The sequence below is a fragment of the Aminobacterium sp. MB27-C1 genome (assembly GCF_030908405.1).
Lineage (GTDB): Bacteria > Synergistota > Synergistia > Synergistales > Aminobacteriaceae > Aminobacterium.
In genome coordinates this window covers 692,060-1,614,805 of the sequence record NZ_CP133089.1, presented here as the reverse complement: position 1 = coordinate 1,614,805, position 922,746 = coordinate 692,060, and the positions used below count along the sequence as shown (strand labels likewise).

At 41.4% G+C, this 922,746-nt stretch carries 864 protein-coding genes, 30 tRNA genes, 3 rRNA genes, 2 other RNA genes, 4 pseudogenes, 1 riboswitch and 1 other annotated feature (2 of these 905 only partly in view); of the genes and pseudogenes, 443 read left to right on the top strand and 460 right to left on the bottom strand.

Annotated elements, in window-relative coordinates; genetic code table 11:
* On the top strand, positions 1–812 hold the 3' portion of the coding sequence (locus tag RBH88_RS07840) for a pyridoxal phosphate-dependent aminotransferase (RefSeq protein ID WP_213691166.1). 391 nt of this gene lie to the left of the window's left edge; the window shows 812 of its 1,203 coding nt (coding positions 392–1,203); its start codon lies beyond the left edge, outside the window; its stop codon occupies positions 810–812.
* Between the two features lie 54 nt (positions 813–866).
* Here the strand turns inward: RBH88_RS07840 and RBH88_RS07835 are convergent, their stop codons facing one another.
* Positions 867–1,901: a homoserine dehydrogenase gene (locus RBH88_RS07835; RefSeq protein WP_213691165.1), complete on the bottom strand. Its 1,035-nt coding sequence runs from the start codon at positions 1,899–1,901 to the stop codon at positions 867–869.
* A 152-nt stretch (positions 1,902–2,053) separates the two neighbouring features.
* Between RBH88_RS07835 and RBH88_RS07830 the strand changes: the two genes are divergently transcribed.
* Genes RBH88_RS07830 through RBH88_RS07820 form a run of 3 tightly spaced genes read left to right on the top strand, consistent with a single transcriptional unit; the run spans position 2,054 to position 3,931 of the window.
* Complete coding sequence (locus RBH88_RS07830; protein WP_213691164.1) at positions 2,054–2,569, top strand: YeeE/YedE thiosulfate transporter family protein; 516 nt, start codon at positions 2,054–2,056, stop codon at positions 2,567–2,569.
* 3 nt (positions 2,570–2,572) lie between these two features.
* Complete coding sequence (locus RBH88_RS07825; RefSeq protein ID WP_213695324.1) at positions 2,573–3,103, top strand: DUF6691 family protein; 531 nt, start codon at positions 2,573–2,575, stop codon at positions 3,101–3,103.
* Between the two features lie 45 nt (positions 3,104–3,148).
* Positions 3,149–3,931, top strand: a complete 783-nt coding sequence (locus RBH88_RS07820) for an ADP-ribosylglycohydrolase family protein (protein ID WP_307879516.1) — start codon at positions 3,149–3,151, stop codon at positions 3,929–3,931.
* Positions 3,932–4,115: 184 nt separating this feature from the next.
* Here the strand turns inward: RBH88_RS07820 and RBH88_RS07815 are convergent, their stop codons facing one another.
* Positions 4,116–5,054 (bottom strand): YeiH family protein, encoded by a 939-nt coding sequence (locus RBH88_RS07815; RefSeq protein WP_307879515.1) that lies wholly within the window; start codon positions 5,052–5,054, stop codon positions 4,116–4,118.
* A 124-nt stretch (positions 5,055–5,178) separates the two neighbouring features.
* Here RBH88_RS07815 and RBH88_RS07810 point away from each other — a divergent pair, with 124 nt between their 5' ends.
* Positions 5,179–6,078, top strand: a complete 900-nt coding sequence (locus RBH88_RS07810; protein WP_213695322.1) for a LysR family transcriptional regulator — start codon at positions 5,179–5,181, stop codon at positions 6,076–6,078.
* Between the two features lie 47 nt (positions 6,079–6,125).
* Here the strand turns inward: RBH88_RS07810 and trpB are convergent, their stop codons facing one another.
* Positions 6,126–7,304, bottom strand: coding sequence for a tryptophan synthase subunit beta (trpB, locus tag RBH88_RS07805; RefSeq protein ID WP_213691925.1), 1,179 nt, complete (start codon positions 7,302–7,304; stop codon positions 6,126–6,128).
* A 299-nt stretch (positions 7,305–7,603) separates the two neighbouring features.
* Between trpB and RBH88_RS07800 the strand changes: the two genes are divergently transcribed.
* Positions 7,604–8,146, top strand: coding sequence for a flavodoxin family protein (locus RBH88_RS07800; protein ID WP_213699691.1), 543 nt, complete (start codon positions 7,604–7,606; stop codon positions 8,144–8,146).
* Positions 8,147–8,237: 91 nt separating this feature from the next.
* Here RBH88_RS07800 and RBH88_RS07795 read toward each other — a convergent pair whose 3' ends face one another.
* Positions 8,238–8,369, bottom strand: coding sequence for a hypothetical protein (locus tag RBH88_RS07795; protein ID WP_307879514.1), 132 nt, complete (start codon positions 8,367–8,369; stop codon positions 8,238–8,240).
* Between the two features lie 39 nt (positions 8,370–8,408).
* Positions 8,409–9,656 (bottom strand): phenylacetate--CoA ligase family protein, encoded by a 1,248-nt coding sequence (locus tag RBH88_RS07790; protein WP_213691923.1) that lies wholly within the window; start codon positions 9,654–9,656, stop codon positions 8,409–8,411.
* Between the two features lie 331 nt (positions 9,657–9,987).
* On the opposite strand from RBH88_RS07790, the gene RBH88_RS07785 reads away from it, so the two are divergent.
* Positions 9,988–11,319 carry an SH3 domain-containing C40 family peptidase gene (locus tag RBH88_RS07785; RefSeq protein ID WP_213701143.1) on the top strand — a complete coding sequence of 444 codons (1,332 nt, stop codon included), beginning with the start codon at positions 9,988–9,990 and terminating at the stop codon, positions 11,317–11,319.
* 43 nt (positions 11,320–11,362) lie between these two features.
* Here the strand turns inward: RBH88_RS07785 and RBH88_RS07780 are convergent, their stop codons facing one another.
* The 5 genes from RBH88_RS07780 to RBH88_RS07760 all read right to left on the bottom strand — a co-directional run bounded on the left by RBH88_RS07780 (position 11,363) and on the right by RBH88_RS07760 (position 15,217).
* Positions 11,363–12,199 (bottom strand): ABC transporter permease, encoded by an 837-nt coding sequence (locus tag RBH88_RS07780; RefSeq protein WP_213691921.1) that lies wholly within the window; start codon positions 12,197–12,199, stop codon positions 11,363–11,365.
* Between the two features lie 70 nt (positions 12,200–12,269).
* A complete protein-coding gene (locus RBH88_RS07775) occupies positions 12,270–13,397 on the bottom strand; it encodes an ABC transporter substrate-binding protein (protein WP_213691920.1) in 1,128 nt (375 codons plus the stop codon).
* 212 nt (positions 13,398–13,609) lie between these two features.
* Positions 13,610–13,960, bottom strand: coding sequence for a hypothetical protein (locus tag RBH88_RS07770; RefSeq protein WP_213701141.1), 351 nt, complete (start codon positions 13,958–13,960; stop codon positions 13,610–13,612).
* A 24-nt stretch (positions 13,961–13,984) separates the two neighbouring features.
* Entirely contained in the window at positions 13,985–14,182 is a 198-nt protein-coding gene (locus tag RBH88_RS07765; protein WP_213691918.1) for a hypothetical protein, read from the bottom strand.
* Between the two features lie 369 nt (positions 14,183–14,551).
* Entirely contained in the window at positions 14,552–15,217 is a 666-nt protein-coding gene (locus tag RBH88_RS07760) for a molybdopterin-dependent oxidoreductase (protein ID WP_307879513.1), read from the bottom strand.
* 89 nt (positions 15,218–15,306) lie between these two features.
* Here RBH88_RS07760 and RBH88_RS07755 point away from each other — a divergent pair, with 89 nt between their 5' ends.
* From RBH88_RS07755 to RBH88_RS07695, 13 genes are all read left to right on the top strand, one after another.
* On the top strand, positions 15,307–15,618 hold the full coding sequence (locus tag RBH88_RS07755) for an SHOCT domain-containing protein (protein ID WP_213699702.1): 312 nt from the start codon (positions 15,307–15,309) through the stop codon (positions 15,616–15,618).
* Between the two features lie 82 nt (positions 15,619–15,700).
* A complete protein-coding gene (locus RBH88_RS07750; RefSeq protein ID WP_213699703.1) occupies positions 15,701–16,810 on the top strand; it encodes an ATP-binding protein in 1,110 nt (369 codons plus the stop codon).
* Positions 16,811–17,455, top strand: coding sequence for a response regulator transcription factor (locus tag RBH88_RS07745; RefSeq protein WP_213691914.1), 645 nt, complete (start codon positions 16,811–16,813; stop codon positions 17,453–17,455).
* Positions 17,456–17,605: 150 nt separating this feature from the next.
* Positions 17,606–18,913, top strand: coding sequence for a glycine/sarcosine/betaine reductase component B subunit (locus RBH88_RS07740; protein ID WP_213701137.1), 1,308 nt, complete (start codon positions 17,606–17,608; stop codon positions 18,911–18,913).
* A gap of 11 nt (positions 18,914–18,924) precedes the next feature.
* A complete protein-coding gene (locus RBH88_RS07735) occupies positions 18,925–20,229 on the top strand; it encodes a glycine/betaine/sarcosine/D-proline family reductase selenoprotein B (protein ID WP_213699704.1) in 1,305 nt (434 codons plus the stop codon).
* 95 nt (positions 20,230–20,324) lie between these two features.
* Entirely contained in the window at positions 20,325–21,863 is a 1,539-nt protein-coding gene (locus tag RBH88_RS07730) for a BCCT family transporter (RefSeq protein WP_213691911.1), read from the top strand.
* A 166-nt stretch (positions 21,864–22,029) separates the two neighbouring features.
* Positions 22,030–23,265 carry an HAD-IIA family hydrolase gene (locus RBH88_RS07725; RefSeq protein WP_213691910.1) on the top strand — a complete coding sequence of 412 codons (1,236 nt, stop codon included), beginning with the start codon at positions 22,030–22,032 and terminating at the stop codon, positions 23,263–23,265.
* A 98-nt stretch (positions 23,266–23,363) separates the two neighbouring features.
* Positions 23,364–24,671, top strand: coding sequence for an efflux RND transporter periplasmic adaptor subunit (locus RBH88_RS07720; RefSeq protein ID WP_213691909.1), 1,308 nt, complete (start codon positions 23,364–23,366; stop codon positions 24,669–24,671).
* Positions 24,672–24,682: 11 nt separating this feature from the next.
* Positions 24,683–27,715, top strand: coding sequence for an efflux RND transporter permease subunit (locus RBH88_RS07715; RefSeq protein ID WP_307879512.1), 3,033 nt, complete (start codon positions 24,683–24,685; stop codon positions 27,713–27,715).
* A 145-nt stretch (positions 27,716–27,860) separates the two neighbouring features.
* Positions 27,861–29,708, top strand: coding sequence for a diguanylate cyclase domain-containing protein (locus RBH88_RS07710; RefSeq protein WP_213691907.1), 1,848 nt, complete (start codon positions 27,861–27,863; stop codon positions 29,706–29,708).
* A gap of 25 nt (positions 29,709–29,733) precedes the next feature.
* The gene (gene modA / locus RBH88_RS07705) at positions 29,734–30,522 is read left to right on the top strand and encodes a molybdate ABC transporter substrate-binding protein (protein WP_213691906.1); all 789 of its coding nucleotides are present in this window, start codon (positions 29,734–29,736) and stop codon (positions 30,520–30,522) included.
* On the top strand, positions 30,522–31,295 hold the full coding sequence (locus tag RBH88_RS07700) for an ABC transporter permease (RefSeq protein ID WP_213699708.1): 774 nt from the start codon (positions 30,522–30,524) through the stop codon (positions 31,293–31,295). Before modA ends, RBH88_RS07700 begins: the two co-directional genes overlap by 1 nt.
* Complete coding sequence (locus RBH88_RS07695; protein ID WP_307879511.1) at positions 31,292–32,368, top strand: ATP-binding cassette domain-containing protein; 1,077 nt, start codon at positions 31,292–31,294, stop codon at positions 32,366–32,368. The genes RBH88_RS07700 and RBH88_RS07695 overlap by 4 nt, the downstream gene beginning before the upstream one ends.
* Here RBH88_RS07695 and RBH88_RS07690 read toward each other — a convergent pair.
* The gene (locus RBH88_RS07690) at positions 32,363–33,457 is read right to left on the bottom strand and encodes a class I SAM-dependent RNA methyltransferase (RefSeq protein WP_307879510.1); all 1,095 of its coding nucleotides are present in this window, start codon (positions 33,455–33,457) and stop codon (positions 32,363–32,365) included. The genes RBH88_RS07695 and RBH88_RS07690 overlap by 6 nt on opposite strands.
* Positions 33,458–33,693: 236 nt before the next feature.
* Here RBH88_RS07690 and RBH88_RS07685 point away from each other — a divergent pair, with 236 nt between their 5' ends.
* Both RBH88_RS07685 and RBH88_RS07680 read left to right on the top strand, forming a co-directional pair.
* On the top strand, positions 33,694–35,064 hold the full coding sequence (locus tag RBH88_RS07685) for an HD domain-containing phosphohydrolase (protein WP_213695818.1): 1,371 nt from the start codon (positions 33,694–33,696) through the stop codon (positions 35,062–35,064).
* A gap of 92 nt (positions 35,065–35,156) precedes the next feature.
* Entirely contained in the window at positions 35,157–35,624 is a 468-nt protein-coding gene (locus RBH88_RS07680) for a hypothetical protein (protein WP_213690335.1), read from the top strand.
* Here RBH88_RS07680 and RBH88_RS07675 read toward each other — a convergent pair whose 3' ends face one another.
* Positions 35,625–38,246 carry an ABC transporter substrate binding protein gene (locus tag RBH88_RS07675; RefSeq protein ID WP_307879509.1) on the bottom strand — a complete coding sequence of 874 codons (2,622 nt, stop codon included), beginning with the start codon at positions 38,244–38,246 and terminating at the stop codon, positions 35,625–35,627.
* A gap of 27 nt (positions 38,247–38,273) precedes the next feature.
* Entirely contained in the window at positions 38,274–40,430 is a 2,157-nt protein-coding gene (locus RBH88_RS07670; RefSeq protein ID WP_213690333.1) for a Tex family protein, read from the bottom strand.
* A gap of 111 nt (positions 40,431–40,541) precedes the next feature.
* Between RBH88_RS07670 and RBH88_RS07665 the strand changes: the two genes are divergently transcribed.
* The 5 genes from RBH88_RS07665 (at position 40,542) to RBH88_RS07645 (ending at position 45,684) form a co-directional block, all read left to right on the top strand.
* Entirely contained in the window at positions 40,542–41,156 is a 615-nt protein-coding gene (locus tag RBH88_RS07665; protein ID WP_213690332.1) for a metallophosphoesterase, read from the top strand.
* Between the two features lie 171 nt (positions 41,157–41,327).
* On the top strand, positions 41,328–41,588 hold the full coding sequence (locus tag RBH88_RS07660; RefSeq protein ID WP_213690331.1) for a stage V sporulation protein S: 261 nt from the start codon (positions 41,328–41,330) through the stop codon (positions 41,586–41,588).
* A gap of 205 nt (positions 41,589–41,793) precedes the next feature.
* Positions 41,794–43,056, top strand: coding sequence for a histidine--tRNA ligase (gene hisS, locus RBH88_RS07655; RefSeq protein ID WP_213690330.1), 1,263 nt, complete (start codon positions 41,794–41,796; stop codon positions 43,054–43,056).
* 51 nt (positions 43,057–43,107) lie between these two features.
* Positions 43,108–44,916, top strand: coding sequence for an aspartate--tRNA ligase (aspS, locus tag RBH88_RS07650; RefSeq protein WP_213690329.1), 1,809 nt, complete (start codon positions 43,108–43,110; stop codon positions 44,914–44,916).
* 75 nt (positions 44,917–44,991) lie between these two features.
* The gene (locus tag RBH88_RS07645) at positions 44,992–45,684 is read left to right on the top strand and encodes a metal-dependent hydrolase (RefSeq protein ID WP_213690328.1); all 693 of its coding nucleotides are present in this window, start codon (positions 44,992–44,994) and stop codon (positions 45,682–45,684) included.
* Positions 45,685–45,693: 9 nt separating this feature from the next.
* On the opposite strand, the gene RBH88_RS07640 is transcribed toward RBH88_RS07645, so the two are convergent.
* The 3 genes from RBH88_RS07640 to RBH88_RS07630 all read right to left on the bottom strand — a co-directional run bounded on the left by RBH88_RS07640 (position 45,694) and on the right by RBH88_RS07630 (position 47,980).
* The gene (locus tag RBH88_RS07640) at positions 45,694–46,560 is read right to left on the bottom strand and encodes a MurR/RpiR family transcriptional regulator (protein WP_213690327.1); all 867 of its coding nucleotides are present in this window, start codon (positions 46,558–46,560) and stop codon (positions 45,694–45,696) included.
* A gap of 94 nt (positions 46,561–46,654) precedes the next feature.
* Positions 46,655–47,575, bottom strand: a complete 921-nt coding sequence (locus RBH88_RS07635; protein WP_307879508.1) for a radical SAM protein — start codon at positions 47,573–47,575, stop codon at positions 46,655–46,657.
* A gap of 36 nt (positions 47,576–47,611) precedes the next feature.
* Entirely contained in the window at positions 47,612–47,980 is a 369-nt protein-coding gene (locus RBH88_RS07630; protein ID WP_213690325.1) for a helix-turn-helix domain-containing protein, read from the bottom strand.
* Positions 47,981–48,174: 194 nt separating this feature from the next.
* On the opposite strand from RBH88_RS07630, the gene RBH88_RS07625 reads away from it, so the two are divergent.
* On the top strand, positions 48,175–49,059 hold the full coding sequence (locus RBH88_RS07625; RefSeq protein ID WP_307879507.1) for a LysR family transcriptional regulator: 885 nt from the start codon (positions 48,175–48,177) through the stop codon (positions 49,057–49,059).
* A 3-nt stretch (positions 49,060–49,062) separates the two neighbouring features.
* Entirely contained in the window at positions 49,063–49,551 is a 489-nt protein-coding gene (locus RBH88_RS07620) for a YbaK/EbsC family protein (protein WP_213690323.1), read from the top strand.
* Here RBH88_RS07620 and RBH88_RS07615 read toward each other — a convergent pair.
* Positions 49,546–49,971 (bottom strand): PPC domain-containing DNA-binding protein, encoded by a 426-nt coding sequence (locus tag RBH88_RS07615; protein ID WP_213690322.1) that lies wholly within the window; start codon positions 49,969–49,971, stop codon positions 49,546–49,548. The genes RBH88_RS07620 and RBH88_RS07615 overlap by 6 nt on opposite strands.
* 100 nt (positions 49,972–50,071) lie before the next feature.
* Here RBH88_RS07615 and RBH88_RS07610 point away from each other — a divergent pair, with 100 nt between their 5' ends.
* The gene (locus tag RBH88_RS07610) at positions 50,072–50,827 is read left to right on the top strand and encodes a sulfite exporter TauE/SafE family protein (RefSeq protein ID WP_307879506.1); all 756 of its coding nucleotides are present in this window, start codon (positions 50,072–50,074) and stop codon (positions 50,825–50,827) included.
* 48 nt (positions 50,828–50,875) lie between these two features.
* On the opposite strand, the gene RBH88_RS07605 is transcribed toward RBH88_RS07610, so the two are convergent.
* The gene (locus tag RBH88_RS07605; RefSeq protein ID WP_213690320.1) at positions 50,876–51,865 is read right to left on the bottom strand and encodes an asparaginase; all 990 of its coding nucleotides are present in this window, start codon (positions 51,863–51,865) and stop codon (positions 50,876–50,878) included.
* A 63-nt stretch (positions 51,866–51,928) separates the two neighbouring features.
* Complete coding sequence (locus tag RBH88_RS07600) at positions 51,929–52,591, bottom strand: lactate utilization protein (protein ID WP_213690319.1); 663 nt, start codon at positions 52,589–52,591, stop codon at positions 51,929–51,931.
* 161 nt (positions 52,592–52,752) lie between these two features.
* On the opposite strand from RBH88_RS07600, the gene ylxM reads away from it, so the two are divergent.
* The 8 genes from ylxM to RBH88_RS07560 all read left to right on the top strand — a co-directional run bounded on the left by ylxM (position 52,753) and on the right by RBH88_RS07560 (position 57,350).
* Entirely contained in the window at positions 52,753–53,037 is a 285-nt protein-coding gene (gene ylxM / locus RBH88_RS07595; RefSeq protein ID WP_213690318.1) for a YlxM family DNA-binding protein, read from the top strand.
* A gap of 38 nt (positions 53,038–53,075) precedes the next feature.
* Positions 53,076–54,425: a signal recognition particle protein gene (gene ffh / locus RBH88_RS07590; protein ID WP_213690317.1), complete on the top strand. Its 1,350-nt coding sequence runs from the start codon at positions 53,076–53,078 to the stop codon at positions 54,423–54,425.
* Between the two features lie 66 nt (positions 54,426–54,491).
* Positions 54,492–54,767 (top strand): 30S ribosomal protein S16, encoded by a 276-nt coding sequence (rpsP, locus tag RBH88_RS07585; RefSeq protein ID WP_213690316.1) that lies wholly within the window; start codon positions 54,492–54,494, stop codon positions 54,765–54,767.
* A gap of 2 nt (positions 54,768–54,769) precedes the next feature.
* A complete protein-coding gene (locus RBH88_RS07580) occupies positions 54,770–55,015 on the top strand; it encodes a KH domain-containing protein (protein WP_213690337.1) in 246 nt (81 codons plus the stop codon).
* A 10-nt stretch (positions 55,016–55,025) separates the two neighbouring features.
* A complete protein-coding gene (gene rimM / locus RBH88_RS07575) occupies positions 55,026–55,556 on the top strand; it encodes a ribosome maturation factor RimM (protein ID WP_213690315.1) in 531 nt (176 codons plus the stop codon).
* The gene (gene trmD / locus RBH88_RS07570; RefSeq protein ID WP_213690314.1) at positions 55,556–56,815 is read left to right on the top strand and encodes a tRNA (guanosine(37)-N1)-methyltransferase TrmD; all 1,260 of its coding nucleotides are present in this window, start codon (positions 55,556–55,558) and stop codon (positions 56,813–56,815) included. The genes rimM and trmD overlap by 1 nt, the downstream gene beginning before the upstream one ends.
* Before the next feature lie 33 nt (positions 56,816–56,848).
* A complete protein-coding gene (gene rplS / locus RBH88_RS07565) occupies positions 56,849–57,202 on the top strand; it encodes a 50S ribosomal protein L19 (RefSeq protein ID WP_213690313.1) in 354 nt (117 codons plus the stop codon).
* Between the two features lie 61 nt (positions 57,203–57,263).
* Positions 57,264–57,350, top strand: a tRNA-Leu gene (locus tag RBH88_RS07560).
* Between the two features lie 67 nt (positions 57,351–57,417).
* Here the strand turns inward: RBH88_RS07560 and RBH88_RS07555 are convergent.
* Positions 57,418–58,206, bottom strand: coding sequence for a hypothetical protein (locus RBH88_RS07555; RefSeq protein ID WP_213690312.1), 789 nt, complete (start codon positions 58,204–58,206; stop codon positions 57,418–57,420).
* A 5-nt stretch (positions 58,207–58,211) separates the two neighbouring features.
* Positions 58,212–59,513: an alkaline phosphatase family protein gene (apgM, locus tag RBH88_RS07550; RefSeq protein WP_213690311.1), complete on the bottom strand. Its 1,302-nt coding sequence runs from the start codon at positions 59,511–59,513 to the stop codon at positions 58,212–58,214.
* Positions 59,514–59,573: 60 nt separating this feature from the next.
* On the opposite strand from apgM, the gene RBH88_RS07545 reads away from it, so the two are divergent.
* From RBH88_RS07545 to RBH88_RS07495, 11 genes are all read left to right on the top strand, one after another.
* Positions 59,574–60,389 (top strand): Mut7-C RNAse domain-containing protein, encoded by an 816-nt coding sequence (locus RBH88_RS07545; protein WP_307879505.1) that lies wholly within the window; start codon positions 59,574–59,576, stop codon positions 60,387–60,389.
* A 24-nt stretch (positions 60,390–60,413) separates the two neighbouring features.
* A complete protein-coding gene (locus RBH88_RS07540; protein WP_213701130.1) occupies positions 60,414–62,318 on the top strand; it encodes a tetratricopeptide repeat protein in 1,905 nt (634 codons plus the stop codon).
* 151 nt (positions 62,319–62,469) lie between these two features.
* A complete protein-coding gene (locus RBH88_RS07535) occupies positions 62,470–63,564 on the top strand; it encodes a RelA/SpoT domain-containing protein (RefSeq protein WP_213690309.1) in 1,095 nt (364 codons plus the stop codon).
* Between the two features lie 88 nt (positions 63,565–63,652).
* The gene (locus RBH88_RS07530; RefSeq protein ID WP_213701128.1) at positions 63,653–65,707 is read left to right on the top strand and encodes an acetate--CoA ligase family protein; all 2,055 of its coding nucleotides are present in this window, start codon (positions 63,653–63,655) and stop codon (positions 65,705–65,707) included.
* Positions 65,708–65,709: 2 nt separating this feature from the next.
* Positions 65,710–66,312: a glycerol-3-phosphate 1-O-acyltransferase PlsY gene (plsY, locus tag RBH88_RS07525; RefSeq protein ID WP_213701127.1), complete on the top strand. Its 603-nt coding sequence runs from the start codon at positions 65,710–65,712 to the stop codon at positions 66,310–66,312.
* 92 nt (positions 66,313–66,404) lie between these two features.
* Entirely contained in the window at positions 66,405–66,887 is a 483-nt protein-coding gene (locus RBH88_RS07520; protein WP_213690306.1) for a CtsR family transcriptional regulator, read from the top strand.
* 29 nt (positions 66,888–66,916) lie between these two features.
* The gene (locus RBH88_RS07515; protein ID WP_213699331.1) at positions 66,917–69,412 is read left to right on the top strand and encodes an ATP-dependent Clp protease ATP-binding subunit; all 2,496 of its coding nucleotides are present in this window, start codon (positions 66,917–66,919) and stop codon (positions 69,410–69,412) included.
* An 87-nt stretch (positions 69,413–69,499) separates the two neighbouring features.
* A complete protein-coding gene (locus tag RBH88_RS07510) occupies positions 69,500–70,345 on the top strand; it encodes an ATP-dependent Clp protease proteolytic subunit (protein WP_213690300.1) in 846 nt (281 codons plus the stop codon).
* Between the two features lie 15 nt (positions 70,346–70,360).
* Positions 70,361–71,224, top strand: a complete 864-nt coding sequence (locus tag RBH88_RS07505; RefSeq protein WP_213690299.1) for a peptidylprolyl isomerase — start codon at positions 70,361–70,363, stop codon at positions 71,222–71,224.
* Positions 71,225–71,236: 12 nt separating this feature from the next.
* Positions 71,237–71,683: a hypothetical protein gene (locus RBH88_RS07500; protein ID WP_213690298.1), complete on the top strand. Its 447-nt coding sequence runs from the start codon at positions 71,237–71,239 to the stop codon at positions 71,681–71,683.
* 32 nt (positions 71,684–71,715) lie between these two features.
* The gene (locus RBH88_RS07495) at positions 71,716–72,585 is read left to right on the top strand and encodes a mechanosensitive ion channel family protein (protein WP_213690297.1); all 870 of its coding nucleotides are present in this window, start codon (positions 71,716–71,718) and stop codon (positions 72,583–72,585) included.
* Here the strand turns inward: RBH88_RS07495 and RBH88_RS07490 are convergent.
* Positions 72,549–74,303: a phosphodiester glycosidase family protein gene (locus RBH88_RS07490; RefSeq protein WP_213690296.1), complete on the bottom strand. Its 1,755-nt coding sequence runs from the start codon at positions 74,301–74,303 to the stop codon at positions 72,549–72,551. The genes RBH88_RS07495 and RBH88_RS07490 overlap by 37 nt on opposite strands.
* Positions 74,304–74,485: 182 nt before the next feature.
* On the opposite strand from RBH88_RS07490, the gene RBH88_RS07485 reads away from it, so the two are divergent.
* Positions 74,486–74,561: transfer RNA gene (locus RBH88_RS07485), tRNA-Ala, on the top strand.
* Positions 74,562–74,632: 71 nt separating this feature from the next.
* On the opposite strand, the gene RBH88_RS07480 is transcribed toward RBH88_RS07485, so the two are convergent.
* Positions 74,633–75,787 (bottom strand): DUF1624 domain-containing protein, encoded by a 1,155-nt coding sequence (locus tag RBH88_RS07480; RefSeq protein ID WP_213701126.1) that lies wholly within the window; start codon positions 75,785–75,787, stop codon positions 74,633–74,635.
* A gap of 224 nt (positions 75,788–76,011) precedes the next feature.
* Here RBH88_RS07480 and speD point away from each other — a divergent pair, with 224 nt between their 5' ends.
* Positions 76,012–76,428: an adenosylmethionine decarboxylase gene (gene speD, locus RBH88_RS07475; protein ID WP_213690294.1), complete on the top strand. Its 417-nt coding sequence runs from the start codon at positions 76,012–76,014 to the stop codon at positions 76,426–76,428.
* A 78-nt stretch (positions 76,429–76,506) separates the two neighbouring features.
* Here the strand turns inward: speD and RBH88_RS07470 are convergent.
* Together RBH88_RS07470 and RBH88_RS07465 are read right to left on the bottom strand one after the other, a co-directional pair.
* Positions 76,507–76,582 (bottom strand) — tRNA-Glu (locus RBH88_RS07470).
* A gap of 8 nt (positions 76,583–76,590) precedes the next feature.
* Positions 76,591–76,664 (bottom strand) — tRNA-Gln (locus tag RBH88_RS07465).
* Between the two features lie 469 nt (positions 76,665–77,133).
* Between RBH88_RS07465 and RBH88_RS07460 the strand changes: the two genes are divergently transcribed.
* The 8 genes from RBH88_RS07460 to lptB all read left to right on the top strand — a co-directional run bounded on the left by RBH88_RS07460 (position 77,134) and on the right by lptB (position 85,543).
* Positions 77,134–78,474, top strand: coding sequence for a sodium-dependent transporter (locus RBH88_RS07460; protein WP_213690293.1), 1,341 nt, complete (start codon positions 77,134–77,136; stop codon positions 78,472–78,474).
* Positions 78,475–78,808: 334 nt separating this feature from the next.
* Complete coding sequence (locus RBH88_RS07455; protein ID WP_213696062.1) at positions 78,809–79,807, top strand: ABC transporter substrate-binding protein; 999 nt, start codon at positions 78,809–78,811, stop codon at positions 79,805–79,807.
* A 95-nt stretch (positions 79,808–79,902) separates the two neighbouring features.
* Positions 79,903–81,159, top strand: a complete 1,257-nt coding sequence (locus RBH88_RS07450; RefSeq protein ID WP_213690292.1) for a class II fructose-bisphosphate aldolase — start codon at positions 79,903–79,905, stop codon at positions 81,157–81,159.
* A 345-nt stretch (positions 81,160–81,504) separates the two neighbouring features.
* Entirely contained in the window at positions 81,505–82,554 is a 1,050-nt protein-coding gene (thrC, locus tag RBH88_RS07445; protein ID WP_213701125.1) for a threonine synthase, read from the top strand.
* Positions 82,551–83,459, top strand: a complete 909-nt coding sequence (thrB, locus tag RBH88_RS07440) for a homoserine kinase (RefSeq protein ID WP_213690290.1) — start codon at positions 82,551–82,553, stop codon at positions 83,457–83,459. The genes thrC and thrB overlap by 4 nt, the downstream gene beginning before the upstream one ends.
* Before the next feature lie 77 nt (positions 83,460–83,536).
* Entirely contained in the window at positions 83,537–83,971 is a 435-nt protein-coding gene (locus RBH88_RS07435) for an ACT domain-containing protein (RefSeq protein ID WP_213690289.1), read from the top strand.
* An 86-nt stretch (positions 83,972–84,057) separates the two neighbouring features.
* Positions 84,058–84,834 (top strand): LptA/OstA family protein, encoded by a 777-nt coding sequence (locus RBH88_RS07430; RefSeq protein WP_213690288.1) that lies wholly within the window; start codon positions 84,058–84,060, stop codon positions 84,832–84,834.
* Positions 84,815–85,543: an LPS export ABC transporter ATP-binding protein gene (gene lptB, locus RBH88_RS07425; RefSeq protein WP_213690287.1), complete on the top strand. Its 729-nt coding sequence runs from the start codon at positions 84,815–84,817 to the stop codon at positions 85,541–85,543. Before RBH88_RS07430 ends, lptB begins: the two co-directional genes overlap by 20 nt.
* On the opposite strand, the gene RBH88_RS07420 is transcribed toward lptB, so the two are convergent.
* Positions 85,516–85,992 (bottom strand): hydrogenase 3 maturation endopeptidase HyCI, encoded by a 477-nt coding sequence (locus RBH88_RS07420; protein WP_213690286.1) that lies wholly within the window; start codon positions 85,990–85,992, stop codon positions 85,516–85,518. The two genes, lptB and RBH88_RS07420, sit on opposite strands and share 28 nt — an antisense overlap.
* Before the next feature lie 45 nt (positions 85,993–86,037).
* On the opposite strand from RBH88_RS07420, the gene murJ reads away from it, so the two are divergent.
* From murJ to guaA, 6 genes are all read left to right on the top strand, one after another.
* Entirely contained in the window at positions 86,038–87,624 is a 1,587-nt protein-coding gene (gene murJ / locus RBH88_RS07415) for a murein biosynthesis integral membrane protein MurJ (RefSeq protein ID WP_213690285.1), read from the top strand.
* Positions 87,614–88,171, top strand: coding sequence for a hypothetical protein (locus RBH88_RS07410; RefSeq protein WP_213690284.1), 558 nt, complete (start codon positions 87,614–87,616; stop codon positions 88,169–88,171). The genes murJ and RBH88_RS07410 overlap by 11 nt, the downstream gene beginning before the upstream one ends.
* Before the next feature lie 6 nt (positions 88,172–88,177).
* Complete coding sequence (gene tsaD / locus RBH88_RS07405) at positions 88,178–89,191, top strand: tRNA (adenosine(37)-N6)-threonylcarbamoyltransferase complex transferase subunit TsaD (RefSeq protein WP_213690283.1); 1,014 nt, start codon at positions 88,178–88,180, stop codon at positions 89,189–89,191.
* A 206-nt stretch (positions 89,192–89,397) separates the two neighbouring features.
* Entirely contained in the window at positions 89,398–89,688 is a 291-nt protein-coding gene (gene groES / locus RBH88_RS07400; protein WP_213690282.1) for a co-chaperone GroES, read from the top strand.
* 39 nt (positions 89,689–89,727) lie between these two features.
* Positions 89,728–91,368, top strand: a complete 1,641-nt coding sequence (gene groL, locus RBH88_RS07395; RefSeq protein ID WP_213690281.1) for a chaperonin GroEL — start codon at positions 89,728–89,730, stop codon at positions 91,366–91,368.
* A 145-nt stretch (positions 91,369–91,513) separates the two neighbouring features.
* Entirely contained in the window at positions 91,514–93,046 is a 1,533-nt protein-coding gene (guaA, locus tag RBH88_RS07390; protein ID WP_307879504.1) for a glutamine-hydrolyzing GMP synthase, read from the top strand.
* 60 nt (positions 93,047–93,106) lie between these two features.
* On the opposite strand, the gene RBH88_RS07385 is transcribed toward guaA, so the two are convergent.
* Both RBH88_RS07385 and RBH88_RS07380 read right to left on the bottom strand, forming a co-directional pair.
* Complete coding sequence (locus tag RBH88_RS07385; protein WP_213689870.1) at positions 93,107–93,679, bottom strand: TetR/AcrR family transcriptional regulator; 573 nt, start codon at positions 93,677–93,679, stop codon at positions 93,107–93,109.
* Between the two features lie 20 nt (positions 93,680–93,699).
* A complete protein-coding gene (locus tag RBH88_RS07380; RefSeq protein ID WP_213699773.1) occupies positions 93,700–95,043 on the bottom strand; it encodes an MATE family efflux transporter in 1,344 nt (447 codons plus the stop codon).
* 206 nt (positions 95,044–95,249) lie between these two features.
* Here RBH88_RS07380 and RBH88_RS07375 point away from each other — a divergent pair, with 206 nt between their 5' ends.
* The 114 genes from RBH88_RS07375 (at position 95,250) to RBH88_RS06810 (ending at position 199,877) form a co-directional block, all read left to right on the top strand.
* A complete protein-coding gene (locus tag RBH88_RS07375) occupies positions 95,250–96,176 on the top strand; it encodes a carbon-nitrogen hydrolase family protein (protein WP_213691184.1) in 927 nt (308 codons plus the stop codon).
* Positions 96,177–96,213: 37 nt separating this feature from the next.
* Positions 96,214–97,359, top strand: coding sequence for an AI-2E family transporter (locus tag RBH88_RS07370; protein WP_307879503.1), 1,146 nt, complete (start codon positions 96,214–96,216; stop codon positions 97,357–97,359).
* A 6-nt stretch (positions 97,360–97,365) separates the two neighbouring features.
* Entirely contained in the window at positions 97,366–98,016 is a 651-nt protein-coding gene (locus tag RBH88_RS07365) for a molybdopterin-guanine dinucleotide biosynthesis protein MobB (protein WP_307879502.1), read from the top strand.
* 125 nt (positions 98,017–98,141) lie between these two features.
* Complete coding sequence (locus RBH88_RS07360; RefSeq protein WP_307879501.1) at positions 98,142–100,103, top strand: sodium-translocating pyrophosphatase; 1,962 nt, start codon at positions 98,142–98,144, stop codon at positions 100,101–100,103.
* 98 nt (positions 100,104–100,201) lie between these two features.
* A complete protein-coding gene (gene dnaG, locus RBH88_RS07355) occupies positions 100,202–101,944 on the top strand; it encodes a DNA primase (protein ID WP_307879500.1) in 1,743 nt (580 codons plus the stop codon).
* A gap of 48 nt (positions 101,945–101,992) precedes the next feature.
* Positions 101,993–102,268: a S4 domain-containing protein gene (locus RBH88_RS07350; RefSeq protein ID WP_213691789.1), complete on the top strand. Its 276-nt coding sequence runs from the start codon at positions 101,993–101,995 to the stop codon at positions 102,266–102,268.
* Between the two features lie 30 nt (positions 102,269–102,298).
* Positions 102,299–103,579, top strand: coding sequence for a phosphopyruvate hydratase (eno, locus tag RBH88_RS07345; RefSeq protein WP_213691788.1), 1,281 nt, complete (start codon positions 102,299–102,301; stop codon positions 103,577–103,579).
* A gap of 47 nt (positions 103,580–103,626) precedes the next feature.
* Positions 103,627–104,253 (top strand): redox-sensing transcriptional repressor Rex, encoded by a 627-nt coding sequence (locus tag RBH88_RS07340; protein ID WP_213691787.1) that lies wholly within the window; start codon positions 103,627–103,629, stop codon positions 104,251–104,253.
* Positions 104,254–104,339: 86 nt separating this feature from the next.
* A complete protein-coding gene (yajC, locus tag RBH88_RS07335; protein ID WP_307879499.1) occupies positions 104,340–104,726 on the top strand; it encodes a preprotein translocase subunit YajC in 387 nt (128 codons plus the stop codon).
* Between the two features lie 116 nt (positions 104,727–104,842).
* Positions 104,843–106,237, top strand: a complete 1,395-nt coding sequence (gene secD, locus RBH88_RS07330) for a protein translocase subunit SecD (RefSeq protein WP_307879498.1) — start codon at positions 104,843–104,845, stop codon at positions 106,235–106,237.
* Between the two features lie 17 nt (positions 106,238–106,254).
* Positions 106,255–107,130: a protein translocase subunit SecF gene (secF, locus tag RBH88_RS07325; RefSeq protein ID WP_213691785.1), complete on the top strand. Its 876-nt coding sequence runs from the start codon at positions 106,255–106,257 to the stop codon at positions 107,128–107,130.
* Positions 107,131–107,319: 189 nt separating this feature from the next.
* On the top strand, positions 107,320–108,768 hold the full coding sequence (locus RBH88_RS07320; protein WP_213691784.1) for a radical SAM protein: 1,449 nt from the start codon (positions 107,320–107,322) through the stop codon (positions 108,766–108,768).
* Between the two features lie 30 nt (positions 108,769–108,798).
* On the top strand, positions 108,799–109,191 hold the full coding sequence (locus tag RBH88_RS07315; RefSeq protein ID WP_213691783.1) for a lipopolysaccharide assembly LapA domain-containing protein: 393 nt from the start codon (positions 108,799–108,801) through the stop codon (positions 109,189–109,191).
* Positions 109,188–110,852, top strand: a complete 1,665-nt coding sequence (locus tag RBH88_RS07310) for a DHH family phosphoesterase (protein WP_307879497.1) — start codon at positions 109,188–109,190, stop codon at positions 110,850–110,852. The genes RBH88_RS07315 and RBH88_RS07310 overlap by 4 nt, the downstream gene beginning before the upstream one ends.
* Before the next feature lie 19 nt (positions 110,853–110,871).
* A complete protein-coding gene (locus RBH88_RS07305) occupies positions 110,872–113,187 on the top strand; it encodes a bifunctional (p)ppGpp synthetase/guanosine-3',5'-bis(diphosphate) 3'-pyrophosphohydrolase (protein WP_307879496.1) in 2,316 nt (771 codons plus the stop codon).
* Between the two features lie 9 nt (positions 113,188–113,196).
* A complete protein-coding gene (gene dtd, locus RBH88_RS07300) occupies positions 113,197–113,646 on the top strand; it encodes a D-aminoacyl-tRNA deacylase (protein ID WP_213691637.1) in 450 nt (149 codons plus the stop codon).
* Positions 113,646–114,284, top strand: a complete 639-nt coding sequence (locus RBH88_RS07295; protein WP_307879495.1) for an MBL fold metallo-hydrolase — start codon at positions 113,646–113,648, stop codon at positions 114,282–114,284. The genes dtd and RBH88_RS07295 overlap by 1 nt, the downstream gene beginning before the upstream one ends.
* 6 nt (positions 114,285–114,290) lie before the next feature.
* Complete coding sequence (locus tag RBH88_RS07290; protein ID WP_213691635.1) at positions 114,291–114,971, top strand: RadC family protein; 681 nt, start codon at positions 114,291–114,293, stop codon at positions 114,969–114,971.
* On the top strand, positions 114,968–116,047 hold the full coding sequence (locus RBH88_RS07285) for a rod shape-determining protein (RefSeq protein ID WP_213691634.1): 1,080 nt from the start codon (positions 114,968–114,970) through the stop codon (positions 116,045–116,047). Before RBH88_RS07290 ends, RBH88_RS07285 begins: the two co-directional genes overlap by 4 nt.
* 18 nt (positions 116,048–116,065) lie before the next feature.
* The gene (mreC, locus tag RBH88_RS07280) at positions 116,066–116,860 is read left to right on the top strand and encodes a rod shape-determining protein MreC (protein ID WP_213691633.1); all 795 of its coding nucleotides are present in this window, start codon (positions 116,066–116,068) and stop codon (positions 116,858–116,860) included.
* The gene (gene mreD, locus RBH88_RS07275; RefSeq protein WP_213691632.1) at positions 116,857–117,318 is read left to right on the top strand and encodes a rod shape-determining protein MreD; all 462 of its coding nucleotides are present in this window, start codon (positions 116,857–116,859) and stop codon (positions 117,316–117,318) included. Before mreC ends, mreD begins: the two co-directional genes overlap by 4 nt.
* Complete coding sequence (gene mrdA / locus RBH88_RS07270) at positions 117,311–119,047, top strand: penicillin-binding protein 2 (protein WP_213691631.1); 1,737 nt, start codon at positions 117,311–117,313, stop codon at positions 119,045–119,047. Before mreD ends, mrdA begins: the two co-directional genes overlap by 8 nt.
* A 36-nt stretch (positions 119,048–119,083) precedes the next feature.
* On the top strand, positions 119,084–119,752 hold the full coding sequence (minC, locus tag RBH88_RS07265; RefSeq protein WP_213691630.1) for a septum site-determining protein MinC: 669 nt from the start codon (positions 119,084–119,086) through the stop codon (positions 119,750–119,752).
* A gap of 25 nt (positions 119,753–119,777) precedes the next feature.
* On the top strand, positions 119,778–120,581 hold the full coding sequence (gene minD, locus RBH88_RS07260) for a septum site-determining protein MinD (RefSeq protein ID WP_213691629.1): 804 nt from the start codon (positions 119,778–119,780) through the stop codon (positions 120,579–120,581).
* Positions 120,582–120,606: 25 nt separating this feature from the next.
* The gene (gene minE, locus RBH88_RS07255) at positions 120,607–120,873 is read left to right on the top strand and encodes a cell division topological specificity factor MinE (protein WP_213691641.1); all 267 of its coding nucleotides are present in this window, start codon (positions 120,607–120,609) and stop codon (positions 120,871–120,873) included.
* Positions 120,874–120,888: 15 nt separating this feature from the next.
* Entirely contained in the window at positions 120,889–121,998 is a 1,110-nt protein-coding gene (gene rodA / locus RBH88_RS07250) for a rod shape-determining protein RodA (protein ID WP_213699766.1), read from the top strand.
* A gap of 21 nt (positions 121,999–122,019) precedes the next feature.
* Complete coding sequence (locus RBH88_RS07245; RefSeq protein ID WP_307879494.1) at positions 122,020–123,858, top strand: TIGR03960 family B12-binding radical SAM protein; 1,839 nt, start codon at positions 122,020–122,022, stop codon at positions 123,856–123,858.
* Positions 123,855–124,469, top strand: coding sequence for a DUF2344 domain-containing protein (locus tag RBH88_RS07240; RefSeq protein ID WP_213691626.1), 615 nt, complete (start codon positions 123,855–123,857; stop codon positions 124,467–124,469). The genes RBH88_RS07245 and RBH88_RS07240 overlap by 4 nt, the downstream gene beginning before the upstream one ends.
* Positions 124,469–125,968, top strand: coding sequence for an Rne/Rng family ribonuclease (locus RBH88_RS07235; protein ID WP_307880080.1), 1,500 nt, complete (start codon positions 124,469–124,471; stop codon positions 125,966–125,968). Before RBH88_RS07240 ends, RBH88_RS07235 begins: the two co-directional genes overlap by 1 nt.
* A complete protein-coding gene (smc, locus tag RBH88_RS07230) occupies positions 125,943–129,359 on the top strand; it encodes a chromosome segregation protein SMC (RefSeq protein ID WP_213699765.1) in 3,417 nt (1,138 codons plus the stop codon). The genes RBH88_RS07235 and smc overlap by 26 nt, the downstream gene beginning before the upstream one ends.
* Positions 129,347–130,087 carry a tRNA1(Val) (adenine(37)-N6)-methyltransferase gene (locus RBH88_RS07225; RefSeq protein WP_213691624.1) on the top strand — a complete coding sequence of 247 codons (741 nt, stop codon included), beginning with the start codon at positions 129,347–129,349 and terminating at the stop codon, positions 130,085–130,087. Before smc ends, RBH88_RS07225 begins: the two co-directional genes overlap by 13 nt.
* A 4-nt stretch (positions 130,088–130,091) precedes the next feature.
* Positions 130,092–130,919 (top strand): 16S rRNA (cytidine(1402)-2'-O)-methyltransferase, encoded by an 828-nt coding sequence (rsmI, locus tag RBH88_RS07220; protein ID WP_213691623.1) that lies wholly within the window; start codon positions 130,092–130,094, stop codon positions 130,917–130,919.
* Positions 130,920–130,935: 16 nt separating this feature from the next.
* Positions 130,936–132,867 carry a methionine--tRNA ligase gene (metG, locus tag RBH88_RS07215; protein ID WP_213691622.1) on the top strand — a complete coding sequence of 644 codons (1,932 nt, stop codon included), beginning with the start codon at positions 130,936–130,938 and terminating at the stop codon, positions 132,865–132,867.
* Between the two features lie 83 nt (positions 132,868–132,950).
* Entirely contained in the window at positions 132,951–133,736 is a 786-nt protein-coding gene (locus tag RBH88_RS07210) for a TatD family hydrolase (protein ID WP_213691621.1), read from the top strand.
* Complete coding sequence (gene tgt / locus RBH88_RS07205; protein ID WP_213691620.1) at positions 133,736–134,872, top strand: tRNA guanosine(34) transglycosylase Tgt; 1,137 nt, start codon at positions 133,736–133,738, stop codon at positions 134,870–134,872. The genes RBH88_RS07210 and tgt overlap by 1 nt, the downstream gene beginning before the upstream one ends.
* Complete coding sequence (locus RBH88_RS07200) at positions 134,844–135,830, top strand: L-threonylcarbamoyladenylate synthase (protein WP_307879493.1); 987 nt, start codon at positions 134,844–134,846, stop codon at positions 135,828–135,830. The genes tgt and RBH88_RS07200 overlap by 29 nt, the downstream gene beginning before the upstream one ends.
* 58 nt (positions 135,831–135,888) lie before the next feature.
* A tRNA-Leu gene (locus RBH88_RS07195) sits at positions 135,889–135,976 on the top strand.
* A 150-nt stretch (positions 135,977–136,126) separates the two neighbouring features.
* On the top strand, positions 136,127–139,744 hold the full coding sequence (rpoB, locus tag RBH88_RS07190) for a DNA-directed RNA polymerase subunit beta (RefSeq protein WP_307879492.1): 3,618 nt from the start codon (positions 136,127–136,129) through the stop codon (positions 139,742–139,744).
* Between the two features lie 3 nt (positions 139,745–139,747).
* Positions 139,748–144,760 (top strand): DNA-directed RNA polymerase subunit beta', encoded by a 5,013-nt coding sequence (gene rpoC, locus RBH88_RS07185; RefSeq protein ID WP_213691618.1) that lies wholly within the window; start codon positions 139,748–139,750, stop codon positions 144,758–144,760.
* A 141-nt stretch (positions 144,761–144,901) separates the two neighbouring features.
* Positions 144,902–145,174 (top strand): ribosomal L7Ae/L30e/S12e/Gadd45 family protein, encoded by a 273-nt coding sequence (locus RBH88_RS07180; RefSeq protein WP_213691617.1) that lies wholly within the window; start codon positions 144,902–144,904, stop codon positions 145,172–145,174.
* Between the two features lie 28 nt (positions 145,175–145,202).
* Complete coding sequence (gene rpsL, locus RBH88_RS07175) at positions 145,203–145,574, top strand: 30S ribosomal protein S12 (RefSeq protein WP_213691616.1); 372 nt, start codon at positions 145,203–145,205, stop codon at positions 145,572–145,574.
* Between the two features lie 29 nt (positions 145,575–145,603).
* Positions 145,604–146,074 (top strand): 30S ribosomal protein S7, encoded by a 471-nt coding sequence (gene rpsG, locus RBH88_RS07170; protein ID WP_213691615.1) that lies wholly within the window; start codon positions 145,604–145,606, stop codon positions 146,072–146,074.
* A 52-nt stretch (positions 146,075–146,126) separates the two neighbouring features.
* The gene (gene fusA / locus RBH88_RS07165; protein WP_213691614.1) at positions 146,127–148,193 is read left to right on the top strand and encodes an elongation factor G; all 2,067 of its coding nucleotides are present in this window, start codon (positions 146,127–146,129) and stop codon (positions 148,191–148,193) included.
* 30 nt (positions 148,194–148,223) lie between these two features.
* Positions 148,224–149,426, top strand: a complete 1,203-nt coding sequence (gene tuf / locus RBH88_RS07160) for an elongation factor Tu (RefSeq protein ID WP_307879491.1) — start codon at positions 148,224–148,226, stop codon at positions 149,424–149,426.
* Positions 149,427–149,447: 21 nt separating this feature from the next.
* A complete protein-coding gene (rpsJ, locus tag RBH88_RS07155) occupies positions 149,448–149,756 on the top strand; it encodes a 30S ribosomal protein S10 (RefSeq protein ID WP_307880079.1) in 309 nt (102 codons plus the stop codon).
* Between the two features lie 30 nt (positions 149,757–149,786).
* Positions 149,787–150,413, top strand: a complete 627-nt coding sequence (gene rplC / locus RBH88_RS07150) for a 50S ribosomal protein L3 (protein WP_213690638.1) — start codon at positions 149,787–149,789, stop codon at positions 150,411–150,413.
* Between the two features lie 29 nt (positions 150,414–150,442).
* On the top strand, positions 150,443–151,066 hold the full coding sequence (gene rplD, locus RBH88_RS07145; RefSeq protein WP_213690637.1) for a 50S ribosomal protein L4: 624 nt from the start codon (positions 150,443–150,445) through the stop codon (positions 151,064–151,066).
* Positions 151,063–151,359, top strand: coding sequence for a 50S ribosomal protein L23 (rplW, locus tag RBH88_RS07140; protein ID WP_213690636.1), 297 nt, complete (start codon positions 151,063–151,065; stop codon positions 151,357–151,359). Before rplD ends, rplW begins: the two co-directional genes overlap by 4 nt.
* An 18-nt stretch (positions 151,360–151,377) precedes the next feature.
* Entirely contained in the window at positions 151,378–152,205 is an 828-nt protein-coding gene (rplB, locus tag RBH88_RS07135) for a 50S ribosomal protein L2 (RefSeq protein ID WP_213690635.1), read from the top strand.
* 18 nt (positions 152,206–152,223) lie between these two features.
* Complete coding sequence (gene rpsS / locus RBH88_RS07130) at positions 152,224–152,505, top strand: 30S ribosomal protein S19 (protein WP_213690634.1); 282 nt, start codon at positions 152,224–152,226, stop codon at positions 152,503–152,505.
* A 13-nt stretch (positions 152,506–152,518) separates the two neighbouring features.
* Entirely contained in the window at positions 152,519–152,851 is a 333-nt protein-coding gene (gene rplV / locus RBH88_RS07125; protein ID WP_213690633.1) for a 50S ribosomal protein L22, read from the top strand.
* Positions 152,852–152,864: 13 nt separating this feature from the next.
* The gene (gene rpsC / locus RBH88_RS07120; RefSeq protein ID WP_213696106.1) at positions 152,865–153,530 is read left to right on the top strand and encodes a 30S ribosomal protein S3; all 666 of its coding nucleotides are present in this window, start codon (positions 152,865–152,867) and stop codon (positions 153,528–153,530) included.
* Positions 153,531–153,536: 6 nt separating this feature from the next.
* Entirely contained in the window at positions 153,537–153,959 is a 423-nt protein-coding gene (gene rplP, locus RBH88_RS07115) for a 50S ribosomal protein L16 (protein ID WP_213690631.1), read from the top strand.
* A 2-nt stretch (positions 153,960–153,961) separates the two neighbouring features.
* Positions 153,962–154,174: a 50S ribosomal protein L29 gene (gene rpmC / locus RBH88_RS07110; RefSeq protein ID WP_213690630.1), complete on the top strand. Its 213-nt coding sequence runs from the start codon at positions 153,962–153,964 to the stop codon at positions 154,172–154,174.
* A 6-nt stretch (positions 154,175–154,180) separates the two neighbouring features.
* Entirely contained in the window at positions 154,181–154,480 is a 300-nt protein-coding gene (gene rpsQ, locus RBH88_RS07105; protein WP_213690629.1) for a 30S ribosomal protein S17, read from the top strand.
* A 3-nt stretch (positions 154,481–154,483) separates the two neighbouring features.
* Complete coding sequence (gene rplN, locus RBH88_RS07100; protein ID WP_213690628.1) at positions 154,484–154,852, top strand: 50S ribosomal protein L14; 369 nt, start codon at positions 154,484–154,486, stop codon at positions 154,850–154,852.
* Positions 154,853–154,867: 15 nt separating this feature from the next.
* The gene (gene rplX / locus RBH88_RS07095) at positions 154,868–155,194 is read left to right on the top strand and encodes a 50S ribosomal protein L24 (protein ID WP_213690627.1); all 327 of its coding nucleotides are present in this window, start codon (positions 154,868–154,870) and stop codon (positions 155,192–155,194) included.
* Positions 155,195–155,206: 12 nt separating this feature from the next.
* Entirely contained in the window at positions 155,207–155,752 is a 546-nt protein-coding gene (gene rplE, locus RBH88_RS07090; RefSeq protein WP_213690626.1) for a 50S ribosomal protein L5, read from the top strand.
* Positions 155,753–155,771: 19 nt separating this feature from the next.
* Positions 155,772–155,957, top strand: coding sequence for a type Z 30S ribosomal protein S14 (locus tag RBH88_RS07085; RefSeq protein WP_213690625.1), 186 nt, complete (start codon positions 155,772–155,774; stop codon positions 155,955–155,957).
* 29 nt (positions 155,958–155,986) lie between these two features.
* Complete coding sequence (gene rpsH / locus RBH88_RS07080; protein WP_213690624.1) at positions 155,987–156,391, top strand: 30S ribosomal protein S8; 405 nt, start codon at positions 155,987–155,989, stop codon at positions 156,389–156,391.
* A 17-nt stretch (positions 156,392–156,408) separates the two neighbouring features.
* Complete coding sequence (rplF, locus tag RBH88_RS07075) at positions 156,409–156,948, top strand: 50S ribosomal protein L6 (RefSeq protein ID WP_213690623.1); 540 nt, start codon at positions 156,409–156,411, stop codon at positions 156,946–156,948.
* Between the two features lie 39 nt (positions 156,949–156,987).
* Positions 156,988–157,332 (top strand): 50S ribosomal protein L18, encoded by a 345-nt coding sequence (rplR, locus tag RBH88_RS07070; RefSeq protein WP_307879490.1) that lies wholly within the window; start codon positions 156,988–156,990, stop codon positions 157,330–157,332.
* A gap of 15 nt (positions 157,333–157,347) precedes the next feature.
* Complete coding sequence (rpsE, locus tag RBH88_RS07065; protein WP_213690621.1) at positions 157,348–157,860, top strand: 30S ribosomal protein S5; 513 nt, start codon at positions 157,348–157,350, stop codon at positions 157,858–157,860.
* Between the two features lie 16 nt (positions 157,861–157,876).
* Positions 157,877–158,062 (top strand): 50S ribosomal protein L30, encoded by a 186-nt coding sequence (gene rpmD / locus RBH88_RS07060; RefSeq protein ID WP_213690620.1) that lies wholly within the window; start codon positions 157,877–157,879, stop codon positions 158,060–158,062.
* Positions 158,063–158,074: 12 nt separating this feature from the next.
* The gene (gene rplO, locus RBH88_RS07055) at positions 158,075–158,521 is read left to right on the top strand and encodes a 50S ribosomal protein L15 (RefSeq protein ID WP_213690619.1); all 447 of its coding nucleotides are present in this window, start codon (positions 158,075–158,077) and stop codon (positions 158,519–158,521) included.
* A complete protein-coding gene (secY, locus tag RBH88_RS07050) occupies positions 158,522–159,820 on the top strand; it encodes a preprotein translocase subunit SecY (protein WP_213696103.1) in 1,299 nt (432 codons plus the stop codon).
* Positions 159,821–159,836: 16 nt separating this feature from the next.
* Entirely contained in the window at positions 159,837–160,493 is a 657-nt protein-coding gene (locus RBH88_RS07045) for an adenylate kinase (RefSeq protein WP_213690617.1), read from the top strand.
* Positions 160,490–161,266: a type I methionyl aminopeptidase gene (map, locus tag RBH88_RS07040; protein WP_213690616.1), complete on the top strand. Its 777-nt coding sequence runs from the start codon at positions 160,490–160,492 to the stop codon at positions 161,264–161,266. Before RBH88_RS07045 ends, map begins: the two co-directional genes overlap by 4 nt.
* A gap of 11 nt (positions 161,267–161,277) precedes the next feature.
* Positions 161,278–161,568 carry a KOW domain-containing RNA-binding protein gene (locus tag RBH88_RS07035; protein ID WP_213690615.1) on the top strand — a complete coding sequence of 97 codons (291 nt, stop codon included), beginning with the start codon at positions 161,278–161,280 and terminating at the stop codon, positions 161,566–161,568.
* A gap of 9 nt (positions 161,569–161,577) precedes the next feature.
* A complete protein-coding gene (gene infA / locus RBH88_RS07030) occupies positions 161,578–161,799 on the top strand; it encodes a translation initiation factor IF-1 (RefSeq protein ID WP_213690614.1) in 222 nt (73 codons plus the stop codon).
* 117 nt (positions 161,800–161,916) lie between these two features.
* Positions 161,917–162,042 (top strand): 50S ribosomal protein L36, encoded by a 126-nt coding sequence (gene rpmJ / locus RBH88_RS07025; RefSeq protein WP_013048053.1) that lies wholly within the window; start codon positions 161,917–161,919, stop codon positions 162,040–162,042.
* A 7-nt stretch (positions 162,043–162,049) separates the two neighbouring features.
* The gene (gene rpsM, locus RBH88_RS07020) at positions 162,050–162,427 is read left to right on the top strand and encodes a 30S ribosomal protein S13 (protein ID WP_213690613.1); all 378 of its coding nucleotides are present in this window, start codon (positions 162,050–162,052) and stop codon (positions 162,425–162,427) included.
* A 35-nt stretch (positions 162,428–162,462) separates the two neighbouring features.
* Complete coding sequence (gene rpsK / locus RBH88_RS07015) at positions 162,463–162,855, top strand: 30S ribosomal protein S11 (RefSeq protein WP_213690612.1); 393 nt, start codon at positions 162,463–162,465, stop codon at positions 162,853–162,855.
* A 32-nt stretch (positions 162,856–162,887) separates the two neighbouring features.
* On the top strand, positions 162,888–163,517 hold the full coding sequence (rpsD, locus tag RBH88_RS07010) for a 30S ribosomal protein S4 (RefSeq protein ID WP_213690611.1): 630 nt from the start codon (positions 162,888–162,890) through the stop codon (positions 163,515–163,517).
* A gap of 12 nt (positions 163,518–163,529) precedes the next feature.
* Positions 163,530–164,549: a DNA-directed RNA polymerase subunit alpha gene (locus RBH88_RS07005; RefSeq protein ID WP_307879489.1), complete on the top strand. Its 1,020-nt coding sequence runs from the start codon at positions 163,530–163,532 to the stop codon at positions 164,547–164,549.
* A gap of 4 nt (positions 164,550–164,553) precedes the next feature.
* Positions 164,554–164,907, top strand: a complete 354-nt coding sequence (rplQ, locus tag RBH88_RS07000) for a 50S ribosomal protein L17 (RefSeq protein WP_307879488.1) — start codon at positions 164,554–164,556, stop codon at positions 164,905–164,907.
* Positions 164,908–164,909: 2 nt separating this feature from the next.
* Positions 164,910–165,743 carry an energy-coupling factor transporter ATPase gene (locus RBH88_RS06995; protein WP_213690610.1) on the top strand — a complete coding sequence of 278 codons (834 nt, stop codon included), beginning with the start codon at positions 164,910–164,912 and terminating at the stop codon, positions 165,741–165,743.
* Entirely contained in the window at positions 165,728–166,573 is an 846-nt protein-coding gene (locus tag RBH88_RS06990) for an ATP-binding cassette domain-containing protein (protein WP_213690609.1), read from the top strand. Before RBH88_RS06995 ends, RBH88_RS06990 begins: the two co-directional genes overlap by 16 nt.
* Positions 166,570–167,382: an energy-coupling factor transporter transmembrane protein EcfT gene (locus RBH88_RS06985; RefSeq protein ID WP_213690608.1), complete on the top strand. Its 813-nt coding sequence runs from the start codon at positions 166,570–166,572 to the stop codon at positions 167,380–167,382. Before RBH88_RS06990 ends, RBH88_RS06985 begins: the two co-directional genes overlap by 4 nt.
* Complete coding sequence (gene truA, locus RBH88_RS06980) at positions 167,382–168,197, top strand: tRNA pseudouridine(38-40) synthase TruA (protein ID WP_213690607.1); 816 nt, start codon at positions 167,382–167,384, stop codon at positions 168,195–168,197. The genes RBH88_RS06985 and truA overlap by 1 nt, the downstream gene beginning before the upstream one ends.
* A 57-nt stretch (positions 168,198–168,254) precedes the next feature.
* Positions 168,255–169,304, top strand: a complete 1,050-nt coding sequence (locus tag RBH88_RS06975; RefSeq protein WP_307879487.1) for a rod shape-determining protein — start codon at positions 168,255–168,257, stop codon at positions 169,302–169,304.
* A gap of 12 nt (positions 169,305–169,316) precedes the next feature.
* Positions 169,317–170,126: a flagellar basal-body rod protein FlgF gene (gene flgF, locus RBH88_RS06970; protein WP_213696101.1), complete on the top strand. Its 810-nt coding sequence runs from the start codon at positions 169,317–169,319 to the stop codon at positions 170,124–170,126.
* Positions 170,127–170,144: 18 nt separating this feature from the next.
* Entirely contained in the window at positions 170,145–170,933 is a 789-nt protein-coding gene (flgG, locus tag RBH88_RS06965; protein ID WP_213690604.1) for a flagellar basal-body rod protein FlgG, read from the top strand.
* Between the two features lie 12 nt (positions 170,934–170,945).
* A complete protein-coding gene (flgA, locus tag RBH88_RS06960; protein ID WP_213690603.1) occupies positions 170,946–171,887 on the top strand; it encodes a flagellar basal body P-ring formation chaperone FlgA in 942 nt (313 codons plus the stop codon).
* Positions 171,884–172,468, top strand: coding sequence for a flagellar basal body L-ring protein FlgH (locus RBH88_RS06955; RefSeq protein WP_213690602.1), 585 nt, complete (start codon positions 171,884–171,886; stop codon positions 172,466–172,468). The genes flgA and RBH88_RS06955 overlap by 4 nt, the downstream gene beginning before the upstream one ends.
* A gap of 14 nt (positions 172,469–172,482) precedes the next feature.
* Positions 172,483–173,613 carry a flagellar basal body P-ring protein FlgI gene (locus tag RBH88_RS06950; protein ID WP_213690601.1) on the top strand — a complete coding sequence of 377 codons (1,131 nt, stop codon included), beginning with the start codon at positions 172,483–172,485 and terminating at the stop codon, positions 173,611–173,613.
* Between the two features lie 12 nt (positions 173,614–173,625).
* The gene (locus RBH88_RS06945; protein WP_307879486.1) at positions 173,626–173,949 is read left to right on the top strand and encodes a hypothetical protein; all 324 of its coding nucleotides are present in this window, start codon (positions 173,626–173,628) and stop codon (positions 173,947–173,949) included.
* Complete coding sequence (locus RBH88_RS06940) at positions 173,936–174,382, top strand: YkgJ family cysteine cluster protein (RefSeq protein WP_213696099.1); 447 nt, start codon at positions 173,936–173,938, stop codon at positions 174,380–174,382. Before RBH88_RS06945 ends, RBH88_RS06940 begins: the two co-directional genes overlap by 14 nt.
* 90 nt (positions 174,383–174,472) lie before the next feature.
* On the top strand, positions 174,473–175,627 hold the full coding sequence (locus RBH88_RS06935) for a DUF3084 domain-containing protein (protein WP_213690600.1): 1,155 nt from the start codon (positions 174,473–174,475) through the stop codon (positions 175,625–175,627).
* A 37-nt stretch (positions 175,628–175,664) separates the two neighbouring features.
* Positions 175,665–175,880, top strand: coding sequence for an alcohol dehydrogenase (locus tag RBH88_RS06930; RefSeq protein ID WP_213690599.1), 216 nt, complete (start codon positions 175,665–175,667; stop codon positions 175,878–175,880).
* Entirely contained in the window at positions 175,870–176,295 is a 426-nt protein-coding gene (locus tag RBH88_RS06925; RefSeq protein WP_213690598.1) for a GNAT family N-acetyltransferase, read from the top strand. The genes RBH88_RS06930 and RBH88_RS06925 overlap by 11 nt, the downstream gene beginning before the upstream one ends.
* Positions 176,282–176,929: a ComF family protein gene (locus RBH88_RS06920; protein ID WP_213690597.1), complete on the top strand. Its 648-nt coding sequence runs from the start codon at positions 176,282–176,284 to the stop codon at positions 176,927–176,929. The genes RBH88_RS06925 and RBH88_RS06920 overlap by 14 nt, the downstream gene beginning before the upstream one ends.
* Before the next feature lie 59 nt (positions 176,930–176,988).
* Positions 176,989–177,273, top strand: coding sequence for a flagellar biosynthesis anti-sigma factor FlgM (flgM, locus tag RBH88_RS06915; protein ID WP_213690596.1), 285 nt, complete (start codon positions 176,989–176,991; stop codon positions 177,271–177,273).
* 4 nt (positions 177,274–177,277) lie between these two features.
* Positions 177,278–177,724, top strand: a complete 447-nt coding sequence (flgN, locus tag RBH88_RS06910; protein WP_213690595.1) for a flagellar export chaperone FlgN — start codon at positions 177,278–177,280, stop codon at positions 177,722–177,724.
* A 12-nt stretch (positions 177,725–177,736) separates the two neighbouring features.
* Positions 177,737–180,223 (top strand): flagellar hook-associated protein FlgK, encoded by a 2,487-nt coding sequence (gene flgK / locus RBH88_RS06905; protein ID WP_307879485.1) that lies wholly within the window; start codon positions 177,737–177,739, stop codon positions 180,221–180,223.
* 11 nt (positions 180,224–180,234) lie between these two features.
* Positions 180,235–182,931 (top strand): flagellar hook-associated protein FlgL, encoded by a 2,697-nt coding sequence (gene flgL, locus RBH88_RS06900; RefSeq protein WP_213690593.1) that lies wholly within the window; start codon positions 180,235–180,237, stop codon positions 182,929–182,931.
* A 29-nt stretch (positions 182,932–182,960) separates the two neighbouring features.
* A complete protein-coding gene (gene fliW, locus RBH88_RS06895; protein WP_307880078.1) occupies positions 182,961–183,434 on the top strand; it encodes a flagellar assembly protein FliW in 474 nt (157 codons plus the stop codon).
* Positions 183,434–183,688 carry a carbon storage regulator CsrA gene (gene csrA / locus RBH88_RS06890; protein ID WP_213690591.1) on the top strand — a complete coding sequence of 85 codons (255 nt, stop codon included), beginning with the start codon at positions 183,434–183,436 and terminating at the stop codon, positions 183,686–183,688. The genes fliW and csrA overlap by 1 nt, the downstream gene beginning before the upstream one ends.
* Positions 183,688–186,219 (top strand): motility associated factor glycosyltransferase family protein, encoded by a 2,532-nt coding sequence (locus RBH88_RS06885; RefSeq protein ID WP_307879484.1) that lies wholly within the window; start codon positions 183,688–183,690, stop codon positions 186,217–186,219. The genes csrA and RBH88_RS06885 overlap by 1 nt, the downstream gene beginning before the upstream one ends.
* A gap of 113 nt (positions 186,220–186,332) precedes the next feature.
* Positions 186,333–188,690 (top strand): flagellin, encoded by a 2,358-nt coding sequence (locus RBH88_RS06880; protein ID WP_307879483.1) that lies wholly within the window; start codon positions 186,333–186,335, stop codon positions 188,688–188,690.
* Positions 188,691–188,767: 77 nt separating this feature from the next.
* On the top strand, positions 188,768–189,127 hold the full coding sequence (locus tag RBH88_RS06875; protein WP_213690588.1) for a flagellar protein FlaG: 360 nt from the start codon (positions 188,768–188,770) through the stop codon (positions 189,125–189,127).
* A 123-nt stretch (positions 189,128–189,250) separates the two neighbouring features.
* Positions 189,251–190,423, top strand: a complete 1,173-nt coding sequence (locus RBH88_RS06870) for a polysaccharide pyruvyl transferase family protein (RefSeq protein WP_213691985.1) — start codon at positions 189,251–189,253, stop codon at positions 190,421–190,423.
* A 65-nt stretch (positions 190,424–190,488) separates the two neighbouring features.
* The gene (locus tag RBH88_RS06865) at positions 190,489–191,526 is read left to right on the top strand and encodes an N-acetylneuraminate synthase family protein (protein WP_213691986.1); all 1,038 of its coding nucleotides are present in this window, start codon (positions 190,489–190,491) and stop codon (positions 191,524–191,526) included.
* Positions 191,526–192,686, top strand: coding sequence for a UDP-N-acetylglucosamine 2-epimerase (neuC, locus tag RBH88_RS06860; RefSeq protein ID WP_213691987.1), 1,161 nt, complete (start codon positions 191,526–191,528; stop codon positions 192,684–192,686). Before RBH88_RS06865 ends, neuC begins: the two co-directional genes overlap by 1 nt.
* A gap of 1 nt (position 192,687) precedes the next feature.
* On the top strand, positions 192,688–193,383 hold the full coding sequence (locus RBH88_RS06855; protein WP_307879482.1) for a cytidylyltransferase domain-containing protein: 696 nt from the start codon (positions 192,688–192,690) through the stop codon (positions 193,381–193,383).
* A 128-nt stretch (positions 193,384–193,511) separates the two neighbouring features.
* The gene (locus RBH88_RS06850; protein ID WP_213691989.1) at positions 193,512–193,955 is read left to right on the top strand and encodes an OmpH family outer membrane protein; all 444 of its coding nucleotides are present in this window, start codon (positions 193,512–193,514) and stop codon (positions 193,953–193,955) included.
* A gap of 75 nt (positions 193,956–194,030) precedes the next feature.
* Positions 194,031–194,861 carry an HAD-IIB family hydrolase gene (locus RBH88_RS06845; RefSeq protein ID WP_213691990.1) on the top strand — a complete coding sequence of 277 codons (831 nt, stop codon included), beginning with the start codon at positions 194,031–194,033 and terminating at the stop codon, positions 194,859–194,861.
* Between the two features lie 51 nt (positions 194,862–194,912).
* Positions 194,913–195,410 (top strand): adenosine-specific kinase, encoded by a 498-nt coding sequence (locus RBH88_RS06840; RefSeq protein WP_213691991.1) that lies wholly within the window; start codon positions 194,913–194,915, stop codon positions 195,408–195,410.
* 72 nt (positions 195,411–195,482) lie between these two features.
* On the top strand, positions 195,483–196,631 hold the full coding sequence (locus RBH88_RS06835; RefSeq protein ID WP_213701788.1) for an ABC transporter substrate-binding protein: 1,149 nt from the start codon (positions 195,483–195,485) through the stop codon (positions 196,629–196,631).
* Between the two features lie 20 nt (positions 196,632–196,651).
* Positions 196,652–197,017 carry a DRTGG domain-containing protein gene (locus RBH88_RS06830; protein WP_213691993.1) on the top strand — a complete coding sequence of 122 codons (366 nt, stop codon included), beginning with the start codon at positions 196,652–196,654 and terminating at the stop codon, positions 197,015–197,017.
* A 3-nt stretch (positions 197,018–197,020) separates the two neighbouring features.
* Positions 197,021–197,452, top strand: coding sequence for an ATP-binding protein (locus RBH88_RS06825; RefSeq protein WP_213691994.1), 432 nt, complete (start codon positions 197,021–197,023; stop codon positions 197,450–197,452).
* Between the two features lie 12 nt (positions 197,453–197,464).
* On the top strand, positions 197,465–198,763 hold the full coding sequence (locus RBH88_RS06820) for a [Fe-Fe] hydrogenase large subunit C-terminal domain-containing protein (protein ID WP_213691995.1): 1,299 nt from the start codon (positions 197,465–197,467) through the stop codon (positions 198,761–198,763).
* A gap of 12 nt (positions 198,764–198,775) precedes the next feature.
* Positions 198,776–199,114, top strand: a complete 339-nt coding sequence (locus tag RBH88_RS06815; protein ID WP_213691996.1) for a serine kinase — start codon at positions 198,776–198,778, stop codon at positions 199,112–199,114.
* Positions 199,089–199,877, top strand: coding sequence for a PHP domain-containing protein (locus RBH88_RS06810; protein ID WP_213691997.1), 789 nt, complete (start codon positions 199,089–199,091; stop codon positions 199,875–199,877). The genes RBH88_RS06815 and RBH88_RS06810 overlap by 26 nt, the downstream gene beginning before the upstream one ends.
* Here the strand turns inward: RBH88_RS06810 and hisIE are convergent.
* Genes hisIE through hisD form a run of 8 tightly spaced genes read right to left on the bottom strand, consistent with a single transcriptional unit; the run spans position 199,874 to position 206,256 of the window.
* Positions 199,874–200,497, bottom strand: coding sequence for a bifunctional phosphoribosyl-AMP cyclohydrolase/phosphoribosyl-ATP diphosphatase HisIE (hisIE, locus tag RBH88_RS06805; RefSeq protein ID WP_213695959.1), 624 nt, complete (start codon positions 200,495–200,497; stop codon positions 199,874–199,876). The genes RBH88_RS06810 and hisIE overlap by 4 nt on opposite strands.
* A gap of 1 nt (position 200,498) precedes the next feature.
* Positions 200,499–201,263 (bottom strand): imidazole glycerol phosphate synthase subunit HisF, encoded by a 765-nt coding sequence (gene hisF / locus RBH88_RS06800; RefSeq protein WP_213695960.1) that lies wholly within the window; start codon positions 201,261–201,263, stop codon positions 200,499–200,501.
* Positions 201,257–201,976, bottom strand: coding sequence for a HisA/HisF-related TIM barrel protein (locus RBH88_RS06795; RefSeq protein WP_213692000.1), 720 nt, complete (start codon positions 201,974–201,976; stop codon positions 201,257–201,259). The genes hisF and RBH88_RS06795 overlap by 7 nt, the downstream gene beginning before the upstream one ends.
* Entirely contained in the window at positions 201,973–202,590 is a 618-nt protein-coding gene (gene hisH / locus RBH88_RS06790) for an imidazole glycerol phosphate synthase subunit HisH (RefSeq protein WP_213692001.1), read from the bottom strand. Before hisH ends, RBH88_RS06795 begins: the two co-directional genes overlap by 4 nt.
* The gene (locus tag RBH88_RS06785; protein WP_213695961.1) at positions 202,587–203,156 is read right to left on the bottom strand and encodes an imidazoleglycerol-phosphate dehydratase; all 570 of its coding nucleotides are present in this window, start codon (positions 203,154–203,156) and stop codon (positions 202,587–202,589) included. The genes hisH and RBH88_RS06785 overlap by 4 nt, the downstream gene beginning before the upstream one ends.
* 24 nt (positions 203,157–203,180) lie before the next feature.
* Positions 203,181–203,795: an ATP phosphoribosyltransferase gene (gene hisG, locus RBH88_RS06780; protein WP_307879481.1), complete on the bottom strand. Its 615-nt coding sequence runs from the start codon at positions 203,793–203,795 to the stop codon at positions 203,181–203,183.
* Positions 203,789–205,003, bottom strand: coding sequence for an ATP phosphoribosyltransferase regulatory subunit (locus tag RBH88_RS06775; RefSeq protein WP_307879480.1), 1,215 nt, complete (start codon positions 205,001–205,003; stop codon positions 203,789–203,791). Before RBH88_RS06775 ends, hisG begins: the two co-directional genes overlap by 7 nt.
* A complete protein-coding gene (gene hisD / locus RBH88_RS06770) occupies positions 205,000–206,256 on the bottom strand; it encodes a histidinol dehydrogenase (RefSeq protein ID WP_307879479.1) in 1,257 nt (418 codons plus the stop codon). The genes RBH88_RS06775 and hisD overlap by 4 nt, the downstream gene beginning before the upstream one ends.
* A 144-nt stretch (positions 206,257–206,400) precedes the next feature.
* On the opposite strand from hisD, the gene radA reads away from it, so the two are divergent.
* The 5 genes from radA to holA all read left to right on the top strand — a co-directional run bounded on the left by radA (position 206,401) and on the right by holA (position 213,365).
* Positions 206,401–207,738, top strand: a complete 1,338-nt coding sequence (gene radA / locus RBH88_RS06765; protein ID WP_307879478.1) for a DNA repair protein RadA — start codon at positions 206,401–206,403, stop codon at positions 207,736–207,738.
* Positions 207,735–209,072 (top strand): nodulation protein NfeD, encoded by a 1,338-nt coding sequence (locus RBH88_RS06760; RefSeq protein ID WP_307879477.1) that lies wholly within the window; start codon positions 207,735–207,737, stop codon positions 209,070–209,072. The genes radA and RBH88_RS06760 overlap by 4 nt, the downstream gene beginning before the upstream one ends.
* A gap of 2 nt (positions 209,073–209,074) precedes the next feature.
* On the top strand, positions 209,075–209,866 hold the full coding sequence (locus tag RBH88_RS06755; RefSeq protein WP_213701786.1) for a slipin family protein: 792 nt from the start codon (positions 209,075–209,077) through the stop codon (positions 209,864–209,866).
* An 80-nt stretch (positions 209,867–209,946) separates the two neighbouring features.
* The gene (leuS, locus tag RBH88_RS06750) at positions 209,947–212,433 is read left to right on the top strand and encodes a leucine--tRNA ligase (protein WP_307879476.1); all 2,487 of its coding nucleotides are present in this window, start codon (positions 209,947–209,949) and stop codon (positions 212,431–212,433) included.
* Positions 212,433–213,365 carry a DNA polymerase III subunit delta gene (gene holA / locus RBH88_RS06745; RefSeq protein WP_213689996.1) on the top strand — a complete coding sequence of 311 codons (933 nt, stop codon included), beginning with the start codon at positions 212,433–212,435 and terminating at the stop codon, positions 213,363–213,365. Before leuS ends, holA begins: the two co-directional genes overlap by 1 nt.
* 69 nt (positions 213,366–213,434) lie before the next feature.
* Here holA and rpsT read toward each other — a convergent pair whose 3' ends face one another.
* Positions 213,435–213,725, bottom strand: a complete 291-nt coding sequence (gene rpsT, locus RBH88_RS06740; RefSeq protein ID WP_213689995.1) for a 30S ribosomal protein S20 — start codon at positions 213,723–213,725, stop codon at positions 213,435–213,437.
* 99 nt (positions 213,726–213,824) lie between these two features.
* On the opposite strand from rpsT, the gene RBH88_RS06735 reads away from it, so the two are divergent.
* The 8 genes from RBH88_RS06735 (at position 213,825) to RBH88_RS06700 (ending at position 220,376) form a co-directional block, all read left to right on the top strand.
* Positions 213,825–215,792: an ATP-dependent DNA helicase gene (locus RBH88_RS06735; RefSeq protein WP_213689994.1), complete on the top strand. Its 1,968-nt coding sequence runs from the start codon at positions 213,825–213,827 to the stop codon at positions 215,790–215,792.
* A gap of 120 nt (positions 215,793–215,912) precedes the next feature.
* Positions 215,913–216,002: a 50S ribosomal protein L34 gene (locus tag RBH88_RS06730; RefSeq protein WP_374047606.1), complete on the top strand. Its 90-nt coding sequence runs from the start codon at positions 215,913–215,915 to the stop codon at positions 216,000–216,002.
* A gap of 26 nt (positions 216,003–216,028) precedes the next feature.
* Positions 216,029–216,379, top strand: a complete 351-nt coding sequence (locus RBH88_RS06725) for a ribonuclease P protein component (RefSeq protein WP_213689992.1) — start codon at positions 216,029–216,031, stop codon at positions 216,377–216,379.
* 24 nt (positions 216,380–216,403) lie between these two features.
* Positions 216,404–216,640 (top strand): membrane protein insertion efficiency factor YidD, encoded by a 237-nt coding sequence (gene yidD / locus RBH88_RS06720; RefSeq protein ID WP_213689991.1) that lies wholly within the window; start codon positions 216,404–216,406, stop codon positions 216,638–216,640.
* A 14-nt stretch (positions 216,641–216,654) separates the two neighbouring features.
* The gene (locus tag RBH88_RS06715) at positions 216,655–217,440 is read left to right on the top strand and encodes a YidC/Oxa1 family membrane protein insertase (RefSeq protein WP_213689990.1); all 786 of its coding nucleotides are present in this window, start codon (positions 216,655–216,657) and stop codon (positions 217,438–217,440) included.
* Positions 217,441–217,489: 49 nt separating this feature from the next.
* Positions 217,490–218,125, top strand: coding sequence for an RNA-binding cell elongation regulator Jag/EloR (jag, locus tag RBH88_RS06710; RefSeq protein WP_213689989.1), 636 nt, complete (start codon positions 217,490–217,492; stop codon positions 218,123–218,125).
* A 5-nt stretch (positions 218,126–218,130) separates the two neighbouring features.
* The gene (locus tag RBH88_RS06705; protein ID WP_213695770.1) at positions 218,131–218,904 is read left to right on the top strand and encodes a prolipoprotein diacylglyceryl transferase; all 774 of its coding nucleotides are present in this window, start codon (positions 218,131–218,133) and stop codon (positions 218,902–218,904) included.
* Between the two features lie 77 nt (positions 218,905–218,981).
* Positions 218,982–220,376: a DegQ family serine endoprotease gene (locus RBH88_RS06700; RefSeq protein WP_307879475.1), complete on the top strand. Its 1,395-nt coding sequence runs from the start codon at positions 218,982–218,984 to the stop codon at positions 220,374–220,376.
* A 59-nt stretch (positions 220,377–220,435) separates the two neighbouring features.
* Here RBH88_RS06700 and RBH88_RS06695 read toward each other — a convergent pair whose 3' ends face one another.
* On the bottom strand, positions 220,436–221,533 hold the full coding sequence (locus RBH88_RS06695) for a HAMP domain-containing sensor histidine kinase (RefSeq protein ID WP_213695769.1): 1,098 nt from the start codon (positions 221,531–221,533) through the stop codon (positions 220,436–220,438).
* Between the two features lie 33 nt (positions 221,534–221,566).
* Positions 221,567–222,247, bottom strand: a complete 681-nt coding sequence (locus tag RBH88_RS06690) for a response regulator transcription factor (RefSeq protein WP_213689985.1) — start codon at positions 222,245–222,247, stop codon at positions 221,567–221,569.
* Positions 222,248–222,498: 251 nt separating this feature from the next.
* Here RBH88_RS06690 and rpsO point away from each other — a divergent pair, with 251 nt between their 5' ends.
* The 15 genes from rpsO (at position 222,499) to RBH88_RS06615 (ending at position 238,177) form a co-directional block, all read left to right on the top strand.
* On the top strand, positions 222,499–222,765 hold the full coding sequence (gene rpsO / locus RBH88_RS06685; RefSeq protein ID WP_213689984.1) for a 30S ribosomal protein S15: 267 nt from the start codon (positions 222,499–222,501) through the stop codon (positions 222,763–222,765).
* A gap of 132 nt (positions 222,766–222,897) precedes the next feature.
* Positions 222,898–225,159, top strand: a complete 2,262-nt coding sequence (locus tag RBH88_RS06680) for a polyribonucleotide nucleotidyltransferase (RefSeq protein WP_213689983.1) — start codon at positions 222,898–222,900, stop codon at positions 225,157–225,159.
* Positions 225,156–225,596 carry a dUTP diphosphatase gene (gene dut, locus RBH88_RS06675; protein ID WP_213689982.1) on the top strand — a complete coding sequence of 147 codons (441 nt, stop codon included), beginning with the start codon at positions 225,156–225,158 and terminating at the stop codon, positions 225,594–225,596. The genes RBH88_RS06680 and dut overlap by 4 nt, the downstream gene beginning before the upstream one ends.
* A gap of 301 nt (positions 225,597–225,897) precedes the next feature.
* Positions 225,898–227,799 carry a threonine--tRNA ligase gene (gene thrS, locus RBH88_RS06670; RefSeq protein WP_213689981.1) on the top strand — a complete coding sequence of 634 codons (1,902 nt, stop codon included), beginning with the start codon at positions 225,898–225,900 and terminating at the stop codon, positions 227,797–227,799.
* Positions 227,800–227,835: 36 nt separating this feature from the next.
* Positions 227,836–227,969 (top strand) — a sequence feature (ribosomal protein L20 leader region).
* 20 nt (positions 227,970–227,989) lie between these two features.
* Complete coding sequence (gene infC / locus RBH88_RS06665; protein WP_213695981.1) at positions 227,990–228,562, top strand: translation initiation factor IF-3; 573 nt, start codon at positions 227,990–227,992, stop codon at positions 228,560–228,562.
* Positions 228,563–228,626: 64 nt separating this feature from the next.
* Positions 228,627–228,824 (top strand): 50S ribosomal protein L35, encoded by a 198-nt coding sequence (gene rpmI, locus RBH88_RS06660; protein ID WP_213689980.1) that lies wholly within the window; start codon positions 228,627–228,629, stop codon positions 228,822–228,824.
* 55 nt (positions 228,825–228,879) lie between these two features.
* Positions 228,880–229,239, top strand: a complete 360-nt coding sequence (gene rplT / locus RBH88_RS06655) for a 50S ribosomal protein L20 (protein WP_213689979.1) — start codon at positions 228,880–228,882, stop codon at positions 229,237–229,239.
* Positions 229,240–229,241: 2 nt separating this feature from the next.
* The gene (locus tag RBH88_RS06650; protein ID WP_213689978.1) at positions 229,242–230,561 is read left to right on the top strand and encodes a TrkH family potassium uptake protein; all 1,320 of its coding nucleotides are present in this window, start codon (positions 229,242–229,244) and stop codon (positions 230,559–230,561) included.
* Between the two features lie 12 nt (positions 230,562–230,573).
* Entirely contained in the window at positions 230,574–231,269 is a 696-nt protein-coding gene (locus tag RBH88_RS06645; RefSeq protein WP_213689977.1) for a TrkA family potassium uptake protein, read from the top strand.
* Entirely contained in the window at positions 231,266–232,312 is a 1,047-nt protein-coding gene (pheS, locus tag RBH88_RS06640) for a phenylalanine--tRNA ligase subunit alpha (RefSeq protein WP_213689976.1), read from the top strand. Before RBH88_RS06645 ends, pheS begins: the two co-directional genes overlap by 4 nt.
* Positions 232,306–234,714: a phenylalanine--tRNA ligase subunit beta gene (pheT, locus tag RBH88_RS06635; protein WP_213695979.1), complete on the top strand. Its 2,409-nt coding sequence runs from the start codon at positions 232,306–232,308 to the stop codon at positions 234,712–234,714. The genes pheS and pheT overlap by 7 nt, the downstream gene beginning before the upstream one ends.
* A gap of 32 nt (positions 234,715–234,746) precedes the next feature.
* Positions 234,747–235,046, top strand: coding sequence for a hypothetical protein (locus RBH88_RS06630; protein ID WP_213692168.1), 300 nt, complete (start codon positions 234,747–234,749; stop codon positions 235,044–235,046).
* 17 nt (positions 235,047–235,063) lie between these two features.
* Positions 235,064–235,324, top strand: coding sequence for a hypothetical protein (locus RBH88_RS06625; RefSeq protein ID WP_213692169.1), 261 nt, complete (start codon positions 235,064–235,066; stop codon positions 235,322–235,324).
* Positions 235,321–235,839 carry a CvpA family protein gene (locus RBH88_RS06620; protein ID WP_213692170.1) on the top strand — a complete coding sequence of 173 codons (519 nt, stop codon included), beginning with the start codon at positions 235,321–235,323 and terminating at the stop codon, positions 235,837–235,839. The genes RBH88_RS06625 and RBH88_RS06620 overlap by 4 nt, the downstream gene beginning before the upstream one ends.
* Positions 235,826–238,177, top strand: a complete 2,352-nt coding sequence (locus RBH88_RS06615) for an endonuclease MutS2 (RefSeq protein WP_213695978.1) — start codon at positions 235,826–235,828, stop codon at positions 238,175–238,177. Before RBH88_RS06620 ends, RBH88_RS06615 begins: the two co-directional genes overlap by 14 nt.
* 107 nt (positions 238,178–238,284) lie before the next feature.
* Here the strand turns inward: RBH88_RS06615 and RBH88_RS06610 are convergent, their stop codons facing one another.
* Complete coding sequence (locus RBH88_RS06610; protein WP_307879474.1) at positions 238,285–238,977, bottom strand: Crp/Fnr family transcriptional regulator; 693 nt, start codon at positions 238,975–238,977, stop codon at positions 238,285–238,287.
* A gap of 125 nt (positions 238,978–239,102) precedes the next feature.
* On the opposite strand from RBH88_RS06610, the gene RBH88_RS06605 reads away from it, so the two are divergent.
* From RBH88_RS06605 to RBH88_RS06590, 4 genes are all read left to right on the top strand, one after another.
* Positions 239,103–239,690, top strand: a complete 588-nt coding sequence (locus tag RBH88_RS06605; RefSeq protein WP_307879473.1) for a class I SAM-dependent methyltransferase — start codon at positions 239,103–239,105, stop codon at positions 239,688–239,690.
* Between the two features lie 180 nt (positions 239,691–239,870).
* Positions 239,871–239,946 (top strand) — tRNA-Arg (locus RBH88_RS06600).
* 83 nt (positions 239,947–240,029) lie between these two features.
* Positions 240,030–241,397 carry a sodium:solute symporter gene (locus RBH88_RS06595; RefSeq protein ID WP_307879472.1) on the top strand — a complete coding sequence of 456 codons (1,368 nt, stop codon included), beginning with the start codon at positions 240,030–240,032 and terminating at the stop codon, positions 241,395–241,397.
* A 6-nt stretch (positions 241,398–241,403) separates the two neighbouring features.
* Complete coding sequence (locus RBH88_RS06590; protein ID WP_307879471.1) at positions 241,404–242,576, top strand: alanine--tRNA ligase-related protein; 1,173 nt, start codon at positions 241,404–241,406, stop codon at positions 242,574–242,576.
* Positions 242,577–242,639: 63 nt separating this feature from the next.
* Here the strand turns inward: RBH88_RS06590 and RBH88_RS06585 are convergent, their stop codons facing one another.
* A complete protein-coding gene (locus tag RBH88_RS06585; RefSeq protein WP_213692176.1) occupies positions 242,640–243,605 on the bottom strand; it encodes a TAXI family TRAP transporter solute-binding subunit in 966 nt (321 codons plus the stop codon).
* Positions 243,606–243,906: 301 nt separating this feature from the next.
* On the opposite strand from RBH88_RS06585, the gene RBH88_RS06580 reads away from it, so the two are divergent.
* The 23 genes from RBH88_RS06580 (at position 243,907) to glmS (ending at position 269,228) form a co-directional block, all read left to right on the top strand.
* Entirely contained in the window at positions 243,907–244,416 is a 510-nt protein-coding gene (locus RBH88_RS06580) for a HutP family protein (protein ID WP_307879470.1), read from the top strand.
* Between the two features lie 82 nt (positions 244,417–244,498).
* Complete coding sequence (gene rpmE, locus RBH88_RS06575) at positions 244,499–244,738, top strand: 50S ribosomal protein L31 (protein ID WP_213692178.1); 240 nt, start codon at positions 244,499–244,501, stop codon at positions 244,736–244,738.
* Positions 244,739–244,801: 63 nt separating this feature from the next.
* The gene (thyX, locus tag RBH88_RS06570; protein WP_213692179.1) at positions 244,802–245,497 is read left to right on the top strand and encodes an FAD-dependent thymidylate synthase; all 696 of its coding nucleotides are present in this window, start codon (positions 244,802–244,804) and stop codon (positions 245,495–245,497) included.
* Between the two features lie 2 nt (positions 245,498–245,499).
* Positions 245,500–246,411: a DUF1385 domain-containing protein gene (locus RBH88_RS06565; protein ID WP_307879469.1), complete on the top strand. Its 912-nt coding sequence runs from the start codon at positions 245,500–245,502 to the stop codon at positions 246,409–246,411.
* Positions 246,395–247,471: a peptide chain release factor 1 gene (gene prfA / locus RBH88_RS06560; protein WP_213692180.1), complete on the top strand. Its 1,077-nt coding sequence runs from the start codon at positions 246,395–246,397 to the stop codon at positions 247,469–247,471. Before RBH88_RS06565 ends, prfA begins: the two co-directional genes overlap by 17 nt.
* A 42-nt stretch (positions 247,472–247,513) precedes the next feature.
* On the top strand, positions 247,514–248,332 hold the full coding sequence (gene prmC / locus RBH88_RS06555) for a peptide chain release factor N(5)-glutamine methyltransferase (RefSeq protein ID WP_213692181.1): 819 nt from the start codon (positions 247,514–247,516) through the stop codon (positions 248,330–248,332).
* Between the two features lie 82 nt (positions 248,333–248,414).
* On the top strand, positions 248,415–249,602 hold the full coding sequence (gene trxB, locus RBH88_RS06550; protein WP_307879468.1) for a thioredoxin-disulfide reductase: 1,188 nt from the start codon (positions 248,415–248,417) through the stop codon (positions 249,600–249,602).
* Positions 249,603–249,671: 69 nt separating this feature from the next.
* Positions 249,672–250,604 carry a 1-phosphofructokinase family hexose kinase gene (locus tag RBH88_RS06545; protein ID WP_213692183.1) on the top strand — a complete coding sequence of 311 codons (933 nt, stop codon included), beginning with the start codon at positions 249,672–249,674 and terminating at the stop codon, positions 250,602–250,604.
* A gap of 15 nt (positions 250,605–250,619) precedes the next feature.
* Entirely contained in the window at positions 250,620–251,072 is a 453-nt protein-coding gene (locus tag RBH88_RS06540; protein WP_213695653.1) for an HPP family protein, read from the top strand.
* A gap of 57 nt (positions 251,073–251,129) precedes the next feature.
* Complete coding sequence (gene fliS, locus RBH88_RS06535) at positions 251,130–251,600, top strand: flagellar export chaperone FliS (RefSeq protein WP_307879467.1); 471 nt, start codon at positions 251,130–251,132, stop codon at positions 251,598–251,600.
* A complete protein-coding gene (flgN, locus tag RBH88_RS06530) occupies positions 251,587–252,051 on the top strand; it encodes a flagellar export chaperone FlgN (RefSeq protein ID WP_213690668.1) in 465 nt (154 codons plus the stop codon). Before fliS ends, flgN (RBH88_RS06530) begins: the two co-directional genes overlap by 14 nt.
* Positions 252,052–252,062: 11 nt before the next feature.
* Entirely contained in the window at positions 252,063–253,139 is a 1,077-nt protein-coding gene (locus RBH88_RS06525) for a M48 family metalloprotease (RefSeq protein WP_307879466.1), read from the top strand.
* Between the two features lie 89 nt (positions 253,140–253,228).
* Positions 253,229–255,007 (top strand): DNA polymerase III subunit gamma/tau, encoded by a 1,779-nt coding sequence (dnaX, locus tag RBH88_RS06520; protein ID WP_307879465.1) that lies wholly within the window; start codon positions 253,229–253,231, stop codon positions 255,005–255,007.
* Positions 255,004–258,435, top strand: coding sequence for a DNA polymerase III subunit alpha (gene dnaE, locus RBH88_RS06515; protein WP_213690671.1), 3,432 nt, complete (start codon positions 255,004–255,006; stop codon positions 258,433–258,435). Before dnaX ends, dnaE begins: the two co-directional genes overlap by 4 nt.
* Positions 258,436–258,486: 51 nt before the next feature.
* Entirely contained in the window at positions 258,487–260,238 is a 1,752-nt protein-coding gene (gene pyk, locus RBH88_RS06510; protein ID WP_213690672.1) for a pyruvate kinase, read from the top strand.
* Positions 260,239–260,254: 16 nt separating this feature from the next.
* Positions 260,255–260,860 carry a CoA pyrophosphatase gene (locus RBH88_RS06505; protein WP_213690673.1) on the top strand — a complete coding sequence of 202 codons (606 nt, stop codon included), beginning with the start codon at positions 260,255–260,257 and terminating at the stop codon, positions 260,858–260,860.
* Positions 260,851–261,693 (top strand): deoxyribonuclease IV, encoded by an 843-nt coding sequence (locus RBH88_RS06500; RefSeq protein WP_213690674.1) that lies wholly within the window; start codon positions 260,851–260,853, stop codon positions 261,691–261,693. Before RBH88_RS06505 ends, RBH88_RS06500 begins: the two co-directional genes overlap by 10 nt.
* Before the next feature lie 6 nt (positions 261,694–261,699).
* Positions 261,700–262,776 (top strand): alanine racemase, encoded by a 1,077-nt coding sequence (locus tag RBH88_RS06495; RefSeq protein ID WP_213690675.1) that lies wholly within the window; start codon positions 261,700–261,702, stop codon positions 262,774–262,776.
* 15 nt (positions 262,777–262,791) lie between these two features.
* Positions 262,792–263,601 carry a diadenylate cyclase CdaA gene (gene cdaA, locus RBH88_RS06490; RefSeq protein WP_213690676.1) on the top strand — a complete coding sequence of 270 codons (810 nt, stop codon included), beginning with the start codon at positions 262,792–262,794 and terminating at the stop codon, positions 263,599–263,601.
* Positions 263,602–263,628: 27 nt separating this feature from the next.
* On the top strand, positions 263,629–264,855 hold the full coding sequence (locus RBH88_RS06485; RefSeq protein ID WP_213695647.1) for a YbbR-like domain-containing protein: 1,227 nt from the start codon (positions 263,629–263,631) through the stop codon (positions 264,853–264,855).
* 16 nt (positions 264,856–264,871) lie between these two features.
* The gene (gene glmM / locus RBH88_RS06480; RefSeq protein WP_213690678.1) at positions 264,872–266,248 is read left to right on the top strand and encodes a phosphoglucosamine mutase; all 1,377 of its coding nucleotides are present in this window, start codon (positions 264,872–264,874) and stop codon (positions 266,246–266,248) included.
* Between the two features lie 36 nt (positions 266,249–266,284).
* Complete coding sequence (galU, locus tag RBH88_RS06475; RefSeq protein ID WP_213690679.1) at positions 266,285–267,166, top strand: UTP--glucose-1-phosphate uridylyltransferase GalU; 882 nt, start codon at positions 266,285–266,287, stop codon at positions 267,164–267,166.
* A 229-nt stretch (positions 267,167–267,395) separates the two neighbouring features.
* Complete coding sequence (glmS, locus tag RBH88_RS06470) at positions 267,396–269,228, top strand: glutamine--fructose-6-phosphate transaminase (isomerizing) (protein ID WP_213695645.1); 1,833 nt, start codon at positions 267,396–267,398, stop codon at positions 269,226–269,228.
* Between the two features lie 52 nt (positions 269,229–269,280).
* Here the strand turns inward: glmS and RBH88_RS06465 are convergent, their stop codons facing one another.
* Positions 269,281–270,342, bottom strand: coding sequence for a hypothetical protein (locus RBH88_RS06465; protein WP_213690681.1), 1,062 nt, complete (start codon positions 270,340–270,342; stop codon positions 269,281–269,283).
* Between the two features lie 74 nt (positions 270,343–270,416).
* On the opposite strand from RBH88_RS06465, the gene ade reads away from it, so the two are divergent.
* Positions 270,417–272,153 carry an adenine deaminase gene (gene ade, locus RBH88_RS06460; RefSeq protein ID WP_213695644.1) on the top strand — a complete coding sequence of 579 codons (1,737 nt, stop codon included), beginning with the start codon at positions 270,417–270,419 and terminating at the stop codon, positions 272,151–272,153.
* On the opposite strand, the gene RBH88_RS06455 is transcribed toward ade, so the two are convergent.
* On the bottom strand, positions 272,121–272,381 hold the full coding sequence (locus tag RBH88_RS06455) for a hypothetical protein (RefSeq protein ID WP_213690683.1): 261 nt from the start codon (positions 272,379–272,381) through the stop codon (positions 272,121–272,123). The genes ade and RBH88_RS06455 overlap by 33 nt on opposite strands.
* Before the next feature lie 162 nt (positions 272,382–272,543).
* Between RBH88_RS06455 and RBH88_RS06450 the strand changes: the two genes are divergently transcribed.
* The 21 genes from RBH88_RS06450 to ppsA all read left to right on the top strand — a co-directional run bounded on the left by RBH88_RS06450 (position 272,544) and on the right by ppsA (position 298,668).
* A tRNA-Gln gene (locus RBH88_RS06450) sits at positions 272,544–272,618 on the top strand.
* A gap of 79 nt (positions 272,619–272,697) precedes the next feature.
* The gene (gene glmU / locus RBH88_RS06445) at positions 272,698–274,101 is read left to right on the top strand and encodes a bifunctional UDP-N-acetylglucosamine diphosphorylase/glucosamine-1-phosphate N-acetyltransferase GlmU (RefSeq protein WP_307879464.1); all 1,404 of its coding nucleotides are present in this window, start codon (positions 272,698–272,700) and stop codon (positions 274,099–274,101) included.
* Positions 274,101–275,069, top strand: coding sequence for a ribose-phosphate pyrophosphokinase (locus tag RBH88_RS06440; protein ID WP_213690702.1), 969 nt, complete (start codon positions 274,101–274,103; stop codon positions 275,067–275,069). Before glmU ends, RBH88_RS06440 begins: the two co-directional genes overlap by 1 nt.
* A gap of 49 nt (positions 275,070–275,118) precedes the next feature.
* Positions 275,119–275,781, top strand: coding sequence for a 50S ribosomal protein L25 (locus tag RBH88_RS06435; protein WP_213690685.1), 663 nt, complete (start codon positions 275,119–275,121; stop codon positions 275,779–275,781).
* A gap of 6 nt (positions 275,782–275,787) precedes the next feature.
* Positions 275,788–276,381, top strand: a complete 594-nt coding sequence (pth, locus tag RBH88_RS06430) for an aminoacyl-tRNA hydrolase (protein WP_213690686.1) — start codon at positions 275,788–275,790, stop codon at positions 276,379–276,381.
* 68 nt (positions 276,382–276,449) lie between these two features.
* Entirely contained in the window at positions 276,450–279,578 is a 3,129-nt protein-coding gene (locus tag RBH88_RS06425) for a DEAD/DEAH box helicase (protein ID WP_213701773.1), read from the top strand.
* Positions 279,575–280,420 carry a nucleoside triphosphate pyrophosphohydrolase gene (gene mazG, locus RBH88_RS06420; protein ID WP_307879463.1) on the top strand — a complete coding sequence of 282 codons (846 nt, stop codon included), beginning with the start codon at positions 279,575–279,577 and terminating at the stop codon, positions 280,418–280,420. The genes RBH88_RS06425 and mazG overlap by 4 nt, the downstream gene beginning before the upstream one ends.
* 12 nt (positions 280,421–280,432) lie before the next feature.
* On the top strand, positions 280,433–281,914 hold the full coding sequence (locus tag RBH88_RS06415; protein WP_307879462.1) for a pyruvate carboxylase subunit B: 1,482 nt from the start codon (positions 280,433–280,435) through the stop codon (positions 281,912–281,914).
* A 24-nt stretch (positions 281,915–281,938) separates the two neighbouring features.
* A complete protein-coding gene (locus tag RBH88_RS06410) occupies positions 281,939–282,937 on the top strand; it encodes a PhoH family protein (protein ID WP_213690689.1) in 999 nt (332 codons plus the stop codon).
* Positions 282,918–285,017, top strand: a complete 2,100-nt coding sequence (locus RBH88_RS06405; protein ID WP_213690690.1) for an HD family phosphohydrolase — start codon at positions 282,918–282,920, stop codon at positions 285,015–285,017. The genes RBH88_RS06410 and RBH88_RS06405 overlap by 20 nt, the downstream gene beginning before the upstream one ends.
* Before the next feature lie 15 nt (positions 285,018–285,032).
* Positions 285,033–285,566, top strand: coding sequence for an rRNA maturation RNase YbeY (gene ybeY / locus RBH88_RS06400; protein ID WP_213690691.1), 534 nt, complete (start codon positions 285,033–285,035; stop codon positions 285,564–285,566).
* Positions 285,566–286,852, top strand: a complete 1,287-nt coding sequence (locus RBH88_RS06395) for a hemolysin family protein (RefSeq protein WP_307879461.1) — start codon at positions 285,566–285,568, stop codon at positions 286,850–286,852. The genes ybeY and RBH88_RS06395 overlap by 1 nt, the downstream gene beginning before the upstream one ends.
* Positions 286,827–287,276, top strand: a complete 450-nt coding sequence (locus tag RBH88_RS06390; protein WP_213690692.1) for a cytidine deaminase — start codon at positions 286,827–286,829, stop codon at positions 287,274–287,276. The genes RBH88_RS06395 and RBH88_RS06390 overlap by 26 nt, the downstream gene beginning before the upstream one ends.
* On the top strand, positions 287,276–288,196 hold the full coding sequence (gene era, locus RBH88_RS06385) for a GTPase Era (RefSeq protein ID WP_213690693.1): 921 nt from the start codon (positions 287,276–287,278) through the stop codon (positions 288,194–288,196). The genes RBH88_RS06390 and era overlap by 1 nt, the downstream gene beginning before the upstream one ends.
* Complete coding sequence (recO, locus tag RBH88_RS06380) at positions 288,162–288,914, top strand: DNA repair protein RecO (RefSeq protein WP_213690694.1); 753 nt, start codon at positions 288,162–288,164, stop codon at positions 288,912–288,914. Before era ends, recO begins: the two co-directional genes overlap by 35 nt.
* Positions 288,915–288,968: 54 nt before the next feature.
* A complete protein-coding gene (glyQ, locus tag RBH88_RS06375) occupies positions 288,969–289,847 on the top strand; it encodes a glycine--tRNA ligase subunit alpha (RefSeq protein ID WP_213690695.1) in 879 nt (292 codons plus the stop codon).
* A 22-nt stretch (positions 289,848–289,869) separates the two neighbouring features.
* A complete protein-coding gene (gene glyS / locus RBH88_RS06370) occupies positions 289,870–291,933 on the top strand; it encodes a glycine--tRNA ligase subunit beta (protein WP_213701772.1) in 2,064 nt (687 codons plus the stop codon).
* 10 nt (positions 291,934–291,943) lie between these two features.
* Positions 291,944–292,747: a pyruvate, water dikinase regulatory protein gene (locus RBH88_RS06365; RefSeq protein ID WP_213690697.1), complete on the top strand. Its 804-nt coding sequence runs from the start codon at positions 291,944–291,946 to the stop codon at positions 292,745–292,747.
* 5 nt (positions 292,748–292,752) lie between these two features.
* Positions 292,753–293,568 carry a pyruvate, water dikinase regulatory protein gene (locus RBH88_RS06360; RefSeq protein WP_213690698.1) on the top strand — a complete coding sequence of 272 codons (816 nt, stop codon included), beginning with the start codon at positions 292,753–292,755 and terminating at the stop codon, positions 293,566–293,568.
* Positions 293,569–293,601: 33 nt separating this feature from the next.
* Positions 293,602–296,265: a pyruvate, phosphate dikinase gene (gene ppdK / locus RBH88_RS06355; protein ID WP_213701771.1), complete on the top strand. Its 2,664-nt coding sequence runs from the start codon at positions 293,602–293,604 to the stop codon at positions 296,263–296,265.
* Between the two features lie 15 nt (positions 296,266–296,280).
* Positions 296,281–298,668: a phosphoenolpyruvate synthase gene (ppsA, locus tag RBH88_RS06350; protein WP_213695637.1), complete on the top strand. Its 2,388-nt coding sequence runs from the start codon at positions 296,281–296,283 to the stop codon at positions 298,666–298,668.
* 83 nt (positions 298,669–298,751) lie between these two features.
* On the opposite strand, the gene RBH88_RS06345 is transcribed toward ppsA, so the two are convergent.
* Complete coding sequence (locus tag RBH88_RS06345) at positions 298,752–301,073, bottom strand: penicillin-binding protein 1A (protein ID WP_213690701.1); 2,322 nt, start codon at positions 301,071–301,073, stop codon at positions 298,752–298,754.
* A 251-nt stretch (positions 301,074–301,324) separates the two neighbouring features.
* Between RBH88_RS06345 and RBH88_RS06340 the strand changes: the two genes are divergently transcribed.
* The 27 genes from RBH88_RS06340 (at position 301,325) to RBH88_RS06210 (ending at position 326,602) form a co-directional block, all read left to right on the top strand.
* Positions 301,325–302,855 (top strand): 16S ribosomal RNA (locus RBH88_RS06340).
* 78 nt (positions 302,856–302,933) lie between these two features.
* Positions 302,934–303,010 (top strand) — tRNA-Ile (locus RBH88_RS06335).
* Between the two features lie 8 nt (positions 303,011–303,018).
* Positions 303,019–303,093, top strand: a tRNA-Ala gene (locus RBH88_RS06330).
* Positions 303,094–303,179: 86 nt separating this feature from the next.
* Positions 303,180–306,163: ribosomal RNA gene (locus RBH88_RS06325) — 23S ribosomal RNA — on the top strand.
* A 66-nt stretch (positions 306,164–306,229) separates the two neighbouring features.
* Positions 306,230–306,345: ribosomal RNA gene (gene rrf / locus RBH88_RS06320) — 5S ribosomal RNA — on the top strand.
* The 16S, 23S and 5S rRNA genes sit together here with 2 tRNA genes alongside, the layout of an rRNA operon.
* A gap of 182 nt (positions 306,346–306,527) precedes the next feature.
* Complete coding sequence (locus tag RBH88_RS06315; RefSeq protein WP_213695915.1) at positions 306,528–308,135, top strand: GspE/PulE family protein; 1,608 nt, start codon at positions 306,528–306,530, stop codon at positions 308,133–308,135.
* Positions 308,132–309,322, top strand: a complete 1,191-nt coding sequence (locus RBH88_RS06310; RefSeq protein WP_213691760.1) for a type II secretion system F family protein — start codon at positions 308,132–308,134, stop codon at positions 309,320–309,322. The genes RBH88_RS06315 and RBH88_RS06310 overlap by 4 nt, the downstream gene beginning before the upstream one ends.
* Positions 309,323–309,338: 16 nt before the next feature.
* Entirely contained in the window at positions 309,339–309,788 is a 450-nt protein-coding gene (locus tag RBH88_RS06305) for a prepilin-type N-terminal cleavage/methylation domain-containing protein (protein ID WP_213691761.1), read from the top strand.
* Entirely contained in the window at positions 309,770–310,102 is a 333-nt protein-coding gene (locus RBH88_RS06300) for a hypothetical protein (RefSeq protein ID WP_213699147.1), read from the top strand. The genes RBH88_RS06305 and RBH88_RS06300 overlap by 19 nt, the downstream gene beginning before the upstream one ends.
* Before the next feature lie 469 nt (positions 310,103–310,571).
* Entirely contained in the window at positions 310,572–310,946 is a 375-nt protein-coding gene (locus RBH88_RS06295) for a hypothetical protein (RefSeq protein WP_213701857.1), read from the top strand.
* Positions 310,865–311,404 carry a hypothetical protein gene (locus tag RBH88_RS06290; RefSeq protein ID WP_213691764.1) on the top strand — a complete coding sequence of 180 codons (540 nt, stop codon included), beginning with the start codon at positions 310,865–310,867 and terminating at the stop codon, positions 311,402–311,404. Before RBH88_RS06295 ends, RBH88_RS06290 begins: the two co-directional genes overlap by 82 nt.
* Before the next feature lie 127 nt (positions 311,405–311,531).
* On the top strand, positions 311,532–312,311 hold the full coding sequence (locus RBH88_RS06285; RefSeq protein ID WP_307879460.1) for a hypothetical protein: 780 nt from the start codon (positions 311,532–311,534) through the stop codon (positions 312,309–312,311).
* Positions 312,296–312,838: a hypothetical protein gene (locus tag RBH88_RS06280; protein WP_213695925.1), complete on the top strand. Its 543-nt coding sequence runs from the start codon at positions 312,296–312,298 to the stop codon at positions 312,836–312,838. The genes RBH88_RS06285 and RBH88_RS06280 overlap by 16 nt, the downstream gene beginning before the upstream one ends.
* Positions 312,835–313,344 carry a hypothetical protein gene (locus tag RBH88_RS06275; protein WP_213691767.1) on the top strand — a complete coding sequence of 170 codons (510 nt, stop codon included), beginning with the start codon at positions 312,835–312,837 and terminating at the stop codon, positions 313,342–313,344. Before RBH88_RS06280 ends, RBH88_RS06275 begins: the two co-directional genes overlap by 4 nt.
* Entirely contained in the window at positions 313,337–313,855 is a 519-nt protein-coding gene (locus tag RBH88_RS06270; RefSeq protein WP_307879459.1) for a hypothetical protein, read from the top strand. The genes RBH88_RS06275 and RBH88_RS06270 overlap by 8 nt, the downstream gene beginning before the upstream one ends.
* Positions 313,856–314,057: 202 nt before the next feature.
* Entirely contained in the window at positions 314,058–315,476 is a 1,419-nt protein-coding gene (locus RBH88_RS06265) for a type II secretion system protein GspD (protein ID WP_307879458.1), read from the top strand.
* Between the two features lie 71 nt (positions 315,477–315,547).
* Positions 315,548–315,633 (top strand) — tRNA-Leu (locus RBH88_RS06260).
* 77 nt (positions 315,634–315,710) lie between these two features.
* Positions 315,711–315,787: transfer RNA gene (locus RBH88_RS06255), tRNA-Met, on the top strand.
* A 4-nt stretch (positions 315,788–315,791) separates the two neighbouring features.
* Positions 315,792–315,868 (top strand) — tRNA-Met (locus tag RBH88_RS06250).
* Between the two features lie 77 nt (positions 315,869–315,945).
* Entirely contained in the window at positions 315,946–317,367 is a 1,422-nt protein-coding gene (gene tilS / locus RBH88_RS06245; protein WP_213690785.1) for a tRNA lysidine(34) synthetase TilS, read from the top strand.
* A 7-nt stretch (positions 317,368–317,374) separates the two neighbouring features.
* A complete protein-coding gene (hpt, locus tag RBH88_RS06240; protein ID WP_213690784.1) occupies positions 317,375–317,953 on the top strand; it encodes a hypoxanthine phosphoribosyltransferase in 579 nt (192 codons plus the stop codon).
* On the top strand, positions 317,953–319,872 hold the full coding sequence (ftsH, locus tag RBH88_RS06235) for an ATP-dependent zinc metalloprotease FtsH (RefSeq protein WP_213690783.1): 1,920 nt from the start codon (positions 317,953–317,955) through the stop codon (positions 319,870–319,872). The genes hpt and ftsH overlap by 1 nt, the downstream gene beginning before the upstream one ends.
* A 100-nt stretch (positions 319,873–319,972) precedes the next feature.
* On the top strand, positions 319,973–322,024 hold the full coding sequence (uvrB, locus tag RBH88_RS06230) for an excinuclease ABC subunit UvrB (RefSeq protein WP_213690782.1): 2,052 nt from the start codon (positions 319,973–319,975) through the stop codon (positions 322,022–322,024).
* Entirely contained in the window at positions 321,951–324,791 is a 2,841-nt protein-coding gene (uvrA, locus tag RBH88_RS06225) for an excinuclease ABC subunit UvrA (protein WP_213690781.1), read from the top strand. The genes uvrB and uvrA overlap by 74 nt, the downstream gene beginning before the upstream one ends.
* A complete protein-coding gene (gene rlmB / locus RBH88_RS06220; RefSeq protein WP_307879457.1) occupies positions 324,769–325,650 on the top strand; it encodes a 23S rRNA (guanosine(2251)-2'-O)-methyltransferase RlmB in 882 nt (293 codons plus the stop codon). The genes uvrA and rlmB overlap by 23 nt, the downstream gene beginning before the upstream one ends.
* Complete coding sequence (proC, locus tag RBH88_RS06215) at positions 325,640–326,452, top strand: pyrroline-5-carboxylate reductase (RefSeq protein ID WP_213696044.1); 813 nt, start codon at positions 325,640–325,642, stop codon at positions 326,450–326,452. Before rlmB ends, proC begins: the two co-directional genes overlap by 11 nt.
* A 75-nt stretch (positions 326,453–326,527) precedes the next feature.
* A tRNA-Val gene (locus RBH88_RS06210) sits at positions 326,528–326,602 on the top strand.
* A 25-nt stretch (positions 326,603–326,627) separates the two neighbouring features.
* Here RBH88_RS06210 and RBH88_RS06205 read toward each other — a convergent pair.
* Entirely contained in the window at positions 326,628–327,683 is a 1,056-nt protein-coding gene (locus tag RBH88_RS06205) for a serine hydrolase (RefSeq protein ID WP_213690778.1), read from the bottom strand.
* A 136-nt stretch (positions 327,684–327,819) separates the two neighbouring features.
* Here RBH88_RS06205 and acpS point away from each other — a divergent pair, with 136 nt between their 5' ends.
* The 13 genes from acpS to RBH88_RS06140 all read left to right on the top strand — a co-directional run bounded on the left by acpS (position 327,820) and on the right by RBH88_RS06140 (position 338,047).
* Positions 327,820–328,203, top strand: coding sequence for a holo-ACP synthase (gene acpS / locus RBH88_RS06200; protein ID WP_213690777.1), 384 nt, complete (start codon positions 327,820–327,822; stop codon positions 328,201–328,203).
* Entirely contained in the window at positions 328,187–329,716 is a 1,530-nt protein-coding gene (locus RBH88_RS06195) for an NAD(P)H-hydrate dehydratase (protein WP_307879456.1), read from the top strand. The genes acpS and RBH88_RS06195 overlap by 17 nt, the downstream gene beginning before the upstream one ends.
* Positions 329,697–329,924 (top strand): hypothetical protein, encoded by a 228-nt coding sequence (locus RBH88_RS06190; RefSeq protein ID WP_213690775.1) that lies wholly within the window; start codon positions 329,697–329,699, stop codon positions 329,922–329,924. The genes RBH88_RS06195 and RBH88_RS06190 overlap by 20 nt, the downstream gene beginning before the upstream one ends.
* 19 nt (positions 329,925–329,943) lie before the next feature.
* Positions 329,944–330,411 (top strand): tRNA (adenosine(37)-N6)-threonylcarbamoyltransferase complex ATPase subunit type 1 TsaE, encoded by a 468-nt coding sequence (gene tsaE / locus RBH88_RS06185; protein ID WP_213690774.1) that lies wholly within the window; start codon positions 329,944–329,946, stop codon positions 330,409–330,411.
* Positions 330,408–331,112, top strand: coding sequence for a tRNA (adenosine(37)-N6)-threonylcarbamoyltransferase complex dimerization subunit type 1 TsaB (gene tsaB, locus RBH88_RS06180; RefSeq protein ID WP_307879455.1), 705 nt, complete (start codon positions 330,408–330,410; stop codon positions 331,110–331,112). Before tsaE ends, tsaB begins: the two co-directional genes overlap by 4 nt.
* A 204-nt stretch (positions 331,113–331,316) precedes the next feature.
* Complete coding sequence (locus tag RBH88_RS06175) at positions 331,317–331,526, top strand: ferredoxin family protein (protein ID WP_213690787.1); 210 nt, start codon at positions 331,317–331,319, stop codon at positions 331,524–331,526.
* Positions 331,519–332,652 (top strand): 2-oxoacid:acceptor oxidoreductase subunit alpha, encoded by a 1,134-nt coding sequence (locus RBH88_RS06170; protein WP_213690772.1) that lies wholly within the window; start codon positions 331,519–331,521, stop codon positions 332,650–332,652. The genes RBH88_RS06175 and RBH88_RS06170 overlap by 8 nt, the downstream gene beginning before the upstream one ends.
* A gap of 1 nt (position 332,653) precedes the next feature.
* Positions 332,654–333,481 carry a 2-oxoacid:ferredoxin oxidoreductase subunit beta gene (locus tag RBH88_RS06165; protein WP_213690771.1) on the top strand — a complete coding sequence of 276 codons (828 nt, stop codon included), beginning with the start codon at positions 332,654–332,656 and terminating at the stop codon, positions 333,479–333,481.
* Complete coding sequence (locus RBH88_RS06160; RefSeq protein WP_307879454.1) at positions 333,474–334,034, top strand: 2-oxoacid:acceptor oxidoreductase family protein; 561 nt, start codon at positions 333,474–333,476, stop codon at positions 334,032–334,034. Before RBH88_RS06165 ends, RBH88_RS06160 begins: the two co-directional genes overlap by 8 nt.
* Positions 334,035–334,170: 136 nt before the next feature.
* Entirely contained in the window at positions 334,171–334,521 is a 351-nt protein-coding gene (locus RBH88_RS06155; protein WP_213690770.1) for a P-II family nitrogen regulator, read from the top strand.
* Between the two features lie 61 nt (positions 334,522–334,582).
* Positions 334,583–335,758, top strand: coding sequence for a cation:proton antiporter (locus RBH88_RS06150; RefSeq protein WP_307879453.1), 1,176 nt, complete (start codon positions 334,583–334,585; stop codon positions 335,756–335,758).
* 66 nt (positions 335,759–335,824) lie between these two features.
* On the top strand, positions 335,825–337,213 hold the full coding sequence (rlmD, locus tag RBH88_RS06145) for a 23S rRNA (uracil(1939)-C(5))-methyltransferase RlmD (RefSeq protein WP_307879452.1): 1,389 nt from the start codon (positions 335,825–335,827) through the stop codon (positions 337,211–337,213).
* A 216-nt stretch (positions 337,214–337,429) separates the two neighbouring features.
* Entirely contained in the window at positions 337,430–338,047 is a 618-nt protein-coding gene (locus RBH88_RS06140; RefSeq protein WP_307879451.1) for a GNAT family N-acetyltransferase, read from the top strand.
* A gap of 495 nt (positions 338,048–338,542) precedes the next feature.
* Here RBH88_RS06140 and RBH88_RS11735 read toward each other — a convergent pair.
* Positions 338,543–338,689, bottom strand: a pseudogene (locus RBH88_RS11735) (IS3 family transposase); the annotation flags it as partial.
* Between the two features lie 71 nt (positions 338,690–338,760).
* Here RBH88_RS11735 and RBH88_RS06135 point away from each other — a divergent pair.
* The 3 genes from RBH88_RS06135 (at position 338,761) to RBH88_RS06125 (ending at position 340,957) form a co-directional block, all read left to right on the top strand.
* Positions 338,761–339,288: a GNAT family N-acetyltransferase gene (locus tag RBH88_RS06135; protein ID WP_213701866.1), complete on the top strand. Its 528-nt coding sequence runs from the start codon at positions 338,761–338,763 to the stop codon at positions 339,286–339,288.
* Between the two features lie 581 nt (positions 339,289–339,869).
* Positions 339,870–340,301 carry a VOC family protein gene (locus RBH88_RS06130; RefSeq protein WP_307879450.1) on the top strand — a complete coding sequence of 144 codons (432 nt, stop codon included), beginning with the start codon at positions 339,870–339,872 and terminating at the stop codon, positions 340,299–340,301.
* A gap of 62 nt (positions 340,302–340,363) precedes the next feature.
* Positions 340,364–340,957, top strand: a complete 594-nt coding sequence (locus tag RBH88_RS06125) for a dienelactone hydrolase family protein (RefSeq protein ID WP_213701504.1) — start codon at positions 340,364–340,366, stop codon at positions 340,955–340,957.
* Between the two features lie 28 nt (positions 340,958–340,985).
* Here the strand turns inward: RBH88_RS06125 and RBH88_RS06120 are convergent, their stop codons facing one another.
* On the bottom strand, positions 340,986–341,420 hold the full coding sequence (locus RBH88_RS06120) for an OsmC family protein (RefSeq protein ID WP_213691259.1): 435 nt from the start codon (positions 341,418–341,420) through the stop codon (positions 340,986–340,988).
* Between the two features lie 88 nt (positions 341,421–341,508).
* On the opposite strand from RBH88_RS06120, the gene RBH88_RS06115 reads away from it, so the two are divergent.
* From RBH88_RS06115 to RBH88_RS06045, 15 genes are all read left to right on the top strand, one after another.
* Positions 341,509–341,943 carry an L-2-amino-thiazoline-4-carboxylic acid hydrolase gene (locus RBH88_RS06115; RefSeq protein ID WP_213691260.1) on the top strand — a complete coding sequence of 145 codons (435 nt, stop codon included), beginning with the start codon at positions 341,509–341,511 and terminating at the stop codon, positions 341,941–341,943.
* Between the two features lie 224 nt (positions 341,944–342,167).
* Positions 342,168–344,321 (top strand): autotransporter outer membrane beta-barrel domain-containing protein, encoded by a 2,154-nt coding sequence (locus tag RBH88_RS06110; protein ID WP_307879449.1) that lies wholly within the window; start codon positions 342,168–342,170, stop codon positions 344,319–344,321.
* 257 nt (positions 344,322–344,578) lie between these two features.
* Complete coding sequence (locus RBH88_RS06105) at positions 344,579–346,663, top strand: methyl-accepting chemotaxis protein (RefSeq protein WP_307879448.1); 2,085 nt, start codon at positions 344,579–344,581, stop codon at positions 346,661–346,663.
* A 455-nt stretch (positions 346,664–347,118) separates the two neighbouring features.
* On the top strand, positions 347,119–347,829 hold the full coding sequence (locus tag RBH88_RS06100) for a cyclopropane-fatty-acyl-phospholipid synthase family protein (protein ID WP_213691931.1): 711 nt from the start codon (positions 347,119–347,121) through the stop codon (positions 347,827–347,829).
* A gap of 157 nt (positions 347,830–347,986) precedes the next feature.
* Positions 347,987–350,998 carry a S8 family serine peptidase gene (locus tag RBH88_RS06095; RefSeq protein WP_307879447.1) on the top strand — a complete coding sequence of 1,004 codons (3,012 nt, stop codon included), beginning with the start codon at positions 347,987–347,989 and terminating at the stop codon, positions 350,996–350,998.
* 160 nt (positions 350,999–351,158) lie between these two features.
* Positions 351,159–351,234, top strand: a tRNA-Gly gene (locus RBH88_RS06090).
* A 202-nt stretch (positions 351,235–351,436) separates the two neighbouring features.
* Positions 351,437–351,763, top strand: coding sequence for a cell envelope biogenesis protein TolA (locus RBH88_RS06085; protein WP_213690406.1), 327 nt, complete (start codon positions 351,437–351,439; stop codon positions 351,761–351,763).
* A complete protein-coding gene (locus RBH88_RS06080) occupies positions 351,750–353,756 on the top strand; it encodes a V-type ATP synthase subunit I (RefSeq protein WP_307879446.1) in 2,007 nt (668 codons plus the stop codon). The genes RBH88_RS06085 and RBH88_RS06080 overlap by 14 nt, the downstream gene beginning before the upstream one ends.
* A 41-nt stretch (positions 353,757–353,797) precedes the next feature.
* Positions 353,798–354,277, top strand: a complete 480-nt coding sequence (locus RBH88_RS06075; protein ID WP_213690404.1) for a V-type ATP synthase subunit K — start codon at positions 353,798–353,800, stop codon at positions 354,275–354,277.
* 24 nt (positions 354,278–354,301) lie between these two features.
* On the top strand, positions 354,302–354,883 hold the full coding sequence (locus RBH88_RS06070) for a V-type ATP synthase subunit E (RefSeq protein WP_213695284.1): 582 nt from the start codon (positions 354,302–354,304) through the stop codon (positions 354,881–354,883).
* A gap of 16 nt (positions 354,884–354,899) precedes the next feature.
* The gene (locus RBH88_RS06065) at positions 354,900–355,910 is read left to right on the top strand and encodes a V-type ATPase subunit (RefSeq protein WP_213695285.1); all 1,011 of its coding nucleotides are present in this window, start codon (positions 354,900–354,902) and stop codon (positions 355,908–355,910) included.
* Complete coding sequence (locus RBH88_RS06060; RefSeq protein ID WP_213692055.1) at positions 355,903–356,241, top strand: V-type ATP synthase subunit F; 339 nt, start codon at positions 355,903–355,905, stop codon at positions 356,239–356,241. Before RBH88_RS06065 ends, RBH88_RS06060 begins: the two co-directional genes overlap by 8 nt.
* Before the next feature lie 25 nt (positions 356,242–356,266).
* Complete coding sequence (locus tag RBH88_RS06055; RefSeq protein ID WP_213699179.1) at positions 356,267–358,063, top strand: V-type ATP synthase subunit A; 1,797 nt, start codon at positions 356,267–356,269, stop codon at positions 358,061–358,063.
* Positions 358,053–359,474: a V-type ATP synthase subunit B gene (locus tag RBH88_RS06050; RefSeq protein ID WP_213695287.1), complete on the top strand. Its 1,422-nt coding sequence runs from the start codon at positions 358,053–358,055 to the stop codon at positions 359,472–359,474. The genes RBH88_RS06055 and RBH88_RS06050 overlap by 11 nt, the downstream gene beginning before the upstream one ends.
* 13 nt (positions 359,475–359,487) lie before the next feature.
* Positions 359,488–360,111 carry a V-type ATP synthase subunit D gene (locus RBH88_RS06045; protein ID WP_213692057.1) on the top strand — a complete coding sequence of 208 codons (624 nt, stop codon included), beginning with the start codon at positions 359,488–359,490 and terminating at the stop codon, positions 360,109–360,111.
* 66 nt (positions 360,112–360,177) lie between these two features.
* On the opposite strand, the gene RBH88_RS06040 is transcribed toward RBH88_RS06045, so the two are convergent.
* A complete protein-coding gene (locus RBH88_RS06040) occupies positions 360,178–360,981 on the bottom strand; it encodes a protein-glutamate O-methyltransferase CheR (RefSeq protein WP_213695288.1) in 804 nt (267 codons plus the stop codon).
* Between the two features lie 107 nt (positions 360,982–361,088).
* Here RBH88_RS06040 and rnpB point away from each other — a divergent pair.
* The 34 genes from rnpB (at position 361,089) to RBH88_RS05870 (ending at position 395,463) form a co-directional block, all read left to right on the top strand.
* Positions 361,089–361,427, top strand: an RNA gene (gene rnpB, locus RBH88_RS06035) — RNase P RNA component class A.
* A gap of 139 nt (positions 361,428–361,566) precedes the next feature.
* Positions 361,567–361,992 carry a division/cell wall cluster transcriptional repressor MraZ gene (gene mraZ, locus RBH88_RS06030; RefSeq protein ID WP_213692059.1) on the top strand — a complete coding sequence of 142 codons (426 nt, stop codon included), beginning with the start codon at positions 361,567–361,569 and terminating at the stop codon, positions 361,990–361,992.
* On the top strand, positions 361,992–362,909 hold the full coding sequence (gene rsmH, locus RBH88_RS06025) for a 16S rRNA (cytosine(1402)-N(4))-methyltransferase RsmH (protein ID WP_213695289.1): 918 nt from the start codon (positions 361,992–361,994) through the stop codon (positions 362,907–362,909). Before mraZ ends, rsmH begins: the two co-directional genes overlap by 1 nt.
* Before the next feature lie 17 nt (positions 362,910–362,926).
* Positions 362,927–363,343: a hypothetical protein gene (locus RBH88_RS06020; RefSeq protein WP_307879445.1), complete on the top strand. Its 417-nt coding sequence runs from the start codon at positions 362,927–362,929 to the stop codon at positions 363,341–363,343.
* Between the two features lie 43 nt (positions 363,344–363,386).
* The gene (locus RBH88_RS06015) at positions 363,387–365,045 is read left to right on the top strand and encodes a penicillin-binding protein 2 (RefSeq protein ID WP_213695291.1); all 1,659 of its coding nucleotides are present in this window, start codon (positions 363,387–363,389) and stop codon (positions 365,043–365,045) included.
* Between the two features lie 36 nt (positions 365,046–365,081).
* Positions 365,082–366,584 (top strand): UDP-N-acetylmuramoyl-L-alanyl-D-glutamate--2,6-diaminopimelate ligase, encoded by a 1,503-nt coding sequence (locus RBH88_RS06010; protein WP_307879444.1) that lies wholly within the window; start codon positions 365,082–365,084, stop codon positions 366,582–366,584.
* A gap of 1 nt (position 366,585) precedes the next feature.
* On the top strand, positions 366,586–367,992 hold the full coding sequence (gene murF, locus RBH88_RS06005; RefSeq protein WP_213699182.1) for a UDP-N-acetylmuramoyl-tripeptide--D-alanyl-D-alanine ligase: 1,407 nt from the start codon (positions 366,586–366,588) through the stop codon (positions 367,990–367,992).
* A complete protein-coding gene (mraY, locus tag RBH88_RS06000; protein ID WP_213701525.1) occupies positions 367,992–368,936 on the top strand; it encodes a phospho-N-acetylmuramoyl-pentapeptide-transferase in 945 nt (314 codons plus the stop codon). Before murF ends, mraY begins: the two co-directional genes overlap by 1 nt.
* A 39-nt stretch (positions 368,937–368,975) precedes the next feature.
* Positions 368,976–370,349 carry a UDP-N-acetylmuramoyl-L-alanine--D-glutamate ligase gene (gene murD, locus RBH88_RS05995; protein WP_213695294.1) on the top strand — a complete coding sequence of 458 codons (1,374 nt, stop codon included), beginning with the start codon at positions 368,976–368,978 and terminating at the stop codon, positions 370,347–370,349.
* Positions 370,346–371,446, top strand: a complete 1,101-nt coding sequence (locus RBH88_RS05990) for an FtsW/RodA/SpoVE family cell cycle protein (protein WP_213695295.1) — start codon at positions 370,346–370,348, stop codon at positions 371,444–371,446. The genes murD and RBH88_RS05990 overlap by 4 nt, the downstream gene beginning before the upstream one ends.
* A complete protein-coding gene (locus RBH88_RS05985; protein WP_213701510.1) occupies positions 371,443–372,528 on the top strand; it encodes a glycosyltransferase in 1,086 nt (361 codons plus the stop codon). Before RBH88_RS05990 ends, RBH88_RS05985 begins: the two co-directional genes overlap by 4 nt.
* Positions 372,529–372,537: 9 nt before the next feature.
* Positions 372,538–373,944, top strand: coding sequence for a UDP-N-acetylmuramate--L-alanine ligase (gene murC / locus RBH88_RS05980; protein WP_213701526.1), 1,407 nt, complete (start codon positions 372,538–372,540; stop codon positions 373,942–373,944).
* Between the two features lie 2 nt (positions 373,945–373,946).
* Positions 373,947–374,858, top strand: a complete 912-nt coding sequence (murB, locus tag RBH88_RS05975) for a UDP-N-acetylmuramate dehydrogenase (RefSeq protein ID WP_307879443.1) — start codon at positions 373,947–373,949, stop codon at positions 374,856–374,858.
* An 18-nt stretch (positions 374,859–374,876) separates the two neighbouring features.
* Positions 374,877–375,647 (top strand): hypothetical protein, encoded by a 771-nt coding sequence (locus RBH88_RS05970; protein WP_213701512.1) that lies wholly within the window; start codon positions 374,877–374,879, stop codon positions 375,645–375,647.
* Between the two features lie 35 nt (positions 375,648–375,682).
* The gene (gene ftsA / locus RBH88_RS05965) at positions 375,683–376,996 is read left to right on the top strand and encodes a cell division protein FtsA (protein WP_307879442.1); all 1,314 of its coding nucleotides are present in this window, start codon (positions 375,683–375,685) and stop codon (positions 376,994–376,996) included.
* Positions 376,997–377,018: 22 nt separating this feature from the next.
* A complete protein-coding gene (gene ftsZ, locus RBH88_RS05960) occupies positions 377,019–378,182 on the top strand; it encodes a cell division protein FtsZ (RefSeq protein WP_213695300.1) in 1,164 nt (387 codons plus the stop codon).
* A gap of 123 nt (positions 378,183–378,305) precedes the next feature.
* Positions 378,306–378,914 (top strand): SPOR domain-containing protein, encoded by a 609-nt coding sequence (locus tag RBH88_RS05955; RefSeq protein ID WP_213701514.1) that lies wholly within the window; start codon positions 378,306–378,308, stop codon positions 378,912–378,914.
* Between the two features lie 29 nt (positions 378,915–378,943).
* Positions 378,944–380,170 carry a molybdopterin molybdotransferase MoeA gene (locus tag RBH88_RS05950; protein WP_307879441.1) on the top strand — a complete coding sequence of 409 codons (1,227 nt, stop codon included), beginning with the start codon at positions 378,944–378,946 and terminating at the stop codon, positions 380,168–380,170.
* Positions 380,164–382,068 (top strand): substrate-binding domain-containing protein, encoded by a 1,905-nt coding sequence (locus RBH88_RS05945; RefSeq protein WP_307879440.1) that lies wholly within the window; start codon positions 380,164–380,166, stop codon positions 382,066–382,068. Before RBH88_RS05950 ends, RBH88_RS05945 begins: the two co-directional genes overlap by 7 nt.
* Positions 382,056–383,033, top strand: coding sequence for a GTP 3',8-cyclase MoaA (gene moaA, locus RBH88_RS05940; RefSeq protein WP_213695304.1), 978 nt, complete (start codon positions 382,056–382,058; stop codon positions 383,031–383,033). Before RBH88_RS05945 ends, moaA begins: the two co-directional genes overlap by 13 nt.
* Positions 383,034–383,039: 6 nt before the next feature.
* A complete protein-coding gene (gene moaC, locus RBH88_RS05935; RefSeq protein ID WP_213691484.1) occupies positions 383,040–383,531 on the top strand; it encodes a cyclic pyranopterin monophosphate synthase MoaC in 492 nt (163 codons plus the stop codon).
* Positions 383,528–384,349 carry a molybdenum cofactor biosynthesis protein B gene (locus RBH88_RS05930; RefSeq protein ID WP_213695305.1) on the top strand — a complete coding sequence of 274 codons (822 nt, stop codon included), beginning with the start codon at positions 383,528–383,530 and terminating at the stop codon, positions 384,347–384,349. The genes moaC and RBH88_RS05930 overlap by 4 nt, the downstream gene beginning before the upstream one ends.
* Complete coding sequence (gene rapZ, locus RBH88_RS05925) at positions 384,333–385,223, top strand: RNase adapter RapZ (protein WP_213691486.1); 891 nt, start codon at positions 384,333–384,335, stop codon at positions 385,221–385,223. Before RBH88_RS05930 ends, rapZ begins: the two co-directional genes overlap by 17 nt.
* Positions 385,223–386,344 (top strand): gluconeogenesis factor YvcK family protein, encoded by a 1,122-nt coding sequence (gene yvcK, locus RBH88_RS05920; protein WP_307879439.1) that lies wholly within the window; start codon positions 385,223–385,225, stop codon positions 386,342–386,344. The genes rapZ and yvcK overlap by 1 nt, the downstream gene beginning before the upstream one ends.
* A 7-nt stretch (positions 386,345–386,351) precedes the next feature.
* Positions 386,352–387,245, top strand: coding sequence for a DNA-binding protein WhiA (gene whiA / locus RBH88_RS05915; protein ID WP_213691488.1), 894 nt, complete (start codon positions 386,352–386,354; stop codon positions 387,243–387,245).
* A gap of 59 nt (positions 387,246–387,304) precedes the next feature.
* Complete coding sequence (gap, locus tag RBH88_RS05910; RefSeq protein WP_213691489.1) at positions 387,305–388,324, top strand: type I glyceraldehyde-3-phosphate dehydrogenase; 1,020 nt, start codon at positions 387,305–387,307, stop codon at positions 388,322–388,324.
* Between the two features lie 3 nt (positions 388,325–388,327).
* Positions 388,328–389,518 carry a phosphoglycerate kinase gene (pgk, locus tag RBH88_RS05905; protein ID WP_213691490.1) on the top strand — a complete coding sequence of 397 codons (1,191 nt, stop codon included), beginning with the start codon at positions 388,328–388,330 and terminating at the stop codon, positions 389,516–389,518.
* An 80-nt stretch (positions 389,519–389,598) separates the two neighbouring features.
* On the top strand, positions 389,599–390,411 hold the full coding sequence (tpiA, locus tag RBH88_RS05900; RefSeq protein WP_213691491.1) for a triose-phosphate isomerase: 813 nt from the start codon (positions 389,599–389,601) through the stop codon (positions 390,409–390,411).
* Between the two features lie 160 nt (positions 390,412–390,571).
* Complete coding sequence (locus RBH88_RS05895; RefSeq protein WP_307879438.1) at positions 390,572–390,952, top strand: DUF2023 family protein; 381 nt, start codon at positions 390,572–390,574, stop codon at positions 390,950–390,952.
* 12 nt (positions 390,953–390,964) lie between these two features.
* Complete coding sequence (locus RBH88_RS05890) at positions 390,965–391,477, top strand: flavodoxin (RefSeq protein WP_307879437.1); 513 nt, start codon at positions 390,965–390,967, stop codon at positions 391,475–391,477.
* Positions 391,441–391,698, top strand: coding sequence for a FeoA family protein (locus RBH88_RS05885; protein WP_307879436.1), 258 nt, complete (start codon positions 391,441–391,443; stop codon positions 391,696–391,698). The genes RBH88_RS05890 and RBH88_RS05885 overlap by 37 nt, the downstream gene beginning before the upstream one ends.
* Positions 391,698–394,220 (top strand): ferrous iron transport protein B, encoded by a 2,523-nt coding sequence (gene feoB, locus RBH88_RS05880; protein WP_213701519.1) that lies wholly within the window; start codon positions 391,698–391,700, stop codon positions 394,218–394,220. The genes RBH88_RS05885 and feoB (RBH88_RS05880) overlap by 1 nt, the downstream gene beginning before the upstream one ends.
* Positions 394,217–394,540 carry a hypothetical protein gene (locus RBH88_RS05875; RefSeq protein WP_213691494.1) on the top strand — a complete coding sequence of 108 codons (324 nt, stop codon included), beginning with the start codon at positions 394,217–394,219 and terminating at the stop codon, positions 394,538–394,540. Before feoB (RBH88_RS05880) ends, RBH88_RS05875 begins: the two co-directional genes overlap by 4 nt.
* Positions 394,541–394,653: 113 nt before the next feature.
* Entirely contained in the window at positions 394,654–395,463 is an 810-nt protein-coding gene (locus tag RBH88_RS05870) for a DUF4198 domain-containing protein (RefSeq protein WP_213691495.1), read from the top strand.
* A gap of 455 nt (positions 395,464–395,918) precedes the next feature.
* Here the strand turns inward: RBH88_RS05870 and rsfS are convergent, their stop codons facing one another.
* The 13 genes from rsfS to xseB all read right to left on the bottom strand — a co-directional run bounded on the left by rsfS (position 395,919) and on the right by xseB (position 407,120).
* Positions 395,919–396,278: a ribosome silencing factor gene (gene rsfS / locus RBH88_RS05865; protein WP_213691496.1), complete on the bottom strand. Its 360-nt coding sequence runs from the start codon at positions 396,276–396,278 to the stop codon at positions 395,919–395,921.
* 33 nt (positions 396,279–396,311) lie between these two features.
* Positions 396,312–397,592 (bottom strand): LCP family protein, encoded by a 1,281-nt coding sequence (locus RBH88_RS05860; RefSeq protein ID WP_213691497.1) that lies wholly within the window; start codon positions 397,590–397,592, stop codon positions 396,312–396,314.
* Positions 397,593–397,597: 5 nt separating this feature from the next.
* On the bottom strand, positions 397,598–398,248 hold the full coding sequence (gene nadD / locus RBH88_RS05855) for a nicotinate-nucleotide adenylyltransferase (protein WP_307879435.1): 651 nt from the start codon (positions 398,246–398,248) through the stop codon (positions 397,598–397,600).
* Between the two features lie 17 nt (positions 398,249–398,265).
* The gene (obgE, locus tag RBH88_RS05850) at positions 398,266–399,582 is read right to left on the bottom strand and encodes a GTPase ObgE (protein WP_307879434.1); all 1,317 of its coding nucleotides are present in this window, start codon (positions 399,580–399,582) and stop codon (positions 398,266–398,268) included.
* 106 nt (positions 399,583–399,688) lie between these two features.
* Positions 399,689–399,970 carry a 50S ribosomal protein L27 gene (rpmA, locus tag RBH88_RS05845; RefSeq protein WP_307879433.1) on the bottom strand — a complete coding sequence of 94 codons (282 nt, stop codon included), beginning with the start codon at positions 399,968–399,970 and terminating at the stop codon, positions 399,689–399,691.
* Positions 399,970–400,296 carry a ribosomal-processing cysteine protease Prp gene (locus tag RBH88_RS05840; protein WP_213691499.1) on the bottom strand — a complete coding sequence of 109 codons (327 nt, stop codon included), beginning with the start codon at positions 400,294–400,296 and terminating at the stop codon, positions 399,970–399,972. Before RBH88_RS05840 ends, rpmA begins: the two co-directional genes overlap by 1 nt.
* Positions 400,297–400,321: 25 nt before the next feature.
* Complete coding sequence (gene rplU / locus RBH88_RS05835; protein WP_213691500.1) at positions 400,322–400,633, bottom strand: 50S ribosomal protein L21; 312 nt, start codon at positions 400,631–400,633, stop codon at positions 400,322–400,324.
* 66 nt (positions 400,634–400,699) lie between these two features.
* Positions 400,700–402,403, bottom strand: coding sequence for an AAA family ATPase (locus tag RBH88_RS05830; protein WP_213691501.1), 1,704 nt, complete (start codon positions 402,401–402,403; stop codon positions 400,700–400,702).
* A 5-nt stretch (positions 402,404–402,408) separates the two neighbouring features.
* Complete coding sequence (locus RBH88_RS05825) at positions 402,409–403,290, bottom strand: NAD(+)/NADH kinase (protein ID WP_213691502.1); 882 nt, start codon at positions 403,288–403,290, stop codon at positions 402,409–402,411.
* Between the two features lie 32 nt (positions 403,291–403,322).
* The gene (locus tag RBH88_RS05820) at positions 403,323–404,126 is read right to left on the bottom strand and encodes a TlyA family RNA methyltransferase (protein ID WP_307880067.1); all 804 of its coding nucleotides are present in this window, start codon (positions 404,124–404,126) and stop codon (positions 403,323–403,325) included.
* Positions 404,104–405,975: a 1-deoxy-D-xylulose-5-phosphate synthase gene (gene dxs / locus RBH88_RS05815; RefSeq protein ID WP_307880066.1), complete on the bottom strand. Its 1,872-nt coding sequence runs from the start codon at positions 405,973–405,975 to the stop codon at positions 404,104–404,106. Before dxs ends, RBH88_RS05820 begins: the two co-directional genes overlap by 23 nt.
* Before the next feature lie 28 nt (positions 405,976–406,003).
* Positions 406,004–406,903: a polyprenyl synthetase family protein gene (locus tag RBH88_RS05810; protein WP_307880065.1), complete on the bottom strand. Its 900-nt coding sequence runs from the start codon at positions 406,901–406,903 to the stop codon at positions 406,004–406,006.
* Positions 406,896–407,120 carry an exodeoxyribonuclease VII small subunit gene (gene xseB, locus RBH88_RS05805; protein ID WP_213691504.1) on the bottom strand — a complete coding sequence of 75 codons (225 nt, stop codon included), beginning with the start codon at positions 407,118–407,120 and terminating at the stop codon, positions 406,896–406,898. The genes RBH88_RS05810 and xseB overlap by 8 nt, the downstream gene beginning before the upstream one ends.
* 104 nt (positions 407,121–407,224) lie before the next feature.
* Here xseB and rpmB point away from each other — a divergent pair, with 104 nt between their 5' ends.
* Positions 407,225–407,419, top strand: coding sequence for a 50S ribosomal protein L28 (gene rpmB / locus RBH88_RS05800; protein ID WP_013048251.1), 195 nt, complete (start codon positions 407,225–407,227; stop codon positions 407,417–407,419).
* A gap of 15 nt (positions 407,420–407,434) precedes the next feature.
* Here rpmB and RBH88_RS05795 read toward each other — a convergent pair whose 3' ends face one another.
* Genes RBH88_RS05795 through nadE form a run of 15 tightly spaced genes read right to left on the bottom strand, consistent with a single transcriptional unit; the run spans position 407,435 to position 421,941 of the window.
* Positions 407,435–408,169 carry a thiamine diphosphokinase gene (locus tag RBH88_RS05795; protein ID WP_307880064.1) on the bottom strand — a complete coding sequence of 245 codons (735 nt, stop codon included), beginning with the start codon at positions 408,167–408,169 and terminating at the stop codon, positions 407,435–407,437.
* On the bottom strand, positions 408,156–410,525 hold the full coding sequence (locus RBH88_RS05790; RefSeq protein ID WP_307880063.1) for a DNA translocase FtsK: 2,370 nt from the start codon (positions 410,523–410,525) through the stop codon (positions 408,156–408,158). Before RBH88_RS05790 ends, RBH88_RS05795 begins: the two co-directional genes overlap by 14 nt.
* Positions 410,512–411,894, bottom strand: a complete 1,383-nt coding sequence (locus RBH88_RS05785) for a TldD/PmbA family protein (protein WP_213699193.1) — start codon at positions 411,892–411,894, stop codon at positions 410,512–410,514. Before RBH88_RS05785 ends, RBH88_RS05790 begins: the two co-directional genes overlap by 14 nt.
* Complete coding sequence (locus RBH88_RS05780) at positions 411,891–412,166, bottom strand: hypothetical protein (RefSeq protein WP_213691508.1); 276 nt, start codon at positions 412,164–412,166, stop codon at positions 411,891–411,893. The genes RBH88_RS05785 and RBH88_RS05780 overlap by 4 nt, the downstream gene beginning before the upstream one ends.
* A complete protein-coding gene (mltG, locus tag RBH88_RS05775) occupies positions 412,163–413,173 on the bottom strand; it encodes an endolytic transglycosylase MltG (protein WP_213701521.1) in 1,011 nt (336 codons plus the stop codon). Before mltG ends, RBH88_RS05780 begins: the two co-directional genes overlap by 4 nt.
* A gap of 15 nt (positions 413,174–413,188) precedes the next feature.
* Complete coding sequence (amrS, locus tag RBH88_RS05770) at positions 413,189–414,181, bottom strand: AmmeMemoRadiSam system radical SAM enzyme (protein ID WP_213691510.1); 993 nt, start codon at positions 414,179–414,181, stop codon at positions 413,189–413,191.
* Between the two features lie 2 nt (positions 414,182–414,183).
* The gene (gene amrA, locus RBH88_RS05765) at positions 414,184–415,494 is read right to left on the bottom strand and encodes an AmmeMemoRadiSam system protein A (RefSeq protein WP_213691511.1); all 1,311 of its coding nucleotides are present in this window, start codon (positions 415,492–415,494) and stop codon (positions 414,184–414,186) included.
* A 23-nt stretch (positions 415,495–415,517) separates the two neighbouring features.
* Positions 415,518–416,567 (bottom strand): tRNA preQ1(34) S-adenosylmethionine ribosyltransferase-isomerase QueA, encoded by a 1,050-nt coding sequence (queA, locus tag RBH88_RS05760; protein ID WP_213691512.1) that lies wholly within the window; start codon positions 416,565–416,567, stop codon positions 415,518–415,520.
* 17 nt (positions 416,568–416,584) lie between these two features.
* Positions 416,585–417,964, bottom strand: coding sequence for a SpoIID/LytB domain-containing protein (locus RBH88_RS05755; RefSeq protein ID WP_307880062.1), 1,380 nt, complete (start codon positions 417,962–417,964; stop codon positions 416,585–416,587).
* Between the two features lie 45 nt (positions 417,965–418,009).
* Positions 418,010–418,234, bottom strand: a complete 225-nt coding sequence (locus RBH88_RS05750) for a DUF2905 domain-containing protein (RefSeq protein WP_213691514.1) — start codon at positions 418,232–418,234, stop codon at positions 418,010–418,012.
* A complete protein-coding gene (gene ruvB, locus RBH88_RS05745; RefSeq protein ID WP_213691515.1) occupies positions 418,222–419,280 on the bottom strand; it encodes a Holliday junction branch migration DNA helicase RuvB in 1,059 nt (352 codons plus the stop codon). The genes RBH88_RS05750 and ruvB overlap by 13 nt, the downstream gene beginning before the upstream one ends.
* Positions 419,281–419,290: 10 nt before the next feature.
* Positions 419,291–419,902, bottom strand: a complete 612-nt coding sequence (gene ruvA, locus RBH88_RS05740) for a Holliday junction branch migration protein RuvA (RefSeq protein ID WP_213699197.1) — start codon at positions 419,900–419,902, stop codon at positions 419,291–419,293.
* Positions 419,896–420,420 carry a crossover junction endodeoxyribonuclease RuvC gene (gene ruvC / locus RBH88_RS05735; RefSeq protein WP_307880061.1) on the bottom strand — a complete coding sequence of 175 codons (525 nt, stop codon included), beginning with the start codon at positions 420,418–420,420 and terminating at the stop codon, positions 419,896–419,898. Before ruvC ends, ruvA begins: the two co-directional genes overlap by 7 nt.
* Positions 420,413–421,162 carry a YebC/PmpR family DNA-binding transcriptional regulator gene (locus RBH88_RS05730; protein ID WP_213691517.1) on the bottom strand — a complete coding sequence of 250 codons (750 nt, stop codon included), beginning with the start codon at positions 421,160–421,162 and terminating at the stop codon, positions 420,413–420,415. Before RBH88_RS05730 ends, ruvC begins: the two co-directional genes overlap by 8 nt.
* A 32-nt stretch (positions 421,163–421,194) precedes the next feature.
* Positions 421,195–421,941, bottom strand: a complete 747-nt coding sequence (gene nadE / locus RBH88_RS05725) for an NAD(+) synthase (protein ID WP_213691518.1) — start codon at positions 421,939–421,941, stop codon at positions 421,195–421,197.
* Positions 421,942–422,149: 208 nt separating this feature from the next.
* On the opposite strand from nadE, the gene nikR reads away from it, so the two are divergent.
* Entirely contained in the window at positions 422,150–422,557 is a 408-nt protein-coding gene (gene nikR, locus RBH88_RS05720) for a nickel-responsive transcriptional regulator NikR (RefSeq protein WP_213691519.1), read from the top strand.
* A gap of 294 nt (positions 422,558–422,851) precedes the next feature.
* On the opposite strand, the gene argF is transcribed toward nikR, so the two are convergent.
* The 41 genes from argF to RBH88_RS05515 all read right to left on the bottom strand — a co-directional run bounded on the left by argF (position 422,852) and on the right by RBH88_RS05515 (position 468,898).
* Positions 422,852–423,802, bottom strand: a complete 951-nt coding sequence (gene argF, locus RBH88_RS05715) for an ornithine carbamoyltransferase (RefSeq protein WP_213691520.1) — start codon at positions 423,800–423,802, stop codon at positions 422,852–422,854.
* A 17-nt stretch (positions 423,803–423,819) separates the two neighbouring features.
* The gene (gene ispG, locus RBH88_RS05710) at positions 423,820–424,890 is read right to left on the bottom strand and encodes a (E)-4-hydroxy-3-methylbut-2-enyl-diphosphate synthase (protein WP_213691521.1); all 1,071 of its coding nucleotides are present in this window, start codon (positions 424,888–424,890) and stop codon (positions 423,820–423,822) included.
* Between the two features lie 15 nt (positions 424,891–424,905).
* Complete coding sequence (gene rseP / locus RBH88_RS05705; RefSeq protein ID WP_213691522.1) at positions 424,906–425,943, bottom strand: RIP metalloprotease RseP; 1,038 nt, start codon at positions 425,941–425,943, stop codon at positions 424,906–424,908.
* A gap of 19 nt (positions 425,944–425,962) precedes the next feature.
* Positions 425,963–427,129, bottom strand: a complete 1,167-nt coding sequence (gene dxr / locus RBH88_RS05700) for a 1-deoxy-D-xylulose-5-phosphate reductoisomerase (RefSeq protein ID WP_213691523.1) — start codon at positions 427,127–427,129, stop codon at positions 425,963–425,965.
* Entirely contained in the window at positions 427,126–427,950 is an 825-nt protein-coding gene (locus tag RBH88_RS05695; RefSeq protein ID WP_213691524.1) for a phosphatidate cytidylyltransferase, read from the bottom strand. Before RBH88_RS05695 ends, dxr begins: the two co-directional genes overlap by 4 nt.
* Entirely contained in the window at positions 427,931–428,617 is a 687-nt protein-coding gene (locus RBH88_RS05690; protein WP_213699198.1) for an isoprenyl transferase, read from the bottom strand. The genes RBH88_RS05695 and RBH88_RS05690 overlap by 20 nt, the downstream gene beginning before the upstream one ends.
* Before the next feature lies 1 nt (position 428,618).
* Positions 428,619–429,263 carry a uracil-DNA glycosylase family protein gene (locus RBH88_RS05685; protein ID WP_213691526.1) on the bottom strand — a complete coding sequence of 215 codons (645 nt, stop codon included), beginning with the start codon at positions 429,261–429,263 and terminating at the stop codon, positions 428,619–428,621.
* Positions 429,260–430,114 carry a hypothetical protein gene (locus tag RBH88_RS05680; RefSeq protein WP_307880060.1) on the bottom strand — a complete coding sequence of 285 codons (855 nt, stop codon included), beginning with the start codon at positions 430,112–430,114 and terminating at the stop codon, positions 429,260–429,262. Before RBH88_RS05680 ends, RBH88_RS05685 begins: the two co-directional genes overlap by 4 nt.
* Positions 430,092–431,114, bottom strand: coding sequence for an aminotransferase class I/II-fold pyridoxal phosphate-dependent enzyme (locus RBH88_RS05675; protein WP_213691527.1), 1,023 nt, complete (start codon positions 431,112–431,114; stop codon positions 430,092–430,094). Before RBH88_RS05675 ends, RBH88_RS05680 begins: the two co-directional genes overlap by 23 nt.
* Positions 431,115–431,117: 3 nt before the next feature.
* Positions 431,118–432,425 (bottom strand): UDP-N-acetylglucosamine 1-carboxyvinyltransferase, encoded by a 1,308-nt coding sequence (gene murA, locus RBH88_RS05670; protein ID WP_307880059.1) that lies wholly within the window; start codon positions 432,423–432,425, stop codon positions 431,118–431,120.
* Positions 432,426–432,455: 30 nt separating this feature from the next.
* Positions 432,456–433,586 carry a non-hydrolyzing UDP-N-acetylglucosamine 2-epimerase gene (gene wecB, locus RBH88_RS05665; RefSeq protein WP_213699199.1) on the bottom strand — a complete coding sequence of 377 codons (1,131 nt, stop codon included), beginning with the start codon at positions 433,584–433,586 and terminating at the stop codon, positions 432,456–432,458.
* Between the two features lie 16 nt (positions 433,587–433,602).
* The gene (locus RBH88_RS05660; protein WP_307880058.1) at positions 433,603–434,490 is read right to left on the bottom strand and encodes a glycosyltransferase family 4 protein; all 888 of its coding nucleotides are present in this window, start codon (positions 434,488–434,490) and stop codon (positions 433,603–433,605) included.
* A gap of 14 nt (positions 434,491–434,504) precedes the next feature.
* Positions 434,505–435,602, bottom strand: coding sequence for a uracil phosphoribosyltransferase (upp, locus tag RBH88_RS05655; RefSeq protein WP_213699200.1), 1,098 nt, complete (start codon positions 435,600–435,602; stop codon positions 434,505–434,507).
* Positions 435,603–435,732: 130 nt separating this feature from the next.
* A complete protein-coding gene (locus tag RBH88_RS05650) occupies positions 435,733–436,854 on the bottom strand; it encodes a sodium ion-translocating decarboxylase subunit beta (protein ID WP_307879578.1) in 1,122 nt (373 codons plus the stop codon).
* 21 nt (positions 436,855–436,875) lie between these two features.
* Positions 436,876–437,301, bottom strand: a complete 426-nt coding sequence (locus RBH88_RS05645) for a biotin/lipoyl-containing protein (RefSeq protein ID WP_307880057.1) — start codon at positions 437,299–437,301, stop codon at positions 436,876–436,878.
* A 36-nt stretch (positions 437,302–437,337) separates the two neighbouring features.
* Entirely contained in the window at positions 437,338–437,781 is a 444-nt protein-coding gene (locus tag RBH88_RS05640) for an OadG family protein (RefSeq protein ID WP_307879580.1), read from the bottom strand.
* A gap of 21 nt (positions 437,782–437,802) precedes the next feature.
* Positions 437,803–439,362 (bottom strand): acyl-CoA carboxylase subunit beta, encoded by a 1,560-nt coding sequence (locus RBH88_RS05635; protein WP_307879581.1) that lies wholly within the window; start codon positions 439,360–439,362, stop codon positions 437,803–437,805.
* 23 nt (positions 439,363–439,385) lie between these two features.
* Positions 439,386–440,330, bottom strand: a complete 945-nt coding sequence (gene meaB, locus RBH88_RS05630) for a methylmalonyl Co-A mutase-associated GTPase MeaB (RefSeq protein WP_213690892.1) — start codon at positions 440,328–440,330, stop codon at positions 439,386–439,388.
* A gap of 2 nt (positions 440,331–440,332) precedes the next feature.
* Positions 440,333–440,752 carry a cobalamin B12-binding domain-containing protein gene (locus RBH88_RS05625; RefSeq protein ID WP_213690893.1) on the bottom strand — a complete coding sequence of 140 codons (420 nt, stop codon included), beginning with the start codon at positions 440,750–440,752 and terminating at the stop codon, positions 440,333–440,335.
* 15 nt (positions 440,753–440,767) lie between these two features.
* Positions 440,768–442,420, bottom strand: a complete 1,653-nt coding sequence (locus tag RBH88_RS05620; protein ID WP_213690897.1) for a methylmalonyl-CoA mutase — start codon at positions 442,418–442,420, stop codon at positions 440,768–440,770.
* A gap of 93 nt (positions 442,421–442,513) precedes the next feature.
* Entirely contained in the window at positions 442,514–444,331 is a 1,818-nt protein-coding gene (locus tag RBH88_RS05615) for a hypothetical protein (protein WP_213690894.1), read from the bottom strand.
* A gap of 4 nt (positions 444,332–444,335) precedes the next feature.
* Entirely contained in the window at positions 444,336–444,536 is a 201-nt protein-coding gene (locus tag RBH88_RS05610) for a flagellar biosynthesis protein FliR (RefSeq protein ID WP_213690895.1), read from the bottom strand.
* Between the two features lie 187 nt (positions 444,537–444,723).
* The gene (locus tag RBH88_RS05605) at positions 444,724–445,692 is read right to left on the bottom strand and encodes a Gfo/Idh/MocA family protein (protein WP_213696140.1); all 969 of its coding nucleotides are present in this window, start codon (positions 445,690–445,692) and stop codon (positions 444,724–444,726) included.
* A 36-nt stretch (positions 445,693–445,728) separates the two neighbouring features.
* Entirely contained in the window at positions 445,729–446,550 is an 822-nt protein-coding gene (locus tag RBH88_RS05600) for a polyphenol oxidase family protein (protein WP_213696139.1), read from the bottom strand.
* On the bottom strand, positions 446,540–447,880 hold the full coding sequence (locus tag RBH88_RS05595) for a folylpolyglutamate synthase/dihydrofolate synthase family protein (RefSeq protein WP_213691836.1): 1,341 nt from the start codon (positions 447,878–447,880) through the stop codon (positions 446,540–446,542). The genes RBH88_RS05600 and RBH88_RS05595 overlap by 11 nt, the downstream gene beginning before the upstream one ends.
* 2 nt (positions 447,881–447,882) lie before the next feature.
* Positions 447,883–450,549: a valine--tRNA ligase gene (locus tag RBH88_RS05590; protein WP_213699629.1), complete on the bottom strand. Its 2,667-nt coding sequence runs from the start codon at positions 450,547–450,549 to the stop codon at positions 447,883–447,885.
* Positions 450,550–450,598: 49 nt separating this feature from the next.
* Positions 450,599–451,192, bottom strand: coding sequence for a ribosome biogenesis GTP-binding protein YihA/YsxC (yihA, locus tag RBH88_RS05585; protein ID WP_213691834.1), 594 nt, complete (start codon positions 451,190–451,192; stop codon positions 450,599–450,601).
* Positions 451,193–451,194: 2 nt separating this feature from the next.
* The gene (gene lon, locus RBH88_RS05580) at positions 451,195–453,534 is read right to left on the bottom strand and encodes an endopeptidase La (protein ID WP_307880056.1); all 2,340 of its coding nucleotides are present in this window, start codon (positions 453,532–453,534) and stop codon (positions 451,195–451,197) included.
* Positions 453,535–454,824, bottom strand: coding sequence for an ATP-dependent Clp protease ATP-binding subunit ClpX (clpX, locus tag RBH88_RS05575; RefSeq protein ID WP_213691832.1), 1,290 nt, complete (start codon positions 454,822–454,824; stop codon positions 453,535–453,537).
* A 101-nt stretch (positions 454,825–454,925) separates the two neighbouring features.
* Entirely contained in the window at positions 454,926–455,507 is a 582-nt protein-coding gene (gene clpP / locus RBH88_RS05570) for an ATP-dependent Clp endopeptidase proteolytic subunit ClpP (RefSeq protein ID WP_213691831.1), read from the bottom strand.
* A gap of 49 nt (positions 455,508–455,556) precedes the next feature.
* Positions 455,557–456,912, bottom strand: a complete 1,356-nt coding sequence (tig, locus tag RBH88_RS05565) for a trigger factor (RefSeq protein WP_213691830.1) — start codon at positions 456,910–456,912, stop codon at positions 455,557–455,559.
* A 237-nt stretch (positions 456,913–457,149) separates the two neighbouring features.
* Complete coding sequence (locus RBH88_RS05560; RefSeq protein ID WP_323401757.1) at positions 457,150–457,353, bottom strand: cold-shock protein; 204 nt, start codon at positions 457,351–457,353, stop codon at positions 457,150–457,152.
* A 105-nt stretch (positions 457,354–457,458) separates the two neighbouring features.
* A complete protein-coding gene (locus tag RBH88_RS05555; RefSeq protein ID WP_307880055.1) occupies positions 457,459–458,826 on the bottom strand; it encodes an FAD binding domain-containing protein in 1,368 nt (455 codons plus the stop codon).
* Positions 458,816–461,116, bottom strand: coding sequence for a xanthine dehydrogenase family protein molybdopterin-binding subunit (locus RBH88_RS05550; RefSeq protein ID WP_213701112.1), 2,301 nt, complete (start codon positions 461,114–461,116; stop codon positions 458,816–458,818). The genes RBH88_RS05555 and RBH88_RS05550 overlap by 11 nt, the downstream gene beginning before the upstream one ends.
* A gap of 16 nt (positions 461,117–461,132) precedes the next feature.
* Positions 461,133–462,041 (bottom strand): dihydroorotate dehydrogenase, encoded by a 909-nt coding sequence (locus RBH88_RS05545; RefSeq protein WP_213690705.1) that lies wholly within the window; start codon positions 462,039–462,041, stop codon positions 461,133–461,135.
* Positions 462,029–463,351: an amidohydrolase family protein gene (locus RBH88_RS05540; RefSeq protein ID WP_307880054.1), complete on the bottom strand. Its 1,323-nt coding sequence runs from the start codon at positions 463,349–463,351 to the stop codon at positions 462,029–462,031. Before RBH88_RS05540 ends, RBH88_RS05545 begins: the two co-directional genes overlap by 13 nt.
* Positions 463,352–463,355: 4 nt before the next feature.
* Positions 463,356–465,683: a xanthine dehydrogenase family protein molybdopterin-binding subunit gene (locus RBH88_RS05535; RefSeq protein ID WP_307880053.1), complete on the bottom strand. Its 2,328-nt coding sequence runs from the start codon at positions 465,681–465,683 to the stop codon at positions 463,356–463,358.
* The gene (locus RBH88_RS05530; protein WP_307880052.1) at positions 465,676–466,143 is read right to left on the bottom strand and encodes a (2Fe-2S)-binding protein; all 468 of its coding nucleotides are present in this window, start codon (positions 466,141–466,143) and stop codon (positions 465,676–465,678) included. The genes RBH88_RS05535 and RBH88_RS05530 overlap by 8 nt, the downstream gene beginning before the upstream one ends.
* Complete coding sequence (locus RBH88_RS05525; RefSeq protein ID WP_213701108.1) at positions 466,140–466,952, bottom strand: xanthine dehydrogenase family protein subunit M; 813 nt, start codon at positions 466,950–466,952, stop codon at positions 466,140–466,142. Before RBH88_RS05525 ends, RBH88_RS05530 begins: the two co-directional genes overlap by 4 nt.
* Before the next feature lie 8 nt (positions 466,953–466,960).
* The gene (locus RBH88_RS05520) at positions 466,961–467,794 is read right to left on the bottom strand and encodes an XdhC family protein (RefSeq protein ID WP_307880051.1); all 834 of its coding nucleotides are present in this window, start codon (positions 467,792–467,794) and stop codon (positions 466,961–466,963) included.
* Positions 467,795–467,797: 3 nt separating this feature from the next.
* Positions 467,798–468,898, bottom strand: a complete 1,101-nt coding sequence (locus RBH88_RS05515) for a DVU_1551 family NTP transferase (RefSeq protein ID WP_307880050.1) — start codon at positions 468,896–468,898, stop codon at positions 467,798–467,800.
* A 172-nt stretch (positions 468,899–469,070) separates the two neighbouring features.
* On the opposite strand from RBH88_RS05515, the gene RBH88_RS05510 reads away from it, so the two are divergent.
* Together RBH88_RS05510 and RBH88_RS05505 are read left to right on the top strand one after the other, a co-directional pair.
* On the top strand, positions 469,071–469,619 hold the full coding sequence (locus RBH88_RS05510) for a LemA family protein (protein ID WP_213690712.1): 549 nt from the start codon (positions 469,071–469,073) through the stop codon (positions 469,617–469,619).
* Positions 469,573–471,585 carry a DUF2207 domain-containing protein gene (locus tag RBH88_RS05505; RefSeq protein WP_307880049.1) on the top strand — a complete coding sequence of 671 codons (2,013 nt, stop codon included), beginning with the start codon at positions 469,573–469,575 and terminating at the stop codon, positions 471,583–471,585. The genes RBH88_RS05510 and RBH88_RS05505 overlap by 47 nt, the downstream gene beginning before the upstream one ends.
* 59 nt (positions 471,586–471,644) lie before the next feature.
* Here the strand turns inward: RBH88_RS05505 and speB are convergent, their stop codons facing one another.
* Positions 471,645–472,595: an agmatinase gene (gene speB / locus RBH88_RS05500; RefSeq protein ID WP_213690714.1), complete on the bottom strand. Its 951-nt coding sequence runs from the start codon at positions 472,593–472,595 to the stop codon at positions 471,645–471,647.
* Positions 472,596–472,727: 132 nt separating this feature from the next.
* Between speB and RBH88_RS05495 the strand changes: the two genes are divergently transcribed.
* On the top strand, positions 472,728–473,624 hold the full coding sequence (locus RBH88_RS05495) for a LysR family transcriptional regulator (protein WP_307880048.1): 897 nt from the start codon (positions 472,728–472,730) through the stop codon (positions 473,622–473,624).
* A 75-nt stretch (positions 473,625–473,699) separates the two neighbouring features.
* On the opposite strand, the gene RBH88_RS05490 is transcribed toward RBH88_RS05495, so the two are convergent.
* The 3 genes from RBH88_RS05490 to RBH88_RS05480 are packed head-to-tail and all read right to left on the bottom strand — an operon-like array spanning position 473,700 to position 477,464.
* Positions 473,700–474,782, bottom strand: a complete 1,083-nt coding sequence (locus RBH88_RS05490; protein ID WP_213690727.1) for an ABC transporter ATP-binding protein — start codon at positions 474,780–474,782, stop codon at positions 473,700–473,702.
* Positions 474,783–474,796: 14 nt separating this feature from the next.
* Entirely contained in the window at positions 474,797–476,467 is a 1,671-nt protein-coding gene (locus RBH88_RS05485) for an iron ABC transporter permease (protein ID WP_307880047.1), read from the bottom strand.
* Entirely contained in the window at positions 476,451–477,464 is a 1,014-nt protein-coding gene (locus RBH88_RS05480) for an ABC transporter substrate-binding protein (RefSeq protein ID WP_307880046.1), read from the bottom strand. The genes RBH88_RS05485 and RBH88_RS05480 overlap by 17 nt, the downstream gene beginning before the upstream one ends.
* A gap of 230 nt (positions 477,465–477,694) precedes the next feature.
* On the opposite strand from RBH88_RS05480, the gene RBH88_RS05475 reads away from it, so the two are divergent.
* The 8 genes from RBH88_RS05475 (at position 477,695) to arsB (ending at position 486,006) form a co-directional block, all read left to right on the top strand.
* Positions 477,695–478,285, top strand: coding sequence for a DUF6305 family protein (locus tag RBH88_RS05475; RefSeq protein ID WP_213690730.1), 591 nt, complete (start codon positions 477,695–477,697; stop codon positions 478,283–478,285).
* A 21-nt stretch (positions 478,286–478,306) separates the two neighbouring features.
* Positions 478,307–479,608, top strand: a complete 1,302-nt coding sequence (locus tag RBH88_RS05470; RefSeq protein ID WP_307880045.1) for a citrate transporter — start codon at positions 478,307–478,309, stop codon at positions 479,606–479,608.
* A 198-nt stretch (positions 479,609–479,806) separates the two neighbouring features.
* Entirely contained in the window at positions 479,807–481,015 is a 1,209-nt protein-coding gene (locus RBH88_RS05465; protein WP_307880044.1) for a deacylase, read from the top strand.
* A 44-nt stretch (positions 481,016–481,059) separates the two neighbouring features.
* Positions 481,060–482,637 carry a dipeptidase gene (locus RBH88_RS05460; RefSeq protein WP_213690731.1) on the top strand — a complete coding sequence of 526 codons (1,578 nt, stop codon included), beginning with the start codon at positions 481,060–481,062 and terminating at the stop codon, positions 482,635–482,637.
* Between the two features lie 106 nt (positions 482,638–482,743).
* Positions 482,744–483,709 carry a poly-gamma-glutamate system protein gene (gene pgsW, locus RBH88_RS05455; RefSeq protein WP_213690732.1) on the top strand — a complete coding sequence of 322 codons (966 nt, stop codon included), beginning with the start codon at positions 482,744–482,746 and terminating at the stop codon, positions 483,707–483,709.
* A 192-nt stretch (positions 483,710–483,901) separates the two neighbouring features.
* A complete protein-coding gene (locus tag RBH88_RS11730) occupies positions 483,902–484,291 on the top strand; it encodes an ArsR/SmtB family transcription factor (RefSeq protein WP_374047601.1) in 390 nt (129 codons plus the stop codon).
* Between the two features lie 29 nt (positions 484,292–484,320).
* The gene (locus RBH88_RS05450) at positions 484,321–484,767 is read left to right on the top strand and encodes an arsenate reductase ArsC (protein WP_213690734.1); all 447 of its coding nucleotides are present in this window, start codon (positions 484,321–484,323) and stop codon (positions 484,765–484,767) included.
* A 57-nt stretch (positions 484,768–484,824) separates the two neighbouring features.
* A complete protein-coding gene (gene arsB, locus RBH88_RS05445; RefSeq protein ID WP_213690735.1) occupies positions 484,825–486,006 on the top strand; it encodes an ACR3 family arsenite efflux transporter in 1,182 nt (393 codons plus the stop codon).
* A 26-nt stretch (positions 486,007–486,032) separates the two neighbouring features.
* On the opposite strand, the gene RBH88_RS05440 is transcribed toward arsB, so the two are convergent.
* A complete protein-coding gene (locus RBH88_RS05440; RefSeq protein ID WP_213690736.1) occupies positions 486,033–486,935 on the bottom strand; it encodes a permease in 903 nt (300 codons plus the stop codon).
* Positions 486,936–486,978: 43 nt separating this feature from the next.
* Positions 486,979–487,407, bottom strand: coding sequence for a MarR family winged helix-turn-helix transcriptional regulator (locus RBH88_RS05435; protein ID WP_213690737.1), 429 nt, complete (start codon positions 487,405–487,407; stop codon positions 486,979–486,981).
* 326 nt (positions 487,408–487,733) lie between these two features.
* On the opposite strand from RBH88_RS05435, the gene RBH88_RS05430 reads away from it, so the two are divergent.
* Positions 487,734–488,720 carry a TAXI family TRAP transporter solute-binding subunit gene (locus tag RBH88_RS05430; RefSeq protein ID WP_374047600.1) on the top strand — a complete coding sequence of 329 codons (987 nt, stop codon included), beginning with the start codon at positions 487,734–487,736 and terminating at the stop codon, positions 488,718–488,720.
* 137 nt (positions 488,721–488,857) lie between these two features.
* Positions 488,858–490,732, top strand: a complete 1,875-nt coding sequence (locus RBH88_RS05425) for a TRAP transporter fused permease subunit (RefSeq protein ID WP_307880043.1) — start codon at positions 488,858–488,860, stop codon at positions 490,730–490,732.
* A gap of 204 nt (positions 490,733–490,936) precedes the next feature.
* Here RBH88_RS05425 and RBH88_RS11725 read toward each other — a convergent pair whose 3' ends face one another.
* The 7 genes and pseudogenes from RBH88_RS11725 to RBH88_RS05400 all read right to left on the bottom strand — a co-directional run bounded on the left by RBH88_RS11725 (position 490,937) and on the right by RBH88_RS05400 (position 504,630).
* Positions 490,937–491,233, bottom strand: coding sequence for a Zn-binding domain-containing protein (locus tag RBH88_RS11725; RefSeq protein ID WP_213691350.1), 297 nt, complete (start codon positions 491,231–491,233; stop codon positions 490,937–490,939).
* A gap of 69 nt (positions 491,234–491,302) precedes the next feature.
* Positions 491,303–491,686 carry a hypothetical protein gene (locus tag RBH88_RS05420; RefSeq protein ID WP_213691351.1) on the bottom strand — a complete coding sequence of 128 codons (384 nt, stop codon included), beginning with the start codon at positions 491,684–491,686 and terminating at the stop codon, positions 491,303–491,305.
* A gap of 209 nt (positions 491,687–491,895) precedes the next feature.
* Complete coding sequence (locus tag RBH88_RS05415; RefSeq protein WP_307880042.1) at positions 491,896–492,900, bottom strand: DEAD/DEAH box helicase; 1,005 nt, start codon at positions 492,898–492,900, stop codon at positions 491,896–491,898.
* A pseudogene (locus tag RBH88_RS11720) lies at positions 492,887–493,394 on the bottom strand (ribonuclease H-like domain-containing protein). Before RBH88_RS11720 ends, RBH88_RS05415 begins: the two are co-directional and overlap by 14 nt.
* A 992-nt stretch (positions 493,395–494,386) precedes the next feature.
* Positions 494,387–499,090: a DEAD/DEAH box helicase gene (locus RBH88_RS05410; RefSeq protein ID WP_213691355.1), complete on the bottom strand. Its 4,704-nt coding sequence runs from the start codon at positions 499,088–499,090 to the stop codon at positions 494,387–494,389.
* 2 nt (positions 499,091–499,092) lie between these two features.
* The gene (locus RBH88_RS05405) at positions 499,093–502,275 is read right to left on the bottom strand and encodes a hypothetical protein (protein WP_213691356.1); all 3,183 of its coding nucleotides are present in this window, start codon (positions 502,273–502,275) and stop codon (positions 499,093–499,095) included.
* A gap of 2,270 nt (positions 502,276–504,545) precedes the next feature.
* Positions 504,546–504,630, bottom strand: a tRNA-Leu gene (locus tag RBH88_RS05400).
* A gap of 147 nt (positions 504,631–504,777) precedes the next feature.
* On the opposite strand from RBH88_RS05400, the gene cls reads away from it, so the two are divergent.
* Positions 504,778–506,364 (top strand): cardiolipin synthase, encoded by a 1,587-nt coding sequence (gene cls, locus RBH88_RS05395; protein ID WP_307880041.1) that lies wholly within the window; start codon positions 504,778–504,780, stop codon positions 506,362–506,364.
* Between the two features lie 6 nt (positions 506,365–506,370).
* Positions 506,371–507,546, top strand: a complete 1,176-nt coding sequence (locus tag RBH88_RS11715; protein WP_374047605.1) for a metallophosphoesterase — start codon at positions 506,371–506,373, stop codon at positions 507,544–507,546.
* On the opposite strand, the gene RBH88_RS05390 is transcribed toward RBH88_RS11715, so the two are convergent.
* The 5 genes from RBH88_RS05390 to RBH88_RS05370 all read right to left on the bottom strand — a co-directional run bounded on the left by RBH88_RS05390 (position 507,509) and on the right by RBH88_RS05370 (position 507,989).
* Positions 507,509–507,584: transfer RNA gene (locus RBH88_RS05390), tRNA-Lys, on the bottom strand. The genes RBH88_RS11715 and RBH88_RS05390 overlap by 38 nt on opposite strands.
* Before the next feature lie 36 nt (positions 507,585–507,620).
* Positions 507,621–507,697: transfer RNA gene (locus RBH88_RS05385), tRNA-Arg, on the bottom strand.
* An 18-nt stretch (positions 507,698–507,715) separates the two neighbouring features.
* Positions 507,716–507,792: transfer RNA gene (locus RBH88_RS05380), tRNA-His, on the bottom strand.
* A 22-nt stretch (positions 507,793–507,814) separates the two neighbouring features.
* Positions 507,815–507,891, bottom strand: a tRNA-Arg gene (locus RBH88_RS05375).
* A gap of 21 nt (positions 507,892–507,912) precedes the next feature.
* A tRNA-Gly gene (locus RBH88_RS05370) sits at positions 507,913–507,989 on the bottom strand.
* Between the two features lie 207 nt (positions 507,990–508,196).
* On the opposite strand from RBH88_RS05370, the gene RBH88_RS05365 reads away from it, so the two are divergent.
* On the top strand, positions 508,197–508,976 hold the full coding sequence (locus RBH88_RS05365; RefSeq protein WP_213690109.1) for an enoyl-CoA hydratase/isomerase family protein: 780 nt from the start codon (positions 508,197–508,199) through the stop codon (positions 508,974–508,976).
* 52 nt (positions 508,977–509,028) lie between these two features.
* Here the strand turns inward: RBH88_RS05365 and RBH88_RS05360 are convergent.
* A tRNA-Pro gene (locus tag RBH88_RS05360) sits at positions 509,029–509,106 on the bottom strand.
* 10 nt (positions 509,107–509,116) lie between these two features.
* Positions 509,117–509,191 (bottom strand) — tRNA-Ala (locus RBH88_RS05355).
* Positions 509,192–509,342: 151 nt separating this feature from the next.
* Here RBH88_RS05355 and RBH88_RS05350 point away from each other — a divergent pair.
* Positions 509,343–511,055, top strand: a complete 1,713-nt coding sequence (locus tag RBH88_RS05350; protein WP_307880040.1) for an NFACT family protein — start codon at positions 509,343–509,345, stop codon at positions 511,053–511,055.
* Here RBH88_RS05350 and RBH88_RS05345 read toward each other — a convergent pair.
* The 5 genes from RBH88_RS05345 to RBH88_RS05325 form a co-directional block, all read right to left on the bottom strand.
* On the bottom strand, positions 510,985–511,986 hold the full coding sequence (locus tag RBH88_RS05345) for an RluA family pseudouridine synthase (protein ID WP_213690111.1): 1,002 nt from the start codon (positions 511,984–511,986) through the stop codon (positions 510,985–510,987). The genes RBH88_RS05350 and RBH88_RS05345 overlap by 71 nt on opposite strands.
* 70 nt (positions 511,987–512,056) lie before the next feature.
* Positions 512,057–514,837 carry an isoleucine--tRNA ligase gene (gene ileS, locus RBH88_RS05340; protein WP_213690112.1) on the bottom strand — a complete coding sequence of 927 codons (2,781 nt, stop codon included), beginning with the start codon at positions 514,835–514,837 and terminating at the stop codon, positions 512,057–512,059.
* Between the two features lie 103 nt (positions 514,838–514,940).
* Positions 514,941–516,911: a TRAP transporter permease gene (locus tag RBH88_RS05335; protein WP_213690113.1), complete on the bottom strand. Its 1,971-nt coding sequence runs from the start codon at positions 516,909–516,911 to the stop codon at positions 514,941–514,943.
* A gap of 31 nt (positions 516,912–516,942) precedes the next feature.
* The gene (locus RBH88_RS05330; protein WP_213690114.1) at positions 516,943–517,356 is read right to left on the bottom strand and encodes a DUF1850 domain-containing protein; all 414 of its coding nucleotides are present in this window, start codon (positions 517,354–517,356) and stop codon (positions 516,943–516,945) included.
* Positions 517,357–517,551: 195 nt separating this feature from the next.
* Positions 517,552–517,627 (bottom strand) — tRNA-Arg (locus RBH88_RS05325).
* Positions 517,628–517,748: 121 nt separating this feature from the next.
* On the opposite strand from RBH88_RS05325, the gene RBH88_RS05320 reads away from it, so the two are divergent.
* From RBH88_RS05320 to RBH88_RS05310, 3 genes are read left to right on the top strand one after another with little or no spacing between them, the layout of a single operon-like run.
* Positions 517,749–518,456 (top strand): LexA family transcriptional regulator, encoded by a 708-nt coding sequence (locus RBH88_RS05320; RefSeq protein ID WP_307880039.1) that lies wholly within the window; start codon positions 517,749–517,751, stop codon positions 518,454–518,456.
* A gap of 25 nt (positions 518,457–518,481) precedes the next feature.
* Positions 518,482–518,772, top strand: a complete 291-nt coding sequence (locus RBH88_RS05315; RefSeq protein WP_307880038.1) for a hypothetical protein — start codon at positions 518,482–518,484, stop codon at positions 518,770–518,772.
* Entirely contained in the window at positions 518,750–520,039 is a 1,290-nt protein-coding gene (locus RBH88_RS05310; protein WP_307880037.1) for a Y-family DNA polymerase, read from the top strand. Before RBH88_RS05315 ends, RBH88_RS05310 begins: the two co-directional genes overlap by 23 nt.
* Here the strand turns inward: RBH88_RS05310 and ribF are convergent.
* The 35 genes from ribF to RBH88_RS05135 form a co-directional block, all read right to left on the bottom strand.
* Positions 520,023–520,946, bottom strand: coding sequence for a riboflavin biosynthesis protein RibF (gene ribF, locus RBH88_RS05305; protein ID WP_307880036.1), 924 nt, complete (start codon positions 520,944–520,946; stop codon positions 520,023–520,025). The genes RBH88_RS05310 and ribF overlap by 17 nt on opposite strands.
* An 18-nt stretch (positions 520,947–520,964) precedes the next feature.
* Entirely contained in the window at positions 520,965–521,882 is a 918-nt protein-coding gene (gene truB, locus RBH88_RS05300; protein WP_307880035.1) for a tRNA pseudouridine(55) synthase TruB, read from the bottom strand.
* Positions 521,879–522,868 (bottom strand): bifunctional oligoribonuclease/PAP phosphatase NrnA, encoded by a 990-nt coding sequence (locus tag RBH88_RS05295; protein ID WP_307880034.1) that lies wholly within the window; start codon positions 522,866–522,868, stop codon positions 521,879–521,881. Before RBH88_RS05295 ends, truB begins: the two co-directional genes overlap by 4 nt.
* Positions 522,852–523,232, bottom strand: coding sequence for a 30S ribosome-binding factor RbfA (gene rbfA, locus RBH88_RS05290; RefSeq protein ID WP_213690121.1), 381 nt, complete (start codon positions 523,230–523,232; stop codon positions 522,852–522,854). The genes RBH88_RS05295 and rbfA overlap by 17 nt, the downstream gene beginning before the upstream one ends.
* Positions 523,201–523,548, bottom strand: a complete 348-nt coding sequence (locus tag RBH88_RS05285) for a DUF503 domain-containing protein (RefSeq protein ID WP_213690122.1) — start codon at positions 523,546–523,548, stop codon at positions 523,201–523,203. Before RBH88_RS05285 ends, rbfA begins: the two co-directional genes overlap by 32 nt.
* Positions 523,548–525,548, bottom strand: a complete 2,001-nt coding sequence (infB, locus tag RBH88_RS05280) for a translation initiation factor IF-2 (RefSeq protein ID WP_307880033.1) — start codon at positions 525,546–525,548, stop codon at positions 523,548–523,550. Before infB ends, RBH88_RS05285 begins: the two co-directional genes overlap by 1 nt.
* Positions 525,535–525,867: a ribosomal L7Ae/L30e/S12e/Gadd45 family protein gene (locus RBH88_RS05275; RefSeq protein ID WP_213690124.1), complete on the bottom strand. Its 333-nt coding sequence runs from the start codon at positions 525,865–525,867 to the stop codon at positions 525,535–525,537. The genes infB and RBH88_RS05275 overlap by 14 nt, the downstream gene beginning before the upstream one ends.
* On the bottom strand, positions 525,864–526,139 hold the full coding sequence (gene rnpM / locus RBH88_RS05270) for an RNase P modulator RnpM (protein ID WP_213690125.1): 276 nt from the start codon (positions 526,137–526,139) through the stop codon (positions 525,864–525,866). The genes RBH88_RS05275 and rnpM overlap by 4 nt, the downstream gene beginning before the upstream one ends.
* A 15-nt stretch (positions 526,140–526,154) precedes the next feature.
* Complete coding sequence (gene nusA, locus RBH88_RS05265; protein ID WP_213690126.1) at positions 526,155–527,243, bottom strand: transcription termination factor NusA; 1,089 nt, start codon at positions 527,241–527,243, stop codon at positions 526,155–526,157.
* A 43-nt stretch (positions 527,244–527,286) separates the two neighbouring features.
* Positions 527,287–527,769 (bottom strand): ribosome maturation factor RimP, encoded by a 483-nt coding sequence (rimP, locus tag RBH88_RS05260; protein ID WP_213690127.1) that lies wholly within the window; start codon positions 527,767–527,769, stop codon positions 527,287–527,289.
* A 149-nt stretch (positions 527,770–527,918) separates the two neighbouring features.
* Entirely contained in the window at positions 527,919–528,107 is a 189-nt protein-coding gene (locus tag RBH88_RS05255; protein WP_213690128.1) for a hypothetical protein, read from the bottom strand.
* Positions 528,108–528,119: 12 nt separating this feature from the next.
* Positions 528,120–529,595, bottom strand: a complete 1,476-nt coding sequence (gene guaB / locus RBH88_RS05250; RefSeq protein ID WP_213695624.1) for an IMP dehydrogenase — start codon at positions 529,593–529,595, stop codon at positions 528,120–528,122.
* Between the two features lie 25 nt (positions 529,596–529,620).
* Positions 529,621–531,030, bottom strand: a complete 1,410-nt coding sequence (gltX, locus tag RBH88_RS05245) for a glutamate--tRNA ligase (RefSeq protein WP_213695625.1) — start codon at positions 531,028–531,030, stop codon at positions 529,621–529,623.
* Positions 531,030–532,235: a 2-C-methyl-D-erythritol 2,4-cyclodiphosphate synthase gene (ispF, locus tag RBH88_RS05240; RefSeq protein ID WP_213695626.1), complete on the bottom strand. Its 1,206-nt coding sequence runs from the start codon at positions 532,233–532,235 to the stop codon at positions 531,030–531,032. The genes gltX (RBH88_RS05245) and ispF overlap by 1 nt, the downstream gene beginning before the upstream one ends.
* Positions 532,232–533,404: a PIN/TRAM domain-containing protein gene (locus RBH88_RS05235; protein WP_213695627.1), complete on the bottom strand. Its 1,173-nt coding sequence runs from the start codon at positions 533,402–533,404 to the stop codon at positions 532,232–532,234. The genes ispF and RBH88_RS05235 overlap by 4 nt, the downstream gene beginning before the upstream one ends.
* 8 nt (positions 533,405–533,412) lie before the next feature.
* On the bottom strand, positions 533,413–534,033 hold the full coding sequence (gene recR / locus RBH88_RS05230; RefSeq protein ID WP_213690133.1) for a recombination mediator RecR: 621 nt from the start codon (positions 534,031–534,033) through the stop codon (positions 533,413–533,415).
* A gap of 1 nt (position 534,034) precedes the next feature.
* Positions 534,035–534,397 (bottom strand): YbaB/EbfC family nucleoid-associated protein, encoded by a 363-nt coding sequence (locus RBH88_RS05225; RefSeq protein ID WP_213690134.1) that lies wholly within the window; start codon positions 534,395–534,397, stop codon positions 534,035–534,037.
* On the bottom strand, positions 534,372–534,836 hold the full coding sequence (locus tag RBH88_RS05220; protein ID WP_213690135.1) for a 23S rRNA (pseudouridine(1915)-N(3))-methyltransferase RlmH: 465 nt from the start codon (positions 534,834–534,836) through the stop codon (positions 534,372–534,374). The genes RBH88_RS05225 and RBH88_RS05220 overlap by 26 nt, the downstream gene beginning before the upstream one ends.
* Positions 534,837–534,841: 5 nt before the next feature.
* On the bottom strand, positions 534,842–535,495 hold the full coding sequence (locus RBH88_RS05215; protein ID WP_307880032.1) for a V-type ATP synthase subunit D: 654 nt from the start codon (positions 535,493–535,495) through the stop codon (positions 534,842–534,844).
* The gene (locus RBH88_RS05210; protein WP_307880031.1) at positions 535,488–536,867 is read right to left on the bottom strand and encodes a V-type ATP synthase subunit B; all 1,380 of its coding nucleotides are present in this window, start codon (positions 536,865–536,867) and stop codon (positions 535,488–535,490) included. Before RBH88_RS05210 ends, RBH88_RS05215 begins: the two co-directional genes overlap by 8 nt.
* Complete coding sequence (locus tag RBH88_RS05205) at positions 536,864–538,630, bottom strand: V-type ATP synthase subunit A (RefSeq protein WP_213690137.1); 1,767 nt, start codon at positions 538,628–538,630, stop codon at positions 536,864–536,866. Before RBH88_RS05205 ends, RBH88_RS05210 begins: the two co-directional genes overlap by 4 nt.
* A gap of 10 nt (positions 538,631–538,640) precedes the next feature.
* Complete coding sequence (locus RBH88_RS05200) at positions 538,641–538,907, bottom strand: cell division protein (RefSeq protein ID WP_213690138.1); 267 nt, start codon at positions 538,905–538,907, stop codon at positions 538,641–538,643.
* A gap of 26 nt (positions 538,908–538,933) precedes the next feature.
* The gene (locus tag RBH88_RS05195; protein WP_213690139.1) at positions 538,934–539,980 is read right to left on the bottom strand and encodes a V-type ATPase subunit; all 1,047 of its coding nucleotides are present in this window, start codon (positions 539,978–539,980) and stop codon (positions 538,934–538,936) included.
* Positions 539,937–540,578: a V-type ATP synthase subunit E gene (locus tag RBH88_RS05190; protein ID WP_213690140.1), complete on the bottom strand. Its 642-nt coding sequence runs from the start codon at positions 540,576–540,578 to the stop codon at positions 539,937–539,939. The genes RBH88_RS05195 and RBH88_RS05190 overlap by 44 nt, the downstream gene beginning before the upstream one ends.
* An 11-nt stretch (positions 540,579–540,589) precedes the next feature.
* Positions 540,590–540,808, bottom strand: coding sequence for an ATPase (locus RBH88_RS05185; RefSeq protein WP_013048378.1), 219 nt, complete (start codon positions 540,806–540,808; stop codon positions 540,590–540,592).
* Positions 540,793–542,700, bottom strand: coding sequence for a V-type ATP synthase subunit I (locus RBH88_RS05180; protein WP_213695629.1), 1,908 nt, complete (start codon positions 542,698–542,700; stop codon positions 540,793–540,795). Before RBH88_RS05180 ends, RBH88_RS05185 begins: the two co-directional genes overlap by 16 nt.
* A 59-nt stretch (positions 542,701–542,759) precedes the next feature.
* Positions 542,760–543,083 (bottom strand): hypothetical protein, encoded by a 324-nt coding sequence (locus tag RBH88_RS05175; protein ID WP_213690142.1) that lies wholly within the window; start codon positions 543,081–543,083, stop codon positions 542,760–542,762.
* Positions 543,076–543,534: a CBS domain-containing protein gene (locus tag RBH88_RS05170; RefSeq protein WP_213690143.1), complete on the bottom strand. Its 459-nt coding sequence runs from the start codon at positions 543,532–543,534 to the stop codon at positions 543,076–543,078. The genes RBH88_RS05175 and RBH88_RS05170 overlap by 8 nt, the downstream gene beginning before the upstream one ends.
* Positions 543,535–543,541: 7 nt before the next feature.
* Positions 543,542–545,320, bottom strand: a complete 1,779-nt coding sequence (locus RBH88_RS05165; RefSeq protein ID WP_307880030.1) for a WecB/TagA/CpsF family glycosyltransferase — start codon at positions 545,318–545,320, stop codon at positions 543,542–543,544.
* Between the two features lie 121 nt (positions 545,321–545,441).
* Positions 545,442–546,722: a serine--tRNA ligase gene (serS, locus tag RBH88_RS05160; RefSeq protein WP_307880029.1), complete on the bottom strand. Its 1,281-nt coding sequence runs from the start codon at positions 546,720–546,722 to the stop codon at positions 545,442–545,444.
* On the bottom strand, positions 546,722–547,207 hold the full coding sequence (gene ribE / locus RBH88_RS05155; protein ID WP_213690145.1) for a 6,7-dimethyl-8-ribityllumazine synthase: 486 nt from the start codon (positions 547,205–547,207) through the stop codon (positions 546,722–546,724). Before ribE ends, serS begins: the two co-directional genes overlap by 1 nt.
* A 21-nt stretch (positions 547,208–547,228) precedes the next feature.
* Positions 547,229–548,470, bottom strand: a complete 1,242-nt coding sequence (locus tag RBH88_RS05150; protein WP_213701088.1) for a bifunctional 3,4-dihydroxy-2-butanone-4-phosphate synthase/GTP cyclohydrolase II — start codon at positions 548,468–548,470, stop codon at positions 547,229–547,231.
* A 37-nt stretch (positions 548,471–548,507) separates the two neighbouring features.
* A complete protein-coding gene (locus tag RBH88_RS05145; protein WP_213690147.1) occupies positions 548,508–549,158 on the bottom strand; it encodes a riboflavin synthase in 651 nt (216 codons plus the stop codon).
* Complete coding sequence (gene ribD / locus RBH88_RS05140) at positions 549,140–550,249, bottom strand: bifunctional diaminohydroxyphosphoribosylaminopyrimidine deaminase/5-amino-6-(5-phosphoribosylamino)uracil reductase RibD (protein WP_307880027.1); 1,110 nt, start codon at positions 550,247–550,249, stop codon at positions 549,140–549,142. Before ribD ends, RBH88_RS05145 begins: the two co-directional genes overlap by 19 nt.
* Complete coding sequence (locus RBH88_RS05135) at positions 550,227–551,702, bottom strand: excinuclease ABC subunit UvrC (RefSeq protein ID WP_213701086.1); 1,476 nt, start codon at positions 551,700–551,702, stop codon at positions 550,227–550,229. The genes ribD and RBH88_RS05135 overlap by 23 nt, the downstream gene beginning before the upstream one ends.
* A gap of 121 nt (positions 551,703–551,823) precedes the next feature.
* Between RBH88_RS05135 and cysS the strand changes: the two genes are divergently transcribed.
* Positions 551,824–553,239, top strand: coding sequence for a cysteine--tRNA ligase (gene cysS, locus RBH88_RS05130; protein WP_213690150.1), 1,416 nt, complete (start codon positions 551,824–551,826; stop codon positions 553,237–553,239).
* 27 nt (positions 553,240–553,266) lie between these two features.
* On the opposite strand, the gene RBH88_RS05125 is transcribed toward cysS, so the two are convergent.
* A complete protein-coding gene (locus tag RBH88_RS05125) occupies positions 553,267–553,758 on the bottom strand; it encodes a QueT transporter family protein (RefSeq protein WP_307880026.1) in 492 nt (163 codons plus the stop codon).
* A 20-nt stretch (positions 553,759–553,778) separates the two neighbouring features.
* Positions 553,779–555,023, bottom strand: coding sequence for a Zn-dependent hydrolase (locus tag RBH88_RS05120; RefSeq protein WP_307880025.1), 1,245 nt, complete (start codon positions 555,021–555,023; stop codon positions 553,779–553,781).
* 170 nt (positions 555,024–555,193) lie between these two features.
* Here RBH88_RS05120 and RBH88_RS05115 point away from each other — a divergent pair.
* Together RBH88_RS05115 and RBH88_RS05110 are read left to right on the top strand one after the other, a co-directional pair.
* Positions 555,194–555,292, top strand: a tRNA-Sec gene (locus RBH88_RS05115).
* 357 nt (positions 555,293–555,649) lie between these two features.
* The gene (locus tag RBH88_RS05110; RefSeq protein WP_307880024.1) at positions 555,650–556,204 is read left to right on the top strand and encodes a rubrerythrin family protein; all 555 of its coding nucleotides are present in this window, start codon (positions 555,650–555,652) and stop codon (positions 556,202–556,204) included.
* Between the two features lie 41 nt (positions 556,205–556,245).
* Here RBH88_RS05110 and RBH88_RS05105 read toward each other — a convergent pair whose 3' ends face one another.
* The 31 genes from RBH88_RS05105 to RBH88_RS04955 all read right to left on the bottom strand — a co-directional run bounded on the left by RBH88_RS05105 (position 556,246) and on the right by RBH88_RS04955 (position 586,016).
* A complete protein-coding gene (locus RBH88_RS05105) occupies positions 556,246–556,638 on the bottom strand; it encodes a translation initiation factor (RefSeq protein ID WP_213690154.1) in 393 nt (130 codons plus the stop codon).
* Between the two features lie 13 nt (positions 556,639–556,651).
* Complete coding sequence (locus RBH88_RS05100) at positions 556,652–557,146, bottom strand: NUDIX hydrolase (RefSeq protein WP_213690155.1); 495 nt, start codon at positions 557,144–557,146, stop codon at positions 556,652–556,654.
* Positions 557,147–557,157: 11 nt separating this feature from the next.
* Positions 557,158–558,084 (bottom strand): M23 family metallopeptidase, encoded by a 927-nt coding sequence (locus RBH88_RS05095; protein WP_307880023.1) that lies wholly within the window; start codon positions 558,082–558,084, stop codon positions 557,158–557,160.
* Positions 558,084–559,391 carry a thymidine phosphorylase gene (locus RBH88_RS05090; RefSeq protein WP_213690157.1) on the bottom strand — a complete coding sequence of 436 codons (1,308 nt, stop codon included), beginning with the start codon at positions 559,389–559,391 and terminating at the stop codon, positions 558,084–558,086. The genes RBH88_RS05095 and RBH88_RS05090 overlap by 1 nt, the downstream gene beginning before the upstream one ends.
* The gene (locus RBH88_RS05085) at positions 559,384–560,217 is read right to left on the bottom strand and encodes a purine-nucleoside phosphorylase (protein WP_213699376.1); all 834 of its coding nucleotides are present in this window, start codon (positions 560,215–560,217) and stop codon (positions 559,384–559,386) included. Before RBH88_RS05085 ends, RBH88_RS05090 begins: the two co-directional genes overlap by 8 nt.
* Positions 560,218–560,234: 17 nt before the next feature.
* Positions 560,235–561,122, bottom strand: coding sequence for a tyrosine-type recombinase/integrase (locus tag RBH88_RS05080; RefSeq protein ID WP_213690159.1), 888 nt, complete (start codon positions 561,120–561,122; stop codon positions 560,235–560,237).
* A gap of 51 nt (positions 561,123–561,173) precedes the next feature.
* The gene (locus tag RBH88_RS05075) at positions 561,174–561,713 is read right to left on the bottom strand and encodes an NUDIX hydrolase (protein WP_213690160.1); all 540 of its coding nucleotides are present in this window, start codon (positions 561,711–561,713) and stop codon (positions 561,174–561,176) included.
* Complete coding sequence (locus RBH88_RS05070) at positions 561,714–562,277, bottom strand: 2-oxoacid:acceptor oxidoreductase family protein (RefSeq protein WP_213690161.1); 564 nt, start codon at positions 562,275–562,277, stop codon at positions 561,714–561,716.
* 12 nt (positions 562,278–562,289) lie between these two features.
* Positions 562,290–563,036 carry a thiamine pyrophosphate-dependent enzyme gene (locus tag RBH88_RS05065; protein ID WP_213690162.1) on the bottom strand — a complete coding sequence of 249 codons (747 nt, stop codon included), beginning with the start codon at positions 563,034–563,036 and terminating at the stop codon, positions 562,290–562,292.
* Between the two features lie 14 nt (positions 563,037–563,050).
* Complete coding sequence (vorB, locus tag RBH88_RS05060) at positions 563,051–564,115, bottom strand: 3-methyl-2-oxobutanoate dehydrogenase subunit VorB (RefSeq protein WP_213690163.1); 1,065 nt, start codon at positions 564,113–564,115, stop codon at positions 563,051–563,053.
* A gap of 23 nt (positions 564,116–564,138) precedes the next feature.
* On the bottom strand, positions 564,139–564,357 hold the full coding sequence (locus tag RBH88_RS05055; protein ID WP_213690164.1) for a ferredoxin family protein: 219 nt from the start codon (positions 564,355–564,357) through the stop codon (positions 564,139–564,141).
* Positions 564,358–564,380: 23 nt separating this feature from the next.
* The gene (locus RBH88_RS05050) at positions 564,381–565,133 is read right to left on the bottom strand and encodes a hypothetical protein (protein WP_213690165.1); all 753 of its coding nucleotides are present in this window, start codon (positions 565,131–565,133) and stop codon (positions 564,381–564,383) included.
* A complete protein-coding gene (gene fmt / locus RBH88_RS05045) occupies positions 565,126–566,055 on the bottom strand; it encodes a methionyl-tRNA formyltransferase (RefSeq protein ID WP_307880022.1) in 930 nt (309 codons plus the stop codon). The genes RBH88_RS05050 and fmt overlap by 8 nt, the downstream gene beginning before the upstream one ends.
* A complete protein-coding gene (gene def / locus RBH88_RS05040; protein ID WP_213690167.1) occupies positions 566,052–566,552 on the bottom strand; it encodes a peptide deformylase in 501 nt (166 codons plus the stop codon). Before def ends, fmt begins: the two co-directional genes overlap by 4 nt.
* Before the next feature lie 82 nt (positions 566,553–566,634).
* Complete coding sequence (locus tag RBH88_RS05035) at positions 566,635–568,149, bottom strand: S1 RNA-binding domain-containing protein (RefSeq protein ID WP_213690168.1); 1,515 nt, start codon at positions 568,147–568,149, stop codon at positions 566,635–566,637.
* Between the two features lie 23 nt (positions 568,150–568,172).
* The gene (ispH, locus tag RBH88_RS05030; RefSeq protein ID WP_307880075.1) at positions 568,173–568,997 is read right to left on the bottom strand and encodes a 4-hydroxy-3-methylbut-2-enyl diphosphate reductase; all 825 of its coding nucleotides are present in this window, start codon (positions 568,995–568,997) and stop codon (positions 568,173–568,175) included.
* Between the two features lie 8 nt (positions 568,998–569,005).
* On the bottom strand, positions 569,006–569,962 hold the full coding sequence (gene miaA / locus RBH88_RS05025) for a tRNA (adenosine(37)-N6)-dimethylallyltransferase MiaA (RefSeq protein ID WP_213701079.1): 957 nt from the start codon (positions 569,960–569,962) through the stop codon (positions 569,006–569,008).
* Complete coding sequence (gene mutL / locus RBH88_RS05020) at positions 569,962–571,704, bottom strand: DNA mismatch repair endonuclease MutL (RefSeq protein WP_213701078.1); 1,743 nt, start codon at positions 571,702–571,704, stop codon at positions 569,962–569,964. The genes miaA and mutL overlap by 1 nt, the downstream gene beginning before the upstream one ends.
* On the bottom strand, positions 571,691–574,267 hold the full coding sequence (gene mutS, locus RBH88_RS05015) for a DNA mismatch repair protein MutS (protein WP_213701077.1): 2,577 nt from the start codon (positions 574,265–574,267) through the stop codon (positions 571,691–571,693). The genes mutL and mutS overlap by 14 nt, the downstream gene beginning before the upstream one ends.
* A gap of 3 nt (positions 574,268–574,270) precedes the next feature.
* The gene (gene ruvX / locus RBH88_RS05010) at positions 574,271–574,687 is read right to left on the bottom strand and encodes a Holliday junction resolvase RuvX (protein ID WP_213690172.1); all 417 of its coding nucleotides are present in this window, start codon (positions 574,685–574,687) and stop codon (positions 574,271–574,273) included.
* A gap of 1 nt (position 574,688) precedes the next feature.
* Entirely contained in the window at positions 574,689–577,334 is a 2,646-nt protein-coding gene (alaS, locus tag RBH88_RS05005; protein ID WP_213701076.1) for an alanine--tRNA ligase, read from the bottom strand.
* Between the two features lie 25 nt (positions 577,335–577,359).
* Entirely contained in the window at positions 577,360–578,640 is a 1,281-nt protein-coding gene (locus tag RBH88_RS05000; protein ID WP_307880020.1) for an amidohydrolase, read from the bottom strand.
* A 5-nt stretch (positions 578,641–578,645) separates the two neighbouring features.
* Positions 578,646–579,887 (bottom strand): adenosylhomocysteinase, encoded by a 1,242-nt coding sequence (locus tag RBH88_RS04995; protein WP_213690175.1) that lies wholly within the window; start codon positions 579,885–579,887, stop codon positions 578,646–578,648.
* 22 nt (positions 579,888–579,909) lie between these two features.
* A complete protein-coding gene (gene mtnA, locus RBH88_RS04990) occupies positions 579,910–580,914 on the bottom strand; it encodes an S-methyl-5-thioribose-1-phosphate isomerase (protein ID WP_213701116.1) in 1,005 nt (334 codons plus the stop codon).
* Positions 580,915–580,919: 5 nt separating this feature from the next.
* Entirely contained in the window at positions 580,920–582,143 is a 1,224-nt protein-coding gene (gene xseA / locus RBH88_RS04985) for an exodeoxyribonuclease VII large subunit (RefSeq protein WP_213690176.1), read from the bottom strand.
* A complete protein-coding gene (gene nusB / locus RBH88_RS04980) occupies positions 582,109–582,588 on the bottom strand; it encodes a transcription antitermination factor NusB (protein WP_374047598.1) in 480 nt (159 codons plus the stop codon). Before nusB ends, xseA begins: the two co-directional genes overlap by 35 nt.
* The gene (locus RBH88_RS04975; RefSeq protein WP_213690178.1) at positions 582,589–583,077 is read right to left on the bottom strand and encodes a hypothetical protein; all 489 of its coding nucleotides are present in this window, start codon (positions 583,075–583,077) and stop codon (positions 582,589–582,591) included.
* Between the two features lie 76 nt (positions 583,078–583,153).
* Positions 583,154–583,702 carry an Asp23/Gls24 family envelope stress response protein gene (locus RBH88_RS04970; RefSeq protein ID WP_213690179.1) on the bottom strand — a complete coding sequence of 183 codons (549 nt, stop codon included), beginning with the start codon at positions 583,700–583,702 and terminating at the stop codon, positions 583,154–583,156.
* 20 nt (positions 583,703–583,722) lie between these two features.
* On the bottom strand, positions 583,723–584,145 hold the full coding sequence (locus RBH88_RS04965) for a CD1247 N-terminal domain-containing protein (protein WP_213690180.1): 423 nt from the start codon (positions 584,143–584,145) through the stop codon (positions 583,723–583,725).
* Positions 584,146–584,166: 21 nt separating this feature from the next.
* Entirely contained in the window at positions 584,167–584,739 is a 573-nt protein-coding gene (gene efp, locus RBH88_RS04960) for an elongation factor P (protein ID WP_213690181.1), read from the bottom strand.
* A 104-nt stretch (positions 584,740–584,843) separates the two neighbouring features.
* Positions 584,844–586,016 carry an HD-GYP domain-containing protein gene (locus RBH88_RS04955; RefSeq protein ID WP_213690182.1) on the bottom strand — a complete coding sequence of 391 codons (1,173 nt, stop codon included), beginning with the start codon at positions 586,014–586,016 and terminating at the stop codon, positions 584,844–584,846.
* A 164-nt stretch (positions 586,017–586,180) separates the two neighbouring features.
* Here RBH88_RS04955 and RBH88_RS04950 point away from each other — a divergent pair, with 164 nt between their 5' ends.
* Both RBH88_RS04950 and RBH88_RS04945 read left to right on the top strand, forming a co-directional pair.
* Positions 586,181–587,221: a histidinol-phosphate transaminase gene (locus RBH88_RS04950; protein WP_213690183.1), complete on the top strand. Its 1,041-nt coding sequence runs from the start codon at positions 586,181–586,183 to the stop codon at positions 587,219–587,221.
* Positions 587,222–587,239: 18 nt separating this feature from the next.
* Complete coding sequence (locus RBH88_RS04945) at positions 587,240–587,554, top strand: YerC/YecD family TrpR-related protein (protein ID WP_213690184.1); 315 nt, start codon at positions 587,240–587,242, stop codon at positions 587,552–587,554.
* A 65-nt stretch (positions 587,555–587,619) separates the two neighbouring features.
* On the opposite strand, the gene nth is transcribed toward RBH88_RS04945, so the two are convergent.
* From nth to RBH88_RS04920, 5 genes are read right to left on the bottom strand one after another with little or no spacing between them, the layout of a single operon-like run.
* The gene (gene nth / locus RBH88_RS04940; protein ID WP_307880019.1) at positions 587,620–588,354 is read right to left on the bottom strand and encodes an endonuclease III; all 735 of its coding nucleotides are present in this window, start codon (positions 588,352–588,354) and stop codon (positions 587,620–587,622) included.
* Positions 588,329–590,770: a Lon protease family protein gene (locus RBH88_RS04935; protein WP_213690185.1), complete on the bottom strand. Its 2,442-nt coding sequence runs from the start codon at positions 590,768–590,770 to the stop codon at positions 588,329–588,331. Before RBH88_RS04935 ends, nth begins: the two co-directional genes overlap by 26 nt.
* Positions 590,757–591,815, bottom strand: coding sequence for a tRNA 2-thiouridine(34) synthase MnmA (mnmA, locus tag RBH88_RS04930; protein ID WP_213699387.1), 1,059 nt, complete (start codon positions 591,813–591,815; stop codon positions 590,757–590,759). Before mnmA ends, RBH88_RS04935 begins: the two co-directional genes overlap by 14 nt.
* Before the next feature lie 11 nt (positions 591,816–591,826).
* Positions 591,827–594,358, bottom strand: a complete 2,532-nt coding sequence (locus RBH88_RS04925) for a cation-translocating P-type ATPase (RefSeq protein ID WP_213690187.1) — start codon at positions 594,356–594,358, stop codon at positions 591,827–591,829.
* Positions 594,358–594,894 (bottom strand): cob(I)yrinic acid a,c-diamide adenosyltransferase, encoded by a 537-nt coding sequence (locus RBH88_RS04920; RefSeq protein WP_213690188.1) that lies wholly within the window; start codon positions 594,892–594,894, stop codon positions 594,358–594,360. The genes RBH88_RS04925 and RBH88_RS04920 overlap by 1 nt, the downstream gene beginning before the upstream one ends.
* 85 nt (positions 594,895–594,979) lie before the next feature.
* Here RBH88_RS04920 and hypF point away from each other — a divergent pair, with 85 nt between their 5' ends.
* Positions 594,980–597,256 carry a carbamoyltransferase HypF gene (hypF, locus tag RBH88_RS04915; protein WP_307880018.1) on the top strand — a complete coding sequence of 759 codons (2,277 nt, stop codon included), beginning with the start codon at positions 594,980–594,982 and terminating at the stop codon, positions 597,254–597,256.
* A 39-nt stretch (positions 597,257–597,295) separates the two neighbouring features.
* On the opposite strand, the gene glpX is transcribed toward hypF, so the two are convergent.
* From glpX to prfB, 11 genes are all read right to left on the bottom strand, one after another.
* Entirely contained in the window at positions 597,296–598,294 is a 999-nt protein-coding gene (gene glpX / locus RBH88_RS04910) for a class II fructose-bisphosphatase (RefSeq protein ID WP_213690190.1), read from the bottom strand.
* Between the two features lie 39 nt (positions 598,295–598,333).
* On the bottom strand, positions 598,334–599,635 hold the full coding sequence (gene purB, locus RBH88_RS04905; RefSeq protein ID WP_213701073.1) for an adenylosuccinate lyase: 1,302 nt from the start codon (positions 599,633–599,635) through the stop codon (positions 598,334–598,336).
* Entirely contained in the window at positions 599,632–600,165 is a 534-nt protein-coding gene (locus RBH88_RS04900; protein WP_213690192.1) for a DUF4416 family protein, read from the bottom strand. The genes purB and RBH88_RS04900 overlap by 4 nt, the downstream gene beginning before the upstream one ends.
* Positions 600,162–600,959 carry a hypothetical protein gene (locus RBH88_RS04895; RefSeq protein ID WP_213690193.1) on the bottom strand — a complete coding sequence of 266 codons (798 nt, stop codon included), beginning with the start codon at positions 600,957–600,959 and terminating at the stop codon, positions 600,162–600,164. Before RBH88_RS04895 ends, RBH88_RS04900 begins: the two co-directional genes overlap by 4 nt.
* Positions 600,949–601,881 carry a signal recognition particle-docking protein FtsY gene (gene ftsY, locus RBH88_RS04890; protein ID WP_213690194.1) on the bottom strand — a complete coding sequence of 311 codons (933 nt, stop codon included), beginning with the start codon at positions 601,879–601,881 and terminating at the stop codon, positions 600,949–600,951. The genes RBH88_RS04895 and ftsY overlap by 11 nt, the downstream gene beginning before the upstream one ends.
* 23 nt (positions 601,882–601,904) lie before the next feature.
* Positions 601,905–603,152, bottom strand: a complete 1,248-nt coding sequence (locus RBH88_RS04885; RefSeq protein WP_213690232.1) for a regulatory iron-sulfur-containing complex subunit RicT — start codon at positions 603,150–603,152, stop codon at positions 601,905–601,907.
* Positions 603,130–603,897 carry a DNA polymerase III subunit delta' gene (locus RBH88_RS04880; protein ID WP_213690195.1) on the bottom strand — a complete coding sequence of 256 codons (768 nt, stop codon included), beginning with the start codon at positions 603,895–603,897 and terminating at the stop codon, positions 603,130–603,132. Before RBH88_RS04880 ends, RBH88_RS04885 begins: the two co-directional genes overlap by 23 nt.
* Positions 603,873–604,307 (bottom strand): DUF327 family protein, encoded by a 435-nt coding sequence (locus RBH88_RS04875; RefSeq protein WP_307880017.1) that lies wholly within the window; start codon positions 604,305–604,307, stop codon positions 603,873–603,875. The genes RBH88_RS04880 and RBH88_RS04875 overlap by 25 nt, the downstream gene beginning before the upstream one ends.
* The gene (gene tmk / locus RBH88_RS04870) at positions 604,285–604,914 is read right to left on the bottom strand and encodes a dTMP kinase (RefSeq protein WP_213690197.1); all 630 of its coding nucleotides are present in this window, start codon (positions 604,912–604,914) and stop codon (positions 604,285–604,287) included. The genes RBH88_RS04875 and tmk overlap by 23 nt, the downstream gene beginning before the upstream one ends.
* Positions 604,915–604,916: 2 nt before the next feature.
* Positions 604,917–606,779 carry a SpoIVB peptidase S55 domain-containing protein gene (locus RBH88_RS04865; protein WP_307880016.1) on the bottom strand — a complete coding sequence of 621 codons (1,863 nt, stop codon included), beginning with the start codon at positions 606,777–606,779 and terminating at the stop codon, positions 604,917–604,919.
* A 26-nt stretch (positions 606,780–606,805) separates the two neighbouring features.
* A protein-coding gene (prfB, locus tag RBH88_RS04860) for a peptide chain release factor 2 (protein WP_213690199.1) occupies positions 606,806–607,916 on the bottom strand; the annotation gives its coding sequence in 2 pieces (ribosomal slippage) (positions 606,806–607,843 and positions 607,845–607,916; 1,110 coding nt in all).
* A 191-nt stretch (positions 607,917–608,107) separates the two neighbouring features.
* Here prfB and selD point away from each other — a divergent pair.
* Both selD and RBH88_RS04850 read left to right on the top strand, forming a co-directional pair.
* Positions 608,108–609,154, top strand: a complete 1,047-nt coding sequence (gene selD, locus RBH88_RS04855; protein WP_307880015.1) for a selenide, water dikinase SelD — start codon at positions 608,108–608,110, stop codon at positions 609,152–609,154.
* Positions 609,155–609,226: 72 nt separating this feature from the next.
* Positions 609,227–610,423, top strand: coding sequence for an MFS transporter (locus tag RBH88_RS04850; RefSeq protein WP_213690201.1), 1,197 nt, complete (start codon positions 609,227–609,229; stop codon positions 610,421–610,423).
* Here RBH88_RS04850 and RBH88_RS04845 read toward each other — a convergent pair.
* The 14 genes from RBH88_RS04845 to RBH88_RS04780 form a co-directional block, all read right to left on the bottom strand.
* Positions 610,420–611,271: a hypothetical protein gene (locus tag RBH88_RS04845; RefSeq protein WP_213690202.1), complete on the bottom strand. Its 852-nt coding sequence runs from the start codon at positions 611,269–611,271 to the stop codon at positions 610,420–610,422. The genes RBH88_RS04850 and RBH88_RS04845 overlap by 4 nt on opposite strands.
* The gene (gene pyrR, locus RBH88_RS04840; RefSeq protein ID WP_213690203.1) at positions 611,231–611,776 is read right to left on the bottom strand and encodes a bifunctional pyr operon transcriptional regulator/uracil phosphoribosyltransferase PyrR; all 546 of its coding nucleotides are present in this window, start codon (positions 611,774–611,776) and stop codon (positions 611,231–611,233) included. Before pyrR ends, RBH88_RS04845 begins: the two co-directional genes overlap by 41 nt.
* A 2-nt stretch (positions 611,777–611,778) precedes the next feature.
* The gene (gene rnc, locus RBH88_RS04835; protein WP_213690204.1) at positions 611,779–612,513 is read right to left on the bottom strand and encodes a ribonuclease III; all 735 of its coding nucleotides are present in this window, start codon (positions 612,511–612,513) and stop codon (positions 611,779–611,781) included.
* 8 nt (positions 612,514–612,521) lie between these two features.
* Positions 612,522–613,760: a beta-ketoacyl-ACP synthase II gene (fabF, locus tag RBH88_RS04830; RefSeq protein ID WP_213699390.1), complete on the bottom strand. Its 1,239-nt coding sequence runs from the start codon at positions 613,758–613,760 to the stop codon at positions 612,522–612,524.
* Positions 613,761–613,866: 106 nt separating this feature from the next.
* Positions 613,867–614,118 (bottom strand): acyl carrier protein, encoded by a 252-nt coding sequence (acpP, locus tag RBH88_RS04825; protein ID WP_213690206.1) that lies wholly within the window; start codon positions 614,116–614,118, stop codon positions 613,867–613,869.
* Positions 614,119–614,154: 36 nt separating this feature from the next.
* Positions 614,155–614,895, bottom strand: coding sequence for a 3-oxoacyl-[acyl-carrier-protein] reductase (gene fabG / locus RBH88_RS04820; RefSeq protein WP_213699391.1), 741 nt, complete (start codon positions 614,893–614,895; stop codon positions 614,155–614,157).
* Positions 614,896–614,897: 2 nt separating this feature from the next.
* Complete coding sequence (fabD, locus tag RBH88_RS04815) at positions 614,898–615,851, bottom strand: ACP S-malonyltransferase (protein WP_213695719.1); 954 nt, start codon at positions 615,849–615,851, stop codon at positions 614,898–614,900.
* Positions 615,852–615,869: 18 nt separating this feature from the next.
* Positions 615,870–616,838 (bottom strand): enoyl-[acyl-carrier-protein] reductase FabK, encoded by a 969-nt coding sequence (fabK, locus tag RBH88_RS04810; RefSeq protein ID WP_213690209.1) that lies wholly within the window; start codon positions 616,836–616,838, stop codon positions 615,870–615,872.
* Entirely contained in the window at positions 616,828–617,826 is a 999-nt protein-coding gene (locus tag RBH88_RS04805) for a beta-ketoacyl-ACP synthase III (RefSeq protein ID WP_213695720.1), read from the bottom strand. The genes fabK and RBH88_RS04805 overlap by 11 nt, the downstream gene beginning before the upstream one ends.
* 2 nt (positions 617,827–617,828) lie before the next feature.
* Positions 617,829–618,827, bottom strand: coding sequence for a phosphate acyltransferase PlsX (plsX, locus tag RBH88_RS04800; protein WP_213690211.1), 999 nt, complete (start codon positions 618,825–618,827; stop codon positions 617,829–617,831).
* A 20-nt stretch (positions 618,828–618,847) separates the two neighbouring features.
* Positions 618,848–619,426: a transcription factor FapR gene (fapR, locus tag RBH88_RS04795; RefSeq protein WP_213690212.1), complete on the bottom strand. Its 579-nt coding sequence runs from the start codon at positions 619,424–619,426 to the stop codon at positions 618,848–618,850.
* Positions 619,427–619,596: 170 nt separating this feature from the next.
* A complete protein-coding gene (gene rpmF, locus RBH88_RS04790; RefSeq protein ID WP_213690213.1) occupies positions 619,597–619,803 on the bottom strand; it encodes a 50S ribosomal protein L32 in 207 nt (68 codons plus the stop codon).
* A 20-nt stretch (positions 619,804–619,823) separates the two neighbouring features.
* A complete protein-coding gene (locus RBH88_RS04785) occupies positions 619,824–620,393 on the bottom strand; it encodes a DUF177 domain-containing protein (RefSeq protein ID WP_213690214.1) in 570 nt (189 codons plus the stop codon).
* Positions 620,394–620,416: 23 nt separating this feature from the next.
* The gene (locus RBH88_RS04780; RefSeq protein WP_213690215.1) at positions 620,417–621,613 is read right to left on the bottom strand and encodes an acetate/propionate family kinase; all 1,197 of its coding nucleotides are present in this window, start codon (positions 621,611–621,613) and stop codon (positions 620,417–620,419) included.
* Positions 621,614–621,712: 99 nt separating this feature from the next.
* Here RBH88_RS04780 and RBH88_RS04775 point away from each other — a divergent pair, with 99 nt between their 5' ends.
* Positions 621,713–622,939: a nucleotidyltransferase family protein gene (locus tag RBH88_RS04775; RefSeq protein ID WP_213695722.1), complete on the top strand. Its 1,227-nt coding sequence runs from the start codon at positions 621,713–621,715 to the stop codon at positions 622,937–622,939.
* On the opposite strand, the gene coaD is transcribed toward RBH88_RS04775, so the two are convergent.
* The 4 genes from coaD to trmB are packed head-to-tail and all read right to left on the bottom strand — an operon-like array spanning position 622,915 to position 625,275.
* Positions 622,915–623,415 carry a pantetheine-phosphate adenylyltransferase gene (gene coaD, locus RBH88_RS04770; protein ID WP_213690217.1) on the bottom strand — a complete coding sequence of 167 codons (501 nt, stop codon included), beginning with the start codon at positions 623,413–623,415 and terminating at the stop codon, positions 622,915–622,917. The genes RBH88_RS04775 and coaD overlap by 25 nt on opposite strands.
* The gene (locus RBH88_RS04765) at positions 623,412–623,924 is read right to left on the bottom strand and encodes an RsmD family RNA methyltransferase (protein ID WP_307880014.1); all 513 of its coding nucleotides are present in this window, start codon (positions 623,922–623,924) and stop codon (positions 623,412–623,414) included. The genes coaD and RBH88_RS04765 overlap by 4 nt, the downstream gene beginning before the upstream one ends.
* The gene (locus RBH88_RS04760; RefSeq protein WP_213690219.1) at positions 623,921–624,319 is read right to left on the bottom strand and encodes an SAM-dependent methyltransferase; all 399 of its coding nucleotides are present in this window, start codon (positions 624,317–624,319) and stop codon (positions 623,921–623,923) included. Before RBH88_RS04760 ends, RBH88_RS04765 begins: the two co-directional genes overlap by 4 nt.
* Positions 624,316–625,275: a tRNA (guanosine(46)-N7)-methyltransferase TrmB gene (trmB, locus tag RBH88_RS04755; protein ID WP_213701069.1), complete on the bottom strand. Its 960-nt coding sequence runs from the start codon at positions 625,273–625,275 to the stop codon at positions 624,316–624,318. The genes RBH88_RS04760 and trmB overlap by 4 nt, the downstream gene beginning before the upstream one ends.
* Positions 625,276–625,624: 349 nt before the next feature.
* Between trmB and nifJ the strand changes: the two genes are divergently transcribed.
* The 4 genes from nifJ (at position 625,625) to rsmA (ending at position 630,949) form a co-directional block, all read left to right on the top strand.
* Positions 625,625–629,182, top strand: coding sequence for a pyruvate:ferredoxin (flavodoxin) oxidoreductase (nifJ, locus tag RBH88_RS04750; RefSeq protein WP_307880013.1), 3,558 nt, complete (start codon positions 625,625–625,627; stop codon positions 629,180–629,182).
* A 133-nt stretch (positions 629,183–629,315) separates the two neighbouring features.
* Positions 629,316–629,393, top strand: a tRNA-Pro gene (locus RBH88_RS04745).
* Positions 629,394–629,458: 65 nt separating this feature from the next.
* Positions 629,459–630,118, top strand: coding sequence for a type B chloramphenicol O-acetyltransferase (catB, locus tag RBH88_RS04740; RefSeq protein ID WP_213699392.1), 660 nt, complete (start codon positions 629,459–629,461; stop codon positions 630,116–630,118).
* A gap of 21 nt (positions 630,119–630,139) precedes the next feature.
* The gene (rsmA, locus tag RBH88_RS04735; protein WP_213699393.1) at positions 630,140–630,949 is read left to right on the top strand and encodes a 16S rRNA (adenine(1518)-N(6)/adenine(1519)-N(6))-dimethyltransferase RsmA; all 810 of its coding nucleotides are present in this window, start codon (positions 630,140–630,142) and stop codon (positions 630,947–630,949) included.
* 56 nt (positions 630,950–631,005) lie between these two features.
* Here the strand turns inward: rsmA and RBH88_RS04730 are convergent, their stop codons facing one another.
* The 24 genes from RBH88_RS04730 to selA all read right to left on the bottom strand — a co-directional run bounded on the left by RBH88_RS04730 (position 631,006) and on the right by selA (position 650,939).
* Positions 631,006–631,281, bottom strand: coding sequence for an HU family DNA-binding protein (locus tag RBH88_RS04730; protein WP_213695726.1), 276 nt, complete (start codon positions 631,279–631,281; stop codon positions 631,006–631,008).
* Between the two features lie 119 nt (positions 631,282–631,400).
* Positions 631,401–632,711 carry a ribosome biogenesis GTPase Der gene (der, locus tag RBH88_RS04725; RefSeq protein ID WP_213699394.1) on the bottom strand — a complete coding sequence of 437 codons (1,311 nt, stop codon included), beginning with the start codon at positions 632,709–632,711 and terminating at the stop codon, positions 631,401–631,403.
* A gap of 30 nt (positions 632,712–632,741) precedes the next feature.
* Entirely contained in the window at positions 632,742–634,556 is a 1,815-nt protein-coding gene (locus RBH88_RS04720) for a prephenate dehydrogenase (RefSeq protein WP_213699395.1), read from the bottom strand.
* Positions 634,553–635,779, bottom strand: coding sequence for a bifunctional phosphopantothenoylcysteine decarboxylase/phosphopantothenate--cysteine ligase CoaBC (gene coaBC, locus RBH88_RS04715; RefSeq protein ID WP_213690537.1), 1,227 nt, complete (start codon positions 635,777–635,779; stop codon positions 634,553–634,555). The genes RBH88_RS04720 and coaBC overlap by 4 nt, the downstream gene beginning before the upstream one ends.
* Positions 635,760–636,011 carry a DNA-directed RNA polymerase subunit omega gene (locus RBH88_RS04710; protein ID WP_213690536.1) on the bottom strand — a complete coding sequence of 84 codons (252 nt, stop codon included), beginning with the start codon at positions 636,009–636,011 and terminating at the stop codon, positions 635,760–635,762. Before RBH88_RS04710 ends, coaBC begins: the two co-directional genes overlap by 20 nt.
* Before the next feature lie 15 nt (positions 636,012–636,026).
* The gene (gene gmk, locus RBH88_RS04705; RefSeq protein WP_213690535.1) at positions 636,027–636,611 is read right to left on the bottom strand and encodes a guanylate kinase; all 585 of its coding nucleotides are present in this window, start codon (positions 636,609–636,611) and stop codon (positions 636,027–636,029) included.
* Positions 636,595–636,858 carry a DUF370 domain-containing protein gene (locus RBH88_RS04700; protein ID WP_213690534.1) on the bottom strand — a complete coding sequence of 88 codons (264 nt, stop codon included), beginning with the start codon at positions 636,856–636,858 and terminating at the stop codon, positions 636,595–636,597. Before RBH88_RS04700 ends, gmk begins: the two co-directional genes overlap by 17 nt.
* Positions 636,859–636,863: 5 nt before the next feature.
* A complete protein-coding gene (locus tag RBH88_RS04695; RefSeq protein ID WP_213690533.1) occupies positions 636,864–637,748 on the bottom strand; it encodes a YicC/YloC family endoribonuclease in 885 nt (294 codons plus the stop codon).
* A gap of 25 nt (positions 637,749–637,773) precedes the next feature.
* Positions 637,774–638,901, bottom strand: a complete 1,128-nt coding sequence (gene hflX / locus RBH88_RS04690) for a GTPase HflX (protein WP_307880074.1) — start codon at positions 638,899–638,901, stop codon at positions 637,774–637,776.
* Positions 638,894–639,520: a 1-acyl-sn-glycerol-3-phosphate acyltransferase gene (locus tag RBH88_RS04685; RefSeq protein ID WP_213690531.1), complete on the bottom strand. Its 627-nt coding sequence runs from the start codon at positions 639,518–639,520 to the stop codon at positions 638,894–638,896. The genes hflX and RBH88_RS04685 overlap by 8 nt, the downstream gene beginning before the upstream one ends.
* Positions 639,517–640,194, bottom strand: a complete 678-nt coding sequence (gene cmk, locus RBH88_RS04680; RefSeq protein ID WP_213690530.1) for a (d)CMP kinase — start codon at positions 640,192–640,194, stop codon at positions 639,517–639,519. The genes RBH88_RS04685 and cmk overlap by 4 nt, the downstream gene beginning before the upstream one ends.
* 3 nt (positions 640,195–640,197) lie before the next feature.
* On the bottom strand, positions 640,198–641,088 hold the full coding sequence (locus tag RBH88_RS04675) for an HDOD domain-containing protein (protein ID WP_213690529.1): 891 nt from the start codon (positions 641,086–641,088) through the stop codon (positions 640,198–640,200).
* A gap of 31 nt (positions 641,089–641,119) precedes the next feature.
* Positions 641,120–641,842: a pseudouridine synthase gene (locus RBH88_RS04670; RefSeq protein ID WP_213690528.1), complete on the bottom strand. Its 723-nt coding sequence runs from the start codon at positions 641,840–641,842 to the stop codon at positions 641,120–641,122.
* Between the two features lie 4 nt (positions 641,843–641,846).
* A complete protein-coding gene (gene scpB / locus RBH88_RS04665; protein WP_213690527.1) occupies positions 641,847–642,389 on the bottom strand; it encodes an SMC-Scp complex subunit ScpB in 543 nt (180 codons plus the stop codon).
* Positions 642,361–643,125, bottom strand: a complete 765-nt coding sequence (locus tag RBH88_RS04660) for a ScpA family protein (RefSeq protein ID WP_213690526.1) — start codon at positions 643,123–643,125, stop codon at positions 642,361–642,363. The genes scpB and RBH88_RS04660 overlap by 29 nt, the downstream gene beginning before the upstream one ends.
* Positions 643,126–643,138: 13 nt before the next feature.
* Positions 643,139–644,134, bottom strand: a complete 996-nt coding sequence (gene trpS, locus RBH88_RS04655) for a tryptophan--tRNA ligase (protein ID WP_213695737.1) — start codon at positions 644,132–644,134, stop codon at positions 643,139–643,141.
* Between the two features lie 72 nt (positions 644,135–644,206).
* Complete coding sequence (locus tag RBH88_RS04650) at positions 644,207–644,983, bottom strand: Nif3-like dinuclear metal center hexameric protein (protein ID WP_213690524.1); 777 nt, start codon at positions 644,981–644,983, stop codon at positions 644,207–644,209.
* 83 nt (positions 644,984–645,066) lie between these two features.
* Positions 645,067–645,143 (bottom strand) — tRNA-Ile (locus tag RBH88_RS04645).
* Between the two features lie 106 nt (positions 645,144–645,249).
* On the bottom strand, positions 645,250–645,432 hold the full coding sequence (locus tag RBH88_RS04640) for a ferredoxin (protein ID WP_213690523.1): 183 nt from the start codon (positions 645,430–645,432) through the stop codon (positions 645,250–645,252).
* Positions 645,433–645,516: 84 nt separating this feature from the next.
* On the bottom strand, positions 645,517–646,314 hold the full coding sequence (locus tag RBH88_RS04635) for a phosphoribosyltransferase family protein (protein WP_213690522.1): 798 nt from the start codon (positions 646,312–646,314) through the stop codon (positions 645,517–645,519).
* A complete protein-coding gene (locus tag RBH88_RS04630; protein ID WP_307880012.1) occupies positions 646,311–647,186 on the bottom strand; it encodes a 4-(cytidine 5'-diphospho)-2-C-methyl-D-erythritol kinase in 876 nt (291 codons plus the stop codon). The genes RBH88_RS04635 and RBH88_RS04630 overlap by 4 nt, the downstream gene beginning before the upstream one ends.
* Before the next feature lie 76 nt (positions 647,187–647,262).
* Positions 647,263–647,502, bottom strand: coding sequence for a Veg family protein (locus RBH88_RS04625; RefSeq protein WP_213690520.1), 240 nt, complete (start codon positions 647,500–647,502; stop codon positions 647,263–647,265).
* Between the two features lie 99 nt (positions 647,503–647,601).
* Positions 647,602–649,536, bottom strand: coding sequence for a selenocysteine-specific translation elongation factor (gene selB, locus RBH88_RS04620; RefSeq protein WP_213699397.1), 1,935 nt, complete (start codon positions 649,534–649,536; stop codon positions 647,602–647,604).
* Between the two features lie 2 nt (positions 649,537–649,538).
* Positions 649,539–650,939 (bottom strand): L-seryl-tRNA(Sec) selenium transferase, encoded by a 1,401-nt coding sequence (gene selA / locus RBH88_RS04615; RefSeq protein ID WP_307880011.1) that lies wholly within the window; start codon positions 650,937–650,939, stop codon positions 649,539–649,541.
* Between the two features lie 163 nt (positions 650,940–651,102).
* Between selA and yedF the strand changes: the two genes are divergently transcribed.
* Complete coding sequence (gene yedF / locus RBH88_RS04610; RefSeq protein WP_213690518.1) at positions 651,103–651,711, top strand: sulfurtransferase-like selenium metabolism protein YedF; 609 nt, start codon at positions 651,103–651,105, stop codon at positions 651,709–651,711.
* Between the two features lie 18 nt (positions 651,712–651,729).
* On the opposite strand, the gene RBH88_RS04605 is transcribed toward yedF, so the two are convergent.
* Genes RBH88_RS04605 through lepA form a run of 3 tightly spaced genes read right to left on the bottom strand, consistent with a single transcriptional unit; the run spans position 651,730 to position 655,242 of the window.
* Positions 651,730–652,302 (bottom strand): hypothetical protein, encoded by a 573-nt coding sequence (locus RBH88_RS04605; protein ID WP_213690517.1) that lies wholly within the window; start codon positions 652,300–652,302, stop codon positions 651,730–651,732.
* Between the two features lie 19 nt (positions 652,303–652,321).
* Positions 652,322–653,419, bottom strand: coding sequence for a radical SAM family heme chaperone HemW (hemW, locus tag RBH88_RS04600; RefSeq protein ID WP_307880073.1), 1,098 nt, complete (start codon positions 653,417–653,419; stop codon positions 652,322–652,324).
* 11 nt (positions 653,420–653,430) lie between these two features.
* Positions 653,431–655,242 (bottom strand): translation elongation factor 4, encoded by a 1,812-nt coding sequence (gene lepA, locus RBH88_RS04595; protein ID WP_307880010.1) that lies wholly within the window; start codon positions 655,240–655,242, stop codon positions 653,431–653,433.
* 268 nt (positions 655,243–655,510) lie between these two features.
* Here lepA and purC point away from each other — a divergent pair, with 268 nt between their 5' ends.
* The 16 genes from purC (at position 655,511) to RBH88_RS04515 (ending at position 676,248) form a co-directional block, all read left to right on the top strand.
* Complete coding sequence (purC, locus tag RBH88_RS04590; protein WP_213690547.1) at positions 655,511–656,230, top strand: phosphoribosylaminoimidazolesuccinocarboxamide synthase; 720 nt, start codon at positions 655,511–655,513, stop codon at positions 656,228–656,230.
* Positions 656,231–656,482 (top strand): phosphoribosylformylglycinamidine synthase subunit PurS, encoded by a 252-nt coding sequence (gene purS / locus RBH88_RS04585; protein ID WP_213690548.1) that lies wholly within the window; start codon positions 656,231–656,233, stop codon positions 656,480–656,482. It abuts the gene before it with no gap.
* A gap of 4 nt (positions 656,483–656,486) precedes the next feature.
* On the top strand, positions 656,487–657,191 hold the full coding sequence (purQ, locus tag RBH88_RS04580) for a phosphoribosylformylglycinamidine synthase subunit PurQ (protein ID WP_213695906.1): 705 nt from the start codon (positions 656,487–656,489) through the stop codon (positions 657,189–657,191).
* A gap of 1 nt (position 657,192) precedes the next feature.
* A complete protein-coding gene (gene purL, locus RBH88_RS04575; RefSeq protein ID WP_213690550.1) occupies positions 657,193–659,346 on the top strand; it encodes a phosphoribosylformylglycinamidine synthase subunit PurL in 2,154 nt (717 codons plus the stop codon).
* Entirely contained in the window at positions 659,347–660,720 is a 1,374-nt protein-coding gene (gene purF, locus RBH88_RS04570; RefSeq protein WP_213690551.1) for an amidophosphoribosyltransferase, read from the top strand.
* The gene (gene purM, locus RBH88_RS04565) at positions 660,704–661,702 is read left to right on the top strand and encodes a phosphoribosylformylglycinamidine cyclo-ligase (protein WP_213690552.1); all 999 of its coding nucleotides are present in this window, start codon (positions 660,704–660,706) and stop codon (positions 661,700–661,702) included. Before purF ends, purM begins: the two co-directional genes overlap by 17 nt.
* Positions 661,699–662,304: a phosphoribosylglycinamide formyltransferase gene (gene purN / locus RBH88_RS04560; protein WP_213690553.1), complete on the top strand. Its 606-nt coding sequence runs from the start codon at positions 661,699–661,701 to the stop codon at positions 662,302–662,304. The genes purM and purN overlap by 4 nt, the downstream gene beginning before the upstream one ends.
* Positions 662,291–663,820: a bifunctional phosphoribosylaminoimidazolecarboxamide formyltransferase/IMP cyclohydrolase gene (purH, locus tag RBH88_RS04555; RefSeq protein WP_213690554.1), complete on the top strand. Its 1,530-nt coding sequence runs from the start codon at positions 662,291–662,293 to the stop codon at positions 663,818–663,820. The genes purN and purH overlap by 14 nt, the downstream gene beginning before the upstream one ends.
* Positions 663,821–663,832: 12 nt before the next feature.
* Positions 663,833–665,647: a phosphoribosylamine--glycine ligase gene (gene purD / locus RBH88_RS04550; RefSeq protein ID WP_307880009.1), complete on the top strand. Its 1,815-nt coding sequence runs from the start codon at positions 663,833–663,835 to the stop codon at positions 665,645–665,647.
* A gap of 104 nt (positions 665,648–665,751) precedes the next feature.
* The gene (locus tag RBH88_RS04545) at positions 665,752–666,828 is read left to right on the top strand and encodes a hypothetical protein (protein ID WP_273312740.1); all 1,077 of its coding nucleotides are present in this window, start codon (positions 665,752–665,754) and stop codon (positions 666,826–666,828) included.
* Positions 666,829–666,882: 54 nt separating this feature from the next.
* Positions 666,883–667,749, top strand: a complete 867-nt coding sequence (locus tag RBH88_RS04540; RefSeq protein ID WP_213701061.1) for a GGDEF domain-containing protein — start codon at positions 666,883–666,885, stop codon at positions 667,747–667,749.
* Positions 667,750–667,805: 56 nt separating this feature from the next.
* Positions 667,806–669,302, top strand: a complete 1,497-nt coding sequence (locus tag RBH88_RS04535; protein WP_307880008.1) for a DUF2334 domain-containing protein — start codon at positions 667,806–667,808, stop codon at positions 669,300–669,302.
* The gene (locus tag RBH88_RS04530) at positions 669,299–670,561 is read left to right on the top strand and encodes a glycosyltransferase family 2 protein (protein WP_213690558.1); all 1,263 of its coding nucleotides are present in this window, start codon (positions 669,299–669,301) and stop codon (positions 670,559–670,561) included. The genes RBH88_RS04535 and RBH88_RS04530 overlap by 4 nt, the downstream gene beginning before the upstream one ends.
* A 2-nt stretch (positions 670,562–670,563) precedes the next feature.
* A complete protein-coding gene (locus tag RBH88_RS04525; protein WP_307880007.1) occupies positions 670,564–673,053 on the top strand; it encodes a cellulose biosynthesis cyclic di-GMP-binding regulatory protein BcsB in 2,490 nt (829 codons plus the stop codon).
* 43 nt (positions 673,054–673,096) lie between these two features.
* The gene (locus tag RBH88_RS04520) at positions 673,097–674,557 is read left to right on the top strand and encodes an S-layer homology domain-containing protein (protein WP_307880006.1); all 1,461 of its coding nucleotides are present in this window, start codon (positions 673,097–673,099) and stop codon (positions 674,555–674,557) included.
* Positions 674,558–674,568: 11 nt separating this feature from the next.
* The gene (locus tag RBH88_RS04515) at positions 674,569–676,248 is read left to right on the top strand and encodes a hypothetical protein (protein WP_307880005.1); all 1,680 of its coding nucleotides are present in this window, start codon (positions 674,569–674,571) and stop codon (positions 676,246–676,248) included.
* Here the strand turns inward: RBH88_RS04515 and RBH88_RS04510 are convergent.
* The 11 genes from RBH88_RS04510 to hpf form a co-directional block, all read right to left on the bottom strand.
* Positions 676,202–676,396, bottom strand: a complete 195-nt coding sequence (locus tag RBH88_RS04510; RefSeq protein WP_213695220.1) for a hypothetical protein — start codon at positions 676,394–676,396, stop codon at positions 676,202–676,204. The genes RBH88_RS04515 and RBH88_RS04510 overlap by 47 nt on opposite strands.
* Positions 676,397–676,547: 151 nt before the next feature.
* Positions 676,548–677,315 (bottom strand): transporter substrate-binding domain-containing protein, encoded by a 768-nt coding sequence (locus RBH88_RS04505; RefSeq protein WP_213691472.1) that lies wholly within the window; start codon positions 677,313–677,315, stop codon positions 676,548–676,550.
* Positions 677,316–677,351: 36 nt separating this feature from the next.
* Positions 677,352–678,572 (bottom strand): argininosuccinate synthase, encoded by a 1,221-nt coding sequence (locus tag RBH88_RS04500; protein ID WP_213691471.1) that lies wholly within the window; start codon positions 678,570–678,572, stop codon positions 677,352–677,354.
* A 352-nt stretch (positions 678,573–678,924) separates the two neighbouring features.
* A complete protein-coding gene (surE, locus tag RBH88_RS04495; RefSeq protein ID WP_307880004.1) occupies positions 678,925–679,713 on the bottom strand; it encodes a 5'/3'-nucleotidase SurE in 789 nt (262 codons plus the stop codon).
* A 32-nt stretch (positions 679,714–679,745) separates the two neighbouring features.
* Complete coding sequence (locus RBH88_RS04490) at positions 679,746–680,348, bottom strand: site-2 protease family protein (protein WP_213691469.1); 603 nt, start codon at positions 680,346–680,348, stop codon at positions 679,746–679,748.
* 8 nt (positions 680,349–680,356) lie between these two features.
* Positions 680,357–682,975 carry a CBS domain-containing protein gene (locus RBH88_RS04485; protein ID WP_213701056.1) on the bottom strand — a complete coding sequence of 873 codons (2,619 nt, stop codon included), beginning with the start codon at positions 682,973–682,975 and terminating at the stop codon, positions 680,357–680,359.
* Positions 682,972–683,853: a dephospho-CoA kinase gene (gene coaE / locus RBH88_RS04480; RefSeq protein ID WP_307880003.1), complete on the bottom strand. Its 882-nt coding sequence runs from the start codon at positions 683,851–683,853 to the stop codon at positions 682,972–682,974. Before coaE ends, RBH88_RS04485 begins: the two co-directional genes overlap by 4 nt.
* Positions 683,813–685,795 (bottom strand): ATP-dependent helicase, encoded by a 1,983-nt coding sequence (locus RBH88_RS04475; protein ID WP_307880002.1) that lies wholly within the window; start codon positions 685,793–685,795, stop codon positions 683,813–683,815. The genes coaE and RBH88_RS04475 overlap by 41 nt, the downstream gene beginning before the upstream one ends.
* Positions 685,792–686,451 (bottom strand): hydrogenase nickel incorporation protein HypB, encoded by a 660-nt coding sequence (gene hypB / locus RBH88_RS04470; RefSeq protein ID WP_213691465.1) that lies wholly within the window; start codon positions 686,449–686,451, stop codon positions 685,792–685,794. Before hypB ends, RBH88_RS04475 begins: the two co-directional genes overlap by 4 nt.
* Complete coding sequence (gene hypA, locus RBH88_RS04465) at positions 686,435–686,797, bottom strand: hydrogenase maturation nickel metallochaperone HypA (RefSeq protein WP_213691464.1); 363 nt, start codon at positions 686,795–686,797, stop codon at positions 686,435–686,437. The genes hypB and hypA overlap by 17 nt, the downstream gene beginning before the upstream one ends.
* An 87-nt stretch (positions 686,798–686,884) precedes the next feature.
* Complete coding sequence (gene hpf, locus RBH88_RS04460) at positions 686,885–687,424, bottom strand: ribosome hibernation-promoting factor, HPF/YfiA family (protein WP_213691463.1); 540 nt, start codon at positions 687,422–687,424, stop codon at positions 686,885–686,887.
* A 151-nt stretch (positions 687,425–687,575) separates the two neighbouring features.
* Between hpf and RBH88_RS04455 the strand changes: the two genes are divergently transcribed.
* Positions 687,576–688,766: a pyridoxal phosphate-dependent aminotransferase gene (locus RBH88_RS04455; RefSeq protein WP_213701114.1), complete on the top strand. Its 1,191-nt coding sequence runs from the start codon at positions 687,576–687,578 to the stop codon at positions 688,764–688,766.
* A gap of 88 nt (positions 688,767–688,854) precedes the next feature.
* Here RBH88_RS04455 and RBH88_RS04450 read toward each other — a convergent pair whose 3' ends face one another.
* Entirely contained in the window at positions 688,855–689,838 is a 984-nt protein-coding gene (locus RBH88_RS04450; RefSeq protein WP_213691461.1) for a D-glycerate dehydrogenase, read from the bottom strand.
* Between the two features lie 165 nt (positions 689,839–690,003).
* On the opposite strand from RBH88_RS04450, the gene RBH88_RS04445 reads away from it, so the two are divergent.
* Positions 690,004–691,305: an NCS2 family permease gene (locus tag RBH88_RS04445; protein WP_213691460.1), complete on the top strand. Its 1,302-nt coding sequence runs from the start codon at positions 690,004–690,006 to the stop codon at positions 691,303–691,305.
* 64 nt (positions 691,306–691,369) lie between these two features.
* Here the strand turns inward: RBH88_RS04445 and frr are convergent, their stop codons facing one another.
* The 4 genes from frr to rpsB all read right to left on the bottom strand — a co-directional run bounded on the left by frr (position 691,370) and on the right by rpsB (position 694,151).
* Positions 691,370–691,930 carry a ribosome recycling factor gene (gene frr, locus RBH88_RS04440; protein WP_213691459.1) on the bottom strand — a complete coding sequence of 187 codons (561 nt, stop codon included), beginning with the start codon at positions 691,928–691,930 and terminating at the stop codon, positions 691,370–691,372.
* Entirely contained in the window at positions 691,923–692,654 is a 732-nt protein-coding gene (gene pyrH / locus RBH88_RS04435; protein WP_213691458.1) for a UMP kinase, read from the bottom strand. Before pyrH ends, frr begins: the two co-directional genes overlap by 8 nt.
* Before the next feature lie 78 nt (positions 692,655–692,732).
* The gene (tsf, locus tag RBH88_RS04430; protein ID WP_213691457.1) at positions 692,733–693,329 is read right to left on the bottom strand and encodes a translation elongation factor Ts; all 597 of its coding nucleotides are present in this window, start codon (positions 693,327–693,329) and stop codon (positions 692,733–692,735) included.
* Between the two features lie 21 nt (positions 693,330–693,350).
* A complete protein-coding gene (rpsB, locus tag RBH88_RS04425; RefSeq protein ID WP_213691456.1) occupies positions 693,351–694,151 on the bottom strand; it encodes a 30S ribosomal protein S2 in 801 nt (266 codons plus the stop codon).
* A gap of 256 nt (positions 694,152–694,407) precedes the next feature.
* Between rpsB and RBH88_RS04420 the strand changes: the two genes are divergently transcribed.
* Positions 694,408–694,755, top strand: a complete 348-nt coding sequence (locus RBH88_RS04420; RefSeq protein ID WP_213691455.1) for a metal-sensitive transcriptional regulator — start codon at positions 694,408–694,410, stop codon at positions 694,753–694,755.
* A gap of 40 nt (positions 694,756–694,795) precedes the next feature.
* On the opposite strand, the gene ffs is transcribed toward RBH88_RS04420, so the two are convergent.
* An RNA gene (ffs, locus tag RBH88_RS04415) (signal recognition particle sRNA small type) lies at positions 694,796–694,894 on the bottom strand.
* Between the two features lie 63 nt (positions 694,895–694,957).
* Entirely contained in the window at positions 694,958–695,416 is a 459-nt protein-coding gene (locus tag RBH88_RS04410) for a YbhB/YbcL family Raf kinase inhibitor-like protein (RefSeq protein WP_213691454.1), read from the bottom strand.
* 158 nt (positions 695,417–695,574) lie between these two features.
* Between RBH88_RS04410 and RBH88_RS04405 the strand changes: the two genes are divergently transcribed.
* The 3 genes from RBH88_RS04405 to RBH88_RS04395 are packed head-to-tail and all read left to right on the top strand — an operon-like array spanning position 695,575 to position 698,794.
* A complete protein-coding gene (locus RBH88_RS04405) occupies positions 695,575–696,774 on the top strand; it encodes a M20 family metallopeptidase (RefSeq protein ID WP_213691453.1) in 1,200 nt (399 codons plus the stop codon).
* Positions 696,771–698,069, top strand: a complete 1,299-nt coding sequence (locus RBH88_RS04400) for an amidohydrolase (RefSeq protein ID WP_213695900.1) — start codon at positions 696,771–696,773, stop codon at positions 698,067–698,069. Before RBH88_RS04405 ends, RBH88_RS04400 begins: the two co-directional genes overlap by 4 nt.
* A complete protein-coding gene (locus tag RBH88_RS04395) occupies positions 698,066–698,794 on the top strand; it encodes a gamma-glutamyl-gamma-aminobutyrate hydrolase family protein (RefSeq protein ID WP_307880001.1) in 729 nt (242 codons plus the stop codon). The genes RBH88_RS04400 and RBH88_RS04395 overlap by 4 nt, the downstream gene beginning before the upstream one ends.
* Positions 698,795–698,890: 96 nt before the next feature.
* Here the strand turns inward: RBH88_RS04395 and pepT are convergent, their stop codons facing one another.
* The 41 genes from pepT to RBH88_RS04190 form a co-directional block, all read right to left on the bottom strand.
* A complete protein-coding gene (gene pepT, locus RBH88_RS04390) occupies positions 698,891–700,117 on the bottom strand; it encodes a peptidase T (protein ID WP_213691450.1) in 1,227 nt (408 codons plus the stop codon).
* A gap of 42 nt (positions 700,118–700,159) precedes the next feature.
* On the bottom strand, positions 700,160–701,197 hold the full coding sequence (locus tag RBH88_RS04385) for a M42 family metallopeptidase (RefSeq protein ID WP_307880000.1): 1,038 nt from the start codon (positions 701,195–701,197) through the stop codon (positions 700,160–700,162).
* Positions 701,198–701,215: 18 nt separating this feature from the next.
* On the bottom strand, positions 701,216–702,190 hold the full coding sequence (locus RBH88_RS04380) for an ABC transporter ATP-binding protein (RefSeq protein WP_213690416.1): 975 nt from the start codon (positions 702,188–702,190) through the stop codon (positions 701,216–701,218).
* 11 nt (positions 702,191–702,201) lie between these two features.
* On the bottom strand, positions 702,202–703,194 hold the full coding sequence (locus RBH88_RS04375) for an ABC transporter ATP-binding protein (protein ID WP_213695899.1): 993 nt from the start codon (positions 703,192–703,194) through the stop codon (positions 702,202–702,204).
* Between the two features lie 19 nt (positions 703,195–703,213).
* Positions 703,214–704,077 (bottom strand): nickel transporter permease, encoded by an 864-nt coding sequence (gene nikC / locus RBH88_RS04370; RefSeq protein WP_213690418.1) that lies wholly within the window; start codon positions 704,075–704,077, stop codon positions 703,214–703,216.
* A 14-nt stretch (positions 704,078–704,091) separates the two neighbouring features.
* A complete protein-coding gene (gene nikB, locus RBH88_RS04365) occupies positions 704,092–705,021 on the bottom strand; it encodes a nickel ABC transporter permease (protein ID WP_213695898.1) in 930 nt (309 codons plus the stop codon).
* A 113-nt stretch (positions 705,022–705,134) separates the two neighbouring features.
* Positions 705,135–706,658 carry an ABC transporter substrate-binding protein gene (locus RBH88_RS04360; protein ID WP_213690420.1) on the bottom strand — a complete coding sequence of 508 codons (1,524 nt, stop codon included), beginning with the start codon at positions 706,656–706,658 and terminating at the stop codon, positions 705,135–705,137.
* Between the two features lie 359 nt (positions 706,659–707,017).
* On the bottom strand, positions 707,018–708,394 hold the full coding sequence (mgtE, locus tag RBH88_RS04355; RefSeq protein WP_213699582.1) for a magnesium transporter: 1,377 nt from the start codon (positions 708,392–708,394) through the stop codon (positions 707,018–707,020).
* 227 nt (positions 708,395–708,621) lie between these two features.
* Positions 708,622–709,575 carry an aminopeptidase gene (locus RBH88_RS04350; RefSeq protein ID WP_307879999.1) on the bottom strand — a complete coding sequence of 318 codons (954 nt, stop codon included), beginning with the start codon at positions 709,573–709,575 and terminating at the stop codon, positions 708,622–708,624.
* 13 nt (positions 709,576–709,588) lie between these two features.
* Complete coding sequence (locus tag RBH88_RS04345; protein WP_213691101.1) at positions 709,589–710,260, bottom strand: AroM family protein; 672 nt, start codon at positions 710,258–710,260, stop codon at positions 709,589–709,591.
* 5 nt (positions 710,261–710,265) lie between these two features.
* Positions 710,266–711,102: a hypothetical protein gene (locus RBH88_RS04340; RefSeq protein ID WP_273312110.1), complete on the bottom strand. Its 837-nt coding sequence runs from the start codon at positions 711,100–711,102 to the stop codon at positions 710,266–710,268.
* Positions 711,103–711,105: 3 nt separating this feature from the next.
* Positions 711,106–712,041 carry a DUF1177 domain-containing protein gene (locus RBH88_RS04335; RefSeq protein WP_213695892.1) on the bottom strand — a complete coding sequence of 312 codons (936 nt, stop codon included), beginning with the start codon at positions 712,039–712,041 and terminating at the stop codon, positions 711,106–711,108.
* A gap of 14 nt (positions 712,042–712,055) precedes the next feature.
* Positions 712,056–713,129: a DUF917 family protein gene (locus RBH88_RS04330; protein WP_307879998.1), complete on the bottom strand. Its 1,074-nt coding sequence runs from the start codon at positions 713,127–713,129 to the stop codon at positions 712,056–712,058.
* Between the two features lie 18 nt (positions 713,130–713,147).
* Complete coding sequence (locus tag RBH88_RS04325; protein ID WP_307879997.1) at positions 713,148–713,804, bottom strand: aspartate/glutamate racemase family protein; 657 nt, start codon at positions 713,802–713,804, stop codon at positions 713,148–713,150.
* A 14-nt stretch (positions 713,805–713,818) separates the two neighbouring features.
* Entirely contained in the window at positions 713,819–715,378 is a 1,560-nt protein-coding gene (locus RBH88_RS04320; protein WP_213701049.1) for an OPT/YSL family transporter, read from the bottom strand.
* Between the two features lie 233 nt (positions 715,379–715,611).
* Positions 715,612–716,793 (bottom strand): PucR family transcriptional regulator, encoded by a 1,182-nt coding sequence (locus RBH88_RS04315; RefSeq protein ID WP_307879996.1) that lies wholly within the window; start codon positions 716,791–716,793, stop codon positions 715,612–715,614.
* A gap of 56 nt (positions 716,794–716,849) precedes the next feature.
* Complete coding sequence (locus RBH88_RS04310; RefSeq protein ID WP_307879995.1) at positions 716,850–717,716, bottom strand: hypothetical protein; 867 nt, start codon at positions 717,714–717,716, stop codon at positions 716,850–716,852.
* 73 nt (positions 717,717–717,789) lie between these two features.
* Positions 717,790–718,167 (bottom strand): DUF192 domain-containing protein, encoded by a 378-nt coding sequence (locus RBH88_RS04305; protein WP_307879994.1) that lies wholly within the window; start codon positions 718,165–718,167, stop codon positions 717,790–717,792.
* Positions 718,168–718,173: 6 nt separating this feature from the next.
* On the bottom strand, positions 718,174–719,061 hold the full coding sequence (locus RBH88_RS04300) for a type II secretion system F family protein (protein WP_213699412.1): 888 nt from the start codon (positions 719,059–719,061) through the stop codon (positions 718,174–718,176).
* Between the two features lie 12 nt (positions 719,062–719,073).
* Positions 719,074–720,003 carry a type II secretion system F family protein gene (locus tag RBH88_RS04295; protein ID WP_213690346.1) on the bottom strand — a complete coding sequence of 310 codons (930 nt, stop codon included), beginning with the start codon at positions 720,001–720,003 and terminating at the stop codon, positions 719,074–719,076.
* A gap of 2 nt (positions 720,004–720,005) precedes the next feature.
* Positions 720,006–721,349 carry a CpaF family protein gene (locus RBH88_RS04290; protein ID WP_213695997.1) on the bottom strand — a complete coding sequence of 448 codons (1,344 nt, stop codon included), beginning with the start codon at positions 721,347–721,349 and terminating at the stop codon, positions 720,006–720,008.
* Positions 721,349–722,464, bottom strand: a complete 1,116-nt coding sequence (locus RBH88_RS04285; RefSeq protein WP_307879993.1) for a response regulator — start codon at positions 722,462–722,464, stop codon at positions 721,349–721,351. Before RBH88_RS04285 ends, RBH88_RS04290 begins: the two co-directional genes overlap by 1 nt.
* Positions 722,461–723,615: a type II and III secretion system protein family protein gene (locus tag RBH88_RS04280; protein ID WP_307879992.1), complete on the bottom strand. Its 1,155-nt coding sequence runs from the start codon at positions 723,613–723,615 to the stop codon at positions 722,461–722,463. Before RBH88_RS04280 ends, RBH88_RS04285 begins: the two co-directional genes overlap by 4 nt.
* Positions 723,615–724,478 carry a Flp pilus assembly protein CpaB gene (cpaB, locus tag RBH88_RS04275; RefSeq protein ID WP_213690342.1) on the bottom strand — a complete coding sequence of 288 codons (864 nt, stop codon included), beginning with the start codon at positions 724,476–724,478 and terminating at the stop codon, positions 723,615–723,617. Before cpaB ends, RBH88_RS04280 begins: the two co-directional genes overlap by 1 nt.
* 15 nt (positions 724,479–724,493) lie before the next feature.
* Positions 724,494–725,516: a pilus assembly protein TadG-related protein gene (locus RBH88_RS04270; protein ID WP_213690341.1), complete on the bottom strand. Its 1,023-nt coding sequence runs from the start codon at positions 725,514–725,516 to the stop codon at positions 724,494–724,496.
* Between the two features lie 5 nt (positions 725,517–725,521).
* Positions 725,522–725,920, bottom strand: a complete 399-nt coding sequence (locus RBH88_RS04265) for a TadE/TadG family type IV pilus assembly protein (protein WP_213690340.1) — start codon at positions 725,918–725,920, stop codon at positions 725,522–725,524.
* 14 nt (positions 725,921–725,934) lie between these two features.
* Positions 725,935–726,411 (bottom strand): prepilin peptidase, encoded by a 477-nt coding sequence (locus tag RBH88_RS04260; protein WP_213690339.1) that lies wholly within the window; start codon positions 726,409–726,411, stop codon positions 725,935–725,937.
* Between the two features lie 86 nt (positions 726,412–726,497).
* Positions 726,498–726,668 (bottom strand): Flp family type IVb pilin, encoded by a 171-nt coding sequence (locus RBH88_RS04255; protein WP_307879991.1) that lies wholly within the window; start codon positions 726,666–726,668, stop codon positions 726,498–726,500.
* Positions 726,669–726,866: 198 nt separating this feature from the next.
* The gene (locus tag RBH88_RS04250; protein ID WP_213699406.1) at positions 726,867–727,544 is read right to left on the bottom strand and encodes a response regulator transcription factor; all 678 of its coding nucleotides are present in this window, start codon (positions 727,542–727,544) and stop codon (positions 726,867–726,869) included.
* Positions 727,544–728,689, bottom strand: coding sequence for a sensor histidine kinase (locus RBH88_RS04245; RefSeq protein WP_213696074.1), 1,146 nt, complete (start codon positions 728,687–728,689; stop codon positions 727,544–727,546). Before RBH88_RS04245 ends, RBH88_RS04250 begins: the two co-directional genes overlap by 1 nt.
* 249 nt (positions 728,690–728,938) lie before the next feature.
* Positions 728,939–730,120: a thiolase family protein gene (locus tag RBH88_RS04240; RefSeq protein ID WP_307879990.1), complete on the bottom strand. Its 1,182-nt coding sequence runs from the start codon at positions 730,118–730,120 to the stop codon at positions 728,939–728,941.
* Entirely contained in the window at positions 730,117–730,821 is a 705-nt protein-coding gene (locus RBH88_RS04235; RefSeq protein WP_213690364.1) for a 3-oxoacid CoA-transferase subunit B, read from the bottom strand. Before RBH88_RS04235 ends, RBH88_RS04240 begins: the two co-directional genes overlap by 4 nt.
* Positions 730,805–731,512 (bottom strand): CoA transferase subunit A, encoded by a 708-nt coding sequence (locus tag RBH88_RS04230; RefSeq protein ID WP_213690365.1) that lies wholly within the window; start codon positions 731,510–731,512, stop codon positions 730,805–730,807. The genes RBH88_RS04235 and RBH88_RS04230 overlap by 17 nt, the downstream gene beginning before the upstream one ends.
* Before the next feature lie 16 nt (positions 731,513–731,528).
* On the bottom strand, positions 731,529–733,475 hold the full coding sequence (locus RBH88_RS04225) for a TRAP transporter permease (protein WP_307879989.1): 1,947 nt from the start codon (positions 733,473–733,475) through the stop codon (positions 731,529–731,531).
* Between the two features lie 66 nt (positions 733,476–733,541).
* Positions 733,542–734,495 (bottom strand): TAXI family TRAP transporter solute-binding subunit, encoded by a 954-nt coding sequence (locus tag RBH88_RS04220; RefSeq protein WP_213701164.1) that lies wholly within the window; start codon positions 734,493–734,495, stop codon positions 733,542–733,544.
* Positions 734,496–734,535: 40 nt separating this feature from the next.
* A complete protein-coding gene (locus RBH88_RS04215; RefSeq protein ID WP_213690367.1) occupies positions 734,536–735,894 on the bottom strand; it encodes an aspartate aminotransferase family protein in 1,359 nt (452 codons plus the stop codon).
* Between the two features lie 304 nt (positions 735,895–736,198).
* Positions 736,199–737,905: a hypothetical protein gene (locus tag RBH88_RS04210; RefSeq protein ID WP_307879988.1), complete on the bottom strand. Its 1,707-nt coding sequence runs from the start codon at positions 737,903–737,905 to the stop codon at positions 736,199–736,201.
* 127 nt (positions 737,906–738,032) lie between these two features.
* Entirely contained in the window at positions 738,033–739,196 is a 1,164-nt protein-coding gene (locus RBH88_RS04205) for an efflux RND transporter periplasmic adaptor subunit (protein WP_213695877.1), read from the bottom strand.
* Positions 739,197–739,219: 23 nt separating this feature from the next.
* Positions 739,220–740,518, bottom strand: coding sequence for a TolC family protein (locus tag RBH88_RS04200; protein ID WP_213690370.1), 1,299 nt, complete (start codon positions 740,516–740,518; stop codon positions 739,220–739,222).
* A complete protein-coding gene (locus tag RBH88_RS04195; RefSeq protein WP_307879987.1) occupies positions 740,515–743,586 on the bottom strand; it encodes an efflux RND transporter permease subunit in 3,072 nt (1,023 codons plus the stop codon). The genes RBH88_RS04200 and RBH88_RS04195 overlap by 4 nt, the downstream gene beginning before the upstream one ends.
* Positions 743,583–744,221 carry a TetR/AcrR family transcriptional regulator gene (locus RBH88_RS04190; RefSeq protein WP_213690372.1) on the bottom strand — a complete coding sequence of 213 codons (639 nt, stop codon included), beginning with the start codon at positions 744,219–744,221 and terminating at the stop codon, positions 743,583–743,585. Before RBH88_RS04190 ends, RBH88_RS04195 begins: the two co-directional genes overlap by 4 nt.
* A gap of 236 nt (positions 744,222–744,457) precedes the next feature.
* Between RBH88_RS04190 and RBH88_RS04185 the strand changes: the two genes are divergently transcribed.
* Entirely contained in the window at positions 744,458–745,552 is a 1,095-nt protein-coding gene (locus tag RBH88_RS04185) for a GGDEF domain-containing protein (protein ID WP_307879986.1), read from the top strand.
* A 12-nt stretch (positions 745,553–745,564) separates the two neighbouring features.
* On the opposite strand, the gene RBH88_RS04180 is transcribed toward RBH88_RS04185, so the two are convergent.
* From RBH88_RS04180 to RBH88_RS04135, 10 genes are all read right to left on the bottom strand, one after another.
* Positions 745,565–746,098 (bottom strand): CarD family transcriptional regulator, encoded by a 534-nt coding sequence (locus RBH88_RS04180; protein WP_307879985.1) that lies wholly within the window; start codon positions 746,096–746,098, stop codon positions 745,565–745,567.
* 272 nt (positions 746,099–746,370) lie between these two features.
* On the bottom strand, positions 746,371–748,080 hold the full coding sequence (locus RBH88_RS04175) for an ATP-binding protein (protein ID WP_307879984.1): 1,710 nt from the start codon (positions 748,078–748,080) through the stop codon (positions 746,371–746,373).
* A complete protein-coding gene (locus tag RBH88_RS04170) occupies positions 748,070–749,326 on the bottom strand; it encodes an SIR2 family protein (RefSeq protein WP_307879983.1) in 1,257 nt (418 codons plus the stop codon). Before RBH88_RS04170 ends, RBH88_RS04175 begins: the two co-directional genes overlap by 11 nt.
* Positions 749,327–749,409: 83 nt before the next feature.
* Complete coding sequence (locus RBH88_RS04165) at positions 749,410–751,494, bottom strand: P-loop NTPase fold protein (RefSeq protein ID WP_307879982.1); 2,085 nt, start codon at positions 751,492–751,494, stop codon at positions 749,410–749,412.
* 203 nt (positions 751,495–751,697) lie between these two features.
* Positions 751,698–753,827 carry an autotransporter outer membrane beta-barrel domain-containing protein gene (locus tag RBH88_RS04160; RefSeq protein WP_307879981.1) on the bottom strand — a complete coding sequence of 710 codons (2,130 nt, stop codon included), beginning with the start codon at positions 753,825–753,827 and terminating at the stop codon, positions 751,698–751,700.
* Positions 753,828–754,006: 179 nt separating this feature from the next.
* Positions 754,007–754,094 (bottom strand) — tRNA-Ser (locus tag RBH88_RS04155).
* Between the two features lie 115 nt (positions 754,095–754,209).
* Positions 754,210–754,566 (bottom strand): cupin domain-containing protein, encoded by a 357-nt coding sequence (locus RBH88_RS04150; protein WP_213695879.1) that lies wholly within the window; start codon positions 754,564–754,566, stop codon positions 754,210–754,212.
* Positions 754,563–755,021 carry a universal stress protein gene (locus tag RBH88_RS04145; protein ID WP_213695880.1) on the bottom strand — a complete coding sequence of 153 codons (459 nt, stop codon included), beginning with the start codon at positions 755,019–755,021 and terminating at the stop codon, positions 754,563–754,565. Before RBH88_RS04145 ends, RBH88_RS04150 begins: the two co-directional genes overlap by 4 nt.
* A 73-nt stretch (positions 755,022–755,094) precedes the next feature.
* Positions 755,095–756,396 (bottom strand): DUF3100 domain-containing protein, encoded by a 1,302-nt coding sequence (locus RBH88_RS04140; RefSeq protein ID WP_307879980.1) that lies wholly within the window; start codon positions 756,394–756,396, stop codon positions 755,095–755,097.
* 36 nt (positions 756,397–756,432) lie between these two features.
* Positions 756,433–757,746: an amidohydrolase gene (locus RBH88_RS04135; protein WP_213695881.1), complete on the bottom strand. Its 1,314-nt coding sequence runs from the start codon at positions 757,744–757,746 to the stop codon at positions 756,433–756,435.
* Positions 757,747–757,925: 179 nt separating this feature from the next.
* Here RBH88_RS04135 and RBH88_RS04130 point away from each other — a divergent pair, with 179 nt between their 5' ends.
* Positions 757,926–759,179: an arginine deiminase family protein gene (locus tag RBH88_RS04130; protein ID WP_307879979.1), complete on the top strand. Its 1,254-nt coding sequence runs from the start codon at positions 757,926–757,928 to the stop codon at positions 759,177–759,179.
* Between the two features lie 55 nt (positions 759,180–759,234).
* On the opposite strand, the gene RBH88_RS04125 is transcribed toward RBH88_RS04130, so the two are convergent.
* The 10 genes from RBH88_RS04125 to RBH88_RS04080 all read right to left on the bottom strand — a co-directional run bounded on the left by RBH88_RS04125 (position 759,235) and on the right by RBH88_RS04080 (position 770,123).
* A complete protein-coding gene (locus RBH88_RS04125; protein ID WP_307879978.1) occupies positions 759,235–760,749 on the bottom strand; it encodes a DUF342 domain-containing protein in 1,515 nt (504 codons plus the stop codon).
* A gap of 116 nt (positions 760,750–760,865) precedes the next feature.
* Positions 760,866–762,155 (bottom strand): nickel-dependent lactate racemase, encoded by a 1,290-nt coding sequence (larA, locus tag RBH88_RS04120; protein WP_213690261.1) that lies wholly within the window; start codon positions 762,153–762,155, stop codon positions 760,866–760,868.
* 12 nt (positions 762,156–762,167) lie between these two features.
* Positions 762,168–763,658: an L-lactate permease gene (locus tag RBH88_RS04115; RefSeq protein WP_213690262.1), complete on the bottom strand. Its 1,491-nt coding sequence runs from the start codon at positions 763,656–763,658 to the stop codon at positions 762,168–762,170.
* A 367-nt stretch (positions 763,659–764,025) separates the two neighbouring features.
* Positions 764,026–765,117 carry a histidinol-phosphate transaminase gene (locus RBH88_RS04110; RefSeq protein WP_307879977.1) on the bottom strand — a complete coding sequence of 364 codons (1,092 nt, stop codon included), beginning with the start codon at positions 765,115–765,117 and terminating at the stop codon, positions 764,026–764,028.
* On the bottom strand, positions 765,104–766,309 hold the full coding sequence (locus tag RBH88_RS04105) for a hypothetical protein (protein ID WP_213701176.1): 1,206 nt from the start codon (positions 766,307–766,309) through the stop codon (positions 765,104–765,106). Before RBH88_RS04105 ends, RBH88_RS04110 begins: the two co-directional genes overlap by 14 nt.
* A gap of 322 nt (positions 766,310–766,631) precedes the next feature.
* Positions 766,632–766,724 (bottom strand) — tRNA-Ser (locus tag RBH88_RS04100).
* A 188-nt stretch (positions 766,725–766,912) separates the two neighbouring features.
* Positions 766,913–767,449, bottom strand: coding sequence for a rubrerythrin (gene rbr, locus RBH88_RS04095; RefSeq protein WP_213690265.1), 537 nt, complete (start codon positions 767,447–767,449; stop codon positions 766,913–766,915).
* A gap of 135 nt (positions 767,450–767,584) precedes the next feature.
* The gene (tadA, locus tag RBH88_RS04090; RefSeq protein WP_307879976.1) at positions 767,585–768,061 is read right to left on the bottom strand and encodes a tRNA adenosine(34) deaminase TadA; all 477 of its coding nucleotides are present in this window, start codon (positions 768,059–768,061) and stop codon (positions 767,585–767,587) included.
* Position 768,062: 1 nt separating this feature from the next.
* Positions 768,063–769,637 carry a carbon-nitrogen hydrolase family protein gene (locus RBH88_RS04085; protein ID WP_213701177.1) on the bottom strand — a complete coding sequence of 525 codons (1,575 nt, stop codon included), beginning with the start codon at positions 769,635–769,637 and terminating at the stop codon, positions 768,063–768,065.
* A gap of 33 nt (positions 769,638–769,670) precedes the next feature.
* Positions 769,671–770,123 (bottom strand): YhcH/YjgK/YiaL family protein, encoded by a 453-nt coding sequence (locus tag RBH88_RS04080; protein ID WP_213690267.1) that lies wholly within the window; start codon positions 770,121–770,123, stop codon positions 769,671–769,673.
* An 80-nt stretch (positions 770,124–770,203) separates the two neighbouring features.
* Between RBH88_RS04080 and RBH88_RS04075 the strand changes: the two genes are divergently transcribed.
* Positions 770,204–770,710, top strand: coding sequence for a hypothetical protein (locus RBH88_RS04075; RefSeq protein ID WP_213690268.1), 507 nt, complete (start codon positions 770,204–770,206; stop codon positions 770,708–770,710).
* Positions 770,711–770,719: 9 nt separating this feature from the next.
* Here the strand turns inward: RBH88_RS04075 and RBH88_RS04070 are convergent, their stop codons facing one another.
* From RBH88_RS04070 to RBH88_RS04025, 10 genes are all read right to left on the bottom strand, one after another.
* Positions 770,720–771,676 carry an ArsA family ATPase gene (locus tag RBH88_RS04070; RefSeq protein ID WP_213690269.1) on the bottom strand — a complete coding sequence of 319 codons (957 nt, stop codon included), beginning with the start codon at positions 771,674–771,676 and terminating at the stop codon, positions 770,720–770,722.
* Between the two features lie 17 nt (positions 771,677–771,693).
* On the bottom strand, positions 771,694–772,002 hold the full coding sequence (locus RBH88_RS04065) for a hypothetical protein (RefSeq protein ID WP_374047596.1): 309 nt from the start codon (positions 772,000–772,002) through the stop codon (positions 771,694–771,696).
* 27 nt (positions 772,003–772,029) lie between these two features.
* Positions 772,030–772,221 carry a 4-oxalocrotonate tautomerase gene (locus RBH88_RS04060; RefSeq protein WP_213690271.1) on the bottom strand — a complete coding sequence of 64 codons (192 nt, stop codon included), beginning with the start codon at positions 772,219–772,221 and terminating at the stop codon, positions 772,030–772,032.
* A 55-nt stretch (positions 772,222–772,276) separates the two neighbouring features.
* On the bottom strand, positions 772,277–773,716 hold the full coding sequence (locus RBH88_RS04055; protein ID WP_213690279.1) for an FAD-dependent oxidoreductase: 1,440 nt from the start codon (positions 773,714–773,716) through the stop codon (positions 772,277–772,279).
* Positions 773,717–773,824: 108 nt separating this feature from the next.
* A complete protein-coding gene (locus tag RBH88_RS04050; protein ID WP_213695149.1) occupies positions 773,825–775,255 on the bottom strand; it encodes an aminopeptidase in 1,431 nt (476 codons plus the stop codon).
* Between the two features lie 39 nt (positions 775,256–775,294).
* Complete coding sequence (locus RBH88_RS04045) at positions 775,295–776,545, bottom strand: glycerate kinase (protein WP_307879975.1); 1,251 nt, start codon at positions 776,543–776,545, stop codon at positions 775,295–775,297.
* A 67-nt stretch (positions 776,546–776,612) separates the two neighbouring features.
* The gene (locus tag RBH88_RS04040; RefSeq protein WP_213690274.1) at positions 776,613–777,770 is read right to left on the bottom strand and encodes a UxaA family hydrolase; all 1,158 of its coding nucleotides are present in this window, start codon (positions 777,768–777,770) and stop codon (positions 776,613–776,615) included.
* Positions 777,767–778,075, bottom strand: a complete 309-nt coding sequence (locus RBH88_RS04035) for a UxaA family hydrolase (protein WP_307879974.1) — start codon at positions 778,073–778,075, stop codon at positions 777,767–777,769. The genes RBH88_RS04040 and RBH88_RS04035 overlap by 4 nt, the downstream gene beginning before the upstream one ends.
* Positions 778,076–778,124: 49 nt before the next feature.
* A complete protein-coding gene (locus tag RBH88_RS04030) occupies positions 778,125–779,507 on the bottom strand; it encodes an amidohydrolase (RefSeq protein ID WP_307879973.1) in 1,383 nt (460 codons plus the stop codon).
* 36 nt (positions 779,508–779,543) lie between these two features.
* Positions 779,544–780,047, bottom strand: a complete 504-nt coding sequence (locus RBH88_RS04025) for a ribonuclease H-like YkuK family protein (RefSeq protein ID WP_213690277.1) — start codon at positions 780,045–780,047, stop codon at positions 779,544–779,546.
* 240 nt (positions 780,048–780,287) lie between these two features.
* Between RBH88_RS04025 and RBH88_RS04020 the strand changes: the two genes are divergently transcribed.
* Complete coding sequence (locus tag RBH88_RS04020) at positions 780,288–782,471, top strand: methyl-accepting chemotaxis protein (protein WP_307879972.1); 2,184 nt, start codon at positions 780,288–780,290, stop codon at positions 782,469–782,471.
* Positions 782,472–782,537: 66 nt separating this feature from the next.
* On the opposite strand, the gene RBH88_RS04015 is transcribed toward RBH88_RS04020, so the two are convergent.
* The 10 genes from RBH88_RS04015 to RBH88_RS03970 all read right to left on the bottom strand — a co-directional run bounded on the left by RBH88_RS04015 (position 782,538) and on the right by RBH88_RS03970 (position 791,476).
* Positions 782,538–784,001, bottom strand: coding sequence for a hypothetical protein (locus tag RBH88_RS04015; RefSeq protein WP_213695154.1), 1,464 nt, complete (start codon positions 783,999–784,001; stop codon positions 782,538–782,540).
* Positions 784,002–784,024: 23 nt separating this feature from the next.
* Positions 784,025–784,174, bottom strand: a complete 150-nt coding sequence (locus RBH88_RS04010) for a hypothetical protein (RefSeq protein ID WP_213691055.1) — start codon at positions 784,172–784,174, stop codon at positions 784,025–784,027.
* 11 nt (positions 784,175–784,185) lie between these two features.
* Positions 784,186–784,350, bottom strand: a complete 165-nt coding sequence (locus RBH88_RS04005) for a hypothetical protein (protein ID WP_213691054.1) — start codon at positions 784,348–784,350, stop codon at positions 784,186–784,188.
* A 66-nt stretch (positions 784,351–784,416) separates the two neighbouring features.
* Positions 784,417–785,469, bottom strand: a complete 1,053-nt coding sequence (locus RBH88_RS04000) for a glycine/betaine/sarcosine/D-proline family reductase selenoprotein B (RefSeq protein ID WP_213695155.1) — start codon at positions 785,467–785,469, stop codon at positions 784,417–784,419.
* A 37-nt stretch (positions 785,470–785,506) separates the two neighbouring features.
* Complete coding sequence (locus RBH88_RS03995) at positions 785,507–786,784, bottom strand: glycine/sarcosine/betaine reductase component B subunit (protein WP_307879970.1); 1,278 nt, start codon at positions 786,782–786,784, stop codon at positions 785,507–785,509.
* Between the two features lie 153 nt (positions 786,785–786,937).
* On the bottom strand, positions 786,938–787,591 hold the full coding sequence (locus RBH88_RS03990; RefSeq protein WP_307879969.1) for a response regulator transcription factor: 654 nt from the start codon (positions 787,589–787,591) through the stop codon (positions 786,938–786,940).
* 1 nt (position 787,592) lies between these two features.
* A complete protein-coding gene (locus tag RBH88_RS03985) occupies positions 787,593–788,756 on the bottom strand; it encodes an ATP-binding protein (RefSeq protein WP_213695159.1) in 1,164 nt (387 codons plus the stop codon).
* Positions 788,757–788,835: 79 nt separating this feature from the next.
* Positions 788,836–789,495, bottom strand: a complete 660-nt coding sequence (locus RBH88_RS03980) for a transcriptional regulator (protein WP_213690513.1) — start codon at positions 789,493–789,495, stop codon at positions 788,836–788,838.
* A gap of 95 nt (positions 789,496–789,590) precedes the next feature.
* The gene (locus tag RBH88_RS03975; protein ID WP_307879967.1) at positions 789,591–790,574 is read right to left on the bottom strand and encodes an ornithine cyclodeaminase family protein; all 984 of its coding nucleotides are present in this window, start codon (positions 790,572–790,574) and stop codon (positions 789,591–789,593) included.
* A 14-nt stretch (positions 790,575–790,588) separates the two neighbouring features.
* On the bottom strand, positions 790,589–791,476 hold the full coding sequence (locus tag RBH88_RS03970; protein ID WP_307879966.1) for a sulfite exporter TauE/SafE family protein: 888 nt from the start codon (positions 791,474–791,476) through the stop codon (positions 790,589–790,591).
* A gap of 199 nt (positions 791,477–791,675) precedes the next feature.
* Between RBH88_RS03970 and RBH88_RS03965 the strand changes: the two genes are divergently transcribed.
* The 4 genes from RBH88_RS03965 to feoB (RBH88_RS03950) all read left to right on the top strand — a co-directional run bounded on the left by RBH88_RS03965 (position 791,676) and on the right by feoB (RBH88_RS03950) (position 795,020).
* Positions 791,676–792,371 carry a DtxR family transcriptional regulator gene (locus RBH88_RS03965; protein ID WP_307880072.1) on the top strand — a complete coding sequence of 232 codons (696 nt, stop codon included), beginning with the start codon at positions 791,676–791,678 and terminating at the stop codon, positions 792,369–792,371.
* 1 nt (position 792,372) lies between these two features.
* On the top strand, positions 792,373–792,594 hold the full coding sequence (locus RBH88_RS03960; protein ID WP_213690510.1) for a FeoA family protein: 222 nt from the start codon (positions 792,373–792,375) through the stop codon (positions 792,592–792,594).
* 104 nt (positions 792,595–792,698) lie between these two features.
* Entirely contained in the window at positions 792,699–792,989 is a 291-nt protein-coding gene (locus RBH88_RS03955) for a FeoA family protein (protein ID WP_213690509.1), read from the top strand.
* Positions 792,990–792,992: 3 nt separating this feature from the next.
* The gene (feoB, locus tag RBH88_RS03950; RefSeq protein WP_307879965.1) at positions 792,993–795,020 is read left to right on the top strand and encodes a ferrous iron transport protein B; all 2,028 of its coding nucleotides are present in this window, start codon (positions 792,993–792,995) and stop codon (positions 795,018–795,020) included.
* Positions 795,021–795,144: 124 nt separating this feature from the next.
* On the opposite strand, the gene pncA is transcribed toward feoB (RBH88_RS03950), so the two are convergent.
* The 3 genes from pncA to RBH88_RS03935 form a co-directional block, all read right to left on the bottom strand.
* Positions 795,145–795,726 (bottom strand): bifunctional nicotinamidase/pyrazinamidase, encoded by a 582-nt coding sequence (pncA, locus tag RBH88_RS03945; protein WP_213701182.1) that lies wholly within the window; start codon positions 795,724–795,726, stop codon positions 795,145–795,147.
* A 36-nt stretch (positions 795,727–795,762) separates the two neighbouring features.
* Entirely contained in the window at positions 795,763–796,431 is a 669-nt protein-coding gene (locus RBH88_RS03940; RefSeq protein ID WP_307879964.1) for a class I SAM-dependent methyltransferase, read from the bottom strand.
* Between the two features lie 214 nt (positions 796,432–796,645).
* Positions 796,646–796,722: transfer RNA gene (locus RBH88_RS03935), tRNA-Arg, on the bottom strand.
* Between the two features lie 483 nt (positions 796,723–797,205).
* Here RBH88_RS03935 and RBH88_RS03930 point away from each other — a divergent pair.
* Positions 797,206–797,937: a hypothetical protein gene (locus tag RBH88_RS03930; RefSeq protein ID WP_307879963.1), complete on the top strand. Its 732-nt coding sequence runs from the start codon at positions 797,206–797,208 to the stop codon at positions 797,935–797,937.
* A 349-nt stretch (positions 797,938–798,286) separates the two neighbouring features.
* On the opposite strand, the gene RBH88_RS03925 is transcribed toward RBH88_RS03930, so the two are convergent.
* The 4 genes from RBH88_RS03925 to RBH88_RS03910 form a co-directional block, all read right to left on the bottom strand.
* A tRNA-Ser gene (locus RBH88_RS03925) sits at positions 798,287–798,376 on the bottom strand.
* A gap of 78 nt (positions 798,377–798,454) precedes the next feature.
* Positions 798,455–799,555 carry a SurA N-terminal domain-containing protein gene (locus tag RBH88_RS03920; RefSeq protein ID WP_307880071.1) on the bottom strand — a complete coding sequence of 367 codons (1,101 nt, stop codon included), beginning with the start codon at positions 799,553–799,555 and terminating at the stop codon, positions 798,455–798,457.
* Positions 799,556–799,649: 94 nt separating this feature from the next.
* On the bottom strand, positions 799,650–802,211 hold the full coding sequence (gene polA, locus RBH88_RS03915; protein ID WP_213701185.1) for a DNA polymerase I: 2,562 nt from the start codon (positions 802,209–802,211) through the stop codon (positions 799,650–799,652).
* The gene (locus RBH88_RS03910) at positions 802,208–803,830 is read right to left on the bottom strand and encodes a putative manganese-dependent inorganic diphosphatase (protein ID WP_307879962.1); all 1,623 of its coding nucleotides are present in this window, start codon (positions 803,828–803,830) and stop codon (positions 802,208–802,210) included. Before RBH88_RS03910 ends, polA begins: the two co-directional genes overlap by 4 nt.
* A 142-nt stretch (positions 803,831–803,972) precedes the next feature.
* Here RBH88_RS03910 and gltX (RBH88_RS03905) point away from each other — a divergent pair, with 142 nt between their 5' ends.
* Entirely contained in the window at positions 803,973–805,292 is a 1,320-nt protein-coding gene (gene gltX, locus RBH88_RS03905) for a glutamate--tRNA ligase (RefSeq protein ID WP_307879961.1), read from the top strand.
* Positions 805,293–805,428: 136 nt separating this feature from the next.
* Here the strand turns inward: gltX (RBH88_RS03905) and RBH88_RS03900 are convergent, their stop codons facing one another.
* From RBH88_RS03900 to RBH88_RS03835, 14 genes are read right to left on the bottom strand one after another with little or no spacing between them, the layout of a single operon-like run.
* Positions 805,429–806,256 (bottom strand): 4Fe-4S binding protein, encoded by an 828-nt coding sequence (locus RBH88_RS03900; RefSeq protein ID WP_307879960.1) that lies wholly within the window; start codon positions 806,254–806,256, stop codon positions 805,429–805,431.
* A 14-nt stretch (positions 806,257–806,270) separates the two neighbouring features.
* Positions 806,271–807,266, bottom strand: coding sequence for a respiratory chain complex I subunit 1 family protein (locus tag RBH88_RS03895; protein WP_213691151.1), 996 nt, complete (start codon positions 807,264–807,266; stop codon positions 806,271–806,273).
* On the bottom strand, positions 807,263–808,501 hold the full coding sequence (locus RBH88_RS03890) for a nickel-dependent hydrogenase large subunit (protein ID WP_307879959.1): 1,239 nt from the start codon (positions 808,499–808,501) through the stop codon (positions 807,263–807,265). Before RBH88_RS03890 ends, RBH88_RS03895 begins: the two co-directional genes overlap by 4 nt.
* A 12-nt stretch (positions 808,502–808,513) precedes the next feature.
* Entirely contained in the window at positions 808,514–809,059 is a 546-nt protein-coding gene (locus RBH88_RS03885) for an NADH-quinone oxidoreductase subunit C (protein ID WP_213691149.1), read from the bottom strand.
* On the bottom strand, positions 809,059–809,520 hold the full coding sequence (locus tag RBH88_RS03880) for an NADH-quinone oxidoreductase subunit B family protein (protein ID WP_213691148.1): 462 nt from the start codon (positions 809,518–809,520) through the stop codon (positions 809,059–809,061). Before RBH88_RS03880 ends, RBH88_RS03885 begins: the two co-directional genes overlap by 1 nt.
* 11 nt (positions 809,521–809,531) lie before the next feature.
* Positions 809,532–809,873 carry a hydrogenase gene (locus tag RBH88_RS03875; RefSeq protein WP_213699875.1) on the bottom strand — a complete coding sequence of 114 codons (342 nt, stop codon included), beginning with the start codon at positions 809,871–809,873 and terminating at the stop codon, positions 809,532–809,534.
* Positions 809,873–811,438, bottom strand: a complete 1,566-nt coding sequence (locus tag RBH88_RS03870; RefSeq protein WP_213691146.1) for a proton-conducting transporter membrane subunit — start codon at positions 811,436–811,438, stop codon at positions 809,873–809,875. Before RBH88_RS03870 ends, RBH88_RS03875 begins: the two co-directional genes overlap by 1 nt.
* On the bottom strand, positions 811,435–811,782 hold the full coding sequence (locus RBH88_RS03865; RefSeq protein ID WP_213691145.1) for a sodium:proton antiporter: 348 nt from the start codon (positions 811,780–811,782) through the stop codon (positions 811,435–811,437). Before RBH88_RS03865 ends, RBH88_RS03870 begins: the two co-directional genes overlap by 4 nt.
* On the bottom strand, positions 811,772–812,254 hold the full coding sequence (locus tag RBH88_RS03860; RefSeq protein WP_213691144.1) for an MnhB domain-containing protein: 483 nt from the start codon (positions 812,252–812,254) through the stop codon (positions 811,772–811,774). Before RBH88_RS03860 ends, RBH88_RS03865 begins: the two co-directional genes overlap by 11 nt.
* A complete protein-coding gene (gene mbhE, locus RBH88_RS03855) occupies positions 812,251–812,523 on the bottom strand; it encodes a hydrogen gas-evolving membrane-bound hydrogenase subunit E (protein WP_213691143.1) in 273 nt (90 codons plus the stop codon). The genes RBH88_RS03860 and mbhE overlap by 4 nt, the downstream gene beginning before the upstream one ends.
* Positions 812,520–812,783: a hydrogenase subunit MbhD domain-containing protein gene (locus RBH88_RS03850; RefSeq protein WP_213691142.1), complete on the bottom strand. Its 264-nt coding sequence runs from the start codon at positions 812,781–812,783 to the stop codon at positions 812,520–812,522. Before RBH88_RS03850 ends, mbhE begins: the two co-directional genes overlap by 4 nt.
* Positions 812,776–813,156, bottom strand: a complete 381-nt coding sequence (gene mnhG / locus RBH88_RS03845) for a monovalent cation/H(+) antiporter subunit G (protein ID WP_213691141.1) — start codon at positions 813,154–813,156, stop codon at positions 812,776–812,778. Before mnhG ends, RBH88_RS03850 begins: the two co-directional genes overlap by 8 nt.
* Before the next feature lie 2 nt (positions 813,157–813,158).
* Entirely contained in the window at positions 813,159–813,401 is a 243-nt protein-coding gene (locus RBH88_RS03840) for a monovalent cation/H+ antiporter complex subunit F (RefSeq protein ID WP_213691158.1), read from the bottom strand.
* Between the two features lie 14 nt (positions 813,402–813,415).
* On the bottom strand, positions 813,416–813,901 hold the full coding sequence (locus RBH88_RS03835) for a Na+/H+ antiporter subunit E (protein WP_213691140.1): 486 nt from the start codon (positions 813,899–813,901) through the stop codon (positions 813,416–813,418).
* A 274-nt stretch (positions 813,902–814,175) separates the two neighbouring features.
* Here RBH88_RS03835 and RBH88_RS03830 point away from each other — a divergent pair, with 274 nt between their 5' ends.
* Positions 814,176–815,108: a DMT family transporter gene (locus RBH88_RS03830; RefSeq protein WP_307879957.1), complete on the top strand. Its 933-nt coding sequence runs from the start codon at positions 814,176–814,178 to the stop codon at positions 815,106–815,108.
* 2 nt (positions 815,109–815,110) lie between these two features.
* Here the strand turns inward: RBH88_RS03830 and RBH88_RS03825 are convergent, their stop codons facing one another.
* The 11 genes from RBH88_RS03825 to RBH88_RS03775 form a co-directional block, all read right to left on the bottom strand.
* Positions 815,111–815,785, bottom strand: coding sequence for a hypothetical protein (locus tag RBH88_RS03825; RefSeq protein ID WP_307879956.1), 675 nt, complete (start codon positions 815,783–815,785; stop codon positions 815,111–815,113).
* Positions 815,786–815,789: 4 nt separating this feature from the next.
* A complete protein-coding gene (locus tag RBH88_RS03820; RefSeq protein ID WP_307879955.1) occupies positions 815,790–817,688 on the bottom strand; it encodes a YgiQ family radical SAM protein in 1,899 nt (632 codons plus the stop codon).
* A 76-nt stretch (positions 817,689–817,764) separates the two neighbouring features.
* Positions 817,765–818,817 carry a hypothetical protein gene (locus tag RBH88_RS03815; protein ID WP_213691137.1) on the bottom strand — a complete coding sequence of 351 codons (1,053 nt, stop codon included), beginning with the start codon at positions 818,815–818,817 and terminating at the stop codon, positions 817,765–817,767.
* On the bottom strand, positions 818,818–819,555 hold the full coding sequence (locus tag RBH88_RS03810; RefSeq protein ID WP_213691136.1) for an NAD-dependent deacylase: 738 nt from the start codon (positions 819,553–819,555) through the stop codon (positions 818,818–818,820).
* A complete protein-coding gene (locus tag RBH88_RS03805) occupies positions 819,542–820,282 on the bottom strand; it encodes a 2-phosphosulfolactate phosphatase (protein ID WP_213691135.1) in 741 nt (246 codons plus the stop codon). The genes RBH88_RS03810 and RBH88_RS03805 overlap by 14 nt, the downstream gene beginning before the upstream one ends.
* A gap of 3 nt (positions 820,283–820,285) precedes the next feature.
* Positions 820,286–821,359, bottom strand: a complete 1,074-nt coding sequence (gene corA, locus RBH88_RS03800; RefSeq protein WP_213691134.1) for a magnesium/cobalt transporter CorA — start codon at positions 821,357–821,359, stop codon at positions 820,286–820,288.
* An 88-nt stretch (positions 821,360–821,447) separates the two neighbouring features.
* Positions 821,448–821,972 (bottom strand): chromate transporter, encoded by a 525-nt coding sequence (locus RBH88_RS03795; protein WP_213691133.1) that lies wholly within the window; start codon positions 821,970–821,972, stop codon positions 821,448–821,450.
* On the bottom strand, positions 821,972–822,499 hold the full coding sequence (locus RBH88_RS03790; RefSeq protein WP_213691132.1) for a chromate transporter: 528 nt from the start codon (positions 822,497–822,499) through the stop codon (positions 821,972–821,974). Before RBH88_RS03790 ends, RBH88_RS03795 begins: the two co-directional genes overlap by 1 nt.
* A 30-nt stretch (positions 822,500–822,529) precedes the next feature.
* The gene (locus RBH88_RS03785) at positions 822,530–822,937 is read right to left on the bottom strand and encodes a hypothetical protein (protein WP_213695840.1); all 408 of its coding nucleotides are present in this window, start codon (positions 822,935–822,937) and stop codon (positions 822,530–822,532) included.
* A 43-nt stretch (positions 822,938–822,980) separates the two neighbouring features.
* The gene (locus RBH88_RS03780; protein WP_213691130.1) at positions 822,981–823,799 is read right to left on the bottom strand and encodes a UDP-2,3-diacylglucosamine diphosphatase; all 819 of its coding nucleotides are present in this window, start codon (positions 823,797–823,799) and stop codon (positions 822,981–822,983) included.
* Positions 823,800–823,851: 52 nt separating this feature from the next.
* Positions 823,852–824,745 carry a DMT family transporter gene (locus tag RBH88_RS03775; protein ID WP_213691129.1) on the bottom strand — a complete coding sequence of 298 codons (894 nt, stop codon included), beginning with the start codon at positions 824,743–824,745 and terminating at the stop codon, positions 823,852–823,854.
* 130 nt (positions 824,746–824,875) lie between these two features.
* Between RBH88_RS03775 and RBH88_RS03770 the strand changes: the two genes are divergently transcribed.
* The 3 genes from RBH88_RS03770 to RBH88_RS03760 all read left to right on the top strand — a co-directional run bounded on the left by RBH88_RS03770 (position 824,876) and on the right by RBH88_RS03760 (position 828,820).
* Positions 824,876–825,922: a hypothetical protein gene (locus RBH88_RS03770; RefSeq protein WP_213691128.1), complete on the top strand. Its 1,047-nt coding sequence runs from the start codon at positions 824,876–824,878 to the stop codon at positions 825,920–825,922.
* Positions 825,923–826,000: 78 nt separating this feature from the next.
* Entirely contained in the window at positions 826,001–827,365 is a 1,365-nt protein-coding gene (gene trkA / locus RBH88_RS03765) for a Trk system potassium transporter TrkA (protein WP_213691127.1), read from the top strand.
* Between the two features lie 3 nt (positions 827,366–827,368).
* Entirely contained in the window at positions 827,369–828,820 is a 1,452-nt protein-coding gene (locus tag RBH88_RS03760; RefSeq protein ID WP_213691126.1) for a TrkH family potassium uptake protein, read from the top strand.
* A 16-nt stretch (positions 828,821–828,836) separates the two neighbouring features.
* Here the strand turns inward: RBH88_RS03760 and RBH88_RS03755 are convergent, their stop codons facing one another.
* Entirely contained in the window at positions 828,837–830,312 is a 1,476-nt protein-coding gene (locus tag RBH88_RS03755) for a potassium/proton antiporter (RefSeq protein WP_213691125.1), read from the bottom strand.
* Between the two features lie 294 nt (positions 830,313–830,606).
* Here RBH88_RS03755 and RBH88_RS03750 point away from each other — a divergent pair, with 294 nt between their 5' ends.
* Positions 830,607–831,815 carry a copper resistance protein NlpE N-terminal domain-containing protein gene (locus RBH88_RS03750; protein ID WP_307879954.1) on the top strand — a complete coding sequence of 403 codons (1,209 nt, stop codon included), beginning with the start codon at positions 830,607–830,609 and terminating at the stop codon, positions 831,813–831,815.
* A gap of 17 nt (positions 831,816–831,832) precedes the next feature.
* On the opposite strand, the gene RBH88_RS03745 is transcribed toward RBH88_RS03750, so the two are convergent.
* Complete coding sequence (locus RBH88_RS03745) at positions 831,833–833,131, bottom strand: hemolysin family protein (RefSeq protein ID WP_213691123.1); 1,299 nt, start codon at positions 833,129–833,131, stop codon at positions 831,833–831,835.
* Between the two features lie 74 nt (positions 833,132–833,205).
* Between RBH88_RS03745 and RBH88_RS03740 the strand changes: the two genes are divergently transcribed.
* Positions 833,206–833,778, top strand: coding sequence for a nitroreductase family protein (locus tag RBH88_RS03740; RefSeq protein ID WP_213691122.1), 573 nt, complete (start codon positions 833,206–833,208; stop codon positions 833,776–833,778).
* Positions 833,779–833,828: 50 nt separating this feature from the next.
* Positions 833,829–833,981: riboswitch (FMN riboswitch) on the top strand.
* Between the two features lie 88 nt (positions 833,982–834,069).
* Positions 834,070–834,714, top strand: coding sequence for a 3,4-dihydroxy-2-butanone-4-phosphate synthase (gene ribB / locus RBH88_RS03735; protein WP_213691121.1), 645 nt, complete (start codon positions 834,070–834,072; stop codon positions 834,712–834,714).
* A gap of 49 nt (positions 834,715–834,763) precedes the next feature.
* On the opposite strand, the gene RBH88_RS03730 is transcribed toward ribB, so the two are convergent.
* The gene (locus RBH88_RS03730) at positions 834,764–835,027 is read right to left on the bottom strand and encodes a zinc ribbon domain-containing protein (protein WP_213691120.1); all 264 of its coding nucleotides are present in this window, start codon (positions 835,025–835,027) and stop codon (positions 834,764–834,766) included.
* A 71-nt stretch (positions 835,028–835,098) separates the two neighbouring features.
* Here RBH88_RS03730 and RBH88_RS03725 point away from each other — a divergent pair, with 71 nt between their 5' ends.
* On the top strand, positions 835,099–836,733 hold the full coding sequence (locus tag RBH88_RS03725; RefSeq protein ID WP_307879953.1) for a carboxylesterase/lipase family protein: 1,635 nt from the start codon (positions 835,099–835,101) through the stop codon (positions 836,731–836,733).
* Between the two features lie 73 nt (positions 836,734–836,806).
* Here RBH88_RS03725 and RBH88_RS03720 read toward each other — a convergent pair whose 3' ends face one another.
* Both RBH88_RS03720 and RBH88_RS03715 read right to left on the bottom strand, forming a co-directional pair.
* Positions 836,807–837,574, bottom strand: coding sequence for a class I SAM-dependent methyltransferase (locus RBH88_RS03720; RefSeq protein WP_213691118.1), 768 nt, complete (start codon positions 837,572–837,574; stop codon positions 836,807–836,809).
* 27 nt (positions 837,575–837,601) lie between these two features.
* A complete protein-coding gene (locus tag RBH88_RS03715) occupies positions 837,602–838,243 on the bottom strand; it encodes a TetR/AcrR family transcriptional regulator (RefSeq protein WP_213695832.1) in 642 nt (213 codons plus the stop codon).
* A 301-nt stretch (positions 838,244–838,544) separates the two neighbouring features.
* On the opposite strand from RBH88_RS03715, the gene RBH88_RS03710 reads away from it, so the two are divergent.
* Positions 838,545–839,918, top strand: a complete 1,374-nt coding sequence (locus RBH88_RS03710) for an MATE family efflux transporter (RefSeq protein ID WP_213695831.1) — start codon at positions 838,545–838,547, stop codon at positions 839,916–839,918.
* Between the two features lie 49 nt (positions 839,919–839,967).
* Positions 839,968–841,233 (top strand): M20/M25/M40 family metallo-hydrolase, encoded by a 1,266-nt coding sequence (locus tag RBH88_RS03705; RefSeq protein ID WP_213699904.1) that lies wholly within the window; start codon positions 839,968–839,970, stop codon positions 841,231–841,233.
* 20 nt (positions 841,234–841,253) lie between these two features.
* Here RBH88_RS03705 and RBH88_RS03700 read toward each other — a convergent pair whose 3' ends face one another.
* From RBH88_RS03700 to RBH88_RS03690, 3 genes are read right to left on the bottom strand one after another with little or no spacing between them, the layout of a single operon-like run.
* Positions 841,254–841,961, bottom strand: a complete 708-nt coding sequence (locus RBH88_RS03700; protein WP_213691939.1) for an LrgB family protein — start codon at positions 841,959–841,961, stop codon at positions 841,254–841,256.
* A complete protein-coding gene (locus RBH88_RS03695; protein WP_213691938.1) occupies positions 841,948–842,316 on the bottom strand; it encodes a CidA/LrgA family protein in 369 nt (122 codons plus the stop codon). The genes RBH88_RS03700 and RBH88_RS03695 overlap by 14 nt, the downstream gene beginning before the upstream one ends.
* A gap of 22 nt (positions 842,317–842,338) precedes the next feature.
* A complete protein-coding gene (locus tag RBH88_RS03690; RefSeq protein ID WP_213691937.1) occupies positions 842,339–844,054 on the bottom strand; it encodes a SulP family inorganic anion transporter in 1,716 nt (571 codons plus the stop codon).
* A 312-nt stretch (positions 844,055–844,366) separates the two neighbouring features.
* On the opposite strand from RBH88_RS03690, the gene RBH88_RS03685 reads away from it, so the two are divergent.
* Complete coding sequence (locus tag RBH88_RS03685) at positions 844,367–845,782, top strand: transglutaminase-like domain-containing protein (protein ID WP_213691936.1); 1,416 nt, start codon at positions 844,367–844,369, stop codon at positions 845,780–845,782.
* A 128-nt stretch (positions 845,783–845,910) separates the two neighbouring features.
* Here the strand turns inward: RBH88_RS03685 and RBH88_RS03680 are convergent, their stop codons facing one another.
* The 11 genes and pseudogenes from RBH88_RS03680 to RBH88_RS03630 all read right to left on the bottom strand — a co-directional run bounded on the left by RBH88_RS03680 (position 845,911) and on the right by RBH88_RS03630 (position 857,901).
* A complete protein-coding gene (locus RBH88_RS03680) occupies positions 845,911–846,057 on the bottom strand; it encodes a hypothetical protein (protein WP_213691935.1) in 147 nt (48 codons plus the stop codon).
* A 240-nt stretch (positions 846,058–846,297) separates the two neighbouring features.
* A complete protein-coding gene (locus RBH88_RS03675) occupies positions 846,298–846,876 on the bottom strand; it encodes a DUF4412 domain-containing protein (protein ID WP_307879952.1) in 579 nt (192 codons plus the stop codon).
* A gap of 265 nt (positions 846,877–847,141) precedes the next feature.
* A complete protein-coding gene (locus RBH88_RS03670) occupies positions 847,142–847,729 on the bottom strand; it encodes a hypothetical protein (RefSeq protein WP_213699234.1) in 588 nt (195 codons plus the stop codon).
* A 25-nt stretch (positions 847,730–847,754) separates the two neighbouring features.
* Positions 847,755–848,840 carry an Ldh family oxidoreductase gene (locus RBH88_RS03665; protein ID WP_213701197.1) on the bottom strand — a complete coding sequence of 362 codons (1,086 nt, stop codon included), beginning with the start codon at positions 848,838–848,840 and terminating at the stop codon, positions 847,755–847,757.
* A gap of 3 nt (positions 848,841–848,843) precedes the next feature.
* Positions 848,844–850,319, bottom strand: coding sequence for a sodium:solute symporter family protein (locus RBH88_RS03660; RefSeq protein WP_307879951.1), 1,476 nt, complete (start codon positions 850,317–850,319; stop codon positions 848,844–848,846).
* A gap of 264 nt (positions 850,320–850,583) precedes the next feature.
* Positions 850,584–851,963, bottom strand: a pseudogene (gene abc-f, locus RBH88_RS03655) (ribosomal protection-like ABC-F family protein); the annotation flags it as partial.
* 412 nt (positions 851,964–852,375) lie between these two features.
* On the bottom strand, positions 852,376–853,314 hold the full coding sequence (locus RBH88_RS03650; protein ID WP_307879950.1) for an outer membrane lipoprotein-sorting protein: 939 nt from the start codon (positions 853,312–853,314) through the stop codon (positions 852,376–852,378).
* A complete protein-coding gene (locus RBH88_RS03645; RefSeq protein ID WP_307879949.1) occupies positions 853,311–854,585 on the bottom strand; it encodes an ABC transporter permease in 1,275 nt (424 codons plus the stop codon). Before RBH88_RS03645 ends, RBH88_RS03650 begins: the two co-directional genes overlap by 4 nt.
* Positions 854,582–855,952, bottom strand: a complete 1,371-nt coding sequence (locus tag RBH88_RS03640; RefSeq protein WP_307879948.1) for an ABC transporter permease — start codon at positions 855,950–855,952, stop codon at positions 854,582–854,584. The genes RBH88_RS03645 and RBH88_RS03640 overlap by 4 nt, the downstream gene beginning before the upstream one ends.
* 1 nt (position 855,953) lies before the next feature.
* Positions 855,954–856,652, bottom strand: a complete 699-nt coding sequence (locus RBH88_RS03635; RefSeq protein ID WP_307879947.1) for an ABC transporter ATP-binding protein — start codon at positions 856,650–856,652, stop codon at positions 855,954–855,956.
* A 16-nt stretch (positions 856,653–856,668) separates the two neighbouring features.
* Positions 856,669–857,901: a hypothetical protein gene (locus tag RBH88_RS03630; protein WP_307879946.1), complete on the bottom strand. Its 1,233-nt coding sequence runs from the start codon at positions 857,899–857,901 to the stop codon at positions 856,669–856,671.
* 299 nt (positions 857,902–858,200) lie between these two features.
* On the opposite strand from RBH88_RS03630, the gene RBH88_RS03625 reads away from it, so the two are divergent.
* The 4 genes from RBH88_RS03625 (at position 858,201) to RBH88_RS03610 (ending at position 862,762) form a co-directional block, all read left to right on the top strand.
* Complete coding sequence (locus tag RBH88_RS03625) at positions 858,201–858,791, top strand: GNAT family N-acetyltransferase (protein ID WP_307879945.1); 591 nt, start codon at positions 858,201–858,203, stop codon at positions 858,789–858,791.
* A gap of 95 nt (positions 858,792–858,886) precedes the next feature.
* The gene (locus RBH88_RS03620; RefSeq protein WP_307879944.1) at positions 858,887–859,690 is read left to right on the top strand and encodes a potassium channel family protein; all 804 of its coding nucleotides are present in this window, start codon (positions 858,887–858,889) and stop codon (positions 859,688–859,690) included.
* 148 nt (positions 859,691–859,838) lie between these two features.
* Positions 859,839–862,277, top strand: a complete 2,439-nt coding sequence (locus RBH88_RS03615) for an ATP-binding protein (RefSeq protein ID WP_307879943.1) — start codon at positions 859,839–859,841, stop codon at positions 862,275–862,277.
* Between the two features lie 128 nt (positions 862,278–862,405).
* On the top strand, positions 862,406–862,762 hold the full coding sequence (locus RBH88_RS03610; RefSeq protein WP_213699504.1) for a DUF488 domain-containing protein: 357 nt from the start codon (positions 862,406–862,408) through the stop codon (positions 862,760–862,762).
* A gap of 3 nt (positions 862,763–862,765) precedes the next feature.
* Here RBH88_RS03610 and RBH88_RS03605 read toward each other — a convergent pair whose 3' ends face one another.
* From RBH88_RS03605 to RBH88_RS03570, 8 genes are all read right to left on the bottom strand, one after another.
* Complete coding sequence (locus RBH88_RS03605; protein ID WP_213699505.1) at positions 862,766–863,086, bottom strand: HigA family addiction module antitoxin; 321 nt, start codon at positions 863,084–863,086, stop codon at positions 862,766–862,768.
* Between the two features lie 438 nt (positions 863,087–863,524).
* On the bottom strand, positions 863,525–869,038 hold the full coding sequence (locus RBH88_RS03600) for an AAA domain-containing protein (protein WP_307879942.1): 5,514 nt from the start codon (positions 869,036–869,038) through the stop codon (positions 863,525–863,527).
* An 817-nt stretch (positions 869,039–869,855) separates the two neighbouring features.
* Complete coding sequence (locus RBH88_RS03595; RefSeq protein ID WP_307879941.1) at positions 869,856–870,776, bottom strand: oxaloacetate decarboxylase; 921 nt, start codon at positions 870,774–870,776, stop codon at positions 869,856–869,858.
* A gap of 82 nt (positions 870,777–870,858) precedes the next feature.
* Positions 870,859–871,737 (bottom strand): oxaloacetate decarboxylase, encoded by an 879-nt coding sequence (locus tag RBH88_RS03590; RefSeq protein WP_213699508.1) that lies wholly within the window; start codon positions 871,735–871,737, stop codon positions 870,859–870,861.
* Positions 871,738–871,764: 27 nt separating this feature from the next.
* Positions 871,765–873,045 carry a TRAP transporter large permease gene (locus RBH88_RS03585; RefSeq protein WP_213699509.1) on the bottom strand — a complete coding sequence of 427 codons (1,281 nt, stop codon included), beginning with the start codon at positions 873,043–873,045 and terminating at the stop codon, positions 871,765–871,767.
* Positions 873,039–873,557 carry a TRAP transporter small permease subunit gene (locus tag RBH88_RS03580; protein ID WP_213699510.1) on the bottom strand — a complete coding sequence of 173 codons (519 nt, stop codon included), beginning with the start codon at positions 873,555–873,557 and terminating at the stop codon, positions 873,039–873,041. The genes RBH88_RS03585 and RBH88_RS03580 overlap by 7 nt, the downstream gene beginning before the upstream one ends.
* A 149-nt stretch (positions 873,558–873,706) precedes the next feature.
* Positions 873,707–874,702 carry a DctP family TRAP transporter solute-binding subunit gene (locus RBH88_RS03575; protein ID WP_307879940.1) on the bottom strand — a complete coding sequence of 332 codons (996 nt, stop codon included), beginning with the start codon at positions 874,700–874,702 and terminating at the stop codon, positions 873,707–873,709.
* Positions 874,703–874,789: 87 nt separating this feature from the next.
* Positions 874,790–875,470 carry a GntR family transcriptional regulator gene (locus tag RBH88_RS03570; protein ID WP_213699512.1) on the bottom strand — a complete coding sequence of 227 codons (681 nt, stop codon included), beginning with the start codon at positions 875,468–875,470 and terminating at the stop codon, positions 874,790–874,792.
* A gap of 433 nt (positions 875,471–875,903) precedes the next feature.
* Between RBH88_RS03570 and RBH88_RS03565 the strand changes: the two genes are divergently transcribed.
* Both RBH88_RS03565 and RBH88_RS03560 read left to right on the top strand, forming a co-directional pair.
* Positions 875,904–877,100 carry a CaiB/BaiF CoA-transferase family protein gene (locus RBH88_RS03565; protein ID WP_213699513.1) on the top strand — a complete coding sequence of 399 codons (1,197 nt, stop codon included), beginning with the start codon at positions 875,904–875,906 and terminating at the stop codon, positions 877,098–877,100.
* Entirely contained in the window at positions 877,100–878,032 is a 933-nt protein-coding gene (locus RBH88_RS03560; RefSeq protein WP_213701213.1) for a hydroxymethylglutaryl-CoA lyase, read from the top strand. The genes RBH88_RS03565 and RBH88_RS03560 overlap by 1 nt, the downstream gene beginning before the upstream one ends.
* A 65-nt stretch (positions 878,033–878,097) precedes the next feature.
* Here RBH88_RS03560 and RBH88_RS03555 read toward each other — a convergent pair whose 3' ends face one another.
* Positions 878,098–879,210 carry a linear amide C-N hydrolase gene (locus tag RBH88_RS03555; RefSeq protein ID WP_213701214.1) on the bottom strand — a complete coding sequence of 371 codons (1,113 nt, stop codon included), beginning with the start codon at positions 879,208–879,210 and terminating at the stop codon, positions 878,098–878,100.
* Positions 879,211–879,690: 480 nt separating this feature from the next.
* Between RBH88_RS03555 and RBH88_RS03550 the strand changes: the two genes are divergently transcribed.
* Positions 879,691–880,977 carry an MBL fold metallo-hydrolase gene (locus RBH88_RS03550; RefSeq protein WP_307879939.1) on the top strand — a complete coding sequence of 429 codons (1,287 nt, stop codon included), beginning with the start codon at positions 879,691–879,693 and terminating at the stop codon, positions 880,975–880,977.
* A 165-nt stretch (positions 880,978–881,142) separates the two neighbouring features.
* Here RBH88_RS03550 and RBH88_RS03545 read toward each other — a convergent pair whose 3' ends face one another.
* Genes RBH88_RS03545 through RBH88_RS03505 form a run of 9 tightly spaced genes read right to left on the bottom strand, consistent with a single transcriptional unit; the run spans position 881,143 to position 891,513 of the window.
* Positions 881,143–881,853, bottom strand: coding sequence for a M48 family metallopeptidase (locus RBH88_RS03545; protein WP_307879938.1), 711 nt, complete (start codon positions 881,851–881,853; stop codon positions 881,143–881,145).
* 2 nt (positions 881,854–881,855) lie between these two features.
* The gene (locus RBH88_RS03540) at positions 881,856–885,050 is read right to left on the bottom strand and encodes a type I restriction endonuclease subunit R (protein WP_307879937.1); all 3,195 of its coding nucleotides are present in this window, start codon (positions 885,048–885,050) and stop codon (positions 881,856–881,858) included.
* A 19-nt stretch (positions 885,051–885,069) separates the two neighbouring features.
* On the bottom strand, positions 885,070–885,729 hold the full coding sequence (locus RBH88_RS03535) for a ubiquitin-conjugating enzyme E2 (protein ID WP_307879936.1): 660 nt from the start codon (positions 885,727–885,729) through the stop codon (positions 885,070–885,072).
* A gap of 3 nt (positions 885,730–885,732) precedes the next feature.
* Positions 885,733–886,923: a nucleotidyltransferase gene (locus RBH88_RS03530; protein ID WP_307879935.1), complete on the bottom strand. Its 1,191-nt coding sequence runs from the start codon at positions 886,921–886,923 to the stop codon at positions 885,733–885,735.
* 2 nt (positions 886,924–886,925) lie between these two features.
* Positions 886,926–887,864, bottom strand: coding sequence for a CBASS cGAMP-activated phospholipase (locus tag RBH88_RS03525; RefSeq protein WP_307879934.1), 939 nt, complete (start codon positions 887,862–887,864; stop codon positions 886,926–886,928).
* A 9-nt stretch (positions 887,865–887,873) separates the two neighbouring features.
* Positions 887,874–888,107 carry a DUF2188 domain-containing protein gene (locus RBH88_RS03520; protein WP_307879933.1) on the bottom strand — a complete coding sequence of 78 codons (234 nt, stop codon included), beginning with the start codon at positions 888,105–888,107 and terminating at the stop codon, positions 887,874–887,876.
* 2 nt (positions 888,108–888,109) lie between these two features.
* Positions 888,110–889,324: a restriction endonuclease subunit S gene (locus RBH88_RS03515; protein ID WP_307879932.1), complete on the bottom strand. Its 1,215-nt coding sequence runs from the start codon at positions 889,322–889,324 to the stop codon at positions 888,110–888,112.
* On the bottom strand, positions 889,321–890,877 hold the full coding sequence (locus tag RBH88_RS03510) for a type I restriction-modification system subunit M (protein WP_307879931.1): 1,557 nt from the start codon (positions 890,875–890,877) through the stop codon (positions 889,321–889,323). Before RBH88_RS03510 ends, RBH88_RS03515 begins: the two co-directional genes overlap by 4 nt.
* 60 nt (positions 890,878–890,937) lie before the next feature.
* A complete protein-coding gene (locus tag RBH88_RS03505; protein ID WP_307879930.1) occupies positions 890,938–891,513 on the bottom strand; it encodes a restriction endonuclease subunit S in 576 nt (191 codons plus the stop codon).
* Between the two features lie 312 nt (positions 891,514–891,825).
* On the opposite strand from RBH88_RS03505, the gene RBH88_RS03500 reads away from it, so the two are divergent.
* Positions 891,826–892,677 (top strand): type II toxin-antitoxin system HicB family antitoxin, encoded by an 852-nt coding sequence (locus RBH88_RS03500; RefSeq protein ID WP_307879929.1) that lies wholly within the window; start codon positions 891,826–891,828, stop codon positions 892,675–892,677.
* Positions 892,678–892,699: 22 nt separating this feature from the next.
* Here RBH88_RS03500 and RBH88_RS03495 read toward each other — a convergent pair whose 3' ends face one another.
* Positions 892,700–893,551, bottom strand: coding sequence for an ATP-binding protein (locus tag RBH88_RS03495; RefSeq protein ID WP_307879928.1), 852 nt, complete (start codon positions 893,549–893,551; stop codon positions 892,700–892,702).
* Entirely contained in the window at positions 893,548–894,417 is an 870-nt protein-coding gene (locus tag RBH88_RS03490; RefSeq protein WP_307879927.1) for a helix-turn-helix domain-containing protein, read from the bottom strand. Before RBH88_RS03490 ends, RBH88_RS03495 begins: the two co-directional genes overlap by 4 nt.
* A gap of 316 nt (positions 894,418–894,733) precedes the next feature.
* Between RBH88_RS03490 and RBH88_RS03485 the strand changes: the two genes are divergently transcribed.
* Entirely contained in the window at positions 894,734–895,909 is a 1,176-nt protein-coding gene (locus RBH88_RS03485) for a MalY/PatB family protein (RefSeq protein ID WP_213691058.1), read from the top strand.
* An 11-nt stretch (positions 895,910–895,920) separates the two neighbouring features.
* Positions 895,921–897,093 (top strand): MFS transporter, encoded by a 1,173-nt coding sequence (locus RBH88_RS03480; RefSeq protein ID WP_307879926.1) that lies wholly within the window; start codon positions 895,921–895,923, stop codon positions 897,091–897,093.
* A 62-nt stretch (positions 897,094–897,155) separates the two neighbouring features.
* Here the strand turns inward: RBH88_RS03480 and RBH88_RS03475 are convergent, their stop codons facing one another.
* The 11 genes and pseudogenes from RBH88_RS03475 to dctP all read right to left on the bottom strand — a co-directional run bounded on the left by RBH88_RS03475 (position 897,156) and on the right by dctP (position 906,005).
* Complete coding sequence (locus RBH88_RS03475; protein ID WP_307879925.1) at positions 897,156–898,187, bottom strand: DctP family TRAP transporter solute-binding subunit; 1,032 nt, start codon at positions 898,185–898,187, stop codon at positions 897,156–897,158.
* 185 nt (positions 898,188–898,372) lie between these two features.
* The gene (locus RBH88_RS03470; RefSeq protein WP_213691571.1) at positions 898,373–899,656 is read right to left on the bottom strand and encodes a TRAP transporter large permease; all 1,284 of its coding nucleotides are present in this window, start codon (positions 899,654–899,656) and stop codon (positions 898,373–898,375) included.
* A gap of 3 nt (positions 899,657–899,659) precedes the next feature.
* Positions 899,660–900,127, bottom strand: coding sequence for a TRAP transporter small permease (locus tag RBH88_RS03465; protein ID WP_213691572.1), 468 nt, complete (start codon positions 900,125–900,127; stop codon positions 899,660–899,662).
* A gap of 138 nt (positions 900,128–900,265) precedes the next feature.
* The gene (locus RBH88_RS03460; RefSeq protein ID WP_213691573.1) at positions 900,266–900,958 is read right to left on the bottom strand and encodes a DUF2848 family protein; all 693 of its coding nucleotides are present in this window, start codon (positions 900,956–900,958) and stop codon (positions 900,266–900,268) included.
* A 252-nt stretch (positions 900,959–901,210) separates the two neighbouring features.
* Positions 901,211–901,888 (bottom strand): DUF2848 family protein, encoded by a 678-nt coding sequence (locus RBH88_RS03455; protein ID WP_213691574.1) that lies wholly within the window; start codon positions 901,886–901,888, stop codon positions 901,211–901,213.
* Between the two features lie 13 nt (positions 901,889–901,901).
* Positions 901,902–902,693 carry a carbon-nitrogen family hydrolase gene (locus tag RBH88_RS03450; protein WP_213691575.1) on the bottom strand — a complete coding sequence of 264 codons (792 nt, stop codon included), beginning with the start codon at positions 902,691–902,693 and terminating at the stop codon, positions 901,902–901,904.
* Between the two features lie 23 nt (positions 902,694–902,716).
* Positions 902,717–903,337, bottom strand: coding sequence for a GntR family transcriptional regulator (locus tag RBH88_RS03445; RefSeq protein ID WP_307879924.1), 621 nt, complete (start codon positions 903,335–903,337; stop codon positions 902,717–902,719).
* A gap of 64 nt (positions 903,338–903,401) precedes the next feature.
* A complete protein-coding gene (locus RBH88_RS03440; RefSeq protein ID WP_307879923.1) occupies positions 903,402–903,773 on the bottom strand; it encodes a hypothetical protein in 372 nt (123 codons plus the stop codon).
* A gap of 440 nt (positions 903,774–904,213) precedes the next feature.
* Entirely contained in the window at positions 904,214–904,708 is a 495-nt protein-coding gene (locus RBH88_RS03435) for a hypothetical protein (protein ID WP_307879922.1), read from the bottom strand.
* 15 nt (positions 904,709–904,723) lie between these two features.
* Positions 904,724–905,317 (bottom strand): Panacea domain-containing protein, encoded by a 594-nt coding sequence (locus tag RBH88_RS03430; protein ID WP_307879921.1) that lies wholly within the window; start codon positions 905,315–905,317, stop codon positions 904,724–904,726.
* A 190-nt stretch (positions 905,318–905,507) separates the two neighbouring features.
* A pseudogene (dctP, locus tag RBH88_RS03425) lies at positions 905,508–906,005 on the bottom strand (TRAP transporter substrate-binding protein DctP).
* Positions 906,006–906,164: 159 nt separating this feature from the next.
* Between dctP and RBH88_RS03420 the strand changes: the two are divergent.
* Positions 906,165–907,478, top strand: coding sequence for a tetratricopeptide repeat protein (locus RBH88_RS03420; protein ID WP_307879920.1), 1,314 nt, complete (start codon positions 906,165–906,167; stop codon positions 907,476–907,478).
* A gap of 43 nt (positions 907,479–907,521) precedes the next feature.
* Here RBH88_RS03420 and RBH88_RS03415 read toward each other — a convergent pair whose 3' ends face one another.
* The 7 genes from RBH88_RS03415 to RBH88_RS03385 all read right to left on the bottom strand — a co-directional run bounded on the left by RBH88_RS03415 (position 907,522) and on the right by RBH88_RS03385 (position 918,215).
* The gene (locus RBH88_RS03415) at positions 907,522–910,779 is read right to left on the bottom strand and encodes an AAA family ATPase (protein WP_307879919.1); all 3,258 of its coding nucleotides are present in this window, start codon (positions 910,777–910,779) and stop codon (positions 907,522–907,524) included.
* A gap of 11 nt (positions 910,780–910,790) precedes the next feature.
* Positions 910,791–912,032, bottom strand: a complete 1,242-nt coding sequence (locus tag RBH88_RS03410; RefSeq protein ID WP_307879918.1) for an exonuclease SbcCD subunit D C-terminal domain-containing protein — start codon at positions 912,030–912,032, stop codon at positions 910,791–910,793.
* Positions 912,029–914,155 carry an ATP-binding protein gene (locus RBH88_RS03405; protein ID WP_307879917.1) on the bottom strand — a complete coding sequence of 709 codons (2,127 nt, stop codon included), beginning with the start codon at positions 914,153–914,155 and terminating at the stop codon, positions 912,029–912,031. Before RBH88_RS03405 ends, RBH88_RS03410 begins: the two co-directional genes overlap by 4 nt.
* Positions 914,155–915,501: an SIR2 family protein gene (locus RBH88_RS03400; protein WP_307879916.1), complete on the bottom strand. Its 1,347-nt coding sequence runs from the start codon at positions 915,499–915,501 to the stop codon at positions 914,155–914,157. Before RBH88_RS03400 ends, RBH88_RS03405 begins: the two co-directional genes overlap by 1 nt.
* A gap of 457 nt (positions 915,502–915,958) precedes the next feature.
* Positions 915,959–916,771, bottom strand: coding sequence for a PIN-like domain-containing protein (locus RBH88_RS03395; RefSeq protein ID WP_307879915.1), 813 nt, complete (start codon positions 916,769–916,771; stop codon positions 915,959–915,961).
* 61 nt (positions 916,772–916,832) lie between these two features.
* Positions 916,833–917,126: a PIN-like domain-containing protein gene (locus tag RBH88_RS03390; RefSeq protein ID WP_307879914.1), complete on the bottom strand. Its 294-nt coding sequence runs from the start codon at positions 917,124–917,126 to the stop codon at positions 916,833–916,835.
* 153 nt (positions 917,127–917,279) lie between these two features.
* Positions 917,280–918,215, bottom strand: coding sequence for a DUF2971 domain-containing protein (locus RBH88_RS03385; RefSeq protein ID WP_307879913.1), 936 nt, complete (start codon positions 918,213–918,215; stop codon positions 917,280–917,282).
* 284 nt (positions 918,216–918,499) lie between these two features.
* Here RBH88_RS03385 and RBH88_RS03380 point away from each other — a divergent pair, with 284 nt between their 5' ends.
* Together RBH88_RS03380 and RBH88_RS03375 are read left to right on the top strand one after the other, a co-directional pair.
* Positions 918,500–919,048, top strand: coding sequence for a GNAT family N-acetyltransferase (locus tag RBH88_RS03380; protein WP_213699526.1), 549 nt, complete (start codon positions 918,500–918,502; stop codon positions 919,046–919,048).
* 46 nt (positions 919,049–919,094) lie between these two features.
* Positions 919,095–919,610, top strand: coding sequence for a GNAT family N-acetyltransferase (locus RBH88_RS03375; RefSeq protein ID WP_307879912.1), 516 nt, complete (start codon positions 919,095–919,097; stop codon positions 919,608–919,610).
* A gap of 257 nt (positions 919,611–919,867) precedes the next feature.
* On the opposite strand, the gene RBH88_RS03370 is transcribed toward RBH88_RS03375, so the two are convergent.
* Positions 919,868–920,698, bottom strand: coding sequence for a hypothetical protein (locus RBH88_RS03370; RefSeq protein ID WP_307879911.1), 831 nt, complete (start codon positions 920,696–920,698; stop codon positions 919,868–919,870).
* A gap of 648 nt (positions 920,699–921,346) precedes the next feature.
* Here RBH88_RS03370 and RBH88_RS03365 point away from each other — a divergent pair.
* The 3 genes from RBH88_RS03365 to RBH88_RS03355 all read left to right on the top strand — a co-directional run.
* Positions 921,347–921,850 (top strand): hypothetical protein, encoded by a 504-nt coding sequence (locus RBH88_RS03365; RefSeq protein ID WP_213692149.1) that lies wholly within the window; start codon positions 921,347–921,349, stop codon positions 921,848–921,850.
* Between the two features lie 92 nt (positions 921,851–921,942).
* Positions 921,943–922,434 (top strand): hypothetical protein, encoded by a 492-nt coding sequence (locus RBH88_RS03360; protein WP_307879910.1) that lies wholly within the window; start codon positions 921,943–921,945, stop codon positions 922,432–922,434.
* A protein-coding gene (locus RBH88_RS03355) for a hypothetical protein (RefSeq protein ID WP_307879909.1) crosses the window boundary here: on the top strand, positions 922,431–922,746 show its 5' end (the start). 503 nt of this gene lie beyond the right edge of the window; 316 of the gene's 819 nt are visible here — the first part of the coding sequence; its start codon is at positions 922,431–922,433; the stop codon falls past the right edge of the window. The genes RBH88_RS03360 and RBH88_RS03355 overlap by 4 nt, the downstream gene beginning before the upstream one ends.

Here is a 922,746-nt window from a genome sequence, read left to right as displayed (position 1 = left end):
TAGATCAAATACGGCTTACTGGTGCTCGTCCTGTCTTTATGCCGACACGGGAAGAAAACAAATTTCGACCTTGTCTGGAAGAGGTAAAAAAAGTTTGGAACCCCAAAGTTAAAGTTTTTGTGCTTAATTCTCCGTGTAATCCTACGGGAGCTGTCTTTGAAGAAAAAGAGATGAGGAAAATAATGGATTTTCTCATTGCAAGAGGAACATTTGTTGTCACAGACGAAGTTTACGAATATTTGTTATATAACGGGACTGAACATACAAGCCCTGCTTCTTTGGATAAGAAGTATCGACCTTGGTGTGTTCTCGTTAATAGCGTTTCAAAAACATATGCAATGACTGGTTGGCGAGTAGGATACGCAGCTGGTCCAAAAGAGATTATAAAGGGAATGAACTCTCTTCAGGGACATCTTACTGGAAATGTTAATTCTATAGCTCAAAAAGCTGTTGTGGAAGCGCTTTCTGGCCCGCAAAACGACATTGATTTTATGGTTGAGAAATATGCAGAACGTAAGGATTATATTGTAAGCAGAATAAACTCTATCGAAGGGTTATCATGTGTTAATCCTGATGGAGCTTTTTATATCTTTGCCAATGTAAAAAAAATGTTTGGAAAATGTTTTCAGGGTGAAAAAATAGAAAACGATCGAGATGTGGCTAAATTTTTCCTCAATGCGGCACATGTTGCAGTTGTTCCTGGTGTAGCCTTTGGCTATGAAGGGTATGTACGTTTTGTTTTTGCTAAATCTCTAGAAACAATACGAGAAGGCCTCGATAGAATAGAAGAAGCCATGTTTCACCTTGAGTAGCTGACGAACCACTCAAAAACATCAGGACGGGGCAATCATTTCGTCCTGATGTTTTTAATGTGCAAATTGATATCCTTTATGGATATTTATAATATCTCGAAGAATAGATGCAGCTGCAGGAATAGTTCCAGAGGCACCACCTATGAGTGTTAAATCACCAAGACTATCAGTCTTGTAACAAACAGCTTTATTTGTTCCATTTACGTTATAGAGGGGATGGTCAGAATTCAGAGCCTCAACTTTTACACTCAGTGAAAGATCTGAACATCCTCCTAGTGTTTTGCCTATAAGTTTGAGGCGCTTTCCTTCTTGGCGTGCATTATCTATATCTTTAAATGAAACCTTCGTTATTCCTTCTACACTAACATCTTTTAATTTGTACTCCTTACACATAAGAATATTTGTAAGAATAACAAGCTTTGTAGCCGTGTCCCAGCCCTCTACATCAAGAGATGGATCTGTTTCTGCTATACCCATTTCTTGGGCATGAGCAAGAGCCTCGTCATAGGTGCAGTTTCTTTCTTGCATTTCACTTAAAATATAATTACTAGTGCCATTCAAAATTCCTTCTATAGATAAAATCTTTGCTCCGGCAAGGTCGATACACCCAGCGTAAATAGTGGGCAAAGCCCCTCCTGTGGTGCATCCTACTCCAAATTGAACGTAATTTTGTGCAGCTAGAGCATTTAATTCTTTATAAGCGAGCAAGACTGGTCCTTTATTTGCTGTTACAACATGAATGCTTCTCTGAAGAGCTCTTTTTATGTGAGTTAGCCCAGGTTCTCCAGTAAGATTGTTGGTTGGGGTTACTTCTATGAGCAGGTCTACATCGCGTCTGGCAATAAGGCTTTCAAAAGTTTCTTCTTTTGTCCCTTCTGCAGGAAAATCTTCGAGTGCACTTCCGTTATTTACATGTTCAAGAAGACACTCGAGGTTTATTCCAGAAGGATTGTAAATACCTTCTTTACTTTTTATTACTGACTTAAGAGTAAGCGTCAATCCAATGCTGTTTAAGAAATTTTTCTTTTTAATTAAAAGTTCAACAAAAGCTTTTCCGACGCCTCCAAAGCCCACGAGAGCTGCACGCATGATAAACCTCCGAAACTTTTAATTTACCTTTTTAAGATTAACATAAAAAGATGAAATTTTCTTTATGCCATTTTAAAATAATGATTGAACAATTTTTTATTTTTAAACTATAATGTATTAATGCAATGAGGACAGAGAAAGGAGGAAAAGTAATGCGGCAAAGAATAAGACCAATGAACCCGTATATAGCAGGTAGTTTAGCAGGCGTTTTGTCTGTTGTTTCTACGTGGTTGACTGGGAAGTATTTCGGAGCCTCTACTTCTTTCGTTCGTTCTACAGGGTTTGTAGAAAAAGTATTTGCCTCTGAGCATTTTCTGAAAGTTGCGTATCTTGTGAAGTATGCTCCCAAGATAGATTGGCAACTTATGTTTATTGTAGGTATTTTTTTAGGGGCTCTTATGAGTTCTTTTATTTCTGGAACGTTCAGAATTCAGTTGACACCTGATTCTTGGGAAGATCGTTTTGGCGTACGCATTTTTCCTCGGGCAGTAACGGCTTTTATAGGTGGAGTAATTGCCATGTTTGGGGCACGACTTGCCGATGGCTGACCGAGTGGACACGGACTGAGCGGTTCGCTTCAGTTAGCAGTAAGTGGTTTGATAGCTCTTGTTTGTTTCTTTGGGGCAGGCATGATTGTTGCTCGTATTCTTTACGGGAAGGGGGAGTAGTGGATGAAACCCGATCTTATTTTCGGACTTGTAACAGGAATTATCTTCGGTATTTTGCTTCAAAAGTCTGAAGTAATTCGTTACGATAAACAGCTTGGGGCTCTTCGACTGCTCGACTTCACCATTCTTAAATTTATGCTCTCTACAATTGTTGTGGCAATGATTGGCACATACTTCCTTTTAGATCTCAATATGGTGAAACTATCGATAAAACCTACTATTCTTGGAGGGGTTATTCCAGGAGGTATTTTCTTCGGCATTGGTTGGGGATTGTTGGGATATTGCCCGGGAACTGCTATGGGAGCATTAGGAGAAGGGCGTCTTGATGCATTTTGGGGCATCTTAGGAATGTTGGTAGGAGCAGCTTTATATGCAGAAACATTTCCTTTTATGGAGCGTACTCTTTTGACGTGGGGCAATTTGGGAAAGATTACCCTTCCTCAAATACTTGGAGTGAATCACTGGGTTGTTATTACTATATTTGTTTTAAGTGCACTTTTATTTTTCCATTGGAGTGAAAGACGAGGATTATAAAGGGTAAAATGAAGTGTTATGAATTAAAAAAAGGAGGAAATATTCTTGATTGGAGCTGTAGCTGGAGACATTATAGGATCAATTTATGAGTGGAGTCCTACAAAAAATTATAACTTTGAACTTTTTAATAGAAAATCTTGTTTTACAGACGATACAGTTCTAACGATCGCTACGGCCGAGGCTCTTTTAGGAAAAGGTACAGAAGCAAATAGGAAAGATTTTTCGAGAGCATATATGAAATGGGGAAGAAAATATCCACATGCAGGTTATGGGGGACGTTTCAGGGAATGGCTGCGATATGGTGATCCTTCTATTGTTATTGATAGTTTTGGTAATGGCTCAGCTATGCGTGTTAGTCCCGTAGCCTGGGTTTCTGACGATATTGATATCGTTTTAAAACTAGCTCAAGAGAGTGCCGCTATAACCCATAGTCATCCAGAAGGCATTAAAGGGGCTCAGGCTGTTGCTGCAGCCATTTATATGGCACGGTATGGTGAAAATAAAGAATCTATTCGTTTAAACCTAGAGCGCATGTTTGGTTACGATCTAAGTCGAAAAATTATAGATATAAAAGCTACATACACATTTAATGTAACATGCCAGGGCTCTGTTCCAGAAGCCATAATTGCATTTTTGGAAGCAAATAGTTATGAAGATGCTGTTCGTTTAGCAGTTTCTTTAGGTGGGGATACCGATACACAGGCCTGTATGGCAGGATCAATGGCAGAAGCTGTGTGGCCTGTTCCTCAGGAAATAAAAGAAAGGAGTCAACGAATCTTGACGCAAGAGTTGTATCAAATTATTAATGAATTTGAAAAAAAGCATTGACATAAGTGCCTGTACCCTGTATGGTATTAAGTATAGTGTTTATGTAGAGTATAAGAGGTGATTTTTATGTCTATGCTGCTCGTTCTGACAAGTTTTTTAGTTATGATTTTGCTGAGTATGATGGTAGGGCAAGCTCAAAAGTTATAAGAGAGATTTTTGAACCGGGTCAATAAAGACCCGGTTTTTATATATTAAGGTGGACAAATCCCATTTTTATAATTGTAAGTGAAAGTATAGAAATAGTAACCCACAAAGTTACAGCTTTTAATAAAGCCCCTTTGCCAATTTTATGCAATTCTTCCCTTGTTAAGCCTGCACCTACAAAAAAAAGTGTTCCTACCATAAGTTTTTTTCCACATATAGCAAGGATATTCCAACTTTCTTCCATATAAGGAAGAAGCGACCGTACGAGTGCTGCCAGAAGAAAACCAAAGAGAAACCAAGGAATGGTTGCCTTGTTTTTGCTTCTATTAAGTTTCGTGGCAATGAATGAAAGGGGAAGAATCCAAAGAGCACGAGTTAGTTTAATTGTTGTTCCAATAGCTAAGGCTTGAGCTCCATAAATAGCAGAAGCTCCTACAACACTACTTGTGTCATGAATAGCAAGTGCTGCCCAAATACCGAAATCTGTTTGGGATAAATTCATAAGATGTCCAGCATACGGAAAGACTAAAAGAGCGACACCATTAAGAAGAAACACAACAGCCATTGCAACTGCTGTTTGACCTTGGGACGCTCCAATGGCAGAAGACATCGCGGCTATGGCGCTGCCTCCGCAAATAGCAGTTCCACTGCTTATGAGAAAAGAAGTATCCCTTTCGACTTTGTAAAGCTTTCCGAATAGCCATCCCAAGAGCATTGTTGTTGTAATGCTAAGGAACGTAATGCCAAGAGATGTATAGCCTACCTTAAGAATGACACGAAGATGCAAGCCAAAGCCGAAAAGAATCACCGCAATTTGTAATAAGTATTTCGCAAGTTTTCCTGTGAGTTGTTTCAATGGATTTCCACAGGTCAGAGCAATAATGCTTCCGACACACAGGGCAAAAGCGGGAGAATGCGAGACTAGTGAGAGAAATATTCCTAAGATAACCCAAAAGAATGGTGATTGAAGAATTAACATAATAACGATAGCTCCTTTATATTTCAAATTGATGTCTCAACACTATAGTTTGAATTGATTATTGATTCCAGCTTATAATTATGATATTTTCCATCAATAAAATTGATAGATAGGGGAGTTTTTTATGGATTCTGTGACTCTCAGGCAACTTGAAATTTTTGTTTCAGTAGCAAAAAGTGAAAGTATGACGAAGGCAGCAAAAAATCTATATATTAGTCAGTCAGCAGCGAGCATGGCTCTGAGAGAGTTTGAAGAAATTTTAGGTGGTTCTGTTTTTTATAGAGTAGGGAGAGGGTTATCTTTAAATGATAGGGGACGGTTTCTGCTTCCCAAGGCAGAATATATTCTGGCCCTGATGAAAGATTTTATGGATGTTGCCAATAACGATAAAGAAAATCTGATGGGGGAACTTAAAATTGGCTGTAGTACGACTATTGGTAATTATTTTTTCCCCACTCGTTTAAAACAGTTTTGTGATGAACATCCGTTGGTAAAAATTAGTTTGAATGTAGGAAACACGCGAGAGATAGCCGATCTTCTTTCCGAGGGCGTTTTGGATATCGGGCTGGTAGAAGGGCTTGTGGCGCGGAGAGATATAGAAGAGGAAGAGTGGGTAAAAGATGAATTGGTGATTATAGCTTCTCCTGAACATCCTTTTGCTTGCAGAAAATTTGTTCCTATGCAAGAGATGCAGGAAGAACCATGGGTGTTACGAGAAAGGGGTTCTGGAACACTGAGTACGTTTGAAGCGGTTCTTTCACGTAAAAATTTAAGTTTTCACCATGTGCAGGAGATAGGTCATACCGAAGCGATTAAGAGAGTTGTAGAAGCAGGAATGGGCATGAGTTGTCTCTCAAAACTAGCTGTTGAGAAAGAGTTACTTGAGGGACATCTCGCAGAAATACATACTGATGAATGTATTTCTCGTTGGTTTAGAATAATTACTTTGCCAGAACAGTATAGAAGCAGATTATTTCTCTATATGTTGCGTTGGTTACGTTCATTAGCTTCTTCTATAAACTAATAAAGAGGGAAGCGACGTACTCTTACTGTATGTCGCTTCCCTCACTTTCACTCGATGAGAGGAAGTATAGTATCCATATCTTTATCACCTCTGCCTGAGAGGTTAACGAGCACAGTTTGATTTTTTGAAAGAGTAGGAAGTAATTTAAAAGCATATGCGAGAGCATGTGAACTTTCAAGAGCAGGAATAATCCCTTCTTTTCTAGAGAGAAGTTTAAAGGCATTTATTGCTTCCTGATCTGTTACTGATGTATAAGATACACGACCGCTATCTTTTAAATATGCATGCTCTGGCCCTACTCCGGGATAGTCCAATCCTGCGGAGATAGAGTAAACTTCTGCGGGTTCTCCCTGATCATCCGAAAGAACATAGCTTTTAAAGCCATGAATGACACTGGGGTGTCCAGCTGAGAGTGTGGCTGCATGTTCTCCTGTAGCCAAGCCTTTCCCTGCAGGTTCTACTCCTACGATTTTTACTTCCCGATCGTTTAGGAAACCAGCGAAAAGGCCAATGGCGTTACTTCCTCCACCTACACAAGCTACAGCGTAATCGGGCAGATTTTGTTCACGTTCAATAAATTGAGAGCGAGCTTCTTTGCCAATAATACTCTGAAAATCGCGAACGATAGTTGGATAGGGATGGGGGCCGACAGCGGACCCTAAAAGGTAAAAGGTTTCCGGATTTTCAGCAAAGGCTTTTAGTGCTGCATCGACAGCTTCTTTTAATGCTTTTTGTCCGTCTTCAACAGCAATTACTTCTGTTCCCAGAACTTTCATTCGAGCTACATTAGGTGCCTGTCTTGCAACGTCAAGAGCACCCATGTAGACGGTGCATTTCATACCCATTAATGCTGCTACGGTGGCACTTGCTGTTCCATGCATGCCTGCACCTGTTTCAGCTATGAGTTCCGTTTTGCCCATTCTTTTTGCGAGGAGTGCTTGTCCTATGGCGTTATTAATTTTATGAGCACCGGTATGGTTTAAGTCTTCGCGCTTAAGGAAGAGACGTCCGCCACCAAAATAGTGAGAAATATTCTTACATTCTGTAAGCGCAGAAGGCCTGCCAACGTATTCTTTGAGAAGGCTCATAAATTCCTCTTTAAAAGAGGGGTCGCTTTTTGCTTCATCGTAAGCCTTTTCCAGTTCATCAAGGCGGATCTGTAGTGCTTGAGGTACAAAACTTCCTCCGTATTCTCCAAAATATCCTTTTTTCCCCTTTGTAGTCATGAGTATTTCCTCCTTGTATTTTTTAGTTTGAATAAAAAAAGGGTTTCCCTCGCTTATGGAGAGAAACCCTTTTTCTTTACGTTGAATTAAAATTAAAGAAAAAGGGCTGCGGTTTGGCCCCGCAGCCCTAAAAATACAGGTAAAATCTGCGGCGGCGCTATCTGCGCCACCACCAGAACATTGTTATTGTATTTGTACATGTGAGATAATCAGCGTAATTTTTCATATAGTTACTCTAGCAATAGAAGCAGTATTCTGTCAAGATGCATAACTAACCTATTTACCGGGAGGTAGTACTTATGAAGATACTCGCGTTACTTGGCAGTCCCAACAAAAAAGGGAACACGGCGTCACTTTTAGAGAAATTTCTGGAAGGTGCAGCTACTCATAATGTCGAAAGTGAGACTGTTTTTTTACACTCTTGTAACATTGCTCCTTGTACCGCATGTAATTCTTGTCGCGAAAACCCGGAGGTGCTTTGTGTAATTGACGATGATATGCAACAACTCTATTCTAAAGTGTACGATGCAGATGTTCTCGTTTTTGCTACTCCTGTCTATTGGTGGACAATTTCTGCTCAGATGAAACTTTTTATGGATCGACTCTATGCCATTAATTACGACAGACTAAAAAATAAAAAGGTAGTTTTGATAATGACTTATGGTGGAGAGAAACCTAACCTTGGCCCAGAACTTGTAGAAAAGATGTATACAGACATTTGTGATTGGTTAGGCATGAATTTTTACGGGGTGCTGGAAGCGTGCTCTGGAAATACTCCAACGTCGAAAAATAGTGACGCCCTTCAAGAAGCTTTTGATTTGGGAGTTTCATTAGCGGATTGACACTAAATAAGTATGAAATGAAAAAATAAAGGCCGCTCGAAAAAGACAACTACAAATTCCTTTTTCGGGCGGCCAGCAATAGAAATAGTCGCTATCTTCGTTCATGATTTCGTGCCTCTTTGTAGGCGAAAGAAAGCCCTTCAAAATCAAATTCGTTTTGCTTGGGGTCGTAAAGGTTTTCGTTCATTCTTGTCTTTTCCTGATGTACCTTTTTCTCAGACATTATATATTCCTCCCTTTTAGACCTATCGGTTGGCCTTTTTTAAGCTACATGCATTACGCGGCAAGCTTTCCCTTCGTTTCTAACGAGAGTTTCAGGGTCAGCAATCTGAACGTTAATTCGAATGCCGAGTTTCTCTTTTAAATGATGTGATGTCTTTGCCTTGAGTTGTTCTCTTCCAGATTCAGATAGAAGTTTGGCAGATTCGCAGACTACCGTAAGTTCTGGCATATCTTTGTGATGGCGTACCTCTAGATGGTAGTGCAGAGAAAGTCCTTTTACAGAAGCGAGGGCAGCTTCTACTTGGGATGGGAAAACGTTGACACCCCGTATTATGAGCATATCGTCATTACGTCCGGCAACTCTTGCAATTCGTTTTCCTTGACGGCCACAACTGCAAGGTTCTGTAATAAGAGATGTCAGGTCTCGAGTTCTGTAACGAATAAGTGGAAAAGCTTCTTTATTAATTGTCGTGATAACAAGCTCTCCAAACTCCCCGTCGGCTAAAGGTTGTGTGCTTTCTGCATCTATTGTTTCCATAAAAAAGTGATTATGGTTAAAGTGCATTCCATTTTTTGCATTGCACTCCATAGCTACCCCAGGTCCCATAATTTCAGAAAGACCATATGAATTGATAACAGTGATTCCTAGCATTTCTTCTATTTGATGTCCCATATCTTCAGTCCAGGCTTCTCCACCAAGAATAGCAAGACGAAGATTCAGTCTAGAACGCAAGTTATGCTTAACAATTTTCTCAGCGAGGTATAGAGCATATGAGGGCGTGCTTGTAAAAACAGTTGTTTGCGCGTCTTCCATTAAAAAAAGTTGGCGATCTGTAAAACCTCCTCCAGATGGAATAACCATAGCTCCAATTTTTTCTGCCCCGTAATGAAATCCGAGAGCTCCAGTAAAAAGGCCGTACCCAAGAATGATTTGAAATACATCATCAGATGTAACCCCAGCTGTTTTTAAACATTCTGCCATACATTCTTTCCAATCATTGATATCTCTTTGTGTGTAAGGAACAAATGTAGGTTTGCCTGTCGTTCCAGAGGAAGCGTGAAGTCTAACAACCTGATTTTGTGAACAGGCGAGAAGTCCGAGAGGGTAGCTATCCCTCAGATCTTGTTTTGTAGTAAAAGGTAACTTTTTAAAATCATCAATTGAATGAATGTCCTCTGGGAAAATTCCACATTGTTCCATTTTCCTTCTATAAAGACCGTGAGTATTCCAGACTTGACGTACTATTTTTTGAAGACCGATCAATGTTGACTTATCAACTTGAGACATATTAATTTCCACCTTTCGCGTTCATTTTTAATTTCAAAGAATAAAAAAAGGGCCGGATCCCCTAGTAACGGGAACCCGGCCCTGTAAAGGCCATCAACGCCTAAGCGCTGGCCCTCCAGAGGGGTCCCTCGCCGGCGTAATAATACTCAAAAAAGCAGTTGGAAGAGGATATAATAACTAAAGACATTAAAGTTGCCTCCAACCTGTCTGAATTTTTAAACACTTATATCATTGCAGAAGATAAATGTCAAATGAGGAATATGAAATCATAAATAAAGAGCGGAGAAGAGGGTGATCAATCCTGACCTTAAGTAGAAAAAGTAATTTTAAAATGTACGTTTTTTTATTTTGCCTGTTGTTTTTTAGTCTATGTTTTAAATCGGTTTCCTGGGCGTATCAAAAGGATGAAGAAGAAATAAAAGATATCGTCTCTTTAAGTCAGAATTGCTTTTATTACATAACCGGAGATTATTCGGATCGAATTTTGAATGTTGAAGCACAAAAAAATATGGATAATCAATATAATAAACATTACTTTTCTCCGTGGTCTCAAAGTGGGCCTTCTCGGGGCCTTGATTCTTTACTGTGGCCTTTTAAATGGTTCCCATATCAAAAAACATATGGAGAAAATAGACGTTTGAGATTATATGGTTGGTATGAAAAGCAAAAGGAAAACGCCCAAATAGAGCATTTTGGAAGCCAAAACAAGAAGGCTATAGTAGTGGAAGAGGCAAATCTTCGAGCTTTCCCGTCAAATGAGCCAGTCTTCTTTGACTTTGAAAAGGCAGGCGAAGGATATCCCTTTGATTATGGACAGAATACAACGGTGAAACCAGGAGATCCTCTTTTTGTCTCTCATCTTTCTGAAGATGGAGCATGGGCTTTTGTTGATAGTCACGCAGTTTCTGGATGGATAGATACTCGTCGTATCGCATGGATAACAGAAGACCAGATAAAAATGTGGAGAGAATATCCGATGGGCGTAGTGATAAAAGATAACCTTCCTCTTCTGGATAATGAGAAACATTTTTATGCCAAAGCAAAAATAGGAACAATTTTACCCATAGTTAAACATTTTCCTCTTCAAGCTTCATATGAAGTACTTATTCCAGTTCGAGGATTGGATAGTAATGTTTTTTTTAAAAAGATCATTCTTTCTGATTGTTGCATTACTCCAAAGCCTTTAGATTTCACAAAATGGAATGCAGCTTATATTGCTTCACAATTTATGCATGAACCTTACGGTTGGGGTGGGGGTAATAATAGGCGAGATTGTAGCGCCACGACGCAGGATTTTTTTGCAGTGTTTGGCTTATGGTTACCAAGAAATTCGAAAGCCCAAGCTTCACAAGGAATTTCTGTCGACGTGAAAGGCCTTCCTCTTATCGAAAAGGAAAAAACGGTACTTTCGCAAGGGAAACCTTTTTTAACTTTAGCAGCTTTGCCAGGGCATATTATGTTGTATATAGGAACATATCATGACAAACCCGTTTTTTTACATAATTTATGGGGGATACGTACTTTGGTTGAAGAAAAAGAGGGAAGGTTGATTATTGGTCGAACAGTTATTACTTCGCTCGAAGCAGGAAATGAGCTATCAAGTATTGTTGAAGAAAGCATTATCGGCAATCGAGTTACACATTTTGTCGTTTTGTCTGATTAGAATAGAAAAGGAGGCTGGTAGAAAATTCAGCCTCCTTTTTAAGTTAACGTGCAGTATGTTGCCATGAAAATTTTTTTTCTTCAAGATATCTGAAAGCGTAATCAAGAAGGGCGCCAATAACACCAATGCAGATCATTCCGGTAATGACAATATCTACTCGTGCTAATTCGTAAGCATGGGTAATTAAATATCCAACGCCGGAAAGACTTCCGGGTAGCATCTCTGCTGAAACTAAACATCCCCACGCAGCGCCTAGTCCTGTTCGCATCCCATTCATCAATGTAGGAGCAGCTCCAGGTAGAAGTATCTTCCTAAAAATGTCTGACTTAGTGGCGCCGAGCACACGAGCTGACTCTATTAGCGTTTTAGGAACGTTTTTTACGGCATGTATTGCACTCGTTATGATAGGAAAAAAAGCTCCTAAGAAGATAATGTAGACCATTGAGAGCTTAAAGTTACTCAAATAAACATACCACGTTCCTTGTCGAAGCCCAAAGATGGTGGCAAAACTTGTCATTCCAAGCCAGGCTAAAATAAGAGGAACCCATGCTATTGGGGGAACTGGCCGGAAAAAACCTAAAAAAGTATTAAAAAAATAGTATATATTTTCTCTTGATCCCATAAGTATTCCCAAAGGAAGCGCTACTAGCAAAGCTACAGTATATCCTAATAAAACCCTAATAAGACTTACGGCTATATTGGTAAATAAAGATCCTAACCCAATTATGCTTTTACTGGGCATGATAAATTGTTTTAATACTTCTTGAGAGGTTGGAAGGATCATAGGATTGTTTACTATATCTGCCATATACCCCCAAAGAATAAGAATTGAAAAAGGGAGTATTAGAGAAAGTCCAGTTTTGAATGCGAGTTGTTTCATGGTGATCTCTCCTAAATTATTTCTATCAAGAAGAGGGGAATTTCCCCCCTTCTTGATACGAGTCAAAATTCTATTCAACTTTATTGATGAAACTGAAGTCAAAGAAAACCTTTTTTATTTCATCAAAACTTTTTCCTTTCATTTCTCCTTCGAACTTGCCCATATCATTTAAAACATCTACATAGAGTTTGACTCCATCCATCCATTTTTCTGAAGGAGTTGTCGTGTAAACGATAGTTGCATTTTCAGCTGCTTCTACAGGAATTCCGATAATTTCAGAATTGATTTTTGCTGCTTCTTTTTTATGGGCCGTACACCATTCAGCACTGTTATGGAATAACTGAGTAAGTGCCTGGTACACTTCGGGATGCTCTTTTATAGAATCTTCTCTTGCAGTGAGAGAGCAACAAGGGAAATCATACCATTGTCCTGCAGGGGGAAAGTCTTTGAGGTGTAAAACAATTTTCCCTATCCCTTGAGCTTCTGCTGTTTCTGGATAGTGAGACGGGCCGACCCAACCATCTACGAAATTTCCAGAGAAAGCTGGTAGCATATTTCTATCGCCTTTTAAATCAACAAGTAAAACATCAGCAGTTGAGTCGTTTGGATCTTCGGTAACCTTTAATCCTCCTTTTTTTAAAGCTGTTTCAAGAACAACACGCGGCGCGCTAGTTGGGGAGTGGTAGCCAAGACGAACGGGATTAGGCGAATCCTTTATATGTTTTTCTAAGGCATCCCAGCCATAAAACTTTGTTTCGGGAGGGAACACAAGGGCTATTCCATCTACATGTATAGGGCAGAGGACGCGTAATTTAGTTCCTCTATCGTAGGCAAACATCATGCCGGTAGTTGAATTAACGCAGCAATCAAGTCGTTTTTGACCTAAGAGAACTGCCGATTCAGAACTTCCCTTTGTAACAACCATTTCAAGCAAAGCAATCTTTTCGCCATTAGAATAAAGTTCATATTGCTGTTTTTCAATGATAGGTTTGAGATAAACTCCGCCATCTTTGAATTTTTCGCCTCGTGCTGTAGCAACAAGTAAAATGCCTGCATGGAGATCAAAGCCCCAGGCCATTTTAATTACAGGAACTTCTTGTGCTAGTGCTGGAGATGAAGAAAGCGGGAGTAGCATCGATGATGCAATCGTAAGTAAAAGCGCACAGAACAATGAAAATTTTTTTGATTTAGAGAACATGTAGTGCACCCTCCTGTTATGGAATAATTTTTATAACTTTTAAGAATCATGCCGGCATGCCAGAAATATTAACATCAAGATATTTTTAAAGCAAGAGTGAAGAAAATCACCTATTGTGGGGAAATATAAAAAGCGAGGGCGGAAATTTGAATATAAAAGCAGAGGGAAATAACTTGTTTCAAATCTTTAATAATTCCCCCTGCTTTTATTTATTATGGTATTACAATTTCTTTTTTCATAGTGCCAAAAATGTTGCATTCAGCTGTAACGGTTATATTTGTGCCTGAAGATATGTCTGGTATTTTGAAAGTATCTATTTGTATTTTTGAATTCTCTTGAGTTTTATACATCCTTTCTTCGAATATTTTTCCGTTGACTTCTACTTTTATACTTTTAATGTGGTGTTTTTCTGGATTATCTACCACATGTTCAATGTGAACAGAGAGAATTTTTTGTAAAGGGTCCCATTGAAGTTTTATGTCTTTAGGAGGATGGGCGAGCGCGGCAAAGCTAAATATAAAGAAAGAGAGGAAAACGCAGAGGATATTTAACTTATTTTTCATTTTCATCCCTCCTTCCACTTTTATTTACTGTAAGAATAGCCAGTAAATGAGACCATGAATGAGTCCAAACAAAAGAGCACTTAGTGCGACCCATTTATGAATTTTAAAAACAAGAGTTCCCTTAAGATATCGTCGTAGCACACTTCCGAACAAGCCAGTAACACAAGCAATAATTAACAGAACAATAGCGATACGACCAGTCCATTGAAATAAACTAATCATTGCCATTACCCTCCATTATTCATAAAATGAATGTCACCCTCTTAATCGCAAGTAGAAAACCCCGAAATTAAGAATGGCGTAACAAATTCCCAAAAAAAGATCAACATATTTCTTTTGGAACCCTTTTTGTAGAATACGTATTCTAATGTAATAGAAGGCATGGAAAGATACCAATACAATGGTCAAAGGTTGGATATTAAGGTGTAGGCGAAAGGCTGATGGTTTTGTTATGATCCAGTCAAAAATACGTGGATGTAATATTGCATATCCACTTATAAAATTAATAGAAAGAACGGGAATAAGAAGCCATGCAAAAATTCTATTAAGCTTTGCCAGAAATTTTTCGTATGCTTTGGATTCTAGCATAAGTTAATCCCCAAACATTGATTTATCAATATCTCCTTGATTGCTATATCCTCGAGATTCCCAGTACCCCTTATACCTTTCGTCATCCGATAACTCAAGGCGCGTAATCCAACGAATCCATTTATATCCCCACTTATCTTCTGCTACAAGCTGAAGTGGAAATCCTTGCGCTTGTGGAAGTACTATTCCATTTATATGATCAGCTAACATAATATTCTTCTCTTTAATGTATTCGAGTGGTAACGACGTTGTATACCCGTCGACGGCATGAAAGATAATAATTTTACTTTCTTTTTTAGGCACACTGAGGTTGATGAGATCGGTTATGAGAAAACCTTCCCATAAACATGTTACAGCCCAGCCTTCAACACAATCTATACGTATAACTTTCTTGGCTCGGGGGAGTTTCTCCGTAAGTTCTTCTAAAGTAAAAGAAAGGGGGGTTTCTACAAGTCCATCCACAACGAGTGTATATGTATCTGGATTTACCTCTTGAATTCCTTTGATTGAATTTTCTCTAAAATCTTTTATTGAGCCTAACTTTGTTCCTTCGTATTCGTTTATCTCTACAGTGGTCAGAGTTTGGGCGTAACTAGAATGTACTGAAGGGAAGAAAATATATATGGCTATTAAAAAAACACTCACTAATAGAAAGTGATTTCGGGACATGATATCATCTCCCTAATAAAAAAGAATTTTCTTTATTGTATGTTTATATCTTTTGGACTGTCAATAGAAACGAAAGGGGGGGAATTTCAATGCGTATGTTATTTTTTATGGTTTTAGGGTTAAGTATCGTATTTCCATATTTTGCTTTTGCAAATTCAGAGAGTCTGCCATGGAGTATGTGGCATCCAATGATGTTTGGATTTCCAGGAGGGATTTTTATGATGCTAATCATTATCGTTGGCATTGTCATATTGCTCGTTTTGCTTTTCAAAAAAGAGCCAACACCCCATTTGGTTTCATCTACACATGAAGCGGCTTTAGATATTTTAAAACGTCGTTATGCACGAGGAGAAATATCAAGAGAAGAATTTGAACAGATGAGAAGAGATATTGAAGAATAATAACGTATAATAACCAGTTATTGCCATTTCCTAATTTATTCTTTTATAGGAGCTTTAATTAGATTTAAGGAGCGATAGTTCTATGTCAGAAAAAGTCCTTCATGTCACAGCGTATGAATCTATTTTAAAAACTCTTTTAGAACCGTTTGCTTTACATGAAATTATAAGGGATGAAGAGGGATGTCCTATTGATTTCCGCTTTATTGACGTTAATCCTTCTTATGAAAAAGTAATGAGGCGCAAACGTATTAACGTTGTAGGAAAAACTTTTCAGGAGGTTTGGCCTAATCCTGAAGAGTTATGGATGGATAACATGCTTGAAACAGCTAAGTCTGGTCATTCCAGACATTTTGAAGGGTACAGCAGGGAAACAGATCGTTATCTTCATGCCTTGTTTTTTCCAGTAAACAGTAATGTTATAGGTGTTCTTTTTCTTGATCTTACGCAATATTATCAATCAGAAGAAGCTCTTGATAGAAGTCAGAGGATGCTTTTGAAATACAGTCAGGAATTACAAAGTTTAGTAACTCGTCTGTCTCTTACAGAAGAAGGAATTCGCCGCACTATAGCTCGAGAGATACATGATCAATTTGGCTATTCTTTTGTGACGGTCATGAATAATCTAAAGCAAATACGGAAATTGGCAGATGAAGATGAAGCTGCACTTTCTAAAGTGAATGATACCATTAATATTTTGCAAGATATTATTGATGATGCACGAGAATTGACGTTTCAAATCAGTTCCCCTATCTTGTACGAGGTGGGGTTAGGTGCAGCAATAAAAGATTTAGGAGAACGGTTATTTAAAAAAAATAATATCTACTTCACATATAGAGGAAAAGTCTGTGATCAAGGTATTGATGATAATGTAACTGTTCTTTTATTTCAAATTGTCAGGGAACTGTTTGTCAATGTAATTAAACATGCACAAGCGACAAAAGTTTCTGCTACATTGAGGCGTACACCTCGTAATGCTGAAATAGTTGTAGATGATAACGGAATTGGCTTTGAAAAAAACAATTTATTTCTCATAAGTGGTTCAAATCACTTTGGATTATTCAGCATTAAAGAAAGGCTTAATTATATTGGAGGAACGGTTGAAATTCTTAGTGAGCCGGGGAAAGGAAGTACTATCTTAGTTTCAGCTCCAGCCAATACAACAGATTTACAGGAGCGAAAGGTTAAATTTTAGATGAAAATATTGCTTGTTGATGATCATAAAATGTTTCTTGATGGATTGAAGCGATCCCTTGAACAAAATAATTTTATTGAAGAAATATTTACAGCGATCAGTGGAAAAGAAGCGTTGCGAGTCATAAGTCAAAATTCGGATATAGATTTAGCCATCGTAGATGTTACGATGCCTGATATGAATGGAAGCATACTCACCCAAAAGTTAAAGAAATGCTTACCTGATTTGAAGGTACTAGCACTTTCCATGTATTCTAATGTTTATATTATTTCTGATATGCTTCGATCGGGAGCTACTGGATACGTTTTAAAAGATTGCGAGACAGAAGAGCTGGAGAGAGCTATTCAAGCGGTATATTATGGAGCTTTTTACTTGTGTTCTACAGCAGGTTCGTTGATTATAAAAAACTACCTTAACCTCCTGGAAAACTCAGAAGAGTTAAGAGAACCTGAGTTAACAGAGAGAGAAAGAGAAATTTTATGCCTTTTAGCTCATGGGCTTAAAGTTCATGAAATAGCACAAAAACTTTCTATAAGCCGCCATACCGTTAATACTCATAGAAGCAATATCATGGCAAAGCTTAACTGTGATACTTTTGTTGATTTGATCCGATATTGTATTCGAGAGGGTATTTGCAAAGAGTAACATCCTTCAAAGTCCCCTCCTTTTTCACCTATCTCACTCACTGTGTGAGATAAAAATCATACACTTGCTTATTACTCTATTACACAGTGTGCAATATACACTCACACACCATCCCCCCTAGAATGAGTCTCCAAGGGGGGATGGTTTTTTATGAGATTAGAGATAGGTAATTTTCATGTGAAAGATATGGTTTTTGGCGATGCGACAGCTTTTAGTAACGGCGTTCTTACTATAAATAAAAAAGAAGCCTTAGATGTAGTTTTTGAAGACGCTCACATTACGGAAGCAGAATTACATATCGTTAAGCCGGGTGACATGGTTCGTATCACGCCTGTAAAGGATGCTTTTGAACCAAGATGTAAAGTTACTGGAAATTCTATTTTCCCTGGTTTTTTTGATAGTTTCGAACCTGTAGGACAAGGACGTACCCATGCGTTAAAGGAGTGTTCCGTTCTCTCTGTTGGAAAACATTGGGGATGTTTTCAGGATGGTCTAATCGATATGGGAGGAGAATTTCAGAACCATACTATTTTCGGCTCAATGACCAATTTGGTTCTTGTAGCAGAAACTGACGAAGAATTTGAAAAGAGAGCATTCCAAAAAAGAAATATAGCCCATCGTAAAGCAGGGATGCGTCTGGCAAAATATTTAGGCGAATGCCTACGACATCTTGAGCCGGAGGATATAGAAGTTTATGATTTACCTCCTCTTGGTAAGCGCGGATCAGATGTAGAGTCACTTCCTCGTGTTGCGTATATAATGAAGGTGTTGGCACAATGGGAAGACAGAGGATATAACGCAGAGTACTATGGTTGGGATACAAAGAGAATTCTTCCTATGTATGTGCATCCCAATGAAATTCTTGACGGTGCTATTGCGGGAGGCAGTTTTACACCTGCTTCAAACAATATGTCAACATATTCCTTTCAAAATAATTCCATAGTCAAAAAACTAATGAAAGAGCACGGTAAAGAAATCAATTTCCTTGGCGTCATTCTGAGCAATGAGACAGTTGAGCTCAGCGAGAAAAAGCTGTGCGTTTTAACAGATAGTCGTTTAGCGCAAGCTTTAGGGGCAGACGGAGTCATCATTTCCAGAGAAGGATATGGAAATGCTGATGTGGGTTTTATGCTCACTATAGCAGAGCTTGAAAAAATGGGGATAAAAACGGTAGGTGCGGTTAATGAATGCACAGGAAGAGACGGAGCTTCTCAACCTATGGTGCTTATGAGAAAAGAAGCTGATGCCCTGGTTTCTACAGGAAATGTATCAGAAATTTTAGAGTTGCCTTCTATGCCTGTTGTTTTAGGAGATTTAGAGTCTATTGCTCGAGACGGTTGTGGTGGTGGATGGGAAGGTTGTGTACGTGAAGATGGCTCTCTCACTATTGAGGCGCAGGCCTTTCTTGATGGCGATGCTCAAACAGGCGATTCTATTAAACGCTGTGCGGAGTTTTAAGGAGGCGTAACATGTTGAAAGCTATCCATTACATAAATCAGTTTTTTGGACAAATTGGGGGAGAAGACAAGGCTGATTATCGGCCCTCTTTTCACACAGAGTTAGTTGGTTGCTCTAATATACTCAATTCTCTTCTTTCTGAAATTGAAATTACACATACTATCATCTGCGGGGACAATTATGTAAATGAGCATACAGAAGAAGCCCTTTCAGAGATCATTGGATGGTTGGAAAAAGAGGAATTTGACTTTTTCTTTGCCGGTCCGGCATTTATGGCTGGGCGATACGGAAGTGGTTGTGGCCTTATCTGTAAAGCTGTAGCGAATCATTTTAACGTGCCAGTAATTACATCTATGAATGAAGAGAATCCTGGCGTTGAATTGTTCAAGAAGGATATATACATCTTTAAAGGTGGTCGAAAAGCTACCTTTATGAAACAAGATGCGGAAAAGATGGCTCTTTTTGCAGATAAAATTGCTCGTAAAGAGGTCTTGGCTCCTGCTGTGGAAGAGGGATATTTCGGACGAGGCATTCGTCACCAATATTTTCCCAAACCATCAATTCCTGCCCATGATCGTCTCTTTAGCATGTTAATGAAAAAGTTGAAAGGTGAATCTTTTCAAACGGAGTTGCCTATTCCTGAACCAGATATTGTTCCTATTGCTTCAGCTGTAAAGGATATAACTAAGGCTAGAATTGCTTTAGTTACATCTGGTGGAATAGTACCTAAGGAAAATCCTGACAGGATACAATCTGCTTCTGCAACTATTTGGGGAGAGTATAACGTTTCTCAACTTGATAGGCTTCCTGCTGGAGATTTTGTAACAATTCATGCAGGTTATGATTCAGAAGCTGCTAATGCTGATCCTAACAGAGTCTTACCCCTTGATGCTCTGAAATATCTAGTAAAAGAAGAAAAGATTGGATCTGTAAACGATTATTATTTTGCAACAGTAGGTACGGGAACAACTCAAAAAGAAGCTTCACGAATGGCATTGGAGATTGTAGAAAAATTAAAAGAACAGGCTGTGGATGCTGTAGTTCTTGTGACTACCTGAGGAACCTGTACTCGTTGCGGGTCAACGATGGCTAAGGAAATAGAAAAAGCTGGCATTCCTGTTGTTGTAATTACAAATTTAACCGATATAGCTGCTTCTATCGGTCCTAATAGGATAGTTCAAGGAAGTTCCATTCCTCATCCACTTGGTAATCCTTCCCTTGAAAAAGATCAAGAATTCGAGTTTAGATTAGCAATTGTAAAGAAGGCTATTTTAGCCTTAACAGATGACATTCAGAAACAGACAGTCTTTGAATGAGGCTTTTATTACAGGAGAAGCTCGATAAGTTCAGTTTCTCCTGTTCTTCATAATTACTATTACTTTAACTTCGTGCAAAGAAGGGAGTATTATCAATGGGCAAAAGCAAGAAGATGAATCCAGTTTTTATTGTAGCGTTGTGTATCACTCTTTTTGTAGTTGTTTGGGGCATAGTTGATCCAGAAGGATTAGGTGTCGGAGCCAGTAATGTTTTTGATTTTTTAATAGCCAAATTTGGCTGGCTCTACGTTTCTGTAATGTCTTTACTTTTGCTTTTCTGTGTCATTATTGCTTTTAGCCGTTTTGGGAAAATTAAACTTGGTGATCCAGATTCAAAGCCGGAATTCAGCAATTTTTCATGGCTAGCCATGTTATTTTCTGGTTCTATGGGTATCGGTCTTGTCTTCTATAGCGTGGGAGAGCCTCTTATGCACTATATGGCTCCACCTTTAGCTGAACCTAGAACAGCTGAAGCTGCTGCGCAGGCAATGCAGATTACTTTTCACCATTGGGGACTTCACCCTTGGGCGGGTTTCTGCGTTATGGGACTTGCTATTGCTTATGCTCAGTATCGTCGTGGCGGAAAAGCTTTGGTTAGTAGTTTTATGATTCCCCTAACGGGAGAAGCCGGTCAGAAAAGTGTTGTTTGTAAAATAATAGATATATTGGCTATTTTTGCAACTTTGGCTGGATTAGCAACATCTCTTGGTCTTGGTGCTATGCAAATTACAAGCGGGTTGAATCATTTGCTTGGTTTACCAGATGCCTTTTCTACACAAATGAGTGTCATCATTGTAATTACTTGTATTTATGTGGCTGCAGCTGTCTCAGGAATCAATAAGGGAATCAAAATGATTTCTGATTTGAATCTATACATAGCTTTTGCGATTATGCTTGTAATGTTCGCAGTTGGCCCAACTGTATCAATTCTAGGCTCATTCCTTAATGGTATTGGTTACTATTTTAGTGGAATTGTAAAGCAATCTTTCTTAATGGCTCCTTATGGTGGAGCTCTCTCTAAATGGCTTGGAGGATGGACTGTCTTTTATTGGGCTTGGTGGATGGCCTGGGCTCCTTTCGCTGGTTCTTTTATTGCAAGAGTTTCTAAAGGACGCACCGTACGAGAGTTTATTATTGGAGCTCTTCTTACTCCCAGCTTAGGAACCTTTGTTTGGTTTGCAGTTTTTGGAACATCAGGTATTCATCTTGACATTGCAGGAATTGCTCCTGTAGGGCAAGCAGTTTTAGAAAATATCTCAACAGGTCTATATAAGGTTTTTTCTTATTACCCCTTAGGTCAGGTCTTATCTGGTCTTGCAGCTATTTTGGTTTCGACGTTTTTCATTACGTCTGGGCAAGCTGCTTCTCTTGTTCTAGCTATGTATTCTGAAGATGGTGAGATTAATCCTTCTAAAATTAAGATAGCAATTTGGGGCATTCTTTTAGCTGCTTTGGCGGCTGTTCTCTTAATGAGTGGAGGATTGAAGGCTCTACAGACAATTTCTATAGTTGCGGCATTTCCATTTTCTGTCGTTATGCTTATTGCTTGCGTGGCTATATGGAAAGGCTTTTCACAGGATCCTGTTGTTAAAAACGAAATAGCAGAACGTATGCGTAAAGATATGAATATGTAAATTGTAAAAATATTAATTCATATTGCTGTTTTTTAATACAAAGAGGGAAGAGCGCGAAAAAGCGCTCTTCCCTCTTTTAATGAAATCTGATAATCATAAACTGTTAGTATTACTCTGCTGGTATAAAATACTTGGGGAAAGAGAATTTTAATAAGGAGAGATAGATATGCTTGCGGATTTATTTGATGCCTTTTTCTTTGACCTTGATGGCGTAGTTTATATAAGCAGAGAGCTTACACCTGGTGCGCAAGAAGCCCTTTCTCGTTTGAGAGAAAGGGATAAAACTATTCGCTTTCTTACGAACAATCCTACGACGCGTAAACGAATTACGAAACGTTTGCATAGGATGGGTATTGATGCAAAAGATGAAGAAGTTATAACTTCAGGCTGGGTTACAGGTGTTTACGCTGCAGAACATGGAATAAGACGGGCTTGGGTTTTGGGTGATGATTATTTGAAAGAAGAAATAGCCAATGCTGGAGTCAAAATCGTTAATGACTTTACGTGCGATGCGGTTATTGCTGGATGGGGAGATTCAATAACTTTGGCTGAAATAAGGCGCGCTGCACTTGCCATTCATAACGGGGTAACTTTTATTGCTACGAATGCTGACTGTAATTTTCCATCGGAGAACGGGCCTCTAGCAGCTGTAGGAGCTGTCGTTGAAGCTCTTCATGTTGCATCTGGAAGGTCCCCTCAGATAATAGGCAAACCCTATTCCCCGATGTTTTTAAAGGCTTTAGATACATTAACTTTTTCGAGTGATAAAGCTGTTATGATTGGAGACACTCCTAGTGTGGATATTTTGGGTGCTCATCAAATAGGTATGCAAGCTATTCTTATGGGAGAGAATATTTCCTTTCCTTTCTCTAACGATTATAGAAATGCAGATGCTCATATTGTGACGTTACTAGATTTATTTGACCCTGATGTTTCAATAAGGGAATGGCAAGCACCTTCACATATTTGGCCGCAAAGTGTAGAACCAGGTGTAGCGGGTGTTGTCTTTAATGATAAGGGAGAAGTTCTCTTGATGAAACGAGCAGATAACGGATTGTGGGGCATTCCATCTGGGCACATTGAACCTGCTGAAAAGGTTGAGCATGCGATCATACGAGAAATTTTCGAAGAAACAGGATTGGAAGTGGAAGTACAACGTTTAATTGGTGTCTACTCGGATCCTGCATCACAAATTATTCGTTATCCAGATTTGAAAATTTGTCATTTTATTACAACATGTTTTGAGTGTAAAATGAAAGGAGGAATTTTGAAAAAAACAGGTGAGGAAACTCTGAATGCTGGTTTCTTTGATCCTCAAAAGTTGCCAACACCGTTGATGCCTATGCATCCACAATGGCTCTCTGATGCTTTGAGCCATTGCGAAAAATCCTACATTCGCTAAAAATCCTACTTTTTGCTGATTTTTTTAAGAGAAGAAACGTAAAATAGCTATCGTTTTTTGTGTGTACAATCGACATCTATTTTTATGGAGGAAGGCATATGAGTGAATTTCAGGATCAAAAGAAAAAAATGGCTAAAAAAATATGGGGAATTGCTGCCTTGGTGTTTTTTGCTGTGGGAGGTTTCCTTTTGATGGGAATTACTGGAAGGAAGACAGAGATTTCACCTGAAAAAGCATCGCGACCTGTAAAAACCATGACACTTCTAGCCCCTGAAGTTACTTTTCGGAGAATTTTCCCTGGAAAGGTTATTGCGTCAAAAACAGCAGAACTTTCTTTTCGTGTTTCAGGTCCATTAGTTGAGTTACCTGTGAAAAAAGGGGCATCAATTCAGCAAGGAAGTCTTATTGCTAGAATAGACCCACGTGATTTTAGAATTCAGTTAACTAATGCTCAAAGTGCACTCAGTAATGCTAGCGCGCAGTTGGATGCTATGAAAGCTGGTGCGAGAAAAGAAGAGATTTCAGCCTTATCATCAAAGGTTTCCTCGGCTAAAGCACGACTTTCGGAAGCAGAGACAGATTATCAAAGAATGAATCGACTCTTTGATGAAGGTGTTGTGGCGCAAGTTGACTTAGAAAGAGCTAAAACGACTTATGAAGTGGCAAAAGGTGAATTGAATACTGCAAGTCAGCAGTTACAGGAGGCACGAAGTGGCGCACGTGTTGAGGATATTAAAGCTATGGAGGCTACTATTCAGGGATTGAAAGCTCAAGTAGAAGCGGCTCAAAGTGCACTTAAGGATACGGAACTTAGAGCCCCTTTTAATGGAATTGTCGCAGAACGTTATGTAGATAACTATCAAAGCGTACAAAAAAACCAAACCATTATAAGTTTACAAAATCTTGAAAGGATAGAAATTATCATTTCTGTTCCAGAACAAGATATTATGCGAATTAAAACTTACAGAAGTCCTTCTTTTTTTGCGTCTTTCGAAGCTTCGCCTGGCAAAAAATATCCGTTAGAATTTAAAGAAATTACCACTAAAGCAGATCCTCAGACTCAAACATATGCTGCAACTTTTTCAATGCCTTATCCTGAAGATTTTATAGCTTTACCGGGAATGACAACGCAAATAGAAATAGTAGGTGAAGGGGAAACCAAAGGAACTGGTGATTTTCTTGTTCCTTCCATAGCTGTTGTTCCTGGAGAAGATACGAAACATTTTGTATGGATTGTAGACGAAAAAACAATGACTGTTCATAAGGCTGAAGTTTCTTTGCTTTCTTATAAAGATGATATGGCCATTATACGTGGGGGCGTTAACACTGGAAGCCGAATTGTTATTGCTGGTGTAAATTACTTGGTAGAAGGTGATTCTGTAACATTTTTTAACTCTGAGGAATAGAGAGGCTTATCATGAATATAGCGGAGTACTCCATACGGAAAAAGAATGTTACATGGTTTATTGTTGTGATAGTGGTCATTTTTGGCATTTTTGCCTATGGTAAATTAGGCAAACTTGAAGATCCTGCTTTCACAATCAAAACGGCTGTTGTGACAACTACGTATCCTGGAGCGACGCCACGTGAAGTTGAGGAGGAAGTTACGGAAGTTATAGAGAGAGCTGCTCAACAGATGGGGCAGATCGACAAAGTTCGTTCTCTTTCTCAAGAAGGGGTATCAATAGTATATGTTGACATCAAAGATATCTACACAGCTAAAGATTTGCCTCAAATATGGGATGAATTACGACGCAAGATAAATGATATACAAAGGCAATTGCCTCCGGGTGCTGGTCCTTCTCTTATAAACGATGATTATGGAGATGTATATGGCGTTTATTTTGCTTTGACTGGGGAAGGATATACATATAAAGAGTTAGAAGATTTTGCCGATTTTTTAAAAAAAGAATTGCTGCTTGTTCCTGGAGTTGCGAGTGTGGAAATTCATGGTACCCAGCAGGAGGCTATTTATGTTGAGATTTCTCGTCCTAAACTGACACAGCTTGGGATTTCTACCCAGGAAATTTTCCAAGCACTTCAAGCTCAGAATATTGTGGTTTCATCTGGAAAAGTTCAAGCGGGATCGGAGTATATTCGTATAACTCCAACAGGAGAGTTCTCTTCCGTCGCTCAAATAGGGGCTCTGATTTTTCCCTCTTCTTCTGGTACATTGATACGTTTGGCGGATGTAGCAACCATTACACGAGAATATGTAGCTCCTCCTCGTGCAATAGTACGATTTAACGGGACTCCAGCTATAGGTATTGGAATATCGAATATTGAAGGCGGCAACGTTATTACTATGGGGGAAGCCATTAAGAAAAAACTGAAAGAGCTTGAGCCCATGACTCCTGTTGGTATGGATTTAGGGTTGATTTATTATCAATCTGATACAGTGCGAGATGCGATTAATAACTTTTTAATGAATCTTTTGGAAGCTTTGATTATTGTTATCGCTATTTTACTGATTTTTATGGGCATTAGAAGTGGAATGCTTATTGGTGGAGTTTTATTGCTTACTATTTTGGCTACATTTATAGCGATGAAAATGGCGAAAATAGACCTTCATAGCATATCTTTAGGTGCTCTTATCGTTGCTCTTGGCATGCTTGTCGATAATGCTATCGTAGTTGCCGACGGTATTTTAGTTCGAATCCAGACGGGGAAAGAAAGAGTATCTTCGGCAATTGAAGTTGTAACCCAAACACAATGGCCATTGTTAGGTGCTACTTTTATAGCTGTTATAGCTTTTGCTCCAATTGGTTTGTCCCCTGATAGTACGGGGGAGTTTTGTAGAAGTCTCTTTCAAGTTGTAGGGATTTCTTTGCTTTTGAGTTGGATATTAGCTGTTACGGTCACACCTGTTGCAGGTGTACATTTTTTAAAAACGTCAGTCACTCAAGAAGGAAAGGATCCCTACGATACGAAATTATATAGAATGTATAGAACTTTCCTTGAAGTATGTCTCAGAAAGAGAAAAAGAACAGTAATTGTTTTAGTACTTTTGTTGGGATGTGCGCTTTTTGGTTTTACTTTTGTTGATCGATCCTTTTTCCCGAACTCTACGAGTCCAATGTTTACAATTGATTTCTGGCGTCCAAAAGGTGCGTATATAGACGAAACGTTAAAAGATGTTAAGAATGTGGAGTCTTTTCTTCTAAAACAACCTGAAACAAAATCTGTGGCAAGCTATGCTGGGCAGGGCGCACTTCGTTTTATTTTGACATATACTCCCAGCGATCCTTCAGATAGTTACGGCCATTTGATTGTAGAAAGTAGGAATTCTAAATCATCATCAATATTAAGCAATAAGGTTACTACCTTTATGACCGCAGAGATGCCAGATGTTGATCCTCGTGTTCGGTCATTTAGTAAAGGAACTGGAAGTGGCGCCAAAATTCAGGCTCGATTTATGGGAGAAGACCCCAAAGTTCTTAGAAATCTTGGGGATCAGGCCCTTTTAATCTTTAGAGGTGACTCAGATTCTATAAACATTAGAAGCGATTGGGGAGAGAAAGTCAAAATTATTCGACCTACTCTTGATGAAGTTCGAACTCGTCAGGCAGGGCTTTCCAGAACAGATATTGCAGCAGCGCTAGAGATGTCTTTTACAGGCTCAAAGGCAGGACTATATAGGGAAAATGACAAGTTACTACCTATCATAGTTGCATTGCCTAAAGCAGACAGAGCGAAACCGGGAACTTTACAAGATGTTCAGATTTGGAGTCCTCTCATGAAAAAATATATAACTTTGGGGCAGATAACAAAAAGTATTGATATTGTTGCAGAGGATCCCATTATTTATAGACGAAACAGAATGAGGACGTTGACTGTTGAATGTGACTCTCGTTCTGGTAATGCTGCCCTCCTTTTTTCTCGAGTCCGGCCTGATATAGAAGCGATAAAGCTTCCTATAGGGTATAAACTTGATTGGGGAGGTGAATATGAGAGTTCTCAAACGGCTCAAGGTGGCCTTATGGGAATGATCCCTATAGCGTTTATTGCTATTATCGTCATACTGGTAATTCTGTTTAACGGATTTAAGCAGCCAATAATTATTATGCTATGCCTTCCTCTTTCTATTATTGGAGTGACTGCGGGGTTGCTTCTTTTCAATAAATCTTTTGATTTTATGGCTTTGCTAGGATTTTTGAGTCTTACTGGAATGCTTATTAAAAACGCCATTGTATTGATTGACCAGATTGATTTGGAAATCAGAGAGGGAAAACATGGATTCGATGCTATTGTCGATTCAGCGGTAAGCCGAGCTCGGCCTGTATCTATGGCAGCTATGACTACCGTTTTAGGCATGATACCTCTTCTTTTCGACGTTCTTTTTTCAGCCTTAGCTGTTACCATTATGTTTGGTCTTGCTTTCGCAACGATTTTGACGCTCGTTGTCGTTCCTGTTTTTTATTCAATGTTTTTTAAAATAGGAGAAAAATAGGCAATGTTGTAACTTCATTTAAGAATGGAGCGAAGCCCCTTTTATGATTGTCGCCACAAAAGGGGCTTTTTATATCTTGATTTTATAATTCCTTTATGTAATATTAAAAATCATAATAGAGCTATTTAATTAGGATGTGGTGTTTATGTTAACTAATACGAATTACCAGATAGCTCTTCTTTCTCTTCTTGCTTCTTTAGGGGTAGAACTTATGAATGTTTCTTGGGACCGATCAGATGATGTTTTGGAGAAAGGTCTATCTCTTTTTGGTCAACTTCTTAATGTAGACCGCAGTTACATTTTTTTGTTTGAGGGGGATATTTCCAGGCAAATTGCAAGCAATACTCATGAATGGTGCGCTGAAGGTGTAACCTCTTTTAAAAATGAATTACAATCTCTTCCTACTAATAAATTTAGATGGTGGAGTCGTAAAATAAAAAATGATGAAATTATAGATTTACCTTCCCTTTCCGATATCCCTGACGATGCTACTCAAGAAAAAATGATTCTTGGTTTTCAAGGAATAATATCATTGTTGGTTGTTCCGATGACTTATAGGGGGCATTCTATAGGTTTTATCGGCTTTGATTCAGTGCGAGAACGTCGTTTTTGGACAGATGAAGAAATCTCTACGTTACGGCTTTTGGCAGGGATTTTTTCAAGTGCCTTAATTCGTTGGCAAAACGAGAAAAATGTTGCAGAACTTACGGAAAAATTAGAAAGTCAATTTCAGCAGACATCAAAAGATCTAAAACTTGTTCTTGAAAGTATTGGTGAAGGGTTTATTGAAATAAACAGTCAAGGTAATTTCCTTCACGTGAATAGTTCGTATTGCCAGATGATAGGGTATAACAGAGAAGACCTTCTTTCTATGACTTTGGCAGATGTGTGTCCTGAATTTCAAAAAAACCGGGCTTTTTTTAATACACTAAAAGAAAAACAAGGAACGCTGTCTTATTTTCATCACACTCATAAAGATGGTCATGTTTTAGAACTTACAGGTAACGGTTGTCATGTCCCTTATGATAATGGCCGTTTTTTTATTTTTGTATGGGACGTAACTCAAAAGCGTCAAATGGAGCGAGATTTGCGTGACGCCTTAGCACGATATGACCGTTTAATTGAAAACGCTGGAGAAATTATTGCTCGTTTTGCCGTCGATAATCTACAAGTTGATATGCTTAATCCGGTAGGAGAAAAATTGTCGGGCTACTCTCTTGAGGATTTTCAAAAAGATCCAGGTCTTACATATCGTTTAATGGATCCTGATTCTATGGAGACTTTTCAAAGAACATTAGAAATTCTCACAAAGAAAAAACAGAAAATAGACTCCATTGTTTTGACGTGGACCGTAAAGGGAGGACGTCGTATTGATCTTGAGCATACCCTTATCCCATTAAAAGATGAGCAAGGTGTAGTCAGATATGTGGAAAGTATTGCACGTAATGTAACAGAACGGCTTCGTATGGAAGAACTTATTCGCTACCAAGCAACACATGACGCCCTTACGGGACTTCCGAACAGATTGCTTTTTATTGATCGCCTGAATCAGGCAATAAAGCACGCCCTTCGCAGTGGGACCCTTGTAGCTGTGGCTTTTATGGATCTTGATAATTTTAAGAATGTCAATGATACCTGGGGGCATACTATGGGTGATAAGTTACTTGTTCAGGTTGCACGAAGACTCGAAACGATTTTACGAGATGTTGATACAGTTGCTCGAACAGGAGGAGATGAATTTCTCTTTGTGTTTACGGATGTTTTTAGTACAGAACAGGTTCTTTCAATTGCAAAGAGAATGCACATGACTCTTTCTTCTCCTTTCCATATAGACGAAATTGAAATTGCTATAACTCCTAGCATAGGAGTGAGCCTTTTCCCTGATCATGGGACTGACATTAATACATTACTGAAAAAAGCTGATTCTGCAATGTATTGTGTAAAACGCCGAGGAAGGAACGGAATAAAAATGTGGAGGGATTCAATCAAATAGATCTTTTATGGAGGTGCTTTTATAGATGACTTTTATTAGAAGATTCTGCTTCTTGGTTATTATTTCTATAGGAGTGGTTTTAAGTTGTTCCTTTCGAGGAGCAGCGGAAGAACCACTCCTTGTTTTTTGCGGAGCGGGTCTCATGAAACCGATGGACGAAATAAAGGTTTCATTTGAAGAAGAGACAGGCCTAACTGTTCGTATTGTTTACGGTGGTTCAGGAGAACTTTTTGGCATGATTTCTACAAGAAAAGAAGGGGATGTCTATATTCCAGGTGCGGAAAAGTATATTGAAGATGCACTACGTGAAAAAATGATTGTGGAAGACGAAATAACTGTTATTTGTTACCATGTTCCCGTTATTCTTGTTCCCAAAGGAAATCCCGCTCAAATACACTCTTTGGCAGATTTAGCTAAACCAGGTTTAAGACTTGCTTTAGCTGATGAAAAGGCAGCTGCTATCGGTAAGACAGGTAAGGCTATCTTAGAAAAGAATGCTCTTTACGAAGATGTGAAAAAAAATGTTGTAGTAAAACCTGGAACGACGAACCAGCTTTTGATGTATGTTGCAACATCTCAAGTCGATGGAACAATAGCATGGCACGATCAATCCACATGGGCGCAAGCTGATCAAAAGGTCGAAATTGTATCCATTCCCATAACGCAAAATAGTGTTAAAACAATTCCTGCAGCTATTATTTCGTACTCAAAACGCACAGACGATGCCCTTGCTTTTATAAAATACCTTGTTGCAGATTCAGGCAAAGTCGCTTGGAAACGTTGGGGTTTTCCTCTTGAAAAACCGGTAGAGTAATGAAAAATACGCTCTTTAAGCTATTTTTGTGGCTTATTTTCCTATTTTTTACAGGATTACTTTTCGCTGCCATTCTCTCGTTGTTTTTTATGTTGAATTTAGACGATATCCTTATTAATTTACGATCGGAAGAAATGTTTTATAGTTTGAAACTTTCGATCTTTTCGAGTGCTCTCTCTACATTCATTGTTATGGTTGTAGCTGTATCTTCTGGTTATGTGCTTGCTCGGTTTCAATTTCGAGGCCAACATTTATTTCGAACGATTATTGATTTGCCTATGGCTCTACCCGAATTAGTTTTAGGTTTATGTTTACTTTTACTTTTAGGGCAGGGGCCTCTTTCTCTCTGGTCTAAAAATATCGTTTTTTCAAAAGAGGCAATAGTAATTGCTCAAATTTTTACAGCGGCTCCTTATGCTATTCGTATTATGTACGGGACTTTTTGCAGCATAAATCCACGTTATGAGCTTGTTGCGAGAAGTCTAGGGTGTGATCTTGTCAGTTGCTTCTTCAGAGTTTCCCTTCCAATGGCTAAGGGGGGTTTTTTAGCAGCTATTGTAATTGCTTTTGCTCGAAGTGTTGGTTGTTTCGGTACAGTATTAGTTCTCGCAGGAGGGACTCGTATGTATACAGAAACCCTTCCAATTGCTCTTTTTCTTAATATATCTTATGGGAATTTACCAGTCGCTATTACTGCTGGCGTTGTTCTTATTGTTATATCTTTGCTTTCTATCCTTATTTTTGAATGTATGAATCGAGATGTTTTTGTATGACCCCCCTTTTAGAAGTAAGCAATCTGTCGGTGGAACTTGGAATCTTTTCTCTTAGAAATGTCTCTTTTCAAGTAGATGAAGGAACATATTGTTGTGTTATAGGTGCTTCTGGGGCTGGAAAAAGTGTTTTGCTTGAAACTATAGCGGGAGGGTTTGTTCCTTCTTCTGGAAAGGTCTTTTTAAATGATGTAGATATAACATCTTGGCCGCCGGAAAAAAGAAAATTAAGCATCGTCTATCAGGATTATATGCTATTCCCTCATCTTTCTGTTTTTGAAAATATAGCTTTTGGCCTTCGAAATCAGAGGATGCCCCATAGTGATATTAGAACTCAAGTCTATTCTATGGCTAAAATGTTGCAAATAGAGCTTCTTTTACAACGGAACGTTACAACACTATCTGGAGGAGAGCAACAACGGATTGCTTTAGCTAGAGCTCTTGTTATACGGCCTCAAATTTTGCTTTTAGATGAAGCTTTTAGTGCCCTTGATATAGTTACAAGAGAGCGAATGCGCAAATGTATCAAGGCGTTAGTTAAAGAGCTTGGAGTTACGGTTTTACACGTTACTCATGATATGGAAGACGTATGGACATTGGCTACTCACGTTGTCGTTATTCAGAACGGCTGTCTTTCTCAAATTGGGAGACCAGATGATATCTTTCAAAAACCTCAATCTTTTCATGTGGCTTGTCTTGTGGGAGCAAAAAATATTTTTGAAGGGGAGGGATGTGACACCTTAGAAGGAGAACCTTATGCCATAGATGTGGATGGAGTATTTATCCGCACAACAGATTATGTAAAACCCAACGAGAGAGTTGCTCTCTCTATCCGTCCAGAAGAAATTATTGTAGCCACAGAGCCATTTTATTCGTCTGCTCGTAATGTTTTAAAGGTAAAAGTTGATGAGGTTTCTTTACGTGGCCCGCTTGTCTGGATTCGTACACAATGGAATTCAACCTTTATCTATACCGTTGTAACGAGAAGTGCCTTTGATGAGTTGCATCTTAGAGAAGGAGGGCATTGCTTTTTGATGTTTAAGGCTCGTTCTGTTCGAGTCCTTTCTCATCTATAGAGAAAGGCAAGCGAGAGTTTCAACGTGGTATGTATTAGGGAAAAAGTCGTAAGGCGTAATATGCTTTACTTCATACCCTTTTTCTTCAAGGTAGAGAAGGTCTCGTGCGAGAGTTCCTGCACTGCAAGAGAGATATGCTATACGCTGTGGACGTGCTTTTATTGCAAGCCATTCGCGAACATCGGGTTCGATTCCTGTTCTGGGGGGATTCACGTAGGCCAGTCTTTTATTTATTGGGATTGATTTAATCCATTCATTGAGTTGCGGCAGGCGTTGACTGCATGTTCCCCGTAAAAGACGCGCACCTGGTGCGTTAATCGCGGCATTTTCAATGGCTTCAGCTGAGGTTTCTACACCTATTGCTGCGGAACCAGCATCCGTCCATTGTCGAAGAGTGGCTCCGCTTCCAGAATAGAGATCGAGAATGCCGCTATCTTTTTGAGGGGAAAGAAATTTAATCGTTTCAAGAAGAGAGTGGTTGTATAGTTCAGGAATTAATTGCTGAAAAGCTGTGGGGCCGTATATAAGACCGTGTTCATTGTAAGAACGAGGTTTTCCCCATAGTAGTTTCCAAACTCCACTGCCAAAGAGCCTTCTTCCAGCACTTGGGTGAAGGTGAAGCCAGAGTCCTTCCAATCCAGTTTGGTTAAGGCTGTTTAGTGTGTTTTTTAACCAATCAAGGTTGGGCAACTCTTTTGTTTTTAATATAAGTGTAGCTTGTGCGCCTGCCTGTACATAAATCGAGAGAGGAAACAGTGTAAATGGAGGCATTTTTGAAGAAAGCCACGTAAGCACATTCTTAACAGTTGCGGAATGAATAGGACACTCTTGCAACGAAATGACCTGCTTGCGCACGTTCATTCCAAATATCCAACGATATGAGTTCCATTCAGCTATCAGACTGACTTTATTTCTATATCCCCAACGTCTTTCTGGTAACGGGGAAACAATTGGGCTTAAGGCGTATGTCCAATGAGACAAAACTCCTTTTAGCCATGTTTCTTTTTGAATTTCACTATCTTTTTGACTCATCATGCGATGGGCACAAGCTCGGCATTTTAGGTTGCAGCCAACAGGCAGTTTATTCATAAATCAGACAGTCTCTTTCTTTAGTTTTATGATGTAGCACATATTATAGCGTAAGATTTTTTTGTTTCTTTGTTTTTATAAAAGGTATAGGGGGGTAATTTTCTGAGGCCTTTTTCTTAGGTTAAACATGCCTAACGTTTCAGTTCTTCAGTTTTCATAATGCTATACTTTATATGTATTTTTATTATATCTCTGTTGCTAGACTGTTGTATTAGGAAGGTACATGGAGAAAACATATGATGATGGAAAAGGAAGAATCTCTCGAAAAGATTTATTTTAAAAGTTTATTTAATAACGCTCCAGATTCCGTTGCATTAGTTGATACTGATGGATACATATGCGATGTTAATTCTTATTTTGAAACAGTTTTTAAAGTAAAAAGAGAAAATATTATTGGTCAATCTGTTATAGGAAGTACTATCCCGGTTTACTTTCACGAGAGAGCTATTCGAACTTTCGATTTAATATTGGAAGGAGAGAGAGGCCCTTTCAATGATGTTTTGTGTGTCAAGCATGATCAGACAACTTTTCCCTGTCGTGTTTCCGCGATTCCGATCTTCTCTGATTCGGAAATAATCAATGCGTATATTATTTTTCATGATCTGACTGAAGAGTATGAAAGAGATAGGCAGCTTTTATACGCTTCCGCTGTAGTAAAGGAGAGTCCCGTTGTCCTCTTCAGATGGAAAACGACAGAAGGATGGCCTATTGTTTATGTGTCAGAGAATGTAAGTCGTTGGGGGTATATTCCTGACTATATATTGGCAGGAGAGAAAAGTTATCTTGATCTGATTTACGAATTAGATAGACAAAAGGTTATTAACCAAGTGAAGGCCCATGAGGAAGCTGAAGATGAAGAGTACGAAATGGAGTATCGAGTCGTAACTGGGGATGGCCAAATTATCTGGGTTGACGAACGAACTTCTGTCTTTAGAGACGATTATGGTAAACCTGTATATTATCAAGGCACCGTAGCAGACGTAACTGCCCGCAAAAATGCAGAAATTGCCCTATCAAACAATCTAGAAAACGTAAGACGCGCGTGGAATCAGACCATTGAGGTTATGGCACTTACTTCAGAAATGAAAGATCCCTTTAGTGTAGGGCATCAGAAAAGAGTGGCTTCATTATCTCGGGCAATAGGTGAAGAGCTTGGACTAGAGAAAGAGATTGTTGATAACCTCGAAAAAGCAGCTTTGGTTCATGATATTGGGAAGGTAGAAATTCCCTCTGAGCTTTTAAATAAGCCTGGTCCTCTAACAGATGTTGAATTCAAACTTGTGCAGACTCATTCGGAAGTTGGTTTTATCATTTTGAGTCGTATAGAACTTCCGTGGCCTTTGGCTGAAATAGTATATCAGCATCATGAGCGTATGGATGGCTCAGGCTATCCTCGTGGTTTGAAGGGAGATAAAATTTTATTAGCTTCTCGAATTATCGGTGTAGCTGATGTCGTAGAAGCGATGGCCTCCCATCGTCCTTATCGTCCGAGTCTTGGAATAGATGTAGCACTTGAAGAAATAGAAAAATTAAAAGGTACAGCTTTAGATTTAGACGTTGTGAATGCTTGTATTAAGCTGTTTAAAGAAAAGGGGTTTAGCTTTTAGCATATCGTTATTCCTACGGTTGTTTTTTACTTGATCCTGCTTTATAAAAAACATGGCAATATGATTTAAGATCATAGAAAGGAGGGAACGCTGTGTCTCGAATTGGTAAAATAATTTTTTTGATGAGCATTATTTGTGTAGGGAGCATCCTTCTCATGACTCAACCCCTTTATGCTGAAGCTAGAGATGTTCGAGTAGATCTCGGAGCAGACGAAAATAAATTAAGATGGTATATGGTAAAAGTCGATGAAGTTGAAGGAATGCCGCTAACAACATTACGTGTCTATTATGCAGCAGCTGCTGGAAAGAAAAAAATGGTTCAGGCCTTAGTTTCTGAGGCAAATCTGGATGAAGCGAAGGCTCAAACTCTTTATTTCAGCGAATATGACTATGTATTTCATACCACGGATAATACATATGGCATATCATCTGCCCGTCATTATGATATGGGAGGGCATGAGCTTTTTTCTGCTGACGTGAATTTTCAGGATATGCAGTGGATGGATGTCCTTGAGAACTCCATCCCTTATAAAGCACGTGCAGCCTATAATAAGCTTTAATTATTTGTCTATATAAAAGGTAAATTTTTTCTTCTCAAAAATATCAATACAGTGGTTTACTACTGAGGAGTCGAAGGTTATTCCGGCTCCTCTTTTTATTTCCTCAAGAGCTTCTTCTATTGTATGTGCTGGGCGATACGAACGTGGCGATGCCATTGCCTCTATAACATCGGCAACAGCTAATATACGAGCTTCAAGAAGAATATCTTTACCTTTCACCCCTTCAGGATATCCAGATCCGTCCAATCGTTCATGATGTTGAAGCACTATTTCTGCTACAGGCCACGGGAAGCGAACATTTCGCAAAACTTCATAGCCGAACCGAGGGTGTTGTTTTACAACATCATATTCAAGAGGAGAAAGAGTTGCAGGTTTAGTGAGTATTTCTGAAGGAATATATAGCTTGCCCAAGTCATGTACGAGAGCAGTATTATATACGGCTTCTATTACCGCATCCGGTAAACCCATTTCGCGTGCAATTGCCAGAGATAATTGTGCCACTCTGTTTTGGTGTCCATAGGTGGAATTGTCTTTCATTTCGATAACATTGCCTATAGTAGATATTGTAGAGTTAAAAGTTTCTCTGAGTCTGTCAATTGTTTGGAGCAAAATTTCTTGCTGTTTTTTCCGTTTAAAAGCTTCTCCAAGTGTTTCTGCTAAAATTTTTAGACTTGAAGCATAGCGAATAAAATGCCATGGTTGAGATGTTTTATTTTGCACCAAAAGAAGAACAGTCGCATTGCTTGATCCGTTATCAATGGGGACTATGTTCACATTAAAAAGACATCCTTTAGAGTCTTTTATATCAACTTCAATGGGTTCGTACCTTTTAAAGAGTTCTTGTTGTTCAGGAGTGAGGTCTAGTGTAATTGTCTCTTTTAAGAGATTACTATTTTGAAATACATATGAATTCCAGACGTGAAATAGACGAAAAGATGAACTATCTTCTTGAGGAAAATAAAGCGCGCATGAAAGCAAACCAAGGCGTGTTCCAATTTCTTGAAGAACACTTTTTATTGTTTCATCGAAGGGACCTGAAAGTACCAATCTTGAAGAAACAGTAGAAAGTAACGTTTCGAGATGAAAACGTTGGGCTAGTGCATTTTGTTGGTTTTTTTGATGTGTAATATCTCTAAAAAGCAAAAATGCTTCCTTTTTGTTATTCGATAACAGAACAGGAAAGCCGCTAATTGAAACGGGAAAAGTAATTCCATTATTTTTAGTTCTATACCTATGTACATCTTTGATAGGATAAGAAATAGCTTTTTGAACCAAGGAAAGGTTATCTTTATGACTTGAGCTTGATTGGCTAATAATTTGACCAACTTCTTTCCCTTCGATGTCTTCGTCTGTATAGCCGAACATACGGCGAAACCCATTATTAGCCAGTATGATACATCCTTGCTCATCGATAGCAACAATTCCATCAGGAGCTCCATCCATAAGTCCGCTAAGGTTTTTCTTTTCTTTTATTAGCTTTAAATTAATAAAACGTCGCCGGTATATCTTGAAAAGGAGCAGCAGGATCAATGTTACTAAAGTAGCGATAACGACAAAATTGATAGTTATCAATCGAAAATTATCTTTTATATCTTTAAAAGGGTCTTTTATAATGGTACTTCCTGCCGGAAGTTTCTCTTGGGGAATAGCGTGTTTTTTTAACTCTCTATAGTTAAAAATCCATTGTGCCATTTCACTTTCATTAAAAGGTATCTCTGATGGTTTCTTTCCATGCATAATTTCAAGAGCCATCTTCGCAGCCAATATTCCAAAGCGCTCTCCTGAATGGATTGCTCCGCCAATGATCCCATCCTTTCCTATAGCTTCTGGTAGATTGGAGTAAATAGGAAAATCTCCTGTAAAGCAAAGTTTTTTAATGCTTTCATCAGTACTTAAAAACATCTTTTCTTTACTTGAGGCCAAAGGAGAAGCGAGCAATATGGCTGTATTTTGGGGATTTTGCTCTGATAATATAGAACATACCTTTTCTATAGGATATGACATTAAAAAACTAATATTTATATACTGCTTTTTATCTTGAGCAATATGTAAAAGTATGTTCATGTTTGTTTCGCTGATTAGTGAACTATCGCCTATAACAATTATTTTTTTTAGATTTGGATGAAAACGAATAATCGCATCAATCGTTTTGTTATAAGGTATATGTTTTACTATCCCCGTGAAGCTTTTTCGTAAAGATGACTCTTTTAAAAGAGATATGTCACTTATCCCTGTAAATACTACTGGGGTATTGGGGAAAACCTTGTTTCTGAAACGGACAAGAAAGCGAAAGGCCTCATCCCCCTCGCTAATAATGACGCGGAGATGGAAAGGGAAATACTTCATGAAAAATTGTTCTTGTAACGAACTATTTATTGTTTGATTGAGTAAACGTTGACTATCCATGTACTCTGTAAACGGGTCTATTTGTAAGTCGCTTTTTTGAAAAGTAGACAGAATGCTCTGAGAGAGGCATTCTGTCCATGCGTTTTCTTGATCATAAGAGTGGAGGATGAGAATAGGAAGTTTATCACGACAAAAAACTCCCTTCGGGGCAATAATGAACACCCCTAAAATGAAAAGAAAATAAAGTTTTTGAAGAACCTTTTTCTTTTCCTCCATTTTTTCCTCCAATAACAAGTATTTATATTAGTTTTCTTCTAGATCACTCTTTTTCATAGAAAGGGAAATACGCTTTCTTCCCAAATCTATTCCCGTTACAGCGACCTTTACACGTTGCCCTGGTGAAACGATAGCATGCGGAGAAGCGACATATTTATCAGAAATTGCACTTATGTGCACGAGTCCGTCTTGGTGTACGCCAATGTCTACAAAGGCTCCGAAAGCAGTAACATTCGTTACAATTCCAGGAAGAATCATGCCTTTTTTTAGATGAGAGATTTCTGTTACGCCTTCTGCAAAGGCAAATTCCTCAAAACTGCATCGTGGGTCTCGCCCAGGTTTTTCAAGTTCTTCCATAATATCTTGTAATGTCGGGAGCCCTACTTCTTCTGTAATATATTTGGATATATCGATCTTTTTTCTAATATCTACTTTTTCAATAAGATCCTTCACCGTTACACTTAAATCGGAGGCCATCCTTTTTACCAATGTATAATTTTCTGGATGCACGGCAGTGTTGTCGAGCGGATTTTTCCCTCCTGGTATTCGTAGAAATCCAGCGCATTGTTGGAATGATTTTGGGCCAAGACGTGGGACTTTTTTTAGGTCGTTTCGTGACTCAAAAAGTCCGTTTTCTTCTCTGTATTTTACAATATTGCTGGCTAACTGAGGGCCTATTCCTGAAACGAAGGAGAGAAGTTCATAACTAGCCGTGTTAATATCAACTCCGACTGCGTTAACACAACTGATTACAACATCATCAAGAGCTCTTTTTAAAGCCTTTTGATCAACATCATGCTGGTATTGACCAACTCCCAAAGAACATGGGTCAATCTTTATTAGTTCTGCTAATGGGTCCATAAGTCTTCTGCCTATAGAAACTGCACCTCGTACCGTTACATCATAATCTGGGAATTCTCTTCTGGCTGTTTCTGATGCTGAGTAAATCGAAGCGCCGCTCTCGTTAACCATGGTAATAATGATGTTTGAAGTGATAGGTAGCTCCTTTATAAAAGCTTCAGTCTCTCTTCCTGCAGTTCCATTTCCGATAGCAATAGCCTCTATAGAAAATGTATCTATTAGACTTAAAATTTTAGTTTGAGCTCCATCTTTTTTGTTTATTGGCGGATGTGGATATATGGTTTCATTATGAAGAAGGCTCCCCTGTTTATTCAGACAAACAACCTTACAGCCTGTTCTAAAGCCTGGGTCTATTGCCAAGATATTCTTATGTCCGAGAGGTGGTGTCATAAGAACTTCTCTTATATTTTGAACAAAAACGGAAATAGCTTCTTCATCGGCTTTTTTCTTGAGCGCATTTCGTAGTTCTGTTTCCATAGAAGGTGTAATGAGTCGCTTGTAACTGTCATTAATGGTTTCTTCGAGAAGAGAGGCTTCTTCCCCCTCACTTTTAATAAAAAGTTTCTTTAGCTGAGTAATGCAAAGGGCGTCATCAGGCCGTGCTCGAAGGGAAAGTTTACCCTCTTTTTCACCTCGAAATAAAGCTAAAATACGATGAGATGGTGTGCTGATAGCTCTTTCTTGCCACTCAAAGTAGTCTTTATATTTTTCCATTTCATCGGGTTCTTCCGAAGCCCGAGATGAATAAATAAAACTATGCTTGGCGAATATTTTGCGGCACAGGTTACGAGCCAGCGTGTCTTCACTGATTTTCTCGGCGATAATATCAAGAGCCCCTTGTATGGCTTCATTTTCATTTGCTATTCCCTTGTCTATGTCAATAAATTTTTGAGCTTCTTGGTGGGGAATAGTTCCTTCTTGATTCATAATTTTAAGCGCTAAGGGTTCTAGTCCTTTTTCTATAGCGGCACTTGCCCTTGTTTTACGTTTGGGGCGATAAGGAAGGTACAAATCTTCCAGTGTTGTCAGGTTATTAGCTGCATAAATCTTCTCTTCTAACTCTTCTGTAAGAATGTCGCGTTCTTGCAGTGATTTCAAAATAGAATCTTTTCGTTTAGTTAACTCTAGAAGTTCTTCTCGTCGATCTCGAATTTGTGTAATAGCTACTTCATCAAGACTACCTGTTGCTTCTTTACGATAACGAGCAATGAAAGGAACAGTGCAGCCTTCGTCAAAGAGAGAGAATACTGCTTGTACTTGTGTTGTTGAGATGTTCATCTCTAAAGCAATAGGTTTTTCAAATTTTGTTTTAGATTGGGCCATATAAGGTTGAACCTCCTGCATGAATCTTATTTTTAGTATAGTACCATGTTTTTTTGTTTACGCATTTGCCTAAAAAATGGTAAAATTTAAAATAGTTTAGAGGTGATTGCTGTGGAATCATGGAAAAAGATGATCTACAAGATGTTTGATTTACTTTATATTCCTGAGAGTTTGGAGAAAATAAAAGGACGTGTTGTTTTGCATGTCTCTGATACTCCTTCGTCTTTTTATTCTTGTTTAAATAAATTAGTTACTTTCCTTGATCCTTTGGCAATTATACATACTGGCGATCTTGTTGATGAAATAAAATTAGGATTATTACCAAATCGACTCGCCCTTTATTCTAAAAAGTTACGTTTGTTAGCTCGGATTTTAGAAGGGGAAGAAAAAAGAAAAGTTTGTATTGTTACAGGAAATCACGATAACAAAGATGTTGTAGAGCAGGTTTTTCACACTAGCCAAATAGTAAATTGGAGTGGCTCTTTCGATGTTTGTGGTCTAAAATTAAATGTGAGCCATGATTTCCAGGGACTTCCTTCAATGGAAGGTGATTTAAATCTTTTTGGGCATAACGAATTTGTGCCTCAGAGTGATAGCAATAAAACATACTTGAATGGGTTAATGTCTATACATTGCATTGTTCCAGATAATGGAGATATTTATACATTACCATATCCGAGATTTGTGGATCAAAATAGACTTTTGAAAAGAAAATGTGGATTATAGGGCTAACTTTCTTGGGAAAAAGTCGTATTTGCTGATTTTTATTGCAAAACACTTGTCAAAAGCCGCACAATACGACTATACTTGATTTGTTTCAAATAGTGAAACTCGCTGATCCATTAAATGTTCCTGTTTTTATATTCTTGCGGCGCTACTCAAGGGAGGTCGAATTTCATGGAAGTGCTCAAAGTCTCTGCAAAGTCGCAACCAAAATCCGTCGCTGGTGCTATCGCAGCAGTTCTTCGCGAAAAAGGGGCGGTTGAGGTTCAAGCAGTGGGAGCCGGTGCGGTTAACCAGTCAGTGAAATCTATTGCTATCGCCCGGGGTTATGTAGCTCCTAATGGAATTGATCTTGTTTGTATTCCGGCTTTTGCCAAGATTGAAATTGACAACGAAGAAAGAACGGCCATTAAGTTCCAACTCGAGTCACGTTAGAAATTAGTTTTTTATGCCGTAAGGAAGCATGAGACAGGCGTAACGGTGATTAGGCCGTTGCGCTTTTCTATTTTATAGCCTTCCATTTTTTTACTGGAGAATTTTTCAACGAATGATTATACTTACCTGCATAATGTATAAAACAATAGAATGATTATGTGCAAACGTTTTTTATGTTTGTTTTAGTTTATGGGAGGGAGTTTTTATGGTAGATATAAAAGCGCCGCGTGGTGTCAGGGATATACTCCCAGAAGAATCTTGGAAATGGGCTTATGTCTTAAACGTTGCAGCAGAAGTTGCGCGAGATTTCGGATATTCGGAAGTTCATTTACCTATTTTTGAGCACACGGAACTTTTCTCACGCGGAATAGGCGAAACAACTGATGTTGTTGAAAAAGAAATGTATACTTTTGAAGATCGCGGTGGACGAAGCCTTACGTTACGTCCAGAGGCAACGGCTTCAATGATTCGTTGTTATTTAGAGAACAAACTGAATAATGGAGCTCAACCTGTTAAACTGTGGTGTGCTGGTCCGATGTTTCGTTACGAGCGACCACAAAAGGGGCGTTATCGTCAATTTTGGCAGTTGGATTTTGAAAGTATAGGTTCAGAAAATCCTATGATAGACGTGGAAGTTATTGCCTTGTCTCTTGAATTATATAGACGACTTGGTCTCCAGAATTTAGAGGTCGTTATTAATTCAGTAGGGTGTCCTGAGTGTCGCCCAACATATAGAGAAAAATTAAAAGAGTATTTCAAACCACAGCTTGATAAACTTTGTAAAACATGCCAAAGTCGATTTGATCGTAACCCTCTCAGAATTCTTGATTGTAAAAATCCTGATTGCAAAGAGATTACCGAGGGTGCTCCCGATATTTACTCTAGCCTTTGCGATGATTGTCGCAGTCACTTTGATAAAGTACAGGAAAGATTGAATAGTATAGGAGCCCATTTCCATATAGATAAACGGCTTGTTCGCGGCCTTGATTATTATACAAAAACAGCGTATGAAGTTCTTTCAGGAGCTTTGGGAGCGCAAAATGCTGTATGTGGTGGGGGACGTTATGATAACCTTGCAGAAACGATTGGTGGCCCATCTACGCCGAGTGTTGGTTTTGCTGCTGGTCTTGAAAGGATTGTCCTCGTGATGGAAGAACAAAATTGTTCTTTTGGGGCTCGCCCTGATCTCGATGTTTATGCTATCGGACTTGACGAAGTGTCGCGAGAGGAACTATTCAAAATCCTTACGGAACTAAGACAAGCAAATATTGCAGCAGACATGGATTACATGGGACGTGGTATGAAAGCTCAATTTAAATCTGCAGCAGCTTCTGGAGCCCGTTTTGCTTGTATTCTTGGTGGCGATGAATTGGCCAAAGGAGTAGTCAACGTAAAAGACCTTGAAACTGGCGAACAGGAAGAGGTTAAACGAGCCACTATTCTTAATTATATTCAAAGTAAATTATAGAAGTAATAAAGAGTCTATAAAGTAAGTTTGCCGTGTGGTGGAGGTTATAGAATGAGCAGGTCGGAACATTTTGATGCATTCTGGAAGCGCACAGAGATGTGCGGAGCCCTTCGTCTTGAAGATGAAGGACGACAAGTAGTTTTAAACGGTTGGGTACGACGTCGGAGAGACCTTGGAGGACTCATCTTTGTTGAGCTATGGGATAATACTGGAGTTACCCAAGTTGTCTTTAATCCTGAAATTGTGCCAGAAGTTCATGAACGAGCCAAAACATTACGTAGTGAATATGTTATTTCTGTTCGTGGCAAAGTTGGGAAGAGGCCGGAAGGTACAGTAAATAGTTCTATGAAAACGGGAGAAGTAGAGGTTGTTGTCGAAGACTTTTTGTTGCTTTCTCCTGCCGCCCCTCTGCCTTTTGAAATATCGGATGCTACAGACAAAGTCGATGAAAATTTACGGTTGCGTTATCGCTATCTTGATTTACGGCGAGACAAGATGCAAAAAAACTTGAGAATACGAAATAGGATTACTCGATATACAAGAGATTTTCTTGCACAGCATGGCTTTATAGATATTGAAACTCCAATGCTGACCAAATCGACTCCAGAAGGAGCTCGGGATTACTTAGTTCCAAGTCGTGTAAATCCAGGGACTTTCTTTGCATTGCCACAATCGCCTCAGATATTTAAACAAATTTTAATGATAAGCGGCTTTGATCGATATTTTCAGATTGTAAAGTGTTTCAGAGATGAAGATCTTCGTGCAGACAGGCAGCCTGAATTTACACAGATTGATATGGAAATGAGCTTCATAGATGAGGAAGATATATACGCTCTTATTGAGGAGTACATGGCAGGCCTTTTCGAAGAGATAGCTTCTGTGAAAATTCCTACACCATTTAGGCGGATGGAATATTGGGAAGCTATGGATCGTTTCGGAAGTGACAAGCCAGATTTGAGAATACCCTTTGAAATTCATGATCTGGGCGCGGTCTTTAAGGAGAGTGAGTTTGCTCCATTTAAGGAACTTATTGATAAAGGCGGATTTGTACGAGGGTTGCCTTTGCCTGGAGGAGCTTCCCTTTCTAGAAAAGAAGTTTCTCTTGTTGAGGAAAAAGCAAAGAAGCTTGGAGCTAACGGACTTGCATGTTTCCAACTCAAAGAAGGAAAACTTAAAGGACCATTGGCAAAGTTCCTTTCGGATGAGTTGCAACAACGTTTGATAGAGACAGTTTCTTTGAAAGAAGGAGACGCCTGTTTTGTTTTAGCAGATCTTGATCGTTTGACAGTAAGCCAGATTTTAGGTCAGCTTCGTTTAGAACTTGCAAAAGAGCATGGTCTTATTAATAGCGGAAAATGGGAGTTTTTGTGGGTTGTACACTTCCCACTTTTTGAGCGTGACGAGGAAGAAAATAGATGGGTTGCTGTTCACCATCCCTTTACCTCTCCTGTTCTGGAGGATCTTGAATTATTGGAGAGTAACCCTCAAAAAGTCAGATCTCGTGCTTATGACTGCGTATTAAACGGGAACGAGGTTGGTGGAGGTTCTATTCGAATCCACGACCCAGAAGTTCAAGAAAAAGTTTTCGAGTGTTTGGCTTTTAGCAGAGAAGAGGCACGAAAGCGTTTTGGATTTTTGCTAGACGCATTAAGTTCAGGAACACCTCCCCATGGAGGAATTGCTTTTGGTGTTGATCGTCTTGTAATGCTTTTGTGCGGGGCTACATCAATACGCGATGTTATGGCCTTCCCAAAGACGCAAAAAGCGCAATGCTTGATGTCGGGGGCACCTTCTGTTGTAAGTTTAGATCAGCTTCAGGAACTTTATATTGAAAGTGTTGCCCATATTGAAGAGGATTAAAGGAATTCAAAAAAGGCCGGATTTAAATCCGGCCTTTTTTAACATTCTTATATTTTGAGAAAGGAGCTGTTAGATATGATTCGCATCTATTATGTGGGACATTCTGCTTTTCTTATCGAAACAGAAAAGGAGAAATTTCTAATCGATCCTTTTATTACAGGTAACCCTCAAGCTGTAGATACTCTTGATTCTTTCGATAAGATTGATTACATCTTTGTGACCCACGGTCACGGAGATCATTTAGGAGACACAGTAGAAATCTGTCGGCGTACTCAAGCGATCGTAATTTCTAATTTCGAGATTTCACAATATCTGGGAAAAAAGAACATTTCGTGTCATCCAATGCATATTGGCGGTTCTTTTGAATTTCCCTTTGGCAGGGTGAAAATGACTCCAGCTCTTCATGGATCCGACCTTACTGACGAAAATGGAAATGTTGTAGCAGGTGGAAATCCATGTGGTTTTCTCATCGAGATTCACGGTCAAAAGATATACCATGCTGGTGATACCGGTCTCTCAATGGAAATGCACCTTTTGAAAGAAGAGCACGTCAATGTCGCCCTTCTTCCTATTGGTGGCAATTTTGTAATGGATATTTATGATGCTGTAAAGGCTGTAGACTTTATTCAACCATCAATCGTTGTACCGATACATTACAATACATTTGATCTTATTAAGGCGAATCCAAAAGAATTCGCAACCCTTGTAGGTAAAAAAGCAAATGTCAAAATATTAAATCCAGGAGACGAATTGATTCTGAAAGCGTAATTTACACTCCTAATATCGAAGTTCATATGTAGGATAATATATTCGCTCATCATGCAAGCCTTTGGCTTGTCGTTCAAGCGCTTTCTTAGCTTGATCGCCCATGTTTGCTGCTAAAACAGACGTAAGAATGTGAATCAAGAAGATAGGCCCTATTATTGAACTGCCAAAAGTAGGGCTCATATCGCTGACAAAGAAAGAAAGTTTGGCGAATTTACATACAGGGGCAGCTGGACTATCAGTAATCGTAATAATCCGAGCTCCTCGTTCAGCTGCCAACTTTATTGAGTCCGTAACCTCTATTACATAGCTAGGCAATTCGCAAACAATGACAATATCTCCTTTTTCTATCGCTCTTGCTTGCTCGATAAGAGCCAGAGATCCTCGCTTTAAAAGAACTCCTTTCAAACTTAACTCTAGAAGACGAGTATAAAGAGATTCCGCTACCAGAGCAGATATTCCCCAGCCTACGCAAAAAATAGTCTTGCCTTCTTGCAACATAGAACAAAAAGTCGAAACCTGATCTGCCTGAATTTGATTCCACGTGTCGTCAATATTGGCATGTTCGAGACGATATATTTCGTCGGGTATGTCTTTGTGATCTTTCATAATTTTCGAAAGCATGGCAGATGGATTAACTTGTTGTAACACCGTCTTTTTAAGAGCATCTTTCAACGATGCGTACCCATCGTAGCCAAGCATCCTTGCTACTCGAACAAGTTGTGCTTTGGAAACATCCAGCTTATCAGCAACCTCTCCGATAGATAAAAAAGCAGCTTCTCTTGAATTTGCAAGAATGTATTCAACAACCCGTCTTGCTTTGTTAGGCATACCATCCATTTTCTGCCTTAAGAGATCCAAAAAATCCTGATCAGACATAAAAACACCTCCATGTAGCAGAAAACCCTTTTAATAAGGTTCTGTGTACTTGAGTTTATTTCAAGTTATGATTTCCGTCAATAATGAACAAAAGTTAGTGAAGATTATCCCATATAAAAAGGCGATCTTTAGTTGCTTTAGGAGTTAGACCGGTCATTGAAGATAACACAGAAAGTCCCCAATTACCATGTCCACTGAATAAAGATATATCTTTCTTAAAAACAGTCCAGGGGCCTTGAGGAGCATTCTCTATTAATGCAAGAGCTAGTGCTATACTCTTGGCTAATTCTCCAAAAGCTGGATGGTGAGGTCCAGCTACCACAGATTCTTCTAAAGTTTCCGTTTCTTGAAGTCCCACACGTTGGACAGCGAACCCTAATTTTCGCGCATTATAAAGGAGAGAGCCTACCCAATGGGCAGCTTCTTCCACAGATAGCGGTTCATATCTTTGCATTATTAAAAGTTGTTCCAACGCTGTATTTCTTAGCACAAGACAAGGATAAAAACGAAGAGTCATTTCACAAGGCCCTTTTAGTTCTGCAAGTTTTTGTATGTCACTGAGAGAACTTTCCAAAGTTTGTTCAGGAAGTCCTACCATCATTTGAGCAGCTGCGCAAAAACCATTTTCCTGAATGAGATGAAGAGCGTGTAAAGCCTCCTTTTCAGAATATCCTCTATTGCAGAGAGAGAGAATATGATCATCAAGAGAGGATATCCCCAGCTCAATCATAGAAACGGGAAACTCTTTTAACCATTGCAGCCTCTCTTCGGAAATACACAGAGGATGAGTAGAGAAGCGAACACAACTACCAACAGGCGCTGTTTCTAACGCTTTTAGATATTCCTCCTGCAATGTCAATGGTTGACACGTAAAACTTCCGCCAAAATAACAAAGCTCAACTGGTTCAGAAAGCTCTGCCAGCATATTTTTGACTTCCCAAGGTGATGGTGGTTGATATTCTCCTGTTATGGCCCCCTGATCACAGTATATGCAGCGATGCGGGCAATTTCTCATAGGGAGGAAGACTGCTCTTCGTTTCATCTTTTTTCATTAGCCTTTCTGATCTATATTTTCGTTTTGCCAAAAAGAGACAGTTGCTTCTATAATTTGCTTTATGAAAGAGAGTTCATTTTTAGAAAAACGATAGCTCTTATACCAAATTTCTACGTCTTCTGCATTTTCGAGAACTTCTTCAAGGTGAACTCTTCCTGCTTCGTCTGAAGGAGCTCCTTTTACGAGGTCTGTGATTTCAACATCAAGAGCTTGAGCTAATTTCGCAAGAAGTTTCATTGATGGAAGTCGCCTGTTACTCTCAAGGGCTTGTATATAAATTCGACTCACATCAGTTTTATCTGCAAGGGCTTGTTGTGTTAGTCGTGCGGCTTTTCGTAATGTTTTAATGCGTATTCCTAAACTCATAGAATAGAAACCTCCATTTCAGCTTCGTTATCATATAATGTGTATTATAGAAACTTGATTACATATTGTAAATTACGTTGCAAAAAAAGCTCTCTTGACTGTTTTTACCTGCTGAATGATACTACATGAAAGGTAAAAATAAAGACTAAAAATATTTTGTTATTGACGAAGATAAAAGAAAGGGGAATAAAGACGTGGATTTCAGACAGCTTGAAAGCCTTGTAGAAATTCTTGAAAAAGGGAGTATTTCAGGGGCTGCAGCATCTTTAGGAATCTCCCAACCAGCGGTGAGTAAACATATAGCTCGTCTTGAAAAAGAGATGGGTATTAAAATTTTTGTAAGAGGACAGAAATGTTCTAAGCTTACAGTAGAGGGCGAGATCCTTTACAATTTTGCTAAGAAAGTTGTTTCTTCTTTGAATGATATAAAACGAGAAGTTTCTAACGCTTCAGCAGAAGTAGCAGGAACTGTCACTATAAGTGCCAGTTCAATTCCGGGAGATTTTGTGTTGCCATCGATGCTTGTCGAATTTCGCAAAGAATATCCTTCAATAGATGTTGAAGTTTACATATCTGATTCTAGAGAAGCTATCGAAAAACTCGTTACGAAAGAAGTGGATCTGGCTGTCACTGGATTTAGCCGCAATACTTCAGGACTAGAGTCGTATCCGCTATGTGAAGATGAACTCGTTCTTATTGTTCCACCGAATCATCCCTTAGCTCTACGGAAGTCAATAACAATGAAAGATATAGAGGCTCTTGATATTGTGGGTCGCGTTCCAGGTTCCGCTACTCGTAGATTATGGCAAGATGCTTTCAAAGAATATTACGGAGAAGAAAAAGAGCTTGGGTTAAGCTTTGGTCATGTGTCTGCTGTGGTTAATGCCGTTGAATCAGGTGCGGCGGCGGGGATAGTTTCAAAATTGGCAGTGGAGAAAAATCCTCGATTAGCAAAAATACCTTTTAGCCCGGCATTAAAGCGCTCTTTTTACATCACGTATGGCACAGTTTCTACCCGAGCAATGGAGTTGCTTATAGAGTTTTTGTCTGAAAGAATAAAAAAAACACAGGAGGTGTAACTGGTGTCGACGGACGTAGTTTTTGATCCAGTAGACAACGTTAAGGCTTTCCTTGATGAGAACGGTTACGAAGGAAATATCACCATAAGCAAGGAAACTATTTTTACGGTTGAGGATGCTGCTCATGCAGTAGGAGCACCTGAGGAACATATTTTGAAGACGCTCCTTTTGTTGGCTGATGAGGAACCTCTATTGGCTCTTATGTCGGGGCCGAATAGGGTTGATACAAAGAAAGTAAAAAAAATTCTGAGAGCTAAGAAAATAAAAATGGCATCTCCAGAATTTGTTTACGAATACTCGGGGTACAAAATAGGTGGGGTTTCTCCAGTTGGATATCCGGAAAAGATCCCCACTTTTTTAGATGAGGATCTTTTCCAGTATGAAACTGTATGGGCTGCTGCTGGTACTGATCATGCATTTTTCCCCGTTTCTCCCGAAGAATTATGCCGTCTTACGGAAGGAGAAAAAGCTGATATTAAAAAAGACCTATAGACGTTTTTCTGGAGCTAACGCTTCAAACCATTCGTCGAATTCTCGATTTAAATAAAGAGTTTTGAGGGGAATAATGCATATTTCAATATTGTGAAAAGTGACCGCGTGTAAGATATGACCAGCGAGGCATGTATGGTCGGGGCGACTAAATACTGCGTGTAAATGAGGATATATTCCTGCCTGTTTGTAACTGACGTTTCCACTCAGAGCAGAGAGTTCCATAACTTCGTTATACGTGACTTTTTCGTATTCCTTACCATTAAACCAACCGAAAGTGACGCTTGATACCATGCCTGCCGCCGAGACAATAACCGCAGAGTCAACATCCTGTTCTTTGCACACATAATTGATGGAATTATGGATGTCTTCTCCATCAGTGAGACGTATTACTATCATTTCATCAGTCGCTGCGTATTTCATTTCTACACCTCCCGGTGGGAAATGATCTTTTCAATATTGTATCATGGAACAGGCTACATTTTAAGAATATTAAGTTTCGTCTTACAATGGGGTGGTAGGAGTGTCGTTTTTTAACGTAGCACTTATTTTAATCGTAGGTATAGTCGCAGGTTTCTTAAATGTAGCCGCTGGTGGCGGAAGTATGTTGATGTTGCCTCTTCTCGTTTTTCTTGGAATGGATATGAGCGTAGCAAATGCAACGAATCGTGTGGGGATTTTCATGCAGAATCTTGTCGCGAGCGGGAAGTTCCACAAAGAGGGGGTTTTGCGTCCTAAGGAAGCGCTATTTTTTATTATTCCAGCAGCTTTAGGGGCAGTCGCAGGAACTTTCTTGGCTATAGAGCTCAATGAAATTTTTTTGCGAATTGTTATCTCTATTTTAATTTGTATAATGGCTGTTCTCCTCGTGATTAAGCCAAAAATGTGGGAAGGTACAGGCGTTCGCAGAGGTTCTCCATGGTTGCTTAGAATTATCTTTTTCTTTATAGGTGTCTATGGTGGTTTTGTTCAGGCTGGAGTAGGCTTTTTCTTTATTTGGGCTTTTGTTGGTTTGACGGGATATGACTTGTTACATTCTAACGCAATTAAAGTTACAGTTATTCTATGTTACACAGCTATTAGCTTGCTCCTCTTCGCTTCTCGGGGATTAGTGCATTTACAGACAGGGCTTATTATTGCATGTGGCACGATGATAGGTGGCTTTTTAGGCGCTCGATTTAGTATTGCAAAGGGAAACAATTGGTTAAGATGGGTTCTAGCTACAGTAATTTTTGCGAGTGCAGCAAAAATGATTTTTGATGTTGTTCATATGTTGTAAAAGGAAAAAGAAGGCGAAGGAAATAAAATTCCTTCGCCTTCTTTTCTATTAACCATTATAGAGGTATTTTTGAAGATCTGGGCCTTTTAGCCCGGCGCCCAATCCGGCAGCTAGCTTTAAACGAGCCTGAAGTGGGCGTAAATTCCCACCATCATAAGCACCCAATTCAAGAAGTTTATTTAAACTTCCTTCGTAAGCAAAGAATTGACGAGTACGTCCCATGAAACATCGCGAGGTTATAACAACAGGAATATCATCTCGTATAATTTTTCTTAGAAATGGAATCCAAGAGGGCGGAACGGCGCCGTCGCCAAACCCCGCAATGACAAGACCATCCAGATCTTTATCCGTTGTTTCAGAAAGTATCTTGACGAGAATCTCGCCTCCTCCAAGATTTGCATATATTAACTCAACGTTTCTTGCTGGCACCAGATTTCCTTCAAGTATTTTCCCTCGTTTATATACCCTGAGTATATGAATATCTTCCCCTATTATTTCTCCAACGGGACCTCTATCTGGAGAAATAAAGGCGTTCCTTCGATGATTAGTTTCTTCTGTTATTTCTGCGGCGGCAAAAAGTTGGTCCTGCAGGCATATCATTACTCCCAGTCCCCAACATTTTTGAGAAGAAGCGGCATTAAGGGCTTGAGTTAAATTAATAACAGCATCTGTTCCGGCAAGGTCGTAAGGTAACGTTGCTGCTGTAAATATGACAGGCTGAGGATAGGCCCACAGAAGATCTGTTAAATAGGCCATCTCTTCTAGCGTGTCAGTACCACTTGAAACAACAATTCCGTCAATGCCATCGACAACGAGTTTATTCAATATTTGAATGAGATCAGTTGTCATACGTATAGAATAATGGCTGCTTGGTTGATGACTCCAATCCACAAGCACCACATTTTCCGTTAGGCTCTCTGGAAGCCATGAAAGCATTGTTTCTCCATTTACGGAAGGCTGTCTTCCCGTCTCTTCATCTCTTTTTAATCCAATTTGCCCTCCAGCGACTACAAGTGCTATTTTCCCTCTCTTGGGCATTTGAGCATCCCTCCTCAGGTCCGTTAAGTTTACACGAGAAATAGGAAGAATGCATCTTTGTGTTTAGTAACCAAGATTCTCTCCTACAACTATAACGTGGGTTTTTCTTCCCATAGTGGGACGTTCCAAAATGAGTACAGCTCTGCAAACACGTGATTGACTATTGCAATTAACACAATGACCTACATGAGTACATGGAGTATCAATATTTAATCGAATAGCATTTGGAGGCGTAGCTTTATCTCGTATCCGTGCAAGGGCACTGTCTATATCTCGTGCTATTTTATTTATTCCTACAACAAAAATTAGAGTATTTGTACCCCATGCCATAGCACTCACTCTATTTCCTGTTCCATCAATATTAACAAGCATGCCATCTTGAGTCAGCGCATTGGAACTTGTTAGAAAATAGTCAGATAGAAACTCTTTTTTAAGAACCTCTTTCTTTTCTTCTGGCGAGAGAGAGGGATCCCAATGCTGAGCAATAGTACATCCTCGTTCTGAGAGTTTTTCAAGAGCGCCGATTTGTCTGATGGTGACGCTTCCAGGAATTCCAACAGTTGAATTTTGAGGGATGAGGTTTAAAACCTCATCGAGGGCTTGTTGACGATTGTCAGCATAGACCGCTTCAAAGCCTTTTGATGACAGGGCTTTTACAACTTCGAGACCTAACTGACGATTACTTGTAGATTGTGCGGCTGCAAATGGATCTTGTGAATGTGTCATATTCGTGCCTCCTTCTATTGCCCATAAGGGCCGAAGATCAACCTCCTTATAATTACAAGAAATGTGAAAAAAGTCCAGCTATGCTGTAAAGGTTTTTCTCTTGACACTCAAAGTGGTGAAGCGTATAATTTCTCTGTTTTAAGAGGAGGTTCGATTTTATTATGAACGAGGAAAATCTTCTTAAAGAACGTCTTTACCTTAACGAGCTTTATGATTTGTATGGCCCTCTTTTGACAGAAAAACAACGGAACGCCTATGAATATCATGAATTCTCAGATCTTTCCATTTCAGAGATAGCTGAGCGTTTAAATACATCAAGGCAAGCTGTTTTTGATCTTATAACAAGAGCGAAAAGCAGACTCGAAGAGTTGGAAGAACTCCTAAAGCTTCATGCTCGGATAACGAACCTTGAAAAGCAAATAGAGAATTTGGAAAAAAGTTTGTAGAGAGTTACTACCCCCTTTTCCTGGGAGGGATCGTATATATGTTTGAAGCATTGAAAGAACGTTTGGAATCTGTATTTGATGCATTAAAAGGGAAGGGTAAATTATCTGAGGAAGATGTAAGTTCGGCCTTAAGAGAAGTACGGCGTGCCCTTCTTGAAGCTGATGTGGATTACAAAGTAGTTAAATCACTTGTTGATTCAATTCGTGAACGCTGCGTTGGGCGTGAGGTTCTTGATTCCATAACTCCTGGCCAGCAGGTTATTGCCATTGTTTATGAGGAATTAGTTAGCCTTATGGGGGCTGATGTGGTTCCTTTTACCATTGCTTCTAAGCCACCAACTCTTTGCATGATGGTTGGTTTGCAGGGAAGTGGTAAGACGACAACAACAGTTAAAATAGCAAAGCGCCTTCAGAATGCGCACAGACCTCTTGTCGTTGCATGTGACCTCAGACGTCCGGCAGCTATAGAGCAGTTAAAAGTTCTTGCGCAACAAAGCAAAGTTGCTTTTTACGGCCCATCCGATAACACTCAAGATGTTCTTAAAGTTGCCAAAGAGGCTCTTGCCTATGCAGAGGCTCATCTCAATGATCTTGTTATTTTTGACACAGCAGGTAGATTACACGTAGATGAAGATTTGATGGATGAGCTTAGCCAATTGAAAGAACTTGTGCAGCCCCACGAAGTATTGTTAGTTGTAGACGCCATGACAGGGCAGGAAGCAGTAAAGGTAGCGTCCAGTTTCCACGAAAAACTGACTTTGACAGGGGCAGTTTTAAGCAAGTTGGATGGAGATGCCCGCGGTGGTGCTGCATTAGCTATTCGGGCAACGACGAATGTTCCTATAAAATTTGCAGGTATAGGCGAAGGCATTGATGCTATAGAGCTTTTTGATGCGCGACGAATGGCCCAGCGTATTATTGGTATGGGCGATGTTATGGGCTTGGCAGAGCGTGTTCAGCAGGTTACATCACAGGAAGATGTCGAAAAAATTACTAAAAGTCTTAAGAAAGACAAGCTTACCATGGAAGATCTTTTGTTGCAGTTTGAACAAATAGAGAAGCTTGGGCCTCTTGATAAGATTATGGATATGCTTCCTGGCATGGGAAAAATGAAAGAGTTGAAAAATGCGGAGCTTGACCCTAAACGATTAAAACAATCCAAAGCTATCATTCAGTCTATGACAATAGAGGAGCGGCGCAATCCTCAAATTATAAAGGGAAGCCGCAGGCGGCGCATAGCTGAAGGTTCTGGTACCAGCGTACAAATGGTAAATCAACTTCTTAAACAATATGATCAAATGAAACAACTTTGGAAATATATGGGGAAGGGCAAAAAGGGACCTCGTCTCCCTAAAGGTCTTTTTGGCGGTAAAGGTTTACCCTTCTAGTATCCATATAGGAGGGCAAAGAAAGAATAGATCTATTTTTTGTAAAAGCAGGAGGTGTCATAGTCAATGGCAGTTCGAATTCGTTTGGCCCGATATGGGCGTAAGAAAAACCCATTTTACCGGCTTGTAGTCGCCGATTCTAGATCACCGCGAGATGGACGTTTCATCGATCTTCTTGGAGTATATAATCCGATGGAAGATCCCGCAGTGATTCAGGTTGACGAAGAAAAGGCTCTTCGTTGGTTGAAAAACGGAGCGTCAGCTTCTGATACCGCTCGTGGCATATTGAAGAAAGCTGGCGTGTGGGAAAAATTTGCCGCAGAGAAAAATTCTGCTGAATAATGATGTCTAACTACCAGAATCTCGTTAAGTATATTGTCGATCACCTTGTTACAGACCCTGATCAAGTACTTATCACTTCAGAAATGAATGATCGCGGCATAGTGATGGTATTGATTAAAGTTGCGCCTGAAGATGTGGGGCGAGTTATAGGGAAACGTGGAGCTACAATTAATGCTATACGTTTAGTAGTCAAGGCTGCGGCAGTGAAAGAAAACGAAAGAGTGGAAGTTGATATCGTAGCAGACTGAGGTGACAGTCATGGAAAACCGTAATCTTGTAACTATAGGGCGTATCATAGGGGTACACGGAATTCGGGGGAGCATAAAAATTATGCCTCTCACTGATTTCCCTCGTCGTTTCCTTATGATGGAGAGCCTTGCAGTTTACGGTGAAGACGACTCTTTAATGACTGTTCTCTCCATTGAAAAGATTAGAATTGCTGAAAACAAGGGAGTTCTCATTGCCGATACGATGGAACTTCAGACAGTTGAAGAGGCAGAGTGTCTCAGGGGTGGTTTGATCAAAATTCCCGAGGAAGAAAGGTATGCTTTGGAAGAAGGGGAATATTGGGTTGATGATCTAATCGGTGTCGATGTGTATGAGAAAACAACTAATTGTTATTTAGGAAAAATAAAGGATGTTTTTTCTGCAGGGGAAATGGATATCTATGCCGTTATTTCAGAAGATGGCAAAGAACACTTTATTCCAGCAGTTTCAGAGTTTATCAAAGAAGTGGATATTGAAAATCAAACCATGAAAATAGAACTTATTGAAGGATTGTGGGAATAATGCACGTTACTATTATTACAGCATTTCCCGAGTTTTTTAACGACTTCCTTTCTACAAGCATTATTGGCCGGGCCGTTGAAAAAAAACTAATAGACGTCGACGTTATCAATCTTCGAGAATTTGGGCTTGGTAACTATCATCAGATAGACGACTATTCTTTTGGCGGGGACGGTATGGTTCTCATGCCAGAGCCTCTCACAAAAGCGTTGGAAAAAGCTCGACAGACTTCTTCTGGAATGTCAACGGTAGTCTATCCTAGTCCTCAGGGGGCAATGCTTACGCAAGAAATGGTTGAGTCTCTTGCTAGTCGAGAGCACATCATCATTATCTGTGGGCATTATGAAGGAATAGACGAACGTTTTTCGGAAAAGTATGTTGATGTTGAAGTTTCCATTGGAGATTATGTTTTAACGGGGGGAGAAATTCCCGCTATGGCCATTATCGATTCTATGGCTCGCCTTGTTCCCGATGTGGTAGGGCGAAATGGTGCTGTAGAGGAGGATTCCTTTTTTAGAGGAATGTTAGATTTCCCACATTTCACACGACCGGCAGTATGGGAAGATAAAGAAGTTCCACCTGTACTTCTTTCTGGTAATGATAAGGAAATAGACAGATGGCGAAAGCAGCAGGCTGTTCAACGTACATTATGTAGACGTCCTGATTTGCTCAGTCGGGCGAATATTTCTTCTTATTTGGAGAAAGGTGTATATGTGGCCTTAGTGCACCATCCTGTAATTGATCGTTGTGGGGAAAAAACAACAGCAGCGCTTACAGGGTTGGATCTTTCTGATATTAGTCGTTCTTGCCGTACCTATGGGGTGCGGAAGTTTCTTGTAATAACTCCTTTGAAAAGCCAAAGAGAACTTGCTAAAACCGTGGCTTCACATTGGGTAGAGGGGTATGGTGCTACCTCTTATCCCAGTAGAGCGGAAGCATTTAAGGTTATGAAAACGGTTTCAAATGTTGATAGAGCTATTCAGTGGATAAAAGATAAAGAGCATGACGAACCTTTAGTAATAGCGACAACTGCAAAGTTTCATGATGAAGCTATTCATTGGCTTGAAATGAAGCGCACTCTTCTTGAGTTGCAGAAACCTGTTCTTTTTCTCTTCGGTACGGCTTCCGGCTTACACGAAGATGTTCTGAATAAGTGTTCCGCACTTTTGCAACCGCTTTCTGGGGGAATGGAAGATTATAATCATCTTTCGGTTCGAACCGCTGTGGGCGTTACTCTTGACAGGTTTTTCGGTTGGAGATAAAAGATTTCGTAATGCGAGTAAGGAGGGTTAGCAATGGATGCCATTAAACTGGTAGAAAAGAAATATATGAAGAACGAAGACGAAGTACCAGCCTTTCGGGCAGGAGATACTGTGCGAGTTCACGTTAAAGTAACAGAAGGAGCACGCGAACGTATTCAGGTTTTCGAGGGTGTTGTTATTGCCCGTAAACATGGCGGGGTAAACGAGACGTTTACAGTTAGAAAAATATCGAATGGCATAGGAGTAGAGAGGGTTTTCCCTATCCACTGCCCATCAATCGATAAGATAGAAGTGAAACGTCTTGGTAAAGTACGCAGAGCAAAGCTTTATTATCTGAGAAAACTCAGCGGAAAAGCTGCTCGTATTAAAGAAAGAAGAGAATTTTAGTTTTTTAGCTTATAAACGTATTGACTTAATAGGTAAGCCCTATTATAATAACCGTCGTTCTGCGGGGGTGGCGGAACAGGTAGACGCGCAAGGCTAAGGACCTTGTGGCCTCTGGGCTGTGGGAGTTCGAGTCTCCCCCTCCGCACCATATCTGAGTTGAAAAGGGAAACACATTTTGTGTTTCCCTTTTTTTATGTGCGGTTATACAGAAAACCTTAATTACTAATGTTTTTTCGAATGTAATTTTCTATAAGAGGTATGGCGAAGTCGTTGAGGTATTTTTTTATAGCATCTTCATCATAGGTGACATTTCCATTTTCATCTACATAATTGCCACTTAGAACACATTCTAATTGACGTTTCCCCCGATCCCACGGAACGCCTAGTATTTTTTCTATATCGCTGCTTTGTTTCACATATCTTATAGGCATTTCCAAAGAGAAATCGAATTTTTTATATAAGCTAAGATAGCCTTCAAGGGATACACGTAGCTGATTGATTTTCAACATACCGTTGTGGGATTCTCGCTCTCCGGCTATAACCGCCTTGGCTCCGATGAGAAGAGCTAAGGGGATGCGAATAGCGTGTAAATATAAGTGGCAACCGATACAAGGGGTATAGAATCCAAATTTTTGAATAGATGTGGTGGTGATTGAGCCGCAAAGCTTTTTCCAGAGTGAAGGGGCTCCCATAACAACAGGAGTATAAATATCAACAGAGAGTGTACTCAAATGACCTTTCATGTAATCAAGGTTATCGTATAGGCATTCCCAAAGGCCGTATTCGGTTGCGGTATAAGCTATTGTTGGCAAAATGCCCTTTACAGTGTTATTTTCCATATACTTGAAGAGGGCTGCAAAGCTATCTCTTCCTGCTACTTCTAAAATGACAATATCCTGTGTTTTTAGCATCTTTTCTATTTCTTCAGATGGCAACATCCACGATGGAAAATCAGAAATGAGATCAGGCTTCTCCAATAGAATTTTTTTTATGCGTTCATCCATACTTTTCACTCCTTTAAGGGAATGTAATGGCCCGGATAATACGGTTGATCGATAGGGGAGTCCATGAGACCCGCCAATTTTCCGCGATCAAGCAAATTCAAAATCATATACATGAGCTCGTGTCCTCGCAATAATCCAAGACAGCCTTGGGCGCAGCTTATTTCGTCAAATTTTCTAACGTCATCTTTCCTTGCATAACATCCTGACATGAGAATAGGGACAGTTTCTCCTGAATGAATCATATTTCCTACACTTGCTGTGGAATGATCCGAAGTAACGATAAATAAAACATCGTTATCAGGAATAATGTGTTTCCGAGCGAATTCAAAAGCCTTATCAAGTTGCTCTATAACATCAATTTTCTTTTGGTAATTTCTTTCGTGTGCTGCCTCGTCAGTAGCTTTGGTATGAACATAGATAAAGTCGTAGTCAGTTGCATAGTAGGCCATGCGAAGTCTTTCCTCCAAGTCTTTGCCAGGAAAGATTGAATCTTTGACTCGCTGTATATCCATACCAAGAATAGAACATAAACCATGATAAATTGCTCCAGAAGCGATACATAAGGCCTTAAGTCCCCATTTTTCATGAAAGGGAAGAAGAGGACGATATTGTCCTGCTCTTTGAAGGCCAATAAAGTTTACGGGAGGCTCGTTATTGTTTACTCTCTTTATGTTTATAGGATGGGATGATAAAACCAAATATGACCATTTTACATATTCATTGAGAATCGCTGCCGTATGTTGGGCTTTTTTTAAATCGCAGGCGTCTTTTCTTGGAAGGACCTTCATTATGGGGCGCTCTTCGTAGATAGGATTCGAATCTGTAACTTCCGAAGAAAGTCCCAATCCGCGCATAATAGAAAGTCCAGCAATTCCTTTTGTAGGGATAAATTCTATTTCTATATTGTCTTTTCGATAAAATCTAATGGCTTCGTGAAGAGGCTTCAACAGATCTGGTGCCAAATCCATTTTTTCTACCTTTAGAATATAAAAATTATTTGTTTTGGCAACAGAAAATGTTCTTGAGAGGAGAGCGACTTCATTATCCTGAACGGGGAAACCTTCCGCTTTTGCTTCTATGTACCCCCTTCCAGGAAAGTCAGCAAGATCATAACCGAACATAATAAAATGGGCCATTTCACTGGGCATAGCCTGTCCTTGCAGACAACTGTGATAGAGTCCGCAACTTCCCGTTTTTGCAATATAGTCTAAATTAGGTGTCCGAGCAGCTTGAAGGGGAGTATGCTTCCCTATAGCTGCTATTCCCTTATCGCCTAATCCATCCAGAACTACAAGTATGCATCTCATAAAGCGATTATAATATACAAATAAATGTGCGCCTAGGCATTTTTGAAGGGGGGGTTCAGTATGGGGATGAGGGCACAAATTTCTTTCTCTGATGTCTTTATATATTTTTTAAAAAGACCTGAATCGAAACTTTCGAAACTGAGCTTTAGATTAAAGAGGCGAACCTCAGTGAAAGATGCGATAGAAGCATTGGGTGTTCCTCATACTGAAGTGGGGGGAATAAAGATAAATGGCATGTCAGCAGGTTTTGACTCTATCCTTGATATGGATGACCAAGCTGAAGTGCTTCCCTTTTTACCTCCTGTAGATGTAACACAAGCAACACTTTTACGTCCTGATCCCTACTTGATGCCACGGTTTATAATTGACGTTAATGTGGCAAAATTAGGGGCCCTTCTTCGGCTTATGGGGCTTGATTCTGCGTATAATAGCAAGTGGCATGATGAAAAAATTGCCCAAATTTCTATGGAAGAGCAGCGTATTGTTTTAACTCGTGATCGTTCTCTTTTGAAGAGAAAAATTGTTGTATATGGTCGGCTTATTCGAGAGCAGAATCCATGGGCGCAGCTGGTAGAAGTTCTGACATTTTATGATGTGCATAAATGGCTTCTCCCCTTTAGCAGGTGTAGCTTATGCAATGAAATTCTTTGCCCTGTACCAAAGAAGGAGATCCTAGACTCAATAGAGCCTCTTACTCGGACATTTTATGATGAATTTACACAATGTCCATCATGTGGTCAAATATACTGGGCCGGGTCACATAAACATCGAATAATTAAAAGGATACAGAACATTCTGGAGAAAACCCATCGAATGGGATTGCAGTATGATGTTAATGTTGGTAGACTTTTTAATGAAGATTCAAATTGCAATTGATGTTTTAAGAAAGGAGCTCTTGAGGTGAAAAAAAGTTTAGAAGAATGGCTTCGTGGCGATACCGTTCAACATAAGAATAATGATTTAGGGCTCCCTATAGTAGCTTTACATTCACCTCTTGACCTTCCTGTTGTTGCTCTTGCGAAAACAGAAAGTGACGAAGAGGAAATAGAAGAAAAGAAAGATGTATCAAAATCAGAACTTGAATTAACATTCCCCGAAGTAGAAACAGACGTTGAAGAACGGGGAGATTTGCAAATTGAGATTGAAGAAGAAAGACAAAACGAGAAGAGAGAAAGTATCAACGTAGAAGCTGAGTCGCTGTTTGAGAATGGAGAAAAAAACGAGTCTACAGCAGAAGATGATTTTGAATTAAAACCAGAGAAAGAAATTGAGCCAGAAACAGAACCCAAAATGCTTATATCGGAAAATTTAGAAGATGAAAAAAATAAAGAGGCATTTTGGGGCGGGAAAAAAACGTTAGCTTTAGGTTTGGCCCTTTCTGCTGCTGCTGGTTTGTATATGTATAAAACGTTGACTGCGCCTGAAACGTTGCTTTCTAAAGGTCACGATTTTTATGAATTAAAAGAGTATAATCAAGCATTAAATTATTATCAAAAGGTCTTAAAGAAAAACCCACAAAACACCGAAGCTTTAATAGCAATAGCCAAAACTCTCGAGAACACAGGTAAACGAGGAGAGGCTGTTGATGCTTATTTTAAGGTATTGAGAGTAGATCCAGATAATAGTGAAGCGTATCTTCGTTTGGGAGATTTGCTCTATGCGTTAGGATCTAGAGATAAAGCGCTGCAATCATACAGAGAAGTACTTCGGATAGAGCAAAGTAATATCCCTGCACTTTTAGGTATAGCTCGTTGCTTCTTTGATCAGAAAGATTGGCAGAAGGCTTTAGATTCTTATAGCCAAATTTTATTGCTTGAGCCTGGGAATATGGAATCTCTTACTCAGAAGAGGGTCATAGAGGATATCCTTGCTATGCATGAGGAAGATGAAAAGCGCTTGGAGGAAGAATCACAAATTTTAGCCCAGGCGAACGAGAAGAAAAAAACTGCCCAACGTGCTCTTTCATTGATGGCGTACAGTGAAGCAGAACAGATTTATAGAGAAGTGCTTCTTCTCAATCCTAGAGATTGGGAAGCACAAGAAGAACGGAAGTATTGTCTTGAGAAGATGGCAGGTCTTCATAAAGAATTTAATCTTTATACCCGAATAGACGATATAATATCGAAGAATTTGCCTCATGAAGAGCAGCGTGATGCAAACGGTGAAACAAAAGAGATACAGCCCCAAAAGAAGATATTGAGAAGTGAGCCATTGAAAAAGGTTCGCATTGTGCCTGTTTATTCTCCTCGCCCACTAGCACTTTCTGTTGAAGCTGAAATGAAAAAGAATTCACCAGAAGAGTTAGTACGACGTATGGTTGATTTGAGTAAAACGCAGAATTTCGCAGAATTACTCCGTACAGGGTGGGAATACATCTTTTCTTTGGAAAAAATAGAAACTGAGGAGCTTAATAGTGAAATCAAGATAGAAAAAGTACGCTTCTTCGGAAGTCTTTCTATACCATATAAAACAACGCCCACATGGATAGAACCAATTATAGATAATCATTTTGACTCTTTGCAAACGTTGCGTAGAGCCATTAAACTCAATTTGATAGATCGTAAAGTATATATGATGATGTCTCAAGCTTGGGAAGATTTACACAAGAAAAATAACGTTTCTTTAGCTGAAAAGGCCCAACAAGAAGAAGCTTTCTATTCTTCTCTTTTAGCACATGCTGCCTATCAATCTCGTCTTCCAGAAGAGGCATGGGATGCCATTGAAAGAGCAAAACAGCTCGCGCCAGACAATTTATATATTGCGAGGTTACATTTAATTCTTGCAAATTGCCTTAAAAAGGCCTGAAAACTAAATTGTCCTTTTCAAGTTGCGCGACTTAATATATACTACAGACGGCTTTACGGCCTCTGATTTTCAGAAGCTGGTGGAGGAGCAATACCTCTAACGGGTTTGCAGAAGACGAAATGATCTAACATTAACAGGCGGTGATTAATGTATGGAAGGTCGGAAGGCTGAAGAATGGGGCAGAGCTTACGTAGAGAAGCTCTCTCTTTACGAAGAATTTACAATGCGTGTGAAGAATCTTGTTCAAGATTTAATTGGGCAAGAAGATATAATGGTGTATGGAATTCAAGGCAGCGCGAAAAACCCTGATGAATTTATTTCAGAGTTAGCGAAGAGAGATGAAGGTGAACTTTCTTCGCTTGGAGCATTTCAAGACCTTTCTCAGGTGCGGATATTGCTCCATTTCCCAGAAGACGTACGTAATGTGGAAAAGATATTGCAGCAAGAATTTCTTGTAGATCTTGCCCACTCAGTTACGACGTCAAGTTTGGTGAATGACCCTGAAAGATTTGGGTATCCTTCTATTTCATATGTTGTTTCTCTTTCAAATGAGCGGAGCAGACTTCGGGAGTGGAGTAAATATAGAGATTTAAAGTGTACAGTGCTTGTTCGGACAGTGATCCAAGAAGCATGGGCTACAATTTCTCCCAAAGTGAGTACCACCGCCACTGATACTTTGACACAGAAGAAATTGAAAAGAAAACTTATACGGCTTAGTGCACTTCTTGAAGAAGCTGACGAAGGCTTTTTAGCTTTGTGGGATGCGGCGAAGGATTCTTCTATGCTTGTTGCTCCTTCTCGAACGGAGCCTGTACAAGAAGAGGAAAAGCAATCTCAGGTTCTTTCTCAACAAAATTTAGCAGATTATTTTAAAGAACATAAAGAGATAGCGGAAGAATGGGCAGCAAATGCAGTTAAAGCCGGTTTCCCTGCTTTTTATCCAACTGAAGAATATTTAGCTGAGAGCTTTACATATCTTTATGATATGTTGCAAGCTTCTGAAATAAAAACAATAGAAGATTTAGATCGCTTTATCAAAGATATTCACAAGAACGGCCTCGGTATGGAACAGTTGGAATCCATTGTTAAAGCTTTTGAAAAAGAGAACGCAAATTGGCGTGTTGATGGGTTTTCTGCTTTGTTCTTATTACTTTTAAATATGAAATGGGATGTGCTTCAAGAGAAAGATCTTGTTGCTTTAAATGTCAAAAAAGGTTCGGATCGAATAAAAGGTCTCGTCGATTAATTTTTCTCTTCCCATAGTTGATTATAATAAGGGAGGGCGTCAAGCTCTCCCTTATTTCTATGTGAGCATCAGGAAGGACTGATCTCTAATGTTCAATGCTAATTTGGATAGATTATTTAGTCCTCAGTCAGTTACTTTTATTGGTGAGGGATCTGCGTGGCGAGGTGCGTGTGCTCGGGCAGTAGAAACTTTAAAGCAGTCTGCATTTACAGGGCAAATTTTTGAAGTTCATGATGGCACAGAGCCAGTAAAATCTTCAGATTTGGCTGTTTTAGATGTCCCATTGCCGAGAGTATTACCTTGGATAGATATATGTGCAGAACAAAAAATTCCGTATATTATGCTCCTTTCTTCAGAACAAAGTAGCATTTGGAGTCAGGAAGATATCAATAGAGTAAACAAGCGTTTGGAAGAGGAAAAAGTATGTCTTCTAGGCCCGGATTCTATGGGATTTATGAATTTAAAGCATAATGTTGTTATTTCTCCTTTTCAAGGAAGTTTTAGCTGGGAAGATAAATGTGGAAAAGTTGCTCTCGTATCTCAAAGCGGTGATTTGGGGTTTGCTATCGCATCTGCTGCTAGGATGGCGGGAACAAATTTCCGTTATGTTGTAACAACTGGGGGCACGGCCGATATTGACACAGTGGATATTGGCAGATGGATACTAAAGGATTCCTCTGTAAAATTATTGCTTTTTTGCTTAGAAGGGTTACATGATGGAATTGCATTTTTAAGAATGGCTCGTGACGCGAATATAAAAGGGGTTCGGATAGGCGTTCTTAAAGGCGGGCTTAATGTATCTTCTCGCCAGGCTATTACTAGTCATGTTTCTGTTGTTGCGGGAAATTCTTCAATTTGGAATGCTGCATTTAGACAATTCGGAATACTTCCTCTTCGAGATGTGGATGAAATTGTTGACCTTGCAAGAGTTTATAATTCATTTATACCACCGAATGGCCGAAAAACTGTTATTGTTTCCCCTTCTCAAGGAGCCGGAATTACATTTTCAGATAATTGTTTTGAAGAGGGGCTGAAGGTTCCCTCTATTCCCGAAGATTTACAGAGAGAATTTAAGAAAAGTCTTCCTGATAATGTTTACGTTAAAAATCCTATCGATTTAGCTTCTCTTGGTGCCGAAGGATCAGAGGATATATCGTATCTTCTTCGTCGTCTTATGGATTCTCCAAACCTGGATATAATTACAGCAATACTTACTGAAAGCAAGGGTGAAGAGGTTCGTAATATTTTGGCTGCTTTACTTGATGTAGCTCGCCAGAAAACGCATCCTATAGTTTGTTGTTCCATTGGAGATATTGAGGAAGAGGAAGTTAAAGAAATGTTGAATGAGGAAGGCATTCCATTCTTTACCAGCCCTAGAAGGTGTGCTCGAGCACTTGCCGGTCTAAGTGCTCCAGTTCCATCTCTTGATAAAATGATGCCAGTAAGTTGTGAGGAATGCGTGATAAAAGGAGAGGATCTACTTCCTAAATTGCCACAAAAAATGACAGAATATGATGCAAAGAGATTGCTTGCTTTCCACAATATCGATGTAACGAGAGAGTACTTATGTCAATCTTTGGAAGAAGCACTTGAAGCTGCCGAAATGATTGGATACCCTGTTGCTCTCAAAGTAATGTCTCCTAATATCGTTCATAAAAGTGAAGCTCGTATTATTGCTCTAAACTTGAATAGCGAAGAAGAGTTGAGGAATGCATACGGGCGAACTCTAGAAAAAGCTCGCTTGGCCAATCCAGAGGCTGACATAAGAGGTGTTCTTGTTCAGGAAATGCTTAAAGATGGTATCGAATGTACTGTGGCCATAAAAAGAGATACTATCTTTGGCTCTGTCCTTTCTGTTGGTCTGGGAGGCGTTTATGCGAGTGCCGTTCGAGATAGTGTGTTGCGAATAGCTCCTGTAGATGAAGAAAACGCTATGGCGATGATTCGAGATTTGAAGGGGTACTCCCTCTTAAAGGGTGCCTGGGGCAGGCCTAGTTATGATGTTGCGGCCTTTGCTAAGATGGTTGCTCGTCTCTCTAATTTGGCGTGCATAGAAGATCAGCTTGTTCAGTTAGAAATAAACCCTGTTTTTGTTAAAAAAAAGGGGTCTGTTGTTGTTGATGCTTTTGTTGTGAGGAGGTAAAAATGTCTGGCTGGATATGGGTTCTCGTAGGGTATTTGGCAGGCTCGTTCCCTACTGGGTATGTTATCGTAAAACTTTTGCGTAACGAAGATATTCGAAATTTTGGTTCAGGGAATATTGGTGCGACTAATGTCGGGCGCCGAATGGGTAAAAAGTGGGCTGTAGCCGTAACGTTGATTGACATGATAAAGGGTGGCGTTGTTTTGATTCTTGCAAGAGTAATGAATGTAGAAAGCCCCCCCCTTATTGCAGCAATTGCCTTCGCCAGCGTTTGTGGTCACAATTTCCCCTTATGGCTCGGTTTTAAGGGGGGAAAAGGAGTGGCAACAACTTTTGGAGTTGTCTTTTTTATGATTCCTCCCTATAGCTCATACGCTGCACTCACTGCTGGAATAATCTGGTATGGAGTAATGAAAGTGTCACGATATGTGTCATTGGCATCCCTTATATCGTTGTTTAGCCTCCCTGTTTTTTTCTTAATTTTGAAACTCAAACCTTCCTACGTGTTGGCTGTTCTCTTCATGGCCTTATTAGCATCATTTCGCCATCGAGAAAATATAAAACGAATGCAACACGGAGAAGAGTCGAGAATTGGCGAAAAGTGATCACTTTTGTACAGAGGATGCCTATCTTGACTAATGTTGACCATCCCTCTACAATAAGAATACCCAACGATTTGGTGTAGGAGGTTTCAGCTATGCCTAGCCTAACTGAGATTATTGAAGATTACATTAATAAACTTTTTGAAGATGAAGTAGAGGAAGACGCAGTTTCTCTACGACGTAAGGATCTTGCAGAGATTTTTGGCTGCGTTCCTAGTCAGATTAATTATGTTTTAAGAAGTCGTTTTACTCCAGAAAGAGGTTACATTGTAGAGAGCCAACGTGGTGGACACGGATATATTCGTATTGTACGTATTTGTTACGATATGCCGGAAGAAAAGGTTAATCATATTGATGAAATAGTTGGAAATGCTATCAGTGAGCAAGATGCTAAGAGATTATTAGCAGCTTTACAAGAGAGAGAACTTCTTTCTTCCAGAGAACGTCTTTTAATAGAAATTGCTATGCGTTTTGTTGATGAGCTGGCCACGTCTGATTTTGATGTTTCACCATATAAACGTAACGCTTTGCAAGCAGAGGTGTTGAGAAGAATGCTTCGAGGTCTTGCTCTTGCTTAAAGGAGTACCATTTGAAAGGATGAAAAGCTATGTGGCAATTTTTTACAGAACGAGGTAAAAAAGTAGTTCAGCTTGCTCACAGAGAAGCTCTTCGTATGGGGCATGATGTGATTGGCACAGAACATATACTTCTGGGGCTTTTAGTAGAGGGCGAAGGAGTTGCAGCTCAAGTATTAAATTCATTAGGTGTCAATTTTTTAGAAGTGCGCCGTCAGATAGAAGAACTTGTAGGCAAAGGACAACCTATTTTGAAGCCTATTGATCTTCCCTTGAGTCCTAGGGCTAAAAGGGTGCTTGATCTCGCTATTAAAGAAGCTAGAAATATGGGGGTTAACTATGTAGGAACAGAGCATGTTCTTCTTGGTCTCTTGGCAGAAGGAGAAGGTGTTGCTGCACAGATTCTTTTATCTTTGGGAATCGATATGACGGTAATACAGCGAGAAATAGGACGTTTTATCAGCAATAACGAGGCGGATGGAATGCCCCAAACCGAAATGCTGGGAGACGGTCAGAATCGAATGAACAGCAAAACGCCGACCCTTGATCAGCTAGGCGTTGATTTGTCTGAAAAAAGCAAGAAAGATGAATTAGATCCGGTAATAGGCAGAGATAAAGAAATTCAGAGAGTTATTCAAATTCTTGCGAGACGCACAAAGAACAATCCTATTCTTCTTGGCGATCCAGGAGTAGGAAAAACAGCTATTGTTGAAGGACTCGCGCAAAAGATAAACGATGGTAATATCGCAGAAATTTTGCGAGGGAAAAAAATAGTTCAGCTGAATATGGGTAATCTCGTTGCAGGCACGAAGTATAGAGGTGAATTCGAAGAGCGAATGAGGAAGCTTTTGAAGGAACTTCGAGAGGCTGGAGATATTATCATCTTTATTGACGAGATTCACACAATAATTGGAGCTGGTGGAGCTGAAGGGGCTGTTGATGCGGCTAATATTCTTAAGCCGAGTTTGTCTCGAGGAGAATTTCAAGTTATAGGCGCAACAACTCTTGAAGAGTATAGAAAATATATAGAAAAGGATGCGGCCCTTGAACGCCGTTTCCAGCCTGTTTTTGTTGATGAACCTTCTATCGATGATACGGTGCATATTCTTGAGGGGCTTCGAGATCGATACGAATCTCACCATAGAGTAAATATTGCTGACGATGCACTTGTAGCAGCGGCTCGACTTTCATCCCGCTACATTACGGATCGTTTTCTTCCCGACAAGGCGATTGATCTTATCGATGAAGCAGCGGCTCGTGCCCGGCTTAAAACTATGGAAATTCCTGCAGAGTTGAAAGATATAGAATATCATCTTGAAGAAGTTCGTAAGGAAAAAGAGGCGGCAGTAACATCACAGGAATTTGAAAAGGCAGCACGTTTACGTGATACCGAGCGTCAGATATCTGAAGAACTTGAAATGAATAAGAAAAACTGGCAATCAAGAAGACACCAAGAAAAGCCTCTTGTTGGTTTTGATGATATCGCGACGATTGTAAGCGAATGGACAAATATTCCTGTGGCGCAATTGACAGAGGAAGAATCTCATCGATTACTTCGAATGGAAGAGGAAATTCATCGCCAGCTTATTGGGCAGGATGAGGCTGTTAATGCTGTTTCAAGAGCTATACGACGTGCAAGAAGTGGAATGAAAGATCCTCGACGTCCTGTAGGAAGTTTTCTTTTCCTTGGTCCCACTGGTGTCGGAAAGACGGAGTTAGCCAGAAGATTGGCCGAGTTTCTTTTTGGAAGTGAAGAAGCCATGATTCGCTTGGACATGAGTGAATTTATGGAACGCCATGAGGTTGGTAAACTTATAGGAGCTCCTCCTGGCTATGTGGGCTACGATGAAGGTGGAAAACTAACAGAAGCGATAAGGCGTCGTCCATACTCAGTTGTCCTTTTCGACGAAATAGAAAAAGCTCATGAAGACATTTTTAATACCTTACTTCAGATTCTTGAAGATGGGCGACTTACAGATGGTCAGGGACATACAGTAGATTTCAGAAATGCTGTCATTATTATGACAAGTAATGTTGGAGCTAAGGAACTAGCAAAAGGTACGTCTCTGGGCTTTTCTGTAACTGAAGAGACAGACGGCTATTTTGATTGGAGCAAAACAAAATCATATATTTTAGATGCTGTTCAGAAAACATTTAGACCAGAATTTATAAATCGTATTGATGAAATGGTTGTCTTCAGACCTTTGAACAAAAAAGAAATGTTGTCTATAGTCGATATTATGTTAAATGAGATTAAAAAGAGACTGTTAGTCCACGATATCGATATCAATGTAAGTGAAGAGGCGAAGGGGTTTATTCTTGAAAAGGGTTACAACCCTAAGTTTGGAGCCAGACCTTTGCGCCGTAAAATACAACAGCTTATTGAGGACCGATTAGCTGATCTTCTTCTTGAAGGAAAAGTTAAACGGGGGAGTCAGGTTTTTATCGGTTTGAGTAACGGAGAGATTACGGTCAAAAGTAGAAAGACTCCCAAAAAACAAAAGAAAGAAAAAAAGGCGGCAGTTTAAAGCCGCCTTTTTTTATGATGACAGAGAGAGTTCTGCCATGTACAATAAAAGGCACTATCCCCCTGAATTTAATGAAGGAGGTGCCTCATGGAAGGATCTAATATATGGTTTCTATTCTTTGTCTTCTTTTTCATCTATCCCCAACTCAAGCAGCAATTGTTACATTGGAGAAGAATTACGGCACTTAGAACGTGCGAAAAACGTCGTAAAAGTAGAATCATTACGCTTATTCATCGACAAGAGAGCATCGGTTTTTTTGGAATGTTTTCTCGGAACTTCATAAACATAGAGGATTCTGAAGAAGTGCTTCGAGCCATTCGTCTTACTTCAGAGGGGACACCCATAGATCTCATTATTCATACTCCGGGAGGTTTATTGCTTGCTGCAGAACAAATAGCTTATGCATTGAACAAACATCCGGCAAAAGTTACAGTTGTTGTTCCTCACTATGCAATGTCTGGGGGAACTCTCATTGCTCTTGCAGCTGATGAAATTCTTATGGATAAACATGCAGTACTCGGCCCGGTGGATCCTCAAATAGGGCAATATCCCGCAGCTTCTATATTAAGAGCTGTTGAAGAGAAACCAGTCTCTGAAATTGATGATACAACTCTAATACTTGCTGACGTGAGCAGGAAAGCCGTGAAACAAACACGTTCTTTTGTATATAACCTTTTAAAAGATAAAATGGGAGAAGAAAAGGCAATAGAACTGGCTACAGTATTAACTGAAGGTCGATGGACACACGATTACCCTATAACTGCGGAAGAAGCGGTGTCTCTAGGATTGCCGGTGAATACAGATCTTTCTTCTCAAATTTGTAATATTATGAAGCTGTATCCTCAATCAGGGCTAGGACGTCCTTCTGTTCAGTATGTTCCTATTCCTTATCCTTCAGCTCCAGATGGTAATCATTCAGACGCAAGGCGGTAAAGGAGGCACTTTGTAATGCCCACAAGTATTAAAAAAGTTATTATTCCTATTCTTTGTTGCATTGTAACAGCTATAACTTTTCCATCAGTGATTGAAGCCAAAGAGTTTAAAGAACCAGTTCGTGTTGGAATTGAAACAGTTAGCAATGATGACATTCTCTTTCTGATACAAGAGCACACAGGAGTTGACAGAGCTTTAGCTGCATTGATAGTTCAGCGGATGAGCAATGATGAACAAAATGAGCTTCTTGATGGCGTTACGAATATGCTGCTTTTAGCGCGAGGAGCCCAACTTAAAGGGTTACAGTTCAACGCTGATGTCGCAGCTCGTCTAAGATGGACACGTTTAAACGTATTAGCAGATGCATACGTTGAATCTCTTTCTAAAAATTGGGATCTTAGCGAGAAAACGTCCAAACTTTTTTATAAAAACCACTCGGAATTATACACGCAAGAAAAACAATACCATATTCGCCATATACTTGTCGGAAATATGGCTGAAGCTCACTCTGTCTTGCTTCGTCTTTTAACAGGAATTCCCTTCGAAAAACTTGCCACTCAGCTTAGCTTGGATTTTTCTACGGCGCGTGATGGCGGTGATATGGGATGGATTAAAGAAAGCGAACTTCCTGAAGTCTTTAATGTTGTTAAGAGGATGAAAGTAACGGATTTTAGTGAGCCGATAAAAGCGGAGTACGGATTTCACATCATTCAATTGCTTGAGGAAAAAGGCGGAGCTCTTTTGCCATATGAGCAAGTCAAGGAACAAGTTCAAAAAGACCTAGAGGCAGAATATATCAATGAAGAATTGCTTAACCTTAAAAAAGGGGTAGAAATATCAAACGAGAGTGAAGCTCTTGATGAAATACGTATTCCTTAACGGGGGTAAGTTATGAAAACACAAAATTTAGAGTCTTCTTTTGCTCTTCCTAAATGGCTGAGGATTATGGCATCAGCCGTTGGTTTCATAATTTTAGCGCTGGGGCTGGGTAAGCTCTTTTCTCATTCTATTGCTGAGTTGAAGCTGATGTTTCCCTATATTTTAGTGGGAGTTGTATGTTTTTCTATAGGAGGCATTTCTACCTCTATGTCTCTTTCTCCAGAGGGAGTTGTTCATGTTCGATCTGTTTGGGGAAAGAAAAAAGAAGAAACGTTGTCATGGGATGTTATTAATTCTGTAGTTTTACAGCGTAAGAAAAATATGTTTTATGCTCGTTTTTTTAAAGAGAACGGTAAGGGATGGCAGATCCCTTTTAAAATTAGTCAGCTAGAAGCTTTTAATTCATATATGAAGCGATACCATTCAGATATTAACATAGAAGATATAACAGATATGTAAGTTTTATTGTGCAGAGATAAGGAGAGAAAAAAATGGAAGGGATCAGGGCTGCATTTCCTTTTGCTCATCAGCTCATTGTTGCATTAGGTTTACTCATTGCTTGGATTATTGTTAGTAAGATTGTTCTTTTGGCCCTTTCCAGAAGTTTTGATCTTCTTCGAAAACGGATAGAAAAAAGTGAAAATAATGAAAGACGCCCATCTGCTTTACAACGGGTAGAGACATTGAAAGGTATTACATTAAATGTTGTGAAATGGGTTATTGCCATTGTATTTGTGCTGAGCATCATAGGTAGTTTCGGTGTGAATATTACTCCTATACTTACAGGAGTTGGATTAGCAGGTTTGGGAATCTCCATGGCTGCACAGAATATAATTCGTGATTTTTTAAACGGTATCTTTGTCGTATTAGAAGATCATTATGGTGTAGGGGATTGGATAGAAACGTCTATGGGGGGCGGAACAGTAGAAAAGTTAACCCTTCGAACCACTCACCTACGAGATATTGATGGAAATCTTATTATTATTCCCAATGGAAGCATTAATGGCATTACTAACTACACGAAAAACTGGTCTCGTGCGACCATAAAGTTGCGCGTGCCCTTCGATACAGATGTTCGTCAGGCTATGCACATTATGGAAGAGACAGCCAATAGCTTGCAGGAAGAGAACCCTTCTCTTTTTATAGGGCCTCCTACAGTACAGGGAATTCTCGATTTTCTCGATAGTTCTATATTATTGAGAACCCTCTTTGATACGACACCAGGTGACCAGTGGGTTTTATCGCGAGAATACCGCCTACGCGTGAAGGAAGCTTTCGATCGTTCTGGTATACGTATTGCTGTGCCACAATCGGAAGTATGGCTTCATTCCCCCTCTTCCGAACCAAAGAAAATGCCGTAAGGCAAAGGGCGTTCCTTCCCACCAGGAATGGAATTAATGATGTAGTCTTTCCATATAAGCTCTGAAGAGCCTCCTCCGTCAAGATTCAGAAGGGTAGAGATTCCCAAGTTATCTGCAAGTCGAGCTGCTTCCATGAGGGTTACCCCGTTGCTGTGCCATGGATCTCGGCCATCGATAACGACCCACCAAAGTTTCTTACCATTTGACCCTACAAGGGTGCGTGGATGTTTTTGATTACGAAGATTTACAGAAAAACCTTCATTTTTTGATTGTAACTCTCCATCTTTTAAAAGCATTGGTCCCCCTTGTAACGCAAACTTTGATTTTTGCATAACTGGGTCACGCCACTCAACTTCAACAGAGAGTGGATTCCCTTTTTCCAGTAAAGAGCGTACAACTTGTATTCCTGTTCCTCGAGCAGCTAAAAGAAGACTTCCTGAAGGAACTATTCGTTTAGCTTTAGATATTCCATTAAGCTCACTAACATGCCCGTTAGTTAATAAGAAGGCTTGGCTGTCTTGGGGCAGAGGACGAGCAAGAGGACCTGCTTCAGACGAAAAAAGGGCCAAGCTATTTTGTGGAGGCATTGTATTTAAAAGGGGTACTGGCGCGATCCAGTTTTCTTTTCGCAGCACTATTCGAAACTCTCCATTGCCGAAGAAAGCCTCTCCTTTATCTGACCACCCAATGGCAGAACGTGACGTATATGAGGGAGAAACAGGTTCCCCATCGATAAGTAAGGTCCCGATAGGTTTTTTACTAGCGAAAAAACCACCATTAATCCCTCCTTCTGCCTTTGCCTTCTTGGCTATATTACTTAATGAGGCTAGAGATCTTCCTTGAGAAGGTGCAGTTATGATAGATGGATAATATCCATCTATTGAGCATATAGCTGCCCAAAAAAGAGCGTTGCTCCCTTGCTCACTGTAGGGGACTACATTCCCAACAAATTCCGAAGGCATAGCAGAGAGGGTTTCCCATGCTTTTACGTAATTAGAATAAGGACCGACAAATACGGCAAAAGCACATTCAGTATTTGCTATAAAAGCAGGTAATCCCTGAAGAGATATTTTTTCTTGCAATAGAAGAGCTGAATTCTTATCAGGCGCTTCTTTTACAAAAATAGCCCATGAACGAGGAGGTGTCCCTATCTTTTCGCGATGTATGCGTAAAGACGTATATTTCCCGTGAAATATCTCATCCCAGACAATTGATTGACGACATTGCAACAACCAATCAACTAAACTTTTAAGATCGTCATCCGTTAAATTTCCTTTAGGTTCAGTCAAGAACTTTTGAGGAGCACTTGGTACACAAGTCTTGCCAAGAGATAGATATGAAACCATATATTCCGGAATCTCGTTATTTTCTTCAAAATTGAGTTTCCCCATAAGCGAAGCTTCATGAGACCACCCCATAGCCTTAAAAGCGAAATAAAGGGCTTCAATTCGTGTTGCTTCCAAATCAGGGTGAAAACGTTCTCCTGGATATATAATGCCGTATGACCGTGCTGTTTCTATGGCTGAAAAGGCGGGATGATTTTCAGGCACATCAGAGAATCTTTCTTCTCCTGTCCATCTGGGTATCGCTAAAGCATCAACAATAGCTTCCGCCATTATTCCACGAGTTATAGCTTCAGCTGGAATAGATCCCCAGAGATAAAAAAGGGCTAAAGTGGAAAAACAGCAAAGTGTTGTTGCTAATTTTTTTAAAGTCATGGAAAAGTTCTCCTCATGGTTATATTTAGGTATCTTTATATTTTCTCATTGCCAATATATAAGGACAATCATGCTTGAGACCCTTCTTAGGCAGTGATTTTAGGTCCCCTTTTAAGAAAATAAAATTTTCAGAGGTTGACAGAACTGCTGTGGCTACTTATAATACTCACGTTTCGCGATGCGGGGCTATAGCTCAGCTGGGAGAGCGCTTGAATGGCATTCAAGAGGTCAGGGGTTCGAATCCCCTTAGCTCCACCATTAGAATGATAAAGCAGCTGATGGAATATTCCATCAGCTGCTTTTTTATGTTTTGTCTTAACTATATGATCTTAGAATAGCCTCCAAATTGAATCTATAGAGGTACTTTTCTTGAATCTAGCATACCATTTGCAGGGAAAATAAAGCAAAATGATTCCTGTCCCCCATGCCCCGTATGCTACAGCATATCCTGATGCAGAGATGATTTTGCCCATAACACTAAAAAGAGCAAGGTGGAGCATGTAATAGAACAAAGGCACTCTCCCAAAAATTACTAAAGGGTTTTTATCACTCATATGAGAAGCAAAATGGTTAAGCATTGCCAACACGAGAAATAAAATGCCGAGAGTTAAGAGGATAAAAGTTATGCTTGGTGGGTACTTAGTGATGGAAAGAAAGCTTATTAGTCCATTTGGTTTCAGTGTATTTATATTGGCTAAAGATCCAGCGAATCTCATTGCGGCAAAGATAAGTAGAAAAGCTCCGCCGACCAAGCCTGTTTTTTTAAAGGCACCATCTCTGTACTTGATAAGAATGCGTCCGAATATTATGCCTAAAAGAGTTATACTTAACCAGGGCATAAGTGGGTAGACCCAAAAAGCTATTGGCCCCACAAAGGTTTTAAATTCCCAAGGTGTAAAGAGAAGAATTTGAGACATAGAAAGTTGCCCAGCTATTTCTTTTATAGGGAGACCTAAGGGAAGAAAGAACGGAGTTACAATAATGCAAATCATCGAAAAGATTACTAACCATAAGGAGCGTAATTTCATTAACAGCGAACTTGCCATCATAGAGATACCCAATGTTGAAATAATAGTGAAAAAGATGAACCATTTGGGACCACCTTGTTTAGTTAAAAATCCCCAATTCCAAAAGAAATTCTCTAAAGTGAGTGATAAAAATAGAAGAATAAATCCTCTGATGAAAAAGTGACGAAGCATAGCATGCGCTTTCCAACCGCGTTTTATCCTTGATTCAACAAAGAGAATCATTCCGGTTCCCATAAGGAAAGTGAAACCAGGAGCACAAGGATGTGTAATCCATCGCGTGAAAAAAGCGAGCAGAGAATTACCATAATCCGGCATGGGCAAAGCCCACATTTCACTAAAGTGAATGTTACCTATAAATGATGAAGAATGGTCAAGAGCCATTAAAATCATGAGGATTCCGCGAGCGGCATCTAGTTCAAGAATCCTTTTACCAGACTTTAAATAACTTGTTTCCATCTTTTTATCCTCCTTACACTTTTAATTTTAATTTTACCCCCGTTTTAAAGCGTTCACAATAATTAGCTAACTATCGTTTTGCTTTATAGTTTTTTGTGCTGGGAACAGTGTGAAAAGTATTCAAGATTTTTTACTTTCTTTTTTGTGCTTTTGTGTTCTTTTGTACTATACTTATTCCACTTGGCCTGAGGGCAATTTTGTTTGTAGAAAGAGGAGGAGGGTAAATGTCACCAAAGGGGTACCACTTTATTGTTGAGGCTTCGGGATGTGGGGACGTTATCGGACAGGTTGAACGGTTGCAAGAGATTTTAGTGGAAGCGGCAAAAAGAGCAAATACGCAGGTTTGGTCCGTGTCCTTTCATCGATTTCCTCCCAATGGAGTGAGCGGCGTTGTGGTCATCAGTGAATCGCATCTTTCTGTCCATACATGGCCAGAAGCTCAGTATATGGCTCTTGATATCTATACCTGTGGGGAACACAGTATGCCAGAGGTAGCTGTAAAATATGTATTGGAGCAGATTGGTGCCGCCCATACCCACATAACAGAAATTACCCGTGGAATTGATGATGGCGACGAACTTTACTACCACTCGTTTATTACTTGGGAAGAGAGATTAAAAGAGGAAGACGAAGGCAAGTAGAGAGTTCTCTTCTTCTCTCGTTGTTATCCAAAAAGCAAAAAAAGAGGCTAGAATTTCTAGCCTCTTTTAAATTTATATTGGTAGCCCCAACGGGATTCGAACCCGTGTCTCCACCTTGAGAGGGTGACGACCTTGACCACTAGTCGATGGGGCCTCTTTTTCTGGCTGGGGAACCTGGATTCGAACCAGGATTACCTGATCCAGAGTCAGGCGTGCTGCCGTTGCACCATTCCCCAACATTCTACGTCTCACACAGCGATGGGTATATTACCATGGTCTTTATGAAACTGCAACCCCTTTTCTTCGCAGAAATGTGTTTAATGGTGAACCTTGAAATATTTAATAAAATAGAATTTGACAAGTCTGAAAATAACATATAGAATAGCGCCACTTTCGAGGATACAAAATACACCAGAGGCAAGGAGGGGAACGTAGTGATTATAAATCGAAATACTTTAGTTAACATAATAATTATACTCCTCGTTATTATTAGCTGCGGGCCCTCTTCCGGAGCGCCTACTGGCATTTGATTTTAGCCAGCAGACTTTTCGGGGTCGGGCCCTTTTTAGGGTTCGGCCCTTTTTTTTATTCAGTCATCAAGATCACATTAAATTCTTAAATAGCTAAATTACTAACGCCATAAAGAGCGCTTATGTTATGCGTCTATCTGTTTTGAATATTCAAATATTACAGGGAGGGATTTTTATGAGACAAGAAGAAAAAGAAAGGGAGCAGTGGGGAAGCCGGGTTGGCTTTCTTCTTGCGTCAGCGGGATCAGCAGTTGGTCTTGGAAATATCTGGCGTTTCCCCTATATTACGGGTAAAAATGGTGGAGCTGCATTTCTCGTGATATACATTGCTTTGGCATTTACTATAGGAGCATCAGTAATGTTGGCAGAGTTTGCTATTGGTCGCGCAGCGAAAAAGAATGCTGTGGGAGCTTTCAAAGAGCTAAAAGGAGGCGCCTGGCCTCTCGTTGGTTGGATGGGGCTGGCTGTAGCCTTTATTATTCTTTCTTATTATGCCGTTATCGGAGGTTGGACATTCGCTTATATTTTTAAGTCTTTCACAGGCCTTATGTCTCTTAATGATACGTCGGCTGTACAGAATGCTTTTTTAGGTTTTATTGCTAATCCTACTCAAGTTCTTCTGGCTTTTTTTGCTTTTATGCTTATGGTTGTTATGGTGGTGTATAAAGGTGTTGGTCAAGGTATTGAACGGGCCAGCAAAATTCTAATGCCAGGACTTTTCCTTATCATACTGATACTTGTTGTCAGGGCTTTGACGCTTCCAGGCGCATCAAAAGGTATTGCTTTTTATCTTAAGCCAGATTTTTCAAAAGTTACAGGAAGTACTATTATTGATGCTTTAGGACAAGCTTTTTATTCACTTTCTCTCGGTATGGGAATTCTCATAACTTTTGGCAGCTACATTGGTAAGAATGAAAATATTCCTAAATCAGTTGCTACAGTTACTCTTCTTGATACCCTTGTTGCTTTTCTTGCTGGATTGATCATTTTCCCTACTGTTTTTTCTTTTGGCATCGATGCAGGGGCTGGGGCGGGTCTCACTTTTATAACTTTGCCCGCAGTTTTTTCGAAAATGTGGGGCGGTATGGTCTGGTCAGCGCTCTTTTTTGCACTTCTCTTTATAGCTGCTCTTACCTCGTCAGTATCTCTTTTCGAGGTTGTTGTATCTTACTGTAAAGATGAGTTGAAATGGAGTAGAAGAAAAAGTTGCTTTCTTATGGGAACAGCTATCTTTCTTCTCGGAATTCCATCGGCTCTTTCTCAGGGAGCCTATCCTATTAATCTCTTTGGAAAGAGTTTTCTTGATGCCATGGACTGGGTATGCAATAACATCCTTTTGACTACAGGTGGTCTTTTGATCTCTTTATTTGTTGGATGGGTTGTAACAGATAGAATCAAAGATGATGTTTCCAACAATGGCCGACTTGACTTTGCTCTTATGTCTCCATGGCTTTTGATACTGCGCTTTTTTGCTCCTATAGCTATCATTATGATCATGTGGAATGGTTTACGTTAAAATCTTAGTTTTTTAACTGAACAGAAAAGAAGGATTTTACAAAAGAATTCTTCTTTTCTGTTTGCAATATAGTAGGATTGTTAGTGATAAGTGCCCTTCTTTCTTTGACGCAATAGTTCCAACATGTTAATTTATAGTGAGTGTTGTGCATATGAAGCATATTTTTACTAGAAGAAAATAAATGGCGTGACAAACTACTAAATTGCTGGTGATTTTTTTATTATGTAGTGTTGTGTTTTTTGTTAACTAATTATTGTTAATGGTTTATTCCCCGAAAGAAAATTGTATAGCTATGCTTCATATGTCTTCGCTTAGGAATAAAGGAGGTAGCTATATGAAAAAATATTTTGTTTCGATAATACTTCTCATAAGTGGTTTGTCTCTAATAATTTCCCCTTTCTCCCCAAAAGCATTAGCCAGTCAAAAAGAGATTGTTATGATTGATCTAAGTTATGATTCTGTTCAAATACATAATAGAGTGGCTGGTTTTATTCTGGAACACGGATATGGCAAAAAAATAGACTATGTTTTTGCTGACTCAATGCCAGGTCTTTTGGGGCTTGAGCGAGGAAATTATGATGTAGTATTGGACCTTTGGGTTGATAACGTTCCTGAATGGTGGAAACGTAACAAAGAAGCAGGAAAGGTTCTTAGTCTTGGCAATACTTATCCTGACGCTCCTCAAGGTTGGTATGTCCCTACATACGTTATTAAAGGAGATCCCGAACGAGGGATTGATCCAATATTGCCGAATCTAAAGTCTGTGATGGATCTTCCAAAATATTGGGAATTTTTCAAAGATCCAGAGGAACCAAACAAAGGAAGATTTTATAATGCTCCTTCTGGATGGGTTTGTCATTCCATTAATAAAGATAAATTCGAAGCGTATGGATTAGATGAATATTTCATAGCGTTCGATCCAGGATCAGGAACAGCTTTGACGACAGTTATTATGCGTGCCTATCAAAGAGGAGAGCCGATTCTGGTTTATCATTGGGAACCGACCGCAATAATGGGTACTCTTGATATGACAATGCTTGAAGAACCATTGTTCGATCAGGAAAAATGGGAAGAAAATCATGGATGCGCCTATCCCAAATCAAAAGTTCTTAAACTTATTAATGCTGATTTTGCAAAAAAAAATCCTGATATTGTCACTTTCTTGAAAAAGTATCAATCAACGTTAGATAAGTCTAATAGGGCGTTAGCTTATATGCAAAAAAATAAAGCAACTGCAGAAGAAACAGCTCTTTGGTATCTCAAGGAATACAAAGAGGATTGGATGAATTGGCTTGATGATGAGACAATTCGTAAGGTTGAACAAGCCCTATAAAAAGCTTGTGGTATAGTGTATTGTATGTCATTTATGGGTGTCTATATTTGAGATAAAAATATTTTAGGAAAATTATATAAGGAGCGTGACAACGGATGAGAACGAACAGCGCCTCATATAAAGAGATGCTGAAAAAACGCCCTCTGAACGTTCAGGCTTTATGGGGAAATGAAGAAGTTGGATTGGTCAGTGGTCGAGACATTGTTAGAGCCTTCAGAGAAGCAAATGCTATTATTCTTGCAGCTAATGCACGGAACCCTTTGACAATAAAAGGTGTGTTCAGGGCTGCTAAAAAATTGAATGCGGCTGTTTTTATTGAGATAGCGAAGTCAGAAGCGACGTACTGTGCCGGAAATTTCCAAAATCTTCCGGAATATGCAGTAAAAACTTCTTCTGAATTGGGACATGGTGTGATCTTTGGTCTGCATGTCGACCATTATGCTATTAAGTCCGAAGCGGATCTTTTCAAGGCTGTAAGTCATATTCCTTCAATTATTCAAGAAGGATGGACTTCTGTTGCCATTGATGCCTCTCATTTGCCAGATTGGGAAAATCTTTGCAGCACTCGTGATGTAGCAATGCATATTCCTCCCTATCTTGGATTGGAAGTTGAAGTAGGTGAGATAAAAGGGCCAGGGGAATTAACCACAGTAGAGGAAGCAAAATTCTTTATTGGAGGGCTTAATTCGTGGGGAATCTTCCCAGATCTTCTTGCTATTTCTAATGGCAGTTTGCATGGAACTTATGATACAGGCCAGCAGGAAGGCATAGATCTTGAAAGAACCCTTGAAATAGCCAATGCTATTCGCCCTTATGGTGCGTCAATTGCGCAGCACGGTATTTCTGGTACTCCTATTGAAAAGGTGGCTAAATTTGCCCGTTTTGGCATTAATAAGGGAAATGTTGCGACTCTTTTCCAGAACATTATATTTGGAATCAAAATGGATCCAGATACGGGGAACGCCATTACAGAAAACGGTGCGTATGTCAAAGAGCCGAATCGTGGTGTAACTGAGCAAACATGGCAGAAAATTGTAGAGTGGTGTGACGCTCAAGGATACAGTAGAAAAGACGGAAATTATAAAAAAGCTAATTTGCCCATGGGAGATATAATTCAGAGCGAGTCCCCTGAAATTATAGGGCGAATTGTTGATGAAACAGAGGAATGGGCAACGCGTTTTATTAAGGCATTTAATGCAGTGGATTCTGCTGATAGAGTTCTTGAGTTTATTGCAAAACGCTCTGATCATAATGGTACTCCCGAACAAGCAATTTTAGGGAAAAGATCCGATTTTACAGTTGATCGTGTACCAGGACATTCCTTAAAGGACGGTCAAGATTATACAGATTAGAAAAAATCTCTTCTTGACAGATATATAAACTAAGTATATAAGATTACCTCAAATGTAAAATTTGTTTGTGGTACGAGCGATGAAGAGGAAAGTAGTTTTGTATTTATCCGGAACAGAGAGAAAAGCCAGCGGCTGAGAGCTTTTTGCGGATTGTCTGAACGAAGACCACCTTGGAGCTTGTGTCGAAGCCTGTAGTATAGGGATAAGACACGGAAACCGCACCCTATTATCTGTTGCGGAAAGAGAGCCGGCTTATGCCGGAAATGGAGTGGAACCGCGAGTGTAGCCCACATCGTCTCCTATTTGGAGAGATGTGGGCTTTTTATTTTTTAAGGAGGGCGAAAAATGGCTAGGCAGGGAATACTATATAGATACGAGAAGGATCTACCTCTAACTCAGGTAACACCACGTATAACGTTGCTTGAAGGGGATACTCCTCTTATTCCTTTAAAAAACTTGAGTCGTGAGTTGGACGTCACTCTTTGGGCTAAGTTTGATGGCCTTAATCCAAGTGGTTCCTTTAAAGATAGAGGTATGGTTATGGCTGTGGCTAAAGCTCTTGAAGAAAAGTCGAATGCCGTTATATGTGCCTCTACTGGAAATACTTCTGCTTCTGCAGCTGCTTACGCAGCATCTGCGGGACTCTCATGTTTTGTCTTATTGCCAGAGGGAAAAGTAGCTTTAGGGAAGCTAACGCAGGCTCTGATTTACGGTGCAAAGGTTGTTGCTGTACGAGGAAATTTCGATGAAGCTCTACGTTTGGCGAGAGAACTTGCCTCATCTAAAAAAGTTACCCTTGTCAATTCTCTTAACCCTTATCGCCTTTGGGGGCAACGTTCTGCCGCTTGGGAAATCTGCGACGAATTGTCGGTGGCTCCCGATTGGATCGTTTTACCTGTTGGAAATGCTGGAAATATTAGTGCTTACGCTGCAGGGTTGGAATACTACAAAGAGATAGGAAAAATAAATACTATGCCTCGTTTGATGGGGGTGCAGGCAGAGGGAGCTGCACCTCTTGTTCGTGGATATACTGTGGAGAATCCAGAGACAGTTGCTACTGCTATTCGAATCGGTAACCCCGTAAATGCTGAAAAAGCTATTAAGGCCATTCAAATGAGTTGTGGCCAATTTGCTTCTGTTTCTGACGAAGAAATTCTTGAGGCTCAACGTGAACTTGCTTCTCATGATGGTGTCTTTGCAGAACCCGCTTCGTGTGCTCCTCTTGCGTTTCTTCTCAAATTGAAGAGGAGTGGAAAACTACCGCAGGGATTGCGCATTGTTCTTATCCTCACTGGAAATGGTTTAAAGGACCCCGATGCTCCTCTCAAGGGATTGCCTGATCCTATTGCTGTCGATGGCACAATTGAAGCGTTGGGGGGAGTTTTAGGACTATGAGGCTTTTTAGAGTAAAAGTTCCGGCTTCAAGTGCTAATTTAGGATCTGGATTTGATACGTTAGGGTTGGCATTAACGCTATACAACTTTTTCGATGTTAAAGGTTTTTTAAAATCAGGCTCATATAACATTGAAGTAATAGGGGAAGGTAGCGGAGAGTTATGCCAAGATAACAATGCCCTTGTCCAGAGTTATGAGTATGCCTGTAAAAAATGGGGAATAGATCCACCTGGCCTTGACCTGTGTTCTTTAAATGCTATTCCTATGGCTAGAGGATTGGGAAGTTCTTCCACAGCGATTGTCGCTGGTATAGCTATTGCTAATGTGTTGAGAGAAGCTCCTCTTCCTAAAGAAGAATTATTGCCGTTAATGGTTCAGCTTGAAGGACATCCGGATAATGTCGTTCCTTGTTGTATGGGAGGTATGGTTGTGAGCGGCATTGATGAAGAAAATGTCAGGTTTGTTAAATTGCCCCCCTTACCTGAAAACATATTTGCTGTTGTCGCTGTTCCTGATGTGCGCGTAAGTACACAAAGTGCCAGAGATGCCCTTCCCGAAAAAGTATTTTTGAAAGATGCTGTTTATAATATAAGCCGAGCAGCCCTTCTTGCTGCTTCGTGGAGTACCGGCAATTGGAACAATTTACCTTGGGCTATGGGGGATCGGTTACATCAGCCTTTTCGAGCTCGCCTTTTTCCTGGTGGAGAAGATATACTTAACGAACTTTCTAATGCTCCCGGTTGTCTCGGAGTTGCCATTAGCGGATCTGGCCCAAGTATGATAGCCTTTACAGAAGAAGTTGCAGGAGACGTTGCCAGACATATGTGCTCCATCTTTTCACGATACGGTATTCGCTCCCGTTTTTTTGTTCTTAGTGAAGAGCGTGAAGGCTTAAGCGTGCTTTAAATCTACACTTTTGAGGGGAGGTTTTTAAAATAACTGCCAAAAAGAAAACTAACAGTCAGATTCAGAAAAGCTTAGATGTGGCCAAAGTTGCCCTGTTGGGGGTTCCAGATATTCCAGGTATAGCTGCTTCTTTGTTTTCTGCCCTTGCCGATGCTGAAATCAGAGTGGAAATGATTGTTCAGAGCGTTATGAGAGGACAAGTTAATGATATTGCTTTTCTAGTTCAAAAGAGTGGAATAGAGGGAGCAATACGTGTTTGCCGAGCTGTGTCTATGGAAATTGGAGCGCAGGGGGTAACCTTTGATTCTGAGATCGCGAAGGTATCTGTTTTGATTGATGGAACTGATATAAAACTTCCTTCAAAGGTTTTTTCTGCTCTCGCTCATAAAGGCATAAATATTGATATGATTTTAGCAACGGAAAGTGCTGTGACATGCGTTGTTTCATCTTCTACTGTTGACGATGCCATAGAGGCTTTAGAGTGGAAATTTCAAGAAAAGAAGAAGTCCTAATAGAGAGCTTCTTCCAATAGCAGATATAATGTAGAATAACTGCGGCGTTTTTACGTCGTATCTTTTACGGGGACGGTGTAAGGTATATGAAAAAAAGCCTCAGGCATGTAAAAATTTTAACTATTTTGGCCTTGCTTTGTATCTGTGCAGGTACTTTATGGGCGGTAGAGGCCCATGTAACGGCAGATAGCATGGTGTATCACTCTAGAACAGGTGATTTTACTGCTGATGGCAACGTTCGCATACAGAGAGTTGATTTGCTTATTATGGCTCCTACTGGAAAGGGAAATCTTGATAATCGCCACGTGACTCTATTAGGTGGAGTTCATATTACTGGAAAATGGGAACAAGAACCTGTAGATCTTAAGAGTACGACTTTGGAAGGCGACCTTTCTGAAAATGGTTGGTATTCCTTGTTAGGAGGCGTATCTGGGTATATTGGGCCGCGTTCTGTAGAGGCTCAGGAGCTGAAAGTGAGTAAAACTGCTTTTGAAGCAGAAAAAGTAAAAAAATTTGAGGACAGTCAGCAGAAAATGTTTCTTTCAGCTTCTTCAATAAAAGGAAAAATCAAGAATGGGGAAACATCGGATATTCAAGCTTCTGGAAATGTTGTAATTATCATAACTGGAACTGATGGACAAAAAACTCGTATTACAGGTTCTAACGCTGTTTATTCCCAAGCTCAGGATCTGGTAAAAGTGCGAGGCAATGCTCTCGCGGTACAGCCGGAACGTACGCTAAGAGCAGAAGAAATACTTTACTCTCCGAAGTCAGGAAAGATGTCTGCATCAGGAAAACCCCAAGTTACAATTCAGATGCAGGATAAGAAAGGAAACTCAGAAGATGAGCGCAAAGATTCTTAAGGCCCGTAATGTTTGTAAGGCCTATAAAGGGCGCACTGTAGTTTCATCTGTGAATATTGATGTTCATATGGGTGAAATTGTGGGGCTCCTTGGTCCTAATGGTGCAGGAAAGACGACCACTTTTTATATGATTGTAGGTCTTATTAAACCTGACTCAGGTCGAGTGATGATTGATTCAAGAGACATTACACCCTTCCCCATGTTCAGACGAGCGCGTATAGGTGTGGGATATCTTCCTCAAGAGGCCTCTGTTTTCAGAAATCTTACAGTAAAAGAAAATATAGAAGTTATTTTCCAAGAACAGGGAAAGAGTAAGAAAGAAATGGATATGATGGTTTCCCACATACTGGAAGAATTTGGCCTGACTAATTTAGCTAATATTCCTGGGTATGCTCTCAGTGGTGGAGAACGGCGTCGAGTCGAAATAGCCAGGTGCCTTTCCATAATGCCGGATTTTATATTGCTTGATGAGCCCTTTAGCGGCATAGATCCTATTGCTGTTTACGATATTCAGCAGATTATATTGAGTCTTCGAGCTAAGGGATACGGTATTTTGCTTACGGATCATAATGTTCGTGACACCTTGGCTATTACAGATCGAACCTATCTTATACATCAGGGAGAAATAGTAATAGAAGGCTCCCCCGATGAAGTTGCCCAGAGTGATGTTGCAAGAAAATTTTATTTGGGTGACAGGTTTTCATGGTGAAGTAGGGGTATACTTTCAAAATCTTCTTTTCCAAGTATTACGAGAAGCTCTTGAGCGGCCTTTTTTACTTCGTTTGATATAGGAGCCCCTAGATCTTGGTTTGATGGTTGTATTCCTATGTAGATGACAGAGATCTTTTGCACTAAATCTCCTAGAAGCATTCCTAACGGTAAGCCGTGAGTGCTGAAGCTGATATTTTCTACCATGTCAAAAGGAATGCGCCGAAGAGAACCAGGAGCAAGATTCATATCGGCAGCATCAATGATGAGAAGTGTGTTTGGACTTTTCCGTCTTAAATCAGCAACATAATTTTCAGGCATAGTTTCGCAATTAATAGCGGTTATCGAGCGTTGTAGTCCTTCTTTTCGTAGCGCGTCAGCAACAAATGGACCGACACCGTCGTCGCCAAAAAGGGGGTTGCCAATACCCCAAAGTATAATAGAACTCAAAGAAAGCACCTCATTTCTTGCTAATTTTTTCAGGAGGCGTATTTCATGTCCTCTCGTGTTTCCCGAATGGTTAAACACGCTCTAGTAATGATGGTTGGAACTTTTGCTAGCCGAATTTTAGGCTTAGCGCGAGAAATTGTAACAGCTGCTATTTTTGGGGCATCAAGTCAACTTGATGCCTTCTATATTGCATATACGTTAGCTAATCTATCTCGACAAATGCTGGCAGAGGGAGCTCTTTCGGCTGCGTTTGTGCCTGTTTTTTCCCAGACTCTTCTTCAAAAAGGAAAAGACAAGGCTAGGAACTTAGCGCGGCAATCTTTATGCATTCTCCTTCTGGCAGGTTCAGCTGTTGTGTTAGGGGGAGTCCTTTTGTCTCCCTATCTTGTCAAAATTATGGCCCCAGGTTTCGACCCTGTCAAAGCCTCTTTGGCAATTTCTATGACACGATGGATGTTCCCTTTTTTAATTTTTGTTTCGCTTGCTGCTTTAGCTATGGGGGTTCTTAATAGTCTTGATTCTTATTTTGTTCCAGCTATAGCACCTGCGCTGAGCAATATTGTCTATCTCATCATTCTTCTCGTAATGGCCTCTCGTTTTGGAATATGGACACTTATTATTGCCGTTTTGGCTGGAGGTTTTTGTCAAATGGCTCTCCAATGGGTTTGGAGTGGATTCAAAGGGATAATGCTTTTGCCGGAAAAGCCTCGATTCAAAGATCCTGAACTTCGAAAAGTAATGAAACTTTTCTTTCCTTATGCCGCTGGATTATCGTTGAATCAGGTCAATCCCGTTATAAGTCGTATGTTAGGATCCTTTCTTCAGGATGGGGCTATTTCTGTTTTGAATTATGCCAATAGAGTTATCCAATTGCCTTTAGGACTTTTTGTAATTGCCATATCTCAGGCAGTCTTGCCGGAACTTTCTCGTTGTGCGGTTGGCGATACAAAGGAGTTTCGAGAGACAATGCGAGATGCGGTACGGTTTGCTCTTTTTGTGGTTCTTCCTGTTACAGTGGGTCTTGTTCTCGTTGCTGATGAAGTGGTTAATATATTATTTTTTAGGGGAGCCTTTAACGCTTGGGCGTGGCATGCAACAGGAGTTGCTTTGGCTATGTATGCTTGGGGACTACCTGGAATGGCTTGTACAACTGTTCTTCTCAGGGGACTTTATGCACAGAGCACCCCCCGTTCAGCTTTACTTGTAACATTGTCGAGCGTGGTTTCCAATGTTATATTCTGTCTTATTCTTGTTAAGCCTATGGGATTTGCCGGTTTGGCTCTTGCTGCGTCTTTAGGATTCACCTTCTCTTCTTTTGTTGGTGGATATCTTTTAGCTCGGAGAATTAATCATCCATTAGAAATTTTGGGTATGAAGTGGACATTTCGGATGGGGACCATATTAGGAATTATGACAGCTGCGTTATTGAAATTTAAAGCTCTCTATCCTTTTCCCATTGAGGAGAGCCTTATTGTAAGATGCAGCTGGCTATTTGCTGTAATGATTCTGGGTGCGGCGATTTATGGTGTGGGAACATTGCTTTTTAAATTTCATGAATGGCAGTGGTTGCGAGGAGCATTTACAAAAAAGAAAGAGACAGACCAGAAGGGAGATTCTCATAATGATCAATAGAACAACGCGCTGCGGGAAAAAAATTGCTTTTCTATTGTGTTTAGCTATCTCTATTTTTTGTTCAAGCATGCCTGCAAGCGCAGCCGATACTCTGCAACAAAAAATTGATGAACGAACAACTGTAATTTGGATAGAGGGAGAAGCGTTGGGAGACATGGTCATTGGGGCGCGAGCTCAAGTTGCGTTTATTTATGTTGATGAATCTCTTTCTAAAGGGATTGTTTCTGATCCGCATGCTCCTGATTGGTTAAAATGGCACGCCAGCCATTTTTCAAATAAAGAATTGCGAAACAGAGCACTCTTTGTTATGCGCTATAAGACCATAAAAAGATGGGATTTTTCTCCAGAAAATATAAAAGTTGGCACTCATAACGTCGATCCAAAGGATATTTTGACGAATAAAGATTTTATGGCTATGGGTGATTTGCCTCCCGACACAATTGGAACGTTAGCTTTTTCGGTTCCATCTAAATATGTGATTAAAGGACGAAATGTAGAACTCTCATATGAGCAATACACCGGGGTTTTCAATGTACCAAAGAGGTGACAATAGGTGAAAAAAAGCTTTTTAACATTAGGAATAGAAAGTAGTTGTGATGATACTGCTGTTGCTATATTGGAAGGACAGCGGAACGTAAAGGCTGATTTAATATCGAGCCAGATTAAAGATCATGCCCCTTTTGGGGGGGTTGTGCCTGAATTTGCGTCGAGAAAGCACCTGGAGGCTATTTTGCCTCTTGTTCATAAAGCATTAGGCGATGCCGGCATAACTAAACCGGCTCAAGAGCTTTCTCTTGTTGCAGTCACAGCAGGTCCCGGCTTGATGGGGTCTTTGATGGTAGGGGTTATGACTGCAAAGGCTATGGCTCAGACATGGAAGTTGCCCCTTCTTGGCGTTAACCATCTTGAGGGACATCTTTTTGCAAACGTTGTAGCATCTCCTGACCTAGTTCCACCTTTTATCTGTCTTATTGTTTCAGGAGGACATACAGAGATAGTTTTGGTAGAAGATTTTGGCAGATACAGTCTTTTAGGTGCTACTCGTGATGATGCTGCGGGGGAAGCTTACGACAAGGTGGCCAAACTATTGGATTTGGGATATCCTGGGGGGCCAGTGATCGATTCACTCGCTCACGAAGGCGATCCTAAAGCCTTTTCTTTTCCTGTCCCGTTAAAATCCAGTAATGAAATTGCTTTTAGTTTTAGTGGTTTGAAAACAGCGGTGTTGTGGGCTGTGAATGATTTGAAAGAGAAGAAAGTCGAACTCCCAGTGGCAAATTTATGCGCTTCATTTCAAAAAGCTGCAGTGGAAGCCCTTATGACCAAGCTAGAAAGGGCGGTCGAAGTTACAGGTATTCGGAAAGTTGCTATCTCTGGTGGCGTTGCAGCTAATAGAGGATTGAGAGAGGCTCTGATGAAAAAAAAGGATTGGATGGTTTTTATTCCTCCAGCAATTCGTTGCACTGACAATGCTGTAATGATTGCAGCAGCTGCCTTCAATAGATATCAAAAAGGGGATATATCAGATCTTTTGTTAGCGCCTAACCCCTCATGGACACTGGTTTAGTATTTTAAAAGAATTTAAAAGTAAGAATATAGGAGAAATAACGAGGAAATGATGGATTATCAAGAATAAATTCAGCTAATTACATTTAACCATCCTTGAGATTCAAAAGCAGGACAATTAATATCTAAGCCGTTCGGTTAGCACTCGATGACATTGAGTGCTAATATGTTAAAAGAGATATTTATCTTTTAGGGAGGGATTCTCGAATGAATTTAAAGCCACTTGGTGATCGTCTTGTCGTTAAGGTCATCAATCAGGAAGAGAAAACAAAGGGAGGCATTGTTCTTCCAGACACTGCAAAAGAAAAACCCCAGGAGGGAGAAGTTATTGCAGTGGGAACCGGTAAGGTTCTTGAAAACGGACAGAAGCTTCCTCTTGAAGTTAAAGTCGGCGATCGCATTATTTTTAGTAAATATGCTGGAACTGAAGTAAAGCTTGACGGAGACGAATTTGTCATTTTCAGCGAGCGCGATGTACTCGCTATCGTTGAGAAGTAAGAGTCGAGAACGAGATCTCTATTAAGGGGGAAAATAAAAATGCCGAAGATCCTTACTTTTAGTGAAGAAGCACGCCATGCAATGCTGCGTGGTATTGATAAAGTAGCTGATACTGTTGGTGTAACACTTGGTCCTAAAGGACGTAATGTTGTTCTTGAGAAAAAATTTGGATCTCCCACAATTACCAACGACGGTGTTACCATTGCGAAAGAAATCGAATTGGAAGATCCTTTTGAAAATACAGGAGCTCAGCTTGTAAAAGAAGTTGCTTCCAAGACAAATGATGTAGCTGGAGATGGTACCACAACAGCTACAGTTTTGGCTCGCGCAATTATCCGTGAAGGTATGAAAAACGTTGCGGCTGGTGCTAACGGTATGCTTATGCGCCAGGGAATTGACAAAGCTATCGATTTCGTCGTGGATGAGCTGAAAAAGATGGCTATTCCCGTTAAAAATAAAGACAAAATTGCTCAGGTAGCTTCTATTTCCGCCAATGATTCTGCTATTGGTCAGCTTATCGCTGAAGCTATGGATAAAGTGGGGCAGGATGGAGTTATCACAGTAGAAGATAGCCAGACCGTAGGAACCACTCTCGAAATGGTCGAAGGACTTCAGTTTGATAAAGGATATATCAGCCCTTATATGGTAACTGATCCTGAGAGAATGGAAACAGCATTTGATGATGCCTATATTCTTATTCACGATGGCAAGATCAGCAATATCAAAGACCTTCTTCCTATTCTCGAAAAAGTTGTTCAGACAGGTAAACCTCTCTTGATCATTGCTGAGGACATCGAGGGAGAAGCTTTGGCAACTCTCGTAGTTAACAAACTGAGAGGCGTAATGCAGGTTGCAGCCGTTAAAGCCCCAGGATTTGGTGAGCGTCGTAAGGCAATGCTTAACGATATCGCCATTGTAACCGGCGGTCAGGTTGTTAGTGAAGATATCGGCATCAAACTTGATAGTGCAGATATCTCCATGCTCGGAAAAGCCAAAAAAGTTCGCATTACAAAAGAAGAGACAACTATCGTTGAGGGTGCAGGCAACCCAGACGAAATTCGTAAGAGAGCTGCTCAGATCAAACGAGAGCTTGAAGATTCTACTTCCGATTATGACAAAGAGAAACTTCAGGAGCGCCTTGCTAAGCTTGTTGGCGGCGTAGCTGTCATTCAGGTTGGTTCTGCTACTGAGACAGAGCAGAAAGAGCTCAAACATCGTATTGAAGATGCTCTTAACGCTACAAGAGCTGCTGTTGAGGAAGGAATCGTTGCAGGTGGCGGTGTTGCTATAATCAACTGCCTTGCTTCCCTTGAGACATATCTTGAGGATTTTGCCGGCGATGTGAAAACTGGCGGTACAATTGTGTTGAGTTCCCTTACAGCTCCGTTGCATCTTATTGCTCAGAATGCTGGATATCAGGGCGATGTCATTGTTGAGAAAGTTCGCGGCTTGAAGACTGGTAATGGTCTAAATGCTGCTACCGGCGAATATGTTGACATGATTGAGGCCGGAATTATTGATCCTGTAAAGGTTACACGCAGCGCATTGCAGAATGCTGGTTCCATTGCAGCTATGGTTCTGACCACTGAAGCTATTGTTGCTGACAAACCAGAACCTAAGAGTGCTACTCCAATGCCGGGTGGCCCGGGTGGCATGGGCGGAATGGAAGGCATGTATTAGGAATATCAGCAATCGACAAAATATAAATATGAAGAAAAGCCTCCACGAAAGTGGAGGCTTTTCTTTTCCCTCTTTTCTCTTTCTGGTAATATAATTGAAGTACGAATTTACCTTGAGAATTTTGCTCTTTTTCGGAGGAATGTAAATGGATAATATAGTGATTCTTGATTGTGGCTCTCAGTTCACACAGCTGATAGCTAGAAGAATAAGGGAACTGAAGGTGCATAGCGAAATATTGCCTTGGGATACCTCTGTTGACGATATTCGTCAACGTCAGCCTCGTGGCGTTATTATATCTGGTGGACCTCAGAGCGTTATGGAAGAAGGCAGCCCAACTGTTTCTGCAGATCTTTTTAATATTGGTGTTCCTATTTTGGGAGTATGTTACGGAATGCAGCTTTTGACAAAACTTTTAGGTGGGCATGTCGATTCCGGAGTAAGCCGGGAGTATGGGCGAACAGCCATTTCTCTGAAAGAGTTGAATTCTTTGCTTTTGAAGAGTGTGCCTGAGACATTTGAAGTATGGATGAGTCATGGTGATCATATTTCCAAACTTCCAGATGGGGCAAAGCTTTTGGCAGAAACAGATGGTGGGGTTCCTGCAGCCTTCGCAATGGAAGAAAAACATATTTGGGGATTGCAGTTTCATCCTGAAGTTGCTCATACGCAGAACGGAACGGCAATTCTTTCCAACTTCCTTTTCAATATTTGTTCATGTACTGGAGATTGGGATCTTGGAAACTGGATTGATACCATGGTTGAGGATATAAAAAAGACGACCCAGAATACTAGAGTCATTTGTGGTCTTTCTGGCGGAGTCGATTCAACTGTCGCTGCTGTGTTGACTGCAAAGGCTATTGGTGATCGTCTCGAATGTATATTTGTTAATAATGGTTTATTAAGGTATCAGGAAGCTGAGCGAGTTTTGGAGCAATATAAGCAATTAGATCTTAATGTGCATTATGTGGACGCTAGTGATCGTTTCTTGGAAGCCCTAAAGGGTGTTACCGATCCTGAACGAAAACGAAAGATAATAGGGGAGACCTTTATACGCGTTTTTGAAGCGGAAGCAGCTAAAGTTGAGGATGCAGAATGGCTTCTTCAGGGAACTCTCTACCCAGACGTTATTGAGAGCGGTCAAAAAGGAAAAGGTGCTTCTGTCATTAAGAGCCATCATAATGTTGGTGGATTGCCTGATGATATGAAACTAAAGGTTCTTGAACCTCTGCGCGATCTTTTTAAAGACGAAGTGCGGACAATAGGTACATTATTGGGAATTCCAGACGATATCGTTAATAGACAGCCTTTCCCTGGTCCTGGCCTGGCAGTGAGATGCTTGGGAGAACTTACAAAAGAACGTCTTGAGACATTAAGAGCTGCAGATGAAATCTTTAGAGAAGAGTTTTCAAAGAGTGACCTCTATCCTACAGTGTGGCAGTCTTTCTGTATTCTTTTGCCAGTTAAGACCGTAGGAGTTATGGGAGATTCAAGAACCTACGCTGAAGTGGTTGCTCTTCGTGCAGTTGAATCTGCAGATGGAATGACTGCTGATTGGGTGCGTGTTCCTTACGATGTATTAGATAGAACGTCTCGGAGAATTTGTAATGCTGTTAAGGGAATTAACAGGGTTGTCCTTGATGTTACCAGTAAGCCACCCTCCACTATAGAGTGGGAGTAAGCGCTTACAAATAATTCTATAAATATTCAGAGCGGCTTCTTTTGAAGCCGCTCTGCTTTTTCACAAAGAGTCAACTCCCTTGAAATAACACTGATTAACTAAAGCAAACATCTCTTGAGCCCATTGATCATTTTTGTAATGGCGTGCAATTTCCAGCAAACTTTCCGTAAAATTGGATGCTAGAATGTGAATAAGCATGTTGTCATAGTGTCTGATTGTTTTTGAATCTAGCGCTTTCCGAATATGAAGTTCAAGAATATGAACAAGCTCATCTTTTGCGTGTGCGTGCTTTGTCCCAGAGCCCTTGTCCACTAAAATTACAAGTTTTTTATGATTTGCAAAAAGGTTGTTCATATATATTACTCCAGCATCTTGAGAACTTTTCGAAGTAAATCCATGTAGAGACGATTCTTCTTCTTTAATTGCTTGATGAAAAGCAAAATATACAGGTTCAACTACATCATTGAACAGGTCTTCTTTGTTTTTATAATAGGAGTAGATAAGTCCTACCGGAATCCCTGCACGATTCGCAATGTCTTGCATTTTTGCACTTCGAAAGTCTTTTTCATAAAAAACTTCCTCTGCTGCGTAAAAAATTCGTTCACGAATTTCTTCTTTTAAAACTTGCGGCATAAACTTCCTCCCCCTTATTGTCAAAAGTGCAGTGTTTTATTTGCTCGAAGAACTAAAAATAACGTTTGGATAATCGTGCAAATATCAGCTATAGGTTGAGCCCAAAAAATACCTTTGATCCCAAAGTATTTAGATAAAAAATACATTGCTGGGAAGAAAAATATTCCTTGTCGAGATATATTCAGTATAAAACTTTCCTTACCTCTCCCTAGCGCCAGAAACGCCTGCGAATAGGTACATTGAAATCCGAAACCAATGAAGATAAGCCCATTTAATAAAAGTGCTTTTGAGGCGAGCTTTGAAACTTCTAAAGAGTCGTTTGAAAATGCCATAGCGATGGGATGACTGAAAAGAGCAATCGATATTCCAAAAATAGCGCAGAAACTAGTGAGCCAAAGAAGAGTAGTGCGGATAGCCAAGCGTACTCGATGATACTGTTTTGCTCCATAATTTGCTCCAACAACGGGTTGATAACCTTTAGTATAACCAAAAACCACAAAAGATCCCAATGCCATCAAGCGTAACATGACGCCCATTGCTGCCACCATGTCATCTCCGCCAAGCATTCTGGCTTGTTGATTGGTATACCCCATAGAAAGACTAGTAAGCAGTTGAACAAAAAAGCTAGGGAGACCAATCTTGAAAATTTCTTGCAACATAATTTTATCTGGTCGAAAGTTTTTGAGAGAATAATGAAGATAGCTCTTCTTCCGTAAAATAAACTGGAAATAAAATATATTAGCAATGAATTCTGCTAAGACAGTGGCAATGGCAGCACCAGAAACACCCATGGACAGAGTATATATAAAAATTGGATCAAGAATAATATTGAGAACAGCTCCTGTTGTCATTCCTATCATAGTAAGTTTTACGCGTCCTTCCGCTATCGTTAAATTGCCCATTATGATAGACAGAATATTGAATATTGATCCAGATAGGATAATAGTGGCGTATTTGTGGGCAAAACCATAGCTTTGTTCAGTAGCTCCCAACGTAAAGAGCAGAGGTTTGATAAACAGGAGAAAAAGGACTATGAAAAAAATACTTCCTATCAACCCGCCGAACAGGGTCGTAGATGCAGTGCGATTAGCACGCTCTTTTTCCCCAGCTCCCAGCAATCGAGCTATATAGGAAGAACCTCCTGTACCGAAAACGAGACCGATCCCAATAACAATCTGAACCAATGGAAATACTACAGAGACTGCGGCAAAAGCCGATGTACCAAGTCCAGTAACAAAATAGCCATCAACAACGATATACAGAGCATTGATAAGCATTCCAAACACGGTTGGAATACCCATTTTTAATAAGGTTTTCTTTAAATCTCCATGTAACATAAGTTGAACTCTTTCTTCTTTGTTCATTCGAGTATCTCCTTAAAAATGAATTTATATTCAATAATGAGAGTAAAAAAATACACCGTCAACTTGCGGTATATATTGAATACGAATTCGATATTATAAATCAAGGTGATTTTATAATCAACAATAAATCTATATACTCTTTGTCTATGGAACTGGTATACTTTTACTGTTGGACAATATAAGTTGTATTTTGCTTGGAGGTTGCTATGAAAGACTTATCAAAATATTTAAAAGTTGCCTTGGTCCAGGCTTCCCCAGTTATGTTTGATAAGAATTCCACTATCGAAAAGGTTTGTGGACAAATTAGAGAAGCTGGCGCGAATGGAGCAGAATTGATTATATTTCCTGAGTCTATTATTCCTTGTTATCCGTATGGATTGACATATGGATTTACCGTCGGTTCACGAACGGAAGCTTGTCGAGATGACTGGAAAATCTATTATGACAATGCACTCCTCTGCCCTAGTGGAGATACTGATAAGATAGGTGCTGCAGCAAAAGAGGCACGTGCCTATGTTAGCATAGGCTATACCGAGCGGGACTATAATAATGGTTCATTGTACTGTTCCAATATGATTTTCTCCCCGGAAGGAGACCTGCTGTGTAATCATCGGAAGTTGAAGCCTACAGGTACAGAACGAGTGATTTGGGCAGATGCCAACAAGGATTATTTTCCTGTAGTTGATACGCCATGGGGGAAAATGGGAGCTTTGATTTGCTGGGAAAACTATATGCCTCTCGCTCGTGTAGCACTTTATCAGAAGGGGGTTTCATTATATCTATGCCCCAATACTAACAATAATCCTGAATGGCATAGTACTATTAAGCACATTGCTATTGAGGGCAAATGTTATGTTTTTCATGTTAATCAGTATTTTACAAAAGAAATGTATCCTGTTGGATACCATGGCCCTGCTGCTGAAATTGAAAAGCTGCCTGATACACCCTGTAATGGAGGCTCTGCCATTATCGATCCTTACGGTCACTATGTTACTGAACCTGTTTGGGATAAAGAATGCATCATTTATGCCGACATTAATCCCGATGAGTCTGCAAGGGCTAGAATGGAATTTGATGTCTGCGGCCACTATTCGAGGCCAGATGTTACAGAATTAATAGTTCATGAAAAATAAATGTTTATAATTGAAGTGTGGGATGGGAGAGATTGTTTTGACATACCAGAGTCGGCGGCCTTATAAACGGATTCGAAATTTTTTCCTTCCGTTTACAATTGTTTTTTTAGCATTGGGTGCTCTTGCATATCTGGTGTCCTTTAATCTGCTTCGTCCGTTGGCATGGTCAGCCATATTGTCGTTTTTTGTTTATCCTTTTTATAAAATTATTCACGGAAAATTATTTAAGGGGAAATACCCTAACGTTGCAGCTGTCCTATCCACAGCGATTCTCATTCTTCTTATAGTTGTACCAGCCATCTTTGTAGGCGTTACACTGGCTAGGGAAGGAATACGAATATATGGACATCTCGCCTCGATTTTGTCAAAGGTGAACATTGAACAAGGCAAAGGACTGATGAATCTTTTCTTCCCTGAAATAATTGCCAATAGAATACGTCCTTTCTTAGAGGATTATCCCTTCTTAGTCAATGTCATAGAACAGATTGGGTCATGGATTGCCTCCACGTTAGCAGATACCTCCAGATCTTTTTTGGGAGATTCTATACGTATCCTTTATCAACTTATAGTTATTGTTGTGGCTTCTTTCTTCATGATTAGAGACGGACACGTTATTCTAGACTATGTAAATGATATTGTGCCTCTTCCTTTAAAAGAAAAAGAAGCTTTTTTCAATAGGGCAAAGCAAATTCTACAAGCGGTTATTTATGGCATCACCCTTACCGCCGGTATTCAGGGTGTTCTCGGAGCTCTGGGATGGTGGTATGTAGGACTCCCTAGCCCTGCACTTTTTGGCGCAATTATGGCATTGCTGGCAATGATACCCTTTATTGGTACACCACTTATTTGGGGGCCGGGAGCTATATATCTTTTTTACAATGGGCAGATAAAAGAAGCTCTTATTCTTTCAATCTGGGGACTTACCATTGTGAGTATGGTCGATAATTTTATTCGTCCCATATTTATTTCTGGCGGAGGAAAAGCTCACGTACTTATTATTTTTATAGGTGTTGTCGGGGGTTTAGCATCTTGGGGTTTTCTCGGATTGTTCTTGGGGCCTTTGATCATAAGCCTTTTTGTCTTTTTGCTTGATAGCTATAGAAATATCTGGAAGGGCTACATACGAGAATACAGCGTGAAAACAAGTCCGATTGAGACTCCTTCAGATCGGGCGAAAGAGTGACTTGATATGGCTTTTATTTTTACTGTCGCTGGGATAAAAAACAGTGGTAAAACAAGCCTTTGCCTTTTATTGCTTGAATATCTAAAGGAAGCTGATGCTAAAGTTACTTATGTCAAACACTCTCATGAAAAAGTTTTATCATCATGCCATACAGATACGGGAAAAGCTTTATTATACGATATCCCGGTGCTTTATTGGGGTGTTGATGGTTATCGATATGAAAAAGCAGGAGACTTGCCCCTTGAAAAAATACAGTATAATATAGAGCCTGATCTTGACATTCTTCTAATTGAAGGGGGAAAATCTTTCTCCTACCCGAAGGTTTGGATAGGAGAACCTGAAGATTGTCCTTCAGATATTTTGGGAGTTGTTGCTTTTTACAGTTTGAATTCAAAGAGAGAAAAAGAGACGAAATGTTCAAGACAAATATTTTATGTTGGAGAAGAAAAATTTTTGGCGGAATATATTCTTTCATTATCTCGTAAGGCAAATCCCAATAAACTTACTCTGACTGTAGAAGGGGAGTATATACATTTAAAACCTTTTGTAGCGGAGTTTATCGAGGGTGGCATAAAGGGCATGCTCTCTTCTTTGAAGAAAATAGGAAAATTAAATGGAAATATTGAAATATTTATAAAGAAAGACAAAAGGAAATAGGTTTTATCACTTGTCTTTACTATCTCTCCTTACTATAATTGACTGAGTTTTTGGCCGTAGTTGCCCGCCTATTGAGGCGGGCTGTCTTTTTCAAGTTTTTATGAATTAAAGGGAGGTTTCTTTGTATGGATTCTCAGGCGTTTTGGATCGTAGTAGGATCTGGAGTTCTGGCTCTCGTTTACGCTTTCTTTGCATATAGCAAAATTAAAGCGTTTGAAGTCAAAAACGAAAGAGTTAATGAACTTTCAGAAATCATTCATGGTGGGGCAATGGCTTTCCTTTCGAGGGAGTATCGTTGGTTGTTCCCTTTCGCAATACTTGTTGGAGCTCTTCTTGGCTTTAAAATCGGCATGGGGACAGCTGTTTCTTTCTTAGTAGGTGCTCTCTTCAGTGCTATCGCTGGATATATTGGCATGACAGTTGCCACACGCTCTAATGGAAGAACTTCTTATGCTGCCACTCATGGAATGAATGAGGCTCTTGGTGTCGCTTTCCGTGGCGGAAGCGTTATGGGGATGTCTGTTGTCGGTCTTGGTGTTCTTGGAATAATGCTTTGCTACGTTCTTTTCAAGGATCCCAACATCATAACAGGTTTTGGTTTCGGAGCAAGCTCCATTGCTCTTTTCGCTCGTGTTGGTGGAGGCATTTATACTAAAGCTGCCGATGTGGGAGCTGACTTGGTTGGTAAAGTTGAAGCCGGAATTCCTGAAGACGACCCACGTAATCCAGCTGTTATTGCCGATAACGTTGGTGATAACGTTGGAGATATTGCCGGAATGGGTGCCGACCTTTTTGAATCATATGTAAATTCGATTATTGCAGCTATGGCTATTGGTTTGACCGTTTTTGGAGGTCGTGGCATTTACTATCCCCTTCTTCTGGCTGGTTTAGGAATTGTTTCAGCCATTATCGGAACGATGTTTGTCCGTGTTAAAGAAGGCGGCAATGCACAGGTTGCTCTCAGAATAGGTACCTTTGTAACAGGCGGAGTTATGATTGCAGGCTCTTTCTTTGTAACCAAAGCTGTTTTGGGAGACTTAACTCTTTTCTGGGCTGTTCTTTCCGGAGTGGCTGTGGGAGTTCTCATTGGTTATGTGACTGAAATTTATACGTCTGGAGACTATAATTCTGTTAAGCAGATCGCCAAATCCTCAGAGACAGGACCAGCTACTGTTATTCTTTCCGGTATAGCTGTGGGAATGAAATCCACTGTTATACCTGTTATACTGATCTGTGTTGCTTCTCTTGTTGGTTATAAATTTGGAGGCCTCTTCGGTATTGCATGTGCAGCCGTTGGTATGCTTTCAATCACTGGAATGACACTGAGCGTTGATGCTTACGGACCTATCGCTGATAACGCTGGTGGAATCGCAGAAATGAGTCACCTTCCTCATGAAGTTCGCGAAATTACCGATAAACTTGACGCCGTAGGGAATACTACAGCTGCTATGGGTAAAGGTTTGGCCATTGGTTCCGCAGCTCTTACAGCGTTAGCTCTTTTTGCTGCATATGCGCATGCTGTTAATCTTGATGCCATTGACTTAAAAGATCCTCAGGTTATGGTGGGGTTGTTCATCGGAGGCATGTTACCTTTCCTTTTCAGCGCTTTGACAATTCAGGCTGTTGGACGAGCTGCTCAATCCATGATTGATGAAGTCCGAAGACAGTTCCGTGAGATTCCAGGCATTATGGAGGGAACAGGACGCCCAGAGTATGAGCGATGTGTTGATATTTCAACTGGCGCTGCTTTGAAAGAAATGGTTATTCCTGGTCTTTTGGCTGTCATTACCCCTATTCTTGTTGGATTGATTCTTGGTCCTGAAGCATTGGGTGGTCTTCTCGGAGGATCTATCGTTACCGGTGTTATGATGGCTATCTTCATGTCAAACTCGGGTGGTGCGTGGGATAACGCCAAAAAGTACATAGAAGAAGGAAACTTCGGCGGTAAGGGAACAAGTAATCACGCTGCTGCAGTTGTAGGAGACACAGTGGGAGATCCTTTCAAAGATACGTCTGGTCCAAGCTTGAATATTTTGATTAAGTTGATGTCAGTCGTAGCTTTGGTTTTAGCTCCTCTCTTCATGTAAGTTAGGTAAAGTTTATTGTAAAGATTGTATTTTCTGAGGGGAAGGATTGATATCCTTCCCCTTTTTTCTTATGCTGTATTAAGTGGAGGTGATCTCAGGTGGGTGAGGATGCAGTTCGTCTTATAAAAGAACGACTTGATATTGTTGATGTTGTAGGCGACTATGTTCGTCTTCATAAGACAGGCAAAAACTTTAAAGGCTTGTGTCCCTTCCATCAAGAAAAGACCCCTTCTTTTATAGTCTCTCCTGATCGGCAGACTTTTCACTGTTTTGGATGTGGAGAAGGCGGAGACATTTTTTCGTTTATTATGAAAATTGAAGGACTAGACTTTAGAGAAGCTCTAGAAATTCTTGCTCGCAAGGCTGGAGTGACTCTTTCTGTTCCTTCTGTGTCTGGGAAAAGTGAGGACAAACGTTCTTTATTTGATATTATGGAGCTCTCTTTACTATTTTATCGTACAGCTTTGAAAGAGCCTGGTGGACGTATAGCATTGCATTATCTCAATAAGAGAGATATAACGCCAGAAGATGCACCAATGTTTGAGTTAGGTTGGGCTCCATCTTCATGGGATTCATTATGGAGCCATTTGAAAAAAGAAAAAACCTCTCTAAAAGAAGCATTGGATTGTGGACTTGTCATAGAGGGAACAAAAGGAGTATATGATCGTTTTAGGGGTAGAATTATTTTTCCTATCCGCGACGTTTCAGGAAAACTTCTTGCTTTTGGCGGAAGAGTTACAGATGGAGATGGAGCAAAATATATTAATAGCCCAGAAGGACTTTTATACAGTAAGCGTCAAAATCTCTATTTATTACACGTAGCTAAACAAGAGATTCGAGAAAAGAAGCGAGCGATTCTTGTTGAAGGATATATGGATGCAATCCGATTGCATCTTTCAGGATATAAAGAAACTATTGCGTCCTTAGGTACAGCCTTGACAGAAGATCAGGCGCGCCTATTAAAACGCTTTACGGATCTTTGCTTTATTTGTTACGATTCAGATACAGCTGGACAAGAGGCTACAGTACGGAGTATGTATGTTTTGCAGCAATGTGGCTTGGATGTTCGCGTCGTTGGATTGCCTTCAGGAAAAGATCCAGATGATTTGCTTTCCCATGAAGATGGAAAGGCTCTGTTCAATAAATCGCTGAACAGAGCGTTGCCTTTAGTCCTTTTCCACCTTTCTTTGCGACAATCGCAACTTGAAAATCCTCAGACAAGAAGAACTGCCGTTGAAGATTTACTTCAAGGATTTGCTCAGCTGAATCCTATCGATATTGCGCCTTATGTTCCGAGAGTAAGTGCTGTTTTAGGAGTTCTTCCTCACGAATTGCAGCTTCAGCTTGACTCTCTGCGTGTGGCAAGAAACGTGTCAAAATCAAATGTGTCAGAGCACAGAGACGGAGATGCTCAAAAAGAGGAACATAATGCTTTAAATGAAACTATTGACCCTCTTGAGGCGGCACTCGTATATTGTCTTTGGAATAACCCCGTGCGGCGTCGAACAGTTGACCCTGATGAAGTTTTTCTGCTTATAGATAATGAAGGGCTTAAGGGTATGATAGCAGCTCTTTTCTCTGGGCAATCTCCAGAAAAGCTAGAAGAGCATTGGCGTAATTTGAGTGAAACACTCCCATTTAGAATTTTGGCTTCTGGAGGGGCTTTTTGTGACTCTTTCAGTGAAGAAGAAGAGTGTTGGAAAGCTGTTTCAGAAGCATTGCATAGAAGAAAGTCAGAAAATGTTTTTAAAAGAATTGAGAAAAGGATGTTGCAAGGTAAAGCAACGAGAGAAGAGCTAGAAGAGTATAGTAAAATTGCCAAAAATTTGAAAGCTCGCTAATACAAATTTTTGTTATACTTAATCTAGATTTGTGTATGGAGGAACAATGTGAGACTTGATAAATATTTGAAAGAGTCAAGGTTAGTAAAAAGGAGAGTCGTGGCTCAGGAGATGGTAGAAGTAGGAGCCGTGCGCCTCAATGGTCGCCAATGTCGTTCTTCCGCTCAGGTTCGGATGGGAGACACTGTAGAAATAGCCTACCCAACACGTGTTCTCACGATAAAAGTTTTAATTGACGACGAAAAGATGATAAGAAGAAAAGAGTCAATACCTTACGAGTTGCAAGAGGAACGTCGTGTTAAATCTGATGAAAAGCCGTGGTAAACGGAATTTTTTGAATTGGAGATGATAGGGATGGGTATCATAGCGGGTGTTTATGGAAGAGAAATTCTTGATTCACGAGGAAATCCTACAGTAGAGGTAGAGGTTTGGCTTGATAACGGCATTATAGCAACAGCTGCGGTACCCTCCGGAGCTTCTACAGGTACTCATGAAGCTTTGGAATTGCGGGATGGTGGAAACCGCTATATGGGTAAGGGGGTATTGACGGCTGTCGGAAATATAAACGATAAAATTGGGCCGGAACTTGTGGGGAGTGATCCTTCAGAGCAGGCTTCCATTGATATGGCGTTATTAGAAATAGATGGAACAGATAACAAATCAAATTTGGGAGCCAATGCTATCCTTGGAGTTTCAATGGCTGTCGCACGAGCAGCAGCCGAAGATCATGGCCTTCCACTTTGGGCTTATTTGGGAGGAATTAGACCATATCTTTTGCCTACCCCAATGATGAACGTAATCAATGGCGGTGCTCATGCCGATAATAATCTTGATATACAGGAATTCATGATTGTTCCCCATGGAGCGAGTTCTTTTGCAGAAGCCCTTCGTATGGCAGCAGAGACCTACCATTCTTTGAAAAAGACGCTTAAGACTCGTGGATACAGTACGGCAATTGGTGATGAAGGTGGCTTTGCTCCCAACTTGCAAAGCAATAGAGAGGCCATCGATTTGATCCTTGAAGCTGTAGAAAAAGCTGGTTATACTCCTGGTGATCAGATAAGTTTAGCCCTTGATGTTGCTGCTTCTGAGATATACAAAGATGGTAAATATGAGTTTGCCGGTGAAGGAAGAACTCTGGATACAGGCGATATAATTTCGTATTATACTGATCTCTGCAAAGCATATCCAGTTGTTTCTATTGAAGATGGAATGGCTGAAGACGATTGGAAGGGGTGGGCGTCTCTGACTCATGCATTAGGAACGTCTGTGCAATTGGTTGGAGATGATATCTTTGTTACGAATCCAGAGCGGTTGCAAGAAGGGTTTAATCAGAAAGTTGCCAACTCTATACTGATTAAATTGAATCAAATAGGGACGGTAAGTGAAACAATGAATGTTATTGATATGGCTGTACGTCATGGATATAGCACCGTTATTTCCCACCGGTCTGGAGAGACGGATGACACGTTTATTAGTGATCTGGCCGTTGCTGTAGCAGCAGGTCAAATTAAGAGCGGAGCTCCAGCACGTATTGACAGAGTAGCAAAATATAACCAACTCCTTCGCATAGAGGAAGAAATAGAAGGATTTGGAACTGGCTATGCGGGGCTGTCTCGTTTCAAAATTTCATAGTCAGAGGGCCGCACATATTTTGAGAGAAGATTGAAGGACGTGAAAAAATGAAAATTGCTGAACCTACAGTTGAAAGGCTTGTTCAATATCATCGATTATTAGAGCAGCTTTATCATGAAGGTCAGAAGGTAGTTTCTTCCCAAGAAATAGGAGAGATGCTTGCTTTTAAAGCGAGTCAGGTAAGAAAAGATCTTTCTTATTTCGGTGAAATTGGAAAAAGGGGGGTGGGTTATCACGTAGAGAAACTGTATAGACATGTTGATGAAATACTTGCTTCTCCGCGAAAATGGCCTATAGCCCTTGTGGGGGTCGGACGTCTGGGCGAAGCCCTTCTCGGGCATAAAGCTTTCAAAAGCTCAAAATTTGATATTAAAGTGCTTTTTGACGTAGATCCTGAAAAAGTAGGGAAAAGAGTTGCTGGTATTCCTTGCTATCACATGGATGACATATATGATGTCATGAAGAAGAATGGTATTGAAGTTATTATTTTGACGGTACCATCATCCGTGGCTCAGGAATGTGTTGATAAAATAGTTTCTGTCGGCACTGTAAAAGGGATTCTTAACTTTTCTCCCTTGGCTATTGTTGCCCCTGATAGTGTGCTTGTTTATAGTGTAGATATATCTGTAGAGCTCGAAAAATTACTTTTTTATCTCAAACATAGAGAAGAGTAATAATAAACCCTTTTATGGATTTGATATTCTGCTAGAATATCACTGTTGAACTCAAAGGGATGAATTTAGAAGAGGAGGCGTTTTATTTGAATCAGCAGTGTGGTCAGACAACAGGAGCTGGTGGAGCGCAAGGTGGTCTTTTGGGGATGCTTTTCCCTCTCGTAATATTTGTGCTTATTTTTTATTTCTTTATCATTAGGCCGCAAAAGAAACGTCAAAAGCAGCATGATGATCTTTTGGCAGCCCTGACTCGTGGCGATCAGGTTATAACTGCAGGTGGCTTTTTTGGTACAGTTCGCGAAGTGAAAGATGACAGCATAATTCTTGAAATAGCAGACGGTGTGAAGGTTCGTATTCTCAAATCTTCTATCATCAATAAGAGATCTGCAGCAGCTGAGCCAGCAGTAAGCAATGAAAAAGCTACTTCCGAGGCTCCTTCTGAAGAAGAGACAAAGGAAGATGAAGAGAAGTAGGTTAACTCTTATATTATAGTGTAAATGGAGTGGATACTCTGAGTGTCCGCTCCTTTTTCTATGATTTTGTTCAATGTTAAAGTTTTTGGAACTTAAGGTTTAGGGAGGTTAAAGTCATGTTGAAGAAAGACCGATGGCGGCTTGTCTTAGTTGCAGTGGTAATTGTTGCCGCCCTGCTCTCTGTCTTTCCTATAAAAGGAAAGATAAATTTAGGTCTTGACTTGAAAGGCGGAGCGCATATTGTTCTCCAGGCAAAGTCTGTGCCAGGTAGTGTCCTTACTGACGATAGTATAGAACGGCTATTGGCTGTTTTAAGAAATCGTATAGATCAGTATGGTGTTGCGGAACCGGTGATTCAGCGAGAGGGACGGGATCGTGTAATAGTCGATTTGCCAGGTGTGGAAGATCCTGAAGCAGCACTTGAGCTTATTGGAAAAACAGCCTTGCTTGAGTTCCGGAAGGTTATCGGTGCAACTCCGGCAGTCCCTCCTGGCCCTGAACGGCCTAATTATGTTAACGACGAAGAATTCAAAACGGCCCAAGAAAGATGGAACGAAGCTAAGAGTGAAATTGAAACATACAAATCTGAACTGGAAAAACAGTCTCAAACTATTGAAGGTGCAATTGTCGCCCAAGATGATGAAGGCAGATATTTTTTGCTTGGTTCAGCTCTTGTAAGCGGGAAACATCTTGTTGATGCCAAGACTCAGTTTGATAATTTGGGGCGGGCAGTTGTTACTCTTGAGTTTAATTCTGAAGGTGCAAAGCTTTTTGAACAGGCGACGGCAGATAATGTAGGGAAACAGATAGCTATTATCCTTGACGGAAATGTAGTTTCTGCGCCTGTGGTTCAAGAGCGTATCAGTGGTGGTAATGCGCAGATTTCAGGACGTTTCTCTGCTACAGAAGCTCAGCGTTTGGCCATAATGCTTCGAGCAGGCGCCCTTCCTGTTCCTGTAGAAGTAATAGAAAACCGATCTGTTGGACCCAGCCTCGGAGCAGATTCTGTCAGATCTGGACTTAAAGCGGGACTTATTGGTACTTTGCTTGTTTTGGGCTTTATGTTGCTTTACTATAGAAGTCTTGGTTTAGCAGCCGATGTTGCGCTTGGTGTATGTATCCTTCTTGTCTTTGCTGGCCTTATCAGCTTGAAGGCAACTCTGACTTTGCCAGGAATAGCCGGTATTATTTTGACTATCGGAATGGCAGTAGATGGAAACATCTTGATTTATGAAAGAGTAAAAGAAGAGTCTGAAATGGGTAAAACGCCTAGTGCTGCAATTGATGCAGGATTTAAAAAAGCGTTAACAACCATTCTTGATGCCAACGTTACTACTCTTATAGCGGCAGGAGTTCTCTATTATTTTGGAAGTGGTCCTGTTCGAGGGTTTGCTGTTACGTTAAGCATAGGGATTTTAGCGAGCGTTTTCAGCGCAGTTATTGTCACCCGTGTTTTGCTCCAGGCTCTCATGAGTGGTTCTAAAGCTTCTTTTTCTAGTCACCGTTCATAGGCGAGGGGGGTTTGCACATGTTCAATAAAAAGTTTTCTTTTCAACTTATGAAGCATCGGCGACAAGCGCTCCTTCTTAGCCTGGTACTTATTGTAGTGAGCCTTGGACTCCTTTTAGTGAAGGGACTTAATCTGGGTATAGACTTCACAGGAGGTAACGTTGTTCAAGTAGAGTTTAGTTCTCCTGTCCCAGTAGGGGATGTTCGTAATGTTTTGGCAGGAGTCGGCCAAAAACAGGCTGTTATTCAGGCTTATAGCGATCGCGGAGTTATTATTCGAGTTAATGCCGATACAGAGGAATCTCGCAAAGAAGTTATCCAGTCACTTAAAGATAAATATCAGGACATGGAAGTGCTTCGATTCGAGAAGGTAGGACCAGTTGTTGGCGAAAAATTGCGCCGCGAAGCGTTAATTGCTGTGGGACTTGCCCTTTTGGGAATTTTAGCGTATATAACAGTTCGCTTCCGGTTTAGATTTGCCGTAGTTAGCGTTGCTGCACTAATTCATGACTCTATTATTACATTGGGTGTATTCAGTCTTACTGGTCGAGAGATTAGTTTGCCTTTCATCGCTGCTATTTTAACTATTGTCGGTTATTCTCTTAATGATACAATAGTCGTACTTGATAGAGTACGTGAAAATTGGAAGTATTTGAGACAAGAGGGAATTGCCAACTTGCTTGATATGTCTATCAATCAAACTCTGTCAAGAACGATCAATACATCTTTGACAACGTTCCTACCTGTACTTGCCCTTTTCATTTGGGGTGGACCGGTTATAGCTAATTTCTCTTTAGCTTTGCTTGTTGGTATCGTCGTAGGAACATATAGTTCGATTTATGTGGCAGGCTCTCTATTAACGGAATGGTATTTAAAAGATACTAACAAAAAATAATGTAATTTTCTCTTATTTGTAATAGAGGATCCCAGGGGGCGAAAGAACTTTCTTTCTTGCCCCCTGTTTTTTTAACATGTTTTATATTTGCTTTACTTAATGCAAATACTCTATTAAAATGAAAAAAATTCGCCTTTTCGAAAAAAAGTAAATGGTCAAGGTCAAAATCACTTAAAGGAGATGATGAAAGTGGCCATTTCAATGATCGATAAAGCTAAAGGGCATTTTTCCCAAAAAGCTATCGAAAAAGCTGCATTAATGCTTCGGAAAGGGGATGATAGACAACTAGCATCTCTTTTCAGAGCAATTGCAAGTATTGCTCCTGCGCGGTATCATCGAGAAACTTTTAAACAGCTTTCAGACATGGTTCTACAGAATGATCCCTTTGTGGGGGTTGTTCGTCGAATTGCCCTGGAACTCAATCCTCACTGCCTTTCCAAATTTATTCAAAATCTTGTTGTTAACTTTATGGTCCTTGGCAGAGGCATCCGTGACAAAAAAGAGAAAGAGTATAATGTCCATTTGCCTAATTTCATGGTTATTAGCCCTACAATGAAATGTAACCTTCATTGCAAGGGATGTTATGCTGCCGAATATGACACAAGTAATGAACTTACATTTGGAGAACTTGATAAGCTTCTTACCGATGCAAAAGAGCTGGGCATGTACTTTTTTACATTTTCTGGAGGAGAAGCTTTTTTCCGCAATGATTTGCTTGATTTGTGGGAAAAACATGACGATTGTTACTTCCAGGTCTATACAAATGGAACACTTCTCGATGATACAATGGTGCAACGACTTGTTGATTTGGGTAATGTTATGCCCATGATTTCTGTGGAAGGAAGTCGAGAACTCACTGATTTACGACGTGGTCAGGGAATATATGATAAGGTGATAGCTGCTTATCGTCGACTTAACGAAGCCGGAGTAATGTTCGGATTTAGTGCTACATATACGCGTAATACAGCGGATTATATGTCGAGCGATGAATTTATTAAGACGATGATAGACAGAGGTTGTAAAATAGGATGGTTTTTTCAATACGTTCCAATAGGGGAAAATCCCGACTTGACGTACATGTCGACACCTAAGCAGCGTTCAATGTTACATAAAAAGGTTGAAGAGTGGCGCCATAGTGGAGAATTTCCAATCTTCATAGGTGATTTTTGGAATGACGGGCCATATGTTGATGGGTGTATGGCTGCTGGAGAGCGTTATTGGCATGTGATTTCTGATGGAAGCGTTGAGCCATGTGTTTTTGCTCCCTTTGCAGTTGATAATATTAGGGAAAAATCTCTTGTGGAGATTGCAGGAAGTCCATTCTTCACGTATATTCGTAACCAACTTCCATACGATGGAGATGATAACCTTCTTCGTCCGTGTATGATTTTGGATCATCCAGAAGTGCTACGAGATGCTGTCAAAAAATTTGGAGCAAGGCCGTGTCACGAAGGGTTAGAAAAAATACTTTCTGGTAGCATTCCTCGCGCTCTTGATGAATATGCACGTGAAATGAAAGAGATTTATGATCCATTGTGGAAGCATGGAGAAAAAGAAAAGTATCTGAAGAGCCTCGAAAAAGAAGATAAAAAAGAGTGGCTCGAAAGGATGAATCTACCAGCCGGCTCTCGTCGTTAGTGGGTAGTCGGATCCTGAGGAGGGAGTCACATGAGGAGTTACGCTTTAGCTGTGGGACTTGCAATGATGTTATCTGCGGTTTTTGCTTTTCAGAATACAGGGGAGATTACTGTCAAGTTTTTAATATGGACTCGTCAGGTTCCTCAAGGTATTTGGGAGGTAGCTGTTTTTGCAGGAGGCTGCGTTCTCATGTGGCTTGTTTCCATGTCTGCAGCTCTCGAATCACGAGTAAAGTATAAGAAACAGATTCGTGAGTTAGAAGGCAAGGTAAAAAAGATGGAAGAGGAACGCATGTCGTTGCTTAATGCTATGAATGCTACGGCAGCGGTATCTTCTTCAACCGTAGAAAAAGTGCAAACGCATGCAGAAACTGAAATAGTAGAACCAGACTTTACGCAAAGAGAGGAAAATGACAAACAGTGACATCTTTTTGTTCAAGATCGAAACTTAAAGTGGCAGTGCCGGCAACAACAAGTTACAGCATTGCCAATGAATTAAATTGTTCGCCTCTCGTTGCTGCTCTTTTAGATATGCAAGGAAGATTTTCTCTTCACGATATAGACAAGGCTCGGGCCTGGCTTCGTCCGAGCCTTGATTTCTTAACGTCTTCCTGTTTTCTTGGTGAAGCGGCAAAAGTGGTGGCGGATAAATGGCGAAGTCTTTCTTCATTGGGCAATGTTGTTGTCTATGGTGATTATGATGTGGATGGAGTTTCATCCACAACTTTAGCAATGGAATTATGTCAAAGGCAAGCAACAGGAGTCAGATATTATATTCCTCACAGGCATTTTGAAGGGTATGGGCTTCATCAAGACGTTGTTCAACAACTTCTTGGAGCAGGGTGTGATACCCTTGTTATTGTTGATTGTGGTACAAAAGATAAAGATATCTTACAAGCGGCTCGTAAAGAGGGGATGAATGTTTTTGTTTTTGATCATCACCTACCAGACAGAGATGAAATTCCTGACTCTTTTGTCGTTAATCCACAAATAGATGGCGATAATGAGGCTCGTCGGCTTTGTGCAACAGCTGTATTATGGATGTGGGCCTATCAGTTTGAAATTATGCCGCGTAGGTGGCTGCTAGATCGTCTTGATTTAGTAGCTTTGTCCACCGTCGCTGATTGTATGCCTCTTGAAATTTTAAACAGAGCTTTGGTAAAGGAAGGCATTCAGAAAATTCGTTTTTCCAGCCGGATTGGATTGGAGCAGCTTATTAGAAAATTAGGGCTTTCCCAGCGTTTCATTAATGAAGAACATCTTGCCATGAAAGTTATACCTTGTCTTAATGCTGCTGGTCGCCTTTCTTATGCAGATCTCGCAGTAAAAGTTTTAATTGGTGAAGATAACATTGATAGTCGCGTGGAGGAACTTATTTCAATAAATAGAAAGAGACAAAACCTTTCAACACGAATAACCAAAGAGGCTGCGAAAGTTGTCGATGAAGATTCGAAACATGTTCTTTTTGAAGAATCTTGGCCAGTCGGTGTTTTGAGTGGTGTAGCGAGTCGCCTATGTTCTGAAAAGAATGCTCCTGTAGTCTTGGCGGCACCTGTACGAGACTGGATCCGAGGAACATTGCGTATGCCAGACGGCGGAAATGCTGTACATGTTCTTGATTGTCTTGCTGGGCAACTTGAGGCTTGGGGTGGGCATAAGCAAGCAGCAGGTTTTTCTGTGACCAAAGATAATTGGGAGAAGCTTAAAGTGGATTTAGAGCAAATACTTTCTAGTGTAAAATATGAAGAGCCTGAAATATCTGCATTAGCCTTACATCCTTCACGAATCACCTTTGAGGATTGGAATGCTGCGTTGCCTCTTGGTCCCTTTGGAATGGGGAATCCTTGTCCGTTGCTTTTTTGCGAAAGACAGGGAGATGAGCAAGTTATTCCATTGGGAAAAACAGGCATTCATGCAAAGATACAATGTGGTTCAGAGTCTCTCGTTGCTTTTAACAGTGTGGAAATGCTTCAGTCTATACCTTCGTCTAAAATTGAGGGCTGGGTCTACCATCCGAGTATTAATTATTGGCGTGGGCAAGCCCATCTTCAGTTTATGCTCGATTATATTGTTGTAGACTCTTGATTTGAAAGGTGACCGAGCCATGGTAGAGATACATACTGATTCTTTGGAATATGAAATAGATCCAATTGATCCTAGTGAGCAAGAACGTCATCTTAAGAGCTTGGGACTTGATAAGAAGACGTTGGGGAAGTTGCGTGATAGCTACATTGGCCGAATTCCAGAGACCGAAAGAACTATTTCTGTTAAATTTGCTTGGCACGAATTATGGTCGAAGGTCACTTATTATTTAACAAAGGAAGAGTTAAAAAAATTAGGCGAAGCTTTCGTTATTGCAGCGGAAGCTCATGGTGAGCAAAAACGTTCAAGTGGCGATCCATATGTGGTACATAGTATTAATGTGGCTTCAATACTGGCAGATATGCAGCTTGATGTTGTAACGCTTATTGCAGCTCTTCTCCATGATGTTCTTGAAGACACGGCTCTTTCTGCCGAAAAAGTGAAGTCAACCTTCGGGGAAGAAGTCGTTACCCTTGTTGATGGCGTTACTAAATTAGGAAAACTGCCTTTTAAATCTTTTGAAGATTATCAAGCTGAAAATCTTCGAAAAATGTTTGTTGTTATGGCCAAGGATATTCGTGTTGTTCTTATCAAATTGGCAGACAGGCTTCATAATATGCGAACGCTAGGGGCTCTTCGCAAAGATAAACAGTTACGAATAGCAAAGGAAACGCTGGAAATATATGCTCCTTTAGCTCACCGCTTGGGAATATATCAAGTTAAACGAGGCTTAGAAGATTTGGCCTTTAAATATTCCGATCCTGATATGTATTATGAAATACGTCGTCGAGTTCGAAAAAAATTACCTGAGCGAGAAGCTATTATTAAAAAAGCAATAGAAATCCTCCAGGAACGACTAAAACAAGAAAATATTCACTTCAGAGTTAAAGGCCGCGCTAAGCATTTTTATAGCATATATGAAAAAATGAACCGTAAAAAGCTTTCTGTTGAACAGCTATACGATCTTTTGGCTTTGAGAGTTGTCGTAGACGATGTAGCAACATGTTATTCTGTTTTAGGTATTGTTCATACAATATGGAAACCTATCCCCGGACAATTTGACGACTATATAGCTAATCCGAAAACAAATATGTATCAGTCTCTCCATACAACTGTTGTGGGGCCTATGGGAGAACCGTTAGAGGTTCAAATACGAACATCTGATATGAACAGACTTGCAGAATATGGTATTGCAGCTCACTGGCGATATAAAGAGGGAGGCAATGTCCTCGATGATTTAGATGCTCGTCTGACTTGGATTCGCCAAGCCCTGGAAGGAGATCATGAAGTTGGTCCCTCAGAGTTTTTAGAGCGTTTGAAAGAAGATGTCCTTACATCTGATGTTTTTGTTTTTACGCCCCAGGGAAAGGTCGTTTCACTGCCCAAGGGATCGACGCCTATAGACTTTGCATATGCGATCCATACACAGGTGGGTAACCGATGTGTAGGAGCTATGGTTAACAATAGAATTGTTTCGCTGACTTACGAGGTGAAGAATGGAGATATAGTAAAAATTATTACATCTCCCCAGGGAACACCTTCTCGTGATTGGCTAAAAATGGCTAGAAGTGGAAAAGCGAAGAGTAAAATACGTTCATATTTCCGACAGCAGGAAAAAGCGGAACGTCAAGAAAAAATTCAACGCGGATATGAACTTCTTGAACGCGAAATAAAGAGACGGAATGTTGAAGAAATAAATACAGAGTATGAGGAACTCATTCCCCTTCTCAATAAAATAGCCCGTGAAATAGGGCACTCCAATGGGGAAGATATCCTCGTCGCTGTTGGAAACAATACGTTAAATCCTTCAACGCTCATACAGAAACTGATAGGAAAGGCTCAGATTCCTGCATTACCAGAAATACCCGAAGAAGTACCAGTTTCCGGCATAAAGAAAACAGATTCCGATATTATAGTAGAGGGCGCAGAAGGTGTTCAGGTTGTTATAGCAAGCTGTTGTCTTCCGGTTCCAGGAGATGAAATTGTCGGTTATTCTACCCGCACTCGAGGTATTACTGTTCATCGGTTAGGTTGTCCTAACTTACAAGAGGCGGGAGAATCGAGACTTATAAACGTTTCGTGGGGTGCTGGAACGCGAGGGAATTATTACACGACACGATTGAAGCTCGAAGCTATGGACAGATCTGGCCTTTTTACTGATGTAGCTCAGGCTATAATGGCAAGTGATGGAAATATTGTTGGGATCAAGGCTCACGTTGTCGGTGGAACCCTTGCCCGAATGAAGATAGAGATCAGAGTTAGAGACATAGAGCATCTTTACACGGTTGTTGCTAGATTGAATGCGGTTAAGAATGTCATAGAAGTCATCCGGGGGTGAAGGTAAAATATGAGAGCTGTTGTTCAAAGAGTATCATCGGCATCAGTAACCGTGGATGCTGAAAGGGTAAGCAACATAAATAAAGGGCTTCTTGTTTTGTTAGGTGTTTCTGTAAAAGATACAGAGGCCGATGTAGATTGGCTTGTAGAAAAAGTAGTTAATTTAAGAATTTTTGAAGATGAAGATGAGAAGATGAACAGATCTCTTCTTGATGTAAACGGGGAATTGCTTGTTGTTTCTCAGTTTACTCTTTATGGTAACTGCAGAAAAGGAAGGCGCCCTTCTTTCGTTGAAGCGGCTTCCCCCGATGTGGCTGATAAGCTTTATACTATTTTTGTAGAGAAAGCTAGAGAACGAAATGTACCTGTTCAAACGGGAGTATTTCAAACTCATATGATGGTTGAACTTGTAAATGATGGTCCAGTTACGCTCATAATTGATACACCGGAGGGCCTCTAATGAATTATAAGCGCTTTCCCCTGGGAAGTTTATGGACAAATGGTTTCCTCTTTTGGGATAATCAAAAGACTGGTTTTTTTGTTGACCCAGGCGGAGATCCTGCAGATATAATTTCATTCATGCAAGAAAATGATATCCATCTTGAATGGATTCTTTTGACCCATGCTCATATCGATCACATTGGAGGACTTTCCTCTCTTGCCCCTTATGCTTCAAAAGGGGTTGCCGTTTCCCGAGATGACGAGAATCTTTTAAGTGATCCAGATTTGAATCTTTCTCAATGGTTAGGTCTGGATTTTGTTGGATGGAAAGCTTCTCGGTTACTGGAGGATGGCGACAAACTACAAATAGGTGAATTTTCGATATCTGTTATAGCTACTCCTGGGCATACTCCTGGAAGTCTTTGTTTTGCGGTGGATCATAAAGGTGAACTGTTGCTCCTGTCTGGTGATACGCTTTTTGCCAGGAGCGTTGGGAGAACAGATCTTCCCGGAGGAGATGGAGAACTTCTTTCTCGTTCTCTTGAAAAATTAACAACTCTGCCAGATTCAATGCCAGTTCTTCCTGGACACGGGCCAGAAACGACTATTGGGAAGGAAAGAGAGTCAAATCCCTTCTGGCCAGAGAGAAAAAAGTAGTTTTTCGTGAAGTTAAAAGATTTGCCTCCCTCTGAACGCCCAAGAGAGAGGCTTTTTCGAGAGGGAGTTGCTGCACTTTCATTAACAGAACTTTTTGCAGTACTTCTTCGTACAGGCAGTGGAAACAGAGACGTTCTTGAAATGTCGGCAGAGTTATTACATGTGTTGGGTGGATTGAAAGGTATATCACAAGCCTCCATTTCCGAGTTTTACAAAATAAGAGGTATAGGGAAGGCTAAGGTTGCAGTTATTGCAGCTGCCATGGAGTTAGGCAGACGTTTGATGATATACGAAACAGAAACAGAAAGAGAAGGAGAATGCGAAAAATGGGAAAATAAGGTAATCTCTTTGTGTCACCTTCTTTCGCATGAAGATAGAGAAGTAATTGTTTCTTTGTTTCTTGATGATAAGGAAAATATAATATCGAGAGATAGGATATCATATGGAGGTATTGAAGGAGCGTACCTTGATGTAAAATATTTATTTCGAAGGGCTGTTCGCCTTGACGCAAAAGGAATGGTTTTAGTTCATAACCATCCAAATGGTATGTTAGCTCCTAGCAGGGAAGATATATTATTAACTGAGTTTGTAGAGCGGAATCTCAAAGTGCTCGATATAAAATTGATTGGGCATTTTATTGCTGCCGGAGGGGAAAAAATACGGGTTCCCTCGCGGTATACCACATGAAGGTGGGGAGTGTTCAAGTGTTCAGATTTCTTTCTGGTATGTTTGGAACAGACGTTGGTATTGATTTGGGAACGACCAATATCGTTGTATATGTGAAGGGGAAGGGAATTGTAATTAACGAGCCTTCTGCTGTGGCTATCCGTAAGAAAATAAAAGGCGGCGGAAATATAGAAGTTATTGCTGTTGGAAGAGAAGCCAAAGCAATGGCAGGTAAGACGCCAACAGGAGTTTATACGATATGGCCAATGCAGGATGGTGTTATAGCTAACTTTGATATGACAGAGGAATTGATTCGTTATTGTCTTAAAAAAGCAGCAGGCGGAAGTATGGTTTTATCTCATCCTAGAGTAGTCATATCAGTTCCTGCGGAAGTTACGGAAGTTGAGCGAAAGGCCGTTATTGATGCTACATTAGGGGCTGGTGCACGGGAAGCTTATGTTGTTGAAGAGCCTGTTGCTGCAGCAATAGGAGTTGGCCTTCCGATTAAAGAACCGCGAGGAAGCATGATTCTTGATATTGGTGGTGGAACGAGTGAAGTTGCCGTTCTTTCCCTTGGAGGTATAGTGGTTACAAATTCGCTTCGTACTGCAGGGCAGGATATGGACGAAGCCATTATAGCCATGTTACGACAAAAATATGCTCTTCTCATTGGTGAAACGACGGCTGAAGAAGTGAAAATACAGATTGGTTCGGCTCTCCCACTAGAAGAAGAATTGGAGATGGCAGTAAAGGGGCGAGACTTGGCTGATGGTCTTCCTAAAGCTGATGTTGTAACGTCCCCTGAGGTTAGAGAGGCTCTTGAACCTATTATTCGTCGAATTGAAGATATGGTAAAGGTAGCTTTGGAGCAGACACCACCTGAGCTTTCCAAAGATATTGTAGATCAAGGTATAATCCTTTCGGGAGGAGTTTCCCAACTTCGTGGCCTTCCCGAACGCCTTTCGAAATCGTTAAGTACACCCGTTATTGTTGCTGAAGATCCTCTTTTTTCAGTAGCTCAAGGAGTGGGGAAAATACTTGAGAATCTTGATGATATGAAAAAGGTTCTTCTCTCTGTTGAAAAAGGCTCACAGTAATGTATTGGAGATTGTAAGATGCGCAAGCCAGACTCTGGCGATTTCAGTAAAGAAGTTATACACGGGCTCGTGGCCCTTGCTACGAGCCTTTTGCTGTTGGCTCTTGCTCCTCAGCTTTCAGCGTTTCGTACACCAAGTGACTGGGTAGGAAAATTTTTATACTATCCTGAAATTCCAGCCGTTTTTTTAAGTGATACCCTTAGAAAAGTATCTTTTTGGTTTAAGGAAAGAGCTGACCTTATAGCGCAGATACAAGAGTTATCGCAAGAGAATTGGGTGCTCAAATTAGCTATTAATAAAGATGAAGTAGAGGAAATAAAGAAAAAAATCGAGCAGTCGGCAGAATATGTTCGAATAACACTTCGTTCTCCAGAAAATTGGTGGACAGAAATACGAATAAATCAAGGGAAGGAAAAGGGACTACAACCCGGATCCCCTGTTTTGCAAAACGGAAATCTTGTTGGCCGAATCACCCGTGTCGAAAAAGGGTATTCATGGGCGGAGCTAATAACTTCTGCGTCTCTTTTTATTCCTGTAGTTGTGGACCAGACACGTGATTTGGGTATTGTGACAGGAGATGGACAGGGAGACATATGGCTTCAATATATCCCTGAGGGGAGATCAATAGAAAAAAATATGACGGTGAGTACTGCTCTTGTTAGTGAAAGTTTACCTCCAGGCCTTCCTGTAGGAAAGGTCACAGGTGACTTGCGGCATTTTTCTGGAGGTTTTGTCGCATATAAAATCGAACCAGGGGCTGATTTTGTTCAATTGTACAGTGTTGAAGTACTCAAAGGAGATACTGAACAATGATTTCCTTTGTTATAGCTTGGTATATTCAAGATCTTCTTCGCGTTTTCTCTTCAGGCCATTTTCTAGTTCCTGAAATTTTCCTTCTCGTTCTTCTTTATTCAGCTTTAAAAAATCACGAAGAAGGAATATCTATTCTTTGGATAGGTTTTATCGGAGGGCTGTTATGGGATTTACGCTGGCCTGGTCTCATAGGTGTTTCTTCTGGACTTTATGTTGTATCTATATTTTTTGCCCGATGGATATGGTTTTCTTTGCCATCTTCAGCCCGAAGCATTACTGCTTTTGGCCTTTTAGTATGGAGTTCTCACCTACTTTTGACATTCATTCGATTACTTATGTGGGGATTCCGTGAGCAGACTATTTTAAAAGCCTTCCTTGTTCAGCAAGCTGTTCTTATCCCCATGGTTATGTTTGCATGTCTTCTTTATGCGTGGAGGACCGAACAAAACGATGTCTAATTCTCGAACTGATATAGATCGACGTCTCCGCATATGGAGAGTAGTCATCCTTGGCTCTATAGCTTTACTTGCCGTGGCCCTTTACTTTTTTCAGATTATCCATGCCGATAGCTATATTAAACTAGCGGCTAATAATCGTCTTCGATTTATTCGCCTTGCACCATCTCGTGGAAATATTTTTGACCGTAATGGTGCCCCTTTGGCAATTAATATCCGCACCTTCGATATTATGGGGTATCCTCTTGATCTCGAAAAAGATGAACTTGCAGTTAAAACATCAAGGATATTCCAAAAACATGGCATCCCATTAACGCCTGAAGAAATAAAAGCCACCGTGAAGCGGCAATATTGGGCGCCTTATCGGGTTGTACGCGTTGTTTCAAATCTTACATTGACCCAAATGGCAGAACTTATTGCTGACCCGGAATTCCCTTCTCAGCTTTTCCCTGTTCCAGTATGGCGTCGAACCTATCCTTCAGGGGCTTTGACTGCAAATGTTACAGGTTATGTTGCTGAAATAAGTGAAGATGAGTTGAAGTCGAAACGAGATGGGGATTATGTAGGCGGAGATATTATAGGCAAAGCTGGCGTAGAGTATTCATATGAATCTCTTTTACGAGGACTTCCCGGTGAAGAATCAATAGAAGTTGATGCCCGGGGAAGACGCGTTCAAGATCTGGATTTTAAGCCTCCAGTGAAGGGACAAGATCTCTACCTTACTCTTGATTTAGGGGCGCAGAGATTAGCGGCTGATCTTATAGAGGGCAATAGAGGAGCTGTTGTAGCGTTGGATGTTGAAACAGGAGCTGTTTTAGTGCTCTATACCTCCCCTTCTTATGATAATAACCCCTTGGCTTGGGGAGTGTCCGCTAAGGAATGGCGGTCATTGCTGAACGACCCGGAGCGGCCTATGCTTGATCGGAGTATTGCGGGAGTATATCCTCCTGCATCCACATTTAAGGCCTTAGTTTCCATAGCGGCTCTTGAAGAAAAGGAAGTTACGCCTAAAACAAGTTTTTTCTGTAGCGGAGCTTTTCAATTGGGTCGTAGAACTTTTAGGTGTTGGAAAAGAAGCGGACATGGTAGTATATCATTAAAAGAAGCTTTAAGCAGTTCATGTGATGTATACTTTTATCAAGTAGGAATAAAATTAGGAATTAACAGACTGGCGAATTGGGGACAGAAATTTGGAGTCGGAGAGTTGACAGGGATAGATATTCCTGGGGAGCTTTCTGGTAACAGGGCTGGTCGTGAATGGAAAGAAAGAGTTGTAAAGGAATCATGGTATCAGGGAGACACGGTCAATTATTCTATTGGACAAGGTTTTCTTTTGATGACTCCGATTCAATTAGCTCGGATGTATGGGGTATTTGCTAATGGAGGCGAATTAGTTACGCCTTATCTTTATAGAAGAAATGCAGTTCCCCCCAAACAATTGAATATTTCCAAGAAAAATATGCAGATTGTTCAAGAGGGATTAGAAAAAGTTGTAAAGGGAGGAACAGGTTGGAGAGCTGGAACTTTCGGGGTAACTGTTGCAGGAAAAACTGGAACGGCCCAAAATGCTCATGGTGCTGATCACGCACTTTTCGCAGGTTATGCACCGGTAGATAAGCCACGCTACGTTGCTGTGGCTGTTGTTGAAGCAGGAGAACATGGAAGTTCTATAGCGGCTCCTATTGTAGGTGAAATTTTGGCTTACCTCGTAGGGCATGATTTGACGAAATAGGTTTCTCGACCTGAAGAAGGAAGGAGTATGGAGTCTATGGAAACGTTTCAAACTCCAGTACAATTGAAGGGAACAGGTGAAGGTCTGCGTCTTATTGTTCCTGAGGAATTATCTGAAAAAGATGTTTTAACAGACCTTATTAGTCTTTCATCTCAGGCAAAAGCGTTGTTGGGGATGAAAGTTATTCTTGACTTTCAAGGTCGTTCTTTAGGCAAGGATTTTATAATACGTCTTCTTAATGAATTTATTTATGCCCAACATGTATGTATTTCATCGTGGGTTACGTATGATGCAGAGAGCCAGTATTTACTTCAATCCTGGGGGATGAAAACGGGTGAGCCTGCTCGTGAAGTTTCTCCGCGGAAGGGAAAAAGTTGTGATACTCTTTTCCTTATACGGTCACTTCGTTCCGGTCAGCGAATAGAGCATGGAGGCGACGTTGTCGTTATTGGACATATCAATGATGGAGCGGAAGTAATAGCTTCTGGCAATATTTGTATCTGGGGGCGTCTGAAAGGTCTCGCACATGCTGGCTCCGATGGTGATGAGGGGCAAAATATCGTAGTAGGAGATTTCCAGGCAAAACAAGTTAGGTTGGGTCATAAAGTAGGAAGTTACCTTGATAGTTCAATGGAATGGTGGGGACACCCTGTTATTATCACGCTTGAACAAGGTTCTCTCTTTGTTCGAGAACTAAAATTATAAGAACATAGGGAATGGAGGGATTTTCGTGGAGCCTCGAGTCATAGTTGTAACGTCTGGTAAGGGTGGTGTTGGTAAAACAACAACTACCGCTAACGTTTCTTTTGCATTGGCCAAAGCTGGATTTAAAGTAGTGGCCATTGATGCTGACATTGGTCTTAGAAATCTTGACGTTGTTATGGGGCTGGAGAATCGTGTAGTCTACAACTTTATAGATGTTATAGAGGGTGCATGCCGTCTTCCTCAAGCTTTAATACGAGATAAAAGGGTAGATAACCTTTTCTTGCTTCCGGCAGCTCAGACGCGAACGAAAGATGCAGTAAATCCCGAACAGATGGTAGATCTGTGCGAAATGCTCAAAAAAGAAGACTTTGATTTTATTCTTATAGATAGTCCTGCAGGAATAGAAGGGGGCTTTAAAAATGCTGCAATTGGGGCAACTGAAGCTCTCGTCGTAACTACTCCTGAAATTCCTTCAGTGCGCGATGCTGACCGTATCATAGGGCTTCTTGAATCTATGGAAAAAGCACCTATTCGCCTTGTTATCAACAGAGTCAAACCGAAAATGGTCAAAGAAGGAGAAATGCTTGATGTTCAGGACGTTCTTGATGTCTTGGCCATAGAACTTATCGGAATCGTACCTGATGATGAGAGCGTTGTTAAATCAGCGAATAGGGGAGAACCACTCACCAGTGGAGATACGTCTCTTGCTTCTCAGGCGTTTACGAATATTGCGGATCGTCTTCTTGGAAAAGAGGTACCCTTTTTGAATCTTAACAGTCACGAAGGGTCCGGATTTTTCTCTGGGATAAGACGGTTGTTCGGGTTATAGAGATCTAGGAGGAGAGAAGAGCATGATGGGAATAATTCAAAAACTTTTCGGACGTCAAGGAACGAAGAAAACAGCAAAAGAACGACTTCAAATCGTATTGATTCATGATCGTTCTGATATTTCTCCTGGTCTTATGGAAGAACTTCGTAAGGATATGATAGAAGTTCTCTCTAAATACATGGAGATTGATACGGGTAACATTGAAATGGATCTCGATAGAGCAGATAAATCGGTTGCCTTTGTTGCAAACATTCCAGTTGTGAGAATTAAAAGGACAAATAAGAGCGAATAGAGATTATGAAGCCGGATGGATGAAAAGAAGCTATCGTTAAAGGAACTTATAATATATGGAGATAAAGTACTCTTTTTTTCGGTACTTGCTCTCTTTGCTTTAGGCGTTATATCTATATACAGTGCAGGAGTAGGAGTTACTCATAGAACTGGTGGATTTGCTCTCCGTCAGCTTGTATGGGGCGGTATCTCTATTGTTGTTTTTCTGCTCGTATTGAAAATAGGCTATCGTCGCTTGCTTCGTTGGGCGTACCCTTTATATTGGGCATCTGTCATATTGCTTCTCATCGTTCTTATCATGGGGTTAACAATAAAAGGTGCTCAAAGTTGGCTGAACCTCGGTCCCTTTCATTTCCAACCTTCTGAGGCGGGGAAAATAGGTCTGGCACTTGTTTTGTCCAAACATTTATGTCGATATCCGCCAGACACGTTATCTCGTTTTATAGGAGGGCTGGCTCTTGCTTCCGTTTCTAGTTTACTTGTATTCATACAACCAGACTTGGGGAGTACTATAGTATATGGCCTTATGACTTTCGTTGCTTTAATTATTGCAGGGGCTCCGAAAAAATATACCTTGACGCTAACTAGTTTGGGTTTTATGTTGCTTCCTATAGGGTGGCAATTTTTGAAAGAGTATCAGAAAAAAAGGTTACTTGTCTTTTTGAACCCTGCTCTGGATCCTCTAGGAGCAGGATATAACGTTATTCAATCACGAATTGCTGTTGGTTCAGGTGGGCTGTTTGGAAAAGGCTTTCTTCAAGGGCTTCAGAGTAAGCTTCGTTTTCTGCCGGAACCACATACTGATTTTATCTTTAGCGTTTATGCTGAGGAATTTGGTTTTTTGGGAGCTATTTTGCTATTAGCTCTCTTTTCTATTTTATTTTGGAAAATAATCGAAGCTGGTCTTCGTTGTAAGGATACACGAGGAAAGGTGTTAGTCGCTTGTTTGGCAACATGGATTTGGTTCCAGGTTATAGAATCAATTGGCATGAGCATGGGACTTCTTCCTGTTACTGGATTGCCACTTCCTTTCTTAAGCTATGGTGGTAGTTCTCTCTTAGCTGTTTTTATTGCCATGGCTCTCATTATGAGCGTATATCTTTCGACAGTGAAAGATTATGAATAGATTTTTGTTGGGAGGAATTATATGAAATTCCCTGAGTTTGAGGATGCGCTGTGGCCTCTTTTGGCACAGGTTTCCCGTCCCTCGCGCTATGCTGGTTGCGAGTGGGGACCGGTAAAGCCTAAAGAGCCAGATCCATCTCTTGTGCGTTTTTGTTTGGCCTTTCCTGATGTGTATGAAATAGGAATGAGTTACGTTGGTTTCCAGATACTTTATAGCCTTCTTAAGCATCTTCCACGGGCTGATGTGGAGCGTGCCTATTGTCCGTGGATTGACATGGAGGATCTGTTGAGGAAAAACAATCTGTTGCTTGGCTCTATAGAGACAGATCGTCCTCTATCTACATTTGATGCCGTAGGATTTACCCTTCAATATGAATTAAGCTTTACTAATATATTAACAATGCTTGATTTAGGAGGAATCCCTCTCTATTCAGAAGAGAGAGGGGAAAGTGACCCTATTGTTTTTGCCGGGGGGCCTGGGGCTTTAACACCAGAACCAATAGCGCCTTTTATTGATGCTTTTTGTCTTGGGGCAGGAGAAATTACACTTCCCCAGATGGTTGATGTGTTAGCTGAAACAAAGGGGCTATCGAGAGATGAACGCTTATTGGCATTGTCAAGGATAGAGGGAGTTTATGTTCCTTCTCTTGTGGATGTTACCTATGGAGAAGAGGGAGTCTCTTTTTCTTCTGTTCATCAAACATTGCCTATAAAGCGGCAAGTGATACAAGATTTTCGTGGTGCTTTTTACCCGGATAGTCTTATTGTTCCTGCCGCAGGAATTGTTCATGATAGAGTTCCTGTGGAAATTTTCAGAGGATGCACGCGAGGATGTCGCTTTTGTCAGGCAGGTATAATTTACCGCCCAGTGCGAGAACGTACCCCTGAAGAAATAAAAGAAATAATACAACGACTTGTTCTTGCCTCAGGTTGGGAGGAGGTTGGCCTGGTTTCGTTAGCCTCGTGTGATTTTTCTGGCCTCAACACATTGCTTAACGATGTTGCACCTTTCCTTGACGAGAAAGGTGTAAAACTGAGTTTGCCAAGTTTAAGAATGGATTCCTTTTCAGTCGATTTAGCTGCGAACCTTGAAATTATGCGTCGTGGCGGTTTGACTTTTGCTCCTGAAGCGGGTACGCAGAGACTTAGAGACGTTATTAATAAGGGAGTAACAGAAGAAAATATTGATAATTCATTGAATGCTGCCTTCAACCATGGTTGGAATAGAGTCAAATTGTATTTCATGATGGGGCTTCCTACCGAAACAGAGGAGGATTTAAAAGGAATTATTGATATTGCTCTTCACGCTTTGTCGATTGGTAAGGCATGTAAAAGAAATGTAAATATTGCTGTTTCAGTAGCTGGTTTTGTCCCGAAGGGGCATACGCCTTTCCAGTGGGAACGACAAAACTCTATTGATGAACTTCGAGAAAAAGGTCAGTTTTTAAAACATCAAATCTATAATCGCCGTGTGTCATTAAAGTATCATGAGCCAGAGCAGACTTTTCTTGAAGGTGTCTTTGCCAGAGGCGATCGTCGCTTGGCAAAAGTTATTGAAAGTGCATGGAGAAAGGGTGCTCGATTCGATGGGTGGAGTGAAACTTTTTCCCTTCAACGATGGTTTAGTGCTTTTGAAGAAAACGATATAGATCCTCTTTTTTATACAACACGTCAAAGATCTCATAGTGAGCATCTTCCCTGGGATCATATTGATACAGGGGTATCTCGTGCATTTTTATGGTCGGAGCATGAAAATGCAGTAAAAAAGCAGCTTACCCCAGATTGTCGTTGGTCTCACTGCCATGGATGTGGTTGGCAAAATAATGGCTGCCAGTGGTCTAAAGGGGGATCGTTACTATGATTCGAGTAAGGCTTACCTATGCCAAAAGGGGACGGGGATGTTTTATCCCCCATATAGCTATGCCCCAGCTTTTGTATAGATCAGGACGAAGAGCAGGTTTAGTTTTTGCTTTGACAGAAGGGTTTACACCAAGACCTCGAATAAGTTTAGGTCCTGAACTTCCAGTAGGTGTTGTAGCGCTTGCAGAGCCTGCTGATATGTGGGTTGATTCTTGGAATGACGATTTTTTATATCAGTGGAATAGCTGTATTCCAGAGGCTTTTACAATAACAGGTGCACAGATTTATGAAGGACCTTCTTTAAGTAAAAGCTGCGATGCATCGGGGTATTTGCTGTCTTTTCGTTCTCCTTTGAATTTTGATAGATTTGTTGATGATGTGGAAGAAGGAATATTCTTGCCTCAGAAGATAATGCATAGTTCCAGAGATGGAGCTTTTTTAAAACTTGTTTTAGGCTCGCCTTTTGCTTTTGGCGCGGGTTCTTTGGTGAAAAGAATAGTTGAGGCTGACTATGTAAAAGGCTGGCCTGATGTGCATCTTGTCCGTACCGCTGTGGGGGTATGGAACGGAACAGATGTTGACCCTGTAGTTCCTCAGGGGGATGTTATATGATGACAGACAGAAAAATAATTGCTAACACTTTAGATCCTGAGGAAATGAGGGTTGCCATCCTTGAAAAGGGGCGGCTTGTTGATATTTTCGTAGAACGGATGTGGGAACGTCAGAAAACAGGTGAAATCTATAAGGCGAGAGTTGATAGTGTTTTACCTGGAATCCACGCTGCTTTTGTAAATTTGGGCGATGGACGTAACGCTTTCTTATATTTGAATGATGCCAAAGGTCTTGATTTAAAGCCTAATTTGGAAGTGGTTGTTCAGGTTGTTAAGGCAGCTCGAAAAAATAAAGGTGCACGAGTGACCTCCAGAATCTCTTTGCCTGGTCGTTATCTTGTTCTGGTTCCCGATGGACAGGAAACAGGTGTTTCTAAAAGAATATCGAATGAAGACGAACGAAAGCGTCTTCGCTCCATTGCCAAAAAGCTGAGAGAAGAAGGAGAAGGCTTTGGTGTAATTATCCGTACAGCTGCGGAAGGAGTAGAGGAAGAAGCTCTTTTTCACGACTTGCATGTTCTCTTGGATTTGTGGAATGAAATTAGCCACGAAGCGGAGGTCCAGACAGCTCCATGTCTTATCTATAGAGACATAGGTCTTGTTGGACGTGTGCTTCGAGACGAGTTGACTGGAGACGTTGGGGAAATAGTAATAGATAGTGAAGAAGAATTTCATAAAGTTAATGAATATTTGAAACGCATTATGAACGGTAAAGAGCTTGATGTTAATTTATATGAAGGAAATTCCCCTATTTTTGATTTTTATGGAATCGAGAGAGAGTTAGAAACGGCTCTTGATCGAAAAGTATGGCTTCGATCTGGTGCGTATCTTATTATTGATCATACAGAAGCTCTCACTGTCATTGATGTAAATACAGGAAAATATGTGGGAGATACTGACTTGCGCCATACAGTTCTTGATACTAATTTGGAGGCTGCTGATGAAATAGCTCGCCAACTTCGACTGCGAGCTATTGGCGGAATTGTGGTTATTGATTTTATAGATATGGAATATGAAGAAGACAGGCAGAAACTGCTTCATAGACTGGACGAAGTATTTCAGAACGATCGATATAGAGCAAGGATTTTTGGAGTATCTCAATTAGGCCTTGTTGAAATAACTCGAAAGAGAGCTCGCCCAGATGTGCGATCCGTTATGACCCGTGGATGTCCTTTCTGTGGAGGGTATGGCTGGGTCTTGAAAGAAGACACAGTAGCTATGCATGTCAAACGTTTTTTGAGAAAAGTAGCTCTTTCGAACAAGTCAGAGGCTATGCTTTTAGAAGCACACCCTGCTATTGCTCAATATATTGCAGAAACGTATCTCCCCTTATGGGAAGAAGAGTTGCAAAGACGTATCTTCATAGTAGCGGCTTCAGAATTTGCTTGGGAAAAGTTCAGGCTTGATGTTCAGGGGCCAATAGACATAGTAGAGCGTCGCGTAGAACAAATGGAGCAGTGGGAGGCTCAGATTCGTGTTTATCGAACGACTTCGTCTTAAGGGGTTTAAAAGTTTCGGTGGAACTCACGAACTAACCTTCTCTCCTGGTTTTACAGCTATTGTAGGTCCTAACGGTAGTGGTAAAAGCAATATACTAGATGGGCTGCGCTGGGTACTTGGAGAGGGTAGCCCTACGTGTCTTAGAATAACGAAACAAAGTGATCTTCTTTTTCAGGGGAGCATAAGTCTTCAGCCTGCTACATCAACGGAGGTAGCTCTTTCTCTTAGAGAAGATCCGAAGATTTGTACCATAAAAAGAGATTACGCCTCTGATACTGGATCGGTTATTGCAGTAGATGGAATGCGGATTCGCCTGCAAGATTTAGAGGATGTGAAACGTCAGTGGCATTTAGAAGGCGAACGTTTTTCTTTTATTGGCCAAGGTGAAGTGGCAGAAGCAATTCATCAGAGGCCGATGCAAAGGCGGGCTGTATTAGAGGCTCTTTTTGGCATTGATCAATATCGTAAAAAGAGAGAAGATGCGAGCCAAAAGTTAAAATCGGCGACAGAAGAATTGACGCGTTTAGAGACTTTAGTTTTTGAATTAACAACTCGTCGTGATGAAATTGCGCCTCTAGTTGTTATCGCTGCGAAGGCTCGGGAGCTTTTAGATGAGCTAGAAGAAAAACGTCGTTATTACTACTTTTCCCGACGTGCCTTTTTAGAGAGAAAGCTATCTTCATTTCAGTGTCATATTGATGCGTTGGAAAGACGTAAAAACAGGGCTTGGGAATGGCAAAACATTTGGGAAGATGGTTGGGCTCATTATCAAGGTCTAGTAGAAGCTTATGAACGTCAGCAACGAATGATGTCTGAAAGAATAGCTTCTTTAAGAGTGCAGAGAGAATCGCTGAAACGTCAGTGTTTTACAACGGCTCTTTCTGTAAAATCAGCTCGTGAACATCTTAGAACTCAAGATAAAGAAAGAAAAGGTGTTCAACAGGCTCTTAAAGGAGTTCAAAAAGAGGCATTCGATGCTAAAAAACAGTATGAAACAGTACTCTCTTCCTTGCAAGATAAGGAAAAAGCGGTCTTAACTCTATCAGGGGAACTTTCGGATCTCCGCTCTACTGTTCAGACAGAGCGAGAACTCCGGCAGAAAAGTATAGATGAACACTCTCAAATGGAGGAAACAGAAGTAAGACTTCGTTCCCGGTTACAGGCCAGACAAGAGCGACTTGAGAAGAACGCCAGTGAGATGTCAATAGCAAATGAAGCTTTGTTGCAGATAGAGAAGGATATTGAAGAGGGCAAGGAAAAGTTTGATTCTGTTCAAATAGCCCATAAGAAGGCGACAGAACGACATGGAGAAGCTTATAGTCAGTGTCAGCAGTTAGCTTCTTCACTATCACAACTTAAAAAGAATGTAGGAGCATTAGAAAATCAGCTTGATGCACTACTCGAAAATACAGAACAGCGACTTTATCCGGAACCTGTTCGAGTAGTGCTGGCTGCGCAGAAATTAGGGAAATTGCCTCTTAAAGTGAAAATGGCTGCGGAGTCTTTTTCATGTGAAGAGAGGCTCGCTTCGTGTTTAGAAGCCTATCTAGGTGGGCGTCAGTTTTGGCTGTTTGTCCAATCCTTTGAAGATGCAGCACAGGGAATAGAGCTGGTAAAAAAGAAAAAGGCAGGGCGTGTTACCTTTCTTCCTCTAGAACGTTGCCATCCGCGTTGCCCCGATTATACAGTCAGACTCCCCCAGAAGGGAATAGTAGGATGGGCTACAGAACTTATTTCGCCAGATCCTTTTTGGGAAATAGCCGTTAAACATCTTTTAGGTGATCTCCTTATTGTGGAAGAATACAGCGTAGGAATGGCTCTCTCACGAGAAGGAGCTTCTTTTCCCATGGTGACACTTGATGGTGATGTTTTTACTGTTGGAGGAAGCGTAAGCGGTGGAAAATTTCGTAAATCAGGAGGAGCCATTGAGAGGCGTCTTCAAATTGAAGAATTAGAGAAAAATCTTAATATTCACAGAGAAGAACTTAAAAAAATTGTTGCACTTTTGCAACAGGCTGAAGATGAAGAACGGCTGGCTGCTGAAGATAAAGAGCGGTGGAAAAAAGAGGAGCAAGAAATGGCAAAACAACTTTCCTCTATTTCCTTTAAGCTTGATCGTCAAAAAGAAGAAAAAGTGCGTTTGGAAAATGAATATTCCCTGTTAGTTAAAGAAGTTAAACAAATAAAAGAAGAACATGAAAATATTCAATATCAAATTAAAAGGCTAGAAGAAACAATAGCTTCTTTTGGCGATTTGCCAGACGAAACAGAACTTGAGCAGAAACTTGCCATAGAAAAGGGAGAGGAAGCAGTCTTTCGTGAAAAAGTAAAATCTATTAAAACTCTCATAAGTCGTATCGACTTAGAGATTGCTCAACGTAATGAAAAGCTACAATGGATTAATGATGATATCCAAAAAGCGGCCATTAACATAGAGAACAGTTTTTCTGCACTTCAGGTTCTGGGAAAGAACTCTTTTAAGCTGTGGCAAGAAAAGCAACAAATAGTTTATAGCTGTGAAAAACTTCTGAAAGAAAATACTGATTTCACTCAACGAATAGCCCTTCTTTCGCAACGTAGTGTACAAGCACAAAAGAGAGTTCAAGTTGAAGAGGAAAAATTAAAAGATTGTCAACGACAAATAGATTCTGCACAAACTGAACTCAACCAGATCATTTCTTTATGGGAAGATACATACCATTATCCAGAAACTGATTATGTAATATCGGAATACGAAGAGGAAAGCTTTGCAAGTGTAAGACGTCTTGAAAAGAAAGTTCGAGAACTGGGAGAGTATGACCTAGGTGTTCTTTCAGAAAATGAATCGTTGCAAAACAGGTTAAAATTTCTTTCAGAACAGATAGAAGACGTTCATTTAGGCATAAAGGAGTTAAAAGCACTTATTCGAGATACGGATGAACGTGTAGGAATCTTGTTTGGAGAGGCCTTAAAAAGCACTGATGAACGCTTCAATTCCTTGTTCCAAAGACTTTTTGGCGGAGGGGAAGCTCACCTAGAATTAGAAGAAGGCCTTTCTTTGTGGGAAGCGGGTGTGGATATTTTTGCTCGTCCTCCCGGTAAACGTTTGCAAAATCTTACACAGTTATCAGGTGGAGAGCAGTCTTTGACCGCTATAGCCTTGCTTTTTGCAACGATGGAAGTAGCAGAAGTCCCTTTAGCTATTCTTGATGAGGTTGACGCTGCTCTGGATGAGTATAACCTCTTGCGTTTTGTAGATTTGGTTACTGATTATGCAGCAAACATGCAAATATTGGCAATGACTCATAGACGAAGTACCATGGAACGGGCGGATGTTCTATATGGAGTAACTATGGATGAGCCCGGACTTTCTAAAGTGATAGGAGTACATCTTGACGAATGGACGGAATAAAGATAACAAGAGACAATGTTCTTTACGGAGCTTTAAAGGCGTGGCAGCCAGTGGATGGGCCTCGCGTTACAGTTGATACTATTCTTCTAGCGTCCTTTGTAAAAGCTCGTAAAAAAGATAAGATCCTTGAGTTTGGTTGCGCAACAGGAGTGATTTCTCTTCTGTTGGCGCTTCGCTTACCTGAGGTGCCTTTTATAGAGGGAATAGATATACAACAAGATCTGATTAACCTAGCAAAGCGAAATGCCCAAGAAAATGAGTTAGATAAGCGTACGCTTTTTTCTGTTGGTGATTTGCGTGCAATTAGAGAGATGTATGCTCCCCAATCTTTTGATATAGTTGTGACGAATCCTCCTTACGACGAATCTGATAGAAGTCGGTGGAAGGATTCGTTTAGTGATGCAACAGCCCGACACGGTCTTTATTGCTCCTTATTAGACGTAGTGAAGGCAGCTCGTTTTATATTGAAAAATAGAGGTCATCTTTTTATGGTTTTTAGAGCGCAAAGAGCAGCCGAAGTTGTTTCTACTCTCGTTAATGAGAAGCTTGAACCTAAGCGTATACGAATGGTTCATCCTTACCCAGGGAAAAAAGCCACGGTTTTTTTAGTTGATGCAGTTCGTTCTGCCGGAAAAGGCGTGATAATAGAGCCACCTCTCTATATTTACGATGAAAAAGGAAACTTTACGCCTGAACTTCTTGCCGCTTATTCTTTAGAGAGGGAGTGACAATATGTCTCTTTATGTAGTTCCTACTCCTGTAGGAAATCTCGAAGATATAACATTGCGAGCCATAAAAGTGTTGAGAAATGCAGATATTATTGCTTGTGAAGATACTCGAAAAACAGCGATACTTTTGCAACGTTATAAAATCCATGTTCCGACAATTTCATACTATGCTCATAACGAACAAAAGCGAACAGATCAGCTTGTGGAAAGGCTTAAAAGAGGAGAAAATATTGCTCTTGTTTCTGATGCCGGAACGCCAGGAATATCGGATCCTGGAAGTGTCCTTATTCGGGCAGCTATCGCTTGTGATGTAGAAATCGATGTCCTTCCGGGAGCAACAGCCTTTGTACCAGCTATTATTCAGTCGGGATTTGAAACACATCCTTTTACTTTTTACGGGTTCCTCCCAGATAAACAGGGAGAGCGCAGAGCAGCTCTTGAAAGTTTAAAATCTCATGTGTACTCGCTTATTTTTTATCTGTCACCCCATAAAGCGAAAAAACATATAGCAGATATTCTTCAAATTTTCGGGAACCGACCAGCAGCTCTTGTGAGAGAAATAAGTAAAATTTATCAAGAAGCGCGTCGATCCACTCTTGAACTTCTTTTGCGGCAAATCGAAGAAGAAGGAATACGCGGAGAACTTGTTTTAGTAATAGATAAGCCATCGCTGAAAGAATTTGATGATGATCAGTGGAAAAAAGAAGCTGAAAATATGCTAGCAGATGGCATGACCCAGAAAGAAGTTGTAAATTTTATAATTCTGCATTATCCTGTAGCGAAAAACACGGTAAAAGAATGGATTATTCGCTTGCGACAGAAAATAGATTGATAAGGGAGGAACAACGATGTCAGAAAAAAGTTTTTATATCACCACGCCTATTTATTATGTCAATGACATCCCTCATATAGGACACGCTTACACAACAATTGCAGCAGACGTTATGGCTCGTTATCGACGTATGACGGGATATGATGTTTTCTTTTGCACAGGGACAGATGAGCATGGACAAAAGATTCAGCAGAGTGCTGAAAAAAAGGGAATGACGGCTAAAGAACTGGCTGATAAGACCATGGAGAATTTCCGTAGGCTATGGGAAGTTCTCAATATTTCCAATGACGATTTCATTCGTACAACAGAGGAACGTCATGAAAAAGTCGTTCAGGCTATTTTTAAAAAATTGATGGATCAAGGAGACATTTATAAAGGAACATATGAAGGATGGTATTGCGTTCCTTGCGAAACATATGTTCCCGAGAGCAGCATGGGAGAAAACAAAACCTGCCCTGACTGTAAACGTCCTCTTCAAAAAATGGAAGAGGAAAGCTACTTTTTCCGTGCCTCCAAGTATGCAGATCAGCTTCTTGAATATTATGAAAAGAATCTCAAGGCCGTAATGCCAAAAAGCCGCTATAACGAGATTGTCAGCTTTATCCGTAGTGGCGTTCGAGATCAGTCTGTTTCTCGAACAAGCATTAAATGGGGTATTCCTGTTCCTGGAGACGAAAAGCATGTTGTCTATGTGTGGTTTGACGCTCTCATCAACTATTTGACGGCATGTGGATATATGAAAGACGATGAAAAAATTCGTAAATTTTGGCCAAATGTCCACCATTTAGTAGGCAAGGATATAATTCGTTTCCACTGTGTGATTTGGCCCATAATGCTTCTGGCTCTTGGCCTGAATCCTCCAGTGTCAGTTTTTGCCCATGGCTGGTGGACTGTGGAAGGCGAGAAGATGTCTAAATCTAAGGGAAATGTAGTTGATCCTTTTGAGATGGCCGATGTTTATGGTGTTGATCCCTTTAGATATTTTGTTTTGCGAGAAGTTCCCTTCGGACATGATGGAGATTTCTCTGAACAGGCAATGGTTCAGAGAATTAATTCAGATCTCGCCAACGACTTGGGGAATTTATTAAACAGAACCCTTCAGATGGTAAAGAATTTCAGAGATGGTGTTATTCCTGCACATAGAGATTTTGAGGAAGTTGATAAGGAGATTGAAACTCTCATTCAGACTACTTTCTCTGATGTTGAAGAACGCATGTCGAATTTTGCATTTGACGATGCATTAAAAGTCATCTGGGCTCTTATTCGAAGAGGAAACAAATATATAGATGAGACTATGCCTTGGAAACTTGGCAAAGAAGGTCCGCAGGAACGTCTTGACACGGTTTTCTTTGTTTTGGCCGAAATACTTCGTGCTACTGGCCTTCTCGTGGCTCCCTTTATGCCGTGGACAGCGGAAAAACTATGGAAACAGCTGGGGCTTGAAGGGACACCTGAAAAGCACGGAATTCCAGCCTTCTCTTTTGGGAGTTTTCCTGCAGGGACTCTTACTACAAAGGGAGACGTTTTGTTTCCTCGTATAGATATAGCTAAATGGAAAGAAGAAAAGGCAGAACGCGAAGCTAAAAAAGGGAATGCACCAGATCCGGGGAATCACGAAGAGCAAATTCCTATTGATGATTTTGCAAAAGTAGAGCTTCGGGTAGGGAAAATTGTTTCTGTTGAGGAAATTCCCAAAGCGAGAAAACTATATAAGTTGCTTGTGGATCTCGGATATGAAAAGCGTACTATTGTCTCTGGTTTAAAAGAGCATTTCACCCAGGAAGAGTTGTTGGGAAAAAGAATAATCGTTGTTGTAAATTTGAAACCTGCGAAACTTTGTGGAGTAGAGAGCCGAGGGATGCTTTTGGCGTGTGGTCCGGCAGATAAGTCTGTTTTGGCCCTTCTTACGCCTGATAAAGAAATCCCCTTGGGGTGTCGCATCAGTTAGTTTTTATGACAACAGGAGATATGTTTATCGGGTTTCTCCTGAGGAGAAACCCGATATTTTTAATGATGTAAGGTGTGGTTAAAGTGTCTTATTTAGTTGATACGCACTGTCACTTAAATTCAGAAGATTATAATAGCGATATGGAGCAAGTTATTCAGCGTGCATATGACCAAGGTTTGCGAAGAATGCTTGTTGTGGCTGGAGATATTCCTACGAGTCAATGGGCCATAGACCTTGCTGAGCAGTACCAGTCGTACGGTCTCTTTGCTGCCGTTGGTGTACATCCGCACGATTCGTCAACAATAAAGGAAGGAATTCCTCAAGAGCTTTTTTCGATGGCGCAACATCCCAAAGTATTGGCTATTGGCGAAAGTGGACTTGATTATTTTTATGATCTTTCCCCTCGCGAAATACAAAAACAATCCCTTCTTTGGCATATTGAGCTGGCAGAGAAAGTAAATAAACCATTGATTCTCCATGTTCGAGATGCCTTCGATGATCTCTTCGATGTTCTTGACGAAAGTGGAAGATCTCATTTTTATGGTGTGATACATTGTTTTTCAGGGGATACAGAAGAGGCGCAACGAGCACTTGAATTAGGCTTCTACCTTTCTTTTGCCGGACCTGTAACGTACAAAAAAAATCAAGAATTACGTGATATTGTTGCCGCTATTCCTATAGAGAGGCTCTTGTGCGAAACAGATTCCCCTTGGTTGGCTCCTCAGCATCATCGAGGAAAGCGTAACGAGCCTGCATATGTGTCAGAGGTGTACGACATGGTTGCAAAATGCAGAAAGATTGATGTAGAAGAGCTGAAAAGCATTCTATGGCGCAATTCCTGTGCGCTTTTGGGATGGGGGGAAATGTAATGTTCGAGTTTAAATTACAGGCACAATGTCCCGTTACAGGTGCCCGAGCTGGCGAGTTCATAACACCTCATGGCATTATTCGTACACCAGTCTTTATGCCAGTGGGAACCCAGGCAACGGTTAAGGCCATGGCCCCATTTGAATTGGAGGAAATAGGGGCACAAATTATTTTATCGAATACATACCATCTCTATCTTCGTCCTGGAGCGGATATAGTTGCAGAAGCTGGCGGACTTCATCCCTTTATGGATTGGCACCATCCCATTCTTACCGATAGTGGGGGGTTCCAGGTCTTTTCTTTGGCAACTTTGAATAAAGTAACAGATGAAGGTGTGGAGTGCCAGTCACATATAGATGGAAGTCGACATCTTATGAATCCTGAATGGTCTATGGATGTGCAGCAGAAGCTAGGCAGCGATATCGCAATGTGTTTTGATCAGTGTTTGCACTATCCGAGCACTAAAGAAGAGGCAGAAGCAGCTTTAATACGAACAACTGCGTGGGCTAAACGTTCTAAAGCTGCTCATAGTCGTGAAGATCAGGCATTATTTGGTATCGTTCAGGGCTCGGTATTTGAAGATCTCCGCAGACGTTCTGCTGAAGAAATTACATCTATTGACTTCCCTGGATACGGTATAGGAGGACTTTCTGTAGGAGAACCTCATCATATCATGTACGAAATGCTAGAGGTGCTTCAGCACGTTATGCCTTCCAATAAACCACGATATCTTATGGGCGTGGGGCATCCTTCCAATCTTGTGGAGGGTGTGGCTCGAGGTGTAGATATGTTTGATTGTGTTTTGCCTACTAGAAATGGTCGCACAGGTACAGTTTTTGTATCTACGGGGAAGATTAACATAAAAAATCAGATTTATGCACGAGATTTTACCCCTCTAGACCCTACATGTGATTGCTATGTATGCCGTCATTTTACAAAGGCATATTTGCGTCATCTATATAAAGCGGGAGAAATTTTGGCGGCAAGACTTTGCAGCTGGCATAATTTAAGGTTCTTAATCAGACTTATGGAAGAGGCCAGGGAGTCAATTTTGCAAGGAACATTTCCAGCTTTCAGAAAACGTTTTATTGATACTTTCCATGGAGAGGGTGACAACGTTGAAGACTCTCGTTTATAAGGTTGAGCGTTGGAATCCTGAACCCAATATTATAGATGAGGCAGCTCAGGCCATACGGTCTGGTAAATTAGTTGCTTTTCCCACCGAAACTGTATATGGGTTGGGAGCTAATGGTTTGGATGACGTTGCTGTGCGAAGTATTTTTGCAGCAAAGGGCAGGCCAGCAGATAATCCTCTTATATTGCATTTCGCATCACCAGACGCTGTAGACAACGTAGCGTATGTCAATGAAAGAGCTCGCTTATTAATGGATGTATTTTGGCCTGGTCCGCTTACTCTTGTACTTCCTGTCAAGCCTATTGTTCCTCACTCAGTTACAGCGGGATTAGAAACGGTAGCTGTTCGTATGCCATCTCATCCTGTTGCTATGGCGCTTATTAAAGCGGCTGGAGTTCCGATTGCAGCTCCCAGTGCCAATAAAAGTGGTCGCCCAAGTCCGACTGAAGCTGCATCTGTTTTATCAGATATTGGAGATGGGGTAGACATCATTTTGGATGGAGGCGCTACTGATGTAGGTCTCGAATCTACCGTCATTGATGTAACTGGGCCTTCTGTGGTGCTTCTTCGCGCAGGTGGAATGCCAGTGGAGCGCATAGAAGAAGTTGTTGGCGATGTCGTTCTTGTTCCCGGAGAAGCAAAGAAAAAGAGATCTCCAGGAACACGTTATCGTCATTATGCTCCATTAGTCCCCCTTCTTTTATGGAAGGACGATTCAATTTGGCAAAGTAAAGATGTATCCGGTAAAAAAATTGGATATATAGGTATAAAAGAGCCGCCAGTTACTGTCCCTGAAAAAATAATATTCAAGAGTCCCGAATATTATGCCCACGGTTTATTTGCGGCATTTCGAACTCTTGAGAAAAAAGATATCGATATTATCGTTGCAGAGTGGCCAGAAAGAGTAGGAATTGGTCTTGCTCTGAGAGACCGTTTGTGCAGGGCTGCTGGTCAAGAGTAGCAAAAAAAGCTTGCCAAAGCGGCTGGCCCTTGCTACAATTACCGTCGTGATAAGAGAAGCCGGGGTGGCGGAATTGGTAGACGCGCTAGATTCAGGTTCTAGTGGGCATTTAGCCTGTCGGGGTTCGAGTCCCCGCCTCGGCACCATATATATAGTTTAAGACTTGCAATATGTGCCTTATAGAGGATATAATAAGGGGCTGCGTTGTGTCGTTGACATAACGCGCCCTTTTTGTTATCTTTGTTCTTCGTCAACATTATTTCCCCCATATCTTTTACAGGGAGGTCATAACGCGCATGGCCGAGTTTGTTCCCGTGGGCAGAAGGCGGCAGAGGTTAACTTTCGGACGTGCCAGGGATCTTGTAGAGATTCCTGACATGATAGAAATCCAGCGTAATTCTTATGATTGGTTTTATCAGAAGAGTTGCGATGCGGATTCGAGGAAGTTGCAGGGATTGGAAGAACTTCTTCATGAAGTTTTTCCTATAGAAAGTTATGATGGGGCTTTTGCTCTTGAGTTTGTCCATTACTTTGTGGATGATCCTTCTGGAGATGAAGAAGAAGCCCGACAGAGAGACTTGACATGGTCTCAACCCATACGTGCTACTATCAGGCTTACCAATAGGAAGACCAAGGAGATCAAGGAAGAAGAGATTTTCCTCGGAGATTTTCCTATTATGACCGATAGGGGCACCTTTATTATTAATGGAACGGAACGAGTAGTTGTTAATCAGCTTGCTCGTTCTGCTGGCGTTTATTTTCATAAGGAAGAAGACATTCCTGGACAAGAGACTTACTCTGCGAAGATTATTCCAGATCGTGGAGCGTGGTTGGAGTTTAGTTTAAGTCCTGGAGACGTTCTTTCTGTGAACATAGACAATAGGAAAAAGCTTCCAGCAACAATTTTGTTGAAAGCTTTTGGCGTATCGAGTAACGAAGAGATACTCGAAATGTTTGGCGCAACAGTAATAGAGGTAGATTTAACGGAAGAAGATGTTAAGGGTCGACTCATTGCAGAGACGATAGTCGATGGGGAAGGCAATGAAATAGTAGTTAAGAATGACAGATTGACGAAAGAGCATCTTGAAGCATTGTGGAGTCAGGGAAGAACAAAAGTTCACGTCTGGAGCGTAGATCCAGCTATTGCTGCAACTTTGGAGCGTGACAATACTGTTGGCAGTGACGATGCTGTACTTGAGATGTTCCGTCGTCTTCGCCCCAATGAACCAGCACGGGTAGAGAATGCCAGAGAGTATGTGTATAGTCTGTTCTTTGATACACGAAGATATAATTTGGGCAGAGTTGGACGTTACAAAATAAATCGACGTTTAGGTCTTTCTATTCCTGAAGATAACAGGTTGCTCACTCTTGAAGACATTCGTCGCATTATTCTGGGTGTCATTGAGCTTCGCAACCCTGAATCGGAAGATGACGATATCGACCATCTTGGAAATCGAAGAGTTCGTTCTGTCGGAGAGCTTCTTCAAAACCAGATCCGTATAGGCTTGCTTCGTATGGAACGCATTGCTAAAGAACGAATGACGACTGTACCAGACTTGGAATCAGCAATGGCAAGAGATCTCATTAACGTTCGCCCCATTGCAGCGGCTATTCGAGAATTCTTTGGTTCAGGACAGCTTTCCCAGTTTATGGATCAGACGAACCCTCTCGCTGAGGTAACTCACCGTAGGCGTCTTTCGGCGTTGGGACCTGGTGGTTTGAGCAGAGAAAGAGCCGGATTTGAAGCTCGAGACGTTCATCATACTCACTATGGAAGAATATGCCCAATAGAGACGCCAGAAGGACCAAACATTGGCTTGGTTACATCTCTGGCTACCTATGCGAGGGTCAATGAATATGGCTTCTTGATGACTCCTCGGCGCAAAGTTGTAGAAGGAAAAGTTGCCAAAGAAATCGAATATCTTTCAGCCGATGAAGAAGACAATTTATATATTGCCAGAGCGAATACTCCAATAGATGAAGATGGTTATTTGGAAGAGGAATGCCATACGCGTTATCGTGGAGATATTGAACTTATCCCTAGAGACATGGTGGATTATCTCGACGTCTCGCCTAAACAGATTGTTTCTGTTTCAACGGCTCTTATTCCTTTCCTCGAGCACGACGACGCTAACCGTGCTCTTATGGGATCAAACATGCAACGCCAGGCTGTACCTCTTATTCAACCAGATGCACCGCGAGTTGGAACAGGAATTGAACATAGAATCGCGAAAGACTCAGGTTCTTGCGTTGTCGCATCTGAGAATGGAGAAGTAGCTTACGTTGATGCTGATCGTATAGAGGTAAGGTCAGAGCGTGGTATTCACGTATACCCCTTGGTGAAATTCCGAAGGTCTAACCAAGGAACGATTATTCATCAACGTCCCTCAGTATTGAAGGGAGAACAGGTTAAAAAAGGCGATATTATAGCAGATGGCCAATCTGTTGATAACGGAGAGCTCGCTTTGGGAAGAAATGTTCTTGTTGCGTTCCTTCCTTGGGAAGGATACAACTACGAAGATGCCATTCTCCTTAGTGAACGTCTTGTTAAAGAAGATTTCTATACATCTATACATATAGAAGAATATGAAATAGAGGCACGAGACACCAAACTTGGACCAGAAGAAATAACCCGCGACATTCCCAATGTGGGAGAAGATATGCTTAAAAATCTCGATGAAGATGGCATAGTGCGTGTCGGAGCCGAGGTTAATGCGGGTGATATTCTCGTTGGTAAAGTAACTCCTAAGGGAGAGTCTGATCAATCCCCGGAGGAAAAACTTCTCAGAGCAATATTCGGAGAAAAAGCGAGAGAGGTAAGAGATACGTCTCTTAAAGTTCCGCATGGTGCTCGTGGAAAGATTGTTGCTGTAAAGCGCATGACACGAGAGAATAACCCAGATGCATTGAGCCCTGGTGTCAATGAAGTCGTTAAGATTTATGTTGCCCAGCTTCGTAAAATAACAGTTGGTGACAAAATGGCAGGTCGACACGGAAACAAAGGTGTTGTTTCTCGTATTCTTCCAGTAGAAGATATGCCTTACTTGCCAGACGGAACTCCTTGTGACATTGTTTTGAACCCTCTGGGTGTTCCTAGCCGTATGAACCTGGGGCAGGTTCTTGAGACCATTATGGGATTTGTGGCAATGAACAATGGATGGCATGTGGCGACACCAGTTTTTGAAGGTGCTCAAGAAGGAGAAATTTTTGATCTTCTCGATAAATTGAGTAAAGAAAAATATCCTGACTTAACGTCAGACGGTATGATTACTCTCTATGACGGACGAACAGGAGAGCGTATGGAAAAGAAAGTCACAGTTGGATGTATGTATATGCTCAAGCTCATTCACCTTGTTGACGATAAAATCCACGCTCGTTCGATCGGTCCTTACAGTTTGATAACTCAGCAGCCTTTGGGTGGTAAAGCTCAGTTTGGTGGTCAGCGTTTTGGAGAAATGGAAGTTTGGGCCCTTGAAGGATATGGAGCGGCTCACATACTTCAGGAAATGTTGACTGTTAAATCTGACGATATACGAGGTCGTCTGAAGACATATGAGAAGATTGTAAAAGGACAAAACTTGGCGAAGCCCGGTGTTCCTGAAAGCTTCCGTGTTCTTGTTAAAGAATTACAGGGTTTAGTGCTAGATGTTGAAATTAAATACAGCGACGGAACCATTGGCGAATTGGTTATGGATGATGAGGATGAAGATGGAGCACGTCGTTCCACTTCAGAGACTGTAGGCGTAAAAGAGAAGGAAGAAAAGCCACAAGAACCTCAGAAATCTGAAAAAGTAGAGGAAGAAATCGCCGATGAAATGGAAGTTGTCGTTGATGAGAAAGAAGTAATGTCCGAAAACATGCTTTTTGAAGATGTGTTTGAGGAAAGTAATGATGACCCGGAAGGGGCTGAATAATAGATGAGCCAAAGAGAAATAGTCGGGGTACGTATTAAGCTGGCCAGCCCAGAACGGATCAGAGAATTGTCCAGTGGTGAAGTTAAAAAGCCAGAAACTATTAACTATAGAACACTTCGCCCTGAAAAAGATGGACTTTTCTGTGAGCGTATCTTTGGCCCCACAAAAAGCTATGAATGTGCCTGTGGCAAATACAAGCGAAGCGGTCCAAAGTTTAAAGGTATCATTTGTGACCGTTGTGGTGTAGAAGTTACCGATAACCGTGTTCGCAGAGAGCGAATGGGCCATATCGAGTTGGCTGCGCCTGTTGTGCATATTTGGTATCTCAGAGGCATTCCGAGCCGCTTGAGCCTTCTTTTGGGTACAAGCACAAAGGATTTGGAAAAAGTTGTCTATTTTGCTCCGACGCGTAAACGAGAAGCGGCGTATAAGGTCGTCATGGAAGGACGACGTCCTGATTTAGCTCGACGGGGAGATGTTATTTCAGAGAGCGAAGTACGCATTCATTCGCACTACGATTCTAAAATCAAGGCTGAAGAGGCATATCGCATTATCAGCGTTGATGAAATTCCTGTGAATGAGGGCGATGTTCTTTCCGCTCAGCAGGTTTCAAGATATAAGACAGAGTATGGAGATAGTCTCTTCAAGGTGGAGCCTGCTTTTGAATTTGTATCTGTCCCTGAGAATCTTGATTTTGTTCCAGGAGATGTTATTTCTGCTTCAGAAATTGAACGTTTGCAGAAACTGGAACTTAATTTTGATGTTAAACGCGCAGTTGTCAATAATCAGGAAACTTTTGTAGTTACTGCGGCGGCGAAATTACCCTTTACAAAGGGTGATGTTGTTTCAGCTACGGAATTCCAAATGTTCCATGAAAAATATCCTGGACGCTTTATGGCTCAGGTAGAGACGGTAACAATAGAGGATCCTTGTTATATTGTTATCGAAAAGGGATCGTCTCCCTTTAACGCCTGCGATATTATTATGGAGCGGGAAGAATACTTATGTGCTGCCTACGATAAGAAATTCAGTGCTGGTATAGGTGCAGAGGGTGTTCGTACACTTTTACAGAAAACTGATTTAGATCTTCTTTGTGCAACTTTACGAGAAGATGTTTCTGAGAGTACAGGGCAGAAAAAGAGAAAGCTTATTAAAAGACTTCAGGTTTCTGAAGATTTTAGAAAAAGTAAGTCCCAGATAGATTCCATGGTTTTGGAAGTTCTGCCTGTTATTCCACCAGATCTTCGTCCTATGGTGCAACTTGATGGGGGTCGTTTCGCCACGTCTGATTTGAATGATCTTTATAGACGTGTAATTAATAGAAACAATCGTCTTAGAAAGTTGCAGGAGTTGCGGGCTCCAGAAATTATTATTCGCAATGAGAAAAGAATGTTGCAGGAGTCAGTCGATGCTCTCATTGACAATGGTCGCATGGGGAAAGCTGTTTTAGGAGCTGGAAATCGTCCATTGAAAAGTTTGACAGACTTGTTAAGAGGTAAAAAAGGTCGTTTCCGTCAAAACTTGTTGGGTAAACGTGTCGACTATTCAGGGCGATCCGTTATTGTTATTGGTCCTCAACTGAAGATATATCAGTGTGGATTGCCAAAGCAGATGGCTCTTGAGCTTTTCAAGCCTTTCGTAATACGACAGCTTGTTGAGCGTGGATTGGCACCTAATGTTAAGAGTGCAAAACGTCTTATTGAACGAGGTCGAGAGGAGATTTGGGGGATTCTTGAAGATATTATTAAAGATCACCCTGTATTGTTGAATCGAGCTCCGACACTCCATAGATTGGGCATCCAGGCTTTTGAGCCAGTCTTGATGGAAGGAAAGGCAATACGTTTGCACCCATTAGTTTGTACGGCTTTCAACGCAGACTTCGATGGAGACCAGATGGCTGTTCACGTGCCTCTTTCTCTTGAAGCGCAGGCAGAAGCACGACTTCTTATGTTATCTGCCAATAACTTGCTTTCACCTGCTAGTGGCAGACCTATAGTAACTCCGACACAGGACATTATTCTTGGTATTTATTACCTGACTGATTTACGCGACGGATTAAAAGGTGAAGGCGCGTATTTCTCAGATATTGAAGATGTACTCATTGCTTTGAACCATAAGGTGGTTCATTTAAATGCTCGCATTCGTTTGAAGAAACAGATGGAGTGGAATATCGACAACGATGACGAACATTGGTTTGAAACTTCTCCAGGGCGGGTTCTTTTCAATAGTATTCTTCCTGAGAAGTTGCGTTTTATTAATAAACAGCTTGGCAAGAAGGCTATAGGTAAGCTGATCGATGATGCATATGATGTCATTACTCGAAGTGAAATTGTAGGGATGCTCGATGGCATAAAGTCGTTAGGCTACCATTGGTCTACTGTTAGCGGCATTAGTTTTGGAGTTCAGTCTATCATCATTCCTCCTGAAAAGAAGGAAATAACAGAAAAAACTGTTGTTGAAGATGACGAATTAAAGTCAGAATTCGAAATGGGCATATTGACGCAGGAGGAGTACCTTTACCGAAAGGAAATACTGTGGTCTGATGCGTCACGTAGAATTTCCGATAATATTCTTGACCATATGGCCCATGAAAATCCGATTCGCATGATGGTTGATTCCGGTGCGCGAGGAAGTAAGAGTCAGATGGGACAGATGGCAGGTATTCGAGGCTTGATGTCTGACCCGTCAGGACGAATTATCGACTATCCTATTACTGCAAACTTCCGTGAGGGAATGAATATGTTGGAATACTTCATTTCTACCCACGGAGCGCGAAAAGGTTTGGCCGATACTGCCCTTCGTACTGCTAAGTCTGGTTATTTAACTCGTCGTCTTGTAGATGTTGCTCAAGATATCATTGTTACGCACCATGATTGTGGCACAAATAAGGGTGTAGAAATCAGGCCTATGCTTCAAGACGGTAAGGTTATGATCTCTCTTGCTGAACGTATCGCAGGCAGAACATCACTTTATGATCTCTACCATCCTGAAACGGGGGAAATTGTAGTCGAGGCTGGAGAGCTTATAACACCTAAACTAGCAGAGACTATAGATAAACTTGGTTTCTCCTCTATTTGGGTACGGAGTCCATTGACGTGTACCCTCAAACAGGGTGTGTGCCAGAAATGTTATGGTATGGACCTTGCTACGCGAAAAGAAGTTGCCATTGGAGAATCGGTTGGAGTAGTTGCAGCCCAGTCCATAGGCGAACCGGGAACACAGCTTACAATGCGGACCTTCCACACAGGAGGCGTTCGTATGACGGGTGAAGACATTACTCAGGGTCTTCCTCGAATAGAGCAGCTTTTCGAAGTCCGTCGTCCTAAAAAAGTTTCTTACCTTGCCGGAATTGATGGCCGGGTGCAAGAAATACGTGAGATGGAAGGCAAAAGAAAAGTTATTATTACTTCAGATGAAACAGGCAAGGAAGAGAAGGTTACATACAGTATCCCTTCATCTCAGCATTTGCTTGTAGAAGAAGGTCAGACAGTTGGAAAGAGCGATCGTCTTACCGAAGGGAATGTTGATCCTCAACAACTTCTTGAAGTGGAAGGTATAGAAGAGGTTCAGCGCAGTCTTGTTGACGAAATACAGGGTGTTTACCGTTCTCAGGGTGTTTCTATAAACAACAAGCACATCGAAGTTATACTTCGGAAGGTTGCACCAGTTAACCGTATTAGAGTTGTTGAAGAAGGGGATACATCCTTTGTCGCAGGTGATTTAGTCTGGACAGATGAAATAGAAAATGAGAATGAAGCCATCCAGAAAGAAAACGAGAAAAATATTATGGAGGCTACACGTATTTTCTCAGGGCGTATAGTTAAAAATATAGTGGCAAATCGTTTGAATGATGCGATTCTTCAATATCAAAACAAGCCACTTACAGAAGATGCTATCCGTACCCTTCTTCGACCGGGTTATCTCATCTCCCAGATTGTTTTAGAGGGCGATAAAGGAAAAGATCTCATCCTTGTTATAGGGGAAGCCGCTTTTAGAAAAAGAATGGAAGGACTTGAACTTATAGAACCTTTCGAATCTCAGGATGGCAAAGAGATCGTAGCTGGAACGATTTTAAGTCCTGGACATTTGGGGATTATTACAGCTGGGGACCCCGTCTCAATCTGTGTTCGAGACAGTGAGGCCATAGAGAAGCTTGTCGATAGTGCCTATTTAGCAGAAGATATTTGTGTTGGCGGTGACGTTATGGCTGAAGGAGACCGTATCTTTACGCAGGAAGCTGCCAAAGTATGTCTTGAACACGATATCGAATCTCTGAAATTATGGCACTCTGTTGAACGTATTTCAGTACTTGATGCATTGCAAGAACGTCTCATGAATAAAATTTGGGGACGTCCTTTGACTCAGGCCATAGACGGAGAAGGCAATGCTTTGACTGATGTGTCTCAAATGGTTGATGCTCGAATTATACGTGGTCTCGTCGATGCTGAAATTGCAGCAGTAGATCTTGAAGGTGAGATCCTAACGAGGGATAAAGTTTTACTTGAGCTGTTAAATGATCTGGCGTATGGAAAAGTGATTTTAGAGCCTGTTTTTGATAAAAAGGGAGAAAAATTGGTAGATAGCGGACAAGAGATTAACCGTGCTATGATTGATCTTCTTATGAGATCCAATGCGGAAGAATTTGTTGTTCGACCAATTTCGGCTCGCTCAGATGAAAAACAGCTCATATGGAATGTCACTTTCGTGCGCAAACTGAGAGAAGGACCGAAATGCAAACCGTTCGTTCATGGAATTACCAAGGCTGCTTTAGCCACCGATAGTTTCTTGAGCGCCGCTTCCTTCCAGCAGACAGCTCAGGTTTTGGCAGGAGCTGCTGTAAAGGGAGACATAGATCCGCTGCAGGGATTGAAGGAAAATGTCATCATTGGACATTTAATTCCTGCAGGGACTGGAGTTGAATGGTTTAAAGATGTAGATGTCGTTCCCGCAGATCGAAGTGATAAAATAGATAAATCTTCAGTTTCATCAGAAAAAACATCTAATATAGATGAATAAAATATGGTATTTTTAGTACATTCTATGCTATTTGTGTAGTTCTATCTCAAGCAGATAAAGAGCCCTGCAATGTTCGTTCTTGACATAAGTCGGGGCTCTTTGTTATTATTCCTTGGTGCTTTCTGCACTGGAGGGTTTATTATGCCTTTAAACGAGTTAGCTACTCATTTACGGGTTGTAGGAGAGAGAGAGGTTCGTCGAACACTTCATTCCAAACGTCTAAAAAAACTTTTTATTGCTCGTGATGCCGATGTAGAAAGAGTAAAAGATATTTTACTAGAGGCAGAGAAACAGGGAGTATCGGTAGAGTGGGCAGACGATAAAGTAAAATTGGGACGCGCCTGTGCTATAAGCAGAAGTGCATCAGTAGCCGGAATTACCAACATTCTTTCTGAAGATAAGGGTGTCGGTTGAAAATAAAAATCTGGAAGGAGGGAGTTTCGTGCCAACAATAAATCAGCTTGTTCGTCAAGGGCGTAAAGATAAAAGACAGAATAGTGACTCTCCGGCATTGCAGGGGAATCCAGCGCGACGTGGAGTTTGCACCCGCGTATATACTGTTACGCCTAAGAAGCCGAACTCAGCTTTGAGGAAGGTTGCTCGTGTTCGTCTTACCAACGGGATAGAGGTTACATCATATATCCCTGGAATCGGGCATAACCTTCAGGAACACTCCGTAGTCCTTGTTCGCGGAGGTCGAGTAAAGGACTTGCCTGGTGTGCGTTATCACATCATACGAGGAACCCTCGACTGCGGTGGCGTTGAAAATCGAAAAAGAGGGCGTTCTAAGTACGGAGCAAGAAAGCCCAAGTAGGAAGTAGTACGTGAGGAGGGATTGTCACCATGCCGCGAAAGGGGCATGTTAAAAAGCGTCAGAGTTTATCTGACAGTCGTTTTGGAAGCGTTGCGGTATCAAAGTTTATTAGTAGTCTCATGAAAGGCGGAAAGCGAAGTGTTGCTGAAAAAGCCTTTTATGGTGCTCTTGATATTGCTGGGGAGCGTCTGAATGCAGAGCCCTATGAAGTGTTCCAGAAGGCCATGGACAATGTAAAACCACTAGTTGAGGTTCGTCCTCGCCGTGTTGGTGGTGCTACATACCAGGTGCCAGTAGAGGTTCCTGCAGAACGCGCTGAAGTTCTGGCTATTAGATGGATCGTTTCATTTGCCAGATCGAAAAAAGGGATGCCGATAGCAGAGCGTCTTGCTAGAGAACTTATGGATGCCTATAAAGGTGAAGGCAGTTCTATTAAAAAAAGAGAAGACACTCATAAGATGGCAGAAGCTAACCGTGCCTTTGCTCACTATCGTTGGTAATGAGTTGCGTCCCTAAAATAATTAATTTATTCCATGCTTGGTGGTGAAATATATGCAACAAAACGTAGAAATGAGAAAAATAAGAAATATAGGTATTGCTGCTCATATTGACGCAGGCAAAACCACGACCACTGAGCGTATCCTGTTCTACACTGGACGTAACTATAAGATGGGTGAGACTCATGAGGGGTCTGCCACAATGGACTGGATGGAGCAGGAGCGCGAACGGGGTATAACAATTACCTCTGCTGCTACAACGTGTATGTGGCGCGATTGTTTTGTCAATATCATTGATACGCCCGGCCACGTGGACTTTACCGTAGAAGTGGAGCGCTCAATGCGTGTTCTTGATGGTGCAGTTGCTGTTTTCTGCGCTGTTGGGGGAGTAGAACCCCAGTCTGAAACAGTGTGGCGTCAAGCCGATAAGTATCACGTTCCACGTATCGCTTTTGTCAACAAAATGGACCGTGTAGGTGCTGATTTTAGCCAGGTCGTTACAGGAATACGCAAACGTCTTGGTGCAAAATCAGTGGCACTTCAGTTGCCTATAGGTGCGGAAGATCAGTTTTCTGGAATCATTGACATTGTGCGTATGAAAGCTTTTCTTTATCAGGATGAGCTTGGAACTACGCCTGTCATGGCTGATATTCCCGAAGAACTCTCAGAAGAAGCGCAGGCAGCTCATGATCAGATGATTGAGAGTTTGGCTGATTTTGACGAAGCAATTATGGAAGCCTACCTTGATGGACGGGATGTGCCGGAAGAAACTATTCGTAAAGCTATTCGAGAAAATACGATTGCTCTGCGAATCGTTCCAGTTTTATGTGGGAGTGCTTTTAAAAACAAGGGAGTACAGCTTTTACTTGATGCTGTAGTAGATTATTTGCCGAGTCCCTTGGATTTACCTCCAATTAAAGGAACTGATCCCAGAACTGAAGAAGTAGTAGAGCGTCATAGTGATATGAACGAGCCTCTTACTGCTCTTGGCTTCAAGATTATGGTCGATCCTTTTGTTGGTCGTCTAGTCTTTACAAGAATCTACTCCGGTAAGCTTGTTAAAGGAGAAACAGTTTACAATCCTTCAACAAAGGCCAGAGAAAGAATCGGCAGAATTTTACGAATGCATGCTAATAAGAGAGAAGAGTTGGATGAAGCAGGCGCAGGAATGATTGTCGCTTTACCTGGATTGAAAGCTACGAGAACAGGCGATACTCTGTGTGATGAATCCAAACCTGTAGTTCTTGAATCTCTTCAGTTCCCAGAACCAGTTATTTCGCTTGCAGTTGAGCCTGCAACGAAGAACGATAAAATCAAGCTGACAAAGGGCCTTGTTGCTCTTGCAGAAGAAGACCCCACATTCAGAGTCAGAACAGATGAAGAGACGGGGCAGACTATCATTTCTGGTATGGGAGAACTTCATCTTGAAATTATAGTAGATCGTCTTAAGAGAGAATTTGGTGTGGATGTTAAAGTTGGACGTCCACAGGTCTCTTACAGAGAAGCAATACGCAAGCCATCACGTGCCGAGGGACGTTTTGTCAGACAGTCTGGTGGCCGTGGCCAGTATGGACATGTTGTTTTTGAAATGGAGCCTTTGGAAGAAGGAAAGGGCTTTGTTTTTGAAGACAAAATTGTTGGTGGTGCTGTCCCTAAAGACTATATTCCAGCCGTTCAAAAGGGACTTGATGAGGCCATCAATAATGGTATACTTGGCGGGTTCCCTGTGATAGGTGTCAAGGTCTCTCTTGTTGACGGAAGTTATCACGAAGTTGATAGCTCGGAAATGGCCTTTAAAATCGCGGCATCCATGGGATTCAAGGAAGCTATGAGAAAAGCGAGTCCCGTTCTTATGGAGCCGATAGTGTCCGTTGAAGTTGTAACTCCGGAAGATTATGTCGGAGATGTCATAGGGGATATTTCATCTCGTCGCGGACGAATTGAAGGTATGGAAACAAAGGCAAACGCAAGAATAGTGCGCTCCTTTGTGCCATTAGCTGAGATGTTTGGATATGCAACAGATTTGCGGAGTAAAACTTCTGGACGTGCTACATATTCCATGCAGTTTGATCACTACGAGCAGGTTCCCGCAGAAGTTGCTGAAAAAGTTTTGAAGGGTTAATAACTAGCCTTTTCAGGGAGGGAGACTAAAATGGCAAAAGAGAAGTTTGAAAGAGCGAAGCCCCATCTTAACGTGGGAACGATAGGACACATAGACCACGGAAAGACGACGCTGACAGCAGCGATCACAAAATGTTTGTCGACGAAGGGCTGGTCGAATTTTGAGGCGTACGACATGATCGACAAGGCGCCAGAAGAGCGTGAGAGAGGAATCACGATCAACATTTCTCACGTAGAGTATCAGACGGAGAATCGTCACTATGCTCACATAGATTGCCCTGGTCACGCAGACTATATTAAGAACATGATCACGGGAGCAGCTCAGATGGATGGAGCCATTCTTGTTGTATCAGCAGCAGATGGTCCAATGCCTCAGACACGAGAGCACGTACTTCTTGCCCGTCAGGTTAACGTTCCAGCCGTAGTCGTGTTCATGAACAAGACCGACCAGGTTGATGATGAAGAGCTTCTTGATCTTGTTGAGATGGAGATTCGTGAGCTTCTGAGCAAGTATGAGTTCCCCGGAGACGAGGTTCCCATCGTCCGCGGATCCGCATTGAAGGTATTGGAAGAGGGCACAGGCGAAGAGAGCGATCCTATAAGCAAGTGCATTTGGGACTTGATGGCTGCATGTGATTCTTATATTCCGACTCCGCAGCGAGAGACAGATAAGCCCTTCCTTATGCCGATAGAAGACGTATTCACCATCACTGGCCGTGGCACAGTAGTTACAGGCCGAGTGGAGCGAGGAATGGTCAAGGCCGGCGAAGAAGTTGAGATCGTAGGCATGAAGCCAGATACGACGAAGACAGTAGCGACCTCCCTTGAGATGTTCCGTAAGATTCTTGACGAAGCCATAGCGGGAGATAACGTAGGAATACTTCTTCGTGGTATCGACAAGGAAGACGTAGAGCGTGGACAGGTATTAGCGAAACCAGGTTCTATAACACCCCACACGAAGTTTAAGGCTGAGGTATACGTGTTGAAGAAAGAGGAAGGCGGCCGTCACACCCCGTTCTTTGCTGGTTATAAGCCGCAGTTCTATTTCCGAACAACAGACGTAACCGGAGGTATCAAGCTTCCTGATGGAGTAGAGATGGTTATGCCGGGAGACAACGCGACCTTTGAGGTAGATCTGATAGTGCCAATCGCCATGGAGGCAGGACTTCGTTTTGCCGTTCGTGAAGGTGGACACACTGTCGGAGCTGGCGTTGTTACCGAGATTCTTGCATAACCCCAACAAAGGGGGTTGTTGATTTTGGCTAAAAAGATTCGTATTCGCCTGAAAGCCTTTGATCACAGAGTATTAGATAGTTCGGCTTCTCAGATAGCAGAAACGGCAGAGCGGAGTGGTGCAAAAGTTTCTGGACCTATCCCATTGCCAACTGAAATAAATAAATATACAATTCTTAAATCCCCGCACAAAGATAAGGATGCGAGGGAGCAGTTTGAAATGCGAACTCATAAGCGCTTAATTGATATTCTTAATCCAACGCAGAAAACGATGGATGCGCTTATGCAGCTGAACCTTCCTTCTGGGGTGGACATCCAGATCAAACTGTAGGAAGCTCTGAGCTGAAAGGAGTGGAAGTGGATGAGCATTGGAATACTGGGGCGTAAGTTAGGTATGACTCAGATTTACAACGAAGCTGGACAGGCTGTACCTGTTACTGTTATTCAGGCCGGTCCGTGCCCTGTTGTTTCTCTGAAAACTCCTGATAAGAACGGATACTCAGCAGTACAGCTGGCATTCGAAGAAGTGAAGCCCCACAAGCTCACAAAGCCCGTAAAAGGGCAGTATGATAAGGCTAGTCTTGAGCCCCATCGTCATATGAAAGAATTTCGTATGAGCGATACTGAGGCCTACGAGATTGGTCAAGTAATTACTGTTTCCCTTTTTGAAGAGGGCGAGAAGATTAACGTTGTAGGCAAAAGTAAGGGAAAAGGATTTGCCGGTGTTATGAAACGGCATAATTTTGGTGGTACTTTTGCTACCCATGGTGTTTCTGTAATGCACCGTCATGGTGGTTCTAGCGGCGCTAGCAGCTATCCTGGCCGTGTGTTTAAAGGAAAAGCAATGCCTGGACATATGGGTGGTGAACGTGTCACTGTCAAAAACCTTACAGTGGTGGCAGTGGATACGGATAACAATCTTCTGCTTGTCAAAGGGGCCGTTCCCGGTGCGAAAAATGACATCGTTACGGTCTTTAAGCAGGATTAGGTCGGGGACAGAAGGAGGGCAGAACGATTATGCCTACCGTAAAGCTTGTTAGTTTTCAGGGTGAACAGGTAAGTGACCTCCAGCTTTCCGACTCTGTGTTTGCTGCGCCGATTCATGTACCGGCCATGCACCAGGTAGTTGTGGCACAGCTGGCGAATCTTCGTCAGGGTACCCACAGCTGTAAGGGAAGAGGAGACGTTAGCGGCGGCGGAAGAAAGCCTTGGCGCCAAAAGCATACAGGTCGTGCTCGTCACGGAAGTACCCGATCACCGATCTGGGTCGGAGGTGGCGTAGCTCACGGACCACAACCTCGAGATTATCGTCAAAAGGTTAATAAGAAGGTTCGTCGTCTTGCTATGAGAAGTGCACTATCTCTTAAAGTTAGAGATAACCTGTTAACAGTAGTGGATAAATTTAATCTCGAAACCCCATCGACAAAAGAAATGCTCGGGTTTATTGATAAGATTGGTGTAAAGAAACCTCTGATCGTTCTTCATGAGCCCAATGAAGCTATTTCTAAGTCTGTAAGAAATATTCCTGGGGCAAGAGCAATTAATGTTGGTAATATCAACGTTTATGATCTTCTTAACTACCAGAGTCTCGTTTTGACTCAGGAAGCTATAGCCCGGATCGAGGAGGTGTACTCGATATGAAACTCCTTGCTCATGACATCATCATTCGGCCAATCGTAACAGAGAAGAGCAGCAGATTGATGGAGCATAATAAATATACATTTGAGGTGCACCCTAGCGCCAATAAGATCCAGGTAAAAGAGGCTGTACAAGAGGTCTTTAAGGTTAAGGTTAAGAATGTTCATATCATTCGAGTTCACGCAAAGCCCAAGAGAATGGGAGTTTTCCTTGGAAAAACCCGTTCTTGGAAGAAAGCGATTGTAAGCCTTCCAGAAGGCGAACGAATCGAGTTCTTCGAGGGCGCGAGTATTTAGAGGGGGGAGACGATTAATATGTCTGTAAAAGACTTCAAACCCTATACGCCAGGCCGCAGAGCCATGTTGAGCCAGTCTTATGACGATGTTACGAAAAGCGAGCCTGAACGCGCCCTGACTGCCGCTTTGAAAAAGTCTGGTGGACGGAATAACCTTGGTCGTATAACAATGCGCCATCGTGGTGGCGGCATGAAGCGTCTCTACCGGATTATCGATTTTAAACGCGATAAGATCGGTGTGCCTGGAAAAGTTGCCGCAATTGAGTATGATCCTAACCGCTCATCTCGTATTGCGTTGATTCACTACGTAGATGGTGAAAAACGATATATCTTGGCTCCAGCAGATTTAAATGTTGGCGACACGATTGTTGCGGGACCCGAGTCGGATATTAAACCAGGTAACGCATTGAAACTCAAAGATATGCCGGTTGGTACAGTTGTTCATAACGTAGAACTTGAACCTGGATGTGGCGGAAAGTTGGTACGTTCCGCTGGTACTTCAGCTCAGGTTATGGCGAAAGAAGGCAAGTATGCCTACATCAGAATGCCGAGCGGAGAGCTTCGTCTTGTTTTAAATGAATGCATGGCTACAGTTGGCCAGGTAGGCAATGTAGAGCATGAGAATATCTCTCTTGGTAAGGCTGGTAAAACTCGCCTTATGGGCAAAAGGCCTATGGTTCGCGGAATGGTTATGAACCCAGTGGATCACCCCCTTGGTGGTGGAGAAGGACGTAGTAAATCTCATAAACATCCTGTCTCTCCTTGGGGCACACTGGCAAAAGGTTATCGTACCCGGAAGAACAAGCCTTCTGATAGGCTTATTGTTCGCCGCCGGTATGCGAAGTAGCGTTAGGAGGGACTAAATATGGCTCGTTCAACAAAGAAAGGGCCCTATGTTGACCTTAAACTTCTTCGCAGGATAGAGGATATGAACGTTTCCGGGAATAAAAAGGTTCTGAAGACCTGGTCCCGACGTTCAACAATCGTTCCGGCGATGATTGGTCATACAATAGCGGTACATAATGGTCGAATTCATGTTCCTATTTATGTAAGTGAGAACATGGTAGGACATAAACTTGGAGAGTTCGCCCCAACACGCAAATCAGCGCGTCATGCGGGTCAGGAACGCTCCTCGAGAGTGAGGTAAGGGAGTGATGGGAATGGAAGCAAAAGCCCTTGCCAGACAAGTGCGTATTTCTCCTTATAAAGTGAGACGCATTCTTCCCCTTATTAGAGGGAAGAAAGTTGATGAAGCGATGATGATTCTCAAATATAGTTCTCAGAAATCAGCGAGGGTCGTCAGCAAGGTATTGCAGAGTGCAGTAGCCAATGCCGAGCACAATTATGGTATGGATACTGACAAGCTGCGGGTTGTCAAAGCTACGGCTGATCAGGGACCGAGTATGAAACGTTTCCGCCCAGTATCAATGGGAAGAGCTCATCCCTATCGTCACCGTACCAGCCACGTAACGATCATCGTTGCGGAACGTTAAGGAGGGGGAACTCGTGGGACAGAAAGTTCACCCAGTTGGTTATAGATTAGGTGTGGTAACGGAGTGGGAATCAAAATGGTACGCTACAGGCAAGGATTACGCCAAAAAGCTCCATGAAGATCTCGCTCTTAGAAAGTGGATTTTGGATAGATGGTCACATGCCGGAATTTCCAGAGTCGATATTGAGCGTGTGGGCAATGTAGTTCGTTTTTCAATTTGGACCTCCCGGCCTGGTGTAGTAATTGGACGAGGCGGATCAGAGATTCAGGCAGTAAAAGACGAGCTTCAAAAAATGACGGGATCTAAGATAATGATCAACGTTCAGGAGATCAAAAATCCAGATGTCGTTGCCCAGCTTGTCTCTGAAAGCGTAAGTTCTGCTCTTGAACGCAGAGTGAGCTTCAGACGAGCAATGAAACAGGCTATTTTCCGTGCAATGAAAGCCGGAGCAAAAGGCATTAAAGTACAGTGTGCCGGCCGTCTTGGCGGAGCTGAAATAGCCCGGACAGAGTGGTATAACGAGGGGCAGCTTCCTCTTTCTACCATCAGAGCTGATATCGATTATGGTTTCGCTCAGGCTCAAACCATGTATGGCGTTATTGGAGTCAAGGTCTGGATCTTTAGAGATAGGGATGCTGAAAAAGCAGCTCAGCCCAGACCCTCTAGAAAGAGGGGGTAGTCCGATATGCTTATGCCAAAACGAGTAAAATACCGGAAGCCCTATCGTAGACTTCTTCGCGGTAAAACTAAAGGTGGAGCTACAGTGGCTTTTGGCGACTATGGTTTGCAGGCTCAGGATTGTGCTTGGATCACAGCTCGTCAGATAGAGGCAACCCGTATTGCTATTTCGAGAAAAATGAAAAAGGGCGGAAAAATCTGGATTCGTATTTTCCCAGACCATCCTTTTACAAAGAAGCCTCTTGAAACTCGTATGGGTAAAGGAAAGGGAACGCCAGAATTTTGGGTCGCCCCTGTCAAACGCGGGCGTATTTTATTTGAAGTTGCAGGAGTATCTAGGGAAGTAGTGGAAGATGCTTTCAGAACTGCATCCCATAAGCTGCCTGTAAAGGTCAAAATTGTTGCCCGTGAAGGTCTGGGTGGTGAATAGAAATGGATGCGAAGAGTTTGCGTGATTTAACCCTAGAAGAGCTTCAAGAGAAACATCGTCAGTATAAAGAAGAGCTTTTCAATCTTCGTTTTCAAAATGCAATCGGTCAGCTTCAGAATACAAGCCGGATTAATGTAGTAAAGAAGACCATTGCTAAAGTTCTGACGGTAGTGCGAGAGAAACAGCAGGCAGAAAGCGCTGCTGGAAGGAGGTAACGACTGATGGAGGCACGTTCACCCCATCGTAAGAGACGGGTCGGAACCGTAGTCAGCGAAAAGATGGACAAAACTATCGTTGTCCGTGTAACTCGACACGACATTCATCCTTTATACGGAAAGCGGATAGTTAAAAGTACTAAATATATGGCTCACGATCCAGAAAATACCTGTCGGCTAGGTGATTTAGTGAGCATCGCTGAAACCCGACCCATGAGTCGCAGAAAATGCTGGGTTCTTGAAAGAGTTATCGAAAGAGCCCCAGTGTTTGATAAAGCTGCTGACGAATTGGCCGAGGAGGAATAGGTCATGATTCAGCTTAGAACAGTCCTTAATGTAGCAGATAACTCTGGTGCGAAAAGCTTGATGTGCATCCAGGTTCTAGGCGGAAGCGGACGGCGCTATGGAACCATAGGAGACGTTATTGTTGCTTCCGTCAAAGAGGCCATTCCAAATAGCAATATCGCTAAGGGTTCTGTTGTAAAAGCAGTCATTGTCCGTACGAGAAAAGAACTGCGCCGTCCTGACGGTTCATATGTCCGTTTTGACGACAACGCAGCTGTTATTATCGACAACAACGGAGATCCTAAAGGAACCCGTATCTTCGGGCCTGTCGGAAGAGAGCTCCGGGCCAAGAAGTATATGAGGATACTTTCTTTGGCTCCTGAGGTTGTCTAAGGGGGCAATGCCATAATGAGCAAAATGAGAATTAAAAAAGGAGACTTAGTTAAAGTTATCTCCGGTAAAGATAAGGGGAAGGAAGGCAAAGTCCTTCGTAATCTTCCTAAGGAGGAAAAAGTTGTTGTAGAAGGCGTAAACATGGTTACTCGCCATGTTAAACCTTCTCCTCAAAATCCTCAGGCCGGGATTGTAAAACAGGAAGCTCCTCTTTACGCCGCAAAAGTCATGCTTGTTTGTCCCACTTGTGGTAAGGCAACTCGTGTAAGCAGAGCCTACCTTGAGAGTGGACAAAAGGTTAGAGTATGTAAGCAGTGCGGCGAAATAGTGGATCGGGCATAAGGAGGCACAACAATGAATCCTCGTTTCCTTGATAAGTATAAGAGCGAAGTGGTGCCTCATCTGAAAGAGCAGTTTAAATACTCCAATGTGATGGAGGTTCCACGTATTACTAAAGTTGTAGTCAACATAGGCGTAAGTGAAGCTAAGACTGATTCCAAATTTATGGATGCTGCTATAGCTGAGCTTAGAGCAATCGCTGGACAACAGCCTCTTATGAAGCGCGCGAAGAAATCCATTGCTGGATTTAAGCTTCGTCAGGGTATGCCAGTTGGTTGTAAAGTTACTCTTCGTGGTGGCCGTATGTGGGAGTTTCTGGATCGTCTGATGTCTTTGGCTTTGCCGACAATTAAAGACTTCCAGGGAGTTTCCAGAAAAGGTTTCGATGGTCGAGGAAATTATAACCTTGGCTTAAGAGAGCAGCTTATCTTTCCGGAAATTGACTATGACGATGTTATTCGAACACGCGGTATGAATGTAGCCATAGTAACTACCGCGAAGACGGATGAAGAGGCTTTTGCCCTGCTGAAAGAGCTGGGAATGCCTTTCAGCAACCGTTAGGAATAAGGGGGAAAAAATTATGGCTCGTAAAGCAATGGAATATAAAGCTAAGCAGCCCCCAAAGTTTGAGGTGCGGAAGTATAACAGATGCCCGCTTTGCGGACGTGTTCACTCTTATATGCGTACGTTCGATATGTGCCGCTGCTGCTTCCGCAAATTGGCGAGAGAGGGGAAAATCCCCGGTGTCGTCAAGTCCAGCTGGTAGGCGAGAGTGAACATAAGGGGGTCACAGGAATGTACGTAACCGATCCAATAGCTGATATGCTGACACGGATTCGGAATGCTAATGTGGTTTACCACGAAAGCGTAGATGTCCCTCACAGTAATGTGAAATTCAATATTGCAAAAATATTGAAAGAAGAGGGATATATCCGAAATTACAAGGTAATTAACGATCCTAAAAAACCCTATGCTGTAGTGCGTGTTTTTCTGAATTACGGTCCTAATAGAGAACGTGTTATTCAGGGACTTCGCAGAATCAGCAAACCAGGGCGCAGGATCTATGTTGGTAAAGACAATCTCCCCAAAGTCATGGGTGGTCTTGGAATAGCTATCATTTCCACTTCCCAGGGCTTGAAGACAGAGGCTGAGGCATCTCAGCTTGGTCTTGGCGGAGAAGTTGTTTGTTACGTTTGGTAAGCGAGGAGGGAACGCTTATGTCACGAATCGGACGTAAACATATTCCTCTCGCTAAGGGAGTAACGGTCACTACAAAAGACGATAAGGTTTTAGTTAAAGGACCTAAAGGTGAGCTCTCCTGTGATCTCGTGCAGGGCATTGCTCTTTCTGTAGAGGACAATGCAATTGTGATAGCGCGGGATAACGACGAAAAGCAGACAAGAGCTTTTCACGGAATGATGAGAGCACTCGTTGCCAATATGGTGACGGGAGTAACTGAGGGTTTCGAGAAAAAACTTGAGATCGTCGGTGTAGGATACCGTGCTCAGATGCAGGGGAAGAAGTTAATTCTCAATGTCGGATATTCAAACCCTATCGAATATGATCCACCAAAGGGTGTTGAGATTTCAACAGAAAGTCCTATAAAGATTTCGGTAAAGGGTATTGATCGACAGCTGGTAGGTCAGGTAGCGGCGATCATTCGTGAGTTCAGGAGTCCTGAGCCCTATAAAGGGAAAGGTATCCGCTATGCTGGCGAATATATTATTCGTAAGGCCGGCAAAGCCAGTGCCAAGTAACCTGAGGTGACGTTGATGAAGACGAATAGTAGAAACCAAATGCGTATCGTCCGGCACCGGAGACTCAGGAAAACTGTTTCCGGAACACCGGAGCGCCCAAGAATGGCTGTTTATCACAGTCTGAGCCATATTTACGTTCAGATTGTAGATGATGTAGCTGGGCATACCCTTGCCTCGGCTTCGACACTCGATAAAAGCCTCAGGGAGACCCTTTCAGCAGGAACCTGCAATATGGAAGCGGCTGTAGCCGTAGGCAAGCTTGTTGCGGAGCGCGCGCTCGAAAAGGGTATTTCAGCAGTGGTATTTGACCGTGGGGGACATATGTACCACGGAAAGGTCAAAGCCCTTGCCGATGCGGCCCGTGAAGCAGGCCTGAAGTTTTAAGAGGGAGGACCGAGGATGACCATAAAACGTGTTGACGCTAAAGGCTTAGAGCTCAGCGAACGCGTAGTTGCCATCAATAGAGTAAGCAAGGTTGTAAAGGGCGGTAAGCGCTTTAAATTTAGCGTACTCGTTGTTGTTGGTGACGGCGAACACTATGTAGGCGTAGGAATGGGGAAAGCCAAGGAAATTTCTGAAGCAGTTCGTAAGGGAATCGATAAAGCGACAAAGAACCTTCATGAACTTAAAAAAGTTGGCAATACTATCCCTCATCCTGTTGACGGGCAGTTTGGAGCAGCACATGTTCTTTTGAAACCAGCAGCTCCTGGTACAGGAGTTATTGCGGGTGGCGTTGTCCGAGCTATCATGGAGCTTGGTGGCGTAAAAGACGTGTTGACCAAAGTTATTGGTAGAACATCTAATCCTGTCAATGTTGCGTGGGCGACATTAGAGGCCCTGCGCGAGATGAGGACGCCCGACGAAATTGTGCGTCTGAGGGGTCTTGAAGCCGCTCAGCCAGAGGCAGAATAAGGAGGGGTCAGTCCTAATGGCTAAACTTCGTATAACATGGGTTAGAAGTGCAATTGGACAGCAGGCTCGTCAGAAGAAGACAATTAAGGCACTCGGACTCAAAAAATTGCATCACACAGTTGAGTACGAGGATGTCCCCCAAATTCGCGGAATGATCAATCAGGTCCACCACCTTGTTGAGTGGACTGTTGTTGAAGACTAGGAGGGACGCAGCATGAATTTACATGATCTTCGACCTGCTCTTGGCTCCAGACGCAAGGCAAAACGCTTGGGTCAGGGCCATGGAAGTGGCACAGGAAAGACTGCGGGAAAAGGAACAAAGGGTCAGAAATCAAGAGCTGGCGGAGGAGTTCGTCCAGGTTTTGAAGGCGGCCAGATGCCGATTACTCGTCGTATTCCTAAACGTGGATTTAACAATGCTCGATTTGCAAATACGTATCAGATAGTCAATCTTGAGCAAATTGCAGATCGTTTTGAGAGTGGTTCCGTTGTAGGAGCAGAAGAGCTCTACAAAGCGGGACTAATTAGAAACTTGACAACCCCAGTAAAAATTCTCGCGAGAGGAGAAATTTCCCAGGGCCTGACTATAAAAGCCCAGGCCTTCAGTGCCCAGGCGGTTGAAAAAATTTCAACTGCTGGTGGGAAGGCTGAGGTGATCTAAGTGCTTGATTCTTTCAGGGACGCCTTTAAGCTGCCAGATTTAAAAAGACGGATTCTTTTTACTCTTGGGGTACTTTTTATTTTCCGTCTTGGCGCCCATATCCCAACGCCAGGTATTGATACAGCTGCTATGGCGAGGCTCTTCGAGCAGGGCGCAGGTGTGCTCGGGTTCCTTGATATTTTTGCAGGCGGTGCGCTGAGGCGATTTGGTATTTTCGCTCTCGGCGTTACCCCCTACATTAACTCGAGCATCGTTTTACAACTTCTTGTGGTCGTTTTCCCTGCGCTTGAAAAGATGCAGAAAGAAAGCGATGAAGGGCGAAAGAAGATTATTCAATACACAAGATGGGGTACGATCCTTTTTGCTGGTATTCAAGCAATTGGTATGACATTCTGGCTTGGCCGTTTAGGAATTTTCTATGGCGGACTTTTTGCCGGAATTATTGTTATCTTGACAGTTACTGCGGGAGCCGTGGCCGTTATGTGGCTGGGCGAAGAAATTACGGACCATGGAATAGGTAACGGAATTTCATTGCTTATTTTTGCAGGAATTGTAGCTCGTATCCCAGAAGCTATCTTAAGAAGTTGGCAAATGCTTCGTTTAGGAGAAATGAGTGTTCTTGCATTAGTTGTGTCCATAGCGCTTATGATTGCCGTTATAGCTGGATGTATTTTGTTGCAAGAAGGACAGCGACGTTTGCCTGTACAATATGCCAAGCGTGTGGTTGGAAACAAAGTCTACGGAGGACAGAGCACTTTCATACCTTTGAAGGTGAACCAGTCTGGTGTTATGCCAATAATTTTTGCATCATCAATTCTGTTGTTCCCTTATTCTATTGCACGCTTCTTTACTGGCGATATTGCATTGATGTTCCAAAGGATATTTGAGCCAGGCAGTACAACCTACATGGTTATTTACGTTGCGCTCATTATCTTTTTCGCTTATTTCTATACAGCAGTGGTTTTCAACCCAGCTGATGTTGCTAATAATATGAAAAAGTATGGCGGATTCATCTTGGGGATACGCCCGGGTCGTCCCACATCGGAGTTTATTGAGAAGGTTATGTCAAGGATCACTCTTGGTGGAGCTGTGTTTCTCGCTATTATCGCTCTTGTTCCCACTCTAATGACCAATCTCATGGGAATTACGAGTTTTTATTTTGGGGGAACAGCAGTTCTCATCGTTGTAGGTGTGGCATTAGACACTGTACATCAGATCGAAGGGCAGCTTCTGATGCGCCACTACGAAGGAATTCTCAAGCGCCGTGATTCCAAAGGCGGAAGCTTCCTCCGATTCTAAAGGGGATGTAAATATAATGCGAGTTATATTGCTAGGACCGCCAGGTGCAGGAAAAGGAACACAGGCGGCAGAAATAAAAGCTAAGTACGATGTAGCACATATCTCCACTGGGGATATGCTTCGTCAAAATGTAAAAGATGCAACAGAGCTTGGTCAGCAAGCCCAGAAATATATGGATGGGGGCAAGCTTGTTCCAGATGAACTGATCGTTAAGATGATGGGAGAACGACTCAAGGAAAAAGACTGCGAAAAAGGTTTTCTTCTTGATGGTTTTCCGCGAACGGTTCCTCAGGCCGAGTCCCTCGACGGGTTGCTTGAAAATATGAACCTTTCTCTTGACGCTGTTATATTACTGGACGTAGCTGATGATATAGTAGTTGATCGTCTTTGCGGCCGTCGTATGTGTCGCCAGTGTGGAGAGATTTATCACGTATCATTTAAACCTTCTTCTCAAGGCGATAAATGTGATAAATGTGGAGGAGATCTTTTCCAGCGAGATGATGACAAGGAACAAGTCATTCGAAATCGTCTCAAAGTTTATCACGATCAGACGGCACCTCTTATCTCTTATTACGATGAAAAGGGGCTTCTAAGACGAGTCAATGCTGGGACATCAAGTTCTAGCGTTATGGCGGAAATAGAAGCACTTGTCAACGAGAAGGTAGCTGAATGATTACTTTAAAGAAAGAAAAAGATCTTCAGTATATGCGGAAAGCAGGTCGAATAGTTGCAGATGTTTTAGACCTTATTGCTGAAATTGTTCGGCCTGGCATTACAACAGCAGAAATTGATAAAGCTGCCGAAGATCTGATAGCAAGAGAAGATGCGACACCTGCTTTTAAAGGCTATCGAGTTCCAGGAATATCCATACCTTTTCCAGGTGCAGTGTGCGCTTCTATAAACAGCGAGATTGTTCACGGAATTCCTTCTACCGATAGATTTCTTGAGGAAGGCGACATTATAAGTATTGACGTAGGTGCTTGCTACCATGGATACTATGGTGATGCGGCTTGTACTTATCCAGTTGGGAAAGTATCTTCGAAACGCCAAGAGCTTATTGATGTGACTCTTGAAAGTTTAAATAGAGGTGTAGCTGCAGCTAAAGCTGGGAGTACCATTGGGGATATAGGACATGCAGTGGAATCGTATGTTGTTCCCAAAGGATTTGGATTGGTTCGGGATTATACCGGTCACGGTGTTGGCAAACATCTGCACGAGCCACCTCAGGTTCCGAATTACGGGTATCCTGGCAGAGGCGTAACTCTCAAGGCTGGAATGACAATAGCTATAGAGCCCATGGTTATGTCGGGAGCGGAGGAGACTGTCGTAGGTTCAGATGAATGGGTTGTTCTCACAGCAGACGGTTCTGATGCTGCTCATTTTGAAAGATCCGTTCTCATCACAAATGATGGGGTTGAGATACTTACTCCTTGGGAATGGGCCTGAACGGAGAATATATGTTTCGCGTCGGTCAGGTTGTAATATCAAGGAAGGGAAAAGATGCTGGCAAATGGTACGTCGTTGTAAAGGTTCAATCTGAAAATAACAGAATATATGTTTCAGACGGCGGCAAGTTCCCAGCCTCTAAACCTAAAGCTAAAAATCCGAGTCATATTCAAGGGACGCGCTGGATTTTGGATGAAGTGGAAGATAAAATTTCCCGAGGCAAGGAATTAGATAAAGGACGTTTGCAGTATCTTTTTTCGCAAGTAAGGGAAATGAACAGTACTCAGAAGCAGGGAGGTTGACTAATCCGTATGGCCAATAAGGACGATGTCATAGAAGTGCGTGGAACCGTCATAGAACCGCTTCCGAATGCCATGTTTAGGGTAGAATTAGACAATGGTCACAAAATTCTGGCCCATGTGTCGGGTAAAATGAGAATGCATTTTATTCGTATTCTCCCAGGTGATAAAGTTTTAGTAGAAATTTCACCTTACGACTTGACACGCGGACGAATAGTGTATAGATATAAATAACTTATTTATCTGCCCTTATGCTTAAACCGCGGCTGGTGAAAGCAGCAAAATAGATATGTCGAGTATCCAAGGCCTCTTTGGCTAGGTGAAGGTTTTCTCGGAGGAGCGTGGAAAAAAATGAAAGTCAAACCATCGGTTAAACCGATATGTGAGCATTGCCGAGTGATTCGGCGAAAAGGAGTGGTACGGATTATATGCAGCAAGAATCCGCGCCATAAACAGAGACAGGGTGCAAGGAGGTAACGAGCATATGGCCCGTATTGCTGGTGTAGACCTGCCTCGCGAAAAGCGAGTAGAGATAGCGCTTACATATATTTATGGAATAGGGCTCCCAACTTCTCATAAGATTCTCGCTTCGACAGGTATTAACCCTGACACGCGAGTTAAGGATCTTACAGAAGAAGAAGCTCAGAAGCTTCGAAAAGAAATTGAGGAGCATTACAAAGTAGAGGGAGACCTGCGTCGAGAAGTAACCATGAATATCAAGCGTTTGATGGATATTGGTTGCTACAGGGGACTTCGACATAGGCTGGGACTTCCTGTTCGTGGTCAGAAGACTAAGACGAACGCTCGTACACGGAAAGGGCCACGCCGTACCGTAGCTGGGAAGAAACAGGCTGGTAAGTAAGAATTAAAGATTGATCATCAAGGAGGCTGACGCACGTGGCCAAACGTACACAGCGTAGAGGAAAAAGAAAAGAAAAGAAGAATGTAAGTTACGGTGTTGCTCACATCTTCTCTACCTTCAACAATACTATAGTGAGCATCAGTGATAAAAGCGGAAACATTTTATCTTGGGCATCCGGCGGTAATGTAGGTTTCAAGGGAACTCGTAAGTCCACTCCTTTTGCTGCCCAGATTGCTGCTCAGCAGGCGGCTAAAACAGCCCAGGATCATGGGGTGAAGGAGATTGATGTTGTAGTCAAAGGTCCTGGCCCAGGACGGGAGTCTGCTATTCGCTCTCTTCAGGCAGCTGGACTTCAGGTTAACATGATTAAAGACGCGACGCCAATTCCCCATAACGGCTGCAGACCGCCGAAGCGTCGCAGAGTTTAATTTCACCCCTATAAGGAGGCGAAAGACATCTTATGAGCAGATATACAGGACCCGTATGCCGTCTCTGTAAAGCTGAAGGCGTGAAACTTTTTCTTAAAGGCGATCGCTGCTTTACAGAAAAGTGTGCAATAACACGGGGAGAGAATAAAAGTAAACAGAAGAAGGGGAGACCTCGCGCCAAGATGAGCGAGTACGGACTCCGACTTCGAGAGAAACAGAAATTACGCCGTTTTTATGGCATGAACGAAGGTCAATTCCGACGTTTGTTTGCAGAAGCTTCAAGATTGTCAGGAGTAACTGGTCATAATTTCCTTCAGTTACTTGAGCGTCGTCTTGATAACGTTGTCTATCGTATGGGACTTGCCTCAAGCAGAAACCAGGCTAGACAGATCGTTCTTCATGGACACATAACTGTAAATGGACGCAAAGTAGATATTCCCAGCTACCTTCTTCGTGCCGGTTCTGTCGTTGCTGTTGCGGAAAGCAGCAAAGATATTGCACTCATTCGTGAAAACGCGGAAGTTGCAGCATCTAGAACTATTCCGGAATGGCTGGAAGTTAATACCGAGCGGATGGAAGCAAAAGTTATTTCCATTCCCGTACGTGAACAGATTGATGTTCCCGTCAACGAGCAGCTCGTTGTTGAGTTCTATGCCAGATAGTAGGCGTGAAAGGTGTTGGACAAAGTGGAACTAATGCGGCCTGAGATTCGAATTGAAGAGTGTAGCCCGACTTTTGGAAGAGTTATTGTCGAACCTCTTGAACGAGGATACGGTGTTACGCTTGGCAATGCGTTAAGACGAGTGCTGCTTTCCTCTGTAAAGGGGGCGGCCATTACTTCAGTCCGTATTGATGGTGTTCTACATGAGTTCAGTACCATTCCTGGTGTTCGTGAGGACGTAATTGAGCTTATGCTGAATTTAAAGCACATTCCAGTCCGTTCATATAGCAAAGATGTAAAAGTTTTGCATCTTGAAGCTGAGGGACCCAAGGAAGTTGTCGCTGCTGATATTCAGCCTGATAGCGAGATTGAATTTATCAATCCTGACGCGCCAGTATGCGTACTGGAAGATGGCGCCCAATTATCGATGGATCTTTACATCGAGCAGGGGGCTGGATATGCCACCATCGATCGACCGAGACCCGCCTACCTTCCAGCAGACGCTCTTTTAATTGATGCAATTTATTCTCCAGTGCTGAAAGTGCATTACGATGTAGAAGCAGCACGAGTCGGACAACGAACTGACTACGAGCGGCTAGTTTTAAACGTAACAACGAATGGCGTAGTGGCGCCGGATGTTGCTGTAGGCGAGGCAGCGAAAATTATTCGCACGTATTTTGGGTTTATAGTGGAAGACGTTGATAAATTACATCCTCTTGAGGGCGTAGACGAAGATGAAGCGGCTCTTTTAGCAGAAGAAACCTCTATGGAAGCTGCTGAAGCGGCAAAGGAAGAAGATGATCTTCTTTCCAGACCTGTACGAGAGCTTGAACTTTCGATTCGTAGTGAGAATTGCCTTTTAAGAGGTGGAATTCATACTATCGGTGATCTTTTAACGCGAACCCGGGATGACCTGCTCAAAATTCGTAACCTTGGTAAAATCTCTCTCCGAGAGATAGAGGAAAAAATTGAAAAGCAGGGACTTCGCCTGAGCGCAGAAAAGAGCGAAGAGAAAGCAGTAAAGGAGGACTAGTTCCATGAGACACCGTATGGATCATAGAAGGCTTGGCCGTTATGGAAGTCATCGTAAAGCGATGCTCTCCAATCTGGCTGCGAGTCTTTTTATAGAAGAGAGCCTTACCACCACGGTGACCCGGGCGAAAGAACTTCGCCGTGTAGCCGAAAAATTTATTACCAGAGCTAAAGGGGCAACTGTGCATGATCGTCGAATTATTCGTGCCCGTCTTGGCCATAAAGAGGCTTCTATAAAACTCTTTGAAGATTTGGCAAAAAGATATGCCAATCGTCCTGGTGGCTATACTAGAATAATTAAAACCGGTTCACGTCTTGGCGATGGTTCGCCCATGGCAATAATCGAGCTGGTTGATTAGCAATGGCCCCAAAAATAGTCTGTTCGCTTCAGGATGTAGTTTTTTCCTACCCTGAAGCGAATAGTTCTGCACTGGATCGTGTCTGTTTAGAGGTCCGGGAAGGGGAGTGGCTGGCTCTACTCGGCAGCAATGGTTCGGGAAAATCGACGCTGGCCAAACATTTGAACGCCCTGCTGCTACCATCGCAGGGCGCTTGTTTTGTTTATGGTATGGATACGAGAGACGAAACAAAGCTATGGGATATAAGAAGTCATGTTGCTATGGTGTTCCAAAATCCTGACAATCAGATTGTGGGAACAGTTGTAGAAGATGACACGGCTTTCGGCCCTGAGAATATGGGACTTCCCCCAGAAGAAATTCGTCGCAGGGTAGATTGGGCCCTTTCTGTTACCGGTTTATCCCATAAAGCTCAAAATCCTACATATTCCCTTTCCGGTGGAGAGAAACAACGGTTGGCTGTAGCTGGAGCTTTAGCTCTTGATCCACCTTGTTTAGTTCTTGATGAACCGACAGCAATGCTTGACCCTCAAGGACGTCGTGATTTACTTGACATATTGAAAAATCTTCATGAGCAGGGAAGAACAATAATTTATATTACCCATCGCCTTGAAGAAACCGTCTTTTGTGACAGGGCTTTTGTTTTGAAAGACGGTACTGTACGATGGAATGGAGCCATAACGGAACTCTTCAGCCTCACTCAAAAACTTGATGAATGGGGACTTGAAACGCCTCCCTTTGTTGAGTTATGGCAAATGTTGGTTGCAGAGCAGCTTATTCCAGAAGGAACGCCTGCAACAGTATATGGAGTACAAAAAGCCTTATGTCAATTATTATAAAAAATCTCACTCATATTTATCATCCTTCCACACCTCTAGAAACAGTGGCTTTGAAGGATATAAGTCTACAAACAGAGAAAGGTCAGTGGCTTTCCATAGTTGGTCATACCGGAAGTGGTAAGTCCACACTGGCGCAACATCTTAATGCTCTGATTGTTCCAGAAAAGGGAGAAGTTGTTGTTGAGAATATGGTTGCTCGTTCCGGGAGTTCTGATCTGCGTAAAATCAGGCATCTTGTGGGGTTAGTTTTTCAGTATCCCGAGCAACAACTTTTTGCAGAAACAGTATTTGAAGAAGTAGCCTTTGCTCCGCGAAATTGGGGTGTTCCAGAAGATGAATTACAAGGTGTAGTGGAGCGTTCTCTCTTGGAAGTGGGACTCTCTCTTGATTTTCTTGATCGCAATCCTTTCCAACTTTCGGGAGGAGAAAAACGCCGTATAGCTCTCGCATCAGTTTTAGCTGCAGATCCTGCCTATGTAGTTCTTGATGAACCGACAGCGGGTCTTGATGCTACAGGGCGTAAAGAGCTTGTTCGTCTTCTATTGGCTCAAAAAGATAAGGGTCGTGGAATAGTTTTTGTTACTCATGATTTGGAAATAGCTCTAATGGCCAGCGATTCTATCTTAGTGCTTGAAGGGGGTCGTGAAGTGGTACAAGGCCCTCCCAAGAGAATAGTAGAAGAGTTGAGCCAACGTCCAGTGCGGGGACTTTGTTTGCCTCAAGTGTTGGAGTTAGCAGTTACACTTAATCAAAAAAATTGGTCGGTTCCTTTAACGTGGGAGCATAAACGACTTTTTAAAGCCATACAGAAGAAGGTGAATGCGTTATGAAATTTATGAACCATCTAACCTTTGGGCAGTATGTTCCTGCGAATTCTGTTGTTCATGCTCTTGATCCACGATGCAAAATATTAGGAACAATATTTCTTCTCACCGGTATATTTCTCGTGAAACATCCCCTTGCTTTTGGAGTATGGGGACTTTTGCTATTGGCAATTACTTTGTTTTCGAAATTACCCTTTTCCCTCGTACTTCGTTCTGTACGACCAGTGATGATACTTGTTATTTTTACTGCGTTAATACACATCTTTTTCACCAAAGGCACACCTGTATTCCAATGGGGTTTTGTCACTGTTACACAAGAAGGAATCCGTATGGGGATATATATGGGGTTGCGGTTATTGTTTCTTGTACTTTTCGCTTGTTTTCTTACGTTGACGACAAGCCCTATGGAGTTGGCAGACGGATTGGAAAAACTCTTTTCACCCTTAGCCCCTTTGGGTTTTCCAGCTCATGAATTAGCTATGATGATGACTATTGCCCTTCGATTTATACCTACGCTTTTAGATGAAACAGATCGCATTATGAAAGCGCAACTTGCGAGAGGGGCAAATCTTGATAAAGGAAATATTTGGCAGCGGTTGCGAGCCATGCTACCGGTTCTTGTGCCTCTTTTTGTTATTGTGTTTCAACGAGCGGAAGATTTGGCAACGGCTATGGAAGCTCGCTGTTATAGAGGAGGTAATGGTCGAACACGTCTTAAACCCTTGCACTGGCGTGGTTCTGACACTGTAGCACTGTTTTTATTGCTTGTAACCTTATCACTTCTTATCTATGTAGATCATATGGTGATTGCGTAATGCATACGTATGCTGCTGTTATCTCTTATGATGGAGTGGCCTTTTCCGGTTGGCAAAAACAAACACAGGCAGCAAGTGTTCAAGAGGATATAGAGAAGGCTTTGCAAAGCGTATGTGGTAATGTTGTTACTGTAACAGCAGCAGGAAGAACCGATGCTGGAGTTCACGGGAAAGGGCAGGTTATTTCTTTTTCATTAACGACTCTTTGGGATCTGCATAAACTTGTATTGGCCATTAATTTCTATCTACCTGAGACTGTTCGTGTTATGCGTGTTTTTTTGGTTGATAATAATTTTAGTGCTCGCTTTTGTGCTTTATGGAGAGAATACCGATATTATATATGGCATGGTCCGGCGTTCCCGCCTTGTCTTTCTCAAAGAGCTTGGTGGAATCGCTGGTATTGGAATAAATCGGCAGTAGAAAAAGCGTGTCTTTATTTAAGAGGAACACATGATTTTAAGGCATTTTGCCCTATCAAAGAATGTCCTGACAATACTGTTCGATCTATTCTTTCTCTAAAATATAGAAATAGGGAACATCTATCTGTGCTTACTATTCGCGGTAATGCTTTTCTCATGAATATGGTGCGTTCGATAGTAGGAAGTCTGGATCTTGTGGGAAAAGAGAAAAAAAGTGCTGAATGGATCAAAGAACTTCTCGATGATAACAAGAATCGCACTCATGCAGGAATGACAGCTCCAGCTCACGGGCTTTATTTTTGGAGGGTTGGCTATGATGTTCACCACTTTTTACCCATTCCTGAAATATCGAAAGAAAGAGTAAAGGAAACATTCGTCCCTTCTGATTTTGCGTAGAAACACATATAATATTTTCTGAGAGTGGGAATGTTTTTAGATAAGGAGGCTACTTTCGTGTTTGGAAGCGATATCGGCATAGACTTGGGAACAGCTACAGTGCTTATTTACGTAAAGAACAAGGGAATAGTTCTGCGAGAGCCGTCTGTTGTAGCAATAGATCTTGAAAACGGCAAAATTCTTGCAGTGGGATATGAGGCCAAAAATATGGTGGGGCGTACCCCTGGAAACGTTATTTCCGTACGGCCTCTCCGTGATGGAGTGATAGCAGATTACACCATGACAGAAGCCATGCTTCAGTATTTCATGAAGCGAGTAAATAAAGGCTTTCGTCGTTTCTTTAGAAATAGGGTTATGATATGCGTTCCTTCCGGAGCGACAGACGTAGAACGTCGAGCCGTTCTTGAGGCAGCAGTTGAAGTTGGAGCCAGTGAAGCTTTTCTGATAGAGGAACCTATGGCTGCCGCTATTGGAGCGAACCTGAACGTTGAAGAACCCAGAGGCAAAATGATTGTCGATATCGGTGGTGGTACAAGTGATATCGCTGTTATTTCTCTGGGAGGCATTGTCGTTTCGAAATCGTTGCGTATTGGCGGAGATAAATTTGACGAAGCCATTATGCGTTATCTAAGAAAGCATTATAGTTTGGCAATTGGAGAGCAGACAGCTGAAAATCTTAAGATCATGATCGGAACTTGCGGGCAGGAAGAGGAAGAGATGACCATGACTCTTAAGGGACGTGATTTGGTACAGGGCTTGCCTCGTCAGATAGAAATCAGCAGTGCTGCTGTGAGTCAGGCTATAGGAGAAATGATTCAAGCTCTAATTGATGGAGTTAGAAATGTTTTAGAGCTAACGCCGCCGGAACTTTCTGCCGATATTATAGATAGAGGAATCGTTCTTACTGGTGGAGGATCGCTGTTACGTGGACTTCCTGAGCTTATTACTCAACAGACGGGCATAAATTGTTTTTGCGCAGATGACCCTATGGAGAGTGTAGCTTTAGGGACAGGCAAAGCTCTTGCAGAGATAGATAAATTGAAAGCGACAGGGCGAAGCGGCATATTGATGACCTCCTCTCGGAAAGGACGAAAGAAAATACGGTAGGAGGATTGCCCCGTGCATCGAGGACTCTATAGTGCAGCGTCAGCCATGCTTGTACAAGAGCGGATGGGTGATGTTGTTGCAAATAACCTGGCAAACGTTAATACTGCTGGCTTTAGAGGTAGAATTGCTGTCAATAAGGCTTTCCCCGAGGTGTTAATGGATCGCTTGGAAAAACTTGATCCCGGGGAAGGCAGAATGGAAGTAGTCCCGCCAGAAGGCGTTATTTTCAGAGGACGTGTTCCCATTGGGGATATTCCACTTGCGAATGTTCTATCTGAAACTGCTATGAAAAAGAGCGAAGGCTCTCTGAGGATTACAGAAAATCCCTTTGATGTTGCTTTACAGGGAGATGGCTTTTTTTCTGTACAGGATAATAATGGAAATGTTTTTTATACGAGATCAGGCCAATTCCAGATTGGCGCTGACGGTCGTGTTATTACTCATGATGGAATGTCTGTGTTGGGTCAGGGAGGCCCTCTGGAGGTAGGAGAAGCTTCTATTATCGAATTCGACGATTCAGGTCAGCTTATTGTTGACGGAGAAGTGGTTGATACCTTGCAGGTCGTTACTTTTGATAAGGCGACACTTTTAAAGCAGGAAGGAAAATCTCTTCTTTCAGAAACAGCAGATTCAGGTACTCCTATAAATGTGGACGAAGTACAGGTAAGGTCTGGTGCTCTTGAAATGTCGAATGTGAATGTCGTGGAAGAAATGGTACGTATGATAGAAGCTCACAGAGCCTATGAAAGTGCATCTCGAGCAGTTACAGCCCATGATGAGACGACAGGAAGATTAATTTCTACCTTTGGCAGAGCGGTTTAATTCCAGGAGGGATACGAGATGATTCGATCTTTATGGTCTGCTGCAACAGGAATGGTGGCCCAACAGACAAATTTAGATGTTACGTCAAATAACTTGGCAAATGTCAACACGTCGGGATATAAAAAGATGCGTGCTGATTTTCAGGATTTGCTTTATCAAATAGACAGAGAACCTGGCGCTCCTGTTGAGACTGGAACGACTGTTCCAACAGGAATTCAGGTAGGTTTAGGAACAAAAGTTGTAGGTACGTCTCGAACTTTTTCGGAAGGGAACCTTCAGGTAACGAATAACCCTTTGGATATCACTATAGAAGGAGATGGCTTCTTTCAGGTTATTCGCCCAAATGGTGAGATTGCTTATACACGAGATGGCTCATGGAAAGTAGATGGAGAAGGACAAATTGTTACAGCGGATGGTTTTCTTCTTGAACCTGCTATTACGATACCCGATGATGCTACTGAAATAATAATAGATAATATGGGCCGTGTTTCTGTTAAAACCGTAGGAAATCAGGAAGCCGATGAAATTGGTCAAATAGAGATTGCCCGTTTTGTTAACCCTGCAGGACTTCGTGCCATGGGGCGGAATCTTTTCGAAGAGACTCCTGCTAGTGGTGAAGCCATAGAGGGAATTCCAGGAGAAGATGGACTGGGGACTCTCCATCAAGGAATTCTTGAAATGTCGAATGTTCAAGTTGTAGAAGAAATGGTAAATCTTATCGTTGCACAGCGTGCATATGAAGCTAACTCCAAGAGCATTCAGACAGCGGACGAACTATTGAGGATTGCTAATAGTCTTCGACGGTAGGTTGGGGTTGTGATGACAGAGAGACTTTTTGAAAGGCGGGAGCGTTGGTGTGCCCGCCTTTTTTTTATTTTTACCCTTTTGTTGTTTGTAGCAGTTTTTTCTTGTGGCATGTATTCTACGTCGGCGGTTGCCTCAACTCTGCTTTCTCTTGAATTTCCTGCTCATATTTCATATCAGAAATCTCCTCTATATCTTGAGCAGATATCTGTAATTAACGGTCCAGAAAATATTGTAAACTATGTCAGGAAGATCGCTGTACCTATGGAAGGTTCATATCTGACACAAGATGATATAGTAAAAATCCTTGTAAAAAACGGAGTAGGAGGCATTCGTCTCTCTCTGTTAATGCCCAAACACGTGGAGCTCAGGCAAGAAACCAGACTTCAAAGTATCGTTCGGAGTATTTCAGGCTGGACGTGGGCTGTTGAAGTGAAACCTCTCTCTGAGGCTGTTCCCCAACCGTCAGAAGATTATATCTCCCCGGGAACGCTCTCTCCTGGAGTGGGCTCAACCACTTTGAAGTTTCGTAGCAATGGTGGTATTCGGTCGATTCCTGTGCGCATTTCTTGGTATCAGCCTGCTGTTGTATTACAAAGAGAGTGTGATAGGGGGCACGTGATTACTGAAAATGACGTTATTCTTCGAAGGGTACAGCTTTCTCAATCAGGAGAGTTACCCAGTCGTGTCGAATCTGTAGTTGGCCTTGCTTTAAAAAGAGATGGTCGTTACGGAGATGTGATCTCTTTCAATTTTCTTGAAACAAAGCCGATAATTTATAGAGGAGACGAAGTGACGATTATTTCTCGAATGGGTACGCTTATTGTGGAAGTTTCCGGTGAAGCCTTAGATGAAGGTGTACTGGGTGACAGAGTTCGAGTTCGGAATAACAGAAGTAGAACTGTAGTAACAGGACGTGTTGTAGGCCCTGGTAAAGTGGAGGTCGATTCTGAATGAACGTAAAACGTACACTCATAGTTTTAAGTGTTTTTGTTTTTATATTTTCTGGTTGGAGAGTTCCTCTTTTAGCTCAGTCTCTTTGGAGTGATTCAACAAATTGGATTGCGGACCAACGTCCTAGCCAAATAGGGGATATTGTTTCGGTTGTTGTTGCCGAAAAAACAACTACAAAGGATGAAGCAAAAACTGATGTAAGCAAAGATAATAATAATTCTGTTTCAGATGGAGTAGGCGTTTTGAATTTTATCAAAGCCTTGGGCTTTTCTTCTAAATCCTCAACTAAGGGTGACAGCTCCACAGAGAGAACGCATACTGCCAAAACAACAATAACCTGCCTCGTAACAGAAGTTCTCCCCAATGGGAATCTTGTTATAGAAGGGGCCAGGGATGTTGTTACCCACGAGGAAAAATTAAAGCTGCATATACGAGGTGTTATTCGACCTCAAGACGTAGAGAGCAACAACACTATCGGTAGCGATAAGGTCGCTAATGCGGAGATAGGTGTTGAAGGTAGAGGAGCTTTATCCAGAGTTCAGAAACCAGGTATACTCACACAGATACTACAGGCTATTTTCTAAGGAGACAGAGATATATGAAAGACAATAGTAAGTGGTTGAAAAGAATTTTTGCGGGCATATTAGTCTTGGTTTTGTTGCTTCCCATGGGGCCAAACACCCTCCATGCCGGTGTTCATCCTGCAGTACGTATTAAAGATTTGGCAGATATACAGGGTATTCGTTCGAACCAGCTCGTAGGTGTTGGTCTGGTTATGGGGTTACAAGGAACTGGAGATAAGGCAAAAATGTCTTTGCAAATGGTTCGTAACCTCATGAGTCAGTTCGGGCTTACAGTTGACGAAGGTTTGGTTAAAAGTAAAAATGTAGCCTCTGTTACAGTTACCTGTGAACTTCCTCCCTTTGCTCGGCCAGGGCAGCAAATAGATGTTACTGTAAGCACTATGGGCGACGCGAAGAGTCTTCAAGGTGGTACGCTCCTTCAGGTGCCTCTCAAAGGTGCAGATGGAAGGGTTTATGCTGTTGCGCAAGGGCCAGTTCTTGTTGGAGGGTTTTCTGCAGAAGGTGGAGCGGCCAGAATGTCAAAAAATGTTGTTACTGTGGGCAGGGTTCCTAACGGAGCCCTTGTTGAGCGTGATGTTCCTATGAACTTTTCTGCCAATGGAACAATTAGTCTTCTTCTGAAAGATCCTGATTTTACAACGGCCGAACGTGTTGCTCTGGCTATAAACTCCCGCTTTGGAGGGATCGCTTCTCCTATAGACGCGGGGATGATTCAGATTGTTATCCCTCCCCAATTCTCCTCTTCTCCGAGTTCGTTCATTGCAAATATTGAAAGGTTGACTGTTGAACCAGACATGGTGGCGCGCGTTGTTGTCAACGAAAGAACGGGTACAGTCGTTATGGGCGGAGATGTTAAAATCAGTACAGTGGCTGTGGCACATGGAAATCTTACAGTACGTGTGACAGAAAAACCTGAAGTTGTTCAGCCAGAGCCTTTTGCTACAGGAAGAACAGCTGTTCAGCCACGAACAGAAATAGCGGCGGAGGAACAGGCTGGAAGCCTCATCTCTTTGGGTGCTACGGCGACTGTTAGTGATCTTGTGAATTCATTGAATTCTGTAGGAGCGACACCAAGAGATATTATCTCAATTTTGCAGGCTGTAAAAGAAGCAGGTGCCCTTCACGGGGAACTTGTTGTCATGTAAAAGGAGTCTTTCATGAATAAAATAGATACAACAATGCAATCTATTTCTTTGCTGCAAGAAACAGGGCATAGAACAGAACAAAAGAAACAGCTTGAAGAAGCATGCCGTCAATTCGAAGGCATACTCTTAGGACAATTATGGAAAAATATGCTTCATGACGCAGAAGAAGTTGCAGGAAAAAAGCAAAAAAGAACTTTCGGCCCTTTAGAAGATCTTTCTGTCGAAATGTCGGCGGAAGCATTAACTAAACAGAACGGTGTTGGTTTGTGGAGAGTTCTTTACGATCAGCTTTCAGCCTCTCTTGATACGAATTCGTCAGACAATGAATCAGCTTAAAAGTATAGAGAGCGCTTGGTGGCGAGAGGGACTTTCCTTTACATGTTTGGGGTGTGGGCGCTGTTGTAGGGGAGAACCAGGCGCTGTTTGGGTTTCTGAAGAAGAAGAGAAGAAGATTGCCGAGTGGCTTAACATCTCCTTGTCTGTTTTCCGGGTTTATTATGAAACAAGGCGATGGGGGCCTCCGAGCCTTAAAGAAAAACAAGCTGGTGAATGTGTCTTTTACAATTCAGAACGGGCTCGATGTACTATTTACCCTGTTCGCCCAGCGCAGTGTTCTCTCTTTCCCTTTTGGCCTTCAGTTTTAGCTACGCCAGAAAGTTGGAGAAAAGCGGCCTTGCTTTGCCCAGGAATGAATGAAGGACGCTTCTACACCGCTATAGAAATAGAGGCATACTTGAATAAATTTCCGTCTGTTATTCCTACTCTGTAATTTTGCTGAAAATGAGGGGAGTCCTTTGTGACTGCCCTCATTTCGTGTTATTCTGTACATGAATACTATTTTATGAATGGGGGCAGAAGAGTGCAGGCCCAAATATGGTCTGATATGAATTGGAAACTTATTATTACACTCCTAATTGTGAGTGCGATCTTGGCCTACTTGGGAGATCGTATTGGCATGCGCATCGGTAAAAAACGGATTTCACTTTTTGGGTTACGGCCGCGCCATACGAGTCAAATTATTACTGCTCTCACCGGTGTTGTTATTTCTATAGGAATTCTGCTCACCATGTCTGTCGTGTCAGAGAACGTACGAACTGCCCTTTTTTCCATGAAATTTCTGCAAAGCCAAATTGTTAATTTAACGTCCGAGTTGCAAGAAAGTCGAGAAGAATCTCAACTTATGTCTATTCGTTTAGTGGAGAGTCAGACAAAGCTTGAATCCCAAGAGACAAAACTCAAAGAGATTCAACAAAAACTTGCGTCCGTACAACCTAAGGTTGAAAAAGCTCAGGAAGAATTAGCTTCGGTAAAAAGTGAAAAAGCAGCATTAGAGAAGGAAAAATTCAAATTAGACCAGGAAATAAGCTCACTTCGTCAGGAAGCTGACCGACTTCGTGAAGGATTAGTGCAGGTTCGAAGTGGAAGGATAGCAGTCTTTGCCGGCGAGCTTTTAGGTCAGCAGGTTATAGAGAGAAAAAGTTCTAAAGAGGATGTTGAATCTGCTTTTGAAGAACTTCATCATCGTGCGGAAATGGTTTTGTCTTTGCGTACAGGAAAACCGGCTGAAGAAATTGTTTTAGGTGTCGATCCTGAAACAGAGAAAAAGAAGATGGACGAATGTATAAATGCTCCTGCTCGTAAGTTTGTTCGAATTATTGCCGATGCAAACATATTACTGGGTGAAGACGTTCGGGTGCGGTACGAAGTTTATGACAGCCGCTTAGTCTATGAAAATGGTGAAGTTGTAGCTCAGCGGACGTGGGTTCCTAATAGTGGAGATGCAGAATCTTTCTTGCATAGCTTATTAGCAGAGGTAAATAGAAGGGCTGTTGCCGAGGGAATTATGCCAGATGCCGCAAGTGGCAAGGTTGGGGCAATGGATGCAACTGATTTTTTCGATGCTGTTGAAGAACTGCAAAAAGTGGAAAAAGCTGTAGATGTTACGGTTATAACATTAGATGATATATACACAGAAGGACCGGTGCGAATAAAATTCCATATCACGACACTTTAATCGTACCTCTTTATAAGGAAATACAGGAGGAGTATTGATGCTCATAGTAGCGTGTCAAATATGTGGCGAAACTAAAGTCTTAGCAGGGACCCCAGATGTAGATGGAGTTGCCCGTGCTATGTGGATTTGTCCAAAGTGCGGAGCAGGTCAAGTTGTCCAACTTCAAATATCTGCTGATGCTCGCAAATCGGATTTGCGTAAAATAGTTCATGGATTGGCGTTTCAGAAAGCGGTAAGTGTACATGAAAGCTAAACTGGAATATGCATTTTACGATAGTAAAAAGGCTGTGACGCCGGCAGAATTAAGAGATCTTTATCGCTTTACTCGTTGGGGACGAAGCCGTTCCCTTGAGGATATAGCTCGCATGCTTGAAGGAACCACTATGTGCTTTTCTGTTCGTCACGGTGAAAAACTGATAGCTTTTTGCAGAATTCTGACAGATTTTGTATTTAGGGGATCTTTATGGGACATAATGGTTCATCCCGATTTTCAAGGCAAAGGGATTGGGTCTGCTCTCATCGATTACGCCCTTTCTCATCCGGCTATACGGTCTATCCCCCTTATTTTGACGTATACGAGCGAACTTGAACCTTTCTTGGCTCAATATGGTTTTGAGCGAAATGAGGGAGCCTTAATGCTTTTACGACGTCCCATTGAATATTCCTAAATATTTTTGTTTCATTTGGGCAAAATGGATAAAGCAGATCATATGGCCTGTTGAATGTCCCGTATGTGGTCGAATTGCTTCTATCGGGTGTCTTTCTTGTCTGGAATCTCTTCTTTCTCATCCAGTAGAAAGAAAAATAGATGGTGATTTGACTCTTCTATCAGGTGCGTATCACCAAGATATATGTCGAGAATTAGTTTTAAGATTGAAATATGAAGGCTGGGGAGAGTTGGGGCATATTATGGGGCGAGCTTTGGCCAGAAGCATCTCTCAGGCGATAGGAGATGCTCTTGTCCCTATTCCTCTTCACAGACAAAGTAAACGGCCATGGAATCAAGCTGAGCTCATTGCACAGGGCATATCTCAAGAGTGGAACATCCCAGTCTTTAATATGCTCAAATGGAAAAAAGACAAAACCACACAAACTTCTCACTCCTCAATGGAAAGACGCACAATGCAAGATGATGTTTTTCATTTTTGCGGACAAAACAAGCCAGTTTACTCTGTAATCTTGGTTGATGATGTTTCTACTACTGGCACCACTCTTCGAAGAGCGGCATCTACTTTGAGAAAATATGCGATACATGTAGAGACAGCTATAACGTGGTCAACTTCTCTTCGTTATTTGCGCTAAAGCTACTTTGAAAGTATTCCGATAATAGATACAAGAAAGGGTAGAACGGGGTGATCATTATGATCGATAAGATTCATGGCATTTATGGCCCTAGCCCTGTAGGGAAGGTCAACGGCAAAAAACATTCGGGCCGTTCGGCATCAGAGGAGACTGACGGAGTTGAGTTTAGCTCTTTTGCTAAAGAGTTGGCAAAAGCGCGAGTTGAACTCAAGAAGATTCCGGATGTTCGGCTTGATAAAGTCGAAGACTTTAAAAAACAGATACAGGACGGACAATATCGGCCCGATATGAACAAGGTCGCAGAGTGTCTTATTAGGGCAGGATTACTCGACAAAGAGGAATAAATTGATGGATGGCCTTGAACTTTCGAAAATTCTTCTGCAGCAAACTGATGTTCTGCAGAAAATGCATGGTGTTGTAGTGCAGCAGAGAGAGGCGCTCAAGGAAGGGCGCCTCGAATTATTGCAACAGTTAATGAAAGATCAGCAGAATTACGCCTTTCAGGCAGAGACTTTAGAACGAGAACGTCAGAGAATATCTGGGCGTATTTCGTCTTTCTATCATTGTCCATCTACTATTGCTGATTTTTGTCAGAATATGCAGCCAGATGTTGCTAGGGAATTACGACAGGCGGCAGATGGTTTGCTGAGGATTGTTGGCAAATTACAGGCAGAGATGGCAATTCTTGCTCGGTTGGTAGAAGAAAGTCAGACGTTAAGCGAGATAACTATAGCTGAGTGGCGGCGTTTGGAGGGGCTGACTTCCTCTAAAAATGGTCTTGACGTATGCGGATAAGGGGGTTCCTTTATGTTTAATAGTTTTTTTGGCCTCGAAATGGGTCGTCGTGCAATGGATTATTTTCGAAGGTCTATGGAAACTGCGGGACATAACATATCTAACGCTGATGTAGAGGGCTATTCTCGTCAGAGAGTAGATGCTTCTTCAACAGATCCATTTACAAATCCCGGCCTTTCTCGACCCAACGTTCCCGGGCAAATTGGGACAGGAGTCAAAATTGATGCTATCCGCCGTCTCAGAGATGAATTCTTAGATCTTCAGTTTAGAGAGGAATCGTCTGTTCAGGGATATTGGGAGACGATGGAAAAGGCCTTGAATACGATAGAGCTTTATGTTAATGAACCGGCTGGTGAAGGTTTTAAAGTTGCCCTTGATGATTACTGGTCTAAATTACAAGAGCTACAGAAACGACCTGACGAGGCTTCTGTTCGAGAGGCTCTAGTAAGTAGTGCGCAGAATCTTACTGTATATATGGATCAGCTTGTAAGAAACTATGGAGAGTACCGTGTAGCTCTTGATAACGACCTTCTTTTGAAAGTGCAGCAGGCAAATGATTATATAGATCAGATTGGAGCTTTAAATACGACGATTGCCGAGATTCAGGGAGTTGGAGGAAATCCAAACGATCTTCTTGATCAGCGCGATCTTTTGACGGAAAAATTAAGCGAATTAATTAATATAAATGTTTCATTGCCATCTGATATGGATGATGGCGACTTCAAAATTTACCTTGATGGGAAACTATTGGTGCAGGGGGATAAAACAAGACATCTTGTAGCTGTTCCTGTACCTGGCAACGAGGGATTCCATGATGTGCAGGTGGAAGATAACCTTTTCGATATAGTTGATAATACTGATGTCCTCTATCTCATGCCGGGGCAAAACGCTCCAGAAGGTGTTCATTCCCTCCAGGTTGATCGTTTAGCTTCTGAAACATCGTGGAAAGTTGGTGGAGGAGATTCTTCTTTTACTCCTCGCCTTCGTCCTCAATCACCGACAGAAGCATTGAATATCCGAGGAGCTTTTACTCTGAGCGTTGGCACGCAAGGGACGCTGTCAAAATCGAAAATAATGCCGTCTCAGACAGTTCTATCTTCTGGACAAGATGGGGACACATACTCCTTTCGGGTTGGAGCAGGTTCTGAGGAACAAATTATTTCAATTACGTGGAATGCAACTGACGGAAGATGGGATCTCTCTGATGGAACAAATACAGCGCAGTCTCTCAGTGGAGAATTGTCATTAAGTGATCTTAATAGCTTTCTCAATACAAGTCTTTCTTCAATGCAGGTTACTGCCTCTTTAGACGGAAACCAAATGACCATCCGTTCTATGGATGATCATCTTCTTTCAATAACTGATATAAAGGGCGGAATTGCTTCAAATTTAGGACTTACTTCGTCTGGTAAAACAGTATCAATAGAAGTTACTGAGGAAGATACTCTTGAAACTATCCGAAACAAAATTAATGGGGCTTTCGGAGAAGAAGATGGTGTTAGCGCTCCTGAGGAGTGGCTTCATGCGGCTATAGAAAAAGATGAAGTAACCGGAACATATTTCCTCACGTTGGAAAGCAATGTACTAGGTGAAGCGTCGCGGATTAACGTAATGGGAGATGAGAACGGCTCCCTCAATGTGGCTCGACGTCTTGGCTTTTTAGGTGATGATAATGCAACAAGTTGGTTAGAAACCTCCCAAGATGCAGCTTTTTCTTTTGACGGAAAAACATATCTTTCTTCAATGAATGAGATGAAAGAAGCGAGACGAGTTCCTCGGCAAGCTGACTATTCTGCAACTGTCAATGAGGAAATTTCGTCAGGCCTTCGTTTTGAATTGAGAGGGCTTGGAAGAGCTGAAATAACCATAAAGCATCATGTAAAAGGTGGTTCTATTTTAGGAACCATGGAAGCCAGAGATGACATGATTTTAAGTTTCAAAGATCAACTCGACGAGGTTGTCTATGGTCTCGTTACGGAAATGAATGCTCGTCATTATGCAGGTCATGGCATGGGTGATTCGAGCATGACAACTGGAATTGCCTTTTTTGAACCTATCTCTGGTAAATATGGAGCATCAGCGCACTTCTCTTTCAATATGGATTTGGATAAAGACCCCAGCCTTATTGCCGCGGCTAGGGGAGATGGCAAAGGTGCTTCAAGAGGAGAAGGAGACGGTAGTAATGCTTTGGCTCTTGCTCAGTTGAAACAGGCGAAAGTGCTTCAGAATGGTGCTGCTGATGTAAACGAATATTACCTCTCTTTCCTTGCCAGTTTGGGATCAAAGGGATTACAGGCCAAGACTATGGCGACGAACCAGCGTCATTTAACAGAACAGATAGACACACAGCGGCAGGCAACTATGGGCGTAAATATAGATGAAGAAGTGATGGATATTATAAAGTTTCAACAAGCCTTTAATGCTATGGCGCGATATATTACTACAGTGGATGAAATGCTTGATCGTATCATTAATGGTATGGGTGTCGTAGGCCGATAGGGGGAATCAGTATGACGCGTGTAACGAACTCGATGATGCATCAGACGTTACTTTCTGATTTGCATAAAAATTTAGCTCGAATGCTTGAACAGAGCCATCAGCTTACTACAGGAAAAAAACATAGCCGACCGTCAGATAACCCCATCGATGTGACACGGGAGCTTGGTTTGAGCACGTCTATAACAGAGAATACCCAATATCGTCGTAACCTTGATGACGCCGTAACATGGCTTTCCAATACAGATACATCAATGAACCAGATGACCGATATTGTTCATCGTATTCGTGAACTTGCTGTTTATGCTGGTGACGGTGCCCTCAGCCAGACTGAAATGGATGCAATAGCAGAAGAGATGGTGCAACTTCAGGAAGAACTTATAAATACAGCAAATTACTCCGTGGAAGGTCGGTATTTGCTGGCGGGTTTAAATACCTCTGTCCCCCCCTTTAAGAGAGATGATTTGGGACGAGTTATCTACACTGGAAATACAGAACATGTAGAGTTTGAGGTAGAGCGAGGTGTAGTTGGTCAGGTCTCTTTCCATGGGCGGGAAATTTTTCCTCAAAGTGGAAGGGATTACTCTATTCAGAGTCGTGCTTTGCCTATGGATTTCAGGTGGGAAGGCCGATCCGAAATTATACAGATAAAGGTTGGAGATCGTGTCGCAAAGGTGCGCATCCCAGAGCGATGGTCTGATGATCAGTTGCCTGGTATCGATCAGCCAACTGATGAAAATGGATTTCGAGATCAGGGAGAATTGAAGGGGTACACATTAGACCAGATAGCTGACATTATCAATACAAGCAAAGATATGGGAGACATTAGTAAGCTAGTTACAGTTCGTACTGTAACAGATTCTGCAAGTCAGGTTCAGCATCTTGAATTTGTAAGCCATACCGGTGAGCCTATTCAAGTGACAAGTTGGCCCGAGACCGATACTACTGAAACAGATCATAGCCATGCAGGGCTGGTCTCTCTTTTAGGTATGGAAACGACATTGCAAAGTGTAGAGTTTTCATCAGATACTCTTTCTCTTAGTGGAGGAGCTTTACATTGGCGGCTACAAAGCGGAGATAACAAAGCTGATTTGCAAATTGAAGCCTCTGCTTCGCTTACAGTTGATGAGTTGGCAGAACGCATACGTCAGGTAGCCGGAGATTGGTTAGAAGTTGTTGTTCAGACAGATAGTGCTGAAACGTCTTCAACTCTTGACGGCGAGGTCGCTACCAAGAAGTTGCTTTTGCGCCCTAAAGACAATGAACCGTTAGTTATTTACGATAAAGCGGGAACAAGTAGCGCTCAATATGCTGCTCAATGGGGATTGTCAACGGCGATGACAACGGAGCCAGGAGCGTCAGTTTCTTTTTCCACAGCAACAACTCTGGATCCAAATTTACCTGCCCTTATGAAGGTCTCAGTTGGCGATAAAGATTACACTGTAAAAATTTATCTTGAAGATGTCCGTTCAGCTTCAGGGGGAAATAGTGTTGATAGTTTAAAAGTACTTGAGCAGATTGTAGACCAGGTTGGTGACGATGTTTTAGGTATGGATATTCTTGATTCGTCTACACAATATGGGGCTTTATTCTCGAAAACTGGAGAGCCTGTCGTTCTTCGCGATATGAACTTCTCCGATCCTTCTTTTGCTGCTTTTTCTGGAGGTCTTGCCCTCCAGATGGGAGTGCAGACAGGTCTTACAGGAGGAAGTGGTGCGACAGACGATATGATAACTGCTGGAGGAACATTGCGCATCGCTACATTGGGCAAGACAGTAGACATTACCATAGATGCTGGAAGCACCCCTGAAGATGTGGCTAGGCGGATACGAGAAGCGGCAGGGGATTGGATAGATGTCTCTTACTATGATCCTCGCCCTGGAGAGAGTGGAAGTCAGATTCAATTTGGACTAGTAGCTAAAGATGGTTCTCCATTGACAGTTTACGATGTGCAGGGGACAGTAGCGAGTGACATAATGAATATGGATAATGCTATTAAGGGAACGGTTGATGTGTCTGGGTGGACACCTCCTGCTAATGGAACGTTCTCTATCTCTATTAATGGAATGGAACACACAATAGATCTTTCTGCCATATCCCCGTCTGAAGCAGGAAATCCTGTTACTATCGAAGACCTTGTTCATACGATTAATAGTCGTTTTCAAGAGCAGGGAGTTAAGGCCGAGTTAGTAAAAGATGGGGCAGATCAGCGCCTTGTACTTTGGTCTCCACAAGGGTTTTCAATAGAAGCCACGCAATCGGGAGACGATGCAACTGCCTTGCTGGGGGCTACTTCAGCCCAAACGGAGAATCGTGGTGGGATAGGCGCCTATTCTCAAAAAATAACTGTTCGTACGGGGGCAAATCAACAGAAAACAGACTTCTTTGGAGTAATTGAAAATTTGGCAAATGCTGTTCGTCAGCAAGATAGAGAAGGTATCAACTCTATAATGTTAGGTAAAATCGACGATTTTACCGATAATTTACTTCGTTGTCGAACTCGAGAGGGTGCCGTACAAAAAAGGTACACTTCAAACCAAAGTCGACTTCAACAGAACAATTTAAATCTTACGGAGCTTTATAGCAAAGTGTCGGATGTTGATTTAGCGGAAGCCTATACACAACATAAAATGACTGAAGCCATCTATCAGGCAAGTCTTGCCATGATGGCGCAGATCATACAACCTACTCTAGTAGACTTTTTACGATAATTAGTATGGAAAGCGGAGGTGACTGAGTGATGAGCCGCATTCTTGAAACAAGCCGTTTTGGAGAGTTGCAAATTGAAACTGAGGCTGTAATCAGCTTCCCGAAGGGGATTCCTGGTTTTGAGACCTATAAGGAATGGGTTATTGCCGGTGATGACGAAAATCCCATCAAATGGTTACAAAGTGTGACCGATGTAGATACGGCGTTACCAGTTATTTCTCCACAACTGGTGGTGCAAAACTATAATCTTCAATTAGCTCCAGAAGATTTGACCGATATAGAAGGGGATTTTTCAAAAATAACAGTGATGGTTATTGTTACGATTCCTCCTTCTGCTCCTTGGGAGATGACAGCGAATCTCAGAGCTCCTGTTGTGGTTAACCACGAGAAACGGTTAGCCAAGCAAATTATTTCACAAAATGAAGAGTATCTTATGAGGACTCCAGTGCTGCCTCAAAGTGTTAGAGAAATGATGAAGAAAAAGGCGGCAGGAGGAGAAAAGTAATGCTTGTCTTAAGCAGAAAAGCAGGAGAAGCTATCGTTATTGGCGAAAATATAGAAATATCTATTCTTGAAGTGCGCGGGGATGTGGTTCGTATTGGAATAGAAGCCCCGAGAGATGTGCGCGTTTGGAGAAAAGAGTTGTGGCTTGAAACGGCTCAAGAAAACAAACGAGCTGTTGCTCCTACTGCATTGGCTAAAGAAGCGGAAGATATTCTTCGCCAAACTCTTCATAAGGATAAAGAGGATGTTGATTAATGCGACTATTAACGCCGAATTTTGATTTATGGCAGAAAAACGTAGATGCTTTGCAAAAAAGTAATCCTCAAGCTGCCGAGTTGTTAAAATCCTATGCGGAAGCTGAAAAATACGGAACATTTACAATGAGTTTTGATGATAATGTTGTCGAACTTCGCAAGAGTGACGGGCGATTGCATTTTAGAGAATATCGCAAAAAAACTTTCATTGAAATGGACGGAGGCCGCAAAGAAGATATTAACCTGTACATTGGTTTTGGCCTGGGGTATAGTTTTGCTAGAACGATGAGTCAAGAACGTATGAACCGGGCTGTGATTGTTGAGACAGACCCGGCTCTTTTATATTGGAGCATGCATATCCATGAAATGGAAGGATTGTTAGCCAGTCCTGGAATTTCATGGGTTGTGGGTACAACATCTACCGACCGTGAAACCCAGTGGCGACAAGTATTTGAAAAGCATAGGGGATTGTTGAATGAGGCCCCCTGTGTTTTTATTCACAGAACTAAAGATGGAGAAGAAAGTGTTCAAGAAATACGTCAGATCATAAGTGAGTTTAGAACTGCTTTAAGTGGAGAGATGCATTCGCAGCTTATAGATGCTGATCGTGCATATCGTGAGATGGCACATAATATTGTAAATGGCTGTTTAGTGCATAAAAAAGGGATGTTTCCTCTTTCTTCTTTACAAAAAATGTGGAAAGAAAAGCCCATTATCATTGCCTCAGCAGGACCATCTTTAGATAAACAGTTGCCCTTACTTAAAAAAGCCCAGGATTATGCTGTTATTATTGCCAATGATGTAATAGCTGAGGGGTTATTTAAGGAAGGAATTACTCCTCATGTAGTTGTTGCCCTCGATTCTTCACGTTCTAATTATCAGCGTATGAAACCAATTATAGAAAACTTTAGAGAACAAGCCTCTCATACTGTTTTTGTAGCGGGAAGTAAGGTCCATCCGGCAGTTGTTTCGAAGTGGCCGGGGCCTATATCATTAACTAATTGCGATGCTCTTGGTCCTTACCTGGCCAAGATAATGGGAATGCCGGATATTCGAAGCGGATTATGTGTAAGTCATTTGTGTTACCATCTGGCTGAAACATTACATCCCTGTGAGATTGTTTTTATCGGCCAAGATCTTTCTTATGGTGTTGACGGAAAAACTCACGCATCTTCCTTTGGGCACTATCGTTATGGTCGTAAAAATTTTGCCAAAGTTCAAAGTTGGGATAAAAGTACCACTGTTGATACCAATAATCATTGGTATGCCTTCCTTATCTATTTCGAGCGTTGCATAGCTGATGCAACAATCCCTGTTTATAACTGTACAGAAGGTGGCGCATGGATTGAGGGAGCTAATCATGTCCCCTTTGCTAGTCGTGTTGAAAATTGGAAGGAAATAGGTCTTACTTCTGTGGCATATGCAGAAAAGCAACAGCAGGTTATGAAGGGAGGACTCTCTTCTGAGGGTGCCCTTTATGTTATGAACGAAATGTTATCCTTGCAAAAACGATGTTTTGAGATTTCTGAACGTGTTTGTAACGTTTGTAACATAGGGCAGCAAATGTCGTTAAAAAATTTAAGGATGACTTCTCTTTCTCTTCTTAACGAGTGGAAATGCCTTTGGCGTGAAATTCCTAAATTAGCAATAGGATTGCAGTCTATAATTATATTTTCAACCTCAGGAAAGTATTGGAATACCCCTTTCCCTGATGGGTGGAAACATAAAGATTTTATGCTTTTCTGGTCTCAGGTCTATGACGATATATCTGTTGTTTTCACATATTTGGGAAAGCTTTTTTATATTTGGAAAGAACTCTCGGAAAGTAACGAGAATGATCGAAGTTCTGCACGGAATATATGGAAAGAAATAGTCGAAGGAAACGATGATTGGTGGAATCCATGGATTGAAACATCTTTATTAGAAGAACGTCCTTCTAAAATTGCTCGACTCTTGTTAGATGGGTACCTAGCTGGTCTCGATAAAGATTTACGTCTCTTTACAGATTGGATTGCTTCAGAATATACAGGCTTTTTCGGAGAGTGGTGTGTCGCCTGGAAGAATTTTATTGATGGGGAACTTGATGGTTATATTGAAATGGCACGTCTTATCTTTGCGGTTCGGCACGAGGCTTATAATGTTCCAGAAAAAGAACTAGATGGTGCTATGAAATTAGTTCAGTTACTTCCCTCTCTTTTGCGTAGTTTTGCAGTTCATATTAGAAAGAGTCGACAGGGGCAACAGATTTCTTCTCTCTTCCCATCCTTGCTTGCAACTCTTCTTGACGGTGAAGCTTATTTTTGGGAGGGTGATATATCTTATAATGACTCTTTTATTTCTCTTTTGAATTCGTTGCCTACTGACCCTTTTCATGATTGGTTCAAGAAAACGGCAGGAGGAAACTGGGCAGCTTGGACAGCAGAACGTATTATGATGAATGTATCAAAAGAAGAACAAGAAAAAGTTGAACAAAAAATATTACTTTGTTGGAATATTTCTCTTAAGAATGCAGAGAAAGTTGTCGATATATAAATATGAGTTTTAGAAAAGGAGGTGAATTCCCCAGAGGTGTAATGTTTTTGTAGTAAGATGATTCGTTTTTCAAGGAAGAATCAACAATTAACCTCAAGGAGGAGGAAATAATAATGCGAGTATATCATAATATTCCTGCACTTTTTGCTTACAATTCTGTAAGCCAGACAAATGGTTCTCTTCAGAAATCCATTAACAAACTTTCCACAGGTCTTCGTATTAATAGCGCTGCTGACGATGCAGCGGGACTTGCCATCAGTGAGAAGATGCGTGCACAGTATAAGGGATTGGATCAGGCTGTCAGCAATGCTCAAGATGGTATTTCTATGATTCAGACAGCTGAGGGTGCTCTTAACGAAACACATTCTATTTTACAGAGAATGCGCGAGTTAAGCGTTCAGGCTGCAAACGATACACTCACATCTCAAGATCGTCAGTACATCCAGCTTGAAGTCGACCAGCTTCGTGATGAAGTTGACCGTATTGCTGGAACAACTCAGTTCAACAAAAAGAAGTTGCTTGATGGTTCTGCATCTGTGCTTTGGTCCACAGACGAGCTTTCTACGAAGGTTTTCGTACGTGGCGGACTTCGTACTATTGACCAGTATGGCCAGAAGATCGTAGCTGAGGGCAACTATAAACTTTCTGTTGAGGCTAAAGCTGGTCAGACACAGGTACAGAAGAGTGACATTTTCAAGGTGAAACATGATGATGTCATTGCTGATGTTTCTGGTAAAGAAGCTCTTGGTATCAAAACTCTTTCTGGAGAGGGTCTTGTCCATGCAAGCGCTAACGCAACTTCCGTAAAATTAAATGCTACCTTGACTGGTGCAAGAACAACAAGTGTTGCTATTAGTCATAGCTTTGGAGTTCAGGACGGCGTACCTACAGGCTTCCTGAATTTCCTCAGCAACACAACAGAGACATTGTTTACTGGAAATGTCGTTAATGGTTCCACATTGTGGGAAGTAAAAGCTGTTAACGGCGAGAAGATAACCTTTAACGTAAAGGTCCAGACCGTGGGATCTACAGCCGGAGCTGTTATGCAGAGCGCTGAAAAAGATATTACAATCGATTTCGCGGCTGCAAATGGAGCTTCTGCTCTTGACGCACTTACAGCAGCAGGTCTTTCTTTTAATGCATTAACAGGTGCTCATGTTGCTACCTCCATGAATGCTAATTTGAAGGTTGGGGAGCAGTTCGTAGTGAACGTTAGCCGTCAGGCAACAGCAGCTGCTGAAGATGGCTTGAAGTTCAGTGTTACAGCTGATGGCGTATCCAATACTCAGGAGATGCAGTTCTATTTCGACGATGATGCTTTGAACGATACACAGAAAGAGCTTAAGTTCTGGGCATTCGACGAAGATGGAACAGCTCAGCTCTCCACATATAAATTTGATATGGGCACATTAGCTGCTGGCGAGGCTACCTTCCGTCAGTTAGATGCTGGTGACGAGGCTTATGAAGATGTCAGCTTGAGAGATCTTGATAAGTTCTGGGATGCTTCTTCTGGACGATTCCTTATGGATGATCCTCAGACAATTAAACTTGTTCAGGGTGACGGTAAAGATGCAAGCATCACTCTGTACAGCCAGGATACACTTGGCGATTTGGCATTAAAGCTGAATAACGCGATTTCTTCCGGATTGGATCAGATTAAAGTTTTGGATGCTGCCAATCGCGATGAGAACAAAGGAAACTTTGTTAAATTCGTTGAAGATGATGCCGATAATACCCCTTATTCTGTACGTGGAACATTGGTCATTTCCAGTGCTGTAGCAGGTAAAGCTGGAAATATCAACTTTATTGGTGACGAAGATGTCGTTAAAGCTCTCAGCTTGAACGAAGTTCAGAAAGCTTCTGAAAACACCTTTAACGTTAAGGTAACTAATGCTCACACTGGAACAAATGTAAACCAGGTTGAAGTAACAGGCAATCAGCTTGTTGGCGTAGTACATCCTAACGTAGATGTCGAAATCGACGCTATGGCTGGCTTAAACGCAGCTTGGGATGATGCTGCTAAGAAATGGACCGTTTCTTCTTCTGGTACATATGATACAACTGTTCACCTTGCAGATAACACAACTGTTTTCCAGATCGGTGCCAATGAAAAAGAAGATATGGGAGTCTATGTTGGCGATATGAGTACACGTTCCCTTGGTTTGAACAAAGTACTCGTAACTGACAGAGATTCTGCCAGCCGCTCTATCACTGTCATTGATAGTGCTATCGACAGAGTTTCTAGCCAGAGAGGCAACCTTGGTGCCTATCAGAATCGCTTAGAGCACACCATCAATAACCTGACCACAGCCAGCACAAACCTGACCGCTGCTGAAAGCCGTATTCGTGACCTTGATATGGCAAAAGAGATGATGAACTTCACGAAGCTCAACATCCTTATGCAGGCCGGTAACTCCATGTTGGCCCAGGCGAACCAGCTGCCCAACGCTGTTATGCAGCTGCTTCGGTAAGACAAACGAGAGAATAAAAAACATTTTGAGAGGGGCTTTAGCCCCTCTCTTTTCTAGCAGAGGATGGTGGCGGATTTATGAACATTTCCTCAAAAGCGGGATTTCGCTCCAGTCCTGTTGACGCGACACTCTCTCCTTTGTCTATCCACCAGCAGGCCGGGGGTAGTTCAAACAGAAGCAATACTTTTCATAATGGAGTTCCTTTTTCCAAAAACGAAAAGGAACTAAAGAATGTCCTTACCCAAGCAGAAGAAATAGTTCAAATTTTTGATAGAAACTTAAAGTTCAAGTATGTTAAGGAAGCGGATCTTTTCCAGGTAGAAGTTATAGATACGGTTAAAGATGAAGTTGTTCGAAAGATCCCACCTGACGAAGTTGTGAACTTAGTAAAACATGTTGAAGATCTGCTAGGGATGCTCTTTGATGTAAAAGGATAAAAAGAAGGAGTGCAAATTGTTGTAGCTGTACGACTTTTTGCACTCCTGTTGGTTTCTCTCAAATTTTCGATTTACCGGTCACTCCCTTCTTCTAATAATAAGTAATTGAGGTGCCTACTAATTATGAAAAGTCTGAGAGCTTTACATATAGCGAGTTTTAATGGAAATATCGGAGATAACGCCAATCATAATGGCTTCAGAAGTAAGTTGGAATGTTCGTTGGGATCCCCCATCCAATATAAGGAACTTGAGATCAGAGAATTCTATCAGTCGTGGAATATCAGAGATTTCAACAGCAGGGATTTTGTGAGTTTGTGCAATAATTTCGATTTTGTGGTTATTGGTGGTGGAAATTTCTTCGAGTTAAAGTGGGACTATTCATGTACGGGTACGACTATAAATATAAGTACTGACACCTTAAATCAAATAAAAGTTCCCATATTTTTTAATGCTTTGGGATGTGATGTTGCTAAAGGTGCTTCCCAAAGTGCGATTTCTAAGTTTGAGTCTTTCTTAGATGTTATTACAAGTTCGGATAAATATATGGTAAGTATCAGAAATGATGGTTCTTACAAAACTTTAAACGATCTGTATGGGAATAAATATAATGAGAGTATTTATAGAGTTCCTGATGGTGGTTTCTTTTTCAAGACGAAACCTTTTTATTATCCTGAATTGAACCCAAAATATAAATCGTTAGGAATAAATATCGTATCAGATATGAAAAAGGTGAGATTTAGTAAGCAACAGATAGAAGGAATTGAGTATGAAGAGTTTATTGAGAGTTTTGCGAGAGTTATCAATAATTTTTTCTATGCATACGAAGGATATCAGATTATACTTTTTCCTCATATTTATAGCGATTTAGAGGCTATATATAAATTATTAGAGAGAATAGACGATAGATTTAGGCGAAAAAGAGTTGTTGTGGCACCCTACTTAACTGGTGAAGGTGCTGATGAATATATTTTTGGTTTGTATAAACAATGTGAAGTTATATTAGGGATGCGTTTTCACAGCAATGTATGTTCTATAGCTCAACAAATACCAACGATTGCGTTGAGCAGCTATAAAAAAATAGTAGATTTATATGATGAATTACAGTTGTCAGATAGAGTTGTAGAGGTAAATAAAAGAGGATTTGATAATAAACTTCAAAACCAAATAGAGTTTACATTAAAAAATATAGAAGATGTGAAAAAAAGATATGGCATTGTGAACGCGAATCTTTTGATTAAGGGAAAAGCTTTTTATGACGAAGTAAAAAAATGGTGCATGAAAAATGACATCATTTAACGGTTAGTTTTTTATATGGTGCTACCGATAATATAGACGGTACATTGTGATTAGAGGTGAAAAGAATGCCCTTTTTTAGATTAGGAGAACGTTGCGTTGGTGACGGCTACCGCCCTTTGGTTATTGCAGAAATAGGCATTAATCACGAAGGTGACATAAATAAGGCTTTTCGTATGATTGATGATGCACGTCTTGCTGGCTGTGAATGTGTAAAGTTTCAATCCCATGTAATAGAAGATGAAATGGCTCCCAGTGCAAAAAACATTGTTCCTTCAAATGCAGAAGAGTCTATCTGGGATATTATGAAAAGATGTTCTTTTTCTGAAGCAGAAGAAGCCCAATTGAAACAGTATGTAGAGAAGAAGGGGCTTTTCTTTTTAAGTACACCCTTTTCCCGAGCTGCAGCTTTACGACTTGAACGTTTAGGGGCTAAAGCTTATAAAATCGGCTCAGGGGAGTGCAACAATTACCCCTTGGTAGAACTGGTTGCTTCTTTTAAAAAGCCTGTTATTTTAAGTACAGGGATGAATTCTATCGATTCGATAGGTGTGTCTGTAGATATTTTAAGAAAGTATGATGTTCCCTTTGCTCTTTTACATTGCACCAGCATGTATCCCACTCCATACGCTAAGGTGCGTTTAGGTGCACTAAAACAGCTGAGAGAAGCCTTTCCTGATGCTGTTATAGGGTTGTCTGACCATTGCGAAACCATATATCCTTGTTTAGGAGCAGTGGCTCTCGGCGCTTCTATTTTAGAGCGACACTTTACTTCCGATAAATCTTGGCCTGGTCCCGATATTCCCATATCCATGGAACCTCAGGAGTTGAAAGAGCTCATTATTGCTAGTCGTGCTATTTATGAGGCATCAGGCGGAGAGAAAGGTATACTCCCGGAGGAACAACCTACAATAGATTTTGCGTATGCTTGTGTCGTTGCAGAAAAGGATATAGCACAAGGTGAAGTGCTTACTGAAGCGAACATTTGGGTAAAGCGACCAGGAACAGGAGAAATTTCAGCAAGTGAATATAAGGCTATTTTAGGGAGAAAAACTAAAATAGCCATCCGTGCAGGGAGTCAGCTCCGATGGGAGGATCTTCTATAGTGAAAGAGAAAAAAACGATTCTGTTTATCTCTGGAACACGAGCAGATTATGGCAAGTTAAAACCTTTGATTCGTGGAGTGAAGCAAGCACCCTCGCTTGAATGTAAGGTTTTCGTTACAGGAATGCATACGTTAGCTAGATATGGTTACACCGTTAATGAATTTGAAAAAGACGGCTTATCTGAGAATATTCACGTATTTATGAACCAAATATACGGGGAGCCTATGGATTTGGTTTTGTCTAATACGGTTGCCGGATTATCTAGGTACGTTCACGAAGTTACGCCAGATATGATCGTTGTTCATGGGGATAGAGTAGAAGCCCTGTCAGGTGCCATAGTGGGCTCATTAAATAATATCTTAGTAGCACACATTGAAGGTGGCGAGATTTCTGGGACTATAGACGAAACTATACGTCATTCCATAACTAAACTTGCTCATCTTCATTTTGTTGCTAATGAGCAGTCTGCTCAAAGATTGGTTCAGATGGGGGAATGCAAGAAATCTATTTACGTTATAGGATCACCTGATATTGACATAATGCTTTCGGAGTCTTTACCTTCTTTAGAAGATGCTCGCCAACGTTATGAGATCGAATATGACCGATATGGCATATTCATGTTTCATCCCGTTACCACAGAAATTGACTCTTTGAAAAATCAGATTGATGGTGTCTGTCAGGGAGCTGAAAAAAGCGGAAAGAATTTCATCGTTGTCTACCCAAATAATGATCCTGGGTGTGACATTATTCTTGATTCATACAAAGACTTGCAAAAATCGTCACATTTCAGATTTTTCCCCTCTTTGCGTTTCGAATTTTTTCTTACATTTCTCAAGAATGCAGATTTTATATTGGGGAATTCCAGTTCTGGCATTCACGAAGCACCAGTTTATGGCATCCCCACAATAAATATTGGCTCACGTCAGAACGGAAGAATCTCTCTCCCTTCGATTATAAACGTTCCGGCAGAGAGCAGTGCTGTTGTGCAAGCTATAGATAAGGCAACAGAAATGAAGAACAATAGAATCGCGTCTTCTATGCAATTTGGAGATGGACAGAGTACAAAACGTTTTGTAGCAGCTTTATCAGGAAAAAGTATTTGGGAAACGTCACGTCAAAAACAGTTTCAGGATCTACTTTCGTGGAAAGCAGGGGTATAAAATGAATTGCGTTGCTGTCATTCCAGCGAGGGGTGGTAGTAAGGGAGTACACAGAAAAAATATGAGGATGCTTAATGGTCGGCCACTTGTGGGGTGGACCATTGATGCAGCTTTAAAATCGAAATATATTACTCACTGCGTATTATCTACAGATGACGATGAAATAGCGGAATATGGGCGTTCTTGGGGAATAGATATAGTGGTGAGGCCATCGTACCTTGCTGAGGACACTACTCCAACAGCACCTGTAGTTTCACATGTTATAGAGTCTCTGGGGACAGACTATCAGGGAAATTATGAAATAGTTCTACTTCAGCCTACATCCCCTTTACGAACGTTTCGCCAGATTGATGAATGTATCAGTGAAACGAGAGCGCGTAGAATGGAGTGTGCTGTCAGTCTTACAGAAACCGACCATACACCATATAAAACTTTGGTAGAAGAAAAGGGAAAATTACTTCCATTAATGGGGCAGGAATATTTTGAAATGCCCCGGCAAAAACTTCCCAAAACATGGAGGATTAACGGCGCTATATACTATGTTAATGTAGCGTTGTTTTTAAAAACATGTAAATTTGTTAATTTCCCTTTTTACCCTTATATTATGGGAGAGACTTCAAGTATAGATATTGATAACGAATTTGATCTCGCATATGCTGAATTTTTATTTTCGCAGCTGGGAAAAACAGATGATTAACTTTCATTATCTGATAAAATATGCACAAGAAGGTATAGAATCCGTATTTCCCACCTAGACGTATAATAGTTTCGACGCTACAATGCCCAGGAGTGAGTAACTTTTTCTGCTTTGGAGGAGGTCTTTTGATGATAGGTACAAGAAAAGGGGTCTTTATTGCATCTCTTGCTATTTTGGTTGTTTTAATGGTTTCTGGTATAGCGATGGCCGAAGAGAAGATTGGTGTCATTGACTCTCAAAAAATCGTTTTTCAGCATCCTAAATTTGAAAGCGTAACCCAGCAACTGAAAGTAATCAGCCAAACAAAAGAGAATGAAATGAAAACCGCTGTAGAAAAAGAAGCAGATCAGAACAAAAAAATGGAAATCTATCAAACAAAACGCAGAGAGCTTGCTATGGAAGAGCAGCGTTTGATGGAGCCTCTCTTTAAAGAAGCTCAGATGGCCGTTCGTACTGTAGCTAAAGTGAAAGGGATTACTGTCGTAATAGAGAAAAGCGCCGTCTATTTTGGCGGTATCGATATTACAGACGATGTAGTTCAAGAGCTGAAGAAAGCGGCTGCGTCGAAATAGTTTCCGTTGGAAGAATAGTGAAAGTATAGGGTTGTGTCTTGATGGCACAACCCTATTTTTGTAGGGAGGAGTCATATGAATAAAAAAATACTCGTGACAGATATTGACGGGACTCTTTCTTCTGGAGAGATTGTTCATCCAGAAGTAGTTTCTGCATGTGCGCGTCTTAGAGACAACAACTGGCAGATTATGGTTGCCACGGGGCGTATTCTTGCGACAGCTATAGAACATATAAAAGCTATTGGAGCGTGGGCTCCCGCTATTGTCTATGATGGAGCACGCCTCATGGATCCCATGACGGGGCGTTCTTTATGGGAGGCAGGTCTTCCTCCTGAAATTGTAAATAAAGTGCTTGAAGCTGGATGGAATTTTCCTTTAGAATTACAAATTTTTACTGATGAGGCGGCAATATGCCGAAAAAATGATAGAGAGACACGACTTTTTTTAACTCGGGCAGATGTTCCCGTATTTGATAATTTGCAGGAACCTCGAGTAAAAGATCGAGTCTTTCGAATTATATTTTATGGCAATGAACATGAGATATTACGTCTTGAAGAATTTATTGAAGAGACATTAGGAGATTTCGTTGATGTAATGCGTTCTGGAGATGACTTTTTAGACGTTGTTCCTGTAGGAGTTTCTAAAGGAGCAGCTCTTTCTCACTATATAGAGCAGTTAGGTATAGAACCTGAGATCATAGTCGCGGCGGGGGATCATTGCAACGATCTTGCACTTTTTGATGAAGCTCATCTTCGAATAGCACCGTCTGATGCTGTTCCAGAGATTTTAGAACGCGCCCACGTAATAATGCCGCCTGTTCGTGAAAAAGGCTTTGTCTATCTTGTAAATTATCTTATTTCAGGTTCATGGGTTGATAATAAGGGGCTTAAACGTGTAGTATTATAAAAATAGAACAACAATTAACATTTTATTCGTTATCCACAAGGAGGATATATCATGACTGAAATTAAAAAATGGGAACTAGTACAAATGGAGTTTCCTGAGGATTGTAATATCATTATCGGACAGAGTCATTTTATAAAAACAGTTGAAGATCTTTACGAGGCACTTATTACTTCTTCTCCTTCCCTAGAGTTTGGAATAGCTTTCTGCGAAGCTTCTGGCGACTGTCTTATTCGTTATGATGGAAATGCTGATGATCTGAAAAATCTTGCTATCAAAAATGTTCAGAAGTTGAGTGCTGGTCATACTTTTGTTATCTTGCTGAGAAATGGCTATCCGATAAATGTTTTAGATCGCATTAAAAATTGCCAGGAGGTTTGTAGAGTCTTTGCGGCAACTGCAAATCCAATCCAAACTATCGTATGTGAGTCAGAACAAGGCCGAGGAATTGCTGGTGTTATTGATGGCTTTATGCCTGTTGGCGTGGAAGGAAATGACCATATACAAGCGCGCAAAAAATTGCTTCGTGACATTATCGGATATAAACGATAGCGTGTAATTGGTCTCTTTATTATGTTTTATAAACGTTTTTTATATATATTATGCATAGGAGCCTCCTTTTTCTTGGGGTTGCTATATGGAAATGCTCAATGTAACGCTGAAATGCATCACGAAGTGAAAAAAGGATTAGAGGAAGGATGGATTTGGACTATTGCTGTGCTGCCTCCTGAAGAAGGCTGGCAAAGTGAAGAGGGACAATCCATCTCTTTAGCCTTGTCTGTTCTTGAACAAGAGATTAATGAAAGTGCAGCAGGAATAGCCGGATACGACGTATTTTTCGAATTAGAAGATATTCCTTCTGAAGAGGAGCTTGAGGTTCGCCAAAAGGCTTGGCAGAAAAATAACGTTGCTGTTCTAAGTTTTGTCAGAGGTTCATTAAATAACAATCTTGTTTCTCTTTTAGGGGAAAAGGGGCCTGTTCTTCTCTCTGCATATGGCGAAAATCTTTCTCTTCGTAATGAGAAAGGAAGCATTCTTCCTTATGTCTTTGCTTTGGATTTACCTGAAACATATCGGGCGGAAGCGTTAGCAGCTTATGGCTCTCATATATTCAAAACAGATAATGGGGTAGCTCAGATAACAGACCGTCTTGATGATGGTCTGTCAGCTCGATCAGACCGATTTTCCACATTAGCGGCAAAACATGGATGGCCTGTTTATAATTTTTGGAAGAGCGGTGCTGGAGACAACAGTTTTAAGACTATCTATCAAGAGGGCATTCAATCTGGTGCCAATTGTTTTATTCTTTGGCTTGATTCCCTTGCGATGACCAATATTTATCAAAGTCAACGCGAAGATGGATTGTCTCTTTCTCTATGGTATGGAGGAGAGCCTAATCCAGCCCTCCGTAATTGTGAGGGGATAATTGCAGTAAGTCAGGAATATTCTCTGGAATCGGATCTGTCTTTAGCTGCTTTTGAAAGAAAGATATGGACGATAACTCGTAAAAATGTTCCAGATAGGGCTCTAGCCGGTAGAGCTTGGAGTGCCGCTTCGTGGCTTCTTCAAGGGCTGCACAGGGCTAAAACTCCGGACCCAGATATTGTAGCTGCATTAATGCCAGCGATAGAAGGTGTGTCTTTAGGCAAAAAAGTTTTGAAATTCAGCGACCAGACGCATCGACCTGAAGAACGAGAGGTCAGCATTCTCCAGGTTAAAAAAGGCAGATTTGAACCTATCGCTACAGTGAATGTTCGTGGCGGAGAAGAATAAGCAGGTAGGAGGTCGTGAAGATGAAGCTTCGCGAAGTAGTGGAACATATTAAAGGCGATATTTTGTATGGCGAAGAACTACTTGATTCCACAGAAATCGAATATGCCTACGGTGCTGATTTAATGAGTGACGTTCTTGCCTTTGCCAGGCCGGGTTCTCTATTGCTTACGGGACTTACCAATGTCCAAATTATACGTACTGCTCAAATGCTAGATATTCCTGCTGTCGTTTTCGTGCGGGGGAAGCGCCCTCAGGAAGCGGCAATTAAACTTGCATCTCAATTAGGAATGCCGGTGATCCTGAGCCATAGCAGTATGTTTGAAACGTGTGGCATTCTTTATAGAGAAGGAGTGTTGCCCTGTAATATCCCTGCGAGAGAGGTGTAGGTTGTGAGCGAACCTTATGTAGAAGAATACACTGTAGCTGGCCGCGATTTTAGTGCTATAGGCGAAGCCTCCACTCAGTTCAAAGCTACTATGAAAATGTTGGGAATTCCGTCTGACATTACTCGCCGTGCGTCAATTGTGGCCTATGAGTCGGAAATGAATTTAGTCCTTCATGCAGGTGGAGGAACTATACGTCTTATCGTTTATACAGATAAACTTGAAGTATGGGCTATTGATAGGGGCCCGGGAATTGCAGATATTGAACTGGCAATGCAAGAAGGATACTCAACAGCTACCGATGAAATTCGAGAGCTTGGATTTGGAGCGGGTATGGGGCTACCTAATATAAAACGTCATTCTGATGATATGCACCTTGATTCTGAAGTTGGGAAAGGAACAGTATTAAGCGCCACTATTTTTTTTAAGAAAGAGTAGGGGGGAAAGCTTATGGCTGGGGGTGTCAGAGTTCAGGAAGTACGATGTCGAGGTTGTGCAAATTGCATAAAGTCATGCCCTACTGAAGCAATGCGTGTTTTAACTGGATGCGTTCACATTATTCCTGATCTTTGTATTGATTGTGGGGAGTGTATCAGAAAGTGTAAAGAGAAGGCAATAATTCTCAATGAGGATGAATGGGAACTATTACGATCTCAAGAAAAAGTGGTTCTCATTGCTGACCCTTGTTTTTACGTTCAAATTGGTTCATACGGTTCACCTTTTCTCATGAAAGAAGCTTTACATGCTACACAAATGGAAGATATTCTTGATTGTGAAGCATTGGCTTTTGACGTGGCTGCATATGCCATTGCGCGCCATATAGAGGCAGAAAAATCTGAGCGTCTTCCCTTTATTTCAACATATTGCCCTGCTGTTATTCGCCTTATTCAAATAAATTTTCCAGAACTTATAAGCAGACTTATTCCTATAGAATCACCGCTTGAGTCTAGTGTCGTTCTTTGGCGTGAGGTTACAGGAAGAAAAGATGATCTTACCCTTATTTCTCCATGCCCTGCCAAGACAACTCTTGTACGAAATCCTGTGGGACGTGAGCTCAGCTCCATTGCATATACTGTTTCGGTTCGACGAGTCGTACATGATATTTTGGCCGGAAGTCCAAAAATATCTGGAGAGGGAACCCACAAAATGAATGATCGATGGCTCAAATGGTCGATTACTGGTGGTGAGTCTCGTCATATTTCTTCTTTTAGCCGTCGTCCTTTACGAACTGTTGCTGTTTCAGGCATGAGAAACACGATTGATCTCTTAGCAGAGCTAGAGTTGGGACGTTTGGGTGGTGTGGATTACGTTGAGTGTCGTGCCTGTGACTTAGGATGTATTGGTGGGGTAGGAACTCACGAATCTCGTTTTCTCTCTCGTTTGCGTATTGATGCTATGAAAGTAGATTGGAGCGTAACTGACGATGAGAAAGAAAACATAGAAAAGTGGTATAAAAAGGGTATTTGGAAGCTTGATCAGACTATTCAGCCTAAGCAACGTTTACCTCTTTCAAACGATTTAGGAGAAGCAATGGCAAAGCTTAAAGAAATGAATGCTATTTACGCGGATTTGCCTCATATTGATTGTGGTTCGTGCGGACGTCCGTCGTGTCGGGCCATGGCTGAAGATATAGTGCGTGGAAAAGGTGAAATGACAGATTGCATCTTTAAGCTTCGAGAGCGTATTCATGATTTAAGTAAGGAAATTTCACAACTTTCGGGGAAAGTGCCTCATGCCTTTGGCTCATAAGGAGGGGAAAATTTGAATATTCAATCTATCATTGATGAATTTGAACTTGAAGTTGTATCCCAAGGAGAAACTGATGCTGAAATTAAGGGAGCGCTTACTGGGGATTTGTTGAGTTTTATAATGGCTGCTGCAAAAGAAGGATGGGTATGGATTACTATACAGACTCATCTCAATATTGCGGCAGTTGCTGTTTTAAAGGATGTTCCCTTCATTATAATCGGAGGAGGACGTCGACCAGCAGGGGATTTAATAGAGAGATGTGAAGAGGAAAAATTGACACTAGCCTGTTCTCCTTTACCCGTATTCGAAATTTGTGGGCGGCTTTATGAAATGGGACTGCGTACTCGATAAAGAAGAAAGCAGTCTGACCCCCTATTGTGCTGATATCCATATCCACACGGTGCTCTCTCCCTGCGGAGAGCTTGAGATGGGAGCACCAGACATTGTCTTAAAAGCACGTCAGGAAGGTCTTAATATTATAGCTATTACAGATCATAACTCGGCATTAAATTTCCCAGCTGTGTTTAAAGCGGCTGCTGGTAATCCTGTTGTCATCCCAGGCATTGAAGTTCAAACGGCTGAAGATATTCATGTTGTTACTCTTTTTAAAGATTACAATACGATTTCTGATTTTCAATTATGGTTGTGGCAACGAATGCCTGGAGTACAGAATCGTCCAGAGGTCTTTGGAGACCAATTGGTTATCTCTGATAAGAACGATATTCTTTGTGAAGAGGAGATTCTTCTTATTCAAGGTGTTGGCTATTCTGTTGATGAAGTGGCAATTGAAGCTAAAAGAAGAGGAGGTCTTGTTATTCTAGCCCATATAGACCGCCCTTCCTTTTCCTATCCTGCAGTATTGGGGCCAATCCCTTCAAACTTCCCTGCCGATGCTCTTGAAGTCTCATGGAGGTGTTTCCCCGAAGAAGTAGAGGCCCTTCAGGCAAGATATCCAGAATGGACGTTTATACGTTCTTCCGATTCTCATTGGCTGAAAAGCCTCTGTATTGAAAATAGCTCCACCTTTCTTCTCGCGGAGCCTTCTTTCGATGAGTTGGCGAAAGCTATTCGGAAGGAAGATGGGCGCAAAGTGCTCGCACCTTGGCCGAATTAATGTGCCTTAGCGTGTCTTCTCTCAAGTTCCGCTATAATCTCGTGCAAAGATACGTTTGCTGAAAGTAGCCCCACCATGAGATGATAAAGAAGATCTGCCGCTTCATATATCACTTCATTTTTATCTCCGGCGGCAATGGCAAGTGCCGTTTCCACACCTTCCTCACCAATCTTTTGAGCCGTTCTCTTTACTCCAGACGCTATTAAGCGAGCAGTGTAGCTTTCTTCTGGATTATCGAGTTGTCGTTTTTTTAGATATTTCCATAATTGGCCAGGGAAGATAGCCTTTCCTGCCTGTTCGTTAGTGAGCATGTTAAAAAAGCATGATCTTGCTCCTGTATGACATGCAGGTCCTGTAGGTTCTACAAAAGCTAAAAGGGTGTCTCCGTCGCAGTCTAGGCGAAGTTCCTTCAGCTTTAGTCTATTCCCGCTGGTTGCTCCCTTGTGCCAAAGTTCCTGACGCGAGCGGCTCCAGAAGACCATTTCGTTGATCTCTTCAGTTTTTTCAAGAGACTGGCGATTAGCATAGGCGAGCATTAAAATTTCTCCACTTTCCCAATCTTGAACAATAACGGGAATGAGCCCCTTTTCATCGAAGTGTATTTGTTCGTAATCAATCATTTTATGCCTCCACAAGTCGAATAGGGATATTCTGATCCTTAAGCCATCTCTTTAAATAAGGAATAGGTACCGTTCCAAAATGGAAGATAGAAGCGGCTAAAGCACCATCACAACCTGCTTGGAACGCATGAAGTATATCTTCCTTACTACCAGCACCCCCAGATGCAATAATAGGCACTGGAACCATATTGACAATTTTTGAGAGAAGGGGGATATCATATCCTTTTTGGGTTCCATCACGATTCATTGACGTCAATAAAATTTCACCGCAGCCTAGCTCAACCCCTTCCTGTATCCATTGGAAGGCATCTTTCCCTGTCGACGTTTTCCCTCCCTCAATATAAACTTCCCAGTGACCGGGAATTTCTTCTTTAACGTCTACGGCAAGAACAACGGCCTGACGCCCTAAAAGGGTAGCGCATTCACGAATCAAACCAGGTTTTTTTACAGCTGCCGTGTTGAGTGAAATTTTATCAGCGCCGAGAGCTATTATTTCTCGTGCCTGTTCGGCAGACGAAATACCGCCGCCGACAGTAAAGGGAATAAAAATATGGTCAGCTACATCTTTAACCCAGCTTTTCATTGTACTTCGCCGCTCTGAGGAAGCTGATATATCAAGAAAAACGAGTTCATCTGCTTGTTCATTCATATATCGTTTACCCATTTCTGCTGGATTGCCGGCATCAATGAGATTTTTGAATTGGATGCCTTTGACTACTCGTCCATTTTTAACGTCAAGGCATGGAATGATTCGTTTCGTTAACATAACGAGACCCTCCTTAATGCCTCTTTCAAGTCGAAATCCTTTTCATACAAGACTCTTCCAAGAACGGCCCCGGCGATGTTTATCGATTGAAGAGCTTCCAAATCTTTTAGGGATGATATCCCGCCTGCTGCTATGATAGATATGTCAGGGAATTCTTTTAAAAGCTGTGAATAGAGCATCATATCGGGACCAACGCCAGTGCCATCTCTTTGAACAGCCGTGACAAGCAGTGTGGTATAGCCTGCCGATTTCAAAAAGGAAATATACTCAGATGGAGGCAAAAATGACGTTGAGGTCCATCCACGAGTTGCAACCTTTCCTTCTTTTATGTCCACTGCTGGAATAATTCCATTTCCCCACGTGGAGAAAAGTTGGCTGGCCATTTTTTCATTTTCAACAAGAAGGCTCCCTACGTAAAGACGAGTTGCACCTGCTTTGAAAGTTTCTTCTATATCATAAAGAGATCGAAGACCGCCTCCATACTGAACCATGAGGCCAAGGTGGTGTAGAGATTGTAATATGTATGTATGGGCGGGATGTCCAACCTGCGCCCCTTCGAGATCTATAATGTGTACCCACGTGCACCCTGCTTCGGCGAATTTATGAGCTGCTTCTAACGGTGTAATGTCATATTCTGTCTTAATGTTAAAGTCTCCCTGTTTCAGGCGAACAACTTTCCCTTGATAGAGGTCTATGGCAGGATAAAGTATCATAATGAAACACCTCTCAACATTTTTATAGTTTTTCCCAGTATGGAAAGTCCAGCATTACCACTTCGTTCCGGATGGAATTGGAAAGCAGCCACCCTTTTGCGGAGGCAAATAGCAGTAACAGATCTCTCTTCGATTCGTGTTATAGCTACAGTGTCTTCTGTTTGGGGAAGGCCGTAACTATGGACGAAATAATAAAAGTTAGTTTTTTCTGAAGAGGGTGTTACCCCTTTTATAGGTTTTATCCATTCCAGAGAATTCCACCCCATGTGGGGGCATTTACGCGTTTGCAGGTGACAAACATGACCTTCTAAAAGACCTAGTCCTTCATGATATCCATCTTCTTCACTGCTTTCGCAAAGAAGGTGCAAACCGAGGCATATACCTAAAATAGGCTTATTCTCTTTTGCCCATTGTTGAAGAAATATGTCCCAGCCTTGTTGCCGTAACGCTATCATGGCAGGAGCAAAGGCTCCTACGCCAGGAAGGATTAAAAAATCAATATCTTTTTTTACCAACTCTGGGCTTCGAAGTACGGTGCATGATTCCTCAAGGGCGAGAAGGGCCCTCTTTACATTACCTACGTTTCCTGCTCCATAATCGATGATTCCGATCATATAAGCATCCCCTTTGTTGACTGCACTTCATTTTCTATGGAAGTTGCTTGTTTCATAGCACGTCCTATCCCTTTAAATAGAGCTTCTGCTGCGTGGTGGCTGTTATCTACGGCGAGAAGACGTCCATGAATAGTTATGCGACTTTCTCTACAGAAAGCTCTCCAGAATTCTGGAACCAATTCAAGATCGAAGGTTCCGCATGATGGCGATGGGAATGTTCCATCCCACACAAATTGTCCACGACCGCTTATATCGACTGCAACAAGGGCAAGAGAGCCATCCATAGGCATAGCACACCAGCCATAACGCGCAAAGGGCTTGTTTTCGAGTTCCTTTAAAAAAGCTTTTCCAAGAAGTATTCCTATGTCTTCTGTAAGGTGATGAGCATCTACATCAGTATCCCCAGTAGCTTTTATTGTTGCTGATATGCCACTGTGAAAGAAGAAGAGGTCAAGCATATGCCGAAGAAAACCACATGGGATATCGAGAAAACGTTCTTTCCCCGGGATGGAAAGTCTGAGTGTAATCGATGTTTCGGAACTTTCCCTTTGAAGTTCAGTTGGCATTGCCTACCACACCTTTCAAATTTTCTATTTTTTGAGAAGCGCTGCTATTTGTGGCCATTTTAAAGAGGCGCTTTGCTTGCTGGCGACTAGCCTCAGAGAGACATCTCTGACTTCTTGAAGAATAACAAGCTTATTGGCCTGTAAAGTATTTCCCGTCTGTACGATATCTAGAATGCAGTCTGCCATACCCAATGCTGGAGCAAGTTCTATTGATCCATGAAGATGAATAATCTCTACCTGAACTCCCAGTGAGGAAAAGTGATCGTCTGCAATTCTAGGGTATTTTGTCGCTACTTTTGTCCACATCAATTCCGAGGGGTGTCCTGCAAAAGCAAGAACCATACGTTCTGGCCCGGCAACCACAATGCGACATTTTCCACGTCCTGTATCCGCGAGCTCTACAAGATCTATGGCGCTTTCTTGAAGAACGTCACTCCCTATGAGAGCTAAATCAGCTACTCCATGGCTGACATAAAGTGGTACGTCTGAAGGTTTGGCCAGAATATAGCGATAGTTATTTTCTTGTACAACAAGTTTTCGACCGGCATTACGTAATTCTTTTGTTGGAAGCCCTATATTTTCGAACAGATCGATGGCTTCTTTCATTACACGACCTGTTGGAAGTGCAAGAGTTAACATGTATATTCCTCCCTCATCCATTGAGAAAGCGGCATGACTTTCCCGCATTCAATTTGCGTAACGGTTTCACGTCCTAAATCTATCCACCATTCGCAGTTTCGAGATGAGGCAGATTCGTACGATTGGTTTCTGTTCTTGTTCCAACTCATTTCTCCGTTTAATCCGAGAGAAAGAATGGTCCCAGCGCGTCTAAGCGCTTGCTCTGGGGGCAGAGTAGAACACCACATCATAACGCGATGGGACCCAGAAGGAGGAAGTGCAAGAGTCGCGGCTTCCTCGAGATCTATAGCAAAACCTATAGCTTGTCCATCTAATCCATAACTATTGAGAAGGCCGTCATATCGCCCTCCACCGCCAATTTCCTGTCCAGATGTACCAGAGGCATAAATACGAAATACAGGGCCGCTGTAGTAACTTAGCTCTCGTGCCAAACTCAAATCTACGAAAATGCGTTTTTCATATCCCAAGTCAGAAAGGGCTTTCACAATATTTCTTAATGGCATGAGATATTGAGAAGATCCCAAAAGAGCAGAGGCTTGCTCAAGTACATTTTTTGTCCCCTTCAGGTCAGGGAGGTGCTCTAAAATATTCCGACTGTACTCTGGAATATCAGACGTTGAGAGCACATTTCTATATTCGGAAAGATTCCCTTCGAGCAAAGATCGAGACAAACGTTCAGCTATAGCTGTCCCTACGTGGGCCAGGGCGTAATTCAGAAAAGTTACATCGCCTATGACTAAAATACTTTTATCAAGGCCTATTTCGTCTAACCAGCGTAAAAGAAGCCATAGGATTTCAATGTCAGCACCTTCTCCCTCCCAGCCTAGAAGTTCTGCACCTATCTGAAAGTTTTCAATGCGATTTTCGTGTTTTTCAGCACGTTTGAATATCCTATCTGCATAACAGAGTCTCAATGGCTGCTGTTCTGGAGCGTAATGAGAAGCAAGGAAAGCTACAGCTGCCAGCGTTATATCTGCTCTCAAACAGGAAGGCTCTCCGTATGGTGTGGTAAGTGCAATAAGCCGTTGTCTATACCCTTCAGGAAGGTGAGGCCAGGCAGATTCAAGAAGTTGTAGCGCGGAAGGCCAAAAAGGTCGGTATCCAAAGGAAGAAAAAAGTTCCATGAAATTGGTACGACATTTATCCATAGAGGCAGCCAGAGGGCCACCTACGTTTGTACATCCTCGTGGTAAGCGATTTATATTCATAATTTATTCCTCCGTAAAGCCATGGAAAGACTGTGTGCTTTGAGCCCTTCCGTTTCAGCTAGAGTGATTCCGTCTTCAGAAAGGGAACTGGCTCCTATACTATTAAGAGTGAGGGACGTAAGGGGACGTAGAAAAGTTCCTGTCCAGAGTCCTCCACTAAACCGTGCTCGCCCCTGAGTGGGAAGAGTGTGGTTTGTTCCTCCTATATAGTCACCGAATGGAACGGGTGACATATTCCCTACAAAAGCGGCTCCATAGGCTGTGCATAGATTCAAAATATTTTCTCCGCTTCGAAGGCAAAGTTGAAGATGTTCTGGCGCTCGTCTGTTGCTTTCCTGTATAGCTTCGTCAAGAGAGCAGATAGCTAGTGTTCCGTTATTTTTCCAGGCTTGCTTGATTGTTTCAGCAGTGTCAAGAGTTTTAAAGAGAGCTTCTAATTCCCAAAGCGTCTTCAGAGCTGTTTCTTCATCTGTACAGAGAAGAGTGCTTGCAGCCATAGGGTCATGTTCTGACTGAGCGGCAATATCGGCTGCCAACCACAAAGGATTAGCAGTTTCATCAGCTATAATGAGCACTTCACTAGGTCCGGCAAGCCCATCGATACCAACTTCGCCTGAGAGTAGCCGTTTTGCTTCTGTTACGTAGGCATTCCCTGGTCCGACAATCATGTCAACTTTCTTTACAGGGCCTGCTCCAAGGGCCATGGCCGCTATTCCGTGTGCACCCCCAAGGGCCCATACTTCAGAAACGCCAAGAAGAGAAGCCGTTGCGGCAATGATAGGAGAGATACTTCCTTCTTTTGTTGGAGGAGAGAGAAGAACAATTTCTGAAACTCCCGCTTCTTGAGCAGGAACGACTCCCATTACTGCTGTGCTTGGCAATGGGTATCGTCCAGCAGGTACATAAACTGCCGCTCGTTCAACAGGAATAAAACGAAGTGCGGCTGTAACGCCGTTTTCTATAGGACATGCAAAAGGCTGAAAGAGTTTCTTCTGATAGCTGTGAAATGTTCTAACATTTCGTATGGATCGTTCAAGAGCTTTTCGAGTTGAAGATGTAAGTCTTTTTTCTGCTTCATAGAGCTCTTCATTGGAAATTTGAAAAGAGCCGCTAAACTTATCAAGTGAAAGAGCATATTTTTTTACTGCTTCCCAACCTTCCTGACGAATGTCTTTAATAATTTGGGAAACCGTATTCTGAACTTCCACCGAGCTTTCTTTGTAGAAAGAACTTGCTTCTTTTATAAATTTCATACCCCTCATCCTTTATCATGGTAAATTATTAGAGCGATAGTAAATTTAGATGGCATGATATCATGATATTTTGAAAGTGTAAAGTCTCGACATGGAAATAAAATAGGGATACAATTTAGTCACTTTATGAAAGGAATATGAGATATGGCTAAAAAAGAGATGGTTCGTTATGTTTGTTCTAATTGTGGAAATGTTAGCCTGACTTGGAATGGCCGTTGTTCTGCGTGTAATATGTGGGGAACGTACGAAAAAGAAGAAATAGATGATTTAGGGCAAAAAAAAGAAAATTCTGATGTGGTAGCAGTTAATATTATAGACGTAAATCCACCCCAACGTTTAACTTCTGGCATAACAGAGCTGGATCGGGTGCTGGGTGGAGGTTGGGTTACTGGCGGAGTTGTCCTTTTGGGAGGGCAACCTGGCATTGGAAAATCTACGTTGCTTTTGCAGGTATGTGGGGCGATGTCGTCAAAAGGAAAACGTATCCTTTATATATCAGGAGAAGAATCGGCATCTCAGGTTGCGCTGCGTGCAAAGCGCCTCAATGCTTTGAAAAATAATATTGATCTCTTTTGTGATACCGATCTTGATGCCGCATTGCACCACGTAGATGGGCATGACTTTGTAGTTCTTGATAGTGTTCAGGCAATGAAGTCTTCAGACGAGGATGGCTGGCCGGGAACACCTTCACAGGTGCGTGCCGTTGCCCAAAGATGTATAGACAGCGCTAAAAAAACAGGTATTCCCTTTGTCTTAGTGGGGCACATTACTAAAGAAGGTCGTATTGCCGGTCCCATGCTTTTAGAGCATATGGTCGATGCAGTGTTACTTTTTTCGGGGGAAGATGTGTCAGCATACAGAATGATTCGCGGAACGAAGAATCGTTATGGCAATACCGATGAATTAGGCATATTCGAGATGACTGAAAAGGGGCTCATTGCTGTTGATGATCCGAGCGGACTCTATTGGAATAAAGCAGATGCTTCTGTTCCTGGAGTTGCCGTTACAGTAATTACAGAAGGTTCTGTTTCTCTAATGGCTGAAATACAGGGCCTTGCTAACGTTACAACCTTTCCATACCCCAAACGGACGTCCAGAGGCATTGATGTCAATAAGGTACATCTTCTTTCTGCTGTTCTAGAAAAAAGAGGAAAAGTTGCATGTGCCATGTTTGATATTTATATGAATGTTACGGGTGGATTGGTTATAAAAGACCCAGGTGCTGATTTGGCCATTGCTATTGCTCTTGCTTCTTCTGTTCGGGATTTTTCTTTGCCTTCTGACTGTTGCTTTCTAGGTGAGGTCGGTCTTGCTGGGGAAATCCGTCCGGTTGGTCGTGTTGGGGCGAGACTTCGAGAGGCAGGGCGGTTAGGTTTCAAAAAAGCTGTTATTAGTGCTCAGCAGAAGGGTGAATTCCCAAAGGAGGTAGAAATTTGCCGAGTAAGCAGTTTACATGAAGCTCTTCGGGAGGTGATGCCATGAATATAAGAAAAGCTGTGATGGCGCTGTTCTTGATCGGTCTGTTGACTTTTTGTCCTTGGCAACAGGCCACAGCGGCATCAAATGTTATCGTTTCCCCTCTGGAAGGAAGCGTCGGAATCACTATGGAAGAGTACATGGGGCGCATTATAGAGGAAGCTTCACAAGAAAAAGCAGAACTTGTTGTTTTTACCTTAGATACGCCTGGTGGTCTTGTTTCGTCTATGCGAGCCATGACGTCATCTTTGCTTGATGCTCCTGTTCCTGTTGTTATTTGGGTCGCGCCAGAGGGGGCAAGAGCGGCGTCGGCGGGAGCGTTTATACTCCAAGCAGCACATGTTGCGGTGATGGCGCCTGGAACAAATGTAGGTGCGGCTCACCCCGTTGTTGCGTCTGGAAAAGATGTTCCAGACGAAGAAATGAAACGTAAAATTACCAACGATTTAGCGGCCCACATGCGCTCTTTAGCTCAAGTACGGGGGCGAAATGCTGTTATTGTTGAAAAGATGGTGACAGAAAGCCTTTCTCTTACTGCTCAAGAAGCTCTTAAAGAGAACGTGATAGATTTATTAGCGACTAATATTGGTGAAATAACCGAACAGTTAGATGGCAAAAAAGTTATGATTCAGGGGAAGGAGAAAACCCTTTCTCTCAAGGCATATAGAGTTGTTAATGTCGAAATGGAGCCTCGGGAAAAGATGCTTCAGTTTTTATCTGATCCCAATGTTGCGTATCTTTTGCTCACAGCAGGGATATTTGCTATAGTTCTTGAAGTTTTGTCCCCAGGAGGCTTCGTTCTTGGAACATCAGGGGCTGTAATGGTTCTTATGGGAGCTTATGGACTTAGAATGTTACCTTTCAATTGGGCTGGTCTCATCCTTTTATTGGCAGGCATTGTTGTCATAATTGTCGATTTGCTTATTGGAGGATTGGGAATACTAAGCTTCTTTGGCATGGCTGCTCTCATTACAGGAGGGTTGATTCTTTTCCGTGCCCCGGGGGGTGAGCTCTTGAACGTCTCGAAAAGTGTTATTATCGGTATGACCGTTGCTTTTTCTCTCTTTTTCATTATTGCTGTTATTTTTATATGGAAATCTATGAAAAAACAAGTCCATTCTGGACAGGAGGGCTTAGTAGGTTATAAGGCACAAGTACTAGAATCTCTCCAGCCTGAAGGGCTTGTCAAGTGCCACGGCGAATTATGGAAAGCACAATCTGTAACGGGAGAGACATTGCTGCCAGGTACGTCTGTACGAGTTGTTCGTGTGGAAGGGCTGGTTCTTGTCGTAGAAAAGGAGAACGGAGAAGTAGGGGTTGAAGAAGGAGGGAGGAGTTAGTTATGTTTGATGGTCTTCTGTATTTCTTATTTAACTTGGGAAGTTCCTTTGGATTTTTACTGATTCTGATTTTGATCCTGATGTCAGCGATCAAAATTGTTCCTGAATATCAGCGCGTTGTTGTCTTTCGTCTTGGGCGTCTCGCGGGAGCTAAAGGGCCGGGGCTTGTCATCGTTATTCCCGTTATTGATCGTATTATCCGGGTGGATTTACGAATAGTAACCCTCGATGTTCCTGTTCAGGAAGTTATTACTCGAGATAATGTTCCCATTAAAGTGAACGCTGTGGTTTATTTCAGAGTTATGGATCCGACGCATTCTATTGTTGAAGTTGAAAATTATATGTTGGCTACAAGTCAGCTTTCGCAAACGACTTTACGTTCAGTTATAGGAGCGGCAGAATTAGATGAAGTCCTTTCTTCCAGAGAAAAGATCAATAGTGAGCTTCAAAAAATTATTGACGAAAGAACAGATTCATGGGGTATAAAAGTAAGTGCCGTTGAAGTTAAAGAACTTGAATTGCCCGAGGGTATGAAGCGAGCAATGGCCAAACAGGCAGAAGCTGAGAGAGAGCGGCGAGCTAAAATCATAAACGCAGAAGGAGAACTTCAGGCTGCTCAGACTCTGAGCGAAGCTGCAAAGCAAATGGAAGTTTCACCAATTACTCTTCAGCTTCGATATTTGCAGACATTAAAAGAGATAGCAAGTGAAAAGAATTCTACGACCTTTTTCCCTCTACCAATGGATCTTATTAAACCGTTTATAAGACGTTTTGAGAAAGGGGAAAACCGTTAGAATACTTTGCACATTTAAGATATGAGGGATATAATTCCTTGATATGATTTTAGAGGTATTTGGTGCGAGGAGGCAGATGCATGGCTTACGATTTTCATTCTATTGAACAAAAATGGCAGAAAGTGTGGGAGGAAGAAAGCACTTTCAAAGTAAAGGCAGATTCTTCGAAAAAGAAGTTTTACTGCCTTGAGATGTTCCCGTACCCCAGTGGGGCTCTTCATATGGGGCATCTCCGAAACTATTCCATTGGCGATATGATGGCACGGTTCCTATGGATGAATGGCTATAACGTTCTTCATCCGATGGGGTTTGACGCCTTTGGCCTCCCTGCAGAAAATGCGGCTCTGAAATATGGAGTTCAGCCAAGTGAGTGGACCCATAAGAATATAGAGCATATGACAGATCAGTTGAAGAGAATGGGGTGCAGTTATGATTGGGATAGACGGGTTGCAACGTGTGACCCTGATTATTATCGCTGGACCCAATGGATCTTCTTGCAGTTTTTTAAAAAAGGATTAGCCTATCGTAAGAAGGCACCTGTAAACTGGTGTGAGAGTTGCAATACGGTTCTGGCAAACGAGCAGGTAAATAGTGAGGGCCGATGCTGGCGGTGTAATTCCCCTGTAGTGAAAAAGAAACTTGAACAGTGGTTCTTCCGTATTACAGATTATGCTCAAGAGCTTCTTGATGATCTAGAGCAGCTTCCTGGATGGCCAGAGCGAGTACGTATAATGCAGAAAAACTGGATAGGACGTTCTGAAGGAGCTCGCTTAACTTTTAACGCAAAAGAACTTGGAGAAGAAATTGAAACCTTTACAACTCGTTTCGATACTATTTTTGGCGTTACTTTCTTAGCACTGGCGCCTGAGCATCCTCTCGTAGACGTTATTTTGGAAAAAGCTTCAAATAAAGAGGAATTAGATACTTTTGTAAAAGAATGTATCAGCCAGAGTGAAATAGACCGTACGGCAGTTGGTGGTGCAAAGAACGGTATTTTTACCGGATTCTACGCAACGAATCCGGTAAATGGCCGTGATGTGCCTATATGGATAGCAAACTATATCCTTATGGATTACGGTACAGGTGCAATCATGGGCGTTCCTGCCCACGATGAGCGGGACTTTGAGTTTGCGAGAAAATATGACATCCCTGTTGATGTTGTTATTCAGCCTTCAGAAGGCGAGAAACTTGATGGCAAAACAATGAAGGTTGCTTTTGTCGATAACGGTGTTTCTTGTAACTCAGGGCAGTTTGATGGCCTTTCAACAGAAGAAGCCATTGTAAAAATGCTTGATTGGGGAGAAGAAAAGGGATTTTGCAAACGAGAAATTAATTATCGTCTTCGTGACTGGCTTATTTCTCGTCAACGCTATTGGGGGGCTCCTATCCCCGTCGTCTATTGTGATCATTGCGGAATCGTTCCAGTTCCTGAAAAAGATCTTCCCGTTATCTTGCCGACTGATCTTGCCGTTAAAAAAGGAGGACAGTCGCCACTCGTTGATGATGAGGAATGGATTAATACAACATGTCCTATTTGTGGGGGACACGCTCGACGTGAAGTTGACACTATGGATACCTTCATTTGTTCTTCGTGGTATCAGTTCCGTTATACAGATTCCCATAACGAAGAGAAGGCTTTCGAGCCAGAATTGGCGAATTACTGGATGCCAGTTGATCAATACATTGGTGGCATTGAACATGCCTGTATGCATCTTATCTATTCTCGTTTCTTTACAAAAGTTCTTTCGGATCTTGGACTGTGTAAAGCAAGAGAACCTTTTGCCAACCTTTTAACACAAGGTATGGTTATAAAAGATGGAGCTAAGATGTCTAAATCGTTGGGTAATGTGGTGGATCCTGACGAAATAATACAGAAATATGGTGCCGATACTGCGAGGCTCTTCATTCTTTTTGCTGCACCTCCTGGAAATGATTTGGAGTGGTCAGAACAAGGAGTTGAAGGTGTTCATCGTTTCTTGAACAGAGTCTGGCGTTATGTTGAAGAGAATATTGAATCCCTTAAAGGGGCCCCTACTGAACGTGTAGCTATGGATAGTCTGACTCAGCAAGATCGACGTGATTTTAAACGAAAAATTCATACGACAATTGTTGATGTAACGAGGGATATCCACGAAGAAAAGCAGTTCAACACGGCAGTTGCCCGTTTGATGGAGCTTTTAAATACTACTTATTCCTGCTCTCCAGAGGATGAGAAGGATTGGGCTCTTCTTCGCGAAAGTGTGGAGACGATGCTTATTTGCCTCAATCCTTTCTGTCCCCACATGACTGAAGAGCTTTGGCAGATGCTGGGGAATAAAACACAGCTAGCATGGAGTTCCTGGCCTGTTGCTGACGAGAGTGCTCTTGTTCTTGATTCAGTGACTATAGTTGTTCAGGTTAATGGAAAAGTCCGCCATAAAATAGACTTGCCGGCTGGGCTTCCAAAAGATGAATTAAAAGAGAAAGCTTTAAGTGAGGCTGCTGTTCAAAAGTGGATTGAAGGAAAAGAGATTGTTAAAGTTATAGTTGTTCCAGATAGACTTGTTAATGTGGTGGTGAAGGGCTAGTGCCCCGAATTGTGATTATAAGCGCCTCTGAGGTCTCTCAGAGGCGCCTTCTTTCAGATACGCTACGAAAATACGAACACTTAGGATATGTGCTTTCAGGACGAAAAGAAGGTAGTTCTTGGCAGGAAGTTTTAGCTTTAGGCCAGAACCGTGGTCTTTTCGATGATAAACAAATGCTTCTTGTGGAAAATGCTGAAGATCTGGGAGTATTGCCAGAAAATATGCTTTCTTTAATCGACACAGAGGAAGAAAATTTTCTTGTAATGCTTGTTTATGATGGGTCTCCTTCCAAATATATTCCTAAAGAAATTCTTCGACATCTTGATATTTATAAAGCTGAAGAAATTCCCTTTTGGACTTCTGCTCGATTGCGTTGGCTGCTTGATTTTTGTCGAGATAAAAAAATTGATATAGATAGAGAAGCTGCGGCATTACTCGTCGATTGGATTGAAGATGGGGAAGAATTGAGAAGCGAAGTGGAAAAAATAGCTGTTTTTTCCAGAAATAAAAGAATAACTACTGATGTAGTGAAAGCTCTTTCCTTTGACGAAGGACGTAATTCTATGTTACGTTTTCTTGATGGCCTTTGTCAGGCAGACAGAAAGGAAATTATTACTCTCCTTCCTCATTTGCAGCAAGATGTCCCTTTTTTGCAATTAGTTACAGCTGTATATAATCGCTTAAAACCAGTTTTATACAAGTATTTTTTCCCGACGCTTTCAGAAAGAGAAATTTTAACGATGTTAAAAGTAAGAAGTTATGCCGGGAAAATGGCAGCAGAGGCAATTAAACATTATGATCGTCATCATCTTTGCTCTTTTATTATAGAGTTGGCAGGACTTTCTTATGGAGAGAAGACAGGAATGGGAACAGGCTGGGTTGGGTTTGAGGCAATGATCTTCCGACTTTTAGATAGCGATAAAAGACAATAAAAAAAGCTGAGTTTCGGATTTCTATCCTGGCTCAGCTAAAAATTCTTGATTTTTTATGGGTGGAAGCCTCTATTCTTCGCTGCTTTCAACAACAGCTCCCGTTAGGGTTTTCACCTTATTTGTCAGAAGCGACTTACGGCGGGCTCCAGTATTGCGATGCATAACACCCTTGACAATGGCTTTATCAATAACACTCTGAGCAACCTGAAGTCGTTTTTCAGCCAGCTCAGTATCCTGACTGTTGACAGCTTCGAGAACTCTCTTAACAGCCGTTTTGCAGCGGCTTGTCCAGTAACGGTTGTAGAGACGATTCTTTTCGCTGGTTCTCATTCTTCTTTCAGCAGACTTCTTATTAGGCATTTCCTTCACCTCCTCCCCATAAAACGCACCACATTTTAACATGCTCTTTGATATATTAGCAATAGAGTTATGCTTTTGCCATAGAGAAGAGGTTGTCAAATGAATGTAAACGAACATCCAATGAATCGAATATTTGCTCCAAATGGAATTCTGGAAAAAACTTTTGATACGTATGAATATAGAGAGCCTCAACTTCTTTTAGCACAAAAGGTGTGGGATTCCTTAGAGAGAGAAGAACGAACTGTTTTTGTAGCGGAAGCTCCTACCGGGGTAGGAAAAACCTTTGCTCTTCTAGCTCCTGCCATGAAATGGGCCCTCGCACAAGATAAAAAAATTCTTTTTCTTACAGCAGGAATTACTCTTCAAGAACAATTGATACGGAAAGACTTACCACGTCTCAATGATATTCTGGGGTATAACGCATCTTTTGGATTACTTAAGGGAAGAAGCAATTATGTTTGTTTGAGAAGAGCTGTGGAGCTTGAGCAAGATGGCTTTTTGTCTTTTGGTGATGGTGGCGCAGCTTCAATGTACCTTTCAGATTGGTTGAAAACGACGCAGACGGGAGATCTTTCAGAATTGAAGCTTCCTGCCGATTTCCCAATCTTTCCTCGAGTCGCAGCTCAGATCCATGGTTGTTTGGGACATCGATGCCCGTACAGAGAGAGGTGCTTTATTCAAAAGGCGTTAAAGAAGGCTCAAGACTGGGATATTATTGTTTCAAATTATCATATGTACTTTGCTTATGTAATGAATGGTAAAAAAACTTTCCCTGTTCCCTTTGACGTTATGATTTGTGATGAAGCTCATCGAATGGTAGATGCTGCACGGTCTATAGCCTCAGTCAGGGTGTCATGGGAGGATCTTACACGCCTTCTCAGAAGTAAGGGGGCAGCTAACGCTGAATCTTTTTTATTATCGAGAGACGAAGAAGCAGGAACATTGAGAGATGAACTATCAGGAGCACAAAAAGAGGGGAGTATACTTTTTGAGTTTCTACAAACTTCAACTCCAGACGGTACTCTGATTAAAAAGAGAAATGAAGAGTTGTTTCGTCAAGGAATGCTTGTCTCTTCTCATATAGAAAAGGCTTTAAAACTTTTAGAAGAGACTGAAGAGCTTAAAGAGGAAACACCCTATGGAATTGAGGAAAGCCGTTTGGCTTTAGCCCTTGCTTGGATAGAGGAACTTCGTCTTTATTCCCTTTCTCTTCAGTGGTGTTTGTCGGTAGAATATTTTCCAGAATGGGCATATTGGCGTGATGGAAACACCTTGGTAAGTGAGCCGACATTATGTTCCGATAGCGTATCTGAGAGTCTTTTTTCGCAAGAGCCCGAAAAGGTTTTTGCTGTTTCTGCTACAATGACAGTAGGAAAATCCTTTGATTTTTGGGTGAGAGAAACAGGAATTCTACCTACTGAAACCTGCATTTTGGAATCTCCTTTTGATCTTGCTCGTCAGATGAATATTCTTGTTATTGATCTTGGCCTTAAGGTTATAGAAGAGGGTTACGATGATAGGGTTTGTAAGGTCGTGGAGAAACTTTGTGATGAAAATGGGGGCAGATCTCTTATCCTGTTAAGTTCAATGCGCCTTGTTCGGAAGGTAGGCCATTGGCTAAAACAGAAAAAGCATGATTATGAGGTGTACGTTCAGAATGATTTGCCCCGTACAGAACTTCTTGAACGGTTTCGATCTGATATATCAAGCGTTCTTGTTGGAAGCGTTTCATTCCGTGAAGGTGTAGATATTCCTGGAGAAGGGCTTACTCAGGTTATTATTGATCGTATACCATTCCCACATCCTAAAGACCCTATTATTCAAGCAAGAAATGAATTAGAGGGAAGAAAAGCTTTTATAAAAGTGACATTGCCACAAGCGAGAATGTATTTACGTCAAGCGGTTGGACGCCTTATCAGAACGAGCAGTGATCGTGGTCGGGCCATAATTCTCGATGGAAGAATTATAGACAGGCAGGATTGGAAAATTCATCGGGACTTACCTCCTGTTTCTATTCAACGTTTGACAGTCAAGATCAATTCTGTTGCTCATGAGAAAACGGTGTGATATAGTATCAAGGCTGATCGGTTTCCGGTCTCTAACTATGAATATGTTACTTTGTTTCTGGGAGGTGTAGTCGTGGATAAAGGTACTTTTCAGCCCCATAATAGACCGCGAAAGAGAAAAATGGGATATCTCTCCCGTTCCAGTTCTCCTAGTGGATTGAGAATTCTTCGCAACCGGAGACGCAAGGGTCGTAAGCGTTTGACTGTATAGCCTTGAAGCTTAGTTATTCGCGCTCTGTGCGGCTCAAGAAGGGTTGGGAATATGATCATGTTTTCCGCACCGGCAGTCGCTTCAAAGGCGAGCTGGTGCGGTTGCTGTTTGTAAACGCTCCTGACGGAAAAACAAGAATAGGTCTTGCTGTGGGAAAACGTCAGGGCCCTGCTTCAGTCCGCAATAGAGGTCGCCGTGTTTTGAAAGAAAGCATTCGCCGTCTGCTACCGTGGATAAAAGGATCATGGTGGTGTGTCTTTTCTCTCCGTACGTCTGGACTGGAGGCAAATGCGCATGAAGTGTATGATGATATGGTGAAAATATTAGGTCATGTAGGTTTGCTGGATGAGTCATGGCCAGATAACCCTTGGAAGTAGTAGAAGAATAGAAGTGACGAGTTGATGAAAATATCAGCACAGATTGCAGTGTGTGCTATTAAGTTTTATCAGAAATGGATTTCTCCAATGTTGGGGAAGAATTGCCGTTTTTATCCCACATGTTCTCAATATACCCTTGAAGCTATAGAAGAATATGGGGCATTAACGGGGATTCGACTTGGAGTAATTCGTATTTTGAAGTGTGGGCCGTGGCATCCTGGAGGATACGATCCGGTTCCAAAAAAGTATAATTCTGATTGAGGATGGTGAATAGTGTGGGAACTCTCTGGAAAGCAGCAGGGGATTTTATGCTTCTTATCCTTGAAACTCTTCATAATTTAACGGGATCATGGGGTATTGCAATTATATTATTGACTTTGGCGGTCAGGATACTATTGCATCCTCTAACACACAAACAAATGGTGAGTATGCAGAAAATGCAAAAACTCCAGCCCCGAATGAAGATGTTGCAAGAGAAGTATAAAGATGATAAAGAATCATTGAATAGAGAAATAATGAATTTGTATAAAGAGAATAAAGTAAACCCTGCCGCAGGATGTTTACCTCTTCTTGTACAGTTACCTATCCTTATTCTTTTGTTTAGACTGCTAATGAATTATAATTTTGGCAGCATTCCTTTTCTTGGATTTATTAGTCTCGAGGGGTCAGTGCTTTCTACGTTGGCCCAAGCCGTTGCCCTTCCGGAAACGGCAAAGATTGGCGTAATGTCTGTCTTGTCTGGAGTTCTTGCCAATCCTTCCGGGTTAGTTCATTTTACAGTTTACGGTGGTAACTTTTTACTTCTCATTGTTGTCGGTTTCCTTACATGGGCACAGCAGCAGATGAGTTCTTCGGGGAACCCTCAAATGGCAATGATGAGTTGGTTTATGCCCCTTTTCCTTACGTTTATATGTCTTAGCTTGCCCGGCGGAGTTTTGTTATATTGGGGAGTTTCGTCTTTCCTAGGTGTAGCTCAGCAGTGGTGGATTACGAAAAAAACCAGCGAGGAAATGCAAGAAAAGCCAGTGTTGCACAAAACTAAACCTACAGGGAAAGAATAGAAAATTCAAGGGCATCCCAGACAGGCAGTGTGTCGAAGGGGGATTATATATGACTGAGCAAGACAAAATGATTTTGGAAGTCGGCTCTGTAGATGAAGCAAAAAGGCTGGCAGCAGCTAAATTAGGGCTACATCCAGAGGATTTTCTTGTAAAAATTATTGAAGAAGAGAAAAGTTTTTTTGGTCTTCTTGGAAAAAAATTGCGTGTTGAAGTATGGCCGGAATTTCCTTTGTTAGTGTTGAAAGGGCAGGAGTTGGCCAGAAATCTGATTCAGCATATGGGACTTTCTGTAACAGTCCAAAGTGGTGACGATGATTTTCTGAATCTTTCTGGCGATGATGCTGGTATCGTTATCGGGAAATATGGAGAAACCTTAAAGGCCATGGAGTATCTTATTAATCTTATGTTGCGAGAAGAGAGTCGAGAGGGTCGCGTTAAACTTGATAGTGATGGCTATCGTCAAAGACGAGAAGCAAGCCTTCAGCGACTTGCTCTTGCAGCTGCCAGAAAGGTAGAAAAAAGGGGACGGCCTGCATATCTTGAGCCAATGTCGAGTTGGGAGCGTCGTATCATTCATTTAACATTAAAGGATTATAACAACGTAACAACTCGTTCAGTGGGAGAAGAACCCTCCCGTAAAGTAGTTGTTTGTCCTGTTGCATCGTCGAGGAACAGACGGCATTAAGTAGTATGTATCCAATTCTTTTTTCTATATATAAAATAACGGTCCACAGTTATTATGTACTGTGGACCGTTGCGTTAGTTACAGCTTTTCTTTGGACGCAGAAAAGAGCTGTCAATCAATATGGTGTAGAATCATCTAAGATGCATGTTCTATTGTTTGTTGTTGCTATAGGTATCGTTATAGGAGCATGTGTCGGTATGATCGTTCATGTAGGCCCAACAGTTATTCGTAACGATTCTCTTCGTGTTTTTCGATTTTGGGAGGGGGGTATGTCGTCTTTTTATAGCTTTTTTGGCGGCAGTTTTTTTGCTCTCGCGTATATATTCTTTTTTAAATTATCATTATGGCGTGTTGCTGAGTCTGCATCTCTCCCTTCAGCAGCATTGATTGCCATAGGCCGATGGGGCTGTTTTATGAACGGATGTTGCGCTGGAATAGAGACCACTCTTCCATGGGGTACTCGTTTTCCCATAGATCCGCAGCAACTGACTCGTCACCCAACCCAACTTTATTATTCTTTTGGGGCTCTTCTTATTTTAATTATGTTGCAAGAAGTGGAAAAAAGAATAGGTAGAGGCGAAAGAAAATTACGAGTTGCTCTTCTTTGGCCGTTGTTTTTAATTCTTTTTGGTCTATTACGCATTCTTGTTGATCCTTTACGTATAGATTGGCTGCTTCTAGGGGAGGAAGCCTCCCATAGAGGAAGTTTGATTATGATTTTAGTTGGTAGTATATGGTTGGTAATCTCATATATAAACTTCCGAAGACTTTCTGATTAAGATTTCAGTAAAACAAACGATGTCCATTAACCGAAACTGAATAAAATAAAGGAGTACTGTAAACGGAGGTGAACTATATGAAAAATATACGAAACACAATTGCTTTTCTCGCTCTTGTTGCATTTGTTTTAGGAATGCTGGGAGCGCCTTCTTTTGCTCAAGATGTTTTTAGTGGAAATCCTGTAGCTGCAATAGCTAAAGACGCTTCCCCAGCTGTTGTTAATATTGATGTAGAGACAATGGTTACTCGTTCAGTTTCTCCATTTCCCGATGACCCCATTTTCAGACATTTCTTTGGAGAGGAATTTCAGCGTTTCTCTCGAACGATTCCTATGAAGGGGAGAGGTTCTGGTTTCATCGTTTCAGAAGAGGGGCAGATCCTAACCAATAATCATGTTGTCGAAGGTGCTGATAAAATTACAGTAACACTTTCTGATGGTCGAACTTTTTCTGCAAAAGTTCTTGGAACAGACCCTACTTTTGATTTAGCTGTTATAAAAATAGACGCAAATCATTTGCCTGTCTTAAAGCTTGGTGATTCGGATCGTTTGGATGTTGGTGAGTGGGTTGTAGCCATTGGTAACCCCTTTGGTTTGGAGCATACAGTAACAGTTGGTGTTATATCTGCAAAAAACAGGAGTATTCATGCTGGAGATGTTAACTTCGATGGTTTCTTGCAGACAGATGCCGCTATTAATCCAGGAAACAGTGGTGGACCTTTAATTAATCTTTCCGGTGAAGTTGTGGGTATTAACAGCGCCATTGTTCCGTACGCTCAGGGAATTGGCTTTGCAATCCCCATTAATATGGCTAAACAGGTAATGAACGATCTTGTAAAATATGGAAAAGTAAAACGAGGATGGCTTGGTGTGTATGTGCAGCCACTGACAAAAGAGTTTGCTTCGGCATATGGCATAAAGGAAGAAAAAGGAGCAGTAATTAGTGATGTTGTTCCTGATTCTCCTGCTGCTAAAGCTGGTTTACAGCGTGGCGATGTTATTGTTTCCGTTAACGGAAATAAAATAGAAAATCATCAGGATCTTGTCTTCAGAATTCGACAATCTATGGCAGGGGATGCAGTAACGTTGAACGTTATTCGTAAAGGGAAAAAAGAAGATTTCTCTGTAAAATTAACTGAGGTATCTTCTGCGATGGAAGAAGATATTGAAGGACAATCATCGAAAAACAGTGAAATGCTACGGAAGGCCGGACTTGAAGTTAGTAATGTAACTACTCAATTACGTTCGCGTTACAATTTGCAAAAAAATGATGGCGTAGTCGTTACATCAGTTGAGCCAGGTTCTTTTTCTGCTCGAGCAGGAATTCGAGAAGGAGATTTGATTCTTGAAGTTAATGGAACTAAAGTTGATAGCGTGAATCACCTCGAAAAAGTTTTAGGCAAAAAAGATGATTCCCTTGTTCTTCTTCTGGCTCGGGGTTCTAGAACTTTCTTTGTTTCTATGAGTTTCTAAAAATTAAAGAATAGCCGCCCCAAAAAGGGCGGCTATTCTTTTTATATTCTGTAAACATGTTAAAAGGTATCGTATTCAGAAAGTGCATTCGCATCAAGATTAAAAACTAAAGTAAAAGAAGTTCCTTTTCCCAATGTCGATTGAATATCCATTTCAGCTTCATGAAGTTCGGATATACGTTGAACGAGAGAGAGCCCCAACCCATAACCGCCTCCACTACGCGCAGTATCTGCTCGCCAGAAAAGATCGCGGCATTTTTGTATGGCATATTCGTCCATTCCCTGCCCAGTATCCCATACTCTTAAAAAGGCCTTTTGCTTTTTTATGTCACTCCATGTTTCTATACCTATTGTTCCGCCTTCTGGCGTATATTTACTCGCGTTATCCAGTAAATTAGATGCAACTCGAGTCAGTAATTCAAAGCTGCCGAAGACAGGAGCAAAAGAAAATTTTTTTTCGAGATGCTGATGTCGTGTCTTTTCTATTAACGCAAACATATTTTCACACGTTTCATCTGCTACCATGAGTAAATCAACCGGTTCCATCCATTCGGGCCCCGAAAACTTAGAAAAACGAGAGAGTTCGAGAATAGATTCCACTATTTGTTGCATGTTATCTATCTGAATCATAATTTGTTCAAGTCTCTCTTTATAATATGCGGGTTCGCGAGGTGACATAAGCATGATTTCGATTTTCCCCTTAATTACCGCAAGAGGTGTACGCAACTCGTGACTTGTATCTGCTGAAAGTTGCTTGAGCTGCGTAAGGGATTCTTCGAAACGAGCTAAAAGACTATTTAAAGAGTTTCTAAGTTCTATAAATTGAGGGTGATCTCCAAGATAGGGGATCACTATATGATCATTTTTTCTTTTCCTTTTTTGCAAAGTCTGACTGATTTTTCGTAAAGGGGTGTACATGCGAAGTTCAAGAAACCATAAAGCCACAAAAAATGAGAGAGCGCAACCCGCTATGATTCCGCAGAGGTAAATAAAAAAAGAAGATAAAGAAAATGAACAACTTAGTGTAGCAATAGAAAGAAGGGTAAAAAGTAAAACGGCAAAAAGGGACAATCTGAGCAGTTTCAGATTGCCCCTTTGTTGAGTCGAAACATTTGTTAAACGTAATTTGAAGGATTTTAAAAGTTTGTTAAATCGCAATGTTCGTCACTGACACCTCTAGGCATCACTTTTCTAGGCACAGTCTGGGCAACTTACTTTGTACCCGACTCCTCGCACTGTCACAACAATGGTGTCTAGTCCGTGCTCTCTCAGCTTATCTCTCAAATATTTAATATGGACGTCAACCACATTACTTGTACCGTCATATTCTTTTTGCCATACTTGAGAAATAATCTTCTCCCGAGTGAAAACCTGATTTTCATGTCTCATAAGCAATTCAAGAATGTCAAATTCACGTCTTCGTAAAGGCAGAACTACGTTATCGACTCGGCATTCCCTTGCAACTGGGTCTAAAATCATATCACCGCAGTGAAGAAGATTGTGCTGCTGATCAGAAGTTCTTCTTAACAACGTACGAACCCTTGCAAGAAGTTCTCTGAAGTCAAACGGTTTTACCAGAAAATCATCAGCCCCTTTATTGAGGCCTTCTACCTTGTCGTCCACGCTATCTTTCGCCGTGAGAATGATAATAGGAAGAGTCGCACCACTTGCTCGAAGTTTTTCCAAAACTTCGAGTCCACTTATTCCAGGAAGCATAAGATCTAAAATAATACACTCGCATTCTGGATTTTTCGCTTTTTCTAGACCTTCTTCTCCTGTATAAGCGCGTTCTACTGAATATCCATTCTCTGCAAAGCCCTCGGCGAGAACTTGGACAAGATCCTTGTTGTCTTCAACAATAAGTAAAGACATACCTATCCCCTCCCGCACCAAAATGTTTAGGTACTATTGTTAATTCTTTATTATTTAACCATATACTTGAACCCATGTCGAGTGCAGAATTAGATATTTCGTAAAATTGTGTAATTTTACTTACGGTAAAAATTGAAGAAAAAATTGTCATATAAACGACTCCATGGTACTATGTTCATGACCCATTACTAGGATATACACTAAGATGTATTTCTTGGTTTTCGGGATTTTACGCATATGAGGTGAACAGAATGCTCGAGAAAGAGACAAAACATCAGATTATTGAGGAATATCGTACCCATGCTGCAGATACAGGATCTCCCGAGGTTCAGATAGCAATGCTTACGGTGAGAATTCGAGAATTGACGGAGCATATGAAAGAGCACACAAAAGACTTCCACTCCAGAAGAGGACTTCTTAAAATGGTTGGAAGAAGACGTAAGCTTCTTCGTTACTTAAGAGAGAAAGACTTCAATAGATATAAAAACTTGATTGAACGTCTTGGACTTCGTCACTAATTTTAAGCAGACAAGTTTTTTCTTGAATTTATGTGCGGGGGCGGCTATTCGCTCTCGCACTTTTTTTGTGTGATGTGTTATTCTTATCCAGTACACTAAAGAAGAGGTTGAAAATTAGAGGAGGAACATTGTATGAAAAAAATGTTTTCAATTGAGATCGGAGGTCGAGAGATTACCTTCGAGACGGGGAATGTGGCTAAGCAAGCCAATGGCTCTATCGTAGCCAGATGTGGCGACACTGTTGTTTTGACAACAGCATGTATTTCCGACACTCCCCGTACAGGGATTGATTTTTTCCCTTTATTGGTAGATTTTGAAGAAAGATATTATTCTGCAGGAAAAATTCCTGGAGGTTTTATCAAAAGAGAAGGGCGCCCTACCGAAAATGCTATATTGAGTGCCCGTATGGTGGATCGTTCTATTCGTTCTCTTTTCGACGATGACTTACGTTATGACGTACATGTTGTTGCTACTGTCCTTTCTGTGGATCAGGTTAACCCCCCCAGTGTTCTTGCAATTAATGCAGCTTCTGCAGCCTTGATGCTCTCTGAAATTCCATGGGATGGACCTATTGGTGCTGTTCGTATCGGCTACATTAATGATCAGTTAGTTATTAATCCTCTTGAGGAGGATATGGTAAATTCCAAGCTAGATTTGCTTGTTTCTGGACATAAAGATGGAATTACTATGGTTGAGGCAGGGGCCAATGAAGTTTCAGAAGATCTGCTTGTTGATGCTCTTGATCTTGCTCATTCAGAAATAAAGAAAATTGTTGCCATGCAAGAGGAGATGCAGAGGGAGATAGGAAAGACAAAGATTGAAATCCCGGCTCCTGAAGTATTTGAAGAGATAGATGCATGGTTGCAGAGTGAGATGCAGCCTCATATTTCGGAGGCCGTTAATATTCACGCGAAGAAACCTCGGGCTGAAAAGGTCCGATTCGTTAAAACCACGGCAACAGAGCATTTTTCTGAAACATACCCTGACTCTGAATTGTATATTAGTGCTGCAGTGGATGAAATGGTCAAGAAGACAATGCGAGCTCTCATCCTGAATGATCGGCGCAGGGTCGATGGTCGTGCCATGAATGAGATTCGTCCCATTACATGCGACGTTGATGTATTGCCGCGAGTTCATGGATCTGCTCTTTTTACTCGAGGAGAAACGCAGGCTCTTGTCGTAGGAACTCTTGGTATGATGGGAGTTGACGATCAGATTCTTGATGGGTTAAAACAGGACGAGCCTAATAAACGGTTTATTCTTCACTATAACTTTCCTCCGTATTCTGTTGGAGAAGTTCGCCCCATGAGAGGACCTGGTCGTCGTGAAATTGGGCATGGAGCTTTGGCAGAAAGAGCGTTGCGTCCTATCATTCCCGAAGAAGTTGATTTTCCTTACGTTGTTCGTTTGGTTTCTGATATTTTGGAATCTAATGGTTCCAGTTCTCAGGCGTCCATTTGTGGAGGAAGCCTTGCCCTTATGAGTTCTGGCGTTCCTATAAAGAAACATGTAGCCGGAATTGCAATGGGACTTATTAAGGAAGATGACAAGGTAGAGATTCTCACAGATATTCAGGGACTTGAAGACCACTACGGAGATATGGACTTTAAAGTTGCTGGTACTAGAGAAGGTGTAACAGCTCTTCAGATGGACAATAAAGCGGGAGGAATTACGAGAGATATTTTGAAAAAAGCTCTTGAACAGGCTAAGGAAGGTCGCTTTAACATTCTCGATAAAATGGAGGCAGCAATAGCAGCTCCTTCTGAACTCTCTCCTTACGCTCCCCGCATTCATGTTACTCATGTTGATCCTGAAAAAATTCGAGATATTATCGGTCCTGGTGGCAAAGTCATACGGGGAATCACTCAGGAAACAGGCGTTAAAATTAATGTAGAAGATAGTGGCGAAGTGTACATTGCTGGAACCTCAAGCGAAGGTGTAAACAAAGCCTTGGCTATTATTAAAGGTTTAACTAAAGAGTTGGAGCCGGGCGAAATTTATCTCGGAAAGGTAACGCGGATTATGAATTTTGGTGCCTTTGTCGAGTGCTTGCCTGGAAAAGAAGGGCTATTACATGTAAGTGAAATCAGTCCTCATCGGGTAGGCAAGGTAGAGGATGTTTTCTCTGTTGGTGATTCTGTACTCGTTATGGTTAAAGAAATAGACGATATGGGGAGAACTAATTTGACTCGTAAGAAAATTTATGATCAAGAAGAACGAGCCATAGAAGAGGGGTTTGCATCTGCTCTCGAAGATGAGAAAAAAAGAGAAATTCTCATAGAAGCCAAAGCAGCAACTGCACCTCGTCCATCTGCAGGACCGCGTAGAGGTCCTCATGAAAGAAGCGATAGAGGTGGAGATAGAGATAGACGTCAGGGAGGCGGGCGCAGATGAAATCTGTTCCCGTTAAGGTAGTACGTAAGAATAGTAATGTTACATTGCCTGAATACGCTACTCCCGCTTCATCAGGAGTAGATCTTCGTGCTGCGGAATCCCTTATTCTGGAGCCTGGAGAGAGAGGAAGTGTGGGCACAGGCTTATCTATAGAACTGCCTGAAGGTTTTGAGGCCCAGATACGGCCTCGTAGCGGCCTTGCTCTCCGTTCGGGTATAACGTTACTGAACACGCCGGGTACCATAGATTCTGACTATCGCGGAGAAATACGAATCATTGTTATAAATTTGGGACAAGAACCTTTTGAAATAAAGCCAGGAGATCGAATTGCACAAATGGTCATAGCGCCTGTTGTTCAGCTTAAATGGGAAGAAAGCTCTTCTCTTTCTGATTCACAGCGTGGTGAAGGTGGTTTCGGTAGTACTGGTGTGAACTAGAAAGAGTTGACATTCTTTCTGATAGGTAGTATAAAATCGCCAATACAGGAAGTTGAATATAAGGCTATGAAGGGAAGAGTAGCTTTATCGTTGCTGGACAGAGAATAAAGGTCATTGGCTGAAAACCTTTTACAGCAGAGTAGAGTGAAGACCACCCCTGAGCCGATGGCAGGGAGCGCACCTTATTGCGCACAGAGGGCCAGCTTGTTGTATAGCTGGAACTGGAGTGGAACCGCGATTAAGCCCACATCGTCTCCAGAAGGAGAAGTGTGGGCATTATTTTTTTGAGGGAGGGGTACGTATGTTCGAACTCAAAAGTACCAGTGGAAGTGTAGTAGAAGTTGAAGACGGTAAAGTGCTGGACATCTTAAAACGCTGGGACATGAACAAAGGCGCGGTTGCTGCGAAGATCAATGGACGTCTTGTAGACCTTTCAGCTGATATTGCCGAAAGTGGACTCTTGGAATCAGTGGATGGAGCGAGTGAGGAAGGTTTGGAGATCATACGCCATTCAACAGCTCATTTAATGGCTCAAGCTTTCCAGTCTATTTTTCCTGAGACGCATTTTGGCATAGGCCCGGCAATCAAGAATGGTTTCTATTACGATATGGAACTTCCTGAACCCATATCTGAAGATGTATTGCCCAAAATAGAGAAAGAAATGAAACGGTTAACTAAACGAGCTTTCCCTATAGAACGTGAAGTTTTAAGTAAAGAAGATGCAATACGTTTTTTCGAGGAACGAGGAGAAAAGTATAAAGTTGAGCTTATCAAAGAAATTGAAGACTCTACTGTAAGCTTATATAAACAGGGAGATTATGTAGATCTTTGCCGAGGGCCCCATGTCCCTAATACATCATGGATAAAATACTTCAAACTTCTTTCCGTAGCGGGAGCCTATTGGAGAGGCAGCGAGAAAAATATTATGTTAACCCGTGTCTACGGAACAGCCTTTGCAGATGAAGAATCGCTCAAGCAATATATAACGATGCTTGAAGAGGCTAAGAATAGAGATCACCGTAAAATAGGAAAAGAACTTGATCTTTTTAGTCTACAGCCGGAAGGCCCTGGCTTCCCATTTTTCCATCCTAAAGGGATGGTCATATTGAACAAACTGACCGAATTCTGGCGACAAGTGCACGAGAAAAATGGCTATTGTGAAATACGTACGCCTCTTATTCTTGACCGTAGTTTGTGGATTCGTTCCGGACATTGGGATCACTATCGCGATAATATGTACTTTACAGAGATAGATGAAATGCCTTTTGCCATTAAACCCATGAATTGTCCTGGCGGTATACTTGTGTATAAGAGTCAGATTCGAAGCTATAGAGATTTACCTCTTCGTATGGCTGAGTTGGGAACTGTTCATAGACATGAACGTTCTGGAGTACTTCATGGCTTAATGAGAGTCCGGTGCTTTACCCAGGACGATGCCCATCTTTATTGCACTCCTGAACAGGTGAAAGATGAAATCAAGGGGATTATGCGTCTTTGCCAGTATATTTATAGAGATGTTTTTGGTTTTAAATATACAATGGAACTTTCAACACGTCCTGAAGATTCTATGGGCTCGGAAGAGCAATGGAATATAGCTGAAAGGGCGTTGAAAGAAGCCTTGGAAGAAACCAATATGGAATATCGCGTTAATCCTGGTGACGGTGCATTTTACGGACCTAAAATTGATTTTCACCTTGAGGATTGCATAGGCCGAACATGGCAGTGTGGCACCATACAATTGGATTTCCAGATGCCTGAGAAATTTGACCTTTCATACGTAGGTGCAGATGGGAAAGAACATAGGCCGGTTATGCTTCATAGAACAATTTTAGGAAGTTTGGAGCGTTTCTTTGGCATTCTTATAGAGCAATTTGCAGGAGCATTCCCATACTGGCTAGCACCAATTCAAGTCCGTTTGCTTCCTATTTCAGAAGACTTCTTTGAGTATGCCAACGAAGTAAAAACCGAGTTGGCCACCCACGGAGTTAGAGTGGAAATTGATTGCCGAGATGAAAAACTGGGCAAGAAAATTCGGGATGCTCAGATTCAGAAGATTCCTTATATGGTTGTATTAGGAGAAAAGGAAGCTTCTAGCAAGCAGGTTGCTCCTCGAGATCGTAGCAAGGGAGACCTTGGCGCCATGTCAATAAATGATTTTGTAAAAGTTTTGGAAGAAGAGTTTAATCCGCTTATATGCAAGTAGTAATTGCCATATTTTTATAGCTGTGATATAGTTTCTAAGTTCAAGTAGAGGACCGCCCTCTCACCTGACGACGCATAAAGTTGTTGTCTGGTTGATGTAGAAAAACTCGAAGAGAGTTTTTGTTTGTCTGTATGAGGGCCGGTGATATTCATCGGCCCTTTTTTATATTTAAACATGGAGGTGAAGGGTTATAGCCAAAAGAGAAGAAGGGGAACCCCGCGTCAATGAGGAAATTACTGTAAGTGAAGTATTGCTAATTGACGAAAACGGAGTCAAAGTTGGTATAACCAAAATAGAGGAAGCTTTGAAATCAGCTGAAGAGCGAGCTCTTGATCTTGTTGAGGTAGCTCCTCAGGCAAGAGTGCCTGTTTGCCGTATTATGGATTACGGTAAATATCGTTATCAGTTGCAAAAGAAAGAAAAGGATGCACGAAAGAAACAAAAGGGTCAGACATTAAAAGAAATGAAGATGCGTCCTAAAATTGATGAGCATGATTATAACTTCAAGGTAAAGGCAATTATAAATTTCCTGAAGGCTGGACATCGTGTAAAGGTGTCAGTGTTTTTTAGAGGCCGCGAGATGGCTTTCCTTGATAAAGGACGAGAAGTTATTGGGAGAGTTGTTCGTGATGTCGAAGCCGTAGGCAAAAGTGAGGGAGAACCTCGCATGGAAGGCCGTTATATGCGAATTATGCTCACACCTCTTAGTCCCACAAAAACAACAGGTAAACAGAATCAAAAGGATGTTGAACAGTCAAAGTAGCATTCTTACTGCACATCCCTTTTGTTGAAGTATGAATATATTTGCAGGAAGGGAGGGTATTGCAATGCCTAAATTGAAATCTCATTCTGGAGCCAAAAAAAGGTTCTCTTCCACAGGTACAGGGAAGTTTAGTTACAGAAAAAATGGAAGGGGACATCTTTTGACAGGAAAAAGTCAGAGTCGTCTTCGTCGTCTTAAAAAGTCTGGATGTGTATCAAAAGCTAGATCTGAAGATTTGAAAAAGCTACTTCCCTATGCTTAGGGTGAAGTTTTCTTCATAAGCTTGAGAAAATTAATATTGAAAGAGGTGACATGCTATGCCTCGTGTTAAGGGTGGTAGCATTAGTAATAAAAAAAGAAAGAAACTTTTTTCTATTACCAAAGGTTATTGGGGTAGAAAAAAGAATGTTTACAGAAGAGCTAGAGAGGCTTTTCTTAAATCTCTTTCCCGTGCTTACGATGACCGCAAGTTAAAGAAAAGAGATTTCCGGCGTTTGTGGATTACCCGTATAAATGCAGCAGCACGGGCTCAGGGAATGAGTTACAGTGCATTGATTGATGGGCTTAAGAAATCTGGAATAAGCATTAATAGAAAAATGCTTTCTGAACTGGCCATTAACGATATGCCGGCCTTTGTCAAGTTGGTTGAAAAAGCCCGTAATGCGTTAGGACAATAATTTTGAAAACATATAGTTCTCTCAAAGTAGAGAGGACCATCGTAGGGGGGTTCCTATCGCTTATAGTGGTAGGAACCTTCCTTATATGGTCATTTAATTTTGCGGCAGGTCAACCTCTTTCATGGGTCGATTCTTTCTTTACTGCCACTTCAGCGCTCTGCGTAACGGGACTTTCTGTTGTTGATACAGGTAAAGATTTGTGCTTGATGTCCCAAGGGGTAGTTCTGGCTCTTATCCAGCTGGGTGGGCTTGGTGTTATGACGGCGACAACTACGCTGTTGCTGCTGTTGCGTCAAAAAATAGGAATACGTCAACGTCTTCTTTTCGCAGGAGGACTGGGGCTCGATACTCCTGCGGGAGCTGTTCGTCTTCTTATGCGTATTCTTAAAATGACTGTTATTATTGAGGGAATAGGGATGGTGCCTTTGTTTATTGCCTTTGTTCGAGACTTTCCCCCCTTAAAAGCGTTGTATTTGGCTTTATTTCATAGTATAAGTGCTTTTTGTAATGCTGGTTTTTCCCCTTTTTCTACAAGTTTAGAGGGGTATGCTTCTACTTTTTGGGTTCCTGCAACTATTATGGCTCTTATCGTTTCTGGTGGAGCCGGTTTCTTGGTCCTTTCCGGTATTGGCCGATACGTACTTCGACGAGATACTCTTTCTCCTCATTGTAAACTTGTAATAAAGGTAACGGCCAGTCTCATTGGGGGAGGTTTACTTCTTTTCCTTATTTCAGATTGGAATGGAGCCTTTAAAGACCTTCCGCCTGTTTTGAAGGTATGGAACGCCCTTTTCCAGAGTGTGACGCCCCGTACAGCTGGTTTCGATACAATACAGACGTCTCGGTTTTCAGCGTTAGGCATCTTTATTACATGTTTGCTTATGATTATTGGTGCTTCTCCTGGTTCTACAGGTGGTGGAATTAAAACGACAACTTTTGCCCTGTTGATTCTCTCTACGTTTTCTGAAATGAAGGGGAGGGGGCGTATCGTCTTTGCTAATAGAAATATTCCTTTTGATAATGTGCGTCGTGCACTTTCTATGACGCTTCTTTATGTAAGTACTGTTCTTTTTTGTATAGTGTTATTATCTTTCACAGAAGAGCTTCCTTTTCGAGCCTTAATTTTTGAGGCTTTTTCGGCAATGGGTACGGTGGGGCTGTCTTTGGGCATTACTTCGTCTCTTTCATCGGCAGGTAAGATTATCATGATTTTGTTGATGTTTTGGGGGCGTGTTGGTATTTTAACATTCATGTATGGAATGATTAGTCGTGAAACACGGGATAATGTGAATTATGCTACGACGAATATTCCCGTAGGCTAGGGGGCTTTTTAAATGGCTGAGAAACGAAAGATGATTCTTATAGTTGGTTTAGGACGTTTCGGACTTTCATTATGCGAAAAACTAGCAGCGATGAATCAGTATGTTGTAGGCGTTGATGCAGATGCTACAAAAGTTGAAGAGGTAGCTGAAATTATAGACTTGGCAGCCCAGCTTGATGCCACAGATGAAGATGCTCTTATAAAAGTCGGAGCGAAAGAGGCAGACATAGCAGTTGTTACTATTGGTGAAAATATTGAAGCAAGTATCTTAGCAACGACTATAATAAAGGGGTTTAACATCCCTTTAGTCGTCGCGAGGGCACAAACGGCCCTTCATGCAAGGGTTTTATCTCGCGTTGGTGCACATCGGGTTATCTTCCCTGAAAGAGACATGGGGCAGAGAGTTGCAGAGCAATTTGTTCATCCATGGCTTTCAAGTTTTTCGCAGCTCCCTGGGGGAGATTATCTCGTAGGTGAAATTTCGCCTTTATCAGAGATGGTAGGGAAAACCCTTGTAGAACTTGATTTTCGAAAAAAATATAATGCTATGGTCTTGCTTTTCGATAGAAAAGGTTCAAGATTTTTACCATCGGCAGATACAGTTATCAATAAAGATGATCGCCTTCTTATTGCTGGTAAAAAGAACGATTTAGACACTCTTTTAGAAGCTATAGATGAAGAGCGCGAAAGGGAGGGTAATGGAGCGTGAGTGAAGTTCACAATAACATAGAAAGTTGTCGTACAGAATTTTTAGCTAAGCTTGATAACATTTGTTCTGTAGACGAAATACAGGAACTGAAAGTACAGTTCCTTGGCAAAAAAGGTAAAGTAACGTCTCTTCTGAAGATGTTGGGTTCACTCCCTTCTGAGAAAAGGCCTGAAATAGGGCAGTTGGTTAACCAGCTGCGGGATGATATAGAAAATCAGCTTTTGTCCCGTAAAAGATTTTTTGAAGAGCAAGAGTGGATAGCTGAAGAGCAGAAAGAAATGATCGACGTTACTCTTCCGTCTCGTGGCAGAAATTGGGGAGCCTTTCATCCTGTAACTCAGGTTACGATGGATGTTATAAAAATTTTAACAGGCTTAGGGTTTTCTGTTGCTTTAGGTCCTGAAATAGAAGACGATTTCCATAATTTTGAAGCTCTTAATATTCCGTCTTTCCACCCAGCACGAGATATGCAGGATACGTTCTATTTTGACGAAAAACATTTGCTTAGAACGCATACATCTCCAGTTCAGGTTCGCTCTATGCTCAAATATGGAGCACCATTGAGAATTGTATGCCCAGGAAAGGTCTATAGACGTGACAGTGATCCTACTCATTCCCCCATGTTCCATCAATTGGAGGGCTTGTTGGTTGACAAGGATATTGCTGTCGCTGATTTGAAGGGATGCCTTGAAGTATTAGTTAATAGTATCTTTGGCCGTCCTTTGAAAACACGTTATCGTGCGAGTTATTTCCCCTTTACTGAACCTTCTTTGGAGCTTGATGTCGAATGTGTTGAGTGTTCAGGCAAAAATCCCCATTGTCGTATATGTAAAGGGACTGGCTGGTTAGAAATAGGCGGGTTGGGGATGATTCATCCCAACGTACTGAAGGCTGGAGGCATAGATCCCCATGTTTACAATGGTTTTGCGTGGGGAATGGGGTTAGATCGACTTGCTCTATTGAAATATAAGCTGACTGACCTTCGTGTTCTTTTTGAAGGGAATGTTCCCTATCTTCTTTCGGGGAGTGGCAAATCATGTTAATGTCGTGGAATTGGTTAAATAGTCTCGTCTCTATTCCGGCATCTCTTGAAGAAGTAGCAGAAAAGCTGACTCTTACAGGGTGTGAAGTAGAGGGAATAACGCGTCCATGTGAAAAGTTGTCTGGTGTTTATGTCGCGCGAATCGATTCACTAGAACAGCATCCTCATAAAGATTCTCTTTGGGTTGCATCTCTTAATTATGGCAAAGAGAAGGCTATATGCGTTACAGCTGCAACCAATTTGAAAGCGGGAGATATTGTCCCCTATGCTCCACCTGAAGCAATTCTTTTTGATGGAACAGTCCTTGGTAAAAAGGATTTTGAAGGAATTATGAGCGAAGGGATGATGCTTTCTGCTGATGAAATAGGTCTTCCTGACATCGCTGATGAGTATGGAATTTTACGTCTTCCTGCAGATGCTCCTGTTGGGCAGGATGTAAAGAAATACTTACGTTTAGATGATGCTGTTCTTGACATTTCTATTACGCCGAACAGAGGCGATTTGTTGAGTGCACTTGGTATAGCTCGCGAGATATATGCTCTTTTCCCAGATGCTGTCGGCAGAAAAAATTTAAAGAATCGCCCAGAAGAAGGAAATGTTTGGCCCGTAGATTTCAGAAATATTTCTTTGGAAGATGAAGGGTGCCAGCGTTATTTATTAGGGCTTGCAACTGATGTAAAAATTCAGCCTTCGCCTTTGCCTGTGCGTATTTTATTGTCTCTTATGGGGATGCGTCCGATTTCAAATATAGTTGATGCAACTAACTTGACCATGCTTTTGATGGGGCAGCCTCTCCATGCCTTTGACCTTGATAGACTACCTGATCGTGAAATTACTGTTCGTTCCGCAAAACAAGGGGAAAAAATGGTGACGCTTGACAGCAAGGAAAGGCTTCTTGATCCTTTGGATATACTTATTACAAGTAAGGGGACTCCTATCGCACTGGCTGGTGTAATGGGTGGAGAAAATACCGAAATATGCGAGACCACAAAGAATGTTGTTATAGAGAGTGCTAATTTTGATGCTGTTCGTGTTAGCAGAACATCGCGTCGTTTAGGTTTAAACAGTGAAGCTTCTTTTAGATACGCACGGGGAGTAGATCCTGAATTAGTCTATCCTGCAATGGCTTTTGTTCTTGGTTTACTGCAAGAATGGGGAGTTGCAACAGTAGATTGGAATGTTTTAGAGGCAACATCTGGAACTCTTGCCCAAAAAGAAGTGCGTTTGACAAAGGAAAAGCTTCAAAGAATATTGTTATGGGATGATCTGGACGAAGCTTCAAACATCTTGGGACGTCTTGGAATATATGAATTAACACAAAAGAAAGAATCTTCAACCCGATGGTTTAAGATCCCTTCCTATAGACCAGATATCGATATTGAAGAAGACATTGTGGAAGAAGTTGCGCGAATACGGGGATATAATGACATGCCGAGTCGCCTTCCTCAAAAAATGAGCCACGCCGGAACTGTTGGAGAATGGACTGAACTACAGGCTGACCTACGCCAGCTTGCTTTAGCAAGAGGGTATGTTGAGGTTATAACTTACTCTTTCCTTCCTCCTTCCTTTGTCAATCTTTTACGGCTCTCTGAAGACGATGAGCGGGCTCATCCTTTTGTACTTTCAAACCCCTTGAGCGTAGACCTTTCGGCAATGCGAACATTGATGTTGCCTGGTTTGTTGAATGCTCTTGCGTCTTCTTTACGTTCAGGATGGAGAGATGCTATTCGTATCTTTGAGTTGGGAAGAGTATTTATACGAGATTCAGAGTCTGAAAGTGGAGTGCGCGAGATTGAAAAAATGGCAGGTCTTGTCTATCCAGGTCGCGATACTCGAAATATATACAAAGAAAGTCTCATTGAAGATTTTATGTCTGTAAAAAGCGATTTAGAAGCAATTCTCCAGAGTAGAGGAGCGCACTGTACCTTTATGACTAGCACAGAACCTTTTGCTCATTCTGGCCAGAGCGCGGATATATACATGGAAGATAAAAAAATAGGGTATTTTGTACGCCTTAAACCCTCTCTTGAAAAAGAACTTGATATGGGGGCTCCTTTGTTCGCTTTTGAGTTATCTCTGGAACCTCTCATCAAAGAAAATATGCCTTCGTTCAAGGAGAATTCGCCGTATCCAGGTGTAAATAGAGATATTTCTTTGTTAGTTGCTATTAACAAAAATGCAGAGATTGTTGAGGAAGAACTACGCAGCGCAGCGGGTTCTTTGCTATGGAATATTCGCCTTTTTGATGTTTACACCGGAAAGGGTGTTCCCGAGGGATCCCGTAGTCTTGCGTTTTCACTTACATATAGGGATGCTCATCGAACACTTAGTGATGAAGAGGTTGATACAGTCCACAATAAAGTACGGGAAGAAATGGCTGCGAAAGGATATGTCCTTCGCTAAATTCTGGTAAATACTGAGATGGAGGCGATGCTATGGTGACTCTTAATTCTATTGAGCAGTTGGCAAATAGGTTGGCCGAATTGTTGACACGGTTGAAGAACGAGAACGACCAACTTAAAAGAGATAACCAATCTCTTCGAAATAAAGTCTCCGAGAAAGATTTGGAACACATCAGAGAGATCAAAGAATTACAGCGGACAGTTGAGCGATTAGAGCGCGAAAAGATGACATTGCAGAAAGATAAGACACAACTGGACAGTCAGATCAAGAACGTTTACGATAAACTTAACGCCCTTCTGCCTGAAGAGGCAGAAAGTGGACGTAATTCCTAATAAAGGAGCTGGCTGTTTTGTCTATCCCATTGAGAGATGTAACGCTCAAGCTTGGGAAAAAGGAATATAACTTAAAGACAGCCTTAGATGAGGAAACGTATGAACGCGTTCTTTCTCTTTTGAAAGAAGCTGCGAATACAGTTGGTCAGGAGATAGCCCAGGAGCATTTATTGCTCCTGGTCAGTCTTCATCTAGCGTACTGTCTTGACCACGCGGGGAAGTCGTTAGAACATATTTTGAAAGAGTATAACAATCAGGGAGAACGTGAAGACTCATGACACTTGCTTTAGGAGTAGATGTAACAATTGCCTTGGTCCTTGCATTCCTTTTTTTGCGTGGTCTTTTTAGAGGTCTCTCGGGAGAAGTATTTTCTTTAGGCGGCATTGTAGGAGGAGCGTATCTAGCTTGGCGTTTCGGACCTACTTTGACGAGTTGGTATTTATCGAGATGGTCTGGATCTGCATCTGTAATTCTTATCATTTCTATGGTCCTTCTTTTTGTTCTGGTCGTAGTAATAGCATCTGTTGTTTGTCGTATTGTTCAAGCTTTTTTGCGTTGGACATCTCTTTCTTTTATAGATAGAGTTCTTGGTGGGGCCGCTGGCATTCTGAAGGGGGCTGTTCTTGTACTTTTCCTTTATGCTTTGCTATCAGCATTTTCGTCTTTTGCATCTCCATCCCCGCAATGGATGCAAGAGAGCATAGCTATGAAAACGGCCTCATTGGCATGGCCCTATGTCAATTCAATTTTCCATACCGTTGAAGGAGTCAATTTGATCAATGAGAGTACGTAAAGAAGTTTGGAACCTTTTAGAGATTGATAAAGTCCTTTCTCTTTTTGCGAAACGTATACGAAGTGATTTAGGCTTAACGGCATTGGAAGAGGTTAGTCCATGTGATACATTAGAATCTCTTCGTAACCGACAGGGCTTATTTCTGGCATATTGTGATTACGTTGATAGGTATGGAGATTTCCCTTGGAATCAAAATGTAGTAAGTGTTGCAGTGCAAATTCAGTCAGCCCGTAAAACAGCTCTTCTCTCCGGGCGAGAGCTGGTCGCTTTGCGAACCCTTATTATTTTGGGTAATAAAATAAAAGATAGCTTGAATAAAGCAAGAGAAGAATACGCTCCCTTTTTGCTTTTATTAAAAAAAATAAGGGATTTTTCTGAAGAAATAGAGTTCCTTTCTGTTCTCGACGAAGACGGCAATTTATATGATTCTGCCTCTCCCATTTTATTTCGAATTAGAAAGAGCGAAGATGCTGTGCGCCAATCAATTCGATTCAGAGCGCAGGGTCTTTTTTCAAATGCAAGACTTAGTTCAATGTTGCAGGAACGGTTACTTTCCTATCGTCAGAATAGATTTACAGTACTTGTACGACAAGACTCTGCGTCCCGATTTCCAGGGACAGTTGTCGATAGATCTGGTTCTGGTAATTCAGTTTATATGGAGCCACGAAGTCTTGCTGAACTCAACAGTAGACTGTTGCTCTTACTCCAAGATGAAGAAGAAGAAAAGCGAAGAATTCTTTCTGAAATAACACAAAAAATACTAACGCGCGAAAGAGCCATATCAGATGTTGAGTGGGTTATTGGCCAAATTGACTTGTTTTACGCCTTAAAAGATATTGTGGATCAACAAAAGTGGGTTTTGCCTGAAATAAGTGGCAAGCCTCTTTTCGCCTTTTGCGATTTAGTACACCCTCTTCTTGGTGAAAAAGGTGTTCCGTTGACATTAAATTGTGGGCAAAGTTTTAGAGTTCTTGTAATAACGGGGCCTAACACTGGGGGCAAAACAGTTGCCCTTAAAACTGTCGGTGTAGGTGTGATTCTTGCTTGGTGCGGATTTCCAGTTCCGGCCCATGAAGGATCTGTTGTTGGGGTATTAGATAACGTTTTTGCTGATATTGGTGATGAACAGAGTATTGAGCAAAATTTATCAACATTCAGCGCTCATTTAAAAAATATTATTCATATTCTTTCAGAAGCGACATCATCCTCTCTCGTTCTTCTCGATGAGCTAGGAGCTGGCACAGATCCACAGGAAGGTGCCGCATTAGGAGTAGCGTTACTGGATAGTTTACGAGAGAAGAAATGTATCACTTTGGCTACTACGCATCATAATCCTATTAAAAGCTATGCACTAACAACCCCAAATGTAGAAACAGCAAGTATGGAGTTTGATGCAGAGACTCTTGCTCCAACATATCGCCTTCTCATGGGGATTCCTGGGCGGAGCAATGCCCTTTTTATAGCAGAGCGTTATGGAATGCCTGATGAAATTTTGAGAAAGGCTAGAAGGACGTTAGAAGAGCAGGAAGTTTCGGTAGAAGAGGTTATTGCGGATCTTCAGGAAAGAAACGCTCAGCTTGATCTTGAACGAAAGAACTTGGAGATGCAACGCCAAGAAATAGAGGCCTTCAAAAAGGACTACTCTGAAAGAGAAAGAAAATTAGAAGAACGGGTAGAGAAAACCTTGACGAGTGCAGAACAGAAAGCTGCTTCTATACTTTCTTCTGCAGAAGAAGAATCTCGAAAAATGCTTCGAGAACTTGATGATTTGTCACGATCAGTGGTTCAACGAGATTTACATCATAAAAGAGAAAAATTACGTGAAAAAAGAAAAGAACTTGAAGAGAAAGAAGAGAAACGTTCTATGGGGAAAGCTACAACAGCAAAACGAAATTTAAGTGTAGGAGATACAGTTTCTATTCAAGGAACATCTATAACAGGTATAGTTTTATCTATAAAAGGGAATAAGGCTGAAGTACAGGCAGGAGCTCTTCGAATGGATGTTCCACTTGCCTCCCTCTCTCTCTCTTCTAAAAAGGTTCGTGACGCTGTACCTGATACTCCCATAATTTCATCAAAAAGGCCAGAAAATGTTCCTTTATCGATGATGATTAGAGGAATGACAATAGATGAAGCAATGCCTTTGGTCGAAAGATATCTTGATAGAGCTATGCGTGCAGGTTATCAGAGTGTTGAAATTATACATGGGCGTGGAGAGGGTATTCTTCGTAGAGAGGTCCATCAGCTTTGTGACAATTTAAGCTATGTAGAAAGTTACCGCCTTGGTGGCCCTGGCGAAGGTGGTTATGGAGTTACGATTGTAACTTTTAAAAAGTAGAAAAAGAAAGGAGCCCTTGGGTGTGAGATTGGGGCTTCCTTTTTGATTCTTCTTTACAGAATGATTTTTGATTTAAATTTAAGTATAGATTTATGAATTGCACTCGTTTACAACGATAAAATTTTCTCTAACTGCCCCCAATTCTTTACTATAATAATACGCTTCTCGAAAGATAAAATGCCTTCCATTTCCATATTTTTTAATTCTCTCGAAAGAGATGTCCTAGAAACATTCATATATTCTGCCCAGTCTTTTTTGGAAAAAGGAAGGATGACTATGTCGGAGTGAGCATTCTTACAAAGATGTTTCTTGTAATGTATTAAAAATTCTGCGATTTTTTTTTGAATGGAAATAAGAGAAAGGGTACCAATTTTATGTTCTAAAATTAAATTGGAATTAGATAATATTTCTAGAAAATTCAACATAAGAATTTTCTCAGAAGAGAAACAGACTGAAAGTTCACATTTAGGTAAAAAGAGAACTTTACACAGAGAATTTGCAATAACAGTGTGCGGATAGAGTTCTAATTTTGAAAAGATAGCGTACTCTCCAATTAAATCGGAACTTCTTTTTTTTTGAATAACAATCATTTTCCCATTGGGGAAAATTTTTTGAACATCTACCGTTCCCAGTAAAACAATTCCTAACTTATCTGTAAATTGTATAGGAGAAATAATAGTCTCCCCCTTCTCAAAGGAGTCAATTTTGTGGTTGACCTTTGACAGGAATAACTCTATTTCACTTTTTTTCTTATTCTTAAATAAAGCGCATTTTTGAAGTAATGGTAGAAGTTTATTCATAGAAAATATTCACTCCAGAAAAGTATCTGCAGATAATGAAACATAAAAAACACTTTAGTACAATTTTGTAAAAACGTAAATAGAAATAAACTCAATAGACTTTTAAATAGAAAGGGGCGTTTATAGTGGAGAAAGAGAAAAAGCATAGGAGTGAACATTATGAAAGGAAACCTAGTAGTTTTTTTATGCATGACCCGTATCTTATTTTTGAAGAACTTGACTTAAAAGAGGGAGATTCTTTTCTTGATTTAGGTTGTGGAACTGGTGATTACACCCTTTGGGCGGCTAATAAAGTTGGATTGTCAGGCACTGTATATGCACTCGATATTCAAGAAAGGTTGATTAAAGATCTAGTAAGAGAAGCTTCCATTCAAAAAATAACGAATATTTCGGCTATAGTTTCTGACATTTGCCGTTCTTTACCAATTTCTGATGATAGTATAGATGTAGTTTTTATTGCCACTGTCCTCCATTCGTTGAACTTGGAATCAGTCGGAGAAAATATCTTTAATGAAATTTCCCGTGTTTTGAAACAGAATGGTCATTTAGCTATTATTGAATGTAAAAAGGAAAACACCCTTTGGGGGCCGCCTGTAGTTATGCGTAAATCTTCAGAAGAAATAGAAACACTAGTAGCGCCCTTTGGTTTCAAAAAGATTAGTTATAAAGATCTAGGATATAATTACATGATCCAATTTTCTCTAAGAGCTTAACATCCTCTATAAGAGGATGTACTGTTTTCCTAGGGGATATTTTGAGTAGTTTTTATTTATTCTTTATAATAGAATAGTCCGTGTTGAAACGTCCAAGACAGGAGGGCGTTAACCCACATCGCAACTAGTTTCTAGTTGCAGTAAACCCCGGTACGTGGTAATATTTTCGACGTTTGAGAAGTGCCTGTAGCTCAGCGGATAGAGCGTTGGCCTCCGGAGCCAAAGGTCTGGGGTTCGAATCCCCGCAGGCACGCCATTTAGAAAATATAAGCCGGGTTGCGTGAATAAGCAGCCCGGCATTTTTTGTGTAAATTATCTTTAGCAAAGGACTTGATTAATATGAAACTTTTTGCCTTCTCCGCACTTTCCGTACTTGTTCTTTTTTTAGCTCTTGGCACATTTGTTGCTCGTAAAATAAAAGGCACCAGTGATTATGCTGTTGCTGGACGTAAAGCCGGTATAACAGGTGTCACGGGAGTTATTATGGGTGCCCTTGTTGGAGGGGCATCAACCGTAGGTACAGCTCAGATGGCATATCAATATGGGTTATCGGCTTGGTGGTTTACCCTTGGAGGAGGCATTGGTTGCCTAATCTTAGGTATTGGTTTTGCAGCTACTTTACGAAATTCGGGAGTGGTGACAATTCCAGAGTTTTTAAAGAGAAATTATGGCAGCGGTGTGAGTATGGTTTCCATGATCGCTTCTTCTCTGGGAACATATATATCGGTAGTTGCACAATTTCTTTCTGGCGTTGCATTACTTCAGACAATTTTCCCCCTTTCCTCCATTCAGGCTTCGATGGGTATCGCATGTCTTGTCCTTGGTTTTTTATATCTCGGAGGTTTAAAAAGTTATAGTGTTATCGGGAAAGCCAAAATAGCGATGCTTTTTCTGGCATTAGGAGCTTCTGTGCTACTTGGACTTGGAAAGGGCATGACTCCACTGGCTTTATACCATACTCTTTCTGTGACGCCTTTTTTTGATCTATTCGGAACAGGTGTAGCAAAAGGGTTTGGGGCCTTTTTTTCTATGATTGTAGGAGTTTTTTGCACTCAAATATATATACAAGGTATTTTTGCAGCATCTAGTCCAGCTACGGCTCGGAAAGGTGCTTTATTGGCGGGAATTCTTATTCCACCTCTCGGATTAATGGGAGTTTATGTGGGATTATTTATGCGAACTACGGGAATAGCTATATCTCCTTCGCAAGCTCTTCCGATGTTCATCCGATTATATTTTCCCCCTTTGGTTGGGGGATTTTTTTGGGCAGGAATTCTTATTACAGTTATAGGCGCAGCAGCTGGATTATCCTTTGGAATTGCTACCAATATTGTGCAAGATTTGTTTAAATTTTTACCGTTTTTTTCTACTAAAATGGACGAGAGAAGAACGCTCCTGGCAAGCAGAGTAGCTGTTCTTGTTATAGTTGTGAGTGCTGCGTATATAGGGGTTCTTTTCAGTGGAGATATGATTTTGCAGTGGAGCTATTTGAGTATGAGTTTAAGAGGCGCGGGAACATTTTTCCCCCTTATTGTTGCTCTACTATTTCCATCCAGGCTTTCTCCTTTTTGGGCTCTAGGAGCAGCTGTTGCTGGTCTTGCCGCTGTTCTTCTTGCACCTGCCATTATTTCATCTGTTCAGCCTCTTTTTGTTGGTCTTATCTTTTCAGCAGGATTTACTCTTTTCGGACTTTTGTATAGGAGGTGAGTTTTTGTGGAAAATAAAATAGTTATTAAGGAAATAGTTAAAATTTCAGGGAAAAAAGCCGTTATTGTAACAGATCCTAATCCGTTTCACCCGGCAGGAGGAGGGCAACCTGGAGATACGGGGATCCTCAAGTCAGCTGATTTTTATGCGGATGTTACAGATTGCCAAACAGAGAATGGCAAAAATTTCCTCTATATAAAAGTTAATAAGGGGGAACTCGTTGAAGAGTTAGTTGTCGAGGCAGAAGTCAACTTAGAGCGACAGTGGCTTTTATCTAGAATGCATTCGGGAGAGCACGTCCTTTCAAAAATATTGGAGAACTCTCATCCTGGTCTTCATATTTATAAAGTGGCCGTAGAAACAGATTCGACAACTGTATATCTACATTATCCGAACGAATTAACATGGGAGATTCTTTTTCATGCAGAAGAAGAAGGGAATAAGGTTATAGAGGCTGACCTTCCCGTGTCTGTTTGCGTAAAGTCCTATGAAGAAGCGCGTGAAATTAAGGGGTTAAAGGCGAATTGGGATCGAATAGGAGAAAATGACGCTGTTAGAATCGTCAGTATTCCAGATTTTGATATCATTGCCTGTTCAGGAACCCACGTATACCGAACTTCGGAAATAGGTGGAGTTCATGTTGAGGGATTTAAGGGAAGATATCCTGAATGGGAATTTCGATTTACTGTACATAGAAATCAGAAATTAAAAGAAGAGAGTTATGCAATTAGAAAACTGTTACGAGAGATAGGATGCCCCATAGAAAAGTTAGAATCTGTTTTTAAACGGCTACAACAAGAAAACAAAACTCTGTTAAAAGGTATAGACTCTTTACGTGAGTTCGTTGCTTTCCCATGGGAAGAGGCAGCTGTAAAAGAATTTCCCTTATTCTTTTATCACGGTGCTAACATTCCAGTGGAAGTGGCTTCTGCATCGGTAAGTCGTAAAATTAAAGAAATGGACGCATCCCTTTGTCTTTTTATTACATCTGCAGATGGAGGTTCTCAATTTTTCCTTGGTGCTGGGGAGAGTGTTTCTCTTGATGTTGCAGCTTTTGTGAGAAATAATAAGATTCTTGGGATTAGAGGTGGAGGAAGGAAAGATTGGGTAAGTGGCAGAACCCAAAAAGATAATCTGGATTTATGGGTAAAGGAGCTTCAGCTTTATTTCGAAGCTTGAAATATAAAATAAAAAAACTGGAGCTTTTCATAAAGCTCCAGTTTTTTATTGTCTATTCTTTTCTTAGAACTTAGGGATAGTCATTCCCTTTTCTTTATAAAATCGTGCTGCACCGTTATGAAGAGGTACAGAGACACCATCAAGAGCTGTTTCAAGAGTAATAAGTTGAGCTTTAGCATGGATTGGGCGAAGTTCTTCAATGTTATCCCAAAGAGCTTTTGTCATGCGATAAACGAGATCTTCTGGAAGATCTGCATCGCAGACAAGAAGGGCCATTACGGCAGGGGTCTTAACGTCACGGTCTACTCCCTGATATGTCCCTGCGGGAATAACACTCTTTACAAAATATGGGTACTCTGTAACAAGTTTATTAAGGAAATCGTCATTGAACTCAACGAGGTCGACATCATGCATTGTTGCGAGATCCATAATGGAAGAAGTTGGATATCCCGCTACGACAAAACCGACATCAAGCTGGCCGTCTTTAAAACGCTGAGTCGTATTGTTGAAGTCGAGGAAGTCTGTTTTCATATCGCTGTACTTAATATTAGCTGCGTTAAGTATTGCGGAAACATCGCCCTGTACTCCGGAACCTGGTGCACCAACAGAAACTCTCTTACCTTTAATATCCATAATGTCGTTTACTCCGTGCCCTTTAAGGGTAATACAATGGACGTGTTCTGGGTAAAGAGAAGCCATTACTCGAATGTTGTCATAGGCGCCTTTTTTGAAAGGGCCCATTCCTTTTGCGGCCCAATAAGTGATATCGTTTTGCGCGAAAACCATTTCAATCTGGTGGGTTCCGAGAAGGTTGATATTTGCGACAGAGGCATTTCCCGTTTCTGATGTTACCTGTACATCTTCAAGATGCCGAGTCAAAATGTCAGCAATACCGCCGCCTAGAGGATAGTAGGTACCACCAGTACCACCAGTAGCGATAGAAACGAATGTCTTTGCAGAGGCGGCTCCGGCAAAGACAGCGAACAAAAGACACAACACAGTTGCGAAAACCATTGTTTTCTTCATCATATTTCCCATTCCCCCTCAAAAAGTTTTTTGGCTCCTTTTTGAAACGATATTCTCTTTAGAAATAAGGAAAAATTCTTACGGGGCACCCCCTTTCCAGATTATATTTCATATTAGTATAAAGCTCTTTTGGAAGAGTATCAAGAATAGTAAGGTTTTTCAAGATTTTTTCGAGAATTATTAAGACGACTTAAACAGAAGTCTGGTTTTTCATTAAATATGCTATAGTAAAATGAGTATCTGAGAGGGGAGATGTCCTAAGATGCTGTGGAAAAAAATATTTAACAACCAGGAGGAACTTCTTATGGCGGAGGGGGTCGCGGAGGAAGAAGAAAAAGTGGATGATGACATTGAAACTTTACGCGGAGGTATTGATCTTGAGCTCACCATTCAGGTTCATTTGAATGACGAGAATCAAGTGGGTCGTGCAGCCTTGCTTTTGGCGTCTACAACTACATCAGATGCAGAAAATGCACTTAAACGCGAGTTAGCACAATATGGTTGGAGATCTGTAGCAACAGAAGTCGGGGGGCTTGCCGGAGATCTTCCTCAAAAGGTAACCCGTGCTCTTGTCGGTGCGTCTTTGAATGCTGGTGTAGTTGATAAAACAAGAAATGAAATGCATGCTCTAATGCATGCTGCAGTAGAGGCTCTTGAAGGTTTTTTGACTGTAGGGATGCTTGAAGCAAGTGTAGGTGCTAAAATAGCAATAGTTCGCAATGAACGTTGGATTGCCGTTGCAGTTATGGGGGATACTGCTTATCATGCAGTGGCGCATCACGAGAGGTGCGGTCTTGGCGTTATGCATATCTAAATATTTGCTTGCATGTCTTTATTTCATATGGTAAAGTGCATATTTGTTCAGTAAAGAAATGTCTTTTGGAGGTGCAACATAGATGAAAAAAGGGATACATCCCGATTATAAAGAATGTGTTGTAACGTGTGCGTGTGGCAATACGTTTACTACCCGTTCTACTTCTTCTGAAATCCGCGTGGGTGTTTGTTCTGAGTGCCACCCTTTTTACACAGGTAAGAAGGGAAGTAGGGTGGCAAGTGAAGCTGGTCGCCTTGAGAAATTCCGTAAAAAGTACGAAGGAATCAATTACGGACAGCGCGACACAGAAGGCGAAGAGTAAGAAGGGGAGCGAGGCTCCCCTTTTTTACATGTTCTTTAGTTATGGATAGGAGCTGATGCGTTCGTGAAATGTCATGTAACGTTGTTGGGGTATACTCCAGATCCTGACAGAATTGTGGCTGCTGCAGCCCGTCTTTGTTATAGTGATATTCCAGCGGGATCGATAATGAAAGAGCAAGATTCCTCTTCTGTAGAATCGTTACTTTTACACCTGCGAAAAAGTGGACATAACTCTCCTTTTGAACATGCGTCTTTCACATTTTCTCTTGATGGAATGAGCAGGGTTACTAGTCATCAGCTCGTGCGTCATCGAATTGCGAGTTATAGTCAGAGAAGCCAACGTTATGTATCCATGACACAACCAGATGTAGTTGTGCCGCCAACGATAGCTGCTGACAAAGAGGCTGAACAAATGTTTCTTGATCAGGTAAGGGCCTCCCACTGTACCTACCTTGATCTCGTTAAACGGGGAATTCCCAAGGAAGACGCTCGATATATTTTGCCTCATGGATGGACAACGAGTCTTGTAATGACTATGAACGCGAGAGAACTTCATCATTTCTTTGCTTTAAGGCTTTGTCGACGGGCCCAATGGGAAATACAGGATGTTGCTCGTGGAATGCTCCGGGAAGTTCAAAAAGTAGCCCCTGTTATTTTTAATCTTGCAGGTCCTTCCTGTGTTGTGAATGGTAAATGTAACGAAGCCCGTCCTTGCGGACATCCCTTTCACTCCATGGAGGAACTTCTCAAGGAGGAGTAATTTTGAGTTCTGAAAATAAACGTATGCCTGTGGGAGGACAAGCCGTTATAGAGGGTGTTTTAATGCGTGGTCCTCAAAGATGGGGGCTTGCCGTACGCCAACAGGATGGCGAAATATACAAGGAACATTGGGATGCTGTCTTACGATCTGCCTCCTTTTGGTGGAAATGTCCGATAATCCGCGGTCTTATCACCATGTTTGAAATGTTGAAAATTGGAATACGGGCTTTGAATCGTTCTGCCCAATTGGCCTTGGGCGAGGAAGAAGCAATTACGCCATTAGAGTTTGCTGGGTCTGTAGCCGTCGCTCTTATTGCTGTCGTAGGCGTTTTTGTGGCTCTCCCTGTTTGGCTTGCACAACAGGGAGGGGATTTTTGGAATCTTTCTGCTTTTTCTAAGAATATATTAGAGGGATTGCTGCGAGGAGCTTTCTTTGTTGTCTACGTTGCAGGAATTGGCTTGTGGAAAGACATAAGGCAAGTTTTTCGGTATCATGGAGCAGAGCATAAGACTATTAATGCTTTTGAAGCTGGAGCAGACATGACCCCAGAGCAGGTTTTAACCTACTCTCGAATCCATCCTCGTTGTGGTACATCTTTCCTCTTGATTGTTGTCATAGTGAGCATTATAGTTTTTTCTGTTGCAGGGCACGGTGGTTTATTGTGGAAAATAATGATGAGAGTATTGCTGCTCCCATTGGTTATAGGGTTATCGTATGAAGTCATACGGGCAGCATCGTCTATAAAAAAGTTGGGAACAATTATACTTTGGCCTGCTTTATCTTTTCAATATCTAACGACAAGAGAACCTAGTGTAGAGCAGATAGAAGTTGCAATAGCTGCTCTTGAAGAAGCGTTAGGTAGGCCTTTGTCTGATTATTCCGGAGGTGAAGAATTGAATGAATCTAGAGAGTAAACTTGACGAAATAGAACAGTCGTTTGTCGATTTAGAAAAGAAAATGTCTGACTTGGCTATTGCCAGTAATCCTAAGGAAATGCAGAAACTTGCAAAAAGGCACTCACGAATAGAGGCTACAGTAGCAAAATATAGAGAATATAAAAAAATAAAGAACGATATTGATGAAGCAAAATCCCTTTTCCATTCTGGGGATGAAGAGATGCAGGAACTTGCACGAGAAGAGGTTAAAGAGAAAGAGCCTCTCTTGGAGGAGATTCGTAAAGAACTTCATGTTCTGTTATTGCCTGTTGATCCGAATGATGAAAAAAGTGTCATTATGGAGATACGTGGCGGAGCGGGAGGAGAAGAAGCTGCTCTCTTTGGTGCTGACCTGTATCGTATGTACAGTCGTTTTTGTGAACGAGAGGGATGGAAAATAGAAGTCATTCAATCAAACGAAACGGGGATTGGCGGTTTGAAAGAAATTGTCTTTAAAATCGATGGGAATGGTGCTTTCAGTAAATTGAAATTTGAAAGTGGAGTCCATCGTGTTCAGCGAGTTCCCGTAACAGAAGCTGGTGGTCGTATCCATACTTCAACAGCGACAGTGGCAGTTTTGCCAGAGGTAGAAGCTGTTGATGTGGAGATTCGCTCTGAAGACTTGAAAATAGATACATATCGTTCAAGCGGAGCCGGGGGGCAGCATGTTAATATGACAGATTCTGCTGTTCGAATTACACACCTTCCCACAGGTATTGTTGTAACATGCCAAGATGAGAGATCGCAGATAAAGAATAGAGCTAAAGCCATGATGTATCTTCGAGCGAAGCTCTATGATCTTGAGAGTGGAAAGAAAGCAGAAGAACTGGCGGAAGAACGCCGAGGGCAAATTGGCTCTGGTGACCGCTCAGAACGCATTAGGACATATAATTACCCGCAAAACAGAATTACAGATCATCGGATAGGGGTAACCCTTTACAAACTTGATCAATATCTTGATGGTGATTTATACGAGATGATCGATGCCATAACAATGGCAGACCAGACTGAAAGATTACAAAAATTAGAGAGGGTATAGACAATACATAATCAAGAATTGCTTTACCAGACTAGACAGAATGTGGCAACGCGCTTAAGAGATGCAGGCATAGAAGGAGCAGAAAACGAAGCCGAATGGTTGTTATGTTCTCTGAAAGGCATAGCTCGTTCTCAGCTTTGGCTTAATCTTTGGAGGACATCTCTCTCTGAAGAAGAAATATTCTGTCTGGAAAAAATGGTGGAAAGACGTATAAAAAGAGAACCTTTGCAGTATATAATAGGGTACGAGAGCTTTTGGGGAAGGGATTTTTCCGTTGGTCAAGGTTGTCTTGTCCCTCGTCCAGAGACAGAGCTTCTAGTGGAAGAAGCTCTTCGATATTTTAGTGGAGGTACCTTTCTGGATTGGGGAACTGGCAGTGGTTGTATTGCATCCACTCTTCTATTAGAAAGGCCTTTGGCGAATGGTATTGCTGTAGATGCCTCTCCTAAAGCCTTAAAATGGGCGTGGAAGAATTTAAAAAAATATGGTTTATTGCAACGTTGTCTTTTGTGGCATTCCCGTGATATAGAGGATGTTCCTGTGCCAGAAAAGAGCTTAGGACTTGTAATTAGCAATCCTCCGTATATTCCTACATCTGCAATTAAGGGGCTTATGGACGAAGTTGCTTTATATGAACCTCAAATAGCTCTTGATGGAGGGCATGATGGATTGTTTTTTTATAAGAAGCTCATGGAAAAAAGTCCTCTATGGCTTTCTTCTGGTGGACATTTAGTTATGGAAATGGGAGATGACGACCAAGCACGTTATTTGGCTGCATACGAAACGATAGCGTTGCGTTTTGTACGGCTGGTTAAAGATTTGCAAGGATTTTATCGCATAGGCGTTTGGTGTCGTGTATAATGACGCAAGTGATCTATTAAGATCAAATATATATTATTCCGTTTTTGGATAGAGTTACAACGAACGAGGAGGAGATGTTGGAATGGAAAAGAGAGAGCTCGTGATCATCGGAGCTGGGCCCGCTGGTCTAACCTCGGCTATTTATGGTCGTAGGGCTGGACTTGACGTACTTCTTATTGAAAAAGGAGTAGCCGGTGGTCAGATTAATATTACTGCCGAAATTGAAAACTGGCCTGGTGTAGCACATGCTTCCGGTCAGGAATTAGGAGTAATGTTTAGAGAGCATGCAGAGAAATTCAATACTGAATTTCGTGATGCAGATGTTCAGAAAATCGAGGTTCGTGATGGTAGCAAAATAGTCGTCACAGACAAAGGCGAAATCGAAGCAGAGGCGATTATTCTTGCGACAGGAGCTTACTTTAGAAGACTTGGTTGTGAAGGTGAAGCCGAGCACATTGGTGGTGGCGTGAGCTATTGTGCTGTTTGTGACGGAGCCTTTTTTGAAGATCAGGAGATAGCAGTTGTCGGTGGTGGAAACACAGCCGTAGAAGAAGCATGCTATCTTACCAACTTTGCTTCTAAAGTATCTATCATTCACCGTAGAGATGCTTTCAGAGCTGATAGAGCTGCTACGGAAAGAACTCTTTCCAACCCTAAAATCGTTCCTATTTGGAATAGCGTAGTAGAAAAAATCGAAGGCGACGGGATGGTTGAGAACCTTGTATTGAAAAATGTAAAAACGGGCGAAATTTCCAACCTTCCTGTAGCAGGTGTGTTCATTTTTGTTGGACAGGCCCCACATGATGAATGTATCCGTGGCCTTGTAGATGCTAAGAAAGGCGGATGGATCCTCACTAATGAGGATATGGAAACATCCGTGGAAGGCATTTTTGCCGCAGGAGACGTACGCGACAAACATCTTCGTCAGGTTGTAACTGCTGCTGGTGATGGTGCTGTTGCAGCAATGTCTGCATCTGCCTATATTAACGAGCAGGTACATCTTCGTTCTACACTCTTAGATCCAGAGCGAGTTGTGGCTTTCTTCTATTCCAGCATCGTTGAATCTCAGGTTCAGCTTTCTAACGCTGTTGAAGAAATGAGCAAAGAGACGGGGCAGAAGGTTGCCATTATTGATGGTTATCGTAACGCTCGCATGGTTGAAAAGCTTAAATTGGGTGAGATGCCTGTCGTTGTAGAGCTTAAAAAAGGTGAAATTGTTTCTAAGAAGACTATATCTTCTGCATCAGAGCTTTCTGAGTTTCTTAAATAGTAAAATAAAACTTAATTGAGGGAAGGTGGGGTATCCCACCTTTCCTTTTATCTCATAGGGGGGAGCTTGATGATTGTCACGGTTACATTAAATCCCGCTGTCGATGAGGAGTTTGTCGTTCCGGAATTTCGGCCGGGTGGCTGGTTCCGTTCCAGAAATGCCATCCGAACCCCCGGCGGGAAGGGCATTAACGTCTCTATGATGCTGTCTCAATTGGGATATGAGTCGGCCGCTATGGGATTTCTCGCTGGTTTTAATGGAGCTTATATTCGTGACGTTCTGCGCAGAGAGAGAATTACTACAAATTTCGTTCATGTCAAAGGTGAGACACGCACTAATGTCTATATAATAGACGAAACAGGTCATGTTGAGACAGGGCTTTCAGAACCTGGCCCGTATGTTTCTGAAGAGGCTTACGACCGCTTTCTTCGTAACTATCAAAGAATGTTGCAACGTACACGATTACTCGTCTTAGGTGGATCTCTACCTCCTGGAGTGCCTCAGGATATTTATGGGGAATTGATCCGAATGGCAAAAGAGCATAATATCCCTACAATTGTTGACGCTGCGGGGCTACCTCTTCAATCTGCGTTGGAAGCTGGGCCTACAATCGCTAAAATTGACCATCGTTTTATGTCGCGTGTTTCCGGTATATCGTTAACTTCTCTCGATAATATTATTAAGGTCGTTTCAAAGTTGCACGATCAAGGGGTTGAATGGGCTATCACTTCCTATCATGTATACGGTGATGTGTTTTTCACTCCTAAGGGAATCTATCTTGCTCTTGCTGATCGACGTTCAGTCGTTTCTTTATTTGCAACGGCCGATGCTCTTATAACAGGGCTCATTGTCGGTGCGGAAGAAGGAATGGATGTAGAAGATCGAATTCGTTTTGCAATGGCATGTGCATGGGAAGACGCAATGCACGTAGAAAAAGGTTTTTCAAGCCGAGATGCCATTGAAGCTCTTATGCCTCGCGTACAGCTAGAGCGTTTTGATTAAAGGAGGCATCTAATTATGCGAATTGGAGATCTTATGGATAAGGATTTGACCTCAATAACAGAAAATACCACATTGAAAGAGGCCATAGAGATTCTTTCTCAGCATAATTTGACGGGATTACCTGTTGTTGATGAGTTAGGCGCTCTTGTTGGATTTATCAGTGAAAAGGATATTATTCAAGCTTCATTGCCTGGCTACTGCGATTATTTGGTAGGGGCGGCATTTATTCCAGATTTCGATCAATTGTCAGAAAAGCTCAGGAAAAAAGGACAAGAACCAGTAGGGAAGTATATGACGCGTGAAGTTATATATTTTTCTGAAGATGATTCTGACCTTCATGTTGCGCTCTCTTTAATTCAAAAAGGGTTGAAAATGGCTCCTGTTGTAGGTAAAGACGGTGTATTTATCGGAATTGTAAGTAGGGCACATTTGATCGAACATATAATGTGTGAAGAAAAAGAAAATTAAATATAAATATATTCCCCTTGGTAGCCGAGAACTATATGATAGGGGGGATTTGGATCAATGGTTTTAGGGAATAGTCAAAATGATCAGGTAAATAAGTATATAACTACGCAAATACAGACGGCATCAAAAGAACAGCTTCTTCTCATAACCTATGATATAGGTATTAAAAAATGCAGATTAGCTGAACGATCTCTCTTGAATAAAGATTTAGAGCAAGCAAATGAAAATATTCTCAAAGCCCAAAATGTGGTTCGAGAGCTTATGATTACTCTGAATATGGAGGCAGGAGGGGATGTTGCATCTAGCCTAATGGCTCTTTATGACTATATTTACCGCCAGCTTGTTGAAGCTAATGTTCAAAAGAGTCCAGACCTTGTTGCACAGGCACGGGGTATGCTTGAAGAGTTGCGCACTACTTGGGAAGAAGCCATTGAGAAATTAGCCGAAGAGCGGAGTAAAGCCGTTGGGGTGACTGAAAACGAAATGAGTTCTGGGGTGACAGGTGGGGGTTTTAATGTTGCAGGATAACCTTGAGTCTAAGATCAGGGATCTCTTGTCTTCTGAAATAGCTCTTTATACTGAACTTGAACATTATGTAGACGATGAACTCGAGTGTGTTAACAATAAAGATATGGAAAAATTGCTAGAAGTATTGCAGCAAAAACAAGGCGTTATTTCACGTCAAGAGCTTCTCCAGGAAGAGTGGGGCCAAATAGCGATGAAATTTGGTCTTGTTGAAGGGCGCGATGGCCCTTTATTTTGGTCGGCTGTGGAACAACATGTCGAGTCTCAAGGGTTTTATTCCCTTTCTAAAATAGTAAATGAGATAAAAGAACAGGTTACAGCTCTTTTGACCAAAGAAGAGCATGTGCAGGCGCTGCTTGAACAACATATTTCTGAATTACGAGAACAAATGGCTCAACTTAATAAGGGGAAGACCGCTTTTAAAGGATATATGAAGTCTGGGGGAGTTTTATAAGGACGGTTTGTATGAAAAAAAAATGTAATATCGGAATTTTGATCTCGCTGTTTTTTTTCTGCTTTTGTTTAGTAGCGCAAGCAGAAGACACTATGCAGCGAGAAATACGTATTGGGAAAAAGGTTTCTGAAGAAGTAGAGCAGCATTGGGAGCGAATTTCAGATCCTGTGCAGATAGCTCATCTTTCCATGATCTGTGAAAAATTAAAACCACAAATGACTCGTTCTCTTCCCTTTGAGATACGTATTATACGAGAGGAAGCTGTAAATGCTTTCAGTTTGCCGGGGGGCGTTATCTATATGACGACTGGCATTCTTAATTTCCTCCATAGCGATGCAGAACTTGCTGCTATTATTTCTCATGAAATGATCCACGCTGACCGAGGACATGTTGTAAAACAAATAGCCCGTTCCCAACGGATATCAGTTATTTCCCTGGCACTTATTATTGCTAGTGGGGGACAGGCTGCCCCAATGATTTTAACAAATATGGCACAGATAGCTATTACAAATTCCTATAGTAAAGACTTGGAAAGAGAAGCTGATGTTGAGGGGCTTTTTGCTCTTGAAGAGGCTGGTTATCCACCTGCGGCTATGTTAACGGTTATGGAAGGTCTTGCAGCAGAACAGCTTCGTCATCCTTACGTTGACCCAGGTATTTTTATGGATCACCCCTATGTGGAAGAGCGTGTTGATTATCTAACACGGATTATTAAGGAAAAAGGATGGCCTCTTGAACGAAAAAAAGCTTTACGTTTGTTGGTGATTCGTATAGAGCCAAAAGACGCATCCCTTGTTATGTATGTTGATGATGCTCCGGTTTGGGAAGGGCCAAACAGTAGCGATGTAGCAGCTTTATTCTCTTCTGTTAAAGATAAATTAGATAGAGCCTATCAGATGGAATTACCACCTTATGAAATTGAAGTTGTAGAAATAGATCAAGTGCGTGCTTTGCGAGTCGGATCAACTCTTATTGTAAAGGAGCCTTTGCCTGCTGCTGTTGATTCTTTGGCGTCTTTGAGACAAACTTTAGTAGATAGCTTGCTTCAGGCAAAAACGACTCACCCTATAGCAGATTATCTCAATTAATTTAATGAGCGTTCCCTCGTTTCCCAACAATTAAAGATGTTAGAATATCATAAGAAACTTTTTAATGCCCTCAAAGGGGGATTTTGTTGATGACAGTGTCTCTTTATCGTCGATATCGACCTGCTCAATTTAGTCAGGTTATAGCTCAGGAGGCTGCCGTACAGGTTATTACGAAGGCTCTTGAAGATAATAGGGTAAGTCATGCCTATTTGTTTTCAGGACCGCGCGGCTGTGGAAAAACAACGTTAGCCCGTCTTTTAGCCAAAGCTTTAAATTGCGTTGGTGATAAAGATGGTGTTGAACCATGTAATAAGTGTGTTAATTGCACGGCTATAAATAGAGGCGAAAGTTTGGATGTTATTGAAATAGATGGTGCTTCAAATAATAGTGTAGACGAGGTTCGCGAACTTAAGTCTCACGTATCGCTATCACCTTTTGCTTCTTTATACAAAGTGTACATCATAGACGAGGTACATATGCTTTCTATTTCAGCCTTTAACGCTCTACTTAAAACATTGGAGGAGCCTCCTTCCCACGTTATATTTATTTTGGCAACAACGGAACCTCACAAGGTACCAGTAACAATCCGATCTCGTTGTCAACATATACCTTTTAGGAAAATAGACGCTCTGAGTATTGTTACATGTTTAAAAGATATCATTCAGAAAGAAAATAGAGAGGCAGAGGAAGATGCCCTATGGGAAATTGCCAGACAGGCAGATGGAGCAATGCGTGATGCCCAGTCTCTCTTGGAGCAGGTTATGGCTCTGGCTGGAAAACGATTGGAAATAGAGGATGTTAATTGTCTTTTAGGAGGGGGAAGTCGTCCAGAGCTTGAACGATGGGTTGCATCTGTTCGCTCAGCAGATATGTCTGTCTTTACTGAATTACAAAACATGTTTAGACGAGGAGCTTCTCCTCAAAAAGTTGTAGAAGATCTTTTCGTTATTTTTCGAGATCTTTGGATAACGAAATCTTGGGGAAAAGATTCAGTTTCTCTATTGGAAGGTTCTTCTTCCGAGAAGAATTTTTTGCTTCAGGAGTCTCCTTTTTGGAAATCCCATCATCTATTATCGCTCATGGATTTTTGTGCGAAAATACTTCCTCACGTGCGTATGGGGATGAAAACAGACGTTCTTTCTGGCCTTTTTTTGAATAAGTTAATCGAAGATGAAATTTTGACTCAACATAGTGATAATGTAGAAAAAAAGACTTCGAAAAAAAAGCTAGAAGTAGTTGCAGAGCCCAAAGTGATCGAAGTGTTTCAGGAGCCTCAGGAGCCTCAAGAGCCAAGTAAGCCAAAAGAATCTTATGTGCAGAGCGTCACCTTGAAAGAAAAATGGGAAGAACTTTTAACATCATTTATTCATGGTGACATCCATATGTATAGTGCCCTACTTTACGCCTCTGTTTCTTTTGAAAATGGACTGCTCACATTGGAATTTCCAGAATACTGTAAGTATTCCTTAGAGCTTCTTTCGGTAGAAAGAAATGCTTTCATTTTGCAACAGAAAATAGAGGAAGTTTTCAATGAAAAGCTAACTCTTCAGTACATATGTAATGATAAAACTTTAGAATATGATTTTTCATCATCGAAAAAAATTTCTGAATCTGAAGAGGCTGTTTTTGAAATTCAAGACGAACCAACGAAGGTTTTGCCTTTTGATGACATCCCCTCAGCGAAGCCGGGAAAATCTGCATCTAAAACAGAAAATGAACAGGAAGAAGATCAAGAGCAAGAACAGGAACAGGAACAAGCAGTTTTTTCAGGTCTTGTTGATGCGGTACTTCGCTGGGGAGGCGGAGAAGTGCTTCTCCATAAGAAAGAAAATGTAGAAGAAATAGATGGGGGAATCACAGAAGAATGACTCGTCCTTTTGTTCATTTACACGTTCACAGTGAATATAGTTTGCTTGATGGCGCTATACGTTGTGGAGAGCTTGCTGAAAAAGTTGCGTCGTGGGGAATGCCAGCGGTGGCTCTCACTGACCATGGGGCAATGTATGGTGCTATAGAATTCTATGATAAATGTTTAACTGCAGGAATTAAACCGATTATAGGTTGCGAAGTGTATGTTGATCCCGATGGGCACACTTCAAGGGAAAAGAAGGGCAAAAATTTTCATTTACTTCTTCTTGCTGAAAACCAGCAGGGCTACCACAACTTAATAAAGCTTGTTTCTATTGCGAATACAGAAGGATTTTATTACAAGCCGAGAATTGACCACGATCTTCTCGCTCGATATAGCGAGGGAATTATTGCGTCATCTGCGTGCCTTGCAGGAGAGATTCCTTCTTTAATCTTGCAAGGGAAAGAGGAAGAAGCATTAGCTCGCGCCCAAATGTATAGAGATATTATGGGTAAGGATAACTTTTTTCTTGAAATAATGTACAACTCAATTCCGGAACAAGCTATTGTTAACAAGGCAATTGTTAAGATGGCAAGAGCAAATGATTTTAATCTCATAGCTACAAATGATGCGCATTACCTGAACGAAGAAGACTACAATTGGCATGAAATCCTGTTGTGTGTACAGACAGGAACAACTATGAACGATCCAGATAGAATGTCTTTTTCATGTAATGATTTTTACCTTCGTTCTCCTGAAGAAATGGATCATTTACTCGGAACAGAATTACCGGATGCTCTTGACAACACGGTAGCTATAGCAGAGCGTTGTTCGATTAAATTTGATTTGGGAACGCGAGATTATAAATTACCACGTTTTGATCTCCCTGAAGGAGAAACTCTTGAAACAAACCTTGAAAAGCAAGCATGGGCAGGTCTTAAACGACGTCTGGGAAGCGAAAATATTCCAGATGATTATGCTAAACGTCTTTCTTACGAGCTTTCGGTCATCAAAAAAATGGGGTTTGCCGGTTATTTCCTCATCGTTTCCAGCATTATTCAGGCGGCAAAGGGGCTTCATATTCCCATTGGGCCAGGTCGAGGCTCTGCTGCAGGCTCTCTTGTTGCCTATAGTCTCCGTATTACGGAATTGGATCCTTTAAAATACAATCTTCTTTTTGAACGTTTTCTTAATCCTGAACGTATAAGTATGCCCGATATTGATACGGACGTTTCCGACAAAGGACGAGAGGAATTATTACAATATATAGCTCAAAAATATGGTGTAGATAGAGTTTCTCAGATCATAACTTTTGACCGAATGAAAAGTAAGGCGGCCATAAGAGATGTAGGTCGTGCGTTGGGGATGCCTTATGGTGATGTCGACGTCGTTGCCAAACTTATTCCAGAGGGTGTTAAGTCGATTCCAGAAGCATTGGAACAGAGTGAAGACCTTAGTAGTCTAGAGACTAAAGACCTAGCGGTCAAACGGCTTTTGGATAGTGCTTCGAAGATAGAAGGAATTGCTCGCCATTGTTCTCAACATGCGGCTGGAGTTGTTATCACACCAATGCCCATAACAGATCTGGTGCCTGTTCGCAGAATCGGAGAAAATCAGATTGTTACACAGTATCCTATGGAACCTGTTGAAAAACTTGGTCTTGTCAAGATGGACTTCCTGGGGCTTAAAACACTTTCAGTACTTGAGGAAGCTCTTTCTAATATTGAAATCAATGGGGAAAAAGCTCCTGACCTTAATAGTATTCCTTTGGATGATGAGGCAACATATACAATGTTGCAGAAAGGGGATACTCTTGGTGTATTCCAGCTTGAATCTACTGGAATGAGGCAATTACTTAGAAAAATTAGACCAGATTGTTTTGAAGACTTAATCGCCATTCTGGCTCTTTATCGTCCCGGGCCGTTAGGAAGTGGAATGGTAGATCAGTATATTGAACGTAAGCATGGGCGTGAACCTGTCGTATATCTCCATCCAGAATTGTCTGAAGTGCTAAAAGAAACCTATGGAGTTATTCTCTATCAGGAGCAGGTTATGCAATGCGCTGCGCGTCTTGCTGGATATTCTCTTGGAGAAGCCGATTTGCTGAGACGAGCTATGGGTAAGAAAAAAGTGGAAGTTATGCAACAACAGCGAAAGAAGTTTGCTGAGGGCTGTGCACAGCATAATGTTCCAGCTCAGAAAGCTGAAGAGATTTTTGATATTATTCAGGAATTTGCAGGGTATGGTTTTAATAAATCACATAGTGCTGCATATGCTCTGATTAGTTATCAGACGGCTTATCTTAAGGCTAATTTCCAGTCGGAATTTATGGCCGCATATTTAACAAGTCAGATAGGTTCAAAAAAAGATGTAATGGCACGATATGTGCGAGAAGTCAGAAATTCTGGTATTGAAGTGCTTCCTCCAGATGTTAATTCTTCCATGGAGTCTTTCACAGCTGTAAAAGATGTTGTACGTTTTGGTTTAGGTGCAGTGTCCAAGGCTGGGCATGGTGCTGTGGAAGCCATTATAAAAGCTAGAGAATGCGGGGGGCCCTTCATCTCCCTTTGGAATTTCTTGTGCCGTGTAGATTTAAGGGTTGTAAATAAATCAGTTATCGAAAATCTTATAAAAGCAGGGGCTTTTGATGGCTTAACGACAAATAGATGTCAACTAGTAACAGCGCTTCCTGATTTTATAGCCCTGGCTCAGAAGAAAAGCGAGGAAAAAAACCAATGTTCTCTTTTGTCGCTTCTTGATGGAGATGGGGAAGAGGGGGATCTTGAACCAGAACTTCCTGATATCGATGATTATAATATTTATGAACGTCTTGATTTCGAAAAAGATGTTGTAGGTTTGTATATCAGCGGTCATCCCTTTGCTCAACATGAAGATGAAGTTGGTCGTTATTGTACGTGTCGTATTTCAGACCTCAAATATTGGAAGAGTAAAAATATGCCTCCGCAAATTGGAGGTATGGTGCTTTCTGCAAAGGAGAAATACACGAAACGAGGAGACCCAATGGGGATTCTTGAGGTTGAAGATGCAGAGTCAAAAGTGGAGGTTATTTGTTTCCCGAAAACATGGTCATCTGTAAAGGAACAAGTAGAACCTGGGCAAATTTGTGTAGTCAGGGGCACTTTAGATGATAGAGGCTCTGGAAATATTATTGCCAGGGAGATTGTCTCTTTTCAGTCTCTTCAAGAGAGAAATTTTCCGTATGTGAAAATTGTACTTGACGGAACTTTATTACCGCAAGAATGTGTGAAAAACTTTATTCGTTCTCTCAAAGATTTTCCTGGCCGATCTCAGGTGTTATTAGAGATTCGAAACGGGATAGGCAGTGTTACTATTCTTCTGGCAGGCATAAAAGTAGATGGTCCTACTATAAAGATGAAAGGACTATCCTCTGTGATTCCAGAGGAATCTTACGAAATCTGCTGTTGATGTAATGAATAAACGTAATCCATATTTGATAGACGGAAGGGGTCAGAAATAATGAAGAAAGTGAAAATAGTTTGCACGATTGGCCCGGCATGTTCAACTTTTGAGATGCTCTGTTCTATGGCAGAGGAAGGAATGAATGTAGCTCGTTTTAATTTTAGTCATGGTTCTTATGAGGAACATAAGGCTCGTCTTGACCTCGTTCGAGAAGTCGAAAGAAAAATGGGATCTCCTATTGCCACTCTTCTTGATACAAAGGGGCCAGAAATTAGAACTGGAACGTTACAGGAAGGCGCTGTTTTTTTGAAAAAAGGACAAGATTTCGTTTTAACAACACGAGATGTTGTTGGTAATGATAAAGAAGTTTTTGTTAATTATGCTAACTTACCAATAGAAAGCAGCGTGGATCAAGATATTTATATTGACGATGGAACTCTTCACCTCAAAGTTACAGAAATTAGTGAGAATGATGTACATTGCACAGTTATCGTTGGTGGAGAACTAGGAGAGCGAAAAGGAGTCAATATACCGGGAGCTTCCATTTCCCTTCCAGCTCTTTCGGAAAAAGATCGTTCTGATATCTGTTGGGGTTTGAAAAATGACATGGAGTATATCGCCGTTTCTTTTGTCAAAAATCAAAAAGACATCATGGATGTTAGAAAAGTAATCGAAGAAGCTGGCGGAACTATGAAAATTATAGCGAAAATAGAGACACGACAAGCTGTCGATGGTATAGATGAAATTCTAGATGTAGTTGATGGGGTGATGATTGCCCGTGGAGACTTGGGTGTCGAAATTCCCACGGAGGAGGTTCCTCTAGTACAAAAAGAGATTATAGATCTTTGTCGTTCTAAGGGGAAAGCTGTTATAGTTGCGACCCAGATGCTAGACTCTATGATTAGAAATCCCCGTCCTACACGAGCAGAAGCAAGTGACGTTGCAAATGCTGTTCTTGATGGAGCTGATGCCGTAATGCTTTCGGGAGAAACGGCGAAAGGAACGTATCCTCTCAGGTCTGTAGAAACGATGCGCCGCATAGTGGAGAGAGTTGAGAAGGATATAGAGCTTTGGCAACATCCCCTTCATAGAAAGCAGTTAAGTACGGGAGTGCCAGATGCAGTAAGCGGAGCTTCTGTTGAAGTCGCGCGAGAAATGGGTGCTGCTGCAATTATCTCCCTTACTCGAAGTGGCAGTACAGCCCAAATGATTAGCAAGCATCGTCCCCCATGTAAGATTATTGGAGCCACTCCTGTCTTGAGAACATGGCGAGAATTGGCTTTATATTGGGGAGTAGAACCTCTTAGAGTTGAAAATATTTCCAATCAGGAACAGGCCATTGATAATGTCTTTTCATTATGTTTGGAAAACAAGCTTTTGAAGGAAGGGGATATAGTTGTTGTTACGGCAGGTGTCCCTATGGGTATTCCAGGAACAACTAATATGTTGCAAGTTCATACAGTGGGTCGAATTTTAGTCAAAGGCCTTTCTCTTTTGAAAAAAGAAGCTTTTGGTGTAGTGAAAAAGGCGAATACGCCAGAAGAGGCTCTTGAGAAAATGGAAAGAGGCAACATTTTAGTCGTTTCCCAGACAGATAAAGATTTTGTTCCTGCTATGAGAAAAGCTGCAGCTATTATTACAGAACATGGTGGATTGACGTGTCACGCGGCTATAGTTGCTTTAGAATTGGGAATACCATGTGTTGTTAGTGCAAGCAATGCACTTTCAGTTCTTGAAGACGGGATGATGGTTACGGTCGATGGATTCCGTGGTGTTGTCTATGCAGGAAGCGTTCGTCTTAGAGCATGAGGAGCTGACGATGTAGATGGCAATAGATGATTTTTCAGGGAAAAGATGCAATATGCAAACCTCTTTTCCTCCATGGAATTACTTACTTACATTAGATGGGAAACGGCTTAGTGCTGTCCTTGTACCTCTTTTCCGATCAGAAAAGGGGTATAAAGTTCTTTTTTTAGAACGTCCCTACTTTATGAAGCGTCATGGCGGCGAAATGTGTTTCCCAGGAGGAGAACGGGATGATTTTGACAGAGGCCCTCTTGAAACAGCGTTGCGGGAAACAGAGGAAGAGATTGGTTTAGAACGAGAGTATATAGAGCCTATATATCTTATGGAACCCCAAAAAGCAGTGACAAGCGGTTTTGCCGTCTATCCTGTTGTAGGTGTGATTTCAGATGAGACTCTCATGTCGAGACTTAAGCTTTCTCATGAAGAGGTTGCCGGCATAGCATTTATGCAACTGGATTCTATCCCAGTTATTCCTGAAATATATAAGATTGAACATGAAGGAATACAGTTTGAGACCCCGCGCTATGATCTTCCTGATGGAAGGATAATATGGGGTGTCACTGCCTTCATATTGTATCGATTTATAACTATGTTACGTAAGGGAGAAATTAATTTATGCCTTTAATCGGCGCTCACGTTTCCATTGCAGGTGGTCTTGAACGAGCAATAGAACGTGGCGAGGATCTTGAATGTGAAGCTATACAGATGTTTACCAAAAATCAGTTACAATGGCATAGTACTCCTATCTCTATGTCTCGGGCAGAACGTTTTTTACATGCATGGCGGCGGAGTGGTATACAACAAGTTGTTGTTCATGCTTCATATCTTATCAACCTTGCATCACCAGATGAAACTCGAGAAAAAAGTATAGTTGCTCTTACTGAAGAGGTAGAACGTTGCGATATGCTTGGTATTGATGAAATTGTTGTTCATCCAGGATCATCTCGGGGGCGACCTCGTGATGAAGGAATAGGAAAGCTTGTTAACAGTTTAGGGCAGGTGTTACAACGCACATCTGTGACAAGAGTTCGGATTCTTATTGAAACTATGGCAGGGCAAGGAAGTATATTAGGAAGTTCTCTCGACGAATTGAAGTCTGTGCTTGATCATTTTCCTCAAAATGAACGTTTAGGATTGTGTCTCGATACGTGTCATCTCTTTGCTGCAGGATACGAATTGCGAACTTTTGAAGCTTATGAGCGTTTTGTCTCGTCTCTTATGGGTAAAATAGGACTTGAACGAGTTGGATGTTGGCATTTAAATGACAGTGCTCATGCTCGTAATAGTCATCTTGACAGACATCAACATATTGGAGAAGGAGAGTTAGGGGTTTTGCCCTTTTCTTTCATAGTCAATGACAGTAGATGGAACGGGATACCGGCATTACTGGAAACACCACAAAATGGACTGGGAAATAAAGGAAATCTTACTGTACTTCGTAAATTAAGAGGAGGGTAAGAGAGTATGAGTCTTTGGCCTCGTCTCATAGTTCAACGTGAGAAAATTGCCTACAATGCTGCCCACGTTGTTTCATTGTGTCGTCAATGGAATATAGGAGTTTACGGTGTAGCAAAAGGAGCCTGTGCCAATGAAGATATTGTCCGTATTATGGTTGAGAATGGGTGTGAAGGAATAGCTGATAGTCGTATAGAAAATTTATATCGACTACGTAAAGAAATGTGCCTTCCTGTTCCCATAATGATGCTGCGGCCTCCTATGATGAGTGAAATTCCTGAAGTTGTGGAACTTTGTGACTCATCTGTTGTTTCGATGATTGAGACAATACAAGCAATTGATGCAGAGTGCAGCTTACAAAAGAAAAGGCATAACGTGTTACTCATGATCGATTTGGGTGATTTACGAGAGGGCATATGGCCAGACGAATTAGAACAGATAGCCTCTGTCCTGAAGAAGTGTCGCTTCATAGATTGTCTAGGCGTCGGTGTGAATTTTGGATGTTTTGGAGGAGTGCTTCCTTCTCGAAAAAAATTGGAAACATTAGGTTCCCTTAAAAAAAAGTTAGAAGAATACTTGGAGTGTAGTGTCCCCTTGTGTTCAGGAGGTGCCACATCATCTTTGTCTCTTCTTGACGATGGTACTATGCCTTCTTGCATCAATTCGTTGAGAATAGGAGAGGCTATTTTGCTTGGAACGGACTCGTCAGGAGGCAAAACGTTCCCATATTTACTACGGAACACTATATTTTTAGAAGCAGAAGTGATAGAAGTAAAGAGAAAACCTAGCGTTCCTTTAGGAACAATTGCTGCAGATGCTTTTGGCGACATCCCCGTTTTTGTTGATAAAGGAGTTCGATTGCGTGCTCTCGCAGCCATTGGCAAGCAAGATGCAAGAATAGATGCTCTTTTGCCTTGTGATAAAGGAATTGAAATTTTAGGTGCGTCAAGTGATCATATGGTTCTTGATGTGGAAGAGTGTGACAGAAAACTATGTGTAGGAGATAAAATACGATTTTCAGTAAAATATGGGGCTTTACTTGCGTTAACAACATCTCCGTATGTTTCTATCCATGTTACTGAATAGCATGGGAGGGTCAATATGCTAGATTTATTTCGATGGCATGACATTCTTGATATTGTCATCATAGCTGTTATTATCCATCGTTTATTACTTTTGCTTGTCGGAACGCGTGCAATGCAACTTGTGAAAGGGTTGCTGATTCTTGGTGTTGTTGCATCTCTGGCCAGGTTTTTTGAGCTTCGAACGTTGTCATGGTTCTTAGGGAAAGTCCTTGGAGTTTTGATCATTGCTATTCCTATCGTTTTTCAACCAGAACTCAGACGTATGCTTGAGGAACTTGGACGTGGCAATATTTGGAGAAGGAAACGTGCCCAAAAAAAAGCGGAAGCACTCAGTCAGGAGATTACAAGGGCTTTGGGATATTTGAAAGGCCAGAAAATTGGAGCCCTTATGGTGTTACAAAGAGAGACTGGCTTGAGAGATTTTTGGAGTACTGCAGTTAAGTTGAATGCAGAAATATCGCAGGAGCTCATTATCGCTATTTTTTGGCCTGACAATCCCCTTCATGATGGAGCTGTCATTATTGATAGAGATATGATTATTTCTGCCGGAACGTATCTGCCTTTGACGGAAAATACAGATCTTTCAAGATGGATTGGTACTCGTCATCGAGCAGCTCTTGGTGTAACTGAGGTTTCTGATGCTATTGCGCTCATTGTTTCAGAGGAACGAGGAGAAATTTCCTTAGCTATTAATGGGCATTTATCTAGAAATTTAAAGGAAAATCAAGTATATAAGCTTCTCTTGCACTATTTTGGGGCTGAAGAAAAAGAGAAACGCTCATTTCTTGATAGAATACACGAAGATATACGGTCGCTGTGGCAATAGAGCCTTCAAGAAGGGAGTTACATTACAATGACACCTGGAAATAGAAAAATAGATGTACTTTTGTCTTCTCCTCACTTTTTGAGGATAATATCTATCGTCATTGCAGTCCTTCTCTGGTTTTATGTCTCGGGAGACAGGGCTAATGAGATTGTAAAAACCTTCAGATGTCAGGTCGATTTTTTAAATGTTCCTTCGCAAACTATATTAAAACCAGAGACAAAGACGGTAGAGGTTAGTGTTTCTGGAAGCCGAAGGGTTTTAGATAGTCTACAACAGGGTAGTATCTTGTGTGAAGTCGATACTAAGGGGCTTTCTCTGGGTAAATATAGATTGGCAGTGCGCGCTATTGTACCTAAAGATGTTAAAGTCGTAGGTATAAATCCATCACAAATTGCTTTAGAAATGATACGATATGTAGATCGTCTTGTTCCTGTAGAAGTAGTGGTAAAAGAGGGGTTACCCTCAGGGATTTATCTTGAGTCTGTGCATATTATGCCTAAAGATGTCACTGTCAAAGGAATTGAAAAAGACCTTGCACGTATAGAAAGTGTACGAATATCTCCAACTCTCGAACAGTTAAAAAGTGGTGAGGAAATAACGCTTCCCGTAGAAATCGTGAAATCTCAACCTTTTGAGGATGAAGTAACGATTGATCCGGGCCAAATCAAAGTTACCGCTGTGTTAGCTCAAGGGTTACCTAAAAAGAAAGTTCCAGTGAATGTACAGGTTATTGGAGAGCCTGATTCTGATTATTCTGTGAAAGCTATAGTCGTGGAGCCGTCTGAAGTTGAAGTAGAAGGACCATATCCACGATTAGGCAAAGTGACTCGTCTTGAGACCGAAACCATCGATATTACAGGTCTTGCTCAAGAGCAGAGTATGATCGTTCCTTTAAAACCATTAGACGATTCATTGTTGAAATACACGGGAGCTTCATCTGTAAGAGTTAATATTCTTTTAAAACCATACACCGTGTCGAAACTTCTTACAAATGTAGGGGTGGAAGTTGAAGGTAATAGCATATATCCAGGTTGGAGCGTCGAACCAAACACTGTTAATATCACTATAGAAGGAATTCCATCGGAAATAGAAAAAATAAGTGAAACCGATTTTCCTATACAACCGTATGTTAACGTAACAAACATAGTTTCGAGAAAGCTTATGGTTCCTGTGCAAATACGAAATACATCGTCAAGTATTCGAGTTGTCAAGGTGGACCCTTCACGAGTTACTGTGCGTGCGGAAGTGGAGTAAAAAGGAGCGGGGGAAGGTGAAGGTTTTGGAGGAAAGCGAAAAAAAAGTACGTTGTCTTTTCGGCACTGATGGCGTAAGAGATGTGGCAAATCGAGGAGCTATGACTCCTGAAATGGCGTTGCGTCTTGGGCGGTCGTATGTGCTGTACCTGACAGAAAGAGGAATCCCTCGTCCAAGAATTCTTATCGGAAGAGACACTCGTCGTTCAGGTAAAATGTTAGAAAATGCTTTAGTGGCAGGGATGCTTTCAGCCGGTGCAAAAGTTTTAACTTTGGGGGTTATTCCTACGCCGGGGGTCAGTTTCGCGATAAAGCATATTCAGGCTCAGGGTGGAGTGGTTATTAGCGCTTCTCATAATCCTGCAGAATATAATGGCATCAAATTTCTGAATCATGAAGGGCATAAACTGAATGATGATGCAGAGGCATCTATAGAAGAATACTTGGGAGATAATCTTATTGATGATTGGCGTCCTACCGGGGCATCCATTGGTGAAGTTACTGAAAGAGAAGATATAGTTCAGGCCTATGCGCAGTGGCTAGCAACTCTTATTTCAGAATCGAAGGTACTTGATCGTTCCATATCTTTCGATTGTGCTCACGGTGCAGCCGTTCCTATTATTCATGCTATCAATAAAGTAGTAGATCATTCTCATTGGTTTATATCTGGAGATGCTCCTGACGGCCTTAATATTAACGAAGGCGTAGGAGTTATGAATATGGCTCATCTCGCTTCTCAGGTAAAAAGTAACGGAACAGAAGTTGGCATTGCCTATGATGGAGATGCAGATAGAGTTCTTTTGACAGATTCGCGAGGACGCGTTCTTGATGGCGATATTATTCTTTGGGTTCTTGCCCGCTGGCTTACGAAAAGAGAAAAACTCGGAAACGGTCTTGTTGCAACAGTAATGAGTAATCTTGCCTTGGAGGAACACCTGCGAAGGGAAAATATTGACGTATTTAGATGCCCTGTTGGCGACCGTTATGTTTTAGAGATGATGAAATTCCGTGGAGCTTCTTTGGGTGGAGAGCAATCGGGACATATTATTATTAAGGAATTTACATCTACAGGCGATGGTATCTGTACAGGATTCACCTTCCTGAGGGCTTGTTCCGATTTAGGAGAAGATATTAATACTCTTGTTGATCGTTTTGATCGTTACCCTCAGCTTTTAAGAAATGTTGAAATTTGTAAAGGTAAAGATGTTGATCCGGCTTTTATTACCGATATCTCTCAAGAGGCGAATAGAAAACTGATGGGCCAGGGGAGAGTTCTTATTCGTGCATCTGGAACAGAACCCCTTATGAGGGTTCTTGTAGAGGCAAAAGATCATAAGTTGATGGAAGATATTTCAAAGGATCTGGTCGGTCAGATACAGATGAAGTGTTGTTAGTTATTTGTATGTGATGCCGAAAGGATGTCGAAAATTATGTCAAAAAAGATAATAACAAAGTGCCTATTCCCTGCAGCGGGGCTAGGCACTCGTTTTCTACCTGCAACCAAAGATATTCCTAAAGAGATGCTTCCTCTCGTGGATAGACCGATTATCTCCTACGGAGTAGAGGAAGCCATAGCGGCAGGTTGTACCGATATGGTCATTGTTACAAGCCGATCAAAACGTTGCATTGAAGATTATTTTGATCGGACATGGGAATTAGAGAAAATTCTCGCAGAACGTGGAAAAAAGGAATATCTTGAACTTGTGCAAAAAATTCCTCAAGTGGCGCGTTTTGCCTATACACGACAAGCGGAGCCTTTAGGGCTGGGTCATGCTGTCCTTTGTGGAGAGGCTTTTTGTGAGGGCCAATATTTTGGTGTTATTCTACCTGACGATGTAATGATTGCTCGTCCTTCTGTTCTTGCGCAACTTATTTCTGTTCAAGAGCAATTAGGAGGAAGTGTTATTGCTCTCGAAGAAGTGCCGGAAGAAGAAACTTCTCGTTATGGGATTGTTGAAGCTGATATGGTTCAGGAAGGTATCTTCAGAATAGAAAATTTAGTTGAAAAACCGGCAAAAGGAACAGCACCGAGTAATTTAGCGGTAATGGGGCGCTACGTTCTTTCACCAAGAATTTTTGCTATTTTGAAAGATGTTCAGCCAGGTGCTGGCGGAGAGATACAGTTGACGGACGCTTTGAAACAATTGTTAAGAGAGGAGCCATTGTGGGGAGTTGTTTATAAGGGGCAACGCCTCGATTGTGGAACTCAAAAGGGTTGGCTGCATGCAAATATTGAATTGGCTCTGAAAGATTCTTCTTTACGTGATATAGTACTGCAAACTGTGAGTGCCTTTAGGGAGGATGATAAATGAAGAACAGCTAATATCGCTTCTATAAAAACTTATAGCGGAAAGAGTGTAAGCGCCTGAACTGACGAATGTCAGTTGACGAGGTCGGGGGAATATCGAAATTTTCGGCGGATACCCCCGGGGTTTTGAAAATCAAACCCTGAATTTGCTCTACAAAACCAGAAAGCAATTTCTGAGACAAAAAGAGCAATAGATTTTCGTGTGCCTTAGTGAAAGGCGGTGTAATATTCTCGTGTGCGGAATTGTTGGCTATGTAGGATGGCGAAATGCTACTGATGTTTTGCTAGATGGAATGAAGCGCCTCGAATACCGCGGTTACGATTCTGCAGGTATAGCCGTAAATGATGGCGATGATATTCGTGTTATTAAAGAAGTTGGGAAAGTCCAGCAACTAGAAAAATTAATGTCTTCTCAAAATGTGCTGGGACATTTAGGTATTGGGCATACCAGATGGGCCACTCATGGAGGAGTAACAGTGGTTAACGCTCACCCTCATTGGGATGGTGATAAACAGATTGTTCTTGTTCATAATGGGATAATTGAAAATTATAGAGAAATTAGAGACGAACTCTTACATCAGGGAATAGAATTTACGACAGAAACAGATACGGAAGTAGTGGCCAAGCTTCTTTCTCAATTATACGGAGTGAAGAAGGATATTATCCCTTCTCTTGTTTCTCTTTATAAAAGGCTTCGAGGTTCCTTTGCCCTTGCCATTCTTGTGAAGAATCAGCCAGATTCAATTTACTGTGTAAGAAAAGGATCTCCTCTTGTTGTAGGCCAGGGAGAAAAAGAGTCTTTTTGTGCCTCTGACGTTCCGGCTTTGCTCCCTTACACCCAAAGTGTTTTCTATATGAACGACGGTGATATTGCATTCCTATCTCCTCAAGGGATTAAATTTTGGGACGAGTCGGGGCAATCCCTTACTAAAAAAGCTCAGACGATTGACTGGGATATATCCATGGTCGATAAAGGCGGATATTCTCACTTCATGATGAAGGAAATTAACGAGCAAGGTGCAGTGCTACGAAATACTCTGAAAGACAGAATATCTGAAAATTCAGTAGATCTATCTAAAGAGCTTGCTTGGACGAAAGATACACTTGCTCATATTAAAAGGATTCATATTGTAGCTTGTGGCACTTCTTACTACGCAGCCTTAGTCGCAGAGCGATTAATGGAAGAACTTTTGCCTGTTGACATTCGTGTTGATGTTGCATCTGAGTATCGTTATAGGCCCATGCCTTTAGGTGAGGACACATTATCAATTTTTGTTTCTCAGTCTGGAGAAACGGCTGATACTCTTGCTGCAGAGCGATTGGCTAGGGGAAAAGGGGCAATGTGCGTTGCCATTACAAATGGGCAGGGATCAACACTCGCTCGAGAAGTGGATCACGTTCTTCTTCTGAAAGCAGGCCCGGAAATAGGTGTGGCTGCGACAAAAACCTTTACAGGACAGCTGGGAGTTCTTTATCTTTTAGGCCTTTATATCGCCAAATTATGGGGAACTCTTTCATCTAGTGAAGAAGAGAGAATAATCAAGGGACTTCTAAATTTACCTTATCAGCTGGAAGAAATTCTTGAGCGGCAGGAATCATTACATCACATTGCGGAGAAATACGCCTCTTTACGAGATTTCTTGTACCTTGGACGAGGGCGTTCTTTCCCAATTGCATTGGAAGGGGCACTCAAACTAAAGGAAATATCTTATGTCCATGCAGAGGCTTATGCAGCTGGGGAAATGAAGCACGGTCCTATTGCTTTACTGGAAAGTGAGGTCCCCGTTGTTGTTATAGCACCGCAAGATGGTCTATATGAAAAACTATACTCAAACATTTTAGAGGCAAAAGCTCGAAAATCTCCAATATTTGCTATAGCCACTCGTGGAGATAGAGATATAGAAGATGTTTCGGAAGATGTTTTTTATGTTCCCCCAACAGAGGCAGAACTCTATCCGTTTTTAGCGGTTCTTCCATTGCAAATTTTTGCCTACTATGTTGCACGAATCAGAGGGTGCGATATCGATCAACCGCGAAATTTAGCTAAAAGCGTTACAGTAGAGTAAATAAAGGGCTTGCAGGTTTAAAGCTTATAAACCTCGCAAGCCCTTTTTCTTTCTATCTATTGGGTTCTGCGGTGAAAGGATAATATAAACGAATATGAGTAACATTGAACAAAGCCTTGTCATCTTTGCCTGAATGTTTAGGTAAAGCCTGCCACGATCCCCCGTCTATTCGGCATAAAACGAGAGGTCTTCGTCCATACGTAGACCATATATCCCATAAGTGATCTGAGAGTTGTCCTCCTGGTACAAGACCATCAGAGAATAGAGGAGTTGAGCCTATAAGTCGATGACCATTTTCAGTTCCTATAATCATCCATTGTGTTAATGTCCATGCAGAAGCCATTTCTTTAGATCCGGCATGAAAAAGTGGCAGTATTTGAAATCCCCCTATTTCTCCCACTGGAGATGTGCTTATATCGATAACTCCAGTGTGATTGGCACGTATTCGACTATCTGTTTGAAAAAGAGTGCCACCAAAACGCCCGACTCCATAAACAGGTCGAATAACTCTAGCAATAACGTTAACTCCCCGAGAATTCCATGCTATAACACGGCCACCAGGTCTGTTTTCGATATCTATTAGGAAGGGATGTTCTTTTTCTTCTACAGGCATAAAAAGAACATCACCTTCTTCTGGAAAGTTCTCAGAAGAGAGGCGACTTTGTGAACTACCTTTTTTAATAATATAAACAGGTGTGCCTACAGGAGGTGCCCATCCCCCAAAAAGTCCAGTTCCTGCATCTTTTTGAATAGAAAAGTATGTCTTTTTTCCAGCGGCTGGGGCGATAGTCTTTTCTGGTAAAATACTGATAGTACGACCTTTACCTTTTTCTACAGAACAAAGTAAATGTACGGCATTAACTGCGGATGCGCAAACTGAACCTGCTTGTCCCCATTGGCTTGCAGTATAACTAGGCCAACGGCTTGTTTGAGGTAAAGATAAAATTGTGCCGAGATCGTAGCGAGATCCATCAGGAAGCAATGCATAGGCAGAAGCTCCAATTTCGCATGGAATATAAATGCTGTATATGGAAGATGCTTGTGCTGTAAAAGGAAACATAATCCCTAATAAAAGAATTATAATTAAATTTTGAATTCTATGGGAAGATTGCATCTGTATCCCTTCTTTCTTGATCGTTATAGGTTCTTATTATAAGGGTCTTTCTTGGCCTTTGGGAGGATTATATTGTGAATATAAAAAAGATGTTAGCAGTAGCAAGGGGAGAATTAGCAGCTGACGTAGTTATCAAGAATGCGAAAGTAGCAAATGTCTTTTCTCTTGAATTTGAGAAAAAGGATGTAGCCATTTACGATGGTTATATTGTTGGTATTGGTACAGGATATTATGGAAAAGAGGAAGTCGACGCGAAGAATGCCGTGCTTGCTCCCGGTTTTATTGAAGGTCATTGTCATATAGAGAGTACCATGCTTACTCCCGCAGGCTTTGCTGAAATGGTTTTACCTCGGGGAACAACAACCGTTATTGCTGATCCCCATGAAATAGCCAATACATGTGGCATGGAGGGACTTTCATTTATGTATGAGGAGTCACTTCATTTACCCCTAGACATTTTTTTGACGGCACCTTCGTGTGTTCCCGCCTCACCCTTTGAAACTCCTCGCGAGGAACTTGACGCTTTGGCTATAAAAAGGACTTACGAAGAGGGTTGGTGTACTACTCTTGGAGAAGTGATGAACTATCCTGCTGTTATACATGGTGATGCAGAAATGTGGGGAAAAATATTTGCATCTTGGGATGTAGTGCGAAGTGGTCATGCTCCAGGAGTAACAGGGAAGGAGTTGTGCGCTTATTTGTTAAGTGGGTGCTCCAGTGATCATGAAAGTTCGACGAAAGAAGAGGGGTTGGAAAAACTTAGACGCGGAATGTGGCTCATGATCCGCCAAGGTGCAACAGAACATAACTTAGAAGAGTTACTACCTCTTATTAAGGAAAATGAAGCACGCTCTTCATGCGCTATGTTTGTGAGCGATGACTTAACTGCAAATCATCTTCAGACAAAAGGACATTTAGACGAAACACTTCGTCTTTCTATAAAAAAGGGTCTTTCCCCTCTTGTTGCTCTTCGGATGGTAACGCTTTCTCCTGCCCGTTATTTTAGACTTTTTGACCGAGGGGCAGTTGCTCCTGGCTATATTGCCGATCTCGTGTTATTAGATTCTCTTGAAACATGTAATGTTATCAATGTTTGGAAAAAGGGGAAAAAAGTGGTTGAAAACAGAGAATTACTTGGAGCGCCCTTTAAACGTGAACATAATTATCCTCAAAGTAGCGAAGTCTTCCATATCCCTACAGTGGAAGATATTTCCATAGAACCTTCCGGTAATAAAAAAATCAGGCTTATTGGTTTTAGAAGGGGACAAGTTGTTACTACACATCTAATTGAAAATCCTACAATCACAAATGGAAAAGTTACTGCGGACAAGAAGAGGGATATTGCAAAAATAGTTGTTGTCGATAAAAATAGCGATAGTCGACGTTTCTTTACCGGTTTCGTGAAGGGACTTGATCTTAAAAAAGGAGCACTTGCCTCTTCAGTTGCTCATGACGCTCATAATTTTATTGCTGCTGGAATGGACGATATATCTATAATAACGGCCTTGAGAGAGCTTCGAAATTTAGGCGGAGGTTTAGTCGTGGCGTCAGGGGATCAGATTTTGGCTTCACTTCCTTTGCCAGTAGGGGGACTTATGAGCGATTCAACAGCTTCCGATGTTATACTTGCTATTGAAGATGTAGAAAAAGCAGCAGAAACTTTGGGGACTTCAATTACACATCCTTTTATGGCTATGAGTTTCCTTTCTCTTAGCGTTATCCCAGAACTTAAAATTACAGATCAGGGATATGTGGACTTGAACAGAGGGGGCTGTATGTCACTTTTTGTGGAAGATGAGCACTATAACTAAGATAGGAAGCAAGGGGGCCCATGCAATCCACCATCCCACGTAGAGTAAAAGATATAGAGCCATACAGAGAAGTCCCGCGGCAAAAAAGGCCCATGTAAGAATAATGAAACCTTTTTTCCCTGTTCTGAATGCAATGGCTCCAAAGGGGATGGTAAGAATAAGCATTGCTACTACCATAATGAGAAGAACTTTGGCTTGAATCAATGCAAAACTGAAAGAGTCGAACATGAATAAAAACCCCCTAAAAAGTTTTCTTCTTGAGTATATAGCTTTTTTTATCTATTGACATTCTCTTTAAGAGATGGTTTCCTGAATAAGATTTTAAAAAATAATCAACTCTCTTCTTGACATGTCGGAATCCTCTGCTAGTATATTTACCGGCATTCATACTGGGGTGTAGCCAAGTCGGCAAGGCGGCGGACTTTGGATCCGTGATCGCTGGTTCGAATCCAGCCACCCCAGCCATCTGATATTACAAGAAGGGGGACCTTAGGTTCCCCCTCTTTTGTGTTTGATTATAGATAGAATGAAGGTGATGGGGAAAGTGTTTGATCGTCGAACGGTAGGCGTTTTGATTCTCGCTGCAGGTAAGGGAACGAGAATGAAAAGTAACCTCCCAAAAGTTCTTCAGCCTGTTCTTGAAGAGCCCCTCCTTTTTTATCCTCTTCAGGCAGCTCTAGCGGCTGGTTTGGAGAATAGAGCAGTAGTTATTGGTCATGGCGGAGATGCTGTGCAGACTTATATAAGTGCCATGAGTCCTGAAGTTCGGGTGATATGGCAGCATGACCAGTTAGGAACAGGGCATGCCGTGCAAATATCGAAGGAATGGTGGAACTCTTTTTCAGATATTCTTGTTATTCCTGGTGATGCACCTCTCCTAAAGAGTGAAATTCTTATTGATTTGGTCAAAGCGCATATAGATTCCCCAGCTTCTTGTACTTTCGCTAGTTTTATTACAGAGACTCCTGCAGGGTATGGTCGAGTAGTAAGAGATTCAAACGCACTTTCTATCGTGGAAGAAAAAGATGCCTCAGAAGAACAGAAAAAAATACGGGAAGTGAATAGCGGCATATATATTTTCAGAACTCCCGATCTCCTTTCAAATATTGACTCTCTTGCTAACGATAATGTGCAGGGGGAGTATTATTTGCCTGATGTTGTTGGGCTTATGTATGAGCAGGGCAAGAGCGTAGAGGCTCTTTGTTTTGATAACGGTACAGATTTTCAAGGGGTTAACAGCCCTCTTCAGCTTGCTGAAGCTACTTCTATTTTGAAGCAAAGAATTTTAAATCATTGGATGAGCCAGGGTGTAAAATGTGCTGATCCTTCTTCTGTTTTCATCGGACCTCGGGTCAGGCTAGAGGGAGATATATGGCTTGATCCTTTCGTTCAACTTTATGGGAATACTGAAATAGGTGACGGTACTCACATAGGGAGTCATTCTCTTGTTCGCAATACTGTAATAGGTAAAAGTGTTGATATTATTAATTTTGTTTCTATAATTGCAAGTGAAATAGAAGACCATGCTACAATTGGTCCATTCTCCTTTATAAGAGATAATGCTCATATAGGAGAAGGAGCCTTTGTTGGTAAATTTGTGGAAATTAAAAAAAGCTCAATTGGTTCAGGAAGCAAGGTTCCGCATCTGTCTTATATAGGAGATGCAACCATTGGCAACCATGTGAACATAGGTGCAGGAACAATAACTTGTAATTACGATGGTGTTGCGAAAAATCCAACACACATTGGTGATAGGTGCTTTGTAGGAAGCGATACCATGCTTGTTGCGCCAGTGTCTCTTGGTGATGACTCCTTTACAGCAGCAGGATCTGTTATAACCGATGACGTTCCTGAAGGGGCCCTTGCCATTGCTCGAGCCAGACAGAAAAATATAGAGGGCTGGGTTTTGCGCCGCAAAGGCAGCAATCAAGAAGGGGGTAAGGAGTGATGGGTTCCAGTTCCAGGGAACTGAAGATTTTTTCGGGAACAGCCCATCCGGAATTCGCCAAAAGAATTTGCGCGGAACTGGGTGTGGAATTATCCCGTGCTAAACATTTTCGCTTTTCCGATGGAGAGCTAGGGCTTTCTATTGAAGAAAGTGTACGCGGAGCAGATGTTTATGTGGTGCAACCTACATGTAATCCCGTTAATGAGCATCTTATGCAGCTTTTTATTATGCTTGATGCTTTAAAGCGTGCATCTGCCTATCGAATCAATGTCGTAACTCCGTATTTTGGATATGCTCGGCAAGATCGAAAGACAAAGGCAAGAGATCCAATATCTGCCAAACTTGTAGCAAATCTTATGGAACATAGTGGAGCTTCTCGTCTGATAACTGCAGATTTACATGCAGGACAGATTCAGGGCTTTTTCGATATTCCCGTTGATCATTTGACAGGGGTTCCTCTTTTGGCGAATTATTTCAAGGAAAACTTCCCCAGTGAGATAAAAAGAGACGAAGTGGTCGTAGTCGCTCCTGATGTAGGTGGAGTTGTTCGCGCACGTCGTTTTGCTGTAACTTTAAATGCTGATCTTGCTATAGTAGATAAACGTCGTTCCCATGACGTGGCTAATCTTTGCGAAGTAATGGAAATTATAGGAGATGTAGAAGGTAAAGTAGCCATACTCATTGACGATATCATAGATACTGCAGGAACTATCTGTAATGCAGCTGCTGCTTTAAAAGAGCGTGGAGCTCAGAAAGTTTATGCTTGTGCAACTCATGGAGTTCTTTCCGGGCCAGCTATTGAGAGGCTGGAAAAAGCTGATATAGATAGTGTTATTTTAGCTGACACAATTCCATTGCCTGAAAACAAAAAGTTGGATAAAATTACACAGCTATCTATTGCTCCGTTATTTGCGGAAGCAATAGCTCGAGTGCACAGTGACAGATCCGTTAGCAGTTTATTCAGTTAATAATGTGCTTTCGGTAGCATTTGTTTTTCTAAAAGGAGGATGTTTGTAGATGGCTGAGTTCGTAAAGATAGCTCTTGAAGAGAGAAGTGAGAAGGGGAAAGAAGCCGTCAAGAAGCTGAGACCCACCGGCTATGTCCCAGCAGTATTTTATGGTCCCGAATATAAGGATTCTATTACTGCAAAAGTGAAGGTTTCAGAAGTGGCACCATTGATTCGTTCCGGTCACTGGGAGACTATTCGTATTCTTGCAACCCTTCCCGACGGTAAGGAAGAAATGTGCCTCATGAGAGAAGTGCAGAAGAATATTATTACCCAAGATGTAATGCACATTGATTTTATCCAGCTTGTTAAGGGACGTAAGGTTGCTGTTAATGTTCCTGTCTTGCTTGAAGGTAAAGAGGCTTGCGCTGCTCTTAAACAGGGAGCTGTTCTTGAACAGACATTGTATGAAATTGAAATGGACGTATTGCCAATAGAGATTCCAGATTCTGTGGTTCTTAATGTTTCTGGCTTGAAAGTTGGCGATAGTTTCTTAGTCAAAGACCTTTCACTTCCTGAGAGTGCTGAGATTGTTATTGATCCGGAAGAGATGGTAGTTTCTGTCGCATTACCTCAGATTGAAACTGAGACTGAGGAAGAAGAAGAGGAAACCGCAGCTGGAGAAGTAGAGGTCGTGGCGAAAGGAAAGGCCAAGGAGGAAGAAGAGGAGTAGTTTCTCTTGCGACTTATTGTAGGTCTTGGTAATCCTGGCGTTGAATACGCTTTAACTCGTCATAACGTAGGCTGGATGATTCTCGATCGTTTTATTGATTCTCATTCGCTAGGTGCTCCTTCTTTGAAATTTGATGGTATGGTATGGGGCCCTGAGTTCATCTGTGGCGAAAAATGTATTTTCTTGAAACCTCTTACCTACATGAATCTTAGTGGTAAATCTGTTGGGCAGGTTTGTAGATTTTACAAAATTGAGCCTGAAGATGTACTCGTGGTAAGTGATGATGTTGCGCTTCCTTTTGGAAAATTGCGATTGAGAACAAAAGGTTCTGCGGGTGGACATAATGGCCTTGCATCAATTTTAGGAGCTCTTCAAACATTGAACGTTCCGCGTCTTAGGGTAGGAGTCGGTGCTGTTCCCATGGGGAGAGACATGATATCCTGGGTAATCGGAACCTTCCCGTCAGAAGAGCGATCTTTACTTCCTGACGTTTTGGATGAGGCTGTAAATGCAGTAGAGCTGTGGCTTAAAGAAGAAATTCAATCAGCTATGAGCCTGATTAATGCTAAGAAGGAACGGACAGGGAAAGATGATAATTAAATGGCGAGACCGATGTCTCGCCATTTTTATTATGATAACAAGGATTGATACTTATAAAATTATCAAATATGGAGAAAAAAGAACCAGAAGGATTACTTTGGAATATTAAAGAATATCTTTGGAAAAAGGGTGGACATATCCATCTTCCTATAGATGGAGCTTCTCGTGCATGGGTTGTTGGTCGTAATACGCCACCTCTTCTTGTTGTGCTGCCTGATCAAAGACAGGCTGAAGATTTTATCTCAGATTACGAAAACCTTTGGCAAGGCGAAAGTGCAGAACTTTTATATGAATTGCCATTGACAGTAGAGGGGATACGCAATAAACCTCTCTATCTTCAACGGGGAGAGGTTTTATCTTCGTGGGAGAAAAAGGGCGGAATACTGGCCACAACTCCTGGTGGCTTGCTCTCTCCTTTCCTTATAGGAGACGGACTATTCCATTTGAAACGAAATTCGAATTATATTCGTAGCCGCCTTCTTTCATGGTTGGAAAATGCTGGATATGAGCGAGTTGATCTTGTCTGGAGTCCAGGACAGTATGTCGTGAGGGGATTTATCGTTGATATTTATGATCCGGCATATGCTTTGCCCATCCGGGTTGAGTTTTTCGATGAGGAAATAGAGAGTATTCGCTCTTTCCACCCTCAGAGTCAAACAAGCGTTTCTGAACTTGAAGAGATTGAAATTCATAGTATAAAGACAGCTAGAAAAAAGGTGTTGGAAGATATCCTCCCCTCCTCGTGCAAAGTTATTCTTTTCGAGCCTTCTCTCATAGAAAATAAAGCTGAATCATATCGATGGTTGTGGGAAGATCTTCGACATGAAGGGGATATCCCATCTTTACCATCATGGCCTGATTTTGTCATTTCTACTTTATCTGCAAAATCTAAAGTTAGAATTAGTACGACTATTGCTCGTTCTGAAGAGTCGTTTGATATACAAGAATGTCCTCACTTTCGAGGGGATATAGAAAAGTTTAAGTGGACATGTACATATTGGCGTAAAGAGTTATATTCTATTCATATTGTTTCTTCTGGGACATCGCTACAAAATGATAAAGAAATACAATCGCATGTCATCTTTCATAAAGGAGCTCTCTCCAAAGGTTTTATAGATGTATCTCGTAAAGAGGTATGGATATCAGATTATGAGATAGCAGGTGTTACCGTATCAAGAAGCGCTAAACCCTGGCGAGCCCTCCCACTCGATTGGAAAGAAAGATTAATAGAGAACCAATTAGTTATCCACGAAGATTATGGAGTTGCTGTTTATAGAGGTGTTGAGGAGATAATTTCAGGGGAAGAGAAGCTTGATTCTCTTGTTCTTGAATTTGCAAATAAGCAAAGACTACTTGTTCCATTTGTGCAGGTTCATAAAATTTCTCCTTTGCACGAAGAAGCAACGGCAGATGCTGTTCTCGATTCCTTACGCGGAACGCGATGGAAAAAGAGCCTGGAAAGAACGAAAGAGCGAATTCAGGAAGAGGTTAAGACTCTTATTCGCCTCTATGCTCGAAGAGAGTTGCTAAAAGGATACGCCTTCCCACCAAACACAGAAATGTATAGGCATTTTGTGGAGGCTTTCACATATGTTGAGACTTCTGATCAGTTGCAAGCTGAAAAAGACATTTGTGAGGATATGGAAAGTCCGTATCCTATGGATAGGTTGTTAGTTGGGGATGTGGGTTTTGGTAAAACAGAAGTAGCCATGCGTGCTGCTTTTAAAGCAGCTGAAGCTGGTAAACAAGTGGTTGTGCTTGTTCCAACAACTATATTAGCTCAACAACACTACCATACATTTCGAAGTCGTATGGCTGGTTTCCCCTTGCGAATTGAGGTTTTATCCCGTTTTATATCTTCTTCGAAGCAGAAAAAGATTTTGGAAGATACGAAAAATGGACGTGTAGATATACTTATCGGAACACAGCGGCTTCTTCAAAAAGATATAGAATTTGCTGATCTAGGCCTTCTCATTGTTGATGAAGAACATCGATTTGGAGTTATGCATAAAGAAAAGCTAAAAGAGACAAGAGAAGGAATTGACGTTTTAACTCTTTCAGCTACACCTATCCCAAGAACCCTCTCTTTGTCGTTACGTGGTTTGAGAAGCTTCTCTGTTATCTCGACCCCGCCTTATAATAGACTTCCTGTATTGACTATGGTGGGTCCAAGACGGAAAGATGTTATGGAGAGAGCTGTTTTACGAGAATTAAATAGAGGCGGTCAGGTGTTTTTTGTCTCTAATCGAATTAACCGTTTGAAAAATATATTTGTAGAACTAAAACATATGTTTCCCGATGCAAAAATTGGAATCGCACACGGTCAATTGGCTGAGCGCGATCTTGAAATAACGATGTTGGATTTTTACAATGGAAACTTGGATATTTTAGTCTGTACGACAATAGTTGAAAGTGGACTTGATATTCCACGAGCCAATACTTTGATAGTGGATAATGCGCAAGAATTAGGTTTGGCACAAATGTATCAACTTCGAGGCAGAGTAGGACGCCGAGAAGAGGGAGCATACGCTTTTTTCCTTTATCCGGAAAATGTTCCTCTTCAAAAAGAAACCGCCGAGCGTTTTGAAGCGATTTCGGCTTTTTCCGACATTGGCTCAGGCTATAATTTGGCCCTCCAGGATTTGAAAATAAGAGGTAGTGGAGATCTTGTCGGTGTGACTCAGCATGGACAAGGAGAACATATGGGCTACCATTTATATTACAAAATGCTTGAAGAAGAAATTGCTAGAGTAAGAGGCGAACTTTTCCTTGAGACTCCAGTTGATAGTGAACTTACAGGAGCGATTCCGTCTAGTTATATTCCTCAGGAAAATATTCGTATTACATTGTATAGACGATTGTTGAAAAATAGTACCTGGCAGGAATTAGAAGAGTTGCGGAAGGAAATTCGCGATAGGTTTGGCCCATTACCAGATGCACTTGCCTATCTTATTAATACAGCAATTGTGCGAAATTGTGGATCGTTTGTTGGAATAACGTCTATAGTTTCTGGATTAGATCAAACTGTGATTATGTTTAAAAAAGAGGATTTATATTCTAAACTGAAAAATATAAAGGGATGGATAAAAACGATTGATCGTATAGTAGGTCCAGGCGGCTATAAAGGTATGAGTAATGCGGCTAACGCTATTCAATCGCTTTTATCGACAAAGCTGGATATGGAGGGTAAAAAATGAGTACAACAGTAAATGCCGACCTTGAACGGCTTGTATCTATAATGGCCCGACTTCGAGCTCCAGAAGGATGTCCGTGGGATAGAGAGCAGACTTTCGAAACTCTTAGAAGTCACATAATTGAAGAAGCATACGAACTTGTAGATGCTATTTCTCAGCAAGATATAGACGAAATGAAGGAAGAAGCGGGAGACGTTTTGCTTCAAATTGTTTTTGTAGCACAATTGGCGAGAGAACAGGGTTTTTTTGATATAAAAGATGTAATATCCGAAATTTGTGATAAGCTCATACGAAGGCATCCGCATGTTTTTGGTGAAATGGAAGTAAATGGGAGTGCTGATGTTCTTGCTAATTGGGAAAAGATTAAGGTTAAAGAAAAATCCTTAAAGAAGCGAGAAGATAAGTCTGTTCTCGCTGGCATCCCAGAAAGTTTGCCCCCACTTCTGAAGGCATATCGTATTCAGGCAAAAGTTTCTCATGTAGGTTTTGATTGGGAAAAAGGAGATATAAAGCCAGTTACAGATAAAATAAAAGAAGAGCTAAGCGAAGTAGAGGCAGCTGTGAACCAAGAGGAACAAGAGAGAGTGGAAGAAGAGTTAGGGGATTTATTTTTTGCTGTAGTAAACCTTTCTCGACATTTGGGAGTCAATCCTGATATTGCGCTTCAAAGAGCCAATAAAAAATTCGAAGAGAGGTTTCGCCAGGTAGAAAAAATGGTTCATCAAGAGGGAAGAGAGTGGGAAGATTATCAACTAAAAGACCTTGATTGTTTTTGGAATGAAGCAAAACGATCTGAGTCTTCCTTTGGACAGTCGAAAAAAACTTGCGACTCATCATTACAGTAATGGAGGCTGTGAATGATCATGAAAGAAGGAAATAATAAGAACGCTGTCAAAAGTGATAAGAAGGAAAAAACGTCCAGGATTGCCAAAATTGAGAATTTGAACGTGGCAAAAGTTGGCATTACTGAGACTGCTTTGCGAGATGCTCACCAATCTCTCATGGCGACGAGGATGCGTATTGAGGATATGCTTCCTGTTGCAGAAATGATGGATGAAATTGGCTACCATTCCCTAGAAGTTTGGGGTGGGGCGACCTTTGATTCTTGTATGCGGTTTCTCGACGAAGACCCTTGGGAAAGATTGCGCGTACTTCGTAAAATGTTTAAAAAGACGAAACTTCAAATGCTTCTTCGAGGCCAGAACGTTGTAGGGTATAGGCACTATGCTGACGATACCGTAAGAGAATTTGTGAAAAGAGCCGTTGGTAATGGCCTTGATATTATACGTATTTTTGATGCTCTCAACGATTTGCGTAACATGGAAGTTGCCGCTGATCAGGTGAAAAAAGAGGGTGCCCATTTGCAGCTTACAATTTCTTATACACTATCGCCTGTTCACACGCTTTCTGCCTTTGCAGATCTTGCTGCTAAGATGAAGGGAATGGGTGCTGATTCCATCTGTATCAAAGATATGGCAGGCCTTTTAAGCCCTGTAGATGCGGCTAAATTGGTGAAAGCTATTAAGAAAAAAGCAGGTCTTCCTGTGCAGGTTCACTCACACTATACGAGTGGAATGGCTTCCATGTCTTATCTTGCTGCTATTGAAGCGGGAGCGGATGTTGTAGATTGTGCTATATCTCCATTTTCGATGGGAACGAGTCAGCCTCCTACAGAGTCTCTTGTTGCGGCACTTGCCGGCGGAGAGTATGATACTGGCCTTAAATTAGACAAACTTGTACCTATTGCCAACCACTTTAAAAAAGTTCGTGAAAAATATAAGGACATTTTTGTAAAATTGGCAGGCGTAGATATTAATGTACTTATATATCAGATCCCAGGCGGAATGTATTCTAATCTTGTCAATCAGTTGCGGGAACAGAATGCATTGAACAGGTTAGAAGAAGTTTTGCAGGAAGTTCCTCGCGTGAGAAAAGAGATGGGATATCCTCCCCTTGTTACTCCGACAAGTCAGATAGTGGGAACACAGGCTACTCTAAATGTTCTGGTTGGTGAGCGATGGAAGATTATTCCTAAAGAAGTTCGTAATTACTTCCTTGGGTTCTATGGTAAACCACCAGCAGAAGTGGATTCAGACATTAAGAAAAAGGCTGTAGGGGATGAAGAGCCCATTACCTGCCGTCCAGGAGAGAAAATAGCTCCTGAAATGGAAGCGGCTAAAAAAGCTGTGGAACCTTGGGCTCTACAACCGGAAGATGCCCTTTCTTATGTCTTATTCCCGGCAGTGGCCAAGGATTTTCTCATGAAAAAATACGCAAAAAAAACGAAAAGAGACATAGGTCTTGAAACGTTGGTTGATGGAGCTGGATACCCAGTCTAAAGAAATACGAGGTATTACAAATATATGAGTGAGAATCATTTAAGAGCAACGGAAGAAAATTCTTTTTCTAAAATGCTAACTATTTCTGACCAAGATGTAATGGCTCGTCTTGCAGGAAATAATGACGAGAATTTTCAAGCTATTGAAGAACGCTTTCCTGTACGCCTTGTTGTACGAGGAGAACAAATAACTATTCAAGGCCCAGATAAAGATGTTATAGAGACCGTATATGGGTACCTTGAAGAGCTTTTTAAAGTAGCAAAACATGGTCATCAGATTCTCGCAGCTGATGTGAGATATGGTATGGATATGATCGCAATAGAGGGGAAGGCAAATCTTGCCCCCCTCTATAATGATATTATATGCACAACGGCGAGAGGAAAACCTGTTCGTCCAAAAACCGGCGGGCAAAAAGCATATATTGAGGCAATGCGTACCCATGATATAGTCTTTTCTATCGGACCGGCTGGAACGGGGAAAACCTATCTTGCTGTTTGTCAGGCAGTTGCCATGTTGAAAGCGGGAACGATAAGTCGTATCGTTTTAGTTAGGCCAGCTGTAGAAGCAGGAGAAAGTCTCGGCTATTTGCCAGGAGATTTAAGAGAAAAGGTTGCGCCTTATGTTCGTCCTCTTTATGATGCTTTTTACGATCTTTTTTCGCCGGAACGTTTTTTACGTTATATTGATAAAAGTGTTATAGAGATAGCTCCTTTAGCTTATATGCGGGGGCGAACTCTTAATGATAGTTTTATCATTCTCGACGAAGCACAAAATACGACACCCGAACAAATGAAGATGTTTTTAACACGCCTTGGTTTTGGTTCTAAAGCTGTTATTACTGGAGATATTACTCAGATAGATCTTCCTTCGGGAAAAAAGTCAGGATTGATTCAGGTGAGAGATATATTAGAAGGTGTTGAAGGAATAGCCTTTTTAGAACTTACTAATCATGATGTAGTGCGTCATGAGATAGTTCAGCGTGTTGTCAGAGCATATGAAGAGTATGAGCAACGGAATAAGTAGTTTTAAATTTCTTAAAAAATTGAAACGTTTGAAATCACGGTTAATGGAAGGAGAAGGAACTGTACGTCTCTATTCTGTTATTTTGCTTGTCCTTTTTGCTGTAATGCTTCTTTCTGTTAGATGGTTTTTTGATGAAGGAAGATATGGTTTTGTAGAAGGACATCCTGCCCCTCGTGCTTATCTTGCCATTTCTCCCATGAAATATGTCGATGAAGATAAAACGAAATTGTTGCGTGATCGTGTTCAGAACACCATATCTGGTGTTCTGGTTCGTGATTCTGACGCGCTTAATTCAATGACAACGCAATTTAAAATGTTGGAGGCCGGTGATCTTGAAGGGGCTATGATTTCCAAAGATCTTGTAACCCTTCTAAATCAGTTGCCCAAAACAAAAAAGGAGACGGCATTAAAAGCGGTTGCGAAAATAGGGTTTAACATCCTTTTAAAAGAAAACAATGCGGATACTTTTAGCAACCCGACGCCTGAAGCTCTTTGGTTGGAAATTGAATCCCTTGATTTGCCTATGGACTTAAATAATTTAATATATCAACTTCTAGAAGATGTGCTTCGACCTGCCGTAAAAGTAGACGAAGAATTAACGCAGAATCTACGAAGTGACCTTGCTTCTAGTTTGAAGCCTATCGAACAATATCTAAAAGTAGGCGATGTTATTGTTGAGAAGGGAGAAATTATTACTCCCCAGCTTGCTCGCATCCTTCTTTCGCAAGGATATTTACAACAGCATTTCCCATGGAAAATTTTTACTCTTTCTTTTCTCCTTATACTGTGTTGGCCTTTTTGGATTCGCTTGCCTGCTTTTGCTTCAGGAGGGCAAAACTATGACCTCAATGAAATCTATATAGCGTGTGTTGTTGGTGCTTATTGGTTTGCTGAGTATATTTCAGGCCTTTTAGGGGCGCGAGGAGTTGCTATCGTTACCCTTACGGGATGGGCCTATCTTGTACTGCCCTTTTCTTTAGGATTTCAGGTTATCTTTGGTGCCTCTATTATTGCGTCAATACTCATGTCAGCTTTTTCTACCTCTGAAATTGTGCTTGTCAGTTTTATGGGGCTTACTGCAGCTATGACAGGACGCTTCTTCTTTAGAGATGTGCATTCGAGAAGTCACTTATGGAGGCAACTTTTTATTGCAGGCCTTCTTCCTGTTTTTGCGGGAATATTTGCACGATGGGCGATTTCATTGGAATTAACGTGGCAGGTCTTTTTGATCTCATGCTTGGCAGAAGCCTTGTGGGGAACGGTGGTTATTGCTTTTCTCCCTATATGGGAAAATTTCTTTGATATCATGTCTCCCTTGCGCCTTATGGAGCTTTCGTATCCCACTCAGCCTTTACTCAAAAAACTTCAAATAGAGGCCCCTGGAACATATCATCACTCGCTTATGGTTGGGACTTTAGCAGAAACTGCGGCTGATAGGTTGGGTATGAATGCGTATCTTATAAGGGCTGGTGCTTATTACCATGATATAGGGAAATTACGTCGACCTCATTTCTTTGTGGAAAACCAGATGGAAGGGGAAAATATTCATGACGAGCTGACCCCATCCCTTTCTGCGTTAGTTATTATTGCACACGTAAGGGAAGGTCTTGAAATAGCCAATGAATATCATTTGCCCGCGAAATTACGTCAATTTATAGCTGAACACCATGGTACAACGTGTCTTTCTTATTTTTACCGTAAATCAAATTCACAAGGTGAAAAATTACCACGAGAGCAGTTTTGTTATCCCGGCCCTCGTCCCTCATGCAGAGAGACGGCACTATTAATGCTAGCGGATTCAGTTGAAGCTGCTGTTCGCGCAGATAGAAAAAATATATCTGGAATACAAGACTTGGAAAAAGTGATATCAGGAGTTATTGATTCCAAGGTTGCGGAAGGCCAGCTTGATAACGTAGATTTTACTTTAAAAGATTTATCAGAGATTAAAGAAGCCTTGATTTATGCATTGCAATCAGTTTATCATGGTCGTAAGGTAAAAGAAATTCAATCCTCAGAAGAAGAGGATAAAAAGGATACCACTCCTGAGCTGACTCAGGAGAATCTAAAAAATGAAAATTAACAGGAGGCGTAACACGTGAAGGTTCATTTATGTCTTGACAATATTGATGAAGGAGAATCTGAAAGTAGTAAGGCCCTTAGAAAATTAGAGGGCCGCGAGGAAATATTGGAGAGGGTTGTCAACCATCTCTTCCCGGAAAAGTATGATGACCAAGAGGCTGAAGTTTCTATTTCTATTGTTTCCCCATCAGAAATGCAAGAAAAGAACAGGGAATATCGCGAGATAGACGAACCAACAGATGTCCTTTCTTTCCCTATGTGGGAAGAAAATGGAGAGTTTCTCCCTCCTCAAGGATGGGATATTCTGCCATTAGGGGATATCCTCATTTGTGAAGAAATTGTTAGGGAAAATGCCAGCCAAAACAATGTGTCGTTTATTGAAGAACTTTATTTAATGGTGGCACATGGATTCCTTCACCTTTTAGGATTGGATCATGACACGGAAGAAAAAAAAGAAGCAATGTGGAACCTTCAATTTAGAATTCGCGAAAATTGGTGTTCTGAACAGAGACAGGGTGTTTCCCCTATAGAAGGAGGACTGATTCTCTAGTGGATATTCCTCTGTCTGCCATGAGATATGGTTTCTTTCTTCTGTTTTTGCTACTCCTTTCTGCGTTTTTTAGTAGTGCAGAAACAGCGATAACAGCAGCGGGAAGGGGAAAGTTGCTTGCGTTGCAAGAACGCCATCCATTTCAACGTCGTTTTTTCCAATGGTTAGTGGGAGATACACAACGTGCTCTTACTATTACTCTTGTTTCAAACAACCTTGTTAATATAGCAGCGAGTGCTGTAGCAACTTCATTGGCAATTATCTTGTTCGGTCATAAAGGTGTTTTTGGTGCAGTTATCATTATGACTGTGGTCATTGTCATTTTTGGTGAAATTTTGCCAAAAAGTATAGCTATTATAAAATCAGAATCAATTCTGCTTGTCACTCTTCCTATATTGCGTTTCCTTGGTCTGATCTTCGCACCTTTCATATGGATCATGAATCATTTTGTGCGGATGATAGGCCTTCTTTTTGGAGTGGATTTAAAGACGCAACATCCCTTTGTGACAAGAGAAGAAATAGAACAAATGGTTAATATTGGAGAAGCATCTGGTGCTCTCGAAGCAGTGGAGCGCAAGATGATTCATGGTATTATCTCTTTCGAAGAGACTCGTGTCTATGAGATTATGATTCCAAGGACAGACATGAACGCTATTGCCAGTAACGCAACAATAGGAGAATCAGTTAGCATTTTTCAGGAGTTCGGACATTCCAGAGTTCCCGTATACGGAGAAAGCCTCGATGATATTGAAGGAATTCTCTATGTGAAAGATACCATCCCGTATCTTTATTCAGGAATGAGTGAAGAGCCTGTTTCCAAACTTAAGAGAGATGCTCTCTTCGTGCCTGAAACAATGAAAATTGTAGATGTGTTTAATATTATGAAAAATAGACATGTCCATATGGCCATAGTTGTCGATGAATATGGGGGAACAGCAGGTCTCGTTACGCTGGAAGATCTTCTTGAAGAGATAGTTGGTGAAATACAAGACGAATACGATTCAGAAACTGCGCCCGTATTAAAAGAGACGGGTGGCAACTATCTTGTCCAGGCAAATGTAAGTTTAGAAGATCTTAGTGAAATATTGAATTACTCGTTTGAATCAGAAGATGCAGAAAGTGTCGGTGGTCTTATTCTCGCTTTAACCGGAGGCTTCCCTGAAAAAGGTGCCATTCTTCAATATGGGAAATGGGAGATAGAGGTTCTTGATGTGGAAGATCACCGCATAAAACTTTTGAGGTTTCATGAGGTATTAAAAGATGACATCCAAGAAGATGACGAATAATATAAATTCTCCCTGGCCTTCTCTTGCCGTTACTCCTGAGCTTCTTATGGGGGCGGCGAGGGAGGTCCAGTTTTTTTCATATTCTCCCTACTCACATTTTGCTGTGGGAGCAGCTTTGCTTTTAAGTGACGATAACATAATCACTGGATGTAATGTAGAAAATTCTTCTTACAGCCTTACTCTTTGCGCAGAAAGAAGCACAATTGTACAGATGGTTGCTCGCGGAGAAAAATCCCCCCTTGCGCTTGCCGTTGTAGGGACAAAGGGGAAACCTTGTTATCCATGTGGAGCGTGCCGTCAAGTGTTGTGGGAGTTTAATCCTGAAATGATTCTGGTGTTTGAAAATGGAGAAAACAAGCTGCAGATAGTTTCGTTACGCGAACTTTTCCCTTATCCTTTTGGCAGAGAGGACTTACAAGACTAATGGAAGAAATGGATTTTAAATTTGGGATAGTACCTATTGTAGGGCGTCCTAACGTAGGAAAATCTTCTCTATTAAATGCTATTCTTACGTATAAGGTATCTATTGTTTCAGAGAAACCTCAAACAACGAGAAATGCCATACATGGAATTTATAATGAACCTGGACTTCAAATTGTTTTTACAGATACTCCTGGGATTCATAAGCCAAGGCATAAATTAGGCGAAGCCTTAGTAACCGCAGCTATACGTTCTCTCGAAAATGCTGATTTGATCCTCTATGTAGTAGAGGCAGAGGATAGCAAACTTTCCCCAGAAGACGAACGAATTGTAGATATTCTTAAAGAAGTTACTACGCCTATTTTACTTGTCATCAACAAAGCTGACAGGGTACAAGAAAGTAAAAAAAGGCTTAACAAGGTGATATCTATCTTTCAAGAAATGTTGCCTTTTGCAGAGGTCTTGGGAGTCTCAGCAAAAAAAGGGTATAATATAGAACGTCTTGTACAAACTATTAAAAAAAGGCTACCTGAAGGCTTCCCGTGGTATGACGAAGAGGTTCTTACTGATAGTCCTGAGCGTTTTTTAGCTGGAGAGATAATCAGAGAAAAGGTTTTACGCCTGACTCATGAAGAGGTTCCACATAGTTTGGCTGTAGAGATAGAAGAGTATAAGAGTCCTGATGAATACCCGGAGAGAGATGTCCTTTATATACGTGCGAATCTTGTTGTAGAGAGAGATGGTCAAAAGACGATCATTATAGGAAAAAAGGGACGTAAAATAAAAGAAATAGGAAGCTATGCCCGTGCTGATCTGGAGAAAATGACAGGCCATAAGGTTTTTCTTGATCTCTGGGTTAAAGTTCGCCCAGGATGGCGGCAGTCAGAAAGTGAACTTCGGAGGATGGGATATACAGGAAGGTGATACTATCGCTGTGGATTTTTTAACGCAAGGCCTTTTTTCTAGTTCTGGAATAGTTTTGCGTCGCACAATAAGTGCTGAAGGCGATATGTCTTTACAACTTTTTTTAAAAAAGATAGGGCCAGTTTGGGCTCAAGCACCAGGTTCGGCTCGAGGACGAGTTCGATTTGGCGGCGCCACAGAACCTCTCACATGGGGTTCTTTTAACCTTTATAAGGGGCCTAAGCGTTTTTATGTCAAATCTATTGATATTAAAGACGATATGTGGAAATTGCGTCTTGATGCGCAAAAACTTTCTGTTGGATTGCAATGGAATAGGCTGATTGCTCGTTATACATGTTCTGGAATTGCAGAAGATAGTTTGCTTGCCTTACTATATTGGACGATGCGTTCTTTGAGTGATGGAGTAGATCCCCTTTTGCTTTCGTGGCGTCTTTTATGGAGATGGCTGCATATTCGTGGGGAAGCTCCAGATTTGTTTTCTTGTGAGCAATGTGGTAAAGAACTTACATCCGAAGCTTTTTGGTCAGAAACAGGGTTACTTTGTTCTCGTTGTTCCAATAAAGTGGGTGGAGTTGTTCCTTATAATGATTTGAAAGCTCTCCAGGTGGCGGCGTTGATTTCTCGTAAAAGTCTGCCTGCTCAGGAATTTTCAATGGAGGGCGTTTTTTTAAAGGCTCAAATAGAGCGGTTGAAATTTCTTTTAGAAAAAAATAATTAGAAAATTAAATATACAGGAAGAAATGCAGGGTTCGTTGAAAGGGAGGTCTTTGGTGTGAACTTTCAAGAAATTATTTTTCGCCTTGAGCGTTTTTGGGCTGAACAGGGATGTGTCATTCAGCAACCGTATGATATAGAGGTAGGTGCAGGTACTATGAACCCTGCAACTGCTTTACGGGTGCTTGGCCCAGAACCGTGGAAAGTAGCATATGTCGAGCCTTCAAGAAGACCGACAGATGGACGTTATGGAGAAAATCCGAACAGGTTACAACATTATTATCAGTATCAGGTTATTGTTCAGCCGGCGCCAGATAATATACAGGAGATATATCTTGCCAGTCTTGGTGCTTTAGGTATAGAGCCTGAGGAACATGATATACGCTTTGTTGAAGATGACTGGGAATCCCCGACAGTTGGTGCATGGGGACTAGGATGGGAAGTATGGCTTGATGGAATGGAAGTTACTCAGTTCACCTATTTCCAGCAAGTTGGTGGCGTAGACATGGCTCTTGTTCCGGCAGAATTGACTTATGGAATTGAGCGGATCGCCATGTTTGTTCAAAAAGTTGAGAATGTATATGACCTTGCCTGGGTCAACGATGTAACGTATGGAGATATCCACCACTGGGATGAAGTGGAATTTTCCCATTACAATTTCGAAATAGCTGATACAGATATGCTTTTTAAACTTTTCGCTATGTATGAGGCTGAAGCGAATCATATTCTTGCTAAAGGATACATTCTCCCTGCTTATGACTATGTCTTGAAATGTTCTCATACCTTCAACCTTCTTGATGCGCGAAATGCCATCAGTGTAACAGAGCGTACCGGCTATATTTCTCGTATACGGACATTGGCAAGTCGTTGCTGTGAAGAGTACGCAGCAAAACGGGAAGAAATGAACTATCCCTTTATGAATAAATTCTCTCGTTAGGTTTAGGAAGAGGTGAAGACTCATGGCATATAAAAATCTTTTATTGGAAATAGGAACAGAAGAAATCCCTTCTCGCTTTCTTCCCAATGCGTTAGATACACTTGTGAACAACGTAGAAAAAGAGTTTGATGCTGCACGTATCAAATATGGGCGGGTAGCTGCTTATGGAACACCTCGTCGTATGGCTTTAGTTGTGCGTGATATAGAAGAAAAGCAGGACGATAAGGTTATGAACTATAAAGGCCCTACATGGGATTCTGCTTTTGATGCAAATGGGAATCCGACAAAAGCAGCTTTGGGCTTTGCAAAAAGCAAGGGAGTCGAGTATGAAAATCTGCTCCCCAAAGAAGTTGATGGAGTGCGATATGCTTTTGCTGTTATTTCCGAGCAAGGGAATCCTGTTCAGGAGTTACTTCCTGAAATATTGCCTTCAGTTATAAATCAGCTTGTCTTTCCCAAAAATATGTATTGGTCTGATTCGACTGTTAAGTTTGCACGACCTATCAGATGGATTGTTTCTTTGCTTGATAGTACAGTCATTCCATTTAATTATGGTGGTATACAGAGCGGTAATGTTACTCGGGGCCATCGCTTTATGGGTGCTAGAAATATAGAGATCAATGATGCAGCTGAATTTATGGAAAAACTTTACGATAATTACGTTATCGTAGACCAAGAGAAGAGAAAACAGAAAATGATCTCTGGTATCAATGCTCTTGAAAAAGAGATAGGTGGAAAGGTCGAATTAGATCCTGAATTAGTGGAAGAAAACTTGTATCTTGTGGAGTTTCCGGTTCCTTTTTATGGGTCTTTTGACAAAAAATTCCTTGAAATTCCAGAAGAGGTTCTTACTACAAGTATGAAAAAACATCAGAAATATTTCCCAGTCAGAAACGAATCGGGAAAATTGATGCCATATTTTGTAGGAGTAAGTAACAATAGAGCCACCAATATGGGTGTTGTGCGTGAAGGGAATGAACGGGTTCTTAGAGCTAGATTAGAGGATGCTTCGTTCTTCTGGACCGAAGATCAGAAGAAATCTTTGGCAAGCCGAGTAGAAGAATTGAAGGATATTCTCTATCAGGAAAAATTAGGAACTCTTTACGATAAGATGATGGCAACTCAAAAATTGGCAAAATATATTTGTGAAACTCAGGGATATTCTGACGTTGCAAAATTGGTAGATCGTGCTGCATGGCTTTCTAAGTGTGATTTGTTGACGAATATGGTCTATGAGTTCCCTGAACTTCAGGGGGTTATGGGAAGAGAATATGCTTTACGTAATGGGGAACCGGAAAGGGTTGCCAAAGCTATTTATGAACAGTATTTACCTAAATTTGCAGGCGATGTTGTTCCTTCTGATACTGTAGGTGCTCTCCTTGGAATAGCCGAACGTGTTTACGTGATAGTAAACTGCCATAAGGTTGGATTACAGCCTACAGGATCTCAAGATCCTTACGCCCTCAGGCGTGCTGCTAGATGCATCAATGAAATTATATGGGGACTTAATCTTGATATTGATCTTTTGAATATTATGGAGCAGGCTGGAAAAGATGCTGACGTATCTTCTGAAATTATGGAGCAGGTTTGGACTTTCTTTGAGCAACGTTTGCATGTACAGCTGAAAGAAAAGGGATTCGAACACGATCTTGTGTCTCTTGCTATTTCAGTGACTGGAAGAAGACCTTTACAGGTTCTACGTTTCTTGAACGTTGTAAACAAAGTAAAAAGCGAAGAATGGTTCGTGGATCTTGTAACAGCAGCTGTTCGCGTGAGAAATATATTGTCAAAGGCTGAGGATGTTTCTTCTGATGTTAACACGCCTCTTTTCCAGAAAGACGTGGAAAAGGCTCTCTTTGATGAAATGAACGAAATGCAGCCACTCGTAGAGGAAGCATTGCAAAAGTATGATTGGGATGAGTTAATGTCACTTCTCACGAGACTTTCTCCTCGTATTACTGTTTTCTTTGATGATGTTATGATTATGGATAAAGATCTTGATGTCAGACAAAACAGATTAGCTTTGCTTTCTCGTTGTAATGGTATTTTCCGAGAAGTTGGGGATTTAGGTGTTTTGAAAAATTAGGAGGGAAAACGTGAGCTCTCTGTCGTTATTTATTGTTTCAGATTCTACTGGGGAAACCGCAGAACATGTTGCACATGCTGCGATGAGTCAGTTTGAATCATCTTTTAGCCAGGTTACTCGTTTCAGGTACGTTGATTCTGAGGATAAGGTAAAAGATATTCTTCAGAAAGCAGCTTTAGCTCGTCCTGTGCTTGTCTGTACTTTGGTCAATAAAAGCATAAGACGATCTATGGCTATGAGAGCTCAAAAATTGGGAGTACCCTTTGTTGATCTCCTTGGTCCTATTCTTGATCTTCTTGAAATGCGATTGGGAGAAGCTGCTTTGGAATCTCCTGGGCTGAATCGTCGCATGGATGAAGAATATTTTAGGCGAGTAAAGGCAGTTGAGTTTGCAATTCAGTGTGATGACGGTCGAAATCCGTCTGCATTGCCGATGGCCGATCTTGTTATACTAGGCGTTTCAAGAACGGGAAAGACCCCTCTTTCAATGTATATTGCTAATCGTGGATTTAAAGTGGCAAATGTTCCTTTAATACCTGAAGTAGATCCTCCTCAGGAAGTTTTTTCTGTGTCTAAGGATCGGTTGGTAGGTCTGATAATAGATCCTCGCAAGTTGACACAAATTCGAGAAGAAAGGCTGAAGCTGCTGGGACTTGATCCCGCAGCTTCAGCCTATGCTAATAGGGAACGTGTTAAGCGAGAGCTTGAATATGCCCATAACATCATGTCGCAATTAAATTGCAGAATATATGATGTAACGGGGAGAGCAGTTGAAGAGAATGCTCAAGAGATCATGGATCTTCTTCGGGGGTAAGGTGTATGTTAGAAGTAAAAGAACCACTTGAAGTATTTGTCGTATCAGATTTTACAGGGGAAACAGTTGAGGGAGTTACCCGGGCGGCAACGAGCCAATTTCAACCATCTAGAGTTAAACTCCATCGTTTCCGCTATGTAAATAGCATTGAAAAGGCGCAAAATGTTTTGGAGATGGCGGCTTCAAAGAATGCAGTTCTGATCTGTACCCTTGTGGATAAAGCTGTACGTCATTGGGTTATTGAAAATGGCAACGTTATGAATGTTGATGTTATAGATGTATTTGGTCCCTTACTTAATACTCTTTCTGATATTTTAGGTAAGGATCCTCTAGAAAAACCAGGGCTTTCCCATGTTATGGACGAAGAATACTTCAAACGTGTCAAAGCAGTAGAATTTACTATTAGTTGTGATGATGGAAGCAATACGTATCTTTTACCAGAGGCAGAACTTGTTATTCTCGGCGTTTCTAGAACATGTAAAACCCCTCTTTCAATGTATCTTGCTCATAAGGGGATAAAAACAGCTAATGTGCCTCTTGTTCCAGGACTCGCTCCTCCTGAGGAGCTTTTTAAAATCGATTCATCCCGTATTATAGGTTTGACTATAGATCCAGAGTATCTAATTGATATTCGAGTGAAACGTTTAGCTATATTAGGACTTGATCCTGAGGAATCGGACTATACTAGACGAGAAAAGGTTTATGAAGAACTCGACTACGCGAATTCAATTATGACTGCCCTTGGCGCTAGAATTTTTAATGTCACAGGTCGTGCTTTAGAAGAAACTTCACAAGAAATATTGGCGTACATCAGGCATTAAGTCCTCCGTATCTATTAGGAGGTGGGTAGCGCCATGAAAAAAGAGAACCTCAAAAAGTATGTGTATGATTTTGAGGAAGGCAATGCGTCTATGAAAAATGTACTGGGAGGTAAGGGGGCAAATCTTGCTCAAATGGTACAGAATGGTCTGCCTGTACCTCCTGGTTTTATCGTCTCGACAGAGGCGTGTCTCAAGTTTCTGACAGAAGATAATTCTTTCATAGATACAATTTGGCCGCATGTAGAGAAGGCTGTCGAGCGTTTGGAACAGAAAGCTGGTAAAAAATGGGATGGAGGACCGTACCCCCTTCTCGTGTCTGTACGTTCCGGGGCTCCAGTTTCTATGCCTGGCATGATGGATACCATCCTTAATCTTGGACTCAATGAAAATACTTTGGACTTCTTAGCCCATGCCTCTCAAAATAGAAGGTTTGCTCTCGATAGTTATAGGCGTTTTATCCAAATGTATGGAGAAGTGGTAGAAGGATTACATCCCAATCTCTTCGAAGACATACTTATAAAAATAAAAGAGGAACATGGTTTTTCTTTCGACTATGAAATCCCTGCCTCTCTTCTTGAAGATTTGGTTTCTCAGTATCTATCAATTTTTGAAACCCACGTCCATGAGAAGTTCCCTTCCAATCCATGGATACAATTGAAAAATGCTTTAGTTGCTGTTTTTAAAAGCTGGAATAACCCAAGAGCTGAAACGTATAGAAATCTTCACTCTATCCCTCATGATTTAGGGACTGCGGTAAATATAGTTTCTATGGTTTTTGGTAACCTCAATGAACAATGTGGTACGGGCGTTTGTTTTACTCGCAACCCTTCAAATGGAGTTGCAGAGTTATATGGTGAGTTTCTTATTAATGCACAAGGGGAAGATGTTGTTGCGGGTGTACGAACACCTCTTCCCATCTCAGAGCTTCGTTATATGATGTCCGATATGTATGGTCAGCTCTTAGATATTACGAAATCTCTAGAGACCTTTTATAGAGATATGCAAGATATAGAATTTACTATCGAAAACCGTAAGCTTTACATTTTACAGACGAGAACAGGCAAACGATCTGCTGAAGCTGCTGTTAAAATAGCTCATGATATGGCATTGGAGAAACTCATAGAGAAAAATGAAGCATTGACTCGCGTTTCAACTCGCGAAGCTGAGCTGCTTTTACATAAACAAATTGATCCAGAGACAAGTGTCCCTCTTATTACAGAGGGGTTACCGGCGTCCCCAGGGGCCTGTACAGGTATGATAGTTTTTTCTCCAGATGATGCAGTCCAATGGCATATGGCGGGAAAAACAGTTGTTCTTGTTCGCCCTGAGACTAGCCCTGATGATATTCATGGGCTTGCTGTAGCAGAAGGTGTTGTTACGAGTCGCGGTGGAATGACAAGTCATGCTGCTGTTGTTGCTCGAGGCATGGGAAAACCTTGTGTAAGTGGGTGTGAAGATATTGTTATAGATATTGAGAAAAAGCGCCTATTTTATAATAAAGATGTTTTTTTACGTGAAGGCGATGTCATAACAGTTGACGGTAGTAATGGGCGTGTTTATGAAGGAGAAGCACCTCTTCTCGATGCTAAAATCACAAAAGAATTTTCAACTTTTTTACACTGGGCTGATGATGTTGCTTCTTTGGAAGTCTGGGCAAATGCCGATACTCCTGAAGACGCAAAAAGAGCTAGAGAATTTGGAGCTAAAGGAATTGGTCTATGCCGCACTGAGCATATGTTCATGGCTCAAAATCGTCTTCCCATAATGGAGCATATGATTATAACTTCTGATGAGAAGGTGCGGCTCCATGATTTGCAATTATTACAAGAGATGCAACAGAATGATTTTGAAAATATTTTTAAAGAAATGGATGGTTTTCCTGTTATTATACGTTTGTTAGATCCGCCCCTTCATGAATTCCTCCCAAAAGAAGATCATATTCGTCAACAACTTGCTATACTCAGACATGATGAAGATTCAGATTCTGAAAAAAGAGCGGATCTGGAGGAAGTTTTGAAAAAAATTGAAATGTTAAAAGAAACGAATCCTATGATGGGATTTCGTGGCTGTCGTTTGGGGGTGTTATATCCGGAAATTTATGAAACGCAAATCAGGGCGATTTTCGAAGCAGCTATTAATTCTCAGAGCAAAGGAATACAAGTATCTCCTGAAATAATGATTCCATTAGTGGGAATTTCTGAAGAGATGCAAATATTTCGTAAAATGGTAGACAGAATAGCTGAAGAGTACTATAAGAGTACAGGTACGATACTTGACTACAAAATTGGAAGTATGATAGAAGTTCCACATGCGGTTTTTCTAGCTGATAAAATTGCTTTATATGCAGATTTTTTTAGCTTTGGAACTAATGACTTAACGCAAACGGTTTTTGCCTATTCCAGAGACGATGCTGAATCTAAATTTTTACGAACCTACCTGCAAAAAGGGTTGCTTCAGGAGAATCCTTTCCATATTCTTGATCGAGAAGGAGTAGGTGAGATGATGCGGCTTTGTGTCAGGAAAGCAAGAGAAGTTAAGGCAAATATATCTTTGGGCATTTGTGGCGAACATGGTGGCAATCCTGAAAGTATTGCATTCTGTCACAGCATTGGTCTTCATTACGTTAGCTGTTCGCCCTTTAGAATACCAGTAGCCAGGCTAGCCGCTGCTCAAGCTGCACTGGGCTTCATTAATTAACGAGGAGGCAGTGAGATGGGAACATATACGTACATCAGGTGGTTTCCAGAAATAAATCGCAATGATATACCACTTGTTGGAGGGAAAGGTGCTAATCTTGGAGAGCTAACTCAAAATGGAGTGGTTGTGCCTCCAGGGTTTTGTGTGACAGCTTTAGCATACAGAGACTTTATCAGAGTTTCTGGGTTGGGGGCATCTATAGAAAATATCATTCAGAGCATCGATTTTGAAAACACTGATGACCTTTCCCAAAAGTGCGAAGAGATAAGAAACCTTATTATGGGAGCTTCTTTTCCACAAGAAATGGCTAAAGAGGTAAAAGAGGCTTACAATAGCCTTTGTGCACAAACAAAGATTGATAATTTGCAAGTTGCGGTAAGGAGTTCGGCAACGGCAGAAGATTTACCAGATGCATCTTTTGCAGGACAACAGGATACGTATCTTCATATTTCTGGAACAGAAGAGGTCTTAAAGCATGTCCAAAAGTGTTGGGCTTCTCTTTGGACGGCAAGAGCTACATACTATCGAGAAAAACAGGATTTTAACCATTTTGAAGTTGCATTGAGTGCTGTAGTGCAAAAAATGGTGAGGAGCGAGAAATCGGGAGTTATGTTTACTGCTAATCCCGTAACGAGCGATATTAACCAGATTATGATCAATGCCAGCTGGGGATTGGGAGAAGCAGTTGTTTCTGGTGTTGTTACTCCTGATGAATTTATTTTAGAAAAAGATCATCTTGATGTTGTAGAGAAAAATATTGCTGAAAAGAACACAATGATTGTGGAAAAAAATGGTGGCATTGGAACGGTCAAAGTTGCTGTAAAAGATTTTCTTGGACCGGATAAGGTTAAAATGCAGTGTCTTTCTGATATGGAAATTATCATTCTTGGAAAGGCTGGAAAAGCTATAGAAGCCATATATAAAAGCCCGCAGGATATAGAATGGGCTCTGGATAAAGAAACAAAAGAATTATATATACTTCAAGCTCGTCCTATAACGACACTTAAAGGGGGAGAAGAGTCCGTGGATCAGAATACTGCGGCTCCAGCACAGAAAGAAGTTAAATTAGATGTTTTAGCGAGAGGCTTGGCAGCTTCACCTGGCATCGCGGTAGGGAAAGTACTTATCATTCATGATCTTAATGAAATTGCTCGCGTTAAAGATGGTGATATCTTAGTAACTGGAATGACAAATCCTGATATGGTTCCCGCGATGAGAAAGGCTGCTGCTGTCGTTACAGATGAAGGTGGACGTACGTGTCACGCAGCAATAGTTTCAAGAGAGTTGGGAATTCCTTGTATAGTGGGCACTAAAAATGGTACGGCCGTTCTCAGTGAGGGAATGCTTGTTACTGTTGATGCGACACGGGGAGTTGTCTTTAACGGCAACGTTATACCAGAGAAGAAAGATTCCGCAAAAGAAACAGCATCACATTCCGATACGGCTGCATTCCCAATCGAAGATTTGGCATATCAGCTTGCCCCTATTACTGGGACGAAGATTTATATGAACCTCGGCGAACCCTCTATCATTGATCGCTATAAGCAGCTTCCATTTGATGGCATCGGTTTGATGCGTACGGAATTTATATTTACAAATATGGTTGGGATTCACCCCATGTATCTTGTAAAAACAGGGCAAGGAAAACTGCTTGTAGATAAGATGTCTGAAGGTATAACGACTGTGGCACAAGCTATTTACCCTCGTCCCGTTGTTGTTCGCATGAGCGATTTTAGAACCAACGAATTCAGAGGGTTAAAAGGTGGAGAAGAAGTTGAACCTGTAGAGAATAACCCGATGATTGGTTGGCGTGGCGTTTCCCGTTACATTTCTCCAGAGTACGAAGCTGGATTCAGACTGGAATGCCAGGCTATGCGTAAGGTAAGAGAAGAATATGGGCTTGTCAATGTCTGGATGATGCTTCCTTTTGTTCGTACTACCTGGGAACTTGAGCGTGTTCTTGACATACTGCGCTCTGAAGGGCTTGAAAGAAGTTCCTCCTTTAAGCTTTGGATCATGGCTGAGGTTCCTTCTGTTGTCTTTGCAGCTGAAGAATTTGCGCAGATGGTTGACGGTTTCAGTATCGGCAGTAATGATCTTACTCAGCTTGTTATGGGAGTGGATAGAGATTCAGGAATTCTAAATAACATGGGATATTTTGATGAGCGGAACATCTCTGTGCAGCGCGCTATTCGAATACTTATTCAGGCTGCTCATAAATATGGCAAGACGTGCTCAATTTGTGGCCAGGGTCCCTCTCTTTATCCTGATTTTGCGGAATTCCTCGTTAAAGAGGGAATTGACAGCATGAGTGTCAATCCTGATACAGTTGCATATACAAGAAAACTCGTAGCTGCTGTTGAACAGCGTATTATCCTTAATAGCATTAGGAATAGCAAATAGAAAAGAAATCCAAAACACTAGCGTAAAAAAGAGGGCTGAAATTAATTTCAGCCCTCTTTTTTTGCTTCCATCGTCATTATCTCTTAGTTTGTAATGCCATACTGCTTTAAAAGATCCTGATACCTATCTTCAATGGTCTTAGCAGGGCTTGGATCATTTTCATAGGGTTTTGCATCTCCCGTGGGAACATTGGACTCTTCAGCAGGCTTCTGGGATGGAATAGGCTGCTTTTGTAGGGGAGATAGACCTGGTTCTGTGCCTTCTGTTCCAGGGAACGTCCAAGGAATATTGCCGTTTGGAAAAGTTGCATATGTGTAATAATGTTCCTCATCTTGCGGAAGTAGATAGAGTCTGGGTGCTTGAGGATCGTTTTGACTGGCAAATAATTCTCCCCCGTGAAGAGGGCATATTGTTGTCGGTATTGACCCCGTAGGTAAGAAAATAGTAGCGGCAGGGCAGTTAGGGCTAGCTAAAAAGCCTGATTCTCTGCATATTTGTACTGCTTCTACAGAAAGGCCTTCTGGAATGTCGAATGATTGAGGAAGGTGAAGAACCTTCACGGCCTTTTCCATGAAACGTTTCCAGACGGGAACGGCGATAGCACTTCCAGTCGCATTCCTTCCTAATGGTTTATGATCATCGTTACCAGCATAAACGATTGTAACGAGTCCAGGAACTCCGCCAGCAAACCATGCGTCGCTGTAATCATTTGTTGTTCCAGTTTTTCCAAAAGTTTCCCAGCCAGGAATGCGTGCCCGTCGACCTGTTCCAGCTTGAACAACATCTTCCATAAGTGATCGGATGACAACAGCTGTTGTCGGAGAAATCCCATCCTTGACTTCGGGAGTATGAAATTCGAGAACATCACCATTGCTTGATCGGATTTCACGAATCATGAAGGGGCTTACAAGATGTCCTCCATTTGCAAAAGTAGAAAAGGCGACAGCCATTTCCATGGGTGTTATACTCGCTGTTCCCAGTGCTAAAGAAAGGTCATAAGGCAAATGTGGAGACGTAATCCCTGCACTTCGAGCCATATGTACAACATTGGTTACTCCTATGAGATCTGCCATTCGTACAGCCACAGTATTGTATGAGTGTATGAGGGCATCAAGTACCGTTACTTCTCCGTTATATTTATTGCTATAGTTTCCTGGTTCCCATTTCTTTTCTTCTCCAGGAATATCGTATGAGAGGGGAGCGTCAAGAAAATGATCTGTTGGCAATATCCCTTTTTCTAAGGCTGCTGCGAAAACAAAAGGTTTAAAAGCAGAACCAGGTTGACGATAAGCTTGTGTAACCCGATTGAATTTACTCTTTGAGAAATCTTTGCCGCCTGTCATGGCTAACACCTCTCCTGTGAGAGGGTCCATGGCAATGAGAGCCCCTTGGCTCTTCAATGTTTGAATGGAAGCATCAGCCTCTTCTTGCAGATCTAAATCCAGCGTCGTATGTATTTCCATTCCGCCACTGTAAACGAGATCTGCTCCATATTTAGGTAACAAATAATTAAAAAGCAAGTGCGCAACAAAGTAAGGAGCTCTATTGTATTCTGTGACTTTATTGGGAGTATGTTTTAATACGATTTCTTCTTTATAGGCAGCATCGCGAGTCTCACTGTTAATCCATCCCAAATCAACGAGACGTCCCAGAACATAGCCCTGTCGTTTCTTAGCATTTCCCATATTGTTTAGTGGGCTATAACGCTCTGGTGCAGCTATCAGGCCAGCCATTACAGCTGCTTCGTGAAGATTGAGGTCTTTTACCTCTTTCCCAAAATATGTTTTACTTGCTGTTTCAACACCCCATGCTCCGTGTCCAAAGTAAATGGTATTAAGGTACATCTCTAAAATTTTGTCTTTTGAAAAAAGCTGTTCCATTCGGATAGCCAGCATAATCTCTTTTGCTTTTCTTTTTATGGTTTTTTCATGAGTCAAGAAAAGATTACGCGCCAATTGTTGGGTAATGGTACTTCCTCCCTGTCTAGCGCCACGATGCAATATGTCGACCATCAATGCACGTACTATGGCAGGGAGGCGGATTCCACTGTGTTGATAAAAAGAAGAGTCTTCTGCAGCCAATGTACACTTTATCATCCATGGAGAAACATCTTTCAGTTGTACTGGCTTTCTATTTTCTGTAAATAAACGTGCTATAACTTGATTATCACGATCATAAACAGTGCTTGCAACACTCTCTTTATGAGCTAATATTTGAGTAGTCGTCGGCAGCTCTTCCGAAATTTCTCTGACAAATAAAGCTCCCCAAACGGAAATAACTGCTATGCTTGCACATACGACCAAAAGGAACAGTAAAATTATTTTTCGAAGGAAACTGGGTTTGCCAGAATATGATGATTTCTTAGTCTTCTTCTTTTCTTCTGGCGTTGATTCTTTTTGTGTCATTGCTGAAGCCTCCTCTATACATGGGCAACACTATACTTTCAATATAATAACTATATCGTGTACTGCCAACTTCAATGGAAGAATTATACCATCTCAAAAGTTTTTTTATAAAAAGTTGAAAAAGGGCTTGCATTCCATTCAAAGGCGTGGTATATTTTTCGCCGTTGCCGGTTAGGGCAACGAGCTGAAAAACAAACGAAGCTTGAAAAGAGAATACAGTGCGTAAATGTAAAGCGAGCCAATACAAGAAATTCATGGAGAGTTTGATCCTGGCTCAGGACGAACGCTGGCGGCGTGCTTAACACATGCAAGTTGAACGGAGGCATATCATCACGACTTTTCGGAGGAGAGATGATGTGTTCTTAGTAGCGGACGGGTGAGTAATGCATGAGAACCTGTCCTTCAGAGGGGGACAACAGTTGGAAACGGCTGCTAATACCCCATATGCCGAGAGGTGAAAGGAGTAATCCGCTGAAGGAGGGGCTCATGTCCTATCAGTTAGTTGGTGAGGTAAGGGCTTACCAAGGCGATGACGGGTAGCCGGCCTGAGAGGGTGACCGGCCACATTGGAACTGAGATACGGTCCAGACTCCTACGGGAGGCAGCAGTGGGGAATATTGGGCAATGGGCGCAAGCCTGACCCAGCGACGCCGCGTGAGGGAGGAAGGCCTTTGGGTCGTAAACCTCTGTTGTATGGGAAGAAGGAAGTGACGGTACCATACGAGGAAGTCCCGGCTAACTACGTGCCAGCAGCCGCGGTAATACGTAGGGGACGAGCGTTGTCCGGAATTACTGGGCGTAAAGGGCGCGCAGGCGGATATTTAAGTCAGCTGTAAAAGGCATGAGCTCAACTCATGTATGCGGTTGAAACTGGGTATCTAGAGTGCTGGAGAGGTAGGCGGAATTCCCGGTGTAGCGGTGAAATGCGTAGATATCGGGAAGAACACCAGTGGCGAAGGCGGCTTACTGGCCAGCAACTGACGCTGAGGCGCGAAAGCCAGGGGAGCGAACGGGATTAGATACCCCGGTAGTCCTGGCCGTAAACGATGAATGCTAGGTGTGGGTGTCGAGAGGCATCCGTGCCGGAGTTAACGCGATAAGCATTCCGCCTGGGGAGTACGATCGCAAGATTGAAACTCAAAGGAATTGACGGGGGCCCGCACAAGCGGTGGAGCACGTGGTTTAATTCGATGCAAACCGAAGAACCTTACCTAGGTTTGACATGTACGTGGTACGGATCTGAAAGGTGAAGGACTGTACCTTCGGGTACAGAGCGTACACAGGTGCTGCATGGCTGTCGTCAGCTCGTGTCGTGAGATGTTGGGTTAAGTCCCGCAACGAGCGCAACCCCTGCATCCAGTTACCAGCGAGTAGAGTCGGGGACTCTGGATGGACTGCCAGCGACAAGCTGGAGGAAGGTGGGGACGACGTCAAGTCATCATGGCCCTTATGCCTAGGGCGACACACGTGCTACAATGGCCGATACAGCGGGAAGCAAGCCTGCGAAGGCAAGCAGATCCCACAAAGTCGGTCTCAGTTCGGATTGTAGTCTGCAACTCGACTACATGAAGGAGGAATCGCTAGTAATCGCGGATCAGCCAAGCCGCGGTGAATCCGTTCCCGGGCCTTGTACACACCGCCCGTCACACCACCCGAGTTGGGTGCACCCGAAGCCGGAGGCTTAACCAGCAATGGAAGGATCCGTCGAAGGTGTGTCTGGTGAGGGGGGTGAAGTCGTAACAAGGTAGCCGTACCGGAAGGTGCGGCTGGATCACCTCCTTTCTAAGGAGAAACAATAGCTTTTTTTTAAAGGCTATGCTAAGCTTTTCTTTACGCACTGTTTTTTTCCCATCTTGTGATGGGCCGATAGCTCAGTTGGTTAGAGCACACGGCTGATAACCGTGAGGTCAGAGGTTCAAATCCTCTTCGGCCCACCATTTTTTTTGGGGATGTAGCTCAGTGGGAGAGCGCCTGCCTTGCACGCAGGAAGTCGTCGGTTCGAATCCGATCATCTCCACCATTTGTAAACCAAATAGAAATTAATATAAAGTTTCGCTTTTGTACCTTGACATAGGAATAGAGGGAAGTAATCGAGGGAAAGTAAGAGAATAAGGTATAAAGGGCATACGGTGGATGCCTTGGCACCAGTAGCCGATGAAGGACGTGGCAAGCTGCGAAAAGCTGTGGGGAGGTGCAAGCGACCATTGATCCGCAGATATCCGAATGGGGCAACCCGCCTGTAGGAGTACAGGCATCCCGTAAGGGAAGGAACCCGGCGAAGTGAAACATCTCAGTAGCCGGAGGAAGAGAAATCGAAGAGATTCCCTGAGTAGTGGTGAGCGAAAGGGGAAGAGCCTAAACCGAATACATGTCAAGACTGCGGTCGTTGTGTATTTGGGGTCGAGGGAATGTCAAAGTGAGTCCGCAGGCTCACGACAGAGTTATCAATACATTTTCTAGTTGAAGTGTGTTGGGAAAGCACGCCATAGAAGGTGACAGCCCTGTAGGTGACAGGAAATGTACTCTGTAGACATCTCCCGAGTAGGCCGGAGCACGTGGAATTCCGGTTGAATCAGGGTGGACCATCATCCAAGGCTAAATACTACTGGTGACCGATAGTGAATCAGTACCGAGAGGGAAAGGTGAAAAGCACCCCTGGCGGGGAGTGAAATAGACCTGAACCCGTGTGCCTACAAGCAATCGGAGCGCAACCATACAGCGATGTATGGCGCGTGACGGTGTGCCTTTGTAAAATGAGCCGACGAGTTATTAGACGTAGCGAGGTTAAGGTGCGTTAGCACTGGAGCCGTAGGGAAACCGAGTCTGAATAGGGCGCGAGTTTCGTTTAATAGACCCGAAGCCGTACGATCTATCCATGGCCAGGTTGAAGTCCGGGTGAAGCCGGATGGAGGACCGAACCATTGTCTGTTGAAAAAGACTTGGATGAGCTGTGGATAGGAGTGAAAAGCTAATCGAGTGCGGTGATAGCTGGTTCTCCCCGATATGCATTGAGGTGCAGCCTTGCGAGTTCAGTTATGGGGGTAGAGCACTGGATGGATGCGGGGGACTGGGGTCCTACCAAATTCAACCAAACTTCGAATACCATAACTGTATTGCAGGAGTGAGACTACGGGTGAGAAGGTCCGTGGTCGTGAGGGAAACAGCCCAGACCGTCAGCTAAGGTCCCAAAGTGTATGCTAAGTGTGGCAAGGATGTGAGAGTGCCTGGACAGCCAGGAGGTTGGCTTAGAAGCAGCCACCCTTTAAAGAGTGCGTAACAGCTCACTGGTCGAGGACTTTTGCGCCGAAAATGTAGGGGGCTAAGCATACTGCCGAAGCTGCGGGATAATTGATGAGTATCAACTATCGGTAGGGGAGCGTTCTGTACGGGGTGAAGCCGAACCGAGAGGTCGTGTGGACTGTATGGAAGTGAGAATGTCGGCATAAGTAACGAGAAGTGCGTGAGAAACGTACTCACCGGAAGCCCAAGGGTTCCTGGGGAAGGTTCATCCACCCAGGGTTAGGCGGGACCTAAGGCGAGGCTGAAGAGCGTAGTCGATGGATAGCAGGTAGACATTCCTGCCCCAGCCTGAGACCGTTATTACTGAAGGGGTGACACAGAAAGCTAGGTGATCCGGGTGATGGAATACCCGGTCCAAGGGAGTAGGAAGGCATTGCAGGCAAATCCGCGATGTTAGTTCTGAGACCTGAAGGGGAGGTTCTACGGAACCGAAGTCATTGAAGCTCGGCTGTCGAGAAAAGCCTCTAGGGAGGTCTTAAGCTGCTCGTACCCGAAACCGACGCAGGTGGGCTAGCTGAGAAGGCTAAGGTGAGCGGGAAAACCCTCGTTAAGGAACTCTGCAAGTTGACCCCGTAACCTAGGGAGAAGGGGTGCCACTCTGGTGATGTGTATATACGATACAGAGCTAAGGGTGGTCGCAGAAACCAGGCTCAGGCGACTGTTTACTAAAAACATAGGTCTCTGCATAAGGCGCAAGCCGAAGTATAGGGACTGACACCTGCCCGGTGCTGGAAGGTTAAATGGAGAGGTTAGCGTAAGCGAAGCTTTGATATGAAGCCCCAGTAAACGGCGGCCGTAACTATAACGGTCCTAAGGTAGCGAAATTCCTTGTCGGGTAAGTTCCGACCTGCACGAATGGTGTAACGATCTGAGCACTGTCTCAACGAGGGACCCGGTGAAATTGTGGTACTGGTAAAGACGCCAGTTACCTGTGGTGGGACGGAAAGACCCCGTGGAGCTTTACTGTAGCCTGATATTGGATTTTGGTCTGTTATGTACAGGATAGGTGGGAGGCTGTGAATGCAGGACGTCAGTTTTGCAGGAGCCGTTGTTGGGATACCACCCTTGACATGCCGAAGTTCTAACTTTGAGGTCTGAAACGACACAGAGGACAGTGTCAGGTGGGCAGTTTGACTGGGGCGGTCGCCTCCTAAAGAGTAACGGAGGCGCGCAATGGTCACCTCAGGGCGCATGGAAATCGCCCATAGAGAGCGCAAAGGTATAAGGTGGCTTGACTGTGAGAGAGACGTTTCGAGCAGGAACGAAAGTTGGTCTTAGTGATCCGGCGGTTCCGAGTGGAAGGGCCGTCGCTCAACGGATAAAAGCTACCCCGGGGATAACAGGCTGATCCTGCCCGAGAGTTCCTATCGACGGCAGGGTTTGGCACCTCGATGTCGGCTCGTCGCATCCTGGGGCTGAAGCAGGTCCCAAGGGTTGGTCTGTTCGCCCATTAAAGCGGTACGTGAGCTGGGTTTAGAACGTCGTGAGACAGTTCGGTCCCTATCCACCATAGGCGTAGGGTATTTGAGGAGATCTGCTTCTAGTACGAGAGGACCGAAGTGGACGAACCTCTGGTGTACCGGTTGTAGCGCCAGCTGCATAAGCCGGGTAGCTATGTTCGGGTCGGATAACCGCTGAAGGCATCTAAGCGGGAAGCCGCCTCCAAGATGAGATACCCCATTCCGATAGGGAAGTAAGGTGTCCTGAAGACGACAGGATAGATAGGCCGGGAGTGTACGAGTTGTGAGGCTCTTAGCTGACCGGTACTAATACATCGAGGCCTTATTCTCACTTTCTCTTGGTTTTCTTTCCTCGATTTCTGTGTTTAGAGTACGAAAGAATAAAAGTTTGAGATCTCTGGTGGTAATAGCGGAGGGGTCACACCCGGTTCCATGCCGAACCCGGAAGTTAAGCCCTCCAGCGCCGATGGTACTGCAGAGGCTATCTGTGGGAGAGTAGGTCGCCGCCAGAGATCTTTTTTTATCCTTTCATTGTGATCTTCTTCGAAAAAACGTGTTTTTACATCGGCGCTGCGAAGAAATAGGATTAAATATTCATCTTCCCTCTTATTTACAGACTTCCCGACTTTTCCATTCTGAAAGAAATGATTACATATGGTATGGTTTTAGCATCGATTGGATGCGGGTGGTGTTTGTGATCGTTTCTGATTTATCGTGGAATAGATTTTGCATATTTCTTTCTCACATAGAAGAATTTCATGATTTTCTTCAACAAAAAGTTTCTTTTTACAATAAGAAAGCTCCTTTTTTACTTGCTAGACTTCTTTTACAGTACTTTCCCCACAAAGAAGAAGATATTTTTTCTTGCATAAAGGCAGCTACTCATATGCCCGAAGCATACCTTCCTTTATTTCCACCGATAAGTGAATTTAAAGAGTTGTTTCCTTATAAAAGCATGATAGATATGGATATAGTGCCGTTATTATTTTCCTCTGAGGAAAATAAATTGGTTATAGCCCTTTTTGATCCCTTTTTACCTAAAAATATTATTACGAAACTTGATCTTCATAAGTTTGATATTGTTGCTTTTTTAGCACCATTAACCAGAATCCGTACTTCCATTGAACGATTACGTTTTTCTCTGAAACTTAAAGAGAGTTCCTCTCTCTCTTCAAATGACGCAGTAAAGTTTGTTGATTGCATATTACATGAAGCTGTGGAAAAACAAGCTTCTGATATTCATATCGAACAACTTTCCGATTGGAGTCGCGTTAGATTTCGTGTAGATGGTTTCTGTCACACAGAATACGTTTTTTCTTCCTCTTTTCACTCAACGGTGATTTCACGAATAAAAGTCATGTCGTCAATGGATATATCTGATAAAAGGCGACCTCAAGATGGTCGATTTTGTCTTCAAAAAAAACAATCCCCCCTTGATGTAAGAGTCGCTTCTATTCCAACTCTTTATGGCGAAAAGGTAGTTTTACGCCTTTTGGGGTCTTCATATATTCCTACAAATATAGACCAACTCGGACTAAAGGAAGAAGTTATGACCCTTATTTTTAAACTGCTTTCAAAACGTGAAGGACTCCTTCTTGTCACGGGACCAACTGGTAGTGGCAAAACAACAACACTACATGCCTTAATAGATGAAATTGATGCCGATTCATTAAATGTAACTACTATAGAGGATCCTATTGAAAGAACTCATTGGGGAGTAAATCAAATACAAGTTGATGAAAAAGCAGGGCGTAGCTTCAACGTAGTTTTGCGTGCTCTTCTTCGACAAGATCCTGATGTGATACTTGTCGGCGAGATAAGAGATACAGAAACGGCTCACCTTGCTGTGCGAGCGGCACTTACTGGACATTTGGTTTTATCAACCTTGCATACGGAAGATGCTGCAAGTGCCCCCTTGCGCCTTATGGAAATGGGCGTGCCTCCCTTTCTTGTCGTATCGGCACTTAAAGCAGTTATATCTCAACGCCTTGTAAGAAGAGTTTGTCCCCATTGCAAAAATAACGTGGAAAGCAATAAATCTCTAATTGGATGTCCTTCTTGTGGTGGAACAGGTTTTTCAGGCAGAATAGGAGTTTTTGAATGTTTATATGTTTCCAATGCAATTAGAAAACTGCTCTTTCAAGAAACTCCTGTCCAATTTATTCGAGAGCAAGCACATAAAGAAGGAATGGAATCTTTATTAGAAGATGGAATACAGAAGGTCAGAAAAGGTTTGACTACGATGAAAGAAATTGCGTCACTTTCTTCGGATATGCCTATGCCTAATGAGGTATTAAATTGACCTTTTCATATACTGCACGCACCTCAACTGGGCAAAAGACAGAAGGTTCATTAAAGGCTGATTCTGAGGAACAGGCTTTAGCCATCCTTCACGAGAGTGGCCTCTTTGTTATTTCTCTCAAAAAGCGAATTCGTTTAGTGATTAAAAAAGAGAAGCGCGTTACCCTTTCTCTGACTCATTTATCTCTTTTTTTTAATCATCTTTCTGCAATGCTTTCCATGGGAGGAACTCTTTCTCAAGCTCTTTGCCTCTTAGAGAAAGAGATGGAAGAACCTTTAGTTAGCCGATTAGTAAAGCGTGTAAATGAGAAATTATTGCACGGGCACTCCCTTAGTGAATCCCTTCACCTTTCAGGGAAATGGCCAATAGGGGTTATCTCTATTATCCGTGCCGGTGAAGAAAGTGGAGAATTGCTGACGGTACTTCAACACTTAACTTCCCATTTTAGGTGGAAAAGAACCTTTCAAAAGAGGTTATTCAGTGCCTTTTTTTACCCTGCTTTTGTTGCATTAGTATCTCTTGTTGTAATTAATATCCTTTTTTTTAAAGTCTTGCCGCAATTAGAATCAACACTAAATGATTTGGGAATAGTATTTTCGCCATTATTTTCTATCTCTCTTAAAGTGATAAAAATTATATGCAGCGTTGGTGTTATTGGTGGGGGCGCTATTATTGCAACAATATATTGTATCAATCATATATGCAATGTATCTATAGGAAAAGGTGCATGGCATTGGTTGCTATCAAAAAGCAGAATATGCAGAAACATATCCCTTGCCAGAAGCTTTCAGATGTTAGCTGTGCTTTTAAAATCGGGAATTCCTCTTTTAAAGGCATTAAAACTTGCGGGAGAAATTTCTGGCAATAAAAAAATAAGAGAGAGCTTTTCTATTGTTGCAGAACATATTTCTTTGGGGCATTCTTTGTCTCAAGCACTACTAACTCAAAAAGAGTATTTACCCCCTCTTATTGTCCCTATTTTAGCTCTTTCTGAACGTTCAGGAACATTAATAGAATCTTTAATTCAGATATCTGTTCAACTCAATGAAGATTCACAACAAAACATGAAACGTTTGGAGGTTCTTATAGAGCCTATTTTGATAACATGCCTAGGAGTTTTTCTTCTTATTTTTATCAGTGCATTATTCTTACCATTGTTTAAAACTTTTCAAAATATATCCTTTTAGAAAGGGGAGATATGTGATGAAGTCCTTATCCGCAAAAAGATTGGGCTTTTCGTTAATAGAACTACTTGTCGTTCTTTTAGTGGTCGGGCTTTTGTCTGGTGGAATTATTGTAGCAGCGAGAAAAGCTGTTGTTTCGGCAAAGGCTGTGCGAATTACTTCCGATTTAAATACATTGAAATTAGCCTATCTTATGTATTCAGTGGATTTTGGAGACCACGAAGCGTTACTTTCTGATTTGACTCTTCTTGAACCATATTTAGATTCTCGTATTGATGAAAATCAATATGTAATTTGTACGGAAGATGATTCAATATACATTGGGACAGGGCCGTTTAATAAGAACATATTATTACAGCTTGAGAAGCAAGCTTCAGAGACGGGACTTTATAATTCATCGTCATCCCAGCCACCAGTATCGCCTTATGATCCAGAAAAAGGACCGTGGGTATGGGTAAAGGTGCAATAGGGAAAAAATCATGCGGTGCCTCTTTTATAGAAATAGTTGTGAGCGTAGCTATACTTATCCCTCTTATAGCAGGTATATTGAGCAATTTTTATATATTGAGTAAAGCTCAAGAGAAAAGTAGAAAAGTCTTTATGTCTGGTCTTGCCGTTTTGTACTTAGTTGAAGCAAATGAATCTGCTATGCAATGTAACGGTTTGTATGTCTGCGAGGAGCATTTCCCGAAAGGGGGAGAAGGTTGTGTGAAAATATCTACTTATAATTTAAATGAACTTTATAGAAATAACTGTTTATATGAAATATTCTTTTGGTATTAGTCGCAGGAAAAAGAGAAAAATATTTTCTCATGGGCATACATTTATTGAGGTAATAATAGCTTTATCAATAACTGTTTTTTTCTCAAATTTATTTATGCAGGGAATAGGAAGCGCCGGAAGGATTATTTACAGAATACGAGAAGGATATAGAGTTCAGGTTAAAATTTCCCATGTGTTTTCGTTTATCCTTCCACAAATTCTTAATACTGGATTGGGTATTTCTCCATCAGAAAATTTTACGGAGCTATTTAAAGATATTCCTTCAATTTCTTATTGGAAATCACCGTTACAAATTGTTCCTAATAAGGCAGCGACTTGTATGAGCAAAGATTGGGGAAATGAGTTAAGGTGTCTTTATGCCATACCATCTCGTATACAAGTGGTAGAAGTAGTTCCTTCTCAGCATCGTGTTAAACTCTCTGTTTCCCCTAATAGGAACAAAGTGGAGCCCACCTTTGGAGGAAGGGCTATGAGAACGGTAAATTGGATTATTTTCCCAGGGGCTTCACGTCCCTTTCGAGTTGTAAATCTTTCAGGGAGAATCCTCACACTTGCAGAAGATTCCCAGGATATTCAAACTATTCCTATAGGAAGTTCGCTGCATTTTCTTAGAGCGTCCAGATTTTATGTTAAAAATGGACCTCGAAGGAAGAAAGATGCCCTTTATTTTCATGATGTCACAAAGCAGAGTACTCAACCTGTTATAAATGGTATTTCTAAGATTTTATTTACATATGACCGTCAGAGGAGAGTACTTGAGGTATGTGTAAAAGTTCAAAGCAAGGAAAATCATGGAGTAGAATCTTCGAAGATAAAGACAGGCCTTTATCTTCGAAACATGTAGATCAAAACAAGGGATTTATTTTTATATTCGTCTTACTTTTTTTATCAGTTTTTCTCTTGTTTTTTCCGTTTCTTTTTGAAATCTTAAGCGAGAAATTACAAGTAAATAAAACTTTTGATAGAGGAGTCAGATTACATTGTGCTGCGGTTTCAGGAATAAACCGAGCAATACTTTGGATAGAGGGAAATATTTCCCCTTTATGCAAAGAGCAGCAAAGCTGTAATATCAAACTACCTGCTCATATAGCATCCTTTAATAGTAAAGATGTTCATGTAAAAATTGATCTTTCTATTCTATCGGCTCAATCAATAGAGGGGAAAAAATCAGCTGTCTATCATTTACGTTCAATAGCGTCCGAAAAATCTGTACGTTATGTTGTTGAGTGTATGATCCGTAATTTATTTGACAACGAAAAATGTGAAAAAACATGGTCATTCTATTCTAATAACGATAAATAAGAAGGGATAAATAGTGTTTGTTTCTTTCTTTAAAAAAAAGAAAAGAAAAATGCCATTGAGTGGGTTATATATCGGAAATAATTGGATTCGATATATATCTCTCGGGTGGGAAGGTGGCTATCTTGCTGTGCAAAAGGTATGTAAAAAAACTATTCCGAGAGAAAATTTGCTTTTTGAAACTTTCGATGATTGGGTGACGCGTATAAAGGAAATAAAGAATGAAATGGGGATTCCTCATAACTCTTTGCTCAACTGTGCTTTGCCTATAAGAGAGACATATTTTGAAACATTGAAATTCCCGATTATGCAAAGAAATGAACTTGAAAAATCAATTCGTTGGGAATGTCAAAGGAGATTAAAGAAAAAATGGGAAGATCTGTGTTTTGATAGTTATTGTTATAAAGAGCAAGAAGATTCTTCTGAATCGTTACTTTTGGTCGCTCTGACTTCTAGAAAAACAGTCAGTAAATTTTTAAAAATATTGAAGCGATGTAAATTAGGCGCCTCGTGCCTTGAACCTCCTCAACTTGCACTTCTAAGAGGGCTACAAGGGCCTTATCAAGATGATTATTTACCTCTTTCTGTCTTTTGTCCCAAGGGTAATAACGTAATTAAAATCTACATTTCTCCTGAGGGGGTTATTTCTTCAGAGCTAATTGACTTTGATGAAGAAGGCTTATTGGGAGATGAAAATCCTTATTATTCATTTCCCGAAAACCCCCATTGGTTTTGGGTATCTCATGCATTAAAGGATAAAAAAGCTATTCTCAAAACTTTTTCCACTAATATGAGAGAGCTTCCCCCTTTGCAGAATATGTGGAGTTTAGACGACAAGGGCCAATCTATCGTCGGATATGAAATAGCTTTAGGTTTAGCGTTGAGGGATTTTTTGTGCACATCAAATTAGATCTTCTTCAGTCACATTCTCGAAGTGGTAAAACGTCGCTTTATACAACGTTTAAACGTTGGGGGTTTTTGAGCTTTTTCCTTTTGTTTATAGTCACAGGGACTTTTGCTGCTTATAACTTCCATCGAGATGTTACTGAGTTCGATAAAGCGATATTGCTCAAGAGAAAGAGAATAAGAAATTTGTCGACTCTCCATAACAAATTAGAGCAGGAACAGCTTGAACTGAGAGAAAAATGTATATCAATTTTAAGTTTGATGCGAAGAGATCCCTTCCATTATTCTTATATTTTGGATTACCTTCTTTGTTCTATTCCTGATAGTGTTACCTTAGATTCCATTACTTTTACTGATAGCAAACTTTTACTTATTGGAGAGGGAAAAGTCGACGAAATTCTTAATTGGCGTAATGATATGTCTGCAGAATTCAGATATATAAAAATAGAGATTCCGTATTTTTCAAAAAAAGAAAAGATGCATTCTTTTAAAATGAAGTTTTTATTAATGGCAAAGGAAGAAAAATCATGAAAAAAGAAAGTTTGCTCCAGTTTATATTCTTTTCGTGCATAGTTTTGTTTTCTTTGTATATGTCTATTTCCTTAAGAACTCTTTACAGTCAGCTACTGGAAAAACATGATATGTATCTGAAATATTCTAATGAGGAAAAAATGATAAAACAAAGTATTGCTTTTTTACTCCAAGATAACAAACAATTCGAAAAAATATACTCTATATTAAATAAAAGCAGTTTGATTGAATATACAACAAATAAAAATCAAATCCCATTGGCATGGATTTCAAAAATAATAAAGGATTGTAGTTTCTTGGCTTGTGATGTTATACAAAATTCAGATGGAAAAAAGATAAAAGTTAGACTGGAAGGTCTCTATTCTGATTGTGTTTATTTTTTAAAAAGATGTGAAGAAAATAGATGCCCCTACTTTATTGTGTCTGGAGAATTAAAATCCAAAAAGAATTGTACGGTATTGCAAGTTTACTTGAAAGAACGTAGAGGTGAAGCCGTTCATGGATAAATCATTACCCATTTTTGTAAAGAGCTTTCTTTCTCTTTTTTGGGGAATTGCCATTTGTATTTTATTTTATAACGTAAAGTTTGGGTTGCCGTCTTATTACCAGAGATCTATTAAAGAACAATCTTCGTGTGCTATTCCCGCAGAAGATAGCGTCGATTGTCATTCATATAATCAACGATTGATCCAAAAAATAAATAGTGTTCTTCAAAAAGAAAGAGAGGGAGAAAACTGCGCCCATCAACTTTTTCCTACTCATCGTAGAAAAACTCCCTTTTTAAAACAGGAATATTCATATGTGGAAAGACAAGGTTCACAAAAAACTACCCAGGAAACATTTACTATTTCCGGATGTCTTGAAGGAGCTAAGGGCACTTTTTATCTTGTTGATCATGTTGATGAAATGAAAGGAATCATGCTCGAAAAAGAAACGTTATTATCGAATTTTTCAAAACTCAACATAGAAGAATTACGTGATGATAAGAAGAGCTTAAAAGGGACACGAAATGATTAGAAAAACCCCATTTCCCCGTGTCAGAAAGAAGTTTTTTTTAATATTTGTTATAAGTTTCTTTATATTAAATTCTGAAAGTTACGGTGCAGAAATATCTGTCATGAGAGGCCTTTCTGTTCAACAAGTTGGATCTCAAAATCTGTATATACGCGTATCGGGAGAAAACCTACCGTGTCCAAAGATAGCGGAGGAACATCCTAACATGACAGTGTTGCTTTGGGAACAGGTTACTCTCCCGTCTTCGCAGTGGAAACGTATGTACAATTTCCCCCTTCTTTCTTCCATCAAAGCACAGCAAAAGGGAAATGATATAGAGATGACGATAGTTCATTCCAACGATCTATCTCTTTCTTGGAAAAGTAAAATAAATCAACAGCTGCCTCAAAGAATTCTTATACTTAAGAAGCGAAACGATAATCAGATGTACGATGATAATAAGCCCCAAAAAGGAAAAAATAAACTTACATCGGATCCTGTTTCTATTTCCCTCCGTAGAGCTCTTTTATCCGATGTTTTTAGACTTTTTGCCGAGTATTGGAATTTAAATTTAATTGTAGATGATTCAGTACCTGAAAAAGAAATAACATTAGTTTTAGAAGATATACCTGCTATGGAAGCTTTTTCTTATTTATTAAAGTTGCATAATTTACGATTTGCTATGTTAGGTGAAAAGACACTTTTTATAGGCACAACGGAGCATCTAGAGAATATTTTCAGGACAAAAAATACTGAACGTTTCAGATTGGCTTATAGTAACGTAAAAGATGTGGCAAAAATTTTAAAACAAGCAACAGGCATTAAGAAAATTATAGAAGATAAACGTCTTAATACTCTCTATATCACAGGAGATAGTGAACAATTGGAGAGCGTGAAGCATTATATAGATCTTATAGATCGGCCAGGAAATCAGGTAATGATAGAAGCACGGATAGTGGAAGTATCAGATAGAGCATCGGAAGAAGTTGCTTCTTGCCTTGATTCTATCTATAAAAATTGGATGCTTACATATAATGGCAAGGGGAGCCTTGGACAAATAAGATATAGTAAAAGTTCTAGGAAACAGCTTGCGGACGAAGATCCTCCACTTTCCGGCGCCGTTAAAAAGTTGGATGCACTTTTTACCATGCTTGAAAAAGATGAGCGCGGCCATGTTTTAGCCAAACCTTCTGTAATAACTGTAGAAGGAACACGTGCTCGTATACGTCTTGTTCAAAAGTATCCATATGTTTCGACTCGTGATGAAGCAGGAAATCCCACATATATTTCAGAAGAAGTTGGTCCCCAATTGGAAATAACACCTTTTGTAGGAAGGGATGGAGTTATAACAATCAAATTAGCAATACAAACAGGAGAGGTTATTTCGTGGAGGGAAGGGGCCAGGGGAGAGTTATACCCTGAAACAAGTACAAGAGAAGTTGAGACGCATGTTCGTATTCGTGATGGAGAACCTTTTGTTATCGGTGGACTGTTTAAGGAGCAGAAAAGGAAAAACCATTACAAGTTCCCTGTTTTAGGAGATATCCCAATTCTGAAGTCGATATTTTCGTCTCAATATGTTGAAAGGGATCGAAATGAAGTCGTAATTGTTGTTGTTCCATATATTCTTTCATTTCCGCAATGAGTCACCGGAACAACTTTCATACTTGACAACAACTCATGAGTCATGTAGAATTCCCCTTGTCCTCGCAGCAAGGGCGAGTGGTGGAACGGCAGACACAGGGGATTTAAAATCCCCCGAGCGTTAGCTCTTGCGGGTTCAAGTCCCGCCTCGCCCACCACGTAAAAGTTGCAAAACATGTTGCAGGAAGTTGCAAAGTTAAGGCAACCGAGTTAGTATATACAATGTGTTGATTATCGCGGGGTGGAGCAGTCAGGAAGCTCGTCGGGCTCATAACCCGAAGGTCGCAGGTTCAAATCCTGCCCCCGCAACCAATTTGGCGGTGTAGCTCAGATGGCTAGAGCATGCGGTTCATACCCGCAGTGTCACTGGTTCGATTCCAGTCACCGCCACCAAATATAAAAACTAAAGGCGGGAGACTCATCTCCCGCCATTTTTGTTTCACCTCTTGTGTGGGAGGTGGCAGTGTGATATGACAGAAAATATTGAAAAACAACTTCCATATGAATTATCTCTTCCTTACTTACGTAGTAAATTCTGGGCCGTTGCTCAAAAACAAGGCTGGGCAGGAAAAAAAGGTCCTGCAGTTGTTGCTGTCTCTGGAGGTAGCGACTCTGTAGCGCTATTGTGGTTCTTTGTTCAGTTTTGGCCTGGAAAAGTTGTAGTTGCCCATTTAGAACACGGTATTCGTGGAAAAAGTTCTTTTGAAGATGCTGACTTTGTAAAAGCTCTTGCAAAGCAGTGGCATTGCGATCTTCAAATAAAGCATGTAGCTGTTCCCCAACTCCTTGAAAAGGGTGAAACGCTTGAGGAAGGAGCGCGTAGAATACGCTATGACTTTCTTGAATATGTTTCATCTTCATGTCAAGCAGAAATTGTTGCTTTGGGTCATACTGCTGATGATGTGGCGGAAACCCTTCTTTTCAACCTTTGTCGCGGCTCAGGCCCCTTTGGCCTTGTCGGAATTCCTGAAGTTCGAGAGCAATATGTTCGTCCTCTTATTAATTGGTGGAGGGAAGACTTGCAGCGCCTTTTAACAGCGAGAGGCATTACATGGAGAACTGACCCCACAAATTCTGATACTGTGTACGCGCGGAACCGAATCCGTCATGAAGTTATCCCTATGTTGGAAAAAACTATAAATCCTTCTACGCGACAACACCTTGTAGATTTAGCTCAGGATATGCAAGAATACAGACAAAGAGAAGAGGAACAGGGAGCGCTCCTTCTCCAGTGGGCGAAACGTGATTTCCCTTTTTCTTTCTACGCAGCAGATTTGGCTTTTATTCGTTCTCTTTCGGATCAGGAAATTGCCTGGTTTATACGAGCCGTAGGCAGAGATCTGAATTTAAAAACTTTAACAAGAAATAGACTAAACTCTTTAGTGTCAACAATAAGAAAATCTGGACGTTGGTTGTTTCAATGGGAAAATAGAGTTTTTATTTGTTGCGGTTCAGGTTTTATGGTATGGATAAATCCAAAACTCCTGTATAATACTCACGCTACACCACTGGAGTTGACTTTTGACGATGAGGAAGGTCGGGCGTATTGGGGTGTTTGGTCTGTTTCGTGGGAAAAAAAACAATCAGTTCCTAAGCATTTGAATTCTTCTCTGAAGGTTTTTTGGGGAGTATATCCCTTGAGAAATGATTCTTGTCTTTCTCTTTCTTCTTTAACGTCTAAAAGAGGAATGGCAGAAAAAAATACATTGAAGAAAATCCCCTGGTGGTTAGAGAAAATATGGCCATTTTTTGGTGATAAAGATAGATGGCGATGGATTCCAATTATTGAAGATTTTTCCACGCCAAGCAAAGAGTTTTCAAATAAAAATTCCTGGAGTGGGCCATGGATAATTTTGAGGCTGGAGCCACATTCTTCAGCTCTGGAGGGATAACAATAAAATGAACTATGAAGTTTCAGATATACTTTTGTCTGAAGAGACGATTCAAGAGCGAGTAAAAGAGATTGCTACAGAGATAAGCAAAGAATATGCAGGGGAAGAACTGGTAACAGTAGGGATTTTAAAAGGAGCTGTTGTATTCCTTTCCGATCTTATTCGGCACATTGATAAAGATGTTGATGTTATTATGGAATTTATGGCTGTATCTTCATATGGTGATTCGACTAAAACAAGTGGAATAGTCAAGATAATAAAAGATATGGATACTAGCATAAAGGGAAAGAACGTTCTCATCGTTGAGGATATTGTTGATACCGGTCTGACATTGTCGTATCTTATTCGTATGATGCAAGAACGTCAGCCAAAGAGTGTTCGTGTCTGTGTGCTCCTCGATAAAGAAGAACGCAGAAAGGTTCCAGTGAAAGTAGATTATAAAGGATTTGATATTCCTGATAAGTTCGTGGTAGGGTATGGATTGGATTATGCAGGAAAATGGCGAAATTTGCCATCTATTCATATAGTTGAAACAAATACGGATAGCCCCGAAGTGGGTAATTCAATGAGAGGCGGCGATATTTAGTGGGGCGATTGATTAAGAACCTCGGATTGTACCTGATTCTCGTTGTGCTTGTTGTAAGCCTCGTAAACGTTTTTTTATCTCCGGCGCATGGGCCACAACAATCTGAAGCGATTACGTATTCCGAGTTCCTAACAGCAGTAGATACGGGACAAGTTAAGAGTATTACAATTAAAGAAAATACAATATCGGGTCGTTTTATAGATGGAAGAAGTTTCCAGGCCGAAGTTGTTGGTGCTGGAGATCTTGCAAAGGAAATAGCTAGCAAGGGCGTTAACGTGCAAGTAGAGGCCCCTCAAAAAACACCGTGGTGGGCTACTATGATATCTTCCTTCTTCCCTACCTTGCTTCTAATTGGAGTGTGGATATTCTTCCTTTACAATATGCAAGGTGGCGGTGGCAAGGTGATGAGTTTTGCCAAGAGCAAAGCTAAGCTTTTCCTTGATAATCGTCCGAAAGTAACGTTCGCAGATGTTGCTGGTTGTGATGAATCTAAAGAAGAGTTAAGTGAGGTCGTTCAGTTTCTTCGTGATCCTGGCAAATTCAGAGCGTTGGGGGCACGAGTACCTAAAGGTGTATTGTTATTGGGACCTCCTGGTACAGGTAAAACTTTACTGGCTCGAGCTGCAGCGGGAGAAGCAGATGTTCCCTTCTTTAGTGTAAGCGGATCTGATTTTGTTGAAATGTTTGTTGGTGTTGGTGCAGCTCGTGTTCGAGATCTTTTTGAGCAGGCACGAAAATACCAGCCTTGTATCATTTTTATTGACGAAATGGACGCTGTTGGACGTCATCGTGGTGCGGGTCTTGGTGGTGGACATGATGAAAGAGAACAGACTCTTAACCAACTCTTGGTTGAACTTGATGGTTTTGACGAATCAACAGGGATAATTCTTATTGCGGCAACAAACAGACCAGATATATTGGATCCAGCATTATTACGTCCTGGTCGCTTCGATAGACATATAGTTGTAGATCGTCCAGACGTTAAGGGACGCGAGGAAATATTGGCTGTTCACGTTCGAAGTAAGAAGTTGGCAGATGATGTTGATCTCGGCGTTGTAGCACGTCGTACTCCAGGTTTCGTAGGTGCAGATTTAGCGAATCTTGTGAATGAAGCGGCCCTTTTAGCCGCACGGGCAGGTAAGAATCTTGTTACTATGGCGGAGTTTGAGGAAGGCATTGACCGAGTTATTGCTGGACCAGAACGAAAGAGCCGCCTTGTAAGTGATAAAGAGCGGAAGATTATTGCTTATCATGAGACTGGCCACGCTCTTGTTGCTAAATATTTACCAGATTGCGACCCAGTGCATAAGATTTCTATTATTCCTCGTGGTCACATGGCCTTGGGATACACGTTGCAATTGCCGGTGGAAGATCGTTTCTTGATGTCTAAAACCGAATTGCTCAATCAAATTACGGTGCTTCTTGGTGGACGTGTTGCTGAGGAACTTATCTTTGGAAATGTTACGACTGGTGCAGGTAACGATTTAGAGAGAGCTACCCAAATTGCGCGAAGAATGGTTACCGAATTTGGTATGAGCGATACTCTTGGACTTGTTAAACTTGGTCATAAACATCAGGAAGTCTTTTTGGGACGCGATATTACTGAAGATAAAAATTATAGTGATAACGTAGCCTATATGATCGACCAAGAAGTTAAAGCTATCATTGACGGTTGTTATGAAAAGGCTAAACAGATATTGACTGAAAAGAACGATCAAGTTGAAATGGTAGCGAGTACACTCCTTGAGAAAGAAGTTATAGAAGGTAAGGAACTTGATGAACTATTGGGATTGGCACCTCAGGAGGAAGAAGTAAAAGAGCAGAATTATGCTCAGACAAAAGAGACTGAGACAGAAGAAATAAAAGAAGCGCAGCATGAAGGCAGCGCTAAACCTGAAGTTGCCGGCAACCCCGTATAGTTTTACTTTAACGACCTTAAGCGTGTCTGCTACTCCTTGCAGGCACGCTTTTTTTTACTGCCATGAATGATAGACTAAGGAGAAAGGGAGTTGGTACATCATGGCTGAAATTTTTAAATTGAGATCTGATTGGCCTCCCTCAGGGGATCAGCCTGAAGCAATAGAACAATTAATTTCTTCCATAGAGAAAAATACACGATTCCAAACCCTTTTAGGGGTTACCGGAAGTGGTAAGACTTTTACTGTTGCCAATGTTTTAGCCCACTTCGATCGTCCAGTTCTTGTCCTTGCACATAATAAGACTTTAGCTGCGCAACTTTACTCTGAATTTAAATCATTCTTCCCTGACAATGCAGTTCATTATTTTGTAAGTTATTATGATTATTACCAGCCCGAAGCTTATATCCCGTCAAGTGACACATATATAGAAAAGGATGCCTCCGTTAACGATCGTATTGAAAGATTACGATTAGCAGCGACGAAAGCTCTCATAGAGCGAAGAGATGTAATTGTTGTTGCGAGCGTATCATGTATTTATGGCTTGGGAAAAAAGGAAATGTACGAAGAGGTTATCTTCCCATTTTCTGTTGGTGAAAAATGGGATCGTCGCAATTTTATGGAACGATTACTCGATAACTATTACGCTAGAAATGATATGATTCTTGAGCCCGGTAAATTCAGGGCACGAGGCGACGTTATAGAGATTTATCCGTCTTATAGTGAGACTGCCATTAGAATTGCTTTTTATGACGATGAAATAGAACGAATAGATGACATTGATCCCGTAAGCGGGCATTCTTTACGGTCTTTAGAAAAGGCTTCAGTTTTCCCCGTTCAACACTATATAACAAGCAGGGATGCCATTGATAAGGCTATGGACCAGATCCAGCAAGAGTTGGACGAACAGGTTGCTTCTTTTAAAGCGCAGGGAAAATTCCTTGAGGCACAGCGTATAGAAATGAGAACTCGATACGATATGGAAATGTTGGCTGAGACAGGATATTGTTCAGGCATAGAAAATTACTCTCGTTATCTTGATGGTCGTAAGCCTGGTGAGCCTCCTGGAACTCTCCTTAACTTTTTCCCTGATGATTTCATTATGGTTATCGACGAATCTCATATTACGCTTCCTCAGGTGCGAGGAATGTACAATGGAGATAGAGCCAGAAAACTCACTTTAGTTGAGAATGGATTCCGCCTTCCTTCCTGTTTGGATAATAGGCCTCTGAACTGGCAGGAATTTAAAAAAAATCTTCATCAGGCTATCTTTATTTCAGCTACTCCAGGGGATTGGGAGCGTAAAGTGTCTGGTAGTCTTGTAGAGCAGATTATACGACCAACGGGAGTTGTCGACCCTGAAATTATTGTAAGTCCAGCAACGGGACAAGTTGATGATCTCGTTAATAGACTTCGGGAAGTAACTGAACGAGGTGAAAGAGCACTTGTTACAACTTTAACGAAGAAGTCATCTGAAGATTTGGCTGAATATCTTGCAGAACTTCAGTTTAGAGTAAAGTACATACACTCTGAATTAAATACTTTTGAAAGGGCTGAACTCATCCGAGATCTTCGAAACGGAGAGATTTCAGTACTCGTAGGAGTTAATTTGTTACGAGAAGGTATGGATCTCCCTGAAGTATCGTTAGTTGCTATCCTTGATGCTGATAGGGAAGGATTTTTGCGGTCTCATCGTTCGCTCATTCAGATTATGGGAAGGGCTGCGAGGAATATTGGCGGGCAAGTTATTCTTTATGCCGATGAAAAAACTGAAAGTATAAAAACATCTGTGGAGGAAACGCGGCGTCGTAGAGAGATACAGATGCGCTTTAACGATGAGCATGGAATAATTCCTCAATCTATTTATAAGTCGGTACAAAGTCTTTTGCCAGAAGAGCTTATGGAGGATATAGAATTAGTTAAGAGTAAACGAGGTAAAAAGAGAGGAAAGGACATAGAAGAATATACCCATGCTGATCTTGAGCGATTAATGTGGGAAGCTGTTGAAAAACTTGATTTTGAAAAAGCGGCGCAAATTCGTGATATATTAACAGATTCGAAAGGGAAGGAGTGGCAACGAGTTGCATCTCATCAGCATAAGAGGAGCAAGAGAGCACAATCTCAAAAATATAAACGTTACACTTCCAAAGAATAAATTAGTAGTTATTACCGGGCCTTCGGGGTCAGGAAAATCATCTTTAGCTTTTGATACGTTATATGCGGAAGGGCAACGACGTTACGTTGAATCTCTTTCTGCATATGCAAGACAATTTCTTGGTGTACAAAAGAAACCAGATGTAGACGATATATCAGGTCTATCCCCAGCTATATCCATTGAACAAAAAGGAACTTCACATAATCCTCGTTCAACAGTGGGAACAGTTACCGAGGTTTACGACTATTTGCGATTGATTTATGGCCGTTTAGGAATTCCTTATTGTCCATCGTGTGGAAAGGCTGTGGTCAGGCATTCCTTAGATGAAATTGTCGATATTATTTTCCGCAACTATCCAGAAAAGCGTTTAGAAATACTTGCCCCTCAGGTTCGAGGGAAAAAAGGCGAGTTTAAAAATCTCTTTGCACAAAATAGAGAAAAAGGGTTTATGCGAGTTCGAGTGGATGGCACTACTTTTTGGCTTGAAGAAGAAATTCCTCTTGATAAAAATAAGAGACACACTATTGAAGTTGTTATAGATCGTTTAAAGGTTCTGGAAGATCGTAAAGGCCGCATCAGCGAAGCTGTCGAATCTGCTCTTTCTCTCTCTGGCGGCTATGTTCTGCTCGTTACAGAGGGGGGAGAGGAGCAGCTTCTTACAGAAAATTATGCGTGCCCTGATTGTGGCATTTCTCTTCCAGAAATAGAGCCACGACTTTTTTCCTTCAATAGCCCCTTCGGAGCCTGCCCAGAGTGTTCTGGACTAGGCAGCCATGAGCATTTTTGTGAGGAACATGCCGTAGACCCAGTCCGTTCGGTTGAAGAAGGCGCACTTCTTCCTTGGAAGAAAAAACACTATATGTTGAGTAAACTCTACACCTTCTCCCAGACGAAAGGATGGGATATGTCTTTGCCTTATGAAAAGCTTCCCGAAGAAGTTCGGCATTTTATCCTGTACGGTAGTGACGAGCGGCTTCCAATGTTTTTTTCGGATCGAGGAGAACGTCGTCAATATATGGGAAAATACGAAGGGTTGCTTTCTTGGCTTGAAAATCGTTGGAAAGAGACTGAATCTGAAAGTGTCATGGACGAGTTAGCGGGATATCGTATAGAAGATGTATGTCAAACATGTCACGGACTTCGTCTTCGTCCAGAAGCTTTGATGGTAAAGCTCAAAAATTACACTATTGGAGAGCTCGTTGAAATGCCAGTTGACCGGCTTTTGCCCGTTTTGAAAGAGATGGAGTTTACTGATAATGAAAAGAAAATCATGGGGCAAGTCATGATTGAACTCGAAAAGAGGCTTTCTTTTCTTATTGATGTGGGAGTGGGTTATCTCTCCCTTTTACGACGAGCCGATACTCTAAGTGGAGGAGAGAGTCAACGTATTCGTCTGGCTACGCAGATAGGTTCGAAGCTTAGCGGCGTTCTTTATGTTCTTGACGAGCCGACGATAGGTCTTCATTCTAGAGATACAGATCGTCTTTTGCGCACTCTCAGATCTATTCGGGATTTGGGCAACACTGTTGTTGTTGTAGAGCATGATAGGGAAACAATGCTTGCAGCTGATGCTATTGTGGAAATGGGGCCTGGGGCTGGTGAATTAGGTGGAGAAATTATTAATTCTGGAACGGCAGAAGAGGTTAAAAGCAGCAAGGCTTTGACAGGTCCATATCTTCGAGGAGAGGTGTCGGGATGTGTTCGGAGAGAGAATCTCAGGCGACCTTCCAATTGGCTCACGCTAAAAAAAGTTGCCCATCATAATCTGAAAAATATTGATGTTCCTATACCAGTTGGTGTTTTTACATGCATTAGCGGGGTTTCGGGATCGGGAAAGAGCAGCCTCCTTTACGATGTTTTATATAAAGGAATGAAGCGTATTCTTGACAGAGATTTTAGAGAGAGGGCAGGAAAACACCTTAAAATAGAAGGCGCCGAAGTCTTTAAAAATGTTGTGCTTGTAGATCAAAGTCCTATTGGGCGGACTCCGCGGTCGAACCCCGCAACGTATACAGGGCTTTTTACTCTTATTCGGGAACTCTTTGCTGAGCTTCCAGAGTCTAAAATACGAGGTTATGCTCCTGGGCGGTTTAGTTTTAATGTTCGTGGGGGACGATGTGAAGCTTGCGGCGGTGCTGGTTCTGTCAAGGTCTCCATGCTATTTTTGCCCGATGTCTATGTAGATTGTGAGGTTTGCGGAGGTACACGGTACAATAGAGAAACGCTCGAAGTTCGTTATAAAGGGAAGAATATATCAGATGTTCTTAATATGACAGTGGATGAGGCATCAGAGTTTTTTAAAGATATACCTCGAATAGCTTCAAAACTAGCCCTCATACAAGATGCGGGCTTGGGGTATATCCGTTTGGGCCAGTCAGCATTAACGTTGAGTGGGGGAGAAGCGCAAAGGGTAAAATTAGCAAAAGAACTAAGTAAACGTTTTACTGGGCCGACATTATATCTTCTTGACGAACCAACAACAGGGCTTTTTTATACCGATGTAAAGAAATTGCTCCAGATTTTGCATCGAATAGTCGATCAGGGGAATACAGTTGTAACGATAGAACATAACTTGGATGTTTTGTTATCGTCTGACTACATTATCGACTTGGGGCCCGAGGGTGGTATGGAGGGAGGAAAAATAGTCTGCCAAGGAACTCCTGAAGAAATAATAAAGAGCAGAGAGGGATACACGTCTGCATATCTTCATGAATATGCCAGACAGCTTGAAAGGGATGAACATTATGAGCGCAAAACAGCATCGTAACACGAAAAGTTTTAAGAATTCTAAAGATCGCGATACGAGACATCGTGATATATATAAAAACAAAGACAAAAGCAAAGAAAAAAATAAAGAACAAGGAGAGCAGCAACTAGATGACCTTATGTGGGGGCGTCAACCCATTCTTGATTTATTGCGTTATTCTCCTCAAAAGTGTCTGAAATTATGGATTTCTGAGAGAGTTCACCCATCTTTTTCTGGAGAAGTGACAACTCTTGCCCGTTCTGCAAAAGTAACGTTTCAAAAGGTTGCACCGATGGTTCTTGATACTATGTGTATTGGAGAGAATCATCAAGGTGTCGTAGCTAAGATTACTGCTGTAGATCAATTAGAATTGGATGATTTTTTACCAACGATTGCATCCAATAAGACACCAGTTCTTCTTGTCGTTCTTGATCATATCCTTGATCCTCATAATTTAGGTGCTATTATTCGATCTGCGGAAGCTGCTGGAGCAACAGCTGTTATTTATCCTAAAAGACGTTCTGCTTTGCCAGGAGGAACTGTTGTCAAAGTAAGTGCGGGGGCAGCCTTGCGTCTCCCCATGATTTCTGTGACAAATATAGCGCAGACGATTGTGCAGCTTCAAGGCGAAGGGTTTTGGGTTGTAGGTCTTGACCATAATGCAAAACAGACACTTTGGGAAGCAACTTATCCTGATAAGGCTGTTTTTGTCGTTGGGGCGGAAGGAGAGGGATTGTCCCGTCTTGTTGCTGAACGATGTGATATGTTAGTTCGTATTCCTATAACGGGCAAAACCGGCTCTCTCAATGCCAGTGTTGCTGCGGCACTGGGAATGTTTGAGTGGGCCAGGGGAAAAGGAGTAGATGGTCATGGTGAATAAAAATGTAGAGTCAATAGCCGTCATTGGTGCTGGAATGTTGGGCGGTTCTGTGGCACAGGGTTGGGCCCATAAGAAATGCACTGTTTTTGCCTATGACAAAGATAGACAGAAAGTGGAAGCCTTAGAGAAAGAGGGCGTTCATTACATTGCTGATAGTGAGGAAGCGATTAATAGGGCAGATGTTGTCGTTTTTGCCTTAAAACCTCATATTCAATTACCAGTAATTGCCTCTTTAGCTACGAATTTATCGAATAAACTTTGTTTTTCCATGGCAGCTGGCCTACGTTTGGAACAGCTTATGGAAGCAGCACCAGCGGCTCGATGGATTCGAGGAATGACAAATATTTGCGCATCTGTTAATGCTGCTTTTACAGCATATACATCATCTTTGGGTGCAACGGATGAAGATAGAAACGTCGCGAAATCTCTCTTTGATCTTTTGGGAGAAAGTGAAGAAACAATAGAACCGAATCTTGATGCTATTACGGGTATATCTGGGTCAGGGCCGGCGTATATGTTTACAGTGCTTGAAGCGTTGACCTACGGAGGACTCCGTGTTGGAATTCCTAAGAATTTAGCATTGAAGGCTTCAGCCGCTACAATGATTGGGGCTGCAAAGTTGGTTTTAGACACAGGAAGGCACCCAGCGGATCTTAAAGACGGCGTTGTCACTCCGGGAGGAACAACTATTGAAGGGCTTTATCAATTGGAAGAAGGGGCAGTCCGAGCAGCTTTTATACGTGCCATTACAGAAGCTACACGCCGAGGAAAAGAGTTGGGAGAGAAAAAGAAGAACAGTTAAAACTAGTTTAACTCCTTTTTAGCTCTTTTATGTTATTGACATTTCAGGCCAAGACCTGTAGAATACCGTTTCGTCGGGTGGTTAGTTCAGGGGAAGAACGCTTCCTTGACGCGGAAGAGGTCAGAGGTTCGAATCCTCTACCACCCACCATTTTAGAGAAATTAAGCCGTCTTCGTTAGAGGACGGCTTTTTTCGTTGCCTGTATGATTCCTATCATTGTTTGAAAAGCTACATTCGGTTTTGCCTGCTGGTTTATTGTTCCTGTAATATACAGTTGCTCTTTGGGGATATAAAAAGCTACTGCGCCCGTAGACCCACAATGTCCTATCATTACAGAAGCAGGATGGAAGGGAGAAAAAATACGGGGTAGAGAAAATTTTTCTATTCCTACACCATAGTAAAAGGGGAAAAATATTTTATTCCATTTTTCTAATTCATAAAGGTGTTCTTTGGGATAAAAATAGCCGTCGAAAAATGCTTTTAAAAACGCCATTTGGTCTCTTGCTGTAGAAATAATGTCGTTTTGTGTAGAGTTAAGAAACATGGGGATGTGCATTATTTTAGATTTATATCGGATAGGAATAAATTTCTCACTTATACCTTCTTCGTATACCTTGGTTTGAGAGAGGCCTAATTCGCGAAATAAAGTTTTTAAAACGATACGTATAGGTTCCCCTGTAATATTTTCTATAATGAGCCCTAGAATTTGATGATTTGTATCTGTGTATTTTGCTCGGTTTTTTTCTCCAGGTGGGAAATGTGGTTTCATCCCTTTTACTTTTTTTATGACTTTATTAATAGGCCACTGTTGGTCAATTCCTGCTTCAATTTCTTCCATGAATTTCTTCCCATCGCTTTGCTTGTCAATTAAGTAACAAGGAAGTCCTGATGTTTGAGACATAAGATGAGCAATAGAAAGGGTATAAGAATACTCCTTCCCTCTGTAAACATGTAAGCCTTGAAGAATTTCATCGGAGAGATATTTCGAAATTTTATCGTTTAAATTCAAAGTCTTTGTTGTAGCGAGTTTTAGAATAATGGAGGATATAAAGAGCTTATTAATGCTCGCAATAAAATATGGGCTGTCTTCGTGCATATTTCCAGAGGCACTTATTAAATCAACACTTTTATCAGCAGATGATACGTAAAAAACAGCTCCGTAAATATATTTTTTTTCAACGGCTCGGTGCACTAATTGGTCTAGTGTTGATTGAGAAAGGATCTGTCTCATCGTTTCTTCCCTCCTCATGCAGCATATTTAGTTTCTTTTACCCTAAATTGTATCCTATCACAAAAGATTTCTGTGCCAATTAGGTGTTTTTTAAAATAGCGTGGTATAAAAGAAGCAAGAGAAGGGGAGGGCTTTTATGATCAAGGGAATCGGTGTTGACCTTTGTCGAATATCTCGAATGGAGAAATTACTTTATAACGAGCATCTTTTAAAGCGCGTTTTTCATCAGGCTGAGTATGACTATGCCATGTCTAAAGCGAACCCTGCACGTCATCTTGCGGCATCTTTTGCGGCACGAGAGGCTTTTGCTAAAGCTACAGGTCTTGATTTTTTTAAAGTTATCTTTAAAGGATTTTGGCTTCAGCGCACGTCATCCGCTCCTGTACCATGTTTTTCGCCTGTAATAGAGCAATGGGTTGAAGAACAAAATGTAACGGTACATATTAGTCTTTCTCATGATGGTGACTATGCTATCGCCTTTGTTATTGTGGAGGTGGTTTCAGGTGAAATATCTATATGATCCAAATGTAATTCGGAAAGCAGATATTCTTTCTATAGAAAATTTAAAAATACCAGGAATAGTTCTCATGGAAAATGCAGGATTGGAAGCTGCAATTTCTGCACATCGCTTTTTTCCACGTGCCAAAAAATTTCTTGTTCTTGCCGGTCCTGGAAATAACGGCGGGGATGGCTATGTTATAGCTAGGCATCTTGTGCGTTGGGGGTTTTCTCCAACAGTTATTTTAACGGCACCTCCAGAAAAGATTAAAGGTGATGCGCGAACTAATTTAGATATATTAGCGCAACTCAATGTTCCTATGCGCTGCTCAGATACAATGACAGGCGAAGAGATTACATTGGCTATATCTGAAAATGATGTAATTCTTGATTGTCTTCTAGGAACGGGGAGTAGAGGAAATCCCAGAGGAGAAATTGCACGAATCATAACGTTGTTAGAGGATAAGGAAAATATTATTGCGATTGATATTCCAAGCGGCATTAATGCTGAGACAGGAGAGATTTATTCTCCTTGTGTATCGGCTTCTATTACCATTACTATGCTTGCCATGAAGACGGGGCTGGGAGTAATGCCAGCAGCGGCACATACGGGCTATGTCGATGTTGTATCGATAGGAGTTCCTCCTTCTTCTGTTCTTCCCCCAAAGGCGAATCTTAGCATCTGGGAAGAAAAAGATAGCATTGATCTTTTGCCGAAACGGAAATGCACCCTTCATAAGGGTGGTAGGGGAACACTTCTTATAGTGGGTGGAAGTCGTCATTACAGAGGAGCACCTTTGCTTTCTGCGGTAGGGGCCCTTAAGAGCGGTTGTGGTATTGTCATTGTCGCAAGTAATAACGAAGTGTGCAATGAGGGGACTTCTTTTGTTCCAGAAGCCGTTTTTACACCTTTGGCTCATGAAAATTTCGAAGAACTTCTTTGCTGGGCAGATCGAGGAACAGCTGCTGTCGTTGGCCCTGGGCTGGGGCGCGATCGTTGGAGTGGCGCTTTGATAGAATATATGTGGAATAATTGGCCTCATCCTCTTCTTGTAGATGGAGACGGATTGTTTTGGCTAGCAGAATTGAGGACATCACTCAAAAAAAGAGATGATGTTCTTTTAACTCCTCATGAAGGTGAAGCTGCAAGGCTTCTTGAAATTTCTTCCAAAGATATAGCTTCTTCGCGTCTTTACGCAGCAAGACAACTTGCTAATGAATGGGGAACAGTTATCTTAAAAGGTTACGGAACTGTTATTTGTACAGAATGTCAGTCTATTGTTGTTCAAGAAGGAGGCCCCGAACTTTCCATACCTGGATCTGGAGACGTTCTCTCTGGAATTGTGGGAACCTTTTTAGCTCAACATTTTTCGCCTCTTTATGCTGCTTCTTTAGGGGCCTGGGTACATGGAAGAGCAGGTCGCAATCTTGCTCAAAAACAAGGTATTGATGGATTGTTGTCTCGTGAAATAGCAATGGAAATTCCTTCAATCCTTCATGGCTTGAGAGGCGGACATGAGAAGACGAAAAGTTGATTGGGAAGAGGAGAAAAGGAAAACCGAAAAAGCGCGTATGCGGGGATTACACATGACGTTTATTGCCTTTCTTATGGCAGCTTTCTGGATGCTGGGAATGAAGCAGCTCCATAAAGATTGGCCTGTGGGCTCTGCATTGTTGGTTATGGGGTCATTAATAGCGGGAACACTTATCCTTTTTTATGTTATAGGGAAAAGCAAAAAATAGAAAGAAAGAGGCGGAAAAGGTGGAAATAACGACAGCATCCCCTGAAGAGACGAAACAAGTTGGTATATACATGTCGGACCATGTTTATCCGGGGTTAAGTATTCTTCTTTATGGGGATCTAGGCGCAGGTAAAACTATGCTTGTACGAGGGCTTGGAGAAGGATTGGGGGCCAGGGGAGTACGAAGTCCATCCTTTACTCTTATCAACGAATATAACGGGCGACTTCCTCTTGCTCATGTTGATTTATATCGTCTTGAAAAGGGAGAAGAATATGACCTTGGTCTAAGTGAGTATCTTGATGATGGTTTTGTCATGGTCATAGAATGGCCAGATCGATTAAATGTCCTTCCCCCAGAAGATACGTGGATATTATTCTTTGATAGGGTAAGTGAAAATGTTCGACGGATATCTTTTGAAGCTAAAGGGGAAAAGGCCTGCCAGAAATTGCATGCTTTATATAAAGAGCTAGAGGAGTCAAAATCATGAGCCAAATTATATTAGGAATAGATTGTTGCACTCGATGGACAAATCTTGGGCTTGCCGTAGATGGCGTAATTTTGTCAGAGATGAATTTGAATATAGGAAGACAGCAGGCTTCAAAACTACCGGAACTTGTTGAGCATATGCTCACTATGCAAAATATAGTTTTAGAAGATATTTCTGCTGTTGCTCTTACTGTTGGTCCTGGTTATTTTACTGGTGTTAGAGTAGGCATTGCTTATGGTTGTGCATTAGCAAAGGGATTAGAAATCCCGGTTATTCCTCTTTCTACCCTTGAAGTAATGGCATATTCTGCTTCAAAATTTGGAATCACAGCAGTTCCTTTGGTTTGGGCTGGTCGCGGTGGTGTTTATGCTGCGGCATATTGTGGAGAAGGCGACGGCTTGCAGAAAGAACTTATTCATCCTTCCTTTTTCGAAATAGATGATATTCGGGGTGAAATTAGCAGGCTATATAACGAACAGGATAATAATGTTTGTTGCCTTTGTGATGATGTGAAAAGAATTGCAGAACTTTTTTCTGAAACGCCGGAATATCCACTTGTTCATTGCATTGTTTCAGGAGGAATTCTTGCTTACTTAGGAACTCAATATAAAGCCAGAGAAGTGTCTCCAGAACAAGTAAGGCCACTTTATTTAAGAGATCCAGATTTCGGGACGTTTCAAAAGAATATTAAAAATAAGTAATTGATCTTTTAGGCGATTTATATAAGTCGCTTAAAAGATCAATAGTTTTTATCTTTTTTACCATAAAAATAAAAAAAGATAAAAAAGAGAAAAACAAATAAGAGCTTGAATAAAAAAACCGAAAACAGTATGCTTGGCATACTGGGTTTTTCAAAAAACAACTATTTGTTTTTTAATTCCCTATCTCTTTGGGAGGTGGCGGCTTTGCCCAAAAAACACGAAGTAATAATTAATAGGGCATGGTGCAAAGGATGTGGATTGTGCATTAATATATGCCCCAAAAAAGTTTTAGGTTTTAATGAGCAGCGCAAAGCTCAAGTTGAAAGAATTGAAGATTGTATTGGTTGTAGGCAGTGTGAAAATACTTGCCCAGATTTTGCAGTAACTGTAAAGGAGGGAAAAGAGGATGCCTGAGGTTCGTTTTTGGCAAGGAAATGAGGCGTTAGCGTATGGAGCTCTCGCTGCTGGTTGCCGCTTTTTTGCTGGTTATCCTATTACCCCTTCCTCGGAAATAGCAGAAATTATGGCTACAGAGTTGCCTCGTCTTAATGGCCGTTTTATCCAGATGGAAGACGAAATTGCAGGAATGGCGGCAATTATTGGGGCTTCTATCGCAGGGAAAAAAGCTTTAACGGCAACATCAGGTCCGGGATTCTCTTTGAAACAGGAAAACTTAGGACTTGCTTATATGGCAGAAATTCCTGTAGTCATTGTTGATGTTATGAGAGGTGGCCCTTCGACGGGAGTTCCTACAAAAATAAGCCAGCAGGATGTTATGCAGGCTCGCTGGGGAACTCATGGAGATCACGCTACTATTTGTTATTCTCCATGTTCCGTTCAGGAATGCTTTGAGTTAGCAATCAGAGCTTTCAATGCTGCTGAACGTTTTAGACAGCCGGTTCTCATCATGAGCGATGAAGTATTAGGCCATATGAGAGAGAAAATTGTTCTTCCTGAAGTTGGTTCGTATCCTATAGTGAATAGAAAACGTCCAGTCGATGTACCTGAAAAATTTGTTCCCTATCGTCCAGATCCTCAGGATGATCTGCCGTGCATGGCTTCTTTCGGTGATGGTTATACATGGCATGTAACGGGATTAACGCATAACGATTGGGGTTTCCCAACGAATAATTCAGACGAAATAGAGAATAAAATGCTTCGTTTGATGAGGAAAGTCGATCGCTTCAGAGATGATATCGTAGAGTATGAAACTGAAAATGTTGATGATGCTGATGTTATCGTCGTCTCTTATGGAAGTGTGGCCAGATCGAGTCTTAGAGCAGTTCGAGAGGCTCGTAGCAGAGGGCTTCACGTAGGCTATTTCAGACCGATCACTCTTTGGCCCTTCCCTGATAAAGAAATTGAGCGTCTTGCTCGAAAAGCAAAAACAATTCTTGTTCCTGAGTTAAATTGTGGGCAGATGGTTCTTGAAGTAGAAAGAGCCGTTCATGGAAAAGCTAAAGTTGTACCTCAGAACTTGGTAAATGGCGAGCTCTTCCAACCTTCAGACATTCTCTCTGCTATAGAGGAGGTGGCCTAAGATGCCAAGTCAGGAAGTAATGAGTTGGTTACGAACACGGTTTTTCCCTCACATTTGGTGTCCTGGATGTGGCCATGGAATCATTATGCATGCGCTGCTTCGTGCGCTTGTGGATCTTGATAAAAAGAAAAGCCAGACTGTCATAGCTTCTGGTATAGGCTGTTCTAGCCGTATGCCTGGATATATTGATGCTTGCACCGTACACACAACCCACGGTCGTTCGCTTGCATATGCTACAGGTATTAAATTAGCTAATCCTTCTCTTACCGTTGTCGATGTTATGGGTGATGGAGATTGTTCAGCTATTGGAGGAAACCATTTCATTCATGCTTGCCGACGAAATATTGACATTACAGCTATAGTCATGAACAACAATATTTATGGTATGACTGGTGGGCAGGCTTCCCCGACGACACCCCAAGGTGCTCTAGCAACAACGACTCCTTACGGAGCAATAGATCCTCCTTTTGACATTTGTCGTTTAGCAGAAGGTGCTGGAGCTTCTTATGTAGCTCGTGCGACAATTGCAAATCCAAAGTTAGCTGAGCAGTATATTGTTAACGGTATAAAGAAAAAAGGATTTTCGGTTATAGAAATTGTATCAAGTTGTCATACACAGTTTGGTCGAAGAAATAAACGGAGAACACCAATTGATAATATTAACTTCTTTAAAGAGAACAGCGTATCTCTCGTGAAGGCAAAGAATATGTCGCCGGAAGAGCTTGTTGGGAAGATTGTCACTGGTGAATTTGTCAATAAGGATGTTCCTGAATATACAGAGCAGTACCTTTCTCTTATTGAACGAGTAAGGGGGAAGGATCATGAGTAGGTATGAAATTCGATTTGCTGGTTCTGGCGGACAAGGAATTATTTTGGCTGCGGTAATAGCTGGAGAAGCAGCTGCTCTTCATGAGGAAAAACTTTATGTTGTGCAGACCCAGTCTTATGGTCCAGAAGCGAGAGGCGGTAAATCTAAAGCAGAAGTGGTAATATCCACAGAGCCGATAGATTATCCTAAAGTTACACGACCTAACCTTCAGGTTATTTTGACGCAGCAGGCATGTGAAGAATTTTCTTCTGATACGCTTCCTGGAGGAAGAATTATTCTTGACGATACTTTTGTTACTGATTTTCCACAGGTCGATGCTTATATATATCACTTGCCTATTTTGCGTACGGCACGCGAAAAGCTTGGCAGAGAACTTGTAACAAATATGGTGGCCCTTGGTGCTGTGGCTCGTGTGCTTGAGCTTGAGAATGTAGTGCATCCAGAATCTGTTAAAAAAGCCATTCTTGAGAAGGTACCGGCAGGTACTAAAGAATTGAACTCTCAGGCCTTTGATGAAGGCTACCAGATGTTCAAAAACAGCTTACATTTGTAAATAACACACCCCTCGATAGAAGCAGAATAGCTTGGTTTCCGAGCAGAAAAGCCGGCTGACTTGTTAAAGTCAAGTCGGCTTTTCATTTATAGTGTATGATGTATGAAATAATATAACACTGTAAGGAGTGTGTGCCATGCAGATGCTAGTTATAGTCCTTAATAAGGTTGATAAGGTGGAAAGTCTTTTTAAAGAATTTCTTGATATTGGAGTGCAGGGTGGAACTATTATTGATAGTAAGGGGATGGCTCGTGTTCTTCATGAAGAGGTGGATAAAATTCCGCTTTTTGGTTCTATAAAAATGTTGATTAATGACCAATATCCATATAATAAAACGATCTTTGTTGTATTAGACGACGAACAGGTTCAACCAGCAATAGACGCAGTTAAAAGAGTTGTAGAGGATCTTTCAAAACCAGATGTTGGTATTTTATTTACAATTCCAGTAACTCACGTCGAGGGACTTGTTCCTCGCTCCCCCAAGTAAATTTCCAGATTTAGAGTAGTAATTCAATAAAAAATATATATCTAAGGAGAGTCGATTCTTCGTGCATGTCTTGTACTATATTGCCATAGTCATATTGGCAGGAATCCTCATGTCCAAAATTGTGAGAAAAATGAAACTGCCAAATGTGACTGGCTATATATTGGCAGGAATCATAATAGGTCCTTCTGTAGGGAGATTAATGCCTAAAGATGTTGTTTCCTCTCTTTCTATTGTTTCCGAAGTTGCACTTGGTTTTATAGCCTATAGTATAGGCAGTGAATTTAATTTGAAACATGTTAGAAAGTTAGGACTATCTGTCGTTGGAATTACTTTAATGGAGTCGCTCGGAGCAGTTTTGTTTGTTTCTGCTTCAATGTTTTTCATTTTTAAACAGACGCTCCATTTTAGCTTGGTTTTAGGTTCTATTGCTGCAGCTACTGCCCCTGCAGCAACTATTCTTGTTATAAGACAATATAAAGCCAAAGGCCCTTTAGTTGATACCCTTCTTCCTGTCGTTGCCATGGATGATGCGGTGGCTATTCTTACGTTCGGAATCTCTGTTGCCTTTGCGGAAGCGTTAATACAAACGGGTAGTGTCGTGTCGCTTGTTTCAGTGGTTGGGCGAATCTTACGTGAAGTAAGCCTCTCCTTACTTTTAGGGCTATGTATAGGCCTTTTCCTATCTTTTGCTTCTGGCCGAGTTAAGGGGGAAGACGCTCTTCTCTGTGTAACGATAGCGTCCATTTTTTTAGGTATAGGATTAGCGACTACATTTTCTCTTTCTTCTCTTTTTGTTTCTATGATGATTGGAGCCACTGTCTCTAATGTCGTCTATGCTCGAGATAGAGTTCTTTCTGTTGTTGATCGTTTTACACCTCCGATCTTTGTCGCGTTTTTTACATTATCTGGAGCAGATTTACAGCTTTCAATGTTACGAAAAGTTGGTGTTTTGGGGATAGGATATATTGTTTTTCGCGTTATAGGAAAAGTATTGGGAGCATACGTTGGGGCGCGAATAGCCCGAACGCCTGAAAAGGTTCAAAAATATTTAGGTTTTACCCTCATCCCTCAAGCTGGAGTTGCTATAGGTTTATCACTTCTGGCAGAAGAAGCGCTTCCTGGAATGGGAAGTGAATTGCGCAACATTATATTGGGGTCTACTGTAGTTTATGAACTTTTGGGACCAATTATTGCTAAGCAGGCACTGAAGAAGGCTGGGGAGATTTCAACCTCTTAGGTTTGTTTGTTCTATAAAGAGCCTATGATAATATGAGTGAAACTCTTGGGGAAGGATGACCTTTTTTTGAAAGAAAGCGTATGTCTTAAGATTGATACTTTAAGTAGTGATGGAAGTGGTATTGCAAGGCGTGAAGGGGATGGCTTTGTCTTCTTTGTTCCTGGAGCGTTGCCAGGGGAAGAAGTTGAAGCAAGAGTTATTTTAAAAAAGAAACATTACGCCGTTACCGAACTTCAAAATATTTTGAAACCACATTCTCAGAGAACATCTCCACGTTGTCCATGGTACGGGGAGTGCGGAGGGTGTCAGCTACAACATTGTTCTTATTCAATGCAACTTGAACTAAAAACTCAGATTGTAAAAGAAGCGTTTTCTCGTATTGCCCATATCTCGGTGGAAGATGTTATTTCTTCTTGTATTCCAAGTCCCAAAGAGTGGGGATATCGTAATAAGGCTTCTTTTCCTGTTCGAAAGAACAGCTCAGGAAAGAACGAAGTAGGATTTTTTAAACGAAGAAGTCATTCCCTGATTCCTATAGACGCTTGCCCTATTTTAGAGCCAGCTTTAAACCAAATGTATGGCCGTTTTGTACATCCCTTACAAAAATTGAATATAGATGGGTATAACGAAAAGAAGCATTCAGGTATTTTACGTCATATTATTTTTAGGTGCGGCAGCTTTTCTCGTGAACTTCTTGCTTGTTACGTTGTTCGGAAACATTTGTCTGATTCGGAAATCAAGAGGATTTCTCAATTGTGGCAAAACTTTGCAGTACCTGATGCAGCGTTTGTTGGCGTTATAGAAAATGAAAATGCAAAAGTAGGAAACACTATTTTAGGACAAAACTCTCGAATCCTTTATGGGCAGGGAGAGCTTAAAGAAATTTTGAATTCTCGAGAAATTCATTATGATGGAACAGCTTTTTTCCAAGTAAACAGTTATCAAGCTGCACAGCTTTTTGCATTCTGCTCAGATTGTTTAGAAAAAGAAGAAGAAAATGAAGCTTTGGAGCTTTATTCAGGTGTTGGAGCAATGTCACTTTTTTTAGCTCCAAAATTCAAGAGATTAACTACGATTGAGGAATGGCCAAGTGCTGTGGAGGCTACAAAGAAGAATGCTGCATTAAATAAATTTTCTAATATTATTGCCTACGAGGGTAAAGCTGAAGATATCGTTTCGAATTTAAAACAAAACTTTAACACTGTAATCCTTGATCCTCCACGAAGTGGCTGTGACCCTAAAGTTATTCAGCAGATTTTAGAATGGAAACCAGAGAAGGTCCTTTACGTAGCCTGTAACCCCGCGACGTTGGCAAGGGATGTTGCTCTGCTTCATTCCGGCGGTTATAAATTGGAAAAGCTTCAACCCTTTGACATGTTTCCGCAGACCGTTCATGTGGAGTGTGTCGTCTTGATGTCAAAGGGTAAAAGAGTAAATGTACGGAAAGCACAGTAAATAAGCCATTTCTGTGATTGTGATTTTGCCCGTTCATGGGAATAAAGTCTATAGGGGCGGATCCATTCGCGATAGTACAGGATTGATAACAGCCTTTGGCGAGTGTACAGGATAGATGCTTTTTGGAGTTTGGCAGAAACGTGGGAACAGGTCGAATGATGGACAGATAAAAGTCTTTCTTTGCAGTGATATACAGAAATTTGCAGGTGAATTGGTATGGATTTTAGATTGGCTAATATTAGAGACTTATCGAAACTCAAAGCAGTGTATGGAAACATAATTGATAATATGAGCAGAAACAATACTAATTTGGGACGAATCTATCCGTGCGAGCTTTTTAGCGATGATATTGAAAATAATCGCCTTTTTTTATTGGTCGAGGAGCATGATGATATAGTTGCAGCGTTTGCATCATGTGAATCAAATTCTGGAGAAAGTTATGTTAAATGGGAAAATGACCATGACAAGGCATTATATCTTGACCGCTTTGGAGTTAATGATTATTCAAAACGGGGAATTGGCAGTAACATGCTTAAGCATGTTACTGCGCTCACTAAGCAGAAGAACGCTAAATATTTAAGGCTTTTTGTTGTGGATATAAATAAACCAGCTATAAATTTATATGTAAAAAACGGATTTAGGAAGGTAGATGGAATTTATGAAACAGAATATGCTTTGTGTAAGGAGGTGCTGTATATGGCCAATGAGGATAAAAAAGATTTTAATGCAATGCTAAATGACAACAAAGATATGCCTAAATTTCAGACGATCACCGACCATAAGAGCATTGAAAAGTATGGCGGGGACAGAATTGTATTTCGCTCCGCCTATTGAATATGATAAGGTAATGAGTTTGGTGCCGTATGGTAATGTCATTACGATCGTAGAAATACGCGAATATTTTGCAAAGCTAAGTGGTGCGGATTTTACGGAGCCGATTACTGCTGGGATTTTTGTTTTCATTGCAGCATAGGCAAGTTTCCAACGAAGTGAGAATGAAACACCATATTGGAGAACACTTAAAGCTAATGGTGAATTAAATCCCAAATATCCAGGAGGTGTTGAAGCCCAAAAGGCAAAGCTGGAAACCGAAGGGCATACCATATTCAAAAAAGGCAGAAAAAATATCAAATACTATGTTAAAAATTATGAAAATGTTCTTTTTAAATTATATTAGTTCCAACCCTACCTAAATATGGAGAATATCCTTGTAATCCATAGTACTTCACAAACTATCTTAAAAACATTCTTTCTTATTTCTTTTTTGTATCCATGTGCTGTTTAAAAAAAGCTGTTATCCCAATGAGCTGAGTAGAATAATTTAAGCTACTTTGCTGGCCTGTATGGTTTTCTTTTCCGCTGTGGTCGTAAGATATTTAGCTTTTTAAAAAGCCTATAAGTTTTTTTATGGTTGATTATCAGCCCATAATCCTCTTTCAGACAATAGTTCAGTTTCTTGTAACCATAGGGGGATCCTACACTAGAGATTAGGTTGATCAAACAATCTTTTATAAATTGAAATAAGGGGCAGAAAGGATATATGAGAGATGATAACACCAATATTAGAAACAGACAGATTAATATTAAGACTTTTAAAAATTGATGACGCAGAAGAAGTCTTTAAGAATTGGAGTAGTGACTCTGAGACCACCAAATATATGGAATGGGATATGCATACAAACATAAATGTTACTAAAGAGTGGCTAAATGCAGAAGAAAAGTTAATCTATAACGATAAGAACTATACGTGGGGACTTGAATTAAAGAAGACGGGTGCTTTAATAGGATCAGGTGGTATAACTTATAATCCAAAAGTAAAAATGTATGAAATCGGATATATTATTATGCGTCAGTATTGGGGTCAAGGCATTATATCTGAAGCTGTTGAAAAGATAATACATTTTGCTAAATCACAATTGGGAATAAATGAGTTGTTTGCAAAACATGCAAAAAAGAATTTAGCATCTAGACATATATTAGAAAAGATGGGGTTCGTCTATCTAAAGGATGGGAAGTATTCTAAGTTTAGTGGAGATGTGGAATTTGAAAGTAGAGAATATATTTTGAGAATATAAAATATTTTAATTAATGAAGTTTCAATAAGATGCTAAGATTTGATATGTTCCCGCATACATAAGGTTCAAAAATTGTCTCAGGACGTCAATGCTATCCTCTCGAGTCATGTGGAGAGTGTTGCTTTATTACAAAAAAGATAACCTGCTCTAAAAACTCCTAGTTTTGCTAGGAGTTTTTTATGTGCGCCCAGCATGGGCGCAATCTAACGGGTGAAAGTCCCGAGTGCGGCCTGTAGCGGCAAGCACATAGCCAAGAGCAAGGGTGTCTATCGCGAGGTGGGATCTGAAGGAAGCTGGCGGCAAACCTCCGGTCTGACGAACAGGAATCACATCAGGCAATCTTCTGAGGGTAAGGCTGCATAACAAGTCAAAGCCCAATAGCTACACGAAATCAGAAGGTGTAAATGTGGCGGATATTTGGAAGCGTCGTATACCGAACGGTACGTACGGTGCTGTGGGAGGTCGGCTGACCAACTAGTTGCTTAGCCTCCTACCCGATTACCGCTTTTTGGATATAATTTAAGAAAATAAATATTAAACTAGAGATATTCTTAAGTTTTTAGTGAAAGGGGAGCTTTTTTGTGAATAGGATTAGTATTATTTGTCTCGGTGTAAAGGATATGGCCCAGTCAATTCGTTTCTACCGTGACGGGCTAGGTTTTTCTACTGATGTAACAGAAGATGAACCGAAAGTTATTTTCTTTAACACTACCGGAACAAAATTCGAATTATATCCATTGGAACTTCTAGCTGAAGATATCAATGAGATGAATCCGCCACAGATCGCTTCTGGTTTTGCAGGAATTACTTTAGCTTACAATGTGAAAAATGAGGCTGAGGTACATGAAATTATGGATCTTGCAAAAAAAGCAGGAGCAACTATAGCCAAAGAACCGCAAAGAGTTTTCTGGGGTGGTTATAGCGGTTATTTTATCGATCCAAATGGCTATTATTGGGAGGTTGCATATAATCCTTCTTGGTCATTTGACGAGAATGATATGCTTGTATTGTGAGTTTCTTTTAATATCTATTTCGAAGTTGCTCTAATCTCTACTTCGCTTTGAAAGGTTAATGAATGTACGAATATAAAAGTCATAATACAATGGCAATTATTGTTCTTCACGAAATATATGGTTTAAATAACTTCATTGAAGACGTGTGTGCAGAATTTCATGGGCAAGGATTTGATGTGTTTTGTCCAGATATGTTGAGACGCGACAATTTTTCATATGCAGAGACCCATGATGCGTATGAATATTTTGTTAGCAATGTAGGCTTTGACGTTTATAAAGAAATTGAAAGTTTAATAAAGCACTTAGCGCTCAATTATGAAAAAATTTTTATTATTGGATTCAGTATAGGAGCAACTATCGCATGGCGATGTTGTGAGAACGTGAAGTGTAACGGAATTATATGTTGTTACGGTTCTCGTATACGTGATTACCTTTTTCTGCAGCCATTTTGTCCGACTCTTTTGCTATTTGCAGAGCAAGATTCTTTTAATGTCGACAATATCGTCGGGGAGCTTCGAAAAAAGTCTAATGTAGAGATATTCAAATTGGAAGCATTGCATGGCTTCATGGATAAATATGCAGAGTGGTACAATTCAAAACAAACCCAAATATCAAATTTATATATTCATGATTTTATAAAAAGAAACATACAATAAGATCGCTTGTTGTTAAAAAAATTTGATTTCAATAAACCTTTATTACTCTGGATTTCGTATTAACTTCAATATCGTTTTTGCATGTTACCCATACGGGAGATAATTTTTCAGCTTGTAATATAGCATTTTTAAGATCCAAATCACTAGCATCACTAGATTCTAAAATAGCTTCAAAATCAATCTTCTGAAGCGATAAAGGTTGAGCTCTATTTATCCCTATTGCTTTAATAGTGAATCCCGAGACATTTTTCCCCATTTTTCTCAATAAATACACAATAGTTGTACTTACACATCCGGCAAAACTCATAAGTAATAATTCGAGACCTTTATAGCCTTGTCCATCGCCTAAAGGGGGTAGGTAATCAAAAACAATCGGATGATTAGGGTTAGTTTTTGATACGCCGCTGAATTGAACTTTTTGATTTGTTAGTTTTACATTTACTTCCGACTGGTTATTATTCACATTAATCATCCTTTCATTATTAATTGCATTTGACTACCCAAATAAGATCTTTTGTAGAGATTTAAAAAATAACGATGGAGGTCAGAAAATGAATCTCGAAGAAAAATTCAAGATGTTACAGCTATGTTATGCTGCGGCCCTTGCTGATTCAACCTTACGATATAGCAACGAGGGGATATTAGAAAAAATCATGGGACAAAAGCGCAATGAACAAATGAAAAATGGAGCGATGTTGGCTAAGAAATTTAGTGTTCAAGATCCTAAACAAGCATTTGTAAATGTTCAAAATTTGTTTGGTTGTGCCAGTTGGAATTGTGAAGATATTGAAAATGGCTTTTTTGCAGTAAATATGAGCTGTATCTTGTGCTCTATGTGCAAAAAAATGGGAGCAAGTAGCCCATGTCAAATTTATTGCCTCTCACCGATAGAAGCGATGATTAAGGGCATTAAACCAAGTGCCACTTTTTCTGTTCGAAAAACGTTATGGAATGATGATAAGTGCTTTGTTACGGTAGAATTATAAATAATCAATTCAATTGTTTATTTTAAATTGAGTTACATTAAAGATTTTATGTTCGTTAAATTTAATATAGATATTATATTATCGCCTGAGACATCCGTCTAGGCGATTTTCTATTCTGGAACGATATAAAAAAATACATGTTAAAATAAAATCTAGACGTATTTTTAACTTAGTTGTATATGTTTAAAATAAATAAACTTATGTCATTTCGTTAGGAGGCCTTCATGATAAGGCGAAGAAGGTACTGCTTGTTAGCTTTTTGCGCGCTTTGGACATTGCTTATGGTACCTGGGATATCGAAGAGCTTGGCGGATACCGGGCCACTACTTTTTGATGATGGGCAATCTCACATGGTCACTGACAATATTGTTACAAATACTGGCAGTGCACTCACCGTGAAGAATTCGAACACAACTGCTACGATGAATGATTTGTCGATTACTGTATGGAGTACTGAAACAGGCATGGAACGCGGCCGTGGTGCATATGCTCGAGATAATGGCAGCATTACGCTTAACAACGTTATTATTAAGAATTTGGGGCTTTATGGTCACGGTGTTGGTAGTTATTTTGGAGGCATGATTACCATGAATGGAGGCAGTCTCTATATCACAAGTTTAGGGGGAGACGGCGCCCATGTGGAGAATGCCTCATCGTCGATTGTACTGAATGATGTTTCCATTGTTGTTAATAACAATTCATCGTCTAGTGAGGCTCTTGCCGTAATGGAAGGAACTATTACCATGAATAATGGAAACATTGTTACAATGGGGAATGAAAATCATGCTGTGATGGCTACTTCTAGGGGAATAGCCTCCTTAAATAATGTTGCTATTCAGTCGGCAGGAATTGCTTTTGAGACATTATATGAGGGGCAGATTAGAGTTAGGGTTGATGGTCAATCTATTATTGGACGTGAGATGCTTTTCAACTCCTCTTATGGAAGTTTGTATGATAGAAGTACAATTAATATTGTTGCGGAAAATGGCAGTTGGCTTTATGGCATAACAAGAGTAGGTAGTGCATCGACAGGCAACATTATTCTCAACAGCAACGCCACATGGACAACCCCGGGCGACTCCAACCTTACAAATCTCATCTTCGGTTCCGGTCATTTCCGCTTTACTGCCCCAACCGGAGACACGTACCGAACACTGACAGTCCGCAACCTTTCCGGTAACAACGGCACCTTCCATCTCAATTCCGACCTACATGCCGGCACTTCTGACCGTGTCTATATTGAAAACAGTGCCAGTGGCAATCACTATGTGGCTGTGAACAACAGCGAGGGGAATAGTGGTGTTGTAAAGGTTGTCGACATCGGAGACAGTGCTACCAACACGGCTACCTTTGACGGAGGTAGTGATATCGGTATCTATCGTTTCGGTGTGGCACAAGGTTCGGCCTTGTCTTCTACTCATAGTGGGTTAGATGAGAGAGACTATTATCTCTACAATACTTATGCGCCATCGACGCCGGTTCGTGGCCTTATGAACGAAAGTGCGGCCATTCATTCTCTTTGGTACAGCGAAATGAATGACATCAAGAAGCGTATGGGTGAACTTCGCATGGGAAGTCAGAACAGCGGCGATATCTGGGCACGGACCTACGCAACGAAATACAGTGTAAGCCCATCTGGAGGAACAGACTACGATCAGAAGATTCATGGCATAGAAGTGGGGAAGGACCGTCCCCGAAGTTACAAAAATGGAAAGAGCTTTACCGGTTTTGTTTTGGGATATGCCGAAGCAGATAACAGCTTTACCAGCGGAGGTTCAGGAGATACAGAAAGCATCTATGCCGGGCTCTACCAGAGCTGGCTTCGAGATGACGGTTTCTATCTCGATATTATCGGCAAATACAACAGCTTCGATCATAGTTTTACCACCCCGGTACTTGGCGGCTCTTACGATAAAGGTTCTTTTAAGAACAGGGGATTCGGACTCTCAGCAGAAGTTGGCAGACACATCGATACGCGAGATGGTTACTTTGTGGAACCGCAGATGGAGGTCTCAGGCTTTTGGGCGGGAAGCGCCGATTACATCAGCGAGAATGGTCTTCATGTAGAGGCAGATCGAAGCCGTTCCCTTCAGCTTCGAGTTGGTGGCGTCTTCGGTAGACAGAGAGCCTGCGAATCAGGAGGCAGCCAGCAGCTATACGGGAAGGTGAGCTGGATACAGGAATTCGAGGGAGACAGCACGGTTCGGGTGGATGGCACAGGTTTTGAGACGACTCTTGAAGGAGACCAGGTGGTAGCGGGTTTTGGATTTGTAAAGGACACGCCGAATTACCAGATCTACCTTGATGCCGAAAGATCGTGGGGCGACACCACCAGTAAGGATTGGGGAGTCTCCCTAGGCTGTCGATGGAGGTTTTAGAGAAGTAGACTTAATCCGATAAAAGCAAACGTTATTTAAAGAGAGTTTATTACCTTGTTAAAGTCACTTAGATGTAACTCTAAGTGACTTTTTTTTGAATTTTATTATAAAATAGCATTTTGAATTTTTAATGTTTTTGGTAAAGAGAATTCTGAATGCATTAGGAGGTATTTTACACGACGTCTATATATCTTGATTACATCTAAATGACAACCACATTTCACTAATTATCATAAATTAAAGGGAGGAAGCTATGTATGTTTAAATCTATTCGCCATCAATTTATCCTCATAAATTGCACATTGGTAATCTTTGCAATAGTGTTGTCTCTTTCCGTTAGTTATTATTTGATATCTTCTGGATACGCAAAGAATGTCCAACAGACTAATGCAATTTTAGCTGAAAGCTTAGCTGCGAATATAGCTCAGTTTATGCAGAATGCTTATAACCTTAATGCACAAGTTGCCATAAATGGAGACATGGTCAACGGCGATAAAGAAAATAAAAAAAGTATATTGGAACATATGGTGAAACGATATCCTTTTTTTCAGCTTCTTGCCAGTCATACTCTTAATGGGGATCAAACAGCTCGGTCGAGTGGTGCTTTAGCTAATCGAGCTGATCGTTGGTGGTTTAAAGAATTTATAAACAAAAAGAAATCCTATATTACAAAATCTTATTATTCTGTTGCTGGAAATATGGCCGTTACTACGGCTGTAAACGGAATGTATCGTGAAAATAAGCTAGTTGGCGTAATGATGGCAGATATTGAAACAAGTACACTTCAAAAAATGGTGGAGAAATATAACTTTGGAGCGGGTAGTTACGCATATCTTTTAGATGGTGAGGGTATTGTTGTGGCTCACCCAGATAAGGAGCAAGTTGCAGAGTTATTTAATTATAAAACACAGAAAAAAATAATATTAAAAAAAGACAGCCAAGGTCATATTCTAAGAGATATAAAAGGAAATGAATTGACAGAAGAAGTTGATTTTGCTATTTCTGCGACATTAAAAAACATTATTAACAAAGTTATTAACGGAGAAACGGGAGTAGGAGAGTATACAGATATTAATGGTGATGCCTATTTTTGTGCTTATAGAAGTGTTCCAATGCCAGGAAATTCTTCTCCTTGGAATTTAGTTATGGTTCAGAAAAAAAGCTCTGCATTAGCTTTTATAAATAATGTTGCGACAAAAAACATTATTATAGGAGTAGTTGTTATCTTGATTTCTGCTTTATTTTCATATTGGTTTTCTAAAAAAATCACTGGCCCTCTTTTTGTTTTACAACAAGAACTTTCAATACTTGCTCAAAAAGGTGGAGACTTAACGCAAGAGATTAAGATAGACAGTAAAAACGAACTTGGAGACTTGGCGAAAGCAGTGAATCAATTTTTAAGTAATCTTAGAATTATTATCTCAAAAGTGCGGCATCTATCAGGAGAGGTAGCTTGCGCATCTGAACGGCTATCGTTAAGTTCAGAGCAATCAGCTCAATCAGCCAATCAAGTAGCTGTATCAATTACAGAAATGGCACAAGGAGCTAAAGATCAGCGTGATGCAGCAAAAAATACTTTTGATGTCGTTCAAGAGATATCTGCGAGCATCCAACAAATAGCTATAGATGTAAATGAAGTATCTTCTCAATCAAAACAAGCGGTTAACAGTGCTGAGAATGGTGATAAAGCTGTCGAAAGAGCTGTTAGTCAAATGAATAGAATTGAAGAAACTGTTGATGTTTCCGCTAGAGTCATTTCAAAATTAGGTGATCGATCCAAGGAAATTGGACAGATTGTCAATACGATTCACAGCATTGCTGATCAGACAAACCTTTTAGCTCTTAATGCTGCTATTGAAGCTGCACGTGCAGGAGAGCATGGACGTGGTTTTGCTGTAGTAGCGGAAGAGGTTCGACAGTTGGCAGAACAGGCCCAAAAAGCGACCAAACAAATTTCTGATTTAATAGGCGAAATTCAGTCAGACACAGATGATGCCGTTCTTGCTATGAGTACTGGTACGAAGGAAGTCAGATTAGGTGCAGACGTTGTCTCTGCTACAGGAGAATCCTTTCGGGAAATCTCGCTTTTAGTAAGTGAAGTATCTCGCCAAGTTATAGAAATATCAAAGGCTATTGAACAAATGTCTGCGGGTAGTCAGCAAATTGTAGGTTCAGCTCAAGAGATTGATCAATTGAGCAAAACCGCGGCAAATGAAGCACAGAATGTCTCAGCGGCCACTGAAGAACAGTTGGCTTCTATGGAAGAAATAGCTTCGTCTAGTGAAGGATTATCTAAGTTGGCAGTAGAGATGCAAAGCGTCATTGAAAAATTTAAAGTTTAAGAGTCTTCTTCATGTCAACAAAGAACGTAGAAGCATTTTGTTTCTAAGTAAAGTATAATTATGGTTGATTAACACAAATTATTTAAAAGGGGAGATTTGTATTATTATGATGGATTCGGTTTGTTATGCGTAGCAAAGGCTATTGCATAAACAAATCGTAAACGTGGAATAGCCTTTGCTCAGTCCTAAATAGATAGAATAACGATTTGGGAGGGAGCATTGTGGGCTATATAAAGGCATCTGAGCGGTTGCCAAAAGGTTTACTAGATATTCTTCAAAACTATGTTGAAGGAGAATATATTTATATTCCTCGTAAAGAATGTAACTCTTGATGAAGAGAGCCATGAGATTAAATCTTGTGGCTCTCTTTTGTTTCAGAAACATGAAGGAGGTCTCTCTTTTACTCAATAGATGGTATAAAGAAACAACCCCACAGATAAGAGAGGAATGCAAAAATGAAAACCAAAAGAGAAGATTTGTTTACTAGGGAATTCTTGCTTCAAAACATGATGGGACCAAATTGTGTCAGAATTCTTGAAGAGCTTTTAGCTTCAGTAGAATTACATTCAGGGATGCGTGTTTTAGATTTGGGTTGCGGTATGGGTCTAACATCAATTTTTCTAGCAGGAATATACGATGTAGAAGTGTTTGCTACAGATCTATGGATTGATGCAACAGATAATTATGAACGGTTTAAATCTGTTCAGCTTGACCATAAAATTATTCCAATCCATGCAGATGCTCATGAATTACCCTATGCTAAAGGTTTCTTTGATGTAGTTATTAGTGTAGACGCATATCACTATTTTGGTGCAAAAAGGGGCTTCTTAGACGAGTATATAGTTCCTTTGACTAAGAAAGATGGCATTATAGCAGTTGCCATTCCTGGATTGAAAAAAGATTTTTTTAATGATGTTCCTGAGGTCTTAAAGCCTTATTGGCAAGAAGAAGATATGAATTTTTATTCAAGAAGTTGGTGGCATGCTTTATGGAGAGAGTCTATGAAGATAAAAATAGAACAAAGTCTGTCTTTATCTTGCCACAAAAAGGCATGGGAAGATTGGCTAGAGTGTGATAACCCATATGCCAAGAGGGATATAGAAATGATGAAAGCTGAAAATGGTCAATATTTTGACACAATAGGTTTAATAGCAACAGTAAAATAAGTAACGTATAGCTAACGATGTATATGAATAAAGTTAAAAGCCAAGGACAAGTTTTTTGTCTTTGGCTTTAATTTTTATTTAGAAACATATAGAATACAGTAAGATTAAATTCAGAGAAGATTGAGAGATTTCTATTTAATTTAAGGAGAGTATTGTTGTGTTCAAACGTTTGTGGACTTATTTTCTTTTTTGCATATTTTTGCCTCTATTTCTCCTGTTTTTTTATGTTTCTTTTGTTGAAGCTTCAACAGCTGATGATTTTAAAACATGGGAATATTGGAATAGCACCGGTTTGGATGCTATTCACGCTGCAGATGCCTATGCGCTTGGTTTTACAGGCAAAGGGATCACATTAGCGCTGGCTGATACCGGAGTTCTCTTTAGTCATCCGGAATTTTTTGGGAAAAATCCTCATTTGGAATACCCTATTTCGATGGATCCATGGGATTGGAATAAAAATGATCATGGAACGCATGTTGCGGGAATAATGGCTGCTAATAAAGATAATATAGGAATGCATGGATTGGCTTTTGATGCAGGGGTAGTCTCTTTACGCACTTCTTTTTCTGACAACGAATTAGGGTATCTGTATCCTAAAACGTATCTTATTGAAGACGCGAAGATTATAAATAATAGTTGGGGAACTTTTTCTGAATTCTATCTTGATGACGTTAAAACAGAGGAAGATAGAATAAATAATATAAATAAATATATTTCCATGAATCCTCTTTCTTCTGATTATTTTAGAAAAATGGTTTTGGATTACGATAAAGTGCTTGTTTTTGCTGCAGGAAATGATGGACACCTTGGTCCTTGTTATGAGGGGGGACTTGCATATTATTTTCCAGAACTAGCGGGAAACACCTTAAGTGTCGTAGCCTTTGATCCCAGTAAAAATACAAGTGATCCCGCTTTTGTTGCTAATTTTTCAAATCTGGCTCAAAAGGTTGAAGAAAATAGCATTGCTGCTCCAGGTGTAGATATCAATTCTGCTTATTCTGGTGGTACAGGTAGTGGATATATAAATATGAGTGGAACCTCGATGGCAGCTCCTTATGTAAGTGCAACTTTAGGTTTGGTGCAGCAGGCTTTTCCCTATATGAATGGAAAACAATTGGTTGATGTTGTTCTTTCCACTGCAAATAATCATTTTGATTTGCCGCGATATACACTCAGTCTTGTTACAAAATATGATGAAAACTATCGGCCTTTTATAGGAGGTGCAAATTTGCTCTATTTAGAAAATGTTCGTCCTTCCCCAGATCAAATAGAGCAGGATTTGCGCGATTACTATCAGGCGGCTGACTTTTTGAAACGCTATTTTCTGACAGCAGATGATTGGCTAGCTTGGGTAGAACCGCATATGAATATTTACGATAATGTTCAAAGAGAGGCAGTTTTTGGACAAGGCTTGCTAGATGTGGGGAAGGCTGTCCGTGGTCCTGGGCTTTTTAATGCCAGACGTCTATCTTCCCACGATATAAACATCCAATATGGTATTGCTCAAGCTCTCTACTCTATTGATACTCATGGGTATTATAGCGTGTGGAGCAATGACATAGGAGAAAAAAGGGCTATTACGGGGACATTAGCAGGGTTACCTGTCGGACTTAACAAAACTGGTAGAGGAACACTTGTTCTTACGGGAGATAATTCGTATATGGGAGTCAGTGTTGTTTCTGAAGGAGAGCTACAAATAGACGGTTCAGTTGTTGCTAATGTCTATAGCGAAGCAGAAGGAACCTTATCAGGAAGTGGTGTTCTTGAAAGTAATATGATTAACCATGGTACATTGCGCCCTGGGAAAATGAATCAGCCAGGTACTTTAACAATAAGAGGAAACCTAGAAAGCGATGGTGCTATAGAAGTAGCGGTAGATGCACTGGAAAATGGACATCTCGTAGTTAATGGTTCTGCAGATATTGATGGGACTACTGTTCGTCCTTTAAGCCAATCAGCTTTACGTCCCAATAGCCGTTATCAATTTTTACGAGCAAGCAGCGGCATTTCCGGAGTTTTTGCTCCTAACCTTTTTTCCGCTTTTTTAGAGGCAGAAGCAGTTCACGATACACATGAGGCAGTGGTTTTTATTAATAAAATTGCCTCTCTTGATTCTTTGGCGCATTTAACGCCTATTCAAAATGATACAGCCTCTCGTTTGGAAGAGATGTTTATAACTTTCGAAGGTTCTTCTACTCAGAGGCAGCTGGATCCTCTTTATAATTTATCAGATAAACAAGCTCGTCGAGCGTATGAGGAAATTTACGGGGGGGCACAAGCTTGTTTAATTACAATGACTCCCTTGAATGAAGTGTTGGGGCAAACCTCCTTTTCATCACGGCGTATAAATTCTTCATGGTGGGGAGAACTGAGTAATGGTCGTAAGAAACTTGATAGTGATTCCAGGCTGGGATTAGGTGAATTGCGAACTAAAACCTTCAACGTTGTTGTGGGAAGAGATAACGAGGTTAATCAATATTGGCATGTTGGAAAGATGCTTGCTTACGGAGAAGGCTCAGTAGACGGCTTATTCACATCTGGTGATGAAGAAGACTGGCGTTTGGGATTATATGGAAGCTACCAAAAAGATTCTCTTCATCTACAGACATATATTGCTGGTGGAATGCAAAAGTATGATCTTTGCCGTAATATTTCAAGTTTAGGGCTTGAAGCTTTAAGTAATTATGACAGTAAAAATGTAGAGTTTGGAATTCATTCAAGATGGTCTTCTTCTAAAGGGGAATGCGAAGATTGGTATGTTCATCCATTTTTTTCATTCGTCCTTTCTAAGTATTGGCAAGATGGATATGAAGAAAGTGGAGCAGGAATTTATTCGCAGAAGGTTAAAAGCTTAACAAATACGTATTCAACCGGTACTATAGGGTTAGAATTCGCAAAGAGGACTAATGATAGCTATTGTCAATTTATTGCAGGTTATAAACGTGTATTATCTGGAGAAAATCCAGATCTCCTAGTTGCTTTTGCAGGCGCTCCTTCTAATTATTTTACTGTAAAGGGTAATGAACAAAGCAGAGACTGGCTTCTCCTATCTTTAAAAGGGGAAAAACAATTTGCGGATGATTGGATGATAGAAGGGAAAATTGAAACAGAGTTTTCTAATCGAGGTAATCAGAGAAAAATATCTCTTAAGATGGCTCATTTCTGGTAGATAGAGTGGTCCTTAAATAAAAAGTGAAATATATAAAAGATAAAAACGATTTTAAATATAAGAGTGTTATATTATTAACGATGAGATCCATTCTTTTAGAATGTGGGGTAGGGCGTGTTGCAAAAAGAAGGTTCCACGTTTATAATGTGCTATCGGTGGCGCGGACATAGCTCAGCTGGTAGAGCATTAGCTTCCCAAGCTAAGGGTCGCGGGTTCGAATCCCGTTGTCCGCTCCATTTTTTGTGGAGCGGGCCTTCTTAGTGAAAAAAATCCCCTTTAAATGTAAATTTAATAGTTTAAATTATCATACTATAAACATTTTGATAATTTGTTAAGTTTGACACAAATTTTTATGGGTATTACAATAACTCAGGCTTTATGCTCAAATACAGCCTACACTGATGAATACTTTGTTGAAGCAGGAAGGAGGTGGGTGGTATGGCGACGAACCTGGCTGATGAAATCAAAAAAGCAGAATCGGAAGCAAAGCAAATGGTTAAAGATGCAAAAAATGAAGCAGCTCGTTTAATCAGTGAAGCAAAGAATGAGGCTGAAATGCGAGTTAAAGAAACAAAACAAAAGGCCTTCAGACAATATCGAGACAATTTGCAAAAAGTGGAGCAGGAGGCTGAAGCTAAAGCGGAGAAAATAGTCAAGACAGGTGAAGAAAGCGCGCAAGCTTTTCTAAATAGCCATCAGGGGCGAGTTAAAGAAACCGCTGCCTGGATTGCGGAAGAGGTGATGGCTAGATATGGCCGTGGCTAGATTTAACAAACTTGAACTTTACGTTCATAATTCAGTGATTGAGGATGTGCTGGCAGTCCTCCAAAAGTCAGGTTCCTGTGAAATTATTTCACGGCAGGAGCTTGATGATTCTGGGGATCATTTTCCATCTCGTTTGCAACATATTGATAACTTGCTCAGTGAAATACGTTTCCTTCTGCGTTTTTTAGAACCAAATTTTAATGATACGATTTCTCCTTTAGCTCGAGCGTTAGGAGAAAGACCGAATTGTTCTGTTCAGGAGCTTATTAACCTTTCTGAAAAAACAGATATTCAAAAATGTGCAGAAGAAATGCGTACTCTTGAGCGTAGGCTTGTGGAAATTCATTCGGAAATTACTCAAATTGAGGGAACAAAATCTATTCTTTCAAACCTTACGGAGTTGCCGTATGCTCTTGATCTTCTTTCTAACGGAACCCAGTTTGTAAAAGGTTCTGTTGGGACAATGCCTGTTGACCATTTGGCCAGCTGGAAGCAGGCTGTTGGCGAAGTGTTAGGCGATAGCGGTGAATTTTTCATTGCTTCTTATGGGGAGAAAGAAAAGGAAACTTGGGTTGCTATTTTCTATCGAAGAGATTTAGAACAAAAAGTTCTAGATGTGTGTTCAAAATATTCATTTTCCCGCATTGATATTCCTGCTCATTTAAAACTCAGTGTTGGGGAAGAGTTAATCAGTCTTGATGCTCGCAAAGATGCTTTGGAGCGTGAAGAACAGGAAATTCAAGCTGTAGTAACAGAAAATGCTGAAAAGTGGGTTCCTACAATAAGAGCTCTCAGTGATTATTGGGGAATTCTCAAGTCAAGACAGGAAGCGCTGATCAATGGTAGCTTTACGGATAAAACTGTTATCCTTAAGGCGTGGGTTCCTTCTTCTGCAGTTGAGCAATTGAAAAAGGACCTTGTTCCGTATCAGTCTGTTCTTGAGTTAGTTGTTTCCGATCCGGAACCAGAAGATGAACCTCCTACTCTTTTGGTTAATAAAGGGTTTTCCCTTCCTTTCGAAACCCTTACGAAACTTTATGGAGTACCACAATATGGCGAACTTGACCCCACCCCGTTTTTAGCACCATTTTTCTTCGTATTTTTTGGAATGTGTTTAGGGGATGGTGGGTATGGGCTCATAATGCTTGGATTTTTCGCATTTTTCATGAAAAAGTTTAAGCGCATGCCCCATGGAACTAAACAGTTCTTCAAATTGTTTATTTTCTCAGCCATTGCAACTATTCTTGTGGGATCTGTAACTGGTAGCTGGTTTGGAGATCTTATTGATGCTTTTGGTATGTTTAAGTTCTTGCGTCCTCTCAAAAATATCCCAGTTTTGATTAATCCTATGGATGACCCGATGACAATACTTTTTGTATCACTGGCATTGGGTATTGTGCAGCTTTTCTTTGGGCTGTTTATTGCCTTTTACGATTGTCTGCGCAAAAAAGATTATATGGGAGCTTTTGCTGATCAGGGCGGATGGATAGTTTTCCTCACGGGACTCTTGCTCTTGGGAGGAGCTGCGAGCGGAAAATTATCTGGAGGTATAGGAGGAATCGGTAAAATCTTAGCAATTTTAGGTGCTGTAATTCTTGTGTCGACACAGGGTCGGGCAAAAAGCGGCATTGTACAAAAGGCCATTTCGGGTGTGCTCAGCCTTTACAATGTAACAGCTTACCTTGGAGATGTTTTGAGTTATAGCCGATTGCTAGCATTAGGTCTTGCTTCTGCAGCCATTGCGTCAATTATTAATATGTTGGCAGGTCTTGCTGGAGGTATCCCTTTTGTTGGTTGGATTTTAGCGTTGATTCTTCTTTTAGGTGGACATTTGTTCAGTGTTGCTGTTAACGTTTTGGGAGCGTTTGTCCATTCATTGCGTTTGCAATACGTAGAGTTCTTCAGTAAGTTTTATTCAGGTGGTGGCAGAAGCTTCGCCCCGCTAGCGCTCAATACAAATTTTGTTTCTATTCCTGAGAAAAAAGAACCTTAGTTGCATATTAAGTTCAAAGAATGAGGGGAGTGTTTGTTAGTATGAATCTTCTCGGAATTATGTTGGCAGTTCTCGGTGCGGCATTGGCCGCTGGTTTTGCAGGTGCAGGTTCAGCTATAGGCGTTGGTATTGCAGGTGAAACAGGAGCCGGAGTTATGACAGAGGATCCTGGTAAATTCGGTCTTGTCCTTTTGCTTCAGGCATTGCCTGGGACACAGGGCATATACGGCCTTCTTATAGCGTTCTTTGCTATTTTAAAGGTAGGTCTTCTCGGTGGCGGGGCAAGCGTTAGTATTAACGTGTGGCAGGGCCTTGGCATTTTCTTTGCGTGCCTTCCCATCGCCATTGCAGGTTATTTTTCGGCGATTGCCCAGGGAAAAACATCTGCGGCTTGTATTCAGATGATAGCGAAAAGGCCAGAAGAAACCGGTAAGGCTGTTATTTTACCGGCTATGGTTGAGACGTATGCTGTTCTTGCTCTTCTTATGAGCATCATCCTACTCAACGGCATTCAGATTTAACCGTTGAGCCAGAGGTGAATAGTAATGTCTTTGGCAGATATAAAGGTAAAAATCGAGGCAGATGCAAAATTAGAAGCTGAAAAAATACTTGAAGTTGCAAAAGAAAAAGCAGACGAAGTCCGAAAAGCTGCTGAGGCAGAAGTTAGTAAGATTGAGTCTTCTTATAGTGATCGCTTTAGCGCTGAAAAACCCGAAGTCCTTAAACGCCGTGAAATCGTGGCTAACCTCGATGTGAAAAAAATAATGCTTGGGGCTCGGCAGGATCTTATATCTCATGCTTTTGATGGAGCTTTGCATGAAATGGCAAATCTTCCTGCGGAGAGGTATGTGGACTTTTGCGAGAAACTTCTTGAAAAGGCTGTAGACACTGGAAAAGAAACACTGTTTGTCTCAGCCAAAGAGAAGAATCTCAACGAAGAATGGCTGAATAAATATAACGAAAAACATAAGACTTCTCTTACTTTTGACAAGGCAACCTCCCCTATCTCTGGAGGATTTATCCTGAGAAAAGGCGAGATCGATACGAATTGTTCTTTCGATATGCTGATTAAATGGGTTAGAGAAGATATAGAGGCAGACGTTGCAAAACGGCTGTTCTCTGAGTAGACGGGAGGTGGGCAGCATGGCTACAGCAGTGCGGTATGGATATACAGTTGCTCGCCTGCGGGCTATGGAAAACCGCCTTCTCGATGATAGCGTGCTGCAGAGACTTATCGATAGTGGCGACTTGGATAGCGCAATGAAAGTTTTAGGTGAAACTGTTTATGCTTCCTGGTTTGCCGAGCTTAAGACAAACGCTGAATTTGACAAGGCAATAGAGTCAGAGCTTCTTTATGTTTACGATGAAGTTGCTAAATTTGCTCCTGACGCTAAATTAGTTGAGATATGCCGTTTGCCCTATGATTTTCATAACGTGAAAGTGCTTTTAAAAAGTCAAATTCTTCAACGTGAAGGAGAAGATCGCCGTTTTGAGCTTTTAACCCATTTAGGAAATATTCCTACTGACGACATGATTATGGCTGTAGAAAGTGAAGATTTCCGTTTGCTTCCTTATAATCTTCATTTGGCCTTTCCCAAGGCATTGGCCTTGTGGGAGCAGACACATAATGTGCTAGATGTAGAGTGTTTCTTAGACGGAGTCTTATTCCGAGAAATGTTGAAAATGGCCCGTGAACTGGATTATGAAACCCCGTTGTTGTGGGTACGCGGTAAGATTGACGCGGAAAATTTGCGGAATATGCTTCGTCTTAAAAGAATGGAAAAAGACACTACTGCGGTAGAACCGTATCTTCACGCTGGAGGCTTTGTTTCTGTTGAGAAACTTTTAGCTATGCTTTCTGAGCCAATAGAGAGCTGGACTAGGGTTCTTTCATATGCGGACATAGGGCAGGCACTTTCATTAATTCAGGATAGTTCTGATATGAATGCACTTCTTGTTGAGATGGAGAAGGTACTGGACGATTACATAACAGGGATTTTGAAAACAGCCAAATATGGTGCTTTTGCCCCAGAGAATGTCTTAAGTTATTTGTGGAATAAAGAAATTGAGGCTAAAAATCTAAGAATAGCCCTAGTTTCTGTAGCAAATGGCATGGATAAAGACCTGGCAAGGAGGTTGATGCGTCGTGGCTAATGAACTGAACCAACCAATGGCAGCCATTGGCGAATACGAAACAGTACTTCCTTTTCAGGCAGTGGGGGTTAAACCTTTCGTGATCTCTGAAGAAGATGATGAGAAGTTTGCAACTCTCCTTCTGAAATTAGCCAAAGAGAAGTATGCGGTTGTTTTTATACAGGAATTTCTTTTTGTGAAATATATGTCTGTTGTGGACAGTATTAATGAAGAATATCCTGTGAGCGTATTGCCTATTCCTGGCCTCAAGGGAGGTTCTGGAGCTGGGCTAGCATCCATCCGAAATAGCGTGGAACGAGCGGTTGGGATGGATATCTTTGCAGTGAAATAGACTTTTATGCTGGAGGCGATTTATTGTGGCCACGGAAAAGGTCATTAAAGGGACCATAGAAAAAATATCCGGACCGCTTGTTGTCGCAAAGGGTATGTATGGCGCCAGTATGTATGACGTTGTGCGAGTCGGTAATATAGGACTAGTAGGTGAGATAATCGAACTTAAGGGTGACCTTGCTTCGATCCAGGCCTACGAAGAAACATCAGGTCTTATGCCAGGCGAACCTGTTATCAGTACTGGGGCACCCTTGAGCGTCGAGTTAGGTCCAGGAATCATAGAGCAGTTTTACGATGGAGTTCAGCGTCCTTTGAACTTAATTGAAGAAGCGGCTAAAAGCCACTTTATATCTCGTGGTATCGATGTACCTGCAATCGATAGAAATAAAAAATGGAAATTTGAACCTCGCGTAAAAGCCGGAGACGCAGTTAAGGCTGGAGATGTTCTCGGTGTTGTTAGAGAAACAGTTCTTGTCGAGCATAGAATAATGGTTCCCTACGGTGTTGCAGGAACGGTTGCTGACATTAAAGATGGAGAATTTACTGTAGAAGAAACGGTAGCTGTCATTAAAAATAAAGACGGAAAGGAAACCAATGTTGCAATGTTGCAGCGTTGGCCTGTACGTAAACCTCGCCCAGTTGCGCGTCGTTTACCGCCCATTATCCCTCTTACCACTGGACAGCGTGTTGTAGACGCATTTTTCCCCATAGCCAAAGGTGGAACAGCATGTGTCCCCGGTCCTTTCGGATCTGGAAAGACAGTTATTCAGCACCAATTGGCTAAGTGGGCAGAGTCGGATATTGTTGTTTACGTTGGTTGCGGCGAACGTGGTAACGAAATGACAGACGTTCTTCTTGAATTCCCTGAGTTGGAAGACCCTCGTTCTGGAGAACCATTGATGAAACGTACGGTTCTTATCGCTAATACATCGAATATGCCTGTTGCTGCCCGAGAAGCGAGCATTTATACAGCTATTACAATGGCTGAATATTATCGCGATATGGGATATTCAGTTGCTTTGATGGCAGACTCTACAAGCCGTTGGGCTGAGGCTCTTCGTGAAATGTCCGGACGTCTTGAAGAAATGCCAGGTGAAGAAGGATATCCTGCATATTTGGGTACACGACTTGCATCTTTCTATGAAAGAGCTGGTCGTGCTATTTGCTTAGGCTCAGACGGCAGAGAGGGATCCGTAACAGCTATCGGAGCAGTTTCTCCTCCTGGTGGAGACCTTTCAGAGCCTGTTAGCCAGAACACATTACGAGTTACAAAGGTTTTCTGGGGACTTGATGCAAGCTTGGCTTATCAGCGACACTTCCCAGCCATAAATTGGCTTTTGAGCTATTCTCTTTATACGGATACTCTTGATAAGTATTGGGATACAAAGTTCGATGATGAGTGGAGTGGCTTACGAGTTGAAGGCATGTCTCTTCTCGAAGAAGAAGATCAGCTTAGAGAGATTGTACGACTTGTTGGAGTTGACGCTCTCTCTAAGGAAGAACGTATGGTTCTTGAAACTTCGAAATCTTTGAGAGAAGATTTCCTTCACCAGAATGCTTTCCATGAAATCGATACATATGCTTCTATGGAAAAACAGTTTAAGATGCTGAAGAACATACTGATATTCCATCATCTTGGTATGGATGCACTTAAACGAGGGGCGTCAATGGATGAAGTCTTCAACTTGCCTGTACGTGAGCAAATTGCACGTATGCGTTATGTTGATGAAAAAGAAATATCTCAGCTTGATTCTCTTGATGCAACAATGAAATCTGAGATAAATGCACTTATACCAGTGGGGGGCGATAGTGATGCTGCCTAAGGAGTATAGTACTATCACAGAACTGTCGGGCCCGCTCCTGGTTGTGGAAAAAACCAAGGATGTGCGTTACGACGAGCTCGTTGAGATAGAGCTAGCTAGCGGAGAAATGCGCCGTGGCCGTGTTCTCGAAATAACGTCTGATAGAGCTCTCGTTCAGGTATTCGAAGGAACAGATGGTATAGACATTAAGGAAACAAAACTTCGCTTCCTTGGAAAAGTTCTTACCCTGCCAGTGAGCCGTGATATGTTGGGGCGCATTTTTAACGGACGAGGCGAACCTATAGATGGTGGAGCTCCGATTCTTCCAGATAAGAAGTTGGATATTAACGGTATGCCTATGAATCCGTTCTCTCGGGATTATCCTTCTGAATTTATTCAGACAGGAATTTCTACCATTGATGGAATGAACCCAATGGTTCGAGGACAGAAGCTTCCTATATTCTCCGGAAGCGGACTTCCTCACAACCGTATGGCTGCACAAATTGCTCGTCAGGCGACTGTTATCAGTGGACACGAAGATTTCGCCGTCGTTTTTGCCGCTATGGGTATTACATTTGAAGAAGCATCTTTCTTCATGGAAGATTTTAGAAGAACAGGCGCTATTCAGAGAACGGTTATGTTTGTTAACTTGGCAGATGACCCTGCAATTGAGCGTATTACAACACCTCGATTAGCGTTGACTGCTGCAGAGTACCTTGCTTTTGAGCAGGACATGCACGTCGTTGTTATTCTGACAGACTTGACGAACTACTGCGAAGCTCTTCGTGAAATTTCAGCAGCTCGTAAAGAGGTTCCTGGACGTAGAGGTTATCCTGGATATCTTTACACCGACCTTGCGACTATGTATGAGAGAGCCGGTCGTCTTAAAGGTAAGAAAGGATCTATCACCCAGATTCCAATTTTGACAATGCCTGAAGATGATAAAACGCACCCGATTCCAGACCTCACTGGATATATTACAGAGGGGCAGATCATTTTGAGCCGTGGGCTTCACAGAAAGGGTATCTATCCGCCAGTAGACGTTATGCCTTCTCTTTCTCGTTTGAAAGATAAGGGCATTGGTAAGGAGAAAACACGGGAAGATCACGCTGACCTTATGAACCAGCTCTTTGCGGCATATGCACGAGGTAAAGAAGCAAAAGAACTTGCAGTTATTCTTGGTGAAGGTGCTTTAACTGAAGAAGATAAAGCTTTCGCAAGTTTTGCTGATAAGTTCGAGGATAAATACGTGCGCCAAGGGGAGTATGAAAATCGTACAGTGAAAGAGACTCTTGAATTAGGTTGGAATCTCTTAACGATGATCCCGGTGAAGGAACTCAAGCGTATTCGCGATGCTTACATTGAGAAGTATCTTAAACCGAGGCTGCACGAAGAGGAGACAAACAAAGAAGCAGTTTCTGCTACAGAGTAGGGGGTGACGAAGTATGGCTCGGTTGAACGTCAACCCCAACCGGATGGAGTTATCACGTTTAAAAAAGCGACTTGTTGTTGCGAAGCGCGGTCATAAGCTTCTTAAAGATAAACAGGATGCTTTGATTAAGGAGTTTCTTGAACGTGCACGTGAAGCCAAAGCTCTCCGCGAGGAGTTAGAGTCAGAATTGATGGCATGTTATCGCAGCTTCCTTCTTGCACGGGCACAGACATTACCAGTAATGTTGGAACAAGCTCTCATGATTTCTGGTACTCGCTGTAATTTGAGTGTTGCTAAGAAAAATGTTATGAGTGTTGTTGTTCCGGAATATGCTGTTGAACAGGAAGGAAATCCTTTTAGCTACGGTCTTGCCACAACGCAAGGAAGCCTTGATGTTGCTTTGGAACAGTTTTCAAAGTTGCTTCCGAGACTTATTACACTCGCAGCAAAAGAGAAAGCGATTCGTCTTATGGCTTCAGAAATTGAAAAAACAAGACGTCGTGTCAATGCTCTTGAACATGTTATGATTCCAAACTTCAACGAGACGATTCGTTATATAACGATGAAGCTCGATGAACAAGAGCGCTCGACTCTTAGCCGGTTGATGAAGATTAAAGATATCGTTCGCTCTCACTAGACCCAAGAAAAAAAAGGAGCAGAGGTTATTATGCCTCTGCTCCTTTTGTATGCTTTTTACCTTATTTTATTGTGGTTTTCGATAAATAAAGGGGCCTGCAGATTCAAAACCTATGCTTCTATGTTCAAAAATCTGTTCTGTAGATCCGACTAATAAACAACCGCCAGGCCTTAGTGCCTTGAAGAATTTTTCATAAAGTTTTCTTTTAGTCTCAGCTTCAAAATAAATAACGACGTTTCTGCATAAAATTAAATCAAAATCATTCTTAAATCCATCTTCTATGAGATTGATACGTTCAAACGAAACACGCTTTTTAACGTCGTTTTTAATCTCTAATGTTTCACTGTCAATTGAAGTAAAATATTTCGTTATACGCTCTTGAAGGATATTAATGGTTTGCTTTTTTTGGTAAACTCCATTTTTAGCTATTTTTATAGCCCCTTCATCAATATCACTAGCCAGTACGTGTGGAGGACAACTTAATCCTGTTTCTGAAGACAAAATTGCAAGTGAATAAGGTTCTTCACCTGTAGCACATCCTGCACTCCATAGCTTTAATCGTTTTGACCCTCTCGTTTTTATAAGCTCTGGAATGATTTTCATTTCTAAGTCTTGCCATCGTGGAAGATTTCTGAAAAACTCGGAGACGTTGATTGTTAAATAATCTAAAAATTCACGAAGTTTCTTGTCGTCTTTCTTTATGATTTCGTAGTATATTTCATACGATGTTACATCCCATCGCTGCATAAGCATGTGAACGCGCCGATGAATTTGATTTTTATAAGAATTAAGATCTAAACCTGTCATTGATTTTATTTTCTTTTTAAAGATGTCGTATTCAGGAGAGTCGTAATTTTTCCGTTCTGGCATAATGTCACCTCATAAGAATATTTGAGTTATATTAACAAATAATACTATATACCATAAACAGCATTCAAATAACAAAAAGAAGAAAAACATGCTAAAATAAGCCTTAAGGAGTATTTTAAATGGTCGCTATACTTTTATAGTGTAGAGGAAAGTCCGGGCTCCATAGGGCAAGGGCGCTGGATAACGTCCAGTTGGTGCAAACCAAAGGAAAGTGCCACAGAGAGATACCGCTTCTTTTTGAAGTAAGGGTGAAAAGGTGGGGTAAGAGCCCACCAGGTATCAGGCAACTGATATGCTTGGCAAACCCCGCCCGGAGCAAGACCGAATAGAGAGGGATGAGGCTGCCCGCTGACCTCTGGGTACGGTCGCTTGAGAAAAACCGCGAGGTTTTTACTAGATAAATGACCATTTTTCATACAGAACCCGGCTTATAAAGTGCTCCTTATTATTATAGTTTGATGAAAAATAAGCCCATAGAACCATTAAAAAGAGATTTTTATGGTTCTATGGGCTTATTTGTTATTTAGAAAGGGTGATAATGTGGGATAAAGTGGTAGAAAATGTCATAAAGTGGGAGGAATCCCCATGTTGGTGGGAACCTATGAACACAAGGTCGACTCAAAAGGTAGAACAGTTCTTCCTGCTAAATTCCGGCAGGAACTCGGCCAATGTGTGGTTGCCACTATAGGTATTGATCAGTGTGTATCTATTTATCCCATGTCAAATTGGTCAAGAGTTCTCGAAAAGTTGCAAGAACTTCCTTTCTCAAAAAGCAAATCGAGAGGACTTATGCGTGTAATGTTAGCAAGTGCCCACGAGCTTCCTATCGATAGTGCAGGCCGAATACTTATCCCACAGCTGCTTCGTGATCATGCATCTCTACAATCAGACGCTCTTTTTGTCGGAGTAAGTGATCATATAGAGTTATGGGATAAAGAACTTTGGAACACTTATAGCTTGCAGATCATGGAAGAGTTACCAGCAATAGCAGAAGAAATAGAGGGATTCTGATGATAGAGCATATTCCTGTTATGGTGAATGAAGTTATTGAAAAACTTAAAAATATAGAAGAACCGCACATTATTGTTGATGCTACGTTAGGGTTAGGTGGTTATGCCGAAGAGATATTAAAGGAATTTGCTGACGTTCAATTAATTGGTATCGACAGAGACAGAGAAGCACTTTCTTTGGCAAGGAAGAGACTAGAGCCTTTTTCTCACAGAGTTTCTACTCATAGATGCTCCTTTAGCTCTTTATCTACAGTGCTTATGGAAGAAAAAGTGAGGCCGGATGGAGTGGTTTTTGATCTTGGCGTTTCTAATTTGCAAATTAGCGTTCCTGAGCGTGGTTTTTCTTTTCAGAATGACGGCCCACTTGATATGAGGATGGAGGGCGTGCAGGAAGAAAGGGTGCTTTCTGCTGCTCATATTATTAATACTTTCTCAGAAAAAGATCTTGCAGATATCTTTTGGAAGTACGGAGAGGAGCGTTATTCAAGGCGTATCGCTTCTGGTATAGCTAGATTTCGGGATAAAAATGGACCAATAGAACGAACATTTCAACTCGTTGATGCTATCAGAGCTTCTTTACCAGCACCGGTGCAAAGAAAAATGGGTGGACATCCTGCACGTAAGGTCTTTCAGGCGTTGAGAATTTATGTGAACGATGAATTGCATGAATTAGAAGAGGGCCTTTCATCTGCTATAGATAATATTGCTCCAGGAGGAGTTATTGTCGTAGTCAGTTATCATTCTTTAGAAGACCGCATCGTTAAATACGCCATGAGAGAGTGGGCTAGTTCAGGTTTGGGAATACTTTTAAACCGCAGACCCTTAAAACCTACCGATGAAGAAGTTGAGAGAAATTACAAAGCGAGAAGTGCAAAGTTGCGAGCGTTCCAAAAAGTAGAGAAGGAGAGTTCTATTTAGGGGGAGGTGGACAGATCGTGTACGATACTCAAGCGTGTCAGCAGTTTTGTGAGTCGAGACGAAAAGTAAGTCCTTACTTTGTTTCTTTCATGTTCGTTATGGTTTTTTCTTTTGTGGGATTAGGCGTTTTAAGGCTTTATGCTACTCGTCTCGAAGGCCGTCTTCATGATATTAACCTTCAAATAGAAAATTATGAGATGCAAGAAGTGGATATGCGTCGTGATCTTTCCTCTCTTACGTCTCCAGAAGCTATCTATGGATATTCGCAGCAACATCTTGGCATGGTTGCAAATAATAAAACGGAACAAGTGCTTGTTGCCATGACTAATCCTCTACACGGACAGGCGATAAATGTTGCTTTTTCCCCTTCGCATAGAGGGCGTTTAGACTTTCTTTTTTCGCTATTCTCTTCACAAGCTACAGCGAAAGAGTAATTTAATTATACGAAAGTTTGGATAATAGCATGGACATAACGCGATGAAAAAAAACTTTTTTAAAGGACCTTGGCCTTGGGTTTTTCTGTTATTTATTGTTGTAATTATTCGTCTTTTTTATGTACATTGTTTACCTGATAAAAGAGTTGTACGCCAAGCTCAAAGACAATATTGGAGTGAAATACCGGTAAGTACAACTCGTGGCTCTATTGTCGATACACAAGGGAACCCCTTAGCATTGTCAGTGCCTGCTTACAGTTTCTTTATCGATCCTGCCTTCTGGGCCCCTTCTAACGCACAGGCACTAAAAAAACATCTTCCAACTAGCGTAATAAAAAAAATATCTTCACCTCTATCTGGACGCTTTCATTGGGTAGCAAGAAAGGTAAACCAGCAAGAAGCAGATGCTATGAGTGCTTTGAATTTGCCTGGCCTTTACAGAATTCAAGAAAAGAAGCGTATTTATCCACAAAATGTTCTTCTATCTCACGTTTTAGGCTTTTGCGATATTGATGATAAAGGCCTTAGTGGAACAGAATTTGTTTGGGATCAGTTTTTATACTCACCTCCAGGAATTCGATTTTTTATTAAAGATGCTTCTGGTCAGGCAATAGATGTGACAACAACACTATCGGACCTTGACAAAATAGAGCATAAGGGAAAGGTTTGCCTGACAGTCGACATGCGAATTCAATATGTAGTTGAACGTCGTTTGGAAGAGACAGTGAATATGCATAAAGCACGATGGGGAGCTGCTCTTTGTATGAATCCTCAAACAGGTGAAATATTAGCAATGGCAAGCGTCCCTAGCTTTAACCCTAACAACAGAAAGGACCTTCTTGATACCAAAAAACTTTTTAACAGTGTTATAGGTAGGGTCTATGAGCCTGGCTCGACTCTTAAGCCTGTTATAGTGGCGATTGCTCTTGAAAAGGGAGTAACTTATCCTTCTGAAATATTTAAAACTCCTCACAGAATCAAAGTAGCAGACGGTTCAATTTCTGAAGCAGGATATCATAATTGGGGAAAACTTTCTTTAGGGGATATCGTGGTAAAATCTTCAAATGTCGGAATGGCGCAGCTAGGGTTACGCATTCCTCCTTTTAATATGTATAACAGTCTTAGAGAGTGGGGATTTGGTCAACCTATAGGTGTAGAACTTAATGGCGTTGAATCTGGCCTTTTACCATCGCCGGAACAATGGAGGGGAGTTGTGCCTGCTAATATAGCGATAGGGCAGGGAATAGGTATGACTCCTTTGCATCTTTTAACTGCGACAAGTGCTATCGTAAATGGTGGAGACCTTTTGCGCCCATACATTGTTGCAGAAGTAACAGATAGCAAGGGGCGAGTTATATATAAGGGGCAAAAAGAGGTTATTCGGACGGTAGTTAGCCCTTCCATTGCAGCATGGGTAAGAAAAGTAATGAGGGATGTTGTTATTAATGGAACAGGCAAAAGGGCAGATACACAGGTGACGACATTGGCTGGAAAAACAGGTACAGCGCAGGTAGCGGAAAAAGGAGTTTATGCAAAAAATAAATGGGTGGCTTCCTTTATTGGATTCTGGCCCTATGAATCTCCTCAATACGCTATGCTCGTAGTTATAGGAGAGCCATCAAAAGGACGTTATTATGGTGGAGATGTAGCCGGCCCACTTTTTAAATCTATTGTTGAAGATATGGCTTTACTTAATCTATAGGAACTAGAATGAGTACGAAAGAGAGGCAGTATGTCCATGTCGAATTTGCAGCTTGTCCTTGAGACGTTAAAAGAAAAAAAACTTTTGAAAGAAACTCATAATGTGTCAGATTCGTCAGTTGCTCTGCACGATGTATTTAATAAAGGGCAAGAATGTAAGGATGGCAGCCTTTTCTGTTGCATTAGAGGAGAAAAACATGATGGACACCAATATGCTGCAGATGCAGTACAAAGAGGTGCAGTTGCTTTACTTTGTGAATATCCCTTACCTTTATCAGTTCCTCAGATTATCGTGGAAGATGCTCGCTGGGCAATGGGATATGCAGCGGCAGCTGTCTATGGATTCCCCTCAAGGAAAATCTCTCTTTATGGCATAACAGGGACCAATGGTAAAAGTACATCCTCATATATGGTCCGTAGTATTTTAGAAACGGCGGGAGAAAAGTGCGGGCTTATCGGAACAATTCTATATTCAGATGGTAAAAGAGATCTTGAAGCAGACAGAACAACGCCAGAAAGTTGTGAAATACAACGTCTTCTTTCACGTATGGTAAAAAATGGATGTACAAGTGTTGTTATGGAGGCTTCTTCTCATGGGGCTATTCAGGGACGTTTGAACGGATGTCTTTTTAAGAGCTTGCTTTTTACCAATTTAACCCCAGAACATCTTGATTATCATAAAGATATGGAGCATTATTTCGCTGCAAAGAAAAAAATTTTTGATGAATATGTCATAGACGATTGGTGTGCAGCTATAAATATAGACGATAAATACGGAGAGACTTTGTTTTCAGCATTCCAAGAACGGTGTCTTTCTTTTGGTCTTAATGAAAATAAATGTCATGATATTACTCTCAACTCTTTTGAAATGTCTCTTTCTGGAATACATATGAATGTAACTTTTCCTAACGATGAACATATAGCTTTGGGCTTGCCCCTTACGGGGCGCTTCAACATATATAATGCTTTAGGTGCTATTACTATGTGCTATAAAATGGGATTTGCTCCTGATGTTATACAAAAGGGATTGGAAACAATGCCCCAAGTTCCAGGGCGATTGGAAAAGTACTTTTTTAGCAATAAAGTTTGTGGAGTTGTCGATTATGCCCATACGCCAGATGCTTTGGAAAACGTACTCTCTACATTAAGAGAGGTATGTCAGGGAAAGATCATTTCTGTCTTTGGACATGGAGGAGAAAGATACAGTGCCAATAGGCCTCTCTTAGGACAGGTTGCAGCACGTTTTGCAGATGTTATTATTGTAACGATGGATAATCCTCGAAGTGAAGACCCGTCACAAATAGCTGAAGAAATAGAAGCGGGAATTACGAATGTACCCACAAATCCACCTCATTATCGAATTCTTGACCGTAATGAGGCTGTGCGTACAGCTCTTTCCATGGCTAAAGCGGGAGATGTTGTCGTAATTACTGGGAAAGGACCTGAACGTTTTATACTTATGCATGATCAAAAAATAGAATATAGCGATTCAAAAGCTATTCAGCAATGGGCTTTAGATGTGGGATTGAGGTGGAATTAGATTGAAATGGTTGCTATGGAAAGTTTCTGATTTGGCAGAGTCTATAGGCGTTTCATGGTGGGGGGACGACTTAAATTTGCCTGATCTTTTTTGTGTTGATAGCAGAGAGGTTTGTCCTGGTTCTGCCTTTGTAGCTATTCGAGGAAATAATCAAGATGGTCATGATTATATACAAGATGCCTTTAAACGAGGGGCAGTTCTTGTTATAGCAGAAAAGGATCGTTTCTCAAAAAATAATCTCAAAGAAGGGCAAGCCCTTATTGAGGTGGAAAATACAACAACAGATTTGGCTCGAATGGCACAGGCGTATCTTTCAGCCTGTTCGCCTGATGAAGTTGTAGCGATAACTGGAAGTGTCGGCAAAACGACAACAAGGGAGCTTCTTAAAAAATGTTTTGAGGGGGCTCCTTTAGTTTATGGAGCAGAAAAGAGTTTTAATACTCTTATAGGATGTTCTCTCACAATTTTAGGCATGCCTGCGGGCACGTCTGTCCTTATCCTCGAAATGGGGACAAACAAACCTGGCGAAATAGAAGAAATGGTACGTTATTTTCCTCCTACAAGGGCTATTATTACTGAGGCTACATCCGCACATCTTGAAGGACTCGGTTCAATAGATGGGGTTATATCTGCGAAAATGGAGATTGCGAAAACGCCAGCTTTGAAAACTCTTATTTACAATGCTGATAACGATAAGCTCGCACATGCTGTTTCTCTTTTTTCAGGGAAGTATCGAAAAATTGGAGTAGGACTTCAAAGGGGTGAAGTTAGAGTTTTAGAAACAACTTTTGACCTCGTTGAGAATTTGCCTCGCTTAAAAACAACGATATCCACTATAGATGGTCATGTAAGTGATATATATAGCGGCTTATGGGGATCGCATAATTCCTTACTCATTGCTTTTGCTTTCGCTGTCTATCTTGAAATGGGATACCCTCGGGAAGAGGCTATAAAAAATTTGGAGACGATGAGTTCTCTTCCTGGACGAGGATGCGTATTTGCAACTCATAGGGGTGCTCTTATTATTGATGATGCTTATAATGCGAATCCATTATCAATGAAGGCTTCTCTTTCTACTTTTGCTTCTCTCGCAGTTGTGGGACGAAAGATAGCTGTGCTTGGAAGCATGAAAGAACTAGGGCTTGACGAAGATCAATTGCACGAAGAAGTGCTGCGAGAGACGTCTTTTCTTGATGCTCTCTTTCTTATCGGAGAGGAATGGCGTTGGGGATGGGAAAAATTACCAGAAATTTTGAGGAATAAGATCGTACTTCTATCTGCTATTCAGCCCTTTGCCAAGGAACTGGCTCAAATGATTGGGAAAGGTGACGCTGTTTTGCTCAAAGGGTCTCATATCCACAACCTTGAAAAAGTTGTATTGATTCTTATGGAGGAAACAGAGTCGTGATGTCGCTATTTCTCTTTGTCATTATTTTGATAAGTAGTGTTATTTTGGAAAAGGATTGGATTCAACGGTCTAGACGTTGGCATATGACACAGGTTCAAAAAGAGTATGGACCTCAACTTCATGTCGAAACGAAAGGAAAAACACCTTCAATGGGTGGCGTTATGTTTCCTGTTGCTTCTTTAATAGCTATAGTTCTTATGACTTTTATGGGCTGGGGTACATTGGGAAATCTTTTAAAACTCTGGGTATTGCCTTGGGGTGCAGCTTTAATTGGTTTTGCTGATGACTGGCTTAAATTTAAAAGTCGATCAAGTGAAGGCCTTTCGAGCCTTTCTAAACTTGCAGCACAAATATTACTTGTTATCCCATGGTCTGCGTTGATTGTTTTAAAGCATGGTATCTTTCTTTGGCCTGGAATGGAGCTCTCTTGGTGGCTTGCTGTTCCATTATTAGCTTTTATAACTATAGGAATGCTTAATGCCGTAAATGTAACAGATGGTCTTGATGGCTTGGCTATCGGAGCAACTATTATCTCCATTATCGCCTTTTTGGTATGGATTTCAGGCGATAATTTGGTGCGTGGGTGTGCTTTAGCAACTCTTGCCATGTGTGTTGCTTTTCTTTGGTATAATGCCAACCCGGCATCTGTTTTTATGGGGGATGTAGGATCACATTTTCTTGCGGGTATTCTTGTAAGTCTTTGTGTATTTAGTAATTTTCTTATAGCCATTGTCCCCTTGGGATTTTTATTTGGTATAGAAATTCTTTCTGTATCCATACAACTTATTGCTATCCATAAGTTTAAGAGAAAAGTTTTCAGAATGAGCCCTTTACATCATCATTTCGAACTTTTGGGATGGAGCGAGAATCAGATTGTTACGCGCTTTTGGCTAATACATAGTATAGGTGCAGTTATATTGATTAGTTTAATCTCTTTGTTATAGATAGAAATTTTCATTGATTAGGTGAAAGAAGGCACAACGATGACAGAGAATATTCAGCCTGTTGAGGGAAAAAATATAACAATTCTTGGTGCTGGAGTGAGCGGAAAGGGACTAGCTCAATTGGCTAAAACTCTTGGCGCGAATGTTTTTGTTACAGAAAAAAAGGATTCACTTCCATTTGGAAGCGAAGAAGAGTTTAAAAGACAGGGAATTCAATGGGAAGTCGGTAAAAATAGTCCCCGAGCCTTGGAAGCAGATTGTATTGTTGTAAGTTCTGGTGTTTCACCAGAAGTTCCGATATTGAAGGAGGCTCGGCAACGTAATATTCCTATCATCGGCGAAATAGATTTTGTGGCGCCACATATTAGAGGGAAAATAATAGGTGTTACGGGAAGTAATGGCAAAAGCACGGTAACAATGCTTTCGGGACATCTCTTGAATAAATATGGTTATAAAACGGCTGTGGCTGGAAATATTGGGAACCCTCTTTCTTTGTATACGAATCAAGATTGGGACTTTGTTGTTGTTGAATTGAGCAGTTTCCAGCTGTATTGGGCTCACCTTTTAAAAAGCCACGTTGCTATTGTTACTAATCTTGCGCCGGATCATATTGATTGGCATGGTTCCTACGAGAAATATATTGAGGCGAAATCAAATCTACTTCATTTACAGAATGCAGGGTGTTGGGCTGTTGTACAGAATAGAGATATTAAGGCTCTTAATGTTCAAAATAGATTGAGTGTTGCTTCTTTATATTGGTATAAAGAAACACCTGTCTTCGAAACAAACGCTTTTATCAGAATGGAAGAAAAGGGTGCCTGGCTTTCTTATGAAAAAGAACAATTACTTTTCGAATATAAAGATGTGCCTCTTATAGGACGACACAATTTAGAAAATGTTGCAATGACAGTTTCTGCTCTTTCTCTTGGCGGGGTAGTTTGTGAGAAAATTCCTGACCAGCTTGTTGATTTTGTCCCTTTGCCTCATAGATGCACTTTTGTTGCAGAGATAAATAGCGTTAGATATATTGATGATTCGAAAGGGACAAATGTTGCAGCAAGCTCAACTGCGCTAGCCTCAATACATGGATCTAAAGTTGTTATTCTTGGAGGACAAGGTAAAGGAGAGGATTATGCACCTCTCGCAGAAGTAGTTAAAAAAGAAGCACGAGTTGCCATAGTGCTTGGAGCAGAAAAAAGAGCGATTGTTTCTGCTTTGGAGAACATTGGTTTTACACAGTGTGTTGAGGTGGAATCAATGGAAGATGCAGTTAAAAGGGCAATGGAGCTAGCTCGTCCCGGAGAGACTGTACTTCTTTCTCCGGCTTGCACAAGTTGGGATATGTACCCGAGTTATAAGAAACGGGGTGAACATTTCCAGCACCTTGTCAAAGCGTATGGAGGATTGTTGTGATCGAAAAAATACCACGCGTAGATCCTCTTTTATGGATCATTCCCCTTGTCCTTAATTGTTTAGGGCTGGTGATGATCGTTTCTCTCACTTCTCAGGAGTCTATGGAAGTGTGGGGATCTCCATTTATTATTGGTTTTAAGCAAGTCCAATGGAGCTTTCTTGGGCTATGTGCCATGTTTACCATGTATTTATTACCGATAAGTGTTTGGAAAAGGATGAGCGCCCCTCTTTGGATTTTAGCTTTTTTTCTTTGCTTTTTAACGCTCATTCCAGGACTAGGGATTGAGGCAGGTGGGGCGAAGCGATGGGTAAGTGTGGGACCTGTTCAGTTTCAGCCCATAGAACTGTTGTCGTTCGCTACAGTTATTCATTTGTCCAAATGTCTATCACGCTCGGAAGAGACGGCTTCTCGGAAATTTTGGTTTATAACTATGGCTATGATTGCTTTTTCTGCGCTTCCGTTGGTTATGCAGCCTGATATAGGCGGCATGCTTCTATTATCAATTATTTGCATGGGAGTGCATGTAGAAAGTCAGGGATGGGGATATCCTCTTATTGTCGGAACAGGGGGGCTGGCACTTCTTTTCCCCGTCATTATAAAAGAAAGTTATCGTTTCCGTAGATATGTTGCATTTTTAGATCCATGGAAAGAACCTTTAGATAGTGGATTTCAGGTTATACAGGGGCTTGTAGCTTTCGCTAATGGAGGGCTTATTGGTGTAGGTGTTGGGAAAGGACTACAAAAAATGAACTATCTTCCTGCTGCTCATACGGACTATATTTTTGCGGCAATAGGGGAAGAATTTGGCTTTATAGGAACGTTTCTAGTTGTTTTTCTTTTTGCGTTCTGGACGTGGAGATGTTATAGAGTCTATAGAAATACTTCTGACTTTTTTATGAGAACGCTTCTATGGGGGCTTGTAATTTCTGTCTTGTTGCCCTTTTTTATTAATGTCGGCGGTGTAACGAAGTTGATGCCATTAACCGGTATGCCGTTGCCATTTGTGAGCTATGGGGGAAGTTCCTTGCTCATGATGTGGGTGCGAGCAGGCCTTATTGTTCGCATAACGAAAGAGATAGTAGGTGTACAGTCATGAAAAAAGCAGTTTTTGTGGCAGGAGGAACAGGCGGACATATTTTCCCAGCTGTTTCATTAGGTAATTGGATGAAAGAAAATATCGATAACCCTGTCGATATTACGTATATATGTGGATCAAGACTTTTGGAAAGAGAAATATATAAAGGTTGCGGGATAACTCCTGAAATTTTGCCGGTTGAAGGTTCTCCTCTTGGAATATTAAAGATGAGAAAAATCATTCATCGCACGTTGAGCCTTTTTTCGGCCTTTTTTAAGATGTTGCGTTTTTTGAGAAAAGATCGGCCGGATGTGTGTGTTCTTTTTGGAGGATATGTTTCTTTTCCTCCGATGTTAGCATGTTTGCTTTGCAAAGTTCCTGTAATAATTCATGAACAAAATTCTATAGCTGGTAAAGTGACACGAATAGCGAAAAAGCTTGGAATTCCAATCCTTGCGGGATGGACAGAGTGCTATCCTCTGGGAAAAAGTAAATTTAATCACGTGGGAATTCCAATTCGAAGATTTAAAATAGTTGACCGTGAGGAAGCTTGGAGTAAACTAGATACAGGGGTAGCTTTTCCGAAAGGCCCTATCGTTGGTGTATTAAGTGGATCTCTTACAAGTACCCCTCTCTTTCAAACAATATGTGAATTAGCAAAAGAGTCTGATCTTAACGATGTAACTTTTCTTGTCGTAGGCGGTAAGGGACGTTGCTTTGGAACAGATACCATTGTGGCAGTTGAAAGACAGTGGGATATGTCTATAATCTATTCGGTTGTAGATACTGTCATAGCGAGAGCAGGGGCATCTACCCTTGCGGAATTAATGGTTCTCGGTGTTCCTTCTCTTATCGTTCCGTGGCGTGGCGCTTCTGATGGCCACCAAGAGAGGAATGCAGCCTTATTTGAACAAATGACTGGAAATATTGTGTGGGATGAACATGCGTCCAAGCATGAACTTAAACAACATCTCATAGACTGTATAACAAAAGCTCACGATTGCATGAGGCTTAACGGGAGACGACCAGATAGTTATGAGAGTAACAGCAGTAAAAGGATCTGGGACGTTTTAATCTCGTTGACGCGAAGGGAGAGTCTGTAATTGGACTTAATGATAACAAATCTGAAAGGTATTAATCGAATTCATCTCATGGGGATAGGCGGAGCTGGTATGAGCGGACTCGCCCTCTTGCTGAAAGATCTTGGGTACGATGTAAGCGGGTGCGATATGAACTGGACATCCTATGTCGATAAAGTTATTCGAGATAATATCGGTTTTATGCTCCGTCATGGGAAAGAACATTTAGACGAGTTTTCTCCCGATCTTGTTATCTATAGCAGCGCAATTCCAGAAGATAATGAAGAGCTTGTTGAGGCACGAAATAGAGGAATTCGTACAGCTAAAAGAGGCGAAGTTCTGAGTTGGATTTTTGATGCTCAGTATGGAATAGGAATAGCAGGGACCCATGGAAAAACAACTACTTCTTCCATGATTGCTCTTATATTAGAACAGTCAGGGTTAAGCCCGACGTTGGCTATTGGAGGAGAGCTTTGTGACATTGGGGTAAATGCGAAACTGGGAGAAGGCCCTTATATGGTAGCAGAGCTTGATGAAAGTGATGGATCTTTTGAAGGTTTTCACCCTAATATAGCGGTTTTAACAAATGCCGATTGGGATCATGTCAATCACTATCCTACCTTTGAGAGTGTAATAGAGGCCTTTGGTAGATTTTTAGTCAACCCTAAAGATGATGGTGTTGTTGTCCTCTGTGGAGAGGATGTTGGGTTGTCACGAATTTTGGACCAAAACCATCTTAAAAATGACGTGATAACATATGGATGGGGCAACGCTTGGGATTGGGGTGCATATAACGTAGAACATGTTCCAGGTGGTGGCGTTTCTTTTTCTGTTACCAAAAATGGTAAATTTGTCGATGAGGTAGAGTTATCTGTATCGGGAGATCACAATATTATGAATGCCTTGGCTGCTTGTGTTGTCGCAGATCGTCTTGAAGTTCCATTCCCGATGATAAAAAAGACATTAAAAACGTTTAGAGGTGCTAAACGTCGTTTGCAATATATAGGTTCTGCTAATGGACTTGATGTTTACGATGATTATGGGCATCATCCTCGTGAAGTGGCTGCAACTCTCAATGCCTTGTCGCAGATGTTTCCAGATAGACGACTTAATATCGTTTTTCAACCCCACCGCTTTACTCGAACAGCTGCAATGTATAAGCAATTTGCAGAAGTCCTTTCTCAAACAGACAGACTCTTTTTACTTCCTGTCTATCCTGCAGATGAGGAACCTCTTGAAGGCGTAGATTCTAATCTTATTTATTCGGAATTACAACTTAGAGAATATAAAAACTGTGTTCTCTGTTCGGATATGTATGATGCAGTGGCTTTATTGAAAGAATCAACACATGAAGGAGATGTTGTCGTAACTGTTGGAGCTGGAGATGTTCCAGCAGTAGGAGAAATGTTGCTAGAGGAACTTGAGAAGCGAGTGGTTTAAAAATGAATCAAAGGGGCGTTACGTTTTTAGAAAAGGAAGTAGCAGGACAGGTCAAAAGTAGCTTTCCCCTTTCATCCTTAACGACATTGGGAGTGGGGGGAATAGCGGAAGTTTGCGTCTGGCCTTCTTGTGTACGCGATCTTGTAACGCTTTCATCCTTAAAAGAAGAGAGCCCTGTTCGTATTATAGGAGGGGGCAGCAATCTTATTATCCATGATGGAATAATAGGAGGAGTAGTTGTTTGTACAAAGTATCTTTCGTCTTTCTCAGTGATAAGAGAAACAGATAAAGCGTTAATAACAGTAGAAGCAGGGGTTCCTCTTGCGCAACTTGTTAACTTTGGATTGAAATATGGCTTTGCGGGTTTAGAGTTTGCCGTGGGTATACCAGGTACATTAGGAGGGGCTTTGATTGGCAATGCCGGTGCACAGGGAGAGGCAATCTCAGATCTTTTGCAGTGGGTTGAGGTTGTTGATGAGCACCATCAGATCAGACGCTTAGATAAAAATGATATTTCTTGGGGATATCGTTATTCTCAGTTTAAGGAGCTCCATTACACTATAGCTTCTTGTTGCCTTATTATGGAAGCTGTTCCCCTGACTATTATCAGGGCTAGAACAGACGAATTTTTAAAAATGCGAAGTGCCCAACCGCATGGCTATAAAAGTGCAGGGTGTATTTTTAAGAACCCAGAAGGAACAAGTGCCGGAAAACTTTTGGATCAATGTGGGTGCAAAGGGCTAAAGGTTGGTGGAGCAGTGGTCTCTGAGGCCCATGCTAACTTCATACTTAATACAGGGGACGCTACGGCAACAGACGTATTGGCCTTGATTGAAAAGTGCCGTAAAATAGTTTTTGAGGAAACGGGTTATCTTTTAGAGCTCGAAGTTCAGCTTTTTTCGAGCTTGGAGTAGTGGGCAAGGGTGTTACGAGTGAAGCGGCTGCTTTTACTCCTATCTCTTATAATGGGAATAGTTTATTGCATAGAAACTAATTTCTTGCTGCTCTCAGCGAAACATATCAAGTTGGAGCTTCCTGATCCTTATTCAGAACAGGTTTTTTGGAGCCATTTTAATTCTGATAATTTGCGTTTTTTCCCTGTTGTCTTTTTTTCGAGGGATGAGGTTATAGAAAAGATAGAACGAGAGATTCCTGTATATTTTAATATTAATATACATTCATTGAAAGAGATATACGTTTCAGCACGTCCACTTAATGTTTGGATTGTGCTTGTTCAGAAGGGAACCCATTGGTATTTATCAGAAGATGGTCGTATATGGGATGGTAAAAGTGTAGCGAGCAACTTCATTTATGGCGATCTTGTCCAAGCAGGTGTTCCTGTATGGCATTTAAATGAAAACTTTCCAATTCCTATTGATGGCATAGAAGAAAAGGGACGCTCTGTTTTTCGAAGTGCTCTTCCTCTCGATTCTTTGAAACAGTGGGTTGATGAAATAGAAAAAAATAGCTGGGGCGCGCCTATTAATAAAGTTAAGTTTGGTAGAAAAGCGGGTAGCTACAGCTTTGTAATTGAAGTAAAATGGAAGAAACGTTTAGTAAGCATTCTTCTTGATGAAGATACACAGCGGTGGCCTATCATTTCTAGAGCGTTGCCTAAAGTAATGAAAGATTTACCAGAAGGAAATGAGATGGTAGAGATAGATACAACCTATGGAGATAAGATAGTAGTTCGAACATTATAAAAGCTGATTGATTGTACGAAGGGAGCGGGAATAAAATGTACACAGAGCCAGAAATAATAGTGGGGCTGGATCTAGGTACGAGTAAGATATCTGTTGTTGTCGCGGAAAGGGATTCCCGTTTCCAGGATGCCCAGATTATAGGTGTTGGTTATGCTCCTTCTTTGGGTATTCGCAAGGGACTTATTGTAAATCTGGAACAAGCGGTGCAGGCCGTTCGTATGGCCGTTCAGGATGCTGAAAAAATGGTTGGTTTCGAAATAGATGAAGCTACTGTAGCTTTCAGTGGTATAGACGCAACAAGTGTTACATCACGAGGAATGGTTTCTTTAGGTCGTGTTCCTCGACAAGTTGGCGTCCAAGACATAGAACGGGTTATTGAAGCTGCACAAAGTGAGCTCGCAGTTCCTTCCAATAGAGTGACACTCCATACGATTCCAGTAAAATATTCCCTTGACGGAAACAGCGGCATTGATGATCCTCTTGGTATGACGGGAATACGCTTAGAGATAGAGTTACAGTCTGTAATCGTTCCCACATCAGTATTACAGAATATAATTAATTGTGTCGAAAGTGCGGGAATTACTGTCAATGGTCTCGTTATTAAATCATTAGCAAGCGCTCTTGGTTCGCTTACTGATGAAGAGACACGAACTGGGGCTGTTTCTCTTTGTATCGGTGGAGGAACGACGGGAGTTGCGCTCTTTGCCGATGGGCGTCCTGTCCGGTTGGCGGTTATACCTATAGGTGGAGATCATATTACGAATGATTTAGCCTATGTTTTAAAGATACCTATTAGTAAAGCAGAAATGATAAAACAGCAGATTTCTCTTCTTTCTGACGAAAATGAAGACGCTATAGAAGTGGAAACGCGAGGAAGGACAAAAGTTCTCAATGTTCCCGATGCAATAGATGTTATTTTGTGTCGTTTAGAGGAACTTTTTACAGAACACGTTTCAAAAAGTTTGGCAGATCAGAGTGTTCATATGTTCCCGGCAGGTATTGTCCTTTCTGGCGGTGTTGCTAAAACAGGAGGAATTGAGATTTTTACGACAGAGGTGCTCAATCTTCCAGTTCGTATCGCTGAACCTCTTGATAGTTTTCAGATGCCTCCTGGACGTAATGATTGCGAGTACACAACTTCATCAGGAATCATTAGGTATATTATAAATAAAGAGCGTAATCCTTATAGGTATATCGAAGCGCCAATTGAGGTTCTTCGATCGGGAGGTGTATCCGCTTACGTGGCGGCTCAAAGAGGAGGACACCAGAGAAACACAAAAAGCGCGAACGGAGAAGGCTTTCGCCATTTCCTCGAGATGGTGAAGAAATCGATGAAAGAACTTTTCTGACTTATAGCGGGGTGGATACGGAATGGAGCATGTATTTCAGATAGACAATGCGACACGGCCTAATAGAGAAAACATTAAAGTTATCGGAGTTGGCGGTGGCGGTGGAAATGCATTAAATCATATTATACGAAGTGGAATAGATGGGGTCGAATTTATCGCTGCAAATACGGATATGGCTGCATTGGGCCTTTCTGAGACTAAAACTAGAGTTATTTTAGGTAGAGAACTTACTCGTGGATTAGGTGCAGGTGCAGATCCAGATGTAGGTTCAGGTGCTGCGAAAGAATCTATTGAAGAAATTCGTCAACTTGTAACAGGTGCCGATATGGTCTTCCTTACAGCTGGAATGGGTGGTGGAACAGGTACGGGAGCTACCCCTGTTATAGCGGAAGTAGCTAAAGAAACAGGAGCTCTTGTTGTTGCTGTTGTGACCAATCCATTTTCCTTTGAAGGACGAAAACGAAAAAGTCATGCAGAACAGGGTGTAAGTTTCTTAAAAGAAAAAGTAGATGCATTGCTGGTTGTTGAAAACGATAGACTTCTTGAAATAGCTGACAAAAAGACAGGGTTGACCGAGGCCTTTAAATTGGCTGATGAAGTTTTGCGTCAGGCAGTACAAGGTGTAACAGACCTTATCTTAAAACCCAGTCTTATAAACGTGGACTTCGCAGACGTAAGGACAGTTATGAAAAATGCGGGCTCTGCTATTATGGGGATAGGAGAAGGACACGGAGATAGTAGAGCAGAAATGGCAGCAAAAGCAGCTATTAATAGCCCTCTTATGTCGACTCCTATGGATGGAGCCAAAGGTATTCTCTTTAATATAACTGGCGGAAGCGATATTGGAATTCATGAAATTCAGCAAGCTGCAGAAGTTATAAAAGGAAAAGCTGACGAAGATGCCACCGTAATTTGGGGGCATACAATTGATGATACGATGGAAGATCGTCTGAGAATAACGGTTATCGCTACAGGTTTTTCTTCGGGAAAAGGACAAAAAAGCGTACCTAAATCTGTCAAAAGCGTGACCGCTAACAAAACAGTTTCTCGGTCAACAAATGTTGTTTTAGAAGAAGCAGAGGTAGTTTCTGCTCCCGAGGAAGATCTTTTTACAATGAGCGGTGTCCCTAAGAATACATACGATATCCCTTCTATCATTAGGAGGTCTCAACGGTCGTCAAAATAGCCCTCGTCAAAAGGGATATGTGAGTTCATTAGAATTGCGGAACTATACAAAACGGGCGGGGGTCTCTTTCTGATGGCTCTTGCTCGTTTTCTTATTGAGATTTAAATATTAGGAGGTTTTTTCATGTCAGCACGAGAGAATCGCAGACAGAGAGATAAAAAGCCTATGTTGCCCTTTGGAGATTTAATGCTTCCTATAATTGGTCTCATAGCAGTTGGGCTTTTAATTGTAGGGGTAAAATTTTTCTTTTTATCTGAGCCGGCACGGGAACCGCATAAGCCAGTTGTTGTTCAAGAAAGTCCGGCGCCTTCGCAGGAGAGCGTGCCAGTTGCAGCTGCGCCTGTCGCTTCTTCTCCAGCACCTGCTGTGCCAGAGCAGGTAGCAGCTCCCGTTACGGCTCAGCCTAATTCTGAAGGAACGGCAAAGACAACTACAGCAGCTACAAGTATAGTGGCTACTACAACGGAGCAGACAGAAAAGGTTGCACCACCAACAGGTAATAGCAACTGGGGCGTTCAGATTGGTTCTTTCAAAAGTTCAGATGCGGCAAATCGTTTGAAAACAAAAGTATCTAAAGAAGGGTATAATGCTTTTGTATCCAAAGCTGTTGTAAAGAATAGTACGTATTATAGAGTTACGGTATCGGCAGGTAATCAGCGGAATGAAGCCGATAAGTGTGCAGCTCAATTAAAACAAGCAGGGTACCCTATCTTGGTCGTGCGTTTGCAATAATTTAATGAAGTAATTAAAGGAGTGACGATATGTCAGGTTTTGTAACAGATCTATCGAATCGCTTCGAGAGTATTAGTAGAGTTTCAGAGGTCCTACGTTTTCCGTGGGACCTTTCTTTTAGCTACAAAGACGTTCAAACCTCTTTGGGAAATATCGTAGCCAAAGATATTTTTTCCACTGTTGTCTCTCCTCCGTATACGCGAAGTTTAAGAGATGGTTACGCTGTACAAAGCGAAGATATTTCAGGCGCTTCTTCTTCCTCTCCCGTTTATTTAAAGCTTGTGGGAGAAATTCCTATGGGGCAACTTCCGTTTCGGCCCCTTCATGCTGGCGAGGCAATGATTATTCACACAGGTGGAATTCTTCCTGAGGGAGCTGATAGCGTTGTTATGCTTGAATATACGGCAGAGAGCGGACCATGGGTAGAAGTACGCAAGGCAGCACAGCAAGGAGAACATGTGATTTTTAAGGGAGAAGAACTACGGACGGGAGAAAAGGTTTTGTCTTGTGGAGACCTCGTATCCTTTAAAAATTTGGGTATATTGGCGACTATGGGGCAAATATCAGTACCTTGTCTTGAACTTAGAATAGGCATTTTAAGTACAGGTGACGAAATTGTAGATATTTCTTCACCCAATCTCCCTCCAGGGTGCATTAGAGATGTTAACAGTTGGGCATTATGGGGGTTACTCTCCGTTCAGGGTTTTCATGTTTCGCGATTAGGAATAATAAAAGATAAAAAAGGCGACCTTGAAAAGGCTATCCATGAAGCCCTAAATTCATTTGATGTCCTTCTTGTTAGCGGAGGTTCTTCTGTAAGTGTCAGAGATTATTGTTCGGAAATATTAGAAACACTCCCTGACCCAGGACTAATTGTGCGTGGCGTGCGGATGAGCCCTGGCAAACCAGTCTTGATAGCTGGGTCGCTTCAAGAGAGGAAACTGGTTATGGGGCTTCCTGGCCATCCCCTTTCTTGTATGGTTGCAGCAAAGGTCTTACTTCTTCCCCTTCTGAATCGACTTATAGGTACTCAGATACAGCAAAGCTCATTTCTTTTAGAAACGACAACCGATATTATAGGTTCTACCGGCATCGAAAAGTTTTATCCGGCTATTCTTACTAATTCTTCAGTAGCTCCTTTATCTGCAAAATCTGGCTATGTTGGAATCTTAAAGGAATCCAGCGGACTTATACGATTAGATGAAAGTGTAGAAACAGTACGGCGAGGAGAGAAGGTGGAATTTATACCATGGTAAAGGATTGGAAAGAGCACATCCCCATGGAAGAAGCATGGTCGATTCTAAAAGAAACTTTTTCTCGAATAAAGAGAAAGCGAGACTTATCTGTCGATGTTTGTACGAATTACATATTAGCCGAAGATATTTGTTCAAGAAGAAACGTTCCTCATTTCAGTGCTTCTGCTGTGGATGGTTATGCCCTGGCCACGAAAAAAACCGCTACCGCGAGTATAGCTACGCCCGTTCATCTCGCACAGAGTGAGTACGAATGGGTTAATACGGGTGCGGAAGTTCCTCTTCAATATGATGGAGTTCTCATGATTGAAGATTCGTCATTAGAAGATAAAAATCTAGTAGTCTACAAAACGCTCTCAACTGGAGATAACATACGTCCCGTTGGAGAAGATGTGGCTTCTGGACAGATTATTGCTCGAGAGGGAGATTATATCTCTCCGCCGTTAGCAGCGCTTTTTCTTGCTGCCGGGTATTCGTCTGTTCCCGTATGGGATGTGCCTAAAACTCTTTTTATTCCTACTGGAGATGAGATTGTCTCTGGTGTAGATTGGCTCAGAAAGGGTGCTGTCTCAGGTAAAGTTGTCGAAAGCAATTCAACAATGCTGAAAGGGTATTTTTATCGTTGGGGGTTTCCTCTTGATATTGTGGAACCTCTACCTGACGATCCGAAATTTATTCGTGACACTGTTCTTCAAAACGTTGAAAAGTACGATCTCATTCTTATTGGTGCAGGATCGGCAAAAGGAAAGAAAGATTACACGTCTCAAATTTTATCTGAAGAAGGAAAGATGCTTTTCCATTGGTTACTAATGAAACCTGGCAGACCGGCAATGGCTGCAAATGTGAAGGGGACACCTATTATTGATTTGCCAGGATTTCCCATGTCAACTGCAGTGGTTGCTTGGTCTCTTGTTTATCCTCTTCTTAAGCTCTTATCAGAGGGCGATTTTGATGAAAACATAGTGCTTAAAGAAGCCCTAAACGCAAAAGAAGAGATAATGGAACTCCTTGCGCCATGCTCATCTGTTCCAGGTCGTAACGAATGGCTTCGGGTCAAGGCTGTATCTTTGCATGGAAAGAAAAAATTTTTTCCTCTTTCTTCTGGATCGAGTACAATGTGGGCTATGTCTGAAGCTGATGGTTTTGTTTTATTATCTCGGTCTGTGGCAGAGTGTCCAATTGGAACTGAACTAGTAGTTTGGTTAACTCGCAAAATAGATTGGAATCGTCGTCTTCTCTTTCAAGGATCTAACGACCCAGCTTTCGAACGGTTGGGTTCATATATTCGAAGACGAGGGGGAGAACTTGTATATCGTTCTGTTGGTAGTCTCGGAGGGCTCTCCGCTTTATCGAGAGGGGAATGTCATATTGCTGCATGTCACCTTCTTGATCCTGAAAATGGAACATATAATGATTCATATATAGAAAAACTCTCTCAGGGGAAAACGTGGATACGACGTTTGCTCTTTTTCCGACAACAGGGGTTACTTGTGAAGAAGGGGAATCCACTTGAAATTTTTGATATCAAAGATATTGCAGAAAAACAGGCACGTTTTATTAATCGTCAGCCAGGTGCAGGAACTCGCGTCCTTCTCGATGCCCTCTTGAGGGAGAATGGAATGAAAACGAAGGAAATTAATGGATATACTATTCAAGCAACGACTCATTTTGATGCTGCAAATCGTATTACAGCTGGAGTTGCTGATGTGGCTTTAGGGATAAAAGCTGCTGCTGATGCTTTGAACCTTGATTTTATCCCCATAACAGAAGAACCGTATGAATTAGTCTATCCTGCGGAATATGAAAATCACCCTTGTCTCTTGGCTCTCCTCGATGCTCTAAATGATTCCCAATGGAAACTGCAGGTAGAAGAGCTGGGAGGCTATCGATGGAACTCTTAAAAGATCCCTTTGGAAGGATCTTACATTATATTCGAATTTCTGTGACGGATCGTTGCAATTTCAGGTGTCAATATTGCATGCCTAAAGATGGAGTATTATGGATAGACCATGGGCGTATTCTTCGATACGAAGACTTACTCTTCTTATGCCATGTTTTGAAAGATATGGGAGCTCAAAAAATCAGATTTACTGGGGGGGAGCCTCTAGTTAGAAAAGATTTTACCCTTTTCCTTAAAAAAGTAAGAGAGATGTTCCCATCAATGACACTCTCTTTGACAACCAATGGATCATTATTAGCTCCTTTAGCAGAAGATTTACTTTCTTTAAATCTGGAGAGTATCAATATTAGTCTTGATACGTTAAATCCCGAACGATTCAAGATGATAACATGTACTGGAAGTCTTAGCGAGGTAATACAAGGAATACAATCTGTAGCTGGACGTTCTAAAACTAAGGTTAAACTCAATACTGTTTTAATGCGAGGGATAAATGATCATGAGATTCCAGAGCTTCTGGCTTTTGCATTAAAAGAAGACCTTTTACTTCGCCTTATAGAGTTTATGCCTCTTGATGGTGGGGTATGGAGCAAGGAACGTTTTATATCAGCAGATGATATTATACAATCTCTTCCGGAATCTGAACTTTGGAGAGAGGAAGCGTCAGAAGAAGCTATTAACGCAGGGCCTGCCCGATATTTAATCAATGAAGCTACCGGACAACGTTTAGGTATTATTGCTGCCGTGTCTCATCATTTTTGTGCTTCTTGTAACCGTCTTCGCATTACATCGGAAGGAGAAGTTTTGCCGTGCCTTTTTAGTGGCAAAGGAGTTGAAATACGGGATGCGTTGCGTTCCAGAGATGAAGAGAAGACACGACAAGGTATTATTAAAGCCATTCGGCAAAAACCTCGTCGTTGGCTTGATATAGAATCTGGAAAAGAGCATATGTTTAGGATTGGAGGGTAATGGACAATGAAGACTTTTTCTCATCTTGATGAATTTGGTCATCCTCGCATGGTTGACGTGGGAGGTAAAAAAGTCACATTGAGGGAAGCACGTGCAGAGGGAGTCGTTCTTTTACCTTCTACGATACGAGATGCTCTTATTGCTGGAACGACAGAAAAGGGAGACGTACTGAAAATAGCAGAAATTGCTGGTATTATGGCTGTTAAGAAAACGTCAGATCTTATTCCTCTTTGCCATAATATAAGTCTTAACAAGGTGGATGTTCATTGCGAACTGATCGCTGAAGAAAGTCAAGTAAAGATAACATCCGTTGTTGCTGCAAAAGAAGTAACGGGAGTAGAGATGGAAGCATTGACGGGAGTGATGGTGGCAGCTCTAACTGTTTACGATATGTGTAAGGGTATTGATAAAGGCATGATAATACATAATATTCGATTGCTTCGAAAAAGTGGAGGCAAAAGTGGCGATTATCACTCGCCAGAGGGGGAACATGAATGAAACTTCTTGGAATTCTTAACAAAGATGATCATAGAGAGTACGGGATATGCTATGTCAATATGCGTGCTGACGGCTCATCTTCAATAAATGGAAATATGTCAGATATTCTCATAACAAAGCCTGGATTGCTTCCTGAGATTCAAGGAGCGGCCTTTGTCCTGAGGGCTTCTCTTGACCAGGATTTGGAAGTGGGTAACATTCTTGCTTTCTCGGAAAGTGACGTTATTTTGCGTGTAGATGCAGAAGAGGCTCCTTCTCTATGGAAGCTTTCTGTTCAGCAGGGAGGCTTTATCTCTGTCTCTTCAGATATCCAAATGTGGAAACCACTTCATGTTGGAATTTTGACAGTAAGCGATAAGGCCAGCCAGGGGTTGCGAGAAGATACTGCCGGTCCGGCTTTGGCAAAGGCGGTCTCTCGTATTGGGGGGATTGTTGAGAAACAATATATACTCCCTGACGAGCAGAGTGAAATTGAAAAATTGTTGTGTAAATGGGTGGACGAAGCAGATTTGCATGTCATTCTTGTCACTGGCGGAACAGGTCTTTCTAGTCGAGATGTTACTCCAGAAGCTCTGGAATCTATTGCTGATAAGATAATTCCAGGGATAGGTGAATTTATGAGAAGTCGCACTGTCTATTACACTCCTCGTTCTATCCTTTCTCGGGGACTGGCTGTTACGAGAAAGAAAAGCTTGATCATAGCTGTACCAGGAAGCCAAACGGGGGCAGAAGAGTGTTTCGAAGCTGTGGCGCCTGTAATACGGCATGGGGTTGAAATTCTTCGGGATTGGGAGAAAGAATGTGGACATAAAAAATAATAGCGTTCAGCGCTGTCTTATTATTACGGGAATGTCTGGGGCTGGAAAATCTACGGCCTTAAATATTCTTGAAGATCAGGGTTTTTTTGCGATTGATAATATTCCTCCGGCATTGCTTCCTCAGCTTATGGGGTTGTTGTCGCAACATCGTGGAGCAGTGCAAGAAGGACTAGTTGCTGTCGTGGATATTCGTGGAGAACGTCTTTTGAACGATCTATTTTCTATTGTGGATGCTTTAAAGAGATCTATCTCCTTAGTTCAGGTGCTTTTTTTGGATTCATCGAATGAGAGCCTTGTTCGCCGTTTCGAAACGACACGTCGTCGTCACCCATTGGGGGATCATATCCCTATATTAGAAGGAATTCAACGTGAACGTATTTTGTTGGCCCCTGTCAGAGAGTATGCTGATGTAGTTCTTGACACATCTGGACTCTCTATCCGAGAGCTTAAAGAACGGCTTATTTCTGAATTTATTCGGACTGAAGCATCATCTTCTGTCGTTTTTTCTTCTTTTGGATTTAAATACGGAATTCCCCAAGATAGTGATTTTGTATTGGACGTTCGCTTTTTAGTCAATCCACACTATGTCCCCCATCTGCGTCCGCTCAACGGTAAAGATTTAAATGTACAAAGCTATATTTTATCTTCAGATGAAACACAGCTTTTTTTAACTCGTTGTTACGAGTTTTTTGATTTTCTTATTCCCGTTTATTTGGCTTCGGGAAAATCACCGTTTCATATAGCCGTGGGCTGTACTGGAGGGCAACATCGTTCAGTGGCGACGGTCGAATGGCTCGCAAAGCATTTTAAGGAACAGAATGTACGATGCACAATTCGTCATAGAGATATAAATCGGAGTCAGGTGCGAGAGTAATGGATTGGCGCGTAGCATATTTTTTAGGATTACTTACTGCTTTTTTAACGATTTTTGTTCTTTCTTGGAAGGATAGATGGCCAGGGTTTCTACGCTCATCCCCTGTCAAAACTGATGTTATGGCGAGGGTAGTAGAGTATCGACTTTCTATGGGACCTCATATTGTTGCTTTAGGAGGAGGAACTGGTCTTTCTACTCTTCTTAAAGGATTAAAATCTTTTACTCGTAATATCACAGCAGTAGTTACTGTAACTGATGAAGGCGGGAGTTCTGGGCGCTTACGCCAAGAATGGGGAGTTCTCCCTCCTGGTGATGTTCGAAACTGTATTGTCGCTTTAGCTGAAAACGATAATGCCCTTCGGAATATACTTGATTTCCGCTTTGATCGGGGCGATCTTTCCGGTCATAGCCTTGGAAACCTTATCTTGCTTGCTGTAACTGAAATATCGGGAGATTTTCGTCTTGCTGTCGAGGAAATGAACCATCTTCTTGCTATCAGAGGCAGAGTTTTACCTGTAACCACAGAAGCGGTCTCCCTTGTTGCAGAGATAGAAGAGGGTCAACTTCTTCGAGGAGAATTAGAAATATCATCGTGCAGATGTGGTCAAAAGGTTAAACGAATATGGCTTGAACCCTCCGATCCCCAGCCATTACCTGATGTAATTAGAGCTATTGATGAAGGGGATCTTATCGTTTTAGGGCCAGGTAGTCTTTTCACAAGTGTTTTACCGAATCTGTTGCTTCCCAAAATAGCACAGAAAATACAAGAATCGCCTTTGCCCAGAGTGTATGTTGCTAATTTAATGTCTCAGCCTGGAGAAACCGATGGTATGAACGTAGTGGAACATGTGGAATGGATCGAAAAGATACTTGGAATCGCTCCTAATTTTATCGTTGTTAACAATGGTTCCATTCCTGCACCTTTTTTAGAGGCATATTTGAAAGAAGGGGCTATCCCGTTATATTTGGATGATTCTCAAAGAGAGATACTGCTTGAAAAAAACTGCCAGATAATAGAAAGCAATTACGTAAAGGTCTACGAGGGATCGGTTGTACGTCATGATAGTCAGGCGCTCTCCGAGACGCTGATGCGAATATGTAGAGATATGAAAGAAGTGTAATAATGCTATGAAAACCTTGAGTGAAATAATGTGGGATGAATGGGTTTTCTCTCCATTGTCTAGTACTGATATAGATTCTGAGACGGCAGGAATCCTTTGGGGGCTTTTGACGGTGTATCCCGAAACTATGTCGCAGGGCAGGTTTGTTCTTTCTGGACGAAGACTTTGGGTCTTTAGGCGGCTTAGAAGAATTTGGGCGTCATCACGTTGGGGAAAAAGACTTGATTTATCATCGATGCTTAATGTCCCTGCTAATTTTCGTGGAAGCGTAACACTTCGGATTCCTCAGCCTATTATGAAAGAAGTTATCTTTTGGGGAGAAAATGCAAGGAAAAAGAGCGATTGGCAATGGATGAGAGGTGTTTGGGGCAATTGTGGCTCTTTGTATGTTCCTAAGACAGGTTATTACTTAGCTTTTCGTTTCAGGTTTTATAAAATAATGGAATTGGTTTTGTCCATATTGAAAAATAATCAATTCCCTGTAGGAAAACGTATTGTAGATGGTCAGTATGAGCTACTTTTACGCGATCAGGAAAAGATCGTAACACTTTTAAGTCACTATAAGTTGTTTGATACCTCTCTGAAATTGGAAGAAAAGGCTATCGTTCGGGCAATGCGCGATAAAGCAAATAGACTCGTGAATTGTGACGCATCAAATATTCGGAAGACATTGGAAGCTGCGGAATGGCAACTTGAAATAGCAAAGGTTTTCCAGAATGAAAGAATTTTAAATACGTTGCCTGAAACATTGAGAGAGCTTATTGAAGTTCGCATGCAATATCCTAGCGCAACATTGACTGAATTGGGTCAGATGTTATCTAAACCAGTCAGTAAAAGTACTGTTAAATATCGTTGGCAAAAATTGAAGACAATGGCTGAACAATTACCGCACGGTATATAATACTGTAAAGTGGAATATAACATTTAAATACAATGAATGTATAGAAAGGGTGCTGTAAGATGAAAAAGGTTCGAGTAGCAATTAATGGATTTGGCCGTATAGGGAGACTCGCCTTGCGGGCGATGTATCAATATGACAAGGAGGGTCTTTTTGAAATAGTTGCAACAAATAGCCGTACTACACCCGAGCAACGAGCCTATATGTTCAAATATGATTCTATCCATCGTCGTTTTCCTGGCGAAGTCGAGGTTGATGGAGATAACCTTATTGTTAACGGTGACACAGTTAAGGTTTTAGCAATTAAAGATCCTGCAGATTTTAATTGGGGAGATCTTGGCGTAGATATTGTTATCGAGTCTTCTGGAGTTTACAAAGATCTTGAAGGCGCTCAGAATCATATAAAAGCAGGAGCGAAAAAAGTTGTTATAACAGCTCCTGGCAGTGGCGATGGAATTCCAACATTTGTTATGGGTGTTAATGAAGAACAATATAACCCCGCAAAAGATCATGTCGTTTCTAACGCATCATGCACAACAAACTGCCTTGCTCCAGTGGCCAGAATATTGAACGAAGAGTTTGGTATAGAACGTGGCCTTATGACAACAACTCATTCTTATACAAACGATCAGAAGCTTATGGATTCTTCACATAAAAAATTACATCGAGGACGTGCAGCAGCTCTTTCTATGGTTCCTACATCAACAGGTGCAGCAAAGGCTATAGGGTTGGTTATTCCCGAACTCAAGGGGAAATTGAATGGCATTGCTTTGCGAGTGCCGACACCTGATGTATCAGTTGTTGACCTTGTTGCTGAGCTTAAGAAAGAAGCTTCAGCTCAGGAAATCAATGAAGCCGTTAAAAAACGCGCAACAAGTGATATGAAAAAATACGTTGTTTACGAAGAAGATGACCTTGTTTCCTCAGATTTTATCGGAGATGAACACTCTTCTATTTTTGCAGCTCGCCATACAATGTCTATAGGCAATATGGTTAAAATTTTAGCTTGGTATGATAACGAGTGGGGATATACGTGCCGTTGTATTGACCTTGTCAATTATATGATTAAGAAAGGGCTGTAAAAAATGAAGTTGCGAGAATTTTCTCGTCAGGATGTTGAGGGGAAAAATGTTCTTCTTCGTGTTGACTTCAATGTTCCCTTAAAAGAGGGAGTAGTTTCTGACACAACACGAATCAGGGCACACGTGAACACAATTCGACAGCTTTTTGAGTGGGGAGCAAAAGTAACGCTTGTCTCTCATTTAGGACGTCCTAAAGGCAAAAAAGTTGAAAGCCTGTCTCTTATGCATATAGTAAAGAATGTAAAAGAGATATTGAATTGTCCCGTTATCTTCGTTAATGATTCCATCGGAGAAAATGTGCAGAAAGCTATTGATTCTGCTCCTAAAGGCAGTGTCGTACTTTTGGAAAATATTAGATTTTATCCAGAAGAGGAAAAGAACAATCTCGATTTTGCAAAAGAGCTTGCTGCCCCCTTTGATGTCTTTGTTATGGATGCTTTTAGCGCATCGCATAGAGCACATGCTTCAACAAGAGGGGTAATGGAGTATCTTCCTTCATTTGCGGGCAATTTGATAACTCGTGAAATAGAGATGCTCAGTACAGTGAGCGAAACTCCTGAAAAACCTTTTGTCCTCATTTTGGGAGGAGCAAAAGTTTCTGACAAAATAGGAGTTATCGACCATCTTCTTGAAAAAGCTTCCGCAATTCTTATTGGTGGAGGAATGGCATATACTTTCTTGGCTGTTCAAGGCAAGGGGATTGGTAAATCCTTATACGAAGAAGATAAGGCTGATTTTGCACAGCAAATGCTCACAAAAGCAAAAGAGATGGGAGTCGACATCGTTTTGCCAGTTGACACAGCGGTGGCGGAGTCTTTAGAGAGTGAACTTCCGCGAAAAGAAGTTTCGGTAGACGATATTTCTTTTGCAGATATGGGGTTAGATATAGGAACAAAAACAGCTGCTCTTTTTGCTAGCTATATTGAAAAAGCCAAAACTGTTCTTTGGAATGGTCCTATGGGTGTTTTTGAAAATCCGACTTTGGCAGAGGGGACCCGCCTTGTGGCAAAAGCGGTTGAAAAGTGTACAGAAAATGGCGGAATTACCGTAGTAGGTGGAGGAGATACGGCGTCTGCCGTTAAAAAATTAGGTTTTGCAGAGAAGGTTACGCATGTATCTACTGGCGGTGGAGCTAGCTTAGAGTTTTGTGAAGGAAAAGTATTACCAGGCATTGAGCTACTTTTAATAAAATAGAGAAAAGTTGTGACACTATAGTTTTATAGAGACGGGATGCGTAAGCTCCCGTCTTTTTTTGAAAGGAGGAACATTTTTCTGTGAAGAAAATATATCTTTATGGCAACTGGAAAATGAATAATACGATCATAGAAACGAAAAAGTTTTTTACGGAACTCTCTGAGAAAATTTGTGAGGATGCTGTTATTTGTGATCAAATACATAGAAATTTTCTTGAGATTTGTATTTTCCCTCCATTCACCTTGTTGCAAACAGGTGCAAGTGTTCTTACACAAGGAGAGAACGATGGGATATGCTTAGGCGGACAAAATGCCTTCTATGAAGAAAAGGGTGCCTTTACTGGTGAGATTTCTTTCCCCATGCTTAAGGAAGTAGGGTGCAGCCATGTCATTATTGGTCATAGTGAACGGCGACACATCATGGGAGAAACAGATGAGATTGTTCATAAAAAATTAAAAGCAGCTCTTGGTCATAATCTATGTCCTGTGCTTTGTTTCGGGGAAACCCTTAAAGAGAGAGAAAAAGATATGACTTTTGATGTATTCAGACGACAGATTCAGAGTGCAGCCGAAGGTCTATCTCCCGAAGAAATTAAAAAAACAATTTGGGCCTATGAACCTGTTTGGGCTATTGGAACAGGAAGAACGGCAAGTCCGGAAAATGCTGAAGAAGCTTGTCTTTTTGCAAGAGAGTTACTTGCAGAAATAAGTGGAATTGACGATGAAATGGAATGCCATAGGGATATTCATATTCTTTATGGTGGGAGTGTCAAAGCAGCAAATGTGGCTAATCTTTTAGATCAGCCAGATATTGATGGAGCCCTTATTGGTGGAGCATCTCTTTCTGCTTCATCAATGCTAGATATTATTCATCAATCCCTTCATAGAGGTTAAAATAAAGCTCATAAAATAAGATCAGCAATCAGGGAAGAAGCTCAGGGGAAACCCCGAGCTTCTTTTATTATCCCCATCCCCTTTATAAGTTTGACATATAAAACATATTAAAGTATAATCCCCATTGTTTGATATATAAAACATTAAGGAGATGTTTTAGTTGCCTCTTCCAAACATTACATGTTTGCCACAGTGTTATCAGGTAGATGAAATTTTTGCTCATCATCTCTATGAATATGTAAAAGGCTTGCGGGCTCTTATTCTTCATACAACGTCAAGAGGGTATGAACAAGAGATAGTGCGCCGTCTTCAGAATCAGAATATCCCATACGTTATATACCCCGTAAATGACCATAAAATTAATGTGTTTTTTGGTCACCAAGTATGTATCGATGTCGTGTGTAAGATCAATAAAGTTTCGTTGCGTGATTACACAGACGAAGAGGATTTTATTTTAGGAACGATGCTTGGATACGATAGAGTTCTTCAATGTAAAAGGTATTTACAGTTAAAAGAAGATCGAGACGAGCTTATAGGTTAGGAGGAGTAGGTTATGCAAATAGGCATTTTTTATGGAACTTCCACTGGGCATACAGAAGAAGTGGCGGAACAGATAGCTTCTTTGCTTAAGAGAAAAGATGATGTCGTCTTGAAAAATGTGGCTGAAGCCAGAAAGGAAGATATGGAAGAATACGATTTTCTTATTTTAGGCACTCCTACATGGGGATATGGAGACCTTCAAGATGATTGGCTTAGTTTTATTGATGAAATAGATACTTTTGATTTTAAAAATACCCCAGTGGCTCTATTCGGACTTGGTGATCAGTGTGGCTTTTCTGATACTTTTGTTGATGGTATGGGAACAATATACGAAAGACTTTCTAAGAAAGGGGTAGCTATTCTTTCTTCTGGATGTTCTGTTGAGAGTTATGGCTTTAATGTTTCTAAGGCTGCTATACAAGGTGAATTTGTAGGCTTGGCAATAGATGAAGATAATCAACCCGATCTTACAGAAAAGAGAATTCAAGAGTGGGTAGAGCATTTGTATCAGGTCTTGGTGGCATGATTACATTGGATGAGATGAAGCCTGGCGAGCATGGAGTAATTCATAAAAACAGAGCTCGTGGTGTAATAGGACAGCGATTAATGGATCTTGGCTTTTTTCCTGGTGTTGAAGTTTTTGTTATCCGTAATGCTCCTCTTGTTGATCCTGTGGAGATAAAAGTAGATGGACATCACGTAACTATTCGGCATGATGAGGCAAGGTTTGTGGAGGTAGAGAAATAATGGGTCATGAAAAGATGCATGTTGCTTTAGCAGGCCAGCCGAATAGTGGAAAATCAACAATTTTTAACATGCTTACAGGTGGAAGGCAGTTTGTTGCTAATTACCCAGGTGCAACTGTATCTATAAAAACGGGAGCATTTTCATGGCAAGAGAAAAAGATTTCACTTACAGACTTGCCCGGTACTTATAGCCTCTCTTCATATTCTGAAGAAGAGCGTATAACGAGAGATTTTATAATTGATCAGTCACCGTCTTTAGTCGTAAATGTTATGGATGCTTCAAATTTAAAACGGCATCTTTACCTTACTTTTCAATTGTTGGAACTGGGGGCCCCTCTTTTAATTGCTCTTAACATGGTGGATGTCGCTGAAAAAAGAGGACTCAAAGTTGATGCTGACGCCCTTTCAAAAACCTTGCATCTTCCAGTTATTACAACAGTAGGTAGTAAGGGGCGGGGAAAAAATGAACTAAAAGATGGCGTTATTAAAGCTTTTGATTCAAATTTGGATCATGAACATTTACATATTGTGGATTATGGAGACTTGGAATCATATATTACTGATTTGTCTGCGAAATTACTGCAATCACAAATTGAAGAGAGTAAGGTCCCTCTTCGATGGTTGTCAATAAAGCTATTTGAGGAAGATGAAGTAGCGCAAAAGTTAGTTTCAAGCAACTTTAAAAATCCAGAAGATGTAAGAAATTATGTTAGCAAAATTTGCTCTGAGTTTGAGAGGAAATATGATGACACACCTCGAGGATTTATTGCATTCAGACGCCATCTTGCTGCTCAAAAAATAGAGAAGCGATGTGTTGTAAAAACAAAAGAAGTTTCTGTAACGTTAACTGATCGTATTGACAGATTGGTTTGCAGCCGAATTTGGGGGCCTCTTATTTTGGCTGGCATTATTTATCTTCTATACGAGCTCTCCATTGTTGGAGGGTATGAATTGACTAACTATATGGTGCCCTTGTTGGAAGGATTCCGTAATGCTATAGAAAAGTTTCTTCCCATAGGAACATTCTTAAGGGAGCCATTAATTAGATCTCTTGTGTTGAATGTCATCACAAGTATTAATTCTGTGCTCATTTATATTCCTATATTTTTAATTCTTTTCGCATTGATAGCGATTCTTGAAGACGTAGGATATATGCCGAGAATGGCCTTTATTCTCGATAAGCTTTTCAGACGTTTTGGATTGCATGGGCAGTCTACGTTACCTCTTATCTTGGGGGGAGTATTTGTTGGAGGCTGTGCTGTTCCTGGAGTAATGGCAACACGTGTTATTGCCGATGAAAAGGCTCGTTTAGCCACAATCCTTATTGTTCCTCTGATGAATTGTTTAGCTAAAGTTCCTTTATATACGCTTCTGATTAGCATCTATTTTGCTAAAGAAAAAGCGTTAGCAATGTTTTTTATCTCGACAATAACAATTATATTGGCTCTTTCCGTTGCCAAAATATTGACATTGACGCTTTTAAAGAATAGACCAAGTTCTCCCTTCGTTCTGGAGATGCCCCCATATCATATTCCGACTATCCGCGGTGTTCTTATGCGTTCTATAGAAAGAACGTGGCTTTTTGTAAGGAAGGTTCTCACGATTATCATGATTGTTGCTGTTGCTGTTTTTTTCCTTACAAATTATCCCTCTGTTGGTGAAGAACGAATAAACACTTACCAGAAAAGAGCAGAACAGATAAAAAATGTTTTTACAAGTAAAATCCAAAATACTCCTTTTGCTTCTCAATTTAAGAGAGATAAAGATATAACTCGTTATCTTGTTATTGAGGAACGTTACAAAAATCAAAAACGAGCTCTCTTTAAGGCTTCTGACGAGAGAAGAGAAAAATTTGAACAGCGATTTGCAGAACGGTACAGTGATGTTTATCCCTTACTCAATGCAAAAGGTAAAGATGGCAGAGCCTTAAACAAAGCTTTTAAGGTTATGAAGCGAGAGAGAGCATTGTTGCTTATGGATTTGCGTGACGAGACATTACATGGAAGTTTCCTTGGTATGGCCGGAAAGTTTTTAGAACCTGTAACTCGATTTGCAGGATTTAACTGGAAAGTTAATGTAGCTCTTTTAAGTTCGTTGGCGGCGAAAGAGAGTAGTGTGGCAACGTTAGGTGTTCTCTACCAACAGAAAGAAGATGGACAGACTCTCGCGCAGCGTATGAAAGAACAGGAAAAGGGATTTACCCCCCTTCACGCCCTAGCTTTAATGATTTTTATGGCCATGTATCCTCCGTGCATTGCAACATTAATTATGGTTAAGATAGAAGCTGGAGGCTGGAAATGGGCATTTATAGCCTTAGGATATCCTATCCTTCTTGGAATGACATTAGCGACTTTAGTTTATAGCGGTGGAACCTGGCTTGGGTTGTCTGGAACACAAGGGATGTTTGTCTTTTATGCAATTGCATTAGTTACTGCATTTTTGTTGGGCAAAGTAAAAGGATCTGTCGTTGAGACAGATATAGACGAAAAAACTTTAAAAGGAAAGGAGGTGGCCAACCTATGAAACGGAAATTAGTATTAGGCGTGCTTTTAGCAGTAAGTGTTTTTGTTCTCGGATCAGTAGCCTTTGCACATACCCCTCTATGTTATTGTTACCTCAATGGAGATGGAACTATTACATGTGAAGGTGGTTTTTCTGACGGATCATCTGCATCTGGGGTCGAAATGGCTGTGAAGGATACCAATGATAAAGTTCTCGTTGAAGGAAAAATGGATGAACTCAGCGAGTTTACTTTTGAAAAACCAGAGGTCCCATTTATTGTTATCTTTAATGCAGGTCCTGGTCATGTTGTAGAAATAAAAGGTGAAGACATTAAAGAGTAACGAGAGTAACAAAAATACTACAATTACAATATCGAAACTTCCAACCTGCAGAATGAGGATTTCCTCGTTTCGTGGGAGGAGGGCGAGCAATAAATAGTAAGGAGAGGAATGGAATGATATTGAAAAGAGCAACAAAAGTTTTGTTGACGTCACTTATGGTTTGTCTTTTTGCCCTTCCGGCTTCTGCCCATTTTCAGATGTTATATACGCCAGAAAGTGCTCTTAACAAGGGAGGAAACTTAGATTTTAAGCTTGTTTTCACCCATCCCTTTGAGGCAGGACATACTATGACAATGGGGCAGCCTGAATCGTTGTACGTAGTTCATAAAGGCAATAAAACAGATCTTATCAAAGAGATTAACCCTATTATCTGGACAAGTCTTACTAATAGTGGAAAAGCTTATAATTTAAAATATCGTTTAAAAGGCATGGGGGATTATGTTTTTTGTTTCGTTCCATCACCATACTTTGAGGCTCAGGAAGATGCCTATATTCAACAAATGACTAAAGTTATAGTAAACGTTGCAGGTATTCCTACTGATTGGGATAGTGAAATGGGTCTTCCTGCTGAAATTGTTCCACTTGATAAGCCTTATGCCCTTTGGACTGGGAATGTATTCAGAGGCATTGTAAAAAGTGAAGGAAAATCAGTCCCTTATGCAGAGATAGAGGTAGAGTATTTGAACCATGAGCCAATTATGAATGAAAATAAATTTGCAAAAGAGGCTCATGTAGAAGCTCCTCAGGATGCATTTGTAACTATGACAATTAAAGCAGATGAAAAAGGATGCTTTACCTTTGGGATTCCTCGTTCCGGATGGTGGGGATTTGCTGCGCTAGGCGTTGGGCCAAAAACTACATATCAAGATAAAGAATTGAGTCAAGATGCTATTATTTGGGTTCAAGCGCGGGATATGAAATAAAACTTCAGTAAAAAGATAAAGTATGTTATGTGTTATGTGTTATGTGTTGTGTGTAATATTGTAAAGCAGGATATATATATCAGATATATCCTGCTTTACGTTCTTTATTTACGAGCTTAGTGTTGTGTATCAGTGTATGTAAATTGTGTATTAGCCCGAAGAATAAAAAATGCAAGATAAAAGAGACATAATTACGAATAAATTCGAGGTAATTCGAGAAAAAAGAGAAAACCTAAGTTAAGGCGTAGATTCTTATATTCTTCATGTTTTACGCAACATAAGATACATTATATGACACCATGTAAAAACAACTTCTCTCTTATTTTGCTCCCGTAGCTTCTCTTTAATAAGGACGTAGATTCTCCTATATTCTTGTATGAACAAAAGAAAAGACCCAAGATATATTGATATTGCTCTTGGGTCTTTTCTAGTTGGTTTAAAATAAATAGAATTTACTAATCCAAATATTCGTAGGAATATGAAGGACAATCTCCCCATACCTTTTCTAAATGGTAAAATTCCCGTCCCTTACGGCTGAAGATATGTATTACGAGGTTTCCTGCATCTATAAGGCACCACTGAGTGCTATTCCGGCCTTCTATAATTGATGACATTCCTTTTTTATCAAGGGCTTCTTCTGCGGCATTACGCAATGTCCCCATGTGAATATCAGAGTTTGCTGTTACGATAATGAACGTATCAGCAATTGTGGCTTTTTCCTCTAGATCCATTAATGTAATATCCAGTCCTCTCTTATCGGCCAAAGCATCCAGGACGAACATATACTGATTCATGAGTTCATTCTTTTCGCTCATTCTGCTACTAATCCCTCCCTGATCGTTTCTTTTTTATTTATTGTCGACTGACTTTAAATTATTTAATACTGTATCCTTGTCGTGTCCGAGTATAAGTGTTACATAGACGATTGTTTCATCTCCTTGAACAAGCTTGTTGGAAATTCCACAAATTTCACTGAGCACAGAAGCATTTTCCTGCGCCTGCTGTCCCTTTTTAATAGGATACATTATATTGGAATAATGATAATCGTAATGTTTTGCGTTGCCAACATAGGCGACATCAATTCCTGCTTTTTGAAATAGCGACGAAGCCGATTTGCTAAGTCCGGCCTGCCCATCTCCATTGAGAATAGCGATAGGCATGTTAATCTTTTTTATAAGGCTAACAATGTTTTCGTCACTTGCTGTTGTGACTGAGGTTGCAGAAGCTTCTGTTGCTTCAGATGATTCTTTTAGAGCATCTTTACCGGGTAACGGACCTGTAAGCAATGTAGATGTTGCAGATAGATCTCCCAACCAATAGCTAATATTAGAAATGTAGGCAGCTTTCCCAGGCAAGGTAAAAAATGCCAGATTCTCATGGGAAATATCTCGCATATATGATGTAAGTTGAACTGCTTGTGTCATGCTCATATTTGTGTTGACTAGGCCTAGAATTTCTTTTGCAAAGTCTGGGAGTTTGGGTAACATTTCAGGCGATTGAATTTTCCCTAAAACAGCTTTGAGAAACTGCTGTTGACGGTTTATTCGCCCAATGTCTCCAAGAGCATCGTTTCTGAAGCGGACGTATTCTAACGCGGTCTTTCCGTCCATGTGTTGAAGACCTTTAGGTATGTTAATGAATAATTTTCCCGCCTTATCGTTATAGTGCAATTTCTTCTCTACGTTTATGTCTACTCCACCTATCATATCTACAATTTTAGGGAAGCTTTCGTAGTTGACAAGAACGTAGTAGTTTATAGGGAGTCCCAGATAGTTTATAACTGTTTGCTGTAACAGATTTACTCCGCCATATGCGTAGGCATGATTCAATTTCTGCCAGCCATGTCCGGGTATTTGTACTCGCGTATCTCTTGGAAGCGACATAAAGCGCACTGTTTTGTTATCAATATCTATTGCAGCGAGACCTAATGTGTCAGAACGATGGCCTCCTTCAACATCATCAATCCCGACAACGAGAATGTTTATGTTTCCTGTCTCCTGGTCATACGAGATACTTTCTTTTATATGTTCAGGCTCTGGGGCTACTATATTTTGCAGCCGAAAGAATATGCCAGCTCCAATAGATAGAATGGCTAATACAGTTATAATCGCAATTTTGGTGATCTTCATTGTCCTCACCGCCCAATCCTTTTATATAACCCTTTTTTGTAAATATAGCGTTCCACAAGTTCTGGAACGAGATAACGGATATTTTTACCGTTTTCTATTCGTTGCCGAATATCCGTACTGGAAATAGACAGAAGCGGTATTTCCAAAGGAACGACATGCCCGTTAAATTCCTCTGGTAACAATTCAGTGATACGTTCCAGCTTCCCTGATTGGTTGTATCCAGGTCGGTTTATAGCCACTATTTGGCAAAGCGTTGGAAGAACTTTATATTCTTTCCATGTAGTAAGGTTTAAAACAGCATCAAGTCCAGTAATAAAGAAAAACTGAACACTATCTGGGGCATACCAATGGCCCATTTCTCTTAAGGTATCTACCGTATGACTTGATTCCTTACGATCGATTTCAATTCTCGAAACCTTAAAATGTGCGTTATCAAGTGTTGCAAGAAGAGTCATCGTATAGCGATCCTCAGCTGAGGAAACACGTTTCATTCTTTTGTGAGGGGGATCTCCCGTCGGAACGAAAATGACTTCGTCGAGGTCAAGTGCGAAAAAACTTTCTTCAGCAGCTAATAAATGGCCATAATGGATGGGGTCGAATGTCCCACCCATTATGCCTATCTTTTTTGTTCGGATTATATGTCTGCCAAAAGTCACGCCGTTAATCCTCCGCTTTACTCTTGGACTTGTTCCGGTTCATATTCGAATTCAATATCGCCTATGATAACCGTATCCCCTTCTTGAGCACCCTCTTGTTCCAGAAGTTCTTCTATGCGGTACTTTTTCAGTAACCGGGCGAAATGGAAGAGTGCGTCTTCCTGTTCAAAATCGTAACGTTTTAATATTCGTTCAAGGTTTGCGTGAACAACTCTGTAACCACTTCCGTCTTCCATCTTGATTATGGTTGCTTTTTCGACTTTTTTCCTGAACGGCGTTTTGATTTCTTTTTCCGGTTCTATCGTTTCGAAGAGCCTCGTTTCGCTGTGAGGTCTCGGATTTTCACGACATAATTCGACAAGGGCATTCATGAAAACCGTAATTCCTTCTCCAGAAAGGGCACTTGTTGTGTAATAAGGAATTCCCTTGCTTTTCATGAAAGATTCTACCACAGGGGCGTTTTTTTGCCCTTTTTCAAGGTCTACTTTGTTACCCACAACCATATAGGGACGTTCCAGAAGATCTTCTTTATATTCTTTGAATTCATTGCAGATAACTTCCCATTGACGAAGAACTTCATCGGAGGTACCTGAACTAAGGTCTAAAACATGAACAAGCACACGCGTGCGTTCAATATGACGAAGGAAATATATTCCTAAGCCTTTGTTGTCGTGAGCTCCTTCAATAAGCCCTGGAACATCAGCTACAACAATTCTTTCATCATCTACAGCAAGAATTCCTAGATTGGGGGAAAGAGTCGTAAAGGGGTATCCTGCTATTTTGGGACGAGCGTTAGAGATAGCTGCCAATAGGCTTGATTTCCCTGCATTTGGGAAACCTACAAGTCCCACGTCTGCTATAAGCTTAAGCTCTAGCCTTAAGTTGCGCTCTTCTCCTTCTTCTCCTTTTTCAGCGAAGCGTGGAACACGGCGAACTGCCGATGCAAAGTGCATGTTTCCACGGCCGCCTCGTCCACCTTGAGCAACAACAACCTGATCACCAGCCTCAACAAGGTCAGCTAATGGTTCTCCTGTCTCTTCATCATAGACTATAGTGCCACACGGAACATTTACAATAAGGTCTTTACCGGTTTTCCCGACTTTTTTTTGTCCCTGACCAGGCTCGCCATGTTCTGCAGAGAATTTTTTTTCAAATTCAAAATCTGTCAACGTATGAATACCATCTACGGCCTGAAAAATAACGTTGCCTCCGTCTCCTCCATTAGCTCCATCAGGGCCACCTTTGGGAACAAATTTTTCACGGCGGAAGCTTAGACATCCATTGCCTCCTCGACCAGCTTTAACTTTTATACGAACTAAATCTACAAATTTCATAATGTACCACCATCCGGGGTATTAATGAAAAACAAGGGCCTTACTATCAGGGCCCTTGTTTTTTTATACACTATAACGTTGCCAACAAAGTTGTTAGTAATGAAAATTACATGTTTTCTATTGAAACGAATTTCCTATCACCTTTTGTAGTGTACTTTACAACTCCGGCAGAAAGGGCAAAAAGAGTATCATCTTTTCCTCGTCCGACATTCACTCCAGGATGTACTTTTGTTCCACGCTGACGAACGATAATGTTGCCGCATTTTACTACTTCACCCGCATACTTTTTAATACCAAGGCGTTTGCTTTTGCTGTCTCGGCCGTTGGTTGTACTTCCCTGTCCCTTTTTATGAGCAAAGAACTGCAAATCAAAGAAACTGATGCGCATTATTTTTGCACCTCCACAAAATTTACATAAACACCATAACTTTCTGCGATTGCTTTAAGAGAAAAAACAATTGTTTCTGTTAATATTCTAATCTCTTTTGAATGAGATCTTGGCCACCCGATCTTCATAGTTGTACTTTCAGGGTCAACTGATAACGATGCACTTTCAATATGAGCAACGTCACTTACGCCGGTAGCCAAAGCTTGAATGAGCGCAGATACTCCTGCGCATACAATGTCTTTTCCCGCTTCTGCATATCCAGAATGGCCACTCGCTTCAACTGAAACGATTTCCCCCTTTTCTCTTATTACAGTGACGGTAATCATCGCGGGGAAATCTCAACGCCAAAAACTAGGCGTTGATGGAATCAATCTTGATTTCAGTGAAATTCTGACGATGTCCCCGCATTCTCCTGTAATTCTTCTTGCTTTTATATTTAAAAACAAGAATTTTTGGAGCTCGTCCATGACGTACAACAGTAGCGTTTACAGCTGCACCGTCTACATAAGGGGTTCCTACCTGAACATCGCTGTCGTTCGATACCATAAGAATTTTGTCAAAAACGACAGATTCGCCTTCATCAATATGAAGGGTCTCAACTCGCACTACATCGCCAGGCTCTACTCTGTACTGCTTTCCACCTGTTTCAACAATAGCGTACATAAAGAAACTTCCTCCTCCCGCTGGGTTTTCATTAGGTAGCTTTCGCTTTAAAACCCAACCCAAGCGTTATTTATACATAAGCTTAAGCATTGTACGGTTGTTCGAATCAGAAGTCAACTCTTGTTCTATAAGTTTTCGTGCATGATCTTGTGCTTCAGGAAGATATGCATTTCCAGAAAGCATTCGAGCGATTTCCAATATTCGATCCTTGCCGTTTATTTCTTTTATATAACTTTGATTTTCATGACGAGTGACGACAAAATGTTGATCAGCTAGTGCAGCTATAGTAGCTTCATGAGTAATAAGAATTACTCGGCACTTACATGAGAGTTCTTTGAGCTGATATCCTGCTAGTACTGCTGCCTTTCCTCCCAGTCCAGCCTCAACCTCATCAAAAACAAGAGTTTCCGGTAGCTGGTCTTCAGGAAGTGCAAGTTGCAATGCTAGAAGCAATCTACTTAATTCTCCACCTGATGCAATTTTCATAACTGGTGCTGGGGGCATTGTCCCACTTGCCATAAGAAAGGAAACATCATCGGCGCCGGAGCTTTTCATTTTTCCAAGATCAGTTAGTTTTATAGAAAATGAAATATCTTCCATAGCCATCTCTTTAAGTGATGCATTAACTGTTTTTTCGAGCTGAGAAGCTGTCAATTCTCTCTTTTTACGTAATTCCAATGCCAATCTGCTTGCTTCTTTTCTCAACGTTTTTGCTTCTTGTGCAACTTTTTCATAGTCTGCATAACTTGCTTTCAGCCATGTAAGATTAGCATCGGCTTCTTTACAATATATGATAAGTTCTTCAAGGGTTGTTACTTGTGCGATCCTTTTCAACTTACGTAACGTACCCAGCTTATTTTCTATTTTTTCACGTTCGTCAATAAGATCTTCCAGCGGCAATTTGGAAAGATGATCTGCCAATTTTTGTGAAAGTTTTTGTAAGTAAATAAGGGCGTCATTTCCAAGATCTTGATAGGCGCGTCCATCTTGACTTTCAGTAGATATGATTTGAGCTAAGTCCAAACATAATGTTTCGATGGCGTCTGCTAACCCCTCACCTGTTTTTCCCCCTGTTACACGGGCAAGAATTTGTTCTAACTTAGAGCGTTCTTCAATGCTTTTAGAAATTTCTTCAAGACGATTTTCCCAAAGTTCTTCACTTTGGGATTCTGGTGCGAGATTTTTGAAGACCTGAAGAATCTTATCTGCATTTTGATAGCGGTTGATAATATCTTTTTGTTTTCTTTCGATATTTCTAAGTTCTTTTTCTTTAGATACGGCCAGAGAAAAAAGAGATTGTAAATTGCATTTAATAGTGGCGATCCCTTCTCCCCCACAGCTGTCAAGAATATCTCTCTGCCTTTCTGAATCAAGAAGTTCAAGTTGTGCGAATTGACTTTGTATACGCAAAAGAGGCCCTGTAATACTATTAAAAAAAGAGAGAGGATATAGCTTCCCCTGGATATATGTTTTTCCCCGCCCATTGCGAGAAAAAACTCGCTTTATAAATAAATTCCCCTCTTCCGGAACAACTTCTTCTGGAAAAGAGAGAGAATCAGAACAAATGAACAATGCCTGAACTTCTGCTTCTTCTTCTCCTGCCCTGATTAGTTCAGTTTGTGCTCGTTTCCCGCTGGCAAACTCTAGCCCTCGTACTATGCTGCTTTTCCCAGCACCGCTTTCGCCAGTAATCGCAATAAAACGGCCAGTTAAACGTAAACGGGCAGTTTCAAGCCCCCCTATATTTCGTAACGAAAGCTCTTCGAGCACCAAACTCACTCCTTGTCTTCATTTCGTACTATTCCCTGTCCCCACTGTAGTTTTTCGTGAAGAAGGTCAAAGTATGTTCTTTGAGGCAAGACTATAACATTAACGAATTTATCTTTTGAGAGAGAAAGTTCAATACGATCTCCAGGTAATATTTCATATCCTAATTGTCCATCTTGGGTCAACATCAGATCTCGGTGACTCCCCTTGGGGATGAGATTTATGATGTCGTTTTCCCCCACGATTACAGGACGGGCATAGAGAGTGTGTGCGCAGATAGGAGCTAATACCATACAAGGAACATGAGGCGGAACAATAGGACCTCCAGCTGAGAGTGCATATGCAGTAGATCCTGTTGGTGTGGAAACTATAACTCCATCTGCAGGTAACATGTTAAAGTAATGGTTGCCAATACGGATCTCTATTGAAATGACTCGAGCGAAGGCTCCTTTTGTCAGAACGAGGTCATTAAGCGCATAAAGGGTATGCTTACGCCGCCCTTCTCTCCATATAATTCCTTCAAGAATCCGATGTTGCTGAAGGGAATAATCTCCCCGAAAAATTTGTTCAAGGTCTGATTCTGCTTCTTCAGGTTTCCCAGAAGCTAAAAAACCAAGATGCCCAAGGTTAATGCCATATAGGGCAATAGAGTGATTTAAGACATATCTGCTTGCACGCAAAAAGGTGCCATCACCACCGATAACAACGGCCATAGTAATACTACTTTTCCATTCGTTGTCAGGTGTGGCTTCCACCCCAAGAATAGAGCCTTCGTGAGGGGGAAAAAGAAAAGTCACGCCATTTTTTTTCCCCCATTTAAGGAGTTTTCTGGCCATGTCAAGGGCACCTTTTTTTTGGGTGTTGACGAGCATACCTATTTTCTTATCCATATGGTGTCCCTTCCCTTTCTATACCTTTCCTTTTATTCGTTTAAAATGTGATGGCTTTCTGTTACAAGACTTTCAAAGTTAATATCTCTATTATTTTCTCTTGTTTTTCTGAGATAGAACAAAAATTCTATATTCCCTTTAGGTCCTTTTATAGAAGACCATGTTGCGTCAATAAGATAAAGCTGTGTTTCTGTCTCAATAAAAGCTGCAACTTCCTCAAGTATCTCCTGATGTATTTCTGCTTTTCGCACAATTCCACCTTTACCAAGGCGCTCTTTACCTGCTTCAAACTGTGGTTTCACTAAACATATTATACTTCCTTCTTTTGCTAAAAGTTTCTCTACAACAGGCAAAAGCAGTTTTAAAGAAATAAAAGAAGCGTCTATAGTAATGATATCTAATGGCTCTTCAAAGTCTTTTGTCTCTAAATATCGAGCGTTGGTGCGTTCCATAACAATAACTCTGGAATCATTGCGCAATTTCCATGCCAACTGTCCGTATCCAACATCAACAGCGTATACTTTACGCGCCCCACGAGAGAGAAGCACGTCTGTAAAACCCCCTGTCGATGCACCAAGATCCATGCAGACTTTATTAAGAGGATTTTCAGGAAAAACCTCAAGTGCTCGCAAGAGTTTATAAGCACCTCTACTGACCCATTCCGTTTCTTTAATCTTTATTTCTAATGGAGCGTCTACAGGAAGCAGCGTTCCAGCTTTCTCAATCCTTTCGTGAGAAGAAAAGACTCGCCCTTCAAGAATGAGAGCTTGTGCTTTTGCTCGAGTTGAGGCGAGTTTTCTTTCAACTATAAGTTTATCGACTCGTTCTTTTTGCATTTTCTTTATACCAGTTCACCACTCTTTGCGCTGTAAGGCCACAAAATTCTCTTTGTAAATGTACTGTTCCATGTGGCACATATATATCAGGTATTCCTATAGGAGCTACTTTTGCTTTATATCCGTGTTCTGCAGCTCGTGAAGAAATTGCTTCACCTATGCCTCCGTTTTTATACCCTTCTTCCAAAATGACAACAAACGTATCATTCATAAGATGGGAATCGATAACAGGCCAATCCAGAGGTTTTATACTTCGTAAGTCTAATATAGCAGGAGTGGGGAGTCCTTCCTCAATTGCTTTTTGACGGCATTCAAAACATAACCCCACTGTTGACCCCATTCCGATAAGAGTCCATTCTCTTCCCTCTACAAGAAGTTCACTTCGGAACGGAGGAACGATGCTTTTCATATCTTCCTGACGATTGATTTCTTCTGGCGCTGTTCCTCTTGGATATCTGATAATAACTGGAGTATCTTGCGATAATCCATATTCGAACATTCTTTCCAAGTCTACTCTGTCTCGAGGTATAAACATTTGCATGTTAGGGATTGATCTACACCACGTAATATCGAAAAGTCCCTGATGTGTTTCTCCATCCTCCCCTACCAATCCGCCTCTATCAACAGCTAATACTACTGGAAGTTTTTGTAAGGCGACGTCATGTACCAGTTGATCCATGGCACGTTGCAAAAATGTCGAATATATAAAAACTACAGGACGAAGACCACCTGCTGCCATGCCTGCAGCCATGGTGAGCATATGTTCCTCAGCTATTCCTACATCAAAGAAACGATCAGGAAAACGAGATGCAAAATCTTCAAGTCGCGTACCATTTTTCATGGCAGCTGTAAGACAGACTATGCGAGAATCTTTTTCAGCCATAGCACAAAGTGTCTCAGTAGCAGACGCACTCCAACTTGTTCCAGACGATTTATTACCGAATCCGTTCACAGGAACGCCGTGATATGTGTCTGGATGTTCCTCTGCACATTGCAACCCTTTCCCTTTTTGGGTTACTACATGGATGAGAACAGATTTATGGTATCTTTTGGCCATTTCAAAAACGGTTTCCATTTCGTGAATATTGTGTCCATCGAAGGGACCCCAGTAATTAATATCGAGTTCGTCAAAAATGTTTTCAGGTTTGACTAGAGATTTTATTTGATCTTTTAACTTAGATAATACGTTTTCTATTGATTGCCCTTGAGGAATCGAAGCGCACGATTCCTTAATATATTTTTTAAGATTATTATATGCAGGGCTTGAGCTTAACTTGGCTAAATGAGAGGCAAATCCCCCTACTCGATGACTAATTGACATTTTATTGTCATTAAGTACATATATAACTTTTGTATGAGCATCTTTTGTGTAGTTTAACGCTTCAAAGGCCAACCCGTTTAGCAGGGCGCCATCTCCTATAACGGCAACGACATGATGGCCTTGATTCTGTATATCTCGAGCCTTAGCGTACCCTAGAGCAGCAGATAAAGAAGTACTACTATGTCCTACGTCGAAATGGTCACAAGGGCTTTCTTCTCTTTTGGGGAAGCCGCTTATCCCTCTCCACTCACGTAATGTGTGAAATGTGTTTTTTCTGCCGGTAAGAATTTTATATGCATATGTTTGATGACCAACATCAAAAACTATTTTATCGTCTAGAGGGTTAAACTGTCGAAGTAATGCAACTATAAGTTCAACTGTGCCAAGAGAAGAAGCGAGGTGCCCCCCGTTTTTAGAAACAACATTTATAATTTCTTCCCGTAAGTCTTGGCAAAGAATATCTAATGCCCCAGAGGACATATCTTTAAGGTCATGATAATCGTTTACTCTATCTAAAATATGCATCATTCTTGCAGAGAGAGCCTCCTTTTTCAGATCACCGGCTTCGTTCCGCAAGGGAAAGAGCAAGTTCTTGAAAAAACTCAGTATTTTTTCCTATTGAAGAAATAACGGCCGCAGCCTCTTCACTTTCTTGAAGTGCCATTTTTCGTGATTCTTCAATACCAAACTGTGTGACAAAAGTTGTTTTTTCTTGTTTTGCATCTTTCCCAGGGGTTTTCCCTAATTCTTCTGCCGTTGATGTTACATCTAGTATATCGTCAACAATCTGGAACGCCAAACCCAAATGGTTGCCATAATTTTCAAAGGCAGAAATTTGTTTGGAAGATGCGCCTCCTAAAATAGCTCCTGTGACAACTGCTGATTTTATAAGTATCGCAGTTTTTTGGAGTGCTATTTTTTTTACGAACAATGGGGATGGTTCAAAACTTTCGGGGTCAGTGTCGAGTACCTGGCCTCCGCATATTCCGAAAGGTCCTATAGCTTCAGCAAAAACAGAGAGTGCATGGATTATGGAAGAAGAAAGAAATCCTTCTTCTGAGAGTTTGCTAAGAGGATATTGAAAAGCCCACGCCAAAAGAGCGTCACCAGCAAGTATTGCCAAGGCATCGCCGAAAATAATATGGTTAGTTGGTTTGCCTCTTCGAAGAGAGTCATTATCCATAGCAGGGAGGTCATCATGAATTAATGATGCGGTATGCACCATCTCAAGGGCTATAGCCATGGAAAGAACTTTTTCCCTTATTCCTCCTACCGATTCTGCTGCTTGTAGACAGAGTACGGGGCGAAGCCTTTTTCCCCCCGCAAGGAGAGAATACGTCATTGATTGCCAAAGACGTTCAGGAATAGCGTCAGGCTTGCAGCTACAGAAGGAGCGGAGCTGTTCTTCAAAATATAGTCGATTTTTTTCAAGTTCGTTTTTCACAAAATCATTCATTTTCGTTCTCCACATTTTCAATGCTTAAAGGTTCTTCTTTCCCCGATTGGGTTAAAAGAACTATTTTTTGTTCCGCCTCTGTTAAGTACTTTTGGCACTCTTTGACTAAAGCAACTCCATGCTCAAAGAGCTCTAAAGCGTCTTCAAGAGGCAGCTCATCCTTTTCAAGAGTATGAACGATTTTTTGAATTTCTTCCAGTTTCTGACTAAAATTCATAATTGCTCCCCCTTTTTTTACATAGAACAATTGCTCTATTCACCTAACCTGTGATAAAATCCACCTGTTCGAACACTATTTCCTTCGGAGGAGGCGGAAAATCAATGGCTAGAGTTTGTGAATGTTGCGGCCGCGGTCCTGTTACAGGAAACGCAGTCAGCCATTCCAATCGTCATACAAGAAGACGTTGGCTTGTCAATCTGCAGAATGTGAAGGTTGACTTGGGCGCAGGCGAGACGCGACGTATGAAAATTTGTACAAAGTGCCTTAAATCTGGCAAAGTCAAGCGGGCTGTGTAATTCAGCCCGCTTTTTTTATTCTGCCCAGTAAAGATACACTGCGAGTCTTCCTTTGTCTACGTCAACTTGCAGATAGTCTTTTTTAAGTCTGTTGCTAATGGCGTAAGGGCGAGTTATTTTTAGTAAAACATTTTGTAACTCCCAATGAGTTCCTCGAATAAACACACCTTCTGCTTTTTCATCCAGAGCAAATAAAGAAACAACGTTCGGATATGGCAATTCAAAATGGAACGTTGCTTTATCTGGGCCGTTCAACAAAAAGAGCGCTTCTTTATGGTCGCAAAGACTCACTACATGAACGTTCCATTCTTGCGCCCAAAGAGCAGAATAAATATTGCTCCATGTGTGATCTAGACGCCCACCCCAACAACCTGTAATAACAACTTTGGCATCAGGGTATGTTTCTCCTATTCTTTTGAGTGTAAGTTGTAAATCCGTGTAATCTTTATCAACAGGGTATGTCTCAATACGAACCCCATTTTCTTCTGCCCATGCTCTACCTTCCAGGGAACTGCTATCACTATCTCCTATAAGACGATGAGGAATAATCTGCGCCTTCTTGCATATTTCAATGCCAGAGTCGGCGCACCATATTTCTTGGAATAGTGGAGATATTTGAGCAAGCCATTCAACTGAAGGTGCTTGGCCCCCTGCAATCAAGAGAATTGACGGATTTCCCCAAAGGTTGTTAGCAGTCAACTGCCAGCGACCTAAGTGAAAAGATAAAACATCTGAATTAGAGGTTCTCATCCATAATCTCCTTCGCTCGTTGTTCATCTACAAGTATTTCGCGCGGTTTTGACCCATCAGGTGGCCCCACGATGCCAAGCTGTTCCATCGTATCTATAAGTCGAGCTGCGCGAGTGAATCCTATGCGAAGCTGTCTTTGAAGACGACTGGCCGAAGCAATTCCTGTATCGAGAATAATTTGCATTGCTTCTTCAAGTAATGGATCGTCCGTAAAAGCTGAATCTACTCCATTGCCGCCGTTATCTCCCTGCTCCTCTATCTTTATATATTCGGGATCGCCGAAAAGATTTCTCATATAGTTGATCAAGTCGAGTGATTTCGCATCTTCAATAAAGGGCGATTGCAAGCGCACAGGTCGCGGATATCGGGGACTGACAAACAGCATATCGCCTTTTCCTAAGAGCTTTTCTGCTCCTGAGACGTCAATTATTGTTCTAGAATCTGCCTGTGATGGCAGTGTAAAAGCAACACGAGCAGGAATATTAGCTTTGATTAGTCCCGTAACGACGTTAACAGAAGGACGTTGTGTTGCGAGTAAAAGATGAATTCCAGTGGCACGAGCCATTTGCGCAAGGCGGCAGATGTAATCTTCTACATCCTTTTGAGCAGTAAACATCAGGTCTGCCAATTCATCTACAACTATAACGATATGAGGAAGTTTATCTTTAGGTAAAACTTTCCCATTATATCCTGCCAGATTTCGTACTCGCGCCTTAGCAAAAATATCATATCGCTGCTCCATTTCACGTACTGCCCATGCTAAAGCGTGGATAGCCTTTTTAGGCGATGTTACAGGTTTAGCTAACATGTGTGGTAAGTGTTCATATATACTTAATTCTACTCGTTTGGGGTCAATCATGAGGAATCTCAAATCCTCTGGTTTCCTGCAATAACAGAGTCCAGCTATGCAACTATTAACAAATACACTCTTTCCTGAGCCTGTTGTTCCGGCGACAAGAAGGTGAGGCAAATCTTCCAAACCAATAATGAGAGGTCTTGAGTCTACTCGTACCCCCATAGGTAAGGGAAGATTAAAGTCAGCTTGTCCAAAAGCTTGAGATTCGAGAATTCGACGCAGTGTTACTCCTTTTCTTTTGGGGTTAGGTATTTCCACTCCTACATATGTTTTGCCCGGAATTGGTGCTTCCACTCGCAATGCAGGAACTGCTAATGCGACAGCAAGGTCATTAGCTAATCCTGCTATTTTACTGACTTTAATACCAGGAGCTAGCTGGATCTGAAATTGAATGACTGTGGGGCCAATTACAATTTCAGCCAACTCTGCCTGCACGTCAAAATCAGCTAAGGTAGAAATAATAGCTTCTGCCTGCTCTTTGGCCTTTTGTTCGCCGCCATCCTGTACATGAGGTTCTGGAGCTCCAAAAAGATCAATAGGAGGAGGAAATTTCCCTTCTGCAACAGGAGGCTCTTTTCCTTCTCCATTTTCCATACTAATCTCTGGAAGAGCTTCTCCTTCTACAGGTGCAGAATCTTCTTCTTTGACGATCAGGCGTGCCTGGGAAGCAGGCTCAGCGACTTCGCTTTCTTGGATTGTGTCTTCTTCTGCCTCAGAAGTATTTATCTCTAAATCATCAAATTCTAGTTCCTCTTTTTCTTCATCATCTATTGGGTCTGTAGTGGCAGTTAGAAACGTAGGATCTGCCAAAGGCGTTTGTTCCGCCAAAGGCATTTGATCCGCTACAACTGTTTCTTCGTTGTTCAACATAAGTTCTGAAGGCTGTTCTTCTGTTACAGATTTGTCTGTTTTTTCATGAAAGAAGAGTTTCTTTATTTCTCTCATAAAGAAGGCTCCAAAAGCCAACACCATCTTTGTCTTTATGAAGCCATAGAGTACTGTAGAAGTAAAAAGAGAGGCGAAACAAAACAGAAGGGTTCCAAAGAAACCGCCGTTGACTAAAAAGAATTGAGTCAAATTATGTCCAAAAAAGCCGGGGTTAAGAATAGCCCATTGTTGGGCGCTCCCATATTTATTTAAAAGCCCTAACAAGAGAGCCCCTGAGATAAAAAGGAAAAGCGTTGCTAATGTTTGAGATGCTAGCTGATGTATCTTTTTTCGAAGCAGAACAGAAAGACAAACATAGGCTCCGAAGATGAGAAGAATAAGAATTGCCCCACCCGTTCTAGTCATAAGTGTTTGTCGTATATATTGACCGAATTCTCCAGTCCAGAAAGAAAAAAGAGATGCCATTACATAAATATCACCAACGAGCAAGAAAAAGAATATCAGGCGAATAAACGTATGTAGCCGGCGGATTCTTTCTTCCTTGATCCGTCGGATTTCATCAGTTTTTTGCTTTGGACGTCCGCGTTTTTTTTTCTTTTTAAAGAGCGTCATGGTTCGTCGTGTTGCCTCCAACTGTTAACTTTTTAATTAAAAGAGATGGTTGCCCATCTGTTACTGGCACCGCTTGCCCTGCCTTACCGCATGTACCAGGAAGAAAATGTAAATTATTTCCAACGGCAATAATATCCATAAGAGCTTCCGGCCCATTACCAGTAAGAAGGGCTCCTTTTACAGGGTGAAGTATTTGACCGCTTTTAATGAGATAGCCTTCGTTAACCTGAAAGACAAAATCTCCAGAAGTAGGGTTAACTTCTCCTCCGCCCATCTTTTTCACATAAAGACCATAGTTTATTTTCTGCAACATTTCTTCAAAATTGCTTTCTCCAGCCACAATAAATGTGTTACTCATACGAGGGATTGGTGGCTGTCTGTATGAACTTCGTCTTCCGTTTCCAGTAAGAGGTAAATTCTCTTTTAAAGCTGAAAGTTTATCTGTGAGATACATTTTTAAAATACCTTTATCTATTAAAACTGTTCGTTGAGATGGAACACCTTCATCATCAACAGAATAGCTTCCAAACAAGCCTATAATAGTTCCATCGTCAACCATTGTAACAAGAGGGCTGGCTACATACTCACCAATTTTCCCCCGAAAAACGGAGTAATCTTTTTGTATAATATCTGCTTCTAGGCTGTGCCCGCATGCTTCGTGAACCAGAGTCCCTCCAGCTTCTCCAGAAAGCAGAACAGGCATTGTTCCAGCAGGACAATCTGGGGCATCTAGCATTAGAAGAGCTTCATCAAGTGCTCTTTGTGACAGAATGTAAGGGTCATTTTGCTGCCAGAACTCTAAAGTTGGCGTAGCTTGAGCCGCACTTTCATATCCCGTCTGTATTTGTTCATTCTTTTCAACGACTACTTCCACGCTAAAACTTGTATACCATCTTTCTTCTTTTTGAAGAATTCCACCTTCCGTTACAATAGCAATTTGACGTTTAGAAAAACTGTAATTCATAGAAACTTGTGTAACTAAGGCACTTTTCCCACGTATTTTTTGATCAATATCATGAAAAAAATCTGGATTTTCCGGTTTTAGTAGTGATGATTGCTCAATAACTCTCTTCTCGTATTCTTCTTCAGGTGACGGTAATGTAAAGCGAATCCCCATGTTTTGGGCGGCCTTTTGAAGAGCATCAAGTCCGTCTTTTATTGTAACTCCTGGTGTGTGTGAAAAGGAAGTTAAATCATCAAAAAAAATTCGCGCACCTACTCCTTCGCGAAGGGAAGAGCTAGTTTCTTCTATTACACCATCTTCAAAAGAACAACTGTGACTTGAAGAAGATTCAAAATATATGTCCGAGTAATCTATTTTTGAACGATATAGTGTTTCGAATGCTTCCTTTAATGGGGTGATGATCATTCCTCTTGATCTTCCTCTCTTTTCTCGTATTCGACTATTTCTTCTATCTTAACAGGAATTCCTTCTTCAGAAAGTTTTTTCACGAGCAAATGCGCTTCCTTTGTTCGTTCTTGAGGAGAAAAGAGAGAGATGATCCCCTTTTGCGGATCATCCGTTCGAATAAATCCTATACCGTCATATTCAGAAACAATCCAGCTTATGAGAACAATAGAAGCTGGTTCAGTAGAAAGAACGAATTGTGTCATATCTTTAGGATCAATCACTTGTTTCACCGCCGTTTTCTCTTAATACGTCTAATATTTGCAAGATGCTCTTTATAGGTTTTAGCAAAGGCATGTCGCCCATCCTTTTCAACGACATAATATAGATATTCATTTTTTTCAGGGGTAAATGCAGCTTCCCATGAGGCGGCAGAAGGCACACAAATTGCTGTAGGAGGCAACCCCAAGTTCTTATAGGTATTATATGGTGATTCTAATTCAAGATGCTTGTATAGCACGCGTTGTAACGTCTCTCCCTTCCTTTTCCAGGCGTAGACAATGCTAGCGTCGATTTGGAGGGGCATTTTTTTCTCTAATCTGTTATATATCACTCCAGCTATTATCGCACGTTCATCATCTTGTTTAGCTTCTCTCTCAATAAGTGAAGCTATTATAGCTAATGAAGTGATATCTTTATCGTTGAACTTTTTTCCCCTTACTACTTTACCGAAATGACTCCACCAAAGTGAACTTCCTGATTTAATTAAGGCTGTAGGAGTCTTTTCTGCAACATAGTATGTGTCTGGTAGTAATAGGGCAACCCGTGTCTCTGCATCTGCGGGGAGATATTTTTCTAGAGTACTATCAAAAATGTTATCTTGTAAAAGAAGATTGGCTATATCCTTTGTCGTAATCTTTTCAAATTGTTCCGCTAACGAAAAGATATCTGATCCTGGTATGAGTGTTACTTTTTCATGAAAGGGGGTCGCTTCTCCCAATTGTTTGGCGACTTCCCAAGGCGAACCTTTTCGTATCATATAAATGCCCGTTTTTATTTTTCGGTCAATACCAAGTGTGGTCATCCATTTAGAGAGTTCTTTGGCATTCTCCACGACCCCTTCTTTTTCAAAATGTCGTGCAATTTCTTGTGCAGTCTGATTGGGAAGGACGAGTATTGAAATTGCTTCCCCTTCTCCTAAAGGAAATTCCTTATCCCACCACTGAGGAGATCGGGTGCATATAAAAAGAAGAAACGTTACGACAATTAGAAAGAACAGGGCATCAAAGATTTTACGCATGTTTGAACTCTCCTTTTATTCTGTAAGAGTGACTATATGATTTCCGCAATGGGCACAGTTACCTTTTTTATCAAGACCGAAAAGAAGGGTGTTGTATCCTCGACGTTCCATGATCATCGATCCACAAAGGGGACAAAAAGTTATAGCTGAAGATTGAACATTGCCAAGATAGACAAAGGACAAATGTTTCTTGGCCCGTTCCTGAGCCTCTTCTAAAAGATCAAGAGGTGTCGGAGCTTCATGCCATTTGTAGCAGGGAAAATATCTTGAGATATGCAAAACTATATTGGGAGATAGAGATGAAGCCCACTCTGAGAGAGGGTCTAGCCACTGAACATCCTTATGAATGCCAGGAACAATAAGGCTTGTAAGCTCTACATGCACATGGGCTTTAACCATAGATTCAACAGTATTTTTAACAGTAGTCAAATCACCACCGAGTAAAGAATATGTCGGAGCGTCAAAAGCTTTTACGTCAATATTGGCTGCATCTATGTAAGGAAGTAGCTCGTTTAATGGCTCTTCGCTAACCATTCCATTTGAAACAAGAACTACTGAAAATCCTTCTTTTTTCAATGCGTGCGCACTGTCGAGAATATATTCGTACCAGACAAAAGGTTCATTATATGTAAAGGAAACAGCTTGTAGATGCTTTCTTCTGGCAATATCTACTATTTCAGAAGGAGAGATATAGGTTAGGGGTATAGATTTGGAACATGTGGATATTTGCCAATTCTGACAAAAGGGACAATACATATTGCAACCTATGCTCCCTAGAGAAAGGATTGATGTTCCAGGATTCCAATGATAAAGAGGCTTCTTTTCTACTGGATCTATGGCTATAGATGATACAAGGCCGTAATTCAAAGAGACAAGGCCTGCATCTTTCTGATGCATTCGTACCCCGCAAATGCCTTTTTGCCCTTCTTCGAGAGTACAGTGATGAAAGCAAAGATCGCACGTAACAGAAGAGTTGTTACGGTGCCACCATGATGCTCTATAAGCCATAATTATTCTCCTCTCTCAAGATAACGGTCAACAGTAAAACGGTATATAGTGATATTACCATGAGAAGATATTCCGGCTTTTTGTAAAGCTATGTGAATCTGCCGCTCTACAGTATCCACACCATCAAGATCGGGAAGCAACACACCTTTTCTTACTCCATTAGAGACTATAATTCCGTAGATTTTTACGTCAAGTTCGTCTATCGAATGTACTTCCTCAGGCTCTGAAAGAATGTCGACAGAGACAACTATATTTTTTAGTTCATCTGGTTGCACAGGGAGAAAACGGGGGTCTTCCGTCGCAGCAGCTATAGCATTTGCAACTAACTCTTCACTAAGTGTCTGATGTACAGGTAGAATTGTTCCGATACAGCCTCTAAGATGGCCGTCCTTTGTTTTCAAAGAGACAAAACAGGCTCCCTTTTTATGTAAAGCTTCTAAAGGAGACCATAATTCAATTTCTCGTTGCGCTGGTTGTCTATCGTTCTGTATATATTCTTCAATAACGTTACGCGCAAACAACGGATACTCTTTTTTTTGAGGCGTAGCAATAGCTACAGCGTACCCTACTCCAAATGGAGCTTCATAAGAAATCATTTTTGAATGTGGTTCAGCAAGACCGAGATAAATCAAGACAGAACGAAGTCCACACTCCCCTGCTTCTTCTATAGTGCTTTCAGGTAAATTTAAAAGAAGTTGAGCGTCAGAGGTTTTTAAGGCTCTGACGACTTGTTCATCGAAAAAGGCTCCTAAAGGGGAATATCCTGCAGGTGCTCCAGGTATTACTCTATGAGAGAGATCGCCACTTGCAATAAGTCCCCACTGAAGGGTGTCTTGAAATTGGCGAAGTTCTTTTCCCATCTTGCTAGCCTCTTCCAATGTTAATCCAATAGGATTAGCAAGAATAATATCGGGTAGATTCCCCCATTGTTTATGAAAGAAATACAAAGGAACGATAGAGGCATGATCTAATGAGCCCGTTGCTTTTTTCATAACTTCTACAGGTACTATTTCTTTTAAAAAGTTGTAAATAGCCTCAAATTTTTCATGATTTCCTTTAGCATGCAACGATACTTCAGGTACCCCAAAAAGTGAGAGGTCTCCTTTGTACTCTGAAGACTCTACGAACAAAAGGCCCCGTGAGTATGGTGCATGTGGAGAAAGTATAAATAGAACGTCTGGTTTTTTCTCCTCAAGCTGTTGTGTTAGAGAAGTCATTCCCTGAATAGTTCGTATAGCTTCTTTTTCTTTGCCGCGCCCTACTTCTGGAACAATAATAGGTGGATGAGGAACGAGACAAGCCCATTTCCACATAATACCATCACCCTCCTTAACTTTTATTGAATCAGCATGGCGTCCCCAAAAGAAAAGAATCTATAATTCATTTTAACAGCTGTTTTGTAAGCTTCCATTACGTTGTCATATCCTGCTAACGCTGCTACAAGCATAAGCAGCGTACTTCGAGGAAGGTGAAAATTAGTAATAAGCCCGTCAATAACCGAAAAGTTATAGCCAGGGTAGATAAAGAGAGATGTATTTTTCTTCCCCTCATGAATGACGCTTTCGTCATGAGTCGCCATACTCTCTAACGTTCTTGCCACTGTTGTTCCAGAGGCAAGAATTCGCCGTCCTTCTCTTTTTGCTTTTCGAATAAAATCAGCTGTTTCTTTAGGAATTTCGCAATATTCCTCGTGAATAATATGTTTGCGTATATCTTCTACCTGAACTGGACGAAAAGTCCCGAGTCCTACATGAAGTGTAACCCAAGCAAAAGATATGCCATAATCTTTGGACAATTCACGAAGCTGTTCTTCTGTAAAATGCAAGCTGGCAGTAGGAGCAGCACACGATCCGTTGCGTTTGGCAAATACCGTCTGATAATCGGAAGCAGTAGCGTTTGTTTCTTTTATATATGGAGGAAAGGGAACTTCTCCAACATGTTCCAATAAAGAAAGTACATCGCAATTAGCTGGAAATTCAACTATTCTGATGCCATCTCTTAATATGTCTTGTATGCTGACAACTGTAGTATCATTAACAAACACCGTGCTACCTGGTTTTAATCTTCTGCCTGGCCGAAGCAACGCTTCCCAACGCTTCCAGTTCTTATCAAGCGGTTTGAGCAATAATATTTCTACATGCGCACTTCCCTTTTCTTTTATTCCGTGAAGCCGAGCTGGGATAACGCGAGTATCATTTAAAATAATGACATCCCCTTCTTTTAAAAACTTATTGAGTTCATAAAAGTGTGAGTGTGTCATTTTTCCTGTCTCTTTATCGAGCACTAAAAGTTTTGAATGATTCCTTGGTGAAACAGGATTTTGAGCTATACGTTCTTCAGGAAGATCGTATGCATAAGATTCTATATCATAAAGATTCGGAGCCATAAAACGTCATCGCCTTCTTATTTTCGAGTTAGAGTTGTACCTGGATAATAATGCTGCAGTATTTTAGCATATTTCCATCCTTGATCAGCAAGGTTTTTGGCTCCCCATTGAGACAGCCCCACACCGTGTCCCCATCCCTTCCCTGAAAAGACAAAAACTCCAGCAGATGATTTGTTAGCTTTCCTCTGCATAGGACGGTTTGTGACTGTTGACGTGTTCTTTTGAGGGATAGCTTTTTTGAGAGCTTTAAAGAGATATGTTTTTTTCTTTTCAGGATGCATCAGCATATCGATCATTTCATCGGCTGAAAAAGCTCCTTGTTGAGTAAGTGTAATCAATGTTTGCTCTTCTTCTGAAGATAGTGGAGCATTCGCATCTCCCAGATTATTGCGTTGTGGTTGTTGAACAACAGGTCTAGTTTCGCCATTGATCGTAAAGAATGTGCTTCGCAACACAGAAGGACCAACAGCCATCCTGAATTGATGAGTTTTTATTTCCCGTGTTCCCTGGCTCCCTTGAACTAAAAGCGTTACAGGGCGTCCAAAGGCATCTCTTGAGCCCACTCCTACATTAAGAACGTTTCCAACATTTATTCCTAATTTACTAAGGGCTGCCCGCACTTGTTGAGCGGAGAGCGTAAGATTCCATGACGAATAGGGAGATGTATACGGAATAGCTTCTTTTACTCCGCATAAGTATGGTATGGAACTACTCCATACTTCAGAAACATTGGCTGTCGCTCCTCCACTATCTGAATGGAAGGGAGTAAGAGCAAGCTGGGAACCGTATGCGACAACGACACCAGCTGTCTCTTTAACAGCTCTATCTGTTCGCGAAGTTTCTGCATTAACACCTCGATAAACCTGGCAATCTGGCGTGGCCGTAAGATCGAACCCCTTCTTTCCATACTTGCCCAAATTCTTGAGAGCATACGTTCGGGAAATAACTGCCTGAGCTTTCAGCGCTTCCAAATGCCATGCAGGGTTCGTTTCCATTTTTAAAACCCCACGCACATAGTCCTCTATATTGACAACGTTAATAATGTTGACAGAATTCCCGTTGTCAACAGCGCGAATAGCCCCCCTGTATTGGACCTTCTTAAAGTTTAAAAGGCCTTTTGAGGTTATTTCTAATGGTAATTTGAGAGTATGTTTTCCTATCGAGATTCTATTCTTCCCTGCATATCGCAAAGAAATAGCCTTATTAGCTTTGAATCTCTTCCCCTGACCATCTTTAAGGATTAAGGCTGAAGAAGAAGAAATAGTGGCTTGTGATACTCCAATACCAACTCCTATTCGAACAGTTTGTGCCGCAGCTTCTGCAATGAAAGAGTCGCCGATTGCAAAAGAAAGAACGAATATAGCAGCAAGGATGAGAGATCTACAGATTTTTTTCATAAGAACGTACGTTCCTCCTTCTCTCGATTTCTTTTTTTGAATTTATTATTTCATCCAACGTCCAATAATGTTCAAAACTACAGTTAACACGATACTCACAATAATCATTGTGGTGATAGGTGCAAAAACTGTAACATTTTTTCGCGTATACGTAATGTCTCCAGGCAATTTCCCAAAGGGGATATTTAACTTTGAAAAAACAAGGAAGAGGCTTCCCGCAATAATGAGAATTATCCCCGTGAAAATAAGACCTTTTCCTATTCCTTGCATGAGTCTGATTCCTCCTCTTGGTAGAATTCTAATTGCTTAGTAATATCCTCTGGAGGGTTCTTTCCAAGATATAAATATCCATTTTTAGTTGCCTTTCTACCTCGAGGTGTTCTTTCTATGAGACCTTTTTGAATAAGATATGGTTCGTATATGTCTTCTATGGTTTGTCCTTCTTCGTTTAATGCTGCCGCAATCGTTGAAAGTCCTACTGGTCCTCCATCAAAAAGTTCTACAATCACATGTAAAATTCTGCGGTCACCATCATCTAGCCCCAAAGAGTCGAGCCCAAGCATGTTAAGAGCAATCGATGCAATCGATGAGGTTATTGAGGATGATTGACGAACTTCAGCAACATCCCGAACCCTTTTAAGTAAACGTATAGCCACACGTGGTGTACCTCGAGAACGACGTGCTATTTCGTATGCAGCCTCTTCTTCTATTTTGACTCCAAGAACATGGGCGCCCCTTTGGACTATATCTGAAATCTCTTTTTCCTCATAAAGCTTGAGCTGTTCTACTATTCCGAATCGTGCACGAAGAGGGGATGTCAAGAGGCCAAGGCGCGTCGTTGCCCCAACAAGGGTAAAGGGAGGAAGGCTGAGACAGATATTGTTGGCAAGCGGGCCTTTTCCCACAATAATATGCAGACTAAAATCTTCCATACTCGGATAAAGAATCTCTTCGACATTTGCAGGTAAGCGGTGAATTTCATCAATAAAAAGAACGTCGTAAGGTTCGAGATTTGACAAAATAGCAGCAAGATCTCCTGCTTTTTCTAGCGCAGGACCAGTGGTTACACGAAGCTGACCACCCATTTCATGAGCAATAATCCCGGCAAGAGTTGTCTTACCAAGACCGGGAGGGCCGTAAAAAAGAATATGATCAAGCGCTTCTTTTCTTTGACGAGCAGCTTGTACAAATATTGAAAGTTTATCTTTAAGTTGTTGTTGCCCAACAAAATCTTGCAATGTTGAAGGGCGGAGTGTTATTTCTTCTTCGAAGGTTTTATTCTGAAGGTCGAAAAAGCTAGCCTTTTCTTCCGACACGTTTTTCACCTCAGTTTCTTTTTAGTTCACGAAGAGCTTGTTTAAGCAGTACTTCTTCCTTTGCTGTTTCAAACTCAGCGCCCATCTCTCTTTTAAGACGATTCATAACAGTGTAAACTTCGTTTTGAGTAAATCCCAGAGAACGAAGAGCAGCTGCAACCGTATTCTTAGCGAGCATTGTAGGTATAATCTCTTCTTCCTCTGCAAATTCTGCAATCATCTCTTCTGATAAGTGGCGTTTCAACTCGAAACACAAGCGTTCGGCAGTCTTTTTCCCTACTCCTGGAACCTGAAGAAAAGTATCAATATCAGAAGCGACGATCGAACGAACAACCTGAGATGGAGATAATGTGCGAAGTATAGCCAACCCTACTCTACCCCCAACTCCTTTTACAGTTATTAATTTTAAAAAGACGTCTCGTTCCAGCTCGCTTGAGAAGCCAAAAAGAGTTATTCCGCTTTCTGATACTTGTAAATATGTTGTCAATCGTACACTTTCACACTCTTCGCATAGCCGAAGCGCACTTCCTGAACAGAGAATATCTAAACCAAAGCCATTTACATCAAGTATAACGTTCTCTTGTGTTATCTGAAGAATTTTTCCCTCAACACTTCTTAGCAAGAAAAACCACCTGCTTTCGTTTTTCTACTAAAAGAATGAAGTGCGATACCTGTTAAAGCTATAGCAATGGCATCAGCTGCATCATCTGGTTGTGGAATCTCTTTTAAATTTAATAGCCGTTGCACCATCTTTTGAACTTGTTTTTTGTCGGCAGATCCAGAGCCGCAAACAGCTACTTTTATTTGTGAAGGTTTAGGTTCATACACAGGTAATTTATATTGAGAAGCCAGTAAAAGAATAATGCCCCGAGCTTGCCAAACGTATTCAGCAGTTGTTATATTACGTCCGAAGAAAAGTTTCTCTACTGACATAAAATCTGGGGAGCAGTTTTGAATCCGCTCCCCAAGTTTGTTGTAAATCATCTCAAGCCGCAAAGGCACGTCTGTTTTGGGTGGAGTTTCAATGCATCCATAATCTTCTGCAGAAAAACAATGTCCATCCTTCCGGACAAGGGCAAATCCTAAACGGCCTAACCCTGGATCTATTCCAATACAAGTTATAATTTGCTTTTTATTCAACTTGGGCCATAATTTCGTCCGGAATATCAAAGTTGGCATAGACATTCTGGATATCATCATGATCTTCAAGAGTCTCAAGCAATCTCAAGATTTTTTGTGCCTGCTCTATTGTTTCTATAGCAACTGTGTTATTGGGGATCATTTCAGCCTCTGCGCGTTCGACAGCGTATCCGGCATCTTCCAATGCTTTCTGGACGTCAGTTAAGGCTGAAGGAGTTGTAAATATAGTGTATCCCTCATCTGTTGCTTCAAAGTCTTCTGCTCCTGCATCAAGACAGGCAAGCATGATTGTTTCTTCGTCTATATTCTCACCCTTTACTTCAATGACACCTTTTCGTTCAAACATCCAGGCAACACAGCCGGATTCACCAAGGGCACCACCACCACGGGTAAGTATAGCTCGCATATCTGCTGCTGTTCTGTTTCTATTGTCAGTGAGTGCTTCTATCATAAGTGCTACACCGTTAGAGCCATAACCTTCATATGTAATTTCCTCGTACATGGCTCCTTCAATTTCTCCAGTTCCTCTCTTTATTGCTCTAGTGATATTCTCATTGGGAACACTTGCAGCTTTAGCTCTATCTATTGCTGTTTTAAGACGAACGTTCATTCCTGGATCGCCGCCACCTTCTTTGGCTGCAACAATAATCGCTCGTACTAGTTTCTGAAATAGATTTCCTCTCTTTGCATCTTGGGCTGCCTTTCTATGCTTTATGTTCGCCCACTTTGAATGTCCTGACACGAACAATCACCTCTTCTATAAAAATCGTTCCATTAATCTTTCGGTATTATGCAGACAGGTGGTAATTCCCGTTTATGCACAGATTGACGATATCTCTCTTCAATTCGTTGCCTAACACTTTCCTTGACGTTTCCTGTCGCTATATATTTATCAATATCGTCATATGTAAGTCCCATTTCATTCTCATCAGTTTGTCCTTTCCAAAGGCCTGCCGATGGCGGCTTTTGGATGATGTCTTCTGGTACCCTTAAATAGGCAGATGTCTCGCGTACTTCTTCTTTTAAAAGATCACCTAAGGGCCAGATGTCTGCTCCGGAATCACCATGTTTGGTGAAATAACCGGCAATAATTTCAGCCTTATTGCTTGTTCCGCATACAAGATATCCTTTGGATTGTGCAATAGCATAGAGTGTTGTCATTCGTAACCTGGGTTTTATGTTTGCCAGTGCGATGTGTCGAAGAGGCACAGAAGATTCTTCCAGCCCCTTAACGAGAGAATCGTACGTTGCGGAAAGATCTACTAAGGTAGAAGGAATAGAAAAAACATCTATAAGTTTTTCCGCATCTTGTTGATCCTCAGGCAAACTATGGCAGGGCATCATCACTCCCAGCATATTGCTTCCAAAGGTTCTTCGCAGTAATACGGCTACAAGGGCAGAATCAATACCGCCGCTTAACCCGACCACACATCCGTGGGCACCTGCTGATGAAACCTTATCTGCTAACCATTTTTCTATAGTCGCTACTATTTTTTTCGGAGAGCGAACGTATATTTGCATGATAGATTCCCTTTCCTTCCTTCTCCGTTTTGTCTCACTTATTCTAGCATATAGCTGAAATTTCGCCGAGATTATCAATTCTATCACGAAATCATGTTTCAACTGCAAAATTTGTTAGGTTTAGAATAACATCCAATTAAATAAACGGGGGAATGTATTAAAATCATTTATAATGAAGTAACTATTAGAGAGAGGAGGCTGTCTTGCGTTGGAAAAACTCGTTCGATTCGGAGTTGCAGTACCGGAATCCTTGCTAGAGGAATTTGATCACTGGATAAAGAGATCAGGAATACCTAACCGCTCAGGTGCAATACGACAGCTTATCAGACAGTCTATTTCCAGAAATCGTTGGGAAGAAGGATCGGGATCTGTTTTTGGAACACTGACGATTCTTTATGATCACCATTCCCATGACACTTCTGCAGAACTGACTCAAGTTCAACATGATTTTGGCGATGTGATTGTTTGTACAAGTCATGTACATCTTGACCATGACCATTGCCTTGAAGCTATTGTTTTAAGAGGGTCTGCTGAAAAAATACGTAAGCTCGTAAAAGCTGTTTCATCTATTAAAGGAATCAACACAGCAGATCCAGTTGTTACAACTACAATATAAAATATAAAAGGGCGGCAAACTGCCGCCCTTAACATTAAACTCCTCAACCCGATGAGCAGGAACCGCAAGAACCTCCGCATCCTTTTTTACCTAGAGACTCTCCTTCAAGGAGAATCAGAATTTTACTTCGGCATTTAGGACATTTTATGGAGGATCCATTTCCTTCCTGTTCAAAAATTTCTCCACAGGAAGCACATCGAAAGGTTCGTTTCGATTGTGTCAAAAGTTATCCCCCCTGCTATTTATTTCAGTCTATAATACCCCCTCAAGGTTTATGAGGCAAGTATATTTTTACTAGAGATTTCCTATTGTGGCCACCATTACGGCTTTGATTGTATGAAGACGGTTTTCTGCCTCATCAAATACCTTTGAAGCCCGTGATTCAAAAAGATCTTCCGTAACCTCTTTCCCTTTATACGCAGGAAGGCAGTGTAGGAAAATCGTCTTATCATTTCCGGTTGCTTTCATAAGTTTGAAGTTGACTTGATATGGGCGTAAAAGGGCTTCTCTCTCTTGCATCTGGGCTTCCTCACCCATTGATGCCCAAACATCAGTATAAATGGCATGAGCGCCTTTTACTGCTTTTATAGGATCTTCCTCAAGAGTAATTGTTCCTCCTGTTTTGTCTGCCATAGCGAGACATTCTTCGTATAATCCTTTGTCAGGAAATAGAGATGAAGGGGCTGCAATTACAAAATGGAGACCCAGTTTTGCCGAGCCTATCATCAATGAGTTAGCCATGTTGTTGCGCCCATCTCCAGCATAAACAAGTCGAATTCCCTCTAAATGGGCTCCAAAATTTTCTTGGAGAGTCAAGAAGTCCGCTAAAATTTGGGTTGGATGGTATGTATCAGTAAGACCGTTCCATACGGGTACACCGGCGTAGGCGGCCAGTTCGTCTACTGTTGCCTGCTTGAATCCACGAAATTCAATGCCATCAAACATTCTTCCGAGGACTCTAGCTGTGTCCTTTACATCTTCCTTCCCTCCAAAATGAATATCATTTTTCCCGAGATATTCAGCATGACCCCCCTCGTCAATACATGCCACTGTAAAAGCACAGCGAGTACGAGTTGAGGCTTTTTCAAATAACAAGGCAATGTTTTTCCCTTGAAGCAAATTCCCTCGAAGTCCGGCTCTTTTTTTGGCTTTCAACTGAGCCGCCAAGTCGAGAAGGTAGTAAATTTCTTGTTCTGTAAAATCTTTCAATGTCAAAAAATGTCTTCCCTTGAGACTTATAGGCATGCCTGTCTCTCCTCTCTTTATTCCTTATTATTTGAGTTTCTTTCTTTTCGAAGCATATCGACAAGTAAGGCTATTTTTTCTGGGATTTCATCGATAGAACATTCTCCTATAATATGGCCTTTCGTAAAAACCACCATGCCTGCAGGGGAGCCTGCAAAACCGATATCTGCATTCTTAGCTTCTCGTGGGCCATTAACTTCGCAGCCCATAACAGCTACAGTTAGTCCATCGGGTACATCTTTCAAATACGGTTTTATACGTTCTACTATTGACGCCACATCTATTCGTCGCCGGCCACATGTAGGACAGGAGATAAGATGAAATCCATGTTCCCTGAGTTCAAGAGAACGTAGAATTTCGTATCCCGCTTCAACTTCCTTGACTGGATCAGAGGTAAGACTGACTCTGAGCGTATCTCCAATCCCTTGAGCAAGCATAAGCGCAATTCCCGAAGCGCTGCGAACAAGCCCGGTGAGCCCAGGGCCAGCTTCAGTAATTCCAATGTGAAGAGGAAAATCTGGATATCGTTCACTTAATATTTTGTTGGCTCTCACCGTTTCTTTTACGCTTGTCGATTTAGCAGAAAGAATAATACGATTAAAGTTTTCTTTTAGCAATAATTGAAGTTGTTCCTCTACAGCTAAAACAAGAGCACAGGCTTTATCACCATGAGATTGCGCAAGTTGCCTTCCATTAATAGAGCCGCTATTGGCTCCTATTCGTATAACGACAGAACGTTCAGACGCTATATGAATAAGTTTTTGCAACTTGTGAAGCGGCATATTTCCAGGATTAATACGAATAGCTGGGCACCCAGCATCCATTGCTTCAATAGCTAAATCGGGATCAAAGTGTATATCAGCCATAAGTGGTATATCAATATCACTATTTAAGCGAGAAAGTTCGGTCTTCAAATCTTTGTGTGGAAAGGCCACCCTTACGAGCTCGCAACCTGCCTTTTGCAAGGCTTGACATTGTTCTAGAACACGATCATAACTTGATAGAGGTTCTTTAAGCATACTTTCTATCCGTATAGGTGCTTTATGGCCAATCACAAGTTTCTTTATAGTTACATTTCTTTCTGTCATTGCTATCCCTCTATATTACAAACTAAAGATTCGACTAATATCTTTCCATGTTATGAAAAGAATCAATGTAATGAGAAGTACAAAACCCGCAAAATGAATATAATTTTCTATCCGTTCAGGAAGACGCTTTCTCGTTATCATTTCGCCAAGGATAAAAACAAGGCGTCCTCCATCAAGTGCCGGGAACGGAAACAAGTTTATGAGACCAAGGTTAAGGTTAATAAGAGCCAGGAATGATAGAAAGGCCCATATTCCTTGTCTTGCTGCTTGTCCTGCCATAGTTGCTATTCCTATGGGGCCAGAGACTTCTACATCCTGAGTATGCAAAGCCCATCTGACTATACCTCGAATCATTTCTATGCTCATATTGATAGTATAAGAGAAGGCATTTCTCAAAGCAGAGAAAAAGCCGTATCGAACAATAGGTGGACGTATTCCAAGAAGCGGAGCGCCATATTTAGGGTCAAAAGATATCTCTACTCTTTTTTGAAAAACTTCGCCCTTTCTTTCTATCTCAAGAGTTAGCGGACCTTCTTTTGAACTATCCCTGATGGTTTTTGCCATATCTGGCCAATCTGAAACAGTAACTCCATTAATAGACCTGATTATATCGCCAGATTCCAGCCCGATTTCTTGGGCGGGCAAGTTGGGCATTATTTCTCCTACGACTGGAGCACTCATATCAAGAACGCCGTGGCCGGAGAGGAAAAGAGCAGTAAGGATCATAGCTAATAAAATATTAACCAACGGTCCATTAAGAAGAATGAGAAAACGTTGCCATGGTTTTTTGTCGTTAAAACCTTTTCCCTCATCTACTTTCTCGCCAGGCTGTTCTTCATCCATTCCTGCAAGGCGAACAAATCCGCCAATGGGAAAAGCTCGAACTGACCATAAGGTTTCGTCTTTACCCTTCTTCTGCCATATAACAGGACCCATTCCGAAAGCAAACTCATGAACATGTACTCCGCAGGCTTTTGCTGTTTTATAGTGTCCGTATTCATGGGAAACAACACAAATTCCTATGACTAAAATGAACGATAACAAACTAATCATGAAGTATTCTCTCCTTACTCTATTTCTCCAATGTCCGTACTATTGACTGTGCGGTTACTTTCCCCCATTGGAGAATCTGCAGACTCTCCTCAAGCGTTTCAGGCGCTTTCCCATTATAACTCGATAGAACTTTCTCTATCACTACGGGAATTTGCGTAAAATTTATTTTCTTTTTCATGAAAGCATCGACGGCAATTTCATCAGCTCCCACAAGAATAGCTGGGAAAGGACCTTTCTTACAGGCGACTTCTTTGGCAAGTGCAAGACTTGGAAAAAGACTTTCGTCTGGAGAATAAAAACTGATAGAAAGGGGGTCAAATGCTAAGGGTGCGACAAGTGGCATTGTGGGCAGACGTTCTGGATAGGCAAGAGCTGTTGCAGCAGCCATGCGCATATCAGGTGTTGATGCGACCATTTTTACAGTTCCATCTGAAAAATGTACAATGCCATGCACGATAGAGCCTGGACAAATTATTGCATGAACTTGCGTGTTGTCCAGGTTGAAAAGATACATAGCTTCTATTATTTCTATGCCTTTATTCATAAGAGTTGCGCTGTCAACAGTGACTTTATAGCCCATATTCCATACGGGATGAGATAAAGCCATCTCAGGAGTGACATACGAAAGCTTTTCTCGTGTATATGTTCTGAATGGGCCTCCAGAGGCTGTTAGAAATATCTCTTTGACATTTCGCACATTTTCTCCGATGAGACATTGCCATATAGCATTATGCTCGCTATCAAGAGGACGAAGCTGGTCTCTCCGTTTTACGAGAGGCATAACCCATGGTGCGGCAACAACGATACTTTCTTTATTGGCAAGAGAAACATTTTTGTCTGCATCGAGTGCTTTTTGCAAACTTCTAATGGCGTCTGTTCCAGATGAGGCAAAAACGACGTGATCAACATCTGGGTGAGTAACAATATATTCAAGATCTTCTTCTGACTCATAAATAGGCAGATCAGGATGGAGTTCCCGCAAAGAACGGGCAGCTTCATGATCTGTTAAAGCGACTCCAACCGGATGGAATTCGTTAATAAGCGAACTCATTTTTTTAATATTTTGATGAGCTACGAGAAAAGCAACTTTAAATTTTTCAGGATAGGTTCTGCATATGTCAAGAACAGATTTTCCAACACTTCCAGTAGCTCCAATAATAGCTAGTCGAGAAAGATTGTTTGTCAAAGGAGAATCACTCCAAACAGGAAAAATGTCAAAGTACCACTAATTAGAATACTGTCAAATCGGTCAAGAACTCCCCCATGTCCAGGGATAAGCCGCCCACTGTCTTTGACTTCGACTTCTCTCTTTATTAAAGATTCTGCCAAATCACCAAGTTGTCCAGCTAAACCGCAGATAATTCCTATATAAAGAAAAGGTAAAGGAGGCATTGCTGCGTAGTAGGCGATAAGTACAGAAAAGAGAATACTAGCGCCTGCCCCTCCAACAAAACCTTCCCAGGTTTTCTTAGGGCTTACCGCTTCACAAAATTTATTTTTTCCCCAACGTGTTCCTACAAGATAAGCTGCTACATCGCAGCTCCATGTGCATATAAACAGGGTGAAAAGCAAAAGCTTCCCTAAGGGGTGAAATCGTAAAAGGATCATATAACTCCAAGGGAAGATAATGTAGACAAGACCTGATAAAGTTCCTCCCAGATTCCAAATAGCATAGCTTGAATGGGAGAATTGACGGCGTAATATTTCAATGAAAAGAAGAATAAACGCGCAAAGAGTTAGCACAATTAGTACGGATACGGGGCGAATACGTTCTGTGGATGCAATGAGCACGAGAGCTCCAGATAATATTCCTATCCCCTTAGATACTCGAAACTTCTTCGATAGGAGTTGGTAAAACTCCCATAGCGAGAGTAAGGCAAGTGTTGAAGCGACTAGAAACCAAAGACGTCCTCCTACGAAAATAGATGAGAGAAGAATAGATGCTAGAACAATTCCGCTTAAAGAACGTAAGACAAGTTCTTTAGCTTTATCGTTTAATGCCACCATAACGGCGATCCCTCTTTTCATAGGAAAGTAATGCTTCTTTCAGAGCTTCTTCGTTGAAATCTGGCCAATATAGGGGAGAAAAATAAAGTTCACTATAACAGCCCTGCCATAGCCAAAAATTGCTGAGACGACATTCACCGCTCGTTCGTATAATGAGGTCAGGATCTGGTATATCGGGCAAATAAAGGTGAGACCGTATAGTTTCTTCTGTTATTTCTCCTGTGTAGCCCTCTCGTGTTATTTCTTGAACGGCATCTATTAGTTCCTGTCTTCCACCATAGTTTAGGCAAACAATAAGTTGAAGACGTTGAAAATCTTTAGTCTTTTCTTCTGCTTCGTGAATAATTTCTTGTATATCTTGAGGTAGATCCTGAATTCTGCCAGCAAAACGCAGACGAACATTTTCTTGAACAAGTTCTAGAATCTTTTTGCGAATATAATAACGGAAGAGAGACATAAGCCCCTTTACTTCTGTTTGAGGCCTTCTCCAATTTTCTGTAGAGAAAGCATACAAAGAAATATAAGGAATGCCCAAATTAGCAGCAGCCCTCACAGTTTTTTCAACAGCTTTTACTCCTGCCCTATGACCTAATAGTCGCGGAAGATGACGTTTTTGAGCCCATCTGCCATTGCCATCCATAATAATAGCTACATGCTGAAGCGACATCCTAGATTGTACCTCCCTGAGAGGAAGTGATGAGATCAAGCTTTTCCTTTACAGTGCGTATATCTTGCCACGTCAAGTCTTTAGGACTTCCTTTTTTTCTTGAATCATTTCTCAGGAGATAGCTTGGGTGGAACATTGGCATTAAATGTATGCCGCGCCATGTAAACCATCTTCCTCTAAGAGATGTTATTCCATCTGTAGTTTTGAGAAACCACTTTGTTGGGGTATTCCCAAGACTTACTATAATAGATGGACGTATAAGCGCTATTTGTGCTTCTAAATATGTATTACATGTCATCATTTCCTCTATGGAGGGAACTCTATTCTGTGGTGGACGACATTTCACTACATTTGTGATGTATACGTCTTTCCGCGAAATGTTTGCAGCTTTCAATATTTTTGTGAGCAACTGTCCTGCTTTGCCAACAAAGGGGCGACCTTGCGTATCTTCGTCGGCTCCTGGCCCTTCTCCAACAAACATAAGAGATGTATGAACAGATCCTTCTCCAAGAACAGCATTTGTTCTTGCCTGATGTAAGCCGCATTTAGAACAAGAAGCTACTTGGTGTAATAATTCTTGCCAGGCACTTTCTTGATGTTGTCTAATTTCCTCTTCAGTTGGTATGTAACATTCTTTTTCTGTCATTCTTGATACACTCCGTTTATCAATACGTTCACTTGTTTTATATCCATACCAGTAAAGTATCGGATTGCCCGAGCACTTTTCCAACATATTTTTTCGCCAATATTGAGGAAAGAGTTTTTTCCTAACGTTAATTTAACGATAACTGTTATTTCGAGAGATTCATCAACAGGGCGAACTTTAATTTCTTGAACAGTATGTACTTGCGCAGTACGTTCCGTCAAATATTTAACTATATCAATAATTGCTTGAGCATCAATACTTAGTTCACCGTAAAAATTAAATGGAGGACGCACGATTGTTCGTTCGCCCTCTTCCTTATCCACTGTTTTAAAGAGGTCTCTGAGATGGCCTACAAGTTTCCCCGCAAAATTTCGTCGTATCTGTGCACGAGAAACCGGAATAACGTGTTGTCCTTTTGTGAGACGTTCTTTTCGGGCATTTTTGATATCCTCTTCTGTTGCAACATCAGTTATTTTTATAAATTTTTCAGGTTGTGAAAGCGTTAAGGCTCGTATAATTTTTAGCGCCATAGCTGATGAGGTTGCAATGATCATAACCTTACAGGGAGCATGACTTTCTAAAAAGGAAAGAACCTCTTTGCGATGATCAGGAAATTCGAAAAGTGCACGACGAATGGCTCTAACAAGATTCTTTTCTGATTTTGCGCTTTTTCCCGTCATAATTCGTCCTTTTGAAATAACAAGGCCATCGTCAATAATGTAATCAACGTTATTGCTCTTCGCCACAAATTGGGCCCGCTGACTTTTTCCTGTTCCGGCAGGTCCTACAAAAGCAATAACACGAATAGATTTAATTAAGGCACTTTTTTTATCCCTGATAGTCGAATCCAATTTTCTTCATCACCTTATTTAATGCCGATAAAAATAATTCGTTTTGATGAGGTTGGCACACCGATATCTTCAAATGATCGGGAATGCCAAAATCTGAGCCGTTTGTAATGCGTATGCCTTCTTCAAGAAGCAAATAGTAAATAAGCTCTGCGTGAGGTGTCTGGAATGTAATGACATCGGTGTCACTCCCTCGTGTTTCAAGACCTAATTCACGCAACCCCTCTATCAACCGACTTTTAGATGCATTTATATTTTCTCTGAGTTTCCCATACCACTCTTTCTCTCTGAGAGCTGCTACAGTAGCTTCTTCAGCAAGCATGCTAATAGTGGAAACATCAGCGTAATAACTAAATTGCTTAGCAAGAGGACGAGAAAGTAATCCATATGAGATGTCTAGATTTTTCAGACCATAAAATGCAGAGAAATTACGTAAGATCAGAGCTTTCCCTGTTTGATGGAATACTCCACTGCCTCCTGAGAACAATAAAGAAGGAACCATGTCTGCGCTACGTTCATCGCAGATAAGAAATGCTCCGGCCCTCTCTAAACAAAAAAATAATTCCCGAAGCTCACTTTGAGATAAAGTATGTCCTGTAAAGCAATTAGGATTACTCACGACAACAATTTTTCCAGTTCCAGGACATGATTCGGAAAAAATATTTAAGTTTTGCTCTAGAGCTTTCCCGTAAGAAATTTCAATGATATTAAACCCGCGTTCTTTGAAACATTCTGAAATAATGCCATTTTTTTCGTAAGGGCATAAGAAATATGCTTCTGTAGCGCCCTTATTTTCTAGCATACGTAAAACGGGATGAAGAATCCCTTTCATCCCGTAACTTAATACTATTTCTTGTGGAGAAACACCCAACAGCTCTGAAAGAGTCTTTTTAAGAGAGACTTTTTTCCCCTTTTCCTCGCTATTAGTTGCGTCCAGGGTTTTTATAATAGCCTCCCGTACGGTCGGGGAAATTCCCCATTTTCCAGATACGAAATCCTCCACGCCTTAGGACTCCTCCTTCCTAACGGCACCATTAACTTTAGGCCCTAGTTGTTCTGTTGGAATAACTTCTACTCGCCCACCAAGTTGCTGGAGTTTTGTATCCATCTCTTCGTAACCACGCCAGACATGACCTATGTGATAGACACACGTTTCGTCTTGAGCTGCTAATCCTGCTAATATAAGGGCTGCACCAGCTCGCAGATCTGTGGCATTGACATCAGCTCCAACAAGATGATCGACGCCAGTCACAACAGCAGTGTTTCCTTGGAGTTCAATTTTTGCACCCATCCTGTTAAGTTCGTTAACATGTAAAAATCGAGCTTGGAAAACTCCTTCTTGAATAACACTGGCTCCATCAGCTAAGGCTAGTGTAGCCATAATCTGTGGCTGCAAGTCTGTAGGGAATCCAGGATATGGCATGGTTTTCAATGAAACGCCCTTAAGCCTTTCAATTGGATGCACAAGAACAGAGTCTTCTCTTACTGTAAAAGACGCTCCTCCCTCTTCTAATTTAGCTATGAGAGAATCTATGTGTTGCGGGATGATATCGTTAATTTTTATTTCTCCCCCGGTTATAATTCCGGCTAAAATATATGTGCATGTTTCAATCCTGTCAGGAATGACTGTGGTTTCAGAGTTTTGTAGTTCATCTACTCCCTTAATACGAACTACGCCTGTTCCATCCTCTTCTATTTGGGCACCCATCCTTTTTAAAGTTTGAACCAAATTAGTAATCTCCGGTTCGCGAGCTGTGTTTTCAAGTATAGTTTCTCCTTCTGCGAAAACAGCAGCCATTATTAAATTTTCTGTGGCTCCTACAGATGGGAAATCAAGATAAATACGGCATCCTTTCAGGCCATTGGCAGTTGCGTGTACAGCTCCGTGAATCAAGTCAATAGAGGCCCCCATTCGGGACAATCCCTTCAAGTGAAGGTCTATCGGTCTACTACCAATGGAACATCCTCCAGGTAAGGGAAGAACAGCACGACCGCAACGAGCAAGCAGCGGCCCTAAAACGAGAGAGGATGCTCTCATTTTGCGTACGAGATTTGTAGGTGTTTCCCAAGAGAGATCTTCGGGAACGGCAATAAACATTTCATCTTTTTCATACTGGATTTCAGCACCTAAATTTCGCAAAAGGTCGGCCATTGTAAGAACATCATGTAGCCGGGGTGCTTTGTGAATATGAAGGGTGCCTCCTTTCAGAAGGAGAGAGGCAGCCATAATAGGTAAAGCAGCATTTTTGGCTCCTTGTGCAGATATTTCCCCCTTAAGAGGAATTCCACCTGAAATTTTCATTTTATAATCCACGATGATCACTCCTGATTTCCTAAGTTCATTTTAAAAAGCAGACGTTTGGTTAAAAAAATTACTTACATAGCATTCTATTTTTTTTGCAGCGGTTCCGTCTCCAAATGGGCTTTCACTTCTTTTTATAAGATTATCATATTCTGTCCCATTCGAAAAAAGACGGAGTGTTTCTTTTACTATTCGTTCCTTATCCGTACCTACAAGAATTCCAGTTCCATGGTCTATTGCTTCTGGACGTTCTGATATATTTCTCATGATAAGTACAGGTTTTTTGAGATAAGAAGCTTCTTCTTGCACTCCACCACTGTCACTAAGAATAAGATAGCTTCGTTTCATAGCCTGAACAAAATCAGGGTAATCAAGGGGTTCTGTAAAAATAACGCGATCCATATTCCCTAAGAATTTTTTGATAACCTCTCTTACTGTTGGATTTTTATGAAGAGGAATCAGAAAATATACATCAGGAAGTTTTTCTAAAAGTACCTGTACCGCCTCGCATATGTTTTCTAAGGGCTTCCCCCATGATTCACGACGATGTGCAGTCATGAGGATAAGAGGTGCCTGAGAAGGTATGGAATACATCCTTTCAGGAGAGTTTCCCCGTTTTTCATTGACGGTCCATGCCAAAGCGTCTATTACAGTATTTCCTGTAACAAAAATCTGAGTTTCTGCTACTTTTTCTGACAGTAAATTGTCCTTCGCATTATTAGTAGGGGCAAAGAAAAGAGTAGTTAGTCGATCAGTAAGTATTCGATTTGCTTCTTCTGGAAATGGTTGGTCTAAATTTCCACTTCGCAATCCGGCTTCAACATGCCCAACGGGGATTTTTCGATAAAAAGCAGACATAGAAGCCCCTAAAGTTGTCGTTGTATCTCCATGTACCAAAACGAGATCCGGTTTTTCCTTATCATAAATTTCCCCTGTTCCGACGAGTACTCGAGAAGTAATATGATCTAATGTTTGTCGGTCTTTCATAATATGTAGATTGACATCAGCTTTAATGTCGAAGAAAGAAAGAGCTTGGTCGAGCATATCAGTATGCTGACCTGTGGCAAGAACAAATGTTCTGAAAGCGGGATTTTCCTTCAAAGCTAAAATGACTGGAGCCATTTTTATAGCTTCCGGTCGGGTTCCTATTACACATATGATTGTACGTTTCATTTTTTCCTCCTTGTTTTTACTGGGCAAACTGAGTGAAACAGAACAATCCCAGCATAAGCAAGGCTCCTTGAAGAAGAGCCATAATACAGAGGGTCGAAATTGGCGAAAAACCACGATCAAGCAGTTGATAATGTAAATGCCCTCTATCTGGCAAAAAAGGTGAACTTCGACGAATTAGACGACGAAGAATCGATGTAAGGGTATCCAAAACAGGAACCCCTCCCCATAAAAGTAGCAAAACTATAAGTTCTGCAGCGTTAAAGTGTGCGTAGCTCCCTTGCTGGTAAAAAGTATAAAGAAGCTGAGAAGCAAAAATATAGCCTAAAAGAGTACTGCCTCCATCCCCAAGAAAGGTTCTGGCTCGGGGAAAATTCCAATGTAATACTCCGATTGCTGTCGCTGCTATAGGCCACCACATATCTGGAATACCAATTTGAGAAGCTATCAATGCCGCAATAACAAACATAAAGAGACAAAGTCCGTTCAAACCATCAATTATATTATAAGCGCTTGTTACACCGGCGATCCAAATAATAAGTAATATTCTATAGGGAAAATATATATCTAAAGGCAACAATACGATGCTTGCTGCAAAAAAATGCAAAAACAGTCTGATTGTTGGATTTAAAGATTTAATATCATCCCAGTATCCACAAAGGAAAACAATAGTTGCTCCTGTGGAAGAAAGCTTAAGGAACAAACTATCAGGTGCTCCGAGGAGACCCCATAGTAGATATCCCATCCACAATACTATACCAGCACCGCGAGGAATAATCCCTAAATGGTGTTTTCTTCCGCCAGGAGTATCTATTATTCTGTATCTGTTAGATAACTTCATTGAGAGAGGAGTCATTCCAACTCCCCATCCCAACATCAGAATACAAATAAAAAGAAGTCGAATCACAGCGGCACTCTATACTATTTCGTTCCGAAAAGTCGATCCCCGGCATCACCTAAACCTGGGACAATATATCCGTGATCATTAAGGTGATCATCTAAGGCTGCAGCATATACGTCCACATCCGGATGGGTGCTGTGAACTTTTTCAACTCCCTCCGGAGCAGCGATAAGGCAAACAAGAGATACTTTGCGTGCTCCCTTGGCTTTAACAAGGCTGATTGCTGCTGTAGCAGATCCACCTGTTGCAAGCATGGGATCGAGGATAAAAATATCACGATCATCGATGTCATTAGGAAGTTTGCAATAATATTCAACTGGCTCAAGAGTTTCAGGATCTCTATATAATCCGATATGTCCCACTTTGGCGTTAGGAATAATCTGAAGAATTCCATCGACCATACCGAGTCCAGCTCGTAAAACTGGGACGATAGCAAGTTTTTTACCTTCGAGGGTATAACCGATTGTTTTTTCGATGGGTGTTTCAACTTCTACTTTTACAAGCGGTAAATCACGTGTAATCTCATAAACCATAAGTCCGGCTATTTCCTGAACAAGTTCTCTGAATTCTTTGACTGATGTGTTTTTGTTTCTGATAATACTTACTTTGTGTTGAACAAGAGGATGGTCAAATATTACAATTCGACCTTCTCCTTCATGAGAGCGGCTTGGGACTAACTTATTTTCAAAACGACGAATTTTCTCTATGCGTTTTTCGTGGCGATCTCCTTCAAATTCAGTTTCAAGCCAAGTGTCAGCAATATCAAAAGCTTGTTTTTCACTGATGATCCGACCACCCATTGAAAGTATATTCGAATTATTGTGGAGCCTACTTAAACGAGCTAATTCAGTAGTGTCACATAAAGCGGCGTAAGCGCCAGGTACTTTATTTGCGGCTATTGTCATGCCTATTCCGCTTCCACATACAAGAATTCCTCTATCAGTTTCATTTCCAGCGACGCTTTCCGCCACAGCGAATGCGATATCGGGATAATCGCAAGAAACAGAGTCAGTATCTGTACCATAATCAATAACAGTATGCCCATTCATTTCTAAATGTTTTTTAAGCGCAGATTTAACACAAAAACCAGCATGATCTGAGCCTAGAGCTATTTTCATTTCTTTACCCCCTGAGAGCCATAATTTTTTGATCCGCAATATAATAACACGTAAAAAGGAGTCTTTGCCGTATTTTAAACGGAAAAGACTCCTTTATTTTATACCCTTCCTTTTTCAGAATAAAACATTTTTAGCTCAAGAGGGTAAGCATAACGGACGCAGCGACGGCAGTGCCGATAACACCAGCCACGTTGGGTCCCATAGCGTGCATAAGCAGGAAGTTGCCAGGATTCTCTTTCTGACACATTCGCTGTACCACTCGTGCCGCCATGGGAACGGCAGAGACTCCAGCCGCTCCGATCATGGGGTTGATCTTCCCGCCGCTTACCACTTTCATGACCTGCCCCAGCAAAACGCCGCCAGCTGTGCTGCAGATGAAGGCAACGAGTCCCAGAACAATGATCTTGATCGTTCCCCAGGTGAGGAAGTATTCTGCGCTCATGGTTGCACCTACTGACAAGCCCAGGAAGATGGTGGTGGCGTTGAGAATCTCGTTCTGTGCCGCCTGGCTCAGTCGTTCTGTCACGCCGCATTCACGCAACAGGTTTCCGAACATGAGGATACCGATCAGAGGCACCGATGACGGGAGAAGCAATCCCGCAGAGACAGTACACACGATGGGAAAGAGCACCCGCTCCAGCTTGGAGACTGGTCGAAGCTGATCCATACGGATAGCCCGGTCAGCCTTGCTGGTGAAGAGCTTGATTACCGGCGGCTGGATGAGCGGCACCAGCGACATGTAGCTGTACGCCGCAACGGCCACCGCTCCCAGAATCTGGGGAGCCAGCTTCACCGTCAGGTAGATGCTCGTCGGGCCGTCCGCTCCGCCAATGATGGCGATGGATGCCGCCTCCTTCACGTTGAAGCCCATGAGCAGCGCTCCGAAGAGGGCGATGAATACGCCCAGCTGTGCGGCTGCTCCGAGCAGGAAGGTGATGGGATTGGCCAGAAGGGGCGCAAAGTCCGTCAAGGCCCCTATCCCCATAAAGATAATGACCGGATAGATCTCATGTTCCGTTCCGAAAAAGATATACCGCAAAAAGCCTCCGTCGTCCATGATTCCCGAGAGGGGAAGGTTCACCAGCAGGCAGCCGAATCCGATGGGGACCAGCAAGAGGGGTTCAAACCCCTTCACGATGGCCAGATAGAGCATAACAAAGGCCACCCCCAACATGATGACGTTGCCCCACGTGAGTCCCGAGAATCCCGAGGATCGAAGGATCGTTCCCAGTGAGTTTAGATAGACTTCCATAATCGCCTGTCTCCCTTCGGCTTAGCCGAGGACTACCAGGGCGTCTCCGGAATTGACGCTGTCCCCTTCCCGTGCCCGGATCTCTTTCACCGTACCGGCAGACGGGGCGGATATCTCATTCTCCATCTTCATGGCTTCGAGAATAAGAAGCACGTCTCCAGCATTGACTGTCGCGCCGACGCTGACACTTACACGAAGGATCTTGCCAGGCATGGGGGCTGACACTACTTCCCCCCCAGCTACGGGCGCTTCTGCAACTGGTGCCGGAGCAGGAGCTGCTGCCGGTGCGGGGGCCGGTGTTGGTGCCGGCGCTGGTGCTGGTACTGCCGCCTGAACTGGCGCTGCCGCCGGTGCCACAGGAGCGGTTACGGGCGCTCCACTGCCGAGTTCTTCCACTTCTACGTTGTAGCTTGTTCCGTCCACTGTCACTTTATAGAGTTTGCTCATTCTTTTCCCCTCCACACTGCTGTGTTGTCGTTGTCTTTACCGACCTGACCAGGTCTGGTTGTTTAAGCTTTCGAGCCCTTCCATGATGGCGCTCGATCTCCACAGGCTCACCCGTGGACCACGTCTCTTCGATGATGTGGTACCTGTCGCTTCGATGCTCGTGATGCGGCAGGGCCGGCCCGTTGCTTCCACTAACGCCGCTGTGATAACGGCTATAAGACGTTTCTGGTCTCCTGATGCCGACGGTACCGATACTGGCGCTGCCACAGGCGCTGATGCAGGCTTCGCTGCAGGTGCCGGAGGCGTGCCGCCATTCCCCTTCGGTGCCGTCGGGCTCGCCTTCACACCACCAAAATACTTGATGGCATAGATGATGGCCGTCAGCCCTCCCAAAACCAGAAAAACCGTGGAAAAGGCTATGAGCGCCAAGGTGATCGCCCCGCCTATTCCCGTCTCAAAATAGGTATGAAGATCTGTCACTGCTATCGCCCCTTCCTCGCACTAATGGGGCATGACGCCGTGCTTGCGTCTCGGTCGAAGTTCGCGCTTGTTCGCCGTTCCCTGTAATGCCAGGTAGATCTCGCGGCGTGTCTCTTCCGGCAATATGACCCGATCCACGTAGCCTCGCTCCGCCGCCACGTAGGGGTTGGCAAAGGCCTCTCTGTACTCCTCTATCTTCTTGTTCCGCTCCGCAACCTGGTCTTCCGCCTTTTCGATCTCTTTGCGGAACACGATGTTCGCTGCTCCTTCCGCTCCCATTACGGCAATCTCCGACTGGGGCCAGGCCAGAACCATGTCGGCTCCCAACGATTTGGAGCACATGCCGAGATAGGCACCGCCGTAGGCCTTTCGCAATACCACCGTGATCATGGGAACGGTGGCTTCGCTGTAGGCATAGAGAAGCTTCGCTCCGTGACGGATGATGCCACCCCACTCCTGCTCCGTGCCGGGAAGGTATCCTGGAACGTCTACAAAGGTGACGATGGGAATGTTGAAGGCGTCACAATGCCGAATGAAACGGCTCGCCTTGTCTGAGGCGTCTATGTCGAGGCAACCGGCCATGTTGGCCGCCTGATTGGCGATGATGCCTATCACTTCGCCACCGACGCGACCGTAGCCTGTGACCATGTTCTTGGCCCATAAAGGCTGTACTTCAAAAAAGTCTCCGTCGTCAACCACTTTCTCGATGACGTCGTGAACTCGATATCCCTTGTTCGGATTGGTGGGAACTACGTTGCGAAGTTCCGGCACAAGACGATTGGGATTGTCGTTCGTCTCTTTCCACGGGGCGTTGTCCACGTTGTTGCTGGGAAGATAGCTCAACAACTTCTTCACCTGAGAGAAGCACTCGACTTCACTCTTCGCCATGAAGTGGGCGTTGCCGCTCTTCGCGTTGTGGGTCAGCGCTCCGCCGAGAGATTCGCTGCTGACTTCCTCGCCCGTCACCGCCTTGATGACTGCCGGACCTGTTATGTGCATGATCCCCGTCTTCTCCACCATGAAAATGTAGTCTGTCAATGCTGGGCTGTAGACCGCTCCGCCTGCCGTGGGACCCATGATGATCGACAGCTGGGGAACGACGCCGCTCGCTATGGTGTTCCTGTAGAAAATCTTCCCGTAACCGTTCAGTGCGTCTACCGCTTCCTGAATCCTCGCTCCGCCGCTATCGTTGATGCCGATGACGGGCGAGCCGTTCTTCACGGCCAGATCCATAACCTTGCAGATCTTGTCTGCATGTTTCTCGCCGAGACTGCCTCCAAGGACGGTGAAGTCCTGGCTGAAGACATAGACTCGACGACCGTCAATCTCTCCATAGCCCGTCACAACGCCATCACCAGGGATGGTGTTGCTCTCAAGACCAAAACGATGGCAACGATGGGTGACCAGCTCGTCGAGTTCGATAAAGGTCCCTTCATCAAGAAGCTGCGCGATACGATCGCGCGCTGTCCCCTTCCCCTTCGATCGCTGCTTCTCTATGGCCTTCGCTCCACCGCCCTGCTGGGCCTCGGCGCGCTTGCGATCCAATTCTGCACAAAGTTCTTCGATACTCCGATTCGTCATAACTCTAGTTGCCCCCTCTCTTTCTATCCTTCATTTTTTACAACGTCGTGTAATATTGCATGTGCAACGGTATAGGGGTCTGTCTCTTTTTCAAGTATGGCTTCGATGTGTTCATTAGTCCCTTGGTTTTGCCAGGCTTTTTCAACTTTTTTAGCAATATCACGACTGAGGATTTCTCTTACTTCTTCAACCACTTTGTTTTTTTGTTTTCTTAAGCCTTGAGCACTCTCTTTAAGGAATTCGTGATGTTTTTCGATGCCTTCTACAAGTTCAGCTACCCCGTCTCCCTTTTCAGCTACGGTCATATTGATAGGTGGGTACCACGCTGTTTTACCAATAAGATCAAGCATAAGTTTGACTTCTGCCACTATCTTTTCGGCACCTGGCCGATCTGCTTTATTAACGACAAAAACATCAGCAATCTCCATAATGCCAGCTTTCATAATTTGAATATCATCACCCATGCCGGGGACAAGTACCAAACAAACAGTATCTGCCAATTTGACGATGTCTATTTCTGATTGTCCCACACCTACTGTTTCTATCAGAATAACATCTTTCCCACAGGCATCAAGAATTTTAACAGCTTCCCTTGTACTGCGGCTGACACCACCAAGAGAACCACGTGTTCCCATGCTGCGGATAAAAACATCTTTATCATTGGCATGGCGTTGCATACGAATTCGGTCTGCAAGTATGGCTCCCCCGCTAAAGGGACTTGATGGATCAACTGCAATAATTCCAACTGACTTGTCCTTTTTCCTAAATTCGGATATTAGTTTGTCAACTAAAGTGCTTTTCCCTGCACCTGGACTGCCCGTTATCCCTATGACAAGCGCCTTGCCTGTATGGGGATATAGATACTTCATAATCTCTTCGGTTTCTGGTGCTTCGTTTTCAACGAGAGAGATTATTCTGGCTAAAGCCCTGATATCACCATGTAAAGCTTTTTCTGCAAGCAAGCTCACAGCTAAACAGTCTCTTTCTGCCTTTTTTCAGCTACAGCTTTTTCAAGCCATTTAGCACACACAGAAGTTGGAGTGCCAGGTCCAAAAATTGCTCCGGCCCCCATTTCCAAAAGAGATGGGATATCACTTTCAGGTATGACGCCTCCTCCAAAAACAATAATGTCACTAGCGTTATTATCTTTTAAGAGGCTAATAATCTTTGAGAAATAGAAACTATGTGCTCCTGAGAGAATGCTAATACCTATAGCGTCAGCGTCTTCCTGGATTGCCGTATCGACAATCTGTTCAGGGGTTTGGCGGAGGCCTGTATAGATAACTTCCATGCCGGCATCACGAAGGGCTCTTGCAACTACTTTTGCGCCCCTATCATGACCATCAAGGCCTGGTTTTGCTATTACAACTCGGATTTTTTTCTCAGCCATAACTCATTCCTCCAGTTACAAAATGATATTTTCCGTATATTCTCCAAATTCTTCCCTCAGAATCCCGCAAATTTCACCCTCAGTAGCATAATTTCGAACAGCATCAATAATAAGGGGCATCATATTTTGAGATTCATCGCGTGCGGCTTTACGTATAGCTTCTAATGTGTCATGAACTTTGATATTATCGCGATTTTCTTTCATTTTCTTCAGATTTTTAATTTGGCGCTCTCCCACAGTTTCGTCGACTTTGAGAAGTTTCATATCTTTGTTGTTTTCTTCAATCTGGAACTTGTTTACACCTACGACAATAGCGTCGTTTGTTTCGATAGCTCTTTGATATGCATATGCTGCATCCTGTATATGTTTTTGCACATATCCTTTTTCTATGGCAACAAGCATTCCACCCATATCATCAATTTGATTAATATATTCTTCAGCTTTCTGTTGAATTTCATTTGTCAGACTTTCAATGACATAGCTGCCTGCAAGAGGATCAATAGTATTGGCCACGCCTGATTCATAGGCAATGATTTGCTGTGTTTTCAATGCTATGCCTACGCTCTTTTCAGAGGGCAGTGCCAATGCTTCATCCATACTATTGGTATGTAGCGACTGGGTACCACCTAATACTGCAGCAAGAGCCTGTAACGTTACTCGTACTATGTTGTTTTCGGGCTGTTGTGCTGTAAGGGTTGACCCACCTGTTTGAGTATGGAAACGAAGGGTCTGAGCTTTTTGATCAGTAACGCCAAAACGTTCTTTCATAATTTGAGCCCACATTCTCCGTGCAGCTCGGTATTTTGCCACTTCTTCGAGGAAATCATTATGAGCGTTGAAGAAGAAGGAAAGACGTTTTCCGAATACGTTAGGATCAAGTCCCTTTTTCTTTGCTGCCTCAACATAGGCAATACCGTCTGCCAACGTAAAGGCTATTTCTTGTGCTGCTGTACTACCTGCTTCTCGGATGTGATACCCGGAAATTGAAATAGTATTCCATTTAGGAACATTTTTACTGCAGAATTCGAAGATGTCCGTAATAAGACGCATGGATGGCTTAGGTGGGAATATATATGTTCCTCTAGCTATATACTCCTTCAAAATATCATTTTGAATGGTTCCAGCTAATTGGTTTGCAGGAACTCCTTGTTTTTCCCCAACGCAAATATACATAGCAAGAAGCACGCTTGCTGGAGCGTTGATTGTCATGGAAGTAGACACTTTGTCTAAAGGAATTTCATTGAATAAAACTTCCATATCGGCAAGGCTATCAATGGCCACTCCTACTTTTCCGCATTCTCCCTGAGCCATAGGATGGTCAGAATCATAGCCGATCTGTGTGGGCAAATCAAAAGCTACTGAAAGTCCTGTTGTTCCCTGTGAAAGAAGATACCGATATCTTTCATTTGATTCTTCAGCATTTCCAAAACCGGCATACTGACGCATTGTCCAAAGGCGTCCTCGGTATAACGTGGGCTGAACACCTCGTGTAAAAGGATATTCGCCAGGATAGTTGAGATCTTGTACATAGTTAAAATCTTTAAGATCAGAGGGGTCATAAACCCTCTTCAAATGTAAATTTCCACCTGTGTGGAATTCCTTTCGGCGTTCTGGCCGTTTTTCCAATACTTTTTCTACTTTTGCTTCATATTTTTTTCTTTGTTCCATTATTTCGGGGATATTTTTCTTATCATCAGTCACGATAACTCGCCTCCCATAAATAAAAATCTCTCTCCCGAAAAGCTTATTCCTTTACGGTTCTTATTTTTTATTTTGAATTAAATTTGGACAAAGCGGTAACCAATCTCGAGTTTGCAGTAAGCCGACATCCATATAAAGAGCAAGCATCGATTGATCAGGATATCCAGATATTTCCGGACTCTGTGGTAAGACTAGCGATAATTGAAGAAAATCGTTTTGAGGTTCAAAACTTTGTGCAAGTTCCAAAGAAGGCGCTACTATTCCACCTGTCAAGCTAGCGGCGCGCTCCATCCATAAAGTTGCATTTTTATCGGAGATAAAGAAAGAAAGAGTAACGCCATTATGTATGCAGAAAGATGTAAGTGTTAAAGCATCCTCTTTAGAGAGAGTAAAAGCATTCGATACTACAATATGTCGAAGGAAAGGTTTTTTATCATTCCAGATTAAATTCAATTTTTGATCGAGGTCTTGCTCCAAGGGAGCTTCAATCATTGCTATATTGTCATATTCTACAGGAAGTGGATATGAGACTACCGGTTTTAATGTCTGCTCATTCCAAATAGCAGAAGCGACAAATACATTGTTTTTTACATAACTGGTAAAGGGCGTCAAGAATGTTCCCTGTAGGGTTAACACGGTAGAGTCATCGCTTTGAAGGACATCAGGGTGCGAAACAGAGAAAAAGCCAGAAGCAGCAGAAACAAGAGGCACCGGATATGTTTCCCAATATGAATAACCGGCAACGTCAAGTATACCAATTTTATCTCTCATTCTGAATAAGGTCCATGCTCCAGGGAAAATTCCACATTCTGTTGCTTGGGAAAGGTCGAGACGATTAAAATCAATAATGTTATTGGATAATTGACCTTCATCAGATATGACAAACAGACTTCCATCAATGCCCCACTGAATATCTCGAGGCTGGCGTGATGAAAAGCAGGTATTTTCACCTGTTTCAGTATTATATATGATAATGCGCTCATTATTTCTATCTGCTATAGCTAAGAATTGTCCATAAACGTCAATGGCAACAGGCTCAAAAAGGCCCTCTAAAGAAGGTTGCCACGTCTTTCTTATTTTAAAGTCAGGATAGCTTAAAAAGATAATTTGACGGTTACTTGCATCTGTAATTGCAATTTCCCTTTCAGAAATCCAAGTAGCATCAGATATCATATGTGACAATTGATAAACTTTGTTAACTTTTATTTCATTATTGTTGCGTGTAATTTGATCAATTTCCCCCTTACGACTAAAAACTAAAAAAGAGTCAGGGGTAGCAAATAATGATGTAACGGGTTCATCCAAAGATACAGATTCTTTTGTCCCATTAGATACGTTTACTATTGATAGAGTGTTACCTATTTGATCAGTCAATAGGATAGTGTTGTTAAAAGATATTGTTTTTCCAAGACCTTTTATATTTAAAATCTCAAAGACAGGAAGATTGAAAGACTCTTTTATATTTTGAGAAGTAATAATCCACTGATTTTCTTCATGTTTCCCATTTAGGTACGTTTCGAGGTATTTTGTTTCATTCGTAATGTCTTCAACAAGCCGATGTGCAACTTGATCTTGAGGTCTTACTTCAAGATAGTAACGAAAAGAGCGTTTTGCTTCTTCGAGAAGACCCATTCGCTGAAGATTTAATCCCTTAAGGAAATAGTAATCAACCATATATGTGTTTAAATTTAAGGCTTTATCAAGGGCGATACATGACTTCCAATAGTCTGAATGCACATAGGATAGATATGCATCAAAAAAATATTTTTCCGCTTCCTGGCGTTTAGCCGTGGTAAGTGCAGAAGCTGGTAAAGATAAAAAAAAGAACGATGCAAAAAAGAGAAAAAAAAGTGTAAGATATTTTGATAGTTTGTTCATTACTCTACTTCACCCCCACGAAAGAATAGAAACCTAACATTATCGCACCTGCAAGCAGAAAACCCAAGAGCATGCGGAGATAGAAGATCCATAGTTTGCCGCCAGGAAGTTCCCCTCTTCCTATTTTGACAACGAGCCTAGCGACAAGGAGAGCCCCAATAAACATTCCAAGAGCCATAAGTGCATTTATATTTTCAGTCGGCATTAGAATCCCTCTTTAATAAAAATATTGAATAAAGATATTTTATCAAAAACAAGTAAAGTGTAACTCATATGAAACCACAAAATCGCCAATAAAATATATTGTGATAATTTTAACTATAAAATAAAAATGATAAAAATAGAAAAAAGAAAAGGCCGAAGGAAAAACCTTCGGCCCGAGGATATTTTTACTAGCCACGTATAGTCAATTCTTCTTGTTCCGTACTTTGATGAATTTGTTTGAGAACGGAGACAGCTACTTCTAAAGCTCTTTTACCGTCCATTATTCCTACCAGAGGCTGTTTCCCTTCTCTTACGCAGGTTACAAAATGTTGAAGTTCTAATTTAAGAGGCTCACTCTTAGGAAATACAGGATGCTCTATTACTTCTACGAGGTTACCGTTTTCATGTCGCACGCATCTGTTAATTGATACATCTTGAGTTTCATAGTTAATCGTTAAATATCGCTCCGGTTCCATGATTTCAAGCTGTCTAAGACGGCGTTCTGAAACTCGACTTACTAAGATATGTGCCATTGCTCCATTAGTAAAAGAAATTTGAGCTGAGGCTATATCTTCATGGTTCGTACGAATACAACGTCCTGTTGCTGAAATATTGGCAATTTCAGAATGAACCATAGACAAAATAATATCAATATCGTGAATCATTAGATCAAGTACAACGCCTACATCACTAATTCGCGAAGAAAAGGGACCTAAACGACGCGATTGGAGAAAAAGAGGTTCATGGACAATTTTAGATGTATATTGAACGGCGCTGTTAAATCTTTCTATGTGTCCAACCTGAAGAACTAAATCTCTTTTTGCTGCGACATTAAGAAGGTCTTCAGCTTCACTGACAGTAGTAGTAACTGGTTTTTCAATAAGAACATGAATACCATTTTCTAACGCTTTTTTCGCTATTTCATAATGAAGACATGTGGGTACCACTACACTTATAGCGTCTGGTCGTGCTTTTTCGATAAATTCGTCGAAATCTGAATAATATGGAACACCAAGGTTATCTCCTATAGCAACAGCTCGGGCTTCATTCTCATCAACAACTCCCACCAGTTGTGTGCCGAGAAGCTCGGTATATACTCTAGCATGGTGTTGCCCCAGATGCCCCACACCAATTACGCCTACACGTTGTAGGTCCATTTTGGGATCACTCCTCGCAACTTTTTCAGTGTTACTCTATAAGCCTTCTTTTATATTGTCACATAAAGAATGGTGAAAATGGCATGAACATTCTTTTTCTGACAACGATGCCAAGAGAAACATTCGCTCGCGCTTATCATTTTTTCGATAAGAATAACAATATTTACTGTCTCTATATGAACAGAAAGGTATCATTGTTATATTTGCTTCCAAGAGCTTCTTTTCTCTTAGCTGAGTTTCTATGGCTCCAGGCAGATCAAAATATACACGCTCATCTACCTTTTGCCAATGGTTAGATGAAATTTCTCTCTGACCTAAAGTCGTCCAATCATCATTTTGACTACGATAATAAAATTCTTTACTTATTCCAGGTCCTATCCATGCATAAACACGTTTCAAGTCAAGATCCATCTTTTGAGCAACGTAGTCTAGTCCGTTTCCTGCGATGTTTTGAACGGTTCCCTTATACCCTGAATGAAGAAGTAACACCCACGGACGAGGAAGCGGCGATGCAAGTATGACAGGTACACAATCTGCAAAACGAAGGCTTCCTTCGTAACAGGAATTTGTTAAAAACAGGCCATCGGCCGCAGGTCTATTGGGAATGCAAAAAGAGTCTTCCTCTGTGAGGATATTGATTCCGTGTACTTGTTGGGGAGCTATAAATTTTTTATCGCTATTTTCTTTTAAAAGGGAATAAACAGCTTCTCGAGAAAGCGCAGGATCTCCCATTGCTTTAGTTATGCCATTTCCCCTCATAAAAAGACGCGCAGAGAAAAATACGTTTTCTTTCGGGCATAGATATTCAAGGATATAATGTCCTTCTTTTTCTTGTAGAATAAATCCTTTAGAGCTCATTGCAAAAAGTAGCTTCCTGAAGAATAAAAGACTTTATATATCCGATAAGGTAAAGGCTGCCGCAACAAACGACGATGGAGCTATCTTGACAAGCATTATAAATGGCTTCACGTGGGTCTGAAATACCTTTAGGTGTGGAAGCCCAAGTATACTGCAATGCCTCTTTTCTTAAGAATTCTGCTTTAGCGGAACGTTCCATCTCTGGGACTTCAGTGCAGAAAAGATGAGGTTTGAGTCCACTTAATTTTTTTAAAGCGATATCATGTTCCTTGTCTTTCATAGAGGCATATACTATAGCAAGTTTTTCTTTGTCATTATTTATGCCAAGTGTCTTTAAACTTTCTACGAGTTTTGTGATTCCGTCATCATTGTGTGCTCCATCAAGTATGATTGGCGGCGTATGTTTTATAAGTTCCATTCTTCCAGGCCAACAAGTTTTAGCCAATCCCCTTCGTATGGATTGTTCCGTTATCTTATCCATCTTGTTTCTCAATATGTCCATAGATGCAAGCGCTACTGCACTATTGGCTATTTGATGAGTCCCAATTAATGGAGTATGAATGTCTGCGTAAACGTTTCCGTTGTTATGTGTCAACGTAAACGTTGCTCCTTGAAGCGATACATTTTTTGTTGAGACTGTATATGTTTCAGGAACAATTACTCCTTGAGTTTCTTTTTTTAGGCATTCAGTTTTGAAAAGACTACAGAGAGTGTGTGATCCTCCTGCAAAAAGAGCTGGAACGCCTTTACGGATAACAGCAAATTTTTCCATAGCTATAGCTTCAAGAGTATCTCCTAAATATTCCATATGATCTTTTGAGATAGGGGTTATTATTGTCAGAAGGACGTTGCCAAGGGTATTGGTTGCATCGAGTCTTCCCCCCATTCCAGCTTCTATAACGGCTATATCAACATCAAAAGATGCGATTAAAAGAAAAGCTGTTGCAGTGAAAATTTCAAAATATGTAGGAGGATCTAAAGCTAATTGGGCATTTTCTTTAACAGTGCTTATTACTTTTTGGGCAGCTTCTTCCCATTTTTCACATGAAAGTGCATGACCGTTTATAAGGAGCCGCTCCCCCATATGAACAAGATGCGGACTGGTATACATCGCTGTTCGCATACCGGATTCCCGCAAAATAGATTCTATGTATGCTGAAGTGGATCCTTTCCCATTTGTTCCTACTATATGTATAGCAGGAAAACTTTTTTCTGGGTGCCCCAAGCATTCAAACAATCTCGAAATACGCTCCAAGCCCGGGTGAATACCCGGGCTTGAAATTTGTTCCAGTTGATTTTCTATTTCAATGTAACGTGATCGTTCGTTCATTATTATGACCTTTTTAAACTCGCTATATTATCTAAAATTCTCTGATAGTGATTTTTGTTTTCTTCTAAACGAGTTCTTTCTTTTTCTACTACTTCTTCGGGAGCCTTAGATGTGAAGTTTTTATTAGCTAACTTTTTCTCCATCTTCTGCATGTCTTTTTCCAGATTTTTAAGTTCTTGCTCCAGACGTAAAATTTCAGCATCTATGTCAAGAAGGCTTCCCACTTCTAAACTAACTTCTCCAGAGCTCATAACAGATGCAAGACATCCGTGTGGTTTCTCTTCATTATCTGAAATAATGTCGACTCGTTCAACTTTGGCCAAGAGAGAGATCATATCCATATTATCTTTAACGAGAACCGTTAACGGTTCATTATTTGTTTGAAGGATAACGCGCTCTACTCTCTGCTGGGGAGCAACATGAGCTTCTGCCCTCAAGTTTCTGATAATGCGTATAACCTCTTGAAGAGTCGCCATTTCTACCAGAGAGTTATCAAATTTCATATCATCCGAAGCTTTAGGCCAATCAGAACGTTCTATAGATTCGTCGCTGAAACCAAAGGTATGCCATAGCTCTTCAGTGGCGAAGGGAATGAAGGGGTGGATGAGCTTTAATACTGTTTGGAATACATATTCAACAATGGCTTGAGTATCCCTTACTCTCGATTCTCCTTCGTCTCCCCTAAGAGCAGGTTTAGACATTTCAAGATACCAGTCACAAAGGTCTCCCCAAATGAAATCGTACATCATTCTCGCTGCTTCTCCGACGAAATACCCGTCAAGAAGCTTACTGATTTCTTCGATGACGTTTTGTGTCCGTGTTAGAATCCACTGATCATGAAGTCTCATGTTTTCTTTCTTTGGAAGCGGCTTAACTGCACAATCATCTTCGAGATTCATGAGAGCAAAGCGGCTCGCATTCCAAAGTTTATTCATGAAGAGACGATATGTTTCGATTTTGTTTGTGCTTAATAGTATATCGCGTCCCTGTACAGTCAGTGCTGCGAGGGTGAGACGGAGGGCATCTGCTCCATATTTGTCGATCATGGTAAGAGGATCAATAACATTGCCCTTAGATTTGCTCATTTTATGACCGTCTTCATCTCTTATAAGAGCATGAATATATACTTCCTTGAAAGGCTCCTTTTCTTGGAATTCAAGGCCCATCATAATCATTCTTGCAACCCAGAAGAAAATAATATCGAATGCAGTTACGAGCAGAGATGTAGGATAGAAATATTTAAGTTCTTCAGTGTTGTCAGGCCATCCTAGTGTTGAGAAAGGCCATAAAGCACTACTGAACCAAGTATCAAGAACATCCTCATCCTGATGGATATGAGAACTTCCACATTTTTCGCAAACTGAAGGATCTTCCTCAGCCACTGTAATATGTCCGCAATCATCGCAAGTCCATGCGGGAATACGATGTCCCCACCACAACTGCCTTGAAATACACCAATCACGGATATTTTCCATCCACTGGTAATAAATCTTTTGCCATTGCTCGGGAATCCATTTTATGTCTCCATTTTCTACAGCTTTTATTCCTGCATCGGCTAAAGGTTTTGCTTTAACGAACCATTGCTCTGAAAGGTATGGTTCTACCACTGTATGGCAGCGATAGCAGTGACCTACAGAATGATCCATTTCCTCAATTTTCTCTATAAATCCTTGCGATTTAAGGTCTTCTACAACACGTTCTCTAGCTTCCAGTACTGAAAGCCCCTTATAGGAAGGTGCATTTTCATTCATAAAACCATCAGCATCGATTACCTGAATCTGCTCAAGATTATGGCGTTGTCCAACAAGGAAGTCGTTAGGATCGTGGGCAGGAGTAATCTTTACGCATCCTGTTCCAAATTCTGGATCAACCATAATATCTTCAATAATAGGTATTTCTCGATCTGTAAGAGGAACACGGACTTTTTTGCCAATAAGATGACTATATTTTTCTGCTCTTGGATGGACAGCTATTGCTACATCTCCCAGTATGGTTTCTGGGCGTGTTGTAGCTACAATAAGAGCGCCTTCTCCCTCAACAAAGGGATATTTTACATAGTAAAAATGTCCTTTAACATCTTCGTGTTCCACTTCGATATCAGAAAGAGCGGTGTGACAGCGAGGGCACCAGTTAATAATATAACGACCCTTATATATAAGACCTTTTTTGTAAAGACGAACGAAAACAGTGCGAACAGCACGAGAGAGACCTTCATCAAGGGTAAATCTTTCTCTGTCCCAATCGCAAGAGTTCCCAAGCTTTTTCATTTGTTCAAGGATCCTATTGCCGTACTCCTCTTTCCATTCCCAAACTTTATTTACAAATTCTTCACGGCCGAGATCGTGTCTTGATATGCCATCTTTGGCAAGATTTCGTTCTACCACATTCTGAGTGGCGATTCCAGCATGGTCTGTTCCAGGCAGCCATAAAACGTTATAACCATTCATTCTTTTATATCGACAAACAATGTCTTGGAATGTGTTGTTGAAAGCATGTCCCATGTGAAGAGAGCCAGTAACATTAGGAGGAGGTATAACAATTGAAAAAGCCTCTTTAGATGGATCTACTTCAGCATGAAAAAGTCCCGTTTTTAGCCACCATGAATACCATTTATCCTCAATGGGCGTTGGATCGTAATTTTTTGCAATTTCTTTTGTACGAGTTGCCATTGAAAGTCCCCCTCCGTTAGATCTTTTACGTACTCGGAATTTAAAGTATTTACTCTCTATTGAGATAATTTGTCAAGAACTGTCGCAATTCTATTATTCCTGACTTAGATTGAGCTGAAACAATAAAAGGAACTTCAATAGATTTAAGCCCCTGCCTAATATAAGTATGCAACAGGCCTGTATGACGCCCCTTCGATATTTTATCTGCTTTCGTGAAAACAACGAGCACTGGGACTTCTGTTTGAGAAACCCAATCTTGCAGTTCTCTGTCTTTTTTTAGCAAACCGTGGCGAAAATCTACAAGATGAACAAGTAAACGTAGACTAGCTCTTTGCGTTATATATTGTCCAATAAGCGCTGCCCATTGTTCCTTTTCTTTATAACCCCTAGCAGCATAACCATAACCAGGTAAATCTACAAGAAAAAATTCTTTATCAGCCTTGATTTTATAAAAATTAACACTTCGAGTTTTTCCTGGAGTCCCTCCGACATGTGCGAGTTTACGCTCCATAAGGACATTAAGCAACATCGATTTCCCTACATTAGATCGTCCCGCAAAAGCTATTTCGGGGAGGCTTTCTGGCGGAAATTGTTTTTGATTAAAGGCTGTAGTTGACAACTCTGCTTTCCATCTTATGTTCATTCTTATCTCCGTTCTAAAGCAATGTCGAACACATCAGAAGCACAGTCAGCAAAATGGAATGTCAGATCTTGAGTTACCCACTGCTCCATTTCTTCTATATCGATTTTATTTGCACTTGGCAGTATGATCTGAAAAACTTTTTGTCGTTTTGCCGCCAGTATCTTTTCTCGTATTCCTCCAACTGGAAGAACCTTCCCTTGTAGGGATATTTCACCTGTCATAGCAACACCTGGAAGAATCTTTCTTCCACTTAAAACAGAAAGCATGGCTACAGCCATTGTGACTCCAGCTGATGGGCCATCTTTTGGAATCGCTCCTTCTGGAACATGAATGTGGATATCGATATTTTTCCAGTTGATGTGATCTATTCCCAAAGAAGTACTATGCGCCCTTAAAAAACCTAAAGCGGTTTGAGCGGATTCCTGCATAATGTTCCCTAAATTGCCAGTAAGGATGATGTCTCCCTTTCCTCTCATGCTTACCGTTTCGATTACTAGAACATCACCACCACTTTCAGTCCAGGCGAGTCCAACAACTGTACCTATCTGTTTTTCCTTTGGAACATGCACGTCATAAAGCCGCGGTGCTCCCAAATAGTCTTTTAGATCGTTAACGCCAATTTTTATCTTTTCTTGGAAATTATCTTTTCCCTCTTCAATAATATGGAGGGTTGTTTTTCTGCACAATGTTGCCAAATTTCTTTGCAGGCCCCTAACCCCAGCTTCCCGAGTATAGTCTCGAACTGTTTTCTCGATGGCTTTAGGTGTTATTTGAATCATATCTTCTGTTAAGCCATGCTCAGAGAATAAACGAGGCAATAAATGTTTTTTTGCTATATGTACTTTTTCTTCTGCAACATATCCAGGAAGTCTAATAACTTCCATTCTATCTAACAACGGGGCAGGGATAGTATGGATAACGTTAGCAGTTGTAATAAAGATGACATTACTCAAATCAAAAGCTGCCTCTAAATAGTGGTCTGTAAATTCACTATTTTGTGCAGGGTCTAGCACCTCTAACAATGCTGATGCCGGGTCGCCTCGAAAATCCTGACCGAGTTTATCAATTTCATCCATGAGCATAACAGGATTTTTCGTGCCTGCCTGTTTTATCTTTTGGATAATTCTTCCCGGCCTGGCTCCAACATAAGTTCTTCTGTGTCCACGAATTTCAGCTTCGTCTCGCATTCCACCAAGAGAGAAGTTGACAAAACGGCGGCCAAGAGCTCGTGCTATTGATTTTGCCAAAGAAGTTTTACCCACTCCAGGGGGGCCAACAAAACAAAGAACCTGTCCTTTTGCATCTTTTCCTGCCATTTGACGGACAGCTAGAAATTCAAGTATACGTTCTTTAACTTTAACAAGACCATAGTGATCTTCGTCAAGTATCTTCTTTGCTTTGGATATATCCAGGTTCTCTTCTGTTACTGTATTCCATGGCAAAGCAAGAAGCCAGTCAATGTATGTTCTTGAAACACTGGCTTCCGATGAAATTGGCGGCATCTTAGAAAGTCTGTCGACCTCTCGCTTTGCTTTTTCCCGAACTTCTTTAGGCATATCTGAAGCGTCTATTTTTTTTAGTAAGTTTTCAGTTTCAGAAGAGAAGTCTTCTTCACCAAGTTCTGTTTGGATAATCTTTAATTGCTCTCGAAGATAATATTCGCGATGCCCCTTCTCCATTTTTTGGCGAACTTGTTCCTGTATCGATTGCTCTAGCTGAAGAAGCTCAATCTCTTCCATTAAGGTCTTTATAAGTACCTTCATATATTTTTCAGGATTGGTAATGCCAAGCAAATCCTGCTTTTTCTCGGTTTGAATTCGAAGGTGCGATGCTACTATATCTGCTACTTCACAAGGGTGTTCTATATTTGAAATAGAAACAATTATTTCCTTAGGGATCTTCGTATGAAGAGAAACATATTTTTCAAAAAGTTCAAGAACACTTCTCTTCAGGGCTTCCATATTTTCTGGAAGAGCTGAATCCCATGATAGTGTCGAAACGAGTCCTTCGAAAGTTTCTTTTTCTTCTAAACTCTCGTTGAAAAAACCACGTTGCTTTCCCTCTACAAGAATCTTCACAGTTCCATCAGGTATGCGTATCATCTGAAGGATATAACAAATTGTTCCCACTGAGTAAAGATCCTCAAATTTGGGGTTTTCTGTCAAATGATCTTTTTGAGTAACAACGAATATAGGTTTTTCTTCAAGACTTGCCTTTTCAACAGTTTTCAAAGATCGTGGCCTTCCAATATAGAGGGGAACAATCACCCCAGGAAAGAGGACCAGATCTCGAACAGGAAGTATATAGCTATGTTCTGCGTTCGTTGGTTCCTTCGTCGTCACTTAGGCGACCTCCTCTTGCCCTTTTATTTTGATAATGGGAGAGGCTCCCTTCTCTACTACGTCTTTAGTTATAATAATTTTCTCAACTTCTTCCGATCGAGAGGGAATTTCATACATCAGATCAAGCATAAGGTATTCCATTATGGAACGTAAACCTCGTGCTCCAGTGTTCTTCTTACGAGCTTGACCTGCTATGGCACGAATGGCGTCTTGTTCAAAAAGAAGCTTAACGCCTTCTATCTCGAACGTTTTTTGATATTGCCGAATGAGAGCATTTTTAGGTTCAACAAGGATACGAGCCAATGCGTCTTCATCAAGTTCCTCTAAAGGAACAACAATAGGAAGACGGCCAATAAGTTCTGGGATAAAGCCAAAAGACATAAGATCTTCGGGCTGTACTTGGCGCATGAGTTCGTATTTGCGTCGATCTTTGACGCTTAGGACTTCTCCACCAAAACCTATCTTCTTTTTATTGACGCGCTGTCCTATAATTTCTTCTATGCCATCAAATGCTCCGCCACAAATAAAGAGAATATTTGTCGTGTCGATTTGTATAAAGTCCTGATAGGGATGTTTACGCCCACCCTTAGGTGGAACGTTTGAAAGAGTTCCTTCAAGAATTTTTAAAAGAGCCTGCTGAACACCTTCACCAGAGACGTCGCGTGTTATCGATGCAGATTCAGACTTGCGCGTTATCTTATCAAGCTCGTCTATATAGATAATGCCTCGTTCAGCAGCCTGAACGTCATAATCCGCAGCTTGAAGTAACCGCACAAGAATATTTTCGACGTCCTCTCCAACATAGCCTGCTTCGGTCAATGTTGTTGCATCAGCCATGGCAAAAGGCACATTAAGCTTTCTGGCAAGACTTTGCGCTAAAAGTGTTTTACCCGAGCCTGTAGGTCCGATGAGCAAAACATTACTTTTTTGCAGCTCTATGTCGCTATCCTCTTCTTGACGTGCACTGATACGTTTGTAGTGATTGTATACGGCTACAGAGAGCGTTTTCTTGGCATCATCTTGTCCGATAACATATTGATCAAGAAATGTTTTAACTTCAGCCGGTTTAGGTGTATCTTTTAATGAAAGAGTAAAAGACTTATTCTCTTTAACGAGTTCATCACTGACTTCTTCGTTAAGAATAAGATTGCATAAATGTACGCATTCGTCACATATATAGACACCTGGGCCAGCTATAAGTTTTCGAACTTCATCTTGCCCTTTGCCACAAAAGGAACAACGTAAATTCCCTTTGTTTTCTCCTTTTTCTTTGTCGTCGTATGTAAACATACACAGACCTCCTTATAACTGGGGGTATGAAACAGAAAGAAGGGAGCACCAACGCAAGGGCTCCCTTAGCAAAATTTTTAGGCCAACAGTTCTGGGAAATTCTAGGCTCTAGATTGAATAACCTTGTCAATTACATTATAAGCAAGAGCTTCTTCCGCTGACATAAAAAAGTCTCTGTCTGTATCAGCCTTTATTTTTTTCCGTGTCTGCCCCGTGTGCTTGACAAGTATATCATTGATTTTTTCACGTATCTTTAGAATTTCTTTTGTGTGAATTTCAATGTCTGTAGCTTGCCCTTGCGTCCCACCAAGAGGTTGATGAAGCATGACTCTTGCGTTGGGTAATGCTATACGTTTTCCTGCATTTCCTCCCGCAAGAAGCACGGCAGCCATACTAGCGGCTTGTCCTATACATATGGTGGAAACAGGGCACTTTATGTATTGCATCGTATCATATATAGCGAGACCGCTAGAGACGACTCCCCCCGGGCTGTTTATATAAAGATGTATATCTTTGTCAGGATCTTCACTTTCAAGAAAAAGTAACTGTGCGACCACAGTATTAGCTACTGTATCGTCAATTTCTGTTCCTAGAAAGACAATTCTATCTTTGAGAAGACGACTATAAATGTCATATGCTCGTTCTCCTCTGCCAGTTTGTTCTATAACCATTGGCACTAACATAATTCTTCACCACCTGTCTTCGCTAATGCCTTAAGAAAGAATAATGTGTTTACTCTGCTTTTTCTTCTTCAGCTTTAGCCGGTGTTAATTTATCTACTTCATTAATTTTTATTTTTTCGAGCAAGGCCTTTGTTGTCTTTTTGTAGCGGATTCTATTGCCCATCTCCATAACTCTATTCTGATCTTTAAAGATAGCCTTTAAAATATTATCAGAGCTTACGTTGTATGCTGTTGCAAGAGGTGCTACTTCAGACTCGAAGTCGGCTTTTTCAATAGAAACTTCGAAGTCTTCTGATAACGCATCAAGCACAAGATACTGTCGAACTGTTTTTTCAGCTTGTTCTTTTACTCTATTATCATACTCTTCCTGAGTCATTCCTGATTCAGCTAAAACATCATCCATGTTTTTCTGGAATCTTTTTTGAGCATTTTCTGCGTCTTCTTTCTGTATGTGCTCAATTTGCCGTTTGACCAATGTTTCAGGGAGTTCTACTGTGGCAAGCTCAGCTACTTTAACAACAGCGGCACTCTCTGCCATAGAGTCGCTTTCTTGTGTCATACGATCAATTAAACGGTTCTTAACTTCTTCACGGAAGTCTGCCTCGTTATCAACGGCTTTCCCGAGCATCTTCTCAAAGAAAGCAGCATCAAGTTCAGGATACTTCTTGACTTTAACCTGTTTGACAGTCATATCATACCGAACCTGTTTCCCTGCAACTTCGGGATCAGAATAATCTTTCTCAACATTAACAGTAGCAGAGACGCTGTCACCACTTACATGACCTTTCAATGCTTCTTTTACCTCTGCTCTTAATTCCTGGAGACCAAGGTCTACGTCTGCAGTGGCAGGGTCGTGAGATTTAAGGACAGAGCCATCTTCGTCAAGAACACTTGTTACATATTCGACTTCGACAACATCCTCATCCTCAGAGGCTCTATCAACATTTTCTAGCTCAGCATTCTGTTTTTGCATATTTTTAATGGCTTCATCAACCATTTCGTCTGTAACATTAACTTTCAATTTTTCTATCTCTATTGTTTCTAAATCAGGCAATTCTACTTCAGGTGTAACCTCAAATATCAAAGTGACTAAAACGTCGCTTCCTTCTTCCATTTTGTCAACTTTTAACTCTGGCTGGTCAATAAGATCTAATTCGTAATCTTGTACAATTTGATCTATTGCTGCAGGCATATATGATTCAAGAGCTTCAAAAAGAAGTCCCTCTTTACCAAGTCTCATCTCCAAGATTTTGCGAGGAACTCTCCCTTTTCTGAAGCCGGGAATATTTGCTTTTTGTGATAAATTCCTTACAGCCTTATTAACTTCCTTTTGAAACTCATCGGCTTCTATTTCTACCTTTATAGTTACAAAATTCTTTTCTTGAGATACAAGCTCGGATCTCATACTTAGCAACCCCTTTCAACTGGCGGACAACATTCCGTAGTATAACATATCAATATATGCAAATACATAAGGGCAGACCTCTCTTTATTTTTAGGTCTGCCTTCTTAAACCGCTAAGCATTGTACATGCTTTTTTTATAAATTGTAAAGGTAGAAGAAAAATATAATTTATAAATAAAATAAAAAGGCAGCACATTTTGTGCTGCCTTTATTCGCTTCAGAATTGTGAAGACAAAAACTAAAGCTTTACAACGTTAGCGGCCTGTTCCCCTTTAGGTCCTTCTACAATATCAAAAGAAACTTTCTGGCCTTCGTCGAGGGTTTTAAAACCATCGCTCTGAATAGCGCTGAAATGAACAAAAATGTCTTTGCCTTCGTCAGTTGTGATGAAGCCATAACCTTTTGACGCATTAAACCATTTGACTGTTCCCTGAGTTGTCAAAATACTGCCTCCTAGAATCTTTTGCATGTATTACTGATGGCGCCTATCAGCAAAACAACAATAAAGTATTTACAAATTGCTGTCAAGTAGCGATCGATACAGTTTTCACGTGACATTAACATTTTTTAAAAAACGTTCTATAAGGCGACGTGTAACCTCTTTTCTGAATGCAGGGGATTTCCTCGGATGTAGATTCTTTACCGCTTCATCTGCTGCTTTTTTTATGTATTCTTCAGAAAGGGGGTATCCTAACAGGGACTTTTCTACGTTATACAATCGTTCTGGGAACGCAGACATACTTCCAGCAGCAAATCTGATTTTCGTAATTTTGTGATTTTCATATGATAGATAACAACCTAAAGATATTCGGGAAAGAGTAAGCATAGCTCTTGAACCTCTTTTATAAAATTTCTGTATGGCATGTGGATCTGGAAGAGGCACTTTTATTGTTGTAAGAAGTTCATTACTTTGGCGAAGGGTTTTTCTATAACCGGTAAAAAACTTTTCGAGAGAAATAACTCTACTTCCCTTATGACTTCTTAATACAAGCTCTGCTCCTAATGCCAGTAGAATAACAGGCAAATCTGCTGCTCCCGAAGCTGTAATAATATTTCCCCCTATTGTGGCTCTGTTTTGAATAGCTACTGCTCCACATTGAGAAGCAGCATAACTAAGGGATGGTAAGTATCTTAAGATTAAGGGATGATACATAAGTTGTGTGTTCGTACACGTAGCACCTATGGATAAGCTCTTTTCGTCCTCGCTAAGGAGGATAGAACGTAGCTCTTGAATTGAATAGATATCTAAGATCTTTCGGGGGTGCGTTTTTTTATTTTTCATATCAGGGGCAATATCTGTCATTCCTGCCAATATTGTTATATCTTCATGCTGTGTAAGAAAATGAAGTGTGTCTTCAATATGTTGAGGAATAAAAACCCACTCTTTTTCCCTCTCCGATAAAGATGGTAAGAGAAAGTTATCATAGGTGATCTCTTCCTTTATAGATTCGCCGTAGTATTGTGCGGAGGCTCTCTCCACTGCTCTGAAGATAGCTTCATATCCAGTGCAACGACATAAGTTGCCTGCGAGTGCTTCTTTTATTTTCTCCCTATTGGGATGGTGATTTTTTATAAGCAAAGCTCGAGCAGCTAAGATCATACCAGGTGTGCAAAATCCACATTGAACTCCATTTTTGTCAATAAAAGCTTGTTGAAGAATATCCGGTTCACCATGTTGATCATCTAATCCTTCTATTGTCGTGAAGTGGTGCCCATGGGCTTGTATCGCCGGCAGCATGCATGAGTTTATGAGTTCTCCATCCATGAGCACTGCACAAGCCCCACACTCGCCTTCTCCACATCCTTCTTTTGTCCCAGTGAGTTTTAAATCCTCTCGTATAATATCGAGTAGCCTTTTTAAAGGGTGGACATTTAATATATACTTTTTATGATTAACGATAATATCAATAATCATTCTTCTCCACGCCTTTCTGAATAAGGTTGTTCTCAAGTTCAAAAAGCATTTCACCGGTTATTGGTATTTGTGAGGTAAAAAGAGAAGTTGCATTCCATACTGCAGAAGCAAGTGCAGGAGCACCTCCATCCATAGGCAATTCTCCAAGGCCTTTAGCTCCATAGGGCCCCGTAGGACTCTCAACTTCAGCAATGTGTGTATTAAATGCAGGTGTATCCATAGAAGTAGGGATAAGATACGCGTTAAGATGTCCTGAAACATATCGGCCATCTTCAATTTGTAAATTTTCGAGGTAACTATAACCGAGAGCTTGCAGCGCTCCTCCCTCTATTTGTCCGCGAGCTAAGACAGGATGAATAGCTTTACCAACTTCTGCTACTACTGTGCAGAGTGTCGGCTGTATTTCGTATGTGTCCATATTAACGTTAGTTTCTACTACATAAGCGATCCACGAATAATCTTTATACGCGGCTCCTCTATATGTTTCTTCATCCCATAAGAGATTAGGTGGAGGTGTATATTCTCCTTGGATTTCTAACTTCCCATGTTCTTGAACGTATCGATGTGCTATTTCGTCAAAATAAAATTTATGATTATCAGGAAGAGAAAAAACTCCATTGTTGTAATGAATTGAAGAGGTGGAAGTGTTGTGCCACAGAGCAAGATATTCTTCCAGCTTCCTGAGTAGCATTTGGCATGTTTTTTTTACTACACTCCCTACAAACATGGTTGTACGAGAAGCAACAGTTGGTCCGCTATCAGGGGTGTATGCCGTATTCGGTTGGTGATGAATTACCTTTTCGAAAGGTAATTCCAACGTTTCTGCAGCAATCATGGGCAAAACCGTTGCTGCTCCTTGCCCCATCTCTACGCTACTGACGTATATTCCAATTTTTTCATTTGGTTCATAAGAAATTTTGACTTTTCCCGCAATTTTTTCTTCTCCAGATCCAGTAAAACCTCCGCCATGAAATGCAAGAGCTACGCCAATACCCTTTTTAATACCGTTATCATTTATTTTATTGTAATAGGCGTATTCTTTTTCTTTCTTGAAGAAATGAGATTGTTTTAGCGCCTCTTCTAAAACGAGGGATGCATGAATAGAGTCCACTTTTTGGCCGAAAGGGAAAGTATCTCCATCTTTCATGATATTTTTTCTCCGAATTTCTACGGGAGATAATTGAAGTGTCTTTGCTATACGATCCATGTGACGCTCAATGGCAAAAGCACTTTGAGGAACGCCAAATCCTCTAAATGCTCCGTTAGGAGGAGTATTTGTTGCAACTACTCGACCCTCCAATGCAAAATTATCCATTCTGTATGGCCCCATAGCATGCAGTATAGAACGTTGCAAAACAACGATGCTCAGAGTGGTAAAAGCTCCTCCATCAAGTGAGAGATCTACTTCGGAAGCTACTATGGTTCCGTCTTTTTTGACCCCTGTCCTATGATAGATCAATGACGGATGACGTTTTGTTGTTCCTAAAATATCTTCCTCTCTATCGTAGATTATCTTGATTGGTCGTTGAGCTTTTAATGCAAGAAGAGAGGCGTGAAGAGCAAGCACTGAAGGGTAGTCCTCTTTTCCTCCAAAAGCGCCTCCTGTAACAGCTTGTTTTACAATGACTTTTTCATGAGTAAGATTGAGCCCCTTGCATAAAGCATTATGAACATAATAAGGGCATTGAAGAGAACCAATGACTTCCACGCAGTTTTCACCACATGGGCGTGCGATCATTCCCTGAGGTTCTAGATAGACGTGTTCCTGGTATCCAGTTCTGTAACAGCCTTCCACTATAAAGTCAGCCTTTTCAAATCCTTTTTTCGTATCGCCTGTTTGAATGCGATATTTTTCAATAATGTTTGTGTCACCATGAATGATCGTGTCTTTTTGTAGAGCTTCTTCAATTGTAAGGACCGGATGAAGAGGCGTAATATCTACGACTACTGAGGTAAGCGCTTGTTGTAGAATGTTATTATCTGGAGCGGCAATGAGAAGTATAGGTTGCTTCCAGTAAGAAATTTCTTTTTCCGCAAGAATAGGAAAATCATTTCTAACCATAGCAACAAAATTCGGCCCTGGAAGGTCTGTTGCTTGAACAACAACTACTTGTGTCCAATCAAAAGAAGAACTGAATGTTATCTTATTAATAACTCCTCGAACTTCTGAAGAGCGGAGGGTTCCCCCAACCCACATTCCAGGGATAGATATGTCATTGACATAAAGAGCTTTCCCAGTAACTTTATCGACTCCATCTTTTCTGGAGAATGTTTTCCCAACGATGGTCATTAATTAAGGCACCTCCTTAATGGCGAAGGTGTTTTACTGCGTCGATATATTTATTTTGTACATCATCTATAGATGAATAGCCATGTTTCTCAAGCCACTCTTCAATTTCTTGAGAGACTGTCCCATATATTGCTGAACCTTTTTTGAGAGCACCACTACAAATTTGCACAAGAGAGGCTCCTGCCATGAAAAACTTAATGGCATCTTCGCCCTTTTCTATTCCGCCGACGCCTATAACAGGTTTGGGTTGACTTATTGATGTTTCATAGACAATACGTAGAGCTATTGGAAGAATTGGAGGGCCTGACATCCATCCTTGTCCAAAAGTTGAACCTAATAAAGGTGACGGTTTTTCAACATCAAAATCTAAAACAGGCCCCAGAGAGTTAATAGCTACGAAGCCATCAACAAATGGAGATGCGGCTTTTGCAAGATTTTGAACGTCAAGGATGTTTGGAGAAATTTTCATCCAGATGGGAACAGATACAACATCTCTCAAACTTTTTGCTACATCTATAAGTGGGCTGATTTCATGTCCCACATAATGCGTTGAGAATTCAATAATGTCAGGATGTACATCACGTTCTAAAAGTTTTCCGAGAAACGTCACTTCTTGAGGTTTGTAACCTATTGAAACAATAAGGGGTAACCCTTTTTCTTTTATAGCATTAAAAATCGGCAACGAATCTTCAACGGGTTTTTCAGACCATGTTTCGCAGTTAATTAAACTTCCAAGAGGTCCCTTTCGTATTGTTGGCCTGGGGTCTTGAGCTGGAGAGACAGAAATGGTTTTGGTAACAATGCCTCCTGCTCCTCCTGAAATAGCTGCTAGTACATGATCTTTTGTGGCTACGTTAGGTCCGGCAGCAGTAAGAACTGGGCTTTTAAAGGTTACTCCGCATATGGTTCTTGCTAATCCGACCATGGAAATCCCTCCTTTTTCCCCGAGGAAAAACGTTTGTGTAGCTTACCTGCAACTCTTCGTATATCGTGAAAGACTGCTTCTTCATGCAGGGAAACAAATGAGCCATTTTGCCATATAATTTTCCCATTGCACATTGTAAGAAAAGCATTGCCTTGCCGTGCCCCAAAAATCAAATGTCCCATAATATTTGATTCATGAATTGGGGTGACTGGTTTATAGTCTAGAACTGTAATATCAGCAGGTTCACCAAATGCGAATATTCCCTGAAACCCCCACGTATTTCTTCTTATGAGTCGGGGCCATCCCCAAAATGTTCGTTCAAGACGTTCAAATGGTTCAGGAAACTCTTTTGAAGTAATGGCATAATTTCTTAGAGAGGCAATAATGTCGGAAGACATGCCATCAGTTCCTATGACGAATTTAGTAATTCTTTGACGATCCATTTGCCCAACCCTGTTATTAGCGTTTGATTCGGGATTTGTTACAACCCATGGAGATTTATTTGAAAGAATCTTGTAGTCTTCTTCAGATAAATGAATACAGTGAATAAGAAAGGAGTCTTTATTTAATAGGCCAAAGGAATCAAGACGATGAACGGGTCCCTTATATCCTAATTTCTGGCAATAGATAAGATCATCTTCTCCTTCTCCACAATGAATATGTATGGGAAGATTTTTAGGTTTTAGCTCTCGTATTTTATAAAGTGTCTTTTCTGAAAGTGTAAAATTAGCATGGAGGCCTAGCATTCCGTGAATGAAGGCATCTCGTTGGTGTTCTTGCCAGAACCTGATATTTTCTTCAATTTGCTCATTGACCTTTTCTTCTCCTGCTCGATCAGAAACTTCAAAACATAGAACGCCGCGAATTCCAACTTCTTTGAATGCATGAGCTATAAGTTCAAGGCTGCCTTTATCAGAACCCAGTGAGGCATGGTGATCAAATATAGATGTAACGCCACATTGTACGGAACGTATAATGCCATATAGGGCTGAAAAATATATTGCTTCCTCGTCGAGCAGAAAGTCAAGAGGCCACCATAAATTTTTTAAAATATCAGAGAACGATATTGTTTCTCCACGAGGTGTAAGCCCTGTTGCTAATGATGAATAAAGATGATGATGAAAGTTTGTCAGTCCAGGTATTATTAAGCGCCCTTCCACATCAACCACAGGAGTATCAGGCCACTTGCGACGCAAGGTCTCGCAGGAGCCTACTTCCATAATTTTCCTGTCTTCTATAAGAATTGCACCACACGGATAAAAAATATCGCCATCGGTTAAAGGGCCGTTCGCTATAATTTGTTTTGTCACGATATCACCCTCTTCCTGTGGCTTTGAGGGCATTCATAATTTTAGTGGGGGTAAAGGGGAGGTCGAAAAGTCGAATGTTTACCGCATCATAAATAGCATTGGCAATAGCTGGAGCAGGACCATTGATTCCAATTTCCGCTACTGACTTGGCTCCGTAAGGGCCATCTTCATCTGAGGAATTTACAATAATAGTTTGCATTTCAGGAATATCTGCAGCAGTGAAAATTTTGTAATCCCAGAAGGTGGAATTTAGAGCTCTTCCGCTTTTATCAAAACGAAGTTCCTCTGTAAGTGCAAAACTTATGCCGTTCACAACAGCACCTTCAATTTGTCCTTCCACTAATTTGGGATTTAGCGGCTGTCCACAATCGATAGCTGAAACAAATTTAACAACATGAACTTTGCCAGTTTTTTTATCTACTTCTACTTCCGCAAATTGAGCAATAAATGGAGGCGGCGATTGAGGGGAAACATGAGATGCGCCTGATTGAATCTGTATTTGTTTACTAGTATAAAAAGAATGTTGGCCAATTTGTTCGAAAGAAATGCTCTTTCCTGTCTTTTCATTGATAACGCAAGCTTCGTGAAGAGAGAGTTCTTCTTTGGGACAATCTAGCATTAGTGCTCCGTGTTCAATAATCTGTTTGACAATGTCTTGTGCGCAACGAAGCACAGCTCCACCAGAAATATATGTAGTTGAAGATGCATAAGCTCCTACATCGAAAGGTGTCATATCAGTGTCTGACGAAAGAATATGAATATAGTCGAGAGGAACTTGAAGTGTTTCTGCTGCTATTTGAGATAATACTGTATCGGAGCCAGTGCCAATATCGGTAGCTCCCACAAAGAGGAAGAAGGATCCGTCATCATTCATTTTCATATATGCGCTTCCCATATCTATGAGAGGGATGCCGGAACCTTGCATTGCGACAGCAACTCCTACTCCTCTAACAACATCTTTTTGAGTCTCTATTTTTTTATCCCGTTTCTGATACCAACCTATGGCTTTAGCTCCCTTATCGATACACTCAGAGAGTTTGCAACTTTTTACTACTTGTGCAACTCCTTCTTTTCCTTCACCAAGTGCTTCGAAGACAGCAGATGTTTCTTGTTCTTTAATATGCCATTTTTTTATATACTCAAGAATATCTTGATTAGTTTCTCTGCAAATTATGTCTAGATGTTGATTGAGAGCAAAATAGCCCTGAGTAGCTCCATATCCTCTATATGCACCTGCGATGGGGAGGTTTGTGTAAACAGATTTGCCCGAAAATTTCATGTTCGGTATTTTGTTCAGAAGAGGAAGCACCTTTGACCCTGCATTTGATAGAACAGTGAGTGCGTGGGGGCCATATGCTCCCGCATTCATTAGGGCATCCATTTCTAATGTCATAATTTGCCCATCTTCTTTAAATCCAGTACGTAGTTTCAGTCTAAAGGGATGTCGCGTTCGGGAAGAAACAAAAACTTCTTTACGGCTCAAAACCAGTTTTGAAGATCTCTTGGTTCGCAAACTTACCAAAGCGACAAGAGGTTCGAGAAAAACTTCCTGTTTTGTGCCAAATCCCCCTCCAATTCGGGGTTTTATTACTCGGATTCGGCGTATGGGTAGGCCAGTTACGTGGCTGACTATACGGCGTGCATGGAAAGGAACTTGGGTAGACGAAACAATGATAAGACGCCCTTTTTCATCGAATGAGGCTTGTGCCGAATGGGGTTCCATGGCGCAATGACTCACATATTGGGTTGTATATGTATGCTCTGTGACATGGGCAGATTCTGCGTATCCTTTTTCAATATCCCCATAGGAAAAGTCAGATTGTCCAGCCAGATTTTTTTCTGGGTTATAAGGAGCCGAGATAGGAGAAAACGCTTCTTTCCCGTGAATATGAGGCATATTTTCATCCATGGCTTTTTCTGCATCAAAATTTGTTTGGAGGCTACGATACGTTACTCTTATTTTTTTTAAAGCATCTTCGGCTTGTTTTTCTGTTTCTGCAACAACTGCTGCTACTCTATCTCCAACATATCTTACTGTTTTATCGAAAATGCGACAGTCGTAAGGGGAAGGTTCTGGAAATCCTTGCCCTGCCGTTGTAAATAAAGTGTCTGGTGTGTTCATAAATGAAAGAATATCTACAATGCCTGGCATCTTAGAAGCTTCTTCAATATCAATGTCGATTATTTCAGCAAAAGCTTCAGTAGAATAAAGTAACCGAATGATGAGGGGGTTGTTGACTTTCCAATCATCCGTATAAAGGGCTGAGCCAGTTGCCAAAGATATTCCATCAACTTTATCAAAGGATTTCCCGATGACATTATATTCAGACATTATTCTTCACCTTCTTTGCTGCTAGATGTACTGCTTTCAAAATCTTTATATACCCCGTACATCTACAGTAATTACCGTCAAGGGCGTTTATAATTTCTTCGTCTGAGGGAGAAGGATTTTTTTTCAAAAGGGCATATGTTGCTAAAACCATGCCAGGTGTGCAGAAACCGCATTGAACAGCGCCTGCTTCAACAAAAGCATCCTGTATGGGATGAGGCGAATGGATAGTTCCTAGCCCAGAAACCGTAGTTATTTTTTTATTGTTAACTGTCGCTGCCAATATCTGACATGAGTTTACCGGAACTTCGTCAAGAAGAATTGTGCAACATCCACAACTCCCCTCTTTGCAGCCACAGTGTACTTCCGTATAACCAGAAGACCGTAAAAGGTCTAAAAGAAGAGCGTCTTCTTCAAATTCAAGTTCTCTTTCTTTGCCGTTGATAACGAAAAATTTTTTCATTGGCTCTCCCCCTCCTTTAAAGAACGGAGACCTCTCTCTAGCCAGACCTTTGATATTTCATTGAGGTAGTGAGCCGAGCCTGACTGTTTATCGATAAAGTCTATTTCTGGTAATTCTTGAGCGTAGTCTTCAGGCGTTATTGTATTGATATGGAGCCCCAGAAGTTTTTCTTCTATCTCTTTTGCTTCATAAAAACGAGTTTTGTTTCCAGTAAAGATGATGCGAGCTTTTTCTATAGAGCCTTCAGAAATTTTGAGGATGATTGTTAATGTGAACGAAGGATAGTCAAAGGAAACACGCGTTTCCCTATAATAGAAATTCAGAGTTTTTATCGCAGGTACAATAATATGTGTAATAAGGCATTTATTTTGTTGTGAAAAGGTAGATATAAATTCAGATAAGGAAAAAGTCCGTTTTTGTGGCCATGCTACAGCTATTCTGGCATCAAGAGCTACGAGTGGGCCAAGTAAATCTGACCACGGTGGTAAAAAAGCAAGACTTCCTCCTATTGTTATTCTATTTCTGAGAGGCGTGGATGCAGCAAGAGCAAGTGCTTTTCCCAATACATTTTCAGGATCAATTTGAAGCAAAGCATCGCTTGCTTGAGCATATGTACATTGTGAACCAATAATAACTGTACTATCCTCTCTTTTAATAGTATTAAATGGGAGAGAAGACATATCGATCAAACCGTTGATTCCTTGTAAGCCACGTCGAAGAAGTCCCGTTCCTCCTCCATGAAGAAAAACTTCTTCTTGAGACAGCAGTTGCATAGCTTCTTCAATAGAAGTTGGATAAAACCATTTCATGGCTGCCATCATCTCCTTTTTACTTCGTTTATCTCAGTTTCCTTATGCCATAAACGCAGCTTATTAATAGGGGCGTTTCTGTAAATTGCAATAATTTCAGCCATGATGGAGATCGCTATTTCAGATGGGGTCTCTGCTTTGATAGAAAGGCCAATTGGCGTATATATTGAGTCAAGATACGAAAGTGATATTCCCTGTGCAACTAATTCTTGTCGCAGCTGCGTTACCTTTTTGGTCGATCCTATTACTCCTAGATATGCTGTGTTTTGATTTTCGAGTAACTTGATTGCTTCACCATCAAGAGCGTGACCTCTCGTTACAACTACAACAAAGGGAGGAGGTAAAAACGGAAGCCGTTTATGAATAGCATCGTCGAGAGAAGAACAGACAATTTGTATTTCTGAATTTTCCGTTTGTGGCAAAAATTTTAATCTATCGTCCCATAATGTCACTTTAAATCCACAAAAGGTAGCTATTTGTGCCAATGCTTTTCCTACATGGCCAGCACCTAAAATAATGAGATGAGGTTTTCCTGTCAGGTACTCCATAAAGACTGTTGCTTCTCCGCCGCATATAGCATCGTCAGGATTTTTCGCTTCAAATTTTTCAGAGTAGAGGGCTGTTTTTTCAGTTTCATTAAATAGAGCCAGCGCTCTTTTTATAACTCTATGTTCAAATATTCCTCCTCCGATAGTTCCTAAAATATTCCCATTTGGAAAGACAAACATGCGAGTTCCAGGTTTTTGCGGTGTTGATCCTTTGCTTTCTATGATGGTGCATAAAATGCCCTCTTCGCCTCGCTCTATTCGTTCGTAAATCTCTTTTAATATATAGGCAGTCATTCTTTATTCTCCTACATCAAGATTTCCATCTGTCAGTTTCTCGAATTCATTTTGTATATCGAGAGCTTTATGGAGACGCCTTAAGCCCTGTTTTGATGCCTGTCCTCCCTTCCATTTGCTCAAGACGTCGTCGATCCTTTCTTGAAGAGATACAATATTGAAATCTTTTACTATCTTATCGGCCAGATAGAGAATTTTAGTTTCAGTTGTGGCATCTTCAGGAATGTCCATATGGTTTTTTACTAACTCTGCTACGGCATCAAATCCCCAATTTTTAAGGAAAAAATAGCCTGCATTGGCGTGATGTGGCGATGTTCTGCAGATGTCATGCAAAAGAGCTGCTTTATCTACCAAAAGGAAATGACACGGATGAAAGGAAGAGACGGAAAGCGCTATATGACGGGCTACTTTCTGAACGACGCGGCAATGGCGAATGACTTTCTCGGGAGTTCGTGCAATGGAGAAGAGTTCTTCACACTCTTCTTCTGTAGGTATGGTGTGCGTATTCCAAGCATGAAGAGCTTTACGATAATCTTCAGGAGTGTCTATATCATAAAGAATAAATTGATCAGGAACAGAAAGCAACGAAGTAGAAGTATATTTTCTTAAAAATCCAGCCAGTCCGTCTTCGCCTGACCATGACAAGATATACGGAAGAAGATGCTTTGATAAGAGGGGCGGATGTCCTTTCTTCCCTTTAAAGACAGGAGTTAAGACAGGCATAGACGTGTCCCAATGGTGTAAGAGAGAGTGAATTGTACTAGATCGTACAAGAGGAATATCGCATGGATGAACAAAAAAAGCGGATACTTCAGAAGGAAGAGTCTGTACGCCACAAATAACGGAACTGAACATGCCGCCGGTGTCGTGATTTTTGTTATATGCTATTTTACAATGCAGATACCGGCACTCACGTTCAACTAGCTCTCTATAGGCTCCTGTAACAACAATAATATGAGAAACACCAGCATTTATATATGTTGTAACAAGATGGCTTAACAAGCTTTGCTTATTTATAGAGAGTAAAGGTTTACATTGCCCCATTCGAGTTGAAGATCCTGCTGCTAAAATAATCGCTGCAAATACAGGGACTTTCTTAGGCATGCATCCCCTCCTGAAAGGTTTAAATTTACTTATCATTATACGTAGCCATTAGGGGGAACTCAATAGCACAATTCTGCCTTTTTATTAAATTGCATCTTGTAAGAGGATGTTATAAGAAAAAATTTTTGAGGTAAAATAAATACATTTCAGCGACAGAGGAGGAATAAAGACAATGCCCATATTTATTATTCTTGCTGTTATTGCTGCATTAATTTTCTGGGCTATATCGATTTATAACCATCTTGTTCGTATGGTTAATTTGAAAGATGAGGCTTGGAGTGGTATTGACGTTCAGCTCAAACGTAGATTTGATCTCATTCCTAATCTTGTCGAAACTGTAAAAGGTTATGCTGCTCATGAAAAAGAGGTTTTTCAACGTGTTACCGAGGCTCGTTCAGCAATTACGAAAGCACACTCTTTACAAGAGCGTGCCGATTCTGAAAATATGCTATCTGGCGCTTTGAAATCTCTCTTTGCTGTAGCTGAAAATTACCCGGCGTTACAGGCTAATTCTAATTTTCTTCAACTTCAGGAAGAGCTTTCCTCTCTTGAGAATGACATACAAATGTCTCGTCGCTACTATAACGGCGCTGCGAGAGATTTTAATATTGCCATATCGACTTTTCCGGCTGTGCTCATAGCCCGAAATTTTGGTTATGAGAAGGCAGACTACTTTGAAGCAACAGAAGAAGCACGTACGACACCACATGTCTCTTTTTAACTTTATGCTATATCGAAAAAAACTTTCTTTTCTTCTTTTCGTATTGCCAATTTTGATCTTCATCCTTCCTTCTTATGTGCAAGCGGAAGAAAAAATTATTATGTTCTCTTCTCAAGCTAAAGTGAATGTTGATTCTTCCCTTGAAGTGAGAGAAGACATTACCGTGAATGTTGAAGGCGAACAAATACGCAGGGGGATTTTTCGCGATTTCCCCACGATATACAAAGACTCTTCAGGACGAACTGTACAGGTAGGTTTTTCGGTACAAGAAGCTTTACTTAATGGTAGAAAGATTCCTTACAAGGTAGAGTCTCGCTCTAATGGGGTTCGTATCTATCTTGGAGATCCAGAAAAGTTCGTTTCTTTAGGAGAGCAAACATATACTTTAGTCTATATAACTACAGGGCAGATAGGTTTTTTTGAAGAACATGACGAATTGTATTGGAATGTTACAGGTAATGCCTGGGACTTCCCAATAGAGAAGGTGAAATTCTCTGTTTCTATTCCTGAGAAAAGCCCTTTTTTGTCAATAGATATTTATACGGGGTTGCAGGGAGCAAAGGGAAGAAATGCCCAAGTATTTTCCGATAGTACAGTAGAAACAACAAAACCTCTTGCTCCAAAAGAAGGCCTCACTGTGGCCTATACGTGGCCGAAAGGGATTATAAATCAGCCTGAAAACCCACTGAGATATACGTTTTTTGAAAAGTTTGGTATGTGGTTCCTTTTCGGTACTCCTTTTCTCCTCTTGATTTATTATGTGATGATTTGGTCCCGTTGGGGAAAAGATCCTTATCGTAAACCTGTTATTCCTCTATTTTACCCTTCAAAAGACGTAAGCCCAGGTTTCTTACGGTATGTAGAACGTATGGGAATGGATAATGTTTGTTTTACTGCTGAAATACTTAACCTCGCTGTAAAAAAATTTATTGTTATTGAGGAATTGACGCTAGAAGAAGCAATGGAACGTCTCGGACAACTTCAAGAAAATGCTCTTCTAAGGGGAGTTGTTTCTTTTTCTTCTAGGTTGGCAGGGAAAAAATATTGTTTAAAGCGAATGTATAGCGAGACCGATGGGAAGATGCCCTGTAAAACCGAAGAAGAAGAGATTCTTATGTCTACTCTTTTTGATAATGGAAGAGATGAATTATTATTGCGTCAGGATAATCATAAAATTCTTAGTAATGCTAAGGACAAGTTAGAGAAACATTATCGGCAAAAAGCGAAACCTCTCTTTTCCAAAAACACGCTGCCATGGGCAAGTGGACTTTTGATCCCCATATTTATATGCCTGCTTCTGCGATGGGGAGGGCAAATTGACATGTCTCTTTTCTTATTGATTATGACGGGTCTAGTCTTATTTTTGGGCACCTTTTTCCTTTCTATTTGGAGGGCTTCCCGAGAAAGTGGCAGGATTCTGAAGAAAATATTTTCTTTTATTTTTGTTGTTATATTCGGGATAGGTTTTGTTGGCAGTTTTGTTATAGGAATGTGTGTGTGTGAATGGTATATGCTTCTCCCTCCCTTGATGACTGCTGTACTTGTAATTGTTTTCCGTAAACTTATGAAGGTGAGAACAGAAAAGGGTAACATTGTTCTTTCTGAGGCAGAAGGACTTGCCATGTATATGAAAACAGCGGAACGACATCGTTTGGAGATGTTTAATCCTCCAGAAGAGACACCTGAAGTATTTGAGAGTCTACTCCCCTATGCTTTTGCTTTGGATACCGCTGAAACCTGGGCGAATAAATTTGCAGATATTTTAGCCGAAAATGATTACCACCCAGTATGGTATTCAGGGAAAAATGCTTTTAGTTTTTACTCTGGAGATGCCTTGACAGGAATAACCTCTTCTATTTCTGATTCAATAGCCTCTGCGTCAACTGCTCCAGGATCGTCGAGTGGAAGAGGTGGCAGCGGTTCCTCTGGAGGCGGAGGCGGTGGCGGTGGTGGAGGCGGATGGTGACGTTCAGCTAGAAGTAAAGTAAGACCATCCAGTGTTATTACAGCACCGGATGGTCTATATTATTTTGTTTCTTTTTGATATGCCAGAATTGATAAGAATTCATATACAACATTGGCCGCCATATAAGTAGTTAATTCACCAAAGTCATAACATGGTGCTACTTCCACAAGGTCCATTCCCACAAAATTCAAGTCTTTTAATTGCCGTACCATATGTAACGATTCATACGAAGTGAAACCACCAACCTCTGGTGTGCCAGTTCCAGGTGCATAGGCAGGGTCTACAAAATCAATATCGAAAGTAAGAAATACAGGAGTATCCCCAATCCGTTCTAAGGCTATTTCTATCACTTTATCAATTCCGATTTCTCGTATTTTATGGGCAGGAATCAATTTCATACCAAGTTCAGCGGCAATTTTGTGCTCGTTGGGGTCATAGAGCGATCCTCTCATTCCCAGCTGGATAGAGTGTGCGGCGTCAATAAGCCCTTCTTCCAAAGCTCGACGAAAAGGGGTTCCATGATTATATTTTTCACCGAATACCGTGTCGCATAAATCAGAATGGGAATCAAAATGGATGATTGCTACAGGTCCATGTTTTTTTGCCACCGCACGTAGTTCTGCTAATGTTATGGAATGGTCACCGCCCAGAACTACTGGCATAGCATTATCATTGATGATGTTCTGAACACCTTTCTCTATCTGCATATATGTAGGGTGAATATATCCTGGTACGATATTAAAGTCACCAATATCGCCACCTTTAAGGCTATTCATAATATTAACCTGTAATATTACATTGTTAGGTTTCATCATGGCCGAAATTGCACGGATTCCCGAAGGTCCAAAGCGTGCTCCTGATCGATATGAGCTAGCAGTATCGAAGGGGGCGCCCGCTATTACAAAATCCAATCCTTTAGCTGTCTCTACCTTTGGCATACGCATAAAAGTTCCCGTATTGCAAAAGCGAGGAGACGATAAAGCACTGTCTGGTTGATTGTTTTCTAGCATTCATTATCCCTCCTATAATCCATATAGATTCATTGTTTGCATCATACTATGAAGCACGTGTGGGTAGTTATTTAAATACTTGATACCCTATATGTATTTTCATATAATCACATATGAAGGAGGAGATAGTAAATGAACCTTCAATACCTTGCTTATGTGGTAGAAATTTATCGTTGCGGCTCGATTAATAAAGCAGCACAAAATCTATGTATGTCCCAACCGAATTTGAGTACCGTGATTCGGAATTTTGAAAGCGAACTAGGATTTCAAATTTTTATGCGAAAGAATTCAGGAATAGAGATTACGCCTGAAGGCAGGATGTTGTTGCTTAGCGCTGAATTAATTTTAAGTGAAGTCGAAAAGATAAAACGAATCCCAAACGCTTTTTTAGAGAATCGTAATCTTTCCGTTTCTTGCACATATTCTTCTGCTTTGATGCAAAGTTTTCTTGATTTTAAAAAAAATAGTCCCGCTGGAAAAATACAGGATGCTTTTAAAGAAACAGGATTAATACAAACAATGCGAGATGTGGTGGAACAAAAATATCGTCTATCTATTATGTATTGTTTTAATAGTATGTATTCCAAACATAAAATAGATGCAAACAAATATAATCTTAAGATGGAGCTTATAGGAAAAGATATTCCTGTAGTAGCCATAGTTTCTTGCCGAAACCCTTTATCAAAAAAGGAAAATATTAATATAGATGAACTCCAGCATTTTCCTTTTGCTACATATGAAAATTTTGATTTTGACGATTGGTTAGGCCCTTTGGGCATTCAAAACAGTGGCAATATATTGTTTGTTTTCGACCGTGGTGGTCTTGTGGATACAGTGAGAAACAGTAATTATATTTCCATTGTAATTCCTGGAGTCCTCCCAAATGGATGTGCCTATCTTCCTATAGTCGGGACTGATTTAAAACTTGGAGTGTATCTATTATCTCCTAAATCGTATCAGCTTAATTTAAGAGAAAAACAACTGATAAAACACCTCAAAAGATCAATCCAGTCCATGATCAAAATTTGATTTTCTATTTCGGAAATAAAGTAGCTTCTTATTATATCTTGTAAAAGAAGCTAGCTATGCTAAAAATAAGGAAATTTAAAACGGCAAAGCTGTAATGTCTCTCGGATCAATATAAATACCAACACGGTCTCCTTCGGAAAAAGCTTTTGTTTCGTGGGAGTAAGGGATAAAAGCATGAATAAGATGCCCCGGTTCCAACTCTATTTCATATTCCATCTTATCTCCTACAAATACACAACTCCGAACAATTCCGTGAACAGTTGAATTTGCAGTCGGTTCCAAACGTATAGATTCTGGTCGTACAACGAGTGCAATCTCTTCTCCGATACTAAAATGCGTATGCATAGGATTCTGTATGGTAAGGTAATTCCCATATGTAAGAACATCCAAACTTTCATCATGAAAACTTTGTACTTTGCTATTAAAGATGTTGGCTTGCCCTATAAAATCAGCTACAAACAAAGTTTGGGGATGAGCATAAAGATCAAAAGGTGTTGCTACCTGTTCTATTCGACCTTTGTTAAGTACGACAATACGATCTGCAATAGTCAGTGCTTCTTTTTGGTCGTGAGTAACGTAAATACACGTTATTCCCAATTGCTTTTGTAGGCGCCTAATTTCAGTTCGCATATAGGTGCGAAGTTTAGCGTCAAGGTTGGAAAGTGGCTCGTCCATGAGAAGAAGATTAGGGTTAATGGCAAAAACTCGGGCTAAAGCTACTCGTTGCTGCTCTCCCCCTGAGAGTTGATTCGGAAAACGATTTTCAACGTTTTTTAGCCCTACCAGAGCCAGAACTTCAGCTACCTTATCGGTTATTTTCCTGTGAGTAGCACCTCGTACTTTGAGACCATAGCTTACATTATCAAAAACATTCATATGAGGGAAAAGAGCATAATTTTGAAAAACGAAACCAATATCTCGTTTGTTTGCGTCTATAGACGTGACATTTTTCCCATCAAAGTATATGTGTCCCTCTGTTGGAGTCTCAAAGCCAGCTATCATTCGTAGAATTGTTGTCTTCCCGCAACCAGATGGCCCCAAGAAAGTAACGAGTTCTCCCGCATTAATGTCTAAATGAATGTTATCGACAGCTTTAAAGCTTTCTTTCCCTTTTGTGAAAATCTTAGTTAGGTGCTGTAGTGATATGGATAGAGACATCTTTATGGCCTCCTCTATCTAGCTCGCATGTAATTAGGGTATATCAATCGGAACATAAGGGCTATAATCCCCATCGCTGCAAAAACGATCAAAACCAAAACAACCGAAAAAGCAGCGGCCTGCGCAAAAAGGAGTTCTGTAATGCACTCCAAAATACGTACTGTCAATAAACTCCATCGCACAGAGACTAAAAAGATGATAGCACTTACAGCTGTCATAGAAACAACAAAAAGATATCGCATGCCAGTTGTTACGGCAGGAGCAATAAGAGGAAGTGTCACTCTGAAAAATGTTGTTGCGCGAGAGGCTCCCAAGCTAAGTGAAGCTTCTTCAATAGACGTATCTATTTGTTGCATTGACGCAACTATTGCCCGTATCCCCGCGGCATCGTAACGAAAAGCACAAAGTGCAACAATAATAAACATAGTGCCTGTGAGTACGAGAGGTCCTGAATTGAAAGCAACAACATATGCTATACCTACGACTGTCCCTGGCAAAACATAGTTTAGCAGAGAAGTAAATTCTAGAGTTTTACGCCATGGAAGGTCTGGGCGACTGACTAAATAGCCTATACATATGCCTATTACACTGCCCAAAAAGGTTGAAGTTACTGCTATGAGTAGTGTGTCTTTTATTGCTTCTTTCCCAACAGTAAAAACGTAGACATAGTTTTCAAGAGTAAATGAATTATCAACTCCCCATACCTTTACGAGGGATCCGAAGAAAATCATTGAGTAGAGGAAAATTATAAAGAGCGAAATAATAGATATAAGAAGTAAGATGAGCGTTTCAAGTACAGTTCCTGCTCCTCGTGCAGATCCCCGACCTCCTGATTTGCCTGTTACTGTTACATAGCTGCGTTTTTCAATCCAGTAATGTTGAAGAAGATAGACTAAAAGTGCAGGTATGAGCAAGATAAATGAAAGAGTTGCTCCTCCTTGAAGATCATACATCCCAGTAATTTGAAGATAAGCTTGCGTTGTAAGAACGGGAAATGTGTGCCCCGCCATAACAAGGGGTGTAGCAAAATCTGCTAGAGAACAGCCAAAAAGAAGTAAAAAAGCATTAGCAATACCAGGTGCGCTCAACGGCAATGTAATGGTATGAAATGTACGCCATCTAGAGCTTCCCATACTCATAGCTGCATCTTCAAGATTTTGATCGATTGCGTTAAGAACAGCGGCAAGTGTCAGAAAGGCTATAGGAAAATATGTGAGGGTTTCCGCAAGCCATGTTCCCCAAAATCCGTAAATATTGAAATCTGGAATCCCTAATAGCTTTAAAAGTAGCCCATTGGGGCCTATTGCCAAAGTTAAAGCGATACTACTGGTAAATGGAGGTGAAACAAAGGGTAAAACGACTATGGCTCCAATAAACCACTTCACAATTCGTGGCAAAGATATCCGTGTTTCCGCAAAAGCAAAAATAAAACCCAAAAAAGTTCCACTAATAGCAACTGATGTTGCCAGAATAAGGCTATCTAAAAGTGCCTTCCTGTTATACCAATTTGTGAAAACTTCACTTAAATTACTTAGTGTAAAACTTCCTTCGACAATAAAAACGATATAAAGAAGCCGCATAAGCGGATATAAAACGAAAAGGCCCAATAGGGCCCATAATACAGCTAAGACAGGTATGAGCGATCTATCAAGCCTTTTCGTGTTGTTGCTACTTAAGTACTTCATTGATCCAACGTTCTACTAAGCGTTCACGATTTTCTCCAGCCCATTTAATGTCCAGTGGTAATACATTGACCTTAGACATGTCGAGCCCAGGGTTAGAAATCTTTACATTAGGATTACTAGGAATTAGATTTATTTGGCTCTCTTCGTAAATTCGTTGCATTCGTTCAGTAGATGCCCAATCTAAAAACTTTTTAGCAAGATCCGGATGTTTAGCTCCAGAAACCAAAGCCATAGCTTCAATACCTGCAACAACACCATCTACGGGATAACTAATTGCTATGTCATATCCTTTTTGCTGCATCTCCAGCGCATCAACGAGAAAGAAGATTCCTCCTGCTGCTTGTCCTCTTGCTATTGGTAAAGCGCCGCCTGCCCCACTTTTGGTGTAGACTTGAACATTTTTGTTTAAGTCTCTTTGATAGGAATATGCCTCATCTTCTCCCATGGCTTCAACAAGACTGAGAATACGATACATTGCTGTTCCCGACGTTCGTGCATCGGCCATTTGCAATTGACTCTTATAGGCTGGATTCAACAAATCTTTCCACGATGTTGGAGCTTCCAGACCATGATCTTTTAAAAATTTAGCGTTGAACATAAAACAGATAGGATCAATAGCTACTCCTGTCCAATAACCATTTTTATCTCTGAACTTTTCTGGTATCTGATTGCTTCCTTCTGGCATATATGGTTCGAAAAGCCCTTTGGGGATTCCATTAATGAAAGCCTCAGCCATATTTCCAAATACAACGTCAACTTGAGGGTTCTTTTTTTCTGCTTCAAGACGTGCTTGTACTTCTCCTGAAGAAAATCTCATCCAATTTACTTTGATGCCAGTTTCTTCGGTAAAGGCGCTAAAAACAGCATTCGCATAACGCTCTGACCATATTGTATATGCATTAAGTTCAGGTTGAGCAGCAAAAGAAATGCCCCCTAAAAGGATGGAACTTAATAGAGTAAGAAACAAAACTTTACTCCCGAATTTAAACGTAGTCATATTTTGCACACTCCCTCTTTATTATTTCACCGAATTATCTCGCCGAACAAATTAAATATACTCGTTATTTGTAGTTATAACTATAACCAGATTGGCTCTAAATCGTATGTAATCTGGCCCTATTGAAAAGAATGTAGTATACAGCTTGACACGGTTATTAAGTTTTCATACACTGAAACAGAAGCAGTTAAATCGAAATATTTTAAATTTTGAAAGGGGAGAAAATCTGGATGAAAAAAGTTATAATCTGCCTTTGTATTCTTTCTCTCTTCCTCTCTCTATCCCCCATTCCATCGAATGCAGCTGTTACTGGTGACGCTCCAATGAAGGGAAATGTTCCTCTTTTAATTACTAATGCTGGGCAGGGTCCTGGCGGAAAAATGGGAAGGCTTTTAGTAACAAGGTCTAAAGCTGTTACAGATTTTAAATATCTCTCTGAACCATGGCCAGAAGATATTAAGGCTGGCGGATTTAAAACGATAATGGTGATTATAGGTTCTTCGGCTAAGGGATTGGGCGCTTCTGGCATAACAATTGATGAGGAAATAGCCAGACTTAATAAAATAATGGAATCAGCAAAGGCCGATGGACTTCAAATCATAGCTTGCCACATTGAGGGAAACACTCGAAGAGGTAAGCCTGGAAGTGCTGATGAGCGATCTATAGATGCAATAGCTCCTTTTGCACATGCATTTATTGTAAAGAAAGATAGTAACGAAGACGGTCGTTTTACTGAATTAGCCAAAACAAACGGAGTCCCTTTAACAATTATTGACGAAACCCTGGATTTTATGAAAGTTGTCCAGGAAATGTATCAGTAAACAATAGTAGGCATCTATAATATGTCTATGTATGCTGAAACATCCATTGTACTGGCTGTCATGGTTGTTGTGTTTGCCCTGTGCAGCTGGAAGTTGAAGTCGCCTGAAATTTCTATGGTTATCACTGCTATTGCAGGGGCTTTTGCTGGGAAATTAGGCTTTCCAGTTCGCCTTCTTGTAGAAGGAACCTTCACTTATTTTGATGTAGGTCTTATCTTCGTAACAGCGTCTATTTTTGTTAACCTTTATTCTGATACTGGTGCGATGAATGCTCTGGTCAGAAAAATGGTCGATCGATTTTACGATACCAAGTGGGTTCTTTTCTCTATTCTAGCAGTGATCATGCTCATTCCAGGCGCTTTAACTGGTGCTGGAAGTGTTTCTATGTTTGTTGTCGGCGGGATGATAGCTACTGTTCTCCATTATATGGGGATCACTTCTGTTAAAACTACTGCATTTATTTACGTAACATCAATGCTGGCAGCTGTAGCTCCTCCCATTAATTTATGGGCCATGCTCATGGCGGCCCAAGCTAATATGCCCTATGTAGGTTTTACGATTCCCCTATTGGTTCCCATACTATTTATTACTGCCTTTGCCGTTATTTTTCTTCTTCGTGGAGGAACTCCTCAACCTAAAGCTAAGGTGCTTTCTGAATTACCTCCTATAGTTGACGGAATGAACTGGTTCAGAATAATTTTCCCCATGGGGACTTTCCTTGTTATTGTCCTTTTATCAAAATATGCTGCTTTTAATATGCCAACAGTAGGATTGCCTTTAAATTTTCTTATATGTGGTGGAATTTCTATCCTTTGCGATCCTCAGAAAAAGCCATTTTCCCATTGGTATGAAGTCCTTGTTAATACAATCGAACAGGTCTTCCCCCTTTTGGCAACAGTTATTAGCGTCGGGGTTTTGGTTAATATAATGACAGCAACTGGTGTGAGAGGCCTTATTGCCATAACTTTTGTAACTTTGCCAGTTACCTTTATATATCTTACTGCTATATTTTTCTTGCCGATGGCACAAGGTTCACTAAGTTATGGAAGCGCCATTATTTTAGGAACACCTCTTATTTTCCTTTTCAATTCTATCGGATTCAATGTAACAATTGTTGCTGCCGCTCTTAGCTTAATATTTCCTCTGGGGGATTGTATGCCTCCCTCCAGAATTTCGGGAAGAGTTGCTATTGAGGTTTCAGGTTATGAGGGAAGCTATATGTCTTTCCTACGGGCTATTGCCATCCCTGCTCTTTTCATGGGAATTACCGCTCTCATAATTCTGATGAATGCTAACTTTTTTAGCTTCCTTGTAATGAGATAAGGAGGGATTGATTTGCTAACTTTTTTAAATTCCATAATACATTCCATTTATTACCTCATTGCAGCTTTCCTCGGATTGTTACTACTTAGAAGTCTTTTTTTCAGAAAGACACGGAGAAGCATTATTTATGACATCGTTTATGCTTACACCTTGATACCCTTTCTCCTAAGGGTTTTACATATAAAGTAGGTGGGCATCGTGAGTATAGAAAAGTTATCTCAAAAAGAAATTATCAAAAAAATAATAATACTCGGTGTCGCTCTTCTTGTTGCTTTTCTCGGCGCGAGAGAATTTCTTGATCTACGAAATTTCCAAGAAACCATCGTAGTGTCAAATGATTTTACAAAAAAAGTAATGTTGAGCGATTATTTTGAAGGAATTAAAGATACCCCTGTAGATACTCCGGTTTACATTTTCGATTCTGGAGTTTCTGGTGGGACCCTCGTCTTTTTGGGAGGAACCCATCCTTACGAACCAGCAACAACACAATCTGCTTATGTAGCTATGGAAAACATTGAAATTGAAAAAGGGAGAGCTTTTATCATTCCTCATGCAAATATGAGTGCATCATATGTGGGAATGCTTGGTAATGCATACCCTAAGTTTTTCCATATTGAAACGGCATTTGGTCCCAAAAGATTTCGAATAGGAGATCGTTCAACGGACCCTCTCCATCAATGGCCAGATCCTTTTACGTACGTACACTATCCTTCAAAGCAAAATTTAGCCTATACAGATGCCAGGAACCTCAACAGAACCTTCCCTGGCAGACCAGACGGCAATCTAACTGAAAAACTTGCTTTCGCCATTATGGAGCTTATACGAAAGGAAAAAGCAGATCTCTTTTGTGATACACACGAAGCATCTCTCATGTATCCAGTTGTGAGCACCTATGTTGCTCATGACAACGCAATGGATATTGCAATGATGGCCTCTATGGAATTGAGTGCCAGAGATTTTCCTATGAAATGCGAGGCAAGTCCTAAGAAACTTCGTGGGCTTACCCATAGAGAGGTTGGAGATTTTTCTCCAGTACCAGAAGAAAATTACGAAGGGGTTCTTGCCGTACTGATGGAAACACAGGAACCTTTTATTGATCGTGTTGCAGGCAAAATAACTGAAGAACTCATGCTTGAAGGAAAAGATGAGTTTTTGCAGACTGCTTCAGAACACGGGCTGCTTTTCTGTGCTCCTGAATATGACATTGAGCGAGGAGCTCCGATGAAATACAGAGTTGGAAGACATCTGTCAAGTATTTTAGAACTCGTTCGACAAATGAATGATTTCTATCCAGAAAAAGAAATTATTCTAAGTTGGCCAGATTTTAACGATCTTATGGAAAATGATGTTGGACATTACTATCACGACCCTTCAAGAGCGGATCCACAAAAGGTGTTTTTAAATTAACAAAATCAAATAAAAGTGGCTCATAACAAAGGGGAGGTACAAGAATGGAGAAAAGAAAAAGATTACTATCGGTTTTTGTAGCTTTTGCTCTCGTTCTTCTCGTGGCATCTGTTTCCTTCGCGTGTACCATTGTTGCTGTAGGTAATAAGGCATCTATTGATGGAACGGCAATGATCACTCACAACGATGACTCGACAAGTGCCAACTTCAAACTTTGGATTATTCCTGAAAAAGACTGGCCCGCAGGATCTGTTCGTAAAATAATTATGAACGATCATGGATATGAGCCAGGTGAAGTTATGGGGGAAATGCCACAGGCTAAACATACTTATCGTTATTTCAAATCTCGTTATTCTTTCATGAACGAAATGGGTTTAGCTATGGGAGAATCAACATTTGGAACAGATAACCCAGAAGTTGAAAGAGTTATGGAGACTGAAAGCGACGGAATAATCGACTGCTGGTTTGCTCAGGATATTGCTCTTGAACGAGCTAAAACAGCGCGAGAAGCTGTCAGAATTATGGGCGACCTTGTTGAAAAATATGGATGGGCTGGCCCTGGTGAAACGATTAATATAACTGATGGCGATGAGGTATGGATTGCAGAATTTTACGGACGCGATGTTTGGTGCGCAGTTCGTATGCCAGATGATATGTTCTTTGTTGCTGCTAACCGTGCTCGTCTTCGTGACATAGACATTACCGATAAGAAAAATGTCATGCACTCCCCCAATATCGTATCTTTTGGCGTAAAGATGAAATGGATTAAGCCTACGGAAGTCAATGTAAAAAAATTCAGCCCAGCTGAAGTATATGCTCCTTATTGGGAACGACTCTACTCCACACGAAGAGTATGGAGAGCCCAGGAACTTGTAACTCCTTCTCTGAAACAGAGTCCAAGCGAGCACAATTACCCTCTCTTTGTAAAACCCGACAAGAAGCTCTCTGTTCACGATATCTTTAAACTTAAGGGCGACTATTATCAGGGAACAAAATATGATCTTACAAAAGGGCCGGCAGCTGGTCCCTGGGGGAACCCTATTCGCCATGCTAATAAGGGAAAAGGTGATTGGGAACGATCAATTAACATGCATAGAACGTGCTACATCCATATAGGACAGGTTCATCCTGGAATGCCAAGTAGATTAAAGGGCATTAGCTGGTTTGGATACGGTGCTCCTGATACGACGTACATTACCCCACTTTGGCCCATTATGACAAAACTCCCCAAATTTTATGAAGTAGGTTCTAGATTTGAGGATTTCCGAAGAGATTCTGGCTGGTGGGTTAATTCCTACGTTCAGGAAATGGCAACACTTCGTTATTGCGAAGCAATTAAAGAAATTTATGATTTCCGTGATCCTAAACTTAAGTATCAATATAGTGAAACTGCACAAGTTCAAAGAGATGCGGCAAAACTTTGGAATGCTGGCAAAAAGACACAAGCAATACAGCATATAACAGATTTTGCTTATAATAGGGCTGTTCGCTGGAACCAGGATTGGCTTAAACTTGGTGATCATTTACTTGGAAACTATGCCCTTGGATATCGTAACTTTAAAACAACTGGATATCCTGAAGAATGGAACAACTTCATTGGGTATGGTCCTCTTAAGAGATAGGCCTAAAATACGTACATTTTGTTAACAGTTTGTATCCTTATGGCTGCGGCGATTATGCTGCAGCCAATTTTATACTTTATTTTTTATCAAGGAAGAATGGGTATATATGAAAAAACTAGACGTGCGTTTTCATATTCTTGCTTTTATTTTACTTTTTGTTGCCCTTCAAGGGTTTTTTAAGCCAGGATTGCACAATAAACAGATTGAAGCAGCTGAAATTATGAAAAATTCTTTGTCTGTTATCAAAGAAAAGCGTCTTTCAATGAATATTCCTATAGATCATGTTTTAGATCCTAATATGACAGGCATTATAGGGGAAGAATTTACGCCCCTTACAACGACTCTTGGGGAAGTTGAAGATAAGCGCAGCTCTGCTAATCCTGATTTCGCCGCTATGATGGTAACATACTTAAATCAAGCAGGCTTAAAAAAGGGAGATATTGTTTGTATTGGTGCTAGTGGCTCATTCCCCGCACTTATACTCGCAACTCTTTCTGCTGCGCAGGCGCTGGATCTTCATCCATTAGTTATATATTCTATAGGGGCTTCAATGTATGGAGCCAACCTCCCACAGTTCACATTTTTAGATATGTTAAAAGAGATATCGAAACGGGGAATACTTCCTTTTAGTATTGTTGCTGTCTCTATGGGGGGGCATAATGATCTGGCTGAAGGAATGTTCTTCCCTGAAGCTCAAAAAGAAATACTGGAAATAGCTAAGCGATCAAGGCTCTATCTTATTAGTGAGCAAAAAATGGATGAAAGCATAAAGAGGAGACTTTCTATTTATAAAGAGGCTTCGAAAGGGGAAACTATTCAATGTTTTGTAAATATAGGCGGCGCGTCAGCTAATTTTGGAGATGGTGACGATTCGGTATCATTTCCGAATGGACTTGTACAAGATATTCCTTCTCTACCCAATGGGCCGCGTAAGGGGCTTATTTTTTACTTTATAGACAAAGGCATACCTGTAATTCATCTTCTAAATGTAAAGAAATTAGCACAAATGAACGGAATCCCTTATGACCCGGTTCCTTTTCCCAAAATTGGAACGTCGCAAGTCTTTAGGTAAGAAGTTTTTTGATCTCAGAGGAATATATGGAAAGGAAGCCGATAACTTTTCTAAATTGGTTGGTCTGAGACCTTTTTCTGTTTTCCTTATAGCTGTTGTTGAAAAGGAAGGACTTCTGGTGAGAAAGAAACTTGACTGAGTTTCTTTTTTTACATAATATTACTTAGATGCTTGGCTAACTGAGTAAATACAATGAGGGCTAAAATGGGTAAACTGACTGCAATATTTAAAGCACTGTCCGACCGGAATCGGCTACGGATTGTGTCAGCACTCATGAGGTGCAACGAGTTGTGTGCCTGTCGACTGACGGAGTTGATTCAAGTTACAGGTGCGACGGCCTCCCGACACATGGGAGTTCTGATTTCATCAGGGCTAGTGGACAGCCGAAAAGACGGCCGATGGGTTTATTACCGGCTTCGCCGGGAACAAAATGATCTTGCTACGTTGATTGATTGGGTTGAAGCACAATTAAGCAATGACCCGGATGTCGCTCTCGACGCAAAAACACTTGAGAGAATCACTTCGCGAGAGCCAGAGGATCTTTGCAGAAAACAGTGCGACGAGAAATGCTGTTCCGAATAAGGGGATTTAACAAATTTAGGAGATAGATCATGAGTAAAAAACTGAAAGTATTATTTCTGTGTACCCGGAATTCCTGCCGCAGCCAGATGGCAGAAGGCTGGGCCCGTCATCTGAAAGATGATGTTATCGAGGCTTATTCAGCCGGGGTCGAAAATGGTAGCCTTAATCAAAACGCTGTAAAAGTGATGGCCGAAGCCGGAGTGAATATTTCGGGGCACAAACCCAAACATATTGACGAATTCAAGGATGTCGAACTAGACGTAGTGATCACTGTATGTGGCAATGCCCACGAGACCTGCCCGTTCTTTCCGGGTAATTGCAAAGTTCTACATGTCGGTTTTGACGATCCTCCAAAGATGGCAAAGGAACTCGCGGAGCAAGACGCATCGGAGGAAGAGCAACTGGAGTGCTATCGTAAAGTGCGTGACGAAATCAAAAGATTTATCGAAACCCTGCCCGAAGCATTGAATAAGTAGCGGACAATTCTGTGGGTGCGCAGCGGGGTGGTTCTAGCATAAGAGAGGTTTATCATTATGAGCAATGAAATTTCTCCTGTAAACGACCGGCATATGACCAGCAACTTTGAAAAATACCTGACTGTCTGGGTCGGGTTATGTATTGTGGCCGGGATTCTTCTCGGCAAAATCGCGCCGGGGCTGGCACAAATGTTGGATGGCATGAGTATCAATGTTAATGGAGCGCCTGTAGTATCCATTCCGATTGCCATTTGCCTGTTTTTCATGATGTATCCGATCATGGTCAAGATTGATTTTGCCAGCGTGGTCAAAGCAGGGAAAAGCGGAAAGCCGGTTTTTCTAACCCTGTTTATCAACTGGTGCGTCAAGCCGTTTACCATGTACGCCATCGCCATGTTATTTCTTGGCATCCTGCTTAAGGGATTGATAGGGGCCGAAGCTGTGGACCTGGTAAAAATGCCGTTTGGTCTTCACCTTCCGGTTGGAGCGGTGCACGGCGTGGGAACCGTAGTCTTGCAGAATGGCATAAAGATGCTTCAAATTCCGCTATGGCGAAGTTATTTTGCCGGATGTATCTTGTTGGGAATCGCCCCTTGTACTGCCATGGTTTTGGTCTGGGGATATCTGGCTCGTGGCAATGATGGTCTCACTCTCGTCATGGTTGCCATTAACTCTTTGACTATGCTGGTTCTCTATGGCGTGTTGGGTGGATTCCTACTAGGTGTCGGTAAGCTGCCGGTGCCGTGGCAGGCTCTACTCCTTTCCGTGGCTATTTACGTGGCATTGCCTCTGATTGCCGGATATTTCTCCCGCAAATGGATCATCAGATACAAAGGTGAAGAGTGGTTCAAAGAAAAATTTCTACATGTTCTAACACCGGTAACCATCAGTGCACTGTTGCTGACTCTAATTCTGCTGTTCAGCTTCAAAGGCGAAACTATTCTAGCCAACCCGCTGACCATTTTGTGGATTTCCATACCGTTGTTTTTACAAACCGTTCTCATTTTTGGACTAGGCTACGGTGCAGCAAATATCCTCAAACTAAAATACGAAGATGCCGCTCCGGCTGCCATGATAGGTGCTTCCAACCATTTTGAAGTGGCCATTGCCACTGCCGTTATGTTATTCGGCCTTTCATCGGGTGCTGCTCTTGCCACAGTAGTTGGTGTACTGATAGAAGTACCGGTGATGCTGATGCTTGTAGGTATCTGTAAGCGAACGTCTAGCTGGTTTTCATAATAGCCAACAGTTAATCTATTTTTATATTAAAGCATTGAGTTAAATACATATCCGCCTATAACTGCTGTAGCCCATATGACGATAACTATTGCGCTGACTAAACGTTTTTTGAAGATACCCGCGAGCATGATCATTTCGGGTATTGCCATGCCTGCACCGCCAATGATCAAAGCAATAACGGCTCCCATACTCATCCCTTTTTGAGACAACGCCAATCCAATCGGGATCGCTGTTTCTGCCCGTATATAAAGCGGAACACCAATAATGGCCGCAATTGGAATTGCAAACGGATTATTAGGCCCAGCTATCTTTGTTACGAAATTTTGAGGAATGTAGCCATAAATTACTGCGCCGATGCTAATACCAATAAGAAGGTAAATAAGGATGGCTCTGAAATCACTCCAGGCAGAAATAAATGACGCCTTTAATTTTTTCGAAAAATTTATTGGAATATTTACTGACTCGTTATTTGCACAACAGCATTTAGATTGGATCCTCACCTTTTTCACATATTTTGCCCCCCCTATTTTTTCAAGAAAAACACCGAAAAGAATCGATCCGAAAAAAGTGACGAAGAAATAAATTAAGCTAGCTTTCGTTCCCATAAGAACCCAAACCATGCTTATAATGATTGGATTCAGCAGAGGCGAAGCGATGATAAATGACATAACCGACCCAAAAGGTGCCCCAGCGCTCAACATACCTAAGGTCATTGGTATGGTTGAGCAAGCACAAAAAGGAGTTAGAGAGCCAACAGTAGCACCCAGAAAATTACCCCATATTCCACGATGAGCGAGCCAGTTTTTGAGCTTGTCTTGCGGCATATACATTAATATTATGGTAACAACTGTGCTGATTCCTAGAAATAGCACCGTCAGCTCTGCGGTAACAAACAAAAAAAATTGAATAACACTGACAAAATTGTTCATTTTGAAATCCTCCTTGACATAGTTAATCATAAAGACCTAGATATTAGCTCTTTAGTGCTTTTGCCATTGCACTAAGCATCTCAACTATATCGACAAAGGAATGCTCCGGCATTTTTGAAACAAGAGCATGAAATTGTTCCATGTAGCGTAAATCGATGGATACCAAAACCTGTTCTCCAGATTTTGTTATTTCTAAACAGCAGACTCTTGCATCTTTATGTGATTTAACTTTTTCGACATATCCTTTTTTTTCGAGCCGATTCACAATCCTTGTTGCGCCACTTTTCGTAAAACCAAGTGAATAACCGACATCTTGCACAGGACAATTCGGTGCGGAGGCAACTTTATCTAATGCTATGAATTCCGGCATAGTAAGGTTTTCACAGCATTCGCCATTCAATCCTCTGGGGCCAAAATACCAAGCAATTTCTATTAACGATCTGCTTATCTCCGAAATCGTAGATTGTCTCATACAACCTCCAAAATTACAGTAGATTAATTACAGTAGAACTCTTTTTGATGTTTCTTTTAAATATTAACAATAATGTAGGCGATATAGTTGATGTTGTCAACTATATCGCCTACAATACGAATTTCATAAATGTTTTAAGTCTGCTCAGTGCTAAATTAAAATTTGTGGGAGAAATATACTACAAATAATCTGCTTAGTGTTTAATATCTAAAATACTGGAATTGACAATGCCCTCATAGGTATATATATTACTTTCCAAAAGATAGAAATAAAAGTTTTCGAATTTGTTCTATCTTAATTAAGTATTTGAAAGGGAGGGTTTTTGTTTGAAAAAGTTCATCATTTTTCTTCTTACCTTAACCTGTGTGTTTACAGCATCTGTCGTTGCTGCGGACACCCCATCGCAGCTTCGCTTTATGGCGGGGCCTCCTGGCGGGAACTGGTTTGCGTTAGGTGGAGCTCTTGCAGAACTCTGGTCTCAGAAAACAATCCCCACGACAAGTATTACCGGGGGTGCAGTTGCCAACATTATCAATGCGGACAAAGGGAAGGGAGACTTGGGGTTCTCTAATACTTCAATGGTAGCAGTGGCTCAAAAAGGTGGAATGGCACCTTTCAAAGACGCTGTAGGGAATGCATCGATTCTTGCCAATCTCTATACTCAGTATACTTATTTTATAGCTCGCAAAGATTTTGTTGAAAAGAATGATATTAAGTCTCTTGACGATTTGGTTGCACGTAAAATTCCAACGCGCTTTGCCACTCTTAAGACAGGAACAGGTTCCGAGTTTATCGTTAACGGTATATTTAAGTCTGGTTTTGGAGTCGATTATCGCGAAACTTTGAAAGAATGGGGCGGTTCTGTGGAGTATGCCTCTTACTCTGGCGGAGCAGACCTAATTGCAGATAACCATCTTGACGTTTTTGCCTTCTCTGTCGGTAAAGTTGCTTCAATCGTTATGCAGATTGAAAGCCAGACGGACATCGTTATTCTCGGGATGGAACAGAATACTCTTGATAAAATCGGCGCTGACTATGGTACGGTAACTTTCACCGTTGACCCTGGTATTTATAAGTCAGTGACAGATACTCCTGTTAAAGTTGTCGGTGACTATACATGTATAGTTGTTCGCAGCGATCTTGACGAGCAGGTTGTTTATGACCTTTGTAAAACTATGTATGAAAACCAGGATACTCTTGCAAAAGCTGTAGTTGATATGAAAGAACTGAATCCTGCTACGGCAGTTCCTACTGCTCCTATTAAGAGTCACCCTGGGGCTGTTAAATATTGGGATGAGGTTGCCGCCAAGTAATGCAGTAATATCCACGTAAACTAAACACCTAGAAAGCGAAATTTTCGCTTTCTAGGTTCTTTTCTGTTTTCTTTTTTCCTTTATTCCTTGTAGGGAGAACGATATCCCGATTTTTAGCCAAGGAGGTTTTTTATGTAATGAGAAAACTTGACGGTAATGTCGCAAAGGTACTTTATGTCTATATTCTAGCGATGGGAATTTTTCATCTCTACACAGCTGTTTTTGGTTCCTTTGAGGCATATCTACAAAGGGCAATCCACCTAACTTGGGTTTTGCCGATGACCTTTGTCCTTTACCCCATTTCTTCGAAAAAAGTTTTAAATCCAGAAACGAGAGTTCCTTGGTACGATTGGATTCTTGCAGCAGTCTCAGCAACTCCTGGACTCTATATTATGCTTAATTATGATCAAATTATGATGCGTATGCAGGGAGTTGACGAGTTGACAATGATTCAACTTGTACTCGGTACATTGTTGATTATATTGCTTTTAGAAGCAACTCGTCGCATTGTAGGGCTTCCTCTAGTTATCGTAGCTGTGGCTTTTACAGTTTATACATACGTATGCGACGCTAGCTTTCTTCCTGCAGCTCTTCGTGGTGTACCCACAGAATTTGAAAGAATTATTGAAGGAATGTTTCTTACCGATGAAGGAATCTTTTCTTCGTCGTTGGGTGTTTCAGCGACGTTCGTTATGATTTTTCTTATTTTTGGCGGCTTTCTAGAAAAAAGTGGTGTAGGTGAATATTTTATGGAATTTGCACAAGCCTTCACAGGTACTGCCGCTGGGGGACCGGCAAAAATTGCGGTCGTGAGTTCTGCTCTATTTGGATCAATTTCAGGATCTGCAGTAGCAAATGTCTATGGCACAGGATCTTTTACAATTCCTTTAATGAAACGTATTGGATATCAACCTCATTTTGCCGGAGCAGTAGAAGCTGTTGCGAGTGCTGGAGGGCAGCTCATGCCTCCGATTATGGGAGCCGGCGCATTTGTTATGGCTGCTCTTTTAGGGGTTCCATTTAACAAGATAATAATAGCGGCGATTCTCCCATCTTTCTTCTACTACGGGGCTGTGCTTTTGATGGTACACCTTACTGCTATTAGAGATGGACTTAAAGGGCTACCGGCTAGCGAATTGCCTTCAAAAAAAGTCGTTATCAAACGTTTATATATGATGTCACCCATTGTATTGCTTGTCTATATGCTTCTTGCTGGATATACCCCTATGTACGGAGCTATTGCTGGCATTATTCTTGCTTGGGCCATTTCACTTCCTAACCCTGCTCGACGTATGGGGCCAAAACAAATACTTGCGGCCATTCACGATGGATCACAAAATATCCCTATTATCTGTACTGCATGTGCGTCGGCTGGTTTAGTTGTTGGTTCAGTAGCTCTATCTGGTATTGGGTTTAAATTTGTAGGTGCTGTTCTTCAACTTGCCCGTGGTAATTCATTCTTGGCATTGGTCTTGATAGCATTAGTCTCTCTTATTCTTGGTATGGGATTGCCTACTACCAGTGCTTATATTCTTGGGGCTGCATTAGGCGTTCCAGCCCTTGCAAAGATAGGATTCCTTCCTATCGCGGCGCATCTTTTTGTATTTTACTATGCCATCGTGTCTAACATCACTCCTCCTGTAGCATTAGCTGCCTATGCCGCAGCTTCTATTGCGGGATCGCCACCGAATAAAACAGGCTTCACTGCCAGTAAACTTGGCATATTAGCTTTTGTTGTTCCTTTTGCGTTTTGTTATGATCCCGGGTTGATACTTCAGGGGACATTAACAGAAAATTTGTTAGCTATAATTAGTGGAATAGGTGCTCTTACTGGTATGGCCTTTGCCCTGACAGGTTTTGCACGTGCTCCTTTGCCAAAGTGGTACAGAGGGCTTTTTGTGCTCACTGCCTTAGCGGCTCTTCATAGCCAGCCAATCATATCTTTAGTCAGTGTTGGACTGACTTTCTTGCTCTTTTTCTTTTCAGAGCAGAAAAAACTAAAGATATCTTAAACGTATAGAGTTTATTCAGATTGAAAGAGATAAAAAATAGGCGGCTTTAAAGCCGCCTATTTTTATTCCCAGAATGGTGCGAGAGAGGGGACTCGAACCCCTCCAATTAAGGCCTTGCAAATCCGATGATAGTTTGAGTTGTAATTTGAGAAATCTCCATGGCAAAGCATAACTGGAGACTCTTTCGCCCAGATTCAACAATAGCTAATGAACAGATGGCTTCAACATAAAATTCATAAACTCCTTTTTAACTTCCTTGTTGATGGACATATTCTCTTCCTTCCTACGCGGTAGATAAATACATCCAGGACAACCTTCTTTGCAATTACAGTGATTTACGATATAAGCTGCTTTCTCAAAGATATCATCGAAAGCAATGAAAAGGGCATCTGTAAGGCCAAGTCCTCCGTCAAAGTTGTCAAATATGAAAATGGCGGGGGTTTGGGTCTCAGGGTGCATGGCAAAGGTCTTTCCATCGATGTTTCGTCGTTGGTCACACATTATGAAAAGGGGGGGGAAATCCCCAATTGGGCATGCTCAATCCCGACCAAACCAGAATAAAAAACGGATTCATCCTTTTGTATTGATGGATGTGGAGGGAAACTCTTCGTTATGTATTTCCAGAACCTGGTCATCCTTCATAACCTTATATCCCCAAATATGCCTGGTGACGGTAAGTGCTCCCTTGCACAGTGAACAATGATTGTCCGAATAGACTATCCTTTCTTCTTCTTTGATGTTTGAAACGTTGATTTCTTTCATGGTCTTGGTGTAGTAGTCCATGTCTTTTCTAATTACTGTGATGGTCTGGAGATTTTCATTGACCTCTTTGACAAGATACTGTTGTCCCATGTGGATCCATACTGCATTTGGGTGTGCTTCATCATATATCTTGTCACGTTCTATAGTTTCAAGAACTACACCATTACAGAGGATCTTGAAGGAACTGTTCATATCAGAGTCGGTAAGAGAGACAAGCTCTGGAGCCCTGCTCTTTCCGGAGTAGACCCATCCCCTGGGCGTGGGACTTACCAGTACTGATGGTGGAGAGCTTCCAGGATTACAGCATCCAGAGATCCAATATCAATTCCGAGTTTGAGAGCATTGGTGGAAACCACACCCCGTAAATTTCCCTGTTTAAGACCCTGCTCTATCTCTCTACGTTAACCAGGAGTATAGCCTGCCTTATAGACTATTACCTTGTCTGCAAGATCGGCAAAGTTCTTTTTATTTAGAGAACCTTTGGAAAAGAAGGCAATTAGTTCTGCCATTTTTCTGCTGCCAACAAAAGAAAGAGTCTGAAGGCCCTTAGTTACAAATAGATGAAAGAGTCTTAGGGTTTCATTTGCTGGAGACAGGTAGTATCCTAGGCCCTCCATGAAGGGATTGTAAAGGACAAAATGCTTCAAAGATTCTGGAGCTCCACTCTTATCGATGAGGCAGAACGAATCTTCCTGCGTGAGTTTTTCTGCAAATTCGACGGCGTTTGCGATGGTAGCCGAGGACAGAATTAACTTTGGGTTACACCCGTACCAGTTGCATATCCTCTTTATCCTTCGCAAAAGAAGTGCGATGTGAGATCCGAAGATCCCCCTGTACATATGGGCTTCGTCAATGATTATATATTCAAGGTTCTCCCAGAATTCTTTCTTCCATTTATAATGGTTTCCCAGACAATAATGAAGCTCGTGCGGGTTTGTCATTATGAGCCTTGATCTGGTTCTTATGGTCCCCTTCTGAGACTGGGGCGTATCTCCGTCGTATATAGCTGGGTTGATCCTTATTGCCAGATCCCTCTCCAGGACAAGGAGAGACTTCATCTGATCGTTAGCAAGGGCTTTTCTCGGATAGATGTACATGGCCCGGGATTTCTTGTTCTTGATCATACTATTTAGAACTGAAAGGTTGAAGATCATGGTTTTTCCGCTTGCAGTCGGAGTGGTGACGATTACGTTTTCGCCAGCCAGGCATCTCTTTATTCCTTCCGCCTGATGTGAGTAGAGGCTTATGCTGTTTTTCTGGAGATAGGATACTATCTTGGGGTCGAGATCCTGAGGAACGGGCCCATACTCCGCATCTATAGGACTGTTCTGCCAGACATGACAGATCCTTTGGGAGAAATGTTTGTTTATTTTTAGGGATTTCAGCATAGCTTTAATTTTTGGCATCGAACCACTCTCCGCATAGGTAGGAATATATATTGGCAAGATGTACAACATCAAGTCGATTATGCTTAATAATGGGTACCAGGGGCCCAGGATTGCCCTCCCTCAAATAGGTATCGTAGAAGTGAGGAACATAGGCTCCGGGAACATCATCGTCCCTTTCAGCACCCACCAGGTGCGTTTCGATGGTCTTAAGCTTGCAGTTGGGAAGGAAGTTCTTCCATCTTCGCCTGCAGAAATGCATGAGGTCGAAATGGGTTATGTCATGAGCCTCAGGGATTCCATTATAGGTAAAACGTCCGTCTATGAAGGTTACCATTATATGTGAAAAGTGCCTTTTTTGATCTAAGGTGAACCAGGTACGACTGAAGGGCTGCGTATTCTTCCTTGATGTCTCTCAGGAGATACTGATTTACAGTTATGATCCCCTCGGACATCTCGCCTACACCGATAAGTATCAGGGGAACTCCGGACAGTTCAAGAGTCTCGATGTCCATGAAAAAGAGATCTTCTTCTTCAAACAGTCCGGATAGGGCCAAGAGAGAAGGATCCGAACAGGCCACTGACACAATCTACCAGTTCGCATGGATCTTCATCAAAGAGTGACATAATCTCTTGAGCGCAATTGCCATAACGGGAATGTTCAATGAGATTTGAAAGTGTGTTATATCCCTTTTTTTAAGCTTCATTTCATAGTGGGGGCCTATTCCTCGGACGAGCTTAAGGTTAGACATTATATAATCGCGGCACAATTCACTACAGGGTCTCGTAAAGAGACCTTCATTTTTTAATTGTATATGGAAACAGCTCTCTCCGTCAATAACATTTTGCAGACCTTGGGGAAAGAGCTGTTCGAGAGTCGCTCCCCCATATTTATCAAGTAACTTTAGCAGAAGGTGTTTCGTCTGCTCTTCTTCCTTTTCATGGGAAGACACAGCCGATCTTAGATTACAGAATCTCTATATATAATATATAGGGTCTGCTTCGAGATGCTTTAAGCTCCCTATATCTTGCTTTATTTCTGCATCATATCTCTTTTTATCTTTGCTTTTCCAAAGTTCCGTAAGTCTGGAAAATACGCCCAAAGATATGCCTCCAAACTTTTGATTCAATCTGGCATCTTCTTCCAAGAACACATATCAGAAAAAAGAAAGTTGTTAATATCGATGGCCAGACTGGAATGTTATTGCATTGTTAAAGATTCTCACAAAGGTGTTTACATTCTAGTCATTTTCAATATTGGTATCCCAGTTTCGTTTTCTTTAAGAATAGATATGATCTACTCCTTTCTTAAAAAATGTTTTATATATTCATAAGCATCAATCTCTTCCCCAAGCTCCATAATCTCTTTATAAAACTGACCTTATTCTTTGAAGTGAGAATAAATAAGCTTATTTGGCCCAATGTTGTTGATACTTCTGCAGATAGTTTCGGCGAAGATGGCAAATATTTAATTTGGTATTCATAAATACCCCCTGGACATGTTTGTTTAAAACTCATCAATTAAAACAAGCAACCTCTCAAGATATTCTTTTGCAAGACCTCTTTTGAGGAAATGATGGGCAAACTGGTTTTTATAACTTCTTAAACAGCCGTAACAGCTTGTATCTGGATCACACCCACAAGAACCAGATACTCTTTTCAGAGCAAACCTCAGAGTATCAACAATAATTTCGGGTTTTTCCAGACTACTCACAATACCGGCCCCTCCTGGAACCGCATCGTAAAGAAGTATGGGAGGTACTTCTCTAGTCACACTTGGTATTTCCCCGATGGCAGTATTCAGATCATTAGAAGGGATCCCAAGAGCCTGTGCTGCTCCTTCTGCAATAGCATATGCCAATGACATACCTAATGAGAGGATATGTGTTCCGGGTGATGCCGGAAGCAAAAGACGAAGTTCCAGAACGTCTGTAATAAATTCATGTCCGAGAGAATATACGCTCAGTTTTCCGTTACACTTTTCTCCCCTTGCATTTGTATGTGACGGATCGGAAGGTAATTTGGTGGTTCCATACCCACACTTTTCACATATGTAGAAAGCATTTTCTTTTTTACCTTCACATAGCACAGCCATTAATCCTGGCTGTGCAGGTTTTAGCTTGATTAACGGATCTGTTTCGGTAAAAAGATGAATATCCGGTTTATTTAAGCTATCGGGAAGTGCCCCTGCAAAATAAGGTTTTGTTGAGAACATCCTGCCGGGTCTGACTTTAGGTTCCTTAATTATCTCCTTACTTGAAACAACGAAACCAAAAGAGGGGATAATATACGTTTTCTTCTCCCAGTCGCATCCACACTCCAGTTCTGGTTCTGGTTGACCCTCTCTCCATTGGACAAAGCAGTTATGTTCCGGACATCTCTTATAATATCTCTTTTCCCATTCCTTGCTTGCCACTTTCTTAAGACCATAGGATTTCCATTCTTTTTTGTTTGCGATAACAGAGCTTGTCGGGGCAAATTCAGATATAGCTATGGAAAGATCCCTCTGGAGCTGAATTTCTTGGCCCGCTGAAACTCCCCTAGCGCCCCGTGTATCAAGATCAACTACATCTACAGGGAATCCATATTTTGGAATAACTGTTGTTTTTGACAGGAAGGAAAGAGTATCTTCTGATTTCATTGTCGCAAGCATTCTTTTTGCCCACTTTGCAGCATCATAGTTTCCTTTGCTGGAAGATTTTTTCTCAAATTCCCAAGTTTCCTTATAATCGGACTGAAAAATCTTCTCAGCTTCTGCAATACGACTGCTTCCACCACAAACATAATCTATCCAAGTATCGTTTTCATCTATCCCCATATCCTCTGTGTAACCTTTGGGGATAATTCTTGCGAGTGAAGAGTGAAGCTCGGCAAGATTGTTTTTCACATGTTTTACAAGCTCTTCTACTGTCTTAGGCTCCAGTAGATCCAGGCCGAATAAAGCTTCAACGTTTTTAAAACGTTCTGGATATTTCCTGAAATAATGAGAAAGGACCAAAGCAGTAGCATGGCGAATAAGGATCTTCTTATTTACGATATTAATCACGGGTGGTTTTATGGTACCCCTGATTATATTTAACGGTTCCGAAAAGTGATAAAGATCATGAGGGGATCTTTTGCAAAAGGTTATGGCAAACCCGGGGTATCCCCTTCGTCTTCCGGCCCTTCCTACCCTTTGAGCATAGTTAAATGACTCTGGGGGGACGTTTCTCAAAAAGACGTTGTCCAGGGTTCCCAGGTCAACGCCTAGTTCAAAAGTAGTAGAACAGCTCAGTACATGGATCTTCCCTTCCTTAAAATCTTTCTGGAAAGACCGTGCTTTTTCATGATTTAACTGGGCCGTATGTTCTTCCACTCTCATTTTGCTAGGAAGCCCACCAAGATATAGCCTCCGATAATGGTTAAAAGACAATACTGAACTTGGAACTTGGAATATGATTCCTTTGCAGTTTGGTTTTTGACAGTACCCAAGCAATGGGTAAGGCTGTATTTGATTGCAGAGGGAGCATTTATAGAGCTTTTCTTTTTCCGTTGATTTGACTCTATACCACCTTAGATTCAGTCTAAAACCATCGCGACCGGAAGGTATGAACAACTTGTCATTGTCATCTTCCGTACATGTGGTATCCCACTCCAGAATTGCATCCCATATAAGATTTAGAAATCGTTCGGCGCATCTATCGGCAAAATCCTTTCCCATACCGCGGGCAACCAGTATTTTCTTGAGGAATTGCCTTCTGTTGCCTCTCCCGGTCCAACTGTGGGTAGATACCATCCTGTTGGGCTTTCCAAGGATGATCTGATCTTGATGTGTTCCAAATCCAAACTGGTCCCAGTTGACGAGATCTTCAGAAGGATCTGAGAACTCCACAGCATGCTGTCGCCTTGAATAATCAAGTAGAAAACGGATAAGCTCCAGAACTTCTTCGTGTGTAAATTCAAAGGGTAACTCAAGCAGCTCTGTCGGAACAGGAAAATCTTCGGGAAGTTTTAAATTCCACTGAAGCAAGCCAACTCCTTCAAGGGAAACCCTCCTGCTTGTCTCGAAGAATTCTTTCAGAATCCAAGTCCAGCACTGTTCTTTCTTCTTGGTTATTGTTACATTCTTACCAAAGAGTTTATAGCCCGAAGACACTTTCATCAGTTGAGATACCAGGTCTTCCACCGATATTTCTTCGGTGTCAATATCGCTAAGTTTTTTCAAGGCAACATGGATAAGATGTCTCTGGAAAAACCCATCATAAGTATTCTCCAGGTACCATGCGAAGAATGCGGCTTCTTGCCTACCATCAGCAAAGGCTAATAGTTTTCTTCTATCTTCCGGCAAACATTCATGGAGTGTTGTTGCAATTACAGAATGTGGGGCATCGCTTCCGGAGACCACGTTCCTTATAGGCGTATTGGGAGAGGAAGCTCCGCATGCCTGACACTTAAAGGGCCTGTCTTGAGATCTTGGATCATCAGAAGACGCTTCAAGAATTACTCGTAGCATAATATTTTCTTTGTGGCCACAGTCGGGAGGAGTAAACTCTCCATAAGCGCCGCAGACAGGGCATAGATATCCAATATCCAAATCTTCATTCGGGTGGTTCTCTTCCATTTCTTCTTCAAAATCCTTTTCGAGGGGTCTTAAGTAGTCGATTTGGTACTTGCTATCGCCAGGATCTTTTACTGCTTCTTTAAAATACTGCATAGATCCATCAGAAATAAGTCTGCCTACAAAATAAGCCTGACCACATTCTCTGCACACAGCAGTTTCAAACATCATACCCTCCGAGGATCCGAAAGACCTGTCAATTGAAACTTTTTTCTCCGGCAGATAACTGATAAAAGCGCCCTCAAGCGCTCTCAAGAAAAAATGGTACCGGGGAGAACCAAAGGGTTCCTCATTCTGGGGATCTTTTGCCCAGGAAAGGCATTCAATAAGAGCATAGAGGGCTTTGTTTCTCTCATCTACGGGAATGTCATCAAACACAACATCAGCAAGTTCCTGGACATCTGTAGGATTTCCTTCGACCAAAGTCCTTATTCTAAAACTCCTGTTATCGTGCAGTAACAGATGGCCTAACTGTATTTCCAGCGGTTTACCTTCATCCAAGGGAACAATATTGTACTTGCCAACTGTATCATCAAGAGTTTTCTGAAGTTGGTCCTCTTCATAAATCTTAGAAGCAATTTTAAGATAATCTTCAGCCGTCAAAGTATATGTAGATTTATCTTGTATTTTCTGAGTTGCGCCCTCAATTATGTTTTCTTTCAAGAATGGTTCACCATAGAGGGTTGAAGCAAATTCAGCAACGGCAGGAAATCCCTTTTCACCGTCCGCTAGGGTTGCACTGGTACCGATACACGTAAAGGAACTCGTTTTCCCTTCTTCAAAAAGCCTCTGTTTAAGACGTCTGAGAAGCATTGACATCTCGATGCCGATAGATCCACGATATTGATGAACTTCATCTAAGACGATAAATTTCCACTTCCTCGCTGATTCTCCTGAGAACAATGGATGATCATCCGGGCGAAGAAGCAGGTATTCAAGCATTGAAAAATTGGTAAGAAGTATGTGTGGAGGAGTTTGTCTCATTTCCTCGCGAAAAACAAGTTCTCCAGGTCGGCGTTCTCTTGCCCTTGTCTCGCCACCTCTGTGATGATCTTTTATGTTTTGGGGGGTTTCCCCAATGTATTGTCCAAAGGTGAATCTAAAGGAGGAATCACTTTGATAAATAATTTCTGATATCTCCCCAAGACGATCTCTCTGATCATTTGCGAGGGCATTCATTGGATAAAGGATAAGGGCCCTGACTCCAGGAGCCAGAGTTCCCATTTCATATTCCTGATAGAGGTGAAGCAGAATCGGCAGCAGAAAAGATTCTGTCTTCCCGCTCCCGGTTCCCGTTGATACAATAACGTTCTGATTCGAATGAACCGCTTTTACTGAGCGTTCCTGGTGTAAATACAGATTTCTGTTTCCTTTTACTGCATCAAGAAATCCTTTATCTACAGGATGGCCCAGCAATTCCAGAAAAAGGTCCTTTGGTTTTCCCCCCTTCATAAAGGGCGGGGAAGCTTCAAGGTAAGGCCCTTTAGCAAGGTTACTTCTGGCAAGGGCTGTTCCAAAAGAAGAATTAAATTCCGGATCCTTGAACCGATATGTTGTCATTAGGTAGCTGCGGTATCTTTCTTCCACTGTTCTACAAAGTTCAAGAGGATTCAAACCTATACCTCCTTAGTATCATCAAGAAGAGAATTCAGGTGTTTCTTGAATAAGTGTCTTAACATTTCTTCCTGATCTGTAAAATCCTTGGCGCATATTTTGCATCGCCATGTTTCACATAAATGAGTGAGTACGTTTTCCCGGATTTCTGTTACGTCGCTAACAGGGGTAAATGAAATAACTTCGCCATGATGTTTTTCTTGGATATGTTTACATATGACATCGTTAGGATTTTCATATCCATCTTTTTTAGAATAAAACGGACAATAGGGACATTTGTAAATAGCTTCAGGCAAAGACTTATCAATAGCCTTTAATTCTTCATAGCTTGTTTCCCGGAAGTTTTCATTGAAGATTTCCTTTATGTGATTTTCTTTAAAATGTTGTTTGAGCTGATCCGCAGGGATCTTCTCTCCACAGTACTTGCAAATTCGTTTCTCTATAAAGTTCCCAATATGTTTTTGATGGAAACCATCTTGCTTATAAAAAGAAATTACTAACGGAATTCGTCGATTAGCATATTCTTTTTTTTCTGCTACTATCTTTTGCCCCAGTACAGAAATATTTATTTCCCAAAATCCGGTCTCTGAATTAAAATTCATCTTTCTTCGAATTGAATTGGAATATTGGAGAATCGCACGGAATTTATCCGCATCTCCAGGGGCTTGAACATAGAGCATCTTTCCGGCAGTGGCCTTGAGATCTTTAAAACTTAATTCAATCTGTTCTTTGGTCAATCGACCTGGATTCTGGCAATTTCCTATAGACCAGTAAAATCCGGGAAAATCGAAGGAAAAAGAAACAGTGTCTGAATCTTCCTGTTCAATTTTCCACTGAAAGGTTTGTATTTCCGGGCATTGCGGAAAAACTATGGATGTTTCTCCCTGTTTTGTTTCATATTCCACATTCTGAGAAGTCACTTTATCTAAGGGGGTAAAGACCATGCCCGGTGTATGAGATATTTTCATATAAATTTCAGAAGGAGTCTTTTCTGCGTAAGGGGCATATCCCGAAGTTTCGATCGATGCAATATCACGATGAAAATAAAAAGGATGACTTTCTATTAAATCGGTACATTTGTTGTAAAGCAGGACTGAAAAATGCCCGCCTCTTGTTTTCATGCTTTTTGGCAGTATTATTCGTTTTCTTTCCCCTTCGTCAGCAGGGATAATAACTTCTTTCGGTCGGTATTCTCCCGCTATTTCATGCCTCAGTACTATTTGGTCCACTTGGTTCCAGTATCTGGGTACATTAGATACTATTGCCGGCAATTCATTAATGAAGAAGTCTTCTTCAGTAACAAAGGCTAACTTGTTCCCCTCAAGAGAAAATTTCTGGAAGTAAGTTGGGATTTCCAGAATTTTGCCATCTGGTTTGTGAAAAAAGATACCTTTTTCAGGAGAAGGATTAAAAAAATGCACAAGATGTCCTGGAATAGAAACTTTTTCAGGGGTAATGTGTTCCACACAGCTCCTGCTTCTGTCAACTGAAAAGTCCTCAGGTACAATACAGAGATATACTCCATCTGAATATTTCTCTACAAATCTTGCATCTCCAGCCCCTTTCTTGCGCAGCTTGAACAGAAGATATTCTCCGTTTCCGAACTGTTTATGAGACGAATGATATACGTCAGAAGTCACGGCGCATTCAGTTTCCAGTTTATTTATGAGACATTCACCCCTTCGGGGATCAAATCTGACAGGTTCCTTGTTAATAGTGATATCAGCTAGATTCCTCTGAGTTAGTTTAAGAATTTGCTTCGGGAGTTTTAGAATCACTTCCCAACGGCCAGCCCTTTTAATACAGTACATTTCAGGAAATACTCTTTTGGCTTCTTCGTTATTGGGTGTTCCCTTCGATCCGGGACGCCTTCCCCCTCTTTTCCGGGGATCTGGTTTGACTTTTTCTCCGTTAATTATTTCCCCAATATTCGGCAAAGGGTCCCTTCCATATGAAGGGATATGGAGGGGCTGTTCTTCGCTAGGTGTTGAAGGTCCCTGAATTGGAACAGGTTTTTCAAGAAGAAAGGGTTGTTGAGATCCGGAAAATCCTGTAGAAGGAATAGGATCTATTCCTTCTTTAACTGTGTCGGCTTTCCTGCTTTCCGGTTCGGGTTCCTTTTCCTTAGATGGATTCTCTGTTCCGGGTCGTGGCTCCACCAGTATTTCTGGAGTCGAAGTGTTGGCCATGATAGATGAAATACTTTGAAGATTTTTCTCTAGTTCGGATATTTTGTCTTCTATATGTTTTATCCCGCAAACCGAAGCATAAATATCTTTCTGTATTGTACTTAGAGAGGTTTCAATGATACGCTGAATGCCTTCCTTTCCATTTTCAAGATACTTATTAAGTTCGGTTGTCTTTAATGAATTGTCTTGAAGTTCCTGGAATAATTTTTTTATGGCCAATGTCTTTTCCTGAGAGTATTCACTGAAATTCAGGAGGGTATTGTAATCCTTGTTGATCAGAGCTGCAAAACTTTCGTGATCTTCTCTGGACTGTGTTGTATCTCTGGTTATTCGTTTAAGACAGTCAATTACTGGGTCTACACTAGACCTTAATAATTCTGTGATCTCTTGTTTGTCAGATTGAGAGATTCGCTTTATTGCTTCTAATCTTTCAGTTATTGTTTCAAGTTTTTCGGCGATAATATTCCCCAGCTGTTGTTTTTGTGCCTTGATGTAGTCACCAATGGTGGAAATGGAATTCAATAGTTGGGGAGGATATCCTTTGAGTAATTCTTTGAATTCTTGTTGCTCTGCCAACATTTTTTGAGCTTCTTCACTTAGATTATCAACATCATTTGATATAGATGTCTCCAGTTCCTTTATCTGTCCTTCTAGTGTCGATATTCCCTCTAACGACTTTCGAACTAAATTTTTGTTATCCTGGATAAACTGAAGGCGCGATTCATCCCATTTATCAACAAATTCTTCAGCAAGTTTTTGGTAATTGTCGTTTCTGCTTTTTTCTAAGGATTGTATGAGCTGTACTTTTCCTTCATGGATAGACTGAATATTATCTCTAAGATCTTTTTCAATCTTTGAAATAGCATGATAGATTCTTTTCTCTGTTTGAAAAGTGATTTCTGAAATTGCGTTAGAATTGCTGTTGACCTTATGAATGATTACTGCCGTTGCAATACCACCGGCTATCACAAATGATAAGAAACCTATGAAGAACAAAACTAATCCCCCTCCGTTTCCCCGATGTAAATAAGAGTCACTGTTATAGGCACCTCTGATTTATTTTTTCGCGGAAGTAAAGGCCAAAGAAATAGTTTTAAAACAAGTAGTTTTCACAAAAAAGCAAAGTTGCCCCGTTAACATGAAGCAGCTCTGACACTCAATTATTCCTTAAGGTATTTTGTGAAAAGAATTCCTCTCTCGCTTCTCAAACAATAGTTTTAGCAGAAAATAGATATAAGCTCCTAAAGAATCTTCAGATGACTACCCTAAAAACGCCCTTGAACGCCAAAGAACGTTCATATACATCCTCGTGTTTGTTTTGCTTCTTTCAGGTCGTAAGATTGTTGTCAGGAGCTTTGAAATCTAAGATTTATACCAGCGGATTAAGTGTAGAGATCAACCGAAAACTCTCACTACATGTAGTACGGGATAATTTATAGATCATCCATGTCGAATGTCTTGACAAAATTACCCCCAATCCATAATAATTTTATGGGTTTTCCGGCTTATTATCAAAAATCTGATTTTATCCATGTATATCCGGAGGATTTTAGAGATGACTAAATAAATATCAAAGAGCAAATTAGAACTATATATGTGATAAAACTCTAAAGAGAAGTTCTTGAAACAAAGAGTATAGATTTTCTTTTCATCCTGTGCTGATCCTTCTTGTGGATCTCTTTTTGAGTTCTATTTGCTCCATGCTCAATGGACGATGAAATGCGAATTCTTTATTGGAGAGAAGTCCACATTGTAAGAAATCTTCTTAACCACTTCATAGATATCTCTTGGATGATACGGTTTCGACATATTCCAAATCGGCTGCAAGTCTGACCACGGGTTCTTGTGTCTGACAAGCTGACATACCAAAGATTTACCAACTTTAAGAAACTGTAGTTTGTATATGACTGTATAGCAAATAATTGTAAAACTTTTTCTCTATTTTTAATACTCGAGACACAAGCCATGATATTTAGTTCAATGAAAAGTAATGGATGAATTGGTACGAGCCTATTGATCCAGCGTATCTTAAGTCATCTATTTCCTTTATTATATATGTTAAAGCATATTGTTGTTTCCGTAAATATGCTGTTTGTGTTTTTGCTATCCCCTTTACGATGTATATTAAAGCATGGTATGTCATCGTCATCTTCAATACACCAATCATTCACCTCTAAACATGAGATTTCTTCAAGTCTTGTCGCCGAAAAGAGGACTATCAGGAGAACCCAGAAATGGGACGGGTGACATCGGCATCAATCGTATATGCAAGAAACCTGAGAATCTTTTCTATATCTTCGTCATCCAGAATATCTCGGAGTTCATGGTCCGTTTCGTTGATTTGAATGTAAGAACCTTGTCCATCCCATAAATATATATCCTAGATTAGTTGCCCAGTGTAAGAATCCTCTGAAAAGCTCAAGATTGTGTTGAATAGTCTTGGGTGCTTTACGTTCATTTTCCGGTATACTCATTAATAGAATTTCTTTAATCGTTTTGTTTCTTATACCCGTTGCTTGGGAGTTTCATACAAGCGCGTCTATAAAAACGTAAGTGATCTAGTGGGAGCACCTTCAATGGAAGGTCGGGTAAAATATGTAAGATTGCGCGAATCCTGGGTATTTTAGTTTTCTCTGTTCTGTTCTTCCAGCCCCCCATTTTGATTTTTTTAATGTAGATTTCTAAAGCCTCACTTAGAAGCTTGCTTGATCCAACACCGGTTTTGAGAAGGAATACTGGTATGAATGATTATGAGGAATAAAAGATGATAGATTATTTCGTCGAAGGAACTTGGATCAGTGGCCTGAGAAGGGGCAACATCATACTTACATACATTATCATTATCATTATCAATATCAATCTTTTCCATTAGATTAGGCTTGAGTGAGGGGCAGTTAACAACACCTGGCGTTTTGAAAAACAAAAAAAGAATAATGTCTAGCACTTGGGCTTTCAAGTTTGCAATTTCAGGGGATTTCGTATGAAAGCATTTGTGTATTTCGGTCAAATCTAAAATAGGTCTGAATTTTTCGGGGACAAAATATCTTTAATACCAACAATCAGACTGTTTGTTAAGTGAGGTACTTTCTTGGAGTTACACCCAGATGTTGTGCTGCTTGAGCAACATCTGCTTAAATCTTTTGCTTTAATATCAAATTTAATATCAAATTTGTAAAATCACAAACAATAATCGACGATTGTCGTAATCTTGGAGCTAACTCCCTAATATTAATATAACTATATACCTTGAGGTTTTAGAAAAGATATGGTGCGAGAGAGGGGACTCGAACCCCTATGGAGGAATCCACTGGATCCTAAGTCCAGCGCGTCTACCAGTTCCGCCACTCTCGCACATAGAATGAAGTGTTTCAATTACTGTAATGCCTGTGGAATAATACCATCAATTTATAGAGATGTGAAGAGGCTGTTGGTATATCCCTTCTTTCAGCTATAATCATAATGTTCAAAGTTAAAAGCAGAAGGAAGGAGGAACTTCCATTGCGTTTTTCCTTAAAAGCATTGCTCGTAACGATTTTTATTCTTGCTATCCTCTTCTCTATCCCATGGGTATGGATCAATATAGAATCACTCGCTGTCATGACAATCGAAGGAGAAATTGCAGTAGCTCCTACTTTCTTCAAACTTGTTCATATGGGATGGCTGCTTTTTCTCGACTACATTCCCTACATTTTTACACTTTATATTATTGCAGCTGCCGGCGTTATTTTTATGGAAGAAAAAAACCCAGACCGTACTATTGCCTGGCTTTTGGCTTTAATCCTTGTCCCCGTCATAGGTTTTTTGTTTTATTTTCTTTTAGGCCCGGATCCCAAACGAAGAGCGGTTTTTAAGCGTTATAAGAAAAAACGGTTTTATCGCTCTATTTTTAGGGAATGTCCTGCTCCTGCCCTTGATCTCTATAGTGAAGATATTCCATGTCGACTTGTTTCTTTACTAGAGCAAACATCTCATAGTCGCCTAACCTATCGAAATTCGGTCGATATGCTGCTTAATGGTGATGAAGTTTTTCCTGCTATAGCTGAAGCTTTACAAGAGGCAAAGCACTATATTCATTTAGAGTATTTCTCGATAGCTAATGACAAAACTGGAGAAAAACTTCTTGAAATTCTTCAACAGAAAGCTGCTGAAGGTGTTAGTGTTCGAGTTATATATGATAGTGTCGGTAGTTGGCGTTTAGGGCGCCGTTTCGTAAAGAAACTTAGGGAACAAGGTATAGATGCTCAACCGTTTTTACCCGTTTCCTTCCCGATGGTTCGTCGTGATTTGAACTTTCGTAACCACCGAAAAATTATTGTTGTTGATGGCAAGGTGGCTTTTACGGGAGGCCTTAACATAGGAGACACATATCGTGGTTTAAATCCCAAGATGGGATTTTGGAGAGATACGCACATTCGCATTCATGGCGAGGCTGTTGCTTCTCTTCACGAAGTCTTTCTAAACGATTGGTTTTTCTGTACAGGACATAGCTTGCCTGAAACAGAAACTTATTTAAATGGTAGCGCACTTCCAGAAACAACAATGCCGATTCAAGTGGCAGCAAGCGGTCCTGATTCAGATTGGCGTGCAATATTGCAAGGATACTTTTATTTTATTACAGCAGCACGAAAACGCGTCTGGATTACAACACCCTACCTTGTCCCTGATGATAGCCTGAAAACAGCCCTTACGACAGCTGCTCTAAGTGGTGTAGATGTACGAATTATTATTCCTTCTCGACCTGACCATAAGGTAGTTTTTTGGGCAACTCGATCGAATATAGACGATTTACTTCGGGCAGGTGTTCGTATATTTACTTATGGCAATGGTTTTATCCATTCAAAACTTATGATGGTTGATGGTAAGTGGGTTTCTGTAGGAACCACAAATCTCGATAACCGAAGCCTCGATATAAATTTTGAAGTGCAGGTTTTCATTTATAACAGGATGAAGACGAAAGAGTTTGAAAAACAATTCCTTGAAGATCTTAAGGTTTGCACTGAACTTGATTTACGTTCCCGATCTGAGCGGCCTCTTCATGAGCGAGTTCGGGAATCTCTAGGAAGGCTTTGGTCGGCGCTATTATAAAGGAGCATGACTTTGCCTAGAATTAAACGATCTGAAGGCGGTTTTATCGCTGCCTATATTGGTTTATATGCAGCCCTTTCTTTTTTTCTCTACTTTTACTTTCAATTGAAAGGGCTTCCCCCCTTTTCGTGGAAAACTCTTGCTATTGCCTGGGGCTTAGGAACAGCATTTATCGTAGTTTCAGTAATTCCAGCTCGCTGGTCTTCTCCACTGCTCTACAAGGTTCATACTATTTTAGCTTGGATAAGTCTTACAGGGATAGCCTTTGGTTTCTATTTCATCCTTATCTCTGTTCTCTTCGATATATTACTTGTTATTTTACCGATTTCTTTCCCATTCCCTTTTTGGGAGCTTTTCCTGGCTGCTTTAATAGCATTACTTCTAACTTATTATGGTTATAAAGAGAGCATGAAAATACGAAGTATCAACATTGAATTTCCAACCAAAAAGTTACCTGAAGGTATTGAACGTTTTCGAATTCTGCAAATATCAGACTTGCATCTTGGCATGCTTATAAATAAAAAAATGTTGCAACAGATTATGCAACAAATACAAGAAGAAAATCCAGATGTAATTGTTTCGACGGGAGATCTTCTTGATGGAGAAATTGAAGATATAGAAACAATTTCTGAGATGATGCTCCACTTTAATCCGCCTTATGGGAAATTTGCTGTTACTGGAAATCATGAGTTTTATGCAGGTATAGAACATGCTCTTGATTTTACAGGGCGCGCTGGCTTTGAAGTGTTAAGAGGGGCAATAGTTCCTGTAGGTCCCATTTCTATTGCAGGGGTAGATGATCCGGGTGGGCATTTTATTTTAGGACAAACAGAGATAGACGAAAGCGAGCTATTACAGGAAGCTGACACATCTCGTTTTACATTGTTACTTAAACATCGCCCATTAGTACATCGTGATGCTGTAGGAAAATTTGATTTACAACTTTCAGGGCACGTACACCATGGCCAACTCTTCCCTTTTATGGTATTTACTTGGCTTTTCTATAAACACACTGTTGGAATGCTGGATCTTGGAAAGGGGTCTTGGCTTTATGTAAGTCGAGGGACCGGTACATGGGGGCCTCCTGTGCGAATCTTGGCTTTTCCCGAGCTGACAATAATAGATTTGGTTTCAGACAAAAAAATGGTGGACCGTACAGGAATCGAACCTGTAACCCCCTGATTAAGAGTCAGGTGCTCTGCCAATTGAGCTAACGGTCCACGAAGAGCTATTCATTTATTTTATGCGAATACTAATGGCGCGCCCGGCAGGAGTCGAACCCGCGACCTACGGATCCGAAGTCCGTCGCTCTATCCAGCTGAGCTACGGGCGCGTACCGCATTTTAAAAAATGGGGTGAGCGAGGGGACTTGAACCCCCAACATCTGGAGCCACAGTCCAGTACTCTAACCAATTGAGCTACGCTCACCATATCCATATCAAGATTCAAGTGGCGCGCCCGGCAGGATTCGAACCCGCGACCCACGGCTTAGAAGGCCGTTGCTCTATCCACCTGAGCTACAGGCGCCTGCGAATGTTACAATAAAACTGGAGCGGGAAACGGGATTCGAACCCGCGACCTACGGCTTGGAAGGCCATCGCTCTAGCCAACTGAGCTATTCCCGCTCGTCGCAACGAAGTTGACTTCGTTCAGCACGGGAAATACTACCATATGACCGAGTTTCCTGCAACCTTTTTTTGATAGAAATTTGATGTAAAAATTATTTAAACTGTTGTAACAGAAAATAAGACTGCTATGAGCATTGATAGTATCATTTTATATGGTTACACAAAGTAGCAGCTCTATTACTATAACAAGGAGGTAAGAGCAGAATGAGCTATAAAGAGATAACTATTGAAAAGTGGGAAGATCGTGTAGGGCGAATAACATTGAATCGTCCAGAAAATCTCAATACTTTTAATAGCCAGATGGCATGTGAACTTGATAAAGCTCTTCTTGAACTTGATGAAGATAAAGATATACGAGTAATTATTGTAAAGGGTGCAGGAAGAGTTTTTTGTGCCGGTATAGATCTTAAGGAATTTCCTGAACAGAACCCGTTGGAGTATCGAGAGTGGGTTGAAAGAATGGAAAAATCTTTTGTGACAATCTCTAAGATGAAAAAGCCTGTTATTGCCCAGGTTCATGGTGTCGCTGCTGCAAATGGTTTAGGACTTATCGCTGCAGCGGATCTTGCGGTTGCTTCAGAAGACGCACGAATGGGATTGACAGCGATTAATGTGGGTCTTCATTGTGTTGGTCCTGTAATTGCCGTATCTAAGTCTGTAGGGCGCAAAAAGGCTTTAGAAATGGTGTTATATGGGAATCTTATTCATGCTCAAGAAGCTCTTTCTCTTGGTTTGATTAATAAGGTTGTACCTTTCGATAGACTAGAAGATGAAACGAGAAGTTGGGCTTCTGAACTGGCTCAGAAAAGTCCACTCGCAATACAAATGGCTAAGCAAGGCTTTTATACATTACAAGATATGGAATATGAAAAACAATTTGCCTACGCTAATGAGGTTTTTGCGAGACTCTGCACTACAGAAGACGCTCTAGAAGGAATTTCTGCTTTTTTTGAAAAACGTTCCCCTCACTGGAAAGAAAGATAAAAAAGTCAAAAAAAGAGGAAATTGCTTTTTGCAATTTCCTCTTTATCTAAAATGGTCGGGGCGAAAGGATTCGAACCTTCGACCCCCTGCTCCCAAAGCAGGTGCGCTAACCAGACTGCGCTACGCCCCGTGATAAGCACTGGTGGAGCTGGGGGGATTTGAACCCCCGGCCTCTTCCGTGCGAAGGAAGCGCGCTCCCCCTGCGCTACAGCCCCAAGCAATCAACGGCGAATATTGTAATAATCGAAAGGGAAGTTGTCAAGCTTATTTCTGGATATTATGAGAAGTTGTCTCTCATTGACTTCTTTCCCTTAGAGTGTTTATCTATATATTCTAATACATAAAGCGTAAGAAAGGAATTTTAAAATGATATATGGTGCAGAATTTGTCTCTAAATGGATTATAGAAATGAAAGAAATGTTTCTTGGGCAACGGCTTTTTCGTGTGGAGAGCGGAGATACATGGTTAGCACTTCGCTTCTCTTCTCAGACTCTTTCTCTTTTGATAAGTTGGCATCCTCAGCATTTCGGATGTTGTCTTATCGATGAAGAAGATCTTGATTTAATGAAGCGTTTTTCATCGGGGAAACTTCGCTTTGCAGATGCCCTTAAAAGCCATCTTGTAAAAGGCGAGCTAACTGCTGTTGAACAAATAGATTTTGACAGACTTTTAATATTAAAATTTTCTCGCAAGGTAGGAGCAGGTTTTGATGTAGAAAATTCTCTTGTTTTTGAATGCATGGAAAGGAATAGTAATCTTATTCTTCTTGACGAAAATAACACTATCATTGATTGTGTTAAACATATCCATCCAGAAATTAACAGGTACAGAACGGTTGTGCCCTCTCATCCCTACATTACTCCTCCTCCACTTCAAGGGCCATCTCCTTTTGATATTCAACCGGAAGACTCTGCTTATGAAGATATCGCTATGATGAAGGGAATTGGTAAAGGGCTTAGACAATTTATAAAAGCTCATCAATCTCTTTTTACATCAGGCGAATGGATAGGCAATATTGCAAAACTTTACAACGAAGAGACCCTCAAAAATAGCCTTATACAGACGTGGAAGAACTATGTTACGATCTTTCCCCTTTTATTGGAAGATATGATACCTGTGAGCGAAAATAAGGCCCTTATTGTGTCTAAAGACTTTGTGGTCGATCCTTTACTTTGGGATAAAAGCAACAGGCTTAAGAAAGATACGCTGAAGGTTATAAAGAAAGAGATAAAATCTCTTGAGCGACATCGTAAGGGCATAGAGAAGCAACGTTCAGAATCAGAAAAAGCACCGTGGTATAAAAATTGTGGTGAATTGCTGCTAGCCAATCTATATAAAATTCCACCTCGAACAGAAAACATTTCTCTTACAGGTTGGACAGAAGATGGGGAAATTACACTACAGATCCCTTTAGATCCCAAAAAAAACGCTTCTGATAATGCTGCTGTTTACTTTAAAAAGTACAAAAAAGCAAAGGGAGATCTTGAAAAAATCGAGCGTGAAATCTCTGAACTGACAGATAAAATATCGGAGCTTCAAGATCAGATAGATATTATTGAAGAACTTGAGGTTCCATCAATGATTGATTCCGTGTGCCGGGATATAAAAGAGTGGCTTGTTCCTAATAAAAATAAAAAGAGGAAACGTTCGAAAAAAGAGTCTTCAACTCCACCTCATCTTCGTCTCTCTTATGAGGAAGCTCTTATTCTTGTTGGTCTGAATGCTCGAGGAAACCGACATGTTACTTTTCAAGAAGCAACTGCTGGAGATATATGGCTTCATGTGCATGAAATTCCAGGTTCGCATGTCATTATTAAACATCCAGAAGCACGAAAGGAAAATCTTGAAGGGACCGATTTATTGGTACTAGCTGCTTCATTGGCCGCCTTTTTCAGTAAAGCTCGCCATTCTACCAAAGTACAAGTAGATTATACGGAACGGAAACATGTGCGACATATTCCCGGAAGCGGCATAGCTCACGTTACTTATACTCATCCGGAAACAATTCTTATCGAGCCCGATCGCTGGAAAGAATATTTTTCAGAAAAAGAGATAGCTCTTGGGGAAGTTCGGCCCTGAATTTCATTTCTCGGCCAGTTATCGGATGTGTAAACGTAAGTTTCCAGGCATGAAGAAAAATTCTGCCTGGCGTCTTTTGAAGACACTCTTTAGTTCCATAGAGTTCATCACCAACAAGTGGGCATCCAATATGTTTGAGATGTACGCGAATTTGATGGGTACGCCCCGTATGGAGGGTACATTCTATAAGGCTATAGTTTTTTTGGCTCCAAAGCACTCTATATTCCGTTAGTGACGGCCGACCTGACTCAGTAACAGCCATCATAACTCTGTTGCGATGGCTACGGCCTATAGGCGCGTCTATAAGACCTGTTTTCCTATGTGGAGTTCCGCGACATAAAGCGAGATATTTTTTCTCAACAGAGCGAGAACGAAATTGTTCCTGAAGAAGTAAAAGAACATTGCGGTTTCTGGCAACAACAAGAAGACCGGATGTTCCTCCATCAAGGCGATGAACAATACCTGGACGAACCTCTTCGTCAAATTTTCTCATATCAGGGTAGGCATAAAGTAAACCATGAACCAACGTCCCATGCCAATTTCCTGGCGCTGGATGTACTACGAGTCCAGAAGGTTTGTTTATAACGAGAAGAGACGAATCCTCATATGCGACTTCAAAAGAGACAGGTTCAGGCTCGACTTCCAATGTTTCTATGGGTGGCAAAGTTACGACAATCTGCATTTCAGGCGACACTTTCAACGCCGCCTTGAGCTTACGCTGAAGATTTAAAATCTCAACATTTCCCATATGAATAAGCTTTTGAATATAATTGCGGGTCAGCCCTAATTCATTGGCAAGAAAGAGATCAAGACGCAGATTTGCATCTTTCTCTTGAGGAGAGGTTAGAATTTTCCCTTCGTTACTATTTTCTTGAACTTCCTCGCTATTTTCATTGCCTTCCCAAAGCTCTTTATTTTCTTTTTCAGACATGGTAACCTGCCTTACTAAAAACAGAGGCGAGAAAAGGATCTCGCCTCTGTTTTGTTCTATTAGTATGAAACTAATCTTTTAACACTCGTGCGCAGCGAGGACATAATCCTCTTTCATCAACTTCTTCTGAGTATTTCCAGCATCGTGGGCATTTTTCGCCTTTGGCTTTATCGACAGCAATCGTTAATCCAGTTTCTTCATCTTGCCACATTATGGCTAAATCAGAAGGTTTTTCTACCCACTTAAAGTCTGAAACAATAGCGAACATAGACCACTCTTCATCAGTAAATTGTGAATGCTCATACTCTTTGGATATTTGAGCTTCAACACGAGCTTCCAGTGAGTGACCGATGACACCAGTTGTTCTGGCAGATTCCAATGCTCGGCTAATAGCTCCTCGCATGGTTAGAACTCGATCCCACTTTTCGTCAAGTTGAGCATTTATTTCAGAAGAATTTACTTCTGGCCAAGAGGATAAAAATACACTCTTAGGCAAGTCAGGATCCATATTTTTCATTTCCTGCCAAATTTCTTCAGCAGTAAAGCTCAGAATAGGAGCCAGTAAGCGAGTTAGAGTATCAAGTATTTGCCACATTACAGTCTGACAGCCACGTCTGGAAATCGAATCGGTTTCATCAGCGTAAAGCCGATCTTTGCTTACATCAAGGAAGAATGAGCTCAGCTCGGTTACACAGAACTGATGAATGACAAAAGTCGGTACATGGAATTCATAATCTTCAAAGCCCTGAGTTGCACGTTCGATAACCTCATTGAGCTTTGACAAGATCCACTTATCTATTTCCATAAGTTCATCGTAAGCTACAGAATCTTTATGAGGATTGAAGTCGGAAAGGTTCCCCAATAAGTATCTGGCAGTGTTTCGAATACGTCGATAAGATTCCGTTAAGCTCTTGATAATGCCATCAGAAATACGAATGTCGTTTCTATAGTCTGTAGAAGCAACCCACAATCTCAAGATATCGGCGCCATATTTATCGATGACTTCTTGCGGTCTTATAACATTACCAATAGATTTAGACATCTTTTTGCCTTCTCCGTCAACAATGAAACCGTGAGTGAGAACACTCTTATAAGGAGCTTGATGACGAGTGGCAACAGAAGTAAGCAACGAGGTTTGGAACCATCCTCTGTGCTGGTCACTACCTTCAAGATATAAATCGGCAGGCCATCTCAACTCTGGACGTGTTTCGAGAACTGAGAAATGGCTGACACCTGAGTCGAACCAAACGTCCATAATATTCGAATCTTTTACCAGATGATGGCTTCCACAGGCTGGACATACAGCTAAATCGCCAAGCAGTTCTTCCGGTGTAAGTTTCCACCAAATAGTTGAACCCTCTTTCTTGACTTTTTCCTGTACGGCTCTGATAAGCTCAGGTTTTAAAATAAGTTCACCGCAATCCTCGCAATAGAAGGCGGGAATTGGAACTCCCCAAACTCTCTGACGGCTGATACACCAATCAGAACGGTCACGAACCATGTTATAAATGCGATCTTTTCCCCAATCTGGAATCCACTGTACCCCTTTATCGATAATATCAAGGGCTTCTTTTCTAAACTGGGAAACAGCTATAAACCACTGCTCTGTCGATCTGAAAATAACAGGTTTTTTACATCTCCAGCAGTGAGGATAAGAGTGCATAATCTTACCTTCACCAAGAAGACGACCGTTATCTGTAAGTATAGAAAGAACTTTTTTGGCGCCTTCGTCAAGGGAAAGACCGCCAACGATTGGTGTTTCTTCTAAGAAGTGACCGCTACCATCGACTGGGTTGTAAATTTCTATTCCATATCGAACGCCAGTCTCATAGTCTTCAACACCATGACCTGGTGCCGTATGAACACAACCAGTACCAGTATCGAGCAAGATGTAATCAGCAAGAAGCAATGGAGTAACTCTATCGGAATAGAAAGGATGAATTGCTTTCTCTTTTTCTAGTTCCCTTCCCTTGCAACGATAAAGAATTTCACCAAACTGAAGACCTGTTTCTTTCGCAACAGAATCGAGAAGAGCTTCCGCTAAAAGATAAACCTTATCTCCACTCTCAACAAATACATAGTCATAGCCGGGCCCAAGGGCTACTGCCATACTTGCAGGGAGTGTCCACGGTGTGGTTGTCCAAACGATAACATTAACATCACGATTTTTTAACACATCGATTTTGTTGCCAATTTCAGGCATAGAGTAAGCGATAAAGACAGATGGAGACACTTCATCCCAATACTCTATCTCTGCGGCAGCTAGAGCTGTTTGGCAATCTATACACCAATAAACAGGTTTGTGACCTTTATAAACGAGGCCTTTCTCAACGAGATCTGCAAAAGTGCTCAATTGAGCGGCTTCATACTCTGGGTTAAGTGTAATATATGGATTTTCCCAATCACCTATTACACCAAGGCGTATAAAATCATTTCTCTGAATATCAAGAAATTCGTGCGCATATTTTGTACATTTTTCTCTGAGTTCAACAGGATCAATGGCGTCTTTTGTAATCCCATGGGTTTTAAGAACATGAAGTTCTATAGGAAGTCCGTGTGTATCCCACCCAGGAACGTAGGGAGCATAGTAACCTTTCATTACTTTGTATTTGGGAATAAAATCCTTGAGGATTTTGTTGAATGCTGTTCCTATATGTATATTCCCATTTGCATAGGGAGGTCCGTCATGTAGAATGAAGGACTCTTTCCCTTCCTGTTGTTTTAACATTTCGTGATAAACGTCGATATCCTTCCAGAACTTGAGATATTCAGGCTCTCGTTTGGCCAGGTTTGCTCTCATTGGGAAAGATGTCTTGGGCAACTTGAGTGTGTCCTTATAATCTGTAGCCAATGTTATTTACCTCCTTTCAAATAGGAAAAGGCCGTCTCTAAAAAACAGAGACGGCAAATTCGTAACTTGTTGATTTTAGCACAACTTGAAAACTTGTAAAATATTACGACACCATCCCGGTTTTTTTCTTGACTTCCATTTTTTGTAAAATATGGATTCCGATGAGGATTATCAATCCTATCAAGTCAGTTTGCCACCCCGGGATTAGTAACCCAAGAGCTCCACCCAACGCTATAATGCGTTTCCACCAAGCCATAGGAGCCTTGTAATATCCAATAGTGCTCATTCCAAGTAAAAATACGCCCAAAATAGCGGTTATTATGGCCATAGTAAACGGTAATGGGCTGAAATTGACAAGCACAAGCATTGGATTGAACACATAAATATAAGGAACTATAAAACCCGCTAAGGCCAGTTTTACAGCTGTAACTCCTGTACGCATTGGTTCAGCTCCTGCAATTCCAGCACCTGCATAAGCTGCGAGTGCGACAGGGGGGCTAAGATCCGCAGCAATACCAAAGTAGAGAACAAACATGTACGCTGCCATTGGAGGAACACCTAACTGGAAAAGAGCTGGAGCAGCCATTGTACTTGTAACAATGAAGTTTGCCGTTGTAGGAAGCCCTGCACCAAGCAAGATACACGCAATCATGGTTAGCAACAACGTGGGAAGAAGTTTTCCTCCGGCTATGGCTACAATTGCACTTGCTATTCGCAATCCCAAACCAGTTAACGTTGCTGTTCCTACAATAATTCCCACTGTAGCGCAAGCACATGCTACGCCCAGTGCTCCTTTTGCTCCGCTTTCAAGAGCAAGTTTGAGCTTTTGCGGCGTAAGGCGTGTCTCTTTATTTAAGAAAGAAACAGCAATACTGATTATGATTCCATAATACGCTGCCTTTAAAGGCGTGTAGCCTGACAGCAAGAAATAGACGATAGCTATAAGAGGCAATAAAAGATGTCCCTTTGCTTTTAACAATTTGAAAAGCTTAGGAAGTTTTTCTCTAGGTAATCCAGTTAAACCCAGACGTGTAGCCTCAAGGTGTACCTGTACCATAACTGCAAAGTAATATAACAGGGCTGGTACCACAGCGGCCAAAGCAACATGAACATAAGGAACTCCCATGAACTGGGCCATTATAAAGGCGGCTGCGCCCATAACAGGAGGCATAATTTGTCCTCCTGTTGATGCTACTGCTTCAACGGCACCTGCAAAATGAGGTTTATATCCTACACTTTTCATAAGAGGAATGGTAAACATCCCCGTAGTACATACATTGGCGACTGATGACCCTGATATTGAGCCCATAAAACCGGAACTCAACACAGCAACTTTAGCTGGGCCCCCTGTTGCGCCTCCAGCAAGGGCCATAGCCAAGTCAATAATAAAACGGCCCATTCCCGTTTGTTCCAGAACGGAACCAAAAAGAATAAACATGAACACAAAGGTAGCAGAAACACCAAGAGGAATGCCAAATACACCCTCTGTACCTAAATACATATGGTTAATAATTCTTTGGATGTTGAAACCTCTGTGTTGGAACATTTGAGGGAAATAGCGTCCAAAATAACAGTAGAAAAGAAAGAATATGGCTATACATGGCAAAATGGGACTCGACACTCTGCGCGTTGCTTCTAATAGCAGAATAATACCCATAAAACCAACAATAATATCCATGGTTGTTGGCAACCCTGCTCTATTTACCATTTCTTCAAATTCAACGAAGAGATAAAGAGTTGAGAAAGCTGCCATTGCTGCAAGTATGAAATCATACCATGGAATGCCATCTTTCTTGCTTGTTTCACGAGCTGGGTACAAAAGATAGACGAGAACAAGAACAAAAGCTAAGTGTAAAGAACGTTGTTTCATTGCTAAGAGGAGCCCGAAACCGGATGTGTAAAAATGGAAAAGAGACATACCTACGGCTAAAGCTGTTATTACGAGGCCCTGCCAACCGAAAAGGTCACGATAGCGAGCTTCCGTGTCAAACTGGCGTCGGAGTTCATCAAGGTTAATTTCTGAATTCTGAGCTGTTTCGGTGTTTACGTTTTGCTTGTTGTTTACTTCACCCAAATATCTCCACCTCCAGTCGTGATGAACTTAATTAAAAAGTAAAAGGCATCTTTTTAAAAAATAGAGGAACCTGTTTCATTTCAACGTAGAGAAGGCTATTAGGTATTGTTTGGAAAAGGTCAAGTTTACCAGTCATAGTAGACGAAAACCAGTTTTTCCCTATTTGGCTATCGCCTATGCGAACTCGTAATGTTTCCCACTCATAAGAACTTCCTTGGACAATCATCCAATCTTTGTGCAATAAAAATCGCCCATGTTTAGGAGGTTCGGTTGGAAGCCCTGCGTTATGAGATCGAAAACGCTCCTCCCAAAGCCAAATACGACCACCTGACACAATATAAACATCCTCAACAGGAGTTTTTTCAACGGAGTGAACGAATCCGGTTACTATTTTAGTTCCAGAAGGAACTGGTGCTGACCAAATTTTTTGATCTTGAGTTCGCAAAGATAAGAAGTGAACAGGAACGAAAAGTAGATAGAAAATAGATAGAAAAATTAAAAGAGTGAAAATTTTTAAAGCACGCCAATCAAACGTCGCTTTCCCCCCCTCCCGGATGCGCCTTTTATTAACGTGACCCCGTGAGGATTATACCCGCTTTCATCGTTATTTGACAACTCTAAAAATTGATTTTGTTTATAATGGCGAGCCTGAGGCGATTCGAACGCCTGACCTACGGCTTAGGAGGCCGTCGCTCTATCCACTGAGCTACAGGCCCGCTCAGGACGGCGATTATGTTATCACGTGCTACTTTTTAGTGCAACACATCTTTTTGAGATTCCCCCTTGTTTTTTATAGCTATTTGGATAGTATATAAAGAATATAAAGAGGGTGATTAGATGTTTTCCGGAGATAAACTTGCTGAATTAAGAGTAAAGAGAGGGTTTACTCAAATTGAACTTGCTGAAATGATACACGTTTCTTTTCATACTATTCTTCGTTGGGAAAAAGAAAGACGTTTGCCAGACGCCTCTCATTTGTCGGCACTTGCCGAGACACTAGATACAACTGTAGGTTATCTGATGGGAGAAGAAACATGTGATAACGCTGATGGTTCACTTTGGAATTTTGAAAAAGAAGCTGTCGTAGCGGTTCCTCTATTGGATTCTTCCCTTGTTGCTTGTGCGGGGTGGGGGTTTGGAGATATGGACGACGTTATTCCTGAATCCTCCACTTCTCTATTTGTTGCGAAAGATGATCTTGGACGAATAGGAGAACAACGCCCCTATGCCGTTAAAGTTGAGGGAGACAGCATGCAGGAGGCTGGAATCCCAGATGGAGCTCGTATCACCATTAACCCTGAAGAGCCTGTCTATAACGGTGATTCTATTCTAGTTAAATGGGGACGTCGTGGAGATTTGGCAGTTAAATGGTATTACGAATATAAAGATCATATCGAATTGCGTTCTTCTAATCCTGGCAAGTATCCGCCAATTATTATTTCCAAAGAAGAGATTGCAGAAGAAATGGATGCCGGGAATATGGATTTTTTTAGAATTTGTGGAAAGGTTATGTCAGTAAGCGTCATACCTAAAAGAGGAATTTAATAAACATGGAGGGAGGGATACTAACATGGGAATACAATTTACTCGAACGGATAAGAAACCACCGTCTATACATGAAGAACTGTTAAATATTCTTATTCCCACACCTCTTGCTACTTTTTTATTTAGAGAAGACACAACAATATGTATCGTTGATCGTTCTATTCGGCCTTCTTCGGGGGATCAAGTTGTTGTCTATGATGAGAATCAGGGTTTTAAACGAATTTCTTTTAAGAATATAAAAGAAGAAGACATTTGGGGGGTTGTGACGTGGTTTTGTCATGAAGCAGGAACATATGAAGCCAATAATTCTCTGTGATTGTAATAATTTTTTTGTTTCATGTGAAAAGCTTTACAGACCAGATCTACAAAATAGACCAGTTATAGTGCTTTCTAGTAATGATGGATGTGTTGTTTCCCGTTCTAATGAAGCTAAAGCGCTGGGTATTTCTATGGGAGTTCCTTTCTTTCAAATAGAAAATGCTTGTCGTCATTATGGGATTACAGTTTTTTCAAGTAATTTCGAACTTTATCATGATATTTCTGAAAGGGTGATGGCTATCTTGGGTCAGAATACACCCTTTTTAGAGAAATACTCTATAGATGAAGCCTTTTTAACGTTAGATTTGTCGAGTCGCTCTCAGTTATCGAAAACGTTAGCTTATATACGCGATCAAGTCTACCGATGGGCCGGAATCCCTATTTCCATAGGTGCAGCTACATCGAAAACTCTTGCTAAACTCGCCGCTGAATATGCTAAAAAACATGAGGAAACGAAAGGATGGTATAACCTTTTATCTCTATCTTCTGCGGAAAAAGATATGTTTTTGGCAAATGTCTCTATAAATGATATTTGGGGAGTAGGGAAAAAGTTTGCAGAGCGATTAATAAAAAACAGAATTAGAACGGCAAAAGATATGCGGGATATAAATGATGAACGCATCCTAAAAATTACAGGTGTTTCCGGTTTAAAGACAGTATGGGAACTTCGTGGGATTCCTTGTATAAAGATAAAAGAAACAGAAGTAATGCAAAAAAGCATACAAGTTTCGCGCTCTTTTGGCAGGGAGGTACGAAATTATAATGATTTAGAAACAGCCATAACCTACTTTGTCTCTTCTGCAGGAATCCGCCTTCGGCAAGAAGGAGCTTTGGCAAGTGAAATAAATATTTTTATTGCTACCAATCGTTTTCTCCCCTCTTTTTATTCTAATTCTATTGAGATTGCTGCCCCATATCCTACAAATTACACGCCCGATCTTATAAAACTTGCCCTTACAGGCTTAGCTCAAATTTACAAAGACGGACTTTGTTATGTAAAAGCTGGAGTAATTCTAGCGAAATTAATATCGCAAAATTATAGACAGGAGTATCTTTTTGAAGATCTATCGAAAGTAAGCCAGAAGAAAAAGCAAACCTTAATGAAAGTTATCGATAGAATTAATATGAATTTTAGGAAAAACATTATTACACCTGCTATTTTTTATTCGGAACCGGAGAAAAATTGGGTTCCCCGGTCCGATCGAAAGTCCCCTTCATATACTACTCGTTGGGAAGATATTCCATCTCTTAAAGCTGGCAACTGAAACGTCTGTAGAGTGGTTCGTCTTTTACTGTGTTTTTCTCAAAATATTCAGTTGAAAGTTCTGCATCACGAGCAAGCTGTTTTGATAATGCCTGACGATTTGCAAAACGTTGTTCTCCCCGTAAATATTCTTCTATGAACACCATTATTTTTTTGCCGTAGAGGTCCCCTGTAAAGCCTGGAATATGGACTTCTATCCTGAGACCTTTTACATCAGTAAAAGTAGGATTTGAACCTATATTGAGTGCTCCTGGATAAAAAGTACTGTCTAGAACAACTGTAGCTGCATAGACCCCGCTAGGGGGAATAATTTTACGGGTAGGAACGGCTAGGTTAGCTGTAGGAAAGCCTAATTCTCTTCCTCGATGATGTCCCTCTATAACTGTTTCATATATAAAAAATGGGTATCCAAGCAGGTACTTGGCCATTTGCATTCGTCCAGAAAGAACTTCACTTCGTATAACGGTACTACTTACGGCAAGACCGTCTATTTCCAGAGTAGGAACAGGAGAAAACAGAATGTTCTTTTCATGGCAATATTGGCGTAAAAAAGCAATATCACCTTTTCGACCAGCACCGAAACGGAAATTTTCACCGACTACAATACCAGATACCGATGTTAGACTTTCCAAACGCTTCAAGAAATCTTGAGGGTTCAGTGTTGCTAAATATTCATCAAAAGGTACCCAAAGAATATTTGGTATTTGAAGTGCTGACGCTATATGTCTTTTTTCTATTTCGCTAAAGAGAAGAAACAGACGCTCTGGATTAAAAATATATTGAGGATGTGGGGAAAAAGTAACAACTCCCCACGTGTCATTTATTTCTTTAGAGAGACGTTCAGCCTCTTTAAGAAGTAACTGATGTCCTTTATGAAAACCATCAAAAGCTCCTAAGACCTGAATCATTACATATACCTCTTTATGTTATTCTAAGAAGAGATTAGTTTGTGGCTTAAAAAAAGCCTTATTATTACGATATCTTAATATTCCCAGAGAAACTAAGTTTTTGCCAGCTGCACATACTGCATCTTGGGCAAAAACCATTCCTCTCGATATACACTGTAACTCTGTAAGTGGAATAATCTTTCCGTTTTTAAGTTCTACTTCCAGAGGTTCTGCAATATCGTAAAGAGTAAAATGCTTTATGAAATTTTGTATTGGTAATATCGTTTCACTAATATTTTTTTCATTGATTTTAATCATTTCATCAAAAGGAAGAGCTTGATCTAACGACATAAAACCTGTTTTTACACGGGTAAGTTTGAGGACAGACGCGCCACATCCTAACATCGTCCCTATATCTCTTACAATACTCCGAACATAGGTTCCTTTGTGGCATTTTATATAAAGGGAAACCTGACCTTCTGTATTTAAGCTTGATATGCGACAAATAGATGTAATCGTAACAGGACGAGGAAGCATTTCTGGCTCAAGGCCGCTACGTTTTAAATCAGAAGCTCTTTTCCCTTGAAGTTTGAGAGCAGAAATTACCGGTGGTTTTTGCATTCTTGTTCCAAGAAAGGCTGGTAACAATACATCTATATCCTTTTCGGAAATATGCTTGAAATAATTTTTTGCAAGCACCTCTCCCCCATAATCTAAGGTATCTGTTATTGTTCCAAGTTGGATTGTAACAGAGTATTCTTTAGGTAACATCATAACGTAATTAGATAGTCTCGTTGCGCTTCCCACTAGAAGTACAAGAAGGCCGTCTGCAGTAGAGTCAAGAGTGCCTCCATGCCCCACTTTTATCTTATTTTTCAAAATATTGCGAAGGGTGGAAACGCAATGAGTGCTACGTATCCCTCTAGGTTTATCGATAAGGATAAGCCCACTAATCATTGCATAGCCTCTTCAACTGCTTTAGTTATGATTTGAATTGCTTGAGAAAGAGGAGCCTCTATTCGACATCCTGCTGCTTGCATATGACCACCGCCTTCGAAACGATGGGCAATATCACGGGCAGAAATAACGCCACGAGAACGTAAACTAATTCGAATCTGATCTTCTTCCTCAACGAGGAGAATTGCAAATTCTACGTCTTTAACTCTAAGAAGTTCATTAACAAGGCCTTCTGTATCGGCAGGAGAAGAATTGAGTTGTAAAAAATCTTCTAATGTAAGCCAAGAAACGGAAATTTTCGAGTGACCAGCAAGTTCCACTCTTTCAAAGGCTTTCCCCCAAAGTTTCATGCTTTCAATAGGCTGATTGTAGAAAATTTTATGGCTGATTTCTGCGGGTAAAACGCCTTTTTTGATTAATTCAGCAGCAGCTTCATGAGTACGAGGCGATGTTGAAGAAAAAGAGAATTTCCCGCTATCCGTGACAATAGCTGTATAAAGACCAATTGCAGAATTGCAACTGTACGATGCATTACAAAGATGGAACATATGCCAAAGTATTTCTCCTAGTGAAGAGGCATTTTCATCTATGTAATTATAATCACCATAAAGAGTGTTATCTCCATGATGGTCTATATTTATAATTTGAGCGTCATTATGAATTTTTTCAAGTTCGGGAATAGAACGTTCAATGTTACTCGTATCTAAAGAGATAATAAGAGTATCTTTAGAAAGGGGTAAAAGGTCTTCTGCGCGGTTAAAAACCTCATAAGTTTCACTTAATGGCAAAAAAGAATACGTTGGTGGGAGAGGATTACCCCCTCCCCAACGAATCTTTTTCCCATTTTCCATACCATATGCAGCGAGAGACGATGCTGAACCTACCGCATCTCCATCAGGCTTTTGATGGGTAAGAATGACCCATGATGGCGAAGCACATAATAAAGAAAAAACTTTTTCTAGTGTAACGTTATTCTTCGATTCCATCTCTTTCTTCATCCTCAGGCAATGAATCCTCTTTAATACTGTCTAACAGCGCATCAATATGCCGTCCATAATCTACAGAAGGATCTACTTCAAATCGTATTTCTGGTATCTGTCGAAGACGTAAACGTTTCCCTAAGAGAGAACGTATAGGACCAGCAACACTCTGTAACGCCTTGAGGACCGTTTTTCGCTGTTGTTTATCGAGGGTGATAAAGAAAACAGTTGCCATTTCGAGGTCTTTAGTACACGAAACCTCTGTAATGATAGCTTCTTTAGCTACATCGTTTTTTATTTTATACTCTAGAAGCAAACTGATTTCTCGTTGGAGTTGCTTATTCACTCTCTGCATTCGATAACTCGTCATATGCATCTACCTCTTGCCAAAAATGTATAATTGTAAACGCCGCCATATCTTCTTCTCGCTCAATAAAATTCTTTATTATCTCTATACGGTCTTTGCACATTCCGTACGAATTTCCTACAAGTGAAAATGCTATATATGCTTGATCCCATCGATTTTCTGGGCCAAGATCAAGAGCAGATACGTTCCAGCGTCGACGAATTTTATCAATAAGCGAACGAATTACTTGTCGGCGTTCTTTTACGCTTCGGCATGCAGGAATATCTATTTGAATTTGAAAAAAACCGATATAAGGTACTATTTTCTCGTTATTTTTCATTATTCAAGATGCCGTTTTTCCTCCACTATTTCAAAAGCTTCGATAATGTCCCCTTCTCTAAAGTCCTGATAATTAGTGAAGTTTACTCCACATTCATAGCCTGCATTTACTTCTTTGGCTTCATCTTTAAAGCGCTTTAAATTAGCAAGTGCTCCAGCCCAAAGAACGACTCCATCGCGGATAATCCTAACTTTGGCATTTCGTTTTATAGTACCTTCAGTTACGTAACAACCCGCAATTTTACCAGCTTTGGGGACTTTGATAACTTGTCTTATCTCAGCTTGGCCTATTACCTCTTCACGTATTGTAGGTGCGAGCATTCCTTCAAGAGCTGCTTTAATGTCATCAATTACATCATAAATTACATCGTAAAGACGAATCTGCACGCCCTCTGTTTCAGCTATTTTTTGAGCATTCTTATCTGGTCTCACGTTAAATCCGATGACAACTGCATTAGAAGCTGTAGCGAGCATAATATCAGACTCAGCAATTCGTCCAACGCCTCTATGAATAATATTAATTCCGACCTCATTAGTGCCCATTTTTTCTAAAGCAGCGCACAGAGCTTCATTTGTTCCCTGGACGTCACTTTTTACCAACAAGTTAAGTTGTGGAATTTCTCCCTCTTTCATTTGGGAATAGAGTTCTTCAAGGGTAAGACGTTTTGCGGCTGTGCCTTCGGAATCACGTTTTTCCTGCTCGCGTTTCGATATTTCATCTCGGGCTGTTTTTTCACTATCCACAAGAATGAAATGCTCACCAGGTTGCGGAACAGATGTAAGGCCCAAGACTTCTACTGGGGTGCTAGGACCAGCTTTTGCTAGCTGCCGACCACGAGCATCAAGCATAGCTCTTATTTTTCCCCATGTCGTATCAAGAAGGATGATATCTCCTTTACGAAGCGTTCCTTGCTGCACAATTACTGTTGCAACAGGTCCTTTACCTTTATCAAGATTCGCTTCTATGACAATGCCCTCAGGAGTAACTGTAGGATCAGCTTTAAGTTCGCCCATTTCTGCAACAAGAAGAACCATCTCTAAGAGTTGGGGAACACCCTCTCCTGACTTAGCCGAAACATCGACCATAATTGTATCTCCGCCCCACTCTTCCGGAACCAGCCCAACATCTGACAACTGCTGTCTTACGCGGTCTGGGCGTGCTGCGGGTTTATCAATTTTATTTACGGCGACAACAATAGGAACACCCGCTGCTTGAGCGTGGTTAATAGCCTCTCTGGTTTGTGGCATAAGACCGTCGTCAGCAGCGACTACAAGGATCGCGATATCAGTAGCCTGAGCCCCACGAGCTCTCATTGCTGTAAAAGCTTCGTGTCCAGGAGTGTCAAGAAACACTATTTTCTTATCTTCATACATAACAGTGGAAGCACCGATATGCTGAGTAATACCGCCTGCCTCACGTGCAGTAATATTCGTTTTACGTATATAGTCGAGTAACGTTGTTTTCCCATGGTCAACATGTCCCATAACAGTTACGATAGGCGGGCGAAGCTCCATGTGATCACCATGGAAAATTGGCTTACCACGAGAAACACTCTGACCTTCTTCAGCCGCTGTTTCTTTCGATGTTGAAGTGCTTTCCTCAAACTCAAAATCTACATCGTAAGCTTCGCCGAGTACAACGAGAATAGACTCGTTAACTTGAGTCCCTGCGGGAGCCATAATACCTTCATCTACTAAAGCTTTGACAGCTTCTGCTACAGGAATACCCATCTGTGTTGCTACATCTTTTACTGTTGCGGTCTCTCGAACGCTTATGATCAGTTTTTCCTTCACCTTTGTTTCCTCTTTCTCTGCTATAGGTGGTTGTTGAGTTTTTTTGTCGTGAATCGCTTCTTCAATAAGTTGAGCAACATCGTTATCAATAGAGCTCATATGTGTTTTAGCTTCAATGCCAAGATCCTCTAGCATTGTCAACAAATCTTTATTACTTATTCCTAACATCTTGGCTAATTCATATACTCTTATTTTACTCAAGCACATTTCCCCCTTCCGCTAGCAGGGCTTGTATTTTCTCCCCAAGGCCGCTATGTAGTGGCAAAGCCACAACTTGCGTACTTGTGGTTCCTATGGCCCTTGATACCTCTCCGCAAGTGAGGGGTATGTCTCTCAAATCACATTGCCCCCGCTTAGCTTTCGCTATGACGCTTCGCCTTACTGCAACGGAAGCATCTGACGCCAAAAGAACGAGTAGCCCCTCTTTATTTCCTTTTAGTTTTTTGTTAATCTCGTCTGCTCCTATTACAAGCTGCCCTGACCGACGAGCTAGGCCTAAAAAAGAAGAGATCTTCTCCTCTATCATAGTTCTTGCTCCAAAATCAACGAGAGCAGTTCATCGTAGATTTTTTCATCCACTTCACACCGTAAAGCTCTCGATAGTGCCTTCTTTTTTCGAGCTAGTTCTATACACTCTCTGTTTAAACAGAGGTAGGCCCCTCGGCCAGGTTTTTTCCCACTTTGATCGATAGTAACTATACCATCTGGAGAACGGACAACACGAACAAGAGTTCTCTTAGGACTTTCAGAGTGACATCCAATACAAGTTCTCGGTCTCTTGCGCTTCGCTTCAGTCATTAAGGGCAACACCTCTTAATCTATAATATCCTGAAAAATATCTTGAAGCGTAGGCATACGTTCCGGTTCAAGTGCCTTAATATCGATTTTCCAGCTTGTTAATCGTGCTGCTAACCGAACATTTTGGCCAGCTTTTCCAATAGCAAGAGAGAGTTGATCAGGTCGAGCATAGACTGTAACTGCCTTATCCTGCTCAAGAACAGGCTCAATCTTGACTATTTTTGCAGGTGAAAGCGAATTACGTATGAAGATTAACGGATCGCTGTTCCATATAATAACATCAATCTTTTCACCTGAAAGCTCCTGACTGATAGACTTGATTCGAGCACCATTGCTCCCGACACATGCGCCCACAGGATCAACATTGCTATCAAGCGTTTGAACTGCCACTTTAGCTCTCGTACCTGCTTCCCGTACAATACCCTTAATTTCAATAATGCCTTCCTGTATTTCAGGCACTTCAAGTTCGAGTAATGTTCTGAGCAACCCCGGGTGTGTTCGTGAAACTACTATTCTCGGTCCACGAGTTGTCTGTCTAACATCAAGCAGGTAAAATTTAAGTCGTTCGCCAGGTATATAGCGTTCGTTTATAATGCGCTCTTCGCGCGGTAAAATAGCTTCTGTGCGATCATTAAGACGAACAAGTACCTGATCATTTTCCGATTTAAAAATAATTCCGTTAACAAGATCTCCAACCTTGCCAGAAAATTCTTCGAAAATAATCTGACGTTCTGCGTCTTTTAATTTTTGTATGATTACCTGCCGTGCCGTTTGGGCAGCTATGCGGCCAAAATTCTCGGGATTTCTTTCGATTCTAATATATTCGTTAACTTCTACATCTGTATAACCAAGTTCACGAACTTTTTCAATTGATATTTCGGTGTCAGGATTAACGACATCGTCAACTATGAGCCGTACTTCACAGATGGAAACGTTTCCGCTATCAAGGTCTATATGAACCTCGACATTTTGGTCTCCGCCCTGATATTTTTTGTACGCAGAAATAAGTGCTGCTTCGAGGCTAGATGCTATTACCTCAGCAGTCAATCCCCGTTCCGCAGTTAGCTGTTTTAATGCACGGACGAAATCACGCCCAAGCTGCATATTTCTCCTCCTCCTCTAACAATTCCCCATCTGTTGTTATTTATTACTCTCCTTCGTAAACAAGGTTCCCTTTTTGAATAAGATCAAACTGTATTTCCTCTTCTTCTGTTGAATCATCAAGTTGGATCAATATACTCTGTTTCTCCTTGTTTACGGAACTTATTATTCCCTTAAAGCGCTTTCGCCCTTCTTTTATTGGAAGGCAACGAATTTTTGCTTTTTTCCCTTCAAAACGCGCGTAGTCGTCGAGTGTGAAAAGCGGCCTGTCTAAACCTGCTGAACCCACTTCTAAGAAATAACGATTAGGAAGAGCAGAATCATGTTCATCAAGAAAGTGGCTTAGACTACGAGAAACTGTTTCACAATCTTTTACCGTTATTCCACCGAGAACGTCGAGATAGACTTTGATGTAAAGATTATTTGATTCTTTTGCGAAAACAATGCCGACGCATTCATATCCTAGATTTTCTACAATATGGCGAAGAGAAATGGATAAATCTTCTTTTTTAAACGCAGGCTCTGCCATAACCTTTCCTCCTTTTAGAGCTAGAGGCCGAGAGTTACACAAAAAACAAAGAGTGGGACAAACCCACTCTTTGGTAATAACCACGCATAACTTCCCTCTCACCATGTATTCCTGCTTAGTATAACATGTTTTATGGTTTTCTTACAACTCTATAAATAATTTTCGCCTATGAATGTTCCCCACCAATCAGGGAGGGAAGCTTCATATTCTTCAATGTTGTTATCTTTTAGCAGTCTATCTGCAAGGACTTCTTCGATCAAATTTGGAAGCTCAAGAACACCTTCCCAATATGTAGTTAAAGCTTTCTTATCACGATCTAAAATCCTGCAAACATACATAATAGACACCTTCTATTCAATCCAGTAATTAGGGGCCTCCTTGGTCACGACTACATCGTGAGGGTGGCTTTCTTTTACAGCCGCTGGTGTTATTTTAACAAATCGAGCAATTTTATGTAAATCCTCTATTGTTTTTGCTCCAACATATCCCATTCCGGCACGCAATCCACCAACAAGTTGGTAAACAACGCCAGCTATAGGACCTTTATGAGGGGCAAGACCTTCAATTCCTTCTGGAACCAGCTTCTCACTTGTTGCTGATTCTTGGAAATAGCGATCTTTGCTGCATCCATTTTTCATTGCACCCAATGATCCCATTCCGCGATAGCCTTTAAATGAGCGTCCTCTATAAATTACAACCTCGCCGGGGCTTTCCTCTGTTCCTGCAAACAGAGATCCTATCATTACAGTATCTGCGCCACCAGCTAAAGCTTTTACAATGTCTCCTGAATAACGAATTCCACCATCTGCTATTACTTTTCTTCCTCGGGCGTGGGCTACCTGAGAAACGTTAAAGACAGCAGAAAGCTGTGGAACACCAATGCCAGCAATAACACGGGTGGTACATATGGAACCAGGTCCTACTCCAACCTTTACTGCATCAACTCCAGCGTCAATTAAAGCTTCTGCTGCTTCTGCAGTAGCAATGTTACCACCGATAAGAGGCAAGTCTTTATATTTTTTTCGTATATCTCTTACTGTCTGAAGAACTTTTGAAGAATGTCCGTGCGCTGTATCAACAACGATAATATCTACTCCACTTCTAACGAGAGCTTCTACCCTATCGAAAACATCTCTGCTGGAACCTACAGCTGCTCCTACACGAAGACGTCCGTGAAGATCTTTACATGCGTTTGGAAAATCCTTTACCTTTTGGATATCTTTTATTGTGATGAGTCCTTTTAATTTCTGTTCTTTATCGACGAGGGGTAATTTCTCAATTTTATGTTTCATAAGAATATCTTTAGCTTCTTCAAGAGTGGTTCCTTCGGGAGCTGTTACTAAATGCTCATGAGTCATGATAGCAGAAATATCCTGTTCATAATTTGTTACGAAACGGAGGTCTCTGTTTGTGATAATTCCTACGAGCTTTTGGTTATTGTCTACTATTGGAACTCCAGAAATGTGATAATGCTCCATCAATTCCAATGCTTCTTTGACTTTATCCTCTGGGTGAAGAAAGAAAGGATCAACAATAACTCCTGCTTCTGATCTTTTGACCATGTCTACTTCTTTTGCCTGCCTATCAAAGGGCATATTTCTATGAACAATACCTACGCCACCTTCACGTGCTATAGCTATAGCAAGCCTACCATCTGTAACTGTGTCCATAGCAGCACTACAAATAGGAGCATTAACCTGGATATCCGGCGTGATGTATGATTTTACATCTACGTTAGCAGGAACGACTTCACTATATCCAGGGACAAGCAACACATCATCAAAAGTAAAACCCTCATAGGGTACAAATTTGGTTTCAATAGACATTAAAGAACCTCCTCTTTCTATTTCTCTATGCTTTTCCTAGTCGTTGGATAGTATTCTCTTTACCCAACGCTGCCATTTCCAAGGGGATAGCTGGCCCCTTTTCTTCTCCTGAGAGAAGAAGTCTCAATGGATGGAAAAATTCTTTCCCTTTTAGCCCCTTTTCTTTTTGCCAGCTTCTAAGAGTTTTATCGAGGACACTTGGTTCCCATTCAGTTATTTCGCGAAGGACATTAATAATCTCTGGCATCCAATCAGGTGAAATACTTTTATTCTCATGAAACGAATCTGGCGAGGCAAAAAGCCATTTGGAAGATTCTAAAACGTCATGAGGCGTAAGGCAACCCCCAGAAATATCTTCAAGCAACAAAATAACGAAATTTTTATTCATTCCTTCAACAAGAGAAGGAATTGAAGGGTTTAATCTTACAAGTTCATTAAACATCCACTGTGCTCCTCTTGCACGCAAAGCTTCAGTTTGCCAATAGTTTAAATGTGTTTCATCATGAACTGGCGAAGATGATGAAACATGATCTATAGAGAATGCATCAATTATTTCTTTTTGCGATAGAAGATTTACGGAAGCATCTGCAGACCAACTCAGAGTAGAAAGATAGGCAATGAGTGCTTCTGGTAAAAAACCTTTTTCTCTAAACTCTCTAACAGATTGGGCTCCAGTTCGTTTACTTAACTTTTGTCTATCAATGCTTATTATCATCGGAACATGTCCATATAATGGAGAACCCAACCCTAAATTTTCTTGTATCAGCGTCTGAAGAACAGCATTTTTTATATGTTCGTCGCCCCGTATGACATGAGTAATATGCATAAGGGCGTCATCTAGAGCTGCTGTAAAAAGATATGTAGGCCAACCATCTGACCTTTCTACTATAAAATCACCTATTTCGGAATAGTTAAAGGAAATGTCACCATGAACTATATCTTTTAAAATAAAAGTTCCTGAATCAGGAACAGCGAAACGCCAACACGGGCGCTCTCCACTAGAAATTCTCTTGTCAATTTCTTCTGTTGTAAGAGATCTGCAACGGCCATTATATCGAGGAGGGTTTCCATTTTGCAGCTGTATCTTACGATCCTCTTCCAGTTGTTCCGGGGAGCAGAAACAGGGATATACAGCTCCAGTTTCTTTTAAGATTGCAAGATAATGTTCATAAATATCTCTTCGTTCACTTTGAATATAAGGCCCACATTCGCCGCCATTCCAGGGGCTTTCGTCAGGAACTAATCCCAACCATGACATATCTTCATAAATCATATCGGTATATTCTTGCCGAGATCGTTCTTGGTCAGTATCTTCTATTCGTAAAATAAATTCTCCTCCATTTTTTTTCGCAAACAACCAATTAAAGAGAGCTGTTCTTGCTCCCCCTATATGGAGTAATCCTGTCGGAGAAGGTGCAAATCGAGTTCGAATCATTAATGTAACCTCCCGTTACGAGAAAGAGTTGCAACTGCCGAACACATCATACATTCAGCGCGTCCAACCGGCCCAATATGTTCTCCTGATTTTATTTTGATATGTATTATATTCTTTTGTTCTTGAATTTGCGCAAAAGCACTTTCAAGTTTCTGGATAATGACGTCAATATACGGAGCTAAATGTGGAACTTGGGCTTGTAGGGTAACGTCTATCCATTCAATTTTCCAGTTTTCTTTTTGAAGAAGGGCGAGAACTTCTTGGAGCAGCTCAAACGAATAAGCATCTTTATATATAGGATCATTTGCAGGGAAGATTCTGCCTATATCAGGAAGTCCAGCTGCACCTAATAAAGCATCCATTACTGTATGAGTTAAAACATCCCCATCAGAATATCCGTCAAGCCCTAAAGGAGAATCAATAGGAACCCCTCCTAAAATCAAAATTCTTGAAGGCACGAGAGGATGGATGTCAAAACCATGACCTGTTCGGTATTCTTTTTTTCTTTCAACAAGAATTTCTGCAATTTTAAAATCATCAGGATATGTCATTTTCATATTCAGTGAATCACCTTCCACTGTTTCTAACAAACACTTTGACTTTACCCACACCTCAGCTTCATCTTTATATGACACATTGTCTTTCAACATTTCCAGTAAAGTCGCTCGAGGAAAGGCTTGAGGGGTTTGTGTCCGATACATTTTATCTCTAGATACAGAAGATACCATAATATTTTTTTCAAGTCTCTCTATTTTTTTCAGAGCATCTGTTACAGGAAGAACCGGAATGACACCATGTTCTGAAGAAACAGTGTCCATTATTCTTTCGCATAATTTGACGGATAGAAAGGGTCTTGCAGCATCATGTATAAGAACAAACTCTTCATGAGCCGATTTCAAGGCTTTTTTAACAGATTCTGTTCGTGTTGTTCCTCCGGCTATTACAACATAACATAACGGGAACCGAGTAATTTTTGCTACTTCTTTTTTTACTCTTTCTACGGCAAAACCAGGAACAACAACAATAACTTCATTTATTTTTTTCTCTTCTAAAAGTTCTTCTGTAACGGAAAGGCTCCATTGCCAAAGAGGTTTTTCTCCAAGATTACGAAATTGTTTGGGAGAGCCACCCATGCGCTCTCCCAAACCTGCTGCCGCTATAATAAAAGAAAATCGTTTTATTTTTTTCTCTTTTATTGCGCTCATGCCCGAACCTCACGGCGTATTCGTCCAAAGACCATACGTCCTGCAGACGTCTGAAGCATAGAAGTAACAACAACTTCTACACGTTTACCAACATAATCTTCTCCATCTTCAACAACAAGCATTGTTCCATCGTCAAGATAGCCGACTCCTTGATGAGGCTCTTTCCCTTCTCTAATTACATCGACAATAATGGATTCGCCTGGTAAAAGCATCGGTTTTAAGGCATTCGCGAGATCATTGACGTTCAAAACGATTACTCCCTGAATCTGAGCAATCTTATTAAGGTTATAATCCGTTGTTAAGATTTCTCCGCTTATTTGCTGGGCTAACGCAACAAGGCCACTATCTACGGTATCAACCTTTAATTGTTTTAAAGTAGTTTCCATTATCTCTACTTCAAGGGTAGAAAGTTTTTGCAATTCATTTACCACATCTAGTCCTCTTCGCCCACGAGTTCTACGAGCTGGATCTGTGGAGTCTGCAACGGCTTGAAGCTCTAACAGTACAAAACGCGGTAAAACTAGGACTCCTTCCATAAATCCTGTTCTTGCAATGTCGAGAATTCGCCCATCAATAATGACACTTGTATCGAGTATTTTTCTCGGAGCGCACCATTCTTCTTCAATTTCTTCAGTTGGTAACCCTTTTTTATTACGAAATTTCTTAGTTGAAAGGCGCTCCTTAAGGGCTCCTAAATTAAAAACACCTCGGATATCTTCTTGCCTCTTCCAAAAAATTCTTGCTCCAAGATATCCAAGAACAATATTGAGAACCACAGCGATATAACTTCCTACAGGCAGATCAAAAAAAGGAACCGCTATGAGATTTGCGATCAGCAAACCGACGATAAGGCCTAAAATAGCAGAAGAAATATCTTGCCAACTCAAATTTTTAAGGTGAAATTCAAATAAGGCCCCTATAAAGCCAAGTCCTTTAAGAAGTAAAGGCGTAATAGCCCATCCTATGAGGGCAAATACTGCGACACACCCCATAACGAAAAACATCTGTTTTGCTAGCCAAACTGGTAGCCATGCACGAACAGACTCAGATAAGGGTGCTGGAATAAATGGGATAAATAACATTGCAAGTTGATATCCAGCTATCCCAAAAAACAACATTACAAGAATTCTACATGCTCTTCGTATAACACTTCCAAAACCATCAGCCATGAATCCTCTCACCTCCTCTTATTTATACTCTTCTTCACATCCACACGAGATTCAAAGGCTGCATGCAATGTAATCCTGTCGGCAAATTCTATACTGCCGCCTACGGGAAGTCCATAGGCTAAGCGACTGATTTTAATGTCAAGATTTTCAAGTTCCGAGAGAAGGGAATAGAATGTCAAATCACCTTCAACTCGAGGGTTAGTTGCTATTATGACTTCTTGAACTCGAGTACGTATAATACGCTCTCTTAAACGTTCATACTCCGAAGGGGGTAAGTCTTCTCCGTCAAGAGGAGATATCTTCCCTCTTAATACATGGTATAAACCATTGTAAATTCCAGCTTGCTCCATACTTAACAAATCTTCAGCAGATTCAACTACGCAGAGAATATTTTTTTCACGAAACGGATCTGTACAAATAGCGCACGGGTCGACGTCAGTAATATTTCCACACTGGGAACACTCATATAAGCGGTCTTTTAAACCATGGAGAGAAGCAGCCAGTTCCTCAGAGAAAGAAGCTGGCTGCTGAATAATATAAAAAGCCATCCTCCGGGCACTTTTTTCTCCAACTCCCGGCAAGCGTTTTAAAAGCGTAACAAGTTGTAACAGTGACTCTGGAAGTGCCACGTTACATTAACCCCAATGCTCCAAGTGCACCAGATACTTGCCCCATCCTTGCGTTTGCTAACTCTCTGCTATTTTTAAGAGCATCAGAAACTGCCGCAAGAACAAGATCTTCAAGCATCTCAATATCATCAGGATTGACAACTTCCTTTTCAATTTTTACAGAGACAATATCCCCTTGCCCATTGGCGACTACTGTGACCATTCCGCCCCCTGCATTACCTTCTACTCTTTCCTGGGCAAGTTCTTCTTGTATTCTCATCATTTGAGCCTGCATTTTCTGAGCTTGCTTCATAATTTTATCCATTTTCATAACACATAACTCCCCTTTATCAAAATGATTAATGATGATACGACATTCTCTCATGAATAGCGATAGCCCGATATACCTGTTCCGTAAGAAAAAGTAAACACAATTCATGAGGAAACGTCAATTGAGAAAGTGATATTTTCTCTTGGCTACGTTCTTTCACTCTCTCTGACACTCCATATGCACCGCCAATAACAAATACCAGTCTCCCCCTTACTTCCCCTACTCGTTTATAGAACCATTGAGAAAAGGTGGGACTGGTAAACTCTTGCCCTTTTTCATCTAATAAGACAAGATAGTCGCGTTCTTTTATCCGTTTTAAAAGAGCATCTGATTCCTGTTCTCTAGCTTTCTCTGCCAAAGAGACACCACGAGCCTCTGGTACATATTCTAGCTCCAGAGGAATATACGGACGACAACGCTTCATATATCCGGATATTAAATCTGCAATGTTCCGGTTTTTTGGTTGGCTCACCACTATTATAACAACTTTCATTTGAATCACTTCTGTGGAAGAGAATAAACTTTATTTTTTTTCTTTTTAGATAATTTTTTTATTGCATAACGCTCTTGGCGTTCTCTTTCTGACAAAATATCACGAATTCTGCTCTCTTCTTCTTGCAGTTCAGGAAGCAGATTGTATTGAAGAGTATTTATCTTCATCATAGTTTTAGATAGTTCTTTTTCTAAAGAAGTTAGTTTAGCCTTTAAATTAATGTATGTCCATATTTTATTTTCTACTTTTTTCATTTCGTCGAGAAGTTCGTCAAGATAGAGAGATGTCATCGCCGGATCATATGTTAAGCCTGATAAGGAAAAACGACGGTCTTCAATTCGCTTAAATTGAGCAAAACGGCATCCCATGAGAGTATGCCGCTCTGAAGTTACTCTCAAACTTCCAACATCAGGTTTCAACAGTTGCATAACAGATTGCCCCTCGTACATTCGGACTAAAGTATAAACAAAGGAAATACGCTTTATATGTTCTCTGAAAAGGGCATCAAGCTTTTTAAAATTTCGACGATCTTCTTCTAAAGCACGTAGCAATGCATCTCTTTTTTTCTCTAAAAGCTGCTTCCCATATTGAACCGTAGTCATTTGACGACGAATATCCAGCAACTGTTCTCTTGTTGGTGGTCGAATCCCCTTACTCATGGGTTCCCAGCTTTTCTGTTATATAGTGTTCTGGAAGTCGATAGAGTTCCCTTGGAGGCAGTTCAGCAAGACATTGCCAAGCTATTTCAACTGATTCTGCTATTGTCCGATGGGTCACCCTCTGATCGACAAAACTTTTCTCAAATTTTTCTCCAAATTTCAAATAGAGGTGTTCTGTTTCAGTAAGTCCGTCGTCGCCTACTATTAATCGAAGGCGCGAAAGCTCTTGTGCCTTGGCATATGAAGCGTATAACTGATCTGCAAGAGATCTATGATAATCGAATGTCTTTCCCTTACCAATCCCTTTATTCATTAATCGACTCAAACTGGGAAGAACATTGATGGGAGGATATGCACCTCTGTCATGAAGTCCTCTATCAAGAACAATCTGTCCTTCTGTTATATAGCCTGACAGGTCAACAACAGGATGGGTCATATCATCATCAGGCATCGTAATAATAGGAATTTGCGTAACACTTCCCGAACAATTTTCAACACAGCCGGCTCTTTCATAAATTTCAGCCAAATCTGAGTACATATATCCTGGGTAACCGCGTCGTCCAGGAACTTCTTCTCGCGCAGCACTTATTTCTCGAAGAGATTCGCAATAATACAGCATATCTGTCATAACAACGAGAACATCGTAGCCTTTTTCAAAAGCAAAATATTCAGCGGCTGTTAAGGCCATACGAGGCGTCAATAATCTTTCAACAGCTGAGTCACTTGCAAGGTTCATAAAGAAAATACCATTATTTATGGCGCCAGTTGCTTCAAAAGTATCTATAAAGTAACGTGCTTCTCTTCTTGTGATTCCCATTGCTGCAAAGATAACAAGAAATTCAGATTCGCGTCCGGGAACACGTGCTTGTTGCACAATTTGAGCAGCAATCTCATTGGCAGGAAGTCCCGAACCAGAGAAAATTGGCAACTTTTGTCCTCTCACTAACGTGTTCATAATATCTATTGTCGATATGCCTGTTTCAACATAAGCATTCGGACTTGTTCTGCGAACGGGATTAATAGGCATACCTGTTATGGGGAGTTCTTTGTCGACGAATGTAAGAGATGTGCCATCCATAGGACGACCTCTCCCGTTAAGGACTTGCCCGATAAGCGATAGTCCCACTGGCATTTTAACAACATTACGATCAAGCCATACTGTAGTTTGTCCTGCATTGAGTCCCATTGTCCCATCAAAAACCTGAACAACACAAATATCATCTTGTATTTGTAATATTTGGCCAGATCGAACACCTGTTGGTGTTTCTATACGAACAAGTTCAGCATAACCTGCTTCACGTATGCCAGAGACAAAAATAAGCGGTCCTGCTATTTCTGAAATGGAACGATAACCTTCTAAAAAGAGCTTCATTCAGGAACCACCACCAAACTATTGAGCTTTGCATCAAAGTTTTTCAACCATAATTCATATCGTTGTTCCATATCTTTTTCAGAAACTTCTCGCAATCGTAAAAGTTCTACTCTCAAGGGAAAATCTGCTATTTGATCATAGAGCAAACCTGATTCTATTCTCCCTTGAACCATATCATCAAGACTGTGTAATAATTTAAGGAGCATAAGCTGTTTTTTCATAGAACAGCTTGCGTCTATATCGCTAAAAGCATTTTGCTGCAAATATACAACTTTTATCGTTTCAACTTGAGCCAATAACCATTTATCTTTCTCAGAAAGGCCATCCCGACCTACAAGCTGAACAAGGTCTGTAAGAACTTTTTCTCGATCAAGCATTCCTTTTAAATAACTTTTCAGTTTTTTCCATTCGGGACCTAATTCTTTTTCAAAAACTGGAGCTAGGCTGTCGTCATAAAGAGTATAACTTTGTTGCCAATTTATCGCTGGGAAATGACGTTGTTGAGCTAAACGCTTATCAAGCCCCCAAAAGGCACCGGATAAGCGGAGACTTGCCTGAGTGACAGGTTCAGAAAAATCTCCTCCTGGAGGTGATACTGCATTAATAACAGTTACAGAACCTTCTCGTTCGGGGAATCCCAACAATGTCGCTCTACCTGCCCGTTCGTAATATTGCGCAAGGCGGGTTCCCAGGTATGCGGGATATCCCTCTTCCCCGGGCATTTCTTCAAGCCTTCCCCCTATTTCTCTGAGTGCTTCTGCCCATCGAGAGGTAGAATCTGCCATTATAGCAACGTTATACCCCATGTCTCTAAAATATTCTGCCAACGTCATACCAAGATAGATACTGGCTTCGCGCGCAGCAACAGGCATGTTAGAAGTATTTGCAATAAGTACCATTCGTTCCATAAGAGGAGCGTCATGAAATGGATCTGTAAGCTCTGGAAATTCTTCAAGAACTTCTGTCATCTCATTTCCCCGTTCTCCACAACCTATATAGACGATAATGTCAGCATTACACCATTTAGCCAATGACTGTTGAGTCACTGTTTTCCCTGTGCCAAAGCCTCCAGGAAGTACTGCGGCTCCTCCTATAGCAATAGGAAATAGCGTGTCAAGAATCCGTTGTCCAGTTAAGAGTGGTTTATCGAAAGGAAGTCTATTTAATACAGGCCGCGCATGGCGAACTTCCCATCGTTGCTTCATGGATAATTCTTCGCCAGTATCAAGATGGCATATTCTTTCTTCTACAGTATATTCCCCTTCTGAAGCAACCCAAAGAACAGTTGACGAACGAGTACCGGGAGGAGCCATAATAGTGTGGCGTAAATAAGAACCTTCTATGACATATCCAAGAAACGATCCCGATTCAACTCTATCGCCCGCTTTGACTAAAGGGATAAAGTGCCATTTTTTCTTAAAATCTATAGTTGCAAGGTGTATTCCTTTTTGAAGGTAAATATTATCTTTCCCTAATACTTTTAATGGACGACCTATTCCATCAAGTACGCTGCTAAGAATACCAGGGCCTAAATCCACGGCTAAAAGTTCACCTGTAAAAGAAACAGGTTCCCCTTTAGCAACTCCACCAGTATCTTCATAAACTTGTATATCTACATATTCTTCCTGGATTCTGATAACTTCACCGAGAAGTTTGCTTTTTCCTACGTAAGCAACTTCAAACATCTTAACTGGCGCATGAATAAAAGCACGTATAACAGGACCAGATATACCAGTTATAATTCCAGAAGAAGGTGTACTCATTATTTTCACCTCAGTCCGTTTCTATCTGTAACGATGGGAAAGGTATCCAAACAGGATTTTGCATTTTTTCAAATCGTTTTCTGTAATTATCGGGCAGATTTCTAAACCATGTCTCTTCCGCAATAATAAAAGCTATAGATTCATCAAGTAATTCTCGATAAACAACATGTATCTCCGAAGGGTTCTCACATATAATTCCTTCAAAACCTTCGAGACTCCAGAGATCTACAAATAACTGCGAACCTACGGCTATAGCTCTTTTTTCTTGCGTAACCATTTATAACCACGTCCTTCAAGTTAACTTTAAACTGGAATAAGACGAGATAAAAGTTCTTTTTCCGGTAACCCCATTGAGATTCCAACAGATAAAAGATTTAAATTCTGCCATTCAATAATGTATTTGGCTATATATCCCATTCCCACTTCGACGCCAAGAGGATTAGCTCGAAAAAGATCAGCTTGCCATTTTATAAATTGAACAAACAGTGCGCGCTGAAATTCTTGAGGAGTGCTATTCTCAATAGCTCTAATAATTGCTTGCCATGGAGTCTGATGTACAAGCTCCATCAAAACTGTAGCTTGAGATAATTTTTTAATAGTAAGCCATTGGCCATTTTGAAGATATAGTTTTAAAGCTGTCTCAGATGGAATAAAGCCCGAGCGTTGCCGAAGCCATATACCAAGATTCCACATATCTATAGATCGTCCGAGATACTCACAAAGGATAGTACTATTGCTGGAAGAATATTTATTTACATTCTCCTGAAAAAGCTTAAGCATTGATGTTAGTAATACTCTTTCTGCTTTCATGAGATCTTTTGTCCGTTCAAGTTCCACAAAAGAAGAGCTTAAAGCAAGAGCGTATGGATGGGCTTGTATCCGACATCGAGAGATAATATCCGTTGCTGTTGCTGTATTCTGCCATATATCACTGTAGAAGTTTGCTGATAAGTTCCCATAATCATGCCATTGTGGTTCTTCTCCATGTTTACTGTCAGTGTATAGAGCGCGCAAAAGAAGCCGCCCGTTCATTAGGTCAGAACGGGCTAAAATTACTCCTAAAAGGTCTTTTGCTTCCCCTTGCGCCGTATCTCCAAGAAAACGCAATTGGAGAGAAACTTCACGAGCTATCGCCGATTCTATTCGTCGCAGTGTTCCACTTCGAAGTGTTACCAACTTTTGGCGAAAACTCTCAGCATAAGGACTTTCTAGCAAAAATTGTTCAAAAGCCTTTAGGTCACCACGAGCGATAGTTTCATAATCATCTGTTTTAAAAAGGCGAGAAACTCTCCCTCGAAGGCAGGCGTTAAGATAACCGTAATTTTCGTGAGAGAAGCTCAGTTTTCCCAAGAATCTGCCCAACTTGTATCGCAAATTTCCTAATGATAGAGGGCGCAAGCTTTTCCCATCTTGTTTTGAAGGTGTTATCAACAATAAAGTCACCCTTTTCTGACATAACTATACAGCCACCCCATGATTCTAAGGCTGTATCAACTTTCACGGTGCGAACCTCTTTCTTTTGATTGAAAAAAGGTTCATCCCCGGGGTGAACGATAACATCACATGGAGCAGGACAAACAGAAAGAGCTTCATTCAACATGCTTTCCATAACCTTTTTATATTTTGCTGGTTGGCGTTTAAGCTCTTTAAGTTCAGTTTCTACCTGCATCTCTATTTCTGACGCTAAGCGATTATATTCAACAAAAAAATCCTTTCGCAATTGATTACAGATGTTCTGTTGATTCCGCTGAAATAATCTTTCTGCTTCTAAATCATGTGCAGATCGAATCTCGACAATACGCTTTTCGACACTTCTACGGCGAAGCGAGATAGCATCAGCAATATCATTTTCGACCTGTTTTTTTAAAGTTTCGATTCTTTCTTCGTGTTCTTTTCGCAGAGCATCCATAAATTGGGCCAAATTCTGGCTCGCTACTAAATCTCCCAAGAGTATCTCCCCTAGGCAAATTGTAAAATCAACATGATAGCTACAACGAAACCAAGTATAACCATAGTTTCGGGTATAGCTTCAAGAATAATCATTACACCAGCCGTTTCAGGCTTTTCAGCTATTGTTCCTGCTCCTGCACTACCTATCTTGGCCTGCGCCATAGCTGTAGCAAAAGCAGGGATTCCAACAGCCAAGGCTGCTGCAAGTGCTATTATTCCTTTTTCCATCGAAGTTCCCTCCTCCGTGAAAATGGTTTGTAGTCTTTACCGCCACCAGAGTAAAATTTCCCCATAAACTCTACATAATGTAATCGGGCTGAGTGTATACTTGCCCCACCTATAGCTAGAACAAAATTGAGTAAATGAATACATAAAGCAAGGAATAAACCTAAGATCGAAAGGCCAAAAACATCAACAAACTTTGATGCAACAAGAGCAAGTATAGCAGATGAAAGTCCTATTGCGGCGATACGCACGTAACTTAAAATGTTTCCCACAGCACCGAAAGATTCTACAAGACCACCTATTCCTCCCCCAACAACAAGAAGAACAAGACCAACGATTAAAATAGACATAGATATTGTAAAGAAACTATGGGGAAGCCATCCTTTCAAACTCACTAGGGTACTTATCAAAGCAATAAGTACCAGCAGATTTCCAGATTTTTCCATCCATATATGTTTATTTTTCGCTTTTATTCCTTCATAAAAACCTATCAGTAACCCTAATATAATATGAGCAGCACCCAATGCTATTGTAAAAGCCATGACAGGCATAACGGCGTGAGACCGTTCTACCCATAGAGGTTCAAGGTGGAAAAGACGATGGGCTACATCACCAAAAAATTCGCCGTAAGCAAGTCCCCAAATGATGCTCCAAATCGATAAAGAAATGAGTATATATCCTAGATCAGATATAATTCTTTTCTCTTTTTTTCGGTAGAGCCACCATCCTAATAACAAAATTATAGCTCCGTACCCCATATCTCCTACCATACATCCCCCAAAAAAGGGGAAAAACAAGGCAATCATAGCTGTAGGGTCAGCAGTTTTATAACGAGGTGGTTGCAGCAATTTTAAAAAAAGCTCGTAAGGCCGGAAGAAAGCTTTATTCGAAAGGGATATAGGTACCTTATTCCATTCTTCAGTGGAGGGATATCTCCACTGAACAAATACTTCATTCCCGAAAGTTCCTTTTAGATTGGTAAGTGTGGCTTCTAGCTCATCCGCAGGAAGCCATCCTTCAATAAGAAAAGCACTATCAAAAGAATGAGCTGATTTTTCAACGAGGAGCTCTTCTAAGCGCTCGTCTGCCAAAATATATAATGATGCGAAATGAGGCCCCCAAACGCGAGCCGTCTCTTTTAAGTTAGCTTGCAATTCTTCAAGGCGCAGGGGTATCCATCGTAATCCTTCTGTTATAGCTTCCGTTGAGTCAAGTAACACATCTCGCTCATATCCTGCAGGGGCTTTCCAATGTATGGCACCATATGAACGCAAAGAATTTGTCACTATTTCACGAGCTAAATCCTGAACGCTTATAGCAAGAAGTGTCTCATTTTCATTAGGAGTATACGAATGATAACGAAGGTATTCTCTATCTTTTACAGGTGTCACACGTACAATTTCGGTACGAAGAGAGGTGAGTATTTCCGATATCTCTTTTTTATCAACCCACCACAACGAAGCAACATTACCTTGATCTGCTTCTTCTTTCACAAAGGAATGAAAATGATAAAGAATGTCTTGTGATCTCTTCAATTTGAGATATAACTCACGTAAAGAATTTCTCTCTTCTATCGTCTGAGTAAGTCGCTCAGAAAATTTATCGAGACTTTCATTTATCTCAGTCATTATTTCATTAAAGGGTAATTTGATTTTTTCGCGAGATGTAGTTATATCATTTTCTGTTAGTTCAGACCATTCTTTCCATTCTAATGATTCTAACATCCCCAAAAGCTTTCCTCTTAAAAGTCTGAGCTGATCAAGCTGAGGTGTTGTCATTTCTGTGGAACGTGGGAACTCAAGATGCAAAACGCCGAAATCATGTAATTTTTCTATGATTTCGGTTTTTCGACTTGTAACTCCCCATATGGCAAGTCTGAGCATATCACGAATCAAGAGAGCATCTTCCTTTCTCTCAGCCCACCCCCCTCCACAGTAATAATGCTATTCTGTTGTTATTTTTTATTTAGTACGAGAGCAACTGCCTCTTCTACTAAACTTTTTATTTTTATGGATTTACTTATATCGTTCATTAGGCTTGAAAGATCTTGACGAATTTCTTTTTCATAATCGATGGTTTGTTGTTTTACCCGAGCTTCTTTGTTTTGCCACTCATTTTCTATTTCCTGGATCGTCTGTTTTTCCATTTCATCAAGACGTTCGTAGGCTTTTTGTTTCTCTTCTAACAATCTCTTTTCTTCCGTTTTATATTCATTTTCAAGTTGGCAACGAAGGGCTTCAATCTGTTCTTCCACAGATTGGACCTCATTGTTACTCACTTTCCCGTTCCTCCATTACAAACTCGCAAAATGCTTCTCTGTTGATAATGCCGATGAATTTATCATTTTCAACTACAGGAAGTCTTTTAATACTCTTCCTTAACATAAGATCTGCGACTGTCATGAGACTTGCAGAAGGTTCTACATAAAATGGATCTTTTGTCATAAAATCCCTGACGAGTCTTTTGCCTAAATTTTTGAAACGATCAACGAGATGAATTTCACCATTATTCAGGAAGGAGCTTTGTGCAAGAATTTCCAGATATGTCGGAATTGCTGCTTGCAGAATATCAGATTCAGATAAATACCCGACAAGTTCCCAATCTTCCCTCACTACGGGCAACCCGGATAAGTTGTGACTATAAAGAATATGAACAGCATCTTGTATAGAATCTTCTTCCATGACTGCGGTAAGATCACGATGCATTAATTCTCTGGCGCAAGTGTTCAATGTGCTGTTACCTCCTGACTATACCTATTTTTGTCAAAAGAACTCGAACCGCAAAGGTAAAAAGTTCAAGATCCCTTTTCCACCTCCAAGGTTCTTGCACAAGACGATATAACCATTCAAGTCCTGCTTTCTGTATGAGAAGAGGTGCCCGAGTTAATTTCCCTGAAATAACATCAAAAGAGCCGCCTACACCTATGGCAACAAGATTTCCCAAATCTTCACGATGGGCATAAATCCATTTCTCTTGGCGAGGAAGCCCCATGCCAACAAAGAGAAGGCATGTTTTATTTTCTTTAATCTCTCGAATGATGGCCTCCTCCTCTGTACCAGAAGAAAAATATCCATCATGCACTCCCGATATTTTTAAATCGGAGTATTGTCCTTTCAATTTTTCTACTGCTGCATTAGCAACACCAGGTTTTCCTCCTAAAAAATAAACAGGCCAACCTTCAACACTTGCCGTACGACACAACTGAATTAGGAAATCTATGCCGGTAATTCGTTCTTGCACAGGTCTGCCAAGAAAACGCAAAGCCCACATTAACCCAGTACCATCCGCTAAAGTTAAGGCAGCTTGAGATACAATCTTTTTATATTCTCTATCTTTCAAAGCCGTTTGAACAGCTAATGAGTTTACAGTAGAGATGAGAGAGCATCCATTGTTTTGCCCCAAAAGAGATTTGACTTTAGCTATGGCATAATTCATTGAAACATTGTCTAGAGAAACTCCCCATAGCTCAGGACGCTCTCCAGAAATTTTCTTTTGACGCAGAAGTCTGGAAAATACCGGTATAAGTGTCAAACCAGCAAAAAAGACGGTAACGCTAACTAACAATATGGCTTGTTTTCCTGCGGTAAGTTGAAACATGGCTATAAGAACTCCTACTAAGGCACAAATTGATGTAATAAATTTAACTGCACTGGGATGATCGATACCTCTTGCAACAAGACTGCGGTAAATTACCATTGCACCCTTTGGATTTGCAGAAAGTATTGTGCTGGCAAAATGAAGTGATGTTTCCATTAGAGGAATAGCAAAAAGCCCTAAAGGCAACACCATCATTGTACTAAAAGTAATTCCCTTACTTACACCTAACAAAGATGTTCCAGCAACAAGAACTCCCCAAAAAGCAGACAAAGACTCCCCTAATCGACGATACATATGTCCATGCCGGCTCCAAAAAACACCCAGCATAAGTAAACCAGTCATACTTGTATAGAAAGCATCTGGCAGATATTGCCCCGAAAATGCTGTCGCTAAAAGTAAAATGGAGAATGTTACAGCTAAAAGGTGACCAGCCATACCTGGAATATTATCGAGTTCCTGAATAAGAATAGGAAAAACTGATATCCATATTCCAGTAATGGCTATGGATATAAAGTTAGATAAATAGAGGTATTCGCCTTGTGGCAAACCTAAAAACGTTATTCTAGGTCCAGAGAGAGCAAAAATAATTCCAATTATGAAATAAATCCACCTAAGCTTTTTGTGCGGATAAAAATGCTGATACATACCTACCACAGCAGCTATAACTGCTATACCAGTGATAAGCGTAACTTCGGGATCGCCTGACCAAATACCACTAAGCATCCAGGCTCCCACAAGCAAAATATCCCTAAGATAGTTATATTGGCTATTTTCTAGAGAACGCCTGCATAGTCTTTGAAACAAGAAGCAAGCAACGACGAGTACAAGCAATAGAGTATAAAGGTTTATCTCTGCAATGAGAGACATTATTTTGACTATGGCAAGCCCCACCCTTCCTTCTAAAATAAGTAAAAACAAGCTCTCCGAGCTATTCTACCAATTTTACAAAGCTTTTGCATTATTTATTTAAAAATTAAGGAAGATCATCTCATTTGAGATGATCTTCCTTATCTACATTTTACATAAAAAAACGATTTTTTTATGAAAGGAGCTTAATTTCTTTCATGCCACCCATATAAGGAACGAGGGCTTCAGGTATTTCTATCGATCCATCTTCTCTCTGGTAATTTTCAAGAACGGCAATAAGTGTTCTACCAATTGCTATGCCGGAACCGTTGAGAGTATGTACATATCGAGGTTTTCCCCCATCTACCGGTTTATACCGTGTGCCCATCCTTCTTGCTTGGAAATCCTCACAGTTGCTGCAAGAACTAATCTCGCGATACTTATCCTGAGAAGGAAGCCATACTTCAAGATCATATGTCTTGCTGGCGCCAAATCCCATGTCACCTGTACACAAACAGATAACTCTGTATGGGAGTCCAAGCTTTTGTAATACTTCTTCTGCATTAGATGTTAATTTTTCAAGTTCATTGTAGCTTTCTTCAGGTTTGCAAAGCTTTACCATTTCTACTTTGTCAAATTGATGCTGACGCATCATTCCTCTTACGTCACGTCCGTAGCTACCTGCCTCTTTTCTAAAACAAGGAGTATATGCTGTGTAGTATAAAGGCAAGTTTTCCTCAGCAAGCAGTTCACCTGCATGAAGGTTTGTAAGTGGAACTTCGGCAGTAGGAATAAGCCAGAGGTCTTCGTTCTCGCACTTATACAGATCTTCTGCAAATTTGGGGAGCTGTCCTGTACCTAGCATTGTCTGGGAAGAGACCATGAAGGGAGGCTGAATTTCCTTATAACCATGCTGAGTTGTATGAAGATCAAGCATAAAGTTCATGAGAGCTCTTTCGAGTCGTGCTCCTGCTCCCTTGAGAACAGTAAACCGACTTTGAGCGAGAGCTGCACCCTTTTCAAAGTCAAGAATGCCTAAATGCTCTCCCAAATCCCAGTGTGCTTGGGGGTCAAAAGAAAATTTGTGAGGCGTTCCCCATTTTCGAATTTCTATGTTGTCATTTTCATCCTTCCCCACAGGAACAGAATCGTGAGGTCTATTAGGTACTTGTAAAAGCAGAGCCTGAAGCTCATTGTCAATTTCAGAAATTTTGTTATCAATTTCTTTAACTTTCTGACCTAAAGTTTTCATTTCCTCCATAAGCGCAGCAGCATCAGTTCCAGACGCTTTGGCCTCGGCCACTTTGCGAGAACCTTCATTTCGCTGTGCTTTTAGTGTTTCTGTTTCTGCAAGCAACGATCTTTTCTCTTCATCTAATGTGACAATTTTCTCAACATCAAAATCGTTATTTCTGTTTTTTAAAAAGGTCTTTACTTCTTCTATATTGTTACGTATCCATTTAATTTCAAGCATTATGCTTCTTGCTCCTTTCCCGTTCGAAGAACCTTTAATAGATTGGCGGTTTCGATAACAGCTAGAGCCGACTCCGCTCCTTTATTCCCAGCTTTGCTTCCAGCACGCAAAAGAGCTTGTTCCAAGGTGTCACATGTCAACACTCCAAAGGCAACGGGGATTCTTTGCGTCAGCCCTACATGAGCAAGTCCCTTTGCCATTTCTGATGATACATATTCGAAATGTGGAGTATCCCCTCGAATAACAGCACCCAAAGCGATAATTCCGTCATACTTACCTGATAAAGCTGCCTCTTGTGCTATTAAAGGAATTTCCCAAGCTCCCGGAATCCACATAATTTCAATATTTTGATGTGAAACACCATGGCGCAACAAAATGTCCTTTGCGCCGTCAATGAGTTTTGAAGTAATTAATTCATTAAAACGTGACGCTACAATACAAAACCTTAAACCAGTACCTATAAGCTTTCCCTCTGAAATCTTCATACATGTTCCCCCTTTCCTTCTCTAGCGGAGTATATCCTTAAGATGAAGCACGTGACCAAGTTTTTCTTCTTTCGTATTCAAGTAACGCTGATTAAATTTGTTAGGTTCAATTACGAGAGGAACACGTGCCGTAATTTTTAATCCATACCCTTGCAAGCCAACAACTTTTCTGGGATTATTTGTCATTAATCGAATAGAACTCAATCCAAGATCTTGTAAAATCTGAGCACCTACACCGTAATCTCGTAAATCTGCGGCGTATCCCAAGGCTTCATTAGCCTCTACAGTATCTAGCCCCTTCTCTTGTAGTTGGTAGGCCTTCAATTTATTGACAATACCTATTCCCCGTCCCTCTTGTCTCATATATAAGACAACTCCTCGTCCTTCTTCTTCGACTCTTTGCATAGCTGCATGAAGTTGAGGGCCACAATCACAGCGAAGTGATCCGAAGACATCGCCAGTTAAACATTCAGAGTGTACTCGAACAAGAACATCTTCTACATCTCGAACATCGCCTTTTACTAAGGCTATATGAACACGATCCTGATCTTCATCGAGAATGTTGTGGTAGGCATAGGCAGTAAAATCACCATAAGCCGTAGGAAGTTTAACTTCCGCCACTTTTTCTACAAGTTTTTCGCGGCAACTTCTATAACGAATCAAGTCTTCGATTGATATAATACGAATTCCATGAGCTTTAGCAAACTCTTTGAGTTCAGGTAAACGTGCCATGCTTCCATCTGAGTTCATAATCTCACAAATAACGCCAGCAGGTGTTAATCCTGCCATCCAAGCTAAATCAACAGCAGCTTCTGTATGTCCTGCACGTTTCAGAACGCCACCTTTTTTTGCAGCGAGAGGAAACATATGTCCTGGACGTAAAAAATCGTCTGGCTTGGCTTCGGGATTTGCAAGGAGCCGAGCAGTTATGGCTCTTTCCGAAGCTGAGATACCTGTCGTAGTTCCTTCTTTTGCATCTACGCTAATAAGGAAAGCTGTTCCATGACGATCAGTATTATCTTTTGACATTGGCTCCAAATGGAGACATTGTGCTCTATCAGCAGTAATAGGAACACAGACCAATCCTCTGGCCTCTTTGGTCATGAAGTTTATAATTTCCGTTGTAGCTTTTTCTGCAGCTACAACGATATCTCCCTCATTCTCTCTGTTATCGTCATCAACAACAATAACCATCTTGCCATTTTTAACATCTTCAATGGCTTCCTCTATTAAGCTAAAATCATGTTCACATCTTTTATTCATTAGAGCCTCGATCCTTTCCTCTCTCTATAATAAATTGCTACCAACCCATTTCTCTTAATTGTTCCATTGTCAAGTTTGATGATACGGGCTTATTACTTCTTTGTAGATTCATAAATTTTAAAACATATTTGCCCAAAATGTCTGTTTCTATATTTAAAATTTCTCCTTCTTGAATAGTACCCAATGTACATTCTTGTAATGTTGTAGGAATAAGACCGACAGAGAAAGAATTTGACATCGCATCTATAACCGTCAAACTGACTCCGTCAATAGCTATAGATCCTTTTTCTACAATCATTTGTGCAATAGACTCATCTGTCTCGACTCTCATAACGTGAGTTATTCCCATTGAAATAATTTCTGCAACTCTTCCGATGCCATCAATGTGCCCACTTACTATGTGACCATCAAAACGCCCTGAAGCCGTTAACGCTCGCTCGAGATTAACAAGGCTGCCTGGCTTTGAAAGACGGAATTTAGTTCGTTTCTGTGTTTCCGGCATAATGTCAGCGCTGAAAAAGCGATTATCGTGAGAAGTCACAGTCACGCAAGCACCAGAAACAGCTACCGACTGACCAAAAATAAGTTCACTAGCAATATCTGGAGCCTCAATCTTAAGATGATAAACATCTTTTGAAGGCGTTATAGAAACAAGCTTGCCTATACTCTCTACAAGTCCAGTGAACATTCAGGCACCCCCTCTATCCATATGTCCTGTCCTGCTTTAGAAACATTACGGACAGTTATACGAATGAGTTTATCTAGTGATGGTACTACAATTCTTTCAAAAAGAGAAATGCCTTGCCCCATTATGGTTGGTGCGATAAAAAGAGAAACTCCATCAACTAAATTTTCTTTAAAAAAGGCAGAGGCTATTGTAGCTCCACCTTCTACAAGAACTGAATTAATGCCTCTATTCCCCAAAACCTTTACAGCGTGTAATAAATCAACATGATTATCTCTTTCAGGAATAAAAAACAACTCAGCTCCTGCTTTTTCTAAAATATAATGTTCTTTTGTATTTCGAGCTGACTCTCCGGCTAAAATAACTGCTGCTTCATTTTTAAGTATGGAAGCGTTTTGAGGAGTTCTTAAGTGTGTATCAACAACAACACGAAGTGGCGATTTTCCGCAAGTGTGTCGAACTGTTAACGATGGATCGTCACAAAGTACGGTCTGGATGCCAACAAGAATGGCATCATGTTCTGCTCTAAGCAAATGGGCTCTGTTTCTAGCTTCATCTGACGTAATCCATTGGCTTTCACCATTGGGAAGGGCAATTTTCCCATCTATTGTAGAGGCAGTTTTAAGTGTAAACCATGGTCTATTATTTTTTATTCTTCTTATGAACCCTCTATTTAACCATTTACATTCTTCCTCTATTATTCCTGTTTTTACTTCAACATTGTGCAACTTAAGAATATCAATCCCTTTCCCATTTACTACAGCATGAGGATCAACCATTCCTATAACAACACGTTTTACACCTGCTTCTACAAGTTGAGGCGCGCACGGAGGAGTTTTACCATAATGAGCACATGGTTCCAAGTTTACATAAGCAGTAGCACCTTCTGCCCTATTGCCAGCTTGTCTCAACGCTTCCACTTCAGCATGGGGCATACCATAAGCATGATGATACCCTTCAGCTATTATTTGTTCATTTTTGACTATCACACATCCGACAAGAGGGTTAGGAGATGTATGCCCTGTTCCTCTTCGTGCCAAGCTCAATGCTCTTCGCATATAGTATTCGTCATCACGAGTCTGCTTCAGGCTCATTGTCTTCACCTCTAAAAAATGTAGCTATTTTTAATGCTAAAGCGGGTCCGATACCTTTAACTTTCATTAACTCATCAGGAGAGAGAACTGCTATCTTTTTTACGCTGCCAAAATTAGAAAGCAACATGGCTGCAGTGTGTTTGCCAACTCCGGGAATTTCTTCTAAAACTGATCGTGTCAGAGCGACACTTCGTCCTCGTCTGTGACTTTTCACAGCAAAACGGTGAGATTCATCACGAACTCTCTGCAGAAGTTGAAGCACAGGGTCAGTCCACTCAAGCCTAATTGGAGATTCTTTTTCGTTATGGTATATCAGTTCCTCTCTTTTCGCCAGAGAAATAACTGGGATATTGATTATATCCAAATCTTGTAGCGCCTTTTTTGCAAATTCTAACTGCACGGGACCACCATCTATAAGAATAAGCTGAGGAAGAGGTTCATTATTCTCTAATACTTTGGTATAACGACGTTTTACAACTTCTTCTATAGATCTGAAGTCGTCTATTCCTTCAACTGTCCGTATTTTAAAGCGACGATAGAGAGAAGGATTAGATACACCTTGTTCAAAAACAACAGCTACTCCATACGTTTCATGTCCAGACATGTGTGAAATATCAAAACCATCAATTCGCCATGGCAGGATATCCATATGGAGAAGATTTTGTAATTTATTCAGTGCATCCCATGTTTCAATATCTATATCTTCTTGAAGACTAGAAGCCACTCTTTGACGAGATAAACGCCAAATTGCTCGTATAGCATCGCGATGTCGGGCCGCTTTTTCAAAATCAAGATTGAGAGCCGCTTCATCCATTCTTTTACGAATACGTTCTACAAGCTCAGATGATTTGCCCGTTAATAAAAGAATAACATCATCCACTCTTTCTCTATATTCTGCTTCACTGCATAAACCTGCACATGGGGCAAGACATCTCCCTAAAGAATAATCTAGACATGGACGCCTCTTCTTATCAGGCTTCACCTCTGACTTACAACTTCGCAACGGAAAATATCGCTCTGCAACTCTTAATAGTGCTCGAACGTCCTTTGCACTAATAAAAGGGCCTAAATAAGTAGACCCATCATTATCTCGGTGTCGAGTAATGATAAGGCGAGGAAAGGTTTCGTCCGTTATCTTTATGTACGGATAACGTTCATTCATTTTTAGGTCTATATTAAAAAATGGTTTGTATTTTTTAATAAGTCTTGATTCTACAATAAGCGCTTCTGCTTCTGACTCAGTTCGTATAATAGAAATATCAGCGATAGTTTCTACAAGTTTACGCAATCGAGGAGAGGCAAAACCTTGATGTCTGAAATAGGAAGAAACCCTTTTTCGTAAAGATTTTGCCTTTCCCACATAAATTATATTACCTTCCTCATCGCGCATGATATAAACACCTGGACGAAGAGGAAGATTTTTAATCGTATTTTTCAAATTTTGTTTTATCATTAGTCCACCACTGTTTAAATTATGGTATCGTTATATAAAGTAATTCCTTTTGCGTAAATATCATATTTTTATATATGTAACACTACATTATAATGTATTCTAGCAAATGGAGGTGTATAGATTGGGTCTTGTGATTTACAATGATCTAACTCGAAAAAAAGAACCATTCGTTCCTTTAAAAGAGGGAGAGGTCGGTTTTTATAGTTGCGGCCCTACAGTGTACGATTATTTTCATATAGGGAACGCTCGTCCGTTTATCGTTTTTGATGTATTTCGTCGCTATCTGGAAGATCTTGGGTATAAGGTAACTTTCGTACAAAATTTTACAGATATTGATGACAAAATGATAAATCGCGCTAATGAAGAGGGTATAACTGTAAAAGAGCTAGCTGACAGATTTATCAAAGAATACTTTGAAGATACTGACTCTCTCGGTGTCAGACGAGCTACTATCCATCCTCGCGCTACAGAGCATATGGAAGATATTGTTCGTACAGTTGAAATTCTTGTCGAGAAGGGACATGCTTATGTTGTTAACGGGGATGTCTTTTTCAGCGTAGAAAGTTTCACTGAGTATGGCAAGCTTTCAAAACAAAGTATTGAGGATCTGCAATCAGGAGCTCGTATTGATATTAATGAGCGGAAACGTCATCCTCTTGATTTTGCTTTGTGGAAATCTCAAAAACCAGGTGAACCAGCATGGGAGAGCCCATGGGGAATGGGACGACCTGGTTGGCATATCGAGTGCAGTGTTATGTCAACTAAATATTTAGGGGATACTTTTGATATTCACTCTGGTGGATGTGACCTTATTTTTCCTCATCATGAAAACGAGGTTGCACAGGCAGAGGCGGCAACAGGTGTTCAATTTGTCCGTTATTGGCTCCACAATGGATATCTTTTGATCAACAAAGAAAAGATGTCTAAATCTCTAGGAAATTTCTTGACAGTGAGAAATGCACGTAAGAAATTTTCTCCCCTTGCGATTAGATATTTTATGCTTAGTGCGCACTATCGCTCACCCATTAACTTCTCTGAAGAAGGATTAAGCCAGGCAACTGGAGCAGTAGAGCGTTTAAGGAACTGCTGGACAGACCTCCAATATGCTCTTCAAAATCGAGAGATGACAAAAAAAGAGGGAACTCAAGTTTTTGTTGATGAAATCAAACAGGCTGAGAATAAGTTTTATGAAGAGATGAATGACGATTTCAATACAGCAGGAGCCTTAGGAGCTGTATTTGAAGTTGTTCGCTCAGTTAATACGTATCTTAAAGAAAATACAACTCTCGATGAAGAGGCATGCAAAGCGGCGGAACAATTCTTTAGAAAAATTGATAATATCATGGGGATTTTAGGTTTTGAAGCGCAAGAAGAAACATTGAATGTTTCTGAAATAGAAGCCATGATAGAAGAAAGAACAGCAGCCAGAAAATCGAAAGACTTCGCAAAATCAGATGCTATCAGAGATGAACTTGCAAAAAAAGGAATAATACTGGAAGACACCCCAGAAGGAACGAAGTGGAAAAAACAACTATAAATATAAAATTAAGAAAAGCGGGAGCGTTTAACGTTCTCGCTTTTCTTTTATAAATTTTTTCTCCAAGAAAATAATAAGTGGAATTCCCAGGAAACCACAAGCGATGATTTCTCCCAATCCTACATACATTGCAGTGTAAAGAAAAGGCATTTTTGCAAGTACTGAAAGGTATCCACCGACAATGAGCGCATTAAAAATGACCGGGGGAAGAGCCGCCAAGTAAGGATTAGGCATACGACTTGTTACCAAAGCGGCAAGCAACGTCGCTAAACTTCCAAAAACGACATCGATAAGCCCAAACCCTCCTGCAAAATTTGAAATCAGACAGCCAATGAAGAGCCCTGGAATCGCCTGAGGCCAAAGATATGGTAGCAAAGTCAAGGCCTCAGCAACTCGCACCTGTATGGGGCCATAGGAGATAGGGGCCAAAAGTATTGTTGTTGTGGCATAGATTGCAGCGATGAGAGATGCAATAACTATATTTTTCACTGTCAAAAATTCTTCTATCTTTTTATTCATTAAACTAAATCTCCTTAAAGCTATATATTTGCCTCTGATAATCTTAAGATAGCTCCTAAAGCTATGTCTATTCCCTTTTTGAGTTGTTCATAATCTGTCCATTCTTCTGGACAATGACTTCGTCCATCTTTACTTGGCACGAATATAAGTCCAACATTTGTAAGAGAAGCCATAATCATTGCATCGTGCCCTGCTCCGCTAACCATATGTCTATAACGAATATTTCTTCCAACGGCTTCCTCTTCAAAAATACCTCGTATTTCATCTGCAAGATGTACAGGAGGAATAGCAAGTTTTTGCTCCATATGGACAGAAACACCCATCTGATGAGAAACATACTCAAGAGTCTCTTTCATTTCTTTCACTACATCTTCTATATTTCCTTGTTCTACTGAACGGATATCGACAGTAAAGAACACCTTACCAGGAACGATGTTAGCTCCACCTGGATAAACCACAAGTTTCCCGACAGTTCCAACTGTTCCTTCACCCTTTGCATAGGCTGCATCATGTATCGCTTTAGCAACCTCAAAAGAAGCAAGAAGAGCATCTTTTCTCATATGCATAGGGGTGGTTCCTGCGTGGTCTGCTCGTCCCTCAATTTCTATGTCATAACGAGTGATTCCGACGATGGTGCTAACAAACCCCACGTCCAGACTCTCCGATTCCAAAACTGGCCCTTGCTCAATGTGCAATTCTATAAACGCTTTTAAATCTTCAGGGTTTCGAATAGCATCCTTTATTTTAAGTGGATCAAGGCCAAATTTTTCCATAGCTTCTCCAAGAGAAACTCCATCAGCGTCGCGAAAAGACTCTATTTCACTATGAGGAACTTTGCCTGTCATTGCTCTGCTGCCATACAAACCTGCGCCGAAACGTGTTCCTTCTTCTTCAATCATTGCTACAAATTCTATAGGATTTGCCGTTGAAATATTGTTTTCGTACAAAATTCTGGCTATTTCAAGGGCTGTAACAATACCAGCGGGTCCATCAAAATTACCACCATTTTTAACAGAGTCAAAATGAGAGCCAATCATAACTAAAGGAGCATCTTTTTGTGTTCCCTCTCTGCGTCCGAAGATACTACCTGCCGCATCAGTATAAACATGCAACCCTGCGTTTTCCATTTCTGAACAAATGAACTCTCTCGTTTTTTTATCTTCTTCTGTAAAGGAAAGTCTTGTCATTCCTAAACCGGGAGTGGCTGTAAAGCGAGCCATTGTCTCTATATCGCGCTGTATTCTTGAAACTTTACTCTCAAGCATTTATGCGTCTCCCCTTTCTTTTATTCCAGCTATTTGAATGAATTATGCCATATGTCTTTCAAGAGGGAAACCTTATATGAAAAACCATTTAGAGAAAGGAAGAATAATTATAACACTTATCATGACTAGACTTTTTCTCAATCGCCCTTTACAATATTCAATTGTTCTATGGAGGCGAGTGGTCTCTGGTGAGGCCCCCGGGCTTCAAACCCGGTCGAGAGGCGGCGTTGGCCGTCTTTGGTGAGTTCGATTCTCACACGCCTCCGCCATTTTTTTACGGAGCCTTGATATTACAGACTTTTCAGAAGCCGATTACTGGAATTTGTACCCTTAAAGCCTTATAAACACTTTGCTACACACATTGCTACACACACTTACCACAGTGTAGTTAAGTTGTGATTAAAAAGGTAACGTCCTGTTCTATTCTTTTATTAAATTGTGGTACAATTGAGCTTGTCCCTATGGAATATCTCCCCTTGACTAATATCTGTATATCTGTATATCTTTATATCTAAACTTTACCCCAAGAAATAATAAATTTTCCCTTTATGATATTATTAATAAATAGAGTTTTTACCATAATTAGACCATCGTTGGTATCTTTATATATCAAGGAGGTTTGAGGAATGGCTGTTAAAAATCCAATGACAATTGATTTCCTTCGCTCAGCATATGGTGGTGAAAGCATGGCCCATATGCGTTACTTATTATGGGGGGAAGTAGCCCGTAAAGAAGGTTTCCCAAACATTGCCAAACTTTTTGAGGCTATAGCGTATGCTGAGTTGGTTCATGCTCGAAATCATTTTACTGTTCTTGATGGGGATGTTACAGATCACCCAGTAACGGCCGGTGGTGTTTTTGGCAATAAAGAGACTGCAGAAAACCTCACTGGAGCTATTATGGGAGAAGATTTTGAAATCGATCAAATGTACCCTGTTTATCTTGAAACTGCCCGATTTCAAGGAGAAAAAGATGCAGTTCGTTCTTTTACCTACGCTTTAGAAGCTGAGAAGCTTCATTCCAAACTTTTCTCAAAAGCACAAAATGCTGCACGTAGTGGCAAAGATATGGAATTTAAAGATGTGTACGTCTGCCCTGTATGTGGGCATACTATACTTAACGATGCACCCAATAAATGTCCTGTTTGTGGATTAGCTAAAGAGAAGTATTTAAAATTTTAAAAGGGAAAAAGGGGCGTGGAATACAAAAACGCCCCTCTTTTTTACAATTTTACTTGTTTAGCTCCTTCTTCTATCAGGAGTTCTTTTATTCGTTCCCGTTGATCGCCCTGCACTACTATGATATACCCCTCTAAAGAACTACCACATCCAAGTTGTTTTCTCAAAAATTTTGCGAGTAGATTTTTTTCGTCTTGGTTTCCAAAAGATGTTTCTATAAGAGTAACAGTTTTACCCGCTCGTCCCTTCCGTTCTATTCTCAAAACTATTTTGCCCTTTAGAACTTCTTGGTATGTTGTTAGTACTTTTTTTTCTTCTTTCACTTTTTTTTCTTGCTGCGATGAATGAGCATCAGTAACCTTAAAGGTATTTTTGAAAATAGGATTATAGAGCTCTTCGTTATCTATAGGCGCAGTCTTTTTTTTCTGTCGGGTCATTTTACATTCACCTTTATAAAGCTTTCAAATAATCAATCGTTGTCTGTATTATTTCGCCTTCTTCAGAAAGCACAATTTGACCTTCAAAGGGGATTTTTTTGCCTGAAAAAACAAATGGTGCAATCTGTAAATAGAACAGGTTCACATCGTGAAGGGTAAAACTTTCATCTATGTCGAACCATTCAACTGTTCCTTCTTCTCCGCTCCTTAATTCTCCCGAATATGAACGGCAGGTAAAATAAAAAGTAAGAGTCTCATTTGAATTGTTTTCCTGAAAATTATGGACTATACCAGCTAGCTCAAGAGAACATGGAGTAAGTCCTGTTTCTTCCTGAACTTCTCTAATGCATGCCTGAGTAAGACTTTCTCTTTTTTCTTTTTTTCCGCCAGGAACAGTAAGTGTCGCTGCGTATGGTTCCTTGTTTCTTCGTATCAAGAGAATTTTATTCTTATCAACAATGAAACAAAAAACGATAATTGACGTATATGCATACTCCTCACTATTCATCCTCAACCCTCCTACCAGTTAAAAAGAACTTCTTTATTTTTCTCTAAAAACGTCTGTTCATCAAGAGAAAAGAGCGATATAGGGTCTACAAGTTGCCCTTGCAGCGCAAGACTAAAATGAAGATGTGGTCCTGTTATTCGACCAGTTACTCCTGTTTTTGCAATAATATCCCCTTTTGAGACAGAATCTCCTGTTTGCACAAGAAATTCTGAGAGATGACAATACATTGCAACAACACCATAACCTGAATTTATATAAATAGTTTTTCCACTAAAATAATGATCAGCTACAAGGGTAACCGTTCCATTTGCTACTGCACGTACTTCCGTTCCTATCGATGCTCTTAAATCGATTCCTGTATGGGGATTAGAAGGACGCCCATTAAGCACACGTTTCTTTCCATAGGTACTTGTAATGTCTCCTATTACTGGCTTTTGCAAAGGTAATTCCAAGTAGTTCTCGTTATTAATATCGAGTAAGACTTTCCGTACTTCCTGTCGCTCACGTTTTATTCTTGGAATAACCTCCGAAGGAGGCGTAACCATCTTTTGTGGCAACGATAAATGTTCTTCAGGATACGCTTTAAATAGAACTTCAATAGGAAGTGCAAAATTTTTTATACCATTCCCCATAAGGGTTTCAATACGAAGCGTTGCTCTACCTGGCACAGCAGTTTTAACACTTGTTCCCAAAAGAAGAGTTTGTGTAAAATCGTTTTTTTCTGCGAGATACAATGGGATTTTTTGATCACACCAATAAAGAGTTCCTTGAACATCTGTCGCTTCTGTTTTAAATCGAATCAAAAAAGGAACTCCTATCTTCACAGATGAAGGTGCCAGCACTTTCATTTCACCCCCATAAGCTACATTCCCGAGAAAAAATAAAGCGATAACGCAATATACGACGTTTTTAAAAAAGAAAAGATTTTTTTTCTGCATTAAGAAACTATCTCCATTATTAGATTTTGAATTGAAGGCTTTATGTCAACCAAATGTATAGAACGTTCAAAAAAGGGTTTAGCTCGTTGTAATTTTTTATTATCTGTATAGTAAACATCAAAAATTGGATTACCTTTTTCTACAAAATCACCTTGTTTTGCTCGTAAATGAACAGATACAGAGAGATCAATATGATCGCCTTGTTCTGTGCGTCCCCCACCTATTCTCTTAACTCCCTCACCTATTTTTCTGGCGTTAAGTTCAGCTAAGAAACCACTTTTTGAGGCATAAAGAGTGTATTTCTCTTTTGCTGGTCTCAGATACTTTTCTGGAGAAATACAAACTTTTTTCTCTCCTTCTTGTGCCTCTATAAGGTCTTCCATCTTTTGCAATGCTTGACCATTTACAAGATTTTCATGGGCAATTGCTACTCCTTCTTCGAGAGAAGTTGCTTTTCCACCCAGAACAATCATGGCTCCTGCGAGATGTAAAGATAATAACTCCGTATCAGATGGCCCCTCTCCTTGAAGTGTTTTGATAGCTTCATATACCTCCATACTATTTCCAATCCATTCACCCAAAGGTTGATCCATAGCACTTATAATAGCCATGCTTGGATGGTTTAACGATGCTGAAAGGGAGACCAAAGCCTGAGCTAAGGCGCGTGCTTCAGGAAAAGTCTGCATAAAAGCTCCTTGCCCACATTTCACATCAAAAACGAACTTAGATGCTCCTCCCGCCATTTTTTTGCTTACAATACTACTGCAGATAAGAGGAAGAGAAGGAACTGTAGCTGTCACATCGCGTAGAGCGTAAAATTTCCCCTCTGCTGGAGCCAACTCCATGGAATGACCAGATATTGCACATCCGATTCTTTCTACTTGTTTTAAAAAAGTTTCTGTAGAAAGGTGCACATTCATATTAGGAATAGACTCAAGTTTATCTACTGTTCCTCCCGTAAATCCCAGTCCGCGACCAGACAACTTAGCTACAGGAAGACCTGACGCAGCGACAAGAGGCACAACTATAAGTGTCGTTTTGTCTCCTACACCTCCAGTACTATGCTTATCTACAGCATTAAAACCGCGAGGAAAAGGTACAATGTCCCCAGAGTGAGCAAGAGCCAGAGTAAAACTTTTTATCTCTTGCTGACTCATTCCTTTGTGAAAAACAGATGTCAACCACGCGCTAACCTGATAATCAGGGATTTTACCTTTGTGAAATTCGTTAACAAAGAACTCTATGTCCTCAGATTTATGAGAGATACCTTCTCTTTTCTCTTCAAGAAAAGAGAGAATATCAAACATTTAGATCACCAATTTTTTGCAAAAGTCCTCGCAATAATGTTGTCAGCTTTCCCGTTGCTTTGCCCATCTCTCTTATCACTTCTTCTTCAGAGAGTTTTTGAGACGTTACTCCTGCAGCATAATTAGCAACGCACGAAACAGCAAAGACTTTCATTCCCATGGCGTGAGCGACAATTGTTTCAGGAACGGTAGACATACCTACCACATCGGCTCCCATAACACGAGCCATACGAATTTCAGCAGGAGTTTCATACGAAGGGCCAGAAAAGGCTATATATACTCCTCGATGAACTAGCAAGTTGTTTTCTTTTGCAACTTCATCTGCCAATCGAAGAATGTCTCTATCGTAGGTATATGACATATCGGGAAATCTTTCTTCTTTAGCAGAAATAACAGGCCCGACAAGCGGATTAGTTCCCATAAAATTGATATGATCGTATAGCATAACCATATCACCGGGGAGATAAGAGAGATTAATTCCACCAGAGGCATTGCTTGCTAAATAATAGGGGACACCCCATTCTCCAAAAACACGCACAGGGAAGGTAACATCTTTCATGGAATAGCCTTCATAAAAATGAATGCGTCCCTGCATAACAGCTACATACGTATTATCCAAAAGTCCAAAAACTAAACGCCCTGCATGACCTGGGGCTGTAGAAAGTGGCCAATGAGGAATCTCCTTATAAGGAACTATAATAGGATCCTCAATAGAATCTGCTAAACCACCAAGTCCAGAACCTAAGACAAGAACTGCCTCTGGAAGACAAGAAACTTTTTTTTGAATGTAAGAGAGAGCTTCAAGAATATTTTCGTTATAGCTCATATGGAACACCTCCGAATTTATGCTCGTGGATGAGCCCTATCATATATGTCTCTTAGTTCCAGGTCAAAATGTACATATTTTTCCGTAGTGGCAATAGAGGCATGTCCTAATAGCTCTTGTAACGTACGAAGATCCATCCCTCGCCTTAGTAAATGAGTAGCGAAGGAATGCCTCATTATATGAGGGAACAAACGTGAAGTAGCTATTCCAGCGATCTTCCCTCTCTTTTTTATAATTCTCCATATATCTTCACGCCGTAATGGTTTTGATGTTTTAGAAAGAAACACTTCTTGGGAACGAGAATTTTGTGGTCGTGCCGTTTCGATGTAAAAACGCACGCGACGACTAACTTCACCTAAAAAGGGTATGCTTCTCTCCTTTTCGCCCTTACCCAAGATGCGTAATGTGCGACCTGAAAAATCTATATCCCTTATACATATTGCACAAAGTTCGCTGGCTCTCAAGCCACAGCTATATGCAGTTTCAAGAAGAGCTCTATCGCGGATGTCAAAAAAAGAATTCCCAGCACACGCTTCTAAAATCCGCTCTACTTCACCTTCACTTAAGATACGAGGCAAATCCGTTCCTTTATAAGGGAGTGTTGGCAAAGAAATCTCTTCATCAACAATGTTTTCCGTATCAAGATAACGTAACCATGACCGAAGGGCAGCAATGGCACGTTGCTGCGAGGACCGTTTTTTCCCTTCATTATGTAGGTAACGTTGATATCTTTCTAAAATCGTTGAATTAGGGGGGTATGCAGGTTTGTTGTTTTTGTTACAAAAATCTATCCACGCCTTAATATCCCGATTGTAAGCTTGAATAGTATTTTCACTACATCCTCTTTCTAAAAAGAGGTAATCAAGAAAATCATCAAGTAATAGTTCTTCATCTAACTTCGACATGATTATTAAAAAGGGGCTGGATTTACCAGCCCCTCCTCCCTGTGCTATTTTTTAGTTATTGTTTAGGTAGTTTAAAAGCCAGGCTAAAGCTCCAAAGGTTTTACAATCCCGAATTGATCCATCTTTTAAGAGGGCTGATATTTTTTTTACAGGAACAGCTTTCACTTCAATATCCTCATCTTCATCTTGTTCAAGAGAGGAAGGAGAAAGGTTTTGGGCTAAGAAAAGCGCTATAACTTCATCACTGAAACCTGGAGAAGTATAAAAACGCCCTACCTCTTCAAGCTTACCAGGATAATAACCTATTTCCTCTTGAAGTTCACGTATTGCCGTATCTTTAAAAGTTTCGCCCTCTTCAACAATTCCAGCCGGAATCTCAAGTATTTCTTGATCCAATGGATATCTGTACTGTTTCACCAGCAGCACTTCATTTGCCTCTGTTAAAGGAATTATGGCAACAGCTGGCTCATGTTCTACCACTTCTCTCATTGTTTTACGACCAGAAGCAAGACGTATATTATCGACTCTGAGGTCTAAAATCTTTCCTCTATATATAAGATTTCGTGATAGAACTTTTCCGATATCTTTCATTTATTTTTCAAGTACCTTTCTGGCTAATTCCTTCCCTTTTTCAAAGGCTTCAAGGTTCATAGGTAAAAACTTGGGTTTTCTTTTCCCCAGTTTTTCTTTAATTGTTTCGATACACGTATCACTCTCAACAATACCAGTAGCCTCAACAAGTGTTCCCAAAGCTACTATATTGGCAACTTTGTCACTTCCAAGTTCTACTGCAAGAGAGTTTGCAGGTACAGCTATCACATGTATATCTGTTCGTGGATTTTCATAGGTAACGAGATCACTGTTGTAAATAAGAACTCCACCCTTTTTAACTGAATTCTCAAATTTAGTCAAAGAAGGCTGGTTCATAATAACAGCAGCATCAGCTTCTGCTACAACTGGTGACGCTATTTCTTCGCTACTAAGAACTACTCCACAGTTAGCAGTACCACCGCGCATTTCAGGCCCATATGAAGGAATCCACGTTACGTGTAACCCCTGTGCTATTCCTGTATAAGCCACAAGCTGGCCCAGAACCATAACGCCCTGTCCGCCAAATCCTGCTGCAATGAGGCTTTTATTCATTTTTTCAGTCATCGTGTCTGCCTCCTACTCGTAATCTTTAAACAACCCGAGTGGATAGTAAGGCATCATTGTATTTACTGTCCATTCAAAAGCTTCCACAGGTCTCATTCCCCAGTTTGTTGGGCAGGAGGACAGAATCTCTACAAAAGAAAAGCCTTTCCCATCAAGTTGATATTGGAAAGCCTTTTTTAAAGCCTGTTTTGCTTTAATTATATATTTGGGCTGCGCTACGGAAACGCGCTCAATATATGCAGGAGCTGCCAAGGCATTAAGTAACTCACACACCCGGATTGGATATCCGTTAACCTTTGGATCTCTACCAAGAGGACATGTTGTTGCTTTTTGTCCGATAAGCGTCGTTGGAGCCATCTGACCGCCAGTCATACCATAAATTGCATTGTTGATGAACACAACCGTAATATTTTCGCTTCTATTCGCAGCATGAATTATTTCTGCTGTTCCGATGGAAGCAAGGTCTCCATCACCCTGATATGTAAATACTACTTTATCTGGGCGAACACGTTTCAAACCGGTTGCCACTGCCGGAGCGCGTCCATGGGCTGCTTCGCAGAAATCTGTATCAACATAGTCATACATCATAGCAGCACATCCAACAGGAGCTACACCTATTGTATTATTCTGAATCCCCAGCTCATCTATAACTTCACAAATCAAGCGATGAGCGATACCATGTCCACATCCTGGACAATAGTGGGTATGGACTTTAGGCATCCATGTTTTGGGACGTTCATACACTTTAACTTCTTTCATTGTAATATCCCTCCCTACTCCAGGCCGAGCAATTTTCTGCACTGCATCTCTATATCTTTTACTGAGGGCGACATACCGCCAGAGCGACCATAAAAACTAATAGGAATGTTGCATCCAGTCGCGACCTTGACATCGTCCACCATTTGACCGCAGTTCATTTCAGTTACAAGAATATGTTTTACCGATCCTGGTAATTTGGCAAATTCATCGTAGGGATAAGGCCATAAAGTAATAGGGCGAATAAGTCCCACTTTATGTCCCTCTTCTCTCAAAGAGTTTATAACGGAGCGTGAAATTCGTGCGGTAGTTCCATATGAAGCTATAACCAACTCAGCATCATCAGTCATGTACGTTTCACAACGAACTTCATTCTCCTTAATTTTCGCGTATTTTGCCTGAAGATCTCTATTATGATCCTCAAGGGCTTCCGGAGAGAGGTATAAGCTCTTTAAAGAACTTCGTTTTCCTCTTCTTTCTCCCATATACCCTAAAGCCCATGTGGTATTGTCTGGAACATTCTTATCTGTATAAGTTTTTATCTCAACAGCTTCCATCATCTGACCCATAAAGCCATCAGCAAGAATAATGACAGGGTTACGGTAACGTTGAGAAAGCTCGAAAGCCTGTTGCGTCAAATCAACTGCTTCCTGCAACGTGCTAGGAGCCAAAACTATCAAATTATAATCGCCATTTCCTCCACCCTTTGTAGCCTGAAGATAATCAGCCTGAGAAGGAAGGATACCACCAAGACCTGGGCCACCACGCATAACATTGACAATAACTACAGGAATTTCAGCACCAGCCATATAGCTGATACCTTCTGACATAAGAGAAATTCCAGGGCTGGAAGACGTTGTCATTACCTTATGCCCAGTTGCACCGCCTCCCATGATCATATAACTTGCAGCCACTTCACTTTCTGCTTGAACAAAGGTTCCCCCAACCTCTGGCAGATGGGCTGACATGTATTCAGGAATTTCATTTTGCGGCGTGATGGGATATCCAAAGAAGAACTTGCAGCCGGCCTGAATAGCGGCTTCTGCAATGGCTTCAGTTCCTTTCATAAGTACGCGTCCCATTAGATTTCCACCTCCAGAAAACGTTAGCCTTCAACGATCTTATAAACTTCGATCGCTGCATCAGGGCAACTAGTTGCACACATAGAGCAACCAATACACCCATCTTTAAACTGCTCAACCGGTCTGTGCCCTCTGCTATTGATCTTCTCTGATATCCTAAGCACCTTTACAGGGCAGGCAGCCACGCAGAGACCACAGCTCTTACAATACTCCTCAAGAACGTTAATACGTCCTTTTGCCATTACGAGACACACCCCTTCCACTTTTAATTCGATTGACGAGACCACATAAAACCTTCTTCCCAAGGAAGAAGCATAAATCTTGACAGGGGCCATATGGGAACAGGATAGCCTTCTCCCAAGATTTTACTCACATCAGAAACAAGGGATGGATTGACTCCAGCATAGAGAACTGGCAGGTCAAGAGATTGGCCTGCTTGATAAACAGTTTCAATTCCTTCTGCAGCGTCTTGGGCGGTTGTTTCGTGCATAAGATGGGAGTTACAAATGAGTGCGTTTATTTCAAGGCCACAAATACTTTCCATTTTAGTCATCATTTTTTTAATTCTGGAAACTGTTGAAGTTTGAGGGCGAAAAGCATTAACGACAAGAATAAGCCTATAACCAACTTTTTTGATAATAGGCTCGAACTGTTTAAGAGCCAAGGCTCCCTCCGCATCCCCACCAATATCCATAAGAAGGCGGGAGCTTTCATCATGAAGGGCCCAATCTACTTTGGGCGTAACAAGAGCCATATCAAGCCATTTAGCCTGTTCTGGCATGGTAATTACAGATAATCCTTGTTTTTCTAAAGTCTCACTTACTTGGCGAATGCAAAAATAGGGGTTGATAATATCAATATCAGCTATCGTTACTTTATCTCCATTAGCCTGAAGTCCTTGCGCCATATTTAAAACCCATTCTGTCTTTCCAGAACCGAGAGCACCCGTTACGGCTATTGCCTTGGGCCATTGGTAACGACGAATCAAGTTTGCAAGGTGGGAGTGAACCTTATTCACGTAGATTGTCTCCTTTCTTCAAATGAATGCCCCTGCTCCAATCTGCCCCTGATTGAACTCGCCGTCCTTCAGGTTGAACTTCAAGAAGAAGAACAGCTTGTTTCCCTAAGGCTATAAGAGGAAATCCATTTATGAAATCTAGAACTTCGCCAGGAGTTCCAGCTTCTTCATGAACAGTTGTTTTCCAAATTTTTAGTCGACGTTTTTTGTAGTGAATAAAGGCACCTGGCTGAGGATTTAAAGCTCTCACTTTATTATGAAAATACCATGCATTGGTATTCCAATCAAGCTGAGTTTCACTTTTTTCTATTTTTAAAGCATAAGAGACAAGTTCAGAATTTTGTAGCGTAGTCTTATTAGTTCCATCATTATAAGATTTTACAACTACTTTCAGTAAATTGCTACCCTCTTTAGCTAATCTCTTAAATAAATCTCCCGATGTTTCGTTCGGATCAATCACAATTTTGGTCTGCCCCCAGATTGGACCGGCATCCATTTCCTCTACCAATCTGAACACAGTTACCCCTGTTTTCTCTTGACCATCCATCACTGCTCTCTGTATGGGAGCTGCTCCACGATACTGAGGTAATAATGAAGGATGGATATTCAAACATCCCATTTTAGGAGTACTTAAGAAGGGTTCTTTTACTTTTTGCCCAAAGTCAACGACAACAATACCATCAGGAGGAGACGTTAAGAGTGCATTTGTAATAATCTCATCCTGAGAAAGTTTGTTCGTTCTGGAAACCGTTAAATCGAGTTTCAGGGCTGTCTCCTCTACACAAGAGATCGTTTCTTTCATACCCCTGCCAGCGCGAGTAGGCATACTTGTAATAATCCGATCAAAACGCACATTTTCAGATGTAAGATTCTCAAGGCATAAAGCAGCGAATGGTCCTGCTCCAATAAACCACATTGTCATCGTTTACGTTCTTCCTTTTCGTATTGTCTCATTTTTTTACGAATGATGTTCTTTTTTAGTGGCGAAAAATGATCTATAAGTAGTTTTCCCTCTAAATGATCCATTTCATGAAGAAAAGCTCGGGCAAGAAATCCTTCGGCTTCAATCTTCCTTTTTTCTCCATGTTCGTTATATGCTTCTATAACGACATTTCGAGAACGTTTTACATTTCCAAAGATACCAGGGAAGCTTAGACAACCTTCTTCTCCAACTTGCTCTCCTTCGCTGGATAGTAAAACCGGGTTGATAAGAACATAAAGAGTATCATCATAGAAAACTACGGCAAGTTTTTTTGACAAACCAACCTGTGGAGCAGCAAGCCCAACTCCATCCGACTCCAGCATAATAACTTTCATTTCCTCAATTAAATCCATAAGTTCAGAGTCAAATATTTCGACAGGTTCCGTCTCTTTTCTAAGTATAGGATCTGGATACGTTCTTATTTGTAAGTTTTTCAAAAAACTCGCTCCTTCAAATTGCAACTTTTCAAAATTATATTCAGTAAAAGGGGCTGCTGAAACCAGCAGCCCCTTTTATATTTTAACGATTAAGAAAATCTTTTAAAACATCTCCGATGGTAACGGAAGGTTCCTCTTCGTGGAACGCTGGCTGCTGTTTGTTTCTATTTTCGTCAGAAGCTTTCTGAGCGAGACGTTTTTTCTTCTCTTCTTCACGATTCTTTCTTATTTCCTCTTCGTAAAGGGCGCTAATACTAAGTCTCATTCTCCGCTCTGCCGGATTAATTTCAATAACTCGCGCCAAAACTTCTTCGCCCTCAGATAAAACATCTTCAGGTTTATCTACACGTTTTGTGCTAAGTTGAGAGATGTGAATGAGTCCTTCAACACCTTCCTCTATCTCTACGAAAGCACCAAAATCAGCAAGTCTTACCACTTTTACTGTAATGTCCTGTCCTTTGGAATAACGATCTTCAATTCCAGACCAGGGATCATGAAGCTGCTTATAGCCGAGGCTCATACGTTTCTTCTCAGCATCGACTTCAAGCACCATAACTTCAACTTCCTGACCCTTTCTGAGAACATCTCTTGGATGTTTTATACGAGCCCAGCTCAAATCGCCAATATGGATAAGGCCCTCAACGCCAGGTTCAACTTCAACAAACACGCCAAAATCGGTTACGTTGGTAACTATGCCTGTACCACGATCTCCGGCTTTCCAATTTTCTTCCACGATGCTCCATGGATCGGGCTGTGTCTGCTTAATACTTAGAGAAATTCTATTCTCATCTTTGTCAATGCCAATGACCTTTACTTTGACAGTTTCGCCCTTTTTAACAACTTCTTTGGGTTTCACATTGCGTTTCCAAGAAAGCTCGCTGATATGAACAAGACCATCGATAGGTCCAAGATTAATGAAGACGCCAAAAGAAGTAATGCTACTTACTTTACCTTCAAGAATGTCACCTTCGGAAACGGTTGCATAGAATTTATCTCGCAATTCTTCAACAGCCTCTTCAACAAGCAATCTTCTTGAAAGAACAAGACGTCTCTTGCGACGATCTTTTTCTAAGAGCTTAACATCAAAAACTTCTCCAACAAATTTACCCGGGTTAACTCCTCGTCCTTCCTCAGCTAAGTGAGAGATGGGAATAAACCCTTCGAGATTAAAGCAGTTCACCATCAATCCGCCTTTAACCTTACGAAGACCCCGAACAGATATAAGTTCATGAGAAGACAAATATGACTCTAACTCTGCCCATCGTCTGTCGAATTCAGAACGCCAGCGGCTCACTAAAAGTTGAGCATCTTCGCCATGTCGTACGTTGATGACCTGCACTTGGATTTCATCGTTAATTGAAGGCTCTTCGTCCTCTTCAACCAATATCTTATGAGTCCATTCTCTTCGAGGAAGAAAACCTTCACATTTATATCCTACGTCAACCAACCAACCATCATCATTAGCTCCGACGATTGTTCCTGTGACAACTTTACCTTTGTGAATTTCTTCTACCTCGTAATTTTTGAGCATTGACTCCATGCTCTCAAGGTTTTCATTTGCTTCAAGCTCATTGTTCATCTTTTCTTCTTCCATCATAACCTTCCATCCCCCTTGGCTACCTACGTGATGACCATAATTTTTTTTAGCTGATTAATCAGCCAATCCGGAGTGCTAGCTCCGGCTGTAATTCCTACTCGCGCCTTATCCAGTAACCACCTCCTGTCTAATTCTTCAGCGTGTTCTATCCACACAACATCAACTCCGGTAGAGCGAGCAATTTCGTATAACTTCCCGGTATTGGCACTGTTTCTACCACCTACTACGATAATGCCTTCTACCCGTTGAGCTAATTTGCGTGTCGCATCCTGACGTTCACGAGTTGCATTGCAGATTGTGTTGTAGACGCGCATTTCCTCTGATTTGAGCGCGAGCTCTGAAACAATTGCAGCAAAATCTCTGCTATCTTGTGTCGTTTGAGATATTACCCCTATTTTGGAGATTTTACCAACATTTATAACACACTCTTTACTATCTATGATAAAAGATTTATCTCCAGCGATTCCCTTAAGAGCCTTAACTTCCGGATGGTTACCATTTCCAACAATACAAACTTCAAAACCTTCTTGAGCTAAAACTTTGGCCCGTTCTTGTGCAATTTTTACGAAAGGACATGTTCCATCAGTTACCTGTGTGCAACGTTCATGAAGAGATTTTAACAATTCAGGTGATACCCCATGAGCTCGAACAAATGTACGTGATGCAAGAGGGATTAAGTCAGGAGAGTCTACAACAACAAGGCCCTTCTTCGTAAGTCTCTCTACTTCTTGTGGATTGTGTATCGGCATCCCAAGAGAATACACGGGGCCTTCTTCTTTTAATATTTTTTCTAGCGTTTCAATAGCCCTACGTACGCCAAAGCAAAAACCCGTAGGATCTGCAACTATTATTTCTTTCAGATTATGTTGCCCCTTTCAAGATGCTTAAAGCACACGTCTAAAACATTACGTTCTAAATCTTTTTCTTCATAAGTAGAAATATCATACCACAGAGTAGGTGAAAACTTCTTAAACCACGTCATTTGTCTTCGACAAAATTTTTTTGTAGCACTTATATCTCCCTCTAATGCTTCTTCCTTGGTCATCTTGCCTCTAAGGTAAAGAGCTATTTCTTTATACCCAAAACCCTGCATTGAAGGATATCGTTCATCAAAGCCATGATGAAGCAACCACTCCACTTCTTCTATAAAACCACCAGAAAATTGCTGGTGGACTCGCTTTGTAATTCCTTCGAAAAGGAGTGATCTCGGTCGATTTAAACCTATGTAGAGAACATCATAGCGCTTCGTTTTTCCTTCTTCGGAAGCATACCACCATGTAGCAGTATGACCAGTTAATCGATAAATTTCTAAAGCTCTACTCACGCGACGTACATCATTAATATGTAGTTGAGATGCTCTATCAGGATCAACTTCAGCCAAAAGGGTGTGCAAAGCTTCATTTCCGTTTACTAAAGCATACTCTTCTAATTCATCAGTTAAATTTCTATCCCGCGGAAGATCTTGTGTTAAAGATTCCTCAAACAAAGCATGATAATAAAATGGCGTTCCTCCAACAAAAAGAGGAATTTTACCTCGAGTAATAATTCGCTCTATAGCCGCCACACTTTTATCTACAAAATCAGCGACAGAAAAAATTTCGTCTGGATCTACCACGTCGAGCATATGGTGTAAGATTTTTTGTCGAATTTGGTGTGAGACTTTATCAGTGCCAACATCCATATAACGGTAAACCTGCCTTGAATCAACAGATATAACCTCGGCATGTAGCGCCTCGGCTACATGCAAACTCAGCTGGGTTTTTCCTACGGCTGTTGGACCTATAATGGCCAAAACTGGGATATTTTCACTCATTATTTCTCCCTCCCGAAATATTGTTCAATCTGATGGTTATCAAGAATTAGTGTGGTTGGTCGGCCATGGGGACACACTGATGGATTCTCACAATAGTGCAATGCAGATAACAAATGAAGCGCTTCAGATGCGTCGCAATGCGTTGTAAGTTTTATGGATTGTTTACAAGCTATAGTAGCCCATTTTCGCCACAAGACGTCATCAATATCTCGAGACCCCGTGCTTTTCCACGTCAGGATTGTTGTTCTAACAAGGAATAAAGGTCCTTCTCTCTCTTGAATCGGAAGGGCTGGAAATGCCGAAAGATAAAGCTGACCCTCTTCTTCTTCAAAAATAAAGCCTGCGCTAATTAAGGCATCCTTATATTCTTCTACTTCAGTAGCCAATGTTGGAGGAATAGCAAGAGGTGTTGTCATTTTTTGAGAAGCAACATCCCCGACTTTAATCCGAGATAAAATTTTTTCATAATTAATACGCTCATGGGCAGCGTGGGGATCTACTAGAATGAGATTCCCCTCTTTTTCGAAAAGAAGATATCCTGAACGCATTTGTGCTATAAAAAAGTAAGACGTTTCATTTTCATTACTATCTTCATTTTGAATAAAATTACTTTTTTCTTCAAGAATGTTTTTCATTTCTTCTACGTCATCATGAAGTGACGTTTCTTCTTGTATTAGTGGCGAAGAAACTCTCGAAAAAAGGTTTTCAGCTTCTCGTTCTTTTATCGTTTCATACTGTTGTTGTAAATGAGATGATACGGGAAAAGACGGCAATGTGAGTTTTGTAGGTCTGTTTTGTAGATCCAAGCTTGCAACTTTTACAACTTCAAAAACTTCCGAAGGATACCTAAATCGAATTTCTGCTTTAGCCGGATGTATATTGACATCTACAAGCTCTGGCGAAAGGCTAAAGAAAAACATCCAGTTTCCAGACAGATCTTTACATGCAGCTGATGCAGCTCCACGAATGAGAGGGTCCGAGACATTTCGTCCATTAACAAAAGAGGTAATAGAATTTTTTTGACGCCCTGGAGTAGGTTGCCACCAACATTCTAATTCTATGGAACCGCACGAAACAACAGTTGAGCGAATTTCTGGAGAAACACCCCAAAGCAAAGAGAGAATATAATGACGCTCTCCTCGTCCATCTGTTTCAAAATTTTTATTTCCATTATGATAAAGTGAAAAAGCTACTTCAGGATAAGCAACTGCATAATCTCTAACAACAGATGAAATTTTCCTAAGCTCAGAAAGATTGCTTCTCAAAAATTTTTTACGAGCTGGAAAATTGAAAAAAAGGTCGTCAACCTGCAAACGTGTGCCTTCCTTCCAAGGGATTTTTTCGTGGCAGGTAATCTCTCCAGCCTCCGCTTTCAGCAATCCTCCTTCTGTAGCCCCAGAGATTTTACTTCTAAGGTCAACTCTACTCACAGCTGCAATGCTTGCAATCGCTTCTCCACGATATCCTAAAGTCTTAATTTTATTTAAATCTTCAATGGTGCTGATTTTACTAGTAGCATAACGAGTAACAACAAGAGGCATTTCATCCCAAACAATACCTGAACCATTATCTTCTATGACAATAGAAGTTTTGCCCCCATCTTTTAATGTTACTTGCACTCGCTTCGAGTTTGCGTCTAATGAATTTTCAAGAGCTTCTTTAACTACAGAAACAGGTCGTTCTACAACTTCTCCTGCTGCAATTTTAAGCGCCACTTCTTGGGGAAGTTTATGAATTGCCATTATTCTGAAGCTCCTCTCTACATTTTTCTGATACTTTATACAAAAGCTCCAATGCTCTAAAAGGCGTTATTTTATTAGGCTCAAGAGACGCCAATTCTTCTATTATAGCTTGGCTGGAGACAGGGAAAAGCTGAATTTGTTGAGTTGTTTGCGAAGCAACTCGTGCTGGTTCTATTCCCTCTGTTCGCTCAAAGGTTTCAAGCAATTGAAAAGCTCTTTTTAGAACCACCGGAGGAATTCCTGCCAAACGTGCCACTTCTATTCCATACGAACGATCCGCAGGACCATCTACCACTTTATGTAAAAAAGCTATGCCATCAGTTCCTTCATGTACAGCCATACTTAAATTTTTAAGACTTGTAAGGTGCTCTTCTAATGCCACAAGTTCATGGTAATGCGTTGCGAAAAGTACCTTTGGTTTTGTTCCGCAACCACTATCCAGATATTCTAGTACTGCCCATGCAATGCTCATGCCATCATAGGTCGATGTTCCGCGTCCAACCTCGTCAAGTATAACAATACTTCTATCTGTAACATTATGCAGAATGTTAGCTGTTTCTATCATTTCTACCATAAAAGTGCTATTACCACGTGCAAGCTCGTCTCTTGCTCCAATACGAGTGAAAACACGGTCCATAATTCCCATTGAGGCCTGAGATGCAGGAATAAAAGAACCCATTTGCGCCATAATAACAAGTAATGCTGCCATCCGAAGGTAGGTAGATTTTCCGGCCATGTTAGGACCAGTTATCAGTGCTATTCTTTTATCGTCGTTATCAAGCGTAATATCATTAGGGACAAAAGGTTGGTCCAAAAAGGTAGCTTCTATAACAGGATGACGTCCACCTTCGATAAAAAGACTTAGTCCATCATTTAACTGTGGTCGAATATAGCCTCTTTCCCACGCGACCTGGGCTAATCCAGCAATGACGTCAATACAACTCAACATGATTGCGGCGTCTTGAATCCCACGAATATTTTCTAATGTTTTGCTAACGAGATCTGCATAATATTTCGATTCTAATTTTGTAATCTCCTGTTCAGAAACTGACATTTTTTCCTCAAATTCCTTAAGCTCTGGCGTTATAAAGCGTTCTGCTGAAACCAATGTCTGTTTGCGAATATAATTTTCAGGAACTTTATCCAAATTCCCCTTGCTTATCTCTAAATAGTAACCAAAAACTTTATTACTTCCCACTTTAAGCTTAGAAATGCCGGTTTTTTCTTTTTCTTTCTCAAGATACTGATCTAACCATTGATCGCCATGTTCTCGCAAATCTCTCCAAGAATCGAGTTCTTGACTATATCCAGAACGAATAACATCACCACTATGAAGATTTCGAGGAACCTCATCGCAAAGAGCCGACGCCAAGAGTCTTGCAAAAGAGTCTAAAGTCTCTTCCTGCGAGACAAACTGGAAAAGAGGATTATCTTTACAATACACAAGTAAGTCGGGAAGCAATAATAAAGTATCGCGTATTGCAGCTAAATCCCTGGGGTTGCCCGTTCCCAGACTTAATCGTGAAGATGCTCTCTCTATATCTTTGCATTGTGCGAGCAAATTCTGTAATTTTTGTCGTATAACTGGGTCGTTGATAAGATATTCTACGGCATTTTGTCTTTTCGATATTTCCTCTACCTGGAGCAATGGACGGAGTATCCATTCTTTTAACAGACGTCTTCCCATAGGGTTTTTACACTTATTCAAAACTGAATAAAGAGTAGGCCCATCTCCATGAATAAGTTCAAGATTGTACTGTGATGCCATATCTAAGTGTAAAAAAGACTTTTCTCGCAAGGGATAAATTCGCGTAATGTGTTGAATTGCACCAAATTGAGTTTCTTCAAGATAGTGAAGAACGGCTGCAGCCACTCCGATTTCTGACGTGTTATCTTCTAAACCGAAGACAGTCATAACAGGAACGTTAAAAACTCTCGTCAACCATTCCGTTGCAGATTGAGGTTCAAACTGTTCCTTCGTTCTTTGAAGAATAAAAAAATCAAGTAGCTCAACAGGAAGATTTTCCCTTTTAAAGGTATCAGGGATTAGAACTTCTCCTGGGTTAAATCCAGTTAAAAGGGCAAGAGCTTCATCCTTATTCAACACGCCAGCTTCTAAATGACCAGTATCAACCGAAAGCAACGCCAGCGCAATGGATTCATCATCCAGAGGTTTTAGAGCAGCTAATCTCCCTTCCTCTCCAGAATCCTCAGGAACATAGGTTCCAGGGGTGACTATACGTATAACCCTACGATCAACTAGTGTTTTCCCATCGGGCTCACTCACCTGTTCGCATATAGCAACTTTATGCCCAGCCTTTACAAGTTTGCCAAGATAATTATTAACGGCATGAAATGGGACTCCCGCCATAGGGATACTTTTAGACGGGTCTCTGCTCGTAAGCGCTATATCTAGAATCTCTGACGCCTGTTGTGCATCTTCAAAAAACATTTCATAGAAATCACCCATACGAAAGAAAAGCAAACAATCAGGGTACTTCTCTTTCCATTTTACATATTGAGAGAGCATGGGTGTCATTTTCACATTGGAAGGAAGCTTCAAAAACTAAACACCTCTCGTATGATCTAAATAATTTTGAAGAATAAGTGCCGCTGCTAACTGATCTACCTTATTCTTTCTCTTTTTTCTTGATACATTTCCTTCTAAAAGCACTTGCTGAGCTATAGCTGTTGTAAATCGCTCATCCCATAATTCAAGTGAAAGATGAGGATACCTTTCTTTTAATTCTTGAGCTATACCTTTTATTTTTTCGGCTTCAGGTCCCGGCGATCCGTTCGTACGTAAGGGGTAGCCTACTAACAACATTGTAATGTTTAAAGAGGCTACATACTCATCAAGTTTATTAAACCAACTTTTATTCATTGGGATGAAACCGATCCCCTGGGCAAAACATCCCAAGGGATCGGAAACAGCTACTCCTATCCTTTTTGAACCAATATCAAGAGCAAGAATCCGAGACATGTCACTCCCCTAATTGTTGCTTAACAATTTTACGAACAGAGGTAAATGCATCCTCCATTTTTTCAGGATTCTTTCCGCCGGCTTGAGCCATGGAAGGTTTTCCGCCGCCGCCGCCGCCTAAAACAGAGGCAGCTTCACGTACTATTTTCCCTGCATGGATACCTGCTTTAACAGCGTCATCACTGGCCATAGCAATGAGTAAGACGTTACTCTCGGAAGTTTGACTAGCCAATATAATGACTGCCTTTTCATTTTTAGCTTTTATGCGATCACCAAGTTCTCTTAGCATATCTGCATTTACGCCCTTGAATTGGCCCAAGAAAAGTGCAAACCCGTCAGGCAATTCTTCTTTTGTAACAGATTCATCGAGATTAGCCGCTAAATTATTTAATTTAAGCTCTTCTATTTTTCTAGATAGCTGCCGTATCTCAGCTTGCATATCTTCTACATGAGAAATGAGTTCTTCGGAATCTGTAGCTAAAAGATTTGATAGCTCTTCCACTATTTTAAATGAACGTTGATATGATTCATATGCATTCATTCCCGTCAGAGCTGTAATCCTTCGAGTTCCAGAGCCGATGCCTTCTTCTTTGATAATTTTAAAAGCTCCGATATCTCCTGTTGCATCGACATGGAGTCCGCCGCATAGCTCAGTAGAAAAATCTTCTATACGCACAACGCGAACTATATCACCATACTTTTCATCAAAAAGAGCCTTTGCCCCCATTGCTCGCGCCTGTTCAAGGTCACTTTCGATTATTTCGAGAGGGATATTCTCAAGAATCTGTGTATTAACAATTTCTTCAACGCTATGTATTTGCTCTCGTGTAAGGGGCTCAAAATGAGTGAAATCAAATCGAAGCAGTTTCTCATTTACAAGAGACCCAGCTTGGCGAACATGATTTCCAAGAACTCTACCTAAGGCTTCATGAAGCAAATGAGTTGCTGTATGGTTCCTTCGTATGGCATTCCTCTTGTCCACATCAACGGAAGCATGAACAGAAAGTCCTTTTGATACAGTGCCTTCAAGAACGGTTACAACATGTACAATCAAATCTGCGGTTTGGGCTTTTGTATCGCATACGTGAACCTTTACTCCTGGAGCCATGAGAAAACCATGATCCCCAATTTGTCCGCCACGTTCAGCATAGAAAGGGGTTTTATTGAGTACGATTTCACCTTTTTCACCAGCAGACAAAGAGTCTATACGCTCGCCTTCTTGTATAAGTGCAACTATTTCAGTATCCAGTTCCGGCAATGCATATCCTTCGAAAGAGGTTTTCCCTACTTCTGAAGCAATATCAGAATAGACATCACCTTTCATCTCACTACTCAACTGTTTACTGGACGCCCGTGCGCGTTCTCTTTGTTTTTCCATTTCAACTTTAAAGCCAGCCTCGTCAACCTCTATATCGTTTTCTGCGCAGATTTCAGTTGTTAGCTCAAGTGGAAAGCCAAAAGTATCATATAATTCGAAGGCTACTGCGCCAGAAACTGTTTTTTCCTGACGTTTTTTCAAAGTTGCTATTTCCTGATCGATTAATTCTGTTCCCTGCTGAAGAGTTTTACCAAAACGTTTTTCTTCCATACTTACAATTTGCTCAATCATTGGTCTGTTATCGATCAATTCTCTATAAGGATCTGCCATAAGTTCAAGAACATCAGGGAAAAGTTCCAAAAGGAATGGCTGGTCAAACCCTAGAAGTTTTCCATAACGAGCAGCTCGCCTGATAAGACGACGCAAGACATATCCTCGACCGTCGTTTGCAGGTAAGATGCCGTCAGCGATCATAAACGCCACTGAACGAATATGGTCAGCAATGACACGAACCGCTAAAGTATTTGCTGCAGAAGAGCCGTACGATATTCCAGCCATCTGACAAACATGATCTATAAGTGGCCTGAAAAGATCCGTTTCAAAATCAGTGCGAACTCGCTGTGCAATGGATGTTAAGCGTTCTAATCCCATGCCTGTGTCTATATTTTTCTTCGGCAAGGGGATAAGCGATCCATCTTCCTGAAGGTCGAATTGAGTAAAAACTAAATTCCATATTTCCAAATAACGATCGCAATTACAGCCAACTCCACACGTAGGTTTTCCACAGGAAAAATCTGGTCCCTGATCGTATATAATTTCTGAACAAGGGCCACAAGGTCCCATATTTCCCATAAACCAGAAGTTTTCATCTTTATCGAAACGATAGATTTTATCGTCAGAAAGTCCTACTTGATTTTTCCATACAGAATAAGCTTCTTCGTCATCTTTATAAATCGTAGCGTATAAGCGATCAGGTTCAAGACCAATAACTTCTGTTAAAAACTCCCAACCCCATGTTATGGCCTCCTTCTTAAAATAATCTCCCCAGCTAAAATTGCCCAGCATTTCGAAGAAGGTATGATGACGTGCTGTTCGGCCAACATTTTCTATATCATTAGTTCGTACACATTTTTGTGACGTTACAGCTCTTGTAAACTCGGGCTGCTGTATGCCTAAATAATATGGTTTAAAAGGAACCATGCCTGCTATAGTAAAAAGCAAGGAAGGATCGTTAGGAATCAAAGAAAAACTAGGATAGTGTTTGCTCCCTTTCGATACCCAGAAATCAATGAAAAGAGATCGTATTTCTTTTCCTGTTCTCCATTGCATTTGTTTACCCCTTCTTTCGCAGCAATTACAAAGTCAAGGCTTTGCGCGCCAACGCTGCCTGTTCTAAAATTTCTCCCCGATCCACGCGAGGGAATTCACCGTTGAAATAAATCCATTCTCCTTTTACCATCGTGGCTTCAACATCGGCTGAAGATCCCGCATACACAATATATACGGGAAGATTTTCTACGTCAAAGCCTAAATAATGAGGTTTATCAAGATCAACTAACACAAGATCTGCATCCCATCCTTCTTTTATAAGGCCAGTTTTTTCAAAGCCCAGGCTTCGCGCTCCGTTAATTGTCGCCATAGCAAGTATCTCTTTTGCTTTTATTATTGTGGGGTCATGATGAATCCCTTTATGAAGAAGAGCGGCATGTCTCATTTCCTCCCAAATATCCAGTCGATTGTTACTTGCAGCACCATCTGTTCCAAGGGATACACATATTCCAGCTTCCATCATATCGAGAAGGCGCATGACACCACTTCCTAATTTTAAATTGCTATTAGGATTATGAACTACTGTAACAGGTTTCTCTTTTAACTGCTTTATCTCTTCAGAAGAGAACCATACACCGTGGGCAAGAATTGTCCCGAGAGTATCTAAAAGCCCTGCCTGTTCCAAATATTTCATTGGTTCTAATCCAAGCTCATCATGAAGATAATCTCGTTCCCACTTCGTTTCAAGGAAATGGGTGTGGACACGCACGCCCTTTTCGGTAGCAATTTCACAAATTTCTTTCATACTGTTCATAGGAACCGTATAGGGGGAATGAGGCCCAAGTTGAACTGTAAAGAACCCGTCTTTTCCGTGCCAATCTTCAATTAATTTAATATTTTCATTAATTCTTTTCCTGTCATCTCCGATAAGCCCTCTGGAAAGTGCACACTTCATTCCCATTACTTGGGAAGCCTCAGCAACTTTATCCATTTCAAAATACATATCAGCAAAACAAGTTACGCCACAAGAAGCCATTTCCAAAAGTGCCAAAGCAGTTCCCCAATAGATATATTCAGGAGTCAGACGAGCTTCCACAGGCCATATCTGCTCTTTTAACCATGTCATAAGAGGGGTTTCTTCACCAAGTCCTCTTAATAAAGACATGGCTGCGTGGGTATGACTGTTAACGAAACCCGGCAAAAGAAGTTTCTTACCATCACAATCAATAAGTGAGACATTCTCTTCAGGAAGACTTTCTGGAGCTTCTATTTTTGTTATCAAACCGTCTTCAACAAGCACGTCACATAACCGGCTTCGTTCCATCTGACTGTCATAAATATATGTATTTTGAAAGAGGCAACGCATCGTATTTATTCCTCCCAACTTTTCATATAAAGCTCTTGTTCGTCGGTAAGTTTCTCTAGAGAAATACCAAGAGATTCTAATTTAACCTCCATTACTCGTCTATCTATTGCGGAAGGAACCGGGTGTACTCCTGATTGCAATTTATTATGAGCAACGTGAAGAGCTGATTCAAGCTGAAGAGCAAAACTTAAATCCATAATTTCTATAGGATGTCCATCAGCACAAGCTAAATTAACAAGGCGTCCTTCCCCTAAGAGATGAAGACGTCTTCCGTCTGTCAACGTATATGTTTCTATATTTTCCCGTGTTGACTCTACAGATGAAGCCATTTGGGAGAGATCTTTCTTACATATCTCAACATCAAAGTGTCCTGCATTAGCAAGGAGTACGCCACTTTTCATCTTTTCGAAATGTTCTTTTCTGATAACTTTTGTATTCCCTGTCAGTGTTAAGAAAATATCGCCGACAGAAGCAGCTTCTGTCATGTTCATTACTTCATGTCCATCCATCAAGGCCTCAAACGCTCTGTGAGGATCTACTTCTACAACGATAACAGATGCACCAAGGCTTTTAGCACGCATAGCTACTCCACGGCCACACCATCCGTATCCGACTACAACAACTTTCTTACCCGCTATAAGCATATTTGTCGTTCGCATAAGACCGTCCATAACTGACTGTCCGGTACCATAACGATTATCAAAAAGGTATTTACTATACGCATCGTTTACAGCAATCATAGGGAATTGTAACGTTCCATCTGCTTCCATAGCTTTGAGACGCTTAATTCCTGTTGTGGTTTCTTCAGATCCACCTCGTACATTTGGTATCAGTTGAGGAAATTCGGTATGTAAAGTAGCAATAAGATCTGCTCCATCATCAACAATGACATCGGGAGCAATGCTTAGAACAAAACGTAGATTTTCATGGTATTCTTCTGTTGTCATACCGTGATGACTGTAGACGTGAACTCCATTATCAACCAGTGCTGCACAAATATCATCTTGCGTGGAAAGAGGATTGCTTCCTGCTGCCCAAACTTCAGCTCCAAGTTTATGGAGTGTAATGAGAAGACAAGCCGTTTTTGCCTCGAGATGAAGGCATGCAGCAAGTTTTAATCCTTTCAACGGAGCTTTAGACGTATATTCCTCAGACAAACTTCGAAGAACTGGCATAAATTGCCACGCCCATGTAATTTTTTTCATTCCTTCCGAGGAAAGATGTATATCAGCAATTCGATTTTCCACGAAAATTCCTCCCTTTACATATCTAGATAGTCTTTATTTTTTTAAGAAAAGGTGGGTAAAGCACTCCCTTTTCCGTTATTATTGCCGTTATTAATGAGTGCGGAGTAACGTCAAAGGCAGGGTTCCATACCGGAAAGGATTCAGGAATCAAAGGATGACCAGTAGGTTCTCTGACCTCTTTGCCATTTCGCTGCTCTATCTCAATATAAGAACCATCTTTAGCTTCTTTATCTATCGTAGATATTGGGGCCACCACATAAAAGGGCACTAAATGAAACTTCGCTAAAACCGCAAGAGAATAGGTTCCAATCTTATTGGCAGTATCACCATTAAGAGCTATTCTATCCGCTCCGACCAAAACGGCAGAGATATGTTCTTTTTTCATGAGAGCTCCTGCCATATTGTCACATATGACAGTTACATCAAAACCATCTTCAATAAGTTCCCATGCAGTAAGACGCGCTCCTTGAAAAACAGGGCGTGTTTCATCCGCATAAATTTTAATATTTTTACCTTCTTCTCTTGCCGCACGAACAACACCGAGAGCTGTTCCATATCCTGCTGTAGCCAACGCTCCAGCATTACAATGGGTCAAAACTATAGAATTCTCAGGAAGTAAACTTTGTCCCCAATGCCCTATATGACGATTTATTTCAATATCTTCTTCAAGAATAGAATAGGCCTCTTTTATCATTTCAGAATAAAGAGATTGGCCTTCCGATAGATTTACTATATTTTCCATACGCTTAAGTGCCCAAAAAAGATTTACAGCAGTAGGCCTTGTTTGGGCCAACCGCCTAATAGCCTTATCAGCTTCTTGCTTGCCATTTTTAGACGCTAGAGCTACACCAAAAGCAGCAGCTACTCCGATAGCCGGAGCTCCACGAACAACCATACTCTCTATAGCTTTAGCAACATCCTCAAAAGTAGAACAGGAGACAAAAGTTACATCCCAAGGAAGACATCTTTGGTCTAAAATGCGAACTTTCTTTTTCTCTTCATCCCAACTTACTGGATTAGGCAACATTGATTTCACTCACTTTCCCCTGTTTTTGTAATTTTTTCAACACGTACTTTTGACTGTCCGTCTATGAAAGAGAGTGTAAGCCTTTCATTTAACTCTAGTTGGTCAACAGAAGTGACTACTTCCCCACCTTCTTTGGTACAGCTAATAAATCCTCGAGAGAGAATTGAGAGAGGGGAAAGTGCATTAAGTGCTCCTGCGACAGAGGAAAGAGCACTTTTCTTTTCTTCAAATCTTGACTTCATCAAAAGATTCATATGTCGTCTTCTTTCGGTCAGACTTTTGGCGGTTATTTCTATATTTTTAAAAGAGAACGTTTTAAGAAGTTGTTCAATTTGGATCAAATGTTCATTTTTTTTGTCTATGCTTTGAAAACAAGCTTTTATAATAGATTGCGAATAGTGGTTAACTTGCCTAGATAAATCACGATAATCAGGAAAGAGACGTTCTGCTGCAGCAGAGGGCGTTGAAGCAGAAACATCTGCTGCATAATCGCTTAGCGTAACATCAATTTCGTGACCTACACCAGTTACAACCGGGAAGGGACACATACGAATGGCTCTCACGACTCGCTCATCATCGAAAGGAGTGAGATCATCGCGACTTCCCCCTCCGCGAACAAGCATTACAGCATCAATATCACCATATGTACGGATTTGCGAAAAAGCTGCAAAAATTTCCTCCGGGGCGTCATACCCTTGCACTAAACAAGGCACAATTATAAGAGAACACTGAGGAAACCTGTTACGGGAAACCTTTACAACGTCTCTTATAGCCGCCCCTGTTGCTGACGTTATCACTGCTACTTTCTGAGGGAAAGGTGGAAGTTTTCTTTTTAACCGGGGATCAAACAGTCCTTCTTTTTCAAGTCTGATTCGTAGTTCCTCTCGTGCTCGTGCGGCTGCACCAACACCTAAAGGCGTCAACCGTCGAACATAAAGCTGATATGAACCTCGCGGAGGGTAAAGTCCAACTCGCCCTTCGGCGAGTACTTCATCTCCTTTACGAGGCCACAGAGGAACTCGCATAGCATCAGATTTGAAAAGGACACAGGCTAAACGTCCCTCATCGCCTGTTAAAGTAAAATAAACATGCCCACTTGTATGTCTCTTTATTTCGACTATCTCACCAACAACTACAAGATTTTGAAGTACCGGATCTGAAAAAAGTAATCCTTGAATACGGTTTGTAACCTCATCAACTGTGAGTCTGGGGAGAGTTGTTCCCTGCATCTTCTTCATCCTTTACCGATGGTGAAAGAGCTCGAACGATTCTACCAAGTACACCATTAACAAAACGACCTGACTCTTCCGTTCCAAAGGCTTTAGCAAGCTCAACGGCTTCCGAAATAGCAACAGGAATGGGAATCATTTGATTAATTATCCCTTCATAAATTGCAAGACGGAGAGCTGCTCTGTCTACAGCAACCATTCGTTCCGGTCTCCATCCTACAACATACTCACGAATAAGGGTGTCAATCTCAAAACGAGAGTTCCACACACCATTGACCAGAGCTGTAGCATAAGAAGCCACATCCGGATCTTCATCAACCTCCGGATAAAAATCAAGAATCTGATCTACTGTTTCGCAATTACGTATATCTAACGCGTATAAAACCTGTAAAGCGATTTCCCTCGATCTACGTCTTTTTTGAGGAAGGATGTTCTTATTCAACATTTACCTCCTGATGATTTTTCTTATGTAATCTATACAACGATCTATCAATTTTTGCCCGTGTTCTGACAGCAAAAATTGCGCAACAACAAAAGTCAAAGCGCCTACTGCAACTGTCCAGAGAATTCCTTTAATTCGCATATGAATCAAGGCGGTTATTCCTGCGGTACAAGCCACCCAAGATAAAGGATTTTGCAGTATTTCTGGAATCTTCTTCTTATCTTTTGTAATTTTCTCTTCTGTCCAAGAAATATGAACGCCTAATCCCAAATCAGCAAAGGACGATTGGAGTTTTTCCTCAACCATCTTCACTTCAAGAGCATTATGGGGTTGAGGCAGAGATAAAACAATATACAACGAATTTTCCATTCTGGAAAGGGCAACTTCTTTGCAAGAATATGAAGGCAAAAGCAATGAATCAATAAATTCTGTCAACCCTTCCCGAGATAAACGAATACTGCCAAGGGTTGTATTTTTCCAAAACAGATACATCGCAAACCACCCCCGGGATTAAGACAGGCCGGCACAAATGAGGCCGGCCTTCCCTATCACACAATATAACCAAACGCTATTTAGACTCTGCGTCGGCTTCAGTTTCAGATCCTGTTTCAGTTACACTCACAACCTGTTCTTTCACAACATTCTTATCTGTATCAGCGTTTACTGACTGCACAGAACGTTCATGAAAAAATACTCCTTGCACATTAACATTTACTGCTTTAACTGTATATCCGGTATATTGCTCAAGATTATTCTTCACAGCTTCTTGAAGATCCCAAGCTATATCTGGAATACGCAAACCATATTTCACTAAAACGAAAACATCAACAGTAATTTGAGGTGGATTAATATTTTCTTCTACAGAAACTTTGATCCCATCAATAGCCTTACGGCCTACCAACCCTAACTTAGAAACAAGTCCCGGACTTGCCGGCTGTACTCCTGGGACAAGAGTCAATGTTTTTCGGGCCAGCTCTGTGATGACATCTTCTGCTATGTGAACATTCCCCTGAACAGAACGCTCTTCTGTTACTTCCTGTTCGTCCCTCACAGGCTCCCCCATCTCAAAATCCTGATCTTGAGATTCAAGGTTCAGGTCTTCACGAACGTCATCCATCACTAGACCTCCTTTTCTAATTACTCTTCTGTAGGTTGAGCGAAGGTTTCCCCACAATCGGGACACTGAAGAGATTCGTCTTCACCGTATACTTCTGGCTGATAATAAAAAATGTGTCCGCATTTTGGGCAAGCAACTGACTCGTATGTTTCATCAAAATCAGCTTCTTCATCCTCGTCTGTTTCGTCAAAATCTTCGCCTACATATTCAGCAAAGGATCTCTCGAGAGAATCGAGATCTTCGTCTAGAAGGGAAAAATCATCAGCAAGCTCCTCATAAAGGTCCTGCTGCTCTTCTATGATATCAGCCTGTTCCTCTACTTCTTCTGCAAGAGCCTCTAAAGCTTCAGTAACAGACTTAAACGCTTTAGCTGTCGTTTCATCCTGAATGTCAAGCCCTGCCAATAAGCCTTTCAGGTATGCTATTTTTTCTTTTGCGCTCATAGTTCGACCCTCCTGGATTCCTTATTTTTTAGCCCGTTCGAGATATTCCCCCGAACGAGTATCAACTACTACAGTATCTCCTACGTTTACAAAAATAGGTACGGTAATAGTAATGCCTGTCTCTAACGTTGCTGGTTTTCCACTACTGGAAACAGTGTCCCCCTTATAACCGGGAGGGGTATCTATAACTTTTAATTCTACGCTCTTGGGAAGTTCTACCCCCATCACGCGCCCTTCATAATATTCAAGTTGAACTTCTAAATTATCGGTCAGGTAGTTAACAACATCACCTAAAACATCTTTATGAATATAGAGCTGGTCGTAGCTTTCCATATCCATAAAAACGTAACTGTCACCCTCCTGATAAAGGAACTGCGCAGCTTTATCATCGAAAATTACTCGCTCAAATTTTTCGCCAGAACGGAAAGTTGTTTCTACAATAGATCCATTCTCTATATTCTTCAGCTTCGTACGAATTACTGCGCCACCACGCCCCATTTTGTGGTGTTGGTATTCTACTACTTCCCAAATACCCTCCTGCCACTTCATTTTTATACCGGAATAAAAATCAGTGGTGTCAATAACTTGACTCATACATTTCTTACCTCCTACTAAAATTAGCGCTTCTAAAATACATGCTGTAAGAATACAGCATAATTGCTCTAGATGCAAAGAGTGAGAGGTAAAAACACCTCCATTTAACCTTTGTATTTTTTATATATATATCCGGCATGTGATGCCGTTGCGCTTTCTATTTTTATATCCTTTTTTGAAAGTTCCGCTACTGGCTTCTTATCTATATTATCCCACACCTGACGTATATAAAGAGACGGGTTTCCATTTAAATCAATTATTCCGTCTTGAATTTCTTCATTTTCAATAAGACAAATACGAGGTTGAAAAATATTATTTATTCCTGTCGAAAGAACGATTGCTTTCTTGTTATTTGAAAGCTCAACAAAGCTTCCTGGCGGGTAGAGTCCTAAAGAAGAAACAATTCCTCTTACAATGAAGGGATCATAAGAAGAACTAACATGCATCACTACCTTCGATAATCGTTGCGAGTATGTGTTGCTTTCTTCTTCCAAAGAACAAAAACTATTGGCTACAGCCACAATCCGAGCGAGCAACGGAATTTTTTCATTCTTTATTCTATCAGGATGCCCCGAACCATCCCATTTTTCATGATGGGCCCGAACTCCATAAAGAATATTCTCATTCTCCACTCCAGCTTCTCGAAGCATACTTTCTCCGAGAATAGGGTGATTCATTTTACATTCCTCAGATTCGCAATCTTTATAGAGGATCTTCCCAATATCGTGAAATAAACCTGTAATAACTGCATTTTCCGCCGTTTCTCTCCAATATGGGAAAATTTGCTTGGCAATATAACCACTTAACAATGCTACATTGAGTAAGTGAGAAAAAAGCTGTTTTTCCTCGTGATCAGTTTCTGTCAAAGATAACGTTATAGATGATGTTTCATATATTTCTTCAACAAGAGAGGCCCCCATATTAATAAATGTTGTAATTCCTTCTTTTCTAAGACGTTTATTCTTTATGTTTTGTGCAAAAGCAGCGAATTGGTAAAAGACAACTTCGGCAAAACGAGAATTGATAATACGAATTGGAGGCAAAAGTTCAGGAAGTACATGAGAAAAAGACTCCAGTGAGGGCGTAATACTCTTTACTCTGACCCATTCAATTCCATGACGTTTTAAATCTTCTTCTATTCCAGGCTTCAACTCAAAAAGACGCTTTAACTCCGTTCCTTTAGAAACAAGAACCATGTCTTTCGCCAAAACATCTTCTATAATAATTCCTTCTGTATCTTTAAGTTCTGATATGGGTACTTTTCTTATTTTCTTCATAGGCCCCCATTATCCTTTTCTCTTCTTTAATAATTATTCACTTTCTTATATATTACACTAAATCCTATCTGTTGACAGGTATTTCTAGCCATGTTAGACTGCATTATAAATCGATAAGTTTTACACTCTAATTAGTTGAAGTTAAGAAGAAGTGAGGCATACAAATGTTAACACACATTAACCCCAAAATACGCCTTGATAAAAATGAAAATCCCTTTCAGCTTCCTCAATCTCTGAAAGAAGAAATTTTTTCTGTTCTTACAGATGTGGAGTTGAATAGATATCCAGACCCAGGGTATAGTGACATTAAAAAACAACTCAGCTACTTTACCGGTTTCCCTACAAAGAGTTACATTTTAGGTAACGGAGGAGATGAAGTTTTATGGTTGCTTTTTGCTGCATATGTTAAACCAGGGGCAAAAGTACTCACTTTCTCGCCATCTTTTTCGGAATACGCCCATTTATGCCGTGTTTATGGAGCTGAACACATTACTGTGCCCATAACATTTACTGAAAAGGATTGTTTTTTCAACACAGAACTCTTTCTAGATACTTTAAGAAGAGAAAAACCTGTTTTAGTTCTTATAGACACGCCCAACAACCCTACTGGACAGACATTGCCTTGCTTGTTCTTACAAGAGGTTATCGAACAAAACATAGGGATTACAGTTATAGATGAAGCCTATGGAGAGTTTGCTAATGAGACGTTCTTAGAATCTCTTCAAGCAAATAATATTCCTGCCCGCACAGTTATCCTCAAAACACTTTCTAAAGCGTGGGGACTAGCAGGAATTCGTTTTGGATATGGGATTTGTAACTCTGATGTAGCACATACTCTCAATACAATAAAAAGTCCCTTTAATATCAATCAGCTTACAGCAGCTATAGTTAATATAGTATTGAAATACCCAGGTTTGATTCAAGAACGTAAGAAATCAATTCAAGACAATCGTGAATCATTTATACGCCAATGTAATATGCTCCCCTCAATACATGCGTATTCAAGTGATGCAAATTTTGTATTAGTACATATTCATGAAGAGAAAAAAATTATTCAATCATTATTTGAAGAAAATGACATTGCAATCAAATTTTTTAAAATACCGGATATGGGAGGCAGTTGGATCAGAGTTTCAATTGGTCTCTCAGGTGAGATGGACAAGGTTTATAGTTGCCTTTCTCAACTATCAAAACGTTTCGAATAACGAGGAGGTATGGCGTTTATGGTAGAAAAATGGAAGGATCAATTAACTGATCAGCTTTGCAAAGCTTTATTGTCGTTGAATTCAGTGGAAGAAATGTACGGTTTTCTTGAAGACGTAGCGACTATTGGGGAAATACGAGCTCTGGCACAGCGCCTAGAAGTTGCAAGATTGCTTGATGGAGGGTACACATATCCTCAGATTGCGCAACAAACAGGTGCTAGTACTGCAACAATAAGCAGGGTTAAGAAATTCCTTGAATACGGTGCTGACGGGTATAGAATCGTTTTAGCCAACCTCAAGAAATTAGAAGACGACAAAGCACAGGAAGATTAATTTTTGCAATAAATTTTGATACTAAAAACGAAGGAGGCAGCCTTTAGAAGCTGCCTCCTTTTTCTTCATTCCATATTTTTAGCAAACATGCACAAATCACGAACAGCACAATGAGAACATTGAGGTTGTCTCGCAAGACATATATTTCGGCCATGAGTAATAATGTTGACATGCCCACCTAAAAACCGGCTTTCTGGAACTACTTTTTCAAGCATTGTCTCAATTTCTTCTGGCTTACATCGTTCATGGGCCCAGCCAATTCTTTTTGAAAAGCGCTGTATGTGCGTATCAACAGGAAAAGCGGGAAAACTCAAATCAAAGAGTAAGACACATGCAATTGTTTTAGCTCCCACTCCAGGCAGTCTAGAAAGAAAATATCTGGCCTCCTCAGAGCTTTTATCTCGTAATGCCTTTATTGAATATGAGCCAAAAGAAGCCTTTACAGCCTCAAGAATGTCTTTCATTCGTTTAGATTTGATGTCAGATAATCCCGCTACACGAATGGATTCTTTTATATCCTCTGTTGCTGCCTGAGCAACACCCTCCCATGTAGGGTAAATCCTTTTCAGATTGTTATACGCCCGATCTCTGTTCTTATCATTTGTATTCTGCGATAAAAGAGTAAGGATCAACCCGTCAAGAGGTTCCTCATGCCAAAGGTTTGGAGGGTCCTTCTCCATATTCCAACACTCTTCAAGACGATCTAGTACCTCCGCAACATGTGATGCGTTTGGAAGAGAGTCACAGATGTCTTTTCTCGACAAAGTTTCAACGTTATTCTTTTTTTGCATTTTGCTCATTTTCAGAAGACACACCATATTTTTTCTTAAGTTTTGCAGCTTTTTCCATCCAAGATTCAAGCTGTTTTTTTACAAGGAAATGAATGCTATCTTCGGGATACACACCATTTTCATCTGGAATTCCAGCTTGTTTCCCCGTTAGAATTTCAATTCCCTGATCAATGCTACTTACTGCCCAAATATGGAACTGTCCTTCTTCCACCGCATCCAGCACTTCCTGATTAAGCATGAGATGAATAATATTTTGTGCAGGGATCATAACACCTTGAGTTCCTGTCAGGCCTCGGAACTTACAATAGCGGAAAAATCCTTCAATCTTTTCGTTAGCACCGCCAATAGCCTGAACATTACCAAATTGATCTACTGACCCTGTCACAGCTATATCCTGGCGCAATGGAATGCCTGAAAGAGCAGATAGTAAACAATAAAGTTCCGTTGAAGAAGCACTGTCTCCATCAATTTCACCATACGTTTGCTCAAAAGCAATTCGTGCTGAAAGCGAAAGGGGCATATCCTGAGCATACTTTCTTCCAAGATAACTAGAAAGGATAAGAAGCCCCTTATTATGAATAGGGCCTGTCAACTTGACTTCTCGTTCTATGTTGACGACTCCTTCTTGCCCCATATAGACATTAGATGTTATACGGGAAGGGTGACCAAACATATAGTCTCGCAAATCTATGACCGAAAGAGCGTTGATCTGTCCAACCACTGCTCCTTCTGTCTGGATAGTAATGACTCCTTCTTCGTATGCTCGCTGAATGCGCTCCTGAATAAGATTAGTACGGAACCTTTTTTCTTCGATTGCTTTATAGACATGGCGAGCTTCTATAAGACTGACATTTTCCGATTTGGCCCACGCAGTGGCCTCAACAATAATTTCTATAATTTTATTAAACTCCGTAGTTATTCGATTCTGATGTTCGGCTAGACGGCTTGCCCACTCTATAACTTCAGCTACAGCCTCCACAGAAAACGGAATTTTCCCTTCTCTTCGAACAAAACCACAAATAAACTGTGCCATCTGTTGCTCCGCTTCAGGAGTACGAGGCATATCTCTGTCAAAATCAGCCTTGATTTTGAACATTTTAAGAAATTCTGGATCATAGTACTGCAACAAAGCATATAGAAGGGGTGTTCCAACCATAACAACCTTCACATTGATAGGAATAGGTTGGGGCCTGAGAGAAGAAACCGGAATAGCTCCGTACTGTTCACCTAAATTTTCTATTGTTGCCTCTCCCGTTCTTAATGCCCGTTTTAGAGCCTCCCATGACATGAAGTTTAAAAGCACTTTTTCTGCATCAAGAATGAGGTACCCCCCATTAGCTTTTTGGAAAGCACCGCTTACTATCTTATGAAAATCTGTATAAAGATATCCTTGTCTACTTTCATATTCCACTTTTCCTGTCAAATTGTAATAAGTGGGGTTTGTTTCCCAAATGACAGGAGCTCCATCTTCTGGATCGTTTGCAACAAAGACATTGATAGTATATCGATTAAAATCGATATCGGCAGAATCATCCTTAGCCGCAGCTACAAATATATTAAAGTTACTAATAATATCTTCTGCTAACGAATCTATCCATTTGCAAAGCACTTCTGTTGTTCCATATTTTTCTTTAATATCTTGAAGATATGGAGTAATAGCTGTTCGGCAAATTTCTTCTTCGAGCTTTCCTATCTCTTCCTTAAGAGCTTTTTCAAGATCTCGAATCTTTCTCAAAGTATCAAGTGTTCTCTGAGATATTTCTTCAGATTTTTCTTGCAGCGCTTTCTGCTTTTCCTCAGAAAGCGCCTCAAATTCCTCTTGCTGCAACTCTCTTTTCGTCGTTTCGCCTTCTTCGCTTGTCTCCTCAATAAGAGGAATATTAACAAAACCCTGTGGCGTTCTTTTTAATGAAAAGTCTTTCTCCGTCGCCCAGGCCCGAACATCTTCCATAAGCGTATTAACCTGCTCTTGAAAGTTTTTAACAAGTTGTGCTTTGGCATCTTCATACTGGCTTTTTTCAAAAGCCTTGCTTATGGCTACTTTGAGCTCTCCCAATAACTCGTTAAAGGCTGCGCCCATCTCTTTGCCTTTTCCTGCAGGTAAATTGATCGCAAGAGGACGACTCGGATCATCAAAGTTATAGACATAAATCCAGTCATCAGGTGCTGCTTTTTCTTTGGCAGATTCGCGAAGACGTTCAAGAGAATAGGTGGTTCTACCGCTTCCAGGATTTCCCAAAACAAATATATTGTATCCTTTGCTATCAACAGCTAAGCCAAAGGAAATTGCTCGTACTGCCCGTTCTTGTCCAATAAACTTTTCAAGACACTCTATCTCTTCCGTTGTCTTAAAGGAAAGAGCGCTAATATCAGTTCTTTTTCTCAACTTTTCTAGAGGCAATTTGTACATATTATTCACTGACATGGGGCACCTCCTCTGATGAAATAATAATTCCACCACCACATACAATATTTTTATTATACAAAACTAAAGATTGTCCTGGAGCCACAACTGGTCCTCCCTTTTCTAAAGATCGAACTTCGAAAAACTCTTCAGTCTGCCTTTCTAAAACTACAGGGAATGGATGAGTTCGATATCTGTGCTCCGCCATATAAACTGTTTCATTATTCATTGTGCAATGGAAAACAGGATTTTGGCAACGTATTCGCAATAAAGATATATCGTTGTTACGGGAAACATGTAAAACATTTTTCTTCATATCTTTAGCTATAACAAACCAAGGTCCGTTAGGCAATCCCAACCCTTTACGTTGCCCTATAGTATAACGCCAAAGACCTTGATGTTCGCCAATTGTTCTTCCCTTTTCATCAACTATAGAACCAGATCTGCATGTTCGACGGTCTAAACGACCCATTAAAAAATCAGCCAACCCTTGGGGAGCAAAACACACGTCCTGACTTTCTTGTTTCTGAACAATCCACGAAGGAAAACTTTGTTTCGCTAATTCTCGAACATCCGTCTTTCGCAAAGACCCTAATGGGAAGATAATAAAAGGCAACCATTCTTGAGGAAGACGATATAACATATAACTTTGATCTTTTCTCTCATCAACTCCGCGCGAGATGCAATATTTATCGCCATTCTTCACTATTTGCGCATAATGACCCGTTGCTACATACGGAATCCCTCTCTCTTTTGCAACAGAGAAAAGAAGTTTGAACTTTACAGAAGGATTACATAATACGCAGGGATTGGGAGTTCGCCCTTCCTGATATTCAGAAAGGATCTCAGTTATGACATTGTTTGAAAAAAAATTCCTTCCATCAAAAATCTCAAAATCAATGTTCAGCTTCTGAGCAAGCTCTTTCGCTTGTTGTTGCGCACTAGAATCATCTGGCCCCGAAAGAGTTAAAAAGAGGCCGGTTATATCGTATCCTTCTTTTTTGAGAAGTAAGGATGTAACGGCACTATCAATACCGCCACTCATGCCTACAAGTACCTTTTTCACCATAATATCACCTAGAATTTAACGACTAACTTGCGAATTTGAGCAATCATAGTAGGGATAAGAGCTGCACAAATCACAATCCCCCACTCCTCTATATTAAGAGGAACTATACGCAGAACCTCTTGGAAAAGAGGTATATAGGTAATTACACACTGTAACGCGCCTGAAAAACAAATTCCTGCCAAAAGCCATTTATTTTGCCAAAGTTGAGACGGATACTGCACAAAACTATGTTTTCTTACACTTAAAACGAAAAACAGCTGAGCTAACACTAAAGTATGAAAACTCATCTCTGTTGCTCGCACAAAGTCTTCTTTATGATACCAAAGAGACCAGTAATACGCTGCAAAAACACCCATTGTAATAAGAAGTCCATAAAAAATTATTTCTTTTTTATGTTGTCGGGTAATAATATCCTCGCTTCTGCTTTTTGGCTTTCGATACATTATATCCGGCTCGGCACTATCAAGAGATAAAGCCAACGCTGGCACAACATCTGTTACCAAATTAATCCATAAAATCTGAAGAGGGATAAGGAGAGCTGGCAACTTCAACAAAATACCTAAAAAAACAGTTAAAACCTCACTCAAATTGCAACAAAGCAAGAAAAGGATGGCCTTCCTAATGTTATCAAAAATACGCCGGCCTTCTTTAACGGCCTCTACTATAGTATTAAATCGATCATCTTGCAAAATAATATCAGATGCTTCTTTGCTTACTTCGGTTCCCTGTATCCCCATTGCTACACCGACATCAGCTTGTTTTAAGGCCACTGCATCATTGACTCCGTCTCCCGTCATAGCAACAACTTCTCCCGCTTTTTGAAGCCCTCTGACAATTTTAAGTTTGTGTTCTGGTGCAACCCTGGCCACAACAGATATTTTTCGGGACCTAGCTGCTAGTTCTTCCTCTGATATTTGTTCAAGTTCACTTCCCACAAGAGCAGAAGATCTTTCATCTTTTGAAATTCCGATCTCACGTGCAATAGCCTGTGCAGTGGAAAGATGGTCTCCCGTAATCATAATAACGTGTATTCCCGCTTGATGGCAAAGAGCAACAGCTTCAGGAACTTCCTCCCGAGGTGGATCATCTATTCCAGCAACTCCTAAAAAGATAAGGTCATCGAGAGATTTGCCCCAAGCAAATGCAATCGTCCTCATGCCTCGAGAAGCAAGTCCGTAAATTTCTCTATTCCATTTTTCGCGCATCTCACCAGAGATAGATTGTATCCCTTTCTCTGTAAAGATTTGCTTAACATCTTCAAGGATGCGCTCCGGAGCTCCTTTAACGGCAACTCCCGTTTTGTGCCACGTAACCATTCTCATTGTCTCTGAATCGAAAGGTTCTTCTTTAATACGAGGCAAAATTTTTCGCAACGAAAGTGCCTCTTCACCTGCATAGCGCAAAAGAGCCACTTCCATGGGATCTCCTATGCCTTTATCATCAGAAAGCACTGCATCATTACAAAGAACTGCCGTCTGTAAAAAAATGGATCGGGCACTAGGATGAGACAGAGCAATTTCCCGAACAGTCATATTATTCATGGTAAGTGTTCCCGTTTTATCTGTACAAATAACAGTTGTCGATCCCAGTGTCTCGACTGAAGCCAAATTACGAACAAGTGCGTTTACTTTAGCCATTCTATGCACACCAAGGGCTAATGTCATGGTAGCAACAAAGGGCAAACCTTCAGGCACAGCGGCTACGGCCAGAGCTATGCCCGTTTCAAGCATTCTAATAAAATCTCTGCCTTGTATCATGCCTATTCCAATAACAAGAAAAGCAACACCTAAAGTCACCCAGATAAGAAATTGACTGAAAGCAGCCAAACGTTCTTCTAAAGGAGTAGATTGTACATTGACATGTTGAAGCATTTTCCCGATGCGCCCTATTTCCGTCTCCATTCCTGTATGGGCGACAACCGCCTGTGCTGTTCCTTTCACAACGCTTGTTCCAGCATAGACAGAATTTTTGCGGTCAGCAAGAAGCGTCTTTGCTGGTAAAGGGTTTGTATCTTTTTCAACAGGCAGAGACTCTCCAGTAAGGGTCGCTTCGTTCACCATAAAATTTGAAATTTTAAAAAGGCGTCCATCTGCAGGAACCACATCTCCTGCCTCAAGTAACAAAATATCTCCTGGAACTACATCCATAGAGGAAATTTGAGCAACAACTCCATTTCTCAAGACGCGACAATGAGGGGATGTCATGGATTTCAAGGCTTGCAAAGCCCTTTCTGCTCTATACTCAGTCAGAAATCCTATAATTCCATTTATTGTTATAACAGCTATAATGGCACTTCCATCTAGATTCTCTCTCATCAAGAAGCTTATAATAGCCGCTACTGACAGCAAATAAACCATAGGAGTTGTAAATTGGCGGAAGAATATTTTCCACCAAGGAATAACCTCTGTCTCTTCTAAAATATTTCTTCCATATTTTTCTAAGGCCGCAGTAGCCTCTTCCGTTGAAAATCCTTCTTGAAGACGAGCTCCAAATTCTTTTTCCATTTCCTCAATAGGTACGGCATATGGAAGAATTTTCATCAGTAATCAAAACCTTTTCGACCAAGTATTCCTTTTGTGTATGGATGACGAATTTCTTTCATCTCTGTAATCAAATCAGCATAGGGAAGCAAATCTTTAGGAGGATTTCGCCCGGTAAGAACTAATTCTACATGTGATGAACGTTTCTGTAGAAGCGAGATAACATCTTTCAATTCAATAAGCTCATAATCAAGCGCAACGTTAATTTCGTCAAGAATCACAAGATCAAAAAGTCCTTTTTCTACCCATTCTCTTGCAATTACAAGACCACGATGCGCTTCGTCAATATCGATCTGTAGAGGAGCTTTTTTATCGACAAAATCGGGACGTCCCGTCTGAATAAGCTTTATTTCAGGAAAACGGGATAAACTGGTGAGCTCTCCATATTGAGGCCACCCTTTCATGAACTGAATAATTCCGACCTTCATCTTCCACCCAACAGCTCGAATAGCCAAACCTAAAGCTGCTGTGGTTTTGCCTTTTCCGTTTCCCATATAAATATGGACCAACCGTAATTTTTCATTATTTTCATTCATGGAGTACTCGTCTCCTTTATCTCTTATAAGCTCTTGTAGTAGAGCTTACTATGTTTTAAAATGCCTTGTGAACGGAGGTTTGTCAATGCTCAATATCGCGACCTTTCTTGTAACAGGAATAGTTCAAGGAGTAGGATTCCGCCCTTTTTGTGCTCGACTTGCAGAAGAAATGGGACTAGGTGGTTCTGTTAAAAATACTTCTGACGGTGTCGTTATAAAGCTTAAGGGATCTATCGAGCAAATACAGAAGTATATCTCTCGACTACAAGAAGAGAAACCAGACGCCTCGCATATCTCATCAATAGAATATATTTCTCAAGAAACAAGCACAGCGGAAACAACGGAAAGTTTTATCATAGAGAAAAGTCTTCGGCTAGAACACCAGCGGGTGCTTATTCCGCCAGATATCGCCACATGTGACGATTGTCTTCGTGAAATGAGAGACCCTGAAAATCGAAGATATAGACATCCATTTATAAACTGTACGAACTGTGGCCCCCGATACACAATTATACAAGATTTACCTTATGACAGGCCGTTAACAACGATGAGTCACTTTACAATGTGTGATACGTGCACGGGGGAATATACAACATCTTCAAATCGCCGTTATCACGCCCAACCCAACGCATGCTTCGACTGTGGTCCATCGCTATGGCTTACAGACCATATAAACACCACTCTTGCACAAGGTGAAGAAGCTCTTTTAAAATGCTGCTCATTTTTGAAAGAAGGCAAGACAGCTGCTATCAAGGGATTAGGCGGCTTCCATCTCGCCTGCGACCCTTTCAATGATGAGGCTGTGAGGCGAATGAGAGAGCGAAAAAACAGAAAGGATAAGCCTTTTGCTCTTATGGTCGCTAATGTACGAGTAGCCAAGCAATTGGTTCATCTTACGAACACCGCTGAAAAAATTCTCACATCATCAAAAAGACCTATCGTACTTTGCCCTATAAGAAAAAACACGCGGCTCTCTCCCCTCGTCGCTCCACAACAAAACACATTGGGTATCATGCTTCCATACACACCTCTTCACCACTTGTTGTTCGAAAAATTTGATGCTCTTATTATGACAAGTGCCAATATGAGCGATGCTCCTATTATTTCAAAAAATGATGATGCACTTTCATCATTATCTGGCCTCGCAGACATATTTCTCATGCATAACAGAGATATTCATATGGCCATAGACGATTCTGTAATCGCATCGCAAGGGCGAGATTACATTCTCATACGCAGAGCGAGGGGATTTGTTCCCATTCCTCTCACTGCCCTTAATAAAGGACCTGTCATATTAGCAGCTGGAGCAGAAATGAAGTCAACCTTTACTTTGACCCAGGATCGAACTATATTTCCAGGGCAATATCTAGGTGATTTGAAACAAATAGGAACAGTCGAATATTACAAACGAGCGTTACGCCATTTCCTTAAGCTTTACAATTTACACCCGCAATATCTCGTTTATGATCTTCATCCTCAGTATCTTTCTGGTTACTTGGCCAAAGATATAGTTAAAGAAACATTTAAAGAAACTTTGGGAGTTCAACATCATTATGCCCATATGGCTGCTTGCCTTCTCGAAAATCGTTTTGAAGAACCTGCAATAGGGGCCATTTTCGATGGAACAGGCTACGGTGAAGATGGAACAATCTGGGGTGGCGAGTTTCTTATCGGTGATCTCATGCACTATCAAAGAAAAGGTTCACTCCTTCCTTGTAACCTTCCTGGAGGAGAAAAAGCCGTTTTGGAACCGTGGCGATACGGATTGGCGCTCTTGGCACATACGATAGGAAAAGAAGAGGCTCTATCGTTAGGTTCTTCTATTTGGCCAGAAATGAAGAATCGCTTGCAGAGTCAGTTAATTATTATGGACGAATCACCAGTCACAACTTCATGTGGACGGTTTTTCGATGGGATATCGGCCCTTCTCGGATTTTGCACGGAAATTACATACGACGGGCAAGCAGCTATGGAGCTTGAATCTCAATCATACGGGAGCGGGAGTGCTCCTTTTAAAATTTTCGAAAAAGAAGGATTCCTTTATCTGGATTGGCGTCCAATGGTTAAATGGATGATGAGCAATCGTTCGTTACATTCAAAAAAAGTTCTTGCCGCTGCTTTCCATGGAGGCATAGCCTATTGGACAGCTGAAATGTGCCAATTATTATCCCAAAAGACTGGAATTAAACATGTAGCTCTTTCTGGAGGAGTATGGCAAAACAAAAGGCTTCTTGCCTTAACTGTCTCATATCTTAAGCAAAGAGGTCTAAAACCACTTACCCACCATTTACTCTCTCCTAATGATGAAAATATTTCTGTCGGACAGGCAGCTTTAGGTTTGGCCCGATGGGGAGAAAAATAAGAGAGGTCGCTTTCAAAAAGCGACCTCTCTTTCTTAATTTTATGCTTCACATTCAGGAGCGTAATCGATACCACTGATCGTACATAATTTTTTAGGATGATGTACAGCCTCTATATAGCGTACCGTTCCGCTTTTCGAACGCATAACCATTGAAAAAGTACGAATACGCCGGCCTTCATAACGAACACCTTTAAGAAAATCTCCATCTGTTACGCCGGTAGCAGCGAAAAAGACATTGTCACCCTTAACAAGATCATCAAGAGTAAGTACAGCGTCGAGATCAAGTCCTAAAGCTCTGCTCTCTTCTGCTTCCTTTTCATCTCTCGTCCAAAGTTTACATTGCATATTTCCACCAAGACATTTGATGGCACAGGCAGTAATGACTGCTTCAGGAGATCCACCTATTCCCACAAGAAGATCGGCTCCACCTTGCTCCTTGCATGTAAGGAGAGCGCCTGCTACATCTCCATCAGGAATCATCTTTATGCGTGCCCCTATTTGACGAATTCGAGTTTTAACTTCATCATGTCGTGGACGGTCTAGCACAACGACAGTAACATCACCGACAGATTTGGATTTCTTTTCAGCCACTCTCTTAATATTATCTTCTATAGGTGCTTCTATATCAATAACGTCGGCTGCATCAGGCCCCGTAGCAAGCTTGTTCATATAAAAGATATTTTTGGGATTATACATTGTCCCCTTTTCAGAAAGAGCCACTACGCTGATTGCACCAGGAAGTCCCATTGCCGTTAAGCGTGTGCCGTCAATTGGATCTACAGCTATATCGACCTCAGGGGAGACCCCTGTTCCCAAACGTTCCCCATTAAAAAGCATGGGAGCCTCGTCTTTTTCTCCCTCGCCTATGACAACTACGCCATCCATAGCAATAGTGTTAAGCATATAACGCATCGCAGTAACAGCCGCTCCGTCAGCAGCGTTTTTATCGCCCCGCCCCATCCAACGGCCAGCAGCCATTGCCGCTGCCTCTGTTCCGCGAACAAGTTCAAGAGCCAGATTACGTTCTGGAACTGACATTGTTTATCCTCCTATTAATTTCTATTCTGAATCTAAAATCTAAGACATCTGATGAAATCTTAAAAAGATTTCATCCACAGCGCTAAAATAGTAATCCAAATTAAAGAGGCTGTCGAGTTCTTCCTTAGAAAGATATTTATTTACCCGCTCATCATTCCAAAGAAGTTCGGCAAAGCTTCCTTCTCCATGCCAACATTTCATAGCATTCTCCTGGACGACAGCGTAAGCATCTTCTCGGCTCAAACCAAATTTCTCTACAAGTTCAAGCAAAACTCTCTGGCTAAAAACTAGTCCTTTAGTTTTATGTAGATTGGCCAACATATTTTCAGGCTGAATGTCCAAGCCTTCTACGATCTTTGACATTTTCTGAAGCATATATGTAATAAGATGGAATGCGTCTGGCCAAATAATTCTTTCTACAGAAGAGTGACTAATATCTCGTTCATGCCATAAAGCAATGTTTTCCATAGCTGTTGAAGCATATCCTCGTAGCAAACGAGCCATTCCTGCCAAACGTTCGCAAAGAATCGGGTTTCTCTTGTGAGGCATGGCTGAAGATCCTTTTTGTTTCTTCCCAAAAGGTTCAAGGGCTTCAAGTACCTCAGTTCTCTGAAGATGACGAATTTCAACGGACATTCTCTCTATTCCCGCACCAAGAAGGGCAATGGCATTCATAACATGAGCATGGCGATCTCTCTGAAGAATCTGAGTGGAAATAGCAGCTGGTTCAAGACCAAGCAACGAACAAACCCGTTTCTCTATGCGTGTAGGACAGTGAGCGTAGGTACCTACAGCTCCAGAAATTTTGCCATAGCTTATTTGTCTCTTTGCTTCTTCAATTCTCTCCCGATCTCTAAGAAGTTCATAGTACCAATTTAAAAGTTTCAGACCAAAAGTCATTGGTTCAGCATGAATCCCATGAGTACGCCCTACGCAAGGTGTATATTTATGGGCATCCGCTTGCTTTAATATAAGAGATGAAAGTGTGTCTAGTTCTGTCAAGACAACGTCTAAAGATTCTTTTAAAAGAAGCGACGATGCGGTATCAAGAACATCACTACTTGTTAAGCCCAAATGGATGAAACGACCGCTGGGACCAACCTTTTCAGCTACAGCTGAAACAAAAGCAATCATGTCGTGATGAACTTGATTTTCTATCTCATAAATTCTTTCAATATCAAAGTCAGCTTTGGCTTCAATATCCTTTAAAGCTTCTTCTGAAATAAGCCCATCTTCGGTCCAAGCTTTACACACGGCGAGTTCGACCTTGAGCCATGTTTCATACTTGTTTTGGTCTGACCATATTTTTTTCATAGAAGGCGTTTCGTATCTCTCTATCATGAGTTCTGTCTCCTCTCAGCCATTTCTTTTCCCCATGAGTTTTTGACCGCTGATAAAAATGTATCATAACGACCACTGGCAAAATCAGGGAAAGTATAATCGAATGATACCCACTTTTTAAAGCGGTACCTCATTGTCACTTCTGCAAAAATTCCATCAGATATATAAATACGATGAGCATGATCTTTCGTTGAAGCCAAGACGAGGCGAGCTCCATTAATATATCCAGGATCAATATTTACTGAGCGAACATTTACACCGTTCTCTACCCTGTAACTTCCTTCTTCGATGTGGCAACTTTCTTTCTTCCAGCGAACCAAGTCACCCCCATCACGAAGTCCTTTAAATGAAATAAACTGCCTATACAGAGTGGGCGCAATGTCATGATAATAATTGGTTATGTCAAATAGATGAGGTTCACTTATACATTCAGGTTCTCCCCACATTTCTGAAACCTTTTCTATTACCCATAATCGCCAATACTCATCAGGATAAAGAACGCCCGTTATCAATTTGACCGGATAGGTCATTTTGAGGCCTCCTTCATTTTTTTAAAACAAAGATACCCTAAAATTTTTTCATCCCAGACACATGTCAGATAATCATCTGCACCTAAAAGATCAATAGGAGACGGTTGAATGCCATCTACCTGGTGAATTTCATAGCCATCTCTGCGCATCTTTTGTGCCCAGGCTTTTCCTACAGCAGCCCACCAAACCATATCTTCTGCTGCAGACAAATCACTGGTAACTTCATCAATTAAATATATATCAGCAAGAAGAGGTTCGAAATAAAAAACCCGCTTCTCATTTTCGTCCGCGTTAATTTCAAGAAGTCTATCCTCTCGCTGCAAGGCATCTGAGACGCGTTTCAATGAAAAATCTTCCAAGGAAAAACTTTCCTGAGCTTTAGCATTCAATATCACCTTATGATCTTTCATAGTCAAAAGAGGCAGAGGGATATTCCACCAAAGTGGGAAATCCTCGTCCTCACCACATCTGTATTTAACTTCTTCAAAGGTGGTAATATATGTTTCTTTTTCAGCTGTGATACAAAGCATTCTCTCCGAATTCTTCATTCTGGAAGGAAGGTTAGTTCTTGTATTAGCACCTTTTTCTGCAAAGAGGAAAAGTTTTGAAATAGAAGTATCTTTTTCACTTTTATGCAAAAAAGCAACAATATCTTCTTGGCGAAAAATATGATATTTCTTCTTCTTTTCCAAAACTACATATTGCAGCGAGTAAAAAAAGAGAACTCGCATTAACTCTGAAATCGGAGAAGAGAATGTCAGTTTGCCTAAGAGTTCGTCACTATCAGGCTTCATCGCCATTTTTCTCCAATAGCGCCTGTACGAATTCTCGCGGTTCAAACAACCGTAAATCGTCGACACCCTCTCCTAGACCAATATATCGAATGGGAAGTCCCAATTTATGAGCAATCGCAAGAATGACTCCGCCCTTCGCTGTATTATCATATTTTGACAATACAACGCCATCTAAAGTTAATGCTTTATTAAAAGTCTCAGCCTGAGCAAAGCCATTTTGTCCCATAACTGCATCTAAAACAAGAAGGTTTTCAATAGAATCCCGACCGACTTCTCTTTCAAGAACTCGTACAACTTTAATGAGTTCTTCCATGAGATTATGTTTTGAATGAAGACGGCCCGCTGTATCAATGATTACAACATCGGCATTGGATGCCTTGGCAGATTGAAGGGCATCGTAGGCAACTGCGGCAGAGTCACTACCCTGTTGTTGTGCTACAACGCGACTTCCAGTTCTATCTCCCCACACTTTCAGCTGTTCTATAGCTCCAGCCCTAAATGTATCAGCTGCTCCCAAAACAACTTTTTTCCCTTGCCTATGAAATTGTTCTGCAAGTTTAGCTGCTGTTGTAGTCTTACCACTACCATTAACACCTACAAGAACGATAATCTTCGGTGAAGAATTTATTTCTATCTCCTTGCCCATTCCCTCAATTGCTTCAAGGCGTTCCGTTATATTAGCAATGAAATATTCTGTAAGCTGATCTGGTGTTTTTAAACCTTCGCGTTTCACTGTCTTCTGAAGATCAGCTGTTATTTCTTCTGTCAAGTCGATGCCAACATCACCAGAAATGAGAAGTTCTTCAAAACTCTCCCAAAACTCTTCGTCTATTGTCGATCCTGAAAAAAGAGAAACCAATCCTCCACTCCAACGATTTTTTACTTCTTTCAGGCTATCTTTTAACTTATTCCACAGAGACATCTAGCTACACCTCACACTTTTTCTTATTCTTCTTTGGTTTTATGAACATCGTCACGCTGTTTTTTTCGAGGATAATGCCTTCGAGGTCGTGCACGATCGTCACCAACACGTGGTTTATTCTCCGTGCTTTGTTGTTGTGGCGGTCTCTTTTTCCGTTTTTTCCGTTTTTTATTGCGCGAACTTGCTTCATTTCTTTCTTTCTTAATGTGTTCCTTTTTATCTTCATTGTTTTCTGAAATATCTGAAGACTGCTCATAGCTCTCAGAATCAGTGACAACACTTGCAAGGACACATGTTTCATCTTCAAGGATATACTCTTCTGTTCCTCCCTCATCAACTTCGTCAACTTCCTCTTCATCTAACAAAAGAGGGGGAGTTTCACAAATCGATGCATCCCATGTGTCGCCTCTTAGTACCGTTTCTTTAAAGTTTTCGAACTCCCTTACGGGAACAAGTATTTCTGCTCCCTCTGGAGTTCTTGCTCGAAAAGCTTCATGGGCAAGGTCAACACCTACAATAACAAAGGAACCGTGTGGAGCCTTTATTTTTGAACCGGGATTTGGAAGGTCTTTCCAAAGAGTTTCATACATTTTATGTTCGTAAGCCATGCAGCACATAAGTCGTCCGCAAACACCTGAAATTTTAGTAGGATTCAATGCTAAATTTTGTTCTTTCACCATTTTTATGCAAATTGGATCAAATTTATGAAGCCAATATCCACAGCAACATTCTCTTCCACAAGGGCCTAATCCTCTTACGGTCTTGGCTTCATCTCGCACTCCAATCTGGCGCAACTCAATGCGAGTTTTAAATTCACGAGCAAGATCTCTGACATACGCCCTAAAATCAACTCTTTGATCTGAAGTAAAGTAAAAGAAAAGTTTTTTACGGTCAAGCAAATACTCTACATCTACCAACTTCATGGGAAGGTCATGTTGCGTAAGTAACTCTCTAGCTTTAACAAGAACGGATTCTTCTTCATTTCGCTGGGTCTGGGCCGCTAACATATCTTCAGGTGTTGCAATTCGAATAAAAGAGATATTCTGAAGCATGGGTTCCCCACCCTTAGGTTGCCCATCTGAGAGATCTTCGCAGCATGTATTTCTATAGCGATCCTCTTGCTCTCCAGAAATAGTTCCTCCGGCGACAACGAGTTCAAGTCCTCTCATTGTCTCTGCAACAATGATTTCTCCTTTTTCAGGGTGTACAGTTTCTCCATCTATATTGACCAAACCCAGATATCGCGGTTTACCAAAGATTGTCAAATACATACTCAAAAGAAAAACCCTCCTTGAGTGCTAATAAAATTAAATCAATCATCATTCCTGCCGATAACTTTCGGCTTTCACTTATAAGACGTAATTTATCAATATGCGAGGCCAAAGTAAATTCTTTTGCTTCAAAAGCCCAGGCCTCCCAAGATAAAAGCTGCTTATCCATTTCCTCCGCAGACATAGAAGATGTCCGTTCGAACCATTTCTTCCACTCATTTTCTGAAGTTGGGATTTTTTCCTGTTTTACACTTTCTTCCTCAACAACAGAAAGATTCCAGCATCGGCTTTTTAATGTTGGCAAAAAGTTTTCGGCCTCTCGCATAAAAATGATTGCTCCGCGTTCTGGCGGCTCCTCAACGATCTTCAACAGACTATTCGCTGCAGGAAGAGAGAGCGCATGCGCTGAGTAAATAACGATAAGTCGTCGAGAAGACACAACTGGCGATAAGGAAAGTTCCATTACACCCTCTCTACATTCTTCTATACCAGGCGCTTTCTCCAGTGAGCCAAGTTGTATGAGATCAGGATGCAATTCTTCATGCCAAGATCGGCATGATAGACATTCGCCGCATGCATTCTTATTTTCGCACAAAATATAACGAGCGACTGCCAAAACAATATCATTTTGGTACTGTTTAGGCGCCATCAAAGATAAACTTTGAGGAAAGCTATCTTTTTCTAAAGCTTTTTTCAGTTCAAGCCACATCAGGCTTGATGTTATAAAAGTAGGGAGAGCAGGCATCCCTTAATTTCCTCCATTAATCGGAGAGAACGTGTTCGTTCTCCTTCCCTTAAAAAAACAACAGATAATTCTTGAAGGGCAAACTCTGTTTTTTCCATAAGTACAAATATATTTTTATCATACCGTCTCCAACGAAGATCTTTTTTTAAACGTAAACGACCAGTCGCCCTTTTAAGAAGTTCTCCAACAACATTGCGATAATCTCGCAATATGGTTTCTGAAGGGAAACGTGATAATTTATCGCCAAGAGAATCGAGACGGTTCAGAAGCTCGTGTATTTCTGCCGCTTCCAAAGAATCGTCGAACTTAGGATAATTAACGTCTTCTCTTTGAGATACTCGATGACGTGATGAAGAAAAGGTTCCAAAATCAGTACCTAATTTTCTATCAGAACTCTTTTTTACTTTCACCGAGAAAGTACACCTCCACAGCCTTCCAAATCTGGAGTGAAACGTCTTCTATCGGTTGCGCCCCATCAATACGAATTATACGTTCTGGATATCGTGCTGATAGCTCCTTATAACCAGAACAAACATTTGATAAAAATTTTTGCGTTTCTGACTCTATACGATCCAAGTGCCCTCTAGATCTTTTAATTCTATCCATTGCCAAAGATAAAGGGGTATCGATCCACAAGGTCAAATCTGGATCTGGGAAGTGACACCATGAAAAAAGATCTTCTACCTTTCTTTCTTCTAAACCTCTTCCCCATATTTGATAGGCACGTGTTGAATCAGTATATCGTTCACAGAGAACAATCTGCTTCTTTTCAAGGGCAGGAGCGACAACTTGAGAAACGTGTTCACAGCGATCAAATACAAAAAGCAGCAATTCACTTAACTCATGGTGAAGATCCTTGTCCAAAAGAAGTGTACGTACAAGATCTCCATGGCTCCAGCCTCCAGGTTCTCTGGTCCACACTACAGAAGCATGTTTCTCTTTTTGCAGTTTATCTTTTAAAAGGGCCGCTTGAGTACTTTTACCACATCCATCGATCCCTTCAAGAGTTATGAACATTATTATTCCCTTTCTTGTCTGTTATTGGTTTCTGGCACAATCTGTACAATTTTACGAAGGAGTCCTTCAACTACATAATCTGTTCTGAAAATACGCATGCTTCCTTCATTTAGTCTTCTCTCTTTAATTTGACTTAATAGTTCAAGATCTTCTTTCGTAGGGCCAGGTTGAGACGTTTCATCAGGAACTTTAGCATAATTAAGCTCAAGAATAACCTCATTATTGGTTTCCAAGGCACTAATTTCCTTGAGCATTTGATCAAAATTTTCTATAGTCTTCCATCCTTGAATAATAGCATCTTCTTCTAAAGGCATAATACCGCCACCTCTTACAGCAATTTCAACTGGACCAGCTGCATTTTGAGGGACAATAAGTTCGAATTTCTTTTTACTCTGTTCACCTCTATAAGGACGTAATGTTATTTCCACCGGAATTTTATCTCCAGGACGGAAGGTCTCCCCTTCAACTTTGAGACCTTCAATGAAAATAAGATTAGGTTTTTGAGTCATTTCCACAGAAAGGTGTATTCCTAAGGGGTAAATGTCCTTATACGGATTGAGCGTTATCGCCTTTATTATTTCTTGAATCTCACGAAGAGAATCTCCTCCAATATTTGATTCAGAAAAGAACATATTGCTCCGAGTCCAGCCCTTGGGAAGCCCATAGCCTTCAATTTGAAGAGAGACTCTCGCCGTTCCCTCGCCTATTCTGCCCCATAACCGATCTATTAATCCTGTATAAAGAATAGATGTCATTTCTGAGCTCATAAAAGGATCAGGAACAACATGAAATCTTTTTAAAGCTCGTACGTTTCTATCAACATCCTTGAAACGGAGAGAGGCATCAATAGATGGAGTAAAATAACCGACCTGTCCACCTATGGCTTCGGCTCGATCTTGGGTTATTGTTCCTACAATCTGAGAGAAACTGCCTATTTTAAAAGGGCTGGCTAAGTTAGGAATAACATTGTGAATGTTAACCTTGGCAGCAGGAAAAGCCACAGCGCCCCTTTCTAAAAAAGGATGTCCAAAAGCTAAGAAACGTCCGTCCTTATCAACCGATGTTACTGTTCCAATTGCTCCTACTGTAACATCACCCCATGCAAGAAGAACACCTACCCCATCTCCCGGGGAAAATGCCGCTTTATAATCAACTATGTGTTCATCACTACTTATACCTCCAGCAAGAACAGCTTTCTCACCTAACACGTTTTCAAGTTTGTTTACTGTCCTTTGACTGACACCACTAATCTGTAACGGTAAGGCTTTCGGTGTCATTTGGTCTGAAGGAGATTCTGGAGAGGTTGTATCGTTTGTACCAATTTCTTCGTTTTCACCCTTATCTTCTTCGGGTTGAGTTTCTTCTTTATGAGATTCCTTTTCGTCTTCTTTTTCAAGAGGTAATGTAAATTTTGGCAAGGATTTTTTCACTTCCGGCCAATTCCAAACAGTAGCCATGTCCTCTATTGGAGTAACATAGCCAATATTATGTTCACTAAAATTAAAACCATAGCCTATAGCCCCAATAAGCTTCTGACCAATATAGACAGGGCTACCACTCATTCCTGCAGCTATTCCACCAGTTTTATCAATAACATCACCGCTCACGCGAATCATAATAAGATGACGGGGACGACTCTCCAATTGCGGAACAATGCTTATTATTTCCACGGGAAAGGAGACGACTTTCTGACCCTGTATAACCGTTAAAGCGTATCCTTTCATTCCTGGTTTCAAATCTTCCAGAGGAAGAACAGGAACTGTTGGTTTAAATGACGATTGAGAAGCCCAACTCACATGAGTCGTCACTAAAAGCGTAAGTATCAGACAAACAAAAAAAATATGCGAAAGCGGCCGCTTATACAAAAAAATCCTCCTCCTCTACGAAAAACTTAGTTATTGCCAGACAATTTATTCCATCGCAAATAAGCCATTATGAAATCATCAAGGTCTCCATCAAGAACCGCTTGAATGTTACCTGTTTCATACCCTGTTCTGTGATCTTTTACAAGAGTATAAGGATGGAGAACATATGAGCGAATCTGATTGCCCCAACTTATTTCCTTCTTTTCACCTTGAATGGCATCCATCTCATCCCGACGTTCCTGAAGGGCTCTTTCATAGAGCCTGCTTTTTAAAATTTGCATAGCAACCATTTTGTTCATATGCTGTGACCGTTCGTTTTGACAGCTAACGACAATCCCCGATGAATAGTGGGTAATGCGTACTGCCGAATCTGTCATATTAACATGCTGACCACCTGCACCACTGGAACGATACGTATCGATTCTAATGTCTTCCGGGCGTATTTCTATATCTTCATTCTCTGGAAGGTCAGGCGTTATATCTACAGAGGCAAAGCTTGTATGTCGTCTACCTGCCGAATCAAAAGGTGATATTCGTACAAGCCGATGAACCCCCTTCTCAGATTTTAAATATCCATAAGCATAATCCCCTTCTACAAACAAGGTCACACTACTGATTCCACCTTCGGCATCACGTAGCAGATCTAGAATTTTGAAGCGGAATTTGTTCTGTTCCAACCACCGAACGTACATCCTATAAAGCATTTCTGCCCAATCCTGAGAATCTAATCCACCTGAACCTGCATGAACAGTAACAATAGCATTCCCCTGGTCAAAATCTTCACTGAGAAGTTCTATGAGTTGCAGATGTTCTATTTCTCTTTTAAAAGCCAACGCACGCTGGTCAAATTCTCGTTGAAGATCTGTGTCGTCTTCTTCATGTAAAATTTCCACGATAGTTTCCAATTCTTGAAACTCAGATACTATTTTTCTCCAGGAATCAAGTCTATCTTGACATCGCGCCAAATCTTTCGTTACCTTTTTAGCCTCGTCACTTCCCCAAAAATCTGGAGCAAGGGTTTTACTTTCAAGTTCATTTTTATTTCCCTCCAACCTAACGAGGTCAAAGACTTTCCTGCAGTTCTTCTTTTAAGGAACGCAGTTCCTCCAATACTGTAGAGTTTGGAATCGTTGCCATTATTCCAAATCACTCCTTTTCTAAATGCTGTATAATTCTCTTCGAGCTTTTCATTATATCATTCTGACTCCTGGTATTTCCTTTCATAAAAGCAAAATATCAGCTATTTATGAATGAATCCCATGAATAAAAATCATGTCAGTTTGTTATAATTCTTATTGTTATTATAAAAGAAGGGAGGGCCTCTATCTATGCGATTAACTGAACTTTCTAAAACAAGTGGGTGAGCCGCCAAAATAGGTCCGGCGGACCTTGAAAAAATACTTCGAGACATACCTTCGGTACGAGACGACCGTATTATTTCAACATGGGCATCTGGAGAAGACGCAGCACTCTGGATTATTGATGACAGACGCCTTGGAGTTCTTACCCTTGATTTCATTACTCCCATTGTAGATGACCCAAGAAAATGGGGAGAAATAGCAGCGTGTAATTCTATTAGCGACGTCTTTGCAATGGGCGGACGCCCTATTGTTGCCCTGAATATAGTAGGATTCCCCGTAAAAAAGTTAGATATTGAGATATTACGGGAAGTGCTTGAGGGAGGCTATGCAAAAGTTAGAGAAGCAGGAGCGTTTCTAGTAGGAGGTCATAGTGTAGAAGATGACGAACCTAAATATGGACTTGCTGTATACGGAGAAGTTGCAAGATCGAATCCATGGCAAGTAGTCGGAGCAAAACCAGGCGACGCACTACTTTTAACAAAACCTATAGGAAGTGGTGTCATTGCAACAGGAATAAAAGCGGACATGATTGTGGATCCCAAAGGACCAGAAGAGGCCATGCGATGGATGTCTACTCTTAATAATATTCCACTCGTCATTCCTCAAGAATTACTTGATCATGTTCATGCCTGTACAGACGTAACCGGTTTTGGGCTTATTGGACATACTCTAGATATGCTTTCAGCAAAAACGTTGAATGTCACGCTGGGTCTCCATGACGTCCCGTTATTTCCAGGTGTCATTGAACTTGCAGAGAGCGGGTTGATTCCGGCAGGCACATATAATAATAGAATTCAATATGAAGATCACGTCACAGAAAAAGAAGAATTCCCCGCTGAACGTGTAGACATGATGTATGATGCCCAAACGTCAGGCGGCTTATTGTTAGCTCTGAATCAAGAGCATGCCCCGGCAATGCTGAACGCATTGAAAGAAGCAGGGTTTGAAAGAAGCACGTGTATTGGTTATTTTTCTGAAGGGCAAGGTAAGATTGAAATTGTTCATAATCTTTAGTACAATAAACAATAAGTTGTGATTTTTACTCCCTCATGTGAAAACATGAGGGAGTTTTTAAAGGGGCATTTTATGAATAAAACTCATTCCTCCCACGTAGACTATATTTTACTTACGCTCTCTCTGTCTTTATTCTGCGCCATGCTTGGCGTTGGTGTTATTAGTCCCATTCTTCCTGTCTATGCATCAAAGCTTGGTGCTAGTGGCATTCTTCTTGGTCTGGTTTTCGGCACCTTCTCATTCGCGCGAACAGGCGGAATGATTCTCAGTGGAGAGTTAGCTGAACGTTTTGACAGAAAACGCCTCTTAACGCTTGGTCTTTTAATTTATTCATTAGCTTCCCTCGCTTATGTACACGCTGATACTACACTTTCTCTTATTACTATACGTTTCTTCCATGGACTGGGTTCCGCCTTTGTTGTACCTATAACGATGGCAATAGGCGCTGATATAGCAAAAAAAGGCGAAGAAGGCATATTTTTCGGTACACTTCAGGGTGCTCTCTTTTTAGGCGTAGGTTTTGGACCTCTTATCAGTGGAGTTCTTACTGATCATATAGGATGGCACGTGCCTTTTTATTTTATGACGACACTCACTACTATTGCCCTTCTCATGGTTATTAAAAAGCTTCCCATCGGGATTCCAAGTCGCTCTAAGTCTAATGGGAAAATGCTTCCCGCAATTAGAGGCATGATAAAAAATGCCGCTCTTCGAACCTGTTTTTATTACCAATTTTGTTTTGCAATGTGTCGAGGAACAATGCTTATGATGATTCCTCTTCTTGCTTCTGGTTACTCTCTTTCTTTTTCACAAATAGGCATAATCCTCTCCCTTAACTCCGTTACAACGGGAGTTTTACAACGATATTTTGGGCAACTTTCTGACAAAATTTCACGTCATCACCTGATAATTGTTGGTGGTATTTTCTCAGGGTGTGTTTTTATCATCGTACCTTTCTTTGAATCTTTTACAGGTCTCGTCATAGCGAGTGTTATTTTTGGCGTGGGGCACGCACTCTCTGCTCCATCTCTCGCAGCTATAGCTGCCGAAAACAGTTTTCAATTTGGTAGCGGGCGAACAATGAGCGTATTCAATATTTTCTTTAGTCTGGGGATGATGACGGGGCCAGTTCTAGATGGTTTTATCGTTGAATCAAACTTTCCATTGAGTCCATTTCATGTGCTGAGCTTCTTTATTTTTTCAGCAACAATCCCATTTCTTTTCTTTGTAAAGAATAAAAACAACCAATCAGCTACATCGGAAAGCTAAGATTTTGTATCTCCTGGAGTAGCTATATTCCATATTGCTAAGTACTGGTCGTAGAGAGCTATGATCAGATCTTGCCCTATTGTTGGATATTTTAATTGAATAACTGCCGTAGACTTACTCTCCAATAAAACTTTTTTCACTGGAGCTGGCGTTTTATGATCATATAAAACAGGAATATTCAATTGAGAACACTCTTTGATTTTCTCTTTGAGTTGATCTAAAGACTCTCCTTTTTCCCACGCTTTTCGCAATGTTTCTTCAGGTTGAATAATGCGACATTGCGCTGCTTTCAGCAGTTCAAGGTAGTCTTCTGAAAGGCTATATACTTCTTTTCCTTGTAAAAGTTGCCTTCCTAAATAAACAGTACTTTCCAAACGTCCCTGAAATTCAGCTAACCGTCGTTGGTAAAAAGAGTAATGTTCTGAATCAAGGCTAGAAAAAACATTGAGAATTCTTTGCGCTATAAAAGGAAGAACGGAAGGGTCTGTAAAATACCTATCTATTTCTTCCCGCGGAAAGGGTAATTGAGAATATAACACATGAATGTTTTTAAAATTTGGTGAGGAAAGCCCATACTTTTGCGCATTTTTATAATCCAGTGCTAAAAAAGGACCGTCTTTGGGCAGTTTTTTGACAGATACCTTTTTTTCAATGCCATCTTCTGTCCATTGGCCTATGGGTTTTACGTTTATAAAGACCCCACCCATAAAGTGAGCTATAACTGAAAGCCATGGAGATGTGACCCATAAGTCCATTGCAAAAACTTTAATGGGGCAAATAACCAACAGTAAAATGACAAGTAAAAATCTAACTTTTTCTTTCGCAGATAACAACATTATTGGCGCCATCCAATTCCTCTACACGAACTTCCACTATTTCATCAGAAGATGTAGGTACATTTTTCCCGCAATAATCGGGTTGTATAGGCAATTCACGATGGCCTCTATCTATTAAAACTGCAAGTTGAACTACAGAGGGGCGTCCTAAATCCATAAGAGCATCAAGAGCAGCCCGTACTGTTCTGCCCGTATAAATGACGTCATCAACTAAAACGACCTTCATTCCATTTACATCAAAGGGAATAGATGTGCTATGTACCACTGGCTGTTCGTGAAGAAGAGTGAGGTCATCTCTATAAAGAGTTATATCTAATTCACCTGCAGGAATTTTGACTTTCTCTTGTTTTTTAAGTGATTGTTGAAGCCGTTTGGCCAAAAAAACGCCACGTCTTTGAATGCCAACTAAAGCAACATTCTCTGTTCCCCTGTTTCTCTCGATAATTTCATTGGCAATTCTTTTAAGAACTCGTTCTATATCCTCTTCATTCATAATCGTCGTTTTTTCTACAAGCATTCCTAAGGCCCTCCATCAATATCATTTTTACACCAGAGTTCCGTTTGAGTCAGTACCTGTTGCGCAACCTTACTTTCAGCCATTTTTATCGAATGTCCACGCCCAACAGCTTTAAAATGATCTCCTATACTCAATTGCACCGTAAAAAGGGGCATATGAGAAGGACCTTCTGATGATACAACTTTGTATTGAGGTTGCCCCAATCCTCTTTTTTGGGTTTCTTCTTGTAGAAGAGACTTTGGATCTTGTTTTTCATCATACGCATTACTTTTAGACTGAAAAAAGAGATATCTTAGTATAACCTGCGATGCGGCTTCATATCCGCCGTCAAAAAACACCGCCCCAAAAACAGCCTCAGAAGCATCTGCAATAATAGATGCATTTGCCCCCTGATGGACCAATCCCTTGCCTAAACGAACAAGGCGCGGAATCTCCATAGAAGTCCCCCACGCAGACAATGCATCCTTACAAACAAGGTTTGCACGATATCGCGTCAAGACTCCTTCATCTTCATGAGTGTATTCATTAAATAAACCAGCAGAAACGACTAGTTCCAGAACAGCATCGCCCAAGAACTCTAAGCGCTCGTTAAAAAAAGGAAGGCCCGCCTCATGAGCAAAGGAAGCATGGGTTAGGGCCTCCTCTAACGTCGCTATATTAACAAAAGAATATCCTAGTCGTTCCTGAAAGGAGGCAAGCGCAAGTCGCCACCATTGCTCCTTCTCAGATACGTTCACTTTTTATCTTACTCCTCGTATTTCTGTACTGCTATAACTGCATTATGTCCACCAAATCCGAAGCTATTAACTAAAAGACGGGACACAGATTTATGTACAGCCTCCTGGCCTACAACATTGACTCCACAATCAGGATCAGGTGTTTCGTAGTTGATCGTAGGATGAACGACACCTTCCACTATGGACTGTAACGCTGCTATTGTTTCTAATGCTCCGGCAGCTCCAAGACAATGTCCGATCATTGATTTTGTTGAATTGACAAGAACATTGGGGGTATACTCACCAAACAATGTGCGAATTGCCATGCTTTCCATTTTATCATTAAGCTCTGTAGAGGTTCCGTGAGCATTAATATAATCAACATCTTCAGGAAGCCATTTTGCCTGTCGCATGGCCTGTCGCATGGCTCTGACCGCTCCATCCCCTTGAGGATCAGGTGCAGTAATATGGCTCGCATCGCATGTAGAACCATATCCTACAATTTCTCCATATATAGTAGCACCGCGTTTTAAAGCATGCTCTAAGTCCTCAAGAACGAGAACACCTGCCCCTTCCCCCATTACAAAACCATCGCGATCCTTGTCAAAAGGACGAGATGCCCGTTGTGGTTCGTCATTTCTAGTGGAAAGAGCCTTCATAGCAGCAAAACCTGCAATACTGATAGAACGAAGAGCTGCTTCCGTTCCTCCAGCAAGAATGATATCTGCGTCATCCCTCATTATTGAGTAGTAGGCTTCACCTATACTATTTGTTCCTGTGGCACATGCTGTAACAACACACATATTAGGCCCTTTAGCTCCATAGCGAATAGCAACATATGCAGTAGACATGTTGCTGATCATCATAGGAATAAAGAAGGGGCTTACACGCCTCGGTCCTTTTTCCATCAGAGTTTTAAAATTGTTAAAAGTGGTTTCTATGCCACCCTGTCCTGTTCCAATATAAACACCAAATCTATTCGAATCCAGGCTACTAATATCAAGATGGGCATCTTCGACTGCCATATCAGCTGCTGCTACAGCAAAATGAATAACCCGATCAGATCTTTTTGCCTCTTTTTTGTCAAGCCAAAGCGTAGGGTCAAAATCTTTAATCTCAGCACCAAATGTCACAGGAAGATCACTGGCATCAAATGTTGAAAAAGGGAAGACTCCGTTTTTTCCTTCTTTAAGAGCCTGCCAAAAATTTTCCCTACCATTCGCGATTGGGCTTACTACTCCTAACCCCGTGATAACTACCCTTCTCAAAATACGTCACTCCTCACCGTTCAAGGATAGGGCATTTCTCAGTTTTGAGAAGGCCGGAGGTGTACACCTGTGTCCTCCGGCCTTGTAAATGCATTTATTTGTTGACTTACTCTTCTACTCCAAGCTTGTCGAAGGTATATTTCATTGCTTCCCCTACGGAAGTGAGCTTTTCCGCATCCTCGTCAGGAATTTCAATGTCGAACTCTTCCTCAATACCCATGATGAGCTCAACAATATCAAGAGAGTCAGCTCCAAGATCTTCAACAAAAGAAGCCTCCGGAACGATCTGGCTTTCTTCAACATCCAATCTATCGATGATAATTTCTTTCAGGCGTGCTAACACTTCTTCTTTTTTCATTCTCCTTCACCCCCTTCCTCACATCATAATATAAATTTAACACATAGTCATTCCGCCATCGACGGCAATAACCTGACCTGTTATATATGCAGAATCATCTGAAGCAAGGAAAGCTGCAACCTTTGCAATATCTTCAGGAACTCCAGCTCTACCTAAAGGAATCTGAGACAGCATAGACTGTTTAATCTCATCTTTCAAGATGGATGTCATATCAGTTTCAATGAAACCTGGAGCAATAGCATTTGAAGTAATTCCGCGGGCCCCATATTCCCTCGCAACAGCTTTGGTAAATCCGACAATTCCAGCTTTTGATGCGCAATAATTCGACTGGCCTGGATTTCCAATCAAAGCGACAACAGAAGAGATATTAATAATACGCCCCCATCGTGCTTTTACCATCTTCTTCAAGGCTCGTTTTGAACAACGATATACTGAGGTAAGGTTAGCTGCAATTACTTTATCCCAGTCATCATCTTTCATTCGCATCAGAAGATTATCCTTTGTTATTCCTGCGTTGTTTACAAGAATCTCCACAATACCCCATGAATCTTCTATTGTTGAAAAAAGAGCCTCTACTTGCTCAGCGTCGGTAACATCACATTTCACAGCTAAGCTTTTAACACCCATAGCTTCTATTTCCTTACAGACGTTCATTGCTTCGCTTTCGCTTCTGTTGTAACTTATGGCCACATTGTGTCCACGTGAAGCGAGTTCCAAAGCAATAGCTTTTCCTATCCCTCTACCTCCGCCTGTAACAAGTGCTATCTTCTCTGGCATATCTATTCCGCTCCTTCCTCCTGGAAAAGGGCAGCTATAGCCCGTAACTCTTCTTCATTCATCGCAGAATACGTCTTAAGCCCCTTCTGGCAACGCTTAATTAAACCAGCCAAGACAGTTCCTGGCCCTAATTCCAAATACGAATCTATATTCTGCGAAACCATATACATAACAGAATCTGTCCATAAAACAGGACTATATGTCTGATGGTATAGCGCACTCTGTATATCTTCTACAGTGGAAACTGGTTTTGCCGAAACATTGGCTATAACCGGTCGCGAGGGAACATGCCACTCGCATTCCTCAAAAGCCTTCTGAAGCTGATCGGCAACTGGCCTCATTAAGGAGCTATGGAATGGAGCGCTTACTTTCAGCATTACTGCCTTACGAGCTCCTCTTTTTTTAGCCTCTTCTGCTGCTTTTTCAACAAAGGAAGTCTTACCCGAGATAACAATTTGCCCAGGCGAATTAAAATTTGCAGGCTGGCATTCTTGATTCGGTGCTAACTCAGCACATATATCACAAACCACATCGGAATCAAGTCCAATAAGAGCTGCCATTGCACCGACTCCTTCAGGAACCGCCTCTTGCATAAGAGAGCCACGAAGATGAACCAAACGAACGCCATCTTCTAACGAAAGAGCACCCGTGGCAACCAAAGCAGTATATTCGCCAAGGCTATGGCCAGCGAAATAATCTGCATCTATTGAAACTCCGAAAGCTTCTGTCAATACTGAATATGCGGCGATACTCGCCGTTAAAATAGCTGGCTGCGTAAAAGCAGTAAGAGTAAGTTTCTCGTCTGGACCATTAAAAATAATGTCACTCAGTTTAAAACCTAGTGCTTTATCTGCTCTTTCAAATACATCCCTAGCTACATCAAAGGTGTCATATAAACTTTTTCCCATTCCTACTTCTTGAGCTCCCTGACCAGGAAAAACTACTGCATATTTCATTTGTGACACCTCGATTCTTTAAAATTCAAAATGTGGAAGTCTGGATATAACATCAGCAGCCTCATTAAACATAGTTTGAATTATCTCAGCCGCTGGTTTTATATCGTTTATCATTCCGGCGCTTTGGCCAGCCATAACAGAGCCCCATTCAATGTCTCCATCTACAACAGCCGCTCTCAAACGCCCTGTTCCTAATTTTTCTATGTCATCTATTGAAGCTCCCGCATTTTCAAGTTCTTCAAACCGTGCTGATAATTTATTTTTCAAACAACGTACAGGATGACCAGTTGGCCGACCTGTTACTACATTACTTCTATCTCTGGCTTTTAAAATTGCTTCTTTGTAGTTTTGATGAACGGTGCATTCTGAGCAACAAACCATTCGAGTTCCAATCTGAACTCCCTCTGCGCCAAGGCTGAAGGCTGCGGCGATTCCACGGCCATCGGCTACGCCTCCTGCAGCAATAACAGGAATATTCACAGAATCAACAATTTGTGGAACAAGAACCATCGTCGTCAAATCACCTATGTGCCCTCCCGCTTCAGTACCCTCAGCAACTACAGCATCAGCACCCTGTTTCTCTACGCGCTTAGCCTGAGCAACCGAAGCAATTACAGGAATAACGACTGTTCCCAAGGGTTTTAATCGTTCAATAACTTTTCCTGGGCTTCCAGCTCCTGTTGTCACTATAGGAACACGGTGCTTAGCTGCTAATTCCATAGCAGCATCAGCAGTTGAGGACATAAGCATAATATTCAGTCCAAAGGGTTTATCCGTCAATTCTCTGGCACGAATCAGCTCTTGCTCTAAAATCTCAGGCGGCATGTTAGCGGCTCCTATGAGGCCAATACCGCCCCCATTACTTACCGCTGCTGCTAAAGTTGCGTTAGCGACCCAAGCCATACCCCCCTGTATGAGTGGATATTGCACACCAAGGAGCTGCGTTACTCTGTTTTTCCAAACCAAAATATTCACCTCACATCTCATACAGAATTGAACCGTATGTCATCCCGGCTCCGAAACTAGAGAGGACCATCTTCTGCCCCTTTTCTAATTTTCCGCTCTCAAACAACTCTGCAAGAACAAGGAAAACAGACGCAGCAGACGTATTTCCATAACGATCAAGATTTACCCATGTCTTTTCAGGATCAGCTCCAAGACGTTTCATAACTCCGTCTATAATACGGAGATTAGCTTGATGGAATAACCACCAATCAATTTCAGAAGGATCAACGTCAGATGCCGAAACAAACTTTTTGAGAAAAGAAGGTAGAACACGATTTACAAATTTAAAAACATCATTTCCCTTCATGTGAACATAATGAAGTCCTTCTGCAATCGTTTTCTCCGAAGCGGGGTTCTCAATAAGTCCACCAGGGAGGGTTATAAAGTCAGATTTTGTGCCATCAGCACGAAGCTCCGCAGATATGAAACGTCCTGTGCCTTCAACGGAAGGGCCAAGAACAGCAGCTCCTGCACCGTCTCCAAAAAGAACACATGTATTGCGATCTTCCCAGTTAATAACGTGAGACAATACTTCAGCACCGACAACGAGCACCTTGTTCCAAAGTCCGCAGCTAACGCCTGTCATCGCAACAGTAAGAGCATAAATACATCCTGTACATCCCGACTGTACGTCGAAAGCTCCAGCATGAGAAGCCTTAAGTTTCCCTTGCAATTTAGGAGCCACTCCAGGGAAAAGGGTGTCTGGAGTATTGGTTGCAACTATAACCATGTCAAGCTCTGATGCAGAAACTCCACTCTTTTTCAATGCGGCTAAAGACGCTTTATAGGCAAGATCACTTGTCAACTCACCTTCAGCTGCAATTCGTCTTTCACGAATCCCTGTTCGTTCCCGAATCCATTCGTCATTTGTTTCAACCATTTCAGACAAATCATTATTGGTCATTATTCTTTTAGGAACATACATTCCAGTCCCAAGAATCGCAACATCACGACCATTTAACTGACCCATTACTATACCTCCTTGCCAAGCTCATCAGAAATGAGATCGACACCCTTCTGTAAAACAAAGTTTCTCGCTACTCGTATTGCACTTTCTACAGCGGGAGCTTTAGATCGTCCATGAGCTTTTATAACCACGCCATTTACACCGAGAAGAGGAGTCCCTCCATGTTTTTCGTAATTAAAACGCCCCCACAAATCTTTAAGCATTGGGGCCATAAAAAGAATTCCTATTTTAGGCAATACTCTCCGTCCAAATTCCTCTTTTGCAATTGAATAGACGGCTTGTATAACACCTTCGGCGAATTTTAAGACTACATTTCCTGAAAAACCATCGCAAACGACAACATCTGCCTTACTAAAGGGGACTTCGTCGCCTTCTACATATCCAGTAAATTTCAATGAGCTAGCTTTCAACATCTCTCGTGCACTCGCAATAACTTCATCGCCCTTTATGTCTTCCGAGCCATTAGAAAGAAGCGCTACCTCAGGGGACGGCACTCCCAAAATACACTTTGAATAAATATTTCCCATCAGTGCAAATTGATAAAGGTTTATTGGTTTGGCTCGAACTGTAGCGCCCACATCTAAAAGAAAGGTATACTTGTTCAACGTAGGAAGAGCAACTCCCAGTGCAGGACGGTCTATTCCTGATATTCTTCCAACAACCAAGACTCCACCAGCAACAATAGCACCAGTATTCCCTGCAGAGACACAACCTTGAGCTTCCCCATTTCTCGTCATTTCCATAGCAAGACGTAAGCTGGAGTGTCTCTTCTTACGAATACTTTGACTTGGATGCTCATCCATAGAAATGAACTCTTCTGTATGGACTATTGAGAGTCTCTTTCGAACATCAATCTCTGCCTGATCTATAATTGGTTCTATTTGAGAACGGTCCCCTACAAGGACGATCTCCAGATCTCTAAATTTTCTACACGCCAATATCGCACCTTTACAAGGTTCGTGGGGAGCATTATCGCCTCCCATGGCATCAACAGCCAATAACATTGTTACGTTTGCCTCCCCTCTTAATCTCTCGTCTCGAGGGAGTTTATGACCACGGCTATAAAACGGCCTACAAAAATTTCATGATCTCCAACCCGAGTTCGCACACTAACGATATATTTATTATCCTTATGCACACCAACTTTTGCACGAGCGATCAAAACATCCCCAACCTTAGCATGGCTCTTATACTCGCCTCTCATTGAATCGATTATGACCATATCGGCCTCAACTACCGCTATTGCAATTGAACTAGCCTGGGAATATATATAATGATCACACACATAATCTGTATGGCGGAATGCCATATCTTTTTTTGTTTGAAGGACTGACAGCGCCCATTTATTGGGCTCGAGTTCAAGAAGGTCTCCTACAACTTCGCTTTGTTTCAATGAACGCAGTTTGCTTGTAGCCCTTTGGGCCATATTTTTAGTACGTTCTCTTAGCTCTGGCACTCCCAGTAACGCACGATCAAGACGGACGGTACTGACGCTAACGTCTAAAGCATCAGCTAATTCTTTGTCTGTATAAAGCGGATTCTGTTCTAAAAACTTTAATAGCTTTTCCTGTCTTTGCTTTTTCCGTTTCGAACGAATCGTCACAACCTCCAGTTTTTAAGACCTGGTACTAATATCTGATCTGATGACTGGGTCAGTATAATATTTTTCAGCTTTCTGGTCAAGAAAAAAATAGCGGAGGACACATGCCCTCCGCTATTTTATGTGAGCCAAATCAATTCGATGCAGCTCACGCCTCATTTTAATCTTAAATCTTATGCTTCCTCGGCTACTACTTCTTCTCCCGTTTTTACAACTTTACGGCCTCTGTAGTATCCACACTCAGGGCAAGCACGATAATTCATAATTATCTCTCCGCAGTGCGGACAAGTTGTAAGTCCAGGTGCAGTAGCAGATCCAAGCCAATTTGCTTTTCTTTTATGAGTACGTGCATGAGAAACTCTACTTTTAGGTGTTGCCATACTCGTTCCCCTCCTTTTCCTTAAGCTTCCAAATCTTCTTTCTTGATTTTTAGCAAATCTGCGAGTCTGGGGTCTCTAGTCTCACGGTTGCAGCCACAATCACCATCGTTGAGAGAAGCGCCACAAACAGGACAAAGTCCTTTGCAATCCTCTCTACAAAGAGGGTTGGTGGGAAGGCTCAATATGAGACTTTCCCATACCTGCGGAGTAATATTTAATTTATTCTCCAAAGCGTCTACCAAAACTAGATGCTCATCTGATTCTTGTTCTCGCTCAGATGTAACAGAATCCCGCAAAGAGTAAAGATACATGAAATGTGTCTGTAATGCAATATCTGTTAGTTCAAGACAACGAACACAGGGAACTGAAAGTGTAGTTTCCAGTTCAATCTGGACCATGACAGACTGATCAGCCCAACTTACATGAGCGACAACCTGCAACGGAGAAAGAAAAGAAAATTCTTCTTGGGCAAAAACAATAGATTGTTTCATCTCTATTTGCCAAGAAGCATCTACCACATCCGGCCCTTCCTCCCTGTCTGGCAAATGCACCCAAAATGACCAGTCAGACGGCAGATCAGTAATTGCCATGAGATTTCCTCCTTCTTTCTGTCTTACTTTGAGACGATATCTCTAGTATCTCGAGCAATTACAAGTTCTTCGTTTGTCGGGATTACAAGTACCGTTACTTTAGAATCGTCTGTGCTGATAACAGCTTCTTTTCCTCGGATGTTGTTTTTCTCTGCATCAAGTTTAACACCAAGGAACTCAAGACCGCTACATACTTTTTCTCTAGCTTTAGCACTATTTTCTCCGATACCAGCAGTAAAAACAAGCACGTCTATGCCACCCATAGCAGCAGCATAAGCACCAATATACTTTTTAATACCGTAATAAAGCATAGACTCTGCCAATTCTGCGCGTTTGTTACCCTTTTCTGCCTCTTCCTCTACATCGCGAAGGTCGCTGCTTACACCAGAGATACCAAGGAGTCCACTTTCTTTATTCAAAATGTGACTCATGGCTTTGGGATCAAGATCTTCTTGCTCAGCAAGGAATGTAAGAAGCTGAGGGTCAACATCACCAGCACGTGTTCCCATGATAACTCCGGGGAGGGGGCTGAATCCCATGCTAGTATCAACAGATTTTCCGCCATCAACAGCTGTTATGGAGCTTCCGTTTCCTAAATGGCATGTGACAATCTTAAGATCTTCAACTTTTTTACCAAGGAAGTCAGCTGCTCTATGAGAAACATAGAAATGGCTTGTTCCGTGGAAGCCATAACGGCGAACTCTGTACTTTTCATAATAGTGATAAGGAACACCGTACATATAAGCCTGTCCAGGCATTGTCTGGTGGAAAGCTGTGTCAAAAACTCCAACCTGAGGAACATTGGGAAGAACTTCCTGCATAGCTTCAATGCCCATAAGGTTTGCTGGGTTATGAAGAGGTGCAAGAGGCACGCACTCCTGAAGAGCTTCGATAACATCTTTATCGATCATAACTGAACGTGCAAATTTCTCTCCACCGTGAACGACTCTGTGCCCTACGGCATTGAGCTCATCAAGACTCTTAAGTACCCCATGCTGAGGATCAAGAAGGGCCTCAAGAACATATTTAATAGCCACTTTATGGTTAGAAATTTCTGTATTACGAATGACAGCATCCATTCCAACCTTCGTGTGCTTAATTCGAGAACCTTCAATACCAATACGCTCAACCAATCCCTTAGCGAGAACAGCTTCTGTCTCCATGTCGAAAAGCTGATACTTCAAAGATGAACTTCCACAGTTAATAACCAATACTTTCATTGCTTTTGGATTCCTCCCTCTCCTTGACCTGATAGAATTCTACAGGGTATCTTTAAGAGTATCTGTATTATTATATATTTATAGAAAGCGTGATTACCTATGTCAAAAAATGTTGTTGGCATCATCGCTGAGTATAACCCTTTACATAACGGGCATGTTTTTCAGTTAAATGAAGCAACACGGAAAACAGATGCTTCAGAAATCGTCGTCGTTCTTTCTTCCCATTTTACACAAAGAGGAGAACCTGCTTTTTTAGATAAATGGCAACGCACAGCTCTCGCCTTAGAAGCCGGCGCAGACGTAGTATTAGAACTACCTGTATTTTTTTCATGCCATAATGCCGGAGTTTTTGCCGCAGGAGCGGTAGATATTCTGGCAGCATGTCACAGTGTAACCCATCTTTCTTTTGGTATGGAAAACCATAATTGCGATTTATCCACAATCCTTGACATTCTAATTCACGAACCTGAACCTTTCAAGAGAGAACTCAGAAGATATCTTGAAAAAGGCTTTTCATATGTGAAAGCGCGTGCTTCGGCTCTGGAAGCATTAATTCCAGATTCAGGTTCAATACTCTCTCAACCTAATAACTCCCTTGCATTGGCGTATCTTCTTCACATCGAAAAAAACAAATACCCATTACATTGTGTTCCTATAGAGAGAAAGGGAGCTGGCTACCACGACGAAACTTTTCAAGGAACATGGGCAAGTGCCTCAGCGATACGAAAAGCATATAGAGGAGGAAAACAGGAAAACATACTTGATGCTCTTCCATCCTTTTCCCGATCTCTCATAGAAGAAGCCTGCAAGAGTGGTCGGATTGCATACTCTGCCCAAAAATTATGGCCCTTTCTCCAAACAAGTCTTTTACGAAGCACACCTCAAGAAATTGCAAAAACAGCAGAGATGAAAGAAGGTCTCGAAAACCTATTTTATAAATTGGCCGGAACCTCTCTTTCCTGGGATGATTTCGTATCACAAGCAACATCTAAGCGTTACACAAAGGGGACAATTCAACGCTTCGCCATTGATTGGCTTTTAGGCATCAAACATTGGGAAAACAGAGCCTTTCAACGGCTGGGACCTCAATATATACGTGTTCTCGGTTTTTCTTCCCGCGGGAAAAAATTGCTAAAAGAGATGCGTAGCAAAACAACGTTACCCATTATTACCAGAGGATATATTCCTTCTTTCAGAGGACCATCTCGTCGGTTACTCCAACTTGAGAATATTGCATCGACATTATGGGAATATCTCGTAGATACTCCGTACACAGAACATGAATTACGAGCAATCCCTTATCAATTGGAAAACGGCTTAGGGTAACGTTCTCGCAGCCGACGATATACCCCTGGAGGAACCATTTCCTGAACAGGGCCTCCAAAATGGAAAATCTCTTTCACTGCGTGGCTTGAAAGATACGAGTATTTAGCCTCCGTAACGATAAATAATGTTTCTATGTCCGGCGCTAATTGCCTGTTCATGAGAGCTAGTTGAAATTCGTATTCGAAATCCGATAAAGCACGGAGACCACGAATGATAATACGACTTCGCTCTTGGCGTAAAAAATCGACAAGAAGTCCGGTAAACGAATTCACCTTTACATTAGGAAGATGACTTAATGCTTCTCTAGCCATTGCTTTTCTCTCTTCTACACTAAAAGTTGCTTTTTTCTGAGGATTAAGCAACACGCTGACAACAAGTTCGTCAAACAAAGCAGCTGCCCTTTCCGCTATATAAATATGACCGTTCGTAATAGGATCGAAAGACCCCGGGTAAACAGCACGTATAGGGCGTTTCATTCAAAGACCTCCTTCTTCTTTAAAAAGGTGAGGTTCGTATCTCCATAAGTACGTGAGTCTGTCACAATAAAATCGTCACCTTGAATTATAATAGGCTCTCGTATTGAATGCTCTATTATAATTAAACCATTATCTTTCAAAATAACAGGTGCTTCTTTCAGAAGATCCAGAATTCTATTGGGCCACCCTTCTTCATAAGGGGGATCTGCAAAAATAATATCAAAAGAATGATTTTTTTTCTGTAACCACTGCAAAGCCCTTCGTATATCCATTGATAGCACAATATAAGAATCGCTATCTATCTCTTTTTTAAAATTTTTGCGAATAGCTTCAGCCCTCTTACGCACAAGCTCAACCTCTACAACTGGCCTTGCTCCCCGCTCATAAGCAAAAGCACCAACCTTTCCGGTACCAGCAAAGAGATCAAGAAAAGCCACCTCTTGAAGAGACCCCAGTATATTAAATAACGCCTGAAGAACTTTAGATGATGTAGGACGTACGTCCTTCATTTGAAAGACTCCATTACAAAGGGTTTGATATCAAGAATTGGAGTACCGTCTATGGCATCAAGACCAACAACAAAAAGAGTGTTCCCCTCTTTTTTCAAAAGTCGACAACGAGTCGTTCCCAAAAAGTTTGGACGACGGGGAGAACATGTTGAACAAACACTCTGCAACGGCCGACGCAAATCTCCCCTTGGATGAACCTGAAAAGGAAAGGCAGAAGACCTGTGAAAGCGAAAAATCACTAAAATTTCGGTGCCCTCCTTTATGTCTTCAAAAGCAGGAAGATAAAAAGGATCAAGAAGAATGCTAGAATGATGTTCCTTAAATGAATCAGGAGAAACAGGTTCGCCTATAGAAGATTTCACAATACCAATAGGTTTAACACAATACCCCTTCATGAACGATCAACTACCCTGCCCAGATAATCAGCAAGATAATAAAGTGATCTTTTTAATGCAGGTGTTCTAAAAGCTGCACAATTACTATCAAGTTTTATAAGAGTCTCATTTTCTTTCTTTACCAGCTTTAAAAAATAACGCTGCTCAAAACCACCATCGGATGCTATGGTCTGAATAAGAAAGGCACCCTCAGGCGATGTATAGTATCCTTTATATGTCCAATGGCAATCTTCTTCAGTTCCCTCATACCCATTGAGTGAATCAAGGTCTGCCAAAGTCCATGCACTAGTCTCTATTTTTGTGTTCACCGTTTCTTCCTCCTTTATGAGGCGTTCTACTGTAAATCTCTCTTTTTTCTCTATCTGAACCAGAAAAATATCCTTACCTTGTGCCAGCCATTTTCTCTCATACTTCGTCTTTACCGGACGAGATGGATTCCTCTCGAAAGTACGCAATTGAAGAGCATTGTGTGAAGATAAAACATCTCGAACCTCTTCCGCATACCATTCTTCATCTGTAACGAGTTCGAAAACTCCACCACATTTAAGAACGGCTGCCAACATATCTGCGAAACCAATATATGTAACTCTTCTTTTCTCATGGCGAGATTTTGGCCAAGGACATGGGAAATTCATATAGACCTTATCGATGCTCTCATCTTCAAAACACTCTCTAAGTAAGAAACGTGCATCCCCACACATAAGGAATAAATTCGCGATTCCCAAGCTCCGCGCTCTTTTCGCTGCCTTCAAAACACATGTTTGTGAAACTTCTATTCCCCAAAAGGTATCTTGAGAATTATTTTTTGCCATATAAACGGGGAATTCGCCGTTGCCAAAACCTATTTCTACAATATCCCTTCCCTCCTCTTTCTTATAAGGGGAAAGTTTAAAAGGAAGTTGCATAAACTCAGGTCGTATTACAACATCTTTAAGAGTTACAAAAGCCACAGGCATCAACGCCTCCTTAAGAGCAAAACTTAAAAGCAGATAGATTATAACAGCCTTTTAGTTCTCCTTGCAGAGCTTTATAAAAAATAAAGAGTCTATACCATTCGTGACTATCATAACATTGACAGTCCTTTTCATTGTGATAATATCAACGCGAATGTCAGAATGGATTTTTTTGTCTTTTTTGAAAAATGCGATTTTAGAATGTTCATATCTTGCAAATATTTCACCTTTAAATATAGCTGTTTCTTTTTTCGCACTTAATTATTATTATATTTCAGTAGGAGAGCATTGCTTTGGATTCAATCAGAGGTCATAATGCTCTCTATTGAAAAAATACAGAGGGGGTACATGAATGGCTAAGCAATGGAAAACGATGGATGGAAACACCGCAGCGGCGCATGTTTCCTACGCGTTCACAGAGGTTGCTGCTATCTATCCCATCACACCTTCGTCTCCAATGGCAGAGGTAATTGATGAGTGGGCAGCCCATGGACTGAAAAATATTTTTGGCAGAACTGTTGATGTAGTTGAACTTCAATCAGAGGCAGGTGCTTCTGGAGCCGTACACGGTTCTCTTTCTGCAGGTTCCCTGACAACAACTTTCACAGCATCCCAGGGACTCTTACTCATGCTTCCCAACATGTATAAAATTGCTGGAGAACTTCTTCCAGGAGTTTTTGATGTTTCTGCTCGTGCAGTAGCCGGTCACGCTCTCTCCATTTTTGGAGACCACAGCGACGTAACAGCATGCAGAGCTACCGGTTTTGGCTTCCTCGCTTCTGGAAGCGTACAGGAAGTTATGGATCTTACAGGTGTAGCACACCTTGCGTCTATCAAATCAAGTATTCCTTTCGTCAACTTCTTCGATGGTTTCAGAACTTCTCACGAAATTCAGAAAATCGAGTTGATGGATTATGATGATTTGGCAAAACTTGTTGATTGGGATGCAGTAAAACGATTTAAAGATCGTGGACTGAATCCTGAGCACCCCTACCAGAAAGGTACTGCTCAGAACCCTGATATATACTTCCAGGCAAAAGAAGCAGCAAACCGTTTCTACACAGATCTTCCTGATATCGTCGAAGAATATATGAATGAGATCACCAAAGTTACAGGAAGAGAGTATCATCCTTTCAACTATTATGGTGCTCCTGATGCCGAGCGTGTTGTAATTCTTATGGGGTCTGCCTGCCAGGCCGCAGAAGAAGCTGTTGACTATCTCAACGCTAAAGGCGAAAAAGTCGGAATCATTGAAGTTCACCTTTATCGCCCATTCTCTGCAAAATATTTCTTTAACGTTCTTCCGACAACAGCAAAGAAAATTGCTGTTCTTGATAGAACTAAAGAGCAGGGCGCACTTGGCGAGCCTCTTTATGAAGATGTTCGTACATTGTTCTATGATAAAGACGAAAAACCCGTTATCGTTGGTGGCCGCTATGGTCTTGGTTCAAAAGATACAACTCCTTCTCAAATTAAGGCTGTTTTCGACAACCTTAAGGCTGCTGAACCCAAGAACCACTTCACAGTTGGCATCGTCGATGATGTTACACATGCTTCCCTTGAAATCAGCGAGAATATCAACGCTGCTCCTGAAGGAACAATTCGTTGCAAATTCTGGGGTCTTGGCTCTGATGGAACTGTTGGTGCCAATAAGAACTCCATTAAAATCATTGGCGATAATACTGATATGTATGCACAGGGATATTTCGCTTACGACTCTAAAAAATCAGGTGGCGTAACCATTTCTCACCTTCGTTTCGGTAAGAAGCCAATTCGCTCAACATATCTTATTGAGGCAGCTGATTTTATAGCCTGCCACAAACAGGAATATGTCCATTTGTACGATGTTCTTGCAGGGCTTAAAAAAGGCGGAAAGTTCCTTCTTAATACCCAGTGGACAACAGTAGAAGATCTTGAGAAACATCTTCCTGCCAGTATGAAACGCTATCTTGCAGAGAACGAGATTGAGTTCTACGTATTGAATGGTGTCGACCTTGGTATCGAAATCGGACTCGGAAACAGAATCAATATGATCATGCAGTCCGCTTTCTTCAAATTGGCCAATGTCATTCCAATTGAAGACGCCGTGAAGTACATGAAGGAAGCTATTAAGAAGACCTACGGCCGAAAAGGCGAAAAGATCGTCGAAATGAACTATAAAGCTGTAGATGCGGGTGTAGGCGCTCTCGTCAAGATAGACATCCCTGCAAGCTGGAAAGAAGCTAAAGACGAGTGCTGCTGTGAAAATAATGACGCAGATAGACCAGATTTCATTAAGAACGTTTGCGACGTTATCAACCGCCAGGAAGGCGATAAACTTCCCGTGAGCGCTTTTGTTGGCCGCGAAGATGGTAGCTTCCCTTCAGGAACATCCGCATATGAGAAACGCGGTGTAGCTGTAAACGTTCCAGAGTGGCTTAAGGATAAATGTATTCAGTGCAACCAGTGCGCTATGGTCTGCCCTCACGCAGCTATTCGCCCTGTGCTTCTCAATGAAGAAGACAAGAAAAACGCTCCTGAGACCTTTGCTACAGTTGATGCGAAAGGCAAGGAGTTTGCAGGGCTCGCATTCCGTATGCAAGTCGATACACTTGACTGCCTCGGCTGCGGAAACTGTGCTGATATCTGCCCTGTAAGTGCTCTTGAAATGAAACCTCTTACGTCTCAGACAGACGCAGAAGTTCCCAACTGGGATTTTGCTGTTACTGTCTCTGATAAATCTGACCTTACAAATAAAAATACAGTGAAAGGCAGTCAGTTTGCCCAGCCACTGTTCGAGTTCTCTGGCGCTTGTGCAGGATGCGGAGAGACACCATATGCCAAATTAGTTACTCAGCTTTATGGTGATCGCATGATCATCGCTAACGCAACTGGTTGTTCTTCTATTTGGGGTGGATCTGCTCCTAGCATGCCTTATACAACAAATGCCAAGGGCCAGGGTCCTGCATGGGCCAACTCCCTCTTTGAGGACAACGCTGAGTATGGCTACGGCATGTACCTCTCAGTGAAGAATTCCGTGAAGGGACTTATAGAAGCCGTGCGCAAGTTGCTTGATCTCGACATTTGTGCCGACGTCAAGGCTGTCTTTGAAGAGTGGCTTGAAAACAAGGATGATGGTGATAAGTCTAAAGTCGCTGCCGAAAAAATCTACGCTATTCTCGGCAAAGACCTTGGCAACGAAGATGCTAACAAACTTCTTGCTGAGATCGCAGACAAAAAAGACTACCTTGTCAAGAAATCTGTCTGGATATTCGGTGGAGACGGCTGGGCATACGACATCGGTTTCGGCGGACTTGACCATGTTCTTGCTTCTGGTGAAGATGTCAACGTATTTGTATTTGATACAGAAGTTTATTCGAATACTGGTGGTCAGTCTTCAAAATCTACTCCGACAGCAGCTGTTGCTAAGTTCGCTGCTTCCGGAAAGAGAGTTAAGAAAAAGGACCTTGGCCGTATTGCCATGACCTATGGATACGTGTACGTTGCTCAGGTAGCCATGGGCGCTGACAAAAACCAGTTGATGAAGGCTGTAACTGAAGCTGAAGCCTACAAGGGCCCATCTTTGATCATAGCCTACGCTCCTTGTATCAACCATGGTATTAAGGTCGGTATGGGCAAATCTCAAGCTCAGGAAAAGAAAGCTGTTGAAGCAGGTTACTGGCACCTGTACCGTTATAACCCATTGCTCAAAGACGAAGGAAAGAACCCCTTCGTTCTCGATTCCAAGGAGCCAAAGGCTGATTTCCAGGAATTCCTTATGAGCGAAGTACGGTACTCTTCTTTGATGAAATCCTTCCCAGAGATTGCTGATCAGCTCTTTGAGAAAGCAGCTGCTGACGCTAAAGAAAGATACGAAACATATAAGCAGCTTGCCGAGATGGGCAAAGAAGCAGTTAAAACTGAAGCATAAGATATTTTAAGATGCTAAAGAGCTGCTCCGAAAGGGGCAGCTCTTTTTTATTGAAAAGACTAAGAATGTATAATAGAAAGACCTTTATAAAGCTTGACCTAGTCTGGTATATTAGGTAAAATACCCAAGTCATCGGGACGTAGCGCAGCCTGGCTAGCGCACCTGCATGGGGTGCAGGTGGTCGGAGGTTCGAATCCTCTCGTCCCGACCATGCGTATACAAGCGGGGTATTTACCCCGCTTTTTTTATTGGCAAATTTGGGAGGCAAAATAACAAATGAAAAACTATTTTGAAAGCCCCTTCAGGGGAAAACCCATTGCCGAGCAAATAACAAATCCAAATATTACAGTTGGACGATATAGCTACTACTCCGGATACTATCATGAACACTCTTTTGAAGAGTGTGTTCGTTATTTATCGCCAGACCGAAATGATGTCGACAAATTGATTATAGGCAGTTTTTGTTCTATAGGATCAGGGGCTAGTTTTATTATGGCAGGTAACCAGGGTCATCGTTATGACTGGATAACAACTTTCCCCTTTTTCTACACGCAAGATGAATATACACATAATGAAAAGTTTGCTTTCTCTGAAGCATGTGACGGCTACGCCCCTATGGGAGATACTGTTATTGGGAGTGACGTATGGATAGGCTCTGAAGCTATGATCATGCCTGGAGTCAAAATCGGCCATGGTGCTGTCATCGGAAGTCGTGCCCTCGTTACAAAAGATGTGACCCCTTATTCTATTGTCGGAGGAAATCCAGCTCGTTTCATACGAAAAAGATTCTCCGACGAAGAAGTAACTATGCTTTTAGAAATGACGTGGTGGGAGTGGCCACTGGAACAGATAAAAGAGAACATGCATCTTCTTTGTTCTAAGAATGTTCGCGCTCTCTATAATTTATGGCATAATACAAAATCGGTTGATAAATAAGAAAATAGACACGGAGGGGAAATGAAAGACCAAACGTTTAAACATAAATCAAGTCTAGGACAAAACTTTCTACAAGATAAAAACATCTTGGCTCAGATTGTCAAATGGGCCTCCATTGAAGAATCTGATGTCATTTTGGAAGTAGGAGCCGGACAAGGCGTCCTCACTCAGCAACTCGCTCTTTCTCCATGTAAATCTGTTTTTGCCCTAGAGATAGATAAATCATTACATCCATATCTTGATCCGTTAGAGGAACAATATAAACCTCGTCTTACTATCTTTTGGGGTGACGCCGTAACCTTTGATTATGAAGATTCTTTACCTGAAACTCCTACTAAAGTTGTGGCAAATATACCCTACAATATAACTACTCCCTTGATTTGGCGCCTCCTAGAGGTGTTTTCAGGTAGGGGATTACAATCTATGCTCTTTATGGTTCAGCGAGAAGCTGCCTTGCGCTTAATAGCCCCTCCTAAGACTAAGGACCGCTACCCTCTTGGCATTACTTTAGAACTCATGGGGAAAAGTAAAATATTGCGCAAAGTTCCCCCTCAGGCTTTTTTCCCACAGCCTAATGTAGACTCTGCTGTTATAAAGATAAATATTGATAAAAATTTTGATTTAGCCCAACATGGAAGTTGGAGAAATCTTCTTCGCGCTTCTTTTGCTCAGAGAAGAAAAACATTAATCAACTCTGCTTCACGCAACGGTATTAATAAAAACAACCTTATTGAAAGTTTCTCGATCCTTAATTTTTCTCCAACATTGAGAGCCGAAGATTTAACTGGAGAGGAATGGCTCGCTCTCTGGAAAACGTTGAATTCCCTTTAAAAAAACAAAGAGGCCCTTTAAAGGGCCTCTTCTCTACAATAAAAAACGAAAAATTCCTATTCCACTTTCTCCTTCAGTGCTTTACCCGGTCTGAAGACTGGAACTTTCTTTGCTGGAATCTTAATTACTTTTTTAGGATCCTGAGGATTTCTTCCCTCTCTGGCAGCTCTCTCGCGAACCTCAAAGGTGCCGAAACCAACAAGCTGAACTTTGTCACCTTTGGCAAGAGAATTCTCAATGGCCTCAAGCACTGCACCTACGGCAGCACCTGCTTCACGCTTGTTGAGACCTGTTGCTTTAGCTACTGCATTAACAAGATCTGTCTTTGTCACCCCTAATTACCTCCTTTTCTTTGATTTAATATAAAATCATGTAATTGACAAGCTTTGCGCTGATTTATTATTACCAGTAACTGCCACTGCGGTCAAGTAGAAATTTCACTAATATCAAATTATGACTTAACTCGCCAATATAAACGTAATGGGACCCCATCAAAAGTTTCTATTTCTCTTAACTTATTCTCTATATGTCTCGCAAAAGACGTTGTAACAATTTCCGGATCGTTTACAAAAAATACAAAGGTTGGCGGTTCCGCATCAGTCTGTGTGCAATAGTAGATTTTCAAAATTCTACCCTTACGACTTGTAGGCAACGCCTGAAAAGCCAAAATGTCGCGTATTAGACGGTTCAATATATTTGTCCCTATTCTTTTTCGGCGATTATCCCGAACTTGTATAATTGTTTCCGTAAGTTTATGTAAACCTCTTTTTGTCAAAGCTGAAACAAAAAGCAAGGGAGCATGAGAAAGGAAAGGCATCTCTTCCCTTATTTTCTTTTTCATCGCATCCCCCAACTTATCGGTAGATTGTAATGTGTCCCATTTATTAACAATGAGAATTATGCCCTTTCCCTTTTCAAGAACCTGCGCTGCCATCTTTTTATCTTGATCAGTAGCTGGTTCATTAGCATCCATAACAAGAAGGGCAACATCGCTCCGATCAACCGCCTGAAGGGTTCGTACAAAGGAGTAATACTCTATATCGCTATCAATGCGGCTCTTTTTCCGAAGTCCCGCTGTATCTATAAAACGAAATTTTCCTTCCTTTGTTTCTACTATCGTATCTGTAGCATCTCTTGTAGTTCCTGGTATATCACTCACCAATACCCTATCGTTGCCCGCAAAGGCATTGACGAGGCTTGATTTTCCGACATTCGGACGCCCCACAATCGAAACCCGCACTTCCTCTGGATCAATCTCCACCTCTTCCTCTTCAGGTAAAAGAGAAACAGCTAAATCAAGTAGATCGTCAATATATCGTTTATGGAGGGCACTAATGCCTATTACATGTTCAAAACCGAGGGTGTAAGCATCATAAACTCTATCTTCATGCACTCCATCATCAAGCTTATTGGCAACAACAATGACTGGTTTTCCCGACCGTCGAAGAATGTGTGCAACGTCTTCATCCATCCAATTAGGACCCGCAAGACCATCTATAACAAACAATATGACCTGGCTTTCCTCAATGGCTAACGTCGCCTGTTTTCTGATCCCATCAACAAGTGGATGTTCGTCACGAACAAGAAGCCCACCCGTATCTACAATATAAAAGTTTCTCCCTTTCCACTCTGTCTCTCCATAAATGCGATCACGGGTTACACCGGGCATATCATCTACAATGGCATCACGGCGACCCAAAATTCTATTGAAAAGAGAAGATTTCCCTACATTGGGTCTTCCCACTATTGCTATTATGGGCATTTTCCCTATATTCCTCCTTTAAATTTCTATTTAATCGATCCAAAGAGAGACCAACGGAAAGCCCTCTCTCGATTTTGAAATATTAAACCACGGCTCAAGAACTTTCTTTAGCTTCCCGGGGCGCTCAACAAAAATCCATAAAGTTTTCTCCTTACCCCCCGGATCCATAGCCATTATATTTTTCTCTACAAGATAGTCTAATAACTCCTCTTTCTTGTTAGGAGGCGGAGTAATCTCTGCTAAAATACTAAAGGGTGGAAAACCATATTCTTGTCGTTCTTTGAGCTCTTTATACCAAAAGGACGTCCATCCCTCAAGAATTCCTCTCTGCCAACCCTTTCCTGGCCTTCGAGATTGTATGATAACCCGTCTTTGCGCCGCTTCTCTTCCACGCCAGAAAGATTCAAGTACCATACGATATGCATCAAATTTTGACCGATAGACCACTTTACGAGCCTCAGCATCGGCGTCAATCCAACCTATCATGCCAACAAGCATAGAATCACAAAGTGAAAGAGCTGCTCGTGAGCCAACAACTATTCCTCCATGAACAAAATGCGCATTAATTTCTCTCAGTCTTTTTTTGCTTGTATTTTTTTCCGCATGCCATTCTACCACTGGATAGCCCTCTCCACATAGTGCCTGAGCTATTTTCAATACAATCTCTAGTCCAGGACGCTTGCCACTAAGTAAAAACCCTCCGCATTTTGGACATTTTTTAGGGAAAGGAGCCTTGTACCCGCATAGCGGGCAGGTGACATTTACTGCTTCTTCTTCCGCTCTCAATGCCACTCCACATGAATGACAAACAAGTGTGCCACCGCACTCCTCACATGTAATTTCTCCGGCATACCCTTTTCGATCAAGAATCCATAAAGCTGTTCTTTTCTCGCCCAAGCATTTCATCGTTTCTCGTACCAAAGACTCACTTAGTGGAAAAGAAGAGCTTATTCCCGGGAAATCAGGTTTAGGAGCAAACTTTGTATCGACAAAAAAGGCTCTTTTCTCCGGAGAAACGAGTTGTTCCTCCGGTTTTTTATGAAGGAATATTTTCGATGAAGGTAATCGACCACAAAGATATAAAGAACTTTTTGCTATACGTGCTCTCTGCACAGCCACTGAACGTATCTGCAGAAAGGGAACAGATTGCAGGCGGTATGCAGGGCTACTTTCTTCATCTACAAGTATAAGCTCCGGGTTACATAGAGGGGCAAAAACAGCACCAGGACCACCTACTATGATATTAACATCTCCGATACGAGCTTTGTTCCAGGCTTCCCATAGCTTTTTGCCACCAACAGAAGGCCATAGCAGCACTTTTTCAAACCCTTGTGTCTCTAAAAGAGAATAAAAAAGCTCGGCTAAAGCTCTTTCAGGAAAAAGCAAAATAGCCGAGCCCTGGTTATTCCGTAAGATATCTACATACCTTTTATGTCGTTGTTCATCCTCTGAAAAGTAATAGTAATTTTGCGTAAAGGATCTATTGAGCTTTTCTACTCCAGAAGGGGGGATAGGCTCTGTCGCTTCTCCCTTTAAAAGTTGAGAGGGAGACATCACCCGTAATGCCTCTCCTCGACCACACAGAAAATTAACGCCTATCCAATGACTCAACAGCCAAAGATCATTTGGAAATAGAGTTTCTTCATCTAACGGCCGAATAAGGGAACGAATACGGAATATTTCTTTGTTTTCCGATGGGCCAGATGACCTTCCAAGAGAAAAACCCACACGTTTTGAAGGCCCCATGGGAACAAGTACACGAACACCCGGCTTCACATCCCCTTCATACTCATACGATAGAGAATTCCACCACGGCCCAGGAACAACAACATCAATCAACGTCAATTGATCGCTTCCTTGTGACACAGTTCAGCAACAGTATTTAAGATTCCCCAAGCTACTTCTTCTTTGCTTCCTTCAAGCTCAAAAAAATCGCCCTTTTTCATTATAACTTTAACCCGATTCGTATCGACGGCAAAACCGGCATCACAAGCCGTAATATCGTTAGCCACGATAAGATCAAGGTTCTTTCTTTCCATCTTGCCTTTAGCATGTTCGATAAGATGACTACTTTCTGCAGCAAATCCAACAAGTACCTGTTTAGAAGTTTTCCTTTTCCCAACCTCAGCAGCAATATCCGGATTTTGAACTAGGTCAAGAGAAAGCGTATCTTTCCCTTCTCTTTTCATCTTCTCAGTTTCAATAGATGCAGTTCTATAATCACTTACTGCTGCCGCTTTTATGATAATGTCAGCACTGGACATTTCATCCATAACTGCTTTATACATATCCATACCAGACTCCACTCGCTGACAAGGTATGCCATAGGGATCAGAGAGAGAGACCGGTCCCGAAATAAGCTTGACAGTTGCACCTCTGTACCAAGCTGCACGAGCAAGAGCAAAACCCATCTTTCCACTACTTGGATTACTGATAAAACGAACGGGATCTAAAAATTCCCACGTAGGTCCCGCTGTCACAAGTATGCTTCTATTCAAGAAATCTTTCTTAGGAGAGAGACTTTTCCATACTTCTTCCATAATTACGGTAGCGTCTGGTAGTCGTCCTCTTCCCTCATATCCACAAGCTAGATTCCCAGTATCTGGCTCCACAACTACATATCCCAGCTCTTTCACTCTTTCGATATTCTTTACAGTAGCAGGATGAACAAGCATATGCTCATTCATTGCAGGAAAAAGCAACACAGGAGCCTCTGTAGCTAAAACAGTAGCATCAAGCAACCGTTCTCCATGACCTTGAGCTAAACAAGCAAGAGTTTCAGCAGTACATGGAGCAACAAGCACAATTTCAGCCCAATCTGCCAAATGTATATGCGGAATTTCCCAACCGCGATCTGCTGAAAGAAAATCTTGCTGTCTCCATACACGACGTCCAGCCAAGGTTGAAAGAACCATTGGACTTACAAAAGCTTCTGCTCCCTCTGTTAATATAACTTCGACTTCACAGTCTGCTTTTTGTAGAGTACGAAGAATCTCAGGAGCCTTATAAGCGGCAATTCCGCCAGTAACGCAAAAAACAACTCGTCGCTTATTTTTCCACGTTAGCATCGGAGTCTCCAGGGAACAATATCTTTGCCCGTGAAGAAGGGATTCTGTATTTGACTCGTCCTTTCGCGATATCCTCCATTGCTAATGAAAGATGCTCTTCTATGTCTTCTTCAAGCATGCGACTCTTTTGTTCACTTATCCGACGGCTCCAATTAGCGACAAGAACTGTTAATAAATATTTATTGTCTATTCCAGTCTTTTTTTCTAAACTATCAATATCATAAAACTTCATTTTTTAACCTCCCCACTATAAACAGCACTCTAGTTTATAACTGAGAATAATTTTTTTTATTTCAAGTGCAGCCCGTTCCACGCAATCATTTACAACAACAAAATCGTAAGCTTCTGCCTTTGCCATTTCTTTTATGGCATTGTGAAGACGAAGTTGAACAGTCTTCTCTTCTTCCGTTCCTCTTTTTCGTAGTCTCCGTTCAAGCTCTTCAGTAGAAGGAGGCATTATAAAGATAAGAACCGCGTCAGCAAAAGCGTTTTTTACCTGAAGTGCGCCTTGCACATCTATTTCAAGAACAACATCATTCCCAGCCTGCAACTCTTTCTCTACATCCGATTTTAACGTCCCATACGAATGATCATGAACATTAGCCCATTCGAGAAATTTTTCTTCTTTAACCAACCCTTGAAAAGTAGTCTCATTCAAAAACCTATAATCAACCCCATCTATTTCACCATTTCTAGGTTCTCGAGTTGTACAAGAGATAGAGTAAACTAATTCAGGCATGTGCTGAAAAAGTGTCTTTCTAACTGTTCCCTTTCCAGCACCGCTAGGTCCCGATATAACAAATAAGTTCCCTTTTTTATTTGTACTCCTCATTGTCCGCTTCTTCCTCAAATCGATTAACTATAGTTTCAGGTTGAATGGCCGAAAGAACTACATGATTGCTATCAGTAATGAGGATAGCACGAGTTTTTCTACCTTGAGTAGCATCAATTAATCGCCCTTCGTCTTTAGCTTCCTCTTTCAACCGCTTAATAGGAGCTGAACTAGGATGAATAATGGCAACAATACGCTCTGCTACAATCATATTGCCAAAGCCAATGTGAACTAATCGATACGACATCACCATCACTCCACATTCTGTACTTGTTCTCGTATCCGCTCAAGTGCCGTCTTTGCCTCTACGGCAAGCCAGCGTATTTCTGCGTGAGTCACTTTAGACCCTATCGTATTTATCTCTCGATTCATCTCCTGAATCAAAAAATCCATTTTCCGTCCTTCAGAAACTTTCCCGCTCAAAATAGTATTAAATTTGTCGATATGACTTCGTGCTCTGGTTATCTCTTCTGAAATATCCCACTTATCAGCCATAAGGGCTATTTCTTGAGCTATTCTATTTTCATCGACTATTGGCCCGTTATCTTCAAATATCTTTTTAATTCGTTCTCTTGTCTCATTCATGGCTTCCTCTTGAGCTTTTTCCCAAAGAGAGGAAATTTGATCGATCAAGGATGAAAACAAATCAAGATGTGTTCTTATATCGACTTCCAGATGATTCCCTTCTTTTTCTCGCATATTTTGCAAAGAGTCGACGGCTTTCGAAACCATTTCAGAAAGTGTTTTCTGTATTTCCTGCTCAATCGATTCTCTTCCCTCAGGAGAATCAGTAACGCCAGGTAAATGAAGTAAAGATTCTACTCGAATTGGTGCCGAGACGCTTAGTTTTTTTTGTATATCCTGTATCTGGTAATAGTAATCCTGCAAAATCTGAGCATCTATCGAAACAGCCCTAAACGATGAAGACCACGAAACATCGACATTAAGCCTAACTTTACCTCGTCTGATAGATTGCCTCAGTTGATTATTCAAGATTGGTTCGCAATAAGAAAGTTCTCTTGGTAATCGTATAGATATGTCTTGATATCGATGATTAATTGTAGACATTTCCACAACGAGTGTCCCCCATGGAAATGTTTGATTCTCCCGACTAAAACCTGTCATGCTTAAAAGCACAATAAATCCTCCCGTCTTTTATGGGCTACGTAATTGTTTTATTAAAAAGCTGAGATTCGACTTCTTGCAAGAGATCCTCAATACCTTCTCCCGTAAGAGCACTAATCACTTTCACAGGAGCTTTACTTTGAAGTTCCAAACGTGTCTGAAGAAAAGGTATGAGGGTCGAATCAAGCTTATCTATTTTATTCAATACTACAATGCGAGGAATAGTAGACGCATCTATGTCAAAAAGAGTATCCTCAACAACTTCCAATGTCTCCAGAACATCAGGCATACTTCCATCAAGAACAAGAAGAATGAGCGATGCCAAAGATATTTCTTCTAGAGTTGTTCGGAAAGCCGCAATAAGCGTTGGAGGAAGGTCTCGTATAAACCCTACTGTATCAGACACAAGCACATTATGTCCTGCAGGGAGCTTAACTTTTCGAACAAAAGTATCTAATGTAGAAAAGAGCTGATCTGCTATATAAAGATCTCGGCCTTCGCTTAACTGCTGTAAAAGAGTCGACTTTCCACTGTTCGTGTATCCGGCTAAAGCAACTGTCGGTATTCCAGCTTTTTCACGTCGATAACGTTGAAAAGTTCTCCGCTTACGTACTTGCAGAAGCTTATCATTAATATCTCGAACGCGTCTTTCTAGTTTCCGTCGATGCCGTTCAAACTCGGTTTCTCCAGGTCCACGAGTTCCTATCCCTGCTCCTAACCGAGACATTTGTCGTCCTAATCCTTTTAAATGAGGGATTTCATATTGACACATGGCCAGTTCTACCTGTAGACGTGCTTCTGTAGTTCTAGCTCTCCGCTCAAAAATTTTCATAATAACGAAAGGCCTGTCCCAAATTTCAATGCCTAAAATTTTCTGCATATTGACACGTTGGCCTGGGGTAAGTTGCTCATTACATACAAAGATATCGGCCCGTACCTCTTTGCAAAAAAGAGCGCTTTCTGCAATTTTCCCTTTGCCTAACATATAAGCAGGATCTGGTTTATCTCGTTTTTGAATAATTTCTCCAACAACTTCAATATTGAGACTTCTCAAAAGCATTGCGAGCTCGTCTAAAAGAACTCGTGTATCATAGGCTTGTACAGGCATATCTAATGCAGCAATAACTGCACGCTGATGACGATGTTCTTTTCTAAGATCAAACACTCTTTTCAAGGTCGCTCAACGCCTCAGATATCTTATCTAAAAACTTCTTCCGACTTTCTTTTGGAGATTCGCCCTCACTTATCTCTTTGGGATATATAGTTTCGCCAAAAAGAACAGTAATCGATGTCGCTCGTATAAATTTTGCCCCCGGCGGCATTGATTCAAAACTCCCTTTAATATATGCAGGGACAACTGGCGCACCACTTTTTAAAGCAATAAGAGCCGCTCCCCCTTGCAAAGATTGAAGCTTCCCATCTAAAGAACGAGCACCTTCTGGGAAAAGAAGAACATTCTCCCCGTTCTCCAATAGCTCTAAAAACGCTTTTAAAGCCATTCCCGCGCTCTGTTGATCCTGTTTATTTACTGGAATAGCCCCTAATGTTCGAATGAGAACTCTCATTATCCACGAAGAAAAAAGCTCTGCCTTTGCAAGATATCTTAAACGCCTTGGAAAAACAGATCCTACAAGAACTGGGTCAAGGTTACTACAATGATTAGCAACAACAATAACGGGATCTTCTTTAGGCATCGGCGCAATCCATCGAACAGAAAGACGATTATAAAGTTTAAAAAAGACCAAACAAAAATTTTTCACTACTGCATAAAATAATCGTTTCATAGAGCCACCTGTTTATTATGTTCTTTTACTATTTTTATAAGATAAGCAACCACTTCATTTTCAGTCATAGAAGAAGTATCCACTACAATAGAATCTTCAGCTTTGCGAAGGGGAGCAACCTTTCGTGTTGAATCAAATTGATCACGAGTTCTGATCTGTCGCAAAACTTCTTCAAAAGAAACATGCTCTCCCCTGTCAATTAACTGCAAATGACGCCTTTTCGCTCGAACCTCATCCGTCGCCGTAAGGAAGATTTTAACTGCCGCTTCAGGAAACACAACTGTTCCCATATCTCTGCCATCAGCTACTAATCCACTTTCTTCAGCTTGTTCTCTCTGAATAGAAAGCAAACAGCGCCGCACCGTTGGAAGTGCAGCGTAAGCAGAGACAATACTATCAACCCAAGGGGAGCGTATATGTTCTGTGACATCTGCCCCATTAATATAGACACATCCATCACTGAGAGAAACTTTTATTTTAGAAAGAACCTCCATAAGAGCTGGTTCTTCCTTCGCTTCAAACCCCATTGTGTTTAAATAAAAAGCCAAAGCTCTGTAAATTGCACCTGTATCAAGATAGTCTAGCCCAAGCTGTTCAGCTACCTTTTTAGCGACAGAGCTTTTGCCTGCACCCGCAGGTCCATCAATAGCTACAACAAGATTTTTCATCGCCATTTATTATAAATCTCCCATCTCTTCCAATTCCTGTGTTGCTACTGAGACAAAATCCACTATCTCTGATAATAATAGTTCATAATCTGAAATGCCAAGGCGTTCAAACACTTCTGGATAGAGAGGGTTCTGTAGCCCCTCAGCACCTATGCCAACCCCCAGCATAAGACATAATGCATTGGCTAGATGAACCGTATCGACAAGAGGCTGAAATTTTTCCCCTTCCTCTGGAAGACGGTCTGGTGTGTGGTGAAAAGCGGCAACGTATTGATATTGTTCTGGGAGCTCCCATTTTTCCACAAGCAACGCACCAACAAGAGCATGATCAAAACCTAAAACCTGCGTTTCAGCATCAAGAAAGGGTACTTTTTCTTCTTCTACAAGTTTAATAATTATACTGTAGCCAAATCGTACATAGTCATTTAAAACAACTTTTCCGATATCATGAAGCAAACCTGCAACATATGCTTCTTCCAAAGAAACTTTCCCTGTTCGTTGCGCTATATATCGTGAAGCATAAGCAACTGTTAAAGAGTGTCTCCATAGTTCTCCCCGATCTAAAGCATATCCGCTTAAAGGTTTATCCATGAAAGAATAAACGGTTGCAGCCAAAACAATATTACTAATATTTTTATACCCTAAGAGAGCTATTGCCTCTGCAACACTGCTGATTTCACGGGATACCCCATATGCAGCAGAATTAGCAAGTCGAAGAGTTCGAATAACTAATCCTTCATCACGCGCCAGGCTTCGAGCAACGTCTTTAGCACTACTTTCAGGGTCATTCAACAACCTAAGGGTTTCGATAACAAACTGAGGGAACGATTTAATTTCCTTTACGCGATTAATAATGCGCGACTTGATCAATTCCCTGGACCGATCGTCCATCGTGTTCATGGCATGCCCCCCATATCCTTATTGAAAGAACCTACACTACTCCGCCCTGCTGTATCTTTTCTAAAAGCTCACTCCGCGAAATTTCGATAGTTTGTCCTTTTTTAAGATTTCGCAATTCCATTCTACCAATTCTTCGACGAATAAGCATCCTCACCCTGAATCCAAGTTGCTCAGCCATAAGACGAATTTCTCTTTTCAATCCTTCCGAAATAGTAACAGAGACCCATCTTCCATAAGGAGATCTTCGAAGAGGGCACACTGCTAAAGGACGAACGAGCCCTCCTTCTATTTCAACCCCCTTCAACCAGGATTCTATCTTTTCTTCTGTTATTTCTTTATTCAATAAGACTTCGTAAAGTTTCGCAATATTCGAAGAAGGATGCATAAGAAAATGTGCGAAATCACCATCATTGGTCAAGACAAGTAATCCTTCGCTCTCTTTATCGAGGCGACCGACAGGGAAAAGTCTCAGTTTCGAATACTGAGTAGGAAGGATATCGACGACTGTTGTATCAAAACGGTCTTCGACAGCGCAAACTACACCTATAGGTTTATTCATAACAACATATATTTTTTTATCCGGGGAAATAGCTTCTCCATCAAGAGTTACTGTATCTTCATCTTCTACAACTGTCGAAAAAACCCGTACAATGTTTCCATTAATAGCAACGCGGCCAGAAGAGATAAGCTCTTCCGCTTTTCTACGTGAAGCAAGGCCGCATGAGGCAAGATACTTATTCAGTCTTATTCCCATTTATTTATTTTTTACACTCCTCTGCAACAAACTCTTCAACTTCTTCGAGTGTTGGTAAATCCGATATAGATTCAAGACCAAAATGTTCAAGAAAAACAGGTGTAGTCCTGTACAAAAGAGGCGAACCCGTTCCTTTTCTACGCCCCGCAATACGAATAAGTCCGTATGAAAGAAGTGTATCAAGAACTCGCTCGCAACGTACTCCTCGTATCTCTTCTATTTCCGACCTCGTTACAGGCTGGTTATATGCTATCACTGCAAGACTTTCTACTGCAGCCCTGCTCAACCGCACCTTTTGCCTCAAAGATGTTTCCCTAAAAGCTGAAACTACATCTGAAAATTCTGGATCAGTATATATCTCCCAGCCTTCAGCAACTTTACACAAGACAAGACCATGCTCTTCTAAATAATGGTTTGCCAGTTCATTCAATGTAGAACGTATATCCTTAAGGGAGACGCCTAAATGATCAGACAACTCACTTTCTGAGACAGGGGATGTCGCTATGAAGAGAATTACTTCAATCTGCTTTGCTAGAGACGATAACATCACCAAACATCTCCTTTTGCGTAATGGATACACGTCCTATTCTGGACATTTCTAAAAGAGCCAATAGTGTTACGACGACAACTGATCGGGAAGCAGTGTTTTTGACAATATCAGAAAGCAACAAAAAAGAACGTTTTTCAAAGTACATCTCAATTTCTTTAATTTTTTTATCAATTTGGAATTCCTCTGGCACAGCAACGGGAATTCCTCGCCAATTTATATTTGATCTCTCATCTAAAGTTTTTGCTGACTCCTGAGGAGAATAAGATGCGATCATATGCCACCAAAGATGACTTAAACTATATAAATCTCCTAAATCATATGTGGGCGTTTCCTCAATCGGACTTTCTCGTTTAAAGAAATTATCGTGTTTTTCTTTTTTTTCTAAAAGCCAAAAGGCAGCCCGACGATAGGGCCTATAGCGAGAAAGATTATTCATTAATTCTTCTTCGGATATAGGCCCCTCAGACTCTATTTGATCCACTTTTACCTGTCCAGGCAAAAGTGCAAGTATCTTTTCAAGAACAAGGCCAGCAGCTAAAGAAAGAAACTCAGCTATAACATAGAGCGATGTTTTTTTAGAATTAGCTAAATAGGCCCCATAAATATGTACTAAGTCTGACACCTTTATCTGCGTCGCTTCAAATTGGCGACTTTCTACAAGATAGCAGAGTAAGTCCAAAGGCCCTGAAAACCCCTCTATTTCTACACGAAGAGGAAAGGTACCCTTTTCCACGAGCTATTTCCTTTTAAGCTCTTGGCACAAAACCAATAGCCTCTACGACCTCATCTATGGTTTGTTGGGCAACTACCTTAGCACGCTCAGCACCACTCAAGAGAATATCTCTTAAATTATCTGAATGTGCCTCAAAATAACGGCGACGTTCATGTATTGGTTCCATTATGTGAGTAATATGCTCCATAAGCATCTTTTTACACTCGATACATCCGATTCCTGCCGTTTTACACCCGTGAACAATCTCTTTATGCTGTTCTTTATCTTCGTTAAATACCTTATGAATATCCCATACAGGACATTTATCCGGATCGCCTGGATCTTTTCTTCTCTGTCGAGCTGGATCCGTCATCATCGTTCTTATTTTCTCCCACATTTCCTCAAGGGTATCTGCAATATCGATACCGTTGCCATAAGACTTACTCATCTTACGTCCATCAGTGCCGGGCACTTTAGGGGTTGGTGTCAAAAGCATCTGAGGCTCTGGGAAAATTTCGCCATAGAAATTATTGAAACGGCGAGCCATCTCTCTGCTTATCTCAAGATGAGCATTTTGGTCTTCTCCAACAGGAACGAGCTCTGCCTTGTACAATAAAATATCAGCAGCCATAAGAACAGGATATCCTAAGAAAGCATAGGTACTCAAATCTTTATTTTGGATATTCAGAATCTGTTCTTTATATGTGGGGTTTCGCTGGAGCCATCCAAGAGGGGACACCATCGATAAAGCCAAGTGCAACTCTGCATGCTGAGGAACATGAGATTGCATGAAAATTGTACACTTTTCAGGATCCAAGCCAGCTGCAAGCCAGTCTAAAAGAGCCTCTCTAGAATTATTTCTAATTTTGCTGCTATCAGCATAATCAGACATTAGGGCATGCCAATCGACAATACTATAAAAACACTCGTATTCATTTTGAAGGCGAACCCAATTTGTCAACGCTCCAGCCAAATGGCCAAGATGAAGTTTTCCCGTAGGACGCATACCGCTGAAAACTCTTTTTGCCATGTTCTTCCCACCTCTATTATTTATTTAGTAAAAATTTATATATATCACTTTACCTTGATATCCTGGTTTATTTTACTCGATTTGCAGCCTATCTGGCCCATTCTCTCTTACTATTTCCACAGAAACACCTTGTTTTTCAAAAATGTCTTTAAGCGCGCGAAGAGAATATCTTTCCATTTCTCCATGATCTACGACACAAAGAGCCATTCCCAAAGCACAAATATCTAAAATCTGATGGTATTTCATATCTGCCGTAATATACACATCTACTGACTTTTCCAAAGCATTTTCCCATAAATCGCCACCAGAACCGCCGCATAATGCCGCTTTATGTATTACTCTGTCAACATCACCATATGCTGTAATCCAAGTAAGATTCCACTCTTTCTTTAAGAAAACCATTAATTCTCTTAAAGAACATGGCGTTTTTAACCATCCCCATGCCCCTACCCCAACTTTATTTTCATCGGTTATAAGAGCCGAAAAATCCTCACGCAAAAAGGTTTTGGCAAGTTGGGTATTTACACCTCTGTCAGCCTTGTCCCAATTAGTATGCATGCTGATAATGGTTAATTTATGAGCAAGGGCTTTTTCGATAATCCGCGCTATCGGCGTACTTAAATCTATTGCTTTCAGCGGAGAAAAAATCAGTGGGTGGTGTACTACAAGGCAGTCGCAATCTCTTGAAATGGCCTTCTCCACTGAATCTAAAGAAGGATCAAGGGCTAGCCCGATTTTTGAAACCATCCAATCTCTATCTCCAACCATAAGGCCACTATTATCCCAAGGCTCAGCAATTTTCATGGGGGCAAAAGTTTCAATATAACGAAGCAAATCAGCTACTTTCATTATTTCACCTCCCAAAATCTCTTACGCCATTCACACCATACAAAAAAAGCCGCTTCCTGCAGGGAAACGGCTCTTATCTTCGATGGTGGGCCTACCTGGACTCGAACCAGGAACCTTCCGGTTATGAGCCGGTGGCTCTAGCCACTTGAGCTATAGGCCCGAAAAGAACGCTGATCATTATACGCCCGACTCCCCTCTAATTGCAAGCCCTAAATCACTAAAATATCTTTTTTCACAACTAAAGGGGGATTTTTCAACCGAAGAATCTATTCCTCAACTGTAATACAGCCTACAGGACAGCTTTCAGCTGCATCGCTAACACACTCAGCACCTTCCGGCTTCATTACTTTCGCTACCCCGGCATCCTCGTCCAATGAAAATACCTCTGGGCAAATCTGAGCACATACGCCGCAACCTATGCACTCGTTTTTGTCGAGACTTACACGCATGAAGACCGGTCACCTCCTCCTGAAGCAGGATTTTATATCAGGTCAGATTCAGAGTCAAACTTTGTTCTCAATCTTATTTTGAGCTTATTTTGAAAAAGTAACTTCAGGGGTTGATTTCCCGATCCCTTTTAGATGGAATAAAGCAACATAGTCAGAAACAGCCTTTACTTCCGGTTCCGACGCAGCAAGGAAGACGCCAATGCCGCAAACATCTGCTCCAAACTCTTTCGCAACAAGCAACATTCCGGCAGCCGTACTGCCACCTCTCATGAAGTCGTCTACTATTAAGACTCTACTGCCTCGCTGAAGCTGTTTTGTTCCCATATACATAGCCTTCACTTCCCCTGTCTTTGTCGGGAAATGAACAGCAACAGCAGAACCGTCACTGGGACGATTTCTAAAGCGGCAAACCGCAAGAGGAACTCCAAGAGCATGGGCTGTAAAAAGTCCAAGAGGAATTCCCTTTACCTCAGATGTCATCACTATGTCAGGTTTAGATGCCTGAAAAAGGCTCGCCATAACAAGCCCAAGACGAGAAGTATAATATGGATTGAAGAGGATATCACTGTAATAGATTAGTCCTCCAGGTAAAATTCGATCTTCGTGAGAAAGAAGAGATATTATTTCGTTAAAAAGTTCATCTTTTACTTCTTGCGACATTGCCGGAACAAAAGAAGCTCCTCCGGTTCTCCCCCTGTCGACTTGAATTCCCCCCAGACCTTCCTGGGTTAAAGCCGAATCGATCATTACCACATCATCACTAATAACGGTTTTTGAAACGCCAAAATCGTTCGAAAGTGCTGTAAGGGAAATTTGTCGAGACGGCGTTGTCAAAAAACGGCATACAGTCCTGATAAGACGTTCCGTTCTCTGTCCTTTCAACGATCATCACTCCAAAATAGAATTTGTTGAATCCACTGCATTTTTTCAAAGTCGGATAGTTTTACGCACGCATCTTCAGAGTTAAATAAAGCAAAGACACTACTTCCACTCCCCGACAGTCCATAGGCGATAGCGCCACTTTGTTTACACGCATTAAAAAATTCCTCGTATTCAGAATGCATTCCAAACAACCATGGGTAAAAATCATTGGGTAAAAGCCCTACATTTTCGCCCCGTGACAAAGCTTCATAATACTTTTCTGCTTCGTCAAGACTCTTTTCTTCGTCGAGAGGAAAATTTCCTCCCTCAGCTATTTTATAAAATTTATCTACTTCCGCATAAGCCCAAGGAGTAGACACCCTCCATTCTGGTATGGCAACAAGTATCTTAAAGGGTGGAAAGGATGCTTTATATGTATACTTCTCACCTACTCCTTGCACAAGAGCTAGAGAAGAATCACTGTAAAGAAAAGGAACATCAGCCCCAACTTTTTCTAAAATATGTGGAGAAACAGGCTTTCCCTCAAAAAAGCGAGCCCAACGAGCAAAAGAAGCTGCATTTCCACTTCCCGCCCCCAGGCCAGTTCCTGGAGGAATACGCTTTGATAGATAAATATTAAGATGAGGAAGAAGCCAACCATCATTTCTTAAAAAGCGCATTGTCTTTTCTACAGAATTTTCTCCATTGATCTTCATATTGCTTCGTAGCTCTAATTCCCTGACATTATCTTCTTTACTAGTGGAAATTGTCAATGTCTCGATTGCCGGTAACCGCCCAAAAAGAGAAACTAAGGAATGATATCCATTCTCTAATTTTCGGGTCAGCCGTAAAGTCAAATTTAATTTTCCATCAGAAGAGACAGAATATCGCATCAATGCTCCTCCCTAGACAAAAAAAATACCCCGGCGCATTACAGCGCCAGGGGCTTAAGGTTACATACAAGGCTTATTATGTATTGTCTCCAGACATCGGCTCCAATTCAACTTCTTTTGTAAGAAGTTCCACATAACTGAACGATACTTTACTATCTTGAGATTCAACATAAAGCGTAAAGAGGTTCGGATATGTTTCTAGTACGACACCCTGTTTTTCTTCAATTTTTCGGCGTCCTTTTGATGTCCGGTATTTCACGCGCAATCCCTTGTACAATGCCACTTGCTCACGAATCGAAGCAAGGTTTCCAGCCATAAAGGGTCACTCCTACTGTTAAGTTTTATGAATTATAACACAAAAATACATAAAACACAAACAATGTGGCTAAAACCTCGCGAAATTGTTACCTTATTTTTAACTTTTTGCTTCCAATTTGTGTAAGAGTAAAACTCTTTTCTCCCCGACCCTTCGGGTATATCCCCTGGCATCCATATACTCAAGAAGGGGCAAAACAAATTTTCTACTACTTCCAGTAACATCGCGAACAGTAGCAATTGTTATGTTGTCTTTAATATCTTTCAAGATAAAGAGAAGTCTTTCCTCAACTTTTTTTGACAAAATATACTTGCTGCCAACAATAAAGGATTCTCCACGTTCACGAAGATCTTTTAAGAAGAGCGAAAAATCTTTTTCACTCATAGCCATCTTTTGTTGCACTTCTTCGATAAGCGGAAGTTGAAATCCAAGTTCTTCGCAATATGCGTGGAATTCCTCAAGACGTTTAAAGAAAAGAGTATCATCCTGTGGAGTAAAATCTGATAACCGTACAAAATTACCGTCAATGACAATAAGATTTCTTTGACTTATCGTATCAAGCAATGTTCGTGCAAGTTTTCTCTCAAGCAGCTTTAAAGGACCTGTTAAGATATCATCTATAATACACCCCGCCTGATGGGGGCGTTCGCTGTGGAAGTTGGTCAAGAATTGTTCTACTGCATCGTGATATTCTTTGAAAGTTTCTGGGGACATATAATAATCAGTCGAAGCTGAGAGTATCACCATTTCCCCTTCTTCTTCCAATTTTTGGGCCATTACTATAATATCTTCTGGCAACTCCTGCAGGTCGAATATTATGTCTCCACGTGAAATGGAGCCATGAGATTTAACAAGGATATTGATTCTCTCTTGTAAATCATTGGCGCTCATCAAACTTTCAAGACGATGCTTGTAACTGTTTTTTGCACCTTTCCCCTTCGGTTTTCTTCCATAGGCAAATAATATTCTTCCCCCTCCAATTGTAACAAGGGGACTGTAAAACCGAATTACAAAACGCTGATCAATAGAAGCAACAATATCTTCTTCCAGTACAAGTTGCGCAACTGTCGATTCCCCTGGTAAAAGAGTAGTCTTATCAAACAGGGAAACTCGAGCAATAACATCTGCTGTTCCAATGTGAAGTCGAACTCGTTGCCAGTGTTTCAGGGGCTCGGGAGAAGATTGAAGAAGCCTCAACTCTACGTCACAGCATTTTGTCTTTTTGTAAATATCCTTAGCACACACGACGTCTCCTCGCGTCAGATCGTCTAAGGATACGCCAGAAAGACTCATAGCAACACGTTGACCGGCCCAGGCCACCTCAACACCATGACTATGCACCTGTACACTCCGAACGCGAACTTCCTGATCGGCGGGCAAAATAGAAAGATCCATTCCTGGTGACACCTGCCCCCTATAGGCAGTACCAGTCACTACCGTTCCAAAACCAGAAATAGGAAAAGCTCTGTCTATTGGCATAAAAAAGGGACCGCTACGAGTTCGAGGATTAACTCTATCAACCAACTTCGCTAATTCTTCCATAAGAAGAGGTATGTTTTTATTCGTTACAGAAGAGACCGGTATAATTGCCTTCCCTTGCAAAAAGGTCCCCTGAACAAAGTCAGCTACATCAGCTACTGCAAGTTCCAAAAGTTCATCATCAACCATATCTGACTTTGTAATGACAATCAGCCCATCTTTCACACCCAGAAGGTTGAGGATAGCTAGATGTTCTCGAGTCTGAGGCATAACGCCTTCATCAGCTGCAACAACCAACATTACTGCATCTACGCCTGAAGCTCCTGCAACCATTTGTCGAATAAACTTCTCATGCCCCGGAACGTCCACAATACTGACAATCCGACCATCAGACAACTTTAAAGGAGCAAACCCTAATTCTATGGTTATTCCACGTTTTTTCTCTTCGTTGAGTCTATCGCAATCAAGACCTGTCAGAGCTCGAACAAGTGTTGTTTTGCCATGGTCAATATGACCAGCCGTACCCAAAACAAGGGATATTTCCTGTTCATTCACTACTATTTCACCTCCAACATCCATGCTAGTCCGCTGAGTATTCGCTCCATATCTCCATCTAAAAGCGTTCGAACATGGAAAAGAAGGGTATCTTCACCTGCACCTGCAACTATTGGCTCTGGCGCCTCTCTGAGAAGGGCTTGGAGGGTTCCAGCGCTTCCCCTGTTCGTGTTTCTAAGAGCTACACCGTACCCTTTTAACTCCGTTACGGGGAAGGCTCCTCCGCCTACAGCATCATTGACCTCAACAACCGAAACATCAAGATCAGGAAAAGCCCTTTTTATTTTCCGACGAAGTCGTTGTGCCTTTTTCTTTAGGTCTTTCAAAGAAGCAGTCAGCATATTAAGAGTGGGTATTTCTTGCCACCTTCCCTGCAAATACATTCTCAGAACAGATTCAAAAGCTGCCAAAGTCATCTTATCAACGCGCATTGCTCGCAGAAGAGGATACGTTCTTAATTTATCTATCAGCTCTTTTTTGCCAACCACTGCTCCAATCTGAGGGCCTCCCAGCATTTTATCTCCCGAGAAAGTAACGATATCAACGCCTGACGCAATACAATCTCTAACTGTGGGCTCACCATAAAGTCCCCACGGAGAGAGATCAATAAGCACTCCACTTCCCAAATCTTCCATGAAGATAACGTTTTTATCCTTTGCCAAACGGCTTAAATCCTCTCGGGGAACAGTAGAACTAAATCCCTCTATTTTAAAATTGGATGGATGTACTTTTAACACCATAGCCGTTTCTTCTGAAAAAGCTTGAACAAAGTCTTTGAGATGAGTTCTGTTCGTAGCTCCAACCTCTACCAGCCGCGCACCCGAAAAAGTCATAATATCAGGAATTCTAAAGGAACCACCAATCTCCACAAGCTCTCCACGGGAAACGATAACCTCTTTATCACGGGCCAAAGCGGCAAGACAGAGTAAAACCGCTCCTGCATTATTATTAACAACAATGGCTGCTTCAGCACCTGTCACTTCACAAAGAAGCCATTCCACATGAGAATTCCTTTGCCCTCTTTTTCCTTCCTCCAGGTTAAATTCGAGAGTATTATAGTGCGCTGCCACATTACATACGGCTTCCACCGCTTCCGAAGGAAGACAAGAACGTCCAAGATTTGTGTGAACAGTCACTCCTGTTGCATTAACTACAGACTGCAAGCTATGAGCAACTCGTCTTTTAAAGATTGAAAGGGCTTTCTGGTTCAGACCCTCAATAGATGTCTCTACATGTTCGTTCTGAAGAACTGCCTTTCTCGTCTCCGCCAACAAAGAGGTAAAAACCTTCTTGATCATGTCTCTTCCGAGCTCTTTTTCATAGGGGGAAACCCATTTTTGATTAAGCAAAACATCCATGGCGGGTAGATTTTTTAATATTTTGTTTTTATCAGATTCCACCACTATTCCCTACCTTCCTGATAACTTGAAGTTTATTCAATGCTCTTAAAAATAACTGGAAAAAATTAAGATAATGAGATACATTCATAACTGTTATTCCTAAAGTTAGAGTAACATATCTTTGATGTTAAAACCATTGTACACGCTATAAAGGAGGAAACAAACAATGACAACCAAAATTGATGCCCGTGGCAAAGCATGCCCCCAACCTGTTATGATGACAAAACAAGCTGTTGATAATGGTGCAAAAGATGTTACAGTCTTTCTTGATAACCCTGTAGCTGCATCTAACGTACAACGTTTTCTATCAAAACAGGGATTTTCAGTATCACTTCGTGATGATAACGGCGATCTTATAGTAGAAGCACAGCTAACAGGCAACCTTTCCCAAGATCCTCAGAAAAAAGCTGCATCAGCTCAGGCAAAATCCTGCCCTGAAGAAAAAAATGCCATTTTTATTTCACATAACGTAATGGGTGGAGATGACAAAGAGCTAGGGGAAGTTTTAATTAAAGGCTTTTTAGGAACGTTGGCCCAGCTTGATGTTCCTCCGGCATATATAGCGCTTATGAACGAAGGCGTAAAACTGGCTCTTAAAGGAACCCCAACATGCGAACACCTTCAGGATATAGCGTCAAAAGGAACAACAATTCTCGTATGCGGGACATGCTCTAATCATTTCGGAATTACAGAAAAAATTGGTGTCGGAACAATTTCAAATATGTTTGAAATCACCGACACCCTATTAAAAGCCTCAAAAGTTATTTCAATGTAACTTTATTTCGTTTACAAATTACAAACGTAGCGGGAGAGAGTGAAACGTCATATCCAATAGGATAGACGCAGCCTCTTCCGCATTTTTATCAGGAGTCATATCCTCAAAGAGTTCTTCAAATTTCTCTATTTGAGGAATATATACAATGTCAAAATCCTTATCTGTATCATCCCTACAGGCAACTTCCGCCGTATCATCAAAAACAACCAGCCATCCGGGGAAGGCAATGCCCATTATTGTCCAATCAGCCTCAGGAACAGTGGAAAAACTCCCTATTGTTACAGAAGCATTCTGCATAAGCTCATCTTTTCCAATCCAAGCCCCAATATTTTCTGCATCTGAGCCCACTAAAAGAACCATTAACTCATCTTTATTATCAGCAGCATAAACTCTCACCATATGTTTCAGACAATAGGATACGGCACTTGAAACATCTGCCATGTGATCTATAAATCTCATAAAATCTTCTTTCACCTTCAACTCGTATCCAAAAGGTGGTCTGCTTTTTTCTGCGTAAAATTTGGGGATCAAAAACAAGAGATGTTGAAAAAGATCTTCGTCAACGTCGGTAATTTTCAGTAACCAATACAATATCCTCTTCCTTTCTTTATTAGATAATAAGTGACCATATGGAATTGGCCACACGCATACCTTTTCGAGAAAGGCTCAAAAAATCTCCCTTCCAACACAAACAATCTTCCGGAACATTTTCGAATTCAAAAAGAATAGAGTTAATAAGATCTTCTCCGTAACGTTCTTTAAAAGAAGGAATATGTATTCCTCGTGAAGTTCGCAATGCGAGAACAGCTGATTCTCTTCCGCTTTTTTCGAGAGTCAGGCGTTCTTTGCCCTCTACTGGAGAAATATTCATAGTGGCCCTTTTTAGGTATTCTGCTAGAGTTTTGACATTCCAAAAACGGGTGCCATCTATATATCCCCACGCAGAAGGGCCGAGAGGCAACACGTTCTTCTCAAACCAATATGCCTGATTATGTCGACATTCATATCCCGGTCGAGAGAAGCTTGCTATTTCATACTGGGAAAATCCACTTTTTTCCAAATACCATTGGGCCCATCTATAGTGAACATATCCATTCTGCACTCCAGATGGAGGATTTTTCCCCCAAACAGATCCTTCTTCTATTGAAAGTTGATATATAGAGATATGTGTTACTCCGGAATGAACCAGGTTGGAAAGAGAGGTATGCCACTTTCTTAAAGACTGGCCTGCAAGACCAAACATAAGGTCTCCACTTACGTGGAATCCGAAATGTAAAAGTCGATCAATAGCCCACAAAGCTCTTTTAGCTGTATGAGTTCGCTTCAACCACAAAAGCTCTTCATCACATAGACTTTGAACGCCTAAACTGACCCTTTTGACACCCCATCCCTTCCAAAGTTTCATATGTTCCTCTGTGAGGGAATCAGGATTAGCTTCCACAGAAATTTCTACATCGCTATTGACTCTAACATATCTCTGTAAAAGATCAATAAGCCTCTGCCATTGCTCAACAGAAAGGCAAGTAGGAGTTCCTCCACCTATATATATGGAAAGTGCCCTAGGTTTGTCGCCCAGATACACTTTCCACCATAATAATTCTTTTTCCAAAGCCGTTAGGTAGGCATCAATGTCATTTTTTGTGCCTCGCATACTATAAAAAGCACAATAGGGGCATTTTTGAAAACAAAAAGGAACATGAAGATAGATAAATAATGGTTCTATTGTTCATCATCCTCGTCAACTTTAAGAAATGCAAGGAAGGCTTCTTGTGGAATTGAAACTTTTCCCAACTGCTTCATTCTCTTTTTGCCTTCCTTCTGTTTCTCTAGCAACTTTCTCTTTCGAGAAATATCTCCACCATAACATTTTGCCAAAACATCTTTACGAAGAGCTTTTACATTCTGCCGCACAATAATACGTCGGCCCACTGAAGCCTGTATGGGAACTTCGAAAAGCTGTCTCGGGATAAGCTCCTTCAACTTTCTTACAACAGCTTGTCCTCTATGGAAAGCCGCGTCTTTATGACAAATAAAGGAAAAAGCATCAGCAGCCTCACCACTAATAAGAACATCCACTCGCACAAGATCCGCTGCTTTTAATTCACGATATTCATAATCAAGAGAAGCAAAACCTCGCGTTTGAGATTTCAGTTTATCGTGGAAATCAAGAATGAATTCTGCCAGAGGCAAATCATATACAAGTCGAACACGTTCGGGGGAAAGATAATCCATCGACACAAATGTCCCGCGCTTATCCTGACAAAGCTGCATAACCTTACCTACAAATTCAGATGGAAGGAACATTGTCAAGCGAATAATAGGTTCTCTGACTTCTTCTATATCAGAAATATCAGGGAAGTCAGAAGGCCGATGAGCTTCTATAACAGTATTCCCTTTTGTCGTTACTTCATATATTACGTTAGGCGCCGTAGCGACAAGCTCAACTCCAAATTCACGACGTAACCGTTCTTTAGCCACATCCATATGTAAAAGCCCCAAGAAACCACACCTGAAACCGAATCCGAGAGCTTCAGACGACTCTGGTTCGAAAGTTATGGACGAATCGTTCAATGTTAATTTTTCAAGAGCATCGCGAAGTTGAGGATAATCGTCTCTTTCTACTGGATAAAAACCGCAGAACACAACTGGTTTTACTTTTTTATACCCGGCCAAAGGCTTAACAGCAGGTCTTTCATCATCAGTAATAGTATCTCCCACATGGGCTTCTGCAACTGTCTTTATATTTGCGATGACATATCCCACTTCTCCAGCCGAAAGACTCTCTACAGGTTCGAATAATGGTCTAAAAACTCCTACTTCCTCTATTTGATAGGAAGAGCCCGTTACCATAAAACGAACAGTCTGTCCTGCCTTGATTGTGCCATTGACAACTCGAACGTAGCAAATGACACCTCGATAATTATTGTAGACAGAATCAAAAATAAGAGCCTGCAATGATGCATTAGGATCGCCTTCAGGAGGTGGCACCTGCTCTATTATTCTTTCAAGAATTTCTTCAATTCCCGTACCTTCTTTAGCACTTGCCAGAATCGCATCAGTAGCATCGATTCCAACAATCTCCTCTATCTCTTTTTGCACCGCTTCAGGATGAGCCGATGGAAGATCAATCTTATTAACAACAGGAATAATCTCTAGTCCATGATCAACAGCCATGTAGGCATTTGCAACTGTTTGTGCCTCAACGCCCTGAGAAGCATCAACAACGAGTAACGCTCCTTCACATGATGCTATAGATCGAGACACTTCGTAAGTAAAGTCCACGTGTCCTGGAGTATCAATGAGATTTAAAATATAATTGTTGCCATCCTTACTTTTGTATTGCATTCGTACCGGAACAAGCTTAATGGTAATTCCTCGTTCTCGTTCTAAATCAAGAGAATCAAGGAGCTGTGCTTTCATCTTTCTTATTTCTACAGTACCCGTAGATTCAATAAGACGATCAGCCAGCGTTGATTTCCCATGATCGATATGAGCAATAATACAAAAATTGCGAATTCTTGAAAGATCCATATTTAAACTATTCCCTCCGCTTCTTCTTTTTCGAAGGCTTACTTTCTTCTCTGTCCAAGGGACAGAAGTATATCACATCACCTATATCGTACTGAGAAATTATACCTGAAAAGAAGCTTCAAACATATTCCCTTTATAAAGAACAAGAATCCATAATGTAAGGGAAAAACTTTTTATTTATTGTGTTCAAAACAACCCTGTTATCATTGACATTTAAAAGAGAAGGAATGATAATGTAAGCAACATAACCTTTCTGGAGGTGCCTCTTATGGAAAAAAGAGAGCTCTTGTACGAAGGCAAGGCCAAAAAAATGTACAGTACCAATGATCCAAATCTCATTCTTGTGGAATACAAAAATGACCTTACAGCATTTAATGCTCAAAAAAAAGATTCTATCGAAGGTAAAGGTTCACTCAATAACGCTATTAGCTCATCTCTTTTCACCTACATGAAAAATAACGGGATTCCTAATCATTTTGTTGAAAAAGTTGACGATACACATCAGATCGTCAAAAAAGTTAGCATCCTTCCCGTAGAAGTTGTCGTTCGAAATATAACGACTGGTACTTTATGCAAACGCCTCGGCGTTGAAGAAAACATCCACCTTCCGCATCCTCTTGTAGAGTTTTATTATAAGAACGATGAACTGGGAGACCCACTTATTCTTGAAGATCACGCAGAACTCTTCGGGTGGGCTACAAGAGAACAGATTGTTTTTATGAAAGAAACAAGTTTAAAAGTAAACAAACTAATGAGCGCATATTTTGACTCTTTAAATATTATCCTCGTCGATTTCAAATTGGAATTTGGTGTTGATACAGAGGGGCAAATTATTCTTGCTGATGAGATGTCCCCTGATACATGCCGGTTCTGGGATAAGACAACTATGCAAAAGCTTGATAAAGATAGATTCCGCAAAGATCTCGGAGATGTTCTTGGCGCATACAGAGAAATCTGGCGTCGCGTATCAGAAAAGGAGGGCAAATAAATGTCATTTCTTGTAAAACTTCTCATTTATCCCAAAGAAGGCGTACTTGATACCCAGGGCAAGGCGGTAGCCAGCTCTCTTACATCTTTAGGCTATACAGCTTTAAAAAGCGTTCGTGTAGGTAGATATATTCAACTCTCTATCAATAGCGACACTGCAGAAGACGCCCGAAAGCAAGTAGAGAACATGTGTGATGATCTTCTTGTCAATTCACTTATAGAAGACTTTTCCATCATCGCAGTGGAGGCTTAGGGCCGTGAAAGCACAAGTTATTGTCTTTCCTGGAAGCAACTGCGACCAGGATGTCGTATATGCCCTCAGACATGTTGTGGGAGCCACAGTAGAAACCTTGTGGCACGGAGAGAAAGAGCTGCCTTCTGGCACTGATCTTGTCGTTTTACCTGGAGGATTCTCTTACGGTGACTATCTTCGTACGGGCGCTATAGCTTCCCTTTCTCCAATCATGGACGCCGTACACAAATATGCTGAAGAGGGAGGCCTTGTTTTAGGAATATGTAATGGTTTCCAAATTCTTACAGAAACTGGCCTCTTACCAGGTGCATTGCTCCCCAACAAAACTCTTCGCTTCATTTGTAAGCCATGCTATTTACGGGTAGAACGCAACGATTTACCCTTTACTCTCAATTATACGAAAGGTCAGATCGTTCAATTTCCCATAGCTCACCATGAAGGCCTTTTCTATCTTCCCGAAAATGAACTCAACGAATTGGAAAAAAATAATCAAGTTGTATTTCGTTACGCTTCGGTCAACGGGGAAGTTTCAGAAGAGCACACACCTAATGGAGCTCTGAACAATATTGCAGGAATTATAAATAAAAAAGGAAATATCCTCGGACTTATGCCACACCCTGAAAGAGCGAGCGAAAAACTTCTTGGCGGCGAGGATGGAGCACTCATGTGGCAATCAATCAATGCATGGATAAATAAGGCAGGTGTCTGATATGGATTATCGACTGGCTGGATTACGTGAAGATGAATATGAAGAAATGAAACGTGTTCTTGGCCGCGAACCCAACGAAAATGAACTCAGAATCATGGGGGTTATGTGGTCAGAACATTGCAGTTATAAATCGACGAAACACCTTTTGCGCAATTTCCCTACTAAAGGGGAAAAAGTAGTGTTAGGGCCTGGGGAAAATGCAGGCGTAGTTGATGTAGGTGACGGATGGGGAGCTGCTTTTAAAGCAGAAAGTCATAACCATCCATCAGCTGTTGCCCCTTACCAGGGAGCCGCTACCGGTGTTGGCGGAATTATCCGCGATATTCTCGCATTGGGTGCAAGACCGGCAGCTTCCATGGACGGACTCTTCTTTGGAGATCCTGAAAACAAGAGGACTCAAAACCTTTCTGAGGGAATCGTAGCCGGAATAGGCGGCTATGGAAACGCAGTCGGCGTTCCTACAGTAGGCGGGAAGACAGCATATGATACATGTTATACTGACAACCCTCTTGTTAACGCTTTTAATCTCGGTCTGGTTCGACTTGATCAGCTCGTTAGTTCACAGACAGCAAAGCCTGGCCTCCGCGTACTCATTCTTGGCTCAAAAACAGGACGCGACGGCATAGCCGGAGCAGCTTTTGCTTCTGCAGAGCTTTCTGATGATACGAAGTCAAGTCGCCCATCTATACAGATTGGAGACCCTTTCGCAGAAAAATTACTTATTGAAGCTTGTCTTGAGCTAAGAGATAAAAATCTAATCGTCAGTATGCAGGATATGGGTGCGGCAGGAATTACATCATCATCCAGTGAAATCGCCGCAAAAAGCGGTGTCGGCATGATTCTTCACTTCGATAAAGTTCCCCTTCGTGAAGAAGGAATGACTCCCTGGGAAATAGCACTTTCCGAGTCACAAGAACGAATGTTGCTCATTATCGAGCCTGATGATTTTGACGAAGTCGCAGTAATCGCCAAAAAATGGGGACTCGATTGTACTGATATAGGAGAAACTGTTCCAGGTGATCAATATACTATTTTATGGGATTCAGAAATAGTTGCTCAAATGCCTGCTTCATTGATTGGCGATAAGTGTCCCGGCATTCACTGGCCTTCAAAACGTCCGGAAGACCTTGAAAAACGATGGGATTTTGAAATTGAGACCCTGCCATTACCAGAAGATTTCAATGAAACAGTTCTGAATCTCGTAACATCTCCATCTCTTTCTGACAAAAAATGGGTTTACGAACAATACGACCAGATGGTGCAGGTTAATACGGTTCAGGGCCCTGGCGCTCCTGTCAGCGTTATTAGAATAAAAGATTCTAAGCGCCTTGTTGCCATGGCTATGGAGTCGGATCCTTGGAAATGCTATCTTGATCCATATCGTGGCGGAGCTGAGACAGTGGCGAGATCAATCAGAGCCCTCGCCGTAGCAGGAGCTACCCCTCTCGGTTTGACTGACTGCTTGAATTTCCCCTCTCCAGAAAATCCCGAACAATATTGGGAACTGGAAGAAGTTGTTCACGGAATGTCTGACTGCTGCAAAGAGCTTGAATGTCCTGTCGTTTCAGGAAATGTAAGCCTCTATAATGAAAGTTCCACTCAGCGAATTCTCCCCACACCTGTTGTAGGGACTGTAGGGGTTATAGATACTCCAGAACATTACCTCCGAAGTGGCGCTTGGCAGGAAGGCGATCATCTTTTCCTTGTCGGTGCTATGAATGCGCCGTTGAATGGAAGCCAATATCTTCTGCGCACCACTGGGAAAAACCAAGGACGTCCATTGCCCTTTACTCCAGAAACAGAAAAAGATTTTCGTGATAGAGCTCTTAAGGTAGCCCATGAGGAATTAGCTCATAGCGGTCGTCCTTTAGCTGGTGGAGGCCTTGCCGTAGCATTGGCAAAAGAAGCAATCATGACAGGAATCGGTGCCGCCATGAAGATGTCTTTCCCCACCCGTCTCGATGTATTTTTATTTGGAGAAGGAACTCCTCGGGCTATTTATGCCGTTCCTTCAAACAAAGTTGTTCAGTTCCGTCTTATATGGAATGGTTTCCCCTTTGTTGAGCTGGGAAGGATTGGTGGAAACTACCTTACACTTGAAAATATTTTTGATCTTCCCGTTCCCGTTCTTACAGAAAAATGGGAGGGTCGTTAAATGTGCGGAATCTTCGGCGCTTACACTAGAAACGGAGGCCCCGTTCTCGAAGATGTCTATTTAGGCCTCTATGCTCTTCAGCATAGAGGGCAAGAATCTGCAGGAGTGGCCTGGGTAGACGAAAACAATGCAGTACGAACACAAAAGGGAAGCGGGCTTGTCCATTTAGCCCTTGACCAGAGTGAACTTGCAAAGATAGACACTCGATGTGCAATTGGTCATGTTCGCTACTCCACTGCCGGTGGTTCCGATCCTCGAAATATACAACCTTTAACAGCTAGTAACTCAAAAGGTTCTGTAGCTGTTTCTCATAATGGAAACATAACGAATGCTGAAGCGTTAAAACAATATTTAGAGAATAGGGGCTCTATCTTTCAGTCTCTCACAGATACAGAGGTGCTTCTGCACCTAATGGCTCATCAGCCCCATAAACCAACTATTGACGCCTTTGTCGATTCGTTACGACGACTTAGAGGGGCGTACTCTCTGGCAATGATCTTAGAGGGAAAACTTGTAGCTGCAAGAGATCCCTGGGGATTCCGTCCCCTTTCAATAGGTCAGCGTGACAATATTATTTATGTCTCTTCTGAAACTTGTGCGTTAGATCTTGTTGGGGCTCAATTAGTTCGGGAGGTTTCTCCTGGTGAAGTTGTTGTCATAGATAAAGAAGGAATCCATAGCATTAAAATTCCTGTACAGACAAAACGACATTACCAGTGTTCTTTCGAGTACGTCTATTTTGCTCGTCCTGACAGTATTATTGCAGGTCGTTCTGTTTACGCCGTCCGTAAAGCGTTGGGGCATTGCTTAGCAAAAAGAGCTCCTTGTCCGAGCGCTGATATGGTTACAGGAATGCCAGACAGCGGAACTATTGCTTCTATGGGATTCGCTGAAGGTAGTACTATTCCTTATGAAAAAGCTATTGTTCGTAACCGCTACGTTGGACGTACTTTCATTGATCCGACACAACGGGTAAGAGAACTTGGCGTACGTATAAAATTAAACCCAATCTGCAATCTTATTAAAAACCGTAAATTGGTTGTCATCGACGATTCCATCGTTAGAGGGACAACAAGTCAACGAATTATCGCCATGATTCGTGACGGAGGAGCAGATGAAGTTCACGTACGTATCTCTTCTCCACCTGTATGTTTCCCCTGTTATTACGGCATAGATACGCCCAGCAGGGTGGAACTGGCAGCAGCTCGAATGGAAATAGAGGAACTTCGTAAAATTATTGGGGCCGATTCTCTCGAATATATTACCCAAGAAGATCTTATCAATGCGATAGGATTGCCCCGAAATGAATTATGTACTGCCTGTTTTACAGGAGAATATATGGAAGGAGACACACAGGATGAGCTTGAGTTATAAGGAAGCCGGAGTTGATATTGACGGTGGTAACAAATGGGTTAAAACCATTGGCCGTATTATGTCATCTCTGCCTAAAAATCCGAACGTAGTGGGTGGAATCGGCGGTTTCAGCGGCCTCTACAAGATAAATGATGACATTCTCCTTGCTGGATGTTGCGACGGAGTGGGAACAAAACTTGAGGTTGCCAAACTTGCATCTGATTACAGCGGACTTGGTCAAGACCTCGTTGCCATGAACGTTAACGACCTCATTACATGCGGAGCCCAGCCTCTCTTCTTTCTTGATTATATTGCGTGCGGTCGTCTCAATGAGACCGTTCTTGAACCTATTGTCAAAAGCGTTGCCGAAGCTTGCGAGGAAAGTACATGTGCCCTACTTGGAGGAGAAACGGCAGAAATGCCCGACGTATATCCCGAAACAGGCATAGACCTCGCAGGTTTTGCCGTCGGAATGGTTTCCCCTAAAGATGTAATAGATGGGCACAATGTAGAAGAAGGAGACGTGCTTGTCGGCCTTCCGAGTTCCGGCGTTCACAGCAATGGTTATACTCTTGTAAGAAAAGTCCTTTTAGAAGGCGAAAATGCCCTATCGATAGACGTTACGCTTCCAGAGCTTGGAGAGCCTCTTTCGAAAGCTCTTCTTCGCCCTACTCGCCTCTACCCTAAAATTGTTATGAAAACCGTTAAAAAGGCACCAATTCATGGTATGGCCCATATAACGGGAGGCGGACTTGAGGAAAACATACAGAGAGTTCTTCCCTCAGGTTTAACGTTACACGTCGACTTTTCATCGTGGAAACGTCCTGCTATTTTTGAGGTTATAGCCAATGCAGGTGTTGAAGAAAAAGAAATGCGTCACGTATTTAACCTTGGAATTGGATATACATTTATTCTTCCTGCCTCAGAAGCTGATGACTTTATGAAGATATTAACTGAGGAAGGAGAACATCCCGTACTATTCGGTGAGGTTTGTCGGTCATGACTCGTGTAGCCATCCTCATTTCTGGAACTGGCACGAATATGGCAACAATACTCAACAAGATTAACAAAGGCGACCTCCCATGTGATGTTGCTTTTGTTGCAAGTGATAATCCGAATGCCGGAGGACTTCACTATGCAGAGAGCATAGGCGTAAAAACAGTTGTTCTTCCTTACAAAGCGCAATCAAGAGAAGATGCAGAAGAATTTTTGCACGAACTTTGCATTTCCGAACATATTGAATGGATCGTTCTTGCCGGTTTCATGAAAATTCTCTCATCAAAATTTGTGCGTCGTTGGGAAAATAAAATTGTTAATATACATCCGGCTTTGCTGCCTTCTTTCCCGGGAACAAATGGGATAAAAGATGCTTGGGATTATGGGGTAAAAATCACAGGTGTTACAATCCATTTAGTCGACCATGGTGTTGACTCTGGAATTATTCTGGCTCAAAAGGCAGTACCCATTGAAAATCAAGATACTCTTGAAAGTCTCACCGTGAAAATACATGAGACAGAGCATTTATTATATTGGAAAACTCTGAAAAAACTTTTTGAAGGTTCATATTCTTTTTGTGAAAGGAGATCTATCGATGGCTGCAACTAAAAGAGCCCTTATCTCTGTTTTTGACAAAGAGGGCATTGAAGAATTTGCTAAAAGCCTCGTAGAAAGAGGTTGGGAAATTGTTTCAAGTTCTGGAACCGCTAAAAAACTTCGTGAAGCTGGACTTGAGGTTATTGAAGTTTCAGATCTTACAGGTTTTCCCCATATTTTAGGTGGACGAGTAAAGACACTCCATCCCCTTATCTCTGGAGGAATTCTCGCACGTCGCCATTTAGAAAGCGACTTAAAGGATGTTGAGAACTTTAAAATTCCTCTTATCGATATGGTGGTTTGTAACCTATATCCATTCGAAGAAGTTGCAAAAAAGGGAGCAACCATTGATGAGCTTCTTGAGAATATAGACATTGGTGGCGTTACACTCATTCGTGCCAGCGCAAAGAATTATCCTCACGTTATTATTCTTACTGATCCGTCAGACTATAAAGCGGTGCTTGATGAACTTGATGCGGAAGGTTGCGTACGCACAGCAACACGCCAAAAACTGGCTCTTAAGGCATTTGCCCATACTGCCACCTATGATGGAACAATCACAGAAGGTCTCTCTGCAGAAATTGGCGTAGAAAAAGAATTACATGAGGAGCTCAACTTCTCCTTGAAGAAAAAGCAGGAGCTTCGTTACGGAGAAAATCCTCATCAGAAAGCTGCGTTATATACACCCGCACTGAAAGAATTGCCTTGGGAGCAACTTTCTGGTAAACCTCTTTCCTACAATAATATACTTGACTTGGATTGCGCCATGAGAGGTGCTTCCCTTTTGCAGGATGCACCTGGAGCTCTTGTTATAAAACACACAACTCCATGCGGAATGGCATATGGAGCTACAATAAAGGAAGCTTATGAAAAAGCCTTCAGATGCGACTCTCTCTCTGCCTTTGGAGGAGTTGTCGGCCTTTCCCGTCCTCTTGATATGGAAACGGCCCTTGTTATTTCTGAACACTTCACAGAGGTAATCCTCACTCCTGATATTGACGAAGACACTCTTAACTATTTCAAAGAGAAAAAACCTTCTTTACGTATTTTAAAGTGGCAGGGCGGCAGAGTCCTTCCATGGCAGATCACAAGTACGTGGAGCGGCTTCCTCATGCAGGAAGACATGTTACCTCCCCTTCCAAATCCTGATAAAGGCACATGGATTGGAAAACGTCGTGATGATCTGTGGAATGACATGCTTCTGGCATGGAAAGTTGCAGCTCTTTCAAAGAGCAATTCGGTTGCTATTGTTAAAGATAAAGAAGCAGTCGGTATTGGCATGGGTTTCTGCAGCCGCGTTTTCGCTGTTGATTTTGCTACACAGCAGGCACAAGAAAAAGCGCAGGGAGCCGTTATGGCCAGTGACGCATTCTTCCCCTTCGCAGATGGCGTAGAAGCAGCTGCTAAAGCTGGGATTGTAGCTATTATTCAACCAGGTGGCTCAGTACGAGACGAAGAAGTTTTCAAGAGAACCGAAGAATTAGGCTTAAGTATGTTTATCAGTGACTGGCGAACATTCCGTCATTAAGGAGTGAGCTCTATGAACTTTCTCGTTATAGGAAGTGGCGGCCGGGAACATGCTCTTGTGTGGGCTCTATCACAATCGCAACATGTAGAGACGATACACGTCGCTCCAGGAAATGCAGGGATGTCAAATCTTGCCACCTTGCATAAAGTTGACGTGTCAAATAACAATGACCTGCTCTCTTTAGCAAATTCACTTCATCCTGATGTGATCATCATTGGCCCCGAGGTTCCGTTGGTCAATGGGGCCGCAGATGTTTTAAGAGAAAATGGATTTACCGTCTTTGGTCCCGGTTCTAAAGGTGCTCAACTGGAAGGAAGCAAAATCTTTGCTAAACAGTTCATGTTGCGCAACGCTATTCCTACAGCACCTTTTGATGTTTGTACTACTGTAGAAGAAGCCCAGAAAGCCCTGGATAAACGCACTGCCCCATTTGTTGTTAAAGCAGATGGTCTGGCAGCAGGTAAGGGCGCATTTGTCTTAAAGACAAAAGAGGATGCTTTGACAACAGTCTCCAATCTCCTTGTGAAAAAAGAACTTGGAGTATCAGGAGAAAAGATCGTTGTAGAAGACTTTATGCCCGGCCTTGAATTAACGGTACTTTGTATCAGCGATGGGAAAAGTTACCGCATTCTGCCTTGCAGCCAGGACCATAAAAGGGTCTTTGATAACGATGAAGGTCCCAATACCGGCGGAATGGGTGCGTATTCTCCAGTACCATGGGTGGGAAAAGAATTGCTTCAGAAAATTGAAGAAAAGATCATTCTTCCTACCTTTAAGGGGCTTCAATCTGAAAAAATTCCGTTCTGCGGTATTCTCTATTTTGGGCTTATGATAGATAATAATGGATCTCCTCGGGTTGTAGAATACAACGTTCGTTTCGGTGATCCTGAAGCGGAAGTCATTTTACCGCTTCTTAGCGTAGATTTCGCAGAGCTTATAAATGCCTCTTGCAATGAAGAACTTGATACATTGCCTGAAATAGTTTCTGCAAAGTGGGCTGTTGATGTTGTCATGTCTTCAGGCGGCTATCCTGGTCCATACACAAAAGGCCTACCCATAACGGGGCTGGATAAGGTCGCCAAGACAGATAACGTTATGGTCTTCCATGCTGGAACAGCTCTGAACGAAAAAGGAGAAATAGTTACTGCTGGAGGAAGAGTTCTGAATGTAATAGGTATTGGTGATACTTTAGATGAGGCTTTGAAACGGTCGTATGACAGTGTTGCCAAGATACATTTCGAAGGAGCCCATTATCGTAACGATATAACGGCTAAAGCCAGACGAGGAGTGATCAGCATGAATGCGCAAACACCCCGCGTTGGAATTATGTTAGGATCGAAATCAGATCTGCCTGCAGCCCATAAAGCGGCAGACATCCTTAAACAATTTGAAATTCCCTTTGAAGTAACCATCGCTTCTGCTCACAGAACGCCTGAAGATGCTGCAAAATACGCATCTCTGGCAGAAAAAAGAGGTATTGAGGTTCTTATTGCTATGGCTGGATTATCAGCAGCGCTCCCTGGAGTACTTGCTGCCCATACGCTTCTGCCAGTTATAGGTGTTCCTATCTCAGCTGGAACCCTAGGCGGATTAGATGCCCTTCTTTCCATAGCCCAAATGCCTCCTGGTGTACCTGTAGCAGCGACTGGAATAGATGGCGCTAAAAATGCTTCTCTCATGGCTATTCGCATTTTAGCCCGCCAAGATGACCACGTAAAAAATAAGCTTTCTTTATATATGAAAGAGGAAGCACAAAAAATCCAACAGGGCAGAGAAAGTATTGTTGATTTGCCAGTTGCCCCTTCAGATGCATTCGCAGAAAATTAGTTTAGAATACATATAAAGACATATCATAACTCAGGAGTTCTTCTCCTGAGTTATGATATGATCAATGGTTATTTCTAAATCTTTTTTATAAGGTGAGAACCCCTATGAAAAGACTTAAAATGTTAATCTTGAATTGTATATGCCTTTCTATGTTTTTATGTAATCCAGCCTATGCAAATAATATTGTGCTGCCATCACCCGACTGGGGGCCTGCTGTTGAAATAGGCCTGGAACGTGTTCTTCGCGCCCCTAATGGGCTTCTCTATACGCGCAACGACAAGAAAACCTTTCTTTCAGAAACTCATTCCCTTGAAATGGAACTTGCTGCTCTGCGTGGAGACCTGAAACGATTTAAAACACAAGTTTCGCTTATGCAGAAATATTTCGTTTCTCCCAGTGGACTTCTGGCGTGGGAACTCTCATCTACAGGAAAGAAAGCGACATCAAACGCAAGTATAGATGACCTCCGAACATGTTACGCCCTGCTTCTTGCAGATGAACTATGGCCAAAAGAAAACTTTAAAAAACCTCTTATAACTTTGGCTGAAAAAATACGAATATACAACACAGAAAATGACACCTTACTCGACGGAGCTTCATGGAAACAATCCTGGTTTAAACCTCTTGCAATCACTAAAAATACAAGTGAATTGACTCTCTCATACGCAGATTTGCGCGCTATGAAGATGCTAGCAAAACGTGATGAAAATTGGCTTCCTATACTTGTCAAAACATCTGGTTTCGTCATAACAGGGCTTTTTCTTGAAGAGAAAAATGCGTGGGGATATTCCTTTGAAAAAAAAGAATTTACTTATAATGAGGAAAACCTCATAAATACAATGCTTCACCTACACTTCTTATCGTCAATTGGAATAATTCCTACATCATATGGGAGAAAATACGCTATCGAACTTCTCTCCACTGGGAAAATTACAGATAAAAGCGGCAATGAAAATATTACTGTTTATGCCCTTGCCTCTCTTTTTTTTAAAGACTGCGGTTTTGATGAAGCTGCCGAAAAAGCATATTCTAAATTGAGCGATTTCATTATTGATGAAGGCAAATATAAAGGTCTCTTAGGATACGAACAAGAAGACAAAACGCAAACTGTCTGGGCTTTTGATAACCTTATTGCTCTCATAGCCAGGGAATTGCTTTACAAAGTAAAAATATCCATGTAAAATAATTTAATAATATGTTAAGAATATTTTTTAAAATATAAGGGGGGATATCCCTTGACAGGGCAAACCCAGATATACAAGAAGCGTTTACTGCTCTTTGCGTTTGCGATCTTTATTGGTTTTTCTGTCGTAATGACGTGGTTTTTCATCAACTATGCCATCCCCTTTGAAGATTATGTCATGACTCTCCTTGCAGCAACTGCTCTTTTCATCGGATCGATCTGTGGCAGTACCACCTCGCTCATATTTTCTCTTGTCATCCTCTTCCTTTATGGGAGTTTTAAGGTTGGTTTTGCCTTATGGAGGCAGAATCAAACACCTGTTGATGCTTCTCGTCTCTTTTGGCTTCTTATCGTTCCCTTTAGTGGATATGTGGGTGGTGGCTTAGAGAAAATTATTTCAGATATAACTGAACGGCTGACAATTCTCTCTACACAAATTGATTCTCTTGTAGTCATTGATGAACAAACCGGTCTTGAAACATCAAAACGTTTTGCCTTCCGTATGAATGAAGAGTTGGCCAGACAAAAAAGATATGGGGGATACTTCTCTATTCTGCTTATTAAAGTCGCCTTTCTAAAAGAATTAACAGATGTGCACGGAGAAAGAGCAAAAGGACTCGTTATACGTAACGTTGCTCAAATATTGAAGTCTAGTAAAAGAACAGAAGATCTTCTTGCCCGAATAGATGAAGCAGAATTCGCCTTTTTGCTGCCTAATACTGAAAGAGAAGGAACTGATATTTTCGCAGAACGTATTCGGCAAAAATTACAATATGTAGATATCGCACTGGGAGAAAATGACTTTAGGCGTATTCGATTGACACCACAAACAGGAAGTGCTGTTTGTCCGGCAGATAGTCAAGAGTATGTCTCTTTAATGACATTAGCACGTAAAGAGTACGAGTATAGTCATCATTAAAAAATGAAATTAATAAAAGTATGAAAAAATATATATTGCTTCTTTTAATGGGATGTATGATTTTTCTATTTTTTGCTTTCCCCCTTTATGGGGCGCCTTATCAGGTTACTGTTCTTTATGACGAACCTGAAAGAGATAGTGCTATGTTTGTTGCCAACTTATTAGGCCATTTTGAATACATAAATATAACAATGAATACGCTACAAAAAACAACAGCAAAGACATTACTCGAACCTGATGTCATCTTTTATGTATCGAGCATAGACTCAAATTCTCCATCAATCGAAATTCAAAATGTTCTTAGCTCAAGAGAGAAAACAACCTGTTATGTTGGAACACATCGTTGGCTTGGAACGAGTACTACTCCAATAACAACGACACATATAACGTATAAGGATATACGTTTCAGAGAAACGTTATTTCGCATGTATCCTCTTCAATTGGGAGATGAATGGAAAGTACTTTCAACGCTTGATGACGGAGAGCAGCTTATACCCTATGTTGCACGTAAAGGGAATACATGGATTTTTCAAGGCGTAGCTACGTCCGGAATAAGCTATCTTATATTTGCTGATCTTTTACATGACGTTTTGGGGATTCCTCATGCTCACGTAAAGAAGGCAATGGTTCGTCTTGAAGATTTAAATCCATCATATTCTAGAGAAAGCTTAAAAAAATTACGACAAACTATAGATTACCTCGCATCAAACTCTGTTCCCTTTGCCATGGCGGTTTATCCTGTTTTTGTAACTCCAGAATCTAAATATGCAATACGGCTTGTTGATAATAAACCGTTTTTAGAAACATTAAAGTATGCTGTTGAGCATGGCGGAACGATAATTATGCATGGGACATCACACCAATATAAGTGGATATCTGGAGAAGGCTCAGAATTTTGGGATATATCTGTAGATCGTCCTATACCCAATGAAAGAAAATACTTTCACGAACGCATGCAATACGGACTTTGGATATTTCATCAGGCAGGGTTACAGCCAAATTACTTCGAAGCACCTCACTATAACTTTCCTCTTTCATTGCAAGAAGAGTTAATAAATTACTTTAACACTATTGCTGGAGAGCTTATGGTTAACAATAAAACATATCAAACAACACAATCTTTTCCCTATATTATAAGGAAAACAGTGTCAGGGCTTAGCGTTCTGCCAGAACAAGTTGGATATATAGCTTCAGGAACCCAGCTTCTTTCATTGAAAACTATTGAGGAAAAGGTGCGTATTATTACATCTATCGTGCGCGATCCCTTTATCTGCTTCTTTTATCATCCTTATTTAGCGGGCGATGAGTATTTAAAGGAACTTATACCTTTTATTAGAAATATGGGATACAGTTTTGTCGATACAGGAACCATGGGAGCCAAACTTTTATATACTCCTAAAGAGGTGCCAGATTTATGGCCTGTTCCTCCTTCTGATTCACAAAAAATGCTTTGGGCATGGTTCCCTCTTATAGCAGGAGGGATAACCGCTTTCATCTTACTTTTTGTGTATGTTCGCCTTACCAGACGGCGAAGAAAGGATCTTTTTAAATGACACTAATAGACGGCGTTTTTCTGTTCAGTCTTATCGTTATATGGACAATGCTTCTTTACCATGCCGTGCTGTCATTTAGCGGCTACAAATATTCTGTGCACGCAGAACGAGAAAAATGGCACTTCGATTCAACAACAGCAGAAAACCTACCTTATGTCTCTATACTTATTCCAGCACATAATGAAGAACTTGTTATAGAAAAAACACTTATAGCTATAGGACGACTTGAGTATCCTAAACATTTGCTCGAAATTATTTGCCTAAACGATAACTCCACAGACAGAACAGGCGAAGTAGCCAGAAAAGCCGCGCGGAGCATTGGCCCTTATGTGGAAGTCGTTGATGTTCCTGAAGACAGAGGTAAAAAAGGGAAATCGGCCGTTTTAAATTATGGATTAGAGGTCGCACAGGGAGAAGTTATCGCCGTTTACGATGCTGACAATACTCCTGAGAAAAATGCTCTTCTCTACCTTGTGCGCAATCTCATAGAAGATAGAGCACGTCTCGGTGCTGTTATCGGTAAATTTCGTACGCGGAATAAAGATCGTAATTTATTAACACGCTTTATCAATCTTGAAACCATTTTCTTTCAATGGACGACTCAAGCAGGGCGTTGGAAATTATATAAACTCGCTACAATTCCAGGAACAAACTTTGTAATATGGAAAGATCTTATACAGTCTCTTGGAGGCTGGGATGAACGAGCTCTTACTGAAGATACGGAACTTTCTATACGTATCTATCTTCGTAAAAAAGCAATAAAAATGGTTCCTTACGCTATAACATGGGAAGAAGAACCATCGTTGTGGAGAGTGTGGTTTAAACAAAGAACCCGATGGGCACGAGGAAATATTTATGTTCTGAAAAAATACTTCTTTCCTCTTTTGTTTGAAGGCCAATGGAAACTTTTTTTCGATATGCTTTATCTCTTTATGATCTACTTTCTTTTCTTAACGAGTCTCACGGCTTCTTTATGCATCTTTATTTTGGGAATCTCTGGTTTGAGCCGAATTAATCTACAAGGTCCATTCAATGCACTATGGGCTCTTTCCACTCTTCTATTTGTTGTAGAGCTTTCAATAACACTTACGGCGGAACCAGGAGAAGATCGTCTCAAAAACATCTTTTTAGGATTTTTAATGTATTTTTCTTATACGCAACTTTGGCTTTTAGTAATGTTCAATGCCTTGTTCCACCCATTAATAAAAATATTTAAAAAAGAAGAAACCTTCTGGCACAAGACTGAAAGGACGGGATAAACATGAAACGAATAACAACTTTTATATGCTTCATATTGGTATTTTTATTCGTTTTAACGCCACAAGCGAAAGCAGAAATAACAAACGTCCGTTGGGGAATTCATACAGGAGGTATTCGCCTCGTCATTGATATGAACAGACCAGCTTCGTATTCTTTTACACAGAATGCTAATCAGATTACTCTTACAATAGCAGATGGACTTTATCGCCCCTTCACTGGTCAGCTGCCCTCCCCGGCCCGTTCCTTCTCTGTTCAAGGAACAGCTGGAGAAACCAAAGCTACGGTTTTTCTTTTGGAGCGAAATCTTTCTGTAAATCACTATATCCTTAAGAATCCAGATCGCATTGTTGTAGATATTCGAAAAATAGACTATACGCCTCCCAAACAACCCATAGCAGAGGTAGGCGAAGCAGAAAAAAAAGCAGTTTCAATAACTGATGAAGCCGTTGATAAAGATTCAATAGTAGCTAACCACGTACTCCAGCACCATACTGGAATAGTACTTCCTCCTGGAGAGAGTCTTAATACTGTTTTAGCAGTAGAAGACATTCCCATGCACATAATCTTCAGCGGAACAACCCTTTACTTCAACCTCCCTGCAAACTGGAAAGCTCTGGAAGGATCATATCTGGAGCTTATTACAAGCCACTCTGAAATACTCGATACAGATATTTCCAGTCTTACTGTAACACTTAACGGACGTAGAACTACAACATTACGTATGAAAGATATTAACCAATGGAAAGGGATCTCAAAAATTCCTCTCGATCCCGATAGCATGGTAGAGGGAGTCAATTCGCTTACAATAGATGCTATGCTGCACTCTAATCAAGATAGATGCTCAAATGTAAATAACCCAGGAAACTGGCTGCGAATTCATAGAGAAAGCCTGGTTCATCTTAAATATGTACCGTCTGTAGAATTAGCCCTTAATCAATTCCCGGCTCCTTTCTTTGAACCAGAAAACTATCAGACGGACAATACCCTTATTGTTCTTCCAGATGCGCCATCAAGTCTTGAAATTCAAGCAGCTGTAGACCTTATCTCAAGTTTCACTCACAATGTGCCTTTTAAGGATTTTTACCCCTTAATAGTAACAATGAGTGATGTAACTCGAGATATCGCAATGAAACATCACATTTTATATTTAGGAAATGAAGACCGTTTCACACAAGAGCTGTTAAATACATTCGATTCAACCCAAAAACTTGAAAAGGGGAATGTTTTTGCCTCTGTATTTTTGAATAAAGAAGCCTTCGGACGTATGCTTATTACAGCTGGGAATGGAGAAGATCTTTGCTTCGCCGTACAAGCATTGTTAACACCTGAAACACGCAAACAAATGCTTGCCTCCGCATCGGCCATTCCAACGTCATTACCTCTTCCCAAGACAATAGACGTTCCTCGTGACGTTGCAGATGTCAGTCTAGTCGATATAGGACGAAGCGATGTTGTATTTCGTGGAATTTTACAACATCAAGAGACAGTAAATTATCAGATTCCACCTAACTGGAAAATTAAGGGGAACCCTATTCTAGTTCTTATGTTCCGCCACGCCCCAAATCTGGAAGGAAAAAAATCAGCTCTTGAAGTTGATGTAAACAATGTTCCAATGAAAGGAGTCGCTCTTACTCCTGAAAATGCAAATGACGGGCGTCTATCTGTTCCGATTCCGGCAGAGAGATTGAATAATGGTTTCATCTCTTTCCAGTTGAAAAGTTATCTTGATATAGACATTCCAGATTGCACAAAACGCTTTATGGAGAGTGCATGGCTAACTATCGATAGAAACTCGTATCTACATATTCCTCACGACATCGTACCTTTGACAGCACGACTTTCCAACATGCCTTACCTATTAGACGGGAAAAGAGAGCTAACTATCTACACAGAAAAAGAACCCACAGGCAAAGAGCTTTCTGCGCTTTCTGTTATTCTTTCTGCATGGCAAAGAACATTGCCGTGGAAAGTAGTATTTCATATCAAATCATTTGACGAATGGACAGCAGGAAACAATGAAGAGAATCAGGTGCTGCTTGTTTCTGTAGCGACATTGCATGAAAAAGGCGTTCCTCTTCCTGTTGGGTACGATCCGGAAAAAGAAGAAATTCTCTCTGGTGAGAAAATTCCAGTGCTTCCTGCATTTGCAAACCAAAGTGCACTTCTTTCATTAACTAAACAAAATGGAGGTATTCAATTTATTTCCACATGGAATCATAGAATGCCTACAACTGTATCTTTCAGACAGGCCCTTTTAGATTGGAATATCGATGGGGACGTTGCATTTATATCCCCCATTGGTGATGCAATTCCTTTCTTCACCTCTATAACCGAGGAAAAAATAGAAGAAAAGCCTACTCTTTCTTTCTGGCAAAAGGTACTCCTTCTCTTCTCGTCTGATCGAAACTATCTTGGAATCTTTACTCTTGTAGCAGTAGCCATAATGTCAATACTCCTCATTACTCTCTTTGCGCGAATACGACGGAAATAAGAGCATGTAAGGGATATTTCTGGGGGATGTATAGGAGATAAAAATGACAATTATTTCTATGCTTTGCAACCACAAAAAGAAAATATATATAACGTTAATTGTTTTTCTTTGCTTCTGGGGGTATTCTCCCTCAGAAGCACAATCCCCTTTTACAGACTTACCAGAAGGCCATTGGGCATATGATGCCATTCATCAACTTGCTTCTGCAGGAATTATAAAAGGCTATCCTGACCATTCCCTACGGGGAGACATATTGCTTAGACGTTATGAAGTTGCAGAAATGTTAGCTAAAACCATTGACCATGTCGATATCGAAAAAATCGATGTTGCCCAAGTGATCGCTTTAAAAAAGCTGTTACGCGAATTCCAATATGAGCTTACGGCTATTCCTTCTAAAACCGACCTTCTAGACAAAAGGATAACTACATTAGAAGAAAACATTGGAAATTGGAGATTTTGGGGAACCTTTCAATTTGACGGTAGACGATTTAAGGAAGACATGGGGCCAGGAATAGGAACCCATGATTTTCGTCCTGCTGATTTTTATCTCTGGTTTTCTAAAATTATCGACAGCAAAACAACATTTGTAGGACGATTAGGTCACTATGATAGTAATGACCCCAATTACAAGGAAAATTTAAAATGGGATTATTATTGGATTGATCTTACGCTTCCCCGAGATTTCGCATTAAGGACTGGACGTTGGTACTACGATTGGGAAGCCGAATCCCAAATTTATACAGATGCAGATGCTTTTATGGGAGATACTATTCATACTGGATATTACCTGACGAAAAATCTGCCATTAGGGCAATTTGTTCTCTTTGTAGCACATGATGACAAAGTAACATCTGAAGAAGAACAAAGTCTTTACGGCATTAGATGGACACATCGCTTTGATGAGCGCTTCCGCCTAGCTATTAACGGCCTCTATCACGATTATTTTAATGATTCAAGAACAAACCCCGATATTTCTGACTGGAAAGTCGCATGGCTCGATTTCGAATATGCCCTGAATTTCAACACCTTTTTTAGGGGAGCTTGGTACGTTGAGGATCTTGAGAAATGGGCCTATCCAGACGATCAATCTCCTCAGGCATGGAAGGCTATTCTTGACATAAAACAAGAACAATTAAAATTGACAAACCTCTGGATTGAATACGCACATTTCGACAAAAACTTTAAGACAGACCATCAGCCATGGAATAAATACTCTTTCGAAGTTACCCCTCACTTAGGTGAGTTTTCTACAAACGTATTTTTTATAAAGACTGTTCAAGATATTTCTGAAAAATGGACTACCTTTCAGCGATACGCCAATATACGCTATGAGAACACAGGCGGAAATGATTACGACACTACAAACTGGTCTATCGGCGTTCGTTACCATATTACCCCTTCTGCCTTCTTTGAACTACTTTATGACGATATTCATTACGGGGACGCTGAGGCAGACTATCTCGACAACAACATGTGGCATTTTAGAACAGAAGTAAACTTTTAGAGGTGAATGATATGAAGAAAATGCTCTGCATGTTTCTTTTATGCCTTATATTGGCTACTCAAACGAAATTGGTCTATGCTTCCCCTTTACCCAATGAAACTCAAAATCCAGATATTTTTGTCTTAACAACAAAAGAGACCTCAGACTCTTCTCTTCTTTCTCTTTTAAACAATTATGGTTTTAAAGCGACAATGTCTTCAGACATTCGCACTGCTCAACAAGCTTCATTGGTCATCGTTCCAGGAGAAAGTGCACAAGAAATGTCTCAGAAAGATATCGAAGAGTTACTAAGAACAATTAAACAATCTGCAACACTTTTAACAGACTCACCTAGCCTGCTGTCACAAACAATTGGTCTCTCTTGGTCATCAAAAAAAGGGTTGGTACCTTTCTATCTTTGGCAAGGAAAAAGAAAAAACGTTGTAGAACTTCCTTCATCATTACCTTTTGAAGTATTTAGCGCCCCGTCTCAAAGCCGCATATTGGCCGAGACAGCTCTCAATGAACCACTTTGCGTTGAATTTAAGTATAAAAATGTTCGCTGCGTTTACAGCGCGCTTCCTCTCGGTGCTTCCATTGACATCGGAACAGTGTATCCCTTTTTCTTTGACCTTTTGCAATATGAATGGAATATTTTGCCCGAAAAACACGCCCCTGAAAAAAATATATCTACTCTTTCTATCATGATTGACTGGGGCTTTTTCTATGATCGAGATCCTGTTTCTTTTGCGAAGCAAATCGCTTCTGAAGGCTTTTCACGATGTATTTTAAGTGCCTGGTACACTTCGCCTGATTATGTTGACTTCACAAAAAAATTTATTGAAGAAGCTCACAAACAAAATATGACAATAGAAGCGTGGCTTGAACTTCCATTGGTTTCGGAAGAGTTTTGGAATACATACCCTGAGTGGCGGGAAAAGACAGCCTTGCTCTCCGATGCTTTCATTGAATGGCGACCTCTTATGGCTCTTGAAGACCCAAATTGCTTCAAAGAAACCATCCGTTTTTTGCAGAAACACCTCAATTCCTTTTCTTGGGATGGTATCTATATTGCAGATCTATATTTTGAACATCCCGACGAAGGAATTGGCGACCCCGCACGTTTTACGCCTATGCATCCAAGCTTCAGAGAAAGCTACGCACAAATACATAGGAAAGATCCCGCTTCTTTCTTTTTGCCTGGAAAGGATATTAGTGAAGAAGATCAAACAACATTGCTTCAAACAAGAAGAGAAACTTTGACTCAGATATATACACAACTTTTAAAAGAGCTGATGAAAGAAGATCAGTTCCAGAATAAAGAAGTTGCCTTGATTATGCTTGATTCTCTTAGCTCTCAGCACCTTGCAGAAACAGCTGGAATTGATAGCCAGTCCCTTCTTTTCTTAGCTAAGGAGAACAAAATACCGTATATCGTCAGAGAACCCTATGCCCCTGATCTGGAACAACAAGAGAGAGTAAACTCTCTTGTTCGTGTATTGAATGAGCATTATGATGAAAACCGTACAGGTATTGTTTTAAATGCTGAAAGTCAGGGAATCCCCCTGTTGGAAGCTATTAGAAGTTCACTTTCAGTCTTTCCACAATATACTCTTTTAAATTCGTACTATTTACTTAATAAAGAAGACCTCGAAATGCTACCTTTTATTTTGTCTCGTGAGCAGAAAAATAGCCCACAGCAAGAAGAATAACGACCCAAAAATATCTAAGTTTACCTTGAAATAGAGTCCCGATACTTTCTCGACCTAGAAAAGCTGTTAAGCCAAAAATAAAAATAACTATAATTGTTAAGGCAATGAGGACCTTACCGCGAGGAGTCAATTTTTTAGGTTCTGTCATTTGTTATAGCATCCTCCTTAATGAAGTAAGAGCTACGATATCAATTTATATTGTACAACGTAATAAAGAGTCTGCCAAAACAAAAAAGCACACCAACCAATATGGCTAATGTGCTTTTATAGTATTTCTTACTCTTACAATTTTTAGAAAACTAATTCTTTTTAGTATTCCACTTTTTATGTAGCTCGGAAATAAACCCTTCTTCTTCTAGTTCTTTTAGAACTCCATTTACAGCATCAAGAAAAGCGGGATCTTCCTTGCTTACAGCTAGTGCCTGTTTAGCTCCTTTAAGCTCTACTGTAAAGGATTTTTCAAGCTGCCCCTTAAATTCGTCACTGTTAATATATGTTTCAGCAACAGTCTCATCCATAAATGAAGCATCCGCCCTCTTCAGAGCCACTTCTCGAACAGCGTCATTCAATTTTGGAAACCGTTTCACCGTTATACCTTCAATTTCAGAAACAAACACATCTTGCGTTGTAGCAAGCTGAACAGCGATTGTCTTCCCTTTAAAATCTTCAAGACTCTTCATCTCAGCGCTACCAACAGGAAGAACAAAAGCACTCAAACTCACCATATATGGGGTAGAAAATGCTACCTTCTTGCTTCGCTCCTCAGTAATACTCAAAGCAGCAGCTATCATGTTAATTTTTCCCGTTAGCAGCGAAGGAATCACTCCATCAAAAGCCATATCCACCCATTCAACTTTCTTCCCAAGGCGTTTCCCAACTTCATTAGCAAGGTCAATATCAAAACCTACAAGAGCTCCTGTTTTATCATGAAACTCAAAAGGAGGATATGAACCAGATGTTCCTACAATTATGGTGTCCTTGTCCATAATTGAAGCAGCATAAGCCGGCACTCCTATCATTCCTACAATAAGCGCTAAAACCACCAACCCTAAAACTACCTTTTTCATTATCATCTCTCCCCTCAACACTTTTGTAATGTATAGTTAACAAAAAATCTCAACTGGCACTTTATCCTTATGTACCTGTTTCCAAGTCTTTAAAGGAAGCCCCCAGATTTTGATGAACCCAACTGCGGCCTGGTGATCGAAGGCGTCTCCCTCTGAGTATGTCGCTAAATTCTGTTGATATATAGAACTCTCAGATTTCATGCCTCGAACAACGGCTTGTCCTTTATAGAAGCGAACTTTAACAACGCCATTTACATATTCTTGTGTCGTATCAACAAAACTATCTATAGCTTCCTTCAAAGGCGAATACCAATATCCCTCATATGTGAGTTCTGCATATGTAGCTTCCAGTTCTTTCTTTGCTGCCAACACTTTTTTATCAAGAGTTAGTGTTTCCAATGCTTTATGAGCCGCAATAAGTGTAATAGCTGCTGGACATTCATACACTTCCCTACTCTTAAAGCCTACAAGACGATCTTCTACCATATCTATTCGACCCACGCCGTGTTTTCCAGCAATTGCATTTAGAGCAAGAATGAGTGAGGGACCATCCATTTTTTCTCCGTTTAGCGCCACCGGTATTCCTTTTTCAAAAGTTATTTCAACAAATTCCTGATGGTCAGGAGCGTTCCAAGGATCTACAGTCAATGTATATGCATCAGAAGGTGGCTCATTCCATGGATCTTCTAAAATTCCACATTCGATGGATCGTCCCCAAAGATTTTCATCAATACTGTATGGAGATGCCGTAGTTGCCTTAACAGGAATTCCGTGTTGCTGAGCATATTCCATTTCAGCTTCTCGGCTAAAGTGCCAATCTCTAACTGGAGCAAGTACGTCAAGTTCTGGGTTCAAGGCGTTAGTGCATACTTCTATACGCACCTGATCTTGTCCTTTCCCTGTACATCCATGAGCTACTGCTCCGGCATTCTCCTTTTTAGCCACCATGGCCATAGCCTTGGCAATCAAAGGACGTGAAAGTGCAGAGTTAAGGGGATACGTTCCTTGGTACGTAGCATTTGCCTTCAAAGCTGGCCAAACAAACTCTTTAACAAATTCATCTTTTAAATCCATAACATACGCTTTAGATGCACCACTTTTAAGTGCTTTCTGTTTTGCTTCTTCCAAATCCACAGTCTGTCCAACATCAGCAGTCATAGTAATGACTTCATATCCTTTTTCTTTGAGCCACATAGTTGCTACAGACGTATCAAGACCGCCACTATAAGCAAGTACCACCTTTTTCTTATCAAGCATTTCAAAAGCTCCCCTTTCACTCATCCTTAAAAAAACAAGCCCGTCCCCAGTATTACCAGGGACGGGCTTGATACCCGCGGTGCCACCCATATTAGCGAAAGACCAAAAATAAAATTTTGTTTCTTTCACTCACTTCATTACCTCTACTTGACTATTCGTCTTTCTTCGAGGTTAGCTCAAGGGCTCTATTCTTCCCCCGTTTAACTAAAAAGGCTCTCAGCCGGTGACCTTTTCTCTCTGTCGAAAAGAGGAGGGAATACTCTTCCCTTTCATTGCCGTATAATGCTTTTTTTATTTATTGAAAGCATTATACACGACAATGAACCTTTGTCAACTATTTTTTTTAAAGTGACTAAAAGTTTATTTTTTCAAGTCCATTATTCGAATAACGTTCAACCGACGGATAATGAGTCATATCCATATGTACAGGCGTAATCGACACATAACCGTTCGCCAAAGCCCAAACATCACAACCTTCAATAAGCTGATCTTCGGGACGACCTGATACCCAAAAATAAACTCGGCCATGGGGATCTCTCAGTTGTGTAACTTTTCCTTCATAAAGGCGCACGCCTTTGCGTGTAACACGTACTCCTTTTAAAAGAGGGATAGGAAGATTAGGCACATTTACATTAAGCAAGACACCTTCATCTAGCGGTTCCTTCTCTAGAACTTCTAGAATTTTTCCTATAACGATAGCTGCCGTATCATAATGGCATACTTCGTCACGACTGCTGCAATTCAGTGAGACAGCAATTGAGGGGCGCCCCATAATAACGCCTTCCATAGCTGCCGAAACAGTCCCTGAATAGGTGAGATCATCTCCTACATTAGGCCCATTGTTTATTCCCGATATAACCATGTTGACCTCAGGAGATACTTCCTCGACTCCTAAAACAACACAATCAGACGGAGTACCATCACAAGCATAAACCCTCTGACCTGAGGGATAGACCCCCTGGCTAATTTCTGATAAACGAAGAGGGCGAGTCAAAGTAATGGCATGTCCAACACTGCTTCTCTCTCTATCAGGAGCAACAACCGTCCATGTATATCCTTTACTGGAAAGATAGGAAGCTAACGTTACAAGACCCGGCGCAAATACACCATCGTCATTTGTCAAAAGTATCTTCAATATCACTCATCCTCTCTCAACTCTGCATATCAATATCACTACAATATCAAGCGAATCAGGAAAAATACAATGGGGTTCATTACGGCTTGGATTACACCGAGAGCCAGCAAAAGCATAAGAATGATGAACCCATAACGTTCCAGCCAGAAGTACTTTTCCAGCCAGTGAGGAGGCATAATAGAGTAAAGAACTTTTGAACCATCAAGTGGCGGAATTGGGATTAAGTTAAAGACAGCCAATCCCACGTTGATTACAACCATGAGAAACATAAAAAGTCGAAGAGCCGGATTACCCAAAAAGAAAGAAGGGAAGATACGAACAAGTATTCCTACCAAAGCCGCTGTAAGCAAGTTGCCCACCACTCCAGCAATAGAAACAAGAAAGAGATCTCGTCTCGGTTTTTTGAAATAACGAGAATCTATGGGAACTGGTTTGGCCCAGCCAAAACGGAAAATCAGAAGCATTATTGCTCCAACGGGATCTAAGTGTGCTAAGGGGTTAAGTGTCAATCGTCCTGCTCTTTCAGCTGTAGGATCACCTAATATGTAAGCCATATAGCCATGGCAAAACTCGTGAAATGTTATCGCCCACAATACGGCAGGAAGACTCAATAATAATTCAGGTAGAGACGGAAAATGCATTGTTACTCTCACACTCCTTTAATGGGGAAGTTGCGTTGCACCCAAGCGAGCTCCTCTTCTTGAGACGTTAGCTCTTCATCAAGACAACGATCTCTCAACTGAGATAAAATTTGTCCAAGTTGCGGCCCTCCGCGATATCCCATTTGAATTAAGTCACGGCCAGTCAAGTAGCTCTTTGTTTTATGGAGCTTCGTTAAGAAAGAAAGTATTCGCCGTCGTACTCTCCATCGCTCCGTTGCAGCGCTCCAGAACAACGCTGTTACTGGAGATACTTCATAAAAATAGTGGTAAATCTCTGAATTCTTTTTCGGAATTCGACCGCCGAGATCTTGCTCAGCTGCACCAAGTCCGTCGAGGGATTGTACCATGATTTCCCGTTCTCTTGGAGCAAGACTTAAACGATCTAATACCGATGATTGTATAGTTTCGTCAGATTCCATTGCTAGTGCTGCAAGAAAAGCAAGCCACTCGTCCCCTTTAAAATCAGGAAAATCTCTTGAGATTCTAGCCAGAAACGCCGAAAGACGACGAATGGTTCTCATTGTCGTTTTACCAATTCGTATTCCTGGGAAAAGAATATCCCATACCGATAATTCCGACATTCTTTTTAATGCAGGATAGGGATTTTTTTCCTGCATTGTCAACTCTAGTTCACTACGAAGGCGGTACCCAGATAATCGAGATAACAAACCACCACGCAAACAACTCGTTAAAAGCCTTAACGTATTATCTTCTATATGGAAATTTAAGCGTTGTTCAAGGCGAATACCACGTATAACTCGCGTAGAATCTTCTACAAAACTTAAATTGTGTAAAACCTTGAGCGTCTTCTTCTTCAAATCCCGCCGACCGCCAAAATAATCGACAAGAGTTCCCCATGTTGAAGGAGTGATAGAAATTGCCATAGCATTAATAGTAAAGTCTCGTCGATAAAGATCATGTTTTAATGAGTCGCTTGATACTTTTGGCTGAGCAAGTGGATATTCATAAAATTCACGTCTAGCTGTAGCAACATCTACTTTTACACCATCTCCAAAAACAAGAGTCCCAGTCTTATAACGTTCATGAACTGATATGTGACAATCTTCCTGTTTTAAACTTTTTAAAAAATCGACAGCATTACCCTCAACAACAACATCTAAATCAAGGCTTTCTCTACCGAGCATGAGGTCTCTCACTATGCCTCCAACGATATATGCTTTCATGCCAAGAGCTTCCGCTCTTTCTCCCAGATAGGTAAGCACTTCTAATTGCCTTGGTTTCAACTTCTTCTGCAAAAGAAGTTCTAAATTGTCAGACCATGGAAGCTCCGGCGCAATTTTTCTCTCTTCAGGAGGGAGCGATTCTGGATACAGTGCTCTTACGAGATCTGTACGTGTAATGATACCTACTAACTCTTTCCCATCAAGCACTGGAAGTCTTCCTATGTTATGAAAGACAAGAATTCGATGAGCTTCTGAAATGGAGGCTTCTTTTGCTACGGAAATAACACTCTCTGTCATAAATTCTTTGACAAGGGCTAATCCGAAACCATGAAGCTGAGCTTTATCAAGGTCTTTCCGAGTAATAATACCTCGGACCCTCCCTGCAAAAACAACGGGGAGTGCTGAATGTCCATAACGAATCATTGTTCGGTAAGCATCATTTACAGAAGAATCAGGCTCAACAGCCATAACAGGACTCGTCATAATATCTTCAACTTTGAGCCGTGGTTGGATTGATTCTTCCAATTTCTTTTCCAACGTTTCAAGAATGGAAAGAGGGCGAACATTATGTAGAGTAACAGAGGAAGCTTGAGGATGACCTCCTCCGCCAAGATGGGCTAAAAACTTTGATACATCGAGTATGTTTTCATGGCTTCGCGCGACAACATACGTTCTCTTCTCCATCCGAACAGCAGCTAATGCAATATCTGCCGTGAAATAGTCACGCAAGCGGTGAACGAAAAGAGAAAGGCCATCAACATATACAGAAGACGCGGTATAAGAAAGAACTACCCGCGCTCCATTAATATAACGAACCCATGCATTTTCTATAAGTAAATCCAATATTCTCCGTTCAGAGGCTGAGAAACTCATTTCAATATGAGCTGGGATAATCGTTAAATCAGCGCCCAGTTCTTTCAAATTCGATATAGCTGTAAAATCTCTAACAGTTGTACCACCGAAAGTTAAACCACCCGTATCTTCGTAGATTCCCATGGCAAATAGAGTCGCTTCATGGGGAGTTATATGAATATGACGCTGTAAAAGAATTTCTACAAGAAGAGTGCTCGTAGCACCTACAGGATCAATAACCATTAATTCTCCATCAATATCATCTGATGAAGGAGGATGGTGATCATATACATGAACTGAAACGTCATGTCTACCCAAAAGTGTGGCAAAGGGACCAATTCTTGATCGGGAACGTGTATCGACAACAATAAGCTGCGTTACCTCATCTTTTCTTACTTTACGGGGAGTCACGATGGGCCAACGTTGAGGGAATTTCCTTAAAAAGTCGCGCACAGTTCTACTGGTTGATCCGGATAAAGAAAGAACAGCATCAGGATACAGCTTCGACGCAGCAACCATACTCGCTATAGAATCAAAATCATTGCCCATATGACTCGTTATTATTTTCACCCGACAATTTCCTCCACCAGATTATTTCTAAGAGGTCGAGATAACCGACGAAGAGCGTAACATTCAGCGTCTTCAATACTTTCTTCATATAACATTTTTTCGAGAGAAGGCCAATGAAATTCACATGAATAGCCACGCATCATATACCGCTTGCCCATGGAAAGAGTTCCGCCTTGCACAAGAGCATTCGTCAAAGGCTCGATTTCAATTCTTGACACGAGACCTGATGCTCCTAGCCGTATGGCCGCTTTACGAAGAATAAGTTCATGGGAAGAATATGCTCTGATTTCACAAAAAGCTGCCATTTTTTTAAACATAGCAGCATATCGGCTTAGACTTTGCTCAAGATCATGAATAGAAACATCGTTTCTCACAACTAAATCGGCTTCTTCCGCTTTCTCATCAGCATTGCGAAGAAACCGCTCTCGACGTTCTATCTCCTCTTTCGTCCAGCCTCGAACTTCATTTCTTGCAAGACGCAGCTCAAGGGGAGCTGTAACATAGACAGTAAAGTCAATCCACCATGGAACGCCGTTTTCAAAAAGAAGCGGTATTTCGGCAACAACCCATCCATTTAAAGACGTTACTTGTCGCTCCATTTCCATGCGAATTGTAGGGTGAAGCATAGAACATACCCATTCATATTCAGAGGAGTCAGAAAAAACAATTGATGCTACAGCAGAAGGGTTAATCTGTCCGTTAGAAAGAAGAACCTGGCTTCCCCATCTCTCACTTGCTCGTCTTAAAACAGTGGAATCCTTCCACGCTTCATGCGCCAAGACGTCTGCATCAATAATACTTGCACCAAGGCTTTTCCAGATTCGACTTACAGTAGACTTACCAGCCCCAACGTCTCCTGTCACGCCCAAAACTAGCATAGGACATCTCCTCCTCGCCCCGATCATCAACATTTTTGGTCCCGTCTGGAATCTCCCATAAAAAACGGGAAAGGCCATTACGGAAAACGGTTCCAAAAAGGCGCCGACTTCGCGCTCCAGTCATATATAATTTCTCTTCTGCCCGTGTCATACCAACATAGCACAAGCGTCGTTCTTCTTCGAGACTATCTTGATCTTCTAAACATTTAAAGTGAGGGAAAATAGCTTCTTCGAGTCCGACAAGAAAAACTACGGGAAACTCCAATCCCTTCGCGGCATGTAACGTAAGGAAATTAACAGCCCCCATATCGTCCATATCAGTTGTTTCAAAATCTGTAAAAAGAGCTACTTCCGCCAAGACCTCAGCTAAATCTCCACCAGTAGAAATTAACGAACCTAATTCCCTGATATTCTCAACTCGCTCTTCCCAACCATCTGGGTCATCTTTCTTTAATTGATCTTCATACCCTATGCTATCAAGAATGTAAAGAAGAACATCGCGGAAACATCCGGATTTTCTTAAGATGTTTTCCATATGTGTAGCTAACTCCATAGCGCCTGTTTTAGCTTTACCTGTCAAATCTAAATCTTTCCCCGAAGAAAGAACAGACCATACTTGCTCTGCTTCCATCGCTGGGAAGGAGGCCAATATAGAAGAAAGCTTTTCTAAACTTTTCTTCCCCAGGCCACGTGTAGGAACGTTTGCTATTCTCGAAAGTGATGCTCCATCAAGAGGATTGACAGCCAACCGCATAAAGGATATTACATCTTTAATTTCTTTACGATCATAGAAAGCTGTTCCTCGCACTACTCTATAAGGAACTCCTTTTTCAATACATTTTTGCTCATAAATACGGCTCATTGCATTTATTCGATATAAAACAGCCATGTCTCCATATTTATAGCCTCGGAAATCATGTAATTTTTTAATTTCTGATACGATGAAATCCGCTTCTTTATACTCGTTAGGAGAGAGAAGCACATAAATTTTTTCTCCCATATCTCTGGCAGTCCAAAGATTCTTCTGTTTTCTTCGGATATTGCTGAGAATGACCGAATTTGCCGCTTTTAATATATTACCTGTAGACCTATAGTTCTGGTCAAGAACAACAACTTTTGCAGCGGGGAAGTCTTTCTCAAAATTTAGAATCATTGTCATATCGGCTCCACGCCAACCGTATATGGATTGGTCAGGATCACCCACAACCATAATATGGCCTGACGTTCCGATTAAACGGCGTAAGAGCAGATATTGGGGTTTATTAACATCCTGGTATTCATCAACAAGAACCCATTCCAAACGGGCCTGTTCCTTTTTGCACAAATCCTGATCCGCTGTTAGAAGATGAAGAGGCAAAATAAGAAGGTCGTCAAAATCTACTGCATTCTGTTGACGAAGTTCATCATTATATTTTCTATATACTTCATGTTCTATTCCTTCAAGCCCAACAGGTTCAAGGGTTTTCGGGTCACCATCAGTCTTTGCCTTCGAAATACGATCAAGAACGTGCGTTGGGTCAATTTGTTTAGGATCCAGTTTCAGATCTTCCATCACTTTCTTGACAAGAGCTCGGCTATCGTTGCGATCAAAAATAGCAAATCCCCTTTTCAAACCAATAAATTCCAATTGGTCACTATTGCGAAAAAGGAAGTGCAAGCCAAAAGAGTGAAAGGTGCTAACCTGCATTGCCGAGGCCTTCTCTCCAGAAATGGCTTCGACTCTCTCTTTCATCTCTCTAGCTGCTTTATTCGTAAACGTTACAGCTAAAATCCCAGATGGAGACGCATATCCCTTTTCAATCAAATAAGCAATTTTATGGGTTAAGACTCTTGTCTTACCGCTTCCTGCTCCTGCTAAGACTAAGAGGGGGCCATCACAGTAATGTACAGCCTCCTGTTGTCTAGGATTTAATTTATCTAATATAGAATCAGCTACAGTCATACAGAACGTTTCTCCTTTATCCATGATTCGATTAAACGTACCCACTCATCTATCCCTTTACCCTGCAAAGCTTCCACCTCAATATAATTCACATTAGGATTGAGATGCTTTAAATCATTTTTATATAAGTCCATATCAAAAGGAATGTAGGGTACCAAATCCATCTTCGTCAGAAGCACTGCCTTTGCTTCAGAAAAAAGATGAGGATATTTAAGGGGTTTATCAGCACCCTCAGGAAGACTGCTCACCGCCACTTTCATGTCTTCTCCTATATCAAACTCTGCCGGACAAACAAGGTTTCCCACATTCTCTATAAAAATAACGTCAAGATTATCAAGAGGAAGCTCTTTAAATGCTTCACTAACCAAATTCGCTTCAAGATGACACCCGCCATGGGTATTGATCTGAATAGCTGGTACTTCTAATTTTGCCAAGCGTTCGGCATCTCTCGACGTAGCAATGTCACCTTCAATAACAGCGAATCTAAAAGAAGCCTTCTTTTTGGTAGCTTCAAGGAGAGTGGTTTTACCTGCTCCAGGTGAACCTATAATATTGATAACGAGAATCCCTCGACGAAGAGTTTCCTCACGCATACGACGAGCATATTCTTCATCAGCTGCCATTACCGATTGCTTAATTTTATACACTTTCGCCATGACACTCCTGCACCTCCACTGACTCAATATCCAACTCCATGCCAGATAAAACATCTACGTCAAAACCACCACAAAAGGGACAGACAAAGTCCATTTGATCTTCTCCCCATTCTTTAAGACATTTTTTACATCGGAAATGCATTGGTACTTCGATTATTTCCATTTTGGAACCTTCTAGGGGAGTATGTTCTGTCGCTATCTGATAGGCAAAAATCATGACATCAGGAATAACCTGACGCATCGCACCGACATGGAGGGTTACTTTTTCTACGCGTTCCCAACCATATTGTTCTTTGAGCTGAAGTAGAGATTCTATCACCGACTCGACAAGAGACATTTCGTGCATAGTAACCCCTCCAAACACATGTAACAGAAAAAAAGGCCCCCAAAATGGGGGGCCTTCTGCACTTTTTACAGAAAACCTATTACGACACTAGTCGATAGGTTCGAGAAGTCCGAACCCTCCGTTTTTACGTCTATACACTACATTAACTGTTCCAGTTTCTACGTTTTTAAAGAGGAAAAACTCATGTCCAAGAAGATCCATCTGCATCGTTGCTTCCTTAGCTGTCATGGGACGAAGAGGGAAACGCTTCACTTTTACTATTTCTTCCTCTACAGACACCGATGGTTCACTTTCAGAAAAGCCTTCGAGATTAAAAGAAACATCATGGGTACGTAACTGTGCTCTGTCTTTGAGATAGGCGTTATGACGTTTAATCTGACGTTCGATATTCTTTAGTGCCTTATCGAAGGCCTTCCGCATATCCGGCGCACTTTCCTCACTTCGCATTATTACACCATTAGCGTTGGAGGTTATTTCAACGTTGTGCATCCCCCGACCAAAGCTCACCAACACCTGATTATCAAGGATCCGGTTAAAAAACTTATCTAGTTTTGAAACCTTTCCTCTCATATAATCTCGGAGCTCGTCGTCAATAATAGCATTTCGTGCTACAAAGCGTACGTCCATATACATCCCTCCAATCTTGCTCTAATCGTCTTTATTCTAACATTGCCCCATGATATGAGCAATAAACAAGCACTAGCTGTCTTAAGATAAGACCGGTATAATACCTTATACAGAGTATATCTCTACTATAAAAATCAGGAGTTGATATGTGATGCATATTTCTCAACGGGCACGCAGGATGGAACCCTCAGCTACCCTCGCCGTCGTCGCTAAAGCCAAAGCACTAAAACGTGAAGGAAAACCTGTGATTTCTTTCGGAGCAGGAGAGCCTGATTTTCCCTCCCCGTCATCAGCGCTGCGATACGCTGAGGAAGCCATGCAGAAGGGACAAACCCATTACACCCCGGCTTCTGGTATCCCCGAACTTAAAGACGCTGCATGTGAATACTACAAGAATCATTTCGGGCTTACATACGAAAGCAATCAGGTTTTGGTAGGTGCTGGAGCAAAACCCCTTCTTTATGAAGCTCTCGGTTGTCTTATTGATCCAGGTGACGAAGTATTAGTCTTTACCCCTGCATGGGTAAGCTATGTTGAACAAATTCGCCTCTTTGAAGGAAAAGAAGTTCTTATTGACACATCTAACACTGGCTATGTACCAGACCTTGATGTGGTTCGCAAAGCTATTACTCCACGAACACGCTGCATGATGATAAATACTCCCAACAACCCAACTGGCGCTATTTATGATGAAAAGACACTTAAAGGACTTGCAGAAATTGCCGTAGAGAATAATATAGCGATCATTTATGACGAAATTTATGAAAGACTTGTATATGGAGAAGCTAAACATCATCAAATTCTCAATGTCTGCCCAGAAGCTAAAGATATCACCATCATTATCAATGGCGTAAGTAAAGCCTTTGCCATGACAGGATGGCGCATTGGTTATGCCTTAGGCCCAACTGATGTGATTGCTAAAATGGGCTCCTTCCAGGGACATTTGACATCAAATGCTTGCTCAGTAGCTCAGTGGGCAGCTCTTGGAGCACTCCGAGAGGCAGAAAATGATGTCGTAGCAATGCACGATGAATTCAGCAAACGTAGAGATATCATCATCAATCTTCTTAAAGAAATGCCCCATATCCAGTTTCAAGAACCAGAAGGTGCTTTTTACGTATGGATTAACGTAGAGAAGACTTTCGGCAAAAAGCATGGAGATACAGTCATTACAGATGATAGCTCTTTCTGCACTGCCCTTCTAGAGAGTAAATATGTTGCAGGCGTACCAGGAAGAGCCTTTATGGTTCCTGGGAATATGCGCGTTTCTTACTCGAATTCGGCAGAAGAAATTCGCGAAGGAATGCGAAGACTCAAAGAATTCCTTGAAGAACTTCAATAAAAAATACCACTATCATTCATAAAATATTTAAGGAAGGGGTCTCTTTTGAGATCCCTTCCTTTTTAATTAGCTTCTATAATTATATTAGTTAATCTCTATCTAAAAGAGAAGAATTCACAACATGGGCTGGGTAGCGACCTTCGAGTGCATCAAGCAGGTTTTGAGCTGCAAGACGACTCATTCCCCCTCTACTATCATATGTCGCGCTGCCCATATGGGGCATCACAGTTACATTTGGAAGTGTGAGCAATGGCTCGTTTAAAGGAACGGGTTCCTTCTCAAATACATCAAGTCCTGCCCCCCATATCCATTTCTCCGATAATGCTTTATATAAGGCTTGCTGATCTATAACAGGACCACGAGACGTGTTAATAAGAATGGCTGTAGACTTCATCATTTTCAATTCTTTTTCGCCTATTAATTTTCGCGTATTATCATTCAATGGGCAATGAATTGATACGTAATCAGAAGTGCGAAGCAACTCTTCAAGGGAAACACGCTTAGCGTTCAATTTCCTCTCGGCTTGCGGTTTAGCAGAAGGGTTATAGTAAGAAATAGACATTCCAAACCCCTTAGCACGTCGAGCCATTGCCTGACCAATCTGGCCAAAACCAATAATACCCAACTTTTTACCTGCGGTATCCATTCCCAACCACATATCTGGATACCACGTAGTCCACTGACCGTTGCGCAAATAGCCTCCGCATTCAACAAGTCGACGAGCTACTGCCAAAAGTAACGTAAACGCCAAATCAGCCGTTGCATCAGTCAAAACATTCGGAGTATTACAGATCAAAACACCATGACGAGTTGCGGCATCTACATCAATATTGTCGTATCCCACTGCATGTTGACTGACAACTTTAAGACGTGGCGCCTTCCTAAACAACGTTTCATCAATAGTATCAGCAAGCATCGATAAAAGACCATCTACGTTTTCTACCTCTCGTAACAAGGTTTCACGGTCGGGAGCGCCATCCCCCTCCCACATTCTATAATCAACCCTGCCATCAAGTAACTGGCGGCCTTCTTCAAGAATGCGCTGCGTTATATAGACTTTCGGTAAAACCAAAAAAGTCACCCCCAATAAACATAGAAACTTATGTTAATATTTTAGCAGGTATGGTCAAACTTACAGCTTAACTTTAACGTGTTGAATTTTGTAAAAGTTTGGATTATACTTCCTTCTGTTCTCAATTATTTTAATCAATTTAAATCTAAATGGGAGGATGTAAAAATGGCTTCGTGGCTCGAAAGATATTTTAAAGTGCGGGAGGCTGGTAGTGACGTCCGTACAGAAATTTTAGCTGGAATAACGACTTTCATGACGATGGCATACATTATTTTTGTTAATCCAAGCATTATGGAAAAGGCTGGAATGCCTTTCGGAGCAGTTATGACAGCGACATGTGTAGCAAGTGCTTTTGCTACTCTTCTTATGGCTTTTTTAGCGAACTATCCAATCGCTTTATCGGTAGGAATGGGACTTAACGCATTTTTCGCTTTTGGTGTTGTTCTCGGAATGGGAATCAGTTGGCAAACAGCATTAGCCGCTATTTTTACTGAAGGCGTTATTTTTATACTTCTCACATTGACTCGTATACGAGAAGGCGTTGTTAACGCTATCCCCACCTCTCTTAAAATTGGTATTTCTACTGGAATCGGCCTCTTTATCACATTTATTGGTCTTCAAAGTGCTGGAATCATTGTCAATAATGACGCAGTTCTTGTCGGAATGGGAAATCTAAAAAGTTCTACCTCTCTTTTAGCTATTTTAGGATTTTTCATTATGGTTATTTTGGAAGCTCGACGTGTTCGAGGAGCTATCCTCTGGGGAATACTCATCATTACAGCTATCAGTATCCCTTTAGGTGTTACAGCCATGCCCAAGGGGCTTATCTCTATGCCTCCCTCTCTTGCTCCTATCTTTGCTCAACTTGATTTTTCTTCATTCATGAACCCTAACTTCTGGATTGTCGTCTTCACTTTCTTCTTTGTTGACTTTTTCGATACTGTCGGAACACTCGTAGGAGTTACAAATCGCGCAGGAATGCTTGATTCTGAAGGCAAGCTTCCCAGAGCAAAAGAAGCGCTTCTCGCTGATGCTATTGGAACATCTGCGGGAGCAATCTTGGGGACATCTACAGTAACTTCTTACGTTGAAAGTGCCAGCGGCGTAGAACAAGGTGGACGAACAGGCCTCACTGCATTAACAACTGCCGTACTTTTCCTTCTTGCCCTTTTCTTCAGTCCGCTCGTTGCAGTTGTTCCAGCGTGTGCTACTGCTCCAGCTCTGGTTATGGTCGGAATTTTCATGACAATGAGTTTAAAACAATTCGATTTTGCAGAATGGACAGATCTCGTTCCGGCTTGCATAGCTATTTTTACCATGCCCTTTAGCTACAGCATCGCTGCAGGAATTGAGTTTGGAGTCATCAGTTTTGTAATCATTAAGTACATGACAGGCAAAAAGCATCAAGTCAGCCCGATGATGATTTTCCTTTTTGTCGTCTTTTTGTTGAAGGAAATTTTCTTCTAAGAAAACGCTACTTAACTACATAAAAAACAAGCCCCCGCTTTTAAAGTGGGGGCTTATATTTTTTCTAGTCGCCTTCGATTATTTCTTTTTCTTTGGACTTAAGTATCTCGTCTATTTTTTTTATGTAGTCGTCAGTAATATCCTGAACTTCCTTTGTATATTTTCTCAAGTCGTCTTCGCTAATGGTAGAATCTTTTTCCATTTTTTTAAGAACATCATTACTGTCTCTGCGAAGGTTTCGAACAGCTATTCTTGCCTCTTCAGCATATTTAGCCACAACTTTAGATAACTCTACACGCCGCTCTTTTGTAAGCTCTGGCAATGTAAGGCGAACATTTTCTCCATCATTTTGAGGGTTAATACCCAAAGATGAAGCCTGTATTGCTTTTTCAATTCCTTTAAGTACGGATTTATCAAAAGGAGCAATAACAATCTGTCGGGCTTCTGGAACAGAAATAGTGGCCAATTGTTTAATAGGTGTCTGACTTCCGTAGTAGTCAATTTTAATGTCACTTACCAAACCTGGATGAGCCCGTCCTGTACGAATACCGATGTACTCTTCCTTCAAATGATCAATAACCTTGTCCATCTTGTCTTTCATAGTCTTAATCTCTTGTTTAGGCACTGTAAAACTCCTCCTCCCCCGTAGATACTATCGTTCCTATTTTCTTCCCGTGAATTAAAAATTCACCCAAATTGCCCTTTTTCAAAACATTTAGAACCACTATAGGGATATGGTTCTCCATACAAAGCGAAAAAGCCGCGGCGTCCATGATCTCAAGTTGTTTTTGAAGAGCTTCCATATATGTAATTTTATGTAAAAGGACCGCATCAGGGTTTTTAACTGGATCTGCACTATATATACCATCTACCTTTGTAGCTTTCAACACGCAATCTGCGCCAACTTCGGCTGCACGAAGAGCTGCTGCTGTATCTGTAGAAAAATAAGGGGAACCAGTTCCCCCCGCAAAAATCACAATTCTTCCCTTTTCAAGATGGCGTATAGCCCGTCTTCTGATATAGGGTTCTGCAAGTTGACGCATTTCTATAGCTGTCTGAACTCTTGTAGGAACCCCGAGCTTCTCAAGCACATCCTGTAATGCCAGCGCGTTAATAATAGTTGCCAGCATTCCCATAGAATCGGCTTGAGCTCTTTCTATACCCATTGTTTGAACATCTCTTCCTCGAAGCATATTGCCACCACCAACGACCATGGCAATTTCTACCCCAGCCCTGGCAACATCTGCAATTTCTTCACATATAGAACGTATTGCCTCTAAATCCAATCCAAAACTTTTTGAACCGGCAAGTACTTCACCTGAAAGTTTCAGTAATATTCTTTTTACCATGGTTATACGCCTCCGAAAGAAATTTAAGGCAAAAAAAAGGACGAGGTCTTTATTTTGGCCTCGCCCCTTTTACTTTTATTATTCGCCAATAGCAAAGCGGGCGATTCGTCCAACTTTTATATTTTCGCCCAATTTGGCAATATGTTCAATAATGAGATCGTTTATCTTCTTATCTCCATCTCTAATGTAGGCCTGATCGAGAAGGCAAGTTGTTTCAAAATATTTATGAACTTTACCCTCGGCAATTTTGTCAACTATATTTGCAGGTTTCCCCTCTTCCATTGCCTGCTGACGATAAATTTCTTTTTCTCTTTCAATAACATCAGCTGGAACTTCTTCAGAAGAAACATACAGCGGAGCAGAAGCAGCAATCTGCATTGCCAACTCGTGTCCAAGCTCCTGAAATTCATCGGTCTTTGCGACAAAATCAGTTTCGCAGTTAAGTTCTACCATAGAAGCTATCTTTGCATTTGTATGAAGATAGCAGAAGACTCTTCCGTCTTTAGCACTACGTGTAGCCTTTTTAGCAGCTTTGGCTATTCCCTTTTCACGAAGGTAGTCAATAGCTTTTTCCATATCACCCTGCGTCTCAGTCAGAGCATGTTTACAATCCATCATACCTGCACCGGTACGCTCTCTAAGTTCCTTTACCGCAGATGCACTAATCTCTGCCATGCTCAATACGTCCTCCCTTAATTATTCTTCCACTTCATCTGTATCGTCGTACACTTCATGAAGTCGTTCGCGAACAGATATAATATCTTCCTCAGAAACTTCTACCCCTTCTTCAACTGCGCCAGTAGCAAGAGCATCTTCACCCTGGTGCCCTTCTATCATAGCATCAGCCATTAATCCAGAAATCAATTTGATGGCACGAATAGCATCATCATTGCCAGGGATAGGGAAATCCACTACTTCAGGATCGCAGTTTGTATCAACAATAGCGATAACAGGAATTCCCAGTTTCTTTGCTTCGAGAATTGCTATTTCTTCTCGGCGAGGATCAATAAGGAAAAGGGCATCTGGAAGCGCTTTCATCCCAGCAATACCACTTAAGTACTTCTCAAGTTTTGCTAATTCTTTTTTCTGAAGTGCGATTTCTTTCTTGGAAAGATTGCTCCATGATTCTTCGCTTGCCATCTTACGAAGTTCGATCATACGATTAACGCGTTTGCGAATCGTAGCGAAGTTCGTCATTAAACCACCAAGCCAGCGCTGGTTGATGTAATACTGTCCACTACGCTCGGCTTCTTCACGAATAGTATCCTGAGCCTGACGTTTTGTTCCAACAAAGAGGATAGAGCCATTATTCTGCGCGATTTCCCGCACAAAGCTATATGCTTTTTCAAGGCCTCTCACTGTTTTCTGCAAATCGATAATATAGACACCGTTTCTCTCTGTGAAGATATATGGCTTCATCTTCGGGTTCCAACGTCTGGTCTGATGTCCAAAGTGAACACCGCACTCAAGAAGCTGCTTCATACTTACTACTGACACAGTAAACCCCTCCTAATAAAATGGTTTTTTCCCTCCACAAACATCCCCTGGAAGCAGAACCTTCGCAGCTTCAAAGGCACCCCTACTCCCATCAGTTTATGTGTGTGATATGGGCCACCGGAGAGTATATCACATTTCGCAATACTCCTTCAACATTTTGCAGGTTTTGCAATTACTATGTTGCGGATTTTGCATATACCCTGTATTGTTGAATAGATAAATTCTATAAACAAATGTTTACTGAGGAGGATTATAAATGACACAAAATTCCCTTATCAAAAAGCTGGACGATATGTCTCCAGCTGGGAAAGCTATGCTCAACAGATTACGCCGCGTAGAAGGACAATTGCGAGGCATCCAGAGAATGATCATAGAAGAAAAGCCTTGTTATGAAGTTCTTCTGCAACTTTCTGCCGCAAGAAAAGCCATGCAAAAAGCTTGTATCGAAATTTTAAAGAACTACATCAATCGCTGTGTTCATGAAGCTAAAGACCCTGATCTCGATAATCTTGAAAAATTGATAGAAGCATTAATAGATATTGCTCCTGCAGGGATGGTCTTCAAAGAAGACGTAGTGCCGGAAGAAGACCACGAAGAGGTGTAAGCTTTCTTTCAGATAATATATATAACGGCGGTCCTCTCTAGGAGACCCAGCTTCCTGTGGCACCCAAAACGCTCCGCTTACTGCTGCTCCCTTCCGGGCCTGACAGGATTCGCGGTGTTTTGCCGCACAGGGCTGAATCTCCTGGAGAAGACCGCCAAAGGGTATTTTATCAGCCTTTTCCAATGCTGGCAACCTGACTCCTCTATTTCCCAAAACGTCCCATGTATTCTGCCTGAGAAAGAACGTGTCCTTTCATAGCTTCAGTCAGTACATGAAGGGGAACCTCACCTTTGAAATCAAAAGATGTATTTAACGCATAAAGGGTAAAAAAGTAACGATGGATTCCAGACCCAGATGGAGGTTGTGGCCCGTCATATCCAACCTCGCCCCAGCTATTCAGCCCCTGACAAACTCCATTAGCAGCTTCGACGGCCCGTCCTAAATCATTGGGAAGACTTCGTAAATCAGAAGGGATATTATAAACAACCCAATGAATCCACGTCCCCGAAAGAGCGTCAGGGTCATGACATACAAGTGCAAAACTTTTTGTGTTCTCAGGAACATGTTCCCATGAAAAAGACGGAACCTTATTATCGAAAGAACGCCCATGCTGTCGGGGCATCATTTCCTCATGTTCGAAATCAGAGCAGTGCAATTCCATTTTTTCCACCCCTTTCTTTTCTTTATTATCATTGATACTGGCACCAAAGACAATACAAACAAAACTGAAAAGTTAGGAGGAACCAATCGACCATGATAAAATAATAAGCTCTATTAGGTAACCTTTTCTCTATCATGCAAAAATGAGGAGGTTTTTGTATGCTTGAATATATCCAACAGTTGGAAAAACGCTTTAGGGAAACATATCTTAGTTACTGGAAAGAGATTCACGCCCATCCTGAATTAAGCAACCAGGAATTCAAGACAGCTCAAAAGGTCGCTTCCATTCTAAAATCTCTCAATCTTGATGTACAAACAGAAATCGGAACAACTGGTGTAGTCGGGATACTGCATGGCAATGAAAGTGGCCCTGTTATAGCCCTTCGGGCTGACATGGACGCTCTTTCCATAGAGGAAAAAACAGATGTTCCTTTTGCATCACAGAACATGGGGGTAATGCATGCATGTGGTCACGACTCACATACAGCTATGTTGCTTGGTGCAGCACACGTTCTTTCAGAGTTACGAAAAGATATTAAAGGAACGATAAAATTTGTTTTCCAACCAGCCGAAGAAAATAGCCCAACCGGGGGCGCTCCGGGAATGATTCGTGACGGAGTACTTGAAAATCCTAAAGTTGATTATATGCTTGGCGTACACGTATGGCCGACACTGACTACAGGACAAGTAGGCATAAGGAATGGAGCCATGTCAGCAGCTTCTGACAGACTGAATATCAACCTCAAGGGTAAATCTGCGCATGCCTCTACTCCCCAGTTCGGAGTCGATGCCATAGTTGCATCAGCTCAGGTTATCAACGCCTTACAAGCCATTATTTCCAGAAATGTTAGTCCTCTTGATCAAGCTGTCATCACTATAGGCACAATACACGGCGGAACTCGATATAACATTATTCCTGAGGATGTTAAACTGGATGGGACAGTGCGCACATTCAACCCTGAGACACGAAAGCAAATGCCAGCTTGGATTGAACGTGCCGTTAGTGGGGCAGCTCAAGGAATCGGTGCCGAAGCTACTGTCGACTACAAATTTGGTTACCCTTCACTTCAAAACAATACTTTCGTTGCAGATATTGCTCGCCAAGCTATTCTCGAACTTGTAGGAGAAGAGAATCTTATAGAAATAGCGATGCCTGACTTAGGGGGAGAAGATTTTGCTTTCTTCAGCGAAAAGGTTCCTTCAGCCTTTGCCTGGATTGGTTGCCGTCCTACTGATGTCCCTCTGGAGGAAATGCCTAAGCTTCATAACAACCAGTTTTTACCCGATGAAGCAGCATTGCCCTATGGCGTCAGATATCTTGTTCTCGCCGCTTTCAAACTTATGGAGGTTCAAAAATGATTTCTCAAACACTTACTGAGAAAATTATTGCGTATCGCCGTGATTTTCATAAATATGCTGAAACGGCCTGGACGGAGTTCAGAACGGCCTCTCTCGTAGCAGAATACCTCGACAAACTAGGCTATAAAGATCTTTTATTTGGATCATCAATATTCGAATTTGCATCTGTAATGGGTCGACCAGAAGAAAAAGAAATAGACAAACACATCGAACGTGCTATAGAACAAGGTGCGATAAAAAAGTGGATCGAAAAAATGGATCGTCATCCCGGGGTAGTCGCTATTCTCGATACGAAACGTTCGGGTCCAACAACATCACTCCGCTTCGATTTTGATGCAGTAGACGTTTCTGAAACAAAAGATCCTAAACACCGCCCTGTAAAAGAAGGCTTCGCATCTGTTAATCCTGGAGCAATGCACTCCTGTGGGCATGATGGTCATACCGCCATGGGACTCGGACTTGCAGAGCTTCTTATGGAACATAAAGAAACCCTTACTGGCAAAATAAAGCTTATTTTTCAGCCAGCAGAAGAGGGAGTCAGAGGTGCTAAAGCCATTACTGATAAGGGGATTCTTGATGACAGCGACTACTTTATAGCTGTTCATCTTGGGATGCCCAATCCTACGGGGAAAATAACTGCCGGTGCTTATGGTTTTCTCTGCACAACAAAATTTGACGTTCAATTCACCGGAGTTTCGTCCCATGCCGGAGCCGCTCCGCAAAATGGTAAAAATGCACTTCTAGCCGCCTGTTCCGCAGCGCTAAATCTTCATGCAATTGCTCCTCATTCAAAAGGCATGACACGTGTTAATGTTGGTGTTCTCCAGGCAGGAGAAGGAAGAAATGTTATTCCTCCCAAAGCTATCATGAAGGTAGAAACTCGGGGAGAAACAGAAGAGATAGCATCATATGTTTATAAAAGAGCCTGTGAGATCATCGATGGAGCTGCTACAATGTACGGCATTACGAGTAGTATTAAGGAAACAGGCGCAGCTACAACCACTCGCAGCAGTGATGATCTTGTAGATCTTATAGTCTCTGAAGCTTCCAAGATAAAAGGAATCAAAGAAATAGAGAGAAATACTCCTTCTGGTGGAAGTGACGATGCTACGTGGATGATGAAAAGAGTTCAAGATCATGGCGGAGAAGCTACCTATATTATTGTAGGCTCTACACTAACGGCAGGACATCACAATGAATACTTTGATATTGATGAAGCCTCTTTACCTATTGGAGTAACTCTTCTCTTCAATACGATACAGGCTCTTTCACAAAAGGAAGGAATACGTCAATGAAAAAACCCGTTATAGGAATAATAGGTAATATCCTTTTTGATAAGAACGACAGCATGTATGGATTAGAACGAAGCTATGTCAATACAGATTATATTCGTGCTATAGAAAAAGCAGGTGGCATTCCTCTTATTTTGCCTGTGGTAGACAATCTCGAATTGGCGAAGGAACTTCCACTTACTGTAGATGGGGTGCTTGCCTCGGGCGGATATGATATTGATCCACTTCTTTATGGTGAGGAACCACATAATAAACTTGAATTTATCTGCACGTCTATTGATCGCTCCCAGTTGGCCTCTGTGAAAGCCGCTGTAGATGCAGGTAAACCTTTCTTGGGAATATGCAAGGGGGCACAACTTCTCAACGTGGCTTTTGGAGGGAATTTATATCAGGACATAGCTTCTGACCCGAATTTTTTTGTCAAACACTCTCAAAAAGCGCTCAGAGGAAATGCTACACATACAATCAATATTGAATCTGAGTCTATACTTTCATCTCTGTTTTCACAAAAAATTCCGGTTAACAGCTACCATCATCAAAGTATAAAACAATGCGCAAAAGGATTTAAAGTCACAGCCTGTGCAGCTGATGGAATTGTTGAAGCTATAGAAAAAGAAAACAACCCATTCGTTGTTGGAGTGCAGTGGCATCCGGAAATGATGCTTTCTTCTTCAGATACCATGCTTCCTTTATTCCAAAAACTTATTGTCGAATCTTCACGTATTTGAGTATCAACAATTGTAATAAAAAGGGAAGCTTTTTTGTAAGTAAAAGCTTCCCTTTTGTTGTTTTGTTATTGTATATTACACTCTTTCGTTGCCAAACTACTCCGCGTAAAGTTTTAGAATATTAACAATCACTTCGACTCCCTTTTCAAGGGCAAAAACAGGAACATATTCAAAACGTCCGTGATAATTATGACCGCCAGTAAAAAGGTTCGGAGTCAAGAGACCACGGTGAGAAAGGCTTGAGCCATCAGTGCCACCACGTACAGGAACAATAATCGGCTCTATACCAACATTTTTCATCGCTTGCTGAGCAGTTTCAACAATATGCATGGCTTCTTTAATATTATCAGCCATGTTGTAATATTGATCTGAAAGAACACACTCTAAAACGTGAGAACCATATTTCTCCTGTAGTTTCTGTGCAGCTTTTTCGACAAAAGCTTTACGATTTTGGAACTTATCCCAATCATGATCTCTAATAATGTACTGTAATTCGGCCTTTTCGACATCACCGCTGAAGGAAATAAGATGATAAAAGCCTTCATATCCCTCTGTCTTCTCAGGAGTTTCTTCTGTGGGAAGCATAGCAGCAAATTCAGTCCCGATGAGAGCAGCGTTAACCATTTTGTTTTTAGCCGTTCCTGGGTGGACATTACGTCCATGAATCGTTATAACAGCCTTCGCGGCATTGAATGTCTCGAAGTTAAGCTCCCCGACAGGTCCCCCATCGACTGTATAAGCGAAATCTGCGCCAAAAGCGTTAAGGTCAAGTAACACAGCCTGATGACCAATCTCTTCGTCTGGAGTAAAACAAACTTTAATCGGACCATGCTCAATTTCTGGATGAGTTGTAAAATACTCTACTGCTGCCATAATCTGAGCCATGCCCCCCTTGTCATCTACACCAAGAAGAGTGGTTCCATCGGTAACAATAAGATCTTCTCCCTTGTAATTTTTCAATTCAGGGAAATCTTTCGTAGAAAGAACAACGTTAAGTTCTCCATTAAGGACAATATCTTCCCCATCATAATTTTTTACTATTCTGGGCTTAACATTTGCACCAGTTACTTCTGTAGAGGTATCAAGGTGAGCAATAAACCCAACAGAAGGAACGTTTGCCTTCTTTGTATTTGCAGGGAGAGTTCCCATAACGTAAGCGTGTTCATCAACAGAGATATCAACCATGCCAAGTGCTTTCATTTCTTCTGCAACGGCATTGGCGAGATCAAACTGCCCCTCAGAACTGGGAACGTTACCTGATTCTTCTATCGCCCGGGTATCGAAGGATACGTAATGTAAAAAACGCTCGACAACTGAAGACATATTTTCAATCCTCCATTAATATCCAATATCGTTTTTTGGTAATTAATCGCTTATGTAAGCAGTAAGAAGTTTGGCAGTCTCTTCTATCGCCTTTACGTGAGTACGTTCATAATGATGCGTTGCATCAACACCAGGGCCGAAACAAGCAAAGTTAACGTCGAATCCGGCTATGGCTGCAATACTCGCGTCGCTTCCATAACGATAGTGAACATCCACTCTATAGTCGATTCCATACTTTTCAGCTAAAGCGACAAGACGCTTTCTGAACGACAGGTCATAGGGAGTGCGGCTATCTTTGGCCAAAATAGTTACAGCTGTCTCTTCTGAAGCAGATGCTTCTGTAACTATGCCTATATCCAGAGCTGCAAATTCTGTAACTTTCTCAGGAATACGCGAAATTCCATGTCCCATCTCTTCGTAATTGGTAACGTAAAAATGAGTGGTGCGAGATGGCATTTTTCCCTCATCGCAAAGGGATTTGATAGCTCCGAACATGAGGGCAACACACGCTTTATCGTCTAAATGGCGAGATTTCACAAAACCAGAAGGGGTAATAACCGCTCGTGGCTGGAAGAAGATAAGGTCACCAACATGAATTCCTAAATTCAAAACGTCTTCTTTTGTCTTCACAAGCTCATCAAGACGAAGTTCCATCGAGTCGTCATCACGTTTCATATCACGTACTTCGTCTGAAAAACCGTGTATTGAAGCTTTATAAGGAAGAATGGAACCAGAATATTCTGTTCCATCCATTGTTCTGACAAGAACATTTTCCCCTTCCACTGAATTCCAGGCAAAGCCACCTATCTGAAGCATTTTAAGGCGTCCGTTACTTTTTATTTCACGCACAATAGCTCCAAGGGTATCTACATGAGACGCAATAAGAACATGGTGATCGTCATCTGTTCCTTTCATTGTTCCTATGAGTGCGCCTTTATTTGTACGGCTTACAGAAATATTAAAACGATTGAATTCCTCTTCCACTCTTGCCATTGCCTCTTCACAATCTCCACCTACAGAAGGAATGGACAAAAGCTCAAGCATAAGTGAATTTACATACCCCATATCAATACGCAACATGAAACACCTCCGTATAAACTACATCGAAAGGTTTCGGGCAAAATGGCAAGCTATAAAATGTCCTTTTTCTATTTCCCGAAGCTCCGGTGTTTTTTGAGAACAAATATCTTTCCTATAACGGCAACGACCAGCAAAACGGCATCCTTCAGGCGGCTCGATAGGACTTGGAACATCTCCTTCGAGAATAATTCGATCTCTCTGTTGATCCACCTTCGGAATAGGTATAGCGGAAAGAAGAGCTTGCGTATAAGGATGAAGAGGATCAGCAAATACAGTGCGATAATCTGAAAGCTCTACGATCTTTCCTAAATACATAACAGCTATACGGTCAGAAACGTGCTTTACAACGCTGAGGTTGTGAGCAATGAAAATATAGGTAAATCCTTTTTCCTTTTTAAGGGTATTCAACAGATTCAAAATCTGAGCCTGAATACATACATCAAGGGCCGAAACAGGTTCATCGAGAACTATGAAATCTGGATCCAACGCCAAAGAACGTGCTATACCAATTCGCTGACGTCTACCACCATCAAGCTCATGAGGGTAGGCATGAACAAGGCGTTGTGCCAGACCTACCGTATCCATGAGAGTGCGAATACGAGCATCACGCTCTGCCTTTGATCCGTTATACACGTTATTAACGATCAACGGTTCAGCAATGAGTTCTGATACAGAAAGACGAGGGTTAAGAGATGAATATGGATCTTGGAAAACAATCTGAACATCTTTTCGCAGATCTTTCATCTGTCTCTTGTTGTACTTTAAAATATTTTCCCCTCTATAGATAACTTCTCCATCAGTAGCGTCAAGAAGGCGGATCATAACGCGTCCCAATGTTGATTTACCGCATCCAGATTCCCCAACTAATCCAAGAGTCTCCCCCTCGTAAACAAAAAACGACACATCGTCTACTGCGTGAAGCATCCCTTTCTTTGTTGGGAAATACTTTTTCAAGTGATTGACTTCAATTAATTTTTCTCTGCTTCCATTCATCTTGTTTCCTCCTACCCCTTCTTCACAAAAGCGTTGCAACAAACGGGGCACGCTACAAAATGTCCAGGCTCAATCTCGATCATTTCTGGCTTCTTTTGTGAACACTCAGGTTGAGCCAGAGGGCATCGAGGATGGAATGTACACCCAGAAGGCAAGTTCGTTGGGTCTGGCATTAGTCCCTGAATAACCTTCAATTCTTCCTCATCTTCATCAAGATCAGGAATAGAGTTAAAAAGGCCATTGGTATATGGGTGCAGCGGATTCGTATAAAGAACACGCGTATCAGCATACTCCACGACACTTCCTGCATACATAATGGCTACTTTATCGCAAATCTCAGCCACAACTCCTAAATCATGGGTAATCATGATCATGGAAGTGTTGAATTCTTTCTTAAGCTCCTTCATTAGTTCCAAAACCTGAGCCTGTATAGTAACATCTAGAGCTGTTGTCGGTTCATCAGCTATTAGAAGGGTAGGATCACATGCTAGAGCAATAGCGATAACCACTCTCTGACGCATTCCTCCACTGAATTGGTGGGGAAAATCTTTCGCACGTTCCGGCCTGATTCCCACAAGTTCTAACATTTGAACTGCTTTTTTAAAAGCTTCATCTTTTGTTACGTTCTGGTGCAATTCAATCATTTCAGCAATCTGTTCTCCAACAGGGATGACAGGGTTAAGAGATGTCATGGGATCCTGGAAAATCATTGCTATTTTGCCACCTCGAATGTGGCGTTTCTCTTCTTCATTCAATGTATTTAAATTCTGGCCATCAAAAATGATGTTGCCATTAAGAATTTTTCCGGGGGGATTTGGAATAAGCTGCATAATCGCTAAAGCGGTTGTAGTTTTTCCTGCTCCTGTTTCGCCGACAAAACCCAATGACTCACCATGTCCAAGCTGAAGATTCAATCCTTCAACTGCATGAACGACACCGCTATCAGTTTCATAATGAACTGTAAGATTCTGTATATCCAGTAAAAAATCTTTTTTTTCTGTCATAAAACGTCCCTCTCTTACTCTAACGCTTTAATTTCGGATCTAAGGCATCGCGAAGACCGTCACCAAGGAAATTCAAAGCAAGAATGGTAATCATAATCGCCAAACCAGGGAAAAGGGTCATATATGGATAATCACGAATATAACCTCGTCCTCCCGAAAGCATGGCTCCCCACTCTGGCATGGGAGGCTGAATTCCTAACCCGATGAAGCTTAAACCAGCTGCCGTTAAAATGGCAAAAGCTACTCCTAAAGTTGCCTGAACAATAATGGGTGCCATACTATTTGGCAGGATATGCTTCATAATAATTCTAAAATCACTTGATCCCATCGCTTTAGCTGCTTCAACAAACTCCTGGTTGCGAATTGACAAAACAGCGCTGCGCACAATTCGAGCATAGCTCGGAATCGAGGAAATACCTACGGCAATCATAAGGTTGAAAAGTCCAGGCCCTAAAGATGCCGCTATAGCAATGGCCAATAGAATTTGAGGAATGGAAAGCAATATATCCATTGCCCGCATAATAAGGTTATCAATTTTTCCACCATAAAAGCCGGATACTGCTCCCAAGAAGCCACCAACGACAACAGCCAATCCAACTGCTATAAATCCTACCTGTAAGGAAATTCGAGATCCATAGACAATACGGCTGAAAATATCACGACCAAACTCATCTGTTCCTAAAATATATTTACTGTTGGGAGCTTGGAAGGCATCGCTTAAATGCTGCTTTGCATAGCTGTATGGAGCAATAAAATCAGCAAAGAGCGCCGTAATGAAGAGAAGAACAACTATTGTTAAACCAAACATGGCAAGACGGTTCTTCTTTAAACGACGCATAATTTCTCCGAAGTTCCCCATTTTTCTCTTTTTCATCTGACTCATCGTGTACCCTCCGATTATCTGTACTGAGCTTTTATGCGCGGGTCGATCCATGCATAAATCAAATCCACAAGGAGGTTGACCAAACTAAAAGCTACGGCAATGTACAAAACTCCACCTTGCACAACTGGGAAGTCTCTCATTTTAATAGCTTCTACCATCAAACGCCCAACTCCAGGAATAGAGAATATTGATTCTGTCAAAACAGCTCCGCCTAAAAGCTGACCAAACTGAATACCAGCAATTGTGATAACGGGAATCAAGGCATTCGGCAAAGCATGACGCCAAATGACCAGTGATTCTTTTTGGCCCTTTGCTCGTACGGTACGAATATAATCCTGTCGTATAACCTCTAGCATCGTCGAACGTGTCATACGAGTAACAATTGCTACTCCTTGTGCAGCCAATGAAATAGAAGGCAGGATCATGGCACTAAAAGTTCCAAATCCTGACGATGGCAACCAATTAAGCCGAACTGAGAAGAAAAGTATAAGCAAAACACCTAACCAGAAGACAGGCATGGATATTCCAATCATGGCAAATATCATAGTTATCGAATCAAACCACGAGTATTGTTTTATAGCAGAAATTATTCCGAAGGGAATGCCAAAAATAACTGCAAGAAACATAGAAAAGGCAGCAAGTTTCAATGTAGCTGGGAAAACTGTCATTATTTCGTTTGTTACAGGTCTTTTGGTCACATATGAACGGCCAATATCTGCTTGAGTAGTCGCTTTATACAGATATCTGCCAAATTGAACAATAAAGGGGTCATTTAGCCCTTCTGTCTCTCTAAACGCCTGAAGAGCTTCTTCTGTAGCCATATCACCAAGAACCATTCTGGCCGGATCACCAGGCGTGAAATAAAGCAGAGAGAAGACGATGAAAGCGACTCCTATAAGAACAGGGATAAGAGATATAATTCGCTTAAAAATATACTTGAGCATCCGTTTTCCTCCTGAAACACGATGGTTGCAGGAACATTTCAGCTCCTGCAACCATTAATTTAAACTCAAAAACTTAAGAAATAACAATAACGAGGCACTACCACCATGAACTTTTAGTCTTCAAAATAGACGTTGTAAAGCTCGTGATATCCTCTGGGACTGGGTCTGAATCCTTTTACATTTTTCTGCATTCCACAGATCTGCTCATCATTGAGAAGGTAAACCCAGGGGCGTTTTTCATTAAGCTCTTTCTGCAATTCAACATACACAGCTTCACGATCTGCACCATCAGGAAGAGTTTTACCTTTTTCAATAAGTTCGTCAACTTTAGGATCTCCAAAGAAAGAGAAGTTCATTTTACCTTTCATGGAAGAGTGGAAAACGCCACCAACGGCAAATTCAGGATCTGGAACTGTAGAAACCCAGCCAACGATGAACATATCATGCTGTTTGGCCTTCAAACCATCGAGATAAGCTCCCCACTCAAGAACTTTAATCTCAACATCAATGCCAATCTCAGAAAGCTGACTCTGAATGATGGTAGCCATGTCAACTCTTTCTTTCTTGTCATTTGTCCAGATCTGAGCTTTGAATCCATCTTTGTAGCCAGCTTCTTCAAGAAGCTTTTTAGCTGTCTCCATATCCTGCTCATGTACAGGCTGTGATTTATCAAAGTATTTTACATTGGGAGCAATTGGTCCAGTTGGAGCCTGTCCTATTCCACGATAGACAGCTTTGTTAATACCCACTGTATCAATAGCAAGGTTGATAGCCTGGCGAACTTTCACGTTATCGAAAGGAGCTTTTTCACAGTTAAAGCCAAGATATGATGTGGAGTTATCCATAACTCTCATCAATTTGAGGTTAGGGTTCTCTTCAACTCTCTTAATATCATTAGTTGTGATCTGATAAGCGATATCTACAGCTCCGCTCTCAAGCTCGATTGTACGGCTTGTGGGCTCTGTAATAGAACGCATAACAAGGGTCTTATAGGCAGGTTTCTTACCATGGAAGTCTTCAAAACGCTCAAGGGTCAAACGATCACCTTTTGCCCAGCTTAAAAACTTAAAGGGGCCGGTTCCGATTGGATGCATACCATAGTTATCTCCAGCCTCTTCAACTGCTTTAGCATTCATAATGCTGCCCCATGTGTGGCTCAGAGAGGCAAGGAAGGGGGTGGACGGTTTCTTGGTCTTGATAATCAATGTATAATCATCAAGAACTTCAACCTTCTCGACTTCTCCAGAATAGTTCTGAATAGCGGCACCCTTGGGAGACATGGCACGGTCGATAGTGTATTTCACATCGCTAGCCTTAAGTTCTTCACCATTATGGAATTTAACACCCTTCAGGAGATAAAACTTGTATGTAAGGTCATCAAGTTTCTCCCACTTTTCAGCAAGCTGAGGAACAACGTTGTTATCATCATCAAGCGCAACAAGTGTTTCATAAATCTGCATCATAGCTCCAGAAGATGCAACGTCATTGGTAGCTTGAGGATCAAGAGTTTTTGCATCATAAATATTAGCTACCACCAAGGTGTCTTTTTTCTCTGCTGCCAAGCCAACAGAAGCAACACAGAATAATGCGACTAAAATCGCGACTACAGTAAGACTAAAAAACTTTCCCTTTTTCATCCTTTCATCTCCTTCATATTATTTTGCTTCTCTAAAAATTCATATTCTTATTCAATATTGGAAACACTACACTTTTTGGGTGTTGGCAGGCTTTTTTGCAATAAACAATTATGCTAGTGCAACTAATGTAAGTCAATAGCAAATTGAAAATAAGAGCGCTATTCGACTTAATGGGTAAAATCCAAATATTCTGTAAACAGGCAACAAAAAGAGGCTCTCACATACAGAGCCTCTAAAATACCACGACCAAAAGAAATCCAAAAGGGGGGGGAGATCGTTTTGGCCTAATATAATTTTTTCGAATATGCCTTATTCTAACATAAAATAGGTTTTCTGTATGTCTTTTTATTAAAATTTATTCATAGCCCTAAGATCATTCGTGTAATATTAAAATAGATCAACAGACCAGTTATATCCACTATTGTTGTTAATGCTGGGCTCGCAACAATAGCGGGATCAAATCCCAGAAAAACTGCCCCCATGGGCAAGAGAGCACCTATCAATGTAGAGGTTACAACTTGTATCATCAGTGCCATAGCGATAGCCGTAGCTATCATAGGAAGAGTCATTCCTACAGGTAGTATCAAATCTTTAGATAAGAAAAGAACTTTCCCATAAGAAAGTCCTCCCAAAATAACACCGAGCATAACTGATACTTTTAACTCTTTTAGCAAAACTTTAAAAATATCCTTTATTTTAATTTCGCGAAGTGCCAACGCCCGTATTATTACAGTTGCAGCCTGGCTACCAGTATTTCCACCGCTATCTGTAAGCATTGGCAAATACAACGCTAAAATCATAAAATGAGCCAAGGTCGCCTCAAAACGGTGAATAACCATACCAGAAAGAAGTCCTACCGCAGCTAGCCCAACAACCCAAAAAACTCTATTTTTGAAGTGTTCAAAAGCAGATGTCTTTAAATATGTACCTACGTCATGTCGCCCACCAATGGCCATAAGTTTTTCCATATCTTCTGTGTGTTCTTGAGTAATAATATCAATGGCATCGTCATGTGTAATAATTCCAACTAAGGAACCTGCTTCGTCAACAACAGGCAAAGCAAGAAGATCATATTTAGCGATTTTTCTGGCTGCTTCTTCTTGGTCATCATTTGCTTTTACAAAGATAAGGTCACGATGCATAATATCAGCAACGTTGAGAGCAGAGTAAGAAACAATAAGGTCTTTTAACGACACAAAACCCAATAACTTACGCTGCTCCCCTAAAACATAAATATAATAAATAGTTTCTCTATCTGGAGCTTCTCTGCGTAGTTCTTCAATAGCTTGAGCTACTGTTATATTCTCAGGTAGTGTTGCGTAGTCGGAAGTCATAACAGAACCACATGTGCCTTCTGCATAAGAAACAAGACGTCTAATATCGTCTCGCTCTGCCTGGGCAAGGGCTGGTAAGAGTATCTTTTGCGTTGCTTCTGGTAAGCGCCTAAACAAATCAGCTCTATCATCAGAAGACATATCTGTAACTAAAGCTGCTAGATCATGTCTCGCCAATTGACTGGCTAAAGTAATTTGCCTATCTTCATCTATTTGGCAAAAGACTTCTGCCCTCTTCTGAGGATTGAGAATGGAAAGAATTGACCATATCTCTTGAGGCTTCAGTGGGGATAAAAAGTCGGCAACAACTGCAGGATGGTTTGAGATACAAAAATCTTTAATCAAAGAGAAATCTTTGCTCAGCAGAAAAGTTTGCAGAGCTTGGCCTAATGACATATTCATCGGATATCACTCCTTTTCAGTGTCTAAACAGACCTCAGACCTCTGAAAAAAAGTGACGTGTAGAGGTCTGTTTGAATAACGCAGCAGATTTTAAACATGTACTGCTACCAGGAACGTCGTCCATTCAAACCTACCTCCTTTTTTTTATTAAAGTCGACGTTAACTTATCTATTTTAACAAAAAAGGCGGGAAACTGAATTCCCGCCTTCTGAAACAAAATAATATAGTTAAATATGGATTTTGCCTTCAGAAAGAATACATTTTTCATCAATGTAAAGTTCAGGGTTGGTAATTACTCCATCTACATGGATTCCTGCCGCAACTGTTCCTCCAAAGGTATCGTTACTGCCAAGGGCAATATGTACAGTTCCATATATTTTTTCATCTTCGAGAATAACCCCTGTGACTCGAGCTTTATTATTAGTTCCTATTCCAAGTTCAGCTACATTTCTTGCCAAAGGATTATCTCCCAGAAGGTCAAAGAGTTTTTGACGCTCAGGACCCTTCGCATCGACAAGCTGCCCTTTCTCAAAAAAAAGTTTCAAGGGAGCACTTAAGACTCCAATTCCAGCAAATGAACCGTCGATAACAACTTCTCCTGAAGCGCTACCCTCAACGGGAGCAATAAAAGCTTCACCAGATGGTAAGTTGCCAGCTTGCCCTTTTTCCCGATATACACCTGTACTCGGAATACCTTTTCTCCCGTCAAGAGACAACGTAAGGGAACAGCCGTCTTTTCGTATCTCAGCCTCTTTAGCCTTGTCAAGAAGAGATGTGAGTTTTTTTGTTAAAATTTCAACTTCTTTATAATCTGCAGTAATAGGCCCATTAAAATACATATCCTCAGTAATTCCAGGCATGGTAGCAACACGAGCTCCAGCAGCACATGCATCTTTTTTGGCGTGGGTATGAGTCATAGACTTACTTGTAGGAATAATGACAACATCTGAAGCTAACATCAATTCACGCACACGTGCAGATGGTTCCTCTCCATTTTTTTTCATAGGCGAAATTTGAACCAGAAGAGATTCGCTTCCTAGTAATTGCCCCGCCTCAAAAAGACTTTTAGCAATATTTACAGTCTTGCTATCGCATATTATCAATAATTTTTCTTCTCGACGAAGTCCCATATTATCTGTGAGAAGGCACTTCGACACATTAATCATTTTCTCAAAATCCATTTACCCTTGCCCCCTATCCAAACATATCTTTAATCACTCTGGCCACAACACTTCGAGCTAGAAATACAGGTTTTCCAAGGCTGTCTCTTACTTTCTGCTGCATTTTTATTGTATAGCCCATGCAATCCATAATAGCTATATCTGGATTATATTCTTGTAGCTTCTCTATAGCATTATCAAGTTGCAAAGAGTCTGCATATGGAGAAGCAGCAACAACTGATACTCTTCCTGACACAGTTTCCCACCTTTTCTTAGATTGTGCTATCTGATCTTCAGAAGGAGTAATGACACCTAATTTTCTATTTTCAGCCACTGCCTGTACTACATTGTAAAGAATACGTTGAGGCCGAATCAAAAGTCCCTCTTCACCAAAAGAAGGGAATTCACCGGTACAAAGGAGAAGAACAACAGGAATATTATGTTGGAAATGGTCTCGAATTTTCTCTTCAACTCTAGGTGTGATATAACGCTCTGCAACTGTAACCGAAGTCCCATCTTTCATTCTCGTTACAAGAACGTAATCTCCCTTTTGAGGTGCCATTTTTGCAATATCTTCTTTCGTCAAACCATCTAAAGCACCAGATTCAACAACATTTAGATTCTCCCCTAGAATAGGCAAGATATCTGGAATTATATCTACTCGCGGAGCTTGGCCTATAGTTACGGTTCCCAAAATTCGTTTCATGTGTATCACCTCTTCAATATACGATCACGGTGCCAACATCCCAGATGACTTTTACACCCCGGGCCCCCATGTAAACATTCATCGAGGGAACCATCACTCCCACTTTCAGGAACTTCTGGCAAAACAGAAATGATATTAATAATTTTTTTGACCTCGTCTTTTTCCCCACTTATGACAAACGTTGTAGCCCCTTCTGCTCCACTAATTCCCCCCCTGCCAATAATGTATGCTTTCACAGATGCAAGGATTGAAAAAGCTTCAATTTCACTTACGACACAACCTGGAACAGGGATAAGACCTACCGACATGCCCATAGATGTATTGATTTTTTTCCGTCCGCTTTCAAGTATGGCTTCATCAAGAAAACAGGGAGCAAACTTCTCAAGCCCAGCCGCAATATAAGTAATAATTCCTTCAGATCGCAAAGTGGAAATCACCTGCCCGGGGACACCTCCCAGAGGTGCTCCTGCCATCATGGCTGCCTGTTTGTGCACATCAACAAGATTAGCCCCGCATATAGCTATATCGGAAGCATTCATTTCAGCGACAACTTGTGATAGACATTGGTCAACGTTCTGAATTTGTCCGTTATAAATAAGAATACTATGAGGGAAAGATGGGAGAGATTTATTGCACGATACCGTTCCGCGAGGTGTAACTCTTCCGCTAATCCGCAAGGGAGAACCAACAAGCTCTTCAGCAACTGCAGAAACTGTCGTTCCCCCTTTTAAAAGAATCCGACCTTCTCTAAACGCTCTTTGTACTTCAGGAAGAACGGCGATTGCTTTCGCAATCAGCCGTTTTCCCATTGGAACAGTCAATGTTATTTGAGCTTTATACATTATCTATTTTTTACCAGCAGTCTGAAAATGATTCATAGGACCGTATAAATCAATAAGCAATTCGAATTCTTTTGTGTTGTAAAAAGAACAGCTCTTTCTAGTAAAATTCTTGGCTACCTCAATATTAAAACGAACGACCTGTTCTATATCTGTTGCATGACTTGCACCTGTAGCGCACCCTGGAACAGCAGAATGAGACGTAATAGCAATTCCAATACATGGGGCCTTAGCCGCAGTTGAAGGTTGCAATATGCTATTCAAGTGGTAGAGGCCATTGCCATAAGGTGTAATATCCTGGATAGTAAGAGGAAAAACAACTGGAAGCTCTCCTGTAACGATTTCCATAATAGAAAGAATATCTTCACTTACTCGCAAAATATATCCCTCTTTAACGGTGGGAGAGATAGCAAACCCTTTATGATTTATGACTCTGTTGCCACGAGTAGTATCCACAATTAAAATAGCATCCATTTCAGGATCAACTTCTTGCTGATTCATTGTAGTCATATCAACAGGGGATCCCATAAAAGGCACAGGTTCATGAGGCTGAGTGGGAGCATCGGGACAAATATGGGTAGAAATTATGACATCTCCAGGAAGTACATCGCCAACAGAAAGCATCTTTGCCATTTTTAAAACCGTTGCGACAGCAGCCACTGCTCCATCTCCATCAGAAACAAGTCCAATACGCTCCGGACGGGCACCTATTCCGCCTAGTCGACCAATGATACCTAATGTGGGAGCCGTTCCATTCATGCGCTTTCCGTGACTCCCAGGAATAACCGCTTTTATAAAATCTGTATGTCCCTTGGGACCTTCAATTTTTTTTACTTCTACTTCCTTAATTCCAGCTTTAAGAAAAACATCTTTTACCATTTCACCGCTCACATCTGAGCGATCAAGAAGGTCTAAAGCTTCAAGAGTTCTAGTAAATGACATACTCACCACTCCTTTTATTGATACGACGATATATCTTTATGGATAATGCGTTCTGCATCGCGTAAAAGATCTATGCAGCGCATTCCTTCACCTAAACATAAATTTGTTTTGGGAACCGTAATAACATAAATAGATTGACCTTTTTCTATTTCTGCACTGGTTACTGGCATGCCTGAATGCCCATCCATTGTCATAATAAGATCTGGGAACGTACCCAGACGTTCTCCATTTGTTCTTTCGAGGGTCATATACTCATTCCAGAAAGTAAGAGCAATGTCGTCTATATCCACACGCCCCACATCAAAACCTCCTGCTGTCTCAAGCTCCAGATTTTGAACAGTCCCGCGCGTAATAATCTCTCCCCCTAAAAACTCTACAACGGAAGAAACAAGCTTCTCCGCTCCCTTATCTTTTACATTCAACATAGCTCGCCCTAACTTTATAGACATTGCTACGCCTCCTGGAGCTCCATTCATTTTGGCAAAAGAAGCTTTTACAGGGTTACGAGCTACACCAACAAGACCTCGAGCCTGAACGGCTGCCTGGCGAACTAGAGCAGATGTCTCGGCAAGTCCTCCAGAAACACATCCCTCTACATATGTATTGTTATCTGGATTCCCTCCGGCAAAAGCCTGAATTGACACGTAATTTTTATCTTTTTGTAACCCCATTGATCCCATTACTCCTGTAGGATGAGCTCTACCGTTACAGGGAATATCAACTATGGGTAAATCTAAAAGAGCGGCTTGAAGCCAACCATTTACTACTGCATTTCCGCCACACTCATTAGTAATAAGACCGCCTATTTGCTCTTTATTGTGTGTCTGAAGCAAATCGATTGTTCTCCAATAGGCTCGTGGAGAAACAAAAGCCTCCTTTGCTGCCGGCGCACCTACACCAGAGCAGGTAACGAGAATGTTTTCATCACAACAATCCTCAGCATCAATAAGAATGGGACGTCCCATTTGAACAGCTAAACACCCTAAATCAAGACCTCGTTCCATAGCTCCGCCGCCACCGCCACCAAGAACGGCACCACCTAATACAGCAGCTTCTACATGTTCCTTCTTCAAAACTGTTTGAGACATTTCATCAACTCCATTTGTTTAAAACCCCAACGTAGCCCACATTAATGCTCCCTCAGCACTTACAGGATCTATAACAGGAATATTGACCTCTTTTTTTATTTCCGATGCTAAAGAAACCGTAGACATACCCGTACAAGCCAATGCGATGACATCAGCGCCTTCCTTTTTTAAATTCATTGCTTCTTTCAAAACAGCAGCTCTTCCTTCACGAGTCATTAGATCAAGAGTAGAATGAACTTCTTTTGGGTGTATTTCTTTTATTAAAAAATCTTTCAAAATATCTTTCATTCCTGCTGGAGTTTCATCTGTTATGCCAATAACACCAACACGTCTTCCAACTCCAAGAGCAAGAAGAGCTGTGGAACGCCCCGCCCCTATTACAGGAATAGAAAGTTGCCGTCGCAAACTCTCTACTGCTGGATCGTCTGCACAACTTACGATAATTCCATCAAAATTTTCAGGCAAAAGAGAAAAAGCCAGTCGCTCAATTTTAGGGAGAGCTCTCTTTTTAGTTTCTTCATCATGTATGCCTTCCGGTTGATCTGGAATGCAGTAAGAGCACACATCCCATTCAGGGAAAAGAGCCATCAAAATTTTTCCATGTGATTCCAACACCTGCGGATCCCTTGAAGTCAAGACCCGAATAAGAGCTATTCGACGACGTGAATGCTCCATCTAAACATCTCCTTTTACATAAAGCTTCTTACAACTGCAGAAATAAATCCGTAAATGCCGTCTCCTGCGATAAGACCTGCTTCTCGCATTTCCATCCATTTGGTACCCCAAATAAGACGGCAAATGACAGCAGCTAGCACTCCAATTCCATATAAGGGACTCTTGATAAGAAGACCCGTAGCAAAAAGAATTCCTATAGCACGCTTAGCCCCACCTATAGCCTGAATGATCGCTCCAACAACGCTCCACATGAGTAATTGACGAAGGATATCTGGATTAGCTCCTGCCTGTACTGTCGCTGCAAAAACTCTGCTTACTGGAGGTAACATATCCAATCTGAAATGCATCTTCATAAGGAAAAAGACTGTTACAACAGAGACAAAACCACCTACAATTTCTGCTATCGCCTGTTGACGCCGTCCATCTAATTCATACTCCAAATCTTTTCCCTCTCCACGAATAATCCAACCAGTCTTGAGGTCGTAACCCATATCAGCAAAACAAGGACCCGTACTTGCAACATATCCAGCTAAAAGGGCAAGGGGAGCTCCAGGGAAGCCCATGAAGAGTCCGAGGCTCAAGAAAATAACACTGATGGCAAACCCCGGGAACCATCCTGAGTGCATAGCGCTTAAGCCAACAAGAATAGGTGCAACAATGGCAGAGAAGGTTGTCCAGACAATCCATAAAACCAATTTCCCAACACTCATTTCAGCCCAAATACCGCTTAGAAGAGCCAAAACGATAGCTCCCAAACCGAAAAGGAAGGTATGGAAGAAAATTGTTTGTTTTACTTTTTCATGAGAAACAGTGGGAAGAGGTCCGTCACTATTATTACGAGACGAAGAACCCCTGCGGAAAATAATAGCAAGAGCCTGAACAAGAGAAACTACACCCGCCCCAATCATGACTCCATGAGGAATATACGTTTTACCTAGATCGAAACCAAATAATGTTCCGGAGTATCCACGGATCACAAGTCCGACACCAAGAGCAGACATGGCAAAAATGTTAGCAATAAAGACTATTCCAATGCCAGCCATAGGAAGCCCAAAATGGCGTCCCACAACACCAGCAAGAACTCCTTCTAAAAGACGGCGTGCTTTTTTCCCGCCTTCATCTCCAGCGATAAGGGCTTGAGCTGTTGCAACGCCAGGAGGCCATGCTCCTGCCGCAGGATAAAGGTCAGAGTCGTAGACTTTATAAACAAAGTGCATTCCTATTAGGGTAGCGAGACCAGACCCAATCAACATTGGAAGTATTAATTTGGGAGTGCCAAATACATACATAATCCCAACTGAAAGCAACCCACAATTTGCCGCAGCAAAACCTGCGCCAGAAGTCATGGTTTGAACTAAATTTTGCCGATCAAGAGAACGAAAATCTTTTAAAAATGATAAAGGAATCCGTGCAAGAGTCATTGCAACAATGGCCCCTATAATTGAGGTATTTGGTGTAATACCTATTCTTGAGATGATTTGCATACAGATAATAGCGGAAAGAACCGAAACAATTAAACTTAAAATAAGAGTGCGTGGTTCCAAAGCTTTGACGTGTTTCTTGCGTTCATTCATACTTTTCCCTCCTTTAATTTTATGTGCTTAAATTTAAAGTCAAAAACACAATTGTCCGCGTATTTTTTTAAATCCGCAGTTATATATTCAGGAAACGTACCGAGAACATATTCAATTTAAAAAACACTATTCTGGAAATTTACACACACATTTATACCGTTCAAAAGAAAAGGAAACAATGGAATTGATACACAAAGAAAGGGTAAACACTTTATGCTCAATGCACAAAGTGTTTATATAAGAACTTCATCATCAAGAAGTGTATACGTGATAAGTGCAAAAAAGAGTTTTTGAAGCTTAAAACCAGAAAATATATCAGATCCGAAAATTTCTTCTATTTGATTTAAACGATAACGCAATGAATTTCTGTGTAGATGCAAAGCTTCGGCTGTTCTTTTCTGATTACGATCCATTAGTAAAAAGACTTTAAGTGTTTGTAACAAAGAACCATTATTGTTTTTATCGTAAATTAAAATAGGGTCAAGTATCAATCGACTTGTTAGAACAAGTTCCTTTCTATCGGGGTGGGTATACCAAAAAGAAAGATGACGCAGACTATCAAAATCAACAAAACCTGACTCTTGGTTCATAAGCTTCTTCACAACTTTAAGAGTAAAAAACGCCTCTCTATAGGCTTTCTTTATCCCCTTTTCAAGAGTATGCAGCCCACTTATGCTCACACAACGTAACTCTGGTTCAGATTGGAAAGACAAAGCTACATTCTGAGCCAACTCTTTAACAGCAGAGAACCTTGTCTCATCTTGCACCACAAAGAGAAGACCAAGCATGTTTTCAAATTGAACAAGAAAGAAATCCTGCCACTTTACCTTTATCTTTTCTACAAGTTCCCAAATAACAACGTTATGAACTCCACCATTATTAGGAATTTCTAAAAGCATGAAACAACACAAATCCAAAGGAGATAAATTAAGTTGTTTCAGTAAATCTATATTTTCCTCTAGAGAAATGTTGTCTTCGATCATATGTCTTAGTACATCTTGCTTATTTAAAGCCCCCTTAAGGAGACGCTCTCTTTCAAAAATAAGAGACATGACCTTTTTAATCACAGGAACATAGGGAAGTTTAGGGGGTAATAAAATAATGGGAAACCCCATTTTTTCAGCTGTTTTTAAAACTTCCTGGGGCACTTCCTGAATAAAGCGTCCCAACTTTATTCCCATGCCGGAAGCGCCACCTTCAGCTTGAAGACGCACCAGTCGTTCTAAACGGGAAACATCTTCTTTATAGGCGTATGCTGTTGTTAGAAGAAAGGTGCCAGGCGTCACCCATTGGTCCGCATCTGGCACCTCTAATACATCTATACAGAGAACAGGATTGTTTAATCCCCGTTCCCCCGCTATAACAATAGATTCCTCCATGCAAGGAATTTCGAGTATTTCCTTGACACGTAACACGCCATTTCACTCCTCTTAAAGCAATATAAACAACTTTATACTACAACTATACCACCTTAAGAGTCATAACCAGAATCTTCGAAGCCTTCATACCCCTCCCATGGATCAATATCTACATCCATGTCGTCGTTACCCATGTCATCTATGTCAGCTCCCAGATCGTTCCAAGAGCGCTCTTCAGGGCTTACCGCATCATTATCGTCACCTTGAGGATTTTTCTCTCCTCCTCTGTTCTTTTCCGCCAAATCTTTCAAGCTTGGCCTTTCTCGACCAGGAAGATTCAAATAAACCTCAAGACGACAACCTTTTTTACGAGGCATTCCTTCTCTTGGGATGCTCGTTATTATGGCTTCAACTGGTAACTCTTTTTCCATAGCAGGCAGAACAAGAGCTGTTACTTCTTCTGGTAAAAAGCCAATAATTTCATCTTGCTCGGTTTTTACGAATATCATTTTTTCTTCAGCCACAAAATGCACAAGATCTCCAGCTCGGCATTCTTTTAAAATATCCTGCCGAGACCTCCCAGCGTCATTAGTTTCTGTTGTATCGAGTACCCGGGTGTGAATTGACCGCTCTTCGAGAGGAGATCGTTTTTCTGTTTCATCACATGGTTTTTCTGGACAAATTTTGGAGTAAAGTTCAGGAGCGATATGAAGACGTGAAAAGAAAGCTTCTACTACATTTTTTGTGGGGAATTTTTTAAGGAGAGCTGCGCCGCTGGAGTGATCTTTAAATTCAATGTGGAGATATGCTATTCCCTTATCGGATATTTCCCCTTTTACTATTTCACCTTCTCCGTAAATATTATGAACTATGGTTGCTCCCTCAAGTAATGCGATGTTTTCGAAGTTGTTATCTTCCATATACTTCCGCACAATGTCCAGAGAAAGCTCTTTCAGTGTTTCTCTCGTTCCGGTCGTCATGCGACTCACCATCCTCTGGTATAACGTTCTGTGCGGACATTATAAACTACTTTTCTTATTTGAAAAGGGGGGGTTAAAAAGAATCTTCAAAAAAGATTTGACTCCCTATATTAATTTCATTTAAGGGAATATTCCCTGCGGGGCATTCCAAGACACTTCGTGCCTTTTTATTCCTGCATAACGACCATGGAGTTACATCGCGCCGTATTTCTAAAACCTGATTGTTGTCATCAAGAAAAAAAACATCGAGATTAAAACGCATTCCTATGGTATGTATAGCATTGCACGGCTTCAAAATGATTCCCCACGGGAGATTGGGTAGGGGAACAAACATGAGTCCCATAAATCGAGAGGAAAAAGAATCAGCAAAATAGAGAGGAGAGAATATAACATCTCCTCTTGAATTCAAGATTTTATATGGGCGTTTATTTCTAAACCTTCTAATATCCATTGTCCATTATTTTGCAAAGGCTTCCATAATCGATATGAAAGCTGGGCCCAGGATAACGACAAAAAGTGATGGGAAGATAAAAAGAATCATGGGAAAAAGTATCTTAATAGGAGCCTTCCGAGCATGTTCTTCAGCTTTAAGACGGCGGAAACGTTTTAAAGCTCCTGCTTGACTGCGCAATACATCACTGACTGAGACACCGAGTTCTTCTGCCTGAATAAGACTTGTAACAAAATGACGCACTTCTTCGATAGGCAATCTTTCCGTAATGCCATGAAGTGCCTTTTGACGATTTTCTCCCAAACTAATCTCATGAAGAGCACGTGCAAAATTCTCACCCATTGGGCCACGCAGACGATCTGCCACACGAGACATAGCCGCATCAAGGCCTAAACCAGCCTCTACACTTACTACCATAAGATCCATAACATCGGGAAGCTGATTTCGAGCCTGTGTCTGCCGCTCCTTACCTTTGCCGCTAATCCATATTCCTGGAATAAGATAAGCTAAAGCACCAAGAATAAGCGCCCCGGTAATACGTAATGGTGCAGGAAGAAGAAAAGCAGCTATCATAGCAAAAATCAAAGCAAATGATACCTTAAGACCGGCAAGAACCTCCCCCCGTATTCCCATAGGGCGGCCGGCGAAAAGACAATATCGGTCCATACGGGCAATCGCCTCATTTGGAAAGAAGAAACGACCAACACGGCTTATTTTGACGCGAAAAGGATCGACAACTCGCTCTTTGAACGTAGCAATTTCTTCTTCCTCTTCCCCCGTAAAACGCGCTGCTCTGTCAAAAGAATCCGCTTTTTGAGGAGAAATTGTATTGAGAACCAGAAAAATTCCTAGCGTAACTATGAGCATTAAAAATACAATAACAAGAAACTCCACGTCTCCACCTCCTTAATAACGAGGTTTAACAATACGTTGTATAATCAGGATTCCAACAAAAGCAAAGAAAACAGCTACTCCCAACATTTTCTGTCCTGTAGGCGTGGTGAAAAGAGGAGTTAAATAACCCGGGTTCATAAGATTAATAATAACGGCCATAGCTACAGGTAGTATAGAGATAATGAGTCCCTCAAGGCGCCCTTGCGACGTCAATGCTCTCATTTGAGCGGCCACATCCTGCCGATCACGCATAACACGTGCTATATTCTCTAAAATTTTAGCCAAATTTCCACCAATCTCTTTTTGAATAAGAATGGATGTTACTACTAACTCAAGATCCATACTTCCAACACGATCAACCCAACGGTTAAGAACGTCTTCAAGATCTAAACCCAAAGAAATTTCTGCAACAACCTGTTGTAACGTGTCCCCTAGAGGCGCTTCCATTTGTGACGCCGTATTCTGTAAAGACTGTAAAAAGCTAAAACCAGCCCGCAATCCAGAAGAAATCATATCAAGCATTGGAGGTATTTGGCGCTCAAATTTATGAAGTCTTCTTTGTTTACGAACTCTAGCAACAAAAATAGGGGTTACAATAGCCCCAACCAACCCGACAGCCAACCCAAAGGGGCCTCGTACTATAAAGAGAAGAAAAGGAATGACGATAAGAATGCCAAGCCATATGAGTAAAGCTTCCTGTGGTTTAAGAGGCATATCTGCTTTTATAAGGTCTGCCTCCATTTTTTTAAGAAAAGCATCGGATGTAAGATGTTTTGCAAAAACTTTTTTATCGTCAACTTTTTTCTGTTCTCGCCCTCGCGTAAACCATGATTCCGTACGTGAAACCTGATCTGTCTCTTCTCCAATCCAGATCATAGAAAGCCCTACCGCCATTAAGAAGAGAAGCACACCTATTACCAAAGCAAAGAGTATCCCTCCCATGCTTAACTCCCCCTTTTGGCCCGTAAAATATCTTTTGGCAATGTTACCCCAGCCATATCAAATTTATAGCTACGATGGGGTTGAATACCCGTTGGATCAAGATTTCCTCGAACTCGCCCCGCATCGTCAAAACCTTGATGGTTAAAAGTAAAGAGATCTTGCATCTGAATCGTGTCACCTTCCATACCTGTTATCTCTGAAATTGTAAGAACACGACGAGAACCATCTTTCAGTCGTTCCTGATGAACGATAAGATCTATACCTGACGATATCTGCTCACGAATAGCCCGTATAGGCAATTCCATCCCCGCCATAAGAACCATGCTTTCAAGACGAGAGAGAACATCTCTCGGTGAGTTAGCATGAAGAGTGGTTAAAGAGCCATCATGACCAGTATTCATAGCCTGAAGCATATCGAAAGCTTCTTCTCCGCGACACTCACCTACGATAATTCGATCGGGACGCATACGGAGCGAGTTCCTCACAAGCATTCGTATAGTTACAGCTCCCGTTCCTTCTATATTTACAGGACGAGATTCCATACGAACAACATGGTCTTGTTGCATACTTAACTCTGCCGCATCTTCTATAGTGACTATACGTTCTCGATTCGGTATAAAACTTGAAAGTACATTTAACGTTGTCGTTTTACCCGAACCAGTTCCACCTGTAACAAGAATGTTGTACCGAGCTTCAGTTGCTACCCGCAAAAAACTCACGGATTCATCTGAAAGCGTACCTAAAGCAATAAGATCCTGGGCAGAAAAAGGTTCCCGTCTGAACTTTCGAACTGTCAACGTCGGCCCGTCAATGGAAATAGGCGGAATAACAGCATTGACACGTGAACCGTCAGGCAAACGGGCATCGACCATAGGTGACGCCTCATCTATACGACGGCCTAATGGGGCAACAATTTTATCAATAATCCGGCGTATGTGATTGTCGTCATTAAAGAAAACATCCGCAGGTTCTATTTTGCCCCACCGTTCTACATACACCATATCGCAACCGTTTACCATTACTTCTGTCACTGTATCATCGTCTAATAAGGGTTGAATCGGTCCATACCCAAAAACCTCATTTAAAAGGTCGTCTTCAAGACGGCTTAATTCAGCCGCATTAAGGCCTTTAACTTCCTCAAGCATAGATTGAATTTCAAGGGTGATCTGTTCTTTAACCAAGGATGATTTACCCCAATCAGGCTGAGCCGCTATTTCTTCCATATCAACTTCATCAGCCAACCGAGATAAGATACGACGATGAGTTTCACGATATAACTCGGAAACAGATCCTCGACCTCGCCGCTGACCTGCTGTATCACCAGCCAAACGTCGTAAAAGGCTCATTAGCTTGTCACCTTCTCTCGCACCTCAAGAGCAGAAGCTATCTCTCGTATTATCTTCGAGTAGGCTGCCCGAGGCTGGTCGATAATAAGCGGTTCCCCCCTTAGCCACCCGTTTTCAAGCTTTGATTCGAAGGGAAGAATACCTTTTACTGTATATTCCTTATCAATTTTTTCTACTATAGAACGATGCTCTCGTTCAACTCGGTTTAAAATGACAGCTCTTTCAATCCAGGGAATACGTAACTGATCGAGAAGACCCGAAACCAAATGTAAATTTTTTACGCCAGTACAGGTACAATCTGATACAAGCCATAAACGTTGACATCCTTCAGCAAGTTCGACACTTATATCGTCAAGATTACGGTGCAAGTCGACAAATATATAGTCAAAACGATCAGAAAGAGATTGAATCAAGCGATCTGCCATTCCCGCTTTGATAAGTTCGGCCTGTACAGGATTTTTAGCTGTTGGCATAATCATGAGGTTGTTAGGCCCCAGAGCAAGATAACGTTCACCATCGGCTACTCCGCTAAGACATTCATTTGCCCAGTTTGTCCAACTCAATTCATAGGGTGTATTTAAAAGAAAGGCCACGTCACCCATATAGAGATCGCCGTCAATCAGAGCCGTACGTTTGCCCATCATGGCCAATTGAGATGCTAAAGATATAGAAAAAGATGAACCTCCGGCGCCACCTCGGCAACTCCAAATAGCAATTCTCTCAGCCTGACGTGTGCCACCTTTTGAAAGAGTTTCTGTATTGACGCGTCTAATGGCATCTACGAGTTCAGCGCTCGTAAAAGGCTTCAACAAATAGTCACGTGCGCCAGCCTGCATAGCTTTTCGCAAAAACGCAACGTCTTTTTGCACAGAGATCATAATGATCCCTGGGTGGACAGGCATTTCTGCCAATTTTTCAGCTAATTCCGGCCCATCTCCATCAGGAAGCTGAACGTCAAGAAGAAGAACAGACGGCCTCAATCGAGTGACAGTCTCCATCACACCTTCAAGTCGATCGCTCTCCCCTATAATTTCCACATCCGGCTCCATCTGCAACATACCGCGAATAACATCTCTTGTTACAGAATCATCATCTACTATGAATACTCGAATCATAGGCCCACCACCTCCGGTGTCACTGTGATCACGAGTTCTGTCTCATCGTTCGTGAACTCTTTACTTCTAAACAGCTGTCCAATAATAGGAATATCGCCAAGCAACGGAATCTTCTTTACGTATTTTGATTGCTTATTGTCAAGTAAACCACCAACAACAAGAGACTCATTATGAGCCAAACGTACCTTGTTCGCTATTTTTCGACTTCGAATAGCTGGGATCTTTATGCCTTCAGTTTCAACGGCATTCTCCCAATCAATTTCACTAACTTCTGCTTCAAATGTCAGCCAAATTTCACCAAGTCCATCAAGTTCTGGCGTGAATTTCATAATCACTCCGTATGGTTTCCACTCAACTTTAATCTCGTTGTTATCCACTCCCACTGGAACGGGAATCTCTCCTCCTACATTGAGAAAAGCTTCTTCTCCACTTAACGTAGATAGGTAGGGTTTACTTAGAATTTTAGCTTGCTTATTCTCTATAAGAGCGTTGATTACTGCATTGATGCTTGTTGGCAAATCATTGTTCTGTGTGTAATCGATAACGTGAGCATTATCTGGATTGAAATCAAAAATGCCCCAAAAATGATTATCGTTATACTCTAAACTTTTCAAGCCAAGTTTATCCCCATCTTGCTTTTTAAGCTCCATAACAATGGCACGAAGCTTTATCTGAGGAGCGTCTTCAACTTCTAACAAATTTATTATTTTTTCACCAAAAGCACCTGCTATAGCAACAGCTCGTATGCGATCTCTTGGAGTTTTCACTTTACCTTCAAGAACAACAGCACCTCCGCGAACGGTAACATCAACATTTTCTGCTTTCAGCAATTCCTTTAGCTCCCACGAAGGGGCATCTGTTGAAGGATGGACGAGAATCTTTTCCATATGCATTCCTTTGACATCCCACACTATAAGAGCAGCTCCGCCTTCGATTTTCCCGGTAAGCAGAATTTGGTTATTATCCAAAGGAACAGCGTCAAGAACATCTGGATTTCCTACCGACATTCTCTTTACATTCTGATATTTAAGAACAGCACTGTCTCCCACATCAAGATGATAAGTTGCAGCTACCGCTGGAATACCCCCCCAAAGAGCTACTACTAACGCTATAACAAAAAAAGTGCTTATCTTTCTAACGAGACGAGTCATCAACGAGACCTCCCATCAGGAGAAACTGTTACTGTTGTTATATTTCCAGGCTGAATCATTTCTATTTTCCAGCCCTTAGGTATGGCAGGTACACTTCTTTTAACAACAGACTTCATTGGGGCTGCCTCGGCCACACCTTTCGGTGAATTGGAGTTTCCGGGCCCTTTATACACAACTAGGGGGGTCTGTGTCTCTTCATGAGCCGGACGTAAGGCCAACCATAAATTGCCGAGACTCTGCGCCCAGGCTGCCACTGCCGCTTCTTCTGGAGAAACTTCTACTACCGCTGTTTGTGCCACCATTTGTTTTTCTTTATTTGTTTCTTTCTCTTCTTTACGTCCCATAACTCCACCAATAGCGAGAACCTTTACCCGAGAAAGAAGAAGACGAGATGTAGGGCTAACCTCATCTTTCTCTCTGTAAACGTGGAAAACATCAACGTAATCACCTGGGCGAAGAAGACCTCCAGTAGCCCGTACCTCATCAATAGGTAAAGCTATAGCTACGCGACCATTTGGAAGCTGAAATGCTACTCCAAGCTTCTCAGGATCTAGCGACAATTTCCCTTTTAATACAGGATCGCCAGTTGAGAGCTCCATCATAGAAGCTTTTCCGACAACTTCGTCTAAAGATAACACTTCATCTGCAGGAATGCTGCTTCTTGGCATTCTAACAGTCTTTACATCTTCGGATGTAATAATAGAAAAAGCATCTTTGGGACGTGTTGCCACCACAACAGAAATAAGCTCTCTTTCTGCCCGGGCAATCTTTAGTTTGTAACTACGGATCTGCTGATATACTAAAAAAGCTGCCATAATTCCTAATAACAAAGAAACTACTAAGAAAATTCCTCTCTTTTTCACGTCCTCACCTCACCTTCATTGAATTAGACTAACTGAATAAGCGCCAAAAGAGCCACTTCCACCACCAGAACTGCCTGGAATAACTCTTTCCACAAAACGGCCAATAACTCGTGAATCTTTACCGGTACCCTCTACCCCTTCAAGAAAGAAACTGGCAAACCCCACAACTTCCACTTCTTTGCGTCCGTATACCTCCCAACCTGCAACGACAGGTAAAGTAATCAATCGTGGGCTTTCGTATAAATCATCAAGATGGGTTGAATACCAATCCCATGAAATACGTCCGTCTTCATCAAGAATATAATCCACACCTTCTTTGATGATTTCAAGAGCGATAATATAATCGATACCATCTTCTGTTGGGCCAGACATATTTCCAGGTTCGGTTGTAACCATCATGCCCTCTTTTACAATGGCATCGTAACCAAATTTTAGTTTTTCTCTAAAATTATTTGCGCCCTTTCCACCAAAAGCTAGAGCATGAAAATTCCCGTGATGCTGATACCCTGGGTCTTCGGGATCAGAAGGATCATGAGGACCAATTTTTAAAAGATACTGTTCTCCAAAAACAAATCCTGTTTCAGGCTCTTCTATGCCTAACGGACGTAATCCTATAGAAGAAGAGGCCGATGAAATTTGCGCTGCGGCACGGGCAGAAACAGCACTAGACGTTATGCCCAAGATGCGGGCAAAAGTCATGCCAACTATCTCTTGCGCCGTTACACGACATGTAAGCGCATCTGGAAAATCTACAGAGTAACTTCCTTCTGATTTGTTATCAGTAGCGACTTCAGCAGCAACTTGCGTAGCACTTGCTTCTCGAAGAGTCTGACTTGCCATAGCATTTCCAAGTTCCCACGCCCCAGCAAGACTTGCTGCATCAGCAGCTGTCTGAAGACGCCAGCGAGTCATAACAAGACGACCGTAATCTAAAGTAAGAGCACCTGCACCAAATAACACCACCATGCTGGCAGCTACCCACACAAGAACAGCTCCCCGACTTCGTTTAAAATTTTCCTTTCGGTTCTTTTCTCTCATTTCTCTCACTCCGATCTAAAAGCGGCCACGGCTTGCGCTTGCCAATTAGGCACAAGCCCCTCCACAAAAGACCCAAGAGGTGTTATAAACGCAACAGGAGCATTTACTGTTACAACAGATTCTTCATAGGTTCCCTTATTGGTCTTTGCCACATTTACGGTAACCTCATCACTTGCCCAACGTGAAGCTAAAATTTCTTCAACTCTGCTGATAACATCGGTGTCATTACCGCCAACAGAAGCCATGCGAGCTCCTTCTCGAACGCTATGCTGCAAAGTTAAATATTGTTGCATGATCAAACCAAAATCTATAATTCCCATCACGAGAAGAAGCAAAAGGGGCAGCACTAACGCAAATTCAACAAGTGCCTGCCCTTTACTTCGTTTTTTCAATATTTTTCTCATTTCATCACCCCCGCTCATAGCAGGAGATACAGAGCATACCCAATAGCGATAGAAAGTGCGTAAGGAACTTTTTCTTTTCTATGCTCTCGCCCTGATATCCATATACTCTTGAAAAACTTACCCGCGCCACCTGCTAACGCTAACCAAACACTTTTATAATCAACATCTTTAAAAGCCAAAACAAGAACTAAAAGGCCACCAACAATAGATGAATATAAAACAACATACAAAGCCCCAGGCCAAGCTACTACTGCCCCAGTTGCAGCTAAAAGCTTAACGTCTCCAGCCCCCATTCCTCCCAGCATATACGGAATAAGGAACCATCCTAATCCCAACAAACCACCTAAAAGAGAGGGCATAAACGCACCCTGGAAACCATGAAAGAGCAACGCTGCAAAGAGCACCCCATATGTGAGCCAATTAGGAACCTTTTTATATTTGAGATCATAAAAACCTGCCCAACATAAAATTACTAAAGTTGCCCATTCCATAGAAGCTCCTCCCGTTTTAGAAACAAAGGGCAGGTTAACCTGCCCTTTGTTTCTAAAAATATAGAATATTGCGTTATATTTAATCGTTATTCTGCAGGTAATGCATTATTAGCTTTAGTAAAAGCTGTGTTAATTTTTGGGCCTATAGCAGTAATCGCAACTATAGCAGCAATAGATATCAATGCTATAATCAATCCGTATTCCACCATCCCCTGGCCTTCCTCATCCCACACGAGGTTACGAAGTTTTTCTATCATTTATATTCCCTCCCCTTCTCTCCTAACGTAGAATATTTTGCTACTGTTTTACAATAATAATAAATGCTTAATCCCCGCTTGTTTATATCTTAAGTTTCATGAAAAAAAAGTGAAATTCATCAAAATGAAGGGAAAGTTAACCCATGCCATTGGGAAAAAGTCCCAATGGATAAGGGGAAGAAGTATATATTTTCTTACTTATTCGCCAGCAGAATCCATAATTTCTGATGGTGCATGCTCAGGCAATCCCCATTTCCATGCGAGGGCAACAGCCTGGCCTTTTTCTTGTACTTCAAGTTTCTTCAATATTTGGCTCATATGATTTTGTACTGTTTTATTTGAAAGGATCATTCGTTTTGCTACTTCTCGGGAAGAGAGTCCATGGGAGATCCAATAGAGGATTTGTTTCTCTTTGAGTGTCAAAGTTTCAATTTTCTCTTTAAATTCGGCATGGGGAGAAAAAGAAGAGAGGAGTTTTGAGGCTATTTGAGGATCTACATAACGACCACCAGAAGCAACAATTCGTAGCGCAGTAAGAAGCTCTGCCAATCCCGATGACTTTAAGACATACCCTTGAATACCTGCTCTTGATACACGCGTTATCTGATTTTCACCATCAAGTGCAGTGATAATGACAAAAGCACAATTTACTCCCTTTTCACGTAATTTGTTGACTACTTCTATGCCATCAAATTTTGGCATACGGATGTCAAGCATAACAATTTGTGGAGACATACGCTCAACAACTTCTATAGTCTCTTGCCCATCTCGTGCTTCTCCTATAACCTCAATATCAGATTCCATATCAAGAACTTTTCTAACGCTTTCTCGAAAAAGGTTATGATCATCTGCTATGACTACAGTAATTTTTCCCATTAATAATCATCCTCCGGAATTGGCACTCTCATTGAGACGGTGGTCCCCCTGCCAGGGGAGCTATCGATAGAGATATTTCCTCCAAAAAGACGCGTTCTTTCTTCCATGTTCATTAAACCGTAAGATCCTCGTTCTCTGGCATCAGCTTTTGCTTCTTCAACGTCAAAGCCTTTGCCATCGTCACTGATTTTGGCACTAAAAGCATCTGTCCCAGCGCTGAGAGCAATCTTGACGTTCTTTGCGTCCCCTTTTTGTATAGCATTGTCCATAGCTTGGTGAATGACTCTAAAGAGATTGCTGCGCAGAGCCATTGGAATACTCACAATATCTCCGGAAGCCTGAAAAGATATTTCTACCCCATAACGATCACTTGCCTGTTTCGCATATCTTTGAAGGGCTACATCAAGCCCCTCTTCAAGACCTTGAGGATAAATCTGGAAAAGGAAGGTACGAATATCCGCCATTGCCTCTTGCATCTGTTTCTTTACTTTGCGAAGCTCTTCTATTGCTTCATGATTTTTCCCAGTTTCAATATATCGTTCTGCTAAATCATAAAGCATAATTGCTCCTGAAAGCTTCTGTGCGGGGCCATCGTGAAGATCTCTGGCCAACGCCCTACTATCCCTTTCAGCTAAGCTGAAAGCTGCCGCAAGAATTTTAAAGCTTTTCTCGCTATCTGCACCTAACATAGCATTTACAGCTTGGTCTTCCAAAAGTTCAAGGGCCAAACGAAACTTATTGGCCATTTCGTCACTGCGTGCAAGGGATTGTATGATTTCCCGTTCTTCTTTCATTAAGTATTCACGCTGTTGACGTAAGCTACGCTCACGTTCTTCTAAGGTGGCCTGCATTTTCATAAGCTGCTCGGCACGATCATAAGCTTGTTGCTGAGACTTCTCATCTTCATCACGTGTAGCATCAACTAAACGTTGACGAGCACTTTTATAAGCCTGCTCCGTTTTGTCAGAAGCTTCAATAGTTTCATAAATATTTTTCTGAATGTATTCGAGTTTTTCCCGCACTTCTTTAAGCCTCTGGGTTTCTTCATGTCGAATACCAGAAACGCTTGATAGGTTGGATGCGATATACCCCTGTACTTTGTTATGAATGCTTTTTAACTTGGTATAAATCGTGTCATCCTTCATATGAGCCTCCACCTTCAAACGGAAGAATTTATTTTATTTTAATAAAAACAGACATTTTGCGCAACTATTTCATCTAAAACTCATGAACAATTTTACCTAGCATTAATAAGGAATTTAATTTTTAATATTCGGGATAATATGGTTATTGTCATTATATCAGGTGAGTGGTACAACAAAAAAAGACTTCCGCCTCAATTTGAAAACAGAAGTCTTTTTATTTTTATAACTAGCTAATTTTTGTAAAGTATTTTAAAATCGTTGCACGACCATCGCTACTGCCTGCCCTCCACCGATGCATGCACTGGCAATGCCAAGTTCTTTGTCTGCTGTCTTGAGTGCGTAAAGCAATGTAGTAAGGATTCTAGCCCCTGTAGCTCCTATGGGATGCCCCAATGCTATAGCTCCGCCATGAATATTAAGTTTCTCCATGTTAAAGGGAAGAACTCTATGACAAGCTATAACCTGCGCAGCAAATGCTTCATTGATCTCGATAAGATCCATATCTTCAAGGGCTAGATTCGCCATTTCAAGAGCTTTAGGCATGGCAACAGTTGGCGCTATTCCAAACAAGCCAGCGTCAAGAGCCGCATTTGCATACCCTAAAATTCGCGCTATTGGCTTATGACCTTGTTGCTTGGCCCACTCTTCATTCGCTACGACAACAGCACTGCCAGCGTCGCATAAAGCTGAGCTGCTTCCTGCGGTAATTGTTCCATTTTCTTTAAAGATAGCAGGAAGACGGCCAAGAGCTTCAAGAGAGGTATCTTTTCTTGGAATTTCTTCACGGTCTACAACGATTTCACCTTTTTTACGATCACGATAGGTTAAAGACACAGTTTCTTCTGCGAACAAGCCCTCTTCCATAGCTCGAACTGCCTTTTGATGACTTTGCAAAGCGTATTCATCTTGTTCTTGTCTCGATATATTATATTCCGTAACCAGGCGTTCTGTTAGTGTCCCCATGAGGGCTCCTGCCACGGGACACACAAAACCATCCTGATGTAAAACATCTAAAGCCTTCTTTTCCCCCATTCTATGGCCCCAGCGTGCATCGGGAAGGAGATAAGGAGTATTCGTTGCGCTTTCCATTCCCCCTGCCACTCCAGCATTAATATCTCCAAGACGGACACGGTCAGCTATAAGCATGATAGTCCGCAAACCCGAGCCACACCGTTTATTCACGGTAAATGACGGAATATCTTGCGGTAATTTTCCCTTGACCATAGCGATACGAGCGGGATTGGCTCCTACACCTGCCTGCCAGCCATTTCCCATAATTACTTCTGAAATATCATCAGTTTTAACACCAGATCGTTTTACGGCTTCAGCTATAGCTACGCCTCCAAGATCAGGAGCTTCAAAAGATTTTAAAGATCCTCCATATTTTCCGCCAGGAGTTCGGCAGGCACTCAGAATAACAGCCTTTGTCATTTCGATGCCTCCTCGCAACAACATTCTTCTTCAATGCCTTTCATTAAGCAAAGATCACTGCTCACCTCAAAACTCATAGCTGTTTTTTCCAGCAATTCATTAACATCCACGTTGGGAGCTATCTCTGTTAACACCATGTGCCCGTCGCGCTTTCTTACAACACAATACTCAGTCACAATTGTAGAAACTACGCCTGCCCCTGTAAGAGGAAGAGCACATTTCTTTACAAGTTTTGACCGTCCTTTCTTATCAAAATGCGTTGTGGCGACATAGACAGCTCTTGCTCCGGATACGAGATCCATGGCTCCACCCATCCCTGGGATGAGTTTTCCCGGAATCCACCAGTTTGCCAAATTGCCTTCTTCATCAACTTCTAATGCACCCAAAACAGTGGCGTCGAGATGACCACCTCGAATGAGACCAAAACTCATATCGCTCGAAACTATTGATGATCCTGGAATAAGGCTTAATCCTCGTCCCCCCGCTCCTATAAAGCGAAGATCGTGTTCCTCTGGGGCTGGACCTGCACCAACAACTCCATTTTCTGTCTGCATGATTACCCTAACACTATGAGGGATGAAATCTGAAACAAGCGTAGGAATACCTATGCCCAGATTGACAACGGCACCATTATCAAAATCAAGGGCTATTCGTTTTGCAATTCGTTCTCGCACTACCTTTTCATCAAGTTCTGGAAGCATAGTATCCATCTCCTTTCAGCACGAGAATATCTACCAGAATTCCAGGTGTAACAACATCGTTAGGGTCAATTTCACCTTCACGAACAATGGAATCAACTTCTGCTATGACAATATCTGCTGCCGTTGCCATAACAGGGTTAAAATTCCGGTTCGTTCCAAAATACGTTAAATTCCCCCAACGATCAGCACGATACGCCCGAATAAAAGCAACATCAGCCCGCAAGGGGAGTTCAAGAATGTATCGTTTACCATTCACTTCTATTACTTGTTTGTCTTCTTCATAACACGTTCCTACTCCGGTAGGCGTCAATACGCCTCCTAATCCAAAACCTCCCGCTCTGATACGTTCAACAAAGCTCCCTTGAGGAACAAGTTCAAGTTCTAACTTATTCTCATTAAAAAGACGTTGCGTCTCTTTATTTAAACCGATATGAGAAGCTGTAACTTTACGAACCTGACCATTAACAACGAGCTGGCCTTGTCCAATACCTTCTGGATATTTATCATTGGCATATAAAGTATCATTGGAAATCAAGTGTAAATCATTTGTTTTCGAAGCAGCCAATGCATCCACTAAGGTGTAAGGAACTCCTCCGTAATTAAACCCTCCGACCATCAGCGAAGCTCCCGGCTTTACATAGCGAATTGCCTCTTCTGCTGACATAACAGGTTTAATGGTTTTTTTGGGCATATGCCGAACCTCCCTTTTATTGTTGTTCCGTGTTCTCTAAAATAGGTGAGACAACACGAGATGCTCTGCGTTTCTGAGTAATAAACATAAACGCAACGATAGCAACAGCAACGACATTGGCTATTAGGGTTGGATGAATTAACAAGAAAGGAACCGCAAGCAACGCAGCTCTTCCCCAAATTGGAAGATGAGTAACAAAGAACCCCTGAACACCTGCTGCCAACCCTATTATTCCCAGGAAAGCAGTTGCACAGCCAATAATAATTTTTATAAGGCTGCCCTGGAAAAGAAGATAGCTGTTATACACAAACATATATGGGACAATAAATCCTGCCACAGCAACGACAAGGGCCGTAAATCCTGTTTTCATAGCGTTGGAACGTGCTATACCAGCAGCAGCATATGTAGCCAAAGCTACTGGAGGTGTTACATCTGCCAAGACTCCAAAATAAAGGCAGAATAAATGAGCAGACATCATGGGAACCCCCATTTGAGCCAACGCTGGAGCGGCGAGTGTTGATGTAATGATGTATTGTGCTGTGGTAGGAACTCCCATACCGAGAATAATTGATCCGATCATTGTCAATAGAAGTGCCAAGGGAAGTATTCCGTGAGAAAGGCTCATAACAAAAGAAGAGAATGCAAGCCCAACTCCGGTTATACCAATAACTCCAATGACAATGCCAGAACACGCACAAGCTGCAGCGACATCGACTGCGCCAATAGCTCCGTCAATAAGAGCATTAAGTATTCGTTGCGGTGTCATACGATATTTCTTTTCTCCTAACCATGAGGCTCCAATCAGACAGACAATCGACCAGAAAACGGCCTTTACAGCAGAATATCCTGTTGCCAAAAAACCTATGAGAGTAATGATAGGTATTAATAGATGCCAGCCTTCTCTTAAGACAGGCCATATAGGAGGAACCTCTTCATTGGTCATCGCCCTTATACCCTTTTTCCCTGCTCTGAAATGCACCATGGCCCAAATTGAGAAGAAATAAAGTGCCGCTGGTATAGCCGCTGCAACCACTATTTCCCAATACGAAATACCAAGAAATTGAGCCATAATAAAGGCGGCTGCCCCCATGACAGGCGGCATAACTTGACCTCCTGTTGAAGAAGCGGCAACAACTGCACCTGCAAATTCTGAGCTATATCCTGCCGTTTTCATGAGAGGGATAGTAAAAGCTCCTGTCGTCACCGTGTTGGCAACAGAACTTCCCGAGACAGTTCCCATGAGAGCGCTGGCAACCACTGCCGCTTTTGCTGGACCTCCGCGGCTTTTACCAGTCAGTGCAATCGAAAGATCTATAAAAAACTGTCCAGCTCCCGACACTTTAAGAACAGCTCCAAACAAAACGAAAAGAAATATAAATGATGCTGAAACACCTAAGGGAACGCCAAATATACCATCGGTTCGTAAATACTGGAACGGCGCGATTTCATCGAGCGCAAAGCCTCCATGAGCTAAAATCCCCGGGAAATAGGGGCCTAAAAAGGCATAAATCATCGCAATTGTCGCCATAATTGGCAAGGGTAGTCCCATTGACCGTCTCGTTCCATCAAGAACGAGGAGGATCATCATCGATCCTAAGTAAATATCTGAAGTAATAGGTGCACCTTCACGCATAGTAATGGTTTCCCAATTCAAAATAATGTTGAGACAACCAACGATGAGCAGTGCTGCAAAAATCCAGTCCCACCAATCAATACGATTTTTTGGCCTTTTTTTCGATATGGGATATAAAAGGAACATTAACGCTCCCATAAAAAGCCAGTGGATACTTCTCTGGTACATAGCTGAACGTAACCCAAAAACAGCCGTATAGAGGTGAAAAACAGATGCCGACAGGGCTAGAGCAGCTACAATCCAATATTGCCAGCCGTGAAGTTCTCGTTTTTTTACATCTACATCTACTGGCTGAATGTTCTGCGGCGGTATTGAAGGATTTGTCATCATGTTTCCCTCCCCAGTCTCATCTCAAAATGGCGGGAGAGAGAGACTCTCCCCCGCAGTAAAAGAGACCTATTTCACCTCTATGCCTTTTTCCTTGAAATATTTCACTGAACCAGATGTAAATGGAATAATTCCAACGCTCGCTTCTTCTGGTACAAAGTGAGATGCCTGCTGAGTAATATCCATGAAAGCTTTGGCATTTCCTATAATTGTGCTAACCAAGTTATACCCCAATTCTTCGGGCATATTCTCATGAACAACAAGGAAGTTACCATCTGCTACAGTCATTATGTCTTTGTCTATGCCGGGGTATGTTCCTTTGGTTATGGTATATGGGAAAAGGAATGGATGGGTTTCAACTACCTTTTTAACGAGCTCTTCAGGAAGAGGAATGAGTACGATATCGCGAACAGCAGCAACCTCTAATACAGCAGAGCCTGGAGCTGCAAAATTCCAAAAGACAGCATCAACATTTCCATCTTTCAGTGCCATAACACCTTCAGGCTGAGTCAACTGTTGTTTTTGTAAATCTTTGTCCGGATCTATTCCAGCAGTTTCAAGAATAATTCGGCTTAAAATCTGGTCTCCACCACCAGGAGCTCCAAGAGAAACTTTTTTCCCTTTAATGTCTTCAAAAGATTTTATCCCTGTTTTAGTTGTTGTTACAAGATGCTGAGGGGCAGGATACATATGCATAAGAATCCTTAAAGGAAGTTTTCCATCTTGCCCGAATGCTTCGGTTCCCGTATAGGCCTGATATAAAGTCGATCCCATAGACATTCCTATCTGGGCTTTATCAGAAGCAACAAGGCGGCAGTTCTCTTTGGAAGCCGCAGTTGAACGGGATGTAGCTTTGATACCAATGTTGGCTTTCGTCAATATTTCAGCCATGGCCCCACCTAGGGGATAATACGTTCCTCCAACTCCACCTGAACCGATAGTAATAAATGTTACAGCTGTTGCGGCACTTCCAAATACTACAAGAGCTAAAACAGCTATCAGGGCTATCCATTTCTTATTCATACACATACCCTCCTTTAACTTTAGGCCCTCGACTCTTACCCTACAAACCAGACAACAATTTTTCGCTTGCTGCCCTCAATCCTTTCTCCAAACGCACAACAATTTCATCTATTTCGTTCTCTGTCACTATGAGAGGAGGCGCAACTAAAAATTGGTCTCCCTCTACTCCATCTATTTGTCCCCGCCCTGGATAAACAACAAGTCCCTGTTTCAGACACTCTCCGGTCGCAACACCAGCCGCGTTTACTGAAGATGGGAAGGCCTCGCGTGTCTTCTGATCTGCAACAATTTCAACGCCTCTCATGAGCCCCATTCCTCTTACTTCTCCAACGATAGGGATGTTATACAGAGACTCTAGTTTCTTTGAGAATCGATCTCCCTGAATGCGTGCATTTTCTACCAACTTCTCTCGCTGTATCAAACGGAGAGTTGCAGTAACAGCAGCAGCTGTGGCTGGATTGGCGTTATAGGTATGACCATGTTGAAAAGCACCGCTTCCCTGTTTCAATATCTCAACAATTTCGTCTTTGGCTATAAGAGCTCCTACTGGTGAGTACCCTCCTGACAAGGCTTTTGCAGAACAAATCATGTCGGGAATAACGTTCCAATGATTCAGGCAGAAATTAGCACCTGTACGACCAATTCCAGTCATAATTTCATCGGCAATAAGCAAAACATCGTATTTAGAACAGATTTCGCGAATAATTGGCCAATATTCCTTAGGAGGGTGAAGTCCACCAACAGTGGAACCTACAATAGGTTCTGCCACAAAAGCGGCAACATATTGAGCTCCTATTCTTCTGATTTCATGTTCTAGTGAGTGAGCGCAACGAATATCACAAGAAGGATATGACAAGCCATAAGGACAACGGTAACAATAATGTGAAGATATTTTGGGATAATCCTGATACAAGGGATAAAAAGTTCTACGACGAGCCATGCTACCTGCTAACCCCATAGTTCCTATGGTACTTCCATGGTAGGAGTTCCAACGAGCAATCATGACATATTTTGAAGAACTCTCTCCATCACGTTCGACGAAATATTGTCTTGCCAATTTAAGCGCCGATTCGATAGCTTCGCTGCCACCACTGACAAGCCAAACATAATTAAGCCCTTCTGGCGCAAACGAAGCAACTTCTTTAGCCGCTTCCATAGTGGCCTCGTTATACCACCGTGAAGGATGGGCAAACTCAAGAGAAGTAAGCTGTTTGTATATAGCATCAGCTATCTCTTTGTTTCCATGGCCTACACTGGAAAGCAATGCTCCACTACACCCATCAATGTAGGCTTTTCCATCCTCATCAAAAAGGTATATTCCTTCGCCTCTAACAGCTTTTTTAAGGGCAGTTTTGTAGCTACGAGGAATCATCGCCCCATATTCTGGCACGCAAACCATCCCCTCTCTGTGTTTTAATACACATTCCAACTACCTCTGTTCTCGTCCGGCCGGAACTCACAGAGAAAATCCCTTAACTAAATAATTAGGATAAAACGATACGAAACATTACGTAGAAAATTAAGCAGGAATAAAATATAGATAAAGAAGGTTAACATGAGAAGTAATGACTACTAATTTTTTTATTTATGAAGGTTTTCCTTCGTTAATAATAGATTCTTCTAGATGGTTTGTCAATTTAAAATAAAAGAGAAAAAACAAAAGAGACCGTTTTTCAACGGCCTCTCGTAAAAAAAGGTTAAAATCAATTTTTATTCTCAGCAATTACTCCCTTAGGAGTAAAAACATACTTATCATCCATAAAAACTATCTCTTTTAAACGATATGTGCCCAAAACTTCGGAATAAAAAGGAACGAAAGCCTCAATTAATGTTTTTGCAGACCGCCCCACGTCTTTTTTCTCTAACTCATAATTCAACGTCATATCTATCAATGGGTGTTTTATATTCACTGAAATATTCTTCTCAGGTTTCCTCGCTATTGTATGATCTGCTTCGGGAAATTTAATCGCCACACGTTTTTTCTTTGTGCTTATGATAAGCTCCGGATCATCAAGAGATTCATAATGATGGGATTTATCCATATTTTCGTTAAAGATCCTCACATCAAAAGGAGCGTCTTCAATAAGCCACTTGTTAGGTATCGTTAAAAGATATGTAGGACTCATAAGCTCCGTAACGGCAGCCTCGTTCATAGCAATAAGCCGGATTTCTGAAATTTCATTCTTAAATCTATTTAGATAGGTTGCGTTACGGCATCGACCAATAAGATAGAGCTTGTCGCTATTCACAACTCGAGTGTCGTTGAGCATTTTATTGAGAGTTGTATTGAACTCCTTTATATCTCCGCCATCCAGCAAGAGCTCTGCAAGCAGTCGACCATTCAGAGACACCTCATATCCGTTGTCAATATTACGTTGCAAGTTTTCGCGGGCTTCTTCCAACATACCAATTTGGGCATATGTTAACCCGACAAAAAGGAAATTCTGCCAATCTGAATTGTTTGACTGGTTTATTATTTGCTCTAAATCTTCCCTTACACTTTGAATATCGTCACTGTTTTTGGAATCCGCTTTTTTCTGCAAACGTAGACGTTCCATCAAGACGCTCGCCCAAAGAGGATCCTTTCTGAAGATAGGTCGGTGTGTTTGTAAAAACTTATCCGTGCAATCAAGGAAAAACGTCTCGTTCTCCTTGTTGGAAAGAGCATAATAATACCAAAAGGGAGGGAAGTACTGAAAAGCAACATTATCACGAAGAAGTCGCGCCAATTTTCGATGCTGAACTTCTTCTCCCCCTGATTTCACACTTTCTACAAACTCATTGATCTGTTTTTCTGTCAATCTGTACTGATCATCAATATTATATTTTTTTACTATATTCCACGATGCCGTTAACAAATCTTTTCGTATCGCATTAATCGAGTTGAGCTTTTCATCGTCGAGAGCTTCGATCATTTCTTCATTTTCGCTCAAGTACTCCTCTATCTGTCGTTGATAGTTCACATACATAGAGCCCATTGAGGAAACCGCACTTACGGCAGCAGACACTACACTTTGCGGGGAAAGCTTTACCCCTGCAAGAAGGTTATATAATGTACGTTCCAATTTTCTCTGATAGCTCTTCTCTATACGCTCACGTTTACGTTCAGAAATAATTTCATCTTTAAGCGTATCCATAAGTTTGGCCAGAAGTTTAACAATATCTTCGTCAGGAATAGCATTTAAGTTCAAGTTATTTATGATATTGTCATACTCAAACGAGAGGACAACACGATCATTGTATGAAACAATTTTGCTCAGTGAATAGGTGCAATAATTGAGCGCTTGCAAAACTTCTATGGGATCATACTTTTTTTCTTCCTTTAAAGTAACAGCCCCTTCTGCAGCAGGCGACACACACAAAAGAATCCCCCAGACAAACAGTAACAAAAACGAAGAAAACCGTTTCATTATTCGCAATAAACCTCCAGAAAAGATGATACCCAATACTACAACAAAGCTCTCTGGGAAGCTACGAAAATCTACCCAGAGAGCTTTGTTATTTTGCTATTAAGAGTCTATATAAAATTAAGAAGAATTATTCCCTTACTGAAAACTCTACCTTATCGCCGTCTTTAAGAAGCTTGCCACCAGCAACTACAACATAATCTCCTTCAGACAAACCTTCCGTAACTTGAACGGTAGAGTCAGTTCGTATTCCCAACTTTACAGGAATTATTCGCAACTGCTCGTCTTTAACAAGTCGTAACGCTACTCCCTCTTCACCTTCTATCAGAGCATCAGAAGGAACAACTAAAGCATCTTTTGCCTCTTGTCGTATTAAGAAAACTCGAGCAAACATTCCAGGTCGAAGAGATACCCCATTTTGATTATTATCTATAAACACTTCAACCTGTACTGTTCTCGTGTCCTCTTTTACATAGGGGCTTACCCGAGCTATTGTTCCCTCAAAAACTTTGTTGCCAAGGCCATCGCTGCGAACAAGCCCCTTCATTCCTGAAGAGAGACCAAAAGCTCGTGACTCCGGTACTCTGACAACGGCCTTAAGTGTGCCCATATCTGCTATTTCGACAACAGCAACAGAAGGGCTCATCATTGTTCCAATAGTATGGGAGTAATCATTTAATACTGTTCCTGATATTGGAGCCTTTATATAATACTCAGAAAGTTTAACCTCAAGATTTTTTAGCTCTGAACGCGCTTGGAGAACAGTCGCCTCTGCCAACTTATATCTGGCCTCTGTCTGGAGATAGGCTGTCTCTTTAGCATCAAGCTGCTGTTGAGTCGAGAAGCCTTCCTTTAAAAGTCGCTGATAACGTTCTCTCTCTATTTTGGCATTATCAAGCCCCGCCCGTGCTTCAGCAACCTGAGCTTCTGCCACAATAATACTTGCTTTTACCGAAGAAATTTGGGCATCAATGTCTCTATGGTCAAGAACAGCTATCGTTTGGCCTGCTTGCACCAAATCACCCTGGCTTACCTTGAGAGATTCAAGGCGTCCTGTAACTTTTGGATAGACAACGACCCTTTCAATAGCCTCTATTGTACTGTTCTCTTCAAAACCATCACGAAGGACAGGTGTTTTTTTCGCAGACATCACAGATACTTTTGCCGCTGTTGAAAGTGCGGAGGAAGTGTCTTGAGAAGCTTCTGGTCTATTTCTCAACGGGCCAAAAACAAAGAAGCCGGCACCGAGAAGGATAACGATAACGCCAATTAGTATTTTTTTTGTAGACCGCACTATTGAATCACTCCTTAGTCTTTTTAAGGAAGAACTGGTTCTTCAGTTAAAATGCCCTCAGCCTTGCGTAAACGTACTATAGCGTAGGCATAATCTTTTACAGCAGAAGAGTACTCTCGACGAGCATTCGTTAAAGAAGCCCGTGCATCCAATACATCTAATTGAATGCCTACCCCTTCTCTATATCCCACCTCAGACAAGCGCAATGTCTCTTTTGCGAGTTCCAAGTTGATCTGAGCCTCTTCCACAACCTGCGATGCCGTTTCTAAATCAAGATAAACACTATTTACTTCTGTAAGAATACTCTCTTCCTTTTTGTTTACAGCATGAACAGCTTGTTCTCGCACAGCCTTCTGTTGCACAACTCTACCATGCGTAAGGCCACTATCCATAACAGGAATATCAACATTGATACTTGCCTGCCATGTATCTTTACTATTGTAAAGAGTTTGTTCAGGGTCATCATACCGATATGTACCTTTTATTGATACAGATGGCCTCATGCCACTTTTCGCTATTTCAATCTGCTGATCGGCAACATTAACCTGTAGTTCTGCTCGTTGATAATCGGCACGAGACGAAAGAGCTTTCGTTAAAGAGGATTCCATATCCCCTTCAATAGGATTGTATGAAAGCGCCCCTTCTATTTCATATGATGTTTCCGGTCGTATATTCAGCAATTCAAGCAAATTTATTTTAGCTATTTCCAAATTATTATTTGCACGGATCAAGCCCGTTCTATTTTCAGCCAGCTGTTTCTCCGCACGTGTAATCTCTAATCCTGTCGCTAAGCCCAAGGCTCTCTTCTTTTTGACTTCCTCTAAATATTTCTCCGCAAAAAGGAGTGCATCCTCAGCTGTCTTAACATTTTCCTTCTCAAGCAATACGGAATAGAAACGATTGTAGACATTCAAAGCAACCTGTTCAAATACTTCTTTGTAATAAAACTCAGCTTGCCGTTGTTCTATGGATGCCTGACGCTTTGCTGCCGTGATCCGTCCGCCCTGATATATAGGTTGAGTTAGTGTTAAAGAAGCAGTATTTACATTTTCTTCATCCGAACCAGCATCAGGTTTTTCTCTACGTGTATAGGTAGCCCCAGCATCTAATGAAGGAAGTCCTCCGGCTTTTGCCTCTACCTGTTTTCCTCCAGCACGAATAAGTTCCTGGCGAGCTGAGAGGATATCCAAGTTTTGCTCTTCCGCTATAGAAAGTGCTTTTTCTAATGTCAAGACCATACTATTCTCAGAGGCTGCCCATCCAATCTGCCCCATTAACAATAGCAGCATAAAAACTAAAGCTGTTCTTTTTGCATATCTCATTTTTCCCCTCCACTCATACTCGTCACCGTAGACTTTTTTGTCAAACGTACAATAATCTGCGCTATTTTCTCTTTGGCATCACCTAAAATAACGTAGACTGCCGGAATTACAAACAGTGTCAGGAATGTCGATGTAAGCATTCCTCCTATAACAGCTGTAGACATGGGCTGTCGTATCTCTCCGCCTTCACTGAGCCCCAAGGCGATGGGAATAGCCGCTATAGATGTAGAGAGCGCTGTCATAAGTATTGGCCTCAGGCGTAAAGGTCCAGCCTCTTGCATAGCTTCCAATCGACCATAACCAGCAGCTCGGCGTTGGTTAGCAAAATCGACCAATATAATGGCGTTGTTTACGACAATACCGACGAGCAAAATAATTCCCATGAAACTCATCATATCTAAGTCCATGCCTGTAACTAAGAGGATTCCAAAAACACCTGTCGTTGCAAGGGGTAATGAAAACATAACCATTAAAGGATAGATGAAAGATTCAAACTGTACTGCCATAACCATATAAACCAAAATAATGGCAATAGCAAGAGCTTTGAAAAGTTCTTGAAAATTTTCTTTCATATGCTTCGAAACGCCAGTTGGAATAACACGAACACTGCCATCAGAAGGTGCATATTTTTTAAAGGAATCCATTACGAGAGTTACACCTTCACCTGAAGAAATTCCCGTTGCATTCGCAGTAATTGTTAAAGAACGTTGCCTGTTATAACGTTTTACAAGAGTAGGACCTTGCCCCTCTTTAACTTTAACAAGACCTGGCGCTTTTATGAGATTTCCATTTCCATCTTTAAAAGCTATATTCTGAATATCCTGGATGTTACGCCTATATTCTTCCTCTGCTCTCAGACGGATATCATAGCGATACCCACCATCTTTCATAACACCCGATTTGACTCCGCCGAAATAAGCCTGTATCTCCTGAGAAAGATCTCGAACATTTACATCCAATTCATCTGCCAGCCCTCTGTTTATTTCTACATTAATTCTGGGGCTATCAAGTCGAACGTCAGTAGAAACGTCTGTTAAGCGACCGTCTTTTTCAATATCTTTCTTCATCTTTTGAGCTACAGCATCTAATTGTTCGGTATCTTGACCTACAAGTGTAATACTAATATCAGATCCCCACGTACCAAATGTAAGTTGAACATCTTTATAAGTAGAAAATTGTTTTCTCATCTTTCCCATGACTTCCGTAGACGAAGCGCGTTTATTTCTCGGAACCAATGTAACATTAAGTTTTCCTTTGTTTACCTCTTGTCCCATCCCTGAACCTATGGTCCCATAGGTATATGCAACTTCAGGATAGAGACGAACAGATTCACCAATCTCGTCTAAAAATCTTTTGCCCTCATCAAGGGATGCTCCAGCTGGAAGCTCAAACCTGATTGCAAAATCGCCTCTATCTTCGTTTGGGAAGAACCCTGTGCCCAGCAATCCTGCCATAAAGATACCTAAAGCAAAGATACCTACTGCACCAGCCAAAACAATAAATCGATGTCTCAGACAACGTCCCAGCCACTTCCGATAGGTATTTTCCAGCCATTCCAGAAAAGCTTCAATTTTAAGAGCTACTTTTCCAGGACGATCTTTACGGAGTATTCTTGAACATAAAAAGGGAGTCAATGTCAAAGATAGAACAAGTGAAATAGCAATAGTTAAAACAACTGTGATTCCAAAGGCATAAAAGAAACGACCAATAACGCCACCCATTGATGCGACAGGGGCAAAAACGCATATTGTCGTCGCAGCTCCTGCCAAAACGGCAAAACCTACTTCGCTCGTTCCTTGTGATGCCGCTTCCATGGGTAATTTGCCATTTTCAAGGTGCCTATGAATATTTTCAAGAACAACTGTAGTTGCATCAACGACCATACCTACAGCTAAAGAGAGTCCCATCATGCTCAAGTTATTAATCGTAACGCCAAGCCCCTTAAGAATAATAAGGCTACCGAGCAAACAGACTGGAATTGTTACAATTGTTACAAAGGTTGCCCGCATCGTTCGCAAAAAGAAAAGCATTATAAGAGAACAAAGACCAATACCTATAAGAGTATCACTTCCGACTCCGGCCATAGATTTACGAACGAATGAAGAAGTATCAGACAAGACTTCAATATTGACATCTGATGGAGCTAGTTTTTTGAGGGAATCAAGTTCCTTATACACACCATCTGCCAAAGCAACTTCATTTGCTCCTCGCTGCTTAAGGATTTCAAGAAGTATAACCGGTTTCCCGTTATACGTCGCTATAGAGCGCACATCTTCGTATCCATCTTCGACTCTGGCCACATCTCGTAAACGTATAACAGCCCCGTGTCGTGAAACTATAGGAAGTTGCTCAAGCTCTTCAACAGACCCATATTCACCCTCAAGGCGTATGCTCAATTCTCTACGGTCAGATTCGAGACGCCCAGCAGGAAGTTCAACGTGCTTATCTTTTATGGCATCTTTTACGTCTTTAACTGTTAAATTACGTGATTCCAAAAGAGCAGGATCAAGCCAAACTCGTATTTCACGTTCGCGAAGTCCTATAGTATCAACACTACCAACACCATCAATAGTCTGCAAACGCTCTTTCACTACTTTGTCTGCAAAATGCGACTGCTCTTTATACGAAGCTGCCCCTGTAATACCTAACGTAATAATCGGACTGTCACCAGCATTGAATTTTTGGACAATGGGTGTTTCTGCTTCTTCCGGCAAATCGGAAACAGCCAGATTAACCTTGTCTCGAACATCTGCCGCCGCCGCATCTATATCTCGCCCCAACTCAAACTCGACTAAAATGATAGAGCGACCTTCATATGTATTTGACCTGATATTCTCTATTCCTGAAATAGTATTTAACTGTTCTTCCAAAACGTCTGTTACGTCATTATCCATAACAGTCGGGCTTGCTCCCTGCATTGTCGTCGAAACGGCAACAAGGGGGAAGTCAACGTCAGGAACTCGCTCCATTCCCATGTTTTTCATCGCCAATAAACCGAAAAAGATAAGAGCAAATGTTCCTATTAATACAGTAACAGGTCTGCGTAAAGAGAAGTCTGTTATCTTCATAGTGTTCCTCCTTCAGGCGAAGCTAATAAACCACGTAGCACAAATGATGTAACATCCTGTGCTATTTTTTCTTCTGTAACATCGATCAAGCCTAAAGCGATTTGACGCGAAAGACCTGTAAAAAGGGCATGTATCATTGCCCCAGCTAACATAGCATCCATAGTGGAACGAAACTCTCCATTTTGAATGCCTTTTTCAATAATTTTTACTATAGCCAATTGCGTTTGCTCTAAAGGATGAATCTTAGGATCAAAATCACGGCGTAGATCTACATCTTCATGGAAAGCAAGTATCATTGATGAAATTATTCTTTTGTTTCTCACCATCCCTACTGTTACTGTTTCTATTATGAGAGCTAATGTTTTAGCCATAGAAGATATTTTTTGATTTACAATAAATTCAATCTCTTTGTTAAGAGGTTCAACATGCTTCTCCATAACAAAACGCATTAATTCTCTTTTATTTTTGAAATAGTTATAAACCGTGCCCTTTGCAATTCCTGCCTCAAGTGCAACTCTTTCCATAGTTGTACCCTTCCAACCATATTCCTCTATAACGGTGCGAGCTGACTTATATAGCGTCTCACGCATAAGGTCATTTAACATCTGTTTCTTTTTTTTCTGAAGCTGAGACATCCACATCCTCCTGTCGTTTTGACTATAAGGCCAAAAATATGACTTAATAGTCATATTCAACGGTAGGTATTATAAAGTTTTATATATACTCGTCAAGGTGGAATCTACTGACTTGAAGGAAATTGTTACATTTAGGGGAAAATCATTAAATTCTTAAATAGGCGTTTATAATTAACAATCTTTTGTGTAAAATGGAATTAGCAGAGTTAGAATGTCTTTTTAATGGAGATTACTTAATGAAAAATCTGCGGCAAAATTCAACAAATGATTATCGTGAGGAACTACGCTTTTTTCTTTGGCAACAAAACATACACCACATTCTTATATTCAGCCTTTTAGGACTGCTTATTGAAAGCATGGCATTTGGCTATGTCTATAAGGCTGGTCTCTCTTGTTATATCCCTTTGTATGTGACTCTTTTTCTTATCTATATTGTTTTTCTACCCGTAATAATCTATTTCAATAATAAAAAAAATGAAAAATTACCTCGATATTCTTCCTGGTTCTTATTTTTTTATTTCTTAGGACTTCTTACCTTTGCAGTAATGCTAAGTTTTGCCAATCAAATTTATACTGGAACCATTACAGTATATGTAATTGTTCTTTTCTGCATTGCGTCCTTTTTTTATATCCCATTTCCTCATATGATTGCTATCTTTAGTGCAGCTCAATGGATTTTCGTCACTTTTCTTCCTAAATTTCAGCATAACCCCGTTATTGCGCGAAATCATATTTTTAATTCTTTCGCTGCGTTGGTTTTGGCTCTTGTCATTTCCAGGTTGACCTATCAAATGAAAACCAAAACCTTTATGAATAAGAAAATTATCGACAAACAAATTCAGACACTCAAAAATCTGTCTATTAAAGATGGAATGACAGATCTTTTTAACCATAAACATATTTGTAGAAGGTTGGAAGAAGAAATACGACGAGCTAATCGCTATAAAACACCTTTATCTGTGGGAATATTTGACATGGATGGCTTCAAAAATATAAACGACACATTCGGACACCAGGAAGGAGACCGAATAATCATAAAAGCGACGGAAACAATGAAACAAACATTCAGGGAAACTGACCTCTTGGGAAGATATGGAGGCGATGAATTTTTAGTTATTTTTCCGGAAACACCGTTAGGCAACGCCGTAAAGGCAGCAGAGCGATTTAGAGAAAAAATATTACAGAATATAGCTGAAAAAGATAAAACCATCTCCATTAGTGGAGGAATAACATTCCTCCAAAAAGGAGATACGTTACAATCTCTTATTCACAGAGCAGACATGCTGCTTTACGACGCTAAAAATGCAGGGAAAAATAAAATAGCATGGTAAAACTAGAGAAAATTAATTATATTCATTTTTATTAGCTCTATTTTTTCTGCCAACTCTTTTGGCTATATATTCAGGCACCTTCTCTTTTGGAATATCAAGAGCTATTGCTAGTTCTCCAAAAAGCAGATCTTCTGCACGTTTCATAAATTTATCGTCAATAGCCCCAAATTTATGTTTCTTTTGGTCAGCAAGCTGCTTCTTCGTATAAATAGACATCGTCAATTCTATTAAGTCAGCACAATCGTGTGTTTTAATTAAAGACTCATAACATTCTGTAAGTTGACTTGAAGTATAGTCTTCATATGTTTCTACCTGAAGAGTAGGAATCGTATCAATAAGCTGTTTAGCTTCGTCTTTAGAAATAACAGGACGCATAAATACTTCAGTTGTATTAACAGGAATAAATATTTTACAGTTCTGATACACGGGTTCTAAGACATAATAGAGTTCTTTATCGTTTGCTTTTCCTGCATCTCGTGTTGTAATACCCTTAACTTCACATACTCCTGTGTTGCCATAAAAAATTAAATCTCCTACCTGATACATTTCACATTACCTCCCAAAGTCCGTTCATTATCCATAGATGGGTACGTTCGTTAAAATTAAGCAACTCTAGTATATTTTAGTACATTTTTGGAAGTAAATGTAGGCAGAAAATTATTCTATTTATCTGAATACATACAAAGGGGCAACCTTACTATTATTTAGCGATATAAAATTGGAAACATACAAGATATTCCTGCTTCTTTTTCACTCCATAGAATAAAAAATAACACCACTAATATATTGTATAGTGGTGTTATTAAATGTAAAACTTTTTAGCGCCAACAGTTCTGATAATCTGGCCCTGAAGAATCAGGAGCTATTTCAGGACGCATTACATTTACTGTCAGTGGAATAGGGAAATCACTACCGATAATAGCAACTTCTCCTTGCTCCAAACTAGGTAGAAAAGAAGAAGCCATCTTGTCAATTTCTCCACAAGCCCTTTCAACGATATCCCTATCTCGATCATTTGTAAGACGGTGAACAATCAATGTCCCTATTTGGCTTAAGACCCCTTCAGTAATATCTCTGGGCCTCTGGCTACTTAAACATATATTTAACCCAAATTTTCGTCCCTCTTTAGCAATGAGTTCAAATGCATCCAATTTAGCATAAGAATCTTCCCCTCCAATATTTTTCCCTAAAAAATTATGTGCTTCATCTAAAAAAATTAAAAGAGGACATTTTATAAATTCTCCCTTTCTCGCCTTAGCAAGCAAAAAACGTCCAATAACGTTAGATATAATTTCTCTTGCTTTATACTCAAAAGGGACAGAGCTAAGGTCTATTCTGAATAAACAAAGATCATCTTTAGTTATAAAATTTTCTATCTCTTCATTGAGAGGATTTTCTTTGTCTTTAAAGATACAACTAAATGCTGGAGACGTTAATATTAAATTAATCCTACTGATTAAAGACAAACAATATCCAAAACTATTATCTTCTTTCCCCCACTTCTCAGAATCGTTATTACCATTAGGCCAAACACATTCTTCTTCAATTTGCTTCGGCAATAAAGTAACATCAAATTCTTGACGAGGATCATCTATTTTAGTTAAATTATCATTTTCATTTATAGCTTCTTTGTAAATACTCTTCGACTGGTTTTTTTTCATAATGTATTTACTTGGAAATTTCGTAGGACAAAGAGTCGCCAAACGAAGACTTCTAATTGCTTCTTTCAGTTTTGGTCCCTGCACTTTCCCTGCAGGTTCAAAAAGAGCAATAAAGTCACTTTCCTGAAACATAGAAGGAGGTAAAGAGCACTTTATATTTTCAGTTTGGTCCCCTTTTACATTAAGCGAATCACAAAGATAAACACTCCTACAGCAATCCTTTGACATCATTGTATGGTACTCTCCAGTCGCATCTATCAAAATCATTTTAGATTTAAATTTCATACACTCCCCAATTATTCTAGCCATAGTCCAACTTTTTCCTCCTCCAGTTGAACCTAAAATAGCCAAGTGCCTACCAAAAAGTTTTTCAACCCTAACATTAATGTCACATGGCATCCCTTCTCCTACTGTACCCAAGCGTAGCATTATGTTTGTTTTCTTTTCATTTCCAATTAAACAGGGTATTTGTGAAATAAAATTATAAGGAGCAGCATAAACTTTATCTCCTAAACGAGGATAGACAGAAATACCAGCTGTTATTTTGAGAGTATCCACTGATATAGATCCCAATAAATGGACTCTTCCCAGAGCGTCTATAGAATTTCGTCCCGGCTTTTCATCGGAAAGTTTGATCTCAACAATTCGTCCCAATAATATTTTAAGTTGACCTTCAACGAGAACAAATTCTCCAACTTCCCCTTTCCCGTAGCGTTTTCCCATATATTGATAACCACTTGGTGTATCAGCACCAGAAAAATCAACCCATAACATATTAGTTGTTACAGCATTAACTGTTCCCATATAAAGCTCCGGCCTTAAAATCCCTTTAGGGAATAATTCAGATAGTGTTTTCTCACCTTTCATCATTTGACTTCACCAAATTTTTTATATTTTGAGCTAATCTTTCAGTATCGCTAAGGGCTCGAAGATCAGGAATAAGGTTAGCAAAGCTATCAAAATTGGCATTAATAAATGTAATATCTTCATTTTCATCAGCAAGAGTCTTGAATTTTTCCCAATATATAGAATCACTCGAACAACCTTCATCTATATGCTCTTTTACGTGAGGACTTACTATAATAACTCTTAAATGTGGGTTAGTTTTTATTGCAGAAACAATAGGTTCCGATAGATGGTCGTCATTAAAACCGAAGCCACAAATAATAAGACATGTATTAGATGTTCTTAGCGAAGAAAGATATCTCGCCATTAATTCCAAATGAGGCTGGATATACGACTGTTGATATTTATCCTTAGCTGGGAAAATCATGCATATATTTTGGGCACGTGCTTTATCACTCTCATAAATTATTTCTACACTTCCTTTTTTTTTCTCCCGTTCCCAATTTACAGAACCATGAAGCTTATAAAGCTTAAAAACTCCTTCCAAGTAATTTGAAGAATCATTATTGGAGAAATTGTCTCGTCGAACTATGTCGTAATCAAAATAGAGAGGGTTATACGTTCTCGGATTAGAAAAAGAAAAACCGTTTAAACAGACAAATCCTAAAGCCCCAGCCGCTCTCTCGAAACAAAGATCGTAATTTGTTGTAAAAATCTTTAAACGCGAGTCTCGGCCTCGTCTTCTGGAAATTTTGTGTAAAAAAGTTATATGAGCATTAAGTTGCTCATTAGATGTTTCAAAACGACACCGTTCTACAATAGATTCTTTTGCTTTAGATAAAAAATCGCGAACTTTATAATCATCTTTATATATTTGCAAATATGATTCACACGATGATAGAAAATCTTCTATATTTTTCTCCTCTTTTTGTTCCTCATAATTTATTTTTTTAAAAATTGCATCTAATTTTTTACTTTCTATGTTTCTAGGACTTGTAGCTTTTTCCCATAAATCATGCATCGAAGGACCTGAAGGGCCACCACTCTTTTCCCCAAGCGAGGTACCGCTGCCTGTTAAAACCATAACATGTTGCATTTGCATTGACGAAAGCAAAAAATCTTTAAGCCTCTTTATATTTTCTTTTTCTTCTTCGTTTTTATTTTCTTGGCAAGCGATATTCATCCATTCTTTTGCCTCAGCTAATTGAAAGGAGACAATTTCTTCACTAATTTTTTCAGATCGTAAACCATTTTCAGAACATACCATCAAAAAACCTCCCCTTCAAACTATTGATTAAAATCATAAAAAATTGGACAATAACTAAAAAAATTACATTTTCTCTTATAATTTTAGGCAGAATTATTGGACAGTGATAAATACTCCTTGTATTTTAACAAGAATTGTTTTACCGCTAATTGGGCATCTGGGGGAACACTTCTATCTTGAGTAAGTTTCTCTATTCGACTTGCACAAGTAGACGGGGCAAGATATGTTCTAAAATCCTTAAATCTAAAACTTAATTCTATTTGTGGTCGAAAAAATCTCCCTGAACTTGTTTCTATAGGCATAAGAAATCCCTTAAGAAAACTAAGTAAATTTTCATCGTTAGCTGTCTCTTCAGAACACCACTTTTTTACCTCTTCTAAACTACCCCATTTACGCCAATAAAAAAGGATGTTCCACAACTTTGGATGAGAACAAGTTAACAATTTTTGTACTCTTTTAATCCATTTGTATTTAAGTAACTCTATATCTTTTTTCAACAAAGGCTCCGTGTTTTCAGACTCAAGTAGAGATAAAAAGCTTCCCTGGACGTAAACGGCTTTCCCCCTCTGAATACCATTTATTATCACTCTTTTAGCTTTAAGATAACCATAATGTTTTACTAAGGAAAATACAAGAAAACTAACTCTATCTTCGCTATATAAATTATTTTTACCATCAACAAAATTTATTTCGTCACCAATATTCAAAAATATCTCAATCATAGCTAGAGCATTTTCTTCTGTGATATCAAAATCAACACAATCAATTAATCGATCTATAATAACATCCACTTTAAGCCGCCCTTCCCAACTTTGTTCTTTTCTTGCTTCAAGAAGAGTTTTTTTAAATACTTCTGGATTTTTGCATGGAAGATCAATTAATTTCCCCAACTTGACATTGCTTATATCTCCCGGCAATAACGAAAATCTAAAATATACTGGGAAGATATCTGAAACACCTATACGGCAACAACGTCTCATTTCACTATATTTTTTTTTACTAATGGCAACATTAACAGTAAAATACTTTGGGAACAGATCCATCATAAAGAAACGAATAGGAGACTGCCAATCTTCTTGAATACATTTTATAGATGCTTCAAGAAAAGACTCTTCGTTATTTTTTTTTACGTAATAGTTTTCATCTGAATAAGTTAATTTTTCTTGATTATTTTTTATAATGTTATAAAAATATGGGAGGAAAAGCCTTATAGCTTCAATAACTACAAAATCAGTAGGACAGACCTCCCTTGCAACCGCAGGGTAAGTAACAGACAATGCATTGCAAAATCTAACAACATCGCGGGGAACACTAAAAAAACAATTCATACCCCTATTTAAAATATTTCGCAATTTATTTTCATCAAGTAAAAACTCATCATTATTCTTCACGATCTGCTTGACTTGTTTTTCTAATTCTTTAATAAGTGTGCTTTTATTAAGTGGAGGAATGTCAAAACTAACTTGAATAATTTTCTCTAAATATTTTTCATCTCGTAACGCATATTTTTCAATAGCTTTTACGGCTACTTCACGATCTAGAGCAAGTAAATAGGTAATGTAGGGAAAATCACCAAAAGCTTTAATAATTCTAAAAACTTCCCATATCTCCTCATTCTCTAAACGATCTATATCATCTATGACAACAAGAATTCGAACTTTAGCTTTTATTAGTTCTTTTTCTATTTCTTTTTTGAGTTCTGGAATGTCATTTCTTCCCTTAAATATAAACTCCGTTATTTTATTTAAGAAAACTTTTATTTTTTCAGAGATAAAGGGCTCAATGAAGCTTGTTATAACGTCAGCATATTTCCCCATATTTTGGGCTATACCTTTTAACTTATCCCTTTTTCCAAGCTCATCTTCAAGACATTTAAAGAAAATGCGCGTAATATCTTCACGCCCGGAAAACCACCAAGGATTAAAATCGACAATAACTATACTCTCTTCGTGTTTGTTGCTCTCTTGATCGAGATTCAAATAATACTTAATATAATTAAGTATTGTCGTTTTACCTGATCCCCATCCTCCATAAAGAGCTAAAACTAATCCATCTTCTTCCGAATAATTGTTAATTATCTGCGAAAAATGCTTAGCAAAAAAGGAATAACCAAATAAATCGTCTCTCGGAGTCTTTTTAGGACGATCAACTTGAAATGCTATTTTCAATCACCTCGTATTTTTAACGAAATTTCGAAACAGAAAGGAACTTATAAAAATGTTTAATTATTATCACTTGCAATATTGCTCATAATATTATTTTAATATAATAACACTCAAAAAGCTGCCTTTAAGGGCAGCTTTAAATTTACTTAACAATATAGATTTAGAAGATGCATATATCCAATTCCTATTCAGTAAAAATTATTTGACTAAAACCTCCATCGACAGCCTAGGGAGACTCCCCAATCCTTACTGGTGGTGTCGCCCCACGATCTTTCGGCATCGAGGTAGATCTGGTAATTCGGCGTGTCCTTTACAAATCCAAAACCCGCTACCACCTGGTCTCCTTCAAGAGTCGTCTCAAAACCTGTGCCATCCACCCGAACCGTGCTGTCTCCCTCGAATTCCTGTATCCAGCTCACCTTCCCGTATAGCTGCTGGCTGCCTCCTGATTTGCAGGCTCTCTGTCTACCGAAGACGCCACCAACTCGAAGCTGAAGGGAACGGCTTCGATCTGCCTCTACATGAAGACCATTCTCGCTGATGTAATCGGCGCTTCCCGCCCAAAAGCCTGAGACCTCCATCTGCGGTTCCACAAAGTAACCATCTCGCGTATCGATGTGTCTGCCAACTTCTGCTGAGAGTCCGAATCCCCTGTTCTTAAAAGAACCTTTATCGTAAGAGCCGCCAAGTACCGGGGTGGTAAAACTATGATCGAAGCTGTTGTATTTGCCGATAATATCGAGATAGAAACCGTCATCTCGAAGCCAGCTCTGGTAGAGCCCGGCATAGATGCTTTCTGTATCTCCTGAACCTCCGCTGGTAAAGCTGTTATCTGCTTCGGCATATCCCAAAACAAAACCGGTAAAGCTCTTTCCATTTTTGTAACTTCGGGGACGGTCCTTCCCCACTTCTATGCCATGAATCTTCTGATCGTAGTCTGTTCCTCCAGATGGGCTTACACTGTATTTCGTTGCGTAGGTCCGTGCCCAGATATCGCCGCTGTTCTGACTTCCCATGCGAAGTTCACCCATACGCTTCTTGATGTCATTCATTTCGCTGTACCAAAGAGAATGAATGGCCGCACTTTCGTTCATAAGGCCACGAACCGGCGTCGATGGCGCATAGGTATTGTAGAGATAATAGTCTCTCTCATCTAACCCACTATGAGTAGAAGACAAGGCCGAACCTTGTGCCACACCGAAACGATAGATACCGATATCACTGCCTCCGTCAAAGGTAGCCGTGTTGGTAGCACTGTCTCCGATGTCGACAACCTTTACAACACCACTATTCCCCTCGCTGTTGTTCACAGCCACATAGTGATTGCCACTGGCACTGTTTTCAATATAGACACGGTCAGAAGTGCCGGCATGTAGGTCGGAGTTGAGGTGGAAGGTGCCGTTGTTACCGAAAAGGTTGCGGACTGTCAGTGTTCGGTACGTGTCTCCGGTTGGGGCAGTAAAGCGGAAATGACCGGAACCGAAGATGAGATTTGTAAGGTTGGAGTCGCCTGGGGTTGTCCATGTGGCGTTGCTGTTGAGAGTAATGTTGCCTGTTCCTGAATCGTCTTCTAGATCTGTTTTGCCGTAGAGTTGGCTACCATTACTAGCAACTATATCAATAAATCCGAAATCATATGCTCGAAAGAGTTTTTTATGCCCAATAATGTTTTGACTAGAGAGATTTACATTAATTTTACCTGAAGAACGCGCACGTAAAGCTACGCCCTCTGCTTGAATTGTAACGTCATTCAACATTATTTCTCCATTATAATATGCAATGATACTTTCTGATGCCTCCCCTCGGGAAATAATATTACCTCTATTCATTATAAGTTTACCTTCTCCAGTAGAGAGAGCATTACTAAAATAATTATTCTCATTAATAACGATAGAAACATCATTTAATGTAATTAAAGATAAACTACCTTCAAGGTGAGCACCATCACCACCAGCCCCCCAAGTAGCAATGTTTCCACCATTCATAACGATATTGCCACCTCCGTAACTACCGAGGCCATGTCCATAGGATCCTAATGTCTTAATACAAATTCTATTTAAAACAATATTTCCTTTATATAAAGCATGTGCCGCTCTGAAATATGAACCGCCACTTGTAGTAATCGATAAGTCATTCATGACAGCGATAGTATTTTCTCCAAAAACCTTAAGTCCACTATCAACATTCGTAACAATATTGTCTCTAACCAAGTGAGATTGCCCATCATCAAAAAATAATGTTCCTGTATCTGCATATGCAAAAAACGGTGTCAAAGTCATCGTCAACACATAAACTACACCCCAAAACAATAACCTATTAATTAATTGTTTTGACATAATGCCTCCTATATGAAATATCTTATTTTTATTCAATATTGAACATACAACAAAATTAAAAAGATGTCTATTTTTTTCAAAACATAAATGAGCACAATTTTAGGGGAATAAAGAAGTAAAATTTATCAAAAGTAAAAGGGCACAAAAAAAGCTGCCCCAAAGGGCAGCTTAAATATTCATGGCGGAGAAGGTGAGATTCGAACTCACGGAACCTCGCGGTTCAGACGCTCTCCAAGCGCCCGCCTTCGACCACTCGGCCACTTCTCCTTACCTGCAACGCTCGGTATTATAACAACTTCTTCTATTTTTGGCTAGTCCTTTTTCATAAAAAAAGGGCAGTTCGGCCCTGCCGCCGACTGCCCAAGCTGAATGGAGGGGGTGCTCACTTCATACACTTCGAAGAAATAGCTATATAAACCAACGGGTAATTCCCTATATTTTCAAGGGAATGTTTTAAGCCTTTTTCCGTTAGGATTACATCCCCAGCGCCAACGCGCTCTTTTTGTTTGTCTTCCGAATATATTCCTATGCCATAGACTATTATTTTTATTTCTTCGCATCCCTCATGCTCATGTTCTGGAATGAGAGACCGCGGTTCCATTTCAACCCAGTTAATTTCGTGAAAAGCACTCTCTTCATAAAAATCATCTGGGTTAATAGAGCGACTCGATACCCCGTCAAGAACCCCAAAAAGGGGGTGGCTTTCAAGATCTTCTATCTGGCTCGATCGAATAATCATGTTTGTGCAGCTTCCTCCGTTTCTCTCGGCAGATGCACGAGAACTGTGCATGGGGCATGGCGAACAACTTTAGCCGCAACGCTACCGATAAAGAAACGTTCAAGATTACTAAGTCCACGATGTCCAATAAGAATTAGCTCATATCTGTTTTTCTCGGCCATCTTGATGATTTCTTCATAAGGTGTCCCCGTCGATAATACGAACTCAAAGGGCGTAGCTGTAACTCCAGACTCTCTCATCCCTTTCTCAATCATATTGAGGAATGACTGACGAATAGATTCCTCATTATAGTGGGGCGGATAGTCTACATAACCTGGAATAGAAAGATCGATCCGAGTTACAACATGAATAAAATCCAAGCGCTCTATACTATTTTTCTCTGCAAAACGAAAGGCGTAACTAATAAGAAACTGACTATTTTGACTCTGGTCAATCGCTACCAAAGCTTTTTTCATACATCACTCCCCCTTTCGTTGTACAGATACATTATAGACCAAATATACAGAAAATTGCAATGATGTATACTTATTAAATTTGTCCTATCACCTTTAAAATAATATGAGCGATCATGGCTGAGCCAAAGTATGTTCCCATAAACACAAAAACACTGACGACAACTAATCTCCAACCAGTCTTCTTAAAGGAATCCAGATCTTTGCCAACAGCGAGTCCCATAAAAGCAAGAATTGGCGTTGTCATCGAAAGAAAGTTAACATGTTTGGTGAAGTTGAAGATAAAATCAGCGGTAGGAACTCCAGGAATCGTCAAGATGCAACCAATGAGCACCATGAAGGCTACACTAGGAATTTTCCCGGGAATAAGGCGAGCAACGATAATACCTGCCATAGCAATAAAGACAAAAATCAACATTCCAGGGAATGCCGTGATAATTGAATGAGAAAAACCTACTCTATTTCCTATAAGAGCCATACACCCCATAATGAGCAAACCAGGGAATGCAACTGCGAGTTCTTTGCCTAATCCTTTCAGTCCTTTTTTAGAAGATGCCCCGTTTTCACTATCGTTAGTAGACGTCAATATGTGCTTTTTTTCGAGCAACACCCCGTAACGAACGTAGTACATCTTTCTATAGAGCCACTCTGCAAAGGGCAATGCAACGAAGAGTGAAATATACATTCCATCAAGGCTTGTCAACATATTGCTGGTAGCGCCAAGAGCGAGAAGTTCGTCTCCCATGTTAGGGAATATCGCTTTGAGCGTTCCAGACGCAGCGGCCATCATACTGCTGCTACCTACTCCAGAAGCCATAGCTAAAGCTTTGGGATGAAGAGGAAGAAAGGCAATAGAAAGAGAGGCCATGAGACTGAATATTATGGTTCCAAGTAATGTTCCTGTAAGATATACGCCCATGACACCCCTACCTTCAGGACCATCCATGCCATAAACATCAGCGATAAGGGCAAGGTTTCCTTCTCTCGCTATAGAGTGCGAAGCGCCTATTGTTTCTCTTTTCAAACCTAAGAGCACTGCAATGGGAACAGCAAATAACACTGTTCCTAAATTACCTAACTCCTGTAAAAGCAGAGCGGGACCAGCCTGAATAATTTTAGGAATGCTTGGCCCCACAAAAGTACCATACTCAGCCATGAGAATCATAAGCCCCCAGCTAATAAAAGGCGTTGCATCGTTCATATCTTTGTTGTTAAGAGTTTTAAAAAACTTAGGCCCAAGGAGCCCACCTAAAACAAGTGCATATAACATTGGGAGAAGAACTACTTTCCCTGGGCCAAACTGTAATACTTTTATGCCCATACGTTCAGCAATGACAATGAGGATTATTGCGATAATGTAATTTTTGACGTTTCTCATGGTGACGTTTTCTCCTTAAAAAGTAAAATTAATTCTTTATTGACAATTCCAATAGGATTCTTGTTGTTTTATATACTCTTCAATAGTAAAAGAAGGCTTGAAACGTTCTATTATGCCCTCCGCTTTTTCCGCCCCATTTGTCATTAAATCGATGATCGTCATGGCAACGGCTTTGGCAGGAAGTATTACGGCAGCGTTATAATCGGCAACTCTGTAGTCTGGCGTATGGAGAGTGCCGTCTACTCCTCCCATAAAGGCATGTATGGAAGGTATAAGTTGAGAAATATCTCCCATATCAGTAGATGCTGCAAAGTCTCCTATATTAGAAACCTTGTCTGACGAGATCAGCTGCCTCGAATTATCTAAAAAGATATCGTTCATTTCGGAAGAACAGGATAGTGGAAGATATCCCGGGATGGTCTGAATTTCTGTTTTTGCGCCAACGGCGTCACCTCCAGCTCGAAGGGCTCTGTCTACTTTTTTGTGAGCGTCTTCAATACTCTCAGGAGTTCTTCCTCGAACATAAGCTTCAAGACGAACATCTGCAGGAACATTGTTTACAGTATCGCCACCTTTGGTAATGATGGGATGTACTCTGATATGATCCTCGTCACGGAATGTTTCACGTAGAGCATGTACCCCCATTAATCCCAACATGGCTGCATTAAGAGCGTTGATTCCTTCATGGGGAGTTGCCGCAGCATGTGCCGCTTTCCCTATATAGTGAATCGTTTTTCCTACAAAACCGTTCGATCCGTTACATACGCCTAACGCTGCTTCTGGCATATTTCCAAGAGCATGAGTGATAATTGCCATTTGGACGTCATCAAAAATTCCTTGATAGACCATTTCTTGCTTTCCACCAAGGAAATGGAGTTTCCCCTCTTTCACCTGAGAGAGACGCCAATCAAGCTCCACATACTCCTCTGCAGGAACCCCCATAAACGTAAGCGTTCCTGCTATAGAATTTTGGATATTAGCATCGACAAAGGCAGCTGCAACAGCAAGCATAATGGCTACCTGCAAGTGATGTCCGCAGGTATGAGCAGCGCCCGTATCAGGGTTGGCGTAAGGACTTCCATATGTGGAGACAGCATCGAGCTCTCCCATAAGAGCGACATTCGGTCCCTTTTCCTTTCCTTCTAATGACGCAATAACTCCCGTCTGAGCGACATTACTTTTGACCGGAAGTTTCAGCGAATTAAAAAAGTGAGTTACAATAGAGGCCGTATGCTTCTCTTTAAAACCCAACTCAGGATTATTGAGAATTTCTTGAGCTATACGAACAACTTCTTCTGACCTTTTATCGATAGCCTTACATACTTCTTTCTTTAGCTGCTCTTGATTCATAAGATATTACCTCCTCCTCTTTTGGGAATAGAATTAAATTAAAAGGATACCACGGTATGAAGATAAATAAAATTGCTTCATTTTCTGATTGCCGAAAAAAACAAAGAATGGTAGTCTTTCTCATGATCAATTTTTACACCAATTTTGACAGCATTTAGAAAGGGACGGAGATAACAGGAATGAAAATTCAGGTCAACTCAGAAATTGGTAAGCTACGCGCAGTTATTATGCAACCCCCCGGGAAAGGCATTGAAAGATGCACTCCTCTTAATATTGGTTCCCTTGCATGGGACTCTGTACCAAGCCCGCACAAAGCGGCAGAAGAACACAAGAAATGGGTAGCTGCTGTAGAAAGCTTTGGAGCAAAGGTATACCTTTTTGAAGATCTTTTACGCAAAGTACTCTCTATATCAACAGTAAAAAAAGACCTTGTATCTCAAATAGTACAAACGGAACACCAGTTTATTACGACACAAACAATGGAGGTACTCGAAGAATACCTTCTAGATCTCTCTGCTTCCAAACTTGTAGACCAACTTTTTTTTGGGATGACAAAGGAAGAGCTCAACAAAGCCACAGGAGAAGTTTCTCTTGTTGACCTGGTAGATAATAAAAATGAGTGGTGTCTTTTCCCGATGTCAAACGTGCTCTATTCCCGAGATCCTGCTGCCATATTAGGAAATGGAATAGTGTATGGGAATATGTTTAACCGAGACCGTATCAAAGAACCATATTGTATTCAGGCTATCTTCAAAAATCACCCTGATTTTAAAAAATTGAGTTTTAAGACATGGTATGGAGAAAGCCCCGACGATACAACACCTGTAGAAGGAGGAAACGTACATTGTTACAGCCGTAATGTCTTTATTATCGGTATTAACGAAAGAACACATCCTGTTTCTATAGAAAAAATTGCTCAACGGACAATGGCTGATGGAGAAATAACAGATGTGCTTGCTCTCATGTTTGAAAATCCAAGATTAAGCTCCACCGATTCTATCGGTCTTTCTGTTCATGTTGATATGTTCTTAAATATGATAGATCATGACGCGTTTCTTTTCTTCCCATATATAGAAAAGAAAATTACAGTGCTTCACATAACTCGAGGAAAGCAGGGACATCTTCGAGTCAAACGTGAAAGTTCACTTTTCGGAGCTATTAAAAAAGTATTGAATCTTGATGGAATACGCATTATAAAAGTAGGCGGAGATGAAAGTGAAGCCGTTGCTTTTGCAGAACAACGCGCCGGCTCAGGCGGAAATACTTTCAATCTTGAACCAGGAAAGGTCTGTATCTGGGATCGCAATATCGCCACTATAAAGGCATTGGAAAAAGGTGGCATTGATGTAGTCGCTGTAGAAGCTGACGAGCTTGTGAAAGGCGGCGGCGGACCTCGATGTTCTACTATGCCTCTATGGAGAGATGATATATAAAAGGAGGGTTTCTGCCCTCCTTTTTGATTCGTTATTTGAAGTTGCATCCTTTATATTAGTAACTTCCCCGAACAACTTCACGACGTTGGCGGTTATAAAAGAATGAACAGTAAGAATCTATTTTTTGGATTTTAAAAACTGATTCCCAAATGCCAATTGTTACATTGGGGTAAATTACATTTCTAACTTTGATACGCGGATTATGTTGTCTTTCGCTATCCAGTACCTTACTTATTTCTGCTACTGAAACTTTTAATTGTTCTGCTGTTTCCTCTAGTCTTTTCATCTGCCGTATGAGCATGAAAAGCTTTTGACGTTCTTTTTCAGACAAATTTTCTATATCAAATGAGGTATCATTCGACGTAAAAGATAAAATTGCCTGTTCAATTCTATTTCTAAACCATAAAAGCTCCTCTATCTTTTTATCTTTCCGTTCTCGTTCTTCTACCAGAATAGGATCTACTCCCACCTGAAGATAGGTATATGGCTCCATAACAGACCCCACGGAAATTGTATCTATGCCACTCCCTGCGTGGGCAGTACCTCCTATTATTCCACGATAACGTTTACCCTTTACTATGATTTTATTCTTTGCTTTAAGAGTCGAAAAAAGAGAATAACCTGCAATTTCTATATCTTCCGCAGAAATAACAGTCGCATACTCAACATAGCCAGCCTGGACTATACCTTTAGCGCGAACGACGCAATTCTCACCTACAATTCCATTCCTGACAATACACTGTCCAAGTGAATTAATACGTCCGTTATAAATTCCGTTACAGATCACAAGATCCCCTGAACAACGGACACTAAATCCCTCATTAATGATTCCCTGTATTACAATTGACCCTTTAAAATCAATATCGCCAGTCTGCAAATCCACATTCCCAGGTATATTCAAAATAGGTAGAACATCAAAATTAACACCATCAAAGAATGGTTGCCCACTTCGAGTAGCGAAAACATGAATTATACCGCTATCATCAATCTCTCCCCTCACTCCATCAAGAAGGGAATATCGAAGCACTTCTACTGGTTCTGGTGGAATTTCTCTTCCATATATATCAATACCGTGAGTTCCGCTATGTGGAGGAGAAATTAGTGCAAATTCCTCACCTTCATCAACAGTTGGGAGCTCCCAGAGCTTTTTCCAATCTATCGCAGCAGGATCATCTTCATCGTAGCGTCGTACTCTTTCTATAGGTTTAAGGAATTCTATCTTACCTGGAGTTGGTGGTGTTGGAGGGGTTCCTTCCGCAATGAGAAGGTCGTTTTCATAACATATATCAGATTCGTTGCATTTTTTTATACGCTCATAAATCATATCGTATGAATTAATCGGGATCCCTTCTTGCTGTAATGCATTAACAACATCCTCGGGATTCAGAGGTAAACCACTCCCTAAAGGGGGATATAAATCGAGGTAGACTTTCAACATATCTGGAGTTATACGAATACAATAACTCGCATCTTGAGCCTCAACAACTTCAAAGGGTTGATCTTCAAGATTTGAGAGATAGTTTTTTATTTGTTCAACGAGAGAATCCAGATTCACGGATCTCAAGTCCATTTATAAGACCTCCCTGCTACTTCCCTTGTATTTTTATTATACACTAAAGATTAAACTTTCCTTCATGCATACAATAAGAGGAGGCTTTATGAGAACAGTAGCCTCCTCTTATGTTCTTATTTTTTTAGTTTTGGCAGGGTATTTGCTCCGTGAGGCATAAACCATGTCTTAAGTTGATTACCATGCTTATCATAAACCTGGTTAAGAGCTTCATCAAGGCTTTTAACCACAGTAATACCTGTACCTTCAAATTCTGTAGGCGACATTTCTGAAACCAAATAGAAATCCCAATTTTCAGCAACATAACCAATGGTGTAGCCAACATATTTGGCAATAGTAAATTCTCGACGAACTTCCTTTTCTCGTTCCGCTGTATTTGGAAACTTCTGGAGCATGAATTGGACTTCATCGTTACCATATCCTTCATTGCACGCACTTAATACGATAATAGATCCCCCTTGAGGAACCGCTTCCATGGCATTAAAAATAGTTTTCGATGTCTGGTAAAAGTTGATATCTTTGGGATATCCACCAGCTGTCGCTATAACAAGGTCTCCCAATTCTGAAATAACGACGCCATCTTTCTTATCTACAATCTTAGCCCCTTCGTAGAAAGCTTTTTCCCAATCTCCGGCCACGGCGAAACCTATCTTTCCATCGTTACCAGGAATAACGTTAAACATAAACGTTGGCTTGACCATTGCCGCTGCTTCCATCATATCAAGATGCATAAGGTTGTTTTCAAAATTCCCTGGTCTGCTGTTCATATTTCGGCCATTACCAGGAACAGGATCTAACGCCAAAGCGTGATTGGCCATAACGGTTTCATAAGAAGAAATTCCGGGTAAAATTCCTTTTCGACCGCCTCCCCATCCAGCCATAAAGTGATAAATAATGGCACCAGTAACAATGATATGATCGCATTCTAGAGCCCTTTTATTCACCTTTACAGGAGTCCCGTAGGAAGTCGTTCCAATATGAACCATATCGTCATGATCTAGACATTTATGATCGACAACCTCGAACGTTTTCGAAAGTTCCTCGCCAAGTAAAAGAGCGTGTTCCTCCTGAGTTTGTTCCCGATGAGTTCCCGTAGAGCTCAAAAAAAGTATGTCTTCGTCGCGAATGCCTGCATTACGAAGTTCTTTGACTATAAAGGGCAAATATACCCACATTCGCTGCCAAGCCCGTGTAATGTCAGAAACAATAATACATACTGTCTCTCCAGGTTTTACGAGTTCGCCAAGTTTTGGAGATCCAATAGGATTTTCAAGAGCCTGAACGATGATTTCCTCTTCAGAACCGATACTTTCGATTGGTTCGCTATCGATAATCCCCAGAAGATTTTTCTGCGGGATAGAAAAATCGATGTTCCCCTTTCCGTATTTCATGGTATACGAATACATTGATACTCCTCCTCATGCAGGAAAAATTACGTAGGTGTACACCATGGCTAAGAAACCAAAGAAAAAGAGAAAGCAGATAGATGGAAGAAGTGTTTTTCGCATAACTTCTCCTTCCCTTCCCAATATAGCCACACATGCACACACTGCCACCACGTTATTTGGGCATATCATGTTTCCAATAGCTCCACCTGTGTTTTGAGCTGCTACAACAGGCAACACATTTATGGAAAGATTTTTTGCAGCTTCCACATGCAACGGATTAAACATAAGATTTGACCCGAGGTTTGTTCCTGTAACAAAACTTCCTATTTGACCGATAAGTACGGCAACTGCAGGGTAGAACAAACTGCCAATCGTAGCAAAAGTCACAGCAAGAGTGCTGATTTGCCCAGAAAGTTTCATGCAATTGACCATGGCCAAAAGCAAGCCCATTGAAATGAGAGCAGGGATTACCCGCTTAAAAGCTTTAAGAGCAGATGCCAAGAAAAACTTACTGTATCCCAATAGTATAGATGCTAAGAAAGCGCTTGTTAAAACAACACAGCCCACCCAAACTGTGTACCCGCCTCCGAAGGATACGAGAGTTTTTAATGAGAAAGAAAGCCGTACAACTACAAGCAAAATACTTAAGATAAAGTATGGCAACAAAGACCGAAGAAAACTAAAACGAGGATTTTGTAACGTTTCATCGTTGTCTGGAGAAGAGAACGCATATTCTTGTGGAACTGAAGCATTTTTTCGAAGCCAAAGATACGCTCCAAAGACAAAAGTTCCTGCCATTCCACCGATTAGGCTTGTGAGTTCTGTAACGGGAATAAAGACGTTGCTCATCGTAAAGTTTATGCTCCCCATAACAAATCCCATAACAAGTACGTCTTTCCATATGCCTCTAAAAGCCTTTTTCCCAAAAACAAAACCAATGATCAGGATTGGGAGCAATATATATCCCAACGACATCATTTTACCAGTCATAACGGAAACTGGCACGAAATCAAGGCCGGCCGCACCAGATCCGACAACGGTGGTTACACCAGCTCCACCCCAGCTTACAGGACATGAATTCCCGATAAGACAGGCTGCCGCAGCAATGACAGGGTTCATACCAAGTCCAACGAGAAAAGGAGCCGCCAACGCAGCTGGAGCCCCTGCTCCTGCCGCTCCTTCAAGAAAGGTTCCGAAGGGAATAGCTAAAAATAAGACCATAAGTCTTTTATCTCTTGTAACCTTTGAAAGACCACGTTTTATGGAATCCATAGCCGTTGAATCCACCATAACGATGAGAAGAGTAAAGGCGGCAAAAATAAGCCATACAATACGAACTCCGTCCAAAAAACCATTCCAACTCGTCTGCGCCAAATTCATAAGAGGCGTTTTAAAAACAACATTTCCGAAAAAGAGAGCTACAATCCAGCTTATCGGCGCAACAACCTTTGATGGGTAATTAAATCCTGCCATTCCGACAACAATTATTGCAATGGGCAACAACGCAAGCAAAAAGTTCATCGAATGCTTCCTCCAGACATGTTTTGATATGTGTGATCTGAGCTACGGAGTACTCCTTATATCTTCCCGGGATATATGGATATAAAAAAAGAGGTCGGAACCTTAAGGTCCCGACCTCTGTACAGCCCATACGTTACAGAACTGTCGCCCGAGGATAGGACCGACATCTAATAATGAGCGCAAGTATAAGAATAAGAGCAACTATAGCCTCTACGTTACACACCGTCTGTCCCTCCTCAAGTTCTATAAACTTTTTTCTACTGTTGGCTCGGAATGTTATCAAACCTTTAAAATTTTGTAAAGTGTAAAATAAAAAGAATTTCGACATTAGCCAAAAGTTAATCTTAAGGAGTTGCGTTTTATCCCACTACCGATCCAGGCAAGCAAAGAAATCTAACGCTTTTTTCGGAGTTGCAATTCTGACATAATTTTTCCCTAAATGAGGGTAATCTTTGCCAGAACGCACCTCTATCCCCTTCTCTGCCAAAAGGTGGGCCAAATCCACATCTCGATCTTCTACAGAGACAAGAGATATGGGACAACATGTATAGGTGGAAGCCACGGAAAACCCTCTCTTTTCAAGCTCAGGGATAAGACTTTCCTTCTCTTTCTTTATCATCTGGCGAACAGTGTCTAAAACAGAGCCCCCGCGAAGAGCCTCACGTGCCAAAAGAGCGCTTACCGACGGAACCGCAAAGGGGAGGTTTCCTTTATCATAAAATTCTCCAAGCCTTCCGCTGAAAATGCCATACCCAATTCTGGTTGCTGCAAAATGGAATCCCTTTGTCAACGTTCGCGTAACAATAATATTTTCATAGCGAGGTAGAAGCTGTACCGCCGAAGCTTCTTTAGGAGCATAATCGCCATAGGCCTCATCTACGATAACTACAACACCTAATTCGTGAGCTCTGGAAACAAGCGCCTCAATTTCATCAAGAGGAATAAGCTGGCCCGTTGGATTGTTGGGATTATCTATATATAGCAACGTATGACGCTCGTTCAGAGCATCAAGAAGGGAATCGGCATGGAACGTAAAGTTATCTTCAGGGCTCATGGCAATGCCTTCAAAACGTGCTCCGGAAACTCTGACTTCGGTAATATATTCCACGAACTGTGGCACATAGCCCAAGACCGTTGCATGCTCATCAAGAAAGACTTTATTAATCCGCTCAAGAACCTGCATTGAACCGTAGCCTATTTTTATCTGTTCTTCACTAATGTCTGCGAAGTCTTTCCAGTAATTACAGATTTCTTCAGTCAAGGCTTTATATGAGGTATCTCCCGTTTTCCACATATTTGAAACCCAATCATAATTTTTTATAAAAGCCTCAACTTCAGGAGCATGGGGCAACGTCGATTCAAGTCCGTTGCAGTTCAAAACTATGGGACAGTGTGATTCGTGAATATAACTCTCTCTGTCAAAGTCTTGAAGATGAGCACGTACTTTAGGGTTCCACATGGATCTTCGCCTCCTCTATATTTTCAGAAACAGATGGCAACTCTTTTCCACGCAAACGCATAAGTCCAACTGTGGCCAAGGGCAAAACCATAACCACGAGGAAATACCATGCCATAATGGAATAGCCGCGAGCGATAAGTGCAACGAGCCCTGCTTTTGCACAAATGAAACAAACAATCAATATAACGAACCCGACTACGCCTCTCATACGATGAGACATCTCTCGTCCTTTTTCCTGGTAGACAGAATTGATTCGTTCATTAAGTCCATGGACAAAACCTGTTATGGTTTCAATACTTGTTCCGAAAAGCATCAATACATAAGCAGAAAGTAATACCCCTCCGCCAAGATCATTTTTAAGGATGCCGAAAACGGGAACCGATTCCTGCAAAACGGATGGATAGGTAGGAGCCATAGCCAAGTACTCTACAACAGCGGGGATCATCATGAGTATAGAGGCGACAATGCCATTAATTACTGCGTCTCGTCTTGTTTTAATTGTATCTTTTAATGCATAAAGAACAAGAACAAATGACACCATATTGTAAAGGGTATACTTTATTCCTCCCATAATCCAATTCGAGTTTGCAGCTACTCCGTGATCTCTCGTTAAGCTGCCGAACACTCCGTCCATACCAAAATGACGAACAGTAGAATAGAGGAAAATGAACATAACAGCGTAAAGGAAGAAAGACCAGTATGAAAGAATGGTGGAAATAACTTTTCCTCCGGCAAAAAGCAGAAGGGAGGTTCCTACAAGAAGAACGGAGACTCCAACCCAGTAAGAAACACCAAACCATTGCTGAAGAATGGTACCAGCTGCAGAAGAAAGAATTCCTCCAACCAGAACAACAAGAAAGATATAGCCTACCTCAAAAACAAGCCAGGTCGCACCCGGGAAGAGGCTCTGGAAGAAGCTTCGGTAATTGTAAAGTCTGAACTTTCGTGCATAATCAAAGGTCAGGATACCTACGAGGGCAAAACAAACTGTGGAAACAGCCATTCCATATAGTCCCTGCTTAAGGCCATTCATCATAAAGAATTCAACCAGTTCTCGTCCTGTGGCATAACCGCCACCAATAAGAACAGACTGACAAATAAAACCGATCATGAGCCAACGACTAAACCATTTAACCTGCGTAATATCTAAAAGTTGAGAGATGATAGAACCCCCTTGGGCATCCTTTTTCATCCTTTTCACCGTCCTCATCAAGTAAATTAGTTAACGTATTGCTGTGAGCTCAATACCTACCCTCTTTTCTCGCTCTAAAAGTATAAAAAAACAGGGCCCCTCTCTCTGTAAGAAAGGGGCCCTGCCCTAAAAGATCAACGCAATTAAGCGTCGACCCCCGGAGAGGGACCCACGCTAAACCAATAATAAAAGAAACAGCTTGTAAGCATTTCTTGAATTTTCTTTGTTTTCTTCATGATAGGGAAGATTACCACTTTTCCACATATCCGTCAAGTTAAAAAAAAGAGAACCCCGTCTAAACAGGAGTTCTCTTATAATTTTCTGGCGGAGAGGGTGGGATTTGAACCCACGAGGCAGGTATTAGCCGCCTAATCGATTTCGAGTCGATCGCCTTCGACCACTCGGCCACCCCTCCAGATACGTAACGTGAGCATTATAGCGATTTTAGATGTAGATGTCTAGGGAATGAAAGGATTCATAAGTAGATGAGCCAGAGTTTTGTTCCGTTTACTCAGGTAAAGTGAAAGAGATAACGCTCATCATGTTGGACCGTACATGAAAAAGAAAGAGGCTCTTTTTTCAAGAGCCTCTTCTCTATTTTTTCTAATAATTTTCAGCTTTTATTTCAAAATAAGCCTGGGGATGGTCACAAACGGGGCAAACTTCTGGCGCTTTTTCTCCATAATAGATATGGCCACAATTAGCACATTTCCATGCCTTTTTATCTTCTCTTACAAAAACTTTCCCCTCTTCAAGGTTTTTAAGTAAATGCAAGTAGCGCTCTTCGTGCTCTTTCTCTATCTGAGCAACAGCTTTGAAAAGATATGCAATTTTTGTAAAGCCCTCTTCTTCTGCATCTTTAGCAAAGCTCTCATACATTTCGGTCCATTCGTAATTTTCTCCGGCAGCAGCATCTTTTAAATTCTCATCTGTCGTGGGGATTCCGTCGTGCAACAATTTGAACCAAATTTTGGCGTGTTCTTTTTCATTGTTAGCCGTCTCTTCAAAAAGGGCTGCTATTTGGTTGAGTCCCTCTTTTTTGGCTTTAGAGGCATAGTAGGTGTACTTGTTTCTAGCCTGTGACTCTCCTGCAAATGCTTCTCTCAAGTTAGCTTCGGTTTTAGAACCTTTCAAGTCCATAGTAAGTCCTCCTTCTATGTAACATTAAAATTAATCAAGCACATATATTATACAATATGCTTATAGTTAATTCAAACTCTAATACTGCGAATATATCATAGTACAATGGCAGGTATGGTATGCAGGCAAGGAAGATTATGAGTTTACTTTATTAGAATTATTTCTCCTCTTCTTGAAATACTCCCAAAGGAGTTCAGAACTTTCTTCAGCAAGTACTCCCTTTCTTATGTCACATCTATGATTGAGCCGAGAATCCTGAACGATATTGTATAGCGTTCCACACGCTCCAGCACGGGGATCGGAGGCACCATAAACCAAACGTTGAATACGCGCTAATACAATGGCTCCGGCACACATGGGGCACGGTTCCAAGGTTACATAGAGAGTACAGCCGTTCAAATTCCACCGTTTCAAATGTTGAGAGGCTTCACGCATAGCAAGTATCTCCGCATGTGCCGTAGGATCTATATGTTTGTAATTTTTTCCTATACCTATAATGCGGCCTTCATAAACTACAAGAGCTGCTACTGGAACTTCTCCATTTTCAGCGCCCTTTCTGGCTTCCTCGAGAGCTTGCTTCATAAAATAAATGTCAGGATCATCGAAGTGCAATCTATAAATCTTCCTTTCGGTGCGTATTTTTCAATTCTTTATATACGTAAGGTATTCTTCCTCTTACAACATCTGTGCCCGGCACTACCGTTTTGCTGTATGCCTCTGCCAAAAGGCAATATGTTGAGACTGCCTGTTCTACTTTTGGAACAGTAGCGGCACTAATCGCTCCTGTCGGCAATACAATAAAAGAGTTATCTTCATCTTCTCCTGTTCCTGAACGCATGAGGAAAACCCTATTCTCGGCAGCACGACAACGTGCCACTTTTTCAGTCATGGCATAACGTCTTGAATCGCACCAGAGAAGCATCTGGGCCCCATCCAACATCATGCACCTTGCAACTTCAGGAAGAAACATTTCATCTCCAATAAGGAGGCCTAAACGTCCCACTTCTGTAGAAAAAATATCAGGGCGGCATGAATTATCCAAGAAAACCGGACCATACGTGTTGTTTTGCGAAAAAGCTACAGCTGCCTTTTTTTTGTGGCCGTCTGCATCTAAAGAGCCACTTACACATACAACCACATCTGGATTCAGCAAAGGTCGAATTTGGCGAGTTATATTATCTACATCTTCATTTTTTCCACAACATGGCAGCAAAATAAGAGATGAACCCTGATCTTGTAAAATGCGAATCATTCGTGAAGCTGTGGCAATATAGTGTTCCATATTTTCTGCTGAAAAATACGCCACAGAAGAAAGGATGCCAGAATCAGGCAAACATACAGGTTCTTTCATATATGCAGTAACTGGCAAATCTTCCGTTGGGTCTATTAATCTTGAAAAACACCTGTTTCCTTTCTCTGGAAGAGGAAATGACGCCATTTCCGTATCTATTACGGCAATAAGAGCTTCACTCGTGTCTGATGGAGATTCTCCGACAATGTGCCCCAACGGATTGATAACGCAGCTTCTGCCCGTATTCATGGCTGTGTAAGATTCAAGGCCTGCTTTATCGCATAGAATAATCCAAACTCCATTTTCAAACGCTCGTGTCGGAAGCATATACTCGATTTGAGGATTATTCAAAAGGGCCGGGTCGGAGGCTGAAGACATGAGATTTGCCATATCGATGATGACATTCGCACCTTTTTCAGTCATTATACGCGCTATTTCAGGAGCTCTTCCATCGGCACATATCATCATTCCCAAATTTCCTAAGGGAGTTTTCATGACAGGGAAAGTTGTTCCTGCTTTGACATATTTCTCGTCGAAGTGCCAAAGATTTGATTTATAAACCCGTCCTAGCTCTTCACCTTCCGGCCCCCAAAGAATTCCAGCATTTCGCAAAGTTCCCTCTTCTTCCACGTAGAGTCCCATGGCTATGTGGACGCCATAATGAACTGCTCGTTTCGCCACTTCTTCTATCACTGCATGAGTATGCTTTAAGGCCAATGCAGCGGCTTCCTCGTTTTCGCCAAGATAATAGGCGGGCCAAGTACATTCAGGAAAGACGATAAGATCAACATCCTCTTCACTACACAGACTATCGATCCATTGTAGTATTTCTCGTTCTGTCTGCTCGTATTGGCTCACATTTCGAGCGTCCATCTGCACGCAGGCAACACGAAACATAGTCTTCCCTCCTTTGTCTTTACTCCTCTTCTTTTACCCCATCTCGACTTTTACAACTATTTTCCTAATGCGACTCGGGGTTTTGAGAGCAACACATCCTTTGTGTACGTCATGGGGGAAAAAGAGTGAAAACCAACCGGGGTGAGTCTGAAAATAGGCCCCTTCCCCATCAAACAAGGCAAAATCCCGCACGTCATCATAAGGGAGAGCTAATTTCATTGTCTCTATTGGAGCATAGCCTAACCATTCCGAACCGGAAAGAAGGCATTGAATGTCTGCATATTTTTTATGGGCTTCCCATACTTGAGCTTCTTTAGGCTTTGTCGTGGAAGACTGAATAATAGCAAATATAGACGTTCCCTCAATTTCATACTTCCCATCTTCAAGAGCAACGACCTTTAAATCTTCGAGGAAATCAAAAGCTTTTTTGAAACGTTCTCCCAAACAAAAATATGTCGACGCATTACTTAAAGTATCAAATATCATCTCTACCACTCCCCATCTGTCCCTTATTCTTTTAAAAATGTTACAATATCCCCCGAAAAAAGAAGAAAGGAGCGTTGCTTATGCTATCTAAACTGCTTCGTATCTTTGGAATTCAAAAGAAATCTACTGTTCCCCTCTCAGCAAGTGACATTGTCAGAAGAGCACGTGATGCACATAAAGTCACCGAGTGGAGCCGCGCTAAGAGGCTCACTGTTTTTAATCCTCCCTTTTGGGGAATTCACCATATTTTTATAGATTCAAATCTAAAACATTCTCTTATCGCTCTAAAAGAAGATGGAAGCGCCTTTATTTTTCTCGGAAATACCTATGGGCCAGAGCGTTGGGAAAAATATGATGAAAATCTCAATAAGGTCGATGGCGGAATTATTGAGAATCAATCTTTAACATGGCTTATCTATCAGGATTATGTCATCTATAACGGATCCATGCTTCCCGCTACAGATGCACCTTACCATTGGGGACGAGTAATTGAAGTCGATTCGTTTGATAAACATATCGACGATCAATGGATATCTAAAATCATCCCCGAATTAAAAGAACTGGCTTTATCTTACATCAAATCATAGCAATTTCTATTATATTTCATCGAGCTTGAGAATAAACGGACCTATCTGATTAAGCTGTTCAAGACCTTGAATATCCGAATCAAGCATAGGTACGTGGGTTACCCCCAAAGATCCAAATAATTCATCTATTTGGAGAAGATACTGTTCCTGAGCAATGCGGCGTTTTTCAAAAAAAGGCCCCGCTTCTTCCGGTATAACCTTGTTAACGACAACACCGCCAATACCAATATTGTGCTTTTGCAATATTTCTATGGCCCTCTTCGTCTCTATAATCGGAAGTTTTTCTGCATTGAGCACAAAGTAAAAAGCCGTATTTTCACGATCAGTCAAGATTTTTCGAGCTAAGGTAAATTTATCCCGTCGCTTTTGCAGGGTTTCTATTATGGGATCTTCTTTTATTTTTTCTTGCAATTCTTTGTCGTATTTAGCAGCGACCTTCATGAGTTCCATGGCATTGGCCCGTTTTTCTATAAGATGCTCGATCCAGACTCCTAATATTTCGGGCAACGTAAGGAGCCGCAAGGTATGCCCTGTAGGAGCCGTATCAAAAACAATTGCATCGTAAGGTTTCCCGATGGATTCCATAAGCTCTATAAACTTGTCAAATATGGCAGCTTCTTCTGCCCCTGGGGACATATAGGCTATTTCTATCTGACGCTTTATTTCGTCGACAATAACAGCACTGACAATATGAAGCATTTTATCTTGAATCGCTTTCATATATTTTTTGGCTTCTTCTTCCGCATCTATTTCAATACCCCAAAGATTTTCTTCGATACGAACAACATCCAGACCTATGGGGTGATCGAAGGCATCAGCAAGAGAATGAGCAGGATCAGTAGAAACAACCAGGGTTTTTACCCCCTGTTGAGAAAGGGCGTAAGCGTATGCCGCCGCACATGTGGTTTTCCCTGTTCCACCTTTTCCGCCAAAAAATATAAACTGTCGCTTTACACGATAGACCATTGAAAGAGAAGCCTCCCTTAGTCGAAGTCATATTGCGATGCTTTTTCAGCAATAATAAACTTACGATTTTGCATTCTACGTTCCCATGCAACGAGGTCTTCAGCAAAGTAAGGAAGTATTTCGAGCATATAGTATGAAATGGGATTGGGAATTCCCAAAAAATCGCCAAACAAGAGCAACATCAAATTGTCATTGACGTCAAAAGCCTCTTTTCTGACAACAGCCATTCTTTTATCAACAAATGTTCCGTGAGTAAAAGCTTTTGACCAAAAAAGGACTTTCGAAAGAAAAGTTTCTTGTTTTCTTTCGTCTTCTTCGCTAAACATTATAGACACCTCTATTTTAATTAAAGATTACTTATCTCTATCTGAGGCCAATACTCCTGCTACAGCAAAGTCAGATTTTTTCATGTCTGTTATTATGATACGAACCTTTTCAGCCGGCACATCAAGACACGAACATATCGTCTGAGTCATTTCATTTACAAGTCGTCGCTTTTGCTCTACTGTTCGTCCTTCAAGAATATGAACGTTCACTATTGGCATGATAAATCCCCCTTACTTTATGTAAAAGTCTAACTATTATGTATTATACTCTTTTTTAATGAGTCATCGCTTCCTGAGCAGTAAAGAGCAGCATAAGGTAAGGATCTTCAACTGTATTATGATAAGGAGAATGGACGAAATAGTGAGAAAATAAATCAGTAATAGTTTCCCTTCGGGTAATAATATCGATAAAACGTTCCGTTAAAAAGAGAGGGGATTCCCCGTCAATGACAATCTGGAAACCAATAATCTGTCCTTTTTTCAGTCCTTTTTCGTCAGATGCGGAAACGACAACTTTCCAGAGTCCTTCTTTCCCGTTGGGCATAGCTTTTTCTCGTGTGCGATATGGCAAAGTGAGAGAAAATACCGGAATATCCGACGCGTTAGCCAATTCCTCAGTCCACCCCACACTTCCCCAATGAAGATCGAAAATGGCACTTAGCCCCCAGACTGTTGCAGGTGGCAAAGACATGTTTTTCCCCATAATATTAGCAGAGGCAACAAGCCCCTGACGCATAGCAAGAGTTCCAATAAGAGGCAATATAGGACGTTCTGTAACAGCATCGCTGATTTGAGCGGCGTCACCAACAACATATATATTGGGATGGGACGACTGCATATTTTCGTTGACTACGATACCCCGCTCAATAGATAATCCTGCACTTTGAGCCAACTTAATGTTAGGACGAACACCTGTTGCAAAAATAACGCCATCAGTCTCTATCTCCGTGCCATCAGAGAGTACAACCCTGTCTGATTTGACTTCTGTCAGCTGCATATTTCTATAAACAGAAACACCTGATTCAGAAAGGCGATTACTGACTTTTTCGGCCATATCTTTATCCATGGCCGCGATAAGGTGCGGCAAAGCTTCAACCAATGTAACAGTTAGTCCTCTATCGTGAAGAGCCTCCACAACTTCTAATCCTATAGCTCCACTGCCAACAACGACTGCTTTGTCGCTTTTTTCTGCAAAGACATCAAGTGCACGGGCATCGTCTGCTCCACGCATAACAAAGATATTTTCTGCCAATCTTTCTTTAGAAACATATTCACGTCCAACCATAATTTCCGTCAGGTCTCGTTTCTGCCCTTCTCTATCTGAATCTAATAAAAGGCCCTTTACTGAAGGAAGCCAGGGAACTGCACCGGGTGCAAGCAATACTTTCTCAAAATGGATTTCAAAGGGACCACCTGTACTCGTTCCCCTTGCGATATGATTCTCTGCATCAAGTTCGGTGACGACGCCGCGAATAGCATCTTCAACAATCTCAGGCGGCAAACGATCAGAGTTCGCCAAATCAACCACTTCTTCTTCGGGGCCACCTGGAACAAGCTTTCTCCCAACACCATAAGGAAGTGAACAAATTACAGTAGGATCCTCGTTCATCACAATGGAAAGGCTCTTTTCACCCATACGTCGAAGTGCTATATATGAAAACCTTCCACCCGGGCCCCCTCCGATAATCAGTACTCTTTTCTTTAATGTAAGCATCATTTCACCTCCGCAATGATCAGACAACTTAATATATTAATTCTAGCATACCCATATAGAGTATATCAAGAGGTTACAAAAAAAGCCCGGCTTTCACCGGGCATGTTATTATTTCGATTGTAAAAAAGCTCTATATCCCTTCCAGGCCATGTAAAGGTCGACCTTGCTTATGAGTTCCCACGGAGCGTGCATAGATAGAACGGGAACGCCGCAGTCGATAACATCTGCTCCTCTGTTTGCAAGAATGTAGGCAATTGTGCCACCGCCACCCTCATCAACCTTTCCCAGTTCCCCTGTCTGCCAGACCACATTATTTTCATCGTATAACGCCCGAATAGAGGCTACGAATTCTGCACTGGCATCGTTAGATCCATATTTGCCCCGACTTCCTGTGTATTTCTGCACAACGACTCCATTTCCCATAAAAGAAGCGTTGCGCTTGTCGAAGGGTTCCGGATAGGTGGGGTCAAAAGCTCCATCTACATCGGCAGAGAGAACTCTGCTGTGGCTGAAGGCACGGCGAAGATTGATCTCTGAATACCCTTCTCCTTCCAAAGCCAGAAGTTCTGCCACTGTGTTTTCATAAAAGACAGATTCCATACCAGTGCTTCCCATACTGCCAATTTCCTCTTTATCTACAAAAAGAGCCGATGCCGTATATACAGGATGTTCAACATCGAGGATAGCTCGTAAAGAAGCAAAGGCACATGACCTGTCGTCGTGACCATAGGCTAAGATCAAGCCACGATCAAGCCCTGCATCACGAGATCTGCCAGCCGGAACTATTTCTATTTCGGCAGAGGTAAAATCGGCTTCATCCACTCCGTATTTTGCCGTCAATATCTGGAGTACTCCGAGTTTTACCTTTTCTTTAATATCATCGTCTTTTACAGGAATATGACCAAGAATTACATTCAAATTTTCACCGGAAATGCCTTCGCTCATTGTTTTGGAGGCCTGAGCTTTGCCCAGATGAGGAAGTATATCGCTAATAACAAACAAGGGATCGTCTTCCCTCTCTCCAATATTGAGATGAACGATGCTTCCATCTTTTTTGGCAAAGACGCCATGAATTGCCAAAGGAAGTGTTGCCCATTGGTACTTCTTGATTCCACCATAGTAATGGGTTTTCAGTAAAGCTAGTCCTGAATCTTCATAAAGAGGCTGAGGTTTCAGGTCAAGGCGAGGCGAATCTATGTGACTGCCCACAATGTAGAGCCCTTCTGAAAGCGACTTTTTACCTATGACAAAGAGCGCCACGGCCTTGTTGCGATTTACCACCATTACTTTTATGCCCGGCTCCAGACGTCTACCAGCCTGAATCATTTCTTCAAGGTCGACAAATCCAGCCACCCGGGCCATAGAAACAATCTGTTCTACACATTCCCGTTCGATTTTTCCATTGTCAAGGAAGAGCTTATAGTCTTCGGCTAAAGCGAAAACCTGTTTTCTCTCTTCTTCCTGAATCTTTTCCCAGGCACTGGAGAAAGAATAAAAACCCTTTTCCCGATATTTAGCTTCTACATCTCGGTTTTTCACACGTAATGCCTCCCGCTTTAGACAAAATAATACCGTTTATTATACATCTTTCACTAAAAGGACCGTAAGATCGTTCACATTTGTGCCTGTAGGCCCTGTCTTTATGAGCGAGTTACACATTTCTAAAGCATTATAAGCATCATTGTTTTCAAGAAGAGCGTAAGGATTCCCTCCGCTTTCACGTATTTTTTGAACAGTTTGGCCATCAACAATGCCTCCTGCCGCATCTGTAGGGCCATCTGTGCCATCAGATCCAACAGAAGCAAACACAATATTCGACATACCCTGAATGTTTAAAGCGGCAGCAAGAGCCATCTCCTGATTTCGTCCACCTTTTCCCTTTCCCTTTAGATGTACAACTGTTTCTCCTCCCAGAATAATGGCACATGGAAGCTTTACAGGGCGGCAGAATTCACTTTCTTCCACGGCTATTGATGCCAAAAAACTACCTGCCTCTTTGGCCTCGCACTGGAGGGTTGTGGTAAGTATATACGACTGATAGCCCAACTCTGTAGCTTTTTCAGCTGCCTTGTCGCAAAGTGTTCTGACACTTCCCGTAATAAATGTCTCTACGTTATCTATAACTTTCGGCGTTTCTTCTTTCAGTATTTCGATTAATTCAGGTTTTACATCAATTTTGTAGCGAGAGATAATCTCTAGCGCCTGTGCTGACGTTGTGGAATCGGGATAGGCTGGTCCGGATGCTATGCTATCGAGCCGATCGCCCAAAACGTCTGAAAGAACAATAGAATAAATTGTAGCTGGAGCCACCCATTTGGCAAACTGACCACCCTTTACGGCGGAAAGTCGTTTGCGGATCATATTGATCTCAACGATGTTAGCTCCACAACGAAGCATTTGATCTGTAATATCAACGAAATCTCCGAGACATACGCCCTCTTTAGGCTTTTCGAAAAGTGCCGAACCTCCACCTGAGACTAAAAAAAGAACCTCATCATTGGCAGTAAGATTCTGTGTCATCTGAAGGGCTTCCGATGTAGCTTCCAATGAATTTTCATCAAGCAGGGGGTGTCCTGCTTCTCGTACAACAAGATGGGGAATGGGGCCTTGACTGTGATTGTATTTGGTGATGACTATACCCTGCACCACCTGATCGCCCAATATATCTACTGCGGCCTTCGCCATTCTCCACGCCGCTTTTCCTATGGAGACAAGAATTACCCTGCCTTTACACGGCTTCTTTCGAAGCTGCTCCTGAACGGCATATTCAGGTAATACTGCATCTATAGCATATTTAATAATTTCATGAGCATCATCGCGAAGTGTCATAGTTAACCCCCTGTTGTAAATAGGTGATGCTTCTCTTTATTGATTTTTTGCCATCGAGTTTTTAGTTTTAAAATGTTGAAGTAAGCTTATATATTCCAAATTCCATATGTTGTAAAGCCTCTGCTTTCGTACGTTTTCCGTCACATACCTGAACTATTTCCTTCCAGACCCTTTCTCCAACATCAGAAATGCTTTCATTACCAGTAATAATTGTTCCTGCATTAATATCGATGTTTTCTTCCATCATGAGATAGGTATGAGGATTCCCTGTAATTTTGATAACAGGAGCAAGGGGGAATCCAGTGGGGGTACCCCGTCCGGTAGAAAAGATAACAATATGAGCTCCACCTGCCACCATGCCAGTAATAGACTCAACATCCTGACCGGGAGTATCCATTACGTAAAGTCCTCGGCCTGTAGGGCTTTCCGCATATTCAAGAACACCTTGTAAGGGGCTTGTTCCACCTTTATAGATGCAGCCAAGAGATTTCTCTTCAATAGTAGTCAGACCACCCTCAATATTTCCGGGAGTCGGCTGGCTTCCCCGTAGATCAACGCCCATAGTTTTAGCTCTTGCTTCACATCGGGCCACAATATGAAGAAGCTTTTTTGCTACTTCTGGAGAAACTGCTCTCTTGACCAGAATGTGTTCGGCACCAATAAGTTCTGTTGTTTCAGAAAGAATTGATGTTCCTCCCATAGAGATAAGTCTGTCGGAGACATAGCCATGAACAGGGTTGGCAGCCAGCCCCGAAGTAGCGTCTGATCCTCCGCATTCCAAGCCTAAAATAAGCGAACTCACAGGAATGTCTTCTTTTTTATAGAGAGAAACTTCTTGTGATATAGCTCTTGCTATACGCAATCCCTGTTCCTGAGCTTTAAGGGTTCCACCACATTTTTGTATAATTAGAGACTCAACAGGTTTGCCTGTCTTAGCTATTTCCTCGGCTAACCAGTCGGCCTGAAGGCCTTCGCACCCTAACCCCACAACTAAAACCGCAGCAACATTTCCGTTTTTTCCAAGCCCCGCAAGAGTTCTAGCCGTTATTTCAAGGTCCGGTTTAATCTGAGCGCAGCCATGTTGGTTCGGCAAGGCAATGGCTCCCTCAACCTGACTCGCTATTCGTTGAGCTACAGTGCTGGCACAAACAGATGCAGGGATAACCGCTATATGGTTACGGATTCCTACGTCTCCATTTTTACGTCTATACCCTTGAATGTTCATGCTTGCACCTCCCAATCGCCACGGCCTCTGAGGCTTTCCAGGTTGTGTATGTGAACATGCTCCCCCGCTTCAATTCTCTGAGTAGCTCTGCCAATAACTTCGCTATACTTCACAACTCCTTCTCCCTCTTCAATTTGCCGTATAGCAAATTTATGCCCGAAAGAAATATTTTGTTTCAAGCGCAGGGTTCGAAGAACGCCATCCACTTCATAACAGGCAGTGTCGCCCTCGCTCAGGTTTTGTAAAGCTGTAGCTACATTATCAAATTCTTTGATAACCAAAGCGTTTTTCACGTGATCTTTCACAACCATCACTCCTTCACTATGACCCGCGCACAGGATACCGGAATGTTTACTAATGCAATGCTTTATAGAGTGGCTTATATGCGTCTAATTCAAGTTTTTTAAATTCTGTTTGGGCTTCCTCAACGAGTGAGCCGCCATCTGACATAAGGTCGAAAGCAGCACCTGCCAATACTTTTGCGGCAAGAAGCATTCCTTTCATTCCCAAAGAAGAACCGGATGCTGAGGCAGCCTGCCAAGAATGAGCCGGAGTGGCAAGAGGCCAAGTTGCTGCAGAAAGCATAGATGTGGGGGCAATATAACTTACATCACCGACATCGGTAGACCCCATAATCTGTCTGCCTTCATCGAAACATTCAACAGCTTCTTCACAAAGGAATTTATTATCGCGAAGAGTTTGAGGACACTGTCTCAAGCTTGTTTCTCTTTGGCCCTCGGGAATTGAGTAAAACAAGGTTTTGGCCAATTCCTTCTCCTCCGCATCGAAATCGATACCACCGATCGTCATGAGATTTTTCTCTAAAAGCTGATTAAGGGTCTTGTTGGGGACTGTATCATAACAGCCAGCTTCCACGACGTATGAAATTTCTGTTTCCGTCATAAGAGCTGCACCTTTACCTATATTGAGAAGACGTTTCCAGATATGCTCAACATCACTTTTTCGAGGCCCTCGAAGGTAATACCAGACCGAGGCTCTGTCAGGAACGATATTCGGCATTTTCCCGCCATCAGTTATTACATAATGCAACCGCGTTCCATCAATTAAGTGCTCTCGAAGATAATTGGCCCCTACATTCATGAGTTCTACAGCATCAAGAGCACTTCGCCCAGCTTCAGGGGCTCCGGCAGCATGGGCAGAGACTCCTTTAAAAGAGAAGCGTACAGAGGCCATCGCTGACAAGGTGGAACCTATAACAGTATTTATCGAACCTGGATGCCATGCAAGACACACATCAAGATCGTCAAAGACTCCATGTTCAGCCATAAAGACCTTGCCAGAAAGCAGCTCTTCAGCAGGACATCCATAGTAACGTATCGTTCCTTTTACTTCTCCATTTTCCATAGCTTTTTTGATAGAACAGGCTGCAGCAAGGGAAGCCACTCCCAGAAGGTTATGTCCGCATCCGTGCCCAGGAGCGCCTTCTTGTACAGGTTCCCTTTGTGTACCGATTTTTTGAGACAAGCCATCTAAGGCATCAAATTCGCCAAGCAGTCCAACTATAGGCGAACCACTGCCCCATTCTGCAATAAAAGCGGTTGGCATGTCTTCAACGGGGCGGATAGTAAATGCCTCTTTTGAAAGGAACTTCTTTTGGAGTTCTGACGCAAAGGTTTCTTTGTACCCTAATTCCGGGTTCTCCCAAATGGAACGAGCCATATCAACGAAATTATCCTGATTTGAGTCAATCCAGCTCCATACTTCATTTTTATTCATGTACGACGACTCCTTTCATCGTTAAAGATCTAAAGATCAGGCAGTAAGAGGACCAGATATTTTAGCGAAACGATCAGCAACAGAACTGGCTCCACATGCATCAGGTTTGGTGCAACATAGGAAACCACATCCTTTAACCATACCTGTCACGGCATTTATAAGGTCACGAGTAGCTCCATGCTCCCCTACATCAACGTGAATTTCAAGGTCATCCATAGCATTGTATAACGCGCAATGGTGTTCCTTAATTGCATTTAAAAAACGGGTTGCCAGATCAAGGCTTAAAAAAACCTCTGTAAACATCCTCTCGCGTAGAGAATATTTCTTGATTTTTACTTTTTTCTCATAAAAACAAATAGCTCCGAACCCTATACGATGAACGATTATGGTAGAGACAAAGACCACTCTCTGTTTTTTATACACCTGGGAATCCGTACCTATTATAAATCGATACTGAGAATGATTGTCTGCACTTACGAATTTCATAATCTTGGCAATACTTTCATCTAATGATAAACGACCCCATGTTGGACTCCTCAATATACGCCCCTCCTTACTGAGATTTTCATAAAACCAGGCAATTATCCTGATTAAAAAGGCACCTTGTACCCCGTATACATAATTCTGAATACTCATGGATATTTAGCTATTTTGCCTTATAAATGAATCTACATCTCTTTTAATAAAAACCTTAACAATAATCGAGATTTATTAATTATTATTAATGTTAATTTAAAACAAAAAGACCAATATTATAAAATAGTTAAGGGGGATTACACTTTGAAACTTAAGCTCCAAGGGAAAATACTTTTACTCACACTAGGTACCGTCACGCTCATTTTTGCTTCTCTGATTTCTTTCATTGCCTTTAAGGTTCATCAAGCAACACTTGATGGAACAAAATCTCTTGTGGAAGAAACGGCACAATCTGCGGCTTATGCCATTTCTGCTGAAATTGATGAAGGCCTTATTACAACAGAGGCGCTTGCAAAGATCATTTCCGGAATGGATCGTCAATCACCGAATGCCCGTCAAAACCTGCTGAAAATGATTGAATGCGTTCTTGAGGAAACCCCCTTGGCGTTTACTACATGGGTTGCCTTCGAACCTAACGCTTTTGATGGAATGGACGCCATGTATATAGAAAGAGATGGATTCCATGAAACAGGTCGTTTTATGGCTACTCTTGTAAAAAGAGGAAATCAGGTGCAACGGTCATATGATATGACTGAAAGTATGTTAAGCACTGAAGGTAATGGTGATTTTTACCTGCTCCCGAAACGATCTGGGAAATCTGAAATTATGAACCCTTACTATTATAACTATACTGGACAGAAAAACGACGAAGAGTTCATAACCAGCCTAGCAACTCCTATTTTTATAGATGGCAGGGTGGCAGGCGTCGTCGGTATGGATATTGATCTGGCCGCTGTTCAAAATATCGTCAAGAACTTAAAAATCGTTGGGAATGGCGTGGCTTCCTTATACGCTAATGATGGAACTACCGTATATCATAAAGATGCAAACCTCATTGGTAAAAATATGGCAATGCGTAATGACCTTGAAAATATGGGATCTATAGCAGAGAGTATAAAAAAGGGACAATTCATGGCGACAGTTGGGCACTCCGCGGCACTTGGAGAAGAAGCCTATAAGATTTACTCTCCCATCAAGTTTGGTGCTTCCACTACAGCTTGGAGCCTCAATATTCTCGTTCCCATGTCTCACGTACAAAAAGCAGCTATCGTTATGGTTCGCAATATGATTATTGCAGCTGCAATCGGAATGCTCTTATTGGCCGTTATCATTCTATGGATTACCCGTTCCATCGTCAGGCCAATCAACGGCGTATCTAAAATGCTACAACAGTTCGGTAACCTTGACTTTACGAAAGACACATCCCTTATATGGCTGGAACGCTACATGACGAAATCCAAAGACGAGATCGCCGAAATGCTCCACTCCATGGCAAGCCTTCAAAGCAATTTAACGGCCATGGTTGAGAATCTTCAAGAAGAAGCGGAAAACTTTGGATCAAGCGCAGAAGCTCTTGCCGCTCTTTCAGAAGAGTCTGTGGCGTCCATGGAAGAAGTCAAGGCTTCTGTCGATCAGGTTGCTACCCTATCAGAGACAACCAGTGCAGCTGTAGAAGAAACAAATGCAGGTGTTGAGGAAGTCAGCTCCAGCGCTTCCAGTGCGGCTAAATCTGCGACAGAAGGTGCCGAAGCCACTGCTCGGACAACACAGAGAAGTGAACAAGCAACGCAGGAAGTCAATATAGCCGTTGAAGAGATACGCAATATCGGACTTCAATCAAAGGAAACCGCTGCAAGTATGAACGCCGTCTCAGAAGCGGTTGAAACAATTACTCGATTTGTCACTACTATCCAAACAATCGCTGATCAGACGAACCTGCTTGCCCTCAATGCTGCCATTGAAGCAGCCAGAGCTGGAGATGCCGGTCGCGGATTTGCCGTGGTCGCTGAAGAGGTTCGAAAACTGGCTGAAGAATCCAGTAAAGCGGCGGGAGAAGTTGAAACACTTATCAGCAACTTGCAATCTCAAACAAAGAATGCTCTCACTTCCATGGGAAAAGTCGATGGCGTTGTGGAACAGACCATTACACGATCTGAAAAGGCAAAAGCCCAGCTTCAGGAAGCCATGAGGGAAATCGCTCAGGTTAACGATATTATGCAAAGCATTGCGGCAACAGCCCAGGAACAGGCGGCATCCTCTGAAGAAATGGCTGCGGGGATTGACCAGGTTACGCAATCCACTGTTCAGATTGTGCAGTCGGTAGAAGCGATTCGCCAGTCATCTGAAGAGACTGCCAAGGCTGGAGAACAAGTAGCTACAGAATCTCAAGGCCTTTCAGAAGGGGCTGAGCGTTTGAAGGCCACTATGGCAAAATTCAAGGTCGATAAAAGAAACACAACAAAAGCACTGAGCAAGATAGCTGAATAGCTAAGAAAGGTAAAGAGAGACGTATTAAAAACAGATACGTCTCTCTTTTTTCATCATCGTTAAACGTTAAGCCTTAAAAGGGAACATCTTCTTTATCGTTGCCTCTGATGGCGGTGTTGTCATAAGAGAAACTACGATGAAAAGAACTATAGAAACAATCATTCCTGGTATATATGGATGGAAATACTCGAGTTTCAAAAGATACCAAAGAGTTGTAACTATTGTTCCGCCAAGGATTGAAGCTAGGCACCCTTCTTTTGTTGCCCTTTTCCAATATATTCCTATAAGCAACGGAGCTGTGAAGGCAGCGGCCATACTCCCTGCTCCAGCTACAGATAGCTGCCAGACAAAAGACCATGGACGGATGGATAAAAGAAGAGTGATAATAATAATCGCTCCTACAGAAAGTCTGTGCACTTTTACCGAATTAATCTTACGAGAAGATGCATTCTTTTGTCTGCGAAGCCAACCATCTTCATAAAAATCTCTGGAAATTGCCGTAGCAGAAGTCAAAACAAGAGCTGCTAACGACGTTAGCCCTGCTGCTACAACTCCACAACTGAAGAGCATTACGATAAATTTGGGCCCCAACTTAGCAACGGAAGGGCTGACCAAGTCAGGATTATTAATAAATTGATCTCCAAATATTAAACGGCCTCCAAACCCTATTACCGTAGCTGCAATCAAAAAGAGCGACATCCATACAGTACTAATAAAAATCGTCATACCTACAGATTTTGCATCTTTCAGGGCAATAAATTTCGTTACTAATTGGGGTTGCCCAAAAGCAACAAGCCCCCATACAAAAGAGTAACTGAAAAGAAGTCCCCACGGCAAAGGTCCGGGTATACCCAATAAGTCAGGATCAATCGTTTTGGCTACTTCTAAAGCCTGACCAACTCCACCTAAGCTTTTAAAAACAAGTGGAATTGTGCAAAGCAAAGCAGCCATTATAACGCTTCCTTGGATGAGGTCTGTCCAAACAACCCCCCAATATCCACTTGTCACCATATAAATCAAAGCCGTTATACATATAACTACAACTGTCAAAAGATAAGGAATACCCGCAAGAATTTTTAGAGCATCTCCTATACCTTTCAAAACAGCTACTCCATATGGAATTACAAAAATGGCGATAATACACGCACTCACTAAACGTAATGTCTCAGATTCAAAACGAACAGCCAGAAACCCAGGGAGAGACACTACGTTGGCCCTTTCTGAAACAACTCTCATCCGGAGTCCTAAAACAACAAATAACAAGATTCCAACAATCCATGTATTTGCTAAAAGTTCAAGCGAGGCGTACCCCATTCCGTAAAGATAGTACATTGCAGGGCATCCAATAACGGCAACGGTGCTATAGTAGGCAACACAAAAAGAGACTGCTGTAAATACAGGACCTACGCTTCTTCCTCCGACAAGATAGTCTTCATCTGTCGTTACTTTCTTTTTTACAAAAACACCTACTCCTGCGAGTAACATAAGGAAGCAAGCAACAGCAGCTACAATAGGCCATTGAATTGCCATTTCTTGTCACCTCCTTCAGAAAGTTAATCTTTCATGTCAATCGTATAATACTTATTTACAAGCTTTTTCCACCATGTAGAGTTAATAAGTACTAAAGAGAAAAGAATCGCGCCAGGCCCTCCTAAAAGCATTATCCAAAAGATACTGCTTGGTATTCCACATACCGTCGACATTTTGAAGCCTCCTATTTTTCGAGTAGCTCTAAAGATGCGTCTAAAATCTTCTTTCTCTGTACAAGTTCTTCTTCGCGTGCAAGACGTGCATCTCCTGTCGGGTTATTTATGGCAACACCCTTTACAACTCTATGACAGCCTATTCTTTCTGCGATCCCAGGCATGGCTGTTATCATAACTGTAGGAATTCCTACGCGCTCAATTTCTTTTGCAAGCGTTGATCCACAACGCGTACCAGTTCCTCAGGTTCCAGTTACAATAGCTGCATCTACACCTTCAGATCTCAAAAATTCTGCCATCTCGCGGCCCATTCTTTTAGCGGAACTCGTAGCCGTTTCCATACCTGTTGTAGTGAGATAAATGTCAAATAGTTTGCCAATGCGGCCTTCCTTCTCTGCTATACGGGCCACGTCAAGGGGAAGTAATCTGTCTGGATCATCGTCAATATTGGCATTTTCAAAACCGGCATGTATAGTCTCGTATTTTCCTTTCTCGAAATCATCCAAGCCTTCAATGGAATATTTGTACCAGTGTTCTCCCCACCAGGATTCAAGTTTATCAGGGTTACCGAAAGGAACCAGACTTCCTTCTGTTACCAGAGCCAAAGTTGCTTTCTTCATGTTGGTCACTGGCTTAGGAGCTTCAACTGCGTCATGTTTGGGAAGAGCAACCTCAGTTACATAAGCTTCTCCTTTAATCTTAGAAAGCAAAAGGGGAAGAACCCTCTCTGCGGCAGTAGACTCATCAACTTCATTTTTTCTTACGCCACGGGGAATGTAATTTTCACGTGCAGCGCTCCCTCTCACTTCACCGTCTTTCACCTTTAAGGCGAAATTCCACATATCCTCCAAAACGTTAATCATCTTTTCTGCTCTATTCGATGTGGGCAAAGCATAGGCAGGATATACAAGCTCCGAACCAGGGTTATCGGGATACATAGCCGTTACGGCAGGAATTCCCAATTCTTGGGTGACAGCACTACAAATTGACGCAGTAGCAACACCATTCCTGCCAGAACCAAAGGCAGGGCTAGCCAAGAAAATATCAGGAGAAGCCGCTTTTATCATGCCAAGAAGCTCTTTTTTTGCCTGCTCCTCATTCTCACCAAAAAAGCTATCTCCGCATACGACTGTCTTGACTACCTCAGCATTACTCTCTTTTATAACTTGCGATAAAGCTAACGCAGGTCCTTTCAATTCTTCAAGTTCGATAGGAATCTGGTCAGCCTTCTCTTCTCCGCCAATTCCAGCAAAAAACTGGTTCATATAGAAAACAACTTTTATCTGATCAGCCATATTTTACAGCTCCTTATTGTTAATATTTGTTTTTAAACTAATAGTCGTAGGCCTTGAGTTTGGCATGTCCCAACATGGAGTTAGCGCTTGCTACAGTGTCGTAAATACTACGTTTAATTGCTTTATTACTGGGGACATCAGTAGCTATCCATGTTTTTCCGCCATATGCAACTTCCATTTCGGGGAATTCCATAAGCTCTTCCGTGTTTCCCGTGCTTACGATCAAATCAGCTTCGGGAACCGAGTCTACGAAGGGAGAACCAGTTCCTTGATGGCCACAGAACTCTGACATAACAATAGCTGTTTTAATGCCTCTCTCCTCACACTCACGACATGCAAGCATGGTTTCCAACAATATATTGCCACCACCTTCACTGGTAATAATGACTCCATCGGCTTCAAGGTGGCGTATAAGGTTTGCTGCATGGGAACTTAAGCGAACTTTATCGTCGTATTCATAGGCATAGCCTCGCTCAACAACAACACCTACGAAGTTGTGTTTAACTCCGTTATCTTTGAAGAGTTCATTAATAAGAGCATTATTCTGATAATCGTATGTAAAGTTTTTAATTGAAGCGACAAGGGCAGTACTTGCAACAAGAGACCCCTGCAAAATTTCATTGGGATGAATAAGGGTGGGCATTATTCCAACACAGCTGAATCCGTTGATATACGTATCAAGGGCAGCAGTCGAACCTGAAACGACAAGTAACAGAGCCACATTAGGTAGGTTAGGATTTTTTTTACCGAGGGCATACGTTTCGGTTTTTGAAGGAACCTGGCCAATTGTGACATCTGCAAGATATTTGGCAATCTTTAAACCTGCCTTGGTAACCATTTTGTTGTGCTCAGGGATTGACATCTTATCGCGAGGTAATATTTCCATAACTAAATTATTAGTCTGAGAATATGGGCAAATTTCTGCGGCAGGACCACTCATATCGATGATACTTTCACATTGGACTGTATAAGCATCACTATCAGGGGAATACTCTGTACATGTAACGACTGCAGCGCCAGGCATCCTGTTCATTGTTCCTTCGGCATAACTAATGGGGGCATCGAGCCAACCAGGGAATATCGCACCCGGGCCATCTACTTTTGTTCTAGGTTCAATAACGTCCCAAACATGAACTATTCGTGCAGAATCTCCGGGTTTGGTCAAAGAAAGAGTAATTTCTCCCACATTTTCGTCTTCTCGAATGAGAGCTTCGACTTCTGCACGGTTAATTGACAATACCCCTTCTTTATAAAAGGTACTATCTCCAAAAGCAATACTGCGTACTTCATAGATATTACTGACTAATTCCAGCATTAGAGTACGTCCCTCCTATTCTGTTTCCAAAACTTGCTTATAAGAATAGGAGGTTTGTTATCGTATTAACATCGCAGTAACAACGTTTTATAGATAGCAAAAAATGCGATTTATGGAGTAGCAGAAAATGCTAGATGAAAAATCGGATAGCTTTTACTTGTCGAATTCGAAAAACCCCTTGCGTATCGAGTATCGAATGAGATCAACTATCGTTTCACAATTCAACTTCACCATAATATTGGTACGATGAGAGTTAACTGTATTTTTACTTATGTGTAAAATTTGACTGATTTCGTTCACACTCTTTCCATCAACAAGCAACTTTAAAACATCTAACTCTCTCTCTGTCAAAGTTACTTCTGAAGAAGTAGGCCCCTGCTGCATGATCTGTGTGTAATCCTTAGAAATTATCTTACTGACTTCCTCGCAGAAAAACATTCCACCAGAAGAAATTGCACGAATAGCCAAAAGAAGATCTTTTGAAGTGCAATCTTTTAAAACATATCCCTTTACCCCTACACTAATCATTTCAGAAATAATGTAATTATTGGCATACATTGAAAGAGCCATTACTTTTGTAGCCGGACGTTCTTTTAGAATAATTCGAGCTAAATCCACACCTTTCATACCAGGCATGGCAATATCGAGAACAATAACATCCGGCGCCTCCATATTTTTTAACATTTCAAGAGCTTGCGGCCCTGAATAGGCCACTCCTAAAACGTGCATATCCGGTTCATTGGAAATAAGAACCTGGAGGCCATCAAGAAAAATTTTATGATCATCGACAAGAAAAATATTTATCATTTTATACGTCCCATATCGACTGTGTATTTTCTGGAAGAGAAATGGGAGCCGTCATATATATGGTGCTCCCTTTATCTGGCTCCGAATAAATTTCTATACTCCCACCAATATATTTCAACCTCTCTCGTATGCTGAAAAGGCCAAAATGATGGGGGTCGTTTCTGTGCTTGCTAAATGGGTGAGAAAACCCAATGCCGTCATCTTCTACGATCACACGCACCATTTCGCGTCCTCTACGAAGTAATACACTTACATTCTGAGCCTTTGCATGCTTTATAACATTGACGAAAAGTTCTTTAACCATCTGGTAAAGAAGAACACATACATTATCATCGATACCCTGATCAGAAAGCTTTCCATCGTAGGAAAAGTGGATATTGTGATTTTCAAAAATAGACTCTCCTAATGCTTTCAAAGCTGCTCCTAATCCTACTTCATAAAGTACTGGCGAGCTTATCTGGAAGGTAAGATTTCTCATTTCGTGAAGAACATTTTCAACAAGGACAGTAGCTGCATTCAACTCATCTTCTGCTTCTTTTGAAGAAAGCAACGGCTTCATCTTCTCAAAATGCTGAATGAGATTTACAAAGGAATAGCCCATTTTATCGTGAATTTCAGAAGCTATTTTTCTTCTGGTTAACGCCTCTGAAAGAGAAAGCTGTATTACAAGCTGTCTTAGTTCTTCACGATATTGATGAAGTCGATCTTTACTAAAAGCAAGAGCTTTTTCCGACTTTTTTAGATCAGAGAGATCCCAAAAAAGAACGGCCACCTTATCGGGCAAAACGGGAAAGGCAATACCCCTCATATGGCTGGAGCACTCCTCGCTGAATCCCTCACAGCAACATGTTTCCTTCGATACAGCTGCATCAAGAATGTTTTTTAGCCAATCTCCAGAGGCGCTCCATATCTCTTTAAACGTTTTGCCAATAAGATATTCTCTCGGGAAACGAAAATACTCTTCATATACTGGATTAACATGCAAGAATTTAGCATCTATAGGAATCCCCTCATCGTCATAAACAATCTGATAAAGAGCAAAGGGTTCAAATAGATTCTCTAAAACTCTATGATATTGATTTTCTATATGTTTATAGAGATGAGCACAGGAAGGACATGTATTTTGGCACTGCTCCCATACTTCTTGTAATGTTCGCCCTTTCAAGAAACTTCCTCCTTAGTCTTTAAAAAGCCAATTGTAGTGTAAATGTATTGAGAGCGAAACGAGGTGAAATGTTCCGCTTTTATTTGTTATTGCGAATCTCCCGTAGATAACCATAAACGGTAAAACGGCTCTTCCCAAGTTCTTTGCAGAGCGTTTCCACAGCGCCCTTAAGACTAAAGAATCCCTTTTCTTCGAGAGACTGTAAAATTTCAAGTTTTTCCTGCTTCGTCGTATATCGTAACGGTCTTCCTCCACGTTGAGCCCGAGTTTCTTCTAACATTTCTTTAAGCAGAGACTCAGAAGAAGGCACAAAGGTTTCAGACTGAATGCTCGGCGACGACAAGGCTGTTGTACACGTGAGTTCTTCAAAAAGGCTTTTGAGCATTCTTGCCCGCGTCATATCGTAGTTTATGCATAAAAAGCCTATTATTTTAGTATTATCATCCCGAATAATACTTACACTCGAACGCATAGCACGTCCATCAGGGGCATGAGAGGGGTAATTCGAAATAAAATCAACGTTATTATAGTCGCTGCTTTCAAGCAGATACTCACCAAAGTCAGTAAGAGGAGAATCCGCTGTTCGTCCTGTCAGTTCCCCGTGGGCTATGGCAATTATTTTGTGTTCACCCTCTGATACATCATGGAGAACCACTTCATAGTCAGAACCTAAAGTCTGTTCTAACATTTTTACTAGCGGAATGAATGGAACTAAAAGGGGATGACATTTTTTATTCATTACACACCGATCCTCTCTACTAAACAAAAAAAGAGCGGATTTCTCCGCTCTTTCATTTTATCACGATACGTTTCTTATCATAGTCTGCTTCTTTTTTACAAACGTATTTCTTGACCAACTCCGGCTTCTTTTGCCCTTTGATAAATTGTATAGGCAGCTACAACATCAAGTGTTGCAAAACCAACAGTTTTAAAGAGCGTGATTTCGCTATTGCTTTCTCGCCCTTTCACGTCATTTTCTATAAGGGCACCAAGTTCTCCGTGAATTCTGTCTTCTGAAAATTTACCTTCCCTCGTTGGGATGATAAAATCTCCAGCTTCTGCCAAAACAGCCTCTTTATTATCAACAAAAATTTTATCGGCTCTCTCGATAAGAGCAGAATCGAGTTCTTGCATTTCTGGCGTATATGCACCTACACCGTTGACATGGGCACCTTCTTTTATCTTTTTACCGTCAAAAACAGGGTGCCTAGATGTTGTAACAGCAGTAATAACATCAGCATCTTCAACAGCTTCGTCGGGAGATTTAGCAACTCTGATCTTCGCATTGAATCTTTCGGATAAAGCCTTCTGAGCATCAACAAAAGCCTGCGAGCGGTCTATATCAATATCGAATACCCTCACTTCTTTTAAAGGACGAACTGTTAACAGAGCTTCCAATTGAGAAGCAGCCTGTCCGCCTGTTCCAAACAAGGCACCTACAGTAGAATCTTCTCTCGAAAGGAGTTCTGTAGCAGCACCGGCAATAGCGCCTGTTCTCATCTGGGTAAGAGTGGTTCCTTCAATAATAGCTGAAACAAGACCTGTCTCTCCATCAAGCAATACCATAGTTGCAGGAACTGCCGGTAAACCTTTTTTACTATTTTCAGGATAGACAGAGACAATCTTAACCCCACAGGCATTAATATCCTTAGCATAAGCAGACATGAAAAGACTCTGACCATCTTTCAACGAAAAATTTGTTCGCAGAGGCACATCACTCATGCCTTTATAGTGAGTTACGAAAGCCTGTTTATCTGCCTCGATGGCATCACGCATTGTAAATACTTTTAAAATATCCTCGTGAGAAATCAATAACATACGAAACCCCTCCCCTATGCTTCGCTTTCACACAGTTTCTTAACTTTAAATAATTCTTCGTACAACATACTTCCGCCAGAATAAAGAACTACTGCTGCAACAACCCACTGGATCATGGAAAGATTGAGACTTTTTACAATAAAGACTGCTGCCAAGACTCCTATGATTCCGAAAACGCTGGAGAAAAACGTAATTTTACGTCCGTACTGTCCAAGGCGAACAAACTCCATAGCACCCATAGGAACTGAGAATGTGCATGCTCCCATCATAATGGGGAAAGCTACTGCAGGATTGACTCCAAGTGCGTAAATAGTAGCCATCGTAGGAGCATAGGAACCAATACCTACATTATTTAAAGCCCCATAAATGAAGAGAAGGACAACGGCGATTATCAACTTGGAACCAGTAAGTCCAACGGCATCGCCACCAGAAGGAACAAGATTAAATTTACCGGCAAGAATAAACATAGCTGCTACAACAAGACCAGCTCCCATAAACTTTCTGATTGTGCCAGCGGGAAGTTTGACAACAAATCGTGGCCCCACATAGGCGCCAATCATTTGAGCGACAATACACGATACGAGAGTTATTGTGTCAACGCGAATTGTCGAAATATATGCAAGAGCCATAACAGCTACAGGTATAGCGCACTGAGTATTAAGGGTTCCCGGCAACTTCGTATCACTAACGAATTTTTTTGCACGATACAAAATTGTCGAAAGAGCAAAATCGGAAATGCCAAAAGTAGAAAGAAAGAACACCACTGCCCCCCAGACAGCTAGAAAGAGATTGTTTCCAGGCTCTGCCCATGCTTCTTTTCTATGCTTCAAAAAGTCTGAAGCAAATCGAAAAGCATAAAGACCATTCACAAGTGCGATTAATACGAGTAATACCTTAACCACTACGTTCACTCCCTTTCGATTGGTTCGACAGATAGTTATATCTATCACGTTCACAAGACACTGTATCCGAATTCAACATTATTGTCAATATCACAATTTTATGTTGATATTTTCTAAAAAGGACGCTTTTTCTGATACACTACTAAAGTAATAAGATTCCCTTGACAAATAATGTTTGATGGAATAAACTTTTTTAGAAATAACAGGGAGGGCGATCAAAATAGTCTCCGCTCGAATAGAAGATTATCTTGAAGTAATTTTTTCTCTTGAAATTCATGGGCATGAAGCCACAGTGACAGAGCTTGCCGAACGATTGAAGGTAACGAAAGGCACTGTTGTTTCTGCTGTGAAAAAGCTTGTCGAAGCAGACATGCTCGACCATGAGCCTTATGGCGCCGTAGCTCTTACTGAAACAGGAAGAGAGCGTGCTTTAAGCGTGTATAGGCGTCATACCCATCTCTATTTTCTATTTACCGAGCTGCTCGGTTTTGGAAAAGATAAAGCATGGGATCTGGCATGCATTATGGAACATGAAATGGACGACGAAACCGACGGCCGATTGCTGGCCTTAACAGATTTCTTCTGCCGGGCGCAGCGTGAAGGTGCTACATGGCTCAAAGAGCTGCAAAGTGAAATGGATGACCCTTCCCGTCTTCCGTGTCCCCTTGTCACGCTCAAGCCCGGCATGAAGGGTATTATCAACAGAGTTACATCTGAAGGATCTCTCCGCAAGCGATTGCTTGAAATGGGGCTGGTTCCTGGATCAGAAATAGAAATGGTAAAGTCTTCTCCCCTGGGAGACCCTATAGAGTTTGAAACGCGAGGCATGAATATTGCTCTACGTCGCAGCGAAGCTGCTACAGTGTGGGTACGACGCAAGAAGGAGGATGAATGAGATGATGCCACTTAATTTCGTTCATGAAGGCGCGGTGGTGCGTATTGAAAACATGGCAGGTGGAATGTCTTTCAGAAAAAGAATGGCCGAATTGGGATTACTGCCTGGCGCTACATTTACGGTTCTCCGTACGGGAGGCGGTCCCTTCTTATTGAAGGTGGGAGAAACTCGTCTCGCCCTTGGACAAGGTGTTGGAAACCGCATTTTCGTCAGAGAAGTGTAAGTAAAGGGCAACAGACATTAGGTATTTATTTCTAAGCTAGGAGCAATGCTCCTTTTTTTTGCTCCTTTTTTAAGTTTTATTAATCAAACAAAGAGGTGGGGAATTTGAGTAAACCAGAAATACTTCCCTTAAGTGAATTGCCAGCTGGCAGTCTTGCTGTTGTTTCTAAGGTGGAAGGAAGTGCCGAACTGAAACGGAAGGTGCTCGAAATGGGGTTAGTTCCGGGAACCCCCTTGATGATTCGAAGAAAAGCGCCTCTGAATGATCCTATATCCATTTCATTTCGGGGCTATGAGCTGAGTCTGCGTGTTTACGAAGCTGAAACAATTTTAGTGAAAAAAGCCGGTTGCGGTGAATGTGGCGGAAATTGTGGATCTTGCTGGGGGTGCCATTAGACGATGGGAAGCACGACGCTTGCACTTGCGGGGAATCCCAATACGGGGAAAACAAGTCTTTTTAACTTAATAACTGGATCAAAGCAGCATGTAGGGAATTGGCCAGGAGTCACTGTAGAACGCAAGGAAGGGTTCTTTAGCTACGATGGGATGGATTTCACACTCGTCGACCTGCCTGGCATTTACAGTCTGGGAGCCGCTTCCATCGATGAACAGGTAGCCTCTGAATTCCTTATGACGGCAAAACCCAAGCTGACTATCACCGTTGTTGACGCTTCAAATCTGGAAAGAAGCTTATATCTTGTTTTACAGATGCTCGAAGCCGGACAATCTCTCGTCGTGGCCTTAAATATGTCGGATATCGCTATGAACAAAGGTATTCGCATCGATCATAAGAAACTTGAAGAAGCTCTCGGCGTACCTGTAGTTTCAACTGTGGCGAGAGAAAAAAAGGGAATTAACGACCTGATAAAGACTGTAAAGAAACGTGTTGACGCCAAGGAATCTGAAGCCCCCTTGATGATACCCTACGGAGAAACTGTTAACCAATCACTTGAAAAGCTAGCGAAGGCAATAAGCTCTGTAGCGTTGAGAGAGACGGGAATGAGCCGGCAACTGGCCGCCCTTCGACTAGCTGAAGGAGATGCTGTTATTCTTTCCGTACTTGAAAAATGCGGTGAGGCCGAACATATTCGCACTCTTCTCGATGAAGAAAACGAACGACTTGAACAGGAGCTTGGCTACGATCTTTTAACAGCAGTGATAGAACGACGCTGGAACTTTATTTCCACACTCACTCAGAAAATAGTAGAGCGAGACATTTCCCTTAAAAATGAGCTCTCTCTCTCGGACAAAATAGATCGAATAGTAACTCACAAAATATGGGGACTGCCGATATTTCTTCTTATAACCTGGTTTATGTTCCGCTTTACCTATGCTATTGGCGATCCCATTGCGGATTATCTTGGCGGAGCTATTGCCATGTTTGGAGAAAAGGTAACTTTCCTCATGCAAAATGCCGGATTACCATCTCTTGCAGGAAGTTTCGTGGCAGACGGCGTTATTGGAGGCGTAGGGTCAGTCATCGTGTTTTTTCCTCACATCCTGATCCTCTTTGCCTTTATCGCTATTCTCGAAGATTCTGGCTATATGGCTCGTGGAGCTTTCGTTATGGACAGAATCATGAGAGCTATAGGGTTACACGGAAAGAGTTTTATACCGATGTTAATGGGTTTTGGCTGTAATGTCCCCTCCATTATGGCAACCCGAGTTCTGGAACGTCCTCGAGACCGCATGATTACTCTTTTAGTATTACCCTTTATGAGCTGCTCTGCCCGACTTCCTGTCTACTTACTTATAGCAGGGGCATTCTTTGGTTCCCACGCAGGAACAGTCGTGTTTTCGCTCTACGTGTTGGGAATCGTTATTGCAATCATCTCTGCGAAGATACTGGGAAGCACCCTCTTTAAAGGTGAATCTTCTCAATTTGTTATGGAATTGCCGCCCTATCACCTGCCCCAAGTTAGAGCTGTTGCAATAAGCGCATGGGAACGGGCCGGTCTCTTCTTAAAAAAGGCAGGAACCATTATCTTCGGAGCCGTTGTTCTTGTCTGGATACTTGGAAGTCTGCCCTTTGGGGTGGAATACGGATCTCATGAAAGCATCATTGGTCAAATAGGTGACGTCATTGCTCCAATTTTGTCTCCTGCAGGCTTTGGTTTCTGGCAAGCTGGCGTAGCGCTCTTCTTTGGATTTTTAGCAAAAGAAATTGTTGTAGGAACACTGGGCACTCTCTTAGCTGGCGGCGAAGAAGGATTAGCTGCTGTTTTGCCTACCCTTTTCACTCCGCTAAGTGCCTATGCTTTTCTTGTAATGACATTGCTTTACGTACCATGTGTAGCAGCTGTTGCCGCTTTCAAAAGGGAAACTAATAGTTGGAAATGGACCTTTTTCATGGTCGGGTACACTACTCTCATCGCCTATGGCGCATCTGTTCTCGTTTATCAGGTCGGACGACTATTAGGCTTTTAATAAATTCGGGAATAAAATTTGTCCCCACGTGTGGCGTTCAAAACCACATTTCCCTTAAAACCAGCGATATAGAAACAAGCAGAAAAGACCTCCATAGTGAGGTCTTTTCTGCTATCTTTCGATTTTATGACTCCACTACTTCGTAACTTGTAGTGAGGAAAGCTCCCTTATTTTCAAGCTCTTCAAAGGCATGTCGACTATCATCTGGCTGTACGTTAACGCCTCTCATGCCATCTGTAATAACAAAGACCTCAAAACCTTCGTTCAAAGCGTCGAGAGCCGTACTCTTTACACAATAGTCTGTAGCCAGGCCACATACAAATACTCTCAATATAGACTGCTCTCGAAGCTTATGAAGCAGATCGGTTCCTTCAAAGGCTGAATAGGCGTCTTTATCTGGTGCGGTTCCTTTACTTACAATGACCGCTCTTTCAGGAATATATAAATCAGGATGGAAGGCTGCTCCCCTCTCGCTCTGAACGCAATGGGGAGGCCACGGGCCACCCTGCGCCTTAAAACTCACATGATCTGACGGGTGCCAATCTCTGGAAAAGTACACAGGAATATGCCGATTTTCGCAGTAACGAGAGAGGGCATTTATAACAGGAACAACATCGTCGCCACCAGAAACGGCCAATGCTCCTCCTTCACAAAAATCATTTTGCACATCAACAATTATGAGTGCGTCTCCTGTAGTTAAAGACATATAACCACCACCTTTAGCGGCTATTATAAAACCCTTCTACTTTTGAAGCACGAGGAAAAGGCTAGATTCATCGACTTCTTCAATTTTGTATCTGCAACCGCTCTCTTCGGCAAAACGTTGAAAATCTTCGAACGTATATGTGTTGGCTACGAATCCATCTTTACATTCAATATGGCCGTTTTTCGTCTTTTCCATATCAAGCTCACCAAGCAATCCCTTATCGGCCTGCTCTTGGAACCAAGCCACCCTATGATTCCAGAACTTCGCACTGTATGTGCTAAAATACGCCTTTCCTCCTGGGACGAGAACTTTAAGACTCTGATCTATAAGATTTTTTTCCTTTCCCTTTAAGGCGGAAATGCCATTCTGGAGGCAAAGGACAATATCGAAAGGCTCGTCGAACTGAAGATTGTGGGCATCCATCACCTTTATTTCGCAATTGGGGCAATCTTTCAGGTACTCTTCTCCTAATCTGACGGAATCTGGGGAAATGTCGATACCGACGAGGGTTCCTACATTCGGAGCAAGCTCTTTCATGACTCTTCCGTAACCGCACCCTAATTCCAGAACTCGTTCATAACCATGTAAATCACGGCGAACAAAGTTCAACTCTTCTCGAAAATACTGTTTTACCCTGTCGATCTTGGTATCGTAGACTTGGAACAATTTCATAGAATTGAGCTTTTCTGCATAATAATTACTCATTCCATCGCCTCCATGGCATAGTCAAGTTGGTGAATCAACATGCGTACAGACGCTAGAAAAGTACGGAATGAACGTCGTGAAGGTGGAAATTTAATGAACGCAAACATTATAGAGGGATGAGAAGAAAACTGTCAAACGTGTGTTTGTAGAATTAATGTGGCTGTTTTAAGGAACAAAAAAACCGCTCTTCGCATGAAGAGCGGTAATACGCAAATGGCGTGCCAGACAGGAGTCGAACCCGTGACCTTCGGTTCCGTAGACCGACGCTCTATCCATCTGAGCTACTGGCACGTTTATCTCGAACGCAGGAAATATTACCACGGAACGAGCATTCATGCAACCTTTAAAAGGTCTCTTTTATATTTTTTGTTCTTTTTTCTAGGTTTTATTCGTCATGTTTTTTGCTGCCGCTATTCCTTAAAATAGTTGCTAATTTTCTCATTGTCATGTTGATTGAACAAAATTCTTATACTTACCAATAACGCCATTAACTTTATATATTGCTTCATGAATTCGCTTAAGACCATGTTTCGTATTTTCTATATATTCTTCTGCTTTTCTTTGAAATAACTCCACATCACCTCTATAGTTATCAGCCCAATAAACATCCTTGTAATATAATTGACAAAAATAATCTAAAATTTTGACTGTTTATTACTATGAATTACGTTAATATTTCTAGTATTCCAAGACTACGATTCATATATAAAGCAATAAAGATGGAATTTTTTAATCGTTAACTCAAAATAAAATCTAAGAAGGAGATCGGTTACTATGAACATGGTTAATATAGATAAATATCCAGAAAGATGGGTTGCCTATTTTGATTTACTTGGTTTTAAAAATTTACTGAATGATCACAAAAAAGATCCTCAGTTTATTTTGGAAATTTATAATGATGTTCTTAAAGAACTAGATACTTCAGAAAACCAAAACCTTAGGAAAAAGAAGATTTTAGATTATTGTTGGTTTTCCGATACATTCTTGATTTGGTCAGAGAATAATGATGAGCACTGTTTTTGCAACCTTGAAAAAGCTACCTTTTGTTTTTTTACAGGCCTTTTAGAGAATATGGTCCCCGTTCGTGGAGCTATTGGTTATGGACCTTTTTATGCCGATAAAGCTCAATCTATTTACATTGGGCAAGCACTTATAGATGCATATCAATATACCGAAAATCAACAGTGGTTAAATTACGTTTTTACCCCTAATACAACTGACAAAATGCAAAAAGTCGGAATAGCCCCCCAAAAACTATTGAAATATGCACCTATCCCAGCTGACTTAAAAAATAAGATATACTCTGACAACAATTTAAGAAAAGGTATCGTTTACGCCTTTACATATTCTGCAGATGACACCCTGGGTAACTACATTTTTAATTATATAAATAATATGAAAAGAGAATGCAAAAGCAAACGCCAAAGAGATATACAAAAATATGAGAATTCACTTTCGTGGTTAGAAATGCAAAAAAAGAAATGGGTAGATATACAAAAAAAATAACATATTTCAACTGAGAATCATTTTAGTTAGAAGAATTCACACCTTATAAGCTAATTTTAATTATTTGAGTCGTTACGAGAAACACCTTTAAACTTATTTTTGTCATCTATTAAATCTAAAAAGCGTCCAGCTTCGGTATCTCGTTTTACCCAAAGACCGGATCTTCTTTGAAACTGCAAATGATCATTTACAGCCCTTTTTCTAAACTTCTTCTAGTATTTTTCGCCATATATTCATGCTTTTTGCATGTTTATGTTACATATACTACATGTTACCATAAATAAAGATACATATTGTTCAAGCATAAAAAAAGAACCCAGATAAATTATCTGGGCTCTACGTTATCTAATGGCGGAGAGAGAGGGATTCGAACCCTCGGGGGCGGTAAAGCCCCACTCACTTAGCAGGCGAGCGCCTTCGACCACTCGGCCATCTCTCCAAGACTGCGGGGTCTATTCTATTAAGGGAACCAGGTTCTGTCAAGCTTTTTAAAACTCATTTATTTCAGCTTTTCGCCTTAGTTCTTTTTATCTGCCTCTGTTTCGGTCTGAGACTCGGTTTTGCTTGCATTTTCATCGCCAGAAGCAGGCTTTGTTACTTCTTCAGCCGCCTTTTCCTCTACTGGTTGTGGGAATATAGACGGATCAAGTATTTTGATGGTAGCCCCTTCTTTAAGGCTGTTGATATATTTCATCTGTCCTTCTTCTTTTTTCTGATTCGTAAGTAAAGCTTTAATATCTTTGCTCACTTCGTCGAAGGAAAGGGTGCTCTTTTCCATGCTCTCTTTGTTGAGAACAACCATAACGTCGTTGCTGGTTATCTCTATTGGGGTAGCTACACCACCGACAGGAAGGTCTTTAATTCCCTCCATTTTATCTCTCAGATTCGATTCGGCAAGGAAGATAGGAGCATCATAAGGAACGCTCTCTTTAACATCTTCTGAGGCTACGTCTTTAAGAAGAGCATCCCACTTGCTGCTGTCGCTCTTCAGTCCTTCGTACACCTTTTCAGCCGATTCTTTGTTGGCGAAACGGGCAAAGACAACTTTTTTGCCTGCAGGACGTGTAAAGAAAACGGTTTTGCCCTTGTCATAAAAATCTTTAACCTCTTCAGGAGTTACAACTATGGAACCAGCAGACTGCTCAATAAGTTTCTGCTGAGAAAGCTGTGTCTGAATGCTGGCCTTCAATGCATCAAGTTTTATGCCATTATCATCAAGATGTTTCTGGAACGCCTCTTTTGTGGGAAACTGCGTGCTTATCTGCTTAACAACGTCTTCAACTTCCTGATCGGAAGCTTTTACGCCGCTCTTCTCCACAGCCTTGGCAAGTTCTGTCTGAATGGCCATGTTGTCTACAACAGCCTGACGAATAGCCATAAGATCGTTAGACGAAATTTCTTTTATATTATTTCTTTCTACATAATCCCGCACGTTTGCTTCTAGTGCGGAACGCATTACTTTTTTACCGCTAATCTCTGCCACCGCATAGTCGCGTATTCCTTCTTCTTTCGAAGACTCACGACGACCGCCGAAACCGTACATTCCAAAAATCGACAGCACAAAAACAACCACAAAACCCATCAGGATCCAACGCATATTTTCTCGTAATGAACGCATTATCAAAGCGAATCTGCCTCCCTTGACATATACCGATGCTAAATGCTAACGGCGTATTCTATCATAAAATCAAGCCCGTAGGCTACGTAAAAACCTAGACATTAGCGAGGGATTTTCCCCACTTGGTCTCTACCTTCAATGGCACAGAAAGTTTAGCCGCAGATTCCATTACATTTGCAAGCTCTTTTTCTATGCCTTCCCGTTCCTCTGCAGCGCATTCGCACACAAGAGAGTCATGAATCTGCAATACGAGATGAACGTTTTTGCGTCCCTCGAAATGATGGAAAAACTTGATCATAGCCATTCGGGCAATATCAGCCGCTGTTCCCTGTATGGGAGTGTTTACGGCTATGCGCTTCAAGGCTCCCCGGTCTCTCGGATTGACAGAGACTTCGTTGAGTGGCCGTATTCTGCCGAAACTGGTCATGGCATATCCACGTTGTCTAGCTTCTTTATAGCTTTCTTCAACGTAGTCTTTTACTTTAGGAAGGGCCTTGAAGTATTTATTGATAATATCTCCCGCCTCCTGCTGCCCTATTCCCAAACGAGCCGCCAAACCGTAGGAACTCATACCGTAAAGAATACCAAAATTTATAACTTTGGCAAAACGGCGAAGTTCAGGAGTAACAAGTTCCGGTTCGACGTTAAAGACCCACGATGCCGTTTCTGTATGAACATCCCGATGATCCTCAAAGGCCGATTTCAATCGCTTCTCATCGCAAAGATGGGCCAATACACGTAGTTCAACCTGTGAATAGTCTGCCGCAACATAGACATTCCCTTCATGCCGAGGAACCAGGCCTTCCTTGAGTCGAGTTGACCATTGCCCAAAAGCAGGGAGATTCTGAAGGTTGGGGTCTCTGCTGCTCAGCCGCCCTGTTCCCGTCGATGTGGATTCAAAGGTGCCGTGAATCAATCCTGTCTTTTCATTTACGGCACTCATGAGGGGATGGACAAAACCTGAGCGCATTTTAGAGAGTTCGCGATGTTCCAGAATAAGTTCTGGCACGATTTTCTCGGGAAGATCCATCTTTACAAGCTCTTCAAGAACCGTAACATCTGTGGAATAGCCTGTTTTTGTTTCTTTGATAGGCGGCATCTGCAATTTCTCGAAGAGAAGCCACGCTACCTGTTTGGGAGAGTTGAGATTGATACGCTCCCCGCCCTTTTCAGCGATGGTATTTTCAATGTCTGCAATTCGTTCTTCTAAATCTGTATCCAGACCTTCAAAGGTTTTTTTCTCAAGGCCAATGCCCCACGTCTCCATTTTCCACAATACGGGAACGATAGGCAGCTCAACCTGACGCATAAGGTCTTCCAGGCCACTGTAGTGAGAGATAGCGTTTCCAAGCTCATTTTGAACCCTCCAGAGCTGCCCCGCAACGTCAACTGGGTCAGAAACAGCCTCTGCCGCCCACTGCTCCGGTCCGTGGCTTTTGGCGTCAGGATGAAGAAGGTAGTGAGCAACCTGGGCGTCCCAGACATGGTCGTGTAATGGAACCTCTTCTTTGAAGAATGCCTGTGTCGTTTTATAGTCTGAGGTAATTACATTGCCTGTTTTCAACCATTTCGAGAGGGAATCAGGAATATGCTGAGCCTCGACGACTCCTCGCCAGAAGTGTCCATTCTGGGCCCGCAAGACAATGAGAGCTCTATTAAGATCCATGGGATAGGATCCTTCTGCCGCGCAGTAGAGAGCGAGTTCTTTTTCCTGAAGAACCTTTTCGAGATCGCCTTCCACAGCCTCTCCTATTTCAAGTTGCGGCTGCTCTTCTGATTCGTGGTGCGTTGAATTCCTTACTCGCTCCAATATTTTGTTCAGGCCCAACTGACGGCACATGTTTTCAAAGGTTTCGAAATCTACATCGGTCTGAACAAACTCTTCAACTGTCAAAGGCAAATCGCATTTGAGGCGTATGAGTTCGCGGCTTTTGAAGGCCAACTCTTTCGACGTAGAGAATTTCTTCTGCAAGCCTGGTTTGAGCTCTTCTATATGATCGTAAATATCTTCAAGGGATTTATATTGAGAGAGAAGCTTTTTAGCCGTTTTTTCTCCCACTCCGGGAACCCCTGGAATGTTATCGACACTGTCTCCAAGCAGTGCCAGATAGTCGGGCATTGCCGTCGGCGCGAACCCCCACTCCTCTTCAAAGGTTATTTCGTTATATTCGGTAAAGATGGTAATTCCTTTTTTAGGCCGGATGACGCGAACGCCAGGCTGAAGCACCTGGAGTATGTCTTTATCCGATGTCAGTGCAACGACATTAACGCCCAGGCGCGTAGCGCCACAGGCAGCGGAAGCAATAACGTCATCAGCCTCCACCCCATCTTTGACAACAACTTTTATACCCATAGCTCGGAGTAATTCCAGCAGAATGGGAACCTGTATCTTATACTCTTCAGGCGTAGGGCGACGTCCCATTTTGTATTCCGGATAGACATCGTGTCGAAAGGTTTTGCCAGGAGCGTCAAAGATAACCGCTGTCATGTCGGGATGGCATTCATCAATGGTTTTGAACATCATATTGACAAAGCCCAAAATGGCGTTTGTAGGCGTTCCGTCTGGTGCCGTAAGTTCTGGAAGGGCGTAAAAGGCTCTGAAAGCCAGAGCGTGCCCATCAACAAGTAAAATCGTTTTATTTTTCAGGGTATTCAACTCCTTTTAATTGACTCTATCAACTGGGGTATCACTTGCTTTTTCCTCGAAATCACATGGGGGAGATAGAAGCTTTCTCCATGTATTTCTATATCAAAAGCTCGGGAGATGAGTTCTTCGCGGTTTCCTACAAAGAGAAACTCGGATCCCTCATTAATAATATCCGTTAACATAAGTAAAAGCATATCATAGCCACCACGCGTTTTATATTCCTGCATAAAATCAAGAAGGCTTTTTTTATCGAAGTCCCGCTGTGTATTGTAAAAGAAAACCTGGCTAACGCCTATTTTAAAGTCCGCCACGTTGAAACTCTTATAGTCGGTGAAGAATATCTCTTCCGCCGTCTTTCCGCGCAGAGAGGTTCCAGCTTCGAACATGGAGCGGGAAAATGAGTCTATGTCTATGTTAGCCAGATCTGCCAATTCCTCCGCTGCCTCCATGTCTTCACTACTGCATGTGGGAGATTTGAACACGAGTGTGTCTGAGAGAATGGCAGCGCACATGAGTCCGGCAATAGATGAAGGAAGCTCGACACCAGAGTCTTTATAGAGGCTATATATAATGGTAGCCGTACACCCTACAGGACGATTGATGAAGACAATGGGCTGAAAGGTTTCAATGCTGCCGATACGATGATGATCTATTATTTCAAGTATCTGCGCCTGTTCGAGCCCTTCTATGGATTGTGTTTTTTCGTTATGATCCACCAAAATGACATTTTTACCCGTGGCCGTAAGAAGATGGCGACGGGAGAGCATTCCCACAGGAACTTTGTTATGCAGAATGGGGAAATGGCGATATTTATGTTTCAGCAACGAATCTTTTATATCGTCGAGTTCCTCATGGAGCGCAAAGGTAACCACCTTGTCAGTTCTGGCAATATACTCCACCGGAACGCTTCGCGCAATGCGTTTTACTGTCGAATAGAGATCGTAGGGAACCGTTATGAGATTGACTTTTTTCTCTCGGGCCAGCAATGAAATTTCGTCTGAAACAGCAGCTCCATCGGCAATGACAAGGGTGTGAATTTTGCTTTGCAGAGCCTGGATTTGAATTTCTTTTCTGTCACCGACAATGACGAGAGTCTTTCTGTCAAGATGCCTTTTGAGCGTTTCAGACTCCATTCCGGCTACAACAACCCTGCCATTGAAACTCATGTTGCAAGCAAAAAGTAATTCTCCACTCAACGTCTTTACTATATTTTTTAAAGGAATTTGAACATCTGAGAAGGTATCGCCCATCTCAAGGCTTGCCTTCGCTATGTCACCTAAGGTGACAAGTCCCAAAAAGAGGTTTTTTTCATCCACCACATTAACTGTCTTTATACTACTCTTTGACATAAGATTCCACACGTCAGAGAGAGGAGTTTTCATTTTTACATTTACTGGCTCATCGAAAGGTATGTCTGAAAGCTGTGTGTAAATGTTTTCGAGCATGATTGGCGTGGGTTCCTTGAAATAATCGAGAACGAATTTGGTTTCATTATTAGGCACACCAAGGCGGACAGGAATATAGCGGTTATTTTTAGAGACGGCACTTTTATAATGACTGTAAGCAATGGCCGAGCAGATAGAATCGGTATCGGGATTGACGTGCCCCAATATGTAGACTGTTTTCATTCGAAACCTCCTTCTGCGAAAGGGGAGATTACACCCTTTACATTATTTATATTATATTATTAGGAAGAAGTTTGAGAGAAATATTTAGAGAGCATGTATAATATCAAGGTTGGCTGATATTTGATACGAGGAGGCATTTTCAATGGACAAAGAAGTACGTGTCCGTTTTGCACCAAGTCCTACAGGTGCTTTGCACATAGGAGGCGGACATACGGCGTTGTTTAACTGGCTTTGGGCCAGACATACAGGCGGAAAGTTTATTCTCCGAATTGAAGACACAGACAGAGAACGTTCCACGAAAGAATACGAAGAGACAATTATGTCTGGAATGACGTGGCTAGGTCTTGATTGGGACGAGGGGCCGGATATTGGTGGCCCTGTAGGCCCCTATCGTCAGTCTGAACGCCTTGACATCTATCGCAAGTATGCTGAACAGCTTCTTGAAGAAGGAAAGGCCTATATGGACGGTCCTGCCATTATTTACAAGGTTCCTGAAGGAATCACTCTTGCTTTTGATGATATCGTATATGGTCATATTGAGGTCAAGAGCGAAACCCTTAAAGATATCGTTATGATCAAGAGTGACGGTATGCCAGCTTACAACTATGCGGTAGTTATCGACGACTACACCATGGGCATTAATTACGTTATTCGGGGAGAGGATCATATTTCCAATACTCCCAAGCAGTTGCTTCTCTACAAGGCTCTCGGATGGGAGCCCCCTCAGTTTGCCCACCTTCCCATGATTCTCGGCAAAGACAAGAAGAAGCTTTCGAAACGTCATGGTGCTACAAGCGTTTACGAATATAGAGATATGGGATATATGCCCGACTCCGTCTTTAACTTCCTGGCCATTTTAGGTTGGTCAATTGGAGACGATCGCGAGGTTTTCTCCCGCGAGGAAGCCACGAAATGTTTTGATTTGAAGCGGGTTAACAGACGTGCAGCCGTCTTTGATATGGACAAGCTCAACTATATTAACCAGGAACATCTTAAAGAGCTTGATCCCATGGTTCGCCTCGATATGGTCGAGCCTTTCTGGAAGGAAGCTCAGCTTCCTGTCGAGGAACATACGCGAGAATTTCTTGCTGGAGCCCTGGAGCTTATGGGCGGACGAGGTCGTACAGCGAAGGAACTCGCTGAGTATTCCGATTACTTCGTTTCTTTCGAGCCTGTAAAGGCACGCTACAACGGTAGCGATGTTCCCGAGGAAGACAAGGATATGCTTCGTTCTTTCTTCGGAGAACTCTTGAAGATAGATCCATGGGAAGCCGAGCCTATGGAGGAATTAGCACGCAATTGGGCTGCTGAAAAAGACGTGAAAATGAAGAAGCTGGCTATGCCTCTGCGTTGGGCACTGACTGGCGTGAAGGTAAGCCCGGGGATCTTTGAGGTAGCTGAATATCTCGGACGCGACGAAGTGCGTCAGCGTCTGGCTCACTACGGTCTTGTAGAAGCGTAAGAGCTACAACAACTTCGTGGCGTTAAAAATAAGAGCATAAAAAAGATGGGGTTTCTTCTAGAAACCCCATCTTTTTATTTGTTCTGTTATGGCAACGAGCTGCGCAACTACACAGCTTTATTTTCACTGTGCCTCGTTATTTTTTCTTGCCGTTTTTCTTGTTGTTTCCGTTACCGTTCTTTTTCTTGTTACCATTTTTGTTGCCGTTCTTGCCGCCGTTTTTCTTGCTGCCCTTTTTGCTTTCGGCAGCTTCTTTCTGAGGGGCAGCTTCCTGTTTTTCGACAGGTTTCTCTGTAGGTTTCTCCTCTACCTTTTTCTCCTCTTTCGGAGTAACCGGCGCAGAAGATGCCTCAGCCTGATGAATCGCCTGCTTCGGGCAGAGTTCAGCACACTTGCCACAGCCTACACATTTATCCTTGTCGATAACATGAGGTTTCTTCAACTCGCCAGAGATAGCGTTGACGGGGCAATTGCGAGCACACTTTGTGCAGCCAATGCACTTTTCCTCGTCGACCTCATATTTCACAGGAGTTTCTTCCACTTCGTCTTCTTTCTTCTTCGTACCAGAATCGACAACGACCTGGGCCTTTCTATCGTAAGAAGAGAGCAGGAATGCGTCAGATTCAGTAAGACACTTCACAGGGCAGATTTCCGTACACTGAGCACAGAAACAGCAACGATCGACATGAATCTGTATCTTCTTTTCATCCTCAAGGTAAGTTATGGCATTCGCAGGGCACACTCGTACACAAAGTTTGCAGCCAATACAACGCTCTTTGTCATAATCGATTCGGCCCCTGAAATAGCCCTTCGGCTCCACTGGAGGATGAAGTTGTATTTTTCCCTCTTCTGCCGCTTTGAGGGCATCAGTCAGAGAGTCTGGCATAGATGGCACAGGAAAGGGATTGGTAAAGACCTTAGTAACCCATTGACGCAAAAGCTGCAAAGACATTCGGTTAAGCATCGTCCTCCCCCTTCCTAAAGCAATACATCTATAGACATGAGAATCATGCCTGCCAAAGAAAGTCCGGCAATTTTAATCCAGTAGAACTGAGACGCCTGCCAGATCTTCAATCGTCCAAAAGCTGTTCGTATAAAGGTAACGCCGAAGACCTGCATGACGAAGACCTTTACCCAGAACCAGAGGAAATCCACGACAAAGAGCATGGTTCCGTTCAGATTCAAGAGTTTGCCGAGAGAGAAAGGAACAAAGAGCGCCACAATAATGGCAGACATGGCCAAAGCTCTCAGAGCAAAGGTGATCTTGAACATGGCCAAGTTCGTTCCCGAATACTCGATGATAATACCTTCGAGTATCTCCGTTTTGGCCTCTGGAATATCCATAAATCCTTTTCCCGTCTCACCTGGAACGACCATGAGCAACGCCGCAAAGAGGCAGAGAAGACCGAGAATACCCATCTTGCCTACAACATTCCACATGGGCATTCCGATGAAAGTCTCAAGGCTAAAGGGTTGTCCTGGTACGCCATGTTTATAGGCCACCCAGGCCATTGTGGAAATAACAACGGCAAGGGGCAGCTCGTAGCTCATCATGAGGATCATCTCACGCTGAGCGCCGACGTTTGCAATTGGGTTTCCGCTGGAGAAACCACCTACGGCCATAGCCACGCCTGAAAGGCTGAGAAGGTAAATGATGAGAATCATATCGCCTTCAGTGCCAAGAATGGGCGGCAAAGATCCGATAGGAATATAAAGGAAGAGCAACAGCATGGTCGCCATGGCAACCCATGGAGCTCCGTTGAAAGCCCATTTTACAGCTCGTCGGGGAACGATGTTCTCTTTCCCCAGAAGCTTCAGAATATCGTAGAAAGGCTGAAAGAGCGGAGGTCCCCACCGTCGCTGCATTTTGGCATGAATAACACGGTCAGCTCCGTCGAAGAGAACGGCTACTACCGATACAAGCAACATAAGGGCTATGCCTGCCACCAGTTTCATTACCATATTGATAATCATGCCTTTCTCAGCCTCCTCGTCTTCTCTCTGCTCATTTCCAACAGTTGATTTTTCGAGTAGACTTCTCCAGCCTTATCGCTATTGCCTGTAATCAGGGTTCTTTCCATACATGATATACAGGGGTCAACGCTGTTAATAATCAGAGGGGCATCTGCCAACTCATTATTCCTGAACATCAACGGCCATGAGATGGCATTGGAATAAGTCGGGGCTCGCACTTTCCACCAGTAGACGTGCTCGTCTCCGCCTTTGAGACGAATGACGTGAGTATCGTCACCGCGAGGAGCCTCAATGCATCCCCAGCCTTCTCCATCTGCCGCCTTTAAGACGTTCAGCACTTTGACCAGATTCTTTTCGAAGACAATGTCTCCTTCAGGCAATCCTTCGATGATTTTTTCAATAATATCGAGTGATTGATAGAGTTCAAGAACTCGTACCAGGAAACGATCGAATACGTCACCATATGCCTTTCCAAAGTAATCCTGAGGAACGATGGGTTTTACGTCGAGATCTGCATAGGCTTCGTAAGGTGCTGACCAGCGAAGGTCGCAACGTACGCCGCTGGCACGGGCTGTAGGACCGAGGGCACAGTAGCGCATGGCCTCGTCGTATGTCAGAACGCCAACGTGTCGCATTCTGGCCTTTGCAACTGGATCCTCTGTTACTACGTCGTAGAATGCGCCAAGTTCGTTTCTGTAATATTGGATCATGTCTTTAATGACGTTGATTGTTTCGGGAGTGAGGTCCCAGCGAACGCCACCGACTGTTCCAACACCATAATTGACGCGGTTTCCTGTATAGGATTCAAGTACATCCATAACTTTTTCGCGCAACAGCATTCCAAGATGGAAGGCCGAGTCGAAACCTATGGAATAACATGCCACTCCGGCCCACAGGGCGTGAGAGTGAATTCTTTCGAGTTCAAGCACGAGAGATCGGATGTACTGGGCACGCGGTGGCACCTCTATCTGAGCCGCATCTTCAACAGCTCTCAAGAAAGCTGTGATGTGGCTGAAGGAGCATATTCCACATATACGCTCTGAAAGATAGATGACCTGAATAGGGTTGCGATCCCGTGCCATATATTCGATTCCGCGGTGAATTGCACCGGGACGGACCCGTGCATCAACTATTTTTTCGCCGTCAAGGTCGAGCCATGCCGTGATAGGTTCTTTCAAACCGACATGGACAGGGCCTATAGGAACTTTATATGTATGAGTTTTTTCGCTCGCCATTGTTGTCTCCTCCTAAGAGAGCATCCTAACGTCATCAACATCAGGACCTGTCTCATCTCTGCGCCACGGCTTGATAGACTCATCCCAATCTTCCGGAAGAAATACAAGGGCTTTATTTTGAAGTCCATCAAAATCGACTCCAAGCATTTCGCGCATTTCCCGCTCGCTGTACTCCACTCCTGGAATAGTATCGAAAAGGGACGGCATAACCAGGTCTTCTTTAGGAACCGGAACACTGACAGTTACGCCCAACCTCTTTCCGCGACCAGCCACTCGGAAGAGAGTGAAATGATAGTTCAGCGTGATTACATCTCCATCGTCATTTCCAGAAAGAACGTGGAAGTGAAGGAAATCGTAACCAAAAAGGAACTCTACAAGAGAAAGGAATTTTTCTCTCGGAACAGTGAGCCACAGCTGATGGAAAGATACAGCCTGTTCTTTGCCTGCACGATGTTCTCGTACGTCTTTAACGACATCTTCACCAAAAGACTCTCGAAGAGATGAGAGAATTTCTTCTAAAGAATAGGAATCCTGCGTATAGTTCTTCGGAGTTCTCATTATTTCTCAACACCTGCCTTAAGCAGCTCTTCCCTTTTCGCTTCAAGCTTCAGAACTGCTTTCGCAACTCCCTCTATTATGGCCTCTGGACGAGGGGGGCATCCATGTACATAGACGTCTACCGGGATAATATTATCGACGGGACCTTCAAGGTTGTACGATTTGTAGAAGACATCTCCCGATGCTCCGCAGTTTCCAACGACAACTACAACCTTGGGATCCGGTATCTGATGATAGATCCGCAGCAGTCTGTCTTTCATATACTTCGTAACAGGCCCGGTAACTACGAGAACGTCGGCATGGCGCGGTGTTCCTACAAGTTTCATTCCAAAGCGTTCTATGTCGTAGCGCGGGCTGATTGTCGCCACTATTTCAATATCGCAGCCATTACATGATCCTGAGTTACAGGTCATAACCCAAAGTGATTTGGGAAGTATTTCAAGATATTTTTCCAGCCTCATCTTCCAGCCTCCTATACAACGAGGATCAACGCGGCTATAAGTGCAGCAGTGACAACGTAATATCCGACATAGTCGCGGATATGACCACTGTGCATGGCGATAAGAACTTTGTAATAAGGTTCAAGCGCCTTCCTAAAGCCCCAATAAGAAGAACTGGCCGGCACTGAAATTTCTGCCCCATCTTCGGGAACAGGGTTTCCAGACCAATAGATTTCATCTTGCTCAGTTCCTTCTTTATAGTCACGCCGTCCAATAGATCGAAGCCAAAGGGCAAAGAACGAGGCTATGAAAAAGAAGATCAGCCAGGATATAACATCCCAGTAGCCAAATCCTGTGAAGACCTTATTCCACATTACAGCCCACCTCCCATAATAGCTCCAATATATCCACCCTGATCGACCAAGGCTTTAGCCGCCGGCTCTACGAGGTTAGAGAGAACCCACGTGGGGAATAGTGTGAGAAGCACGATAGCCAGCGTTAAAATGGCCATTCCCATAATCATGCTGGTGGGAACTTCTTTTACAGTTGCGAAGCATGCTTTTTCCGGACCAAGGAATGCAGTCTGGAAAACTTTTACGAAGGAAGCCAGCGTAAGTATCGATGTCACGAGAGCAGCCACGGTGAAGAATGGATGGACTGCGAATACTGACTCGTAAATAAGCAATTTCGATACAAAACCATTAAAGGGAGGAAGTCCCGAAATGGCAGCTGCCGCTATGGCAAACATAAAGGTCGTGTATGGCATCTTTCTGGCCAGACCGCCGAGTTTGTCGAGGTCACGGGTTCCTGTAGCGTAGTAGAGAGCACCGGCAGTAAGGAACAAAAGGGCTTTGTACATGGTGTAGTTGAAGATGTGGTATACGCCGCCCTTAATAGCCGTAAAGCCGTAATCGGCCATGGCCTGAGGGTTGCCCAGTGCTAAAAGTCCGACGCCAAGGCCAAGAAGCATATATCCAACCTGAGAGATGGAGTGATATCCCATGAGTCGCTTGACTTCATGCTGAACAACGGCCATGGATACACCGAAGAACATGGAAGCAGTTCCGAAGATGACAATAACCCAGGGAATAAAGGTGCTTCCGATGGTTGCTCCATACAAACTGAAGCAGACTCTCATCAAACCGTACAAAGATGCCTGGCTGACAGCAACAAGAAGACAGGTTACCCCAGCAGGAGCCTCTGCATAAGCGTCAGGCATCCACATGTGCATGGGGAACGTTCCACACTTCGTAGCCAAGGCCACAACCAGAAAGGCCAGCACAAACTTTTCGGCAAAACCGAGGTGAAGCATACTCGCCACTCCAGCCATATTTAAGACATTGTAACGTCCGTAGAGGGTTCCTATGGCAATAAGAACCATCATGGCCGAAAGCTGCGAGATCAACATATATTTGAAACTGGCTTCTATTGCTTCCGGTTTATCTCTCCAGAAGGCGATCAAACCGAAGGAAGCCACCGATGCAATCTCGAGAAAGACAAAGAAGTTGAAGAGGTCACCGGTGATCATGAGCCCCAACATACCTGCCGTCAGAAGGAAATAGAGTGACGTAAAGCGGTTCATTCCCGTGAAACGATCCATAAACTGAACCGAATAGACTGCACCTGCAAAAGAAACGATGGAACCGGCAAGGGCCATGAACGCACTCATTCCGTCTATCTCAAGAATGATTCTTACGGGATACGTCATGCCTGACGGAAGAGCCAGGGTTGCTTTTTCAGCTCCCATAACGTAAACCATTACGCCGTTGGCTCCAACATACTTCCAAATAAAGAAGGCCAGAACCAACGTTAAAAATGAAATGCTGACCATCCAGACATTTCGCAGCGTCTTTCCACCTAAAGAGAATAGGGGCGTTGCGAAGGCGCCTAAGAGAGGAATGGCCAGAATTAGTGCTGGTAGATGTTCTTGCCAGTTCATCCTCGCAACCTCCGTATCTCGTCAATATTCAACGTTCCATAATGGCGATAAAGAAGCATAATCAGCGATAGCATAAGAGCTGTTGTCGCCATAGCAATAACAATGGCCGTCAGAGTCAGAGCCTGAGGAGTGGGCAATACCATGAGTTTCTCGCCTCCAGCAAGGAACCGCACAGGAATGGCGCCTCCCGACCTATATCCCAACGCGATAAGGAACATATTCGTTGCGGACTCTATAATGCTGACTCCGATAGCGATCTTAACGAGGTTCTTCTCAGTAAGCACTGCGATAAGCCCCATCAGAAAAAGAACACCCACAATGAGAAAAGGAGCATTACCGATCATGACCGCTCTCCCCTCCTATCTCATAGTTATCGAAAAGGTGTATTCCTTTAAACATATAAATCAAAAGAAGGGATAAACCTCCTGTAACTTCTATTCCTACTGCAATATCCATTAAAGCAATGGTTCCTGAAGGAGGAATAATACCATGACCGGTCTTAGCCACTTCTGCGGCGGGAATGGCAACAAAGTTATAGAAGAAGGATGTAGGCATTCCCATAAAACCTAAAATAATGAAACAGAGAAGCCCAAAAATGAGCATTCCGTTATATATGCTCTCGTTAAGCCAGAGAGAGAGTCTGTTCCATCCATAGGCAACAAGTAAAAGAGCCAGGAAGGTTGCGACAACGGCACCACCCTGAAAACCTCCGCCGGGAGTAACGTCGCCGTGTATGATTACGTAGGCTCCGAAGATGATCAAGAACCAGGCAAAAATATCACAGCCTGTTCGGACTACAACAGATAGAGGCTTCATTTCTTTTTGCCTCCTTCCCTGAAAAGAGCTGTAACGGAACAAACTGCTGTGAAAAGAACGGCAGCTTCTCCTATAGTATCGAATCCACGAAAGTCGAAAACGATCGATGTAACAGCGTTTTCCGATGAACGATCTTTTATTGCGTGTTCAAGGAAATAGTCGTCCATAGCAACCTGTCCAGGATCTCCAAAGGGATGGATTGCATCGAGACCACCCCAAACCAAACCGCCAAGAACTAAAGCTGCAACGATAAAGATTGTCTTTTTCACCGGATATCACCTCCGGTTTTACTCCGGGCCTTACCGCATCCTCTCAAGGCCACAATGTATATGGCAGTGTTCAGACCAGCGCCAATTGCCGCTTCTGCGATTGCTACGTCGGGAGCGTGCAAGAGATAAAACTCCACTGAAAGCACAAGGCTAAACACTCCTAAAGCTATCACCGACGACAAAAGGTCTCTGAACCAAATAGCAAAAAAAGCCGATATAACGAGCAACGTGAGGATGGCAATATGAAAAACTTCACTCACTGACAACACCACCTTTACGCTCCTCTTCTTCTGCAAGGCGATCAACCACAGCCATTTTAGGAACAACTCCGCTTCTGTGGGCGGCACGGGCAATAGCATGAGCCCCAGTCGCATTCGTAACAAGAAGAACCATAACGGCCACAAGAGCGTGAATAATTAATACGGCAAACCGACTCTCCCCACCCTGATGCAAACGAAAAGCTGCATATACTACAACAGCCAACGACGTAAAAATACTTCCAAAGGTAGTACACTTCGTAGCTCCGTGAAGCCTCGTGTACACGTCTGGAAATCTATACAGTGATATGGCCCCTAATGTGTTGAAAATGAGACCGATTATAATCAAAATTCCGATAGCATATTGTTCTGCCATTTCTACATTCCCCCTTCGATAAAACGGGCGATAAACATTGTTCCCACAAAAGAAAGGGCAGCATACACAATAGCCACGTCGACCATAACCACTGAATCAAAGACAGCTGACAACAAAATCATCATCGCAACAACCAGGGTATTAACCGTATCGAGGGCAACAGCTCTATCCGGTATTGTTGGTCCAGCTATAAGGCGGCCCAAAATAACGATAGCAACTATACCCAACACTACGGCTCCCCACATTAATAGCTGAATACTCAATCCGCTAACCTCCTTGCCCAATGTGCAAAAGACCCATACACCTGCTTTTCGTCTGGAGACACGTCCAGAACATTGATCCAATGGATATAGAAAGCACCATCATCGTCCACATCCACTGTCAGTGTGCCTGGAGTCAACGTAATCGAATCAGCAAGTATGGTCTTTGCTAAATCACTTTTCAGGCCAGGTTCAAGCTTGACTATTCCAGGATTGATGTGGCCGGTAATAACTCTCATCGCCACATCGAAATTCGCCTTGATGAGCCCTATTGCAAAAGGAACGCAAACGTAATAAACAAAAGTGATCCAGCGCAAAGGATTCAACGCCCTGAAACTGAAAGGTTTTGAGGGGTTCCATGTATGGGAAGCAAAAGCAAGTATAGTAGCAAGAATTAAAGCAATACCTATCTCTACTACATTGATCGTGCCTCCAGACCATACAAGCAACAGATACATTAGAAAGGATGTGACAAAAACAAACAAGCATTACACCCCCTTGCATTGAGAATGTGAAACGCGCATACATTATACTCTGTCCAACTTTCTTTTGTAAATAAAAGTTTCATTTAATACAAGGTGCACAAAACTCCTTATCATCACATTCAAGACGATGTTATCTTCCTGTAGTTGTTTTGTTAAATTTATAACTATTGCAACTCTTAACTATAGTTTATAATTCGTATGCCAATGAAATTAAGCGGTGTGTGTTAAAATCTCAGTGTCAAGAACGTATAAAATGAATTGGAGTGACAAAATAATGTCTTGGATGACTCGACATAAAGTTTTACTTGCCGACAGCGCCCTCGTTCTTATTGCATTATTCTGGGGCTTTGGTTTTGTTGCGATGAAAGATGCTCTGAATAGTTTTACCCCCTATTGGTTACTTGCCATCCGCTTTACTGCGTCTTTCGTTCTTATGTCTCTTATTTTCAGAAAGCGTTTGCAAAAGCTGAAAGCCAACGATATAAAAGCCGGCCTTCTCGTAGGGCTTTTTCTCTTTCTCGGGTTCGCTACCCAGACAATCGGCCTAAATTACACAACGGCCGGGAAACAGGCATTTATAACGGCAACATACGTTGTCATTGTTCCGTTCCTTTCGTGGGCTCTTAAAAAGATATTTCCGGGGTATATTTCAATTATTGCGTCTCTCATATGTCTGGGAGGAATGGGACTCCTTACCCTTCAAGGGAACGGAGACGCCTTCTCCAATCTGAACTACGGAGACTTTCTCACACTATTCTGCGCACTCTTTTTCGCATGCCATATACTTGCCATTGAACGCTTTGCCCCGAAAATGGATCCTCTCGCCCTGGCCACTCTTCAAATTGGAACTACCGCGCTGCTTAGTTTCATAAGCGCCATACTTCTCGAAGAATGGCCTGGTGCAGCAATAGCTCCAAGCGCATGGTGGAGTATTGCCTTTACCGTGCTTCTTTGTACTGTCTTTGCTCTTTCTGTACAAAATGCAGCTCAGAAATTCACGCCGTCCACCCACGCGTCCATTTTGCTGAGCCTGGAATCTGTATTCGGAGCCCTGTCTGGAATTCTATTTCTTGGCGAAATCTTTACTCCTCAGATGGTGCTTGGGTGCTCTCTCATCTTTTTCGCCGTCTTGCTCACCGAAACAGGCCCTATTTTGTTTCAACATGCAGCAACTTTTGTTGCAAAGATAAAAGCGATGAATAATTAAGACTATTTTCTATCTTTAGAAGATATATCGCAAGAGATAATGTCATCAGAAACTACTTCTTCTGATGACTTTTTTGTTTTTTCAGGGTCGGGCGGTAATTTGCCAAGGAGCTTTATTCGATCTGCTGGTATAGTGAAATTAAGACTCACCTTACTTCCAGATACACCAAGATCGGCATCTGCTATTTCAGCATCCACGCCAGGTAAGACATCAATAGCGTCTTGCATGGCGTCTTTAGCCTCATCTTCTATTGACTGTTTGATCTTTTTCCCTTTCTCTATGAGATCGTCAGCTACAGGAATAGAAACCACTTCATCTTTAGGCGTTTCTTTCGGTTGTATCTGAGCTTTTAGATCGCGAAGTTCCTCTTCCCTTGTTTTTTGTTTGGGAAGAACCTCCTGTGGAGGGTGTTTTATTTCCACCTTAGGAATTGGCTCCTGCTCAGTTTGAGGAGCGGCTATTATGTTTTGTCCAGGTTTCGTTGGCTGAGAAGAAGACGGAAGATTGACCGTATCTTTCGGAGGCTTGCTTTCAACTGAAGAAGCATTGAGCTGAGGCCGCGGCTGAGCCTGCTCCTGAATGCCTCTCTCTTCACGCGTATTCAAATACCATAGACTGCCTGCCATAGCAGCAAAGAAAGCAAATACACAAGCTAAAAGAAAAGAATACTTTCTCATCTCTCTAGCGCCCCCTTTTGGGCTTGCTCCTTCTGAAGTTTTGTCTGGAACTCCGCCTCACCTTCTGCTTTCCACCACTTTGTTTTACGCCACCTTGTTTTTCCTCCCCCTTTTCTGGAGGAACAAGACATTTTTCATCACAACCAATGAGATCTTCACGACCTGCAATTCGTAAGGCTTCTCGTACCAATTTGTGATTCGAAGGGTTGCGATATTGCAAGAGAGCACGTTGCATTTTTCTTTCTTGGTTGCTTTTGGGCACATAGACCGGTTCTCCAGTTAGAGGGTTCAGCTCTGTGTAATACATGCACGTCGAAAGGCTTCCCGGCGTCGGAATAAAATCCTGCACCTGCTCGGGCATAAAGTTCAGATCACGAACAAATTCCGCAAGCTCTATCGCCTCTTTCAGACCAGCTCCCGGATGGCTCGATATAAAATACGGCACGAGATATTGTTTCTTTCCAATTTTCTTATTCATCTCTTCGTACTCTCTCATGAAGCGCTCGTAAACGCGCCGTCCCGATTTGCCCATCAACTCGAGCACCGTATTTGAAACGTGTTCCGGAGCAACTTTAAGCTGACCGCTGATATGATATCGGCATAATTCTTCAAGGAAACCGCTTTTTTTGTCTGCCAAGAGGTAGTCGAATCGAATGCCCGACCGTATAAAGACCTTCTTGATGCCTGGAATGGCCCGTATCTTACGCAACAAGTCAATGTAAGATTCATGGTCGACATGTAAGTTCTTACACGGCGCAGGAGCCAGACATTGCTTGTTTTTACACGTTCCTCGTCTCAACTGATCATCACACGATGGTCTATTGAAATTGGCTGTCGGACCTCCCACGTCATGAATGTACCCCTTAAAACCGGGACGCTTCGTGAGAAGTTTCGCCTCTTTCAGCACTGATTCTTCAGAGCGACTCTGTATCATTCGTCCCTGATGAGAGGCTATGGCACAAAAAGCACAACTGCCAAAGCACCCTCGATGGGTAGTAATGCTGAATTCCACTTCTTTAATGGCTGGAACCCCACCGTATTTTTCATACATGGGATGCCACGTTCGCATGTACGGAAGTTCGTAAACAGCATCGAGCTCCGCCGCCGTCATGGGCATTGTCGGGGGATTCTGCACAACGTAAAAGTGTTCATGTTGCTGTATAACTGTCTTTCCCCGTATGGGGTCTTGCTCCAGATATTGAAGGCGAAATGCCTCTGCAAAGGCCTTCTTATCCTTGTTTACCTTTTCAAAGGAAGGACATTCCACATAATCCCAGAGCCTCTCAAGACTTTCTGTTTTGTAGCATGTCCCCTGAATATCTCTGATTTCTGAAACTGGAATTCCGTCTCGCAAAAGCTCTGCTATATGTACTATCTGTTTTTCTCCCATCCCATAGACAAGTAGGTCGGCCTGGCTGTCTATGAGAATGGAACGTCGTACTGCATCTGACCAATAATCGTAGTGGGCGAAACGGCGCAAACTTGCTTCGATGCCGCCAATGACTATGGGAATATCTTTCCAAAGTTCACGAATACGGTTGCAATAGACAATAGTCGCCCGATCTGGACGTCTGCCGGCCTTTCCCCCTGGAGAGTAGCTGTCAGTGCTTCTGCTCTTCTTGGAAGCCGTCAGCTTATTCAACATTGAATCGAGGTTTCCAGCGGCAACGAGAACGCCCAACTTAGGACGTCCCAACCGCGCAAAATCCTTTGTATCGTGCCAGTCGGGCTGAGCGATAATTCCTACTTTGAAACCAGCACTTTCTAAAACACGACTGATTATGGCGTGTCCAAAGCTGGGGTGGTCTACATAAGCGTCACCGCTGATGAAAAGGAAATCAAAATCCTTCCACCCTCTGTCTTTCATATCTTTTCGAGAAACAGGTAGAAACGTATGCGTCAAAAAACTCTCCTCAATTCTAAAGTTCCTTTAGTAGTAGAAGTATTCTACCACAGGCTTCAATACTAAGTAGGGTATATTAATCGTCGTCTCTCTGAGGTATTTTCTCGAGTATGGCCTCTTCTATATCCTGTATCTCCGCACATTCTCTCTCATCGAGAGCAGCCATGACTTCTTTACGGAATGCCATAGACAAAGTTGTGCGAGGCCGTTCACGCTCACTTCGAGGAACAATCTCTCCGCCAGGCACATCGCCCCACGATATTTTTTTCCTGTTGTGGTAAAGATCCAGGTCGACAAAACGCTGACCATCTTCCGTGTATTCAAGTCCCATAAGAGCTCTTTTGACCATAAAGGGTTCAAGGAAAGTCAAAATACGAATACAGTAAACGGGTACAGGCATAAGAATATGGGCATAGTCCTTACCCCACCCTTCGCCGATAACCATACAGACTTCAAGTCCCTCAAGGGCAAGACGCAAACGGCGGGTGTGAAGCCAGTACTGTTTATCCGCGTCGTACAGGCGTACTTCCATAACGTTCCAGTCACGGTTATTCAGTCCCGCGTTGAAATAATGAAGAGCTCTGCTATTGAGACGTTTAAAAAGCTCTTCAAAGGGCATATCTATAAACAGCCCTTCTTCTAAGAGATCGCCTCGTTGAAAGGCAAGGCCTTTTTTCAACGATTTTTCAGTGAAGCAGACAGGAACACCAGGGTTTTCAGAGGCAAAGACAAGATTGGAACCAATTTTATCCAGCCGCCCTCCGAAATCGTTCTGTATCTCTTTCAATACAGTACGATAATCGCCGAAAACCCTGAAGAAGATGACTCTCGGCAGACGTTCTGCGTACTCAATCATGGTCGTAGCTTTTTCGTTGATAATACGTTCGAGTATTTTATCGGGGTGGCTTGTTGTTACAAGAACAACAGGCGGTATTTCATCGCTTTCGTTCATGTTTTTTACGATGAGACCGGCCTGCCCCTGTTCCACTGATCCGAGGGTTTCTTCGAAAGATTTGCCTTCAAGGGAGATGATTTCTGCTTCAAAATTGTTTTGAAGCCACTCTACAATAGCCTCCTTAGCCCCTTTCAGTATTAACAAAGGAGCTCCCTTTCTGATGACATTGATCATTTAAAAGCCCCCTTCTCCGTAGAGAATATGGTGTATTTCCTTTAATACATCGACAAGATTTTCATGAATGACAAAAGATGCTACTGAATCAAATTGCGTGGTCTCTTTATTGATAATCACAAGTTGAGCACCGTTACGGTAGGCATCAACAGGAAAGAGGTTGGCAGGAGAAACGTTAAGAGACGACCCAAGCACTATAAAGAGATCGCAGGTCGTCGAAAGTTTCCTTGCTTCCTCCATGGGGCCTTCTGGTAAAAGTTCTCCGAAAAGAACAACGCCGGGGCGTAAATCGCCGTCGCACATGGGGCACGTTTCCTGTTCCAGCAAGAGGTCTGAGGAAAAGACCTGCATGCAGCGTCTGCACTGCACGTTGCGAAGAGAACCGTGAAGTTCTATGACGTTCATGCTTCCCGCTTCCTGGTGAAAGCCGTCAACATTCTGAGTAATAACACCTTTTACAAGATTATGTTTCTCCCACTCTGCCAAAATGTGATGAGCAGCATTGGGAGCTGCCCGTTTAACGGATTTTATTCTATACCGGTAAAATTCCAAAAACGCCTGTCTGTTCGTATTCATGGCCTCTACAGAAGCAAGAGCCATTGGGTCATAATGAGTCCACAACCCTTGGGATGATCTGAAATCGGGAAGTCCAGATCTAGTGCTCGTTCCAGCTCCCGAAAAGACGACTGCTTTCCGAGCAGTTGTTAAACACTCGGCAAGTTTTTCATATTGGATCATCACAATCCCTCCTGAGGACTAACGCTTCACTTTTATAAAGACACGCTACTGTACGTGTCACGTCGATTTGACTCGCAAACAGAATATCTGACTCCATATTCAGTTCATAAAGACTTTTGGCGTGTTCAGCTTTGTTCAGGGCGTTCAGAAGATCTCTTTCTGCATAATTCCACATAGCAAGAGCTGTTAAAGCTCCGTCTCGGAGAACAAGGGATGAATCTTTTTTTTGCAGCATATGGACCAACATTCCGGCACATGCTCCGTCATCGAAGGCAAGTCGGCCATATCGGCCAGCACAAAGTATGGCCAATTCAGTTCCGCTTTTCCACAGTTTCTCTATGGCTGCCGTTGCATTTCTGCCACAAGCTACCCATACTGGAACTCCCGTCTCTGCCGCCTTCTGCAAGGCTAAAGTACCATTCGTGGTTGTCATAACACCTGACGGACGACGTGCCAGAAGTTCTTTAGACAAATCGAGTGGCGAGTTTCCAAGATCGAAACCTTCTGGAGAAAGAGCGTTTCTTTCTCCCATGAGAAGAGTTGCCTCGCCTCGCTCTTTTTTTAAACGAAAGGCTTCCTCCAATGTAGCTACCGGAAAAAGCTCGGTTCCGCCGTTGTCAAAAAAAGTAGTAATCGTTGTCGATGCCCGAAGTATATCGATAACGAGCCATCCATCGGCCTCTGGCAGTTCTTCTGCTGGAGAAAGCACCACATCGATTCTTTTCATGGGCTATAACCACTTCTTTCTCTTAAACCAGTACATCATGACCAAAGCAATACATGCCATGAGAATCCAGACAAAGGGATACCCCCAATGCCATTCAAGCTCTGGCATATATTTGAAATTCATTCCGTACACACCAACGATGAATGTTAATGGAATAAAAAGGGTTGCTATAACTGTAAGAACTCTCATGACTTCGTTCATGCGGTTGCTTATGGAAGAGAGATACAAGTCAAGCATTCCAGAGACAGTTTCCCTGAAATTTTCAACAGTATCAATGTTTTGTATAACATGATCGTAGAGGTCGCTGAAATAGGTTTGTGTCTGCGACTGGACAAGAATATGTTCGGTTTTTCGTATAGAGCTCACTGCTTCGCGCAGAGGCCAAACGGCATGTCTTAACGTAAGAAGTTCTCTCTTCATTCTGTAAATAGAGCGCACTGTTTCCTGGTCGGGATGAGTGAGCAACAGTTCTTCTGTCTCCTCGACCTGCTCTCCGATCTTTTCTAAAATGACGAAATAATTGTCCACAACAGAATCCATGAGAGCATAGAGAAGGTAATCAGCGCCAAGTTTTCTAAAGCGCCCTGCCGTATTGCGTATGCGTTCTCGAACTGAATCGAAAACATCTCCCTTACGCTCCTGAAAAGAGATGACGAGATTCTCTTTCAGAATAAAACTGACCTGTTCAATAGTGAGAGCTCCCGTCTCTTCATCTAGATCAAGCATCTTAAGAACGATGTAGAGGAAATCATCGTATTCATCAATTTTAGGACGCTGCTCCGTGTTAAGAATATCTTCAAGAGCAAGGGGATGAATAGAAAACTTTTTTCCTATCTGCTCTATCAATGCCGTGTCGTGAAGTCCCACAACATCAAGCCACTCTATGCCTTCTGTCTTTATCTCTTTGTTTTCGTACTCCGTGAAATTCGATAAAGACTTTTCTTCAAGAACGTCTGTTCCATAGTGAATCAGATGTAACCCCACTTCTCCCTCTCTTTTCTCACCTACATGAATAAGAGTACCGGGAGGGAGTCCCGCTTTTTCAGATCGGCGACGATGCTTTTGTTTGAAAACCATATGCATCTCTCCTTCAAAAGAGATTCTTTATCTAGGAGCCAAACACATGCGAATAATAAAGCTTGCCACGTATAGTAGAGTTTACTACTTACTGAAAAAGAAAAAGGCCCACAACTCCAAAAAGAACAAAGAGCAGAGGTGGATTATTTTTAAAGATGCGAAGCTGGAAAAAAGCTACTCCCAGAGCAAAGAGAAGTGCAGCCTGCCACTGAGAAAGAGCTGTCTTTAAAAGGGGGACAACAGCAAGAGTCAGAAGGGCCCCTACCGCTGGACGCAAAGACTTTTTAAAACGTTCAACTTTTTCATCCGAACTTTTCTTCATAACTAGAAGAACACACAGCAATACAAGAAGAGGAGCCGAAACTACTGATGCAGTGGCAATAAAAGACCCCAAGATACCGCCTTGATGAAAGCCAACGAAAGTTGCTGCATTGACAGCTATAGGACCAGGCGTAACTTGCGCCAAAGCCAAGACCTGGTTAAATTCTTGTGGCGTCAGCCACCCATAGTTTATAACAAGTTCGTGCTCTATTAAAGGAATGGTGGAAATTCCGCCACCAAAAGCTCCTACACCTATCCGAGCGAAGGCCAAAGCAAGCAAGAGAAGTTTCATTATTTTTTCTCCTTTCTGAACCACTGAATAGCAACACCTACGGCTATGGCAAAAAGAGGATGAATATTCAAGAAAAGCATGAGTGCAATAACTACGGCATATGGAATGAGATTCAGCAAATCAGAAAAAAGAATGGTTTTCAGCTGACGAGCAACGACATTGACCAGCAAAGCAGCCACGGCACAGATCACGCCGAGGAAAAAGGCCTTTAACGCCGGGGAATTCTGATAACGCAAGACAAGATTCGAAAGCAACAAAATAATGGTGAAAGGAGGAACTAAAACGCCGAGAACGGCCATAACAGCTCCGGGAATGCCGCTATAATGTTTCCCTATAAGGAAAGATGAAGAGACTGCAAGAGGCCCTGGCATGGCTGCCGACAAGCTGACAATATCGAGCAGATCCTGCTCTGCCATATCTCCCCTTTTACGAACTTCCGTTTCGGCCATACCCAGAATAACGACTCCGCCACCAAAGGTTACGGAACTAATTTTAAAAAACATTTTAAAAAGCTGCCATGGCGTCATAGTATAGTTTCAACCCTTTCTTGAGCAAACTTACAAAACTGTCTTTAGAAAAGTTTCAATATCTACATCATAATCGTCAAACAAAAGATTTTCATAGTCCAATTCGGGAACTCGTACATTCAATTTTTTTTCAAGCCATACAGCCACAATACGGCGATGGCAGAAATCCCCAGGCTTCTCCCAACATAAAAGGATAGCATTCTCTCCAAGATCTTTATAGACTTGCGATGGGTTTAAAAGGGAAAGGACCTCTTTATAATATTCCAAGGCGCAGACATGGGGAGGGATTTTACTCCTTTTTCCCTGCTGAAGCAGTTCCCACGAAGGGGCTAGCGGAGAGTAGATTCTCCCCTTGAACCACGAAGGCACTCCCCTGCAAATAGCTACAGAATCAGGGTTTGATATTGCTTCTTTATGTGCAAAATATGATGTTTTCACTTCTTAACACCTCGCATACCTCTACGAGGCATTGTACATAATTTTAACGACTTTTGCAGCTTAAAAAAGGTACAGGAATTTCTATAAAGGGAAAAGCGGGTAAGACATTGATTCCATTTTGACTAGCTATCGCCTGTTTTTGTATTTGTTGCCAAAGAAGGGATTGAAGGCTTCCGTCCTGATTTTCAACAACGGCTGAACAACTCTCTAACCAATCTCCAGTATTACAGTAAAGAATATTTCCTATTTTTTTCATGACAGGATGATGAATGTGACCACAGACAAGACCTTGTACATCATGTTTTTGGGCGATTTCAGTAACCCTTTTCTCGTAGCCACTAATACATTTTACAAATTCCTTAACCACTCGTTTCGCCGATTTAGAAAAAGACCACTGGTTTTCGCTGGAGAAGAAGCGGTTTATTCCATTATTCAAAGCCAGAGACGTTTCATAGGCAACATCGCCAATGCGGGCAAGCCATTCAGAATGTTTGGAAATGATGTCGAGTTCATCGCCATGGGTAACAAGATACCGCCGTCCGTCACGTGCAGTATGAATGCTCTTCTCTAAAATGTGGATACCGCCGAGACACTTTCCTCTGAACTCGTCGAGGAAATCATCGTGGTTTCCAGGGATATAGAAGACCTCTGTTTTTTCAGAAAGCTTGAGCAAAAGCTGAAGCAGGTAGTGTGAAGAACGTGTTTTTAAAGCTTCACGGCGAAATTTCCAGCCATCGATAATATCGCCTACGAGATAAAGACGATCGCAAAGAGACGAAGAAAGAAAGGCTGCTAATTGATCGACCTTGCTCCATCTCGACCCAAGATGAACATCTGAAACAAATATTGAACGGTAATGCATACTTTGGCCCCTTTCTTCATCACTTAACTTGTATATATCTAGCTTCGTATGCCTATTTTCGCCCACTATGATGGGCCACTATGAAAATTCCGAGCAAGATGAGAATTCCCCCAGCTAATGTCAAGAGGGTAATTTTTTCTTTCCATAAAAGAAAAGCAAGAATGGAACTTCCCACAGGTTCTCCTAACAAAGCTACGGAAACGGCACTTGGGTTAACGTAACGCAAGGCCCAATTATAACTACTATGTCCGAGTATTTGCGGGATGAGGCCCATTCCCAAGAATGCTCCCCACGTTGGAAGAGAAAAACCTGCAACTGGAAGTTTTTTGAAGAGGATAACTCCCCACAAACAGACGGCCGCTACACTATAACAGAGAGAAGCATATGTCAACAACGATACTCGCCGACGAGCAATGCGTCCGCAAAGGAAATAAAGGGTTGCCGCCCAAGCTCCGATCAAGGCTAGAGAATCGCCCCACAAAGCTGTTTTTCCTACAGAGAAATCACCCAGACTGATCACAATTCCTCCCATGAACGCTACGCCTATTCCCAAACATGCTTTACGACTAACCTTATCATGAGTAATTATTGGAGCCAAAAAAGCGGTCCAAATAGGGATCGTATCGGCAATAACAACAGAACTTGCAACTGATGTATAAAAAAGAGATGATATCCAAAAGGCGAAGTGAATAGCGAGAAAAATTCCCGACAGGATAAGAGCCCGCCACTCTCCCTTGCTAAGAATGGCAATCTCTTCACGACAACGCCAGAGAGCGAGAGGCAACAAGACGACGGCAGCAATACCTACTCGATATGCAGATATCACAAGAGGATGAGCATGGTGTGCCATTCGTGCAAATATTGCTCCTGTAGATATGGCAAGAACTCCTAAAAAAAGAACTAGAAAAGGTGAGATAAGTGGCTTATCGTCTGCTGTCTTATTCATATGTATAGACTATCACAAAAAGGGTAAGAAAAGAATATATGAAATACGTATTATGGCCCTTCTCTTTCTGTAGGAAATATGGCATAGTATAAATACATTACAGCATTCTGTAATGGAGGTGAGCGTAAGAGTGCTTTATTCCAAATACCCTCCGGACTTGGTAAAGAAAGCTCTTGATTTACAGTCAAACTTAGATTTTTTGTTACGTCAAGATATTTTAGATTCTGCGGTTCACGATGCAACTGTGTGGTTACCGTCTTTAGGCCAGGAAATAGGCCTCCCTTCCCTCGTTTCACAAGGACCAACAATCGAATGGAAACAATTCTTAAGTATACTGTATCATTGTTCCCTGATGGCTGCCCCAGAAACAGATGACATCTATCAGGATAAGGCCCATCGCTGGCATTCTATGCTTTCTGCCATGGCGGAAACGGCCTTTCCTTTTTTATACGACACCCTTCCTGAACGGCAGTTCATGAAACTAGCACAACAGGAGATCGTTACTCCGGCTATTAAGGAATTCTCCTCATATCTGCCCTGGCGCGAGGTCCCTTCGTGGCGATGGGGACACTATGCCAGTATGTTTCTCAACATCCCTGAAAGCCATGGGGAATTTTGGAGCATCAGCGAAAAAACTACTCGATGGACGACAGCCCATATGGCGTCTCTATGTGGGCGAACATTTCGTACCCCCCACTACATCTATCAACGGTGTGTCTCACTGCCCAGAGGGATTATTCTCGAATCGAGCCCACGTCGTAAGTGGAAATACTCTTCGAAACGTCTTTCTGTAGCATCTGTCTACTACCTGTCGGGCTACGTTTTCCCCAAGATAGATGCCTATATGAAAGCTCCCTTCGATAGCACAAAAACAACAGTTATCGAAGCTATTTTAAGTAAAGGAACAAAACATCAAGATCCATCGTGGCTTGCTGCGGCTCTTAAAAATCTCTACGTTCTTTATGGCAAGCTCCCTCTTGAAAAGATCGGCCGTCTTGCTGTGCTTTTGTACAGAAGACTTCAATCCCTATTCTATTCGGAACAGCTTTTACGAAACGCTCTCTTCGAAATGAGAAAGTTATTCTCAAACCATGCGGGAGGAAAAGCCTCAGATACTGTCTTTCATGTTTTCACAGACATGGTTCCAGAATATTCTTATTGGTTTGTAGCAACATAAATGGTGTTGCTTTTCTATAAAGCTTTGCTAGTATAGGCCGAAGATTCTCGACCATATGTTGGAAGTAGGGATTGAGTTATGCATATCGTTATTGTTGGTGCTGGAGAAGTAGGGTATCACGTAGCAAGAAGTCTTTCCGCCGAAGGACACGACATTACAGTTATTGAGGAAGACAAGGAACGAGCATTGAAGGTCGATAACGAGCTTGATGTTATTACGATCCGGGGAAACGGATCTCGTCCCTCCGTTCTTGAAGAAGCCGGAGTTAAGAGCGGCTGTTCCATAGACATTTTGGTCGCCTGTACCAATCGCGACGAAGTCAATATTATGGCGTGCTGGATAGCGAAAAGGGCCGGAGTTAAACGTGTCATTTCAAGGGCTCGCGGGCTGGAATATACAGATAGCCCCACATGGGCCAGAGATCTTGGCATAGATGTTATGAACTCTCCCGAACGGTCTGTCGCTCGTCAGATTATAGAGTTGCTTTCCGTCAGTTCCGCTCTGGAGACAGCAGAGTTGCTCGAAGGGATAGCTGGTATTTATGCTTTTCCCATCGCCCATAAATCCCCCCTTGCGGGACTCAGCCTTAAACAGCTTCGTATTCAATATCCTCATGTTACCGCCATTATTGTCTATGTAAAAAGAAACGGGGAAGGATTTGTTCCCTATGGAGACAATATTCTGGAAGAAGGGGATATTTGCTTTACCGTCACGAGAAAAGACCAGGTGTGGCAGTTGGAAGAAGTTTTCAGCGGAGAGAAAAGCACTCCCCTTAAAAAGGTCTTTATTATCGGAGGCGGAAAACTGGGCTATCAGGTTGCCCATCGCCTCGAAAAACACTATAAGAGCGTAGATATTCGTCTTATTGACCGCAACAAGGAAAAGTGCGAACGAATCGCCAGTGAGTTGCAGCGAACTCTCGTCTTATGCGGAGATGGCGCCGATGAGACATTGCTCAGACATGAAGGCGTGGAAGATGCCGACGGTTTTGTCTGTACCACTGAAAGCGATGAAGCCAATATCCTTTTCGGCGTCGTTGGCAAAGCTCTAGGAGCCAGAAAGGCCATTGCCGTTGTGCGACGTCAGATGTACATGCACCTCGATAACTACATCTCCGTCGATGCCATGGTCAACCCTAACCAGGCCCTTGCCTCTGTTATTATGAGCAATGTGCGCTACCCATCTGGAGCCGGAACACTCTCGCTTCTCGATAAGATAGATGCAGAGATGCTTGAAGCCCATATTTCGGAAACAAGCGCCATTTCTGGCCTCACCATGGCAGAGATGGACCTTCCAAAAGGAATACTGATCGCCCTCGTTCGAAGAGACAATGAAGTCTTTGTTCCTATGGGAGATACGATTATTCATGCAGGAGACCTCGTAACCATATTTGCCTCTTCTGAATTGATGCCTATTGCCGTTGAAAAACTTGGAGTGAAATAAGTCATGAAATTTCGTCTAGTAGCGCGAGTTCTCGCCCTTCTGTCTTCCATGATCTCTATCTTCATGCTCTGGCCCCTCTCATGGGCCATTATGGACGGAAGCACTGATGCAAAAGCCTTTGTAATGTCTATTGCTGTCGGTTTCATGGTTGCCCTGCTTCTCTACGGTTGGGGAAAACGTGGAAATTTTCAAGATCTCGGCATACGTGAAGCCTTCGCTGTCGTCACCCTATCGTGGGTAACCGCTTCTATCATAGGGGCACTGCCCTACTTTTTTCATGGAACAGCACCCACATTTACCGATGCATTTTTTGAGGCCATGTCTGGCTTTACAACAACTGGAGCCTCCATACTAACGAACATAGAAGCCCAACCTCGCGGAATCCTCTTCTGGCGAGACCTGACACACTGGCTTGGAGGCATGGGAATTATCGTCCTCAGCCTGGCTATTCTACCCTTCGTCGGTGTTGGAGGAATGGAACTCTACAAAGCGGAGGTCCCCGGGCCCATTCCAGAAAAAATGACACCTCGAATTCAACAGACTGCTCTGCTCCTGTGGGGAGTATACGTTTTCCTCTCGGCGTTGCAGACTGTTCTGCTTCTATTCGGAGGAATGGATCTTTTCGATTCTCTGACCCATACTTTCGGGACAATGGCTACTGGTGGATTTTCACCAAAGAACACGAGTGTTGCCCATTACAATAGCGCCTATATCGACTGGGTTATTACAATCTTCATGTTTCTCGCCGGATGCAACTTCGCCCTGCACTACCATTTTTTAAAGGGAAAGTGGAACGCCTGGTGGAAAGATGGAGAATTTCGTGTCTACTTCTTTATCAGCCTCGGCTGTACAGTAGCTATTACGGCGTTACTTTTGATAAAAGATATTTACAGCAACGTCTTCGACGCATTGCGTTATGCAGCCTTTCAGGTTGTAAGTATTATCACCACTACAGGTTTTGTCACCGCGGATTATGAGCTGTGGCCAGTATTTACTCAGCTTCTGCTTCTCATCCTCATGTTTATCGGCGGCTGTGCTGGCTCTACAGGCGGCGGCATTAAAAATCTTCGCATTATGGTTCTGGTACGTCACGCCTATGCAGAACTTTTCCGTCTGCTTCACCCAAAAGCCATAGTTCATACTAAAGTGGCAGGAAGAACGATTTCCAAAGAGATCGTCGGCTCGATAACCGCTTTTTTCCTTCTCTATATAGGGATCTTCACTCTGGCAAGTCTTGTTATGACCGCATTGGGGCTTGACATTGTTTCTGCCATCTCAAGTGTGGCAGCGACTCTAGGTAATATCGGCCCCGGTCTTGCGCTGGTTGGTCCTACAAAAAATTACGCTCTTATCCCAAATATTGGGAAATGGGTTCTTTCTTTCTGCATGCTTCTTGGGCGACTTGAACTCTACACAGTTCTGATCCTTTTTGTTCCTGCAACGTGGAAACGATAAGGTGGAAGAGCCGGCGCTATTCCGCTGGCTCTTCTTTTCTATTTATAATATCTCTCACTTTTTGCAACGCATCTGGTTCGCCCAACACAAGAAGGGTATCGTACGGTTCGAGGGTCAACTGTCCACGTGGAACAAGAAAGTTTTTCTCTCGCCTCACCAACAATATAAGGGCATCAGACGGAAGAGAAAGCTGACCGATCGTTTTTCCCACTGAAAAGGTCCCCGGTAAAATATCTAATTCCCGCGTTTCATTTCGCACATCGTTCTCTGTCTTATCGAACTCAAGAGGATATCTCGGACGAGATAGAAGGGGCTTATCCACCTTCAGGAACCGCGCCAACGGCATGAGGGTCTTCCCCTGAAAAAGTACTGACGTGAGCACAATAAAGAAAACGACGTTGAAAATTTCATTGGAACGTGGGTGCCCCATAAGCAGAGGGAATGTAGCCAAAACAATGGGAACGGCCCCGCGCAACCCCGCCCATGACGCGAGGAGCCTCTCTCTTAAAGAAAAGGAACTTCCTATTAAAGTCAGCAGAATAGCCACCGGACGGGCAATGAACATAAGGAACCCCGCGCATAGAAGGCCTTCCCAGACAACGCCCACAAGATGGGAAGGAAAGACAAGGAGCCCCAGAACCAAAAACATGATGATCTGCATGAGCCAGCCTATACTATCGTGAAAACGAAGAAGGCTGCGTTTGTAGATAAAATCGCTGTTCCCCAAAACGAGTCCACAAACATAGACGGCTAAAAAACCGTTTCCGCCAATCTTCTCTACAAGCCCGTAGGTTAAAAGAACAATACTTGTTCCAAGCACAGGATACAAACCGGCATAATCAAGCCTTATTCTGTTTATGAGCCTCGCAGATACCTTACCGAGAAACCAGCCTCCAGCAGCTCCCATGGATATCTGGATAATAAATAAGGGAACAAGTTTACCCCATCCTACAGATCCCTGCTGAATAACCTGAAGAACAGCCAATGTCAAGAAGATCGCCATGGGGTCGTTACTCCCAGATTCAAGCTCAAGGAGTGTGCGCAAATTGCCTTTAAGGCTTACTCTGCGCGATCTGAGAACGGCAAAGACGGCAGCAGCGTCAGTAGACGATACGATAGATCCCAGAAGAAAGCCATCTTGCAGCGAAAATCCGAGAACGTAGTGAACAAAAAGTCCCATGAAAAGAGCGGACAAGGCAACCCCTAGTGTAGCCATCGTTATTCCACGACCTAAAACCGGTCGGATATTATCTACTTGAGTATCGAGACCTCCGGCAAAAAGGATGAAAGCCAAGGCAACCGTACCAACCATATTGGCAGTAGCGGCATTATCAAAATGGATTCCTCCAGGGCCGTCAGATCCCGCCAACATACCTATAACGAGGAACATAAGAAGAGCGGGAAAACCAAATTTTTCCGCCAATTTGCTGGAAAAAATGCTCAATAGAAGAAGAACGGAAGTAACGAGAAAGACAAGCGGTAGTTCAGTCATAGCAATCCCCCCTGAAAGATTATTATCCAGTTGACCTCTGCGAGATTAACAGGTATTATATACGTGTTACTTTTTAAGAGTTTCGTAACACGTATATCTAAAATGCAATTTTGTGGTTCACCGATTCTCCTCATGCAAAACGGAAAGGCCGCCCACCCGGCCTTTCCGCTCTTTTTTAAACTCCTTCTGGAAAATACACAAAAATACTGATGATGAATAGCGTAATGAAATTTATAGTATATGACTATAAATTACCATAAATTTGAAGTAAAAACACATTAATTGGGGGTTCCCATGATGAACAAAATAAAAAGAACTGTAATTGTATTAACTTGCATTATCCTTACATTGATTATTTCCAGCGGCGCCTATGTAACCGCTTCAATAAAAGCCGCTACAACAAATGCCTCTGATAACCTAGAAGCTCCGGCGGAAAAAACATCAGACGCCTATTTCAAGGCCGAAGCTCAAAAACTTTTGCATCTCCCAGGCCAGTATGATGGGGTTCTTCCTGCGGCAGACTGCCCCGGCATTCGGTATGCTCTTTTTCTTCGCCCCGATAACATCTACCAACTAGAGATGACATATCTAGAAGCCGAAGAGGGCAAAGACAAGACTTTTGCCTCTTTAGGGCGATGGGAGCTCGTTCCTTCTAAGAAGATGATTATTTTACACGAGTCCCCAAAAGACAAAATGTATTTTGCTATAGATAGCAATGACAAAATTACACTCGTTGATCGTGAAGGGAAACGTGCAGAATCTGACCTTAACTTCTCTCTTTCACATACAAAAGAACCATATGTGCTGAAAACCCCCCTTCAAATGGAGGGTACTTTCTCATATATGGCTGACGCGGCCCTCTTTACCCACACCTTTACCGGAGCAACCTTTCCTGTCGCCATGGAAAAGGACTATGTCACTCTGGAAGAGCAATATCTCTCTCTTGAGCCTCAAGCGGGAGAACCTCTCCCTGTCGTTATAGAGGGACATATAGAAAAAAGAGCAGCCATGGAGGGAGATTCTACAGAAGATGCTCTTATAGTAGACCGCTTCGTTGGCATGGGAAGTGATGAAACAGAGGAAGCTGAAGAGAGTGAAAAGCAAGAAGAAACAACCTCTGGAAAAGACGTATCAGTACAAGAAAAAGTCACTCTTGAAGATAAGGATTGGATGCTTGTGAGGTTGGGCGACAAACAAATAGAACGAGCCGAAAACAACGATGGAATATCCTTGCATTTTAATAGTGCGGAAAAGAGAGTTCACGGGTACGGAGGATGTAACAATTATTTCGGTGCCTACCGTCTTGATGAGTCTGGGTCGCGTCTTCTCTTCGAGCAGCTTGCGTCGACAAAAAAATATTGCCCTGATACCATCGATCTAGAAGAACAGTACTTCAAAATGCTCTCTCATGTAACAGCATTTGAAATTGTGGGCAACACTCTCTATTTATATGACTACAAAGAGGAAATTATCGCCATTTTCGAGAGAAAGGCACAGCAGTAAAGAGATAGTGCCACGTGCTACAGCATTAAGACGTTATCTGTCTCTCCATTTTCGTCGAAGACATAGTCGGGGTCGCGAATAATTCGCACCTTCTGTATTCGCTGCCCCGTTATTTTGACAACTTCGAAGCGCAAGGGCCCCCACTCAAGAGAGGCGCCAACGGCAGGCAACGTTTTAAACTGCTCGAAAAGCCAGCCGCTCAACGTGCTCGACTCACTTCCCGGCGTATAGGGCATTCTTAAAAATTTTTCAAAGAGTTCTTCCAGATAGGCGTCTCCGCTCGCAAGGTACGTGTTTTCCTCAACCTGAGTACAGTACTCTTTAAAGTCATCGTGCTCATCGTATATTTCCCCTACCAGCTCTTCAAGAATATCTTCGAGAGTAATGATTCCCGACGTTCCGCCATACTCGTCAAGAACAACGGCAAGGTGGGCCTTATTCTTTTGCAGCATTTTCAGGCCATCCATCAGGGTGGCACTTCCAGCTATCAAAAGTGGCGGCGTCATAATCGAGCGAATTTCCACGTTGTCATCATGTATAAAATGGTTCAGAAAATCTTTCTCGTTGAGGATTCCTACAATATTATCGAAGGTTCCCTCATAAATAGGCACACGGGAATAATGGTTCTTTAAGAGCAGATTCTTTACGTTTTCAATAGGTTCGTTCACGTTCAGGGCAAATAAATCCACTCTGGGCGTCTGAATTTCGCACACTTCTATTTCGGAAAAATTCACGGCATTCCCTATAAGCTCCTTCTCAGTCTCAGGAAGCACGCCCTCTTCCCCCATAGTCTCAACTATGCTCAAAAGCTCATCGTGTGTAACACTGGGCAAAACATCCGTTCGATCTTTTCCACGAAGGATCTGGGATAGATTTGTAGTAAGCCATGTAACGGGAGAAAGCAGGGAGACAAAAAAGTGAACAAGCCCAGAAGCGCCAAGGGCAAAGTTTTCGGCCTTATCCTTCACAAAAGCTTTAGGGAGTATCTCTCCAAACAATATGATCAAAACAGTCATCAGAAGGGTTGCGTACACGGCTCCCATGGGGCCAAAGAGAACAGAGAGCGTTCCTGCGGCGGCGGAGGTCATGACAATATCAACGATATTCCCACCTATTAATATAGCGGAAATCGTCTTATTGAAATCCTTTGCCAGATCGAGTGCCTTATTAGACCCTTTGCGTCCTTCTTCGGCAAAACGTTTCAGGCGTATTTTGTTAACACTGGAATAAGCCGTCTCGCTTGCAGAGAAGAAAGCTGAAAGTATAAACATAAAGATGAAGAACAAGGCAAACAGTATAATTGAACTATCAGCCACTACAAAAAACCCCCAATTCAGGCTATAACTTTACCATGAGTATAATAACAGAACATTAAGAGGTGGTGATACTCTTGAATAAAATTATTCAAGCAATAAAAGAACGACGCAGCATTCGAAAATATAAAAAAGAGCAGATAGATGATAATGAACTTCTTGCCATACTCGAAGCGGCGACATTCGCCCCCAGCGGACACAACGACCAGCCGTGGCACTTCTTGGTTATTCAGAATAGACGTATTATAGATGATTTAAGTCGGCGCACACGTACAATTATGAGCAGAAAGGATGATGAACGAATAGCCGAAATAGGAAGGAATCCTGATTATCATCTTTTTTTTCATGCTCCCACTGTAATTATTGTTTCCGGCAAAGAAGATGGAATGGTTTCCGACTCTCATCTCGTGCCTTTTGCCGACTGTTGCGCAGCTATAGAGAACATGCTTCTGGCAGCCCACAGTCTGAACGTGGCCTCTTGCTGGATCGGTTTTATACGCTACCTTTTTCAAAAGGAAGATATATGCGGGGAACTTCCCATTCCCTCTGGATATAAACCCTACTATGCTGTCGCCCTCGGCTACTCAGACATGACTTCAGCTCCCAAACCAACTCCACGAAAGCCTCAGGTTGTTGCACGTGTCTATTGACGAGAGGTCGAGTGATTGACAAAGAGTGTATAAATGATTAAAGTGAGAACGCCTATTCTCAGGGCGGGGTGCAAGTCCCCACCGGCGGTGAACCAGTCTATATCTGGAAGCCCGCGCACGCTTTTTTGCGACAAAACGCAGGAAGCGTTGATCTGGTGAAAAGCCAGAGCCGACGGTGATAGTCCGGAATGAAGAGATAGGGCGACCTCTGCTCTCAGGCAGAATGCCGCTTTTTTATTTTTTCCCGCCCTGCACTATAAATTTCATATGTGATACTGGAGGAATGATGGTATGAATAATGCATTGCTCAATGCCTTTGGTTCGCCTTTGACGCGGGTTGAAAAGGGGCTTGAATCTCTTCGGGCTGGAAGTGGCATTCTCGTAACCGACAACGAAGAGAGGGAGAATGAGGGGGATCTTATCTTTGCCGCTCAGACTCTTACCGTTCCGCAGATGGCCATGCTCATACGAGAATGCAGCGGGATAGTCTGTCTTTGCCTGACACCAGAAAAAATAGAATCACTGGAGCTTGCGCCTATGGTAGAACACAACTCAAGTCGTTTCAAAACGGCTTTTACAGTCTCTATTGAAGCTGCGGAAGGCGTTACAACAGGCGTGTCTGCCGCAGACCGTGTAAAAACTATACAGACAGCTATAGCTCGTGACGCGAAACCCCATCATCTTAATAAGCCTGGACATGTCTTCCCCTTGCAGGCCAGAAAAGGCGGCGTACTAGAGCGAGACGGCCATACAGAAGCTTCTGTAGATATGACTCGACTCGCAGGGGTAGACCCTTACGGAGTTCTTTGTGAACTTACAAATCCAGACGGGACAATGGCCCGTCTGCCCGAAATTGTTGATTTTGCTAAAAAACACGCATTCCCAGTCGTTACGGTAGCTGATATCATCACGTATCGACAACACTATAATCTCTAAATATCATCTCAAAAAAAGAGGGGGATTATTTTCCCCCCTCTTTACTCGTCTATTCGTCTCTGTTGACCCATCTATTGAGAGTCGGTAAAAACTCGGCCAACATTTTTCGCGCTTTTTCTTCGTCAAATCCCTGCTCTACCATATAGGGAACACATACTTCTATCATTTCTTCCATAGTTATATCTGGCTCTTCAAAGGCACCTTCTTTATAACAATAGATACAATAGTCGTGAGTAGGGCTTCCGTCTTTTTCAGTACCGAGAAGGGAAGAGTCGTCAAGGGGCATTCCGCAACTTTGACAAAACTTTTTCATGGCGCAACCTCCTTTAATAACGATTTTTATGTTTTAATAATAGTAGCATAATTGTTGAAAGGTGGTTGATTATGCATTTCAAAAAATATGTACGATTTTTAGCACTTCGCAGTTTATATTTTACCGCTTTTTGTCTCATTATTTCTGCTGGAGTTTTGCTCCCTTATATGGTGCTGTCCTCTCCTGCCTTTTGCGCAGTCGAACCTACTGTTACGCCTCTTCCCATGGTGCACGTTGAGGAGGGGCTTCTTGCCGGCTTTGAAGAGGATGACGTTATAAAATTTTTAGGCGTTCCCTATGCTCAGCCTCCGGTAGATGATCTGCGCTGGAAACCGCCCCAGCCTCTTCTCACCTGGGATGGTCTTAAGTATGCTCAAAAGTTTGCTCCAAGCTGCCCTCAACCCCTTCTATACAATGAACCGACAAGTGAAGATTGCCTCTACTTAAATATATGGACTCCTTCCCTTGACGGGTCGTTGCCTGTTATGGTCTGGATTCATGGTGGTTTTTTCTCGCGCGGTTCTGGCTCACTCTTCAGTTTTGATGGAACGACCTTTGCCCAAACGAAAAGAGTTCTCCTCATTACAATCAACTATAGATTGGGAGCTTTCGGTTTTCTTGCTCATCCGGCACTTTCCAGCGAAAGCGCTCTTCACACCAGCGGGAATTACGGACTTCTCGACCAAGTAGCAGCACTACAGTGGATTCAGAAGAACATTCGCCAATTCGGAGGGGATCCTCATAATATAACTATCTTCGGACAATCGGCTGGCAGTATGAGCGTCTCGGCGCTCTGCCTCTCCCCTCTCGCCAAAGGTCTTTTCCATAAAGCCATTGGTCAGAGCGGAACAATTCTCGGCAACTACGCTCTCTTTCCCCGGGCTGGCGGTTCCTTGACAGAAGCGGAAGCGACTGGGCTTCGTTTTGAAGAGGAGCTGCTAGGAATCAACAAAATCAACCCCCTTGAAGAACTGCGGAACATTCCGGCAGAGAGAATTGTAGAAAAGACAGGATATCCTCAGGTGGGAAGCAACGACGACTATCAATTCGCCCCTATCTTCGATAACTATATGCTGCCCTCAGAACCGCGCCTTGCTCTGGAAAAGGGCGCCTTCAATAAAGTCGCCATACTTTTCGGCACAAATAATGACGAGGGAACAGCCTTCTACTCCCCCATGACAGCAGATGAATATTCTGAATGGATATACACTCACCTTCACCGCGCCGCTCCAACAGCCTTTCTTTTCTTTCCGACACCTCGCGATGAAGAGACTTTCCTCTTCTGGCCCTCCCTAGCCGGCTTCACCTTCTTCGGCGAGCCGACTCAAACCTTCGTCTACGAATATGGAAAAAGGAATCTGCCTGCCTATCTCTACCTTTTCGATCACACCCCTTCTCCCTTTCTGAACACCAAGAAAGAACATTACGGGGCAATGCATGGAGCAGAAATTCCCTACGTGTTCGGACACATTTCAAAGGAAGAAGGCTACAAGGATATTGATATAAAGATGTCGCAAAAAATGATGGAATACTGGATTCGTTTCGCAGAAAACGGAGATCCCAACAGAATGGGAACCCTCTTCTGGCCGAAAGTGGACGCCAATATGACAAGAAAAGACCTTCCATATATGGTTATTTCTTCATCCCCACACATTACGAGAGGGATTCTTGCTCAACTTGCCGAAGCACTGCACAATGAGAGATAATTCCAACCATTCTTGTGAAATGGCGGCAAAGCAATTTCTGGTCTGGCGTACGAAGTGGCAGAGTAAACTATTGTTATATCTTTCTCCCAATATAAAATACATATCCATAATACTGTTTGTATTTTGAATACAAATCTGCCTCACGCCTCATAAATGCAATCATGTCCTCAACGGTTTTATTTCCCGCATGTTTTTTCAAAAATTCCTCTTGCCTTGCTTTTTGCGGAATAAAATAATTGTCTATCCAACAACTTTCAGGCAGTGTAAATGCGGCAACAGGAATATAACCTGTTTTTTGCATGATGGAAATATTATGTCCTATTGTTGCAATTTCAGGAACTGCGTCCACCCACCAGTTCTCAATTTCAGCGGGGCGCTCATCAGTAAACCAAGACTCATATGTTACGGCAACATAACCATCTTTTTTGAGGAACTTCTTCCAGTGATTTAGGCCTTTTTCAAAACCGATATTAGCAATAGCCCCTTCGGACCATATAAGGTCAAATTCGCCATTCTGGAACGGCAAATTATCCATTGAACCAACAATACCTTTTATCTTGTTCTGCAAACCTAGTTTTCCAACTGTTGCATTAAGTTTATCAATCGAACCAGCATAAAGGTCGAGGGCTGTAATGGTTGCCTCTGTATTTTGTGCCAGAACCATTGTTTGAGCGCCTGTACCACAGCCTAAATCAGCAATTTTTGTTTTGTTTGAAAGGTTGCCAATAAAACTTAATGCTCTAATAGTTTCTTCGGGACTACCTGGACCCTGTCGTTCGATCTCTGTAAAATATTCATTGATGAGGGCAAATTCAAATTCGTGGATTGTTATATCTTCCATTGTTCGCACTCCTTATCTTCTAATTATTTATACCTTTGGCTTTATTCCTTTTATTTCCGTCGAGGCGTTCTTTTCTATAAAGCGTTCAATGTGCGCCGCTAATTGCTTAGCGGCCTCTTTCTTATCAGGCATTGTATCTGAAATACTTACTAGCAAATAAAACGGCGCATAAAATTCAAGTGCAAGCTGTTTCGGGTTGTTTTTTATCCAAATACCTTCTTCCATCATTTCACGGAATAAATCTTCCATATAGCTGACCGGTCCGCTTACAAGGCACTTTTGATATAGTTCCATTATTTCAGTGTTTTTATATTGCTCCAAAGTCAACATTTTTCGAAAATTACTGGCAAATTCGTCCTCCGTCCAAAAACGAAACTGCGCTTCAGTGAAAGTCTTGATTTTATCCACAGCAGTCTTGCGGTAGGCCGACGGTGATTTATCAAATGTTTTTTCAGGCACTTCATATTTTCTTGCTCTTTCAGCATCTATCTGATAAAGACGCTTCACAATGCTATCGAATATGTTCCGCTTATTCTTATAGTGCTTATATAAAGCCCCTTTTGTCATGCCAAGCTCCCCGGCAATATCGCTGACCGAAGCGGCCTCATATCCATTCCGTGCAAACAAACGAAGGGCAGTATTCAAAATGTTTTCTTTTGTATCGGCCATCTAAAAATCCTCCCCTTGCAGTAAACGATCGTTCACCATTATTATAGTGAACGATCGTTTACTTGTCAATTGATATAAAGATGTCGCAAAAAATGATGGAATACTGGATTCGTTTCGCAGAAAACGGAGATCCCAATGAGAGATAATTCCAACCAATTTGCACTATTCTGCAAGTTGAATTTTTATGTATACCATCTATAATTATTCCTAAGGGTTATTTCTTCTCTTAATTAATTCCCTGAAAGGATGTAGAAATTTAATGAGGTACTCTTTCGACTCACTTCGAGGAAATGTTTTCTCGGTGTTCCTGTACTATTCCTCGTTGACAGTTATAGGAATGATCGCCGTTTCGTCTGCCAGCGCCATTGATGCGGCCTTCTTGGGTAACACCAACGGAGAAGCGGCTTTAGCGACAGTTACACTGGCTCTCCCCTTCATTATTTTTGTGGGAGGAATCGCTTTTATGATGGGAATTGGCGGATCTGTAACGTGTGGAAAATATCTTGGAGCCGGCGATGTCTATACCGCATCAGCCGTCTTCACGAAAACGCTGCTTGCCACACTGATCTTCTCTCTTGGCGTCAGTCTACTAGCACTTATAAAGATAGATTCTCTGGTGGCTCTTCTTGGAGCAAGTCAGGATGTGGCTCCGCCTGTACGCACCTATCTTTCTACTCTTATTTTCTTTATTCCCTTCTCTCTGATGGGAATTTGCCTCTCTTATTTCGTTCGGGTAGATGGTCGCCCATTCCTATCAGCTATGGCTATGACTCTTGGGGCTCTAATCAATGTTTCACTCGACTGGACTTTTGTCGTCAGACTCGATTGGGGTGTTCGGGGAGCCGCTCTAGCCACAGGAATATCGCAGATATTCCTCATGAGCATACTTCTTCCCCATTTCTTATGTAAGAAGGGAAAATTGCGTTTCAATACCCATGGGGGTTCGTGGAAAGAAATACTTTACTCTGCCTACAACGGTTTTTCAGAGTTCGCCAATGAAATATCGGCAGGTATTCTCACCTTCCTTTTCAACTGGATTATGATTCGGAAACTCGGCGTTGACGGTGTAGCTGCCTATACGATAGTAAACTATATTCTCTATCTCGGCTCTATGGCGTGTTATGGAATTGGTGATGCTATTCAGCCTATTATCAGTAAAAATTTTGGTGCGGGAAAGGCATCGAGAATTCAGAGCTTCTTATGGGTAGCAGGCGGTACAGTGCTGCTTTTCGGAGTAGTGATCAGCGGCCTCCTTCTTCTTGCTCCTCAAACCATCATTGAGCTCTTTACAAATAATGACGCTGAAAAAACAATCTTTATCGCTCGGAATTTTATTGCCCATTTCTGGCCGGCTTTTCTGCTGCTCGGAATCAACATTGTCTTTTCTTCGTACTTTACGGCAATGCAGAAGCCCATACATTCAGCAGCTGTCGCCATATCGAGAAGCCTGGTTCTGCCAGCACTTTTTCTCTTTGTACTTCCTCTCTTCTTTGGCGAAAAGGGTATATTCATGGCTATTCCCCTCGCGGAACTCGCCACTTTTATTCTGGCGCTGATTCTCTTTATGCCCAACACACCCTTCAAGATCGTGCGGACAGATCAAATTTACAAAAAACTTGGAGAGAGAAGAGAGCTATTTCCAGAAAAAGGTGTATCCCCTTCAGAGTTGCACTAGTAAAATTAGAGTTAATTGAGGTATACGTTATACGAGAGGAGATTTTGAAATGGCGAATGCTGAATATAGTATTTCCCTTGGTGTTCAAGACGCTGTCAACGCCCTTATGAATGACGAAGGTGTTATGAAGGGGTTACGTTTCTTAGAGGCAGATCATGAAAGGACTGTGGGCGATCAGATTGCAATCTGCGAAATTCCCGCCCCGAGCTACAAAGAAGAAGAACGGACAAAGTATCTATGTGCAGCTTTCAAGAAACTGGGGCTGAAAAATGTAACTGTCGATAGTGTCGGCAATGTTTTAGGAATACGCCCAGGAATTGAAAATGGTCCCAAACTCGTTGTAGCTGCCCATATAGACACAGTATTTCCAAACGAAACTGATATTAAGGTAAAAGAAAATGATGGGAAGCTCTACGGCCCCAGCATTGCTGACGACAGTCGTGGTGTGGCTGAACTGCTGAGCCTCATCAGAGCTTTCAATGAGACATGTATAGAAACTCTTGGTGATGTCGTTTTCTGCGGCGATGTCTGCGAAGAAGGGCTCGGTAATCTGAAAGGGTCCAAACAGTTATTTGCAGATCACGCGGATATAGATGGTTTTATCTCCCTCGATGGAACTGGCGTAGCATCTATAGTCTACGCTGCCACCGGCAGTTACCGGTATAAAATCGTATATAGAGGGCCAGGCGGGCACAGCTATACAGACTTCGGAGCCTCTCCCAGCGCCGTTCACGCATTGGGACGGGCAATTGCCGCCCTTGCCGATCTAGAGGTTCCTACAGAACCGAAGACAACTTATTCTGTAGGCGTTATCAACGGCGGAACGTCCATAAATGTCATTGCCGAAGAAGCGAGCATGCTCGTAGATCTTCGCTCTAACACCCAAGAAGAGCTAAATAAAACTGAATCGAAGTTTAAGGAAATCGTTCAGAAGGCCTGCGATGCCGAGAATTCCCGTTGCAAAAGCATCGGTCTCTCTGTGGAGATCACCTTATTGGGAAGCCGACCTGCAGGAAGCCAGTCAACAGACGAAATCATTGTACAAGCAGCCTGTGCCGGGCTGAAGGCCATCGGCATTGAACCGAACTTGAGACTTCCATCGAGCACAGACGCCAATGTCCCCATCAGTCTGGGAATCCCCGCCTTGGCTGTAGGAAGAGGCGGAGAATCTGGACAGAGCCACTCGGTTCATGAATGGTTCGACCCTAAAGATGCCTTTAAAGGGCCACAAAAAGATTTTATAACCATATTGAGTCTTGTAGGCGCTAAGAATATTTGCGAACCATTGCTGCTCAAGAAGCAGCCCAGGCAATAGTCCGAGAAGAAACAGATTCCTTAGAAGAAGGAAAGCAAACGAAGAAGAAGGGGCACAATAAGCACGGTAATAACACCGCAAAGTCCCGTAGCGAGACTGCTGAATGCTCCCTCGACTTCACCCATTTCGAAAGCCCGACTCGTTCCTATGGCGTGTGAACTTGATCCAATGGCAAGTCCACGAGCTACAGGATGATGAATACCTGCGATTTTGCAGATGAACGGGGAGATAAGAGCCCCGGTTATTCCTGTAACAATAATAGAGAGAACCGTTATAGGAACGAGTCCTTCAATAATAAGGGCAACTTCAATTCCTATTGGAGCCGTTACGGATTTAGGCACCAGAGAGAGAAAAAACTCACGTTCAAAATCAAAAACATAGCAAAAAGCCCATATGCTCACGAAAGCGGAAAGTGCTCCCACGACAATAGAAAGAACGATGGGCACGAGATTTTCCTTCAAACGGGGAAGCTCTTTGTAGATTGGCACGGCAAGAAGCACCGTTACAGGTCCAAGCAACATTGAAATCATATCTCCCCCACGACTATATTCTTCGTAGGTATAATCCGTCACGAGAAAGAGAAGCCCGATGGCCACCGCCGAAAAAACGACGGGAATCAAGGCAACACACTTCGTTTTTTTGCGTACCCATCCACCCAAGATATAGGTTCCAATAGTAAGCATTACGGCGAAAAGGGGCGTAGTATAGAGTTCTTTAAAGACGTTCATTAGACTTTGCCTCTCTTCTTCGAAGTAAAAATTGCGCAGCCAGTCCCGTTGCAACCATAACAAAAGCGGTTGAGAGCACCACCGTCGCAAGGAACTGGGGCGCAATGTGAAGTATCTTATCTTTCGCCGTCACAACACTCACAATAATGGGCACGAAGAAAAAGGCAAGGTTGCTCAAACAGAAATCAGAGAGCTCTTTCAGCGAATCTATAGAAATAACATGAAAGGATAGAAGAAGAAATAACAATATCATTCCTATTACGCTTCCCGGAATGGGAATGTGCGTCGTAAGCTGAATCGCCTGCCCCACGTAAAAAATGACCAAAATTATAAGTATCTGACGTAAAAGTTTCAAATCAAAACCCCCTAAACAACCGCTATACGAGTTCCTCTCTACCACAAAAGGCACAGAAAGGCTTCCTTTCTATTTCTACTTGGGGAAGTCCCAAAACGACACGAGCCCGATTTAAAGCCTCATCTATATTTTCACAGAAATTCTCTTTTCCCATCTCTTCTATAAGGCCGGAACGCTGGAAAGCCTTCAAAGGCTGAGGCTGAACTCCAGAGATAACAAGTTGTGTTCCCTCTTTCTGGCAGCGCTGATGGAGTTCCCGCAAAACATGTATGCCCGTCGCATCAACAGCCAGAACGTTTCTCGTACGGATAATGAGAACTGAAACAGGCTTTTCTACATTTCGAAGGGCATTTTTGAAAGTATTAATCATACCAAAAAAGAAAGGTCCGTTCACTTCATAGACCTCTACTCCCTTTGGAACCTCGCGCAGGGCTATTGAATTGGGGTCTTCGCTGGCGTCGTCTTCACCTCGAACTTCGTCAGTGATCATGCTGACATTCGTAATCTCGGACATTCTCCAGATAAAGAGGAGAGACGCCAGAACAACACCGACCTGAACAGCTGCCGTCAAGTCAACGAGAACGGTAAGCAGGAAGGTCAAAACCAAGACAAAAGCATCGCTTCTGGGACCTTTAAAAATGGCAACGAAGTGATGAAGTTCACTCATGTTGTAACTCACAACAACAAGAATACCTGCCAAGGCCGAGAGAGGAATAAGCTTGGCAACAGGCGCACATATGAGAAGCAGAAGGGCCAGCACAATGGCGTGAATGATTCCGGCAACAGGGGTTTTGGCACCACTTTTAACGTTGGTTGCCGTTCTGGCTATGGCTCCCGTAGCAGGAATACCCCCAAAAACAATGCTTCCAATATTGGCAACACCCTGGGCTATAAGTTCAGCGTTGGGACGATGCCGTCCGCCAATCATTCCATCAGCCACTGTAGCAGAAAGAAGAGACTCAATGGCCGCCAGCATGGCGATTGTGAAAGCGGGCTTGATCAATGGGGCTATCTGTTCAAAGTGAAAATCAGGAAAAGAAGGAGCCGGCAACATTCGAGGCAGCTCACCGAAGCGGCTTCCTATAGTGGCTACATCCAAATGCAGAACCTGAGCGCAGAGAGTGGCAACGATCATGCCGATGAGCATAGCCGGAAGCTTTGGCCAGAAATGGCGCACAACAAGAATAACAAGAATCGTGCCTATGCCAACAGCCAGTGTGGAAGGCTCGAAAGAACCCATATTTTGAAGGTAGACATGCCACTTCTGTAAAAATTCTGCCGGAACTGTATCTATATGAAGTCCGAATAAATCTTTGATCTGAGTAGAAAAAATAACGACAGCGATTCCCGTAGTAAAACCTGTTGTTACAGGAAAAGGGATGAATTTGATAAGGCCGCCCATACGGAATATACCGAAAAGAATAAGAAAGATACCGGCAAGCAACGTACAGAGAGCTAATCCAGAATAGCCGTATTGTCCGGCAATAGCTGAAACGAGCACGACAAAGGCACCGGTAGGACCTCCTATTTGCACCTTACTTCCTCCCAAAAGCGAGATAAGAAAACCAGCAATAATAGCCGTGAAAAGACCTCTCTCAGGAGGCAGACCGCTTGCAATGGCAAAAGCCATGGCTAAAGGGAGAGCAACAATACCGACAGTGATTCCAGCGAAAAGGTCAGAGAAGGCTTTTTCGCGAGAATAGTCTCTTAGTTCAGTGAATAGCTTTGGTGTATACACATCAATCTTCCTTTTCTATATTTTATTTATGCTCTTTCTTTGTCTGTTTCCAATAGGAGTTAATCGGAAGGGTTGCCGTTGCCAGAAAGCAACTGTATGAGTCTATCATTATTAACGCTAAAATCAAGGTTCCATCTAAAAAGTCTAAAAAAAAAAGACCTCTATAAAAAGAGCCTTATCCACTTATTTTTCATTTCTTAGTTTAATTGATTTATAATAGAGAAAATTTCATCTTGTCTTTCAGTAAAAACGCCTTCAAAAATTTTTTGAAAGGGAATGAGGCAAATGTTAAAAAAGAGGACTATAGCAACAATGATTGTAATAGTAGTAAACATGTTGTTTCTCTCCTGTCCCGCAATGGGGCATCCCCTTGATATAACACGTATCGTTACTGAAATGGCAGAAACAAAATCACAAAATCGGTTGCAAATCCTTACGTGGCGCATGGAAATCATCAAGAATGAATTCTCTTTAACGAGAGATCAAGCTATTGAAGAGTTACGAAAAGCTCTCCCCAACAAAGATGAAAAAGCCCTGATCGCCTTACTAGATGATAGTGCTGTTGTGTTCATTGAACTCGATGGTGAAAAACGATATTTTGAATCTGTTGCAAGAAATATTTTGTTTCGCAACACGACACTTATGCGTGAAAAGCTCCAAAAAGACGCTCCTTTCGTGGATGCATTGGAACCATTAGTATTTGCCTCTTCCGAAAAAACACCAAAAAAATTTATTGACACCCCCTACACTGAACCACTTCAATACAAAGGCAATCTAACCATAGATATAGAGAAAACGCACTTGCCTCAATTGGGAATAGTCGACATCTGGGTTCCTGTTCCAATTCTTACAGATTCACAAAAAATAGCCGAAATCACATCTGTTTATCCTGAAAAATTTTCTAGTGAAATAAATACTGAAAAGGATATAGGATTCATCCATTTCGCTATTCCCATGGAAGAAATACAAGAAGTGCTAAAAATATCTGTGGATTTCAATTTTACTCATTACCAACAACACTTTGATGTGAATGCTGAAAAAATCCTTCCATACAACAAAGAAACAAATTTATACAAACAGTACACTCGTTCTCTAAGGAATACCTTTATTTCTGACTCCATAGCCCAAAAAGCCAGAGAGATCGTTGGCAGTGAAAAAAATCCTTACCTTCAGGCCCAAAAGATTTACAACTACATTATAGAAAACATTCCCTACAGTTTCGTTCCTCATGGTACTCTTCAAATATTAGGTATTCCTGAATCAAAATATATTCATGAACAGCGTCATGGAGACTGTGGAACTCAAAGCATTTATTTTAGTGCGTTATGCCGTTCTCTTGGCATACCTGCAAGAACAACTGGAGGATATCAAGCTATTCCAGGTCACGAAGGCACCCATTTTTGGGCAGAATTTTATATTGAAGGATACGGATGGATTCCTGTGGACACCACTGTCGCCGATACTGCAGACTGGACTGGAATACTTTCAGAAGAGAAACGCCAGCACTTTAAAAAATTCTTCTTTGGAAATCTTGATGCCTATCGCTTCGTTATTCAAAAAGACGTAGATCTACCTGTTTATCCAGAACCTAAAGAACGTATTTTTAGCGATACATTCCCTCTTCTTGTTCTTCAAACGCCGCTCATTGCAGGTCAAGGAATGAAGGAAAATCCAATAAGACTTGCTGAAGAATCTTTTTCGATAAAATATTATCCGGTAAAAAAGTAATTTTAAAGATAAAAAAAGTCTGGGAAGCTATTTTCCACAAGCTTCCCAGACTGTAACGACATCAAAATATTTTTAAAAAAGTTCCTAAAAAAGAACTCTATTTTTTAAAAAATTAAGAAGAAGGAGCTTTAGCTTCTGAGAAGCTGAAGCCCGTGGGATGTACGAAGCATAATATGCTCAACAACCCGTCCGTTACGAAGTTCTGCAACCTCAAGACGTCCGTCGGCGGTCATCCAGAAGGGAACCTCATCAACGTAAACTAATTTTTTGTTCATTGTGTTACCTTGCCTTTCTTACAAAATTCCGAAGTATGCGACACATGAGATATGACGTTTCGGTACCATCGTAACTGCATGGCGGGACGTGTCGCTAAAAAAAGCCATTCCGCTTTTCCAGAAAAGCTATTTAAACTATCTGAAGCAGAACTTTGTAATTATATCATATAAATATATTATTACAATATAAAATGCAAAAAATGTTGTAGATGGGCCCTATTATTCAATAATGAGCCTACATTACATGGAAAACTTCGTATATCCGGAAGGAAGCTTAAAGAGCGCCGGATCAACGTTGTTTTCTTCTATGTTGGTATAAAGTATTGTCACTGTATCCTGAGGACTTTCCATGTAAACCTTCAAAGGATAGTTCAGATCCTTAGAAATCCAAACTGTGGATTCCCCATAAGACGAGTCATTATACACGATATGATAGACATCGCACGTATACCCTTCTATATCTTCTGTTCCTTTTTTGGTTACTGTGCCTTCTTCAGCCAACTTAGCTTCAATATTCTCGTCTTCATCAAGGGTAATCTGATTGTTCTGTATTTCCATATACATCTTTTGTCCTGGAAGAATGACGTACATAACCTTGGCGTTCTGCTCAATAATGGTAACCTGCGGTCCTGCGGCGGTGTCTAATTCCTGGCGCAAAGCGTTCCCCTTCACAAAAACTCTTCCTGTCATCTCTCCTGCCGTGTCGCTCCCCATTGTCATATCTGCCTTAAACTCGGCAGCGTTGGCACCACACGCCATGACACTGATCATTACAACAATAAAAGCAGTTAAAAAAACTCTCTTCACTCCTGAAAGCATGTGTTTCCCTCCCCTATTTTTTATGATCGAGGTACATGAATACTTTTTTAAATCTTTTAAACTCAACATGCTTATTTTAATCATAAAAGAGGAGATTTTTCCACAAAAACATTAAAAAAATTTTACCAACCGTGGCAAGTTTCTGATAAGCGCGGAAGACAAAAGAACGTATCGAAGGGCTTGAGTAAAACGTCAGGAATATGTCTTAAACGTTTTGGAGGAACATCAAAGACAAAAGAGCAGGAGGAATGTTCCCCCCTGCTCTTTAAGGCATCCATTCTATGATTCCGTTATTGGGATTCGCTTTTCTCCATTGCATGAAATCAGCGTAATTTCTGACCCCGTCTCTTATAACTGCCTGATAAATCTCTATTCCCATTACACTCTTTTCATCAGGAATGTCGTTCTTGATTTTTAAAATGGCGTACTTCTTTTCATCGTCCAATAATGCCAGAATTCTGTCTGCCACCCTTTCAAAATATCCGGCATATGGAGAGCCTTTCGGCATGTGTATCATATCGATTTGCCATTCATTTTCGTCGCTGTCGACATACCATGCATGCCATTCAAGGCACTCTTCTCCTGTGTCGAGAAGATTTCCGTACATTATTTTTTTGATGCGACTATTCTTACCGAGCCTCGATATGGCAGAAAAACTATCTTCAATTTTCAAGGGATCGGAGTAAATATGGAAGTCGATATCTCTCTTTTTCATGAGCAAACCGGTTTTCAAGGAACCTACGAGATTAATCTCCGCACCGATAGAATGCCAAATATCAACAATCCCCGTCTCTTCAATAATCTGCCTCGCCCGTTTTTGGTTCAATTCTGAAAGGGCAATAACGTCATCCATGCAATCCGTCTCCTTTTTTAGGTTTTTAATGAAGCGGATTTGCAATATTAAAGGTTTGTGCGAAATCTTGCAATAGCATACATGTCGCAGGGTCGAGAGAAATGCCTTCTTTCATTGCTCTCTCTCTGTTTTCCCACTCTTTTTCACCATGGATATAAATTCTATCGTATCCGTCAGCCTTCTCGCTGTTCTGAATATCAGTAAGAATGGAATCGATATGCTTCTTTATATCGTTGGCGTTGCCAAAGAGGTCGAGTCTGAATGCCGCAAAGAAATGGGTGGTTCCAGACCCTTCGCCTTCGAATGTATGTTTGCTCCAACGACCGAGGGAAAGACCGGCACAGAGAAGTTCCACGAGAAGGCCCAGGCCATAGCCTTTATGACCTCCGAGCATCTCTCCTTCCCCACCGAGATAGAGGTGTCCGCCATAACCGCCCTGACGGTCTTTGAAAAGTTCCTCTATATGATGGGCATCAGTCGTATCTTTACCCTTTTCATCAACAGCCCAGCCAAGGGGCATTTCTTTGTTCCGCCTGTCGTAGACCTCAATCTTTCCATGGGCAACAGTTGTAGTCGCCATATCGAGAAGGAAGGGTTCTCCCCCATCTCTTGGAATGGCCACCGCTATGGGGTTGGTGCCAAGAAGTCTTTCCCGCCCACCCGTGACAATGCCACACCGTCTTGTATTGGTGAAGGCCATGCCAATCATGTCTTTACGAGCAGCCAGCTCAGCCCAGAAACCAGCAATTCCGAAGTGGTTTGAATTTCGTACAGATCCGAAACAGACTCCGCTCTGCTGAGCCTTTTCAAGGCACTTTTCCACAGTCACTTTTGAAATATAAGGCCCTATTCCGTTTTTACCATCGACAACGACAGAGACAGGTGTTTCGTGAACGATTTCCGGCTCCGCCTCTGGAACAGTGAAATTTCCATCAATATTCTTTTTATAGAAAGCGAGACGGGCAACGCCATGTGACGGAATTCCTCTGGCATCGGCCTCAACCAAAACTTTCGATGCTATCTCTGCTTGTGACTGGGGATATCCCAGTCCTTTCATAATTTCACACGTAAAATTCAAAAGCTTCTGATACTCGATTTTCTTGAAATCCATGAATTAAACCTCCTCGATCAAAGCTTCCCCCTTATTCAGCTCAATATGAGGAAGCTCCTCTTTTCTCTTCGACTCAAGTATATCGTGAGCCGGTTCCTTGCCTAAAATAGATGTGAGTAGAAAGACTCCCAAACACACGGGCCATTCAAGGTATATTACGTGGGGAACAATCCGCACCTGTGGAATAAATGTCCATGCCACCCAGATAAGAAGGGAGGTCAGTATCGTCCAAAAACCCGAAATCCTTTTACAGAGACGGGGGGCAATGAGATTGACCAGGATGAGTATGGTGAAAGAAACCATGACCGCCAAGGCTGACGTTATCGTTTTCAGAATGCTCACCGACGTTATGGCCAAGATGAAAGTAAAGGCGCTAACGAAAAGAATGATGATTCGCGAAACAAGAATTTCCTGTTTTTCTGAAAGTGTGCGATGGCTTATTCTCTTCCAAATATCTTCAAGTACGAGGGTGACGCTGCCTAGAAGAAGGGCAACGGCCGTCGATATATCAGCCGCCCAAAGTGCCGCAAGAAAGATTCCGCCTATGAGAGGGCTTATTGATGTCATAAGGGTTGGTAGAGCCATGGCTGAGTTTTGAAGTCCGGGAAATTTGTAAGCAGCGATAATTCCGAACATGGCGCAAAGGAACCCCACAGGTATTATTATCATACCACCAAGGATGAATCCCTTCTGCGCCGCTTTTTCGTCACGAGCAGCGAAAGCTATCTGAGATATGGCCTGTACAGAGAAAGCCTGAGTAACCATAACAACCATCCACGCCGCGACGACAGCTATTCCAACGCCGGAAACCCAGTCGAACCAGGGAGCTCCAACAGGCATAGAGATAACCAGATTTTCCATACCACCTACAGAATTCAGGCTGGAGATAAGGGCAGCGCATATTCCTCCATAAATAACGATAACATTGATAATACTTGCGAGACCGCCAGCAAGGTAGCCTCCTGCCACGGCAATGCCAACGAAAAGAGCTGCCGTAGCGACCATTCCGCTATGGAAGGTGAATATATCGGGAAGAAGGGCGGCAAGTACGGCCCCTCCCGCAACGTACTGAAGAGAGGTAATAACCATCATAATAAGAAGCTGGGCGATGGCCCCGAGGATTCTGGCGCCAGGTCCAAACATTTTGCCCATCATTTCAGGAATGGTAACAACTTCGATTCGGCGAAGGTATTTGGCTGCAAAGATACCTACTACGATACCGGCAACACCCCACGCCGCATTGTACCAACCGGCAGAGAGTCCCTGTGTGTAGGCGTTCTGAGCGACTCCAACTGTGGAAGCCCCGCCAATGGCAAGTCCTGCAAGCATTGTGGCAATCATGAGGGCTGGAAGTTTTCTTCCGGCAAGAAGATATTCTGCAGCACCACTGCCATGTTTGCTCTGAATACGATTTGCTATCACTGATACGACGACAAGTAGCGAGATGTAGATGACTAAGATAACCAACTGAATGTTCACATTACCCCTCCTCATAAAAAAAGGCCGGGTACCCTTAAAATGAAAGGGCACCCGGCCTGAGATTTCTGGTCAGACAGTACTAGAGGCTGACCACCTCAGGTGAGTCCCCGTCTGTAAACCAAAAATAGAAATAAAAGCTATTGGAAAGAACCATATTCTTTTGCATTAAGACCCACCTCTCTTTCGTACAGTCGTTCAGATTTTTCAAAATAGTGATGTGTACTTTATACGGGATGTACTTTTTTGTCAACTCAAAAACGCAACAATATTCATTTTTTTATTCTCAATGACACAGACCTTTGTAGCCACATTTTCTACTAAACGACGGTCGTGAGAGACGAAAATGATGGTTCCTTCATACTCTTTCAAGAGAGATTCCAAGGCATCTGTCGCATGGATATCGAGATAGTTCGTAGGCTCATCTAATATCAATGTATTGATATCGCTCAAAAGCACTTTAGCCAGAGCCACTTTTACACGTTCACCACCGCTTAAGACGTGAGCTTGTTTATAGACATCGTCTCTGAAAAAATGCAGCCGCGCTAACACCGTTCGGATAATTGTCTCGTTTTGCCTGGAAGAGGAACGTACGTTTTCAAGAATCGTCTTTTTGAGGTCAATTACACTCAGATTTTGACTAAAGTACCCGATCTTTACTGAAGGAGCAACGGTAATTCCTTTATCTCGATTGATAATCTTTTTTATAAAAGTGGTTTTTCCGCTTCCATTGGAGCCGATTATAGCCACTTTTTCTCCGCCATAAATATGGAAACTCGCCTTGTTCCAAAGAATTCGCCCTTCGATAACGCCCGAAACATCCTCGATTCGAAGAATGACCCGTCCTTTAAATGTCTCTGCGTTCGGTAAATTCATTTTAAGCGGAGGAACGTCGCGTATTTTTTCAACTTTTTCGAGCTTTTCCAACCTTGTTTCAATGGATGCCGCCGTTTTTTGCAGCTTCTTCTGCTTCTTGGCAAAATATGTTTTGGCACCTGGTAGTTTAGCTTCTGATCTACTCACCTTTTGGGGAGTTTTAGTTGCTCTTTCCGCCTTTTCCTTTCTCTGCCTCAATGCTCTTTCCAACTGCTTTTTCTTTGTTTCATACTTGTCATAAGCCACTTTCTGCTGGCGATATTTAAAATCTTTCTGCTGGTCGTAGTCACTGTAATTTCCCTTATATTCTTTTAATTCCCCATTATCGAGTTCCCAAATCGTGGTACAAAGCGTATCTAAAAAGGTTCTGTCATGAGAGACGAGAACAAAGGCCCCTTTCCACTGGGCCAGCGTATCTTCAAGCCATTCAATATGTTCTGTATCGAGATTCGTTGTCGGTTCGTCGGCAAATAAGATTTTGGGCGCCTTTTCAATGACCTCTCTAATGTAGCCTTGTGTTATTTCGCCACCGCTTTTTGTTGTGTCAGTACTCTTCAACTGAGGTAAAAGCATCGTCTGAGCGTGGCAAATAACTCTTCCATTTTCCGGATTCAACGTACCGGCCAATATATTCAGCAACGTTGTTTTACCGCAGCCATTACGGCCGACTAATCCTATTCTGTCATGTGTATGAATCTGTAATCGTTTTATATGGAAGAGCAAATTTCCTTTGATGTAATGTTCAATATTGAGAGCTTCTAATAAAATCATGAAATCATCCCCGTTTCGTACCTTCAGGGACAAAAAATGCCCCCTATCTACAATCAGAATAGGAGGCATATGCATTTACACAAATAAAAAAGATGCCGAAATAGAATGCCGGAAAGGAAGCAAGAAAGAACGCAAGAAGGGATGTAAAAAAGAAACCAGAAAGACGCCGGAAATCTAATCCTATTCTGAAAACATAACTGAAAGCATCAAAAGAGCGGCAGACACGCCTATCTGCCCTTAACACCTTCAATTCAACGGTTTTCGTAAATAGGATTAGTTGTTCATCTAGTCAATTCCCTCTTTCATATTTTTCTTGCTCGAAATATACGACATTTTCAGAGATGCAAGTAACGTATAAGGAATTATCAGTTATTTTAATCAAAAAAGCAACTCAATAAAAACCTGATGAAACCTATTTGCGCAAAGAAGCCTTGGAGAAGATGTAGTCGGGTATTTCAACATCAAATTCGATAGTATCTATAATATATTCCGTTCCCTCACCAGAGGCCAGAACATCTTTAACGGTCACCCTCTTGGGATACCATCGTTCTTGAACCTGAAATATTTCGTTAATGACGAAAGTTTTCAGAAGCTTGCCACTTTTAGCGAAACGGTCTTCTCGTAAGGGGAGAAAGTTCTCTTTATCCACCCACATTTTTCGCGAATAGTAGGATACTCCTTCTTCTTTGGCGATGAGTTCGAGCAGGTAGCAATTTCGATCGACGAGTTTTTCTTCACCGACGAGTTCTACGCTGTACATATTGCTGAGTTTGGGGTCTTCCATGTAGTCTTCGTAAGAGATGTCTGAGCCCATCATGGAACGCCGAAGCATGTGCCCCGCTATTTTTATTGTGCGGTCGGTTGATGGAGTGTAAATCCAGAGTTCGTTTTCAAGTTTGAGCATTTTCGTGCCCTTTTCCCGTGGCGGCGAAAGGAATTCACTAAAGGCCTTTTCAGCGCCCTGAACCCATGAAAGCACTTGTAATGTGCGGGAACCGCGCCGCCCCTTCACAATCATGGTGCTCGTGACTTTTCTGTTATCGGCAACATAATTTTCGTCAACTTTTTCAAGAATCTGCTCGCCTGTGAGGAGTGTGTGATCAGAGGAAGATATCTGTGCAGCGCTAGTTTCAACATTGGCGATGGCGGTTTCAGCGACCTCGACAATGCCGCCGAGTAGCGAAACTGTCAATATCGCCGCAATGATGAAAGCTCTAATGAGCGTTGACGCGAGGGCACCGGTTGGTGGCGATGTTAGTGCCACGGTTGATACCGACGTAAGGGCTGCAGCTGGTGTCACTACATTTGTCTCCCTTTTAAGCGCTCTTTTAAGCCCCCTTCTCCTCTTCATACTTCCAACTCCTTAATCAGTTGGGCTGTCTGCCTCTTATAGATGCCTATTCCTGCAAACATGGCTCCTGTTACTGAGGCGAACACTCCCGGAAAAAAGCCGATAAAATAACTTGCCGGCGTAACCTGTGCCCGTATGACGTTTGATATGAGCATGCTTGATTTCGGCATCATATCCCCAAAATCTATGCCCGTGTATTGCATATAGTACGAAACGGCGAGCCCTAAAGCGGTTCCCAAGATGGAACCGGCAATTCCTATAAAGCACGATTCAAAGATCATGGAACGATAGAGTCGCCCCTTGGATTCCCCCATGGCAAGACGAACGCCTATCTCTCCGTACCGTCGCAATCCGTTCATCAAGCCCGAGTTCCAGAGGACAATCGACATGGCCAAGACAAAAATACCTACGATAACGGCCCCCATGGCTTCGGCGTAATTCAGATATTCCTCGAAATTACTCTGCTGGCCGAGAGGCACCATTACAGGAGAGAATTCGTCATCAGACTTAGTAAATACTTCATTGAATCGCCGCGCGACATTACCCATTCGCGTATCGGAATAGAGCATGTCGCTCGTATACCCCACAATTTCACCAGCGCTGTCAACCATATCGAGGGCATTTTGCACGTCTCTGATATCTGCAATTATTGTGCCCCTATCCATGGGAATCATGCCAAAATAGACGGTTCCGGCAACCTTAAAATTGTACGTCGCCATGGAGCCATACATAGTCGAACTAATGAGCGTTACTGTGCTTCCGATGTGAAGATTCATTTTTTGAGCAAATTCGTCGCTTAACAATATTTCGTTTGGCTGTTTGGGGTAGGAACCGCGTACCATGGCTCTTTCAATGTTAAAGAGGTCTTTTTCTGGCGTGTCTTCGCTGAAGAGATCGATTCCAAGCCCCACGACGGGAGCCTGAACAAGAGTCTCTCCCCTTTCATCAGGAACATCAAGGAGCCCGCCAAAACGTATCCGCTGAGTCCAGATCATCTCTTTTTCATTCTCTTTGAGCCACATAAGAAGTTCGTTGGCTTCCATAATCGCCAAATCGTTTGGAACCTGGTCGGAAAGCTCTCTATACGCCTGGGTCATGACTTTGACATGGCCCGTATCGAATTTTGCCGTCGAACTGATGAGGTCGCCCATGGCTCCTTCCATGAAGCAGTAGAGAAAAACCGTAAGGAAGACACCGGCACTCACCATGAGCACGGGAAAGAGGCTGCGTGAACGGTCTCGAATCAATCCTTTCAGAATGAACGTAATCATGATATTTTTCCTTTCAGCGCCTCTGTGGGCTGGAGTCTCGCTATTTTACTCGAAGGAAGAAAGCTGATTGTGGTGACAACAACCATAATGAAGGCCATCGTCGTGAGAACAAGCTCTACGGAGTAGACAGGAAAAAGCTTATCGGAGAGAGCGAAACCGTATCCCTCCACCATCTGAGGAATGGCAATTCCCTTTTCTGATATATAGGTCAAAAGGGGCATGCCAAAGATGAGGGCGACAACGATGGCGAGGGCTCCCTGAATAATGCCTTCCATCGTAAAGACAAAAACAACCTGCATTCTCGTCATGCCGAGGGCGATTAGTGTGCCAATCTCCTTTCTTCGTCTGAAAAGAGAGAGGACCTGTGTGTCGAAGATGGCGAGCATGCCCAGAAAGAGCAGAATAAAATAGATAATGACGCTCGAAATTCTCTTTGTTTTTATCATTTCCGTGAGGTCTCTCATCAAGAAGGCCTGAGTTTTAAAAGGCCACTCTTGAGAGGTAATGTAGTGTTTGGCCTCGGGGCTCACGACTACAAGGGTCGCTTCGTTTTTCAAGAGTGTCATGTGCTGCAAGGCCTCAATGGGAACCCAGATAATTCCGTTATCGATAGACGAAACCTGAGTATCCATGATGTGTACAATCCGTCCTTCGGTGGCGTCAAAGGTTCCGTAGGAATCCCTCCAGCGTATGGTGAGATAGTCACCTATAGCGAGATTTTTGCTCTTCGCCATTCTCTTTCCGATAAGTATGGGCAGTTCGTAAATTGCGGCGGCGTTGGTGCCGGCCGGGGCGCTGGTACCGCGATTGGCGCCAGAGGGAAGAGCGACGGCGATACTGGTCGAGGCGACGGCACTACTGGGGATCGCGGCCTTGGTCGCACTCTTGACACCGTTTGTGCCGAAAGCAGCTGCCGTATCTCCGAAACTGTCGGAAACACTGGCATTACCAACCTCGCCTGAAACGAGAAGAGAGCGCGTAGGAATATTGAGAATGGCCTGGGCGGGATCAATTCCCCGAAGCTGAGCGGACTGCGCTCGTCCGGCAGGATAGATTGTGGCCTGGCGAATGAGGATCGGGGTCGCTTTTTTCTCTTCAATCAAAGAAACGAGACTTGAGGGAATAACGCCATGACCGTCATCAATAGAGAGGGCATCGTATGGATCGTAATCTTTGTGCCAATATTGGCCACCTGCAATTTCGTCTTCAATCATTGCTCTCGATGTTTGGGCGAGCACACCCGTATATAGCCCCTGGAATCCGACGATCACGACGAAGGTCAGCGCAAGCACGGCAACATTGAGCCATGTGCGGAGCCCTGCTTCTTTTATATTGCGATAGGCTAACTTGGCAGCGACACCGAGCATGTCAATCCGCTCCTTTAGATGGAATTTCGTCTTTCGCCACGTGCCCATCGAAGAGGTGGATTTTACGCCTCAGGTATTTCATGACCTTCTCGTCATGGGTCGCAAATATAAAGGTGGTTTCGAGCTCTTTATTGAGCCGCACCATCATCTCCAAAATGTTGTAGGAATTCTCGCTGTCAAGATTGGCCGTAGGCTCGTCTGCCAAAATCAAGGCAGGCCGCTTCACTACAGCCCTGGCCACTGCCACCCTTTGACACTCCCCTCCCGAAAGCTGAGCTGGCTTGGAATCCACCTTGTCTGTTAATCCCAGCCATTCCAAAGCATCGAAAACTTTCTGCCGTCTCTCCTTAAGGGGCATCTTCAAAAGCAGCAATGGAAACTCTATGTTTTCATAGACGCTATAGACGGGAAACAGGTTGTACGTCTGAAAAATAAAACCAATGTGGTGGTTGCGCAGCGCCGCGGATTCCTTCTGAGAAAGGCTCTCTACGTTTTTATCAATAACCACGATACTTCCTTCAGATGGAGCGTCGAGGGCTCCGATAATGTTCAAGAGGGTTGTCTTTCCTGATCCGCTGGGACCAATCAATCCGCAGAATTCTCCCTTTTCGAATTCAAGGGTCACGCTATTCAGGGCAGTAAAGAAATGGTTGCCCATGGGGTATCTTTTTGTCAGATTTTTTATGGTTACTATAGACATGAACAGGCCCCCTTCGCTAATAGTTGTACACGAGGGTGAGGACGAGCCCGGTTCCGGAATAAACGCTATGGCCATCGTCACCGTTGTGAAAAGCCGTTACGTTAATGAGCCAATCATCGTATGTACGCTGCCAGCTTACGTTGGGATAGAGATCCTTTTCTTGCCAGTCGTAGTAGGTCAGGATAGTTACAGTGTCGAGAATGCCGGTGCTGAAGTCGATGGAAAGGGCGGATATTTCAGAGTCGGTGTCATGGCTCCATACGTCGCTGCCAGATGCTTCAATAAAATGCTCTGCCAGAACGTGGACGCCGGAGGCAATATCGAAGGTGTAGTCGGCTCCCAGGGTGAGATATGAGGTGTAGAGAGAGTTGTTGGAGTCTCTTTTAAGGTGGCTCATAACGAATTCGAACCAGAGCCCGATTCCCACGTCGAAACTTCCATCGAGGGCGTAACGCTGTTCCAGACCGTCGAGTAAGGTTCCTTCGTTGTGAAAAGCCGGAACCTTTGAACTTCGAGAGTTCCACCACTCCCGATCGACACGCCTGTTGTGATATGTGAAGGCTATCTCTCCATTAGCCACTGGGATTTGATATCGCAAGCCAAACTCCGGTCTGTCTTCATCTGTTTTAAAAATTTCCATTCCCTTGAGATCGTCGTTTCCATATAAGCCCCACACCCATATATTCGAATTGTTGGGGAAATAATAGCGCCCGAGAAGGGCGTAGACTCCGTCGGTCAGGCTCAAAGGGTCGCGGGGGTCTATCTGGTCGAACCATTTTAAGGAACGAAGGATCCGCGCCGGTCCAAAATTGATTCGTTGAAGGCCGAGACGAACTTCATACCTCTCGCCGGAGAGTCGCACCCAGGAACGATACAAATCGGTATGAAAGTTGTCTTCGAACTCTTTGAAGGCATCGAAGGTTGTAAAGGTGCGGATGTTGAAAGAGACAAGAGCGTCAAGGGATAGGGCTGTTTGCGCATCTGTGGCAACGCTTGTGGCGGCGTCTTTTTCGGTGCCAAAATCTATTGTTATTTCGGGAATGTATCGGATTCCCAACGAACCGTCTTCGTCGTCGTTGTATGCCCCCCAGAGTGAAACCTGCCCCGAGTGTGTGAATGTGGCGGCATGGCTTACAGCAGGCCCCCATATGCAAAGGCCCAATAATACAAAGAGAGTTCCCAAAATCATAAATCCGGGCGCACACATTCCGGCCTTACATGTTTTCTGACGAGACACCGTTATACTCATGCCTATGGTTAACCTCCTGCATCTTTAGAAGCAAAACATCTTGCAAGGTTAACTTTGGACGAGATGAAATGACGAATTGTTTATATAAGAATACCATCTAGGAATTCTATTAGGCAAATGTTCTTTGCTTTAAATGAGGTAACGGTTCCTTCGTACGGAGCAAAATTTTATCGTTTTCCAAGCTCCAACTTTAGGTTGTTCGTTTCGCGGTTCCTTCGTACGGTGCAAAAAATTTTATCGCCATATAGTAATTTTTTTATGCAGGCTTTAATATAAAATGTAAAGGGAGGCGAGAATAAATGCCAGACTTCGAAGATTACGTCGGCTTCAAAAAAACCCAAGGCTCCGAAAAATTCGAACGCTATAAACTTAAGACCAATCGCCTGGTACTCATAGCCGCAACGTGTGACCACATCAATGCGGAGCTTGAAAGCAATGCCAAGCTTGCCATGCTTCTAAACGCTGAAATTAGCAGCAACTGGCCGCCTGGCGAATATGACCGAAACGCACAAGAATATTTTAAGGCTCGCCTTGAAGATGGTGGACTACCTGTCTCTGGATGGTATGTCTGGTATGCCCTTCTTCCTAAAACCCCAGATCGCCCCTCAACTCTGATCGGATCAGCCGGCTATTTTGGGCCTCCGACGCCAAAAGGTGACGTCGAAATTGGCTTTTCAGTCATGGGGAAATGGCAAAATAAGGGGTACGCTACAGAGATAGCCAAGGCTCTTATTGCAAATGCCTTCAGAGATAGTCGCACTTTCAAAGTGGTAGCCCACGCCTTGCCAGACAATCTTCCATCGTGCAAAGTACTGACGAAGTGCGGTTTCCATTATGTGGGAATAGATGAGGAATCAGGGTATAACCGTTTCGAAATTCTACGCCCGTAATTGGCCGGTTCTACCATGCCGGAAACATGCAAAAAATAAGTCGAGGTGTTGGAAATTATGATGTACAAAGAAATGTATAAAGGCGGCTGCTTATCATGAATACCAACAGGTTGAAAGGTGTATCCCTTTACGAAATTTCTCTCGGCGTACTGGCCATTCTCTCTGTCGCTTTGCTTATTATTCAGGAACGTGCGGAAATTTCTCTCGACCAAGAGCAAGTGCTCGACGGCATTGATTTTCTGATCTGGGGAATTTTTGCCAGCGACTATTTTTATCATCTCGTTTTCTCGCGCGACAGAAAAGTCTACGTCAAAAACCACATTATAGAGCTTGTAGCGATCCTTCCCTTCAACGCCCTCTTTAAAGGAATTCGTGCCTTTCGCCTCTTCAGGTTTGTGCGGATTTCCTTATCGCCTCATTCGGTGCGATTTGTAAGGCTCATTGCCTACTTTGGAAGAACACATAACTATCTTTCCCGCTTTCTCAAATATCATCACTTCCAGTACGTTCTTTTTATTACGGCCTCTGTGGTTATATTGGGAGCCGTCGCTATTCGCAACTTTGAAAACATGGATTTTTACGATGCTCTCTGGTGGTCGTTCGTTACGGCAACAACAGTCGGATATGGAGACATCGCCCCTACAACAATGGGAGGACGTATTATCGCAACGATTCTCATGTTGGTAGGCATAGGCTTTATCAGCATTCTTACAGGAACCATCGCCTCTTACTTTATCTCACCCAAACAGGAAGAAGAGCGAAATTCCAAGCAGGAATTTGTCACACTCGCCTTATCACGGCTTGAAAAATTCGACAATCTCACGTTGCCAGAGGTGCAAGATATTTGCCGTGTTCTTGTCAGTTTGAAATCTGAGGAAAGCGCGGGCGGTGAAAAATAAACGGCATAGCGACACTATGAATACGGTGGCGTGCTGTGAGGCTGGAAAGCAGCATAGCGGCATGGTAGCGAAGTAAATCAGCGACGCCACGCGGCACGTTTTATTTTAACAGTACAGTCGAGAATGCTAGCAGCAAGGAGGAATGATGATGGAAAACTTCGAACTCATGGGGAAGTTTTACCTGGGTAAAGAGATAGATCCCGCGACAGGGAAAAAGAGTGACACGCTTGTACTCTACGATTCCAAAGACCTCACAACCCACGGAATGATCATCGGTATGACGGGAAGCGGCAAAACGGGGCTGGGCATGGCTCTTCTTGAAGAAGCCCTCATGGATAACATTCCAATTCTCGCCATCGACCCCAAAGGAGACATCACCAACCTCCTTCTCTCTTTCCCAGAGCAAAAGGGCGAAGATTTTCTTCCATGGATCAACAGAGAAGACGCCACAGCCGAGGGACTTTCTGTCTCGGACTATGCGTTAAAAGAGGCTGAAAAATGGACGAAGGGACTCGCAAGCTGGGGAATTAACGGAGCAAGAATCAGAAAGATGCGTGAATCCATCGATTTCACCATCTACACTCCAGGAAGCAATGCAGGAGTGAAAGTGAACGTGCTCGGTTCCTTCAGATGCCCTTCTGAAAAAGTGAGAAACGACCGCGACCTCTTTCTGGAGAAGGTTCAAAGCACCACAACAACGCTCCTCTCTCTTCTGAACATTGAATCTGACCCCATTTCCGGAAGGGAACACCTGCTGATTTCGAAGATATTCGAAGAAAGTTGGCAAAAAGGGCATGATATCGACCTTCCATCCATTATAAACGGCGTACAGACTCCTCCTTTCGACCATATTGGCATTATGCCTACAGACACCTTTTACCCGCCAAACGAACGTTTCAAGCTCGCCCTGGCCCTCAACCAGATTCTTGCGTCTCCCGCTTTCAATCAGTGGATGACAGGAGACCCCCTAGACATAGGTCGCTTTCTTCATACTGCGACAGGAAAACCGCGAGCATCTATTTTCACGATCTCACACCTTTCAGAGAACGAAAGGATGTTTTTTGTCTCTATGCTGCTCAACGAAATCGTAGGCTGGATGAGGAGTCAGACGGGAACGCCCAGCCTTCGGGCCATCCTCTATATAGATGAGGTGTTCGGCTATATGCCTCCAGTGAAAGAACCCGCTTCGAAGAAACCACTTTTGACGTTGTTGAAACAGGCGAGAGCCTTCGGAATTGGAGTCGTTTTAGCTACACAAAACCCCGTGGATCTGGACTACAAGGGACTTTCAAATATTGGAACGTGGTTTATCGGCCGACTTCAAACACAACGGGACAAAGACCGCGTTCTCGAAGGAATGGAACGACTCGAAAGTATATCGGGGTTCGATCGGGAATTCCTCGACAAGGCCATAACAGGGCTGAAAAAAAGAGAGTTTCTTCTCAATAACATTCATGAAAACAGCCCGTCGATCTTTACGAGCCGCTGGGCCATGTCGTATCTGCGAGGGCCCCTGTCACGGGAGCAGATTAAAACACTGATGGGAGAATGGGTACCGAGGCCGGCGGCACTGACAGAGCCAGGGCTGGAAACGTTAACGGCGGCTGAAGAAGCGCTGGTGAGACCTGCCGCGACACCGACAGAGCCAGCAGCGCCGGCAATATCACTAGCGTCAGTCAAACCAGCCATATCGCCCGATATTCCAGAATTCTTCGTCGATACTGCGACGGGGCGCGGTTCCTGGGCATATAAACCCTTTATTCTAGGAATCGGCGACATCTACTACTCCAGCACCAGCCTCGAAATCGACACTCACATAACTTACACACTGGGGGCGGAAGCACCTGGCACCTTCGACCCTGATTGGGAAAGGGGTTTCGACCTCGACATCGCTCCAGAAGAGCTACGGACAACGGCCGCTGATGGCATACCTTTTTTCGAACTCCCCAAAGCTCTGGCTGAGCCACGCAATTACACTACATGGGGAAAAGCCTTTCAACGATGGATCAGGCAGAACAAACCTCTCGTCATCTATAAGAATCAACCTTTGAAAATAGTCAGCCTGCCTGAAGAAAGTGAAGCCGACTTTGCCATACGAATTAACGAAGCATTGCGAGAAAAAAGGGATATTGAAATCGAAAAACTACGGAAAAAATACGACAGCAAAATGGCAACTCTACAAAAGCAACTCATCGCGGCGGAACAGGCCATCGATCGAGAAAGCGAACAGGCAAAACACCGAAATATGGAGACAGTCATATCTTTCGGATCGGCTATAGCAAGCGCATTGTTCGGCAGAAAAAGCCTCACGGCGACATCCACCTATCGAATGGGATCTGCCCTTTCCAAAGCGGGACGACTCAAAAAAGAAAAGATGGATGTAGCAAGGGCTGAAGAGAGGTTCTACTTTTTACAAAATCAAATGACAGACCTTGAAGCACAACTGAACGAAGAGATGGATATTCTCACGAGAGGTATCGAGAAATATAAAGAGGCGACGCGGGAATCTCTGGTGCGCCCTAAGAATACGGACATTAACATCAAAGCCTTTGGCCTTGCGTGGATTCCGGTGAGAATTGGAGAGTGACGAAAAACGAAACGTATAGAGGCTGTGCAGGCAGCAAGATTTAACGCCGTTAGTATCAAGGCAATCGGGTTCGCCCACCTGCCATTACTGCCGGCGGCTTAGAGTTCTTGCCAACGAGGAGGGAAAAGATGCCTATAACGCTGAAACGAATTTACGAAGAAGCGGATTCAAGCGATGGATATCGCATTTTAGTCGATCGCCTATGGCCTAGAGGATTATCAAAAGAGAAGGCAAAAGTAGATGAATGGATGAAGGAAGTTGCTCCATCAAACGAGCTTCGAAAGCTCTTTCATGGCGGGGAACTCGCTTGGGCTGAGTTTGAAAAGCAGTACCGGGAAGAGTTGGAAACACACCTTGGGGAGCTTCGAACCCTTGCAGAGAGGGCAAAAACTCTCAAAGTGACGCTACTTTACAGTTCTAAGAATAGTGAGCAGAACAACGCAACGGTACTGAAAGAGTATTTGGAAAGCATGAACGGAGAATAAAGCTTATATTTGGGGCGACGTCAATTCTGCTCGATCAGATCGTATAACTTCACATTTCTCATTGTATTTTGCTTGCAAATTGAGCCATAAACCGGCACTAGTCCCCAACACAGTTGCTAGTTTCATTGCTACATCTTCATGCACAGACGCTTTACCCGACAAAATCTCACTTAAATGTTTTGAAGAGATGTCCAGACGTTTCGCAAATTCATCCTGTGTAATTTCCATATCTTCAATGAGTTCTTTGAGATAAAAACCTGGGTGGAAAGCCAATATATTGTCGTATTCTATTTTGCACATATTTTTTTCTTTTCTATTACTCATAGTGAGGGATCACCTTTTTTCTAATGCTTATGTATATATATGATAACGTACAATATCTTTCATATATTTCTATCAGAACTGAAGAAGTGTAAGAGCCCACACCTCTCTAGGTTCATCAACCGCAAAATTCAGAGAAAGACACGAGCAGTTGGGAACTTTTCAGTCAGAAAAACCATCAATTCCATCCAGTAATTCCAATACTTTCCAAGTTTAGTCACAACTTTGCGCTAAACTTGTGCTGATATCTCTTCTTTGCTTATAGTATGATACTCGTATCATGCTATAAGTTATTAAAGACTTATAGTCTAGCGTATTATGATGTTTATCCTGACTCTTTGTTAAGTTATGTAACTACACCAGCAATAAACAAAATAACGTAATTTTTTAATGAAACTTAATTACAATTATCTGTTTCGCCTATTCTAGAGAGAATCCTTTCTAATTCTTCTTTTGGATATCTTCAAAAATAAAACCGTCGTCTAAACATTTTTCATAAATACTATTAGCCCATTTTTCCTGTTTTTCAGAAAGAAGCCACTTATTGGATATCAACCTACCGACTTGAAAAACAAAATGCCTTTCTTTATTATTCAACTTATTATTTTCTTTAGCCCAATGTGCTAACGCAAACCAGAAATCAGGATTCTCATTTTTGAGCTGAGATTCAAAAGAATCAACCTTAGGGTTGCTCGCTTTTTCCTTTTTAATTCTGGCATTTTTCGAATTGGAAGATTTCAATTTCTGTTTTTTTAACTCTTCTACAGATGCATCCTCCGTTTTTTCGTTATTTTTCTTAGCTAGATGTTTTTCCGTTTCTTCAGAAAAGAAATTCAATCCCTCGTCTTTTATTGGATCATTTTTATTTTCTACACTAATCTTATTATTTATTTTTGACTTCTCTTCACTCACTTGTAACGCATTATTAGTATCTTTTTCAGATAAATCAGAGGTCTCATATTCAAAAGTACCCTCAGATACCTCTTGATTATCCTGAAAGCCTTTTTCAAACGCTTCTTGACTAACTCTTGGAATTTGATCAATTTCATTTAATATTTTCGTAGTTTTTTCATCGTCCTGATCCAAAGTCTTTTTCACATTTTCAAAATTCAGAAATTCGCCTTCATACTCTCGTTGAGATGACTCTTCTACATTGTTCTTAGAATTAGCTGAATAAGATTTTTTACTAGTAACAAACTCTTTCTCATAACTTTGATTTTCTTCTTGATGCTCAGGATAAAATAATAGATCATTATCTTTTATCTTTTGCTTATCTAAAACAATACCTGCTGTATCAACAGTATCTGTTGATACAGCAGGGCTTACTTCAAGAATAAAACTTTCTTTCTTCTGAAAAGCTACAGGTGTTTCGAGCAAACTTTCAGGTATCGCTATATTTTTTTCTCCACTTTGGATCATAGATGCTAATCTAGCTATTTCACTAACTTCTCGTTTATATGCTAAAGGATCGTTACTAGACTTTGAATTTTGGAAAGACATAGTTCTTTCGATACCTAAACTTGCCAATTTATCCTTCACTTTTTTCATAGCTTTAACCTTATCACTATAAAAAGCACTACCTCTTATCCTGATAAAAGTCCAACCAAGCCTTTCTAATATAGACTGTCTTGCAAGATCTTCATGTAAAGTTTCAGGCGTATGGAATTTTTCTCCATCACACTCTATAGCTACTTTTTTCCCGTTGCTCTGTACCACCATATCTATTCGATAGGCACCTACTTTCCATTGAGGTATTATGTCGTAACCGCTAATGACAAGGTCCTGCAAAACTTCTCTTTCGAAGGGCGATTCTGTTCGTTTTTCAAGATCTTCAAACGTTATTTCCCATGCACTAGGATCCAAGGAATATTCAATAAGTTGTCTCCTTAAATCACCAGGTTTTAGATCCGTATAAGGATCTAAAGAATACACTACCCACATCTGGTCCTTGGCTCTACTTGCCGCGACATTGAACCTTTTCTTATGCATATTCTGTTGTCCTCCGCTAAGCATTTTATGTGGAGGATTTTCTAATGAACTGTAAACGAGTGATAAGAAAATAACATCTCTTTCATCACCCTGGAAATGGTACGGAGAACCGCACAAGATTTCATGTTTTTCATAAACATCTTCAGGAATGTACTCTTTCAAGTATTTTTCAATTTCCAAAGTCTGTGCATCTCCATAAAGAGAAATAACACCCATCGTTTTCTCTTCATATTCGGGAAGTTTTGTACATACCGCCATGATAGATGCAATTTGCTTAGCCTCTACTGAATTAACCTTGTTATCATCACAATATCCGTTATTGACTCTGAAGGGAATAACTGGGGGTTTTAAATCAGTGCTACTTGATTCCCTCAAAGGAAGGATATTCCCATTGTAAGAAAGTCTATTGCTAAATTGTATGATTTCAGGCACGCTTCTAAAATGCTCCCGTAAAGCTATAACTTTCCCAGAATTTCTTTTTGCTATATCGTAAATACTAGCAGTGCCATCATAAAGAGATTTAACAGGAATATCCAGAAGGTATTGATCCATAAGCTTACGAACAATATCTAGCTTCTGCCCAATAGCAAGTGGACTAACCTGCTGATCATCACCCACAATAACTAACTTCTTCCCCAGATATATAGCAATAAAGGCCATTACATCGCATTGACTAGCTTCATCTATTATCACGACATCAAAAGAAGTACTCCCAGGTTCGAAAGATTCAGCTACCTTAATAAGAGGCATAATCCAAACCGGGACAGCACTTATACATTGATTCATAGCCTCTTTAGCATCTCTAAGTAAAGCAGCAGCATTTTTAACTTTTCCTGTTTTGCCCAGTTTTTTTATAATCTGAGTGTATGCAACTAAGGCGCTTCTTTCTTTTTGGGTTGTTCTTTCGATCTGTCTTCTCCAAGCTTTTACAGAAATAAGATTATTGGTAAGATCTTTCAACACATCTTGTCTGTACGCGATTTCATCCTGAATATCTTCAATAGAGGTCTTATTTATTCTTTTAACTTCTAGTAAGATTCTTTTCCATTTCCAAGCTTCTAAAAGGTCACCAGGAGGCTGACTCTTACCCCATATACCATTCCGACTTTTTACAAGATTTGCCCATTCTTTAGAATAACCTGTGATTTTTCCTGTTATATTCTGCTTCTTTTGATAAAGGGGCTTCATCCGATAAAGTTCTTGTAGTAAATTAATGGACTCTTCATAAGCTTGGACATCAAAATGTTTAAGATATGATTTTATATTACAAATAAAGGAATGGTTATTTTCTGATTCCATTTCTTCAAGATAAATGATAATTTTTTCCAATTTTTGACAAATTTCAATATTATCAATTTTTTTCATTCTAATAGGTAAGACATGATGACATAGTCTCTCAAGACTTTCTTTCAGGTTGTCGATCGCTGCCTCTCTTGATTCCGAGCCTAGGATAGGATCGCAAAAACTTTCCCAGTTGAACCCCAAATTTCTCAAGGAAACAATAAGAGACGAAAATTCATTAGAATACCAATATAAATATTTTGATATCATTGGCTTGACTTGGAAATATAGTTTGTGAGCAAGGTCTTCGTCTGGCGTTTTCTCACTACTAAACACCAATGTTGGACAAAGGGCAACGATAGAATCTATGAGTAGCTCTTTTTGTATTGCATATTCAACTTCAGCAAGCAAAGCTATGTAATGATCTCTGCTTTGGGGTTTCCCTAGAGATATCTTTGAAACTTCTGTAATTTTTTTCCATTTTGGCTTAAGAAATAATTTTAAAAAAGATAATCCACTATTGTCACTAAGATAATCAACTATTTCTTTTAATTCCTTTATTATCTCATCCTTGGGCAAATCTAATTTTTTGTAATCTATTTCAGGTTTCAGGCGAATCCGCTGAGACTTCAATTCGTTAAGACTTTGGAAAAGATATTCTATCTTTTCCATCATATCCTCCCAAGGTTGTAATCTGTTACCTCCAAGATAGCCGTCATAAAGAACTTCCTTTTGCCAATTATCCCCGAATGTCAATGTTTTTAAACATTGTTGGGCAAAATTCCACACCAATTCTATATCTCTGGCAGAAACACATCTTTCAGAATCCCATAAAGGATCAAAGGGATCTTGAACAAATTGCTTTGAACTTTCATAAACTTCTTTCATTTTAAAAAGTTCTTCTGGGGTAGGCAATTTGGAAAAATCTAGCAAGGGATCCATAAGCAAGGTTTCTTCTTCTTTTGAAATCTTGTCATTAAACTCAAAGAGGTAATCAAATTCCTCCTGTGTAATAGGAAGAGTCTTTTCAGATACATCAGGATCAGGAAGCCATGAATGTACATCTACCCCTTGAGCAATCTTTTTCCCAGCTTCAGAAGGGCTTAAGGTCTGACCATCTATTATAATTTCTGTGTATTCAGATCGGAGAACCTCAATCAACTGTGCTTTGAATCGGTTTAACTCAGATAGTACATTATCTCGATTTTCTATAAGTCTTTTTTCTTGTTGAATTAATTTTCGAGGATCCTTTGATGTTAGATTTTTAACAATTTCGTTTACAGAAGACTCAAGATCCTTCTTAGCTTCAAGATCATCCTGCAAAACACTCACTGCCAAAGAACGTAATTCTTTAACTATATGTCTTTTAAGTACCCGGAGAGGTTTTGAGGTTTTACTTGTCACTAAGACTCTCTTACCTTGAGCAAGAAGATGCCCTATAAGATTAGCAATAGTATGGCTTTTTCCAGTACCCGGAGGTCCCTGCACAAGAACTGAGTCATAGACCTCTAGTGATTCTGCAATTTTCATCTGTTCTTCATTACTTTCTTTGCCCAAAAGAATTTCACTAGTTTTTATAGCTTTCCTTGAAAAGTCTTCATTGTAGTGGTTTACACAATCATCTTGATCTACACCAACTATATTTTTGAAAAAACTCGAAGGTTCTTCTCCTCTCTCAATATTTTCAAGAATCTTCTCAATACAGGAAGCGAACCCTAAGTCTTTATTACGAAGGAATAAAACAGGTTTTCTAACTATCTGTGGATATTCTTTGAACTGAAAAGACTCGTTATTCTCAATAAATTCACCATTGGAGACTACAGAGGAAATAAACCTTTTGAGGAAAATTTCTACTCCCGTTCTTCCAAGAGGATGAAAATGCTCTTCATTCACTGATTTAATAGCATCCGCTATGGAAAAAGCATCTACATCAGTATTAGAATGAAAAATCTGGGAATAAAACTCAGAGGGCTTATCCGAAGGCAAAATGGAAAACTCTACTTTTTCAGGATCAAATTGTAATTGTACCTGCTGTAACAATAGAGGATGATATAAACGACCTTCTTCTATACTCCAAATTATAACTCCATCACCTAAAATTATTTCAAAGCGATCAGGTTCCCTTTTAAAGAGCCTGTATAAATCGTAAAGATCCTCGTAGATCTTCATAGTCCTTCGATTTTGCTTTTCTTTTTCTGCCCAGACTTTTCTTTTTTCCAACCAGCTTAAATAATCAGTAACCCTTTTTTCATTATCATTAAAGTACTCCAATTCCGTATCATTTTTTTCTGTACTATCTCTAGACATGAGAGGAAACCCATTCTTTTCGTTAGGTCTACTTTCTATAATCTGGACTTCTTTAAAAGGATTTTCCCATCCCCCATAAAGCCAGCTCTCAAAACTTTGAGAAGGAGCCGGACAATATTTCAGTTCAGGACGCTTTACTACGAGGATATTTTCAAGGTCAATATCATTACCATCCTCATATAAATCGAACATATCTAATTGATCTGTGGATTTTCCTAAAAGTTTTAAATTCGGATGTTTGGGAAGAGATTGAATCCACAATTTCCACGAATAATCCTCAACATTCTTAATCGCAGGATTTCTGTGTTGGTTAAGTGCTTCTAGATATTTGAAAAGCTGTTTCATTCTATGATTCGCAGTTTGTGAAGAATAGCCCATTTTTTCGACAAGCCCCCCAGATGAAGGGCTATAAAAACTATAATTTAAATTACATTTATTACAATAATCATTTAAAATTCAAATAATTATTTACTAAACTCTGTGCAAACTTATTTTTAATATAAAGAACCATTAAGCCCTTCGCACATAGCCTAACATAATATTTGAACTTAGTATATAACTATCGAAACTAAAAAATTAATCTTATAGAATATTTTATGACGGATGAATATTAGACAATGAGCAGCAGATGTAGTGTGCTGTGTATGAGTATATGTACATGCACCAAAACGCTTTTTCCTGTCAAAGCATCTGAGTACGAAAAGATGACAGTCTAACAGCATTATTAAAACGACCGTCATTTGTAACCTGCCGCCTGTCTTTTGATCTTTGCAATCAATGTTTCGATAAAATACTTCATGTTATAAAGTGCTGTAAAGACTAGTTTATAATCGCCGATTGAAGTTTTTCCTCGGTTTTTGCCGTTGACGCCTCAAGCATAGAGACAAAATCAGTAGCGTTAATATCCCAATTGTCTTGAAAATGCTTAACAGCCTCCCACTTATACTTTTCGTCCACCCAAAGCAAATGAAGGAAATATTTGTGATTTTGGTAATTTTTCAGGAGGAATTAAGTTACTCCGCTCCGCTTCAATATCGCTCCTGAATCTGAAATGTTAACAAGAACATTAAAATCATAAAACATTCGACACTACTTGTACAAAAAAAGCGGAGGTGGCATAAAGTCTCAGCCAGGCTCCGCTTTCGTTTTAGCTAACTCGCTATTGGCAACGTTTTGTTTTTAGATTCGCTACTCGCTACCCCACGATCTTTTCTTTACCGTGGTATTTTTCCTCAATAACGCTTGTGGGAAGATACTTTTCTTCCAGCTTTTTGATGTTTTCAAGGTGAACAACTTCCGTAAATTCCTTAAATGTAAATAGTTTATCGAGATATTTATCAGAGACGCCATTTTCCTTGATCTCTCTCATAACATCAAGCATTCCCCTTGCGGCGGCATAGAGAGAAGAAAGGGCTGGAACGATCCACTTATACCCCATCTCTTCCGCTTCATTTACTGGAACGAGTGGCGTTTTTCCTCCCTCTATCAGGTTGAGCATGAGCGGAATGTCTTTCAATTCAGAGGCAGTCTTTTTAATTTGTTCCCGTGTTTCCATAGCTTCTATGAATATCATATCAACTCCAAGCTCTGCCGCTTTTCTGGCACGGTCAAGGGCATCGCTGTATCCGTTGACGGCAATGGCGTCAGTTCTGTAAATAATTATGAAATCTGGGTCAATATCTTTTCTTGCGTCCATGGCAGCTCGAAGTTTGCCTTCCATCTCTTCATAGGGAATAACCTGCTTGCCTTCCATGTGTCCGCATCTTTTCGGGGCTACCTGATCTTCCAAAAAGAGTCCGGCTGCTCCTGCATTTATATATTCCTGTACGGTGCGATACACATTGATAGCATTGCCAAAACCGTTGTCGGAATCCCCAACTACGGGGATATTTACCGCTCTTGCCGTAGCTCTGACCTGGCTGACCATTTCAGAAAGTGTAAGAAGGCCGACATCGGGTTGTCCCAAAACCGCAGCAGCTGTTCCATATCCAGAATGTTGAAGAGCTTCGAATCCTGCCATTTCGCATATTCTGGCGCTTAGAGAATCGTAAACGCCTGGAGCAACAACGGCTCGGGGCTCTTGTAATCTATTTCTTAACAGAGTAGATTTTCTCATGATTTTTCCTCCAAATGGTTGATTTATCACAGATACATCTCTATAGGTATGAAAAACCCCGCTAGGTCAACTCTTTGCAGCGTTATTTACGTGTGGAATAGAGCTTCTCCACTTCTAATATGTCAGGCAATCCGATGAGGTTGTTGAATTCCTCAAAGAGAACCATTTTATCCATCATGCTTTCCGTAGACCCTGTTTTTTTGAGAGTCGCCATAACATCTTGAACGGCCTTGGCGATAACATAGGTCGACGTCACAGGAAAAATGGCGAGGTTGTAACCGATCTCTTCTAGTTTTGAGACTGGAAGAAAGGGAGTTCGGCCATGCTCAACCATATTTGCCAGTACGGGAACAACGAAGATAGATGTAATTTTTTTCATCTCTTCTTCTGTTTCTGGAGATTCCACGAAGATAATATCGGCCCCGGCCTCTTCATAGGCCAGTCCTCTCTCTATGGCTTCATCGATTCCACATGTGGTTCTGGCGTCAGTTCTCGCTATGATCATGAGGTTATCGTCCTGCCTGGCGTCACAAGCAGCCTTAATTTTCCCCACCATTTCGTCTTTCGGTATTATTTCTCGCCCCAGCATGTGGCCGCATTTTTTGGGAGCAACCTGATCTTCCAGCTGGAGGCACGCAACTCCCGCTTTTTCATATTCCCGCACGGTACGAGCTACATTTACAGCGTTTCCATAGCCTGTATCAGCATCGGCGATGACAGGAATATTGACAGCTTCTACAAGTCTGGAAGCCCTCGCCACCATTTCAGTCAGCGTCAAGAGTCCCACATCTGGTTTCCCCAGCATGCTTGCCGAGGTTCCATAGCCAGTCATATAGAGCGCATTGAAGCCCTCTTTTTCAATGATTCGGGCGGTAAGGCAATCATGGGTGCCTGGTGCCACAACTATCTGATCTTGATAAAGAAGTGTTCGTAATCTCGTTCTGGTATTTTCTTTTTTCAACGTGAGCAACTCCTGTCTATTGCAGGTTTAGTGCATTATGGATGGCAGCCAGAGACTCATCTGGGGAAAAGCCATGGCCAATATCAGCATGAAGGTCATTAAGATGATAAAGGGCCATACTCCCTGAATAATATCCGACATGCTTATGTCTTCGCGAAGGCCGTTAATAACGTAAAGGTTCATTCCAACTGGCGGCGTGATGAGAGCCATGGTCATGTTGACTGTAAGAATAATGGCATACCAGATAGGATCGATATTTAAAGCGACGAGGATGGGGGTAACCAAAGGCATGGTCAGAAGTATGATAGATACGGTTTCGAGCATCATGCCAAGTATGAGCATGAGCAGGTTCATCGCAATTATGAACATGAGCGGCGAGAGGTTGATTTGAATAATCAATTGAGTGAGTTTCTGAGGAATCATGAGCATGGTCATAACCTTGCCGAAGAGGATTGCCGCAGCGATGATGATGGCGATCATGCAGGATGTTCCTACAGATTTCAGACAAATTTTCGGTAATTCACTGAGCTTTATCGTTTTGTAAATGACGATGGTTATGAAGAGGCTGTATATCAAGCCTACAGCAGCTGCTTCTGTGGGAGTAAAGACTCCGCTATAGATACCGCCTATGATTAATAAGGGCAGAAGAATTCCCCAAACATTCTTTTTTGTGACGCTCATTCGCTCAGACCAGCTGGTTCTCTCCATGGGAGTAAAGCCGCCCCGTTTACTTTTGAAAACCGCATAAATGATGAAGATGGCTGTCAGGATGAGTCCGGGAACGACGCCTGCGATGAAGAGTTTTCCGACGGATTCCTCTGTAATGGCACCGTAGAGAATCATGGGAATACTCGGCGGAATCAAAATGCCCAACGTTCCGCCAGCCGCCAGAAGTCCCAAGGTAAATTTTTTGTCGTACCCTCTTTCAATCATTGCGGGATAGGCAACCATGCCGATAGTAGCAGCTGTCGCAGCTCCAGACCCAGTTATTGCCGAGAAGAAGGCGCATGCAAGAACGGTAGCAATGGCAAGGCCTCCGGGAAGATGTCGCACCCAGGCGTTCATAACGTCAAAAAGGTCGTCACCGACACGGCCATCTAAAAGTATCTGGCTCATGAGAATGAATAGCGGTATGGAAAGAAGGGTGAAGCTTTCAAGGCCAGAGAACATGGTGGAACCGACTATCTTCGCAGGAAGTCCGTTGAGAAGTATGAGCAAGACGGATGTTGAGCCCAGTGAGAAGGCTACGGGGAGTCCTGTAAAAAGGACGACGATAAGAAGCGCAATAACCAGAAGGAAGCTTAGCATGGTTGTTCACCTTCTTTATTGTGATCTTTGAGTGCTGCCGATCTCATGGCTATGATAATAATGAACTGAAGAGTAAGAAGACCAAAACCGACAGGAAGTGCAAGTTGTGGAATCCAGAGTGGAACGCGCAATGGAGTTGCCGATAACTTGTGATATTTCAGCGTAGCCTCCAGCATTTTCACGCCCTGAAGCGTAACATACGCAGAGAAAAACATTCCTATGATGCTTGTAATCAGTTCGAGAAAGCTCTGTGTCTTTTTTGAAAGCCGAATGGTCAGAAGATCTATCTGAACATGCTTACCTACCTGCAACGTATAGGCGGCTCCTGCCAACATGGTCCAGATGAAAAGGATGATCGATACTTCCTGAGCCCAAATTGTCGGCGAGTTGAAAACGTATCTTGCTATAACTTCATAAAAAAGGATAATTCCCATGGCCAAAATGCCAAGGCCACTGCAATATCCGATTAGAAGATTCACCTTTGCTATAGTTTTGTTTAGAGAAGAGAACACGCCAATTCCCCCAATCTTGTAATACTCGCACGCTTTTCTTATTATTTGGAGGAGGAAGGAATTTGCATTCCCGGCCTCCTCCGTTGGTGAGTGATGGTAACTAAGGGTGTTATATGAAAGAGAGGTTCAAGGCTAAATTGCCTTTACAATTAGTCAATGGATTCTAAGATTTCCATAAGCTTATGGCTGATTTCGCCAGTCTGCTGCATGAATTCAGATCTAACCGACTCTGTAGCCTTTACAAAAGCAGCTCTTTCCTCGTCGTTAAGCGCATAAATCTCTACTCCGCCCTCTTTAATAACGTTATAGGCCTTATCTTCAGAATCGGCTATTGAGCCACGAATTGATTCTGCAGCATCAGCGCCGGCTTTGAGAAGAACTTCTTTCTCTTTATCGCTGAGGGAATCCCACCATTCAAAGTTTCCCTGTACAAAGAACTGAGCTGTGGTGTAGTTGGCGAGAGTCATATATTTCTGCACTTCATATATCTTTCTCGAAACGGCCGCGGGCATACCTGTGGTAGCGCCATCAACGGTTCCTCTCTGAAGGGCCATGTACATTTCAGAAGAACTCATGACTGCGGGAATACCGCCAAGAGCCTTTACCGTATCAGCTGTTCCCTTACTGAAGGTTCGTATTTTAAGGCCGTCAAAATCGGCTGGCTTTGCAAGGGGACGTTTGTTGTTGTAAAACTGGACGAGGCCGTAATCGACCCAAAATACAACTTTGGCGCCTTTTGCCTGGAATTCATTATCAAGAATTTCGCCTGCGCCGGCTTCTATAAATTTCTTTGGGGAACTGAGGTCTTTAAAGACGAAGGGCATTTCAAAAATATCGGCTGCTGGAACCATTCCAGACCATTTATTAACAGGAACGAGGGCAAGCTCAACAAGACCTTCTTGAATGGCTTCAACTATTTCAGTGTCTTTAAAAAGCTGTGCCGAATGGAAAACTTCAACTTTCATTTCTCCGTTTGAATATTCTGACACCTTTTCAGCAAAAAAATCCATGCCTTTAGAAATAAAATGAGAAGGAGGAAGCTGATTGGAAAGCCTCCATGACGATGCCGCCATTGCAGGGAAAGCGTAGAGGGTTATGATAAATGCAGCCAAAGTTGCTAGCAAAAAGGATCTACCGAGTTTCATTATCTTGCACCTCCAATATTTTTGATTCGTGGGCATCATGTCATGTGCGAAGAGTCGACAGTCGACACTACCTTACACTAAAAAAATTTAACTCCCTTCTTTAACATTTTCGAGCCTTCTTGCGAAAAGGCTCCAAGATCTACTCTCTTTAAGTTTTTCAAGCTCTCCGCTTTTCAAGAATTCTACGATTCTATAGTGACTGAGAGCTGTAACTTCCAAACTTTTCGCATGGATTAAATCATCGAGCATCCCCAATTCCAACTGATGATACAAGTCAGAAAGGATACTTAACGTTCGGGGACGATTTGCCTTCAACCAGGTATAGCGGTGAAATTCAATGTCTTTTTTCAAGAAGGCCAGAACCTTTTCGCCTGTAGACATATCAGATCTTGCGACTTCTACCATCTGGTCAATAAGGCCGGAAAGATGCTCGTAATCCTCTTCTTTTAAAAGATTTTCATTGATGAGAACCTCGTAAATGCTTCCCTCTAAAAGATAACGAAGTGCATATATCTCCTCCATCTCTTTTATCGAAAATTGAGTAACAAAGGCCCCTTTTCGAGGAATGGTTGTCACCAATCCCTGGCTTTCGAGACGTTGAATGGCCTCTCTCACAGGAGAGCGGCTAATATTAAGTTCTTCTGCTATTTGGGATTCGATAATTTTGTCTCCCTTTTTATACTTTTTGGAGACAAGAATTTGTTTTTTAAGGTAGTCCATTACTTTGGATGTAACAGTTTCATTAAAATAAGGTTTTGTCGAAACCATATTTTTCTACCCCTCTTGTTTTTTATACTGGGAAGATGTTGATAAGATTCTAAATAGTCGACAGTCGACTTATGGTTTATTACTATACAGCATTGATAAAATATTTGCAACTTGTCTAATAATCGAAAAAACACAACTTGGTTTTATTGACAAAATAAAATATCAATATATAATTTTTGTCGACAGTCGACTAAATGTAAAAGAAAAATCGCATTCCAACAAAACTTCATAAATCCAACCTCACTACATACTTAAACAATTAAACAATACCGCTCTTCCATAAAAGGAACGGTTTAATACAGGATCTCCTCTCTCGCTAGGTGAAATTGCAGTAACGCAAAGCAGCAATAATAACGTTGTGCGCGGTTTCAGGTTCTTTACGTGGAGCACTAAACATGTATGCAACTATTATCCAGAAGGGCGTGAGGATTCAATGGAGACAAAAGGTGCGCTAACAAATCTGAAGGTGCTTGACCTCACTCGTGTATTGGCAGGTCCTTTCTGCACTATGATTCTTGCCGATATGGGAGCCGATGTTATAAAGATCGAACGGGCAGATAGTGGTGATGATACTCGCTCAATGGGACCATTTCTGAACGGCGAAAGCGCCTACTACATGAATCTCAATAGAAACAAAAGAGGAATGACCCTGAATTTGAAAGATCCGCAAGGGAAAGAACTCTTCCTTGAAATGGTTAAAAAAGCTGACATTGTAACAGAAAACTTCCGGCCAGGCACAATGGAAAATCTCGGCATTGGCTATGAGACTTTGAAAGAAATCAATCCCCGAATTATTTACGCCGCAATTTCAGGGTTCGGACATACGGGCCCCTACAAGATGCGTCCCGGTTACGATATTATCGCCCAGGCCATGAGCGGACTTATGAGCACAACTGGTTGGCCGGGGGGAGAACCAACACGAACCGGAACGGCGATGGGCGATGTTCTGGCAGGTCTTTCCTGCGCTATCGGCATTCTCGCAGCAGTCAACGCAAGAAATCTCACAGGAGTGGGCCAAAAGGTAGATATTGCGCTCGTGGATTCCGCCGTTGCCAGCCTCGAAATTATCAATATGATCTACCTCATCGAGGGGCGTATTCCTCAAAGAATAGGAAACCGCTACGAATCCACCTACCCTTACGATTCCTTCAAAGCTTCAGACGGAAGTCTTGTTATAGGCGCTGCCAACAATAAATTATGGAAAAACCTCTGCTCGGTGATGGAACGACCTGAATTGGCCGAAGCTCCCGAATATCTTGAAGTAAAAGACCGAGTCGCCAGAAATGAAGAACTCAAGGTTATCGTCGAGGAATGGACCACAAAACACACCGTTCAGGAAGCTTTCGACTTGATTAACGACGCCGGAATTCCATGCGCACCCATTATGTCAATCGACCAGATCGTCAAAGATCCCCACATTGCCGGAGACCGAGAAATGTTCGTAAAGACCAGCCATCCAATTGCCGGGGAACTGACGATCACAGGCAGCCATATCAAACTTTCTGACACGCCTCCGACCATAAGAACCCACTCCCCTCTTTTGGGAGAGCACAATGTTGAAATTCTGAAAGAACTTCTCGATATGGACGAGGAAGAAGTGAAAGAGCTGGAAAGGAGAAAAATTCTCTAATGACACATCTTCAGGCGCCGAGCTCGGCAATTATACGCGAAGTATGTCCCAGAGATGGTTTCCAGAGCGTAAAAGACTTTATCCCCACAGAGGATAAGGTGAAATTCATAAACGACTTGGCAAAGACGGGAATTTCGGTAATGGAAGTCACTTCGTTTGTGAGTCCCAAAGCCATTCCCCAAATGGCCGATGCTGCCGAAGTCATGGAAGAGTTTAACAAGAATTGGAAGGATAGGATAGAATCCGTAGCGCTCATTCCTAACTTGAGAGGCGCCGAGAATGCACTCAAAGCAAACCCCGATTGGATTAACTTTGTTCTTTCAGCCAGCGAATCACACAATAAATCAAATACTCGCAAAACCGTAGCGGAATCCTTGGAGGAGCTCAAAAAAGTCGCAGCAATAAAGGGAGAATGCAAATTATGCGTATCTGTGGCCACCACCTTTGATTGCCCCTTCGAAGGAGCCATTGACCCTGAAGCCGTAATAAAGATTTTAGATACCGTTTTTGAAATAGGAGTGGACGGCGTTACACTTGCCGACACTATCGGAACCGCAGATCCATCAAAAATCAACAACACACTTTCACGAATCAGAGAAAACTATGGAGACTATCCCTTCTTCCTCCACCTTCACGATACCCACGGCATGGCCATGGTTAACACCCTTACCGCGCTACAGCTTGGGTTCAGCCGCTTTGATTCGGCAACGGGCGGACTTGGAGGATGTCCGTTCGCTCCTGGCGCCGCAGGAAACCTCGCTACCGAAGATCTCGTCAACTTCTTAGAGAAAATAGGCGTCAAGACGGGCGTTGATCTGCTTAAGGTGATATCTGTAGCCAGAGATATGGAAGCATATGGGCTGCACGTTACAAGTCACTTGTCTGCCAGCAATATTGGAAGGGAAAGCGTCAACTGTTGCCATCAACTGTAGAAACTGTAAAATAAGAGAGGCTTCTGTGAACAGGTTTTTCGCCAGTCCGCAGAAGCCTTTTTATATCATTCCGAAAGGAACGGGAAGGGTTCCGTTGGGGTGAATTTACTTGAGACTTCGCCAGAGAGAATGGGATTGCTGCTCAAGTCGAGTTTCGTGGGTTTCGCCCCTTCCTTCAGATTCAACTTTTCCAAATCCACCCAAAATACAGCAGGAGTCAGCACCGACTCAAAATAGTAGCGACGGGCTTTAGTGTCCGCCACTGTGCGCCAGAGTGTGGAAGAGAGATTCGGTTTTTCCGGGTCGACGATTCCCAGGGGAACTGATATGTGGCGTATTAAAGAGAAAACTGTCGCGATGGCGCGTTCTGGAGAGTCTACTTTGGGGGTGGCGTCGAGGTTCCAGCTGATGCGAGCGAAACGGTCTGAAGCTCGGTGGGTTCCAGGTAAAAACTTCATGCCGCCGACGCTCTTCCAATAGCTATCGATAGCCAGTTGCTCATTAAAGGGAGGCGAGTTGGTCATGACCACGTATGCGCGATTGTGGTGAGTTACAAGTTTGCCTTCGATGTATTCGAAGATGGCGCTGTCGCCCGATGTGTCTGCGATTGCAACATGGCCGCTGGCTGCTTTTCCTCCGGGGAGAGGTGGCGCAACGATAGAAAAGGGCTCTTTTTTGAGGGAATTTACGGCTTCCGCAACAGTAGCGTAGTTGTCGAGAATATATTGCCCCCAGGCGCCAATCGAGAGTAACGGGCGTCCTGACGCCTTGGCGTCTCCATAGTCGGATTCGGAAAGGTACAAAACGTTGACGATGAGTCCGGCATCGTTGATTCCGTCTACTGTTCCCGTATTGTAAATATCTGCTACAAGCGAACCATATTTTGACGTCCATGTAATGGAGTTGGAACCACAGCCTCCATCTCGTTTCAAGCTGCGCGGAAAAGCCCATAGGTCGGTTTTTGTATCGTCGTACCAGTCCATAGTTCGCCCGACGATGTAGTTATTTGTGCCAGTTTCATAGAGAATTCGGGTGCAGGCGTGGGCTTGAAATCCGATTAAAAAGATGAGTGCAACGGCGAGGAAGATTGATAGATGTAAAGAGTGGTGGCAGTGGTAGTTATAGTGGCGGGATTGGGGCTGCTGCGTTTTGGGCCAGATCCGAGCTTTTCTGTTCACAAAGCATCATCCTTTCTGGTGGAATCTAGCAAAAACGTTCTTTTCGCATGGATACATTGATCTGGCTTGAAGGCTGAGTGTATAGGTTAGATGATAGATTGGGTAAGAAATTGCTGTGTCGTATGCTTTTATGGCAACGGAAGAAGTCTGTACTAGATTAGAGTTGGTATAGTTCATTTTAATATATTTATACAAAAAGGGATTGTCAAGTTGGAGGGGGATATAGCTGTTATTACACCTCTCTTCACGTTCTTTGCTAATTTTTAAAAGTTTTATTTTTATAATTAAATTTATATTTTATTTAATAAAATTTTTTTGTAATAAAATTTAATTTATAACGTATAATAAAGTAAGTATTAAATATAATTTTTTAAATTTTTATGTTAAAGTTTTTGTATTTTGCTAAATTAATTTAGAAAAATCAAAGTATAATCCTAACAAAATCAATAGGAATATCAATGACAAGGGAGGATATAAAATATGGGAATTTCGCTAGAAAGATGTTTCCATCCTATAGGGCAAGGAGCCTTCTACACCGAAAAATTTTTTGATAGAGATAGAAATAGTTTCTTTAACGTTGTTTATGATTGTGGTACAGAAACTAGTCTAAAAACCATAAAGTCAGAAATAGAAAGCTGTTTCACTCCTAAAGAACCAATAGACGCTGTTTTCATTTCTCATTTACATAATGACCACGTTAACGGTCTAAAGTATCTAATAAATTATTGTGATGTCAAAAATATTTTTCTTCCTCTGTTAACTGACGAAGAAAGGATAGAAGCTCTTCTTCATAATGCTATATATAATAGGAATAACATATTTATTCAAAATTTAATCTCTGCACAAGATAGCAACCAAATACCCAACTTCGAAGGGAAAATTTATTTTATTGGGTATGGAGGTGAGCGTTTTAGTGGTGAAGGCTCTTTATTTAGACTTGACCCTGATGATAACCGCTTCAATAGAGAAGACTCATCTAGGAAAGGGGGACAAAAAGGACCAATTTTAAATCCAGATACCGAAATAACAACGTGCCTGGGGAACGAATGGGTTTTTTTACCATTTAATTATAAAGCGCGCAATCAAAGTACATCGCTAATAAAAGAGCTAAATGATAGAGGGATCTCCCTGGAATCTACAGATGACTTTAAAAAAATGTGGAAAGACATTGAAACCCAAAAAAGATTAAAAGAGGCGTATAGGAATCTAAATGGGGATCTTAATTCGAATTCCATGACACTTTATTCTGGACCGAAACATAAATTTTTTTATATGAATTACATTAAAAAGGGATCCTTTTATGACAAACAGTGGATGGACTATGAAAGCTCTTTAAGTTTTTTACGTTTTTATGATAATTATGTACCTTACCATTTTCGAGAGTATTTTAAATGTCCCTTATTAGAAATTATTGATGATGCCTCACGTTTTTTGAAGCATTGGAATGAAATTAAATACCACCCACCTCTTGGGTGCCTTTACCTTGGTGATTATGACGCTAATAATTGGGAAGAGCTAAACAATAAATATAAAAGCTACTGGGAGAAAATCGGCATGATACAAGTTCCACACCATGGTTCAAAGCACAATTACAATTTTGAGTTAAGTAAAAAAGAGGCATATATTTTTATTATATCGGCCGGAGAAAATAATAAATACGGACACCCTGATCCTTCAATTTTTAATTCTCTATTGGAGAATCAGAAATTCCCTTTTTTAATTTCAGAAAATAAAAAAAGCGAAATTAAAATTTGTGGTGAGTTTTAGTTCCCATATTTTCACAGTAGCAACCAATATAAAAATGTTATAACCGGTTCTTTACAAAAAGTGCACCTCCAAATGCTGGTTTCTATGAGTCTTATTTTGGGGGTACACTTTATTATCACGTTTTCCTTCTTTAGCATATAACGGCGTTCATTTTTACAATGATCATTATAAAAACGTCAATTCTAGCTTATGTTTACGTCGTTTCCAATCTGGCATAAATTTTTCAAGAAGATTATAGAAATCTGCGCTATGATTATAATGTCGTAAATGACAGAGTTCATGGGTAATAACGTATTCAATACATTCTTTGGGCACCTTAATGAGATCTAGATTCAATGTAAGGTTCCCTCTTTTTGATAGGCTTCCCCATCGAGTTTTCATTTGTCGAATTTTTATTTGCGGCTTAGAAAACCCTAATTTTTCGAAATAAGGCCAACATTGATAAAAAATTTTTTCATATTCCTCACGCGCCTTTTCCCTATACCAATTATCCATAAGTTGTTTCACTTTTTCCGGTTTGATTTCATTTTTACAACTGATTAAAAAGTATCCTCTAGTAAGTTTAACCTCAGATATATTCCCTACTGAAATTTTCAGTCTATATTGCTTACCCAGATAAAGATGTGTTTCTCCCCCAATATAACTTCTTGTCGACGTTTTTATAGTAAATTGTTCAAAGTATTTTTGTTGCTTTTTAATCCAATTAGCTCGTTTTTTTATACGTTTTTCAATAACAGAATAATTTATATGAGAAGGAGCCTTAACAACCACGCTTAAATCGGGAAAAACCGAGATTTCAATGGTTTTACGATTAGAATAGATTAAATGGAAGCAAATAACCTCTTTCCCATATTTAATTGAACACTTTAAAGGCATATTTATACCATCCTAAATTTAGCTACCTGCATGAGTTGTTCGATAATTTCATCCATTTCGTCGGAAGAAAAATCGATTCTTTTCTCATCTCGTATATCATCATAAAGATAATCATCTATAGCATTAATTACTTTATTTTGTGCCACCTCATCATCCCAAAACTGTACCTTCCAATATTTATAAAAAATCTTCTTGATTTCAAGGGCCATATCGGCTGCTATATCTTCAATCTTTCTTTCATCCAATCCTTTTTGATTGAAAAAGGGTTGGATGACTCCATAATATGCCATAGCGTTATCATCACCTTCTATTTGTGAAGGCATATCATCATGATGACGAGTAACAATTTTATGTCTAAGGTCACTTACTGTATTTAGGTATTGAAGATCAGATAGACGTTTTTGTCTATAGTCATCTATTGCTTGTTGAATTAATTGAGAAAACTTTTTGAAGAAAGCGGGATCTTCCTCCATTTTTTCCGTAATAACTTTTTTTGTTGTATGTGCAATAATATCTGCTCTGGCAGCAATACTCTTACCTTGAAATATTCCATGATCTTCTTTGACTTGAGTAAAGGTACGATCATCAAAAATATTGACAGGTTTATTAAGCTGAATTACTCCATCTGCATGAATATGCGTGTTTAAAAGTTTCATAATTTTAGGTTCATAATCCCTATAATCAATGGCCTCGGCATAACGCAACTTTACAGAAGCCTTCAATTTTTGAAAACGTAAAAGATCATTTTTATACATATTGATCTTACTTTCCGGGGTTTTATTGAGAAAATGCTCTGTCGAAAGAGCTATTTTTAAAATTTTACTAAACTCATACAAATTTTCATAAAAGCTTTCTCGCAAAGCATCATCTCCAAGCAACTGTTCATAAGCCTCCTCATCTTTTTTATGTTTTACTGTTTTAAAAATATTATAAAGATCAGAATATACTTGTGGAAGCTTCTTTATCTCTTCATTCACAGAAGTGAGTGTTCCCACAAGATCCTCCTCGTCAAAACCTTCTAAAGCATCATACATATTCAAAGCCTTATCGAGTTCTTCAAGAATACTCACGTAGTCAACAATAAAGCCAAACTCTTTATCATCGTGTAAGCGATTTACTCTTGCTATAGCCTGAAGCAAAGTGTGTTCTTTAAGGCTTCTGCAAAGATAAAGGACTGTATTTCTCGGAGCGTCAAACCCCGTCAACAACTTGTGAACTACTATAAGAATTTCCAGATCTTCTCCATTTTTAAATTGATTGATAACCTGATTGTTATACTCCTCTTCTGAACCATACCTTTCCATTCTGCTATGCCAAAAGGAAACGACTTCTTCTGTGGGGTCTTCAAAAACATCTTCAAATCCCTCCCTTTTATCAGGAGCAGAAATAAGGACCTCGGAGGACACTTCACCAATATGCTTAAGATATTCGTGATATTTCAGAGCTGATTTTTTACTTGGCGCTACTAATTGTGCTTTCAAGCCTGTCCCTTGCCAATTTTCCTTAAAATGAGTACTGATATCAAAAGCTCTCATATAAATAACCTGGTCAGTTTTATTGAGTGTTTCTGCATGAGCATATTTCTTTTTCATGTCTGCCTTTTGTTCCTTCGAAAGATTTTGGGTATGGCGCTCAAACCATAAATCGATAGCATTCTTATTTTGCTCCATTTCTACATGACGGCCTTCATAAAGCAAAGGGACAACTACTCCATCTTCAACAGCTTGCCGAATAGAGTAAATGGGCTCAATCAAACCACCGAATTTAGAAAAGCTGTTCTTTTCTTTCTTCATCAAAGGAGTTCCTGTAAATCCTAAATAACAAGCTTTTGGAAACATCTGTCGCATTCGTGCAGCCATGGAATTATAATTTGAACGATGACTTTCATCTACAAGTACATATATATCTGGTGAATCGTCATGAAACTGTTTAACATTTAAAGCTTTATCAAATTTATTAATGATAGTCGTAATAATAGAGGATTTGCGTTCACTTATAAGCTCAAGCAAATGCCTACCTGACTTCGCTCTTTTAGGGTAAAAACCACATGTCATGAAGGTGTTGCTTAATTGAATATCTAGGTTCTCTCTATCCGTAACGAGAACTATTTTAGGGGCAGGAATATCGGGATCTAGTGCTAAATTTCGTGTAAGCATAACCATAGTTAAAGATTTACCGGATCCTTGCGTGTGCCAGATAATTCCGCCCTTACGACAACCTTCTTCGTCATATTGCTTCACTCTATTTAAAGTAAACTTGATCACAAAATACTGTTGATATCTAGCTAATTTACGAATTCCATTATCGAAAACTGTAAATTTATAGACAAGATCCAGTAATCGTTCTGGACGGCATAAGCTGAAAACCGCTTTGTCTTGAACAGTAACAATTCTTTCTATCTTTTCTAAATCATCGAAATATGTTTTTGAATGTGCAAAATCACCAGAAAAAAGTAGTTGTTTATTTTGAGAGGAAATAGGCTTATTAATGCATGAAGATACTGAATCTTCACTGTCGGAAAGTTCCTTCCATACATTCCAAAATTTTGCAGAAGAACCTACGGTAGCATATAAAGAGGAATTCTTATTTATACCCATTACCATTTGAGTGTAAACAAAAAGTTTGGGAATATACTCCTCTCTTTGATTTCTTATAGACTGACTTATTGCTTCTGCTATATCTACATTAGGAGACTTGCATTCTATTACCACAAAAGGAATACCATTCACAAAAAGGACAATGTCAGGTCTTGTCGTTTCAAGGCTTTTCGTCTTTTCCACAGAAAATTCAGCAGTAACATGAAAGCTATTATTAGTCCAATCGCACCAATCAATGTAATGAAGATTAAAACTTTTTGAATCCCCGTTAACAGTCTGTTCAAGAGAAGTCCCCAATGTCAAGAGATCATAAATGTTTTCATTTGTCTTCAAAAGGCCAGCATAGTCAATATTTTTAAATTTTTGAATGGCAGATTGAATGTTTTCTTCGCTAAATAAATATTCTTCATTTTTGTAATAAATACGATTTATTTTTTTTAGTTGCTCTCTTAAAATCCCCTCCAAAAGGACATTACTTCTTTTTCCGAGACGTTCGCGAAGAGCCTGCTCAGGAGTTAGATAGATAAAACCAAGATTGATTAATTCCTGCAAAGCTGGAATCTGAGAAAGATGTTTTTCGTTAAAATGGAAACCAGTCATTTTTCTGTCTCCTTCTATCTTACTTTTCCTTTTTTAATTTTTTAAAATGCTCCCGGAACCATGATCGAGAAGCAATTTTTCTTAGGTCATTTAATTTATAATGAAATTCGCAGGCTCCAAGTTTACGATTGCACCCACATGGACAAAGTTTTTTGTTCGCCCGTTTTTTTCTCATCCCTAGTAATTTTAATGTTTTTAAAACTTGCGATTTAGTTTTTAGTCCAAGCAAATCCTTATAGTCATCTATTATCCCCTCTGCCCCATGGCGCAACTCCCCATAAATAAAATCACCACCAAATTTAAATCTATAGGATATGGCGCATAGGAAAGGTACAAGACAATTTTCTGCAAAACCTGTTAGATTGGGATTATCATGAACCTTTTTTAGTAATCTAATTGGAGATCCCAAGCATAGAGAGCCATCACTATTTACATGGTGCCAACCATCAAGAGGAATTTGACGTTCGACTTCCTTCACAACTGGCAAGTCTTGAGGGTAATTAATTGGAACTAATATTTCAAGCATAAAGCTACCGTTGATAGGCTCGTTGAGTTGAACCTGAAAGTCAAATCGCCCCCTAAGCTTAAACAAAAGACTTACATCTTTAGATGGAACAATCGACATTTTAGGATAATCTCTCAAAAATTGAATCAAACCATATCGATCCTCTTTTCCCATTTATTAACCGTTTTCCCATGGTTTCGCAGGATCTGAAATTACATGAACCTTAGGGGTAACTCTTTCTTCTGAATCAAGGTTAATACCAAGTTTTCTAGATAACTCAGATTGATTTAGCTTTAGCGAAAATTTTTGTTGTGCCTGTTCTGTAATAAAATGAGTGTCAAGAGTGGAAGTTATGCTCTCAAAATCTAGTTGTGCTTGCTTTAACCAATCCCAAAAATTTTTTTCTAAATTAAGATTCTTATATTTTTCCATCCCCCAACGGTCTGCAAAATCTTCTGCTGGGTCAACAGGATTAGGGATTCGTGGGGTACTTTTATTTACATACTGCCCCATGTTTTTTAAAATATTTTGTAGTGCCGAAAAGACATTTTGTTCTCCTGTGTACGCTCTAGCAGCAAGAGTTGTAATAATAATAGAAATAGGTTTTAGATCTTCATTCCCTTTAAACATCTGATCTCTGTGTCGTTTTAATAGTTGGATTGCTCGTTGTAAGGGCGTTTTCCTCTTATACAGGGGCATATTATCAACTTGACCTCTTACTTGAAATGCTTTCAATCTTTGAGGATCCATTCGATATTCGAACCAATGAGCATATCCTTCTGGATTGCTTATCTTCCAATCACAACAGATTCTTCTGTACCCTTGACGTCTATTGTCCGTAATGTAAACGGCGGTTTGCGAAGCTGAATTTGCCATAGATTCCTCTAGGCCAAATTTGCGCATTGATTCAACGGTCTTTTTCTTTGTACTCTCATCAGCTGGAATACAAGGAACAATATCCATGTGGAAGCTCAAATCATCCTGATATTCTAAGCGCCAACAACGATGCTTCTCCTCAAGTGCTTCCTTGATTCCTCTGGAAACTCGATAAGCTTCAAGTTCTCGGCCTACAATTGATTTTAAGAACTCCTGTGTATGGCTAACATGTGTAATACCTTCTCTAAGCTTGCAAGAAAGATCCACATCATATTCTTCATTATCATTAAGTGGTCGAATTGCTGTTCCCAAGCGAAAAGAACCTTGTGGGAAAATATGAGGCTTGTTTATATAAACAGAAGAGTCATCCCTACTTAACCAACTACCAATATCTTCGTACCTTTTTATAGCCTTTTCATAGGCTGACTCAGGTAGCTCTAGTAATTCAATCATGTTTTCAATAATTAATTTCTTCTGTTCTAGTATAATCATCATCATTCTCCTCCCTGTAGGAAATCTCTAATCGAAGTACTCTCATGAGTAAAGTCTCTGTCTGCTTTTGATATCAAATCATCGATCACAGATACATCATCTAAGGACAACGGAGTATCAGAGTTAAAATCAATTCGCTTAATCTGCTCGGAACGAAGTTGCAATTTTAGGTAATTCATGGCGCTTTGACTTTGCAAAGACAGGATGAAGCCAATAAATTTTTTATGCCTCCATCCATTAAGAAAACCCCATTTGCGTAATTTACTTGTACCATACATCGTTTTGGAATAACCGGTGCCAATAGAGAAAACCCTAATATTCTCTTTTTCGGCCCCTAAACGTCGCTGAGCATCAATCACAGCTGCCAATGCGGGATTATTGGCCCAAAGCCCGCCATCAGCTAAAAGATAATGGTCAATTTTATGTGGATCAAAGAAAATTGGAGCTGAGCAAGAAGCTAAAATAGCATCTTTGAGAAGGACGTTGTTATCACGGTTGAAGTCCGTAGAATATCCTGATTTAAAAACATGAACTCCTCCATTACCAATATCAGTAGATGGAATCAAAAGAGGTTTATCAATTTCACCCAAACACGTTCCTTGACACACCTCTTTAAGTATTTTCTCTAGGTATTGAGAATCATAGATACTATCTACCAGCGGCTGGCAGAATTTTTTTAAATTTCTACCTGAAAAGAAAAACTTCTTTTTCTGAAAGATTTTGCTACCGTACTTTCTATACATTTCAACAATATCGGCTACTGGGAGACGGATAGCCACACCTGCAGCAATAATAGAACCAGTACTTGTGCCAGTAATCATATCGAAGATTTCGTAAAGATTGATATGCAATCGTTCTTCAATACATCGAAGTATATGGGCAGGATATACTCCTCGAATTCCCCCTCCATCAACACTCAATATTCTGAATATTTTGCTCATGCTATATCCTCATTTTTTATCTTTTGGTGGGCAAGGATCATTTCCGTAGCTATTACCAGCACGAATCTTTCCATTTTCACCATGAATCTTAGTGTCCGATTTTTGATTTCTAGCAATATTTTCTGCAACTTCAATAGCTTCTGCTTGTGTTCGAGTTACTTTGGTTGCCTTAGTATTTCCTTCACCTTTAACAGCCCAACCACTGGGATGCTTTACAACATGCTGGTTTTTACCTTTTGCCATAATTACACCTCCATATGTTGATTGACGATTTTATGATTCACTCGCCATTTTCCAGTTAAAAGTTTCTGCATTAAACCCTTTTTTTGTATTATTAAGAGTTTTTTTAATCTTTCTAAGAGATCTTTTTCATTGTCAGCTACCTTTAAGAAACTTGCAATAGCCTTCTGTTCTTTTAAACTAGGAATACAAATCTTTATCTTACTGAAATGATGAAATTTAAGATTCAAAGTATCAGAAGTAAGCCCTTGAGAATATCTATAAAAAAGGTGGATCATTCTTGGGAGTTTGAAAAGATAGGCCATAAACACCCCGTCTACATTATCTTTAGGAACGCAAATTGTATAAGCTGGACTAACAATACCTTCAAGATTTGATAAAGCTGATACTCCTTGCCACATCCGCATAGTGTTATACCCTATATCCCCCTTGCATATTCTAAGATAACAAGATTTATCTTCACAAGAAGTATCTCTTTTACCATTCAAATTTTGAGGTATTACTCCTTGAGTTTTAGTAATAGAAAGCAATGGCAAATTAGAGAAATCTTTTTCTTTTCTCTCTGTAAAAAGCTCTCCTAACGAACATGCTGTCCACGCTTGATTAAATCCTTTAAGACGGATTTGTTTCTTCAATAACCGAGTCATCCAAAAAGATTGTTGCTTCTCCTTTAGCTCGATCAACCGTTCAGTTTTTTCGATAGCTTCATCCCAAGTGCTCAGCAGATCGGCGATAGCCTTTTGTTCGGAATAAGAGGGGAAAGGTATTGTAACTTTTCGATACGTTTCTTCTGTTAGCCCAAATCTCGTAACGCCGTTTGAGTAACGATAAAAATTACGTGCAACTTTTGGAAGCTGTAACGCATACGAAAGAAATTTTGCATCAATAGATTTATTAGGCCTTAAAATTGCGAGATGATAACCACAAATTAAATTTTTTGGAACGCTTTCAACAAAAGCAGGAATGCCAATATCGTTTGCACTCTCCGAATCCTTTGTTATAACGACATCGTTGGGCATTAATGCAAACTTTCCAATTTCACTTTCTTTAGCCGTCGCCCCCATAAAAACCATATCTTTTGTAATGACGTTGTTATAGTAAACATCTGAATAGTTACATAAACTCACAGAGACCTCACAAGAAACCGACTTTTTATCGACACTACTTACAATCACCTTCGCTATCTCTTTAATTGATCTCTCTGGGAAAAAGGAGTTCATCGCCGGATCTCCTTAAGATGTTCAGTCATCTTCACCCGCACTGCAGCCAATTCTTCTTCTAGTAAATCAATTTCCTTTTGAACAGCATCGATATCAATTTCCTCTTCCTCTTTATAAGTATCCACATATCGGGGTATATTGAGGTTAAAATCATTTTCCTTAATCTCCTCAAAAGTAGCTACGTGAGCATATTTATCAACGTCTTTGCGACTCAAATAGGTATCCATAATCTTCTTGATATGCTCATCGGAAAGAGAATTTTGATTTTTTCCAGGCTCAAATTCTTGACTCGCATCTATAAAAAGAACATCTTGTCGGTTTTCATTGACCCCTCCTTTTTCTCTACTACGGTCGAATACCATAATTGCTACTGGTATTCCAGTAGTCTGGAACAAGTTAGCTGGTAATCCCACAATCGTGTCTAGCAAGTTTTCCTCTATAAGCTTTTGACGAATACGCCCTTCAGCTCCAGCCCTAAAAAGGACACCATGAGGGACAACAACAGCGACCCTTCCCTCTTTCTCTAAGGCAGCTTCTATCATATGGCTAATAAACGCATAATCGCCTTTGCTTTTTGGTGGTATTCCACGCCAAAAACGATTGAACCTATCATTTTGAGCTTCTTCAGCACCCCATTTATTTAAAGAGAAAGGTGGATTCGCAACTACAACGTTAAATTTCATAAGCTTGTCATTTTCCACGAGAGCGGGGCTTGTAAGAGTGTTACACCATTCGATACGAGCACTATCAAATCCATGCAAAAACATGTTCATTCTAGCTAACGCCCATGTACTTCCATTGACTTCCATACCAAAAAGAGCAAAATCAGGACTTCCAACTTCTCTTCCTGCTTCGATTAATAAAGTACTGGAACCACAAGCAGGATCACAAATCCTATCGCCGGGTTTTGGACGAGCAAGCTTTGCTACCAATCGCGATACCGGGAAAGGTGTATAGAACTCTCCAGCCTTTTTACCAGCATCAGTTGCAAATCTTTCAATCAAATACAGGTATGTATTACCGATAATATCCTCAGACACGTTCTCAGTGCTCATATCAAGCTGAGGCTTATTAAAATCTTCAAGGAGATTTTTTATCCTTCTATTTCTTTCTTTTGTCTTTCCGAGATTTGCCTCAGAATTAAAATCAATATTCCTGAAAACACTGTCAAGCTTGGCTTTGTTGGCTTCTTCTATAGCATCTAAAACTAAATTAAACAATTCGCCTATATTATTGCTGCTACGTCTCTCATAAAGGCTGTAGAAATCAGCAAGGAATTTATCCTCCAATACTCCAGTGGAATGATTCTTAATCTCAATATTTGGAAGCACAAATCTTTCCCGTTCAAGTTTACGGCGGATTCTTTCTTCATCATTGCCATATCTTTCTTGATACTTCTTATAATGAACTCTCCATATATCAGAAATATACTTTAAGAAAAGTGTAACCAAAATATAATCTTTATACTGTGCTGGATCCACTACACCTCTAAAAGTGTCACATGCTGCCCATGCTGCATTGTTAATATCCTTTTGATTAATCGTATCTGACATAGAAAAACCTCCAAGCTAGTTATCACGAAATCTAACTAAGTTTAATTTTTATTAAAGATATTACCTCTGTTCTGAAACTAACTTCATTAAAAAAGCATCCATATAAATTTGTCGCTTATTCAAAATTTCTTTAATTATTTTTTGCTCTTTGTTGCTTAGATTATTTAAGGTAACAACTTTATCTTGAATATCTAAAGATGGAACATATATTTTCAATTCTCCGAGCGTTTTTTTATCTATCATCTGAACAGAAGTACCTTTTGCCATTTTTGCAAAATATAATTGCGATGAAGGATGATTAATAAACCAACAAAGGTAGGCCGGAGTTACATTATTTGTTAACACTCTGATTCTATATAGAGGTGAACTAACTACTGTGTAAGCAACTTCTTGATCAACCAATACTGCTGTATTTGTTTTTCCTCTAGAGCGAAAAAGTATATCATTTTTCTTGATAAGATATTTACCATTAATTTCGTCTATATCTATACCAAAAAGACTATCACAATTTAACCTGTTGTCTTCTGTCAAATCTTTCATCTGAATGACATAAGCATTTGATTTTTTTACGTTTTCAAGACGGCATCTAAAATTTTGACCTATCTGTATAGAAACCATTTTTTTTAGTTGAAGCACCCCAAAACCCCCTCATTTTTAACGTAATAACGGAGTTACTCAATTTCAAAATTATATTAACTCAAAAAAGAAATTTGTCAATGTTGTAACGAGATTACTCCTTATATTTTTAGCAATATTTTCATTACGAATCGTTCAGAAAATTTATGAAGAGATTTTTAAACGAAGAAACACTGCGGCACGTATAAAATGCTTTAAGTGTTTTTTCATGCCTTCTTCAAAAGAAGAAATAGATTGCGACCCATGAACACGTATTGACACGTACTGATACACATGTTACCTTTGCATCGCCTTGAAAGGTAGGTGATCACTGTGAAACGACCTAAGTATTATAAATATCCCGCTATATTTCTTCCCGATGGGGACGGATGGACTGTCACCTTTCCAAATTTGGAAAACTGTTTCACATCAGCAGATACTATAGAAGAAGCTATAGTAGAAGCTCAAGCAGTGCTTGGAGATTGCATGTATTTCCGTGAAGTTCAAAAAGACAACATTCCTGAGCCTACGCCGATAGAAATGATTGGTTCTCCATCGGGCGGATTTGTTCAATTAGTTGTTGCTGTTATGTCGCCCATTCGAAGAGCTTGGAGTACAAAAGCTGTGAAAAAAACATTAACGATCCCTGCATGGTTATCAGACCTCGCCGAAGAAAATCACGTAAACTATTCTGCCCTGCTCCAGCGAGCTTTAAAAGAAGAATTACGTGTTACTGACGAATGGACCCGCTATATTTACCCAGCACTTTTTCACTATGAAGAAAACCAAGTGGGAGTAACATTTCCCGATTTGCCTGGCTGTGTTACGGTAGGCAAAGATGAAACAAATGCTATCAAATGCGCAAAAGAAGCGTTGGGACTACATCTCTACGGCATGGAAGTTGATGGCGAATCAATTCCCGCTCCGTCATCTATTAAAAGTTTGCCACAGAAAAAAGGAACAATCTGCGTACTTGTTGATGTTTGGATGCCACTCATTCGCGCATCTGTAAAAGAATACAGCGTAAAAAAGACGCTTACAATACCTGCATGGATGGATCGTGCCGCCAAAGAAGCGGGAATAAAAAATTATAGTTTGATGCTTCAAGTTGCAATCGCACAAGAACTCGGTATAGATATTAAAGCTGAAACCCCATCTTCACATCCTGATCCCACTGCTGCATGATTAAAACAAATGCACGCCGCCGCTACTTCCCAACAGGAAGGCGCTGCTGCACATTTTTGCGTGTTCTGAAATCCCGGGCCTTAATAAACAGGGGCTGCGCCATTTCCGTCAATCGCGAAACGATCCGCGCGCCCCTTTCTCCCAACATTTTTTCAAGCTGCGACATAGAGCACGCATTTGTTGTTATGACTGTCTGCTTCCCCAACCTGTATCGCGCGTCAATAACAGAAAAAAGCCGCTCACTCACCCAACTCGTCGATCTCTGCGCCCCCAAATCGTCGAGAGCCACGCAATCCGCCTCCTTCACTGCCTCTTGAATCGCGTCTGCGGTTCCTTCATCGTAGCCTGACCGAATTTCGTCGAGCAAATCCACCACCGGCACGAATAGGGCCTCTCTGCCCCGACTCACAGTTTCTTGCACCATGGCGATGGCAAGATGGGTCTTCCCCACACCTGTTCCTCCACCCAGAATTATGGAGGCGCCGTCTTCCACACTCGCCATTGCCAGCCCCTTCGCCGTTCTGATCATGGGGTCTCCGGTCGTTATGAAGGTGTCGAAAGTACAGCGTTTCATGGCTTTTGGAATCTTGCTCGCCCGAATAAGCCGTTCCATTTTCCGCTGCCGACTCTTTCTCTCGCGGTTCACACACTTTCCCAACTCGGCCACAATTATTTTCCGTCCGAAGATTTTTTTCGCTGAAACTGACCATCGGAGCCCTTTGTATTTGCACAGTGCGATTCCCGGACACGTGGCGCAGAATCGTTGCTGCTCTTCAGCCTGTATGAAATCTCCCATGGAACCATATAAATCCGATTCCGTTATTGATGGATTTTTGAAAAGTCGCCGCACGTACGAGAGAACCCCGTTTGTCATGGCAACTCACCTCCGTATTTTTCAAGCAGAGCCTTCTGCTGACTGGCCTCCCACTCTTTTAAATCAGACGCTCGCTGTTTTTCGTATGGGTCATCAGATGTCAAAGCCCTTTGCGTTTCAGATCGGCCCCTCCGCCCCGAAGTCTGATATTTCAAGCTTTCGTAAATGTATTCGAGTGTGAGCATGTGCAGCGGACGTTTCATTTTTTCGTATCGCGACACAGCCTTTGCGATCTCATGGTTCACCCGTGCAGGGACATGAATTTTTTCGAGGGCTTTGATTGCGGAAAGTTCCCGTAGAGTGATTTCCTTTCTTCCAGTCTTAAGTAAGAAATACTCTACCGTCGCGCGCATTGCTTGAGGAACCGCTTTTAAGGCCGTTTCTAAGTCCGCTTCCAAGTCTGCTCCCACGTCCGTTTGTTTCAAGCGTGCTTTCGCGGGTTCCTTCCGCTTCTCTGAAAGAGAAGTATCTAGTTCAAGTGATTCTAGTTCCGCTACTTCGTTTGCTGCATCCCCCTGGTGCACGTCGTGCATCCTTGCAGACGATGCGCCCCCAGCTCGGTGACCGATAAGGATATATTCCGAAGAAAGCTGGCGCTTATTTTTGTACCGAGGATTCCGCCTCAGATATTTTTTAGATTGCAACCGTTTCAGGCTCTCTTGAGTGGAGCGCACTGAGCACCCCGCATATGCGGCAATTTTTGCCACTTTGGGAAAACATTTTCTCTCGCCTACGGATGCGAAACTGCAAAGAACAGCGTAGACGGTTTTGTCGATAGGAGAAAGGTCTTTGTCACGAATGACGCAGAGGTCTACGCATGTCCACCAAAAATCACGAGTGTCGTTTAGAAGTGTTTGGTCTGTCATGTAACTTCCCCTCTTTCTGATATAAAAAAATAGACTCCCTCTACCTACATAAGTGTGCTCGTGACGCTGAAAAAACAAAAAGTGAAAAATTTTTGAAGTTTTTGGGGTGAAAAAAATCTAACCGTGAAAGGGGTGACTCTATTTGGAGTTTTCGGGATGAGCGCTTAACTGGCACTCCATTCTTGAAAGTAGTATCATGATATTAGAATGTTTTGCGAACCTCTCTTCTCGGGAATTCTCATGTTTCACCGCTGCCAACGCATGAAAATGGGCACCCCTTCGCGAAAAAACACATTTGACATAGGAGAATAGACACATGGGTAAATACAACTTTGATCACGTAATAGAACGTAGAGGTACAGCTTGTCAAAAATGGGATAATCTCGGCAAGGTTTTCGGTGATCCTGATATTCTAGCTCTTTGGAAAGCCGACATGGATTTTAAAGCCCCACCTGAAGTGATTGAACGCCTGAAAAAAAGACTCGATCACGGAATTTTCGGATACCCTAACAGACCTGATGATTTTTATGATGCCATTATTTCTTGGATGTCTCGCCGCCATGGTTGGGATATCAAAAAGGAATGGATTTGCCACTCTCCAGGCGTTACTCCCTCTCTTGTCTTTTCTATGCTTGCCATGACAAGACCAGGCGATCGGGTTGTTATCCAATCACCAATCTACGCCCCTTTCTATCACATCATCGAAGAAAATGGCCGAAGGATAACAGATAATCCTCTCGTTCTCGACAACGGGCGCTTTTTCATGAATCTCGATGATCTGAAAGCTAAGCTGAATTCCAGGGTAAAAATGCTTTTTCTCTGCAACCCTCACAATCCTTCAGGGCGAGTATGGCAAAAGAGAGAGCTCGAGGAAATAGCTGAAATATGCCTTAAAAATAACATCACTATAGTATCTGACGATGTTCATTCAGACATTGTATACGAAGGCAATAAGCATATTCCAATAGCAAGCATCTCACGAGATATAGAAGAAAGAACCATAACAAGTTTTTCACCCAGTAAGACGTTTAACCTTGCCGGCTTCCGTTCTGCTGTGGTCGTAATTCCCAATAAAGATCTTAGAGATAGATACAACGATCTTATCTCTGGAATGCACCTTGCCGGAGTCACAGTCTTTGGAGCAGAAGCCATTGCCGCCGCCTATTCAACTGGGGAAGAATGGCTAGAAGAACTAATTGAGTATCTCAGCGGAAATTTACGTTTCGTCGAAGAGTTTCTTAGAGAAAATATTCCCGCTATCAAGCTAATCAAACCGGAAGGGACATATGTTCCCCTTATCGATTTCAGGGAACTGGGATTGTCTTCAGAGGAACTTCAGAAATTTCTTGTTCATAAAGCTGGCGTTGGAATGAACAACGGAGCAGAATTCGGCAAAGTAACAGAGGGGTTTGCCAGAATGACCATAGCGGCTCCCAGATCCACAATCACTGAAGGACTCAACAGAATTAAAACAGCCATTGAAAATAGATAGAGGAGATTATATTGATAAAACATCTTAAGATGACAGCTAACAAAAAGCTTTCGCTCATTTATTTACAACATTTTTTTAACGATCTGCACACCTCTTTTTTGCAGACTTTTCTGCCCTTTTTGATAGAAAGGCTGGGACTTTCTGTAACTCAAGCAGGGATACTGACTTCTTTGCCTGGACTATTTAACATGTTTCTCCAGCCGTTCTTGGGTTTTGTTTCAGACATAACATCCCGTCCAGTCATGATCGTCTGGGGGCCAATTTTAACAGCACTTGGAGCCTCGCTCATTCCTTCGGCTCCTTCTTACGGAGTTACTTTGATTCTTGTGTCGATATGGGGGTTGGGCAGTGCCGTCTACCACCCTCAGGGGCACGGCTCCATAGGATATATTGGAAGTTTGGAAAAATTGCCTCTTCAGCTCGCTTTTTTTAGTACTGTGGGAATTCTAGCAAGTTCTGCTAGTCCACTTTATGCAACATTTCTTTTCAAATACTGCCATGATTGGCCACTTAACATGATTCCTGTCGTTCCAGTAACCATTACAGGAATATTATTCTGGATACTGGTTCCATCGGTACATAAAATAAAAGAAAAGATTAAAAAACAACAGTCAGGTCATTTTCTTAAGACCACGAAACATATTTTTAGTGATATTTGGCCGATCTGGACTGTTACTTTCTTTAGAGATATGACCAACCACGGAATAAAGTTTTTATTTCCCCTCCTTATCGCTCTTCGGGGGGGAGGCATTGAAAAGGTAGGATTTTCTCTTTTCCTTCTCCAGTTAGCTAAAGTTGTATCTCCCCTTCTGGCCGGAAAAGCAGCTTTAAAATACGGGAACAAAAAGGTTTTACTTTTTGCCCAAGGAGCCTGCCCTTTACTTATTTTTCCTGAATTATTCTTTGAAGGCTGGCAGGCCTTCGTTCTTTTTCTTGTAGGGAACGCCTTACTAATATCTTCGTCTCCAATTCTCGTTGCCCAGGCTCAGGAATTGGCTCCGGAATCAAAAAGTACGGCCACATCTCTTCTGATGGGAGTTGCGTACGGCCTCAGCGGCCTTACTATGGCCATTGTTGGAAAGATAGCTGACCTGCAAGGTATTGTGTTTGCATTCTCACTTATACTTCTATTCCCCCCGCTTAATATCTTTATTATTCTGTGTAAATGGGGGAAAAAAGAATAAACCTCTAAAAATTAAAGGGGCAGCATCTCTGCTACCCCTTTAAATATATTTATGCCCCTAACTTATTTAAGGCCCCAAGCAGAAGTTGCCTCTTCACCAAACTTTTCAATGAAGTATTCCTGTACGGGTCTTGCAGCCTTCTTGAACGCAGCAAGTTCATCTGGTGTCAATTCTGTAATAGTGACGCCTCTGTTTTCGACAAAGTCTTTCTTTATCTCTTTTTCTGCGTCTTCAAGATATTTTCTACCGTACGCCTGAGCTTCTTTAGCTTTTTCCAGCAAGAGTTTTTGAGTTTTTTCGCTGAATTTAGCCCAATCTTTGCTGTTGGCCATCAGCCAATAACCATCATAGCTCCAATTCCACTCTGTCATATACTTCTGCACTTCATAAATTTTAGCTGAATCGATTGTCTGATATCCGTTTTCATGACCATCAATTGTTCCCTGCTGAAGTGCGGTAAAAACTTCGCTCCAGTTCATTGCTATGGGGTCGGCACCGAACTCACGTAATGTTTTCATGTAAACTTCTCCGCTCGGAACTCTGATTTTTAACCCCTTAAGATCTTCCGGCATTTTTATTTCTTTCTCGTTATTAGTAAGCTGACGAAGTCCATTATGGACTCCAGCTAAGTAAACCAACCCTTTTTCTTTCATTAAATTCGCGTAGTATTCTCCGCCGGTGCTATCCATCTTTGCACTTGCCTCAGCATAGCTAGAGAAGATAAAAGGAACGGAGTGCGTAAGGAACCTGGCATCGATATTGCCAAGAACGGAACCAGAGAACACTGCAAGTTCGTAATTGCCGCCAACTATCAGAAGTTCAATACTCTTCGCCATGCTACCGCCGGCAAGCTGACAGTTGGGATAGACACGGATCTTAATTTTTCCGCCGCTGGCTTCCTTAACAGCGTCAGCAAAGTACTGAGCGGTAACGGCATCTACGCCAAGATTTGTTCCAGACGTACTTAATTTTAGGTTCAGTTTCTCATAATCATCGGAGCCACTCTCTTTTGCTTCTACAACCGAATTCCCACAGCCGAAAGCAAACGCAAGAACGAATACACACATAAGGATAAAAGACATTACTTTTTTCATCATTTTCTCCCCTTTTGTTATGAATTAGAAACGCTAAAAGCAAGCACTATATTAAAAATCTGGAGTAAAGAACTTCTCTTCATCTTCGTATTTCAACATCCTGGCACAAATCCCCCTTCTAGGTTGTGCGAGATGTAAACCTCATTACCCCAGATTGTATGTTTAGCCCCTTTTACTACCGCTTGCTAATCCGCCATAAGCAGATTCGGAATAAACTGAGATATTGCAGGTATATAAGTAACGATAAGCAGAGCCAATACTGCCGCCGTTAAAAACGGTAAAGCCGCTTTCGATATCTCTTTGAGAGATACGTTACCAATACCACACGCAACGTAGAGACAGACTCCGACAGGTGGCGTAGCATTACCAATTGCAAGGTTCATCACCATGACAACACCAAAAACGAGAGGATCGTATCCCAACTGTATGGCAACTGGCAACAAAATAGGCGTAAATATATAAAACGCGGATGTTCCGTCAATACCGCATCCTGCCAAAAGAAGGATAATATTCACTATCAGAAGGAATATTATGATGTTCCCTCCTGCCATATTTATGAGTAGCTCACTTGCCGCAGCCGCGATTCCTTCTGTCGTGATAATCCATGCAAACAAACTTGCAGTCGCTGTAATAAACATAACCACAGCAGATTGGACTGTTGATGTAACCAATATTTGGTATAATTCCTTGAATTTCAGAGACTTGTAGATAAAGATTCCAACAAATAAACCGTAGACAGCAGCTATTGCCGCCGCTTCCGTAGGTGTGCACACTCCACCATAAATGCCACCTAGTATGATGACAGGCATCAAAATTGCCCATATAGCATCTTTAAATGCAACCCAGCACTGTTTCGGAGGAACCTTCGGGATTCTTTTTATATCTTCTTTCCTCGTCGTCAAAAGGCATGACACAGCGATAAAAGCTCCCATAAGAAGTCCAGGAACAATTCCGGCCATAAAAAGTTTGCTTATGGAAACCCCAGCAATTGAGCCGTATATAACGAAAGTAATAGATGGAGGGATAATAAGGCCTATGGCACCTGACGTTGCCATTAAGGCCGAAGAGGTATCTTTTTTGTATCCCACTTCAACCATTGCAGGAATGACGATCATACCGAGAGCTGCAACTGTAGCGGGAGCGGATCCTGAGATAGCGGCAAAAAAACAGGAAACGAGAACACATACGATTGCGAGTCCGCCTTTAAGGTGACCAACCAAGGCCATTGCAAAATCAATCAATTTCCTGGAAATACCGGCCTTTTCCATAATATTTCCGCCCAAAATAAAGAAAGGAATAGCGAGAAGGACGAACTTGCTGCTAGCTGCATAAAAATTAATGGGAATCATGTCGAAGCTCATACCCATAGCCATGAGGCCCAGCAAACTCGAAACGCCCATAGTAATGGCAATGGGAACATTTATCAACAACATGATTAGGAATGATCCTAATAATACGGCCGCAACCATTAGCTACGCCTCCTTCTGGCTTAAAGACTCAAAAAAAGCTTGGATAAAACGTACGGTTAAAAAGAATGCCCCTATAGGAACAAAGGAACCGTAAATCCATTCCGGCCACTGTAGCGTTATGGAAATCTGTTTCAGTTCGTACTCATGAATTGCCATAAATATTCCTTTGTAAAAAAGCACGAGAGAAAATATCACACCTAAAGCACAGGCTAAGAGATAAAATCTCCTTTGCCATTTCCTGCTCAGTTTGTCTGTAATCAGGCTCAAACCCAAATGAGCATTATGCTTTACCGCAATAGCGGCTCCAAGGGTGCATAAAAGGACAAACAGCGATGTTGTGATCTCTTCGGTAAATGAAATAGATGAACTAAGAAAGTATCTTGCAATTACGTTTACGAAGGTGAGCATCAGCATAACAAACATAACAATTGCCGATAAAACCTCTTCGATATTATTAAATATCTTTTCCACTTGCCTATTCAACTCCTTCCAGCCCTATAAGAAAGGCCGTTACCTAGAGCAAGACAGGTTATTTGCTTATGGCACGACCAAGCGTAGAAACCTTGCTCTAAAACAGCTCACGCCATGCCACAAGCATTATGCGACATCCTAATCTTCGTCGGCAGGAACTATTTTAACGCTGTATTCAAAACCAATGCTTCTACCAAGAACGTCGTCTTTCAGACATCCTCTAAACTTTTCTCCGTAAACCAATCCATTCAAAGCCGGGATTGTGCCAGAGAAAATAATGCAATCTTCAAGGTTAGAATAAAGTTTTAAGGCCTCTTCCCGAAGAGTCTCTAGGGTGATCAGAGCGGAAAGTTTTTCTTTTTGATAGACAACTTCTTTGCCATCCTTCGTCTGCCATGCGATCAACTCAAGATCGTCCCAGTGATCCTTTACGTCTTCATATTTCCAGACTGTGGTACTCATGGGCTTCTGACAAATAGCTTTCGACTTGACCATGTCTACAGCTTCAAGAGATCTATCTGTATGCTCACTTGTAACACCTACATATATATTGCCCTCTCTCTCAAGGAAGAAAAATTCGATCTCCCCGCATGTTCCATCGCCGACTACTGTAATTTCATCATCTTGGGTTACAACATTCGGAGAGCAAAGGAAATGTTCAGGCATGCTCTTGGGCCCTCTTATACCGTGCTCGGCCAATTCTGCTGCATGTTTTCTGATCTCATCTTTATTACGTCCAGCCCATCCGAAAAGGCAACAGTTTCGGATAGCAAACCCCGTAGGTGTTACATTTCCATTTTTGTCCTCAACATCAAACCAGATCTTTTTCATTTTTATTCCCCCAAGTTTATAGAAAATATCTAACTAAAGTTTTAAATAATTACTTAATTTTCTTTAGAACTATCTAAATAGCTAAAGTAAAAGACACAGTAAAAAAACATCAATGGCCTCCATAACCATGAGGTCATATACAGCTCATTTAAATTCACAAAAACTTTCAAGTACCTTCAAAAAACTAATGGGGATATTTCCGGAAAATCCTCAGTTACTGATGTTAAAGTTACAGATATTACAATAAGAGCTCTACCCAAGAACCTCTACTTTATATTCATGAGCTATCTTTCTCTGCAATACTTCATCCTGAAGCTCGCATCTAAAAGAATCGCCATAAACAAAACCATCAAGCAAGGGCACAGTGCCAGAAAACATAATCATATTGTCCATATCGGGGTACGTCTTGCTAACTTCCTCTATTATTTTTTCGACTCTCAAAATTTCACTGACTTTCCCTTCCTGGTACTTCACTTCTTTTTTGTTGTGAACCTGCCACGAAACGAGTTTTAAATCATCCCAATGATCTTTCACTTCATCGTATAGCCATACTTCATTGGATAAAGGCTTGGCACAAATTTGTTTCGATTTGGCAATGCTCACCGACTCTAAATCTCTATCTGTGTGGTCACTGCCCAAACCAATGTATATTTTTCCTCCCTGCAGAACGATGAGGAATTCTGCTTCTCCACTGGATTTGTCTCCAAGAACCTGAATGTAATCCTCATCCGTTACCAAGAGATCGGCTACCGGATACAACACAGGAATACTCTCTGGAGCTTTAACTCCAAGCTTTTCAAGTTCGTGAATATGTTCCATGGCTTTGACCTGATCTCTCCCCGCAAACCCTATCGCCAGCACCTTGTCGAAATCAACGCGCAGTTCTTTACGTCCTTCTTTTGTGACCAATGTAAAATTCATCGTTTTCATGTGTCTGATCTCCCTATAATTTATAGAATTCAGGTTTTCTATCTCTAAAGACGTTAATTCTTTCGCGAATATCTTCAACTATGGAAAAATCTGCCTCTGCCATTACGATCTTTTCATCCTCACCAGCATTGACCAGTATTTCTCCCCAAGGATCTATCAGCATAGAGTTACCACAGAATTTCAAATCATTCGCTGTGCCAACTCCATTTATGGCAGCAACAAACATCTGATTTTCAATAGCTCTTGCCATTGCCAGTGTTTTCCAATGTTTCAATCTGGGATGAGGCCATTGTGCAGGAATAAATAAAATTTGAATGCCATCTAGCGCCAAGGTGCGGACCAATTCAAGAAATCTCATGTCGTAACAAATAATCATTCCGGCTTTAATGCCATCTAACTCAAAAGTACAAAGTTTGGAACCGCCCTCGAAATACGTATGTTCCCCAGAAGGAGAAAAGCCGTGGATTTTGTCATATTCGGCGATACATTTTCCCTCCCGGTCAAAAACGAAACCAGTGTTATAAATTTTGTCGCCCCGCCTATTAGCAACAGAGCCACCAACTATATTGACCTTATATTTACTCGCTAACCTACCTAGCAACTCTTTTGTCGGCTGACCATCCACATCTGCCAAGTCTTTCAGGTTCTCTTTGGGGAAAAAGCCTACATTCCAAGTTTCCGATAAACAAATGACATCAGGGTTTCCTTTTACAGCCTCGCATATCATCTCTTCGGCTTTGTTCCTGTTCGCTACTGGATCTGCAAATGCTATATCCATCTGCAAAAGAGCTATTTTTTGGATCATACACGATTCCTCCTTTGCCTGTGCTAACTTGACTGCCTTCTTATATTATTTGTAATGTGCTCTAGAGCGGCCTTCAAATCTCTTTTTTCCAGCGCTGAAACAAGGGAGGAGTGCTCTTGAATTGAGGGCTCCATTCGATTTTCATATTTACATGCCCTTAGACCAATGAGGAAAAAACGATCTCGAAGCTGCCCCAACAATTCACTCATCTTAGGGTTATTGTAAATTTCGAAAAAATAGTTATGGAACTGCTGGTCCGAAGACATAAACGCAACAGGGTCATTTTGTTCAAAAGCCTCTCGCTGGAAATCAATCATTCCTCGCAATTTTTCGATATCTTCGGCAGTAATAACATTAATAATTTGCTCAATAACAAATCTCTCAAGAGCCCTTCTGACGTCATATAGCTGATTCGCCTCTTCATCTGACAGCTCTTGCAAATAAATACCCAGTTTCGGTACGATTTTGACAAAACCTTCTTTTTCCAAAAGCTTAAGCGCTGATCTTATAGGGGTTCTGCTCATATTGAGTTCAGACGCTAAACGATTTTCTGAAATCGGTTGATCTCTCGTTAGAATCTCTTTATGTATCATTTCTTTAATCTGCTGATAAGCAATCTCTGATTTATTTGGTAGTTGTTCCACTTTTTTTCTCCTTTGCTGTTAAGTGAAAATTCTGCTTACAAACGGCAAAAGATTAGTTGAATATCTATGCTCGTAAGTAGGATGAATAAGCAGCTTCAAACAATGCCGTATTGCCGAATTTCCTTCTCATCAGATCTTTCCTCTTAAAAATGATGGAAAATTCTGACACCCATAACTCGCCCATTCTCATGCTTAAGCCATTAAAAGAATAATAACATTGTACGTGTGTCTCGCCATGAGTTGGTTTGAATTGATGAGATTTATTAAGAAGGAAAGGGAAATACTGAGGAACACGGATCATACGAAGAAGAAATCGCAAGGCTGCGTCGAAATGTAATCGTATCGACGTTTGTAAAATCGGCATCATCGCCTTGCCAGAAACCAATTGTAATAGTAGTGCCTTTAGCTTCTTCAATGATCCAGAACGGCATTCCATACATAATCCCTCACTTTTTGAAATTAATGAAACACAAGGATATATGCTGGTATTCATACTAGTATCCAAGTTGGTATATAAGATAATATAAGAGCTTCTTACCCATTTGTCAATGATAAATTATTCTCAAATATGAAAAATGAGGGGGGGATTTTCATCATGCTCTTCTCTCTTTTATCTCTAAATCTCGTCATCACTGGGATTTGACCGCTATCGGATGACAGCAAACAGATTTGATATTTCTATTTTTCCGTAGTGGGAAACCACCACGAGGCAGGGAAAACATGGCGCATGTGTGAGTTTTTTGCGGGTGGGTGGTGGATATGCTACATTTTTATACTGATACTAAACTACAATTTGTTACTCATATATTATCAGCAAATTCATTTGTGACTCGTATATGATCATCAAAATTTGAAAAGAGAAAAAGGAACAATCCCTTATCGAGATCTGCCCCTCTTTCGTCTTTTAACTTTAGGCAAACCGGTAACGCCTGCTCTATTCAAGTTATCACGAATTTGCCTTTTCGCTATTGGAGAGTAACCCTGTGAATCACATATTTTCGTATAGATTTCCCTAAGCTTTGTATGTGGAAGGTTTCCTTTTATTTCTATTTGACCATCTTTTTCTGCCTTCATAAGAATATGTTCAGCTACTCTATTTTCTACAGCAAGATCAAGAACACATTCTGCAGAGAAGCCAAAATTTTCTTCTGGTTTAAAACGTACATGAGGATGTGTTGATCGAGATGATCCTATTTCGTAATAATGTGTTTGTGTAGTTGTTGTTGGAGCTATTATCATAACAGGGTAATCAGAATTTAAAGGATCTGGAGTATATCTATATGCCCCTAAATAAATAAACCAACGTCGTTTTTGCTTTCCTTCGTAATTGTGTGGGTATTGTTCCCAAACAAAAACATCTCCAATAACCATAACTTTATATACTGGCTAAAAAGTCGCTTCGGCCTCTTCCATAGCCGCTATATCTCTATAACATAAGAAACGCTCTTCCTCAGGAGTTAGGTCCTCCTCTGCTTTCTGAAATAGGTCATCAAATTCATCTTCATACTCCATAGGTATTTTCCCTCGTCCAACCTTTTCTGCAATCGCCCAGGCTTTTTTCCAAGCTTTTATTTCTTTATGGGCATCCTTTATCAATGTTTCAAGGTCGACATCATCTTGAGTATATGCGTCTAATATCCCATCCATTACATCAAGTTCATTGTCAGAAAAGTAATCCAGGTCAGGCTCATCAAGGGGCTCAACTTTGCTTCCGCCATCACTCGTTGTAACAAATCGATATTTATCAGTTTTTAGTTCATTTCGTGCATCATATAATAAGGGAGGAACTGGGCCATATTTCATTGCATTATATTCTAGGCCAATACACGGAACTCCTGTTTTCTTCAGCATTCTAAAATCAAGAAGGGCAAGAAATTTATATATCCAAGTCTGTCGCGGAAAGTATTTTTTTCGAGAATAAAATTCTGAAGAAAAATAGGCAATCGCATTTTTAAGCTTTTCTTCCCTATAAGGAATCACTTCTTTAACCTCCTTTCACAATAAAAAGAGCCAAATAAACTCAAGGCACAAATCTACTTATAAAGTATCAAAATACACTATATAATTTTCAAATGTATCTTTGTATCTAATTATGTACAAACCAACAAGAGAAGTCAAACCAGAGCGGCTGTAACAAGCCTTAATAAGCTACAATAGCAAATAACGTCTCTTACTTTATGCGTGTGTTCAAACAAACCCTATCCTTTCTGTTCCTTTTCTTTCGTCTTTTAACTTCAAGCAGATCAGTAACGCCTGCGTTATCTACTAAAAAGCCGCTCGCTCCGGTTCCGGCCGCTTTGCTCATGTAAATTTCTCCGCTCGGAACTCTGATTTTTAATCCTTTAAGATCTTCCGGCTTCTTAATTTCTTTCTTGTTATTGGTAAGCTGACGAAGTCCGTTATAGACTCCAGCTAAGTAAACCAACCCTTTTTATTTCATTAAATTCGCATAGTATTCTCCACCGATGCTATCCATCTTTGCACTTGCCTCAACATAGCTAGAGAAGATAAAAGGAACAGAGTGCGTAAGGGACTTTGCATTGGTATTGCCAAGAACGGAACCAGAGAACACTGCAAGTTCGTAATTGCCGCCAACTATCAGAAGTTTAATACTCTTGGCCATGCAACCGTCGGCAAGCTGACAGTTGGGATAGACACGAATCTTAATTTTTCCGCCGCTGGGATTTGACCGCTATCGGATGGGGGTGGGGAAAATAAAAAAGAATCTAGTTTTTGCTTCATTTTTCTTAATTTAATGTTACTATTAGTTTGTTTGATTTTTGAATTTAATTTTCAAATATAACTACCCAATTCTGGAGGATTTTTTATGTTTTGTAATCACATAAAAATGAAGATTTACTTTTTTGCTTCAATTATCTCTCTTCTTCTTTTCTCTCAGGTATCCTTTGCATCCCCCTTAACAACTGGAAATCAAAATACTGAAACAATGCCTAGCAACTATTTGGAACGTAATATAAACATCCTTCAAGATGAAATTGATACGTATAAAAATCTTTTTAACGAAAAGATTAAACTTTTGCAGAAAAAAATCCCGGTAGCTGCGCCCTTCACAGAAGCTGATATTGAAAATGAAATTAATAAATTAATAGATGAAAAATTACTTTTAAAGCAACAAGCTTTTAGCATTGAAAAGACAAAATTAGATATTGCCAGAGATAATATAAATTGGTGGATGACTTTTCTTCCTGCCTCGTTTGCTCTTATAGGTGTGTGGGGCCTTTTTAAAGGGAGAACTATTTTAAGCAACATTGAACACCTTTATGAAAAAGTGACAAAAATTAAAAATGATATGGATACGCTATATAAAGACTCTAAGAAGACGAAAGAAGAGATAGACAATATACGAGAAGCAATCCAAAAAACGGAAAAAATTTTACCCAATAGAACAAACATCGATAATGAGGAACTAGCCTCCAAAATAACAGAAGGAGACCTAGAAGCAATAAAAACTGTTATTAGTAATCAAGAGGGAATCCCTTTTCACATTAAACTCAAAGCATATGCATTAAAATTTTATAATGAGAAAGAATGGGAAAAATCCATTTCTTTCTTTACCCCCCTATTACTATTAGATCCTAACGATTTCTCTATATGTTTTTTCTTAGGAAACGCTTATTACTTTTGGAGTAAAAATTCTACTGGTGATGATTTTTCCTTCAGAATGAAAAAAGCCTCTGATTTGTATGAAAAAGCTACCCTTATTAATGCGAACAACTCCAGTGTTCGGAATAATTTGGGGGTAGTTCTCTCTGCACTCGCAGAAAAACAGGAAGATCAAGACATCGCTATAAAACTCCTCAATGATGCATGTGAAAAATATGAACAAGCTACTTCCATTGACAAAAATAACTCCAATGCTTGGTATAACTGGGGGAATGCTCTCTCTGAACTCGCAAAAAAAGACGAAGATCAAAACGTCGCTATAGAACTCCTCAATGACGCGTGTGAAAAGTATGAAAAAGCAATCTCAATCTATGATAAAGATTATCGCGTTTGGAATAACTTAAAAGAGACTTTGATTGCACTAGCCAAACTAACCAAAGATGAAGATCAAAAAAGCAAACTCCTCGAACGCATTCAAAAGGTCCACGAGCAAATGGTGAAACTAAAAAAAGATTAAAAGTTACATAGATGCTCTAGAGACAACCATGCTCTGCCCACGACTACGCGCCCTCACAACACCCCGGGCCCGTCAGTCTGCTCTTCCCACCCGACACCGGCTCCACCTCAATCTGCGTGCTGATCCTCTCTCGCAGCGCGGATACGTGCGAAATCACACCAATGAGTTTCTCCTCCTGCTGTAAGCCAGCTAAGGTTTCGAGAGCGGTTTCCAAGGCGTCTTCATCTAGCGTTCCAAACCCTTCGTCCAAAAAGAGCGAATCGACTCTCACATTCTGACTCGCCATCTTCGAGAGTCCGAGAGCCAGGTTAAGGCTCACAATAAAGGTTTCTCCACCAGAGAGGTTTTTCGTCGATCTGACCTCCCCCGCCTGGTAGTTGTCGATAACATCAAGCTCCAGCGGCTGTTCCTCATTTTGTATCAGAAGGTAGCGATCTGTCATTTTCGCAAGCTGCCGATTGGCATGAGACACCATCAATTTGAAGGTCTGCCCCTGCGCAAAATTTCGGTACTTTTTACCATCTGCCGACCCTATGAGACTATGCAGTTTAGCCCATCGATTGCACTCTTTTTTCTGCTCCTCAATGGCCCCCTGCTTCTCTTTCATGCGCTCTTTATTCTGGCTGTTCGAGACAAGTTGCTGTTTCAACCCCGCAATAACGTCACGAAGAAGCTTCAGATTTTCTTCGCACTCCCTGAATTGGGGTTCAAGCTCTTCACGCCCCTCATCCGTCACCTTTTTGGCAATTTCAGCCGCCAAACGCTCTTTGCGGTCTTCCTCTTTGGCCTTGAGTTCCGTCTGCCGGTTGTCGAGGCTCTTTGCCCTGTTTGCCAGTGCCATCCGTTCCGAAGATGTAAGGCGAGCCTGAAGGAACCGCGCCTCATCGCCGAACCCGCCCGCATGCAAAGAGATATGAAACGCCGACTCGAGCTCGTCAAGCAGCGACGCTCTCTCCCCAATCTTCTTACTGAGCGACTCTATGCTTGCCTTCGTTGCGGTCAGCTTCTGTTGCGCTAGGTTAAGCTGATTTCGTGCCTCTCTCTCTACCTCATCAGCCTTGGCAATCTGTTGGTTCATGCGCTCTTCTTCTTTGTCGGGATCTTTATCTCCGTAGAGCTTCTGGCGCTCAGTCTTTGCGCTCGTATATCCATCTTGAGCCGACTGTAAGGCCTGTTTTTTCTCTGCCAAATCCTTCTTCTGCGTCTCAATCTCACCATCGAGCTTCCCCAACGTTTTTTCAAGCTGAAAGCGCTCTCTTTCTATTTTTTCCTTCTCATCGACATGGATCTGCCATGCTTCGAGCCGTTCATGCAACGCCTCACGCAACGAAGAAACGTCTGTCTCTGATGTGAGGTCGACACCGAGGGGGTGAAGTTTCTCTGATACAGTTACCTTTAAGCGATCATAGTCGTCTCTCATCTTTTGTAGCGTCTCATTCAAGTCTGAGAGATCTTTTTCCGCCCTTTCCTTCTCTTGTGTAACGAGCCGAGCATCGCTTTCCAACTCTTTTAGTTTGCTCACAGCCTCCCGCTCAGCTGCTTCACGCTCTTTTACGTCTTCACCCAAAGCTTCTGCCGCTTCTATGAACCCCGTCAGCTCATCGATCTTCTTCTGCGTTCCATCAGGGAGGGGAACATTCCCCTCAGCATAGGGATGGACCGTAGCTCCACAGAGTGGACACGGTTTGCCGTCTTCGAGTTGGGCTCTGTAATCTTCAAGTTTCGCTATCTTACTAAGGAGATCACCTTCACGTAGCAATGCATCTTTTTCGGCGCGATATTCACGAAGCAATCGTCCTGCCAAGAGAGTTTCAAGCTCTTTTTGCGCCTCTTCGTGAGCCTTGACAGCTTCTTCAACCTGCTTCTTGAAAACGTCGTTCTTTCTGCCGCACTCTCTCAGCCTTTCACAACAATCGGCAAGCTGTGCCTGAGCCTGTTGCGCCTTCGTCTCTTGTTGAATAATGGCCTTCTGCTCACTACCGAGATGGGCCAGCTGCTGTTCTATTCCCGTAAAGCCGCTCACCAACCCCTTATCTTCGCAGTTAGCCTCAAGGTATTCTTGAACGGCTTTCAACTTTTCGTCAGCTCTGTTGTGCTCCTCTTGTGTTACGCTCCTCTCCTTCTCCTTTGCCTCAATCGCCTCGGCATCCCCTGTACACTTCTTGGCGCACGATTCGACGTCTTCCCCTTTCAGGGCGAGATTTTGGTCGAGCAAACGCACATTTTTAATAAGAGGAACCTCTTGGTTCAGCTCGTCTTTGGCTTTTTCGGTCTGCTGCTCTGCTTTTTTCAAGCTCTCTTCACACTCTTTAAAGGAACCCTCAAGCCCGGGAAGCTCCCCTTCCAGCTTTTCCAACGAGGCTCTATCATCGCTCTGAACCTTCCGAACCTCTGCCAGCCTGGCATATTCGCCGTCAAGTTCGGCCGCTTTCTGGGCATGGTCAAGGCGTTCACGCTCCGGTTTGAACTCTTCAATTTCGGATGTGAGCTTCGCGGATTCCTCAGAGAGGGAAGCAATCTCTTCATGAAGTGCTTCTATATCTTTCAGCCATGAAAGGGCGCGCTCCATTTTCTCCCGCTGATCGGCAAGTGCTGCCTCTTCTTCGCGTTTTTCGGCTATCTCGTGCCCAATCTCGCATTCCCGCTCGGGAGTGAGAAGTTCAATGCCAGAGGCCTCGGCTTCCAGCAGGCCTAACGCATCTTTTTCTCTACTATGACGCTTCTGGACACGCCGTGAAATTTCAGAATAAATCTCGGTGCCGGTTATCTGTTCGAGTATTTCAGATTTTTGCTCCGGATTGGCCTTCAGGAAGGTATCGAAGCTGCCCTGCGCAAGGAGAATTGATCTTGTAAATCGGTCGAAATCCATTCCAATTTTATCTACGATAACGCCCGGAACCAGGCTCTTTTTCGACTCTATAACTTTGCCTGGCCCATCGTCTTTCACTTCGCTGATCTCATGATGTGCATCGACGAGGTTTCCATCAGTTTTGCCGTGGGCGCGATGTTGTTCCCAGAAACAACGAAAACGCCCTGCCTGAGATTCGAAAACAACCTCTGCAAAGCACTCCGCCGTCTGACGAGACATGATTTCGTTGCCACTCTTCGTGATCCGCCCGAGTCGAGGAGTCGCCCCGTACAAAGCCAGGCAGATTGCGTCAAGTATGGTGGATTTGCCGGCGCCTGTAGGCCCCGTGATTGCAAAGAGGCCGTTCGTCATATATGCTGGATCTGTAAAATCGATACGCCACTCTCCGTAAAGGGAGTTCAGATTTTTAAATCGGAGTTCAAGAATTTTCATGTTCAGCCTCCCTATTCTGCGTTAACGTCGTCTTCATAAAGAGACCTGACTATCTCGTTATATGCCGTGATAAGCTCTTCCCGCTCTTCCTGAGAAACGCCGTAGTCGTCAAGGCAGCGTTCAAAAATGTCGTTCACTGTCATATCGTCGAGGGTCTCGCTTTCCTCAAGAGTAAGGGTGGCATTTTCAATAATCTGTCTGTTTTTTATTCGCCTAATTTCCATGGAACTGCCCGAGATTGCCTCTTCCAGAACCTCTCGCAGGTTTCCAACAACGCTTGTGCCCGTATACTCGATCTCAAGCCACGCGGAGCTGCCCTGCCCCTTGAGTTCCTCAATTTTCGACTCTATTTCATCAAGGGAACCCACGATGCGTTCCAAATGCTGAAAGCACGGAACCTGAATGTCGCGAACGTCTGGCGTCGTGCTGTTGAATTCAACAATAATCACCTTTTTATTCTGACGGGCCTCGCCGTAGCCCATAGGGATGGGAGCGCCACAGTAACGGATGTGATCAGTATTTCCCACACACTGAGGAACGTGGAGGTGTCCCAACGCCAGGTAGTCGATAGACGAAGGGAAGCGGTCGGCCGCCACGTGAGCCAGTGAGCCGACGTACAACTCTCTGACGCCGTCCCCGTCCACCGTTTTGCCTCCCACCGTGAAAAGGTGCCCCATTGCGATAATTGGAATATCTACTCCGCTATCTTTCTTAAACTCGGCGCGCTTCTTCTCGGCAATGTCACAGACGGTTCCATAGTGAGTTGTAAGACCTTCGATGAGCTTCTCATTCTTATCTTTAATCGTTTCGCCGGCCTCGACAACGCGAATATCTTTATCCCGAAGATATGGAACCGCGCAGACTATGGCTTCCGGCTTTTGGCTTCTATCTCTCAGCACGATAATTTCGTCTTCCGGGTTATCTGTTATGGAACCCACAACGTGGACGTTCAGAGCTTTGAGAATCTCTTTCGGAGCGTTCAGGAATGAGGGGGAATCGTGGTTTCCTGCAATAATGACAACGTGCCGGCAACAGGAACGAGAGACTGTGCAGAGAAAGTTGTAGTAAAGCTCCTGAGCGCGGTTGCTGGGAGTGCTCGTGTCAAAAACATCTCCGGCGACGAGCAGTGCGTCGACATTTTCGGCTTCGATAGTTGTGCCGAGCCAGCCTAGAAATTGGGAAAACTCGTCGTAGCGTTTGCGCCCGTAAAGGGAGCGTCCCAGGTGCCAGTCTGATGTATGAAGAATCTTCATTGGGCTTCCTCCTGTGAAGCGAAATCACTTGTATCTTCTGGAGAAGTTCCAATCCAGATATTCGCGATTTTGCTCCAATCGACTTTTCTTTCTTTTTGAAAAGTCCAAACATCCCAAAAATCAGGATCTTCAGATTCCGGTTGTTGCTCTTTTTTAAGATCCTTAACTTCAACTAAAACAGGAATTTTTGAAGTGACGCCTAATAAAATACAATGTCTTTTTGGTAAACTTGGAAGCTCTTTTAATAACCCTCTTGTCGTATCAGGAACTAGTCGACTAACTAGTTCTTGATCTCGGTCATTTGTAATTCTATGTAATAAGAAGGTATTACACTGTGATAAAACCGTTTCAGAAAGTTCTGATGGCCTTTGCGAAGAAAGTACCAATCCTAAACCAAATTTACGTCCTTCCCGTGCAATACGTTCAAAAATGCATCGACACATATCTGCAGGAGTTGGTATTTCATCACCATGAGGCATTTTTTTTGCTACAAATGTGTGGGCTTCTTCGAGAACCAATACCGTTGGAAGATTTTCTTTATATAATTTTTTATATCGCTGTAAGGCTTCAATAATTAACCTTGAAGTAATTGCAATAACGAGATGTAAAATTTCATAAGGAACTAATGAGAGATCAATAACAGCGACTGGACCATTTTCCCCTTGATTTGAGCCTATATATTTTTCGAGCCATTCTTGTAGAGATGGCGGATCATTCGGATTTACAACATCTTTCATTCTGGAATCAGAAAGCATCGTTTTAATTCTCATGACCATCATAGGAATATACTGGCTGGAATTGCCACTTTGTTGACTCGCCAATACTTCTAAATAATTGGCCAAATTACTCGCATCAAATCTAATCGGCATATCTTCATTAGCACTAATATATTGTTTTTTTTGGGGATACTGTGCAAGAACTTCTTTAATCAATTTAATAATTTTAGAGAGCGAGCTATCAGAAAAGTCTCCGTAATATTTTTTGTTGTCGATGAAGTTCTCCTTATAAATTTTATCTAACTCTTTTCCAAGATCCGACATAGGTTTAATTAATACATCACCTGCAGCCAAATCGCTTTTATATATATTAATATCTTCTTGGAATGCATGTAACATTGTTCCACAATCCTTATTCTCGGGGAACCCTGTAGCACCTTTTCCTTCAAACCCTAGCAACCATTTCAGAACCAAATTACACCGTGTCTGTATCCTAGTTCTAAGATTAAGCTCCTGAGAATATCCAGAACGCAAATCTCTTAGGGCTGTCTGTAACAAGGGCTTTTGAGCTTTAGGTGCAGCTTGTGCGACTGCAGCCCATTCAGAACTATTCCACATCCAAGCTGGTAAAACAAATTCTTCCGCACTTTTATATTCAAAAGGAGGTACTTTAAAGACACGACATCCTGAACCTAAATCTTGAAAGCAATTAGAATACTCTCCATTAGGATCAAGTATAATAAATCGTGCGTTAGTATTCTTTTGTTCATCTCTTTTAGGATCAGACTCCTCTTGTTTTAAATTAGATTGTGCCGCCTCTACAGAGGAACGTATCAGTACAGCCAAAGTACACGATTTTCCACTGCCGGTATTACCTAACACTGCCAGATGCCTCCCAAAAAGTTTATCTGGATCTACTTGAATTAAAGCATTATGAGCAGTAGGACACGTTCCTATTTTCAACCTACTATTTTTTTCATAATTTGTAACAATAGCAATACTTTGTTCCTGCGTAGGTAAAATAACAGGATCTCCTACTGAAGGGAAACTTTGAACCCCTCTTTCTAATTTCCACTGCCCTTCCTTTGATGTAAGAGTTCCAATAGGGGTTAAAATCATTTTTCTTAATGGGAACGGTAAATCAATAAGCCCAAAATCTTTTAACCCCTGCCTTTTAGGGTATGCGGAACGCTCTACCCCAACCCAAATAACAGAACCTACAACAGCACCTACCTCGTTAGGCAACAAAAGGAAACTATTTATTTTAGGGAAAGAAATGGGAACACCCGTATTTAAAGCTATATTTCGTGGTGCATCTATATCCAACAAGACCTTAATTTCGTCAGAAGAAACACTTTCTACAGTCCCAACAGTCCGCATTGATATATTAGATATAGGAGATGTCATTACAACACATCCTCCTTATAGGGGAAATTTTTCATTTTTTCTTCATCTTCTTTATTGGAACTCCATCCCCTATTTTTAAGCAAACTAGCTTGACGCATTGTAATTGGATCAATTGCCGGTTTGGGAAGATAGTACTTAACAAGTTGCTGTATATCCCCTAAATGTGTCCCTATCAATAACGAAATTTGCGCATCATGACCAACGTTATTATAAAAATTACATATTCTTCCACTTTTATCTCCGTGTGAGATAATGACCAAATGGGTCGAAGGGATTGTAAGCATATCTGCTATGCTCCTATTTATATGATCATCACCAAAACCATAGCCGTAAGTTACAAGCGAAGAATTGGGGCGACATATGGCAGCTGCGTAATCACGAAACAGTTCAACATAAGGATATTCAGCTGTTTCTCTATCTTTTGCAGCATTTGGATAGATCATTACCTGCGTATGAGATCTGTTTTCAAATGCCGGGTGGTCATATTCAAACCCAAATGGCAAACCAATTTTTCTGACAAAACCATCCCTATAAATCCAATCTAATGAACCATGAAGTTTAGTAAACCGAACTACTCCTTCAAGGTATCTAGGCTCACCTCTTATTCCAGGTGGATTATAATGCATATCTATATCAAGTCTTGATGATCTAAAAACAGGTTCAAGGATTCCAACAAATCTATCTATTAAATGTAAACCAGCCATATCAGCACCGTATTCAATAAGTCGGTCGTAGTTAGTCGTAAAAATATTAAGTCGTTCTCGCGTCGCAGTTCTGCTTGCAAAACTTAATAAAAATGAGACAAGCACGACCAGTGATTTCGATGTTACGTTTTCCTCATCGCTATTTGTTTCCAGATGTAATTTTTCTTCCTCGTTAGCTTCTCGCTCAATAGCCTTTCTAATATTTTGTTCACTTCGCGAAATATTATTTATAAATTTTCTTATTAATTCTAATAACGCCTTTTTTACCTCCATGGCTTCTTCATCTTTTCTCATAATTTCTAATCCCTGAGCTAATATATTTGCCACACGAATTTGATCTTCAATATTTGGCTCACCACGTCCTGTAGCCTTTGCCACTTTTTCTGCAGCTAATTTTAACTCTTCACCATGACTAAACTCCGCATAATCGCAGTCCATGCCAGCTCCTTTTACTCCAGCTTTAGTTGCAACCGCAGTGGTAAATCCACTGCCTAACAATAAAGAGAGATGTTCACTTTGGAAAACAGCCGCAAGCCAAGATTCGATATCTCTTTTTAGTTTTTCTTCATCCAATTCAGAATCAGATATTCCAAATTGTTTTTTAGTACCCACTTTAAGAATATGTTTTCCTTCCCAACTCATTTAGGCATGCCTCCCAGTCTAAGTTATTGCTTCTATTTCAGTAGTTTGCAGTAGAAAACACTTTTAAACTGACTAAAAAGGATAACCTTCTTAGATTATTTTAAAAACAAACTACGTAATGTAATTACTTTTCAAAAATTTAATCCCAAAACAATTTAAAGAAAAAGAAACAGGCACCTCAAGGACGCATAATTTTTACAAATATTGTACCTCAATTAACCCCAAACAATCTTTCTTCCATTAGCATGTAGCATGTATAGAGAGAGCTATCTGCTACACTTTATTCATATGCGGAAATACATTTCAAAATCTCATTTTCTACTTCTTAGCTATACCTCACAACTGATAATTAGCTTACAATATGCCCCCCAAAGATCCAAAAAGGATCAGATTAAGATGATAATCTAATCTGATCCTTTTTGGATCTTTTTAAATATTTACACATAAATATTTTTATTTATTCTTCACTGTTATGATTTAATTTATTCAATAATTTCAAGAATTGGAGGCATTCTTGGCTACTACGATTTGATTTGTTCAATAATCTCTTGGATTGGGAGCGTTCTTTGTGATAACGATTTAATTCATTCAATAATCTCTTGGATTGGGAGGCTTCTTCGCTATAAGGCTCCAATTCGTTTAATTTTTCCATATTTTGAAAACATTCTTTACTATTAAGTGAATTAAATTCCTGCATCAAATCATTATGTAAACTTGTACTGTGTGCTAACTTATTCCTTACTGCTAGGACTTCTGCGATTGTCACGTCCCTTACATTCGTAACTGACTTATCTGAAATAGATATATCTAAATATTCTTTAGATTTTTCCAGAAAATTCTCCATAGAAGACATATAAAAACGTTGGCCCGACAAATCTTTTAACTCTTTTATTAATTCATATCTAGGACCTATTTTTTTAGATTTCTCTCCTTTTTCCCACCAATCATCCTTTTTATCATCACTAATAAACATAACTGGCATTTTTCTCTCTTTAGCCTCGGAAATAATTTCTTCCCATATAAAGTAATCTCCATATTTGTTCCCATTGTCTTTTTTAGAATCCATATATCCTGGCGGTATTTTTTGTTCAAATCTCAGTTTGGCCTCTTTGACATTTTCTTCTTTTTCTTTTTCACTAAGTTCTGCACCGACTTTAGTGTCAAAATCAAATAATATTCTATCTAATATCCCATCTTTTTCAGACAAGCTAGGATGTCTTTCTTTTTCTTGATTTATTTGTGTTATCATTTCTTCACAATGAGAGTCCATCTTTTTTCAATATTCTTACAATCAAGACAATAGTGATTTTTGTTTTTATTGGCTAAATTATCTAATTTTTTTGAAAATTTTTTATGCATTCAATAAAATCATCGTATACTTTTGCTTGTTCATTTATTACACTTAACCTATTATTAAAAAATTCATTTGCTGCATGCCATGGTAAAAAAATCCTACCTTTAATCTTCGCATCCTCTAAAACTTTAAATATATCTTCAACAGCTGTTTCTTTATATTTATAAATATTTAAGATTGAATTTGCGTCAAAAACAAAAATGCCTTTGTTCCACATTTCCCTCCAATCTTGATCACTTGGAGGCAAAAAATATGAAAATTTTTCTTTCACTTCGCTCACCTCAAGAAATTATTAATATTTAACTATTATATACAATATAAATATTTTTCAAGAAATCGATAATATTTTTATTAGATTAAATACTCCTAATTATTTCTATATTTTACCAACACCCACTTTAGTCAGTTACTATCTTTGTATAGATTAATCTGTAATAGCAAAAAAATCCAAGCCAGGTGAATATTCTCGAAGTTTCGCCTGATAAATATGACATTTGGGATATTCCTCTGAAATGAGAGTTATAAAGTCAGTTTTTAATTTATTTCCCATCTTAGCTCCTAAATATATGCCTTCTATTTCATTCGGATGAAATTCACAAAAATAAAAATCATAACGTCTAGACATTAGAGGATAAGAAATAACCCTCCATTCTTTTTCATACGACCAAACCATAGATTTTCTCAAGAACCAACTTAGATATATCTCTTCAATTTTTGCATAATATTCTTGCCTTCCAGGTGACAATAAAATTGGCGCTATAATATCAGGAGTAATACAAGGTAACGAATTTTTATATTGAACTTTTCGAGCAGCACACAAAGGGGAACCGTCTCCCTCGGGGAGGCATTTTATTTTAATAACTAAACCACGATGCTCCTGGGCATAGTGTGACCACATTAGAAGGTTGTCATTAGTTTCTGTGACACAAAATATTTTTACTTCTTTCGAAAAATCCTGCCTTCTATTGTTTAAAGTTTTAGCAAGATTAGAAAGGATAGAATTACCATTGTAAAAATTCCCAATACTTCTTATTTTGTTACGGAGATGGCGTACCTGACCATTAGATTTACTGTCTCTCATTCTCCGCTTTATTAAATTGAATCGTTGTTGTACTTCAGGTAAAAAGAAGGCAGGTTCTTTTCCTCTTGTCTGGAGTGCAATTTCAATTAATTGCTCTAATAATATCTCCATAATTTCTTGGTTGCTCCCCTTGGAAAAAACAGAAAACTGGCAATCATATGGATCATTAAATACAGAAGGAGAACTCCATTTAAATTTTTTTTCTTTTAGAGTTTTCATGGCTCCTTCCACAGAATAATACTTATAGAAAGCTTCTCGACCATGGATTATATTAAACAATTCCTATTTACCTCCTATATAAATTGGGAAAAGAGTTATTCACCTTGTATTTAATATAAAAAGTTCCTTTAATGCCATTATCAAATATAATATTAACACTTTGCACAATGTCATATTTCATAAACTTAGATTTATCTTTTTGATAATGCCTTCGTCCGCTTTCAACAATATTTGAGCAAAAGTCCTCTCCCTCTTGCAAAACAAAAATAGCGCTATACTATACTCATATATTTAATAATCATGCCTCAACTCTTTCGTACTCCACTCACTTGAAGGAGGACATCATGAGAATCGACACAATCAGTTTACAGATAAAAAATGGGGAATATTTCACATTCCTCTCGCCGACTGAAGAACACGCACACGATGTTTTGAACCACATGAAGCAGACAAGCTCCGAAACCGAATATTTGCTGAGATACGAAGATGAGATCAGAATGACTGTCGAGGAAGAGCAAGATTTTTTGTCAAAGCAGGCAGAGAGCCCAAAGGCCATAATGATTTCCGCATACTTTGATGAAAAGCTCGTGGCGCTCACTGGAATATCCCCTGTAGTGGAATGCGATAAATGCAGTCACAGAGCAGTGTTGGGAATGTGCGTTCTAAAAGATTTCTGGGGGAAAGGTATCGGTTTTACCATAATGGGAATGATTATCGACGAAGCCAGAAAGATGGGCTATGAACAGGTGGAGTTAGAGGTCGTCGCAGACAACATCCGTGCATTTTCCCTCTACAAAAAGTTTGGATTCGAAATTTATGGAGTCCGCAAAAACTCCTTCAAATATCGCGATGGAAGATACAGCTCGGAATATTTGATGGCATTACCGTTATAATAAAATTTCCGCACACCAAATCACAAACAGCAGCGAGGGGAAAAAGATGTCGAACGAATTTACCGTAAGAAAAGCTGTACCCAGCGACGCCCAGGAAATGAGCTACATCCATGCCCAAGCTTGGAGAGAGGCCTATCGCGAATTGATTCCCGCAGATTACCTTCAAAACCTCAGAGACGACCATTGGGTCGAACTCTTCTCTACTATTCTGTCTGACGGAAGTACAACCACCGCATGGGTTGTTTTGCAAGAAAACAAAGTAATAGCCTGCGCAAGCGTTTGCCCGTCCCGCTACAAAGGGTATGAAGGAAACCTCGAATTGGTATCAATATACTGTCTGCCCGAGTTTTGGGGGAAGGGCTACGGACACGCCCTCATGAAGGAAGTAAAAAAATACGCCTCCGAAAATAGATTTCTCCGCATTGCACTGTGGGTGTTAGACGGCAACGAATCCGCCATAAAGTTCTACGAGCGCCAGGGATTCTGGGCAAACGGAGGCTTGCTGCATGTTGAAATAGGGGGCGCTGATATGGTGGAGAAGAGATTCGTTTGCAAGGTGTAGGAAGCGTGACGTTAGGAAAATATATCTTTTTTTAGTTTTGTAGCTCATTATAGAGCTTATTCCATGCCTAGATATGCCATAGTCTCTTCTTTATTGTTGATGTTACTTTTTCCTCAGAGACTTTTCACATCATCGCTCAATTACAGCTCCCCAAGCTGCTTCGATGCCATGAGAACAACTTCAGTCGCTTATATGCGAAATAATGACCTTATTCTGCTATTGCATATTATCCACAACTAAAAAAACTAAACATCATACTAAATTTCTATTATTTTTTGAGAATATTGGCTAACTAAAAACGTTCGCTCAAATTTACTAGTGAATTCCTCATCATTCTTCATTTCGTGTATATCCTGATCCGTAAAAGAAAAATAAGTAGAAATTTTACCAGAAACATTAAAATTAATTGCCAACCAGACCTCTTCGCATTTTCTTTTATAACAAGAATATCTTTCATTCTTCTTTTTTACAGCTTCTTTTATTTGAACAGTAAGTTCTTCCCCTTCTGGGGTATAATCACAATCTGAGACAAAAACATTAGTTTCTTTAAAATAATTTTTTCTTATAATTCTAATACTCCTCAATTCTTCAATAGGGAAGCGTAAGGATATTGATTCATTCAACTCAGGAATATTACAAATGATTAATTTTTTTATTTTTTCTGAGATTTCTTCTTCGTTCACATTCTTCTTTTGAAAAACATGCCCCTCAAAAATAAGTCTTACTAAGAGAAAAGGATTTTTCTTTAAAATAAGTTTGTCCTTAATCTTTTTAGCAATGTTGTTCTGCATGCTTTCACTTGCCTGGCGTGGACGTTTAGAAAATTGAAATTTAGAAAAATATTCCGGCCAATACACTCCTGTTACTTCAACACCAATTCTATTAGCCTTATTTTCAATAATAAAATCAGGATTTTCACTCTCTACTATAGTACCTTCAGGAAAATCCTTTAATTTTAATTTTAAAATCTCCAAAATAATTTTTTCTTTACCTTTTTTATTCCCGTTTATTTTCATCACCCTTTTTATTTGTTTAAAAGCATTTTGTTTAAAAGCATTTAGTGATAGCGCAATCATCGATTCCAACATTCTTACCTCTAGGAAATGACTTTCTCAGTTTTTTCTCCATAATGTCTCCAAATGCATAATAATTTAAATTAGTTGAATCATACTTTATCAAACATTCCCTGCCCAAACAGGAAAAACATCTGTGGGAATTCACTCATAATCCCATCGATGTCTTTTTATTTTTCCTCACAAAAAATAATTAAAATCCCAATAATTTTCAAATTTACACCTATTTAAAATGGGTAGACAAAACTACTTATTACTGATACAGTTTAATTATATTAAATAATACTATTAACTCATATATTGTAGTCCATTCTTCCTATTCTGTTAAGTCCATTTTAACCCACATATTATTTGAAGCACTTGAATAGTTCGATCGTATAAAGGAATATCGATTGCGACACTTCTAGTAACGCTTGAACCAATTTTCGTAATAATGGCGACGGCCTGTCTACGAAAATTATCCCTTCCTAAGGAAATCTCTCTTTTTTCCCATTGCAACGTAAGCGCTTATTCTCATGATCTGCACTCGATACGGTTCCTACAAAACGCTAATCAAAAAGCCTTTCACAGCCGCGCAATAAGCCATGCAACAAGAAGTAGGCAATACATGCAACTAGCAAAATGGTAACTAATCCTACGGAGAAAGAAAAAGGAGGAAATGTGATGAAGGCACGAAAGGCGTTGGTACTCTTTTTAGCAATAGCGCTTGTAGTTTTTGGATTGGCTGCTATGGCACAGGCAAGTAATACTGCCACTCAAACAGTAACATTTCAGGTGCAGGCAATAAATGAAATCAGCTTAGGTGCAGATCCTGACCCCCTCATTATCAGCACAGCAACCGCTGGAAGTGAGCCAGATTATGCTCAAGGCACATCGACATACGCTATCACAACAAACGATGAAGGCAAAAAAATTACAGCTAAAATTGACACCGCTATGCCCATGGGAACTGATCTTTACGTAGAGCTGGAAGCACCCACCGGAGGAACTTCGTCAGGTCAAGTAGAGTTAGCGACAACTGATAATGACGTAGTAACTAGTATTGAACATGTAGCGGAAAGTGGCAAAATAATAACCTATATCTTTTCTGCAGATTCAACTGCAGATGTTATGGAAAGCACAGCAACGAAAACAGTTACGTTCACTCTCACGGATGTCGTAATCTAAATCCTCATTTTTTCTAAGTTGTTCTAAGGCAGGGGGGAGGTTCCTCTCCCCCTCCCCCCCTGTCTCTTTGGAGTGAAACGAGGTGTCTTGCTGTGATAAAAAGATGCATTTTAATTGTCTTATTATGCATAGTTTCTTTACAATCGCCCCTCTATGCCATTGAAATCGATATTTATGCAACTGGTGGTTGGACAAATTTAGTTATTAATTCTTCCCATCTCAGAGGTGGTGCCGGAAGCAATCTAGCCGATAGTTTCGAAAGCACTGTAGATGCAACAATAATAAGCATTGCAGGCACCGAATGCCCTTGTGGCGCATGGGATGTTTTAATACGAAAGAGCGCTTCATCGTGGGCAAGTGGTGCTACTCTTTACGTTAAGCGAACAGGAAATGGAAGCGGAGCCGGATCAATCCGTGGGGGAACTTTATACATAGCTGTCGGGGAATCTGATGTTCTTTTCTTTAGTGGAAACGGCGACAGAACAAATATTTCTATACAATACAAAATATCTGAACTGTCTATATCGGCGCCCCAAGGAACGTACAGCGCCCCTATAACTTTTACGGTGGTGGATCAATCATGAAAAAAATATTATTCGTGTCTTTCTGTTTGTTTTTATTATTGTGCCTATATTTTTCTGATAAGGGATACGCCATACAACTACCAGATGGAATGACTGTCAATAAAACCCTTCCGCTAGGTGGACAAACATCTGGGAATATTGTCATTGCAAATAATGGCAAAGAAGCAGAAACAGTTCGTATCTATCAAACAGATTACATGTTTTCTGCAGACGGCAAGAACAATTTCGGATCTCCGGGAAGCATGCCGCGATCTAACGCAAAATGGATCAAATTTACGCCTAACCAAGTAACCGTAGCTCCTGGCGAAGAAA

Bases quoted from the DNA above. Each gene is read 5' to 3' on its own strand.
- RBH88_RS07835 (WP_213691165.1), bottom strand. From the start codon at position 1,901: ATGCGTGCAGCTCTCGTGGGCTTTGGAGGCGTCGGAAAAGCTTTTGTT.
- RBH88_RS07825 (WP_213695324.1), top strand. From the start codon at position 2,573: ATGAAACCCGATCTTATTTTCGGACTTGTAACAGGAATTATCTTCGGT.
- RBH88_RS07815 (WP_307879515.1), bottom strand. From the start codon at position 5,054: ATGTTAATTCTTCAATCACCATTCTTTTGGGTTATCTTAGGAATATTT.
- RBH88_RS07810 (WP_213695322.1), top strand. From the start codon at position 5,179: ATGGATTCTGTGACTCTCAGGCAACTTGAAATTTTTGTTTCAGTAGCA.
- trpB (WP_213691925.1), bottom strand. From the start codon at position 7,304: ATGACTACAAAGGGGAAAAAAGGATATTTTGGAGAATACGGAGGAAGT.
- RBH88_RS07800 (WP_213699691.1), top strand. From the start codon at position 7,604: ATGAAGATACTCGCGTTACTTGGCAGTCCCAACAAAAAAGGGAACACG.
- RBH88_RS07795 (WP_307879514.1), bottom strand. From the start codon at position 8,369: ATGTCTGAGAAAAAGGTACATCAGGAAAAGACAAGAATGAACGAAAAC.
- RBH88_RS07790 (WP_213691923.1), bottom strand. From the start codon at position 9,656: ATGTCTCAAGTTGATAAGTCAACATTGATCGGTCTTCAAAAAATAGTA.
- RBH88_RS07785 (WP_213701143.1), top strand. From the start codon at position 9,988: ATGTACGTTTTTTTATTTTGCCTGTTGTTTTTTAGTCTATGTTTTAAA.
- RBH88_RS07780 (WP_213691921.1), bottom strand. From the start codon at position 12,199: ATGAAACAACTCGCATTCAAAACTGGACTTTCTCTAATACTCCCTTTT.
- RBH88_RS07775 (WP_213691920.1), bottom strand. From the start codon at position 13,397: ATGTTCTCTAAATCAAAAAAATTTTCATTGTTCTGTGCGCTTTTACTT.
- RBH88_RS07770 (WP_213701141.1), bottom strand. From the start codon at position 13,960: ATGAAAAATAAGTTAAATATCCTCTGCGTTTTCCTCTCTTTCTTTATA.
- RBH88_RS07765 (WP_213691918.1), bottom strand. From the start codon at position 14,182: ATGATTAGTTTATTTCAATGGACTGGTCGTATCGCTATTGTTCTGTTA.
- RBH88_RS07760 (WP_307879513.1), bottom strand. From the start codon at position 15,217: ATGTCCCGAAATCACTTTCTATTAGTGAGTGTTTTTTTAATAGCCATA.
- RBH88_RS07755 (WP_213699702.1), top strand. From the start codon at position 15,307: ATGCGTATGTTATTTTTTATGGTTTTAGGGTTAAGTATCGTATTTCCA.
- RBH88_RS07750 (WP_213699703.1), top strand. From the start codon at position 15,701: ATGTCAGAAAAAGTCCTTCATGTCACAGCGTATGAATCTATTTTAAAA.
- RBH88_RS07745 (WP_213691914.1), top strand. From the start codon at position 16,811: ATGAAAATATTGCTTGTTGATGATCATAAAATGTTTCTTGATGGATTG.
- RBH88_RS07740 (WP_213701137.1), top strand. From the start codon at position 17,606: ATGAGATTAGAGATAGGTAATTTTCATGTGAAAGATATGGTTTTTGGC.
- RBH88_RS07730 (WP_213691911.1), top strand. From the start codon at position 20,325: ATGGGCAAAAGCAAGAAGATGAATCCAGTTTTTATTGTAGCGTTGTGT.
- RBH88_RS07725 (WP_213691910.1), top strand. From the start codon at position 22,030: ATGCTTGCGGATTTATTTGATGCCTTTTTCTTTGACCTTGATGGCGTA.
- RBH88_RS07720 (WP_213691909.1), top strand. From the start codon at position 23,364: ATGAGTGAATTTCAGGATCAAAAGAAAAAAATGGCTAAAAAAATATGG.
- RBH88_RS07715 (WP_307879512.1), top strand. From the start codon at position 24,683: ATGAATATAGCGGAGTACTCCATACGGAAAAAGAATGTTACATGGTTT.
- RBH88_RS07710 (WP_213691907.1), top strand. From the start codon at position 27,861: ATGTTAACTAATACGAATTACCAGATAGCTCTTCTTTCTCTTCTTGCT.
- modA (WP_213691906.1), top strand. From the start codon at position 29,734: ATGACTTTTATTAGAAGATTCTGCTTCTTGGTTATTATTTCTATAGGA.
- RBH88_RS07700 (WP_213699708.1), top strand. From the start codon at position 30,522: ATGAAAAATACGCTCTTTAAGCTATTTTTGTGGCTTATTTTCCTATTT.
- RBH88_RS07695 (WP_307879511.1), top strand. From the start codon at position 31,292: ATGACCCCCCTTTTAGAAGTAAGCAATCTGTCGGTGGAACTTGGAATC.
- RBH88_RS07690 (WP_307879510.1), bottom strand. From the start codon at position 33,457: ATGAATAAACTGCCTGTTGGCTGCAACCTAAAATGCCGAGCTTGTGCC.
- RBH88_RS07685 (WP_213695818.1), top strand. From the start codon at position 33,694: ATGATGATGGAAAAGGAAGAATCTCTCGAAAAGATTTATTTTAAAAGT.
- RBH88_RS07675 (WP_307879509.1), bottom strand. From the start codon at position 38,246: ATGGAGGAAAAGAAAAAGGTTCTTCAAAAACTTTATTTTCTTTTCATT.
- RBH88_RS07670 (WP_213690333.1), bottom strand. From the start codon at position 40,430: ATGGCCCAATCTAAAACAAAATTTGAAAAACCTATTGCTTTAGAGATG.
- RBH88_RS07660 (WP_213690331.1), top strand. From the start codon at position 41,328: ATGGAAGTGCTCAAAGTCTCTGCAAAGTCGCAACCAAAATCCGTCGCT.
- hisS (WP_213690330.1), top strand. From the start codon at position 41,794: ATGGTAGATATAAAAGCGCCGCGTGGTGTCAGGGATATACTCCCAGAA.
- aspS (WP_213690329.1), top strand. From the start codon at position 43,108: ATGAGCAGGTCGGAACATTTTGATGCATTCTGGAAGCGCACAGAGATG.
- RBH88_RS07645 (WP_213690328.1), top strand. From the start codon at position 44,992: ATGATTCGCATCTATTATGTGGGACATTCTGCTTTTCTTATCGAAACA.
- RBH88_RS07640 (WP_213690327.1), bottom strand. From the start codon at position 46,560: ATGTCTGATCAGGATTTTTTGGATCTCTTAAGGCAGAAAATGGATGGT.
- RBH88_RS07635 (WP_307879508.1), bottom strand. From the start codon at position 47,575: ATGAGAAATTGCCCGCATCGCTGCATATACTGTGATCAGGGGGCCATA.
- RBH88_RS07630 (WP_213690325.1), bottom strand. From the start codon at position 47,980: ATGAGTTTAGGAATACGCATTAAAACATTACGAAAAGCCGCACGACTA.
- RBH88_RS07615 (WP_213690322.1), bottom strand. From the start codon at position 49,971: ATGAAATACGCAGCGACTGATGAAATGATAGTAATACGTCTCACTGAT.
- RBH88_RS07605 (WP_213690320.1), bottom strand. From the start codon at position 51,865: ATGCCCAAGAGAGGGAAAATAGCACTTGTAGTCGCTGGAGGGCAAATT.
- RBH88_RS07600 (WP_213690319.1), bottom strand. From the start codon at position 52,591: ATGACACATTCACAAGATCCATTTGCAGCCGCACAATCTACAAGTAAT.
- ylxM (WP_213690318.1), top strand. From the start codon at position 52,753: ATGAACGAGGAAAATCTTCTTAAAGAACGTCTTTACCTTAACGAGCTT.
- ffh (WP_213690317.1), top strand. From the start codon at position 53,076: ATGTTTGAAGCATTGAAAGAACGTTTGGAATCTGTATTTGATGCATTA.
- rpsP (WP_213690316.1), top strand. From the start codon at position 54,492: ATGGCAGTTCGAATTCGTTTGGCCCGATATGGGCGTAAGAAAAACCCA.
- RBH88_RS07580 (WP_213690337.1), top strand. From the start codon at position 54,770: ATGTCTAACTACCAGAATCTCGTTAAGTATATTGTCGATCACCTTGTT.
- rimM (WP_213690315.1), top strand. From the start codon at position 55,026: ATGGAAAACCGTAATCTTGTAACTATAGGGCGTATCATAGGGGTACAC.
- trmD (WP_213690314.1), top strand. From the start codon at position 55,556: ATGCACGTTACTATTATTACAGCATTTCCCGAGTTTTTTAACGACTTC.
- rplS (WP_213690313.1), top strand. From the start codon at position 56,849: ATGGATGCCATTAAACTGGTAGAAAAGAAATATATGAAGAACGAAGAC.
- RBH88_RS07555 (WP_213690312.1), bottom strand. From the start codon at position 58,206: ATGGATGAACGCATAAAAAAAATTCTATTGGAGAAGCCTGATCTCATT.
- apgM (WP_213690311.1), bottom strand. From the start codon at position 59,513: ATGAGATGCATACTTGTAGTTCTGGATGGATTAGGCGATAAGGGAATA.
- RBH88_RS07545 (WP_307879505.1), top strand. From the start codon at position 59,574: ATGGGGATGAGGGCACAAATTTCTTTCTCTGATGTCTTTATATATTTT.
- RBH88_RS07535 (WP_213690309.1), top strand. From the start codon at position 62,470: ATGGAAGGTCGGAAGGCTGAAGAATGGGGCAGAGCTTACGTAGAGAAG.
- RBH88_RS07530 (WP_213701128.1), top strand. From the start codon at position 63,653: ATGTTCAATGCTAATTTGGATAGATTATTTAGTCCTCAGTCAGTTACT.
- plsY (WP_213701127.1), top strand. From the start codon at position 65,710: ATGTCTGGCTGGATATGGGTTCTCGTAGGGTATTTGGCAGGCTCGTTC.
- RBH88_RS07520 (WP_213690306.1), top strand. From the start codon at position 66,405: ATGCCTAGCCTAACTGAGATTATTGAAGATTACATTAATAAACTTTTT.
- RBH88_RS07515 (WP_213699331.1), top strand. From the start codon at position 66,917: ATGTGGCAATTTTTTACAGAACGAGGTAAAAAAGTAGTTCAGCTTGCT.
- RBH88_RS07510 (WP_213690300.1), top strand. From the start codon at position 69,500: ATGGAAGGATCTAATATATGGTTTCTATTCTTTGTCTTCTTTTTCATC.
- RBH88_RS07505 (WP_213690299.1), top strand. From the start codon at position 70,361: ATGCCCACAAGTATTAAAAAAGTTATTATTCCTATTCTTTGTTGCATT.
- RBH88_RS07500 (WP_213690298.1), top strand. From the start codon at position 71,237: ATGAAAACACAAAATTTAGAGTCTTCTTTTGCTCTTCCTAAATGGCTG.
- RBH88_RS07495 (WP_213690297.1), top strand. From the start codon at position 71,716: ATGGAAGGGATCAGGGCTGCATTTCCTTTTGCTCATCAGCTCATTGTT.
- RBH88_RS07490 (WP_213690296.1), bottom strand. From the start codon at position 74,303: ATGACTTTAAAAAAATTAGCAACAACACTTTGCTGTTTTTCCACTTTA.
- RBH88_RS07480 (WP_213701126.1), bottom strand. From the start codon at position 75,787: ATGGAAACAAGTTATTTAAAGTCTGGTAAAAGGATTCTTGAACTAGAT.
- speD (WP_213690294.1), top strand. From the start codon at position 76,012: ATGTCACCAAAGGGGTACCACTTTATTGTTGAGGCTTCGGGATGTGGG.
- RBH88_RS07460 (WP_213690293.1), top strand. From the start codon at position 77,134: ATGAGACAAGAAGAAAAAGAAAGGGAGCAGTGGGGAAGCCGGGTTGGC.
- RBH88_RS07455 (WP_213696062.1), top strand. From the start codon at position 78,809: ATGAAAAAATATTTTGTTTCGATAATACTTCTCATAAGTGGTTTGTCT.
- RBH88_RS07450 (WP_213690292.1), top strand. From the start codon at position 79,903: ATGAGAACGAACAGCGCCTCATATAAAGAGATGCTGAAAAAACGCCCT.
- thrC (WP_213701125.1), top strand. From the start codon at position 81,505: ATGGCTAGGCAGGGAATACTATATAGATACGAGAAGGATCTACCTCTA.
- thrB (WP_213690290.1), top strand. From the start codon at position 82,551: ATGAGGCTTTTTAGAGTAAAAGTTCCGGCTTCAAGTGCTAATTTAGGA.
- RBH88_RS07430 (WP_213690288.1), top strand. From the start codon at position 84,058: ATGAAAAAAAGCCTCAGGCATGTAAAAATTTTAACTATTTTGGCCTTG.
- lptB (WP_213690287.1), top strand. From the start codon at position 84,815: ATGAGCGCAAAGATTCTTAAGGCCCGTAATGTTTGTAAGGCCTATAAA.
- murJ (WP_213690285.1), top strand. From the start codon at position 86,038: ATGTCCTCTCGTGTTTCCCGAATGGTTAAACACGCTCTAGTAATGATG.
- RBH88_RS07410 (WP_213690284.1), top strand. From the start codon at position 87,614: ATGATCAATAGAACAACGCGCTGCGGGAAAAAAATTGCTTTTCTATTG.
- groES (WP_213690282.1), top strand. From the start codon at position 89,398: ATGAATTTAAAGCCACTTGGTGATCGTCTTGTCGTTAAGGTCATCAAT.
- groL (WP_213690281.1), top strand. From the start codon at position 89,728: ATGCCGAAGATCCTTACTTTTAGTGAAGAAGCACGCCATGCAATGCTG.
- guaA (WP_307879504.1), top strand. From the start codon at position 91,514: ATGGATAATATAGTGATTCTTGATTGTGGCTCTCAGTTCACACAGCTG.
- RBH88_RS07385 (WP_213689870.1), bottom strand. From the start codon at position 93,679: ATGCCGCAAGTTTTAAAAGAAGAAATTCGTGAACGAATTTTTTACGCA.
- RBH88_RS07380 (WP_213699773.1), bottom strand. From the start codon at position 95,043: ATGAACAAAGAAGAAAGAGTTCAACTTATGTTACATGGAGATTTAAAG.
- RBH88_RS07375 (WP_213691184.1), top strand. From the start codon at position 95,250: ATGAAAGACTTATCAAAATATTTAAAAGTTGCCTTGGTCCAGGCTTCC.
- RBH88_RS07365 (WP_307879502.1), top strand. From the start codon at position 97,366: ATGGCTTTTATTTTTACTGTCGCTGGGATAAAAAACAGTGGTAAAACA.
- RBH88_RS07360 (WP_307879501.1), top strand. From the start codon at position 98,142: ATGGATTCTCAGGCGTTTTGGATCGTAGTAGGATCTGGAGTTCTGGCT.
- eno (WP_213691788.1), top strand. From the start codon at position 102,299: ATGGGTATCATAGCGGGTGTTTATGGAAGAGAAATTCTTGATTCACGA.
- RBH88_RS07340 (WP_213691787.1), top strand. From the start codon at position 103,627: ATGAAAATTGCTGAACCTACAGTTGAAAGGCTTGTTCAATATCATCGA.
- secD (WP_307879498.1), top strand. From the start codon at position 104,843: ATGTTGAAGAAAGACCGATGGCGGCTTGTCTTAGTTGCAGTGGTAATT.
- secF (WP_213691785.1), top strand. From the start codon at position 106,255: ATGTTCAATAAAAAGTTTTCTTTTCAACTTATGAAGCATCGGCGACAA.
- RBH88_RS07315 (WP_213691783.1), top strand. From the start codon at position 108,799: ATGAGGAGTTACGCTTTAGCTGTGGGACTTGCAATGATGTTATCTGCG.
- RBH88_RS07305 (WP_307879496.1), top strand. From the start codon at position 110,872: ATGGTAGAGATACATACTGATTCTTTGGAATATGAAATAGATCCAATT.
- dtd (WP_213691637.1), top strand. From the start codon at position 113,197: ATGAGAGCTGTTGTTCAAAGAGTATCATCGGCATCAGTAACCGTGGAT.
- RBH88_RS07295 (WP_307879495.1), top strand. From the start codon at position 113,646: ATGAATTATAAGCGCTTTCCCCTGGGAAGTTTATGGACAAATGGTTTC.
- RBH88_RS07285 (WP_213691634.1), top strand. From the start codon at position 114,968: ATGAAGGTGGGGAGTGTTCAAGTGTTCAGATTTCTTTCTGGTATGTTT.
- mreC (WP_213691633.1), top strand. From the start codon at position 116,066: ATGCGCAAGCCAGACTCTGGCGATTTCAGTAAAGAAGTTATACACGGG.
- mreD (WP_213691632.1), top strand. From the start codon at position 116,857: ATGATTTCCTTTGTTATAGCTTGGTATATTCAAGATCTTCTTCGCGTT.
- mrdA (WP_213691631.1), top strand. From the start codon at position 117,311: ATGTCTAATTCTCGAACTGATATAGATCGACGTCTCCGCATATGGAGA.
- minC (WP_213691630.1), top strand. From the start codon at position 119,084: ATGGAAACGTTTCAAACTCCAGTACAATTGAAGGGAACAGGTGAAGGT.
- minE (WP_213691641.1), top strand. From the start codon at position 120,607: ATGGGAATAATTCAAAAACTTTTCGGACGTCAAGGAACGAAGAAAACA.
- rodA (WP_213699766.1), top strand. From the start codon at position 120,889: ATGGATGAAAAGAAGCTATCGTTAAAGGAACTTATAATATATGGAGAT.
- RBH88_RS07245 (WP_307879494.1), top strand. From the start codon at position 122,020: ATGAAATTCCCTGAGTTTGAGGATGCGCTGTGGCCTCTTTTGGCACAG.
- RBH88_RS07240 (WP_213691626.1), top strand. From the start codon at position 123,855: ATGATTCGAGTAAGGCTTACCTATGCCAAAAGGGGACGGGGATGTTTT.
- RBH88_RS07235 (WP_307880080.1), top strand. From the start codon at position 124,469: ATGACAGACAGAAAAATAATTGCTAACACTTTAGATCCTGAGGAAATG.
- RBH88_RS07225 (WP_213691624.1), top strand. From the start codon at position 129,347: ATGGACGGAATAAAGATAACAAGAGACAATGTTCTTTACGGAGCTTTA.
- rsmI (WP_213691623.1), top strand. From the start codon at position 130,092: ATGTCTCTTTATGTAGTTCCTACTCCTGTAGGAAATCTCGAAGATATA.
- metG (WP_213691622.1), top strand. From the start codon at position 130,936: ATGTCAGAAAAAAGTTTTTATATCACCACGCCTATTTATTATGTCAAT.
- tgt (WP_213691620.1), top strand. From the start codon at position 133,736: ATGTTCGAGTTTAAATTACAGGCACAATGTCCCGTTACAGGTGCCCGA.
- rpoB (WP_307879492.1), top strand. From the start codon at position 136,127: ATGGCCGAGTTTGTTCCCGTGGGCAGAAGGCGGCAGAGGTTAACTTTC.
- rpoC (WP_213691618.1), top strand. From the start codon at position 139,748: ATGAGCCAAAGAGAAATAGTCGGGGTACGTATTAAGCTGGCCAGCCCA.
- RBH88_RS07180 (WP_213691617.1), top strand. From the start codon at position 144,902: ATGCCTTTAAACGAGTTAGCTACTCATTTACGGGTTGTAGGAGAGAGA.
- rpsG (WP_213691615.1), top strand. From the start codon at position 145,604: ATGCCGCGAAAGGGGCATGTTAAAAAGCGTCAGAGTTTATCTGACAGT.
- fusA (WP_213691614.1), top strand. From the start codon at position 146,127: ATGCAACAAAACGTAGAAATGAGAAAAATAAGAAATATAGGTATTGCT.
- tuf (WP_307879491.1), top strand. From the start codon at position 148,224: ATGGCAAAAGAGAAGTTTGAAAGAGCGAAGCCCCATCTTAACGTGGGA.
- rplC (WP_213690638.1), top strand. From the start codon at position 149,787: ATGAGCATTGGAATACTGGGGCGTAAGTTAGGTATGACTCAGATTTAC.
- rplD (WP_213690637.1), top strand. From the start codon at position 150,443: ATGCCTACCGTAAAGCTTGTTAGTTTTCAGGGTGAACAGGTAAGTGAC.
- rplW (WP_213690636.1), top strand. From the start codon at position 151,063: ATGAAACTCCTTGCTCATGACATCATCATTCGGCCAATCGTAACAGAG.
- rplB (WP_213690635.1), top strand. From the start codon at position 151,378: ATGTCTGTAAAAGACTTCAAACCCTATACGCCAGGCCGCAGAGCCATG.
- rpsS (WP_213690634.1), top strand. From the start codon at position 152,224: ATGGCTCGTTCAACAAAGAAAGGGCCCTATGTTGACCTTAAACTTCTT.
- rplV (WP_213690633.1), top strand. From the start codon at position 152,519: ATGGAAGCAAAAGCCCTTGCCAGACAAGTGCGTATTTCTCCTTATAAA.
- rplP (WP_213690631.1), top strand. From the start codon at position 153,537: ATGCTTATGCCAAAACGAGTAAAATACCGGAAGCCCTATCGTAGACTT.
- rpmC (WP_213690630.1), top strand. From the start codon at position 153,962: ATGGATGCGAAGAGTTTGCGTGATTTAACCCTAGAAGAGCTTCAAGAG.
- rpsQ (WP_213690629.1), top strand. From the start codon at position 154,181: ATGGAGGCACGTTCACCCCATCGTAAGAGACGGGTCGGAACCGTAGTC.
- rplN (WP_213690628.1), top strand. From the start codon at position 154,484: ATGATTCAGCTTAGAACAGTCCTTAATGTAGCAGATAACTCTGGTGCG.
- rplX (WP_213690627.1), top strand. From the start codon at position 154,868: ATGAGCAAAATGAGAATTAAAAAAGGAGACTTAGTTAAAGTTATCTCC.
- rplE (WP_213690626.1), top strand. From the start codon at position 155,207: ATGAATCCTCGTTTCCTTGATAAGTATAAGAGCGAAGTGGTGCCTCAT.
- RBH88_RS07085 (WP_213690625.1), top strand. From the start codon at position 155,772: ATGGCTCGTAAAGCAATGGAATATAAAGCTAAGCAGCCCCCAAAGTTT.
- rpsH (WP_213690624.1), top strand. From the start codon at position 155,987: ATGTACGTAACCGATCCAATAGCTGATATGCTGACACGGATTCGGAAT.
- rplF (WP_213690623.1), top strand. From the start codon at position 156,409: ATGTCACGAATCGGACGTAAACATATTCCTCTCGCTAAGGGAGTAACG.
- rplR (WP_307879490.1), top strand. From the start codon at position 156,988: ATGCGTATCGTCCGGCACCGGAGACTCAGGAAAACTGTTTCCGGAACA.
- rpsE (WP_213690621.1), top strand. From the start codon at position 157,348: ATGACCATAAAACGTGTTGACGCTAAAGGCTTAGAGCTCAGCGAACGC.
- rpmD (WP_213690620.1), top strand. From the start codon at position 157,877: ATGGCTAAACTTCGTATAACATGGGTTAGAAGTGCAATTGGACAGCAG.
- rplO (WP_213690619.1), top strand. From the start codon at position 158,075: ATGAATTTACATGATCTTCGACCTGCTCTTGGCTCCAGACGCAAGGCA.
- RBH88_RS07045 (WP_213690617.1), top strand. From the start codon at position 159,837: ATGCGAGTTATATTGCTAGGACCGCCAGGTGCAGGAAAAGGAACACAG.
- map (WP_213690616.1), top strand. From the start codon at position 160,490: ATGATTACTTTAAAGAAAGAAAAAGATCTTCAGTATATGCGGAAAGCA.
- RBH88_RS07035 (WP_213690615.1), top strand. From the start codon at position 161,278: ATGTTTCGCGTCGGTCAGGTTGTAATATCAAGGAAGGGAAAAGATGCT.
- infA (WP_213690614.1), top strand. From the start codon at position 161,578: ATGGCCAATAAGGACGATGTCATAGAAGTGCGTGGAACCGTCATAGAA.
- rpmJ (WP_013048053.1), top strand. From the start codon at position 161,917: ATGAAAGTCAAACCATCGGTTAAACCGATATGTGAGCATTGCCGAGTG.
- rpsM (WP_213690613.1), top strand. From the start codon at position 162,050: ATGGCCCGTATTGCTGGTGTAGACCTGCCTCGCGAAAAGCGAGTAGAG.
- rpsD (WP_213690611.1), top strand. From the start codon at position 162,888: ATGAGCAGATATACAGGACCCGTATGCCGTCTCTGTAAAGCTGAAGGC.
- rplQ (WP_307879488.1), top strand. From the start codon at position 164,554: ATGAGACACCGTATGGATCATAGAAGGCTTGGCCGTTATGGAAGTCAT.
- RBH88_RS06995 (WP_213690610.1), top strand. From the start codon at position 164,910: ATGGCCCCAAAAATAGTCTGTTCGCTTCAGGATGTAGTTTTTTCCTAC.
- RBH88_RS06990 (WP_213690609.1), top strand. From the start codon at position 165,728: ATGTCAATTATTATAAAAAATCTCACTCATATTTATCATCCTTCCACA.
- RBH88_RS06985 (WP_213690608.1), top strand. From the start codon at position 166,570: ATGAAATTTATGAACCATCTAACCTTTGGGCAGTATGTTCCTGCGAAT.
- truA (WP_213690607.1), top strand. From the start codon at position 167,382: ATGCATACGTATGCTGCTGTTATCTCTTATGATGGAGTGGCCTTTTCC.
- flgG (WP_213690604.1), top strand. From the start codon at position 170,145: ATGATTCGATCTTTATGGTCTGCTGCAACAGGAATGGTGGCCCAACAG.
- flgA (WP_213690603.1), top strand. From the start codon at position 170,946: ATGACAGAGAGACTTTTTGAAAGGCGGGAGCGTTGGTGTGCCCGCCTT.
- RBH88_RS06955 (WP_213690602.1), top strand. From the start codon at position 171,884: ATGAACGTAAAACGTACACTCATAGTTTTAAGTGTTTTTGTTTTTATA.
- RBH88_RS06950 (WP_213690601.1), top strand. From the start codon at position 172,483: ATGAAAGACAATAGTAAGTGGTTGAAAAGAATTTTTGCGGGCATATTA.
- RBH88_RS06945 (WP_307879486.1), top strand. From the start codon at position 173,626: ATGAATAAAATAGATACAACAATGCAATCTATTTCTTTGCTGCAAGAA.
- RBH88_RS06940 (WP_213696099.1), top strand. From the start codon at position 173,936: ATGAATCAGCTTAAAAGTATAGAGAGCGCTTGGTGGCGAGAGGGACTT.
- RBH88_RS06930 (WP_213690599.1), top strand. From the start codon at position 175,665: ATGCTCATAGTAGCGTGTCAAATATGTGGCGAAACTAAAGTCTTAGCA.
- RBH88_RS06925 (WP_213690598.1), top strand. From the start codon at position 175,870: ATGAAAGCTAAACTGGAATATGCATTTTACGATAGTAAAAAGGCTGTG.
- flgM (WP_213690596.1), top strand. From the start codon at position 176,989: ATGATCGATAAGATTCATGGCATTTATGGCCCTAGCCCTGTAGGGAAG.
- flgN (WP_213690595.1), top strand. From the start codon at position 177,278: ATGGATGGCCTTGAACTTTCGAAAATTCTTCTGCAGCAAACTGATGTT.
- flgK (WP_307879485.1), top strand. From the start codon at position 177,737: ATGTTTAATAGTTTTTTTGGCCTCGAAATGGGTCGTCGTGCAATGGAT.
- flgL (WP_213690593.1), top strand. From the start codon at position 180,235: ATGACGCGTGTAACGAACTCGATGATGCATCAGACGTTACTTTCTGAT.
- fliW (WP_307880078.1), top strand. From the start codon at position 182,961: ATGAGCCGCATTCTTGAAACAAGCCGTTTTGGAGAGTTGCAAATTGAA.
- csrA (WP_213690591.1), top strand. From the start codon at position 183,434: ATGCTTGTCTTAAGCAGAAAAGCAGGAGAAGCTATCGTTATTGGCGAA.
- RBH88_RS06885 (WP_307879484.1), top strand. From the start codon at position 183,688: ATGCGACTATTAACGCCGAATTTTGATTTATGGCAGAAAAACGTAGAT.
- RBH88_RS06880 (WP_307879483.1), top strand. From the start codon at position 186,333: ATGCGAGTATATCATAATATTCCTGCACTTTTTGCTTACAATTCTGTA.
- RBH88_RS06875 (WP_213690588.1), top strand. From the start codon at position 188,768: ATGAACATTTCCTCAAAAGCGGGATTTCGCTCCAGTCCTGTTGACGCG.
- RBH88_RS06870 (WP_213691985.1), top strand. From the start codon at position 189,251: ATGAAAAGTCTGAGAGCTTTACATATAGCGAGTTTTAATGGAAATATC.
- RBH88_RS06865 (WP_213691986.1), top strand. From the start codon at position 190,489: ATGCCCTTTTTTAGATTAGGAGAACGTTGCGTTGGTGACGGCTACCGC.
- RBH88_RS06855 (WP_307879482.1), top strand. From the start codon at position 192,688: ATGAATTGCGTTGCTGTCATTCCAGCGAGGGGTGGTAGTAAGGGAGTA.
- RBH88_RS06850 (WP_213691989.1), top strand. From the start codon at position 193,512: ATGATAGGTACAAGAAAAGGGGTCTTTATTGCATCTCTTGCTATTTTG.
- RBH88_RS06845 (WP_213691990.1), top strand. From the start codon at position 194,031: ATGAATAAAAAAATACTCGTGACAGATATTGACGGGACTCTTTCTTCT.
- RBH88_RS06840 (WP_213691991.1), top strand. From the start codon at position 194,913: ATGACTGAAATTAAAAAATGGGAACTAGTACAAATGGAGTTTCCTGAG.
- RBH88_RS06830 (WP_213691993.1), top strand. From the start codon at position 196,652: ATGAAGCTTCGCGAAGTAGTGGAACATATTAAAGGCGATATTTTGTAT.
- RBH88_RS06820 (WP_213691995.1), top strand. From the start codon at position 197,465: ATGGCTGGGGGTGTCAGAGTTCAGGAAGTACGATGTCGAGGTTGTGCA.
- RBH88_RS06810 (WP_213691997.1), top strand. From the start codon at position 199,089: ATGAAATGGGACTGCGTACTCGATAAAGAAGAAAGCAGTCTGACCCCC.
- hisIE (WP_213695959.1), bottom strand. From the start codon at position 200,497: ATGATTGATTACGAACAAATACACTTCGATGAAAAGGGGCTCATTCCC.
- hisF (WP_213695960.1), bottom strand. From the start codon at position 201,263: ATGTTAACGAAACGAATCATTCCATGCCTTGACGTTAAAAATGGACGA.
- RBH88_RS06795 (WP_213692000.1), bottom strand. From the start codon at position 201,976: ATGATACTTTATCCTGCCATAGACCTCTATCAAGGGAAAGTTGTTCGC.
- hisH (WP_213692001.1), bottom strand. From the start codon at position 202,590: ATGATCGGAATCATCGATTATGGAGCAGGAAACGTAGGTAATGTAAAG.
- RBH88_RS06785 (WP_213695961.1), bottom strand. From the start codon at position 203,156: ATGCCAACTGAACTTCAAAGGGAAAGTTCCGAAACATCGATTACACTC.
- hisG (WP_307879481.1), bottom strand. From the start codon at position 203,795: ATGTTAACTCTTGCACTTCCAACAGGTCGTGTAATGAAAGAAGCCATC.
- RBH88_RS06775 (WP_307879480.1), bottom strand. From the start codon at position 205,003: ATGAATATAAATCGCTTACCACGAGGATGTACAAACGTAGGTGGCCCT.
- hisD (WP_307879479.1), bottom strand. From the start codon at position 206,256: ATGAAATTTATAAAAGAAGCAAGTTCTTTCTACAAAGAAAGCTCGGTG.
- radA (WP_307879478.1), top strand. From the start codon at position 206,401: ATGGCTAAAAAAGAGATGGTTCGTTATGTTTGTTCTAATTGTGGAAAT.
- RBH88_RS06760 (WP_307879477.1), top strand. From the start codon at position 207,735: ATGAATATAAGAAAAGCTGTGATGGCGCTGTTCTTGATCGGTCTGTTG.
- RBH88_RS06755 (WP_213701786.1), top strand. From the start codon at position 209,075: ATGTTTGATGGTCTTCTGTATTTCTTATTTAACTTGGGAAGTTCCTTT.
- leuS (WP_307879476.1), top strand. From the start codon at position 209,947: ATGGCTTACGATTTTCATTCTATTGAACAAAAATGGCAGAAAGTGTGG.
- rpsT (WP_213689995.1), bottom strand. From the start codon at position 213,725: ATGCCTAATAAGAAGTCTGCTGAAAGAAGAATGAGAACCAGCGAAAAG.
- RBH88_RS06735 (WP_213689994.1), top strand. From the start codon at position 213,825: ATGAATGTAAACGAACATCCAATGAATCGAATATTTGCTCCAAATGGA.
- RBH88_RS06730 (WP_374047606.1), top strand. From the start codon at position 215,913: ATGGGATATCTCTCCCGTTCCAGTTCTCCTAGTGGATTGAGAATTCTT.
- yidD (WP_213689991.1), top strand. From the start codon at position 216,404: ATGAAAATATCAGCACAGATTGCAGTGTGTGCTATTAAGTTTTATCAG.
- jag (WP_213689989.1), top strand. From the start codon at position 217,490: ATGACTGAGCAAGACAAAATGATTTTGGAAGTCGGCTCTGTAGATGAA.
- RBH88_RS06705 (WP_213695770.1), top strand. From the start codon at position 218,131: ATGTATCCAATTCTTTTTTCTATATATAAAATAACGGTCCACAGTTAT.
- RBH88_RS06700 (WP_307879475.1), top strand. From the start codon at position 218,982: ATGAAAAATATACGAAACACAATTGCTTTTCTCGCTCTTGTTGCATTT.
- RBH88_RS06690 (WP_213689985.1), bottom strand. From the start codon at position 222,247: ATGTCTTTACTTATTGTTGAAGACAACAAGGATCTTGTCCAAGTTCTC.
- rpsO (WP_213689984.1), top strand. From the start codon at position 222,499: ATGCTCGAGAAAGAGACAAAACATCAGATTATTGAGGAATATCGTACC.
- RBH88_RS06680 (WP_213689983.1), top strand. From the start codon at position 222,898: ATGAAAAAAATGTTTTCAATTGAGATCGGAGGTCGAGAGATTACCTTC.
- dut (WP_213689982.1), top strand. From the start codon at position 225,156: ATGAAATCTGTTCCCGTTAAGGTAGTACGTAAGAATAGTAATGTTACA.
- thrS (WP_213689981.1), top strand. From the start codon at position 225,898: ATGTTCGAACTCAAAAGTACCAGTGGAAGTGTAGTAGAAGTTGAAGAC.
- rpmI (WP_213689980.1), top strand. From the start codon at position 228,627: ATGCCTAAATTGAAATCTCATTCTGGAGCCAAAAAAAGGTTCTCTTCC.
- rplT (WP_213689979.1), top strand. From the start codon at position 228,880: ATGCCTCGTGTTAAGGGTGGTAGCATTAGTAATAAAAAAAGAAAGAAA.
- RBH88_RS06645 (WP_213689977.1), top strand. From the start codon at position 230,574: ATGGCTGAGAAACGAAAGATGATTCTTATAGTTGGTTTAGGACGTTTC.
- pheT (WP_213695979.1), top strand. From the start codon at position 232,306: ATGTTAATGTCGTGGAATTGGTTAAATAGTCTCGTCTCTATTCCGGCA.
- RBH88_RS06630 (WP_213692168.1), top strand. From the start codon at position 234,747: ATGGTGACTCTTAATTCTATTGAGCAGTTGGCAAATAGGTTGGCCGAA.
- RBH88_RS06620 (WP_213692170.1), top strand. From the start codon at position 235,321: ATGACACTTGCTTTAGGAGTAGATGTAACAATTGCCTTGGTCCTTGCA.
- RBH88_RS06615 (WP_213695978.1), top strand. From the start codon at position 235,826: ATGAGAGTACGTAAAGAAGTTTGGAACCTTTTAGAGATTGATAAAGTC.
- RBH88_RS06610 (WP_307879474.1), bottom strand. From the start codon at position 238,977: ATGAATAAACTTCTACCATTACTTCAAAAATGCGCTTTATTTAAGAAT.
- RBH88_RS06595 (WP_307879472.1), top strand. From the start codon at position 240,030: ATGAAACTTTTTGCCTTCTCCGCACTTTCCGTACTTGTTCTTTTTTTA.
- RBH88_RS06585 (WP_213692176.1), bottom strand. From the start codon at position 243,605: ATGATGAAGAAAACAATGGTTTTCGCAACTGTGTTGTGTCTTTTGTTC.
- RBH88_RS06580 (WP_307879470.1), top strand. From the start codon at position 243,907: ATGGCGGAGGGGGTCGCGGAGGAAGAAGAAAAAGTGGATGATGACATT.
- rpmE (WP_213692178.1), top strand. From the start codon at position 244,499: ATGAAAAAAGGGATACATCCCGATTATAAAGAATGTGTTGTAACGTGT.
- prfA (WP_213692180.1), top strand. From the start codon at position 246,395: ATGAATCTAGAGAGTAAACTTGACGAAATAGAACAGTCGTTTGTCGAT.
- trxB (WP_307879468.1), top strand. From the start codon at position 248,415: ATGGAAAAGAGAGAGCTCGTGATCATCGGAGCTGGGCCCGCTGGTCTA.
- RBH88_RS06545 (WP_213692183.1), top strand. From the start codon at position 249,672: ATGATTGTCACGGTTACATTAAATCCCGCTGTCGATGAGGAGTTTGTC.
- RBH88_RS06540 (WP_213695653.1), top strand. From the start codon at position 250,620: ATGCGAATTGGAGATCTTATGGATAAGGATTTGACCTCAATAACAGAA.
- fliS (WP_307879467.1), top strand. From the start codon at position 251,130: ATGGTTTTAGGGAATAGTCAAAATGATCAGGTAAATAAGTATATAACT.
- flgN (WP_213690668.1), top strand. From the start codon at position 251,587: ATGTTGCAGGATAACCTTGAGTCTAAGATCAGGGATCTCTTGTCTTCT.
- RBH88_RS06525 (WP_307879466.1), top strand. From the start codon at position 252,063: ATGAAAAAAAAATGTAATATCGGAATTTTGATCTCGCTGTTTTTTTTC.
- dnaX (WP_307879465.1), top strand. From the start codon at position 253,229: ATGACAGTGTCTCTTTATCGTCGATATCGACCTGCTCAATTTAGTCAG.
- dnaE (WP_213690671.1), top strand. From the start codon at position 255,004: ATGACTCGTCCTTTTGTTCATTTACACGTTCACAGTGAATATAGTTTG.
- pyk (WP_213690672.1), top strand. From the start codon at position 258,487: ATGAAGAAAGTGAAAATAGTTTGCACGATTGGCCCGGCATGTTCAACT.
- RBH88_RS06505 (WP_213690673.1), top strand. From the start codon at position 260,255: ATGGCAATAGATGATTTTTCAGGGAAAAGATGCAATATGCAAACCTCT.
- RBH88_RS06500 (WP_213690674.1), top strand. From the start codon at position 260,851: ATGCCTTTAATCGGCGCTCACGTTTCCATTGCAGGTGGTCTTGAACGA.
- RBH88_RS06495 (WP_213690675.1), top strand. From the start codon at position 261,700: ATGAGTCTTTGGCCTCGTCTCATAGTTCAACGTGAGAAAATTGCCTAC.
- cdaA (WP_213690676.1), top strand. From the start codon at position 262,792: ATGCTAGATTTATTTCGATGGCATGACATTCTTGATATTGTCATCATA.
- RBH88_RS06485 (WP_213695647.1), top strand. From the start codon at position 263,629: ATGACACCTGGAAATAGAAAAATAGATGTACTTTTGTCTTCTCCTCAC.
- galU (WP_213690679.1), top strand. From the start codon at position 266,285: ATGTCAAAAAAGATAATAACAAAGTGCCTATTCCCTGCAGCGGGGCTA.
- RBH88_RS06465 (WP_213690681.1), bottom strand. From the start codon at position 270,342: ATGCAATCTTCCCATAGAATTCAAAATTTAATTATAATTCTTTTATTA.
- RBH88_RS06455 (WP_213690683.1), bottom strand. From the start codon at position 272,381: ATGTTCGACTCTTTCAGTTTTGCATTGATTCAAGCCAAAGTTCTTCTC.
- RBH88_RS06440 (WP_213690702.1), top strand. From the start codon at position 274,101: ATGGGTTCCAGTTCCAGGGAACTGAAGATTTTTTCGGGAACAGCCCAT.
- RBH88_RS06435 (WP_213690685.1), top strand. From the start codon at position 275,119: ATGGCTGAGTTCGTAAAGATAGCTCTTGAAGAGAGAAGTGAGAAGGGG.
- RBH88_RS06425 (WP_213701773.1), top strand. From the start codon at position 276,450: ATGGAGAAAAAAGAACCAGAAGGATTACTTTGGAATATTAAAGAATAT.
- mazG (WP_307879463.1), top strand. From the start codon at position 279,575: ATGAGTACAACAGTAAATGCCGACCTTGAACGGCTTGTATCTATAATG.
- RBH88_RS06415 (WP_307879462.1), top strand. From the start codon at position 280,433: ATGATCATGAAAGAAGGAAATAATAAGAACGCTGTCAAAAGTGATAAG.
- RBH88_RS06410 (WP_213690689.1), top strand. From the start codon at position 281,939: ATGAGTGAGAATCATTTAAGAGCAACGGAAGAAAATTCTTTTTCTAAA.
- RBH88_RS06405 (WP_213690690.1), top strand. From the start codon at position 282,918: ATGAGCAACGGAATAAGTAGTTTTAAATTTCTTAAAAAATTGAAACGT.
- RBH88_RS06390 (WP_213690692.1), top strand. From the start codon at position 286,827: ATGACATCCAAGAAGATGACGAATAATATAAATTCTCCCTGGCCTTCT.
- era (WP_213690693.1), top strand. From the start codon at position 287,276: ATGGAAGAAATGGATTTTAAATTTGGGATAGTACCTATTGTAGGGCGT.
- glyS (WP_213701772.1), top strand. From the start codon at position 289,870: ATGGCATATAAAAATCTTTTATTGGAAATAGGAACAGAAGAAATCCCT.
- RBH88_RS06360 (WP_213690698.1), top strand. From the start codon at position 292,753: ATGTTAGAAGTAAAAGAACCACTTGAAGTATTTGTCGTATCAGATTTT.
- ppdK (WP_213701771.1), top strand. From the start codon at position 293,602: ATGAAAAAAGAGAACCTCAAAAAGTATGTGTATGATTTTGAGGAAGGC.
- ppsA (WP_213695637.1), top strand. From the start codon at position 296,281: ATGGGAACATATACGTACATCAGGTGGTTTCCAGAAATAAATCGCAAT.
- RBH88_RS06345 (WP_213690701.1), bottom strand. From the start codon at position 301,073: ATGACACAAAAAGAATCAACGCCAGAAGAAAAGAAGAAGACTAAGAAA.
- RBH88_RS06305 (WP_213691761.1), top strand. From the start codon at position 309,339: ATGAAGTCCTTATCCGCAAAAAGATTGGGCTTTTCGTTAATAGAACTA.
- RBH88_RS06300 (WP_213699147.1), top strand. From the start codon at position 309,770: ATGGGTAAAGGTGCAATAGGGAAAAAATCATGCGGTGCCTCTTTTATA.
- RBH88_RS06295 (WP_213701857.1), top strand. From the start codon at position 310,572: ATGAGAACGGTAAATTGGATTATTTTCCCAGGGGCTTCACGTCCCTTT.
- RBH88_RS06290 (WP_213691764.1), top strand. From the start codon at position 310,865: ATGTGTAAAAGTTCAAAGCAAGGAAAATCATGGAGTAGAATCTTCGAA.
- RBH88_RS06275 (WP_213691767.1), top strand. From the start codon at position 312,835: ATGAAAAAAGAAAGTTTGCTCCAGTTTATATTCTTTTCGTGCATAGTT.
- RBH88_RS06270 (WP_307879459.1), top strand. From the start codon at position 313,337: ATGGATAAATCATTACCCATTTTTGTAAAGAGCTTTCTTTCTCTTTTT.
- RBH88_RS06265 (WP_307879458.1), top strand. From the start codon at position 314,058: ATGACAGTGTTGCTTTGGGAACAGGTTACTCTCCCGTCTTCGCAGTGG.
- tilS (WP_213690785.1), top strand. From the start codon at position 315,946: ATGACAGAAAATATTGAAAAACAACTTCCATATGAATTATCTCTTCCT.
- hpt (WP_213690784.1), top strand. From the start codon at position 317,375: ATGAACTATGAAGTTTCAGATATACTTTTGTCTGAAGAGACGATTCAA.
- uvrB (WP_213690782.1), top strand. From the start codon at position 319,973: ATGGCTGAAATTTTTAAATTGAGATCTGATTGGCCTCCCTCAGGGGAT.
- rlmB (WP_307879457.1), top strand. From the start codon at position 324,769: ATGAGCGCAAAACAGCATCGTAACACGAAAAGTTTTAAGAATTCTAAA.
- proC (WP_213696044.1), top strand. From the start codon at position 325,640: ATGGTGAATAAAAATGTAGAGTCAATAGCCGTCATTGGTGCTGGAATG.
- RBH88_RS06205 (WP_213690778.1), bottom strand. From the start codon at position 327,683: ATGAGACAGATCCTTTCTCAATCAACACTAGACCAATTAGTGCACCGA.
- acpS (WP_213690777.1), top strand. From the start codon at position 327,820: ATGATCAAGGGAATCGGTGTTGACCTTTGTCGAATATCTCGAATGGAG.
- RBH88_RS06190 (WP_213690775.1), top strand. From the start codon at position 329,697: ATGAGAAGACGAAAAGTTGATTGGGAAGAGGAGAAAAGGAAAACCGAA.
- tsaB (WP_307879455.1), top strand. From the start codon at position 330,408: ATGAGCCAAATTATATTAGGAATAGATTGTTGCACTCGATGGACAAAT.
- RBH88_RS06170 (WP_213690772.1), top strand. From the start codon at position 331,519: ATGCCTGAGGTTCGTTTTTGGCAAGGAAATGAGGCGTTAGCGTATGGA.
- RBH88_RS06165 (WP_213690771.1), top strand. From the start codon at position 332,654: ATGCCAAGTCAGGAAGTAATGAGTTGGTTACGAACACGGTTTTTCCCT.
- RBH88_RS06160 (WP_307879454.1), top strand. From the start codon at position 333,474: ATGAGTAGGTATGAAATTCGATTTGCTGGTTCTGGCGGACAAGGAATT.
- RBH88_RS06155 (WP_213690770.1), top strand. From the start codon at position 334,171: ATGCAGATGCTAGTTATAGTCCTTAATAAGGTTGATAAGGTGGAAAGT.
- RBH88_RS06140 (WP_307879451.1), top strand. From the start codon at position 337,430: ATGGATTTTAGATTGGCTAATATTAGAGACTTATCGAAACTCAAAGCA.
- RBH88_RS06135 (WP_213701866.1), top strand. From the start codon at position 338,761: ATGATAACACCAATATTAGAAACAGACAGATTAATATTAAGACTTTTA.
- RBH88_RS06125 (WP_213701504.1), top strand. From the start codon at position 340,364: ATGTACGAATATAAAAGTCATAATACAATGGCAATTATTGTTCTTCAC.
- RBH88_RS06115 (WP_213691260.1), top strand. From the start codon at position 341,509: ATGAATCTCGAAGAAAAATTCAAGATGTTACAGCTATGTTATGCTGCG.
- RBH88_RS06110 (WP_307879449.1), top strand. From the start codon at position 342,168: ATGATAAGGCGAAGAAGGTACTGCTTGTTAGCTTTTTGCGCGCTTTGG.
- RBH88_RS06105 (WP_307879448.1), top strand. From the start codon at position 344,579: ATGTTTAAATCTATTCGCCATCAATTTATCCTCATAAATTGCACATTG.
- RBH88_RS06100 (WP_213691931.1), top strand. From the start codon at position 347,119: ATGAAAACCAAAAGAGAAGATTTGTTTACTAGGGAATTCTTGCTTCAA.
- RBH88_RS06085 (WP_213690406.1), top strand. From the start codon at position 351,437: ATGGCGACGAACCTGGCTGATGAAATCAAAAAAGCAGAATCGGAAGCA.
- RBH88_RS06080 (WP_307879446.1), top strand. From the start codon at position 351,750: ATGGCCGTGGCTAGATTTAACAAACTTGAACTTTACGTTCATAATTCA.
- RBH88_RS06075 (WP_213690404.1), top strand. From the start codon at position 353,798: ATGAATCTTCTCGGAATTATGTTGGCAGTTCTCGGTGCGGCATTGGCC.
- RBH88_RS06070 (WP_213695284.1), top strand. From the start codon at position 354,302: ATGTCTTTGGCAGATATAAAGGTAAAAATCGAGGCAGATGCAAAATTA.
- RBH88_RS06065 (WP_213695285.1), top strand. From the start codon at position 354,900: ATGGCTACAGCAGTGCGGTATGGATATACAGTTGCTCGCCTGCGGGCT.
- RBH88_RS06050 (WP_213695287.1), top strand. From the start codon at position 358,053: ATGCTGCCTAAGGAGTATAGTACTATCACAGAACTGTCGGGCCCGCTC.
- RBH88_RS06045 (WP_213692057.1), top strand. From the start codon at position 359,488: ATGGCTCGGTTGAACGTCAACCCCAACCGGATGGAGTTATCACGTTTA.
- RBH88_RS06040 (WP_213695288.1), bottom strand. From the start codon at position 360,981: ATGCCAGAACGGAAAAATTACGACTCTCCTGAATACGACATCTTTAAA.
- mraZ (WP_213692059.1), top strand. From the start codon at position 361,567: ATGTTGGTGGGAACCTATGAACACAAGGTCGACTCAAAAGGTAGAACA.
- rsmH (WP_213695289.1), top strand. From the start codon at position 361,992: ATGATAGAGCATATTCCTGTTATGGTGAATGAAGTTATTGAAAAACTT.
- RBH88_RS06015 (WP_213695291.1), top strand. From the start codon at position 363,387: ATGAAAAAAAACTTTTTTAAAGGACCTTGGCCTTGGGTTTTTCTGTTA.
- RBH88_RS06010 (WP_307879444.1), top strand. From the start codon at position 365,082: ATGTCGAATTTGCAGCTTGTCCTTGAGACGTTAAAAGAAAAAAAACTT.
- mraY (WP_213701525.1), top strand. From the start codon at position 367,992: ATGTCGCTATTTCTCTTTGTCATTATTTTGATAAGTAGTGTTATTTTG.
- murD (WP_213695294.1), top strand. From the start codon at position 368,976: ATGACAGAGAATATTCAGCCTGTTGAGGGAAAAAATATAACAATTCTT.
- RBH88_RS05985 (WP_213701510.1), top strand. From the start codon at position 371,443: ATGAAAAAAGCAGTTTTTGTGGCAGGAGGAACAGGCGGACATATTTTC.
- murC (WP_213701526.1), top strand. From the start codon at position 372,538: ATGATAACAAATCTGAAAGGTATTAATCGAATTCATCTCATGGGGATA.
- murB (WP_307879443.1), top strand. From the start codon at position 373,947: ATGAATCAAAGGGGCGTTACGTTTTTAGAAAAGGAAGTAGCAGGACAG.
- ftsA (WP_307879442.1), top strand. From the start codon at position 375,683: ATGTACACAGAGCCAGAAATAATAGTGGGGCTGGATCTAGGTACGAGT.
- ftsZ (WP_213695300.1), top strand. From the start codon at position 377,019: ATGGAGCATGTATTTCAGATAGACAATGCGACACGGCCTAATAGAGAA.
- RBH88_RS05955 (WP_213701514.1), top strand. From the start codon at position 378,306: ATGTCAGCACGAGAGAATCGCAGACAGAGAGATAAAAAGCCTATGTTG.
- RBH88_RS05950 (WP_307879441.1), top strand. From the start codon at position 378,944: ATGTCAGGTTTTGTAACAGATCTATCGAATCGCTTCGAGAGTATTAGT.
- RBH88_RS05945 (WP_307879440.1), top strand. From the start codon at position 380,164: ATGGTAAAGGATTGGAAAGAGCACATCCCCATGGAAGAAGCATGGTCG.
- moaA (WP_213695304.1), top strand. From the start codon at position 382,056: ATGGAACTCTTAAAAGATCCCTTTGGAAGGATCTTACATTATATTCGA.
- moaC (WP_213691484.1), top strand. From the start codon at position 383,040: ATGAAGACTTTTTCTCATCTTGATGAATTTGGTCATCCTCGCATGGTT.
- RBH88_RS05930 (WP_213695305.1), top strand. From the start codon at position 383,528: ATGAAACTTCTTGGAATTCTTAACAAAGATGATCATAGAGAGTACGGG.
- yvcK (WP_307879439.1), top strand. From the start codon at position 385,223: ATGGATTGGCGCGTAGCATATTTTTTAGGATTACTTACTGCTTTTTTA.
- whiA (WP_213691488.1), top strand. From the start codon at position 386,352: ATGAAAACCTTGAGTGAAATAATGTGGGATGAATGGGTTTTCTCTCCA.
- gap (WP_213691489.1), top strand. From the start codon at position 387,305: ATGAAAAAGGTTCGAGTAGCAATTAATGGATTTGGCCGTATAGGGAGA.
- pgk (WP_213691490.1), top strand. From the start codon at position 388,328: ATGAAGTTGCGAGAATTTTCTCGTCAGGATGTTGAGGGGAAAAATGTT.
- RBH88_RS05890 (WP_307879437.1), top strand. From the start codon at position 390,965: ATGCAAATAGGCATTTTTTATGGAACTTCCACTGGGCATACAGAAGAA.
- feoB (WP_213701519.1), top strand. From the start codon at position 391,698: ATGGGTCATGAAAAGATGCATGTTGCTTTAGCAGGCCAGCCGAATAGT.
- RBH88_RS05875 (WP_213691494.1), top strand. From the start codon at position 394,217: ATGAAACGGAAATTAGTATTAGGCGTGCTTTTAGCAGTAAGTGTTTTT.
- RBH88_RS05870 (WP_213691495.1), top strand. From the start codon at position 394,654: ATGATATTGAAAAGAGCAACAAAAGTTTTGTTGACGTCACTTATGGTT.
- rsfS (WP_213691496.1), bottom strand. From the start codon at position 396,278: ATGAGCGAAAAGAATGAACTCATGAATCAGTATATGTTCGTCCTGGAT.
- RBH88_RS05860 (WP_213691497.1), bottom strand. From the start codon at position 397,592: ATGAAGATCACCAAAATTGCGATTATAACTGTATTAGCCATTCTATCT.
- obgE (WP_307879434.1), bottom strand. From the start codon at position 399,582: ATGAAATTTGTAGATTTAGTTCGTATAAAAGTTAAAGCTGGTCGAGGA.
- rpmA (WP_307879433.1), bottom strand. From the start codon at position 399,970: ATGCGCATCAGTTTCTTTGATTTGCAGTTCTTTGCTCATAAAAAGGGA.
- RBH88_RS05840 (WP_213691499.1), bottom strand. From the start codon at position 400,296: ATGATTACCGTCACTGTAATAAGAGAAAAGGGGGAAATCGTTTCAGTT.
- rplU (WP_213691500.1), bottom strand. From the start codon at position 400,633: ATGTACGCTATTGTTGAAACAGGTGGAAAGCAGTACAGAGTAGAGCCT.
- RBH88_RS05825 (WP_213691502.1), bottom strand. From the start codon at position 403,290: ATGGATAAGAAAATAGGTATGCTCGTCAACACCCAAAAAAAAGGTGCC.
- RBH88_RS05820 (WP_307880067.1), bottom strand. From the start codon at position 404,126: ATGCAAAAAGAACGAGTCGATAAACTTATAGTTGAAAGAAAACTCGCC.
- dxs (WP_307880066.1), bottom strand. From the start codon at position 405,975: ATGATGCATATTTTAGATAGAGTAAACGATTATCATGACCTTAAAGAT.
- RBH88_RS05810 (WP_307880065.1), bottom strand. From the start codon at position 406,903: ATGAATGATTTTGTGAAAAACGAACTTGAAAAAAATCGACTATATTTT.
- xseB (WP_213691504.1), bottom strand. From the start codon at position 407,120: ATGAATTTTAGTCAGAAACTGGAAGAAATTCAAAAAATCGTTCATACT.
- rpmB (WP_013048251.1), top strand. From the start codon at position 407,225: ATGGCTAGAGTTTGTGAATGTTGCGGCCGCGGTCCTGTTACAGGAAAC.
- RBH88_RS05795 (WP_307880064.1), bottom strand. From the start codon at position 408,169: ATGAGAACCTCTAATTCAGATGTTTTATCTTTTCACTTAGGTCGCTGG.
- RBH88_RS05790 (WP_307880063.1), bottom strand. From the start codon at position 410,525: ATGACGCTCTTTAAAAAGAAAAAAAAACGCGGACGTCCAAAGCAAAAA.
- RBH88_RS05785 (WP_213699193.1), bottom strand. From the start codon at position 411,894: ATGATCATCACCCCATTAAAGGAAGCATTCGAAACACTATATCGTTCA.
- mltG (WP_213701521.1), bottom strand. From the start codon at position 413,173: ATGCGTAAAATCTTTGATGCCCTGTTCTTTCTAATTGTCGTAACGTTT.
- amrS (WP_213691510.1), bottom strand. From the start codon at position 414,181: ATGGCTTATAGAGCATCATGGTGGCACCGTAACAACTCTTCTGTTACG.
- amrA (WP_213691511.1), bottom strand. From the start codon at position 415,494: ATGTGGAAATGGGCTTGTCTCGTTCCTCATCCACCTATTATTGTTCCA.
- queA (WP_213691512.1), bottom strand. From the start codon at position 416,567: ATGGCTCCGAATCTTTATGATATAGAATCTTATGCATACGATCTTCCT.
- RBH88_RS05755 (WP_307880062.1), bottom strand. From the start codon at position 417,964: ATGAAAAAAATCTGTAGATCTCTCATCCTTGCTGCTATATTCGTTCTT.
- RBH88_RS05750 (WP_213691514.1), bottom strand. From the start codon at position 418,234: ATGCAAGGAATAGGAAAAGGTCTTATTTTCACGGGGATAATTCTCATT.
- nadE (WP_213691518.1), bottom strand. From the start codon at position 421,941: ATGCAAATATACGTTCGCTCTCCGAAAAAAATAGTAGCGACTATAGAA.
- argF (WP_213691520.1), bottom strand. From the start codon at position 423,802: ATGCCTATAAGTCTCAAGGGAAGACATTTTTTGACATTGAAAGATTTT.
- ispG (WP_213691521.1), bottom strand. From the start codon at position 424,890: ATGACAGAAAGAAATGTAACTATAAAGAAACTTGTGATTGGCCATAAA.
- rseP (WP_213691522.1), bottom strand. From the start codon at position 425,943: ATGATTAGTTTGTTATCGTTCATTTTAGTCATAGGAATTTGTGTTGTT.
- RBH88_RS05695 (WP_213691524.1), bottom strand. From the start codon at position 427,950: ATGGTGGCATTAAACGATAAAGCTAAAGAACTTGTCTTACGTTCTTTA.
- RBH88_RS05690 (WP_213699198.1), bottom strand. From the start codon at position 428,617: ATGTCGCTTCAGCATGTAGCTATTATTATGGATGGCAATGGCAGATGG.
- RBH88_RS05685 (WP_213691526.1), bottom strand. From the start codon at position 429,263: ATGACAGAAAAAGAATGTTACATACCAACTGAAGAGGAAATTAGACAA.
- wecB (WP_213699199.1), bottom strand. From the start codon at position 433,586: ATGAAACGTACAATCATATGTGTAATAGGAACCCGACCGGAAGCTATA.
- upp (WP_213699200.1), bottom strand. From the start codon at position 435,602: ATGAAAATAGCTCTAGGCTCAGATCATGCTGGTTTTTGTGTTAAATCT.
- RBH88_RS05650 (WP_307879578.1), bottom strand. From the start codon at position 436,854: ATGGAAGTCTATCTAAACTCACTGGGAACGATCCTTCGATCCTCGGGA.
- RBH88_RS05645 (WP_307880057.1), bottom strand. From the start codon at position 437,301: ATGAGCAAACTCTATAAAGTGACAGTGGACGGAACAAGCTACAACGTA.
- RBH88_RS05635 (WP_307879581.1), bottom strand. From the start codon at position 439,362: ATGACGAATCGGAGTATCGAAGAACTTTGTGCAGAATTGGATCGCAAG.
- RBH88_RS05625 (WP_213690893.1), bottom strand. From the start codon at position 440,752: ATGGCTGAGAAAAAAATCCGAGTTGTAATAGCAAAACCAGGCCTTGAT.
- RBH88_RS05620 (WP_213690897.1), bottom strand. From the start codon at position 442,420: ATGGAACAAAGAAAAAAATATGAAGCAAAAGTAGAAAAAGTATTGGAA.
- RBH88_RS05615 (WP_213690894.1), bottom strand. From the start codon at position 444,331: ATGAACAAACTATCAAAATATCTTACACTTTTTTTTCTCTTTTTTGCA.
- RBH88_RS05610 (WP_213690895.1), bottom strand. From the start codon at position 444,536: ATGCCGACTGAAAATATAAATGCACTTATGGCTCTTGGAATGTTTATT.
- RBH88_RS05605 (WP_213696140.1), bottom strand. From the start codon at position 445,692: ATGGACCTACAACGTGTAGGCGTAATTGGTGTGGGGCATCTGGGGCAA.
- RBH88_RS05600 (WP_213696139.1), bottom strand. From the start codon at position 446,550: ATGAGCTCTAAAGGATTTATTCTACAAGAAAAAGAAGGACATTATATC.
- RBH88_RS05595 (WP_213691836.1), bottom strand. From the start codon at position 447,880: ATGAACGAACGATCACGTTACATTGAAATAGAAAATCAACTGGAACAA.
- RBH88_RS05590 (WP_213699629.1), bottom strand. From the start codon at position 450,549: ATGGCAACTCGTACAAAAGAAATTGCAAAAAATTACGATCCAACGCCC.
- yihA (WP_213691834.1), bottom strand. From the start codon at position 451,192: ATGAACATAAGATGGAAAGCAGAGTTGTCAACTACAGCCTTTAATCAA.
- clpX (WP_213691832.1), bottom strand. From the start codon at position 454,824: ATGTTTACATACGACGACAAAGAAAAAGGAGAAAACAAAGGGAATTTA.
- clpP (WP_213691831.1), bottom strand. From the start codon at position 455,507: ATGTTAGTGCCAATGGTTATAGAACAAACTGGCAGAGGAGAACGAGCA.
- tig (WP_213691830.1), bottom strand. From the start codon at position 456,912: ATGAGATCCGAGCTTGTATCTCAAGAAAAGAATTTTGTAACTATAAAG.
- RBH88_RS05555 (WP_307880055.1), bottom strand. From the start codon at position 458,826: ATGATTATTGATATTATCGTTAATCATAAAAAGTATATATTAAATGTC.
- RBH88_RS05550 (WP_213701112.1), bottom strand. From the start codon at position 461,116: ATGACCATCGTTGGGAAAACATTCTCCAGAAAAGATGGAGTCGATAAA.
- RBH88_RS05545 (WP_213690705.1), bottom strand. From the start codon at position 462,041: ATGGTCGGATTAGCAAGAACCATATGCGGAGTAACCTTTAAAAGCCCA.
- RBH88_RS05535 (WP_307880053.1), bottom strand. From the start codon at position 465,683: ATGTCTGAATATAATGTCATCGGGAAATCCTTTGATAAAGTTGATGGA.
- RBH88_RS05530 (WP_307880052.1), bottom strand. From the start codon at position 466,143: ATGAAAAAATTTTTCGTTATCAACGGCAAAGAAAGAGAACTTGAATTT.
- RBH88_RS05525 (WP_213701108.1), bottom strand. From the start codon at position 466,952: ATGAAATGGTTTTATCCAACTTCTATTGAAGAAGCTATGCAACTGCTG.
- RBH88_RS05520 (WP_307880051.1), bottom strand. From the start codon at position 467,794: ATGACTGCCTATATATTAAAAGAGATTTACGAACGAATAGAGCGAGGC.
- RBH88_RS05515 (WP_307880050.1), bottom strand. From the start codon at position 468,898: ATGCCTAAGAAAGTCCCTGTATTTGCAGCGATTATTTTAGCAGCAGGA.
- RBH88_RS05510 (WP_213690712.1), top strand. From the start codon at position 469,071: ATGCCCATATTTATTATTCTTGCTGTTATTGCTGCATTAATTTTCTGG.
- speB (WP_213690714.1), bottom strand. From the start codon at position 472,595: ATGCTAGAAAACAATCAACCAGACAGTGCTTTATCGTCTCCTCGCTTT.
- RBH88_RS05495 (WP_307880048.1), top strand. From the start codon at position 472,728: ATGAACCTTCAATACCTTGCTTATGTGGTAGAAATTTATCGTTGCGGC.
- RBH88_RS05490 (WP_213690727.1), bottom strand. From the start codon at position 474,782: ATGTCTCTATCCATATCACTACAGCACCTAACTAAGATTTTCACAAAA.
- RBH88_RS05485 (WP_307880047.1), bottom strand. From the start codon at position 476,467: ATGAAGTACTTAAGTAGCAACAACACGAAAAGGCTTGATAGATCGCTC.
- RBH88_RS05480 (WP_307880046.1), bottom strand. From the start codon at position 477,464: ATGACTACGTTTAAATTCGGGAGTAAAGTTTTGTTTCTTACTCTATTA.
- RBH88_RS05475 (WP_213690730.1), top strand. From the start codon at position 477,695: ATGAAAAAAGTTATAATCTGCCTTTGTATTCTTTCTCTCTTCCTCTCT.
- RBH88_RS05470 (WP_307880045.1), top strand. From the start codon at position 478,307: ATGTCTATGTATGCTGAAACATCCATTGTACTGGCTGTCATGGTTGTT.
- RBH88_RS05460 (WP_213690731.1), top strand. From the start codon at position 481,060: ATGGAGAAAAGAAAAAGATTACTATCGGTTTTTGTAGCTTTTGCTCTC.
- pgsW (WP_213690732.1), top strand. From the start codon at position 482,744: ATGAAAAAACTAGACGTGCGTTTTCATATTCTTGCTTTTATTTTACTT.
- RBH88_RS11730 (WP_374047601.1), top strand. From the start codon at position 483,902: ATGAGGGCTAAAATGGGTAAACTGACTGCAATATTTAAAGCACTGTCC.
- RBH88_RS05450 (WP_213690734.1), top strand. From the start codon at position 484,321: ATGAGTAAAAAACTGAAAGTATTATTTCTGTGTACCCGGAATTCCTGC.
- arsB (WP_213690735.1), top strand. From the start codon at position 484,825: ATGAGCAATGAAATTTCTCCTGTAAACGACCGGCATATGACCAGCAAC.
- RBH88_RS05440 (WP_213690736.1), bottom strand. From the start codon at position 486,935: ATGAACAATTTTGTCAGTGTTATTCAATTTTTTTTGTTTGTTACCGCA.
- RBH88_RS05435 (WP_213690737.1), bottom strand. From the start codon at position 487,407: ATGAGACAATCTACGATTTCGGAGATAAGCAGATCGTTAATAGAAATT.
- RBH88_RS05425 (WP_307880043.1), top strand. From the start codon at position 488,858: ATGAGAAAACTTGACGGTAATGTCGCAAAGGTACTTTATGTCTATATT.
- RBH88_RS11725 (WP_213691350.1), bottom strand. From the start codon at position 491,233: ATGTGTGACCAACGACGAAACATCGATGGAAAGACCTTTGCCATGCAC.
- RBH88_RS05420 (WP_213691351.1), bottom strand. From the start codon at position 491,686: ATGAACAGTTCCTTCAAGATCCTCTGTAATGGTGTAGTTCTTGAAACT.
- RBH88_RS05415 (WP_307880042.1), bottom strand. From the start codon at position 492,900: ATGCCAAAAATTAAAGCTATGCTGAAATCCCTAAAAATAAACAAACAT.
- RBH88_RS11715 (WP_374047605.1), top strand. From the start codon at position 506,371: ATGACTTTGCCTAGAATTAAACGATCTGAAGGCGGTTTTATCGCTGCC.
- RBH88_RS05365 (WP_213690109.1), top strand. From the start codon at position 508,197: ATGAGCTATAAAGAGATAACTATTGAAAAGTGGGAAGATCGTGTAGGG.
- RBH88_RS05350 (WP_307880040.1), top strand. From the start codon at position 509,343: ATGATATATGGTGCAGAATTTGTCTCTAAATGGATTATAGAAATGAAA.
- RBH88_RS05345 (WP_213690111.1), bottom strand. From the start codon at position 511,986: ATGTCTGAAAAAGAAAATAAAGAGCTTTGGGAAGGCAATGAAAATAGC.
- RBH88_RS05320 (WP_307880039.1), top strand. From the start codon at position 517,749: ATGTTTTCCGGAGATAAACTTGCTGAATTAAGAGTAAAGAGAGGGTTT.
- RBH88_RS05315 (WP_307880038.1), top strand. From the start codon at position 518,482: ATGGGAATACAATTTACTCGAACGGATAAGAAACCACCGTCTATACAT.
- RBH88_RS05310 (WP_307880037.1), top strand. From the start codon at position 518,750: ATGAAGCCAATAATTCTCTGTGATTGTAATAATTTTTTTGTTTCATGT.
- ribF (WP_307880036.1), bottom strand. From the start codon at position 520,946: ATGATTCAGGTCTTAGGAGCTTTTGATGGTTTTCATAAAGGACATCAG.
- truB (WP_307880035.1), bottom strand. From the start codon at position 521,882: ATGATTAGTGGGCTTATCCTTATCGATAAACCTAGAGGGATACGTAGC.
- RBH88_RS05295 (WP_307880034.1), bottom strand. From the start codon at position 522,868: ATGGAATCGAAGAATAACGTTACACTAGAAAAAGTTTTTTCTTTATTA.
- rbfA (WP_213690121.1), bottom strand. From the start codon at position 523,232: ATGACGAGTTATCGAATGCAGAGAGTGAATAAGCAACTCCAACGAGAA.
- RBH88_RS05285 (WP_213690122.1), bottom strand. From the start codon at position 523,548: ATGAAAAATAACGAGAAAATAGTACCTTATATCGGTTTTTTTCAAATT.
- infB (WP_307880033.1), bottom strand. From the start codon at position 525,548: ATGTGCTTGAGTAAAATAAGAGTATATGAATTAGCCAAGATGTTAGGA.
- RBH88_RS05275 (WP_213690124.1), bottom strand. From the start codon at position 525,867: ATGATAGAGGAGAAGATCTCTTCTTTTTTAGGCCTAGCTCGTCGGTCA.
- rnpM (WP_213690125.1), bottom strand. From the start codon at position 526,139: ATGACTGAAGCGAAGCGCAAGAGACCGAGAACTTGTATTGGATGTCAC.
- nusA (WP_213690126.1), bottom strand. From the start codon at position 527,243: ATGCAGCTTGGGCGTGATTTCGTCCGTGCATTAAAACAGCTAACTGCG.
- rimP (WP_213690127.1), bottom strand. From the start codon at position 527,769: ATGGCAGAGCCTGCGTTTAAAAAAGAAGATTTATCCATTTCTCTTCGC.
- RBH88_RS05255 (WP_213690128.1), bottom strand. From the start codon at position 528,107: ATGTATGTTTGCAGGATTTTAGATCGTGATAAGAAAGCTTTAACTACA.
- guaB (WP_213695624.1), bottom strand. From the start codon at position 529,595: ATGTCTATTGAAACCAAATTTGTACCCTATGAGGGTTTTACTTTTGAT.
- gltX (WP_213695625.1), bottom strand. From the start codon at position 531,030: ATGATTCGAACTCGATTTGCACCTTCTCCGACAGGATTACTCCATATA.
- ispF (WP_213695626.1), bottom strand. From the start codon at position 532,235: ATGAGCGCAATAAAAGAGAAAAAAATAAAACGATTTTCTTTTATTATA.
- RBH88_RS05235 (WP_213695627.1), bottom strand. From the start codon at position 533,404: ATGGCTGATGGTTTTGGAAGTGTTATACGAAGAGCATGTAGAATTCTT.
- RBH88_RS05225 (WP_213690134.1), bottom strand. From the start codon at position 534,397: ATGAGAGAATGTCGTATCATCATTAATCATTTTGATAAAGGGGAGTTA.
- RBH88_RS05220 (WP_213690135.1), bottom strand. From the start codon at position 534,836: ATGAAAGTTGTTATAATAGTGGTGAGCCAACCAAAAAACCGGAACATT.
- RBH88_RS05215 (WP_307880032.1), bottom strand. From the start codon at position 535,495: ATGAGTAAGGGGATTCGACCACCAACAAGAGAACAGTTGCTGGATATT.
- RBH88_RS05210 (WP_307880031.1), bottom strand. From the start codon at position 536,867: ATGAAGCTCTTTTTAGAAGGTTATCGTTCCATTTCAGAAATAGCAGGA.
- RBH88_RS05205 (WP_213690137.1), bottom strand. From the start codon at position 538,630: ATGAGTACACCTTCTTCTGGAATTATAACTGGTATATCTGGTCCTGTT.
- RBH88_RS05200 (WP_213690138.1), bottom strand. From the start codon at position 538,907: ATGGTTACGCAAGAAAAAAGAGCTATAGCCGTAGGTTCGCAGTTATTT.
- RBH88_RS05185 (WP_013048378.1), bottom strand. From the start codon at position 540,808: ATGGAAAAAGGAATAATAGCACTTGCAGCAGCCTTGGCTGTTGGAATC.
- serS (WP_307880029.1), bottom strand. From the start codon at position 546,722: ATGCTTGAAATTAAATGGATACGTAACAATATAGAAGAAGTAAAGACC.
- ribE (WP_213690145.1), bottom strand. From the start codon at position 547,207: ATGAAGATTTCAGAGGGAAAGCTTATAGGTACTGGTTTAAGGTTTTGT.
- RBH88_RS05150 (WP_213701088.1), bottom strand. From the start codon at position 548,470: ATGAATAAAAGATGTGAACATGATTTTAGCTTAATAGAGGAAGCCATT.
- RBH88_RS05145 (WP_213690147.1), bottom strand. From the start codon at position 549,158: ATGTTCACTGGACTTGTAGAGAGTATAGGCAAGCTTGTTTCTATAACG.
- ribD (WP_307880027.1), bottom strand. From the start codon at position 550,249: ATGAGCCTGAAGCAGACTCGTGATGACGAATACTATATGCGAAGAGCA.
- RBH88_RS05135 (WP_213701086.1), bottom strand. From the start codon at position 551,702: ATGATAAAACAAAATTTGAAAAATACGATTAAAAATCTTCCTCTTCGT.
- RBH88_RS05125 (WP_307880026.1), bottom strand. From the start codon at position 553,758: ATGAATAAAAAGATAGAAGAATTTTTGACAGTGAAAAATATAGTTATT.
- RBH88_RS05120 (WP_307880025.1), bottom strand. From the start codon at position 555,023: ATGCTTGAGAGTAAAGTTTCAAGAATACAGCGCGATATAGAGACAATG.
- RBH88_RS05110 (WP_307880024.1), top strand. From the start codon at position 555,650: ATGGCTGTTAAAAATCCAATGACAATTGATTTCCTTCGCTCAGCATAT.
- RBH88_RS05105 (WP_213690154.1), bottom strand. From the start codon at position 556,638: ATGACCCGACAGAAAAAAAAGACTGCGCCTATAGATAACGAAGAGCTC.
- RBH88_RS05100 (WP_213690155.1), bottom strand. From the start codon at position 557,146: ATGAATAGTGAGGAGTATGCATATACGTCAATTATCGTTTTTTGTTTC.
- RBH88_RS05095 (WP_307880023.1), bottom strand. From the start codon at position 558,084: ATGCAGAAAAAAAATCTTTTCTTTTTTAAAAACGTCGTATATTGCGTT.
- RBH88_RS05090 (WP_213690157.1), bottom strand. From the start codon at position 559,391: ATGTTTGATATTCTCTCTTTTCTTGAAGAGAAAAGAGAAGGTATCTCT.
- RBH88_RS05085 (WP_213699376.1), bottom strand. From the start codon at position 560,217: ATGAGCTATAACGAAAATATTCTTGAAGCTCTCTCTTACATTCAAAAA.
- RBH88_RS05080 (WP_213690159.1), bottom strand. From the start codon at position 561,122: ATGTCGAAGTTAGATGAAGAACTATTACTTGATGATTTTCTTGATTAC.
- RBH88_RS05075 (WP_213690160.1), bottom strand. From the start codon at position 561,713: ATGAAAGATATCGGAAAAGTTCTATCACGAAATCTTATATATAGAGGA.
- RBH88_RS05070 (WP_213690161.1), bottom strand. From the start codon at position 562,277: ATGACTGAAAAAATGAATAAAAGCCTCATTGCAGCAGGATTTGGCGGA.
- RBH88_RS05065 (WP_213690162.1), bottom strand. From the start codon at position 563,036: ATGAAAGAAGTTAAAGTGTATGAACGTCCCAAAACATGGATGCCTAAA.
- vorB (WP_213690163.1), bottom strand. From the start codon at position 564,115: ATGGGACGCGTACTTATGAAAGGAACTGAAGCCATTGCAGAAGCCGCT.
- RBH88_RS05055 (WP_213690164.1), bottom strand. From the start codon at position 564,357: ATGGCAAAAGGACGTATTAACGTTCTTGAGGAGTATTGTAAGAGCTGT.
- fmt (WP_307880022.1), bottom strand. From the start codon at position 566,055: ATGACAATGTGGTTTATTGGAGCAGGACCATTCGCTGCTTTATGCCTT.
- RBH88_RS05035 (WP_213690168.1), bottom strand. From the start codon at position 568,149: ATGATGGAAGAAGAAAAGATGAACAATGAGCTTGAAGCAAATGAAAAC.
- miaA (WP_213701079.1), bottom strand. From the start codon at position 569,962: ATGAGTGAAAATATCCCAGTTTTGGCCATTATAGGTCCAACAGCCGTA.
- mutL (WP_213701078.1), bottom strand. From the start codon at position 571,704: ATGGCAATTCATAAACTTCCCCAAGAAGTGGCGCTTAAAATTGCAGCA.
- ruvX (WP_213690172.1), bottom strand. From the start codon at position 574,687: ATGTCTCGGATTCTTGCTCTTGATATTGGTTCAAAAAGGATAGGAGTA.
- alaS (WP_213701076.1), bottom strand. From the start codon at position 577,334: ATGCAATGGAGAACAGGAAAAGAAATACGATCTCTTTTCATTGATTTC.
- RBH88_RS05000 (WP_307880020.1), bottom strand. From the start codon at position 578,640: ATGCGTTGCCTCTTTCAAAATACATATATTTATGACAGTCAGATGGAA.
- mtnA (WP_213701116.1), bottom strand. From the start codon at position 580,914: ATGTTGCCTAATCCAGTAAGTTGGGATGAAGAGAAAAAGAAAGTTCGC.
- xseA (WP_213690176.1), bottom strand. From the start codon at position 582,143: ATGCAGGGAACAACTCTCCCCAGACTCACAGTTGATGAGGTTACAAAC.
- nusB (WP_374047598.1), bottom strand. From the start codon at position 582,588: ATGTTGAATAAGAACATCCTTCCTCAAAAAAGACGTAGATCGAGGGAA.
- RBH88_RS04975 (WP_213690178.1), bottom strand. From the start codon at position 583,077: ATGTATCTGTTTTGGAAAAATACAACCCTTGGCAGTATTCGTTTATCT.
- RBH88_RS04970 (WP_213690179.1), bottom strand. From the start codon at position 583,702: ATGGATGACGTTCGTGAAGACCTGAACCTTGAATCTCAAGATCAGGAT.
- RBH88_RS04965 (WP_213690180.1), bottom strand. From the start codon at position 584,145: ATGAGCGCAAAAGAAAAAATAGCATACCTGAAAGGCTTATTGGCAGGG.
- efp (WP_213690181.1), bottom strand. From the start codon at position 584,739: ATGAGTCAAGTTATTGACACCACTGATTTTTATTCCGGTATAAAAATG.
- RBH88_RS04955 (WP_213690182.1), bottom strand. From the start codon at position 586,016: ATGAAGAAAATAAGAAAAGTACCCATATCAGAACTTAAAGATACAGAA.
- RBH88_RS04950 (WP_213690183.1), top strand. From the start codon at position 586,181: ATGTTAACACACATTAACCCCAAAATACGCCTTGATAAAAATGAAAAT.
- RBH88_RS04945 (WP_213690184.1), top strand. From the start codon at position 587,240: ATGGTAGAAAAATGGAAGGATCAATTAACTGATCAGCTTTGCAAAGCT.
- nth (WP_307880019.1), bottom strand. From the start codon at position 588,354: ATGAGCAAAATGCAAAAAAAGAATAACGTTGAAACTTTGTCGAGAAAA.
- RBH88_RS04935 (WP_213690185.1), bottom strand. From the start codon at position 590,770: ATGTCAGTGAATAATATGTACAAATTGCCTCTAGAAAAGTTGAGAAAA.
- RBH88_RS04925 (WP_213690187.1), bottom strand. From the start codon at position 594,358: ATGAAAATTCTTCCATATGCCGTACCTATTGAGGAAATGGAAAAAGAA.
- RBH88_RS04920 (WP_213690188.1), bottom strand. From the start codon at position 594,894: ATGAATGAAAATAATGAAAAATTACGGTTGGTCCATATTTATATGGGA.
- hypF (WP_307880018.1), top strand. From the start codon at position 594,980: ATGCTCAATATCGCGACCTTTCTTGTAACAGGAATAGTTCAAGGAGTA.
- glpX (WP_213690190.1), bottom strand. From the start codon at position 598,294: ATGTCAGTTCCAGAACGTAATCTGGCTCTTGAACTTGTTCGCGGAACA.
- purB (WP_213701073.1), bottom strand. From the start codon at position 599,635: ATGATAGAGAGATACGAAACGCCTTCTATGAAAAAAATATGGTCAGAC.
- RBH88_RS04900 (WP_213690192.1), bottom strand. From the start codon at position 600,165: ATGACCTATCCGGTCAAATTGATAACGGGCGTTCTTTATCCTGATGAG.
- RBH88_RS04895 (WP_213690193.1), bottom strand. From the start codon at position 600,959: ATGAAGCCTGATAGTGACGAACTCTTAGGCAAACTGACATTCTCTTCT.
- ftsY (WP_213690194.1), bottom strand. From the start codon at position 601,881: ATGTCTCTGTGGAATAAGTTAAAAGATAGCCTGAAAGAAGTAAAAAAT.
- RBH88_RS04885 (WP_213690232.1), bottom strand. From the start codon at position 603,152: ATGTATTTGACAATCTTTGGTAAACCGCGATATCTGGGTTTGGTCAAT.
- RBH88_RS04880 (WP_213690195.1), bottom strand. From the start codon at position 603,897: ATGCCTGCTCTCCCTACTTTTATAACATCAAGCCTGATGTGGCTTGAA.
- tmk (WP_213690197.1), bottom strand. From the start codon at position 604,914: ATGTTCATAACTCTTGAAGGGATCGATGGATGTGGTAAAAGTACTCAA.
- RBH88_RS04850 (WP_213690201.1), top strand. From the start codon at position 609,227: ATGAATAAAACTCATTCCTCCCACGTAGACTATATTTTACTTACGCTC.
- RBH88_RS04845 (WP_213690202.1), bottom strand. From the start codon at position 611,271: ATGGCGCCAATAATGTTGTTATCTGCGAAAGAAAAAGTTAGATTTTTA.
- pyrR (WP_213690203.1), bottom strand. From the start codon at position 611,776: ATGCTTGTAGAAAAAACGACGATTATGAATGAAGAGGATATAGAACGA.
- acpP (WP_213690206.1), bottom strand. From the start codon at position 614,118: ATGAAAAAAGAAGAAGTGTTAGCACGCCTGAAAGAAATTATCATCGAT.
- fabG (WP_213699391.1), bottom strand. From the start codon at position 614,895: ATGCCAGAGAAGATAGCACTTGTTACAGGCGGAGGTAGAGGGATAGGA.
- fabD (WP_213695719.1), bottom strand. From the start codon at position 615,851: ATGAAATATGCAGTAGTTTTTCCTGGTCAGGGAGCTCAAGAAGTAGGA.
- fabK (WP_213690209.1), bottom strand. From the start codon at position 616,838: ATGAGATGTGAGGTGAATATTTTGGTTTGGAAAAACAGAGTAACGCAG.
- RBH88_RS04805 (WP_213695720.1), bottom strand. From the start codon at position 617,826: ATGGGTCAGTTAAATGGTCGTGATGTTGCGATTCTTGGGACTGGAATG.
- plsX (WP_213690211.1), bottom strand. From the start codon at position 618,827: ATGTTATTGGCTGTTGATGCCATGGGAGGCGATAATGCTCCCCACGAA.
- rpmF (WP_213690213.1), bottom strand. From the start codon at position 619,803: ATGGCAACACCTAAAAGTAGAGTTTCTCATGCACGTACTCATAAAAGA.
- RBH88_RS04785 (WP_213690214.1), bottom strand. From the start codon at position 620,393: ATGGCAATTACTGATCTGCCGTCTGACTGGTCATTTTGGGTGCATTTG.
- RBH88_RS04780 (WP_213690215.1), bottom strand. From the start codon at position 621,613: ATGAAAGTATTGGTTATTAACTGTGGAAGTTCATCTTTGAAGTATCAG.
- RBH88_RS04775 (WP_213695722.1), top strand. From the start codon at position 621,713: ATGTCAAAAAATGTTGTTGGCATCATCGCTGAGTATAACCCTTTACAT.
- coaD (WP_213690217.1), bottom strand. From the start codon at position 623,415: ATGAAACGCCCTATACGTGCTGTTTACCCGGGGTCTTTCGATCCTATT.
- RBH88_RS04765 (WP_307880014.1), bottom strand. From the start codon at position 623,924: ATGAAGGACGTACGTCCTACATCATCTAAAGTTCTTCAGGCGTTATTT.
- RBH88_RS04760 (WP_213690219.1), bottom strand. From the start codon at position 624,319: ATGAAGGGGTATTGTGTTAAACCTATTGGTATTGTGAAATCTTCTATA.
- trmB (WP_213701069.1), bottom strand. From the start codon at position 625,275: ATGCCTGTGGCTTTTGTAACTCTTAAAGATGTTGTAATACGACCTGAG.
- nifJ (WP_307880013.1), top strand. From the start codon at position 625,625: ATGGCTAAGCAATGGAAAACGATGGATGGAAACACCGCAGCGGCGCAT.
- catB (WP_213699392.1), top strand. From the start codon at position 629,459: ATGAAAAACTATTTTGAAAGCCCCTTCAGGGGAAAACCCATTGCCGAG.
- rsmA (WP_213699393.1), top strand. From the start codon at position 630,140: ATGAAAGACCAAACGTTTAAACATAAATCAAGTCTAGGACAAAACTTT.
- der (WP_213699394.1), bottom strand. From the start codon at position 632,711: ATGCCCATAATAGCAATAGTGGGAAGACCCAATGTAGGGAAATCTTCT.
- coaBC (WP_213690537.1), bottom strand. From the start codon at position 635,779: ATGCTAACGTGGAAAAATAAGCGACGAGTTGTTTTTTGCGTTACTGGC.
- RBH88_RS04710 (WP_213690536.1), bottom strand. From the start codon at position 636,011: ATGAAGTTTTATGATATTGATAGTTTAGAAAAAAAGACTGGAATAGAC.
- gmk (WP_213690535.1), bottom strand. From the start codon at position 636,611: ATGAGGAGTACAAATAAAAAAGGGAACTTATTTGTTATATCGGGACCT.
- RBH88_RS04700 (WP_213690534.1), bottom strand. From the start codon at position 636,858: ATGTCGTATCGATTAGTTCACATTGGCTTTGGCAATATGATTGTAGCA.
- RBH88_RS04685 (WP_213690531.1), bottom strand. From the start codon at position 639,520: ATGAAACGATTATTTTATGCAGTAGTGAAAAATTTTTGTTTGGTCTTT.
- cmk (WP_213690530.1), bottom strand. From the start codon at position 640,194: ATGGCGATGAAAAATCTTGTTGTAGCTATTGATGGACCTGCGGGTGCA.
- RBH88_RS04675 (WP_213690529.1), bottom strand. From the start codon at position 641,088: ATGAACACGATGGACGATCGGTCCAGGGAATTGATCAAGTCGCGCATT.
- RBH88_RS04670 (WP_213690528.1), bottom strand. From the start codon at position 641,842: ATGGGAATAAGACTGAATAAGTATCTTGCCTCATGCGGCCTTGCTTCA.
- scpB (WP_213690527.1), bottom strand. From the start codon at position 642,389: ATGTTATCGTCTCTAGCAAAGCAGATTGAAGTAATTCTCTTCATAGCG.
- trpS (WP_213695737.1), bottom strand. From the start codon at position 644,134: ATGGCAAAAAGAGTTTTCAGCGGTATGCGTCCTACGGGAAAACTTCAT.
- RBH88_RS04650 (WP_213690524.1), bottom strand. From the start codon at position 644,983: ATGAAAGTAGCTGATTTGCTTCGTTATATTGAAACTTTTGCCCCCATG.
- RBH88_RS04640 (WP_213690523.1), bottom strand. From the start codon at position 645,432: ATGCGTGTAAGTCTCGACAAAAACGAGTGCATAGGTTGCGGCGTATGT.
- RBH88_RS04630 (WP_307880012.1), bottom strand. From the start codon at position 647,186: ATGCGATATTCTGTCTCTTCTGATGGAAAATTAAATTTGACTTTACGG.
- RBH88_RS04625 (WP_213690520.1), bottom strand. From the start codon at position 647,502: ATGGCTGGAAACCTTGCTTCGATTCGTGAGCAAGTGGCATTGTACAAG.
- yedF (WP_213690518.1), top strand. From the start codon at position 651,103: ATGACAACCAAAATTGATGCCCGTGGCAAAGCATGCCCCCAACCTGTT.
- lepA (WP_307880010.1), bottom strand. From the start codon at position 655,242: ATGGATCTTTCAAGAATTCGCAATTTTTGTATTATTGCTCATATCGAT.
- purC (WP_213690547.1), top strand. From the start codon at position 655,511: ATGGAAAAAAGAGAGCTCTTGTACGAAGGCAAGGCCAAAAAAATGTAC.
- purS (WP_213690548.1), top strand. From the start codon at position 656,231: ATGTCATTTCTTGTAAAACTTCTCATTTATCCCAAAGAAGGCGTACTT.
- purL (WP_213690550.1), top strand. From the start codon at position 657,193: ATGGATTATCGACTGGCTGGATTACGTGAAGATGAATATGAAGAAATG.
- purF (WP_213690551.1), top strand. From the start codon at position 659,347: ATGTGCGGAATCTTCGGCGCTTACACTAGAAACGGAGGCCCCGTTCTC.
- purM (WP_213690552.1), top strand. From the start codon at position 660,704: ATGAGCTTGAGTTATAAGGAAGCCGGAGTTGATATTGACGGTGGTAAC.
- purN (WP_213690553.1), top strand. From the start codon at position 661,699: ATGACTCGTGTAGCCATCCTCATTTCTGGAACTGGCACGAATATGGCA.
- purH (WP_213690554.1), top strand. From the start codon at position 662,291: ATGGCTGCAACTAAAAGAGCCCTTATCTCTGTTTTTGACAAAGAGGGC.
- purD (WP_307880009.1), top strand. From the start codon at position 663,833: ATGAACTTTCTCGTTATAGGAAGTGGCGGCCGGGAACATGCTCTTGTG.
- RBH88_RS04545 (WP_273312740.1), top strand. From the start codon at position 665,752: ATGAAAAGACTTAAAATGTTAATCTTGAATTGTATATGCCTTTCTATG.
- RBH88_RS04535 (WP_307880008.1), top strand. From the start codon at position 667,806: ATGATTTTTCTATTTTTTGCTTTCCCCCTTTATGGGGCGCCTTATCAG.
- RBH88_RS04530 (WP_213690558.1), top strand. From the start codon at position 669,299: ATGACACTAATAGACGGCGTTTTTCTGTTCAGTCTTATCGTTATATGG.
- RBH88_RS04525 (WP_307880007.1), top strand. From the start codon at position 670,564: ATGAAACGAATAACAACTTTTATATGCTTCATATTGGTATTTTTATTC.
- RBH88_RS04520 (WP_307880006.1), top strand. From the start codon at position 673,097: ATGACAATTATTTCTATGCTTTGCAACCACAAAAAGAAAATATATATA.
- RBH88_RS04515 (WP_307880005.1), top strand. From the start codon at position 674,569: ATGAAGAAAATGCTCTGCATGTTTCTTTTATGCCTTATATTGGCTACT.
- RBH88_RS04510 (WP_213695220.1), bottom strand. From the start codon at position 676,396: ATGACAGAACCTAAAAAATTGACTCCTCGCGGTAAGGTCCTCATTGCC.
- RBH88_RS04505 (WP_213691472.1), bottom strand. From the start codon at position 677,315: ATGAAAAAGGTAGTTTTAGGGTTGGTGGTTTTAGCGCTTATTGTAGGA.
- RBH88_RS04500 (WP_213691471.1), bottom strand. From the start codon at position 678,572: ATGCTTGATAAGAAAAAGGTGGTACTTGCTTATAGTGGCGGTCTTGAT.
- RBH88_RS04490 (WP_213691469.1), bottom strand. From the start codon at position 680,348: ATGCATTTTCCGTCTCTACCTGAATTATTATTGAGTCTTCCTGCCGTA.
- coaE (WP_307880003.1), bottom strand. From the start codon at position 683,853: ATGCTAGTTTTGGGCGTGACAGGAGACGTTGGGGCTGGTAAGTCTACT.
- RBH88_RS04475 (WP_307880002.1), bottom strand. From the start codon at position 685,795: ATGACTGTAGCTGATTCTATATTAGATAAATTAAATCCTAGACAACAG.
- hypB (WP_213691465.1), bottom strand. From the start codon at position 686,451: ATGGCGAAAGTGTATAAAATTAAGCAATCGGTAATGGCAGCTGATGAA.
- hypA (WP_213691464.1), bottom strand. From the start codon at position 686,797: ATGCACGAAATGTCTCTTGTCGAGTCGGTGATAGAATCTCTACTTCAG.
- hpf (WP_213691463.1), bottom strand. From the start codon at position 687,424: ATGGACGTACGCTTTGTAGCACGAAATGCTATTATTGACGACGAGCTC.
- RBH88_RS04455 (WP_213701114.1), top strand. From the start codon at position 687,576: ATGCATATTTCTCAACGGGCACGCAGGATGGAACCCTCAGCTACCCTC.
- RBH88_RS04445 (WP_213691460.1), top strand. From the start codon at position 690,004: ATGGCTTCGTGGCTCGAAAGATATTTTAAAGTGCGGGAGGCTGGTAGT.
- pyrH (WP_213691458.1), bottom strand. From the start codon at position 692,654: ATGGTAAAAAGAATATTACTGAAACTTTCAGGTGAAGTACTTGCCGGT.
- tsf (WP_213691457.1), bottom strand. From the start codon at position 693,329: ATGGCAGAGATTAGTGCATCTGCGGTAAAGGAACTTAGAGAGCGTACC.
- RBH88_RS04420 (WP_213691455.1), top strand. From the start codon at position 694,408: ATGACACAAAATTCCCTTATCAAAAAGCTGGACGATATGTCTCCAGCT.
- RBH88_RS04410 (WP_213691454.1), bottom strand. From the start codon at position 695,416: ATGGAATTGCACTGCTCTGATTTCGAACATGAGGAAATGATGCCCCGA.
- RBH88_RS04405 (WP_213691453.1), top strand. From the start codon at position 695,575: ATGCTTGAATATATCCAACAGTTGGAAAAACGCTTTAGGGAAACATAT.
- RBH88_RS04400 (WP_213695900.1), top strand. From the start codon at position 696,771: ATGATTTCTCAAACACTTACTGAGAAAATTATTGCGTATCGCCGTGAT.
- RBH88_RS04395 (WP_307880001.1), top strand. From the start codon at position 698,066: ATGAAAAAACCCGTTATAGGAATAATAGGTAATATCCTTTTTGATAAG.
- pepT (WP_213691450.1), bottom strand. From the start codon at position 700,117: ATGTCTTCAGTTGTCGAGCGTTTTTTACATTACGTATCCTTCGATACC.
- RBH88_RS04385 (WP_307880000.1), bottom strand. From the start codon at position 701,197: ATGTTGCGTATTGATATGGGGTATGTAAATTCACTTATGCTTGAGCTT.
- RBH88_RS04380 (WP_213690416.1), bottom strand. From the start codon at position 702,190: ATGAATGGAAGCAGAGAAAAATTAATTGAAGTCAATCACTTGAAAAAG.
- RBH88_RS04375 (WP_213695899.1), bottom strand. From the start codon at position 703,194: ATGACAGAAAAAAAAGATTTTTTACTGGATATACAGAATCTTACAGTT.
- nikC (WP_213690418.1), bottom strand. From the start codon at position 704,077: ATGAGTCAGATGAAAAAGAGAAAAATGGGGAACTTCGGAGAAATTATG.
- nikB (WP_213695898.1), bottom strand. From the start codon at position 705,021: ATGCTCAAGTATATTTTTAAGCGAATTATATCTCTTATCCCTGTTCTT.
- RBH88_RS04360 (WP_213690420.1), bottom strand. From the start codon at position 706,658: ATGAAAAAGGGAAAGTTTTTTAGTCTTACTGTAGTCGCGATTTTAGTC.
- mgtE (WP_213699582.1), bottom strand. From the start codon at position 708,394: ATGAATATGTCATTAGGCCAAGCTCTGCAAACTTTTCTGCTGAGCAAA.
- RBH88_RS04350 (WP_307879999.1), bottom strand. From the start codon at position 709,575: ATGGATTTTGAGAAAATGATTAATGTGTCGAAGTGCCTTCTCACAGAT.
- RBH88_RS04345 (WP_213691101.1), bottom strand. From the start codon at position 710,260: ATGAAACGAATTTTGGGAACCGTAACTATAGGCCAAGCTCCGCGAGTA.
- RBH88_RS04340 (WP_273312110.1), bottom strand. From the start codon at position 711,102: ATGTATAAAGCTCAAATAACATTGACTGTTCCAATGGGAAAACGGCTG.
- RBH88_RS04335 (WP_213695892.1), bottom strand. From the start codon at position 712,041: ATGTCATTTACTAGAACTCTTGAAGCTTTAGACCTTCTTGATCGCTCA.
- RBH88_RS04330 (WP_307879998.1), bottom strand. From the start codon at position 713,129: ATGTCTCAAACAGTTTTGAAGAAGGAACATGTAGAAGCTGCTGTATTA.
- RBH88_RS04325 (WP_307879997.1), bottom strand. From the start codon at position 713,804: ATGGAGCATTCACGTCGTCGAATAGCTCTTATTCGGGTCTTGACTTCA.
- RBH88_RS04320 (WP_213701049.1), bottom strand. From the start codon at position 715,378: ATGAATGAACGCAAGAAACACGTCAAAGCTTTGGAACCACGCACTCTT.
- RBH88_RS04310 (WP_307879995.1), bottom strand. From the start codon at position 717,716: ATGACGACCGGAACGAGAGAAACACTGAAAGAGCTTTCTCTGGACATT.
- RBH88_RS04305 (WP_307879994.1), bottom strand. From the start codon at position 718,167: ATGGATATTAGAAGGTTTAGAAATAAACGCCCATATAAAATCTTGAAT.
- RBH88_RS04295 (WP_213690346.1), bottom strand. From the start codon at position 720,003: ATGGGAGGGATACTCTTTGCTTTGGTAATAGGTGTGCTTCTCTTCTTA.
- RBH88_RS04290 (WP_213695997.1), bottom strand. From the start codon at position 721,349: ATGAGCCTTTTACGACGTTTGGCTGGTGATACAGCAGGTCAGCGGCGA.
- RBH88_RS04285 (WP_307879993.1), bottom strand. From the start codon at position 722,464: ATGATTCGAGTATTCATAGTAGATGATGATTCTGTAACAAGAGATGTT.
- RBH88_RS04280 (WP_307879992.1), bottom strand. From the start codon at position 723,615: ATGACTCGTCTCGTTAGAAAGATAAGCACTTTTTTTGTTATAGCGTTA.
- RBH88_RS04270 (WP_213690341.1), bottom strand. From the start codon at position 725,516: ATGAGAGAAAAGAACCGAAAGGAAAATTTTAAACGAAGTCGGGGAGCT.
- RBH88_RS04265 (WP_213690340.1), bottom strand. From the start codon at position 725,920: ATGAGAAAAATATTGAAAAAACGAAGTAAAGGGCAGGCACTTGTTGAA.
- RBH88_RS04260 (WP_213690339.1), bottom strand. From the start codon at position 726,411: ATGGAATGGGCAACTTTAGTAATTTTATGTTGGGCAGGTTTTTATGAT.
- RBH88_RS04255 (WP_307879991.1), bottom strand. From the start codon at position 726,668: ATGATAGAAAAACTTCGTAACCTCGTGTGGGATGAGGAAGGCCAGGGG.
- RBH88_RS04250 (WP_213699406.1), bottom strand. From the start codon at position 727,544: ATGGGAAAAATTACTGTAGTCATAGCAGATGATCATAACCTTTTTCGA.
- RBH88_RS04245 (WP_213696074.1), bottom strand. From the start codon at position 728,689: ATGAAGGATGACACGATTTATACCAAGTTAAAAAGCATTCATAACAAA.
- RBH88_RS04240 (WP_307879990.1), bottom strand. From the start codon at position 730,120: ATGACAAAGGCTGTTATTCTGAGTGCCTGCCGAACTCCTGGCGGAAAA.
- RBH88_RS04235 (WP_213690364.1), bottom strand. From the start codon at position 730,821: ATGCTTCCAGAACTTGATGAAAAGGTAGTGCGAGAACGAATTGCAAAA.
- RBH88_RS04230 (WP_213690365.1), bottom strand. From the start codon at position 731,512: ATGCCCAAAAAAACCATTAAACCTGTTATGTCAGCAGAAGAGGCAATT.
- RBH88_RS04225 (WP_307879989.1), bottom strand. From the start codon at position 733,475: ATGATGACAAATCCTTCAATACCGCCGCAGAACATTCAGCCAGTAGAT.
- RBH88_RS04220 (WP_213701164.1), bottom strand. From the start codon at position 734,495: ATGAATAAGAAATGGATAGCCCTGATAGCTGTTTTAGCTCTTGTAGTA.
- RBH88_RS04215 (WP_213690367.1), bottom strand. From the start codon at position 735,894: ATGGTTTGCGTGCCAGAATATGGGGCGATGATTCCTCGTAGCTACAAA.
- RBH88_RS04210 (WP_307879988.1), bottom strand. From the start codon at position 737,905: ATGAAACGGTTTTCTTCGTTTTTGTTACTGTTTGTCTGGGGGATTCTT.
- RBH88_RS04200 (WP_213690370.1), bottom strand. From the start codon at position 740,518: ATGAGATATGCAAAAAGAACAGCTTTAGTTTTTATGCTGCTATTGTTA.
- RBH88_RS04195 (WP_307879987.1), bottom strand. From the start codon at position 743,586: ATGAAGATAACAGACTTCTCTTTACGCAGACCTGTTACTGTATTAATA.
- RBH88_RS04190 (WP_213690372.1), bottom strand. From the start codon at position 744,221: ATGTCTCAGCTTCAGAAAAAAAAGAAACAGATGTTAAATGACCTTATG.
- RBH88_RS04185 (WP_307879986.1), top strand. From the start codon at position 744,458: ATGAAAAATCTGCGGCAAAATTCAACAAATGATTATCGTGAGGAACTA.
- RBH88_RS04180 (WP_307879985.1), bottom strand. From the start codon at position 746,098: ATGTATCAGGTAGGAGATTTAATTTTTTATGGCAACACAGGAGTATGT.
- RBH88_RS04175 (WP_307879984.1), bottom strand. From the start codon at position 748,080: ATGAAAGGTGAGAAAACACTATCTGAATTATTCCCTAAAGGGATTTTA.
- RBH88_RS04170 (WP_307879983.1), bottom strand. From the start codon at position 749,326: ATGGTATGTTCTGAAAATGGTTTACGATCTGAAAAAATTAGTGAAGAA.
- RBH88_RS04160 (WP_307879981.1), bottom strand. From the start codon at position 753,827: ATGTCAAAACAATTAATTAATAGGTTATTGTTTTGGGGTGTAGTTTAT.
- RBH88_RS04150 (WP_213695879.1), bottom strand. From the start codon at position 754,566: ATGATTATTCGATCGAGCCAGATAGAAGATCTTGAAAGCCACCCCCTT.
- RBH88_RS04145 (WP_213695880.1), bottom strand. From the start codon at position 755,021: ATGAAAAAAGCTTTGGTAGCGATTGACCAGAGTCAAAATAGTCAGTTT.
- RBH88_RS04140 (WP_307879980.1), bottom strand. From the start codon at position 756,396: ATGAGAAACGTCAAAAATTACATTATCGCAATAATCCTCATTGTCATT.
- RBH88_RS04135 (WP_213695881.1), bottom strand. From the start codon at position 757,746: ATGAATCAAGAGCAGCTAAAGAAAGAAGTATGTAAGGCTATCGATAAA.
- RBH88_RS04130 (WP_307879979.1), top strand. From the start codon at position 757,926: ATGAAAATTCAGGTCAACTCAGAAATTGGTAAGCTACGCGCAGTTATT.
- RBH88_RS04125 (WP_307879978.1), bottom strand. From the start codon at position 760,749: ATGGACTTGAGATCCGTGAATCTGGATTCTCTCGTTGAACAAATAAAA.
- larA (WP_213690261.1), bottom strand. From the start codon at position 762,155: ATGTATTCGTATACCATGAAATACGGAAAGGGGAACATCGATTTTTCT.
- RBH88_RS04115 (WP_213690262.1), bottom strand. From the start codon at position 763,658: ATGAACTTTTTGCTTGCGTTGTTGCCCATTGCAATAATTGTTGTCGGA.
- RBH88_RS04110 (WP_307879977.1), bottom strand. From the start codon at position 765,117: ATGTGGAACCCTAAAGTACGTGCTCATCTTCAAGACTTTGACAGAGAG.
- RBH88_RS04105 (WP_213701176.1), bottom strand. From the start codon at position 766,309: ATGAAAAAGGATGCCCAAGGGGGTTCTATCATCTCTCAACTTTTAGAT.
- rbr (WP_213690265.1), bottom strand. From the start codon at position 767,449: ATGGACTTGAAAGGTTCTAAAACCGAAGCTAACTTGAGAGAAGCATTT.
- RBH88_RS04085 (WP_213701177.1), bottom strand. From the start codon at position 769,637: ATGTTTCGTGTTGCCTGCGTGCAGATGGACGCTCGAAATGTGAGCCAA.
- RBH88_RS04080 (WP_213690267.1), bottom strand. From the start codon at position 770,123: ATGATATTTGATACTTTAAGTAATGCGTCGACATATTTTTGTTTGGGA.
- RBH88_RS04075 (WP_213690268.1), top strand. From the start codon at position 770,204: ATGCTATCTAAACTGCTTCGTATCTTTGGAATTCAAAAGAAATCTACT.
- RBH88_RS04070 (WP_213690269.1), bottom strand. From the start codon at position 771,676: ATGGTCTATCGTGTAAAGCGACAGTTTATATTTTTTGGCGGAAAAGGT.
- RBH88_RS04065 (WP_374047596.1), bottom strand. From the start codon at position 772,002: ATGTTTAGCGAAGAAGACGAAAGAAAACAAGAAACTTTTCTTTCGAAA.
- RBH88_RS04060 (WP_213690271.1), bottom strand. From the start codon at position 772,221: ATGCCAATAGTGAACGTTCATATTCTTGAAGGACGAACAGTAGAGCAA.
- RBH88_RS04055 (WP_213690279.1), bottom strand. From the start codon at position 773,716: ATGCTTACATTAAAGAAAAGAGTACTGATTATCGGAGGGGGCCCGGGT.
- RBH88_RS04045 (WP_307879975.1), bottom strand. From the start codon at position 776,545: ATGACACTTCGCGATGATGCTCATGAAATTATTAAATATGCTATAGAT.
- RBH88_RS04040 (WP_213690274.1), bottom strand. From the start codon at position 777,770: ATGAACATTCAAGGGTATAGACGTAAAAATGGAGACGTAGGAATCCGT.
- RBH88_RS04030 (WP_307879973.1), bottom strand. From the start codon at position 779,507: ATGAATAAAAATGAAGTATGGAGCTGGATTGACTCAAATCAGGATAAT.
- RBH88_RS04015 (WP_213695154.1), bottom strand. From the start codon at position 784,001: ATGGCAATTCAATGGCCTATTGTAGCTGCTGTTGCTTGCTTCCTTATG.
- RBH88_RS04010 (WP_213691055.1), bottom strand. From the start codon at position 784,174: ATGTCGACGGTATGTGGAATACCAAGCAGTATCTTTTGGATAATGCTT.
- RBH88_RS04005 (WP_213691054.1), bottom strand. From the start codon at position 784,350: ATGATAACAGCCATGCCTGGGATCGCAGAAAGAATAGGCTGTCATAGA.
- RBH88_RS04000 (WP_213695155.1), bottom strand. From the start codon at position 785,469: ATGGCTGATCAGATAAAAGTTGTTTTCTATATGAACCAGTTTTTTGCT.
- RBH88_RS03995 (WP_307879970.1), bottom strand. From the start codon at position 786,784: ATGCTGGAATTAGTCAGTAATATCTATGAAGTACGCAGTATTGCTTTT.
- RBH88_RS03990 (WP_307879969.1), bottom strand. From the start codon at position 787,591: ATGATAAATATTTTTCTTGTCGATGATCATAAAATTTTTCTTGATGGC.
- RBH88_RS03980 (WP_213690513.1), bottom strand. From the start codon at position 789,495: ATGAATAAAAAATGTCATCCCCTTTTAGTTCCATTCATTCCGCTAGTA.
- RBH88_RS03975 (WP_307879967.1), bottom strand. From the start codon at position 790,574: ATGTTATTGATTTCTCACGAGGATATTTTAAAAGTATTTACAATGCGT.
- RBH88_RS03960 (WP_213690510.1), top strand. From the start codon at position 792,373: ATGATGCCACTTAATTTCGTTCATGAAGGCGCGGTGGTGCGTATTGAA.
- feoB (WP_307879965.1), top strand. From the start codon at position 792,993: ATGGGAAGCACGACGCTTGCACTTGCGGGGAATCCCAATACGGGGAAA.
- pncA (WP_213701182.1), bottom strand. From the start codon at position 795,726: ATGTCTTTAACTACAGGAGACGCACTCATAATTGTTGATGTGCAAAAT.
- RBH88_RS03940 (WP_307879964.1), bottom strand. From the start codon at position 796,431: ATGAGTAATTATTATGCAGAAAAGCTCAATTCTATGAAATTGTTCCAA.
- RBH88_RS03930 (WP_307879963.1), top strand. From the start codon at position 797,206: ATGAACATGGTTAATATAGATAAATATCCAGAAAGATGGGTTGCCTAT.
- RBH88_RS03920 (WP_307880071.1), bottom strand. From the start codon at position 799,555: ATGCGTTCATTACGAGAAAATATGCGTTGGATCCTGATGGGTTTTGTG.
- RBH88_RS03910 (WP_307879962.1), bottom strand. From the start codon at position 803,830: ATGAAAACAGTCTACATATTGGGGCACGTCAATCCCGATACCGATTCT.
- gltX (WP_307879961.1), top strand. From the start codon at position 803,973: ATGGACAAAGAAGTACGTGTCCGTTTTGCACCAAGTCCTACAGGTGCT.
- RBH88_RS03900 (WP_307879960.1), bottom strand. From the start codon at position 806,256: ATGCTTAACCGAATGTCTTTGCAGCTTTTGCGTCAATGGGTTACTAAG.
- RBH88_RS03895 (WP_213691151.1), bottom strand. From the start codon at position 807,266: ATGATTATCAATATGGTAATGAAACTGGTGGCAGGCATAGCCCTTATG.
- RBH88_RS03890 (WP_307879959.1), bottom strand. From the start codon at position 808,501: ATGGCGAGCGAAAAAACTCATACATATAAAGTTCCTATAGGCCCTGTC.
- RBH88_RS03885 (WP_213691149.1), bottom strand. From the start codon at position 809,059: ATGAGAACTCCGAAGAACTATACGCAGGATTCCTATTCTTTAGAAGAA.
- RBH88_RS03880 (WP_213691148.1), bottom strand. From the start codon at position 809,520: ATGAGGCTGGAAAAATATCTTGAAATACTTCCCAAATCACTTTGGGTT.
- RBH88_RS03875 (WP_213699875.1), bottom strand. From the start codon at position 809,873: ATGTGGAATAAGGTCTTCACAGGATTTGGCTACTGGGATGTTATATCC.
- RBH88_RS03870 (WP_213691146.1), bottom strand. From the start codon at position 811,438: ATGAACTGGCAAGAACATCTACCAGCACTAATTCTGGCCATTCCTCTC.
- RBH88_RS03865 (WP_213691145.1), bottom strand. From the start codon at position 811,782: ATGATCGGTAATGCTCCTTTTCTCATTGTGGGTGTTCTTTTTCTGATG.
- RBH88_RS03860 (WP_213691144.1), bottom strand. From the start codon at position 812,254: ATGAAGCCTCTATCTGTTGTAGTCCGAACAGGCTGTGATATTTTTGCC.
- mnhG (WP_213691141.1), bottom strand. From the start codon at position 813,156: ATGGCAGAACAATATGCTATCGGAATTTTGATTATAATCGGTCTCATT.
- RBH88_RS03840 (WP_213691158.1), bottom strand. From the start codon at position 813,401: ATGTGGGGAGCCGTAGTGTTGGGTATAGTTGCTATCGTTATTTTGGGC.
- RBH88_RS03830 (WP_307879957.1), top strand. From the start codon at position 814,176: ATGTCTTGGATGACTCGACATAAAGTTTTACTTGCCGACAGCGCCCTC.
- RBH88_RS03825 (WP_307879956.1), bottom strand. From the start codon at position 815,785: ATGAGAAAGTATTCTTTTCTTTTAGCTTGTGTATTTGCTTTCTTTGCT.
- RBH88_RS03815 (WP_213691137.1), bottom strand. From the start codon at position 818,817: ATGATCAATGTCATCAGAAAGGGAGCTCCTTTGTTAATACTGAAAGGG.
- RBH88_RS03810 (WP_213691136.1), bottom strand. From the start codon at position 819,555: ATGATCCAATATGAAAAACTTGCCGAGTGTTTAACAACTGCTCGGAAA.
- RBH88_RS03805 (WP_213691135.1), bottom strand. From the start codon at position 820,282: ATGAAAAGAATCGATGTGGTGCTTTCTCCAGCAGAAGAACTGCCAGAG.
- corA (WP_213691134.1), bottom strand. From the start codon at position 821,359: ATGGTTTTCAAACAAAAGCATCGTCGCCGATCTGAAAAAGCGGGACTC.
- RBH88_RS03795 (WP_213691133.1), bottom strand. From the start codon at position 821,972: ATGAAACTTCTCTTGCTTGCTTTGGCCTTCGCTCGGATAGGTGTAGGA.
- RBH88_RS03790 (WP_213691132.1), bottom strand. From the start codon at position 822,499: ATGACGCCATGGCAGCTTTTTAAAATGTTTTTTAAAATTAGTTCCGTA.
- RBH88_RS03780 (WP_213691130.1), bottom strand. From the start codon at position 823,799: ATGCATTACCGTTCAATATTTGTTTCAGATGTTCATCTTGGGTCGAGA.
- RBH88_RS03775 (WP_213691129.1), bottom strand. From the start codon at position 824,745: ATGAATAAGACAGCAGACGATAAGCCACTTATCTCACCTTTTCTAGTT.
- trkA (WP_213691127.1), top strand. From the start codon at position 826,001: ATGCATATCGTTATTGTTGGTGCTGGAGAAGTAGGGTATCACGTAGCA.
- RBH88_RS03760 (WP_213691126.1), top strand. From the start codon at position 827,369: ATGAAATTTCGTCTAGTAGCGCGAGTTCTCGCCCTTCTGTCTTCCATG.
- RBH88_RS03755 (WP_213691125.1), bottom strand. From the start codon at position 830,312: ATGACTGAACTACCGCTTGTCTTTCTCGTTACTTCCGTTCTTCTTCTA.
- RBH88_RS03750 (WP_307879954.1), top strand. From the start codon at position 830,607: ATGATGAACAAAATAAAAAGAACTGTAATTGTATTAACTTGCATTATC.
- ribB (WP_213691121.1), top strand. From the start codon at position 834,070: ATGAATAATGCATTGCTCAATGCCTTTGGTTCGCCTTTGACGCGGGTT.
- RBH88_RS03730 (WP_213691120.1), bottom strand. From the start codon at position 835,027: ATGAAAAAGTTTTGTCAAAGTTGCGGAATGCCCCTTGACGACTCTTCC.
- RBH88_RS03725 (WP_307879953.1), top strand. From the start codon at position 835,099: ATGCATTTCAAAAAATATGTACGATTTTTAGCACTTCGCAGTTTATAT.
- RBH88_RS03720 (WP_213691118.1), bottom strand. From the start codon at position 837,574: ATGGAAGATATAACAATCCACGAATTTGAATTTGCCCTCATCAATGAA.
- RBH88_RS03715 (WP_213695832.1), bottom strand. From the start codon at position 838,243: ATGGCCGATACAAAAGAAAACATTTTGAATACTGCCCTTCGTTTGTTT.
- RBH88_RS03705 (WP_213699904.1), top strand. From the start codon at position 839,968: ATGGCGAATGCTGAATATAGTATTTCCCTTGGTGTTCAAGACGCTGTC.
- RBH88_RS03700 (WP_213691939.1), bottom strand. From the start codon at position 841,961: ATGAACGTCTTTAAAGAACTCTATACTACGCCCCTTTTCGCCGTAATG.
- RBH88_RS03685 (WP_213691936.1), top strand. From the start codon at position 844,367: ATGATTGTAATAGTAGTAAACATGTTGTTTCTCTCCTGTCCCGCAATG.
- RBH88_RS03680 (WP_213691935.1), bottom strand. From the start codon at position 846,057: ATGAACAAAAAATTAGTTTACGTTGATGAGGTTCCCTTCTGGATGACC.
- RBH88_RS03675 (WP_307879952.1), bottom strand. From the start codon at position 846,876: ATGCTTTCAGGAGTGAAGAGAGTTTTTTTAACTGCTTTTATTGTTGTA.
- RBH88_RS03670 (WP_213699234.1), bottom strand. From the start codon at position 847,729: ATGGATGACGTTATTGCCCTTTCAGAATTGAACCAAAAACGGGCGAGG.
- RBH88_RS03665 (WP_213701197.1), bottom strand. From the start codon at position 848,840: ATGGATTTCAAGAAAATCGAGTATCAGAAGCTTTTGAATTTTACGTGT.
- RBH88_RS03650 (WP_307879950.1), bottom strand. From the start codon at position 853,314: ATGAAGAGGAGAAGGGGGCTTAAAAGAGCGCTTAAAAGGGAGACAAAT.
- RBH88_RS03645 (WP_307879949.1), bottom strand. From the start codon at position 854,585: ATGATTACGTTCATTCTGAAAGGATTGATTCGAGACCGTTCACGCAGC.
- RBH88_RS03640 (WP_307879948.1), bottom strand. From the start codon at position 855,952: ATGCTCGGTGTCGCTGCCAAGTTAGCCTATCGCAATATAAAAGAAGCA.
- RBH88_RS03635 (WP_307879947.1), bottom strand. From the start codon at position 856,652: ATGTCTATAGTAACCATAAAAAATCTGACAAAAAGATACCCCATGGGC.
- RBH88_RS03630 (WP_307879946.1), bottom strand. From the start codon at position 857,901: ATGAGTATAACGGTGTCTCGTCAGAAAACATGTAAGGCCGGAATGTGT.
- RBH88_RS03625 (WP_307879945.1), top strand. From the start codon at position 858,201: ATGCCAGACTTCGAAGATTACGTCGGCTTCAAAAAAACCCAAGGCTCC.
- RBH88_RS03620 (WP_307879944.1), top strand. From the start codon at position 858,887: ATGAATACCAACAGGTTGAAAGGTGTATCCCTTTACGAAATTTCTCTC.
- RBH88_RS03615 (WP_307879943.1), top strand. From the start codon at position 859,839: ATGGAAAACTTCGAACTCATGGGGAAGTTTTACCTGGGTAAAGAGATA.
- RBH88_RS03610 (WP_213699504.1), top strand. From the start codon at position 862,406: ATGCCTATAACGCTGAAACGAATTTACGAAGAAGCGGATTCAAGCGAT.
- RBH88_RS03605 (WP_213699505.1), bottom strand. From the start codon at position 863,086: ATGAGTAATAGAAAAGAAAAAAATATGTGCAAAATAGAATACGACAAT.
- RBH88_RS03600 (WP_307879942.1), bottom strand. From the start codon at position 869,038: ATGGGCTATTCTTCACAAACTGCGAATCATAGAATGAAACAGCTTTTC.
- RBH88_RS03595 (WP_307879941.1), bottom strand. From the start codon at position 870,776: ATGAGAAAATCTACTCTGTTAAGAAATAGATTACAAGAGCCCCGAGCC.
- RBH88_RS03585 (WP_213699509.1), bottom strand. From the start codon at position 873,045: ATGCTAAGCTTCCTTCTGGTTATTGCGCTTCTTATCGTCGTCCTTTTT.
- RBH88_RS03575 (WP_307879940.1), bottom strand. From the start codon at position 874,702: ATGAAACTCGGTAGATCCTTTTTGCTAGCAACTTTGGCTGCATTTATC.
- RBH88_RS03570 (WP_213699512.1), bottom strand. From the start codon at position 875,470: ATGGTTTCGACAAAACCTTATTTTAATGAAACTGTTACATCCAAAGTA.
- RBH88_RS03565 (WP_213699513.1), top strand. From the start codon at position 875,904: ATGGAGACAAAAGGTGCGCTAACAAATCTGAAGGTGCTTGACCTCACT.
- RBH88_RS03560 (WP_213701213.1), top strand. From the start codon at position 877,100: ATGACACATCTTCAGGCGCCGAGCTCGGCAATTATACGCGAAGTATGT.
- RBH88_RS03550 (WP_307879939.1), top strand. From the start codon at position 879,691: ATGGGAATTTCGCTAGAAAGATGTTTCCATCCTATAGGGCAAGGAGCC.
- RBH88_RS03545 (WP_307879938.1), bottom strand. From the start codon at position 881,853: ATGCCTTTAAAGTGTTCAATTAAATATGGGAAAGAGGTTATTTGCTTC.
- RBH88_RS03540 (WP_307879937.1), bottom strand. From the start codon at position 885,050: ATGACTGGTTTCCATTTTAACGAAAAACATCTTTCTCAGATTCCAGCT.
- RBH88_RS03535 (WP_307879936.1), bottom strand. From the start codon at position 885,729: ATGGGAAAAGAGGATCGATATGGTTTGATTCAATTTTTGAGAGATTAT.
- RBH88_RS03530 (WP_307879935.1), bottom strand. From the start codon at position 886,923: ATGATTATACTAGAACAGAAGAAATTAATTATTGAAAACATGATTGAA.
- RBH88_RS03525 (WP_307879934.1), bottom strand. From the start codon at position 887,864: ATGAGCAAAATATTCAGAATATTGAGTGTTGATGGAGGGGGAATTCGA.
- RBH88_RS03520 (WP_307879933.1), bottom strand. From the start codon at position 888,107: ATGGCAAAAGGTAAAAACCAGCATGTTGTAAAGCATCCCAGTGGTTGG.
- RBH88_RS03515 (WP_307879932.1), bottom strand. From the start codon at position 889,324: ATGAACTCCTTTTTCCCAGAGAGATCAATTAAAGAGATAGCGAAGGTG.
- RBH88_RS03510 (WP_307879931.1), bottom strand. From the start codon at position 890,877: ATGTCAGATACGATTAATCAAAAGGATATTAACAATGCAGCATGGGCA.
- RBH88_RS03495 (WP_307879928.1), bottom strand. From the start codon at position 893,551: ATGACAAACGGGGTTCTCTCGTACGTGCGGCGACTTTTCAAAAATCCA.
- RBH88_RS03490 (WP_307879927.1), bottom strand. From the start codon at position 894,417: ATGACAGACCAAACACTTCTAAACGACACTCGTGATTTTTGGTGGACA.
- RBH88_RS03485 (WP_213691058.1), top strand. From the start codon at position 894,734: ATGGGTAAATACAACTTTGATCACGTAATAGAACGTAGAGGTACAGCT.
- RBH88_RS03475 (WP_307879925.1), bottom strand. From the start codon at position 898,187: ATGAAAAAAGTAATGTCTTTTATCCTTATGTGTGTATTCGTTCTTGCG.
- RBH88_RS03470 (WP_213691571.1), bottom strand. From the start codon at position 899,656: ATGGTTGCGGCCGTATTATTAGGATCATTCCTAATCATGTTGTTGATA.
- RBH88_RS03460 (WP_213691573.1), bottom strand. From the start codon at position 900,958: ATGAAAAAGATCTGGTTTGATGTTGAGGACAAAAATGGAAATGTAACA.
- RBH88_RS03455 (WP_213691574.1), bottom strand. From the start codon at position 901,888: ATGAAAACGATGAATTTTACATTGGTCACAAAAGAAGGACGTAAAGAA.
- RBH88_RS03450 (WP_213691575.1), bottom strand. From the start codon at position 902,693: ATGATCCAAAAAATAGCTCTTTTGCAGATGGATATAGCATTTGCAGAT.
- RBH88_RS03440 (WP_307879923.1), bottom strand. From the start codon at position 903,773: ATGGAATGCCGTTCTGGATCATTGAAGAAGCTAAAGGCACTACTATTA.
- RBH88_RS03435 (WP_307879922.1), bottom strand. From the start codon at position 904,708: ATGGTTATTGGAGATGTTTTTGTTTGGGAACAATACCCACACAATTAC.
- RBH88_RS03420 (WP_307879920.1), top strand. From the start codon at position 906,165: ATGTTTTGTAATCACATAAAAATGAAGATTTACTTTTTTGCTTCAATT.
- RBH88_RS03415 (WP_307879919.1), bottom strand. From the start codon at position 910,779: ATGAAAATTCTTGAACTCCGATTTAAAAATCTGAACTCCCTTTACGGA.
- RBH88_RS03410 (WP_307879918.1), bottom strand. From the start codon at position 912,032: ATGAAGATTCTTCATACATCAGACTGGCACCTGGGACGCTCCCTTTAC.
- RBH88_RS03405 (WP_307879917.1), bottom strand. From the start codon at position 914,155: ATGACATCTCCTATATCTAATATATCAATGCGGACTGTTGGGACTGTA.
- RBH88_RS03400 (WP_307879916.1), bottom strand. From the start codon at position 915,501: ATGAGTTGGGAAGGAAAACATATTCTTAAAGTGGGTACTAAAAAACAA.
- RBH88_RS03395 (WP_307879915.1), bottom strand. From the start codon at position 916,771: ATGGACTCTCATTGTGAAGAAATGATAACACAAATAAATCAAGAAAAA.
- RBH88_RS03380 (WP_213699526.1), top strand. From the start codon at position 918,500: ATGAGAATCGACACAATCAGTTTACAGATAAAAAATGGGGAATATTTC.
- RBH88_RS03375 (WP_307879912.1), top strand. From the start codon at position 919,095: ATGTCGAACGAATTTACCGTAAGAAAAGCTGTACCCAGCGACGCCCAG.
- RBH88_RS03370 (WP_307879911.1), bottom strand. From the start codon at position 920,698: ATGTTGGAATCGATGATTGCGCTATCACTAAATGCTTTTAAACAAAAT.
- RBH88_RS03365 (WP_213692149.1), top strand. From the start codon at position 921,347: ATGAAGGCACGAAAGGCGTTGGTACTCTTTTTAGCAATAGCGCTTGTA.